The 922,746-nt window shown below is 54.3% G+C and carries 861 protein-coding genes, 3 tRNA genes, 2 other RNA genes, 28 pseudogenes and 3 riboswitches (2 of these 897 running past the window's edge); of the genes and pseudogenes, 427 read left to right on the top strand and 467 right to left on the bottom strand.

Features of this window, described 5'->3' with window-relative positions; all coding sequences use genetic code 11:
* The 7 genes and pseudogenes from CPH80_RS22740 to tnpA (CPH80_RS19295) all read right to left on the bottom strand — a co-directional run.
* Positions 1-49 carry the start of a hypothetical protein gene (locus CPH80_RS22740; protein ID WP_227520260.1) on the bottom strand. The gene continues 824 nt to the left of window position 1, outside the view, so only the first 49 of its 873 coding nucleotides appear in the window; its start codon is at positions 47-49; the stop codon falls past the left edge of the window.
* Between the two features lie 115 nt (positions 50-164).
* Positions 165-1,163 (bottom strand): M23 family metallopeptidase, encoded by a 999-nt coding sequence (locus CPH80_RS19320; protein ID WP_096280441.1) that lies wholly within the window; start codon positions 1,161-1,163, stop codon positions 165-167.
* Positions 1,164-1,182: 19 nt separating this feature from the next.
* Entirely contained in the window at positions 1,183-1,401 is a 219-nt protein-coding gene (locus CPH80_RS19315; RefSeq protein WP_096280439.1) for a VF530 family DNA-binding protein, read from the bottom strand.
* A gap of 74 nt (positions 1,402-1,475) precedes the next feature.
* Positions 1,476-1,844 (bottom strand): annotated as a pseudogene (locus CPH80_RS19310) (DUF4112 domain-containing protein); the annotation flags it as partial.
* 19 nt (positions 1,845-1,863) lie between these two features.
* A complete protein-coding gene (gene tnpC / locus CPH80_RS19305; RefSeq protein WP_413772245.1) occupies positions 1,864-3,501 on the bottom strand; it encodes an IS66 family transposase in 1,638 nt (545 codons plus the stop codon).
* A gap of 39 nt (positions 3,502-3,540) precedes the next feature.
* Positions 3,541-3,909 (bottom strand): IS66 family insertion sequence element accessory protein TnpB, encoded by a 369-nt coding sequence (tnpB, locus tag CPH80_RS19300; RefSeq protein ID WP_096280431.1) that lies wholly within the window; start codon positions 3,907-3,909, stop codon positions 3,541-3,543.
* Positions 3,909-4,229 (bottom strand): IS66 family insertion sequence element accessory protein TnpA, encoded by a 321-nt coding sequence (gene tnpA, locus CPH80_RS19295; RefSeq protein ID WP_096280428.1) that lies wholly within the window; start codon positions 4,227-4,229, stop codon positions 3,909-3,911. Before tnpA (CPH80_RS19295) ends, tnpB begins: the two co-directional genes overlap by 1 nt.
* A 463-nt stretch (positions 4,230-4,692) precedes the next feature.
* Between tnpA (CPH80_RS19295) and CPH80_RS19290 the strand changes: the two are divergent.
* The 4 genes and pseudogenes from CPH80_RS19290 to CPH80_RS19275 all read left to right on the top strand — a co-directional run.
* A pseudogene (locus tag CPH80_RS19290) lies at positions 4,693-5,220 on the top strand (2Fe-2S iron-sulfur cluster-binding protein); the annotation flags it as partial.
* Positions 5,217-6,188 carry an FAD binding domain-containing protein gene (locus CPH80_RS19285; protein ID WP_096280423.1) on the top strand — a complete coding sequence of 324 codons (972 nt, stop codon included), beginning with the start codon at positions 5,217-5,219 and terminating at the stop codon, positions 6,186-6,188. The pseudogene CPH80_RS19290 and the gene CPH80_RS19285, both read left to right, overlap by 4 nt.
* Complete coding sequence (locus tag CPH80_RS19280; RefSeq protein WP_096280420.1) at positions 6,185-6,877, top strand: glutaredoxin domain-containing protein; 693 nt, start codon at positions 6,185-6,187, stop codon at positions 6,875-6,877. Before CPH80_RS19285 ends, CPH80_RS19280 begins: the two co-directional genes overlap by 4 nt.
* A 123-nt stretch (positions 6,878-7,000) precedes the next feature.
* The gene (locus CPH80_RS19275) at positions 7,001-7,201 is read left to right on the top strand and encodes a PLDc N-terminal domain-containing protein (RefSeq protein WP_096280417.1); all 201 of its coding nucleotides are present in this window, start codon (positions 7,001-7,003) and stop codon (positions 7,199-7,201) included.
* An 80-nt stretch (positions 7,202-7,281) separates the two neighbouring features.
* Here the strand turns inward: CPH80_RS19275 and CPH80_RS19270 are convergent, their stop codons facing one another.
* Entirely contained in the window at positions 7,282-7,629 is a 348-nt protein-coding gene (locus CPH80_RS19270) for a hypothetical protein (protein WP_180326120.1), read from the bottom strand.
* Between the two features lie 459 nt (positions 7,630-8,088).
* Between CPH80_RS19270 and CPH80_RS19265 the strand changes: the two genes are divergently transcribed.
* The 4 genes from CPH80_RS19265 (at position 8,089) to CPH80_RS19250 (ending at position 11,182) form a co-directional block, all read left to right on the top strand.
* A complete protein-coding gene (locus tag CPH80_RS19265) occupies positions 8,089-8,820 on the top strand; it encodes an AraC family transcriptional regulator (protein ID WP_096281805.1) in 732 nt (243 codons plus the stop codon).
* A gap of 89 nt (positions 8,821-8,909) precedes the next feature.
* On the top strand, positions 8,910-9,803 hold the full coding sequence (locus tag CPH80_RS19260) for a DMT family transporter (RefSeq protein WP_096280414.1): 894 nt from the start codon (positions 8,910-8,912) through the stop codon (positions 9,801-9,803).
* Positions 9,804-9,827: 24 nt separating this feature from the next.
* On the top strand, positions 9,828-10,166 hold the full coding sequence (locus CPH80_RS19255; RefSeq protein WP_096280411.1) for a tRNA-binding protein: 339 nt from the start codon (positions 9,828-9,830) through the stop codon (positions 10,164-10,166).
* Positions 10,167-10,684: 518 nt separating this feature from the next.
* On the top strand, positions 10,685-11,182 hold the full coding sequence (locus CPH80_RS19250) for a hypothetical protein (RefSeq protein ID WP_096280409.1): 498 nt from the start codon (positions 10,685-10,687) through the stop codon (positions 11,180-11,182).
* A gap of 364 nt (positions 11,183-11,546) precedes the next feature.
* On the opposite strand, the gene CPH80_RS19245 is transcribed toward CPH80_RS19250, so the two are convergent.
* Positions 11,547-12,179: a metallophosphoesterase family protein gene (locus tag CPH80_RS19245; protein WP_096280406.1), complete on the bottom strand. Its 633-nt coding sequence runs from the start codon at positions 12,177-12,179 to the stop codon at positions 11,547-11,549.
* 36 nt (positions 12,180-12,215) lie between these two features.
* Positions 12,216-12,542: an antibiotic biosynthesis monooxygenase family protein gene (locus tag CPH80_RS19240; RefSeq protein ID WP_096280403.1), complete on the bottom strand. Its 327-nt coding sequence runs from the start codon at positions 12,540-12,542 to the stop codon at positions 12,216-12,218.
* 88 nt (positions 12,543-12,630) lie between these two features.
* Here CPH80_RS19240 and CPH80_RS19235 point away from each other — a divergent pair, with 88 nt between their 5' ends.
* A complete protein-coding gene (locus CPH80_RS19235) occupies positions 12,631-12,993 on the top strand; it encodes a hypothetical protein (protein ID WP_096280400.1) in 363 nt (120 codons plus the stop codon).
* Between the two features lie 92 nt (positions 12,994-13,085).
* Positions 13,086-13,340 (top strand): hypothetical protein, encoded by a 255-nt coding sequence (locus CPH80_RS19230; protein WP_227520259.1) that lies wholly within the window; start codon positions 13,086-13,088, stop codon positions 13,338-13,340.
* 99 nt (positions 13,341-13,439) lie between these two features.
* Here the strand turns inward: CPH80_RS19230 and CPH80_RS19225 are convergent, their stop codons facing one another.
* Positions 13,440-14,264 carry a sulfite exporter TauE/SafE family protein gene (locus CPH80_RS19225; RefSeq protein ID WP_096280397.1) on the bottom strand — a complete coding sequence of 275 codons (825 nt, stop codon included), beginning with the start codon at positions 14,262-14,264 and terminating at the stop codon, positions 13,440-13,442.
* A 193-nt stretch (positions 14,265-14,457) separates the two neighbouring features.
* A complete protein-coding gene (locus CPH80_RS19220) occupies positions 14,458-15,003 on the bottom strand; it encodes a YgjV family protein (protein WP_096280395.1) in 546 nt (181 codons plus the stop codon).
* A 466-nt stretch (positions 15,004-15,469) separates the two neighbouring features.
* Here CPH80_RS19220 and CPH80_RS19215 point away from each other — a divergent pair.
* Positions 15,470-15,559 (top strand): annotated as a pseudogene (locus CPH80_RS19215) (PLDc N-terminal domain-containing protein); the annotation flags it as partial.
* 12 nt (positions 15,560-15,571) lie between these two features.
* Here CPH80_RS19215 and CPH80_RS19210 read toward each other — a convergent pair.
* From CPH80_RS19210 to tkt, 21 genes are all read right to left on the bottom strand, one after another.
* The gene (locus tag CPH80_RS19210) at positions 15,572-16,333 is read right to left on the bottom strand and encodes a metallophosphoesterase (protein WP_096280393.1); all 762 of its coding nucleotides are present in this window, start codon (positions 16,331-16,333) and stop codon (positions 15,572-15,574) included.
* Positions 16,334-16,681: 348 nt separating this feature from the next.
* Complete coding sequence (locus CPH80_RS19200) at positions 16,682-17,305, bottom strand: BRO family protein (RefSeq protein ID WP_096280391.1); 624 nt, start codon at positions 17,303-17,305, stop codon at positions 16,682-16,684.
* 165 nt (positions 17,306-17,470) lie between these two features.
* The gene (locus tag CPH80_RS19195) at positions 17,471-19,153 is read right to left on the bottom strand and encodes an AMP-binding protein (protein WP_096280389.1); all 1,683 of its coding nucleotides are present in this window, start codon (positions 19,151-19,153) and stop codon (positions 17,471-17,473) included.
* A gap of 195 nt (positions 19,154-19,348) precedes the next feature.
* On the bottom strand, positions 19,349-20,347 hold the full coding sequence (locus tag CPH80_RS19190; RefSeq protein ID WP_227520258.1) for a M14 family metallocarboxypeptidase: 999 nt from the start codon (positions 20,345-20,347) through the stop codon (positions 19,349-19,351).
* Positions 20,348-20,541: 194 nt separating this feature from the next.
* Complete coding sequence (locus CPH80_RS19185) at positions 20,542-22,761, bottom strand: family 16 glycosylhydrolase (protein WP_096280387.1); 2,220 nt, start codon at positions 22,759-22,761, stop codon at positions 20,542-20,544.
* Positions 22,762-22,776: 15 nt separating this feature from the next.
* The gene (locus tag CPH80_RS19180) at positions 22,777-23,670 is read right to left on the bottom strand and encodes a glycosyltransferase family 32 protein (protein WP_096280385.1); all 894 of its coding nucleotides are present in this window, start codon (positions 23,668-23,670) and stop codon (positions 22,777-22,779) included.
* A 164-nt stretch (positions 23,671-23,834) separates the two neighbouring features.
* Entirely contained in the window at positions 23,835-24,146 is a 312-nt protein-coding gene (locus tag CPH80_RS19175; RefSeq protein ID WP_096280383.1) for a hypothetical protein, read from the bottom strand.
* Between the two features lie 210 nt (positions 24,147-24,356).
* Positions 24,357-25,928: a transposase gene (locus CPH80_RS19170; RefSeq protein WP_096280381.1), complete on the bottom strand. Its 1,572-nt coding sequence runs from the start codon at positions 25,926-25,928 to the stop codon at positions 24,357-24,359.
* A gap of 165 nt (positions 25,929-26,093) precedes the next feature.
* Positions 26,094-26,435 (bottom strand): hypothetical protein, encoded by a 342-nt coding sequence (locus CPH80_RS19165; protein ID WP_096280379.1) that lies wholly within the window; start codon positions 26,433-26,435, stop codon positions 26,094-26,096.
* 102 nt (positions 26,436-26,537) lie between these two features.
* The gene (locus CPH80_RS19160) at positions 26,538-27,332 is read right to left on the bottom strand and encodes an adenylate/guanylate cyclase domain-containing protein (protein ID WP_096280377.1); all 795 of its coding nucleotides are present in this window, start codon (positions 27,330-27,332) and stop codon (positions 26,538-26,540) included.
* Between the two features lie 3 nt (positions 27,333-27,335).
* Positions 27,336-27,902 (bottom strand): Pycsar system effector family protein, encoded by a 567-nt coding sequence (locus CPH80_RS19155; RefSeq protein WP_096280375.1) that lies wholly within the window; start codon positions 27,900-27,902, stop codon positions 27,336-27,338.
* Positions 27,903-27,951: 49 nt separating this feature from the next.
* Positions 27,952-28,944 (bottom strand): IS30 family transposase, encoded by a 993-nt coding sequence (locus CPH80_RS19150; protein WP_096281730.1) that lies wholly within the window; start codon positions 28,942-28,944, stop codon positions 27,952-27,954.
* A gap of 1,169 nt (positions 28,945-30,113) precedes the next feature.
* Positions 30,114-31,238: an IS91 family transposase gene (locus CPH80_RS19140; protein ID WP_227520257.1), complete on the bottom strand. Its 1,125-nt coding sequence runs from the start codon at positions 31,236-31,238 to the stop codon at positions 30,114-30,116.
* Positions 31,235-32,086 (bottom strand): tyrosine-type recombinase/integrase, encoded by an 852-nt coding sequence (locus CPH80_RS19135; protein ID WP_096280371.1) that lies wholly within the window; start codon positions 32,084-32,086, stop codon positions 31,235-31,237. The genes CPH80_RS19140 and CPH80_RS19135 overlap by 4 nt, the downstream gene beginning before the upstream one ends.
* A 121-nt stretch (positions 32,087-32,207) precedes the next feature.
* Positions 32,208-32,819, bottom strand: coding sequence for a hypothetical protein (locus CPH80_RS19130; RefSeq protein ID WP_096280369.1), 612 nt, complete (start codon positions 32,817-32,819; stop codon positions 32,208-32,210).
* Positions 32,820-32,884: 65 nt separating this feature from the next.
* Positions 32,885-33,496: a DUF2971 domain-containing protein gene (locus CPH80_RS19125; protein WP_096280367.1), complete on the bottom strand. Its 612-nt coding sequence runs from the start codon at positions 33,494-33,496 to the stop codon at positions 32,885-32,887.
* A gap of 95 nt (positions 33,497-33,591) precedes the next feature.
* Positions 33,592-36,342: an AAA family ATPase gene (locus CPH80_RS19120; RefSeq protein ID WP_096280365.1), complete on the bottom strand. Its 2,751-nt coding sequence runs from the start codon at positions 36,340-36,342 to the stop codon at positions 33,592-33,594.
* A gap of 454 nt (positions 36,343-36,796) precedes the next feature.
* Positions 36,797-37,861 carry a class II fructose-bisphosphate aldolase gene (fba, locus tag CPH80_RS19115; RefSeq protein ID WP_096280363.1) on the bottom strand — a complete coding sequence of 355 codons (1,065 nt, stop codon included), beginning with the start codon at positions 37,859-37,861 and terminating at the stop codon, positions 36,797-36,799.
* Between the two features lie 102 nt (positions 37,862-37,963).
* Entirely contained in the window at positions 37,964-39,127 is a 1,164-nt protein-coding gene (locus CPH80_RS19110) for a phosphoglycerate kinase (RefSeq protein WP_096280362.1), read from the bottom strand.
* Positions 39,128-39,280: 153 nt separating this feature from the next.
* Positions 39,281-40,312: a type I glyceraldehyde-3-phosphate dehydrogenase gene (locus CPH80_RS19105; protein ID WP_096280360.1), complete on the bottom strand. Its 1,032-nt coding sequence runs from the start codon at positions 40,310-40,312 to the stop codon at positions 39,281-39,283.
* Positions 40,312-42,312, bottom strand: a complete 2,001-nt coding sequence (tkt, locus tag CPH80_RS19100; protein ID WP_096280358.1) for a transketolase — start codon at positions 42,310-42,312, stop codon at positions 40,312-40,314. Before tkt ends, CPH80_RS19105 begins: the two co-directional genes overlap by 1 nt.
* Before the next feature lie 255 nt (positions 42,313-42,567).
* Here tkt and CPH80_RS19095 point away from each other — a divergent pair, with 255 nt between their 5' ends.
* From CPH80_RS19095 to CPH80_RS19065, 7 genes are all read left to right on the top strand, one after another.
* The gene (locus CPH80_RS19095; protein ID WP_096280356.1) at positions 42,568-43,572 is read left to right on the top strand and encodes a metalloregulator ArsR/SmtB family transcription factor; all 1,005 of its coding nucleotides are present in this window, start codon (positions 42,568-42,570) and stop codon (positions 43,570-43,572) included.
* Between the two features lie 167 nt (positions 43,573-43,739).
* Positions 43,740-44,930 (top strand): methionine adenosyltransferase, encoded by a 1,191-nt coding sequence (gene metK / locus CPH80_RS19090; protein WP_096280354.1) that lies wholly within the window; start codon positions 43,740-43,742, stop codon positions 44,928-44,930.
* Between the two features lie 61 nt (positions 44,931-44,991).
* The gene (ahcY, locus tag CPH80_RS19085) at positions 44,992-46,365 is read left to right on the top strand and encodes an adenosylhomocysteinase (RefSeq protein WP_096280352.1); all 1,374 of its coding nucleotides are present in this window, start codon (positions 44,992-44,994) and stop codon (positions 46,363-46,365) included.
* A gap of 12 nt (positions 46,366-46,377) precedes the next feature.
* Positions 46,378-47,247, top strand: coding sequence for a methylenetetrahydrofolate reductase [NAD(P)H] (gene metF, locus CPH80_RS19080; protein WP_096280350.1), 870 nt, complete (start codon positions 46,378-46,380; stop codon positions 47,245-47,247).
* 347 nt (positions 47,248-47,594) lie between these two features.
* The gene (locus tag CPH80_RS19075; protein WP_096280348.1) at positions 47,595-48,353 is read left to right on the top strand and encodes a transporter substrate-binding domain-containing protein; all 759 of its coding nucleotides are present in this window, start codon (positions 47,595-47,597) and stop codon (positions 48,351-48,353) included.
* A gap of 76 nt (positions 48,354-48,429) precedes the next feature.
* Positions 48,430-49,101 carry an amino acid ABC transporter permease gene (locus CPH80_RS19070; RefSeq protein WP_096280346.1) on the top strand — a complete coding sequence of 224 codons (672 nt, stop codon included), beginning with the start codon at positions 48,430-48,432 and terminating at the stop codon, positions 49,099-49,101.
* Between the two features lie 13 nt (positions 49,102-49,114).
* A complete protein-coding gene (locus CPH80_RS19065) occupies positions 49,115-49,861 on the top strand; it encodes an amino acid ABC transporter ATP-binding protein (RefSeq protein ID WP_096280344.1) in 747 nt (248 codons plus the stop codon).
* Between the two features lie 60 nt (positions 49,862-49,921).
* On the opposite strand, the gene CPH80_RS19060 is transcribed toward CPH80_RS19065, so the two are convergent.
* From CPH80_RS19060 to CPH80_RS19045, 4 genes are all read right to left on the bottom strand, one after another.
* A complete protein-coding gene (locus tag CPH80_RS19060; protein WP_096280342.1) occupies positions 49,922-50,446 on the bottom strand; it encodes a helix-turn-helix transcriptional regulator in 525 nt (174 codons plus the stop codon).
* Complete coding sequence (locus CPH80_RS19055; protein WP_096280340.1) at positions 50,436-50,708, bottom strand: hypothetical protein; 273 nt, start codon at positions 50,706-50,708, stop codon at positions 50,436-50,438. The genes CPH80_RS19060 and CPH80_RS19055 overlap by 11 nt, the downstream gene beginning before the upstream one ends.
* 146 nt (positions 50,709-50,854) lie before the next feature.
* The gene (locus CPH80_RS19050; RefSeq protein ID WP_096280338.1) at positions 50,855-51,145 is read right to left on the bottom strand and encodes a type VI secretion system PAAR protein; all 291 of its coding nucleotides are present in this window, start codon (positions 51,143-51,145) and stop codon (positions 50,855-50,857) included.
* 38 nt (positions 51,146-51,183) lie between these two features.
* Positions 51,184-51,672, bottom strand: a complete 489-nt coding sequence (locus CPH80_RS19045; RefSeq protein ID WP_096280337.1) for a DUF2505 domain-containing protein — start codon at positions 51,670-51,672, stop codon at positions 51,184-51,186.
* 178 nt (positions 51,673-51,850) lie between these two features.
* On the opposite strand from CPH80_RS19045, the gene CPH80_RS19040 reads away from it, so the two are divergent.
* The 4 genes from CPH80_RS19040 (at position 51,851) to CPH80_RS19025 (ending at position 56,436) form a co-directional block, all read left to right on the top strand.
* Entirely contained in the window at positions 51,851-53,200 is a 1,350-nt protein-coding gene (locus tag CPH80_RS19040) for an adenosylmethionine--8-amino-7-oxononanoate transaminase (protein WP_096280335.1), read from the top strand.
* Positions 53,201-53,215: 15 nt separating this feature from the next.
* Complete coding sequence (locus CPH80_RS19035) at positions 53,216-53,950, top strand: 16S rRNA (uracil(1498)-N(3))-methyltransferase (RefSeq protein WP_096280333.1); 735 nt, start codon at positions 53,216-53,218, stop codon at positions 53,948-53,950.
* A gap of 105 nt (positions 53,951-54,055) precedes the next feature.
* A complete protein-coding gene (locus tag CPH80_RS19030) occupies positions 54,056-55,285 on the top strand; it encodes a DUF445 domain-containing protein (RefSeq protein WP_096280331.1) in 1,230 nt (409 codons plus the stop codon).
* Positions 55,286-55,395: 110 nt separating this feature from the next.
* Complete coding sequence (locus tag CPH80_RS19025; RefSeq protein ID WP_096280329.1) at positions 55,396-56,436, top strand: HDOD domain-containing protein; 1,041 nt, start codon at positions 55,396-55,398, stop codon at positions 56,434-56,436.
* Here the strand turns inward: CPH80_RS19025 and CPH80_RS19020 are convergent.
* From CPH80_RS19020 to CPH80_RS19000, 5 genes are all read right to left on the bottom strand, one after another.
* Positions 56,426-57,748 (bottom strand): YihY/virulence factor BrkB family protein, encoded by a 1,323-nt coding sequence (locus CPH80_RS19020; RefSeq protein WP_096280327.1) that lies wholly within the window; start codon positions 57,746-57,748, stop codon positions 56,426-56,428. The genes CPH80_RS19025 and CPH80_RS19020 overlap by 11 nt on opposite strands.
* Before the next feature lie 85 nt (positions 57,749-57,833).
* Entirely contained in the window at positions 57,834-58,439 is a 606-nt protein-coding gene (gene lpoB, locus CPH80_RS19015) for a penicillin-binding protein activator LpoB (RefSeq protein WP_096280325.1), read from the bottom strand.
* A 12-nt stretch (positions 58,440-58,451) separates the two neighbouring features.
* Complete coding sequence (locus CPH80_RS19010; RefSeq protein WP_096280323.1) at positions 58,452-58,859, bottom strand: YcfL family protein; 408 nt, start codon at positions 58,857-58,859, stop codon at positions 58,452-58,454.
* 35 nt (positions 58,860-58,894) lie between these two features.
* Positions 58,895-60,421 carry a COG3014 family protein gene (locus CPH80_RS19005; RefSeq protein ID WP_227520256.1) on the bottom strand — a complete coding sequence of 509 codons (1,527 nt, stop codon included), beginning with the start codon at positions 60,419-60,421 and terminating at the stop codon, positions 58,895-58,897.
* A gap of 41 nt (positions 60,422-60,462) precedes the next feature.
* Positions 60,463-61,407, bottom strand: a complete 945-nt coding sequence (locus CPH80_RS19000) for a D-2-hydroxyacid dehydrogenase (RefSeq protein WP_096280319.1) — start codon at positions 61,405-61,407, stop codon at positions 60,463-60,465.
* Between the two features lie 86 nt (positions 61,408-61,493).
* Here CPH80_RS19000 and tmpT point away from each other — a divergent pair, with 86 nt between their 5' ends.
* From tmpT to CPH80_RS18980, 4 genes are all read left to right on the top strand, one after another.
* Positions 61,494-62,147 (top strand): thiopurine S-methyltransferase, encoded by a 654-nt coding sequence (gene tmpT, locus CPH80_RS18995; RefSeq protein ID WP_096280317.1) that lies wholly within the window; start codon positions 61,494-61,496, stop codon positions 62,145-62,147.
* A 239-nt stretch (positions 62,148-62,386) separates the two neighbouring features.
* The gene (locus tag CPH80_RS18990) at positions 62,387-64,309 is read left to right on the top strand and encodes a PrkA family serine protein kinase (protein WP_096280315.1); all 1,923 of its coding nucleotides are present in this window, start codon (positions 62,387-62,389) and stop codon (positions 64,307-64,309) included.
* 29 nt (positions 64,310-64,338) lie between these two features.
* Positions 64,339-65,634, top strand: coding sequence for a YeaH/YhbH family protein (locus CPH80_RS18985; protein ID WP_096280313.1), 1,296 nt, complete (start codon positions 64,339-64,341; stop codon positions 65,632-65,634).
* Positions 65,631-67,190 (top strand): SpoVR family protein, encoded by a 1,560-nt coding sequence (locus CPH80_RS18980; protein ID WP_096280311.1) that lies wholly within the window; start codon positions 65,631-65,633, stop codon positions 67,188-67,190. The genes CPH80_RS18985 and CPH80_RS18980 overlap by 4 nt, the downstream gene beginning before the upstream one ends.
* Here CPH80_RS18980 and CPH80_RS18975 read toward each other — a convergent pair.
* A complete protein-coding gene (locus CPH80_RS18975; protein ID WP_096280309.1) occupies positions 67,183-68,067 on the bottom strand; it encodes a bile acid:sodium symporter family protein in 885 nt (294 codons plus the stop codon). The two genes, CPH80_RS18980 and CPH80_RS18975, sit on opposite strands and share 8 nt — an antisense overlap.
* A 226-nt stretch (positions 68,068-68,293) precedes the next feature.
* On the opposite strand from CPH80_RS18975, the gene CPH80_RS18970 reads away from it, so the two are divergent.
* Positions 68,294-69,736, top strand: coding sequence for a WS/DGAT/MGAT family O-acyltransferase (locus tag CPH80_RS18970; RefSeq protein ID WP_096280307.1), 1,443 nt, complete (start codon positions 68,294-68,296; stop codon positions 69,734-69,736).
* Positions 69,737-69,753: 17 nt separating this feature from the next.
* Here CPH80_RS18970 and CPH80_RS18965 read toward each other — a convergent pair whose 3' ends face one another.
* A complete protein-coding gene (locus tag CPH80_RS18965) occupies positions 69,754-70,383 on the bottom strand; it encodes a TetR family transcriptional regulator (protein ID WP_096280305.1) in 630 nt (209 codons plus the stop codon).
* Between the two features lie 194 nt (positions 70,384-70,577).
* Here CPH80_RS18965 and CPH80_RS18960 point away from each other — a divergent pair, with 194 nt between their 5' ends.
* From CPH80_RS18960 to CPH80_RS18955, 3 genes are read left to right on the top strand one after another with little or no spacing between them, the layout of a single operon-like run.
* Complete coding sequence (locus CPH80_RS18960) at positions 70,578-71,411, top strand: ferredoxin reductase (RefSeq protein ID WP_227520255.1); 834 nt, start codon at positions 70,578-70,580, stop codon at positions 71,409-71,411.
* Positions 71,408-71,692: a 2Fe-2S iron-sulfur cluster-binding protein gene (locus CPH80_RS23205; RefSeq protein ID WP_227520254.1), complete on the top strand. Its 285-nt coding sequence runs from the start codon at positions 71,408-71,410 to the stop codon at positions 71,690-71,692. The genes CPH80_RS18960 and CPH80_RS23205 overlap by 4 nt, the downstream gene beginning before the upstream one ends.
* An 11-nt stretch (positions 71,693-71,703) precedes the next feature.
* The gene (locus CPH80_RS18955) at positions 71,704-72,783 is read left to right on the top strand and encodes a fatty acid desaturase family protein (protein WP_096280303.1); all 1,080 of its coding nucleotides are present in this window, start codon (positions 71,704-71,706) and stop codon (positions 72,781-72,783) included.
* Between the two features lie 25 nt (positions 72,784-72,808).
* Here CPH80_RS18955 and CPH80_RS18950 read toward each other — a convergent pair whose 3' ends face one another.
* From CPH80_RS18950 to CPH80_RS18940, 3 genes are read right to left on the bottom strand one after another with little or no spacing between them, the layout of a single operon-like run.
* On the bottom strand, positions 72,809-73,246 hold the full coding sequence (locus CPH80_RS18950; protein ID WP_096280301.1) for an RrF2 family transcriptional regulator: 438 nt from the start codon (positions 73,244-73,246) through the stop codon (positions 72,809-72,811).
* 29 nt (positions 73,247-73,275) lie between these two features.
* Positions 73,276-73,644 (bottom strand): YbaN family protein, encoded by a 369-nt coding sequence (locus tag CPH80_RS18945; RefSeq protein ID WP_096281799.1) that lies wholly within the window; start codon positions 73,642-73,644, stop codon positions 73,276-73,278.
* Positions 73,645-73,691: 47 nt separating this feature from the next.
* A complete protein-coding gene (locus CPH80_RS18940) occupies positions 73,692-73,907 on the bottom strand; it encodes a hypothetical protein (RefSeq protein WP_096280299.1) in 216 nt (71 codons plus the stop codon).
* A 248-nt stretch (positions 73,908-74,155) separates the two neighbouring features.
* On the opposite strand from CPH80_RS18940, the gene moaA reads away from it, so the two are divergent.
* The 3 genes from moaA to CPH80_RS18925 all read left to right on the top strand — a co-directional run bounded on the left by moaA (position 74,156) and on the right by CPH80_RS18925 (position 78,652).
* Entirely contained in the window at positions 74,156-75,148 is a 993-nt protein-coding gene (gene moaA, locus CPH80_RS18935) for a GTP 3',8-cyclase MoaA (RefSeq protein ID WP_096280297.1), read from the top strand.
* A gap of 76 nt (positions 75,149-75,224) precedes the next feature.
* On the top strand, positions 75,225-76,835 hold the full coding sequence (locus CPH80_RS18930; protein ID WP_096280295.1) for an FAD-binding protein: 1,611 nt from the start codon (positions 75,225-75,227) through the stop codon (positions 76,833-76,835).
* An 86-nt stretch (positions 76,836-76,921) separates the two neighbouring features.
* Positions 76,922-78,652, top strand: a complete 1,731-nt coding sequence (locus tag CPH80_RS18925; RefSeq protein WP_096280293.1) for a thiamine pyrophosphate-binding protein — start codon at positions 76,922-76,924, stop codon at positions 78,650-78,652.
* Here CPH80_RS18925 and CPH80_RS18920 read toward each other — a convergent pair.
* From CPH80_RS18920 to CPH80_RS18855, 14 genes are all read right to left on the bottom strand, one after another.
* Entirely contained in the window at positions 78,649-79,191 is a 543-nt protein-coding gene (locus CPH80_RS18920; protein WP_096280291.1) for a nitrous oxide reductase accessory protein NosL, read from the bottom strand. The two genes, CPH80_RS18925 and CPH80_RS18920, sit on opposite strands and share 4 nt — an antisense overlap.
* Positions 79,192-79,202: 11 nt before the next feature.
* Entirely contained in the window at positions 79,203-80,033 is an 831-nt protein-coding gene (locus CPH80_RS18915; protein ID WP_096280289.1) for an ABC transporter permease, read from the bottom strand.
* Complete coding sequence (locus CPH80_RS18910) at positions 80,030-80,962, bottom strand: ATP-binding cassette domain-containing protein (protein ID WP_096280287.1); 933 nt, start codon at positions 80,960-80,962, stop codon at positions 80,030-80,032. The genes CPH80_RS18915 and CPH80_RS18910 overlap by 4 nt, the downstream gene beginning before the upstream one ends.
* Entirely contained in the window at positions 80,962-82,227 is a 1,266-nt protein-coding gene (locus CPH80_RS18905) for a nitrous oxide reductase family maturation protein NosD (protein WP_096280285.1), read from the bottom strand. Before CPH80_RS18905 ends, CPH80_RS18910 begins: the two co-directional genes overlap by 1 nt.
* A 220-nt stretch (positions 82,228-82,447) precedes the next feature.
* Entirely contained in the window at positions 82,448-84,343 is a 1,896-nt protein-coding gene (gene nosZ / locus CPH80_RS18900; protein WP_096280283.1) for a TAT-dependent nitrous-oxide reductase, read from the bottom strand.
* Between the two features lie 61 nt (positions 84,344-84,404).
* The gene (gene nosR / locus CPH80_RS18895; RefSeq protein WP_172898662.1) at positions 84,405-86,546 is read right to left on the bottom strand and encodes a transcriptional regulator NosR; all 2,142 of its coding nucleotides are present in this window, start codon (positions 86,544-86,546) and stop codon (positions 84,405-84,407) included.
* 135 nt (positions 86,547-86,681) lie between these two features.
* A complete protein-coding gene (locus CPH80_RS18890; protein ID WP_096280279.1) occupies positions 86,682-87,083 on the bottom strand; it encodes a ribonucleotide reductase subunit alpha in 402 nt (133 codons plus the stop codon).
* A 23-nt stretch (positions 87,084-87,106) separates the two neighbouring features.
* Positions 87,107-87,856 carry a Crp/Fnr family transcriptional regulator gene (locus CPH80_RS18885; RefSeq protein WP_096281797.1) on the bottom strand — a complete coding sequence of 250 codons (750 nt, stop codon included), beginning with the start codon at positions 87,854-87,856 and terminating at the stop codon, positions 87,107-87,109.
* Positions 87,857-88,037: 181 nt separating this feature from the next.
* A complete protein-coding gene (locus CPH80_RS18880; protein WP_096280277.1) occupies positions 88,038-88,844 on the bottom strand; it encodes a peptidylprolyl isomerase in 807 nt (268 codons plus the stop codon).
* 207 nt (positions 88,845-89,051) lie between these two features.
* Positions 89,052-89,729: a respiratory nitrate reductase subunit gamma gene (gene narI, locus CPH80_RS18875; RefSeq protein WP_096281795.1), complete on the bottom strand. Its 678-nt coding sequence runs from the start codon at positions 89,727-89,729 to the stop codon at positions 89,052-89,054.
* Positions 89,730-89,752: 23 nt separating this feature from the next.
* Positions 89,753-90,505 (bottom strand): nitrate reductase molybdenum cofactor assembly chaperone, encoded by a 753-nt coding sequence (narJ, locus tag CPH80_RS18870; protein WP_096280276.1) that lies wholly within the window; start codon positions 90,503-90,505, stop codon positions 89,753-89,755.
* A gap of 10 nt (positions 90,506-90,515) precedes the next feature.
* Positions 90,516-92,087, bottom strand: a complete 1,572-nt coding sequence (gene narH, locus CPH80_RS18865; RefSeq protein WP_096280274.1) for a nitrate reductase subunit beta — start codon at positions 92,085-92,087, stop codon at positions 90,516-90,518.
* Positions 92,084-95,827: a nitrate reductase subunit alpha gene (locus CPH80_RS18860; RefSeq protein ID WP_096280272.1), complete on the bottom strand. Its 3,744-nt coding sequence runs from the start codon at positions 95,825-95,827 to the stop codon at positions 92,084-92,086. Before CPH80_RS18860 ends, narH begins: the two co-directional genes overlap by 4 nt.
* 119 nt (positions 95,828-95,946) lie before the next feature.
* The gene (locus CPH80_RS18855; protein ID WP_096280270.1) at positions 95,947-97,215 is read right to left on the bottom strand and encodes an MFS transporter; all 1,269 of its coding nucleotides are present in this window, start codon (positions 97,213-97,215) and stop codon (positions 95,947-95,949) included.
* A gap of 154 nt (positions 97,216-97,369) precedes the next feature.
* Between CPH80_RS18855 and CPH80_RS18850 the strand changes: the two genes are divergently transcribed.
* From CPH80_RS18850 to CPH80_RS18830, 5 genes are all read left to right on the top strand, one after another.
* On the top strand, positions 97,370-99,229 hold the full coding sequence (locus tag CPH80_RS18850) for a histidine kinase (protein WP_096280269.1): 1,860 nt from the start codon (positions 97,370-97,372) through the stop codon (positions 99,227-99,229).
* A gap of 63 nt (positions 99,230-99,292) precedes the next feature.
* On the top strand, positions 99,293-99,976 hold the full coding sequence (gene narL / locus CPH80_RS18845) for a two-component system response regulator NarL (protein ID WP_096280267.1): 684 nt from the start codon (positions 99,293-99,295) through the stop codon (positions 99,974-99,976).
* Positions 99,977-100,046: 70 nt separating this feature from the next.
* Complete coding sequence (ubiT, locus tag CPH80_RS18840; RefSeq protein ID WP_096280265.1) at positions 100,047-100,541, top strand: ubiquinone anaerobic biosynthesis accessory factor UbiT; 495 nt, start codon at positions 100,047-100,049, stop codon at positions 100,539-100,541.
* Positions 100,542-100,675: 134 nt separating this feature from the next.
* Positions 100,676-101,068 (top strand): hypothetical protein, encoded by a 393-nt coding sequence (locus CPH80_RS18835; protein WP_197703574.1) that lies wholly within the window; start codon positions 100,676-100,678, stop codon positions 101,066-101,068.
* Positions 101,069-101,165: 97 nt separating this feature from the next.
* Entirely contained in the window at positions 101,166-101,879 is a 714-nt protein-coding gene (locus tag CPH80_RS18830) for an MOSC domain-containing protein (RefSeq protein ID WP_096280263.1), read from the top strand.
* A 12-nt stretch (positions 101,880-101,891) separates the two neighbouring features.
* Here the strand turns inward: CPH80_RS18830 and CPH80_RS18825 are convergent, their stop codons facing one another.
* The 5 genes and pseudogenes from CPH80_RS18825 to ubiU all read right to left on the bottom strand — a co-directional run bounded on the left by CPH80_RS18825 (position 101,892) and on the right by ubiU (position 106,710).
* Entirely contained in the window at positions 101,892-102,596 is a 705-nt protein-coding gene (locus CPH80_RS18825; protein ID WP_197703573.1) for an anaerobic ribonucleoside-triphosphate reductase activating protein, read from the bottom strand.
* Between the two features lies 1 nt (position 102,597).
* Positions 102,598-102,744 carry an anaerobic ribonucleoside-triphosphate reductase gene (nrdD, locus tag CPH80_RS18820; RefSeq protein ID WP_096280261.1) on the bottom strand — a complete coding sequence of 49 codons (147 nt, stop codon included), beginning with the start codon at positions 102,742-102,744 and terminating at the stop codon, positions 102,598-102,600.
* Between the two features lie 93 nt (positions 102,745-102,837).
* A pseudogene (locus CPH80_RS22730) lies at positions 102,838-104,393 on the bottom strand (ribonucleoside triphosphate reductase); the annotation flags it as partial.
* A 150-nt stretch (positions 104,394-104,543) separates the two neighbouring features.
* Positions 104,544-104,749, bottom strand: a riboswitch (cobalamin riboswitch).
* Between the two features lie 58 nt (positions 104,750-104,807).
* Positions 104,808-105,701 carry a U32 family peptidase gene (locus CPH80_RS18810; RefSeq protein WP_096280259.1) on the bottom strand — a complete coding sequence of 298 codons (894 nt, stop codon included), beginning with the start codon at positions 105,699-105,701 and terminating at the stop codon, positions 104,808-104,810.
* Between the two features lie 13 nt (positions 105,702-105,714).
* Positions 105,715-106,710 carry a ubiquinone anaerobic biosynthesis protein UbiU gene (gene ubiU / locus CPH80_RS18805; protein WP_096280257.1) on the bottom strand — a complete coding sequence of 332 codons (996 nt, stop codon included), beginning with the start codon at positions 106,708-106,710 and terminating at the stop codon, positions 105,715-105,717.
* 293 nt (positions 106,711-107,003) lie between these two features.
* Between ubiU and CPH80_RS18800 the strand changes: the two genes are divergently transcribed.
* The gene (locus tag CPH80_RS18800) at positions 107,004-109,031 is read left to right on the top strand and encodes a methyl-accepting chemotaxis protein (protein ID WP_227520252.1); all 2,028 of its coding nucleotides are present in this window, start codon (positions 107,004-107,006) and stop codon (positions 109,029-109,031) included.
* 72 nt (positions 109,032-109,103) lie between these two features.
* On the opposite strand, the gene CPH80_RS22725 is transcribed toward CPH80_RS18800, so the two are convergent.
* The 3 genes from CPH80_RS22725 to hemN all read right to left on the bottom strand — a co-directional run bounded on the left by CPH80_RS22725 (position 109,104) and on the right by hemN (position 112,800).
* The gene (locus tag CPH80_RS22725) at positions 109,104-109,235 is read right to left on the bottom strand and encodes a putative transporter small subunit (protein WP_218972037.1); all 132 of its coding nucleotides are present in this window, start codon (positions 109,233-109,235) and stop codon (positions 109,104-109,106) included.
* Complete coding sequence (locus CPH80_RS18795; RefSeq protein WP_096280256.1) at positions 109,232-110,911, bottom strand: sodium:solute symporter family protein; 1,680 nt, start codon at positions 110,909-110,911, stop codon at positions 109,232-109,234. Before CPH80_RS18795 ends, CPH80_RS22725 begins: the two co-directional genes overlap by 4 nt.
* A 470-nt stretch (positions 110,912-111,381) precedes the next feature.
* Positions 111,382-112,800, bottom strand: a complete 1,419-nt coding sequence (hemN, locus tag CPH80_RS18790) for an oxygen-independent coproporphyrinogen III oxidase (RefSeq protein WP_096280254.1) — start codon at positions 112,798-112,800, stop codon at positions 111,382-111,384.
* 182 nt (positions 112,801-112,982) lie between these two features.
* On the opposite strand from hemN, the gene CPH80_RS21750 reads away from it, so the two are divergent.
* Both CPH80_RS21750 and CPH80_RS18785 read left to right on the top strand, forming a co-directional pair.
* Entirely contained in the window at positions 112,983-113,114 is a 132-nt protein-coding gene (locus tag CPH80_RS21750; protein WP_227520251.1) for a cryptochrome/photolyase family protein, read from the top strand.
* A 100-nt stretch (positions 113,115-113,214) separates the two neighbouring features.
* Positions 113,215-114,453, top strand: a complete 1,239-nt coding sequence (locus CPH80_RS18785; RefSeq protein WP_096280252.1) for a transporter substrate-binding domain-containing protein — start codon at positions 113,215-113,217, stop codon at positions 114,451-114,453.
* On the opposite strand, the gene CPH80_RS18780 is transcribed toward CPH80_RS18785, so the two are convergent.
* Positions 114,450-116,138 (bottom strand): HAD family hydrolase, encoded by a 1,689-nt coding sequence (locus CPH80_RS18780; protein WP_096280250.1) that lies wholly within the window; start codon positions 116,136-116,138, stop codon positions 114,450-114,452. The genes CPH80_RS18785 and CPH80_RS18780 overlap by 4 nt on opposite strands.
* Positions 116,139-116,294: 156 nt before the next feature.
* On the opposite strand from CPH80_RS18780, the gene CPH80_RS18775 reads away from it, so the two are divergent.
* A complete protein-coding gene (locus tag CPH80_RS18775) occupies positions 116,295-117,206 on the top strand; it encodes a cation diffusion facilitator family transporter (RefSeq protein WP_096280248.1) in 912 nt (303 codons plus the stop codon).
* Positions 117,207-117,237: 31 nt separating this feature from the next.
* Here the strand turns inward: CPH80_RS18775 and CPH80_RS18770 are convergent, their stop codons facing one another.
* Entirely contained in the window at positions 117,238-117,696 is a 459-nt protein-coding gene (locus CPH80_RS18770; protein WP_096280246.1) for a universal stress protein, read from the bottom strand.
* Positions 117,686-119,296, bottom strand: coding sequence for a BCCT family transporter (locus tag CPH80_RS18765; RefSeq protein WP_096280244.1), 1,611 nt, complete (start codon positions 119,294-119,296; stop codon positions 117,686-117,688). Before CPH80_RS18765 ends, CPH80_RS18770 begins: the two co-directional genes overlap by 11 nt.
* A 111-nt stretch (positions 119,297-119,407) precedes the next feature.
* On the opposite strand from CPH80_RS18765, the gene cadR reads away from it, so the two are divergent.
* Both cadR and CPH80_RS18755 read left to right on the top strand, forming a co-directional pair.
* Positions 119,408-119,872, top strand: a complete 465-nt coding sequence (cadR, locus tag CPH80_RS18760; protein ID WP_096280243.1) for a Cd(II)/Pb(II)-responsive transcriptional regulator — start codon at positions 119,408-119,410, stop codon at positions 119,870-119,872.
* 86 nt (positions 119,873-119,958) lie between these two features.
* Complete coding sequence (locus tag CPH80_RS18755; RefSeq protein WP_096280241.1) at positions 119,959-120,618, top strand: cation diffusion facilitator family transporter; 660 nt, start codon at positions 119,959-119,961, stop codon at positions 120,616-120,618.
* On the opposite strand, the gene CPH80_RS18750 is transcribed toward CPH80_RS18755, so the two are convergent.
* The gene (locus CPH80_RS18750) at positions 120,587-121,504 is read right to left on the bottom strand and encodes an AEC family transporter (RefSeq protein WP_096280239.1); all 918 of its coding nucleotides are present in this window, start codon (positions 121,502-121,504) and stop codon (positions 120,587-120,589) included. The two genes, CPH80_RS18755 and CPH80_RS18750, sit on opposite strands and share 32 nt — an antisense overlap.
* 189 nt (positions 121,505-121,693) lie before the next feature.
* On the opposite strand from CPH80_RS18750, the gene CPH80_RS18745 reads away from it, so the two are divergent.
* The 6 genes from CPH80_RS18745 (at position 121,694) to CPH80_RS18720 (ending at position 127,286) form a co-directional block, all read left to right on the top strand.
* The gene (locus tag CPH80_RS18745; protein ID WP_096280237.1) at positions 121,694-122,143 is read left to right on the top strand and encodes a c-type cytochrome; all 450 of its coding nucleotides are present in this window, start codon (positions 121,694-121,696) and stop codon (positions 122,141-122,143) included.
* Between the two features lie 10 nt (positions 122,144-122,153).
* Positions 122,154-123,572, top strand: coding sequence for a cbb3-type cytochrome c oxidase subunit I (locus tag CPH80_RS18740; protein WP_096280235.1), 1,419 nt, complete (start codon positions 122,154-122,156; stop codon positions 123,570-123,572).
* Positions 123,573-123,637: 65 nt separating this feature from the next.
* On the top strand, positions 123,638-124,606 hold the full coding sequence (locus CPH80_RS18735) for a 4Fe-4S binding protein (protein WP_096281789.1): 969 nt from the start codon (positions 123,638-123,640) through the stop codon (positions 124,604-124,606).
* Positions 124,607-124,618: 12 nt separating this feature from the next.
* The gene (locus CPH80_RS18730) at positions 124,619-126,442 is read left to right on the top strand and encodes a nitric oxide reductase activation protein NorD (protein WP_096280233.1); all 1,824 of its coding nucleotides are present in this window, start codon (positions 124,619-124,621) and stop codon (positions 126,440-126,442) included.
* Position 126,443: 1 nt separating this feature from the next.
* Positions 126,444-127,034: a cytochrome c oxidase subunit 3 gene (locus CPH80_RS18725; RefSeq protein ID WP_096280231.1), complete on the top strand. Its 591-nt coding sequence runs from the start codon at positions 126,444-126,446 to the stop codon at positions 127,032-127,034.
* Between the two features lie 12 nt (positions 127,035-127,046).
* On the top strand, positions 127,047-127,286 hold the full coding sequence (locus CPH80_RS18720; RefSeq protein WP_096280229.1) for a cytochrome C oxidase subunit IV family protein: 240 nt from the start codon (positions 127,047-127,049) through the stop codon (positions 127,284-127,286).
* 58 nt (positions 127,287-127,344) lie between these two features.
* Here CPH80_RS18720 and CPH80_RS18715 read toward each other — a convergent pair whose 3' ends face one another.
* Genes CPH80_RS18715 through CPH80_RS18695 form a run of 5 tightly spaced genes read right to left on the bottom strand, consistent with a single transcriptional unit; the run spans position 127,345 to position 130,794 of the window.
* Complete coding sequence (locus CPH80_RS18715) at positions 127,345-127,719, bottom strand: hypothetical protein (RefSeq protein WP_096280227.1); 375 nt, start codon at positions 127,717-127,719, stop codon at positions 127,345-127,347.
* Positions 127,685-128,473 (bottom strand): CbbQ/NirQ/NorQ/GpvN family protein, encoded by a 789-nt coding sequence (locus tag CPH80_RS18710; protein ID WP_096280225.1) that lies wholly within the window; start codon positions 128,471-128,473, stop codon positions 127,685-127,687. Before CPH80_RS18710 ends, CPH80_RS18715 begins: the two co-directional genes overlap by 35 nt.
* A gap of 16 nt (positions 128,474-128,489) precedes the next feature.
* A complete protein-coding gene (locus tag CPH80_RS18705; protein ID WP_096280223.1) occupies positions 128,490-129,179 on the bottom strand; it encodes a hypothetical protein in 690 nt (229 codons plus the stop codon).
* 40 nt (positions 129,180-129,219) lie between these two features.
* Complete coding sequence (locus CPH80_RS18700; protein ID WP_096280221.1) at positions 129,220-130,473, bottom strand: cytochrome D1 domain-containing protein; 1,254 nt, start codon at positions 130,471-130,473, stop codon at positions 129,220-129,222.
* A 24-nt stretch (positions 130,474-130,497) separates the two neighbouring features.
* Positions 130,498-130,794: a c-type cytochrome gene (locus tag CPH80_RS18695; protein WP_096281787.1), complete on the bottom strand. Its 297-nt coding sequence runs from the start codon at positions 130,792-130,794 to the stop codon at positions 130,498-130,500.
* 289 nt (positions 130,795-131,083) lie between these two features.
* Between CPH80_RS18695 and CPH80_RS18690 the strand changes: the two genes are divergently transcribed.
* From CPH80_RS18690 to CPH80_RS22070, 11 genes and pseudogenes are all read left to right on the top strand, one after another.
* Positions 131,084-132,808 (top strand): nitrite reductase, encoded by a 1,725-nt coding sequence (locus CPH80_RS18690; protein ID WP_096280219.1) that lies wholly within the window; start codon positions 131,084-131,086, stop codon positions 132,806-132,808.
* Between the two features lie 73 nt (positions 132,809-132,881).
* On the top strand, positions 132,882-133,346 hold the full coding sequence (locus CPH80_RS18685) for an AsnC family transcriptional regulator (RefSeq protein WP_096280218.1): 465 nt from the start codon (positions 132,882-132,884) through the stop codon (positions 133,344-133,346).
* The gene (locus tag CPH80_RS18680; RefSeq protein ID WP_096280216.1) at positions 133,343-133,882 is read left to right on the top strand and encodes an Lrp/AsnC family transcriptional regulator; all 540 of its coding nucleotides are present in this window, start codon (positions 133,343-133,345) and stop codon (positions 133,880-133,882) included. The genes CPH80_RS18685 and CPH80_RS18680 overlap by 4 nt, the downstream gene beginning before the upstream one ends.
* Positions 133,866-134,354 carry an Lrp/AsnC family transcriptional regulator gene (locus tag CPH80_RS18675; protein WP_096280214.1) on the top strand — a complete coding sequence of 163 codons (489 nt, stop codon included), beginning with the start codon at positions 133,866-133,868 and terminating at the stop codon, positions 134,352-134,354. Before CPH80_RS18680 ends, CPH80_RS18675 begins: the two co-directional genes overlap by 17 nt.
* Positions 134,329-134,835 carry an Lrp/AsnC family transcriptional regulator gene (locus CPH80_RS18670; RefSeq protein WP_096280212.1) on the top strand — a complete coding sequence of 169 codons (507 nt, stop codon included), beginning with the start codon at positions 134,329-134,331 and terminating at the stop codon, positions 134,833-134,835. Before CPH80_RS18675 ends, CPH80_RS18670 begins: the two co-directional genes overlap by 26 nt.
* A gap of 16 nt (positions 134,836-134,851) precedes the next feature.
* Positions 134,852-136,048 (top strand): heme d1 biosynthesis radical SAM protein NirJ, encoded by a 1,197-nt coding sequence (gene nirJ / locus CPH80_RS18665; protein ID WP_096280210.1) that lies wholly within the window; start codon positions 134,852-134,854, stop codon positions 136,046-136,048.
* Between the two features lie 10 nt (positions 136,049-136,058).
* Positions 136,059-136,916 carry a uroporphyrinogen-III C-methyltransferase gene (gene cobA, locus CPH80_RS18660; protein ID WP_096280208.1) on the top strand — a complete coding sequence of 286 codons (858 nt, stop codon included), beginning with the start codon at positions 136,059-136,061 and terminating at the stop codon, positions 136,914-136,916.
* Entirely contained in the window at positions 136,901-138,394 is a 1,494-nt protein-coding gene (locus tag CPH80_RS18655; protein WP_096280206.1) for a nitrite reductase, read from the top strand. The genes cobA and CPH80_RS18655 overlap by 16 nt, the downstream gene beginning before the upstream one ends.
* A 101-nt stretch (positions 138,395-138,495) precedes the next feature.
* Entirely contained in the window at positions 138,496-139,197 is a 702-nt protein-coding gene (locus CPH80_RS18650; RefSeq protein ID WP_096280204.1) for a Crp/Fnr family transcriptional regulator, read from the top strand.
* A 166-nt stretch (positions 139,198-139,363) separates the two neighbouring features.
* Entirely contained in the window at positions 139,364-140,146 is a 783-nt protein-coding gene (locus tag CPH80_RS18645) for a crotonase/enoyl-CoA hydratase family protein (RefSeq protein ID WP_096280202.1), read from the top strand.
* Positions 140,046-141,163, top strand: a pseudogene (locus CPH80_RS22070) (class I adenylate-forming enzyme family protein). Before CPH80_RS18645 ends, CPH80_RS22070 begins: the two are co-directional and overlap by 101 nt.
* Positions 141,164-141,341: 178 nt before the next feature.
* Here the strand turns inward: CPH80_RS22070 and CPH80_RS18635 are convergent.
* Complete coding sequence (locus CPH80_RS18635; protein WP_096280200.1) at positions 141,342-141,905, bottom strand: Yip1 family protein; 564 nt, start codon at positions 141,903-141,905, stop codon at positions 141,342-141,344.
* Between the two features lie 118 nt (positions 141,906-142,023).
* Between CPH80_RS18635 and CPH80_RS18630 the strand changes: the two genes are divergently transcribed.
* The 3 genes from CPH80_RS18630 (at position 142,024) to CPH80_RS18620 (ending at position 146,402) form a co-directional block, all read left to right on the top strand.
* Entirely contained in the window at positions 142,024-143,184 is a 1,161-nt protein-coding gene (locus CPH80_RS18630; protein ID WP_096280198.1) for an NnrS family protein, read from the top strand.
* Between the two features lie 257 nt (positions 143,185-143,441).
* The gene (locus CPH80_RS18625) at positions 143,442-145,034 is read left to right on the top strand and encodes an antiporter (protein ID WP_096280196.1); all 1,593 of its coding nucleotides are present in this window, start codon (positions 143,442-143,444) and stop codon (positions 145,032-145,034) included.
* A 45-nt stretch (positions 145,035-145,079) separates the two neighbouring features.
* The gene (locus CPH80_RS18620; RefSeq protein WP_096280194.1) at positions 145,080-146,402 is read left to right on the top strand and encodes an MFS transporter; all 1,323 of its coding nucleotides are present in this window, start codon (positions 145,080-145,082) and stop codon (positions 146,400-146,402) included.
* Between the two features lie 52 nt (positions 146,403-146,454).
* On the opposite strand, the gene CPH80_RS18615 is transcribed toward CPH80_RS18620, so the two are convergent.
* A complete protein-coding gene (locus tag CPH80_RS18615) occupies positions 146,455-146,832 on the bottom strand; it encodes a SirB2 family protein (RefSeq protein WP_096280192.1) in 378 nt (125 codons plus the stop codon).
* 126 nt (positions 146,833-146,958) lie between these two features.
* Here CPH80_RS18615 and CPH80_RS18610 point away from each other — a divergent pair, with 126 nt between their 5' ends.
* The 3 genes from CPH80_RS18610 to CPH80_RS18600 all read left to right on the top strand — a co-directional run bounded on the left by CPH80_RS18610 (position 146,959) and on the right by CPH80_RS18600 (position 149,967).
* The gene (locus CPH80_RS18610; RefSeq protein ID WP_096280190.1) at positions 146,959-148,143 is read left to right on the top strand and encodes an NnrS family protein; all 1,185 of its coding nucleotides are present in this window, start codon (positions 146,959-146,961) and stop codon (positions 148,141-148,143) included.
* Between the two features lie 91 nt (positions 148,144-148,234).
* Positions 148,235-148,744, top strand: a complete 510-nt coding sequence (fabA, locus tag CPH80_RS18605) for a bifunctional 3-hydroxydecanoyl-ACP dehydratase/trans-2-decenoyl-ACP isomerase (protein WP_096280188.1) — start codon at positions 148,235-148,237, stop codon at positions 148,742-148,744.
* Positions 148,745-148,755: 11 nt separating this feature from the next.
* Positions 148,756-149,967, top strand: coding sequence for a beta-ketoacyl synthase N-terminal-like domain-containing protein (locus CPH80_RS18600; RefSeq protein ID WP_096280186.1), 1,212 nt, complete (start codon positions 148,756-148,758; stop codon positions 149,965-149,967).
* Between the two features lie 6 nt (positions 149,968-149,973).
* On the opposite strand, the gene CPH80_RS18595 is transcribed toward CPH80_RS18600, so the two are convergent.
* Positions 149,974-150,330 carry a helix-turn-helix transcriptional regulator gene (locus CPH80_RS18595; protein ID WP_096280184.1) on the bottom strand — a complete coding sequence of 119 codons (357 nt, stop codon included), beginning with the start codon at positions 150,328-150,330 and terminating at the stop codon, positions 149,974-149,976.
* Between the two features lie 158 nt (positions 150,331-150,488).
* Here CPH80_RS18595 and yegQ point away from each other — a divergent pair, with 158 nt between their 5' ends.
* From yegQ to CPH80_RS18555, 8 genes are all read left to right on the top strand, one after another.
* Positions 150,489-151,808: a tRNA 5-hydroxyuridine modification protein YegQ gene (yegQ, locus tag CPH80_RS18590; protein ID WP_096280182.1), complete on the top strand. Its 1,320-nt coding sequence runs from the start codon at positions 150,489-150,491 to the stop codon at positions 151,806-151,808.
* A gap of 244 nt (positions 151,809-152,052) precedes the next feature.
* Positions 152,053-153,501 carry a Fe-S cluster assembly protein SufB gene (sufB, locus tag CPH80_RS18585; RefSeq protein ID WP_096280180.1) on the top strand — a complete coding sequence of 483 codons (1,449 nt, stop codon included), beginning with the start codon at positions 152,053-152,055 and terminating at the stop codon, positions 153,499-153,501.
* A 70-nt stretch (positions 153,502-153,571) separates the two neighbouring features.
* Positions 153,572-154,345: a Fe-S cluster assembly ATPase SufC gene (sufC, locus tag CPH80_RS18580; RefSeq protein WP_096280178.1), complete on the top strand. Its 774-nt coding sequence runs from the start codon at positions 153,572-153,574 to the stop codon at positions 154,343-154,345.
* 12 nt (positions 154,346-154,357) lie between these two features.
* Entirely contained in the window at positions 154,358-155,644 is a 1,287-nt protein-coding gene (gene sufD, locus CPH80_RS18575; protein WP_096280176.1) for a Fe-S cluster assembly protein SufD, read from the top strand.
* A 5-nt stretch (positions 155,645-155,649) separates the two neighbouring features.
* A complete protein-coding gene (locus CPH80_RS18570; protein ID WP_096280174.1) occupies positions 155,650-156,903 on the top strand; it encodes an aminotransferase class V-fold PLP-dependent enzyme in 1,254 nt (417 codons plus the stop codon).
* Between the two features lie 13 nt (positions 156,904-156,916).
* Positions 156,917-157,270: a HesB/IscA family protein gene (locus CPH80_RS18565; RefSeq protein WP_096280172.1), complete on the top strand. Its 354-nt coding sequence runs from the start codon at positions 156,917-156,919 to the stop codon at positions 157,268-157,270.
* Positions 157,271-157,430: 160 nt separating this feature from the next.
* Positions 157,431-157,973 (top strand): putative Fe-S cluster assembly protein SufT, encoded by a 543-nt coding sequence (sufT, locus tag CPH80_RS18560; RefSeq protein WP_096280170.1) that lies wholly within the window; start codon positions 157,431-157,433, stop codon positions 157,971-157,973.
* The gene (locus CPH80_RS18555) at positions 157,974-158,435 is read left to right on the top strand and encodes a SufE family protein (protein WP_096280168.1); all 462 of its coding nucleotides are present in this window, start codon (positions 157,974-157,976) and stop codon (positions 158,433-158,435) included. It abuts the gene before it with no gap.
* A 17-nt stretch (positions 158,436-158,452) separates the two neighbouring features.
* Here CPH80_RS18555 and CPH80_RS18550 read toward each other — a convergent pair whose 3' ends face one another.
* Complete coding sequence (locus CPH80_RS18550) at positions 158,453-159,598, bottom strand: flagella assembly protein FlgT middle domain-containing protein (RefSeq protein ID WP_096280166.1); 1,146 nt, start codon at positions 159,596-159,598, stop codon at positions 158,453-158,455.
* 374 nt (positions 159,599-159,972) lie between these two features.
* Here CPH80_RS18550 and traF point away from each other — a divergent pair, with 374 nt between their 5' ends.
* The 4 genes from traF (at position 159,973) to trmL (ending at position 164,293) form a co-directional block, all read left to right on the top strand.
* On the top strand, positions 159,973-161,271 hold the full coding sequence (traF, locus tag CPH80_RS18540) for a conjugal transfer protein TraF (protein WP_096280162.1): 1,299 nt from the start codon (positions 159,973-159,975) through the stop codon (positions 161,269-161,271).
* Positions 161,272-161,389: 118 nt separating this feature from the next.
* The gene (locus CPH80_RS18535) at positions 161,390-162,502 is read left to right on the top strand and encodes a multifunctional CCA tRNA nucleotidyl transferase/2'3'-cyclic phosphodiesterase/2'nucleotidase/phosphatase (RefSeq protein WP_096280160.1); all 1,113 of its coding nucleotides are present in this window, start codon (positions 161,390-161,392) and stop codon (positions 162,500-162,502) included.
* Between the two features lie 129 nt (positions 162,503-162,631).
* Positions 162,632-163,810, top strand: coding sequence for an acetyl-CoA C-acetyltransferase (locus tag CPH80_RS18530; RefSeq protein ID WP_096280158.1), 1,179 nt, complete (start codon positions 162,632-162,634; stop codon positions 163,808-163,810).
* Between the two features lie 6 nt (positions 163,811-163,816).
* Positions 163,817-164,293: a tRNA (uridine(34)/cytosine(34)/5-carboxymethylaminomethyluridine(34)-2'-O)-methyltransferase TrmL gene (gene trmL, locus CPH80_RS18525; RefSeq protein ID WP_096280156.1), complete on the top strand. Its 477-nt coding sequence runs from the start codon at positions 163,817-163,819 to the stop codon at positions 164,291-164,293.
* 56 nt (positions 164,294-164,349) lie between these two features.
* Here the strand turns inward: trmL and secB are convergent, their stop codons facing one another.
* Positions 164,350-164,853, bottom strand: coding sequence for a protein-export chaperone SecB (gene secB, locus CPH80_RS18520; RefSeq protein ID WP_096280154.1), 504 nt, complete (start codon positions 164,851-164,853; stop codon positions 164,350-164,352).
* A 156-nt stretch (positions 164,854-165,009) separates the two neighbouring features.
* Positions 165,010-165,426 (bottom strand): rhodanese-like domain-containing protein, encoded by a 417-nt coding sequence (locus CPH80_RS18515; protein ID WP_096280152.1) that lies wholly within the window; start codon positions 165,424-165,426, stop codon positions 165,010-165,012.
* A 159-nt stretch (positions 165,427-165,585) separates the two neighbouring features.
* Here CPH80_RS18515 and gpmI point away from each other — a divergent pair, with 159 nt between their 5' ends.
* The 4 genes from gpmI to CPH80_RS18495 all read left to right on the top strand — a co-directional run bounded on the left by gpmI (position 165,586) and on the right by CPH80_RS18495 (position 170,644).
* Complete coding sequence (gene gpmI, locus CPH80_RS18510) at positions 165,586-167,133, top strand: 2,3-bisphosphoglycerate-independent phosphoglycerate mutase (RefSeq protein WP_096280150.1); 1,548 nt, start codon at positions 165,586-165,588, stop codon at positions 167,131-167,133.
* Between the two features lie 62 nt (positions 167,134-167,195).
* Positions 167,196-168,293: a murein hydrolase activator EnvC family protein gene (locus tag CPH80_RS18505; RefSeq protein ID WP_413772274.1), complete on the top strand. Its 1,098-nt coding sequence runs from the start codon at positions 167,196-167,198 to the stop codon at positions 168,291-168,293.
* Between the two features lie 108 nt (positions 168,294-168,401).
* Positions 168,402-169,799 (top strand): S41 family peptidase, encoded by a 1,398-nt coding sequence (locus CPH80_RS18500; RefSeq protein ID WP_096280148.1) that lies wholly within the window; start codon positions 168,402-168,404, stop codon positions 169,797-169,799.
* Between the two features lie 86 nt (positions 169,800-169,885).
* Positions 169,886-170,644 (top strand): divergent polysaccharide deacetylase family protein, encoded by a 759-nt coding sequence (locus CPH80_RS18495; RefSeq protein WP_096281783.1) that lies wholly within the window; start codon positions 169,886-169,888, stop codon positions 170,642-170,644.
* Here the strand turns inward: CPH80_RS18495 and hisF are convergent.
* From hisF to CPH80_RS18470, 5 genes are all read right to left on the bottom strand, one after another.
* Positions 170,641-171,414 carry an imidazole glycerol phosphate synthase subunit HisF gene (hisF, locus tag CPH80_RS18490; RefSeq protein WP_096280146.1) on the bottom strand — a complete coding sequence of 258 codons (774 nt, stop codon included), beginning with the start codon at positions 171,412-171,414 and terminating at the stop codon, positions 170,641-170,643. The genes CPH80_RS18495 and hisF overlap by 4 nt on opposite strands.
* 14 nt (positions 171,415-171,428) lie before the next feature.
* Positions 171,429-172,178: a 1-(5-phosphoribosyl)-5-[(5-phosphoribosylamino)methylideneamino]imidazole-4-carboxamide isomerase gene (gene hisA, locus CPH80_RS18485; protein WP_096280144.1), complete on the bottom strand. Its 750-nt coding sequence runs from the start codon at positions 172,176-172,178 to the stop codon at positions 171,429-171,431.
* On the bottom strand, positions 172,172-172,813 hold the full coding sequence (hisH, locus tag CPH80_RS18480; protein ID WP_096280143.1) for an imidazole glycerol phosphate synthase subunit HisH: 642 nt from the start codon (positions 172,811-172,813) through the stop codon (positions 172,172-172,174). The genes hisA and hisH overlap by 7 nt, the downstream gene beginning before the upstream one ends.
* A gap of 38 nt (positions 172,814-172,851) precedes the next feature.
* Entirely contained in the window at positions 172,852-173,445 is a 594-nt protein-coding gene (gene hisB / locus CPH80_RS18475) for an imidazoleglycerol-phosphate dehydratase HisB (protein ID WP_096280141.1), read from the bottom strand.
* Between the two features lie 126 nt (positions 173,446-173,571).
* Positions 173,572-174,033 (bottom strand): SRPBCC family protein, encoded by a 462-nt coding sequence (locus tag CPH80_RS18470; RefSeq protein ID WP_096281781.1) that lies wholly within the window; start codon positions 174,031-174,033, stop codon positions 173,572-173,574.
* A gap of 203 nt (positions 174,034-174,236) precedes the next feature.
* Between CPH80_RS18470 and CPH80_RS18465 the strand changes: the two genes are divergently transcribed.
* The 4 genes from CPH80_RS18465 to CPH80_RS18450 all read left to right on the top strand — a co-directional run bounded on the left by CPH80_RS18465 (position 174,237) and on the right by CPH80_RS18450 (position 178,046).
* Entirely contained in the window at positions 174,237-176,429 is a 2,193-nt protein-coding gene (locus tag CPH80_RS18465; RefSeq protein WP_096280139.1) for an AsmA family protein, read from the top strand.
* Complete coding sequence (gene mutY, locus CPH80_RS18460; RefSeq protein ID WP_096280137.1) at positions 176,426-177,493, top strand: A/G-specific adenine glycosylase; 1,068 nt, start codon at positions 176,426-176,428, stop codon at positions 177,491-177,493. Before CPH80_RS18465 ends, mutY begins: the two co-directional genes overlap by 4 nt.
* 84 nt (positions 177,494-177,577) lie before the next feature.
* Positions 177,578-177,850 (top strand): oxidative damage protection protein, encoded by a 273-nt coding sequence (locus CPH80_RS18455; protein ID WP_096280135.1) that lies wholly within the window; start codon positions 177,578-177,580, stop codon positions 177,848-177,850.
* 120 nt (positions 177,851-177,970) lie between these two features.
* Positions 177,971-178,046, top strand: a tRNA-Phe gene (locus tag CPH80_RS18450).
* 112 nt (positions 178,047-178,158) lie between these two features.
* Here the strand turns inward: CPH80_RS18450 and CPH80_RS18445 are convergent.
* A complete protein-coding gene (locus CPH80_RS18445) occupies positions 178,159-179,655 on the bottom strand; it encodes a Fic family protein (RefSeq protein ID WP_096280134.1) in 1,497 nt (498 codons plus the stop codon).
* 297 nt (positions 179,656-179,952) lie between these two features.
* Here CPH80_RS18445 and sstT point away from each other — a divergent pair, with 297 nt between their 5' ends.
* The 4 genes and pseudogenes from sstT to rhuM all read left to right on the top strand — a co-directional run bounded on the left by sstT (position 179,953) and on the right by rhuM (position 184,431).
* Positions 179,953-181,176, top strand: coding sequence for a serine/threonine transporter SstT (gene sstT, locus CPH80_RS18440; protein WP_096280132.1), 1,224 nt, complete (start codon positions 179,953-179,955; stop codon positions 181,174-181,176).
* Positions 181,177-181,221: 45 nt separating this feature from the next.
* The gene (locus tag CPH80_RS18435) at positions 181,222-182,196 is read left to right on the top strand and encodes a calcium/sodium antiporter (protein WP_096280130.1); all 975 of its coding nucleotides are present in this window, start codon (positions 181,222-181,224) and stop codon (positions 182,194-182,196) included.
* A gap of 89 nt (positions 182,197-182,285) precedes the next feature.
* Positions 182,286-183,414 (top strand): annotated as a pseudogene (locus tag CPH80_RS23425) (Fic family protein).
* Positions 183,415-183,417: 3 nt separating this feature from the next.
* Entirely contained in the window at positions 183,418-184,431 is a 1,014-nt protein-coding gene (rhuM, locus tag CPH80_RS18425) for a virulence protein RhuM/Fic/DOC family protein (RefSeq protein ID WP_096280129.1), read from the top strand.
* A 32-nt stretch (positions 184,432-184,463) separates the two neighbouring features.
* On the opposite strand, the gene CPH80_RS21895 is transcribed toward rhuM, so the two are convergent.
* From CPH80_RS21895 to CPH80_RS18405, 5 genes and pseudogenes are all read right to left on the bottom strand, one after another.
* Positions 184,464-184,619, bottom strand: a complete 156-nt coding sequence (locus tag CPH80_RS21895; RefSeq protein ID WP_172898623.1) for a hypothetical protein — start codon at positions 184,617-184,619, stop codon at positions 184,464-184,466.
* A 122-nt stretch (positions 184,620-184,741) separates the two neighbouring features.
* The gene (locus tag CPH80_RS18420) at positions 184,742-185,686 is read right to left on the bottom strand and encodes a biotin-dependent carboxyltransferase family protein (protein ID WP_096280127.1); all 945 of its coding nucleotides are present in this window, start codon (positions 185,684-185,686) and stop codon (positions 184,742-184,744) included.
* A gap of 2 nt (positions 185,687-185,688) precedes the next feature.
* Positions 185,689-186,399 (bottom strand): 5-oxoprolinase subunit PxpB, encoded by a 711-nt coding sequence (gene pxpB, locus CPH80_RS18415; protein WP_096280125.1) that lies wholly within the window; start codon positions 186,397-186,399, stop codon positions 185,689-185,691.
* Positions 186,377-187,147, bottom strand: a complete 771-nt coding sequence (locus tag CPH80_RS18410) for a 5-oxoprolinase subunit PxpA (RefSeq protein ID WP_096280123.1) — start codon at positions 187,145-187,147, stop codon at positions 186,377-186,379. The genes pxpB and CPH80_RS18410 overlap by 23 nt, the downstream gene beginning before the upstream one ends.
* Before the next feature lie 80 nt (positions 187,148-187,227).
* A pseudogene (locus CPH80_RS18405) lies at positions 187,228-187,452 on the bottom strand (hypothetical protein); the annotation flags it as partial.
* Positions 187,453-187,635: 183 nt separating this feature from the next.
* On the opposite strand from CPH80_RS18405, the gene CPH80_RS18400 reads away from it, so the two are divergent.
* Both CPH80_RS18400 and CPH80_RS18395 read left to right on the top strand, forming a co-directional pair.
* Complete coding sequence (locus tag CPH80_RS18400; protein WP_096280121.1) at positions 187,636-188,028, top strand: globin; 393 nt, start codon at positions 187,636-187,638, stop codon at positions 188,026-188,028.
* 80 nt (positions 188,029-188,108) lie between these two features.
* Complete coding sequence (locus CPH80_RS18395) at positions 188,109-189,848, top strand: SulP family inorganic anion transporter (RefSeq protein ID WP_096280119.1); 1,740 nt, start codon at positions 188,109-188,111, stop codon at positions 189,846-189,848.
* Between the two features lie 14 nt (positions 189,849-189,862).
* Here CPH80_RS18395 and CPH80_RS18390 read toward each other — a convergent pair whose 3' ends face one another.
* The 6 genes from CPH80_RS18390 to CPH80_RS18365 form a co-directional block, all read right to left on the bottom strand.
* Positions 189,863-191,065: a multidrug effflux MFS transporter gene (locus tag CPH80_RS18390; protein ID WP_227520246.1), complete on the bottom strand. Its 1,203-nt coding sequence runs from the start codon at positions 191,063-191,065 to the stop codon at positions 189,863-189,865.
* Positions 191,066-191,147: 82 nt separating this feature from the next.
* Positions 191,148-191,591 (bottom strand): DUF4124 domain-containing protein, encoded by a 444-nt coding sequence (locus CPH80_RS18385; protein ID WP_096280116.1) that lies wholly within the window; start codon positions 191,589-191,591, stop codon positions 191,148-191,150.
* Between the two features lie 92 nt (positions 191,592-191,683).
* Positions 191,684-192,892 (bottom strand): glycolate oxidase subunit GlcF, encoded by a 1,209-nt coding sequence (gene glcF / locus CPH80_RS18380; RefSeq protein WP_096280114.1) that lies wholly within the window; start codon positions 192,890-192,892, stop codon positions 191,684-191,686.
* 21 nt (positions 192,893-192,913) lie between these two features.
* Complete coding sequence (glcE, locus tag CPH80_RS18375) at positions 192,914-193,981, bottom strand: glycolate oxidase subunit GlcE (protein WP_096280112.1); 1,068 nt, start codon at positions 193,979-193,981, stop codon at positions 192,914-192,916.
* Complete coding sequence (locus CPH80_RS18370; protein WP_096280110.1) at positions 193,974-195,446, bottom strand: FAD-linked oxidase C-terminal domain-containing protein; 1,473 nt, start codon at positions 195,444-195,446, stop codon at positions 193,974-193,976. The genes glcE and CPH80_RS18370 overlap by 8 nt, the downstream gene beginning before the upstream one ends.
* A 38-nt stretch (positions 195,447-195,484) precedes the next feature.
* Complete coding sequence (locus CPH80_RS18365; protein ID WP_096280108.1) at positions 195,485-195,910, bottom strand: GlcG/HbpS family heme-binding protein; 426 nt, start codon at positions 195,908-195,910, stop codon at positions 195,485-195,487.
* Between the two features lie 218 nt (positions 195,911-196,128).
* Between CPH80_RS18365 and CPH80_RS18360 the strand changes: the two genes are divergently transcribed.
* The 6 genes from CPH80_RS18360 to astE all read left to right on the top strand — a co-directional run bounded on the left by CPH80_RS18360 (position 196,129) and on the right by astE (position 201,211).
* Positions 196,129-196,887, top strand: a complete 759-nt coding sequence (locus CPH80_RS18360) for an FCD domain-containing protein (RefSeq protein WP_096281780.1) — start codon at positions 196,129-196,131, stop codon at positions 196,885-196,887.
* A 156-nt stretch (positions 196,888-197,043) separates the two neighbouring features.
* Positions 197,044-197,814 (top strand): ABC transporter ATP-binding protein, encoded by a 771-nt coding sequence (locus CPH80_RS18355; protein WP_096280106.1) that lies wholly within the window; start codon positions 197,044-197,046, stop codon positions 197,812-197,814.
* 84 nt (positions 197,815-197,898) lie between these two features.
* Positions 197,899-198,651: a transporter substrate-binding domain-containing protein gene (locus CPH80_RS18350; RefSeq protein ID WP_096280104.1), complete on the top strand. Its 753-nt coding sequence runs from the start codon at positions 197,899-197,901 to the stop codon at positions 198,649-198,651.
* A gap of 55 nt (positions 198,652-198,706) precedes the next feature.
* On the top strand, positions 198,707-199,411 hold the full coding sequence (locus CPH80_RS18345; RefSeq protein WP_096280102.1) for an ABC transporter permease: 705 nt from the start codon (positions 198,707-198,709) through the stop codon (positions 199,409-199,411).
* Between the two features lie 2 nt (positions 199,412-199,413).
* Positions 199,414-200,136: an ABC transporter permease gene (locus tag CPH80_RS18340; RefSeq protein WP_096281778.1), complete on the top strand. Its 723-nt coding sequence runs from the start codon at positions 199,414-199,416 to the stop codon at positions 200,134-200,136.
* A gap of 16 nt (positions 200,137-200,152) precedes the next feature.
* On the top strand, positions 200,153-201,211 hold the full coding sequence (gene astE / locus CPH80_RS18335; RefSeq protein WP_096280100.1) for a succinylglutamate desuccinylase: 1,059 nt from the start codon (positions 200,153-200,155) through the stop codon (positions 201,209-201,211).
* Here the strand turns inward: astE and CPH80_RS18330 are convergent.
* Together CPH80_RS18330 and CPH80_RS18325 are read right to left on the bottom strand one after the other, a co-directional pair.
* On the bottom strand, positions 201,171-204,197 hold the full coding sequence (locus CPH80_RS18330) for an efflux RND transporter permease subunit (protein ID WP_096280099.1): 3,027 nt from the start codon (positions 204,195-204,197) through the stop codon (positions 201,171-201,173). The genes astE and CPH80_RS18330 overlap by 41 nt on opposite strands.
* Positions 204,197-205,276, bottom strand: coding sequence for an efflux RND transporter periplasmic adaptor subunit (locus tag CPH80_RS18325; protein WP_096280097.1), 1,080 nt, complete (start codon positions 205,274-205,276; stop codon positions 204,197-204,199). The genes CPH80_RS18330 and CPH80_RS18325 overlap by 1 nt, the downstream gene beginning before the upstream one ends.
* A gap of 134 nt (positions 205,277-205,410) precedes the next feature.
* On the opposite strand from CPH80_RS18325, the gene CPH80_RS18320 reads away from it, so the two are divergent.
* Positions 205,411-206,049, top strand: a complete 639-nt coding sequence (locus CPH80_RS18320) for a TetR/AcrR family transcriptional regulator (RefSeq protein WP_096280095.1) — start codon at positions 205,411-205,413, stop codon at positions 206,047-206,049.
* Between the two features lie 18 nt (positions 206,050-206,067).
* Here CPH80_RS18320 and astB read toward each other — a convergent pair whose 3' ends face one another.
* The 7 genes and pseudogenes from astB to CPH80_RS18290 all read right to left on the bottom strand — a co-directional run.
* Entirely contained in the window at positions 206,068-207,408 is a 1,341-nt protein-coding gene (gene astB, locus CPH80_RS18315; RefSeq protein WP_096280093.1) for an N-succinylarginine dihydrolase, read from the bottom strand.
* Between the two features lie 21 nt (positions 207,409-207,429).
* Positions 207,430-208,908, bottom strand: a complete 1,479-nt coding sequence (gene astD, locus CPH80_RS18310; protein WP_096280091.1) for a succinylglutamate-semialdehyde dehydrogenase — start codon at positions 208,906-208,908, stop codon at positions 207,430-207,432.
* Positions 208,909-208,944: 36 nt separating this feature from the next.
* On the bottom strand, positions 208,945-210,009 hold the full coding sequence (astA, locus tag CPH80_RS18305) for an arginine N-succinyltransferase (RefSeq protein ID WP_096280089.1): 1,065 nt from the start codon (positions 210,007-210,009) through the stop codon (positions 208,945-208,947).
* Positions 210,003-211,031, bottom strand: a complete 1,029-nt coding sequence (locus CPH80_RS18300; protein WP_096280087.1) for an arginine N-succinyltransferase — start codon at positions 211,029-211,031, stop codon at positions 210,003-210,005. The genes astA and CPH80_RS18300 overlap by 7 nt, the downstream gene beginning before the upstream one ends.
* Positions 211,032-211,039: 8 nt before the next feature.
* Positions 211,040-212,254, bottom strand: a complete 1,215-nt coding sequence (locus tag CPH80_RS18295) for an aspartate aminotransferase family protein (protein WP_096280085.1) — start codon at positions 212,252-212,254, stop codon at positions 211,040-211,042.
* 99 nt (positions 212,255-212,353) lie between these two features.
* Positions 212,354-212,485, bottom strand: coding sequence for a hypothetical protein (locus tag CPH80_RS23045; protein WP_264754800.1), 132 nt, complete (start codon positions 212,483-212,485; stop codon positions 212,354-212,356).
* A pseudogene (locus tag CPH80_RS18290) lies at positions 212,478-213,167 on the bottom strand (exonuclease domain-containing protein); the annotation flags it as partial. The pseudogene CPH80_RS18290 and the gene CPH80_RS23045, both read right to left, overlap by 8 nt.
* 170 nt (positions 213,168-213,337) lie before the next feature.
* Here CPH80_RS18290 and CPH80_RS18285 point away from each other — a divergent pair.
* Positions 213,338-214,504, top strand: coding sequence for a DcaP family trimeric outer membrane transporter (locus CPH80_RS18285; protein WP_096280083.1), 1,167 nt, complete (start codon positions 213,338-213,340; stop codon positions 214,502-214,504).
* Positions 214,505-214,701: 197 nt separating this feature from the next.
* Here CPH80_RS18285 and CPH80_RS18275 read toward each other — a convergent pair whose 3' ends face one another.
* The 3 genes from CPH80_RS18275 to aceE form a co-directional block, all read right to left on the bottom strand.
* Positions 214,702-215,949 (bottom strand): NADH:flavin oxidoreductase/NADH oxidase family protein, encoded by a 1,248-nt coding sequence (locus CPH80_RS18275; protein WP_096280081.1) that lies wholly within the window; start codon positions 215,947-215,949, stop codon positions 214,702-214,704.
* 96 nt (positions 215,950-216,045) lie between these two features.
* A complete protein-coding gene (gene aceF / locus CPH80_RS18270) occupies positions 216,046-217,740 on the bottom strand; it encodes a dihydrolipoyllysine-residue acetyltransferase (protein ID WP_096280079.1) in 1,695 nt (564 codons plus the stop codon).
* Positions 217,741-217,750: 10 nt separating this feature from the next.
* Positions 217,751-220,414: a pyruvate dehydrogenase (acetyl-transferring), homodimeric type gene (gene aceE / locus CPH80_RS18265; RefSeq protein ID WP_096280078.1), complete on the bottom strand. Its 2,664-nt coding sequence runs from the start codon at positions 220,412-220,414 to the stop codon at positions 217,751-217,753.
* Positions 220,415-220,866: 452 nt separating this feature from the next.
* Here aceE and CPH80_RS18260 point away from each other — a divergent pair, with 452 nt between their 5' ends.
* The gene (locus tag CPH80_RS18260; protein WP_096280076.1) at positions 220,867-222,231 is read left to right on the top strand and encodes a KamA family radical SAM protein; all 1,365 of its coding nucleotides are present in this window, start codon (positions 220,867-220,869) and stop codon (positions 222,229-222,231) included.
* Positions 222,232-222,341: 110 nt separating this feature from the next.
* Here CPH80_RS18260 and CPH80_RS18255 read toward each other — a convergent pair whose 3' ends face one another.
* Entirely contained in the window at positions 222,342-223,205 is an 864-nt protein-coding gene (locus tag CPH80_RS18255; protein ID WP_096281776.1) for a thioredoxin family protein, read from the bottom strand.
* Positions 223,206-223,388: 183 nt separating this feature from the next.
* Between CPH80_RS18255 and lon the strand changes: the two genes are divergently transcribed.
* Entirely contained in the window at positions 223,389-225,839 is a 2,451-nt protein-coding gene (gene lon, locus CPH80_RS18250; protein ID WP_096280074.1) for an endopeptidase La, read from the top strand.
* Positions 225,840-225,858: 19 nt separating this feature from the next.
* On the opposite strand, the gene CPH80_RS18245 is transcribed toward lon, so the two are convergent.
* On the bottom strand, positions 225,859-226,353 hold the full coding sequence (locus CPH80_RS18245; protein WP_096280072.1) for a MarR family winged helix-turn-helix transcriptional regulator: 495 nt from the start codon (positions 226,351-226,353) through the stop codon (positions 225,859-225,861).
* Between the two features lie 206 nt (positions 226,354-226,559).
* Here CPH80_RS18245 and CPH80_RS18240 point away from each other — a divergent pair, with 206 nt between their 5' ends.
* From CPH80_RS18240 to CPH80_RS18220, 5 genes are all read left to right on the top strand, one after another.
* Entirely contained in the window at positions 226,560-227,672 is a 1,113-nt protein-coding gene (locus tag CPH80_RS18240; protein ID WP_096280071.1) for a branched-chain amino acid ABC transporter substrate-binding protein, read from the top strand.
* 161 nt (positions 227,673-227,833) lie between these two features.
* Positions 227,834-228,757: a high-affinity branched-chain amino acid ABC transporter permease LivH gene (livH, locus tag CPH80_RS18235; protein ID WP_096280069.1), complete on the top strand. Its 924-nt coding sequence runs from the start codon at positions 227,834-227,836 to the stop codon at positions 228,755-228,757.
* Complete coding sequence (livM, locus tag CPH80_RS18230; RefSeq protein WP_096280067.1) at positions 228,757-230,037, top strand: high-affinity branched-chain amino acid ABC transporter permease LivM; 1,281 nt, start codon at positions 228,757-228,759, stop codon at positions 230,035-230,037. The genes livH and livM overlap by 1 nt, the downstream gene beginning before the upstream one ends.
* A 6-nt stretch (positions 230,038-230,043) precedes the next feature.
* Positions 230,044-230,799, top strand: a complete 756-nt coding sequence (gene livG, locus CPH80_RS18225) for a high-affinity branched-chain amino acid ABC transporter ATP-binding protein LivG (protein ID WP_096280064.1) — start codon at positions 230,044-230,046, stop codon at positions 230,797-230,799.
* Between the two features lie 8 nt (positions 230,800-230,807).
* Complete coding sequence (locus CPH80_RS18220; RefSeq protein ID WP_096281774.1) at positions 230,808-231,509, top strand: ABC transporter ATP-binding protein; 702 nt, start codon at positions 230,808-230,810, stop codon at positions 231,507-231,509.
* Positions 231,510-231,586: 77 nt separating this feature from the next.
* Here CPH80_RS18220 and CPH80_RS18215 read toward each other — a convergent pair whose 3' ends face one another.
* Positions 231,587-232,018, bottom strand: a complete 432-nt coding sequence (locus CPH80_RS18215) for a hypothetical protein (protein ID WP_172898622.1) — start codon at positions 232,016-232,018, stop codon at positions 231,587-231,589.
* Between the two features lie 297 nt (positions 232,019-232,315).
* Here CPH80_RS18215 and CPH80_RS18210 point away from each other — a divergent pair, with 297 nt between their 5' ends.
* The 3 genes from CPH80_RS18210 (at position 232,316) to CPH80_RS18200 (ending at position 235,572) form a co-directional block, all read left to right on the top strand.
* Positions 232,316-232,780, top strand: coding sequence for a DUF3015 domain-containing protein (locus tag CPH80_RS18210; protein ID WP_096280062.1), 465 nt, complete (start codon positions 232,316-232,318; stop codon positions 232,778-232,780).
* An 84-nt stretch (positions 232,781-232,864) separates the two neighbouring features.
* Positions 232,865-234,724, top strand: a complete 1,860-nt coding sequence (locus CPH80_RS18205; protein WP_096280060.1) for a DUF4105 domain-containing protein — start codon at positions 232,865-232,867, stop codon at positions 234,722-234,724.
* On the top strand, positions 234,694-235,572 hold the full coding sequence (locus CPH80_RS18200) for an alpha/beta hydrolase (protein WP_096280058.1): 879 nt from the start codon (positions 234,694-234,696) through the stop codon (positions 235,570-235,572). The genes CPH80_RS18205 and CPH80_RS18200 overlap by 31 nt, the downstream gene beginning before the upstream one ends.
* A gap of 53 nt (positions 235,573-235,625) precedes the next feature.
* On the opposite strand, the gene pnp is transcribed toward CPH80_RS18200, so the two are convergent.
* From pnp to rimP, 7 genes are all read right to left on the bottom strand, one after another.
* On the bottom strand, positions 235,626-237,740 hold the full coding sequence (pnp, locus tag CPH80_RS18195) for a polyribonucleotide nucleotidyltransferase (protein ID WP_227520525.1): 2,115 nt from the start codon (positions 237,738-237,740) through the stop codon (positions 235,626-235,628).
* A 309-nt stretch (positions 237,741-238,049) separates the two neighbouring features.
* A complete protein-coding gene (gene rpsO, locus CPH80_RS18190) occupies positions 238,050-238,319 on the bottom strand; it encodes a 30S ribosomal protein S15 (RefSeq protein WP_096280054.1) in 270 nt (89 codons plus the stop codon).
* A 77-nt stretch (positions 238,320-238,396) separates the two neighbouring features.
* A complete protein-coding gene (gene truB, locus CPH80_RS18185) occupies positions 238,397-239,326 on the bottom strand; it encodes a tRNA pseudouridine(55) synthase TruB (RefSeq protein WP_096280052.1) in 930 nt (309 codons plus the stop codon).
* The gene (gene rbfA, locus CPH80_RS18180) at positions 239,323-239,745 is read right to left on the bottom strand and encodes a 30S ribosome-binding factor RbfA (protein WP_096280050.1); all 423 of its coding nucleotides are present in this window, start codon (positions 239,743-239,745) and stop codon (positions 239,323-239,325) included. The genes truB and rbfA overlap by 4 nt, the downstream gene beginning before the upstream one ends.
* Entirely contained in the window at positions 239,745-242,294 is a 2,550-nt protein-coding gene (infB, locus tag CPH80_RS18175) for a translation initiation factor IF-2 (protein WP_096280048.1), read from the bottom strand. Before infB ends, rbfA begins: the two co-directional genes overlap by 1 nt.
* A gap of 17 nt (positions 242,295-242,311) precedes the next feature.
* Complete coding sequence (gene nusA, locus CPH80_RS18170; protein WP_096280047.1) at positions 242,312-243,805, bottom strand: transcription termination factor NusA; 1,494 nt, start codon at positions 243,803-243,805, stop codon at positions 242,312-242,314.
* A gap of 54 nt (positions 243,806-243,859) precedes the next feature.
* Positions 243,860-244,321, bottom strand: a complete 462-nt coding sequence (rimP, locus tag CPH80_RS18165) for a ribosome maturation factor RimP (RefSeq protein WP_096280045.1) — start codon at positions 244,319-244,321, stop codon at positions 243,860-243,862.
* A 17-nt stretch (positions 244,322-244,338) separates the two neighbouring features.
* Here rimP and CPH80_RS18160 point away from each other — a divergent pair, with 17 nt between their 5' ends.
* Positions 244,339-244,629, top strand: coding sequence for a hypothetical protein (locus tag CPH80_RS18160; RefSeq protein WP_096280043.1), 291 nt, complete (start codon positions 244,339-244,341; stop codon positions 244,627-244,629).
* A 23-nt stretch (positions 244,630-244,652) separates the two neighbouring features.
* Here CPH80_RS18160 and CPH80_RS18155 read toward each other — a convergent pair.
* The 6 genes from CPH80_RS18155 to ftsH form a co-directional block, all read right to left on the bottom strand.
* Positions 244,653-244,736 (bottom strand) — tRNA-Leu (locus CPH80_RS18155).
* Positions 244,737-244,743: 7 nt separating this feature from the next.
* Complete coding sequence (gene secG, locus CPH80_RS18150) at positions 244,744-245,112, bottom strand: preprotein translocase subunit SecG (protein WP_096280041.1); 369 nt, start codon at positions 245,110-245,112, stop codon at positions 244,744-244,746.
* Between the two features lie 24 nt (positions 245,113-245,136).
* A complete protein-coding gene (tpiA, locus tag CPH80_RS18145) occupies positions 245,137-245,895 on the bottom strand; it encodes a triose-phosphate isomerase (protein ID WP_096280040.1) in 759 nt (252 codons plus the stop codon).
* A gap of 76 nt (positions 245,896-245,971) precedes the next feature.
* Positions 245,972-247,315: a phosphoglucosamine mutase gene (gene glmM / locus CPH80_RS18140; protein WP_096280038.1), complete on the bottom strand. Its 1,344-nt coding sequence runs from the start codon at positions 247,313-247,315 to the stop codon at positions 245,972-245,974.
* Positions 247,315-248,145 carry a dihydropteroate synthase gene (gene folP, locus CPH80_RS18135; protein ID WP_096281770.1) on the bottom strand — a complete coding sequence of 277 codons (831 nt, stop codon included), beginning with the start codon at positions 248,143-248,145 and terminating at the stop codon, positions 247,315-247,317. The genes glmM and folP overlap by 1 nt, the downstream gene beginning before the upstream one ends.
* A 115-nt stretch (positions 248,146-248,260) precedes the next feature.
* Positions 248,261-250,204 carry an ATP-dependent zinc metalloprotease FtsH gene (gene ftsH / locus CPH80_RS18130; RefSeq protein ID WP_172898621.1) on the bottom strand — a complete coding sequence of 648 codons (1,944 nt, stop codon included), beginning with the start codon at positions 250,202-250,204 and terminating at the stop codon, positions 248,261-248,263.
* Between the two features lie 320 nt (positions 250,205-250,524).
* Here ftsH and yhbY point away from each other — a divergent pair, with 320 nt between their 5' ends.
* A complete protein-coding gene (gene yhbY / locus CPH80_RS18125) occupies positions 250,525-250,836 on the top strand; it encodes a ribosome assembly RNA-binding protein YhbY (protein WP_096280036.1) in 312 nt (103 codons plus the stop codon).
* Between the two features lie 148 nt (positions 250,837-250,984).
* Here the strand turns inward: yhbY and greA are convergent, their stop codons facing one another.
* The 7 genes from greA to grpE all read right to left on the bottom strand — a co-directional run bounded on the left by greA (position 250,985) and on the right by grpE (position 260,791).
* Positions 250,985-251,464: a transcription elongation factor GreA gene (gene greA, locus CPH80_RS18120; RefSeq protein ID WP_096280034.1), complete on the bottom strand. Its 480-nt coding sequence runs from the start codon at positions 251,462-251,464 to the stop codon at positions 250,985-250,987.
* A gap of 4 nt (positions 251,465-251,468) precedes the next feature.
* Positions 251,469-254,687: a carbamoyl-phosphate synthase large subunit gene (carB, locus tag CPH80_RS18115; RefSeq protein WP_096280032.1), complete on the bottom strand. Its 3,219-nt coding sequence runs from the start codon at positions 254,685-254,687 to the stop codon at positions 251,469-251,471.
* Between the two features lie 77 nt (positions 254,688-254,764).
* Positions 254,765-255,895: a glutamine-hydrolyzing carbamoyl-phosphate synthase small subunit gene (gene carA / locus CPH80_RS18110; RefSeq protein ID WP_172898620.1), complete on the bottom strand. Its 1,131-nt coding sequence runs from the start codon at positions 255,893-255,895 to the stop codon at positions 254,765-254,767.
* A gap of 246 nt (positions 255,896-256,141) precedes the next feature.
* Positions 256,142-256,942: a 4-hydroxy-tetrahydrodipicolinate reductase gene (gene dapB / locus CPH80_RS18105; RefSeq protein ID WP_096280029.1), complete on the bottom strand. Its 801-nt coding sequence runs from the start codon at positions 256,940-256,942 to the stop codon at positions 256,142-256,144.
* Between the two features lie 24 nt (positions 256,943-256,966).
* Positions 256,967-258,097, bottom strand: coding sequence for a molecular chaperone DnaJ (gene dnaJ, locus CPH80_RS18100; protein WP_096280027.1), 1,131 nt, complete (start codon positions 258,095-258,097; stop codon positions 256,967-256,969).
* A gap of 77 nt (positions 258,098-258,174) precedes the next feature.
* Positions 258,175-260,094 (bottom strand): molecular chaperone DnaK, encoded by a 1,920-nt coding sequence (gene dnaK / locus CPH80_RS18095; RefSeq protein ID WP_096280025.1) that lies wholly within the window; start codon positions 260,092-260,094, stop codon positions 258,175-258,177.
* Between the two features lie 103 nt (positions 260,095-260,197).
* Positions 260,198-260,791 (bottom strand): nucleotide exchange factor GrpE, encoded by a 594-nt coding sequence (gene grpE, locus CPH80_RS18090; RefSeq protein ID WP_096280023.1) that lies wholly within the window; start codon positions 260,789-260,791, stop codon positions 260,198-260,200.
* Between the two features lie 246 nt (positions 260,792-261,037).
* On the opposite strand from grpE, the gene recN reads away from it, so the two are divergent.
* Positions 261,038-262,717, top strand: coding sequence for a DNA repair protein RecN (gene recN / locus CPH80_RS18085; protein WP_096281766.1), 1,680 nt, complete (start codon positions 261,038-261,040; stop codon positions 262,715-262,717).
* A gap of 98 nt (positions 262,718-262,815) precedes the next feature.
* On the opposite strand, the gene fur is transcribed toward recN, so the two are convergent.
* On the bottom strand, positions 262,816-263,226 hold the full coding sequence (fur, locus tag CPH80_RS18080; protein WP_096280021.1) for a ferric iron uptake transcriptional regulator: 411 nt from the start codon (positions 263,224-263,226) through the stop codon (positions 262,816-262,818).
* A 122-nt stretch (positions 263,227-263,348) separates the two neighbouring features.
* Between fur and CPH80_RS18075 the strand changes: the two genes are divergently transcribed.
* The gene (locus tag CPH80_RS18075; protein WP_096280019.1) at positions 263,349-263,675 is read left to right on the top strand and encodes an outer membrane protein assembly factor BamE; all 327 of its coding nucleotides are present in this window, start codon (positions 263,349-263,351) and stop codon (positions 263,673-263,675) included.
* On the opposite strand, the gene CPH80_RS18070 is transcribed toward CPH80_RS18075, so the two are convergent.
* From CPH80_RS18070 to CPH80_RS18060, 3 genes are all read right to left on the bottom strand, one after another.
* Positions 263,669-263,962 (bottom strand): RnfH family protein, encoded by a 294-nt coding sequence (locus tag CPH80_RS18070; RefSeq protein ID WP_096280017.1) that lies wholly within the window; start codon positions 263,960-263,962, stop codon positions 263,669-263,671. The genes CPH80_RS18075 and CPH80_RS18070 overlap by 7 nt on opposite strands.
* Positions 263,962-264,405, bottom strand: coding sequence for a type II toxin-antitoxin system RatA family toxin (locus CPH80_RS18065; protein ID WP_096280015.1), 444 nt, complete (start codon positions 264,403-264,405; stop codon positions 263,962-263,964). Before CPH80_RS18065 ends, CPH80_RS18070 begins: the two co-directional genes overlap by 1 nt.
* 74 nt (positions 264,406-264,479) lie before the next feature.
* Positions 264,480-266,060, bottom strand: coding sequence for a sodium-dependent transporter (locus CPH80_RS18060; RefSeq protein ID WP_096280013.1), 1,581 nt, complete (start codon positions 266,058-266,060; stop codon positions 264,480-264,482).
* A gap of 2 nt (positions 266,061-266,062) precedes the next feature.
* Between CPH80_RS18060 and CPH80_RS21745 the strand changes: the two genes are divergently transcribed.
* The 20 genes and pseudogenes from CPH80_RS21745 (at position 266,063) to CPH80_RS17965 (ending at position 290,397) form a co-directional block, all read left to right on the top strand.
* Complete coding sequence (locus CPH80_RS21745; RefSeq protein WP_157746919.1) at positions 266,063-266,236, top strand: hypothetical protein; 174 nt, start codon at positions 266,063-266,065, stop codon at positions 266,234-266,236.
* A 3-nt stretch (positions 266,237-266,239) separates the two neighbouring features.
* Complete coding sequence (gene smpB / locus CPH80_RS18055) at positions 266,240-266,719, top strand: SsrA-binding protein SmpB (protein WP_096280011.1); 480 nt, start codon at positions 266,240-266,242, stop codon at positions 266,717-266,719.
* Between the two features lie 150 nt (positions 266,720-266,869).
* Positions 266,870-267,049 (top strand): annotated as a pseudogene (locus CPH80_RS18050) (WS/DGAT domain-containing protein); the annotation flags it as partial.
* A gap of 122 nt (positions 267,050-267,171) precedes the next feature.
* Positions 267,172-267,543: a transfer-messenger RNA gene (gene ssrA, locus CPH80_RS18045) on the top strand.
* Between the two features lie 204 nt (positions 267,544-267,747).
* A complete protein-coding gene (locus CPH80_RS18040; protein ID WP_096280009.1) occupies positions 267,748-269,481 on the top strand; it encodes a type I restriction-modification system subunit M in 1,734 nt (577 codons plus the stop codon).
* Complete coding sequence (locus tag CPH80_RS18035) at positions 269,471-270,952, top strand: restriction endonuclease subunit S (protein ID WP_096280007.1); 1,482 nt, start codon at positions 269,471-269,473, stop codon at positions 270,950-270,952. The genes CPH80_RS18040 and CPH80_RS18035 overlap by 11 nt, the downstream gene beginning before the upstream one ends.
* Positions 270,945-272,147 (top strand): DUF4268 domain-containing protein, encoded by a 1,203-nt coding sequence (locus CPH80_RS18030; RefSeq protein ID WP_096280005.1) that lies wholly within the window; start codon positions 270,945-270,947, stop codon positions 272,145-272,147. The genes CPH80_RS18035 and CPH80_RS18030 overlap by 8 nt, the downstream gene beginning before the upstream one ends.
* Before the next feature lie 53 nt (positions 272,148-272,200).
* Entirely contained in the window at positions 272,201-274,300 is a 2,100-nt protein-coding gene (locus CPH80_RS18025; protein ID WP_096280003.1) for an RNA-binding domain-containing protein, read from the top strand.
* 22 nt (positions 274,301-274,322) lie between these two features.
* Positions 274,323-277,076: pseudogene (locus CPH80_RS23420) on the top strand (type I restriction endonuclease subunit R).
* A 36-nt stretch (positions 277,077-277,112) separates the two neighbouring features.
* Positions 277,113-277,412: a hypothetical protein gene (locus CPH80_RS18015; protein WP_096280001.1), complete on the top strand. Its 300-nt coding sequence runs from the start codon at positions 277,113-277,115 to the stop codon at positions 277,410-277,412.
* Positions 277,413-277,633: 221 nt separating this feature from the next.
* Entirely contained in the window at positions 277,634-278,485 is an 852-nt protein-coding gene (locus tag CPH80_RS18010; RefSeq protein ID WP_096279999.1) for an ATP-binding protein, read from the top strand.
* Complete coding sequence (locus CPH80_RS18005; RefSeq protein WP_096279997.1) at positions 278,478-279,851, top strand: HD domain-containing phosphohydrolase; 1,374 nt, start codon at positions 278,478-278,480, stop codon at positions 279,849-279,851. The genes CPH80_RS18010 and CPH80_RS18005 overlap by 8 nt, the downstream gene beginning before the upstream one ends.
* A complete protein-coding gene (locus CPH80_RS18000; protein WP_096279995.1) occupies positions 279,848-280,372 on the top strand; it encodes a response regulator in 525 nt (174 codons plus the stop codon). The genes CPH80_RS18005 and CPH80_RS18000 overlap by 4 nt, the downstream gene beginning before the upstream one ends.
* A gap of 15 nt (positions 280,373-280,387) precedes the next feature.
* Positions 280,388-281,068: a GTP-binding protein gene (locus CPH80_RS17995; protein WP_096279993.1), complete on the top strand. Its 681-nt coding sequence runs from the start codon at positions 280,388-280,390 to the stop codon at positions 281,066-281,068.
* Entirely contained in the window at positions 281,055-282,203 is a 1,149-nt protein-coding gene (locus CPH80_RS17990; protein ID WP_096279992.1) for a sensor histidine kinase, read from the top strand. The genes CPH80_RS17995 and CPH80_RS17990 overlap by 14 nt, the downstream gene beginning before the upstream one ends.
* Before the next feature lie 9 nt (positions 282,204-282,212).
* Entirely contained in the window at positions 282,213-284,459 is a 2,247-nt protein-coding gene (locus tag CPH80_RS17985) for an ATPase, T2SS/T4P/T4SS family (RefSeq protein ID WP_096279990.1), read from the top strand.
* Positions 284,452-285,957 carry a sensor histidine kinase gene (locus CPH80_RS17980; protein WP_096279988.1) on the top strand — a complete coding sequence of 502 codons (1,506 nt, stop codon included), beginning with the start codon at positions 284,452-284,454 and terminating at the stop codon, positions 285,955-285,957. Before CPH80_RS17985 ends, CPH80_RS17980 begins: the two co-directional genes overlap by 8 nt.
* 13 nt (positions 285,958-285,970) lie before the next feature.
* On the top strand, positions 285,971-286,432 hold the full coding sequence (locus CPH80_RS17975) for a response regulator (protein ID WP_096279986.1): 462 nt from the start codon (positions 285,971-285,973) through the stop codon (positions 286,430-286,432).
* Entirely contained in the window at positions 286,429-289,290 is a 2,862-nt protein-coding gene (locus CPH80_RS17970) for an EAL domain-containing protein (protein WP_096279984.1), read from the top strand. The genes CPH80_RS17975 and CPH80_RS17970 overlap by 4 nt, the downstream gene beginning before the upstream one ends.
* Before the next feature lie 319 nt (positions 289,291-289,609).
* Positions 289,610-289,698, top strand: a riboswitch (cyclic di-GMP riboswitch).
* A gap of 135 nt (positions 289,699-289,833) precedes the next feature.
* The gene (locus CPH80_RS17965; protein ID WP_157746918.1) at positions 289,834-290,397 is read left to right on the top strand and encodes a DUF4402 domain-containing protein; all 564 of its coding nucleotides are present in this window, start codon (positions 289,834-289,836) and stop codon (positions 290,395-290,397) included.
* A 57-nt stretch (positions 290,398-290,454) separates the two neighbouring features.
* Here CPH80_RS17965 and CPH80_RS17960 read toward each other — a convergent pair whose 3' ends face one another.
* Entirely contained in the window at positions 290,455-290,637 is a 183-nt protein-coding gene (locus tag CPH80_RS17960) for a hypothetical protein (RefSeq protein ID WP_096279982.1), read from the bottom strand.
* Between CPH80_RS17960 and CPH80_RS17955 the strand changes: the two genes are divergently transcribed.
* The 3 genes from CPH80_RS17955 (at position 290,630) to CPH80_RS17945 (ending at position 295,051) form a co-directional block, all read left to right on the top strand.
* Entirely contained in the window at positions 290,630-291,130 is a 501-nt protein-coding gene (locus CPH80_RS17955; protein ID WP_157746917.1) for a DUF4402 domain-containing protein, read from the top strand. The two genes, CPH80_RS17960 and CPH80_RS17955, sit on opposite strands and share 8 nt — an antisense overlap.
* Positions 291,131-291,184: 54 nt before the next feature.
* Positions 291,185-292,054 carry a molecular chaperone gene (locus CPH80_RS17950; RefSeq protein ID WP_096279978.1) on the top strand — a complete coding sequence of 290 codons (870 nt, stop codon included), beginning with the start codon at positions 291,185-291,187 and terminating at the stop codon, positions 292,052-292,054.
* 63 nt (positions 292,055-292,117) lie between these two features.
* On the top strand, positions 292,118-295,051 hold the full coding sequence (locus tag CPH80_RS17945; RefSeq protein ID WP_157746916.1) for an SPOR domain-containing protein: 2,934 nt from the start codon (positions 292,118-292,120) through the stop codon (positions 295,049-295,051).
* Between the two features lie 23 nt (positions 295,052-295,074).
* Here CPH80_RS17945 and CPH80_RS17940 read toward each other — a convergent pair.
* From CPH80_RS17940 to CPH80_RS17930, 3 pseudogenes are all read right to left on the bottom strand, one after another.
* A pseudogene (locus tag CPH80_RS17940) lies at positions 295,075-295,365 on the bottom strand (hydrolase or metal-binding protein); the annotation flags it as partial.
* Positions 295,366-295,488: 123 nt separating this feature from the next.
* Positions 295,489-295,984, bottom strand: a pseudogene (locus CPH80_RS17935) (YqaJ viral recombinase family protein); the annotation flags it as partial.
* An 87-nt stretch (positions 295,985-296,071) separates the two neighbouring features.
* Positions 296,072-296,954, bottom strand: a pseudogene (locus CPH80_RS17930) (DUF932 domain-containing protein).
* A gap of 367 nt (positions 296,955-297,321) precedes the next feature.
* On the opposite strand from CPH80_RS17930, the gene CPH80_RS17925 reads away from it, so the two are divergent.
* A complete protein-coding gene (locus CPH80_RS17925) occupies positions 297,322-298,902 on the top strand; it encodes a BCCT family transporter (RefSeq protein ID WP_096281762.1) in 1,581 nt (526 codons plus the stop codon).
* A gap of 142 nt (positions 298,903-299,044) precedes the next feature.
* Entirely contained in the window at positions 299,045-299,935 is an 891-nt protein-coding gene (locus CPH80_RS17920; RefSeq protein WP_096279974.1) for a chemotaxis protein, read from the top strand.
* Positions 299,936-299,949: 14 nt separating this feature from the next.
* Here CPH80_RS17920 and CPH80_RS17915 read toward each other — a convergent pair whose 3' ends face one another.
* From CPH80_RS17915 to mqo, 3 genes are all read right to left on the bottom strand, one after another.
* Positions 299,950-301,974 (bottom strand): hypothetical protein, encoded by a 2,025-nt coding sequence (locus CPH80_RS17915; RefSeq protein ID WP_096281760.1) that lies wholly within the window; start codon positions 301,972-301,974, stop codon positions 299,950-299,952.
* Positions 301,975-302,028: 54 nt separating this feature from the next.
* Positions 302,029-303,261, bottom strand: a complete 1,233-nt coding sequence (locus CPH80_RS17910; protein ID WP_096279972.1) for an ATP-grasp domain-containing protein — start codon at positions 303,259-303,261, stop codon at positions 302,029-302,031.
* Between the two features lie 63 nt (positions 303,262-303,324).
* Entirely contained in the window at positions 303,325-304,806 is a 1,482-nt protein-coding gene (gene mqo, locus CPH80_RS17905; protein ID WP_096279970.1) for a malate dehydrogenase (quinone), read from the bottom strand.
* A gap of 303 nt (positions 304,807-305,109) precedes the next feature.
* Between mqo and CPH80_RS23025 the strand changes: the two are divergent.
* Positions 305,110-305,394: pseudogene (locus CPH80_RS23025) on the top strand (hypothetical protein); the annotation flags it as partial.
* Here the strand turns inward: CPH80_RS23025 and msrB are convergent.
* Both msrB and msrA read right to left on the bottom strand, forming a co-directional pair.
* Positions 305,305-305,730 carry a peptide-methionine (R)-S-oxide reductase MsrB gene (gene msrB, locus CPH80_RS17895; protein ID WP_096279968.1) on the bottom strand — a complete coding sequence of 142 codons (426 nt, stop codon included), beginning with the start codon at positions 305,728-305,730 and terminating at the stop codon, positions 305,305-305,307. The pseudogene CPH80_RS23025 and the gene msrB overlap by 90 nt on opposite strands.
* 11 nt (positions 305,731-305,741) lie before the next feature.
* Positions 305,742-306,428, bottom strand: coding sequence for a peptide-methionine (S)-S-oxide reductase MsrA (msrA, locus tag CPH80_RS17890; RefSeq protein WP_096279966.1), 687 nt, complete (start codon positions 306,426-306,428; stop codon positions 305,742-305,744).
* A 149-nt stretch (positions 306,429-306,577) separates the two neighbouring features.
* Between msrA and CPH80_RS17885 the strand changes: the two genes are divergently transcribed.
* Positions 306,578-307,555: a metallophosphoesterase gene (locus CPH80_RS17885; protein ID WP_096279964.1), complete on the top strand. Its 978-nt coding sequence runs from the start codon at positions 306,578-306,580 to the stop codon at positions 307,553-307,555.
* Here the strand turns inward: CPH80_RS17885 and CPH80_RS17880 are convergent.
* The 4 genes from CPH80_RS17880 to CPH80_RS17865 all read right to left on the bottom strand — a co-directional run bounded on the left by CPH80_RS17880 (position 307,549) and on the right by CPH80_RS17865 (position 312,563).
* On the bottom strand, positions 307,549-308,031 hold the full coding sequence (locus CPH80_RS17880; protein WP_096279962.1) for a CDP-archaeol synthase: 483 nt from the start codon (positions 308,029-308,031) through the stop codon (positions 307,549-307,551). The two genes, CPH80_RS17885 and CPH80_RS17880, sit on opposite strands and share 7 nt — an antisense overlap.
* Before the next feature lie 26 nt (positions 308,032-308,057).
* Entirely contained in the window at positions 308,058-309,461 is a 1,404-nt protein-coding gene (locus CPH80_RS17875) for a class II fumarate hydratase (RefSeq protein WP_096279960.1), read from the bottom strand.
* 96 nt (positions 309,462-309,557) lie between these two features.
* Entirely contained in the window at positions 309,558-311,078 is a 1,521-nt protein-coding gene (locus tag CPH80_RS17870; protein WP_096279958.1) for an aldehyde dehydrogenase family protein, read from the bottom strand.
* A gap of 69 nt (positions 311,079-311,147) precedes the next feature.
* Positions 311,148-312,563, bottom strand: coding sequence for a WS/DGAT domain-containing protein (locus tag CPH80_RS17865; protein ID WP_096279956.1), 1,416 nt, complete (start codon positions 312,561-312,563; stop codon positions 311,148-311,150).
* A 363-nt stretch (positions 312,564-312,926) separates the two neighbouring features.
* Between CPH80_RS17865 and CPH80_RS17860 the strand changes: the two genes are divergently transcribed.
* Both CPH80_RS17860 and CPH80_RS17855 read left to right on the top strand, forming a co-directional pair.
* Positions 312,927-313,850, top strand: coding sequence for an alpha/beta fold hydrolase (locus CPH80_RS17860; protein ID WP_096279955.1), 924 nt, complete (start codon positions 312,927-312,929; stop codon positions 313,848-313,850).
* Between the two features lie 111 nt (positions 313,851-313,961).
* On the top strand, positions 313,962-314,711 hold the full coding sequence (locus CPH80_RS17855; RefSeq protein ID WP_096279953.1) for an FFLEELY motif protein: 750 nt from the start codon (positions 313,962-313,964) through the stop codon (positions 314,709-314,711).
* Positions 314,712-314,726: 15 nt separating this feature from the next.
* On the opposite strand, the gene CPH80_RS17850 is transcribed toward CPH80_RS17855, so the two are convergent.
* Positions 314,727-315,005, bottom strand: a complete 279-nt coding sequence (locus tag CPH80_RS17850; RefSeq protein WP_096279951.1) for a polyhydroxyalkanoic acid system family protein — start codon at positions 315,003-315,005, stop codon at positions 314,727-314,729.
* A 126-nt stretch (positions 315,006-315,131) separates the two neighbouring features.
* Between CPH80_RS17850 and ubiE the strand changes: the two genes are divergently transcribed.
* The 10 genes from ubiE (at position 315,132) to CPH80_RS17800 (ending at position 323,030) form a co-directional block, all read left to right on the top strand.
* Positions 315,132-315,914 carry a bifunctional demethylmenaquinone methyltransferase/2-methoxy-6-polyprenyl-1,4-benzoquinol methylase UbiE gene (ubiE, locus tag CPH80_RS17845; RefSeq protein ID WP_096279949.1) on the top strand — a complete coding sequence of 261 codons (783 nt, stop codon included), beginning with the start codon at positions 315,132-315,134 and terminating at the stop codon, positions 315,912-315,914.
* Positions 315,914-316,555, top strand: coding sequence for an SCP2 domain-containing protein (locus CPH80_RS17840; RefSeq protein WP_096279948.1), 642 nt, complete (start codon positions 315,914-315,916; stop codon positions 316,553-316,555). The genes ubiE and CPH80_RS17840 overlap by 1 nt, the downstream gene beginning before the upstream one ends.
* On the top strand, positions 316,552-318,195 hold the full coding sequence (gene ubiB / locus CPH80_RS17835; protein WP_096279946.1) for a ubiquinone biosynthesis regulatory protein kinase UbiB: 1,644 nt from the start codon (positions 316,552-316,554) through the stop codon (positions 318,193-318,195). Before CPH80_RS17840 ends, ubiB begins: the two co-directional genes overlap by 4 nt.
* Positions 318,196-318,569: 374 nt before the next feature.
* Positions 318,570-318,875: a transposase zinc-binding domain-containing protein gene (locus CPH80_RS22715; protein ID WP_227520241.1), complete on the top strand. Its 306-nt coding sequence runs from the start codon at positions 318,570-318,572 to the stop codon at positions 318,873-318,875.
* Between the two features lie 54 nt (positions 318,876-318,929).
* Positions 318,930-319,640 (top strand): transposase, encoded by a 711-nt coding sequence (locus CPH80_RS17830; RefSeq protein ID WP_227520240.1) that lies wholly within the window; start codon positions 318,930-318,932, stop codon positions 319,638-319,640.
* 347 nt (positions 319,641-319,987) lie between these two features.
* Positions 319,988-320,212, top strand: coding sequence for a hypothetical protein (locus CPH80_RS17825; protein WP_227520239.1), 225 nt, complete (start codon positions 319,988-319,990; stop codon positions 320,210-320,212).
* A gap of 119 nt (positions 320,213-320,331) precedes the next feature.
* On the top strand, positions 320,332-320,709 hold the full coding sequence (locus CPH80_RS17820) for a cupin domain-containing protein (RefSeq protein WP_172898619.1): 378 nt from the start codon (positions 320,332-320,334) through the stop codon (positions 320,707-320,709).
* Positions 320,710-321,801: 1,092 nt separating this feature from the next.
* Positions 321,802-322,065: a BrnT family toxin gene (locus CPH80_RS17815; protein ID WP_096279944.1), complete on the top strand. Its 264-nt coding sequence runs from the start codon at positions 321,802-321,804 to the stop codon at positions 322,063-322,065.
* Complete coding sequence (gene brnA, locus CPH80_RS17810; protein WP_096279942.1) at positions 322,055-322,324, top strand: type II toxin-antitoxin system BrnA family antitoxin; 270 nt, start codon at positions 322,055-322,057, stop codon at positions 322,322-322,324. Before CPH80_RS17815 ends, brnA begins: the two co-directional genes overlap by 11 nt.
* A 373-nt stretch (positions 322,325-322,697) precedes the next feature.
* On the top strand, positions 322,698-323,030 hold the full coding sequence (locus CPH80_RS17800) for a YnfA family protein (RefSeq protein ID WP_096281756.1): 333 nt from the start codon (positions 322,698-322,700) through the stop codon (positions 323,028-323,030).
* Between the two features lie 473 nt (positions 323,031-323,503).
* Here the strand turns inward: CPH80_RS17800 and CPH80_RS17795 are convergent, their stop codons facing one another.
* Positions 323,504-324,010: a shikimate kinase gene (locus CPH80_RS17795; protein WP_096281754.1), complete on the bottom strand. Its 507-nt coding sequence runs from the start codon at positions 324,008-324,010 to the stop codon at positions 323,504-323,506.
* A gap of 108 nt (positions 324,011-324,118) precedes the next feature.
* Complete coding sequence (locus CPH80_RS17790) at positions 324,119-325,339, bottom strand: RNA-guided endonuclease InsQ/TnpB family protein (RefSeq protein ID WP_096275209.1); 1,221 nt, start codon at positions 325,337-325,339, stop codon at positions 324,119-324,121.
* A gap of 23 nt (positions 325,340-325,362) precedes the next feature.
* On the opposite strand from CPH80_RS17790, the gene tnpA (CPH80_RS17785) reads away from it, so the two are divergent.
* The 3 genes from tnpA (CPH80_RS17785) to CPH80_RS17775 all read left to right on the top strand — a co-directional run bounded on the left by tnpA (CPH80_RS17785) (position 325,363) and on the right by CPH80_RS17775 (position 326,396).
* Complete coding sequence (gene tnpA, locus CPH80_RS17785; RefSeq protein WP_096275150.1) at positions 325,363-325,773, top strand: IS200/IS605 family transposase; 411 nt, start codon at positions 325,363-325,365, stop codon at positions 325,771-325,773.
* A gap of 108 nt (positions 325,774-325,881) precedes the next feature.
* Positions 325,882-326,172: a hypothetical protein gene (locus tag CPH80_RS17780; RefSeq protein WP_096279940.1), complete on the top strand. Its 291-nt coding sequence runs from the start codon at positions 325,882-325,884 to the stop codon at positions 326,170-326,172.
* Between the two features lie 2 nt (positions 326,173-326,174).
* Complete coding sequence (locus CPH80_RS17775; RefSeq protein WP_096279938.1) at positions 326,175-326,396, top strand: hypothetical protein; 222 nt, start codon at positions 326,175-326,177, stop codon at positions 326,394-326,396.
* Positions 326,397-326,427: 31 nt separating this feature from the next.
* Here CPH80_RS17775 and CPH80_RS17770 read toward each other — a convergent pair whose 3' ends face one another.
* Positions 326,428-326,814: a hypothetical protein gene (locus CPH80_RS17770; RefSeq protein WP_197703568.1), complete on the bottom strand. Its 387-nt coding sequence runs from the start codon at positions 326,812-326,814 to the stop codon at positions 326,428-326,430.
* Between CPH80_RS17770 and CPH80_RS22055 the strand changes: the two genes are divergently transcribed.
* On the top strand, positions 326,801-327,502 hold the full coding sequence (locus tag CPH80_RS22055; RefSeq protein ID WP_157746915.1) for a 3-hydroxyacyl-CoA dehydrogenase family protein: 702 nt from the start codon (positions 326,801-326,803) through the stop codon (positions 327,500-327,502). The two genes, CPH80_RS17770 and CPH80_RS22055, sit on opposite strands and share 14 nt — an antisense overlap.
* Positions 327,503-327,618: 116 nt before the next feature.
* Positions 327,619-327,825, top strand: a pseudogene (locus CPH80_RS23415) (acyl-CoA dehydrogenase domain-containing protein); the annotation flags it as partial.
* Between the two features lie 188 nt (positions 327,826-328,013).
* On the opposite strand, the gene CPH80_RS17750 reads toward CPH80_RS23415, so the two are convergent.
* Positions 328,014-328,451 carry a hypothetical protein gene (locus tag CPH80_RS17750; protein WP_096279937.1) on the bottom strand — a complete coding sequence of 146 codons (438 nt, stop codon included), beginning with the start codon at positions 328,449-328,451 and terminating at the stop codon, positions 328,014-328,016.
* 102 nt (positions 328,452-328,553) lie between these two features.
* On the opposite strand from CPH80_RS17750, the gene CPH80_RS17745 reads away from it, so the two are divergent.
* From CPH80_RS17745 to CPH80_RS17715, 7 genes are all read left to right on the top strand, one after another.
* A complete protein-coding gene (locus CPH80_RS17745) occupies positions 328,554-329,006 on the top strand; it encodes an acyl-CoA thioesterase (protein ID WP_096279935.1) in 453 nt (150 codons plus the stop codon).
* Positions 329,007-329,093: 87 nt separating this feature from the next.
* Entirely contained in the window at positions 329,094-329,510 is a 417-nt protein-coding gene (gene hisI / locus CPH80_RS17740; protein WP_096279933.1) for a phosphoribosyl-AMP cyclohydrolase, read from the top strand.
* A 12-nt stretch (positions 329,511-329,522) separates the two neighbouring features.
* Positions 329,523-329,852, top strand: coding sequence for a phosphoribosyl-ATP diphosphatase (locus tag CPH80_RS17735; protein WP_096279931.1), 330 nt, complete (start codon positions 329,523-329,525; stop codon positions 329,850-329,852).
* Between the two features lie 91 nt (positions 329,853-329,943).
* On the top strand, positions 329,944-330,177 hold the full coding sequence (gene tatA, locus CPH80_RS17730) for a twin-arginine translocase TatA/TatE family subunit (RefSeq protein ID WP_096279929.1): 234 nt from the start codon (positions 329,944-329,946) through the stop codon (positions 330,175-330,177).
* A gap of 11 nt (positions 330,178-330,188) precedes the next feature.
* The gene (gene tatB, locus CPH80_RS17725; RefSeq protein WP_096279927.1) at positions 330,189-330,611 is read left to right on the top strand and encodes a Sec-independent protein translocase protein TatB; all 423 of its coding nucleotides are present in this window, start codon (positions 330,189-330,191) and stop codon (positions 330,609-330,611) included.
* A complete protein-coding gene (tatC, locus tag CPH80_RS17720) occupies positions 330,608-331,408 on the top strand; it encodes a twin-arginine translocase subunit TatC (protein WP_096279925.1) in 801 nt (266 codons plus the stop codon). The genes tatB and tatC overlap by 4 nt, the downstream gene beginning before the upstream one ends.
* Positions 331,405-332,124 carry a 16S rRNA (uracil(1498)-N(3))-methyltransferase gene (locus CPH80_RS17715; protein ID WP_096279923.1) on the top strand — a complete coding sequence of 240 codons (720 nt, stop codon included), beginning with the start codon at positions 331,405-331,407 and terminating at the stop codon, positions 332,122-332,124. The genes tatC and CPH80_RS17715 overlap by 4 nt, the downstream gene beginning before the upstream one ends.
* 17 nt (positions 332,125-332,141) lie before the next feature.
* On the opposite strand, the gene CPH80_RS17710 is transcribed toward CPH80_RS17715, so the two are convergent.
* From CPH80_RS17710 to CPH80_RS17690, 5 genes are read right to left on the bottom strand one after another with little or no spacing between them, the layout of a single operon-like run.
* Positions 332,142-333,062 (bottom strand): DUF808 domain-containing protein, encoded by a 921-nt coding sequence (locus CPH80_RS17710; RefSeq protein ID WP_096279921.1) that lies wholly within the window; start codon positions 333,060-333,062, stop codon positions 332,142-332,144.
* Between the two features lie 29 nt (positions 333,063-333,091).
* The gene (locus tag CPH80_RS17705) at positions 333,092-334,315 is read right to left on the bottom strand and encodes an FAD-dependent monooxygenase (protein ID WP_096279919.1); all 1,224 of its coding nucleotides are present in this window, start codon (positions 334,313-334,315) and stop codon (positions 333,092-333,094) included.
* On the bottom strand, positions 334,312-335,577 hold the full coding sequence (gene ubiH / locus CPH80_RS17700) for a 2-octaprenyl-6-methoxyphenyl hydroxylase (protein ID WP_096279917.1): 1,266 nt from the start codon (positions 335,575-335,577) through the stop codon (positions 334,312-334,314). Before ubiH ends, CPH80_RS17705 begins: the two co-directional genes overlap by 4 nt.
* A 4-nt stretch (positions 335,578-335,581) precedes the next feature.
* On the bottom strand, positions 335,582-336,901 hold the full coding sequence (gene pepP / locus CPH80_RS17695; RefSeq protein ID WP_096279915.1) for a Xaa-Pro aminopeptidase: 1,320 nt from the start codon (positions 336,899-336,901) through the stop codon (positions 335,582-335,584).
* A gap of 26 nt (positions 336,902-336,927) precedes the next feature.
* On the bottom strand, positions 336,928-337,527 hold the full coding sequence (locus tag CPH80_RS17690) for a UPF0149 family protein (protein WP_096279913.1): 600 nt from the start codon (positions 337,525-337,527) through the stop codon (positions 336,928-336,930).
* Positions 337,528-337,687: 160 nt separating this feature from the next.
* Here CPH80_RS17690 and CPH80_RS17685 point away from each other — a divergent pair, with 160 nt between their 5' ends.
* The 4 genes from CPH80_RS17685 (at position 337,688) to CPH80_RS17670 (ending at position 339,068) form a co-directional block, all read left to right on the top strand.
* A complete protein-coding gene (locus tag CPH80_RS17685) occupies positions 337,688-337,894 on the top strand; it encodes a TIGR02449 family protein (RefSeq protein WP_096279911.1) in 207 nt (68 codons plus the stop codon).
* On the top strand, positions 337,894-338,190 hold the full coding sequence (locus CPH80_RS17680; protein WP_096279909.1) for a cell division protein ZapA: 297 nt from the start codon (positions 337,894-337,896) through the stop codon (positions 338,188-338,190). Before CPH80_RS17685 ends, CPH80_RS17680 begins: the two co-directional genes overlap by 1 nt.
* A 61-nt stretch (positions 338,191-338,251) precedes the next feature.
* Positions 338,252-338,431: non-coding RNA, 6S RNA (ssrS, locus tag CPH80_RS17675), on the top strand.
* A gap of 4 nt (positions 338,432-338,435) precedes the next feature.
* Entirely contained in the window at positions 338,436-339,068 is a 633-nt protein-coding gene (locus tag CPH80_RS17670; RefSeq protein WP_096279907.1) for a 5-formyltetrahydrofolate cyclo-ligase, read from the top strand.
* A 101-nt stretch (positions 339,069-339,169) separates the two neighbouring features.
* On the opposite strand, the gene ilvA is transcribed toward CPH80_RS17670, so the two are convergent.
* Positions 339,170-340,705, bottom strand: a complete 1,536-nt coding sequence (ilvA, locus tag CPH80_RS17665; RefSeq protein WP_096279905.1) for a threonine ammonia-lyase, biosynthetic — start codon at positions 340,703-340,705, stop codon at positions 339,170-339,172.
* A 134-nt stretch (positions 340,706-340,839) separates the two neighbouring features.
* On the opposite strand from ilvA, the gene rpiA reads away from it, so the two are divergent.
* The 3 genes from rpiA to ppa all read left to right on the top strand — a co-directional run bounded on the left by rpiA (position 340,840) and on the right by ppa (position 343,433).
* Positions 340,840-341,520 (top strand): ribose-5-phosphate isomerase RpiA, encoded by a 681-nt coding sequence (gene rpiA / locus CPH80_RS17660; RefSeq protein ID WP_096279903.1) that lies wholly within the window; start codon positions 340,840-340,842, stop codon positions 341,518-341,520.
* An 87-nt stretch (positions 341,521-341,607) separates the two neighbouring features.
* The gene (locus CPH80_RS17655) at positions 341,608-342,747 is read left to right on the top strand and encodes an acyl-CoA dehydrogenase family protein (protein WP_096281752.1); all 1,140 of its coding nucleotides are present in this window, start codon (positions 341,608-341,610) and stop codon (positions 342,745-342,747) included.
* Positions 342,748-342,905: 158 nt separating this feature from the next.
* The gene (gene ppa / locus CPH80_RS17650) at positions 342,906-343,433 is read left to right on the top strand and encodes an inorganic diphosphatase (protein WP_096279901.1); all 528 of its coding nucleotides are present in this window, start codon (positions 342,906-342,908) and stop codon (positions 343,431-343,433) included.
* A 65-nt stretch (positions 343,434-343,498) separates the two neighbouring features.
* Here the strand turns inward: ppa and CPH80_RS17645 are convergent, their stop codons facing one another.
* Positions 343,499-344,551 carry a DUF2333 family protein gene (locus tag CPH80_RS17645; protein ID WP_096279899.1) on the bottom strand — a complete coding sequence of 351 codons (1,053 nt, stop codon included), beginning with the start codon at positions 344,549-344,551 and terminating at the stop codon, positions 343,499-343,501.
* 225 nt (positions 344,552-344,776) lie between these two features.
* Between CPH80_RS17645 and CPH80_RS17640 the strand changes: the two genes are divergently transcribed.
* From CPH80_RS17640 to CPH80_RS17585, 12 genes are all read left to right on the top strand, one after another.
* The gene (locus CPH80_RS17640) at positions 344,777-346,390 is read left to right on the top strand and encodes a diguanylate cyclase (protein WP_096279897.1); all 1,614 of its coding nucleotides are present in this window, start codon (positions 344,777-344,779) and stop codon (positions 346,388-346,390) included.
* A 265-nt stretch (positions 346,391-346,655) separates the two neighbouring features.
* Positions 346,656-347,096 carry a type II 3-dehydroquinate dehydratase gene (gene aroQ / locus CPH80_RS17635; RefSeq protein ID WP_096281750.1) on the top strand — a complete coding sequence of 147 codons (441 nt, stop codon included), beginning with the start codon at positions 346,656-346,658 and terminating at the stop codon, positions 347,094-347,096.
* Positions 347,097-347,123: 27 nt separating this feature from the next.
* Positions 347,124-347,588, top strand: coding sequence for an acetyl-CoA carboxylase biotin carboxyl carrier protein (gene accB, locus CPH80_RS17630; RefSeq protein ID WP_096279895.1), 465 nt, complete (start codon positions 347,124-347,126; stop codon positions 347,586-347,588).
* Between the two features lie 18 nt (positions 347,589-347,606).
* Entirely contained in the window at positions 347,607-348,953 is a 1,347-nt protein-coding gene (gene accC / locus CPH80_RS17625; RefSeq protein ID WP_096279893.1) for an acetyl-CoA carboxylase biotin carboxylase subunit, read from the top strand.
* A 28-nt stretch (positions 348,954-348,981) separates the two neighbouring features.
* A complete protein-coding gene (prmA, locus tag CPH80_RS17620; protein WP_096279891.1) occupies positions 348,982-349,878 on the top strand; it encodes a 50S ribosomal protein L11 methyltransferase in 897 nt (298 codons plus the stop codon).
* A 62-nt stretch (positions 349,879-349,940) separates the two neighbouring features.
* Positions 349,941-351,143 carry a DUF3426 domain-containing protein gene (locus CPH80_RS17615; RefSeq protein WP_096279889.1) on the top strand — a complete coding sequence of 401 codons (1,203 nt, stop codon included), beginning with the start codon at positions 349,941-349,943 and terminating at the stop codon, positions 351,141-351,143.
* Between the two features lie 227 nt (positions 351,144-351,370).
* Positions 351,371-352,366 (top strand): tRNA dihydrouridine synthase DusB, encoded by a 996-nt coding sequence (gene dusB, locus CPH80_RS17610; RefSeq protein ID WP_227520521.1) that lies wholly within the window; start codon positions 351,371-351,373, stop codon positions 352,364-352,366.
* The gene (fis, locus tag CPH80_RS17605) at positions 352,363-352,680 is read left to right on the top strand and encodes a DNA-binding transcriptional regulator Fis (RefSeq protein ID WP_096279885.1); all 318 of its coding nucleotides are present in this window, start codon (positions 352,363-352,365) and stop codon (positions 352,678-352,680) included. The genes dusB and fis overlap by 4 nt, the downstream gene beginning before the upstream one ends.
* A gap of 85 nt (positions 352,681-352,765) precedes the next feature.
* The gene (purH, locus tag CPH80_RS17600) at positions 352,766-354,346 is read left to right on the top strand and encodes a bifunctional phosphoribosylaminoimidazolecarboxamide formyltransferase/IMP cyclohydrolase (RefSeq protein WP_096279884.1); all 1,581 of its coding nucleotides are present in this window, start codon (positions 352,766-352,768) and stop codon (positions 354,344-354,346) included.
* A gap of 34 nt (positions 354,347-354,380) precedes the next feature.
* Positions 354,381-355,667, top strand: a complete 1,287-nt coding sequence (gene purD / locus CPH80_RS17595; protein ID WP_096279882.1) for a phosphoribosylamine--glycine ligase — start codon at positions 354,381-354,383, stop codon at positions 355,665-355,667.
* A 105-nt stretch (positions 355,668-355,772) separates the two neighbouring features.
* Entirely contained in the window at positions 355,773-356,720 is a 948-nt protein-coding gene (locus CPH80_RS17590; protein ID WP_096279880.1) for an alpha/beta fold hydrolase, read from the top strand.
* Positions 356,721-356,821: 101 nt separating this feature from the next.
* The gene (locus CPH80_RS17585; RefSeq protein WP_096279878.1) at positions 356,822-358,402 is read left to right on the top strand and encodes a cation:proton antiporter family protein; all 1,581 of its coding nucleotides are present in this window, start codon (positions 356,822-356,824) and stop codon (positions 358,400-358,402) included.
* 2 nt (positions 358,403-358,404) lie between these two features.
* Here CPH80_RS17585 and senA read toward each other — a convergent pair whose 3' ends face one another.
* The 7 genes and pseudogenes from senA to dauA (CPH80_RS17555) form a co-directional block, all read right to left on the bottom strand.
* A complete protein-coding gene (gene senA, locus CPH80_RS17580) occupies positions 358,405-359,742 on the bottom strand; it encodes a selenoneine synthase SenA (protein WP_227520237.1) in 1,338 nt (445 codons plus the stop codon).
* 30 nt (positions 359,743-359,772) lie between these two features.
* Positions 359,773-361,077: an IS66 family transposase gene (gene tnpC / locus CPH80_RS17575; protein ID WP_096279876.1), complete on the bottom strand. Its 1,305-nt coding sequence runs from the start codon at positions 361,075-361,077 to the stop codon at positions 359,773-359,775.
* Between the two features lie 277 nt (positions 361,078-361,354).
* A complete protein-coding gene (locus CPH80_RS23410; protein WP_413772273.1) occupies positions 361,355-361,927 on the bottom strand; it encodes an SLC13 family permease in 573 nt (190 codons plus the stop codon).
* A gap of 426 nt (positions 361,928-362,353) precedes the next feature.
* Positions 362,354-362,884: pseudogene (locus tag CPH80_RS23405) on the bottom strand (SLC13 family permease); the annotation flags it as partial.
* Between the two features lie 185 nt (positions 362,885-363,069).
* A complete protein-coding gene (locus tag CPH80_RS17565) occupies positions 363,070-364,659 on the bottom strand; it encodes an isocitrate lyase (RefSeq protein WP_096279874.1) in 1,590 nt (529 codons plus the stop codon).
* A 145-nt stretch (positions 364,660-364,804) separates the two neighbouring features.
* Complete coding sequence (locus tag CPH80_RS17560) at positions 364,805-366,751, bottom strand: CASTOR/POLLUX-related putative ion channel (RefSeq protein ID WP_096281746.1); 1,947 nt, start codon at positions 366,749-366,751, stop codon at positions 364,805-364,807.
* 32 nt (positions 366,752-366,783) lie between these two features.
* The gene (gene dauA, locus CPH80_RS17555; protein WP_096279872.1) at positions 366,784-368,535 is read right to left on the bottom strand and encodes a C4-dicarboxylic acid transporter DauA; all 1,752 of its coding nucleotides are present in this window, start codon (positions 368,533-368,535) and stop codon (positions 366,784-366,786) included.
* Between the two features lie 62 nt (positions 368,536-368,597).
* Between dauA (CPH80_RS17555) and CPH80_RS17550 the strand changes: the two genes are divergently transcribed.
* Both CPH80_RS17550 and CPH80_RS17545 read left to right on the top strand, forming a co-directional pair.
* Positions 368,598-369,617, top strand: coding sequence for a ChaN family lipoprotein (locus tag CPH80_RS17550; protein WP_172898618.1), 1,020 nt, complete (start codon positions 368,598-368,600; stop codon positions 369,615-369,617).
* The gene (locus CPH80_RS17545; RefSeq protein WP_096279870.1) at positions 369,614-369,865 is read left to right on the top strand and encodes a hypothetical protein; all 252 of its coding nucleotides are present in this window, start codon (positions 369,614-369,616) and stop codon (positions 369,863-369,865) included. The genes CPH80_RS17550 and CPH80_RS17545 overlap by 4 nt, the downstream gene beginning before the upstream one ends.
* Positions 369,866-369,897: 32 nt before the next feature.
* Here the strand turns inward: CPH80_RS17545 and CPH80_RS17540 are convergent, their stop codons facing one another.
* Complete coding sequence (locus tag CPH80_RS17540) at positions 369,898-370,965, bottom strand: beta-N-acetylglucosaminidase domain-containing protein (RefSeq protein WP_096279868.1); 1,068 nt, start codon at positions 370,963-370,965, stop codon at positions 369,898-369,900.
* Positions 370,966-371,141: 176 nt separating this feature from the next.
* Here CPH80_RS17540 and CPH80_RS17535 point away from each other — a divergent pair, with 176 nt between their 5' ends.
* The 7 genes from CPH80_RS17535 (at position 371,142) to CPH80_RS17505 (ending at position 378,463) form a co-directional block, all read left to right on the top strand.
* The gene (locus CPH80_RS17535; RefSeq protein ID WP_096279866.1) at positions 371,142-372,182 is read left to right on the top strand and encodes an acyltransferase family protein; all 1,041 of its coding nucleotides are present in this window, start codon (positions 371,142-371,144) and stop codon (positions 372,180-372,182) included.
* Positions 372,183-372,234: 52 nt separating this feature from the next.
* Complete coding sequence (locus CPH80_RS17530) at positions 372,235-372,693, top strand: ATPase (RefSeq protein WP_096279864.1); 459 nt, start codon at positions 372,235-372,237, stop codon at positions 372,691-372,693.
* A gap of 138 nt (positions 372,694-372,831) precedes the next feature.
* Positions 372,832-373,908, top strand: a complete 1,077-nt coding sequence (locus CPH80_RS17525) for a TRAP transporter substrate-binding protein (protein ID WP_096279862.1) — start codon at positions 372,832-372,834, stop codon at positions 373,906-373,908.
* Positions 373,909-374,007: 99 nt separating this feature from the next.
* Positions 374,008-374,553, top strand: coding sequence for a TRAP transporter small permease subunit (locus CPH80_RS17520; protein WP_096279860.1), 546 nt, complete (start codon positions 374,008-374,010; stop codon positions 374,551-374,553).
* The gene (locus CPH80_RS17515; RefSeq protein ID WP_096279858.1) at positions 374,550-375,845 is read left to right on the top strand and encodes a TRAP transporter large permease; all 1,296 of its coding nucleotides are present in this window, start codon (positions 374,550-374,552) and stop codon (positions 375,843-375,845) included. The genes CPH80_RS17520 and CPH80_RS17515 overlap by 4 nt, the downstream gene beginning before the upstream one ends.
* Before the next feature lie 210 nt (positions 375,846-376,055).
* Positions 376,056-377,327: an SAM-dependent methyltransferase gene (locus tag CPH80_RS17510; RefSeq protein ID WP_096281742.1), complete on the top strand. Its 1,272-nt coding sequence runs from the start codon at positions 376,056-376,058 to the stop codon at positions 377,325-377,327.
* A gap of 11 nt (positions 377,328-377,338) precedes the next feature.
* A complete protein-coding gene (locus tag CPH80_RS17505; protein WP_096279856.1) occupies positions 377,339-378,463 on the top strand; it encodes an NAD(P)/FAD-dependent oxidoreductase in 1,125 nt (374 codons plus the stop codon).
* A 69-nt stretch (positions 378,464-378,532) separates the two neighbouring features.
* On the opposite strand, the gene CPH80_RS17500 is transcribed toward CPH80_RS17505, so the two are convergent.
* The 3 genes from CPH80_RS17500 to CPH80_RS17490 form a co-directional block, all read right to left on the bottom strand.
* Positions 378,533-379,006, bottom strand: a complete 474-nt coding sequence (locus CPH80_RS17500; RefSeq protein ID WP_096279854.1) for a Dps family protein — start codon at positions 379,004-379,006, stop codon at positions 378,533-378,535.
* A gap of 41 nt (positions 379,007-379,047) precedes the next feature.
* On the bottom strand, positions 379,048-380,490 hold the full coding sequence (locus CPH80_RS17495) for a dihydrolipoyl dehydrogenase (protein ID WP_096279852.1): 1,443 nt from the start codon (positions 380,488-380,490) through the stop codon (positions 379,048-379,050).
* Positions 380,491-380,710: 220 nt separating this feature from the next.
* The gene (locus tag CPH80_RS17490; protein WP_096279851.1) at positions 380,711-381,763 is read right to left on the bottom strand and encodes a 3-deoxy-7-phosphoheptulonate synthase; all 1,053 of its coding nucleotides are present in this window, start codon (positions 381,761-381,763) and stop codon (positions 380,711-380,713) included.
* Positions 381,764-382,139: 376 nt separating this feature from the next.
* Here CPH80_RS17490 and CPH80_RS17480 point away from each other — a divergent pair, with 376 nt between their 5' ends.
* Entirely contained in the window at positions 382,140-382,928 is a 789-nt protein-coding gene (locus CPH80_RS17480) for a secretin N-terminal domain-containing protein (RefSeq protein ID WP_157746914.1), read from the top strand.
* Positions 382,929-382,931: 3 nt separating this feature from the next.
* Here the strand turns inward: CPH80_RS17480 and CPH80_RS17475 are convergent, their stop codons facing one another.
* A complete protein-coding gene (locus CPH80_RS17475) occupies positions 382,932-383,444 on the bottom strand; it encodes a molecular chaperone DnaJ (RefSeq protein ID WP_096279847.1) in 513 nt (170 codons plus the stop codon).
* A 191-nt stretch (positions 383,445-383,635) separates the two neighbouring features.
* On the opposite strand from CPH80_RS17475, the gene CPH80_RS17470 reads away from it, so the two are divergent.
* The 5 genes from CPH80_RS17470 to CPH80_RS17450 all read left to right on the top strand — a co-directional run bounded on the left by CPH80_RS17470 (position 383,636) and on the right by CPH80_RS17450 (position 390,649).
* Positions 383,636-384,751 carry an efflux RND transporter periplasmic adaptor subunit gene (locus CPH80_RS17470; RefSeq protein ID WP_096279845.1) on the top strand — a complete coding sequence of 372 codons (1,116 nt, stop codon included), beginning with the start codon at positions 383,636-383,638 and terminating at the stop codon, positions 384,749-384,751.
* The gene (locus CPH80_RS17465) at positions 384,751-387,828 is read left to right on the top strand and encodes an efflux RND transporter permease subunit (protein ID WP_096279843.1); all 3,078 of its coding nucleotides are present in this window, start codon (positions 384,751-384,753) and stop codon (positions 387,826-387,828) included. The genes CPH80_RS17470 and CPH80_RS17465 overlap by 1 nt, the downstream gene beginning before the upstream one ends.
* A 201-nt stretch (positions 387,829-388,029) precedes the next feature.
* Entirely contained in the window at positions 388,030-388,344 is a 315-nt protein-coding gene (locus CPH80_RS17460) for a DUF3301 domain-containing protein (RefSeq protein WP_096281738.1), read from the top strand.
* 127 nt (positions 388,345-388,471) lie between these two features.
* A complete protein-coding gene (locus CPH80_RS17455) occupies positions 388,472-389,767 on the top strand; it encodes a pyridoxal phosphate-dependent aminotransferase (protein ID WP_096279841.1) in 1,296 nt (431 codons plus the stop codon).
* Between the two features lie 57 nt (positions 389,768-389,824).
* Positions 389,825-390,649 (top strand): inositol monophosphatase family protein, encoded by an 825-nt coding sequence (locus CPH80_RS17450; RefSeq protein WP_096279840.1) that lies wholly within the window; start codon positions 389,825-389,827, stop codon positions 390,647-390,649.
* Between the two features lie 192 nt (positions 390,650-390,841).
* Here CPH80_RS17450 and slmA read toward each other — a convergent pair whose 3' ends face one another.
* From slmA to CPH80_RS17405, 9 genes are all read right to left on the bottom strand, one after another.
* A complete protein-coding gene (gene slmA / locus CPH80_RS17445) occupies positions 390,842-391,429 on the bottom strand; it encodes a nucleoid occlusion factor SlmA (RefSeq protein ID WP_096279838.1) in 588 nt (195 codons plus the stop codon).
* Between the two features lie 52 nt (positions 391,430-391,481).
* Positions 391,482-392,291 (bottom strand): thiazole synthase, encoded by an 810-nt coding sequence (locus CPH80_RS17440; protein ID WP_096279836.1) that lies wholly within the window; start codon positions 392,289-392,291, stop codon positions 391,482-391,484.
* 84 nt (positions 392,292-392,375) lie between these two features.
* Positions 392,376-392,576: a sulfur carrier protein ThiS gene (gene thiS, locus CPH80_RS17435; RefSeq protein WP_096279834.1), complete on the bottom strand. Its 201-nt coding sequence runs from the start codon at positions 392,574-392,576 to the stop codon at positions 392,376-392,378.
* Positions 392,577-392,594: 18 nt separating this feature from the next.
* On the bottom strand, positions 392,595-392,972 hold the full coding sequence (locus tag CPH80_RS17430; RefSeq protein WP_172898658.1) for a DUF423 domain-containing protein: 378 nt from the start codon (positions 392,970-392,972) through the stop codon (positions 392,595-392,597).
* Between the two features lie 28 nt (positions 392,973-393,000).
* The gene (locus CPH80_RS17425; protein WP_096279832.1) at positions 393,001-393,801 is read right to left on the bottom strand and encodes a symmetrical bis(5'-nucleosyl)-tetraphosphatase; all 801 of its coding nucleotides are present in this window, start codon (positions 393,799-393,801) and stop codon (positions 393,001-393,003) included.
* Complete coding sequence (gene rsmA, locus CPH80_RS17420) at positions 393,794-394,645, bottom strand: 16S rRNA (adenine(1518)-N(6)/adenine(1519)-N(6))-dimethyltransferase RsmA (RefSeq protein WP_096279830.1); 852 nt, start codon at positions 394,643-394,645, stop codon at positions 393,794-393,796. The genes CPH80_RS17425 and rsmA overlap by 8 nt, the downstream gene beginning before the upstream one ends.
* A complete protein-coding gene (gene pdxA, locus CPH80_RS17415) occupies positions 394,642-395,685 on the bottom strand; it encodes a 4-hydroxythreonine-4-phosphate dehydrogenase PdxA (RefSeq protein ID WP_096279828.1) in 1,044 nt (347 codons plus the stop codon). Before pdxA ends, rsmA begins: the two co-directional genes overlap by 4 nt.
* Complete coding sequence (locus CPH80_RS17410) at positions 395,685-397,040, bottom strand: peptidylprolyl isomerase (protein ID WP_096279826.1); 1,356 nt, start codon at positions 397,038-397,040, stop codon at positions 395,685-395,687. The genes pdxA and CPH80_RS17410 overlap by 1 nt, the downstream gene beginning before the upstream one ends.
* A gap of 105 nt (positions 397,041-397,145) precedes the next feature.
* Positions 397,146-399,542, bottom strand: coding sequence for an LPS-assembly protein LptD (locus tag CPH80_RS17405; RefSeq protein ID WP_096279824.1), 2,397 nt, complete (start codon positions 399,540-399,542; stop codon positions 397,146-397,148).
* 230 nt (positions 399,543-399,772) lie between these two features.
* Between CPH80_RS17405 and CPH80_RS17400 the strand changes: the two genes are divergently transcribed.
* From CPH80_RS17400 to CPH80_RS17390, 3 genes are read left to right on the top strand one after another with little or no spacing between them, the layout of a single operon-like run.
* The gene (locus tag CPH80_RS17400; protein WP_096279822.1) at positions 399,773-400,828 is read left to right on the top strand and encodes an aminoglycoside phosphotransferase family protein; all 1,056 of its coding nucleotides are present in this window, start codon (positions 399,773-399,775) and stop codon (positions 400,826-400,828) included.
* The gene (murU, locus tag CPH80_RS17395) at positions 400,825-401,532 is read left to right on the top strand and encodes an N-acetylmuramate alpha-1-phosphate uridylyltransferase MurU (RefSeq protein ID WP_096279820.1); all 708 of its coding nucleotides are present in this window, start codon (positions 400,825-400,827) and stop codon (positions 401,530-401,532) included. The genes CPH80_RS17400 and murU overlap by 4 nt, the downstream gene beginning before the upstream one ends.
* Positions 401,533-401,536: 4 nt before the next feature.
* On the top strand, positions 401,537-402,295 hold the full coding sequence (locus tag CPH80_RS17390) for a molecular chaperone DjlA (RefSeq protein WP_096279818.1): 759 nt from the start codon (positions 401,537-401,539) through the stop codon (positions 402,293-402,295).
* Between the two features lie 11 nt (positions 402,296-402,306).
* On the opposite strand, the gene CPH80_RS17385 is transcribed toward CPH80_RS17390, so the two are convergent.
* Positions 402,307-403,257, bottom strand: a complete 951-nt coding sequence (locus CPH80_RS17385) for a DUF3530 family protein (RefSeq protein ID WP_157746913.1) — start codon at positions 403,255-403,257, stop codon at positions 402,307-402,309.
* 90 nt (positions 403,258-403,347) lie between these two features.
* On the opposite strand from CPH80_RS17385, the gene rpe reads away from it, so the two are divergent.
* The 6 genes from rpe to trpC all read left to right on the top strand — a co-directional run bounded on the left by rpe (position 403,348) and on the right by trpC (position 408,916).
* Positions 403,348-404,049, top strand: a complete 702-nt coding sequence (gene rpe, locus CPH80_RS17380) for a ribulose-phosphate 3-epimerase (protein WP_096279814.1) — start codon at positions 403,348-403,350, stop codon at positions 404,047-404,049.
* A complete protein-coding gene (locus CPH80_RS17375) occupies positions 404,046-404,735 on the top strand; it encodes a phosphoglycolate phosphatase (protein WP_096279812.1) in 690 nt (229 codons plus the stop codon). Before rpe ends, CPH80_RS17375 begins: the two co-directional genes overlap by 4 nt.
* Before the next feature lie 201 nt (positions 404,736-404,936).
* Positions 404,937-406,445, top strand: coding sequence for an anthranilate synthase component I (trpE, locus tag CPH80_RS17370; RefSeq protein ID WP_096279811.1), 1,509 nt, complete (start codon positions 404,937-404,939; stop codon positions 406,443-406,445).
* Between the two features lie 15 nt (positions 406,446-406,460).
* Positions 406,461-407,042 carry an anthranilate synthase component II gene (locus CPH80_RS17365; protein ID WP_096279809.1) on the top strand — a complete coding sequence of 194 codons (582 nt, stop codon included), beginning with the start codon at positions 406,461-406,463 and terminating at the stop codon, positions 407,040-407,042.
* Between the two features lie 13 nt (positions 407,043-407,055).
* Entirely contained in the window at positions 407,056-408,084 is a 1,029-nt protein-coding gene (gene trpD, locus CPH80_RS17360) for an anthranilate phosphoribosyltransferase (protein WP_096279807.1), read from the top strand.
* Positions 408,085-408,100: 16 nt separating this feature from the next.
* On the top strand, positions 408,101-408,916 hold the full coding sequence (gene trpC, locus CPH80_RS17355) for an indole-3-glycerol phosphate synthase TrpC (protein WP_096279805.1): 816 nt from the start codon (positions 408,101-408,103) through the stop codon (positions 408,914-408,916).
* A gap of 44 nt (positions 408,917-408,960) precedes the next feature.
* Here the strand turns inward: trpC and CPH80_RS17350 are convergent, their stop codons facing one another.
* Positions 408,961-409,569, bottom strand: a complete 609-nt coding sequence (locus tag CPH80_RS17350; protein WP_096279803.1) for a DUF4202 domain-containing protein — start codon at positions 409,567-409,569, stop codon at positions 408,961-408,963.
* A gap of 218 nt (positions 409,570-409,787) precedes the next feature.
* Here CPH80_RS17350 and CPH80_RS17345 point away from each other — a divergent pair, with 218 nt between their 5' ends.
* On the top strand, positions 409,788-410,666 hold the full coding sequence (locus CPH80_RS17345) for a GGDEF domain-containing protein (RefSeq protein ID WP_157746912.1): 879 nt from the start codon (positions 409,788-409,790) through the stop codon (positions 410,664-410,666).
* Positions 410,667-410,698: 32 nt separating this feature from the next.
* Here CPH80_RS17345 and CPH80_RS17340 read toward each other — a convergent pair whose 3' ends face one another.
* Entirely contained in the window at positions 410,699-411,316 is a 618-nt protein-coding gene (locus CPH80_RS17340; protein WP_096279799.1) for a glutathione S-transferase family protein, read from the bottom strand.
* Between the two features lie 384 nt (positions 411,317-411,700).
* On the opposite strand from CPH80_RS17340, the gene CPH80_RS17335 reads away from it, so the two are divergent.
* From CPH80_RS17335 to CPH80_RS17325, 3 genes are all read left to right on the top strand, one after another.
* Entirely contained in the window at positions 411,701-412,669 is a 969-nt protein-coding gene (locus CPH80_RS17335) for an ABC transporter substrate-binding protein (protein ID WP_096279797.1), read from the top strand.
* 119 nt (positions 412,670-412,788) lie between these two features.
* Positions 412,789-413,823, top strand: a complete 1,035-nt coding sequence (locus CPH80_RS17330) for an ABC transporter permease (protein ID WP_096279795.1) — start codon at positions 412,789-412,791, stop codon at positions 413,821-413,823.
* A gap of 9 nt (positions 413,824-413,832) precedes the next feature.
* Positions 413,833-414,864 carry an ATP-binding cassette domain-containing protein gene (locus tag CPH80_RS17325; protein ID WP_096279794.1) on the top strand — a complete coding sequence of 344 codons (1,032 nt, stop codon included), beginning with the start codon at positions 413,833-413,835 and terminating at the stop codon, positions 414,862-414,864.
* A gap of 23 nt (positions 414,865-414,887) precedes the next feature.
* On the opposite strand, the gene CPH80_RS17320 is transcribed toward CPH80_RS17325, so the two are convergent.
* Positions 414,888-415,838, bottom strand: coding sequence for an META domain-containing protein (locus tag CPH80_RS17320; RefSeq protein ID WP_096279792.1), 951 nt, complete (start codon positions 415,836-415,838; stop codon positions 414,888-414,890).
* A gap of 175 nt (positions 415,839-416,013) precedes the next feature.
* Here CPH80_RS17320 and CPH80_RS17315 point away from each other — a divergent pair, with 175 nt between their 5' ends.
* The 6 genes from CPH80_RS17315 (at position 416,014) to modC (ending at position 421,364) form a co-directional block, all read left to right on the top strand.
* Positions 416,014-416,754, top strand: a complete 741-nt coding sequence (locus tag CPH80_RS17315; protein ID WP_096279790.1) for a glutathione S-transferase family protein — start codon at positions 416,014-416,016, stop codon at positions 416,752-416,754.
* Between the two features lie 101 nt (positions 416,755-416,855).
* Complete coding sequence (locus CPH80_RS17310) at positions 416,856-417,833, top strand: sterol desaturase family protein (RefSeq protein WP_096279788.1); 978 nt, start codon at positions 416,856-416,858, stop codon at positions 417,831-417,833.
* Positions 417,796-418,713 (top strand): alpha/beta hydrolase, encoded by a 918-nt coding sequence (locus CPH80_RS17305; RefSeq protein ID WP_096279786.1) that lies wholly within the window; start codon positions 417,796-417,798, stop codon positions 418,711-418,713. Before CPH80_RS17310 ends, CPH80_RS17305 begins: the two co-directional genes overlap by 38 nt.
* Before the next feature lie 53 nt (positions 418,714-418,766).
* Complete coding sequence (modA, locus tag CPH80_RS17300; protein ID WP_096279784.1) at positions 418,767-419,570, top strand: molybdate ABC transporter substrate-binding protein; 804 nt, start codon at positions 418,767-418,769, stop codon at positions 419,568-419,570.
* A gap of 19 nt (positions 419,571-419,589) precedes the next feature.
* Positions 419,590-420,267 (top strand): molybdate ABC transporter permease subunit, encoded by a 678-nt coding sequence (gene modB, locus CPH80_RS17295; protein WP_096279782.1) that lies wholly within the window; start codon positions 419,590-419,592, stop codon positions 420,265-420,267.
* The gene (gene modC / locus CPH80_RS17290) at positions 420,267-421,364 is read left to right on the top strand and encodes a molybdenum ABC transporter ATP-binding protein (RefSeq protein WP_096279780.1); all 1,098 of its coding nucleotides are present in this window, start codon (positions 420,267-420,269) and stop codon (positions 421,362-421,364) included. Before modB ends, modC begins: the two co-directional genes overlap by 1 nt.
* A gap of 84 nt (positions 421,365-421,448) precedes the next feature.
* Here the strand turns inward: modC and crp are convergent, their stop codons facing one another.
* Positions 421,449-422,090 carry a cAMP-activated global transcriptional regulator CRP gene (gene crp / locus CPH80_RS17285; protein WP_096279778.1) on the bottom strand — a complete coding sequence of 214 codons (642 nt, stop codon included), beginning with the start codon at positions 422,088-422,090 and terminating at the stop codon, positions 421,449-421,451.
* Between the two features lie 280 nt (positions 422,091-422,370).
* Between crp and CPH80_RS17280 the strand changes: the two genes are divergently transcribed.
* Both CPH80_RS17280 and speD read left to right on the top strand, forming a co-directional pair.
* Complete coding sequence (locus CPH80_RS17280) at positions 422,371-422,793, top strand: OsmC family protein (protein ID WP_096279776.1); 423 nt, start codon at positions 422,371-422,373, stop codon at positions 422,791-422,793.
* Between the two features lie 169 nt (positions 422,794-422,962).
* On the top strand, positions 422,963-423,757 hold the full coding sequence (speD, locus tag CPH80_RS17275; protein WP_096279774.1) for an adenosylmethionine decarboxylase: 795 nt from the start codon (positions 422,963-422,965) through the stop codon (positions 423,755-423,757).
* A 42-nt stretch (positions 423,758-423,799) separates the two neighbouring features.
* Here speD and CPH80_RS17270 read toward each other — a convergent pair whose 3' ends face one another.
* Together CPH80_RS17270 and CPH80_RS17265 are read right to left on the bottom strand one after the other, a co-directional pair.
* The gene (locus CPH80_RS17270; protein ID WP_096279773.1) at positions 423,800-424,666 is read right to left on the bottom strand and encodes a phosphoribulokinase; all 867 of its coding nucleotides are present in this window, start codon (positions 424,664-424,666) and stop codon (positions 423,800-423,802) included.
* Positions 424,667-424,705: 39 nt separating this feature from the next.
* The gene (locus CPH80_RS17265; RefSeq protein WP_096279771.1) at positions 424,706-428,470 is read right to left on the bottom strand and encodes a DUF1631 family protein; all 3,765 of its coding nucleotides are present in this window, start codon (positions 428,468-428,470) and stop codon (positions 424,706-424,708) included.
* Positions 428,471-428,579: 109 nt separating this feature from the next.
* On the opposite strand from CPH80_RS17265, the gene CPH80_RS17260 reads away from it, so the two are divergent.
* On the top strand, positions 428,580-429,656 hold the full coding sequence (locus tag CPH80_RS17260; protein ID WP_096279769.1) for an aminopeptidase: 1,077 nt from the start codon (positions 428,580-428,582) through the stop codon (positions 429,654-429,656).
* Here CPH80_RS17260 and argA read toward each other — a convergent pair.
* The 7 genes from argA to coaBC all read right to left on the bottom strand — a co-directional run bounded on the left by argA (position 429,630) and on the right by coaBC (position 438,857).
* Complete coding sequence (argA, locus tag CPH80_RS17255) at positions 429,630-430,937, bottom strand: amino-acid N-acetyltransferase (RefSeq protein ID WP_096279767.1); 1,308 nt, start codon at positions 430,935-430,937, stop codon at positions 429,630-429,632. The genes CPH80_RS17260 and argA overlap by 27 nt on opposite strands.
* Positions 430,938-430,982: 45 nt before the next feature.
* Positions 430,983-432,179: an acetylornithine deacetylase gene (gene argE / locus CPH80_RS17250; protein WP_096279765.1), complete on the bottom strand. Its 1,197-nt coding sequence runs from the start codon at positions 432,177-432,179 to the stop codon at positions 430,983-430,985.
* A 25-nt stretch (positions 432,180-432,204) separates the two neighbouring features.
* Entirely contained in the window at positions 432,205-433,458 is a 1,254-nt protein-coding gene (locus tag CPH80_RS17245) for an acetylornithine deacetylase (protein WP_096279763.1), read from the bottom strand.
* Between the two features lie 41 nt (positions 433,459-433,499).
* A complete protein-coding gene (gene argB, locus CPH80_RS17240) occupies positions 433,500-434,396 on the bottom strand; it encodes an acetylglutamate kinase (RefSeq protein ID WP_096279761.1) in 897 nt (298 codons plus the stop codon).
* Positions 434,397-434,455: 59 nt separating this feature from the next.
* Positions 434,456-437,098, bottom strand: a complete 2,643-nt coding sequence (locus tag CPH80_RS23200; protein WP_096279760.1) for a phosphomannomutase/phosphoglucomutase — start codon at positions 437,096-437,098, stop codon at positions 434,456-434,458.
* Between the two features lie 92 nt (positions 437,099-437,190).
* Positions 437,191-437,652 (bottom strand): dUTP diphosphatase, encoded by a 462-nt coding sequence (gene dut / locus CPH80_RS17230; protein WP_096279758.1) that lies wholly within the window; start codon positions 437,650-437,652, stop codon positions 437,191-437,193.
* Positions 437,649-438,857, bottom strand: a complete 1,209-nt coding sequence (coaBC, locus tag CPH80_RS17225; protein WP_096279756.1) for a bifunctional phosphopantothenoylcysteine decarboxylase/phosphopantothenate--cysteine ligase CoaBC — start codon at positions 438,855-438,857, stop codon at positions 437,649-437,651. Before coaBC ends, dut begins: the two co-directional genes overlap by 4 nt.
* A 217-nt stretch (positions 438,858-439,074) precedes the next feature.
* Here coaBC and radC point away from each other — a divergent pair, with 217 nt between their 5' ends.
* From radC to rpmG, 3 genes are all read left to right on the top strand, one after another.
* Complete coding sequence (gene radC / locus CPH80_RS17220) at positions 439,075-439,749, top strand: RadC family protein (RefSeq protein ID WP_096279754.1); 675 nt, start codon at positions 439,075-439,077, stop codon at positions 439,747-439,749.
* Positions 439,750-439,971: 222 nt separating this feature from the next.
* On the top strand, positions 439,972-440,208 hold the full coding sequence (gene rpmB, locus CPH80_RS17215) for a 50S ribosomal protein L28 (RefSeq protein ID WP_072795892.1): 237 nt from the start codon (positions 439,972-439,974) through the stop codon (positions 440,206-440,208).
* An 11-nt stretch (positions 440,209-440,219) separates the two neighbouring features.
* Complete coding sequence (gene rpmG / locus CPH80_RS17210) at positions 440,220-440,375, top strand: 50S ribosomal protein L33 (RefSeq protein WP_096279752.1); 156 nt, start codon at positions 440,220-440,222, stop codon at positions 440,373-440,375.
* Positions 440,376-440,446: 71 nt separating this feature from the next.
* On the opposite strand, the gene CPH80_RS17205 is transcribed toward rpmG, so the two are convergent.
* The 3 genes from CPH80_RS17205 to CPH80_RS17195 all read right to left on the bottom strand — a co-directional run bounded on the left by CPH80_RS17205 (position 440,447) and on the right by CPH80_RS17195 (position 442,761).
* The gene (locus CPH80_RS17205) at positions 440,447-441,307 is read right to left on the bottom strand and encodes an endonuclease/exonuclease/phosphatase family protein (protein WP_096279750.1); all 861 of its coding nucleotides are present in this window, start codon (positions 441,305-441,307) and stop codon (positions 440,447-440,449) included.
* A gap of 66 nt (positions 441,308-441,373) precedes the next feature.
* Positions 441,374-442,009, bottom strand: coding sequence for a thiol:disulfide interchange protein DsbA/DsbL (locus CPH80_RS17200; protein ID WP_096279748.1), 636 nt, complete (start codon positions 442,007-442,009; stop codon positions 441,374-441,376).
* A 143-nt stretch (positions 442,010-442,152) separates the two neighbouring features.
* The gene (locus CPH80_RS17195) at positions 442,153-442,761 is read right to left on the bottom strand and encodes a c-type cytochrome (RefSeq protein ID WP_096279746.1); all 609 of its coding nucleotides are present in this window, start codon (positions 442,759-442,761) and stop codon (positions 442,153-442,155) included.
* Between the two features lie 173 nt (positions 442,762-442,934).
* Here CPH80_RS17195 and yihA point away from each other — a divergent pair, with 173 nt between their 5' ends.
* Positions 442,935-443,570, top strand: a complete 636-nt coding sequence (yihA, locus tag CPH80_RS17190; protein ID WP_096279744.1) for a ribosome biogenesis GTP-binding protein YihA/YsxC — start codon at positions 442,935-442,937, stop codon at positions 443,568-443,570.
* 62 nt (positions 443,571-443,632) lie between these two features.
* On the opposite strand, the gene CPH80_RS17185 is transcribed toward yihA, so the two are convergent.
* Complete coding sequence (locus CPH80_RS17185) at positions 443,633-444,313, bottom strand: TetR/AcrR family transcriptional regulator (protein WP_096281734.1); 681 nt, start codon at positions 444,311-444,313, stop codon at positions 443,633-443,635.
* A 187-nt stretch (positions 444,314-444,500) separates the two neighbouring features.
* Here CPH80_RS17185 and CPH80_RS17180 point away from each other — a divergent pair, with 187 nt between their 5' ends.
* The 4 genes from CPH80_RS17180 to coaD all read left to right on the top strand — a co-directional run bounded on the left by CPH80_RS17180 (position 444,501) and on the right by coaD (position 448,817).
* A complete protein-coding gene (locus tag CPH80_RS17180) occupies positions 444,501-445,946 on the top strand; it encodes a coniferyl aldehyde dehydrogenase (protein ID WP_096279742.1) in 1,446 nt (481 codons plus the stop codon).
* A gap of 72 nt (positions 445,947-446,018) precedes the next feature.
* Entirely contained in the window at positions 446,019-446,654 is a 636-nt protein-coding gene (locus CPH80_RS17175) for a hypothetical protein (protein ID WP_096279740.1), read from the top strand.
* Positions 446,655-446,696: 42 nt separating this feature from the next.
* Positions 446,697-448,289, top strand: a complete 1,593-nt coding sequence (locus CPH80_RS17170; RefSeq protein ID WP_096279738.1) for a GMC family oxidoreductase — start codon at positions 446,697-446,699, stop codon at positions 448,287-448,289.
* 45 nt (positions 448,290-448,334) lie between these two features.
* A complete protein-coding gene (gene coaD / locus CPH80_RS17165) occupies positions 448,335-448,817 on the top strand; it encodes a pantetheine-phosphate adenylyltransferase (protein ID WP_096279736.1) in 483 nt (160 codons plus the stop codon).
* Between the two features lie 56 nt (positions 448,818-448,873).
* Here coaD and CPH80_RS17160 read toward each other — a convergent pair whose 3' ends face one another.
* The 5 genes from CPH80_RS17160 to CPH80_RS17140 all read right to left on the bottom strand — a co-directional run bounded on the left by CPH80_RS17160 (position 448,874) and on the right by CPH80_RS17140 (position 454,994).
* Positions 448,874-450,160 (bottom strand): DUF945 family protein, encoded by a 1,287-nt coding sequence (locus tag CPH80_RS17160; protein ID WP_096279734.1) that lies wholly within the window; start codon positions 450,158-450,160, stop codon positions 448,874-448,876.
* A 22-nt stretch (positions 450,161-450,182) separates the two neighbouring features.
* Positions 450,183-452,324 (bottom strand): polyphosphate kinase 1, encoded by a 2,142-nt coding sequence (gene ppk1, locus CPH80_RS17155; protein WP_096279732.1) that lies wholly within the window; start codon positions 452,322-452,324, stop codon positions 450,183-450,185.
* 66 nt (positions 452,325-452,390) lie between these two features.
* Entirely contained in the window at positions 452,391-453,407 is a 1,017-nt protein-coding gene (hemB, locus tag CPH80_RS17150; RefSeq protein ID WP_096279730.1) for a porphobilinogen synthase, read from the bottom strand.
* A 173-nt stretch (positions 453,408-453,580) separates the two neighbouring features.
* Positions 453,581-454,612: a lipase secretion chaperone gene (locus tag CPH80_RS17145; RefSeq protein WP_096279728.1), complete on the bottom strand. Its 1,032-nt coding sequence runs from the start codon at positions 454,610-454,612 to the stop codon at positions 453,581-453,583.
* A gap of 160 nt (positions 454,613-454,772) precedes the next feature.
* Positions 454,773-454,994 (bottom strand): hypothetical protein, encoded by a 222-nt coding sequence (locus CPH80_RS17140; protein ID WP_096279726.1) that lies wholly within the window; start codon positions 454,992-454,994, stop codon positions 454,773-454,775.
* A gap of 270 nt (positions 454,995-455,264) precedes the next feature.
* Between CPH80_RS17140 and CPH80_RS17135 the strand changes: the two genes are divergently transcribed.
* The 4 genes from CPH80_RS17135 (at position 455,265) to panP (ending at position 459,868) form a co-directional block, all read left to right on the top strand.
* Positions 455,265-455,897 (top strand): TetR/AcrR family transcriptional regulator, encoded by a 633-nt coding sequence (locus CPH80_RS17135; protein WP_096279724.1) that lies wholly within the window; start codon positions 455,265-455,267, stop codon positions 455,895-455,897.
* A gap of 2 nt (positions 455,898-455,899) precedes the next feature.
* The gene (locus CPH80_RS17130; protein WP_172898616.1) at positions 455,900-457,600 is read left to right on the top strand and encodes an acyl-CoA dehydrogenase family protein; all 1,701 of its coding nucleotides are present in this window, start codon (positions 455,900-455,902) and stop codon (positions 457,598-457,600) included.
* Positions 457,601-457,673: 73 nt separating this feature from the next.
* Complete coding sequence (locus CPH80_RS17125) at positions 457,674-458,018, top strand: DUF503 domain-containing protein (protein ID WP_096279722.1); 345 nt, start codon at positions 457,674-457,676, stop codon at positions 458,016-458,018.
* Between the two features lie 173 nt (positions 458,019-458,191).
* Entirely contained in the window at positions 458,192-459,868 is a 1,677-nt protein-coding gene (gene panP / locus CPH80_RS17120) for a pyridoxal-dependent aspartate 1-decarboxylase PanP (RefSeq protein WP_096279720.1), read from the top strand.
* Between the two features lie 151 nt (positions 459,869-460,019).
* On the opposite strand, the gene CPH80_RS17115 is transcribed toward panP, so the two are convergent.
* Positions 460,020-460,286 carry a hypothetical protein gene (locus CPH80_RS17115; protein ID WP_096279718.1) on the bottom strand — a complete coding sequence of 89 codons (267 nt, stop codon included), beginning with the start codon at positions 460,284-460,286 and terminating at the stop codon, positions 460,020-460,022.
* A 97-nt stretch (positions 460,287-460,383) separates the two neighbouring features.
* Complete coding sequence (locus tag CPH80_RS17110; protein ID WP_096279716.1) at positions 460,384-461,943, bottom strand: inorganic phosphate transporter; 1,560 nt, start codon at positions 461,941-461,943, stop codon at positions 460,384-460,386.
* 207 nt (positions 461,944-462,150) lie between these two features.
* Between CPH80_RS17110 and CPH80_RS17105 the strand changes: the two genes are divergently transcribed.
* The 5 genes from CPH80_RS17105 (at position 462,151) to CPH80_RS22695 (ending at position 467,437) form a co-directional block, all read left to right on the top strand.
* Complete coding sequence (locus CPH80_RS17105; protein WP_096279714.1) at positions 462,151-463,254, top strand: GGDEF domain-containing protein; 1,104 nt, start codon at positions 462,151-462,153, stop codon at positions 463,252-463,254.
* A gap of 165 nt (positions 463,255-463,419) precedes the next feature.
* Positions 463,420-464,412 (top strand): IS30 family transposase, encoded by a 993-nt coding sequence (locus CPH80_RS17100; RefSeq protein ID WP_096281730.1) that lies wholly within the window; start codon positions 463,420-463,422, stop codon positions 464,410-464,412.
* A 24-nt stretch (positions 464,413-464,436) separates the two neighbouring features.
* The gene (locus CPH80_RS17095) at positions 464,437-464,889 is read left to right on the top strand and encodes a flavodoxin domain-containing protein (protein WP_096279712.1); all 453 of its coding nucleotides are present in this window, start codon (positions 464,437-464,439) and stop codon (positions 464,887-464,889) included.
* Positions 464,890-464,958: 69 nt separating this feature from the next.
* Positions 464,959-466,344 carry a 7TM diverse intracellular signaling domain-containing protein gene (locus tag CPH80_RS22700; protein ID WP_227520232.1) on the top strand — a complete coding sequence of 462 codons (1,386 nt, stop codon included), beginning with the start codon at positions 464,959-464,961 and terminating at the stop codon, positions 466,342-466,344.
* On the top strand, positions 466,259-467,437 hold the full coding sequence (locus CPH80_RS22695) for a putative bifunctional diguanylate cyclase/phosphodiesterase (RefSeq protein WP_227520231.1): 1,179 nt from the start codon (positions 466,259-466,261) through the stop codon (positions 467,435-467,437). Before CPH80_RS22700 ends, CPH80_RS22695 begins: the two co-directional genes overlap by 86 nt.
* A 6-nt stretch (positions 467,438-467,443) precedes the next feature.
* On the opposite strand, the gene tesB is transcribed toward CPH80_RS22695, so the two are convergent.
* From tesB to CPH80_RS17075, 3 genes are all read right to left on the bottom strand, one after another.
* Positions 467,444-468,298, bottom strand: a complete 855-nt coding sequence (gene tesB / locus CPH80_RS17085) for an acyl-CoA thioesterase II (RefSeq protein ID WP_096279710.1) — start codon at positions 468,296-468,298, stop codon at positions 467,444-467,446.
* Positions 468,299-468,390: 92 nt separating this feature from the next.
* The gene (locus CPH80_RS17080) at positions 468,391-469,545 is read right to left on the bottom strand and encodes an FAD-dependent oxidoreductase (protein ID WP_096279708.1); all 1,155 of its coding nucleotides are present in this window, start codon (positions 469,543-469,545) and stop codon (positions 468,391-468,393) included.
* A 19-nt stretch (positions 469,546-469,564) separates the two neighbouring features.
* On the bottom strand, positions 469,565-469,732 hold the full coding sequence (locus CPH80_RS17075; protein ID WP_096279706.1) for a rubredoxin: 168 nt from the start codon (positions 469,730-469,732) through the stop codon (positions 469,565-469,567).
* Positions 469,733-470,000: 268 nt separating this feature from the next.
* Between CPH80_RS17075 and CPH80_RS17070 the strand changes: the two genes are divergently transcribed.
* From CPH80_RS17070 to phoR, 5 genes are all read left to right on the top strand, one after another.
* A complete protein-coding gene (locus CPH80_RS17070) occupies positions 470,001-470,558 on the top strand; it encodes a hypoxanthine-guanine phosphoribosyltransferase (RefSeq protein ID WP_096279704.1) in 558 nt (185 codons plus the stop codon).
* Complete coding sequence (locus CPH80_RS17065; RefSeq protein ID WP_096279702.1) at positions 470,539-471,126, top strand: chorismate--pyruvate lyase family protein; 588 nt, start codon at positions 470,539-470,541, stop codon at positions 471,124-471,126. Before CPH80_RS17070 ends, CPH80_RS17065 begins: the two co-directional genes overlap by 20 nt.
* Positions 471,127-471,158: 32 nt before the next feature.
* Positions 471,159-472,046 (top strand): 4-hydroxybenzoate octaprenyltransferase, encoded by an 888-nt coding sequence (gene ubiA, locus CPH80_RS17060; protein WP_096279700.1) that lies wholly within the window; start codon positions 471,159-471,161, stop codon positions 472,044-472,046.
* Between the two features lie 80 nt (positions 472,047-472,126).
* A complete protein-coding gene (gene phoB / locus CPH80_RS17055; RefSeq protein ID WP_096279698.1) occupies positions 472,127-472,819 on the top strand; it encodes a phosphate regulon transcriptional regulator PhoB in 693 nt (230 codons plus the stop codon).
* Positions 472,820-472,861: 42 nt separating this feature from the next.
* Positions 472,862-474,169 (top strand): phosphate regulon sensor histidine kinase PhoR, encoded by a 1,308-nt coding sequence (gene phoR / locus CPH80_RS17050; RefSeq protein ID WP_096279696.1) that lies wholly within the window; start codon positions 472,862-472,864, stop codon positions 474,167-474,169.
* A gap of 65 nt (positions 474,170-474,234) precedes the next feature.
* On the opposite strand, the pseudogene CPH80_RS17045 reads toward phoR, so the two are convergent.
* Positions 474,235-474,477, bottom strand: a pseudogene (locus CPH80_RS17045) (response regulator); the annotation flags it as partial.
* A gap of 203 nt (positions 474,478-474,680) precedes the next feature.
* On the opposite strand from CPH80_RS17045, the gene CPH80_RS17040 reads away from it, so the two are divergent.
* The 3 genes from CPH80_RS17040 (at position 474,681) to CPH80_RS17030 (ending at position 477,647) form a co-directional block, all read left to right on the top strand.
* A complete protein-coding gene (locus tag CPH80_RS17040; RefSeq protein ID WP_172898615.1) occupies positions 474,681-475,838 on the top strand; it encodes a lytic murein transglycosylase in 1,158 nt (385 codons plus the stop codon).
* A 74-nt stretch (positions 475,839-475,912) separates the two neighbouring features.
* Entirely contained in the window at positions 475,913-476,941 is a 1,029-nt protein-coding gene (locus CPH80_RS17035; protein ID WP_096279692.1) for a metal-dependent hydrolase, read from the top strand.
* A gap of 4 nt (positions 476,942-476,945) precedes the next feature.
* Entirely contained in the window at positions 476,946-477,647 is a 702-nt protein-coding gene (locus CPH80_RS17030; protein ID WP_096279690.1) for a pseudouridine synthase, read from the top strand.
* Positions 477,648-477,659: 12 nt separating this feature from the next.
* Here the strand turns inward: CPH80_RS17030 and CPH80_RS17025 are convergent, their stop codons facing one another.
* From CPH80_RS17025 to ilvD, 3 genes are read right to left on the bottom strand one after another with little or no spacing between them, the layout of a single operon-like run.
* Positions 477,660-478,139, bottom strand: coding sequence for an asparaginase domain-containing protein (locus tag CPH80_RS17025; protein ID WP_096281728.1), 480 nt, complete (start codon positions 478,137-478,139; stop codon positions 477,660-477,662).
* A gap of 46 nt (positions 478,140-478,185) precedes the next feature.
* The gene (gene pbpG, locus CPH80_RS17020; RefSeq protein WP_227520230.1) at positions 478,186-479,124 is read right to left on the bottom strand and encodes a D-alanyl-D-alanine endopeptidase; all 939 of its coding nucleotides are present in this window, start codon (positions 479,122-479,124) and stop codon (positions 478,186-478,188) included.
* 32 nt (positions 479,125-479,156) lie between these two features.
* Positions 479,157-480,833 (bottom strand): dihydroxy-acid dehydratase, encoded by a 1,677-nt coding sequence (gene ilvD, locus CPH80_RS17015; protein ID WP_096279686.1) that lies wholly within the window; start codon positions 480,831-480,833, stop codon positions 479,157-479,159.
* A 130-nt stretch (positions 480,834-480,963) separates the two neighbouring features.
* On the opposite strand from ilvD, the gene CPH80_RS17010 reads away from it, so the two are divergent.
* A complete protein-coding gene (locus tag CPH80_RS17010; RefSeq protein ID WP_096279684.1) occupies positions 480,964-483,363 on the top strand; it encodes a xylulose 5-phosphate 3-epimerase in 2,400 nt (799 codons plus the stop codon).
* Positions 483,364-483,390: 27 nt separating this feature from the next.
* On the opposite strand, the gene CPH80_RS17005 is transcribed toward CPH80_RS17010, so the two are convergent.
* From CPH80_RS17005 to cysZ, 7 genes are all read right to left on the bottom strand, one after another.
* On the bottom strand, positions 483,391-484,713 hold the full coding sequence (locus tag CPH80_RS17005) for an alkaline phosphatase D family protein (RefSeq protein WP_227520229.1): 1,323 nt from the start codon (positions 484,711-484,713) through the stop codon (positions 483,391-483,393).
* Positions 484,714-485,091: 378 nt separating this feature from the next.
* Entirely contained in the window at positions 485,092-485,667 is a 576-nt protein-coding gene (locus CPH80_RS17000; protein WP_096279682.1) for a glutathione S-transferase family protein, read from the bottom strand.
* Between the two features lie 153 nt (positions 485,668-485,820).
* On the bottom strand, positions 485,821-486,027 hold the full coding sequence (locus CPH80_RS16995; RefSeq protein ID WP_096279680.1) for a cold-shock protein: 207 nt from the start codon (positions 486,025-486,027) through the stop codon (positions 485,821-485,823).
* A gap of 236 nt (positions 486,028-486,263) precedes the next feature.
* Positions 486,264-486,644 (bottom strand): fluoride efflux transporter CrcB, encoded by a 381-nt coding sequence (crcB, locus tag CPH80_RS16990; RefSeq protein WP_096279678.1) that lies wholly within the window; start codon positions 486,642-486,644, stop codon positions 486,264-486,266.
* A gap of 17 nt (positions 486,645-486,661) precedes the next feature.
* On the bottom strand, positions 486,662-489,112 hold the full coding sequence (locus CPH80_RS16985; protein ID WP_096279676.1) for an acyl-CoA dehydrogenase: 2,451 nt from the start codon (positions 489,110-489,112) through the stop codon (positions 486,662-486,664).
* Positions 489,113-489,235: 123 nt separating this feature from the next.
* On the bottom strand, positions 489,236-492,133 hold the full coding sequence (gene rapA / locus CPH80_RS16980) for an RNA polymerase-associated protein RapA (protein WP_096279674.1): 2,898 nt from the start codon (positions 492,131-492,133) through the stop codon (positions 489,236-489,238).
* A 16-nt stretch (positions 492,134-492,149) separates the two neighbouring features.
* Positions 492,150-492,899 (bottom strand): sulfate transporter CysZ, encoded by a 750-nt coding sequence (cysZ, locus tag CPH80_RS16975; RefSeq protein WP_096279672.1) that lies wholly within the window; start codon positions 492,897-492,899, stop codon positions 492,150-492,152.
* 97 nt (positions 492,900-492,996) lie between these two features.
* Here cysZ and CPH80_RS16970 point away from each other — a divergent pair, with 97 nt between their 5' ends.
* The 6 genes from CPH80_RS16970 to CPH80_RS16945 all read left to right on the top strand — a co-directional run bounded on the left by CPH80_RS16970 (position 492,997) and on the right by CPH80_RS16945 (position 498,499).
* The gene (locus tag CPH80_RS16970) at positions 492,997-493,401 is read left to right on the top strand and encodes a VanZ family protein (protein WP_096279670.1); all 405 of its coding nucleotides are present in this window, start codon (positions 492,997-492,999) and stop codon (positions 493,399-493,401) included.
* A gap of 516 nt (positions 493,402-493,917) precedes the next feature.
* On the top strand, positions 493,918-495,021 hold the full coding sequence (gene mnmH / locus CPH80_RS16965; protein WP_096279668.1) for a tRNA 2-selenouridine(34) synthase MnmH: 1,104 nt from the start codon (positions 493,918-493,920) through the stop codon (positions 495,019-495,021).
* 132 nt (positions 495,022-495,153) lie between these two features.
* On the top strand, positions 495,154-495,987 hold the full coding sequence (locus CPH80_RS16960) for a mechanosensitive ion channel family protein (protein WP_096279666.1): 834 nt from the start codon (positions 495,154-495,156) through the stop codon (positions 495,985-495,987).
* A gap of 172 nt (positions 495,988-496,159) precedes the next feature.
* The gene (locus CPH80_RS16955; RefSeq protein ID WP_096279664.1) at positions 496,160-496,714 is read left to right on the top strand and encodes an aminoacyl-tRNA deacylase; all 555 of its coding nucleotides are present in this window, start codon (positions 496,160-496,162) and stop codon (positions 496,712-496,714) included.
* 85 nt (positions 496,715-496,799) lie between these two features.
* Positions 496,800-498,095 (top strand): FAD-dependent monooxygenase, encoded by a 1,296-nt coding sequence (locus CPH80_RS16950; RefSeq protein WP_096279663.1) that lies wholly within the window; start codon positions 496,800-496,802, stop codon positions 498,093-498,095.
* Between the two features lie 38 nt (positions 498,096-498,133).
* Entirely contained in the window at positions 498,134-498,499 is a 366-nt protein-coding gene (locus tag CPH80_RS16945; protein ID WP_096279661.1) for a histidine triad nucleotide-binding protein, read from the top strand.
* A gap of 2 nt (positions 498,500-498,501) precedes the next feature.
* Here CPH80_RS16945 and phoU read toward each other — a convergent pair whose 3' ends face one another.
* The 5 genes from phoU to CPH80_RS16920 form a co-directional block, all read right to left on the bottom strand.
* Positions 498,502-499,224 carry a phosphate signaling complex protein PhoU gene (gene phoU, locus CPH80_RS16940; RefSeq protein WP_096279659.1) on the bottom strand — a complete coding sequence of 241 codons (723 nt, stop codon included), beginning with the start codon at positions 499,222-499,224 and terminating at the stop codon, positions 498,502-498,504.
* A gap of 30 nt (positions 499,225-499,254) precedes the next feature.
* On the bottom strand, positions 499,255-500,145 hold the full coding sequence (gene pstB, locus CPH80_RS16935; RefSeq protein ID WP_096279657.1) for a phosphate ABC transporter ATP-binding protein PstB: 891 nt from the start codon (positions 500,143-500,145) through the stop codon (positions 499,255-499,257).
* 10 nt (positions 500,146-500,155) lie between these two features.
* Positions 500,156-501,433 carry a phosphate ABC transporter permease PstA gene (pstA, locus tag CPH80_RS16930; RefSeq protein ID WP_096279655.1) on the bottom strand — a complete coding sequence of 426 codons (1,278 nt, stop codon included), beginning with the start codon at positions 501,431-501,433 and terminating at the stop codon, positions 500,156-500,158.
* Positions 501,426-502,814: a phosphate ABC transporter permease subunit PstC gene (gene pstC, locus CPH80_RS16925; protein WP_096279653.1), complete on the bottom strand. Its 1,389-nt coding sequence runs from the start codon at positions 502,812-502,814 to the stop codon at positions 501,426-501,428. The genes pstA and pstC overlap by 8 nt, the downstream gene beginning before the upstream one ends.
* A 149-nt stretch (positions 502,815-502,963) precedes the next feature.
* Positions 502,964-504,022 (bottom strand): substrate-binding domain-containing protein, encoded by a 1,059-nt coding sequence (locus CPH80_RS16920; protein WP_096279651.1) that lies wholly within the window; start codon positions 504,020-504,022, stop codon positions 502,964-502,966.
* Positions 504,023-504,217: 195 nt separating this feature from the next.
* Here CPH80_RS16920 and CPH80_RS16915 point away from each other — a divergent pair, with 195 nt between their 5' ends.
* On the top strand, positions 504,218-504,622 hold the full coding sequence (locus CPH80_RS16915; protein WP_096279649.1) for an acyl-CoA thioesterase: 405 nt from the start codon (positions 504,218-504,220) through the stop codon (positions 504,620-504,622).
* Here CPH80_RS16915 and CPH80_RS16910 read toward each other — a convergent pair whose 3' ends face one another.
* The 6 genes from CPH80_RS16910 to CPH80_RS16885 all read right to left on the bottom strand — a co-directional run bounded on the left by CPH80_RS16910 (position 504,623) and on the right by CPH80_RS16885 (position 509,477).
* Positions 504,623-505,420 carry an ABC transporter permease gene (locus tag CPH80_RS16910; RefSeq protein ID WP_096279647.1) on the bottom strand — a complete coding sequence of 266 codons (798 nt, stop codon included), beginning with the start codon at positions 505,418-505,420 and terminating at the stop codon, positions 504,623-504,625.
* Positions 505,407-506,015 (bottom strand): ATP-binding cassette domain-containing protein, encoded by a 609-nt coding sequence (locus CPH80_RS16905; protein WP_096279645.1) that lies wholly within the window; start codon positions 506,013-506,015, stop codon positions 505,407-505,409. The genes CPH80_RS16910 and CPH80_RS16905 overlap by 14 nt, the downstream gene beginning before the upstream one ends.
* A gap of 7 nt (positions 506,016-506,022) precedes the next feature.
* Positions 506,023-506,694 (bottom strand): SDR family oxidoreductase, encoded by a 672-nt coding sequence (locus CPH80_RS16900; protein ID WP_096279643.1) that lies wholly within the window; start codon positions 506,692-506,694, stop codon positions 506,023-506,025.
* Between the two features lie 148 nt (positions 506,695-506,842).
* The gene (arsJ, locus tag CPH80_RS16895) at positions 506,843-508,036 is read right to left on the bottom strand and encodes an organoarsenical effux MFS transporter ArsJ (protein ID WP_096279641.1); all 1,194 of its coding nucleotides are present in this window, start codon (positions 508,034-508,036) and stop codon (positions 506,843-506,845) included.
* A gap of 1 nt (position 508,037) precedes the next feature.
* A complete protein-coding gene (locus CPH80_RS16890) occupies positions 508,038-509,042 on the bottom strand; it encodes an ArsJ-associated glyceraldehyde-3-phosphate dehydrogenase (RefSeq protein ID WP_096279639.1) in 1,005 nt (334 codons plus the stop codon).
* 45 nt (positions 509,043-509,087) lie between these two features.
* Entirely contained in the window at positions 509,088-509,477 is a 390-nt protein-coding gene (locus tag CPH80_RS16885; protein WP_227520228.1) for a metalloregulator ArsR/SmtB family transcription factor, read from the bottom strand.
* Positions 509,478-509,583: 106 nt separating this feature from the next.
* Between CPH80_RS16885 and arsB the strand changes: the two genes are divergently transcribed.
* Positions 509,584-510,654, top strand: a complete 1,071-nt coding sequence (gene arsB, locus CPH80_RS16880; RefSeq protein ID WP_096279637.1) for an ACR3 family arsenite efflux transporter — start codon at positions 509,584-509,586, stop codon at positions 510,652-510,654.
* Between the two features lie 152 nt (positions 510,655-510,806).
* Complete coding sequence (locus tag CPH80_RS16875; RefSeq protein WP_096279635.1) at positions 510,807-511,604, top strand: undecaprenyl-diphosphate phosphatase; 798 nt, start codon at positions 510,807-510,809, stop codon at positions 511,602-511,604.
* Between the two features lie 116 nt (positions 511,605-511,720).
* Here CPH80_RS16875 and CPH80_RS16870 read toward each other — a convergent pair whose 3' ends face one another.
* The 7 genes from CPH80_RS16870 to uvrD form a co-directional block, all read right to left on the bottom strand.
* A complete protein-coding gene (locus CPH80_RS16870) occupies positions 511,721-512,920 on the bottom strand; it encodes a WD40 repeat domain-containing protein (protein WP_096279633.1) in 1,200 nt (399 codons plus the stop codon).
* 197 nt (positions 512,921-513,117) lie between these two features.
* A complete protein-coding gene (tnpC, locus tag CPH80_RS16865) occupies positions 513,118-514,557 on the bottom strand; it encodes an IS66 family transposase (protein WP_096279631.1) in 1,440 nt (479 codons plus the stop codon).
* A gap of 264 nt (positions 514,558-514,821) precedes the next feature.
* Complete coding sequence (locus CPH80_RS16860; protein WP_096279629.1) at positions 514,822-515,442, bottom strand: hypothetical protein; 621 nt, start codon at positions 515,440-515,442, stop codon at positions 514,822-514,824.
* Positions 515,443-515,453: 11 nt separating this feature from the next.
* A complete protein-coding gene (locus CPH80_RS16855; RefSeq protein ID WP_143752934.1) occupies positions 515,454-516,638 on the bottom strand; it encodes a WD40 repeat domain-containing protein in 1,185 nt (394 codons plus the stop codon).
* The gene (locus tag CPH80_RS16850; protein ID WP_096279625.1) at positions 516,635-518,563 is read right to left on the bottom strand and encodes an alpha/beta hydrolase; all 1,929 of its coding nucleotides are present in this window, start codon (positions 518,561-518,563) and stop codon (positions 516,635-516,637) included. The genes CPH80_RS16855 and CPH80_RS16850 overlap by 4 nt, the downstream gene beginning before the upstream one ends.
* Positions 518,564-518,908: a DUF4123 domain-containing protein gene (locus CPH80_RS16845; RefSeq protein ID WP_143752933.1), complete on the bottom strand. Its 345-nt coding sequence runs from the start codon at positions 518,906-518,908 to the stop codon at positions 518,564-518,566.
* 193 nt (positions 518,909-519,101) lie between these two features.
* Positions 519,102-521,267: a DNA helicase II gene (gene uvrD, locus CPH80_RS16840; protein ID WP_096279621.1), complete on the bottom strand. Its 2,166-nt coding sequence runs from the start codon at positions 521,265-521,267 to the stop codon at positions 519,102-519,104.
* 241 nt (positions 521,268-521,508) lie between these two features.
* Between uvrD and CPH80_RS16835 the strand changes: the two genes are divergently transcribed.
* Genes CPH80_RS16835 through CPH80_RS16825 form a run of 3 tightly spaced genes read left to right on the top strand, consistent with a single transcriptional unit; the run spans position 521,509 to position 524,795 of the window.
* Complete coding sequence (locus CPH80_RS16835; protein WP_096279619.1) at positions 521,509-523,122, top strand: methyl-accepting chemotaxis protein; 1,614 nt, start codon at positions 521,509-521,511, stop codon at positions 523,120-523,122.
* Between the two features lie 33 nt (positions 523,123-523,155).
* Positions 523,156-524,370, top strand: a complete 1,215-nt coding sequence (locus CPH80_RS16830) for a hypothetical protein (protein WP_096279617.1) — start codon at positions 523,156-523,158, stop codon at positions 524,368-524,370.
* Between the two features lie 11 nt (positions 524,371-524,381).
* Entirely contained in the window at positions 524,382-524,795 is a 414-nt protein-coding gene (locus CPH80_RS16825; RefSeq protein ID WP_096279615.1) for a phosphate ABC transporter substrate-binding protein, read from the top strand.
* Positions 524,796-524,863: 68 nt separating this feature from the next.
* Here CPH80_RS16825 and CPH80_RS16820 read toward each other — a convergent pair whose 3' ends face one another.
* A complete protein-coding gene (locus tag CPH80_RS16820) occupies positions 524,864-526,318 on the bottom strand; it encodes an NAD-dependent succinate-semialdehyde dehydrogenase (RefSeq protein ID WP_096279613.1) in 1,455 nt (484 codons plus the stop codon).
* A gap of 172 nt (positions 526,319-526,490) precedes the next feature.
* Here CPH80_RS16820 and CPH80_RS16815 point away from each other — a divergent pair, with 172 nt between their 5' ends.
* Positions 526,491-527,504, top strand: a complete 1,014-nt coding sequence (locus CPH80_RS16815) for a histone deacetylase family protein (RefSeq protein WP_096279611.1) — start codon at positions 526,491-526,493, stop codon at positions 527,502-527,504.
* Between the two features lie 26 nt (positions 527,505-527,530).
* Here the strand turns inward: CPH80_RS16815 and thiI are convergent, their stop codons facing one another.
* On the bottom strand, positions 527,531-528,985 hold the full coding sequence (gene thiI / locus CPH80_RS16810) for a tRNA uracil 4-sulfurtransferase ThiI (protein WP_096279609.1): 1,455 nt from the start codon (positions 528,983-528,985) through the stop codon (positions 527,531-527,533).
* Positions 528,986-529,094: 109 nt separating this feature from the next.
* Here thiI and ppnN point away from each other — a divergent pair, with 109 nt between their 5' ends.
* A complete protein-coding gene (gene ppnN / locus CPH80_RS16805) occupies positions 529,095-530,477 on the top strand; it encodes a nucleotide 5'-monophosphate nucleosidase PpnN (protein WP_096279607.1) in 1,383 nt (460 codons plus the stop codon).
* A gap of 23 nt (positions 530,478-530,500) precedes the next feature.
* On the opposite strand, the gene CPH80_RS16800 is transcribed toward ppnN, so the two are convergent.
* Complete coding sequence (locus CPH80_RS16800) at positions 530,501-530,836, bottom strand: c-type cytochrome (RefSeq protein ID WP_096279605.1); 336 nt, start codon at positions 530,834-530,836, stop codon at positions 530,501-530,503.
* Between the two features lie 255 nt (positions 530,837-531,091).
* Between CPH80_RS16800 and CPH80_RS16795 the strand changes: the two genes are divergently transcribed.
* A complete protein-coding gene (locus CPH80_RS16795) occupies positions 531,092-532,195 on the top strand; it encodes an enoyl-CoA hydratase/isomerase family protein (RefSeq protein WP_096279603.1) in 1,104 nt (367 codons plus the stop codon).
* Positions 532,196-532,218: 23 nt separating this feature from the next.
* On the opposite strand, the gene CPH80_RS16790 is transcribed toward CPH80_RS16795, so the two are convergent.
* From CPH80_RS16790 to CPH80_RS16780, 3 genes are all read right to left on the bottom strand, one after another.
* Positions 532,219-532,926, bottom strand: a complete 708-nt coding sequence (locus CPH80_RS16790; RefSeq protein WP_096279602.1) for an ankyrin repeat domain-containing protein — start codon at positions 532,924-532,926, stop codon at positions 532,219-532,221.
* 70 nt (positions 532,927-532,996) lie between these two features.
* The gene (locus CPH80_RS16785; RefSeq protein WP_096279600.1) at positions 532,997-535,150 is read right to left on the bottom strand and encodes a tRNA(Met) cytidine acetyltransferase TmcA; all 2,154 of its coding nucleotides are present in this window, start codon (positions 535,148-535,150) and stop codon (positions 532,997-532,999) included.
* A gap of 17 nt (positions 535,151-535,167) precedes the next feature.
* The gene (locus CPH80_RS16780) at positions 535,168-535,545 is read right to left on the bottom strand and encodes a DUF2237 family protein (protein WP_096279599.1); all 378 of its coding nucleotides are present in this window, start codon (positions 535,543-535,545) and stop codon (positions 535,168-535,170) included.
* Positions 535,546-535,631: 86 nt separating this feature from the next.
* Between CPH80_RS16780 and CPH80_RS16775 the strand changes: the two genes are divergently transcribed.
* Positions 535,632-537,911: an ATP-dependent helicase gene (locus CPH80_RS16775; RefSeq protein WP_096279597.1), complete on the top strand. Its 2,280-nt coding sequence runs from the start codon at positions 535,632-535,634 to the stop codon at positions 537,909-537,911.
* Between the two features lie 180 nt (positions 537,912-538,091).
* Positions 538,092-539,306 carry an OmpA family protein gene (locus tag CPH80_RS16770; protein WP_096279595.1) on the top strand — a complete coding sequence of 405 codons (1,215 nt, stop codon included), beginning with the start codon at positions 538,092-538,094 and terminating at the stop codon, positions 539,304-539,306.
* Between the two features lie 109 nt (positions 539,307-539,415).
* Here CPH80_RS16770 and CPH80_RS23400 read toward each other — a convergent pair.
* A pseudogene (locus tag CPH80_RS23400) lies at positions 539,416-539,684 on the bottom strand (SAM-dependent methyltransferase); the annotation flags it as partial.
* Between the two features lie 203 nt (positions 539,685-539,887).
* Positions 539,888-541,159: a D-amino acid dehydrogenase gene (locus CPH80_RS16760; RefSeq protein WP_096279594.1), complete on the bottom strand. Its 1,272-nt coding sequence runs from the start codon at positions 541,157-541,159 to the stop codon at positions 539,888-539,890.
* A 162-nt stretch (positions 541,160-541,321) separates the two neighbouring features.
* On the opposite strand from CPH80_RS16760, the gene CPH80_RS16755 reads away from it, so the two are divergent.
* Together CPH80_RS16755 and CPH80_RS16750 are read left to right on the top strand one after the other, a co-directional pair.
* Positions 541,322-542,128, top strand: a complete 807-nt coding sequence (locus tag CPH80_RS16755; protein ID WP_096279592.1) for a TatD family hydrolase — start codon at positions 541,322-541,324, stop codon at positions 542,126-542,128.
* Positions 542,128-543,336, top strand: coding sequence for an HD-GYP domain-containing protein (locus CPH80_RS16750; protein ID WP_096279590.1), 1,209 nt, complete (start codon positions 542,128-542,130; stop codon positions 543,334-543,336). The genes CPH80_RS16755 and CPH80_RS16750 overlap by 1 nt, the downstream gene beginning before the upstream one ends.
* A gap of 24 nt (positions 543,337-543,360) precedes the next feature.
* Here the strand turns inward: CPH80_RS16750 and CPH80_RS16745 are convergent, their stop codons facing one another.
* Genes CPH80_RS16745 through CPH80_RS16735 form a run of 3 tightly spaced genes read right to left on the bottom strand, consistent with a single transcriptional unit; the run spans position 543,361 to position 544,965 of the window.
* Positions 543,361-544,272: a lysine exporter LysO family protein gene (locus tag CPH80_RS16745; RefSeq protein ID WP_096279588.1), complete on the bottom strand. Its 912-nt coding sequence runs from the start codon at positions 544,270-544,272 to the stop codon at positions 543,361-543,363.
* The gene (locus tag CPH80_RS16740; protein WP_096279586.1) at positions 544,272-544,592 is read right to left on the bottom strand and encodes a DUF2288 domain-containing protein; all 321 of its coding nucleotides are present in this window, start codon (positions 544,590-544,592) and stop codon (positions 544,272-544,274) included. Before CPH80_RS16740 ends, CPH80_RS16745 begins: the two co-directional genes overlap by 1 nt.
* A 40-nt stretch (positions 544,593-544,632) precedes the next feature.
* Positions 544,633-544,965, bottom strand: a complete 333-nt coding sequence (locus CPH80_RS16735; protein WP_096279584.1) for a response regulator — start codon at positions 544,963-544,965, stop codon at positions 544,633-544,635.
* A gap of 228 nt (positions 544,966-545,193) precedes the next feature.
* Here CPH80_RS16735 and CPH80_RS16730 point away from each other — a divergent pair, with 228 nt between their 5' ends.
* From CPH80_RS16730 to CPH80_RS23390, 3 genes and pseudogenes are all read left to right on the top strand, one after another.
* Complete coding sequence (locus CPH80_RS16730) at positions 545,194-546,663, top strand: ATP-binding protein (RefSeq protein WP_096279582.1); 1,470 nt, start codon at positions 545,194-545,196, stop codon at positions 546,661-546,663.
* Positions 546,593-546,859: pseudogene (locus CPH80_RS23395) on the top strand (GAF domain-containing protein); the annotation flags it as partial. The gene CPH80_RS16730 and the pseudogene CPH80_RS23395, both read left to right, overlap by 71 nt.
* Positions 546,860-547,060: 201 nt before the next feature.
* Positions 547,061-547,669: an ATP-binding protein gene (locus tag CPH80_RS23390; RefSeq protein WP_096281724.1), complete on the top strand. Its 609-nt coding sequence runs from the start codon at positions 547,061-547,063 to the stop codon at positions 547,667-547,669.
* Between the two features lie 60 nt (positions 547,670-547,729).
* On the opposite strand, the gene acnA is transcribed toward CPH80_RS23390, so the two are convergent.
* Positions 547,730-550,498 (bottom strand): aconitate hydratase AcnA, encoded by a 2,769-nt coding sequence (acnA, locus tag CPH80_RS16715; RefSeq protein ID WP_096279580.1) that lies wholly within the window; start codon positions 550,496-550,498, stop codon positions 547,730-547,732.
* Between the two features lie 286 nt (positions 550,499-550,784).
* Between acnA and CPH80_RS16710 the strand changes: the two genes are divergently transcribed.
* Positions 550,785-552,239: a hypothetical protein gene (locus tag CPH80_RS16710; RefSeq protein WP_096279578.1), complete on the top strand. Its 1,455-nt coding sequence runs from the start codon at positions 550,785-550,787 to the stop codon at positions 552,237-552,239.
* A gap of 120 nt (positions 552,240-552,359) precedes the next feature.
* Here CPH80_RS16710 and CPH80_RS16705 read toward each other — a convergent pair whose 3' ends face one another.
* Entirely contained in the window at positions 552,360-553,808 is a 1,449-nt protein-coding gene (locus CPH80_RS16705; RefSeq protein ID WP_096279576.1) for a rhomboid family intramembrane serine protease, read from the bottom strand.
* Between the two features lie 193 nt (positions 553,809-554,001).
* On the opposite strand from CPH80_RS16705, the gene CPH80_RS16700 reads away from it, so the two are divergent.
* Positions 554,002-554,442, top strand: a complete 441-nt coding sequence (locus tag CPH80_RS16700; protein WP_096279574.1) for an OmpA family protein — start codon at positions 554,002-554,004, stop codon at positions 554,440-554,442.
* Between the two features lie 56 nt (positions 554,443-554,498).
* On the opposite strand, the gene CPH80_RS16695 is transcribed toward CPH80_RS16700, so the two are convergent.
* From CPH80_RS16695 to CPH80_RS16680, 5 genes and pseudogenes are all read right to left on the bottom strand, one after another.
* Positions 554,499-554,900 carry an MAPEG family protein gene (locus tag CPH80_RS16695; protein ID WP_096279572.1) on the bottom strand — a complete coding sequence of 134 codons (402 nt, stop codon included), beginning with the start codon at positions 554,898-554,900 and terminating at the stop codon, positions 554,499-554,501.
* A gap of 57 nt (positions 554,901-554,957) precedes the next feature.
* On the bottom strand, positions 554,958-555,131 hold the full coding sequence (locus CPH80_RS23195; protein ID WP_319823048.1) for a hypothetical protein: 174 nt from the start codon (positions 555,129-555,131) through the stop codon (positions 554,958-554,960).
* A gap of 51 nt (positions 555,132-555,182) precedes the next feature.
* Positions 555,183-555,475 (bottom strand): annotated as a pseudogene (locus tag CPH80_RS23385) (1-acyl-sn-glycerol-3-phosphate acyltransferase); the annotation flags it as partial.
* Positions 555,476-555,702: 227 nt separating this feature from the next.
* The gene (locus CPH80_RS16685) at positions 555,703-556,311 is read right to left on the bottom strand and encodes a class GN sortase (protein ID WP_096279570.1); all 609 of its coding nucleotides are present in this window, start codon (positions 556,309-556,311) and stop codon (positions 555,703-555,705) included.
* Positions 556,308-558,452, bottom strand: a complete 2,145-nt coding sequence (locus CPH80_RS16680) for a marine proteobacterial sortase target protein (protein ID WP_096281722.1) — start codon at positions 558,450-558,452, stop codon at positions 556,308-556,310. Before CPH80_RS16680 ends, CPH80_RS16685 begins: the two co-directional genes overlap by 4 nt.
* 320 nt (positions 558,453-558,772) lie before the next feature.
* Here CPH80_RS16680 and pdsR point away from each other — a divergent pair, with 320 nt between their 5' ends.
* Both pdsR and CPH80_RS16670 read left to right on the top strand, forming a co-directional pair.
* Positions 558,773-559,474 (top strand): proteobacterial dedicated sortase system response regulator, encoded by a 702-nt coding sequence (gene pdsR, locus CPH80_RS16675; RefSeq protein ID WP_096279568.1) that lies wholly within the window; start codon positions 558,773-558,775, stop codon positions 559,472-559,474.
* Between the two features lie 3 nt (positions 559,475-559,477).
* The gene (locus tag CPH80_RS16670; protein WP_096279566.1) at positions 559,478-561,550 is read left to right on the top strand and encodes an ATP-binding protein; all 2,073 of its coding nucleotides are present in this window, start codon (positions 559,478-559,480) and stop codon (positions 561,548-561,550) included.
* Between the two features lie 34 nt (positions 561,551-561,584).
* Here CPH80_RS16670 and CPH80_RS16665 read toward each other — a convergent pair whose 3' ends face one another.
* The 19 genes from CPH80_RS16665 to tssB all read right to left on the bottom strand — a co-directional run bounded on the left by CPH80_RS16665 (position 561,585) and on the right by tssB (position 584,648).
* Entirely contained in the window at positions 561,585-562,367 is a 783-nt protein-coding gene (locus tag CPH80_RS16665; RefSeq protein ID WP_096279564.1) for an ATP-binding protein, read from the bottom strand.
* A 152-nt stretch (positions 562,368-562,519) separates the two neighbouring features.
* Positions 562,520-562,888 (bottom strand): outer membrane beta-barrel protein, encoded by a 369-nt coding sequence (locus tag CPH80_RS16660; RefSeq protein WP_172898614.1) that lies wholly within the window; start codon positions 562,886-562,888, stop codon positions 562,520-562,522.
* 349 nt (positions 562,889-563,237) lie between these two features.
* A complete protein-coding gene (locus CPH80_RS16655; protein ID WP_096279562.1) occupies positions 563,238-563,711 on the bottom strand; it encodes a hypothetical protein in 474 nt (157 codons plus the stop codon).
* Positions 563,711-564,034, bottom strand: coding sequence for a hypothetical protein (locus tag CPH80_RS16650; protein WP_096279560.1), 324 nt, complete (start codon positions 564,032-564,034; stop codon positions 563,711-563,713). Before CPH80_RS16650 ends, CPH80_RS16655 begins: the two co-directional genes overlap by 1 nt.
* Positions 564,035-564,123: 89 nt before the next feature.
* Entirely contained in the window at positions 564,124-565,020 is an 897-nt protein-coding gene (locus CPH80_RS16645) for a DNA ligase (protein ID WP_096279555.1), read from the bottom strand.
* 71 nt (positions 565,021-565,091) lie between these two features.
* Positions 565,092-568,706, bottom strand: a complete 3,615-nt coding sequence (gene tssM, locus CPH80_RS16640) for a type VI secretion system membrane subunit TssM (RefSeq protein WP_096279553.1) — start codon at positions 568,704-568,706, stop codon at positions 565,092-565,094.
* 47 nt (positions 568,707-568,753) lie between these two features.
* Entirely contained in the window at positions 568,754-570,187 is a 1,434-nt protein-coding gene (gene tssA, locus CPH80_RS16635; protein ID WP_096279551.1) for a type VI secretion system protein TssA, read from the bottom strand.
* Positions 570,188-570,216: 29 nt separating this feature from the next.
* Entirely contained in the window at positions 570,217-570,888 is a 672-nt protein-coding gene (vasI, locus tag CPH80_RS16630; protein ID WP_096279547.1) for a type VI secretion system-associated protein VasI, read from the bottom strand.
* Positions 570,885-572,456 carry a sigma 54-interacting transcriptional regulator gene (locus CPH80_RS16625; protein WP_096279545.1) on the bottom strand — a complete coding sequence of 524 codons (1,572 nt, stop codon included), beginning with the start codon at positions 572,454-572,456 and terminating at the stop codon, positions 570,885-570,887. Before CPH80_RS16625 ends, vasI begins: the two co-directional genes overlap by 4 nt.
* A 194-nt stretch (positions 572,457-572,650) precedes the next feature.
* Positions 572,651-575,293, bottom strand: a complete 2,643-nt coding sequence (gene tssH / locus CPH80_RS16620; RefSeq protein ID WP_227520224.1) for a type VI secretion system ATPase TssH — start codon at positions 575,291-575,293, stop codon at positions 572,651-572,653.
* A 10-nt stretch (positions 575,294-575,303) separates the two neighbouring features.
* Positions 575,304-576,131: a type IVB secretion system protein IcmH/DotU gene (icmH, locus tag CPH80_RS16615; RefSeq protein ID WP_096281720.1), complete on the bottom strand. Its 828-nt coding sequence runs from the start codon at positions 576,129-576,131 to the stop codon at positions 575,304-575,306.
* A gap of 3 nt (positions 576,132-576,134) precedes the next feature.
* Positions 576,135-577,469 carry a type VI secretion system baseplate subunit TssK gene (gene tssK / locus CPH80_RS16610; RefSeq protein WP_096279541.1) on the bottom strand — a complete coding sequence of 445 codons (1,335 nt, stop codon included), beginning with the start codon at positions 577,467-577,469 and terminating at the stop codon, positions 576,135-576,137.
* The gene (gene tssJ, locus CPH80_RS16605) at positions 577,469-578,014 is read right to left on the bottom strand and encodes a type VI secretion system lipoprotein TssJ (RefSeq protein WP_096279539.1); all 546 of its coding nucleotides are present in this window, start codon (positions 578,012-578,014) and stop codon (positions 577,469-577,471) included. The genes tssK and tssJ overlap by 1 nt, the downstream gene beginning before the upstream one ends.
* Positions 578,011-579,363 (bottom strand): type VI secretion system-associated FHA domain protein TagH, encoded by a 1,353-nt coding sequence (tagH, locus tag CPH80_RS16600; protein ID WP_096279537.1) that lies wholly within the window; start codon positions 579,361-579,363, stop codon positions 578,011-578,013. Before tagH ends, tssJ begins: the two co-directional genes overlap by 4 nt.
* A gap of 20 nt (positions 579,364-579,383) precedes the next feature.
* On the bottom strand, positions 579,384-580,400 hold the full coding sequence (gene tssG / locus CPH80_RS16595) for a type VI secretion system baseplate subunit TssG (RefSeq protein ID WP_096279535.1): 1,017 nt from the start codon (positions 580,398-580,400) through the stop codon (positions 579,384-579,386).
* Positions 580,364-582,136 (bottom strand): type VI secretion system baseplate subunit TssF, encoded by a 1,773-nt coding sequence (tssF, locus tag CPH80_RS16590; protein WP_096279533.1) that lies wholly within the window; start codon positions 582,134-582,136, stop codon positions 580,364-580,366. Before tssF ends, tssG begins: the two co-directional genes overlap by 37 nt.
* A 39-nt stretch (positions 582,137-582,175) precedes the next feature.
* Positions 582,176-582,604: a type VI secretion system baseplate subunit TssE gene (gene tssE, locus CPH80_RS16585; RefSeq protein ID WP_096279531.1), complete on the bottom strand. Its 429-nt coding sequence runs from the start codon at positions 582,602-582,604 to the stop codon at positions 582,176-582,178.
* A 3-nt stretch (positions 582,605-582,607) separates the two neighbouring features.
* Positions 582,608-584,089 carry a type VI secretion system contractile sheath large subunit gene (gene tssC, locus CPH80_RS16580; RefSeq protein WP_096279529.1) on the bottom strand — a complete coding sequence of 494 codons (1,482 nt, stop codon included), beginning with the start codon at positions 584,087-584,089 and terminating at the stop codon, positions 582,608-582,610.
* Positions 584,090-584,153: 64 nt separating this feature from the next.
* Positions 584,154-584,648: a type VI secretion system contractile sheath small subunit gene (gene tssB, locus CPH80_RS16575; RefSeq protein WP_096279527.1), complete on the bottom strand. Its 495-nt coding sequence runs from the start codon at positions 584,646-584,648 to the stop codon at positions 584,154-584,156.
* 291 nt (positions 584,649-584,939) lie between these two features.
* On the opposite strand from tssB, the gene CPH80_RS16570 reads away from it, so the two are divergent.
* Positions 584,940-585,200 (top strand): acyl-CoA-binding protein, encoded by a 261-nt coding sequence (locus CPH80_RS16570; RefSeq protein WP_096281718.1) that lies wholly within the window; start codon positions 584,940-584,942, stop codon positions 585,198-585,200.
* 63 nt (positions 585,201-585,263) lie between these two features.
* Here CPH80_RS16570 and CPH80_RS16565 read toward each other — a convergent pair whose 3' ends face one another.
* Positions 585,264-585,722, bottom strand: a complete 459-nt coding sequence (locus tag CPH80_RS16565) for a hypothetical protein (RefSeq protein ID WP_227520222.1) — start codon at positions 585,720-585,722, stop codon at positions 585,264-585,266.
* Between the two features lie 205 nt (positions 585,723-585,927).
* On the opposite strand from CPH80_RS16565, the gene greB reads away from it, so the two are divergent.
* Both greB and CPH80_RS16555 read left to right on the top strand, forming a co-directional pair.
* A complete protein-coding gene (gene greB / locus CPH80_RS16560; RefSeq protein WP_096279525.1) occupies positions 585,928-586,401 on the top strand; it encodes a transcription elongation factor GreB in 474 nt (157 codons plus the stop codon).
* Between the two features lie 294 nt (positions 586,402-586,695).
* A complete protein-coding gene (locus CPH80_RS16555; RefSeq protein WP_096279523.1) occupies positions 586,696-586,977 on the top strand; it encodes a hypothetical protein in 282 nt (93 codons plus the stop codon).
* On the opposite strand, the gene CPH80_RS16550 is transcribed toward CPH80_RS16555, so the two are convergent.
* The 6 genes from CPH80_RS16550 to ftsY all read right to left on the bottom strand — a co-directional run bounded on the left by CPH80_RS16550 (position 586,974) and on the right by ftsY (position 593,231).
* On the bottom strand, positions 586,974-588,461 hold the full coding sequence (locus CPH80_RS16550; RefSeq protein WP_096279521.1) for a sensor histidine kinase: 1,488 nt from the start codon (positions 588,459-588,461) through the stop codon (positions 586,974-586,976). The genes CPH80_RS16555 and CPH80_RS16550 overlap by 4 nt on opposite strands.
* Complete coding sequence (locus CPH80_RS16545; RefSeq protein WP_096279519.1) at positions 588,448-589,128, bottom strand: response regulator transcription factor; 681 nt, start codon at positions 589,126-589,128, stop codon at positions 588,448-588,450. The genes CPH80_RS16550 and CPH80_RS16545 overlap by 14 nt, the downstream gene beginning before the upstream one ends.
* A 173-nt stretch (positions 589,129-589,301) precedes the next feature.
* The gene (gene rpoH / locus CPH80_RS16540; protein ID WP_096279517.1) at positions 589,302-590,162 is read right to left on the bottom strand and encodes an RNA polymerase sigma factor RpoH; all 861 of its coding nucleotides are present in this window, start codon (positions 590,160-590,162) and stop codon (positions 589,302-589,304) included.
* A gap of 197 nt (positions 590,163-590,359) precedes the next feature.
* A complete protein-coding gene (ftsX, locus tag CPH80_RS16535; RefSeq protein WP_096279515.1) occupies positions 590,360-591,373 on the bottom strand; it encodes a permease-like cell division protein FtsX in 1,014 nt (337 codons plus the stop codon).
* Entirely contained in the window at positions 591,363-592,052 is a 690-nt protein-coding gene (gene ftsE / locus CPH80_RS16530) for a cell division ATP-binding protein FtsE (protein ID WP_096279513.1), read from the bottom strand. Before ftsE ends, ftsX begins: the two co-directional genes overlap by 11 nt.
* Before the next feature lie 27 nt (positions 592,053-592,079).
* Entirely contained in the window at positions 592,080-593,231 is a 1,152-nt protein-coding gene (ftsY, locus tag CPH80_RS16525; protein WP_096279511.1) for a signal recognition particle-docking protein FtsY, read from the bottom strand.
* A 159-nt stretch (positions 593,232-593,390) separates the two neighbouring features.
* Between ftsY and rsmD the strand changes: the two genes are divergently transcribed.
* Positions 593,391-594,062 (top strand): 16S rRNA (guanine(966)-N(2))-methyltransferase RsmD, encoded by a 672-nt coding sequence (rsmD, locus tag CPH80_RS16520; protein ID WP_096279509.1) that lies wholly within the window; start codon positions 593,391-593,393, stop codon positions 594,060-594,062.
* On the opposite strand, the gene CPH80_RS16515 is transcribed toward rsmD, so the two are convergent.
* A complete protein-coding gene (locus tag CPH80_RS16515; RefSeq protein WP_096279507.1) occupies positions 594,045-595,223 on the bottom strand; it encodes a fatty acid desaturase in 1,179 nt (392 codons plus the stop codon). The two genes, rsmD and CPH80_RS16515, sit on opposite strands and share 18 nt — an antisense overlap.
* A gap of 159 nt (positions 595,224-595,382) precedes the next feature.
* Between CPH80_RS16515 and mutM the strand changes: the two genes are divergently transcribed.
* The 7 genes from mutM to CPH80_RS16480 all read left to right on the top strand — a co-directional run bounded on the left by mutM (position 595,383) and on the right by CPH80_RS16480 (position 601,912).
* Positions 595,383-596,195, top strand: coding sequence for a bifunctional DNA-formamidopyrimidine glycosylase/DNA-(apurinic or apyrimidinic site) lyase (mutM, locus tag CPH80_RS16510; RefSeq protein WP_096279505.1), 813 nt, complete (start codon positions 595,383-595,385; stop codon positions 596,193-596,195).
* Between the two features lie 213 nt (positions 596,196-596,408).
* Positions 596,409-596,741, top strand: a complete 333-nt coding sequence (locus tag CPH80_RS16505; RefSeq protein WP_096279503.1) for a hypothetical protein — start codon at positions 596,409-596,411, stop codon at positions 596,739-596,741.
* Between the two features lie 67 nt (positions 596,742-596,808).
* Positions 596,809-597,498, top strand: a complete 690-nt coding sequence (gene yrfG, locus CPH80_RS16500; protein ID WP_096279501.1) for a GMP/IMP nucleotidase — start codon at positions 596,809-596,811, stop codon at positions 597,496-597,498.
* Positions 597,499-597,539: 41 nt separating this feature from the next.
* Positions 597,540-597,947: a ribosome-associated heat shock protein Hsp15 gene (gene hslR / locus CPH80_RS16495; protein ID WP_096279499.1), complete on the top strand. Its 408-nt coding sequence runs from the start codon at positions 597,540-597,542 to the stop codon at positions 597,945-597,947.
* 68 nt (positions 597,948-598,015) lie between these two features.
* On the top strand, positions 598,016-598,870 hold the full coding sequence (hslO, locus tag CPH80_RS16490; RefSeq protein ID WP_096279497.1) for an Hsp33 family molecular chaperone HslO: 855 nt from the start codon (positions 598,016-598,018) through the stop codon (positions 598,868-598,870).
* Between the two features lie 173 nt (positions 598,871-599,043).
* On the top strand, positions 599,044-600,576 hold the full coding sequence (locus tag CPH80_RS16485) for a phosphoenolpyruvate carboxykinase (RefSeq protein WP_096279495.1): 1,533 nt from the start codon (positions 599,044-599,046) through the stop codon (positions 600,574-600,576).
* A 238-nt stretch (positions 600,577-600,814) separates the two neighbouring features.
* Positions 600,815-601,912: a histone deacetylase gene (locus CPH80_RS16480; RefSeq protein WP_197703566.1), complete on the top strand. Its 1,098-nt coding sequence runs from the start codon at positions 600,815-600,817 to the stop codon at positions 601,910-601,912.
* A 6-nt stretch (positions 601,913-601,918) separates the two neighbouring features.
* On the opposite strand, the gene CPH80_RS16475 is transcribed toward CPH80_RS16480, so the two are convergent.
* Together CPH80_RS16475 and CPH80_RS16470 are read right to left on the bottom strand one after the other, a co-directional pair.
* Positions 601,919-603,982, bottom strand: coding sequence for a TRAP transporter large permease subunit (locus CPH80_RS16475; protein WP_096279491.1), 2,064 nt, complete (start codon positions 603,980-603,982; stop codon positions 601,919-601,921).
* A gap of 27 nt (positions 603,983-604,009) precedes the next feature.
* Positions 604,010-605,119 (bottom strand): hypothetical protein, encoded by a 1,110-nt coding sequence (locus tag CPH80_RS16470; protein WP_227520221.1) that lies wholly within the window; start codon positions 605,117-605,119, stop codon positions 604,010-604,012.
* Between the two features lie 307 nt (positions 605,120-605,426).
* Here CPH80_RS16470 and CPH80_RS16465 point away from each other — a divergent pair, with 307 nt between their 5' ends.
* Positions 605,427-605,588 carry an HU family DNA-binding protein gene (locus CPH80_RS16465; protein ID WP_096281712.1) on the top strand — a complete coding sequence of 54 codons (162 nt, stop codon included), beginning with the start codon at positions 605,427-605,429 and terminating at the stop codon, positions 605,586-605,588.
* Between the two features lie 57 nt (positions 605,589-605,645).
* On the opposite strand, the gene CPH80_RS16460 is transcribed toward CPH80_RS16465, so the two are convergent.
* The 8 genes from CPH80_RS16460 to gshB form a co-directional block, all read right to left on the bottom strand.
* On the bottom strand, positions 605,646-606,683 hold the full coding sequence (locus CPH80_RS16460; protein ID WP_096279489.1) for a putative solute-binding protein: 1,038 nt from the start codon (positions 606,681-606,683) through the stop codon (positions 605,646-605,648).
* Positions 606,684-606,897: 214 nt separating this feature from the next.
* Positions 606,898-608,199 (bottom strand): dihydroorotase, encoded by a 1,302-nt coding sequence (locus CPH80_RS16455; RefSeq protein ID WP_096279487.1) that lies wholly within the window; start codon positions 608,197-608,199, stop codon positions 606,898-606,900.
* Entirely contained in the window at positions 608,196-609,218 is a 1,023-nt protein-coding gene (locus CPH80_RS16450; RefSeq protein ID WP_096279485.1) for an aspartate carbamoyltransferase catalytic subunit, read from the bottom strand. The genes CPH80_RS16455 and CPH80_RS16450 overlap by 4 nt, the downstream gene beginning before the upstream one ends.
* 27 nt (positions 609,219-609,245) lie before the next feature.
* Positions 609,246-609,755 carry a bifunctional pyr operon transcriptional regulator/uracil phosphoribosyltransferase PyrR gene (gene pyrR / locus CPH80_RS16445; RefSeq protein WP_096279484.1) on the bottom strand — a complete coding sequence of 170 codons (510 nt, stop codon included), beginning with the start codon at positions 609,753-609,755 and terminating at the stop codon, positions 609,246-609,248.
* Between the two features lie 14 nt (positions 609,756-609,769).
* Complete coding sequence (ruvX, locus tag CPH80_RS16440; protein WP_096279482.1) at positions 609,770-610,201, bottom strand: Holliday junction resolvase RuvX; 432 nt, start codon at positions 610,199-610,201, stop codon at positions 609,770-609,772.
* Entirely contained in the window at positions 610,194-610,760 is a 567-nt protein-coding gene (locus tag CPH80_RS16435; protein ID WP_166671419.1) for a YqgE/AlgH family protein, read from the bottom strand. Before CPH80_RS16435 ends, ruvX begins: the two co-directional genes overlap by 8 nt.
* On the bottom strand, positions 610,757-611,623 hold the full coding sequence (locus tag CPH80_RS16430) for an energy transducer TonB (protein ID WP_096279480.1): 867 nt from the start codon (positions 611,621-611,623) through the stop codon (positions 610,757-610,759). Before CPH80_RS16430 ends, CPH80_RS16435 begins: the two co-directional genes overlap by 4 nt.
* Positions 611,624-611,631: 8 nt before the next feature.
* Positions 611,632-612,585 (bottom strand): glutathione synthase, encoded by a 954-nt coding sequence (gshB, locus tag CPH80_RS16425; protein WP_096279478.1) that lies wholly within the window; start codon positions 612,583-612,585, stop codon positions 611,632-611,634.
* A gap of 297 nt (positions 612,586-612,882) precedes the next feature.
* Between gshB and pilG the strand changes: the two genes are divergently transcribed.
* The 11 genes and pseudogenes from pilG (at position 612,883) to znuB (ending at position 628,494) form a co-directional block, all read left to right on the top strand.
* Positions 612,883-613,275 (top strand): twitching motility response regulator PilG, encoded by a 393-nt coding sequence (pilG, locus tag CPH80_RS16420; RefSeq protein ID WP_096279476.1) that lies wholly within the window; start codon positions 612,883-612,885, stop codon positions 613,273-613,275.
* A gap of 33 nt (positions 613,276-613,308) precedes the next feature.
* On the top strand, positions 613,309-613,671 hold the full coding sequence (pilH, locus tag CPH80_RS16415; protein ID WP_096279475.1) for a twitching motility response regulator PilH: 363 nt from the start codon (positions 613,309-613,311) through the stop codon (positions 613,669-613,671).
* Between the two features lie 20 nt (positions 613,672-613,691).
* Positions 613,692-614,237 (top strand): chemotaxis protein CheW, encoded by a 546-nt coding sequence (locus CPH80_RS16410; protein WP_096279473.1) that lies wholly within the window; start codon positions 613,692-613,694, stop codon positions 614,235-614,237.
* Between the two features lie 89 nt (positions 614,238-614,326).
* Entirely contained in the window at positions 614,327-616,402 is a 2,076-nt protein-coding gene (locus tag CPH80_RS16405) for a methyl-accepting chemotaxis protein (protein WP_172898613.1), read from the top strand.
* Positions 616,403-616,429: 27 nt separating this feature from the next.
* A complete protein-coding gene (locus CPH80_RS16400; RefSeq protein ID WP_096279471.1) occupies positions 616,430-617,329 on the top strand; it encodes a CheR family methyltransferase in 900 nt (299 codons plus the stop codon).
* An 11-nt stretch (positions 617,330-617,340) separates the two neighbouring features.
* A pseudogene (locus CPH80_RS16395) lies at positions 617,341-624,773 on the top strand (Hpt domain-containing protein).
* Complete coding sequence (locus tag CPH80_RS16390; protein ID WP_096279469.1) at positions 624,773-625,825, top strand: chemotaxis protein CheB; 1,053 nt, start codon at positions 624,773-624,775, stop codon at positions 625,823-625,825. Before CPH80_RS16395 ends, CPH80_RS16390 begins: the two are co-directional and overlap by 1 nt.
* 11 nt (positions 625,826-625,836) lie before the next feature.
* Complete coding sequence (locus CPH80_RS16385; protein ID WP_096279467.1) at positions 625,837-626,298, top strand: chemotaxis protein CheW; 462 nt, start codon at positions 625,837-625,839, stop codon at positions 626,296-626,298.
* A 112-nt stretch (positions 626,299-626,410) separates the two neighbouring features.
* Positions 626,411-626,902, top strand: coding sequence for a Fur family transcriptional regulator (locus CPH80_RS16380; RefSeq protein ID WP_096279466.1), 492 nt, complete (start codon positions 626,411-626,413; stop codon positions 626,900-626,902).
* Entirely contained in the window at positions 626,895-627,683 is a 789-nt protein-coding gene (znuC, locus tag CPH80_RS16375; protein WP_096279464.1) for a zinc ABC transporter ATP-binding protein ZnuC, read from the top strand. The genes CPH80_RS16380 and znuC overlap by 8 nt, the downstream gene beginning before the upstream one ends.
* Positions 627,670-628,494 carry a zinc ABC transporter permease subunit ZnuB gene (gene znuB, locus CPH80_RS16370; protein WP_096279462.1) on the top strand — a complete coding sequence of 275 codons (825 nt, stop codon included), beginning with the start codon at positions 627,670-627,672 and terminating at the stop codon, positions 628,492-628,494. The genes znuC and znuB overlap by 14 nt, the downstream gene beginning before the upstream one ends.
* A gap of 38 nt (positions 628,495-628,532) precedes the next feature.
* Here znuB and CPH80_RS16365 read toward each other — a convergent pair whose 3' ends face one another.
* A complete protein-coding gene (locus CPH80_RS16365; protein WP_096279460.1) occupies positions 628,533-629,447 on the bottom strand; it encodes an alpha/beta fold hydrolase in 915 nt (304 codons plus the stop codon).
* Between the two features lie 206 nt (positions 629,448-629,653).
* Here CPH80_RS16365 and folE point away from each other — a divergent pair, with 206 nt between their 5' ends.
* The 9 genes from folE to CPH80_RS16320 all read left to right on the top strand — a co-directional run bounded on the left by folE (position 629,654) and on the right by CPH80_RS16320 (position 640,785).
* Complete coding sequence (folE, locus tag CPH80_RS16360; protein ID WP_096279458.1) at positions 629,654-630,223, top strand: GTP cyclohydrolase I FolE; 570 nt, start codon at positions 629,654-629,656, stop codon at positions 630,221-630,223.
* Between the two features lie 45 nt (positions 630,224-630,268).
* The gene (locus CPH80_RS16355; RefSeq protein WP_096279456.1) at positions 630,269-630,706 is read left to right on the top strand and encodes a CoA-binding protein; all 438 of its coding nucleotides are present in this window, start codon (positions 630,269-630,271) and stop codon (positions 630,704-630,706) included.
* 104 nt (positions 630,707-630,810) lie between these two features.
* Positions 630,811-633,078, top strand: coding sequence for a putative bifunctional diguanylate cyclase/phosphodiesterase (locus tag CPH80_RS16350; protein WP_227520218.1), 2,268 nt, complete (start codon positions 630,811-630,813; stop codon positions 633,076-633,078).
* A gap of 51 nt (positions 633,079-633,129) precedes the next feature.
* Positions 633,130-633,450 (top strand): hypothetical protein, encoded by a 321-nt coding sequence (locus tag CPH80_RS16345; RefSeq protein WP_096279454.1) that lies wholly within the window; start codon positions 633,130-633,132, stop codon positions 633,448-633,450.
* A gap of 224 nt (positions 633,451-633,674) precedes the next feature.
* The gene (locus CPH80_RS16340) at positions 633,675-634,094 is read left to right on the top strand and encodes a MerR family transcriptional regulator (protein WP_096281705.1); all 420 of its coding nucleotides are present in this window, start codon (positions 633,675-633,677) and stop codon (positions 634,092-634,094) included.
* Between the two features lie 18 nt (positions 634,095-634,112).
* Positions 634,113-636,731, top strand: a complete 2,619-nt coding sequence (locus tag CPH80_RS16335; protein WP_096279452.1) for a heavy metal translocating P-type ATPase — start codon at positions 634,113-634,115, stop codon at positions 636,729-636,731.
* Positions 636,732-636,872: 141 nt separating this feature from the next.
* A complete protein-coding gene (locus CPH80_RS16330) occupies positions 636,873-637,322 on the top strand; it encodes a DUF411 domain-containing protein (RefSeq protein ID WP_096279450.1) in 450 nt (149 codons plus the stop codon).
* A gap of 76 nt (positions 637,323-637,398) precedes the next feature.
* On the top strand, positions 637,399-638,568 hold the full coding sequence (locus CPH80_RS16325; RefSeq protein WP_096279448.1) for a YcaO-like family protein: 1,170 nt from the start codon (positions 637,399-637,401) through the stop codon (positions 638,566-638,568).
* A 237-nt stretch (positions 638,569-638,805) separates the two neighbouring features.
* Entirely contained in the window at positions 638,806-640,785 is a 1,980-nt protein-coding gene (locus tag CPH80_RS16320; protein ID WP_096279446.1) for a ribonuclease R family protein, read from the top strand.
* Positions 640,786-640,800: 15 nt separating this feature from the next.
* On the opposite strand, the gene CPH80_RS16315 is transcribed toward CPH80_RS16320, so the two are convergent.
* Both CPH80_RS16315 and CPH80_RS23015 read right to left on the bottom strand, forming a co-directional pair.
* Positions 640,801-641,694 (bottom strand): acyltransferase, encoded by an 894-nt coding sequence (locus CPH80_RS16315; protein WP_096279444.1) that lies wholly within the window; start codon positions 641,692-641,694, stop codon positions 640,801-640,803.
* 24 nt (positions 641,695-641,718) lie between these two features.
* Positions 641,719-641,850 (bottom strand): hypothetical protein, encoded by a 132-nt coding sequence (locus CPH80_RS23015; RefSeq protein WP_264754796.1) that lies wholly within the window; start codon positions 641,848-641,850, stop codon positions 641,719-641,721.
* 10 nt (positions 641,851-641,860) lie between these two features.
* Here CPH80_RS23015 and CPH80_RS16310 point away from each other — a divergent pair, with 10 nt between their 5' ends.
* The 5 genes from CPH80_RS16310 (at position 641,861) to CPH80_RS16290 (ending at position 647,419) form a co-directional block, all read left to right on the top strand.
* Positions 641,861-643,012: an alpha/beta fold hydrolase gene (locus CPH80_RS16310; protein ID WP_096279442.1), complete on the top strand. Its 1,152-nt coding sequence runs from the start codon at positions 641,861-641,863 to the stop codon at positions 643,010-643,012.
* 48 nt (positions 643,013-643,060) lie between these two features.
* Positions 643,061-643,972 carry a LysR family transcriptional regulator gene (locus CPH80_RS16305; protein WP_096279440.1) on the top strand — a complete coding sequence of 304 codons (912 nt, stop codon included), beginning with the start codon at positions 643,061-643,063 and terminating at the stop codon, positions 643,970-643,972.
* Between the two features lie 155 nt (positions 643,973-644,127).
* Positions 644,128-645,348 (top strand): Bcr/CflA family multidrug efflux MFS transporter, encoded by a 1,221-nt coding sequence (locus tag CPH80_RS16300; protein WP_096279439.1) that lies wholly within the window; start codon positions 644,128-644,130, stop codon positions 645,346-645,348.
* 113 nt (positions 645,349-645,461) lie between these two features.
* Positions 645,462-645,959: a thiol peroxidase gene (gene tpx, locus CPH80_RS16295; protein WP_096279437.1), complete on the top strand. Its 498-nt coding sequence runs from the start codon at positions 645,462-645,464 to the stop codon at positions 645,957-645,959.
* A gap of 167 nt (positions 645,960-646,126) precedes the next feature.
* Positions 646,127-647,419, top strand: a complete 1,293-nt coding sequence (locus tag CPH80_RS16290) for an MATE family efflux transporter (protein WP_096281703.1) — start codon at positions 646,127-646,129, stop codon at positions 647,417-647,419.
* On the opposite strand, the gene CPH80_RS16285 is transcribed toward CPH80_RS16290, so the two are convergent.
* Positions 647,405-647,830 carry a thioesterase family protein gene (locus CPH80_RS16285; protein ID WP_096279436.1) on the bottom strand — a complete coding sequence of 142 codons (426 nt, stop codon included), beginning with the start codon at positions 647,828-647,830 and terminating at the stop codon, positions 647,405-647,407. The two genes, CPH80_RS16290 and CPH80_RS16285, sit on opposite strands and share 15 nt — an antisense overlap.
* A gap of 173 nt (positions 647,831-648,003) precedes the next feature.
* Here CPH80_RS16285 and CPH80_RS16280 point away from each other — a divergent pair, with 173 nt between their 5' ends.
* Positions 648,004-649,659 carry an MBL fold metallo-hydrolase gene (locus tag CPH80_RS16280; protein ID WP_096279434.1) on the top strand — a complete coding sequence of 552 codons (1,656 nt, stop codon included), beginning with the start codon at positions 648,004-648,006 and terminating at the stop codon, positions 649,657-649,659.
* Between the two features lie 40 nt (positions 649,660-649,699).
* Here the strand turns inward: CPH80_RS16280 and CPH80_RS16275 are convergent, their stop codons facing one another.
* Positions 649,700-649,858, bottom strand: a complete 159-nt coding sequence (locus CPH80_RS16275; RefSeq protein WP_096279432.1) for a YqaE/Pmp3 family membrane protein — start codon at positions 649,856-649,858, stop codon at positions 649,700-649,702.
* Positions 649,859-649,968: 110 nt separating this feature from the next.
* Between CPH80_RS16275 and CPH80_RS16270 the strand changes: the two genes are divergently transcribed.
* Positions 649,969-651,090 (top strand): succinylglutamate desuccinylase/aspartoacylase family protein, encoded by a 1,122-nt coding sequence (locus tag CPH80_RS16270; RefSeq protein WP_096279430.1) that lies wholly within the window; start codon positions 649,969-649,971, stop codon positions 651,088-651,090.
* Here CPH80_RS16270 and CPH80_RS16265 read toward each other — a convergent pair.
* Positions 651,080-652,273 carry a MalY/PatB family protein gene (locus tag CPH80_RS16265; protein ID WP_227520216.1) on the bottom strand — a complete coding sequence of 398 codons (1,194 nt, stop codon included), beginning with the start codon at positions 652,271-652,273 and terminating at the stop codon, positions 651,080-651,082. The genes CPH80_RS16270 and CPH80_RS16265 overlap by 11 nt on opposite strands.
* Positions 652,274-652,533: 260 nt before the next feature.
* On the opposite strand from CPH80_RS16265, the gene CPH80_RS16255 reads away from it, so the two are divergent.
* The 11 genes from CPH80_RS16255 (at position 652,534) to CPH80_RS16205 (ending at position 664,517) form a co-directional block, all read left to right on the top strand.
* Positions 652,534-653,424, top strand: a complete 891-nt coding sequence (locus tag CPH80_RS16255; RefSeq protein WP_096279428.1) for a prenyltransferase — start codon at positions 652,534-652,536, stop codon at positions 653,422-653,424.
* A gap of 112 nt (positions 653,425-653,536) precedes the next feature.
* Complete coding sequence (locus CPH80_RS16250) at positions 653,537-656,038, top strand: acyl-CoA dehydrogenase (RefSeq protein WP_096279426.1); 2,502 nt, start codon at positions 653,537-653,539, stop codon at positions 656,036-656,038.
* A 208-nt stretch (positions 656,039-656,246) separates the two neighbouring features.
* Positions 656,247-657,020: an ABC transporter ATP-binding protein gene (locus CPH80_RS16245; RefSeq protein WP_096279424.1), complete on the top strand. Its 774-nt coding sequence runs from the start codon at positions 656,247-656,249 to the stop codon at positions 657,018-657,020.
* Positions 657,017-658,000, top strand: a complete 984-nt coding sequence (locus CPH80_RS16240) for an ABC transporter substrate-binding protein (protein WP_096279423.1) — start codon at positions 657,017-657,019, stop codon at positions 657,998-658,000. The genes CPH80_RS16245 and CPH80_RS16240 overlap by 4 nt, the downstream gene beginning before the upstream one ends.
* A gap of 2 nt (positions 658,001-658,002) precedes the next feature.
* Positions 658,003-658,773, top strand: a complete 771-nt coding sequence (locus tag CPH80_RS16235) for an ABC transporter permease (protein ID WP_096279421.1) — start codon at positions 658,003-658,005, stop codon at positions 658,771-658,773.
* A gap of 172 nt (positions 658,774-658,945) precedes the next feature.
* Complete coding sequence (locus CPH80_RS16230; RefSeq protein ID WP_096279419.1) at positions 658,946-659,719, top strand: ABC transporter ATP-binding protein; 774 nt, start codon at positions 658,946-658,948, stop codon at positions 659,717-659,719.
* On the top strand, positions 659,709-660,428 hold the full coding sequence (locus tag CPH80_RS16225; protein ID WP_096279417.1) for an ABC transporter ATP-binding protein: 720 nt from the start codon (positions 659,709-659,711) through the stop codon (positions 660,426-660,428). The genes CPH80_RS16230 and CPH80_RS16225 overlap by 11 nt, the downstream gene beginning before the upstream one ends.
* A 64-nt stretch (positions 660,429-660,492) precedes the next feature.
* Positions 660,493-661,710 carry an ABC transporter substrate-binding protein gene (locus CPH80_RS16220; protein WP_096279415.1) on the top strand — a complete coding sequence of 406 codons (1,218 nt, stop codon included), beginning with the start codon at positions 660,493-660,495 and terminating at the stop codon, positions 661,708-661,710.
* A 38-nt stretch (positions 661,711-661,748) separates the two neighbouring features.
* Positions 661,749-662,645 carry a branched-chain amino acid ABC transporter permease gene (locus tag CPH80_RS16215; RefSeq protein ID WP_096279413.1) on the top strand — a complete coding sequence of 299 codons (897 nt, stop codon included), beginning with the start codon at positions 661,749-661,751 and terminating at the stop codon, positions 662,643-662,645.
* 7 nt (positions 662,646-662,652) lie between these two features.
* The gene (locus CPH80_RS16210) at positions 662,653-663,573 is read left to right on the top strand and encodes a branched-chain amino acid ABC transporter permease (protein ID WP_096279411.1); all 921 of its coding nucleotides are present in this window, start codon (positions 662,653-662,655) and stop codon (positions 663,571-663,573) included.
* A 5-nt stretch (positions 663,574-663,578) separates the two neighbouring features.
* Positions 663,579-664,517 carry an ornithine cyclodeaminase family protein gene (locus CPH80_RS16205; protein ID WP_096279410.1) on the top strand — a complete coding sequence of 313 codons (939 nt, stop codon included), beginning with the start codon at positions 663,579-663,581 and terminating at the stop codon, positions 664,515-664,517.
* Between the two features lie 5 nt (positions 664,518-664,522).
* Here the strand turns inward: CPH80_RS16205 and CPH80_RS16200 are convergent, their stop codons facing one another.
* The gene (locus CPH80_RS16200; RefSeq protein WP_096279408.1) at positions 664,523-665,476 is read right to left on the bottom strand and encodes a LysR family transcriptional regulator; all 954 of its coding nucleotides are present in this window, start codon (positions 665,474-665,476) and stop codon (positions 664,523-664,525) included.
* 123 nt (positions 665,477-665,599) lie between these two features.
* On the opposite strand from CPH80_RS16200, the gene CPH80_RS16195 reads away from it, so the two are divergent.
* Positions 665,600-666,517 carry a DMT family transporter gene (locus CPH80_RS16195; protein ID WP_096279406.1) on the top strand — a complete coding sequence of 306 codons (918 nt, stop codon included), beginning with the start codon at positions 665,600-665,602 and terminating at the stop codon, positions 666,515-666,517.
* Here the strand turns inward: CPH80_RS16195 and CPH80_RS16190 are convergent.
* Both CPH80_RS16190 and CPH80_RS16185 read right to left on the bottom strand, forming a co-directional pair.
* Positions 666,506-667,069: a gamma-glutamylcyclotransferase gene (locus tag CPH80_RS16190; protein ID WP_096279404.1), complete on the bottom strand. Its 564-nt coding sequence runs from the start codon at positions 667,067-667,069 to the stop codon at positions 666,506-666,508. The two genes, CPH80_RS16195 and CPH80_RS16190, sit on opposite strands and share 12 nt — an antisense overlap.
* A 39-nt stretch (positions 667,070-667,108) precedes the next feature.
* Positions 667,109-667,738 (bottom strand): MarC family protein, encoded by a 630-nt coding sequence (locus CPH80_RS16185; RefSeq protein WP_096279402.1) that lies wholly within the window; start codon positions 667,736-667,738, stop codon positions 667,109-667,111.
* Positions 667,739-667,906: 168 nt separating this feature from the next.
* Between CPH80_RS16185 and CPH80_RS16180 the strand changes: the two genes are divergently transcribed.
* Complete coding sequence (locus CPH80_RS16180) at positions 667,907-669,484, top strand: Re/Si-specific NAD(P)(+) transhydrogenase subunit alpha (protein ID WP_096279400.1); 1,578 nt, start codon at positions 667,907-667,909, stop codon at positions 669,482-669,484.
* A gap of 12 nt (positions 669,485-669,496) precedes the next feature.
* Positions 669,497-670,897, top strand: a complete 1,401-nt coding sequence (gene pntB / locus CPH80_RS16175) for a Re/Si-specific NAD(P)(+) transhydrogenase subunit beta (protein WP_096279398.1) — start codon at positions 669,497-669,499, stop codon at positions 670,895-670,897.
* A 69-nt stretch (positions 670,898-670,966) separates the two neighbouring features.
* Here the strand turns inward: pntB and bamE are convergent, their stop codons facing one another.
* Positions 670,967-671,275, bottom strand: coding sequence for an outer membrane protein assembly factor BamE (bamE, locus tag CPH80_RS16170; protein ID WP_096279396.1), 309 nt, complete (start codon positions 671,273-671,275; stop codon positions 670,967-670,969).
* 99 nt (positions 671,276-671,374) lie between these two features.
* Positions 671,375-672,487: an NADH:flavin oxidoreductase gene (locus CPH80_RS16165; RefSeq protein ID WP_096279394.1), complete on the bottom strand. Its 1,113-nt coding sequence runs from the start codon at positions 672,485-672,487 to the stop codon at positions 671,375-671,377.
* A 105-nt stretch (positions 672,488-672,592) separates the two neighbouring features.
* Between CPH80_RS16165 and CPH80_RS16160 the strand changes: the two genes are divergently transcribed.
* The gene (locus tag CPH80_RS16160; protein ID WP_096279392.1) at positions 672,593-673,063 is read left to right on the top strand and encodes a winged helix-turn-helix transcriptional regulator; all 471 of its coding nucleotides are present in this window, start codon (positions 672,593-672,595) and stop codon (positions 673,061-673,063) included.
* Between the two features lie 157 nt (positions 673,064-673,220).
* Positions 673,221-673,946 carry an OmpW/AlkL family protein gene (locus tag CPH80_RS16155; protein WP_096279390.1) on the top strand — a complete coding sequence of 242 codons (726 nt, stop codon included), beginning with the start codon at positions 673,221-673,223 and terminating at the stop codon, positions 673,944-673,946.
* 71 nt (positions 673,947-674,017) lie between these two features.
* Here CPH80_RS16155 and CPH80_RS16150 read toward each other — a convergent pair whose 3' ends face one another.
* Together CPH80_RS16150 and CPH80_RS16145 are read right to left on the bottom strand one after the other, a co-directional pair.
* Positions 674,018-675,343, bottom strand: a complete 1,326-nt coding sequence (locus tag CPH80_RS16150) for a DEAD/DEAH box helicase (protein ID WP_096279388.1) — start codon at positions 675,341-675,343, stop codon at positions 674,018-674,020.
* Positions 675,344-675,698: 355 nt separating this feature from the next.
* The gene (locus CPH80_RS16145) at positions 675,699-676,154 is read right to left on the bottom strand and encodes a DUF302 domain-containing protein (RefSeq protein ID WP_096279386.1); all 456 of its coding nucleotides are present in this window, start codon (positions 676,152-676,154) and stop codon (positions 675,699-675,701) included.
* Between the two features lie 122 nt (positions 676,155-676,276).
* On the opposite strand from CPH80_RS16145, the gene CPH80_RS16140 reads away from it, so the two are divergent.
* A complete protein-coding gene (locus CPH80_RS16140) occupies positions 676,277-677,386 on the top strand; it encodes a transporter substrate-binding domain-containing protein (RefSeq protein ID WP_227520215.1) in 1,110 nt (369 codons plus the stop codon).
* A 39-nt stretch (positions 677,387-677,425) separates the two neighbouring features.
* Here the strand turns inward: CPH80_RS16140 and CPH80_RS16135 are convergent, their stop codons facing one another.
* Positions 677,426-678,952, bottom strand: coding sequence for a flavin-containing monooxygenase (locus tag CPH80_RS16135; RefSeq protein ID WP_096279382.1), 1,527 nt, complete (start codon positions 678,950-678,952; stop codon positions 677,426-677,428).
* A gap of 113 nt (positions 678,953-679,065) precedes the next feature.
* Positions 679,066-679,356: an encapsulin-associated ferritin-like protein gene (locus tag CPH80_RS16130; RefSeq protein WP_096279380.1), complete on the bottom strand. Its 291-nt coding sequence runs from the start codon at positions 679,354-679,356 to the stop codon at positions 679,066-679,068.
* 160 nt (positions 679,357-679,516) lie between these two features.
* Here CPH80_RS16130 and CPH80_RS16125 point away from each other — a divergent pair, with 160 nt between their 5' ends.
* Positions 679,517-680,548, top strand: coding sequence for a histone deacetylase family protein (locus tag CPH80_RS16125; RefSeq protein ID WP_096281699.1), 1,032 nt, complete (start codon positions 679,517-679,519; stop codon positions 680,546-680,548).
* Positions 680,549-680,617: 69 nt separating this feature from the next.
* Positions 680,618-681,199 (top strand): TetR/AcrR family transcriptional regulator, encoded by a 582-nt coding sequence (locus tag CPH80_RS16120; RefSeq protein ID WP_096279378.1) that lies wholly within the window; start codon positions 680,618-680,620, stop codon positions 681,197-681,199.
* Positions 681,200-681,271: 72 nt separating this feature from the next.
* Here CPH80_RS16120 and rlmE read toward each other — a convergent pair whose 3' ends face one another.
* On the bottom strand, positions 681,272-681,892 hold the full coding sequence (gene rlmE, locus CPH80_RS16115) for a 23S rRNA (uridine(2552)-2'-O)-methyltransferase RlmE (RefSeq protein WP_096279376.1): 621 nt from the start codon (positions 681,890-681,892) through the stop codon (positions 681,272-681,274).
* A gap of 195 nt (positions 681,893-682,087) precedes the next feature.
* Here rlmE and CPH80_RS16110 point away from each other — a divergent pair, with 195 nt between their 5' ends.
* The 3 genes from CPH80_RS16110 (at position 682,088) to CPH80_RS16100 (ending at position 685,252) form a co-directional block, all read left to right on the top strand.
* Positions 682,088-683,725, top strand: a complete 1,638-nt coding sequence (locus CPH80_RS16110; RefSeq protein ID WP_096281697.1) for an NAD(P)/FAD-dependent oxidoreductase — start codon at positions 682,088-682,090, stop codon at positions 683,723-683,725.
* The gene (locus CPH80_RS16105; protein ID WP_096279374.1) at positions 683,722-684,456 is read left to right on the top strand and encodes a TrmH family RNA methyltransferase; all 735 of its coding nucleotides are present in this window, start codon (positions 683,722-683,724) and stop codon (positions 684,454-684,456) included. The genes CPH80_RS16110 and CPH80_RS16105 overlap by 4 nt, the downstream gene beginning before the upstream one ends.
* Positions 684,457-684,583: 127 nt before the next feature.
* Positions 684,584-685,252: a transglutaminase-like domain-containing protein gene (locus CPH80_RS16100; RefSeq protein ID WP_096279372.1), complete on the top strand. Its 669-nt coding sequence runs from the start codon at positions 684,584-684,586 to the stop codon at positions 685,250-685,252.
* 18 nt (positions 685,253-685,270) lie between these two features.
* Here the strand turns inward: CPH80_RS16100 and ahpF are convergent, their stop codons facing one another.
* Positions 685,271-686,836, bottom strand: a complete 1,566-nt coding sequence (ahpF, locus tag CPH80_RS16095) for an alkyl hydroperoxide reductase subunit F (protein WP_096279370.1) — start codon at positions 686,834-686,836, stop codon at positions 685,271-685,273.
* Positions 686,837-687,103: 267 nt separating this feature from the next.
* Here ahpF and CPH80_RS16090 point away from each other — a divergent pair, with 267 nt between their 5' ends.
* On the top strand, positions 687,104-687,835 hold the full coding sequence (locus CPH80_RS16090; RefSeq protein ID WP_096279368.1) for a DUF3581 domain-containing protein: 732 nt from the start codon (positions 687,104-687,106) through the stop codon (positions 687,833-687,835).
* 110 nt (positions 687,836-687,945) lie between these two features.
* Here the strand turns inward: CPH80_RS16090 and ahpC are convergent, their stop codons facing one another.
* Both ahpC and CPH80_RS16080 read right to left on the bottom strand, forming a co-directional pair.
* Positions 687,946-688,509: an alkyl hydroperoxide reductase subunit C gene (gene ahpC / locus CPH80_RS16085; RefSeq protein ID WP_096279367.1), complete on the bottom strand. Its 564-nt coding sequence runs from the start codon at positions 688,507-688,509 to the stop codon at positions 687,946-687,948.
* 219 nt (positions 688,510-688,728) lie between these two features.
* Positions 688,729-691,521, bottom strand: coding sequence for an EAL domain-containing protein (locus CPH80_RS16080; protein WP_096279365.1), 2,793 nt, complete (start codon positions 691,519-691,521; stop codon positions 688,729-688,731).
* On the opposite strand from CPH80_RS16080, the gene CPH80_RS21730 reads away from it, so the two are divergent.
* Together CPH80_RS21730 and CPH80_RS16075 are read left to right on the top strand one after the other, a co-directional pair.
* Positions 691,506-691,751 (top strand): hypothetical protein, encoded by a 246-nt coding sequence (locus CPH80_RS21730; protein ID WP_143752932.1) that lies wholly within the window; start codon positions 691,506-691,508, stop codon positions 691,749-691,751. The genes CPH80_RS16080 and CPH80_RS21730 overlap by 16 nt on opposite strands.
* A gap of 107 nt (positions 691,752-691,858) precedes the next feature.
* On the top strand, positions 691,859-693,025 hold the full coding sequence (locus CPH80_RS16075) for an AI-2E family transporter (protein ID WP_096279363.1): 1,167 nt from the start codon (positions 691,859-691,861) through the stop codon (positions 693,023-693,025).
* 33 nt (positions 693,026-693,058) lie between these two features.
* Here the strand turns inward: CPH80_RS16075 and CPH80_RS16070 are convergent, their stop codons facing one another.
* The 4 genes from CPH80_RS16070 to CPH80_RS16055 form a co-directional block, all read right to left on the bottom strand.
* On the bottom strand, positions 693,059-693,250 hold the full coding sequence (locus CPH80_RS16070; protein ID WP_096279361.1) for a hypothetical protein: 192 nt from the start codon (positions 693,248-693,250) through the stop codon (positions 693,059-693,061).
* Between the two features lie 32 nt (positions 693,251-693,282).
* Complete coding sequence (locus tag CPH80_RS16065) at positions 693,283-694,203, bottom strand: lysophospholipid acyltransferase family protein (protein WP_096279360.1); 921 nt, start codon at positions 694,201-694,203, stop codon at positions 693,283-693,285.
* A gap of 92 nt (positions 694,204-694,295) precedes the next feature.
* A complete protein-coding gene (locus tag CPH80_RS16060) occupies positions 694,296-695,198 on the bottom strand; it encodes a GGDEF domain-containing protein (protein ID WP_096279358.1) in 903 nt (300 codons plus the stop codon).
* A 35-nt stretch (positions 695,199-695,233) separates the two neighbouring features.
* Positions 695,234-695,953, bottom strand: a complete 720-nt coding sequence (locus CPH80_RS16055) for a pseudouridine synthase (RefSeq protein WP_096279356.1) — start codon at positions 695,951-695,953, stop codon at positions 695,234-695,236.
* A gap of 417 nt (positions 695,954-696,370) precedes the next feature.
* Between CPH80_RS16055 and CPH80_RS16050 the strand changes: the two genes are divergently transcribed.
* The 10 genes from CPH80_RS16050 (at position 696,371) to CPH80_RS16005 (ending at position 707,219) form a co-directional block, all read left to right on the top strand.
* Positions 696,371-697,741: a flavin-containing monooxygenase gene (locus CPH80_RS16050; protein WP_096279354.1), complete on the top strand. Its 1,371-nt coding sequence runs from the start codon at positions 696,371-696,373 to the stop codon at positions 697,739-697,741.
* Complete coding sequence (locus tag CPH80_RS16045; RefSeq protein ID WP_096279352.1) at positions 697,738-698,829, top strand: DMT family transporter; 1,092 nt, start codon at positions 697,738-697,740, stop codon at positions 698,827-698,829. The genes CPH80_RS16050 and CPH80_RS16045 overlap by 4 nt, the downstream gene beginning before the upstream one ends.
* A 15-nt stretch (positions 698,830-698,844) precedes the next feature.
* Positions 698,845-699,138, top strand: coding sequence for a hypothetical protein (locus tag CPH80_RS16040; protein WP_096279350.1), 294 nt, complete (start codon positions 698,845-698,847; stop codon positions 699,136-699,138).
* Between the two features lie 271 nt (positions 699,139-699,409).
* On the top strand, positions 699,410-700,339 hold the full coding sequence (locus tag CPH80_RS16035) for an ABC transporter substrate-binding protein (protein WP_096279349.1): 930 nt from the start codon (positions 699,410-699,412) through the stop codon (positions 700,337-700,339).
* A gap of 121 nt (positions 700,340-700,460) precedes the next feature.
* Entirely contained in the window at positions 700,461-701,513 is a 1,053-nt protein-coding gene (locus tag CPH80_RS16030) for a quaternary amine ABC transporter ATP-binding protein (protein ID WP_096279347.1), read from the top strand.
* 17 nt (positions 701,514-701,530) lie between these two features.
* On the top strand, positions 701,531-703,591 hold the full coding sequence (locus CPH80_RS16025; protein ID WP_096279345.1) for an ABC transporter permease: 2,061 nt from the start codon (positions 701,531-701,533) through the stop codon (positions 703,589-703,591).
* Positions 703,592-703,738: 147 nt separating this feature from the next.
* Complete coding sequence (locus CPH80_RS16020; protein ID WP_096279343.1) at positions 703,739-705,028, top strand: cation:proton antiporter; 1,290 nt, start codon at positions 703,739-703,741, stop codon at positions 705,026-705,028.
* A 185-nt stretch (positions 705,029-705,213) separates the two neighbouring features.
* Positions 705,214-705,771, top strand: coding sequence for a LemA family protein (locus tag CPH80_RS16015; protein WP_413772272.1), 558 nt, complete (start codon positions 705,214-705,216; stop codon positions 705,769-705,771).
* Positions 705,771-706,547 (top strand): TPM domain-containing protein, encoded by a 777-nt coding sequence (locus CPH80_RS16010; protein WP_096279339.1) that lies wholly within the window; start codon positions 705,771-705,773, stop codon positions 706,545-706,547. Before CPH80_RS16015 ends, CPH80_RS16010 begins: the two co-directional genes overlap by 1 nt.
* A gap of 54 nt (positions 706,548-706,601) precedes the next feature.
* Positions 706,602-707,219, top strand: coding sequence for a TPM domain-containing protein (locus tag CPH80_RS16005; RefSeq protein WP_096279337.1), 618 nt, complete (start codon positions 706,602-706,604; stop codon positions 707,217-707,219).
* Positions 707,220-707,261: 42 nt separating this feature from the next.
* On the opposite strand, the gene CPH80_RS21885 is transcribed toward CPH80_RS16005, so the two are convergent.
* Together CPH80_RS21885 and CPH80_RS16000 are read right to left on the bottom strand one after the other, a co-directional pair.
* Positions 707,262-707,423: a hypothetical protein gene (locus tag CPH80_RS21885; protein WP_166671422.1), complete on the bottom strand. Its 162-nt coding sequence runs from the start codon at positions 707,421-707,423 to the stop codon at positions 707,262-707,264.
* Positions 707,424-707,554: 131 nt separating this feature from the next.
* Entirely contained in the window at positions 707,555-707,842 is a 288-nt protein-coding gene (locus CPH80_RS16000; RefSeq protein WP_096279335.1) for a helix-turn-helix domain-containing protein, read from the bottom strand.
* Positions 707,843-708,120: 278 nt separating this feature from the next.
* Between CPH80_RS16000 and rlmF the strand changes: the two genes are divergently transcribed.
* Positions 708,121-709,074, top strand: coding sequence for a 23S rRNA (adenine(1618)-N(6))-methyltransferase RlmF (gene rlmF / locus CPH80_RS15995; RefSeq protein ID WP_096279333.1), 954 nt, complete (start codon positions 708,121-708,123; stop codon positions 709,072-709,074).
* 40 nt (positions 709,075-709,114) lie between these two features.
* Here rlmF and CPH80_RS15990 read toward each other — a convergent pair whose 3' ends face one another.
* Together CPH80_RS15990 and CPH80_RS15985 are read right to left on the bottom strand one after the other, a co-directional pair.
* Entirely contained in the window at positions 709,115-709,474 is a 360-nt protein-coding gene (locus tag CPH80_RS15990; RefSeq protein ID WP_096279332.1) for a hypothetical protein, read from the bottom strand.
* Between the two features lie 125 nt (positions 709,475-709,599).
* Positions 709,600-709,833, bottom strand: coding sequence for a hypothetical protein (locus CPH80_RS15985; protein WP_197703565.1), 234 nt, complete (start codon positions 709,831-709,833; stop codon positions 709,600-709,602).
* A gap of 304 nt (positions 709,834-710,137) precedes the next feature.
* Between CPH80_RS15985 and CPH80_RS15980 the strand changes: the two genes are divergently transcribed.
* Entirely contained in the window at positions 710,138-710,383 is a 246-nt protein-coding gene (locus CPH80_RS15980) for a type II toxin-antitoxin system CcdA family antitoxin (RefSeq protein ID WP_096279330.1), read from the top strand.
* Entirely contained in the window at positions 710,353-710,700 is a 348-nt protein-coding gene (locus CPH80_RS15975) for a CcdB family protein (protein ID WP_319823045.1), read from the top strand. Before CPH80_RS15980 ends, CPH80_RS15975 begins: the two co-directional genes overlap by 31 nt.
* A 237-nt stretch (positions 710,701-710,937) precedes the next feature.
* Here CPH80_RS15975 and CPH80_RS15965 read toward each other — a convergent pair whose 3' ends face one another.
* Both CPH80_RS15965 and CPH80_RS21725 read right to left on the bottom strand, forming a co-directional pair.
* Positions 710,938-711,342, bottom strand: coding sequence for a DUF1801 domain-containing protein (locus CPH80_RS15965; protein ID WP_096279326.1), 405 nt, complete (start codon positions 711,340-711,342; stop codon positions 710,938-710,940).
* A 56-nt stretch (positions 711,343-711,398) separates the two neighbouring features.
* Positions 711,399-711,569 (bottom strand): hypothetical protein, encoded by a 171-nt coding sequence (locus CPH80_RS21725; RefSeq protein ID WP_157746910.1) that lies wholly within the window; start codon positions 711,567-711,569, stop codon positions 711,399-711,401.
* A 146-nt stretch (positions 711,570-711,715) separates the two neighbouring features.
* On the opposite strand from CPH80_RS21725, the gene CPH80_RS15960 reads away from it, so the two are divergent.
* Positions 711,716-713,221, top strand: a complete 1,506-nt coding sequence (locus CPH80_RS15960; protein ID WP_157746909.1) for a DDE-type integrase/transposase/recombinase — start codon at positions 711,716-711,718, stop codon at positions 713,219-713,221.
* A gap of 85 nt (positions 713,222-713,306) precedes the next feature.
* Here CPH80_RS15960 and CPH80_RS15955 read toward each other — a convergent pair whose 3' ends face one another.
* From CPH80_RS15955 to CPH80_RS15945, 3 genes are all read right to left on the bottom strand, one after another.
* Positions 713,307-713,435, bottom strand: coding sequence for an FMN-binding negative transcriptional regulator (locus CPH80_RS15955; RefSeq protein WP_096279322.1), 129 nt, complete (start codon positions 713,433-713,435; stop codon positions 713,307-713,309).
* Positions 713,436-713,537: 102 nt separating this feature from the next.
* The gene (locus CPH80_RS15950; RefSeq protein WP_096279320.1) at positions 713,538-713,840 is read right to left on the bottom strand and encodes a type II toxin-antitoxin system RelE/ParE family toxin; all 303 of its coding nucleotides are present in this window, start codon (positions 713,838-713,840) and stop codon (positions 713,538-713,540) included.
* Positions 713,828-714,085 (bottom strand): type II toxin-antitoxin system Phd/YefM family antitoxin, encoded by a 258-nt coding sequence (locus CPH80_RS15945; RefSeq protein ID WP_096279318.1) that lies wholly within the window; start codon positions 714,083-714,085, stop codon positions 713,828-713,830. Before CPH80_RS15945 ends, CPH80_RS15950 begins: the two co-directional genes overlap by 13 nt.
* 193 nt (positions 714,086-714,278) lie before the next feature.
* On the opposite strand from CPH80_RS15945, the gene CPH80_RS15940 reads away from it, so the two are divergent.
* A complete protein-coding gene (locus CPH80_RS15940) occupies positions 714,279-714,551 on the top strand; it encodes a type II toxin-antitoxin system Phd/YefM family antitoxin (protein ID WP_096279316.1) in 273 nt (90 codons plus the stop codon).
* Positions 714,532-714,663, top strand: a pseudogene (locus CPH80_RS23190) (Txe/YoeB family addiction module toxin); the annotation flags it as partial. The gene CPH80_RS15940 and the pseudogene CPH80_RS23190, both read left to right, overlap by 20 nt.
* Positions 714,664-714,758: 95 nt before the next feature.
* Here CPH80_RS23190 and CPH80_RS15930 read toward each other — a convergent pair.
* Positions 714,759-716,326, bottom strand: a protein-coding gene (locus tag CPH80_RS15930) for an IS3 family transposase (protein ID WP_227520214.1) whose coding sequence is annotated in 2 segments (ribosomal slippage) — positions 714,759-715,835 and positions 715,838-716,326 — 1,566 coding nt in all. Because the reading frame shifts where the segments join, the coding sequence is not laid out codon by codon here.
* 290 nt (positions 716,327-716,616) lie between these two features.
* Between CPH80_RS15930 and CPH80_RS15920 the strand changes: the two genes are divergently transcribed.
* Together CPH80_RS15920 and CPH80_RS15915 are read left to right on the top strand one after the other, a co-directional pair.
* Positions 716,617-716,811: a type II toxin-antitoxin system VapB family antitoxin gene (locus CPH80_RS15920; protein ID WP_096279314.1), complete on the top strand. Its 195-nt coding sequence runs from the start codon at positions 716,617-716,619 to the stop codon at positions 716,809-716,811.
* Positions 716,808-717,209 (top strand): PIN domain nuclease, encoded by a 402-nt coding sequence (locus tag CPH80_RS15915; RefSeq protein WP_096279312.1) that lies wholly within the window; start codon positions 716,808-716,810, stop codon positions 717,207-717,209. The genes CPH80_RS15920 and CPH80_RS15915 overlap by 4 nt, the downstream gene beginning before the upstream one ends.
* 46 nt (positions 717,210-717,255) lie before the next feature.
* Here the strand turns inward: CPH80_RS15915 and CPH80_RS15910 are convergent, their stop codons facing one another.
* The 5 genes and pseudogenes from CPH80_RS15910 to CPH80_RS22660 all read right to left on the bottom strand — a co-directional run bounded on the left by CPH80_RS15910 (position 717,256) and on the right by CPH80_RS22660 (position 719,421).
* Positions 717,256-717,855 (bottom strand): hypothetical protein, encoded by a 600-nt coding sequence (locus tag CPH80_RS15910; protein ID WP_096279310.1) that lies wholly within the window; start codon positions 717,853-717,855, stop codon positions 717,256-717,258.
* A 79-nt stretch (positions 717,856-717,934) separates the two neighbouring features.
* Entirely contained in the window at positions 717,935-718,261 is a 327-nt protein-coding gene (locus CPH80_RS15905) for a type II toxin-antitoxin system HicB family antitoxin (RefSeq protein WP_096279308.1), read from the bottom strand.
* Entirely contained in the window at positions 718,254-718,505 is a 252-nt protein-coding gene (locus CPH80_RS15900; RefSeq protein ID WP_096279306.1) for a toxin HicA, read from the bottom strand. The genes CPH80_RS15905 and CPH80_RS15900 overlap by 8 nt, the downstream gene beginning before the upstream one ends.
* A gap of 123 nt (positions 718,506-718,628) precedes the next feature.
* Positions 718,629-719,179 (bottom strand): annotated as a pseudogene (locus CPH80_RS23005) (reverse transcriptase domain-containing protein).
* Positions 719,180-719,244: 65 nt separating this feature from the next.
* Complete coding sequence (locus CPH80_RS22660; RefSeq protein ID WP_227520212.1) at positions 719,245-719,421, bottom strand: hypothetical protein; 177 nt, start codon at positions 719,419-719,421, stop codon at positions 719,245-719,247.
* A 669-nt stretch (positions 719,422-720,090) separates the two neighbouring features.
* Between CPH80_RS22660 and CPH80_RS15890 the strand changes: the two genes are divergently transcribed.
* Together CPH80_RS15890 and CPH80_RS15885 are read left to right on the top strand one after the other, a co-directional pair.
* On the top strand, positions 720,091-721,002 hold the full coding sequence (locus CPH80_RS15890; RefSeq protein WP_096275683.1) for a tyrosine-type recombinase/integrase: 912 nt from the start codon (positions 720,091-720,093) through the stop codon (positions 721,000-721,002).
* Positions 720,999-722,072, top strand: a complete 1,074-nt coding sequence (locus tag CPH80_RS15885) for a transposase (protein ID WP_096279238.1) — start codon at positions 720,999-721,001, stop codon at positions 722,070-722,072. Before CPH80_RS15890 ends, CPH80_RS15885 begins: the two co-directional genes overlap by 4 nt.
* Before the next feature lie 273 nt (positions 722,073-722,345).
* Here CPH80_RS15885 and CPH80_RS15880 read toward each other — a convergent pair whose 3' ends face one another.
* The 5 genes from CPH80_RS15880 to CPH80_RS15860 form a co-directional block, all read right to left on the bottom strand.
* Positions 722,346-722,918 carry a GNAT family N-acetyltransferase gene (locus tag CPH80_RS15880; protein WP_096279304.1) on the bottom strand — a complete coding sequence of 191 codons (573 nt, stop codon included), beginning with the start codon at positions 722,916-722,918 and terminating at the stop codon, positions 722,346-722,348.
* 94 nt (positions 722,919-723,012) lie between these two features.
* Positions 723,013-723,318: a helix-turn-helix domain-containing protein gene (locus CPH80_RS15875; RefSeq protein ID WP_096277585.1), complete on the bottom strand. Its 306-nt coding sequence runs from the start codon at positions 723,316-723,318 to the stop codon at positions 723,013-723,015.
* Entirely contained in the window at positions 723,311-723,625 is a 315-nt protein-coding gene (locus CPH80_RS15870) for a transcriptional regulator (RefSeq protein ID WP_096279302.1), read from the bottom strand. Before CPH80_RS15870 ends, CPH80_RS15875 begins: the two co-directional genes overlap by 8 nt.
* Before the next feature lie 477 nt (positions 723,626-724,102).
* On the bottom strand, positions 724,103-724,303 hold the full coding sequence (locus CPH80_RS15865; protein WP_264754845.1) for a DUF2442 domain-containing protein: 201 nt from the start codon (positions 724,301-724,303) through the stop codon (positions 724,103-724,105).
* A 25-nt stretch (positions 724,304-724,328) separates the two neighbouring features.
* Positions 724,329-724,568, bottom strand: a complete 240-nt coding sequence (locus CPH80_RS15860) for a DUF4160 domain-containing protein (protein ID WP_081622871.1) — start codon at positions 724,566-724,568, stop codon at positions 724,329-724,331.
* Positions 724,569-724,865: 297 nt separating this feature from the next.
* On the opposite strand from CPH80_RS15860, the gene CPH80_RS15855 reads away from it, so the two are divergent.
* Positions 724,866-725,819, top strand: coding sequence for an IS110 family transposase (locus CPH80_RS15855; protein ID WP_096279298.1), 954 nt, complete (start codon positions 724,866-724,868; stop codon positions 725,817-725,819).
* Between the two features lie 35 nt (positions 725,820-725,854).
* On the opposite strand, the gene CPH80_RS15850 is transcribed toward CPH80_RS15855, so the two are convergent.
* From CPH80_RS15850 to CPH80_RS15840, 3 genes are all read right to left on the bottom strand, one after another.
* Positions 725,855-726,118 (bottom strand): Txe/YoeB family addiction module toxin, encoded by a 264-nt coding sequence (locus CPH80_RS15850; protein WP_096279296.1) that lies wholly within the window; start codon positions 726,116-726,118, stop codon positions 725,855-725,857.
* Positions 726,115-726,357 carry a type II toxin-antitoxin system Phd/YefM family antitoxin gene (locus CPH80_RS15845; protein ID WP_096279294.1) on the bottom strand — a complete coding sequence of 81 codons (243 nt, stop codon included), beginning with the start codon at positions 726,355-726,357 and terminating at the stop codon, positions 726,115-726,117. The genes CPH80_RS15850 and CPH80_RS15845 overlap by 4 nt, the downstream gene beginning before the upstream one ends.
* A 406-nt stretch (positions 726,358-726,763) precedes the next feature.
* A complete protein-coding gene (locus CPH80_RS15840; protein WP_096281695.1) occupies positions 726,764-727,414 on the bottom strand; it encodes a class I SAM-dependent DNA methyltransferase in 651 nt (216 codons plus the stop codon).
* 421 nt (positions 727,415-727,835) lie between these two features.
* Here CPH80_RS15840 and CPH80_RS21720 point away from each other — a divergent pair.
* Positions 727,836-727,970: pseudogene (locus CPH80_RS21720) on the top strand (hypothetical protein); the annotation flags it as partial.
* A gap of 324 nt (positions 727,971-728,294) precedes the next feature.
* Here the strand turns inward: CPH80_RS21720 and CPH80_RS15835 are convergent.
* The 3 genes from CPH80_RS15835 to CPH80_RS15825 all read right to left on the bottom strand — a co-directional run bounded on the left by CPH80_RS15835 (position 728,295) and on the right by CPH80_RS15825 (position 730,895).
* The gene (locus CPH80_RS15835) at positions 728,295-729,425 is read right to left on the bottom strand and encodes an alcohol dehydrogenase family protein (protein WP_227520211.1); all 1,131 of its coding nucleotides are present in this window, start codon (positions 729,423-729,425) and stop codon (positions 728,295-728,297) included.
* A 189-nt stretch (positions 729,426-729,614) separates the two neighbouring features.
* Positions 729,615-730,238 carry a SagB/ThcOx family dehydrogenase gene (locus CPH80_RS15830; RefSeq protein ID WP_096279292.1) on the bottom strand — a complete coding sequence of 208 codons (624 nt, stop codon included), beginning with the start codon at positions 730,236-730,238 and terminating at the stop codon, positions 729,615-729,617.
* A gap of 78 nt (positions 730,239-730,316) precedes the next feature.
* Positions 730,317-730,895, bottom strand: a complete 579-nt coding sequence (locus CPH80_RS15825; protein ID WP_096281691.1) for a TetR/AcrR family transcriptional regulator — start codon at positions 730,893-730,895, stop codon at positions 730,317-730,319.
* A gap of 99 nt (positions 730,896-730,994) precedes the next feature.
* On the opposite strand from CPH80_RS15825, the gene CPH80_RS15820 reads away from it, so the two are divergent.
* Positions 730,995-731,477, top strand: a complete 483-nt coding sequence (locus CPH80_RS15820) for an HPP family protein (RefSeq protein ID WP_172898612.1) — start codon at positions 730,995-730,997, stop codon at positions 731,475-731,477.
* A gap of 160 nt (positions 731,478-731,637) precedes the next feature.
* Here CPH80_RS15820 and CPH80_RS15815 read toward each other — a convergent pair whose 3' ends face one another.
* The 5 genes from CPH80_RS15815 to CPH80_RS15795 all read right to left on the bottom strand — a co-directional run bounded on the left by CPH80_RS15815 (position 731,638) and on the right by CPH80_RS15795 (position 733,599).
* Positions 731,638-731,880, bottom strand: a complete 243-nt coding sequence (locus CPH80_RS15815; protein ID WP_096279290.1) for a BrnA antitoxin family protein — start codon at positions 731,878-731,880, stop codon at positions 731,638-731,640.
* On the bottom strand, positions 731,864-732,148 hold the full coding sequence (locus tag CPH80_RS15810) for a BrnT family toxin (RefSeq protein WP_096279288.1): 285 nt from the start codon (positions 732,146-732,148) through the stop codon (positions 731,864-731,866). The genes CPH80_RS15815 and CPH80_RS15810 overlap by 17 nt, the downstream gene beginning before the upstream one ends.
* 150 nt (positions 732,149-732,298) lie before the next feature.
* Positions 732,299-732,925, bottom strand: coding sequence for a LysE family translocator (locus CPH80_RS15805; RefSeq protein ID WP_096279286.1), 627 nt, complete (start codon positions 732,923-732,925; stop codon positions 732,299-732,301).
* Between the two features lie 123 nt (positions 732,926-733,048).
* Positions 733,049-733,345 carry a type II toxin-antitoxin system RelE/ParE family toxin gene (locus CPH80_RS15800; RefSeq protein ID WP_096279284.1) on the bottom strand — a complete coding sequence of 99 codons (297 nt, stop codon included), beginning with the start codon at positions 733,343-733,345 and terminating at the stop codon, positions 733,049-733,051.
* The gene (locus tag CPH80_RS15795; protein ID WP_096279282.1) at positions 733,345-733,599 is read right to left on the bottom strand and encodes a type II toxin-antitoxin system ParD family antitoxin; all 255 of its coding nucleotides are present in this window, start codon (positions 733,597-733,599) and stop codon (positions 733,345-733,347) included. The genes CPH80_RS15800 and CPH80_RS15795 overlap by 1 nt, the downstream gene beginning before the upstream one ends.
* Positions 733,600-733,815: 216 nt before the next feature.
* Between CPH80_RS15795 and CPH80_RS15790 the strand changes: the two genes are divergently transcribed.
* Together CPH80_RS15790 and CPH80_RS15785 are read left to right on the top strand one after the other, a co-directional pair.
* Positions 733,816-734,052 (top strand): addiction module protein, encoded by a 237-nt coding sequence (locus CPH80_RS15790; protein WP_096279280.1) that lies wholly within the window; start codon positions 733,816-733,818, stop codon positions 734,050-734,052.
* Positions 734,053-734,054: 2 nt separating this feature from the next.
* Positions 734,055-734,369, top strand: coding sequence for a hypothetical protein (locus CPH80_RS15785; protein ID WP_096279278.1), 315 nt, complete (start codon positions 734,055-734,057; stop codon positions 734,367-734,369).
* A 294-nt stretch (positions 734,370-734,663) separates the two neighbouring features.
* Here CPH80_RS15785 and CPH80_RS15780 read toward each other — a convergent pair whose 3' ends face one another.
* From CPH80_RS15780 to CPH80_RS15730, 11 genes are all read right to left on the bottom strand, one after another.
* Positions 734,664-735,719: a sensor domain-containing diguanylate cyclase gene (locus tag CPH80_RS15780; RefSeq protein WP_096279276.1), complete on the bottom strand. Its 1,056-nt coding sequence runs from the start codon at positions 735,717-735,719 to the stop codon at positions 734,664-734,666.
* Positions 735,720-735,997: 278 nt separating this feature from the next.
* Positions 735,998-736,291 (bottom strand): HigA family addiction module antitoxin, encoded by a 294-nt coding sequence (locus tag CPH80_RS15775; RefSeq protein ID WP_096279220.1) that lies wholly within the window; start codon positions 736,289-736,291, stop codon positions 735,998-736,000.
* A complete protein-coding gene (locus tag CPH80_RS15770) occupies positions 736,291-736,569 on the bottom strand; it encodes a type II toxin-antitoxin system RelE/ParE family toxin (protein ID WP_096279218.1) in 279 nt (92 codons plus the stop codon). The genes CPH80_RS15775 and CPH80_RS15770 overlap by 1 nt, the downstream gene beginning before the upstream one ends.
* A 118-nt stretch (positions 736,570-736,687) precedes the next feature.
* Positions 736,688-736,951: a Txe/YoeB family addiction module toxin gene (locus CPH80_RS15765; protein ID WP_096279274.1), complete on the bottom strand. Its 264-nt coding sequence runs from the start codon at positions 736,949-736,951 to the stop codon at positions 736,688-736,690.
* On the bottom strand, positions 736,948-737,190 hold the full coding sequence (locus CPH80_RS15760) for a type II toxin-antitoxin system Phd/YefM family antitoxin (RefSeq protein ID WP_096279272.1): 243 nt from the start codon (positions 737,188-737,190) through the stop codon (positions 736,948-736,950). The genes CPH80_RS15765 and CPH80_RS15760 overlap by 4 nt, the downstream gene beginning before the upstream one ends.
* A 171-nt stretch (positions 737,191-737,361) precedes the next feature.
* Positions 737,362-737,730 carry a hypothetical protein gene (locus CPH80_RS15755; RefSeq protein WP_096279270.1) on the bottom strand — a complete coding sequence of 123 codons (369 nt, stop codon included), beginning with the start codon at positions 737,728-737,730 and terminating at the stop codon, positions 737,362-737,364.
* A gap of 69 nt (positions 737,731-737,799) precedes the next feature.
* The gene (locus CPH80_RS15750) at positions 737,800-738,339 is read right to left on the bottom strand and encodes a hypothetical protein (protein ID WP_096279268.1); all 540 of its coding nucleotides are present in this window, start codon (positions 738,337-738,339) and stop codon (positions 737,800-737,802) included.
* A 36-nt stretch (positions 738,340-738,375) separates the two neighbouring features.
* A complete protein-coding gene (locus CPH80_RS15745) occupies positions 738,376-738,678 on the bottom strand; it encodes a type II toxin-antitoxin system RelE/ParE family toxin (RefSeq protein WP_096279266.1) in 303 nt (100 codons plus the stop codon).
* Positions 738,675-738,956: a type II toxin-antitoxin system Phd/YefM family antitoxin gene (locus CPH80_RS15740; RefSeq protein WP_096279264.1), complete on the bottom strand. Its 282-nt coding sequence runs from the start codon at positions 738,954-738,956 to the stop codon at positions 738,675-738,677. The genes CPH80_RS15745 and CPH80_RS15740 overlap by 4 nt, the downstream gene beginning before the upstream one ends.
* Positions 738,957-739,229: 273 nt before the next feature.
* Positions 739,230-740,792, bottom strand: coding sequence for a transposase (locus tag CPH80_RS15735; protein WP_096279262.1), 1,563 nt, complete (start codon positions 740,790-740,792; stop codon positions 739,230-739,232).
* 214 nt (positions 740,793-741,006) lie between these two features.
* Positions 741,007-741,852, bottom strand: a complete 846-nt coding sequence (locus tag CPH80_RS15730; protein WP_096279260.1) for a GIY-YIG nuclease family protein — start codon at positions 741,850-741,852, stop codon at positions 741,007-741,009.
* Between the two features lie 138 nt (positions 741,853-741,990).
* On the opposite strand from CPH80_RS15730, the gene CPH80_RS21715 reads away from it, so the two are divergent.
* Positions 741,991-742,275 carry a hypothetical protein gene (locus CPH80_RS21715; RefSeq protein ID WP_157746907.1) on the top strand — a complete coding sequence of 95 codons (285 nt, stop codon included), beginning with the start codon at positions 741,991-741,993 and terminating at the stop codon, positions 742,273-742,275.
* Positions 742,276-742,625: 350 nt separating this feature from the next.
* Here the strand turns inward: CPH80_RS21715 and CPH80_RS15715 are convergent, their stop codons facing one another.
* The 10 genes from CPH80_RS15715 to CPH80_RS15665 form a co-directional block, all read right to left on the bottom strand.
* A complete protein-coding gene (locus tag CPH80_RS15715; protein ID WP_096279254.1) occupies positions 742,626-742,886 on the bottom strand; it encodes a hypothetical protein in 261 nt (86 codons plus the stop codon).
* 82 nt (positions 742,887-742,968) lie between these two features.
* Positions 742,969-743,721, bottom strand: coding sequence for an endonuclease/exonuclease/phosphatase family protein (locus CPH80_RS15710; RefSeq protein WP_096279252.1), 753 nt, complete (start codon positions 743,719-743,721; stop codon positions 742,969-742,971).
* A 520-nt stretch (positions 743,722-744,241) separates the two neighbouring features.
* Positions 744,242-744,556, bottom strand: a complete 315-nt coding sequence (locus CPH80_RS15700) for a HigA family addiction module antitoxin (protein ID WP_096279248.1) — start codon at positions 744,554-744,556, stop codon at positions 744,242-744,244.
* Positions 744,557-744,570: 14 nt separating this feature from the next.
* A complete protein-coding gene (locus CPH80_RS15695) occupies positions 744,571-744,852 on the bottom strand; it encodes a type II toxin-antitoxin system RelE/ParE family toxin (RefSeq protein ID WP_096279246.1) in 282 nt (93 codons plus the stop codon).
* A gap of 135 nt (positions 744,853-744,987) precedes the next feature.
* A complete protein-coding gene (locus CPH80_RS15690; protein ID WP_096279244.1) occupies positions 744,988-745,398 on the bottom strand; it encodes a hypothetical protein in 411 nt (136 codons plus the stop codon).
* 257 nt (positions 745,399-745,655) lie between these two features.
* Positions 745,656-745,856: a DUF2442 domain-containing protein gene (locus CPH80_RS15685; protein WP_007348086.1), complete on the bottom strand. Its 201-nt coding sequence runs from the start codon at positions 745,854-745,856 to the stop codon at positions 745,656-745,658.
* 25 nt (positions 745,857-745,881) lie between these two features.
* Positions 745,882-746,121 (bottom strand): DUF4160 domain-containing protein, encoded by a 240-nt coding sequence (locus CPH80_RS15680; protein ID WP_081622871.1) that lies wholly within the window; start codon positions 746,119-746,121, stop codon positions 745,882-745,884.
* A 91-nt stretch (positions 746,122-746,212) separates the two neighbouring features.
* Positions 746,213-746,890 (bottom strand): HAD family hydrolase, encoded by a 678-nt coding sequence (locus CPH80_RS15675; protein WP_096279242.1) that lies wholly within the window; start codon positions 746,888-746,890, stop codon positions 746,213-746,215.
* Between the two features lie 125 nt (positions 746,891-747,015).
* Positions 747,016-747,513, bottom strand: coding sequence for a hypothetical protein (locus CPH80_RS15670; RefSeq protein WP_096279240.1), 498 nt, complete (start codon positions 747,511-747,513; stop codon positions 747,016-747,018).
* Position 747,514: 1 nt separating this feature from the next.
* Positions 747,515-747,835 carry a hypothetical protein gene (locus CPH80_RS15665; RefSeq protein WP_096281688.1) on the bottom strand — a complete coding sequence of 107 codons (321 nt, stop codon included), beginning with the start codon at positions 747,833-747,835 and terminating at the stop codon, positions 747,515-747,517.
* A 250-nt stretch (positions 747,836-748,085) separates the two neighbouring features.
* On the opposite strand from CPH80_RS15665, the gene CPH80_RS15660 reads away from it, so the two are divergent.
* The gene (locus tag CPH80_RS15660) at positions 748,086-748,997 is read left to right on the top strand and encodes a tyrosine-type recombinase/integrase (protein WP_096275683.1); all 912 of its coding nucleotides are present in this window, start codon (positions 748,086-748,088) and stop codon (positions 748,995-748,997) included.
* Positions 748,994-750,067 carry a transposase gene (locus CPH80_RS15655; protein ID WP_096279238.1) on the top strand — a complete coding sequence of 358 codons (1,074 nt, stop codon included), beginning with the start codon at positions 748,994-748,996 and terminating at the stop codon, positions 750,065-750,067. Before CPH80_RS15660 ends, CPH80_RS15655 begins: the two co-directional genes overlap by 4 nt.
* Positions 750,068-750,308: 241 nt before the next feature.
* Here CPH80_RS15655 and CPH80_RS15650 read toward each other — a convergent pair whose 3' ends face one another.
* The 3 genes from CPH80_RS15650 to CPH80_RS15640 all read right to left on the bottom strand — a co-directional run bounded on the left by CPH80_RS15650 (position 750,309) and on the right by CPH80_RS15640 (position 753,545).
* A complete protein-coding gene (locus CPH80_RS15650) occupies positions 750,309-751,235 on the bottom strand; it encodes a restriction endonuclease (RefSeq protein WP_096279236.1) in 927 nt (308 codons plus the stop codon).
* Positions 751,236-751,317: 82 nt separating this feature from the next.
* Positions 751,318-751,995: a class I SAM-dependent methyltransferase gene (locus CPH80_RS15645; RefSeq protein WP_096279234.1), complete on the bottom strand. Its 678-nt coding sequence runs from the start codon at positions 751,993-751,995 to the stop codon at positions 751,318-751,320.
* Positions 751,996-752,780: 785 nt separating this feature from the next.
* Positions 752,781-753,545 (bottom strand): hypothetical protein, encoded by a 765-nt coding sequence (locus tag CPH80_RS15640; RefSeq protein WP_096279232.1) that lies wholly within the window; start codon positions 753,543-753,545, stop codon positions 752,781-752,783.
* Between the two features lie 146 nt (positions 753,546-753,691).
* Here CPH80_RS15640 and CPH80_RS22655 point away from each other — a divergent pair, with 146 nt between their 5' ends.
* Genes CPH80_RS22655 through CPH80_RS15630 form a run of 3 tightly spaced genes read left to right on the top strand, consistent with a single transcriptional unit; the run spans position 753,692 to position 755,672 of the window.
* Positions 753,692-754,216: a tyrosine-type recombinase/integrase gene (locus tag CPH80_RS22655; protein WP_227520210.1), complete on the top strand. Its 525-nt coding sequence runs from the start codon at positions 753,692-753,694 to the stop codon at positions 754,214-754,216.
* Positions 754,201-754,602, top strand: a complete 402-nt coding sequence (locus CPH80_RS22650) for a tyrosine-type recombinase/integrase (protein WP_264754795.1) — start codon at positions 754,201-754,203, stop codon at positions 754,600-754,602. Before CPH80_RS22655 ends, CPH80_RS22650 begins: the two co-directional genes overlap by 16 nt.
* The gene (locus CPH80_RS15630) at positions 754,599-755,672 is read left to right on the top strand and encodes a transposase (protein ID WP_096279230.1); all 1,074 of its coding nucleotides are present in this window, start codon (positions 754,599-754,601) and stop codon (positions 755,670-755,672) included. Before CPH80_RS22650 ends, CPH80_RS15630 begins: the two co-directional genes overlap by 4 nt.
* Positions 755,673-756,753: 1,081 nt before the next feature.
* Here CPH80_RS15630 and CPH80_RS15625 read toward each other — a convergent pair.
* From CPH80_RS15625 to CPH80_RS15600, 5 genes are all read right to left on the bottom strand, one after another.
* On the bottom strand, positions 756,754-757,500 hold the full coding sequence (locus CPH80_RS15625) for a hypothetical protein (RefSeq protein ID WP_096279228.1): 747 nt from the start codon (positions 757,498-757,500) through the stop codon (positions 756,754-756,756).
* A gap of 525 nt (positions 757,501-758,025) precedes the next feature.
* Positions 758,026-758,424, bottom strand: coding sequence for a hypothetical protein (locus CPH80_RS15615; RefSeq protein WP_096279224.1), 399 nt, complete (start codon positions 758,422-758,424; stop codon positions 758,026-758,028).
* A 119-nt stretch (positions 758,425-758,543) separates the two neighbouring features.
* Complete coding sequence (locus CPH80_RS15610; protein WP_096279222.1) at positions 758,544-758,912, bottom strand: hypothetical protein; 369 nt, start codon at positions 758,910-758,912, stop codon at positions 758,544-758,546.
* A gap of 97 nt (positions 758,913-759,009) precedes the next feature.
* Positions 759,010-759,303, bottom strand: coding sequence for a HigA family addiction module antitoxin (locus tag CPH80_RS15605; RefSeq protein ID WP_096279220.1), 294 nt, complete (start codon positions 759,301-759,303; stop codon positions 759,010-759,012).
* Entirely contained in the window at positions 759,303-759,581 is a 279-nt protein-coding gene (locus tag CPH80_RS15600; RefSeq protein WP_096279218.1) for a type II toxin-antitoxin system RelE/ParE family toxin, read from the bottom strand. Before CPH80_RS15600 ends, CPH80_RS15605 begins: the two co-directional genes overlap by 1 nt.
* Positions 759,582-759,834: 253 nt before the next feature.
* On the opposite strand from CPH80_RS15600, the gene CPH80_RS15595 reads away from it, so the two are divergent.
* Positions 759,835-760,794: an integron integrase gene (locus CPH80_RS15595; protein WP_096279216.1), complete on the top strand. Its 960-nt coding sequence runs from the start codon at positions 759,835-759,837 to the stop codon at positions 760,792-760,794.
* A gap of 24 nt (positions 760,795-760,818) precedes the next feature.
* On the opposite strand, the gene CPH80_RS15590 is transcribed toward CPH80_RS15595, so the two are convergent.
* Together CPH80_RS15590 and CPH80_RS15585 are read right to left on the bottom strand one after the other, a co-directional pair.
* A complete protein-coding gene (locus tag CPH80_RS15590; protein WP_096279214.1) occupies positions 760,819-761,877 on the bottom strand; it encodes a ribonucleotide-diphosphate reductase subunit beta in 1,059 nt (352 codons plus the stop codon).
* Between the two features lie 31 nt (positions 761,878-761,908).
* Positions 761,909-764,677 (bottom strand): ribonucleoside-diphosphate reductase subunit alpha, encoded by a 2,769-nt coding sequence (locus CPH80_RS15585; protein ID WP_096279212.1) that lies wholly within the window; start codon positions 764,675-764,677, stop codon positions 761,909-761,911.
* A 138-nt stretch (positions 764,678-764,815) separates the two neighbouring features.
* Positions 764,816-765,012, bottom strand: a riboswitch (cobalamin riboswitch).
* Between the two features lie 81 nt (positions 765,013-765,093).
* Here CPH80_RS15585 and CPH80_RS15580 point away from each other — a divergent pair.
* Complete coding sequence (locus CPH80_RS15580) at positions 765,094-765,867, top strand: DUF3047 domain-containing protein (protein ID WP_096279210.1); 774 nt, start codon at positions 765,094-765,096, stop codon at positions 765,865-765,867.
* Here CPH80_RS15580 and CPH80_RS15575 read toward each other — a convergent pair.
* Positions 765,836-766,645, bottom strand: a complete 810-nt coding sequence (locus tag CPH80_RS15575) for a substrate-binding periplasmic protein (RefSeq protein WP_227520208.1) — start codon at positions 766,643-766,645, stop codon at positions 765,836-765,838. The two genes, CPH80_RS15580 and CPH80_RS15575, sit on opposite strands and share 32 nt — an antisense overlap.
* A 114-nt stretch (positions 766,646-766,759) precedes the next feature.
* Complete coding sequence (locus CPH80_RS15570; RefSeq protein ID WP_096279208.1) at positions 766,760-768,130, bottom strand: amidase; 1,371 nt, start codon at positions 768,128-768,130, stop codon at positions 766,760-766,762.
* Positions 768,131-768,331: 201 nt separating this feature from the next.
* Here CPH80_RS15570 and CPH80_RS15565 point away from each other — a divergent pair, with 201 nt between their 5' ends.
* The gene (locus CPH80_RS15565; RefSeq protein WP_096278886.1) at positions 768,332-769,579 is read left to right on the top strand and encodes an IS256 family transposase; all 1,248 of its coding nucleotides are present in this window, start codon (positions 768,332-768,334) and stop codon (positions 769,577-769,579) included.
* Between the two features lie 112 nt (positions 769,580-769,691).
* Here the strand turns inward: CPH80_RS15565 and CPH80_RS21710 are convergent, their stop codons facing one another.
* From CPH80_RS21710 to CPH80_RS23380, 4 genes are all read right to left on the bottom strand, one after another.
* On the bottom strand, positions 769,692-769,985 hold the full coding sequence (locus tag CPH80_RS21710; RefSeq protein ID WP_143752931.1) for a hypothetical protein: 294 nt from the start codon (positions 769,983-769,985) through the stop codon (positions 769,692-769,694).
* Positions 769,986-770,306: 321 nt separating this feature from the next.
* Positions 770,307-771,218: a hypothetical protein gene (locus CPH80_RS15555; protein WP_096279204.1), complete on the bottom strand. Its 912-nt coding sequence runs from the start codon at positions 771,216-771,218 to the stop codon at positions 770,307-770,309.
* 65 nt (positions 771,219-771,283) lie between these two features.
* Positions 771,284-771,478, bottom strand: a complete 195-nt coding sequence (locus CPH80_RS15550; RefSeq protein WP_096279202.1) for a hypothetical protein — start codon at positions 771,476-771,478, stop codon at positions 771,284-771,286.
* Positions 771,479-771,749: 271 nt separating this feature from the next.
* A complete protein-coding gene (locus CPH80_RS23380) occupies positions 771,750-772,478 on the bottom strand; it encodes a TniQ family protein (RefSeq protein WP_157746906.1) in 729 nt (242 codons plus the stop codon).
* Positions 772,479-772,666: 188 nt separating this feature from the next.
* On the opposite strand from CPH80_RS23380, the gene CPH80_RS15540 reads away from it, so the two are divergent.
* Positions 772,667-773,035 (top strand): hypothetical protein, encoded by a 369-nt coding sequence (locus CPH80_RS15540; RefSeq protein ID WP_096279198.1) that lies wholly within the window; start codon positions 772,667-772,669, stop codon positions 773,033-773,035.
* Positions 773,036-773,358: 323 nt separating this feature from the next.
* Here CPH80_RS15540 and dauA (CPH80_RS15535) read toward each other — a convergent pair whose 3' ends face one another.
* Together dauA (CPH80_RS15535) and CPH80_RS15530 are read right to left on the bottom strand one after the other, a co-directional pair.
* The gene (dauA, locus tag CPH80_RS15535) at positions 773,359-775,107 is read right to left on the bottom strand and encodes a C4-dicarboxylic acid transporter DauA (RefSeq protein ID WP_096279196.1); all 1,749 of its coding nucleotides are present in this window, start codon (positions 775,105-775,107) and stop codon (positions 773,359-773,361) included.
* 86 nt (positions 775,108-775,193) lie between these two features.
* Positions 775,194-776,750, bottom strand: coding sequence for a phosphoenolpyruvate carboxykinase (locus tag CPH80_RS15530; RefSeq protein ID WP_096279194.1), 1,557 nt, complete (start codon positions 776,748-776,750; stop codon positions 775,194-775,196).
* A 70-nt stretch (positions 776,751-776,820) separates the two neighbouring features.
* Between CPH80_RS15530 and CPH80_RS15525 the strand changes: the two genes are divergently transcribed.
* Together CPH80_RS15525 and CPH80_RS15520 are read left to right on the top strand one after the other, a co-directional pair.
* The gene (locus tag CPH80_RS15525; RefSeq protein WP_227520207.1) at positions 776,821-777,138 is read left to right on the top strand and encodes a hypothetical protein; all 318 of its coding nucleotides are present in this window, start codon (positions 776,821-776,823) and stop codon (positions 777,136-777,138) included.
* Between the two features lie 62 nt (positions 777,139-777,200).
* Complete coding sequence (locus tag CPH80_RS15520; protein ID WP_096279190.1) at positions 777,201-778,010, top strand: spermidine synthase; 810 nt, start codon at positions 777,201-777,203, stop codon at positions 778,008-778,010.
* Positions 778,011-778,038: 28 nt separating this feature from the next.
* Here the strand turns inward: CPH80_RS15520 and CPH80_RS15515 are convergent, their stop codons facing one another.
* From CPH80_RS15515 to CPH80_RS15505, 3 genes are all read right to left on the bottom strand, one after another.
* Positions 778,039-778,233 (bottom strand): ribbon-helix-helix protein, CopG family, encoded by a 195-nt coding sequence (locus tag CPH80_RS15515; protein WP_096279188.1) that lies wholly within the window; start codon positions 778,231-778,233, stop codon positions 778,039-778,041.
* 119 nt (positions 778,234-778,352) lie between these two features.
* Complete coding sequence (locus CPH80_RS15510; RefSeq protein WP_227520510.1) at positions 778,353-778,523, bottom strand: DUF2970 domain-containing protein; 171 nt, start codon at positions 778,521-778,523, stop codon at positions 778,353-778,355.
* A 68-nt stretch (positions 778,524-778,591) separates the two neighbouring features.
* On the bottom strand, positions 778,592-779,836 hold the full coding sequence (locus tag CPH80_RS15505) for a malic enzyme-like NAD(P)-binding protein (protein ID WP_096279186.1): 1,245 nt from the start codon (positions 779,834-779,836) through the stop codon (positions 778,592-778,594).
* A 152-nt stretch (positions 779,837-779,988) separates the two neighbouring features.
* On the opposite strand from CPH80_RS15505, the gene CPH80_RS21705 reads away from it, so the two are divergent.
* On the top strand, positions 779,989-780,198 hold the full coding sequence (locus CPH80_RS21705; RefSeq protein WP_157746905.1) for a hypothetical protein: 210 nt from the start codon (positions 779,989-779,991) through the stop codon (positions 780,196-780,198).
* Positions 780,199-780,451: 253 nt separating this feature from the next.
* Positions 780,452-782,200, top strand: a complete 1,749-nt coding sequence (locus tag CPH80_RS15495) for an isocitrate/isopropylmalate family dehydrogenase (protein WP_096279184.1) — start codon at positions 780,452-780,454, stop codon at positions 782,198-782,200.
* A 133-nt stretch (positions 782,201-782,333) separates the two neighbouring features.
* Here the strand turns inward: CPH80_RS15495 and CPH80_RS15490 are convergent, their stop codons facing one another.
* The 6 genes from CPH80_RS15490 to CPH80_RS15470 all read right to left on the bottom strand — a co-directional run bounded on the left by CPH80_RS15490 (position 782,334) and on the right by CPH80_RS15470 (position 789,011).
* A complete protein-coding gene (locus CPH80_RS15490; RefSeq protein ID WP_227520206.1) occupies positions 782,334-783,932 on the bottom strand; it encodes an ATP-binding protein in 1,599 nt (532 codons plus the stop codon).
* On the bottom strand, positions 783,922-785,478 hold the full coding sequence (locus CPH80_RS15485; protein WP_227520205.1) for a Mu transposase C-terminal domain-containing protein: 1,557 nt from the start codon (positions 785,476-785,478) through the stop codon (positions 783,922-783,924). Before CPH80_RS15485 ends, CPH80_RS15490 begins: the two co-directional genes overlap by 11 nt.
* Before the next feature lie 514 nt (positions 785,479-785,992).
* On the bottom strand, positions 785,993-786,556 hold the full coding sequence (locus CPH80_RS15480; protein ID WP_227520509.1) for a TnsA endonuclease N-terminal domain-containing protein: 564 nt from the start codon (positions 786,554-786,556) through the stop codon (positions 785,993-785,995).
* A 12-nt stretch (positions 786,557-786,568) separates the two neighbouring features.
* On the bottom strand, positions 786,569-786,808 hold the full coding sequence (locus tag CPH80_RS22040; RefSeq protein ID WP_197703562.1) for a hypothetical protein: 240 nt from the start codon (positions 786,806-786,808) through the stop codon (positions 786,569-786,571).
* A gap of 418 nt (positions 786,809-787,226) precedes the next feature.
* On the bottom strand, positions 787,227-787,499 hold the full coding sequence (avs1c, locus tag CPH80_RS23375) for an AVAST type 1 anti-phage system protein Avs1c (protein WP_096279179.1): 273 nt from the start codon (positions 787,497-787,499) through the stop codon (positions 787,227-787,229).
* 33 nt (positions 787,500-787,532) lie between these two features.
* The gene (locus CPH80_RS15470; protein ID WP_096281682.1) at positions 787,533-789,011 is read right to left on the bottom strand and encodes a PLP-dependent aminotransferase family protein; all 1,479 of its coding nucleotides are present in this window, start codon (positions 789,009-789,011) and stop codon (positions 787,533-787,535) included.
* A 280-nt stretch (positions 789,012-789,291) separates the two neighbouring features.
* Between CPH80_RS15470 and CPH80_RS15465 the strand changes: the two genes are divergently transcribed.
* The 4 genes and pseudogenes from CPH80_RS15465 to CPH80_RS22645 all read left to right on the top strand — a co-directional run.
* Entirely contained in the window at positions 789,292-789,915 is a 624-nt protein-coding gene (locus CPH80_RS15465; protein ID WP_096281680.1) for a LysE family translocator, read from the top strand.
* A 177-nt stretch (positions 789,916-790,092) separates the two neighbouring features.
* Positions 790,093-790,698, top strand: coding sequence for a formyltransferase family protein (locus tag CPH80_RS15460; protein WP_172898611.1), 606 nt, complete (start codon positions 790,093-790,095; stop codon positions 790,696-790,698).
* Positions 790,699-790,780: 82 nt separating this feature from the next.
* Positions 790,781-791,410 carry a LysE family translocator gene (locus CPH80_RS15455; protein ID WP_096279177.1) on the top strand — a complete coding sequence of 210 codons (630 nt, stop codon included), beginning with the start codon at positions 790,781-790,783 and terminating at the stop codon, positions 791,408-791,410.
* Positions 791,411-791,516: 106 nt separating this feature from the next.
* Positions 791,517-791,603: pseudogene (locus CPH80_RS22645) on the top strand (LysE family translocator); the annotation flags it as partial.
* A 483-nt stretch (positions 791,604-792,086) separates the two neighbouring features.
* Here CPH80_RS22645 and CPH80_RS15445 read toward each other — a convergent pair.
* Positions 792,087-792,977 (bottom strand): LysR family transcriptional regulator, encoded by an 891-nt coding sequence (locus CPH80_RS15445; RefSeq protein ID WP_096281676.1) that lies wholly within the window; start codon positions 792,975-792,977, stop codon positions 792,087-792,089.
* 98 nt (positions 792,978-793,075) lie between these two features.
* Here CPH80_RS15445 and CPH80_RS15440 point away from each other — a divergent pair, with 98 nt between their 5' ends.
* The 3 genes and pseudogenes from CPH80_RS15440 to CPH80_RS22035 all read left to right on the top strand — a co-directional run.
* On the top strand, positions 793,076-794,059 hold the full coding sequence (locus CPH80_RS15440) for an aldo/keto reductase (protein ID WP_096279173.1): 984 nt from the start codon (positions 793,076-793,078) through the stop codon (positions 794,057-794,059).
* On the top strand, positions 794,056-794,436 hold the full coding sequence (locus CPH80_RS15435) for a carboxymuconolactone decarboxylase family protein (RefSeq protein WP_096279171.1): 381 nt from the start codon (positions 794,056-794,058) through the stop codon (positions 794,434-794,436). Before CPH80_RS15440 ends, CPH80_RS15435 begins: the two co-directional genes overlap by 4 nt.
* Before the next feature lie 55 nt (positions 794,437-794,491).
* Positions 794,492-794,776, top strand: a pseudogene (locus CPH80_RS22035) (GFA family protein); the annotation flags it as partial.
* Between the two features lie 103 nt (positions 794,777-794,879).
* Here the strand turns inward: CPH80_RS22035 and glmS are convergent.
* The 19 genes from glmS to CPH80_RS15335 all read right to left on the bottom strand — a co-directional run bounded on the left by glmS (position 794,880) and on the right by CPH80_RS15335 (position 816,368).
* Positions 794,880-796,712, bottom strand: coding sequence for a glutamine--fructose-6-phosphate transaminase (isomerizing) (glmS, locus tag CPH80_RS15425; RefSeq protein WP_096279169.1), 1,833 nt, complete (start codon positions 796,710-796,712; stop codon positions 794,880-794,882).
* 57 nt (positions 796,713-796,769) lie between these two features.
* The gene (gene glmU / locus CPH80_RS15420; protein WP_096279167.1) at positions 796,770-798,134 is read right to left on the bottom strand and encodes a bifunctional UDP-N-acetylglucosamine diphosphorylase/glucosamine-1-phosphate N-acetyltransferase GlmU; all 1,365 of its coding nucleotides are present in this window, start codon (positions 798,132-798,134) and stop codon (positions 796,770-796,772) included.
* Positions 798,135-798,266: 132 nt separating this feature from the next.
* The gene (locus CPH80_RS15415; RefSeq protein WP_096279165.1) at positions 798,267-798,689 is read right to left on the bottom strand and encodes a F0F1 ATP synthase subunit epsilon; all 423 of its coding nucleotides are present in this window, start codon (positions 798,687-798,689) and stop codon (positions 798,267-798,269) included.
* A 36-nt stretch (positions 798,690-798,725) separates the two neighbouring features.
* On the bottom strand, positions 798,726-800,120 hold the full coding sequence (gene atpD / locus CPH80_RS15410; RefSeq protein ID WP_096279163.1) for a F0F1 ATP synthase subunit beta: 1,395 nt from the start codon (positions 800,118-800,120) through the stop codon (positions 798,726-798,728).
* Between the two features lie 53 nt (positions 800,121-800,173).
* Complete coding sequence (gene atpG, locus CPH80_RS15405; RefSeq protein WP_096279161.1) at positions 800,174-801,034, bottom strand: F0F1 ATP synthase subunit gamma; 861 nt, start codon at positions 801,032-801,034, stop codon at positions 800,174-800,176.
* 67 nt (positions 801,035-801,101) lie between these two features.
* Positions 801,102-802,646 (bottom strand): F0F1 ATP synthase subunit alpha, encoded by a 1,545-nt coding sequence (gene atpA / locus CPH80_RS15400; protein ID WP_096279159.1) that lies wholly within the window; start codon positions 802,644-802,646, stop codon positions 801,102-801,104.
* A gap of 28 nt (positions 802,647-802,674) precedes the next feature.
* Positions 802,675-803,211 carry a F0F1 ATP synthase subunit delta gene (locus CPH80_RS15395; protein WP_096279157.1) on the bottom strand — a complete coding sequence of 179 codons (537 nt, stop codon included), beginning with the start codon at positions 803,209-803,211 and terminating at the stop codon, positions 802,675-802,677.
* 11 nt (positions 803,212-803,222) lie between these two features.
* Positions 803,223-803,693 carry a F0F1 ATP synthase subunit B gene (locus CPH80_RS15390; RefSeq protein WP_096279155.1) on the bottom strand — a complete coding sequence of 157 codons (471 nt, stop codon included), beginning with the start codon at positions 803,691-803,693 and terminating at the stop codon, positions 803,223-803,225.
* Between the two features lie 96 nt (positions 803,694-803,789).
* Complete coding sequence (atpE, locus tag CPH80_RS15385; RefSeq protein WP_096281674.1) at positions 803,790-804,017, bottom strand: F0F1 ATP synthase subunit C; 228 nt, start codon at positions 804,015-804,017, stop codon at positions 803,790-803,792.
* Positions 804,018-804,076: 59 nt separating this feature from the next.
* Positions 804,077-804,928, bottom strand: a complete 852-nt coding sequence (atpB, locus tag CPH80_RS15380; protein WP_096279153.1) for a F0F1 ATP synthase subunit A — start codon at positions 804,926-804,928, stop codon at positions 804,077-804,079.
* Positions 804,929-804,943: 15 nt separating this feature from the next.
* Positions 804,944-805,336, bottom strand: coding sequence for an ATP synthase subunit I (locus CPH80_RS15375; protein ID WP_096279151.1), 393 nt, complete (start codon positions 805,334-805,336; stop codon positions 804,944-804,946).
* Positions 805,337-805,541: 205 nt separating this feature from the next.
* Positions 805,542-806,417, bottom strand: a complete 876-nt coding sequence (locus tag CPH80_RS15370; RefSeq protein WP_096281672.1) for a ParB/RepB/Spo0J family partition protein — start codon at positions 806,415-806,417, stop codon at positions 805,542-805,544.
* A 63-nt stretch (positions 806,418-806,480) separates the two neighbouring features.
* Positions 806,481-807,275 carry a ParA family protein gene (locus CPH80_RS15365; protein ID WP_096279149.1) on the bottom strand — a complete coding sequence of 265 codons (795 nt, stop codon included), beginning with the start codon at positions 807,273-807,275 and terminating at the stop codon, positions 806,481-806,483.
* Between the two features lie 78 nt (positions 807,276-807,353).
* A complete protein-coding gene (gene rsmG, locus CPH80_RS15360) occupies positions 807,354-807,998 on the bottom strand; it encodes a 16S rRNA (guanine(527)-N(7))-methyltransferase RsmG (protein ID WP_096279148.1) in 645 nt (214 codons plus the stop codon).
* A gap of 8 nt (positions 807,999-808,006) precedes the next feature.
* Complete coding sequence (gene mnmG / locus CPH80_RS15355; RefSeq protein WP_096279146.1) at positions 808,007-809,893, bottom strand: tRNA uridine-5-carboxymethylaminomethyl(34) synthesis enzyme MnmG; 1,887 nt, start codon at positions 809,891-809,893, stop codon at positions 808,007-808,009.
* 361 nt (positions 809,894-810,254) lie between these two features.
* Positions 810,255-811,532, bottom strand: coding sequence for an MFS transporter (locus tag CPH80_RS15350; protein WP_096279144.1), 1,278 nt, complete (start codon positions 811,530-811,532; stop codon positions 810,255-810,257).
* A gap of 38 nt (positions 811,533-811,570) precedes the next feature.
* Positions 811,571-814,684 (bottom strand): efflux RND transporter permease subunit, encoded by a 3,114-nt coding sequence (locus CPH80_RS15345; RefSeq protein WP_096279142.1) that lies wholly within the window; start codon positions 814,682-814,684, stop codon positions 811,571-811,573.
* 3 nt (positions 814,685-814,687) lie between these two features.
* Positions 814,688-815,782: an efflux RND transporter periplasmic adaptor subunit gene (locus CPH80_RS15340; protein ID WP_096279140.1), complete on the bottom strand. Its 1,095-nt coding sequence runs from the start codon at positions 815,780-815,782 to the stop codon at positions 814,688-814,690.
* 37 nt (positions 815,783-815,819) lie between these two features.
* Positions 815,820-816,368, bottom strand: a complete 549-nt coding sequence (locus CPH80_RS15335; protein ID WP_264754844.1) for a DUF3833 domain-containing protein — start codon at positions 816,366-816,368, stop codon at positions 815,820-815,822.
* Positions 816,369-816,658: 290 nt separating this feature from the next.
* Here CPH80_RS15335 and CPH80_RS15330 point away from each other — a divergent pair, with 290 nt between their 5' ends.
* Entirely contained in the window at positions 816,659-818,479 is a 1,821-nt protein-coding gene (locus CPH80_RS15330; protein WP_096279138.1) for an acyl-CoA dehydrogenase C-terminal domain-containing protein, read from the top strand.
* Positions 818,480-818,546: 67 nt separating this feature from the next.
* Here CPH80_RS15330 and CPH80_RS15325 read toward each other — a convergent pair whose 3' ends face one another.
* The 3 genes from CPH80_RS15325 to CPH80_RS22640 form a co-directional block, all read right to left on the bottom strand.
* Positions 818,547-819,293, bottom strand: coding sequence for a substrate-binding periplasmic protein (locus CPH80_RS15325; protein ID WP_096279136.1), 747 nt, complete (start codon positions 819,291-819,293; stop codon positions 818,547-818,549).
* A 201-nt stretch (positions 819,294-819,494) separates the two neighbouring features.
* The gene (locus CPH80_RS15320) at positions 819,495-819,770 is read right to left on the bottom strand and encodes a DUF2959 family protein (RefSeq protein WP_227520202.1); all 276 of its coding nucleotides are present in this window, start codon (positions 819,768-819,770) and stop codon (positions 819,495-819,497) included.
* Entirely contained in the window at positions 819,736-819,885 is a 150-nt protein-coding gene (locus CPH80_RS22640) for a DUF2959 domain-containing protein (RefSeq protein ID WP_227520201.1), read from the bottom strand. The genes CPH80_RS15320 and CPH80_RS22640 overlap by 35 nt, the downstream gene beginning before the upstream one ends.
* Before the next feature lie 79 nt (positions 819,886-819,964).
* Here CPH80_RS22640 and CPH80_RS15315 point away from each other — a divergent pair, with 79 nt between their 5' ends.
* Complete coding sequence (locus CPH80_RS15315) at positions 819,965-820,423, top strand: YchJ family protein (protein ID WP_227520200.1); 459 nt, start codon at positions 819,965-819,967, stop codon at positions 820,421-820,423.
* 44 nt (positions 820,424-820,467) lie between these two features.
* On the opposite strand, the gene mnmE is transcribed toward CPH80_RS15315, so the two are convergent.
* From mnmE to rpmH, 5 genes are all read right to left on the bottom strand, one after another.
* Positions 820,468-821,874, bottom strand: coding sequence for a tRNA uridine-5-carboxymethylaminomethyl(34) synthesis GTPase MnmE (gene mnmE, locus CPH80_RS15310; RefSeq protein ID WP_096279132.1), 1,407 nt, complete (start codon positions 821,872-821,874; stop codon positions 820,468-820,470).
* 93 nt (positions 821,875-821,967) lie between these two features.
* Entirely contained in the window at positions 821,968-823,695 is a 1,728-nt protein-coding gene (gene yidC, locus CPH80_RS15305; RefSeq protein ID WP_096279130.1) for a membrane protein insertase YidC, read from the bottom strand.
* A 4-nt stretch (positions 823,696-823,699) separates the two neighbouring features.
* Complete coding sequence (gene yidD / locus CPH80_RS15300) at positions 823,700-823,993, bottom strand: membrane protein insertion efficiency factor YidD (protein WP_096279128.1); 294 nt, start codon at positions 823,991-823,993, stop codon at positions 823,700-823,702.
* Positions 823,993-824,400: a ribonuclease P protein component gene (rnpA, locus tag CPH80_RS15295; protein WP_096279126.1), complete on the bottom strand. Its 408-nt coding sequence runs from the start codon at positions 824,398-824,400 to the stop codon at positions 823,993-823,995. The genes yidD and rnpA overlap by 1 nt, the downstream gene beginning before the upstream one ends.
* Before the next feature lie 15 nt (positions 824,401-824,415).
* Positions 824,416-824,550, bottom strand: coding sequence for a 50S ribosomal protein L34 (rpmH, locus tag CPH80_RS15290; protein ID WP_008172542.1), 135 nt, complete (start codon positions 824,548-824,550; stop codon positions 824,416-824,418).
* A gap of 672 nt (positions 824,551-825,222) precedes the next feature.
* Between rpmH and dnaA the strand changes: the two genes are divergently transcribed.
* The 5 genes from dnaA (at position 825,223) to gyrB (ending at position 832,876) form a co-directional block, all read left to right on the top strand.
* Positions 825,223-826,698, top strand: a complete 1,476-nt coding sequence (gene dnaA, locus CPH80_RS15285; protein ID WP_096279124.1) for a chromosomal replication initiator protein DnaA — start codon at positions 825,223-825,225, stop codon at positions 826,696-826,698.
* 40 nt (positions 826,699-826,738) lie between these two features.
* Entirely contained in the window at positions 826,739-827,842 is a 1,104-nt protein-coding gene (gene dnaN / locus CPH80_RS15280) for a DNA polymerase III subunit beta (protein ID WP_096279122.1), read from the top strand.
* Between the two features lie 10 nt (positions 827,843-827,852).
* The gene (locus tag CPH80_RS15275; RefSeq protein WP_096279121.1) at positions 827,853-829,124 is read left to right on the top strand and encodes an ABC1 kinase family protein; all 1,272 of its coding nucleotides are present in this window, start codon (positions 827,853-827,855) and stop codon (positions 829,122-829,124) included.
* Positions 829,125-829,249: 125 nt separating this feature from the next.
* The gene (gene recF / locus CPH80_RS15270; RefSeq protein WP_096279119.1) at positions 829,250-830,383 is read left to right on the top strand and encodes a DNA replication/repair protein RecF; all 1,134 of its coding nucleotides are present in this window, start codon (positions 829,250-829,252) and stop codon (positions 830,381-830,383) included.
* Positions 830,384-830,461: 78 nt separating this feature from the next.
* Positions 830,462-832,876: a DNA topoisomerase (ATP-hydrolyzing) subunit B gene (gene gyrB, locus CPH80_RS15265; protein ID WP_096279117.1), complete on the top strand. Its 2,415-nt coding sequence runs from the start codon at positions 830,462-830,464 to the stop codon at positions 832,874-832,876.
* Positions 832,877-832,972: 96 nt separating this feature from the next.
* On the opposite strand, the gene CPH80_RS15260 is transcribed toward gyrB, so the two are convergent.
* The 3 genes from CPH80_RS15260 to CPH80_RS15250 all read right to left on the bottom strand — a co-directional run bounded on the left by CPH80_RS15260 (position 832,973) and on the right by CPH80_RS15250 (position 836,956).
* A complete protein-coding gene (locus tag CPH80_RS15260) occupies positions 832,973-833,731 on the bottom strand; it encodes a VC0807 family protein (RefSeq protein ID WP_096279115.1) in 759 nt (252 codons plus the stop codon).
* Between the two features lie 107 nt (positions 833,732-833,838).
* Complete coding sequence (locus tag CPH80_RS15255) at positions 833,839-835,116, bottom strand: aspartate aminotransferase family protein (RefSeq protein ID WP_096279113.1); 1,278 nt, start codon at positions 835,114-835,116, stop codon at positions 833,839-833,841.
* Positions 835,117-835,222: 106 nt separating this feature from the next.
* Complete coding sequence (locus tag CPH80_RS15250; RefSeq protein ID WP_096279111.1) at positions 835,223-836,956, bottom strand: ABC transporter transmembrane domain-containing protein; 1,734 nt, start codon at positions 836,954-836,956, stop codon at positions 835,223-835,225.
* 152 nt (positions 836,957-837,108) lie between these two features.
* On the opposite strand from CPH80_RS15250, the gene CPH80_RS15245 reads away from it, so the two are divergent.
* The gene (locus CPH80_RS15245) at positions 837,109-838,914 is read left to right on the top strand and encodes an ABCB family ABC transporter ATP-binding protein/permease (RefSeq protein ID WP_096279109.1); all 1,806 of its coding nucleotides are present in this window, start codon (positions 837,109-837,111) and stop codon (positions 838,912-838,914) included.
* Here CPH80_RS15245 and recD read toward each other — a convergent pair.
* The 3 genes from recD to recC are packed head-to-tail and all read right to left on the bottom strand — an operon-like array spanning position 838,911 to position 848,484.
* Positions 838,911-841,202, bottom strand: a complete 2,292-nt coding sequence (recD, locus tag CPH80_RS15240; RefSeq protein ID WP_096279107.1) for an exodeoxyribonuclease V subunit alpha — start codon at positions 841,200-841,202, stop codon at positions 838,911-838,913. The two genes, CPH80_RS15245 and recD, sit on opposite strands and share 4 nt — an antisense overlap.
* The gene (recB, locus tag CPH80_RS15235; protein ID WP_096279105.1) at positions 841,199-844,945 is read right to left on the bottom strand and encodes an exodeoxyribonuclease V subunit beta; all 3,747 of its coding nucleotides are present in this window, start codon (positions 844,943-844,945) and stop codon (positions 841,199-841,201) included. The genes recD and recB overlap by 4 nt, the downstream gene beginning before the upstream one ends.
* Positions 844,942-848,484: an exodeoxyribonuclease V subunit gamma gene (gene recC, locus CPH80_RS15230; protein WP_096279103.1), complete on the bottom strand. Its 3,543-nt coding sequence runs from the start codon at positions 848,482-848,484 to the stop codon at positions 844,942-844,944. Before recC ends, recB begins: the two co-directional genes overlap by 4 nt.
* A gap of 201 nt (positions 848,485-848,685) precedes the next feature.
* Here recC and CPH80_RS15225 point away from each other — a divergent pair, with 201 nt between their 5' ends.
* The 4 genes from CPH80_RS15225 to CPH80_RS15210 all read left to right on the top strand — a co-directional run bounded on the left by CPH80_RS15225 (position 848,686) and on the right by CPH80_RS15210 (position 853,827).
* Positions 848,686-848,934, top strand: a complete 249-nt coding sequence (locus CPH80_RS15225; RefSeq protein ID WP_096279101.1) for a helix-turn-helix domain-containing protein — start codon at positions 848,686-848,688, stop codon at positions 848,932-848,934.
* A gap of 6 nt (positions 848,935-848,940) precedes the next feature.
* On the top strand, positions 848,941-850,233 hold the full coding sequence (locus CPH80_RS15220; protein WP_096279099.1) for a type II toxin-antitoxin system HipA family toxin: 1,293 nt from the start codon (positions 848,941-848,943) through the stop codon (positions 850,231-850,233).
* A 64-nt stretch (positions 850,234-850,297) separates the two neighbouring features.
* A complete protein-coding gene (locus tag CPH80_RS15215) occupies positions 850,298-852,001 on the top strand; it encodes a VRR-NUC domain-containing protein (RefSeq protein ID WP_096279097.1) in 1,704 nt (567 codons plus the stop codon).
* A complete protein-coding gene (locus CPH80_RS15210) occupies positions 851,998-853,827 on the top strand; it encodes a helicase C-terminal domain-containing protein (RefSeq protein WP_096279095.1) in 1,830 nt (609 codons plus the stop codon). Before CPH80_RS15215 ends, CPH80_RS15210 begins: the two co-directional genes overlap by 4 nt.
* 28 nt (positions 853,828-853,855) lie before the next feature.
* Here CPH80_RS15210 and CPH80_RS15205 read toward each other — a convergent pair whose 3' ends face one another.
* From CPH80_RS15205 to def, 13 genes are all read right to left on the bottom strand, one after another.
* The gene (locus tag CPH80_RS15205; protein ID WP_096279093.1) at positions 853,856-854,227 is read right to left on the bottom strand and encodes a VOC family protein; all 372 of its coding nucleotides are present in this window, start codon (positions 854,225-854,227) and stop codon (positions 853,856-853,858) included.
* Between the two features lie 43 nt (positions 854,228-854,270).
* Positions 854,271-856,328 carry a GGDEF domain-containing protein gene (locus CPH80_RS15200; RefSeq protein ID WP_227520507.1) on the bottom strand — a complete coding sequence of 686 codons (2,058 nt, stop codon included), beginning with the start codon at positions 856,326-856,328 and terminating at the stop codon, positions 854,271-854,273.
* Between the two features lie 571 nt (positions 856,329-856,899).
* Positions 856,900-858,171 carry an IS4 family transposase gene (locus tag CPH80_RS15195; RefSeq protein WP_096281666.1) on the bottom strand — a complete coding sequence of 424 codons (1,272 nt, stop codon included), beginning with the start codon at positions 858,169-858,171 and terminating at the stop codon, positions 856,900-856,902.
* Positions 858,172-858,297: 126 nt separating this feature from the next.
* Positions 858,298-858,540 carry a hypothetical protein gene (locus CPH80_RS15190; protein ID WP_096279089.1) on the bottom strand — a complete coding sequence of 81 codons (243 nt, stop codon included), beginning with the start codon at positions 858,538-858,540 and terminating at the stop codon, positions 858,298-858,300.
* 178 nt (positions 858,541-858,718) lie between these two features.
* A complete protein-coding gene (fic, locus tag CPH80_RS15185) occupies positions 858,719-859,825 on the bottom strand; it encodes a protein adenylyltransferase Fic (RefSeq protein ID WP_096279087.1) in 1,107 nt (368 codons plus the stop codon).
* A gap of 137 nt (positions 859,826-859,962) precedes the next feature.
* A tRNA-Pro gene (locus CPH80_RS15180) sits at positions 859,963-860,039 on the bottom strand.
* A 24-nt stretch (positions 860,040-860,063) separates the two neighbouring features.
* The gene (gene gmhB, locus CPH80_RS15175; protein ID WP_096279085.1) at positions 860,064-860,633 is read right to left on the bottom strand and encodes a D-glycero-beta-D-manno-heptose 1,7-bisphosphate 7-phosphatase; all 570 of its coding nucleotides are present in this window, start codon (positions 860,631-860,633) and stop codon (positions 860,064-860,066) included.
* A gap of 3 nt (positions 860,634-860,636) precedes the next feature.
* Complete coding sequence (gene glyS, locus CPH80_RS15170; protein WP_096279084.1) at positions 860,637-862,718, bottom strand: glycine--tRNA ligase subunit beta; 2,082 nt, start codon at positions 862,716-862,718, stop codon at positions 860,637-860,639.
* Between the two features lie 2 nt (positions 862,719-862,720).
* Complete coding sequence (gene glyQ / locus CPH80_RS15165) at positions 862,721-863,746, bottom strand: glycine--tRNA ligase subunit alpha (protein ID WP_096279082.1); 1,026 nt, start codon at positions 863,744-863,746, stop codon at positions 862,721-862,723.
* A gap of 133 nt (positions 863,747-863,879) precedes the next feature.
* A complete protein-coding gene (trkA, locus tag CPH80_RS15160) occupies positions 863,880-865,256 on the bottom strand; it encodes a Trk system potassium transporter TrkA (protein ID WP_096279080.1) in 1,377 nt (458 codons plus the stop codon).
* Positions 865,253-866,554: a 16S rRNA (cytosine(967)-C(5))-methyltransferase RsmB gene (gene rsmB, locus CPH80_RS15155; RefSeq protein ID WP_096279078.1), complete on the bottom strand. Its 1,302-nt coding sequence runs from the start codon at positions 866,552-866,554 to the stop codon at positions 865,253-865,255. The genes trkA and rsmB overlap by 4 nt, the downstream gene beginning before the upstream one ends.
* A 1-nt stretch (position 866,555) precedes the next feature.
* Entirely contained in the window at positions 866,556-867,491 is a 936-nt protein-coding gene (gene fmt / locus CPH80_RS15150) for a methionyl-tRNA formyltransferase (RefSeq protein ID WP_096279076.1), read from the bottom strand.
* A 99-nt stretch (positions 867,492-867,590) separates the two neighbouring features.
* The gene (gene def, locus CPH80_RS15145) at positions 867,591-868,094 is read right to left on the bottom strand and encodes a peptide deformylase (RefSeq protein ID WP_096279074.1); all 504 of its coding nucleotides are present in this window, start codon (positions 868,092-868,094) and stop codon (positions 867,591-867,593) included.
* Positions 868,095-868,441: 347 nt separating this feature from the next.
* Here def and CPH80_RS15140 point away from each other — a divergent pair, with 347 nt between their 5' ends.
* The 7 genes from CPH80_RS15140 (at position 868,442) to CPH80_RS15110 (ending at position 874,715) form a co-directional block, all read left to right on the top strand.
* Entirely contained in the window at positions 868,442-869,461 is a 1,020-nt protein-coding gene (locus CPH80_RS15140; RefSeq protein ID WP_096279072.1) for a LysM peptidoglycan-binding domain-containing protein, read from the top strand.
* 68 nt (positions 869,462-869,529) lie between these two features.
* Positions 869,530-870,684: a DNA-processing protein DprA gene (gene dprA / locus CPH80_RS15135; protein ID WP_096279070.1), complete on the top strand. Its 1,155-nt coding sequence runs from the start codon at positions 869,530-869,532 to the stop codon at positions 870,682-870,684.
* On the top strand, positions 870,677-871,249 hold the full coding sequence (locus CPH80_RS15130) for an L-threonylcarbamoyladenylate synthase (RefSeq protein WP_096279068.1): 573 nt from the start codon (positions 870,677-870,679) through the stop codon (positions 871,247-871,249). The genes dprA and CPH80_RS15130 overlap by 8 nt, the downstream gene beginning before the upstream one ends.
* Before the next feature lie 8 nt (positions 871,250-871,257).
* Positions 871,258-872,184 carry an oxygen-dependent coproporphyrinogen oxidase gene (gene hemF, locus CPH80_RS15125; protein WP_096279066.1) on the top strand — a complete coding sequence of 309 codons (927 nt, stop codon included), beginning with the start codon at positions 871,258-871,260 and terminating at the stop codon, positions 872,182-872,184.
* Positions 872,185-872,196: 12 nt separating this feature from the next.
* Positions 872,197-873,024, top strand: a complete 828-nt coding sequence (gene aroE / locus CPH80_RS15120; protein WP_096279064.1) for a shikimate dehydrogenase — start codon at positions 872,197-872,199, stop codon at positions 873,022-873,024.
* A gap of 80 nt (positions 873,025-873,104) precedes the next feature.
* A complete protein-coding gene (locus CPH80_RS15115; RefSeq protein WP_096279062.1) occupies positions 873,105-873,878 on the top strand; it encodes a motility protein A in 774 nt (257 codons plus the stop codon).
* A 3-nt stretch (positions 873,879-873,881) separates the two neighbouring features.
* Positions 873,882-874,715, top strand: a complete 834-nt coding sequence (locus CPH80_RS15110) for a flagellar motor protein MotB (RefSeq protein WP_096279060.1) — start codon at positions 873,882-873,884, stop codon at positions 874,713-874,715.
* A 63-nt stretch (positions 874,716-874,778) separates the two neighbouring features.
* On the opposite strand, the gene CPH80_RS15105 is transcribed toward CPH80_RS15110, so the two are convergent.
* Positions 874,779-876,266: a sulfatase gene (locus CPH80_RS15105; RefSeq protein WP_096279058.1), complete on the bottom strand. Its 1,488-nt coding sequence runs from the start codon at positions 876,264-876,266 to the stop codon at positions 874,779-874,781.
* Positions 876,267-876,336: 70 nt separating this feature from the next.
* On the bottom strand, positions 876,337-876,873 hold the full coding sequence (locus CPH80_RS15100; RefSeq protein ID WP_096279056.1) for a gamma carbonic anhydrase family protein: 537 nt from the start codon (positions 876,871-876,873) through the stop codon (positions 876,337-876,339).
* A gap of 112 nt (positions 876,874-876,985) precedes the next feature.
* Between CPH80_RS15100 and prlC the strand changes: the two genes are divergently transcribed.
* Together prlC and CPH80_RS15090 are read left to right on the top strand one after the other, a co-directional pair.
* Positions 876,986-879,031: an oligopeptidase A gene (prlC, locus tag CPH80_RS15095; RefSeq protein ID WP_096279054.1), complete on the top strand. Its 2,046-nt coding sequence runs from the start codon at positions 876,986-876,988 to the stop codon at positions 879,029-879,031.
* A gap of 57 nt (positions 879,032-879,088) precedes the next feature.
* Positions 879,089-879,340, top strand: coding sequence for a YheV family putative zinc ribbon protein (locus CPH80_RS15090; protein WP_096279052.1), 252 nt, complete (start codon positions 879,089-879,091; stop codon positions 879,338-879,340).
* A gap of 52 nt (positions 879,341-879,392) precedes the next feature.
* Here CPH80_RS15090 and CPH80_RS15085 read toward each other — a convergent pair whose 3' ends face one another.
* The 9 genes from CPH80_RS15085 to CPH80_RS15050 form a co-directional block, all read right to left on the bottom strand.
* Entirely contained in the window at positions 879,393-880,715 is a 1,323-nt protein-coding gene (locus CPH80_RS15085; protein ID WP_096279050.1) for a Na+/H+ antiporter family protein, read from the bottom strand.
* A gap of 116 nt (positions 880,716-880,831) precedes the next feature.
* Entirely contained in the window at positions 880,832-881,062 is a 231-nt protein-coding gene (locus tag CPH80_RS15080; RefSeq protein ID WP_096279048.1) for a DUF1653 domain-containing protein, read from the bottom strand.
* A 21-nt stretch (positions 881,063-881,083) separates the two neighbouring features.
* The gene (locus CPH80_RS15075; RefSeq protein WP_096279046.1) at positions 881,084-881,533 is read right to left on the bottom strand and encodes a group I truncated hemoglobin; all 450 of its coding nucleotides are present in this window, start codon (positions 881,531-881,533) and stop codon (positions 881,084-881,086) included.
* 2 nt (positions 881,534-881,535) lie between these two features.
* Entirely contained in the window at positions 881,536-882,390 is an 855-nt protein-coding gene (locus CPH80_RS15070; RefSeq protein WP_096279045.1) for a DUF3034 family protein, read from the bottom strand.
* Positions 882,387-883,982 carry a putative bifunctional diguanylate cyclase/phosphodiesterase gene (locus CPH80_RS15065; RefSeq protein WP_227520199.1) on the bottom strand — a complete coding sequence of 532 codons (1,596 nt, stop codon included), beginning with the start codon at positions 883,980-883,982 and terminating at the stop codon, positions 882,387-882,389. The genes CPH80_RS15070 and CPH80_RS15065 overlap by 4 nt, the downstream gene beginning before the upstream one ends.
* Positions 883,983-884,087: 105 nt before the next feature.
* The gene (locus CPH80_RS22635) at positions 884,088-884,327 is read right to left on the bottom strand and encodes a hypothetical protein (protein ID WP_227520198.1); all 240 of its coding nucleotides are present in this window, start codon (positions 884,325-884,327) and stop codon (positions 884,088-884,090) included.
* Positions 884,327-884,992 (bottom strand): methylamine utilization protein, encoded by a 666-nt coding sequence (locus tag CPH80_RS15060; protein WP_096279043.1) that lies wholly within the window; start codon positions 884,990-884,992, stop codon positions 884,327-884,329. Before CPH80_RS15060 ends, CPH80_RS22635 begins: the two co-directional genes overlap by 1 nt.
* A gap of 49 nt (positions 884,993-885,041) precedes the next feature.
* Positions 885,042-885,692 (bottom strand): hypothetical protein, encoded by a 651-nt coding sequence (locus CPH80_RS15055; RefSeq protein WP_096279041.1) that lies wholly within the window; start codon positions 885,690-885,692, stop codon positions 885,042-885,044.
* A 199-nt stretch (positions 885,693-885,891) separates the two neighbouring features.
* Complete coding sequence (locus tag CPH80_RS15050) at positions 885,892-887,220, bottom strand: MATE family efflux transporter (protein ID WP_096279039.1); 1,329 nt, start codon at positions 887,218-887,220, stop codon at positions 885,892-885,894.
* Between the two features lie 209 nt (positions 887,221-887,429).
* Between CPH80_RS15050 and coxB the strand changes: the two genes are divergently transcribed.
* The 4 genes from coxB to CPH80_RS15030 are packed head-to-tail and all read left to right on the top strand — an operon-like array spanning position 887,430 to position 891,703.
* Positions 887,430-888,554, top strand: coding sequence for a cytochrome c oxidase subunit II (gene coxB / locus CPH80_RS15045; RefSeq protein WP_096279037.1), 1,125 nt, complete (start codon positions 887,430-887,432; stop codon positions 888,552-888,554).
* A 57-nt stretch (positions 888,555-888,611) separates the two neighbouring features.
* A complete protein-coding gene (gene ctaD, locus CPH80_RS15040) occupies positions 888,612-890,195 on the top strand; it encodes a cytochrome c oxidase subunit I (protein ID WP_096279035.1) in 1,584 nt (527 codons plus the stop codon).
* A 13-nt stretch (positions 890,196-890,208) separates the two neighbouring features.
* Positions 890,209-890,799, top strand: coding sequence for a cytochrome c oxidase assembly protein (locus CPH80_RS15035; protein WP_096279033.1), 591 nt, complete (start codon positions 890,209-890,211; stop codon positions 890,797-890,799).
* 16 nt (positions 890,800-890,815) lie between these two features.
* Positions 890,816-891,703: a cytochrome c oxidase subunit 3 gene (locus CPH80_RS15030; protein WP_096281664.1), complete on the top strand. Its 888-nt coding sequence runs from the start codon at positions 890,816-890,818 to the stop codon at positions 891,701-891,703.
* Between the two features lie 18 nt (positions 891,704-891,721).
* Here the strand turns inward: CPH80_RS15030 and CPH80_RS15025 are convergent, their stop codons facing one another.
* Positions 891,722-891,925 carry a twin transmembrane helix small protein gene (locus CPH80_RS15025; protein WP_096279032.1) on the bottom strand — a complete coding sequence of 68 codons (204 nt, stop codon included), beginning with the start codon at positions 891,923-891,925 and terminating at the stop codon, positions 891,722-891,724.
* Between the two features lie 54 nt (positions 891,926-891,979).
* On the opposite strand from CPH80_RS15025, the gene CPH80_RS15020 reads away from it, so the two are divergent.
* The 7 genes and pseudogenes from CPH80_RS15020 (at position 891,980) to hrpB (ending at position 899,951) form a co-directional block, all read left to right on the top strand.
* On the top strand, positions 891,980-892,717 hold the full coding sequence (locus CPH80_RS15020) for an SURF1 family protein (RefSeq protein ID WP_096279030.1): 738 nt from the start codon (positions 891,980-891,982) through the stop codon (positions 892,715-892,717).
* Positions 892,698-893,348 carry a hypothetical protein gene (locus CPH80_RS15015; RefSeq protein WP_227520197.1) on the top strand — a complete coding sequence of 217 codons (651 nt, stop codon included), beginning with the start codon at positions 892,698-892,700 and terminating at the stop codon, positions 893,346-893,348. The genes CPH80_RS15020 and CPH80_RS15015 overlap by 20 nt, the downstream gene beginning before the upstream one ends.
* A 64-nt stretch (positions 893,349-893,412) precedes the next feature.
* Positions 893,413-894,504: a COX15/CtaA family protein gene (locus CPH80_RS15010; RefSeq protein WP_096281660.1), complete on the top strand. Its 1,092-nt coding sequence runs from the start codon at positions 893,413-893,415 to the stop codon at positions 894,502-894,504.
* On the top strand, positions 894,501-895,421 hold the full coding sequence (cyoE, locus tag CPH80_RS15005) for a heme o synthase (RefSeq protein WP_096279028.1): 921 nt from the start codon (positions 894,501-894,503) through the stop codon (positions 895,419-895,421). The genes CPH80_RS15010 and cyoE overlap by 4 nt, the downstream gene beginning before the upstream one ends.
* Positions 895,422-895,477: 56 nt before the next feature.
* Positions 895,478-896,143 carry an SCO family protein gene (locus tag CPH80_RS15000; RefSeq protein WP_096279026.1) on the top strand — a complete coding sequence of 222 codons (666 nt, stop codon included), beginning with the start codon at positions 895,478-895,480 and terminating at the stop codon, positions 896,141-896,143.
* 97 nt (positions 896,144-896,240) lie between these two features.
* The gene (locus CPH80_RS14995; RefSeq protein ID WP_096279024.1) at positions 896,241-897,455 is read left to right on the top strand and encodes a YbfB/YjiJ family MFS transporter; all 1,215 of its coding nucleotides are present in this window, start codon (positions 896,241-896,243) and stop codon (positions 897,453-897,455) included.
* A 7-nt stretch (positions 897,456-897,462) separates the two neighbouring features.
* Positions 897,463-899,951, top strand: a pseudogene (gene hrpB / locus CPH80_RS14990) (ATP-dependent helicase HrpB).
* Positions 899,952-899,960: 9 nt separating this feature from the next.
* On the opposite strand, the gene CPH80_RS14985 reads toward hrpB, so the two are convergent.
* Positions 899,961-900,329, bottom strand: a complete 369-nt coding sequence (locus CPH80_RS14985) for a DUF6746 family protein (RefSeq protein ID WP_096279022.1) — start codon at positions 900,327-900,329, stop codon at positions 899,961-899,963.
* 145 nt (positions 900,330-900,474) lie between these two features.
* Here CPH80_RS14985 and CPH80_RS14980 point away from each other — a divergent pair, with 145 nt between their 5' ends.
* Entirely contained in the window at positions 900,475-901,293 is an 819-nt protein-coding gene (locus CPH80_RS14980; RefSeq protein WP_096279020.1) for an ATP-grasp domain-containing protein, read from the top strand.
* Between the two features lie 17 nt (positions 901,294-901,310).
* On the opposite strand, the gene CPH80_RS14975 is transcribed toward CPH80_RS14980, so the two are convergent.
* Together CPH80_RS14975 and CPH80_RS14970 are read right to left on the bottom strand one after the other, a co-directional pair.
* A complete protein-coding gene (locus CPH80_RS14975; protein WP_157746904.1) occupies positions 901,311-901,949 on the bottom strand; it encodes a fatty acid cis/trans isomerase in 639 nt (212 codons plus the stop codon).
* Positions 901,942-903,033 (bottom strand): fatty acid cis/trans isomerase, encoded by a 1,092-nt coding sequence (locus CPH80_RS14970; protein WP_096279017.1) that lies wholly within the window; start codon positions 903,031-903,033, stop codon positions 901,942-901,944. Before CPH80_RS14970 ends, CPH80_RS14975 begins: the two co-directional genes overlap by 8 nt.
* Positions 903,034-903,161: 128 nt before the next feature.
* Between CPH80_RS14970 and CPH80_RS14965 the strand changes: the two genes are divergently transcribed.
* Complete coding sequence (locus tag CPH80_RS14965; RefSeq protein ID WP_096279015.1) at positions 903,162-904,337, top strand: type III PLP-dependent enzyme; 1,176 nt, start codon at positions 903,162-903,164, stop codon at positions 904,335-904,337.
* Between the two features lie 40 nt (positions 904,338-904,377).
* On the opposite strand, the gene CPH80_RS14960 is transcribed toward CPH80_RS14965, so the two are convergent.
* Genes CPH80_RS14960 through CPH80_RS14945 form a run of 4 tightly spaced genes read right to left on the bottom strand, consistent with a single transcriptional unit; the run spans position 904,378 to position 908,854 of the window.
* Complete coding sequence (locus CPH80_RS14960; protein WP_096279013.1) at positions 904,378-905,562, bottom strand: CynX/NimT family MFS transporter; 1,185 nt, start codon at positions 905,560-905,562, stop codon at positions 904,378-904,380.
* A gap of 6 nt (positions 905,563-905,568) precedes the next feature.
* Positions 905,569-905,964 (bottom strand): ectoine synthase, encoded by a 396-nt coding sequence (locus CPH80_RS14955; protein WP_071266064.1) that lies wholly within the window; start codon positions 905,962-905,964, stop codon positions 905,569-905,571.
* A gap of 50 nt (positions 905,965-906,014) precedes the next feature.
* On the bottom strand, positions 906,015-907,445 hold the full coding sequence (locus CPH80_RS14950) for a GTPase/DUF3482 domain-containing protein (protein WP_096279011.1): 1,431 nt from the start codon (positions 907,443-907,445) through the stop codon (positions 906,015-906,017).
* Positions 907,442-908,854 carry a DUF2868 domain-containing protein gene (locus CPH80_RS14945; RefSeq protein WP_096279009.1) on the bottom strand — a complete coding sequence of 471 codons (1,413 nt, stop codon included), beginning with the start codon at positions 908,852-908,854 and terminating at the stop codon, positions 907,442-907,444. The genes CPH80_RS14950 and CPH80_RS14945 overlap by 4 nt, the downstream gene beginning before the upstream one ends.
* 87 nt (positions 908,855-908,941) lie before the next feature.
* Here CPH80_RS14945 and CPH80_RS14940 point away from each other — a divergent pair, with 87 nt between their 5' ends.
* Entirely contained in the window at positions 908,942-909,304 is a 363-nt protein-coding gene (locus CPH80_RS14940; protein ID WP_096279007.1) for a DUF6164 family protein, read from the top strand.
* A gap of 9 nt (positions 909,305-909,313) precedes the next feature.
* On the opposite strand, the gene CPH80_RS14935 is transcribed toward CPH80_RS14940, so the two are convergent.
* A complete protein-coding gene (locus CPH80_RS14935; protein WP_227520196.1) occupies positions 909,314-910,225 on the bottom strand; it encodes an alpha/beta hydrolase in 912 nt (303 codons plus the stop codon).
* 346 nt (positions 910,226-910,571) lie between these two features.
* Between CPH80_RS14935 and CPH80_RS14930 the strand changes: the two are divergent.
* The 8 genes and pseudogenes from CPH80_RS14930 to CPH80_RS14895 all read left to right on the top strand — a co-directional run.
* A pseudogene (locus tag CPH80_RS14930) lies at positions 910,572-912,561 on the top strand (3-hydroxybutyrate oligomer hydrolase family protein).
* Positions 912,562-912,699: 138 nt separating this feature from the next.
* Positions 912,700-914,112 (top strand): sigma-54 interaction domain-containing protein, encoded by a 1,413-nt coding sequence (locus CPH80_RS14925; protein WP_096281658.1) that lies wholly within the window; start codon positions 912,700-912,702, stop codon positions 914,110-914,112.
* A gap of 326 nt (positions 914,113-914,438) precedes the next feature.
* Positions 914,439-915,524 (top strand): TRAP transporter substrate-binding protein, encoded by a 1,086-nt coding sequence (locus CPH80_RS14920; protein WP_096279003.1) that lies wholly within the window; start codon positions 914,439-914,441, stop codon positions 915,522-915,524.
* Between the two features lie 79 nt (positions 915,525-915,603).
* A complete protein-coding gene (locus CPH80_RS14915) occupies positions 915,604-916,221 on the top strand; it encodes a TRAP transporter small permease subunit (RefSeq protein WP_197703559.1) in 618 nt (205 codons plus the stop codon).
* A 17-nt stretch (positions 916,222-916,238) separates the two neighbouring features.
* Complete coding sequence (locus tag CPH80_RS14910) at positions 916,239-917,609, top strand: TRAP transporter large permease (RefSeq protein WP_096279001.1); 1,371 nt, start codon at positions 916,239-916,241, stop codon at positions 917,607-917,609.
* A 74-nt stretch (positions 917,610-917,683) separates the two neighbouring features.
* Positions 917,684-918,463, top strand: a complete 780-nt coding sequence (locus CPH80_RS14905) for a 3-hydroxybutyrate dehydrogenase (protein WP_096278999.1) — start codon at positions 917,684-917,686, stop codon at positions 918,461-918,463.
* Positions 918,464-918,479: 16 nt separating this feature from the next.
* Positions 918,480-920,471: an acetoacetate--CoA ligase gene (locus CPH80_RS14900; protein WP_096278997.1), complete on the top strand. Its 1,992-nt coding sequence runs from the start codon at positions 918,480-918,482 to the stop codon at positions 920,469-920,471.
* Positions 920,472-920,747: 276 nt separating this feature from the next.
* Positions 920,748-922,746, top strand: partial view of an NADP-dependent isocitrate dehydrogenase gene (locus tag CPH80_RS14895; RefSeq protein WP_096278995.1) — the 5' portion only. The gene runs 245 nt beyond the window's last position; the window shows 1,999 of its 2,244 coding nt (coding positions 1-1,999); it begins with the start codon at positions 920,748-920,750; its stop codon lies off the right edge, out of view.

Here is a 922,746-nt window from a genome sequence, read left to right as displayed (position 1 = left end):
CGTGCAAGTCCAGGGCTGCAACTTTGTGAGGGTAGTTTATACCTGACATGGCATACTTCCTTTCCTTACCCGGGATGAATTCGTCAACTCTATCGGTTCACCGGCCTAAGATAGCCAACTTTACAACAAACGCCTAACGGTTAGGGTTTGACACATGAGCTTGATCAGCGATCAAGCAACACCGGCTCCGGTTTCAGAAACGGTGCCGGATCGACCGGGCCGCCTGAGTAAATCCCAAAGTGGAGATGGGGTGGCGTGGTTCTGGCGTTACCGGTGTTGCCCACGTATCCGAGTATCTCGCCTCTTTTAACCGTGGCGCCGGTTTCGATCGCGAATGAATCCAGGTGGGCGTAGTAATATCGGGCACCGTCGAGTCCCAGCATACCGCCCGATAGCCACACGTGGTTGCCGCCAATGCCACTTGTGCCGATTCGGACATTGCCATCGATTACTGCCCTGACCGGCGCTCCCCTTTTAGCAAAGATATCCACGCCGTGATGCTCTCGGGCGCCGCCGTCGCGCGATGCGCCGGACCTGCTACCTATATCGCGCTGCGACGCGTCTACTACGGGAAACGGCAGTGAGCCGCCAACGGCGGTAGCCAACGAATACTTCACGCTGGCAAACAACTCCGGTTGGAGCACAATGCGGTAGTCGCCAGATTGAGACACAACCCGGCTATTGTTTGAGCCATCTGCGTCCAGTTCCGCGACAGTTAACCACCCTTGGCTGTCACTTTTGCGCCCTTCTAGGCTGGCGTATAACTGACTGCCGGAGCTATCCAAACGAGAGAGTTGCCACATCAGCTTTTCTCCCCGCTCAAGCGCCACCTGATAGACATGCGCCTCAACCTGATCACCTGCAAAGGCTTCAGCGGTGCGGTACTGATCGCCAACTTGTAAAGGCTGCTCACTCGCCCGCGCAACCGCGCCGGCCCATTGCTGCCCCAGAGGGCTGTCGACCAGCCCTGCCAATCGCAAACGCCAGATAAAGACATCCCTCGGTGACCAGCCCAACATATCGAACGCGACGTAACGTAATGCATTTTCGCTACTTTCAGCCGCGCTCTGTCGCAGGTCATCGCGAACAGCAAGAAGAACGACCAGCAGAATTAACATGGCAAAAAGTAGCCAAGGTCGAACGAGACGTTTCTTGGATTTCATCGGGGCCGGCCAGGCTTTTTTATGTAAATGTTGATATATACAACCTCTCAACCTTATCCCTGGCCCACTGGGTTTTACGTAAAAACTTCAGTGATGACTTGATTGATGGATCGCTTTTAAAACAGTTTATGTTGACTCTTTGAGCCAACCCATCCCAGCCGTAGTGTTCTTGTAGCCTTGTCACAACGCTCTCAAGCGTAATCCCGTGCAATGGATAATTCGGTTGTTCATTACTCATACTTTTAATACACCACTATAAATTGAGGAATAAATCCGGGAGCGGCCCCTCGGGTTTGTCCGGACATCCGCTTGTCAAAAAATGAGCATCAGTCCAGCGGTAACAGCCCCAAACAGGATGGACAGCCCGATCAATATCTTCCAAGGAAAGGGCGGCGCAGACGGCTCCACAGATAGCTGCTCTTCCAGATAGTTTCTCAGCAATCGAGTATTACGGGTATTAGCCTTGTAGATGGCATCAAAGGCATCTCCCACCACTGGCACCAAGCCACCGACAAAATCGATACCCATGTTGCGCAGGATAAGCAGCTTCACAGCTTTGTTGGCTCCCGCTCGCTGAGCCTCGATCAACACATAGCTCGACAACACCAGGCCGGCGGCGTCGCCCAGCACCGGCACCAGGCCGATAATGGCCTCAGCCCCTATTTGGAACGTAAGCGCCCTTAAACCGACCCACTTGCCCTCAGTCGAACTGCGGCACTTTTTTTGAGACCCGCTCTAGTTTGACGTTCCATGGCAGCAGTGCTTCCAGCTTCTCCAACGTGTCAGCGTCGGCAATGCGCTCCAGAACATGCTGGATATAAACCGACGGTTCCAGTTTGTTCGCTTTAGCGGTTTCGACTAGGGAATAACACGTGGCACTGGCACGGGCGCCCTGGGAGGTATCTGCAAAAAGCCATGCTTTTCGGCCAACTGCAAATGGACGGATGGCGTTTTCGGCCAGCACGTTGCTGATCTGTAGGTCGCCCCGTTCGCAGTAACCCACCAAGGTGGGCCACTGGTTCAACGTATAATCCATCGCGGTTCGTGTCAGGGTGCCCTTTGCGACTTTGCCAGCGTTGGCCTCCAGCCAGGTCTTCAGTGTTTTCAGTCTGGGTACACTCAGTTCCTGACGAATGCCGTAACGCTCGGCCACACTCAACGCTTTGATCTTGCGTTCGATGGCGTAAAGTTTGTTGATGTGACTCAGGGCCACATCGGCTTTGGACACGTTCGTGGGTTTGCCTTTACCTTGAGGCTTGGCCGCTTTGGTGGCCTCCACGAACTTACGTCGGGCGTGATCCCAACAGCCGATCCGGGTGATGCCGTTATTCCGACATACCTTGCCGTAACCCGAATAGCCATCGGCTTGCAGAATGCCCTTAAAGTCGTCAAGCAGACGTACCGGTACCCTGCCCGCCCGTGAGGGATCGTATTCAAACAGAACCGACGGTTGCCCTGGCGGGCCACCGCGGGTCAGCCACATCCACTTATCAGACTGCGCCGTTTTACCGTCCTCTTTCAGAACGTTCATTCGAGATTCGTCGGCTTGCAAGTAATCACTGCTGTTCTGCACTTCGCGCATCAGATTGATGAGCGGTTTGAACACGTCATCCAGGCGGATAACCCAGTGTGCCATGCTGGTGCGGCTGATCTCATGCCCCAGGCGCTTGAGCATGTGCTCCAAACGATACAGAGGCAGGCCATCGGCGTATTTCGAGGTGATGATGTACGCCAGCAGCGAGGTAGTGGCTGTGCACTTACCTAAAGGGTGGACGGGGCGGATGGCTGCAAGGATGCGCTCTTCGCCATCCTGTTCGAACACGGCTTTTTCCTGCCAGTATTCCAAAACCTTCAGCTGAGCGGGGATGAACTGAAGCTCTTCTTTGACCTTGGTGAAGAAGGTCTTACTGGCGCCGACTTTTTCTTCGTCGCTGAGGGTCAGCTCGATGCGCTCGCGCAGCAGTGTCTCCGAGAATCCACGCTGCCGACGTTTACGGGAAGCCGGTGGTGCCTCTTCTTCTTTGACATCGTCTGGTAACTGATCGCGCAGGGCATCAATCTCAACTTCCAGCTCGGCTTCGTCAAACAGATGAATCTGGTGTGCGGACTTCTCACTGCTGGCGCCGAACTGCTGAATCCGTTTCCAGCGCAGCAGTTCTTCAAGAATCTGGATATAGTGATCGCGTTGTTTGACCTCTTGATTGCGCTGTTGGATTTCAGCGCTCTTGGCGGCCAGTTCCTGCTGAAGACCTTCGACAGCCGACAGTAATTCAGCAGCTGAAAGGCCGCTGACATCGGGTGTTTTTGAAGGTGCTTCAGGCTTTAATCTCATGAACAAAGTATAGCAAAAACAACGCCCTAAAGCACGAAAAAAGAGCTAATTAACAGCCTCATAATGCAGTGTTTTGTGCCCTTTTAACAAGGCAATATCGTAGCCGTCCAGCAACCAGTTGATTTGCTCGCCCGTCAGTGACATCAGCTCATCCGAGGCCTTAGGCCATTTGAATTTCTCCTCGGCCAGCGCCTTGTAATAGAGCACAAAACCGTTGTCTTCCCACATCAGGCATTTGATCTTGTTCCGATGCTTGTTGGTGAAGGCGTAGAGCGCACCGGTAAACGGATTGTGGCCCAGCTCCTGTTCAACCAATACTGCCAGACCCTGGGCCTGCTTGCGGAAATCCACGGGTGCCCGGTACAAATAAATCTCTGGCAACGACAAGGACGGGCGTAAATATCGGTGGCGCATCACAGCTGTCTCAAAACAGCGCCTAGCAACTCGATGTTGCCGGCGTGTAAACCGGTGATGGAAACACCACCGGGAAGTGACACCGTCAAGCCGTCGGCTCCGCCGATGGTAGCGCCAGGAACAGAAACGACCCGAGCGAACCCGGTGGCCGCTTGCTCTTGCTCCAGGGAGTCTTCAGTCAAGACCAGCTTCCGGCGCCAGTAAACGAATTGATGATAAACCAATGACTGCTGCTTGCAGTAAGCGCTGCCGGACACGCCGGAGACTTCCCAGTCAGTAATATGCTGCTGCCAGACGTGTGCTCGTTCGGTTGGGGTCATGCTGATTCCTCATGGAATGGGTGAGGAAGTCAGTGTGTGCAATCGGCGAGCCGAAATGTAGGTGCTGATTTATTGGCGCTTACTTTGGAACCGGGTGAAGGGAATACCGATGCTGCTGTCGGTAAAGCAACTGAACTTATCCAGGCGCGCAAGTATCGCCCGCTGCCGGGCTTCGGTGGGTTTTGCCATAAAATATCCTGAAAAAGTCTCAGAAGCCTGGTGCTGACCAACGGGTTCCGCTGCGCAGCTCGTTGATCAATCCAGTACATCACGAACAACACAAAACTCACAGCATCATAAGCACTCACTATAGAGATCGGCAGATACTGTCGCTGCGTACTGCCGTGGAGTGGGCCCGTCGTATAGGTGCTTGTGGTTGTCGCGACCAGTGTGTGGACACTTGGTAATCTCTTACCATCGGCATGTTGACTAAGCTCATTAGACGCGCAACTGCTTAGGAGGGCCCGGCATGGCGGTGCTCAATGTTAACGGAAAACAGGTCACGCTCAACGACGATCCCCGTACCACTCTTCTTGACACCCTGAGGGAACGCCCAAATCTGACCGGCACCAAGAAAGGGTGCGATCACGGCCAATGCGGCGCTTGCACATTGCTACTCGATGGTCGACGAGTTAATTCCTGCCTGATTCTCGCGATCCAGTGTGAAGGTAGTGAAGTGACCACGATCGAGGGTCTGGGCCAGAGAGAGCAGTTGCATCCGATGCAGCGGGCGTTCGTGAAACACGACGGCTTTCAGTGCGGCTATTGCACGCCCGGCCAGATCTGTTCCGCGGTCGGTATGCTTGAGGAAGTGGGAAATGGCGAGCCCAGCGATGTCACCGGGCGGGGAGACGTTACCCTGAGCCGCGCGGAAATCCAGGAGCGCATGAGCGGCAATCTCTGCCGCTGTGGTGCCTACGTCAACATCGTCGAGGCGATCCTCGACACGGCCGACTCACACGCCCTGAAGAACGGGGGACCCGCAACATGAAACCCTTTGACTATCGACGTATCCAGTCAGTGGAAGAAATCGGGCGTGATGAGCCCGGCCAGGCGCGTTTTTTGGCCGGTGGCACCAACCTGATTGATCTGATGAAGCACGAGATTGAGGTGCCAGATCGCCTGCTGGATATCTCCCGCCTCAAGCTTGCCTCCATCGAAGACGGTGAAAACGGTGGCTTGCGAGTCGGCACACTGGTGACCAATACGGCACTGGCCAGTGACCCCCGGGTGCGAAAAACCTGGCCGCTGTTGTCGGCCGCCTTGCTGTCAGGCGCAACCGCCCAGCTGCGTAACCGTGCAACCACCGGTGGCAACCTGCTACAGCGCACCCGCTGTTTCTATTTCTATGACACCGCGCGCCCCTGCAACAAGCGCAACCCTGGCGAGGGTTGCAGTGCACGCGAAGAACAGAATCGCATTCACGCTATCCTGGGCGCCAGCGACCAGTGCATCGCCACCCATCCCTCGGATATGGCCGTAGCGATGGTGGCACTGGATGCGAGGCTAACGCTGCGGGCCGCCGATGGGAGTGAACGCGAACTTCCTGTCGAGGCACTGCACCGCCTGCCGGGAGACCATCCAGAGCAGGATACGGTTCTGGAGCCGGAGGAGTTGATTCTCGGCGTAACTCTGCCAGCGCCGCCACCGGGCCGGCAAATGTACCGCAAGGTTCGGGACCGCAGTTCTTACGCCTTTGCCCTGGTCTCCGTGGGTGTCATTCTCCACGTGGTAGAGGGCAAGGTGGACAGTATCCGGATCGCGTTTGGCGGTGTAGCCCATAAGCCCTGGCGCGCTCACAAGGCCGCGACCGAGGCCAACTTCCGGCTCGCGGCGGAGGCCGAACTGGCCGATGCCAAGGGCTACGACAACAATGATTTCAAGATACCCCTGGCCCGACGCACGCTGGTAGCCACGCTCAGGGATGCAGCCCATTCGGAAGAGGAGGTCTCGGCATGACCAATCCGGCATCTATCGGACAGCCACTGGATCGGGTCGATGGCCCTTTAAAAGTATCGGGCCGTGCAACCTACGCGGCTGAACACGCCTTCGATCAGCCGCCACTTGTGGGCTGGATTGTTGAAGCGACGATTCCCGCCGGTCGCATCAAACACCTCGACACCCGTGCTGCCGAGAACAGTACGGGTGTTGTTGCCGTGTTAACGCATCACAACTCTGCAATGCAAACACCTTTTGGTGAACCCGGCGATGAGGGGCGATTTACCCAGTCCCGAGCCATGCTTTTTGATGACCACATTCGCTACCACGGGTTTGGCGACCGCAGCTGGCGATATTCGATGCTGGTCAAAAACGGCACAATCGAGAAAATGTTTATCGAGCCGGACAAGCCAGGCGACCCATTTGGAGTGTCCGATGCGGACACAATGCTTCATTATATTAAGCCAGATGTGACATTACCGGCACGGGTAAGCCTTTTCTCAAAGCCAGGATGCCCGCACTGTACTCGCGCCAAAACGCTACTACAGAGCAAGGGCTACAAGTATGAAGAGATAATGCTGGGCGCCGCTGGCCTGTCATACAGTACGTTGCAGGCAGTAACGGGCCGTGGCACAACCCCGCAAATATTTATCGACGGCCAACTGATTGGTGGCGCCGATGAACTCGAAGCCTTGATGGCCACGCGATGATCGCTTAGCCAAGTTAATCTGCGCCTCAGGCCTACGGCGGCCGAGGTGTAAACCACCTTTCGGTTTACCGAGGGCCGGCCTCGGTCAGCCTGTGGAAGTCCCGATTTTCATTAGGAGAAATACATGGATAGTTTGTTCGGTAGCATGGGTAATGTCTTCGGTGGCCTGCTGAGTTTAATCTGGCTGATCATCGTTATCTTGGCCATCGTTAAAGTAGCGAAGAGCGGGGCAAGCACTCTCGTCAAAGTGATCTGGATTATTGTGCTGATTATTTTCCCCTTGGTCGGCTTAATCATCTGGTATCTATTCGGTCCCAAAGGGTAGCGCGGCCAGACGTTTTCTGGGATATATGACCGGCCGGTCGACACAGCCTGAACTATTTTTTCAAGGCTGTGCTGGGATTATTAATTAACCCGAACAAAGACCCAGTTGGTCCCGACGTTGTCGCACACGATGATGTCGCGATCGATGGCTTCACACAGAGACAGGTTTTCTGGCAGCTCATCGTGGTAGCGGGTTTTCAATCCCAGAGTTTTTCGATCCTGTTTGAGCAGCTCGTAGGTCTGCTCCATGCGCTTGGAAAAATCCACGCCGCCGCTTTCCAAGGTGTAAAAAGCGTTGTGAAACGCTGTGAAGCTCATGGTATTTGCGCCAAGGCCAATGGCCAGCATTTTGGGAATGTAACGATCATAGGCGATCGAAATCCAGCCAACGGCAAGGATCATGAGAAGTTGTTTTTGGTCGGCGATCACTGCGACTCCATCCGGTGTGCTTTCATTGTTTACTATACAACGCCATCACCGGCTGTTGCCGCTCTCTTCGTTAGACCTCAACAATTCTGTCTGCAACAAACAATGGTAGGTCATATTCTTTCGGATAGGCACCCGGGTTAGCGAATATTCGGGTGCCAGCAACCCAACCTGCAGATCAACAGGTTCGTGAACGTGGTGCCATAAAATCGCACGCCGCCAATGTCCACCATGTCATTGTCAAGCAGGTAAATTCCCAGGCGCTTAGCATCTGCACGCACGTCAGGCAGATCGCGGGCTCACTCAGAAGTTGCCAGCGTGCGGCTGCGGCGATGACCTTCTCAGCGTTTTTCTGTGATGTTAGTTTGACCCGACAAGAGGCAGGCTCACGTTGCGCACATGTAATTGATCGTCGGCGCCCAGGTGCTCCTCTATGCGACGTCATTCGAATATACTCCTTATATGGCTACATCCGACGTTAGTCTCCACCTACGAAGCTATGGCAATGAAGGTAAACAACATTCCCATGGACACCACCAACTGGTATTACCCCTGCTGGGTAAACTTTCGCTGTCTGTAGACAAAACCGAGGGTGACGTAGAACGGAACCGAGCCGCTATTATTCCGTCCGGAAGTGACCACGGGTATTCCGCTTCTGAAGAAAATCGATTTTTGGTAGCTGATGTACCAGAGGTTCATGCCCCTGCATTGGAGCGGCTCCCCTTCTTTGTTGAGCTGGATTCCGCATTGCTTCACTACATCCAGTTTCTGCGCTCTCAATTGGTAAACGGAACAGGGTCATCTCACACACAGCATCAGATGTTGCTGTTGTTGATTCAGCTTATGCAGGAGCGCCATGGCGACGTACTAAACCTGGATCGGAGAGTCTCTGCGGCGAAGCAATTCATCGACGATAACTTTCACAAAAAAATTGCCGCCGCCGAGCTGGCGACTGTTTCTCACCTGAGCATCCGGCAGCTTAACGAGTTGTTTCGTAAACAGATTGGCATGACACCTCACCATTACCTGACCGAGCTACGCATGCAGGAGTCCTGGCGATTACTGGAACAGTCGGATCTCAATATTCAGCGAATTGCTGACTCTGTAGGGTACGGCTCACTGTCGTCTTTCAGTGATCGCTTTTCCCGCCACTTCGGAAAATCACCAAGTCAATTTCGCCGCAAATCGAAATAACGCTGCCGTAATCGAAAAGCAGACGACCCACCACTGATCATAAACTTCGTCCCCTGTAGGTTATGAACTGATTGTTTTAAGGGGAAGTCATGGCAACCATTATCGCGGCGACGTGGATAGGCTCGATCTCTGTATTTTTGTGGGGAACGCTTGCGCTGTTGACCAAGCTTTCCGGTGGGGACATTCCGGAATTTCAGCTGATGGCGATGACCTTTGGCATCGCATTTCTGTTGATGTGTGTTCGCTGGTTCCGCGCTGGCCATGGTGGAACCCGGTATTTGCGTCAGCCACTTTTGGCCTGGTGTATCGGAGTTGGTGGCCTGTTCGGTTACCACTTTGCTTATTTCAAGGCCATGACGCTGGCGCCGGCGGTAGAAGTGAGCCTGCTTGCCTATCTCTGGCCGTTGTTTATCGTTCTAATGTCCTCATTCTTACCCGGCGAGTCCTTGCGAAAACAGCACATCATGGGTGCCATGTTCGCCCTCCTGGGATGCTGGTTGTTGATCGGAAGCAATAGCGGTGGTTTTGCTATGGCGAATTTCGACGGTTATCTGGTTGCCTTTAGTTGTGCGTTGATCTGGTCGTCATACTCTGTTCTGTCCCGATTGGTAAAAAGCGTACCGACAGATGCAGTAGGCTGGTTTTGTGGTGTGACCGCTGTTCTGGCCCTGCTGTGTCATCTGGTTTGGGAAACAACGGTATGGCCAACGGGATGGGTGCAATGGGCTGGCGTGTTGGGTCTTGGTCTGGGACCGGTCGGTATCGCCTTTTTTACTTGGGATTATGGAGTTAAGCACGGCAACATCCAGTTGCTTGGTACTCTGGCTTACAGCGCTCCGCTCATTTCGGTGGTGTTGTTGATCGTCGCGGGTTATGGAGAAGCCACCAGTGCTGTCATCGCCGCCAGTGTTCTGATTGTGCTGGGTTCCCTGATCGCCGGTAGTGCAAAGCGTCATCCGCTGCCCGAATCTGAAACCGTTTAGTGATCAATCTTTGTTCTGGAGGAGCTGAATATGATTAGTTGGGATGACTTTGAAAAGGTAGAACTAAGGGTTGGTACTGTCATCGAGGTAGAGGATTTTCCTGAAGCACGAAAACATGCCTACAAGTTGAAGGTGGATTTCGGTCCTGAGGTCGGTGTTCTTAAATCCAGCGCACAGCTCACTGAGCTATATGACAAGGAAACGCTTAACGGCAAGCAGGTGCTCGCCGTCACCAACTTTCCTCCCAAACAGATCGGTCCGTTCGTGTCTGAATGTCTTGTTACCGGAGTGCAAACAGATGTGGGTGCAGTAGCATTGGTAACTCCGGATTTCCCGGTCGCAAATGGCAAGAGGCTCTTCTGATTATTGTCAGTCTGAAACATGGGACAACACCATTGCTGGCTAGCGTTCGCAAATAGATTGGCCGTATATGCTTCTCTCTTTGAGATCCGACCATCATTAGTACGGTGTGATGGCTGACACTTACTTGTTACCCAATTTTTTTGGCTCAAGCTAGATACTGAGATTTCTACAATTACCATAGAGTGGAAGTGCCAAGAGGGAAGGCCTCAGTCGCACACACAAAGTTACGCTATTTTTGTGCATTTGCTTCGAAAATAATCGTATAAAAACAGCTAAGCAATACATTCTGTTTAGCTCGGCTTGTGTGCTTTTAATACATGGAGTTAGACTATGAAAAATAATACTTATTACGCCGGAAAAGACGGAAGCCAGATAATGAATACTAATAATTTCAGTAAAGAAATTGTTAGATATTTAAATTATGAGCAAGCATACATATCAAAAATTTTATCTAAAAAATATATGGAACTTTAATTGAGCTTGGCTGTGACGAGGTTAGACTTTATGGTTGCAGCGCCATGAACAGGGTTAACTATATTGGCGTAGATATTCGCAGCCTTAAGCCATGCATCGATGAATATCTTTCAAAAAATAGTCATGTCGAAGGTAAATTCATTAACTCCTGCTTATCTGATTTTTATAAGCTAATAAATATTGAATCAGCTCCTATTTTGTGTGTATTTCCATTTAATCTAATTGGGAATTTAAATGAATGCAAGTCTCAGATACACAATTACTACACCCATGGTTTCGATGTTGTTATTTCCCAATTCAACACGACAGATAAGGCAAAAGAAATCAGACTTGATTATTACAAAAAATGTGAAATCTCAAATATTTTTTTAAATAAAACTGACGAAGGCGATGTGTTTAGAGGCCTAGATTTTGAATCCAAATCTTATACTAAAAGATTTATTATTGAAAGCTGCACCAATGTAGGTTTCAAGCATATTGATAGTTATGAATCTGAATTAATTTCTATTCATTATTTTTCAAAGAGAGCTGTCGATGAATGACATATATCCAAATATATGGATTTAATTGGTGTTTTGCCATGGAGCTTCATTCCAAAAATATAAAAAATTGGCCAAGAGCACATTGATGATTTTCAACTTTTATTCCGAGCAAATATTTTATTTTTTTCAGAATCTGTGATGGAAAATCGGGTTAGATCTATTTTCAGACCTTCCATAAATAAAATCACAGCCCTAGGCAAGGTGAACTGACTCCCGAAAGTTGGACATTGACCAACTTGAAGGGGGCTTTTCAGAACTCCGGGGTTTTTCATGCCTCTGGGTACCGATGTCAGGATTTCAGAAAGCCGCTGCCGTCTCTGCATACATAGGCCGTATATGCAGCGAAGCTCCAGATCGCTATAACTCAGACCTCAACAATTCTGTCTGCAACAAACAATGGTGGGTCATATTCTTTCGGATAGGCACCCGGGTTGGCGAGTATTCGGGTGCCAGCAACCTGCAGATCAACGGGCTCGTGAACGTGGCCGTGAACCCACAGATTCATTTTTCCCATCAGTGCCCGCAAGTCCGAAGCAAAGGCCGGCGACAAAGAGTCCCCCTGATATTTTGGCGGAATACACTCTGGCAACGGCGCATGGTGGCTGATTACCACTCGCGGCCCCGAACAGGGTTCGGTTTGCAACGGATCATAGTCCGGTTGGCCGGTATACAGACCAAAATCTGTCCATAGTGTTGTGCCATGAAAGCGCACGCCGCCAATGTTCACCGTGTCGTTATCAAGCAGGTGAATTCCCAGGCGCTTGGCATCGGCACGCAGTGCTTTACGCGTGTCGGGCATGCTTGTTCCGTAGAACTCATGATTGCCTGGAACGTAGATGATCTCCTGCCCGGCAAATCGTTCCGCCGCCCAGGAGAGGCCTTCCGTTTTACGATGAATGTCCCCGGCGAGAATAACCACATCCGCGGCCACATCAGGCACATCGTGACCTTCCTGAAAACACTCAACGTGCAAATCCGACAGTATTCGCAAGCGCACAATCTTATCTCCTTGGAAAACCGACACTAACACCTTTCACTGACTGCCAACCCCGGTTGGCGGATTAACAACCCATTCGGGATCTTCAAACTCACCAAGTGGCCGAATTTCACAAAAAGGCGCCGCACTGCGGATAATCTCAGCCACGTCGGAATTGTGTTGCGATTCCATCGCATCTCGGCTGGCCTTGCTGTCCCAGTGCGCAATGGCGATAAGTGTATCCGGATCACCGATCTTGCGGTGCAACTCCGTTCCCTGCGCGCCCGGCGCACGCTGAATCAACTCACTTGCACGCACCCAGGCATCCGCATAATCCTCGGCGGTATAGCCCTCCCTGATATGCACTTCGAAGATGTACTTCATACATGCCTCCTCTATCGGCTATGTTCTCGTAAAATGTTGAACGTGTACTAGGATTACAGAACCGTAGCCAAACCTCCGGAGGTTTCCGATGAACCAGGAGCAATTTACCCAGCTCAGTACCGTTATCGATTCTCTCAGTCCCAGTCAACGACATCAGCTGCTCGATAGGCTGCAGCACCCGGAAGCTATACCCGATATCCTCGAACACCTTGAACAAAATCTGCAATCCCACCTCCAATGCCCAAAATGTTCCCACAAAGCAATCCATCGCTGGGGGACATTCAAAGGCATGCAGCGATACCGCTGTTGTGGCTGTCGTAAAACTTTCACCGCCCTGACCGGTACTCCGCTAACGTGGCTGCGTAATCGCGATCGGTGGATGGAGTACGCCCAGTCTATGCTGGATTCCGAGACCTACGTAAAGCGGCCGCCCGCTGTGGTATCCATCTAAGCACCGCGTTCCGTTGGCGCCACCGTTTTTTAAAGTTGGCGGATCAGCTCAATGCCCACGAGTTCACTGGCATTGTGGAGGCTGATCAGACGATGTTCCGTGAATCATTTAAAGGCCAACGTAAGATCACGGCACGGCCTACTCGCAAGCGTGGCGGCGACAACAAAAGTGATACTCACTGGGTATCGGTATTAGTCGTTCGCGACCGCAGTGCGGATGAAGCTGACTTCGTCTTCAAACACTTCACGTTGAAGAAAGTCGAACAGCATCGGATTCACCGACGATCAGTTGCACTACGAAGTGTTCGGGCCTACAACCGAACTGCCTACAACCCACTGATATCATGAAGCCGCTACCGTCGCTGCGTACATAGTCCGTATACGCAGCGAGGTCTCAAATCCCAATAGCTCAGACCTCAATAATTCTGCCTGCGACAAACAGTACCGTTAAAGCAACACGCTGACCATGCCCGCACAGCTGACCACCAACAGCACCATTCCCAGCAGGCGGAAAAACACCGGTGTTTCCGCTTTCAGAATGCGCTCGTGAAAGCGTAGCCCGATCACATGTCCTATGGCGGCGCAGGGCAGCAACCACAGGTGGTGAATCAGCTGCAGGTCAAGTCCGACCCAGATGAACGCTGCCAGCTTGATCAACACCAGAATGAACCAAAGGCCAAACAGCGTATCGCGCAGTTTCTCCCGTGCCACGTGCTGCGCCGCAACCGCAATAATCAGCGGTGCTCCTATCAGCGAGGTACCGCTAATGTAACCACCGGCCATCAACAGGGCCACATCCACGGTTTTACTATTGCTGTGAAACGGCCGGTTAATGATGTACGACACCGAGTAAATCGCGACAATCACAAAAATAATCGTACTCAGCACATTTGCTGGCAGCGTAAACAAACCAAATACGCCAATCAGCTTGGGCACCAACATAATGCCCAGCATTCGCCTCAGATAGGGCCAGTCAACCGTGCTTTCCGGCGCATTTGTGGCAGCATCCGGCCCGAATCCGGTTAATTTCTGGCCGCTTTTGCTACCTTTGCTGTTGTGACTGCGGCGATTGTTCATCCAGATGGTCAGCGATGAAAACACCAGCAGGTGCACCGCAATGATGGGCAGAAATACCAGCGGGTCGTCTTTCACCAGCAGCAAAAAGGGCAGCGACAGCACTGCCCCGCCAAAGCCCAGCCCGGAGCGCACAAAACCACTCCAGATGAAAATCAGCGCGATCAGGCCATACTGAATCAGGGAAAGATCTGACATAACTTCCTTAGTAGCGAGGATAGGTACGACCCTGCGGACTTCGAGCGTGCAAGCCACCTTCTAGCTTGACGGCAACAAGACGCTGACTGCAGAAGCCATTCGTGAACTGCACAAGCGGTATCAGGAAAGCCGAAAATAGGCGGGTGGATCAAAGACGGCACCCTGCACCACCGGGAAAATATCGCCCATTAAATCACTCTTTTGCTTTCTCAAAAGCCTCGGGATAACGCCGTTTCATTTTCGTCAGCCGGTATATGGTGATGAAGCTGGTGACCAACACCATGGCCTCCGCCAACGTGCCGCCCACCGAGCCAATGGCGATATTGTTCAGCATCCAGGCGACAGCCGCGGCGGCCAGCATCAGGCGCATCGGAATGCCCCTGAGCATGAACATGCCCAGGGTGCCGAAAATAGCCGCCGCAATGGCGAAAAAATCTACCGGGCTGCGCCAAGTCAGTAGCGCGGCCACCAGATTTACTGCCAGTACCGCGAGCATCACCTGCCAGTTGCCCGCATAGCGCCGCGCCAGCATGATGCGGCCGATCACCAGCAAGCTCAGAACCGCCGCCGTCCAACTGCCGAACAGGGCAAACTGCAGCGCAAAGGCCACGTTCGCCGCAATCAACAACACCATCAGCCGGTCATCGCGCCTGCTGGCAAAGCCGACAATGCAAAAGCCCAGCGCAATCAGGCTGACAATCTGGCCCGCCAGGGCGGCGTAACTCATCTCCTCGAACATGAACACAGTATATGGCACGGGCACTATCGAAAGAAGCCAGTATCTTAAAGGTGGGGGCTTTCAGCCTGAATGATGCGTTATTGACAGCGACACGATTCAACAGTTTGGACCGATTGTGTTGGGCTCCCTGTTTTCACTGGTTGTACCTTCCTTCTCGGTTGATTCATAAATGAAAAACAGCCGCCAAAAAAAACGTAGGCTATGCTGTGCCTGCCCCTTGGGGTCTCCAAGGCTTGGATCTTCTTGCAGGTCATGGAACACCGGGCAGAGTTACCACCGGCTTATAACAGCTATACCCGAATCCGGCAGGAGTTGGCAGATCTCGTAGGTGCCAGCCGACCGGTGGCCAGTTCTCGCCCTATGTTGATGCCAAAGGCACAATTAGTCGCCCCCCGCATTTCGTGACGAATGGGTACACATCGGTAGCTGATTTGTCCGCGAGGACGATCAGGCAAGCGGGGTAAGCACTCTGGCCAAAGTGTTCTGGATTATTGTGCTGATTATTTTCCCCTTGGTCGGTTTAATCATCTGGTATCTATTCGGTCCCAAAGGGTAGCGGTTGCGCTGCTCAGACCTCGATAGTTCTGTCTGCGACAAACAGTGGTGGGTCATATTCTTTCGGATAGGCTCCCGGGTTGGCGAATATCCGGGTGCCAGCCACCTGCAGATCAACAGGTTCGTGAACGTGGCCGTGAACCCACAAATCCATCTTGCCCATCAGTGCCCGCAAGTCCGAAGCAAAGGCCGGCGACACCGAGTCCCCCTGATATTTTGGCGGAATACACTCTGGTAACGGCGCATGGTGGCTGATTACCACTCGCGGCCCCGAACAGGGTTCGCTTAGCACCGACTCAAGCCAGGCAATGGCTTCTGCATGCAACCTCTGACTTTCTACAATTGAGAACACCCCGCCCGCCGGCTGCTCGATAATGCGGAAATCAGGCATAAACGCCAGCGCGCGTCGTTCAGTTTGCAACGGATCATAGCCAGGCTGGCCGGTATACAGATCAAAATCTGTCCATAATGTGGTGCCATGAAAGCGCACGCCGCCAATGTTCACCGTGTCGTTATCAAGCAGGTGAATTCCCAGGCGCTTGGCATCGGCACGCAATGCTTCACGCGTGTCGGGCATGCTTGTTCCGTAGAACTCATGATTGCCCGCAACGTAGATGATCTCCTGCCCGGAAAACCGTTCCGCCGCCCAGACAAGGCCATCCGTTTTACGATGAATGTCCCCGGCAAGGATAACCACATCCGCGGCCACATCAGGCACATCGCGACCTTCCTGAAAACACTCAACGTGCAAATCCGACAGTATTCGCAAGCGCACAATCTTATCTCCTTGGAAAACCCCTACAAAGCGCTGTTTTTAAATGCTTACACTCTGTTTGATTCTACCTAGACAACAACTGATTCTCCCTACCGGTGCGCCAAGGATTTCCCCATTGTCGTCAGCCGGAGCGATATGAGTGGCCTGCTCCACCGCCTCAATCACCGCCTGCTGAAATTCAGAATGAGGGTTCTCGCTGTCATCAATCAGATAAAAACCATCGGGAATCTCACCCGGCTCGTTCCACGTCGCCCCAGGGAGTGCCTGGCGTACCGATTGGTTAGAATGCGGGAGCCGTGTTCATATCGCTTTTTCTCCAGTGATGGCTAATGCGGGAGGGCATGTGACCTACAACTGACACTCAAAAGTCGGCTCATTGCTCCTCCAACCCATCGGGGTTTTTAATTGCTTTCTTTTCGGACGAATGCCTCGGTTCAGCAGGGTCTGGCGCACAGCCTCATTGTTGGTAACGTGCTCTTGAGAAATCTGCTGTTCGCGACTCATGGCCTTTTCGCGGGCGTTATGAATGGTGATCTCGGTGGCGAAGTCCTTGGCCTTTAGGATAATGGTGGGCGCAAAATCTGCCAGTGGGCGTTGCTCAATCTGCTCGGCCTTGCGGGTTTGCATGGCGAAGTAGGTTTGGGCAAAGGCGATTTCCTGCTTTCTCGAATCGCCGTTCTGGGCGATTCGATAACACGCGTAGCGGGTCAACATGATGTCACTTATCTCACGCTGGCTGCCGGAGCCCAGTTCAACCATTTTGTTGACATCAACAAAATGGTTGCCGATATCATGCCCTGATATTTCGCAGGCTGTTTTTGCCTTAGTAATGGCGGACAAAAAATTACGCCATTCGCTATAACCCAGCAGTTGCCGGAGATCCCTGGCCAGCCAGAATTCTACGCCGTTCTCTGTCTGTTGGGCATGCCCCTCAAAGCTCTCTGTCAGGGCATGAATCATTTCATTTTTCATGTTGCGCTCCTTGCAAGTTATTCATAAGCGGACAGTCCCGAAATTTTGCCCAAGTATAATAGCCGGCAGGGCCTTGGCTGATCCTTTCAGGCCTCCTCTGAAACCGGTGCAGACCAAAAAGGGGAGTGGCCAAGTGGCGCTCCCCTTTTTTTCCGTTCTTTTTTATCAGCCCTTCAACTCGGGAAAATCCGTTTCGGTATAGGCATACTCGCCCTGTTCGCTGCTGGCAGCATGGGTACGTAGTTCAACACGACGAATCTTGCCGGAGATGGTTTTGGGCAACTCGGCAAATTCTATCTGGCGAATCCGCATGTACGGCGCCATGCGCTCGCGAATGAAAGCAAACAGGGCCTTTGCCGCCTCCGGGCCAGGCTCGTATTCACGGCGTAGCACGATATAGGCCTTGGGTACGCTCAGCCGCATCTCGTCAGGTGCCGGCACAACTGCGGCCTCGGCCACGGATTCGTGCTCGATGAGAATAGATTCCAGCTCAAATGGGCTAACGCGATAGTCCGAGCTCTTGAACACGTCGTCTGCGCGGCCGACGTACCAGTAATAGCCATCGTCATCACGGCTGGCCACGTCGCCGGTGCGATAAAAGCCGTCGTGCAGCGCCTTCGCCATGCGTTCGGGATCGTCACGATATTCCTGCATTAGACCGAGCGGACGCTGGTTACGCACATCGATGGCGATCTCGCCTTCAGTGACTTCCTTATCGAGCGGGTCGAGCAGTGTGATCTTGTAGCCGGGCAACGGCCGACCCATCGAGCCAGACTTCATTTTCTGTGCGGGCGGATTGCCGATCTGGGCCGTGGTTTCAGTCTGGCCGTAGCCGTCGCGAATTGTGAGGCCCCAGATTTTTTCTACGCGTGAGATCACTTCCGGATTAAGCGGTTCGCCCGCGCCGACCAGGCTCTTGAGCTTCACATCATAAGCCGCCAGGTCCTCTTGGATAAGCATGCGCCATACAGTGGGCGGCGCGCACAGGGAGGTTACGCCCTTGTCGGCGATCACTTTTAGCGTGGCAAGCGCGTCGAAGCGCGGCTGGCGGTAGATGAACACCGTGCAACCGGCATCCCAGGGGGCGAACAGGTTGGACCAGGCGTGCTTGGCCCAGCCCGGCGAACTGATATTGAAATGGATATCATCGGGCTGCAGACCGAGCCAGTACATGGTCGACAGAGAACCGACCGGATAGCTTTGATGCGTATGCAGTACAAGCTTCGGCAGGGAGGTGGTGCCCGACGTGAAATACAGCAGCATCGGGTCGGTGGTGAGGGTTACGCCCTCCGGCTCGAAAGTCTTCGAGTAGTCGTAGGCATCTTCGTAATTAATCCACGGCTCGCAGGGTTCACCTACGACGATGCGATCCAGCCCCTCTGCCACGCCTTCAAATTTGGGAACATGTTCATTGGTGGTGAGCACATGAGTGACACCACCACGCCCAAGCCGGTCGCCGAGATCGTTCTTCGATAGCAGCGTGCTGGCTGGAATTACGAGGGCACCCAGCTTGATCGCAGCCAGCATAGTTTCCCAGAGTTCACTGACATTATCGAGCATGATCAGCAGGGTATCGCCCCGCCTGAGCCCTTGGTCGCGCAGAAAATTCGCGACCTGGTTGGAGCTCTGTCGCATTTGCTCGAAGCTGTAACGGTATTCGCTGCCGTCGGCATCTACCAGCCAGAGCGCGATCTTCCCATTGTCTTTGGCGTAATCATCAAACCAGTCGAGCGCCCAATTGAACTCGTTCAGCTCGGGCCATTTGAAGGTCTCGTAAGCGCTGTCGTAGTCTTCGCGCAGGTCCAACAGTTGCTGACGAGCCGCCTTGAATGCGTCTGCCGATTGCATCGCTTTCTCCTTGTTTCACAGTCCGCGGTCCGGGACCGGCTGCTATAGTTGTTATATTGTGGCTCGCCGCTCAGTCTCGCAGAAAGCTCTAGGCTATAAGATCCATAAAACAAAAGTTTAGCTGAGCATCTGACCAACCGCCACGAACGCAAAGCGTTCGACGAAGGGCGTGAAGGCAATCGCGATCTGTTTCGGTTAGAGCGCCTTTACTTGCTTGATCTTTGACATGGACGAAGCCAGCAGCGCGTAGTCGATCGCCGCACACACTGCTGCAGCCTGCGCGGCATTGCATTGCTCGGGAGTCGAACGGGGGCTGTCGGGATAGACCTCGGTGGTGGTCTTGTAGGGGGCGCTGGTGATACTGGCGCACAGGCCCAGCTGCTTGAGCGGGTACTGGATAACACCCCGAGTGACCACCGGTGAGCCGATGAGCTCGCCGTTGTCATCGGCCGGGGCGATATGAGTGACCTGCTCCACCGCCTCGATCACCGCCTGTTGAAATTCAGGCTGCGGGTTCTCGCTGTCAGCGACCAGATAGAAGCCGTCGGGAATCCCACCCGGCTCGAACGGCTTGCCGTCACGGGCTGCCAGCGCAGGGCGAAATTCGGTTTCGTCGGTATCGGTGGTTTCATGCAGGTCGATATGCATCAGTGCTCGATCGCGAACGGGCGCCACCAGTTGCATGAGTGCCGCCGACTCCTCAGCCGGACTGCCATGGCGGAACGAGCGGTTGGGGTCGACCGCGTTCGGGTTCCAGCGATGGATGCGCTCATAAGCCCAAGGGCTGACACAGGGCGCAACCAGCAAGTTAACGCGGCCTGTGTAATCCGCCGCATGCTGATCGACGAACTGCAGCGCGCCGTGTACACCGCTGGTTTCATAGCCGTGTACCCCGCCCGTTATCAACACGACCGGCAGATCGTCACGCCAGTCGCGGCTCCGGATCGCCATCAGCGGATAGCTATCGGGGCCATAGTCCAGACGGCCATACTGTTCCGCGTCGAAGTGCGGGCGCAGGCGCTCGATCACACTCAACACCTCGGACTCGTAGCTGCGTTGGCGGGGCTGTCGTGACAACCACTCGGCGCGTTCCTCGTCGCCCCAGGGAGTGCCGGGTTTACCGATTGGATAGAATGTGGGAGCCGTGTTCATATCGCTTTTTCTCCAGTGATGGTCATCAATGCTGGCGGGCATTTTAGCATCCGCGCCTAAGCTCGCAATCAGGCCTGACGTCGCCTCAAGACAACTCTCTTCACAGCCGCAGCTCCTTCTCAGCTGATGATTTTTCACCACTCTATAGCGCCAACGTCAGCCGCAGAGTTTACTGTGTCGGCCGCACTTTCTTGTTATGCAATCTATGGGTATAAACAAAGCCCGATTGCAAAGGATTATGTCTTTTCGAATTCCAACAACTCTTCACCTTCGGACTCGCGCATATTGTTCATAACTTTTAAATGGTCATGCTCAGAGGTAGAAATGAGAACCGATTTGATTAAAGATTTCGCTGGCAGTAATTTTACATCTATTTTTCCTGCTAGTTCGCGTGACGCTGATGGCCAGCAATTTAGGTGGAACTTCATTGGCAAGTGAGGTATTGGAGTGGGTTGCCAACTGGATCTTTTATGAACGATTATTCCGTCCACGTACCATCTGAGTTCATTTTCATCCCATTCGATAGCATATGAATGAAAGTCAGTCGTCGCATCAAACCCAAGATCTATTACTACGGGCGTACCTCTATATCCATAGTCAAAACGAGCACCTTCACAACCGGGATTGTAATAAACATTAATAAGCAATTTCCTGGGATCTTTACCTAAAAATTCAATATCAATTTCCTGGCGCGGTGAATCCCGGTGTAGAAACATACCTGTTATAATACCACTTATTTTTGGTGGTTTAATAACAGCTTCAAAACGGCCAAACAAAAAATCCCGTCTAGAAGTTAAAGCACCTGCACCGAACTGCCTTACTCCTAAGTCTTCATGCAATACAGTAATTTCAGCAAGAGAGCCATTGCTTATAGATAAATTTAATGGACTGAACAAAGCCATATTTCCTGTGAATGTATCATCTCTCTTTAACCAAAAAACATCATTAAAGGAATTGAAGCTATCCGACGCAACGCACGTCCATTCTGAATTATTTAAATTATTCGATATTAAAGAAAATCCATGTAAGTTATTTTTAACAGGGAGGATCCATGGAGATGTATCAGTTTTTAGCCATACATGACTTAATTGATTTTTATTTTTCAAGGCATTATTTTTCTGATCTAGTTTACGCTGTCCGAGTCCTCGTAGCTTTGGATAAGGGCTAGCGGGAGGAACAAGCCCTAGAAACTCACATAGCGTTATCCATTCATAAACAGTATTTGAAGTTAAAACTAAACTGCGATCGGACCAACCTTCTGTTAAGGAGGCAATCTCATCCTTTGATAAGCTCTGGCCTACAACAATCAAACGACCATTCGGATGTATTGGAGCTAACTGGTCAACACTCATATAAATACAACCAACATTGACAAAGGCATCAAAATTAGATCCTCCGTCTTCTTCGGCAAGCAATCCCCTCTCTCCGTCCGGTAACTTATCAAGATCGCTGCAGCAACGATATCCAAGCATTGAGAGAGCCATAGCTAACGAAGTAAGACTTTCATTATCCTCACCTACAACAAATATTGGCCTAACAAGTGGGATAGATTCATAAGTTCCGGGTGTTTCCGAATTAATAACGCCTATTTTTGAAAGTACTGGCAAGATTGAATATGAATTTTGAGATTTTTCATCTATACGTTGTTTAATCACGGAGCTAGAGGCAAGCAAAGCATCAATAGTACTAAACTTGTGATTTACCCAGAGATCTACAGGACCACGCACTGGAAGTTGGCTTAACAGTCTCTCTGCTCCTCTCTTCGAAAGAACGTATCCGGATAAAAACCATACGCCTCTGAAAACTTTAAATGTATTCTCAGTAACAGGAGTCTTTTCTGCTCCCTGATCAACCTCGTTATATGAAAGATAAAGGATGTCAAATAACACCGACTCACCTCGGATTTTGAGTAGCTCATTCCAAACTTTCCCAACATAATTTGAAAATCTATGACTAAGACAAATATCATCTTCTATAACTAAAACATATTGCTCTTTTCCAGTGGCTATTTTCTTCCATATTTCTATATGTGAAAGAGCTACAGCTATTTCTTGCCTGCTCATTTGGATTTCTTCACCCAGGTTCAGCTTACTGGGTAACACCCTTCGTGGATCGACATGAAGTTGCTCACCTAATGTATAGGTTTTGTCAACAGCCTCTGACTCCACCACACTTTCAAACTCTAAAGCATCTACAGCAGAAACTCGCCTGACATACTCTGACAGTGCTCTTCCTTTAGCGTCTAGGGAATTTGAAAATTCGCTTAAGACTTGCCTCCATCGTTGGGGCTGCCGATCAAGATTTATAACATAGATATATTCAATACAGCCGTGTATTGATTCGTTATCGATCTTATTAAACGCGATGCACCTCTTCTTGGGCAGAAGCTTTTTAGTTCGCAAAGCGAAACGATACATAAACCTTAAGACAGGCCCTGGGATATTTATTTTGTTCATATATATTCAGGCCATTTAAGTTTCTGATTTTGTTCTAGTATATTTTTTTCTATTTGATAAACGCCAATTTCTATCATCATCACGATAACTAAGTTTCCAAATAGTTTGGGCGCAATCCTCCCATTCAGTGAGAATGTTTAGGTGTTTTTCTCGCTCATTATTTGGATAATCAGCTAAGTACGCCACAACACTAGCGGACATGTTTCCAGGGCCCGTAGTTGACTGAATTTCAGGAAAAATATTTTCATCGCGTTCGAGAAGAAGGTAAGTTGATCTCGCAAGCGCGTATTCAATTATGGGGTTGCGAGGAGGCGCTATAATAGGATTATTATTAAAATAGAAAATCCGGTTATTTGTAAATTCGCTACTAATATTGAGTTTGTCAGGAGAAATCATAGAATTTGCATCAACGTCAAAGCAAAGGGGCTGTAGCTTCATCCTTTGATCAAAGAAGAGACCGCTAATATCCGATCCGGAATAGACGTCATCTACATCAACATAAAACCCTCCGTTGCAGTAGATAAAACAGAGACGGAAGTAGTCGCTTTTCATTGCAGGATGGTAGCAGCGATCGAATGCCTTAACGTTTTCTTTGTGCAGGTTATCTTTAATAAACTGTCTAGCAGTACTATTATTAAATAGGCGATGCTCAAAACCTTTATATTCAAGGACTCGCCATGAATCAATACATCCTTGAACGTCTTTTGGTATATCATACTCATCCCAGAACTGAACAATAATCGTCGGAATCTGGTTTGTTATTTTTAGGGTGCTAAAGCCGGAAGTGTCTACACTCTGTAGAAGTTCGCTTACAAAAACGGATCGCAACGTGTCGTCTTCGGAAGCTTTTACAGCATTTTTGGACGGTTTCCATTTCCAGCTTTTAAGAGTTCTAACGTCTGGTTTCAAAATTTAATATCCATATTGGTCATGGTGAAGACTAGTGGCTTCTTGCATAACGCCCAGTTCAGCGGGCCCGAATGCGGAGTGGGTGTTTGCGCAACAATGCCGTAGTATGCGCAAACAGCCGCGGAGTGTTCGGGGTCCGCTGGAACGCCTTGTTAGCGTACTCCTCACAAGCCGAAAATTTCTTTGCATTTTTGCTTGAGGTCTTCTTTGCTGATATCGGCGATTGGAGCCACGATATTCCAGTTTGTTCTTCTGCCTTCTTCGCCCGGGGGCACACCACTCAGGGCTGACACATCGGAGCTGTGTTCGAATCCTTCTTCCTTCAACATTGCCGCGATATTTTGCACTTTCATTTTGACCGACGCTTCAGAGCGATTTTCCAAGCGGGTAATTCTCTTTTCATTGAAATAGCTCCGGCCAAATCTGACTATGTAGGTGCAGAGGACGATTTCATTTTCTGTGAATAGTTTTCTCATCTGGAATCCCTTTGCGACGCTAACGTGGCTGTAGAAAAACCCTTCTCAGAGCCCAGCCCGCAGCCGCTTTATTGTTTTTTCACATCCTGCGATCAACTGTCGCAAGTTTGATCCTTTGGTGGCAACACCGCAGCGTTATCGAGATCCGGCGCTAAACGCTCTCCATATAGCCCTCTGCAGGCTGTTTCGTGCTTCATCGAAGTTTAGTAGTCATGCCGCTAACTGCCCGTAATTCGCCAGCTTCTCAATGTTGTGCACCAGGCAATACAATTGCCACTGACCCTGCACCTTCTTTTTGCTCCGCAGGCTGAAGCGATTCAGGCGCTTGTTGCTGCCGATGTTGCCGAACACGGGCTCAACTACTGACATGCGATGACCGTAAATAGTTTTGCCTTGCTGGCTATCTACTCGGTGCTTCATCCAGTCGGTGTAATTTGGTGCGCGTTTGTTTTCAACGGTGAAGGAGACCTGTCGGCCGGAGCCGTTGCGGTGGTTCGCCGAAGCCGGATTCTGCATACATTCGTGCTTCTTAGGACAGTGGCGACATTGCAGCAAGCGACCTTCGAAGTGCACTCGAATTTTGCCGTTCAGAGCTTCCCGCTGCCCTCGATAAGTAAGTGCCTTGCCGGATGGGCAAATACAGGTCAGCTTCACAGGATCGAACTGGAATTCACTCGCTGCAATGGTGTCTTTCCAACCCTTGTCCGGGAGGTTCTGATGCCGCTTACCGTACTTGTCTTTCTGCTCGGCGAACTTCGGATCACGGCTGCGGAAGCGATTGTCCGGGATGTAACCGTTGATCTGTTGCTCATGCAGGTACTGCATATTGGCTTCGTTGGCGAAGCCTGTGTCGGCGGTCACTATCGCGCCGGTTTGATAGATGTTGTCGGCGATACCCAGCTTTTTATAGCGGCGCTGAACCGTTTCCAGCACTGGCTTTAACGTGTGGTATTCCTGGCCTTCACCGAAGGCTTGAGCATCGATAATGACCTGATCTTTCTTATCCACCGTGGCCACGCCGTTATGGCCTTGGATCGTGCCCTTACTGGTGGTCATCTTGCCGCTTTCGTTATCGGTGATGTTGCTCTTCACTTCCTTGGGTCGTTTCCCCTGGCCCATCCTTGGGCTGTTCGTCTTTAGGAAGCGATCCACTTTTTTCATGGACTCATCCAGAGAAAGGACGGTTTTGGCGCGGCGAATATCTCGATCCAGTTCCGCTTCGGTTTCAGCCTTATCCCGTTCATGATGCTCATGCAAATGGTAGCGAATCAACCGTTTCAGCTTGTCCCGTTTTTCGCCCAGCTCTTTAAAGGTGCCAGACCATTCCTTCGCGGCGTCTGACGACATTTTGCAGCCGTCGATGGCAAACAGTTCGTTGCCCAGAAGGCCCTGTTCATGGCACACCAGCAGTATTTGCTCGAACAGCTCTTCGATCTCATCGGCGTGCTGGCTGACGAACTTGGCTAGAGTGGTGAAGTGCGAAACGGTATCGCAGGACAGCGCTTTAAAGATGATGTTGGTCTCGCAGCACCACTGGATCTCGCGGCTGGACGTGATGCCTTTGGAGTAGGCGAACAGGATGATCTTCAGAAGAATGGCCGGATCATAAGCCAGCCGTCCGGTGTCGTCGTTTCGATATTTCGGGTGAAAAACCGTCAGATCCAGCTTGTGTTCGATCAGGTAGTGAACCGCGTGCTCAAAGGTGCCGGGCTGGAGCTGTTCCTGGTAGTTGATGACCACCATCGCATCTTGGTCGTAATTGTAGTGCTTGAAACGAGGCATTCCGACAGCTCCTTGTCTGTTTTCTCGATTCTACCAAAATCAGTCTGATTTGAGGTTTTTCTACAGCCTCAACGCTTGCAGCATGCGCTCCCTTGGAATGGAGCCGTAGGCGCAATGTAAAGGGCGTCGCCGTGCCTGCACTTGTTAGGCCTGATACTCGGCCTACTATTGTGATCCAGATTCGCGTTCAGCACCAAAGCCCTCGCGCACCCAAGCGAATGCGAATACTCCTACCCACAGACAAAAAATAGGCAAAATAACGGTGACTGCGGCAGGTACGACTTGAATAGTTAAGTGTCGCAATTGCTCCCCTGGGTCGGCATCTAGGAACTTTTCGGCAGAAATGTGCGCGGGTGACCATTCCCAAAAACCGTATGTTGGAAGAGTTTCATCAAATTGATCAAATGGATTTATCGTCTGCCTTTCATACACAATTACTGTGATCGAACCAATCAACCAAAGTACCGAAAGCACAATTAGTAGCCGCTTCCAACCCAAATTGAGCATATCCCAACTCCCTGTTGTACCTGCACATTTAGCATAACGCCGAAGCACAGCGACAGCCGAAGGCCGCGTACTGATGCGACTTGTATGCACTAAATTTAAAACTTAATCAGTATCTAAAATTTCTGTCAAATAAGTTGCCCCATGCTTTTTACACCAAACGCTCTTTAAAACCATTGCCTTATTAAACGAGAATTTATCGTCATTCGTAATATCTACTTCTTCCCATAAAAACACAGAATCGTCACATTCGCATGAGTATAATGCTTTTCTTGACCTTAATTTTGAATGGTATTTATCTGAAACATGGATTTCATTGCTATCGGACAGGCTAGCTAACTTAGAAGCCATATTAACTGTTTTACCCGCCCATACCTCATTATGCATATCCCCTCTCGAAGCACTTTTACGAAGACCTATTTTACTTACCAACAATGTGGCTTGATGGATACCTATATGAACACCCGTATCAACATCAGTTTTGTTAGCTATTTTTGTCGTAAATTCTTCTTTTATAAAAGTCTTGAAAGTAACGGCTGATGCAAAAGCCGCATGTACTCTATTTGAGTTAAACAAAGCAAAAACACCATCGCCTTTGATGTCTATATAAGAGGCCCCAAACTCTTTAAATAATCGAACAGCTGTACCTGTGAAAAGGGTATAGGCTCTACCAGTAGTTCCCGCATGATGCGATGCACTGAGTTTTGTTGAATTTTTCATATCTACGAAAACACATATTACATCCTTTATTTTTAACCATTTTGCAGAACCCTCGCCAGGAATATCATCCACATTAGGTATTTCATCAACTTCTTCAGTAAAGACGCGTATATTAAACTTTTCTACTTGTTTGTTAATTATTTTTTTTATGTTTTCAGGTAATTGATCTTTACCTATCATTTTTTACTCCATGAAATTTATCATTCCAATAGACAACAAAAATAAGACAACCGTCAATATAGTAAAGACAGCTGCTAACTTAAATCGCTTATATTTATCAAATGCTATTTCTGAGTTTGTGACTATTTGCTTACTTAAGTCAATTTCAAACTCGGTAAATATAGTTTTTTCTTTTTCATAACCCAATTTCTTAGCGAGAAATTTAAGATAATCCCGAGCATCATATTTCGCCGAATGTGCGAAGTATAAACAGTTGTCAGATGGGCAGGTTTTTTCGGGTTTAAACCATCGTTGTTGCAGAATGGGTAGAAAGGAAATGATACAAATTAAAGTAGAGACAGAAATAAGTGAATAACCTATTAGATTAAACCAATACGATATCTTTGGAACGAGATCTACGGCACTGAAAACTCGTGTAACCCCCCAAATCATCCCACCATTCAGTAAGAGCAATGCTGCGTTTTTTTGTTCAGCAAATTTCAGCCATTCATTAACATTTTTAAAAATGCCATCCAACTTTGAATAATAGTCCTCATTCATCTGCTTTATCTCAGTGCTTACCAACTTCATACTGACTCCGCAGTAGTTAACAGTAATTAGCTGGGTGTAACTCCTGGATTCAAGTAATAAGTGCAGCACCGCTCGTATCCAAGCCTCCTGAGTATTCGCCCCAGAAAACTTCTGCCGGTGTGCGATAACCCAGCCGTTTTCGTGGTCGGTTATTCAGTCTGTTCACCGCTTGCCTGGTTGCCTTTCTGGACACCTTGGCGAAGTCAGTGCCTTTCGGAAAGTATTGCCTCAATAGGCCATTCGTATTCTCGTTGGAGCCACGCTGACTGGACCGGTAAGGGTCACAGAAATACGACGTCAGCGACAACGCTTTGCTAAATGTTTGGTGGTCCGAAAATTCAGAACCGTTGTCCAGTGTCATCGTCTGTACGGCCCCTCTGATCGGCCTTAACTCACGGATGATGACATCTGTAACTAAGTGGGCTTTCAGCTTCGGCACACAGCCTGCGAGCAGGTAGCCGGACCGTCTTTCAACCAGAGTGACCGCGCCTGAATTCTTATGCCCGTGAAGGATTGTATCTCCTTCCCAGTGGCCTATATGCAGGCGATCATCGACGGCTTTAGGGCGGCACTCAATGCCTACGCGATTCGGGATCTTGCCTAACCCGGCTCGCTTGGCAAGATGGCGCTGATAACGTCTCTGGTAAGGCAAGCGACAATACCTCCAGAGGTCGCCACCTGCTATTTTGTCCCGGTAAATCAGATTGTAAATCCACTGATGGCTGACTTGGATACTGCCAACTCGCCTCATAAAACCGGCTATCTGATCAGGACTCCATTCACTCTGAATCTGCTTGGCCACCCAATCTATCAATGAGGGCGCTCGTTTATGAGATTTGCGAGCTCCTTTGCGCCGATGTATGGACAAACGACTGGCTTCCATCGGCTCGTATTCAGTCAGGCTTCGATTACGACGTAGCTCCCGACTGATGGTCGAGCTGTGGCAGTTGATCTCCCGGGCTATTTTCCGCTGGCTCCAGCCTACTCTCAAGAAGGCCGAAATCTGGTATCGTTGTGCCTGGGTCAGTTGTCGGTATCCCATGATTCTCTTCACTTTGGTAGGTAAAGCGAATGAGGGTACCGGCAACGGCCCTCCTACCTCTACCTGTTCATCCAAAGTGCTGCACTTATTCTATGAATCCAAGACTGACAGCCCAGCCCTTGGCACTCAAAATGATAGCCTATTCCGCCTGCTGCCCTTGCACCAAAATCTGCCGATGCACAACGTTCAAAAACACCGCAAATGATGCGGTGAACGAACCTGAACGCCAGATTACCAGACACAGGCCCAAGTTTGCGTGGACTGCCCCACGCGACGAGCACCGAATTTTATGCCTGCGCCAATGAACGATAAAGCTGCCAAACAGACCACGGATTCCGACGGCCTTGGCAATCACCGAAACATGGCGGTTGTGCTACCAAATCTGAGCCAAGGCCACTGGCACCGAGCCACCAAAAAGGAACCATACCAACCCAGCTAACGCCGCCATAAACGGCGCGAGTTTACGAGCGTCCGGCGACCGTAGGGAGCGAATTTGATGGCATTGTTAGCTGTGGGTAACTGTGAAACCCGATCCTTGGCTACCAACACGACGGCCTACTCCGCTGCCCTTGCACCGGAAACCGCCGATGCACTGTGATTGAACCCAACGCCAATAAAGCGGTGGACGAACCTGAACTTCAGAGTAGCAGGTAAGTCAGGAACCAGGTTTCGGCGGACACCTGGTCACGACGAACATCGACCTTTATACCAACACCGCTGGCTGATTTTGGCCACCCACTCGACGCGGATTCTGACGGCCTTGGCAAAACACGGGAATTGCCGGTTCGACTGCCAGTTTTCGGCCAAGGCCAATTCATCCCAGCCACCCAAAAGGCACAACGCACTACCCAGCTAACACTTAAGCATTTAATGGTCGTGCGCAGCATGACCATTAAATGTCTGTTGGACTAAGCCGCCAACGCCGCAGCTATCGAACGGTGCCTAAGGATAAAGTAATTTGGAGGCGAAGCCTGAACGGTACATCTGGGGCCGGGCGCGGAGCAATGCCGGCGGGGTTTGGTCTCATTCGATCCTTCATGCGGCGGTTCCTTGTTGTGATTCCCCTCAGATTACCTCTCAGGTACCCGTTTTTCCAGCCTTCGGCCGCAGAGAGATCCAGCTCACTAAGAACTGTAGGTTTCCCCCGGCGGATCAAGAAGGCCGTGAAGCTAACCCGTCGGCACAGCCGTTATTCTGAACCGTGGAATCTGGCGAACCATGCGAACCAGACCGTTGTCACAGAGGAGACAGGGCCAGCACCGCTGAGATACTGGGCTTTCCGGTGTCGCTTCTGGTTTGGGCGGCTGCGATAAGCAGTGCCGGATAACAGCCAATTTTCGTCGCCGGGTTCGATTGCTCAGGTAGCCAAAATGGCGAATTCGCATGAAGCCTTTTGGCAGAATGTGCATTAGGAACCGCCGTACGAACTCCTGGCCATCCAGCCACTGGGTCTTCAATCGTGAATGATCTCGATAATCCTTATAGCGGAAGGCGATCCGGTCATCCTCCATCGTCAACAAGCGCCCATTGCTGATGGCGATTCGGTGCGTGTAGCGAGCCAGATAATCCACTACGCTCTCGGCCTGGTTCAGGCAGTGTCGAGTGTAGACAACCCATTCCTGCTGCATCAGGCCGTCGAGCACACCATCAATCTCACCGTTGCGGGTCACCCGGTGTAGCTCACCTGCGTTCACCGACGCTCTTAGCAACGACACCATGCGCCCTCGAAAACGCCGGGATAGAGCCCGTACCGGGAACAGGTAGTGGCTTTTAGCTTTGTGCCAATCACCATTGCCGGTCAACACTCCGCCGGGGATCAGGCAATGCACGTGAACATGACGGCTCAGGTTCTGTCCCCATGTGTGGAGCACCGCCGTCATGCCCAACTCGCCGCCAAGGTGCCGGGTGTTGCGCCCAAACTGGTTAAGCGTGTCCCAGACTGCGGCGAACAGACAGCGATAGACCACGTCGGGATGGAGCTGAACCCAGCCGTTCAAGGTATGGGGCAGCGTAAACACCAGATGAAAGTAAGGCACCGGCAACAACAGGGATCGCTGACGTTCGCTCCATTGCTGACTCGCTCGCCCCTGACATTGCGGACAATGCCGATCCCGGCAGCCGTAATAACAGATGGAGCGGGCCTCGCAATGATCACAGCGCATTTCCATACCGCCCATGCGGGCGGTTCGGCACCCCGTTAACCGGGCGCAGACCTTGCGCCGGTGGCTGTCCAGTGTCTGACCCGGAAGGAATCGGTTTAGAATCGTCTGGACAGTTAGTGCACCGGCCATCATGCACCTCCGAGATGTGCGATCAGGTCAGCCGGACCCCCGTTTTGAGGTGTAACGCCTGGCAACCAGTGCAGATACCGTTGAGTGCTGCGCAAATCGCTGTGCCCCAAGAGCCGTTGCAGCTCATGAATGGGCAAACCCCGCTCCAGCTGGTGTGTGGCGTAGGCATGGCGCAAGGCATGAATGCCACCGCATTTTTCAATGCCACTGGTTGTCTTGGCTGTGTGGTAGACCTTCTGAGGCGTGGTGATGTGAAGGTGTCTGTCTGGGAGTAAATCGCTGGGAAATAACCAGAGCATCGGATGGCGAATCTGCCAATAGCGACGAAGCACCCGGAGTAACCCGGGAGCCAGAGGCACCATCCGGTCTTTGGCGCCCTTGCCCTGCTCAATTCGAAGCAGGTGGCGTTCACCATCAATGTCTTTCACCTTCAACGCGACCGCTTCGCTGACGCGCAAGCCGCATCCATAGGTGACGGATAACAGAGCTTGATGCTTGGGGTTAAGAACAGCGGCCAAAAGGCGCGCAACTTCCTGACGTGTCAGTAATTCGGGAATACGTTGAGGTCGCTTCGGCAGCACCAGAGTGACATCGAAGTGCGCCCAGTGCAGCACCTTCAAATACAGAAACCGGATGCCATGGAGGTAAACACGACAACTGGCCGGTGACAGGGAACGCTCCTGAACCAGATAGTTGAAATAGACCTGTAAGTCTTCAACCTTCAGTTGATCAGGCGAGCGCCGATAATAACGAGCCAGCGCGGTGACCACATAAAGGTAGCTTTGCTGGGTTCGGGGGGAAAAGCCATGTTGGCACATGGCTTGGATCATGGTCTGACGTAAAGGTGTCATGACGAACTCTCCTCTTTTGAAAGCCCACTCGGGCTAATCAAAAGTATCGGTCAAGACACCTGATCTCGCAGGAAACTTCCAAGCTTACTCGCTACCGCGAAGCGGTTTAGTTCAACAGTAATTAGGCTGCATTTTCGAGATTCGTTACTTTGGCAGTGATAGATTCGATTGCTAGCTTGACTTCACTCTCACTTTTGAAGTTTTCTTCCAGTTTTTTGTGGTAACCAGCTTCGTCCTTTGATTTTTCCCATTCTTGTTTTATGAGCAGCTGTGTGCCTTGCTCGATTAGGATAAGCATTTCTGATAGTCTATTTATATCACTATCGGCGAGATACTTGAGCGAAAAACCGAGCGACCTGAGCAGGGTTTGGTCTATTTTATGCTTATCATCCAAGCTAGGATTCAACCTAAGTGCTATTTGAGACTTAGTGCTTCGCAATTCAGGACTTACAAAAGGTATTTCTAAAATAATTAGCTGATGAGATAATTTTATAAAATTTGAAACGTGCTCCCTCATCTCATCACGCCACTTAGCGCGCTCTTGTATTACCGATGAAGCATAGATGTTTTCGCGATTTCGCCGATTTGCATAGTAAACCGTGAAAATACCTACGACAAAAGCAACACATCCAGCTACGACAGCAGAGACTATCGCTGAATTAGCAGCAATTGCAGCCGCGTCTATTTCTGATGAACACATAAAATATCCATATGCGGCGACTAATGCCTGCATAAGTGGAGGCCTGACAAGGCCGCCCGATGGAAGCCCAAAGAGTCGTAACAAACTTTATGCACTGGTTAGGCTTGTATGATGGAAAAAGACCTCTGGTCTTGAACCATTCGAACCACTTCAAGGCCTTTGCGCTTAAAAAGTTCTTTCTCGTCGGCAGATAGCTTACAGCGAATGCCAGTATAAACTCGGGTTGGCGCTACCACCTTCTCAAGTTTGACAAAGTGAAGTCCAGATTCGCGAGTAACTTCTTCAGATTCTAAGTCCACCAGAATTCTGTATTCTTTTTCGTAAGACCATCCTTCGTATTTGCAAAGCGTAGCCTTCACCAAATTATCGCGCCAACCTTCGCCTTCTTCTTTCAAGCTAATCGGTACCTTAAGATATTCAATCTTTTGTAAGATATGCTCTGGAATATCAAATTCCCAACAAATTCCTCGATGGTTTTCTGCATAATGGGCCCACTGAACAGGATCATTTAGATTTCTCGAGAAACACAAAAAACCAGCCTTCTTAGTGAAATGTTCTTTAAAGTTTTCAAGATTGCCCTGGGAGGCGCCGTCAAAGTTAAGAAAGAACTCATACGGGTCATTCATGCTATCTAAAGTCGCAACTTTAAGGCGCGACGTCTCAAGATTTCTCACCGCATGTTGCTTTTTCATAAAATGAAAAACTTTCACTCAGTCTCCTTGATCGTATGCCTAATGCCGAGCTCTGCGGCAAGCTTGGAGCGTAGCGGAAAAACTTGTCCGACAGCTGCGCTTTTTTAAGGCTATCACGTTCGTCCAGGACATTTAGGTATTTCAGAATTAACTTTTCCTTCGTACAACCAAAGGGCCCACTGCCTAATCGAACCGCCATTTCTTATTCTGGAAGCCTCAGCCCAAGAAAGGTCATACTTATCAGCTAAGACATTTCCAATATCTTTTCCTGAAACAGCTTTATTTGATTCAATCAATTTTACAACCTCTAGAAGAATACTTTCAGAATTTGCACTTATCCAAATAGCCTCACTATAGTTTGAGAACTTATTAATTCTATCTAGCGCTAACATGTAATTATTTTTTTCAATGACAACAAGTTCAAATCGCTTTAGAACTGCAAGTGCATTCCGATAGCCTTTCGGCTTCTCTTCTTCTTTATCGACTTCTCCCTTTTCTTTCAGCCAATTTAATGTTTCTAAGACTAAGGCTGGTGATGCTGGGGCAGTAAATATATTACTCTTTCTACGTCTCCGTTCTAACTTTAGCCTTTCAGTAACGACATCCCCCTGATCACGGTATACCCAGCCATTGCCTGAAACCTCGATAAATCCGCATAACTCTAACCACCGACAAAGCCTAACTGTATAGCTATGCCATGTTTTTTCAGCATATTTGTTGTCTGGAAATAATTGTTTCAGAGTTTCAATTAGAGCATTAACCGTCACAGCAGAGCGGGAAGCTTTTCCTTTAAAAGCATGGGTAAAAGCATGCTTTTTGAACTTCTCTCGTATGGCTTTTAGAATATTGGCTTCATTGCTATCTATGATATCTTCACTAAGCGAATAAAGACCACCCTCCCTATTAGCAACACCAAACATAACCATATCAGAACCGATATTTTGAATCGTTCCTTCAGACAGTGTTGCTTTGCCGGCTAAATCATGTACTGAAAGTTTTATCTCATGGTCAAGATATCTAACCACTTTATATAATGATGAAAAGTCAGTAGATGGGAGATACCTCAAAGGTATAACTGGAACATTTCCTGTTAAAATGTACTCTTTGAAAATATCCCAGTAGACATTTAGTCGATCACCACTCCTAATAACCAAACGTCTGTTAATAAGTGACTTTAAAGTATCGGGGCCAGATGTTTCGATTATTTCAAACCAGTCAACTGGTGCTCGTTGCGCTATTAGCTTTAAACAAGCTGCCTCACCTGGCTCAAGCTCGTCAATATCTTCTTCAAACAAACTTGCAATATCTAGCTTATTCTCTAGCAAGTCGTTCTGATCAAATCCATTTTCTATTTTCCCATAAAGGTGAATGCACAGCTTTTTCAGGAGCCATGGATAACCTTGACTACTTGCGATCAAGTTGTGCTTCAAGTCAGTGTGTAACTTCTGATTAATTTCTTTCTCAAATATACTTATTGCAGCGCCGGACTCACCATCAGAAAAAGGCACTAATTTTCTAGTGACACGATAATCTGAAAGTTGATGCCAAAAGAAATATGCTGGGTGTTCACTATGAGTTGTACTATCGGTTTTCCAAGCAAAGCCTAAGCAAAAATTAAGCTTTATAGATGCTGCATTTAGTAACAATGACTTGGCTTTTTCAAACACTTCAAATAGCTCTGGCTTAGAATACAGCTCTTCAAACTGATCAAAAACCAATGTTACAATCTGGTTTTTTGGTTCTAATGACTCTAAAAATTTCCTAATAGTTTCAGAGTTAAGCGGACTACCAACATCAGATAGAATCAGATTAATATTTCCATCTCCAAAACCAGAGTTTTGTGCGCTTTTCAATGCATTCAATAATGAGGAATAAATATACTCGGGGCCTGTAGCTGCACGAACATCAACGGGGAAAACAAAAAATTTATTCTTATTCTGATAATTGTCTGCCTTACTTTTTAGTTTGGCAATAAATGAACTTTTCCCCATCCCGGAATTCCCTGTTATGGCAAAAATCCGAGTGCTTGTTTTCTTCTCTTTAATGTTTTTTAAAAAATCAAAGATGTAATTTATATCTTTCGTTCTACCGACAAAATCTCGAGGTCTAGCGGGTCTATAATCAGTCCATGCCTCGCCAGTTTGTACTTGAACAACGTCTACTACTTTAGTTGTTTCTATTTCAGTAGTTCTAGTGGCCTGGCTTTTCATCAGAGTAAAGTCGAGCTTATTTAAGCTAGTATCTGTTTCAGAAAGGTTTTCCAGCAGTTTGGGGTCGATTAGTAATTCATTGTTATTTGCGTAATAGCATATAACTCCAGAAGGAATACCACCTGACAATGTTGCAGCAGCCCAAAACATTCCATATTTTGTAACCAATAAAACCCACTCACCTATCAGGTTTTCACTACCAGCATATTCTTCCGCTTTATCCTCTGGACGATTTTTTATTACGCCCGCACTAATAAGTGACTCAATAACTTTCGCAGGATCATAAAAACTTAACTTTGTTGCTTGCTCTTTAGGTTTATCTTGCCATTCCTTAACGAAACCTTTTGCTTCTTTTCCATAGTCGCCAGTACCGATAAGCCACGCTTCTGAATAGTCCTTAAAGATAAGTGTACCAGCTAGGTTCTTGAGAATATTTGCATCAATGTTTTTATCCCGGTATGCCTTGCACTCTACATATATTTCTTTGCCACTGATCTTGTGACGACATAACAAGTCTAACTCTACAGCAGTAAATCTTATTTCCTTGATAACTTCATACGACTGCGCTGTTAAGAGTTTTTCAGTTAGCGCTTCCAGAAGATCGCCTCTCTCTTTAGTTGAGGCAGACTTATTTAGTGCAACTTCTATCTTCATTACATAGTTCCGTATTTGTTAACGTACGAAAAAGGCCCCAACAGCGTATTAGACAGAACGCGTCATTATTGCAATAACGAAGACTCGTCGGCGCCCTGCCGTTTCGGGTAGTCGCTCTGAGTTTTCTTTCGAACAGCGCCGCATCACCCACAGGCCGAGCTCCACCCAATAGGTGAAACACCCGAGGTTGAAAAAAAGAGGCTGTATCAGTACTGAAGAGGTCATCGGCCGTTATCCCTAACAATCGGTGTTCATAGCGTATAGCTACCCACACTAGACCATGTCTGGACTACTTACCTTTGCCTTTTGCAAAACTTCGTTAATTTTAACGGAAATTACGACTAGCAGCCGTTTTTTTGGGATATATGCACCAACGGCGAATATCGAGAGGAGGGTTTGAGGGAGGGAAAATCACAGCCCCGGGCAAGGCACCCGGGGCTGCATAACAACTGCCTTACTTAACCTTAGGATCCAACTCACCAGCCTCATAACGCTCAAACATGCGCTCAAGGTTGATCGGCTTGATCTTGCTCGCATTACCAGCACAACCAAAGGCTTCGTAGCGTGCCACGCAGATGTCGGTCATGGCTACCATGGTTGCTTGCAGGAATTTGCGCGGGTCGAATTCGGCTGGGTTCTCGGCCAGGAAGCGACGCACAGCGCCGGTGCTGGCTAGGCGCAGGTCGGTGTCGATGTTTATTTTACGCACACCGTGCTTGATGCCTTCCACGATTTCCTCAACCGGTACACCGTAGGTTTCGGGCATCTCACCGCCGTATTCGTTGATGATTTTCAGCCATTCCTGGGGTACGGAGCTAGAGCCGTGCATAACCAGGTGGGTGTCTGGAATGCGTTTGTGAATGGCTTTGATCTGCTCGATGGCCAGAATGTCGCCTGTGGGCGGGCGGGTGAACTTGTAGGCGCCGTGGCTGGTGCCGATGGCGATGGCTAGGGCGTCTACGTGGGTTCTCTTCACGAAGTCTGCGGCTTCTTCTGGGTCGGTCAGCATCTGGCTCATGTCCAGAGTACCTTCGGCGCCAATGCCGTCTTCTTCACCGGCTTGGCCGGTTTCTAGAGAACCCAAGCAACCCAGCTCGCCTTCTACGGATACGCCACAGGCGTGGGCCATGTCTACGGTACGGCGGGTTACGTCTACGTTGTATTCGTAGTCCATAGGCGTTTTGCCGTCTTCGCCCAAGGAGCCGTCCATCATTACAGAGCTGAAGCCCAGCTGAATGGAGCGCTGGCAAATGGCCGGGCTGGTGCCGTGGTCCTGGTGCATAACCACCGGGATGTGCGGCCATTCTTCAATAGCTGCGAGAATTAGGTGGCGCAGAAAGGGGGCGCCAGCGTATTTGCGAGCACCGGCGGAGGCCTGAACAATAACCGGGGAGTCGGTTTTGTCGGCGGCTTCCATGATGGCGCGCATTTGTTCTAGGTTGTTTACGTTAAAGGCTGGCACACCGTAACCATGCTCGGCGGCGTGGTCCAGCATTTGCCGCATCGAAATCAGGGCCATTTGGTTGTCTCCTTAGTTACAAAGATAGTTACAAAGATAGTTGCAAAAATAGTTACGAAAATGATTTCAAAACAGCTTGGTAAATCGTAAATCGAAAAAAGTTTACTTCGCGCCGCGCTCTTCCAGTACGGCAACGGCTGGCAGCACTTTACCTTCCACAAACTCCAGGAAGGCTCCACCGCCGGTGGAAATATACGAGATCTTGTCAGCTATGCCGTATTTGTCAACGGCAGCGACTGTGTCACCGCCGCCGGCCAGCGAGAAGGCACCGCTATTGGCGATGGCTTCGGCCAGGGTTTTGGTGCCGTTGGCAAACTGGTCAAATTCAAACACGCCTACCGGACCGTTCCACAGAATGGTTTTGGCGTTCTTGAGCAGTTCAGCGAATTGGCCAGCGGTTTCTGGGCCTACGTCGAGGATCATGTCGTCTGCGGTTACGTCGGAAATGTTCCGGATGGTGGCCGTTGCGTTTTCGGCGAACTCGCTGGCAACCACTACGTCTACTGGCAGCGGGATGTTAACGCGAGAGGCGATGTCTCTGGCGGTATCCAGCAGTTCGTGCTCACACAGAGACTTGCCCACCGGGTGGCCGGCTGCGGCAAGGAAGGTATTGGCGATGCCGCCGCCTACGATAATCTGGTCGCACACTTTCTCGAGGGCGTTGAGCACGTCGAGCTTGGTGGAAACTTTGGCGCCACCAACAATGGCGACAACCGGCTTGGCTGGGTTATCCAGGGCTTTGCCGAGGGCATCCAGTTCCGCCGCCAGCAATGGGCCGGCGCAGGCTTCTGGTGCAAAGCGCGCAACACCGTGGGTGGAGGCCTGGGCGCGGTGTGCGGTGCCGAAGGCGTCCATTACGTAGATGTCGCACAGGGCTGCGTATTGCTTGGCCAGTGTTTCGTCGTCTTTCTTCTCGCCTTTGTTGAAGCGTACGTTCTCGAACAGCACCACTTCGCCGTCGGCCACTTCAACGCCATCGAGGTAATCTTTAATCAGGCGCACTTCCTGGCCTAGCGCTTTGGTGAGGTGCTCAGCAACTGGCTTTAAGGAGGCGGCTTCGTCGTACACGCCTTCTTCTGGGCGGCCCAGGTGGGACATCAACATGATTTTGGCGCCTGCATCTTTAGCTGCCTTGATGGTCGGCAAGGAAGCGCGGATGCGGGCATCGCTGGAGATCTTGCCGTTCTTGACCGGCACGTTTAGGTCTTCGCGAATGAGAACCCGCTTGCCAGCAAGGTTCAGGTCGGTCATTTTTTTGATGGCCATGATCTGGGTTCCGTTGTTCAGGTTGTTGGCAAATAGTTTGGGAGGAAGGATCGCCCCCTCTCCCCAACCCCTCTCCCGCAAGGGGAGAGGGGCTTTTTAAAGCGCTTACTCCCTCTCCCCTTGCGGGAGAGGGCCGGGGAGAGGGGGTTTAGGTTAGCCCACCTTCTGCAACCAGCTTTGGCTTACATCCAGCATGCGGCTGGCAAATCCCCATTCGTTATCAAACCAGCACAGCACTTTCACCATGGTACCCCGGGTTACGCGGGTTTGGCCGCCATCTACTACGCCGGAGTGGGCGTCGTGGTTGAAGTCGGAGCTTGCCAGTAGTTCGTCGGTATAGTCGAGTATGCCTTTTAATGGGCCGCTTGCGGCTTCTTTAAGCACCTGATTTACGGTTATCACATCGGTGGCTTGGCGCACGTTGAACACCATGTCGATGGCGGACACGTTCATGGTGGGTACGCGCAAAGCGACCGAGCTGAACCGGCCTTCCATGTGCGGAAGCAGCCGTTCAACGCCGCGCGCCAGCCCTGTATCCACGGGCACTATGTTGTGCAGGGCGCTGCGGGTAAGGCGCAGATCCTGTTGATGGTAGGCGTCTATAACCGGCTGGTCGTTCATGGCGGCGTGGATGGTGGTGGTACTGCCCTGCTCCACGCCAAAAGCTTTATCGAGCACAGTAATCACCGGCACCAGGCAGTTAGTGGTGCAAGAGCCTGCTGCCACTATCCGGTCTGCTTCTGTGAGTTCTGCTTGGTTGATGCCATAAACCACTGTGCGGTCGACATCCGATTCAGCGGGCTGGGAGAACAGCAGCCGTTTCGCGCCCGCCTGAAGGTGCAACTCGGCAGTCGCCCGGTCTGAAAAGGATCCGGAGCATTCCAGCACCAAGTCGATATCCAGCTCTTTCCACGGCAGTTCTGCCGGGTCGGAATGGCGCAGCACGCGGATAGAATCACCGTTGATGATGAGGTCCTGCCCTTGCACTGCAATGCTTCCGGTGAACCGACCATGAGTGGAATCGTACCGAGTCAGGTGTGCAATCGTGTCGATATCAGAAAGCTCGTTAATCGCGACCACCTGCAAGCGGTCGCGAAAACCGTTTTCGTACAGAGCACGCAACACGCACTGGCCAATACGACCATACCCGTTGATGGCAATACGAAAGGGCGCGGAGGCTGTCATCAGGCGCTCAGCAGCTCCGCAGCAACTTCTAAGACGTTATCCACGGTAAAGCCGAACTCTTTGAACAGTTCGCCGGCGGGCGCAGATTCACCGAAGGTGGTCATGCCTACAACACGGCCATCCAGCCCAACGTACTTGTACCAGTAATCGGCAATGGCGGCTTCGATAGCCATGCGGTTGGTGATCTCAATGGGTAGCACCTGTTGCTTATATTCAGCGCTCTGGGCATCGAATACATCGGTAGATGGCATGGAGACCACACGCACGTTGCTGCCCTGCTCTCGCAACTTGGCTGCGCTGTCCTGCGCTAGGCCAACTTCGGAGCCGGTGGCAATCATAATTAAATCGGGTGAGCCTTCGCTGTCAGACAGAATGTAAGCGCCTTTGGCCACGTCAGCCAACTGTTGCGCGTCACGCGCCTGGGCGGGCAAGTTCTGACGGGAGAAAACCAAGGCAGTCGGGCCGTCTGTGCGCTCGAGGGCAGATTTCCAAGCCACGGCAGATTCTACTGCGTCGGCCGGGCGCCAGGTGCTCATGTTCGGCGTGGTACGCAGGCTGGCGAGCTGCTCGACTGGCTGGTGAGTCGGGCCGTCTTCGCCCAGACCAATCGAATCGTGGGTGAACACGAAGATAGTGCGCTGCTTCATCAGTGCGGCCATGCGCACCGCGTTACGGCAGTATTCCATGAAGATCAGGAAGGTTGCGCCGTAGGGTACGAAACCACCGTGCAAGGCGATGCCGTTCATGATGGCGGCCATGCCGAACTCACGCACACCGTAATAGATGTAGTTGCCGCTGGCGTCTTCTTTGGTTACGCCTTTTGAGCCGTTCCAGATGGTGAGGTTGGAGCCCGCCAGATCGGCAGAGCCTCCGAGCAGTTCCGGCAACAACGGGCCGTAGGCGTTCAGGGCGTTCAGAGAAGCCTTACGGCTGGCAATGGTCTCGCTCTTATCCTGACATTCCTGAATATAAGCCTGGGCTTTCTCGGAGAAATCGGCAGGCAGATCACCGGCCATGCGGCGCTTCAGCTCGGCCGCCAGTTCTGGCTCGGCTTTTTCATACGCGGCAAAGGTGTCGTTCCACGCGTTCTCGGCTTTGGTGCCTTTGTCTTTGGCGTTCCAGGCTTGGTAAATATCAGACGGGATTTCGAATGAGCCGTGATCCCAACCCAGCGCTTCGCGGGTCAGCACGATTTCGTCTTCGCCCAGTGCTGCGCCGTGCGCGGCTTCGCTGCCCTGCTTGTTGGGTGAACCAAAGCCGATAATCGTTTTGCAGCAGATCAGTGTGGGCTGACTGGTGTTCGCACGGCCTGCTTCAATCGCCGCACGAACGGCGTCTGAGTTATGGCCGTCTACTTTAGCAATCACCTGCCAGCCGTAAGATTCAAAACGCTGGGGGGTGTTGTCGGTAAACCAGCCGTCGACTTTGCCATCGATGGAGATGCCGTTGTCGTCGTAGAACATGATCAGCTTGCCCAGGCCCAGAGTGCCCGCCAGCGAAGACACTTCGTGGGATATGCCTTCCATCAGGCAGCCGTCGCCCAGGAATGCGTAGGTGTAGTGATCAACAACGTTATGGCCCGGACGGTTGAACTGCGCCGCCAATGTTTTCTCTGCCAGCGCGAACCCAACCGCGTTGGCCATGCCCTGCCCCAGTGGGCCGGTGGTGGTTTCTACACCTGGGGTGTAACCGTATTCCGGGTGGCCCGGGGTTTTAGAGTGCAGCTGCCGGAAGTTCTTGATGTCATCAATGGAAACGTCGTACCCGCTCAGGTGCAGTAGTGAATACTGCAGCATGGAGCCGTGGCCATTAGATAGCATGAACCGGTCGCGGTTGGCCCACTGCGGATTAGCCGGATTGTGGCTTAGGTAATCGTTCCACAGCACCTCGGCGATATCCGCCATCCCCATGGGCGCACCCGGATGGCCGGATTTGGCTTTCTGAACCGCATCCATGCTCAGCGCGCGAATGGCGTTGGCGAGATCTGTACGAGAGGGCATTGACGTTTCTCCAGTGTTTTTCAGGGAAATAGGGGGTAACCCAGCGTTTTTAACGGGCAATAAAAAGCTGCTTTAAAATAAGGCGCGTATTTTCGCCGATTACGGTGTGCCGGGGCAAATCGACGTGCCGCTTCTATGTAAATATCCTGTCGGGGATTGCCGAAAGAGATTGATTTCAAAGAATGATAAATCTATATCAAAAAACTTTGATATGCCTATTGATTGAGCACCCCAACCCACTTACACTCCGCAACCATGACAAGTTCAAGTGCACACGCTAATCAAATCTCCTCCGTGGACGTGCTCGCCCCTATCTTCAAGGCGAGCGGCGACCCATTGCGCTTGGAAATTTTGCGTGTGCTGCGTCGCGATACGTTTGGCGTGTTGGAACTGAGCCAGCTATTCGATATGCGCCAGTCTGGCATGAGCCACCATCTGAAAGTCATGCACAAGGCGGGGCTGCTAGAGCCACAGCGTGAAGGCAACGCGATTTTTTATCGCCGCCCGCTGCACTTGGATAACGAAAAGCCGACAGACCAAACTATTCGTCAGATTTTTGATGCAGTGGATCGCGCGCCCTTACCCGCGCACCTGCAAGAAAAGATTGAATCCATCCGTAACCAGCGAGCGGATCAGTCGCAGGCGTTTTTTTCCCGGCACTCAGAACAATTCCGGGAGCAGCAGGAATTGATAGCCGCCTTTAATCTTTACGCGGCGCCCGTAGCGGACATGATTCGCAAGCGAACACGGAAAACACGGTGGCAAACGGCTTTGGAAATCGGCCCCGGCGAAGGTGGCTTTTTGCCCGTGCTTTCTGAGCTTTGCGAGCACGTTGTTGCGCTGGATAACAGCCGAGACATGCTCGCCAAAGCAACGCGCACATGCATTGATGCGCGCCTGAACAACATTGATTTGATTGAAGGTGTCACCGACACACTGCTGGCCCGCGGCGATGCGTTTGATCTTGTAGTGGCCAATATGGTGCTGCACCACGTACCCAGCCCGGCAGACATTTTTTTGGATGCTGCGGCACTGATGAACAACGGCGGCTGCTTGGTTGTTAGCGACCTGTGCAGCCACGACCAGAACTGGGCCAAAGAAAATTGCGGCGACCTCTGGCTTGGCTTCGAGCCCGAAGAGCTCACCGCCTGGGCCGCGGCAGCAGGCCTGAAGGCCGGTGAGCAGCTGTTTATCGGTTTGCGTAACGGGTTTCAAATTCAGGTAAGGGAGTTCTGGAAAACCCATCTGCCACTGCGATAATCGAACCCTGATAGATAGAGCCCCACAAGGCCATATCAAAAAACTTTGATATTCGCGTAGGTAGTAGTACCTAGGCCCTTTGAACCAAAACAAACAAATGTAGCCGGTGCCTGCAATACCACGCGGCCGCCGGCAAGATTTCAAAACGCTCACAGAGGAGCAAACCTATGTCTGACTACAGCGTCTTTACCTCCGAATCGGTCTCCGAGGGCCACCCGGATAAACTGGCTGACCAAATCTCCGACGCCGTTCTGGATTGCATCCTGGCGGCCGACCCGCACGCCCGCGTGGCTTGCGAAACCATGGTGAAAACCGGCGTTGCCATTGTGGGTGGTGAAATCACAACAAGCGCCTGGGTGGATCTTGAAGACCTGGTTCGCGGTGTGATCAGAGACGTTGGTTATACCTCCTCAGAGGTCGGATTCGACGCCGACACCTGCGGCATTATCAATATCATCGGCAAACAGTCCGTGGATATTGCCCAGGGCGTTGATCGCCAGAAGCCGGAAGACCAGGGCGCAGGCGACCAAGGCCTAATGTTCGGTTACGCCAGCAACGAAACCGAAGTACTGATGCCTGCGCCAATCACTTTCGCCCATCGCTTGGTGGAGCGCCAAGCCGAGGCGCGCAAAAACGGGATACTGCCGTGGCTGCGCCCGGATGCAAAAAGCCAAGTAACCTGCCGCTATGAAAACGGCAAGGTTGTGGGCATCGACGCCGTTGTGCTTTCCACTCAGCACGACTCAGACGTTACCCAGGCAGATCTAAAAGAAGCCCTGATGGAGTTGGTTGTAAAGAACGTGCTGCCGGCAGAGCTTCTGCACAAAGGCACCGAGTTCCACATAAACCCCACCGGCAAATTCGTAATCGGCGGCCCGGTTGGCGATTGTGGCCTTACCGGCCGGAAGATCATCGTAGACACATACGGCGGCATGGCCCGCCACGGCGGCGGCGCTTTTTCGGGCAAAGACCCCTCAAAGGTTGACCGCTCTGCCGCTTACGCTGGCCGCTATGTTGCGAAAAACATCGTTGCCGCTGGGCTGGCCGAAAAATGCGAGATTCAGGTTTCCTACGCCATCGGTGTGGCACAACCCACATCTATCTCCGTAAACACCTTCGGCACCGGCAAAATCGGCGACGACAAAATCGTCGACCTGGTACGCCAGCACTTTGACCTGCGCCCGTATGCGATCACCAATATGCTCGACCTGCTGCACCCCATGTACCGAGCCACAGCAGCTTACGGCCACTTTGGTCGCGAGCCACAAGAGATAACCGTTGGCGGCAAAACCTTCACGACGTTCCCGTGGGAGAAAATCGATCGCGCGGCCTCTCTTAAAGACGCAGCTGGTATCTAACTAATTTTCAGGCGTATTGATAATTCCAAGCGCCAAAACAGAACCAACCGGAGAACATTAAATGAGCAACTTCGAAGACTTCAAAGTCCGTGATATTTCCCTAGCAGACTGGGGCCGCAAGGAAATTAACATCGCCGAAGGCGAAATGCCGGCCTTGATGGCATTGCGTAATAGGTACAAAGCAGAGCAGCCGCTGAAAGGCGCCAACGTTATGGGCTGCATTCACATGACCATCCAGACAGCCGTGCTGATCGAAACACTGATCGAACTTGGCGCGGGTGTACGCTGGTCATCCTGCAACATCTTCTCTACTCAGGATCAGGCGGCCGCCGCTATCGCTGCGCAGAACATCCCTGTGTTTGCCTGGAAAGGCGAAACCGACGAGGAATACGACTGGTGCCTCGAGCGCACCATCGGTGCAGACATCGAAGGCTGGGAACCCAACATGATCCTGGACGACGGCGGCGATTTGACTGCCCTGCTCCATGAAAAGTACCCAGAAATTCTGGCTAACTGCCACGGTGTGACGGAAGAAACCACCACCGGCGTACACCGCCTGCAGGAAATGCTGCGCGACGGTACCCTGAAAGTACCGGCCATCAACGTGAACGATGCCGTTACCAAATCCAAGAACGACAACAAATACGGTTGTCGCCACAGCCTTAATGACGCCATCAAGCGTGGTACCGACCACCTGATGGCCGGCAAAAAAGCACTGGTTATCGGTTACGGTGATGTGGGCAAAGGCTCCGCTGCATCCCTACGCCAGGAAGGCATGATCGTGAAAATCACTGAAGCGGACCCGATCTGTGCCATGCAGGCCTGCATGGACGGCTTTGAAGTGGTTTCGCCTTACCTCAACGGCGTAAACACCGGCACTGAAGCAGGCGTAGACCGTGCCTTGCTGCAGAACACGGACATTCTAGTGACCACCACCGGCAACATGAACGTGTGCGATGCGAACATGCTTAAAGCCCTGAAGAACGGCGCTGTTGTGTGCAACATTGGGCACTTCGATAATGAAATCGATACCGCCTACATGCGTAAGAACTGGGAATGGGACGAGGTTAAGCCGCAGGTTCACGTGATCTACCGCGACAAAGCCGTTAACGACCACCTAATCCTGCTCTCCGAAGGTCGCCTGGTGAACCTGGGCAACGCCACTGGTCACCCTTCACGGATTATGGACGGCTCCTTCGCCAACCAGGTTTTGGCACAGATGTACCTGTTCGAGCGCAAGTTCGCAGATCTGCCGGAAGACGCCCGCGCTAAGGGTGTTTATGTGCAGGTTCTGCCCAAGCACTTGGACGAAGAAGTGGCCCGCGCCATGGTGGAAGGTTTTGGTGGCGTAATCACCAAAATGACCCCAGAGCAGGCGCAATACATCGGTGTACCGGTCGAAGGCCCGTACAAGCCGGAAAGCTACAAGTACTGATCGGATAATAAGATGCAATCCCAGAAACAGTTCAAACGCCGCTTCAGCTTTGAGTTTTTCCCGCCCAAGACAGACCAGGGCAAAGAAAAACTCCAAGTGGTTCGTGATCAGCTTGCCGGGGTGAATCCGGATTTTTTCTCGGTCACCTTCGGTGCGGGCGGTTCCACACGGGACCGCACCATTGAAACCGTGCTCAACCTGCACAAGCAGGGCATTTCTACAGCGCCACATCTCTCCTGCGTCGGTGGTACGCGGGAAGAGATATCGGAACTGTTGGACGTGTATAAAGAGAACGGCATCAACCGAATTGTCGCCCTTCGGGGTGACACGCCTTCTGGCATGGGGGCGTCCGGCGAAATGCGGTACGCCAACGAGCTGGTTGAATTCATTCGCGAGCACAGCGGCGATCACTTTAATCTGGAAGTAGCGGCCTACCCGGAGTTCCATCCCCAGGCCCGCAATGCTGAAGAAGACCTGAAAAACTTCGCCCGTAAGGTGGAGGCTGGCGCCAACAGCGCCATTACCCAGTACTTCTTTAATGCAGACAGCTACTTCTATTTTATCGACCGTTTGGAAAAGCTCGGGGTAACCATTCCGGTGGTGCCGGGCATTATGCCCATTGTGAACTTTTCAAACTTGGTGCGGTTCTCTGACATGTGTGGTGCGGAAATACCACGCTGGATTCGCAAGCAGCTTGAAGCCTATGGCGATGACAAAGAGAGCATTCGCAAGTTCGGTGAGGAAGTGGTCACCAATATGTGTGAAAAGCTTCTGAAAGCCGGGGCGCCGGGGTTGCACTTTTATACGTTGAACCAAGCTGAGCCCAGCATCAGCATTTGGAAAAACCTTGGAATTGGGGAGCGAGAGAAGATCGCTTTCTGAGTTAACGCCTAACCCCTCTCCCCAGCCCTCTCCCGCAAGGGGAGAGGGAGCACAAGAGCTTGAGATTGGGGAGTAGACCTCCCCTCTCCCCTTGCGGGAGAGGGGGCACAAGAGCTTGAGATTGGGGAGTAGACCCCCTCTCCCCTTGCGGGAGAGGGCTGGGGAGAGGGGGAAGGTTACTCCCCACTCCAAGCAGTTGATTTCATGCGCCCACCTGAGTAATAGTCTAAAGTGTACGTGATGCAGTTCCACTAATGCTCCCCGGCGGGTCACAGTCATCAACAGTGAATCTTCCGGCCTGCCTTATCGGGCAAACGGAGCCTCATAAGAAAGATAAAGGAGAAAGCATGAGCACAAAATGGCTGAAAACACTGGGTACTGGCCTGGCACTCACCGTAGCTGCCGGAACCGTAAGCGCTGAAACTCTGCGAGTGGCTACCGACCCCAGCTTTGTTCCGTTCGAGATGTTGGATCAGGAAACCGGTGAGATGATCGGTTTCGATATGGAAATCATCGCCGAAGTCGCTCAACGCGCCGGCTTTGATTACAAGCTCAATACCATGGACTTCAACGGCATTATTCCGGCCCTGCAAACAGGCAACGTGGATATCGCTATTGCAGGCATTACCATTACCGAAGAGCGTGAAAAAATCGTCGATTTCTCTGACCCGTACTATGATTCCGGTCTGAGAATTCTGGTTCGCCAGGACAACAACGACGTAACCGAAATAGCCGACCTTGAAGGCCTAAAGATCGGCTCCAAAATCGGTAGCACAAGCTACGACTTCCTGAAGAAAAACTTGGATGAGAACGACGGTGTAACCCCGTATCCAGGCAGCGCAGACATGTACATGGCACTGATGTCCGGCGCCGTAGATGCCGTGTTCTACGATGCCCCGAACGTCGGCTACTTCGCCCGTACCAAGGGTGAAGGTAAAGTCAAAACCATTGGTAAAATGTACGAAGGCCAGCAGTACGGCATCGCACTGAAAAACGGCAGTGAATGGGTTGACGAAGTTAATGAAGCCATTGCCTCAATGAAAGAAGACGGAACCTACAAAAACATCTACGAAAAGTGGTTCGGCGCCCTGCCAGAAGACAAGTAAAGGCTCGTTCCTTTTGTAGTGCCGGGGCTATTAGCCCCGGCGACTTCTGACTCCAACCCCTGCGGAGACGCACACTGTGGAATCCCAGTTCCAATTTGACTGGCAAGCAGCCATCGACTCTATTCCCTTCCTTCTTAAGGGGATACCCTACACCCTGATGATTTCATTTGGCGGCCTGATTATCGGCTTTGCCTTGGGCATCTTTTTTGGCCTGCTAAGCATCAACAAAAAATGGTTTCTGAAATGGCCTGCAACGGCCTATATCGAGATCTTTCGTGGTACCCCCATTCTGGTTCAGGTTCTGTTTATTTTTTACGGCCTGCCGGATCTTATCGGTGGCCCCATCGATCCTCTTACTGCGGGTATCGCCGCAATTGCGCTGAACTCGGGCGCTTACATTTCTGAAGTGGTACGTGGTGGCGTTCAGTCCATCGACAAGGGCCAAGGTGAAGCCGGTCTATCTCTGGGCCTTTCCCGCACCCAGACATTTTGGTCCATCACTTGGCCGCAGGCCTTCCGGCGCATGATTCCGCCACTTGGCAACCAGGCCATTGTGAGCATCAAGGACACGTCCCTGTTCTCAGTTATTGGTGTGGGCGAACTCGTTCGTCAGGGCCAGGTTTACATTGCCAGCACCTTCACCGCTTTTGAGGTGTATTTCGTGGTCGCTATTATGTATCTGGCCATTACCCTCTCCCTGTCCCTGATTCTTCGCCTGGTTGAACGGCGCGGACTGGCCTCTGTCTGAAGGAACCTGACCCATGACTCAGATTGTGAAAATGAAGGGCATGAACAAGTACTTCGGCAAACTGCATGTCCTTAAAGATATCGATTTATCCGTAGAACAAGGCGAAGTGGTGGTGATTATTGGCGCCAGTGGCTCCGGTAAATCCACGCTCATTCGCTGCGTAAACGGCTTGGAAGAGTACGAATCCGGCCACCTGGAGGTAGAGGGCCAGACCCTTGCCCCCAAAGGCGGCAACCAGCAAGTCCTCGCGGAAATCCGCAAAGAAGTTGGCATGGTGTTCCAGCAGTTCAACCTGTTCCCTCACCTTACGGTGAAAAAGAACATCATGCTGGCGCCCCAGAAAGTCAGAAACGCGCCGAAAACCGTCGCAAACGCCACTGCGGACCGCCTGCTGGAAAGGGTAGGCATTGGCAGCCAGGCCGACAAGTACCCAAGCCATCTCTCCGGGGGCCAGCAGCAACGTGTTGCCATCGCCCGCGCCCTGGCCATGGAACCACGCCTGATGCTGTTCGATGAGCCCACCTCGGCGCTGGACCCGGAAATGATCGGTGAAGTGCTGGACGTAATGCGGGAACTAGCCAAAGAAGGCATGACCATGATGGTGGTCACCCATGAAATGAGCTTCGCCCGGGAAGTGGCAGATCGTGTGATCTACATCCACGAAGGCCAGATTGTGGAGGAAGGCAAACCAGAAGACGTGTTCGACAACCCTCAGAACGAACGCACTCAGGCGTTCCTCTCGAGGGTGCTGGCGCACTGACCGTCCTGATTACCCCCCCCTTAAAGGGCGGGGGCTTTGTCGTTGTGCTGGCATCAAACGCTAGGCGATTTCCTTTAGCTGCGCCTGCAGCCTACGATCCACTCGTTCCGTTTCCCGCGCAATATTTACACCCATGCTAACCCGCGCCACGTCTAGAAGATCGGGCGAAATGGGTCGATTCTGCTTATCAGAAAACCACTCGAGCACATCCGCCAAATGCCAAATTGCAGAGGCTCCCTCGTGCAATGGCAGAGGAAAGCTGACCAGATGAGCCTGGATAAGTTTGCGCATATTCTGGCGGGAAAATTCTAGGAGTTTCGCCATGTCGGAAATGCCAACAAGGTCAGGCCCGGCTTCCACAAGCCGCGTTTGCGGCAATGCCTGCTGAACGTCTCGCAGAGCACTCAATATCGCCGTTTCCGCCGATGTCGCCTCGCGAGTGAAGTTCAAAGCCAGCCTGCCTTTTTGACCAAGACCAATGATGGCGTCATCGCAGCCGGCCTCGAATAGCCGCCCTTCGATTTCCTCCACTTCAATGGTTTCTGGCATCGCAAACGTCAGTGTGAAATAAAAATCAGGATTCATGACCATCCTCTCCTGCATCGTCTCGACCCCCGGAGCAGTTATCCACAATGCGACAGATTTGCCGGGCATGATTGCCAGCACTCCTCGGTGTGCTCCAGATGCTGGCAACACAAAAATCGCCACATCTGCACTGCGAATCGTTAAAAGGGCAATACATTCGCCCCCAGGCATGGCCGTTTCGCATCTCAATTCGCCAGCCTTTTATTTCCGCGTAGGCGATAGCGGCTTCGATATCCTTATCTGTGTGACGTTTCCTTCTCATAGCATCCTGCTACGCTGATCAAATAATACTCGCCTGGTTGTCTTATGACAACCTTCGAGCAAACCGCTTTGTAAATGGACTTCTACTTCCTCCACCAGTCATAGCGGAATATCCAAACCTTACAGACAGCTTGGATAAGCGAAACATCAATTGCCAATAATCACCGAACCAGAACCCATCGTCACTCCCCCACAGGTAATCGCACTGCCGGTTATCGCCGCAGGCTGTCCGTTAATCAATACAGTGCCAGAACCGCCAGCAATTGCACGAGGATGCGGGGGATGCAGGGGCTTGGAGTGAATCGCCAGCGGGTCGCCCAGCCGGGCTACGGGCTTGCCATCAACCAAAACATCGGGGGAGCCGGCCAATACCGGTGTGGGCGGGTAACCTTCGTGATCGGAGCCTAGGTCTCCGAGAAGCACAATCGCTTTACTCATGTCGCATCCTTTGCGTCGTTTTCATCCTTGTTACCGCATCATAACATCTGCTGTATGGTTTCGTACTCACGGTCAATTTTAGCGCGGGAATCATCTGCTAAAAACGCCGCAATCTTTTTGCCCATCAGCGGCACATCGCAACGCACGTTCAAAGTCACGTGATTGATGCAAGACTCTTCTGAGCCCTCTAACCTCATCATGCCTTTGATCTTCGCCGGTACGCCTTCAATGTGTACGCGAAACTCACAGTGCCACTCGCCGTCACTTTTGCGAAACCAGTGTTCTTCTTGCCTTACTTGATTCCATTCCCGGTGGAAGCTGGCCAGCATGCCAGGCACTTCTGCAGAAGTGGTCATTTGCCGCTCAACGACCAGTTTTGCGGAGGCCTCGTCCTTTTTTAGCTCGGCTACATTCACATTGCGGGCGCCTAGAAGGGCGTTTTTCTCAAGGATGTGATTCTTGTCAAAGAAAGCTCCAAGCACTCGCCCGATGCCAGCCTGGTAAGGATGTGTCAGCTGAAGTTCCATAGAAAAAGCCTTTGTTTAGTGATGCTGCGATTGTCGAGGCAGAGAAAGGCGTGCGCATTGGCCAGCCGGTCAGTCCACGGTGGCACCGTAGTCAGCCGCCGCTGTTAACTGTATTATATCCTAAGGTTAACAGCCGCCAAATAATTACTTCAAACCATCATCTTATCGGAGAGCCAATATGCGCAATGCCGACCTTGTCGCCCGCGATCTCAAGTCTGTGTGGCACCCTTGCACCCAGATGAAGGACCACGAAACTCTGCCGCTCATTCCGATAAAAAGTGGCAAAGGCGTCTGGCTCGAAGATTTTGAGAAGAACCGTTACATAGATGCTGTCAGCTCTTGGTGGGTGAACCTGTTCGGCCATGCCAACCCTAGAATCAACGCAGCGATTCAGGAACAGATCGGCACACTGGAGCACGCTATGCTGGCGGGTTTCACCCACGAACCGGTGGTCAACCTGTCGGAGCGTTTAATCGAAGTAACCCCTCCGGGACTGAACAAATGCTTCTACGCAGACAACGGCTCTTCCGCCATCGAAGCCGCGCTGAAGATGAGTTATCACTACTGGAAAAACCTGAGCAAACCCAGCAAGAAAAACTTTGTGAATTTGAGCAACAGTTATCACGGTGAAACTTTGGGTGCTCTGGCGCTGGGTGACGTTGCGCTCTACAAAGACACCTACCAGCCACTGCTGATGGAAGTACTCACTGCTCCGTCGCCGGACGCGTACAACAAAGAGCCGGGCGAAACCGACGAAGACTATGCGCGGCGCCAGTTTGTAGCCATGGATGCTCTGCTGGCCGAAAAGCATGACGAAATCTGTGCCGTGGTGGTGGAACCCATGATTCAGTGCGCGGGAGGCATGCGCATGCATCACCCGATTTACCACACTCTACTGCGTGAGGCCTGCGACCGTTACGGCGTGCATTTAATCGCCGACGAAATTGCCGTGGGCTTTGGCCGCACCGGAACCCTGTTCGCCTGTGAACAATCCGGGATCACTCCAGATTTTATGTGCCTTTCCAAGGGCCTTACCGCCGGTTACCTTCCGCTCTCCGTGGTGCTGACCACAGACACCGTTTACAACGCCTTTTACGACGACTACAACACCCTAAAGGCCTTCTTGCACAGCCACAGCTATACGGGCAACGCCATCGGCTGCGCGGTTGCACTGGCGACCCTCGATATCTTCCGGGATGACAATGTTATTGAGAACAACCGCCGGCTCTCGGCGTGCATGGCAGATTCGGTTGCTCACCTGGCGGACCACCCGAACGTGGGTGACGTGCGCCAGCATGGCATGACCCTAGCGGTGGAAATGGTGAAGGACAAAGCTTCAAAAACCCCCTTCCCTTGGCAAGAACGCCGGGGTTTACGTGTTTATCAGCACTCTCTCACCCGCCAGGCCTTGCTTCGACCCCTGGGTAATGTGGTTTACTTCATGCCACCCTACGTTATCAACGAAGATCAGATTCACCATCTGGCTCAGGTTGCGACCGAAGGCATCGACATAGCCGTTCGGGACTGATCAAGGTAAACACGCATGCGCATCCCCAGAATTTATACCGATTCGCCATTAAGTGAAGGAAACCACGCGGATCTGGATGAATACGCGGCCCAGCACGTGGGCCGCGTATTGCGCATGCAGCCAGGGCAGGAGTTGAGACTGTTCAATGGTGATGGACAAGACTACCCGGCCACGATTACCGAAGCGGGAAAGAAGCGGGTAGAGGTGCTCGTAGGAGTGCCTGAGATCAACCACACCGAATCGCCGTTGCAGATTACTCTTGGCCAAGCCCTGTCCAAGGGCGACCGCATGGACTACGCCGTTCAGAAGGCCGTGGAAATGGGCGCAACCTGTATAGTGCCCCTGACCACTGAACGCTGTGAAGTAAAGTTGAAAGGCGACCGGGAAGACAAACGTCTGCGCCACTGGCAATCGGTTGCTGTGAGCGCTGCAGAGCAGTGTGGCCGTGCCCGGGTGCCCGAGATTATGCCGGTTATGACTGTGGAACAATGGCTGGAACACAGCCGCAATTGCGATCTGCGTTTGGTACTACACCACCGCACCGAGCAGTCACTGGAATCCATGGCCAAGCCTGGCCATGTAGCCCTGATGATCGGCCCAGAAGGCGGCCTAACGTCAGAAGAAATTGCACAAGCACAGAAGGAAGGCTTCCTACCCGTTGCCCTCGGCCCACGGGTTCTGAGAACAGAAACCGCTCCAGTTTCGGCCATGGCACTTTGCCAGTGGTTATGGGGAGATATCGGCCACTAAACCATATTGCCACCTTGCAGGGTCTTATGAGTCATTGACAGGCACCGGCCATCCAAACATTATCCAATCCGCAGATATAAACAAAAAAGCGAGTGCGAGCCCCGGATGACAAGTTTGCTTACTAACCCAGAGTTCTGGCAATACCTCAGTATTCCCGTTATTGCTGCACTTATTGGCTGGACCACCAACTGGCTAGCCATCAAGATGACCTTCTTCCCGCTGGAGTTCATTGGCAAGCCACCTTTGCTAGGCTGGCAGGGTATTATTCCCTCAAAAGCCCGTAAAATGGCTGCTATCAGCGTAGACGCCACCATCTCCAAAATCGGTACTGTGCCGGAAATCTTTCAGCAGATTGACCCCAAAGTACTCGCTGCCCACATCATCCACTCTGTAGATCCCCGCATCGAAGAGTACGTGGACGAGATGATGCTCAGAGAGTACCCAACATTCTGGGAGAACCTTCCCTCTTCCGCCCGAAAGATGGTTTACGATAGGGTTCGCAAATCCACACCGCAATTGGTCGACAATTTAGTAGACGACATTTCTAACAACATAGAAGACCTGCTCGATATCAAAGGTATGGTCATTGATAGACTGTCTGCTGACAAACAACTACTGAACCGCATCTTTTTGGAATGTGGCGATGCGGAGTTCAAGTTTATCGTGAACTCCGGTCTCTATTTCGGCTTTCTGTTCGGCCTGGTTCAGATGGCTGTTTGGTACAACTACCAAAGCTGGTGGGTACTGCCTTTCTTCGGACTGTTAGTAGGTTGGGCGACCAATTGGATTGCACTGAACGTTATTTTCCGCCCGCTGCACCCGAAGAAAATCGGCCCATTTTCATTTCAGGGCCTGTTTCTAAAACGCCAGCCCGAGGTGGCCGCATCCTTTTGCCATATAGTGACCCATGAAATACTCACGGTCGGCAATATCATCAACGCCATAATGGAAGGCCCCAAAAGTGATCGCGCCCGTAACATGGTGAAAAAGCATATTAAGCCGTTGGTGGATGAAACCGCTGGTATGGGCAAAGCTCTGACTCAGGTAGCGTTCGGCCCAACCGGCTTCGCCACCCTTAAAAGCCAAGTGGGCGAAAAGGCCATCGAGATATCCAAAACTTCCTTCACCAACCCAGTATTTGAGGCCGACAGGGCTCGCGCCGTTGAGTCCATTATGGTGGAGCGGATGATTGCCCTTTCTTCGGAGGAGTTTCAGGAGTTGCTTCGTCCCTGTTTCCAAGAGGATGAAGTTAAGTTGATCTTAGTTGGCGCAACCCTCGGCCTGGTAGCGGGTATCTGCCAGCTGGTCTTTGTATTCGGCGGGACGCTGGTGTAGATAGTTTGCTGACCGCAACGGATTTAGCCTGTGCAAGCCTGTAGGGGATCTCTATACTGCGAGAATGCAGGTGCGTACTCTTTCGCGACTGGTTGACCAGGAGGCAACGGATGCCAGGCTTCTTTTCCTGGATTGCAGGCTTTTTTACCACAGAAAAACCATCACCTCCTCCGGTGTCTGAGGCGAGGCTCTTTAATTCTGCAAAGACTAAGGAACCTGGCGCAGCAGCAGATGACGTGCACGGCCTAACCCTACATCTTGAAGAAAATTTGTTTTGCTGGCTTCTGGACACTGGCCCGTCCAACCTGCGTGCTGAACAATCCTCATCCGATAGTGTGCTTCAGGAACTCGATTACCGCCTCACGAACAACAAAATGGAAGAGCTGCCCAGGCAGCCCATGACCATTCCCATGCTGATGAAAGCTCTCTCAGATGAATCGGGCGATCGTCACAAACTGAGCCAGATTATCCTGGGGGATCCCGCTTTAACGGATCAAATCCTGCAGGTTGCCAACAGCCCCTATTTCCGTACCGGAGATCACACCATAGAGTCGGTGGATCAGGCCGTTTTCATTCTTGGTATGGATGGCATTCGGAATGTTATTGCGGCGGCGGTTATGCGCCCGATGATGGCGGCCCGCAACAGCCGGGAAGCCCTGTTTGCCCAGAGAGCTTGGCGCTGGGGACTGACCTGCGCCCGCGCCGCAGAGTTTATTGCCAAACTTCAAAATGAAGATGCCAGCGCGCACTTCACCGTTGGGCTGCTACCGGCACTTGCTTATATCACCATTCGCCGGGAGCTTCAGCAGATATGCCGGGCACAGCGTGGTGGTGGCGAGCCTGATGTTGTGTTGATTCGCAACGCACTGGCGCGCTACCAGTGGGTAGCCTGCCAACTGATTGCCAAGGAGTGGAGCCTGCCGCCCAAATATCACGCGTATCTTATGGCTGCGGAGCGGCCAGTGCCGGATCAGGAACAGACAGGGCTGATCGACGGCATGGTGATAGGCAGTCGCGAAGTATTGCGACACGCCCACCAGCGAAACCTGCCAGAGGAAGATCTGGAGAAAATCGTACGCCTTACCAAGGAACAGGTAGGCCGCGTGCGAGCCGCCCTGAAAGCCGTTCTCAGCGAAGGCGCTAAGGGCTGATCTCGGAGCCTGGCTCCTTTTTAAGCAGGGCCGCAAAGGTCGTAGATTCATACTCATGCTCGCCCTTGAGCAGCTCGGGCGGAAACACAGACGGCAGCCGATCTACCACACGATCGTCATCGTGGCGCACAATTTTCAGCACATCCCCCACGGTAATCAAATCCAGTGCCCGCCCGGGCACCAATTGATCGCCCTGCGGGCCGGCCAGCGAAAGTACGCCCGCACGAATCAGCTTGTCGCTGACACCTCGCGTCACTTCTCCCGGCACCCGCAGTTGCCGCTCTAAGGCCTCCTGTTGTGGTGCTTTACCACCCTCACTGAACGGGCGAGCCACCAGCCACATCATGGCCAGCGCGATTTTCTCCTGCAGTTCCGGCGCAAGCTGCACGTGAGTACGCTTGGCTACAGAGCCCGGGTTTTGCAGGTAGAACGCCAAACTTGCTCCCAACAGCAGAATCATCCAGTTCAGGTACATCCAAATCAGCATGATAATGCCAATCGCAAAACTGGAGTAAATAGCCGCGTATCTGGCTGAGCCTGCCACAAAGGAGGCAAACAGTATTCCTGCAGCCTGCCAAGTAACCCCTGCAACCAGGCCAGCAATAAACCCGTAACGCAGTTTTACCCGTGTATTGGGCATGAACACGTATACAAACGTGAAGGCGCCCACCACAAGGAAGAACGGCATCAAGCGACTGACCAGCAGTATCACCGAGCCAAACGGCTCGATAGAAATCATTGTTTGCACAACCGATGACGAAAAGATGGCTGCGCTGACACCAATCGCGGATACCATCAGCAGTGGCCCCACCATGATAACGCTCAGATAATTACTGAATCTCTGGGCTATAGAGCGCATTTCTGGCACCCGCCAGATCATGTTGAACGAGCGCTCTATTTTTTGCACCAACGACACCACGGTATAAACCAGCAACGCCAGCCCAACAGACCCAAGAACCCCCACTTTTATGTTGTCCACAAAGCCGAGTATACGCTCAGCCATTTCAACGCCTTGGGGCCCCATAGGCTGGAAAAACTGGAACAAAAAGGGCTCCATGCGCTCATGCACACCCAGTGCTTTGAGCACCGAAAAGCTTAGGGCCAACAATGGCACAATACTAAGCAGCGTGGTGTACACCAGGCTCATGGCATGCAGGGTAAGCTGCCCACTGATGACATCGCGTATCAGCGCATAAAGCGAGCGCGCTACCTTGTATAGCCAAGTCCAGGGCCAGCGACTGGGCGGGCTAGGGTTTGCCAGTATCCAGGTTTCAACCGCTTGGAGCCGTTCTTTAACTTGAAAAGAAGCCACTTAACATCCTGTTGTGCGGGAGCTACGGCGTTGTCCATAACTCAGGTTCGATTGCTTTCAGTATGGCTTAAATTCCGTACCGTGCTTACCAAGGAACGGACTTATTAGAGCCGCGCTTGATGATAGGGGTTTCACCTTCCCAAATGGCCAGCCCTGAGGCTAGTTCGGTCAGTGACAGCTGAACGTAATACTCTACCTGCTGTTCCTTGCCCACTTTATGGTTACGCTGCAGAATTTTGCCGGAGAGGCTTAGGTCTGGCGCCTGAAGCGTTCCTTTTTTCTGCACACCTGACTGATCAAACTCCTCGGAATCCCGCAATTCACGGGCTTTCATCGTCATTTCGTCTTCCACACCGTTGAGACCTACCGCTGTTGTGGTCACTACCTTTCCTGAGCGCAGCAATGAAACGCGGATTTTCTTGGTGAGCTGGTCGGTATCAATACGCTGCATGGTGTCGTTGGTAATACGGCTGACCACCATAATGGAACGACCACCATTCGGGTTATTCACGGCACCGCTGGCGAGCATGTCTTCAACGGCTTCGGTGGCGGCTTTTTCGAAATCCCTGTAATCCATGGTCATGGCTACCGGGCCATCGTCTGCAGCTGGGTCAATGTAACGGGTAGGCGGTGCGGCACAGCCGGCAAGAACGGCAAGGGTTACAGAAATCGTAACAGCGCGAATCAACATAGGGCTTTCCTTTTATTTGGGTTCACGAAGATGTAACTGAAAACTTTCAACGCGTTCATGGGGCGCCGTGGCAGAAAAATAGCGGGTCTGGCCGGTCAGTAGTGTGGCTTTGCGGTAACCTTTACCAACACCTTTAACAACCATGCCATTGGCATCAAACCAGGTCACTTTCCATGCCATATCGGCGTCCGACCTAGCCTCCACCGCAAACTGTACTTGCAGGAGACTACCGTCACCTGGCTGCTCCATACGCTCTTGGAAGAGTTCTGTGACATCCAACGCATAGATAATGTCCGGATCTACCTTCAGTTCTTGTCTATCGATCAAAGAACTGCTCGTTTCGGGCGGCGTGGCGCAGCCCGCCAAGCTAAGTACCAGCGAACTAAGTACCAGCAGGCTGGCGAACAATAGCGTTTTCATAATGTACGTCCCGTGGTTTTGGTGTGTTGCGTTGATTACTGAATACTCGAAACTTGGCCCTGCGCTTTAGGGCTCTGAGGTAAGCGCACAAAAGTGGCTCTGCTGCCACCTTGCAGATCCATCGTGATCACCGTTGCTGGGGCCTGCATCGTTGGCCGTTTAACATACACAAGGGTGAAGGGTTGTTGTGGGATGTCCACATCGCCCAAGACGCCGCCGCGATTATCTAGAAGTGTCAATTTTCCGCTCTCCGGGCGATCCATACGCGCCGCTTGCCAGTGATTGGGCATTGCTTGCCAGCCCCGTAAATCTGCGCGAGTGGTTGCCGCGGTGAACACAAAGGCACCCAACTGCCCTATCGCGCCAAACTGCTCTGCAACCTCTCTCTGCAAAACGGCCTTAATAACGGCTGACGATACGGCCCTGGTAAGCACACCGGCAAAGCGCTCTTTCATTTCGGTGCGAATCACCGTGCCCATATCAGAAATGTGCTCAGTACGAATGACCTCTCCGGTATCACTCATCATTCCGATATTGCCTGGCACGGCGGCTCGTTCAGTGTATTTCGGCAGTGCGATACCAAAATACACGAACGACGGCCCTCCCTCCCGCGCAAGTATCAAGGGAACCGCAAACCGGGACTCTTGAAGCGCCGGCCCCAATCCATTCTCATACACCACCCAAACTTGCGGGGGCAACTCGGCCAGGCTCTGCTCGCCGGACGCGAGGCTTGTTGCCAAACTTGCATCGGCTTTCAGCACTGCACTTTCGGGCCTCATCTGTGCCACCCGCTTGAGTGACGTAGCTGCCCGCTCATAGTCGCCGCCACCTGTGGCGTTTGCCAGAAAGTAGAGACCATGCAGATAGGTGCTTGAGGGAACAATAAAGTCAGGGTAAACCGACCAGCGAGATGTATCACCATAGTGATTGTTAACCGCCGCCTGAAAGCCCTCACTTTTAAGGCTGTTGCGCACAATGGAAGCGTTACCTCCCTTAGTTTGCGCTTCTTTCTTTAACGCGGCCTGCTGTTCTGCGATCTCTTTCTGGAAGTAATCAACAGCACGTCGGGTACGCTCATTGGCCCTATTAAACTCAATGCGAGCATAGGCACTGTTGCCCGCAGCCAAGAACGCCAGCCCCTTGTAGGTGTTAACCAAAACGGCTTCAGACATCAACGCCTCATAATCACGCTGCGAGTCGTTCACCATTACCGCCATAAACCCTTCCGAGGCTTTCTTTAAAAACCCTTCGGTGTCTAGGTATTTCATACCTTCTTCTGCCAGGTCGTATGCCTCTGTAGACTCATCATAACGACCGGTCAGGCGGTACATTTCGCCCTGATGTAACAGTTCAAGCAAGTGGGCTTCGGAATCAACGGGTTTGCCTTTATCCACGTCGAAGCTGACGGCCTTCAGGGCAGTATCATAGTTCCCAGCGGCATAGGCGGCATTGAACGAGGCTAACTGATCGCGGTGCTGGAAAGATGAGCACCCAGAAACAAAAGCCGCCGCGACAATAGCCATAACGGCATACAAAAATGCTCTCAAACAGTTACCCGTCAAATAGTTACCCCTCAAATAGTTACCCCAAAAACTGTCTACCTCTAAGTACGCCGGGCAGTCGACTTCAGATTCTGCGCTGTGATATCTACAATCCTCTGTCGCGCTTCTTGGCTGGCCCAAGCTGAGTGGGGTGTAATGATCAAGTTTGGAATATCACCTGCCAGTAGCGGGTTGCCATTGCGTGGCGGCTCTTCGGTCAGCACATCAAACCCGGCGCCACCAATAACGCCGGTTCGCAAAGCATCTGCCAAGGCCGCTTCATGCACAAGACCACCGCGGCTGGTGTTAATCAGTAAGGCGCCCGGTTTCATCATCTGCAATTCCCGTGCGCCAATCAGGTTGCGGGTTTCATCGGTGAGAAGGCAGTGCAGCGAGAGCACATCCACCTGTGGCAAAAGTTCGTCCAGAGGAAGCCGGGGGTAGCCATCTACCTCCCCTGCCGCCTGCCCCGGCCGCGCGCCCAGCAGAATCTCCATACCGAAGGCTTTGGCCCGTTCGGCAACGCCCTGCCCAAGATCGCCATAACCCACAATACCTAGGGTTCGGCCTTCCAACTCCATAATCGGGTGGTTCATCAAACAGAACATGTCGCTTTGCGCCCAGCGCCCTGCCCGCACATCTCGGTCGTAATCTAACAGGCGCGTTGCCAATGCCAGCATTAACGCCATGGTGTGCTGAGCGACTGTAGAGCGCCCGTAATTCGTCACGTTCAGCACCTGAATGCCGCGATCTCGGGCAGCATCCTGATCAATATTGTTCAGCCCGGTGGCTACAACGGCAATGGTTTTCAGCTCCGGGCAGTTTTCGAAATGCTCACGCGTAAGCACAACTTTGTTGACCAGCACTGTATCAAAGCCTCGAATCCGTTCCGCCACTTCATCCTGAGATGTGGCGTCATGTTTCACCATGCCACCTGTGGCCTGTTCAAGAGCAGTGAAATCCAAATCATTGCCAAGGGTCGTGGCATCCAGAAACACGGCTTTCATAGGTTTCTCCTTCGTCAACAAGTGCCGAGATTAGGGTAGACTGAATCAAACATCCAATCACGGAAACAAGCACGGGAGCGAGAATCATGGAACACGAATTCTGGCACGAACGTTGGAGCAAAAAACAAATCGGCTTCCACGAAGGCTCCGTTAACAAGTTCCTTTATGACCACTGGTCTGATCTTTCAGGCGACGGCACTGAGGGCGTTTTTGTCCCACTATGCGGCAAAGCCCATGACATGTGGTGGTTGCATGATCGCGGGCACTCCGTTATTGGCGTGGAACTGAGCGAAATCGCCTGTAAAGATTTTTTTGAAGAGGCCGACGAAAAAGCACAGGTACACCCAAGCGAGCCGTTCACAAGGTTCCGGCATGATAATCTGCAACTCTGGTGTGGCGACTTTTTCCAACTGGTGCCGGATGACTTGAAGCACATCCGCTTAGTGTACGACCGCGCAGCTCTTATCGCCCTACCTTCGTCTATGCGCAAGAACTACGTGGAACACCTCACGGCCGTTATTCCCGAAAATACCCGAATTCTGCTCATTACTCTGGACTACAACACCAAAATTTCCGCGCCGCCGTTTAACGTAAGCGATGATGAGGTTCGGGAACTGTATTCTGCCGATTATGAAATTGAGCACATCCTTACCAACACTCTGCCCAGCGACCATCCGTTCACCAAACGCAAAGGCTTAGTCGGCGCAACAGAGAGTGTATTCTGGCTCACTAAACGATAGTGCCACAGCCGCACCGGTAACATAATTTAATGAACCTTAACGGTTAACGGCCTGTCCAACCTCGTGACCGTGAACTAAGCTCAAAATGAACAAGCCGAAACCCGACACAGATCGCGGCCGGTCGAAACTATTGATCCCATCCACCCATAACCAAAACGAATCGCCGGCATGGCGGCCGTAATTAAAACGGGGATACTGAGTGCACTGAAAGCTTATGAACCGCGAGCGAGGGGCTACCCATGAACATACTGCAGCAATTCAAAAACCGGTATGAGAGCACCCAAGAAGAAGAGTACAGCCTTGAGGAATACCTAAAGATCTGCAAGAAAGATCCAACGGCCTATTCCACGGCAGCAGAACGATTACTGATTGCCATCGGCGAACCCGAATTTGTCGATACCTCCCGTGACATCCGCCTGTCACGCATTTTTTCCAATAAAATGATCAAACGGTACCCAGAGTTCGCCGAATTCTATGGTATGGAAGAAGCGGTGGAGAATATCGTGTCTTTCTACAGGCACGCGGCCCAGGGCTTGGAAGAAAAGAAGCAGATCCTTTACCTGCTGGGCCCGGTTGGCGGCGGTAAATCCTCGCTGGCAGAAAAGCTCAAGTACCTGATGCAGAAAGTACCCTTTTATGCGATCCAAGGCTCTCCGGTTAACGAATCGCCACTCGGGCTTTTTGATCCCGCAGAAGATGCCGCCATTCTGGAAGAAGAGTTCGGTATTCCCTCGCGCTATCTCAAATCCATCATGTCGCCTTGGGCGGTAAAGCGCTTGCATGAGTATGGCGGCGACATCAGCAAGTTCCGCGTTGTGAAGAAATACCCCTCTGTTCTCGATCAGATAGCTGTATCCAAAACCGAGCCGGGGGACGACAACAACCAGGATATTTCCGCGCTGGTGGGTAAGGTGAACATTCGCATGCTGGAGGACTTCTCCCAGGATGATCCGGATGCCTACAGTTTCAGTGGCGGCCTGTGCAAAGCCAACCAAGGCCTTATGGAATTTGTGGAGATGTTCAAGGCGCCGATCAAGGTGCTGCACCCGTTACTGACCGCTACCCAGGAAGGCAATTACAACACCACCGAAGGCATGGGCTCTGTGCCCTTTGACGGCGTTATCCTTGCCCACTCTAACGAATCTGAATGGCAAACGTTCCGCAACAACAAGCACAACGAGGCATTCCTAGACCGGGTTTATATCGTCAAGGTGCCTTATTGCGTGCGTGTGACAGAAGAAATCGAGATCTATAAAAAGCTTTTGCAAAACAGCTCTCTGGCGGGTTCTCCCTGCGCACCAGATACACTGGACATGCTGGCCCAGTTTTCGGTGCTTTCACGGATTAAGGATCCGGAAAACTCCAGTATTTTCTCTAAGATGCGGGTCTACGATGGCCAGAACATCAAGGACACTGACCCGAAAGCCAAGTCCATTCAGGAGTACCGAGATGCGGCGGGGGTTAACGAAGGCATGGATGGGCTGTCTACCCGGTTTGCGTTCAAAATTCTCTCCAAGGTGTTTAACTTCGACACCACTGAAGTGGCCGCCAACCCGGTGCACTTGCTGTATGTGATTGAAAAGCAGATTGAGCAGGAGCAGTTCGCGCCTGAAATTCACGAGCGTTACCTGCGCTCTATCAAGGAGTTTCTGGCTCCGCACTATGTTCAGTTTATCGGTAAAGAGATCCAGACCGCCTATCTGGAAAGCTACAGTGAGTATGGCCAGAACCTGTTTGACCGTTACGTAACCTATGCCGACCTGTGGATTCAGGATCAGGAATTCCGGGATCCGGAAACCGGTGAGATTCTCGATCGCCCCTCTATCAACGAAGAGATGGAGAAAATCGAAAAGCCTGCCAGTATAAGCAATCCCAAGGATTTCCGCAACGAGGTAGTCAACTTTGTGCTGCGCGCCAGAGCCAATAACCAAGGCCAGAATCCATCCTGGCTCAGCTATGAAAAGCTGCGCAGTGTGATCGAGAAGAAGATGTTCTCGAATACAGAAGATCTGCTGCCGGTTATTTCGTTCAACCCCAAAGCCAGCCAGGAAGATCAGAGCAAGCACAAACAGTTCGTCGAACGGATGGTCGATCGGGGTTACACGGAGAAACAGGTGCGCCTGCTGGCAGAGTGGTACCTGCGCGTTCGCAAGTCTCACTAGCAGAACCCGGATCCGCAGGAGTATGAATTATGGGCATGACCCACATCGTCGACCGACGGTTGAACGGCAAAAATAAGAGCGCGGTGAACCGAGAGCGGTTTTTACGCCGCTACCGACACCACATCAAGAAGGCCGTTTCTGATGCGGTGCACCAGCGCTCGATAACCGACATAGAGCGTGGAGAGAAGGTGAGCATTCCCTCGCGGGATATCGATGAGCCTGTTTTCCATCACGGCCAGGGCGGACGCCGTGAAATGGTGCACCCGGGTAACCGTGAGTATGTAGCCGGCGACAGGCTGCCCAAGCCCGAGGGCGGAGATGGCCAAGGCCAGGGACAAGGTAAGGCCAGCCCCGATGGCGAAGGCATGGATGAATTTGCCTTTCAGATCACCCAGGAAGAATTTTTGAATTTTCTGTTCGATGATCTCGAACTCCCAAATCTTGTCCGGAAAAAACTCAAGGATACTGAAAGCTTTAACTACGTGCGCTCGGGGTTCAGCACCCAGGGTGTACCTGCCAAGCTGGATGTTGTGCGTTCACTGCGCGGCGCCCATGCCCGTCGGCTGGGCCTAGGCGGTGCACGTAAAAAGAAAATTCGGGAGCTTGAGGCACAACTCGCCGACCTGAAAATGGCACCCAACGAACTGGATGCGGCGTTTAGCCATGAGGATCAGATCAAAGTACTTGAGGCCGAAATTGCCCAACTGAAAGCCAATGTGAAACGGATTCCCTTCATTGATGAGATTGATCTGCGCTACCGCCAGCACCTGAAGCAGCACAAACCAGCCACCAGCGCGGTGATGTTTTGCCTGATGGATGTGTCTGGGTCAATGACACAGATGCACAAGGACACCGCCAAACGCTTTTTTATCCTGCTGTATCTGTTCCTGAAAAAGAACTACAAAAAGATCGATGTAGTTTTCATACGTCACCACACCAGCGCCAAAGAGGTGGATGAAGAAGAGTTTTTCTATTCGCGGGAAACCGGTGGGACCATTGTTTCCAGTGCCCTGAAGCTGATGCACAAAATAATTGATTCCCGTTATTCCCCTGCCGAGTGGAATATCTATGCTGCCCAAGCATCCGATGGCGACAACTGGAACGATGACTCGCCTGTGTGCGGCAAGTTGCTGACCGACAGCATTCTGCCTCTGGTGCAGTACTTCGCCTATGTAGAGATTACGCCACAAGATCATCAGATGCTTTGGCACGAATACGAACGGGTACAGAAACAATTTCCCGAGAGCTTTGCGCAGCAACAGATTGCTGATCCCGGCGAAATTTACCCGGTATTCCGGCTACTGTTTGGGAGGAAGGCCGCATGAGTGATGCCCTCGACCGCCCCAATTTACCGATTAGCGAGAGCCCCGCAACTCGCGAACCCGTATCCACCGGGTCGGAGTGGACCTTCGAGCTTATCCGCAAATACGATGAGGAAATCGCAAAGTGTGCGGCGGAGTTTGGCCTGGATACCTACCCCAATCAGGTTGAAGTAATCAGCGCCGAGCAGATGATGGATGCTTACAGCTCCGTTGGCATGCCGGTTGGCTACAATCACTGGTCGTTCGGCAAGCAGTTTCTTAGTACATCCAAAGGCTATGAACGCGGGCAGATGGGCCTGGCCTACGAAATCGTGATCAACTCCGACCCCTGTATTGCCTATCTGATGGAAGAAAACACGCTTCCTATGCAGGCACTGGTCATCGCCCATGCTTGCTACGGCCATAACTCGTTCTTCAAAGGCAATTACCTGTTCCAAACCTGGACCGACGCCAGCGCGATTGTCGATTACTTGGTCTTCGCCAGAAACTATGTTTCCGAGTGCGAAGAGCGCTACGGCGTGGATGCGGTTGAGGAAATACTCGACTCCTGTCACGCACTGATGAACTACGGCGTTGATCGCTACAAACGGCCGGCGCCCATTTCGGCGGCAAAAGAAGCCCTGCAACAGGAGGAGCGAGAGGACTACCTGCAGCGCCGGGTTAATGATTTGTGGCGCACCATTCCAAAAATGGACGAGGATGACGACCCGGTAAAACGCAATAAACGCTACCCGGAAGAGCCCCAAGAAAACCTTTTGTACTTTATTGAGAAAAACGCGCCCCTGCTGGACACCTGGCAGCGGGAGATCATCCGGGTTGTGCGTAAACTGGCGCAGTACTTCTATCCGCAGCGCCAAACCCAAGTAATGAATGAAGGCTGGGCCACCTTCTGGCATTACACCCTGTTGCACCGAATGTACGATAAAGGCTTGGTGACCGACGGCTTCATGCTGGAGTTCCTGCAAAGCCACACGGCAGTGGTGTATCAACCCCCGTTCAGCAGCCCTTGGTATTCCGGCATCAATCCTTACACTTTAGGGTTCTGCATGTTCATCGACCTGCGGCGAATTTGTGAGGCGCCCACCGAAGAGGATTACGAGTGGTTCCCAGACATTGCCGGCACAGACTGGGTAAAATCTCTGCATTTTGCCATGGCCAACTTCAAGGATGAGAGCTTTATCCAGCAGTTCCTATCGCCAAAGGTGATGCGGGATTTGAAGCTATTTGCCATCGAAGATGATGATCAGGAAGACAGCTACAAAGTATCCGCCATTCACGACGAGCCAGGTTACAGGGATCTACGAGAGAAACTGGCTCGCCAGTACAACCTTAGCTACCGGGAGCCGAACATTCAGGTGTGGAACGTGGATGTACGCGGTGACCGTTCGCTGATGCTTAGGCATGTACCGGTAGACCGGGTGCCACTAGGCAAAGATACGGAAGAAGTTCTACGCCATGCCCATAGGCTTTGGGGCTTTGATGTGCACTTGGAAAGCGTGGAAGAAGACACGGTAGTGGAGGAATTCCATTGCCCGCACCAGGAACCTGGCGCTATTTGACAATGCCTGGGGTAGTTTTGGCGATGATACGCCGGCCGTACATAGCAAGCATAAACCCGATAGGGAACATAAGAACGCCGTAAACGGCCGCCGGTATGGACATGGCGCTGGATTCCAACAGTGTAAGCGTCACCATCAGGGCGATTGTGCCATTCTTTACTCCCAGCTCTACCGCCACGGCCAGGGATTCTCTCTGGGTCAGCCCGGCGGCGCGGCCGGCAAGCAAACCGATAATGATGCCCGCTGCGTTCAGCAAAATGGTTGCCGGCCCCGCCTGCTTAAGCAGCTCCCAGATTTGATCCCGCACACCGTAAACAAGCGCAACGATTAACAAGGCCAGTACAACACCACCAAACACGCTAACAATACTCTCAGCTTTACGCGCCACGTCAGGTTTTCGAGCACGCACAAGCATGCCTATCGCCACTGGCAACAGCACAATGCCAGTCAGCATTCCGATGGTTTTCCATACCGGCAGCACGATGTTCTGTTCAGTGCCCATATAGAACTGTAGAGCGACATTGGCAATCAGCGGCAACGTGAGAATGGTGATCAAGCTGGCGCTGACTGTCAGCACAATAGACAACGCAATATTACCCCGGGCAAGCAGTACAAACAGGTTGGACGTGGTGCCCCCGGGGCACGCGGCAATGATTACCAAGCCAACAGCAATAGCCGGCGGCACCGCCAGCAAAGACGCTAGGGCAAAAGCCACCAAGGGCATCAGCACAATCTGGGCGACGGTGCCGACAATTATGCCTTTGGGATAAACAGCCACCTGGCGGAAATCACGAATATTTAGGGTCATGCCTATTCCAATCATGATAATAAACAGTGCGATTGGCAGTCCTGCCGAGATAAGCGGGCTAGATTCCACAGTGCCTCCGAACGTCTTTGTTTTTATTAATTTAATGCTATGAAAGTACCACAACCGGCTTGCCTTCGGGAGTCTAAAAAAAACAACGTGAAAAAATAGCTGACACCCGCTTTTTTTAAAACTTTTTCGCTTCGGCGATCGTCTGCAAAGACAGTAACCCGTATACTTACAATCAATAATTAAAAGACCCACATTTACACCCGATCCGGGCAGAGGTGAACAAGGAATGAAACGTCTGGGAACACTGGATGCATCATGGCTAGCCGTAGAGTCGGAAGATACGCCGATGCATGTTGGCAACATGCAGATTTTTTCATTGCCGGAAGGCGCTCCCGATACTTTCCTTCGCGACATGGTTATCAGCATGAAGGAAACCGGAGACGTCGCCCAGCCCTGGTGTTCCAAACTGGCATGGCCCGGCGTGCTGGGCCGCCTGTTGGCACCGTCTTGGAAAGTCGACAAGAATCTCGACTTGGACTACCACGTGCGCCACTCTGCCCTGCCCAATCCGGGCGGTGAACGTGAGCTTGGCATTCTGGTTTCGCGCTTGCACTCCAACCCTCTGGACTTTGCCCGGCCACTCTGGGAATGCCACGTGATTGAAGGGCTTGAAAACAACCGCTTTGCCCTCTACACCAAGATGCATCATTCAATGATTGATGGCATCAGCGGCGTACGCCTGCTGCAGCGGGTTCTGAGTACAGACCCAAACGAACGGGGCATGTTGCCGCCCTGGGCCGTCCGACCCGTGCGCCGACGGGGTGCCAAAGGCGATTCGGAAGCGAGCATTCCTGCGGCAGTCTCCCAAGCCTTGGACGCACTTAAATGGCAGGCTGATATGGCGCCCACGCTCTGGCGCGCAGGTAACCGACTCGTGCACTCGGTGCGCCACCCTGAAGATGGCCTGACGGCTCCGTTCACAGGGCCGATTTCCAAGATCAATCATCGGGTAACCGGCCAGCGGCGATTTGCCACGCAACATTATCAGCTCGATCGCCTGAAAGAGCTGACCCGGGTATCCGGCGCTTCCCTGAATGACATAGTGCTTTATCTGTGCGGCACGGCGCTGCGACGCTTCTTGCTGGAGCAGGATGATCTTCCGGATTCGTCCCTAACGGCAGGTATTCCGGTCAACATCCGCGCGGCAGATGATCAGGGCACAGGCACGCGGATCAGCTTCATGATCGCCTCCCTGGCCACAAACGAAGCCGATCCACTTAGCCGACTTCAGAGCATAAAGTCTTCTACTCGCCGAGCAAAAGAGCACCTGCAGAAACTGCCGAAGAGCGCCCTCAACCAGTACACTATGTTGCTGATGTCACCTTATATCCTGCAGCTGATGTCGGGGCTTGGGGGGCGCATGCGACCCGTATTCAACGTAACCATATCAAACGTTCCGGGCCCTCAGGCAACACTGTATTACGAGGGAGCTAAACTGGAAGCCATGTATCCGGTTTCGCTGATTGCACACGGCGGCGCCCTGAACATTACATGCCTGAGTTATGCGGGATCACTAAATTTCGGGTTTACTGGCTGCCGCGACACTTTGCCCAGCATGCAGAAATTGGCGGTGTATACCGGAGAAGCTCTGGATGAGCTGGAAGCGCTGATTCTTCCGCCCAAAGCCAAGCCTAAGAAAACGCAGGCAAGCAAAAACGGGAAGGCCTAAGACAGACACCGGTCTTTTCAGGGGCGGCTTTTTTCCCAGTTTGCCGCACCCACAAAAATGAGCTGAAGGAAGCGGGTTGTCCGCTTCCGGATTTGCTCTACTTGGTACTCATCTTCCGCTGAAATACCCAGCAAATCTGTAAGGCTGAACGCAACGCTGCGCACGACCAGATCACAGGTCATTTCCAGGTCCCCGTCGGAAAGGTGATCAACCAGCTTTAGCCGTCGCAAGTCATTCGCCAGCTCAGTGGCAAAATACCGCATCTCACTGCGGATACCTTCCTGTATGGCACGGCTCTCGCCCGCCAGACCCTGCGCCATAAACTGAAAAAAACTGCGGTTGGCCTGGGCGTGACTGATAAAAATACCCACCGACTCTTCCATAAGCTTGTCAGCTTGTAGAACGTTTGCGCGCGCCTCCCGCATCATTCTTCGCAGAACCAGCCCAAGCTCGTCGACTAATTCGAGCCCCAGGTCATCCATATTGCGGAAGTGTCGGTAAAAAGAAGTAGGCACTATACCTGCCTGGCGGGTCACTTCGCGGATGCCAAGGCTGGTAAAATGTCGGCCCTTCCCAACCAGTGTCAACGCCGCACTCATCAGCTTTTCACGGGTTTCACCGGGTTTCCGTTTTTTTCGTTCCGACATTGCCTGCCCATACTGCGGTTATCGTTAAATCCAAACAACAAGTGTACACATCCGCGAGATTTAAAGTACTGGATACTTGTCATTTAACGCCAACGAAACGTTCCCCATTGCGCGTGCAATAGGTGTTGTGTACAGTCGTACACAACTTGTGCACAAGTGTACACATTAAGTAGGCAGCATAAGGAGAAGATGTCATGCTGGCAAAGAATACTCAGACAAAAGCCCTGCACTGGCTTGGAAGGCAGCTTTTCAACCGGAATGATCCGGCTGCCTTCTTCGATCCACTGCTGGAAAAGCTTGACCCCATGTTAGTGAAGGCCCATACCCCGGCACGGGTCGAGCAGGTCATTCAGGAAACCCGTGATACGCGCACCTTTATACTGAAGCCCGCTGCACGATGGCTGGGTTTTCAGGCTGGCCAGCACGTCAATATCTGTGTTGACGTTGGTGGTATTCGGCGCACCCGCACGTTCAGCCTTTCCAGCTCGCCCGAACTCTGGGCTAATCAGGGGCTGGTGACACTGACCATCAAACGGCTGCCCGGCGGGCTGGTGACCAACTGGCTGCATGACAACCTGAGTTACGGCGATGTGATCGGCTTGGGCGAGGCCTTTGGCGACTTCTTGTTGCCACAACCTCCGCAGCCGGTGCTCTTTATCGCAGGCGGCAGCGGCGTTACTCCTGTATTAAGCCTGCTAGAAACCATGGCCGCCCAGGATTTTCGGGCACCGGTCAGCTTGCTTTATTACGTGCGCACACAGCAGGACATTATTGCTGCAGAACGCCTCAAAGCGCTTGCGAACAGCTACAGCGCTCTTACGCTGAATATCATCGCTACCCATGAAGACACCACCCCGCGCTATTTATGCAACCAGGATCTGGAAAACGTGCCCGGCCTGAAAGCACGGCAGATATTCCTGTGCGGCCCAATGGGGCTGATGGATTTGGCTAACGAGCACTACACCAGCACGGCGTTCGCGAGAAGGACATCCACAGTACCTTTTTTTCTGCGGCGGCTCCGGCATTGAACGCAGATCTGGCGAACCAGACCCTTGGCGGCAAAGTGCAATTTGAAAAAAGCGGCTTGGAAGCCAGCTCCGAAGGCGATGCCAGCTTGCTGGAAATAGCTGAAGCCTCAGGCCTTACGCCCCGCCACGGTTGCCGTATGGGCATTTGCCACCAATGCAGCTGCCGCAAAACCAGCGGAACCGTGATGAACCGACTTACTGGCAACACCTCTGGGCCTGGGGATGAAAGCATTCAGCTTTGTATATCCATTCCCCACGGCCCTGTAGCCATCGACGTTTAAGGAGCAATATTATGAAGACGATGACAGAAAATCAGCTCCAGGAACTGGAGCAAGAGCTAAACGCCATTCGCGATGAGATAGCCGCGGATTTGGGGGAGCGTGACGCCAACTACATACGCCGCGTCGTTCGGCTTCACCGCGCTCTTGAAGTGGGGGGCCGAGTGATGATGCCGTTCGGGTTCATCCCACCGGTTTTTGCGGCAGCAACCCTGTCGCTGGGCCTATCAAAAATCATCGAGAATATGGAAATTGGCCATAATGTGATGCACGGCCAATATGACTGGATGAACGACCCGTCCCTGCACTCACAAACCTATGAGTGGGATACGGCGTGCGAATCAGATTCTTGGCGCCGCACCCATAACTATGAGCACCACACATACACCAATATCATCGGCAAGGATCGCGACTACGGCTATGCCCTGCTGCGCCTGAGTGATGATGAGAAATGGCGGCCAGCACACAGCCTGCAATTTTTAAACTACATTGCACTCAGCGCTTTCTTCCAATGGGGCGTGGCGCTGCATGAACTGGAATTTGAGCGGATACGCAGCGGTGAGATTCGCCTGCGGGACAAGCTTCCATTCCTGCGGGACTTAGCGCGTAAAGGTGGCCGCCAGGCTTTTAAGGATTATGTGTTCTTCCCGCTCATTACTTTCCCCGTAGCACCCATCGTGCTCGGCGGAAACGTAGGCGCCAACCTGATACGCAACCTGTGGTCATCCACCGTTATTTTCTGCGGACACTTCACTCAGGATGCGGAAACATTCAACGAAAAGGATTGTGTGAATGAAAGTAAGGGCCACTGGTACTTGCGCCAACTTACGGGTTCATCTAACTTCACCGGCCCAAAATGGATGCATCTGCTGAGCGGGCATTTGAGCTATCAGGTTGAACATCATGTTTTCCCCAACCTGCCAGCGCACCGTTACCCGGAGATTTCCGAGAAGGTTCAGGCGGTGTGCCACAAACACGGCATACACTACAACACAGGCAGTTTCGCGCACCAGTACGGAACCGTTGTGAAAAGAATCCTGAGTTATTCACTGCCGGATCGTCTGCGCATGAGACTTACGAGTCTACCGGCCTGATTAGGCCGGTAAGGAAGACGGAGTGTCAGGCGATTTGAAGCAGCCTTAATAATTGCGGCTTGTACTGATCTTTCATAACGTCTTTCAGGGTGTATTGGTCGAGCACCGAGAGAAATGCTTGCAATGCTTCCTTGAAGACGGGCTGGAGACCACATACCGGGCTGATTTTGCACGCGGTTTGGGACGAATGGCATTCCACAATACTGAGATCATGCTCGGTTTCGCGCACCAGGATACCGACATTTATCTCTTCCGGAGTCATGTGCAGTCTCATGCCGCCTTTTTTTCCACGCACGGTTTCGATATAACCTTTCTTGTTGAGCTGGTGCACCACCTTCATCAGGTGGTTTTTGGAGATATCGTAACTGTCGGCAATTTCTTGAATCGTCGCCAGGCGATCACTTTGTACCGCTAGATACATCAGCACGCGCAGCGAGTAATCAGTGTAGCGAGTAATGTGCATTCAACACTCCGGTTGTTCAGTAAAAGCGGTCAATACGAAGGCCGGGTGAGCAAGTAGCTTGCCACGCTCGCCAAAAAGATACCCGATATGGCCAGCACCATCCCCGCGGCTCCCATAACAAACAGAAGACCCCAACTCAGCAGCATCATGCAGCATGCCAGCAACTTTGCCTTTAAAGGGATAACCCGGTTTCGGCGCCAGTCTCTGATGGCAGGCCCGAACGAGGGATGCCCTTCAAGCCAACTGGCAAACGCAGGAGAACCCTTGCTGGCAAAAAATGCGGCTAACAGAATAAAAGGCGTGGTAGGCAGTAAAGGCAATACCACACCAATTGCAGCGAGTCCTATGGATATGTACGCAAGAACCCTGAAGCCGATTTTACTGGATTGCGCAGCCATAAGGGGCACCTCAGCACTGTACATTCTTTCGTCCATTCTACCGCTAATCAGTGAACAGGTCTCCCAAGACGGCTTAAAAAAACCAGCCGCGCTACATACGAAACCTTGATACCGACTGCAAATAGCAGGGTGCCAATATGGGCAAGCACCTGAATCATCATGGGAAAACGCCCGGCGAGAGGGTAAGCCATCAAAATCGTGACCACCAAACCGAGCACGGACCAAACAATGGCGCTATTGGCACGAAACAAAAACTTCTCCATCTTATTCTCCAGCAAACGCGTCTTTGGGTTTAAGCACCTCCCCAATAAGATGTATTTTATAGCCATGTTTATGCTAAAGATCAATCACTTTCTAATAAATCTTGTTGCGCTTTGGTAAAGTGGATGTTGCCAAACAAAGAGACAGGGCTTACCCCGCGAGGGGTATCGGATTCGCACACTAACTCTGCGATACTTGGCCTATCATCCAACGGGTAAACTCGCATTCAGCCGTTACAGGAAAGAGACCGATGTCCCAGAGCAAGCTGACAGACCGTTTTGGCAGAACCGTCAACTACGTACGCCTGTCCGTTACCGACCGCTGTGATTTCCGTTGCGTTTATTGCATGGCAGAGGAGATGACCTTTCTACCCCGGCAACAGGTTCTGACGCTTGAGGAAATTGCCCGCGTGGCCAGAACGTTTATTTCCTTGGGCACGGAAAAAATCCGCCTAACAGGCGGAGAGCCGCTGGTTCGCAAAGACATCATTGAGCTGGTTCGCGAGATAGGCACATACGGCTTGCGGGATTTTGCCATGACCACAAATGGCAGCCAGTTATCCGCAATGGCGGAGCCACTGCGCAAAGCAGGCTTGAAGCGGTTGAACATCAGCCTGGACTCACTGGACCCGGTAAAGTTCGCGAGCATTACCCGTACCGGCAAGCTGTCACGGGTACTCGAAGGTATAGACGCCGCCCGGGAAGCCGGGTTCAAGGGCATAAAATTGAACACCGTGGTGATGAAAGGTGGAAATGATCAGGAGGTTCCGGATCTGGTCGAATTTGCCCGTAGAAAAAACGTCGACATTACCTTCATTGAAGAAATGCCCTTGGGTGAGATCTCCGAGCACGATCGCGGGCAAGTACTGTGCACCAGCGATGAAGTGCGCGACATTATCAGCCCGCATCATGAACTAATCCCCACGCCGGAAGACTCAGGTGGCCCTGCTCGTTACTATCGGATGTCGGACAGCGATATTAAAGTGGGATTTATTTCCCCCCACTCCCATAACTTCTGCTCCACCTGCAATCGAGTGCGGGTAACCGTTGAAGGCAGATTGTTGCTTTGCTTGGGCAACGATCACTCAGTCGATCTGCGCCGGGTTCTGCGCGGCCACCCAGTAACCAACGACAAACTCCGGCAAACCATTATCGATTCCATGGATTTAAAGCCGGAGCGCCATCACTTTTCAACAAATGGTGATGTCGAAATTCTGCGCTTTATGAATATGACCGGGGGCTGAGTTGCACTGGTTTGATTAATCGCTAAGCATTAAGCTCTTATATCAACAAACAATAAGAATGAGCCGATAATGAGCCATGCATACTTATAAGACTGAAGTTGTTGTGATTGGCGCGGGCCTTGCCGGAATAGCTGCGGCATTAGAACTGCTAGATCTCAACGTGCCGACATTACTGCTGGATGGCGCGCCCGACGGCAAACCCGGGGGCCAAGCCAATGAAGCCTTCGGCGGAATGCTGCTAAGCAACACGCCAGAACAAGCCCGCAACAAGATCAAAGACTCCCCGGAATTACTGCTATCAGACTGGCACAACGCGGCCTGCTTCGGCGACGACGATCACTGGCCGAAGCTCTGGGCCGAACTCTATGCCGAACAGAACCGACCAATGATTTACGACTGGTTGAAACAACGGGGTATCCGCTTTTTCCCATCCGTGCAGTGGGTTGAGCGGGGGCTTTACGGAAACGGCAATAGTGTTCCCCGCTATCACATTGCCTGGGGCTGTGGCCGCGGCGTGGTACAAACGCTGTTGCAGCAACTGGACACTCACCAGAACCGCAGCCAGCTTACTTTTCTCAGTGACCACAGGGTTAACACCTTGAGCCTGCGTGATGGAAAAATCACCGGCTGCCAAGGCATCGTCAATAAAGATAGAGCTTTTTCTGTTTCCGCCACCCACACAGTCGTCTGTACCGGCGGCATTAATGGCAACTTGGAAAAAGTACGCCAGCACTGGGATCCCTGTTACGGCCCGGCACCGGACAACCTGCTCAGTGGGTCCAGCCCGGATGCAGATGGCGCCATGCACGGCGAAGTTGCCAGAGCGGGTGGTAAGGTCGTCAATCTCAACCAGATGTGGAATTACGCTGCAGGCATACGCCACCCGGAACCCGCCTTCCCTCACCACGGTCTGAGCTTAATACCCCCGCGCTCGGCGCTTTGGATGGATCGCCATGGCCGCCGAATTGGCCCCATGCCGCTGATCACCGGTTTCGACACCCACGATCTATGCAAGCAGGTAGGCCACCTACCCGGGCAGATTTCCTGGCAGGTTATGAATTACCGAATTGCCGTGCGCGAGCTGGCCGTGTCGGGCACCGACACCAACCCCGACTTCCGTGACGGCAAACTGCTTCGCGTGGTCTGGAATACCCTGCGCGGCGGCGACCCGGCGCTTATGGACTGGCTGATAGAACAATGCCCAGATGTTGTCAGCGCCAACACACCCGAAGAGCTAGCTGCGAAAATGAACCAAGCTGCGGGCAACAACGATGTCCACACCGAAGACATGATTCGCGATATCCAGGCCTATGACAGCAACATAGCCCGGGGTAAACGGCTGCATAATGACGACCAGATACGCCGGCTCCTGCAGCTCCGGAACTGGCTGCCAGATCGTTTTCGCACCTGTAACCTGCAACCCATACTCGACTCAGGCGCAGGCCCGCTGATCGCTATTCGCGAACAACTGATCAGCCGGAAAAGCATGGGAGGCATGCAAACAGACACCCACTCCCGCGTTCTCGATCAGGCAGGCGAGGCTATTCCAGGGCTTTATGCCGCGGGCGAAGCCACTGGGTTTGGCGGTGGCGGAATCTCCGGTATAAGATCCTTGGAGGGCACGTTCCTGTCCAACTGTATTCTCAACGGCCGGCGCGCCGCTCAAAGTATCGCTGGCCGTTTGTAAGGCTGCAGCGTAATGAATAGCCACGCTGCGCCCATCATTATTTATTCGCACTATCTATTCACAATAATAACTATCAGGGCAACTTCATGAAGAAAACCGGCGCTACACTCGTTCGCCACGCACTGGAACAACTCGGCATACGCCGAACGTTTGGCATTCCGGGCGTGCACACCACCGAAATCTACGACGAGCTGAACCGATCTGAAAGCATCGAGCCGACGCTTGTCACCCATGAGGGTGGTGGTGCGTTCATGGCTGATGCGGTGAGCCGCACCGGTGCCGAGCTGGGCACCATGCTGATCGTACCAGCGGCAGGCGTCACCCACGCCGCGAGTGGCATTGGCGAGGCCGGCATTGATGGCATCCCGATGCTGATTATTTCCGGCGGGATTCATTCGGAATCCGGGCACCGCTACCAACTCCACGAGATGGATCAACACGCCCTGCTCAGGCCGATTACCAAGAAAACTTGGCGTATTAGCAGCCACCGAGAAATCATCCCCACGCTGTATGAGGCGTATGACCTTGCAATGGGCGGTGAGCCGGGGCCAGTCTTTATCGAGATCCCGGTCAACATCAGTAATTTTTTGGGCGACGTCGACGACATGCCTCTCTACCAGGCACCGCCCGCACCAAAGCAGCCGGAACAGGCACTTGTGGATGCCGCGGCCCAAGCACTTGTGCTGGCAACGCAGCCGGGCATATTCGCCGGCTGGGGCTCGGTAGATGCGCAGGCAGACTTGATTGAGCTGGCAGAACTGCTGGATGCGCCAGTTTCAACCACGCTTCAGGGGCTCAGTGCCTTCCCGGGCAACCACCCTCTGCACACAGGCATGGGCATGGGTAACTATGCGGTGCCGGCAGCAACCAACGCCTTTGCCAAAATAGATTGCCTGTTAGCGATTGGCACGCGGTTCGCGGAAATCCCGACCGGCAGCTACGGCATCAACCCGCCTAAGAGCCTGATTCACTTAGACATCAACCCTGAGGTTTTCAGCGCCAACTACCCTGCCAGCCATACAATCGAGGGAGACGCCAGAGTGACCGTGCCGGCGCTCCTGAAAGCCGTAAAAACCCTGAAGCCCACTGCGGCCAATACCGGCATTCGGGAACAGATCGCCAAGGACAAAGCCGCATACAAGAAAGAGTGGCGTGATCACGACAGCGGCGACCGGGTAAACCCGGAGCTGTTTTTCAGCCACCTTCGTGAGCGCCTAAATGACGACGCGATTGTTGTCGCTGACGACGGCAACCATACGTTTTTGGTGGCAGAATTAATGCCCATACTGGGCGCCCGGAATTACATGTCACCCAGCGATTTCAACGCCATGGGTTATTGTGTTCCCGGCGCTATCGGTGCCAAGCTGGCTAACCCCAAGCGCCAAGTAGTGGGCATTGTGGGCGACGGTGCGTTGCTGATGACGGGCATGGAACTGGTAACAGCGGCACGCCTGCAAGTTGGTGTGATGATTTTTGTATTCAACGATGGCGAGCTGTCGCAGATTGCCCAAGCCCAGCAGATCCCTTACAACCAGAAGACCTGCACGGTACTGGGCACAGTAGACTACGAGGCGTTTGCCAAGGCCTGTGGCCTTGAGTTCGTTTCGCTTGCGGGCAACCAGGACATCTCTGAAAGCATAGAGATCGCACTGCAGAAATCGGCCGCCGGGCGGCCGGTTCTGGTGGATGTGCGCGTTGATTACTCGAAATCGACACGGTTTACCAAGGGCGTCGTGAAAACGAACCTTAGCAGGATGACGCCCCGGGATAAGGTGCGGATTGTTGGGCGGGCTCTTTGGAGAAAAGTCCGTCCTTAGCGTTCCATATCCCCATGCATGTCACCCATGGGCATCTCTGTATTCAGGTGCTCTAGGGTGATTGCGTCGTACTGTATAACCTCACCGCCATACTCCATCATGAAGTCCTGGGCCGCCGATTCGGTGGAGAACGATGCCAGTGTCTGGCCCATGGCACCTTTGCGTTCGGAACCAACCACGTAGAAAGCCTCGCGCGCGTCGATCAGGGCTGCGTCGTCTGGGCTGGCCCATTCGGTTTGGCTCATGTCGTGAACGTACAGCGTGTGCTTGCGCATGACGTTCTCTGGCTGCAGCACCCAGGCGAACATGTCACGGGTAGAGCAAAACTTGTGAACGGCTTGTTCTTTCTCGGTAATCACTTCGCCTTTCGGCCCGGGGAACCGGGTTACGGCCATGCCGCATACGTGGCACTCATCGTCGGATTCAATGTGCACGGGGGTCGGTTTTTCGGTGACTTTTTCGGCTTCGCCGGAGCAGCCAGAAAAGAATACTGCGAACATCAGTAATGCAGGCAGGAATGTGAAACTAAAAGATTTCATCGAGCTCTCCATCAGATACGACGGCGACGGAACAGAGCCCAAGCGCCGGTTAAGGGAATAACAAACCAAAGCACCAGCGCCAGCCAGAGCCCGGCTGGGCCAATGGGCAAGTCAGCACCCAAGCTGAGAACACCACTGAGTTGTGCGCCATCACTGAAGGCGACGATGTTGAGCAAACGGTATATGTCCGTGGGGTTGAGCAACAGGAGCCAAGGCAACAAATCGGGATTAAATTCACCTTGGCTGGCAACCAGCGTGCCCAGCAGCATCAAATCGAAAACCAGCACAAAGAAGAACCAAATGGCCAAAGCCAAACCCGCGGCGACGGGCTTCTCACTTACCCGAACACTCACCACGTAAGCCAGAGCAATGAAGCCCCAGCCGAGCAACGTGGTCGAAATAATAAAACGCAGCATGGCAACCGCAAGCGCACCAACGCCAACGTCTTCTACTAGCAGTGCAATGGCCACACCGGCAACGCCAAAGCCAATCAGCGTGGCCAATGCAAGGGTTAGCCCGTGCCCAAGAAACTTGCCGAACAGCAGCTGCCCACGGCTTAGAGGGTAGGTCATTAATAACAGCAGCGTGCCGCCCTCTTCCTCTCCTACAATGGCGTCATACGCCAGTAACAGAGCAATCAGCGGGATCAGGAAAATACCGAGACTGGCGAGGCTGGCAATTGTCGCTGGGGTGGATGCATAACCCACCTGGCCGGATGCTGCGGCACCAAACCAGGCGATGCCCACGGCAAGCGTCGCGAACACCAAGGCGATGGCAATCAGCCAGCGATTTCGCAGGCTGTCGTTCAGTTCTTTGCGGGCGATGGTCCAGATGCTATTCATTGCGCACCTCCACGATGAGCGAGGCCGCCAGAACCGATAAAGTGCACGTAAACATCCTCAAGTGTTGGCTGGTAGATACCCAGATCACGTACTTCGCCGGAGGCCACCAAGGCCTTAACCAGCGCCATTTTTTCTGCCGGCCGGACATCCACATGCAGCCGCCCGTTGTCGTGCCGCATCATCAAACCAGCAGAGGCTTTGGCATTATTAACCACACTTTCCAGCGCAGCCACGGTGCTTTCTGGTTCAAGAGAAAGAGTGATAGGCATGTTTGCCTGCCGGCGTAGTGAGGCAAGATCCCCCGCCGCTTTCAGGCTGCCGTCGGTCAGTATCGCTGCTCGGTCTATGTAAGGCTCAACGCCCGGTAGCACATGTGAGCACAGAACAACGCCCGTACCTTCATCGCGTAGCTTGCGCAACAACCGGTAAAGGTCTGCCGTGGCTACCGGATCCAGCCCCACCGTAGGCTCGTCCAGTATCAGCAAGCGGGGTTTACCCAGCAAAGCTTGAGCAAGCCCTAAGCGCTGACGCATTCCCTTGGAGTAGGTTTTAACCCGCGTATCCATGGCATCTTTCAGCCCAACCTGGCCCAGTAATTCAGGAACTTGGCGCAGGTTCGCGCCTTTCAACCGGGCAAAGTGCGCAAGAATCTCGCGGCCGGTAAGCTGCGGATAAAACATCACGTTTTCAGGTAGGTAACCGATGTGCTGGCTGACTTTAGGATCGCCCGCCTCGCCATCCAGCACCGACACCTTGCCGTGGGATGGGGTCATCAACCCCAGAATCAGTTTGATACTGGTGGTTTTGCCGGCACCGTTGTGGCCGAACAACCCAAGAATTTCCCCCGGTTCTAGGCGTAGATCAACGCCATTCAACACCAGTGCCTTATCGTACCGGTAGCTCACATTCTCAAGACGAAAACAGCTCATCAGGACTCCGGTTGTAATATTTTTGGCGGACTCATCAACGGGTGTGAATCACTGACACCCGCAGCCTTAACCACAGGAAAGGCTTCCTGAACCCAGCGCAAAGTATCCACCGCCGGGCTGAACATCAGAATTTTGGCTTCAGGATAGGTCCATAACAGGCGATCGATATTATCGTTGGGCTCGTATGGCACATCACCGATGCCATCTTGATTACGATCCCAACCCAAGTAATCACTCCAGAAATTACCCACGCCCTCCTTCGACCACTCCTGAGTGCGCCGTGCCACGTACTTTACCTGGCGCTGATTATTGATAAACGCATTGTTAAAAACCTCATTGTCTTCCGAGCCTGCAGTCAGGTGAACACCCACACCGCTATCTCGGAACACATTGTTTTCAAAGGTGTTGTACAAAGAGTTGTAGATAAACACGGCCTTGCCTTCCGCGCCCGAAATAGACACGCCGCCAGTCTGCCCTTGGGACACCCCCGAAACCACATTGCCCCGTAGCACCGACTGAGTAATGAAGTTCATCAAAATGCCATAGTTCTCATCATTCTCAGACCGGTTGTTAATCACCGTAAGCCGTTTGCTCTGCATCAGCGCATAACCGGTACGGGTGCCCCGAGTGACATTGCCTTCCAAGAGGTTATCCATGGAGTACATATAATGAATGCCGTACCGCAGATCTGTCATCGTATTGTTGATGATCTCATTGCCATTAGAGGTCTCGATATAAATCGCATCCCGCGTCTTACTTATATCATTGCCCTCAATTAACGCCCCAGTCGTGTTAAACAAATGAATACCATTGCCCCGATCGTTCGGGCGCACGGTATCATCGCCACGAATGGTGTTATTCCTAACCGTCACATCCGGCGTCGCATCTAGCCAGATACCAAACGCAGAACCTTGCAGATCGTTGTTCTCCACCGTCGCGTTCACCGCCTCCCGGTTAATAAAAACCCCTGCATCCAACTCATTCAGATCCGCACCCCAATTACGAATACGGCAACCCGACAGCGTCACACGCTCTGCCTGAATCTCAACCGCATTGCCCTTACCACCGCCATCGATTAGCGTTTCGGGGCGGCAGGCCACAGTCACCCCTGGCACCCTGAGAGTGAACGGCGAAACAGTTTTGGAAGGAATCTCAAAATTAGCGCCCGGCTCAAGTTCATCCAGCTGCTGCTGAATATCAGCCTGTGCGGTCAGCGATAGTAAGGCGACTGTCAGGGCCGCCCCTAAACGCAAAATTTGGTGCATCAACGATCACTCAATAGGTTCAAGGCTTGCTGCAAATTCTGGCAAAGCAAGGGAAGAGGGTCTTTCAAAACTGTGCGGAGCCATGGATGGCGGAGCCCAAGCGCCATATGGATGTGCCGCAAGGAGCGTGTTTTGAAAGACCCTCTTCCCTTGATTTGCTTCTCCGAAACATAACTAAAAAACCGGAGCCCACTAAGGAGCTCCGGTTTTAACGTCTAAATCAGGCCTTCTCTACCAACATCCGGCCAGTCATCTCCATGTGCAGAGCGTGACAGAACCAGTTGCAATAGTACCAATGAACGCCCGGCTTATCCGCAACAAACGTCACCGAAGACGTCTGCTGTGGGCTAATTTCCATCTGAACACCATGGTTGACCATGCAGAAACCATGAGTCACGTCCTCAATCGTATCTAGGTTCGTAACATACACCGTCACCTCATCGCCTTGCTTAACCTTGAACTCGGTCGTATTGAACATAGGCGCCACAGACGTAATATACACCCGCACCTTTTTGCCATCGCGGATAACCTTGTTGTCTGCTTCAAGCGTGATGCCGTCCTTCTTCGCTTGCTCGCGGGCACTGGCGAAATACGGATCGTCCCGGGTATAGACCTTCTTGGTTTTGATCTGATCGCGACGTACAAGAATACAATCGTGAGGTTCTGCAAAGGCCGGACCATCGTGCACCAGCTTCATTTCATCACCAGAAATATCGATCAACTGATCGTTTTCTGGGTGCAGCGGACCAACCGGCAGGAAGCGGTCTTTGGAAAACTTCGACAGTACCACAAGCCACTTACCATCAGCATCGCTGGTTTCTGTCAGTGACGCATGGTTGTGGCCAGGCTGGTAATGCACATCCAGTTTCTGGCGCAGGTAATTTACATCTTCGCCGTTGTAGTGCTTGACGGCATCGGCGATATTCCACTTGGCTATCTGGCTATCGATAAACAACGTGGTGTAGGCATTGCCACGGCCATCAAACGTGGTGTGCAGAGGCCCAAGGCCTAGCTCCGGCTCAGCGACAACTGCATCGCGAAGCTCGATTTTGTCATCGAACAAATCGTCCAGTTTATCAATCGCAATAACCGTGCAGGTGGGCGATAGCTTACCGGCGGCAATGAAGTATTTACCATCTGGAGACGTATTCAGCCCATGCGGGTTCTTCGGCACAGGAATATAACGGGTGAGCCTAGATTTTCCGCGGCCATCAACGACCGGTACTTTGGAATCGCCCAGAGTTTTGAAGTCACCATTTTTCACAGCTTCTTCAATGCGCTCAACGTTAAACACCACCGCCCAGTCGCGGTCGTTGCGCATGGTGCCGGCCAGATCCAAGGCTTTCTCGGAATTGTAGCAGGTAGAGGCCGCATACTTGCCTGTGTAATCCGCGTCGGTATTATCCAGATTGCCGTCTACAATCACCTGCCAGGCGACTTCCATGGTTTCCGCATCCAAAGCGTTGAACATGGTGTAGCTGTTCTCCATCGAGAAGTCGCTACCATCGTTCGGATGAGGAATAACGTACTCGGCGTTACAGAACACGTACTTGGTATACGGTACTTTCTGCAGGCGCAAACCGTGAATGGCTTGCACGTTCGGAATGTGGGTAATCTTGTCACACTTCATGATGTCCAAACGGATACGTGCCACACGGGTGTTGGCTTTATCGTTTATGAACAGGTATTTGCCATCGTAACGACCGTCGGTCATTGAGATGTGCGGGTGGTGACAATCGCCGCTCACAAACTCTTTATCGTGTCCGAGAATGTCTTTACTCTCGTTGGTCATGCCCCAGCCGGTGGCGCCGTCCAGGTTAAAAACCGGAATTCGCATCAGCTCTCGCATGGACGGTATGCCCATTACACGAACCTCACCAGACTGACCACCGCTCCAAAAGCCGTAGTATTCGTCCAGCTCGCCAGGCTCAACCTGAATCTTGTTTTGCGCGTCTTTCGCAGCAGCGGCAAACGATTCGCGTGACATCACCGCAGATCCAAGCCCAGTTGCGCCAGCGACACCCGCCAGAGCGGCAGCGCCCATGAATCGGCGACGGCTGAAACCACTTTGCTCAGCTTCAGAGGTCTCCGTACTCAGTTCATCTTTTTTTTTCATAACATCCAACTCCGTTATTGGTAATGGCGGTCTTATTTCTCATTTTTTTGATTTTGTATTGCTAGGTCACCTGAACCACTGGGATCTCCTCCGGGCGGCCCGGTGCGTTATGACCACGACGCCTGCCCCTGCGCTTGACGATCAGCGGCGGGCATTTATTGTCATCGAAATAGGTCACCTGGCAATCCAGGCAGTAATGGCATTCCTGGTAATTAATGGTGCCGTCAGGGTGAATAGCCTGAACTTCACATTCATTGGCGCACAGCTGGCAAGGGGTGCCGCACTCCTTGCGACGCTTAAGCCAGTCGAATACTCGCAGCTTCGTAGGTATGGCCAGCGCAGCACCGAGTGGGCACATGTAGCGGCAGAACACTTTGCGGGTGAAAAGGTTCACAAAAAGCAGCAGTGCTGCGTAAGTTACAAATGGCCAACTGCGGTCAAAGTGCAGGGTAATCGCGGTTTTGAAGGGCTCAATTTCCGCCATTTTTTCTGCAGTCGCCAGGGAGTCTAAGGAGACCCCGAACAGCACCAATAAAATGATGTACTTCAGGGCCCACAAACGTTCATGGATGGGCCAAGGCACGGTGTACTGGGGCACTTTAAGCTTGCGTGCAATCTCGTTAATCAGCTCCTGCAGTGCACCGAATGGGCACAGCCATCCGCAATAAACTGCCCTACCCCAAAGCAACACGATGCCGGCCACTACAGCCCAGAGCACAAAGACTACCGGATCAATCAGGAAGGTTTCCCACGTAAAGCCACTGACCAAGCTGTGCACAAAAGCCAGAACGTTCACAATGGACAGCTGACCGAGCGCATACCAACCGATAAAGAACAGTGTGTAGGTAAGAAACCCGTGGCGAATCCAGCGCGTAAGATTAGGCTTCTTCACCAGCCAGTCTTGGAAGAACAGAATCAACAGCAGCACAAAAATGCCGATACCCAGAACAATGACCTGGAACTGGCGCTGATACCAAACCTGCACCCACAGTGGCTGCTCTTCGAGCCACTCCTCGTCCGTAAGCACTACTTCGGCGCGGGTGTAATACTGACCCAGCAACTGGTACTCCAACGGGAACACTTGGAATTCACTATCCAGAGGGCCGGTTTGGCGTTTTACGGTCAGCTCCAGAGTCCAGGGCGTACCCGGATCGAATTTGTGCTGCTGCCGGACGATGAAGATGGCCATTTCCTTGAACTCAGGCATGCCCTCGGCGTACACATCACTGAGCCGGTAATAATCGAGATCGCGGAAGTTGAAAGTATCTCCGTACTGGCGGATCTGAACGCGATCAAAAATACCGCCGCGCACGTAGCCCGAGCCTTTAAAGGAATACTCACCGCTGGCCATAACGGCGATGGCCTGCTCCCCTTCTTCCAACTTAGAGGTCAGCCATTCGAACTGACTTTCACCGAGCAGATTGCGGCCGATAGTCGGAACATCAAGATAAGCTGCGTATAGATCAATCAGCGGCTCATCCCGCTCATCTGGAGCCGCTGTTTCAACGCCCTCAGCTTCAGTGCCTTTAAACGAATCATCTACCTGCCCTTTGGTGAGCAGCATGCGGCGAATTGAGCCATCGCCGGTAAGCTCCTCCCAGCTGCGTGACTGAAAGTCACCTTTGTTAACTTCAGCTACCGGCTGACGTTTGATGCCACTGCCTTCCACCAGCCCCAATTCAACGCCAATCCGGTGCGCCGTTCGCATGATGACTTGGTTAGCCACCATCACTGTCACGGTGGCGCCTGAGAGCCCGTCAACGGCAACCTTACGCTCGCTGGAGGTTCCTCCCACCGTTACTCGCTGGTCTGCTTTCAGGCCGGTGTACTGGTCGGTAAAGGCGTGGAGCTTGCTTTCGGGGATGCCCACCAGAAGTATGGGCTCATCATGGTGAATCACTTTGGCAAAGCGGATGGTACCTTCGGTATTCAGAACTACCATGATATTCAATGGCTTGCCGGAATAGGCGGGAGTCTGAACGAAATCGAGGGATTGGTAAGCGTAACCTTTCAGCTCGTCACCGGCGTATAGCTCCTGAATGGCCCGGTTATTTTCCCGGGGCTCAAGCCGGGTAACTTCCGGGAAGGCCTTCTGGATAACCTGGCGTCCGGCCACAGGCTCATATTTACTGACCGGTTCGGCCTGTGCCTGGGGCACAATGACCAGCAGCAGGGTAAAAAAACAAAGCACGGTACGGAAAATAGCGTTCAAAACAAGCCCCCGACAGAAACAGCAAATCACCTAAACCTGACCTAAGTAGCCTAGGCGTTTGAGAAATAAATCACATACCTCTGTATGGCTATATCTTCCCGTGAACAACCAAAGGGCAGCCCCGGATCAGCCGAGACTTACGGCCTCCCCACTCTTATCCAGAGGCAGGTAATTGCTAACGTGCCCTAGGCGAATTGACTCCACCATCATAGTCATCGGCTGCTGAGCTTCGTCTGAAGACGGAGGGGTACCGCCCCGGCCAGACATGGCAGCAACAAACACAACATCCCAAGACTGGCCGGTACTGCTAGATTCATCAACTAGGGCAGAAAACTCTGAGACTTCTTGTGGGGCCTTGTCGACACAGATAACGGGGGTAAGCGCCCCACCCTCACCTCGCTCAAATGCGGCCTTTTCGTCTGCGGACGCATCATCTGGTAATTCTGCGCGGCAGAAAACGAACAGCAAACGCTGGGGCTCATGCTCGTCCTTCGTTGCTTTGATCAGATCACTGTAACTGCTAATCATGGAGGCAATATCCTTTCTATTTACTACTGACTGATTTCGATCAATCGCTTGGGATCGGAGATGAATAGCTTACTTCGATTGACCCGCACCAGCCCGTTTGACTTGAGGTCTGCCAGAATTCGGGAGAAGGTTTCTGGCTGCATCGCAAGCCTGGACGCAACCAAGCACTTTGGCAAAGGCAGTTCGACCTCTCCGCCTTCTGTAGCCCCGTTAGGCAGCAGATCAATCAGGTAACGGATCAGGCGGTCACGGGCGTTCTGAACAGTCATGATTTCAAGGTCATGGAACCTGGACACAGCGCGCATGGCGTAGTGCCGGAGCGCTGCATGCGCGTATTCCGGGTGTCTTTCGAGCAGCTCCTGATAGGCTTTGACAGGGAGCATCAGAACTTCGCTGGATTTCAGTGCTTCCGCGTAGCAGGCATAGCGGGCTGGATCGGCATAGATCATGACTTCCGCAAAGCAGTCGCCTGGGGCGATGCTGTCGAGCGTCCGATCAATACCGGACGAGTCCAGCCTGTATAATCGCAAGCGGCCGGATATAACAAAGAAGAAGTGATGGGCGGGCATATCCTGCCGGTAAAGCAGCTGATGATGCCCAAGACGAAGGCGGCGAGATTGCAGAATGAGGCTCTGTAAATCTGCTTCGTTGAGCGAATTGAAAAGGGCATGCCTGCGCAATGGCTGCAGCCCGTTTTCATCGTCGGTCAGTGTGTTATTAGCCACCAGAACGGGCTTGGCGTAGCGGGTTTCTGCAGATTGCATCACCACCATTGTTGTTTCCCCTTTCATATCATGCATTCAAAATCATGTTTTACATAATAGAAGGATAGACCCCAAAAATCGCTCCCTCCATGGAGGTAGAATCGCTGTTACTTTGGGAAAATTGACTTAACACAATAATTCACATTGCTATCTATATTCCGTTGCCGTTCACCTACCAACGCGAGAACAGCTACTGCATCAGCGGCGAATCGGGTATTTCAAGATCCACACCTTGAACGCCTGTTTCAGCTGCGCACACCTGCAGATACTGGCGGAATGCCCGGCGGGTAACGCTCTCACTCAGGTATTGGCGAATCTTTGGCTTCACGTGCTCGTATGGCAACTGCTCGCCATCAATACGCTGATCCACTCGCACAATGTGCCAGCCATAGCGGCTTTCAATCAGTTCCGGGTTAAGGCCTTCTTTGAGCGTAAGCACTGGCCGCTCAAATTCTTCAACGGTTTGCCCCTTGCTAATCTGGCCAAGGCTGCCGCCTTGATGGCGGGACTCACAGGCAGAGTATTGTTTGGCCAGTGGCGTAAACTGGGCACGGCCTTCGAGCAAGGAGGACAGCAACTGCTGCCCTACATCTTCTTGACGCATGCGTTCTGGCACATCATCCGGCGCAGCGGCCAGCAGAATATGGCTCACGGCCATCAGCGTTGGGCTGCGGAACCGGCTAGGGTTGGAAGCATGAAAACGCTCGCAATCCGCATCGCTGGGTTCTGGCACATCCAGTTCCTGCTCCAGCAGGCGCGCAATGGCATCTTCTTCATCTAGTTCTTCTGGCAGCTGCAGGGCTTTTGCTTGTTGCAGTAGAAGCTCACGAATAACCAAGCTTTTAGCGGCGCTGTGCCAAGCCTCAGAAACCTCTTCCGCTGGGTGGTGCTGCATTTCCCGGGCGATATCTTCCTCGGGAATCAGGGTGTCACCCACATAAACGGGCGGAAACTGGTTTCTGGGCTTTTCGGCTTCACCGGTGGGGATGAGTTGCATGGTAAGTCTCCGTAAATGTGGTCAATGCGCCCCCTCTCCCCAGCCCTCTCCCGCGAGGGGAGAGGGAGTTTAAGGCTTTGATTGTGTAGCTCTCCCTCTTCCATAGAGGAACAGGGAACTTTAAGGCGCTAGTTGTTTAGCTCCCCTCCCCCCTCGCGGGGGAGGGGTCGGGGGAGGGGTCGGGGGAGAGGGGGCGCGTTTTATCTCTTAAGCCCGCTTGCGCACCACCTGGTACTTCCGCCCGAAATACTCCAGCGGCACGCTCAGCATGTGCACCAACCGCGTGAACGGGAAGAGTACAAAGATCGTCAGGCCTAGGAACATGTGCAGCTTATAGATCCAGTGTATGCCCACCATGTACTCGGCGGCTCCACCCTGGAACGTAAAGATGCTCTGTGCCCAGCTGGCAAGCCGCATCATGGTGCCACCGTCAAGGTGGCCCAAGGTTGGAAAAATGGTTGCCAGCCCCAGTACTACCTGCACCACCAAAACCACAATAATCATGTTATCGGCAAAGGCGCTACTGGCCTTGATCCTGGGATCCGTCAGCCGTCGATGGGCCAACATGACTCCACCCACCAAGCACATCACCCCGGCAATACCACCCACCACAATCGCCATCACCTGCTTGGTGCCGGCGCTCATGAAGGGTTCGTACATAAAGTGCGGCGTCAGCAGACCAACCAGGTGGCCGAAGAAGATCACCAAGATACCCACATGGAAAAGCACGCTGGCCAGCACCATGTTTTTCTTGCGTAGCATTTGGCTGGACTGGGCTCTCCAGGTGAACTGCCCATGGTCGTATCTTGCCCAGGTGCCAACAAATAACACCACCAGAGCGATGTACGGGTAGATCCCGAAAATCAGTGTGTTTAGATAAGACATCATCTTGGTCTCCTCCTGCGCCGTCAGGCGTCTCTAACCGCGGCACGAGCCTGAGCGGGCGTTACATCCGTCATCAGATGGTCACTGAGGTGAATAGTCTGAGTCTGCTCCATCTCGCGGCGGCGCTGGCCAACAACGTCGCCGGTGCTGCAAGAGCTGCCCTGATCGTCCACAAACTTCACCATTTCTTCTTCCCAGACCTTGTCCAGAGCTTCTGGCGTATCGTCGCGCTCTTCCGAGGCAACAATTTGCGCCAACTCCTGACGGTCTGTGGTACGGCCAGACAGCTCCAGCAAAGAGTCCATAGCAACGTGATATAAACTCTCACGTTGATAAAGCCGCTCGCCTAGAAGGCCAAGAATATGGTGGATATCTTCCAGCCAGTTTTTGATCTCATCCCAAGGACGGGTCGACAGGTACTCCAAGAACAGCGGCAGATAATCCGGCAGCTCTTTTGCGTCTATTTCCAGCCCGTTGGCACGATACTGTTCCATCAGATCGACCATCGCCTGGCCGCGATCACGAGATTCCCCGTGCACGTGCTCAAACAGCAGCAGTGAAGTGGCGCGGCCTTTGTCGAAGGTGCCTGTGTAGGACTCCTCAAGGTCTAGAAGATTGCCGTCACAAAGGCGATCGATAGCCTGTAGCAGTTGCTCCTTGTTTTTTCGGGGCAATTGAGTGTCCTCAAGAACAACCGCAACCATGGCATCTTTGGAGGCCTGAAGCTCAGCGGAGGGGTACTCCAGAACGCGTGATAGTACTTTTAAAAGTCTCATAGAGGCCTCCTTATTTCTGCAGCTGTTTCGGGTCGACTTGCTTCACCGTGGTCAATTTCTGCACCATGGTGGTGGTCTGCTTGCGGCCGCCGAACATATTGAATTCACTGTCGCTGCCGCTGCAGCCGTCGCCGAAGCTGAAGCCACAACCACCGCGTTCACCATGTGCGTCAGGGAAGGCTTGTTTGGCCAGCTCGCGATGGCCCGTGGGTATCACGAAGCGATCTTCATAGTCGGCGATAGCCAAATAGCGATACATCTCATCGGCCTGGGCTTTGGTGAGGCCGACTTCTTGCAATGCCCGTAAGTCTTCAATGCCGTCTACGGTTTCCGCACGCTTGTACAGGCGCATGGCCATAATGCGTTTGAGCGCCCGCACAATCGGTTTTTCGTCACCTGCGGTCAGCAAGTTGGCTAAGTACTTCACCGGAATGCGCAAACTTTCGATTTTCGGCAACACGCCGTCGAACTCAACCTCTCCAGCTTCCGCTGCGGACTGGATTGGGCTCAGAGGTGGCACGTACCAGACCATGGGTAGAGTGCGGTATTCCGGGTGCAGAGGCAGAGCGAGTTTCCACTCAACCGCCATTTTGTACACCGGGCTGCGCTGGGCAGCCTGGATAACGTTCATGGGTACGCCATCCTTCGTCGCCTGCTCGATCACTTTCGGATCGTTCGGGTCGAGGAAGATCTCCAGCTGCTTCTCGTACAGCTCGTGCTCGCCCGGGGCACTGGCCACTTCTTCGATGCGGTCGGCGTCGTAAAGCAGCACGCCCAGGTAACGGATACGGCCTACGCAGGTCTCGGAGCATACGGTCGGCATACCGGCTTCAATGCGCGGGTAGCAGAAAATACACTTTTCAGACTTACCGGTTTTCCAGTTGAAGTAGATTTTCTTGTACGGGCAACCAGACACACACATCCGCCAGCCACGACACTTGTCCTGGTCGATCAGTACGATGCCGTCTTCTTCACGCTTGTAGATAGCGCCACTGGGGCACGCAGCTACACACGTCGGGTTCAGACAGTGCTCACATAGGCGCGGCAGATACATCATGAAGGTGTTTTCAAACTCGCCGTAAATATCAGCCTGAATTTTATCGAAATTCTTGTCTTTGCGACGCTTGGCGAACTCGGTACCGAGAATCTCTTCCCAGTTCGGGCCCCATTCGATTTTCTGCATGCGCTTGCCTGTGATCAGCGAGCGCGGCCGTGCAACCGGCTGGTGCTTGCTGTCGCCGGCCGTGTGCAGGTGTTGATAGTCGAAATCGAATGGCTCGTAGTAATCGTCAATTTCTGGCAAATCCGGGTTAGCGAAAATGTTCGCCAACACCCGGAAGCGACCACCGATGCGAGGGCGGATTTTGCCACTGGCCTCACGCATCCAGCCGCCTTTCCACTTATCTTGGTTTTCCCACTCTTTCGGGTAGCCAATGCCGGGCTTGGTTTCGACGTTATTGAACCAGGCGTACTCCATGCCTTCACGGCTGGTCCACACGTTTTTGCAGGTCACTGAACAGGTATGGCAACCAATACACTTGTCCAGGTTCAGCACCATGCCTACTTGGGAACGGATCTTCATTTTACAGCCTCCTGAACAGTGTCGTTGCCCTCGCCATCAAGCCAGTCAACGTTCTTCATTTTGCGCACCACAACGAACTCGTCGCGGTTGGAACCTACGGTGCCGTAATAGTTGAAGCCGTATGAGAACTGCGCGTAACCACCAATCATATGAGTGGGTTTTGGGCATACCCGGGTAACCGAGTTGTGGATACCACCGCGGCTACCAGTAATTTCCGAGCCGGGAATGTTCACGATCCGTTCCTGAGCGTGGTACATCATCATCATGCCCGGCATTACCCGCTGGCTGACCACCGCCCGCGCCGACAAGGCGCCGTTGGCGTTGAACACTTCTACCCAATCGTTGTCTTCCACACCTATATCCCGGGCATCGTCTTCACTCAACCACACGACAGGGCCGCCGCGAGACAAGGTCAGCATCAGCAGGTTGTCGCTGTAGGTGCTGTGGATACCCCACTTCTGGTGCGGCGTGAGGAAGTTCAGCGCCTTCTCGGGGTTGCCATTGGGCTTGGCGTTTAACAGCGGTGCCGCAGCCTTGGTGTTGATCGGCGGGCGATACACCAGCAGGCTTTCACCGAAGGCACGCATCCACTCGTGATCCATATAGAACTGTTGGCGACCCGTCAGCGTGCGCCAGGGAATCAGCTCATGCACGTTGGTGTAGCCGGCGCTGTAAGACACGTGATCGTCTTCCAGGCCAGACCAGGTGGGGCTGGAGATGATCTTGCGCGGCTGCGCCACGATGTCGCGGAAACGAATTGCTTCGTGCGCCTTACCCGCCGCCAGGTGGCTGTGATCCAGTCCGGTGAACTCCGAGAGCGCAGCCCAGGCTTTCACCGCCACGTGGCCATTGGTTTCCGGCGCCAGAGTCAGAATCACTTCTGCTGCATCAATGGCACTTTCAATCTTCGGCCGGCCCGCGTTAGCACCCTCAAGGTGGGTATAGTTCAGTTCTTTCAGGAAGCTGACTTCCTTCTCGGTATTCCAATTAATACCCTTGCCGCCGTTACCCAGCGTGTCCAACAGCGGGCCAAGGGAGGTGAATCGAGCGTAGGTGTTCGGGAAATCCCGCTCTACAGTCACGAAGTTCGGGGCCGTTTTTCCTGGAATTAGCTCGCACTCGCCTTTCTTCCAATCTTTCACGTCAAACGGCTGGCCCAGCTCGGCCGGTGCATCGTGCATCAGCGGCACGGTGACCACGTCTTTCTGGACACCCAGGTGGCCTTCGGATGCTTTCGAGAAGGACTTGGCAATGCCTTTGTAAATTTCCCAGTCGCTGCGGGACTCCCACGCCGGATCGGTGGCCGCTGTCAGCGGGTGAATGAACGGGTGCATGTCTGACGTATTCAGGTCGTTCTTCTCGTACCACGTCGCTGTCGGCAGAACTATGTCTGAATACAGGCAGGTGGTGGACATGCGGAAGTCCAGAGTGACCAGCAAGTCGAGCTTGCCTTCCGGCGCCTCTTCGTGCCATTTCACTTCCTGCGGTTTAACACCTCCGTTGTGACCCAGATCTTTGCCTTGCAGACCGCTGGTGGTTCCTAGCAGGTACTTGAGCAGGTACTCGTGACCCTTACCCGAGGAGCCCAGCAGGTTAGAACGCCAGATAAACATGTTACGCGGGTGGTTTTCCGGTGCTTCTGGGTCTTCCGACGCAAATGCCAGCGAGCCGTCTTTCAGCGACTGAGTAACATACTCTGGCACTTCCATGCCGGCTTTCTCAGCCTCGGCTGCTATGCCCAACGGGTTGCGGTTAAACTGCGGTGCAGATGGCAACCAGCCCATGCGCTCGGCACGCACGTTGTAGTCGATCAGGCTGCCACCAAACTTGGACTTGTCGGCCAGTGGTGACAGGATCTCGCTCACATCCAGCTTCTCGTAACGCCACTGTCCGGAGTGAGCGTAGAAGAACGACGTACCGTTCATCTGGCGCGACGGGCGCTGCCAGTCCAGGCCAAACGCCAACGGCTGCCAACCGGTTTGCGGGCGCAGTTTTTCCTGGCCTACATAGTGGGCCCAGCCACCACCGCTCTGGCCGACACAGCCGCACATGACCAACATGTTGATCAGGGCGCGGTAGTTCATGTCCATGTGGTACCAGTGGTTCATACCGGCACCCACGATAATCATGGAACGACCCTTGGTTTTGTGGGCGGTCTCAGCAAACTCACGGGCAATACGCGCTACTTTGTGCGCGGGTACTCCGGTAATTTTTTCCTGCCAGGCTGGCGTGTATGGCTTAACTTGATCATAGGAAGTTGCGCCGTCATCGTCACCCAAACCACGGCTAATGCCGTAGTTTGCGATCATTAAGTCGTACACGGTGACTACAAGAGTCTCGCCGCCGTCAGCCAACTCTACTTTGCGACTGCCCAACTTGTGGGTCAGGGTGTCGCTGATTTCAACCGATTTGAAATGATCGTGCTTGATGCCACCGAAGTACGGGAAGGCAACATCGACCACTTCATCGTGTTTTTCAACCATCGACAGCTGCAGGTTCACGTCTTCGGTTTTGGCAGTCTGCTTCAGGTTCCACTTGCCCTTTTCACCCCAGCGATAGCCGATGGAGCCGTTGGGCGCCGTCAACTGGTTGGTGGTTTCGTCAATGGCAATGGTTTTCCATTCCGGGTTGTTCTCTTCACCCAGGCCACCCACCAGATCGCTGGCGCGCAGGAACCGGCCAGGTACATAACGGCCGTCTTCCAACTTATCCAGCTTCACCAGGTACGGCATGTCGGTGTAACGACGCACGTAGTCCGTGAAGTATTCGCTGGGATTGTCGATGTGGAATTCTTTCAAGATGACATGACCCATGGCCATGCCCAGAGCCGCATCCGTGCCCTGCTTGGGGTTCAGCCACTCGTCTGATAGCTTGGAGACCTCGGCATAATCCGGGGTAATGGCAACAGTCTTGGTGCCTTTGTAGCGTACTTCGGTAAAAAAGTGCGCGTCCGGAGTACGAGTCTGAGGCACGTTGGAGCCCCAGGCAATAATGTAGCTGGAGTTGTACCAGTCTGCCGATTCAGGAACGTCGGTCTGCTCACCCCAAGTTTGCGGGGAGGCCGGCGGCAAGTCGCAGTACCAATCATAGAAGCTCAGGTTCACGCCACCAATCAACGACAGGTAACGGCTACCGGCCGCGTATGAAATCATCGACATTGCGGGTATGGGCGAGAAGCCGATAATGCGATCGGGGCCATGCTTTTTAGCGGTGTAAACGTTAGCCGCACCAATCAGCTCGTTAACTTCATTCCAGTCCGCGCGCACAAAACCGCCCATACCGCGGCGGGGTTTGTACTCGGCAGTTTTCTTCGGGTCTTCCACAATGGAGGCCCAAGCGTCTACCGGATCGTTGAACTGAATGCGGGCGGCGCGCCACAGCTTCATCAAATGCTTGCGCATCAGTGGGTACTTCAGGCGGTTGGCGCTGTACATGTACCAGGAATAGCTGGCGCCACGAGGGCAGCCACGGGGTTCGTGGTTTGGCAGATCCGGGCGGGTGCGGGGGTAGTCGGTTTGCTGGGTTTCCCAGGTGACCAGGCCATTCTTAACGTAGATTTTCCAGCTGCAGGAACCGGTGCAGTTTACGCCGTGGGTGGAGCGTACAATTTTGTCGTGCTGCCAGCGCTGGCGGTAGCTGTCTTCCCAGTCACGATTTACATCGTGGGTTTCGCCGTGGCCGTTCGCGAACGATTCACGCTTTTTGCTGAAGTAGCTCAGCTTGTCGATCAAATGACTCATGGTCTCTCTCCGTATGCCGGATCGTTTTCCGATTTGAGACCATTGTGTGGCAGAACAACCCTGAAATCTGCGTGGTTACTACCTCATAACCCGCGCCTACCACTGAAGGGGTAAGCAGCTTATATCCCCGGCTGGAGAAGGGCCTGACGTTCGTGGCGACGACTGAAACGACCAAACATAATCTGGCAGATACAAAGCAGCAGGAACAGAATCATAAACACAGCACTGCGCACACCCAGCCAGTGATTCACCGCACCAAAAATAACTGGCAGCAGGAACGCCACAGAGCAGGCGCTGACCAGCAGCAGCCCGGCAACAAACGCCGCATTTTGACGACTTTCAATAATCACCATTCTCTGCAGGCCACCCATGGCACATCCAAGCGCCATGCCGAGCACTACTACAAAGATACTTTCAACACTCATAGACAAGGCGTATTCAACCTCAATGGTTGCCTCCACACCTCGTATGAATAGCGTCATGGGCGGATAAGACAACACCAGCAGGGCCACTAGGGCCATGAGCAGTGATCGCCCAACGACCTTCGGGCTACCAAAGTGATCAGACAGCCCCCCGCCAAGAATCTGAGCCAACGCACCGGGAATAATGAACCACTGTGCAAGCCTGGCGCCAGACTGCACCTGCAGATCAAACTGCGCGGAAAGATAGTCTGGAAGCCACAGCGCCAGAGCAAAAAAGCTTCCCGCAATCACCCCGAAATAGGCGCCTAGCTGCCAAATGCCCTGCTGCCTGAGGCGCCCGAACAATATCCTGAGAGAGGTTTCAATTTCCGGATCGGCGCTCGCATCCTCTGAATCTGTAAGCAGCAAAAGAAGCGCAAGCACAAGTAAAAGAACAATCAGATAGGCCAGCGGAACGCCGTGCCAAGAGAAGGCTTCATGAAACAGAGGAACAAGGTAGTAGGTGAACCCGGCACCGGTAACACCCGCGCCAAACACACCAAGCACAAGGCCAAGCCGATCGCGCTGGCAGTTGCTGGTCACAAACTGTAGCCCGGCGCTGTAGAATCCACCGGCGAGCCCGAGCCCGCCAGCCGCTAACAGGTATCCGAGAAACGTATCCGTAGTCAGCAAAATCACCATGCAGACGGCAAGCCCGGCAAGGCAAATGAGCATAATACGGCGGGCACCAAATTTCCGGGCCGCTAGCCCGGCCGGAACAGCTAGCAGCGCGCTAACAGCCATGGGCATAGCAAGCAGCAACCCGAACTGCAGGTTGCTGAGGTTTAATTCACCCCTAACATGTATTCCCGCAACCGCAAACAGCGTCCAGCAACCGGCTGCAATGACAAAGCCCATCACCGCAAGCGGCAGAATAACGGCAAGCGATGCCAGCCGCTCATCCTCCTGATCCGCCTCTGACTTCATCCGTTAATACCCTTATGAACATTACTAAAAGCTGCCTTTTAGCTTCAGCTTTTGCCCTAGCACGGGTCAAAGACTATGATGGGATACTGACCATTGGGGTAATTGACTATCCTCAAAGAGGTACACAAGCCCGGCGACTGCAAAACGAGACTCAATGAAATCCAGAAGCCCTCTTGTTAATCGGATTGCCCTCGTTGTGAGTGCCGTTGTCCTGACATCACTTGTCAGCATGGCTACAACGCTTGCGGTTTCAAAAAGTATTGAAGGGAATGCAACGGCTATCAATCTGGCGGGCGCATTGCGTATGGGCGCGTTCCAGCTGCTGGCCCATGCTGTGGGCCCGGGCGGTAACCATTCCCCAGGTGGTGATATCAAAAGCCTTGTGTCCAGCTATGAAGCCAGCCTGACAGACCCGTCGATTGCACGGGCAATTCCCAGCGCCGCCGATCACCCGTTAGCAAAACAGTACCGAGCCATCAGGGCATACTGGGAGCAGACCCTGCGCCCAGATTTGGAAAATTATCCGCAAGGGTCGCCCGCCAACGCACACATGTTTGCTGCCACAGAAAGCTACGTAGATTCGGTAAATCAACTTGTAAGCATGCTTGAGCGGCGAACCGAGGCAAGAATAGGCCTGCTACACCTTATTCAGATGATCAGCCTAGCCTTCTCCATATTGATTATCATTGCATTGTTCGTTGATCTCAGAAGCCGGGTACTCAAGCCGCTGCGCAAACTGGTCGGCATTGCAAAAGCCGTTGGCGAACAGGACTTTTCCCGCAAGGCGAACCTGCAAGGAAGCGACGAACTGGCACAACTTGGCAGCGCGTTTGACCAGATGAGCAGCGAACTGGCACTCACCTACTACGAACTTGAAGAGCGCGCCCGCAGCAAAACCGAAGAGCTGGAAGAAAGCCACGCCGGCCTTCAGCTGCTCCATGCCGCCAGCCGTAGCCTGTTTGCCAATCACGATCTGTGCAGTGGCGCGGTTCCAATGCTGCAAGAATTCGAGCAGCTTCTGGGCATAGGCCCCATCTTGCTTTACCTACACGATAAAGAGTCGACGGAACCCGTTCAGGCGGTGACAACTGCCTCGATAGAACGCCCCTTCTACTGTCGTGACCACCACTGCAACGCCTGCCTGGTAACGCCCGAAATCTATGACGAGCTGCCCATAGAAGAACACGACGGCCGCAGACTACTACTGCCTATCCGGACTTCAAGCTCACTCCTTGGCACTCTGGAGGTGTGGTACCCTGCTGATAAAGGTCTTTCGGACACGGCTCGTCGCCTACTGGAGACACTCAGCGACCAGCTGGCGACCGCTATTTTCCTCGAGCGGCAGATTACCGAAGAGCAACAGCTTACGCTGGCTGAAGAGCGCACGGTGATCGCCCGGGAACTGCACGATTCCCTGGCCCAATCACTGTCTTACTTGAAAATGCAGGTCGCCCGCCTGCGTCGGCTGAATATTGAGGGTGACCAGAAAAACGCCCACGAGGCGATATTGGACGAACTGAGCACGGGGCTGAGCAGCGCCTACCGTCAGCTCCGGGAGTTGTTGGCCACGTTCAGGCTGAAGCTAGATACGCCGGACCTAGCTACCGCGCTGCGCAAAACCATCGAGGAGTTTTCAGGACGGCTGGGTAAAGCCGTAAGGCTGGTTTACAACCTGCCACCACAGGCATTATCCCCCAACGAGGAAATTCACACGCTGCAGATTGTGCGTGAGGGCTTGGCCAACGCTGTTAAACACGCCGATGCAACCGATATTTTGGTAGAAGTGGTGTTTGAGTCGCCCCAAGTAAAGGCAATAATACGGGATAACGGCAAAGGGCTGCCGGCGGTTGGACAACCCATCAACCATTACGGCCTGATCATCATGCAGGATCGCGCACGCACGTTGGGCGGTCAGGTTACCGTGCATAACCGTGATGAGGGCGGCGTTGAAGTTAGTTTGACGTTCGTGCCGAAAAGCCGGCACTTGATTCCGGCAGAGACGTCGAGCACCTGAATATCAAAAAAGCGGCAACTCTACTATGCCGCTACGCAATCAAAAGAGAGGAACCCAAGGGCTATGTCCGATACACCGTCCGATATACCGTCCGATGCACCCGCAAGCATATTGCTGATCGACGACCACCCGCTGTTGCGTCAAGGTATCAAACAACTCATTGAGATGGAGAGTGACATGGCTGTGGCTGGTGAGGCCAGCAACGCCACTGACGGGATTCGTCTGGCGACCGAGCTTGAGCCCGACCTCATCTTGATGGATCTCAATATGCCGGAAGTCAGCGGCATTGATGCGTTGAAAAAACTGCGCGAACTGAACATAAGCTCCCGCATCATTATGTTCACCGTGTCGGATCAAGAAGACGACGTGGTCGCTGCTCTACGCGCCGGCGCCGACGGTTACCTTCTGAAGGACATGGAGCCGGAGGACATGATTGCCCAGCTGCGCCAGGCTGCTGTGGGCAAAATGGTTATCAGTGATCGGCTGACCATCCTTCTGGCCGAGGCTTTGCGCTCCAACAAGCCGCAACAAGCTTCGCGCCCGGATTTCGACAGCCTGACCCCGCGGGAAAAAGATATTCTGCGGCTGATTGCTGAAGGCCTTTCTAATAAGATGATCGGTCGCAAGCTGGACATCAGCGACGGCACAGTAAAAGTGCACGTAAAACACCTGCTGAAAAAACTCAACCTGCGCTCGCGGGTCGAGGTCGCCGTATGGGCGGTGGAAGGAGGCCTGCACAAGGCCTGAGCTATATCAAATCAAACAGCGCCAACTTTGGTTACTCTGGGCAGCCTGAATACACTGCCCGGAGTTGATTATGGCCTTCCCGCTGCCTGCTGCCCTTCCACTGCAAGCCAAACCCCTGGTCAGTGATGCTCTTGCCTTGCTTTGCGAATACCTGCCCTCGCCAACGCCTTTGTTTGAGGCCATCGACCGCTCTATTCCGATGCCGATAAAACAACTGGTTGCAGAAGCGCCCCTCAACCGAATCTTTGCCGAAGCCATCGCCGAGGGTGAGTTTGACGATTTTGAGGACCGTCGCATTCGGCTGGAAGTAAACGGGGGCCACCCCGGCATCACGTTCGGTTTTTGGGCAGGCCGGCTCCGGGTGCTAGATGGCCCCGGTGAAGCCACTATTCGCGGCTCTCTCTCTGCGTTCAAAACTCTCTCTGCTCGCCAGCAGGATCCAGATCAACTCTTTTTCCAACGGCGCCTGATGATTGAAGGGGATACAGAGCTGGGGCTTGCCTTGAAAAACCTTCTGGACAGCCTGGAATGGGATTTTAATATCCGTCAATTGCTTTTCTTTTAAAGCCTTATGCTTCTGGAGTCATATCAAAGCCCTACTGCCTTGTGAGATGGTTTGAAAATGAACACCTCAAACCTCTAAACAGAAGCCAATACGGACTATTGTAATGAGCGCGCAGAATGGATGGATCTAACATAATGACACTGGCCGAAAAACTCTGCCTAACCGCTGCCTTTATTTTCTTTATGACCGGGCTGTTAACCGGAATCTGGAAATACTGGTGCATGGCCAACAGCCCGAAAGCAGCAGCGCCTAGGTACGTGGACATTGCCCACCGCAGCTCCCTCATGTACAGCTTTGCCGCCGTGCTACTAGGCTGGTTTGCCAGCCACAGCGTGTATCCGGAATGGCTGAATACTCTGGGCGCACTATGCGCTTTGGGGTTTTTCGCTTTGGCTATTGGCACGTATATCATCCATGGCGTACTGCGCGACACCAGCAACCAGTTACGCAAACCGCACCGTTTAGGGGGCCATGACATTGCCGTCTTGGATGATTCACGGCTTTATGATTGCTCTGATTCTAGCTGAGGTGGGCGGGTCGCTGGTTCTTGGGACCGGTGCCATGATGTCAATCTGGTGACAGTTCCCTCTTTTTAGGAGGCATAAAAGGCTTAGGAGATTCTGCATGGCAAATGGCATTGTGATCAAGCAGCTCAGAATTGGCAGCTTGGAAAAGCTCGCGGGTACCGAAACGCTAACGGGTATTCACAAGCGGGAGATTGATTCCGCCTATCTCAGCGCAAATGGCCTAAGTGATGACCAGCAAGGCGACAAACGCCACCATGGCGGCTCGGAAAAAGCGTTGCATCATTTTGCCTCAGACCACTACGCCCGGTTACGACGCGAGCTTCCCACGCCAGCATCAGAGCATTGTCAGCCTGGTGCGTTTGGTGAAAACCTGGTGACTGACGGGTTTACCGAATCCGATGTTTGCGCCGGAGATGTTTTTGCGCTTGGGGAGGCCATCATTCAGGTATCCCAGCCGCGCCAACCCTGCTGGCGGCTGAATCTGCGCTTCGGTATACCGGACATGGCCCGTCGCCTACAAAATAGCCTTAGAACAGGGTGGTACTACAGGGTTCTGCAGCCAGGCATGGTTCGCAAGGAAGACACGCTGATACTCAAGGAGCGACCCCATGAAGACTGGCCCCTAAGCCGAGTGTTGTCTGTGCTTTATGAAAACACCATGGATCAGCAAGCCCTTACAAGCATGGCGGAGATGAAAGAGCTCTCCCCCAACCTTCGCCAGCTCGCGAAACAACGCCTTGAAACACAGCATGTCGAAAACTGGGAGGGACGGTTATTTGGTTCGGCCCAAATATCAATCCCAGATGCCTGAAAGGCCACACGATCATGATCGCATCTCAAAAACGTCAAAACTCGATTCCAACGCCTCGCACACCAATCGCTTATCCTCCGCGCAAACCCGACCATCACCAATAGCTTGGTTGAGCATCTGTTCCCCCCGAGCGACCTGAACCGCAAATTTCGAGACCCCTCTCAAGGACAGCAATTCGCCAATGGACACCACTTGCTCCCACGAATGCAGCGCCCGGTGCCAGGTCATCCTGCATTCGAAATCTACTCCTGCCTGCTGCAGCTCCGCAATAGCGGCCCAGCTTTCGAGCCCGGAGCGGCGGGTGGTGGTTACGGCCTCATAGCCTGTCGGCATAGCTTTAATGTCCAACCCCACCCAATCAAGCCAGGGTAGCAAGGGTTTCAACAAACTCAGCTTAGGTGCACCGGTATGCAACGCATTTTTGAAGCCCATCTCTCGGGTTTGTTGAAGGGCAGGCAAAAGAGCTTTCTGAGTGGTGGGTTCGCCGCCACTGAACACCACTGCATCCAACAGGTTTCGGCGCCCTTCAAGATGCTGACACACCTTTTGCCAAGTGACGTTGTCGTGATCTGAATGCTGGGGTATCAGGTGAGGGTTATGGCAATAATGGCAACGCCAAGGACAACCCTGCAGAAACAGGGTTGTCGCCAAGTGTTGCGGATAATCAACGGTGGAAAAGGCTACCATGCCACCTATCACCAGGTTATCCGCAAGCATATCAACGCTCCCTAAAGTGGGTGCGTTCGCGGTGTTCGGACTGCTTACCTTTGTTGAAGGCAGAGACGGGTCGGTGATAGCCCATCACTCGTGTCCATACCTCACAGCGCTGGCGTTGATGCTCATTGGGAAGCTTCTGGTTTTCCATGGTGTTCTCCTTAACGTTCTCTTCTCGGGAAAATCCGGCCGGTGGCTTGGTCAGCAGCCACCTGCCGGCTATATCGGAGCCATGCTCCGAAATTCAGGCAATAGCCGCAGCCGCTGTTTGCAGTGGTTGGCCAGCCATTAGTAACTCATCACACTTCGGACAGAACTCATGCTCGCCGTTGAGATAGCCATGCACCGGGCAGATGGAGAAGGTCGGCGTTACGGTGATATAGGGCAGCCGGTAGTTCTCCAGTACCCGCCGAACAAACCGGGCACAGGTAGTGGCATCGCTGATGCGTTCTCGCATATACAGATGCAGTACCGTGCCGCCGGTGTAGCGGGTTTGCAGTTCGTCCTGCAAATCTAGGGCTTCAAAGGGGTCGTCGGTAAAGCCAACGGGTAGCTGACTAGAATTAGTGTAATAGGGCGCATCGTGCGTGCCCGCCTGCAGAATATCCGGGTAGCGCTTCTGATCTTCCTTAGCAAAGCGGTAGGTGGTGCCTTCTGCTGGGGTTGCTTCCAGGTTGTAGAGATTGCCGGTCGCCTCTTGGTATTCCTTCATTCGCTCCCGAACGTGATCCAGCAATTCCAGCGCAAACGCCCTGCCCCATTCGGTGGCAATGGTCTGCTGATCGTCCGAGTAATTCCGGATCATTTCATTCAGACCGTTCACGCCAATGGTAGAAAAGTGGTTTCGCAGGGTGCCCAGATAGCGCTGGCTATATGGCAGCAGGCCTTCCGCCATATGCTGGCCAATGACTTGGCGTTTCGTTTCCAGGCTATCCCGGGCTAACCCCATTAGTTTATCCAGGCGCGCATACAGCGCCTGCTTACGCCCTTTGTAGAGATAGCCCAGGCGAGCACAATTAACCGTTACCACGCCAAGAGAGCCGGTTTGTTCTGCTGAACCAAACAGGCCGTTGCCACGCTTGAGCAGCTCGCGCAAATCCAGCTGCAACCGACAACACATAGAGCGGACCATGCTGGGTTCAAGATCCGAGTTCAGGAAATTTTGAAAGTACGGCAAGCCATACCGGGCCGTCATTTCAAACAGGCGCCGGGCATTTCTTCTCCGGCGATGACAGGTATCTGTTCCCGCAGATCTTCCGGGCACACCCAGTCAAACGTAATGTTAGTAAAGGGTGTTTGGGTGCCCCATCGCGAGGGCACATTGAGGTTGTAGACGAACTCCTGAATACACTGAAGTACCGATTCGTAACTCAGGTTATCCCTGCGGATGAAAGGCGCTAGATAGGTATCGAAAGAGCTGAAGGCTTGAGCTCCCGCCCATTCGTTTTGCAAGGTGCCCAGAAAGTTCACCATCTGGCCGATGGCGCTCGACAAATGCTTGGGTGGCGCCGATTCTACCTTTCCGGGCACACCGTTCAGGCCTTCATGCAACAACGTGCGCAAAGACCAGCCGGCACAGTAGCCACTGAGCATGTCCAGATCGTGTATGTGGAGGTCTGCGTCGCGGTGCGCCTGGCCGATGTCTTGGGTGTAAACATCGTTCAGCCAGTAGTTCGCGATAACTTTGCCAGCGGTATTCAGAATCAAGCCGCCCAGAGAGTAACCCTGATTGGCATTGGCATTTACTCGCCAATCGCTACGTTGAAGGTACTCGCTGACGGTTGCAGAGATATCCAGTAAAAATGGTTTCACTGGCTCGAAGGCTGCGGGAGTGGCTGACATGGTGTTCCTCCTGGAATCGCGTCAGGTATTTTCCCTTCGCGGACACAGGAGGCCATCCACGGGAAATCGCCCCATGCATCAGCCAGCTGCTCACCCTAAGTCGCGAAGGTGCAGTATTTTTGCCTTGGCAGGTCTTCGGACTCAGGGGCACGAACCTTTCGGCTCTGCCTTACGTGGCGACTTCCCGGCTTGCGCCAGTGTCATCATTACCACGCTTGTTCCCCAATACCGCTGCGCGTCAGTTCCGGACTCTTACCGGATTCCCGGCCACTAAACACAACATATAGTGGCAAACCAAGACAAAAACACTATATACGCGATTCAAAGGAGTTTCAACAAAAAAACATATATTTTACTACTTATGCCTTTTCGTCAGGAAGGCACCAAATCCATCCCCGGCCTTCCATACCAGTAACCATTGCAAGGCGGCGCCTCAACAAGCTGCAGCGGGTCGGTTGCTGGGGCTTCGCCACGGCGCGCCTGATCAAAGCGGCGGACCACTTCATCCATGCCCTGATGCTCTGGGCTTAGGCGTACAGTGGACACTCCCATTTGCGCCATATCCGGCATTTCCCGCATCAAGTCGTAACGAGCACCAGACAAAGTAGAAGTGCCGTTAAGGCGAAACAGCTCTTGGGATTCGCGGGAGCGCAGCTCCATACCATCTGGGTGCTGCAAACAGCGGAACTCGCAGTTGTCTTTGGGCAGGTTGTAATGCCGGGCGGTAAAGCAGCGGGACGACCATGCCAACGGCAAAAAGCCCCAGGCAAAAACCTCTGCAGCTAAATCCAGCCCTTCCGCTTCCAACTCACCAATCAATTGGCGCAGGGTTTCACGGCCCAGCTCTACCGGTAAGTTCCAGCCCTTCAACCCCTGCTTTGCTAACAGTTTCAGGGTTGCGCTGTTGTAGATGTTCATGGAAGGGCCAGTCACAAACGGCAGATTGTTCTGAGTGGCCAGCTGTAGAGCGCTCTGATCATTAGCCTCTACTAGATACTCCTGCTGGCTGCAGATTTTGCGCAGGGCCCGCAAATCCGCTTCGGATTCAATCAGCGTTTGTGTTGAGAGCACCACCTGCTTGCCGCAATCCTTGAGCACAGCGGCAATCTCCAACCAATCCGCCAGCCTCAGCTCGCGTCGGCGGGAACACACGGTTTCTCCCAAATATACCGTATCAACCGGCCACTCGGCGGCGTTGGCGTAAAAATCAAAAACGGTTTGTTTGGACCAGAACCAGAGAATCGGGCCTAGAGAGAGCTTCATCATGGATTTTTCAGCCTCATTTCCATTTGCGGTGATAGGCGCCGAGGGTGGTTAGACCACCTTCAGACAGGCCCGCCAACGTGCTATTCCAAACCGGGTCCACACGAAACCCCTCGGCACCCGCATCCAACCTATCCAGCGCTTGGCGCCAGGTGCGGGCAACATCGGCAATGTAAGCCGGGCTACGCTGACGGCCTTCAATCTTCACAGCGCTAATGCCCAGCTCCTTCAGTTCTGGCAACAGATCCAGAGTATTCAGGCTGACGGGCTCTTCGATGGCGTGGTAAACACTGCCTTCCACTTCAAAGCGACCTTTGCACAACGTGGGATAGCCGGCAGATTCGCCTTTGCCGTATCGATCGATAAGCACATTATTAAGGCGGGATTCCAGGCCATTCGGGGTTTCCTGCCAGCGTACAGCCTTGGCTGGCGAGCAGGCGCCACGGGTATTCGGAGATTCGTCTGTCAGGTAGGAGGAGAGATAACAGCGCCCTTCTGCCATGATGCACAGGCTTCCAAACGCAAACACCTCCAGCTCTACCGGGCTGTGCTTTGCAACACCGCGCACCTGATCTATGGACAACACCCGTGGCAACACCGCACGGCGGATATCAAAGTTGTCTTTGTAGAAGCGCAGAGCTTCGTAGCTGGTGGCCGAACCCTGAACTGAAAGATGCCGGTTAACCTGCGGGTGCTTGTTTGCGGCGTATTCCAGCAGCCCCATGTCGGCCAAGATAATCGCATCCACCCCTAGGGCGGCGGCTCTGTCTACGGCCGATTTCCAAGTTTCCCAACCGTCTGGTTGCGGGTAGGTATTAATGGCACAGAATACCCTGGCACCTTTGCTATGGGCGTAGTCGACGCCCTCGCCTGCTCGCCTTTCATTAAAGTTGAGCCCTGCGAACTGGCGGGCATTCGTGCTGTCCTTAAACCCCAAGTACACGGCATCGGCACCGTTATCCACTGCCGTTTTCAGTGCCGGTAAGCTACCGGCCGGGCAAACAAGTTCCATGGGCTTTCTCCACGTAAAAGTTCCACAGACCATACGCCGGGCACTTGCCCCGGACATTGACCTTTGTCAGCAGAACCCTTGATACCCGGCATGCCTCCTCCGACTACCCATTAATGAGTACTCCACGCACCATTACGTATAGCCACAACTTTTCGTTATAAAATGAGGAATTAACAATAACTAACAATGCGTTACGAGAAACCCTATACCACCACAGGTACCTCGTACTGTGAATAGCAACGGATACTAAGCTTGCCCACAATGGTCGTCACTCACGAATACAAGGGCTCCCGATGAAGAACATCATCAACAACCTTTCCATGCGCGGAAAACTCATCACGCTTGTGGTGCCGACCTTGCTGATTATCGTCTACTTTGCGGCTGAAAGCGTTGCATTGAATACAGGCGAACTTGGCGATATGCGCGAGCTGCGTTCTCTAGTTCAGTTGGCTGATATCGGCGATCCGCTGATCAAGACGTTGCAAAAGGAACGGGGGCGATCTGCCGTGGTACTTTCGAGCGGTTCGGACCGCGATGCGGCCCGCCAAGCGGAGCAAGCGTTAACCATGCAGCGTCGTCAAACCGACACCCAGCTCCCGGAATATCACGCGCGCATTACCAACCTCACACAGGAAACTACTTTCGGCCCAGCTGTTACCAATAGCATTCAGTCCGTGGAACAGGGTTTGGCCATTCTCGACCGACTTCGCAGCAGCGTCGACAAAGGTTCTATCAATGGCAGTGAAGCCGGGATTCGTTATACGCAACTGATTACCGGGTTACTCAGCCGGATCCCGTTGGTCATTTCACGGTCTACCGATCCGGAGCTGACCCGCAATATCAATGCCTACTATGCTCTGGCGGAAGCAGCTGAAGCGGCCGGTAAAGAACGCGCTGCGGGAGCTGCCCTAATCAGCGGTGGAAATTTCGACCTACCCGCCATCCAAAAAATCGCTACATTCGAAGGCCACCAGGAAGCTTTCATTCGGGAGGCCGGCGCCATGCTGACTTCGGACTCCACGCTGCTTGCGGTACTCAAAAATCTTCCGGTCACTAACGAAAGCCGCGACCTTCAGGAAAAGCGGAACACCTTATTCAGTAGCCCCTCAGGCATGTACGCGCTGGACGCGGTGGAGTGGTTTGATATCACTACTGAGCGGCTGGGCAACCTGAACGACTTACGCAAAACACTGCTCGAAAGCACTTCAACGGCTGCAACTCAGGGCGTCGCGAAGGCTCGCCATGATCTTTTTGTGGTTTCAGGCATTGCCACAGCCGCCATCATCGCTGTTTTTGCGCTGATGCTGCTCATGGTCAGCGCCATCAACCAACAGATCAACAGCCTGCTCGACGGCGTACGTTTCGCCATGGACAACAAAGACCTTACGCAACAGATTCACATATCCAGTAAAGACGAAGTCGGCACCATCGGACGTGCAATCAACGAACTGTTCGGCCGGTTTGGCAGCGCCCTTCAGCACATCGACAGGGCCAGTGTTCAGCTTGCAACAGCCACCGAGGAGACCAGTTCAACCGCCTGCCAGAATGCCACTCAAACCAAGAGCCAACAGGAACAAATAGAACAGGTCGCTGCTGCTACCGAGGAAATGTCAGCCACGTCAGAACAGATTTCGCGGAATACCCAGCAAGTGGCGGATGCCGCCAATACCGTCATGGTGAGAAGCCGTGCGGGTGAGGAAGTTCTGCAAGGCAGCGTGCGCCGCATACACTCTCTGGCCAGCTCTGTGAAAGATGTAAACGACGTTATTGAAGAGCTGGAGAAGCGCAGCGGTAGTATCGTGGAAGTCATGGATGTAATTCGCAAGGTTGCAGACCAGACCAATCTACTGGCCTTGAACGCAGCCATTGAAGCCGCCCGTGCCGGTGAACATGGCAGGGGGTTTGCCGTCGTTGCTGACGAAGTTCGCACTCTGGCTCGCCAGACGCATGACTCCACCACTCAGATTGAAGACATTATCAATGGCTTTCAGGTGATCACTGAAAATGCCAGCCGCTCGATCGTTGCCAGCCACGAACTGGCTAATGAAGCCAGCGAACAGTCCTCAGAGTTGGAGCAGACCTTTGCCGCCATCCTCGGAGACGTTAACAGCATCTCTGACATGGCAACCCAGATCGCCGCCGCATCTGAGCAACAGGTTGCGGTAACTCGGGAGCTGGCAGGAAACATGGAAGCTGTCAGTGAGGTGGCCATACTGACACTGACCGGTTCCCAGGAAATTTCCCACGTAACCGGTGAACAGGCGCGACTGGCCAGGCAACTGCAGGATCTGGCCAATGAGTTTAAGGTTTCAGCCGCCTGAGCTCACTGTATTGGATGAAAAACGGGAGCCAAATGGCTCCCGTTTTATATTCACGCTTTTTGCACTCTAGCGTCAGACCATACCGCTATCTGATTTACGTGCCTGGACAGCGTCTTTCACAACCGCACCGCAAATAACCGCCAATACACCAAGCGTGAGGGCCGGCCACACCAGAATATAGGTACCGTATACAAGTTCGCTCATGAGTGTGCTCCTTCAGGGATTATAGTGGATTCATCTTCATCTACAGCGTTGTCGTAGTCGCCAACGCGCTGTTTGATCAGGTCGAAATCGAATCTGTCTTTATTAAACAAGGTAATTGCGGTGCACACGACGGCGCTAGCACCGTAGGCTGTCAGAGACGCGGTAAGAACCATGTAATCACGCAGGAAACCAGTGGCGTATACCAGCATGAGCACTGCGCTAACCGCTCCAACGGTCAAACCGACCACGCGGCCAAAGAAGCCAAATGCCATCATCCCGAACACGACAGCACCGCCAACCGAAGCCAGCACTTCAAAGAACAGTACGGTTGCACCGGTCATTTCCAATAGCTCAAAGCGCGCGATGCAGAACAGGGCCATGGCAACAACCACGGACCATGTAAAGGCCGCATTGGTCACCCTGTCCCAATAGCAGCTGACAATAACGGGGAACACAATGGCGCCCCAGAGCGCACCAACAAACACCAGCATCATCAGAATATCCAGGGAGAAGCTAGCAAAGATCAAACCGGCGACGGTTGCAACAATCATGGTGATGCGCCCTATCAATAGCATCTTCTTAGGATCCGGATTGTTCTTAGCAATGTTTTTGCCATAGATATCCGCCATCACAATGGCTGACAGAGCCGACAGATCCGAGTCGGCCGTTGACGACAAAGCACCAATAACCAGCACGAAGAACAGAGCCACGAATGTCGGCGGCAGATACGTCGAGACCATTTGCGGGATCAGGTTGTTCATGTTGCCGTTCACAGGCTCCAGCCCCACGGTCAGTGCCATCAACCCGATCATGCCGAGGCCAATAACAATGGCGCCGTAACCCAGCGTTGCCGTAACAAACGTCCGCTTGATGTGTTTTTCGCGCACTGCAAACAGACGCTGGGAGATGGTCTGGTTACCAATGGCATACGCAAGCACAGCCACAAAGAAGGGCGCGCCCTGATTCATAATTGCATCAACGGAGAAAAAATCTGCTTGCTGGTCGGTCAGGTTCTGTAAGCCTTCAACCATCACAGATGGCCCGCCGACAGAAAACAATACGGCGGGAATAATGATAACGGTGATGGCCATCAGCGCAACAAGCTGGGCAAAGTCCGTGAACACAGAGGCACGAAAACCTGAGGTGAGTGTGTAACTAAGCACCCCTACCCCGGCGACGATCACGCCCGTTTGAAATGAAAGCGGCGAAAGCACGGATACCAGAGCGCCCGCTGCGGTAAAGTTCACCATCAGGCTGATAATGCTACCAAGAATATTGGAGCCGGCCAAAATCAGCTGGCTGGACGGGCCGTGGCGGGCGTGAATCAGCTCACCAAGGGTATGGCCGTTAGGGGCCAATTTACGGAAGCGCCGGCCAAACGGGTAGATGAACAAAATCATCAGTGCGCCCCAAAGGCCATAGTGGATCGGACCAGATACGCCGTAGGTGTAACCCGATGTGGCCGCAGCGTAAAACGATGCAGCCCAGATCCAGGTTGCCGTCATACTTGCCGCACCCATACCAAAACCCACGTTATGGCCTGCAACCATAAAGCCCGAGGTATCTTCATTTTTTTTGCGAATCAGCAGGGTGAGCAGATAGGTGCCGCCATAAAACGCGACCAGTAACGACATAATTGTCAGCACTGAAAACTGAGCAAAACCGTTCTCGTTCAAATCAGGACCTCTTTAGCTATAGCAGTGCCCGTCAGAACTGACGACGTACGCATAGGCTCGACTGCTTGGGACACGAGCATTCAACAAGCTCGCGGAGCGCGGAAAGTAAAAATCGGAAGGAACACCCTGAGGTGTCGGCAAAAAGCAGAGACGCTATTTCACCAAGGCGTGAGGGTCGCTATGGAAAGCGGAAGCGTATATACAGCCGTGAAATTTGTTTAGTAGTCATTGCAATTATAGCCTCTTCAGCCCTGAATTCAGTTGGCAGAAGCTGCTTTTTTCCGGCCGGGAAGGTAGCCAAGAAAGGTGTCTGGCCAGCACAACGCCTCTAATTTAGGGCGCGTGATCTGAATTTTCTGTAAGGAACACTTAGAAGCTACTCCAAAAAAAGGCGCGAGTCCAGTATTTAGAGGTCGTAAGAATTTACCGGGGCACGAAAGGCCCCGGATTGCGGCAGGTGTGAAGATCAATCAGATAATGCGGGAAAACCGCTGGCTGGCGCCTTCTTTGCGATAAAAATCGAAGATCTGGCAGATGGCGCGAATCAGCAATCGACCAGCGGGCTGTACCTGCAGTATTTGGCCGTTATCACTAACCAGTTCATCGGCAATCATAGGCTTTAGACGGCTGAGCTCGTCTGCAAAGTAACGATCAAAATCTTCGCTCCATTCGGCTGCAAACTGCTGGCGATCCAGACGGAATTGGCAGATAAGCTGGCCAATCACCCACCGGCGAAGACGGTCGTCTCGGGTCAGGTTTACGCCTTTGGTAATCGCGAGCTGGCCGGCGTCTATAGAGGCCTCCCATGTGGGCAGGTCGTGGTTATTCTGAAAGTAAGCGTCGTCTGTCTGGCCAATGGCAGACACTCCCAAAGACACCAAATCACAATCGGAGTGCGTGGTATAGCCTTGGAAATTCCGGTGCAGCCGCCCGGCACGTTGAGCCACCGCCAAGCTGTCATCCGGCTTGGCAAAGTGGTCCATGCCAATGTATTCATAACCCGCCTCAAGCAGGCGGTTAATAGTGTTATGCAAAATGATCAGTTTCTGCTGCGGCGATGGCAGCGTGTCGTCCTTGATTCGGGTTTGCGGATAAAAGCGATCTGGTAGGTGGGCATAGCTAAACACAGACAGCCTGTCCGGCGACATTTCTAGCACCACTTCCAGAGTATCCGCAAAGCTCTCAGGGGTTTGGTGCGGCAGGCCGTAAATTAGATCAAGGTTGATTGAATGGAAGCCAAGCTGCCGCGCCTCGTTCAGAACTGCTTCGGTCATTTCCCGGGGCTGGATCCGGTTGACGGCTTTCTGAACTTTCGGGTTTATATCCTGCACACCCAAGCTGATGCGATTAAAGCCAAGTTTCCACAGTGTCGGCAGGGTATCTTGATCCACTTCACGGGGATCAATCTCCACACTGTAATCTCGCTCATCTCCGCTTTGCAGATTGAATAGCTCGGCGTAGCCCTCCATCAGTTCCTGCATCACGTCGTTGGGTAGGAAGGTCGGTGTGCCCCCGCCCCAATGCAACTGTTTTACCGGGCGATCCGCGCCAAACAGCTCTGACTGCATGGCCGCTTCCTTCAGTACACGCTCAACATAGGGCATGGCCTTGTCGCGCTTCTTGGTAATCACCTTATTACAGGCACAGTAGTAACAAAGGTGCGCGCAGAACGGCAAATGGGTATACAGAGACAGCGGTCGGTTGCTGGCCTTACTGCGGGCTGCTGCCTGCACCATTTGCTCCACTGGGTAATTCTGATCGAACTCCACGGCTGTTGGATATGAGGTATATCGTGGCCCGCTGAGATCGTAGCGTTTGATCAACGCATCATCCCAGATGAACTCCGGAAGTGTGGATTCAGCAGTCTGCGGTGCGGGATTGGAAGCCATAATAAAAACTCTGTGCGTGTAATGGGAAGACTAGCCGAGGCGCGGAGCATTATATGCTGGGCAGGCGGCGCGCATCTTGATGCGAGTCATCTTGAACAATATTAGAATTTTATCAGCTTGACGCCTGAACCACCCTTGAGCTCAAGGCGTATTCTCACTACCACCTTAGGGTAATTGCCTGCATGCCTCTAAGGGCAAAATCCGCCTGTCGCCGGAGCGCGCTTAAAGGGGCTGACCGCGAGCGCGACAGAATCGTTATGGCGGAGGTTCATGAAGAAGCCAATTACACCAATCACCATACGAAAAAGGGCTGAGAGCCTGCTGGCCCATATTGAGGTCATTTAAAAAAGCCTTTGCAACTGCTAGTGTCCTATATACTTTATACCTCGCTGACAAACGGAATGAGCAGTCTTAATGGAATATCAAAAAATTGCACTTGGTGTCTTAGCAATGCTTGTGTTTCAAGTATGCTTGGCACAGCCAGCTGAGCTGAACCTTGTTACCTTTGAAGCTCCGCCTTATCAAACCGCGGGAGCTGATGGAGATGATCGCGGGGCCATAGGTGGCGAAACCGTAGACACCGTAACCTGTGCCGCAAAGCAGGCCGGCTGGTCTGCGCAAATTACCGTGGCGCCTCAGAGGCGCGCTATCTATTCGTTGAAACGAAACATCGCAGACGGCTATTTTGCAGCAGACCCATCCGCAGAACTGGATGCCATTGCCAGCCGCAGCAACCCGGTTGCTCTGGAGAAGTGGTACTTTTTTACCACTGACCGATCGGCCAAGCCCAGCAAGCACCGGATCGGCGTTGTAGATGGCAGCAACGAGGAGGTCTGGCTGGAGACAAATGGCTACAGCATTTACCTGAGTGTTGCCTCGCCCAGCCAGCTACCTGCGCTGCTTGAACGAGGGCGAATTGATTCTGCGCTAATGGATGATCGATTGATGGAAGGGCTGAACGCCAAAAGCAGCTCCCCCGTAGATAGCCTGCATTCGCATTTCCTTCGTTACGCTCCGCTGCACCTTTATGTTAGTGAAGTCTTTGGGAAGAAGCACCCGGAATTCCTGCCCGCATTCAACCGTGCGCTTCCGGGTTGTATGGAAAAAACGCTGACGCTAACCGGCCGGGAGACACAGCACATTGAGGCTCTGACAAAACAGTTGCTAGCTGAACTGACGGAGCTGCTGGACGTACAGCAAGCCCTAAAGGCCGGCCCACAGCCGGAAACCCTCGCCGAAGTGCTTACCATCGATGGCAAATGGCAAGCCTTGGCGCCAGAGGCCACGCTGCCACTGGCGGCGCACATTCTGGCGCTGCCCGCATCAGAAACCCTGGAGACTTGGCAGAACGCCTATCAGGGCCTGGTCACAGAAGCCATGGTGGTTAATAACATGGGTGCAATCGTAGCCATGAGCCGGCTCACCTCTGATTTCTGGCAGGGTGACGAGCCTAAGTTTATGGAAGTGGCGGGAAGCGGGCCTGCAGAAGAACCACGCGCTCGAAAAGCGCTTTTTATCTCACCCATTCGTTACGATCGCTCAACCGCCCGGTTCCAGATCACAGTGAGCGTGCCCGTGTTTTCTAGCGCCGGCGAAGCTCCTAACGGGGTAATTGTGCTGGGTTTAGATATTGATAAAGCCATGGGCATTTAAGGCGGCCCCACTTCGCAGGCAAGCACCAGCGCCCAGAACTCCGAGAAGTCATTTACCACCACATCGGGCTTGTCCGGGTGCTTGTGGGTGCCCGGGAATATCCGGTTCAGCCAGGGCAAGTCCCACTGTGCGCCGTTAAAGAAAACGGACGTCATGCCGGCGCGTTTGGCCGCAATCACATCTGTGGTGCTATCACCGACGTACCAAACACTGGGGTCAGGCGGATAGTCGAGCTTCTGCACTGCCAGCAGGAGCTGATCCGGGTGCGGTTTACGCAGGGGCGTATCGTCACCACAGACATCCACATCAAACAGCTCCACCCAGCCGGTATCTTCAACAGCCGCCAGTTCATGCTCGAAAAACTCGCGGTCGCGATTGGTAATCACACCCACCTGAATGTTCAGGCGTCGCAATCCTTCAAGCACCGCTCGCACCTTTGCTTCAAACGCTTTTACTGTGCCGTAGTGATTACGGTAATGGTGATTGAACGCCTTATGCGCAACCTGCTTTGCTTCCTGATCATCGCCAAAGAGCACTTCAAAAATATCTGTGCGAGAGATCTTCCGGTCGGCCTTCACCTTGGGGTGAAGTTTGGCAAACTCACGCACGTAGGCCACTAGCTTCGCATCTTCCGGGGTCTTACTGTCCTCGGGCGTGACCATTCGCTGCATCAACCCGAGTGTGTGGAAATCCGGGAACATGTCATCCACCGCGTGGTACATGGCATCGAGCGTATCCACAAGCGTGGCGTGCCAGTCGAACAGCACTATCTCCGGACGAATGAGCCTGACCACGGCAGGGTGCCAGTCAGATTCTATTCGCGGTTCCGGGCGGTCAGGCGGAGGAAAGGGGCTGGGGCGAACCTCTGCCGGAGTGCGCAGGAATTTCTCTGGCTCTGCGCGCTCTATCAAGGCAAGAAGATCCATCAGTTCTTCAAAGCTGTCCAGTACGGCCAGAGGCGCATCACGCCGGGAAAACCAGCCGCGAATACGATCTGGCTCCCAGCAAGCACCGTTGTAGAAGATACCGGAAACATCGGCTCGACTGGCCGTGAGCATGTCTACGTAGCTGTCGCCAACATACCAGGCGCGGGTATCTGCCGGGAGGTTCAGGTTCTCCAGCGCTCTGTTAATTACCTGTGGATCAGGCTTGTATTGTGTAACGTCATCGGCGCATACGGTTGCTTCGAACAGATGCTGCCAACGACCCTCATCAACGGTTTTCAGCTCCTTATCGAAAAACTCTCGGTTTCGGTTGGTGGCAACAGCCAGCCGAATACCCATGGCTCGTAGCGCGCAGAGATATTCATATGCTCCTGGCTGAAAAGGCCGAACCTGCCCAAAATAACGGCGGTACGCCTGATTGTAGGCTTGGTGAGCAATTAATTTGGCGGCTGTATTGTCACCAAAAATCGCGTTGAATATGTCGGTTCTTGATACCCGCCGCTCCGCCAGAATACGCGGATGCAGGCGCCGGAAAATACGAATATAACGAACCAGCCTCGCATCATCTTCAGTGCGGCACTGCCCTTCCAGCAGCAGTTGATCCACCAGCCCTAGTTCTTCGAGTTGTGGCAACATATCTTCCATGGCACTGAACATGGCGTCGTGGGTATCCACCAGGGTTCCATGCCAGTCGAATATCAACACCGAGGGCACAGCCAAGCGCTCGCTCAAGCGATCCATAAACAATCCTCTGGCGTTTCAGAAACGTATAAGTGTTGCCCATCAGTTAACGCCATATTGGTAAAATGTACAAAGCCGCATCAATGCGGCTTGACCCTGTATCAACTACAGGGTTTTTACTAACGCAAACTTACTCCAACAGTTCAGGGCGCGTTCATGCACAACCACAGTCACGGTCATGGCCACAGCCACGCGGAACACTTCGACACCCACAATCGTGCTTTTGCTATTGCTGTCTTTCTCAACCTGGGGTTCGTGCTTATTGAAGCCGTTTACGGCGTGCTAGCCGGCTCTCTGGCACTGCTAGCCGATGCCGGGCACAACCTGAGCGATGTTCTGGGACTGATTATGGCCTGGACCGCAAGCTGGCTGGCTAGCCGCAAAGCCACAGACCGAAACACCTACGGCCTCAAAAAAACCACCATTTTGGCGGCTCTGTTCAACGCGCTGTTTCTGATTGCTGCTGTTGGGGGTATTGCCTGGGAAGCCATTCGCCGGTTCAACGAACCCTCCGAAGTGGCAGGGCTGACGGTTATCGTTGTGGCCGGCATTGGCGTGCTGGTTAATGGGCTTACCATGCTGCTGTTTCTAAAAGGTCAGGAAGGCGACCTGAACATTCGGGGCGCGTTCCTGCATATGGCGGCGGACACACTGGTGTCCGTGGGCGTGGTGATTGCCGGAGTGGTCATCATGGTCACTGATGTGCGCTGGATTGATCCGATGGTCAGCTTAGTGATTGCAGTAGTGATATTTATCGGCACCTGGCGGCTACTGAAAGACTCCGTAAGCCTTGCGGTTGATGCCGTACCCAAAGGCATTAACCCGGGCGATGTTGCTGAAAAGCTGCAGTCCTTGCCCGGAGTGGAATCCGCTCATCATTTGCATATCTGGGCGCTCAGCACCACAGAAAATGCCCTGACCGTACACCTTGTAAAGCCGAATTCCGGAGACGACGATCAGGTAATCGAACAGGCTACTCACATGCTGAACCACGATTTCAACATCCAGCATGTGACCATTCAGTGGGAAAGGGCCATCTCTGGCTGCCCGAATGCTTCCGGGTGTTGACGGTCCCAAAGCTCCCGAGCGTTGCGTCGGTTTAGAGACTGTCTTCGGTTTCGTCTGGGGCTTTCGCAAGGGCTGGCAGTACAAGCACAGCGCAGCAGGCGTTAACGGCCACGCACTCCACTGTGGCCCGGCGCATTGGCCAGCGACTACCCGCGCCCTTGGACACCAGAATAATCAGATCTGCACCGATATTGGCAGCCAGTGCCACCAGTTTTTCACCCGGCGTGCCGGCTACCACGTGAAGGCTAGCGCTATGCGGCATGGGCAGATATTTGCGCGCCAGCAAACTAAGGCTTTCCCGCACCTCGCTTTCTCGGTCTTCTGGCGCATCCGCGGTAATGTGGGGAAAGAACCCGGCACCACCGGGATCGAACACCGTGGCCAGATGTAGCTCGCTGCCTTCACCCAACAACCTCACGCCCTCTTCCAGCGCCCGCTTGCCCTCGCCATCGTCTTCGGAATCTATGGCTAACAGTATTTTACGGTACATTCTGGCTCTCCTGTCCTTCCTGTTTCGTCACGGTAACGGCTTCCACCTGCGGGAATGCACGCCCCTGCACAAGTTCGTTGACGGAATATCCTCGATAATCGGCTCTCAGCGCCCGAAATAGCGAAACCGCCATAAAAATCAGCAATATGCAGAACGGCAAGCCCAGAGAGGTGATCACGTTCTGCAGTGCATCCAGCCCGCCTGCCAGAAGGAGCGATGCAGCAATCACACCCTGAGCCGCAGCCCAGAAAATCCGCTGACGCACGAGCGAAGGCTGATCTTCACGCCGCGTCAGCATATCAATGACCAGCGACGCAGAGTCAGAAGACGTTGTGAAGAAAATAACAATAATGATAATGCTCAGCAACGAGGCCACATTCGCCAGCGGAAATGCTTCCAGAAAGGCGAAAATCGCCACCGAAGGATCCTGCTGCACTTGTTCTGCCAGTGCCACCGTTCCGTTCATTTCAACGTGGATGGCGGAGAGCCCGAACACACCAAACCAGACCAGGGAAAATACGGTTGGCGCGAACAGCACGCCGGCAATAAACTCCCGGATAGTCCGGCCCCGGGAAATCCGGGCAATAAAGATACCCACATAAGGTGCCCAGGTAATCGTCCAGGCCCAGTAAAACAACGTCCACTGCCGCTGCCAGTCCGACTCGGTATACGTCTGGGTCCAGAATGACAGCCAAGGCAGGGCACTAAAGTAATCACCAACGCTCTGAACCATTCCCTCGGCAATGAAAACCGTTGGCCCTACCACCAATACAAACAGAATCAGCAGCAGCGACAGCACAATGTTGATCTGGGATAAACGGCGCACGCCCTTGTCCAGCCCCAGGGCCACTGAGGTCGCCGCGATACTGGTAATCACGGCAATCAACAGCACCTGAACCCATCCTGTTGAGGGAACACCAAACAGGTAAGACAGGCCGCTGTTAAGCTGCAGAGTACCAAGCCCAAGAGAGGTCGCCACACCGAACAGGGTGCCCAGCACGGCAATCACATCCACGGACCAGCCCCAGGGGCCGTATATCCGTTCACCCAGAATCGGGTAGAACAGGCTGCTGATGCGCATGGGAAGATTGTGCCGGTAGGAAAAGTAAGCGATGGCCAGCCCGGGCATGGCAAAGATCGTCCAGGTGTGCAGACCAAAGTGATAAAGCGCTACTGTCATGGCGTCGCTGGCCGCGCGGTCGCTGCCGGCACGGACGCCCTCGAACGGTGGATTGGCGAAGTGGGAGACCGGCTCCGCTACACCCCAGAACATCAAAATGGTGCCAATGCCGGCGGCAAACAGCATGGTAAACCAGGCGAGATTGGAATAGTCCGGTCGGGAGTCGTCAGCGCCAAGGCGAATAGACCCATAACGACTGACCGCAAGCCCAAGCAGGAAAACCAAAAGTGAGGTAACAGTGAGTATGTAGAACCAGCCGAGGTTTTGCGCAACCCAGCCCGTCAGAATGCCGAAGGCATCCGAGACTTCCTGATCAAAAGGTATGGCAAGCGCCACAAACAGCGCCGCTATTCCTGCAGATGTAAAAAACACACCCGGTATGGTCTGCAGTCCAAGCATGCGTTGCAGCCGATCCAGCAAGGTGAATCTCCCTGTAAATGTTCACAAATGATATGGTGGCTTCCTACCATAACCAAAACGGCTTCGCCCCGACACCGACCAGATCAATAATAATCAGGAAGTGCAGATACGATGAAAATCGGTGAAATATCCAAGCGCTCATCCGTTCCCGTGGAAACCATCCGCTACTACGAAAAAATCGGTTTGCTATCAAAGCCAGACCGGGACTCCAGTGATTATCGCGTCTATCGTAATGTGCACCTGGATCGCCTTCTGTTCATCAAACGCTGTCGTAATCTTGATATGGCCCAGGACGAGATCCGTGAGCTGATTCGGCTTTCCGAGAATCCCGAAGCCGACTGCCACGAAGTCGATGCCCTTCTGGCCCGCCACCTGGATCATGTGCGCGATCGTTTGAAGGAGCTCGAAAATCTTGAAAAAAATCTGCAGCAACTGCAGAAAGCATGCTCGGACGCGAGCACAGTTCAGGAGTGCGGTATTCTGGGAGGGTTGAGCTCGGAACTGGAAGAGCTGCATAACAAGAACAGCGGGCACGATAATCACGTGCCGGGAACCCACAGGCCAGGTAAAAGTTAACATTCTGCCAAAACTGCTTGCTTGGTGTTGACCCTGTAGTCACTACAGGGAGTTTAATAAAAGCCTGCTTACAAAAGGAGGTGTCTATGGCATGCAGTTGCTCTGGCCCAGAACCGCAATCCCCGGCTCCGGGCTTTCGTCGCGCACTCTGGATTGCACTGTGGGTGAACCTGGCCATGTTTTTCGTGGAAGGTGCCGCCAGCTTGCAATCTGGCTCGGTTTCGCTGATGGCAGACGCCATCGATTTCTTTGGCGATAGCGCTAACTATATTCTGTCACTTTCGGTTCTGTCACTGGGCATGCTCTGGCGGGGCCGCGCGGCCATGGTTAAAGGCATTACCATGGCGGTATTCGGCACGGTTGTTTGGGCGCGTGCACTCTGGGTAATGGAGCAAGGAACCACCCCCGAACCCTTTACCATGGGATCAGTTGGCCTGCTGGCTCTGGTTGCTAACTTGGCCGTTTTATTTGTGCTTTTTCGATTTCGAGAAGGTGATTCTGATATGCGCTCGGTCTGGCTATGCAGCCGAAATGATGTCATCAGCAACCTGGCAGTCGTGGCAGCCGCACTGGGGGTTTTTGGCACGGGAAGCGCGTGGCCAGATCTTACTGTCGCTGCGATTATGGGCACCCTGGCAATAACCGCCGGTATCAGCGTAATACGCCATGCCCGGGCCGATATTGCTGAAGCCAACACCAGCGCCGCACCTATGGCTAGAACGCCAGTGAAATCATCACCGGAATAAACACCAGCGCAAAGAGCGTGCTCAGCATTACTGTGCCTGCAGCCTGTCGGGGAGAGGTATCCAGCAACGTCGCGATAACGACCGTGTTGGCCGCAATGGGGGTAATGGAAATCAGGAAGATGGCCTTGTGAACCGCCGGCTCATAAACGCCCAGAACCTGTGAATCCAGCCACCAGAATGCCGTTGCCATCAGCGGCCACGCCACAAACTTGCCGAAAAATGCCAGAGCGGTAAAGCGCAGGTTGCCCACCAATCCCCGAAAACTGCTAATGCTCATGCCAATGATCATCATGCCCAGAATGCTGTAGGCACCGCGCAGGTTGTCAAAAAGTGGCATAAACACATCGGGAATACCTATGCCTGAAAGATTGAGCGCCACGGCTGCCAGAAATGCGTAAACCGACGGCAGCTTTGCGACCCGCCATAGCGACTCTTTTAGGTCATGCCGGCCACGTGCGGCGAGGTAGAACCCCACTGAGCTTTCAAACAGGGTAACGCCCAACATGCACACAATATAGATCGCCAGCCCTTCTTCACCGAACAACAACAATGCCACCGGCACACCGAAATAACCTGTGTTGCCCGACCCCACACACAACGGAATAATGCTGGCACTGCCATCCGTAAGCACCCGCTGCGCCAGTTTGAACTGCACAATGGCCGGCACAGACGCAAACCCGAACACCAAAAACGGCAGGAAAATCACTTCCGGGGAAAGCGGAGCCGCCATTACCCCTGAGAAAACCACCGAGGGCGTAACAATATAAAGCATGATACCCGCAATGTGCTTTCCACTTGCCTCCAAGTAGCGGCCCGCCACCCAGCCGAGAGCCACCGTTACATAAAGCGGAATTAGCTTAAAAAACAACACCAGCGCTGCGGCCATGATGGTTCCGGACATCCAGGTTCAGGAAAAATAGGGCGAGAAGTCTAGCACCTACCCCTACGGAGGTAACTCCCCGGCGCAATAGTGTGATTTCCCGCAATGATTGATAATCATCAACAGCATTTTGTATGCATCTTTATATCCTAGTAGGGCAGTCAAGTATTCCACAACGACCAAGGAGAGAGACCAATGGCCGAACGCTTTACCAAAAGCATGGCCAGGAACATATATCTGGGGGGAAGTACGTTCTTCATCCTGCTGTTTCTGGTCCTGACTTTCGATACCCAATCGCGGGCGATGCCCGAGCGGGATAACAGGGATAAGCTTACCGAGCAAGTAGTCCGGGGCAAACACGTCTGGGAAAACAACAACTGCGTCGGCTGCCACTCCATTATGGGTGAGGGCGCTTACTTTGCGCCGGAACTCGCCAACGTATTCGACCGCCGCGGTGCGGGCAATAGCGAAGTCTTCAAGGCGTACATGAACGCCTGGATGAACGCCATGCCCACCAATGTGCCTGGTCGCCGGCAAATGCCACAATTCAACCTAACCGACCAGCAAATCGATGATCTGGCGTCTTTCCTAGAATGGACGTCCAAGATCGACGATAACGGCTGGCCACCCAACATTGAAGGCTAAGGGAGAAAACATGAAATACGAGTCTCAACGGGTCGCGATGCCCTACTTTGTCTTCGCCCTGATTCTGTTTGCCGGTCAGATCGTGTTCGGCCTGATTCTGGGTTTACAGTACGTGGTGGGTGATTTTCTATTCCCCGAAATACCCTTCAACGTTGCGCGCATGGTTCATACCAACCTGCTGATCGTGTGGCTATTGTTCGGCTTTATGGGTGCAGCCTACTATCTGGTGCCAGAAGAAGCGCAAACCGAGCTATACAGCCCGCTGCTTGCGTGGATCCTGTTCTGGGTTTTTGCCGCTGCCGGCACGCTGACCATTCTTGGCTACCTGTTTGTGGATTACGCCACGCTGGCGGAAATCACCATGAACAGACTGTTGCCCACTATGGGCCGGGAGTTTCTTGAACAACCCACTATTACCAAAATAGGCATGGCCTTGGTGTTTGTCGGGTTCATATTCAACATCATGATGACCGCGCTCAAAGGCCGCAAAACCGTGGTTAATATTATACTGATCACCGGCCTGATCGGCCTGGCAGTTCTCTGGATGTTCTCCTTCTACAACCCCAGCAACCTGGCCACCGACAAGTACTTCTGGTGGTTCGTAATACACCTGTGGGTTGAAGGCGTATGGGAACTGATCATGGGCGCCATCCTGGCCTTCGTGCTGATCAAAATCACCGGCGTAGATCGGGAAGTCATCGAGAAGTGGCTGTACATCATCATTGCCATGGCGCTGATTACCGGCATCATCGGCACCGGGCACCACTACTTCTGGATCGGGCCATCCGAGTATTGGCTGTGGCTGGGCTCTGTGTTCGGGGCACTGGAACCTCTGCCGTTCTTCATGATGGTGTTGTTTGCCTTCACCATGATCAACCGGCGCAAGCGTAATCATCCCAACAAGGTCGCCACGCTATGGGCCATGGGCACCGCTGTAATGGCTTTCTTGGGCGCAGGCGTGTGGGGCTTTCTGCATACGCTGGCACCGATAAACTATTATACCCACGGCAGTCAGATCACTGCGGCCCACGGCCATATGGCGTTCTACGGCGCCTATGTGATGATCGTGCTCACCATCATTTCCTACGCCATGCCAATCATGCGTGGCCGCCCTTACGGCAACAGCAACGAGGCCCAGGTGGTGGAAATGTGGGGCTTCTGGTTGATGACTATTTCCATGGTCTTCATCACGCTGTTCCTGACCGGCGCAGGCATACTGCAAATCTGGCTGCAACGCATTCCGGAAAGCGGCGAAGCGCTGTCATTCATGGCCACCCAGGACAACATCTCACTGTTTTACTGGGCGCGCTTGGTTGCCGGCTGCTTCTTCATGGCCGGGCTTGTGGTGTACCTCTGTAGCTTCTTTATCAAGGGGCAGGCGTCCTTTGACGACGAAGTCCACAGCGGCCCTGCACTTAAGGACGCATAAACCCGCCATCCGCAAACCCACAGGGCCGGAACTTGTTTCCGGCCCTACTTATTTGGAACGCAATTGTGACCGTGCAGCAAGCTAATCCCAAGGACACACTCCAAAGCAAGCGGCTGATCACTCGAGCTGCTTTCTTCGGGCTGTTCCTGCTCGCACCGGTGCTAAATATTTTTCGCTATGACTTAACGGAAACCCGATTTGTACTGCTCGGGTTTCCACTTTCATTAAATCTGAATCTCGACTGGGTGGCGCAAAGTTCTCCTGTGGACGTCGCCAGCCAGGTTTTGTTGTGGTTCATTCTTCCCATTCTGGTGCTGGTTCCCCTTGTACTGTGGGTTGCCTGGAAGTGGGGACGAATATACTGCGGCTGGTTGTGCCCGCACTTCTCTGTAGTAGAAACCATCAACCAACTGATGACGCGTATTACCGGTCGTCCGACACTCTGGGAAGCCCTTAAAAAAGGCCGCCGTGGCAAGGTCATACACTGGGCCGGCTTGACCCTGGTTTGCGCCCTTATTGGTTTTTCATGGGCCTTGGCCCTACTCTCATACCTACTGCCACCCATTCCGTTATATACGGACTTGGTCACTGGCAACCTCGCGTTTTACCCGAGCATTTTTCTGGCCGCAGCAACCACGGCTTTCACGCTGGACTTTCTGTTTGCGCGCCATCTTTTTTGTAAATACGGTTGCGTGTTCGGCGTCGTACAGAGCATTGCCTGGATGACCCATGGCCGCGGTCAGCTCGTGACCTTTGACACCACGCGCGCGGCAGCCTGCCGTGACTGCACAAAAGCCTGCGACGAGGCCTGTCCCATGCGGCTTCCAACCCGCAGCCACAAACGCGCAAAGTTCTCGTGCACCCAATGCCTGCAATGCGTGAGCGCTTGCCGTGAAGTGCAAAAAGATAACCCCGAAGGCAGCCTGCTACACTGGCAACCCGGCGTACCGAGCCGGCAGACTGTTCTAATTCCTGTTCACCAATTAACTACCAACCACCAACTTGACAACAAACCCGCCAAACAGCGGGCTTAACAGGAGCTCAAGATGGAAGAGTGGGTCGGCTACAAATGGCATGAATACATTACTCGCCAAGCTCTGGGTGAATTCCCTGAGCACGCCGTTTACCTGAAGGATGAAGCCCGCAGCCTAGGCATTGTATTCCGCGCATTTGGAGGCGACCCGGCCCTCAGCTTGGTGACGGCAGAACCCCGGCACTTTCGCCTGCGCCGACGTTTTTTACACAAAATTGCGGGCACGCACCGGAAATTTGAACTGGCTTGGCGGGATGAACAGAACCTGCGCCTGCCTGAAAGAGTGGCCAAATTCTCATCCAAACGCCTGAACCGGGATCTTTATATCTGGCTGGCCGCACTCGCGGCTTCCCCGACCCCAGCTGATAGCGACTGGTTTACCGGCAATCAGGCATTGGTTCAAGATGTGATCGTGCGTTGGCCGGGGCTTGAAATTGTTTATCAGCGCCTGGTTAAGCAGGTTTTGCACTGGCGCCCTGAACCAGAGAGCCTTTCTCCATCAGAAGCCATTCGCGAACAGGCAATCCGGCAAGCACTTATTCACCCGGGTAGCGTGCCTGCCCTTCCCGCTGCTGATACCGACCCTTGGCCGGTCATCCTTTGGTTGTACCCGGCGCTGGAACAAGGAAAAGCCAACGGACCGGTAACCGGCGATGAGGACACTCAATCCAGCCCCGGGGGCCTGACCAAGAAGAACAAGCGCCGCCAGGCAGAGCGAGTGGACGCCTTCGATCGCGATCAGGGGTTGATGATTTTTCGCCTGGAAAGCCTGTTTTCTTGGACAGACTTCATTCCGGTTGACCGTGCAGGCGACGACACAGACGAAGAAGATGCCGAGGCGGTTGCGGATGATATGGATATGATTTCCGTCTCCAATGACCGCAAGGAAACCTCGTCGTCCATCAAATTTGATCTCGACCTGCCCTCGGAAGAGCACGACGACCTGCATCTTGGGCCGGGCATTCACTTGCCAGAGTGGGACTGGCGTAGCCAGAGCTATCGAGAAGCCTTCTGTTGCCTGCAGCCCATGCTGGCAAAAGACGCCGCGCCCGCAGACCTCCCGGAAGCATTGCGCCGACCGGCAAAACGTCTGCAACGCCAGTTCAGCGCACTGAAGCCACTCAAACAATGGCAAAAACGGCAGCTGGACGGCGACGAGCTGGATCTGGATGCTTGCCTTGAACGGGAAGTCCAGAGCCGGCGCGGCCAGGGGTCTATCGACCAAAAACTGTTCCGGCGTTGCCAGCAGAACCAGCGCGATCTCGCCTGCCTGGTACTGGCGGATGTGTCGCTCTCGACCGAAACGTATATAAACAACCATCAGCGGGTTATTGACGTTGCCCGGGACGGCCTGCAACTGCTTAGCGAAGCTCTGCAAGCCAGTCGCGACCCGTTCGCCCTGTTTGCGTTTTCATCAAGAAGGCGTGACCACGTGAGGTTCCATCACCTGAAAGGGTTTGATGAAGCCTATACCAGCACCATTCGGGGCCGAATTCAGGCCCTGGAGCCGGGCTTCTATACCCGTATGGGCGCCGCCATTCGCCAGGCCACAAAACTGCTAGTGGCACGCCACGAACAACAGAAAATTCTGTTGTTGCTGACAGACGGCAAACCCAACGATCTGGATCAGTACGAAGGCCGATACGGCGTGGAAGATACGCGCATGGCGGTACAGGAAGCCCACAAAGCGGGCCTTACGCCGTTTTGCGTCACCATTGATGACGACGCCAGCGAATATCTGCCTTATGTATTTGGCAGCAATAACTACGTGGTGATCCGCGACCCGGCGCAGCTACCGCTCCAGCTCCCCAAACTCTACCTGAACCTGACTCAGTGATATGACGGACTTAGCTCTTGAACCTGATCCGGAATCCGATACACGCCAGCTTCCGGGTGATATCGCCGTATGGATATTTATTTTTGCCGAGCTGGCCGTATTCGGCATCCTGTTCATCGGCTTCGCCGTCGCCCGCAGCTTCGACCCAGCCACGTTTCACGCCGGTCGTGAAGTTCTGCATCCCTGGATCGGGCTGCTGAATACCGCTGCACTGATTACCGCCAGCTATCTGGTCGCTACGGCGGTTCACCAGTTCCGTGAAATGCGCTCGGGCGTGCAATGGCGCTTGTGGCTTGCGGTTGCGGTTTCCTGCATTTACACCGTTGGAAAAATGTATGAATACGTGAACCTGTATAGCCTGGGCTATAACCTGGGTACGGACACGTTCTTCATGTTTTATTTCTTCCTGACCTTCTTTCACTTCATGCACGTGATTCTGGGGCAGATCATCCTGATCATTCTTGCCGTAAAAGTAGGCAACGGCGACTATGACGGCTCGGATATGAACGGCATGGAATCCGGTGCTTCGTACTGGCACATGGTGGACCTGGTGTGGCTGGTGCTATTCCCAATAATTTACGTACTGGCCTAGGGAGAGCTAGCAATGTTGGCAGTCTATTTCGCTCTGATGATTTGCACAGCCTTACCAGTGATTGTTCTAGAGGCCGGTATAGGACCGGAATTTCTGGCCTGGCTGGTGTTTGCAATGGTGATCGTGAAATCTCTACTGCTGGTGGATCACTTTATGGAAATGAAGAGTGCACCGCGCGGATGGCGGATGCTGGCTCATGGATGGGCGCCAATAGTGGTTGTCGTGGTTGCGGGGTTTCATACAATTACGTGAACGCTAAAGCTTCACAAAGCCGATAACAGGGGGCGGCTGGCACCCCCAACCTAACAGGCTAGAGCCACTTAGCCGGGAAGTACGGCATCTTCTCCGACATTGCTTGCGTCAGAGAGACCATCCCCCAAAGTACAAAACCGGTGTGCAACGCGATTGCCCAAACCAAGGCAAACGTCCCGAAATGCCCCACATCCCCGAAGAACATCCAGCTGATGGCAATCCCCGAACTGATCAAGGTAAAACCAATCAGTGACATAAACAGTGCAGCCCGGGTATGAGCCCGGCGTAGTTCGTTAACCTCTGAACGTCGGATAAACAACCAAAGCAATACCGCAAATCCGATAACCGGAGTTACCAGCAAATTCAACAAATACCAGATGACTGGAACAATCGCTCCGCTAGCGGGTTTCGTCCGGGCGCCCGAATACTGCATATACCACCTCCATCAATGAATTAACTGTTGCTTCGTCGTCTGAGAGCGGCTCGATCATACCCGCGCGGCAGGCTTCGGCCGTTGGCAAGCCTGCACGTATCAGCAAGGCCGTGTGAATCAGCAACCGCGTTGATGCAGCCTCTTCCAGATCATGGTCTTTCAAGTTGCGCAGCGCTGTTGCAAGGCTAACGAGTTGCTGCGCGAGATCGCGGTCGCAACCGGATTCTTCTACCACGATGGCTTGTTCCAACTCTTGTGAAGGGTAATCAAACCGCAGGGATACAAATCTCTGGCGGGTGCTTGGTTTCATGCCTTTCAGCAAGCTCTGATATCCAGGGTTGTACGAAACCACCAGCATAAAGCCCGGTGCGGCAGTCAGTAGCTCACCGGTGCGCTCTATGGGCAATTCCCGGCGATCGTCCGCCAGCGGGTGCAGTACCACGGTTGTGTCCTTGCGGGCCTCTACCACCTCATCGAGGTAGCAAATGCCACCTTCGCGCACCGCTCGGGTCAACGGGCCATCCTGCCAGTAAGTACCTTCGGGGCCGATCAGGTGTCGTCCAACAAGATCGGCAGCCGTCAGATCATCGTGGCAGGCTACGGTATAAATGGGTCGATTCAATTTCTCGGCCATATAACGTACAAACCGAGTTTTACCGCAGCCTGTAGGCCCTTTGATCAAAATCGGCAGGCCATTGTCTGCGGCGGCTTGGAACATCTCTATCTCATTACCAACTGGCTGGTAAAACGTCATGTATTACAATCCTCTGTTACTGATCGTCGGTTCTGGCAAAACCATGAACCCATTCAGGAAAAACAGCAAACGCCTGCTTATCATCCACCCGGCTTAAATGGCTAAGCGCTTCCTCACACGCCAGTGCCTGTTCACTCCAGCCAACTCCCCGGTACCAACCTACCGCTTTTACCGGCGCACCAAGCCAGGTAATCACCAGATCCCGGTGTTCAAGAAACTGGCCAGCAAACCCTGCCTCGGAAACCGCAGCATGGGTGTTGTTATGCAGCAGAAGACCGAGCGCTGAACTGAAGTCTCCTGCCTCATAAATTCGTTCCGGCGCCGGGCGTATTCCTTCCGCTTCCAGTGCGGCAAGAGGCAGTCTGGATGCCAACGGATCCCGGCCTGCAACTGTGGCCAAATCCCGAGCCTCTAGCTCGGAAACTGAACGAACACCCGACGTTCTACGGGTTATCCAAGCCGGGCGAGGCGACTCGCCATCACGGTTCTTGACACTCAACGTAACCGCGCCCTGGCTGTCTGGCGCTGAAAAACGGAACATCAATGCGGCCTCAAGAGACTCGCTACCAAAGCGAATGTCGGCTATGCATCCCTGCTTTTCTAGCTGCCAGCTAAAGCGATAGCGCGCAACGTCTGTTACGCGGGTTACCGAGTCGACAGTCAGAACAACCGGCAAAAACTCATCGGCCGTTGTTGCGACCGGCATGCATGACAGAAATGCCACGCATGCTAATGCCCGAATGCACTTATAACCCAAGCACATGGGCCCGGCTGGTAAAGAAAATGCCGCTGGGGTTTTGCGCGTCCAGCTCGGCAACCGGCTCCAGAGTGCGGGTGTTGTAAACCGTTACCCGGTTGCTGTCCCTTGACGACACCCAAACTTCCTCACCCCGTGGCGTAAACTCCATGTGCAACACTGCCTTGCCCGGCTCGAGGGTACGGATGATTTTGCGGGTTTGGGAATCAATCACCTGAATCACATCGTTTTTCGGATGCGCAAAGCTAACCCATATGCGCCGATTGTCCGGGCTGGCCATCACGAAAACTGGCTGGCCTTGTACCGGTACTTTATCCACCAAGGACCAGTCTTCCATGTCTGCCACCAGTACCTGATGATGCCCAACGGCTGGCACAAAGGCTCTGCCGTCGGCGACCGTCCAACCCTCTAGGTGAGGCATTTTGTATACGGGGAGTGCCTGTTCGCCCTTGCCGTAATTGGGCAGGATTTCTGTGACGCCGGCATCGGTATCCCAGAGATCCAGCATCGACAGGCCATCTTCGCCAAACAGGCCGGCAATGTAGTAGCGCCCGTCCGGTGTGATCATGGAATCGTATGGGGATTTACCGGCATCGAACCGGGTCACCTCGGGCTTGCTGTCAGTTACACCATCTGGCATATCCAGAATCCAGATCTGACCGGCATCAAACAGGCTGAACACAAACCGGTTACCCGGCGCGTCTACCAGGCCAACGGTTTTGGACTGAGCGGTTTCACCGTTTTCCCGGGTATAGGTAGCAGGAATATTGGCGACGAGCTCCAGTGTTTTGCTATTAAAAACCTTCACACCACCCGGTTCATAATTGGACACCGCAACGTAGCGGCCATCCTGGGAGATAGCGCCACCAATGCTGTTGCCGGATTGGATTACCCGGCCAACAATGGACTGCGTGAGCAGGTCTACTTTGGTGAGGCCGCCATCGCGACCAAACACGAAGCCATAGCGAGCATCGCGTGAGTACACAATAGATGCATGAGACAAATCCCCCAACCCTTCAATACGGCTGATCACGCTGTGGCTGGTGGTGTTGATAACCAACAAAGAACCCGTTGCCCGCTCGACAATCAGGCCCAAGTCGCCGGTACCCATCAAACCATCAGTGGCGGCTGCAGGCGCTGTGTTCTGCGAGTCAGCTTCAGAGAAAGCCTGACAACCACTCACCAGTGCCGAAAACAGCAACAGCATTAAAAGTCGTTTCGCAGAGCGGATTATCTGAACCATCCTGTGAGTCCTCGAGGTTAACGGTCAGGGCGAGACCAGTGCGCCGGCTTTAAGTTGTTGACTGATCCATTGAATATCGGCGGGAGCCAACAGAGGCTCCCAAGGTGGCATTGCGGTGCCCGGAACACCCTCACGGATAATAGCGGTGATGGCTTCCTCTGGCAGATGGCCAAGATTTTCGGGTCGCAAAGGCGGGCCAAGCCCGCCTTTGAGGGTCATCCCGTGGCACGAGCCGCAGTCCTGCAACACAAGATTTTCAAGATCGGCCAAGCTATACGAGTGCTCGCCAGCCAGCAGTGCCGACGGCGCAAAAAGTAGCATCAATAACACCGTTTTGGCGCCAGCTTGCCGCCTTGCCTCACCCCTCCTTCCGGAACCGTTCACAGCGGTGTTTCTCCCATGGATCTGCAGCGGGTTGGCCACATGTTGAAGCCGCCTATCAAACACATCGTTGATATTGGTTAAAAACATCTCCTGTCACAACCACTCTTTGGTTGTACCCATGGGTAGGTACCCACTGGATAATTAACATTCATGTGACTTAAATCAATGTTCATCAGAGCAAAGAAGCGAAACCTAACAACACTCATAAATCGAAGGAGAGAGCCTGATGAGAGAGAACAATCCATTCCTGAAACCACTGGCACTGGCCGTGGCTGTCGCGTCGTTCGGCGTGATGACCGCAAGTGCTGCCCCAAAGAACCCTGACCCGGCTGAGAGTGCATACGAGGGGACTGCCAGCCCAATTTCGTCGGAATCCGCTAAAGTTGTCCGCTCGCCGGGCGCGCCAGATCTTACCGATGCCGAGTTTGAAAAATCCAAAAAAATATTCTTTGAGCGCTGCGCCGGTTGTCATGGTGTATTGCGCAAAGGCGCCACTGGCAAGGCACTGACCCCGGACATCACGCAGGAACGGGGCATCGATTATCTCAAGACGTTCATCACTTACGGCTCTCCGGCTGGCATGCCCAACTGGGGCACCTCGGGCGAGTTATCCGAAGACGAAGTCGAGATGATGGCCAAGTACTTGATGCATGAGCCACCAGTGCCTCCAGAGTGGGGCCTGGCCGACATGATGGAGACTTGGGAAGTGATTGTGGCGCCCGAAGACCGGCCCAAGAAACAGATGAACGACCTGGATATTAAAAACCTGTTCAGCGTTACCCTGCGCGACGCTGGCCAAATCGCCCTGATCGACGGCGAGTCCAAGGAAATCGTAGAAATCATCGAAACCGGCTATGCCGTGCACATCTCTCGCATGTCAGCCTCCGGCCGCTACCTGTTCGTTATCGGTCGCGACGCATTGATCAACATGGTTGATCTGTGGATGGAGCATCCCGATACCGTTGCCAAGGTCAAGATTGGTCTGGAAGCACGCTCGGTAGAAACCTCCAAATACAAAGGCTATGAAGACAAGTACGCGATAGCAGGCGCTTACTGGCCGCCGCAGTTCACCATTATGGATGGCCAGACCCTGGAGCCGCTAAAAATCGTCTCTACCCGGGGCATGACCGTGGGCACTCAGGAATACCATCCGGAGCCACGGGTTGCAGCCATCGTTGCGTCTCACGAACACCCCGAGTTCATTGTTAACGTAAAAGAGACCGGCAAAATCATGCTGGTCAACTACGAAGATCTGGACAACCTGAGCACCACCACCATTGACGCAGCACAATTCCTGCACGATGGCGGCTGGGACAGCAGCATGCGGTACTTCATGACTGCTGCCAACCAGTCCGACAAAATCGCAGTTGTTGACTCCAAAGAGCGTGAGCTGGAAGCACTGGTCGATGTGGGCAAAATCCCCCACCCTGGCCGTGGCGCCAACTTTGTGGATCCGGAGCATGGCCCGGTCTGGGCAACCAGTCACCTAGGTGACGCAACCATTCAGATGATTGGAACAGATCCGGAAGGCCACCCGGACAACGCCTGGAAAGTGGTACGCACCCTCAATGGCCAGGGCGGCGGTTCGCTGTTCATCAAGACCCATCCGAAATCCAACAACCTGTACGTTGATACTCCCCTGAACCCGGCGGAGTCCGTCAGCCAGAGTGTTGCTGTGTACAGCATCGACGATCTGGATGCCGGCTATGACGTGCTGCCAATCGCCGAATGGGCAAATCTAGGTGAAGGCCCGAAACGAGTCGTGCAGCCGGAGTACAACGTGGCAGGCGACGAGGTTTGGTTCTCTGTGTGGAATGGCAAAGACCAGAAATCAGCCATCGTGGTGGTGGACGACAAGACCCGCAAGCTGAAAAAGGTTATCGACGACGAACGCCTAGTCACTCCGACTGGCAAGTTCAACGTCTACAACACTCAGCACGACGTCTACTAGAGAGCCCTCAGCCTATAGAGAGCTCTCAGCCCATAGAGAGCCCTAAGCCGCGCCGACCCGGAGAAGACGAACAATGAGACTGGATCATACGGATCAGCAACTGATCAACCACTTTCAGCGGCATTTGCCGGTGTGTGAGCGACCTTACCTGGAAATGTCCTGGCAACTGGGCATCTCCGAACAGGAGGTCATTGAACGGTTGCAGTCGTTACAGTCCCGCGATGTCGTCGGCCGGGTCGGGCCGGTGTTTGAACACAGAAAAGCAGGCGCAAGTCTGCTGGCTGCTGTGGCGGCTCCAGAAGAGCAGATAGATCTGGTAGCCGCCCGCATTAACCGTGCTCCGGGGGTGAATCACAACTACGCCCGAGAGCACACCTACAATCTCTGGTTTGTCATGACCGCACCGGATAACGAACGTCTGGAAGAGCGTCTCGACGAACTGGAACAGGAACTGAAATTGCCCATGCTGCGCCTCCCTATGGTGGAGGGTTATCACATTGACCTGGGTTTCGATATCGACTGGGAGGCCTTGTTATGAGCCATTTTTCGTCGGCCGATCACCTGTCCCCCGAGCCCACAGACCCAAGCGCTATAATCGCCTGGGGGCTGCTACGGCTGAGGCAGCAACTTGAGGCGGGGCTGCCACTTACACCCCGGCCTTATCAGGCGCTCGCAGAGCGCACCGGTCTCTCAGAGCAGGAAGTCATGAATACCATTACCCAATGGCAGAACGACGGCCTGATCAAACGCTTTGGGCTAGTGGTGAAGCACCGCACCCTGGGCTACACCGCCAATGCCATGGTGGTCTGGGACATCCCCGATGACCAAGTACAGGCCCTGGGCAAAGCCATGGCGGGCGTGCCGTTTATTACTCTTTGCTACCAGCGCCCAAGACGGCTCCCAGACTGGCCCTACAACCTGTTCTGCATGATTCACGGTACCAATCGCGAGCGCGTACTGGCACAACTGGACAGCCTGATCGCTGAGTACAACCTTCAGCACATTCATCATTCCGTGCTGTTCAGCAACAAAGCCTACCGGCAGCGTGGAGGACGGTATGTCAGCCACGATTGAATCTCGCCGCCAGGCACCGATTGCCGATCTCGACTTTGTTGAGAAGGCTCTAGTCAACCGTTTGCAACACGGCTTGCCGCTCGTGCGCCGGCCTTACGCTGCGGTCGCAGAAGAACTAAACCTCAACGAACAGCAGGTTCTGGATACCCTTAAAAAACTACTCTCTGACGGCGTACTGACACGCTTTGGCCCCATGTTCCACGCCGGCGAAATGGGCGGCGGCCTCACTCTGGCAGCCATGCGTATCCCGGAGGCGGATTTTGAGCGGGTTACCGAACAGGTCAACGGGTTTGACGAAGTGGCCCACAACTACCGCCGAGAGCACGATCTGAACATGTGGTTTGTGCTGGCAACCGAGACGCAAGGCGCTATTGAAAGCACCCTCGACGCCATTGAAAACACCACCGGTTATCCCGTTTACAACATGCCGAAGGAGCAAGAGTTCCATGTCCACCTCCACTTCCCAGTCTGACGCCTTTACAACAAAACGCGACCGCGAACTGATTCTTGCCACCCAGGCAGGCCTGCCGCTGGTATCCGACCCTTGGGCGGAACTGGGTAAGCAGCTGGATATGAACGCCGACGATGTACTTGCCCGCTTCCAAGCACTGCAGGAAGCCGGGGTGATACGCCGTGTTGCTGCAGTGCCCGATCACTATCGCCTGGGCTATCGCTACAACGGCATGACCGTGTGGGACGTTACCGATGATCGTATCGCAGAGCTAGGCGCCTCCGTTGGTGAGCTACCTTTTGTGAGCCACTGTTACCGCCGGCCACGCCACCTGCCCTACTGGTCATTCAATCTGTTTGCCATGGTTCACGGCACCACCCGAAAAGAAGTGGAAGATAAAGCGGCACAAATCCATGCAGTGCTCGGCGACGACTGTCGCCAACACACCATTCTTTACAGCTCGGCCATCCTAAAGAAAACCGGCCTGCGGCTGCGCAAATAACGCAAGGGGAAGCACTATGTTCAGAATGACTCGCTACATCAAAAGCCTGATGAATCCGGCTCCGGTGAGAGCCATCCCGAAGCCAACCGGCCCGGTGGTGATCTGGAACCTGATCCGCCGCTGTAACCTCACCTGCAAGCACTGCTATTCGATTTCTGCGGATATTGATTTCAAGGGTGAGCTCAGCACCGATGAAGTCTATACCGTCATGGACGACCTCAAGGCTTACGGCGTGCCGGTACTGATCCTTTCCGGCGGCGAACCGCTGATGCGGCCAGACATTTTCGAGATTTCACGTCGTGCCAAAGACATGGGCTTTTACGTGGGCCTGTCCAGCAACGGCACCTTGATTACCGACGACAACATTCAGCAGATCGTCGACGCCGGCTACGATTACGTGGGCATCAGCATCGACGGCCTGGAGGAAACCCACGACGAATTCCGCCAGAAGAAAGGCGCGTTCGCCGCTTCCATGAAAGCGGTCAAACTGTGCAAAGATGCCGGCATTAAAGTGGGCCTACGCTTCACCCTCACACAGGACAACGCGACACAGCTGCCGGATATGCTCAAACTGCTGGACGAGCATGATATCGACAAGTTCTACCTCTCCCACCTGAACTACTCCGGCCGTGGCGGCCGGAACCGCAAGCGCGACGCTTGGTATGACATGACCCGGGATGCAATGAACCTGTTGTTCAACCACTGTCACGAAGAGCTAAAACGCGGTATAGAGCGCGAATACGTCACCGGCAATAACGACGCCGACGGACCTTTCCTGCTGCAGTGGGCGAAGGAGCATTACCCCGACCAGGTGCCTGCGCTGGAGCAGAGACTGCTTAACTGGGGCGGCAATTCCTCAGGCGTGAACGTCTCCAACATCGACAATCTGGGCGTTGTCCATCCAGACACCTTCTGGTGGGACTACAGCCTCGGCAACGTGCGCGAAAAGCCGTTTTCACGAATCTGGTCAGAAGCCAGCGATGAGCTGATGCTAGGTTTTCGGCAGAAACCACGGCCGGTGAAAGGCCGCTGCGCCCAGTGCCAGTACCTGGCCATCTGCAACGGCAACACCCGGGTTCGGGCCTACAACATTTCCGGTGATTTCTGGGAAGAAGATCCCGGCTGTTACCTCACCAACGAAGAGATTGGCGTTATCGACATGCCCAGGCGCGTCGCGGCCCCGGTGGTCGAAATTCCGGTTCATCATCTGTAAGGAAAGTGCCATGACTATCAGCCAGAAAAAGAAGTGCCTGGTAGAATTCCAGCTGGCGGAACAGCCCTTGCGAGCCGGTGAAGTTGCCATCGTCGGTGCAGGCCCCGGTGATCCCGGGCTGCTGACGCTCAGAGCGCTGATGCTGATTCAACAGGCAGACGCCATCGTTTATGACCGCCTGGTGTCTCCTCAGATCATGGAACTGGTGAATCCGAGCGCAGAGCGAATCCACGTGGGCAAAGCCAGTGGTTGCCACTATGTGGCCCAGGAAGACACCAACGAACTTTTAGTTCAGCTGGCCGTAAAGCAGCGCCGCGTAGTGCGGCTGAAAGGAGGCGACCCGTACATTTTTGGTCGCGGCGGCGAAGAAGCCGAGTTTCTGGTGGATAACGACATCGACTTTTTGGTAGTGCCCGGCATTACCTCCGCAGCCGGCTGTGCCGCCTACTGCGGCATTCCGCTGACGCATCGAGATTACGCGCAAAGCGTGACCTTCGTAACCGGGCACCGTAAAGCGGACCAGGCCCTCGACCTGAACTGGAAAGTCCTGGCAGCACCGGGCCAGACCCGCGTGTTCTACATGGGCCTGCATAACGCTCCCACCATTGTGCGGGAACTGACCGCCAACGGGCTGTCCGGCGACTGCCCGGTCGCGCTTATTGAGCGCGGCACCACACCCCACCAGCACATGTCCGTCACCACGCTCAATAACTTGGAAGAAACTATCCGAATGGAAGGCTTCCAGCCGCCAACCCTGATCATTGTAGGCGAAGTGGTGCAGCTGGCGGAAAAGCTCGCACAACCAGCCCAGGCAGGCTGGAACCATTACCAAAGCTCAAATCTGGAAACCCGATGCAACAGACTTTGAAAACCCTGATGCTGACCGCAGGCTTGCTGGCCTCGCCCCTGGTTGCTGCCAATACCGATGTGCAGACCGAAGCCCTTTATCAGGAACACTGCGCAAGCTGCCACGGCAACGATCGTCTCGGCGGCATGGGCCCGGCTCTGCTGCCGGAAAACCTCGCGCGCCTGAAAAAAGACCAGGCCGAGGAAGCCATTTTGAAAGGCCGACCAGCAACCCAAATGCCGGCTTTTTCCGACATTTTGAACGTTGAGTCGGTGAGCTCTCTGGCTGAATACATTTACCAACCACCTGCCAAAGAGCCCGTGTGGGGCAAAAGCGAAATTACCAACAGCCATCTGCTGCCGCACCCAGCCGGCTCGCTCCCCGACAAACCCGCTTACGAAGCCGACATGATGAACCTGTTTTTGGTGGTGGAAATCGGCGACCATCACGTTACCCTGCTTGACGGCGACAGCATGGAACCCATCCACCGCTTCGCCAGCCGCTACGCCCTCCACGGCGGCCCCAAATTCAGCCCTGACGGACGCTACGTCTACTTCGGCTCCCGGGACGGCTGGATTACCAAATACGATCTGTACAACCTCAAAGTCGTCGCTGAAGTCCGTGCCGGCATCAACATGCGCAACATCGCCGTCTCCGCGGATGGCGACCACGTAATGGCAGCCAACTACCTGCCCCACACGCTGGTGCTGTTCGACGCGAAAAATCTCGATCTGTTAGAAATCCTCCCCGTTGAAAACGAGGCCGGAGAGAGCTCCAGGGTAAGCGCCGTTTACGCCGCGCCGCCCCGGAACAGCTTTATCGCGGCTCTGAAAGACATACCCGAAGTCTGGGAAATCACCATTGAAAACGACCGGGCGAACGTACGCCGAATGCAGACCGACACCTGGCTTGATGACTTCTTTTTCGACCCGGGTTACAAACACCTCATCGGCGCCGCCCGCGACGGCAAACACGGGCTGGTGATCGACATGGACACCGGAAAAACCATCGCTAACCTGCCCCTTCCTGGCATGCCCCACCTGGGCTCCGGCATAACCTGGGACTACCAGGGCACCCGCGTTATGGCCACACCTCATTTCCGCACCGCGGCGGTTTCCATCATCGACATGGACACCTGGAAAGTCATCAAAACCCTCGAAACCGCCGGCCCGGGCTTCTTCATGCGCAGCCACGAAAACTCTCGTTATGCTTGGGTAGACGTTTTCTTTGGGCCCAACAAAGACAAAGTCCACGTTATCGACAAACAGACTCTGGAAATCGTAAAAACCCTCCAGCCTGCCCCCGGAAAAGTGGCTGCTCACGTGGAGTTCGACCGTTACGGTAAAAAACTCCTGCTGAGCATCTGGGACGAAGACGGCGCGGTTATCGTCTACAACGCCGACACTCTGGAGGAAGAAAAACGAATCCCGATGAACAAGCCATCTGGCAAGTACAACGTGTGGAACAAAATCAACTACGAGGAAGGAACAAGTCACTGAGCCTGAATCAAGCGGATGAAAAACCCTTAATGATTTAGGTCATCTCAGAGAACGTTTTCTGTTACCATAATTGACACATTATCTTTAACAGTATTGGCGCCATGACTCGCACTTTCAGACCCCCCGTGTCCTCCTCCCCCTGCATGCTGGGGGAAAACAATCCGGACATCATCCAACAAGAATCAGCGCCGCAGTCAGTGGCGCTGCTCAACGGACTGAGCCGCGTATTCGGCATAAGGCTGAACGAGAAACAGGACAATCCTGACACACGCTTTTTAACTGACCTCACGCGGCTGTTTCACCAACAGAGAGTCTACTTTGAGGCTCAAATGGAAAAGCACGACACCCCATGGGCCAAGGTGTACCTGATCCAGTACGGCATCATGCGCCTATTCCGGGAAGCGCCCAGCGGCAAGGTTGCAGTACATCACTTCTTTACTGAAGGCGACATGGTATGGCCGGTATTTGGCCGCAGCCGCACTGTGCGCAACACCCTGTGCCTTACCACCGTTACCCCCGCCACCGTGTGGGTTGCAAATTTTGCTGCATTCAGAGCTGCCATCCAATCACATGGCGAAGGTCTCTGGCCTAAGTTCGCAATGGCCCTGACCGAAGAGCTAGCGGAACTGACCAGCATGCGAGAATTCCGCAAACACACCATGTCGGCAAAAGAGCGTTATCAGCTGCTGCTAGAAGAGTATCCGGAGCTGGTCAAGCGCGTGCCGGATAACCAGCTAGCTTCTTGGCTTGGCGTAGTACCCGCAACATTCTCCCGGCTAAAAACCGGCGCGCTAAAAAAATGACAACACCACAACGGTCTGCCCAGAACTAAAAAGGATTTTCAAAGCCTTCGAACACTGAGCCATCTACTTTGGTACATTGCCTTACGCAACATGATTGCAGCAAATAATAAGCGTGCTACTCTCCCCTATACCCTGAACCGGGTTTCATTTATAGGAAGACTCTAGCGTGCACACCCCTGCCATACGGATTGAAGAACAAGGTCACATCTGCACCATTATTCTAGATCGCCCTGACAAAAAGAACGCCGTAGATCGGCCAACTGCCGAGGCGCTCTATAAAGCGTTTGAGCATTTCGAGGCGAATGCTAACTTACGTGTTGCGGTGCTGTGGGGAGCTAATGGCACCTTCTGCTCCGGCGCCGACCTAACCGCATTGGGAGACCCAAAAACCCGCAACAGCATTGATCCCGAAGGGGAAGGCGACGGCCCCATGGGCCCCACCCGAATGCTGCTCAGCAAGCCGGTTATCGCAGCCATTTCGGGCTACGCCGTGGCAGGCGGCCTCGAGCTTTCCTTATGGTGCGACCTGCGAGTGGTCGAGGAATCGGCTGTATTTGGCGTGTTTTGCCGGCGTTGGGGCGTACCGTTTATTGATGGCGGCACAGTGCGGCTGCCAAGGGTTATTGGCCAGTCTCGTGCTTTGGACATGATCCTGACAGGTCGTCCGGTCAACGCAGATGAAGCCCTGCACATAGGCCTGGCGAACCGTGTTGTTCCCGACGGCGAAAGCCGCGAAGCCGCCGAGACCTTGGCCCGAAAAATCGCAGAATTCCCACAGCAGTGCATGCTGGCAGACCGCGCGTCTGCCTATCAGCAGTGGGATCTCTCCCTCACCAACGCCTTATGTAATGAAGGCAAGATGGGGTACCCCATCGTATTCAACGAGGCTATTGCCGGTGCCGAAAGATTCGCCAAAGGTGCGGGCCGTCACGGGCAATTCGAACATTAAACTAAGAGATAGCAGAATGACGACAACCTACCTCGAACTGATCAACCGCGGCGCGAAAACCTATCCAGATCGCACGGCCATCGTATACCAAGACCAGTCCTTCACTTTCAGGCAAGTCGACGAGCTGAGCAGTCAGCTTGCAAACGCCATGAACGCTGCTGGCATAAAACAAGGCGACTGCATTGCCTTGCTGCTCAACAACGGCCCTTACAGCGTTCCGGTGGATTTCGCGTGCGTTAAAACAGGGATTAACCGGGTGCCTCTTAACAGCAGGCTCTCCATTAGCGAGCACGCGAAAATGTTGCGGGATACCGGTGCTAAGAGAATCCTGTTCGGAGCCGATCTCGCAGCCCATGCGGCCGCCTTGAAGGCCGAGCTGCCGGAGTTGGAATGCCTAGGCGTGGAAAGCAGCCTAGATGGCGGCATCGATCTTGTCGAACAAGCCCGCTCGCAATCCTGTGAGCCGCCCCAAATTACCGTGCAGGGTGACGATGTGGTGGCCACACTGTTTACCTCCGGCACCACCGGCACCCTGAAAGCGGCACAGCACACTCAGGCCTCTTACGCGGCGATCTGCAAAAACGTGCTGATGAACGTGATCAGCGTGGAGCACAATGACGCCATGCTGCACGCAGCCTCTCTAATCCATGCCAGCGGTGTTTTTGTGCTGCCATTAACCTGGTTCCCACCATGCTCCAAATGCTGCTGGGCCATCCTGAATTCGAAAATACCGATGTCTCGGCCCTGCGCCACGTGATTTATGGCGCCTCCCCCATGCCTCGCCCGGTGATCAAAAAAGCGATGGAAATATGGGGGCAGGAGCGCTTCTGGCAATATTACGGACAAACTGAGTGTCCGCTGGGCATGTCTGTACTGCGCCCAGAGGATCACCAGGGCGACCTGCTCGGCTCCTGCGGTAGGCCGTGCGTTGATGTTGAAGTTAGATTGGTTGATGAAGCCGGAAAGGACGTGCCCAAGGCCATCCCGGGGAAATCCTTGTCAGGGCACCGATCGTGATGAAAGGCTACTACAACGCCCCCGAGCTGAACGCAGAAACCTTCACCAAAGACGGCGGTAGGCAAACTAAACCGAAAAGCCCTGCGGGACATGCTCGCGGAATAACTATTTATTACACCTCTTTGTTACAACTCTGCTGCCACGGATGACGGCAGAGGCAGCTCTCAAGATTAGGCTATTAAAACGCCCAAACCATCGCCATCAGTAAACCCCAAGCCAGCAGTGACGCCGCCATAACGGTATAGGTGACCGACATGGTGAGAACATCATCTGGGCTACGATGGCACAGAGATCTCAAACCCTGATAAACAAGGGTGCACGAGAGCACCATGGCTGCCATAACCGCTATCACACTAATTGCCACCGCGGGCACGAGCAGTGCCAGTGACGACAGCCACAGCGGCAAAGGTGCAATTGCCGCCAGCAAATAGGCGTTGTTGTAGCTGATCTCCAGTTTGTGGCTCTCTACCACGGCGTGAATCAGCCAGCCCATCACAAAGAACGTTAGCAATTCTGCAAGGAAGAGGATGGTGGTGATAAAGCGCCATTCCTTGCCTCCAAACCCGGCAATAAATTCATCGCCGTAATGGGTTCCGGCGTAGTAAAGCAGAACAGGGGGCAAAAGCGACATGGGCACCACAACGAACCATGCAAGCGTGGCTATTGATAACTCCCTGCTCTTCAGTTCTCCCCAACCTCCGTTGCTGGAAAACGGAAGTTTAAGCAAGCTTGAAACGTTCATGGTGAATCTCCTTGCTCCCTGCCAGAGACATTTGCCTCTCGGAACAGCGTCTGCAATATTATGATGACTCTTACCTACTCTTTTTAGGCGCATAACGCCTAATCGTCAATCAATTGGGATGATCTTGAGCAAGTCAAACAACAAGCGCACGCCAAAGCCCCATTCCTTTTGGCTATTTTTCCCTGCGGCAGGCCTGCTAGCAACAATTGCAGTTCCGCTGTCCGTGTGGGCCGTTTGGTCTGGCACCGGGTGGCCGGCAGGACTTCTCGGTGCCGGGCATGGCCATGAATTGATTTTCGGTTTTGCACTGGCCTTAGTAGCCGGCTACACCCTTGGGCCTCAGCCTGGGACTGTGCTTTATCCTCTTCTCGGCCTTTGGCTGGCAGCGCGGCTGAGCTGGATTCTGTTGCCACACAGTCTTCTGGCTCAACTTCTTGGGCCGGCCTTTGCTCTGGCACTTGCCTGGCATGTGGTACCGCGTTTCAGCGCGGCCAAAAAATGGCGAAACAAAATGGTCGGGCCGCTCATCCTGGTGATCTGCCTGCTTGCGGTCGGATTCTGGCTCTCTACGGCACTCGGCCTGCCTCAAACGCCGTGGCTGCCAGGCCCTTTCAAACTCATGCACTCAGCGATTATCGGGCTGCTACTGCTGATGACATTCATGGGCGGCAGGGTCATTGCGCCTGCGGTTGCGGGCACGCTGGAGAAGAAAGGCATTCCTTTGGAGGCCCGCGTTCAGCCGCGCATTGAAGGCATGCTGATTGTCATACTGGGGTGTGCGGTTTTTCTGATGGCATTTCCGGCAGCCAATCCCATCACCGGCAGCCTGATGCTAGCCACCTCGGCACTGATCACCCTGCGTACACTGCGCTGGAAACTCTGGTTATGCCCAGAGCGGCCAGATTTGCTGGTTTTAGCAGTGGGGTATATTTGGCTGGCCATTGGCGCCTTGGCTATAGGTCTGGCGCTGCTAAAGGGCACAACCCTGGCCCCTGCCCTGCACGTGATAACCATCGGCGCACTGGGCATTCTATCCACCAGCGTGATGCTTCGACTGGCATGGCAGCGAAGCCATCGCAAGCCGCCCGCTGCAAGGGAAGTTTTCCCTATCGCAGCGCTGTTGTCTGGCGCTGCCATCAGCCGATTTATGGCGGGTGAATCACCTTTCGGCGAGCCTGCACTGTTGTGGCTCTCCGCCAGCTTCTGGGCACTGGCCTATGCATGGGTAACCGTTAGGCTTCTCGTTCTCGCCAAGCACTCCAAAAACCGCAAGAAATGAGTGGCTACCTCTCCTGCGCCAACCGCGGGAGCAGCTACCTACTTGGTGATATCACTATCGCATCCCATTGAATATTAAAGACTTAAAAGCCAAATACCCTTACCGCAAAAACACCTCATAACATGTTCTTGCCTACACAATTTTTTCATTGATAAATATCATGAATGTACCCGCCCTTCACTTTGCACAATGGTGTCGAGAAGCCCAGAACCCGCGCCCAATGCGACCTAGGGCAAGCCAATCGAGGGAACATTGTTATGGCTAAAACCAATGCCGACATCGAACACTGGGATGTCGAGAATGAAGAATTCTGGGAAAAAGAAGGCAAGCACATTGCTTCCCGGAACCTGTGGATTTCCATCCCCAGCCTGCTGTTAGGGTTCGCGGTATGGTTGATGTGGGGAATGATCACCACCCAGATGCAGAATCTGGGCTTTGCATTCTCCATAGAACAGCTGTTTTCGCTCTCGGCAATCGCGGGTTTGTCTGGTGCGACCTTACGGATCCCCGCGTCGTTCATGATCAAAATCGCCGGCGGCCGCAACACCATATTTTTGACCACCGCACTGTTGATGATCCCAGCGGCAGGCACCGGTATAGCTCTGATGAACCCAGATACACCGTTCATCGTGTTCCAGGCACTGGCGCTGCTCTCCGGCATCGGTGGCGGCAACTTCGCCTGCTCCATGAGTAACATCAGCTCCTTCTACCCCAAGAGCAAGCAGGGCTATGGCCTGGGCATGAACGCCGGCCTCGGTAATTTCGGCGTAACCACCATGCAAATTCTGATTCCGCTGGTCATGACCATGGGCGTTTTCGGTTTTCTTGCAGGCGATTCAATGCAGTTGCAGAGCCCAAGCGGCACACTAATCGGCCGCATTGAGGCAGGCACCGAAACCTGGATCCAGAACGCCGGCTTTATCTGGCTGGTTTTTCTGATCCCTTTGGCATTCGCGGGCTGGTTCAGGATGAACAACCTGAAGGTTGTTACCCCTAACCCAGGCAACCCTGCATCCGCGTTCGGCAAGATACTTGGGCTTTATGGCGTTGGCATTCTCACTTCCATCGCCGGCGTCTGGGCACTGAGCATCATGAGCATGTGGCTGGCTCTGCCACTGACCATCATTCTGACCGTGGTTCTGCTGCGTCTGATTCCGGGAGATATCAAACCCAACATCAAGAATCAGTTTGCCATTTTCAGCAATAAGCACACCTGGTCCATGACCGTGCTGTATATCCTAACCTTCGGTTCGTTCATTGGCTTTTCAGCTGCCTTGCCGCTGTCTATCAGCGTCATTTTCGGCAACATGATGGACGTTGCTGCAGATGGCACAGTAACCCGCATTGTTAACCCGGATGCGCCCAGCGCACTGACCTGGGCGTGGATGGGGCCATTCGTAGGGGCCCTGATTCGCCCGGTAGGCGGCTGGATTTCTGACAAAATGGGCGGATCTATCGTTACCCAGATTATTTCTGTGGTGATGGTTGTTGCCTCAGTGGCAACCGGCTACGTCATGATGCTGGCCTACAACGCCACCGACCCAAACAGCTACTTTGCCCTGTTCCTGATTCTATTCATCGTCATGTTTGCAGCCAGCGGCGTCGGCAACGGCTCTACCTTCCGCAGCATCGGTTACATTTTTAACCAGCAGCAGAAAGGCCCAGTACTTGGCTGGACCAGCGCCATCGCCGCCTACGGCGCCTTCATTGCGCCCAAGCTTTTGGGCCAACAGATCCAGGCCGGCACTCCGGAAGTGGCCATGTATGGCTTCGCGGTGTTCTATTCGCTCTGCTTGATGGTGAATTGGTGGTTCTACCTGCGCAAAGACGCCTACATCAAGAACCCTTAATCAGATCCCTATAGCCGATATACGCCGACGGAGAGCGCCGACATTATGATCACACCAACCAAGCCACAGCAGAACCAGGCACTGGGTTTATCTACACTTGCCTTCACCATGTGCTTTGCCGTGTGGACGATCTTTTCCATCATTGGCATCCGTATCGCGGAAGATCTGGGCCTTTCCGACACCCAGCTCGGCCTGCTGATGGCCACGCCCATCCTCACTGGCTCGATCAGCCGGCTGTTCCTTGGTATCTGGACGGATCGTTACGGCGGGCGTTGGGTATTCGGCATACTCATGCTGACAACATCAGCCTGTGTTTACCTGCTGACCTTTGCCACTACCTATCCCATGCTACTGCTTGGCGCACTTGGGGTTGGCTTGGCCGGTGGCTCGTTCATCGTGGGCGTGGCCTATGCTGCCGCTTGGTTTGAACCCGCTCGCCAAGGCACTGCTTTAGGCATCTTCGGCGCGGGCAACGTCGGCGCCGCAGTAACCAACTTCGGCGCACCGTTTTTGCTGGTGGCCTTTGGCTGGGAGGCCACTGCTCAAATCTATGCGTCTGTGCTAGCGGTGATGGGCGTTGTCTTTATTGTGCTGGCAAAAGAAGACCCGGTTTCGGCTGGCCGTAAAAATGACGAGCAGCAACGCTCGTTTATGGCGCAGATGGAGCCGCTGAGAGATCTGCGGGTATGGCGCTTTGCGCTTTACTACTTTTTTGTATTCGGGGCTTTTGTGGCTCTGGCCCTGTGGCTGCCACACTATCTGATTGGCGTTTACGGCCTGGATATTAGAACTGCCGGCATGATCGCCGCGCTCTACACCATTCCTGCCTCCGTGTTCCGCATTCTTGGTGGCTGGATGTCTGACCGCTTCGGCGCGCGGCGCGTGATGTACTGGACGTTTATCGCGTCGGTTATCTGCACCTTCCTGCTGAGCTACCCGCCCACAGATTACGTGGTACATGGCATAGACGGTGATGTTCGTTTCACTCTGGAAACGAGCCTGCCGGTATTCGTGGCGCTCATTTTCACCCTGGGTTTTTTCATGTCTCTCGGTAAAGCGGCCGTTTACAAACACATACCCGTGTATTATCCCATGCATGTGGGTGCGGTTGGCGGCGTAGTCGGCATGATTGGCGGGCTCGGCGGGTTTATCCTGCCACTGACCTTCGGTATTCTGAATGATCTCACGGGCATCTGGCAGAGCAGCTTTATGCTGATGTTCGTGATTGCCGCAGCCGCACTGGCTTGGATGCATTACGCCATTCGTTCAGCCGAGCGCGTCGAGTGGGCCGCAAATCAGGAGCAGACAGACCTGCCTGAACTGGCATCGCCCCAGCTGTTCTATCCGTTAAATCGGAAGCAAAATTAGGGCAGCGACAACGGCTCACCATCATAAAGATCAGGTGAGCCGGGTACCGTGGTTAGAATAGGCCAGGTTTCGCCATAGCCAGGTGGAAGATGGCTGACACCTGAACCAAAGCCAGAACAGCTGCAACAACACGAACCGGGCGTGATACGGTGACCTTCAAAGCAAAGAGCCCGGCTGCTATATAGCCCAGCAACAAGAAGATTTTAGCCAGCAACCAGCCTTGGGTGAGCGGGTTCCAACCCCCAACAAACAGCAGGCTGATGGCGGCAATCAGCAACACGGTGTCGTTAGCGTGGGGTATCCAACGTAGCGGAGTCTGGCGCCAACTGGGCCTTCCCACTGCGTCCAGCAATAATCGTAGCACGAACAGCACAACCGTAAGATAAGCGGTGGTCATGTGGAGATGTTTCAGGATCACGTATATGCTCATAGATCATTCCATTGTGAATCAAAAAGATAGCGGCATTGTACGCAAAGATACTCCCTACCAGGTATGTTATTTCCACCCGCAGACGTTTAACATATACTTAACATATATGTATTAGCAGGAACCAACATGCAGTCTATTCCCACATCCGCTAAAGCCGACTCCGCCAGTGTCAGTCAGCTTTTCAGCTATCCATTCCGAATTTTCTTTCTATCCATGACCTTACTGGCGCTTCTGGCGCTCCCCCTCTGGGTTTTGCAGGTAACCGGTGTAATCAATATGCCACTGGCCATGCCAGGGCTATTCTGGCACCAACACGAGATGCTGTTCGGCTTTCTGTCCGCAGCTATCGCGGGGTTTTTGCTGACCGCTGTATGCGTATGGACTCAAACTGAACGCACTCATGGCTTCCGGCTTGTGCTGCTATGGGGTGTATGGCTGGCCGGGCGACTGCTTCTTGCCTTCGGTGCGGATTTGCCAGACTGGCTGGTTCAAGGCTTCAACCTGGCCTTCTTGCCGTTGGTGATGCTAGATGCTGGGTGGCGTATCTGGCATGCCAAGCAAAAACGTCAGCTTATGATTCTCGTCGTCCTGGGCCTTCTGTGGCTGATGCAGATAGGGTTTGTTACCCGCTTGGATATGGCATTCAGCCATGGAGCGTTGATTATTGCCATGGCGCTGATCAGTATTGTTGGCGGGCGCATCACTCCAGCATTCACAACCGGCTGGCTGCGCCAGCAAGGATTGGATCCCAACGCCGTAAAAACCATCCCAGCGCTGGATATGGCTACCTTGTTTTCCATGATCCTACTTACCGCATCGCTGGTTACCGGCTGGCAAACGCTTACCGGTATTCTGGCGCTTGTTGCCGGTACACTTATGCTGGTTCGCCTGGCTAACTGGAAAGGCTGGCTGGCGCACAAGGAGCCATTGTTGTGGGTTCTGCACCTATCTATTCTCTGGGTGCCCATTGCCCTGTACCTCCTGGCAGGCACTCTGTTTGCTGGTTGGCCGTCCAACGCTTGGAGCCACGCGGCGGGCACAGGCGCCGTTAGCTGCCTCATTTTGGGCGTCATAGCCCGGGTGACCCTAGGCCACACCGGCCGGCCTTTGGTGCTACCCAAAGGTATGATTGCTGCGTTTATTGCCATTCAACTTGCCGCTGTCGTCCGCGTACTTACCGCGTTCGATGTCATCCCTTGGCACCCGGGGATTGGCAGCAGCAGCCTGCTCTGGATTTTCGCCTACGGCATGTTTTTGGTGCGCTACACAAAAATACTCGCCAGCCCCCGGCCAGACGGCCGCGTTGGTTGAAAACGTAAATTATCCACTAAAGGTCAATAGCGACTCGCGAAAAAACAGCTAAAATATCAGTGAATCATTCTGTAACAGAGACAATGGCACTATGAACCCGGATCATTTTGACAAAGAAGACCTGATTAAATGCGGTCATGGCAAACTTTTCCCGGGCGCCACACGGCTGCCCATAGATGAGATGTTGATGGTTGACCGTGTCACGCACGTAGGCACGGACGACGGCCTTTACGGCAAGGGCAGCCTGGTGGCAGAACTGGATATCAACCCGGATCTTTGGTTTTTCAAAGTGCACTTTGTGGATGATCCCGTCATGCCCGGTTGCCTTGGCCTTGATGCGATGTGGCAACTGGTGGGCTTTTACCTAGCGTGGGGCGGCAGCGAGGGCAAAGGCCGCGCTCTGGGCGCCGGTGAAGTGAAATTCACCGGCCAGGTTCTGCCTACCAACAAAATAGTACGCTACCAACTCGACATCAAGCGTGTGATCAGGCGTAAACTTACGCTGGCCATTGCCGACGGACGTATGGAAGTGGATGGCAAAGAAATCTACACGGCCAAAGACCTACGGGTTGGCGTATTCTCTTCCACCGATGATTTTTAGGAGTTAGCAAGATGCGGCGTGTTGTTATCACCGGTATGGGGATTATCTCCAGCCTCGGAACCAATCAAAAAAAAGTAACCCGCTCCTTGAAGGAGTCTTTGCCTGGTATCGGCTTCAGCGAAGAGGCCCGCGATAATGGTTTGCGCAGCCAGGTTTGCGGCCAAATCAATCTGGATCTACCAGCACTGATTAACCGCAAGCTTTTGCGCTTTATGTGTCCTGCGGCCGCCTACGCGTACCTCGCAGCCTGCGAGGCTATTGAGCAGGCAGGGTTAACCGAAGAGCACCTCACCGCGAACAGCACGGGCGCTGTTTTCGGCACCGGCGGCGCATCCACGGTCGAACTGATGGACGCCATCGATACCCATCGGGAAAAAGGCATTCGTCGGGTTGGCCCTTATCGAGTGCCCCGCACCATGGGCAGTGCCATCAACGCATCTATCACCACAGCATTTGGCATTACCGGCATCAACTACGGCATTACCTCAGCCTGTGCCACCAGCGCCCACGCCATTGGCCATGCAGCCGACCAGATCGCCCTTGGTCGCCAAGATGTGATGCTTGCCGGCGGCGGCGAGGATATCCACTGGACGCTGAGCCTTTTGTTTGACGCCATGGGCGCGCTCTCAACCAAATATAACGACACCCCGGAATCGGCATCGCGCACCTACGATAAAGATCGTGACGGGTTTGTTATCTCCGGCGGCGGCGGCACTCTGGTGCTCGAAGCCTTGGAGCATGCGGAAGCCCGTGGGGCGACCATTCTTGCGGAACTGGTTGGCTTTGGCGCTACATCAGACGGCGGTGACATGGTTGCGCCCAGTGGCGAAGGCGCAGTTCGCTGCATGCAACAGGCCATGAAAAACCTGGATGGCGAGATCAGCTACATTAATACCCACGGTACCAGCACGCCTGCCGGCGATGTTACGGAACTAAAGGCACTGAAGCAGACCTTTGGCGACAAGATTCCGCCATTGAGCTCTACCAAGCCTCTTTGTGGCCACGCCTTAGGCGCAGCCGGTGTTCATGAAGCCATCTACAGCATGATCATGCAGCGGGAAGGCTTTATTGCTCCATCAGCCAATATCCAGAACTTGGATGAAGGCGCTGAAGGCTACCCGATTGTGCGCGAACGGCTAGATAACCAGAAGCTGGATCTAGTCATGAGCAACAGCTTTGGTTTCGGTGGCACCAACGCAACACTGGTGTTCAAGAAGCACTAACGCTGCTCAGGAAAGCCGAACAGAGCGATATTCAGCCGGGGATGTCCCCATCCAGCGCTTAAATGCCCGGCTAAATGCGCTTAGCTCTGAAAACCCAAGCTGTTCGGCTATTTCTACCAACGGCTTGGTTTTATCCTGCATGTAAGTCAGCGCCTGCTTACGGCGCACATCTTCTAGCAGACGGGCAAAGGTTAACCCCTCCCGTTTTAGTTTCTTGTGAAGCGTGTACCGGCTCATGTGTAACTGTGACGCCACCACTTCAACGCCCACCTTGCCACGGGCAAGCTGAATGCTGATCAGTGAACTCACCTTGTTACTCAATGAAACCCGCACCGCCTCTGGGCCCAGAGGCTCTATTTCCATCCTCGATTCTCCTTATTTATGAACACTGACCCAAGCAGTCTTGATCTACAGCGTACACATGTTAGCTGAAAACAATCAATAAGACGTTTGAGCAGGGTCAAGGGAAAGTTCATTAGCTTACGGCAAAATAGCCAGCTACTGACTTACCCGGAGCCCCCATGAATATCCCAGAACTGCTGGCACCTGCCGGCACCCCAGAGCACCTTGAAACCGCATTCGCCTATGGCGCAGATGCTGTCTATGCCGGCCAACCACGCTACTCTTTACGGGTGCGTAACAACAGTTTCAAAGATACTGCCACTCTGGGCGCAGGCATTGAACGAGCCCACGCTCTGGGCAAGCAGTTCTATCTGGTTTCCAACATAGCACCCCATAATGACAAAGTGCGCTCCTACTTGAGAGACTTGGAGCCGGTACTGGAATACAAACCAGACGCGCTGATCATGTCAGACCCAGGCTTGATCATGCTGGTGCGGGAGAAGTGGCCGGATCAACCTATTCACCTGTCGGTGCAGGCCAACGCCGTAAACTGGGCAACCGTGGAATTCTGGCGGCGCCAAGGTATCAGCCGGGTGATCCTGTCTCGGGAGCTCGCGTTGGGTGAAATCCGCGACATCCGCGAGCGCGTTCCGCAAATGGAGCTGGAGGTGTTCGTTCACGGCGCATTGTGCATGGCCTATTCCGGGCGCTGCCTGCTCTCCGGCTACATGAATCACCGGGACGCAAACCAAGGCGCCTGCACCAATGCCTGTCGCTGGAACTACAAAGAAGTTCAGCACACCCACGATCACACGGGCGACCTGATTGCCACATCAGCCCAAAGCGGTGTGCAAAGCTACGAGCCAAAAGAAATCCTGCTGGAAGAACCCAACCGCCCGGGCAGCTATATCCCCGCTTATGAAGATGAGCACGGCACCTACATTATGAACTCCCGGGATCTGCGGGCCGTGCAGCATGTGGCCGAGCTCGCAGCCATGGGCGTGCACTCCCTGAAAATTGAGGGGCGCACAAAAAGCACCTATTACGTGGCCCGCACTACCCAGATCTATCGCCGGGCTATTGATCAGGCCGCACAAGGCAAAGCCTTCGACATGGGCCTAATGAACGAACTGGAAGCGCTGTCCAACCGTGGCTACACCGAAGGCTTTCTGCGCCGCCACATGCCTCAGGAATACCAGACCTACGAAAGAGGTTCATCCTACTTGGGCACTCAGCAGGTGGTGGGCACCATCACCCATGACGACGGCCAATGGCTCACCATCGACGTGAAAAACAAGTTTGCCCCAGGCGACCAACTTGAACTGATCACACCCTCCGGCAATCTCCTATTTTCGATACCGGTTATAGAAAACCGCAGCGGCGTAGCTATGGCGTGCGCGCCCGGCAGCGGCCATATCGTTCGTATCCCTCGCCCGCCTCAAACGCCCAGTGCGCTGGAACACAGTTATCTGACCCGCATTCTGCCCTCACAAGCCTGAAGCTTCGCCGCGCTTTAAGCTCCGTATAAACTCTTATCTTTGCCGCTCCGCGCCCGCCAGGCTTAGCCTCTGGCGGGTGTATTACGCTATAATTGGTTTTCCCCCAATTTAATACCTGACTAATTTAGTCTGGTATTGTACAATTCCGAATCAGAAGCATTAGATTAGCCCCCGCAACCCACCTAAGTTGCCGGCAAACCAACGGGCCTCAGAGCCCGCGATGAGAGCATACGGAGCGACGATCATGGCGACCACCGAACAAGAGGTGAACGAACTGATCAAACGGGAATACGAGCACGGTTTCGTAACAGAAATCGAAGTTGATACGTTCGAACCCGGTTTGAATGAAGACGTTATCGCCCGCCTTTCTGAAATTAAGAAAGAGCCGGAATTCATGCTGGAATGGCGCCTGAAAGCCTATCGTAACTGGCTAGAGATGAAAGAGCCCGATTGGGCACACTTGGGCTACACAAAAGTCGACTACGACTCGATTTCCTACTATTCCGCGCCCAAGCGTAAAGAAGACATGCCCCAGAGCCTCGATGACGTAGATCCCGAGCTGCTGAAAACCTATGAGAGGCTGGGCATCCCCTTGCACGAGCATGCACAGCTCGCTGGCGTGGCAGTGGACGCAGTATTTGACTCCGTCTCGGTAGCCACCACCTTCAAGGAGCCGCTGGCGAAAGCAGGCGTTATTTTCTGCTCAATCTCAGAAGCGGTGCGCGACTACCCGGAGTTGGTTCAGAAATACCTCGGATCCGTTGTGCCCCACACAGATAACTTCTTTGCTGGGCTTAACGCCGCAGTCTTCTCCGACGGCACCTTCGTTTACGTTCCCAAAGGCGTTCGCTGCCCCATGGAACTGTCCACGTATTTCCGCATCAACGCGGCAAACACCGGCCAGTTCGAGCGCACGCTGATCATTGCCGACGAAGGCAGCTATGTTAGCTACCTGGAAGGCTGCACCGCCCCCATGCGCGACGAAAACCAGCTGCACGCAGCGGTCGTCGAGCTGGTTGCACTGGACGACGCCCAGATCAAGTACTCCACAGTACAGAACTGGTACCCGGGCGATGAAAATGGCAAAGGCGGCATCTTCAACTTCGTCACCAAGCGCGCAGCCTGCATCGGCAAGAACTCTAAAGTTTCCTGGACTCAGGTGGAGACGGGTTCTGCGATTACTTGGAAATACCCGAGCTGCATTCTGCGTGGCGAGAACAGTGTCGGTGAGTTCTACTCAGTAGCACTTACCCACAACTACCAGCAGGCTGACACCGGCACCAAGATGATTCATCTGGGCAAAAACACCTCCAGCACCATCATCGCCAAGGGTATTTCAGCCGGTAAAAGTTCAAACGTCTATCGTGGTCTGGTCAAATTCGGCCCGCGTGCAGAAGGTGCGCGTAATTTCACCCAGTGTGACTCGCTATTAATCGGCGACCGCTGCGGTGCGCACACCTTCCCGTACATTGAGAGCCTGAATAAAACCGCGATTGTTGAACACGAGGCGACCACGTCAAAGGTCAGTGACGAGCAAATGTTCCTTTGCCGTCAACGTGGCATCAATCCGGAGCAGGCCGTTTCCATGATCGTGAACGGTTTCTGTAAAGAAGTTTTCAAGGAACTTCCCATGGAGTTTGCGGTTGAAGCCGGCAAGCTTCTGGAAGTCAGCCTAGAGGGTTCTGTCGGCTAATACGGCACGAACCCAAAGTATCGCGCAAGCAACCAGAATTCAGACGGATAAAATAGAGAGAAGCCAACAAATGCTGAGCATCAAAGACCTGCACGCATCCGTTGAGGGAAAAGAGATCCTCAAGGGCATCAACCTGGAGATCAAGGCTGGGGAAGTACATGCCATTATGGGCCCGAACGGCTCGGGTAAAAGTACGCTCGCCCAGGTGCTCGCAGGTAACGACGCATTTGAAGTTACCTCAGGTGACGTCACGTTGAACGGTGAAAACCTGCTTGAAAAAGAAACCGAAGCGCGGGCGCGCGACGGTGTATTTCTGGCATTTCAGTACCCGGTAGAGATTCCGGGCGTTAGTAACCTGCAGTTCATGCGTACCGCGGTGAACTCCATGCGCCATCATAGAGGCGAGCCGGAAATGAACGCGGCTGAGTTTATGAAGCTGGCCCGTGAAGTATCAAAGCAGGTGGATCTGGACCCTGCGTTCCTCAAGCGCGGCGTAAACGAAGGTTTCTCCGGCGGCGAGAAAAAGCGCAATGAAATCATGCAGGCATTGATGCTGCAACCGAAGCTGGCCATTCTGGACGAAACCGACTCCGGGCTGGACATCGACGCTTTGAAGGTAGTTGCAGATGGCGTTAACGCCCTGCGTGCCGAAGACCGTGGCATCCTGATGATAACTCACTACCAGCGCCTGCTCGATCACATTGTGCCGGATTACGTGCACGTTCTGGCCGGTGGTCAGATTGTGAAATCCGGCGGCCCCGAGCTGGCCCTGGAGCTGGAAGAGCGCGGTTATGGCTGGCTTGGCATTAATGATGAAGCAACTGCAGCCAGCTCAGCCAACTAAGGAGATCGCGGAATGAAACCAGCACCCACTCTTTCCACCGCGTTTCTGCACCCGGCTGGCCAGGCGCTACCAGAACCACTGCTCGCTCTGCGCAAGCAGCGCGGTGCCGCCCTGGTAGATATGCCACTGCCAACGCGTAAAACGGAAAACTGGAAGTATTCCAGCAAGTACCTGAAACTGACCGACGAGATGGCCATCTCACTGCCCACTGCCGGCAAAACCGGCAGCGCATTGGCGGTTCCCGGCTACAAGGTGGTTTTTAACAACGGCGTTATGATGCCGGAAGCCAGCGAGTATCCGGATCTGAACAACATTCTTATCCAGCGCTTCGGCGATCTATCCGACGCAGAAGCCAGCGACCTGGCCGAGCGCCTGGACAGCACCCTAAACAGCAAAGCCGTGCAACTGGCTGGCCTGAACTCGGCCCGCTTTGAAGATGGCCTGGTAATTCGGCTGAAGCCGGATGCGGTTCTTGATCAACCATTGTTTGTCATCCATGAGGTGACAGCAGATGCCAGTGGCTCTGCCTTCCCACGGATTTTTGTGGACGCCGGCCGCAACAGCCAGATGACTCTGGTTGAGGAATATATTTCCAGCGGCCAAGAAGCGGTTATGGTGAACTCCGTAACCGAATTCACTCTTGCTGAAGGCGCGAATGTTACCAACGTCCGTTTAAGCATGGGCGGTGAAAACGTTCAACACATAGGTGCCACGGGCGTACTGCAGCAGCGCAGCTCCCGCTTTGAGAGCCACTGCGTGGGCTTTGGCGGCCCCCTTCGCCGCCACGATCTACAAGTACGACTAGAAGGCGAAGGCGCTGAGTGCAAGCTTAACGGCGTAGTTGTTACCCAAGGCACGCAGCATTACGACAACCACACCATCATCGAACATGTGGCGGCCCACTGCGACAGCGAAGAAACCTATCGCAACATTGCCGCGGACAAGTCACACGCGGTGTTCAACGGCCGGATTCATATTCACCAGGACGCCCAAAAGTCCAACGCGAATATGAACAACAAGAACCTGCTGCTCTCTACCGGTGCGGAAATCGACACCAAGCCCGAGCTTGAAATCTACGCAGATGACGTCAAGTGCGCCCACGGCGCAACCATCGGTCAGCTCGACGAAGAATCGCTGTTCTACTTGGTCTCACGGGGCATTGGTCGCCGAGAAGCCAACGTACTGCTGACCATGGCATTCATCAACGAGCTGGTAGTACAGATTCCGGTGGAAGCCGTAAGAGATACGGTGCAAACGCGCCTGAACCAGTTCTTTGACCAAGCATTCGAGGAGGCCTGACCGGTATGAACGACCTGTCCATGGCAATTACAGCTACTCAGAAGGCGTTTGATGTACAAGCCATTCGCCGGGATTTCCCCATCCTGTCTCAGCAGGTAAATGGAAAACCGCTGGTGTATCTGGATAACGGCGCGTCGGCCCAAAAGCCGTCCGTTGTTCTGGATGCCATGGATCGCTATTACCGGGAAATACACTCCAACGTACACCGGGGCGCCCACACCCTAGGCGACCGGGCAACAGCAGCGTTTGAAGGCGCACGGGAAACCGTTCGCAGCTTTCTGAACGCCGGCAGCACCCAGGAAATCATCTGGACCAAGGGCACCACTGAGGCTATCAACCTGGTAGCAAATGGTCTGGCGCCACGCCTAAAAGTCGGTGACGAAATTCTGGTGAGCCACATGGAGCACCACGCCAACATCGTGCCCTGGCAGATGATCGCCGAGCGTACAGGCGCTAAGGTGGTGCCGATTCAGGTCACCCCAGAAGGCGAGCTAGACATGGAATCGTTCAACAGCCTGCTGAGTGATCGCACCCGCGTTCTTGCTGTCACCCACGTCTCCAACGTACTGGGCACTATCAACCCGGTTGCAGACATGATGAGCCAGGCAAAAGCTCGCGGCATCACCACCCTACTTGATGGCGCCCAGGCAGTACCGCACTTTCAACCAGATGTGCAGGCGCTGGATTGCGACTTTTACGTGTTCTCGTCCCACAAGCTATTCGGCCCAACCGGCATTGGCGTACTTTACGGCAAAGCCGCGTTGCTGGAAGACATGCCTCCGTACCAAGGCGGCGGCGAGATGATTGAGCGGGTCTCTTTTGAGGGCACAACGTGGAACACCCTGCCCTATAAATTTGAGGCAGGCACACCGGCTATCGCCGAAGCGATAGGCCTTGGTGCCGCTATCGACTACCTGAACCGCCTCGACAGAACGGCTATAGAAGCGGCAGAAAACGCCTTGCTGGAGCGCGCCAACCAACTGGTTGAAACCGTCCCTGGCATGAGCATTATTGGTACCGCAAAGCACAAAGTGCCTGTGATGTCCTTTAAAATCGATGGCTTGCACCCCAGTGACATAGGGACTTTACTGGATCAGCAAGGGATCGCTATTCGCACCGGCCATCACTGCGCAATGCCACTGATGGATTTCTACGGAGTTCCCGGTACAGCCCGGGCCTCCTTTGCGTTCTACAATACACTGGATGAGGTGGATCAATTGTTTACCGCCTTACAGAAAGTCCAGCGCCTATTTGCCTGATGGAGGATACCCCATGACAGCCGAAGTCTTCACACCGATCCTCGGCGTCACCATGACGCCAAACGCCGTCAAGCACGTGCGCAAGCAACTCGACAAAGCATCGGATGCCAAAGGCATTCGGTTAGCAATTAGAAAAAGCGGATGCTCCGGCTTCAAATACGAAACCCAATGGGTTGATGAAGCCCTAGCAGACGACAGAGTGTTTCACATTGATGGCGTTGACGTGTTTGTGAAAGAGGAACACCTATCCATGGTGAACGGCATAGAGATCGACTTCGTTACCGAAGGCGTCAACTCCATGTTCCTGTTCCGCAATCCCAACGCTACCGCCGAGTGCGGGTGCGGCGAGAGCTTTACCGTAACCTAATTCCGCCCCCCTCTCCCCGGCCCTCTCCCGCGAGGGGAGAGGGCGTAAACAAACTCAAGCCCTCGTAGTCTAGAGGCAGACTCCACTCAGGGGTTGGCATCTTTAGCCCCTCTCCCCTCGCGGGAGAGGGGGAAAGGCACCAATTGAGGTTTAATTAGGCATGCAAGAACGTGAAGTCGTCCTGACCAAACGCGAGGTGGAAGCCCGCCTTGTTCCAACCGGAACAGAGATCATGATTCCGGTAGATAGCTTTGTAACCATCACACAGTCACTGGGTGGCACGTTTACCGTTGCGGTTAATGGCAACCTTTGTCGCATCGAAGGTCACAACGCCGACGCCCTGGGCAAGAAGCCACTTGAAAGCAGCTTCGAGACGCCCGCCGACGGAACCATCAACGAAAACCAGGTATGGGAAGCCGTACGCAACTGCTACGACCCGGAGATTCCGGTTAACGTGGTAGATCTGGGTTTGATTTACGAGTGCCGAATCGAAAACGGCACCCCAGAAGGCAATCACATCTTTATTCTGATGACCCTCACCGCCGCCGGTTGTGGCATGGGCCCCGTCATTGCAGATGACGTGAAGACCAAAGTAGAGCACCTACCCAACGTGGACAAGGTAACCGTAGAGCTAACGTTTGATCCGCCCTGGAACAACGACATGCTCACCGACGAAGCCAAGCTAGAATTGGGAATGTTGTAAATGCCAGCTACTGAACAAGACTTTCTGGACAACCCGCTAGGAACAAACCCATCTTTAGAAGACGTACTAGACGGCTTCGAATTTTTGGACGACTGGGAAGATCGGTACGCGTTTATTATTGATCTTGGCAAGCAGTTACCGGCTTTTCCAGACGATGCTCGGATTGAAGAGAACTACGTTCACGGCTGCCAAAGCCAGGTGTGGGTGATTTCTCACTTCGATGAAGCCAGCGGCAAGCTCTACTTACTGATAGATTCCGACGCCATTATCGTGCGCGGTCTTGCGGCGATGATCACCATTGCACTGAATGGCAGAACCCCAAGAGATTTGCTGGCAACAGATATCGATGAGTTGTTTGAACGGCTGGATCTGTTCCGCCACATCTCCCCTACCCGCGGCAACGGTTTGCGCTCCATGGTGGGGAAGATACGGGATATTGCGGCGGCTGAAATAGAAGCCTGAGACTCCTTTACGCGTTGTTAGTAGATAACGGCGTAGTCGCCTTTCTGGATATTGATATGGGAGCCGAGTTTCGGCATCCAAGCCCTTGCAGAATCCAGTGACAGGCTGTGAATGTGCAACTCTACATCCGTATCCCAAAGCTGCGCCGGCTCATCGGGCCGCGCCAACACGCTCTCAGCCCGCACAAGGTGCATTATTGCACCAGGCAACAGCCCAGATGGCGTTCCTACATCCAGCAGTAGATCTTTCCCGATAACCTCGGTTATCGGAACAAGCATCGGTTGGCAATCAAGCTGGGCAATCACATCTGACGTCATATCTCCCAACACCTTTTCCACAGCCTGCCCGTATGCAGTCTCAAAAAACCGGGAAGATCCAAAACTTATCTGATTATTGCGGGAAACGTCCCAGCGGCCAGATCCGGAATATCGCTTTTCCATAACAACTTGCCCGGTATAGCCATCGTGCACAATCATATCCAGCTCAAAATTTCGGTTAGTATCAGCGCTGAATAATGCTCGCTTAACCTTTGATCCGTAATCTGTACTCCAAGCGCTGGGATCGTTTACACCAACGTCACGGATAACCCCAGACATCACAAACTGAGCCCCCATCTCGCGACTAACCGCAGAGTATTTACCGAGTTTGTTACTAGACCCAACCATCATTGTCGGGGCCTTGGTAAGACTCGCGAACATCTGCAACTGTGGCGCAGAGAAAGCCTGCACTTGTTCTGATTGCTCAAACCGCTGATAGAGCGACGTGGAAACAGCTTTGCCCACCTCCCTCAAACCACCGAAAACCGATTGCCCAGGGTGTTCAAGAGGAAAACCGGCGATGGCCAGCTTTTTCCGATACCTAGGCGCATCTGCACTTGGGCAAAGTGAGTTGGGCTCAAAAACCTCGGTTTCCTGCTCTTGGCGGATAATTTTTGCATAGGCATCAAGCTTATTCTGAGTGCGCCCTACCTCCTTGGTTATTACCAAATTAACCGGCTCGCGCTTCACTTCCTTCGGCTCTTCTGCTTTCTCAACCTCAGCGCGTTCAACAGTCGGCTTCTGCCCCTGGGCTGAAGCCTGCCCTGCAAGCAGAGCGATACATAAGCTCGAAACGAGAGCCAAGCCTCGGCGCACCGAGAAAGCAGCAGACCCGCTTTTCAACATGAGCAATTCTCCACCTACAAAAAATCAGACAAGATTCTGAAAACTTATCGTAAAACGAAATAACATGGAAATTTCATGCCAGCTTTGGCAATTCGCCCATCAACGCTCGCCAGCGCCCTGGCTTGTGCACCAGCGCATCTATAACAGTACCAAGCAAGCGGCAACACTCTGCCGGTTTGCTGGCATCGGTTTCCCGAACGATGCAGCACGCAAAATCTGCATTCCTGACCCTCAGTGTCCCGATACCGAAAACATGCCCGTTTACATTTCAAAAACAAACCGTTACCGCATATGTCATGTTCAAGTACGAATATTGCTCTAACCTTCCACCTACTTAATAATTCCGCAACACACACTTTTGCGTAGGTATCCGAATGCATCAATATCGCTTGTCGAGACTGTTCATTGCCGTGGGCTTATCCGTTGCCGCCACGTCCGCGCTTGCCAGCCCCCAGGCGTTTATGTCTTCGCGCTCATTTGCCATGGGTGGGACTGGTGTGGCCGTTGCTCATCCTTCGTCTGCCACTTCTGCAAACCCGGCCATGATGGCTGCTAATCACCATTCGTGGTCGGACGATTTTGGCCTTGCGCTGCCTTCTATTAACGCACGGGTTGCGGATGAGGAGGAGGCGATTGATCAGGTTGATGATATTCAGGATGTTATCGATGGACTGGAATCCGGGGTTTCAAACTTCGATCCGATCACGGATAGCCCCCAGAGCATTCAGAATGATGCAGCTACTCTGCGCGACCGCTTAAAAGCATTTGATGACGATACGATGCGGGCCAACATCGGGTTAGGCCTCAGTTTTGCGGTACCAGGTAAATCGCTTGCCGTTGGTGCATTCAGCAACGCCAACCTTACAGTCACAGTTCGCGGCGATGTGTCAGATGCTGACACGAAAGCTCTGGATGATATCTCCACTGCAACTTCAGCCGCGGACGTAGAGACAGAAGTTAACAAGATAAAAAATGGTGACGGCAGCCTAGCGCTTACCTCAAAAGGGAAAATTTTGGCCTCAGCTGTTATTGAGGCAGGCATCAGTTTTGCTCACGCGCTAGAACTAAATAACGGCGACACCCTTCAGCTGGGATTTTCTCCAAAATACGTCCAACTACAAACCTTTCAGTACACGGAAAGTATTTCCGGCTTCGAGGACGACGAGTTCGATGGCGATGAATATCAAACCGAAAAGAGCGGCTTCAACCTGGACATAGGTGCCGCTTACGCCTTTGGCGACGAGAAGCAGTGGAATGCCGGCATCGCGGTTAAAAACCTCATCCCGATGGAGCTGGACTCAGCTCAGAGCAAAATAGGGGAAGAAAAACGCACCCTCAAGCTCAACCCCATGGCAACGGTCGGCATTGCACACAAGAGTTCGTACCACGTTGTTACCGCCGAACTTGATCTCACCAAAAAAGAAGCCTTCGGTTTTGAAGACGATACCCAGTGGCTTGCCGTAGGCGCTGAGTTTGATGCCTGGCGCTATGCCCAGATTCGTGTGGGTGCTCGTTACAACCTGGCCAGCAACGATGACAACGATGGCATTGCAGAAGAAACTCAGTTTACCGCGGGCTTTGGCCTGAACCTGTTTGGCGCACGCTTTGATCTCGGCGCTTTGATCAGTGATGCCGATATGGGCGTAGCCTTGGAGTTAGGCGCGGCGTTCTGATTTATCTATAGGTATCGTTTATAGGGTCAGGCGAACGCTTCAGAGTAACGAAGTTTGCCTGACCCGCCCGGGAAACGGATAATTCCCGGACACTTCTTAGAAAGGAACCCTACCCTTCATGCAAACCTATCTGGTTGGCGGCGCCGTTCGCGATAAATTACTGGGCCTGAGAGTCGAAGACCGAGACTGGGTGGTGGTTGGCGCAACCCCGGAACAAATGCTTGCCAAGGGCTTTACCCAGGTAGGGTCAGACTTCCCCGTATTCCTGCACCCGAAAACCCACGAGGAATACGCCCTCGCCCGCACCGAACGCAAACAGGGGCATGGCTATCACGGCTTCAGCGTTTACAGCGCCCCAGATGTCACCCTTGAAGAAGACCTACTTCGCCGCGATCTCACCATAAACGCCATGGCGCGCTCGGAACAAGGTGAGCTAACCGACCCTTTTAATGGCCAAAAAGACCTTGAAGCGCGAGAGCTGAGGCACGTGTCGGATGCTTTCAAAGAAGACCCCCTGCGCATTCTAAGAACGGCCCGCTTCGCTGCCCGATTTCAACCTTTAGGTTTTAGTGTTTGCGCAGAAACCATGACCTTGATGCGCTCTATGGTAGCCGAGGATGAAGTGGAACATCTTGTTCCCGAGCGGGTGTGGCAGGAGATTCAGCGGGCGATCCATGAATTGTCCCCTTGTACGTTTTTTCAGGTGCTACAGGACTGCGAGGCTCTCGCGGTGCTGATTCCCGAACTCACTCCCGATGCACATTTCAATGCCGCCACGGATGCACTGCAACGTGTTCACGCCCTCGAAGGCTCAACGGCAGAACGCTTTGCCGCACTGCTCTGCTCCCTCGATGAGCCTGCCTGCATCGCAAGAGCCAAAGCTCTGAAAGCACCCAATGATTGCCAGCAACTTGCACGGTTGGCTGCGGCTTCTATTCCTGTAATCAGACGGCTGAACCCCATGCAACCGAATGCAGACATACTGCTTGAGTTGCTGGAAAAGGCCGATATATGGCGGCGGCCAGAGCGCTTCTCTCAGCTGGTCAATGTGCTTGAGTGCACTCTCACAAGCGGTGATCAGGCAAAGTTGGAGCCGCTCAAGATGGCCGCAGATGCCGCCTCTGGCGTTGACCCTCAGGCACTGATCAAACAAGGCTTTTCAGGTAAAGAGCTGGGCGGCGCAATCCGAGCAGAACGTTTGGCGCGTATCGCTCAAGCAGTCTGCCGTTAACGTAGAATTTATCCTGTGCTTTTGCCGGTTCGGCCTTTGGGGCTACAATGCTCGCAGCTTTTTATTCTGTGAGGGCTCAGCCTAGCTTTGCTGCCCGAAACAGCACAATCATTTAATCGGAGAGTTTCCATGCGTGATGTCGTTATTGTTGCTGCCAAACGTACTGCTATTGGCGCGTTTGGCGGAGGCCTTTCTAGCCTTCGTGCGGATCAGCTTGGCTCCGCCGTTATCAAAGCCCTACTGGAAGAGACCGGAATTGCCGGCGATCAAATTAGCGAAGTGGTGCTCGGCCAGGTTCTAACCGCAGGCTCTGGCCAAAACCCAGCGCGCCAATCCTCTATCAATGCCGGCATCCCGGCTTCTGTGCCAGCTATGACCATCAACAAAGTGTGTGGCTCTGGCCTCAAGGCGGTTCACATGGCGGTTCAGGCGATTCGCTGTGGCGATGCCGAAATGATTATTGCCGGTGGCCAGGAAAACATGAGCCAAGCACCCCACGTTCTGCCCAACAGCCGCAATGGCCAGCGTATGGGCAACTGGACAATGATCGACACCATGGTTACCGACGGTCTATGGGATGCCTTCAACGATTACCACATGGGCGTGACCGCCGAGAATATTGCCGAGAAGTACGGCATCAACCGTGAAGAACAGGATGAATTTGCAGCGGCATCCCAGCAAAAAGCCGTTGCCGCCCGTGAGGCTGGGCGCTTCGATGGCGAAATAGTGCCGGTGTCTATCCCCCAGCGTAAGGGTGAGCCGGTAGTTGTCAGCAAAGACGAAGGACCCCGTGATGGCGTAACGGCTGAAGGCCTCGGCAAGCTGCGCCCTGCTTTCAAGAAAGACGGCACAGTAACCGCAGGTAACGCTTCATCTCTTAACGATGGTGCAGCAGCCGTTATGGTGTGCAGCGCTGAGAAAGCCAAAGAGTTGGGCCTGACCCCGCTGGCCACTATCAAGGCTCACGCCAATGCCGGCGTCGACCCCAGCATTATGGGCACCGGCCCGATTCCCGCCAGCCAGCGCTGTCTGAAACTGGCTGGCTGGAGTGTTGAAGACTTGGATCTGATTGAAGCCAACGAGGCATTTGCCGCTCAGGCTATCTCCGTAAACCGCGATTTGGGTTGGAACACTAACAAGGTCAACGTGAACGGCGGCGCGATTGCCCTGGGCCACCCCATTGGTGCTTCAGGCTGCCGTATTCTGGTGTCGCTGCTGCATGAAATGGTTCGCCGTGATGCCCACAAGGGCCTCGCAACCCTGTGCATCGGTGGCGGCATGGGCGTTGCCCTGGCCGTGGAGCGCTAGAGCGCGATGCTGAATGTCGTGCTGTACGAGCCGGAGATACCGCCCAACACGGGCAATATCATCCGGCTGTGCGCCAACACCGGCTGCAGGCTGCATTTGATTGAGCCTCTGGGGTTCACCTTAGAAGACAAACAGATGCGGCGGGCCGGGCTGGATTACAGCGAATACGCCACGGTAAAAGTGCATAAAAGCTATCAAGCGTTTCTTGAAAGCGAGCAACCCAAGCGGCTATTTGGCTTAACCACCAAGGGCCACCGCTACTACCACCAGGTTGCCTATCAGGATAATGACTACCTGATGTTTGGCCCGGAAACCCGCGGTTTGCCTTTGGAAGTACGCGAGGGACTATCTGCTGAGCACTGTTTGAAGGTTCCCATGTGTCCGCAGAGCCGCAGCCTAAACCTATCCAACACCACCGCCCTGGTGGTTTACGAAGCCTGGCGGCAGCTTGGGTTTACGGGTTCAATAAACGGCAAGGTATAAACAAAACAGCCCGGCAAAATGCCGGGCTGTTTTAGTATAAGGCCAGAGCAAAACGGTCAGTGTGTCTGCTCGCCCTTGGGCGCTTCTTCCTGACCTTCTTCTTGCTTACGCTGCAGTGCCTGAGCGTAGATAGCATCGAAGTTAACCGGTGCCAGCATCAGCGCTGGGAAGCTGCCTTTGTTGACCACGCCGTCGATTGCTTCGCGGGCATAAGGGAACAAAATGGTCGGGCAGTAAGCGCCCAGCATCTGGCCCAGTTGCGGCCCTTCAATGCCGGCCACAAGGAACACGCCCGCCTGTTGAATCTCAACAATATAAGCGACCTTCTCGTCGATTTTCGCGGTAACAGTCAGGGAAAGAACAACCTCATACTGGTTGTCACTAACCTTGGTGTGCGCGGTGTTCAAGTCCAGATTTACCTGCGGCTTCCATTGCTCTTGGAATACCACTGGCGAGTTCGGTGACTCAAAAGATAGATCCTTCACGTAAATGCGCTGAAGGGCAAACTGGGCTTGGTTTTCTTTGTCACCGCCTGCAGCGGCTTGCTGATTCTCAGCCATGTTCAGTCCTTTCCCTTTTGTAGAGTGGGCTCGGGGCCCATTGTTATGGTTACATCTGCCGAAACAGTCTACTGCCTGACGGCGCTTGATAATGTGAAACAGTGCTATGTGAAACAGTGCGGCAGATCGGCGTATAGATCAAGTTATGCTGCCGCCCTACTTCTTCACCAGCGGCAGGTTACTGGCTTTCCAGTCGCCCACGCCGCCGTTAAGGCGCACTACGTTGGCGTAACCTTCAGCGTTGAGCTGCTTAACCGCCATGGCGGAATGCTGGCCCATTTTATCCGCGACGATAATCTGCTTATCTTTGTGCTTGCTCAGTTCGCCAACACGGCTTTTCAGGCTATTCAGCGGGATATTGATAGAGCCAGTAATGCGGCCCTCACCAAACTCTTTGCGATCCCGGATATCAACCACTATGGCTTCATTCCGGTTAAGCAGGCTAACTGCGCCTTGGGCAGAAATTTTAGCGCCACCGCGCCGAGACTCCAACACCAGGATAGCGGCCAGAAAGGCCACAAATAGCGAGGCGAGAATGTAGTGGCTAACGACAAATTCAAACAACCGATCCATGAGGTGACCCTAAAAATAAGTTTGGGCGGATTATACACAGCCTGCTCGCAAGACAGAAGGTGACCATACAGGTGACGGCTGTGGCCTCAAAGTGCAAAAATGGATAAGCTTCATAATGTCTTCTGTAAACTTACCGAAACTCTACTTCCGGACTGAATGATGACAGCATTGCGCAAGCCGACAGCATTGATAATTCTAGACGGCTGGGGCCATCGTGATCCCGCCGAAGATAACGCCATCAGCAACGCCAATACGCCGTTCTGGGACAAGCTCTGGGAATCCAGGCCTAGCACCCTTATTAATACCTCCGGCATGTTTGTGGGCCTACCCCAAGGCCAGATGGGCAACTCGGAAGTCGGCCACATGAACTTGGGCGCAGGCCGCGTGGTTTATCAGAGCCTTACGCGCATTGATAAAGATCTGGAAGAAGGTACCTTTAACGAAAACAAAGCCCTGTGCTCCGCGATCGACAAGGCTGTAAGCAATGGCGGTGCCGTTCATCTTATGGGCCTGCTTTCGCCCGGCGGCGTTCACTGCCATGAAGATCACATGCTCGCGGCCGCTGAGCTTGCCGCTTCACGCGGCGCGAAAGAAGTGTACGTTCACGCGTTTCTTGATGGCCGCGACATGCCGCCTCGCAGTGCCCGCCCCTCCCTTGAGAAGGCCGCCGCGAAACTCAAAAGCCTTGGCGTAGGCCGCGTGGCGTCCATTGTTGGGCGTTACTTTGCCATGGACAGAGATAACCGCTGGGACAGGGTTGAATCTGCCTATAACCTGATGACTCTGGGCGAATCAGAATTCACCGCAACCGATCCGCTTTCGGCCCTGGAGCACGCATACGAGCGCGGCGAAAACGATGAATTTGTAAAGCCAACTCGCATTCAGAATGCAGGTGAGACTGCGGGCACCATTAATGATGGCGACGCGGTGCTGTTCATGAACTTCCGTGCTGATCGCGCCCGGGAAATGACGCGTGCATTTGTTGGCGAGGATTTTGAGGGCTTCGAGCGCCAGAAACACCCAAAGCTTGCCGACTTTGTCATGCTCACCGAGTATGCGGCGGATATCAAAACCTCCTGCGCTTACCCGCCTAACAAGCTGGTTAATGGCTTAGGCGAGTACATGTCCGGGCTTGGCAAAACCCAGCTGCGCATTTCCGAAACCGAGAAATACGCCCACGTGACTTTCTTTTTTAATGGCGGGCAGGAAACGCCTTTTGCGGGCGAAGACAGGATTCTGGTACCCTCGCCCAAGGTGGCAACTTACGATTTACAACCTGAAATGAGCGCCCCGGAAGTCACGGACAAGCTGGTAGAAGCCATCAAGAGCGGCAAATACGACTTGATAGTGTGTAACTATGCCAACGGCGACATGGTCGGCCATACCGGAAAACTGGATGCAGCTATTAAGGCCGCCGAGTGCATTGATCACTGCGTACAGCGAGTGGTCGAAGCGCTGGACGAGGTGGGTGGTGAAGCACTGATTACCGCCGACCACGGCAACTGCGAACAGATGATGGACCCCAATTCCGGCCAGGTTCACACGGCGCATACTACAGGACCCGTTCCGCTCGTTTACACAGGCAAACGTAAGGTAAACCTGCAAAACGACGGCAGCCTGAGTGATGTGGCTCCTACCCTGCTCGCATTGATGGGGCTGGAACAGCCGAAGGAAATGACTGGGCACAGCCTGGTTAAAATCGGTTGACCCAAAAACAGGCCCTACCATTGCGACTAACTGCAGTACTGACGCTGGTACTCACGCTTACACTGGGTGCGGTGCCGGCAGCGTTCGGGAAAGAGGTGACACCAGCCCAGATTGAAGCTCTCAAGGAACGTATTGAGGACATTGATGACTGGCTGGCTGATGCCGAGAAAGATCGTTCCTCGCTGGAACGAGAGCTTGCTGCGGCCGAACGTACGATCAGCCGGCTGACTCGCGAACGCCGGTCTCTGCGAGAGCAGGTAAAACAACAACAACAGCGCCTTGCCGAACTCCAGAGTGAGGAACGGGAACTGGCACGAACCCTGGAGCGCCAGCGGGAGAGCCTGAAAAAGCAGATCCGTACGGCATGGATGGAGGGCGACGCGCCCGCTGTAAAAGTATTGCTCAATGAAATCAATCCGGACAATATTGCCCGGACCATGACCTATTACGAATACCTCAGCCGAGACACCGTCGGGCGCCTGGAAAGCTTCCAAAAGAATCTTGAGGAACTCAAACTTACGCAGGCCGCCGTTCAGAACACCCGAGCCGAACTTGCGACAACTGAAGAAGGCGTTATCAAACGCCAGCAAGAACTAAAGACTTCTCGCCAGAAGCGCCAAAAAACTCTGGCGGCACTTAATCAGGACATCCGTACCCGGCGCGGCGAAAAAGATGAGTTGGAATCTGACCGCAAGCGGCTAGAAAAACTGCTTTCCGAAGTTCAACAAGCCATTGCCAACATTCCCTCACCCAACGAGTCCCAGCCTTTCCAGTCGCTGCGAAACAAGCTGCCATGGCCGGCACAAGGTAAGGTGACCAGCCGGTTTGGCGATAAATACGCAGAGGGCAAATTGCGCAGAAATGGCCTGATTATTCAGACCGGTGAGGAAGCCGACGTAAAAGCCATTCACTACGGCCGGGTTGTTTTTGCCAACTGGCTTCGGGGCTTTGGCTTGATAACAATTATTGATCACGGTGATGGCTACATGACACTCTATGGCCACAGCAGTAGCCTGTTCACTAGCCCCGGCGACTGGGTTGCAGCCGGGGAAGCCATTGCACAAGCAGGCCGCACCGGCGGAACAGACGCTCCGGCGCTTTATTTTGAGGTTCGCCATAATGGCAAACCAGACAACCCGGGGCGCTGGCTGGCTAACTGAACACCGGCAGCGGGGCTGACAAATGCGCTCGCGGGCGCCATACTGTCGGGAATAGGAATTTCTGCTCAACTCTCAGATTAACTATCGGAATAACCACGGGATATGTGAATGAATCGGGTCCGAAGTACACTCAAAGCCTCAGCTTTGCGCTCAGCCATCCTCGCCGCCTGTTTTATTACCATTCCCGGGCTGGCCTTCGCCCAGGATAACTCTTCAGGCGACACACAGTTGCTGGAAGGCATTCAGAACGGCGAGCGCGTTGAAATCAGCCTGCCGGATCCGGAAACGCAACTTCCCCTAGACGATCTGCGAAAATTCACCGAGGTTTTTAGCCGCATAAAGGCAGCCTACGTAGAAGAAGTAGACGACCGCCAACTGCTGGAAAGCGCCATCAAGGGCATGCTCTCCGATCTCGACCCGCACTCAACCTACCTAGCCCCGAAAGACTATGAAGAGCTCGAAGAAAGCACTTCCGGCGAGTTTGGCGGCCTGGGCATTGAAGTCAGCATGGAGAATGGCTTTATAAAGGTTATCGCACCAATTGACGACACGCCTGCCCAGCAGGCCGGCGTCCAGTCAGGTGACTTGATCATCAAGCTCGATGAAAAGCCGGTAAAAGGCATGGGCCTGGAAGAAGCTGTTCAGCTTATGCGTGGCAAACCCGGCACCATACTTACGCTGACCATTATGCGCGAAGGTGAGAGCGGCCCGGTAGAGATTGATGTCAAGCGCGACGTTATCAAAGTAACCAGTGTAAAGAGCCGCATGATTGAAAACGGCTACGGCTACGTGCGCCTGACCCAGTTCCAGGCAGAAACCGGCGGGCAGTTTACGAACGCCCTCAACAAGCTCAAAAAGGATCACGGCAGTGATCTGGACGGGCTGGTAATCGACCTGCGCAATAACCCGGGCGGTGTACTGCAAGCGGCTGTTGCAACCGCTGATGCACTGCTAGACGAAGGGCTGATTGTATACACAGAGGGCCGAATCCAAAGCTCACGCCTTCGTTTCAGTGCTAAAGACGGCGATGTTATGGCGGGCACACCCATTGTTGTGCTGATCAACGGCGGCTCTGCTTCCGCATCGGAAATTCTTGCAGGTGCGCTGCAGGATCATAAACGGGCCGTGATCATGGGCACCCAATCCTTTGGTAAGGGCAGCGTTCAGACAGTTATTCCACTGGATGAAACCCACGCCATCAAAATGACAACGGCGCGCTATTACACCCCAGACGGACGCTCGATACAGGGCACCGGCATCAAACCGGACATTGAAGTAAAACCTGCAGAGCTGAAAGAACTGGATAGCCGCCCATTCTTTACCGAGGCGGATCTGAGCGGCCACTTGGTTGGTCAGGATGAAGAAGCCAAAGATAGCGAAAAGAAAACCAAGCCTGAGGATCAAGCTAGCTCCATGGTCGACCGCGACTACCAACTGCGCTCGGCACTTAATTTGCTGAAAGGGCTACACATTCTCAACCGCAAGGGAGCGGACACAGAACAGTGAAGGCGTTCTCGACTCTGACCCTGTATAGCGTGACCATAGCCAAACTGGCTCTGGCGGTTCTGACAAGCTTGGCCGCCGGCGCCGTAATGGCAGGGCCGGCCACCAGTGATGTCCCGCCAACCATTGCCATCATCATTGATGACATGGGCCACAACCTGCACGAAGGCGAGCGCTTGGCCAACTTGGATCAGCCACTGACCCTGGCGTTCCTGCCCTATCGGCCGCACACAGACGCTCTTGCCCGGCTGGCACACAGCCGCAGTAAAGAGATTATGCTGCACGCCCCCATGGCCAACACCCGGAATTTTAGCCTAGGGCAAGGCGGGTTAACGTCGGATATGGATGAGCAAAGCCTAACAACCACGTTGCGCCGCGCCCTGCAGTCGATCCCCTATGTGCAGGGGGTGAACAACCACATGGGCAGCCTGCTAACCCAGAAGCTAAAGCCTATGGATTGGGTGATGAAAGAGCTTTACCGCTACCCGGTTTACTTTGTCGACAGCCGAACGATTGCCTCATCTGTCGCAGGCAATGTCGCTGAGGCCTATCAGATCCCCACGATGACACGGGACGTATTTCTGGATCATGAGCAAACGGAAGAGTTTGTGGATCGGCAATTCAAGGAGCTTATTCGGCGGGCAAAGGAAAACGGCAGTGCGGTTGGCATAGGCCACCCACATGCAGTGACCGTAGATTATCTCGAAAAGCATCTTCCGTTACTGGACGAGCAAGGCATCGCCATTGCCACAGTGAGCGGCATCTGGGCTATACGCAACAACAATCAAAGGATGTTTGCAGAAGGGGAAAAGCAGACCATTCGGCCTGCTTTCGCTAAAAAGCACTAATCCCGAACTTCAATTCCTTGGGCCTTCATGAACGCCTTGGCCTCGGGAATTGTATGCTCACCAAAGTGGAAAATAGACGCCGCCAGCACAGCATCGGCCCCACCTAAGGTCACACCATCCGCAAGATGCTGCAGTTCGCCCACGCCGCCTGAGGCAATCAACGGGACCGATACCGCATCGCTGACTGCACGGGTTAGGCCAAGATCAAAACCGATTTTTGTGCCATCCCTGTCCATGCTTGTAAGCAGCAGCTCGCCAGCGCCCATGTCTACCATCTTACGGGCCCATTCCACGGCATCAAGCCCAGTTGGCTCGCGCCCACCATGGGTATAGATTTCCCAGCGCGGCGCCTCACCTTCGGCACTGACCTGCTTGGCATCAATCGCAACAACAATGCACTGGCTGCCAAAGCGATCTGCGGCTTCCCGAACCAGCTCCGGATTGAATACCGCGGCCGTGTTGATCGCGACTTTGTCTGCGCCAGCATTCAGCAGTTTGCGGATATCTTCCACCGCACGAACACCACCGCCGACGGTCAACGGAATGAAGACTTCCGCAGCCATGCGCTCAACCGTTTCATAGGTTGTATCACGGCTTTCACTGCTTGCTGTGATGTCCAAAAAGGTGATTTCATCGGCGCCCTGTTCGTTATAGCGGCGGGCTACTTCCACAGGGTCTCCAGCATCCCGAATATCCACAAAGTTGACGCCTTTTACAACACGCCCCTTGTCTACATCTAGGCAGGGGATAATGCGTTTTGCCAGTGCCATACCGTTTACCTTCCTCAGCCTTTCGGGGTGTCACAAAGGGTGTCGCAAAATGCCTGAGCTTCTGCCACGTCCAGCGTGCCCTCGTAAATCGCCCGGCCCGTAATCGCACCGATGATGCCTTTGCTTGCAGCAGGCGCCAGACGCTTGAGGTCATCCATGTTGGTAACACCACCGGATGCGATAACTGGGATGCCGCTCGCTTCTGCTAACGCAGCAGTGGCTTCTACGTTAACGCCCTGCATCATGCCGTCGCGGTTGATGTCGGTGTACACAATCGCTTCCACGCCGTCGTTAGCAAAGCGTTTGGCCAGATCGGTCGCCATCACTTCCGATACCTCCGCCCAGCCATCTGTAGCTACGCGGCCGTCTTTAGCATCCAGGCCTACGATAATGTGACCGGGAAAGCGCTTGCACATCTCGGTCACAAATTCAGGTTCTTTGACCGCTTTGGTGCCGATAATCACCCACTGCACACCGGCTTTCAAATAGGCCTCAATGGTTTCAGCAGAGCGAATACCGCCGCCAATCTGAATCGGCAAATCCGGGTACTTACGGGCAATGGCCTGAACAATTTCGCCGTTTACCGGCTCACCCGCAAACGCACCGTTCAGATCGACTAGGTGCAAACGGCGAGCTCCTGCTTCCACCCAGCGGGTGGCCATATCAACCGGGTCGCCACCGAAAACGGTGGAATCTTCCATCCGGCCCTGGCGCAACCGCACACATCTGCCGTCTTTAAGATCAATGGCGGGAATAATCAGCATGTTCCATTCCAGTCAGTAAAGTTCTTGAGTAGCTGCAGCCCTGCCCCGGCACTTTTCTCCGGGTGAAACTGCACAGCAAAAATGTTGTCGCGGGCCACTGCAGCCGCCAAATCGACACCATAATGGCTGCGCCCCACGATATCCGCGTTGCCTTCTGCCTCAGCGTAGTAACTGTGCACAAAATAGAAACGATCACCGTCGGGAATACCCTGCCAAAGTGGATGCGCTTTGGCCTGAAAAACCTCGTTCCAGCCCATGTGGGGTACTTTCAGGCGCACGCCGTTTTCCACCAGGCTATCGCCAAAGAAACGCACTTGGGAGGGAAAAAGGTTAATGCCGTCGACACCGCCGTTTTCTTCGCTGCGGGACATAAGTGCCTGCATGCCAACACAGATCCCGAGGAACGGACGATCGCGGGACACTTCCCGCACTAGCTCATCCACACCCAGCCGGCGAATCTCTGCCATGCAATCACGCATGGCGCCAACGCCGGGCAGTATCACCCGGTCGGCTTCACGAATTTGGTCTGCGTTGTCGGTTACCAGAACTCTGGTATCCGGGGCTACGTGCTCTACCGCTTTGCGGGCAGAGTGGAGATTCCCCATGCCGTAGTCGATGATGGCAACGGTTTTCATGGTTAGTGCGGTGTCCTTAAGTTGCTAGGAGCGGGGAATTACAACGAGCCTTTGGTAGACGGGGTAACACCCGCCATGCGCTCATCCATTTCAACTGCCATACGCAGAGCACGGCCGAATGCTTTGAACACCGTTTCGATCTGGTGGTGGGTATTCTTGCCCCGAAGGTTATCGATATGCACAGTCACCATGGCATGGTTGATAAATCCACGGAAAAACTCTTCAAACAAGTCCACATCAAAACCACCCACAACAGCGCGGGTAAAGGGCACATTCATAATCAGGCCAGGGCGGCCAGATAAATCAATCGCCACGCGCGACAGCGCTTCATCCATGGGCACGTAAGCATGGCCGTAACGGCAAATGCCTTTTTTGTCGCCCACAGCCTGTTTGAAAGCTTGGCCCAGGGTGATACCAACGTCTTCCACTGTGTGGTGATCGTCAATGTGCAGATCGCCTTTAGAGACGATATCCAGATCCATCATCCCGTGACGGGCGATCTGCTGAATCATGTGCTCCAGAAACGGCACGCCGGTATCAAAACTGGATTTACCGGTTCCGTCGAGATTAATTTCAACGGCGATCTGGGTTTCGAGGGTATTTCGTTCTACCCGAGCCTTACGTTCGGCCATGGGGACTCCGTAGCAAATTAAGCGGCACAACGCCGGAAAAGTTTAATTCACGGATTATACATTCTATGCTCTCAGGTGTCCCACAACCGAGTTAATCAGCACGATAGTTGGCCTGATCGTAACTCGTCAGAACACTTTCTTAAGATTGTTCATGTAGGTGTCCACCAGCCCATTGAACTCATGCTTAATAACCGGGCTGATAGCGAGCTTCAGAAGGCTGGGCAGTGGCAATGTAAGCTCAGCACTGGTCTGGAATTTTAGCCCGGTGGCTTTGTCACCTTTTGCAGTCAACACCCAGGACCCGCTAACCAAACCGTTACCTTCGCCTTTTACCGGCTGCCAGGTAATTTTTCCGGCGTCTTTGTCTGAAAAATACTTGCTGGCGTATATAGACTGGATAGCGTGTTTATCGACACCTACTTTTTCCATTTCCCAGCGATAGGTGTTGTCCCCCAAATCCGTCAGCTTGTGCACTTTTGGAAAATGGCTTGCAGAGCGTGGAACATCAGCCAGCAGCTCAAAAACCTCATCATAGCTCGCAGGGATTTCAAGCTCCCGGTTTAGCTCAATCGAAACAGTAATAGCCACAGCAGACTCCTTTTTATGGTTATGTTTTTCAATGTAGTCGGAAAACAATGGATGCATTTTGGCCCAACACTACGGCATTGTCATACTGATACCCTGTTAATTTGCTAACCCTGCGTTATCCTTTAGGTAATTCGCACCAGATTCGCCTTGAATCCTGAATGCTCTCGCAGCAAGCTCTCGCAACAAGAAAGGAATCCTGAATCATGAAAGCCATACGTTATGTGCTGATTGCCATCGTTGCACTTGTTGTTCTCGCCGCTGCCGCGATCGCGATTGCCATGGCCGTCATCGACCCGAACGACTACAAGCCGCAGATCGAAAAGATTGTTGAAGAACAAACCAACCTAGACCTTATTCTGCAAGGCGATATCGGCTGGTCTTTTATTCCACTTGGGCTAGAGCTTAATGATGTAGAGGCCACTTTGGATGGTGAACGCCTCGTTGCGCTGAAGCAACTGGTGGCACAGATAGATTTTTGGTCTCTGATCGCCATGTCACCGCAGGTAGACACCTTTGTGCTCGACGGCCTAGACGCTCACCTAAGCATTAACGAGAAGGGGGAAGGCAACTGGACTCGAATCATGCCAGAACCTGCAGACGGCGATGCGAAGAAGAACAAACAGGATATTGCTAGCAATTCTGAGGAAGCTCCCGCTGCGGAAGGCGAACAAAGCGGTGAAGCCCTTAACTTCAATGTCGAGAACGTACAGATCAGCAATGCCCAGGTGCATTACAGCGACCAGCGCACCGGGCAAACGGTAACGCTGGAAAACTTCACCGTGAATGCCAGCAACATTACTCTGGGCTCCGAATTTCCGCTGGAAATCGGCTTTCGTGTAGAAACGACCCAGCCGACACTCGAAGTGGACGGAAGTATAGAGGCCCGCCTTGCAGCCAACGAAGCGCTGAACGATTTTACGATTTCTGGCCTAGAAGCAGTGTTCAAAATGAACGGCGAGCCGTTTGGCGACAAATCAGTCACCGCCAAACTGAGTGGATCAGCTAAAGCCAACCTGGAAAATGAAACTGCGACCCTGAGCGACATCACCGCCAGGCTCGCAAACCTGACCCTGAGCACTAACCTTGATGTGAAGGGCTTCGGCGACAAGCCAACCCTCAATGGCAAAGTGGCCATCAGCGAGTTCTCCCTCAAAGACCTGCTCGAGAATTTGGGTCAGCCCGCTATAGAGACCACCGACGAGGCAGTCCTCCAAGCCATCGCTTTCTCTACTAACATCGGCGGCCCTGCAGGCAAACCTGCACTGTCTAACCTGGTGATCACGCTTGATGACACCACATTCAAAGGCTCTGGCAGCTACAACCTCGACACCGGCGGCATTGTGTTTGACCTACAGGGCGACAAACTTAACGCCGACCGCTACCTGTCACCGCAAGTTGAAGGTGCAGAAACGGATGCCGCAGCACAAACCGCAGACGCAGGCCCAGAAGGCGACCTTCTGCCACTGGAAACCTTGCGCGGCCTCCTCCTGGATATCGATTTCGGGCTGAGCGAGTTGGTTGTAAGCAACCTGACCATCAACGAAATCAAAGCCAGCACAACCGCGAGCAAAGGCGTACTGAAAATTGACGAGTTCAGCGGCAAGCTTTATGAAGGCAGCTTTGGCGCCAATGTAACAATCGATGCCCGCACCGACACCCCGAAGTGGACCGTCAATTCCGATGTAAGCAATGTTCAGACCCTTCCGTTGCTGGCTGATGTGGCAGAGGTCACCATGCTGTCAGGCGGGGCCAACCTCAAAGTAAATGCTACAACATCCGGCAACCGTATCTCCGTTCTGAGAGAGAATGCCGATGGCCAGATCAGCTTCAATCTTGCCAAAGGTGAGTTCCGGAAGATGAACCTCACCCGTATGGCTTGCCAGGGCATTGCCCTGGTCAACCAAGACCAGCTGACAACCGATGACTGGGGTGACACAACTCCGTTCAATGACATGCGCGGCACTCTGGAGATCAACGGCAACATCTTCGACAACACAGATTTGGTTGCCTCACTGGCGGGCATGAAACTGGAAGGTAATGGCACGGTTGATATGAAGCAGACCCTGGTAGATTACGAGCTTGGGCTGCGCATTGTGGGCGACATTCACCGGGATAATGCCTGCCGGGTAACCGAATATGTGGAAGACGTTGTTATACCGGTAGAGTGCCGTGGCGACTTCTCCGCAGGCGCGGCCAGCCTGTGCTCCTTTGACGGCTCTCGCTTCCGCGACACTCTGAAAACCATCGCGTCGAATGCCGCAAAGAAGAAAGCCAAAGAAGAAGTAGATAAAGCGAAAGGCAAAGCTGAAGAAAAAGTGCGCGAAAAGCTGGAAGAAAAACTCGGCAAGGACGGGGGTGATAAGGTTAAAGACGCACTCAAAGGCCTGTTCAAGTGACAGCAGGCCACTTTGCCGAAAATATTCTAGGTTGGTACGACCAGCACGGCAGGCACAACCTGCCGTGGCACCATAACCGCAACGCCTATCGGGTGTGGGTTTCTGAAATCATGCTTCAGCAAACCCAAGTGGCGACCGTTATCCCCTACTACCAAGCTTTCATGGAACGCTTCCCCGATGTGGCATCCCTTGCGGAAGCGCCGGTTGATGACGTACTCAGCCATTGGTCAGGGCTTGGCTACTACGCCCGCGCACGCAACCTACAAAAAGCTGCTCGATCCGTTATGGAGGATTTTGGTGGGGAGTTTCCTGACACTCAAGAACAGCTGGAAACTCTAATAGGCATTGGCCGCTCCACCGCTGCGGCCATCATTGCCCAGACACTCAACAAACGCGCCGCCATTCTCGACGGCAATGTAAAACGGGTGCTGGCTCGCTACCACGCCGTTCCCGGCTGGCCCGGGCAAAGCTCAGTACTGAAACAGCTCTGGGAACACGCCGAAGCCCACACACCGAGCGATCGCGTTCGAGACTATACTCAGGGCATCATGGATTTAGGTGCAACGATATGCACTCGCAGTCGGCCCGCCTGCAACGACTGCCCCTTGCAGCGGGGTTGTTCAGCTTACGCCAGAGGCGAGACCAGCCTCTACCCCGGCTCCAAACCTAAAAAAGCCAAACCCGAAAAAACCACCTGGATGGTTATTCTGGAAGACAACGAAGGCCGCATTCTGCTGGAACGACGCCCGCCGAGCGGCATCTGGGGCGGTCTCTGGAGCCTGCCGGAACTGGACGCTGCCTATGGCGCGGACGAACTGCAGGAAGCATGCGAACAGAACCTTGGGTTCGATTGCGGAGAACCTGAGCTAATCAGCGGTTTTCGCCACACGTTTTCCCACTACCATTTACATATCCAGCCCGCACGGCTGGGCGTAATCGCGCAGAATAGCGTGAGAGATGATGCCCAACAGAAGTGGCTACACAGGCACGAAGCATTGGCCTTGGGCCTTCCAGCGCCCATCCGAACACTTCTCACCAATCCAGAGCAGGTCACTCTGCTCTAAGAGCCGAGCGCCCGCACGTTCAGCTGGCACTATCTGCTATCATCCCGTCACTCACATACCGCACACATTAAGACAGGAGCGAACATGAGCCGCACCATTTTTTGCCGCAAACACCAGAAAGATCTGGTTGGCCTCGACTTCCCACCCATGCCCGGCGCAAAGGGCCAGGACATCTTCGAGAACATCTCCAAACAGGCATGGGAAGAATGGCAACACGAGCAAACCATGCTGATCAACGAAAAGCACCTGAGCCTGATGGACCCCAACACCCGTAAATACCTGCAGGCGCAGATGGCGCACTACTTCAATAACGAGCCTTTCGACAAAGCCGAGGGCTACGTACCGCCGGAGCAATAGCACCGGTTTGATCAAAGCCTGAGCAACCCTGAAAAGATTCAGAAATTTTTCGGGCTGGTCTTGACTCACCACACCGAAACCGGTTTAATAGCGCCCCGTTGCACAGCAGTATAGCAACTTGCCCGGATAGCTCAGTCGGTAGAGCAGAGGATTGAAAATCCTCGTGTCGGTGGTTCGATTCCGCCTCCGGGCACCATTATTTAACGAAAAAGCCCGCTTCTTAGCGGGCTTTTTCGTTTCTGGGCGTCCCATCGGGGAACTGTGCGATGGGCTTTATGCCTTAGGCCTACGTTTGATATTGCCGGTGTTCATTGGGTCAGATCCTTGGTGTGCTCTATAGCTATTGCTTGATAGGCTGCTTCCAGCGCATCAAATACGTCATCTGGCACTTTGTATTGGTATTGCTTGCGCCGGTTTTTTGAAATGTTGCCGTTCTGATCCAGGCAAAACATCACCAGCCGAGAGAGGTCGGCGTTCGATACATCAAATTCTTGATTTATCCGACGGTAAATTTCGTCGTAACGGGCGAGGAAAACGGTCTCTTCTTTCAGGTGATGCTCAATGGCTTGCTCAGTAGCTTTGGCCATGAATTCAACGCATTCTGTGCCATCCCAGTACCGGTACAGGCTTCCATGACCTTTAAAGTCAAAAAAGAATTGGTTTTCATCTATAAACGTAACGTCCCAGAACCTGCGGGCCGGTTCAGAAAAATGCTGTAGTACCGCTAGATAATCCGTTTCGTTTTGGCGCATCACGATAGACACCGGCAGAACCAGCCCGTGTTTTAACGCGCCGGTTTGGCACAGCACCTGGTGAAACAGGAAGCGAGACAGGCGGCCGTTACCATCCATAAAGGGGTGTATAAACACAAAGCCAAAGGAGATGATGCTGGCCAACACCAAAGGGTCTACATCCTCAGGGGGTTGGTTTGCCAGTGCCATCAACTCTTCCATCAGCGCCCTGCCCAGCTCCGCTGAGGGTGGCACGTAGGAGACCCCTAGTGCACCCCGCAAACCGTCGCTCAGGTAATTTTGCTCGGTGCGGAATGAGGCGGCCAGTGAGAACACATTGCTGATCACCGCATTTTGCAGGTCGACCAAGTAATCTTCATCAAGATCCCGGGGGTTGTGGGCCTGCTTGAGCAGCTCAACGAATCGAGTGGCTTTGTTATCAGTCGGCGACTCGTTCTCAATGGCGTAGGAATCTTTGGTTTCGTGCAGATAGGCCCAAGCAAGCGTGCGGTTGAGTATGTCTTTGGGTAGAGACTCGGTAAATTCTGCGGCTTCTTGCAGCAGGTTTTTGCCAAGTAATGCCTCAATTATATCGGTACGGCGTACGGTGACGCAGTAACCCAACGTACCTAGGCCATTGAAGGTGACGCGCCAGCGCGGATTTTTAAAGCCCTTTCCCGTTATGTACTGCTTGGGGTCAAAGAGGGGCAAATACGCTTGCTTGATCTCGTCAACGTTGCGCTGAATCACTTGTCCTGTGAAGTGCTCCCACAAAAAGCAGACCTTGCGGAGGTACTGGCTATTGGGCGACGCGTTAAACGCGCTTCGAATCTCTGGTTCTAATATTTTGGGCAGTGCCTGCGCAAGAACTTGAAGGTTTACGCCTTCATGTTTGAGGGCAAACAACACATGCCCCAGTAGGTCATTGTGCTCTGGTGCAAGCTTGCCAGGTACGGCTACGGTGTTACCGATGACTTCCTTACGGGTAACAGAACGCACTTCTGCCACTATCGCCGGCTCTATAGCTGCGATGCCAGCGTGGTAGATAATGTGTGCATAGCCAACGTGTTTCATGATTCTGCCTATCTTCCCTTTGGGCCTACTTTTTTTACAGCCAATTAATTTTTTTTACAGTGAGCCCTCAATTTACTATTTTTTCTACACAAAAGACCAATAAAAGCTAATTGACGCACTTACTTTAGATGCACTCGTCGATTAGGCTCACCCCCTTCGGCAACAGAAACGCTCGAACCTGAATCGTTTTACCAATTCGACAACTCGTTTACACTTCTCATTCTTGCTTACTCGACGAGTTTTCCAATTGGCAACCAAATCATTATCCGTTTTTAAAAACCACACCCTGAGGTTTTCATGTTTTCTGGATTGAGCTCTGTTTTCCGATCTGTGATGCGGCTGAGTCTTGTTTCTCAGATTGCGCTCGGCATCGCTGCTGGTGTGCTGCTGGTGATCATATCGCCAGAGGCAGCAGGCTCTGTTGCGCTTCTCGGTCAGCTGTTTGTCTCAGCATTGAAAGCTGTGGCGCCGGTGTTGGTTTTTGTGTTGGTGGCTGCCGCCATCGCAGGGCATACGCAGGGGCAGCCCACCCATATTCGTGGGGTATTGATGCTTTATATAGTGGGAACCCTTGCGGCCGCGATGGTTGCGGTGGTGGCCAGTTTCCTGATGCCGACTGAGCTAACGCTGGATCTGACTGGGGTAAGTGGCAACCCGCCTTCGGGCATTGCGGAAATTCTGAGAAACCTACTGCTCAGCGCTGTAGCCAACCCTGTCACCGCGCTGATGGAAGCCAACTTTATCGCCATACTGGCATGGGCAATTGGCCTGGGTTTTATGTTGCGTACCTCCAGCGAAGCCACGCAACAAACCCTCAACGATGTTTCAGACGCGGTCTCTGGAATCGTTCGTGGGGTTATCCGCCTGGCGCCTTTGGGTATTTTCGGGCTTGTTGCCAATACGCTTGCAGAGGCAGGCCTTGGCGCTCTTCTTGAGTACGGCCAACTACTTGGTGTTATTGTGGGCTGTATGCTGTTTGTGGCACTGGTAACGAATCCATTGCTGGTGTTCTGGCAGATTCGCCGCAACCCCTATCCGCTGGTGTTTGAATGCTTGCGCGGCAGCGCGATTACCGCTTTCTTTACCCGCAGTTCGGCTGCGAACATACCCGTCAATCTTGCGCTGTGTGAGCGCATGAACCTGGATGAAGACACCTACGCGATTTCTATACCGCTGGGCGCCACCATCAACATGGCAGGTGCGGCAATTACCATTTCGGTGATTACCCTAGCTACGGCGAACACCCTTGGCATACCTGTTGATTTCCCCACCGCACTGATTCTTTGCGTGGTTTCGGCCATAGCCGCCTGCGGTGTTTCCGGTGTCGCCGGAGGCTCGTTGCTTTTGATTCCTCTGGCAACCAGTCTGTTCGGGGTGCCGACTGAAGTTGCCATGCAGGTGGTCGCTATTGGCTTCGTCATCAGCGTGGTGCAGGATTCTACCGAAACAGCTCTCAACTCCTCCACCGACGTGCTGTTCACCGCGGCGGCGTGTCATCGGGCGGAAGCTCGGCAACAGTAGAGAGGAGCGATTCGCCGTGTATTCCCGTTACCCCGAGGACTGACAATGCTTCTTTCGCTGCTCTCTATTGCTGCCGGACTCGCCCTGCTTGTCTGGAGCGCAGACTGTTTCGTGGAAGGTTCGGCGGTAACCGCCAGCCACTTCGGCATGCCGCCTTTGCTGATTGGCATGGTAGTGGTTGGTTTCGGTACGTCTGCACCGGAAATGGTGGTATCGGCACTTGCCGCAACTCAGGGTAACCCTGGGCTGGCGCTAGGCAACGCCTATGGCTCGAACATTACCAATATTGCGCTTATTCTGGGGATTACTGCACTGATCAGCCCGATTGCCGTCCACTCCCAGGTGATGCGCAAGGAACTCCCAATACTAACGATGATCACGCTGCTGGCTTTCTGGCAGCTATGGGATGGCGTACTGAGTTTCTTGGATGCCGTGGTGTTGATTGCAGTGTTCTTCGGCTTGCTTGCATGGTCAATCCGCCAAGGCATGGCACAGAAGGTAGACCCGGTGGCAGCCGAAATGGAAACGGAGCTCAAGGCTCACAATATGCCGGTGAAGAAAGCCGTGCTCTGGCTATTGGTCGGACTTGTTCTGCTCGTTGTCAGCTCCCGTATTCTGGTCTGGGGGGCGGTAGACCTGGCGTCGGCGTTTGGTGTCAGCGACCTCATTATAGGCCTGACCGTTGTGGCGGTCGGAACATCGTTGCCAGAGTTGGCGTCTTCAGTCATTGCCGCCCGCAAGGGCCAGCATGATCTGGCTCTCGGCAATATCCTGGGCTCTAACCTGTTCAACACTCTTGCAGTGGTGGGTATCGCAGGGCTGATTTCACCTATGGCAGTGCCACCGGAGGTGTTGAGCAGAGATCTGGTGGTTATGGCTGCGCTGACTGTTTTACTGTTTGCGCTTTGCTTCGGCTTCCGTGGCCCTGGGCGCATCAACCGGCTAGAAGGCGGGTTCCTGCTGGCGTGTTTTATAGGCTACACGGCGTTTCTGGTCGGCACGTCACTTCCGGAATTCTGATAATAACAGCCACCCGTGGCTGGAATATGAGCCGATTATAAACCATAATCGGCTCATATTCTGATCTGATAAGGCGAGTTATTCGGCTCATGTACATCTGGGAACAAACAGCGTGGCCTGACTTTTACTGGGATGAGGCAACACTCCGTCCCAGGTTAAACGCCGTGCGCCTTTTGCAGGGACGACTTTTGGGCCGCTCCGACGCTGCGCCTGAGCAAGCGGATCTGGAAATAGAAATGGATGCACTTATCCAGAATGCTATTCGCACCAGTGAAATTGAAGGCGAACACTTGGATGCAGGCTCAGTGCGCTCCTCTGTTGCCCGGCAGCTTGGACTGGAACGGGCCGGTGTATCTGGCAGGACAACACCGGAACCTGAATCGCTGGTTGCGCTGTTGCTCGAGGCCACGCATCAAGTTGATGAGCCTCTATCTCGCGACCAGTTATGCCAGTGGCAATCCATGCTCTTTCCCGAAAGCCCAGACCCGTTATCCAAAATCCGCGTGAGTGATTTGCGGGGTAAACAACCCATGCAGGTGGTGTCCGGGCGGCAGGATCGCCCGAAGGTGCACTTTGAAGCCCCGCCACGGGATTGCTTTGAAACCGAGTTGGGCTACTTTATCAAATGGTTCAACAACCCCCCCCACCGATCTGGACCCCCTGCTACGAGCTGGGGTTGCCCACCTTTGGCTTGTCACGCTGCACCCTTTCGATGATGGCAACGGGCGCGTAACTCGCGCTGTCACTGACCGGGCGCTGGCACAGGCAGAGCGCCAGTCGGTTCGGTTCTATTCCCTGAGTGCAGCCATCATGGCAAGCCGAAATGCTTACTACGACAACTTGGAACAAACCCAAAGTGGTGATCTGAACATTACCGTGTGGCTTGCCTGGTTTTTGGACACCCTAGAAGAAGCCATGCACCAGGCCATGTCGAGAATGGATCGGGTATTGGCCAAGGCAACGTTCTGGCAACGTCAAGCCACCACCGTGTTGAACGAGCGGCAGATCAAGGTTCTGAATAGGTTACTGGACACCGTCGGTGAAGAGTTCGATCAGGGGATCAATGCCCGGAAATACCAATCTCTGGCAAAGGTGAGTAAAGCCACAGCGACACGGGATTTGGCAGACTTGCTGGAAAAAGGTTGCCTACGCAAGCTGCCAGGCGGGGGGCGCAGCTCACGTCACACTCTTACTTTGAAAACAATAGAGAAGGAATAGGTCATGGACGATCAACAAGTGAAAATCTTCACATCAAGCGATGGTCAGGCGCAGCTGGAAGTGGCGCTGGATCAGAAAACTGTCTGGCTGAGCCAAGCGCAGATGGGGCAATTATTTGATTCCACTCCAGAAAACGTCCTGATGCACCTAAAGAACATCTTCAGCGACAATGAACTAGATGAGCGAGCAACTACTAAGGATTCCTTAGTAGTTCGTCAGGAAGGAAAACGAGAAGTTCGTCGCCGCATCAAGCATTACAATCTTGATGCCATTATTTCAGTTGGTTATCGAGTCAGTTCCAAACGAGCTACACAGTTCCGTCAATGGGCCACCAAGACTATTAAAGAACACCTAGTACAAGGCTACACCCTCAATCAACGCCGCCTAGCCGAGCGCGGCATCGAATTCGAGCAAGCAGTTAGCCTTCTAAGCCGCACCCTTACAAATCAAGGCCTAGTGTCCACTGAGGGAGAAGCTGTAGCCCGAGTTATCAGCGACTACGCTCGTTCTTGGAGCCTGTTACAAGGTTACGACGACCAGCAACTGGCCGAGGTTGGTGTTTATCAGCTCAACATGCGCCCTCTGGAACTCAGTGAAGCTCTTGTCGCCATTGCTGAGCTAAAGCAAACCCTGATCACAAAAGGCGAGGCAACGGAGCTGTTCGGTCAGTTGCGAGGCGACGGGCTAACTTCAGCATTGGCTACGATTGAACAAGGCTTCGGTGATGAGCTGTTTTATCCCAACGTCGCCACTCGCGCAGCGCACTTGCTCTATTTCGTCATAAAGAACCATCCGTTAGCCGACGGTAATAAGCGCTGTGGGTCATTCCTGTTTTTGTGGTATCTACGACGCAACGAAACGCTTCTGGCGCGACCGGTTGAGCAGCTCATCAACGACAATACTCTAGTGGCACTGGCTCTGTTGGTTGCGGAAAGCCTGCCAGATCAGAAAACATTGATGATTCGGCTAATCGAGCACTTCATCTTGCTGAAAGAACCTGCCGTCGAAAAGAGTTGAGGTATGGCGAAGGATTTTCGTAAAACAGCCTCTCAGGCAGCCTTGCGAAAATCCTCCATCCGTACGCTCTTGTCCCGGTTTCGGCGGTATTTGCTTTTATTTTCAACCACTCGCATTTGGTACTTCGGGGTTTTGAGTTCCCGCTGCACGGCGCTGTGCTTCGTAGGTGTTGCCTTCTTTTTCGCCATCGTAATATCTCCACTGGCCGTTTGTGTACGCCATAAGATTATAGCACCTAGCAATTTTTCACGAGCGTAAGGAGTAACACTCACTCTTGGCCAGGCTCAGGCGCCTTTGTCTGTGGAGGGCACTATAGATAGTCAAATTGTGCCTGGAACTCCAAATACTGAACGTGCGCACGCTCAGAAGTGATCGGTTTGAAAGTCACCGTCTGACCCGGTTGGCACTGCGCTAAGCGGCTACAGGATAAAGGCGTTAGAGTGCCGAGCCTTGGGTAGCCTCCAATGGTCTGGCGATCGTTCAGCAAAACGATTGGCTGGCCGTCAGGGGGAACTTGTACCGCCCCCAACGCCAGCCCTTCAGAGATCATGTTGTTGATGGCGCACTTTAGTAGTGGCCCTTTCAGGCGAACACCCATCCGATCTGAACGGTTGTCTACTGTCCAACTCCGATTGAAGAAATCGAAGAGACTACGGCCGCTGAACTCCCCAACTTGAGCACCAAGAACCAAGTCCAGTACTGCAGGCTTGGCATAATTGATTTTTTCAATCTCGGGCACTAGGCGTGCTTCTGGGTGAGTACTAAGTGATTCACGGTTGAGTTTAAGTACATCACCCACGGCAAGCTGGCGCCCATCTCCACAATGTCCCCCAAGCTTCTCCCGTGCCACGCCTGAAAGGCTGCCAAGCACCGGTTCTGCCTGAAAGCCTCCAACCACTGTCAGATAAGCTCGCAAGCCATAACGCGGCATTGAGAATGTAAGAGCGTCCCCAGCGCGCATCTGAAAAGCAGCCCAGTTCTGGATGGGATTTCCATTCACTGCGGCACCCAAATCTGCTCCTGCCAACGCGAGAGAAACGTCTGAAGTTGCCTCTAGGCTCAGGCCACCCAAAGTCACTTCCAGCGCCGCAGCACCCCAAGGATTTCCAACTAAAAAGTTACCCCAGGCCCAAGCGTGAAGATCCACTGCCCCACCCTGAGTGATGCCAAGGTGGCGCACACCAAATCGCCCAGCATCCTGAAGCGATGCCAACGGGCCGGCTTTAATAACCTTGAGCGCATCTGCAAGCTCCACGGTCAGGAATCCTCCTGTGGCGTGGAGTCTCCACCTAACCGGAGAAACTCCTGCTTGCTGACCGGCACCATTTGAACGCGGTCGCCTACTTGCAAGTAGCTCATCTGATTACGGGTGTGGTCAAATAGAACAACGGGAGTACGCCCTAGCAGGTTCCAGCCACCCGGGGATTGCGATGGATAAGCAGAGGTTTGGCGGCCAGCAATGGCAACACTGCCGGCATAAACTTTTGGCCTGGGAGTAGCCAGTCGTGGGGCTTCAAGACGAGGATCGACAGACCCCATGAATGCAAAGCCGGGCGCAAAACCCAGAGCAAACACTTGGTAGACAGTGCCTGCGTGCAACTCGACCAGCTCTTCCACGCTCAGGGCATTTTTTTCAGCTAGGCGCGACAAATCAGGCCCAACAGTCGGCTCGTACCAAACGGGCAGTTCTCTTAGGGGGCCTGTATTACTCGCCTCAGCTGGTGACAGCTCCACAAGCAGTCCTTGCAGTTTTAGGCGAGCCTGCTCGGGCTGCAAGAGGCGGGGATCATAATGCACCAGCAACGTGGTATACGAGGGAACCAGATCAACCAATGCGGAGCCAAATGCTTCTTCGCATTTACGGCAAAGAGCCATCACTGAGGCAAGGTTGTTTTCATCTATACGGTCAAACAGGCGAACCAGCCAAGCGCTTATACCTGCGTTTTCAATCCGCGGATAAGCATTCATTAGCACCCCCGTTTGTCAGTGCGGCTCGAATGGCTTGTGCTGCATGGATGGAAGCTTCGTTGTCTCCATGAACGCACAAAGTATCTGCTTGCAGGAGCAATTCCGATCCTTCCACCGCCTGTATCGACAGCCCTTTTGCAAAACGGTTAGCCTGTTCAACAATGAGCTTTTGATCATGATGAACAGCGCCTTGTTTGCTGCGAGAGACCAAGCGTCCGTTCTTATGATAAGCGCGGTCCGCAAACACTTCGAACCACAGCTGCAGGCCATGCGCCTTGGCCATCGCCCGCACAGGCTCTGGATCATTGGTTGCAGGCACAACGAGTACAAGCCCCGAATCGTAAGCCTGCACGCCGCGCATCACTGCTGCCAGGAGCGCGTGATCACCGGCCATGTCGTTGTAGAGGGCGCCGTGGGGCTTCACGTAGTGCAGCTGCGCACCTTCGGCTTTGCACATGGCCGCCAGCGCGCCAACCTGATACAGCACGAGGTTTTCCACCTGCTCCGGAGTACAGGCCATGGACCTGCGGCCGAACCCGACCAAATCCGGATAGGACGGGTGCGCACCTATAGTCACACTATGCTCTGAAGCTAGGCGCACCGTAGCGCGCATGATGTCTGGATCAGAGGCGTGAAAACCGCAGGCAATATTCGCCAGGTCCAACAACGGCATCAACGCCGCGTCGTTTCCCATGACCCACGGGCCGAGACTCTCACCTACATCCGCATTCAGCAGCAGTTGTGTCACGATATCGCACCTCTGTTTTCCAGCCTTAGTCTTGGATTAAAGGTTTCAGCAACAACCCTGTTTCTTGATCTCAGCCCAGTCTACCTTAGCCGCCTGGCGACCGTGTTTGCCCTTGTACGGAGCATACTCCGGCGATTCAAGCAGGAATCACAACGAGTTGTCACCAAGTCATAAACGCACCCGCCCTCATTATCAACCCCATAGCCTGCAGGCGTATCATCGATGATGGTTGCCATCGGGTGCAGGTATGGCAGCGTAGACCATAACCGATCATAGGTTCTAACGTGAGCTCGCTGAAGCTTCCGTGTGCGGGACTTTGTAAACTAACTAACTGAAGAAGCGAACCAACCGGATACAGCGCAGACATAAACCTGCCCGCGCTGCGTTAGTTTTCACGTTAACAAAACTCAACTGAAGAAATTACATTCAAACACTATCCTTAGCGCCCTATTCAAATGCCAGCCATTTCGCAAGGACACTTACTGCACATGAATAACACTGACCTGGTTTTTCAAAGCTATGGAAGATGCTGCAATCGCGACGAGTTTTTTGTCGATTTCTACGACCATTTTATGTCGAGCTCTGATGCCATCAAGAACCGCTTTGTGAATACAGATATGCCAGCGCAACGGCACCTACTGCGCCATGGCATTCTGCAGCTGATACTGACCGCCCGGGGTATGCCTGACCGCAAACTGAAAGCACTTGGTGAGAGCCACAATCGGGCGAATTTTGACATTAAGCCTGAATGGTATTCTTTATGGTTGAGCGCACTTATGAAAACCGTACGCCTTCATGATCCGGAATACACAAACGAACTTGGAGATGCATGGAAAGAGGTGCTGACACCGGGAATTGACTTAATTCGGGAAGCTTACTAACAGCCCGGTTTATACTTCTTGATTCAGCCAATTGATTTCCACACACTTGAAGGCTAGCCCTCTAGCGAAAAACTGCTTCTATGCTCTACAAATTACTGCCTGGTTTGCTTTGGCTGCAGGGATACACCGCCCATACCTTAAGACACGATGTGGTATCGGGCCTGGTTATTGGCGTCATGCTGATTCCGCAAAGCATGGGCTATGCGGTGCTCGCGGGCTTGCCACCAGAGTTCGGGCTGTACGCTTCAATCTTCCCGCCGCTTTTGTACGCCTTGCTGGGAACCTCCAATAAGATCTCCATCGGGCCGGTGGCACTGGATGCCATTCTTATTCTCTCCGGCCTCAGCGTTCTCGCCGAACCTGGCTCAGACCAATACCTTCAGCTGGCTGTGGAGCTGACTCTGCTGGTTGGTTTGATTCAGTTTCTGTTCGGGGTACTGCGGTTTGGCTTTATCGTCAACTTTCTCTCCTACCCGGTTGTTGTTGGCTACACCTCTGCTGCGGCCATAATCATTATAGGCAGCCAACTACAAAGCCTGACAGGCGCTCATATAGACAGCGCCAATGTGCTGGACCTTTCCTGGCAGTTGCTGGTGAATATAAGCGACTGGCACGGCGTTACGGTGGGGATTGCGGTGGCAAGCCTGCTGTTTATCTTTTTTTGCAAACGCCTCGTACCAAAACTGCCTAACGCGCTGATCTTACTGGTTAGTGCCATGCTGCTATCGGGGCTGTTTCATGCCGGGCAGGCCGGTGTAGACGTGATTAATTCGGTGCCGCAAGGCTTTCCGCCACTGCGGATACCAGATATCGATTTTGCGAAACTTGCCGAGCTATTGCCGGTGGCGTTTACCGTAGCCTTGATGGGGTTTGTGGGCACCATGTCGATCTGCAAGTCGCAAGAGTCGCCAAAAGATAAACGCAGTGTATTGCCAAATCAGGAACTGATCGCGCTTGGTCTGGCGAACGCCTTGGGCGCCATGTTCCGGAGTTTTCCGGTTTCTGCCAGTTTTTCACGCAGTGCAGCGCTGCGCGAATCGGGTGCGCTGACTCAGGTATCCGCAATTATCTCCTCAGCCCTGATTGCCATTACGGTGGTCTTTCTTACGCCACTGTTTACCGATTACCCCTTACCGAAGGCCGTTCTGGCCGCGATTATCGTTATGTCTGTGCTGGGACTGTTCAAGTACAAAGAGATGAAAACCCTGTTCCAGCAGGATAGAAAGGAGTTTGTGATCCTGCTAGTCACCTTCCTCATCACACTGTTTTTGGGTGTGCAGCAGGGGTTGCTGGTGGGCGTAGCCGTGTCGCTGGTGCTGGTCATTTATAACAGCACAACCCCACACATGACCGAGCTGGGCAAGCTTGATGGTGAAGACCTTTACCGGAATATCTATCGCTTCGAGAGCATAAGCGTACGCAAGGACTTGTTGATTTTCCGTTTCGATGCACCGCTGTATTTTGCCAACAAAGATTATTTCATGACACGGCTATACAGCCTGATAAAGCGGCGACCCGAAAGTGGGCTTAAGGCCGTGATATTGGATGCGCAGGCAGTGAGCAGCATCGATAGCACCTCACTGATCATGCTGGAAAGCGTGATCGAGAACCTGCGGGAACAAGGCATCCAGTTTTACCTGGTAAGCCTCATAGGCCCGGTTCGCGACACGCTCACCCACTCAGCTTCTTTGCGCGAATACGTGCTGGATGAACATATGTTCCCTCAGATAACAGACGCGGTTCTGTACATTGATCAGGGCATCAGCTCCCGCGCTTCAATCGCCAAGCAGAGCAATGCTGCAAGAGCCCGGCGAAGTTAAAGTTAAACGTTAAACTAAGCCCGGCTCTCTCGCTCAATCGCACCCGGCCCGCCCGCTGCCAGTATGGCCGCACCGAACACACACACAGCCATAACCAACACAATGGGCAGCAGCGTTCCGCCAGCCAACGTTGCTGAGAGCGCGCTTACGGCTCCAGCGATGGTGAACTGCGCGGCCCCCAGCATTGCCGCAGCGGTCCCGCCAAGGTGGGGGAAAAACTCCAGCGCATTAGCCATATTATTGGGAACAATGGCACCCATGAACCCAACGGCCACAATAATACAGGCAGCTATAACCCAGTAGGGCGCGCCAGCCCAAGCGCAGATCACTAATACGCTAACGGCGATGGCCTGCAGGAATACACAAGCTCTGAGAATCTGCACAGACTGGTACTTATTTAGCAGGCGACGGTTGAGCAGATTCATGCTCGCCATGGCCACTATATTGGCGGCGAACAACCCTGAGAACATGGCGTTTGATAGCCCGAACCACTCCTGATAAATAAACGAGGCGTGCGTGATAAACACCAGCATGGCGCTGAAGCATAAGGCCTGTAGCCCAACGAATCGCATGGTTACTCGGTGGCGGAGAACAAACGCATAATTTGTAATCAGCGTAGAAATCGGCGTTTGATCTTTCTGCCGAGGCGGCAAGCGCCGAAACAGCACAAAGTGCAGAACCACTGCCAGCAGGGCCGCGTAGCCCGCCAGCATGAGGAAGATCGCATGCCACTCACTGAAATAAAGCAGTGCTGAGCCAATGGACGGCGCCGCCGCCGGGGCAATAAACATAACCAGACCTATCAGGCCAAACAGGCGCGCCGCATCCTGGCCACTGGTCTGGTCGCGAACAATCGCCGGCACCGATACCGCACAGAACGCACCACCGATGCCCTGCACTATGCGCCAACCCAGCATATCTGACAGTGTTTCTGCCTGCGCGACCATAAACGCGGCACACGCAAATACCACCAGCCCGGCGAACAGAACCTGCTGCCGGCCATAACGATCGGATAACGGGCCGCCCAAAAGCTGCGCGAGACCCAAAGCCCCCACGTAGGCGCTCAGTGTGAGCCCCACACCTCCATGCCCCACGCCAAGCTCATCCGCAATTTCCGGGAACGCAGGCAGGTAGGCATCAAGTGCCAGCGGCCCCAAGGCGACAGTCATGCCTAAAAGGATGGCTAGTTGAAGATGAGATAGCGGTGTTGTTTTCAAGCCAGTATTCCAACCAGAGAAACCTGATAGAACATAAAACCCTTTGTTTGTTAGGGTGCTTACTAAACAGCAGTCTACAGCATCAGCGCAAAATACACTCCCGGCCCAACGCCTGACCGAGATTACGGCGTTTGCTGCGTAAGCTGTTGCCCTTGCTATTACCATAGCCCGCCCGAAGCTGTGATTGAACCTGCGCCAGCTTGCGTCGATAATTCGCACAGGTTTTCTTCTGTTTCGCAACGGCCTTTGCTTTCGATTTTCTACGGGACGCATCACCTTTGCGATCAGTTGAGAGCATATCTTTTACCTGCTCGCGGATACCCGAAACACGCTTCTGCTGATGAAGATTATTCGCCATGGGCACTGTTATTGGGGCAGCCACCTCAACGGGCTGGTAACGTTTATTCGGAGGTGGGGAATCGGTGAAGTGGACCACGCCGCTGACGTCTGTCCAGGTATAGATATCGGCAACAACCGATGACGAGAAAACGAATATCAAAACCGCAGCAGCCATAATCCTTGGCATAACCATCCACTCCCTGTGGTGACGTTAATTGCCGAAGCAGTATAACGCGTGCCACAGGGGATGATAGAAGGTGATAGACCACGCCCCACGGTTTACGGGTCGAGCAGCTCTACCCAATGCTGTACCGGCACCTGGGACTTGCTCTCAAGGTGCATCTGGCAGCCGATGTTGGCCGTTACGATACTATCGGGGTTATCCACTGTAAGCGCCTTGAGCTTATTATCCAGCAGCTTCTGGCTGAGTTCCGGCTGCAGCACAGAGTAGGTGCCAGCAGAACCACAACACAGGTGCTTGTCTTTGGTGACGGCAAGGTTAATGCCTGCTTTGGTGAGTACCTGCTCCACCACACCACTCTGCTTCATGGCGTGTTGCAATGTGCAGGGGCAATGGAACGCTACCTTACCGGGGTTCTGCTTTACCTTTAGGTTTCCAAGATCCTGTTTCAACAGAAAGGCGCCAAGATCTGTGCACAGCTCGCTGACTTTCTGGGCCTTCGCGGCGTATACAGGATCGTCTCTCAGCAAGTGGCCGTAATCCTGAACCATGGCGCCGCAGCCAGACGCTGTCATCACTATGGCCTCTGCCCCGGCTTCAATGGCTGGCCACCAAGCATCGATGTTTTGGCGCATACGTTCCAGGCCTTTCTCATGCTCGGAGAGATGATAGTTCACCGCACCGCAGCAGCCGGCTTCTGGCGCTTCCACCATAGTAATGCCCAGCTTATCTAACACGCGCGCCGCCGCGGCGTTGGTGTTCGGTGTGGCAGATGGCTGCACACAACCGGCTAGGGCCAAAGCAATGCGGTTATGGCTTGCGGCTGGCCAGGGGCTGGCTTGTTTTCTGGGCGGCACTTTAGCGCGCAATTTACCCGGCAGCATGGGGGCGAAGGCTTGCCCAAGGCACAGTAGGAATCCGAACAGCGCGCGGTTGGGCAGCACTCTTGCTAGTGCCCAGCGTGTCCATTTGTCTTTTGGGGCTCGGGGCAGTTCTTTGTCGATAAGGCCCCGGCTGATGTCTACCAGGCGCCCGTATTGTACGCCAGAGGGGCAGGTAGTTTCGCAGCTGCGACAAGTAAGGCAGCGGTCGAGGTGTTCGCGGGTTTTTTCGGTAACTTCGGCGCCTTCTAGGAACATTTTCATGAGGTAGATGCGGCCACGGGGCCCGTCGCGCTCGTCGTTCAGCTCTTGGTAGGTTGGGCAGGTTGCGGTGCAGAAGCCGCAATGCACACAGGCCCGCAGGATGGCTTCTGCTTCCTGCCCTTCCGTTGTGTTGGCAAATTTTTGTACCAGGTTTGTTTGCATGTTTTACCTGTTTTGGTGGATCTACAACCAGCTATACAATCGGCCTGGGTTGAATATTCCGTCTGGGTCGAACGACGCTTTCATTCGGCGTTGGATCGTTTTAAGTGCATTGGGTTGGCTGTGCATTACTTCCCCGCTGCGGTCGCCGCCTCGGAACAGGCTTACCTGGCCACCAGCGGCTCGAGCTAGGGGCTCCATATCGCTGAGTTCTGCAGCTCCCAGATACCAGCGTTGGGCGCCGGCCCAGTCGATGAACCATTCCCCTTCTATAGCCGGGTTAGCAGCCGTGGAACCTACGGAGAAGCGCCAGAGTGGTGCGCTCTTGTTGGCAAAGAACTCGTGCTGCATGTCTTGTACGGAACGCCAGAAAGCGTCGCCCTGCTCCATTACCTCGCCACTCCACTTTTCAGCGGTGGCTTCAACGGCGCTTTTGGCGCCGGCTAGCCGCAGGTAAACTTTGCCGTTTACCCAGCAGGCGGCGGTGATCGGCTTTGGTTCTGCCGCGCGGCTGTTCATGTAGTGCACCACTTCGTCCATGGCCATGTCTTGTACCAGGGTTAGGCTGGCTGCGGGGCTTGGCATGACTTTCAGGCTGATTTCTGTGATGGCGCCGAGAGTGCCAAGGGCTCCTGCTTGTAACCGGGACACATCGTAGCCGGCGACGTTTTTCATGACTTCGCCGCCAAAGCGAAGGTGTTCACCTTTGCCGTTGAGTAAGCGTACGCCCAACACTTGATCCCGCACTGATCCGGCCCATGGCCTTGCGGGGCCCGAGAGGTTGCAGGCAAGTGTGCCGCCGATGGTAGAGCCTGGGCCAAAGTGCGGGGGTTCAAAGTGTAGTGCCTGGCCGTGCTCAGCAAGCGCGGCTTCTATGTCGCTCAGGGGCGTTCCGGCACGCACCGTCATCACAAGTTCAACCGGGTGATAATCTACGATTCCGGTATGTTCGCCTAAATTAAGAGTACTGGCACCCGGGTTTGGCTCACGGCCCATAAAAGCTTTAGTGCCACCACCAACAATGTTGAGTTTTCCTCCGCTGGAGCGAGCTTGGAGCACCTGTTCCTGGAGTTGTTGGGAGATATCAGGCATGCGCGCCTTCCGTTTTTCCATGTTTGTGTTGTTTGTACTCGAGGGAGCGGTATTCCTGGCAGAATTTCAACGCGGGTACGCCTTTGCCCGGGTTAAGAATGCCCGTGGGATCGAAGGCGGCTTTCACATCGTGAAACTGCTGCAGTTCCTGATCGTTGAATTGAATCGCCATTTGCCGAATCTTTTCTACGCCCACACCATGTTCGCCGGTAATACAGCCGCCAACGTCAACGCACATTTTCAGAATGCTGGCACCAAAGGCTTCCGTGCGTTCAAACTCACCCGGTACGTTGGCATCAAACAGTATCAGCGGATGCAGGTTGCCATCGCCGGCATGAAACACGTTGGCCACGCGTAAATCGAACTCTTCTGCCATTTTCTCCATTTCGGTCAACACATGGGCAATGTGCCGGCGGGGAATCGTGCCGTCCATGCAGTAATAATCCGGAGAAATACGACCGACTGCAGGAAAGGCACATTTTCGGCCTAGCCAGAGCAGCGCTCGCTCCGGTTCACTTTGGGAGGTGCGAACCGAGGTAGCCCCAAGTTTGCGGAAAACCGCCTCGGCCGCGGCAATGTGCTCGTGTACTTCTTCTTCGGTGCCGTCCACTTCGCATAGCAGCAAAGCTTTAGCGTCGCGGGGGTAGCCGGCGCCGGCAAAGTCGTCGGCGGCCACGATGGCATGGCCGTCCATCATTTCCAGCCCACCCGGAATAATGCCATGGGAGATAATACCGCCCACGGCGTCACCAGCTTTCTGTACGCTGTCAAAACCCGCCATCACCACACGCGCCACTTCGGGCTTGGGTAGTAGCTTCACCTTCACTTCGGTTACCACACCCAACAGCCCTTCAGAGCCGGTTATCACGGCGAGCAGATCCATCCCGCAGCCATCAAGGCCGTCGCTGCCAATAGTCACCACATCGCCTTCGGCGGTTACCATTTCCACGCTGAGAATGTTGTGCACCGTAAGACCGTACTTCAGGCAGTGCACACCGCCTGAGTTTTCCGCCACATTCCCGCCGATAGTGCAGGCAATCTGCGACGAGGGATCTGGCCCGTAATAGAGGCCATACTGGGCCGCCTCTTCGCTGATGGCCAAGTTACGAACGCCAGGCTGCAGGCTCGCTGTCCGCGCCAACGGATCAATCTTTAGAATGCGGTTGAACTTAGCCAACGAGAGCACCACGCCTTCTTTGTTCGGCATGGCGCCGGCGCTCAGGCCGGTTCCTGCACCCCGAGCAACAACCGGAACCCCATGTTCATGGCAGATGCGCATAATTCGCTGCACCTGGGTTAGGGTTTCCGGCAGCACCACCAGCAACGGCATTTCGCAGTACATCGACATGCCGTCGCATTCGTAGGGCTTCATGGTTTCATCATCTGTAATGATGAAGTTCGGATCAATAAATGCCCGGAACTGTGCCGCCAGCTCTTCTTGGCTGATTTTCGGTTTGGTTGTCATGACGCCTCGCTCGACCTGCTAATCTCAATCAGTCCTTCTTAACCGCCTTGGCTTTCGAAGTAAGCGATCCCCGCCTGGGCGCAGTCCATATCCTGTTGCGGTGTGCCAGAACTAAGCCCAATACCGCCCACCACTTCACCGTCAACAGTTACCGGCAAGCCGCCGCCAACGGAGCTTATACGGCCACCCACCTCGGTATGAATACCAAACGCTAAGCTGCCCGGCACGTTCACCGCATTGTAATCGTGGGTCGCTTTTTTTGCAGCCGCCGCCGTGAAGGCTTTGTCCTGGGCAATGGTAACGCTGCTGATTTTGCCACCGTTCATGCGCTCAAACGCGATCAGATTGCCAGACTCGTCCACAATGGCGATGCACATGGGCACACCAATATCCGAAGCCTTAGCCGCAGCACCTTCAATCAACACTCTTGCCTCGGCAAGATCCAGCCGTTTAATCGTTAACATCACACTTACCTCCTCGGTATGAGAGAAGATAGTCGTAGACGGCTGCTAATTAGTCCAGCGGGGAGGACACTGGTCAGACCAGTTTTTAAATTCAGGAAAATGGACGTATCCCTCCGGATCAGCCATATTCAGTGGGCTTGCACACAAATGAAGGCGAAGACCGAATAAAAACAATGACAAGAGTCACTGATCAGACCAGTAAGCACACAGGCAACTTGATGGCTATTTCACAGGAAATCTCCTACCGGCTAGAACGGCTGATTCTCGATGGCGGGCTGGCACCAGAACAAAAAATTCCCTCAGAACGACAACTTGCTGCGCGCCTGCGGGTGTCGCGATCGGTTATCCGCGAAGCCCTTCACGAGTTACAGGGGCGGGGCGTGATTGAAACCCGCCACGGCAAGGGATCGTTTGTTTCTACCATGGTGCCCGGATCCGGCGACCTAAGTGCCCAGGGCCCCCTGATGCATCTTTTTGAAGGACACCCGCGAACGCTATACGACTTGTTGGAGGTGCGTGAACAACTGGAGGGGCAAGCAGCATACCTAGCCGCGCAGCGGGCAACCGACCTAGATCGACACCGTATAACCAAAGCTTTTCGCGCTCTGGAAGAAACAGACCCACTGAGTAACGCCCGCCCAGACCACGGTTTTCACCAGGCCATTGTGGAGGCCTCCCACAACCCGATATTGGTTCACGTGCTCAACAGCCTCAAAAACATGATGCTGATGACCGTGCAGGCATCGGTAGCCAACCTGAACCCCCGTGCGGAAATGCGCAAAAAAATCGTCCTTCAGCATCGCCAGCTATACGAGGCGATCATTTCCGGCAGGCCAGCCACCGCCCAGAAGGTTGCTATGGCGCATGTGCGTTTCGTGAGCAAAGCCATGCGCGACATGGAACAGGAAGGCAGTACGTTGATCCGTATTCCGGTTGAACAAGAGGTGCCTGGGGGCCATCACCGTGCGCACAGCTGAAACCTGCAAAACGCTTGCATTGAGCACTCAGTGCGCCACAATAAAGTCGCAAATATCGTCGCTAAAAAACTGTAAAGCTGTGTATGAAAGGTGTTGATTTCCACCTCCACAGTCAGTAAAACAAGCGCCTTTGAATTATAGCTTCAGGAGTCACCCATGGCGGACCACGCGCCTTTGATCTGCAAGGACATTCACAAAACCTTCGCTGAGCTTGAAGTGCTCAAAGGTATCTCACTGGAGACCCAAAAAGGCGATGTGGTTTCTCTGATCGGTAGCTCCGGTTCTGGCAAAAGCACCTTCCTGCGCTGCATCAACTTGCTGGAAACGCCCACCTCCGGTGACATCATTGTTCACGGCGACCCTATTCGGTTTACCAACAACCGGAAAGGCGAACGTATTCCCGCGGATATCAAGCAAGTAGAGTTGATACGCGCCAAGCTTTCCATGTTGTTCCAAAGCTTTAACCTGTGGTCGCATATGACAGTGCTGGAAAACATTATTGAAGCGCCGATTAACGTGCTCAAGGTTCCAAAAAAGGAAGCCATCGAGCGCGCGGAGGCCTACTTGTACAAGGTGGGCATCTATGAACGCAAAGACTATTATCCGGCCCAGATGTCCGGCGGACAGCAACAGCGTGCAGCCATTGCCCGGGCGCTGGCCATGGAGCCCGAAGTGATGCTGTTTGATGAACCCACTTCGGCACTGGACCCAGAACTGGTTGGAGAAGTGCTGAAGGTTATGCAGAACCTGGCCGAGGAAGGCCGCACCATGATCGTGGTGACTCACGAAATGGCGTTTGCAAGAAATGTGTCGTCCCAGGTGCTATTTTTGCATCAGGGCGTCATCGAGGAACAGGGTACACCCGTGCAGGTGTTTGATCATCCGGATTCAGAACGCATGAGGCAATTCCTCGCTCCCAACTTCTGACATGCGGTGCTATCGTGACGAGTGTCAGATGTACAGCTTCCACAACAATAACGCCCGAGAGGCGATCTACTGGAGAAGTGACATATGAAAAAATTGATGATTGCAGCGAGCTGCGCCCTGGCCATGCTTGCCAGCGGTGCTCAGGCAGAAGAGCGCGCTCTGCGCATTGCTTTTGACGTACCTTATGAGCCCTTCGAATACAAAGATGAGAATGGTGAGCTGACCGGCTTTGAAGTGGATCTGGCCACTGCTATGTGTGAAGAGATGAAGGCTGATTGTGAATTTGTGATTCAAGCATGGGACGGAATGATCCCTGGCCTGCTGGCCCGCAAGTTCGACCTAATCATGTCCTCCATGTCGATCACCGAAGAGCGTGCAAAGCGGGTTCTGTTTTCTGAGCCTTACTACAACACTCCAGGCGGCTGGTTTGGCCCCAATAGTTTTGATACCGACGTCACCGACATGGATGCCATGAAGGGCAAAACCGTGGGCGTGCAGCGTGGCACAACTATGGATACCTTTGTAACCGAGGAAATGACTGACGTAGTAACGATCAAGCGTTACACCACCGCAGGTGACATGGTTCTGGACCTTGAAGGCCAGCGCCTGGATGCCGTATTTGTTGATTACCCGGTAGGCGAGCAGACGGTTATGACCAAAGACGGTTTCAAAGAAGTCGGCGAGCAGGTCAAGCTGGGTGAAGGCGTTGGGGTTGCCATGCGCAAGCGTGACAAGGCCATTGCCGAAGAGGTGAACGCTGCTCTGCGCAAGCTAAAGGAAGACGGCACCTACGACACCATCATGAAGAAGTACTTCGTTTACGATGTAAAGGCCTGAAAACACCAGCCCCAGGGGTAGCCATTATGGCTGCCCCTGACTACCGGACACTCCCATGCTTGATCTGAAAGGCTATGGTCCGGCCCTGTTGAATGGGGCGGTTGTAACCATAGAGCTTGCCTTCCTGTCTCTTGCCCTCGCATTAGCCCTCGGGTTAATCGGCGCGGCTGCGAAGCTGTCGAACAGCCGCGTAGCGGTTGGAATGGCCACCACCTATACCACTCTGATTCGTGGTGTCCCTGATTTGGTGATGATGATGCTGTTTTACTATGGCGGCCAAGTGGGCGTGAACATGCTCTCGGATTATGTTTGGGAAACCTACGAAATCGACTTTTTCTTTCAGTTTGATCCGTTCATTGCCGGGGTGGTAACGATCGGGTTGATTTTTGGCGCCTACATGACAGAAACCTTCCGGGGCGCCTTTCTGGCTGTCGAAACCGGCCAGATTGAAGCAGCACGCGCCTACGGCTTCAGCCGCTGGCACACTTTCCGCCGAGTGATGGTTCCGCAAATGCTGCGCCACGCGCTGCCAGGCATTGGCAACAACTGGCAGGTGCTGCTTAAAACCACAGCGCTGGTTTCCATTATTGGCCTCACGGATATGGTGCGCGTGGCGGAGGAAGCAGCCAAGGCAGAGCGCATGCCGTTCCACTTTTTCATTCCCGTGGCATTTGTATATCTCGCCCTCACCGCTGGCTCAGAGCTTTTCATCAAGTGGCTCGATAAACGAGCCAACGTTGGCGTAATTCAGGAGAATTGATGATGCCTGACTTCCTCGCCGCCTGGCTTAACAACAACGACATTTTTACGGCCATGACCATCATGGAATACTGGGACGGTATGGTAACAACCGTTCAACTGGTATTTCTTTGCCTGATCATCGGGCTTATTTTTGCGGTTCCTCTGGCCATTCTTCGCACATTTAAAAACCCATTTGTATCTGGCCCAGTTTGGCTTTACACCTATCTTTTCCGTGGCACGCCGCTGCTGATTCAGCTGTATATTATTTACTATGGTGTGGCGCAGATTCCCGGTATTCAGGAAACCTTCTGGTGGGTAATTTTCAGAGAGCCTTTCTACCCTGCCCTTTTGGCCTTTACGTTGAATACTTGCGCCTACACTACGGAGATTATTCGCGGTTCGATTATTTCCACGCCCCACGGTGAGATTGAAGCGGCGACGGCTTACGGTATGAGTTGGTTGTTGCGCATGCGGCGCATAGTGCTTCCGAGCGCAGCGCGGCGAGCGGTTCAGGCTTACTCCAATGAGGTTATTTTCATGCTGCATTCGAGTGCGATTGCGAGCGTGGTGACCATTGTGGATTTGACGGGTGCGGCGCGGAATATTTACTCGCGGTTTTATGCGCCGTTTGATGCGTTTATCTTTGTGGCGTTTTGCTACATGGCGCTAACGTTTACGATGGTGTTTGCGTTTCGCAAGCTTGAAAATCATTTGTTGAAGCATCAGCGGCCTATTGGTACCTGAGCCTTTTGGGGATTCTATGGCAGCTTGTCCGGATCTTTTTGAATCCAGCTCTGATTGGCTATCGCATACTCTCAAAAATGGCACTGCAGACCTCCCGGAGGTCATAACCACGCTTCCTGACGGCACACGTATCAGCCGCAAAAGCGTTGGTGTTTTGCATCTAAGTCCGCCAGCCGGCCGCACCAATCCGAATCACGAGGCGTTGATCATTTCCGCTGGTATTCATGGCAATGAAACCGCACCCATTGAGGTTTTGAACGCGCTGGTGAGTGAGCTGCTGAACGGCGAATGGCAGTTGGCCTGTCCGTTACTGCTGATTCTGGGTAACCCCCCAGCTATGGTGGTTGGGGAGCGGTTTTTGGATGCGAATCTGAACCGGCTATTTAGCGGAGCCCATAGCAAACCAGAATATAACGGGTTGCCAGAAGCGGCGCGGGCGCGGTTTCTTGAGGAGGCCTGTCGTCAGTTTGCCATGGCGCACTCGCAGGCTTTGTCCCATTACGATTTGCATACGGCCATAAGGCCTTCTCAGCGGGAGAAGTTTGCGCTTTATCCGTTTGTTGAGGGCCGGCAGATGCCTGAAGCGCAGGGTAACTTTTTGCTGGAGGCGGAGGTGGACACCTTGTTGCTGCAGCACAAAGCGGGAACGACATTCGCTTCGTTTTCATCCTCTGTGCTAGGCGCTGAGAGTTTTACCGTGGAGTTGGGCAAGGTTAAACCATTTGGCGAGAACGATCTGGGGCGTTTTGAGAGTGTTAAACGGGCTCTGAGGCGTCGTTTTTTTGGCGAGGCTGCCCCGGCAAAGCACCCAGCATTTAACCATCTCGCAGTGTTTGAGGTTGTGCATGAAATTCTGAATACCGGAAAGCACTTCCAGTTTCATATTCCGGATGATGTGGCCAACTTTACCGAATACCCGCTAGGCACCGTCATCTGGGAGGATGACGATACCTGTTATCTGGTAGAGGGCTCGCCTCAGGCGATTGTGTTTCCCAACCGGGATGTGCCGGTTGGCCAGCGGGTGGGTCTGATGATTAAGCCGGTGCGTTTTCTGGCTCTGCTACCCGCGTTTTAATCACCTGTGTACACACCGCCGGGATCACTAGCAGGGTGAGTACGGTTGAGGCCAGCAGCCCAGAGATAATGGCCCAAGCCATGGGTGGCCAGAGTGTCGAGCTGGAGAACGCCAGCGGCAGCAAGCCAGCCACAGTGGTTGCCGTGGTCAGCAGGATTGGCCGAGTTCGCTGCATAACGGCTTTGCGCATGGCTTCGTGGATGCTCTCACCGCGTTCCAGTTCCCTGTCCATCACATCAAGCAGTACGATGGCGTTGTTCACCACAATGCCCACCAGTGCGATCACACCAAGCAGCGACTGAAACCCGAAGGGCGAGCCCGAAAGTACCAGGCCGGGGAATATGCCAACGGTCGCCAGAGGTACGGTCAGCAGAATGATGCCCACACGCCGGAATGAGTTGAACTGCAGCAGCAAGAAGAAGAGCAACAATAGAATACCGATGGGTGCGGCTGTTAGCAGAGCCCCGTTGGCATCACCAGAGCCTTCTGCATCACCGCCCATTTCCAAGCGGGTGCCTTCAGGCAGAGGATTCTCTTCCAAGGCACGCCTCATGCCATCCAGTGCTTGGCTAAAGCTATACCCTGTCAGCAGGTTGGCCGTTACGGTATTAAGCCGGGTGCCATTTCGCAAATAGCGCGCTGCGGGCTCCCAGGTGGTTTCCACACTGGCAACCGCAGACAGCGGAACCGCTTGGCCACGATCGTTATAGATATTCACCGAGAGCAAACGCTCCAATGGCAAGGATGTGCCTTCTTGCGAACGGAGTACTAACGGAATCGGGTCTTTCTCTTGGCGATAACGCTCGGCAACCACACCAAAGCTTTGACCATAGAGGCTTTGGGCCACATCTGCCCGGTTAAGTCCGTAACGTGCAGCGGTGGCGTCGTCTACATTAATGGCGATACTAGGCACACCTATATCCAGGTCGTGCCGGACATCCACTGTACCTTCAACTTGGCGCAGTGCGACAAACAGCCGCTCCACTGCTTGGGTGCGAGCCTGATCGTCCGCGTGGTAAACGCGCACCTCTATCGGGGCGATCCTTGGTGGTCCCTGCCCGAGAACCCCGACACTGATACCCAGCTCCGGCATCTGTTCATCCACATGGGTGCGAATCCAGCGGATCATGTCGGTGGTATCTTCGAGCGTTGGTGTGTTTACCACAAGCCGGCCTCTATTCGGCGCCTGTGGTGCGCGCTGGAGGTTGTAATAGAATGCAGGGCCGGTAAAACCAACGAACCGATGAATTTCAAGCGCGTTTGCACGGGAGCGTATGGCGTGTTCCAGATTGGCAGCGGCTTCAGCCGTGCGTACCTGGTCGGTGCCTTCTGGCATGAAGATCTCGACAATAACCTGAGGCCTATCCGCATCGGGGAAAAACTGCTGCGCCATAAACGGCGTCATCGCCAGGCTGATAACAACCAGCACAGCGCCCGCTGCGATCAAGCGGCGAGGATGACGATAAACCAAACCACCAAGAAACCGCGCTAGGCCAATCAGCCGATCAGCCTCGGCATTGCGGCGGGGCTTGAGGAAACGGGCCGCCAGCAGTGGGACGACAGAAATCGCCAGCAAATAACTGACCGATAGGGTAAGCATGATCATCACCGGTACGCCCCGGGTGAAGTCTGCTGCGCCACCTTTGGCAAGCAGCATGGGAGCGAAGGCCGCCAGTGTGGTGCCGGTGGATGCCCCGAGCGGCCCGGCAAGTTCACCGATAGCCTTGCGCATCGCGTCCATGCGTCGCATGCCTTCATCCAGATGGCCCTGAATGTTTTCAACAATCACAATGGCGTTGTCGATGAGAATGCCCAGGGAGATCACCATGCCGATCACTGCGATTTGGTGCAGAACACCACCGCCAAGATCGTAAAGCCCAACGCTGATCAACGCGACCATAGGCAGAATAGAGGCCACCAGTAAGCCCATTCGGATGCCCATACCGGTGAACACCACCGCCACGATAATTAGAACAGAGAGAACCAGGCTCCAAGCCAAATTATTCAGGCGATCCGAGACCTTATCCGGCTGAAAAAACATCTCACGGATTTCATAGGGCTCAAAGTCGGAGCGGATCTGAGCAACCCGCTCCCGCACCCGCTCACCAAAACGGATCGCATCCGTGGTGCCCTCCTCCATAATCAACGACAACAGCACCACCCGCTCGCCATCAAACCAGGTTTCTGGCTGCCGCGGTTCGGCGGGGCCACGCCACACGTTCGCCGCCGCCGCTAATGGCACCTGGGAGCCATCGGGAAGCTCAATAGGTGTAGCGCGAATGGCGTCAATATCTGCAAATTCCGTGTTGGGAAGCACCGATAACCGGCGCCCGTCCACAACCACGAAACCGCCGGGTGTGGTCTGATTACGCTGAGCTAGAGTTTCCAGAATCCGGGCCGGTGAGATACCCATCCGGTAAAGTGCAGCATCGTCCAGAGCAAGCGTAATCTGTTCGTCGGCATCTCCTTCCAGCTCAATACGGGAAACACCGGGAAGGTCGGAGAGGTTCTGCTTGAGCCGCTCAGCCACATCCGATAACTCACTCACCGAAGGCGCACCGCCAACAGCCAGCACAATGGCCGGGTTGTCGATCAGCCGATCATCCAAAACCATCTGGCCCACATCGTCTGGAAAATCGAGCCTTGCGCGCTCCATCGCCTGACGAATTCTGTCCCAAGCAGGGTCTGTATCGTATATGTCGTCGTTGAGGCGTAGCTTAACGAGCGCTACACCGGTACGGGCGGTGCTCTGGGAAAAGTCCACCTCTTCCACCTGGCGCAACTCGTCTACCAAAGGCCTGAGCACCAACCGCTCTACAGCGTCGGCGCTTGCCCCGGCATAGTTCACCGACACCAGGCCGGCCCGGTACGGAAATGAGGGATCTTCCTGGCGCGGCATGGTGCTGTATGCCGCGATACCCAGCAGGCAAAGCATGGTAACCACCATGCCCAATAAACGTTGAAAGTTGAGCAGCCAGCGCGTCATTAACGCACCTCCACGGAATCACCGTCTGCGAGGCGGGTGGTGCCCGCGTAAACCACTTGGTCGCCTGGCTCCAACTCACCCGTGCGCACAACAACTCGCTCGCCCACCACACGTTCAACTTCTATCGGTACTCGCCGAGCCACGCCGTCACGCACCCGGAATACGGTCATGTTTCCGGCGCTACGGATCACCGATAAAAGCGGAACGGTGAGTGCGGATTCCCGAATCGGTGTAATGCCTACTTCAACTGGCTCGCCCGCACCCAGGGTGTTTAGGGGCAGGCTGACCAGAACCGGGTGCAGTTCGCCACGGATTGCTCCGGCTTGAGCAATTTCAACAACGGAACCAATAACCGGAGCCTCACTGCGATTCTGCACAGACCAAACCGGCAGTTCCTGATCCACAGACACATGCGCCAACAAATACGCCGGCACCCGGGCTTCCACTTCCTTGCCCTCGGGCGAGGACAGCCGCATTACCGGCTGGCCGGCAGCAACAAACTCATCTCTTTCTATCAGAAGCGCTTCAACACGCCCGCTAAACGGCGCCCGCAACGTACTCTCTTGCAGCAACTGAGTAGCCTCCGCCAGTGCGGCCTGAGCCGTGGCAACGCTGGCTTTCAGGGAATCACGGCGGGCCGCGATCTGTTCCAGGTTCTGTACGGAAACCACACCACGCTCGCGCAGACGGCTGGAGCGTTCCCACTCGCGTTTAGCCTGGTCATAACGGGTGTTCAGTTCATCCAGTTTGGCGCTGGCCGAATCCCGCGCTGGCTCCAATGCTGGGTTGTACACCCGGGCGAGCACATCGCCGGCGGCAACCGTTTGGCCCAGCTCTACCGCCCGCTCTTTCAAAGTGCCGCTAATCTGAAACGTCAGTGTTGCCCTCTGGGTCGAGCGAACAATGCCAGAAAAGCGCAGGGTTATTTCCTGAGCCTGGCCTCCGGTAACGTCGGAAACGCGCACTGACACCACATGCCCGGCAGATGTTTCCGGCGCATCATCGGCCTGACAACCAGAAAGAAAAAGGCCGCATGCAGCGAGAAAAATTAGGGCAACGGGAATTTGAAATGGTGTCATAGAGTTTCCTTTCATCCATGCTCATGTTGTTGACGATACCGCTTCCTGCGGAAATCCGGTTTATTGGTTGCGACATAATGTCATTCTTTGACATTATGTCAATATTCCAAGAAAGACCTTGATGAGAGAGCCAGATGAGTGAACCGTTGAAAACACGCCGCGAACGGGAGAAACAAGCCCGTTACGAGGCCATTCTGGACGCCGCTGAGCGGGCCTTCGCGGAGAAGGGGTACGAACGCACCTCCATGGACGATATTGCACGCACGGCCAGCCTGAGCCGGGCGCTGCTGTATGTTTACTTCAAGGATAAGGCCGCCATTCAGCGGGGCATTATGCTGAGGGCTGGGCAAAGCCTGTCTGAGCGTTTTCGCAAAGCGAGGCAGACCGCCGATACGGGGCTGGCACAGATACGCGCAATGGGAGAATCCTATTATCGCTTTTATCAAGATGAGCCAGACTATTTCTCAGCGCTTACCAAAGCCTCAACCGCCATGGCGGAAGCAGACGAAACCCAAGCCATGGACATGCTTTGCTCGAAATCAGAACTTATGGGGCTGATGACAGAAGCCATCGAGCTAGGGCTTGAAGACGGCACCATGAACCGCCAGCGTATCCAAAGCCCAGAACAAACCGCTCTTTACCTACGCGGGGCTCTGCATGGGACCATCCTGCTATGCCAATCAGAAATGAGCGAGAGTGGCGACAGCTTCCCCGCCGAAGGTCTTATACAGCACACCATGGATATGCTGACCCGGTCGATTTCCGCCTCCTGAGGAGCGTTTTAAAAGCGCCTACATTTGGAAATCGTAGATCGAGCCCAACCCCAGAATACCGGTTAGCTCATCCAGTGCCTTGCGCACTTCATCCAGCAGCATAGGATCGGCCAGATCTTCCCGGGCAAGCTGGTCACGGTAATGGGCTTCAACCCAGGTGGTCAGGCGTTCGTATAGCGCATCGGTAAGAATCACGCCGCGATGCATGGCGTGCAGTTCATCATCATTCAGAACCACTCGCAAGCGCAGGCAGGCAGGGCCACCGCCGTTGCGCATGGATTGCTTCACATCAAACACTTCCACCGCCGTAATCGGCCCACCTGCGGCCAGTAACTTATCCAGATACTGACTAACAGACGCCACTTCCCTGCACTCACCCGGAACCGCCAGCAGCATGCCATCGGGCGTGTTCAGCAGCTGACTGTTGAACAAATACGAGGCTACTGCGTCCTCTAGCGGCACCTCTGCACTGCTTACACGAACCGCCTCCAGCTCAGCTCCGATCAGGCGTGCTTGGATATCTGATAACACCTGTTCTTCGTCCAGAAACGCCATGTCGTGATAGAACAGCGTGTTGCCGTTGCCCACGGCTATAACATCGTTGTGGAATACACCGGCATCAATGGCTGCTGGGTTCTGCTGAGCAAACACCCGCGCCCCATCTTTCAGGCCATGCAAGCGCGCGATCGCTTGTGAAGCCTCGAGGGTCTGCCGTGCGGGGTATTTTTCCGGAGCCGGCGCCTGCTCGTTGAACGCGGCCTGCCCATACACAAACAGCTCCACTCCTGGCTCGCCGTAACGACCACAAAGCCGGGTGTGATTGGCGGCGCCTTCATCACCGAAATGGCTAACCGAAGGCAGTGCTGCGTGGTGGGCGAAATACCCTTCGTCCGCGAAGATGGACTTCAGGGTACGGCCGGTCACGCCATGCTCAATGGAACGGTGGAACTTGGCGCTCAGATTGGCAGGGGTGAAATGCACTCGATGATCTGAAGTATCTGCACTGGGAGAAACCGTTGCTGCGTTAGCCGTCCACATGGAGGAAGCCGACGATACCGCCGCCAGAATCGACGGGCTGGATTTTGCTGCCCGCTCCAGAATCTGCGCATCCGTGCCGCTAAACCCGAGGGCTTTCAGGGATGGAATATGCGGACGCTCATGGGGAGGCAAAATACCCTGAACATATCCGCGATCGGCTAGGCGCTTCATTTTTGCTAACCCCTGAAGTGCCGCCTCCCGAGGATTGGATACCGCGTTCACATTGGACTTTGATGCCACATTGCCCAAGGACAAGCCTGCGTAATTGTGGGTTGGGCCAACCAAGCCATCAAAATTTGCTTCTACTGCATGCTTTACCATGACTTGGGGTTCCGTATGGATTCAGGAATCAAAATTCAGGCCCGGCGCCAGGCTTTCCGGCACCTCGCTTTTGCCCGACTCAAGAGAAGCCATGGGCCAAGCACAGTAATCCGCCGCATAATAGGCGCTGGCGCGATGGTTGCCACTGGCACCCACACCGCCAAAGGGCGCAGCACTGCTGGCCCCGGTAAGCGGGCGGTTCCAGTTCACAATGCCCGCCCTCGCTTCTTCCAGCAACCGCTCGTAAAGCTTTCGGTCGTCGGAAAGCAGGCCTGCAGAAAGCCCGTAGCGGGTGTTATTGGCGAGCACCAACGCATCGTCAAAACTCTTGTAACGGTAAACCGTGAGCAACGGCCCGAAGAACTCTTCATCTGGCAACTCCAGCCCGGTTACATCCACAATGCCCGGGGACAGAAGGCCGGTGTCCGGCTTGATCTGTTTCATTTCCAATAGAGATGTCGCGCCTTTCTCCAGCATGTCTGCCTGAGCAGCCAAGAGCTTTTCCGCCGCTTGTGCCGAAATAACTGAACCCATAAATGGCTGGGGCTTGGCATCAAACTCTCCCACCTGAATACGAGCAGACACAGCGACCAGGCGATCCAAAAACTCATCGCCTTTTGTACCTTTGGGAACCAGTAACCGCCGGGCGCAAGTGCAGCGCTGGCCAGCCGACAGAAACGCCGATTGCAGGGCGTGGTGTACTGCGCCGTCTACATCTGCAACATCCTGAACAATCAGCGGGTTATTACCGCCCATTTCCAAAGCAAGAATTTTCTCTGGCTGACCGCCAAGCTGCTTATGTAATACATGGCCAACGGTTGAACTACCGGTAAAGAACAGGCCATCAATCATCGGGTGGCCGGCAAGGGACTTGCCTGTATCGGCTGCGCCCTGGACCAGATTGATCACGCCATCTGGAAGGCCTGCCTTTTGCCAAAGCTTAACGGTGATTTCTGCCACGCCGGGGGTCAGTTCGCTGGGTTTGAATATGATCGTATTGCCAGCCAGCAAGGCTGGCACAATATGCCCATTCGGAAGATGCCCGGGAAAGTTGTAGGGGCCAAACACAGCAACAACACCGTGGGGGCGATGACGAAGTACGGCATGGCCCCCAGCCACATCGGATTCAGAATGGCCGGTGCGATCGTGGTGGGCTTTCACGGAAATGCCAATCTTGCCGATCATCGCCGCCACTTCCGTGCGCGACTCCCACAGGGGCTTGCCAGTCTCCAGACCAATTTGATGGGCAAGCTCTTCTTTGTTGGTTTCCAGCAGCTCACCAAAAGCCTCAACCACGGCCTGGCGCTCGGCAAAGCTCTTGCGCCGCCATTTCAGGAAGGCGACCCGGGCTTCACGCGCGGCCGCATCCACATCCGCAAGGCTGGCGCTGACACCTTCCCAGACGGTATCGCCGGTAACGGGCTGAATAGACTCAAACACGTCGCCGTGGCCCTGAAGCCAAAGCCCGCCGATAAACAGTTCGCCTGTCAGGTTTGCCATATCACTACATCTCCCGTTACTGGAATTGTGCGGATTTCAGCCTGCCGCCTTTACCGCTGTTTTTGCTCTGTCCTTTAGGGGCGCCAGCCGCACCGAATCCCCCGATTCAATCTGTAATGCTTCTGCCACAGCAGGCGACAAGCTGACTGTATCTGTACCAACACAACTGGCTGGCACGGTTGTTACCCGGAAGTTACGGAACGAACGATTAGACACCATAACCCGTTCTGCAGCCGGCACATCGAGATTAACGTCTTTGCGGGTCACCATGGCATAGCGATTAATACTGTCGCGAACCGTGCGAATGGTGTTCACGAATGCCTCAACCACTGGACCACCATCAAAGATGTCCACCATGCCGTTAAAGTTGAACCCTTCAGCCTGCAACATTTTTAACGCTGGCGCCGTATTGCCATGAACCCGGCCGATAACAGCCCGCGCAGAATCCGGCAACATAGGCAAATAAATAGGGTATTTGGGCATCAACTCCGCAATAAACGCTTTATTGCCAAGCCCAGAGAGCATATCTGCTTCGGTAAATTTCATATCAAAAAACTTGCTGCCCAGAGCATCCCACAGCGGGCTCAAGCCCTGCTCATCAGACACGCCACGCATTTCTGCGAACACTTTTTCAGAGAAGTGCTTCCGGAACTCATCCAAATACATGAAGCGGCTGCGTGAAAGGAGCAAGCCGTTGCCGCCGCCGCGGTAGTCATCAGAAAGCAGCAGTGAGCAGATCTCGCTGGTGTCCGTCATATCGTTTGAGAGGTGCAACGTAGGCGTGCGCACATGAACGCCCAACTCTTTGGAGGCGTTTACGGTAACGCTGAGCCGGTAGTTATAAAACACTTCATCCAGACCAACTCGCGCCTGAATGCCGCTGATACCCACGGCTTTTCCGGCTTCCGTATCTTCCAGAGCGAACAGGTACAAACCTGCTTCCGGCGCACAGCGCTGGTTGAACGTTTCCTGGGCGAGATTGATTTTGCGCTGCAGCAAGTCTCGATCCGCAGGCAGGGTGGTAAGCCCCTTGCCGGCTTTTTGAGCCATGGCGTAAAGATCATCAAGATCCGTTTGTTGAAGCGGGCGAATCACTAGCATGGCGCTACCCTCACCTCATCACCGGCGGTTTTGCCAAGCGCTTTCCAAATATCCACAGGCACCTTAAGCGTCCCTTCAAGGGTATCGACCACTTTGGCCAGGGTGCAGCGAAACTCGGCGCCCTCGCCCGCAGAAATGAAACAGGTGTCTCCATCTGCCTCATTAGCGCCGTGCAGGGTTTTAGGCTGGCTGGTAACCAGTGTGTGTAAGGCATCGGTACGCGCTTCAAGCACCGGGCCGCCATCGAAGATATCCAGATAGCAGCCAGCCTGAAATCCTTCCCGTTGCAGTAGCTCAAGGTTCGGCACCGTTAGCTCATGGGGTTGGCCCAGTGCCACTTGGGCAGCCTCGGAAAGCAAAGTGACATAAACCGGATTGGGCGGCATAAGTTCAGCAATAAACGTTTTACTGAGCATGCCCGAATGCTGATCGGCGGTTTCAAAATCCATATTGAAAAAATGACGCCCCAAGCTGTCCCAAAAAGGCACACTACCATCCGCAAGCTGAACACCCTGAATCTCCACCGCAATACGCTGGGCAAACCAGTCTCGATGGGCTGCAATAAACAATATTCGGGCTCTGGATAACAGCTCAAAGGCTTCGGTGTTACGCAGTTCGGGCGTTATGGAGAATGAGCAAAGCAGTGTGTGATCGGTCAACCCATGGCTGGGGTAGAGCACATCAACGCGGCTGGAGATGTCCAGTTCGTGGGAGGCATGAATAAGCGCATCACGGCGATAGTTATAAAACGGCTGGCCGTTACCTGCGCGGGCATCGATACCCGCTGTACCGTGAACCCTGCCCGTAATTGTGTTTTCCAGTACGAACAGAAACCTTGGTGGCTGGCGACTGCCAGGGCTGTTGCCGGTCATTGAAGCAAGCGAGTGGTCTATTTTTTCCGCAAGAGCGCCACGCTGCTTAGGCAGCGTGGATGAGAGGCGAGCGGTCTCTGAACCAGCAGTGCCCGCAATCTCAAGTATCTGGTTAACATCAGCCGGTATAGCCGGACGTACCAGCCACATAAAAGCTCCTATTCAGTAAGTTTTTTTACCGCCGCTTCAAAGCGCTCAAGCGCCTCATCAATATCGGTATCCGGGATAATCAGCGAAGGCGCCAGCCGAACCACATTGGCGCCAGCGATCAATACCATCACCCCTTCGTCCAGACCTGCATTCAGAAAATCCTTGGCCTTACCCTGCCACTTCTCGGTCAACACGCAGCCCATCAGAAGCCCTGGCCCACGAACTTCGCTGAACACACCATAGCGCTCACCAATATCCATCATACCCTTGCGTAGATGCTCTGAGCGGGCCTTAACACCCTTGAGGATCTCTGGCTGGCTTACCGTATCGATCACTTTCTGGGCGACGGCACAGGCCAGTGCGTTACCCCCATAGGTGCTGCCGTGGGTGCCGACCCCAAGACTGGCAGCAACCTTTGCCGTAGTCAGCATGGCAGCAACCGGGAAACCACCGCCCAAGCCTTTGGCGCTGGTAAGAATGTCTGGCACCACATCGTACATTTCATAAGCATAGAGGTAGCCCGTACGGCCCACACCAGACTGAACCTCATCAAAAATCAGCAGCGCATCGTTGTCATCACAAAGTTTGCGCAGGCCTTTCAAGAATTCCGGATCTGCCGGCACCACGCCACTTTCGCCTTGAATAGGCTCCACAACCACTGCACATGTTTTCTCTTTCGAGATCAGTTTTTTTACCGATTCCAAATCGTTGAAATCCGCATGATGAATACCACCCGGCGCCGGCTCAAACCCCTCAAGATATTTGGGCTGCCCACCGACACTTACGGTAAAGAGAGTGCGGCCGTGGAATGCGTTTTTGAAGGAGATTATCTCGTGCTTCTCGGGCCCAGTGTGCTGCCAGCTATAACGACGCGCCAACTTAAAGGCGGCCTCGTTGGCTTCGCCGCCGGAGTTGGCGAAAAACACCCGCTCCGCAAAAGTCAGATCGCACAACGTTTTAGCCAGCCGCAGAGCCGGCTCGTTGGTCATCACATTAGATAGATGCCAGATTTTCTCTGCCTGTTCCTGTAAAGCACTAACCAGCCCAGGGTGTGAGTGCCCAAGGCAGTTCACGGCAATGCCACCCTGCAGATCTATAAACTCCCGGCCGCCCTGATCCCAAATTCGGGAACCCTCGCCTCGCACCGGAATAATCGAACCGGGGGCATAGTTGGGCACCATAACGTCATCAAAAAGTTCGCGGCTGACAGGTTCTTTGTTCATAGATCTCTCTCAGGAAAGCAGTTTAGCCTACAAAAATAGTAGAGTTGCCGGCATGGGCAAGTACGTAGGTGTGCGGATCGAACACCTATAGTACGCCACTCAAGGCATAAGCACATCCGGCGCTACAACTGCTGGCAACTCAATCACCGAGTGCGCCTTCTGGCCTTGGCTTTTGTGCGGGGCCATCAGTGCCTTGACCAGTAACTTGTATGAGTCCAGATCAAAGGTCACCGGCAGTTTCTGTGTACTCCACACGGCGTAAGCTTTCGGAAATCCGTACGCCACGGCTGGTGTTGTGATCCCCGGAAAAATGCGAAGCAACGCGCTGGGCTATGTTGGTGCTTTTGCCCACATATAAAAGCACATCGTTTTCACCATAAAATCGGTACACGCCCGGGCCACGAGGTAAATCTTTCAAGGTATCGAGAGGCAAGTGTGAAGGAATGCTGGGGCGCTGCACTTGCTCCAGCCCATGGCGTTCAATCAATGCATCCATGTTGTGTTTGCGAAATTCTGGATACAGCCGACGGGAAAGCTTTACCGTGCAAAGCACCCGCGCAGAAAAAAGTCGCCCCAGCCTGCGGAACTCCGATTTAATAAAGCCATAATCAAAACGTGCGTTGTGGGCAACAAACACCGTATCCCGCAGTTTGTCTTCTAGAACATCGGCTATTGCTTCGAACGGCGGCGCACCAGAAACCATGTCATTGGAAATACCCGTCAATTGCTCAATAAAAGGAGAAATGCGGGTACTCGGGTTCAGCAGTGTTTGCCACTCCCCGACCGACTCACCCCCACGCCAGAAGCGAATACCAATTTCGGTAATGCGGTCGTGGGACGAATTGCCGCCGGTAGTCTCAATATCGAGAAATGCAAATGTGGTTTGTTCTAAGTAAGTTTTTTTGGTGGTCATGGCGCTATCTTAATACTGAAATGGGCACGCAGGCATCTGTATAGAAAAGAAAACATGCCCTAGACCTTCGTCTAATGATTGTACAAATTTATTTGAATTGTTATGAAATGGTAACTATGTTGACTGCGGGTCCTACAAAAATAATTGTCCAATGTGTGGAGACAACAATAATGCAAAGCAACAAATTGAGAATGGCCATTCGTGCGACGGCGGCCATAGCAGTATTTGGTATGGCCGGACAGGTGGGCGCAGTCGACTTCACGGCCGGCGATTATGACATGGCTGTTTACGGCTATGCGCGCCTTAATGCCACCTACGACATTGACGAGGACGTCGCAGGCCGCGGCACCCGCTCTGCCAACTTTTCGAAAATTAACACCGGCGCTGATGAAGACAATGAGGTATCCGGCCATTTCGGTGCCGACGCGTTTCAGAGCCGCCTCGGTTTCAGGGTCATGACCCCGGAAGGCGTCAAAATTGTCGTGGAAGGTGACTTCCGCGGTACCCGTGGCGACAGCACCGGCGATTTACGTCTGCGCCACGCTTACGGTGAATACAATGGCGTGCTGATCGGCCGCAACTGGTCAAACTACCTCAGTTTCGTGGGCAACACCTCGCAACTGGAATTCGACGGTGTACCGGCGAACGCCGGCTACCAGTTCCGCGCCTCGCAGGTCCGTTACACCACCGGACCTCTGTCCGTGTCTCTGGAACAGCCAAGCACCGGCATTGCCACCGACGACGGTCAATCCGTAAAAACGGAGATGCCGGCGGTTACGGCCCGCTTTGAGAGCTCCATGGACAGCCTGAGCTACTCGGCCGCAGCCATCGTTCGCCAAGTCGCCTATGACACCGGCGCCGCGGATGACAGCGCTATGGGCCTAGGTGCCTTTGTGGCCGCCAAGCTGGCCCTGAGCGATACATTCTCCGTGCAGGGCACGATAAACGTTTCCGAGGGCGCCAACTTTTACCTGTGGCGGTCCGGCAGCAATTACTGGGGCCCGGACGCCTACATTGATGGTAATGGCGACCTAGAGACCATCTCCGGCTATGGCGCCAACCTGGGCGTGTCCATGAAGACCGGCAACGGCTCGTCGGTGAACGCCGTCTACGGCATGACCGAACTTGACCTGGACGATGCAGTAGCGAACAGCGCGACCAGCGGAATTACTGCAGGCGCCAGTGAAAGCAACAGCACGGCTGCGATCAACTATCAGTGGGAGCCAGTGAAGAGCGTCAACATGGGTGTGCAATACGCCTACCACATGGTGGATAAGGTAAACGGCGATAGCGGTAATGCCAGCCGCATCCACTTCGCCGCCCAGTACAACTTCTAAAACGTACTGTTTAGCAAGCACTCATACGCCCCGGGTTTCCGGGGCGTATTTGTTTCTGGCCTCACCTGACCAAAACCTCATCACACCACTGCTGCACCGCCGCTTCAGAAAACGGCAGATCAACCGCTTCCCCGCCACCGAACTCATGCCACGGCCTCAGAAATTTGCGCTTCTGAGCTGCCCCTAGTTATTTGAGCTTATTCCCCCGCTCGCAGTCGGGTTCTAACGCCCCGCGTTGTCATCACTCCAAGTACCTCCACCAGCGACCATAGCCCCCGGTCGTGCTGCCGAGGCTGCCTGCCTTTTCCCATGCGACCAAGTTGGCGCGCGTACCAGCTCACTTCCATCAGGGCCATGTTGTCGATCACTCGAATACCGGTTTTGATCGGCTTTACAACGCTGACAAACGATTCGCCGGATAAAATCCGGTTCGGCAAATCCGGCTCAACCGCCAGCGGCCTGGCCAGCCCCACCAGATCAGTCGCTCCGGAGGCAATGGCAAGGGCCATGCCCTCACTGGTACGAAAGCCTCCGGTAACCATCAATGGCACAACGGCCAGTTGACGAACCTTCTCAGCAAACTCCAGAAAGTACGCCTCGCGGGACCGGATGCTTTCTTTTACCGAGCCGGCCCCTTTTGCCATCGCCGGGTTTTCGTAGTTACCGCCAGAAATTTCAACCAGATCAATGCCCTCATTGGATAGAGCCTTGATCACCGCCAGCGACTCCTCCTCGGTAAATCCGCCGCGCTGGAAATCCGCGGAATTGAGTTTGATTCCCACACAGAACCCGGTGCTGGTCGCTTTGCGAATCGCCCGGTATACCGACAGCAAAAAGCGCATACGGTTTTCTGCACTCCCACCCCACTCATCGTCGCGCTGGTTGTGGTGAGGTGATAGAAACTGGCTGATCAGATAGCCATGGGCACCATGAATCTGAACCCCATCAAACCCGGCCTTTTCAGCAACTGCCGCGCTGACCGCGAAGCGGTGGATGATGGCTTCGATTTCGTCGCCGGTCAAAGCGCGAGGCGTTCCGAACATGCTTTGTAGCTCTTTCCGGAATGGGATGGCGCTGGGTGAAACCGGCTCGGAATTCAGCATCTTCGGAATTTGCTTGCCCGGATGATTCAACTGCATCCAGATTGCCCCGCCGCTTGCCGTACCCGCTTCGGCCCAGGTCTTAAGCAGGGGCAAATCCCGCTCGTCGTCCACCACCACATTCTGGGGCTCTCCGATGTGGTGTCTGTCTACCATCACATTACCGGTGATCGAGAGACCTACGCCGCCCTGGGCCCAAGTGCGATAAAGCGTGACGAGTTTTTGTGTCATTCGGTTGTCGATGGTACCCAGTGTTTCACTCATGGCGGACTTGGCAAACCGATTGGGAATAACCGCGCCATTAGGGAGTGTCAAAGACTGAGAGAGAGTTTGGGCAGGTGTCATGAGGGCATTCCTGAGGGCGTTAGTGAGACCGAGCAGGAATTATAATGGAGCGCTGCGTCGGTTCGGGCATTGGCCGAACCGACGCAGCCTGGTTTGCTAAAGCAGCAGAGAGCGGATATCCCCCAGCAACTGACTTAACACAGCCGTGAAGCGCGCTGCGTCAGCGCCATTGACGGCCCTGTGATCGTAGGACAGCGACAACGGCAGCATCAGCCGTGGCTGAAACTCGCTGCCATCCCAGACCGGCTTCATGGCCGCTTTGGATACCCCAAGAATCGCCACTTCCGGCGTATTCACAATCGGCGTAAACGCCGTGCCACCGATACCACCTAGGCTTGTGATGGTAAAGCAGGCGCCCTGCATTTCTGCCGGTTTCAGTTTCTTATCTCGGGCCTTCTGTGCAAGCTCAGCACTTTCTGCAGCCAGCTCCCAGAGGCCTTTCTGATCCACATCGCGAATCACCGGAACCATTAGCCCGTTAGGCGTATCCACGGCAATACCAATGTGAATATACCGCTTGTGAACCACCTCTTTGCGTTCCATGTCCAAGGACACATTAAACTGCGGCAGCTCGGCCAACGCGGTTGCACAGGCTTTTAGAAGGAACGGCAGCGGCGTCATCTTTACGCCTTTTTTCTCACCGGCGGCTTTCTGGGATTTTCGGAAAGCCTCCATGTCGGTGATGTCCGCATCCTCAAATTGGGTTACGTGAGGTACGTTTAGCCAGCTGCGCTGCATGTTGGTGGCAGTGACCGACATCATCCGCGACATGGCTTCGCGCTCAATGTCGCCAAACTGACTGAAGTCGGGCAGTTTTACACCCGGAATACCCGAACCAGTACCCACAGAACCGCCCTGCTGAGTCTGCTGCAGCTGGCTCTTCACATAGACCTGCACATCGTCTTTCAGGATGCGGCTTTTCGGGCCCGAACCCTTGATGTGGGTCATGTCTGCACCCATTTCCCTAGCCAACTTGCGTACCGCTGGGCCGGCATGAACCTTGGCGCCCGGCGCAGGCGGCTCGTAGGTAGAACTCTGCTCCTGTGCTGCTGGCTCTTTCTGCTTGCCTTTGTCGTCGTCCGCTTTGGCTTCGGGCTTAGCTTCCTCACCAGACTCAGCAGGCGGCTCGTCCTGCTTGTCATCCTCTTCGTCGCCCTCTTCGGCAACAGTCAGCTCCAAAAGCTTATCGCCTTCAGACAGTTTGTCGCCTTCGGCCACTAAAATCTTCGTCACTTTGCCGCCATAGGGCGCCGGAATTTCCATGGTCGCCTTATCGGACTCAACGGTTACCAAGGCATCATCAGCCTCAATGGTATCGCCTTCGGATACGTTGATTTCGATAATGGGCACATTTTCCATGCCATCCAGGGGCGGAACCAATACGGTTTCCTTACGGGTGCCGCCAGACTTTTTCTTCGGTGCAGGCTTGCTCTGCTCCGGTTCGTCTTGGCTTTTTGGGCTGGACTTGCTCTGCGGCTTTTCTTCAGCTTTTTCTTCCGGCTCATTTTCCGAGGCGTCAGCGCCCTCAGTTTCGTCCGAACCGCTGGATTCGCCGCTAGCTTCCATCATGCCAATGACATCGCCTTCCTTCACCTTGTCGCCCACCTTCACGGTAAGCTTGGTGATCTTGCCAGCGCCGGGGGATGGCAACTCTACCGAAGCCTTGTCGGTCTCGATGGTCAGAAGCGGATCTTCCGCCTCAACCGAATCGCCAACGCTTACCAGAAGCTCAATAACTTCAACTTCCTCTGCCCCGCCGAGATCGGGAACTTTTATTTCCTGTTCACTCATGACGGTCTCCTTAGCAGTGCGCCGGGTTCGTTTTGTTGCGATCGATTCCGTACTTGCGCATGGCTTCCAAAACCTGCTCTTCCTTGATCTCACCGTCTTTGGCCAAAGCAGAAAGGGCAGTTACCGTCACGTGGTAGCGATCTATCTCAAAGAAACTGCGCAGCTTCTCCCGGGTATCACTGCGGCCAAAGCCATCTGTTCCCAGTGTCATGAAGGTTTTAGGAATGAACCCTCGCAACTGCTCAGAGTGCAGCTTGATATAATCCGTAGAAGAAACCACAGGCCCGATCTGATTCTCCAAGCACTGAGTGACGTAAGCCGTACGGCCCTTGTCGTCTGGGTGCAGCAGGTTCCAGCGCTCAACATGCTGGCCGTCGCGAGCCAGTTCGTTATAGCTGGTTACGCTCCAGACATCCGACGCAACGCCCCAGTCGTCTTTCAGCATTTGAGCCGCTGCGCGAATCTCGTTCATGATCGCACCGGCGCTAAGTAGCTGCACGCGCAGCTTTTTCTTGCCGCCCTTCACTTCTACAGACTCGAACTTGTACATCCCCTTAATGATGCCGTCTTCACATCCCTTGGGCATAGCAGGCTGTTCGTAGTTCTCATTTTCCATAGTGATGTAGTAGAAAACATTCTTGTTCTCTTCAAACATCTCCTTCATACCATGGTGAATGATCACTGCCATTTCATGGCCATAGGAGGGGTCATAGGCTCTGCAGTTGGGGATAGTGTTAGCCAGAATATGGCTGTGGCCATCCTGGTGCTGCAAACCCTCGCCGTTGAGCGTCGTTCTGCCAGCGGTACCACCAATCAGGAAGCCACGCGCCTGCATGTCACCGGAAGCCCAGGCCAGGTCACCCACGCGCTGGAAGCCGAACATGGAATAGAAGGCATAGAATGGAATCAGCGGGAAATTGTTGGTGCTGTACGACGTTGCAGCCGCCATCCACGCTGCCATAGCGCCGCCCTCGTTAATCCCTTCCTGCAGAATCTGGCCTTTTTTGTCCTCACGGTAATACATAATCTGTTCACGGTCCTGAGGCACGTATTTCTGACCTTCAGCGGTGTAGATCCCGAGCTGGCGGAACATGCCTTCCATACCAAACGTACGGGCTTCATCCGGAACAATGGGCACCACGCGCTTACCAATACGCTTGTCTTTGACCAGCGCATTCAGCAGGCGAACAAACACCATGGTCAAGGAAACTTCCCGGCCGTTTGAGCCTTCCAAAACCTGCTTGAAAATATCCAAATCGGGAATCTTCAGCGGCTGGCTGTCTTTACGACGCCGAGGGTAGAAACCGCCCAACTCCTGACGCCGCTTATTCATATAAACCAGCTCTGGGCTGTCTGGCGCGGGGCGGTAATAAGGTACGTCTTCCAACTCTTCGTCTTTCAAAGGGATCGCAAAGCGATCACGGAATGACTTCAGAGTGTCCAGATCCAGTTTTTTCAGAGAGTGCGCCGTGTTCTGGGATTCACCCGCTGCACCAAAGCCATAGCCTTTGATGGTGTGGGCAAGAATCACTGTTGGCTTGCCATTAGCCTCTGTCGCTGCCTTCTTATAGGCTGCATACACTTTGTAGGGATCGTGACCGCCCCGGTTGAGCTTGTTGATGTCGTCGTCAGTCCAGCCTTCAACTAGCTTGGCCATCTCCGGGTACTTGCCGAAGAAATGCTTGCGAGTATGTGCCGGTCCATTATGGGTGTAGTTCTGCAAGTCACCATCGCAGATTTCATCCATGGCACGTTGCATCACACCATTGTTATCCTGATCGAACAGGGTGTCCCACACCCGGCCCCAAACAACCTTGATGACGTTCCAGCCAGCACCACGGAAAGCGCCTTCCAATTCTTGGATGATTTTTCCGTTGCCACGCACCGGCCCATCCAAGCGCTGCAAGTTGCAGTTCACCACGAACACCAGGTTATCGAGATTTTCGCGCCCGGCTTTGGAAATGCACCCAAGGGTTTCTGGCTCGTCGGTTTCACCATCGCCTACAAAGCACCAGACCTTGCGGTCACCCATTTCAATGAGCTCACGGCCATCGAGATATTTCATCACGTGGGCTTGGTAAATAGCCTGAATCGGCCCAAGCCCCATGGATACCGTGGGGAACTGCCAGTAATCCGGCATCAGCCACGGGTGCGGGTAGGAAGACAAGCCGTCGCCATCGACTTCCTCGCGGTATTTATCAAGCTGTTCTTCGGTAAACCGCCCCTCCAAAAAGGAGCGTGCATAGTTACCCGGTGAAGCATGGCCTTGGAAATAAACCAAATCCGACTCACGCTTCTCATCGCCACCGTGGAAAAAGTAGTTGAAGCCCACATCGTAAAGAGTGGCAGCAGACGAGAATGTGGAAATGTGGCCACCCAGATCGCCTGGGCGCTTGCTGGCCCGCACAACCATCGCCATGGCGTTCCAGCGAATCAGCGAACGAATCCGGCGCTCCATAAACAGGTCACCCGGCATGCGGGCCTCCTGAGCTGCCGGGATTGTGTTCCGGAACGGCGTAGTAATAGAGTAAGGCAGCTCGGTGCCATCCCGGCTCGCGCGCTCAGAGAGCCGCTCCAGTATGTATTTTACCCGGTCTATACCTTCGTTCTCGATTAATGACTCGAGTGCATCAAGCCATTCGCTCGTTTCAATGGGATCATCATCGTGGTACATCAAACCTCCCCCTTCACATCAAAAAGTGCAGCAGGTGCCGCGACTGGCATCTACCAAGCATAGAACAGCTTTTATAGTTTTACTGCACAGCCTCGCCGAATGGCTAGTTTTTAGCCAAAACCTGACCAGACTGTTCAATTGAGGCAAACTTTTTGTAGTATTTTTACTACGCATTGCCCGAAAAATTAGATTGAAACGTGAACCCTTATAGAAAACACCAAACATAATTACGATTAGTTACGTAATAATGCCTTTTTTTAGAACACCAAACAACCAGACTCAGACCATCGTCGTAGTGGTCGAAACGCTTAAACACGCCTCTCCCGACTTTTTAATTAGCCCTGAAACTAAACTGCAATTTATGTATACTCGCCTGCCTATTTTTTGACCATCGGAGCGGCGTTAATTTTGCCCTCCTGACATTTCATACTTTTAACCACAGAGGGCGAACCATGAATTCAATCGTCACCTTTCCTAACCGGATTCCCACCACAGAATTCGAGGAACGACGCTTCAAGGTTTATACAGACCGCCAGCTAGACAAGATTGAGATCATTCAGAGCCTCCCAGAGGACACCCTGTTTGAAATGAAGGTAGTGGCCAGCGTGCTGCCCTTTCGCGTGAATGAATATGTGATCAACGAACTGATCAATTGGGACAAGGTGCCCAACGACCCCCTCTATCAGTTGGTTTTTCCACAAAAAGGCATGCTGAAAGACGAACACTTTGATCGCATGGCCAAGATGCACCGGGAAGGCGCAGAGAAAAAAGAGATTCAGGCCGTCGCCAAAGAGATTCGCGATGAACTGAACCCTCACCCGGCCGGCCAGATGGAAATGAACATGCCGGAGCTGGAAGGCGAAGTGCTTGACGGCGTGCAACACAAGTACCGCGAGACAGTGCTGTTTTTCCCGGCCCAGGGTCAAACCTGCCACTCTTATTGCACGTTCTGTTTCCGCTGGGCGCAGTTTGTGGGCGACAAAGACCTGAAGATGTCGAGCACAGAGGCAGGCAAGCTGCACGGCTACCTGCAGGAGCACACCGAAGTAACCGACCTGCTGGTTACCGGTGGCGACCCCATGGTGATGAAAACCAAGAGCCTGGCTCAGTATCTTGAACCTCTGCTACAGCCAGAGCTTGACCATATCCAGACCATCCGCATCGGCACCAAGGCTTTAACCTTTTGGCCGTACCGCTTCGTAACCGACAAAGATGCGGAAGAGCTGCTTGATCTGTTCGCCAAACTTGTAGACGCGGGCAAGCATGTTGCGATCATGGCCCACTATAACCACTGGCAAGAAATAACCACCGACATCGCCGAGGAGGCCATTCGCCGCGTCCGCGCTACTGGTGCTGAAATTCGCGCGCAAGGCCCGCTGATTAAACACGTGAACGACGATGCCGACGCCTGGGCCAAGCTCTGGAAGAAAGAAGTTCAACTGGGCATCATCCCCTACTACATGTTTGTAGAGCGTGACACCGGCGCCAAGAACTACTTTGAAATACCACTAGCGGAAGCCTTCGAAATTTACCGCGAAGCCATGAAGAAGGTCAGCGGCCTGGCCCGCACCGCCCGCGGCCCAAGCATGAGCGCCGGCCCAGGTAAAGTGGAAATTCAAGGAATCACCGAAGTGAAAGGCGAGAAGGTTTTTGTACTGCGCTTTTTGCAGGGCCGTAATCCGGACTGGGTTCAGCGTCCGTTCTTTGCTAAATACAGTGAGACAGCCACCTGGCTTAATGAGCTGGAACCTGCTTTTGGTGAAGAGAAGTTTTTCTACGAAGATGAGTTTGAGGAAATGAAGAAGGGGAATGGCTAATTCAGAAACATCAGATTTAGAAAAGGCCGGGCAATATGCCCGGCCTTTGAGGATTTTTGGATTGGGTAGCGGGCTATCTTATGACAGATAGCTCGCTACAGACGATTACATCAGTGCATCATCGTATAAAGCTTACGCCGATAGATACGCACATCTGGGTTGTCATTCCCTAGCTTCTCAAATAACTCAACCAGTGTGATTTTGGCCACCTCATCCTTATATTTACTATCCACCCGCATCAACCGAATCAGTAACTCCATGGCTTCAGCGTTATTCTCTTTCAGCACATTGTGAAGTGCCAGCAAGTGCAAGGCGTTAGGATCTTTCGGATCCTGCTCTAGCGCCATTTCCAGATCTTTCACAGGCGGGAGTTCTGCAGACTGCTTCAGGAACTTTATTCTGGCCGCCAACTGTTTGGCCTGGTGTTGCAGTTTTTCCTCCGGCGGCAGGCTTTCAAGCACCTGCTCAGCGGTTTCTAGGTCGCCGCTTTCAGCTTTCAGCTGAGCTAGGTCGATCAGCACCTTCAGGTTCTCCGGATCTTTCTGGTTCATCTCGGTGAGAATACCCAGCGCGCCGTCTATATCGCCTTCGCCCCAGATGCGGTGTGCTTTCTCGTAAGGGTCTTCCTCAGGCAGCTTTATATGCTTCTCCAGCACCTTGCGGATCTCGCTCTCTGGCAGGGCAGAGTTAAAGCCATCTACAGCTTCGCCATCTTTCACCAGAATAATCGTGGGCAGGGCACGCACACCCAGGCTGGATGTGAGCTGTTCTTGCTCATCCGCATTCACCTTGGCAAGCCGGAATGCGCCCTGGTATTCGCCCACCAGCTTTTCTAACAAAGGCAGGAGCTGTTTACAGGGCGCGCACCATTCGGCCCAAACATCCACAAGCACTGGCGTGGACGAAGAGGCCTCCATTACCTCCTGCTGGAAGTTTTCCATGGTGGCTTCGAATATATGGGGGGAGCTGCTCATATCAGGCACCTTGAAACAGTTTTTAGGGATTAGAGCATAGATGGGGCGCCCGCTGCCGGAATTCAAGAGCACGCAGCTTGGCATGCCTTCCTGCGGGGGCTTTAATTGGGCTTGCGCTTGAAAATCTGACTTTCAGCTCTAGTAAGTAGTGGGACACTTCTCGTACTAGGAAGCAGATACGGCATGAATCACGACAACGATAACGACTCGCTGGCAGAATTCGACGAAGATCTCACCGAGTACGTCGGCAAGAACAAAAACAGCAAAGAACTTGCTCTGCCTCAGCAATCTATGCCCAAACAGATGTATGTGCTGCCAGTATCAAACCGGCCGTTTTTCTCCGCGCAGGTACAGCCAGTGATGGTTAATCAGAACCACTGGCAAGAAACGCTCAAGCGCGTCGGCGAAACCGACCACAAAATGCTTGGCATTTGTTTTGTTGATGATATCCAGTCAGAACAGGGCGTGCCGCAGAGCGATGAACTGGCGACGGTTGGTTGCGCAGTGCGCGTTCATCACGCCCGGAATAAGGACGGCAACCTCCAGTTTATTGCCCAGGGCTTGCAACGCTTTCGGATTGTGCGATGGCTACGCCGCAAACCGCCCTACTTGGTAGAAGTAGAATACCCGCAGGAACCAAAAGAAGATGCGGATGAAACCAAGGCCTACACGCTGGCCATCATCAGCGCCATAAAAGAGCTGCTGCGCACCAACCCGCTGTATGGCGAGGAAGTAAAGCAATACCTGTCGCGTTTCGGCCCGGAGGACAGCTCCCCGCTGACGGATTTTGGCGCATCGATGACCAGCGCCGCCGGTCACGAACTGCAGGATATTCTGGATACAGTGCCTTTGCTGAGGCGCATGGGAAAAGTGCTGCTGTTGATGCGCAAAGAGCTGGAGGTGGCACGCCTGCAATCTGAGATCAGTGAAGAAGTGAACGAAAAGGTGCAAAAGCACCAACGTGACTTCTTTCTAAAAGAACAACTGAAGGTCATCCAGCGCGAGCTGGGCATGTCTAAAGACGATAAAACGGCGGATGCCGAGCGCTTTGAAGCCAGAATGGCGGAGCTGGACTTACCCGAGGCCGTGCAGGAACGTTTTGACGAGGAATTGCAGAAACTACGGATTCTGGAACAGGGCTCGCCGGAATATGGCGTTACCCGCAATTATCTGGACTGGCTGAGTCAGGTTCCTTGGGGCCAGCACTCTGAGGATCAATTTGATCTGACAGAAGGCCGTCGCATTCTGGATCGGGATCACGACGGTCTGGATGACGTTAAAGATCGGATCATTGAATTTCTTGCAGAAGGCACATTCAAAGGCGAAGTCAGCGGCTCGATTTTGCTGCTTGTTGGCCCGCCGGGCGTAGGCAAAACGTCCATCGGTCACTCAGTGGCGGATGCTCTCGGGCGTAAGTTTTATCGGCTCAGTGTTGGCGGCATGCGCGATGAGGCGGAAATCAAAGGCCACAGACGCACCTATATCGGCGCCATGCCTGGCAAGTTTGTGCAGGCACTGAAAGAGACCAAAGTAGCCAACCCAGTGATCATGTTGGATGAGATCGACAAGATCGGCGCTTCCTATCAGGGTGACCCAGCCTCTGCCCTTTTGGAGACTCTGGACCCGGAGCAGAACAAGGAATTTCTGGATCACTACTTGGATGTCCGCATGGATCTGTCCAAAGTGTTGTTTATCTGCACGGCCAATCAGCTCGACACCATTCCCCGGCCGCTTCTGGATCGGATGGATGTTATCCGCTTGTCTGGTTATATAAGCGAAGAAAAGCTGACCATCGCCAAACATCATCTTATGCCGCGCCTGCTGAAGCGGGCCGGGCTACTTAAAAAGCAGTTCAACATAACGAACGCCGCTATCCGCCAGGTAATCGAGGGTTATGCCCGCGAAGCCGGCGTGCGAAATCTGGAAAAGCTGCTGCACAAAATCATGCGCAAGGGCATCGTAAAATTGCTGGAATCGCCGAACAAACCGGTGAAAGTAGGGGTATCCGATTTGCAGGAATATCTGGGCCAGCCAGCGTTCCGAAAGGAGAAATCACTTAAGGGTGTTGGGGTAGTAACCGGGCTGGCCTGGACGGCCATGGGCGGCGTAACCCTAGGTATAGAAGCCGCGCGGGTGCACAGCAGCCAGCGCGGCTTCAAGCTGACCGGCCAGCTTGGTGATGTCATGAAAGAATCGGCAGAAATCGCCTACAGTTACGTTTGCTCAAACTTAAAGCGGTTTAAGGGCAACCCTGGTTTTTTCGATAAGTCATTCGTGCATCTTCATGTGCCCGAAGGCGCAACGCCGAAAGATGGCCCCAGCGCCGGTGTCACCATGGCAACCGCCCTGCTCTCTATCGCCCGCAGGGAAGCCCCTCAGAAGAATACGGCGATGACCGGGGAGCTAACGCTTACTGGCCAAGTGCTGCCTGTTGGCGGCATTCGTGAAAAAGTCATTGCGGCCCGCAGGCAGAAAATCAGCAATTTAATTCTGCCAGAGGCCAATCGCGGGGATTATGAGGAACTACCGGATTATCTTCGGGAAGGCCTAACGGTGAATTTCGCCAAGCATTACAACGATGTGTTCCAGGCGTGCTTCGGCAACAAACCCAGAACAGACTCATCTGTGCACTAAACCGGAGGAAGGAAAAGGCTCAGGCCTTTTCCTTCCAGCCATCGTCCTTCAGCACAGGACCAACATCCAGTACCGGTGAGGCATCGATGTCGTCGGCATCCATCATGTTCGCAACCCGCTGAAGAGATGCCAAAATCATGTTCTGCTCCCACTCATGCAGGTTCTGGAACTTCTTAATGAAATCTTCCTGCAGAGGATTCGGTGCACGAGAAAGTAAGTCTGCACCACTGTCTGTAAGGTGCGCGTGAACCTTGCGCTTATCTTGAGTGCTGCGAACGCGGTAAACCAGCTGCCGAAGCTCTAGGCGATCAAGGATAGTCGTAACCGTGGCTTGGCTGAGGCTGACCTTGTCAGCGATGGTGCCGATCGTTACCTCACCCAGAGTCCGGATTGTCCGCATAATTAAGAGTTGCGGGCCGGTGAGCCCTGCATTCTTGCTAAGACGCTTGGAATGAAGATCCGTTGCCCGGATAACACGCCTAAGTGCTACCAGAACATGTTCATAATTTTTCACTGTGTTACTGCTCCAATGAGGCCTTCCGCTTTTTATTTACACCACTAACTATTAGAGGTTTTTGCACTATCGAATGCAAGAGCCTTTTTGCCAGCAAAATATTAAATCGCTAGCCCAGCCGACGGTCAACTTGACAAGGTCGCATAGGTAGTGTTTTTTACCCACTGAGACTATAAAAATAACCCTGAAAATACAGGACAACCACAATGACAATTTCAGTAAAAAAACTCGTTACCGCCGTTAGTGCTTCCGTTGCCCTTATGGCTGCTGGCAACGCTGCCGCCGAAATCAAGATTGGCGTCGCAGGACCCATGACCGGGCCAGTTGCCCAGTATGGCGACATGCAATTTTCCGGCACCCGCATGGCCATTGAGCGGATCAACGCCGATGGTGGCGTAATGGGCGAGAAACTGGTCGCTGTAGAATACGACGACGTTTGCGACCCCAAGCAGGCCGTTACGGTTGCAAACCGGATGGTTAACGATGGCGTGCGCTTTGTTGTTGGCCATCTCTGCTCGAGCTCGACCCAGCCCGCCTCAGACATTTATGAGGACGAAGGCATTCTGATGATAACGCCGGCCTCAACTAGCCCGAAAATTACAGAGCGCGGCTATAAGCTGATTTTCCGCACCATCGGGCTCGACAGCATGCAGGGCCCAGTTGCCGGCAACTACATCGCGAGCCAGAACCCGGAGCGTGTTGCGATCATTCACGATAAGCAGCAGTACGGTGAGGGCATTGCGACAGCAGTCCGTGACACGCTGAAAGACAAAGGCATCGAAATTGCCATGTTTGAAGGTGTTACTGCCGGCAGCAAAGACTTCTCATCCCTGGTCACCAAGCTCAAGCAAGCCAATGTGGATTACGTGTACTTTGGCGGCTATCACCCTGAGCTGGGCCTGATTCTGCGCCAGGCGCGCCAGGCAGGTCTGGATACTAAATTCATGGGCCCGGAAGGCGTTGGTAACAAAGACATCAACACCATTGCCGGTGAAGCCGCCGAAGGGCTTCTGGTAACCCTGCCCCCAAGCTTCGACCAAAAAGCAGAAAACCAGGAACTGGTAAAGGCATTCGAAGCCAAGGGTGAAGATCCTTCAGGCCCGTTCGTGCTGACCTCCTACACCGCCGTTCAGCTGGTTGCTGACGGTATTGAAGCGGCTCAATCCAAAGACCCGTTTGACGTTGCTGCAGCGTTGCGCAGCGGTACCTTTGAGACGCCTATTGGCGCGGTTGAGTATGACAAAGCAGGCGACATGAAGTCATTTGAATTTGTTGTGTTCGAATGGCATTCAGATGGCAGCAAAACTCCGGTAAACTAAGCCGAATCGTTAATAAACGGTAATCATGAAAACACCTTCTCACCGCGATCCGGGAGAAGGTGTTTTTCTAGGCTCCTTTAGATCCTGCCTCATACTCAATCTGGTCACCCCGGGATTGGGGTGTTTCAGGGGAGGGAGCAGGCCTCCGGAGTCAAACAACAATGCAAGACCTCCTGTATTTTTCTCAACAGCTTATTAACGGGCTGACGATTGGGAGCGCTTACGCTCTGATTGCCATCGGTTATACGATGGTTTACGGCATCATTGGCATGATCAACTTTGCCCATGGTGAGATCTACATGATCGGCGCTTATACCGCGCTTATTGCCATTACAGGCCTAACAGCCCTCGGGCTCGCCTGGCTTCCCCTGATCCTTATCGTTGCGCTTCTGTGCGCTATAATCGTTTCCAGTTCCATGGGTTGGGCCGTCGAACGTGTCGCCTATCGCCCTGTGCGTGGCCGGCATCGCCTGATCCCTCTGATTTCTGCCATCGGCATGTCCATCTTCCTGCAGAACTACGTGCACCTCGCTCAGGGCTCCCGCAACATCGGTTTTCCCGCACTGATTGAGGGCGGGTTTAACTTTGGCTCTGACGGGCATTTCGAGATGTCGCTGTCTTACATGCAGATCACTATTTTTATAACCACTCTGGTTTGCATGACGGCGCTCTCGCTGTTCATTTCCCGGTCTCGCACCGGCCGCGCTTGCCGTGCTGTCTCTCAGGATCTTGGCATGGCCAGCCTGCTGGGCATTGATACCAACCGTATTATCTCGGCCACCTTTATTATTGGTGCCGCACTGGCGGCTGTTGCTGGCTTGCTACTAGGCATGTATTACGGTTCTGTTGACCCACTGTTTGGATTTATTGCCGGCCTCAAGGCCTTTACGGCTGCCGTACTCGGCGGTATTGGCAGCATTCCCGGTGCCATGCTAGGCGGCCTGATTCTCGGCGTGTCTGAAAGCCTGACTTCGGGCTACCTCAGCGGTGAGTATAAAGACGTCGTCTCCTTCGGTTTGTTGATCCTCATTCTGCTGTTTAAACCCACCGGCCTGCTCGGCAAACCGGAGGTTGAAAAGATCTAATGGCTGCTAACAATTATAGACACGCGCTGTTCTGTGCAATTATCACGCTGATTATTTCTGTCCCGATTCTCGGGCTCAATCTGGAAGCCGAGGGCGTCAACATCACGCTCACCGGAGCCACAACCTCAACGTACATTGCCATTGCTTTGGCCGCCGTTTCGGTATTTGTGTTCCAAGCGTTCCGTGATTCGCTTATGGGCATGCGGGGCACGCTGGGCACGCTACCGAAGCTTAATCCTCTCGCAAAAAAAGAGCCCATGGAGCAATCCAAGCGGGTAAAGCTGGAATTTTGGGTCATGACCGGGCTCGTCGTGCTCGCCCTGTTCTGGCCATTTTTCGTTTCACGGGGTTCTGTGGATCTGGCCACACTGGTGCTGATTTACATCATGCTGGCGCTGGGCCTTAACGTGGTGGTCGGCCTCGCTGGCTTGCTGGATCTCGGCTACGTGGCTTTTTATGCGGTTGGCGCTTACACCTTTGCCCTATTATCACAGTACACAGGCATTTCGTTCTGGATGGCTTTGCCATTAGGGGCTTTGCTTGCCGGGCTGTTCGGCCTGTTGCTGGGCTTTCCGGTATTGCGCTTGCGCGGGGATTATCTAGCCATCGTCACCCTTGGCTTTGGCGAAATCATTCGCATCCTGCTGAATAACTGGACAAGCGTTACCGGTGGCCCAAATGGCATAGGTGGCATTCCCGACCCCACTCTGTTTGGTATGGAGTTTGGCCGCCGGGTAAAGGAAGAAGGCAATACGTCGTTCCATGAAACCTTTGGCATTGCATACAGCGGTGAGCACAAAGTCATCTTTCTGTACCTGATCGCCCTGGTGCTTGCGGTGATAACAGCGCTGATCATTCGGCGCTTCATGCGCATGCCGGTAGGACGTGCGTGGGAAGCGTTGCGGGAAGACGAAATCGCAGCCCGCTCGCTGGGTCTCAGCCGCACGGCAGTTAAGCTCTCTGCCTTCACCATTGGTGCGTTCTTTGCTGGCTTCGCAGGCACCGTGTTTGCTTCCAAACAAGGCTTTATCAGCCCGGAATCCTTTGTCTTCCTTGAATCCGCCATCATTCTGGCGATTGTGGTTCTGGGCGGCATGGGCTCACAGCTTGGCGTGATACTGGCGGCCATTGCGGTGACCATTTTGCCGGAATTGGCACGGGAATTTTCTGAATATCGCATGCTAATTTTTGGTGCCGCCATGGTCTTGATGATGGTCTGGCGTCCACAGGGCATGTTGCCGATGCGCCGTATTCATATCAAATTGCACAAGCAGGAGTGACAGACAATGCTTGAAGTACAAAATCTGTCCATGCGCTTTGGCGGTCTGCTTGCGGTAGACAAGGTTTCACTGGACGTTCAGGAACGGGAAATCGTCTCCATCATTGGCCCCAACGGGGCCGGTAAAACCACCGTATTCAACTGCATGAGCGGTTTTTACAAGCCTACCGGCGGCAAGATCCTTTTCGAAGGCAAAGAAATGCAGGGCAAGCCGGACCACAAGATTTCCCGGCTGGGCATGGTGAGAACCTTTCAGCACGTTCGTCTGTTCACTCAGATGTCGGTTGTGGAAAACCTGCTTGTGGCTCAGCACCGCCATCTCAACACCAACATGCTTGCGGGTCTTCTGAACACTCCCAATTATAGGGTACGGGAGCAGAAAGCACTGGATCGCGCTGCTTACTGGCTGGAGCGTGTCGGCCTTCTTGACCTAGCTAACCGAGATGCAGGCAACCTGGCATACGGCCAACAGCGGCGGCTTGAAATAGCACGCTGCATGGTTACCGAACCAAAACTGCTGATGCTCGACGAACCGGCGGCCGGCCTGAACCCGGCGGAAACCAAAGAACTCAACCAGCTTATTGTGAGCCTAAAAGAGGACTACAACGTTTCCGTGGTATTAATTGAGCACGACATGAGCCTGGTAATGGATATTTCAGACCGGATCAACGTCATCAACCAGGGCAAGCCCCTGGCCTGTGGCACACCCGAAGAAATCCGCCATAACGACGACGTGATCAAAGCCTACCTGGGCGAGGCCTAAACATGAGCATGCTTGTACTAGAAGATGTCCACACCCATTACGGAAAAATTGAGGCCCTGCACGGGGTTTCTGTTGAGGTTAACCGAGGTGAAATTGTCTCGCTGATCGGGGCCAACGGCGCCGGAAAAACGACTCTGCTGATGACCGTATGCGGCACTCCGCAGGCCAGTTCGGGTCGCATCATCCTGGAAGGTCAGGATATCACCAACAAACCCACCGCACAGATCATGCGTTCTGGTTTGGCGATAGTGCCCGAAGGCCGGCGCATATTTTCTGGTCTAACAGTTGAAGAAAACCTACACATGGGCGGGTTCTTCAACACCAAATCCGAGATCCGCAAAAGCCAAGCTCATGTGTATGAACTCTTTCCGCGTTTGAAAGAACGCGAACTTCAGCGCGCGGGCACTATGTCTGGCGGCGAACAGCAGATGCTGGCGATCGGGCGAGCCCTTATGAGCCGCCCCACCATGATCATCCTGGATGAACCCTCTCTGGGGCTGGCTCCGCTGATCATCAAGCAAATTTTCGAAATCATCGGTCATCTGCGGGATGAAGGCATTACGGTGTTTTTGGTGGAGCAGAACGCCCACAAAGCACTGCATCTCGCCGATCGGGGTTATGTGCTGGAGACGGGAAAAATCCGTCTGCATGACACAGGTAAGAATTTGCTGGCCAATCCGGACGTGCAGAACGCCTATTTGGGTGGCTGACCAGCAATCTGAAGGCACAAAAAAGCCGGAGCACTTACGTACTCCGGCTTTTTTAAAAACAGCAAATCAAAAGCTAATTACTTGATGCTTTTGATAGTGCCTTTGTAGCCTTCAACCGTTACGTTGATGGTTCCGAAAACTACGAAGTCTTCAGTTTCAACGGTGTAACGTGGAGCCACAATGATGTCTGCGCCAGAAGCGGTAACAGCCTTGTATGCTGCTGCAGATTTCGCTTTAGCAACTGGGTCACCGAAAGGCAGAGCTAAACCACCGCCAGAGCCGCCGTAAGAAACACCGTCAGAAAACTGCTTGTCACTGCCAATGGTAAAGAACAGAATCTTAGTTACAGAAGCCTTACCAGTGATTTTCTCACCAACTTCAACATCAACTTTGATGTCGGTCTGCAGCGGAGCAGTAATCGGCATAGAGTTGGAGCTAACGTTCAGTGAACTACAGCCTGACAGCGCGCCAGCCAATACCAATGATGATGCAATAAGAATTTTTTTCAAAATGATGTCTCCATGTTTTGTTTCTAAGCCTTCGTGGCCGCGCCAATCATACGTAAGCTCCTTCTCTATAACAAGGGAATCATTATCGCCGGCGCCTTAAGCAATTCTGGAATATGAACACATGATCATTTTTCCCTGTTTGTATGAAAAGTACGCAACAAACCTGGCAGGTCTTGAAATTGAACTACACTAAGCTCGATGGTCACCCCTATTCCATGCAGATCATAAGGGCTCGGCCTATAACGTTGGCCTGCACGACTGTTAGCCAACCGCTAAAGCACGTAAAAGGAGAGCATTATGAAAAAACTGATCGCCGGTGCAATTTTGCTAGGTGCCTCATCCATGGCTTTTGCACAACCAGGTTGCGGCGTGGGCGCCATGATCTGGAAAGGACAATCCGGTATCGCCCCGCACGTATTGGCTGCAACAACTAACGGTTCGTTCGGCAACCAGACATTCGGCATGACCACGGGTACCCTAGGCTGCCAGACCAACGAATCTGTGCAGTCCATGGCCATGTATATGGACAGCAACATCGACAAAGTAGCCCGTGACATGTCTCGCGGTAATGGCGAGAACTTGGACACACTGGCAATTCTTCTGGGCGTTGAAAACGCAGATCGCGGAGCTTTCCGCCAGACTCTGCAGGATAACTTCGCAGCTATTTTCCCGAACTCCGACACTACTTCCGGTGAAGCAGTGGACGCGATTGTAGCGCTGCTGGAAAAGAATGAGTCGCTGAGCAAATACGTAGCGGCCTGATAGCTGAACTGCAGGGATGCCCGAGCGCTATGGACGGCGCGATTCCTCCGCTTCACAACTCCCGACCGGAACTCTTATTTACCCATGGGCAACATGCTTCGCATTGGGCCAGCTATGCTTTGGCTCATCACCTGCTTACCTCTGCAAGCTCAGGCTCAGGCGCAACCTCTGCATCTGGATCCCGCGTGGCTTACGCTCATTCACTATCAGTCGGGCCAGTTTAGCGATGGCTATACCAGCCAGGCCGATGATCCTGCATTTTTTTTGAGCGAGGATGGCAAGACCTCTCCAAAAGCGGAGCTAGAAGCGACTCTAAAAGCAATACAACAACCCGGAGAGGGCGATGATCATGCCCGATGTCGTTTTCCGGCACGGGACGCATGGCTGCGCGAACAGCTAGACCTGCCAGGGACCGTCGCAGACTGCCCTGCTTACGAGGAATGGACGGAAACGCTTAATACCGAAAGTATTACCTTGGTTTTTGCTGCCTCATATCTTAATAGTCCATCATCGATGTTTGGCCACACTTTCCTGAGACTCGACCCGCCGCAGGAAGACGAGCAAACCAACCTGCTGCTTGCCAATACCATTTCCTACGCCGCCGATGCCGCAGCCCATGACAGCGAACTGCTGTTCGCCTATCGGGGAATTTTTGGTGGCTACCCCGGCATTACAAGCGTGCAGCCCTATTACGAAAAAATCCGTCTCTACTCCGATATCGAGCACCGGGATCTTTGGGAATACAAACTTAACTTAAACCAGCAGGAAGTAGATTTCATGCTGGCTCATGCTTGGGAAATCCGGGATCGCAATTTCGACTACTATTTTTTCGATGAAAACTGCGCCTATCGCCTGCTTGCACTCATCGACGTCGCGCGTCCCGGCACAAATCTTCTGGGTGAAGTCAGCACCCACGCCATACCCTCAGACACTGTTCGCTGGGTAGTCGACAAGGATCTGGTAGAAGAAGTTCATTATCGCCCATCGGCAGCTACCTCCGTTGCCCATAGCCTATCTTCACTGCCCGAATCGCATCAGACATTGGTGGCAGCTATTGCCAATGGTTACGTGGCACCGAGCAGCGACGAGGTGCTCGCTCTTCCGCGCCGAGAACGTGCCTTCGTGCTCGACGCCACCTACGATTATGTGCGCTATCAAAGCGAAGCAGACAACTGGCCAAGGGAAATTGCCGCCCCGCTCTCTCACAATCTGCTGCGAGAGCGCAGTAAAATCGGCAGCGTAGCACCACTTGAAAAACCACCAGAGCCGGCGGTTCGTGACGACCAAGGCCACGATACGTTTCGTGTGAGCCTTGGCGCGGGGCAGCTGGCTCATCGGGAGTTTACCCAACTGACATTCCGGCCCGCCTACCATGGTATTCTCGACCCGCCCGCCGGTTACCGCAGCGGAGCACAGCTGCAATTTTTCCGCCTGGATGCGCGCTACTACACCGACAACGACAAACTGCAACTGGAACAGCTCACCGGCGTGGAAATCCGCTCCTTGAGCCCAAGAAACGCGTTTTTCTCGCCATTGTCGTGGCAGGTAGGCTTCGGTGGCCGCCGCACCGACACCGGCAATAAACGGGTTCTGGCGCCCTATCTGGAAGGCGGTGCGGGCGGCAGCTGGCGCCTCGGCCAACACACTCAGGCCTTCGTCATTGCCACCGCTGATCTGGAAATCGACGACGACCTGCGCCACGGCTACGATGTCGCTCCTGGCGCAGACGTGGGCCTACTGCACCAGAACAACTACTTCAGCTTTACTGGCGGTGTAAAAACCAAAGCTTGGATCGTTAGCAGCCAACACAGGCAGGATCAGATATACGCAAAAGCCAACTGGCACATAGGCCGCGAATTCAGCCTGTTCGCCGAATTCACTCGGGAAGATCACTACGACAGGTACCAAAGCACATGGCAAGCCGGGCTGCACGCGTACTTTTGAACAGGCCTAAACTGAAAACAGCCTTAATGGCCCTGCTTCTCTCAGCCGCCACGTTATTGCAAAGCGGCTGCAGCAGCCTGTTTTTCTTTCCGGACCAAACCACCTACATAACACCAGACCGGCTCAACCTAGCCTACGAAAACATCTACTTGGACACTGCCGACGGCGAAACCCTCCACGGCTGGTGGCTACCGGCTGAGGGCCAGCCAAAAGGCACGGTTTACTACCTCCACGGCAATGCCCAGAACATCAGCAGCCACCTCCTCAACGTAGCCTGGCTGCCTTCAGAGGGCTACAACGTTTTTACCATCGACTACCGGGGCTACGGCAAGTCCACCGGCGCACCAGACATAGAAGGCGCCCTGCACGACTCGGAAACTGGCCTACGCTGGCTAACCGGCCAGCCGGACGTCGGGAACGCGCCTGTATTCCTCCTCGGGCAGAGCCTGGGCGGCGCTCTCGGGCTAACCCTTGCAAGCGAATGGGTACAGCGGAACGAAACACCTGAACTCAACGGCGTAATCCTAGACGGCACCTTCTCCGGCTTCCGCGGCATAGCCAGAGAAAAACTCGGAAACTTCTGGCTCACCTGGCCCTTTCAGGCCCCCCTTAGCTGGACGATTCCAAACGAATACGAAGGCGTGGACCAAATTGCCAACATCAGCCCCGTACCGCTCATGATCATTCACAGCGTCCGTGACGGCATCATCCCCTTCCACCACGGCCAGGCGCTTTATGAGGCCGCCGGTGAACCAAAGCAGTTCTTGCAAACAGATACGCCCCACGCGGCAACCTTCATCATTCCTGCGTACAAAAACTCTGTCTTGGAGTTTTTGGGAAGGGAATAACAAAAAACCCGCCAATCCAAAGGAGAGGCGGGTTTTTTTGTAGCTGCTAGCTATCAGTCAGTAAAGTCAGTCGGCTGCTCGCCTTCTTTCACTTCCTTCATAGACAGCTTCACACGGCCACGGTTGTCGACATCCAAAACCTTGACCAGAACTTCCTGACCTTCACTTAGCTCGTCAGTTACGTTCTCGATCCGGCGCTCAGAGATCTGGGAAATGTGCACCAAACCATCTTTGCCAGGCAGAATGTTAACAAAGGCACCGAAATCTACAATGCGCTCGACGCGACCCTTGTAGATAGCACCCACCTCAATCTCCGCCGTAATTTCCTTAACCCGGTTAACTGCCGCTTGGGCCGCTTCCTGGTTATCTGCGTAGATCTTCACGTTACCGTCGTCATCCAGATCAATAGAAGCACCGGTCTCGTCACAGATAGAACGGATCATCGAGCCGCCCTTACCAATAACGTCACGGATTTTCTCAGGGTTGATCTTGATCGTGGTAATGCTCGGAGCGCGCGAGGAAAGCTCTTTCCGCGACTCAGAGATAACCTTGTTCATCTCACCCAGAATGTGCTGACGAGCTCCGTGAGCCTGCTCCAGAGCAAGCTCCATGATCTCGTCGGTAATGCCCTGGATTTTGATGTCCATCTGCAGAGCAGTAATACCATCTTTGGTACCGGCAACCTTGAAGTCCATGTCGCCCAGGTGATCTTCATCACCCAGAATATCGGTCAGAATGGCAAACTTGTCACCTTCCTTAACCAGACCCATGGCGATACCAGCTACTGCCGCTTTTAGCGGAACACCGGCATCCATCAGTGCGAGGCTTGAACCACAAACAGACGCCATAGAGCTGGAGCCGTTAGATTCAGTAATCTCGGAGACCGCACGAATGGCATACGGGAACTCTTCCATGGTCGGCATAACCGCCATCACACCGCGCTTAGCCAAACGACCGTGACCAACTTCACGACGGCCAGGGGTGCCAACACGGCCAGCTTCACCTACGGAGTACGGAGGGAAGTTGTAATGGAACAGGAACGGATCCTTACGCTCGCCTTCAAGCGCGTCGATCGTCTGCACGTCGCGAGAAGTACCCAGCGTCGTCGTAACAATCGCCTGAGTTTCACCACGGGTAAACAGCGCAGAACCGTGAACGCTTGGCAGAATACCCACTTCGATTTCGATCGGACGAACGGTTTTGTTGTCACGACCGTCGATACGCGGCTTGCCATCGATAACTTGCTGGCGAACAACCGTTTTCTCGATTTTTCCGAAGTTCTTTTTAACTTCTTCTGCGGAAGGCTGGCCTTCCTCGTCGCCTGCTAGCTTCTCAACCGCAGCCGCTTTGATTTCACCAAGGCGTTCGTAACGAGCCATCTTATCGTGAATGCCATAGGCCTCTTCGATAGCACCGGCAAACTCAGACTTGATCGCGCCCAGCAGCTCGGTGTTTTCAGCAGCTGGCTGCCAATCCCAACTCGGCTTGCCATTTTCAGCGGCAAATTCCTTGATTGCCGCAACGGCGGTCTGCATTTCCTGATGCGCAAACAGAACGCCACCCAGCATCTGATCTTCGCTCAGGCCTTTGGCTTCCGACTCAACCATCAAAACCGCGTCCTCAGTACCTGCAACGATCATATCCAGCAGGGAGGTTTTCAGTTCTTCGAAGCTTGGGTTCAGGAAGTAACCCTTCTCGTTGGTGTAACCAACGCGACTCGCGCCGATTGGGCCAGCGAAAGGGATACCAGAGATTGCCAGGGCCGCCGAAGCTGCCAGCATAGCGGCGATGTCCGGGTCCTGGTTTTTGCTGGACGACATAACCGTACAGATAACCTGTGTCTCGTTCATGTAGCCGTTCGGGAACAGCGGACGAATCGGACGGTCGATCAAACGGGATGTCAGAGTTTCTTTCTCGGAAGGACGACCTTCACGCTTGAAGAAACCACCGGGGATTTTGCCCACGGCGTAGGTCTTTTCGAAATAGTTAACGGTCAGCGGGAAGAACGGCTGGCCCGGCTTAGCTACCTTGGCACCAACAACGGTACCCAAAACCGAAATATCACCAACGGTGACCAGAACGGAACCTGTAGCTTGACGAGCAATACGGCCCGTTTCTATGGTGACGGTTTCGCCACCCAGCTCAAACGATTTTTTACGCGGTTGCAGATCCACAAAAAACTCCTGCGTTATCTGTTCAGAATGATAGTAATGTGACCCTGAAAATACCCCGCCTGGAAGCTAACAGGCTGTTGTAAAACCCCGGCCAGGCAACCTGGTACGCTTTGGTTGCGTACCGCCCAGGCTTTCAACAACCTGCTATCAATTTCGGCTTCCCAATACGACAGGAAATCCCAAGTTCACTGAAATACACAATGCGGTGCTGAAAAGCACAACCGGCAGGCCCCCTAAAGAACCCACCGGCTGTTGGCCGCCAACGGAATAATTCCGAAGGTAGCCGTCAGGTCATCGACCAGATTAGCGACGCAGACCTAAGCGCTTGATCAGCTCCAGGTAACGTTCACCGCTCTTCTTGCGAAGGTAGTCCAGCAGCTTACGACGCTGGTTTACCATCCGGATCAGACCACGGCGGGAATGGTGATCCTGCTTGTTGATCTTGAAATGACCCTGCAGCTTATTGATGTTGGCGCTCAGCAGTGCAACCTGCACTTCTGGGGAACCGGTGTCACTCTCAGCTTGCTGATAATCTTGAACGATCTGTGCTTTTTCATTGGCAGAAAGTGCCATAACTCACCTCATGTTTGCGATGCTGTTGAATCCGGCCGAACCGCGCATCTCTACAGCCCGGCTATACAGCGGCATAACTACTGTTTTCCGCTGCTACTCACCAAACGACGGGGCACCAACTGGGTTTCCTCGCCTTCCGGCAATGCTTCTACCAGCCCCACGAAACCTTCGTTGCCATAAATACGCACGAAGCCATCGAAGGCCCGACCCGGTATTCTAACCGGTTGTCCATTCAATATCGACACCAAAGGCTGCCCGCTCAGGCGGTGCTCTGGAAACATCGAAAGCGCTGCGTCAGGGGCAACCAGCAAGCCATCCAGACTTTCGCCGCGCTCACGCATGGCCTCCAGATCCGGCACTGGGTGGGCGTCAGCCAACGTGAACCCGGCCGCTAGCGTGCGCCGCAACGCAATCACATGTGCGCCGCAACCCAGCACTTCGCCGATATCTTCAACGAGTGAGCGAATGTACGTACCCTTGGTGCACTTAACGGCAATATCCATTTGGTCTTCACGAATATCCAGAAGCTGGAGATCATAAATGGTTACCGGGCGCGCCGGACGCTCCACCTCAATGCCCTCACGGGCGTATTCATAAAGTGGGCGACCCTTGTGCTTAAGTGCCGAGTACATGGAGGGGACTTGCTGGATATTACCGCGAAACTGCTCAAGCAAAGGCTCAAGCACTTCCGGCGTGAGGCCTTCCGGCACGGGCCTTTCAGAAACGACCGTACCTTCACGGTCGCCGGTTTCGGTACGCACACCTAGCTGTGCTGTGGCTATGTAGGCCTTGTCGCTATCCAGCATCATCTGCGAGAACTTTGTAGCTTCACCGAAGCATAGGGGCAAAACCCCAGTTGCTAGCGGATCAAGGGCACCGGTATGACCAGCCTTGGCGGCGCCATATAGGTGCTTGACCTCCTGCAGGATACCGTTAGAGGTAATACCCACAGGCTTGTCGATGACCAGAATACCACTAACATCACGACCTTTACGTCTGCGACTCAATCGTTTGACTCCGGATCACTCTGGTTGTCGTCGTTCCGTTCAACGGCGGTTTTATCACCCACCGCTTCACGAATAAGACTGTCCATTCTACGGCTGTAGCCCTGAAGCTCGTCAAAGTGGAATCGAAGCTGGGGCACAACCCGCAGCCTCATAGCTCTTCCCACTTGGCCGCGGAGGAACCCGGCGGCTTTGTTCAGTACCGAAATGGATTCCTGTGCCTCCGGGGACTCAGCAGTCAGTTCCTCAGTAGTCAGCAGCGAGACATAGATATCGGCGTAGCCAAGGTCACGACTGACCTTGACTGCATTGACCGTTACCATGCCCAACCGCGGATCCTTGACCTCGCGCTGAATCAGCTGAGCAAGCTCACGCTGCATCTGATCGCCAATGCGATCAATACGACTGAACTCTCTAGCCATTAGGCCCCCGTCGATTCGAGCTTGCGCTCGACTCTAATCCGGTCAAACACTTCGATCTGGTCACCGACCTTCACGTCGTAGCCTTTAACACCGATACCACATTCCATTCCGTTGCGAACTTCAGGTACGTCGTCCTTGAAGCGACGCAGGGATTCCAGCGCGCCTTCGAAGATAACTACGTTGTCGCGCAGTACACGAATCGGCTTATTCCGGTATACGTTGCCTTCGGTCACCATGCAGCCAGCAACCTGACCAAACTTCGGCGAACTGAACACATCGCGAACGTCTGCGATGCCGATAATGTCTTCACGGAATTCCGGTGCCAGCATGCCAGTCAACGCTGCTGTCACATCGTCCAGAAGGTTATAGATGATGCTGTAATAGCGCAGATCCAGACCTTCTTTCTCGACCAAGCGCTTAGACGCTGTATCGGCACGCACGTTAAAGCCGAAGATAACGGCGTTGGTCGCCAAAGCAAGGCTAACGTCTGTTTCTGCGATACCACCGACGCCCGATGACACGATCTTCACTTGGACTTCGTCGTTGCCCAGATCCTGCAGCGATTTGTTGATCGCCTCAAGAGAGCCACGCACGTCCGTTTTAAGGACAACGTTGAGGGTTTTAACCTCGTCTTTGCCCATGTTCTCGAACATGTTCTCAAGCTTGCCTGCTTGCGCACGCTGCAGGCGCTGCTCGCGCTCGCGGACGTGACGGTACTCGGCCAGCTCTTTGGCCTTGCGTTCATCAGCTACCACAAAGAACTCGTCACCGGCGTTCGGCGTGCCATTAAGGCCAAGAACCTCTACCGGAATAGACGGCCCGGCTTCTTTCACCTGTTTGCCGGCTTCATCGGTCATTGCGCGCACCTTACCAAAGTAAGAGCCTGCAACAACCATATCGCCCGGCCGCAGAGTGCCGTTCTGTACCAGCACAGTCGCTACAGGCCCACGCCCACGCTCAAGGCTGGACTCAACGACAACACCGTTGGCAGGTGCGTCAGGTGAGGCCTGAAGCTCAAGGATCTCGGCCTGAAGCAGAATCGCCTCGAGAAGCGTGTCAATACCTTCACCCGTGTGCGCAGAAATTGGCACAAACTGAACGTCGCCACCCCATTCCTCCGGGATAACGTCGATCGCTGCCAATTCGTTCTTCACACGATCTGTGTCTGCTTGTTCCTTGTCCATCTTGGTGATGGCAACAACGATGGGCACACCGGCAGAACGGGCATGCAGCACCGCTTCTTTAGTTTGCGGCATAACACCGTCATCTGATGCGACGACCAGAATAACGATATCTGTGCACTGGGCACCACGGGCGCGCATCGCGGTGAAAGCCGCATGCCCCGGGGTGTCCAAGAACGAGACCATGCCGTGGTCAGTTTCTACGTGGTACGCACCGATGTGCTGGGTAATACCACCGGTTTCACCAGAGGCAACCTTGGTACGGCGAATACAGTCCAACAGCGATGTTTTACCATGGTCGACGTGGCCCATCACACTCACAACCGGTGCGCGCTTGGCCTTTTCTTTGCCTTCCACTTTGAATTCGCTGAGCACTTCGTGCTCAAAAGCATCGTCGCTGACGGGCGTGGCTTTGTGGCCCAACTCTTCAACTACTAGAGTCGACGTCTCCTGATCCAGTGGCTGGTTAATGGTTGCCATCACGCCCATGCCCATCAAAACTTTGATGACATCACCGGATTTGACGGCCATCCGCTGGGCAAGATCGCCAACGGTAATCACTTCAGGAACTTCTACTTCTCTGACCATTGGTTTGGTCGGCCTCTCGAAGCCATGACGCTTCTCTTTGGATTTCTTTTTCGCACGCAGTGGTTTGCGCAACGTATTGTCGGCGTCGTCGACGGAGATCACCGCCCCCTTTTCTGCTGGGCGATTACGTGGTCCGCGATGGCCAGCCTGTTTCTTTTTGGGCTTGCCTTCTTCGGTTTCGTCGCCACGCTCACGGACTTTTTCTTTCTTCTTCTTAGGCTTCCGATCCTTGCCTTCACCCTCGGGTGGCGGCAACGGCATATCTTCGGGAGCGGTAACCGGGGCAGGTTCCGCAGCCTTTTTCGGCTCAGTCTTCTCGGCAGGCGCCTGCTCTTGCGTAGCCGGCGCTTCTTTCTTCGCCGCTTCAGAAGGGGCCTCTGTCTCTGTTTGTGGAGCGGTTACATTCGCGGATTGCTCCGCCTGCACCGGCTCCACTTCCTGCTCTTCTTGCACCGCTTCAGGGGCCGCCGCTTCCGCTTCGGGCTGCGACTCCTCACGCTTCACATAGGTACGACGCTTGCGTACTTCCACATTAACAGCCTTGGCCTTGCCAGCTTTTAGCGTGGTTGTGGTTTTCCGCTTCAACGTAATCTTGCGCGGCTCAGCATCTGCTTCACCGTGGGCCTTTCTCAGATAGGTCAGCAGCTGCTGCTTCTCATCGCTGGATACAGAATCGTTTTCTGAGCGGGCTTTCAGGCCAGCTTCCACGATCTGCTTCAGCAAACGATCCACGGGAGCGCCTACATCTTCGGCCAGTTGTTTTACCGTTACTTCAGCCATACTGGTCTCCTCCCGAATTAAGCCTGGTCTTCAAACCAGGGGGCGCGTGCGGCCATAATCAGCTTTCCTGCACGCTCTTCATCCATACTTTCGATATCGAGCAAGTCGGCAACCGACTGCTCAGCCAAATCTTCCATCGTACACACACCCATGCCAGCGAGTTTGAACGCCAGGCCGCGATCCATTCCGTCCATGCCCAGAAGATCTTCTGCCGGCTCGGCGCCGTCAAGGGCTTCTTCGCCCGCTAGGGCCTGATTCAACAAGGCATCTTTGGCACGGCGGCGCAGTTCTGAGACGGTGTCTTCGTCAAAACCTTCAATCGCCAGCATTTCTTCCATGGGCACGTAGGCAACTTCCTCGATAGACGTAAAGCCTTCTTCGATCAGTAAGCCAGCGAATTCTTCATCAACATCCAGGTGAGCAGTAAAATGCTCAACCAGAGTGCTAAACTCTTTCTCTTGGCGCTCACCGGCCTCTTCTTCGGTCATTACGTTCAGAGTCCAACCTGTAAGCTCAGTAGCCAGGCGGACGTTCTGTCCATTACGACCAATAGCCTGTGCCAGATTGTCTGCGGCAACCGCCACTTCCATAGTGTGACTGTCTTCGTCCATCACAATGGAAGCCACTTCTGCCGGTGACATGGCGTTAATCACCAGCTGTGCAGGGTTATCGTCCCACAGCACAATGTCTACGCGCTCACCGCCCAGCTCATTGGAAACGGCCTGAACACGGGAGCCGCGCATGCCTACACAGGCACCGACCGGATCAATACGGCGGTCGTTGGTTTTCACGGCAATCTTGGCGCGAGAACCGGGATCCCGGGCTGCACCACGGATCTCGATCAGCTCTTCGGCAATCTCGGGCACTTCAATGCGGAACAACTCAATCAGCATCTGCGATGAAGAGCGGCTGAGGATCAGCTGAGGGCCACGGTGGTCTGTGCGAATTTCCAGCAGCAGCGAACGAACCCGATCGCCCATGCGGAATGTTTCGCGCGCAATCAAGTGTTCTCTGGGCAGAAGTGCTTCGGCGTTAGCGCCAAGGTCAACAATAACGTTATCGCGAGTAACCTTTTTAACAGTACCCGAAACCAGTTCGCCAACTCGATCACGATAGCTGTCAACGATTTTGCTACGCTCAGCCTCACGAACTTTTTGGAAGATAATCTGCTTGGCGGCCTGAGCACCAATGCGACCGAAGGCAACCGACTCTGCCTTCTCTTCGTATGTGTCACCGGGCTTCAGCTCAGAGTCGATTTCTTCGGCTTCCTGAAGCGTCAGCTCAGTACCCAGCGCAGGTACTGCGTCGTTATCTACGACCAGCCAGCGGCGGAAGGTATCATACTCGCCGGTACGACGGTCAATTGACACACGCACATCCGACTCTTCGTCTTCATAACGCTTTTTGGCAGCGGTGGCGAGTGCCAGCTCGATCGCGTCGAAAATCACTTCCTTCTCGACACCTTTTTCGTTCGAAACGGCCTCAACCACCAGCAAGATCTCTTTACTCATTGGATTGCCCTGCTCTGAAAATAAACTGTGCATCTACTGAGTTGTTCAAATAGCTCACTCGAATGCCGGAATAATTTGAGCTTTTTCGATACTGTCGAAAGGCAACAGATATTCGTGATCGTCAACAACCACCACAACATCATCGCCTTCAACAGCCTTTATAAGCCCTTGAAACTTGCGCCGACCGTCAAACGCCATGCGCAAGCGAATTTGTACTTGATGCCCCACATATGCCTGATATTGCTCAGGCCGGAACAGAGGACGATCCATTCCCGGAGACGAAACCTCAAGCGTGTATTCTGTCTTGATGGGATCTTCCACATCCATCACGCCACTGATCTGACGACTGACTTTCTCGCAGTCGCCGATGCCAATGCCGTTCTCGACATCGTCAATAAAAACCCGCAGCAAAGATTGATAGCCCTGGGAACGGAACTCGATGCCCCAGTACTCGTATCCCAAACCTTCCACCACAGGCCGAAGAATGTCTTCCAGTTGTTCAAGCTTGCCTGACAAGTTAGGCGGTCTCCGTTATGAAATTTACCGGCCCCAAAAACAAAAAAAGGGCTGTTAATCAGCCCTTTTTACGCACCAGGGCCCGTTGCGCCAGGCCCCTTAATCAAAAAGCCCCGAAACCGGGGCTTTTTGTTGCAAGAACTCGCAGGAAGCTAACCGGTATCCCGCTTCCTGCTGACAGACACCTGGCCCGCCAAAACCCGACAACAAAAAAAGATGCCGGACTTCAATATCCGCCGGAGTATAGAGACGCCGAACGGGCTGGTCAAGGACTGATCAAAAAAGCGGCTTGGATAGTTCATGCCTAGTCCAAGCCGTTTTTCTTCTAAATTGGTGCCCAAGGCCGGACTCGAACCGGCACAGCTTTCGCCACTACCCCCTCAAGATAGCGTGTCTACCAATCCACCACTTGGGCAACACTCTTACTCGAGTTCGGGAAGATCAGACTCCCCAGTCTCGGTTTCGCTTTTGGCAGCATCGCCATTGGTTACAGGATCCTGACGGGACTCCTCAACAACCGGAATACCTGCTTCACCTGCAACTTCTGCGCGATCCTTGGCAAACACAGCCAGCGAGAAACTTGTCACGAAGAATACGATAGCAAGCATGGCTGTCATTCGAGTCAGAAAACTACCACTACCCTGACTGCCAAACACAGTTTGGGAAGCGCCGCCACCACCGAAGGCCGCACCCGCATCCGCACCCTTGCCCTGCTGGATCAGCACCAGACCCACCAGCGCCACCGCAATAACAACGTGCACAACGACTACTAGTGTTTCAATCCAATCCATATTGACTCTCGCGAACTTTTAACTTTAGGTACCCGCCGGGAAATACCGGCAAATACTAACAAAATCTTTTGCAACCAGCGATGCTCCGCCAATTAACCCGCCGTCTATATCCGGCTCTGCGAAAAGCGCCGCTGCATTATCCGCTTTTACACTACCGCCGTAAAGCAGTGAAATCTCGTCTGCCGGGGCGCCCATATCTTTCAGCACACTCCTTATGGCTGCGTGCATGGTTTGGGCGTCATCCGACGTGGCCGTTTTACCGGTACCTATGGCCCAAACTGGCTCATAAGCTACCACGACATTCTGCCATTCACCTTGCGCCACCAACGACAAGCCTGTGCGCACTTGGCTAGAAACTGCTGATTCCGCCTGCCCAGACTCTCGTTCTTCCAGAGTTTCGCCAACACACACAATGACCACTAAACCACTGAAAAGGACACTCGACACCTTAGCTGCGACCAACTCGTCGGTTTCACCGAAAAGCTGACGGCGCTCAGAGTGACCCACGAGCACATAGCGACAACCTGCATCTTTAGCCATGTCCGAAGAAATCTCTCCGGTATAAGCACCCGACTGCCACTGCCCTACATTCTGAACACCCACGGATAACGCGCCTTGAGCCTGCTTCAGCACATCTCCGATGTAAATTGCGGGAGGAATAATAACAATCTCCACGCCGTTATCAAGAGATTCGGCCTCAAACCGAATAGAGCCTACCAGTTTTTCAGAGAGGTCTTTCGACCCATTCATCTTCCAGTTTCCGGCTACAATCTTTCGACGCATATCACTTCCCGAATGTAAGGGAGGGCGCACTATACAGCAGTCCCCCATAACAGACAACCGCCTGAATCCAACAAAATCAGGACGTTGAATTTTCCACGACTTGTGCCAACTCTTCAGCAACACGGCGAATATCGTCGGCGTTTTTACCCTCTGCCATTACGCGAATCAAAAGCTCAGTCCCTGATGCTCGCAACAGAATTCTGCCCAAACTGCCAAGCTCTGACTCTGCCTTCTGAACCGCCGCAACAATGTCGTCACGACTAAACGGATCAAAACGCTTCGCTACCTGAACGTTGATCATCGTTTGGGGCAGCTTGCGCATACCTTGCCGCAACTCGGCGAGCGTTTTACCAGACTTGCTGATAGATAACAGCACCTGAAGTGCAGAAACAATACCATCCCCGGTACTGGTGCAGTCGCGGATAACCATGTGCCCCGATCCCTCTCCGCCAAGCACCCAGTTGTTCGCCAGCAATCGCTCTACTACATAGCGGTCGCCAACATTGGCACGCTCGAAGGCAATACCCATATCTGTCAGCGCCAACTCGACCCCCAGGTTGGTCATTAGCGTGCCGACCACACCGCCCTTCAGATTGCCCTCGGCAAACCGCTGGGATCCAATTACGTACAAAAGCTCATCACCGTCTACTTCAGAGCCATCGCAATCGACCATTAGAACTCGATCACCATCGCCGTCAAAGGCGATACCCAGATCCGCTTCTTTATCGATAACGGCCTGCTTTAGTGCATCTAGGTGCGTAGAGCCAACATTTAGGTTTATGTTTAGCCCGTCGGGCTCCGCGCCAATAACAGACACCTGCGCACCCAGCTCGCGAAACACCTTCGGAGCAACGTGATAGGTCGCGCCGTGAGCGCAATCTAGAACAATTTTCATGTGGTCCAGAGTAAACTCGTTTGGCACCGTGCTTTTGCAGAACTCAATGTAGCGCCCCGGGGCGTCCTCTATTCTTGATGCTTTACCCAGCTCACCCGGGCCACAAACCTCAATGGGCTTGTCCAGCCAACTTTCAATCTCCGCTTCCAGCGCGTCATCGAGCTTGGTGCCGTCGGAGGAGAAAAACTTAATGCCGTTATCATGATGCGGGTTATGGGACGCGCTGATAACGATACCGGCAGATGCGCGAAAGGTGCGAGTTAAGTAGGCAATGGCAGGAGTTGGCATGGGGCCCAACAGCTTCACATCCACACCCGCTGCGGCCAACCCGGCCTCCAGGGCTGATTCAAACATGTAACCGGACAACCGGGTATCCTTGCCAATCAGCACACTATTTCGCTGGCCAGCCTTTTTAAACGCTTGCCCGGCCGCCCACCCCAGATGCAGCATAAACTCGGGGGTAATTGGGGGCTCACCCACCCTGCCGCGAATTCCATCCGTACCAAAATATTTTCTTCCGGCCATCAAACTGCCTCCTTTACGGCCGTCGCCACCTTGACGGCATCTACGGTTTCCCTAACATCGTGCGCGCGAATAATGCTGGCACCCTTCATGGCCGATATTGTCGCGGCCGCGAGGCTCGCCGGCAACCTTTCATCAACTTCTCGACCAGTGATATCGCCGAGCATGGATTTCCTGGACATGCCCACTAACAGAGGATGACCCAGCGCCTGCAACCGCTCCAGTGAAGCGAGCAATAGCAGATTATGCTCTAGGCTTTTCCCGAACCCGAAGCCCGGATCCAAGATTATATTCTGCGCCTCGATGCCCGCTCGCACAGCAGCACGAACCCGTTGAGTTAAAAACTCCCCGACCTCACGCAGCACATTCTGATATTTGGGCTGATCTTGCATGGTTTCCGGCTCGCCCTGAATGTGCATGATACACACGGGCACGCCCGCATTTGCCGCGGCAACCAAGGCTCCCTCTCTTTGCAATGCGCGCACATCGTTAACCAACCCTGCACCCAGCTCCACCGCCTGAGACATTACCTTGGGCGTACTGGTATCTACAGAAACGATCACATCCAGCTCCCGAGAAATCGCCTCCACCACTGGGCAAACCCGATCTAACTCTTCCTGAACCGACACCCTGGTTGCACCCGGGCGGGTGGACTCTCCGCCCACGTCGATAAACGCAGCCCCATCAGCGACCATCTGGCGAGCCTTGAAAAGTGCAGCACTGTACTGATTAAACCACCCACCATCGGAGAACGAGTCGGGCGTTACATTGAGAACACCCATAACATGACAGCGAGACATATCCAGCACTCGCCCGGCAAATTTCATTTCCATAACAAACCAATCCTGGGCAGGCATACCAGAACCTGCAAAACAGTGCCTGGCAAAAACAAACGCCGCCCTTAATCTGGGCGGCGTTTGTTGGCTCAATTATCTGAAGCGCAGAGCCTTAGTGCTCTCCTGCAGGCCGACCAACATCAGGCCGGCGGCCATCATCAGTAGGCTTAGCCTCAGGAGGCTGTTCCGGGCTATCTGCCTTAGCACCGCCGGCAGGGCCTCTATCGTCCCAACCTTTTGGTGGGCGTGGCGCGCGACCCTCCATAATGTCATCAATCTGATGGCGATCGATGGTTTCATATTTCATCAACGCCTCGGCCATAAAATCCAGCTTATCCCGGTTATCGACCAGAAGTTTAGTGGCCGTTTCATAGCAGGTATCGATAATGCTTCGGACTTCTTCATCAATCAGCTGAGCCGTTTCTGGCGAGTAAACCGTCTGAGCCTGGCCACCCGAGCGACCGATAAAAGACTCATCGCTGTCCGTATCGTACTGCAACGGCCCAAGCTTCTCCGACAATCCCCAGCGGGTGACCATATTGCGGGCCAGGCTGGTGGCACGCTCGATATCATTCGAAGCACCTGTGGTAACGCCGTCAAAACCCAGCGTCAGCTCTTCGGCAATACGACCGCCAAACAGACTGCAAATAGAGCTGATCAGGAAACGCTTGCTGTGGCTGTACCTGTCTTCCTCTGGCAAGAACATGGTCACACCCAAGGCGCGCCCACGAGGAATAATGCTCACTTTGTAGACAGGATCGTGTTCCGGCGCAAGGCGACCGACAATGGCATGACCAGACTCGTGATAAGCAGTATTCCGCTTTTCTTTTTCACTCATCACCATGGACTTGCGCTCGGCGCCCATCATGATTTTGTCTTTGGCCAGCTCAAACTCTTCCATTGTTACCAGGCGCTGGTTGCGGCGAGCGGCGAATAGCGCTGCCTCGTTTACCAAGTTCGCAAGGTCGGCACCGGAAAAGCCTGGTGTACCACGCGCGATCAGCGCAGGCTCAACGTTCTCATCCAAAGGCACCTTCTTCATGTGCACTTTAAGGATCTGCTCACGACCGATGATGTCCGGCAGACCCACCACAACCTGACGGTCAAAACGCCCTGGGCGCATCAGAGCCGGGTCGAGAACGTCTGGGCGGTTGGTCGCAGCAATAACGATAACGCCTTCATTACCTTCAAAGCCGTCCATTTCAACCAGTAGTGCGTTCAAGGTCTGCTCACGCTCATCGTGACCACCACCCATGCCGCCACCACGATGGCGGCCGACTGCATCGATTTCGTCGATGAAGATAATGCAGGGGCTCTGCTTCTTGGCTTGCTCGAACATGTCACGCACACGAGATGCACCAACACCTACGAACATTTCCACGAAGTCGGAACCGGAAATCGAGAAGAACGGAACTTTTGCTTCGCCCGCGATCGCCTTAGCCAGAAGGGTTTTACCGGTACCCGGTTGCCCCACCATCAAGACACCTTTGGGGATGCTGCCGCCAAGACGCTGGAACTTGCTGGGATCCCGTAGGAAGTCCACCAGCTCCTTAACCTCTTCTTTCGCCTCATCCACACCGGCTACATCGCCAAACGTGGTTTTGATCTGATCTTCACTCATCAGCTTCGCTTTGCTCTTGCCAAACGACATGGGGCCTTTGCCGCCACCGCCGCCCTGCATTTGCCGCATAAAGAACACGAACAGTGCAATTATGATCAGTATCGGGAACGCCGCGACCAACAGCTGCGTCCAAAGGCTCTGGCGCTCGGGCTCTTTGCCGATCACCTCCACCTTATTAGCCAGCAGATCGTCCATCAGCTTGTTGTCCGCCATTTGTGGGCGAATTGTCTCAAACTGAGAACCATCGTCTCGGATGCCTTGGACTTCCAGACCATCAATAGTGACTTTGCTGACTTGGCCCTGCTGGACCATTTCAACGAATTGAGAATAGTTGACTTGCTGCCCGCTGGTGGTGGGAGAGAAATTCTGAAACACCATCAACAGTACCGCGGCTATTATCAGCCAGAGAACCAGATTTTTTGCCATAACGTTCAAGGATCATCACCTGTGAATTGGAGAGCGAACCCGCTAGGGAACCACTCTTTACGGACACCTTACACCAATTATACGCCTATCCACCAGAAACGGCCCATCCGTAACGGCCACAAAAAACGTAGCGGCGGATCCACCTAATGACGCATCTAAACGCCGGATAAATCCCCATGTTACTTATATGTGGGTTTCATCTCGGAAATTACAACGCCTGCAGGGTGATCTGTATACAAGGTTGTCTGCTACAATCCGCAAATTATACGACGTTGCCAGCGAATTTGCCGCTGACCTTTTGTTAATTGCACCGATAAAGAGATTTCATCATGAGTTTTTCACCGGAACAGCGCCGGGAATACCGGGCCATTGCCCACCACCTGAAGCCCGTTATTATTGTGGGCGACAAAGGCCTTACCGAGAACCTCCAGGAAGAGCTGGAGCGGGCCCTGAATGACCACGAGCTCATCAAGATTAAAGTAGCGAGCCAGGACCGGGAAGCACGCCAGGAAGCCGTCCTTGCCCTGTGCGAATCCAGCGGCGCTGAAGTGGTGCAGACCATTGGGAAAATTGCGGTCATTATGCGCAGAGCCAAGAAGCCCAACCCAAAACTTTCCAATCTGTTACGCCACAAAAGCTAACGCTCGCCCAACTTTTAAATAAAATAGAAGTATTTAGAGCAAAAAAGCACCTAAAAAAGTACCTAAAAAAGTACCTAAAAAAACCGGCTGCGCATAACGCTGCCGGTTTTTTTCTTGCCGTGCACTGGCTCAACCAGCGCTGTACAAATCAGATGTATTCCACCTTTTCGATTTCGTACTCCACGGTGCCAGATGGCACGCGGATAGCGACAACATCGTCTGCAACCTTTCCCACTAGCGCACGGGCGATGGGCGAAGAAATAGACAGCTTGCCTAACTTAATATTGGCTTCGTCCTCTCCGACAATCTTGTAGACCACTTGCTCGTCCGAATCCATATTCATCAGATGAACCGTGGTACCGAAGATAACCCTGCCAGTATTTTCCATCGTGGTGACGTCAATTACCTGAGCCGCCGAAAGCTTTCCTTCAATCTCCTGAATCCGGCCCTCAATGAAGCTCTGCTGCTCCCGGGCAGCGTGGTACTCAGCGTTTTCTTTCAGGTCGCCATGCTCCCGGGCGTCTGAAATCGCTGCGATAACACGAGGGCGATCTTCGGATTTTAGCTTCCGAATTTCCTCGCGAAGAGAGGCCTCGCCCGCTGTTGTCATAGGTACTCTTTCACTCATAGTCTTACTTCCCTGCGTGAAGGTCTTGCAAGCGGCGTACTGTACGCTCCGGGCCAAACTTAATGGCCCGACAGAAGGCTTCGCCGCCCGCCAGTGTTGTTGTGTAGGCTACTTTGGTCTGCAGAGCTGATTGGCGAATCTGCGCCGAATCCGACACTGCTTTGCGACCCTCAGTGGTGTTAATAATGAGCTGAACCTGGCTATTCTTGATGGCGTCTACAATGTGTGGCCGCCCCTCGCCCACTTTATTCACCCGCTCCACTTCGATACCCGCCTCCCGGAGGGCTTTCGCGGTGCCGGTGGTAGCAACAAGCTTAAAGCCAATCTCAATCAAATCTCGTGCAATCTGAATCGCACCTGCCTTATCGACATCGCGAACCGACATAAACGCAGTACCTTCAGAGGGCAGACGCTCTCCGATGGCCAGCGACGCCTTGGCAAAAGCTTCATCGAAGCTGTCACCAAGACCCATAACTTCACCCGTAGACTTCATTTCTGGACCCAAAATCGGGTCGACAGACGGGAACTTGTTGAACGGGAAAACAGACTCTTTTACGGCGTAGTAGCTGGGCACTATTTCTTTGGTGAAGCCCTGCTCTGCCAGAGATGTGCCAGCCATTACCCGGGCTGCGACCTTAGCCAAAGATACGCCAATGGCTTTTGAAACAAACGGCACGGTTCTCGAAGCCCTTGGGTTAACCTCGATCACGTAAATCTCATCATCCTGCCAAGCCAGCTGCACGTTCATCAGGCCAACAACTTCCAGCTCGATGGCCATCTTTCTTACGGCCTCACGCATGGCGTCTTGAACCTCGGCCGGCAGAGTGTATGGCGGCAAGGAGCATGCAGAGTCACCAGAGTGAATGCCAGCTTGCTCAATGTGCTGCATGATGCCGCCGATGACAACATCTTTACCATCACAGATGGCATCAATATCTACTTCAATGGCTGCGTTGAGGAAGTGGTCCAACAATACCGGGCTGTCGTTGGAAACCAGCACGGCGCTCCGCATGTAGCGCGCCAGTTCGTCCTCGGCATAAACAATTTCCATGGCACGGCCACCCAACACATAAGACGGGCGCACCACCAGCGGATAACCGATCTTGCGGGCAGCCAAAATGCCTTCTTCATGGCTGCGCACAGTGGCGTTTTCCGGCTGTTTCAGGCCGAGGCGAGTAATCATCTGCTGGAAGCGCTCGCGGTCTTCCGCGCGGTCAATGGCGTCTGGGCTGGTACCAATAATCGGTACGCCAGCCGCCTCTAGACCACGGGCCAGTTTCAGCGGGGTTTGGCCACCGTACTGAACAATCACGCCTTTGGGCTTCTCGACGTTGATGATTTCCAGCACGTCTTCAAGCGTAATAGGCTCAAAGTACAACCGGTCAGAAGTGTCGTAATCGGTCGATACCGTCTCGGGGTTACAGTTGATCATGATGGTTTCGTAGCCATCTTCACGCATGGCGAGTGCTGCGTGCACACAGCAATAATCAAACTCAATGCCCTGGCCAATGCGGTTAGGGCCACCGCCAATAACCACGATTTTCTCGCGGTCGCTGGGATCCGCTTCGCACTCTTCCTCATAGGTGGAGTACATATAAGCTGTATCTGAGGCAAACTCGGCTGCACAGGTATCTACCCGCTTGTAAACCGGACGGATATTCAGATCGTGCCGCAGCTTACGTAGGCTGATCTCGGTAAGGCCCAACAGCTTGGCCAAGCGAGCATCGGAGAAGCCTTTGCGCTTGAGGCGGAACATGGTGGCATGATCGATATCGGCTTTACCGGCGGACTTCAGAGCCTGCTCCTCACGGATAAGGTCTTCGATTTGTACCAAGTACCAAGGATCCACGTTGGTGTACTCAAACACCTCATCCACGCTAAGCCCGGCACGGAACGCATCACCGATATACCAGATGCGGTCGGCACCAGGAACGCTAAGTTCGCGGGTGAGCGTTTCACGGGAGATCTCGGAGGTGAATTCTTCAAGCTGCTCATCAAAGCCGTCAGAGCCCACTTCCAGACCCCGAAGAGCCTTCTGCAGAGATTCTTGGAAGGTCCGGCCAATAGCCATAACTTCGCCCACAGACTTCATCTGTGTTGTTAGGCGGGCATCGGCCTGAGGAAATTTCTCGAAGGTAAACCGTGGAATCTTGGTAACCACATAGTCGATGCTAGGCTCGAACGATATGGGCGTTACGCCACCAGTTATCTCGTTGCGCAGCTCATCGAGGGTGTACCCCACGGCCAGCTTGGCGGCGACCCTGGCAATCGGGAAGCCCGTCGCCTTGGAGGCCAGTGCCGACGAGCGCGAAACCCGCGGATTCATCTCGATGACGACCATGCGGCCGGTATCTGGGTGGATACCGAACTGTACGTTGGAGCCGCCTGTTTCCACACCAATTTCACGCAGCACTGCCAGTGAGGCATCCCGCATGATCTGATATTCTTTATCGGTTAGCGTCTGAGCTGGCGCGACCGTGATGGAATCCCCCGTGTGTACGCCCATGGCGTCGAAGTTCTCGATGGCGCACACGATAATGCAGTTGTCCGCTTTGTCGCGAACCACTTCCATCTCATACTCTTTCCAGCCAATCAGCGACTCATCAATGAGCAGCTCTTTCGTGGGGGAAAGATCAAGACCGCGGGCACAAATTTCTTCAAACTCCTCCCGGTTGTACGCAATACCGCCGCCAGAACCGCCCAGGGTAAACGAAGGGCGAATAATGCACGGAAAGCCAATGTCTTCAGCGACTCTCTTGGCCTCTTCCATGCTGCTTGCAATGGAGGCACGGGGGCACTCAAGCCCAATGTCTTTCATCGCTTGATCAAACCGCCGGCGATCTTCCGCTTTGTCGATGGTATCGGCATTGGCGCCGATCATTTCCACCCCATGCTCAGCCAGAACACCGTGCTTTTCCAGATCCAACGCGCAGTTCAGTGCAGTCTGTCCACCCATGGTCGGCAGCAACGCATCGGGCTTTTCTTTCTCAATGATTTTAGCGACGGTCTGCCAGGTAATCGGCTCGATATAAGTGGCATCTGCCATCACGGGGTCGGTCATGATGGTGGCCGGGTTCGAATTAACCAGAATGACCCGGTAACCTTCTTCACGCAGGGCTTTGCAGGCTTGAGCGCCGGAGTAGTCAAATTCGCACGCCTGCCCGATCACAATCGGGCCTGCGCCCAGAATCAGGATGCTTTTAATATCGGTCCGTTTTGGCATGTCTTGGTTAACCTGTCAGCAACATTTAAATTCTTGCAGCGCAAAGAACGCGGCGCGTGTCCGTCCGAAAGCCGGAGTTATTTCGCCCGAACTTCCATCAAACGGATAAATTCATCAAATAAAGGCGCTACATCACTTGGGCCCGGGCTAGCCTCGGGGTGCCCCTGAAAGCTGAACGCTGGTTTGTCGGTGCGGCGAACACCCTGCAACGTGCCATCGAACAGAGACTTATGGGTAACTTCCAGCACATCCGGCAGGGACGCTTCATCCACTGCAAAACCATGGTTCTGGCTGGTAATCATAACCGTGCCGTTGGAAAGGCGCTGAACCGGATGATTGGCGCCATGATGGCCGTGGTTCATTTTCATGCTTTTCGCACCGCTGGCGAGCGCCAATAGCTGGTGACCCAAACAGATACCAAACAAGGGGACCTCGGCTTCCAACACTTCCTGTATCGCCTTGATTGCGTAATCACAGGGCTCGGGATCACCCGGGCCGTTAGATAGGAATATGCCATCTGGATTCATTGCCAGCACTTCTGAAGCCGGGGTTTGCGCAGGCACAACGGTAATGTCGCAGCCTCGGGATGCGAGCATACGCAGTATGTTGAATTTAACACCGTAGTCCCATGCCACAACCTTAAACTTGGTTTCGCCGCCCTCAGCGTAGCCTTCGCCAAGTGTCCACTCACCTTGGGTCCAGTTATACATTTTGTCGCAGGTGACTTCCTTGGCCAAATCCATGCCTTGAAGCCCCGGAAATGCCTTAGCCAACTCAAGCGCACGTTCAGCAGTAGCGTTAGCGCCCGCCACAATAGCGCCGCTCTGCGAACCTCTATCTCGAAGGATGCGTGTGAGGCGCCGGGTATCGATATCGGCAAGCCCGACAATGTTGTTGTTTCGCAGGTACTCGTCCAGCGATCCTGTGCTGCGCCAGTTACTCGCCATCAAAGGCAGGTCGCGGATGATCAGGCCGGCGGCCTGTATGCGATCTGACTCAACATCTTCTTCGTTCACACCTGTGTTACCGATATGCGGGTAAGTCAGGGTAACCAGTTGGCGGGCGTAGGATGGATCTGTCAGTATTTCCTGGTAGCCTGTCATGGCGGTGTTGAACACCACTTCACCACTGGTTTCGCCGTCAGCGCCAATGGCGGTGCCGTAGAACAGGCTTCCGTCTGCGAGTGCAAGGATTGCGGGTGTGCTCAAGGCTTGTATCCTCATCGGGTGGCGTATTGATTCGTCACGTGCAGGAACGCAAGCGCAAATTCAGGTCGCAAAAAAGCGAGAGGGAGTAAAAACTCCGTCCCGCTTTTTGTTATCCGGGAACTTTTTTGTTCCCTGAGCTTTTCAAAGCCTACGCTTGGTGCAGTTAAACCGCCTTATTGTATGAAATATGCGGTTTTGTGTCTATGTATAATCGTGCATGCCTCTGATACCGACAATGCCTGAAACCTATTTCAGTGACAGGACATCCTGCATATCGTACAAGCCGGCAGGCTTATCCTTCAGCCAGAGCGCTGCGCGCATGGCGCCTTTGGCGAAGGTCATGCGACTGCTTGCCTTGTGAGTTATCTCTATACGCTCGCCTTCCGTCGCAAAAAGCACAGTGTGATCGCCCACCACGTCACCGGCACGAATGGTCTCGAAACCGATTTCCTTGCGGGTGCGCTCGCCAGTAAAGCCTTCGCGACCATAAACCGCACACTCTTTAAGATCGCGGCCGAGCGCATCGGCAACCACTTCGCCCATGCGCAGAGCCGTGCCAGATGGCGCGTCTTTTTTGTGGCGATGGTGGGCTTCGATGATTTCGACATCGTAATCGTCGCCCAGTGCCGCTGCAGCTTTACTCAGCAGGTTGAGAACCACGTTAACACCTACGCTCATATTGGGCGCAAACACCACTTGGGTAGATTCTGCAGCAAGGGCCAGCTGCTGCTTTTCGGCATCGGACAGGCCGGTGGTACCGATGACGAGCATTTTGCCATTGGCTTTGCAGAACTCGGCGTTTTCAAGGGTTAGATCCGGGAAAGTGAAGTCGACGAGCACATCGAAATCATCTTTCACATCAGCCAGAGTGCCCGCCATTTTGACACCGGTTTTACCAATGCTGCTCAGTTCGCCAGCATCGGCTCCGATAAGACTGCTGCCCGGCTCGACCACCGCAGCACCAAGCTCCAGCCCTTCGGTGCCGTCAACTGCCTCAATCAGAACCTTACCCATGCGCCCGGCGGCGCCGATGATTGCTACCCTCATGGCCTATTCCTTATATGAGGCGGATCAAAATTTCATTTCGTCGAAGAAGCTCTTAACACCTTCAAACCAGGATGTTTTCTTCGGCGCGTGGTTTGTACCGCTGTTGTTATCGAGGGTTGCCTGAAATTCCGCGAGCAGCTCTTTCTGGCGTTTGGTCAAGCTGACCGGAGTCTCCACAATCACGCGGCACAGGAGGTCACCAGAAGGGCCTCCGCGAACCGGGCTAACACCTTTGTTGCGCATCCGGAAGAGCTTGCCAGTCTGGGTTTCAGGCGGAATCCTCAGCTTCACGCGACCGTCCAGTGTCGGCACCTCTAGCTCGCCACCAAGAGTGGCATCAACAATACTGATGGGCACTTCGCAATAAAGGTTGCGGCCATCGCGGGTGAAAATTGAGTGCTCCCGCACTGACATCTGCACGTATAGATCGCCAGAGGGGCCGCCCTCTACACCCATCTCACCTTCGCCGGAAAGCCGAATGCGGTCGCCGGTATCAACGCCTGGTGGCACTTTAACGGAGAGGGTCTTTTCTTCCCGCACTCTGCCCTGGCCTTGGCAGGCCCTACAGGGGTTTTTGATAATCTGGCCGGATCCACGGCATGTGGGACAAGCCTGCTGCACCGCAAAGAAACCCTGCTGCATGCGAACCTGGCCCATACCTTTACAGGTTCCGCAGGTTTCAGGACGAGAACCTTTTTCAGCACCACTGCCGTCACACGTGTCACATTCCCGATGCCCAGGAATGGTAATCTCAACGGTTCTTCCTTTTACGGCCTCTTCAAGATCCAGCTCCAGGGTGTAGCGTAGATCCGAGCCGCGGGTGCTTCGGCCACCGCGACCACCACCACCAAAAATATCGCCAAACACGTCGCCAAAGATATCGGAGAAGTTGCCTCCGCCGCCGCCACCAAATCCGCCACCGGCCTGGCCATCCACTCCGGCATGACCGAACTGATCGTAGGCCGCTCGCTTAGACTCGTCTGCCAATACTTCGTAAGCTGCGCTGGCTTCTTTGAACTTGTTCTCGGCGTCTGCATCTTCTGGGTTACGGTCGGGATGGTACTTCATCGCAAGCTTTCGGTACGCCCGCTTAACTTCTTTCTCGTCCGCGTCCCGGGAAACTCCGAGAATGTCGTAATAATCGCGCTTGGCCATGCTTTAAAACCCTGTTATTTAAACGAGGAAAACGCGGAGCAGCTCCGCGTTTTCCAACTACCTGATGTGCGTCAGAATTACTTCTTTTCGTCGTCTTTAACTTCTTCGAACTCGGCATCCACTGCATCGTCAGCAGACTGGGCTTCTTCCTGCCCACCAGCTTGCTCTGCCTGGCCTTCCTCTTCTGCGTACATCTTCTGAGCCAGCTCTGAAGAAGCCTCGGTCAGCTTCTGAGTCTTGGCTTCAATGTCGTCCTTATCGGAGCCAGTCAGTGCTTCTTCCAGCTCACTTATAGACGCTTCAATAGATTCTTTCTCGCTCTCACTGACCTTGTCGGCAGCTTCTTTAAGGGTCTTGCGCACAGTGTGAACCATGGCGTCGCCCTGGTTGCGAACCTGAACCAGCTCTTCAAACTTGCGATCTTCGTCGGCGTTTGCCTCAGCATCCTGAACCATCTTCTCGATTTCATCGTCGTTCAGGCCGGAAGAGGCCTTGATCACGATGGACTGCTCTTTGCCGGTAGCCTTGTCTTTCGCAGACACGTTCAGAATACCGTTAGCATCGATATCGAAGGTTACTTCGATTTGTGGCACACCGCGCGAAGCGGGCGGAATGTCGGCCAAGTCAAAACGACCCAGGGACTTGTTCTGCGTCGCCTGCTTGCGCTCACCCTGAACAACGTGAATGGTGACTGCCGTCTGGTTGTCGTCTGCAGTAGAAAAGGTCTGCGACTTCTTGGTCGGAATCGTCGTGTTCTTGTCGATTACCGGTGTGGCAACGCCACCCATGGTTTCGATACCCAAGGTCAGCGGAGTCACGTCCAGAAGCAGTACATCTTTTACATCACCAGAAAGTACGGCCGCCTGAATCGCAGCGCCCATGGCAACAGCTTCGTCCGGGTTCACGTCTTTACGGGCTTCTTTGCCAAAGAACTCTTTCACTTTTTCCTGAACCATCGGCATACGGGTCTGCCCACCAACCAGGATTACCTCGTCGATTTCTTCAATCTTCAGACCAGAATCCTTCAGGGCAACCTTACAAGGCTCAAGGCTGCGCTGAACCAGATCTTCAACCAGCGACTCAAGCTTTGCGCGGGTCAACTTGACGTTCATGTGCTTGGGGCCGCTGGCATCTGCTGTGATGTACGGCAGATTAACGTCGGTCTGCTGGCTGCTAGAAAGCTCAATTTTGGCTTTCTCACCGGCTTCTTTCAGACGTTGCATGGCCAGAGAGTCACCGCGCAGATCGATACCGCTGTCCTTCTTGAACTGATCGGCCAAGAATTCGATGATTTTCATATCGAAATCTTCACCACCCAAGAAGGTGTCGCCGTTGGTCGCCAGCACTTCGAATTGGTGCTCGCCGTCCACATCCGCAATTTCGATGATGGAAAGGTCGAAGGTACCGCCACCCAGGTCGTATACCGCTATGGTGCGATCGCCGCCTTTCTTGTCCATGCCATAAGCCAAGGCTGCAGCAGTCGGCTCGTTGATGATGCGCTTTACTTCCAGGCCGGCAATTCTGCCCGCATCTTTGGTGGCTTGGCGCTGACTGTCGTTGAAGTAAGCCGGCACGGTAATAACCGCTTCGGTCACTTTCTCGCCCAGATAATCTTCCGCAGTCTTCTTCATCTTTTTCAGAATTTCTGCAGACACCTGCGGTGGCGCCATTTTCTCGCCTTTCACCTCTACCCAAGCATCGCCGTTATCTGCGCCAGCGATCTTATAGGGAACCATTTTAATGTCTTTCTGCACAACGTCATCTTTAAAGCGACGACCGATCAGGCGCTTAATAGCGTAGATCGTGTTCTCAGGGTTGGTAACCGCCTGACGCTTGGCTGATTGGCCAACCAGTATTTCGCCATCATCGGTGTAAGCGATGATGGACGGGGTGGTGCGATCACCCTCTGCGTTTTCAATAACCCGGACTTTGTCCCCATCCATGATGGCAACACACGAGTTAGTCGTTCCAAGGTCGATACCGATAATCTTGCTCATTGATTCGCTCCCGTTCTTCTGAATACTGTTCTTAATAGTTGTCCGGAGATATTTAGTCCGGCTGATTCTGTTTAATGGCTATATTGGCGCTTTCGCTGATTTTTCAAGCCTGCTCATCAATTTTTGGTGCACCTTGAGCCTTCGCGACCATTACCATTGCCGGCCGTACCACTCTCCCGTTCAGCAGATAGCCTTTCTGTACCACCGCCACCACACTGTTCGGCTCAGCATTCGGGGCTGGCACCATAGACATGGCCTCGTGCTGCTGGGGGTCGAATGGCTCACCCAGCGGGCTCAGCGGCTCGACGTTAAATTTCTTGAGGCTCGACACAAACAGGCCGAGCGTCATCTCCACACCCTGGCGGATAGAAGCCACCAACTCACCAGCGCTTTCCTGGCCTTCGGTGCTTTCAACCGCCTTCTCAAGACTGTCTGCTACAGGGAGCAATTCTTTGACGAATTTTTCCAACGCAAACTTATGCGCCTTCTCAACATCCATCTCTGCCCGGCGACGCACATTCTGCATCTCCGCTTGGTATCGCAACATCTGCTCCTGGGCGTCCTGCAGCTGTGCTTTTAGCGCATCCAGCTCGGAAACTTCCTCTTCCTGCTCGCCCGGCTGCACTTCCTCTGCGGCCGCCGCAGCGGCATCTTTCAATTCATCTACCTGTTCATTGCGGTTTTCATCGGTGCTCATGACTACTCCTGCCAGATCTTCGGTGGCCGGCTAAAACGCGACCAATTGAACATAGGCTCCGGCCACCCAGAGCCGGAAGAACGTTATTGCGAACCGTTATGGGGTTGGCAGCTCAAGTTTCAACCATCAAAGCCTGCATTCCTGAAGAAAATCCCGCCAATATGTTTGCAAACCTGAAAAACCCTGTATATATTCACAGGAACTGTATGAACGAACAGTACATTTTGAATGGCGGAGGGTTTCTGCATGCTCACACAGCTCACAGTTTCGAACTACGCAATCGCCGAAAGGGTCGAATTGCACTTCAGTAAGGGCATGACAGCTCTCACGGGCGAAACGGGTGCGGGCAAGTCCATCGTGCTGGATGCCCTGGGGCTGGCCATGGGCGGACGCGCCGATGCAGGTGCTGTTCGCCACGGCGCCAAACGCGCAGACATCACCGCAACGTTTGATGTTTCCGGTATTGCGGAAGCACTGCAATGGCTAGAAAACCACGAACTAGATGACGACAGCGACTGCATTCTGCGCCGAGTTATCAGTAAAGATGGGCGTTCACGGGCCTACATTAATGGTCAGCCCTGCCCCCTTGCCCACCTGAAAGATCTGGGCGGGCTACTGATGGATATTCACAGCCAGCATCAACACCAGTCGCTGCTACGCAAAGAAACCCACCGCAAACTGATCGATGAGTTTGCTAGCGCCGAAGAGCTCGCCGGCGAGACCCGTGAGGCGTGGAAGGCCTGGAATCAAATCCGTACAAAACTGATCGAACGCCAACAAAACGCAGAAGAGTCGGAAGCCAAGCTGCAACTATTGCGCTACCAAGTAGAAGAGCTTGACCGCCTGGCGCTTGAAGCCGGCGAACAGGAACAACTTGAAAAAGAACAAGCACAACTGAGCCAGGCCGATGCAATTCTTCACAGCAGCCATCACGCCGCGCTGCTGTGCACTGAAGACGAAACCAATGCCGCAGGACTGCTGCGACAAGCGTTGCAGCAACTGGAGCAACTTCCGGTTGAAGTACCCGCGCTGGCCGACACTATCCAGATGCTGAGGGAAGCCCAGATTCAGATCAGCGAAGCGGGCGATAACCTTCGCCATTTTGTGGATGACTATGAAGCAGACCCAGCACGCCTGACAGAAGTTGAAGAAAGACTGAGTGCCATTTACCAGATGGCGCGCAAGCACCGCATCAACCCGGAGGAACTAACAGAGTTTCATAAACGGCAAAACGCTGAGCTGGCAGAGCTAGATGGCGGCGAAGGTAGCCTTGAAAAACTTGAAGAGGAGCTGGAAAGCCAGCGCAAAGGCTTTGATGAGCTAGCCACCAAGCTTTCCGAAACCCGAGCCAAAGCGGCAGTGGAATTAGATCAGCGCATTGCCGGCGAACTGGCCCACCTGAGCATGCCGGCGGTTCAGTTTGTTACCCATCTGAATCGCAACGCCAAGGACGAACCGGCACCACACGGGCTGGAAGACATCGAATTTTTGGTAAGCGCTAACCCCGGGCAGCCAGCAAGACCTCTTGCCAAAGTCGCTTCCGGCGGCGAACTGTCGCGAATCAGCCTGGCAATTCAGGTAGTGGTCGCGCAGACATCCACAACCCCCACCCTGATATTTGACGAAGTAGATGTCGGCATAGGCGGTGGTACCGCCGAGGTAGTTGGCAAACTACTGCGCTCGCTGGGAGACAATGGCCAGGTTATCTGCGTGACCCACTTGCCACAGGTTGCCGCTCAATGTCATCAGCACCTTTTTGTCAGTAAATTCACCCAGCAGGACGCGACTTTCTCAAAAATCGAATCCCTAGATGACCAAGGAAGAATCGGTGAAGTTGCAAGAATGCTGGGCGGCGTGGATATGACCGAACATACCATCGCCCACGCTACAGAAATGTTTTCCAAAGGACAGGCGACCCACCACTGATCTGATAGTGGTAACCACTTCCCCCTCTCGACCCTGAGAGCTATTGGGGCAGGCTTAGCAGCCTGCCCCTTTTTTATTCAGCTGCTCACTCTAAGGGCTTACGACTTGATAGGCTTAACGTAGAGAATCAAGCTGTGCTCGACAATTTCGTAGCCGTGTTCTTTGGCTATTATTTGCTGACGCTCCTCAATCACATCGTCAACAAACTCGATTACCTGCCCTGTCTGGGTACAAACCATGTGATCATGGTGATCTTCGCCCGCCATTTCGAATACAGCGTGGCCGCCTTCAAAATTATGGCGCAACACTAGACCCGCGGTCTCAAATTGGGTCAACACCCGGTACACGGTGGCCAGCCCCACATCATCGTTCTGATCCAGGAGTCTTTTGTAAAGATCCTCTGCACTGAGATGATGATCCTTGGCATTTTCCAGGATATTGAAGATTTTCACTCTTGGCAGAGTTACTTTGAGACCGACTTTTCTTAATTCGGCGTTTTCAGATGACATGTTACTATTCACTCTTTGGTGTGCCTCACGGCTTCCGGTATGATGAAGCCGCCTTTTAACGGTTAACCCGTGCCACACCTGCCCTTGGCAGGCGATTTCAAGATAGAGGATTTCCTCCGGCGATGCAAAAGCTCACAGCTCTCATTCTCACTCTGGTTCTATCCGGTTGTGCTTTCCCGGGCGTTTACAAGATCAACGTCCAGCAAGGCAATATTGTTACCGATGAAGAGTTGACCAAACTCAACGAAGGCATGCCTCGCAGCCAGGTTCAGGCGCTACTCGGTAGCCCTTTGATGCTGAACCCAGTTGACGATTCTCGCGAATACTACGTTTATACGTTTCAGCGCCGCGGTGGCGATATCAAAGAGCAACGCATCATCGTGCACTACAACGACGACCTTTACTCCCACTACGAAGCACAGCTTCTGGAAGAAACGCCCGCTTACTGATCCGATTCGGATTTCTTTTTGGCCCGATTTAGGCGCGCCTGCTTCGGGTCAACCTGGAGTGGGCGATACAGCTCTACCCGATCGCCATCGCGCAATTCATGATCAGCGGGACGTTTAATAATCTTGCCAAATATCCCCATATCGATCGAATCCGCATCGATCTCCGGGAAAATCGCAGCGATACCTGACAACTTAACTGCTTCAATTGCCGCTGTACCTTCCGGCACCTGCACAGGAACGATTTCCTGCTTGTCTGGCCGAGCGTAAGCCACCTCAACCAGCGGCATCAGGCACCTCCCGTGTAGATATCATCAGCACGACGGCAAAATGCATCTACCATGGTGGTGGCCGCCTGATTGAACACAGGCCCGAAGGTCATACGCGAAAAAGTGCCTGAGAACTCAAACTCCAAGGTAAGGATGACCTTGCACGCATTTTCGTCCAGCGCCTTGAAGTGCCAACGCCCAGTAAGGGTTCGAAACGGCCCATCTACCAGGCTCATCTCAATAGCATCTGGCATCAGCAGCTGGTTGCGGGTGGTAAGCGTGTGGCGCACGCCTCCCTTGGCTATTTCCAGCGAAGCCATAATCTGCTTCGGATCCTGCTGGTGAATCTTCGCACTCGCGCACCAAGGAAGGAACTCGGGATAACGGGCAATGTCATTGACTAGGTGAAACATGCGCTCGGCAGAGTGCATAACAAGGGCTGTTTTATCAATCTGATGGGCCATCTGAACCGGTTGTCCTGCTTACAAACATGCTTTAAGACAGACTGCAGGTTTTTGAAGCACACACATGCCTGCAATCAAACACTATGATAAAGGATATCGTCGTCTTTAGGGGCATCTTCAGGGGGCGATGGCTGCTCACTCGCAGGCGCCTGATCCGCCGGGAGCAACTCTCCTGACTCGTCATCTCTCGCTTCGGAAGAGGCGTCGCCCTCCTCCTGCAAAACCCTGCTCGGCGCTGGCTCGCACCAGAATGCCTCGCTGCCGCTGTCGCACAGATTTACCAAAGAGGCTGCGGTGTAATGAATACCGATGTAGACAACAACCAAAGGCAGCACTAGGCGCATAACCCAGAACCAAATTGTACTAAAGAGCTTGGGCGCCGCCCCGACCATCGTTTTAGAGAGGTTGCGCGTGAGGCACCAGCCAATAAATATCGCGATTAGAATCGCCACCAAGGGAATCATCAACCCACCGGTTACCAATTCCATCCACCTAAAAACCGTTGCGCCACCTACGCGATATTCAGCCCACACATTGAACGACAACAGAGACGCCAAGCCAGCGAGCCAAACCACCAAGCCCATCAAAAATACCGAGAGTCCACGAGGCGCTCCCGTCCACTCACGAAACCAACCCACAACCGGCTCCAATAATGCCAGTGCGGTGGCCCACACAATCATGACCACCATGACAAAGGTCGTCGCGATAACAAACTGGCTCGCGGGGAGCTCGGCAAGCGCGAGAGGAAGCGAAACGAATAACAAACTGAACCCACGCTCGCCGTCAAACACGCCACCTTCCATTGCCATGGAAAAAATCATCAACCCGGCCAAAATCGCGACCAGCGTATCCATCAGCACAACTGCGAGAATGGACCGTTTAAGCTGCGTGTCCGGTGTGGTGTACGCGCCCAGAACGGCCCACACACCCATACCCAAACCCAAAGTAAAAAATGCATGAAACAGTGCCGCCCTCAGGCTTGCCCATGAAAGATCCTGAGGGTGCATCTCAAGAATCTGACTGACAGCTCCGTCAATTCGACCGTACCAAGCCGTAAGCCCAAAAAGTGCTAGCAGGAGTACCAAGGTGCCCGGCACGACAATTCTAAACGCCCGCTCAAGACCGCCGACCACGCCTTGCCCAGACACCCACAGCACCATGGCCAAAAAGAAAGCATGCCAGCCCATGAACACACGGAACTCTCTCGGGTCAGAAACTAACCCTGCAAGAATTTCGGTGGCTTCCGCCTGACCCGCACCGGAAAACCGACCCATCGCACCGAAGAACACATAGGCCAGCGCAATGGCCCCAAATACCGCGGTAAACGACAGCACCAATAAAGCACCCAGTATGCTGAGCCGGCCCACAGCCATCCAAGCTCTTGAACTTTTTGCGCTGCGAATCAAACCATCCATTGCCAATATAATGCCATGGCGGGCATAACGGCCAATAGCGGCCTCGGTAACCATTAAGGGCAAAGTGACCAATAAAAGACAGGCGAGATACAGCAGAATAAACAGCCCGCCACCGTGCAGACTTGCCAAATAAGGAAACTGCCACAGGTTAGCCAGCCCAACAGTTGCGCCCACTGCAGCCCAGAAAAAGGTTGATTTATGGGTAAACGACCCGATAGATGTCTGGTACGGCGTCGGCATTTTTGCCCCTGAAAAGTGTCGAAGTCGATATTGTAGCCGAAGGACTCCTTCACGCACGAGCCAGGCACGCCATTGAAGGCCATTTCGTGACCAGTCTGGCACTACTGAGCTACAATGCCCGTTTTGCCGACCCGCACCCGGTCGGCCCGTTCATTCGTCCGAACTCGGATAACTGATTCATGAGCAAGAAAAAACCCGGTACGCCTAGCGGTACCATCGCCCTCAACAAGAAGGCGAAGCACGAATACCATATAGAGGAACGCTTCGAAGCGGGAATGGTCTTGCTTGGCTGGGAAGTAAAATCGCTGCGGGCCGGCAAAGCCCAGATAACCGAAGCCTATGTATTGCTGAAGGACGGTGAAGCTTTCCTGCTGGGCGGGCACTTTCAGCCCCTTACCCAAGCATCCACCCACGTTATTGCCGACCCCACCCGCACCCGAAAGCTGCTGCTGCACGCCAAAGAACTGGCCAAGCTGATCGGGGAAACCAGCCAGGCCGGCCAAACCTGCGTGCCCCTGGCGCTGTATTGGAAAAAGAACAAAGTGAAGTGCGAAATCGCCTTGGTGAAAGGCAAGAAGCTGTTCGACAAGCGCGCCACCGAGAAAGAACGGGATTGGGATCGCCAGAAACAGCGCATTCTGCGTGTCGCCAACAACTGACCGGTGCACCGCTCAGGGAGGGTTTATGTCACCAAATCAATCACCAATGTCCGCTGTCGACCGCGCTTGGCTGCGAATGGAAACCCCGCAAAACCCCATGATGATCTGCGGGGTATGGGCCCTAGAGAGCGGCGTTTCCATGAACCGTTTCAGGAGAACATGAACCAACTGAAACGATCTTATCAGGCCCAGGTCACCTACAGCCTTCTTGATATCCTCGGTCGCGGCCCGGATATTCTTGAGCGGCGGGCTCTCGACCTGCTCAGCAACAAAGCGTCTGCTGTACTGACCAACGTGCCAGGACCGAAAGAGCCACTTTATCTGGCGGGCAGACACGAGAGCATAAAGCGCCAGGCAATCTGAGAAACAGAGGGGCTTACAAGCCTGCCTGTGCAAAACAGCAACAAAGAAGCCTTGAAGTCGAGCGACCCGCCCACATATACTGTGAGTAAGGGGACGACATGGCTTCGACGCTGGTGGCGAACCCTTGGGTGCATGTCGAGAGGGCAGCCAATCTCGTTAATCCAAAGCTGCAATGCAATAGTCGCAAACGATAACGACTACTCCGTACAACTAGCAGCGTAAGCTGCTTTGTACCGTCCTGACTGGGTCGCCCGTAGCCCAGAGCTACATCTCAGGACGTCATCGCTTACGGGATGCTCCGTTGTCCAGAGTTCACTGGCTAACGGCTAAGATCTAAAGAACTCGCCTTTTGCACCCTGGCCTTTGGGTCGCTCGAGGTTAAATCAATAAAAGGACATAAACATGTAGATCTCAAGGCATAGTACTGGCGGACGCGGGTTCAATTCCCGCCGTCTCCACCAACCACGAGAGAAAAGCCCCTGATTTCAGGGGCTTTTTTCGTTATAAAACACCACTCTTGAGTGGTCGCATTGCACCATACATACCCTTCCTCTAAGCTCCCTAACTAACTGTTTTCGAACTTTACCCACCGCGGCGACAAAGTTTGTCGCGTCGTTGCGTGCCCTGATCAAAACTTTAGTAACGAGATACCCAAGAGGGAAACAATGCACAACACGGAACAGCAATTCCTCAAAGCCCTGGACGACAAACTCTGGAAAGCCGCTGACAAGCTCCGTGCCAACCTAGACGCAGCCAACTACAAGCACGTAGTTTTGGGCCTGATCTTCCTCAAGTACGTGTCTGACTCCTTCGAGGAGCGCCAGGAAGAGTTGCTAGCGTTGTTCAAGACCGACAGCGACGACAACATCTACTACATGCCCCGAGAAGACTTCGACGGCGACGAGGAATACCAGCAGGCGCTGATTGAAGAGTTGGAAGTGTTAGATTACTACCGTGAAGCCAACGTGTTCTGGGTACCCAAACCCGCCCGCTGGAACACCCTGAAAGAAAAAGCCGTGCTCCCCGTAGGCACTGTTCTCTGGCAAGACGATGTTGGCAATGATGTAAAACTGCGTTCCGTCTCCTGGCTGATCGACAACGCCCTGGAAGACATCGAAAAGAGCAACACCAAGCTCAAAGGCATTCTTAACCGAATCAGCCAGTACCAGCTGGAAAACGACAAGCTGCTGGGCCTGATCAACACCTTCTCTGACACCTCCTTCACCAAACCGATTTTTGAAGGCGAAAAGCTGGAGCTGCAAAGCAAAGACATCCTCGGCCATGTGTACGAATACTTTTTAGGCCAGTTCGCCCTGGCTGAAGGCAAGCAGGGCGGCCAGTATTACACGCCAAAAAGCATCGTCACCCTGATTGTTGAAATGTTGCAGCCCTATTCCGGCCGCGTGTACGACCCGGCTATGGGCTCGGGCGGATTTTTCGTTTCCAGCGACAAGTTCATTGAAGAACACGCCAGCGAGCAGCACTACGATGCTGCCGAACAGAAAAAGCACATTTCCGTATACGGGCAGGAGTCCAACCCCACTACCTGGAAGCTGGCCGCCATGAACATGGCCATACGGGGCATCGACTTCAACTTCGGCAAGAAAAACGCCGACACCTTTCTGGACGATCAACACCCAGACCTGCGCGCCGATTTTGTGATGGCCAACCCGCCCTTCAACATCAAAGACTGGTGGAACGAATCGCTGGCGGAAGATACCCGCTGGAAATACGGCACGCCACCCAAGGGCAACGCCAACTTCGGCTGGATGCAACACATGCTACACCACCTGGCACCCACCGGCAGCATGGCTCTGTTGCTGGCCAACGGCTCAATGAGTTCCAACACCAATAACGAAGGTGAAATCCGCAAGCGCCTGATAGAAGAAGACCTGGTGGAATGCATGGTCGCCCTGCCCGGCCAACTGTTCACCAACACCCAGATCCCGGCCTGCATCTGGTTCCTGACCAAGAATAAAGCTCCCCTCTCCCCCAGCGGGAGAGGGGTTGGGGGAGAGGGGGAAAAACGCAACCGCCAGAAAGAGCTGCTATTCATCGACGCCCGCAACCTCGGCTTTATGCGTGACCGGGTACTGCGGGACTTCACCGTTGATGACATCGCCAAAATCGCCGACACCTTCCACGCCTGGCAGCAGGGTGAAGGCTACGAGGATATGGCGGGCTTCTGCAAATCCGCCAGCCTGGAAGAGATCAAAAAGCACGACTTTGTGCTGACACCGGGGCGGTATGTGGGTGCCCGAGAGCAAGAAGACGATGGCGAGCCCTTTGCTGAGAAGATGACCCGTTTAAACGGGCAGCTGCGGCAGCAGTTTGCGGAGAGCGACCGGCTGGAAGCCGAGATTAAGCGAAATATTGGGGGGCTAGGGTATGAGCTCTGAATGGAGAGAGTATTCGCTTCTAGACATATATGACGTTACCAATGGCTTGAATAAGGGCAGAAAGGAGTTCGGTTTCGGCTATCCTTTCCTTACCTTCAAAGAAGTGTTTTATAACTACTTCGTTCCAGAAGAGCTCACTAGCTTAGCAAATACAAATACGAAAGAACGACACAAATGCTCCGTTCGGACTGGCGACGTTTTCATTACTCGAACCAGCGAAACTTTTGACGAGCTTGGCATGAGCTGTGTGGCAACTAAAGACTACCCTGACGCGTCATTTAATGGGTTTTGCAAACGTCTAAGACCGAACGGATCGGTAGAAATCGACGCTAGATATTCGGCCTTTTTCTTTAACAGCCCAGGGTTTCGGCAACAAGTTCTGAGTCTTGCCAACATGTCAACGCGAGCAAGCCTCAATAATGACATGCTAAAAAGCCTGACCGTCAAATTGCCACCGCTAGACGTTCAACAAGGTATCGCGAAAGTTCTGGCCGATTTGCACGACAAAATCCAACTCAACCACCATCTCAACCAAACCCTCGAAGAAATAGCTCAAGCCATCTTCAAAAGCTGGTTTGTCGATTTCGAGCCGGTCAAAGCTAAGATCGCCGCACTGGACGCCGGCGGCAGCGAAGAAGACGCCCTGCTCGCCGCCATGCAGGTCATTACCGGTGACGCGCAGGAATGCGCCAATGCCAAAGAAGGCAGTGCGCCTGGGGCGGCCACCGGAGGCAAGCTGGCCCGCCTCCAGGCCGAACAGCCCGAGCAATACGCCGAACTTCGCGCCACCGCCGAGCTGTTTCCGTCGGCTATGCAGCATAGTGAGTTGGGTGAGATTCCGGAGGGGTGGAGTGTTGCCCCAATATCTGATTTTGGGAAAGTTGTATGTGGCAAAACTCCATCAAAACAGAAGCCAGAGTTCTATGGCAGCGATATCCCGTTCATCAAGATTCCCGATATGCATGGAAACATGTTCGCCACTAAAACTGGCGACCACCTGAGCTCTAAAGGTGCGGCCTCTCAATCAAAAAAAGCGATTTCGAAAGGAAGTATTTGTGTTAGCTGCATAGCAACAGTGGGGCAAGTGGTAATTGCAACCGAAGAGAGTCATACAAATCAGCAAATTAACAGCATCGTCCCTCTTGAGGAATACTACACACCTTATCTGTATTTTCGGATGGGATCACTTTACAAAGATCTCCACGATTTGGCCAGTGGAGGGAGCGCCACACTGAACCTGAACACTGGCAGCTTCTCCCGAATACAGATATTGATGCCTTCAGAAGAACTTCTCGATAGCTACGGCAAATATTCATCTGTTTTATTGGGCGGTATTCTTAATAACGTGAAGGAAGCGCAGACTTTAGGCACTTTAAGGGACAACCTTTTGCCCAAACTCCTTTCCGGTGCGCTCTCAGCATCAGAAGCTGAATCTGAGTTAGCTGAAATCGAGGAAGCAGCCAATGTTTAAAATCGATGCAGCCGCCAACCGCATAAAACCACTGGAAGTAAAACGTTTCACCGACCTCGGCTTTACCGAACGCAAACATCTACAAGAGTGGCTGGAAAACTACCCCCAAGCGCTATCTCCGGGCGAAGGTGACGAGCTACTGATCATCCAGAAAGAATTCGACGGTTTCGATGACACCCGCGAGCGGCTTGATCTACTTGCCATCGATAAAGACGGCAACCTGGTCATCATCGAAAACAAACTCGATGACAGCGGCCGGGATGTAGTGTGGCAAGCACTCAAATACGCCAGTTACTGCGCCAACCTGAAAAAGCAGCAAGTGGTTGAGATTTTTCAGCGCTACCTTAACCAAAAAGCGCAGTTGGAAGGCGCAGAGCCCGCCAATGCTGAGAAAGTTCTGTTGGAATTTCTGCAAGCGGATGATTTACAGTCCGTGCAGCTGAACACCCTGAAAAGCCAGCGTCTGATTCTGGTGGCCGCCCACTATCGTAAGGAAGTCACCAACACCGTGCTATGGCTTAGCCAGTTCGGCGTTATTTGCCAGTGTTTCAAGGTAACGCCCTACCAGGCCGGCGCAGAATTATTCTTAAACGTGGAGCAGATAATCCCCACGCCAGAAGCGGCAGACTTCATGATCGGCATGATGGCTAAAGAAGCCGAAGAAAAGAGTGCCAGCCACGAGCAGCTTAATAGCCACCGACTGCGGCTGGCCTTCTGGGAGCAAGCACTGGATGCATTCAGTCACAGTAGCTGTAGCCTCTATAACAACATCAGCCCGAACAAAGACCACTGGCTATCGGCTGGCTCCGGGCTATCTGCAATGGTATTTAACCTAATCTTCAGCAAAAACGAAGTGCGGGTGGAGTTCTACATGTCACGTTCGCAAGCTGAAGTAAATCAGTTCGCATTTGATCGGTTGGAAAACCAGAAGGCACACATCGAAACAAAATTTGGCGCCGCGCTTACCTGGCAGCCACTGCCTAATCGAAAAGCCTGCCGAATCGTCTTTGCCAAACCGGTCAACGGCTACGACAAGGCGAACTGGCCAGAAATGATCCAATGGCTGGTGGAGCATATGGTACAACTGGAGCAAGCCCTTAGCGGCCCGCTGGAGAAGATTCGGCATCAGTTGAAAAACACTGATCTGAGCGGTGGACAAACTGACCAGGACACGGAACTGCTAAGCGATTCTTAGGAGTTCGCCAAAATGGTAGCCGCCATAAAGGAAATTACCGCCGAGCCATTTATATGAACAAAACGCTGACTCCGGAAAACATAATCGACTGGCTCTCTGACCTTACAGAGTCTGCCGAACTTGAATGCAAACTTGCAGGCGGCCGAGATGGCAAAGGCGCCCTACCCAAAGATTTCTGGGAGACCTACAGTGCGTTTGCCAATACCCATGGTGGCCTGGTGGTGCTAGGCCTCAGGGAGAAACCCAGGGGGCGCTTCAATATTGAAGGCGTGCAGCAAACGGAAAAGGTGATAACGGATCTGTTCAATACCCTGAACAACCCCAGCAAAGTCAGCGCGAACCTGCTTCAGGATTCAGACGTTGAGGTACTGAATGTAGAAGGGCAATCGATTATTAAGATTTCCGTGCCGCAAGCCTCACGAAAGCAAAAACCTGTTTATCTGGGAAGCACGCCGTTCAATCGGAACACCTTCCGCCGGCTGCATGAAGGCGACCGGGCTTGCGACGATGAAGCCGTAAAACGAATGTTGGCGGAGCAGGTCGAAGACGATCGCGACAGCAAGCTCCTTACAGGTTTTGGCTGGAACGACATCGACAAGCAGAGCCTTAGCGTTTACCGGCAGATGCTGAAAGACACCAAACCAGGGCATCCGTTCCTTGATCACGATGATTTCGGGCTATTAAAGAAACTGCACGGATGGCGTAAAGATCGTCAGACCGGAGAGGAAGGCCTGACACTTGCCGGCGTGCTGATGTTTGGAACATGGGATGCCATCCAAGAAGCGGCACCGCACTACTTTGTGGACTATCAGGAGCGCCCGGAAGCAAAAACAGAGTTGCGCTGGGTTGACCGCCTTGTGCCCGACGGCACCTGGTCCGGAAACCTTTTTGACTTCTACCGCATTGTTTACCGCAAACTAACCAACCCAGACACCCTGAAAGTCCCTTTCCGCCTGAAGTCTGGCCAAAGGCGAGATGACACCCCTATTCACGAGGCCATTCGGGAAGCACTGGTAAATACACTGGTGCATGCAGACTTCTCGGGGCGGGTATCGGTACTGGTGGTGAAGCGCCCAGACATGCTCGGTTTCCGGAACCCGGGCGACATGCGAATTCCGTTGGACAGAGCAGTCAAGGGCGGCGAATCAGATTGCCGCAACCGGATTATGCACCAGATGTTCCTGATGATCGGGCTGGGTGAGCGAGCCGGCTCCGGCATACCCAAAATTTACAGTGGCTGGAATTGGCGCCATTGGCGTCGCCCAGCTCTTTATGAGATCGACGAACCCCCGCAAACGCTGCTGGAGCTGAGAATGCTGGAGCTGATGCCGGAGGAAATTCAACAGCAGCTCGAAGACCGATTTGGCGAGTCTTACAGAACTCTCCCAAGGCTGGAGCGTCTGATTCTTGCCACTGCAGCCACCGAGCAAGTGGTATCACACGGCCGTATTTCGGAAATCACCACCGATCACTCTCACGACGTCACCTTGGCGCTGCAATCGCTAGTTAAGCAGTCAATGTTCGAAACCAACGGCCGTGGCCGAGGTGCGGTTTACCATCTCCCGGGAGCGGGCATACCCACCCCAGAACAAGTATTCGGGGTGCCCATAGGTTCAGACCAGGACGCAGTCGTAGATTTATCAGCCAGCGACACCAGCTACTCCGGCGATAAGGCAGCTTACTCCGGCGACAAGCAAAGCTACTCCGGTGATAAGCAGACCTACTCCGGCGATAAGAGCTTTAGGGTGGATAACAGAGTTGCCTTCTCCGGCGATAGCGAATTGGCTACAGATCACCGTGATCAATTCGGGCGATTGATTTCACCCGCATTGAAGGCGCCGGCCATCCATGATCTGGAGAACCTTGCACCAGACTTCTACGCAAGGCTCAAATCGGTCGCAGAGCCGTCCGCCACCAGTAAACGCCTGGACCCGGAAACCATGCGTGCAACTATTTTGCAGCTCTGCGTTGGGCATTACGTAACCCGATCCTGCCTTGCTGAACTCCTGAACCGGACGGCTGATACGCTGCGACACCAGTATTTGGGTACGATGATAGATGACAAGTCACTGACGCTGGCGTTTCCACAAACGCCGAATGACAAGCGGCAAGCCTACATTACGACAAGCTCCTTGCAGGAAATCCAAAGGTAAGAAACCGAGAAGGTAGTACGGTATGACTGAAGATCAGCTGGAACAACAATGCCTGGCGTGGTTTGCTGTGGGTGGCTGGGAAGTTGCCCACGGGCCTGATCTCGCACCGGATGGCCCGTCACCGGAGCGGGCCGATTACCGACAAGTATTGTTGCTGGCTGATCTTGAGGCGGCCATCCGCCGCATTAACCCTCACTTGCCCCAGAGCGCCGTGGAGCAAGCGGTGGATGTGGTGCGCAAACCGCAAAGCCTGGATGTGGCGATCAGCAACCGCGCCTTCCATCGACTGTTGTTGGATGGCGTACCGGTTGAATACAAGCTGCCCAGAGCGTCCAATAGTGAGCCCGACAGGGTGGTTCACGATCAGGCGTTTCTGGTGGACTTCGGCGACGTGACCGCCAACCGCTTTCGCGCCATCAACCAGTTCACCCTCGAAGGCTCCAAACAGCTTCGCCGGCCCGATATTATTTGCTTCATTAACGGCCTACCGCTGGCGGTGCTGGAGCTAAAAAGCCCCGGTGCTGAGAATGTCGATATTTGGGATGCCTTCAACCAGATTCAGACCTACAAAGACGAAGTCACCGACCTGTTCGCCTACAACGAAGCCGCTATCATTAGTGACGGCTACCTTGCCCGCGTGGGCTCGCTCACCGCCAGCCAAGAGCGTTACATGCCCTGGCGCACCATCAAGGACGAAGACGACAAGCCGCTATTAGAATGGCAGCTGGAAACCATGGTGCGCGGCTTTTTCAACCGTGCGCTGTTCCTGGATTACATCCGTTACTTTGTAATTTTCGAAACCGATGCCGAAAAACTAATCAAGAAGATTGCCGGCTACCACCAATTCCATGCCGTGCGTGAAGCAGTGCGGGCCACGGTGGTTGCCGCCCAGGATATGAGTGGCGGTGGCATCGGCGAAAAACGCGCCACTTACGGTGACGAAGTAGTGCCCGGTAGCAAGAAAGCCGGTGTGGTATGGCATACCTAGGGTTCTGGCAAAAGCATTTCTATGTGCTGTTACGCCGGCAAGCTGCTGCAACAGCCAGAAATGAACAATCCCACCTTGGTTGTGGTCACTGACCGCAACGACCTTGACGGCCAGCTTTTTGCCACCTTCAGCGCCGCCAAAGAACTGCTTAAACAGGAACCGGTGCAGGCAGAAGACCGGGATACATTACGCCAACTGCTGGCGGAACGAGAATCCGGCGGGATCATCTTCACCACGGTGCAAAAGTTTGCTTTGCTGAATGACGAAAGCGGCCACCCTATTTTGAACGATCGCCATAACATCGTGGTGATCTCAGACGAGGCCCACCGCAGTCAGTACGGCCTGAAAGCGACACTCAAGAAAGACGGCACCTACAAGTTCGGCTACGCCCGCCACATGCGCGATGCCTTGCCTAATGCGTCATTCATCGGCTTTACTGGCACCCCTATCGAAAACGAAGACAAGGACACCCGCGCCGTATTCGGCGATTACGTGTCCATCTACGATATTCAGGATGCGGTCGACGATGGCGCAACCGTGCCTATCTACTATGAATCACGCCTGGCCAAACTCGACATCAACCACGAAGCCATCGAGGCGCTGTCTGACCAGGTAGAGGAAGTGGTAGAAGACGATGAGGACGTTGGCAGCCGGGAGAAAACCAAGGGCGAATGGAGCCGGTTGGAAAAACTGGTGGGCGCCGGCCCGCGCTTGGAACAGGTAGCGGAAGATCTGGTCAAGCACTTCGAAACCCGCAACAGCACCATCGACGGCAAGGCCATGATTGTCGCCATGAGCCGCGAGATTGCTGCGCACCTGTATAACGAGCTCGTCGCCCTGCGCCCGGAGTGGCACGACGATGACCCGGAGAAAGGCGCTATCAAAGTTGTGATGACCGGCTCAAGCTGGTGATCGTGCGGGATATGTGGCTGACCGGTTTCGATGCGCCCTGCTGCCACACCATGTATGTGGACAAGCCCATGAAGGGCCACAATTTGATGCAGGCCATTGCCCGGGTAAACCGTGTGTTCAAAGACAAACCCGGCGGCCTGGTGGTGGACTACATCGGCATTGCCAACGAGCTCAAGCTGGCCCTGAAAACCTACACCGATGCCAACTACATTCTGGGCCTAGAAGACGGTAAGAAGCGCTTTCTGGATACCGTGCTGGCCATGAATAAGGCGTTCTCCCTTTGCGCCACGTTGGATGAAGCCCAGGCGCTGCAAAAAGAAGTGGCCTTCCTGTCCCAGGTGAAAACCGCGATTACCAAATTCACCAGCGTGGACAAGAAGCTAACAGAGGAAGACAAAAAATCTGCTCTGAAGCAGATCCTGGATAACGCGCTGATAGGCGGGGGCGTAACCGACGTGTTCGCCCTATGTGGCTTGGACAGACCCAATATCGGCCTGCTCTCCGAAGAATTTTTGGAAGACGTTAGGCAAATGCCCTACAAGAACTTCGCCGTGGAGCTGCTAGAAAAGCTGTTGAAGGACGACATCAAAGCCAAAACCCGCAACAACGTGGTGCAGGAGAAGAAATACGCCGACCGCCTGCAAGAGACGCTCCGCAAGTACAACAACCGTGGCATTGAAACGGCACAGGTGATCGAGGAGCTGATCGCCATGGCCAAGCAGTTCCAAGCAGAAATGGAACGGGATGCTGCCCTTGGCCTGAACCCCGACGAAGTGGCTTTCTACGATGCCCTGGCCAGCAACGAAAGCGCCGGCAGCGATTGCATTGATTATGGAACAAGCGGAAGCGTTATCCAATCACTGGACGCACCGTTAACTTGGCCACAATAACTACTAAAGAAGGATACAAAGCATGGAAGATCCAAAGATCTATCTGGTTCGCAGCCCTGCCAAGCTGATTAGTGAAAATCAGGCTGGCCACGGCTGGTCACAGATCAATTTTTCTGAGGCTTCAAGCGTTGAAGAACTTCTGGGACTGTTTTCTGATAAAGGTATCGACCCGGGCCGAAGACGCAAACAAATAAAAAGGTTCTTCTCAATTTCCAAGGGAGATATCGTGGTCGTTCCACTCCATGGCGCTGTAGCTTTGGGTTACGCCACTGGTACCCGCTCTTATGCCAAAGGCGTTAGTTTTGGGGAAAACCGCTATTAGTCATCTACTATATCGGGGGCTTGCCAAGCAACGATAAAAAACATGACCTGTTAACGTAACTCATTATCCCTGATACCAAAATTTACAAAGTTTTAGATGCTAAGCCTTTAACATTGACCCTGCTAAAGGTATAACCCGCATACACCATTCCTATCATTTTGAAGGCAGTAGCAATACGCGCCAACCACAACCACTTCGTCAGTCTACTGGCAGGTACCACTATGACACACACTGCCGCATCCCAGTCCGAGCAGGAGGCGCTCAACGCTAAGCTTGAGCAGGCCAACCGTCACCTTCTGCAGTCAGAAAAGCTGGCTGCTATTGGCCAACTGGCTGCCGGGGTGGCCCACGAAATCAACAACCCGGTGGGCTATGTCTATTCCAACTTGCAGAGCCTCGATTCCTATCTCGCTGATCTGTTCCGGCTGACCGACGCAGTGGATTCTGCAGAATCCCTTGAAGATCTACGCCTGATTAAAAAAAACATCGATTACGACTATCTACGGAGTGATCTAAAAGATCTCGTTGCCGAATCTCGAGAAGGCATTGAGCGGGTAAAAATCATTGTTTCCGCCATGAAAGACTTCTCGCATATTGAGGAAGAGGAATACAAACAGGCAGATCTACACCGGGGCATCGAAACCACCTTGAACATGGTTAACAACGAGCTGAAATACAAAGCTGAGGTGATCCGGGATTTTGGCGAACTGCCAGAGGTGGAATGCATTATTTCCCAGATCAACCAGGTTATGATGAACCTGCTAATGAATGCAGTCCACGCCATTGAGGAGCAAGGCAAGATCACGGTGCGCACACGACACAGTGGCGATAGGGTTGTGATTGAAGTGGAGGACAACGGCAAGGGCATTGCCCAGGAACACCTTAACCGGATTTTCGAACCCTTCTTCACCACTAAACCCATAGGCGAGGGTACCGGGCTGGGCTTGTCTCTTTCATTTAACATCATTGAGAAACACAGCGGAAGAATCGATGCTTTGAGCACCCCCGGGCAGGGCACGTGTTTTCGTATTACTCTGCCCGTATCCCAGCCTGAACAGATTGATCATGGTTGAGTTACTAAACAAAAGCCGCGACGCTCAGGAAAGAGCTCCGAAAAGCTCAAAATTGCTTCTGGTCGATGATGAGGAGAATATCCTGCGCAGCCTGCAACGTGTGTTGCGCCGGGAACCCTGGGAGCTGACAACCGCCAGCTCCGGGGAAGACGCATTGGCTGCCATGGCTGCTGAGAAATTTGATCTTGTCATCTCTGATGCCCGCATGCCCGGTATCGATGGCCCCACCCTGCTGGCGGAAATACGGCGAAAGTACCCCTGGTGTATCCGCATTCTGCTGACAGGCCATGCGGATATTACCTCTACCGTAAAAGCCATCAATGACGGCCAGATATACCGTTACATCAGTAAGCCCTGGGATGACGATGAACTGCGTCTGATTATCCGGCAGGCCTTGGCCTTCCAGTATTCTGAGCGGCGGCGTCTTGCTCTGGAAAAGCTGGTTCGAAAACAGAACAAAGAACTGAAACAACTGAACGAAAGCTTGCAAGACAAGGTTAGTGAACGCACAGCGGAGCTGAAACAAATCGCGGATATGCTTGATTTGGCCTACAAGGAGCTGCGCCGGGGCTATGTAACAGCCACCGAGGTGTTTTCTTCGCTGATCAGTAAGCGCCTGCCCGTTGATCTGCGGCCAAACACCAAAGTAATCACCTTGGTAAAAGCCTTTGCTGAGTTTATAGATCTGGGCGAAGAGCAACACCAAAATCTTGCCATGGCGGCTGCGCTCTACAACCTTGGGAAACTGAGCTGGCAGGATGACCTGTTTAAAGCGCCGTCAGATTTGCTCGACAAAAATCAAAGGCTGGAATACTTGAATTATCCAGTGGCCGGCGAACAGCTGCTAATGGCCCTGGAACCTTTAAAAGAAACCGCCCTCATCATCCGCCATCACCAGGAAAAGTGGAATGGCTACGGCACTCCAGATCGGCTGGGGGGCGCCCACATCCCCCTAGAATCTCGCATACTAAAGCTCGCTGTGGACTTCGTAGAGTTCCAGCTTGGCCTTATCCTTGAGCGTAAGGTATCCCGCGATAACGCCATCGAACTGCTTAAACGCTACCGGGAGCGACTGTACGATCCCGAACTCACAGACCGCTTTATAGCAATGCTGCTGGAACTGGCACCAGATGTGGAGCATGCAGACCCCTCCATCCTGGTACTCGACACCCTTCGCTTGAAGCCAGGCATGATTTTAGCCCGAAACCATTACGCTGCCTCCGGCATGCTGCTGCTTAACGAGGGCAAGGAATTGACAGCATTTCTAATTGAAAAACTGGCTGCCTTTGAAAAGGGCAAACCAGGCGGTCACCGCTACACTCTATATGTGCATAAATCCGAACAAGATATGGAGAACCTGGCATGATCAGAATTCAGCTGGTTGATGACGAACCAAATATTCTGAACAGCCTGCGGCGTTTACTAAAACCCCAAGGCTGGCAAATCGACACATTCGATAAGGTAGAAGACGCCTTGGGCGCCCTGTTGAAACATGAATATGCGGTGATCGTCTCCGATTACCAAATGCCCACGGCAGACGGCGTTACCTACCTCCAGTTCGCCAAACAAAAACAGCCAAACACCATCCGGCTGGTGCTTAGCGCCTATGGCGACAGAGAGTCCATGATCAAAGCCATCAACCAGGCCGAGGTGTATCGCTACCTGTCTAAACCCTGGGACGACTATGAGGTAGTCGCTGCGATCAAATCTGCCATCGATCTTTACCAGCTTCAAAAAGAAAACCAGCGCTTGCGGGAAGAAAACGATGCCCAGCGAGCAAAGATCAAAGCCAGGGAAGAAGAACTACTGAGACTGGAGACGGAGAACCCGGGTATTACCCGGGTGAGCCGCGATGCCGATGGCTCGGTATTGTTAAACGACAACTGAGTCGAGAGAGCCCCGATGCCCGATTTTAGCCCGGACGATAACAAGCTTGCCCTGAAAGTGGTGTTCTACGGCCCGGCTCTCAGTGGCAAGACCACGAATCTGATACAGCTGCACTCCCTGCTCAATCCCGAGCGCAAAGGCGAGTTGATGGTGCTGGAAACCCGGGATGACCGAACCTTGTTTTTCGACATGCTCCCTATTGGCGTGCGGGGCAGCTCTGGCCTGGACCTTCGGCTGAAGCTCTATACCGTGCCGGGCCAGGTTCAGCACGACAGCACTCGCAAGGCGGTGTTATCCCGGGCCGATGGGGTGGTGTTTGTGGCTGACTCCCAACCCTCGCAACAAGACAACAACGCAATCGCCTTTGGCAACCTGGAGGAAAACCTGGAAAAAGTGGGGCTGGATATAGATAGCCTGCCCATGGTGGTTCAGTTCAATAAGCGGGACATTCCCGGCGTAGTGCCAGAATCTGAGCTGCAGGAGCGCTGGGCAGAAACGCCCTGGTCACCACTTTTGATGAGCTCCGCTTTGCGCGGCGAAGGTGTTATCGAAACCTTTAAGGTACTGCTGAATCGTTTGTACCCCGCGGTAAACAAAGAATTCAAACTGGAAGCCGAGCACGGTATCAGCCAGGAACAGTTCGTGGAGCGATTGAGCCGAAACATCGATCAAGAGGCGTTCCGTGCGCAACTTTGACGACGACCCAAAGCTCAACGACCTTCTTAGCGGCGATCAATTGGCGAGACTGAACCAATGCCTGAGCGCCCTGTGTTCCGAGCCCGTGTTTCTGAGCGAGACGCGCTCGGTTCCTGCAAGCGTGCCAGTCGAGTTCAATCTGGAAACGGTGGGTTGGTTGAGTGGTGGTAGCAGTGCCAGTGAACGGGAAGCCGCTGCAAGCATGACGGCCTACCTGATGATGTTCGTGGCCAAATACCGCCTGGCCGCCAACCTTCACTATGACGCCACCGAAGCAGGCTATGCAGAGCTGCAACGTCGGAATGAAGCCCTGATTGAATCCGAATCCCGGTACAGAGAGTTATCCGACCAGCTGCAGCAAAAGGTGGACGAACAGGTTGATGTCATCAGGAAAACTCAGCAGGAGCTATACGATAGCGCTCGGCTTCGCTCCGTCGGCCAGCTCGCCGCTGGCGTAGCCCATGAAATCAACAACCCGATTGGATTTATCAGCAGCAACTTGCGGGTGGCCAAAGACTACGTCAGGGATCTGGAAGAGATGCTCCCGAACACCCCGGTCAACCAGGACTTGCTAACCGACTTCACCGACCTGCTGACCGAATCCATCGACGGCGCCCGCCGTATAGCCAGCATAGTGGCAGATCTCAAAACCTTCTCGAGCATCGACCAAGCTGATTATTCCCGCTGCGACATTAATTCACTGCTGACCAGCGCCATCCACCTGGTGCAGACCGAATACAATCACGAGCTACAGATTACAGAGGAGCTTAAAGAACTCCCGGCCATTGACGGCCACCCTTCCAGGCTGTCGCAGACCTTCTTCAACCTACTGGACAATGCCGCTCAGGCCACCAGAGAGGCCGAAGCTGAAAAAGGAAAAGGACGAATTCTGGTCAAAACCCTGATGCAAGGCTCCGATGTTCAGGTCATCATTCAGGACAACGGCTGCGGAATCCCAGAGGAGAATCGAAAAAGAGTATTCGATGCCTTTTTTACAAGTCGGCCCGTAGGCTCAGGAACCGGGCTTGGACTTACCGTTGCTCAAGACACTGTTCGGGCCCATAGCGGCCGCTTGCAGATCGATACCCGCGAAGGCACTGGCACACGGGTGCTTCTGACCCTACCGATCAACTAAGGAAACGGGATGGCAAAGCGCTACGCTTCATTGTTCTACGGCAAAGAATCCGATAACAAACAGCCCGCCAAAGCTGAGCCAAAAAAAGCCCCCTACCGGCTGCTTCTGGTGGATGATGAGCCGAATATTTTGGCGTCACTTCGCCGGGTATTCCAGCGGGAGAACTATGAACTGCTGTTTGCACAAAGCGGCAGCGAAGCACTGGCTATCATAGAGAAGCAGCCGGTAGAGCTGATCATGACCGATTTCATGATGCCCGGTATGAATGGTAGCGAATTGCTTCAGGAAGTCCGTGCGCGCTGGCCCCAGACCATCCGCATCATGCTTACCGGCCAGGCTAATACCGATGCGGTTATGGGCTCCGTGCGGGAGGGCGCGGTGTACCGCTTTATTCTGAAACCCTGGAACGACGAAGATATACGCCTGACCATGGCCCTTGCTCTGGAGCAGTACGAACTGATTCAACGCAACCGCGCACTCGAACACCAAACCGAGAAACAGAGTAAAGATCTGGAAACCATCAGTAAGCTGACCGCTACCAACCGCAGCCAGCTTGCCATTTTGCTGCATAAGAAAGGCTGGCTGAACGCCCAGCAAATCCAGCAACTGCACCGGGAAATGCAAAGCAAGAAAAGCCCGGTTATCCGCTCTCTGATGGAGCACGACTGGGTAGATTTCAGAAAGGTTTTCGAGCTTCTGCGCGACGACATGCTGTTCGAAGAGGTAGACCTGCGAGAATTTCAGCCCGACCCCAGCCTGCTGTCCCTGGTTCCCCAGAAGATCTGCACCCGCCAGTTGGTGCTCCCCATGCGAGCTCAGGGCCAACGGCTGCGGCTGGCGATGGTGGACCCGATGGACGTAAACCTGATCGACGAACTCGGATTCATGACCGGCTACACTATCCACCCCTTGCTCTGTGAAACCCCGCAGATGCAGGCAAAATTGGCAGAAATTTTTGGCGAAACCAACGATCTGGAGGACATAGCCACCAGAGTAGGCACTGATGATCCTTACGAAGGCATCGAAATCGTTCTGGATGACGACGCCGATCAGGAATCGCTGGAGCAGCTGTTGGGCAGCTCGGAGGAACCGCCGGCCATCCGGCTGGTAAACGCGATTATTCTTGAAGCGCTGCGGCTCGGTGCCAGTGATATTCACGTTCACCCCCGCACCAAAACCCTTGTGGTTCGCTACCGGATTGATGGTGTCCTGCAGGACAAGATTCACATACCCAACAACCTGCTAATGTCGGTGGTTTCACGAATCAAAGTGATGGCAGAAATGGATATTACCGAGCGCCGCCGGCCCCAGGATGGCAGGATCACCGTTAAAACACCCATGCGCATTGTCGACCTGCGGATTTCCACCCTGCCCACTATCAACGGAGAAAAGGTGGTTATGCGGGTACTGGACCGGCAGTCTTCCGCCCAGTCACTGTCCGACCTTGGGTTGTCCGACTATAACCTGAACCGGTTAATGCACGTAGTGGCCAAACCTCAGGGCATCATTCTGGCGACAGGCCCCACGGGTAGCGGCAAAACCACCACGCTCTACGCGCTTTTGCAGCACAATGCGTCTTCAGAGCGCAATTACGTGACCATAGAAGACCCGGTGGAATTCCATGTGGATATGGCAGGCCAAGTACCCATAAAGGATCGCATTGGTCTGGACTTTGCCACTGTGCTCAGAGCCATTCTGCGCCAGGACCCTGATGTTATCCTGCTTGGCGAAATCCGCGACGAAGAAACCGCTGACGTAGCGTTTCATGCGGCAATGACCGGGCACCTGGTGTATTCAACGCTCCACACCAGCTCTGCCGCTGCAACCGTGGCCCGGCTACTGGACCTTGATCTGAAACCCTATGTAGTAGCTTCCATCCTGGAAGCCATCATTGCCCAGCGCCTGGTGCGCCGTATCTGCAACCATTGCAGGGAAGAAACCGAACCGCCCGTTGAGGTGCTTAAACAGTTGGGGCCACATTTTCTGGAGCCGGACATCCTCTTCTATCGCGGCACTGGCTGTGACAAATGCCATAAGGGGTACAAGGGCAGAGTAGCCATTCATGAGGTTTTAACCATCGACGAATCTCTACGCAGGGGCATCACGGAGGGTGCCAGTGTCATGCAGATCGAAACCCTTGCCAAAGAACAGGGGATGCGGACATTGCTGGATGACGGCCTGGAAAAACTTCGACAAGGACTTACCACGCCCGAAGAAATCCTGCGATTGCTGGGGCCCCAGGTGCTAAATGGTTGATTCCCGAAAATTCGAACGGCGCTCGAAATCACTTCAAGCACTGAACTATCACCTCGAGCAAGAGCTGACGGCGGAAACCTTAGCTCGCGAGCGGGATCAGTTCTTCTCCCTGTCGCCGGACATGTTCTGCATCGTTGATCTGAATAGCCACTTTTTTGAGATCAACAACACCTTCGTGGAAACGCTCGGGTATTCACGGGAAGAATTGATCGGCACCTCTTATGTACGCCTGATACACCCGGATGATCAACAAGCTGCGGTGGATGCGGTGCGGTCCCTGACTGAGGGCAACGCCGTATCGGAACTGCAGATCCGCCTTCTTGGCAGCGATGGCAAGGATATCTGGCTGAACATCAATGCCATCCTCAGTGTAGATGGGCTGATTTACGTCGTAGCCAGAGACACAACAGAACAACGACAGATTGAGCAGAGACTTCGGGAGAACGAAGCCCTGTTGAAAATGGCGGAGCGGGTTGCCATGCTCGGCGGATGGGTGCTGGACCTCGAAACCGGCCAATCAACCTGGTCTGATGCGGTTTGTACCATCCATGACATGCCACTCGGGCAAGCTCCGGATCTTGAGCATGCACTTAGCTTTTATCTGCCTGAAGATCGGGAGCGTGTCGCCAATGCTGTAGATGTTTGCTCTGAAAAAGGTATGCCGTTTGATGAAGAGCTGCAGATCAAAACCGCAAAAGGCCGTTTGCGCTGGGTCCGCACCATAGGCCACCCGGTCAAAGACAAGAACGGCAAGATCGTCAGGCTTCAGGGCGCGCTCCAGGATATTACAGCGTCCCGCCAGGCCGTCGAGGAGCTTGAACGTAGCAACCGGGAGCTTCAGGATTTCGCCTTTGTGGCCTCCCACGACCTTCAGGAACCACTTCGCAAGATACAGGCCTTCTCTGATCGCCTTGTGTCCCATTCTGAAGATTTCGGCGAGAAGGAAAAAGATTATCTTCAACGGATGCAATCAGCTGCGGAACGCATGCAGCACCTGATAGAGGATCTGCTCAGCTACTCGAAGATAACCACGTGTACAAATCACATGGTGCCCTGCGATATTGGCACTATTTTTGAGATTGTATTGCAGGACATGGAAACCAGTATCGACCTTGAAAAGGCTCAGATAGAGGTCGGAGAACTACTCACAACCTGCGGTGATGCCACGCAACTCCGGCAGGTACTGCAAAATTTGCTAAGTAACGCCATCAAATTTCATGCAGAAGATCAAAAGTCGGTGATCAAGGTTTATTCGGAAGAGATTACCGAAAAAGAATGGACTCTAGTCATTAGTGATAATGGCATAGGTTTTGATGAACGCTATGCTGAGAAGATGTTTCAGCCATTCCAAAGGTTGCACCAAAAATACGGCTACGCCGGAACCGGTATAGGAATGGCCATTGTCAAAAAAATTCTGAACCGCCACGGCGCGTCGATCTCCGTAAACAGCGCACCCGGCCAGGGAACCACCTTCCGGATCCGACTTAAGCGAAGCTAGAGAGGTTCAACCCATGGATACAAATAAACGAAAACCGGTAGTACTGATTGCCGACGACGACCCAGATGATCAACTGATGATCCGGGAAGCGTTCGAGCAGCTGTGTGTAAACTGCCACCTGCGCTTTGTATCCGATGGCGTTGAACTGTTGGCCTACCTGCAACGGAAGGCTGCACCGTGCAGACAGGCCAACGGCTGCCCCCTCCCAGATCTTTTATTGCTGGACCTCAACATGCCCCTGAAAGACGGCAGGCAAGCATTGCTTGAGATACGTTCTGATCCAGCCTTAAAGGGGTTACCAATAGTCGTTCTTACGACCTCCAAAAACGATGAGGACAAGGATTTTTGCCTGGCCCAGGGCGCCAAGGATTATATCGTGAAACCAATCCGATACTCAGAGTTGCTCGACATCGTGGATACGTTGCAAGTGTACTGGAGCGAGCAAGAAATGAACCCTGCCGGGAATAAATCATGACTGAACCAACACTCCGCGTCCTGCTCATTGAGGACGACGAAGATGATTATATCATTACCAAGGATCTGCTGGCTGAAGTCAGCCCCGTCGCTACACGACTGATCTGGAGGGACTGCCTCGAAGACGGTCTAACCACACTGCACGAAAATGCCGTGGATGTGGCTCTGGTAGACTTTCGCTTCGGCCCGGATTCCGGCCTGGACCTGATTCGACGGGCAAGAGCCGAGGGTATTACCACGCCTTTTATCCTGCTCACCGGCCAGGGAGACGACGAGTTGGATGCCTGTGCCGTTGAGCTTGGGGCCGCAGACTATTTAGTTAAGGGCCGTGTTGATGGCTACACGCTGCTGCGCAGCATCCGCTACGCCATTGATCGCGCAACGGCTACTGAGAAGCTTGCCATCAGCGAAGCCCAGTATCGTATGCTGTTTGAAAACAACCCAACACCCATGTGCCTTGCGGGGCGGGAAAGCTCTCGCATCAACGCCATGAATGCGGCAGCCCGAAAACTCTATGGTTTTTCCGAGGAAGAAATTTCAGGCATGACGATGGCGGACCTTCGCGGCAATACAGCAGGCCCCTCGCCAGACGGAGAAGGCCTTATCCTGCAACCCGGAGCTAGCCTGGAGCACCATGAGACCAAGAACAGCCAATCCCTGACTGTGGAAGTGATGTCTGAGAGTATCACCATACACAGAGACCAACTGTTACTCCTGACGCTCTGCGACCGAACCGCCCAGATTAAAAATAGCCGGCAACTTAAACTGCTGGAGCGCTGCATCGAATCCAGCTCCAATGGCATCGTAGTCACCGATGCCAGAACCAGCGACATGCCGGTAGTATACGTAAACCCCACGTTTGAGCGCATGACAGGGTATAGCGCGGACGAGATACTTGGTAAAAACTGCCGCTTTCTCCAGGGCGGCGAGTACGATCTTAGCAATGAAGATGCACTGACAGAAATTCGTAAATCGATTGCTAATAGTTCGGATGTGTCTGTCGTACTGAGAAACTATCGTAAGGACGGCTCCCCGTTTTGGAACGATCTCTATCTTTCCCCTACTCGCAACGATTCGGGCGAAATCACCCATTGGGTGGGCATTCAGAACGATATCTCCGAGCGTAAGTCCATAGAGCACCAACTGGCTTACAACACCACCCATGATGTTGTGACACAGTTACCAAATCGGGCCCTCCTCGAAGATCGACTAACCCAAAACTGCCAATTTGCCCTCCGCTATAACCGTCATGTCGGTGTACTGTTCATTGATCTCGACGGTTTCAAACGCATTAACGATTCCTTAGGTCATCGCACCGGCGATCAGATCCTGGTAGAGGTGGCCCGCCGCCTGGGAGAACTGGTTCAATCCAGCGACACCGTGGCCAGAGTCAGCGGGGACGGGTTCGTTATCGCATTGTCGGATCTGGCTCAAGGCGAAGATGCTCAGATAAAAGTGGAACAAGTTATTGAAGCGCTGTCACGCCCTTATCGAATTGGCAATGAAAACCTGCACCTGACCGCCAGCATTGGCATAGCGATAACAGACGGGGATATCTGCAATCCGACGGAATTGATTCAGCAAGCAGGCCTTGCCTTAGATCAAGCGAAGCAACTGGGGCACAATACCTGGCAATGGTTCTCAAAAGAGATGAATGCTCAGGCCAACTATCGGGTAAAACTTCGCAACCAGCTTCAGGATGCAATCGATAACGAGGCCCTGACGCTGTTTTACCAGCCGTTGATCGACGCCAGAACTGGCCAGACCAAATCGATAGAAGCACTGGTACGCTGGCAGCACCCGGAGCAGGGCCTGATTCCGCCCGGCGACTTCATTCCTTTGGCGGAAGAAACGGGACAAATTATCGCCTTGGGCCGATGGGTTTTGCAGCAAGCCTGTAGAGACATGACGCGACTGCATGCCCTCGGTTTCCGAGATTGCTCAATTGCCGTTAACGTATCACCCGCACAGATTCGCAAAGACGACTTCATCGATACGGTTGAAAAGGCACTACAGGCTTCCGGCCTGCAACCGCAAGATCTTGAACTGGAAGTTGTGGAGTCTGCGATCCTTTATGACACTGATAAGGTTATCACCACACTCCAAGAACTGCGGAACATGGGTGTCAGTATTGCCATTGATGATTTTGGCACCGGCTACTCCAGCCTCAGTTATATTAAATTGATGCCGGCAAACAGGCTCAAAATAGATCTCTTATTCATCAAGGAGGTCATCCAGAACCGCCGCGATGCTGCCATTACGCAGGGGGTTATCTCCATGGCCCACCACCTTTCGCTTGAAGTGGTCGCCGAGGGGGTTGAAACTGAGGCTCAGGCGGCGTTTCTTCGACGCAACAATTGCGATCTATTGCAAGGGTATCTTTTTTCGCGGCCAATACCCTTTGACCAACTGGTTAACTTTATGGAGAACAGCGATACCCGCAGCCAAACAACCCATCAAACCCATGAAAATAAGCAGAAAACCCTGCTGTTACTGGATGACGATGCAAACATCCTCAAAGCATTGAAGCGAACTCTAAGAAGGGATAACTACCATATTTTATCGACAACAAAGGTTAGCGAAGCTTTCTCGATGCTGGCTGAAAACGATGTAGAAGTGATTATTTCTGATCAGCGAATGCCTGAGATGTCCGGCACGGAATTTTTTAGTCAGGTCAAAGCCATCTATCCGAACACCGTTCGTATTGTGCTGTCAGGCTACACCGACTTGAAATCCGTGACCGATGCGATCAACCAGGGTTCTATCTACAAGTTTCTGACAAAACCCTGGGAAGACAGTCATATTCGTGAACATGTTCACCAAGCGTTTAAATATCACGCGGCCGTACAAGTTCGATAGAAGGTGTAAAAATCTCTGTTTTAGTTGCACCTCTGACTACTTCTATAGACTATTCCGAGACTTTGATTATATGCCCCTCATCCAGCGTTTTTATTAAGTTCGCGAGGTCTGAGAATACCTGTGGGGCCTCACAGAGAGTCGAGGGGTCATATTCAGGCGCCGCGCCTCCCTCTGTCACCCCTGTCATAATGGGAGTGCGCGTGTAAAAGCCGCAACAGCCTCATCTTCTTTACTGGGTTAAAGCTAGCTTTCTTCATCAAACCATCTAGGCGCGATTTTACTTACTTGCTAAGAAAGCAAGTCTCAGCTACTCTCAAAATGTACAAAAAGGCAAACCCGTCGAAAGGCGGAGACGCAAAGTCACCGGTCTAACGGACTTAACAGTTCTATGACAGCGGGACCGCCGACATTTCATGTGGTTCTTCCGGGTATGGGTTCACCGTATCCACCTGCACTGGCATGTTTTCGGATCCCCCCGACTGGTATCAAACCAAGCAATTGCTAACGGTCATAATCCGTCAGCGTGCTTACAGGGGAATTATAATGAACTCATCCATTTTCTTTAACAAATCTTTTCGTTTCGCTGCGCTGGCTTCGGCCGTTGCGCTCGGGGCATTTGGGGCGTCTAGCAGCTTCGCAGCTGAAGCTGAGGCCACTACGACCGCCGACGTAATCACTCCAATCTCTATTACTAGCAGCGGTACTCTGGCCTTCGGTAGATTTGCGGCTAACGACACAACAGTGGGCTCGGTGATAATTGACACCGCTAGTGTCCGCTCAAAAAGCGGAGATGTTATTCTGTCTGAGGCAGATTCCACTTCAAGCGCCGCCACATTCGTAGTCTCAGGTGATGGTAACGCGTCCTTTAGCATTGGCTTGGCCGATACCGAACTGAGTGACAGTGAAACTGAGCCTAACACCATGCTATTGGCCACGATCACTGACTTTGACGGTAGCGGCGGCGTAACAACGGAAACTAATGAAACCGTCGGTGTACTGACCGATGGCACGCAGACCATTTACGTAGGTGGCATTCTGAGTGTAGGTGTAGACCAAGCTGCGGGTGATTATTCAGGCACTGTGACAGCAACTGTAGAGTACAACTAAGCGTCCGCCGTACTCGCCAAAAGCGAGTGCTAAGCTGATGAAACTCAAGGTGGGGTATCAACGATTTTCAGATGCGCCTCCCTTGAATTGATACTGATAACGACAATAGCCGTTATCAGTATCAATGCGTTTGCAGACAGCATCAATATTGCGGCCAGTACGGTTGTCATTGCCGCCGATGATACCCGATCCGCCAAAAACGATGTCGGCGTCAGCGTGACGGATAATGAGTATGCCCATTCCCAAAAGAAGTGCTGCAATGAAATCATGCTTGTCCAGAATACTGGCCAGCGCTGTCTTGGCGTTTATGGCGGCGCCCGTCAGTGGGGCACCGCAGAACATTGAGATTGAGAATGTCCAGAGTTTGTCCTTTGGCAGTTTTGTGGCCGGTAACGGGGGTTCGGTGACGATCAGCACCGATGGCAATCGCAGCGCCGGCGGCGGCGTCGTGCTGATACGTTCAAGCCAGGGTACCGCTGCACAATTTACGGTCAGTGGGGACCCTAACGCGGCCTATACCATTCAACTGCCGGATAATGACTTCGTCAGCTTGACGGGGCCGGGCACTGATATGTACGTCAACAATTTTACCAGCACCCCCTCAGGCGTGGAGGGGCACTTGGGAGCCGGAGGCTCACAGGTGCTGTCTGTCGGAGGAACGCTCAATGTGGACAGCGGCCAAGCCCCCGGCAGCTACCCCGTTACCTTCTCCGTGACAGTGAGCTACAATTAAACGGTAGTCGCCCGCCTCGGCCCGCCCGGATGAAGCTAATAAGGATCCCGAACGATGCCACACGCCTTGACCCAAAAAAACAGTGCCATGCATTTCTTTCACCGACTCACCCTGTTCGTCCTCCTTCTTTTCTTACCCGTGAGCCATGCATTGGCTGAGCTGATGTTATATCCGACCCGGGTCGTCTTCGCAGGAAACCAGCGCGCGGCGCAACTCGAACTGATCAACAATGGCACCGAGAGCGCAACCTATCGCATTTCCCTGGTCAATCGCCGCATGAGCGAAACGGGCGCATTCTCGGGGATAGACGTTCCACTGCCTGGCGAACAGTTCGCCGAGGACCTGCTGAGATACGCCCCCCGCCAAGTGACACTCGCGCCCGGGGCCGGACAGGCCGTGCGGATTATGGTCCGCAAACCCGCCAATCTGGCAACCGGCGAGTACCGCTCGCATATGCTGTTCGCCAAGCAGCCCGATCCTAAGGGCAGAACCAGCGTCGAGAGCAGCAGCGATGCCGCGGCCGACAACGAGATCGGCATCACGCTGACGGCACTGGTCGGTGCGTCCATTCCAGTGATTGTGCGTCATGGCAACACCGATGCCAGTGTTGCACTGTCACATCTCGACCTGCGGCGGCCGGCTGACAAAGCACCGGTTCTGGCGTTTGTTATGGAGCGTAGTGGCAACCAGTCTGTCTACGGCGATTTGACCATCAGCTTTATTCCGCATAGCGGTAGCGAGCAGGTGATTGCCCGCGCCAACGGCGTTGCAGTCTATACACCGAACCCTTTACGCCGCGCAAGCATTACGCTGGGCCAGCTAAACGGCTCGCAACTCACCAACGGAGCCCTGCGGGTCACCTATCGAGAACAGGCGGAGGACGGCGGCGCGCTGCTGGCCGAGGCGGTTCTGCAACTGCCCTGATGCGTATTACCTGAAGTGGTCTTCGCGTTGACTCGCCGCAGGGCTCGCCTATGGATGGTGGCAATGTTGATGCTCGCGTCGATTGTGCATCCCCAGCGTCTCCTTGCCCAATACCAGAGTACAGAGCGGGAATTTCTTCTGCTTGAGGTTCGCCTGGATCAGTCGGTGCTTTCCGGTGCCATCCCTGCCTATGGCCTGGGAGAGCATACGCTGCTGCCTCTGGGCGAGTTAGCCCGGCTGCTCACCCTCGCCATAAAGACTCAGCCCGGGCAAGCAATCGCCAGCGGCTTTATTCTCACCGAGGACCGAGGGTTCAGTCTCAATCTGGACGAAGCCCGCGTTACCCGCGCCGGAGTGACGGAAAGCTTTGATCCAGCCCTTGTTTTAACGGAGCCGGATGATATTTACGTTGCCAAGTCTCTGCTTGAACGCTGGCTTCCGGTGAAACTTGAGATCAACCGCTCCAGCCTGTCTCTGCGCGTTCACGCCCTCGAAGCACTGCCATTACAGGCCCGACTCAAACGTGAGCGCCTAGGGGAACAGGCCGGTATGCGAGGGGTCTACGAAGACCCGGGTTATCCCCGCCATGAGCAGCCTTACCGATTGCTGGGCATGCCTTTTATCGACCAGACGTTCGCCACCGAACTGCGCAAAAACGACGGTAATACCCAAACCGACGCGCGCTATACGGCCTTCCTTACCGGCGATTTTCTGGGCATGGAGTCGTCCCTGTATTTTTCTAGCCGCAAACAGGACCCAACACCAGATGTGCGCGCCACGCTTGGTCGTCACGACCCCGGCGGGGACTTGCTCGGCCCGCTCCGGGCTCGGTCTTTCCGGCTCGGCAGTATCTCGGCGCCCAGTGTCAACAATGTTACTCGAGGCAGTAGCGGTGAAGGGGTAACGTTAAGCAATCGCCCGTTGACGCAACCTACCAGCTTTGACCGGCAGGTCTTTGAAGGTGATCTGCCCCCTGGCTGGGACGTGGAGCTTTATTACAACGATGCCCTTGTAGGCTTTCAACTAGCCGACTCTGAGGGCCGGTATCGGTTTGAGGATCAGCCCCTGAGTTATGGCCGTAATGAATTTCAGTTGATCTTCAATGGGCCTCTGGGGCAGACCCGGGTGGAACAATACAGTTTCTCTCTGGCCCAATCCATGGTGCGCCCCGGCGAGTTCCAGTACAGCCTTACCGAACATCGCGACGATGAAGGACAGCCCCGGTCCGTCGCTCAGTTCGACTTTGGCCTTTCCCGTTACCTTTCGGCATCCGCTGGATTCATCCGTGCGCCGGTAGATGATACCGAAAAGCAGTACACCACTCTGGGGCTGCGCACGTTCTGGCAATCCATGAGCATCAGCGGCGATTTCGTCCAGTCCGAGGACGGTGGTTCGCTTGCCGATCTCGGGCTGAAAACCCGTGTCGGCGGAGTAGCGGTGGACGCAAGCCGAATACACTTGAACGATTTCGCCAGCGACGTGTTTCCCGCCTATAGCGACCCTGTGCGCACTCGGGATGAGCTTAGGCTTAGCGGTTCCATTCCGGTGGGGGAGCATTCAAGTTTACCGGTGACCGTTGAGGCAAGGCGAGACGAGCGGGAATCCGGCGTTGCCAATATGGATGTCAGCGCACGGGTATCCGCATACCTCTACCGTACTGCCCTTACCAACACGCTGAACTGGCGGGCATCCGGGGATACTGAACATACACTGGGTACGCTACGCATCAGTCGCCGGGTTCGCGACATGAGTTTCCGCAGCCAACTGAATTACACTCTGGGCGCTAAGAGCGATATTTCAGCGCTGGCGTTCACGGCGGACAAGCCTCTGGGTAAAGGCTACCGCATGACCTTCGGAGTGGCACATACCTTTGCTTCACCGCAAACCCGCTATACTGGCGGTTTCACAAAGAGTCTGGGGCGTTATGGGCTGGGTGTTAATGCCAGCTATGTTGACACGGGAGAGATTGCGATAGGCGCCCAGCTGTTTGTTGCCATGGGGCGAGATCCGCGACAAGCAGACTGGCTATTCGACGCTCGGCCAATGGCCAACAGCGGCGCCGCTTCGGTACAGATGTTTCTGGATGACAACAATAACGGCGTCATGGATGACCATGAGCTGCCTGTTTCCGGTGCCGGTTTCACGGTCAACGGCGCCCGGCACAAGGCGCGGACGAACGCTGCGGGCGTCGCTCATATTAATCATCTCCCCGTTAAACGGTACGTCGACATCGGGGTGGATGTGTCGACTCTGGAGGACCCTCAGTGGTCGCCTCAGCTTCCCGGGCTCAACCTGGTGCCGCGGCCCGGCACGGTGGCCAAACTCGAGTTCCCCGTGAGGCTGACTACGGAAATTGATGGCACCGTTTACTTGCTGGAGAATGGCGTCGAGCGAGGGATAGGCGACCTCGAGTTGGAACTATTAAACGATAAAAATGAAGTAGTGGGTGAAACAACAAGTAGCTGGGACGGCTTTTACATAGTCCCTCAAGTGGTAGCGGGTGAATACTGGCTAAGGATCTCACCTCAGCAGTTACGACGTTTAGGGCTGACAGATACCGGCGTGCACATACTCACCGTTTCGGGCGATGGCTCGTTTATCAGCGGAGTGGATTTTATAATAATGCCGGATGGCAGACAAAGCGATAGTCGTTCAGGTCCTTTGGATGCTGAGGAGTCAGCACGGTACGATCAAACTTATTTTCGGACGGAATCTTGGGTACGAGATCAACCCTCTGACTATTTTACTGTTCAATTGATAGCGGCCAGTTCGGAGGTAGCTATAAAGCAGTACATTGAGCGTCATAAAATAAAACACACGGCAGCTTATGTGCGTACTTCGCGTCGAGGTTTGCCTTGGTATTCCGTTATCTACGGCAGTTTTACGAGCTATCAGGAAGCTCGGGCCACACTAGAGCGACTGCCACCGACTTTGACAGAGGCAAAGCCTTGGGTACGACGTTTTGATGATGTTCAAGCCGCTTTAGGGCATCTTTGAATTTCTGCATTACCAAATCCCTAGGGGCATGGCAAAGACTGTACTCCTGACTGTGTGAGGCGCCTACATGTGTCGCCGTTGCCTACACACATAGGCCGGCCGCTTTTTCGATCGGACATGGTGTACTCAGCCCGCAGGTTGAGATCTGCTTCGTTGAACAGCATGCTTACCGGAATGGTTCGCAGCTTGCCGTTAGGCGCGTCCTTTCGTAGCTCTTCATCGAGTGGATGCAACAGCCAGCCGTTCTTTTCGACAACCCGACCGATACTGATGCGCCCCAACACGGGAGGCGTAATAGCCAAACCTTTAATCATGATAACTCTCCTGAAAAAGGGCCACGGGGCACTTGTCATACCCGCGTGGCCAAGGGGGTGTTCATGCTTGGATAAGGAATCGTCGGCTTCCCGGCTTGGTGAGCGGGTATTGATCTAGAAGCCCCGGCTGAAGTCCAGGGTTTCTCCTTTATCCAGTGGGTACAGATGGCGCAGCGCACGGTCTGCAGAATCGGTTCCGTCAGCTGGGGGTGGTGTATCCGTTTCAACGAAATCCCAGAACTGGCGCTCAAGCACCACCAGTGCGTCAATGAGCTCTTCATTCCGTTCAATTCGGTAGATCTTCAACTGCTGACCACACAACAGCACGCATACATCAGCAGCCTGCTTGCCAGTTACTGCCAACTGGTGCTGCACTTGGCACTGGATATAATCAGGCACGCCTTCCTTCCAAAGACGAGAGCCAAACTCACCGGCGGTTTTTGACCATCCACAGCTCAAGCTGGGATTGATACGGGTTCATGCCAATGGCTGCAGAGGCATCGCTACTGCCTATACCCTTCTTGCGCACTTTCAGCCATTCATCCCGACTGAGATCCTTGGTGGAGACCAGCCTCAAAACTGGACGCTGCTTCTGAATTATCTTTGCATTCATGCCCATGGTGTTTTCCTCCAGACATAAAAAAGCCCCGCAAGAGCAGTAGGCTCAAGCGGGGCTTTATGACGTTTTGGTTTTTAGTAAGAGGTTCTAAGCAACGAGGGACATGGCCTGTTCGAGCGCCCGGTTCTTAACGGCAGCGCCGGTTCCAAACCAAGCAGAGTCCACCCGATGACGCCAAAGCGGCGCCCATGCCCTCGCCTTCATACAGACCCAGGGCTTTAGCCATGGACCGCTCGTTGGTTTTACCCACACCCTCTTTCACATCGTCCGTGAACACTTTCAGGAAGTAGTTGCGGGCCTCAGTGCTTTTAACCTTGCGCTCACTCAGAGTCTTGAGGCGATATATGAAATCGTCCCAGGCGGAAACGGATATGCCGAGCTGCTTCTTCACCAGGTCTGCATCGAAGGCTGTGTTGTGTTTCACCTTGACCGCAGTAGCAGTGGCATCCTTTAGCGCCACAGCAAGGGTGTTGTTGCACACCACACGGATACTGGTGAATTGAGCGGTCGTTGCCATGGTGCCGTCACAGGCAGTGGCCAGCAGCACGTAGGCGTTGGTTTGATCGTTGCCCTTGAGCATGCCAGATTGACCAGTACGGGCCAGCGCCCACATTTTCCGGCCACCTTTCAGAACACCTGCCGTTTCGAGCTCGAAACCGGATACCTCGGTCAAATCCCGGTAGAACTCCAGAATTTCCTCGGGCTGGACTACCTTGAAACGGTTACCGACTACCGACAGCGGTGCCCTTGTATCCGACCGATAAAGCACCTTGCTATCGGGATACGCCAATATCTCTCCGAGGTGACCGGAGGCATTAGTAACGAACCGCACAGGGCTTTCTTCAATCTGCCAATCCAGACCGGCTTGTTTAGCCCAGACATCCAGTGGCTGATTTGAAGTCAGTTCGCTCCCCAGGCCATGCCACGGGGTTTGGCCTACGTAGGCCATTTGCTCGATGAGATGAGCCATTGCGTTTCTCATACCACCCACCAGGTGATGAATTAGGCGAAATCGCCAACTGGACAACTACGGTGACATGGTGGGATACCCCGCAACCCGCGCCCTTGAGACGGCCCAACACAAAATTAAGGGCACTGGAGAAAAAGCTGGGCACTATGGGCCTGGAGATCAAGCTTGGCATTCCTTTTCGAAACCTGAAATTAGTAGCTATTATATAATCTATTACCTGCAGTCCAAAGCGCTTGTGGCCGTACCTGCCACTCGGTCGCCACGCTCTCCGTATTTCGCAGCGGGCTTCGACGTTGGTATTAGTGTCACTTTTGTGGCAAAGTCCCGCGCTTTGTTTCGTGGTGTCTATACACAAAGGTTAATGTTTATGAAGAGTAACAATCTCAAGTCAGGCGGAGATTACTCCATAGCCCAGCTTGGTGATCCTGTGCTACTTACGCTCAGCGTTGGTTTCATTGTTTTGTTCGTCGGATTCTCTTTGTTCGATGTGGACGCGGTTGCCGCCCTTATTGGTAACGGTTTTGCCTGGACTGCCAAAGTGTTTGGCACCTACTTCCAGATGTTGCTATTGGCAACGTTTTTTATCGCGATAGGCCTAGCATGCACGCCAGCAGCTAAAGCCAAGATTGGCAACCTCGATAAGCCAGAGATGAGCACCTTCCGCTGGCTCTCTATCATTATGTGTACTCTGCTAGCGGGTGGCGGTGTGTTCTTTGCGGCCGGCGAGCCGGTCTATCATTTTGTTGTAACGCCACCGGCCTACACGAGTGAACCTGGTACCGCTGAAGCCGTTTCCAATGCCATGGCACAATCGTTCATGCACTGGGGTTTCCTGGCCTGGGCAGTTTTGGGCACTCTGGCTGCGATTGTTCTGGCCCATGCTCACTACGTGCAAGGCAAACCACTTCAGCCACGCACACTGCTTTACCCGGTATTTGGCGAGCGCGTCATGAGCGGCTGGTTGGGCAGTGTTGTTGATGCTTGCTGCGTGATCGCAGTAGTTGCCGGCACCGTAGGTCCGGTTGGCTTCCTGGCTACTCAGATGAGCTTTGGCCTGAGCGAGCTATTCGGCCTGACCGATGGTCTGGCCACACAATTGGCCATTCTGGTTGGCCTAGCCGTCATCTATGTAACGTCTGCCATTTCTGGCATTCACCGTGGCATTCAGTTCCTGAGCCGGCTGAACGTGTTTCTGGCGCTGGCGGTAGCGGCAATTATCTTTATCTTCGGCCCAACGCTATATCTGACGAACACCTACTTCCAGAGTATGGGGCAGTATGTTTCCTCGTTCATGGAAATGGCGACCATGACAGCAGAAACCGCTCCCGGCTGGTGGATGCAGTGGTGGACCGTGTTCTTCTTTGCATGGTTTATTGGCTATGCCCCACTGATGGCGATCTTCGTTGCACGCATTTCGCGCGGCAGGAGCATTCGGGACATGATTCTAGCGGTGGCTGTTATGGCGCCTATTGCCACCACTATCTGGTTCACTCTCCTAGGCGGCTCCGGCATTTACTATCAGATGACCGGCGTGATTGATCTTGCAGAAGCCCTGAATAACTTCCGCTTCGATGTGGCCACACTTACGGTTGCCCAAGCTCTGCCGGGCGGCGCATTCATGGCCCTGGCCATTCTGGTACTGACCACCATTTTTGTGGCAACCACCGGCGATTCCATGAGCTACTCCATTGCTGTTGTGAGCTCTGGCCACGACCAGCCGAATACCTTTGTACGGGCATTCTGGGGCCTGACTATGGCAGGTATGGCAGGCGTTCTGCTTTACATGGGCGCCGGCCAAATTGGTGTGCTCCAGCAGTTTATTGTGATCACAGCTATCCCGGTCTCACTGATTCTGCTGCCCACACTGTGGCTCGGCCCCAAAGCGGCCTATTCGATGGCACGTGAGCAGAATCTTATCCCTCAGCTGCCAGAAACGCAGAAAAGCTGAATACCATTCGTTACCAAAGTTACCAAGGTAACGGATGATAATGGCCTGTAAGCTTGCTATCGTTAATTCGTGTCGCATTTGACTCCCCCTTCCCGAAAGCCTCCTGCTTTCGCGGCCGGGGGAAGTTAGCAAGGATCGGGTTATGACCAGCAAAACTAAGCAAACCCAGAAACTTCTTCTGTTCCGCTTGTCGGGCACCCGGCTATTCGGGATTGGTACGCTGAAAATCCGCGAAATATTAACCTTCAGCCCCCTTGTCAAGTTACCCCACAGCCACCACGCGGTTGCGGGAACAATCAGTTTTCGTGGTTCCGCCGTGCCGGTGATCGATATGGCTGCCGCCGTTGGCTATCCGGCCTTAACGCCGGAGGAGCTGAAAACATCCTCCATTATGATCACCGATGTTCAACGCCAAGAGATCGGCTTTGTAGTGCGTGGTGTGGAGCGGATCATAGAAACGAACTGGAAAAAGGTACAGGCACCGCCCAAAGCGCTGGGAGACAAAGCCTTTATAACCGGTCTGCTGGATGTAGAAGGCGATACCGTTCAGTTGATGGATGTTGAGCTGTTACTAGCGAACGTATACCCAGATTCGTTGGACTCGCAAGACGTTGCACTCACCGATGTTCAGAGCGAAACCCTCAAAGCCCTCAGCATTCTGTTGGTAGACGACTCCCGGGTTGCCCGAAAGCAGCTATGTGATGTGCTGGACGCCAAGGATATTCCCTACCAAGTTACCACTAGCGGTGATCAAGCTTTACAGGTTCTACTGAACGACAACGAACTCGGGCGACCGGTTGATATTCTGGTGAGCGACATTGAAATGCCGGGGTTGGATGGCTACGAGCTAACATTCGACGTGCGAGATAACAGTGCGCTAAAGCAGCCTTACATCATTCTGCACACGTCCCTGAACAGCGAGATGAGCCTAAGCTACGCCAATCAGGTGGGCGCCAACGAAGCTCTTACCAAGTTTGATGCAGATGAACTGCTGCATGCCATGCTCAGAGGCGCAAGCCATCCTGAGCAATAGGCACAATTGCAGGTCTATTCAGTGTGTGGCGGCTCGGCTTGGAGCTCTATCGCAGGTACGCGATCTTGGCCCCAGCTTCGGTATACACGTTCCATCACCCGTTGCAGCTCAGCTTCCCCTACGTCCGCTGGCTCGCCATGCTCAAGCGGGTCGAAGTGAAAGATATATAACCGGGACGTGAACTGCTCAAACGGCAGAGAGGCCTCACCGAACCTTTCCCCACAGCCTTGCGTGTTCACGTGCACATCGTCACCCCAGCTCTGGCCACTGTCGTTGTTCGGGTTGTAGAAGTACACACGCATCTCGCCTTCCGGGTCCAGCGCCGCCCGAAGAATCGTTATGGCGTGCCAGCCAATAAAGCGTGCGGCCCTGTCAGTTACCGCAACACCGGCAGGCTGAGGGTGTATGAGAGGCTGACTGCCGTTGTAGTGAGGGTGATAGCTGGCGTAGAAATGCCGGATAAAACCTTCCAGGTTATCCAGATTACCAGTGGCCACATCCACATTGATGGCAAAACCGCGCCCTGCAGACCAGCCATGGAATTCCGGGTTCACCCATTTGTGCGGATCGCCTTCACGGCCAATACACATGCGCCCCATCTCGCCGTAGATACGATCCAGATGTGGCACCACAACCAGCGAAACCGGGTCGAGATCAAAGGTGACTTCTGAGGCGACGCCACCAAGGCTGTGGGCCGAAGACACCGGCTGCCCCTCAAAATGCATAACGATTTCGTTATCTCTGGCTGCCCAAGCGACCATCTGCAGTAGGTAGTCGGGATCGTTGTACGCCCACATGGACAACGCGCGGGCAGACTGGCAGGTTGGGTTGTTCCCTTGGCCAACACCCAATGGCTGTCCCAACATATTCAGCACACCCTGGATCAACCAGGCGCCTGCTTGCGGTTGGTAGCCGTAGGCAATTTGCAAACGTTCTCGGGCCTCGGGGCACAGGTTGAGCCGGGCCTGACGCCAGAGTGCAGGCGCCAAAGGTGGCTGATAAAGAATGCCCCGCTCAAGCAAGAGTGCAAGGCCATAAATACCTTGGGCCGTTTCGGGAAACACACCTTCGGTAATCAGCGCGTGCACCAATTCACGGTAACAAAGTAGGCAATCTCGACCAGTGCTTGAAAGCCCTAAAGCTTCGCTGAGCAGGTTATCCTGGTTCTCCAGAATAAAACGCACAAAGCACGCGTGATAGGGAGATACTAGGCCGGTGTCATGCATGGAGCGGGCGAAACCCGTAGCTTCATTCTGCAGCGTTTGGGAATCCATAGCCTCTAGGCGCTGCTGGTAAACCACCGCACCGGGATCTTCGCTGCATCCTCGCGTTGGGCCATATAGGCTGGAGATCAGCCGATCCGCTCCGCGCCCTGCGCTGCCGAGATCTGTCTCTGGCTCGGCACTGCAGATAGCAATTTGAGTGATCATTTTGCGCACATCGGCGACCTGAATCGGCCGTTGCTGCAAAATTCGCCAGATTTCTTCAATCAAGCTGTCTATAACGTGTTCGTAGCCAATATGCTGGGCTACGTGCTGCACCACGTGCTGGCTTACCAGAGCCAGCCGGCCCTGTTCACGCTCGGCTTCGCCGGTCATACCAAACAGCAGGCCTAGGTTGATCGCAAGAACCTGTGTAAGGTAATTATGAGCCTGCTCGGCAGACACTGAGGGGTGAAGGTAGGCTTCGCGCACTACCGCCAGCAACCGCAGCTCACTGAGCGCCTCGATAACCACCGTGTCTGCGTTCGGGCTCTGCAGTGCAGCCGTGGTTAGTGATGGCAACAACATGGCAGGCTCTGCCCAGTCGGTGCCCTCAAAAACGCCAGCTTTCTCCAGGCGCTCTGTACGCGCTTCAATTACCGCACAGCCCTCTGGCCGCATCAATATCCTACGAACAAGATCAAACACACGCGGCAGCTTGCCGATCTTGGCAAAAGACCGGCTTTCTTCCAAGGCCAGAACCGAGTCATCCAGCCTTTGTGCCAGCTTATCCAAGCTCACAGCCGACACTTCATTGCCCGATTGGTGATCGTTCAAACGACGTTCCTCAGGGCCTGCATCAGGCCCCATAGCTGTTAGTGCATCGCACGATTATACATAGAAATCCAAATCTTCCTGATGTTTCAGGAGATCTCGCAGCACATAAGGGTCTTCACCAAAGAAATACACAAGGCCCCAGTGGGTACCAAATGCCGTGCGCTTGGTTACCGTTTCCTCAACCGGAGGCGTCAGCTCATGGGATTCGAAATACTCGTGATTCTCGGTTTCCTCCGGAATCTCCAGCTTGCTGACAACCCGGCGCCGTGGGTACACACCGAAGCAACCCGCGTAACCCTTGGCATCCACCACTTCTTTCGGGAAGAAGGCTTTCATTTCTTCAGGCGTGGTTTTGGGATCAAACGAAAGAATCAGACCCTGATAGGCGTTGAAGCCATAAGCCGTTTCAAGCAGCTCGAAAACCTTGAATCCGGGTGGCCGATATGCCACCTCACCAAAGTACATGGTGCTGTCGCTGGTCACGAAATATTCGGGGTGAATAAAGCCGAAATCAATATCGAAGGCCTTGATCAGCTTTTCAATTTCGCCGCGGATCTGATCCCGGTACTTTTCGAGATCTGGCGTCGCCGGCACGAAAACAGAATAGCCCAAGGTGACGTATTCGGAGATATTCAGGAAGGCGATCTTACCGTTATGGACCCAAGCCTCTACCGCAAACTCCCAGCCGTCTAGGTGGGACTCCATCAGCACCGGGAATTCTTCATCCGGAATGGAATCTACTTCGTCCGGGGTGCGAATGATTCTGTGCCCAAGACAGCCGGCCTTATCGAAGGCTTTCAAATGAATGGGATCGTTGGGGTCGCCATCGAGCTTGAGCAGAGTTTGATTAACTCTTTTCAAAAAGCGGACAACATCGCCTTTATCGTGAGCTTCTTCAAATATACCCACGCGTATGCCGCCAAGCTGCGCACGGCGCTTCATCAGTGCTTTATCGCGAAGCAACATGGCCTGACCGAACAGCCTCGGCTTGTCCATCAAAACGGAGTTGATCGCACCGGCCCATTCCACCGTTTCTTCAAACAACGGAATAGCGACATCCACACCCATTTCTTTCAGGGTTTGGGCAATCTCTACGGAGCGGTCATTTAAGCGTTCAAAATTCCAAGGCACGTAGGGAATATCGTGCTCTTTGCAATAGGGCTCGGCCCAGTCCGGTGCAACCACCACGTAGCGGCGATCGAATTTATCAGCGGCTTCTACTGCGTTGAGACTCCAACCGAGAAAGGCGATATACCCTTTTTCAGGGTTATATTTATGCTCGCTCATAGGCTCTATCCTTGTTTCCGAGTGTCTTTTTAAGACTACGCCGATACGAGAAAATCGCAAATATCAGCTCAGCTTCAAGGTAGCGAGCGTTCTTTCCCGTACTTTCGTCAGCAGTGCCTCATCGTCCACCAGAGATTGGCCGTAGGATGGCACCATTGTTTTCATGCGCTCCTGCCACTCATCCGTTTTTATTTTCTCCGCAAAGCAGCGCTCGACCACACTGATCATTGCGCTGGCCGCCGTAGATGCACCCGGTGATGCACCAAGCAGAGCCGCCAGAGTGCCGTCTTTTGAAGCCACGATTTCGGTACCGAATTCCAGCTTCCCGCCGCCGCCTTCAGCCTGCTTGATAATCTGCACTCGCTGGCCGGCACTTCGCAGTTCCCAGTTCTCTTCTTCAGCTTCTGGGAAGAAGTTGCGCAGTGCTTCCACGCGATCACTGTGTGACTGGAATACTTCACCGATCAGATAGCGGGTGAGATCCATATTGCTTTTGCTCACCGACAACATCGGTTTGAGGTTAGTCGTGCGCACCGAGCCGAACAGATCAAAGATAGAGCCCTGCTTGAGGAAGCGGGTGGTAAAGCCGGCAAACGGGCCAAACAGCAAAGCCGGTTCGCCATTGATAATGCGGGTATCCAAGTGCGGTACCGACATAGGTGGTGCACCAATGGGCGCCTTGCCATATACCTTGGCGTGGTGCTGCCCTACTACGTCTGGTTTGCGACACACAAGCCATTGGCCACTAACAGGGAACCCACCGTAACCACGGGCTTCATCAACGCCTGATTTCTGCAGCAAAGGCAGTGCCCCACCGCCCGCACCCAAGAAAACAAATTCGCTTTCCAGCTTGGTCTGCTCACCGGTGTGTTGGTTTTTCACTCGGACTTTCCAGCGGCCATTATCACGCTGGTCTATGTAATGCACCGGGCTGCTCAACATCAGCTCGAAGTTGGGTTGGCTTTGCAGGTACTCGACCATGTTCCGGGTCAGGGAACCGAAATCCACATCGGAGCCGTGACGGATGCGGGTGGCGGCAACACGTTGCATAGGGTCGCGACCTTGAACAACCAGCGGCATCCACTCTTCCAGTTCCCGCGGCGACTCCGTGTACTCCATGCCACGAAACAGGTGGTGAGCACTCATGCGCTCATGGCGGCGCTTAAGGAACGCCACGTCTTTCTCACCCCAGACAAAACTCTGGTGTGGTGTGCGGTTAATAAATTTTGAGGGCTCTGGCAACATGCCCTGCTCTACCAGATACGACCAGAACTGCAGCGAGACCTCATATTGCGCATTGATCTGAAGCGCGCGCTCAATAGCGACATCGCCATCTTCGGTCTGCGGCGTGTAATTCAGTTCACAGTATCCTGCGTGCCCAGTGCCTGCGTTGTTCCATCCGTCGGTGCTTTCATGAGCAACGTGATCAAGACGCTCCAACATGACAATTTTCATGGACGGATCCAACTGCGTTAGCATCATGCCGAGAGTGGCGCTCATGACACCACCACCTACCAGCACTACGTCTGCCTGTTTAACGGCCATTGGTTGTTCACCCTAGCTAGTTTTGAGCCTTTCGCCCCTCCACGATCAGCCCAGAGATCTGTCGGATGCTGGCAAGTCGCAAGGTAGATGGCGCTGCCGTATGCGTCCGTTCTGAATGCGCACGCTATTATCGCAGAAATAATAAATTCTCTCTGCCTTAACAGGCAATATCACCTCAACTTTAGTCCCATGCCTTTCTGGTGCTTACACCTCTGGCCACCCGACGGTTTCATGGGCGTTCTATTTCAGAAACAACCTGATTGAGGTTCATCTATGGAAATGGCTGTTGGCGCAATCATATGGCTGGTCATTGGCCTGACGATCGTGGCGATTGGTACGTCGGTGCCAGAACTAGCCGCTTCCCTGACTGCAGTGATCGAGCCTATGTCAGTAGCCCCGGAGGTGCTATACCGGGACTGGACACTGATGCTGGTGTTAACCGTCGGTCTGCTGGTTTACGTCGCTTATACCGGCTACTTACTTTCTACGGGTGTCGCCTCAGCCCATTTCCTGGAAAACCAGGGCAACGGAGTTCAGGCAATAGCGCTTACCTGTCGGGGGCGGCCCGTCTGGAAATACGTGGCCTAGGTGACTGTCACAGCGAAGACAGCGCGCTTCTGTGCGAGCCATTCCCATGCTTGTATCTTCGATGTAATGGATGTGCTCTTTATCAAACGGCTGAAAAAAACTGGGCCAGCCTGTACCGGAATCAAATTTTGCGCTTGAACTGAACAGAGGCAAATCACAAAGCCGGCAGTGATAAACGCCGGCCAATTTGTTATCCAGCAAAGTGCCACAGAACGGATGCTCCGTTCCGTGATCCAGTAACACCTGGCGTTCTTCGGGTGTCAGGCTGGCGGCTTTTTCTTCTGTCTGCGCCTCGGTCAAAGGCGTTAGGTCATAACCTGCAGCAGAACTGCTCATTGTTCATCTCCTCAGGCCAGGTTATTCCCGGAATCAGAATGGGAACTGGCTTTTGAATTAGCGTCGGCACCAGTATATTCCGATTTAAGCCGGTCACCGAAGCCATCAATCAGTTTTTCAATTTTCGGGGCGGCCACCGCCATGATGTATGGCTGATATGGATTTCGGGCAGCAAAATTCTGGTGCTGCTCCTCCGCAGGATAAAACGCTTCCAACGGTTCCATAGCCGTTACAATAGGGTCAGAGTAAACCCCCGCTTCACCAAGCTGGCGAATGTAGGATTCCACAACCCGCTTCTGCTCTAGGGTTTCATAAAAAACGGCGGAGCGGTATTGCGTACCCCGATCGTTACCCTGGCGGTTGAGTTGGGTCGGATCGTGGGCTACGGAAAAAAACACCCTGAGCAACGCCCCAAAGCTAACTCGTGCGGGGTCGTAGTGCACACCTACTGCTTCCGCATGGCCCGTTGTGCCGGTGCATACGGCGCTGTAGTTAGCCGTTTCTGGCAACCCGCCAGCGTAGCCAGACTCCACGCGGGTTACGCCGTCCAATGCGATGAGTACAGCTTCAACACACCAGAAGCACCCACCTGCAAGAACCACTCTCTGCTCGCCTTCTTCCGCCAGCAGATCCTGCTCCGGCTCGGGGAAGCGGCTGCGGGCCACGTTCAGACCAGGAATACTACAAGATGATGTCATAATGACCTCTGCTACGGATGTGAATGTCTACAGACTACAGATTGTGGCTGTTAACTCGCAAGGTTGCATCCCCTCTGTTGCCTACCATAATGTGAATGTGTGCCCGCGCACAGGGCGCACAAGCTAGGCCTGAAACCAAAGGAGCACAGATGACCTCACCGGCCCGAAAATCGGAACACCAGGATGAGCTTCTGGAATACCGCCTGAGCCTACGGCTGGGGCCGGTTCATGCCCGCCAGCGCTTAGGCATTGAGCGTGAAGCGGAAGCCCGGGTATTCGGCCAGGATCGTTCTTCGTTTCGCCTAAAAAGCCTAACTTCTGCCCCCGGATTTATCCGTTTCTGCCTGAGGCTAGCGGGGTTGCACGGGCGCGGGCAGAACAACAGCCGGCGCGTGGATACAGCCTACAACCGATTTTACCTGCCAGGCCTGCCGGCAAACTTTGAAGGCTTTCGCATTCTGCACCTCACCGACCTGCACGTGGATATGGATGAAGCTAATCTACAGGCAGTTATACGACAGATTTCTCCGCTGGATTACGATCTGTGCGTGCTTACGGGTGATTACCGAAAAGAAACTTGGGGGCCGATAGAGGCCGCCCTTGGAGGCATGGCGCGGTTGCGTGAGGCAATCCGGGGCCCCGCTTACGCCGTGCTTGGTAACCACGACAGTGTGCGCATGGTGCCCGCGTTAGAAGACATGGGCTACGCCCTGCTAATGAACGAGATGGCCCCGATAGAGCGAGGTGGTGAGTGCATCTATCTCGCAGGGGTTGATGACCCACACTTCTACAAGGCTCATAACCTGCACCGTGCAGGCGATGACATTCCACTCGGAAGTATCAGCCTCCTGCTGAGCCACTCGCCTGAAATCTGGCGGGAAGCCTCCCATGCGGGCTACGACATGTTCCTGTGTGGCCATACCCATGGTGGCCAGATCTGCCTGCCAGGAGGCATTCCTCTGACCCTAGATGCCGACTGCCCGCGACACCTGGGCCGCGGCTATTGGAAAGCAAATGGCATGCAGGGATACACCTCTCCGGGATCCGGCACTTCTGTTGTGAACGTGCGGCTGAATTGCCCGCCAGAAGTGACGATTCACACCTTAACCCGAGCCCCGTCTCAGTGAGGTTGGCGCCGAATGCCCAAGCGATAGAGTAGCGGCGATATCCACATATTGGCTAGCGTGAAAAACACGACAACGAACAGCGCGACCCATGCATTCACCAGTCCCCACGCCATGGCCAGCAGCACAGGAAAAGCCGCCTCGGGCACCTGATCCAGCCATGACATTCGCGCGCTGGATTTCAGCCCCAGCCGGCGCTTGATAAAGCTACTGAGCAGGTCACCGGCGAGCGCAAGCAGGCCAAACAATAGCCCGAATACAAACCCGTGCCCCGTGGCCAGAGCAAACAGCGCACAGCAAAGGGCTCCGGAAGTGATCCCCCGCCAGGTCTTGCTTTTGCCCAGCAACGGGCGACCATCAAACCAGTGCAACCCGGCATCCACAGGCGCAGACCAGCGGCGCCTGAACACCTTTGCGGCAACCACTGGCGCACCATTGGCCAGCACCAGCATCACAAATAACTTCAGGGCTATCAGCAAACGCCGGTACTCCTGATCCGTTTATTTCAGTCGATTCCGCCTCGGGTCAGCTTGAGCGGGTCCATTAGTTCTTCCAAACGCTCCCGGCTGAGACCACTGATTTCCTCAGCTACATCAATAACCGGGCGACCGGTTTTATAGGCCTCCTTGGCGATATCCGAAGCCAGACTGTAACCAATTTCAGGATTAAGCGCCGTCACCAGCACCGGATTGCGACGAACGCCGGCATCCAGTGTTTCGGTGTTCACGGAAAAGTTCCGGATGGCCTTGTCCGCCAGCATGCTGGTGGCGTTTCTAAGCAGGCTGATCATATCCAGCAGGTTGCCGCCAATGAGTGGCAGCATCACGTTAAGCTGAAAGTTACCAGACTGCCCTGCAATGGCATTCGCGCTGTCCAGCCCGATTACTTGGGCCCCCACCATGGCCACAGATTCGGGAATAACCGGGTTCACTTTGCCCGGCATAATACTGCTACCAGGCTGCAGCGCCGCTAGGCTAATCTCCCCAAGCCCGTGAATCGGGCCGCTGTTCATCCAGCGCAGGTCGTTGGCAATTTTGGTGAGCACAATGCCTAGCCCACGTAATTGTGATGAAAGCGCAACAGGCCCATCCACCGCGCTCTGGCCTACAAACTTGTGATCCAAAGAACGGAATGCATAGCCGGTATTGGCCTTCAGGAATTTCACAAACTGACCAGAAAACTCCGGCAGCGCATTCACGCCCGTACCTACCGCCGTGCCGCCCTGGGGCAGCGCGAGCAGTTCATCCGCTGTCGCATCAAGACGTTTTTCTGCCGCAAGTATCTGTTCCCGCCACGTACGCAACTCTTGGCCAAGGGTGATCGGCATGGCATCCATGAGATGCGTGCGGCCGGTTTTCACCTGTTCAGAAAACAACGCCTCACGCTCGTAGATAACGCCGCGCAAATGCGTTAACGCAGGAATAAGCCGCTCCCTCACCCCAATCACTGAGCTCACGTGAATAGCCGTGGGAATCACATCATTGGAGCTTTGGCTCATATTTACATGATCATTAGGGTGCACCTCCACGCCGCTCTTAGCCGCAATGGCGGCGAGCACCTCGTTCACGTTCATGTTGGTGCTGGTGCCCGAACCGGTCTGATACCGATCGACCGGAAACTGATCGGCGTACTCGCCTCGGATAAGCGCCTGGCAGGCGCCTGTAATGGCATCGCAACGGCCGTTGTCCAGAAGCCCCAAACTGGCATTGGCCTCGGCAGCCGCAAGTTTGATACGGGCCACCGCCGCAATAAAGGCCGGAGGCATGGGCTGACCACTGACCGGAAAATTATCAACAGCGCGCTGGGTTTGGGCGCCCCAAAGTGCCGCCACAGGCACATGGACATCGCCTAGGCTGTCGGTTTCTATTCGGGTTTGACTGCCTGCGCCCCCAGTTCCATTTTCGTTCATGGTTTCTCCTGTCTGTTCCTGCGTCAGGACGGTTGGCTGTGCATCAAAACGTGCGGTTGGCAGGCCTCTTGGTAGAGGCCGCCTGTCGCAACTGGGTTAAAAAAAGCCCAACGGGTTAATGTCGTAGCTGGTCAGCATGCATTTGGTCTGCTGATAATGCTCCAGCGCCATCTTGTGGGTTTCACGCCCAACACCAGACTTTTTGTAACCGCCAAAGGCTGCGTGTGCCGGGTAGGCGTGATAGCAGTTCATCCACACTCGGCCAGCCTGAATGCTGCGCCCCATACGATATGCACGGTTGGTGTCGCGGGTCCAGACGCCGGCACCCAGCCCAAACTCAGTATCGTTGGCAATCGCCAGGGCTTCCTCTTCGGTTTTGAACGTGGTTACACCCACAACCGGGCCAAAGATTTCCTCCTGAAACACCCGCATCTTGTTATCGCCCTTGAACAAGGTGGGCTGAACGTAGAAGCCGTCGTTGAATTCGGCGTCCATTTCTTCCCTGTCGCCCCCCGTTAGAATCTCCGCTCCTTCTTGCTTGCCGATCTCAAGGTAAGACATGATCTTGTCGAACTGCTCTTTACTGGCTTGTGCGCCCACTTGCACATCCGTATCCAGCGGGTTTCCACGCTTGATGGCCTTAGTGCGCTCAACCACTTTCTGCATAAACTCTTCATACATGTCTTCCTGCACCAGCGCGCGAGACGGACAAGTGCACACTTCGCCCTGATTGAAGAATGCCAGAACCAGGCCTTCTATACACTTGTCCACGAACTCTGGCTCGGCTTTCATTACATCAGAGAAATAGATGTTAGGAGACTTGCCGCCCAGCTCAACCGTTGAAGGAATGATGTTTTCTGCCGCGCACTTGAGGATGTGCGAACCAACCGGGGTAGAGCCTGTAAAGGCGATCTTGGCAATACGCTTGCTAGTCGCAAGCGCTTCACCCGCTTCGATACCATAGCCGTTAACAATGTTGAGAACGCCCGGCGGCAACAGATCACCAATGATCTCGATAAGTACCAGAATACTGGCGGGCGTCTGCTCCGCTGGCTTGAACACGGTGCAGTTGCCAGCGGCCAAACAGGGCGCCAGCTTCCACGCAGCCATCAGAATCGGGAAGTTCCAAGGAATGATCTGCCCGACCACACCAAGAGGCTCATGAAAATGATAAGCCACGGTGTTTTCGTCAATCTGACTCATGCTCCCTTCTTGGGCCCGGATGCAGCCCGCAAAGTAACGGAAGTGATCGGCGGCTAGAGGGATATCCGCATTTAGGGCTTCACGAATCGCTTTGCCGTTATCCCAGGTTTCTGCGACAGCCAGTTTTTCTAAGTTGGCGTCAATGCGATCAGCAATTTTAAGCAGAATGTTGGAGCGCTCTGCCGGTGAAGTTTTGCCCCAGGCCGGCGCGACCTTGTGCGCAGCATCAAGCGCCAGATCAATATCCTCGGCGGAGGAGCGCGGAATGTCGCAGATAACAGCGCCGGTTATCGGCGTTATGTTTTCGAAGTACTGACCTTTAACCGGAGCGACCCACTCGCCACCGATGTAGTTCTCGTAACGGGATTTGAAAGAAACGACGGAACCGTCTTTTCCTGGTTGTGCGTAAATCATACTCGTCACCTCTTATTGTGGTTGTAAATGACAACGCGGTCGTTCGCGTTTACCCATTCACTGTAGACCTCAAACAACAATAGGTGAACCACCGGGGAACTCCGACAACTCCTGCAGGCAATCTTGCAGAAACTCTGCGGGGTCTGCCAATACGGCTTCGTCTGCCACTACGCCAAACTGAACCTGCCCGGCATAGCTGACAATGCTGACTCCCAACCCTATGTCACCGGCCTGGGGCACCCAGAACATTTGTTCGGTAATCCGGCAGCCGGCAATGTATCTGGCCTCTGGGGTGCCAATAACGTTCGACACCACCGCGCTGGCTTTGCGATAAAAAACATCCAAAAGCGGCTGGCGCAGGGCGTCTGGAATCAAGGATGCACAGGCCGACAACCCCCAGGCTATTCCAGGCTGCCAGCTTTTCTTCAGCCGGCGGGTTTCCTGTTTGATGCGATATAGACGCTCCAGAGCGCTCTCGCCATCTACTGGCAGGGGAACAAATACGGTACCGAAGTAGTTACCGAGGGAGTCCGGTTCTGGTTTCAGATCATCTGGAAGGCGGTCGCGAATATCAACGGGAACCGCTGCATGCATCACCGCGTCTTCTAAGTCCGCCCCAGAAATACCAAGGCGGGGACGAACCGCTGCCGCCACGCAGCTGAGAAGGACATCGTTGATCGTTACATTAGTAGCCTTGGCGATTGAGCGGAATCGACCTAGAGCAACCGGCGCAGACCACCGACAATGGCGCTGCCCCAACAACGCTCGCTTGAGGTCGGATGGCGTATCTTCCGGCTCTGCCAGAAAATCGCTGAATTCATTTACCAGTTTCACGCCGTTGCGGGCCGCTTGATCCAGTAAAGTTCTGGCCTGATCAAACTGACTTCCCGGTTCGGCGCTTTGTTTGTTAGTGCCGGCTTCCGCCGCTGCGTCGCCGCCAAGCAATTGCTCAACCCGGTTTTTGGCTGCTGACATCCAGGGAGCTAAATTTCCGGTTTGCCGCGCGCCGTATACCGCCGGGTGCTGCTGCGGCGAGGTCGAGCACAGGCGGTCAAAAATACCTGTCAGTGATACGCCGTCGGCATAGCAGTGGTGTAATCGAAGCAACAATACCGAGCCACCTTCGGCATTCGGCGCCAGCCAGAATTTCCATAGGGGGCGATATAACGGCAGGGGCTGGTTCAGGCGCTCAGAAACCCACTCCTGAAGTGCAGAGTCTGTGAAGCGATCAAGCACTACATCAAGATGGTGCCGGAGATCAAAAACCGGGTCTGGCTCCCACTGCCAGCCGGGTGCCCGCTTAACGGGCATATACCGGAAGCGTTCCCAAGCCATCCAGTACACGCGCAAAAACTCCCGCAGCCGGGGGGCCGTCAGGCCATCTACCCGCATCATGACAGTAATAGTCATGGGGTTTCGGGGGCTCTCCAGAGCCAGCCAAGCTGAGTCCGCAGGAAGCATAAGATGCGTTTGCTCGTGGCTCAAACTCGAACGTCCCCGGAAGTAGTGAAATTAAAGAGTAGTGGAGCTAAAGAGTAATAGAGTAAAAAAAACAGCGCTCAGCATTGTGCCAGACATATACCACCGGCTCCACAAAGGCATCGATGATGTCAGGTTACAGAAAACTACATATACACATACTTTACTCCTATACTGGTTATAAGCCTTGGTGTGATAGTTATTACAAGCTCCCAACGGTTACCGATTGGTCATATCAAGGCAATAACTGGGTTACCAGCGCCAATAAAGGTTGGGCCGAATGGGAGTACAACAGGGTTACCAGCGCAACCAAGGTCGAATGACCAAACTCCAAAAACAGGCTATAGCCGTGCTGGGAGGAGATGCATTATGAAAGCAAGCCATATCAGCAAGCTGATCAAACCGATCGACAGTGCCTACTCGGAGATGTTCTCTGGGAGGGTGTATCGTGTTGGCAAAGGCGCTGTTTCTGTTCGCAATCACAGCGGCGAAGCAGAGCAAACCGTTATTGGCGTACATGGCTTTCTAGAAAACCACTGCTACTTCACCCAGACCTATGACGCACCGACCACCGAACTGATCCTGCTTACCTGCAGCAACTACCATATTCCTGTTAGCGGTGTGACGCCGGAAACAGCCGAGTGGGAGCTGCCAATAAAGCATTTAGAAAGCACGATTGAGTATGATGCCAGCATTCTGACCCAAGCTCTGGAGAACCTGCCCAGTACACGCAATGTTAGGGTTCATGGCCACTCGCGGGGCGGGGCCGTGACGCTAGAAGCAGTCAGGCAGAGGCCAGATTTGTTTGAACACGTGGAAGTGGTTCTTGAAGCGCCAGCCTTGCCCCAAGGAAAAATTCATCCGCTGGTATCAGCGCTCCTCGAGCCTGTTAGCCACGGCATGTGGCCTTGGCTGATTCGCCTGATCAACAGCGCGCCTTCATCTGCCTACGGACAGACGTTCTTCGGTAAAATGAACCCGCGTAAAAAACAACTGCTGAGCAAGCTTTTCTATGCCACCCGCGACCACCTAACCATTGTTCGTAACATTGAGAACATTTTTGAGTGGATAGAGCGCACCGACACCGACGTGTACCAACATATACGTCACGGTACCTTCCTGATTCCTGCCGTGGATCGGCTTCTGGATCGCCAAGCCATGCTTGATAGCGCACGCCAGAGCCCCACCACCATGCGCATTGTTGAAACGTTAGCGCCCAGTCATTTTGTAACCCTCGACAGCAAAGAATGGCTGCCAGACTTTAAGCCCTCGCCTGCTGCCGCCCAAGGTTAGAAGTTTAGACAACCAAAGAATTGATGCCCGGCCACTGGCCGGGCTTGCTGCACCCTCGCCTTCCCTCCGGTAAACTACAAATCTCTACACAGACCCACCGGAGCTGTCACCATGTACCGTGAGCGCCTCGTTAACACGGATGTGCGTTCAGATAGCGCCCGTCGCTTGCAACAGTTGCTATTGGATTACCACGATTTCAGGATTCATAAAACCGGCCATCGGTTATTAAGCAGCACGTTCACCGTTGCTGATTGGCAGGCAGAACGCCTGAAATCGACGCACCAGGACTTATATCAGCATCTTGGCTATCACACCGGCCTGGAATTCCTACTGACCGATCTTTACGCCCCCGCCAGCATGACTCGGCGCGACGACAACATAGACCGTGTATTCCCGAAAATGGTCAAGTGGTTACCAGATCATCAACTGGAAATGCTTGCCGGGCTGGTCGAGCTAAACCTGATTACTCAGCAGCTGGATCTTGAGCTGGCCGAACTGCTTGATGAGCGTGATATACCGGCAAGCTCGGTAACCGGTGAACACTACTGCGAGGTATACCGCGCCAGCCAGAAACTGGAACAGCGCGAGAAGCAGGTAATGTTGGTGGCCGATGTTGGGCAACAGCTCGACCGATATGTGCGTAATCGTGCACTGGGGTGGCTGCTTTCAATGAGTCGGGCCCCAGCAGAAATGGCCGATCTTAGTGATCTGCACAACTTCCTTCACAGAGGTTACTTAGCATTCCGGAAGATGGATAACGTGGACTTGTTGATCAGCCGGCTGGTGACCAGAGAGCAGCAGGTTATGGACAACATTCTCAACGGCCACCCAGAGCCGTTTGTGCTCCCGGGCGACCTTTGAAAAACACCTGAAGGGTTAGGCTTTCAGGATCTGATCCAGCTGGCTGTGAATCTCATTCTCAATCTTTGCTTTGAATGGCCGCAGCAACAGGCCCAGCTCCAAATGCACGTGCAGGTCGTCACCCGTTATGTTCAGGTGACCTTTAACACCCGAGCGCTTGAACTTAAGGTGATCGCCTTCCCACTGGTAATTAAGATCGAACTGGCTGGACAGATCCCGGGCAAGCGCCTCGGCCGCGTCGCGAGCATGGTCTTTATCAAGGGTATGGGCGCGATGTACATCAATTACGGACATGGGTCAGTTTTCTCTTCAAAAGTTATCGGTTTTATAGTGTAAGGCGGTATTAAACGTCTCGCCACTCTTGTAGCAACCCCCTCAACCGTTAGAATACGAGGTTCAGATTCTGACAGGACATGCCCCATGAGCGAGCAACAACCGCCGGCCAACTCCAGCAATGGCCAGGACGACGTCACCCATTTCGGTTTCCGCGATGTGCCCAAGAGCCAAAAAGCCAGCCAGGTGGCCGACGTTTTTCACAGCGTAGCGGGCAAATACGACCTCATGAACGATTTGATGTCTATGGGCATCCATCGTCTGTGGAAACGCTTTACCATTGAGCTTTCCGGTGTGCGCCCAGGCCACAAAGTGTTGGATATTGCCGGCGGGACCGGCGATCTGACCATGAAGTTCTCTGATCTCGTGGGCCGGAACGGCCAAGTGGTTCTGGCCGACATTAACGCCTCTATGTTGAAGGTAGGCCGTAGCCGCCTGACCGACCGCGGTTACGCTGGCAACATTGAATACGTGCAAGCCGATGCCGAGCACCTGCCCTTCCCGGATAACAACTTCAACGCCGTATCCATTGCTTTTGGCCTGCGAAACGTGACCGACAAGGATCAGGCCCTTCGGGACATGGCCCGCGTACTAAAGCCCGGCGGCAAGCTCATGATTTTGGAATTTTCCAAGCCCACCAACCCGCTACTTAGCAAGGCCTACGACACCTACTCGTTTACCGCCCTGCCATTGATGGGCCAGCTCATCGCCGGCGACGGCGAAAGCTACAAGTACTTGGCCGAATCCATCCGCATGCATCCAGACCAAGAGACGCTCAAAGGCATGATGGAAAACGCAGGTCTGGTGAACTGCAAGTACTACAACATGACCGGCGGCGTTGTCGCCCTACACGTGGGAATCAAGCCCTGATGTTTCCCGGCCCAACCCTGCTAGCGGCGGTAACAGCCATAATCGAGCGGGCCTTGAACCACGCGCTTGAGCTGGATCCTGCTGGTCAGCAGGCGCTGCTAGGCGCGCTTGAGAGGCCAGTACAGTTCCGCATTACCGACCCCGTCTCCCTGACTTGCTCCCTGCACAGAGCGGGCAACCGGGTGCAGGTGCGTAGCCAACCTGCGGAAGAACCTGCATTGGAAATCAGCGGCAAGCCCCTGGCTTTCGCTGCACTGGCGACGGGCGACAACCGCGTGTTCACCGATAACCGCCTTGAAGTGACCGGCGATACCGCCCTGGCACACCAGTTTCAGCGCGCGCTGGATCAGCTGAACCCAGACTGGGAAGCTGCCATGGCAAGACACATCGGCGACGTACCGGCTCACTTTATCGGCAAGCGTATTCGCAACGCCGTAAGCTGGAGCCGCCAGGCTTTCAGCACCCTGAACGCCAATATTGAAGAATACGTGCACGAGGAAAGCCGCGCCCTGCCCGGTCGCCGCGAACTGGAAGCCACATTTGAGGATATCGACGCCCTCAGCCTGCGCACCGAACGCCTGGAGGCCCGCGTGAACCAGATCGAAAGCCGCGGCACTACTGACAAACCGGAGACTCCGTGACCCGCCTGCAACGCCTGTTCCGAATTTCCTGGGTATTCTGCCGTTACCGGCTGGATACGTTTCTGCCGTTAGCAGAGTTGCCGGGGCCACTGAAAGTGTTTTTCCTGCTGGCACCTTGGCATCTCTTCCCAAAACCAAAGCTCAGCCGTGGTGACCGCCTGCGCTTGGCCTTGGAAGAACTGGGGCCGGTCTTCGTAAAGTTCGGCCAGATTCTGTCTACGCGCCGTGATTTACTGCCTGACGACATGGCAGACTCCCTAAAAACGCTGCAGGATCGAGTACCGCCGTTTCCTAGCGATGCGGCCCGCCGCATTATTGAAACCTCTCTTGGTGCGCCGGTTTCTGAATTATTTAAAGAGTTCGGCGCCGACCCCCTGGCTTCTGCCTCCGTGGCACAGGTTCATACCGCGACGCTGTTGAACGGCCAAGACGTGGTGGTAAAGGTGCTACGCCCCGGTATCGAGAAGGTTATCCGCCAAGATCTCGCCTTGATGTATCTGATGGCCAACCTGCTTGAGAAGTATTGGGCAGAAGGCAAGCGGCTACACCCGGTAGACGTGGTGGCAGATTACGATTCCACCATTCACGATGAGCTTGATCTGCAGCGGGAAGCCGCCAACGCGAGTCAGTTGCGTCGTAATTTCGAGACTTCTTCGCTGATCTATATTCCCTTTATCAACTGGGATTACACCCGCAAATCCGTGATGGTGATGGAGCGCATATACGGCATCCCCATTGCCGATGTTCCCGCTTTGGAGGCTGCCGGCGTGAACCTGAAGGTTCTGGCAGAAAAGGGCGTCGAAATCTTCTTTACTCAGGTGTTCCGAGACAGCTTCTTTCACGCCGACATGCACCCGGGCAACATCTTTGTCGACGCATCCAACCCGGCTGACCCGAAATACATCGCCATTGATTTTGGCATTGTTGGTACCCTGGCGCCGGATGATCAAAGCTACCTGGCTCGTAACCTTCTGGCCTTCTTCCGCCGGGACTACCGACAAGTAGCCCAACTGCACATCCAATCCGGTTGGGTACCACCGGATACCCGGGTAAACGAATTCGAAGCAGCCATCCGCACCGTATGCGAGCCAATTTTTGAGAAGCCACTTAAGGACATTTCCTTCGGCCACTTCCTGCTTCGCCTGTTCCAAACTGCTCGCCGGTTCAATATGGAAGTACAGCCTCAGCTGGTTCTGCTGCAAAAAACCTTGCTGAACGTAGAAGGCCTGGGCCGCCAGCTGTACCCCGAACTCGACTTGTGGAGCACAGCGCAGCCTTTCCTGGAAACCTGGATGCGCAAACGAATCGGCCCGTCTGGCTTGATCAAGACCCTGCAGACCCACCTGCCCGCCTGGCTGGAACAGTCTCCCGAAATGCCGCAGCTGGTTCACGACGCCTTGCTACAGCTACGCAGCGCCGGCCCCACCGAGAAACAGAACCAAGACACGCTTGCCCTACTTCGGGAACAACAGCGCAGGGCTGACCGGCGCTGGCGCCGAGGGATTACAGCCGTGGCTCTGGTTGCCGCAGCCATTATCGGCACCCAACCAGAGGCCCGGGCATGGGCAGAGAACGCGCCGCTATGGTCTTGGGCGTTGCTAGCTGGCGCGGGAGTACTGGTTGTGCGTGGTAGCCGCTGAAATACGCGTTGGTGCTGCAGTGTTTTCCAGGAATGCATAAATGAACCTCGGCGCGCAGCCGGGGTTCCTAGCTCTTCACAGCTTTGCTCCTCGGCTTGGAACGGTTTTCTATACAGTGTTATTGAAAGCGCGGATCGCAGAAGCCAAACGATTACATGGCAGCGATGTAGGGGGTGGACTAAGCTATTGTTTTATAAAATTTTAGACGATGCCCTGAGTTTCCTGCGAAATTGGGTGTCTTGACGGATACTTCTGAATAGCCCAATTGGGCTATTCAGAAGAGGAGTTACTGTCATGACACCGTTACGTCAGACCATGATCCAGGCCATGTGCCAGCATGGCTTCCCCCCCCCGCACCCAGCACAGCTATCTTTATGTCGTCACCGCGCTGGCCCGTTATTATCGGCGCTCGCCTAACGGACTGCCGGACCGCCCGCATGGGCGGTATGGAAATGCGTTGTGATCATTGCCAGGCCCGCTCCATCTGCTACTACGGATGCCGGGGTCGCCATTGTCCGCAATGTCAGGGCCATGCAACTGAACAATGGAGCGCACGTCAGCGCTCCCTGTTACTGCCGGTGCCTTACTTCCATTTGGTGTTTACGCTACCTCACACCTTGAACGGCTGGGTTCAGCTCCATCCCGACGTGATCTACCGCTGTCTGTTCGCCGCAGTCTAGGACACGCTTAAGCAGTTTGGGCGCAACACCCGGCACCTTGGCGGCGAACTGGGCATGACGGCGGTGCTCCACACATGGGGACAGAACCTGAACCGTCATGTTCACGTGCATTGCCTGATCCCCGGCGGAGTGTTGACCGGCACCGAAGACTGGCACAAGGCAAAAAGCCACTACCTGTTCCCGGTACGGGCCTTATCCCGGCGTTTTCGAGGGCGAATGGTGTCGATGCTGAGAGCGGCGGTGAACGCAGGCGAACTGCACCGGGTTACCCGCAACGGTGAGATTGATGGTGTGCTCGACGGCCTGATGCAACAGGAGTGGGTTGTTTACACTCGACATTGCCTGAACCAGGCCGATAGTGTGGTGGATTATCTTGCCCGCTACAGTCACCGAATCGCCATCAGCAACGGGCACTTGTTGTCGATGGAGGGGGATCAGGTCTCGTTCCGATATAAGGATTACCGCGATCACTCCCGGATCAAGACCCAGTGGCTGGATGGACGGGAGTTCGTGCGGCGGTTCCTGATGCACATTCTGCCCAAAGGCTTCATGCGGATTCGCCATTTCGGCTACCTGAGCAACCGAACCCGACGACGAAAACTGGCTGTTATCCGGCACTGTTTATCGCAACCGCCCCGATCAGAAGCTACAGCGGAGAGTCCAACATCCCAGCGATGCTGGCCCTGCCCACAATGTGATGATGGCCTGGTGCGTATGGTTCGCCAGATCCCACGGTTCAGAATAACGGCTGTGCCGACGGGTTAGCTTCACGGCCTTCTTGATCCGACGGGGGGAAACCTACAGTTCTTAGTGAGCTGGATCTCTCTGCGGCCGAAGGCTGGAAAAACGGGTACCTGAGAGGTAATCTGAGGGGAATCACCACAAGGAACCGCCTCATGAAGGATCGAATGAGACCAAACCCCGCCGGCATTGCTTCGCGCCCGGCCCCAGATGTACCGTTCAAGCTTCGCCTCCAAATTACTTTATCCTTAGGCACCGTTCGATAGCTGCGGCGTTGGCGGCTTAGTCCAACAGACATTTAAAGGTCATGCTGCGCACGACCATTAAATGCTTAGGTGTTAGACCTCAACACGAAAGGAGTTTGAAATAGTATGCGATTGTTTGCATTCGTCGGCGGAGACATTGGCCTTTGGTGGATCGTCCGGACCGAAACCATAGTTGGCGAGCCCCTGCTTGAAGCCAAAAGGCTCAACGTCGTATCCGGCTCAGATGTACAGCCTGAAACCAATGCACCTTGGGTACTTCGTGGAATAACAAGCAATGAACGATATGTCGCGCGAGAAGTCGATATCCGTCTCATGCGCGAAGATGTTTAACTCTTCGTTGCAAAGGACTGCCTTCGGCAGCCGCTGAACTCAAGTGTTAGGTTTCTTAGGAGCAACCGCAAGCGCACTGTCTCCACAAATCGCAGCAAATCCCAAAGGAAGTCGGTCCCATGAGCATCAAACGCATCTTCCCCAGCGCCAATCATCTTCAGCCGGCTGATGGCGAGCCCTTCAGGTCTGTCATTACAGAGTCGGTTGAAGCCGCAATCGTGGCTTGGTACGTAAAGTCAGGCCAAAGAATTTCAGCTCATCTGCATCCTGAGGGTCAAGACACCTGGACAATCCTGTCCGGTCACGGTCAATACCAACTCGATGCCGCCGGCAGCTCAAAGCAGATCACAGCAGGCGATGTCGTCGTTGCTCACAAAGGTGAAGTTCATGGCGTACTAAACACTGGTCCTGAACCGCTGGTTTTCATATCTGTCGTGTGCCCCGCTCTTTCCGGGTTTGAGCTACTCGAAAGCCAATATGCGCACACAGAGACCTAACCCTTCCGTCGAGAGAGGCGTGCCCCGGCAAGCCAGGACACGCCTCTCTCGTCAAACGTTAGACGGCTTAAAATAATTACGCCGTTTATTTACGCTGTGACAATTTGCCTGTACGTGCAGGCTATCGCTCAAACGCCGCCTAGGCTGGTACCTCGGGCATTGTGCAAAATATCTTTTCTGAACAGGCGTCAGCTTTAAGCCCTGCCTAATCGGGTAGCCGGGGGTATCTAACCCCCAGCCCCCACAACACCCTGCACCGATGCGTCGGACCGGCGGATCCGCACAGGGCGTTTCCCGAAAACGTTCAGAGTAAGATGGCCGATTACCTCCTCCTACCCCAATGATGGCTTCTGATTTTGCGCCAACGTTCCTCAGTCCGGTCGGATATGGAATCGTTGAGCTGCACAGGCTCCTCATTGATTTTCGGGTTCAGGCCTTCACCGTGTCCCAACCATTACGATGGGCGCTTGGCTACTGTGCCGTCTGCTGACTTCTGCTCAATCATCGGCGGGGTTACCTCCATCGGCGCTATCGGTGTCCACCTAGTTGGCTCGCAACCGCCGATGGCAACGGCTGCGCCCAGGCTTGATCGACCAGTAGCCTGACTGGTAATTGACCGATCGCTCGTTGAACAGATCCCGAGGCGTCGGCTTGTGCCAACTCGCCGCCGGCCTATGTCTCATATGATGTTCTTGTTCATCAGCTCGCAGTTTTGCTAGCGGCTTACTTCCGGCCGGCGTTCCGGAGACCGCTCCTCACGGATTGGCCCTTGCCATTCGCTAGTGGTTAGCGTTCAATCGGCTAAAACCGGCTGAACGGTGACCTTCCCACAGGGGACTTTCACCCCATTAGTTCATGCCCATGCTGGGCGTACACAATCGGCTGCACAGCGACCGATTTTCCGCCGCGTCGCGGCTCCAATCTGGCGTTCAGGTCGCGGGGCAATCCGGCGCAATCTTCTGAGCCGAACTGCTCATTCGGTGGTCTGGTTCCTGGCGCCATAAGCTGGCGCTTCTGGTTCCCTCAGCGTTAGCAGTTGCACTACGCCTCCCACATCTTGCGAGCTGAGTAAAAAAGGGATAATTTATACTCATGGACGAGTTTGAGTTCGACGAAGCCAAAAGTCAGACCAATCTGGATAAGCACGGTATTGATTTCGTGGCCGCCCAACGTCTGTGGAAAGATCCGAATCTATTGGAAATCCGCGCAAAGTCAGAGGGCGAGCCAAGATTTTTGCTGATAGGCAAGATTGGTGAAAGACACTGGTCGGCGGTCGTCACATACAGGGAAAGCCGTATTCGCCTGATTTCAGTCAGGCGTTCCCGCAAGAAGGAGGTTGAGCTCTATGAAAGCTAAAGACTTCGATAAAAAATTCGAGGAAGGTCAGGAAGATATTGTTGATGACCTTGATCTGTCCACGGTCCGCCGTGTCAATCAGGAACAAAAGCGAATCAACGTTGACTTTCCTGTTTGGGTCGTAGATTCACTGGATCGTGAGGCGGCGCGCATTGGCGTTACCCGCCAGTCAATCATCAAGGTGTGGCTAGTTGAGCGCCTTCAAGCCGAATCTGCTAACAAGCCGCTTAGTGGTGACGCCGCAGGCGTCGCACATTAGCGGAGCGTTAGGAGGCAAGGAACACCATGGATCAAGCAGAATATTGGTACGCGGTAGCTTCAGTGCTCCTGTTCTTTAAGATGTTTACTATCTCCGCATATCAAGGGTTCCATCGAATCGGAAAAGTCACGTTCAAGACTCCCGAAGATGCAGCCTTCGTTGGGCGGGATTCAGCCTTGGCGAACGGTTGCGTATGCAGTCGGGGTAATGTGCATGTTCATCATGAGCGTTCAGATTCTCGGTGCGCTACCCTAACAATTGCATTAAATTCGCTCTGGCCCGTTGGGCCTCGGCCGGATATGCTTACGCACGCTGCTTAACTCAGCGTTAGGCAAAAAATATGGCTGAGAAACAGGGCTACGCAATGATTGTTTTGCCTGAACTGAAAACTGTTGGCCTTTTTATCATCACTGCGCTAGCGGAAATTGTCGGTTGCTACTTACCATATCTGTGGCTTCGAGAAGGCAAGACAATCTGGCTTCTGGTACCCGGCGCTCTGAGCTTGGTCGCTTTCGTATGGTTGTTGTCACTGCATCCAACCGCCGCGGGCAGGGTCTATGCCGCCTATGGTGGTGTTTATATTGTCATGGCGATATTCTGGCTATGGACAGTCAACGGAATTCGACCAACAACATGGGACATAGTGGGGTCTGCGGTGGCGCTTTTAGGCATGGCAATTATCATGTTTGCCCCGCGCACCACATAGCGCTGGGCCGGCTGATATCGATTGATTGATGAGGTAATCTGACCAACGAGAGTATTAAGGAAATTGAAATTAAAAAATAAATGCCACCGGAGAAATCGATGGCATTGCCGTGTTTAGCTACCTAGCACGTTTGATGGGGATTTCTTGGCAACTTTTGCGGCTTTCTTCTCTTTTGCTGTTAAAAGCGGTTTCTTTTTCGGGTCTTTCTTACTGTCTTTTCCTTTACTCATGATGCTTTCCTCATAAACCTAAAGCCAATTTGAGCCAACTTAATGGCTGTGGCTACGCAGTGACCGCTATTAAAGCAGCCAAGCTGGTTCGCAACGTTATCAGTATGGCCTTAAGGCCAACCAATAGATAGGAATGGTTTACATTTGCTGATAACCATGAGCATCGCCAACCCGAAGGTATCGATATTGGCGGGTTTGGCGCTGAAGGCGGCTGTTATGGCCCGTGCGAATATGAGGCAACTTTTAGCAAGCCTTCAGAAGGATCTCTTCACACACCTGATCCTGAGTTTTGTGCTCGCAGTGAACAACGACATCGGCGTAGCGAGTGTATAATATGCGTCTCTCGGCAAACAGCTCTTCCAGTGTTTGGTCTGGCCGTTTGGAAATACCCCTAAGGCTGAAGTCGCCAATGCGCTGGCGCACCGCTGCCATAGAAATATCCAAAAACACAATCACGCTGTTGCGTTTGAGGTGCTGCATCGCACGCTCGCTGTACACCGCGCTGCCGCCGGTCGCAATAACGTGGCCAGCCACATCCAGGTTGCACAGTACTTGCTCCTCAACACGGCGCAAAGCTTCGTAACCCCGGCCATCAACAATGCTCTGCAAGCTTTCGCCCGCATGTGATTGAATCAACAAATCGGTATCCATAAAAGCCAACGCGGCGGCCTTGGCCAGCACAACGCCCACGGTACTTTTGCCTGAGCCAGGCATACCGATCAACACAACATTATTCAACGGTGACGGCATGGTATATATGCTACCTACATAGTACATTGGTGGTCTGGCAATTCGATTTGAACGGGACTCTATCCGTAAAGGATTATACTAACGGATTAGGTTAATAAACTACCGCCACTAAGCCACACTTAGAAGCGGTTTTGCAGAGTGACCTGCATTGGGCGAGTTTCCGCCCAAACCTAAAGCCCACTTGATAGCCACAAGGCCGCTCGCCGCGTCACGCGGCATGGTACAGCCGCAATCGCACTGATGCGTTCGTTCGCTGAGCGTCTTTTTTACGACCTCCCAGCAGGCAGGGCAACGCTGACTCGGCTTTGCTTTTCGAGTGGGTATTTCGACAAACTCACCACCAGTTTCTTCGACTTTGTAGTGAATCATGGCCAGCAACTTTGCCGGCGCGGTGTCTAGTATCTCCCGGTTTAACCCGGACTTCTGCTTGACCATTTTCCCTGGCTTTTCGAGTGTGCCTTTTGCCGTTCGGGTCATGTTCCGAATGGTCAGTTTTTCCGTGGCAAAGAGCGTGTATTCCTTCGCGAGATCGTGACTCAGTTGATGGTGATCGTGGTGGCGCTGCCGGGCAACCTTAGCTCTGGCTTGAGTCAGAACTTTACAGGCCCGCTTCCACCGGTTGGAACCTCGCTTTTTGCGTGATACAGCCTGCTGCATCGGCAGCAAGCTCTCTTTGGAGTCCCGGTAGTAACGTGGGTTCTCGATCGCGTAATGCTCGCCGTTTTCGTGCGTAACCGTGCCTAAATACTCCACGCCCCAATCGAACCCGCAAGCTTTCTGGCCTTTGCAGGCCCGCACAGGCTCACATTCGACGGTGACTGATAAGAACCACTGCCCGTGCTTATGGATAACCTGGCTAGTTTTGACTTTTCCCAGAGTTCGAGCCTTCCCCCGAGCCTTGATGCGGCCAATGCCGTTGATCGAAAGCCTGCCGTGCTTACCGTTCGCCTCGGGAATAAACGCCCAGCCGCTGCCACCGCACATCTCAAAACTGGAAAACCGGCTGAGTGAGCGAAAGCGGGGGAACCCCGGAGCCTGGCCTTTCTTTACGCGCTCAAAAAACGCTTTGAACGCTTTGTCCAGGCGGCGAAGCGTCATTCGGGTAATGTAAACCGGAATGGCTTTGTATTCGGGATGGTCGGCGCGGATCTGAGTCAAACTGGCTTGTTGGTCGTTATAGGATATCGACTTTCCGGTTTTTCGGTAACAGTCGATACGCTCTTGTAGTGCGGCATTATAAAGTTGTTGGTGTAAGCGCAAGCTCTCAAGCAACCGCTCAGATTGCGATTGGCTGGGGTAGAGCTTGTAATTGATTTTGCGCTTATCCATGAATCCTAATATAATTGGTTCCTATGTCTAAAACAACCCTGAAAGCTCAGCACCATTGCGTATACAACACAAAGTATCACTTGGTTCTTGTGACAAAGTATCGAAACCCGGTCATTAACGAGGGCATATTAGCTCGCCTGTCTGAACTGATTTCTGAGCGTGTGAGCGCTTGGGAGGGGGAGCTTTTTGAGGTAAACGGCGAGCCTGACCACATCCATATTTTGATGGAACTACCCCCCAAATACGCCGTAGCTGATTTTGTGAACGCCCTGAAAACGGGAACCTCTCGAAGAATCAGGAAAGAGTTTGCCGACCACGTTAATAGCTATTACTGGAAACCATTTTTCTGGTCGAAAAGCTACTGCGTAATCACCTGCGGTGGCGCACCGCTTTCGATTATAAAGCAATACATCGAAAACCAAAAAGGCGCTTAACCCTCACCAAACTTCGTATGGAAAGGGAATGCAGCGCTAACGCTGTTCAAGTAGCCGCGAGGGTTTATTCGCTAAACTTTTCGGATCGTTTACCACTGAGCTCAAATTATGAACATCGACAAAGCAAAAAAACGAATCGCGAAACAGGTAAAAAAGGGCTTCAACGGTTATCCGAAGATTTCGTTGGAATACTTCGGAGAAACGGCTGACTCTGCAACAAAAATCGTTATTTCATTCATTTCGGAGGAGAACTCGGAGCCGCAGGAGCAGACTTTTTTTAGCGACAGTGACGCCCGAGAAGACGAAACCATCCAATCGACTCTGGTAAAAATTATTGAGCGATCTGATGCAAAAACGGTGGTTGAAATCGAGGGTGTTTCCATACTGTCATGCGGCTAATTATGTTGTTAATAGCTCTAATTGTTGTTGGACTTCTTGTTACCTCCAACATCAGTAAGAAAGATCAGCCCACTCTCGAAAGCCCTATAGGGACGACTGGTAGCGGCGCTCCGAAGATCTCAGTGCAACCAAAAGACGTTCAGCAGTTTGAAAAGGATATGAACGCATTTATGGAGAATGAGGCATCGGAGCAGGCAAAAAAGATCAGCCAAGCTACGCAATAATCATTTTTTGTAGGAGACTTGGACGACTGGGCTATCGGGTCGCGGTAGGCGCCTTGGCCGCTGCCGGTACCGGTACCGGTGGCTCTGCAGGGGAAACGGTGATCGTCCGCCACAGCATATCGAACAGCACCCCATGCTGGTCGGCCATACGCCCAGCCCTGCCACGTAACAGATGCATTTGGCAAACACGCAGTAGCAACCCGTAGAAGAAGTCCAACAAGATCGGCGTGCCCACCTGGTTATTGAGAACACCCTGCTCCTGCCCTTCCTGAAGCACGCTGATAAACAGCCCGCTCAGCCGCTGCTGAACCTGCGTGTTATCACTACCCCAGCGCTCCGCCAGTTGCTCCAACCCGTGGTGCAAGCAGGCACTCAGCAAAGCTTCCTTGCTGCAGGGTGATCTGGTGAAACTCCTCATCCGCAAAGACCTGCACGGCCGCCTGTTCAATCCGCTCGCGGACCGCCGGGTGCCGCTGTCTTCCGAACTCAGCTCGGCACTGCGTGATCTGAGCTTTGCCAAAACTATGAAACAGCGCATCAAGGTGCTGAGCCAGCTGAAAGCGGCGTTCGCCGACGACTTCAACGCCGCCTTCGCGGAACTCACGCAGGCCAAGCCCAAGGCCCTGGTGTTGTATTCCACCAAGGAAGGCTCGTTCATGGTCGGCGCCGACATTAACTTGTTTGAAAACGCCGAGAGCGCTCAGGAAGTCAGCGAGCTGTCAGTACTCTGCCAGCAGACCTTTCAGAAGCTGGCAGACCTGGACATCCCAGTGGTCGCCGCCAATAGCGACACAGTACTGGGCCTGCCAGAAGTGATGCTGGGCCTGAAGCACCGGATGCTCAAGTACGGCCCCGGTTTTTACACCACCCGCATCTTGGCGCCCTACCTGAACGAGGCAACCCGCTTGCTCACCGAAGGTGTAGACGTGGGCACCAAGGTTGGTCCGGTATTGGAAAAAGCCTTCGGCATGCAGATTGGCAAGGAATACGGTGGCAACTCCATGTCCACCCAGGCCAAGTCTTGCATCATGGCTAAGGTCAGCTCCCACTCCGGCCTAATTAGCTCCATGGTGGTGATCCCCAACTCCCTGGACGCCGGTCTCTAAACTGATTTCCCTGGCAGTACGCCTGCACGATCCCGAGAACCTGCTGGGTAAAGGCGCCAACATCATGACCCGCACCCTGATGATCTTCGGTCAGGGCGCAACCCACCGACGATGATGTCGTTGCGTTCCGCAAGAACCTAACCGGCTGGATGCTGCAGTTCATGCTCGGCTTTGTAATGAGCCTAGTGCGCTGTCTTACCCGTGGCTGGTTCACCGTGAAAGTGCCTAACGTGGCTCCAAAAACCAAAAGTATTAACCGTCGTCTGGGCTGGGCAGCCACTCGCTTCGGCCTGCTGACGCGCAGATACAGGCCCGTGGCCTAGTAACACAAAGTACGCGCGGCCCCGTTGTGCGTTCACCGATTCGTTTTGTGAATGCACAGACCCGCGACGACGAGAGCCCTGCCTTAGGTGCCAGCAACGACGCCCTCCTCGAAAAGTAACGACTGACTCCTTGTGGTGTCTTTTACTAGCCGCGCTCGCTTCCAGCTATACGTCGGCAGGCCGCATCATCACCCAACTTGGTGTTGCCAAGAGGGCGCCACCGCTAGCGGGCCCAGATGCCAGTGGGGCGCGGCTGGGTCTATCCTGGCCCAGGTACTGAGCCATTTCGCCAAGCGTAACGTGCCAGCAGGGCTGTTAGATGTCAGCAGTGTTGGCATCAGGCGCAGTGTGTCGAGAGGAGACGGTTTACAGTTTTTGGGTGGTAGCATGCCTAGCACGCCAACCAAGGTTCCCTTGGCGAAAGCACCGTAAAGATTGCCTTTGCGATGAACGTAGGCGATTAGCCCCGGGATAAAGCGCCTGAGCCTGTGCTCCCGTAGCGCGGGCAAGGACCCGAACACCTGAACGTGAATTGGGTTATCGTTCATTGCCAGTGCACAAATTTCTGCAGCAGCAAACAGATCGCTTGGGCCCAGAGGGTAAATGGTATAACTCTCTGCTTTCACTGAATTAGCCTCTTTATGGAACTGGCTAGGCGGGCGAAGACCGTACCAACAAAAGTATGGCCGTATCACAGCAACCAACTTACATTCGAAAGGTGACCGTAAATGACAACTGACGTAACTAAAGACTGGACACTAGAACAGTTTCTTGCCCGGGCTTATGACAAGCTGCGCTTCGCAGATACGGACCGACAGGGCCATGTAAACAACGCAGTATTTTCAACACTTATCGAAACCGGCCGAGTCGAACTAATTTATAATCCGCAGGCCCCTCTCGTCTCCCCCGGCAAATCCTTTGTGATTGCCAATCTCAGCCTTCAGTTGCGCACAGAAATTCATTGGCCAGGCACTGTAGATATTGGGACAGCCGTTGCGCGCATTGGCAACAGTTCCATGCAGTTATATCAGGGTCTTTTTCAGAACGGTATTTGCTGTGCAACGGCGGAAACGGTGATTGTTTGTGTTGACGACAGTACGCAAAAATCTACTCCGTTACCAGACTCCGCCCGACGTGCTCTGGCTCAGTATCAAGCTGCAGAAAGCAGTCATTCCGGTTAGGCTCAGATGGTTTAGAATACCGCCCGTTTCGCACTGTTGTTCGTTCGCCGGCAATTTCTAGAGCTCAAGCACTCAGGATTCACTGAAATGAAAGACTTCTCTGGTAATCTAGACAACCTCGATTGGCTTGAAGCCATTCGTTGGACGGCCGATGGCCTGGTTCCTGCTATCGCCCAAGATGCCGCCAACGGCGATATACTGATGATGGCCTGGATGAATCGGGAATCGCTGCGATTAACAGCCGAAGAAGGCCAGGCGGTTTACTGGTCTCGTTCACGGAGCAAACTGTGGCGCAAGGGTGAGTCTTCTGGGCATCAACAGGTCATTACGGATATTCGCCTCGATTGTGACGAGGATGTGATATTACTGAAGGTGGAGCAAAAAGGCGGCATAGCCTGCCACACCGGTCGGCGTAGCTGTTTTTATCGCTCCCTGAAAGACGGCCAGTGGGCTAGCGTTGACCCCGTTATTAAAGATCCGGATGCCATTTATGGCACCAAATGAGGAGTGTGTGCAGTGAGTGATGTTCTGGAAAACCTCACTCGGGTTCTGGAAGCCCGTAAATCAGCCGACCCGGAGAAATCCTACGTCGCCAGCCTTCATGCCAAAGGCTTGAACAAAATTCTGGAAAAGGTGGGTGAGGAGTGTACTGAGACGCTGCTGGCCGCCAAAGATGCCGAGCACTCGGGAGAAACTCGGGCGGTAGTCAGCGAAACAGCGGATCTCTGGTTTCACAGTTTGGTTATGCTCTCCAGCCTTGGGCTTAGCTCGAAGGATATTCTGGACGAGCTATCTAACCGGTTTGATCTTTCGGGGCTGGAAGAAAAGGCATCCCGTAGCGAGTGAGCTGGCAATACCCCTTACGGGGGTTTCCGCCAACCTGCTTGGGTGGCGTACAATACCAGCGAATAGAAACATCAAAAACGAGGACCCCGTAATGGGCATCAGTATCTGGCAACTTCTTATTGTACTGGGCATTGTGATTTTGTTGTTCGGAACCAAAAAACTGCGCAACATTGGCGGTGATCTTGGTGGCGCCATTCGTGGCTTCAAAAAATCCATGAGTGATAACGATAGCAAAACCGAAGACCCCGATTCTCTGGAAGGTGAAGCCGACGCACAGACCCAGCAGGCGACTGAAGAGAAGCCCAAGGAAAAATCCAATAGCTGAGACCCGGCAGAATGTTTGATATCGGCTTTCTTGAGCTGCTGATCTGCGGCGTTATCGCTCTGTTGGTGCTTGGCCCCGAACGGCTGCCTACGGCCGCCCGAGCGGCCGGGCGCTGGATTGGCGGTGCGCGCCGCATGGTCAGCCAGTTCACCTCGGAACTCGACCGCCAGCTAAAAGCCGATGAGCTCAGGAAAGAGCTACGCGAAGCCGGCGATGTGGGTTTGGAAGACGTGCAAAAAACCGTGCGTGGCGCTCTCGACGAGGCCAAGCAATACGAGCACATGATTATGTCGGACAAGCCAATCGGGAAAAAGGCTGCCGACAAGCAAGCGGTGGCAGATCAGAGCCCACAAAGTGATCCGAAAAAAGACCCCCAAGAGAACAAGACGGATCAGCCGGATACCACGCAAACACCGTCGGATAAGCCTTCATGAATGCAAAACCAGACGGTAACAGCACAGAGCACCAGAGTAATTCTTCCGCACAGCCGGAGATGCCTTTAGTTGAACACCTGCTGGAACTTCGCAACCGTTTGCTGAAAATGGTTCTGGCCGTCGTTATCTGTTTTGCGGCTATCTACCCCTTTGCCAACGAGCTGTACCTCTGGCTGTCCGAGCCTATTCGGTCACTGCTTCCGATTGGGCAGATGATGATCGCAACGGACATTACCTCGCCGTTTTTCGCGCCCCTGAAACTGGCACTGTTCTTATCGGTCTTTGTCGCTATCCCGGTTATTCTTTACCAGCTCTGGAGTTTTATAGCGCCGGGGCTTTATGCCCATGAAAAGCGCCTAGCGTTCCCGCTGCTGTTTACCTCCGTTCTTCTGTTCTATCTGGGCGCCGCGTTTGCGTACTACGTGGTGTTCCCCTTGGTGTTCGGCTTTTTTACGGCCATAGGCCCGGAAGGTATTGTTGAACTACCGGATATCAGCAGCTACCTGAATTTCGTGCTGAAGATGTTTTTTGCCTTCGGGATAGCCTTTGAGATTCCCATTGCCACCATTCTGCTAATCCTCAGTGGCGTAACAACACCGGCGGACCTGGCAGCTAAACGCCCTTACGTGGTGGTCGGCTGCTTCGTTATCGGCATGATGCTGACACCGCCAGACATTATCTCGCAGACGCTTCTGGCTGTACCCATGTGGATTTTGTTCGAGCTGGGCATTCTGTTTGGCCGGCTGGCAAAGCGTGAAGTAGCTGACCCAGACGCAGATGAGTCACCAGCTGAATGAATCTAGCCTTACTGTTCGATGAAGACTTTGTGGCACCTAATCGTGTGGTGCTGCGAGGCCGACGGCTAGAGCACATTAAATCTGTGCTTGGCACCTCCGTAGGGGATCAGCTGCCTGTTGGGCGAGTAAACGGCCTGATGGGGCTGGGAAACGTGGTTGAGCTCACCGATTCTGAGGTCGAACTGGTTGTTGTACTGGATCAGCAGCCACCGGCTCCGCTGCCTCTTACGCTTATTCTCGCCATGCCCAGACCTAAGATGTTCCGCCGCATTCTACAAACCAGCGCGACGATGGGCGTCAAGGATATCTGGCTGATCAACAGCTATAAGGTGGAAAAAAGCTTCTGGCAAACGCCTTTGCTTTCGGATGAAAACCTACGCGAAAACCTGACTCTTGGGCTTGAGCAGGCAAAAGATACGGGCATGCCACGCGTACACATCCGCAAGCTATTCAAACCCTTCGTGGAAGATGAGCTACCTGCCCTATTAAAAAACAAGCAAGCTCTGGTTGCCCACCCGGGAACCTCTACGGTCTGCCCTACTCACTTGAACCGCGCTGCAGCGCTTTGTATTGGCCCAGAAGGCGGTTTCACGCCCTACGAAGTGGGTAAACTGAAAGACGCTGGTTGCCAGAGCGTTCACTTGGGGCCACGCATTCTACGGGTCGAAACAGCCGTTCCAGTTCTTGTCAGCCGACTGTTTGATGCCTGCCTTTGATTTAAGAAGTCTCTGAATTAAGAAGCTTCTGATCTGGCTTCCCACATCCGAAGCAAAGGTGTAATCACCGCCACCAGCAACGCACCCGCCAGCAAGCCGATCAAGCCATTGGCCAACATGGGGATCAGTGTGGTCGACAGGCCGCCAAAATCCATAGCGAAGTGTTCGATGGCGTTATAAACCAGCGGTATCCCGTGCACCAAAATGCCACCACCTACCAGGAACATGGCAATGGTGCCCAGAATGGATAACGTCTTCATCATATAAGGCGCCAGCCACAGAATGCCCCGCCCTATTTTTTGCGCAAGTTTACTGTCCTGCTGGGTCAGGTACAGGCCGCCATCATCCAGCTTTACGATGCCCGCAACCAACCCGTAAACGCCGACTGTGATCATGACCGCGACCACCGACAGCACCGCAAACTGCATGCCTATGCCCGTACCCGCTACCACACCAAGGGTGATGGCGATAATCTCTGCAGAAAGAATGAAATCCGTTCGGATAGCGCCTTTGATCTTGCGTTTTTCCAGCGTCTTCACGTCAACATCTGGCTGTTTCAGGGCTTCGCGCAGCTCATCTTTATGCTGTTCATCTTCCTTTGCGTGCAGGAATTTATGGGCCAGCTTTTCAGCCCCTTCAAAGCATAGATAAGCACCACCAAGCATCAACAACGGCGTGACCAGCCAGGGTACAAAAAAGCTGATTGCGACAGCGCCGGGTACCAGAATTGCCTTGTTAACCAGCGAGCCTTTCGCCACCGCCCAAACCACAGGCAATTCTCGCGCTGGCTTTACACCGGTGACCTGTTGCGCGTTCAGAGCAAGATCGTCACCCAGCACGCCTGCGGTTTTCTTGGTAGCCGCTTTCGTCATCAGCGAGACATCATCAAGGATCGTGGCTATATCATCGATGAGGGCGAGTAAGTTTGCTCCTGCCATAAGTGCAGATCCTGTTTGAGCGGGGTTATTTAGATAATAAGGCCCATCGCCTCTGCTGCGATACGATTTTTTACCGGGCCAAGCCCATCAAGCCAGCGCATACCCGTGTTTCTTAGCCACCTCAGTGGCAACTCATCACGGCCAAATAGCTGTTTGAACCCTTCCATGGCTGCCATCATGGCCAGGTTCTCACCCTTGCGACGACGCTGATAGCGTGCCAGCACCAGTTCGTGAGCAGGGCTTAAACCGGTACTTCTGGCCTTGGACAACTCCTCCAACAACACCCGTACATCGCCATACCCTAGGTTGGCGCCCTGGCCCGCAAGCGGGTGAATGGTATGAGCGGCATCGCCCACCAGAGCAAAACCAGGCGCGATATAGTCTTTTGCGTGGCGTTGGCGGAGCGGGAAAGCAAAGCGCTGGGAGACAGCCTCAACGGCACCGAGCTCTCGCTCGATCGCCCACTCAAGCTCAGCGGTAAAGGCTGCATCATCCAGCGCCATCAGGCGCCGGGCTTCTTCGATATCCTGTGACCAGACGATGGAGCAGAAATGCTCATCGCCGCTTTCCGTCGCCAATGGCAAAAACGCCAGCGGCCCGGTTTGGGAAAACCGTTGCCAGGCCGTATATCTGTGGTTCTGAGCCGTGCGCACGGTGCACACAATAGCTTGCTGGTCATAATCCCATTCACGGGTAGGCAGCCCAACCCACTGGCGCATGCGGGAGTTAGCACCATCGGCCGCGACCACAAGCCGGGCGCTCAATTTGCTGCCATCCGCAAGCTCAATGCCACGCTGATCACCATCCAACCGACAACCAGTTACCTGTACGCCATCAACCAATTCAACGGCACTGGTTTCCACAGCCTCAAACAGAGCCCTAACCAAACTGCGGTTCTCGACAATTGTTCCCAGGGCGCGGGCTTGCAATTCGGCGGCTTCAAAATGGATACGCCCGGTACCTTCGCCATCCCACACAGTCATGCCCTGGTAAGGACAATGGCGCCCAGCTACAACACCCTTCCAAGCTCCTAGCGACTCCAGCAATTGCTGGCTGGCCATGGAAATCGCGCTAACCCTGGGTTCAAAATCCGATACGTCTTCAACAGGTGCCGGGGCTTGCAACAATGCGGCGCGTTCACCGCCTTCGACCAAGCCCGTTTTCCAACCCTGCTGAGATAGACCAAGTGCTAGTGCGGTGCCGGTCATGCCGCCGCCCACTACAAGGATGTCGAACTCTTTGGTATCACTCATTTCTTATCGCTCGCCGCTGGCCCATTGATAACAGCTCGGCGCCCGCCGGTACCCATGGCTTTGCGCGCAAACAGGCGCTTGGCTCCCGGCAACAAATCCAAACCTATCAGTCCGGCGTCCCGCACCGCTGCGATTGGCGCCAAGGATTGACCAAAAATACGGATCAGTGAGTCTGAAAACTGCACGGTTTGTTGCCAGTCTGGGCGGTGCAACTCGTGGTAGCGGCGCAGAATTTGAAAATCACCCGGTGGCCGACCTTGTTCAGCGGCCAGCCGGAACTGTTCCGCCAGCGTCATCAGGCCCCGCAAGGCCAAGTTGAAGCCCTGCCCTGCTACCGGATGCAACGCGTGCGCAGCGTTGCCCACGAGTGCTACGCCCGGCCTTATAGGTTCACCAACCGTGGTCAGTGTTAGCGGGTAATGGTTGCACTCGCCCATTCGGGTAAACCGACCCAGGCGCCAACCGAACCGTTCCTGAAGCCGCTGGCACTTATCGCTCTCAGACATGGCCAGAACGTCTGCAAGCTCATTATCGCTCAGCGTCCACACCAATGCAGATTGATGACCCGCGCGGGAGGGCGAGCCGTGAGGTAGCAGCGCCATGGGGCCAGCGTCGGTAAAACGCTCATACGCCACAAACTGATGGCTGTCGCTGGTCGTTATGTTGGCAATCAGGGCGTTCTGATTGTAGCCATGATGGCTGGCTTGAAAACCGAGTTTTTCCCGCAGCCCAGAACGGCCTCCATCTGCAACGATCAGGCATTGCGCCGTTACGGTGCTGGTGTCATCGCCGCTTTTCAGGGTGACGCTTACGCCTTGCTCAGACGGCGTCATGTCTACGACCTCAGCCGGCGCTTGCCATTGAGTGTTCGTTTGGAGCAACTCCCGCATCAGGCACAGCCCCATCCAACGGTTATCTACCACATAGCCCAGGGCTTGCTGCTCGTACTCTTTGGCATTCAGACGGGTGGCGCCGAAATGGCCCCGGTCGGACACGTGAATCTGTTGAATGGGCGTTGCATGTTCCGATAACCGCGACCACAGCCCGAGCTCTTCAAAAATCAGCCGCGAACCCCAAGCCAAGGCGGTGGAGCGAGCGTCATAGCTGGGCTGATAAGAATCAGGCAAGGCATCCGCAGACAGCGGGAACGCCTCAACCACGGTCACTCTCAGGTTTGGCGCAACTCTCGCAAGGGTCAGCGCCAGCGTCGCACCTGCCAACCCGCCGCCGGCAATGATCACATCGGTATCGGAGTTTTTCACAGGCTCATTCCGCCATCAGTGCTTCGATCTCTTCAATGGTTTTCGGCACGCCATTCGTCAGCACGCGGCAACCCTCTTTGGTGACCACTACGTCGTCTTCGATACGAATGCCGATACCCCGCCACTTTTCATCCACGTCGGTATTATTCGGTGAGATATACAAACCGGGCTCAACCGTAAGCGCCATGCCTGGCTCAAGCAGCCGCCACGCGTCGCCAACCTTATAGTCGCCTACATCGTGCACATCCAAGCCTAGCCAGTGGCCGGTGCGGTGCATAAAGAAGGGTTTGAAGGCTTCGCTGGCAATGGCGTCGCCTACCGTGCCTGACAAAATACCAAGATCGATCAACCCGCCAACCAGCACTTTCAACGCCGCCTGGTGCGGATGATCCCAGTGATTACCCGGTCGAACGGCTTCAATAGCTGCGTACTGAGCATCTAGCACCACCTGATAAACCGCCCGCTGTTCAGGGCTGAACGTGCCGCTAACCGGGAAGGTTCGAGTAATATCGGAGGCATAGCACTCCACCTCGCACCCTGCATCAATCAGCACTAGGTCGCCCTCTTTCAGGGGCGCTGAGTTCTCGATGTAATGCAAAATACAACCATTGGCGCCGCCGCCAACAATAGATGGATACGCCGTAGAACGGGATCCATGATCCATAAACGTATGGATCAGCTTAGCTTCAAGGTTGTATTCATTGCCGCCCTTTCGGGCCCGCTTCATAGCACGGCAGTGGGCTTCGGCGCTGATTTCGCCGGCCCGGGCCATGGCTTTTATCTCGCTGGCGCTTTTGTAAAGCCGAAGATCGTGCAGAAGGTGCTCCAGCGACACGAATTCACCCGGCGGGTGTGCTCCGCTTTTGACCTTGCTACGGATAACCTTAACCCAGTCCATTACTCGGGTATCGAAACCCTGATCTTTACCCAGTGGGTAATATACCCGGCTGCGACCTTCGATCATGCCGGGCAGAATGTCGTCGATATCTACAACTGGGAAGGCATCATCCAAGCCGTAGCGCTCAATCGCGCCCTCGGGGCCTACCAAAAAGCCATCCCAGAGTTCTTTCTGGGGGTTTTTCTCTTTGCAAAACAGCACAGATTCACCGTGTTCACGGCCGGGAATCAGCGCCAGTACCGCTTCGGGTTCACCGAAGCCGGTCAGGTACTGAAAATCACTGTCTTGGCGAAATGGGTGCAGCACATCCCGGTTGCGAACACGCTCCGGCGCAGCCGGTATAATGGCAATACTGTCTGGCGCCATGCGTTCCATCAGCTTGCGACGGCGCTCGGCGAATTCCTTGACGGGTATAATAGATGACATACGTTCTCCCGCAGTGTGTGACATGATCAGTGCAATGTTTGCGTTTGTGACGCTGGCTTTTCCGGAGGATTGAATTCGGTAAATACAGCCAAAGCGCCCAGCCGGATGTATTCGACTATTTCCAGAAACTGCTGCTCGCCTTCGTCACCCGGATCCTGATCTTCAGATACCTGGCTGATGGCCACCATATCTTCCATTAACTCACGAATCTCTTGCGGCGCCTCGCCGAGTGACTCTCCAGCGGACAAGGCCATACCCTCAAGAAAACCGCGCACCCAGGCCACCAGTGCTTCCAAGCGTTGATCGATGGCATAGTCATCGTCAGGCAGCAGTGGATAAAAACCCATATCCTCTGACTTCAAAAACGCCAGCGCCCGCTCGTACGCTTCGTTCATGAAAACGGTCAGGCTTTCGCCTTCCCCAGCCGCACTTTCAGGCAGCCCCATGTGTTCACACACCATGAACAGCCACTCTGGTTCCTCTAAGCGGGCACCCGTAGCCATTCGGCCACAAAGAGCACCGTGCAGCTCGGAAGGATGGCTGAATGCTTTATGGGCCATAAAAACATTAGCCCAACGCTCGAATTCAGCGGCGTATGCCGCGTCGGCAGTGTCGGTTTCTGACATGAGCCAAGACAATCCTATGTTATAAAGTTAGGGCTGTATCTTATCATTCAGGCGCCCTCAAGACACTGCAGAGTGAACTTATGACACCCCTGTAAATTGACCGCTATGACGCACGCACTTATAGTTAGTCGCAATAACTTCAACCAATGCTGGGCACGTCATGGAACAGTCCGAAGTACAAGCATTAGCGGACAAGCTAGACAAGCTGATCGAACACTGCCAAAAACTGGAGCGGGACAACGCCACTGTGAGGCAGTTGCAGGATGACTGGAACCGGGAACGGTCCCAGCTTATGCAGAAAAATGATCTTGCCAAAAACAAGATCGAAGCCATGATCGGCCGCCTTCGGGCGCTGGAGCACCATTGATGTCTAAGCAATCTACTACTGTTGAGGTGAAAATTCTCGATAAGGACTACTTAGTCGCCTGCCCCGCAGAAGAGCAGGAGGCCCTGATTCGTGCGGCCCGACATCTCGATAGCAAAATGCGCGAAATACGCACCAGCGGCAAAGTGTTCGGAACTGAGCGTATCGCCGTAATGGCGGCACTGAACATGACCCATGAACTGCTCGAGCGGGACACCATGTCTGACGTCACCAGCACCCTGCTTAAAGCCATGGACAGCAAGCTGGAGAATGCTCTGGGAGAGCCTTCCAACCACTGAGTCCGGGGAGATTCCCTAATAGGTGTTGCAATCTGCCCCGGGTCTGACCCTATAATGAACCTACTTCCTGGGCTGTTCGCTGGTCGGATTCGTCCTCGAGCCGATGCGCTTTACCTAGGTGGCTACTCTAGGGCATTGTGAGCATGTCTCCGCGAGGGGAAAGCCTAATTTGTCACAGCGGCCACCGACCTTGAACTTTGGGTTCAAGGGCTACATCTGATAACGGCAGCTCGGGAAGCTTTATTTTGAGCCAGTTCATCGACTCACATCCTTCTGAATCCGATTTACCTCCAGTGCCTCGCCACGAACTCCGCAAACAACTGCGCCAGCGCAGACGTAAGTTATCGCCTCGCGAACAAGAACAGGCCTCTGCTTCTCTCGCTCTGAACCTGTTAAAAAATTCGGATTTACAGAGGGCTAGGCACATAGCCATCTACCTGCCCAACGATGGCGAGATTGACCCGCATCCGTACATGGCCATGGCTCATCGCAAAGGGGTTCATTTTTATCTGCCGGTGCTGCACCCGATTCACCCGGGCAAGCTGGTTTTCAGTCCCTATTACGACGGCGTTGAACTGACCGCCAATCGCTTTGGCATCCCCGAACCTGCGTTCAGCAAAGGGCTTAGGCGACCGGCTTGGTCGCTGGACGCAGTGTTGTTCCCGCTGGTGGGGTTTGACGAAAATGGCGGGAGGCTGGGGATGGGAGGCGGCTTTTACGATCGAACGTTCGCGTTCAGTCGTTTGCGCCCGCGATTGGCGCCAAAGCTGATCGGCCTGGCTCACGATTTCCAGAAGGTGAAGACACTCCCCATTGAACCTTGGGACGTGCCACTGCACAGCGTGGTGACAGACAGGAAGGTTTACCGGGTAAAATAACGCAGAAAAGTGTTACCGATCTAGCTGAGCTCTGGTCATATAGGCGGAGTCTGCCGCAACAGAACTTTTCGTCACGGCATCGGGCCGACTTCGTTTACAGGCTAAGAAGCCTTACCGTTACCTGCCCCTAGGAACAGCTGATAAGCCTCGTTTTCCGTCATGTTTTCATAACGGAAACCCACTTTTTCAAGCATGGCTTCAAAGGCTTTTACTTCATCATCCTCTACCTGGGCACCCAGAAGCACACGGCTGTAGGCCGCTCCGTGATTGCGGTAGTGGAACATGGAGATATTCCAACGTGTTCCCAGAGACATAAGGAATTTCAGTAATGCGCCGGGGCGCTCAGGGAACTCAAACTGAAACACCTTCTCATTGGTAATCGTGGGCGCATGGCCGCCAACCATGTGGCGAATGTGCTGCTTGGCCATATCGCTGTCGGTCAGATCGAGAACGGAGTATCCGTTTTCACGGAGCTCGTGCACCAATTCGTCCCGACCCAGACCACCGGCCTGAACCTGAACGCCCACAAAAATCGTGGCCTGGCCGGCATCTGCATACCGATAGTTAAATTCGGTAATGCTGCGCTTGTGTAGGGCGTTGATAAACGTCTTGAAGGCCCCTGGCTTCTCGGGAATGGTGACCGCAAGGATAGCCTCGCGTTTCTCACCGATTTCGGTGCGCTCAGAAATGTATCGCAGGCGGTCAAAATTCATGTTGGCGCCACTCAGGGTGGCGACAAGGTTTTCATTTTCGATCTTTTCCCGCTCAATGTACTTCTTGATGCCAGCAACACCCAGTGCGCCCGCAGGTTCAGAGATTGAACGCGTATCTTCAAAGATATCCTTGATGGCCGCGCAGATTTCATCGGTAGAAACGGTTATCACTTCATCTACGTGGTCTTTGCAGACCTCCCAAGGATATTTCCCGATCTGCTTTACCGCTACACCGTCCGCAAACAGCCCGACTTCATCCAAAATAACTCGCTTGCCTGCCTTCATAGCAGCTTGCAGGCAATTAGAGTCATCCGGCTCGACACCGATCACCTTGATCTCAGGGCGCAAGTATTTTATGTAGGCAGCCATACCTGCAATCAGGCCCCCACCGCCCACACAGATAAACACCGCGTGAATCGGCTTACTGAATTGCGACAACACTTCCATGGCAACGGTGCCCTGCCCAGCGATAACATCGGGGTCATCGTAAGGCGGTATATAGGTATAGCCGTGCTTCTCGATCAATTCATGGGCGTGCGTTGCGGCTTCATCAAAAGCATCGCCCTTCAGAACAACCCGCGCGCCATGATCCCGCACCGAACGCACTTTGATTTCTGGCGTGGTTTGCGGCATCACAATAACGGCTTTGATACCCAGCTTCTTCGCTGCCAGCGCAACACCCTGCGCATGATTACCTGCAGAGGCACAAATAACCCCCTTGGATCTCTGCTCTTCCGACAACTGAACAATCCGGTTGTACGCGCCGCGAATCTTGAAAGAAAACACCGGCTGAAGGTCTTCCCGCTTAAGCATAATATTGTTGCCAAAGCGCTTGGACAGGCTGCGGGCTTCAGTAAGGGGTGTTTCGATGGCCACGTCATAGACGCGCGCATCGAGAATCTTCTTGATGTAGCGTTGCGGCATGTTGGTTCCAGTTGCTGGTGGATGATTGGGAAAACCTACAGTGTAGAAAGTTTGCACGGCAGCCGTCTATAAGCAGACCGCCCTTAAGCGCTATAATGAGCCTGAACCCATAAGAATTGCAGCCGGAGTGCCCAATGACCCAGGACGAACTCAAGAAAGCCGTTGCCAAAGCCGCAGTAGACTACATAGCGCCGCGCCTGGAGCGCGACAGCATTATTGGCGTTGGCACGGGAAGCACGGCCAACTTCTTTATCGATATGCTCGCGGAGCTGAAAACTGAGTTCGACGGTGCTGTAGCCAGCTCAGAAGCCACAGCAGAGCGTCTGAAAAGCCACGGCATTCCCGTTTACGATCTGAACAGTGTGGGTGAACTGGAGTTCTACGTGGATGGCGCGGACGAAACCAACGAACGCCTTGAACTCATCAAAGGCGGTGGCGGCGCACTTACTCGTGAGAAGATCATTGCGGGGGTCGCAAAGACCTTTATCTGCATTGCCGACGGATCCAAAAAGGTCGGCATACTCGGCGACTTCCCCTTGCCGGTAGAAGTTATCCCCATGGCACGGAGCCATGTTGGCCGTGAAATCGTCAAACTGGGCGGAGACCCTGTGTACCGCGACGGATTCACAACCGATAACGGCAACATTATTCTGGATATCTACAACATGGATATTTCTCGCCCGATCCAGGTCGAGGAAAGACTGAACAACATTGTGGGCGCTGTTACCAATGGGCTCTTCGCCCGCCGCCCTGCCGACCTACTGTTGCTCGGTACGAGCGCTGGGATTGAGAGCATTCCCCGCAAAGGCATCTGACCAAGGCAGCAACGCAACCAAGCGCTTGCTTGGTAGATGAAATTACGCGACACTGCCTCATATTCTTCTCGAATAGAGGTTTTTATCGTGTCCGATTATTTCAACGATACGCACAATCAAGTGCGCATGACTGCCCGAAAATTCATCACAACTCACGTTCTTCCCCATATTGATGAATGGGAAGAAGCCGGTGAGTTTCCTCGTGAAATTTTCAAAAAGGCAGGCGATGCCGGCCTGCTCGCCGCCGGCTTCCCAGAAGTGCTGGGAGGCATGGGTGAAGGCGACGTTTTTCTAAAAGTCGCTATTTCAGAAGAATTTATGCGCTCTACCTCCGGCGGCTTTGTTGCCAGCCTGGGCTCCCTAGATATTGGCTTACCGCCCGTTGCAAAATGGGCAAAGAAAGAGATTCGCGAACAGATTGTGCCATCGGTACTGAGTGGTGAGAAAATCTCCGCACTGGCCATCACCGAACCCGGCGGCGGCTCCGACGTGGCCAGCCTGAAAACCCGTGCGGTGAAAGACGGTGATCATTACATTGTGAATGGCAGCAAAACCTTCATTACCAGTGGCACCCGTGCGGATCACTACACGGTTGCTGTGCGCACAGGTGGTGAAGGCCACGGCGGTATCAGCCTGCTGCTAGTCGACCGCGACATGCCGGGATTCTCTAACGGTACAAAGCTGCGGAAAATGGGCTGGTGGGCCAGCGACACGGCAGAGCTCTTCTTCGAAGACTGCCGAGTACCGGCTGATCGCCTGATCGGCGCAGAGAACGCAGGCTTTATTGCCATCATGAGCAACTTCCTGTCAGAGCGGCTGATGCTGGCAATCATGGCCTACATGACCGCTCAGATGGCCTATGAAGCTGCCCTGGAATACACCAAACAGCGCAATGCCTTCGGCCGCAGCATTGCCGGCTTTCAGGTAACTCGCCACAAGCTGGTAGACATGGCAACCCAGATCGACATCGCCCGGGAGTACACCTACCGTTGTGCGGATCTTATGCAAAAAGGTAAGAATCCGATCAAACAGGTAGCCATGGCCAAGAACTTCTCCGTGGAAGTCTGTGAGAACGTCACTCGCGAGGCTGTGCAACTTTTCGGCGGCATGGGTTACATGCGCGAATCTGTGGTTGATCGCTTGTACCGGGATGCAAAGATTCTATCAATTGGCGGTGGCACCACCGAGATCATGAAGGAACTTATTGCCAAGCAGATCAAGCTTTAATAGAGCTCAGAACGGATTGCGGCGCACCCTGCAATCCGTTTTCCCGCCCGACACTACCAACGTTTAGTTTCGAACTGCGAGAGAGTTACGTATAATTGCGCGCACAAATTTTAACCGCAGTAAAACGCACACTCGAGACCTACCAGGAAGGATCGCACATGCAATTCGACAACATCCCCGCAGGCAAGAACCCGCCTGAAGACATCTACGTTGCCATTGAAATTCCGGCCTTCAGCTCCCCCGTCAAGTATGAACTGGACAAAGACATGGGCGCGCTATTGGTAGACCGGTTTATGGCCACCCCCATGTTCTATCCGGCAAACTACGGGTTTATCCCCCACACTCTGGCGGACGACGGCGACCCGATTGACGTGCTTGTGGTTACCCCTCATCCGGTTGAACATGGCTCGATTATCCGCTGCCGGCCGGTGGGTGTTCTGAACATGGAAGATGAAGCCGGTGGTGACGCCAAGCTGCTTGCCGTGCCGCACAGCAAGCTGACCAGCATCTACGATGACGTTAAAGAGCTCGAAGATCTGCCAGAATTGCTGCGTGCACAGATCAAGCACTTTTTTGAAAACTACAAGACGCTTGAGCCAGGCAAGTGGGTCAAGGTGCAAGGCTGGGGCAGCGCTGCCGACGCCAAGCAAGCCATTGTTGATTCGATCAAGGCCTATACCAACTAATTTGCCCGATCGAATACAAAAAACCGGGCCTTGCAGCGCGGTTTTTTATGTCTCCAGAAACTCCCTCAGCCCCTAGATAGCAAATCCCGCATATCGCTGATCGCCGCATTGGCACGGGATAGATAGGCCGCCATAGTCAGCGAATGGTTCGCCAGCACACCAAATCCACTACCGTTCAGGATAACCGGGCTCCACATGTCACCCTGGGCTCCTTCAAGCTCAATGATGACCTGCTTGACGCTGGAAATGGCATTCTTGTCCCGAAGCACCTTGCGGAAATCCACCTCAATCGCGCGGAAGATGTGCAGCAATGCCCAGGAGCTGCCCCGGGCTTCGTAGAACACATCGTCAATCTTGGCCCACTCGGTTTTTATATCGCCGCCGCCCGTCTCTTCGGTCAACGGGTTGTCGGAATCAACGTTAGCCACCGCTTCTGATACCGATGCTTTGCCAACACTCTCACCAAGGGTGCGCGAAAGGCTGCCCAGGCGAGTCTCCAGATCACCCAGCCAGTTATTGAGGTTGTCGGCTCTGGCAAAGAACTGGGCGTAGGCCTGCTCTGGGCTGGAAAGGCGATCGAGGTAACGCTTCAGTGCAGTAATGCCCCGGCGGTACTCCGCCTCTGTCGATGGAATGGCCCAGCTTGCGCTGTCAAAGTGGAATTGTGGCTCGGCAATGATCAGATCCGGATCTTCTGCAGACTGGCTCTGGGAGCGGCTGATATCCCTGCGCATAGCGCGAGACAGGTCGCGTAACTGCACCAGCACTCCGTATTCCCAGTTAGGTACGTTATCCAGCCACAGGCCCGGCGGGAAAATATCGTTGGTGATATAACCACCCGGCTTATCCAGAAGGGTTTCGGCTATGCGGATCATCGTTACGGTTGTCGCAAAGCCCGTTATGGGCTCCCTTTGCATATCATTGGCGACCGCCCGGGTATGCTCGCGCACCGAGAAGGACTCCGGCTCACTGCTCCAGTACATCCCCATCACCACTGCCACCAACAGATATACCAGCAGAACAACAACCACAAATTTGCCGATCACGCCTTTGTTGCCGGCATAATCCTGAGTGTTGTCCTTTTTGTCTCTGAAATACTGTCTGATTTTGCCTGGCATATTACGTTAAGCCCCTTGTCTGTTAATTGACTGTGCAAACGGTCTGTATGGATCCTAACCTATGGCGCCTTCTATATACACACCGCAGAATTCACAAACAATTACACAGCGCAACCTACGCCGACAACTCAAAACACTATAGACTCCAAAAACAAATTAAGGTTGGGTAAATCGTCCACGCCGTAAAGGGCGGCCCATAATGAATAAAAGACAGGCCAGAGCACAATGAGCGACGCAAGCCAGAAAGAAAAACTCAGGCAGCACTTTGCCCGCCGCGTAACAACCCAAGCACGGATTGTTCTGGATACTTGGCAGAAAATTCACAGCAGCAGCGATTCGTTCACCGCGCACCGCGAAGAGCTTTTGGCGGCATCCGACAAGCTGGTTCGCTACGCACAAAGATTCGAGATGGAAGCCCATGCTGAGGCAGGCAGCACTATTCTCGAACTTATCCGCGACTGGCCGGCCAACTCCCCCCTAGACGACACCACCGAACGGCAGCTTCAGTCCGCTATTGATGCACTTGCGCGCAGTACTCTGCGCCGAACCGACCAAAGCAACACCGAAGCACCACATCAGTTTAGGCGCACCCCCGTTTATATTGCACTCGCAAACGCAGAGATGGCGAACCGGCTCATCCGCCAGCTTGAGTTTTTCGGGTTCCGCGCCTCAGCTTTCAGCTCTGCAGAAGAGCTTGCCGAAGCCTGCGCTCTGCATAAGCCTGAAACCATCTTGATGGATGTGAATTTCGGGGGCGACCAGCACGCCGGTATCGCGACCATCGAGCACTTGCAGGAAAGGCACGATACGCCTGTTCCGATTATCTTTATGAGCGATGAAGACGGCTCCATCCAGACCCGTCTTCGCGCTTCTCGGTGCGGCGGCGAAGAGTTTTTCTACCCGGCTGTTGATCCAGGGCAGCTTATCGAAAAAATAGAAACCTATACCCACGGAAACACCGTTGAGCCTTACCGGGTACTTGTACTGGATGACTCCCGGGCCCAAGCAAAATTTATGGAAACGGTTCTGAAAAAGGCGGGCATGACCGCACACGTCATCACCGACCCCATGGAAATCATCAACGCACTGGACATGTTTTCCCCCGAAATCATTATTCTCGACATGTATATGCCGGGCTGCACCGGCATGGAGATCGCTCGGGTAATCCGCCAGCAGGATCGATTCCACAGCGTGCCGATCATTTATCTTTCGGCGGAAGATGATGTCACCAAACAACTCCACGCTATGAGCCTAGGTGGCGATGACTTTTTGACCAAACCCATCGACCCTAAGCACCTGATTGCGACACTCCACAACCGGGGCCGGCGTGCGCGCTCCCTGTTGGCGCTAATGATCCGTGACAGCCTCACAGGACTGTATAACCACACCCACACACTGCACCTGCTAGATCAGGAAATCGTTAAGGCCCGGCAAAAAAATCAGCCCCTGTGCTTTGCGATGATTGATATAGACTATTTTAAGAAGGTAAACGATACCTTTGGCCACCCTATTGGCGACCGCGTTCTTCGCAGCCTCTCGATGTTTCTCAAACAGCGCCTGCGCAAAACCGATCACATAGGTCGCTACGGCGGCGAAGAGTTTGCCGTTATTCTTCCCAACACTCGGCCCAGCGATGCACGCAATGTTCTCAACGAAATCCGCGGGCGCTTCTCGGAACTTCAGCAACCCGCGGGCGATAGGGAATTCAACGTTACCTTTAGCTGCGGCGTGGCCTCTTGGGATAACGATTCATCCCAGACTCTGTGTGAGAACGCTGATCGGGCGCTTTACGTCTCGAAGGAGCAAGGCCGCAACTGCGTCACACTTGCCGGCAACTGATCACTAGAGATAACCAACCGGGCAGCCCCCTCAGCTGCCCGTATGAAACCATCGTCGTATAGAAGTCACCCCCACCGTTCACGACAATGATTACTCTCAGCGGAAAGATCTCGTTTCTATTCACTAGGCCTTTTGTTGCGACCCGGTGGCAACAGATAACATTGTCAAAAAGTGTTGATCTGAGAAAAAAAAGCACACATCATGGGTGGAACATGCCGTTATTTTCGGCGATCCTGTTATTAAAGTGATAAAGGCAGACGCAACCATGTCTACAATTCTCGTGCTTCATGGCCCCAACCTGAACATGCTCGGAACTCGCGAGCCAGAGGTTTATGGCCACGAGACGCTGGCAGATATTGATGAACGGTTGCGGGAGAAAGCAGCAGAACACAGCCATCATTTGCTGCATCTGCAGTCGAACGCGGAATATGAACTGATTGATCGGATTCACGAAGCCCGGGCTGAAGGTGTGGATTTCATCATCATTAACCCTGCAGCCTTTACACACACCAGTGTTGCCTTGCGTGACGCCATACTGGCTTCAGAAATTCCGTTTATAGAAGTGCATCTTTCCAATGTGCATGCGCGGGAGGCTTTCCGCCATCACTCGTATTTTTCTGATATCGCCGAGGGCGTTATCTGCGGATTAGGCAGCCAAGGGTACGAACTCGCACTCCAAGCAGCCATACAACGAATTCACCGATAGACCTGACAACACGGGACTGGATTGACTATGGATATTCGCAAAGTTAAAAAACTGATCGAACTGCTCGAGGAGTCTGACGTCGAAGAACTTGAGATTCACGAGGGAGACGACTCTGTGCGCATCTCCCGCCGTCGTGAACAAACTGCCGGCGCCCCATATATCAGCCACTATGCTCCACCGCCTATGCATCAATCCGCCCAGGCACCGGAAACGCCGGGCCCTGTTCAGGAAGACAGCACACAACAGGCCATCCAGAAAGGGCATGCCTTGCGCTCCCCTATGGTCGGAACGTTTTATGAGGCCCCATCGCCCACGGCGGACGTTTTCGTAAAAATTGGCCAATCCGTTAAAGCTGGCGAGGTTGTCTGCATTGTAGAAGCCATGAAGATGATGAACCAGATTGAGGCCGACAAGAGCGGTACGGTCACAGAAATTCTGGCTGAGAACGGTCAGCCCGTGGAGTTTGACCAGCCGCTGTTAATCATTTCCTGAACCCGGTGATAGCTACTCATGGCCATGTTAGAAAAAGTTCTGATCGCAAACCGAGGTGAGATAGCCCTTCGGATTCTGCGTGCATGCAAAGAGCTCGGCATCAAAACCGTAGCCGTTCACTCACAGGTCGACCGCGATCTGATGCACGTGCGTTTGGCTGACGAATCCGTATGTATCGGGCCGAACAGCGCCCTGGAAAGTTACCTCAACATTCCGGCGATTATCAGCGCTGCAGAAGTAACGGATTCCGTTGGCATACACCCGGGTTACGGCTTCCTTGCCGAGAACGCCGATTTTGCCGAACAGGTCGAGAAAAGCGGCTTCCGCTTTATCGGCCCAAGAGCCGAGACCATTCGCCTGATGGGCAACAAAGTTTCTGCTATTAACGCCATGATTCGCGCCGGCGTTCCTACCGTGCCTGGCTCAGATGGCCCGCTTACCGATGACGACGAGAGTACCCTGAAGATAGCCCGCAAAATAGGCTACCCGGTGATGATCAAGGCAGCGTCGGGCGGCGGCGGTCGTGGCATGCAGGTGGTTCATTCCGAAGCCTCACTGCTCAAAAGCGTCCAAATTACCCAGAGCGAAGCCCGGAATGCGTTTGGCGACCCTACCGTTTACCTGGAAAAATTCCTGGAAACCCCGCGCCACGTAGAGATTCAAATACTGGCCGACATGCACGGCAACTGCATCCATCTGGGTGATCGTGATTGCTCCATGCAGCGTCGCAATCAGAAGGTCATCGAGGAAGCGCCTGCACCGAATATCGACCCAGAAGCCCGCGAGCGTACTCTCAAAGCCTGTGTGGATGCCTGTAAGGAAATTGGCTACGTGGGTGCCGGCACTTTTGAGTTCCTGTATCAAGACGGCGAGTTCTTTTTCATTGAGATGAACACGCGCGTGCAGGTAGAGCACCCGGTTTCTGAGATGGTTACCGGTGTGGATATCGTGCGCGAGCAGCTGCGCATTGCCAGTGGGCTTCCGCTGCAATACACACAAGACGAAATCCATATTACGGGCCATGCAATGGAGTGCCGCATTAACGCGGAAGACCCGGCTACCTTTGTGCCCAGCCCCGGTAAAGTGACGCACTTTCACGCGCCAGGCGGCAACGGTGTGCGGGTAGACTCACACCTGTACAGTGGCTATACGGTACCTCCGTTTTATGACTCCTTGATTGCAAAACTGATCACTTGGGGCGACGATCGCCAGGTTGCCCGCCGACGCATGAAAATCGCTTTGGACGAGCTGCTGATTGAAGGAATTAAAACCAATCAACCTCTGCACCGTAAACTGGTGCGCGACGGCGGCTTTAAAACGGTAGACTTCACCATTCATTACCTTGAGAAGCTGATGCGGGACTAACATTCTGCATCGCAATGCAGGAAAATCTATGCCCTGGATACAACTTCAGATCCCAGCTGATCCCGATACCGCGGATCAGCTTGAGGATCTGCTTATGGAGATGGGCGCAGAAGCTGTCTCCATGGAAGATGCTGCAGACCAGCCGCTCTATGAGCCCGACCCTGGCACCACACCCTTGTGGAGCCAGACTACCGTTACCGGGCTGTTTCAGTCAGACCGGGATATTGATCAATTGTGTAGCGATGTGCGCAACGCCTGGCACCAGCAAACTCAGCAATCCCTCACAGACATAGACGTAACTCTGGTTGAAGACAAAGACTGGGAGCGGGCCTGGATGGATGATTTTCATCCGCTGCAGTTCGGCGAGCGCCTGTGGATAGTGCCCAGCTGGGCTGACGCACCCGATCCGGATGCGGCGAACTTGATGCTCGACCCAGGCTTGGCATTTGGAACCGGCACCCACGCCACCACCGCTTTGTGTCTGGAATGGCTAGACGGAAAGGATGTTACTGGCAAGCAAGTTACCGACTACGGTTGCGGCTCCGGAATCCTCGGCCTGGCGGCTCTGTTACTGGGTGCATATCATGTGGTTGGCGTAGACACCGACCCCCAGGCATTGGAAGCCAGCCGCGAAAATGCCCGCCGTAATGGCGTAGATCCGGCTAGGCTCGATCTCTACCTGCCCAAAGACGAACCCGACACCAAAACGGATGTGATGCTGGCGAACATTCTCGCACAGCCACTGATTGGTTTAGCACCGCACCTAGCAGCACTGACAAAGCTAGGAGGCGACCTTGTGCTTTCAGGTATTTTGTCTAACCAAGCTCGCGAGGTGATGGTCGCCTATGAACCTTGGTTTATTATGGACGAGCCGGAACAACGTGAAGAATGGATACGCCTCACAGGCCGGCGCAACGACAGATGACGAAGACTGTTTTAACAACTAAACTGCGGGACTCGTAGTTCAGTCGCTTTCAGGAACGAAGCATGACCCAGAGTAGTCTGCAGACTCAGTGCCCCAAATGTCATACCCGCTTCCGGGTTACCGGTGAGCAGCTTGGCATTGCCAAGGGCAAAGTACGCTGCGGTCACTGCAGGGATGTCTTCAACGCGGTCGAACACCAAGTAACAACGGGTGCCGGCGACGCGCTGAAAACACCCGCCCACACGGCCAGCAAAACGCCACCGCAGAGCGCGCTCCCCGAGAGCCCCGCTACCAGCAGCTTTACCAGCGACACCACGGAAGACGAATTCCTTTTTGCGGATAACCCCGAAGAAGACGCTGAAGAAGACCGTTATGCTGGCACAAAACTGACGTTCTCGGACAACGAGTTGAGCGACAGTTTTCGGAGCTTCGATGACAGAGATCACTCCACACGGGACGAGATCGATGAAGATGCCGAAGTTGTCGATGAGAGCTGGGCCGAAGCGATTCTCTGGGAGGATAATTCCGCCGCGAAAACCGCGCCAGAGGCCGAGCCAGAACCCCCACAAGAACCTGAACCTGAACCCGAAAACTCCACCGCGGACATAGCCGAAGATAGCTCCTTGGAGCACCCAAAAGAAGACACGTCGGACTTTTACGTTGACCCACAACCCGACCCGGCGCTTGAGTCTTTTGCCAGCGAACAGGAATCCTTCTCAACGAGCGCACCGTTTGGAGATCTTAGGCACGACCCGGTATCCGTGGGCGGCAACAACAAAAGCTGGTTACGCACAATTGTCTGGTCGGTCATTGTGTTGGGGTTACTAGGTGTTCTAGTTGCGCAAGTAACCTGGTTCCAGTTCGATCGGCTGTCAGCGATTCCAGAACTACGTCCGTTTTACGAAAAAGGCTGCGAACTGGCAGGCTGCAAATTAAAACCTCTGATTAACGTTGACGCCATCCAGAGCCGTAAGCTCGTGGTTCGTACCAACCCAGAAAACCGCAGCCAGTTGGTCGTAGATGCAGTCATTATTAATCGGGCAGATTTTCAGCAACCCTTCCCAGCCATTGCGCTGACCTTCTCAAATCTAAATGGGGACATAGTTGCTCAGAGCGTTTTCACGCCGTCGGATTACCTTGCCGGCGAGGCCGATAAGCTCGACATCATGCCTGTGGAAACACCGGTTCGCATTGCCATAAGCATCCGCGACCCGGGCCGTGACGCCGTTAATTACAACATCATCTTCCGACCCTACATGCCGTAAAACTGTCTGCCGGCGACCACCCGGCACACAGGCCAACCCCCACTTCGTAGAACAAAAGTCAACCAAAAAGAGCGAAAAATAATCAGTTTTTTCGCCCCTCTGCCCCTTCAATCACAGTGCCCCCGGCGGTATCATTAGCGCCCTTCGGAACCGGCATCGGTTATTTATTAAACAACCGCTCCGCTCCGACCTTTGCTTAATCTGCTGTGATACGGGTTCAAACCATGCTGCCAACGGCAAAAATCGGGCCGTACACCCTGCCCAATCCGCTGATTGTTGCACCCATGGCAGGTGTAACAGACCGCCCTTTTCGGCTGCTCTGCCGCAAAATGGGTGCGGGCCTGGCAGTCTCGGAAATGGTGATAGCAGACAGCAAGCTCTGGCATACGCGCAAATCCAGAACCCGTATGGACCATGCCGGGGAGCCAGAACCAAGATCCGTACAGATCGCCGGCGGTGACCCGGAAATGCTGGCCAACGCGGCCCGGCTCAACGCCGAATCTGGTGCCCAGATTATCGACATCAACATGGGTTGTCCGGCGAAAAAAGTGTGCAACAAAGCGGCTGGTTCAGCGCTGATGAAAGATGAAAACCTAGTTTGGGACATACTGAAAGCCGTGGTTAGTGCCGTTGATATCCCCGTTACGCTGAAAATGCGCACCGGCTGGGATCAGGACAATCGCAACGCACTGGCCATTGCGCGTATGGCCGAAGACAGCGGCATTCAGGCACTGGCGATCCATGGCCGCACCCGCGCTGACAAGTACAATGGCGATGCAGAGTACGACACCATTGCACAAGTCAAAGCCAGCGTTGGCATCCCGGTTTTCGCCAATGGCGACATCACATCGCCGGAGAAGGCCCGCAGGATCCTGGAGTATACCGGCGCAGATGGTCTGCTCATTGGCCGTGCAGCACAGGGCAGCCCCTGGATTTTTCGGGAAATTCTGCATTTTCTTGAAACCGGCGAGCACCTGCCGGCGCCGCCACTGAACGAAGTAGAACAGATTTTAAGCGAACACTTAGCCGCCCTGCACAGCTTTTACGGAGAGCCCATGGGCGTGCGTATTGCCAGAAAACATGTGGGCTGGTATTTGCAATCCCACGACCCCGGCAAACAGTTCCGTAATCGCTTCAATGCGCTCAATGATGCGCTGGAGCAGAAAGACAGTATCCAACAGTATTTTTCAGGCTTACGAAATGGAGAGGTATTCGCAGCATGACCGCTGAAACTTTGGCAAACAACACGTTGAACGCCCCGGCCAACGATGATATTCACCAGCTACAAACGGTGAACAGCAGCGGCACCACCGTTACCCTGCGCGATAACGTTGAGGTTGCCCTGAAAAACTACATCGCTCAGCTTGATGGCGCACCCGTTACTGAGGTGTACCAACTGGTGCTCTCTGAAGTGGAAGCACCGCTGCTTGAGCAGGTAATGAAGTACACCCGCAACAACCAGACCAAAGCATCCACCATGCTCGGCCTGAACCGCGGAACCCTGCGCAAGAAGCTGAAGCAGTACGGCCTGCTATAATCGAGACACCCTGACTTGAAGAGGGCCTCCCGGATACCCTTCGCGAGGCCCTTGTTCGTTCACCCCAAGTGAAGAATGTGACCCCATGGCAAACCAGGCTAATACCCCCGTCCGTCGCGCACTGATCAGTGTTAGTGATAAATCCGGCATCGTCGAGTTTGGGCGCGCCCTTACCGACCGCGGTATCGAACTGCTCTCCACCGGAGGCACCTTTCGCCTTCTGACGGAAAACAGCGTTCCTGTTACCGAAGTCTCTGAATACACCGGGTTTCCGGAAATGATGGACGGCCGGGTAAAAACCCTGCATCCAAAAATCCATGGCGGCATTTTGGGCCGCCGGGGCACAGACGATGCCATTATGGGTGAACACGGCATTGATCCGATTGATATGGTTGTGGTGAACCTTTATCCCTTTGAATCGACAGTAGCCAACCCCGACTGCAACCTTGCCACTGCCATCGAGAACATCGATATTGGCGGCCCCACCATGGTTCGCGCCGCGGCCAAGAACCACAACGACGTGGCCATTGTGGTAAACGCCTCGGATTACAGCCGGGTTCTGAAAGAGTTGGATGACAACGATAGCCAGCTGACCCACAGCACTCGCTTCGATTTGGCAGTAAAGGCTTTCGAGCATACTGCAGGCTACGACGGTGCCATTGCCAACTACTTGGGCGGCCGCACAGCGGATAACAACAACGCCGATTTCCCCCGCACCTTCAACAGCCAGTACGTCAAGGTGCAGGACATGCGTTACGGCGAGAACCCGCATCAGCGTGCGGCGTTTTACGCAGAGCGCAATCCGAAAGAAGCCTGTGTTGCCACGGCAAAACAGCTTCAGGGCAAAGAGCTATCCTACAACAACGTGGCAGATACCGACGCGGCTCTGGAATGCGTGAAGCCGTTTGCAGATCCGGCCTGCGTTATCGTCAAACACGCGAACCCCTGCGGCGTAGCGATCGGTGCCGATATCCTCCAAGCCTACGAGCTGGCTTTCGCAACCGACCCCACCTCTTCGTTCGGCGGCATTATTGCCTTCAACCGCGAGCTGGACGCAGCAACGGCCAAGGCCATTATTGAGCGCCAGTTTGTGGAAGTGATTATTGCGCCCACCATCGCCCCAGAAGCGGTCGAACTGGTCAGTGCTAAAAAGAACGTGCGCCTGCTGGCCTGCGGCGACTTGGTTGGTGAGCGCGCCCAGACCATGGACTACAAGCGCGTAACTGGCGGCCTTCTGGTTCAGGATCGCGATTTGGGCATGGTGGCTATGGCCGACGTAAAAGTCGTGACTACTCGCCAGCCAACCGAACATGAGCTGAACGATTTGCTATTTGCCTGGGAAGTGGCGAAATACGTTAAATCCAACGCCATTGTTTACGCCAGATCAGGCCGCACAATCGGTGTCGGTGCAGGCCAGATGAGCCGCGTTTACAGCGCCCGAATCGCCGGCATCAAAGCCGCCGACGAAGGCCTGGAAGTAAAAGGTTCTGTGATGGCCTCTGATGCCTTCTTCCCATTCCGGGATGGCATTGATGCTGCGGCTGAAGCGGGCATTACCGCGGTTATCCAGCCAGGTGGTTCCATGCGCGATCAGGAAGTTATCGATGCCGCCAACGAACACGGCATAGCCATGGTGTTTACCGGCATGCGCCATTTCCGGCACTGATAGAACTCTTTATAAAAGTACAGGGCAACAAGATATGAATATTCTGGTAATCGGCAACGGCGGACGTGAACACGCACTGGCCTGGAAAGCGGCCCAGTCTCCGGGTGCCGATACGGTTTATGTGGCACCTGGCAACGCGGGTACCGCCCGCGAGCCAGGTGTAGAAAACGTCGATATAGACGTGTTGGACCTTGAAGGCCTGGCTACCTTTGCCGCCAATAACAAGGTTGGCCTTACCATCGTAGGCCCAGAAGCGCCTTTAGTAGCTGGCATTGTGGATCTCTTTGAAGAGCGTGGCCTGCGCGTCTTCGGCCCAAGCGCCGGCGCAGCGCAACTGGAAGGCTCCAAAGCATTCACCAAGGATTTCTTGGCCCGCCAGAAAATCCCCTCTGCGGACTACGGCAACTTCACAGACTTAGACGAAGCCTTGGCTTATGTCCGCAAACAGGGCGCGCCGATTGTCGTCAAGGCAGACGGCCTTGCCGCTGGCAAAGGCGTCATTGTTGCCATGACCCTTGAGGAAGCAGAAAACGCCATTCGCGACATGCTGGCAGGTAACGCTTTTGGCGACGCCGGCAACCGCGTGGTTGTTGAAGAATTCCTCGACGGCGAAGAAGCCAGCTTTATTGTGATGGTAGATGGCGACCATGTTCTGCCTATGGCCACCTCTCAGGATCATAAGCGCGTTGGCGACGGTGATACCGGCCCCAACACCGGCGGCATGGGAGCCTACTCTCCTGCCCCTGTGGTGACTGCTGAAGTGCATCAACGCATCATGGATGAGATCATCTACCCGACCGTTCGCGGTATGGCAGCAGAAGGTCTGCCATACAAAGGCTTCCTTTACGCTGGCTTGATGATTGACCCCTCTGGTGCTTCCAAGGTCATCGAATTTAACTGCCGCTTTGGCGATCCGGAAACTCAGCCCATTCTGATGCGAATGAAATCAGACATTGTTGAGCTCTGTCAGGCTGCCATTGACGGCAAGCTGGATCAGTGCAGCTCTGACTGGGACGAACGCGCCGCCGTTGGCATTGTGCTGGCCGCAGATGGTTATCCCGGCAGCTACAAAAAAGGCGATGTCATTTCTGGCCTACCGGAAACAGACACAGCGGGCGAGAAGGCATTCCACGCAGGTACCACACTTGCCGACGGCCAGGTGGTTACCAGTGGCGGGCGTGTACTTTGCGCAACCGCGCTGGGCAACACCGTAACCGAAGCCCAGCAGCGGGCTTACACACTTGCGAAAAAACTAAGCTGGGATGGCGCATTTTACCGCAACGACATCGCTTACCGCGCCATTGCCCGGGAAAGATCGTAACGACGCACTCAAGCTAAAGCCCGGCCAATGACCGGGCTTTTTTATAGAGTAATGTGATTGCGCTTGCCCAGCGGGCGCATTACACAAACAGCTAGGAACCCCCAAATGCTACAACGATCTCCTTTTACTGCCGTTTTTCTATTTTTGTCTGTTCTGCTTTTAAGCGCATGCTCCCGCTATGGCATATACGAAACCGCCATTGGTTTTGAACGCTCCGCCGCCGGTCTCGAAGCAGCCAACATTACCGTGGGCGAACTAAACATTGCTTACCTGCGCAACTCAAAAGCCAACAACGGAGACACCATCGTTCTGGTTCATGGGTTTGGTGCCAACAAGGATAACTGGACCCGCATCGCCCGGGAGCTCACTGATGATTTCAATGTTTATGCTATAGACCTGCCGGGCCACGGCGACAGCAGCAAGCCGTTGGATCTGGGATACCGGCTGAAGGATCAAGTCGGCCATCTTGCCCGCATTCTTGAGGCTCTGAACATTACCGAGATGCACATGATGGGCAACTCTATGGGCGGCGCAATTACTGCTCTCTATGCCGCCACTTATCCGGAACAGATCAAAACCGCTGTACTGTTCGACCCGGCTGGCATCCTCCAGTATGAGAGCGAACTGGTCGATCTGGTGGTCGCTGGAGACAATCCGCTTATTCCCTCGAAACCCGGCGATTTCGAGCGCCTGATGGATTTTGCCCTTGAGAAAAAGCCTTTTGTTCCCTGGCCGATTCTGGGCGTTATGGAAGAGCAGGCCCTGGCTAACCAGGAAGTGAATGAAGTCATCTTTGCCGCTATCAGGGACGCTGGCTTCGAGTCAGATTTCCACAACGCCATTAAACGCATAGAGGATCCGGTACTGGTAGTCTGGGGCAAGGAAGACCGCGTGATTGACTATCGTAATGGCGAAGTCTTTGTGGACGCCATCCCCGGTGCACGACTGGAGGTATTGGACGGGATTGGCCACGCACCGATGATCGAGGCACCGGAAGAGTCGGCCCGTCTGTTTCTGGAGTTTGCCAAACCCCGTATCTCAAAAGCAGAGTAAGGAGTGCTGGCGCGAGGTTCTGTGGTTATCGGCTTCAACGGTCGGGAAAAACAAGGTAGCCTTATAAGGAAGTTGATCCGTTTCCTCTGAAAGAACTTCTCATGCCTGAAGCTATCTGGATTTCTTTTGCATTCGGCCTTGGTCTCCTGATCAAAGCCGTCGGTCTGCCGCCGCTCGTTGGCTACCTGGCGGCGGGTTTTGTGCTCAGCGGCCTTGCCGCCAGCCCCTCTATCGGCATTTCAGCAGAACCCACATCGGTACTGGCTCATATTGCCCACCTAGGCGTGCTGCTCATGCTGTTCACGGTGGGCCTCAAGCTAAAGCTCAAGTCGGTTATCAGCCCGGAAGTGATCGGCGGCAGCCTGCTGCACTTTGCTATCACCTGTTTTGTATTTACCCCCGGCCTTTATTTGCTGCTGGACATAAGCTGGTATGTGGCCTTCATGCTGGCCGTTGCGCTGTCTTTCTCGTCTACCGTATTAGCTGCAAAGGTGCTGGAAAACAAACGCGAACTCAGAGCGTTCCACGGCCGAGTGTCCATCGGCATCCTGATTATGCAGGACTTGATTGCGCTGCTGGTGATGAGCTTGGCTGCGGGTCAGACACCTTCAGAGTGGGCCTTGATTGTCTTTGGCCTGCCACTGTTGCGACCGTTACTATTCAAACTGTTAGATGTCAGCGGGCATGACGAACTGCTGGTTCTTCTGGGCCTACTGTTAGCTTTGGTGCTTGGCGGCATGGGCTTTGAAACCGTTGGGCTTAGCTCAGAACTGGGCGCTCTGGTTTTCGGCGCCATTCTTGCCAATCACCCCCGCAGTCAGGAACTGGCAAAATCTCTATGGAGTGTGAAGGAAATCTTTCTGGTCGGCTTCTTTTTACAAATCGGTATAGGGGGCCTGCCGGATACCAACGCTATTATCTTTGCCGTCGTCGCGGCCCTGATTCTGCCGCTCAAGGGTATTCTGTTTTTCTTCCTGATGCTGTTGTTCCGCCTGCGCGCCCGCAGCAGCTTCCTAACGTCGCTGGCCCTCACCAACTACAGTGAGTTCGGGCTGATTGTTGCCAGCATAGCGCTACCAGAGTGGCTGGTGCCTCTGGCGATAACAGTCGCGCTGTCCTTTCTGATCTCGGCTCCGTTGAACCGACTCGCCCACCCTCTCTATGAGCGTCTGAGCCATCGCCTTGTGCGCTTCGAAAGCCGCCAGCGACATCCCGACGAGCTGCCTATTTCTCTAGGTGACACACGCGTTTTGGTCATGGGAATGGGGCGAACCGGCACGGCTGCTTATGACTGGCTGAAAACCACCGAAGCAAGGTTGATGGCACTGGATTCTGACCTTGCTAAAGTGGCGCGGCACCAGGCCCAAGGACGGAACGTTGTTTATGCAGATGCCGAAGACAACACGTTCTGGGAAGCCCTCCACATGCCCTCTGTGGAGGGCGTTGTGCTTGCGATGAGTGATATAGAGGCCAAGCTGATCGCAGCCCGAATGCTGCGGAAACTGGGTTTTAAGGGCTACATTGTGGCCCACACCATGTACGCCGACGAAGCAGAAAGCATTCGCAAAGCCGGCGCTGACGACGCCTATCTGACCATGAGCGAAACTGGCGTAGCCCTGGCCAGTCACCTTTTGGATAAGATCCCGGTCGCACCGGCGCTGGCCTCAGACAAGGCAGTCTGAACTCAGCCTTCGGGTAAAGCACATGTCCGGAAGCCGGTGTAAACGTCGTTTCTCTGGGGCAAGTACGCCTGGCGGTATGTACCACGAATCAGGCTGAACGACGTGGCACAACCGCCCCCTCGGCTAACCTTGTGATCTCCGAACTGGAGCGTAGACATGAACGGATACATGTCTATGCAGAAGCCGTCATAAGGGAAAAACTGGCTACTAGTCCATTCCCACACCGAGCCAATCATTTGCCGGCAGCCAAAAGGGCTGTCTCCCGCCGGGTAATCAGACACCGGGTTCTGCGCCATACCGGTTGCATTCATATCAGCCTGCACTGCGTCGGGTAATTCGTTCCCCCACGGATACCTCTGGAACGTTTCGCCCTTCCGGTTACCCAGTGCCGCCACCTCCCATTCCTGCTCTGTGGGCAAGCGTCGACCCGCCCAGCAGCAATAGGCTTCTGCTTCCCAGTAGCTAACGTGGGTTACCGGCGCATCGGGGCTCAATGATTGCCATTGATCAAATAGCTTTTCCTGCCACTGATTATCTTGCCAGCGCCAGTACACTGGGTGTTGGGGTGCCATATTGATGTCCGTTCTCAGCCATTTCTGGCCGCCAAACGACCACAGCTCCGGCTTTTGATAACCGCCGTCTTCTACGAAGGCCATAAACTCGTGGTTACTAACCAGGCACCGGGAAATCGCAAACTCATCCAAGCTCACGGCGTGCCGAGGCTTTTCGGCATCGAACGCAAAGTCTTCAGTCGCATACTGCTCCGAGTCGCCCGGCATGCCAATCAGCCAGTCACCGGCGGGAACAATGGCATCATCGCCTAGCGAACTGCCCCGCAACTCACTAGGCGCCGGACGCTCAAAACTTGCCCCAGGCGGCGGCGCGAAACCCACGGTTTGACGGCACCACACCAATGATTCTATGTGCATGTTCTGGTGATAGATGGCGTAGCGGCACAGGTAAAGCTCGCGATCAGTCAGTGGCGTGCGCTCGATGCGCCCTGCCATTTTGGCGTAAACGTGATCAAAATAGGCCAGCGTCTTTTTAAGGCCTGGAAACAAATCCCGACGCCAGCGATCCTGGTGATCAATATGGAACGAATCCCACAGATCATCCATGGAAGGATCAAAGCTGGCATCGCCATCCAGAAGGCTGAACACAAACACTTCATAGAAAAAAGCGGCATGCCCCATTTCCCAAAGCGGCGGATTCACTCCCGGGTGATAGGGAACATCCAGCTGCTGTTCGTCCAGCGAGGTAATGAGCTCCCGGGTTCGCTTACGCGTCAGCGCAAGCTCTGCCAGCAACTCAGCCTTCTGCATGTGCTTTGCTTCCATCATGGTTCCTTAAGCTTAATACATTGTAACTATTCAGCTGGTTTGATTTAAAACGGTCGTATCATTACCCGCACCCACCGCCATGAACGGCGGCACACTCCCCTCGAACAGATGCATCAGGGCGTTCGAGGCAGACACGTTCTGCTTACGCGCCGTCGACAGATAACTGCGCACGCGACAGAAGATCTCGGCTCCTTCAAAGGATCGAAAACAACCCGATATTTTCTGCTGCACTTTGAACATACGGATGTCTCGCTCACCTTGGTTGTTGGTAAACGGTACCTCTGGATTGTCGAGGAAGCGTAGCACATCCGATTCGTAGTCGATCAACCGCTCCAGCAGGTTGCGTGCCCGCGTGCGTTTGAGCCGCCCGCGTTTGCCCGGGCGTTGGCTTTCATCCGGTGGCGGGCACTCTTTTTGCGCGTTTGCCAGGCAGCGTCGGTACACCTTGCGCCACCGCTGCGCTTTGTCCGGTGGCAGGCAGCCGCCGGCGTCGTCGACGCTGTCGGTCATGATGTTCAGTAGAGTTTGCATCCGTTGCGCCCACACCTGTTTATCCTGCTCCCAGGCGCGCTGAAGTTCTCGCAGGTGGTGCGCATTGCACAGAGAGTGCAAGCATGAATAACGGTAATACGGCTTCCAGTGATCGTGACAGAGCACACCGTTGAAGCGCGGCAGGATGCCGATCGCATTCATCGCCTGCTGACCTCGTTGTGCATGGGGCGCAAGCCAGGTTAGTCGGTCATTCGATGCGCCGTGCAGCCAGTGACGTTGACCACCGATGTTCACGCCTGTTTCATCGGCGTGAACCACCGACGCCTCGGCCAGGCGATCCTTGACCCACGGCTCAAATTCAGCGGCCTTATTGAAAGCGTCCTGATTGAAGTTGAACAGTGAGCCGACACTCAGCGGGATGCCGACCTGGTCTTCGAAGTACTCGCGGATGCGATCATAGGGCAGGAGCTGGTATTGCGACAGATAGACCGCGTGGGCCTTTAGCTGCGGGCCGTACTGAACCGAGCGTTCTACACCGACCGGAAAAGGCGCCACAAAACGTTGCCCCTGGGCATTTTCCAGGATCTCGGCCTGGTACTCGGTAACGTAACCGCCTGGCTTACGCTCGCTCTTCGTTCGGTTCTGTCTGGGGCGGTTCGGATCCTGAGACGGCGGCTTACTGCTGTTTGCACTGTGGGTGTTAATCCGCCCACTCAATATCTGGACCAGCACAATCAGCAACTCGATGGCCGTCCGCATGGAAGGCGCGACGGTTGTGTCTGCTTGGAGTTGTTGTCTGACGTCCGCCAGCGCAGCGTCGACATCAATGTTAGTGATCTTCATGGATCTGAGTACCGTCAAATGATGCATTATTATCGCACGACTTTTTCAGGTCGAATTTTTCGTCCTGAGCGCGGATTTGACGGGGTTTTTCAAATCGACGTCGCCCCGGGGATGGACAACAAAACGAAAGGGCCGTGAAGGGCTCTTGGAGGCTTTGCGCGCCGCTTTATGGGTTTGCGTTGAGTGTGGCCTAAATTCATAAAATTGGGGCCAAAACCCTGTCAAGAACTTTTTTTAGAAAATTTGAGCTGAATAGTTACAATACATTTTCATACTATCAGGTCCAAACCAGCATGATGACCGGCACTGCGACAACCGTGACCACCAGAGTGAGGGGCAAGCCCAAGCGCCAATAATCACCAAATTCGTAGCCCTTAGGCTCCATAACCAGCGCGTTCGATTGGTGCCCTATCGGCGTCATGAAGGCGCAAGACGCGCCAACGGCCACAGCCATCAGCACCGCATCAGAGGGCATCTGAAGTTCACTGGCCAGGCTTAGGGCAATAGGTGCAACCACAATAGCCGCCGCTGCGTTATTTACTACGTTAGATAACAGTGTTGTGCTCACTAGTATCATCACCAGCACCGAGGCAACCGAAAGATTCTCACCCAATACCAGCATCTGTGCGGCAATCAGGCCCGCACCACCGGTGGTTTCCATAGCCTGGCCGACCGGAATCATCGCCGCCAGCAATACGATCACTGACCAGTCGATCGACTTGTAGGCTTCTGCTGCAGTCATGAGTTTCACCAGTACCATGGCAACCGCCCCGGCCACCAGAGCGACGGGCGCCGCAAGCAAGCCGGTAACAATGGCGGCAATACTGGCCAGAAAGATGCCGGAGGCCATGGCAGTGTTGCGGGTAGAACCCAGCCTGAGGCCGCGCTCCGCCAACGGCAGGTAACCCAGTCGCGCGACGGCAACAATATTGAGTTGGTAGCGCTCCCGTAACTGCAGCCGATTCGCGGTCTGCCCAACCAGCGACGACTCGGGCGCTATAACGGCCTCGACCAAGTGAAGTTCGCCCTTCGCGATCCGGACTGAAGCAGTTTTGTCGTCTTCCGCACTGTCCTCGTCACTCATTTCATCCGCGATGCTGTCGTTATTCTTCTCACTGCCGCTTTCTTCTTCCTGATCGTCGAGAGCCTGGTGGGCAAGCTCAAGCCCAGTGGTATCAAGGAACGTCTGCAAGCTAGTGGTGTCTGCCTCTACCAGCAACACATCTCCTTCACGCAGTACTTTGTAGGTGGAGGGCACGGCTTGGCGTTCCTCACCTCGAATCAACGCGAGAACCACGATATCCGGCTCGTCCCCGGCCCCAGTGAGCAGGCTATGCAACGTGGAGCCTGCGTGCGGGGAATCCGCAGGGATGCGCAGCTCAGTCACATACTCACCAACGCTGAACAGCTTGCTGTTAGTCGGGTTTTCTTCCCGCCGAGGCGTAAAACGCCAACCAACGAGGGTGATGAAGGCAATCCCAGCCAACGTAATCGCCACGCCTACAGGGGCAAAATCAAACAGCCCGAAGCTGTCGCCCTAACGGTAGGAGGCAATGATAATATTGGGCGGCGTGCCAATCAGTGTCATGGTGCCGCCAAGTAGCGACCCAAAGGCCAGAGGCATCAGCAGCAACGAAGGCGAACGCCCCGCTTCCCGTGACATCCAGATGGCGACCGGCATCAGCAGCGCAAGCGCACCCACGTTATTGATAAAACCAGAGCAAAGAGCCACCACGCTGGTCAACGTCAGCACCTGAAGCGTCGGGCGATGGCCGATCTTACCCAGCAGGCGGTTCCATACAAACATGGCAAGGGTTATGCCAAGCACCGCGAATACAATGCCTTGATCGATACTCAAAAGCGGTCTCCTGTTCCAGGACGGGTAACAGAATATAGCAAAGCGCAAAACAAAAACCCCGCAAACTGTTTCCAGCTGCGGGGTTTTCTTGCTCCCGGAACACGTCCGGGGCGGGAGCACAATAAACCGTTCGCTTAGAACTGGTTCATGGTGTTGTCTCCACCACCGGCTTTCAGCGCAGCATCACCTGCGAAGAACTCCTTGTGGTCGTCACCGATGTTAGAACCGGCCATGTCCTGGTGCCGAACAGTGGCGACACCCTGACGGATTTCTTCACGCTGTACGCCTTTAACGTATGCCAGCATGCCTTCTTCACCGAAGTAGCCTTTGGCCAGATTGTCAGTAGACAGCGCCGCAGTGTGGTAAGTCGGCAGAGTGATCAAGTGGTGGAATACACCCGCTTCCCGAGCAGCGTCGCGCTGGAAGTTGGCGGTCCACTCGTCAGCCAGCTGACCCAGCTCAGTGCTGTCGTACTCTTCGCTCATCAGCTTAGGACGGTCGTATGCAGATACGTCCTTGCCTTCTTCAGTCCACGCGTCAAATACCTGCTGACGGAAGTTCAGAGTCCAGTTGAACGATGGGCTGTTATTGTAAACCAGCTTGGCATCTGGAACTTCTGCCTTGATGCGGTTAACCATGGCAGCGATCTGGCCAACGTGCGGTTTCTCAGTCTCGATCCACAGCAAGTCAGCGCCGTTCTGCAGGCTGGTGATGCAGTCCAGAATAACACGGTCTTCACCCGAGCCTTCTTTGAACTGGAACAGGCCAGATGCCAAACGCTTAGGCTTAACCAGCTTGCCGTCTTGCTTGATCACAACGTCGCCGTTGTTGATGTCTTCAGCGTTTTCGATAATGTCGCCATCGATAAAGCTGTTGTACTGGTCGCCCAGGTCACCTGGCTCATCGGTTACAGCGATTTGCTTGGTCAGGCCAGCACCCAATGAGTCAGTGCGGGCAACGATAACACCGTTGTCCACACCCAGCTCCAGGAACGCCAAACGAACAGCGTTGATCTTGGACAGGAAGTCGGCGTGAGGAACAGTAACTTTACCGTCCTGGTGGCCACACTGCTTTTCGTCAGAAACCTGGTTTTCGATCTGAATGGCGCAAGCACCCGCTTCGATCATTTTCTTGGCCAGCAGATACGTTGCTTCGTCGTTACCGAAACCCGCATCGATGTCTGCAATGATTGGTACAACGTGAGTTTCGTGGCTGTCGATCTGCTTGATTAGCTCAGCTGCCTTGGCAGTGTCGCCCGCTTTTTCAGCGGCTTCCAGATCGCGGAACAGATGGTTCAGTTCCCAAGAGTCTGCTTGACGCAGGAAAGTGTACAGCTCTTCGATCAGGCTAGGTACAGATGTCTTCTCGTGCATAGACTGATCAGGCAGTGGACCGAACTCGGAGCGCAGTGCAGCAACCATCCAGCCAGACAGGTACAGGTAACGACGCTTGGTGCTGTTGAAGTGTTTCTTAATAGAAATCATCTTCTGCTGACCAATAAAACCGTGCCAGCAACCCAAAGATTGGGTGTACTGAGCCTTGTCGTTATCGTAGTTAGCCATGTCTTCGCGCATGATATCGGCGGTGTACTTGGCGATATCCAGACCGGTTCTGAATTTATTCTGAGCGCGCATACGAGCAGCGTGCTTAGGGTTAATAGCGTTCCAGGTCGGGTTTTGCTTCAGTACGGCTGCAATGGCATCGACGTCGGTTGCGTAAGGCATGTTTCGATCCTTAGTGTTGATGATTTAGCTACGTTGCCCAATACTCTAATGGCTTAAGATTCATAATTGAAATTTATATAATCTATTTTCATCATTTTTCTTATGAATAGTACTAAGTGAACAGCTTTGTCGCCTACCGCAAGTTTCAGGACTGACAAAGCACAACCAGCCGGTCGCCGGGCTGCAAATCCAGATACTCCCTGCGCGGCGGGTTCATCACCAGGCTCCGGCCACGAGCGTCCGCGGTGGCACAGAAAACGCCAAGAGCAATTTCACCTTCCGCAGCCAGTACTCTTTCCACTACGTGAAAATCCGCGCTTGCCGGCAGCGGGTAGTCGCCAGGATCTCGAAACTGAATTTCTGCACCACCTACCGTAAAGAGCTCCTCTAACACCACTCTCAACTCGCGCCTCAGGGCAACCTGAGCCAAAACATGGCTGAGAATCATAGGGCTAATGAGCATTTCGCTCTGGTGGCCGTAGAGCAGATGGCGGTTATCTGAATCACTCAGTTCCATAATCAGCTGTGGGCGCCCGGGTGCTTCAGCCAGTATGTCTTCAAGCTGAAGATAGCCAACCATTGTCCGTGCATCGGCCTCTTCACCAGAGGCCAGCCGATCACTACTAAGCAGTATAATGGTGTCGTAACTGGCAGGATTGATCCGTCGCAATTCATCTTCAACCATATAGTCAGCTTCAATATGATTATAGCTTTCAAGAGCCTTCCCGACAGCATACCGACTGAGCGCATACTCACGTTCGGATATGGGCACAACGGACACAATATCCAGCACAGGCTGACCGGAACCATAACTTGCGAATTCCGCCATCAGGCTGGGAACTCGGCGGTTCCAGCCGAGCAGCAAAATGCGGCAGCCTGCCAGCTCTTGTGCACGCTCAAAGTGCTTTGCTTCGCCACGAATAATCTCCGGCAACACAGGCGCTTTCGGGTCTGCATCCGTTTCAGAGTAATCCCGGGCTACCATGACAACCTGATCTTCAGCTTTTATACGAGTTGTCGATGGCGCGGCTAACCGAATATCCCAACCCTGCTCACAATGGCGAAGCAGCCCCAGTATGATCACACCCGGGCGCTGGGATGCCAGTTCTCCCAGCGACAGGCCCACTATCGAGTCGCCTCCCCGAACGTAGATCTCATTGCCTTCGCCCGTGGTGAGCAACTCGTTATAGACCTCAGACAACCCTGGATGCAGCACGTTCTGCACCATCAGGCGGCTAATAGTGGCGTTGCCAGCAATCACTTCAATAGGTCCCGGGTAAGCGCGCTCAACCACCGGAAGTTTACGGATATCCTGAATCTCTGCGACCACAAAGGGCAAGGGCGCCTGGTATTGCCGTGCCTGAGCCGCAATCGACAGCAGGGCTTTAACGGTTTCCATATCCGCGGTTATCAGGCTGCCAGCTTCGTAAGCCGCGCTGGGCACAATAACCGCGGCAGCATCAAGACAAGCGACGCGATGCAAGGCATCTGGCTGAATGGCCGACCCCGAGCGCAGAATAATCTGGCGCGCGCGCCGGCCAATGCCAGGCTCATTACGCAGCTCATGGACCTGCGCCGCAGAAGCCTCCTCAGACAGCACCACAAGGTTCAGCTTCTGGGTATCGTGTTTTTCCAAAAACCGGCGCATGCGACCGGACGAACCCAGCAGTTCCGAGAGAAGTGGCAGGGTTTGGCTGGTCCACCCCAGCACAACCACATGGTTTTTCAGAGTAACCGGAGTAAGCCCACGCTCAAGTTCGGCCATTTTGGCGATTAGCCAACGGGTAAGAATGGCCACCAGCGTGCCCATGAACACCACATAACCGCTGATTGTCAGCAACGTTGAGACAAATCGCTGCCAGGTACCCACATCATCACCCAGATAGCCCGGATCGGTCAGCCGCAGAAAAGCCCACCAAACCGCAGACCCAGGATCGTCAAACTCTCCGCCCTGGGGCACCACGAGCAGGCCGCCAATGAGAGAAATCAGCCCGATAAAAATACCCACCACCAACAGCTGGAAGCCGGCGCCCTTCACCAGCTGCCGTTCTACAATAAACTTCACACGGTCGACGACTCGGAAAGGCAGCATGGCGGTCTTTTTCATCCGTTATATCCGATAGGTTATGAAAGCGTTGCGCGCTTTTGAGCCATGGATGATAAGGACAACTCCAAGGCCTCCCGCAGCGTCGACGTAAACTGCAGAACCCCTTCCACCGGCCCAATTCCACCGCGCGAAAGCGTTCGCAGAGGTTGCGACTGCAAATCAGCAATCACAATACGGGTGCCGTCATTCTGGCAGGTGGCGATCAACTTATTAAGGGCAGACAGTCCGCCTGCATCTAGTACGGTGACGCCATCCAGATACAGGATAAACCCGTCAACGTCTCGAGACAGCTCCGCGAGCTCGCCAAAAATGCGGTCTGCTGCTGCAAAAAACAACGGGCCATTAATTTTGAATACTCGCCAGCCCGCCGGCAGTTTTTCTTCGCTGACCCGTTTGCCCGTGGTTATATCGGTTACCTTGGTCATCTCAGCCATTTCACGCATGAACAACACAGCGGCCAGTAATACGCCGGTGGTAATGGCGATGACCATATCCAGGGCAACGGTAAGGGAAAAGCAGGTCAGGAAGACCAGAACATCACTGCGCGGCGCGGTCTTCAGCAGATGCACAGCCTTAGGCGCTTCGCTCATGTTCCAGGCTACCATGATCAACAGGGACGCCATGGCTGGCATAGGCAAGTAGGCCAGTACGCCGGCCAGGGACACCAACGCCAGCAGAACCACTGCGGCATGAATCATGGCTGCGACGGGCGATTCAGCACCGGCGCGGTAATTTGCGGCGGACCGGGCTATGGCTGCTGTAGCGGTAATGCCTCCGAAAAAGGGTACCAAAATGTTGCCAATGCCCTGCCCCATCAATTCGCTGTTGGCGCTGTGGCGCTTTCCGGTCATGCCATCAAGCACCACGGCACAGAGCAGCGATTCGATAGCACCAAGCATGGCGATGGCGAAAGCAGCGGGCAAGAGTTCGCGCACCATGCTCCAGGACAACCCGATAGCCTCGCCACTGGCATCAGCTTGCTGCCAGGGCCAGGCAAATTCCGGTAAAAAAGGCGGGATGCCAGCTCCCGTGCCGCCGCCCGGGAGCAGATAGCTGAACCTTGACCCTATGGTATCCACTGCGGCCCCGTTGGCGTTAAGCCACAGCGCCAACAGGCTTCCAATAACCACCGCCGGAAGATGGGGCGGAACCGGAGTCTTCAGGCGTGGCCAAAGCAGCATAACCGCAAGCGTAACCACGGCGACCAGCGCGCTCATGGAATCCAGCGCGGGGAAACTCTGCGCTAGCACTGCCAGTTTGTCCCAATAGTGCTCCGGCATGGTCTCTACCGAGAGACCAAAAAAGTCTTTTACCTGCAGGGTTGCGATCACCACGGCAATACCACCGGTAAACCCAAGAGTAACGGATTCCGGAATGTATTCGATAAAGCGGCCCAAGCGCATAATTGCCATGATAATCAGCAGAACGCCGGACATCAGGGTAGCCAGCAACAGGCCACCAAGGCCATAGGTTTGGGCGATAGGATAAAGAATAACGACAAAAGCCGCTGTGGGGCCGGAGACACTGAAACGGCTACCGCCGGTCAGCGCAATAATAAAGCCGCCTATGAACGCCGTATAAAGACCATACTGAGGCGCCACGCCGCTTGCGATAGCCAGTGCCATGGCCAGCGGTATTGCGATAATGCCCACGGTAACGCCTGCCATGAGATCGCGCACGAAACGGCGGCTGTTGTAGGGCTGATCAATGCAGGCTTCCCGAAAGGCGTGGGCAAGCCGGAGGGAAAAAAGATGGGCGCGATGGGACATACTGGCCTCGTGTCTAGAAATGCATACAGGTTGCGAGGCCTAACAGTGTATATAATTTTGCCATGAATAAATTATTCATCGTCGCGCTAGTTGTACTAATTGGCAGCCTGAACGGGTGTGCCGCCATGGTTTATTCCAACAAAAACAGCTCCGAAGCAAGACCACAGACCCTTTACGCAGCACGCCTGATTGGCTCATACAGCGGCGTTGAGCTGAGTGTCGAGGCGCTGGCCCAAAGGCTTGCGAAAACCGATGTGGTCGTCCTTGGTGAATACCATGGCCATCAGGCTGCTCACCTTCTGCAATCACAGCTTCAGGCTGCGCTTTATAGCCATAAGCCTTTGCAGGTGCTGTCCATGGAGCAGTTCAACATGGACAACCAAGCCGCAGTGGATACCTACCTGAGTGGTGAAACCGGCGAGGCCGAGATGATCGAAGATAGCAGCGCTTGGGACAATTACCGTGGCTCCTACCGGCCATTGGTGGAGTTCGCGCGCCAACATGCCATACCCGTCATTGCGGCCAACGCGCCCGCAAAAGTGGTACGTTGCGTTGGCCGGGAAGGCGCAGACTATCTGGGCAAACTGCCCGAAATCGAGCGGGAACGGCTACCGAACAACCCATTCATGGACACCCCGGCTTATCGCAAAAAGTTCATCGCTGCTATTACCGACAGCCATAGCGCCGCAGATGAAGCCATGGGGGAGCGCATGAACAACACGTACAAAGCCCAATTGTTGCGTGACAACACGATGGCTAGCCGCATACTGGCTGCCCGTGAAGCTCATCCTGGCCACCAGGTTGTTCACATCACCGGCACATTCCACAGCGAAGAACACTTAGGTACCGTTGCATTGCTTAAGCAACGCGCTCCGGACATTTCAGTTGCCGTTATTTCCCCCGTGGCCTGGCCAGCGGGCGCAAACGAGGCGCCCTTGCATAGCAACCGGCATAAGGGCGATTATCTCTACTTCATTCAGCCGCTACCGGAAGCATTCCGCAACGAAGAGCGCGAACAAAAAGCGATGTCTGCCAAATTTCGGCGACCCGCTAACGATACCTGCCAAGGAGATTCTCCATGAAAGTCATTGCTGCCCTTATTTTGGGTATCTGCGCCATTATTTCCGCCTCGTTTATCAGCGACGGCCTAACCGACCTGCGCACGGGCGACACCCTTAGCGAGGCCCAGGAAAAAGCGAATAGCAGCCGCAATGCCATCATGGCGTTCCTGAAACTACAGGCCCGGGACCAAGCCCCAGGGGTTTCCGAGCAACAGCATCCGGTGAAAACCGTGCGGGTGGTTTCAACTATCCAGTACTATCTACGTTAGTCCCGCTCCGCAACTTAAAGCAGTACGCGGCGTTACTGAGTCTGAACCATTTCGTCGGTTACCTGATACTCCCCAACCAGCCAGCGCAGAATTTCGCTGGCTGCGGGGTGATCATAGGCATCGTAGGTACGCATCAAGCTTTGGCGCTTTTCCTCGCTAATACGCCCGAGGCCAGCGTCCTGCAATACCAGAAGATCGGCATGAAGCTGGCCGGCCATTTCCCTCCCGAGCACTTCCTTCGCAGCACTAAGAAACGCATGTCCGTACTGGTATTCAGTGCCTTGGCGGTAAGATTCAGCCAGTGTTATCGCAGGAATCGTGGTCAGCACCGGCTGCAAGGCTGGGTTAATGCCATGCCCGGCTAGGTACGCGCCATTCGCCGCTGGGCGGCCGGTAAAACCACGCAGGTGCAAGTGTCGGGACATACGATCGCCGTCATTTACCGGGTAATTGTCCCAAAGCACCGGTTTGCGCCCCAGTTGCTCGCCCACTCGCTTCAAATGCCCGGGAGAAATCTCCCGAGAGCACACTTCCTCGCCCGTCCAGAACACCTGAATGTCATGATCCAGCCGGCGCCCCAAGGTTTCTAAGTAGCTATGCGGGCGTTCCCCGAACACCCGGTCCAGAACCGGGTCATCGGAGTAATAACTGGGGCAGATTGAAAGGTATTTGGCCTGCGTACGTTCACGGATCCAATGCATGATATCCGCCTGGGTTTCCGCAAGCTCTGGCGTATCGGCACGCATGTCGTCAAATAGAATGGCTAGCTCATCAATGCCAATGCGATCAAGCAGCTCAAGCTTTGCGGCAAGCGCGGTACGTGCGGCATCATCAAAACGATTAAAAATCTCAAAAGGACTCAACCCGATACCGAACCGCACCCCCTGCTTGCGACAAAACCGGCCAAACTCTGCCAGCTCGGATACCATCTCCGGTGGATGGGGTTCCTGCCAGCGTCGGCGCAGGAAAGCATCCGCCTTGGGGGCATATAGATAGAATCCGTAACCGTGTGGCGCCAGCGTACGCACCAGTTGTTGCCGCTCCTGCCAGCTCCATACCGGCCCGTAGAAGCCCTCGATAATCCCCAGCGTTGTGCTCATGATGCTCTCCCTGTCGCAGCCCGGTCCTTTGGCAGCCCGGTGAATTACCACATGGTATACCTGCGGCAAGCGAATGGTATATCCCATCCGTATTGCCGACTGCCAAAGCAGGCTACTATGAGTAAAATTCCGACGGAACCTGCTATGAAGCCTTTTCAAGCTCAGGCTAGGCTAGCCTGGGCAGTCTTGATGCACTGCGAGGCCTTGCAGCTCTCGGGGTCGTGCTTTTTCATTACCTGCCCTATTACGACAAGCTTTTCGGCCATTCATTCGAACTGCCGCAGCTGCTGACAGACACGCTGCTGTTCGGCCGCTACGGGGTGCACCTGTTTTTCATTCTCAGTGGTTTTGTCATCTTCATGACCCTTGAGCGCACCCGCAATGCCGTTTGGTTTGGGCTAGCAAGAGGGGTTCGACTCATGCCGGCACTCTGGGCAGGCATTACCCTCACTTTTGTATCGGTACACCTTCTCGGGCCGCAAAGCCGTGCTGTCAGCCTTGAAACCGCCTTACTCAACGCAACTTTGCTACATGAATACCTGGGTGCGGAGCATGTAGATGGCGCCTATTGGAGCCTGGTGATAGAAGCAACCTTCTACAGCTGGATGGCGCTGTTGTTCTACAGCCTGCGCGACTGGTCACGATTACGGCTGGCTTTCTGGGGGTGGATGCTGGTGAGCTATGCCAGCGTTATCTGGTGGAAGCAGATACCAAGCGGCCTCGAGTTTCTGGTCAAGGATTTAATGTTCGTAAAATACGCGCCACTGTTTATTGGCGGCATGTTGATTTTCCGAGTTTACAGATATGGTCGCCCGTTAGCTGGAGATGCGCTATTGCTAGCATTGGCTGTCTGCCACGGCCTGTTTGCTTACAAACTGCCATACAGCCTGTTCGTGTTAGGTTGCTTTGCAGTGTTTGCCCTGGCCGTTGCGGGGTATCTGGACTGGCTGGCCAATAAGCCCATGCTGTGGTTGGGCAGTCTTTCCTACAGCCTATATCTGGTGCACCAAAATATTGGCTACGGTGTGATTACCTTAAGCTACAACGCGGGCCTTCCGGGCTGGTTAGGTGTCAGCCTCGCAATTATCACCGCGCTTCTCCTTGCTTCGCTGATCCATTACTACATCGAGAAACCGGCTCAGCGACAGTTCCGAGCCTGGCGCAGCCGCACAGAAACTGCTCAGACAGTGGGAGCACCGGCCAAGGTTATTGACTAGACTCATGTTTGATCATCCAACTAAACAGACACTCAATTGATGGAGCTTTACCATGGAAATTAAAACCTTTGGAGATCTAATCGACTGGACCCGCCAAATGCACCTGCATCTTGCGAAGTGTCTGCGGGAGTCGGCCACGCAAAGTAGCAATGAGCGAATCGGAGCTCTGTTGGACTACGTGGCCGGCCACGAATCTATACTGGCGACAGCTGTGGGTGAATTCGAAAAGCAGGCCAAACCGAACGTTCTGAATACCCGAATGTACGATTATATCGACCACAGGACGCTCATATCCAGCCAGATTTGCGATGGACGATATGCCTCTATGGGCTTCGATGACATCGTGCGAGACATTTTTGCGTTCCACGACCAAATTCTTAGCCTGTACGAGACTCTGATTGGCAAAGCGGAAATCGAAGACGTCAGATCATTGCTGGAAGATCTGTTGGCGCTGGAGCAGCATGAAGCCAAGCAACTAGCCACCCAGATCGGCCGAATGAACGACCTCTAACGAAGCCTACGACCTAGGTCGTACCTAGGGCGTTTTCTATTTCGCTGGGTCAAAATACTTGCTAATGTGAACCGGTTTTAAGGCTTCCTCAAGAAAGCCTTGCTCGATCAAAAACAATGACAAAAGGATACAAGAGCAATGAAGATCCGTTCCGTTTTCTCTGCGGCGATCCTTGCCGTGGCAGCCACTTTTGCCTCGACGCAGGCACTGGCTCAGGACACATTTACCCTCACGCTGGCAGAAACCTGGGGGCCTAACTTCCCGATTTTTGGTGACACTACGAAAAACATGGCTGCCATGGCCGAGAAAATGTCCAATGGCCGCCTGAAAATCCGGATTGATTCCGCTAACAAGCACAAGGCCCCGCTGGGCGTATTTGATATGGTAAGGGCCGGACAGTATGACATGGGTCATTCCGCCTCCTACTACTGGAAAGGCAAAGTACCCAACACCCTGTTTTTCACCAGCATGCCCTTCGGCATGACGGCTCTTGAGCAGTACGCCTGGTTCTACTACGGCGACGGTATGGAGCTGATGCAGGAAGTGTATGAGCCCTACGGACTGAAGTCCTTCCCGGGCGGCAATACCGGCGTCCAGATGGGCGGCTGGTTCCGAAAGGAAATCAAATCTGTTGAGGATCTGCAGGGCCTGAAGATGCGGATTCCGGGCTTCGCGGGTGAGGTCTTTGCCGAGGTGGGCGTAAGTCCGACCAACATCGCTCCGGGCGAGCTTTACACAGCGCTTGAGCGGAACACCATCGATGCTGTTGAGTGGGTTGGTCCGGCGTTGGACCTGCGTCTGGGGTTCCAGCAGATTGCTGACTACTACTACACTGGCTGGCACGAGCCTGCGACCGAGCTACAGTTCCTGGTCAATGAGAAAGTCTGGGAGAAGCTGCCGGCAGACCTTCAGGAAATCCTGCGGATCTCCATGCGCACCGCAGCCTATGACATGCTGATCCAGTCTCAGCATGAGAACGCCAAGGCCTGGGCAAGCATCAAGCAAGAGTATCCGAACGTTCAGATCAAGAATTTCCCGGACGAAGTGTTCCAGGCCATGTACAAGGCTAACAAGAAGCTGCTGAAAGAGGCGGCGACCGGTGACGAGCTCGCGGCGAAGATTATTAAGTCCCAGGAAGACTATCTGAAGGATTCACGCGCTTACACAGACATTTCTGAGCGCGCATACTTAAACACTATGGGCACAGTGGAGTAAGATACAGGTTGTAATGGAGCCGGGTTCGCTCTGAGAGCGACCCCGGTTTTGTTGTTTTTAGCAATAGTAAAATCGCCAGCCCCTGGCGGAGGATTACGAATGCAGTGGATCATAAAGCTGGACGAGGGCCTGGCGCGCCTGTCCAATTTCTGCGGCTGGGTTGCCTGTGTCGCGATGCTGCTGATGGCCGGTAACGTTTTTTACGACGTTGTTGCCCGTTACGCATTCAATGAAGTATCCATCGGCATGCAGGAAATGGAGTGGCATCTTTACTCAGTGGTATTCCTGTTCGGCATCCCCTATGCGCTACGCACTGACGGCCATGTGCGTGTTGACGTGCTTTATACACTCTGGAGCAACAAAACCAAGGCATGGGTGAACCTGACCGGCGCCCTGCTCTTTGTGGTGCCATTCGCCTATCTGATCGGCCTTTACGGCTACGATTTCGCGCTGGACTCCTACAGTCTGGGTGAGGGCAGCGGTGATCCGGGTGGCCTGCCCTATCGCTGGATTATCAAAGCCGTGATTCCAGTCTCAGCGTTTTTTATCGCCATCGCGGGCCTCAACATGGCAACATTCGCCCTTCGCGTCATGTCTGGCGAAAAACAGTATGAAGGCGAGAACGGCGGAGGGGGACTCGCATGATCGGCATGATTATGTTCCTCGTCGCCCTCTTCATGCTGATGCTGGGCTTCCCTGTCGCTTTCACCTTTGGCGGCCTTGCTTTGTTTTTTGGTGTGTTTGCAGAAGGCATGGATCTGTTCGCCTTCATGCCCTATCGCATCATGAGCGTTATGCAGAATACCGTTCTGATGGCCGTTCCTCTGTTTATTTTCATGGGCGTTGTCCTGCAGCGCACCCGCCTGGCGGAGCAGCTTCTGACTTCCATGGGCCGTCTGTTTGGCGGCCTGCCCGGCGGTCTGGCCATCTCTACCATTCTGGTGGGCGCCCTGCTCGCAGCCTCCACCGGCGTTGTAGGCGCCAGTGTGGTGGCGATGGGCCTGATTTCGCTGCCGGTCATGCTGGCTCACAACTACGACAAGCGCCTGGCCGCTGGCACCATCTGCGCAGCGGGTACGCTGGGCCAGATTGTTCCCCCGTCGATCATTCTGATTATTCTGGGCGATGTGCTCGGGCTTCCAGTCGGCGATCTGTTCCGGGCCGCCGTCGGGCCGGGCGTGGTTCTTATCGGGCTCTATATTGTCTATATCCTGATCATGACCCGCTTCAAGCCCGAGACGGCTCCGGCCATGCCGCCGGACAACAGCATTTCCCGTAAAAAAGAAGTGATGAATGCGCTGCTGGCGATCATCCCGCCGCTGGCACTGATCGTGATTGTGCTTGGGTCGATTTTTGCTGGCATTGCCACACCCACAGAATCCTCAGCATTGGGCGGTGTCGGCGCGATTGTTCTGGCCATCATTTACCGTCAATTCTCATTCAAGATGGTTTGGGATGCCTCGAAAGATACGGTCAAAGTGACAGCCATGGTGTTCGCCATCCTGATCGGCGCAACCGCCTTCTCCATGGTCTTCAGCTACACCGGTGGCGACTACTTGCTGGAAGAGTGGATGCTGTCGCTACCTGGCGATAAATGGGGCTTTATCATTCTGGCCATGCTGGTCATTATGGTGCTGGGTTTCTTCATCGATTTTGTCGAAATCTCCTTCATCATCGTGCCCATTCTGGCGCCGGTGGCCGAAGCCCTGGGCATCAACATGCTCTGGTTTGCCATTCTTATCGCTATGAACCTGCAAACGAGCTTCCTGACCCCACCTTTCGGGTTCTCTCTGTTCTACCTGAGGGGGGTCGCACCACCGCAAGTGCGAACGATCGACATCTACAAGGGGGTGCTGCCGTTCATCCTCCTGCAGGTGTTTGTACTGGCGCTGATTGTGATTTTCCCTGAGTGGTTCGGTATGAGCTCGTCGTACTAACCTGACAAAAGCTGGACATCTCCTATACTAAACTGACAACCGGGAGTTCTCAGACGGGTATTCGGGACAAGCCTTGGCGCACAGCCGACAACCTGGACAGCAATGTTAGATTAAAAAAGGGGAGCAGAATCCGTGGAGCAGAATAGTGCCCAAAATAGTGCCCAGAAAAGTACCCAAGGAGGCCCCAAGAGCACCGGGCTCAATGCACAGATCGATAAATCCCATATCCTTAGCCTTCCTTTGCAGGATACCCACGTAGACCGAGCGCCTCATACCTATGAGCGCTGGCTTGTGGCCAAGCTGATGCGTATGGCCGGGTCTCCCCCGATTCGCTTCCGGCTATGGAACGGCGACGTGATTGAGCCCGTTGGAAAACCCGCCCGGTTTACCTTGCATCTCGCCGATCCAAAAGCACTTTACGCGCTAGTCACCAACCCTAATCTGGCGTTTGGCGATCTTTACAGCGCCGGTCGTCTGGATATAGAAGGCGACCTGCCCGACCTGATGGAAGCGCTCTACCGAACGATTCATCAGGCCCGCCAAAAATGGCCGCGATGGCTCGAAGCTCTGTGGCGCAACCATACGCCCCGATCAACTGGCCTATCTGAGGCGCGCGAGAACATTCACCATCATTACGACCTTGGTAACAATTTCTACCGGCTCTGGCTCGACCAGGCTGAAATGCAGTACACCTGCGCCTATTACGAACGGCCTGACTTGAGCTTAGAGCAGGCACAGCTGGCAAAGCTTGAGCACGTGTGCAGAAAGCTCAGGCTCAAGCCCGGTATGACAGTGGTTGAAGCCGGCAGTGGTTGGGGCGGGCTGGCGCGTTACATGGCGCGAAATTATGGGGTCACCGTACGCGCTTACAATATCTCTCGGGAACAGGTTGCCTACGCGCGGGAGCAGGCCCAAGAACAGGGGCTGGACAAATTGATCGAGTATGTTGAGGACGATTACCGCAACATTCGCGGCCAGTACGATGCCTTTGTTTCGGTGGGCATGCTGGAGCATGTTGGCAAGGAGAACTTCCACGCTCTATCAAAACTGATCAGGCGCTCACTGAAGCCGAACGGTATAGCGCTGATTCACAGTATTGGCCGCAACCGGCCCATGCTGATGAACGCCTGGATTGAAAAGCGCATTTTCCCGGGCGCTTACCCTCCCAGCATCGGAGAGCTAATGGCGTTATGCGAGGACGGTGATTTTTCGGTTCTCGATGTGGAAAACCTTCGGCTGCATTATGCCCGCACCCTGAGCGCGTGGATGGAGCGTTTTGACGCGGAGGGAGAGGCGATTTCTGAGATGTACGACAAGCATTTTACCCGAGCCTGGCGCATGTATCTGGCCGGCTCCTTAGCCGCCTTCCGGGCAGGATCTCTGCAACTCTTTCAGGTTGTATTCACCCACGGCGACAACAACCTGCTGCCTGCAACGCGGCAGGATCTCTACACCTTTCCCGCTGCGCCCGAAAACACGTGAGGTTACCGGACATGGAAACTGACGATCTGATTATCGTCGGGGCCGGCCCGGCAGGATCCACCTTGGCCAAAGCTCTTGAAGGTAGCGGCAAGCGGGCCCTATTAATCGACAAACAGGATTTCCCTCGGGATAAGACCTGCGCAGGCTGGGTAACGCCCACGGTTATGGAAACCCTGGGCATTGACCTCGCCGAATACGGCGTTGGCCGCACGCTTCAACCCATACGGCGCTTCCGAATCGGCATGATGGGGCAACCGGCGGTTGAAAATGACCATGGTAGCGTGGTCAGTTACGGCATCCGGCGCTGTGAATTTGACGACTACCTGCTGGAGCGCACAGACACCCCCAGGCAACTTGCCACTCCGGTCAAAAATATTACGCGAAAAGACGGTAATTGGTTGATTAACGATACCTGGTCAGCGCCACTGCTGATTGGTGCCGGCGGACACTTCTGCCCGGTTGCCAAGCTGATCGGTGATGGGCCGGGAAGCCATGAAACCGTTGTGGCTGCTAAGGAAGTCGAATTCGAAATGACGCAAGAACAGGCAAGAACCTGTGAAGCCCGAGGAGACACGCCGGAGCTCTGGTTTTGCCGAGATCTCAAAGGCTATGCCTGGGTGTTTCGCAAGGGCAACTACCTAAACGTTGGCCTTGGGCGGGAAGACAACCATAAGCTAACCACACACTTGCAGGATTTTGTGGAGACCATGAAATCCACCGGCCGGCTTCCGGCAGATCTGCCTAGTCGCTTCAAAGGTCACGCCTACTTGCTCTATGGTCACGCCGAACGACCGCTGGTAGACGATGGCCTGCTGCTGATTGGTGATGCCGCCGGGCTCGCCTATACCCAAAGCGGCGAAGGTATTCGCCCAGCCATCGAATCCGCATTGCTGGCAGCGGATGTGATTCGACAGGCACCGGATTTCTCTGCTGTTTCCCTACAGGCATACGGTGACGCCATTGCTGAGCGCTTTGGCCACCGCAGAGCTGAAGCCGAGGAAGGCTTTCAGGTGCCCGACTGGATCAGAATGCCGCTGGCGAGCACGTTGATGCGGTCGCACTGGTTTACGCGAAAGGTGGTGACTGAAAAATGGTTCCTGCACCAGGAAGTGACACCCTTGGCCGCAAACTCGTAGCATTGGGCATTTTGTGTAGGTAAAAAAATGGCGACCAACTGGCCGCCAGATACTAGCACTCGGCCAAGTTTAATGGCCCAAGTAGCTACGATACATCCAAACCGTTTTTTCCTGCTGGGAAATGTAATCGCTCATCAGCGCAACGGTACCTTCATCTTCCGCATTGCCCGCAAGGCTCAGCAGCTCGCGCTGCTTACCAATGAGTTTAGCAAAGCTTTCGAGAATGTTTTCCATGGCCTGCTTGCCATCAGAAACGTCTTTCTGCTCAGGCACTTCTGAACGCTGAATATAAGTGCTGTACGCATGAGCCGGGCGATGCCCCAGTGTTAGAACACGCTCTGCAACCTCATCAATCTTGAGCAGAAGATCATCATAAAGCTCTTCAAATTTCACATGAAGCTCAAAGAAATTATCACCCTTGATGTTCCAGTGATAACCACGCACGTTCATGTAAAAAATCTGATAGTTGGACAGTAGATCGTTAAGAGAATCGGCCAGTTTTACCGTTTTCTGCGTATCCAGACCAATAAAGTTTTTACCCATTACACGTCTCCTTTGTGGCTGTTAAATAGACAGATCAGAGGTTATACACCCGGCCCACAGTCGGTGCAGTCTTCTTCCGGAACCGGCCCTATGTTGAGATTACGGTTTAGGTCTTTCAGTGCCGTTCTCAACCCTTCTTCAATCACCGGATGATAAAACGGCATTTCCAGCATTTCGCTGACCGTTAACCGACGCTGTGCAGACCAAGCTAACAAGTGAGCTATGTGCTCGGCCGCCGGGCCAAACATTTCAGCCCCCATGAACAACCCACTGCCATGCTCACCGTAAACCCTCAGCAGACCACTGTTTTTGCCGAGCACTCGGCTGCGGCCCTGATCTTCAAACGACACCTCGCCCACGGCGAAGCGGCCAGCGCAGTGCTTATCCACTTCATCAATCGTAAGCCCTACACTAGCTATCTGGGGGTCGGTAAACACAACGGCAAGGGGGATACTCCTCTTACCGGCTCTAACTTCTGGGTAAGACGCCGCGTTATTCCCGGCAATCCGCCCCTCGTCGGCGGCTTCGTGCAACAGTGGCAAATCGTTGTTGGCATCGCCGGCAATGAAGATATGGCTCTGGCCGCAGCGCAGTGTATGCGGGTCGAACACCGGCATGCCTTTATCGTTCAGCTCAATCTCCGCATTTTGGATATCCAAGCCGTCAACATTGGGCCGGCGCCCAGTGGCCGCGAGCAAATACTCGAATGTTTCGGTCTTTTCACCGGCAGTGCCATCAGTGAAAGTGACGGCAACGCCATCCTCAACCCGTTCAACCCGCTTTACGTCACCCTCTGGATCAAGGGGAAACTCTTCATTGAAACGCTTTAAGGCATACTCACGAATGCTATCATCCTGGATTGGCCCAACGGCGCCCCCCACACCAAACATTCTCACCCGAACACCAAGGCGGCTGAGCGCCTGACCAAGCTCAAGCCCGATCACGCCGGGCCCAAAAACAACCACCGATTCGGGAAGATCCTGCCACTCAAAGATGTCGTCATTAACAATAAGGCGATCTTTCGCTTCTTTCAGAAAGCCCGGGATATTGGGGCGAGCACCGGTTGCGATAATAATTCGCTGCGCGTGAATTTCAGTTTCATTGTCGATGACGAGCCGGTTAGGGCCGGTGAAGCGTGCGTATCCCTTGATACGATGCTCTTCGGGGAACTTCTCTACCGAGCGAATAACGGAATCCACAAAGCGATCACGCTCCGAGCGCACCCGCTCCATAACCCGCTTTCCATCCACTGATATGCCGCCGGCGGACACTCCGAATAGCTCCCCCTGCGACATTTGATACGCATTATTTGCAGCCGCAATCAGCAGCTTGCTGGGCATACAGCCCACTCTGGCGCAGGTAGTACCGTACTGGCCACCTTCTATCAACACGACCTTGTCTGTGACCTTTCGTACCCGCTGATAAGCCACCATCCCTGCCGTCCCAGCACCGATAATGGCAACGTCGACTTCGCGCTTTTCCATAAAGTAGTCTCCAGATCAGGGTTATTTCACATGCCACGTAAAAACTGGCAACTGAATGTAAGCTGACAGGTCTACATAGATTCTGACAATCTTTGCGTTCTTATCCATAAGCCTTTATCCGTAAACCCAATATACAGAGAGTCTTGCATATGAACAGTTACTGGCTGGACAGAGTTATGGGTAGCGCTCGTCGCCTATTGGCGGGGCAGCCTCCTGCTCTCTAAAGTGAGCGGAGCAGAGCCTCAGTCTGATCCCAACTTAAGCACGGGTCGGTAATAGAGCAGCCGTAGCGCAAATCATCACCGTCGTCCTGCCGGCCAGCCTCAAGAAAACTCTCCAGCATGAGCCCGCGAATGCTCGCGCTACCTGCCCGTTTCTGGCGCATCACTTCACGGGCGATGTCTATCTGTCGCTCAACCTGCTTACAGGCATTGTCGTGACTACAGTCCACCATAATGGCAGCGCACAGCCCTGCTTCAGACAGGCTATGCGCGGCATGCTGAGTACTCGCTTCGTCATAATTGGTAATCCCCCGACCGCCACGCAACACTAGATGGGTGTCCGGATTGCCCCGAGTGCTGACCATGACCGGCGAGCCATGGCTGGAAACGCCCAAGTGATGATGCGGGTGAGCTCCCGACTTCATGGCATTAATAGCAACACTGATTCCGCCATCGGTACCGTTCTTGAACCCCGCAGGCATGGGCAGGCCACTGACCACCTCACGGTGAATCTGGGATTCGGTGGTGCGGGCGCCGATGGCTGTCCAACTCACCAGATCACCCATGTAATCCATAGCAAAGGGGCTCAATGCCTCGGTGGCCAGCGGCAGACCCATCTCGGCCAGGTTCAGAAGCAAACGACGTGAACGTAGCAAGCCCTCGTTAATATCACCGGCCCCTGTGCGCTCAGGATCGTACAGCAAACCCTTCCAGCCTACGGTTGTTCTCGGCTTTTCCACGTAGGCGCGCATAACAATAAGAAACTTATCGCTGACCGCATCCGCCAACGCTTTGAGCTTTTCGCCATACTCCAGCGCAGCAACTTCGTCATGAATTGAGCAGGGCCCGACCACCAGTAGGGTGCGATTATCGGTACCGTGCAGAATGCTTCGAACAGCTTGCCGGTGCTTGTCTACCTGCTCGGCTAGCTGTTCTTCGACAGGCAAACGCGCCCGTAGTTCAGCCGGCGTTGGCAGTGCGGTTTCCAGCCGATGCGTGACCGCGGAGCTAATCATCTGGTCTTCTCCGGCTGTTTTCAAAGGCATGTTCATATCTGTGTTCCCGTTTCCCTGCATCAGAATCAAAAAAGCCCCGGCTGGGCTACCAGTCGGGGCTTTCTGAGTCCGATGGCAGCCTGGTTTTTCGCCGGGCTGCCATCCTCGTTGTTCGTTTTTTGAAGATGCTATGGGCGGCCCTGACGCTGGCTAAAGTAAAAGCCATAACCAAACCACCAGCAAAACACAGCCGCGACTGCCACCATCGGTTTTTGGCCGAAAGCTTGCAGAACATTCAATTGACAGAGCGCTTGTGTCGTCTTCATGCTTACCAATATACCCCCTGGGTTTTCAACTTGGCAACCCGTAAACCGGATTATTTAGCAAACAAACCGGATTTTTCGAATAATTTTCGGGTAAAAGGGAGCCAGAAATGACATTGAACCTACGGAATTGCACCACTTTGTTCTTCTTTATGCTCGTGCTGGCACTCAGCTCCGGTACCGGTTCTGCACACGCTGAGTCCCGAGCCTACCAGCTTAACAACCGGCCGGGTGACGATGTGGCCAGCCAAGTGCGGGAGTTGTATCAAGGTGAGCCTGTATCAATCACTGCCCAGGGGCAGCAGCTTGTGGTGCGCGGCAATCAGCAACTGCTGGATGAAATCGGCACTTTAATTGAAACCCTCGACGTAGCTCAAGCCCAGCTCCGCATCTCCGTGCGATCCACGGAAGATATCGGCGGCAAACGCTCCGGCGGCGGAGTAACCACAACACGAAACAACCTTGGCGTAACCGTGGAGCGCCGGGTTACAAGCACCGGTGGCTCCCAAGAGCGAAGCCTAGTGGTTATGGATGGGCAATCTGCTCACATCACCTCGGGCCAGGTGCGAACGTTACCCTTTGCAGTACGTGGAGGCAGAAACCCGGCGGCCATTTTTGAGCAGATAGAAACTCGCAGCGGGTTTGTTGTCAGTCCGCAGGTTATTTCAGACCGCGCTATAGAACTGAACATTACCTCTTTTGAAGCGGATCCCGCAGAGCTTGAAGGGTATGACACTCAAGCGCTGGTCACGGTTCGCAGAGTGGAGCCGGGCCAGTGGGTGTCTCTAGGCAGCACTTCAACCCAATCCACCAGCAAGCAGTCAGGTATTGCCTACAGCGTTAAGAGCAGCCGGTCAGACAACCGGAGTTTCGAGGTAAAAGTCGAGGTTGTACACTGAGGCTTACGCCCTAGTTCGAATCAACACACTCTTCGCCTCGTTGATTTTGGCGGCCAGGTAATCACTCCCGCCCCTATCCGGGTGCAGTTTCTGCATCAGGCGGCGGTGTGACATAACTATGTCTTCTCTTGAGCACGCCGCGGTCACACCCAGTATTTCGCAGGCCTCTCGCTCAGTCATGCCATGGCCCTGTGCCTGACCAGCCCCGGCTTGCTCCGAATTCGACCCGGCTCCGCTACCCGGCTCCGCATTATCCTTGCCCGTAAAAAGGCGGTTCAGCGCCGGGAGGAACCGAACAAGCCCCGGCAGTTTACGCAACAGCGGAATCAATGCAGCTATTGCAGCAGTCAGCACGTGCACTCGGCCGGTCAATACCATCACGAGCAGCATAACGCCGCCGGCAATAAGTACGAGCTTCCAGGTTGCAGCTTTCTTCTTTTCCGCCGACAATCCGCCCCAATGTTTCAGAACCACAAAGACGATTGCCGTCAGCGCGATCCCCAGTATCCAATGCATGATTGATCCTTTGCTGCTGAAAGATCGTAATTCTGTCACTCAACGTAGCGACAATGCTAGCCAAAAATACCTACTAACCGGTGACAACTGCACCTTGAATTTTGTAGGATGCTATGTATTCTCGTGAATCACTAATTTCCGCCCCCAAACAGTCTGTTGTTATGCAACCAGAGATCCCCAGGACCTGAACTATGCGCACTGCTTCCCGCTTCCTGATCGCAATTATTTTCCTTGGCGTGGTGCTTGGCGGCATCTTCGGCTACAAGTTTTACCAATTCGGCCAAATGGAAGAAATGCTGTCCAAGCCCCAGCCGCCTGTGGAAATCTCAGCCACCATTGCCCGCACAGAAAGCTGGACGCCTTCCATTAAGGCCGTGGGCAGCATCAAGGCTGTTAATGGCATTGAAGTGGCCAATGAGGTTCCCGGTGTTATTGAAAGTATTAACTTTGAATCCGGTGATACTGTTAAGCAGGGCGACATCCTCATCCGCCTGAACACCGCCATTGATGAAGCGGCTGTGCGCACTCGCAAGGCAGAAGCTCACCTGGCAGAGCAGGAGTTCAAGCGCATCTCTGATCTGTTGCCAAAGCGTGCCGTATCCCAGTCTCAGTATGACCAATCTAAGGCGAATTTCGACGCCGCCGAAGCCCGTGTAAATGAGGCAGATGCTCAGTTAAGCAAAAAAGTAATCCGTGCGCCCTTTGACGGCACCTTGGGTATTCGCATGGTGGATCGAGGCGAGTACATCGCCACAGGTACGCCGATTGTTGAAGTTAATATGCTCAACCCAATCTACGTCGACTACACCCTGTCCGAGAAAAACCTGCAACATGTTGCCAGGGACTATTCTGTCGTCGCTACCGTTGCAGCTGTTCCCGAGCAGGAATTTGAGGGTAAGGTCAGCGCCATCAACACCTCTGTAAACCCGGAAACCCGTACCGTGCGCGTTCGCGCCACTCTGGATAACCCAGACAACCTTTTGCGCCCTGGCATGTTTGCGACCATCCTCACTATTCAGCCCAAAGACGACGAAGTGGTTACCATTCCACGCACCGCGATTTCCTATAACACTTACGGGGACTTCGTGTTTATTGTGGAAGAAAACGACGAAGGTGATCTGATCGTCAGCCGCCGCTCTGTTGAGACTGGTGAAACTAGGGATCCCCGGGTTGCAATTACTTCCGGCCTTGAAGCAGATGAACAGGTAGTTTCCAAAGGATTGCTGAGACTCCGTGCCGGCCAGAAGGTCGTGATTCAAGATGACGACAGGGACGAAGAAAAGCAGCCCCAGGAGGCATCTGAGTAATGCGATTCACCGACATTTTCATCCATCGTCCCGTACTGGCAACGGTGGTCAGCCTTCTTATCCTGTTGCTCGGTGCCCGTGCAGCCATGGAAATGGAGATCCGGCAATACCCGGAGCTCGAAAACACCACGGTTACGGTCACAACGGCCTATCCGGGCGCCAGTTCAGATCTGATCAAAGGCTTTATCACCACCCCCCTGCAGCAGGCTATCGCAGAAGCCAGCGGCATCGACTACCTGACATCTACCAGTTCGCAGGGCGCGTCGACCATTGAAGCCAAGATGGTACTGAACTACGACGCAAACGCGGCGCTGGCCGAAATACAGGCAAAAGTCGCCAGCCAGCGCAATGTTCTTCCAGCCGACGCCCAGGACCCCGTGATCACCTCGACCACCGGGGACTCAACGGCGCTGATGTACATTGCTTTCTACAGCGCAGACATGGCTGTGCCACAAATTACCGACTACCTGACCCGAGTGGTACAGCCCAGGCTTCAGGCTCTGCCCGGAGTTGGTAAAGCACAATTGCTTGGTCGTAAATTTGCCTTGCGGGTCTGGCTGGATCCGGAGCGCCTGGCCGCAGTCGATATGACGCCTACGGAGGTGGTGGCCAAGCTGCGCGCCAACAACTACCAGGCTGCTGTCGGTAATACCAAAGGTACCTACACTGAAATCAGCATGACCAGTGATACCGATGTGGCGGACCCCGACGACTTCCGCAACCTTGTGGTCAAGCAGGCTAACGGAACCCAGATCCGGCTTCAGGATATTGCGCGGGTGGAACTGGGGTCAGAAACCTACAGCGCACTGGCGCTTTACAAGGGCCAGCCGGCAACTTATGTCGCGATCGAGCTGGCACCCGGTGCTAACCCGCTCACGGTAGCAGGCTTGGTCAAAGGCGATCTTCCGGATATCGAAAGCCAGCTGCCGGGCGATCTGAACGTTCGGCTTGCCTACGATGCCTCAGACTTTATTGAGGACTCCATAAATGAGGTTATCTTCACCCTGCTTGAAGCTATGGGCATCGTGCTCGTGGTGGTGTTCCTTTGCCTGGGCTCTATCCGCGCTTCCATTGTGCCCTCTGTTGCGGTTCCGCTGTCGCTGATTGGCGGTGCCTTCATCATGCTGATGTTCGGGTTCTCCCTGAACCTCCTTACGCTGCTATCCATGGTACTGGCTATAGGGCTGGTGGTAGACGATGCCATCATCATGGTGGAGAACGTACACCGACACATTGAGCAAGGCGAGTCGCGGATTGATGCAGCGTTGCACGGCGCACGGGAAATGGCGGTGCCGATTATTGCCATGACCACAACGCTGGTGGCGGTCTATGCCCCCATCGGGTTTATGGGCGGGCTGGTTGGCTCCCTATTTACCGAGTTTGCATTTACTCTGGCTGGCACAGTGGTGATCTCGGGCATTGTTGCACTTACGCTTTCGCCAATGCTGTCGGCCAAGGTCCTCAAACCCCATGGCAACCCGGGTAAATTTGAGAGCCTGGTTGAGCGCGTGTTCAGCGGCATTGCTTCGGGCTATAAAGCCGCGCTCGTCTCATTGATGCAAACCAAATCCGTGGTGGTGTTTTTTGCGCTCGTCGTACTGGGCTCCATCTACTTTATGGCGACGATGAGCCAGAACGAACTGGCGCCCACAGAAGATCAGGGCATTTTGTTCTATCAGGGTCTCGGCCCCCAGACGTCCACTCTGGATTATCTTCTGGAGCATGGGGACGAAGTTCAAGAGCGCATAGCCTCCGTACCCGGCTACGCCGAAGATTTCATGATCGTCGGTATCACCGCTCCCAACGCCGTATTCGGCGGTTTTAAAATGGCACCCTGGAGTGAGCGAAAGATTACCCAGTTTGAGGCTCAGCCTCTGCTGGATGCCGAGCTCAAAAAAGTAACGGGCCTGCAGACCGCCGTGTTCCCACAGCCGGCGCTTCCCGGCTCAGGGGGCGGCCTGCCGTTCCAGTTCGTGATCACGACGGGTAACGACTACGAGCAGCTCGATCAGGTGGCTGAGGAGTTACTGGGCAAGGCGATGGGCAGCGGTAACTTCATGTTCCTGCAAAAGTCTATCAACTTCGACCGCCCGGTTACCCGCATCGAAGTGGATCGCGATCGGGTCGCTGATCTCGGGCTCTCCATGCAGGACGTGGGGCAGTCACTTTCCAGCATGCTCGGCGGTGGTTACATTAACCGCTTCAGCATGGAAGGCCGCTCCTATCAGGTAATCCCGCAGGTGGATCAGAAGTTCCGGCTAGATGAACAGGCGCTGAACGATTACTACATCCGCACAGGCGAGGGCACCCTGGTTCCGCTCGGCAGCGTCGTGAGCTTCAGCCGTGATGTGGAACCCTCAAGCCGCACACAGTTTAACCAGCAGAACTCCCTCACCCTGCAAGGGGTGGTTATGCCAGGTGTAGCGGCGGGTACCGCCATGGACTTCATGGAGCAGGCCGCAGGCGAGGTGTTCCCACAGGGCTTCACCTTCGATTACACCGGGCAGAGCCGGCAACTGGCAAACCAGGGCAGCGCCTTGATAGTCACGTTCTTCCTGTCTTTGCTGGTTATCTATCTGGTACTTGCTGCTCAGTTCGAAAGCTGGCGGGATCCGTTTATCATTCTGATTTCGGTTCCCATGTCGGTGGCCGGTGCAATGGCATTTATCGTGCTTGGCTTTGCGACTATGAACATCTATACGCAGGTAGGTCTGATTACACTGATCGGGGTAGTATCCAAGAACGGCATACTGATCGTGGAATTTGCCAACCAGCTACAGAAAGACAAAGGAATGAACAAATTGGAGGCCGTTATTGAGGCCGCCGCCATTCGTCTACGGCCGATCATAATGACGTCATTGGCACTTATCTTTGCCATGGTGCCGCTGCTGCTGGCAGCTGGCCCAGGTGCAGAAAGCCGTTTTGCTATTGGCCTGACTATCAGTGCCGGTCTGGGCATTGGCACTCTGTTCACCGTCTTCGTACTGCCAGCGTTCTATATCCTGTTGGCTCGTGATCTCAACGAAGGGAAAGAAGAGCAAGATGAAGCCTCAAAACCGGTACCCGTAAACTCATAACGGATAACCGGCAAACCTCAAAACCCGGCTCGCTTTATGGTGAGCCGGGTTTTTTATTGGTTAAAAAACCTGACCGCATACGGATTCATTCAATAGCTGGAGTTAACCCGGCGCATTGATTCCTCGATGCCTCACAATAGGGTAGTCTTACGCTCTGACCTGATATTTCTTTTGGAAGATCGTCGCTATCGTGTTGTTATCATGACTCTGGGAACGCTGTTCTGGCTGTTTGTTTCAGCCTTTACCATCTGGTACTGGTGGCGCGCCAAAGCCATTAAGGACTCTGTCCTCCGGGCTGCCCACCGCTATTGCAAAACTATGGACGTCATGCTGCTTGATGACGCCATCTATCTGCGGGGCATCTGGTGCAAGCGGGATGACCAAGGCCAGTTTCGCGTGTGGCGTCGCTTCATGTTTGATTTTACCTCCACCGGTGAAGAGCGCTACGGCGGTAGGGTCATCATGCTTGGCCCCCGAATACTGCATATGGACTTGGATCCGCACCGGTTCCCCTGAATTCCGGAGCATGGTTGCGCCCTGCACCACCTCAGATACTTCGGCATTCACTTATCCGCATAATGCCCAAAAATATGTTGGGGTTTCCTATACTGTTCCGGCCACTCTCAACAAATAGACCGGAACAATGGATATCCATAACGACCAGCGCTTTGCAATCAACCTGAACGTTCGGGGCATCCAGCCCTCTGCCACCCTAAGAATCAACGAGCTCAGCAACCAGCTTAAATCTGAGGGCAAGGACATTATCAAACTCGGGCTTGGGCAATCGCCCTTCCCTGTTCCTGAACGTGTCGTGGGTGCGCTGAGAGAGCACGCCCACGAAAAAGACTACCTGCCCGTTAAGGGCCTCAAAAGTCTGCGTGAATCCATTTCGGGCTACATCAACCGTAGTGAGCGTATGCGGAGCACGTGGGAAGACGTACTGATTGGCCCTGGCTCCAAGGAGCTGCTGTTCATTCTTCAGCTGGCCTACTACGGCGACCTGCTCATTCCGCGGCCAAGCTGGGTCTCCTACGCGCCCCAGGCACGTATTATTGGCCGCTCGGTACATTGGCTGCCCACCCACGCCGATAACAACTGGCAGCTAACAGCAGAAGAGCTGGACATCGTTTGTCGGGACGACGTTTCCCGCCCGCGCATTCTGATTCTCAACTACCCGTCCAACCCCACCGGTTGCACCTACACTGACGACCAGCTGCTCGCCATTGCCAACGTGGCCCGCAAGTACAAGCTGATCCTGCTTTCTGATGAGATTTACGGGGAAGTACACTTCGAAGGTAAGCATAAATCGATTGCACGCTACTACCCAGAGGGCACCATTATCAGCACCGGCTTGAGCAAGTGGGCGGGTGCTGGCGGCTGGCGCTTGGGCACCTTCATTTTCCCAAAAGAACTGCGCCCCCTGCAGGACGCCATGGCCATCATCGCCAGCGAAACCTACACGGCCACCAGCGCGCCCATACAGCATGCAGGGATTACTGCGTTTGATGGTGGTGACGACATAGACGAGTACCTCAAGCAGTCCCGCCGCGTGCTTAAAGTGATTGGCGAATACATGCATCGCCGCTTGAGCGAGATGGGTGCGGTTGTGCAGAAGCCAGAAGGCGCGTTTTATCTGTTCCCGGATTTCTCGGCCTTCCGTGACCAACTCACCAGAAAAGACATCAAAACCAGCCAAGCGTTTTGCCAGTCGTTACTGGAAAGCACGGGCGTTGCCATTCTGCCAGCCAGCGACTTTGGCTTTGTGCCGGACCATCTGGCCGCGCGCTTGGCGTTCGTGGATTTCGACGGTGCCGCGGCCCTGAAACTGGCCGGCGGAGACTATGCCGATCAGGAGTTGGCTGATGACTTTGTCGAGCAGGCAGGCCCGCGCTTGGTGAAGGCGATGGACAAGATGGAGGCGTGGCTGAACAGCCTGTAACCCAGCCATGGTAGACTGGCGCCGTAACTCTTTAGAGAAAACGTAAAAGGGGGCGCCATGTCTGATTCTGTTTCCCTGCGGGGCATTACCGACTTCACAGAAGATCTGGCCCGAGAGGCCGGAGAGCTCATTCGTCGAGAGCGCGATAACAACACACTGCGCACCGGCTACAAACAACAGACTGAACTGGTCACCCACGCCGATATCATGGCCGATGAATTCATCACCGACGCCATTCGTAAGCGCTTTCCCCATCACCGTATTCTGTCCGAGGAAACCATGCCGGATCTCAGCCAGGCCGAGAACCTCGACACACCTCTTTGGATCGTCGACCCCATCGATGGCACGGTAAACTACGCCTACGGTCACCCGCAGGTTGCGGTGTCTATTGCCTACGCTGAAAACGGCCGGGTGCAGGCCGGCGTGGTACACGCGCCCTTCCCCGGTGAAACCTTCCGCGCCACCCGGGGCGAAGGCGCCACACTCAACGACAACCCCATTCGCCACAGCGGCGCTACCGTTCCCAGAGACTCGCTGTTTGCCACCGGCTTTCCCTACACCAAGGACAATCTGGCCCCATTGATAGGCCGTCTAGATGCGATGATTCATCAATGCCGCGACCTGCGCCGCATCGGCTCTGCCGCGCTGGATATCTGCTGGGTAGCCTGCGGTCGATTGGATATCTACTACGAAAACGTCAGCCCTTGGGATTTCGCCGCCGCCCGCCTGATCGCCTTGGAAGCAGGCGCGACAGCCGGACACTTCAGTGAGGTTCCCGACGGGTACCCTGCCGACCTCTGGGGCCGCGATATACTGATTTCAGCGCCCGCCATCTGGGAACCTGTTCGCCAGATTCTCCGTTCGGCCTCAGGGTATGATTGAAACTTGGGTGCTTTTGTTCCTGTAGCCTTCTAGTTTTGAGGCGGTCACAGGTTGGGCTTTTCCGGAATGTCGGAGGCCAGGGATGGCCGGAGTCAAGCGCACACGGACGTGCTTGTAGCGGTTCCGGAAAAGCCCCGCCCTGCACCGCCAAACCGCCCAAAAAATCAGGCTACAAAGAAGAAAACCACCGAACTACGACCAAACAGCCTCAGCAACCAACCCCCAGCTTTCGTCAAAGTCTGTGGAGGGCAACCGGGAAAACGACGAGCGGATAAACCGCTGAATCCGGCCTTCCATGAACACCAGTACAAAATCCGCACCCCGGGTAGCACTGGTGCGAGGCCGCAAACCCTGGCGGATCTCGCCTTCTTTCAATGTTTGCCGCACCTGGGTTTCCAGACGCTCAAAGAACTGAGAGGCCCGCTTACGCAAGGCTTCGTTTTCGCCCACCAGAGCATCACCCGTAAGAACACAACACAACCCCGGATTGCGCTCGGCGAACACAAGTACCAGATGCGCCAGCTGCTGCAATCGCACCCGCACATCCTCCTGCTCTTGAAGAATCACCTGACAGCGGGAAAAAACAGCCTCCTCCGCAAACTCTAGAAGCGCTTCAAACATCTTCCGTTTACTGGGGAAGTGACGGTACAACGCCGCCTCGGTCACGCCAACAGATTTGGCGAGAACAGAGGTGGTGATTCTGGCCCCCGGATCGTTTTCCAGGAGTTCCAGAAGGGCGTGAAGAATGGTCTCTCTGCGACTTGGTTTCTGATCGGTCATGGCAATACTACAGCGCTCTTAATCAGAATTTGAATCAGAATCTGAATCAGAATCAGAAGAAGGTGCCATCAAGGGGCGACGACGCGCTTGCGTAGAGCTTTTTTGGCATCCGCCCTGCGAGATACGATTCCCGCCCGGCTTCAATGGCCAGGCGCATGGCGTTGGCCATTTTAATCGGGTCTTTCGCGTGGGCGATGGCGCTGTTCATTAGCACGCCATCACAGCCCAGCTCCATGGCGATGGTGGCATCGGATGCGGTGCCAACACCGGCATCCACCAGCACGGGCACCTTGGCGTTTTCGATGATCTGCCGGATGTTGTAGCGGTTCTGAATGCCCAGGCCGGAGCCAATCGGAGCGCCCAGCGGCATGATGGCGATGCAGCCCATCTCTTCAAGGCGCATGGCCAACAAGGGGTCGTCGGAGCAGTAGACCATTACTTTGAAGCCGTCTTTAATAAGCTCCTCAGCGGCTACTAGGGTCTCAAGCATGTTTGGGTAAAGGGTTTTGTCTTCGCCCAGCACTTCCAGTTTGACCAGATCGCGGCCGTCGAGCAGCTCTCGCGCCAGTTTACAGGTGCGCACTGCGTCTTTGGCGGTAAAGCAACCAGCCGTGTTGGGCAGTATGGTGTAGTGTTCCGGAGAGATTACGTCCAGAAGATTGGGCTCGTCGGGGTTCTGCCCCAGATTGGTGCGGCGAACGGCTACGGTCACAATTTCTGCGCCACTCATTTCGATCGCGTGGCCGGTTTCCGTCAGATCTTGGTACTTACCCGTGCCCACGAGCAACCGCGACTGGTAAATGCGGCCCGCAATTTCAAGGGGCTTGTCTTCGGGTAACTGGGTCTCTGGTTTCTCGGTCATGGTGTTTCCGGGTTGGTAGAGCGTGACAATGAAATGCTTGAAACGGGTATATCGCGGCCAGATCTCTGCTTGGCCAAACGAACGTTAGCCGCCGCCGATAGCGCGTACGACTTCAATGCGATCGCCGTCATTCAGGACAAATTTTGGGTGCTGGCTGCGGGGCACTATGTCTTCGTTAATTTCCACCGCCAACCGCTTGCCCGTGAGAGCCATTTTTTCCACCAATGCGGCAACCGTGGCCCCAGCAGGAAGCTCCATGGCTTCACCATTTACCTGAACCTGCATAGCGTTTTAACCTCTGTCTTAATTCGTTTGCTGGCGTACGCCAGCCGTCAGCAGTAACGCCCATCCAATCATAAAGCATAAGCCGCCCAAGGGCGTAATCGCGCCGACCCAGCGCATATCTGTCAGCACCAGTGTATACAAGCTGCCACTGAACAGCAGAATACCCGCAAGAAAGAACCCGGCGGATAGCGACAGCAAACGCCGTGAAAGCCCAAAGCCAGACAACAGGGCAATCAGTACCAGCGCAATGGCGTGATACATCTGGTAGGCAGCGGCCGTTTGAAACACTTCTAGGCTACGTTCACTCACCAGGTTTCGCAGCCCGTGAGCCCCAAAAGCTCCCGCCATAACAGCAGTAAGGGCGAAGAAAGCGCCAAAAATGATAGGCAGACGCATTAGGCCGGGCGCGGACAATCTTGCGGATTCAGCAGTCACAGTGGATCTTCTCTGCGGTGTCCAAGTTCATCATCGTGAGCGCACCACCCCACACACAGCCGGTATCCAAGCCGATGAATCGTTCAACACCTGTCTTGCCTTCAATAGCCGCCCAGTGCCCGAAAACCACTCGCAGATCATCGGTGCGGGGGAACTCGAACCAAGGAGCGAAGCCCTTAGGCGCGGTGCCTGAGGAGTCTTTCGCCGTGAGTTCAAGCCTGCCATCGCTGGCAATAAAACGCATACGAGTGAAGTAATTGGTGATAACCCGCCAGCGATCCATACCTGTGAGGTTTTCGCCCCAGCACTCGGGCTTATTGCCGTACATCTGCGCAAAATATTCCGGGGCGCTGTTCCCGCGAATCACCTTTTCCACTTCCCGGGCATTAGCAAGTGCCTGTTCAAGGCTCCAGATATGCGGAAGCCCCGCATGGACCATGATTAGGTTGCGCTTAGAGTCATGCACACACAGGTTCTGCTGGCGCAGCCAGTTCACCAGCTTATCGCGATCCGGGGCGTTCAGTATGTCTGCCAGCGTATCCTTGCGCTTTAGCGCATGACCACCAAGAGCCACAGCCAAAAAGTGCAGATCGTGATTACCCAAAACCACAACGGCCGAATCGCCTAGGCTTTCAATGTAGCGCAGGGTTTTTAGGGATGACGGCCCCCGGTTAATCAAATCACCGGCCACCCACAATCGATCCCGAGAAGGCGAAAAATCTACCTTGGCCAGCACATCCTTCAAGCTATCGTAACAACCCTGAATGTCGCCTATGGCGTAATCAGTCATTGCTGCCCCCGTTACTGCCTTCGCCGCCTTGCTCGGTGCCCTTCACACTGCCTTTCTCAGCTACGAGCATGTCCGCGATGCTCACGTAGTCTGCCAGGCTGAGGTTTTCCGGTCGCAGGCCATCGTTAATGCCCAGAGTATGAAGCTGATCAACAGTCACCAAGCTACCCAATGCTTTGCGCAGAGTTTTTCGGCGCGCGTTAAACGCGGTTCTTACTACAGCCTGCAACGTGCCTAGATCCTTCGCCGGGTGCGGGAACTCAATGTGGGGAACCAGGCGCACGATGGCAGAATCAACTTTAGGAGACGGCCGGAAAGCGCCAGGGCCCACTTCAAACAATGGCTGAACCTTGCAGAAATACTGGGTCATGATACCTAGTCGACCATAGTTGTTGTCGCCCGATACCGCTGCCATCCGCTGCACCACTTCTTTCTGCAGCATGAAGTGCATGTCTTGCACGACGCCCGTCTGAGCTAGCAGATGAAAGATCAGCGGCGTGGAAATGTTATAAGGCAAGTTACCAACAATGCGCAGGGGTTTTCCGTCTGTAAGCTGGCTGTAATCAAACTTCAGCGCGTCGGCTTGGTGGATACGGAATTCTGGGTAGTTAAAAAACTTAGTGCGCAATATAGGAATCAGGTCGCGATCCAGCTCCACCACCTGAAGCCTAGGATTAACGGCCAGGATCTCTTCGGTAATGGCACCAAGGCCGGGGCCGATTTCCACAATGGCATCGTCCGGCTTAGGGTGAATGGCGCGAACGATGCGCTCAATCACGCCCGGATCGTGAAGGAAGTTCTGCCCAAATCGTTTCCTGGCCTGATAGCCGGCTTTTTTACTCACTCAAAATTCTCTTTATTTGTGGCTTTGCGATTATTGGGGGCTTTGCGGTTAACAGCTTTGAGACAGCGCGCCATTTGCTCGCCCACTCGAATGGCGGTGTGCAGGCTGCCGGCGTCGGCCTTGCCGGTACCGGCAAGATCCAAAGCCGTACCGTGATCCACGGATGTGCGCACAATGGGCAAACCAAGGGTGATGTTCACCGCACGACCAAAGCCCTGGAATTTAAGTACCGGTAGCCCCTGATCGTGATACATGGCCAAGACGGCGTCCGCATCGTCAAGCCAGTGCGGCGTAAACAGCGTATCTGCCGGTAGCGGGCCGACCATCTGCAAACCATCCGCACGAAGCTTTTCAAGCGTGGGCTCTATTACCTCAACTTCTTCCCGGCCCAAATGGCCGCCCTCACCAGCATGGGGGTTCAGGCCAGCCACAAGAATTCTTGGCTGCTCAATGCCGAAAAACGTCTTCAGGTCGGCATCCAGTATGGTGGCGACCTGAGTCAGCCGTTCTGGCGTAATCGCAGCAGGCACGTCTTTTAGGGGTAAGTGAGTTGTTACCAACGCAACCCGCAACTCTTCTGTGGCCAGCATCATGACCACCCGTTCCACGCCGCAGAGCTCTTGCAGGAACTCGGTGTGGCCGCTGAACTCAATACCCGCTTCGTTGATAACGCCTTTATGAACCGGCGCCGTGACCATGCCGGCAAAGTCACCCTCAAGGCAGCCATTGGCAGCAACCGTGAGGGTTTCCAACACATAACGGCTGTTGGCCGTATCAAGTTTACCCGCCTGAAGGGATACACAACCCCCAACGTGCAATACAGAAAGCTCGCCCGCACCTTTTCTCGGCGCCATGCCCGGTTGCCAGGGGTGCAGCGTAACGTCGAGGCCCAGCAATCTGGCCCGATCCTCCAGCAATGGCTGGCTCGCAACAACCACCACAGCACTATCGCGCTTCTCAGCGGCGAGCTGCAGACAAAGCTCGGGGCCTATGCCTGCGGGCTCTCCCGCAGTCAGGGCGAGAATAACCGACTCACGCATTATTCTGCGCCTTCCTCTGAGTTACCTTCAACATCTTCAGCAGGCTCATCCGCATACTCGCCTTTAAACTCGATGAAGGCTTCATCACGAATTTCCCGAAGCCAATTCTGCAATTCAGTTTCGAACTTACGCTGATAGATCGCTTGGCGCGCCTCTGCTTGCTTCACGTCACCACTGACGTCCTTCTGGCGGCGCTCTTCAACCTGAAGAATGTGCCAACCAAACTGGGAGCGGAGCGGCCCTTTGAGCTCACCTACACCCGCCTCCTGCATGGCCTGCTCAAACCCTGGCACCATTTGGCCCGGGCTTACCCAGCCAAGGTTGCCACCGTCGGAGCCGGATACTGGATCGTCAGAAAACTCACGTGCCAGCACGGCAAAATCAGCGCCGTCCTGAATCTGCTGATAAAGGTCGCGAATGGTGGTTTCGGCCTCAGTATCCGTCATCGCTTCAGAAGGCCTTATTAGAATATGGCGCACCCGGTTCTGCTGAATGACCTGCGTCTGCGAACCGCCGCGCTTGTCCATCACCATGACCATGTGGAAGCCGCTATTGTTCTCCAGAACATCCGAAGGCTTGCCAACTTCCAGCGCTGGCACAACCGGCGCAACCAGTGACGGCAACTGGCGCTCGCTGCGCCAACCCATATCACCGCCCTCAAGGGCGTTGCTGGCGTCGGATTCAGCAACCGCTACCTCACGAAAATCGCGGCCGTCCAAAATAGCAGCACGGAGTTCTTCTGCTTTTTCACGGGTTGCATCCACCGAAGCATCATCCGATGGGCTCTCCAGTTCGATAAAAATATAGGCAAGGCGGTATTCCGCATCGTTGCCACCGCCAGTCTCCAGCGCCTGCACGTAGTTTTCAACCTCGCGCTCCGTTACGCGAACACGATTGCCGACTTGGCGCTGCTGCACCCGGCCGGTGATCATTTCCTGTCGAATTTGTTCCCTAGCCTGACGGTAGCTTACGCCCTCAGCGACCAGTTGATTTTCAAACTCAGGCAGGCTCAGGCCATTACGATCCGCAATGTTAACCAGCGTTTCGTTCAGCTCGTTATCGCTGATGCGCATACCCATCTTTTCTGCCATCTGCAGCTGGACGGATTCGGTGATCAGCTGCTCCAGAACTCGCTCTTCAAGAAGGCGGCGCGGCGGCAAGCCGGTGCCCTGGGCACTAAGCCGCCCAGCAATAGTGCTAATTCTTGCTTCCAGCTCGGTCTGGAGGATTACATCGTCATCAACAATGGCAACCACTTGGTCGAGCAGTTTGCGCTCAGCCTGAACCGAAAAAGAAAGCGCCACTGCGAACAGCATCAGCAGTGTCTGTAATCCTTGGCGAATCGTCGCCTTCATAATCACCTCTTAATGAAGATATAAGCCTGCGGTTGATATAAGCCTGCGGTTAGAGTACCGGAATGGCACGGTTGCCGTCAGGGGGTACGGATTAGGGCGCTCCAGTTAGGGAGTTCCAAAACGGCGTCGTTCGCGCTCATCAAAACCGTAAATGGCCTCGGAGATCGACGTTGACGAACCTCCGCTACCGCCCAGGCCTTTGAGCTGAATCTGGAATAGCACGCGGCTGTCCAGCTCCTGATCGTCGGTCAGATAATTCTGGTGAACCACCTGAACGCTCCAACAGCAATTGTTGTACTCAATCCCGGCAAGGGATCCTACGGTACGATCCAGATCCGAATCGTACACCCAGCGGCCGATCAGACTAACACGGTCTGTTGCTGGGATAACCGCCGCAATATCAGACTGTTCTAACTCGCCCTTGCTGTAAGTATGACCAACACTGGCTAGATACCGGTAATCTTCGCTGTGGAAAACCAACTGGCTGCGGCCCTCTTCGGTATCGCCGGTATCCGGATCCCATAGCCCAGAAGACCGGATTTGCAGATTTTGTAACGGGTTAAGCACCACTTCCCCGGCCAACGGCGAGCGGCTGCGATTGCCGCCGCCTTCACCGAACAACGTAACCTCGCGATCGTCGAAATACTGAACCTGGCCAATACTGAAGCGGGCTCGCTCAGCACCGGTCAACAGATCATTGAATCGGCTGGTCAAGGCCACGGTCAGCTGGTTGGCATCGCCCACCCGGTCGCCGCCGACAAAGCGATCCGGCCGGAACAGCTGCTCAAAACGAAAGGTTTGCAGGGCTGTATCAAACGCCGGTATGTCGTTCTGATCTGCTTCCGCATCGGTCCAAGCGTAGTAAAGGCGGGGCTCGAAGGTCTGGTTGTAAGGCACATCGAATAGGCTCGACTGGCGATCAAAGTACAGACCGTTATCCCATTCCACTACGGGAACCGTGCGATCAAACCTGCCGTCTCCGGCACTGTAATCGTCCAGCTCATAACGCGTGTAATCGAGGCTGACCGACGGGCGACTGAACCCCCACAAGGCCCGCATCGGCAGAGCCAGCTCGGGACGTGCACGGAAGCGCTGGCCGTTGGCTTTGTCGAGCCCGGTTAATGAGCCATTGTCTCGGTAGAACCAGGTGTACTGGCTCTCCAAGCCTGCCTCAAACCAGCCAGCGTCGGCGGCTCCAGCGTAAATGGCTTCTGGTAATTGGGCGTAAGGTTTGTTCACCTCTGTAATTCGGTTGCTGACCGTTTGGTAGTCATTCACATACACATCTAAATACTGGTTCGTGTCTTGATAGCGCACGCCCCCTCTACGCTGCAGGTGTGTGGCCTGGTTAATTTCCAGGCTTCGGTTCAGGTCGCTAAGGTAGTCCTCATCACTGACCACTGAAAAATCACCATAGCCATTCCAGCCAGCACCCAGGGCGGCCCGGGTAGACGCATCCAAGGCCCAGCGTTGTCCAGATTCACCGGAATTGTCGTCGGCGTAGGCCGAATCGTTATCAATGTAACCTAGCTGTAGCGTCGTTTCTCCCCACGGGCTGAGGTGCCGGCCCTCCACTTCATTGAACAGACCACGGCCATGAATGTACTGGGGCGTGATCGTGGCATCGTAATGGGGGGCCAGGTTCAGGTAATAGGGTACTGCGAAGAATGCACCACTGCCGGCACTGGAAGATCCGAACTGTGGGTATAGGAAGCCAGTCTTGCGTCGATCGTCTATAGGAAAGCTGGCATAAGGCCAGTAGAACACCGGTACATCTAAAACCTCGAGGCGAACATGTTTTGCCGTTCCGAAGCCTTGCGCCTGATCCAGCTTGATATTAGACGCAACTATCGCCCAGTCGTTCTGTTGCGGGCCACAGGTGGTGAGTGTGCCGTCGCGGATTTCTACGGTAGTCGCATCCACTCGCGAGAGGCTGCCGGCACTGCCCCGCATTTCTGGGCCATGTAAAAGAAAGGTCGCGGTATTGATATCAAAACGCCCGGAATCAACACTGTATTCGGCACGCTCACCGGTCAGCAAAAAACCGTCACCGCGACTTACCAGCGGCCCCTGAATGGCGACCTGGCCAGTGCTCTGGCTATAGCGCACCTCAGAGCCGGTTACCTGAAAGTTGCCCTGGCGCAGCCGAACATCGCCCTCAAGATATAGCTCCTGGTCGATTTCGTAACGAGCATTCAGACCACTGACCTGCAAAGGAATATCCTTGCCAGCGCTCTCAACTGCGTCAGTTCCTTCACCAAAAGCACCAGAATCGTTATCTGCGGCGCCTGATGGCATATAACCGCCTGCGCAAAATGCCGGCAGCGAATTCCTGACGGACTCCGGAAGCTGGTTTTTCGGGCGCCAGTCTAGCTCGGCTGCAGATGGCGCCTCTTCAGCAACGGAAAAGCTGGCGCCCGACATCAGGGAAAACCCCACAAGCAGGCTCGCAAACCGGCGCTGCAACGTGCCTTTATGCGCCTGCAGATAGCTGTCGGACATTGGCACGGTAGCAAGGTTCCTGTTCCAGGTGCATAAAGGACTGTGGATAGCGCGACGGGGCACAAATACACAAATGACAGCGGCCTAGTTTACACGTGCCCCTGAAGCTTGTTAACGGAAACGGAGCCTGATGAGCGAAACTCCGCTGCAAAACCGTTTTACCCTCTTTATACTCAACGACTAACTTTTGCTCTAAGCTCACTCATTACTTCAGGATAAGCGCCCGAGCTATGGACAACCGCCTGCAAATGCTGACCACCTGGGTCAGACAGTTTTCCGGCTTTGAAAATGCCGATGCCCACCCCGTTTCTGGCGACGCTAGTTTCCGGCGTTATTTCCGGGTTTTCAAAGCGGCCAGCGACAACAATACCCTGCCCGCCAAACCGTTCATTGTTATGGATTCGCCTCCGGAGAAGGAGGACTGCGGGCCATTCGTAACGATTGGCAGGCACTGGCATCAAGCAGGGATTGCCGTTCCACAGATTTTTGAAGCCGATCCTGTGCGCGGCTTTTTGCTGCTGGAAGACTTCGGCGACCAGCTAATGCTAAGCCAGCTTAGCCCCAGCACCGCCAACACGCTCTACCAAAGCGCATTGGACGAGCTCGTTATTATTCAGCAGTTGCCCGCAACGCCTGAGCATCCACTGCCTGCCTACGACACCGCCTTGCTGAATCGCGAAATGGCGCTGTTCCGGGATTGGCTGTTGGAAGGCTACCTTGGACTGGAGCTAAATAACATCGAAAAGTCCATGCTCGACACCACCTTCGCACTGCTTCGTGAGAACGCTCTGGCCCAGCCCAGCGTTACCGTACACCGGGACTATCACTCACGGAACTTGCTGATGCGGGAACACAGCAGTCGCCCCGGCGTTATCGATTTTCAGGATGCAGTAGCCGGGCCGGTTACCTACGATGCCGTCTCGTTGCTCAAGGATTGCTACATTCAATGGCCCGAAGAGCAGATTGGCGAATGGCTAGAGACCTTCCGCGAGCAAACCTTGGCAGCAGGCCTACACCGTGCCGATAGCGACACGTTCCGCCAATGGTTTGAGCTCATGGGCATGCAGCGCCATCTGAAAGCTGCGGGTATTTTTGCCAGACTCGCCATGCGGGATCACAAACCGCGCTATTTGGAGGACATTCCCCGTACGGTGAGTTACCTGCTTGGCGCCAGCAAACGGCAGCCAGCGTTGCGACATTTCCATGAGTGGCTGACGGCGGTTGCGGTACCCCGGATTGAAGAACTAATCGGTCCCGTTCCGGGCCAGGAGCATGTGGCACCGTGAAAGCGATGATTCTTGCCGCAGGAAAGGGGGAGCGCATGCGGCCACTAACGCTTACCACCCCCAAGCCCCTGCTTAGTGCCGGCGGCAAACCGCTTATTGAATACCACCTGGAGCGCCTTCACCGTGCCGGCTTTCGGGATGTGGTCATCAACCACGCGTGGCTTGGAGAACAGATTGAATACACCTTAGGCGATGGCGAGCGGTTCGGGCTTTCGCTGCACTACTCACGCGAAGGCGAACCGCTGGAGACCGCAGGCGGTATTGTCCGCGCCCTACCGTTGCTTTCGTGCCCTGACACCGACTGGTTTATGGTTATCAACGGTGATGTTTGGGCTGATTTTGACCTTACCCGGCTTCAACCACCGGCAGCCGGCGAACAGCCTGCCGTCGATGCCATTCTGGTGTTGGCAGACAACCCCTCCCACAATCGCCATGGCGATTTTTGCTTGAAAGGCAACGGCATGCTCTCTGAGGAGTGTGCGTTTAAAGAGGGCGAGAAGCTGACTTTTGCCGGCATTAGCCTTCTGCACCGAAGGCTGTTTGAAGGACTAACGGACCAGGCCGGAAAGCTCGGGCCTGTGCTGCGGGAGGCCATGAGCGGAGGCCGGGTAGCCGGGCTGCACCACCGCGGTCTCTGGGTGGATGTAGGAACACCGGAACAGCTGCGGGCGCTGGACCAGCAATTAGCCACTCAGGAGCCTTAGGGCTATGGCGACCCACACCGCGCACCCAAGCCTGCCGCCGCGCATGGAGGCCGCTTTCTCAGATCTCCTACAGAAGCTCTCTGCCGCTGACCACCGCGCACATACGCTGATCGGCCATACGAGACTACCCTGGTGGTGTCGGCGCCCACTGTTTTTCTTTTTGGGCTACATAGCCAAAGCCGAAGGGCGAGTGTCTGAACAGGACATCGGCTTTGCCGAAAGTCTCATCACAGCGCTCAAGCTGTCAAAACGACAGCGACGCAAAGCCATACGAAATTTCGAGCGTGGCAAAACATCAGACACGCTTCCGCCGTTATGCGGGCTCACGTTAAGGTTGAGCCACGGCACTAGGCCTTCCCCAGCCCTGAAAGTCGCCATCTGCCTGTGCCACGCCGCCCAGCTAAAAGGCCGACCCAATAAGTCTCGCCTTTACCGCTGCGAGGATGTCATTGACCAAACTGGGCTTCCCGTTACAATCAGCGAAGACATTTTTGACAGCTACGCCGCCAGAGTATGGGGCGACACCAGTGACCTACCTGCAATGCCTGTAAATCTTGAGCAAGCCTGTGCCCTGTTTGGCGCAACCCGACGGGACTCTCTGGCAGTTATCAAACGCACATATCGGAAAAAAGTGTCTGAGTGCCACCCAGACAAGCTAGCGCAGCAGCACCTCAGCCCAGCCCAAAGAGCGGTCGCCAAAGAAACTCTATTGCGCTACCAGCACGCCTGGGAACTTATCAAGCGACACCACAATCTAAACTGACGCTTGCCCACCTATTTTGGGTTGAGCCAAGCTGAAATTCTTCCCGCCAGAGTCTTCCCGTTTCGCGGCGACAACAAATCACCCGAGCCCATAAGCTGGAGACTGAAGCCTTCGACTCTAGCCCGCTTCAGGCCCGCTCTACGCTGTTCGCGCTCATCGGATGATGAAAGCTCCAGAATGCGCGGTACCGACGCCCCCTCTAATGCCACCGCCAATTTTTCGGAGTCCTGGGGGTATAGCTTCGGGGCTACCCAAATTAGGGCCGGAGACCCACCCAACTCTGCCGCGTATAACACAATATGATTGCTACCACGCCCAATCCCCACCACGGCAACGAGTTCATAGTCACGCGCCTTTAGGGCGGCAACACCTGCCACTAGCTGCTCGCGGATACGGGAGCGATAGGCTACTTCCAGTTCATCCACAGCATCAGAGGCCAGCACGTCAATTGTGGCAGGACTGGTAGCTTCTGGGCCCCGCTCGTATGGCTCCGTGTCTAATCCGGGTTTCGTGACGGGGCGCTCCAGAATTCGCTCAATGGCCAACGGTGGCGATTCCAGACCCAGAGTAAGTACAGCAAAGTTTCGATGTGCCAGCTCTCGAGCGAGAGCACCCGTCAGCCCTGACTCTGGGTTTCCACCCTCATCTGCCAGAATGAGCAGCCCGCCCCGGGCAGGCGCTTCACGCTCGGGCCAAAGCAGCGCCAAGGTGCGGGCGCCATCCGCAAGATCAAGCCACAGTGCGGCATCCGGAAAGCTCTGGCTAAGCTTCCGCTCGCCCAGCCCAGACGTTACAGCGCCTCGCACTTCCCCCGTCGGCACTTGAGCGGGTTCTGGAGATTCGTCTTTGTTCTGGGCGTATGCGCATGTGGGTAGCACGCCGCCCGTCAGTAGGGCAATCACTAGCCACCCGCAAACATCACTGCGGTAGCCGCTGCGGCTTATTGTTCTGAATCGGCGCACAGTTCCTGCTCCTCTGGCTACGAAAACACGCTGTTGTGCTGTTAGACTGTCATTAATATCAATCACTGCCAATTGTTTGCGAGAGCCGTCATGAATCCTTACCTGATTGCCCCATCTATTCTATCTGCTGATTTTGCCCGCCTGGGTGAAGAAGTGGATAACGTTCTTGCCGCCGGCGCAGACGTGGTGCATTTTGACGTTATGGACAACCATTATGTGCCTAACCTGACCATCGGGCCGATGATTTGTGAAGCATTGCGCAAGCACGGCGTTACCGCCCCCATTGACGTACACCTGATGGTATCGCCGGTCGATGACCTGATTCGCATGTTCATTGACGCCGGTGCCAGCTATATCACTTTCCACCCGGAGGCATCCCAGCATATTGATCGCTCCCTGCAGCTGATTCGCGAGGGCGGCTGCAAGGCCGGCTTGGTGTTCAACCCGGCCACCCCGTTGCACCACATGGATCACGTGATGGACAAGCTCGACATGGTACTGATGATGTCGGTCAACCCAGGCTTCGGTGGCCAAAAGTTCATTCCCGGCACCCTGGACAAGCTGCGGGAAGCCCGTAAGCGCATTGATGCCAGTAACTACAACATTCGGTTGGAAATCGATGGCGGCGTGAAAACCGACAACATTCGTGAAATTGCCGAAGCCGGTGCAGACACCTTTGTTGCAGGCTCGGCTATCTTCAACACGGATGACTACAAAGCCACCATCGATGCCATGCGCCTAGAATTGGAACACGCCAGCACGGCGCTGGGCCACACGGTGTCGGGCCAATGAGCCTGGCCGGTCTGTTTAACGCCCGCTGGCCGGGGGTTGCGCTGTTTGATCTCGATGGCACTCTGGTAGACAGCGCGCCGGATTTAGCAGCGGCTGTTGACCGCACCCTTGAACAGCTCGGGCGCAAACCGGCCGGCATTGAACAGGTTCGCAAATGGGTGGGCAACGGCTCGCCCATACTGATGCGGCGCGCACTGGCTGGCAAAGCCGACTGGGAACCTGCAAGCGCCGCAGACGACGCTTTATTTAATGATGCCCTAGCCTTGTTTTTCAACAACTACCAGGAGCTTAACGGCCAGCATGCGGTGGTTTACCCAGGTGTTGAAGCCTGCCTTGAGACATTGAATGAACGTGGCTGTCGCATGGCCGTGGTGACCAATAAGCCTGAACAGTTTGTGACGCCTCTGCTTGAGCAGATGGGCATTGAGCATCATTTCCAACTGATTGTGGGTGGTGACACCCTAAGCACAAAAAAACCGGATCCCGAGCCATTACTTCACGCCATGGAGGCTCTTCATGGCAGTCGCGGAACCACAGTGATGATTGGCGATTCTGCAGCAGACGTTAGTGCCGCCCAGGCAGCGGGCATTCCCTGCGTGGCCGTCACCTATGGCTATAACTTTGGCCGCTCGGTGCAGGCACTGGGAGCAGACGCTGTGGTTGATTCCCTGAGCGAGCTTTTGTAACCTCTCAGGTCTTGAGGTTTTTTAAATTATCCAATTCGGGAGATTCCTGCCGTGCAGGGACTGAATCTGACTACAGCGCGAGGCATCCCCACAACCCGCGCAACGCGATGGTGGCGATGGCGTACCGGCTGAAAACACTCAGCTCGGCCAAAATACCCATTCGCCTGCTCGAACGCAGATCAGATTTCAGGGAACCCGATCATGACTTCCGAACAATTCCACAAGCTGGCACAGGCTGGCTTCAATCGTATCCCCGTGTATCGTGAAGTACTCGCGGACATGGACACCCCTTTAAGCACCTATCTCAAACTGGCCAGCGGGCCATACTCCTACCTGTTTGAATCGGTGCAGGGTGGTGAAAAATGGGGCCGCTACTCCATCATCGGTCTGCCCAGCCAAGAAGTACTCAAAGTATTTGATCACCGTGTTGAGATTCGCCGACATGGTGAGCTGATCGACCGCCAGGGCGAATTGCTAGAAAGCGCCGAGGTGGACGACCCGCTGGCGTTCGTTGCCAGCTACCAGGAACGCTTCAACGCCCCCGATCTGGAAGAGCTTCCACGCTTCAACGGTGGCCTAGTGGGCTACTTTGGTTACGACACCGTGCGCTACATCGAGAAGCGCCTTGCAACCAGCTGCCCCCCAGATCGCATTGGCACGCCCGACATACTGCTGATGGTGTCCAATGAACTGGTGGTGTTCGACAACCTCCGTGGCAAGCTGCACCTGATCGTGCACGTAGACCCAGCCGATGAAGGCGGCTACGAGCAGGCCCAACTAAGACTCGACGAACTCGAGCAGAAACTGCACCGACAAACCGCCAACACCCCGAAAACACCGGCGCACCTACGCGGCAAAACGGTAGATGAAAGCGAGTTTGTGTCTGGCTTCAGCCAGGAAAAGTTCGAAGCGGCGGTCGACAAAATCAAAGACTACGTGCTGGATGGCGACGTGATGCAAACCGTCATTTCCCAGCGCATGTCGATTCCGTTTGAGGCTCCACCTCTGAACCTGTACCGCTCGCTGCGGGTGTTGAACCCTTCGCCGTACATGTACTTTCTGGATCTGGACGATTTTCACATTGTCGGTTCGTCGCCGGAAATCCTGGCGCGCATGGAAGACCGCGAGGTGACCGTTCGCCCCATCGCCGGCACGCGCAAACGCGGCGCCACCGAGGCCGAAGACCGCGCTCTGGAAGCCGAGCTGCTGGCTGACCCGAAAGAAATCGCCGAGCACCTGATGCTGATTGATCTGGGCCGCAACGACGCCGGGCGCGTTTCCGAAACCGGCACCGTGCGGCTGACCGAGAGAATGGCAGTTGAACGGTACTCCCACGTGATGCACATAGTGTCCAACGTAACCGGCCAAGTAAAAGACGGCATCAGTTGTCTCGATGTGCTCAAGGCCACCCTGCCCGCTGGCACGCTGAGCGGCGCACCGAAAACCCGGGCTATGGAAATCATTGACGAACTTGAGCCGGTGAAGCGTGGCGTGTACGGCGGCGCAGTTGGCTACCTCTCGTTCAACGGCAACATGGACACCGCCATTGCCATCCGCACCGCCGTGATCAAGGACAAAACCCTGCACGTCCAGGCCGGCGCGGGCATAGTCGCCGACTCTGTACCTCGCCTTGAGTGGAAAGAAACCATGAACAAGGGCCGCGCCATCTTTCGCGCAGTGGCCATGACCTACAACGATTTTGACCACTGAGGCGAGGGAAATATCATGCTATTAATGCTGGATAACTACGATTCCTTCACCTACAACGTGGTGCAGTATCTCGCGGAGCTGGGCGCCGATGTGCAGGTGCACCGCAACGACGAAATCACCGTGGAACAGATCGAGGCCCTGAATCCCGAACGGCTGGTGATCTCGCCCGGCCCCTGCACACCGAATGAGGCCGGGGTTTCCATGGAGGTCATCCGTCACTTTGCCGGTAAGGTCCCCATACTCGGCGTTTGCCTAGGCCACCAGGCCATCGGCCAGGTGTTTGGCGGAAGCATCATCCGCGCCGGGCGAGTGATGCACGGCAAAGTGTCACCGGTGTACCACAACAGCAACGGCGTGTTCCGCGGCCTCAACAACCCACTACAGGCAACCCGCTATCACAGCCTGGTGATTGAACAGGCCAGCCTGCCGGAATGCCTGGAAATGACCGCCTGGACTCGCAACAGCGACGGCAGCGTAGAAGAAATCATGGGCGTGCGCCACAAAACCCTGGCCATCGAAGGGGTGCAGTTTCACCCGGAATCGATCATGAGCGAACAGGGCCACGAACTGCTGCGCAACTTCCTGCGAACCCAATAAAAAGGCGAAACCAATGAACATGAAAGACGCACTGAACCGGGTCGCCGAAAACCTAGACATGTCCCGGGAAGAGATGAAAAGCGTGATGCGCACCGTGATGAACGGCGAAGCCACCGACGCCCAAATTGGCGCCCTGCTGATGGGCCTGCGCACAAAAAGTGAAACCGTTGATGAGATTACCGGCGCCGTGGAAGTCATGCGCGAACTGGTCTCTGGCGTAACGATAAAAGCAGAGCCGCTGGTAGACATAGTAGGTACCGGCGGCGACGGCGCTAACCTATTCAACGTCTCCTCCGCCGCCGCTTTTGTTGTAGCGGCCGCCGGCGGTTTTGTGGCCAAGCATGGTAACCGTGCGGTTTCATCCAAAAGCGGCAGCGCCGACCTAATTGAACAGGCGGGAATTAACCTCAACCTCACACCGGAACAAGTCGCCCGCTGCGTAGAAGAAATTGGCGTCGGCTTCATGTTCGCCCCGGCCCATCACGGCGCCATGAAACACGCCGTCGGCCCGCGCAAAGAGATGGGCTGCCGCACCCTATTTAACATCCTCGGCCCCATGACCAACCCTGCCGGCGTTAAACACCAGTTAGTGGGTGTGTTCAGCAAAGCCCTTTGCCGCCCCATGGCCGAAGTGCTGCAAAAACTCGGCTCCGAACACATCATGGTGGTTGCTTCAAAAGATGGGCTGGACGAAATAAGCCTGGCTAGCGCCACCCATGTGGCTGAACTGAAAAACGGCGAGATCATTGAATACGACATCACCCCGGAAGAGCTGGGCATCAAAAGCCAAACTCTCGTTGGCCTGTCTGTTGATACTGCAGAAGAATCCCTAAATCTGATCAAAGCCGCCTTCGGTCGCAGCCACGACGAAATGGCAGAAAAGGCCCGGGACTTGATCGCCCTTAATGCCGGCGCCGCCATCTACATTGCAGGCCTGGCCCCAACAGCGAAAATGGGCGTAGAAATGGCCCTAGACGCCATGGGCTCTGGACTGGCTGCCGGTAAACTGTCGGAGTTGGCTGACTTTTCCCACTGTTTCTGAGCCAGGAAAGAACTAGATGAGCAAGCACAGCGACAAAACCCCAACCATCCTGCGCAAAATCGTCGACAGGAAGTGGGAAGAAATTGAAACCCGCAAGCGCACCACAAGCCTCGAGGATCTCAAAGCCCGCGCAGGCGACCAGCCGGGTACCCGTGGCTTTACTAATGCCCTGCGCCGGCGAATCGAAGCCGGCACACCCGCTGTTATCGCCGAGATCAAAAAGGCTTCACCCAGTAAAGGCATACTCCGCGACCCGTTCAAGCCCGCCGAGATCGCCGAAAGCTACGAACAGGGAGGCGCTGCCTGCTTGTCCGTGCTTACCGACCATGACTTTTTCCAGGGCCACGAAGACTATCTGGTTGCCGCCCGCAACGCCTGCAGCCTGCCGGTTATCCGCAAAGACTTCATGGTGGCGCCGTATCAGATCTACGAGGCCCGCACCATTGGCGCCGACTGCATACTCCTAATCGCAGCCTGCCTTACTAAAAACCAGATGCAGGAACTGGAAGGCATAGCCCACGAAATTGGAATGGACGTATTGGTAGAAGTGCACAACGGCGAAGAAATGGACGACGCGCTAACGCTTACAACCCCACTGGTCGGCATCAATAACCGCGACCTGCACAGCTTCGATGTTTCACTAGATACCACGTTTGACCTGCACCAGCGCATAGGCGCAGACCGCATGGCCATCACAGAAAGCGGCATTATGACCCGTGCCGATGTAGAAGCCATGACCGGCCGGGGCATCTACGGATTTCTGGTAGGCGAGTCGTTTATGCGCGCAGCCAACCCCGGTGAAAAACTGCAAGAATTGTTTTTCCCCCGATAGCGTGGCTGTGCGCCAAATCGGGTGAAAACCAGAACTTGGGCGGATCAGCCAGGATCCGCCAAGGCTTCCTGCATCAGCAGCTGCAAATGATCCGGCAGCTTCGCCGATAACGCCAGGGCTTGTTCGTGGGCGCGAGGCGACATTTTGCTCCAGGTTCGACGCATGATTCTCAGCCACTTCTCCCGATCGTACTCCGCATTATCCGCATAAAATTGTGCAAGATATTTTTCCAGAAACACCATGCAGGCAACGTCCTCCAACAGCTGGGTGTCCGCGTCTTTACGCAGCTCACGCTTGGTCAGAATCACTTCAACCCGCTCACATTCGGTCTCTGGATAACCGCAGCTCTGCATAATCTCAGCGGCCCGGCGACCATGCATGCGCCCGCAGGCCTGCCGCCACTCGTAATAGGATTTACGGCCTTCAGGGTAATCACTGCGAGGCATTCTCCAGCGTTCAATATGCTGGGCACGACAGGCAATCTGCATTCGACCTGAAGGCGAAGGCTCCAGCTCATACAGCCAGCGAGTCATGTGCAAGCTGTAGGCATACTCTCTTGGCACGGACTCACCTGCCAAAACGCCTTCGTTGAGGTCTTCACGGTTTGCATTGTCAATCGCATCCAAAGCACACTTAAGAGATGCTTGTTCCATACTATCTCCTTTCACGACATGGTTACCCCGCAGGGGTTATTGCGCCTGCTGCTGTATTGGCCGACGATTAAGACTATTGGCACCCGGATCTCTGGCTAGCGGAGCTAGGTTTACGCACACCTGTTTTGCTCTGCGCGCTAGTAACACTGATATCACACTACGCTGGCAAACCTTTGTGCCAGAGCCGGTACCTTCTCAGGGCCATGGGCCTTTCGATCATGGCCATGATACTTGCTCTGTTTCTGATTCACTACAATGGGCAATCTGCCGGCACTTATCAGATAACCAATGGCATGGTCATCAGCTTTTTGGGGGTATCCATTCTCTCGGTTCGGGGCCCCAGGGAATGGTGGCTACTGCTTGCCTTGCCTCTGGCGATTTTTGCGCTCTTTGCCCGCGCACGGGGTTTGGTTCTTACCGAGCTACTGCCTTTTATGTTTGACCCTCTGGTTATGATGGTCATCGGCATAGTGGTGAGCGAGGCATTAAGACAACTGCGCACAGGAGAGTTTTTGGCCCGGCAGGAGCTCCAGGAGCTCCAAGAGCAGGCAACCACCAATCAACTAACCGCGTTGCTGAACCGCAGGGCCACGCACCATTTGTTGGAAAGAGAACACGCCCGGGCACAGAGGTACGGAACAGGCTACAGCCTGATACTTGGGGATCTCGACAAATTCAAGCACGTGAACGATCGTTATGGCCACAATATCGGGGATATTGTACTGCAAGAAACCGCACGCAGACTGGGCAGCCACATGCGCGCGCAAGATGCTTTATGCCGATGGGGCGGTGAGGAAATTCTAATGATGTTGCCGGAAACCGATCTGGATGGCGCCCTGCACGTGGCTGAAAAAATCCGTTTGTCTTTCGCCGACGAACCCATGCTTGCAGGCGAACACCGCATTCCACAAACCATCAGCCTGGGGGTCACTAATTGCCGTGCGCGCGATGACATTGAAAGCGCCATCAAACGAGCCGATGACGCTCTTTACCAAGCCAAAGAAAACGGCCGTAACCGCGCTGAAGCTATCCCTTCACCTTACTCTGAGCATGACTCACAAGCTGATCAGATTGCCTCAGTCACCAAGGCTCACTGAGAACTCCGCAGGCACACGAGGCATTCGCAATATCAAGCTTGCGCAGATGGACGCGTCTTGATGCGGTCGTACCAAGCCTGAAGATTGGTGTGCTCCGGCAGGATGCGGATATTCACTACCCGGGCAAACGCGACCGTAGTAAAGGCATTGATGTCGGCCGCGGTAAACCGATCGCAACAAATGTATTCCTGAACGGCAAGGTGATCATTGAGGAATGCCATAAACTTACTGACGCTCTGCCCGCAATCCTCACCCCATTCTTTAATGGGATTCATTCTGTCCTTGAAATAGCCACTGGTATGCTGGAAGCACATGCCGGTAGGCATAAAGAAGTAGAACTCAACCCATCTTACCCACTGCTCGATCAAGGCCTTCTCCACAGGAGTATCTCCTAGAAGAGTAGGCGCGTCGGGATAGTTCTCCTCAAAGTAACGGCAAATAGCCATGGTCTCGGAAATACACGTTCCGTCATCCAGTTCCATAACCGGCACTTTCTTCATGGGGTTACGCGCCACGTATTCCGGCGTCAGATTCTCCCCCTTCTGCAGATCAATTTCGACGAATTCGGCTTTCTCCAGCAATCCTTTCTCTGCCATGAACATACGCACGCGGCGAGGATTCGGTGCGGTTTTTGTTTCGAAAATCTTCATTATTATCGGCTCCGTTCCGGATAAGTCAGGGCTACTCAGCGTATCGAACTACCGAGAGATTGCCCCGAAAAAAGGGTTGCGTCAAGCAACTGATCAGGAGCCCTTCGGCCGTTTCGATGGGCCCTCAGAAATCACACATTATCGTTAAAAACTTGTAACTGAGCTCAGGATCCTTATGCTGAAGGCTACGCGATAACCGAGACGAGTCGATTTGACCAATTCCCCGTATTGTCAGAAAACCACAAATCAGAGAGCCTCTTCCGGTTACCTCCTGCCAGTAATTGAACAACTAGCAAAGCAACTGGCACCAAAACAACACGTGCCAGAAAAACGACAACACACAGTTCGACCAGAATTCACCAACCCCCAAACGGAGAAGTGACTATGCGAAAGCTTACGTCTGCTGCGCTGCTATGTGCGCTATCAGTGCCCGCTATGGCACAAGCCAACTGTGGTGAAGTATCCATCACAGAAATGAATTGGGCTTCCAATACAGTGGTCACCAACGTAGCAAAATTCATCATGGAACAGGGCTATGGCTGCGACGTGTCGGTTATACCCTCCGACACCGTCCCTGCGGTAACGTCTGTTGCGGAAAACGGCGAGCCGGATATTGTCACCGAACTGTGGCTGAACTCAGCCGGTGAGGCTTACCTGCGCCTCGAAGAAGAGGGCAAGATTGAACGGCTCGGTAAAGTGCTCGATCCCGGCGGTATTGAAGGCTGGTGGATCCCCACGTATCTGGCGGAAAAACACCCTGAGCTGAAAACGATCGAAGGCATCATGGAGAATCCGGAGCTGGTGGGCTCACGTTTCAACAACTGTCCTGTCGGTTGGGGCTGCAGAGTTGTCAGCGACAACCTGATCCGCGCCCTAGATCTTGAAGATTCCGGCGTTAAGGTCTTCAACCACGGTTCCGGTGAAACTCTGGCTTCCTCGATGGCTTCTGCGGTTCAGGATGAAGAACCCTGGTTCGGCTATTACTGGGGGCCTACAGTGCCGCTCGGTAAATATGACATGACTCGGGTAAAACTGGGCGAATACAACCAGAAGGTTCATGAGAGGAACCAGAACGAGAACGCCGACAACCCGGGCGTGTCAGAATTTCCGGCCGCCCCCATCCTTACCTCTGTAACTACCGACTTCAAGGATCGGGAACCAGAAGTAACTGAGATGCTCAGCAAAATGACATTCAAAACGAAAACCATGAGCGCTCTGCTTGCGTGGATGGACTCCAACAACGCATCCGGTCAAGAAGCTGCGGTCTATTTCCTGAGCAATAATCGTGATGCGTGGTCTAGCTGGCTGAACGATGATGCCAAGAAGAAACTTGCGGCCATTCTTGGAAACTGATTGAACCGCCTTGGCCCGGGTGCAGCATCTACAAGGATCTGCCCTGGGCACATTTGATAATGACAGTAACCGAATTCTGTGGCGCATGGGTTCCCATGCGCAGACGAGGCTAAACGCAAATGGCAACCTACGACTCCCTGTTTTCGACACTTGGGTTAAAAGAATGGTGCGCGAAAGGTAACGAAGACGGCCCTATGTCAATGGCCGACCTCCTCGCCAAAGCCAATGGTAAAAGTGGGGAGCCTGAATCTCTGTGGGACATGCCATTTCCTTCAATGGATGCACTAAACGACTCCTGCTCCGCATTTCCCAAGTCCAGAGAGCTTACACAGGGTCTCGAACAGGGCTTTCTTGCGATAAAAGACAACCTCAGCCTAGTACTCGACCCGCTGACTCAGCCGCTAAGCTGGGCTCTCGATGGCGCCCTCTACAGCATGATCAGTACGCCCTGGTGGATCGTCATCCCCATTATGCTCGCGGTCGTTTTTTTGGTCACCAAATCCTGGAAGCTGGTGCTGTTCGTTGGTGCCAGTCTCTGCCTGCTGGCGTTCATTGATTACTACGTATACGCCATGCAGACCCTTGCCATTATTTTTGTCTGTGCCTTTCTCTGTGTGCTGTTCGGGGTGCCCATAGGCATTGCCATGTCCAGAAGCGACACCATGCAACGGGTGTCGATTCCGATACTCGACATGCTCCAGACGTTACCGCCTTTTGTTTACCTGATTCCGCTGATTTTCCTGTTCAGCGTGACCGAATCCAAGCTTTACGGTATCGCTATTATTCTCTACGCCATCGTGCCCGTCGTTCGGCTGACTAACCTCGGTATACGGCTGGTGGACAAGGACGTGATTGAAGCCGCGGACGCATATGGCATGACGCGCAGTCAAAAATTATTCAAAGTTGAGATACCCCTGGCCCTGCCCAACATTATGGCTGGCGTGAATCAGACCATCATGATGAGCCTCGCCATGGTTGTTATCGCATCCCTGGTTTCCGCTCCCGGCCTCGGTGTTCTGGTGCTTCGCGGTATTCGTAACCTGGATCTCGGCGTCGGTCTGGTGGCCGGCCTCGGCATTGTTATCCTGGCTGTCATTCTTGACCGGGTAACAAAGGCTTCTCTGGCACGCATCAATGCCAGCCAAAATCAGTGAGGACAGAACGTGGCAAACGATATAAAGATTTCCATCAAAAACCTCTACAAGATTTTCGGGCCAACGCCGGATGTGGCACTTGAGTATGTAAAGCAAGGCATGAACAAGGCTGACCTGCTGGATCAGCACAATCATGTTCTTGGGCTGAGAGATATCAACGTGGATGTCCTCGATGGCAAGATCACCGTTATCATGGGGCTTTCTGGCTCCGGCAAGTCAACGCTGATCCGACATCTCAACCGCCTGATTGAACCGACCGCCGGGGAAATTCGGCTTGATGACTCTGATGTTCTGGATCTGAACGAGGATCAGCTGCGTCTGCTTCGGCGAGAGCAGATGTCCATGGTGTTCCAAAAGTTTGCACTCTTGCCGCATAAGACCGTGCTTGAGAACGCCGGCATGGCCCTCAACATTCGGGGCGCCACCGTCGCAGATTTTGAAAGCGAAGCCGTAAAATGGCTGGCCCGAGTGGGCCTTGAGGGCAATGAAAACCAGTTCCCTCACCAGTTATCCGGCGGTATGCAGCAAAGGGTTGGCATAGCCCGCGCGCTGGTTTCCAACTCCCCGGTCATGCTGATGGACGAAGCTTTCTCTGCGCTGGATCCGCTGATTCGGTCAGACATGCAGGATCTGCTACTAGCGCTTCAGGAAGAGCTGCAAAAGACGATTGTATTCATCACGCACGATCTGGATGAAGCATTGAAGCTCTCGGATCATCTGGTCATTCTCAAAGAAGGCGAAGTGGTTCAGCAAGGTGACCCACAGGACATCCTGCTCAACCCCAATGACCCTTATATTGTTGCCTTTATAAACGATATAAATCGCGCGCGGGTGCTTCGGGTACGCTCCATCATGAAGCGCCACGGCGCGAACGATACTGACTACGCCGGGGACATTTCAGAGAAGGACAATCTGGAGACAGTGCTTTCCCTGTCGGGAGGCGATACGGACAAGATATTTCGGGTGCTGCGGAACGACGAGACAGTAGGCAGTCTCAGCATGAAAGACCTGACCCGCGCCCTGGTTCCTACAAGCGCTTAAACAGCGAGGTGCCATCGCGCAAACTAAAATGCCTTAATTTCCTCGCCCGTAGACGTTGTTAGCACCAGCTCTCCATGACGACCAATCGACACGAGCTTTACATCTGACATAAGCTCCAGAAAGCGTTGTTCTTGGTTCATCAAAGCAGGCGCACAAGCCATTTTCGTTGCAAACATATAATCGAAGCTCACACCTTCGGCCGTAAGTTCGTATTGGCCTCCGTAGCGGTTGCAGGATGCCATGCCGGCCAAACGGTTCTCCCCAGAAAACTCGATGGTCATCCTGGAGCGGTCGATAATTCCGGCACCGGCCAAATCTTCAACAACCCACTCCGCTCCCCGGAACAGGCGCTCTGAATCGCCACCGCAACCCTGGAAAACCTTTCCGTTCAGTTCAAGGCGAACCTGCGCCGGGAACTGGGCGCCAGACATATTATCTTCACACAACTGGCGGGCTACCTTAAGCGTCAGCTCCTGCCCATCCAACTCACCACGAAACTCGCGACCGTGCCGGTTCGCAACGGTTGTTTCAAGCGCAACTTTCTCTGGCTCTCCGGATTCGTAAGGACGGTTAAACAACAACTCATCGCCTTCAACACGGGCATGCCAGAAAGGCTCGTTGCCCGTGGCTTCAAACGGCATTTCCAGCGCTCCGGCCTGCAAGCACTTCGGATAGGCTTGCCCTTTTACGGTGAACGTTGCCCGCTCACCCTTGCTCCAAAAGCGGGTCTCATCATCTCCGGGGGCCACATAAAGCGCTCCGGAAGCAGTCGTTTTGGGCTTAAGGAGCAGGCGCTTGCCCTGGTAATCAACACCAAGCAGGTCGCTGTCGCTCGCGCTGGCAACATTTACGTTCAACTGGCCACACTGATAGCTGCCTGAAACCATGTGCGTATCCGGCCCGGTGGCGCACGCAGAGAGAAAGAGCCCGGTAGCTGCGACGACGGATGTCGTCAAAACCCGCTGTAAGTACATGGACACAACCTATGGTTATAACGTGAATGAATGCCGGCATCTTAAAGACAAGGCCGGGGAAAAACCAATTGCAGGAACTGCGAAGCCATTAAAAACACGCAATTCATATAGCCACACCGCTTTTTATCCCTCTGGCTCAAAGCTATGCTGAAGCTCATCACTATGGAGGTACCGCATGGCTCTCAGGCTCTATCAATTCGCCATATCCCACTACTGCGAGAAAATCCGCTGGGCACTGGATTACAAGACTCTTAATTATGAAACCACAAACCTGCTGCCGGGGCAGCACGTAAAAACCGTACAAAAGCTCACCAAGGGCGCGAGCACTTCTGTGCCGGTGTTGGTACGTGATGGCGAGGTGATTCACGGTTCATCAAACATACTCGACTACCTAGACAAAACCTTCCCCGACAGGCCGCTTACGCCAGTAGATGAGCCTGCAAGAACTCAGGCACTGGCGTGGGAAAAACGCCTGGATGAAGAAGCAGGCCCCGCAGTGCGCTGTTACTCCTATCACCACTTCTTGCAACGCCCGAAAATTGTGGTGCCATTACTGACTGCAGGCACGCCTTTTTACAATCGCATTGTGCTCAGCCTAGTGTTCAGCCGGGTAGACGAAACCATGCGGAAATGGATGAAAATCAACGAGAAAACAGCGGAAGAATCCCGAAAAGTGATGGAAGGTCTGCTTATCGAGTTAGCGGAGATCTACAGCCGCCAGCCGTTCCTAGCCGGCGAATCCTTCTCCCGCGCAGACCTGACAGCCGCTGCGCTTTTCGCGCCGCTGTTTCAGCCCGAAGCCTACCCAGTACCCTGGCCAAAACCGGCGCGGATACCAAAGGAAATACAAAACTGGCTTAACGAGTGGCAGCCGAAATTGCAGGTGCTCAGCAGAGTTTACAGTGATTACAGATAGTCCCTTGGCGTAAATCGCTACTATCGATGACGTGATGCGACATGCCCCGCCTTACGAGCTCGTGTGAGAATGGTTCGGAACCTATAGTTGAGGAGAATTGTATGTCGCTGACCGAGATGGTGCTTGCTGTACTTGAGGAAAGTGGTCTGCTAGCTCTCTGGCAGGCGGTTTCCCCGTGGCTGACCCTGGATGAGCGACAACTTATTTTTGTTATTGCGACGCCGGTTTTTCTTGCAGTAACAGCCGTAGAATATCTGAAAATACGGCACAATCCGCAGCTAATGGATACCCGGGAAACTATCCGGAATTTCACCCTAGGGGCGGGCTACCAGGCCACCGAGCTACTGTTTGCCGGCATTATTGCCTTTCCGGTTTACTCGCTGTGCTACCACTACCGCCTCTTTGAGCTTGAGTTGAACTGGCTGACCGGCTTTCTTACCTTTGTAGGTGTGGATTTCTGCTTCTACTGGATGCACCGTGCCAGTCACCGCATGCGCTGGTTCTGGGCCGCTCATGTAGTACATCATTCCTCTGAGCGGATGAACTTCTCCACGGCCATGCGCCAGAACGCGACTAACATATTCAATGGTGGGTGGGCCTTTTACCTGCCCATGGCTTTGCTAGGCTTTAACCCTGTGTGGATAGGAATCGCCTATGCACTGTCTCTGGTCTATCAATTTTTTGTTCACACCACACTGGTGGGACGACTGCCTGGCTGGATCGAACGGGTATTCAACACCCCTGGCCACCACCGGGTTCACCATGGCCGCAATCCGAACTATATTGACCGCAATTTCGGCGGCACCCTGATCATCTGGGATCGCTTGTTTGGAACCTTTACCGATGAAGACGCCAGGGTGCCGATTGAATACGGCATTACCCGCCCAGCGCCGTCCAACAACCTGTTTGTACTTTGGACTCACGAATACGTGGATCTGTTCCGCGACATGGCACGCCCAGGTGGACTAGTGTCACGGCTGAGCCACTTATGGAAACCGCCGGAGTGGAAACGCCCGGCCTCACCAGCTTCCGGAAAACAGCATGCAAGAACAGCCCCTAAGCCTGACCGGCCAGGATAGCCACGCTATAACGGGTACGGTGTTTTGCCCAGACACGCCTCACTCAGCTTTAGTTATCGCCCACGGCATGGCGGAGCACGCGGGGCGATATGCTGATTTTGCCCGTTGGCTTGCCGAACGCAGTATTGCCGTTATTACCTTTAATCACCGGGGCCATGGCCCTGCATGCCCGACTGACCAGCTGGGCCATTACAGTGACGTGGATGGCTGGGGGAAAGTGATCGACGACCTTAACCGGGTGCTGTTCGATGCACGGGAACGCTTTCCGGGTATTCCTCTGGCACTGCTCGGGCACAGCATGGGATCGTTCATTGCCCAAGGCTGCGCACAGCAACATCCGGGCTCCTTGGACTGTCTGATCCTGAGCGCCACCAACCAAATTCACCGCCCCCAGCTGTGGGCCTCCGGAGCGTTGGTCAGCGGCATCCGCCGGTTATACAGCAACCACCACCGAAGCCCGACCATCGCAAAAATGACCTTCGGTAAGTTCAACCGCCTTTTTCAACCCAACCGAACCGACTGCGACTGGTTAAGCCGAGATACCACCCAAGTAGACCAGTATGTATCAGATCCTCTGTGCGGGTTCGAATGCACCACAGGGCTGTGGCATGATTTCATTCAAGGTATGCTTGCCATTGAACCTTCGAGGTGGCGCAAGGATCTCCCTGTTCATCTGTTTTCTGGCTCAGACGACCCGGTTGGAGGAATGGGCAAAGGTGTTAGCCGACATATTCAGACCATCCGCAACGCCGGCATTAGGGGGACAAGCCTTAGGTTGTTCGAAGGTGGTCGGCACGAAATGCTGAACGAAAGCAATACCGCAGAAGTCCGGGAGCATGTGTTATCGCTGATTGCCCCACGGAAAGAACCTGATGCCTGAAACCCCCGCCTAGTGTCGCGATCGTTATATACCAAAGAATATAAGGAAAACTCATGTCCGTGCTCAAAAATCGTTCTCACAAACTGGCAGGGCCAAATTTAGAGCTATGTTTAAAGCTAGGTCTAGGGCTCTGTCTGCTACTGACATTCAGCAGTATCGCCCATGCTGCCGATGTTCGTCTTGCGGTGGCAGCCAACTTTACCGATACCACTCGCGATCTTATTGTGGCATTTGGTAAAGCCACCGGGCTGGAAGCTGTTGCAAGCTACGGTTCGACTGGGAAGCTGTACGCGCAAATAGCTAATGGCGCGCCATTTGATGTGTTTCTGGCTGCGGACAGCCACCGGCCCGAGCTTCTTGAGGAGAATGGCCAGGGCGTGGCGGGCTCTCGGTTCACCTACGCCCGCGGCAAGCTTGCTCTCTGGAGCCCGGTACCCGGAACATTTGAAGACCCAAAGGTCTGGCTAAAGTCCGGCGACTTTGCCCGACTGGCCATTGCGAACCCAAAAACGGCACCTTACGGCTTGGCTGCACAAGAGGTGCTCACCGAGTTGAATCTTTGGGATTCTTTGCAGGATCGCCTGGTACGCGGTGACTCCATTGCCCAGACCTTCCAGTTTGTCGCCACCACCAACGCCCAATCTGGATTTGTCGCTCTCTCGCAGGTGCGCGCTTGGGATGATAAAGGCGGCTCACTCTGGATGATTCCACAGAACTACTATTCCCCAATCAACCAACAGGCTATTCTTTTGAGCCGTAGCGAGAACAAAAATTCAGCTCGCCAGTGGCTTGAGTTCCTGCGCGGTGACAAAGCCAGGGCCATTATTGAAAAATCTGGCTACGAAACCGAACACTAAGCGGTAACCGGCAAATACCATGGACATATACTGGGAGCCTGTGTGGCTCACCCTTAAGCTTGCAGGCGTGACCACCGCTGTGCTCTTGGTCGTGGGAACGCCCATCGCTTGGTGGCTGGCCCGCAGCAACCACTGGGTAAGGCAACCCATTGCGGCAGTAGTCGCGCTGCCCTTGGTATTGCCGCCCACGGTTCTCGGGTTTTATCTTCTGGTGCTCATGGGCCCAAAAGGCATGGTGGGCCAACTCACCGAACAGCTGGGGCTGGGTTTATTGCCGTTCACCTTCGAGGGCTTGGTGATTGCATCCGTCATCTATTCGCTGCCGTTTACCGTTCAGCCTCTGCAAAATGCTTTCGGATCCATCAATCAGCAGCTTCTTGAAGTCGCGTCCACGCTCCGAGCCTCGCCCCGGGATCGCTTTTTTTCCATTGTGGTTCCCCTGGCCCGGCCGGGATTTCTCACCGCTGGCGTCCTCACCTTTGCCCACACTATCGGCGAGTTTGGTGTTGTACTGATGATTGGCGGCAATATACCCGGTGAAACCAAGGTGCTCTCTGTGGCCATCTACGATCACGTAGAATCCCTTGAGTACACCCAAGCCCACTGGCTAGCGGCAGGTATGGTCGCCTTCTCCTTCGTGGTGCTCGTAACGCTCTATTCACTCAACGGCCGGATGCAATCGGGACTGCTAAAATAATGGCTGCGTCAGGAATTCAAGCTCGTTTCGCTTGCCACTTCGGGGCGTTTACACTGGATGTGGATCTGAACCTACCGGGGAGCGGGCTCACCGCGCTGTTCGGGCACTCAGGTTGCGGCAAAACAACACTGTTGCGTTGTATGGCAGGCTTGCAGGCTGCTGATGGCATCATGCGTGTTAACGGGGATGAATGGCAGACTGAGGGTACGGGTGCAGGCGAGAGTCGCAGCCGACCCGTTCACCAGCGGCCTCTGGCCTATGTGTTTCAGGAAACCAGCCTGTTCCCCCACCTTTCGGTAAAGCGCAACCTAATGTACGGGTACAAACGCATTCCGAAAAATGAGCGCCAGATATCCTTTGATCAGGCCACCGAATGGCTGGGTCTCTCTCATCTGCTCGAACGCATGCCGGTGAAACTCTCAGGGGGAGAACGCCAGCGTGTCGCTATTGCCCGTGCCCTGCTGACCAGCCCCAAGCTGTTGCTGATGGATGAGCCCCTATCTGCTCTCGATCAGGCCAGCAAACAGGAGATCATGCCTTACCTAGAAGGTCTGCGGGACACTCTCGCCATCCCCATGCTCTATGTTTCCCACTCAACCGCAGAAGTCGCTCGGCTGGCAGATCACATAGTAATGATGGACAAGGGCCGGGTGGTTGCTGAGGGCCCACTGCAACAGATAATGGCGCGCACGGATCAGCCCTTTGGCTTCGAGAAAGATGCCGGCGTGATTCTCGATGCGACCATCGCGGAGCGCGATGAACAGTGGCATTTGTGCCGCGCTGATTTTGCCGGCGGCCACCTGTGGCTGCGCGCGGATGGAGGCCTGAAAATCGGGCAACGCATTCGCCTGCAGGTGCTTGCGAGGGATATCAGCCTGGCCCGAAGCCAACAAACCGACCAGAGCATCCAAAACCTGCTGCCAGCGACGGTTGATGAAGTAGCCTCGGACGTAAGCCCGGGGACCTCTATGGTGCGTTTGTTGGCAGGACAAACCCCGTTTCTCTCACGCCTTACCACACGAGCGGTACACACCTTGGCTATTGAGCCCGGGCAGAAGGTTTGGATGCAGATTAAATCCGTCGCCCTTGTTGACTAGCTAGTAACCGGCCCGGCTACTTACTTAAGAAGCTGCAACCGAGGTTCGCAAGCTGCCCAGAGCAGGACGCAGTTATATCGGCTCTCAGCGAGTTCCGTAGACCACCATGGTTTTGCCTTTAACCATTACAAGCCCTTGCTCTTCTAGGGTTTTAAGCACCCGGCCCACCATCTCGCGAGAACAGCCCACAATGCGGCCGATTTCCTGACGAGTGATCTTGATCTGCATGCCATCTGGATGTGTCATGGCGTCGGGCTCCTTGCACAAATCCAGCAAGGTTCGAGCAACACGACCGGTTACATCCAAAAATGCTAGGTCGCCCACTTTACGGGTGGTCTGGCGTAACCGCGAGGCCATCTGCTCGCCAATAAAGTAGAGAATACGGGGATCCTGCTGGGCGATTTCCCGGAATTTGGAGTAGCTGATCTCAGCCACTTCACATTCGGTTTTAGCCTTCACCCAGGCGCTGCGCGAGTCCATGTTGTCAAACAGCCCCATCTCGCCGAAAAAGTCCCCGGCATTGAGGTAGGTCATAATCATCTCGCGGCCGTCATCATCCTCGATGATAACCGTGACGGAACCCTTGACGATGTAAAAGAGGGAGTCGCTTTTGTCACCAGCGTAAATAATGGTGCTCTTGGCCGGATACCGGCGGCGATGACACTGCGAAAGAAAATAGTCGAGATGTTTGGTTTTTTGCTCAACCGGCTTGACGATAGTGGCCATAATGCGAGTCGTGCCTCCTCAAATACTGGCGGGTTCCGATGTTTGTTGTTCACCCCAGCTTTCCCTGCGGGTTCGTTTATTTTTACTACAAAACAGAGCAACTTATAGCAAGAAGGCCTGCTTCGAGCAACTGAAAACAGTATACAGGATGTATCTGGAGATGAGTGCTGCCAACTCTAAGTCACCTGTCAGTATACCCAGGGTGTGCTAGCATTCTGCCCCATCCGTATATTTCCGGGCCGGCACATGCCCGCCCCTGTGCAACAGGAGAACACCTTTCATGAAAGCAACCGTCGACTGGACAGGCAACGCCAGCTTCCGAGTTACCAGCGGCACTGGGCACTGCGTGCAACTAGACGGCCCACCCGATCACGGCGGCGAAAATCTCGGCCCCCGCCCCATGGAAATGCTTCTGATGGGCCTGGGAGGCTGTTCATCCTTTGATGTAATGAACATTCTGAAAAAAAGTCGGCAAGACGTCACTGCTTGCCATACCGAACTGGAAGCCGAGCGCGCAGATGCCGTGCCGTCGGTGTTCACCAAGATCTACCTGCACTTTGTTGTAACCGGCCGGGACCTGAAAGAAAACCAGGTAAAACGTGCGGTGAGTCTGTCTTCAGAGAAGTTCTGCTCTGCCTCTATCATGCTTGAAAAGGCAGGCGTGGAGATCACCCACAGCCACGAAATCCGCGAAGCGGAATAAGCCTTCTTACAGTACTATTCATCACCGAGCGTGGCGTGCATAATACCGCCCTTTCTCCGCCGGTCTGCGCAAAAGGTAAACAACCTAGTCAGTAGTCGGTGGCGGCCTAAGCAGAGCGCGCAATTGCCGCTCTTCCGTTATTCATCTCCATAATCCGGAGGGGCTGAGCATGGAATCAAAACTCCAGTTGCACGGTTTCAACAACCTGACCAAATCCCTGAGCTTCAATATCTACGATATCTGCTACGCGCAGACTGAAGAGCAGCGTGAAGCCTATATTGATTACATTGACGAGATGTACAACGCGGAACGCCTGACCCAGATATTGACCGACGTGGTCAAGATTGTCGGCGCCAACGTTCTCAACATCGCTCGTCAGGATTACGAGCCTCACGGCGCATCGGTCACCATGCTCATCGCCGAGCATGAACTGGCCAGCAGCGATGGCCCCAACAATGAAGAGTCCCCCGGCCCGCTTCCCGACACCATTGTCGCGCACCTCGACAAGAGCCATGTCACGGTGCACACCTATCCGGAGAGCCACCCCCACGAGGGCATCAGTACCTTTCGGGCAGACATTGACGTGTCTACCTGCGGCTTGATCTCGCCTTTGAAGGTGCTGAACTACTTGATCCACAGCTTCGATTCGGATGTGGTAACCGTTGATTACCGTGTGCGTGGCTTTACCCGCGATGTAGACGGCACCAAGCATTACATAGATCACGACATCAATTCGATTCAGAACTATCTAACCGAAGATACGCAGAACGCCTATCAGATGATCGATGTGAACGTTTATCAGGAAAACCTCTTTCACACTAAGATGATGGTGAAAGCGTTCAACCTGGATAACCATGTATTCGGCGTGAATGCCGATGAGTTAGACCCTGAGATAGCTCAGTCTATCGAAGACCGCTTAAAGCGCGAAAAGCTGGAAATTTTCTACTCCCGCAACGTGGAATAACGGCCCCGGCAAGATGCCAGCCAGGCATGACTCAGAGAAAAGTCAGGCAAACGATTTCTGAGCAATCAGGCGCTGCGCCATGGGTCTTACGATTAGATCCATGGCCAGCGCCATTTTTGTGCCCGGAATAACGAGGGTGTCATGGCGGGAAAGCGTGCTGTTCTGTATAGCCTGCAGCAAGTAGGAAAAATCTACCTCGGAGGCATCTCGGAATCGAATCACCAGCATGCTTTCATCTTCTGTGGGCACATCCCGAACAACAAACGGGTTGGACGTGTCTACCAGAGGGATACGCTGGAAGTTGATATGAGTGTGTGAAAACTGCGGCACTATATCGCGAACATAATCGTCCATTCGATTGATGATCGTTGCGACCACTGCGTCTTGACTGTAACCACGCTGGTGGGTATCTCGATGTATTTTTTGGATCCACTCCAGATTTACAATGGGCACCACACCAATGAGCAAGTCCACATATTGGGCGATATTAACCGCCTCACTCACAACGGCCCCGTGCAGGCCTTCATAAAACAATAGGTCCGTGTTCGGTTGCAGCGCCCCCCAAGCCGTGAACGTACCCGGCTTATGGCCCTCAGCCTGCAGGGCTCGATCCTCGTCGTGAACATACTGCCGATACCGGCCGTTACCGGTATGGCCGTAGTCATAAAACAGCGCTTCCAGCTTATCGACATGGTTGGCAGCCAAAGCAAAATGGTTACGCTCACCAAATTGACCCTTGGCGGCGAGACGCGCCATCTGCTCCCGGTTATAGCGGTGAAAACTGTCACCGCTAACCATGGCCGCGGTTAGCTCTTCATTGGCAAACATACGTCGGAAAATCTGTCCGGTGGTACTTGTGCCAGCGCCAGACGAGCCGGTAACGGCAATAATGGGGTGTCGTTTTGACATAACTGAAGCGCGCCGGAAGTTGGATAAGAAATAAAAAAATCATTTAAGACTGTCAAGAGACCGGGGCTTCTCGACCACAAAACCCTGAGCGTAATCCACACCCAACTGTCTGAGTGTATCCAGAACGTCGCGGGATTCAACCTGGCCAGCCATCACTTCCCGATCCATGTAATGCGCCATATCCACCATAGATTGCACCATGGCGCGATCGGTTTCACTGGTATTGAGCTGACTGGTGAACGCACTATCAATCCTGATCAGATCTACCGGAAGCGAGCGCATGAATTCGAACGAACTAGGGCCGCTGCCGAAGTTTCCGAGGCAGAATTTACATCCCAGTTCTTTCATCTCGATGATAAATTCTGCCACCGCCTGTACGTCGTTGATCGCCGAGGCTTCGGTTATTTCAAACCACAGTCGTTCGATGGGCGCGTCCTTTTCGCTCAGTTTTTCGTAGATATACTCAAGCAGCGACTGGTCGTTCAGTGAATAGCCGGAAAGGTTAATACACACGCCGCCTAGGTGACGCGGATCCGGTGCCTGCACTCGCAACCAGTCCAGCATATGCCCGACTACCCAGCGATCGACAGCCTGCATGCGGTCATACCGCTCTGCCATGCGCACAAAGTCCCGGCCAGTGATGAGCACTCCGGCATCGTCGTACATGCTTATCAGCACTTCATATTGAGGCGCCATGGTGGTGCGACTGTGCAACGGTATAATCTTCTGGCAACGCAACAACATGCGCTCTTCGTCCAAATCACCGAGGCTGGCAACCTTCGCCGCTATTTGTTCCTGGCGGGCCTGGTCATCGGCACCCAGAGAGTACTCTGCCACGTTGCCATGTCCTTTTTGTCTGGCATCACCCAAAGCTTCCTCAGACGCCCTCAGCCAGCGCTCAGCGCTGGCCAAACCAGGTAGCTCAGGCACAACCCCAATGCTGGCAGACAATCGGTAGTCACGCTCGCCGTAGACAAATTCTGCTGCCTCTACGGCAGCAATTAGATTACGAGCTGCATCGTCTGCGTGTTCGGCCGGCACAAGCATGCCAAATTCGTTTCCTGCAAGCCGGGCCAGGGGCATTCCGTCACCTACATGGCTGCGCAGAAGATCTGCCACACGCTTAAGAGCATCGTCACCTGCCTGATAACCAGCGGTGTCGTTCAGCAGGCGGAACTTGCGCAAATCCAGCCTGAGCAAAGACCGCTCGTCTTCGCGACGCGCCAGCTGCTGGTCGAGCATACGTTCAAATTCACGGCGACCGAGAAGACCGGTCAATTCATCGTGGGTAGAAGCCCAAGACAGCTGGTCGTATACCTTACGCACCATGCGGTCGATACTTTCATCCACCAGCGGCCGCTCGTACTGGCCATCCGGCACGATAATGCCCTTGCGCATCTGGCGCGCCAGAGCTTCCAGCTCAAGCTCCACAACCCGCATGCCCTGGTGGTTCACAAAAACAAACCGGCTGAACCCGCGGGCTACCCAAACCAGGCGGATGTATTGCGGCTGATCGGGCCTTTCCTGATCCCGCAGCCAGTCACCTGTCCGAAGTTTCTGGGCACGATTCATCCAACGCTGAAGGCTGCGCTGCTCTCGCTCTGATAGCGACTGCTTAAAATCTTTTTCAGGCGGTGCGGGCGGTACTTCCACCATTTCTGGCGGATTTTCAGGGCTGCGCACCAGAAACTGTTTCAGCTCATCGCGTATCTGAGACGACGGCATATGATTGCTGGAAATAGATGCCAGTCCATCCTGAATAACCCGAAGCAATTCGGGCAGGTTCACTGGGTTGTCTCGGTCCGCTGAAAACGCCAGCAACGAGTCGACCACGGCAAGATAATCCTGCCAGATCTGGCTATCCGCGCCCTGGCGAATCCAGGTTAGTGACAACAAGTCCCGCCAGCCACCGTCAAGCAAACTTAGAACGGCTTTCGGGATGTTACGCCCGGCCAGCTTTGTGCTCAGTACATCTATAACCGCTGTCTTGGACTCGGCAACTTTCTGGGCACCTTCTGCAGCGGCGGTTACCCGCTCAACGTTGCGACGGTAAGCCAGGTTCTGGCGGTCAATCAGGCCATCGAGTTCCTGAACCGTCTGCTCGAAAACCCCAGTATCCTGTTCAAACTCTGCAACAATTCGCTGGATAAGTTCATCAATGCGCCGCTGAACTACCGGGTTCAGACGGCCACCCTTAACACCAAGCTGGGCCAACCGGTTCATCACTCCCCGAACTGGACTGTTCTTATCGTCAAAAAATGCGGGGTCGCGCATCACCACTTTCAGAACCGGAACCTCAAGTTGGCGCATTCGCTCCTGTGCGTATTCGCTGAGTTTCGGGCTTTCCGTGACAGAGTGAAAAAAACGATCTACGACATCCAACGTGTCTTGCTGCTCTTCATCCAGTTTTTTAACACCCCCCTCACGGACTTTTCCGACCACCCGTTCCCGCAGCGGAATAACATTGCTCGCAGGATCATCTAGCTCTGCCTGAAGCTGCTGAAGTTCACGCTGCAAATCACCGGAAGACATTGGCTGCGCGCTAGAGGGAAAGGGTGCAGGCTCGGTATCGCCCCGTGCTGCACGGCTGACAGCGAGAGTCCCTAGCAAGTTTCGTACGGTTGCAAACGCGGTTTGCGCGGTTTGGGCATAACTCCGAAACTCACTGCCCGCGCGCGCCTTGCCAGCGCCTTTATCCCGGCTCTCGGAGGGTTCCTCCGGTGATTTCCCCCGGTCGCTTTGCTGCAGTTCCGGTTCCGGTTTCGTTGGCGGCTTTTGGTCTGGCGCTGGCTTTTTCTTAGAGCTGGCAAGGGGCTGCTCACTCAGATACTTGCTGAGATCCAGATCCGGCAGCACACCATGGCGAATCAGGATATTGTTCAATTCTTTGTAGAGCGGGCCGAGGTGGTGCAGAACCGATTGCTCAAACACCTTCAAACAAATCTTCTCTACGTCTCTGGAGGCTTTGAGCTGGTTCAGCCCGGCATGAAACGACTCGCACACAAGTGATGGACCAAGCGGGTTGTGATGCCCGGTCGCGTTGGCAATACCCAGGTTGTCCAATCGTAGCTTGAGCTGCAGCAGTTCTTTCCGATACAGGGTGTCGGCCTTTGTGACCATAACCCGGATTGTCAGCCAGTCTTCAAACTCCCCCTTATCTACCACGGAGAGCTCAGAGCCCGGAAAACCTTTTGGGGCCGGTTTGAGTGGGGATTCAAGGCTGCGGGCGATTTGGCGCCAGATTACACGCTGGCGGGCCTGAACCTGGCCCGAAAAGTCCATGAACTCGTTTGCCTGCTGGTCGCTCGTGGCTCTCTGCGCTGCCTCTTTAAGCGCGGCGGCCATTTGCACAAAGCAGGCATCCATGAGCGGCTCTATATGCTGGGTAACCGCGCGCGCAGATTGGTGCAAAACAAACTGCACACGCTCACTCGGCGCACGCAGTGAGGCCCGATCTTGGCCGCTAGAGCCGCCACATTGCTGCAACATCGCTGCAAAGGCATCTGGGTTGGTGCGCGTAAAGTTAACACCCATGGCACCATCGATACGCCGGGCAATGCTCACGGTAAGCTCGTGTCTGCGTTTTCCATCGGACCCTCGGAACCGCACGATCAGGTCAGGCGAGGTAACAGCAGCAAAAGCCCGGTCAAGTTTTCGGGATGTTTCACCGGAATAGCGGACAAAAATCCCTTCGGCGCAAAAATCTGCAATCTGGCACGGCCAAGTCTCACCTGTGCCAAGATCAATCTGTGCGGCTAGTTTGATGGGTTTGCGGGGGCTGCTTCGACGTTCTCTCGGATCCATGAACTACCTGTCGTTATGAGAAAAAGACGGTGCGTACAACTGCAGTCTTAAGTGTACTATAGCGACCACTCACGGACACAATCCCAGTCCCGCCATAATATAATAGCCTATGAAACAGCTTAGTAAGATATGTACAGTTTTACTACTTATAACACTGTTAAGTGGTTGCACCACCATCAGCTACTACGCTCAGGCAATTCGCGGCCACCTCGCCCTGACTATGGCAGGTAAACCGGTCGACAGTTTTATAGCCAGCGAAGGCACAACCTCTGAGCTTCGTGACAAACTTATACTTTCGCGCCAAGCTCGGCATTTCGCCGACAATCCACTCGCGCTGAATCCTGGAGACGCATTCACAGATTACGTGGTGCTTGATCACCCTTGGGTAGTGGTTAACTTGGTGGCAGTGCCTGAATTTTCCCTGCAACCGCACCAGTGGTGCTATCCGGTTCTCGGGTGTCAAGCCTACCGAGGGTATTTTCATCTTGAAGATGCCCAGCGGGAAGAGCAACGCTTCCATACTCAGGGCTACGACACGTTCATCGGCGGTGTCACAGCCTACTCGACACTGGGCTGGTTTGACGATCCGCTGCACTCCGGCTTTACCAACCTCGACGATGACCGCATGGTCGCCCTGATGTTCCACGAACTGGCCCACCGGGTGGTCTACATGGCAGGGGATACGGCCTTTAACGAGAGTTTTGCCACAGCTGTTGAACTGGAAGGCCTTAAACTTTGGCTCGCACACCAAGGCGATCCATCAGTATTCCAACAAGCACTTACCCGGCTTGAGCTGCGCAACAGCACTCACGATCTGATTGAAACCGCTAGCACTGAACTGGAGCAGCTATATCAGCAACAGAGTGTACTTTCTGAAGGCAGCCTTCGTGAGCGTAAACAACGCATCTTTGGTGAACTCAATGCGGCTTATGAGGGCCTGCTAGAAAACAGAGGTGGGCACGAAAAAGAACCATTTGGACCCGCTCCTGTCGCCTTCAACAACGCCCGGATCGCGCTATTCGCGCAATACAACCAGCACGTGCCGGCGTTTCGACAGCTACTGAAACAGACCGGCTATGACTTCCCCGCGTTTTACGAAGCTGTGAAAGCTCTTTCCCAGCAACCCGAGAATCAGCGCCAGCAGGCGCTGCAAGATCTGTCAGAGCGGTTTGAAAAAAACTTTTGAATTGCGCTGGGCGTTATAAGCGGCAAGCTTAGGCCCAGGCAAAGCCTGAACCGTACTTGGTTGGAAGCCCCGCTCGCGAAACCAGTGTTCTGTTTGCGTTGTGAGCACAAACAGTTTCTGGACACCCTGGCTGCGGGCGTGCTTTTCAACCATTAGAAGAATCTCGTCGCCACGGCCGGCGCGGCGATAGGCGGAGTCCACCGCAAAGCAGGAGAGCTCACCCGCACCCTCATCCGGGTAGTTATGCAAAGCGGCACAACCAACAATGGTTCCATCACGCTCCGCGACAACAAAGTGTTCAATATCGGTTTCAAGCATTTCCCGCGACCGCCGCACCAAAATGCCCTGCTCTTCCAGCGGCTCAATCAACCCCAGAATTCCGCCGATATCCTCAGCACGGGCCTGCCGGATTTGTTCATAGTTATCACCGCTCACCAACGTTCCTGTACCGTCCCGGGTAAACAGTTCCTCCAGCAGAGCGCCGTCGTTCACATAACTAATAATATGTGCCCGCCTCACGCCCTTTACACACGCATCGCAGGCGGCCCGCAGCAGATCTGCGTCGTGCCCAGTAATGGTTCCGTCCGCCAACCGCTCAGGGACCTGCCGGGCTGAAAGCTCGCGAATCAAAGAGCCGTCCTGTTCGAGCAACCCCTGGTCATCAATAAAGACAATAAGCTTCTCCGCCTGCAGAACTGCCGCTACCTGGCTACCTACGTCTTCGTAAGAGAGATTGAAGGTATCCCCGGTGGGCGAATACCCCAAAGGCGGCAGCAAAACAATGTGCCCCTGCTCCAGAAGCTTCTCGATACCGGCCACATCAACCCGCCGTACCTTACCGGTGTAACCGAAATCGATTCCGTCCAGCACGCCAACCGGTTTGGCTGTTACGTAGTTGCCACTGCTCACGCGGATGCGGGCATTGTGCATGGGCGAATTCACCAACCCCATGGACAACCGGCTTTCAAGGTTCGCCCGCAAACCACCGGTTGCTTCCATAACCAGCGGCAAATGATTTTCGGGGGTTATGCGTAAGCTGCGCGAAAACGACGACTCCAGACCAGCACCATCCAAGCGGCTCTGAATTTGCGGGCGAGCTCCAAAGGCAACCACCAAGCGCACACCAAGACTGCTCAGCAGTGCGATGTCATGGATGATGTTGATGAAGTTCTCATGCTCAATCGCATCGCCTGGAATGGTCAACACAACCGTACGGCCACGGTGGGCATTGATATAAGGCGATGAATGGCGAAATGAATGCAGCCAGCCGTTCGATTTCAAATGTCGTTCTCCAATCCGTATTTTTTAATGCGTATACCCGTTTACTTAAAGGCAAAACTGCCGGATTAGGCCCCTGAGAATTTTCACCGTGGGCTCTAGTTGGGACAGTTCTATAAACTCGTCGGGCTGGTGGGCTTGGTCGATAGAACCGGGGCCCATAACCAGGGTTTCCATACCCAGCTTTTGTAACCATGGGGCCTCAGTCGCAAAGGCGACCGCATGGGCCGTGTGACCAGTAAGCTGCTCACAGGCTTGCACCAGCACGGCATCTGCCGGCGTTTCAAACGGTGGAACGCCGTCGAACAAAGGCTCAAACTCCATGATCAGTTCGCGTCGCTCAGCCACTGGCTGAATTCTGTGCAGAATATCCTGACGCAAGTGTTCCATACTCATTCCCGGCAGCGGGCGCAGATCAAAATGCAACTCGCAACGGGCGCAGATGCGGTTCGGGTTATCGCCACCGTGGATACAGCCAAGGTTGAGCGTTGGCACCTGCACATCAAAATTCGGGTTGCTGTATTGCGCCTGCCAGTCTGTACGCAAAGCGAGAAGTTCGCCAAGCGCCTCGTGCATCCCCTCCATAGCGTTGCGTCCCAGCGCTGGGTCAGACGAGTGACCAGACTGTCCCTCAAACGTTAAACGCTCCATCATGATGCCTTTGTGCATGCGCACAGGCTTGAGACTGGTGGGTTCACCAATGACCGCGTAACGGGCTTTAGGCTTGCCGGCTTCAGCAAGGGCCTTGGCTCCGTTCATGGAGGTTTCCTCATCCGCCGTGGCGAGGATAATCAGGGGCTGCTTCAGATCAGAAGCTGAAAACGCTCTGGCTGCATCGATTGCCAACGGGAAAAAGCCCTTCATGTCACACGTGCCCAAACCGTACCAGCGATTGTCTCGCTCGGTCAGGGTAAAGGGATCGCTTTGCCAGCGCTTGTCATCAAAAGGCACTGTGTCTGTGTGACCAGCAAGCACTAGGCCGCCAGATCCGCTGCCGAGAGTAGCAATCAGATTGTACTTGCCTGGCTGGCCGGGCACGGCCAAAACTTCGACCAAGAACCCCAAAGCCTCCAGCCACTCCCCAAGGGTTCGAATGACCGGCTCGTTGCTTAGATCCCACTCTGGCGATGCGCTGCTGATAGACGGCAGCGAGATCAGTTTTGTTAGCATATCGCGCACACCCGGCACGGTGTCGGCGCTGTTTACACGTGCTCGGCTATCAGTCTCATCAGGAAAGTGCTGCATTTTGTCTCCTCGGCTGGCGTGAACGCTAGTGTGTCTGGCCGCGGCGCCACACCTCAAACGATGTAATCGCACGCGCAGTTATAGGGTATGCCACTTCGCCTCCTGCTACGGTCCGGGAAACTTCTAACTCCTGCTCGGTCACACTCGCCAAACGACCTTCAACGACATTGCCGTTCGAAAGTGTCACCCGAACCTTGCGCCCCACCCATGCCGTTGCCTGTTCCAGATCTTCGGTGTGCCAACGGGTTATCTCTGGATTCTCCCGGGGCACCATCGGTTCAAGCGCTTCTTTCGGAGGCTCAACGACAACCGGCTCAGCTTGTCGAAGGAAAACATCGGGTACCATGGCGCCATTGTATTCCAGTTCCCAAGCCGTGGAGCCATCCGCACCTTCTTCCTCTGAGCGCACCGGTATACCAAAGGTTTCGGAACCCAGCCGCACAGACGCTGTTATTTCTCCGCCCTTAAGCAGCCACTGCCGATACAAGGCTAGCAACTGATCACTGGCGCGCCAGCCGCGAGCTTCCAACCCGGTCTCAAAAGCCTCCAGCGCGCGCCCTGCCCATTGCGCAGTTTCCACACCGGCCTCCCTAGCGCAGTAGGCTGCAACCCTGCGCATAAGACCACCGTCTCTCAGTGTGATCTCTAAGGGTTGGCTCGAACTGGTCAGCGTTGTTTCAGGTGATAGTAGATTGATGCGAGCACCCGGCCAGTTCAGCTCCAGGCTACCCGTGTTTTCAGAGTTGAGCTCAAGATGAACGCGGTCGGGGGTCTGGTAAAGGATAAGCTCGCCGGCCAAGCGGGTAATGCCCATGCGTAACAGATCACCACTGCCAAGCTGCTGGCGCGGGTCTGGTGCGCAGGAAAACGCGAATAAAGCCGCTTGCTCGCTATCCCTGGCTCCGTCCGCCGTTACCCAGTTGCGGAACATGATTGCTTCAAGCACCAGTGCCAGCCCTTCTACCTCCAGCGACCAGCTGGCCGGCAGGTCGGAAGGGTCCATCAGAGCCTTCAATAGGGCAATAGGAGAACCGGCTTCAAATTCCGCCCGGCCAATGGCCAATGGTTGAGTCAGTTCGAAATCCTGCCAGTAGGCCCCGGACAGAATCAGACGCCCCTCAACGCCGGAACCTATCTTGCCTCGATCCAGAACACCGCTTTCGCTAAGCGTTTGGTGTGCCTCTGCCATGCGCTGATCCGCCAGCCACCAGACTCCGGCTTTGAACACGGAAAAACAAAGCAGAGATGCCAGTATCAGAGTTGTGAGCAGACGTTTCATCCGAAAAATCCTTAGGCGGCGCCGTCAGTTGCGGGAAATCGTTAGTTGCGGGAAATGAGAGTGCCGACGCCCTCATCAGTAAAGATTTCTAACAGGCACGCATGGGCTACCCGGCCGTCGATGATATGAGAGGTTCGCACACCATTCTCCACCGCACTCAGTGCGCAGCGGATCTTCGGCAGCATGCCGCCATGGATGGTGCCGTCTTCAATCAGGTCGTTCACTTGCTGTGCGGTCAAGCCAGAGAGCACTTTGTCTTCCTTGCTCTTAAGGCCGGACACGTTGGTCAGCAGAATCAGTTTTTCGGCCTTCATGGCCTCAGCAACCTTGCCGGCAACCAAATCTGCGTTGATATTGTAGGAGGCGCCATCAGGCCCAACGCCAATCGGCGCAATCACGGGGATCACGTTACTGCGGGTGAGCATATCGATCACGTCCACATTGATGCTAGCCACCTCGCCCACGCGCCCGATATCAATAATCTCCGGGCGCTCCATCTCCGGCGAACGATCCATCACTTCGAGCTTGCGGGCGCGAATGAGGTTGGCATCCTTTCCGGTCAGACCTATGGCAGTGCCGCCTTGGGCATTGATTAGAGAAACGATCTCCTTGTTTACCAGCCCCCCCAGCACCATTTCCACCACGTCCATGGTTTCAGCATCGGTAACACGCATGCCGTTCACGAAGCGAGACTGGATATTAAGACGCTGCAGCAACTCACCAATCTGAGGGCCACCACCATGGACAACAATCGGGTGGATGCCCACCAGTTTCATAAGCACCACATCGCGGGCGAAACTACTCTTAAGCTCCTCATTTTCCATGGCGTTGCCGCCGTACTTAATAACAACCGTTTTCCCGGTAAACCTCTGAATGTACGGTAACCCACGGCTCAGAACTGAAGCCACTTGCATTGCTGTTTCACGATCCAGGGTCATCTTGTTGCCTTAATAAATCAATATTGAAAATCGGGAGCCTGAAGGCAGCGAAGCCAGCATCAAAAGCCGGCCACTAGGTCCGGCGCTACCTTTTGTAGCTGGGTCCGGAAAACATTTTTGATCCGCTCCAGCGCTTCATCCGTTTCAGCCTCAAAGCGCAGCACCAGCATAGGTGTGGTATTGGAGGCCCGGCACAAACCCCAGCCATCGGTATAATCCACCCGAATGCCGTCTATATTGCTGATGTTACCGTCACCAAAGTCACCCTCTTGGCTCAACTGCTCCATGAGGGTGAACTTACTGCTTTCGGTCACTTCAACGTTAAGCTCCGGCGTGCTGATGTCCTCCGGGAAGTCTTCAAATACCTCGTCACTGTGACGATCTTCGATGCCGAGTATTTCCAAAAGCCTGGCCGCCGAGTAAAGCGCGTCGTCAAACCCGTACCAGCGTTCGGCAAAGAAAATATGGCCGCTCATCTCACCGGCAAGCAGAGCACCGGTTTCCTTCATCTTGGCCTTCATCAGCGAGTGGCCAGTTTTCCACATGATGGGGCGCCCGCCAGCTTCAGAGATCACGCCGGCAAGTCGACGGCTACACTTCACATCGTAAAGCACATCGGCACCTGGGTTCCGTGACACAACATCACGGGCAAAAAGCATCAGCAGGCGATCCGGCCAAATAATCTTGCCGGTATTGGTCACCAGGCCCAGCCGGTCGCCGTCACCATCAAACGCCACACCAAGATCTGCGCCTTCGGCTTTAACCCTTTCGATAAGGTCAACAAGGTTGGCGGGTTTTCCGGGATCGGGATGATGGTTAGGGAAATCTCCGTCCACCTCGCAGTACAGCGGGATTACTTCGCAACCCAGTTCCTCAATTAGCATGGGGCCAAGTTCGCCTGCGATACCATTGCCGGCATCGACCACCACTTTGAGCGGCGCAGCAACAGCGATATCACCCACAATACGATCAAGATACGCCCTGCGCACATCGTCTGAAGACTGAGTACCACGGCCAGCAGCGAGATCACCGGTCTGCACTCGCTTATAAAGCGATTGAATAGCATCACCAGAAAGTGTTTCACCGCCCAGCATAATCTTAAGGCCGTTATAGTTAGCCGGGTTATGGCTTCCAGTGACCATAACGCCCGATCCGTTCTCTAGGTGATGGGTCGCGAAATACAGCACGGGTGTTGGCACGGCGCCCACATGAATAACGTTGCAGCCAGATGCCATAACACCCCGGGCGAGCGCATCTGCCAGTTCCGGGCTTGAGTGACGACCGTCATAGCCGATGCACAGCGATGCCAGCCCACGGCTGATTGCCTCTGAGCCTATGGCGACACCAATGCGCTCGACAATCGGTGAGGTAAGAGTCTCACCGACAATTCCCCTTATGTCGTAGGCCCGGAAAATATCCGGTGACATTTCAACATCTGATTCATCCACCTCATCAACCCCCGGCATCTCTCCACCGGTAAAGAATGAGCTGTCATCGTTGCCGCTGCCGAAGCCCAAAACATCTTCGTCACCGTCCAACATGTCGATATCCGGCATTTCTTTATCCTGAAACAGCGGCTCACCGTCTGCAGCTTTGGCCGCCTTTGCACCCTTCACGGGTTTTGGCCTTGCCGCTTCCGCCACTTTGGTCAAACGCTTGTCCACCACCTGGGAAAGCCTGTAAAGCACCTCAGCTGCGGAGGCAACCAGATCCCATTGGAAGGTGGGCAGTTTCTGACGCTCACCACCAAACACTTTGTGGGCCCATTGAACCAAGCTAGCTACTTCGCGGCGCAGGTTCTTCTGGGCGCCGATCAGCAACATCCACACCAGTATGGCTGCGATCAGGGCAGGAAGGCCCACTAGCAGTGCGACCAGCAGAATATTGACTGAAGGCTCCGGCAAGACGCCTGCCTTGTAGCTAACCGTCCAGTCAGGATTGGCGAGCGCCCGAGTTTCTGTGGCGACTGCACCCGCGCCGTCGCCTTTATTGACGAAAGTCCGGGATGCGCCGGAGACCGTTTGTATCAACGCAAGCTCCCCTCCAAGGCGTGTGTTCATCACGGAAAGAAGCGGCTGTAGAAGTGATGCATCAAAGACCACCAGAAGGCTGCCTACAACGGCTTTACTGGCGGGATTTCGAACCGGAGCTGCCATCTGCATATACCAGCGGCTTTCCCGGGGGAAGGCATCAGGGTACAGGGATTGACTACTTTCAGCACGGCGTGCCAGCTCAAGCCCCGCAAAACCCAGCAGCCCGCTTCCGGTTCTTGGAATCTCGCGATAGGGAAACAGGAACGCGGCCTGAGCACCGGGCAAAGCCGTAGCCAGTGTCTGTTCAACGGCTCCGGTTTCAGATCGCTCCATCAACGTGTCCACCACGTGAGGCTGAGTTGCCAAGCCGTTCACACTCTGCTGCATCAGCGCAAGATAATGGTTTATACGCTGTGCAGCCGCATCTGCTTCGACGGTTTTCCAGGCACTAACGCGTTTGTCAGCCGCTGGCTGCAACGCCAGAAACTGCACCAGAATGACCGCCGCCACACCAGCCGCCATAACCACTAGAGCCTGTTTTAAAGCTGTCGAGCCAAGATGTTTTAATTTAGAGCCTGCGGGAGCCCGGGTTTTGGTTTTTTTGTCAGCTTTGGCAGCCGGCTGCTCATCAACAGGCGCCTCGGGAGCTTTCTTCTTACCCAGCTTCATAGTTCATCCTACAATTATCTTTTTTGTCCTGGACAGGTGCATATCGGCAAAGTATAGACGCCGCAACAAGTTTATGCGTTAACGCTTAATGATTATCGGGTACCAGTAGAGCCAAACCCGCCTTCACCCCGAGTACTTGCATCGAATTGGGCAACCACTTCAAAGTTCGCCTGAACCACTGGCACCAGCACCAACTGAGCTATTCTCTCTCCCACGTTTACGGTAAAGGCGGTGTTGCCACGGTTCCAGCAAGACACCATCAACTCGCCCTGGTAGTCAGAATCGATCAGCCCCACTAGGTTGCCCAACACAATGCCGTGCTTATGACCAAGCCCGCTCCTGGGCAGGATCATGGCAGCCAGCGACGGATCGGCAATGTATATGGACAGCCCGGTGCGGATCAATTGTGTCTCACCCGGCTCCAAGGTCAATGGCTCATCAAGGCAAGCCCGCAAGTCTAGGCCGGCCGAGCCTTCGGTGGCGTATTCAGGAAAAGCGATCTGGCTGCCAATTCGGTCATCAAGAATGCGTACCTGTAAATTTTTTTTGCTCATGCTATCCCTGTTTCCTTTAGGTGCTGGCCAATCAGCGTTACGAGGCGTTCGGCAATAACCTTTTTGCTGTCTGGCCCTATCGTTTCTTGCCCGCCCGCCCAAAATGCAGTGACTGCGTTATTGTCACTGTTGAATCCCAACCCGGGAACAGACACATCGTTGGCTACAATCATGCGCAAGTTTTTGCGCTGCATTTTGTCTTTGGCATAGTGGGCAACGTCTGAGGTTTCAGCAGCGAAGCCCACGGTAAAAGGTGCATCCGGGCGCCCCGCAATGGTCGCCAGCGTGTCCGGATTGCGTACCAGTGGCAGCGCCATGGTCTCACTGGATTTCTTTATCTTGTCGCTGGCACAGTTCTCTGGCCGGTAATCGGCCACCGCCGCGGTCGCCACAAACAGATCACAGCCTTCATCAACGGCTAGTGAGGACGCTTTCAGCATATCGTCGGCGCTAACAACATCGCGAATGTCGATGCCTGCCGGAGCAACTAAAGTAACCGGCCCACTAATCAGAACAACGCTGGCGCCTGCATCCCTGGCCGCAACCGCCAACGCATAGCCCATTTTGCCCGAACTGTGGTTGCTGATGTAGCGCACTGGGTCTATCGGTTCACGCGTTGGGCCAGCAGTAATCACCACACGCTTGCCTGCGAGCGGGCCAAAGCCAGGCTCCTTGTTCATTATCAGCCCAGCGATCACTGCAGCCTCAAGCATACGCCCGAGCCCATTATCGCCACAGGCCTGCTCGCCCTGGTCCGGGCCCCAGAGTGATACCTGCGGATCCTCTTGCAGCAGGCGAATATTGCGCTGCGTGCGTGCATTACCCCACATGGCCTGGTTCATCGCTGGCGCCACGTTGATGGGAGCCTCAGTCGCGCAGCAGACAGTGGTCAGCAAATCGTCGGCCATGCCCTGGGCTAGCCGCGCGATAAAATCTGCAGAAGCCGGAGCAACTACTACTTGATCGGCCCACTTTGCCAGCTCTATGTGCCCCATGCCGGCTTCCGCTTCCGGATCTAGCAAAGAGGTGCGCACGGGCTCGCCGCTGAGCGCCTGAAAGGTTAGGGGCGTCACGAAAGCTTCCGCACCCCGGGTCATAACAACCCTTACCTCGTGGCCAGCCTTTTTCAGCAGGCGCACAAGCTCGGCACTTTTATAGGCTGCAATACCGCCGGTTACGCCCAGCAGGATTTTTCTGACCGCCATAAAGGCTCCGTATCCGCTTAAAAAGAAAGGCTTATAAGATAGCATGCTCTGGCCACACCGGCAGCCTGCTTAGCACCGCGTTTTACCGTTTGTTACGTTTTGAAGTAACCTACGTGTATCTTGAACGCTGGCCACCCAAATTTATCATGGGTACCACGCTCGCTACTTGGGTGCAGGATGCACCCAGCCCATAGAATGACATGCAAGGAAGCCTAATATGACCGACTCCGCCTGGCCGATGGACGAACGCCCCCGGGAACGACTGCTCGCCCACGGGCCCGAAAGCCTCTCTGACGCAGAACTACTGGCAATTTTTCTACGTACCGGTACGGCCGGCAGGCCAGTGATGGCTCTCTCGCGCTTTCTGTTGCAGGAATTTTCCGGATTGCGAGGGCTTCTTACCGCTTCTCGCCGGCAATTCTGCGAGGTAAAAGGACTGGGACCCGCAAAATATGCGCAGGTTCAGGCCGCTATGGAAATGGCCCGAAGAGTCATGGATCAGCCTCTACGCCAAGGCGAGCCATTACGCTCACCCGAAGACACCCGGCGTTTTCTCACCAGCCGGCTTGCCACCTACCCCCACGAAGTCTTTGCGGCTCTTTTTCTGGACAACCGGCATCGGATTATCCAGTATCGAGAGCTGTTTCGCGGTACGATTGACGGCGCAGCCGTGTATCCAAGGGAAGTAGTCCGACAGGCGCTTGAAGATAACGCCGCCGCTGTCATTTTTGCCCACAACCACCCATCAGGCGTGGCGGAACCCAGCCAAGCTGACATTTCTCTAACCAAGCGGCTGAAAGATGCGCTCAGCTTGGTGGATATCAGGGTTCTTGACCATATGGTGATTGGCCACGGTGAGGTAATATCCCTCGCGGAACGTGGATTGATGTAGGTCGTCACACAAAGATGCAGAGAAACTGGCGAAACTCCCAACAAATTTTTGCGTTAGGGTGCTGGTTCTGGTATAAAAGCGTCCCTTTCTGGCGGCGTCTGGCGAGCAGCGTTCAGTTTAGTTTAGAGACGCAAACAGGGGCGTAACCGTTCCTCGGCAACCAGAGACGCATTAAAATCGATTTTATATCTATTAAGACCAATGCTCAGGTCGGAGGCAAGTATGTCCAGAGTTTGTCAGGTAACCGGTAAACGTCCGGTTTCCGGTAACAATGTATCCCACGCGATGAATCACACTCGTCGTCGTTTTCTGCCAAATTTGCAGAGCCACCGTTTCTGGGTTGAGACCGAGAAGCGTTTCGTGAAGCTGCGCGTATCCACCAAGGGTATGCGCATCATCGACAAAAAAGGTATTGACGCTGTATTGGCCGATCTTCGTGCCCGCGGCGAGAAATTTTAAGGAGCCGCATCATGCGCGAAAAAATCAAGCTGGTATCTTCAGCAGGCACTGGTCACTTCTACACGACCAAAAAGAACAAGCGTAACACTCCGGAAAAACTCGAGATCAAAAAGTATGATCCGGTTGTCCGTAAGCACGTTGCGTACAAGGAAGCTAAGATCAAGTAATTATTGATCTTAGCTTCCACAAAAAAACCCGGCAATCTGCCGGGTTTTTTGTATGTGTTTCTATGGATATCTCAGAATTTTTCCAGATATCCATCCGGCAACGCTATATCTAGAGCAATCGGTAAGTGATCTGACATGGGATAGTTCACCACCTCTGCCCGACTAACCTGCAGGCTTGGGCTCACCAAAATATGATCCAGCGCTTTTTCAGGTCGCCAGCTGGGGAAGCTGTGAGCCGTATCCGGCAAGGGCACCAGATTTGACCCCTTAAGCGGTGTGCGAGTCAGCAACTCCTCCGCGTGATTATTCATATCCCCCATCAAGACCACGTGCCGGTACTTGGAAATCAGCTCACTAATAAAGCCCAGCTGGCGCTGTTGCGCCGACTTACTCAAGGACAAGTGCATCAGCACGAGCACCAGAGGGTCTTCCTTAGTGCCGTAGCGGGCAACAATGGCCCCTCGCCCCGGAATTAGCCCAGGCAACTTGTACTCTTTCACATCCAGTGGTCGAAACCGGCTGAGCAAGCCATTGCTGTGCTGGGCAAGCTGACCCAGATTACGGTTCAACTGTTGATGCCAATAAGGAATCCCCGCTGCCTCGGCAAGGTACTGCACTTGATTGATATGCCCACTGCGCAGGCTCCCGCCATCGCACTCCTGCAGAGCAACGACATCGTAGTTACTGAGCAGCGAGGCGATACGATCCAGGTTTTGAATACGGTTACGATGGGGAAGAAAGTGTTGCCAGCTTTTGGTCAGGTAGTGGCGATAGGATGAGGTATTGATGCCCACCTGTATATTAAAGGTCAACAGCCGCAGGTGATGCTGGGGCTCAAACGCAGGCACGTGCTCCAGGCCCGAGTTCGAGCCTTTCGGCTCGCCCCCGGCACTGATAATACCGTCCAACCGTTTTCTGAAGCGTTTATACATAATCAGTGTACTGCCCTACCCCGTGCGACAACCCTTGCAAGTGAAAAAGCCACCCGGAGCATCTCTTCATTGACCCGCAGCGTGCTCTTTCTCCACCAGATAATCCACAACCTCCAGCATGGCTTCAAGGCTACCGGCCAAGGAAGCGCTAACCGTGTACTTGCCATTTACCAGCATAGTCGGTGTGCCGGTAACGCGCGCGCCCCGGATTTTTGCCTGCGCCTGCTGCATGCGTGCATTCACACCAAAGCTTTTGAAATTATTAAGGAACTCATCTCGGTCAACGTCATGCTCGGCAACGAAATCAGCCAAGGACTCACCGTCATTAAGAGGCCGACGCTGGCCTGCCAGGGCTTCAAACAGTGCATCGTGTACTTTATCCAGAGAATTCATGGCTTCAAGCGCATAGAAGGCCCGTGCGTGCGGTTCCCAGGAGCGGCCCAGAGCTGCAGGAATTCGTACATAGTCTACGTAATCTGGAGCCTTGGCTTCCCAGCTTTCGGCCAGCGGCTTGAAATTGTAGCAATGCGGGCAGCCGTACCAAAACACTTCTGCCACTTCAACGCGTGAATCACTGTCTGTGCGTACGGGCGTGTCCAGCTTTTTGTAGTGCGTACCTTCCTTCCAGTCGGCCGCACTGGCCTGACCGAATACTGTCAGGGCTGCTAGCAACAGGAGGGTCGTTCTGAGCGCTCGAAACATGAAATATCTCCAGATTTTTTGAGTGTCGTTATAAGGGAATTATGACCCCCCGAACCTGAAAAGTTCCACTGTTCGTGGATTACAGGATCGAAAGACAAAAAACCCCGCACTAGGCGGGGTTTTTAAAGTGCCAGACTTCCAGCTCAGTTCAAACCGGAAATGTAACTGGAAACGGCCTCAATTTCGGCATCGGTTAATCTGGACGTAACGTCCATCATGATCGCTGCATTAGAGCCATTAGCCCGGGTGCCGTCACGATAGGCCTGCAATTGCTTAGCCAGATATTCGGCGTTCTGTCCGCCGAGGTGCGGATACCCTGCGGGGGCGTTACCTTTACCCTGCGGATTATGGCAACCGGCACAGGCCGGAACACCAGTAGCCATATTGCCGCCCCGGTACACCGCAGCACCCTTCTCTACCAGCTCCGGATCCGCCTGGCTTACGCCCATATCCTGCTTTGCAAAATACGCGGCCAGATCCTGAAGGTCCTGATCGGACTTGCCAGTAAGCTGCCCGATCATTTCCGGTATGGAGCGGGCGTCTTCTTGGATAGCCACCAACTGCTCATACAGATATCTTTCACCCAGCCCGGCTATTTTAGGGTAGACACCCATAATCGGTTTTGCCCCATCCTGCCCATGACACGCCTGACAGGCCGCTGCGTTCTGCTTGCCTGCTTCAGGATCACCTGCTCCGTGCGCCATAGCTGTAAGGCCAACGCCGAAAACAAACCCTGCGATCAGTTTCTTCATGCTCGCTCCGCCTCTCTCATCTCGAAAATATTATTTGTTCGCAGCCGGCAGGCGCTGTTCAGTCAAGCTCAAAGACAAGGCTGACAGCGGTTACGCCAAGCGTACCGCCCGGAATTGGTGTAGCATTATACATTAATCCCTGATAACTGAAATCCAAAGGAAAGCCAACCGCTGTGGACTCTGATCTGACTCAAAAAAGCATCTCTTTTAACAGCGCTCGCTTCCTGGTCAGCGCTCCCCGGCTGGAAGACTGCCCACTGGACATAGGCGCTGAAGTGGCCTTTGCCGGGCGTTCGAACGCCGGTAAGTCCAGCGCCATGAACGCGATTACCGCAATCGGCAAATTGGCCCGCACCAGTAAAACACCTGGGCGCACGCGCCTGATCAACTTTTTTTCCTTAAACCGTGAGCATGCCCGGCTGGTGGATCTACCAGGATATGGCTACGCGAAAGTATCCCGGGACATGAAAGATGATTGGCAGAAGCATCTCGGGCAGTACCTGAACGACCGTCAGTGCCTGCGCGGCCTGGTTCTGGTGATGGATATCCGCCACCCACTCACTGAGTTTGATCAGATGATGGTGGAATGGTGTGAGCATAACAAGTTGTCACTGATGATTCTGGCAACTAAAGCCGACAAATTGAAATTCGGGCAAGCGAAAAACAGCATGCTAGACATTACCCGAAAGCTCGAGGCATTTACCTATGTTGAGCACCTGATCATGTTCTCAGCAACCTCCAAACTTGGCGTTGATGAATGCCGGGCGGCGCTGACACAATGGCTGGAAAGCCCTGCGGAAGATTTGTAAGGGCATAGAACAACCGGTCCGCAAAACAGTAGGCCGGTAAACCGCCAGGGTTTTCGACGCACTCAGTTCACGGTGGTTTCGTGCTCACCCTCGTGCTCTGGCATTGTTGGTCGATACCGCTCACGCAGCTCCATAACCTGCTCACGGTAAGCCGGCATCAGGTACGGAATCTCTAAAGTCAGCACCTGATAGATACCCTGCTTCAGCTCCCGAAGGGTCAGGCTAGCAGATGCTTTGACCCCATGAGCGGTTTTCAGAAACGCCATCCAGTTGGTAATCACCATCCACACATTCAGCGACATGGCCGACCGGAGAGATTCCGGCTGCGGCTCTATAATGCCGCCATCTGCTAGCTTCTCGAAAATGCGGCTAATAGCCGTGAGACACCGGTTGGTGAATTCACGATAGTCACCGCGCAGGCGCTGATCTCTGTCTAGCAGGTATTCCAGATCCCGATGGAAGAACCGGTAACTCCACAGACCATCAAATACCGATTCTAGGTAAAAAGTCATATCATCCAGCGTCATAGGCCGGTTATCTGGGATATCCAGATAAAAATCCACCAGCTTTTCGTATTCCTGGAATATCTCGTAAATAATGTCGGACTTGTTGCGGAAGTGGTAATAAAGATTGCCTGGCGAAATCGCCAGGTGCGCCGCAATATGATTGGTTGTGACGTTTCGCTCACCTTGCTCGTTAAACAACTCGAGGCTGGACAGCAGTATTTTGTCTCTCGTTTTCATAAGTTCTTCGGCGCTTGTTGTTTTACAGCTCACAGATTGCCTGATTCGCCACCGGGCCCGCTTGACTCGCTAGAGTATATACTCTAATAATACTCTCAAGTGCAAATTGGGCGTTTTTTCGACACCACACGCCAACACAAAATAACAGGCTGCCGCCGCAAAGCGACGGTGCCAAAAGGAGGACACCATGGGTGCCAGCGTTGTTCAGCTCACAGAGAGCAAAAAACATATTCAGCATACTCATCGGGTGTTCGAGGATCAGAAGACGGCGTTTCACAATAACCCGGCGCCATCACTGACCGAACGCCAGGAAAACTTGAAGCGCCTCAAACAGGCACTACTGACCTACCAAGATCGCCTTCTGGAAGCCATTGATCGGGATTTCTCATGCCGCTCACGAGATGAATCCCTGATCGCAGAAGTGATGCCTTCTATCCAGGGGATCAATTACACCCTGAAAAACCTTGAAGGCTGGATGAAGCCTTCTCGCCGGCACGTTTCCATGATGTTCCAACCCGCCAGCAACAAGGTTTGCTACCAGCCAAAAGGCGTTGTAGGGGTAATCGTGCCCTGGAACTATCCGCTTTACTTGGCCGTTGGGCCGCTCGTTGCCTCCCTTGCTGCAGGCAACCGCACCATGATTAAAATGTCTGAGTTCACGCCTCACACCTCCGCACTGTTTAAAGAGCTTATTGAGGTTACGTTCCCGGAAGATCTGGTATCGGTTATCAATGGCGAAGCCGATGTTGCGGCGGACTTTTCCTCGCGGCCGTTCGATCACATGTTGTTCACCGGCTCCACATCCGTTGGCAAACTAGTGATGCGAGCAGCTTCCGAGAACTTAACACCGGTTACGCTGGAACTGGGCGGCAAGTCGCCTGCTATTGTTTCCCCGGATGTCCCCATCGAAGACGCAGCTCAGCGCATTGCATTTGGCAAGGCGTTCAACGCCGGCCAGACCTGCGTGGCGCCAGATTATGTGCTCTGCCCTGCTGATCGCACTCAAGCCTTCGTAGAGGAATTCCGCGCGCAATTCTCGCAGATGTACCCTTCGCTGCGCGACAACGACGACTACACCGCTATTATTAATGAGCGTCAGTACACCCGCCTGCAAGGCTATCTAGAAGATGCCAAGGCCAAGGGAGCCGAACTTATCGAGCTCAATCCGGCACAGGAAAACATGGGCGACGGCACCCACAAGATGCCGCTGACACTGGTGCTGAACACCACACCGGATATGAAGCTCATGCAAGATGAGATCTTCGGCCCTATCCTGCCAGTTGTGAGCTACGGCAATCTCAACGAGGCAATCCAATACGTTAACGATCGCCCGCGCCCGTTGGCACTGTACTTTTTCGGGTACGACCGCAGCCAGCAGCAACAGATGATCGACAACACGCTTTCGGGGGGCATGTGCATTAACGATTCACTGATGCACGTGGCTCAGGATGATCTGCCTTTCGGTGGCGTAGGCGATTCTGGCATGGGCCACTATCATGGCAAGGAAGGCTTCCTTACCTTCTCGCACCAACGTGCCATTTTTTCCAAGCAGAAGTTCAACAGCGGCAAGCTTGTCTATCCTCCTTATGGGAAAGCTGCGCACAAGATGGTTTACAAGCTGTTTATTCGCTGAGGATTCTTCGTTTTAACCGGGGCGATCCCAGGCCCCAGTGATCGGCACAAGCAGAACAAGAGCGAGCCAACTATGACAGACCACCTTATCCCACCCGAAGGGCTGGGCTCTGTATCCGTAAACCGGCGCAGCTTTCTGCGCACCGGGCTGGGTGGCGCCTTGTTTCTGGGCACCGTCAGTGTAACCGCCGGCCTTAGCGGGTGTGCAATAGCTCCGGCCGGCCGACTTGGCGCCGTAGAAACGCGGATGGACGCCCGCTATCAGTTCCAGTTTCTGACAACGGATGATATCGATCTGTTTGAAGGGCTGCTCCCGGCCATCCTAGGTTCCGCGCTAACGGAGCAACCCAACGCTAGGCGCATGGCTATTGCCGGTACGATCGAACGCATCGACGCCGGCATTCACAAATTTGGGCCAGCCAATCAAAAAGAGCTCAGGCAACTTTTTGATCTGCTTAACTTCGGCCTTACCCGGATCACTATCGCACGGGTCTGGTCATCTTGGCCCAGCGTCACCACAGAGCAAGCCAATGGGTTTCTGGAACGCTGGCGCTCAAGCGGTATCGGGCTTTTCAATAACGGCTACATGGCCCTCACTAAAATCAGCAACGTGGCGTTTTACGGCTACCAGGAGAACTGGCACCTTTCCGGTTATCCTGGCCCGCCGGAGTGGGCTGTCAAAGCCCTGCCACAATTCCGCAGCGCCTGATTTTCAGCCTACTGTTTTGTCCTAAATATGGAGCCACCAACCATGTCGTCCAAAGATCGTATAGCCCAAGGCCTGGAATCCGGGTGGAAAGTCACTGATGGCGCTACCCTTACCGAAAACCTTACGGTAGAAGCCGACGTCGTTATCGTCGGCACAGGTGCCGGCGGCGGCACAACAGCCGAAATTCTCGCCAAGAGCGGCCTCTCCGTTATCTTGGTAGAAGAAGGCCGTCTGTATTATCAAAAAGATTTTAAAATGGACGAGCTCACGTCCTACGCCAACCTCTATCAAGAGGGTATGAGCCGCGTCACCAAAGATGGTGCTATTTCGATCTTGCAGGGGCGCTGCGTAGGTGGCTCAACCACGGTTAACTGGACCAGCAGCTTCCGAACACCAGATGCAACCCTCAACTACTGGAGTAAGCGCTTTGGGCTCGAAGCTCTGACCCCAGAGGCCATGGCACCCTGGTTTAACGGCCGTGAAACCCGCCATTCCATGTCGCCGTGGGAGATGGATCCAAATCTCAATAACGATGTGTTGCGCCAGGGTTGCGAGAAGCTTGGCTTTAGCTGGCAGGTTATCCCCCGCAACGTAAAGGGCTGCTGGAACCTCGGATACTGTGGTGTGGGCTGCCCAACCAACGCCAAACAGGGCGCGCTAATGACCACCATTCCCGGCGCGCTGGATAATAACGCCCGGATGTTCCATGGCCTGCGCGCCGATCGGCTGGTTATGAACCAGGATCGAATTGAAACCCTGCAGGCGACCGCCATGGCCAGCGATGGTATTACACCCACCGGCATTACAGTAACGCTGAAAGCAAAGCACTTTGTGGTTGCTGCCAGTGCTATAGGTTCGCCCGGCTTATTGCTGCGCTCTAAATTGCCCGACCCTTACGAACGGGTAGGCAAGCGTTCGTTTATTCACCCGGTGAACGCCAGTGTTGCGCAAATGCCAAAGCGAGTGGATCCATTCTATGGCGCACCACAGTCCATATATTCCGACGAGTTCAACTTCCGCAACGGTGTAGATGGCGACGCGGGTTACAAGTTGGAAGTACCTCCGCTGCATCCGGCCATGGCGGCCGGTGTTGTTCCAGGACATGGCGACTCACAGGCGGAAAACTTGGCCGGCCTGCCCTGGATGCAATCTGTTATCGCCCTGTTGCGAGATGGCTTTCATGAGGACAGCCCCGGCGGCACCGTGTCACTTCGCGACGACGGCAGCCCAGTGCTTGATTACCCGATCACCGATTATCTTTGGAAAGGCCTGCGTCATGCTTTTTACACCATGGCTGAAATTCAGTTTGCGGCCGGCGCTGACCGAGTTCGCCTGATGCACCTAGACTCTGATTGGTATTCCAGCTGGGCCGAAGCCAAATCTGCAATTGATGGCTTCTCCATGGAACCCCACCGAGTTCGCCTGTTCACAGCACACCAAATGGGCGGCTGCGCCATGGGGAACAACCCGCAAGAATCGGTGGTCAACGGTTTTGGCGAGCATCATCACGTTAGTAATCTCAGCGTGCACGACGCTTCGGTTTTCCCGACCAGCATTGGCGCCAATCCACAGTTGTCCGTTTATGCCTTAGCTGCGCGAAACAGCACCCGGTTGGCACAGCGTCTACAGAAGTAGCTGAAATGCTGATATTCTTGGCCCCTGTTAAAAAAGGAGCTGTGCATGCCTAAAGTCATTTACCCGGGCACCTTTGACCCCATCACCAACGGCCATACGGATCTCATTGAGCGGGCCAGTCGGCTGTTTGATGAGGTTGTTGTTGCGGTCGCCTACAACTCAAAGAAGAAGCCATTGTTGAATCTGGAGGAGCGCTGCGAGCTGGTTCGACAGGCAACGACTCATATTCCCAACGTCAGCGTGACCGGTTTCAGCTATCTGCTCGCCGATTTTGTCCGTGACCAAGGCGCTACGGTGATTCTCCGTGGCCTGCGGGCAGTTTCCGATTTTGAGTATGAATTTCAGCTTGCAGACATGAACCGTCGCCTAGCGCCGGAACTGGAAAGCGTGTTTCTAACGCCTTCCAATCACCTTTCCTACATTTCCTCAAGCCTGATCCGAGAAATCGCCTCTCTGGGGGGAGACGTGTCAGAGTTCGTTGATCCAGTTGTAGAGGCCGCACTGAAAAATAAATTCAGCCAAGCCTGAACTTTTTGTGGACAATAAAAACGCCCCAGCTGGGGCGTTTTTATATCGCAACAGCTTTAGAACAAAGGCGGCAATGGAATTTCCTGACCGTTAACGTCAACCACCATATCGTTCAGTTTCGCTGCCAGCACTAGCCGGTCTCCCTCAGGCACCAGCAGCCCTTGCTTAACCAAAGGCGCCAACTGCATGCGCACAAGGGGATAGTCCTCCACCAGCACCATAGGCACACTCAAATTCATTTCGCCGGTTAACTGCTGCATAACCATCAGCATCTCCGCTTTCTTATCCTCCGTAAGTTCCGGATGAGCAATCACTGCGTTACCAGTCACCGCACCTTCAGGCGTATCCAGGGTCAACTCCGGAAACCCGATCGAAAAACCTGCCGCTGCAAGGTTACGCATAGCAGTATTAACTTGTTGCATAGCCGCCATCTGCTGCTCAAACGCCTCACGGCTGCCGGCATCCGGCGCCAGCTTCATGCCCTGGAGCTCGGCCATACTGGTTGTCAGCATGCTCCAGCTCGCAACATCCAGATCTTCCAAGGCAAACGCCAGTTTATGTGGGCCATAGGCCTGCTCTTCAAATCTGACTTGCCCCACCTCAATCGATAACCGTGAGTTCAGGCGCTGCCCGTCGTCATTTGCCTCGGTACTACTGCGCGCCAGCAGATCCTCTAGTGTTATCGGGGGCGACTCGGGGGACGTCAACGCAACAGACGCAACCGATGCCTCCATGGTTCCAGTCCAGACATCGCCGTTCAGGTGAGACATACTCTGCTCAACACGGAAATCATTGATGCGAATGTTCATATCCGGCCCCGAGAGACTCAACTGAGGCCAGACTAAAAGCGCTTCAACGTGGGAGCCCGCGTTACTGATTTCGAGTCGGGCAACACCGCCACTGGTTCTAAGAGACTCACCGCTTTTCGGGCTATTGATGGCCATGGCCGGAGCTTCCAGCTCAAGCGCAGCTGTGCCCCAAAGGCGCGTTTCCAGAGTCAGCCTTGGTCGCTCCTGAAACCAGTCAGCGCCTTCAGGTGCCCAACCTTCAACCGGCACAAATTCCATAAAGCTGCCGGCAACCCCATGAGTCACACTGCCGCGATACTTAATCCGGTGGGTTTCACCGTCTTCGGGATTTACCACCGTTACAGTGCCATCCAAATCCGCGCCAAAAAAGCCCCGGCGATAGTCTGCTGTTTGCATTTGCACAAACGGCTGCGAAAGATTCAGTTCACGGGTGACTTGTTGCCACTGTTGCTCTGTTACGTATCCCACTGCCCAAGGCATTGCGCCGGCAACAACCAATACACCGACGCCGGCAATTATCCACTTTTTATTCAAGAATTCTCTCCGTCTGAAAATGTCAGGATTTGCCAGTCAGGCGCTCTAGCAAAACCAGTTGCGATGCCACACGTTCTACGCCTTCTGCCGGCTGATTCTGAATATAACTGCCATCCGGCTGCAGCATCCAAGACTGGCAATTGTCCGCAAGGTAAGTATCCAGATCTTCGCGCACCCGCGCTATCAGCTCCGGATCTTCAATCGGAAACGCCGTCTCAATCCGGCTCAGCAGGTTACGCTCCATGCAGTCTGCGCTTGAACAGTAAACCTCGGGCTTGCCACCATTGCCGAAATAGTAAACCCGGGTATGCTCCAGGAAGCGCCCCACAATGGATCGCACCCGAATGTTATCCGAAAGCCCCGGCACCCCGGGCCTGATGCTGCATATGCCACGAACAATCAGTTCCACTTCTGCGCCCGCCTGGGAAGCCCGGTACAGAGCCTTTATGAGCTGATTTTCAGTCAGCGCATTGATCTTAATAATGATGTGACCTTTGTCACCCAGAGCAGCCTCACGTTCAATCAGGCTAAGCAATCTTTTGTGGAGCGTAAACGGCGCATGGAACAGTTTTTTGATCTTCAGGGCCTTGCCCATGCCGGTTAACTGCTGGAACAGCTTGTTAACATCGTCCCCAATGGACTCGTCACAGGTCATATAGCTGTAATCAGTATAAAGGCGCGCGTTGACCGCATGATAGTTGCCGGTTCCCAAGTGCACATAGCGGCGCAGTCGACCTTCCTCACGGCGCACAATCAAGATCATCTTGGCGTGGGTTTTGTACCCCACAACGCCGTAAACCACGACTACACCGGCTTCTTGCAATCGGCTCGCCAGCTCCAGGTTCTCAGCTTCGCTGAATCGTGCCCTCAGCTCAACAACGGCGGTTACCTCTTTGCCACGCCGAGCCGCTTCTGCCAAGGCTTCAACAATTTCCGAATCGGCACCGGTACGATACAGGGTTTGTCGGATCGCCAGAACCTGCGGATCCTTCGCGGCTTGGCGCATCAAATCAACAACGGGGCTGAAGTTCTGGAAAGGATGGTGCAGCAGGATCGGTCGGTTGCGGATGGCGTCGAATATGGTTTCTCTACTGCGGATCTGCTTGGGTATGGTGGGCGAGAAGCCCGAATAAGTCAGATCAGAGCGATCCACAAGGCCGGTAACGGCCATTAACCGGGTGAGGTTCACTGGCCCGTTGACCTGATACAGATCTTTTCCCGCCAAGCCGAATTCCGTCAGCAAAAACTGTACAAGCTCCTGCGGGCAGTTGTCTGCCACTTCCAGCCGCACACCGTCGCCAAACCGGCGGCTGAGCAATTCACCACGCAGGGCGGATGCTAAATCTTCAAGGTCGTCTTCCAGCTCCAGATCGGCGTTGCGTGTGAGCCGGAACTGATAACAGCCCTTGACCTCCATGCCCGGAAACAGCTCATCCGTATGGGCGTGAATCATCGACGACAGGAAAACCAGATTCTCCCCGCCGTTGCAGATCTCATCCGGCAGGCGCACCAGTCTTGGCAGTGAGCGCGGAGCAGGCACTATGGCCATGCCGGTCTCACGACCAAAGGCATCCTTGCCGTCCAGTTCAACAATAAAGTTAAGGCTTTTGTTCACTAGGCGCGGAAACGGGTGTGACGGATCCAGCCCGATGGGGCTGACCACCGGCAGAATTTCATCCTGAAAATAATTACGCACCCACTCCGCTTGCTCCGGTGTCCACTCCCTGCGTCGTACGAAGTGAATATTCTCTTGTTCCATCTCCGGGATCAGGACATGGTTCAGGATGTCGTATTGCTCATCAATATACTCATGGGCAACACGGCTGATTTCACTCAGCGCCTGTTCGGGCATGATGCCGTCAGCACCCACAGTCTCTCGGCCGTACTTTATCTGCTGGCGCAGGCCAGCCACCCGTATTTCAAAGAATTCATCCATGTTACTGCTGAAAATACAGCAGAAAATCAGCCGGTTAATCAACGGATGGGTGGTATCGAGCGCTTGCTTCAGTACCCGGTAATTGAACTGAAGCTGGCTCAGTTCACGGTTGAAGTAGTTTTCACTAGCGTCCAGATTAGCCACTTCACCCACCGGCGGAATATCCATTGGTGCAGGTATGCTCTGCTCCCCGTCCGCTGTCAGATTCCTGGCGATTTCCGTTGTCATAGCCTTTCAGTTCCTGTCTGGTTTACCGCCGGCCACTTCCTGGCGGCGGATAGTCCGCCAACGGCTTCAGCGCCGCTGGTCCCGCATCAGGCGTGCTGCGCGCACGGCGAAGTAGGTCAGAATTCCGTCCGCACCGGCACGGCGCATGGACATTAGGCTTTCCATCATTACCGTATCACCATCAAGCCAGCCATTTTGCTCCGCAGCCATGTGCATGGCGTACTCTCCACTGACTTGGTACACAAATGTTGGCACCTGCAACTCGGTTTTCACTCTGTGCACGATATCCAGATACGGCATGCCGGGCTTGATCATCACCATATCGGCGCCCTCGGCCAGATCCATCATCACTTCTTGGATTGCCTCGTTGCTGTTGGCCGGATCCATCTGATAGGTCTCTTTGCTACCCTTGCCTAAATTTCCGGCAGAGCCGACGGCGTCTCTGAAAGGCCCATAGTAACCAGATGCATACTTCGCAGAATAGGCCAGTATGCGGGTATTTACATGCCCTGCAGACTCCAGCGCTTCACGCAAGGCGGCAACACGACCGTCCATCATGTCTGAGGGTGCAACGATATCGGCCCCTGCGTCTGCGTGGGATAGCGCCTGATTCACCAACGCTTCTACGGTGACATCGTTCAGAACATAGCCATCGTTATCAATGATGCCATCTTGGCCATGGGTGGTGAACGGATCCAGTGCCACATCGGTGATTACTCCGAGCTCAGGGTAAGCTTGTTTGAGTGCCCGGACGGCACGTTGCGCCAGCCCATCAGCATCCCAAGCACCGGAGCCAGACACGTTCTTTTTCTCCGCCGAAACCACGGGGAACAGTGCTATTGCGGGAATGCCCAGCTCCACCAACTCAGCCGCCTGCTCAACCAACAAATCAATACTCAGACGATCCACGCCCAGCATGGATGGCACCGGCTCACGCTGCCCTTCCCCTTCAAGGATAAAAACCGGGTAGATCAGGTTATCCGGCGTCAGCTGGTTTTCTTTCACCAGCCGGCGGGAAAAATCGCTGGCCCGATTGCGTCTTAGGCGAGTAGTGGGGAAAACACGGGGTGTCGATAGCGGCACAGAAAACCTCCTGAATGACACGGCAAAGAGTTGGATCAGAAATCCCGGCGCCTTGGCGGCACCGTTTGCACCATCATACACCCCCCGGGCCGCCAGTTGCAGACCGCGGCTGGGCTTTTCCCGAGGCTAGGCTACTGGCTACTGGCTACTGGCTACTGGCTACTGGCTACTGGCTACTGAATCGAATCTAGCGCTTGGGCCCGGATACGTTCAGATTCACTAAAATACTTCTCACGCAGCCGGCTCAAGCTCTCATCGCGCTCAGGCTCTGCCAGCCCCGATGCACTCAGAGCATCACGCTCATTTGCATAAGACTGCCAGCGCCGGCTCCAGTCCTTTTGTTCTGTATCCAAGCTCTCCAACCTTTCGGCGGCCTCTACGCCAAACTCTTTCTGGCGCCAAGCGCGCAAAGCCTCAGGATCATTGTCCAACGTCTCACGAGCCTGCTCATACCGGGAAAATTTGCGAGTTTCCTGCCTCGCCTGTCGCACGGGCTCAGGCAAAGCCATTTCGGCCTCAGCAAGGGCTTCTTCGCGCTGTTGTTCAGTGAGGCTCTTGTCCCTGTCAATGCTCAGCTTTTTAAGTTGATGACGATCTATCGCTTCGTCGTCGGCAAAAAAGGCCTCGGCTGTGTCCGCGTCCATCCATGTTCTACGCAGCGCGTGAACTTCTGCCATTCGGCGCTCTATCTCACTCGGCCCTGATGCGCCTACATCGCCATAAGCTGCCTCCAAATCCGACAACGCAAGCTTGTAATCCAAGTATCGACCAAGGGTATCAAGCGCCTGCTCTCTTGCAGGTTCTTCCAGTGCGGAGAGTGCACGACGAATTCTGGCCACCAGTTGCGGCAGTGTTTCCTCACCCAGAGCAGACAGATAGTACTCAAACAACTGCCGTAACTCGTCGGTAGGGATCAAGTTGCCCAAACGATCCGTTTTTGCCCATCCACTCGGTTCGGAAGTACCCACCAAAGATGAGGGGTGCCCCTGCGGTATATTGCGACCAGAAGAACCATCAACCAGTTTTGAAGGCGTTTGCTGGCGCGCTTCTGCCAAGTTGGTGTCATCCGGGGTTGCATCTGCAGCGCGCTCAGGCGCACGGGTAGAAGCGGGTTGATCCTGAGAACTATCGGCAAGCAGCCAGAGTGCAATCACAACGGCTATGATCACAGGTACAGCAAAGTAGAGTCTGGAGACAGATTTCATAATAACGGGCAGATCCGGCGTATCGGTGGCTTGACCGCAGTCTCGAAAACAGAGAGTGAGACGCGCTGCATGGACAATAATAGACAGAACCTGAGCGCTTTACCGAGACGAACCGCAAAAACAGGCCGGGGATTGCAACCCCGGCCTGTAAAGACAATGTTCAGTGTGCGCGGTTGTTAAAATCTGCTTCCACCTTGCGCGGCGAATCAGCACGGAAAGATGTCTCAACTTCCTGGATTCTGCCACCTTGGCTCAGGAACGCCTCAATATCTTGCTGTAGCTGCGCGCGCACCCGGGCCCGGCCTGCGATTGAATGGGCATCGTCGCTTTCGTTGCCCCAGCTCCCGGATTGTTTCAGGTTGCTCTCGTCGAGTTCACTCATGATTTTCTCGTTCAACGAAAACAGCGTTACAAGTGCCGTACCACCCTACTGGGCGCCGCACTCCGCCTCGACCAGCCGCTACTACTGCAGCAGTCTTGGCGTCTTTATAATCTGCTTTTCACTGCAGCGCTATTTACAACCGATGTATTTTTTGTAACATTTTGTAACTGTTTATAACTTTCTGAATTTAAATGGCAAAATACAAATACTAAAGAAGTGTTTGTGTTGACGCAAAGAATGAATAATGATTCAATAATTGTGAGGGCCGGGATGGCTTATCGTGAAACAGAGAAAATGCGCCTGCGCAAAGCGGCGGCGCGCCAGCGAATCGCGGAATGCGCTTATCAATGCGTTGCCGAAGGTGGATTTCGCAATGCAAAAATTACTCGCATTGCACAACTTGCGGGCGTAGCCACGGGAACGATCTATCGCCATTACGAGTCAAAAGAGGACTTGTTTGCCGAAATATTTCGCCTGGCCACACAGCGCGAAGTGGACAAGGTGGCAGAAGCTCTGGCAGTACCGGGAAACGCGACGGTGCGACTGGAAAAAGCATTACGGCAGTTTGCCAAGCGAGCATTGAGCGGCTCTGTAATGGCTTGGTCGCTCATTGCTGAGCCGGTAGACCCAAAAGTGGAAGTGGAACGGCTGGCATACAGAAAAGCCTATGCCAACTTGTTTGAACAAGCGATTTTGGAGGGCATCGAAGAAGGGTGCATTCCGGATCACAACGCACGCCAGAGCAGCACCTGCCTGGTCGGCGCTATCGCGGAAAGCCTGGTCGGCCCGTTGTCACCGACCCAGTCCGAACAGGCAACCGCAACTGAAACTGATAACAACGACCCGCTGGTCGACACCATCATCCGCTTTTGCATACAGGGGTTGACCGGCACGAGGAGGTAGCAATGAACGCACCGCAGCCCCAACCCGGAATGTCCACAGAGAAACTTGGTGATCGTTACTTAGCGGTCACCCACGAAGTCGTCAACCAGCCGCCTACGCTGGAAAACTACAACCTGTATGAACAGGATATTGCGCTGCAGGAAGCCGTAAAGCGCGAAGGCGCCGGCAAAGCAGAAAGCGACCTGAAAGCCTTCGGTGCCTTTGCCGGCGCCGCAGCAACCATCGATCTGGGCTTTCGCGCCAATAACAACAAACCCGCTTTTAATAGCCACGATCGCTACGGCCATCGCATCGACGAAGTGGACTTTCATCCCTCGTACCACGAACTGATGCGCATCGCCTTTGAAAACGGCCTGCACAGCAGCCCCTGGACGAACCCAGGCAAAGGCGCACACGTAACCCGCGCGGCTAAATACTACATGCACTCCCAAGTGGAAGCTGCACACTGCTGCCCTGTCACCATGACCTTTGCTGCCATTCCAACCATTCGCAAACAACCGGAACTGGCAGCGCTCTGGGAATCCCGGGTACTGGCCAACAGCTACGACTCCCGCAACGTCCCCGATAGCCAAAAGAGCTCAGTCACCATCGGTATGGCGATGACTGAAAAACAGGGTGGCAGCGATGTACGCGCCAACAGCACCCTGGCTTATCCCGTGGGAAGCAATGGCCCCGGCCAAGCTTATGAACTGGTCGGCCACAAATGGTTTGTCTCCGCCCCCATGTGCGACGCCTTTCTGGTACTGGCCCAAGCACCCGGCGGGCTGTCTTGCTTCCTGATGCCACGCTGGCGCCCAGACGGCACCAAAAACCCATGGCAGGTACAGCGCCTGAAAAACAAAATGGGCAACGTAGCCAACGCCTCCAGCGAAGTAGAGCTGCGCGGCGCACTGGCTTGGATGATCGGTGAAGAAGGCCGTGGCGTACCCACCATCATAGAAATGGTCGCCATGACCCGCTTCGACTGCATGATCGGCAGCTCCGCCGGCATGCGTCAGGCTGTAGCTCAGGCCACACACCACTGCCGCCACCGCAGCGCCTTCGGCAACCGGCTCAGCGACCAGCCCCTTATGCAGAACGTACTGGCCGACCTGGTTCTGGAAAACGAAGCCGCCCTCGCCTACACCATGCGAATCGCCCGCGCTTTGGACAATCAAGACCAAGAGCACGAACGCCTGCTGGCCCGCCTGGCCACACCCGTAGGCAAATACTGGATCTGCAAACGCGCACCCAATCACGCTTACGAATCTATGGAATGCATCGGCGGCAGCGGCGTAATGGAAGACTGCATCATGCCCCGCCTGTTCCGGGAATCTCCCGTGAACGCCATCTGGGAAGGCAGCGGCAACGTCCAATGCCTAGACACCCTGCGCGCCATCCACAAAGAGCCTGAAACTCTAGACGCCTTCTTCCGTGAAGCCGCCAAAGCAAAAGGCGCCGACCGCCGTTTTGATCAGTTCCTCGCGCAACTGCAAAACGACTTTGCCGACATCAGCGATTTGCAATACCGAGCGCGAAACCTGGTCGACAGAATGGCCTTGGTCATGCAGGCATCCCTGCTGCTACGCAACGCCGACAAAGCCGTGGCAGACGCCTTCTGCGCCTCCCGACTACAATCTAATGGCGGCATGAACTATGGCAACTTGCCCTCCGGCATCGACGCCGCAGCCATTATCAAGCGCGCAACGCCTATAGTAGGCTAAGTAGAACCTTAATCTATCACTAGAGTTGGGGAGCATGTGGGGCGCAGCCCCATATGCTCCTGCACGGAGTCATATGTCTGAAGCCCTCAGAAAACTGCTCAAAGAAGGCAATGTGCCCCAACACACCGCGATTACACCGCACGTAGGCGTATTGACCCTGCACTTCCAGCTTTACGGCTGCGAAGACCTCAAAGCCAAGCGCAAAGTCTTCACAACCCTGCGCTCCGTATGGGGCAAAGAACCCGACCTGGCCATCGCAGAAACCGCCGATCTGGAAGCCCTAGACTGCGCCACTTGGACAGTCGCCGCCCTAGGCACCTCCTCGCAGCAAATCACCCAACGCCTCGACCAAGTAGAGAAAGCCATTCAAGAACGGGTCGATGCCGCTATACTCGATATTCATCGAGAAATTCTCTAACAACGCCCTGTGGCACTACACTACATCAGCCCGTATACTACGCGACCTCAGGGATGCCAGTGTGCCTGTAAGCGACAGGTTTCAAGTAACCAATGCCGGAATCAGATCCCGGCTGTATCCGTCGGGCATCCGGAACCGGCCCTGCGGATGACCACTGATAGTGTGTGGTATCTATGACCGGAAAGAAAAAATCCGCCCAAGCTTCCATCGAAGCCATGTACCGCGTGTTCACCGTGCCCGAGGCACCGGAATCTACGCTCAGTCGGATTGACCAAAACATTTCCCGCAATCTTGCAGGCTTCCTGCAGGATCATATCGTTGCGGTTGAACGGGATCTTGCAGACGTCGAGAAAAACTTCTCCGACTACGCCATCCCAGAAAAACCCGTGTTTGTTTCCGAGCAAGCTCAATTTCTGCTCGACAAACTGGTGGCCAACTCCGTTCACACTGCCTCACCAGCCTTTATCGGCCACATGACCTCAGCGCTGCCCTATTTTATGCTGCCGCTGTCCAAAATCATGATCGCCCTGAACCAAAACCTGGTGAAAACCGAAACCTCCAAAGCCTTCACACCCATGGAGCGACAGGTTTTGGGCATGATTCACCGATTGGTGTACGAAGAAGACGGCGCTTTTTACCGAAAGTGGATGCACGACCCCCGCCACGCCCTTGGGGCCATGTGTTCCGGCGGCACAGTCGCCAACCTGACCGCACTCTGGGTTGCCCGTAACCGTGCATTCCCGGCGGAAGGTAGCTTCCGCGGCCTACATCAAGAAGGCCTGTTCCGTGCCCTTAAATACTACGGCTACGAAGGTGCAGCTATCGTGGTATCACGCCGAGGACACTATTCCCTTAGCAAGGCAGCCGATGTACTAGGTTTAGGCCGCGACGCGCTTGTGGCAGTAGATACCGAGGACGACAATAAAATTAATACCGACGCCCTGCGCGATAAATGCCTGGAACTGCAGAAACAAAAAATCAAGATTATGGCAATCTGCGGCGTGGCGGGCACTACGGAGACCGGCAACGTAGACCCGTTAGACGCCATGGCAGATATCGCCCGTGAATTCGGCGCCCACTTCCACGTAGACGCCGCGTGGGGCGGGCCTACACTGTTTTCCAGAACCTACCGCCACCTATTGCGCGGCATAGAGAAGGCAGACTCAGTCACCTTCGATGCCCACAAACAGCTGTACGTGCCCATGGGCGTTGGATTGGTTGTGTTCAAAGATCCAAGCTTGGCCAATGCCGTTGAGCACCACGCCCAATACATTATCCGAAAAGGCTCCCGCGACCTGGGCACCACTACGCTGGAAGGCTCACGCCCCGGCATGTCCATGCTGATTCATTCAGGCCTGAAAATACTGGCCCGAGAAGGCTACGAAATACTGATTGATCAGGGCATCGAAAAAGCGGCAACCTTCGCCGAGATGATAGAAGCGAAGCCTGATTTTGAGCTAATAACCCGGCCCGAGCTAAACATTCTCACCTATCGTTACTGCCCGAAGAATGTGCAGCAGGCTCTGGCTTTCGCCGACCCGCTGCAGGCGGAAAAACTCAACGCCTGCTTAAACACGATCACCAAGTTCATCCAGAAAACCCAGCGGGAACGCGGCAAGGCGTTTGTCTCAAGAACCCGGCTGGAACCCGCCCGCTACTACAATTTCCCGTGCATTGTCTTCCGGGTTGTTCTCGCGAACCCGCTGACTACGCCAAAAATCCTAGCGGACATTCTAGAAGAGCAAGGTGAGCTTGCTACGGAAGAAGATATTCAGGACGAAATCAGAATACTGCATGAAATGACAGATGCCGTGTTAAAGCAGCATCAGCAGGGGCAAATACAAGCTTAGGGTAGACAGCTCACAAAATTCCGGTGAGCGGGACGGGGCCGGTTTCAGAAACCGTGCGGAGCCATGGATGGCGGAGCCGAGCGTACAGGGAGGTATTCACAGCGTGTTTCTGAAACCGGCCCCGTCCCGCTCGCTCCACTGAACACCAAACTCAGTAAAGCGCCTCTTCGTCATCCAGCACTTCGTGGATGATATCTAAGAACATGCGATCCGCTTCGCTCCACTTTTCCGGAATACGAATGGTGGTGTTAGAGCTGATCTCCCGGGCAATCAGTTCGTCAGAATCGGCCTCTGAACGAAACTTGCGGGCGATGTCTACAGACTTAACCGCAATCGTTGGGTCGCTTAGCACCTTCTTAATGAACACTCGCAGTTCATTAATCACCCTAGCCTGACGGCTTTCATTCGGTGTACCCATACCTCACCCTCCGGACAAATGAATTCTCTGGGAGCAGTGCACTCCCTCGGCAGACGCACAGTATGACCAAACCCGCGCGTTACAACCAGCCAACGCGTTAGACGAAGAGCCCGCGCAGGGTGAAAAACAGAACCGCCGCCATGCACGCCGAAGCCGGCACTGTAATAATCCAGGCTGCCCCTATACGCACCAGGTGCGATCGCTTAACCATTTCTTCTTTGTAGATTTTCTTAAGCCGCTTACGGTCTGATTTGGTCAGAGGCACGTGCTTCTTCTTTTTAGCTCGCTTCAAGAGCTTTTCCATTTCCTCAACCGACGCATTGCGGAAATCATCCAAGAAAGGCTTAAGGAGCTCCTGATCGTCCGCGTCACGCTCCTCCATAATCTTGTGCAACTGGGTCGCGTAATTAGACTTCAGGTATTCACGCAGGAAGCCAACGCCGAACACACCGCCAATGGCTATGTGTGTGGAGCTCACAGGCAAACCCAACTGCGACGCAAGAATAACCGTTAGGGCCGCCGAGAGAGCGATACAGAACGCTCGGGTTTTATCCAGCTCGGTAATCTCACTACCCACAGTTTTGATCAGACGCGGGCCAAACAGCATAAGGCCGACGGTCAGGCCCAAGGCGCCGATCATCATGACCCACAAAGGGATACTGGAAGAAGTGACTACTTCACCGCTAGTTAGGGCATCGTTAATAGCTGCAAGCGGGCCGATGGCATTGGCTACGTCGTTAGCACCATGGGCAAAACTCAGCAGTGCGGCAGCGAATATCAGGGGCCAAGCAAACAGGGCATTCACTCCACCGACGCTATTCTCCATAGTGGCTGCCCGGCGCGCGACCAGGGTACGCACTATAAAAAATGCAATCACGGCTGCAACTAGCCCAACGAGGGAGGCTTCTAGAAAGTCTACCTGAACAATCTTTTTGACGCCTTTGATCATCAGGTAAGTGCCGAACGCCCAAGCCATAATGGCCACAAGCCATGGCACGAAAGTGCGGGCCGCAGGTATCACGTCTTTCCTATACAACACGGTCTTGTTAACGATGAATAGCAGTAGAGCCGCCAAGGCTCCACCAAGCACCGGAGAGATAACCCAGCTTGCGGCAATCTTGCCCATAACCGCCCAGTCTGCGATACCCCAGCCACCAGCCGCGATGCCAGCCCCAAGTACGCCACCCACAATGGAATGCGTGGTGGATACCGGCGCGCCCATCCAAGTCGCCAGGTTAAGCCAGAGTGCGCCCGCAAGCAGTGCCGCAGTCATCAGCCAAACAAAGGCTCGGCCATCTTCCAGGCTTGTGGGGTCAATAATGCCCCCTTTGATGGTGGAGACCACATCACCACCGGCAATCAGTGCACCGGCAGACTCAAAGACACCGGCGAGAATAACAGCGGCCCCCAGAGTCAAGGCTCCGGAGCCAACAGCAGGGCCGACGTTGTTCGCAACGTCATTAGCGCCTATATTGATGGCCATATAGCCGCCGATGACTGCAGCAGCCATTAGCAGCGTACTGTTAGGCATGCCCTCAGTGAAGGCGCCTACAACCAACCAAACTCCCAGCAAAAACAACAGGCTGAACCCGATTCGGTATCGTTCTGTAGAGTTGCTGGTAAGAAGGGTGTCTAGGAATCCGCTTGAACGGGCCATAACAGAATAGGTCTCATTTGGTCTGAGTGGAGAACGAACCGCTGTATTGCGCGCAACTATAAATTTTTTGCCCTTGAATTGAAACAAATGTGCGTTCGCGCGATGCGGTCACACAATACACTTGCAATGGATGCATACCTACCATTATCTGATTCACAATAAGCAAAAGTGCCAAACAATAGCGCCGCGTATTCAGACAGGGCCACTATGACCAGAGATTCAACCTCAGGCTACCAAGCTACACGCGAACGTGAAGATGTCCAAGTTTCACGCATACTGACATGGTTGTCCCTGGCTGCGATTCTGTTTCTTATAGGCATTGCCTCCAAAGCTTGGTATTCCGGCCATACGCATCATGCCTTGGCTCTCTCAGCATTTATCGTTCCATTGCTGGCAAGCATGGCCTGGTTTGCAGCAACCGGTAATCGTAATACGCAAAAAGTGGGGCTGCTGCTTATTGCCAGCGTGCTTTTGACCTACCTGATTGCCTCCGGCGGTGAAAGTAATACCGGCCCTCTCTGGTTTTATATATTCCCGCCCCTGCTGTTTTTTCTGACCAACCTGAAAACCGGCACTATGCTGCTGCTGCTGGTTTTTCTGGTGGCTGTTATTGTATTCCAGTTCCCCAATCTGCCCTTCGTGATCGCAGAATACGACCTTGACTTCAAAATCCGTTTTTTTGCCACCCTGACTTTTGAATCAATTTTCTGCTTTATCCTGGAAGCAAGCAGGCTGAAAGCTCGTAACGAGCTACTGGATCTGGCCCTAACCCATGAGCACGCTGCCAAAACCGATGAGCTCACCAGCCTTTCCAATCGGCGGGACATCCTCAATCGGTTGTCGGAAGAGTTTTCACGATACCAGCGCTCTGGGCACCACTTTTCCATTGTCCTGATCGATCTGGATCTGTTCAAAAACATTAACGATCAATACGGCCACAACGCAGGCGATGAGGCCCTGAAGCAGTTCGCCAATCTAGTACAATCCGTCATCCGCCAACCTGATGTGGCCGCACGCTGGGGTGGCGAGGAGTTTTTGTTGCTGTTACCAGACACCTCATTGATTCCAGCCCTGACGCTGGCCGAGCGTTTGCGCCGTGAAGTGGCGCAAAATAGCTTCAGTTTTCACGGGCAGAGTTTGCCTATAACAATGAGTGCGGGCGTCTGCTCCATTGCTCAGGCCGACTCCATCGACAATCTGCTCAAGCAAGCAGACGTGCAGCTTTACAGAGCAAAAGAGGCCGGCCGTAACCGGATTGCGCCCCGAGTACGCAGCCAAAAGCCAGATATTCAAAGCGAGCCAACCGCTTGAGACCGCCTACTCTGGCCGTTATCATCCCACGCTACGAAAAACTCGGTTATTCGCTTTTGCAGCTTGGATTCATAGAATAAGTGCAGCACTTTGGATGAACAGGTAGAGGTAGGAGGGCCGTTGCCGGTACCCTCATTCGCTTTACCTACCAAAGTGAAGAGAATCATGGGATACCGACAACTGACCCAGGCACAACGATACCAGATTTCGGCCTTCTTGAGAGTAGGCTGGAGCCAGCGGAAAATAGCCCGGGAGATCAACTGCCACAGCTCGACCATCAGTCGGGAGCTACGTCGTAATCGAAGCCTGACTGAATACGAGCCGATGGAAGCCAGTCGTTTGTCCATACATCGGCGCAAAGGAGCTCGCAAATCTCATAAACGAGCGCCCTCATTGATAGATTGGGTGGCCAAGCAGATTCAGAGTGAATGGAGTCCTGATCAGATAGCCGGTTTTATGAGGCGAGTTGGCAGTATCCAAGTCAGCCATCAGTGGATTTACAATCTGATTTACCGGGACAAAATAGCAGGTGGCGACCTCTGGAGGTATTGTCGCTTGCCTTACCAGAGACGTTATCAGCGCCATCTTGCCAAGCGAGCCGGGTTAGGCAAGATCCCGAATCGCGTAGGCATTGAGTGCCGCCCTAAAGCCGTCGATGATCGCCTGCATATAGGCCACTGGGAAGGAGATACAATCCTTCACGGGCATAAGAATTCAGGCGCGGTCACTCTGGTTGAAAGACGGTCCGGCTACCTGCTCGCAGGCTGTGTGCCGAAGCTGAAAGCCCACTTAGTTACAGATGTCATCATCCGTGAGTTAAGGCCGATCAGAGGGGCCGTACAGACGATGACACTGGACAACGGTTCTGAATTTTCGGACCACCAAACATTTAGCAAAGCGTTGTCGCTGACGTCGTATTTCTGTGACCCTTACCGGTCCAGTCAGCGTGGCTCCAACGAGAATACGAATGGCCTATTGAGGCAATACTTTCCGAAAGGCACTGACTTCGCCAAGGTGTCCAGAAAGGCAACCAGGCAAGCGGTGAACAGACTGAATAACCGACCACGAAAACGGCTGGGTTATCGCACACCGGCAGAAGTTTTCTGGGGCGAATACTCAGGAGGCTTGGATACGAGCGGTGCTGCACTTATTACTTGAATCCAGGAGTAAACAGGTAACTTCATGACTCACATTCGAATTCTGGTAGGCAGCGTATACGGTGGCGCGCTTATGACCGCCAAAGCTATCAAGCAGGCGCTGGATACGGAAGGCTACTCAGTATCCGTTCTGGAGAACCCGGTGCTTGACGATATTACGTCCGACGCGGCGCCATTGCTGGTCTGCACATCAACAACTGGCCAAGGGGAGGTTCCCTCCAACCTGCTGCCTTTTTATATCGCTTTGCGCGAGCAGCTACCACAGCAAGCGGGCCGGCCTTTTGGCGTTATTGTTCTAGGGGACAGTTCCTACGGAGATACTTTTTGCGGTGCCGGCGAGCTTATGGAAGAAGCGCTTCATGAAACCTCCGCCCGTAAAGTTGGGAAAACCTTGCGCATTGATGCGCTGGAAACCCTGGAGCCTGAAAATGAAGCTTTGCCTTGGGCGCGGGAATGGATAACTGCGGCATTGACCTGAGTGCAGCTTGAGTCGTAATTAACTACGCACCATACTGCGTCAGACAATAATGATTATAAGCGGGGAATCGTGACAAGGCTCCAATGGTCTCGCGTTCTAACAGTGCTGATATTGCTTCTGCCCTTGGCGTTTACCTGTCAGGGTGCTGAGTCGTTGCGCTTTCCTAGTGTCGAGTTCTTACGCCTGGCGCCTGGCACTCAGCTCTCTCTGAACGAAGCTTCAAACTCCGGTGACTGGCAGCCTCTGGAGAACAGCAGCCCGAACTTTGGCTACACCCAGGATACTGTCTGGTTCCGTTTCGACGCTCCCGCCAACAGCAAGATTGACATGCTTGAAGTTGCCTACGCCCACCTGGATCACATCGCGTTTTATCTTACTGAAAACGGGGAGGTTACCGAGACAATCACGACCGGGGATCGCTACCCGTTTGCCCAACGCCCGATTCTTAACCGCCATTTTCTGTTCCCGTTCAGCGCGAACGCCAGAGCTGACCGGCAGATTCTTCTGGAAATTCACACCCAAGGCACCTTGCAGGTGCCTATGGCGCTTTGGAACACTCAGACATTTTTTGAGCACGCATCCGTCGAAGAACAACTTCATGCCATCTATTACGGCATTTTAATCAGCGTTATCTTTTTTAATCTGTGTGTTTTTATCGCTCTCCGCGAGCAGGTCTATCTCCTATACGTACTCTCGACGCTGGGTTACCTTTTATTGGTTGGCAATCTGAACGGCACTGCATTTCAGCTGATCTGGCCAGGAAGTCCTGAGTTGCATAGCTGGGCGGCACGGCTCACCGTGCCTTTCGCCGTTATGTTTACCCTACTGTTCTCGCGCTCCTTTCTCAGGCTCAAACAAACCGAGCCGGCCCTCAACCGTATAGTACTTGGCTTCGCGGCCATGAACGCGGCCATGATAGTAATCATCGGCTTCCTCGACTACAGCAGCGCCATCCGGCTAGCGGTCGCTCTCGCCATTCCGAGCACCTTGTTGCTTACTCTGATCGGCCCGCTGCAGTGGGCACGAGGCAACCCCCAGGCTGGGTACTACACCTTGGCATGGGGTGCGTTATCCCTTGGCAGCGCCATTACCGCAGCCAACAAGTACGGATTACTGCCAAACAATTTCATAACCACCTACGGCATGGAGATCGGGTCTTCGTTTGAGGCGATCTTACTTACCCTGGCTCTGGCGGCGAGGCTATATCAGGAGCGTCAAGACAAGGTGGAGGCCCGTGAGGCGGAGCTAGCAGCCATGGCTGCCAGGCGCTCAGCCGAACTCAAGTTGATTGAGAATTCTCTGCATAACCCGCTTACGGGGCTGCCCAACCGCACCAACTTTGAAATGCACGTGAACGACCTGATTCGCCATGCACCGCATACTGGAGCTGACCTCAAAGAACCTGAACGCCGCCATTCGCGAGCTTCCAGGCATCCTTTCTCAGGGGCAACATAATGGATGCAACTTCTTCGTAGCCTCTCTCGACCCAGAGACCTTTGCCTGCGTGGTGGATGCAAGCATTTCAGAAAACGCACCTAGGTCTGCGATACGTGCCCTGGAAGCTATCCGCAGCCCAGTTGATTATCTTGGCATGCAAATCCCGCTAAACGCCCAGCTTGGCGTTGCCGTCTCACCGATTCATGGCACAGATGCCATCTCACTGATCCGCAGAGCCTCTATAGCAGAAAGCTCGGACCGAGCCCATGAGCGCGGAATTGCTTACTACAAGCCATCTAGGGACTCATACAGCGCTGGCAAACTTACGATGGTTTCAGAGCTGCAGCAGGCACTTGCAAATGACGAGTTAGCGCTCTACTTGCAGCCAAAACTGGATTTAAGAACGGGGCGAATTACTGGTTTAGAGGCTCTCATTCGATGGCCAGGCAGAGAGCAGCCCGTTCAAGCAGATGAAATTATCATGCTCGCTGAGCAAACAGGACTAATCAAACCACTGACCCGCTGGGTGCTGGAGCAATCTCTGCAACTCCGCAACCGTCTTCTCGAGAACGGCCATCACCTTGATCTCTCAGTGAATATCTCGCCCAACAACCTCAGAGAGCCGGATTTCCCGCTTTTCGTTAAACGGCTGATGAGTGCTCACCCTCGGCATGAAGGCGCTATCATCTTTGAAGTGACCGAAACGTCGATGATGCAGGACCCAGTCAATGCTCTGAAAACGCTTAACTCACTGGCAAACGCGGGCATTCCGGTGTCTATTGACGATTTCGGGTCGGGTTACTCGTCGCTTTCCTATATCAAGCAGCTGCCCGCCAGCGAAATCAAAATCGACCGTTCGCTTATCACGGACCTAGCCACCGAAGAGGAAGACCGAGTTATTGTGCAGACCACCATAGATATGTGTCACAGCCTCGGCTACCAGGTTGTCGCCGAGGGGGTGGAAGACGAGGCTACTGCGAACCTACTCAAAGGGATGGGGTGCGATATGATTCAGGGCTACCTGCTGAGCCGGCCTCTGCCGCTTGAACACATGCTTAGCTGGCTCGCCGAGAGGCGAGAAATTGCCACCCCCCAGCACGCACCCGGGTAATTCGTATCAGCGCTGACGAATCAACGCCTCCTGGGTTGTAGAAGCTACAAGAACCCCACTCTGAGTAAAAAAGTTACCGCGGTTAAAGCCGCGGCCAGAGGAAGCACTTGGGCTGTCTTTGTCGTAAAGCAGCCAGTCCTCCATGCGGAAATTCCGATGGAACCAAATCGCATGATCCAGGCTTGCGATCTGCAGATCCTTATTCATAAAAGTTACACCGTGGGGTTTAAGAGATGTCCCCAAAAACGAGAAGTCTGATGCGTAGGTAAGCAAGCAGCGGTGTAGAACCGGGTCATCAGGCAGCGGGCCCAAAGCACGAATCCAGCTCTGCTTGTGTGGTGGGCGCTTTTCCGGCTGAAACGGGTTTACTGGATTCACCGGGCGGATCTCGATAGGCCGGTCGCGAGTCATGATTTCCCGTAAATGCTCTGGCGCCTGGGATGCCATCATCTTGCCCCACTCCTGCTCAGAGCGCAGGGTTTCAGGGCTTGGTGCATCGGGCATCTCAGCCTGATGCTCGAAACCCTCCTCAGCGGCATGAAACGACATAGAGCCGGTCAGAATTTCCTTACCATCTTGGCGAGCAATAACCCGCCGAACCGCAAAGCTGCGCCCATCACGCACCCGCTGAACCTCGTAATCGATAGGCATATGCTTGTTGCCCGGGCGCAGAAAATAGGCATGCATAGAGTGGCAGAGGCGGCCTTCAACGGTGTGGCTGGCAGCCATCAGCGCCTGCCCAAGGACCTGTCCTCCAAATACGTGGGGAAACCCGAGATCCTGACTGTCGCCCCGATAGTGATCCTCGCCAGCGGGAGTCAAATACAGCAGTTCCACCAATTTTTTTGTAATCTCAAGCATGCCTGCTCCTGTTGATTCGTTAGCTCGCGAAGTAGTTTCTACCTCAAGCGGGGAGTTTTCGCAACGAAATGTGCCTTTAGGAGGCAGGGTATTCAAGAGTGAATAGGCGGTACGACTTTGGACAGTGCCTGCTTTTCTATTGCAAACCGGCCGGTAACCGCAAAACCCAACACATCGCCATCCGCGTTTTTGAACAGGGTTTTTACATGGGAGCCATCCTGCTCAGTTTCCCAGCTCCCCTGAGCATCGGGTGGAGGCGGACAAACAGCAGCCGGGCAGCAGGGTGTTTTAATCATCACTGGCATAGTGCCGTAGCTCACTTCTGTGCGCTCACCCGTAAGGGTTTTCGCCAGAGCACGAGAGCAGGCCATCAAAGGCAAAACATAAAGCAGTACATGGCCATCCACCTCGGCACAATCACCTAGCGCATAGACATCCTGCGCCGATGTTTCGAGTGCCCGGTTGACCGTGATGCCCCGGCCTACATCAAGATCTGCCGCGCGAGCCAGTTCCGTGCGCGGCCGCAGACCCACAGCGGAAACCACAATATCCGCCTTCAGTTTTTCACCATTGGCCAAGAATAGCGTTACGCCAGCGTCTGCTGGCTCAATTCGCTCAACCACGGTTTCCAGATGAAAGCGCACACCCAGTGATTCCAGCTCTGCCTGCACAGCATTGGCGGCGACTGGTGGCAGCAGGCTCGGCATCACGGCGTCAGATGGGGCAATAACCTCCACCTCGTAATCGCCGTTACGCAGGTCGTTCGCAAACTCACAACCAATCAGCCCAGCTCCCATAATAGCCACACGACTTCCCGGCTTCAGCGCCTTGCGAAACGCTCGGTAATCCCCCAGATCGTTAATAGGAAAGACCCACTCCTGGCCATCGCCCGGTATGGTCAGGCGAACGACATCCGCGCCCCAGGCAAGCACCAGTTTGCTGTAGGACAGACTATGGTCACCCAGCAATAACCTGTGGCCGGCCGTGTCTATACCGGTCACCGTTGTATAAGTGCGTAACTCCAGGTTCAGTTGCTCTGCCATGGCTTCAGTAGCCGCTTGGGCCAGGCCTTCCGCATCCTTGCCTTTGGTGAAACCCGTAGACAGCATGGGCTTGGAGTAGCTAACGCCATCATCCGCGGTCACCATGACAATCCGGGCTTCCTTATCCCGCTTACGGATTTCCCGTGCCAGGGAATAGCCCGCCAAACCTGTTCCGACAATAACGATGGGGGTCTGCTCTGTCATAACCATGCTCCGTTCGGGTTTAGCTGATTTCGATCATTTCAAAATCTTCCTTGCCCACACCACAGTCGGGGCAGACCCAGTCCTCGGGTACATCGTCCCATTCAGTACCTGGCTCAATACCATCCTCTGGCCAGCCTTCCGCTTCATCGTAAACCAAGCCACATACCACGCACTGCCACTTCTTCATAAACGATCTCTCCACCACACATTTGTGGCCGCAATGTTAATTGTCTAACAATACCTCAACAAGTACTTTTTGCATCGACAAACCTTATAATCTGCCATGCGGCTCATTTGCGAGCGTTGCAGCGCAATGATACCCGGCACATAGGGATTGACCAATGCCGGTGCAGACGCCTTGCCTAAGTTTTTCTGCCAATTGTAGGTGATGCACCCCCTCCCCTCCGCCAGCGCTCTCCGGTATAATCGCCGCTTTTACGACAGGACCGACCGTTATGACCGATACCGTCGCTGAAATGAATCAGGTTATGGCCGAAGCTGATTGCCTGGTTGATGAGCAACAGGTACAGACTGCCATTCGCAAGCTTGCCGCCGACATTACCGGCCGCCTTAAAGACAGCAACCCTCTGCTGTTTTGTGTAATGAACGGCGGACTGATCTTTACCGGCCAGCTTCTGCCCCGGCTCACGTTTCCGGTGCAAGCAGAATACCTTCACGCAACACGCTACCGGCAGGAAACCACTGGCGGTATTCTTGAGTGGAAGCTCCAACCCGACGCCGATATGAAAGACCGCATCGTGCTGATTATTGAAGACATTCTTGACGAAGGCACAACCCTGTGTGCTATCGCAGATTATTGCCGGGCCCATGGTGCAAAACAGGTGCTGACAGCCGTGCTGGTCGATAAACAACATGATCGCAAGGCCCACCCGGATCTCAAGGCAGATTTTACCGGTTTGGATGTAGAAGACCGCTTCCTGTTTGGTTACGGCATGGATTACAAAGGTTATTGGCGCAACGCTCCCGGGATTTATGCCGTCAAAGGTCTCTGACATCGATACCCGAGCAGATAACCCCAGCCTGATCATCCCGCCAACCGACTGGTACCAATCTCTTGCCGCGGCCGGCCTCCGCAACCCGGATGTTCACGGCCAGGCCCGCTGCTGGCTGCAGGTAGAAGGCTCCTTTACACGGGCGCTGCAAAAACAGTGCACAAGCTCGTTTCATGTAGAGATCCAGCGGGAAGGGTTTGCCGCGCCGACCCTTGAAGAAGCCAGGCGCCTCAGAATCCCCCCGCGCCAAAAAGCATGGATCCGTGAAGTACGCCTTTGCGGCGACGGCGAGCCCTGGGTGCTCGCGCGCACCGTTATTCCCCTTGCCTGCCTAACGGGTGAAGGCCGGCGGCTTCTGCATCTTGGCAGCAAACCCTTGGGCGCCTTCCTGTTCAGTAGCCGAGGATGGCAGCGCGGCTCGCTTGAAACCGGGCTTTGCAATCACCCGCGCGGTGAATCATCGAAAGCCAGCGTGCCTGAAATTGCACGACGCTCCTTGTTTAGCAACAAAAAGAGCGCTCTACTGGTGGGTGAATACCTGCTTCCGGTTCTTTACCAAAAAAACTGATTTCTTTCCAAATACCCCAAACGGATGGATCCATGCTGCCTGTTGCCTTGCCAGACCACATACGGAGCCGACTTACTGATTACGCACAACTGCTGCGCATCGACCGCCCTATTGGCACATTGCTCTTGCTCTGGCCTACCTACTGGGCTCTCTGGCTTGCAGGTGACGGCAGCCCAGGCATTGGCAACATCATTGTCTTCACTCTGGGTGTTTTCTTCATGCGCGCCGCCGGTTGCGCCATTAACGACTTCGCCGACAGGCATTGGGACAAGCACGTAGAACGCACCAAAGACCGCCCGCTGACCACCGGTCGGGTGAAGGCCTGGGAAGCAGTCGCCCTGTTTGGTGGGCTTTGTATGGTTTCCTTTCTGATGGTCGTGCTATTTACCAACACTCTTACGCTCTACCTGTCCTTTGGCGGTGCTGTGCTGGCGTTCATTTATCCCTTTACCAAACGCTACACCCACCTGCCTCAACTATTCCTAGGTGCCGCCTTCTCCTGGGCCATCCCCATGGCATGGGCCGCCGAAGCCGGCGAACTCAGCCAAATCACTTGGCTATTATTCACCGCCAACGTGCTCTGGACCGTGGCTTACGACACTCTGTATGCCATGGTTGATCGAGACGACGACGCAAAGGTAGGCATTAAATCCACAGCCATCCTCTTCGGCGATGCAGATCGAGCCATCACTGGCGCACTACAAGCCATGGTGGTGCTCATCCTCATCATTATTGGCCACCGCTGTGAACTGGGTACCTTCTACTACCTTGGTTTGGTTGCCATGGCCTGCCTGTTTATCTACCAACAGTACTTGGCCAAAGATCGCGAGCGCGCCGGTTGCTTTAAAGCATTCCTAAACAACAACTGGGCGGGGTTTGCCGTTTTTACGGGCCTGGTCATCGACCTGATTGTCTCTTAAGAAGGCCTGTCACATAGTTGTAACACTCAGGCGCTGTAATGGGTTTGTAATACATCAAGGTCTGAAACAGGTTATAGATTATGACTGGAAAAACCGTCCTGATTGTCGACGACGAACCCGCCATCCGCGAAATGATCGCCGTTGCACTGGAAATGGCCGATTATGAGTGCATAGAAGCCGCAGACGCGCGCGAAGCCCACGCCCTGATTATCGACAGGCAGCCGGATATCATACTACTGGACTGGATGCTGCCCGGCACCAGCGGCATAGAGCTCGCCAGACGCCTGAAGAAAGAAGAGACCACCGCAGATATTCCCATCATCATGCTTACCGCCAAAGTCGAGGAAGACAATAAAATCCGCGGTCTGGAAGTGGGCGCGGATGATTACATCACCAAACCTTTCAGCCCCAGAGAACTTGTCGCCCGCCTGAAGGCCGTACTTCGTCGGGCAACGCCTCCCGGCATCGACAGCCCCATTGATGTAGACGGTCTAACACTGGACCCTTCAAGCCATCGCGTCACAACAGACGATAGTTCCCTGAGCATAGGGCCTACAGAGTACCGCCTGCTGCAATTTTTTATGACACATCAGGAAAGGGTGTATACACGCTCCCAGCTTCTGGATCAGGTGTGGGGCGGCAACGTTTACGTTGAAGAACGCACCGTTGATGTGCACATCCGGAGGCTGCGCAAAGCCCTGGGGGATCGCCACGATTATCTGATACAGACCGTAAGAGGCGCAGGCTACCGGTTCTCTACCCAGCCCGCCTGATAGGCCGGCCCAAAACACAAGAGCAATACAAGGCAACCTTTCATGCAGCAAAACTGGTCGCGACACTTGCGCTACACGCTTGCTGGCCTTGCGGGCACAACCCTTGCTGGCCTGTATCTAGGGTATCCGGCCTACGGGCTGACCACTGGCTTGGGGATTTATCTGCTGTGGACGCTCTATCAAACCCGGCGGCTGGCGCTATGGCTGGCAAATCCGAATGCCACTGATGAAGCACCCCAGAGCCTGGGCATATGGGGCGACCTTTTTGAAACGTTGCATAAACTCAATCAGAACCACTTGCAAACCCGGGATCGTTTACGGGCAAGAATCGACCGCATACAGGAATCCACCAATGCCATGCGCGATGGCGTTATCATGACCGACGCCCGCGGCGCCATGGAGTGGTGGAACGGTTCTGCGGAGCACCTGCTGGGGTTTCGCCGTAGCACGGATCAGGGGCAGTACATCTACAATCTCATTCGCACACCGGTCTTCAAATCCTACTTTGATGCGAAAGACTACCGCGAACCCCTGGAGCTGAATTCACCTGCCAAACCCCACATACATCTGCAGATCCAGATCAGCCTGTTCGGGGAGGATGACCGCCTCATCTTAGCCAAGGACGTCTCGCGCCTGCATCAGCTGGAGCAGATGCGCCGGGATTTCGTCAGTAACGTTTCCCATGAAATGCGAACCCCGCTGACCGTGATCAGCGGTTATCTGGAGACCCTGGTAGATAACGCGGATGACCTGCCTGCCAAATGGCGGCGAGCCATCAAGACCATGGCAACCCAGTCTTTTCGCATGGAGACACTGATTACCGATCTCATTTTGCTATCCCAAATTGAAACCGCTGAGCAGGAAGAAAACGACACGCCAACAGACGTAGGTAGGTTGATCCGGCAGATCTGCGAGGACGCCCGAACACTAAGCGGCGAAGACAAGCATGAAATCATCTTCGAAGCAGCCGATCCAAATCTACTCAAGGGCAATGAAAACCAGCTGCGCAGTGCCTTTTCCAACTTGGTATTCAACGCTGTTAAATACACGCCCGCCCGAGGCCGGATCACCGTATCCTGGTTTACCAATCGTGAGGGTGGACACCTCTCAGTAAAAGATACTGGCGCCGGTATCGATCAGGTTCATATTCCCAGGCTGACGGAACGTTTCTATCGCGCTGACCCCAGTCGGCATAAAGATACAGGGGGCACCGGGCTGGGGTTGGCTATCGTTAAGCACGTGCTGCTCAATCACGATGGCCGCTTAGAGATACGCAGCAGTCTAGGTGAAGGCAGCGAATTTATCTGCCACTTCCCGGCACACCTGCTAGTGGCAGTGCCGGCAGAGTAAACTTTCGGGATACGGGTGGGATTTAGCGTTTGCCGCAGCCGGTTGTCGACTCCCCAGTAGCGGCGCTGAGGCTGCTGGCGCATCAATTGCAGCAACTCAAGGCCGGACATTTCGGGCATTTCCCAGTCACATAAAATCAGGTCAAAGTTCGTCCGGGACATGAGCGACTGCGCCCTACGACCATTTTGAGCTTCGGTGGTTTCTATCACCGGGAAGCGCTGGCGTATCGTCCGCTTAATTAGGTCCCTTACAAAACTGGCGTCATCAACCACCAGCGCTTTCAGCGTTGCAGAAAGTTCTGGAGCCAAGAGGTTAAAGAACTGTCACCCCCGGTGGCCCTGCAAAGTGTTCCACCGGCCAGAAAACACGCTACCATGGGCCTAGTTGCCCACATCTTTTACCTAGACCGAGGTTTCGCGTGCTAACTAAGCTTGCAAGGATTCTGCCCAACCGCCATATAACGTGCCGTTTCTGTGTATCTGCCTTTTTGGCCACTTCCGCGTTGCCTGCCATGGCAGAGAGTGACGCGCTACCGGAAGCACCCGAAGGCTTTGAGGAGTGCAAGCTGCAGCTGCAGGAAAAAGCCATCGCAGCCGGGGTGAGCGCTAAAACGGCCAAGGACGTCATGACGGGGGTCGTGCGTTTAGACCGGGTGATCGAGTTGGACCGTAAACAGCCCGAGTTCACCACCACATTTGCAGACTACCTGAACCGTCGGGTTAACGACGACAGGGTGAACAAAGGCCGTGAGCTGATCAAGGAACACAGCGCACTGCTGGAACGGGTGACCGAGGCAACCGGCGTGCCCGCACCTTATCTAGTCGCTTTTTGGGGCCTAGAAACCAACTTCGGCAGCTATTTCGGGAAAATGTCGGTACCAGATTCCCTAACAACCCTAGCTTGCGATGCCCGGCGCAGCACGTTCTTTACGGAACAGCTGATTGCCGCCTTGCGCATTATTGATGAAGGCGCCATTCCCGTAGAACAAATGGAAGGGTCCTGGGCCGGAGCCATGGGCCACGTTCAGTTCATGCCCACAGTATTTTTGAAGCACGCCGTAGACGCAGACGGCGACGGGCGCCGTGACCTGTGGAACAGTCTGCCAGACGCCATGATGTCTGCCGGGCGCTTTCTGCAGTCCATGAACTGGGACGGGGATTATCGTTGGGGCCGGGAAGTGCTGCTGCCAGAGAACTTTGACTATTCCCTTGCCGATGGCCGCCGCATTGAACTGAGCAAATGGCGGGAGCTAGGTATTACCGACGCATTCGGCAGGCCCCTCGCCCAAGAGGCTATCCCCGCGGCATTGATTATTCCCGCGGGCCATCGCGGGCCAGCCTTTCTGGCTTATCACAACTTTGAAGTCATCATGGGCTGGAACCGCTCTGAGTTTTACGCCATTGCCGTAGGCCACCTGGCCGACCGTATCGCCGGCGCAGGAACGCTCCAGAACCCGCCACCGGTAGATACCCCCTCACTCTCAAGAGACACGGTTCTTGAACTTCAAACCACTCTCAATGAGCGCGGGTACGATGCTGGCAAGCCAGACGGTATTACCGGGCCCGCAACCCGCTCCGCTATTAGGAAGTATCAAAGCGACGAGGGGTTGATCGCCGATGGTTATCCAAACCAGGAATTGCTTGATGGGCTTAAAGTAATTACCCCTTGATCTCTGTATGCTTTGTTTACATATCAAAGGCTGAAAACTCCGGGCCAGACGCTCTCTAAACGCATACGAAATTTATGGACTCAATCACTCAGGCGGCCCTTGGCGCCTCAATAGCCGGGGCTCTGGCGGGAAAAGCGCTCGGGCGGCCGATTCTTCTCATTGGCGCGCTGCTGGCCACACTTCCTGATCTTGACGTGCTTATTGATTACGGAACAGCGGTCGCGAACTTTACTCAACATCGCGGTTTCAGCCATTCTTTGTTCGTGCTTGCACCTCTATCACTGCTATTGGCGGCTTTACTCTGGCGCTGGAAACCTGAGCTGGGGTTCTCGCGTTGGTTATTACTAACCGCTCTAGTGTTGATGACGCACCCTCTTTTAGACACGTTTACTACCTACGGCACCCAGCTTTTCTGGCCTTTTGGCCGACCGCTTGCCATCAGCAGCATCTTCATTATCGACCCGCTTTATACTTTGCCCTTGCTTGCCGGTTGTATTGCCTTTCTATTGCGCCCTCCAGCCTTGCGCGCGATAACGGCTGGCCTGCTGCTGTCCACTGCGTATCTCGGCTGGTCTTTTGTAGCTCAGCAGATGATTACCGAGCGTGTGCAACCAGCTCTCGCAAAAGCCGGCTTCGCTGGCGCTGAATTACTCGTGCAGCCTATGCCCTTCAACACGGTACTCTGGCGCGCCACTGCCATAACCCACCAACAGCGGGTTGAAATTGTTACCGGCTTTTTGGATGGCGACACCCCTTTAACGCTTGAATACTTCCCCCGCCAACCGGAGCTGGCGAGCGCCGTCTCGCAATTGTCCGAAACCCGTCGCCTGGAACGGTTTACCCGGGGCTTTCTCGACTACAGACGAGCCAATGGCGAAATCACCGCAACTGACGTTCGCTTGGGCATCCCAGGCGCGCATCCTTTTTCTTTTGTGCTGGCCCATGACCGAGATGGTACCCTTACACCCGCTGATGGCGAGCGAGCGCCACGGCCTGCCATGAATACCGGCGCACTGCCACTACTCTGGGGTCGCACGACCGGTGCCATTCCGGTGCTGTGCCTTGCCAGCCTTGCAACGCCGGCCCCCGGCGAGGAATGTTAAAACCATGCGCCTTGATCAGTTTATTTCCACCAGCTCACCGCTTTCACGCAAAGAGGCTAGGCGCGCGATACATGCTAGTAGCGTCACAGTTAACGGTGAGGTTTGGAAGGATACCGGTAAACACATCCCAGCCGGCGCCCAGGTTCTGCTGAACGGAAAACAGCTAGCTCTGCAGGGTGAGCGTTATCTCATGCTCAATAAGCCTGCAGGCGTTGTGAGTGCGACCCTTGACAGCGAGCACCCAACAGCGTTAGAGCTTCTACCCGCTGAGCTAATCGAGCTAACCCGCAATCTTCATATCGTAGGGCGGCTAGACGCCGACACCACCGGTTTACTGTTGCTAACAACCGACGGCCAATGGTCCCACAGGGTTGCTTCCCCCAGAGTAGAATGCCCGAAAACCTATCGGGTGAATTTGAGCACGCCTATTTTAGAATCAACCATCGAGGCCCTAGAAACAGGCGTAATACTTCACCACGACCCAAAGCCCACGAAGCCGGCGCAGGTGAAGGTTCTGGAGCAGCAGCTGATTGAACTAACGATTTCAGAGGGGCGCTATCATCAGGTCAAGCGCATGCTGGCAGCGGCGGGCAATCATGTGGAAGCTCTGCATAGGCAAAGCATTGGCGACATTATGCTCGACCCGACACTGGAGCCAGGCGCATACCGGGAGCTGACAGAGCAGGAAATCGCTTCGATAGGCTGAGTTCAGTAGCGCTCAGGTCCGTTCGAAACGTTGGGCTTTCAGGTTTTTGCGCACGGCACCTGCCTCGAACACTTCGCCGTTCATCGCTATGTATACTCCGGGCGGCAAAAGCTGCACCGCCGCCCAGGCAAAACCTATGTTAAACACCGCATCGCTACGGCGCATCCGGGCAGGCTGCATGGCCCCCGTAAGAACAATTGTTTTGTGCCTTAGATCCGACAGCACCGAAGCCGTTTCCGCCATCGTGTCTGTGCCGTGCGTGATCAGTATGCGATCACTGCCACTACCTGTGACGGCTTCAAGCACCAGCGCGCGATCCTCATCGGTCATCTCAAGGCTGTCTTTGCGCAACAATCCCTGCAGACGGTAGCCTTTATAGATATTAGATTCTGCAAGCAGTTCCGGCACCAGAGACTCACCGATTTCAAATTCGCTGTTGGCGTCAAAATACACCTTGTCTATTGTGCCGCCCGTGGTAAAGATCCGAACCATGAGGTTCCTGCCTTGTTCAGCTTCTGCACGCACTTCAGCGTGCATCTTAATTCAAAGCGGCTGTGGTGCTGTGAGCCGCAGAGTTATAAGACGCGTTTTTTTCCTGCGCGTATGCCCGCGCCGCTTTCGCCACCTGGCCACTGGCGCCGGTATCTAACCAACGTTTGATGCGCCCAGCATCCCCCATGGGCGATCGGGTGCCCAGCGAATCCAGAAGCACCGTAACCACCCGCTTGCCGTTCATCTTGGAAATCATAACCAAGCAACGCCCCGCGTCAGACAAATAGCCGGTTTTACTCAACCCCACACCCCAGCTTTCACGGTGTACTAAAGCGTTGGTGTTGCCGAAGGATAAGCTGTAACGGGGCTGTCGGAACTGACCTCGGAAATACTCGGTTGTCGTGTACTCGCGAATCTCCGGGTACTTCGCAGCGGCATTAACCAGCCGTACCAAGTCCCCAGCGGTTGAAAGATTTTCCACCGACAATCCCGTGGGGTCTACAAACTGAGTGCCTGTCATACCTAGTGCTTTTGCCTTAGCGTTCATGGCATCGATAAATCCCTCAAACCCTCCCGGGTGACTCCGGGCCAGTGTGTAGGCGGCAAAGTTCTCTGACGACATCAGGGCAATACGCAGCACGTCGGCACGGCGCATCTCCGACCCGACTCGGATGCGGGTGTACGCATTAGCTGCTGCAGGCGTATGCCGCTTCTGGAATACCAACCAGTCATTCAGCGGCACACCAGATTCAAGCACCACCAATGCCGTCATTACTTTGGTAACAGACGCTATGGGCACCGAACGATCGGCATTTTTGGCAAACAACAAAGCATTGCTGCCGGCCACGGCCACGGCTGCATTAACGGATGCCAGGTTCGGGCCCTGAGCACCCGCATTACTGGGGCTTTTCTGATGCGCGTGCACTGCCAGTGGCAGGCAAAGCATCAGCCAAATCATCATTCGCGCTAGGTTCGTTCTATGCATTTATCAGACTCTATTGTTGCTGTACCGGCGCCCTAAGGCAGATCGGTAACCGCGCCAGTGGATGCAGAGCTCACGGTGCGGGCGTATTTTGCCAGCACACCTCGAGTAAAGCGTGGCTGAGGTGCAACCCATGCTTTCCGCCGACGCTCCAGCTCTTCATCAGACACATCCAGTTCCATGCTGTTGGCAACGGCATCAATGGTAATTGTATCGCCATCTTCAACCAGCGCAATGGGGCCACCCTCTGCGGCTTCTGGTGCAATGTGCCCAACCACAAACCCGTGGCTACCGCCAGAAAAACGCCCGTCAGTAATCAGTGCCACATCATTGCCTAGGCCCTTGCCCATAATCGCCGATGTAGGCGTCAGCATTTCACGCATACCCGGGCCACCTTTGGGGCCTTCGTAGCGGATAACCAGCACATCACCGGCAACAACGGTGCCGTCCATAATCCGTTCTTGGGCTTCCTCTTCTGAATGGAATACCCGAGCACGACCGGAAAAATGAGTGCCTTCCTTGCCGGTAATCTTGGCCACCGAGCCTTCAGGAGCCAGGTTGCCATAAAGAATACGCAAATGGCTGTCCGCTTTCACAGGATTATCAAACGCGCGAATAATATCCTGGGCCTCAGGATAGGGTTCAACAGATGCCAGGTTTTCAGCCAGCGACTGTCCGGTCACGGTCAGGCAATCCCCATGTAGAAGCCCCCGCTCCAGCAGCATCTTCATCAGCGGCTGAATACCACCAATGGCCACCAGTTCCGACATCATGTAATGCCCACTTGGGCGCAAGTCCGCCAGCACGGGTACGCGCTTACCAATTTCGACAAAGTCCTCAAGGCTGAGCTCAACATCTACTGTACTGGCCATTGCCAGCAGGTGCAGAACCGCGTTGGTTGAGCCGCCGAGCGCTATCACGACCGTAATGGCATTTTCAAAGGCCTCACGGGTCATGATATCGGAGGGCTTAATGTCCTTCTCCAAGAGGTTCATAACCGCTGCACCAGCGGCGCGACAGTCGTCCAGCTTGTTGTTAGAAACCGCGTTCTGCGCTGAGCTGCCAGGCAGGCTCATGCCCATGGCTTCAATCGCCGATGCCATAGTATTGGCCGTGTACATCCCGCCACAAGAGCCCGGACCGGGTATGGCCGTTTCCTCAATCTGTTTGACTTCGATCAGATCAAGATCACCCCGGGCATGGGCGCCTACCGCCTCAAATACCGAGACAATGTCTGTATGGTTTTCACCGGGTAGAATCGTGCCGCCATACACAAATACCGAAGGCCGGTTCAGCCGAGCCAGACCCATCAAGCAACCAGGCATGTTCTTGTCACAGCCGCCAATGGCAACCAACCCGTCAAAGCCCTCGCAACCTGCTACGGTTTCGATGGAATCCGCGATAACCTCCCGGGAAACCAACGAGTACTTCATGCCCAGAGTGCCATTGGCAATGCCGTCGGAAACCGTGATGGTATTAAAAATCAGCGACTTGCCACCGGCCGAATCTGCACCCGCCGAAGAAGCTTCTGCCAGTTCATGAATGTGCATGTTGCAAGGCGTTAAGTTACTCCAGGTGGAAGCAATGCCCACCTGGGGTTTGCGAAAATCTTCATCAGTAAAGCCGACGGCCCGCAGCATAGCGCGGCTGGCGGACTTACCTATACCGTCCACCACGGGGGCGGAATGGCGGCGGCGTTTATCATCGGTCATCAATCTCTCCTTAAAAAGCGTTCACAAGCTATAGTTATCTTCAGCTACCTAGCTTACTGACCTGCATCAAGCTGTGTGGTGTAAGTATATCCTACAATCTTTCGAAACAATTAAGCCGTGGAGGCACGCCATGTCATTACCCACTCCGCCATCAGCGGATTGCCCCGAGTACGAACTCTGGCGCCAAGGTTATGGCGTGATCCAGCATACCGAAACAACTTGCAACCAAGTACAGGTTCTCGCTTCGCGCCTGGTTGCCGCCGGTCATCATCCCGATGCCGCCACGGTCTATCGCAAGCTTGCCGATCTAGATCGACTCACCAGCGCAGGCCTTTGGCTGGTTGTGCATATGACCTATGCAAATCGCGTTGACAGCTCCGGCGCCCCTCTTGCAGCACGGGATTTCAAGCGTAATCCCGAAGGCCATACCGGCGGCGCCTTAAACATGGTACCTGCATACGCGGCTTACCTGGCACTCAATAACCTGACCGGGAAAACCCGAAGCTGGCTAATGGGTCAGGGGCATTGCGTGGCTGCCATAGATGCACTTAACGTGCTAACCGACAACCTGCTCCCGGAACAGCATGAACGTTACACCGGAGCAGAAGGGCTATCGCGGATGGTAGCCGATTTTTACAGCTACCAGCAAAAACCCGATGGCAGCATGGCCGCGCCACTGGGCAGTCACGTTAACCCTTACACAGCGGGCGGCATTATTGAAGGCGGTTATCTTGGCTTTGCCGAGCTTCAGTATGCGCATATGCCACTTCCCGGTGAGTCGCTGGTGGCGTTTCTTTCCGACGGCGCCGCCGAAGAACAGCGTGGCAGTGACTGGATTCCGCGCTGGTGGCGGGCAAAAGACTGCGGACTGGTTACGCCAGTAATGATCGCCAACGGTCGCCGTATTGAACAACGCACTGAACTAGGCACCCGCGAAGGACTTGAACGGTTCGAGGCGCGCTTGACCGCTCAGGGTTTTGATCCGTTCCGGTTTGATGGCCGCGATCCGGCCGCATTTGTCTGTGCCATGGCAGAAATGGAGCATTCATTGCAGCATCAGGGCGATCGTGCGCTGGAAGGTGAGCTGGATTACCCCGTGCGTATTCCCTACGGCATTGCCGAAACAGTGAAAGGCTTTGGCTTCTATGGCGCAGGCCTTAACGCCGCGCACAACCTGCCTTTACCGGGCAACCCGCGTATGGACACCCATGCCCGGGAACTGTTTCAGGAACACGCATCCCGCCTCTGGGTTGCGCCGGATGAGCTTGCAAACAGTGTGCTGCGCTTAAAAGAACACGAACATCAGGCCCGGCCTTTGGAGCGTGACCATCCGCTGGCAACACGCAACCCGCCAGAGCTTGTCATTCCATCCATCGCTACCCGTCACGACCAGGTTTCCCCGATGCTGGCGGTGGACAACTTCTTCCGGGCTCTGGTTACGCAAAACCCTGAACTAAGGGCACGGGTGGGCAACCCAGACGAGCTTGCCAGTAATCGCCTGACCGGGGTTCTGGAAGATCTCAAGCATCGCGTAAACGACCCCGAAAGCGCATCGGAGTCGGTACACGGAAAAATCATCACAGTACTCAACGAGGAAGCGGTCGTTTCCGCCTGCCTTGCTAACAAAGGCGGGCTCAATCTAGTTGCGAGCTACGAAGCTTTCTGCGTGAAAATGCTTGGCGCCATCCGGCAAGAACTGATTTTTGCGCGACATCAAAAAGCCGTTGGCCGCCCTGCCCGCTGGCTTGGCCTGCCGATTATCGCCACCTCCCATACCTGGGAGAACGGCAAGAATGAACAATCCCACCAGGACACCACGTTCTGTGAAAGTTTGTTGGGTGAGATGAACGACGTGTCTCGGGTTATCTTTCCCGCCGATTACAACAGTGCCCTCGCGGTTCTTCCCTCCGTTTTCAATAACCGAGGAACGATCAGCTGTATGGTGATTCCAAAGCGTGAAAGGCCTTGCGTTTTCGACACCAGCGAAGCAGAAAATCTTGCCCGCAACGGTGCCTTGGTTGTGGACGAAGACTCATCCGGGGGCGAGCCGATACTGCTGATCGCCAACGGCGCCTACCAGCTGTCTGAGGCTATCCGCGCTTGCGATCGCTTGCGCGAAACCGGTACGTCGTTTCGACTTGTTTATTTGCAGGAACCCGGGCGTTTTCGCGAGCCAAGGGACACCTTGGAGTCAGAAGTCTGTATATCGGAGTTTGAGCGGGCGCGCCTGTTCCCGAATCGGCTGCAGCGGAGAGTCGCGCTAACTCACATGCGACCGGAAGTGTTCCGTGGGCACATGCACCCACTATTCCCAGACCCGCGCCATAGCAGAGTGCTGGGTTATATTAACCAGGGCGGTACGCTGAACGAAGCCGGCATGCTGTTTGCCAACCGCTGCTCCTGGGGCCACACCCTGACTGCCTGTGCCAGTGCTCTGGGCAAGTCCCCCGAAGAGTGGTTATCCAATGCCGAACTGGCTGCAGTGGAAGGCCACGGCGACCCAACTCTGATCACTCGCGGCCTGACCTGACGATCTGAGTACAGGCCTTACCCTGCCTCAGGCGGGCGTTTCCAGATACCGGCCGTCTGCTCCCGGGCGAACACTGCGGCTCGCGCTGCGAGCCGTGTCTATGGCGTAATCACGGGATTTGACGGTGTCGACAAAGTACCAGTCGGCTCGCGCTTCCTCCGCGGTGAATGTCACCACCATATAGCCACGCTGGTTGATATTCAGGTAATCCAGGTCATCTGCCAGTAAGCCAATACCCTGCTCCGCTCCAGCAATCTGATCCCCCTGCAGTTCTAGGTACTCCTCCAAGCCAGGTGATGACACCGAAGCCGTTGCGAACTCTACGCCAATCTGGTGGCCGTCCTTGTCTTTCAGGTTATTGGCCCAGGCGTTATGGGTGTCGCCAGCTAATACCACCAGGTTTTTGTTCAACTGCTTTGCGGTACCTAATACCACCTCGCGCTCATACTGATAGCCATCCCAGGCGTCAAGATTATAGGGCGCGGCGGTGTTTATTCGTGCTGACTCTTCCTGTGTGAGTGTGCCTCCGGCAAGTTGTATACCTTTGAGCTGCGCTAGCTCTCCGAGCATCGCCGGCAGCCCATCAAAGTCCTCCGTTGCAATTTTAACCAGCAGCTCCGCCGGCAGGTTCATCCGCCCCATCAGTATTTGCTGTCCCAGCACTTGCCAGGTGGCTGTGGAGTACCCCAGCGAGGCCCGCAACCAGAGCAGCTGCTCGGCACCCAATAGTGTGCGGTTCGTGCTTCCCACATCCGCTGTAAACCGGGCCTGATCAAGCCCAGTTGCCGTGAAATAGTCCAGGTAATCCAACTGCTCATCACGGCCCATATGGCGCGTATCCAGCATATGCAGGTCAACCAGGTTTCCAAACCGGAAGGTGCGGAAAATGGCTTCGTCACTGCCTTCAAATACCGGGCGAATCGGCATCCATTCAAAGTATGCCTGCAGGGCTTCGAGCTTGCGGGTGCCATAATCGCCTTCACCAGTATTGTGGTTCGCTGCTCCGTTTTCCCATGCATCGTTTGCCACTTCATGGTCGTCCCAAACGACGATAAACGGCACTTTGCTGTGCAACGTTTGAAGATCCGCATCGTCGCGGTAGATGCCGTAACGACGTCGGTAATCCTTCAGCCTGATCAGTTCCAGGTCATTGTCCGCCGGGAATGTACGATTCAGCGTAGCCGCATCTGCAGCTGCGTAACTGTCCGCTGCACTGCTGTATTCATAGATGTAGTCGCCCAGGTTTACAACCACATCCAGATCCTCGCGTTTACTGACTTCGCGATAAACGTTGAAATAGCCGGCGGGATAATTGGCGCATGAGACCACCGCAAGCCGAACCGAATCCACTTGGCCTTCAGGTAACGTTAGTGTTGTGCCGACGGGAGACTGGCTGTCGGAGGTATGAAACCGGTAGTAGTACGTCTGACCTGAGGAAATCCCGTCTCGTCAGTCTTGTCAGTCTTGTCATTATTATGCCTTCCTTTGGATTCTTGGGGTCGAGCACCAGATGCCCGAAACGCCACAGCGCACTTACAAGGCGCCAATATAGAACCTAGTCGGCTTGGGTTAATAACGCATTGCCAAATTGCGACAGTACGATATCAAATTGCGACAAAATAGCAGGCAGAGAAGAAGCCTTCAGAACGGCAAAATACTAGGGGAAAGAATGGCGGGGAAAACAGGTGATAAAGTGCCCGACAAGCCGGGCACTTTATAAAGTGACGCTTACGGCTGACGCGGGTCTGTTTCAGCTACCCAAGGGGTGGTTTGTCGGCTATCACGGAAGGCGACTAGGCTGTCAATACCAGCGAAGTCCACAAGATTGCGGAAATCCATCCAGTCCACCAAACAATAGAGGCACATTGCCGGGTAATTCCACTCCTCAAACTGCCCGTCCTCAACCTGAGCGGCGAGGGTGCGCATGGTGGTCATAATGCGTTCGCGCTGAAGGTCAAAAAACAACACGCCCGGAGCATCCACATCCAGCCCGGAACGCCTGGCCAGCAACAAAGTCACGGCTGAGTCGTTGGCACCATCAATGAGGGTGAGTTGGTTCTGCTGATCCCAAGTTAGAGGATCCCGGCCCTGCTTCGAGCTGATATAACGGGAAATTATCCGGGAATCGTAGATTTCCTGACCATCGCTTTCTAGCACAGGTATTTTAAGCGCCGGATTGCTACGCCTGATTTCGTCACGGTCTTCGCCGTAAATATCGAGGTTAACAAATTCGTAGCGCTCTTCGTCCAGCAGAATGCGGATTCGCCGAACATAGGGCGAGGTAGTTGATCCAATCAGCTTCATAAACTCTCCGGTTGTATAACCCAGTAACACTCTGTGTGCGGCTGAAAATGTACCACATCAACCCACCAACACAGGAAAATAACAGGATTTTTACAACAAAAAAAGGCAGCCGAAGCTACCTTTTTTGGCGGTTATTGCTCTATCCGAATCGGATTAAAGAGCAGTAACGTTTTCCGCCTGAGGACCTTTCTGGCCCTGGGTAACGGTAAACTCAACCTGCTGGCCTTCTGCCAGAGTTTTGAAACCGCCGCCCTGAATAGCGCTGTAATGAACAAAAACGTCCGGGCCCTCTTCACGAGTGATAAAGCCAAAGCCTTTTGCTTCGTTGAAGAACTTAACAGTACCGGTAGTAGTAGACATACTTATAATTCCTGAAATCAATCATATTATCTGCCGCCATTCACTGAATGTGTCCGGTCAGCGTTTTATGGAAATACAGAACTCGCTGAATCAAAAACAGGACGGATACTACTAACTGCGGAGTACGCCTTATTCATGAAATGCTTTGCTGAATCTTTCCTACGCAGATGACTCTACTCCTGAATCACGAGTTTGCCAAGTAGTTTTGCAACAAATCGTGTAAGTAGTGTTACGGATTAACCTTTTACCAAGCCAAAACTGTAAAGACCCAGAGCAGTCATCAAGATGGAGCCCACCACATGGAGCAAAATACCGGCTATCGCCATCGGCCATTTACCATCCTGAATTGCTGCGAACATTTCCAAGGAAAACGTCGAAAATGTCGTCAGTGCGCCACAAAGCCCGGTAATGGCAAACAGCCGCCACTCAGGCGCAAGTGTACTGGCTTGACTGAAATAGCCAATCAACAAACCTACCAGCCATCCCCCACTGAGGTTGGCAATAAGGGTTCCATAAGGAATGGAGTGGTAGCTGGTGTTCAGCCACAAACTCAGCAGCCAGCGCAGGTTGGCGCCGAAAACGGCGCCAACACTAACGGCAACGAACGATAACCACATAGGGGCCTCTCGCTCTACTACGCTGGGTTGTGATCAATCACTGTGTCCTTGTTACGCGCAAACTCATCAAACGGGAAGTCGTCCACGGTGAGCATCTCCAGAACGACCGCTTCGTACTTGCGCATAAACTCGGCCTCTTCCTTGGTGTAGATGCCTGCTTCCAATGCCGCCTCAAAGCGTTGCTCTGGGTGCAGTGCAGTCATGGGCAACTCACCTTTGGCATAAGCCTTGGTCGCTTTGCGGTAGAGCTGCTCAGCCTTATCGTAGTCCTTCAGTAGACTGTTGTAGGTGGCCACCGGATTTTCCACGGAACCTTCGCCTTCTGTCGTCCAGGTACCGGCAAGCAGCTTGTGCCGAATGGGTGTATCGGTCGAGATAAACCGTGCAAGCTTACGCGTCTGGTCATCATGGGGATTGCCCCAACTCCGACCCAAAGGCAGGGTGACCGCACGCAGAACCACAGCAACCGCGCGATTAGGCAAATTCTGGAGAAATCCTTCCAGAGCCTCTTCAGTACGGTGCAGCAGCAAACCGAGGCTGTACTGCATTACTTCCTTTTCGCCTTCCACCGGCTGGGTTTCGTGCCAATTCTTGAGCACCATAGAGGCCAGGTACAGGTTAGAAAGCATGTCACCAAGGCGCGCAGAAATCAGCTCACGCATCTTCAACTCGCCACCTAGGGTGGTCATGGCTGCATCCGAGCACAAACCAAAGGCCGCACTGAAGCGTGCAACTGCTTGGGCATATTTGCGGCTAGCGCTGTCGAACGGAACGTCTGCACGGCCAAGGCTAAGCGCTTGAGTGAAGGCGCGGGCAGCGTTGCCGAAAATCAGGCCGGCATGGCCAAAGAAGGCATCGTCGAACGCATTGATATCGTCGTTATCCTTGGCCGCAAGCTCTTTGAGCACGTATGGATGGCAACGAATCGCCCCCTGACCGAAGATCATCAAACTGCGGGTCATGATGTTGGCGCCTTCCACAGTAATGGATACCGCAGAGCCGCTATAACCAATGCCCAAGTAATTACGGGGGCCCAGAGTTACCGTTTTACCACCGTGAACATCCATGGCATCTGTCAGGATCTCACGCTGGAATTCAGTCAGGTGATATTTGAGGATGGCGGAAGGCACGGCTGGCTTTTCGCCTTTATCGATCATGTTGGCGGTGTGGTTAACGGCCGCCTGAGCAATGTAGGTTTTCGCCGCGATGCGGGCCAAGGGCTCCTGTACGCCCTCCATGTCTGCCACGGGGGTATTGAACTGACGACGAATTCGAGTAAAGCCACCCGCTGTGCCAAGCGCGTAAGCAGCACCACCGGCAGCGCCGGAAGGCAAGGTGATACAGCGGCCTACGGAGAGGCACTCAACCAGCATGCGCCAGCCCTGCCCGGCCATTTCCATACCGCCAATAATATAGTCCAGCGGGATGAATACATCTTTACCGATGATCGGGCCATTCAGGAAAGGGCTCCCGATAGGACAGTGACGGCGACCGATTTCCATACCTTTGGTATCACGGGGGATCAGCGCACAGGTAATGCCATAATCCTTCGTGTCACCAACCAAGCCGTCCGGGTCAAACATGCGGAACGCTAGGCCAACAACAGTTGCTATGGGCGCAAGGGTAATCCAACGCTTTTCAAAATCCATCTTGATACCAATCACTTCCTTGCCGTCTATCTCCCGCTTGCACACGATACCGGCATCCGGCAGCGAGGTGGCATCTGAGCCCGCACGAGGACCAGTAAGACCAAAGCAAGGAATTTCGCGACCATCGGCCAGGCGCGGCAAGTAGTGCTTCTTCTGCTCATCAGTACCGTACTTGACCAGCAATTCGCCAGGCCCGAGAGAGTTCGGCACGCCAACAGAAATCATCAGCATTTCATTGGCAGCAATTTTCTGCAGCACTGCTGTCTGGGCCTTGGCGGAGAAGCCCAACCCGCCATATTCTTTGGGAATGATCATGCCGAAGAACTTCTCTTTCTTGAGAAAATCCCAAAGCTCTTTCGGAAGATCAGCGCGCTCTACGGCAATATCCCAAGCATCACACATGGAGACAGCCTGAACACACTGGTTATCTACAAAGGCCTGCTCTTCTTCGCTTAGGCCTGTGTGACGGTTGATCAGTAGGTTGTGCCAGTCTGGCCGCCCGGTAAACAACTCACCGTCCCAGCCCACTGTGCCCGCCTCAAGCGCTACCTTCTCGGTATCGGACACCTTTGGGGCAACTTTCTTGAACATGGCAAAAGCACGCGGGGTCAACCAGCCCTGACGAAGGGCAGGCAACCCGGTCGCTGCGGTAACGGCAGCACCAACAAAGAGAATCAGGGCCAGCCATCCTGAAGCGAAGATCATTGAGAGCACACCAACCACAACCATTACACCAATAGCCGGTTTGGCACCAGATTCACGCCGCATAACAATAAGCAAGCCTGCCAGCGCCACTAGAAACAGAATAAATGTCATCATAGGTTCTCTCTGTCATCCATGGTTAAAACTACAATTCGTTACGTTTACGGTATCGCATCAGATGGCCGCTGACCAGCAGGTACAATGGCGCCAAAGGGTTAACGACGTCTCAAAAAAACAGTCTCATTCGGTAACGATAACCCGTATACCTTCCAAATCTAGGCTGGCATGCCCGATTGCCTCGCGGGCGGCATCCAGCTGATTGCGAAAATAATCGATTTCCTCGTCGCGAATGGCCGGGTTCACTTTTTTAAGGGCTTCTAGCCTGCGAATTTCCGGCTCAAAGTTCGCCGCTAACTGCTCCAGCGCCTTTTGCTTCATGGGCTCTAGATACGGTGCGGATAGCCGCTCCACATGATCCACCATGGTTTCCACCTGCGGTCGAATCCGCGGCACAATCGCCTGAGCGATGCGCCGGCGAATGTTTGAACACATGTCATTCAAACGATCATGGGGCAGCGCTGCCGAGAGTTCTTTGCCGTTCACATCTACAAGTAAGCGCAAGGGCGATACCGGCAGGTAACGGGTCAGCTGCAAGGCTTCGGGTGCTGGGCAATGCACGGTCATCACGGCTTCCATCAGCAGCGTGCCTGCTGGGAGTGCCTTTACCGACAAGCTAGCCAGAGCCGCCTTGCCCAGCCCAGAGCTGGTTATCGAATCCATCACACCGGTCACCATGGGGTGCTCCCAGCTCATGAATGCGATGTCTTCACGCTCCAGCGCATGCTGGCGATCCCAAGTGACGGTTATCCCGTCTTCTGGCAGCTCGGTCACGTGACCAGCCTGATATTGCTCACCAGGGCGCAGGATATCGGCATGCTCAGAGTGGTCTTCGATATCCACCCCAAGAATGTCGAAGGCTTCTACCATGTAATCACGCACTTGAACGGAGCCTTCTTCCTTTTCAATGCCGGCGATCAGCCTATCGGCTATATCCCCACGGCAGGAATTGAGCTCGATCAGCGCATCACGGCCATTCTGCAGGAGCGTTTTCAGCCGGGCCGTCTCAGCTGCAGATGCCTCAACCAAGCCATCCAGCACGGAAAGCTCGCCTTCAATAGCGCTCTTCCACTGCTCGCCAACCTTTTCCTGCACAGCCACGCCAACGGCGCAGCTTTCTGCAAACGCGTTCAGGCCATCCTGGAACCAGCGGTACTGAACCTCTTGGGACGTATTCTGAAGATAAGGAATGTGGATATCAATCGTTTCGGTCTGGCCAATACGATCCAAGCGCCCGATACGCTGCTCAAGCAAGTCCGGGTTCGCGGGCAGATCAAACAGCACCAGATGGTGAGCAAACTGGAAATTACGCCCCTCGCTGCCGATTTCCGAGCAGATCAACGCCTGAGCACCTTGCTCGTCGTCGGCAAAATAGGCCGCTGCCCGATCACGCTCTATAAGGCTCAAGTGCTCATGGAAAGCAGCACTGCGAATACCGGCCCGGAGCTGAAGATAGTGCTCCAGCGCCATGGCGGTTTCGGCCAAGGCGCAGATAACCACGACTTTGGCTGGGCGTAGCCCCGCCAGCTTTTTCTCCAACCAGGCAACCCTCGGGTCGTCTGCCAGCCACTGTTCGACCGGCACGGACTGCTCTGGTGCCAAGCCTGGAAAGCCGAACGCCTGGCCCTGATACATGGCCGGGCGCTCCAGCGGCACGGGGTTGACCCGTCGCTCAGGAAAACCCTGAATAGCCGCACGAGTATTACGGAATAGTACTCGCCCGGTGCCGTGGCGATCGAGCAGTGCGTCGATAACGGACTGACGCGGCGAATCGCCTTCCAGTAACTGCTGCAACTCGTCACCCAACCAGATTTCTAGAGCCTTGCGATCGTCGTCATGGATGCCCGCACCCTCATCCTGCAAGCGCCGCACAACACTGTTGACCACCTCGTACTGTTGCTCTTCTTCCTGAAACGCCTGTAAATCGTGAAAGCGCGCTGGGTCGAGCAAGCGAAGCCGGGCAAAGTGGCTGGCGATACCAATCTGTTCCGGCGTTGCTGTCAGCAGCAACAGGCCTTCACTGACTGCAGAAAGCTCTTCTACCACTTGATATTCAGGGCTGACACTCTCTGGGCTCCAGGCGAGGTGATGGGCCTCATCCACAATCATCAAATCCCAATCAGCCTTAAGTGCATCCTTCTGGGCCGTCTTGCTATTCACCAGAAAATCGAGACTGCACAGCACCAGCTGGTCACTTTCAAACGGGTTAACGCCAGCTTCGTCCCCGAATATGTGATTCATCAGAGCGTCTACGTCGCCCTCGCTGTTTTTCAAAGCGTCGTAGCGGCTCTGGTCAACAATGGAGAAGCGTAGATTGAAACGCCGGAGCATTTCTACAAGCCACTGATGTATTAGCGAATCCGGCACCACAATAAGGGCGCGACGAGCCCGGCCTGTCTGCAGCTGATAATGCAGAATAAGGCCGGCCTCAATGGTTTTACCTAGGCCAACCTCATCCGCCAACAGCACCCGTGGCGCATGGCGCTTTGCGACTTCGTGGGCAATATAAATCTGGTGCTGCAAGTGCTGTGTGCGTGCACCAATCAGGCCTCTAGCGGGTGAAGCGCGCAACCGATCCATGTGTTGCAGTGTCGCAAAGCGCAGACGGAAGGCGCCGTTCCGATCAAACTGGCCGGCAAACAGACGCTGGTGCGGCGCCGAAAAGTTTACGGTGCCGGCAAGTTTTACCTCAGATATCTGCTCAATATTTTCATCAAACTGCTCACCGCCATCGACCTCTGCCTCCGTCTCCGTCTCCGCGTGGTACAACAACACGCCGCCGAGATCCTCTACCGCTCGCACCCGATACTTGGCGCCTTCGAAGGTCTCAATTTCCTCGCCAATCTGGTACACGATGCGCGAAAGCGGTGCGTTATCAATAGCGTAAGTGCGCTCTTCATCAGCGGCAGGAAACCCCAAGGTAACCCGCCGGCCGGAAATATCTGTCACTATGCCCAAACCAAGCGCGGTATCGCTGTGGCTTACCCAGCGCTGGCCAATAACAAATTCCGATGCGTCCAAAAATCCTCCAAACTCTTTAATTTCGTGTTGCGCCGTTTTCACGCACCCAATAAGCAGTCGCGCCGCATACAGCTGCGGGAACCACAATAAGATTCAGAACAGGTACCATGGCCGCCAAGGCGACCGGCAGCCCGAAACCCAACGCAGACAGTCGAGTATCGGCAAGCAATTGGCGCAACGCCTTAAAGCTAACCTTATGGTTGTCTGCGGGATAATCCACATACTGCAGCGCCATCATCCAACTGTTAAACAAAAACCACAGCACAGCCGCAACCAGATTGACCACCGGGATCAAGCCGATAACAAACAGGCCAATGGCCCGCGGCAGGTAGTAGACGATTTTTTGCACTTCGCGCCAGAGTGCCCGGGGGATGTCCTTTATAATGGCAGCCCAGCCATCGTCAGTGCTGATTTCCTGGCCGGTGAGGTGCTTTTCAGTGAGTTCCGCCAGGTAACCATAAAACGGGGAACCAATCAGGTTGGCGACGATCACAAAGCCGTAAGCCAGCATAAGCAGGATCACGGCCCCGTATAGAATCCAGAAAAGCCAGTCCAGAGCCTGCAACCAAGCCCAGTCAGGCAGCCAGCCCATAGCGGTGGCAATCAGAGCGCCGAAAATTTCGCCCAGAAAATAGAACAGCAACCCGAAGAGAATAATGTTGATCACAAGCGGAATCACAACAAACAATCGCAGGCTCGGCTGGCGTATCAGGCGAAACCCCTCACCCAGGTAGCCCAGTCCACGAAAAAAATTACCTCTGAGCATCGCTGATTAACCCTCCGCTTCAATGACAGTGACGGGGCGCAAAGCATATCATGTTGAAAACCTTCACACAGCCAGAGAACTCTGACGGATTTCACCAATGGCAACACTGAAACACCAACTTCTAGCCTTGCTTCACTATCAGTTATTGTGGCGTCTTGTTCTGCTGCTGTCAGTAATTGCCATTGGCCTGCTGGCAACCACAAGCAGCGACTATCCGATCCCCTCGGCGCCCAGCGACAAAGTCAATCATTTCATCGCCTTCTTTGAGCTTACCATCGTTACGCGGCTGGCTTGGCCGGGGCTCCGCACCATTTGGTATGCACCGGCACTTCTGGGTTTTGGGCTGGGCATAGAGGCTGTTCAGGCCAGCCTGCCTTATAGGGATTTTTCCCTGACAGATTTGGTTGCCGACGGCGCAGGAATACTGATCGGGCTACTCCCGTGGCCGGGTACACGTAAAGCCGGCAAAAGAGACTTGAGAGATTCGCCCGAATCAGTGTGAGATATTTCGCACAAACCTGTGAGATCCTGCCGTAACTTTGTGTACGCAACCGTTACCAACCTCACCCTATAATCCCCTAACCTTATGATACGTATAGTCCGGCACCACCACAGCAAGCAGACACGTCGCACAAGCGTGCAGAGTTCACAGGTTTCCATGTGTCCAGTTGGTATAGTGATCTCGTCAAGGATGACAGGGAAAAGGACGACGCACTGGATGCACCCCGGCATGGATTGCAGGGAGAAGCAGGGACACAGGGATATCAGGCTTAAGGGATAACTATTTGGATAGCTGGCTCGGAAGCCGGCACCACGGAGTGGCACAAGGATTCGCAACACGGCTGTTGCACTCAGCGCAAGGATGCGCCGACCTGTTCCGGTAAAGGGCAACCCTAGGGTTGCCCTTTTTTTATGCTGAATTTCGAGCCCCAGCATTTCAAACGCCACGATCATAAAGCAGGAAAACCTCATTTCCTTTATACTGCCACCTCACTCTGGCACGCGATCGAACCCTGAAATGGCAAGCAGACCCGATACCGACAACTACCTTTCCCTGTTCCTGAACGACACCCCATTAATGGATGTACGGGCACCCGTGGAATTTGCCAAAGGCAGCTTCCCTAGTGCTGAAAACGCGCCGCTGATGAACGACGAAGAGCGGCACCAGATAGGCATCTGCTACAAAGAAAAAGGCCAAGATGAAGCAATCCGGCTGGGCCACCAGCTCGTGGCTGGCGACATCAAAGCCCAGCGCATTGAAGCTTGGAAACGGTTTGTGGCACGTCATCCGGAGGGCTACTTGTTCTGCTTTCGTGGCGGCTTACGATCTAAGCTGACCCAGCAATGGATAAAGGATGCAGGCATTGATTACCCACTCGTTCAGGGTGGCTACAAGGCGTTGCGCCGATTCCTTATCGACAGCCTCGACAACCTTGTCGAGTCCGGTGATTTCCACATCGTTAGCGGGCGCACAGGAACAGGTAAAACCCGCGTACTGCAGCAACTTTTAAACCCCGTAGATCTTGAAGGGCTGGCAAACCACAGAGGCTCCAGCTTCGGGCGTCAGGTGACACCACAGCCATCACAGATCGATTTCGAAAACCGTTTGGCCGTTGCCATGTTAAAGGCTCACCATTTAATAGGCGGCCCTGTTTACTTGGAAGATGAAAGCCGCCTAGTTGGCCGCTGTGCCATGCCGGATGCCCTGAAAGAGCGGATAACACATGCACCGATGCTTATTCTAGAGCGATCGCTGGAAGAACGCACACAGATTATCCGGGAAGACTACGTGGAAAACATGTCTGTCGATTATATGAGCCGTGACGGCGAGGAAGCCGGCTGGTTGAACTTCCGCGACTACCTTCTCGGGGCGCTCGAGCGTATAAGCAAACGCTTGGGCGGCGAGCGTTACAGCCAATTACGCGGCCACATGGAGCAAGCGCTGGCACAACAACAAAGCACCGGCGATGTTCACGCTCACGATGCGTGGATTCAACCGCTTCTTCAGAACTACTACGACCCAATGTACGACTACCAGCTCGGCCAGAAACAGGGGCGGATACTTGTCCGTGGAGGCCCGGATGCCGTTATCGGGTGGGCCAGTGACAATGCCTCTGCGTAAACAATACACGCTCAAATAGCGGCTCAGATTAACCTCGATCATTTCGTCTGCTATATGAAGCCTTGAATACATTCGGCCAACTTACACTGATGGCGTCATATATAAGAAACAGGAATCAACAAGGAATCCCCTATGGAAGATCTACTTGGCGCTGACGGGCGCGCCTCTGAATACGTGGACCAGGCCATTGCGCTGGTCATGACCTATGCCCCGAAATTCGTGCTGGCCATCGTTACGCTGGTTATCGGCCTCTGGCTGATCAATCGGTTCGTTGGGGTTCTCGATAAAAAGCTGGGCGCGAAAGATCCGACCCTGAACAAGTTTCTCTGCGGCCTGATAAGCATTATTTTCAAGGTCATGCTGCTGATTTCGGTTGCCTCGATGATCGGTATCGCAACCACCTCATTCATCGCCGTCATCGGTGCCGCCGGCCTGGCCATCGGTCTGGCGCTTCAGGGCAGCCTTGGCAACTTCGCCGGGGGCGTGCTGATACTGATCTTCAAACCCTTCAAGGTGGGTGACACCATCGAGGCGCAGGGATTCCTGGGTGCCGTTGCGGAGATCCAGATTCTCTACACCGTGGTGAATACCTTCGATAACCGTCGTGTCGTCATTCCCAATGGCAGCCTGTCTAACGAGACCCTGGTGAACGTCAGCATTTATGACAAGCGTCGTTGTGACATGACCTTCGGCATTCACTACGACGACGATATCGACAAGGCCCTAGCCATCCTTCAGCGACTGTTTGATGAGGATGAGAGGTCCCTGAAAGATCCGGAGCCGCGGATCTGCGTCGGCAGCCTCGGTGATAACTCGGTCAACCTGATGTTCCGCCCCTGGGTTGCCACCGATGACCTCTGGCCATACTACTGGGACATGCACAAAAAAGTGAAAAAGGCGTTCGATGCCGAGGGCATCACCATTCCTTTTCCCCAGCGCGACGTACACGTGTACAAAACCGAGTGAGGTAGCAATCTGTATCGCATAGATACAACACGTTACTCGCAAACTGAACAACCTCAGCTAAGCTGACCAATAATGGCGGGGCCGAACAGCCCCGCCAGGCCATCGCCGGAGCAGGACAAGCACTAAATCAGCCACTCCGGTTTGCTGTTATTGCTGGTAGGAGGCTGTCATTATGCCTGTGCAGCAGTTGAAGGAGTTTCTTGAGGAGGCAAATGTTGAATACATGTGCCTCACTCATCCTCCCGCGTTTACCGCTCAAGAACTTGCTCGCCACGTAAAAATCGCGGGTGACAAGGCCGTCAAAACCGTCATTATTGAACTCGATGGAAAAATGGCCATGCTGGTCATGCCGGCCACTTGGCGTGTTCGCTGGGACAGCCTCTCACGTATTTTGGAAACCGATTTTGTCGATCTTGCCGATGAGCAGGCGTTCCAGGATCGTTTCCCCAATTGCGAGGTCGGCGCCATGCCGCCCTTTGGCAACCTGTTCGGCATGACCGTTTACTGCGCAGAACCCCTGACAGAACAGCCAGAACTCGCGTTTGCCGCAGGAAGCCATACCGAATCCCTGCACATGAAAACCTCGGATTTTCTAAACTTGGTGCAACCCATGGTGCTCAACCGGGGCTTCATAAAGCCCGGGGCCCAGAAGCCTGCTTGGCTTATAAAAAGCCGTCACCGGCCCGCAGAATCATCAGAACAGCAGGTGGCCGGCGTGGTAGGTTAATGGTGCTTTTACAGCCGGCTTGATCCCGGTCGCTTGTCTGATCTTTGCCATCGCGTAAACTGTGGACATCAGACAGGAACCCGATATGACTCAAGCTTTTGATATTGTGATTGTCGGCGCCGGTATGGTCGGCGCTGCACTCGCCACCGGCCTCGGTCGGGATGGCTTCAACGTCGCGATGGTAGATCGCGCCCCAGCCCCCACATTCGATCCCCAAACGGCTCCCGATATCCGCGTGTCTGCCCTGAGCGCGGGCAGCGAACGCTACCTGCAAAGCCTTGGCGCTTGGGATTACATCCTCAATATGCGGGCGACCCCCTATCGTCGCCTCGCTGTGTGGGATGAAACCCGGCATCCGCTGAGCAACCTACTACCGCGAACCTCAAACCAGGTGGAATTCGATGCCGCCGGGTTGAACACCACTCACCTCGGCCATATCGTTGAGAACTCGGTGACTCAGCAAGGTCTCTGGCAAGCCGCAGAAGCACAACCTTCAGTTACTATTCTGGCCGGCAACGGCGTTTCCAGCATTACCCAGACGGCTGATTTGGCAACGGTAACGCTTGACGACAGCCAGCAGCTGACGGCCACACTGGTTATCGGTGCCGACGGTGCGCAGTCCCGGGTGCGAGACATGGCGGGCATAGGCGTTACTCGCAATCAGTACGGCCAGCAAGCGATGGTCATTTCCGTGCGTTATCAGGGCCAGGTGCAAGACATCACTTGGCAGGGTTTCTATCCTTCTGGCCCTAGGGCCTTCCTGCCGCTGCACAGCGCAGGCCCGGATTACCCCGGTGAGAGCAGAGGGTCACTGGTGTGGTATGACGCACCGGAGGAAATCGCCCGCCTTAAAAGCTTGAGCCATGAAGCGCTAATGGCAGAAATACAGAAAGGCTTCCCTGCAGAACTGCCGCACCTTACTCATATTGAAGACCGAGCCAGCTTTCCCATAGCCCGGCAACACGCCAAACACTACTCGGCGGGCCGTATTGTGCTCACGGGTGACGCCGCCCACACCATCAACCCATTGGCGGGCCAGGGTGTGAACCTGGGTTTTCAGGATGCCCAGTGCCTGCAGAGCGTTCTGAAAGAGGCCCGACGGGCGGGCAAAGACCTAGCCGAACCGTCAGTGCTGGCCCATTACGAGCAGCAACGGCGGCCGGCGAACCGGCGCATGATGTTTGCTATGGATGCGTTCTATCACCTGTTCAGCAACCAGGCTCCGCCGCTTCACCTGCTCCGGAACATCGGCCTGGGAACCGCGCGTGCCTTACCCTTTGCCCGTAATCGGGTAGCTCGCTATGCTATGGGCATCGACGATGAGCTGCCGGCGATCATCAGGCAACTGGCCTCCCGGCTGCCGGGCCTGAGTGAACTTTAAGTACCTGAAAAATCAAGCGACAAAAACAGGAATTCATCATGTCCGAAACCCTTTTCACTAAAATTATCAACCGCGAAATTCCGGCAGATATCGTCTACGAAGACGACATCAGCTTGGCCTTTCGCGACATCAATCCTCAGGCTCCGGTGCATTTGCTGATCATTCCGAAAAAAGTGATCCCCACCATCAATGACATCGAGGAAATGGATCGCGAGTTGGCGGGCCACTTGTTCTGGGTGGCTGCGAAACTCGCTAAAGAGATGGGCTTTGCCGAGGATGGCTACCGCACCGTGATGAACTGTGGTGAAAACTCTGGCCAGACCGTGTTCCACATCCACCTTCACCTGCTGGCCGGAAAGCCTATGGGCTGGCCTCCCTATACCGACAAAATGAAGCAGGCCTGAGCTTAGCGCCCCACAACCCGCTCCGCTTCTTCCATCGGCGTGTGCCGGACATCTTCACCCTTGACCATAAAGATCACGTTCTCGGCAATGTTGCAGGCGTGATCTCCTACCCTCTCCAGTGACCTCAGAACCCACATCACCGACATACAGCGTGAAATATTGCGGGGATCTTCCATCATGAATGTCAGCAGGCTGCGGGCCGCACCCTGGTATTCCTCATCCACCCGCTTGTCTTCTTTCATTACCCGCAGAGCCTGTTCGGAATCCAGTCTGGCAAACGCATCCAATGAGTCGCGGAGCATTCCCATTACATGGGCACCAATATGGCGCACTTCCCCATAGCCTTGGGGCGACTGCCCTTCTTCAGAGAGTTTGATCGCAAATTTGGCGATTTTCTTGGCTTCATCGCCCACCCGTTCCAAATCCGCAACCATTCGGATCACCGAGATCACCAGCCGCAGATCTCGGGCCGTTGGCTGGCGACGAGCGATGATGAGCATGGCCTCTTCATCAATATCCATCTCCATCCTGTCCACCAACTTGTCTTTGGCCCGGATCTCTTCCGCTAAATCGTCATCATCCTCCATCAGAGCCACAACGGCGCTGTCAATCTGGGTTTCCACCAAACCGCCCATTTTCAGGAAACGGGTTTTCAGGGCCAGAAGCTCATCGTTGAACTTATTGGAGATGTGATCTCCGTAAACGTCGTCCTTCTTCGCAGGCATAGTGTTTCTCCCTTATTCTTTGCACCCGGATCAACCGAAACGACCGGTGATGTAGGATTCAGTCAGTTGATGTTCGGGCGTGGTAAATACCTTGCTCGTATCGTTTACCTCCACAAGGTGGCCCAGGTGGAAGTAGGCGGTGCGGTTAGAAACCCGCGCTGCCTGTTGCATGGAGTGAGTCACAATCACAATAGTGTAGCTCTCGGACATCTCGGCAATCAGTTCTTCCACCCGTGCAGTTGCAATCGGGTCAAGGGCCGAACATGGCTCATCCATCAGTATCACTTCCGGGCTGACAGCAATGGCGCGGGCAATACACAGCCGCTGTTGCTGGCCGCCGGACATGCCGGTTGCCATGGAGTCTAGACGGTCTTTGGCCTCATTCCACAAGCCAGCTTTGCGAAGACTGTTTTCGACAATGTCGTCAAGCTCGGACTTACGATTTGCCAGACCGTGGATTCGGGGGCCATAGGCCACATTGTCATAGATCGATTTCGGAAAGGGGTTTGGCTTCTGGAACACCATGCCTACCCTGGCCCTCAGTTCAACCACGTCGCGCTTTGGGTCATAGATGTTCTGATCGTCCAGTTCAAGAGAGCCTTTAACGCGGCAAATCTCAATGCTGTCGTTCATCCGGTTCAGGCATCGCAAAAAAGTTGACTTACCGCAACCAGAAGGACCGATGAAGGCAATGACTTCGTTTCGGCCAATATCCATGCTGATATTCTTGATCGCCCGGGCCGCGCCGTAGGAAACCTCCACATTACGAAGCTTGAATTTAGGGTCGTCGGCAAATGGCTTTCCGACCGTCATGCCTTCTTCAATCACGGTATCTTCGGGCTTCTCTTCAGGCACAGGAATCGCTACCCCCTGGTCTCGAATGCCGGCTTCTGCGGAAATACTCGGATTCATCGTGTTCATATCATTCTCCTTACCAGCTACGCTCAAGCCGTTTACGCAGCCAGATCGCCAGTGCGTTCATACTGATCATGAAGGCAAGCAGCACCATGATGGCGGCAGATGCCAGCTCTACAAAACCCTGCTCGGAGCTGCTTGCCCATAGGTAAATCTGTACCGGAAGCACAGTGGCCGAATCGTAAAAGCCGCCTGGCACGTCCACTATAAAGGCCACCATGCCAATCAGCAGCAGCGGGGCTGTCTCCCCCAGAGCTTGAGCCATACCGATGATAGAACCGGTCAGCATGCCGGGCATCGCCAGAGGTATCACGTGATGAAGCACCACCTGCATCTTGGAGGCCCCGACACCCTCCGCAGCCTCCCGTACTGAGGGCGGCACGCTCTTGATGGCCGCGCGGCTGGATATGATGATCGTTGGCAGGGTCATCAGTGCCAGCACCATGCCGCCTACCACCGGAACCGACCGGGGCATACCGAACAGGTTTATGAATACCGCCAGGCCCAGCAGACCAAAAATGATGGAAGGTACCGCAGCCAGATTATTGATGTTCACTTCGATAAAATCGGTAAGTTTATTCTGTGGCGCGAATTCTTCGAGGTAGACTGCTGCCGCAATACCCACTGGGAACGCGATGCCCAACGTGACCAGCATGGCCATCAAAGAACCGACTATCGCACCCAGAACACCGGCGTTGGCAGGCTCCCTGGAGTCACCTCGACTGAACAGCACGTCGTTGAAGCTGGTATCGATAACCCCTTTTTCCAACAACTCATCCACCCAGCGTTGCTGCTGCTCGGAAAGTTTGATGCTGTACCGCGGATTGTCCGCATGCTTGACGTATACCGAGACCCGATCATGGGCCGGAAACTCTAGGGTTTGGGTGGTGTCCAGAAGATCCGGATTTTTTATCAGTAAATCGCGGACTTCGCTGGCTGCATAGGTACCCAGAAAACGGCCCAGCTCACGCTTTTCAGCCGCGCTGTGCGCCTCCGGAACATGCTCCTGCAATGCGGCGATAATCGGCGCGGTAAAATCCGCCATGGACAGTTGATCCGCATCGGTTGGATCATCAAGGTACATCATTGCGGAATCGAGATTCACGTCCAGAGTGATGGTGGTCTTGACGAACCCGGTATATCCCTTGCTGACAATATCGGCGAACAGGGTAAACAGAGACGCGAGCGCAATTGAAATCGCCAGAATACCGTACAGTCGGAATCGACGCTCCTTACGGTACCGGCGTTTCAGCGACTTGCGGACGATCTCTGCCTGAGAACGTTGATCAGTCATACTGTTCCCTATATTTGCGTACAATCTTCAGTGCGACCACGTTGAGCAGCAGCGTTACGATAAACAACAACATACCGAGGGCAAAGGCCGACAGTGTCTTGGCGCTATCAAATTCCTGATCACCCACCAGCAATGTTGCAATCTGAACGGTCACTGTCGTTACCGACTCCAGAGGATTGGCCGTCAGGTTGGCAGCCAGCCCTGCCGCCATCACCACAATCATGGTTTCGCCGATGGCGCGGGATGCCGCCAACAGAATGCCGCCAATAATGCCAGGCAGGGCCGCCGGGAAAATCACCTTTTTCATGGTTTCTGACTGGGTAGCACCCAGTGCCAGGGAACCGTCCCTCATGGCCTGGGGAACGGCATTAATCACATCGTCTGACAGCGAAGACACAAATGGCACGATCATGATCCCCATGACCAGCCCCGCAGCAAGTGCACTCTGGGAAGAGGCTTCCAGGCCCACCATTTCGGCAAGATCACGGATAAAAGGGGCGACGGTCAACGCAGCGAAAAAGCCGTAAACGACGGTAGGAATACCCGCTAGCAGCTCCAACACCGGCTTCACCGTTGAGCGCATACGCTTGCTGGCATACTCAGACAGGTAGATGGCAGACAACAGGCCGACAGGCACTGCAACCAGCAGAGCAATGGCGGAAATCAACAGAGTGCCCGTGAACAGAGGGATAACGCCAAAGGCACCGTCGGAACCCACCTGATCGACGCGCAAGGCGGTCTGGGGGCTCCAGCTGGTCCCAAACAGGAACTCGGTAATCGGCACGCGGCCGAAGAAGCGTATGGTCTCCAGAATCACCGAGAACACGATGCCCGCAGTGGTCAACACCGCCAATGCCGCACACACAAAGAAGATCCGACGAAGGGTTGTTTCGACGTTTTTTCTGGCATTGATGTGAGGTGCAACTCGGGTCCATGCAAACGTAGCGCCCAATACTGCGATCAGTATTACGAGGGTGGTCTTGAAGTTCTCGCTCTGATTTTCAACTGCCTCGAGTAGCGACGCTGCCCCGGCAATGTGCTCCGGCACGAACTCAGGATCGAGCTTGCCCGCTGCGACGTTGCTGATCTGGGAGAGAATCAGGCTGGCCTGCCCAGCAGATTCTGGCCAGGTATCCTGAGGCAAGGATCCGATCACAATGCCCTGAATAACCTTACCTTCAAAACCAGCCCAAGCTGCCAGCACAATCAGTGCGGGAATGGCACACCAAAGCGCCGCACGCGCCGCATAGTAGAATGGAAGAGCCTTGAGATTCCGGATACCGCCGAGGGGCGCCGCCACAGCCCGGGATCGCATGTATGCGAGGCCATAGGCAACCAAGGCGAGAACCAGAATCAGGGGCAGAAGATTAGCCGTCTGCATATCAGTCTCTGTATTAATGGCTTTAAGTTAGCTGGGCGTCTATTTTGCTAGCTTGCCGCACGAAGATATTCATACCGATGTAACAAAGGAACGCGGGCCACCAAGCCCACGTTCCTTTTTCTTCATCCCTGACGACTCATGATCGAGCCTTACAGCTTGTTGCCAGTCATCGGGTGCAGTTCTTTCACCGCCTTTGCAATCTTCATGCGCTCGCTGCGTGGGCTTGGGATCAGGCCTACATCAACGAGGTAGCCGTTATCACCCCAAGCGCCTTCGCTGGTGAACTCGGAGACATATTCCTTGATCCCCGGAACAACACCCACGTGCGCCTTCTTGATGTAGAACCACAGTGAACGGGCTACCGGGTATTTGTCGCTCGAAATGGCTTCGGGAGTCGGCTCGACGCCGTTCACGGTCGCTGCCTGGATCTGGCCAGTGTTTTCCATCAGGAAGCTGTAGCCGAAAATACCGAGAGTTTCCGGATCCTGGGCCAGACGCTGAACGATCAGGTTGTCGTTTTCGCCGGCTTCAATGAACGGGCCGTCTTCACGCATGCTTTGACATACGGTCTTGAACTTGTCTTCGTTCTCGTCTTCCATCTGCGCGATCATGTCGAACTGTTTGCAACCGCTCTCCATCGCCAGCTCAACGAACGCGTCACGGGTGCCTGAAGTCGGAGGCGGGCCCATTACGCTGATTTCAATATTCGGAAGGCTGGAGTCGATTTCGCTCCAATTCATGTAAGGGTTGGCAACCAACTCGTTACTACCGTCCGGGTTAGGTACATCTTTGGCCAGTGCCAGGAAAATCTGCTTCAGGGACAAGTCGAGCTTTTCCGCTTCCTTGGAGTTTGCCATAACGATACCGTCAGCACCGATACGTACTTCGGTGATTTCCTTGACGCCGTTGGCCTGGCAGTTAGCGAATTCGCTCTTTTTCATACGACGGGAAGCGTTGGTGATGTCCGGGTGCTGGGTACCAACACCTTGACAGAACAGCTTCAGGCCGCCACCGGAACCGGTGGACTCAATCTTAGGAGTCGGGAAATCAGTGTTACGGCCGAAGCGTTCGGCAACCACGGTGGCGAATGGGTAAACCGTGGAAGAACCCACAATGCTGATGGTGTCGCGCGCCATGGCCGGAGTCGACACGGCTGCAATACTGCTCACCAGTGCCACGCTTGTAAGGGCTGTTTTAAGTTTGATCACGTTGAGTCTCCGTTTGTCACTTTGGCTTTATTTACGGGGTTGCTTCACCGATGTGTGAACAATAAAGGCACTCTGTGACAACTTTATGACAACCATTGAAATATAGAACAAGACATTCAATTTTTCTTGCAGACGCCGTGCAGGTCGCTAACATGCGGGGGACTACAACAATCACGGACTGAAAAGGTTGAATTCATGACGGTGCTCGACGACGACAAACCCAAACCCCGCGGCGATCTGACCCTCCAGATTGTACCCCTGCCCCAGGATACCAACGCCAATGGCGATGTGTTCGCGGGTTGGCTGGTCAAGCAGATGGACATCGCCGCCGCTACCGTGGCCGGTCGCATTTCTCTGGGCCGCAACGCCACTGTGGCCATGGATGGGATGGAGTTTCTCTCACCTTTGCGGGTTGGCTCTCAAGTCGGCTGCTACTGCGAGCTGGTAGACATAGGCCGCAGCTCCATGAAAATCAATGTGGAAGTGTGGACCCTCGATCGCACCGCCAAACACCCGCGCAAAGTGACCGAAGGCTGTTTTGTGTACGTCGCCATTGATGAGCAAGGTCGCATCCGGGAAGTGCCAGAGCAACCTCACTAGTCAGGGCTTCATCAACCGATCCAAGCGCAACCGTTCGCGCTCATCGAACAGCCGGCGACTGCTCCAGGACACCGCCATCACCGCACCAAAGCCGGTGCCTGCGGTAATGATCAACATCACCAGAATCTGGTATTTCACCGCCACAGCCGGCGGGCTGCCGGCGAGAATCTGACCGGTCATCATGCCCGGAAGGCTGACAATACCCGCCGCGGCCATGGCGTTGATCGAGGGCATCATGCCGCTGCGCATAGCCTCCCGGCGAATATCTTCCAAAGCTTGCTGCCAGGTCTGCCCCAGCATCAGCCGATTCTCGATCACAGCACGCTGCCGCCAGACTGACTCATTCAACCGATCCAGGGCCAGGCTGACACCGGTCATGGTATTACCCAGCATCATGCCCAGCAGGGGAATCGCATATTGCGGGGCATACCAGGGTTCCGGGCCGATCACCACGGCCAAAGCCAGCACCGTGACCGTAAAGGACGACACGAACATGGCCCCGGTACCAATGCCGATGGCCCACCAACCCTGCAATCGCCGACTCTGGCGAGCGACCACTTCCCGGCCTGCCACCAGCAGCATGATCGTTGCCAGCAGGGCAATCCAGTAGAAACTAGAGGACTCAAACAAAGCTTCCAGCACCAACCCGATCAGGACCAGCTGGATCACCGTACGTACGGCGGCAATCAACAGGCTGCGGGTGATACCCAGCCGGCTCAAATAGCCGGTCACCGCCAGAGCCAGTATCAGCAGGGCTGCTAGCCCGAGTTTCCACCAGGCCAGATCAATCACTTCCATGGGCTGGCTCCAGTCGGGCTCCGCGAATGCGATAGTGGGCGCTAGCCACACGTTGAATCTGGGCCGGGTCATGGGCGACCCATAGGGTGGCAATTTGCCGTTGCCAGATTTCTTCTAGTAGCCAGGTTTCAATGGCTCTCGTGGTCTCGCCATCGAGGTTGGCGGTAGGTTCGTCCAATAATAATGCCTGGGGCTCCAGGGAAAGAGCCCGCCAGAGCGCCAGCCGTTGCCGCTCTCCGGAAGACAGCCGGCTGACCGACCAGGCCATCACCTCTGGTGGCAACCCCAGTGCTGCGGGCAATCGTTCACCGGCCTTATCAGGAAAGTGAGCACCCACATCATCAAACCACCACTGGCTGTCTGCGGGCACCATAACAACCCGGCCTCGCCACTGGTGAGCGGGTATATCCAGCTGGCCGACACCCTTCAGGGAAACCCTGCCGCCGTGGGGTTCCAGGTCGGCTACCGCCCGTAGTACGCGACTCTTGCCACTGCCGGAGGGGCCAGACAAGCAAACCACCTGCCCGCCAGGCACCGTCAATGAAACGTCACTCAGGTCGCCAATGCTGACGTTTTCTAGCAAAAGGTCGGTCAAAACCGGCTCACCACGGCAGCTCCTCCCCGTTGCTGTGCCAGAAAGAGCCGGTATTCTCTAAGCTCAGTTTGGTAATACGCTCCGCCAGACCACGAGCGGAGTCTTCCGGGGAGATAAGACCCCCAAAGCCCACCATCCGGGTCTTCACATAGCCAGGGTGCAACTGAGCCACGGCGATCCCCTTGGGCTTCAAATCCATCGCCAGAGATTTACCGAAGGCGTTCAACGCTGCTTTGGAGGCGCGATAGCCGTAGCGACCACCGGAATCGTTATCAGCAATGGAGCCCATGCGGCTGGTGATATTGGCGATCTTACTGCTCTGCCCCATCAATGGAATTAGCGCCTCGGCCACGCGCAACGGGGCGTAAGCGTTGATTTCCATTTGTATGCGGATGGAGTCGAAATCAATGCTGCCAAGCTGCTCGTCCTGCAGCAAGCCGGCGTTGTTGATCAGCAGGCTGATGCTCTTGCCCGCCAAGCCGGCCTTCAGCTTCTCGATACCCTCATTGGTGGTGACATCTACCTCCTCGATCACCTGAGCGGTCACGTTTGCCAGTTCCTCAGATGATTGCCGACACACGCCGATCACTTCATGCCCTTCGCGGGCATAATGGCGGGCAAGCTCCAGACCAATGCCTCGGTTGGCACCGGTTATTACCACTACACTGGACTCTGACATAAGAAACACCTCCGTTCTGATCAAGTTCATCAATCTATTGGGTCATCCCCGCCTATTGGCAAGGTCGCCTGCGGCTTGACCTTCGAGGCACCTATACGGCCCTGGATTCCGGCGGCTCGGTGCTGCGTTTCTGACGCCTTTCCCGCTGTCAGGCCGGGGCTTCGTGCCGTTGGGGGAGCATCAGCGATAGCAACGCGGCCATGGCCACCAACCCCGCAGAAATCCACAAACAGGCCTCCAAGCCGTAAACCTGATAAACCCAGCCTGACAGGATTGTCCCAAGAAGCCGGCCGGCGGCGTTGGACATATAGTAAAAACCCACATCCAGAGACACACCATCCCCCCGGGCATACCTGATAATCAGGTAGCTGTGCAGAGAGGAATTGATCGCAAACAGCACACCGAATAACAGCAGACCACCGATAACAACGTACTGGGGCGACCAACCCATCACCAGGCCAGCGGCAATCGCGGCAGGAACCAGTGCGAGGGCAGCGGCCCAAAGCACTGCCGGCCCTTTGCTTTCCATGTTGCCGGTGATGCGTGGAGCAATGGTTTGAATGAAGCCGTAACCGATTACCCAGGTGGCCATGAACCCACCGACTTTCCAGAAATCCCAGCCAAACACCGTATGCAGGTATACCGGCAGAGCCACCACGAACCAGATGTCCCGCGCACCGAACAGGAACATCCGCGCAGCGGACAATACATTGATTGCACGGCTTTTTGACAGAATTTCTCTGAACTTCGGTTTGGCTTTGCTCTTGCCCATCTCCTGCTTGAGCAGGAACAGACTGGCCAGCCAGACCAGACCCAAAACCACGGCCATGATGATCACCGCACCGGTGAACCCAACCGCCATCAGTAGCACACCGCCCAGAAAAAACCCGACCCCTTTCAGGGTGTTCTTCGACCCTGTCAGGATGGCCACCCATTTGTACAGCCGATCCTGCTCGCCATCCGGAACCAGAAGCTTGATTCCGCTTTTCGCTGACATCTTGTTCAGATCCTTGGCAATACCTGACATAGCCTGAGCGGCCATCACCCAGGGCACAGTCAGCATCGCAGCCGGTACCGCCAGCATTCCCAGTGCCAGAATTTGCAGGAACAAACCCAAGTTCATGGTGCGATTGAGCCCGATTCGCGCACCCAGATAACCCCCCACCAGATTGGTCACTATCCCGAAAAATTCATAGAAAATGAACAACAGGGCAATTTCCAGCGGCGAGTAGCCCAACTGGTGGAAATGCAGCACCACCAGCATGCGCAGGGCTCCGTCCGTCAGGGTAAAGGCCCAGTAGTTGCCGGTAATCACCAGATACTGTCGAACGGCAGCAGTCATATCAGGCAGAACCTACCTTACGTACCAGTTCCGCAGTGCGGTTGGCGTAACCCCATTCGTTGTCGTACCAGGCATAGATCTTCACCTGGGTGCCGTTGACCACCAGCGTGGACAGGGCGTCGACAATGGATGAGCGCGGATCGGTCTTGTAGTCGATGGACACCAGCGGGCGCTCTTCGTAGCCCAGAATATCCTTGAGTTCGCCCTCGGCGGCTTCTTTCAACAACTGGTTCACGGTGTCGCGATCCGTCGGCGTTTCCACTTCAAACACGCAGTCGGTCAGCGAGGCGTTCGTCAGCGGAACCCGCACGGCGTGGCCATCAAGACGCCCCTTCAGCTCCGGGAAGATCTCGATAATCGCTGTGGCAGAACCGGTGCTGGTGGGGATCAGCGAACTGCCACAGGACCGTGCCCGGCGCAGGTCCTTGTGGGGCGCGTCGATTATGGTCTGGGTGTTGGTCAGGCTATGGATGGTGGTGATAGAGCCGTGTTTGATGCCGAGTTTCTCGTGTATAACTTTGACCACCGGCGCCAGGCAGTTGGTGGTGCAGGACGCAGCGGAAACGATGCGGTCGTTAGCCGGATCGAAAATATGCTCGTTCACGCCCAATACGATATTCTTGGCCCCCGCTTCCTTCACCGGCGCGGTGACTACCACGCGCTTCACGCCCTGATCCAGGTAGCCTTGCAGCGCGGCTACCTTCTTGTTCACGCCACTGGCTTCGATCACTAGGTCGCAGCCGGACCAGTCGGTATCGCCGATGGCCTTGTTGTGGGTGACGGTGATGCGCTTGCCTTCGATCATCATCTCATCACCACTGGCATCGGCCTCGTGGCGCCAGCGGCCGTGAACACTGTCAAAGTTCAGCAGGTGTGCGAAGGTATGGGTATCTGCCCCAGGATCGTTAATGGCAACAAAATCCAGTTCCGGCCAGTCCCAAGCGGCCCGCAGAGCCAGGCGGCCAATGCGGCCGAATCCGTTAATGCCTACTTTGATCTTATTCATGGTGGTCTCCTTGCGAAATTCGCAATTCGTTTATCCGGGAAGCGATCAGGGGCACTGCACCCCCGGGCGCTCAGCCATGGCCTGCAACTGTGCCAAGGGCTGTTGGATCAATGCCTCATTGTCCTGGGCGGTTTCATCCAAAACCCACGACACCCAGGCTGGAAGCCGGGGGTTAAGATAATAATAGACCCACTGGCCACGGCGCTCTGTTTCCACCAGCCCGACATCCCGCAGGGTGGCTAGATGGCGGCTGACTTTCGGCTGGGACACCGCAAAGGCTTCGGTCAATTCACACACGCACAGTTTGCCCTGATCCCGGATCAACAAAAGTGCCGCCAGCCGCAACTCATCACCCAAGGCCTTGAAGATGCTCACGGGGTTGTAATCTTCAGGTTTCAGGCCGGTTTCCTTCTGGTGCAGGACGCTTCTTTTCATGGGATCCTCCAATACCGAAACCCTTGCATATTCGATTTGCCATATATGCATTTTTAGCGATAATAGGCAGGGAAAGTAACAAAGTAAAGACACTCTGGGGTAAGCAATGACCAGCCATACAGAAGCCACCCGAACTGAAGACGCCAGCGGTGGCATGGATCTGTTCGGGAAGTATCTATCGCTCTGGGTGGCCCTGGCCATCATCGCTGGCGTGGCCTTGGGCCAGTTTGCGCCTGCAATACCAGAAACTCTGTCTCGTTTCGAATATGCCCAAGTGTCTATCCCCATCGCCATTCTGATCTGGGCGATGATTTTCCCGATGATGGCGCAGATTGATTTCAGCTCCATCATAAACGTAAGAAAAGAGCCAAAAGGGTTAGCCATCACCACAGTGGTGAACTGGCTGATCAAACCTTTCACCATGTTCGCCATCGCCTGGTTTTTCCTGATGGTGGTGTTCGAGCCGTTTATTGCACCGAAATTGGCCAGCGAATACCTGGCTGGCGCCATTCTTCTGGGCGCGGCTCCCTGCACAGCCATGGTGTTTGTCTGGAGTTACCTGACCAAAGGCGATGCCGCTTATACTCTTGTGCAGGTGTCCCTGAACGACATCATTATGCTGTTTGCCTTCGCGCCCATCGTGGTGTTTTTGCTCGGCATCTCTGACATTCAGGTGCCCTGGGATACGGTGATGCTGTCCGTGGTGCTGTACATCGTGATACCACTCACCGCCGGCTACCTGACCCGCCGCACCCTGGTTGCCCGTCGTGGCCAGCGCTGGTACGACGACGTATTCATGAAGCGCCTCGGCCCGGTAACGCCAGCTGCGTTGATTGTCACCTTGGTGCTGCTGTTTGCCTTCCAGGGTGAAGTTATTCTGGCCAACCCGCTGCACATCGTGCTGATTGCTGTGCCGTTGATCATCCAGACCTTCCTGATCTTCTTCTTGGCCTATGGTTGGGCTCGGCTATGGAAGGTTCGCCACTGCATTGCTGCACCCGGTGCCATGATTGGTGCCAGCAACTTTTTCGAACTTGCCGTGGCGGCGGCCATCGCGCTATTCGGCCTGCAATCCGGTGCTGCCCTGGCCACGGTGGTGGGCGTATTGGTGGAAGTGCCACTGATGCTTGTACTGGTGCGCATTGCCAACAGCACCCGGGACAGGTTCCCGACCTGAAGGCGCTGCACGGCCCCGCGCGCGCTCACAGGCAATATTCAAGGCAACCCCGGCGCCGGAAACCTGTTCAGTTAACCACCACCCTGCTAATATCCCGCCCATCTTTTCATCCCATTGAACCGTAAACACCTGACCCGAACGGAACCCACAGAATGGATTTTCTCCAGGCTCTTTACCTTGGCCTCCTCCAGGGACTGACTGAATTCCTGCCTATTTCCAGCTCCGCCCACCTTATTCTTGTTCCAGCTTTCTTTGACTGGGTAGATCAGGGCGTAGCCTTTGACCTTGCGGTTCACGTGGGCACCCTGCTGGCGGTAGTTTTCTACTTTCGCGACGATGTATTCAGCATCGCCCGAGACGGCCTTATTTCCATGGGCCGACGCCGCGTCGTCGGCCAGGGCGCACTGGCTTTATACCTGGTGATAGGCACGATTCCCGCGGGCCTTGCAGGCTTGGCACTGCTGGATATGATCGATAACGAACTGCGCGCCGTGGAAATTATCTTTGCCACCACGCTGTTCTTCGGCTTGTTACTAGGCGTGGCAGACTGGATGCCCAAGCGTCAGCGGTCTCTCGACAGCCTGAACTGGAAAGATGCGTTACTGGTGGGCATTGCTCAGGCGATCGCCATTGTGCCCGGAACCTCACGTTCGGGCATTACCATCACAGCCGGCCTGTTCCTTGGAATGAGCCGGGAAACCGCTTCCCGTTTCTCCTTCCTGCTGGCCATTCCCATCACTGCGTTGGCGGCAGGTGTAAAGCTTTTGGAAGTTGCAGCTGCCGACACTGTTGTTGATTGGGGCGCCTTTCTGATCGGTGGTGTGACATCCTTTTTGATTGCCATTACCGCTATCCACTTCTTCCTGAAATGGCTGAACAAAGTAGGTATGTGGCCTTACGTTATCTACAGAATCATTCTGGCTGGGGTTATTTACGCGGTGTTGATGTAAGCGCAGAAAAGACCCAATACGAGAGCGCCAGAGTGTTCGTAAAGCGGGATTGATAGCCACCACCCAACCCACGGCCTCCCAGCACACCCAATTTCTCTTGGTTGATACTCACACCACTATTCCACCACCCAAACCCGCTCCAACGACAGCTTGCCCAGGTCGAACTGGTACACACTGATACCGCCTGTAGACTGGTGCCCCATCGCCAGAATGCCCGCTTCCGGCGAGGTGGCAATAGCGGTGTTGCGGTCGTACTGACTGCCGTAGGTGACCAGTTTGGGTGATTCGCCGAGATCAAAATATTTCACGGGCCAGGGGCTGCCGGTTTTGAATAGGGCGGCGAAGTGGCTGTTGTTGCCGAAGCGGAGGTAGTACTCGCTGTTGTGGATGAAGGCTATGGCGATGGTGATATTACTGGGGCCTTCAGGTGCTTCGATTAGTTCACTCTGATCAAAATAATCCGCATCGTCGAAGCCGTCTGGAAGATCATCATCATACAGTCCCGAAAAGTAACCGGCATTGCGCATTCGGTGTTCGGGCCGGGATGTATTCCATGCGAGGCTAATTCCGTTTTCATCCGCGCTAACCACCCATTGTCCATCCGGGCTGATGGTGGCATGGGTTTTGGAGGAGTTCCCGTCGAACTTGGCAACGGGGCTCAAAGTTTCATAACTCCAAAGGACTACACCGGAAAAGTTGGATGACGAGAGCAAATCATTGACGGGTCGAACGGCGGGGGTATCACCGCTTATAGGGCGCCCGTCGATAAAGTCCAGGCCTTTGCCCGCTGTTATAAAAAAGTCGCTGTTTGAAAGGCCAAGATTCAGAAGCTTGCCACTTCCCATAAAGCTCGGACTGTCACCGTCTCGCAGAAGTGGTTCGAGTGAATCGCCATAACCGTAGAACAGGTTCCATGTCTCGTTGGTGGAGAGGTAGTGGGTCAGGCTGGCATCTATGGCATGGCCGTAGGTGGGGAAATGTTGGAACTGCTCCAGTATTTCGCCGCCGGTGGTTTGGGCGGTGACGGTGTTGTTAAGATTTTGCCAGAGAAACGCACGCTGGCCGGGTATGAAATAGGCGCTGTAAATATTGGCATCACTCGAGACCACTTCATATCGGTCTTCCTTAATGTCCCAAAGTACCAAGTGGTTGCTGCGGTGAGAGCTGATGACGTATCGCCCGTCATCGGATACCCCGACTGCCATAACCGGGCCGTAGGTGATGCCAAATAGCCCGACTGTTCTGGCAATCAAGAAGGCTATAGCAATAACAGCTAAGGGCAAAGCCCAGCGAGAGTACGATTTAATACCGTCCAAACTGTTTTCTCCCCTGTCCCTTCAGTCGCTCGATAATCTCATCTTTATAAGAACGGTTGAACACGTCCTCACTTGGAATTCGCATCCCGGAGTGGCTAAATAGCCAAGTTGATTGGTTAATTTGAACAGCCGCTTGATCGTTGATTAATCGATAGATGAATTTATCGTAACTATTCAGCTCACATCTGCCACGATCATTAAAATAGAGTCTCATCGGTATCCATAAACGCAGGGCTTTTCCCCTGAAAGAGTAAAGCCAGAGCCTCTGTGGCTGACATCCCCTGCTTGCGACACGTTGACAGGTAACTGCGAACACGACAAAAGATCTTCGCCCCCGCCATGGATCGAAAACAACCGGATATTTTCTGCTGCACTTTCGTCATGCGCAGGTCGTTCTCCCCCTGATTGTTAGTGAAGGGGACGTACTCGACATCCATAAAACGCAGCACGTCGTGCTCAAAGTTGCGCAACCTTTCCAGCAAGTTTCGGGCTTTTGATCGTTTTAGCCTGCCGCGTTTCCCGGCCTCTCGCAGGCTTACATCGGGAGGTGGACATTCGATATCTGCCTCTTCGAGACGTTGTCGATAGCGCTGTCGCCACCGTTCAGCATCAGTGGCTGGCAAGCGGCCACCGGCATCCGCTACCGTATTGTTCATATCGATCAGCAGGGCTTTCATCGCCTTGGCCCAGTGTTGACCGTCCTGCTCCCATGCCCTCTCCAGCTCTCGAAGATGGTGCGCATTGCACAGGGAATGGGTGCACGCGTAACGGTAGTACGGCTTCCAATGATCGTGACACAGCACCCCGCTGAAGAAGGGCAACACGCCCATCTCGTCCATGGCCTCGGTGCCACGCTTGGCGTGGGGGTAGAGCAGCGTCAATGCGCTATTGGACGCGCAGTGCAACCAGTGGCGCTTCCCGTCCAAGTTGATGCCGGTCTCATCAACATGCATGAGCTCAGATTTGGCGAGCTGAGCTTTCGCCCACTGCTCGAAATGATCCAGCTTCTCGTAAGCCTCTTTGTTGAAATTGAAGACAGAGCCGGCACTGACCGGAATACCCATCTGCTCCTGAAAGTGGTCACGGATTCGGTCATAGGGCAACAGCTGAAACTGCGACATATAGACTGCATTGGCCTTGATGCCGATGCCATACTGAACCGACCGACTGACCCTGTCCGGAAAGGCAGCAACAAATCGATTCCCCTGGTCGTCTTTAATAACCTGTGCTCGGTATTCAGTCACGAATCGCGCGATATCAATATCGATGACCTGCCGTGTTTCATAACCGTCCTCTTGATACCGCCGTCCTTTTGGCAGAGAGCGTCGATCGACTTTCAGCTCTTTCACGGCGTCAGGATCATCGACCTGCTGCAAGGTGGTTCCGATACGCCCCTTCTGTCCGCCGGGTTTTCTATTGCTGGAACCCTTTTTAGAAGATTTGTCACGATTCGGATCCGTTGACGGCGGCTTACTACTATTTTTGCTATTGAGCGTCGTGCGGTTGAGCAGTAGCGCCACCAAAACGAGCAGCACTTCCAGAGCGGCCTTGAGTGAAGGCGACAGGTCACGCTCTTTCTCAAGAAGGTTCTTGACGGAGGCGATTGCCGAATCAACGTCGATATTGTCTATTTTCAATGTCTGCCCCCACCGGGATGGCTTTGTAAGACAGCCATTATCGCACGGGTTTTCAGGGCGACATTTTTGGCTCTGAGCGCTCTTATACGGCGATTAAAAAAACCGGGGCTGCCCCGTGATCGTCATCGATCATTACAGCCCTTCAACCGCTCTCCTGTCGTCGCTTATGGCCTGCCTGGTAGCATCGGTGCGTATGCCGATAAGGTGAAGAGATTCAAGCAAAAACCCTGTCAAGAACTTTCACAGGTTTTTTAAGCTGAATAGTTACAATTTATCAAAGTCAGCTGTGCCCTCGCCCAACAACTCATCAAACCCCACATACCCCAGCGCAGGCCGCGGCTGTTGCTCCGGAACCCAATCATTCACCGCAAGCTTTTTCAAACGCAAAATATAATCCTTGGCCACCTGCGGGCTAATGCTAGCGCGATGGTTTAGTGGTGCCATCAGGATGTAATCCGGCGGACGTTCGCCATTGCGCAGACAGTCTATACAGGGCTGCCACAAGGCGTTCGCCTCGGCGAGGATGTCTTTTTCTAACCTCGTCCAGTTTTCTTTAACGGTTTGTTTGAGCGCTTCGGGTACATACAAAGAGCGCTTGGAATAGTCTAACTTCCACGTCAGTGGCAAGTAGTCTTTGTATAGTTTTTCGATGGCAGGCCCGAAACCGTTGTCCAGAAAACTTGGGAAGATCCACCATTTCTTGTCGTAAGCTCCCCGTAATTTACCGAGTATGTCGTCCATGGGGTCGTCGGCGGTTGCGAGATCCCATGCTTTGGATGCTATCCGAATATGGGGTGGTATGGCGTATCGCCACCAAGCATTATCTTCACTGTTATCCGACCCAAGAATGCCGTCGCCACGGGAATGCAGCACCACAAAGTTCATTTCGCCTCATGCTATTCCACCACCCAGACCCGCTCCAACGTCAGCTTGTCTGGGTCGAACTGATACACGCTGATACCACCGGCAGACTGGTGCCCCATCGCCAGAATGCCCGATTCGGGTGAGGTGGCGATGGCTGTGTTGCGGTCGTACTGACTGCCGTAGGTGACCAGTTTGGGCGATTCGCCAAGATCAAAATACTTCACGGGCCAGGGGCCACCGGTTTTGAACAGGGCGGCGAAGTGGCTGTTGTTGCCGAAACGGAGGTAATATTCGCTGTTGTGGATGAAGGCGACGGCGATCGTGATATTGCTGGGACCTTCAGGTGCTTCGATGAGGCCGCTCTGATCAAAATAATCCGCATCGTCTTGGCCGTCTGGAAGGTCGTCATCAAATAGTCCTGAAAAGTAAGCGGCATTGCGCATTCGGTCCTCAGGCTGGGAAGTATTCCACGCAAGACTAATCCCGTTTTCATCCGCGCTAATCACCCATTGACCATCTGGGCTTATGGCAGCGTGGGTTTTGGAAGAATTGCCATCCAGTTTGATAGCTGGTTGTCTGGTTTCGAGATCCCATAAAGCAACGCTGTACAGGTGTTGATAATCTGCCCCCTGATCCAGAACTTCTTGTAACGACCGGTAATAAGGTGGCTCAAATCCTTTGGGCTCGCCACTCCCTGCAGAAACCATCCATTGCTCAGACTCGTCCATCGAGAGATTGAGGAGCTTGTGATAGCCAAGAAAAGCTCTGCCATCGGTCGCTTTGATAGTCTCTGTAGATCCGTCTTCCGATCGTCGAAAAATGCCCCAGCCAATGCCAGAGTAATAGTAGGTGCTGAGATCCTGGGTAATAAGGTGACCATAGGTTGGCTTTTCCAGTTCAAAAGCTGTTTGGATCTCACCGTTTACCGACTGAGTAGTGACAGTATTGTCGAGATCCTGCCAAAGAAATAAAGGCTGATTTTTGATGAAGTATGCGCTGTAGATATTTGCGTTGCGGCTGATGATCTTACGGCGATGCCCTTTCAAGTCCCAAAGAACCAGTTTCTGATCCCTGTGGGCGGTGATGGCATATGCCCCGTTTGAGGAAACTGAGGCGCTCATGATCGGCCCGGAGGAATGATAGACTTGCCACAAGCCGTATCCCGCAGCTAACGTAAGCCCCAGTAACAAAAGCACCCGTAGATTGAATTTGCTCACCAGTAACGTCCAAACTTTGAATTTGCCAACAATCGGTTCTTCATGATTTCTCGCTGATAGACTTCTTTGAACAGCTCTTGAGTGGGGATTCTCATCCCTGAATGGCTAAACAACCAAGTTGATTGGTCAGTTTGTTCAACCACTTGATCGGTGACTAGTCGATTGATGGATTCATCAAAGTCGGCTGTATTCTCGTCCAATAATTCATTGAGTCCCACATACCCCAGCGCAGGCCGAGGCGGTTGTTCCGGTACCCAATTATTCACCGCAAGCTTTTTCAGGCGCAAAACATAATCCTTGGCCACCTGCGGGCTTATGCTAGCCCGGTGGTTTAAGGGTGCCATCAGGGTGTAATCAGGTGGTCGTTCGCCGTTGCGCAGACAGTCTATACAGGGCTTCCACAAGGCATTCGCTTCGGCAAGGATGTCTTTTTCTAGTCTCACCCAGTTTTCTTTGACGGTTTGTTTGAGTGCTTCGGGTACATACAAAGAGCGCTTGGAATAGTCTAACTTCCACGTCAGTGGCAAGTAGTCTTTGTAGAGTTTTTCGATTGCCGGCTCGAAGCCATTATTCAAGAAGTTCGGGAAAGTCCACCATTTTTTACCATAGACTCCTCGTGCGTAACCGAATACGTCGTCCATGGTGTCCTCTGCGGTTACGAGATTCCATGTGACTTCTTTTATAAGCTTTGCAAAAGATCCAGGTCCGGGGGACGGAACTTTCCGCGACAGATCTTGATAGTCTGCGGATCCGAGGATGCCGTCTCCACGGGAATGCAGTACCACGATTTTGCGGGCCGCGCTGTGGGCTGAAGGAAACACACCCAGCCCCAAAGGGTGTACATCACGGCTGCTGTCGTTGGTAAGTGCGTTATCGGCAACGGCGGGTTGCCAGAGAAACAGGTGATCGACCAGATTGCTCTTCCCGATAGTGCCCAGAATGTTCAGGGCGGTGAGTGCCACCCGGGCACCGAGAGAGTGGGAAATCAGGTTGATGGCAATACCTGCCTCTGCCAGTTGCAGCAATAGCGGAGCCAGGCGCCGCCCCACTGTCATGGCATTTAGCTCCGCCTGCATAAAGTCGGTGGAACCGGTATCCCCCGGCCAGGAAATGTTGATGATGCGGCTATAGGGCATCCAGTTCTCGCCGTCGAAACCCGCTGCGCGGTTCAACTGGTACTCCATATGAATCGCCCAGTTGTGGGCGCCTGCGCCATTCAATTGATCTTCTTTCGGTGGGGTGGCGCTGGTGTCCGACAGGGCTTCGGCATCCTGCCATGTGGTGGCTTTATTTGGGTGCCAGGCGTTGGTGGGCGTTGGTCCATGGCCACCATATCTTTTTTGGCTATCTTTGCGGTTCAGGAATTGCCCCCATTCGCCCTGGGGCACGTTGTAGCCGTGTATGTAGATGAGCGCGTTATTCCCGTTTGCCCTGAAATAATCCAGCTGTTCGTCCGTCAGCAAGTCTTCAGAGGCGGGCGCTGCGTCGCGCAGGTTAATAATCACCGGTGGTGGCAGGTGTATCGCCGTTGCTTCGCGTTCGCCTTGGATGACGGTGAGCTCTATGCCTTCGTCGAGGTGCTGGCCGGGGGCGAAACGGCGCTGTTCACTCACGGTGTCGAACCCGATCAAATGCTCCCCCTCCGGCTCCTCAGGCCAAAACCACTTCGCGTTGCCTGTCACGAGCTTGGTGAAGCGGGCTTCTGCATTGTCTGGCGTATGTTCTGTGCCATCCTGCAGATCGGCGGTTACGACCTTACCGCTCTCATCCTCGATTTTACCGGCATTGATAAAAGCCCTCGGTCGTCTGAGGTTGTCGGAGCGGCGCAACAGCACGTTTGCGGTTTCGTGCTTGCAAACGGGCGCGCCGTGGGCCCCGAGAGGCGCTGTGCTGGGTGAGAAGGGCAGATTGCTAGTGGGTATCATTCAGGTTCCATCCTGTGAATGCGATAGTGTTGCAAGCACTTTCAGTGTGTCGAACCAGTAGGCTCCCTGCCTTGTTCTGCGTACGGTCTGGAGCCATTCTTCACTCTGGGCCGTAGTGGGCTGGATGATCAGCGGGCCATCAAAGGCTTGTTCTCGGTATTCTGAGTAAATATACGGCAAGTCGTAAATGGGTACTGGGTCGTGCTCAAACAATAGGCGCAACACCTCAGGGTGCTTTGCCTGATCAACCAGATACCCGCAGGCTTCTTCGCTCGATGGATCTGCGTGCTGGTAAAACGACGTGGTTGTGTGAGCCTTCTGGCTCAGGGCTGTGGAATCCGTCATGGCTGCCTTCATCTATCCTTAGATGACCAGAAAATGCAGGGTGATAGTAGCCGAATGCGGAAACACTGTCACCCACCTGATTTTTCAGAACCAAAGTTCAGAAATGGCGTACTGAAAAAAGAGGTGGATGAGCTTTGTGGTCAGACTCGCCGGGGGCAGTATCTGGCTCAAAACACTTCCACCGCGCAGACTCCTAGCAAGCCTCCAACGGCGCATAGGCCAACACCAGCCACTTTGCCCCTTCATCAAAATTCACCTGTATCCGCGTGTGATGACCGCTGCCCTCGGCGTTCATTACAACACCCTCTCCAAATTTTGGATGCCGAACTCGCTGGCCCAGACTGAAACCGGATTGCTTCGCAGAATCCTGGCTGAACAGACCCTCATTGGGCCGTTCGAGCATTGCCGGGCGAGTTACAGTGTTGCGTAATCGCACTTCCTGCAGACAGTCGCCAGGGATTTCCCGCACAAACCGGGAGAGTGCGTTAAATTTCTCTTGGCCGTACAACCTTCGGGATTCGGCGTAAGTGATCACCAGCTTTTTCATGGCGCGGGTGATGCCCACATAGGCCAGCCGGCGCTCTTCCTCCATGCGCCCCGGTTCTTCCAACGACATGCTGTGGGGGAAAAGCCCTTCCTCAACACCGGCAAGGAATACAAGCGGGAATTCCAAGCCCTTGGCAGAGTGCAGGGTCATAAGTTGTACGCTGTCTTCGTGATCTTCCGCTTGGGATTCACCGGCATCTAGGGCTGCCTGGGCAATGAATTCTGAGAGCGGATCGACACCTTCTTCTACTGCATAATCGGTCAGTGCGCTAACCAGCTCTTCCAGGTTTTCAACTTTTTGTTGAGCCTTCTCGCCTTTTTCATTGGCGTGGTAGTCCTTCAGGCCACTGGCTTCGATGGTTTGCTTCATAAGACCGTGAAGAGACGCGTCTTCCGCCGAGGCGGATAGCTCTTCAATAATAGTAATGAACGACTGCAAACCGGTTTTTGCTCGTCCCTTCACCTGGCCGGCCTCCAGCAACCGCTCAGATGACTCCCACAGGGAGATACTCTGGTTGCTTGCGTATTCGCGGATCTCGGCCAGGCTTTTGGCGCCGATACCCCGGGTGGGCAGGTTTACCACGCGCTCGAAGGCTGCGTCGTCCCGGCGATAATGCACCAGCCGCAGATAGGCCAGCGCGTTGCGGATTTCCTGCCGGTCGTAAAAGCGCAGGCCACCGTATACGCGATATGGAATACCTTGGCGCATCAAGGACTCTTCCAGTACCCGAGACTGTGCGTTGGAGCGGTACAGGATGGCGGATTCGCTGCGCAGATTGCCCTCATTAACCCACCCGGAAATGCTGTCAGCAATGTAATTGGCCTCATCCTGTTCATTAAATGCCGCGTACAGGTTGATTGGCTCGCCTTCTTCTCCATCCGTCCAAAGCTCTTTACCCAGCCGGCCTTGGTTGTTGGCGATGACCGAGTTTGCGGCTTTCAGAATCAGCTTTGTTGAGCGGTAATTCTGTTCCAGCCGCACTAAGCGGGCATTGGGAAAGTCGCGCTGGTATTGCTGGATATTCTCTACTTTTGCACCGCGCCAACCGTAAATAGACTGGTCGTCGTCGCCCACCACCGTCAGCGGAACACGGTTACCGGCCAGCACTTGCAGCCAGGCATACTGAATTGTGTTGGTGTCCTGAAACTCGTCCACCAAAATATGCTGAAAGCGCTGCTGATAATGCGCCAGCAACTGCGGCCGGTGTAGCCATAGCTCGTGGGAACGCAGCAATAGCTCGCCGAAATCCACCAGCCCGCTCTGCTGGCAGAGCTGCTCGTAACGGCGGTACACCCTCACCATGGTGGAGGTGAAATGATCCCCTGGGTTTTCCTGAATATGGTCTGCCCGCAAGCCTTCATCTTTCTGGCTGCTGATAAACCACTGGGCCTGCCTAGGCGGGAACTGGCTCTCATCAATCTGCGCCTCCCGCATTACCCGCTTGACCATCCGAAGCTGATCATCGCTGTCCAGAACCTGAAAATTCTCCGGCAACCCGGCATCCTTCCAGTGCGCTCTCAACAAACGATGGGCGATACCATGAAACGTACCGAACCAAAGGCCCCGAGTGGGGATGTCCATCATCTGCTCGATGCGATAACGCATCTCCTTGGATGCCTTGTTGGTAAAGGTAACCGCGAGAATCCCTGTAGGCGGAACTCGATCCACCTGCATCAGCCAAGCAATCCGGTGCACCAGCACCCGGGTTTTACCACTTCCGGCACCGGCCAGAACCAGTAAGTGGTCGTTCTGTGCCGTAACTGCCTCGCGTTGGGCGTCATTCAGGGAATCAATAATGTGAGAGACATCCATTGAGAAATCACTGTAGTCCGGTGAATTGGAAATTCAGGCCGTAGATTATAACAACTCAGGCCCTGCCCTGCCCTGATCCCTTACGGCGATTGCGCGCTATGCGTACACATGACTATAAAGTTACTGCAAAATCAGCCGATAACAGAACATAACAGTACGAAACATAACGTCCGTTTCGCTTGCTAACAATGCCTTATACACTCGCCCCGCACACTTGGGCTATGCCCCTCAGGGAAAGATTATGCTGTCATCACTAAAGATTTCACAAAAGCTTGGTCTGCTTGTCAGTATCGCCATTCTCGCCTTCCTGATCAGTCAGGGTTTTGCGTTTATGACGGAGCGATCCAACTCTGAGCGCCTGAGTGAGGTAAAAGATCGCCTCTATCCAACTCTGGAACTGACCACAATCAACGAAGGTCAGTTAAAGTTGATGGAGCAGCAGATCAGTGGCGCGGTTACCACGGGCGACGATCAGCAGCTTGAGGCAACCCGAGCCTATCGCGACACCATTGCGACCAACATGAAGAAGATCGCTGAGCTGAGCCCCGCCCAAGCCGACACCATCCGAAAGCTTAGCCGTGATCTGGACAACTACTACGACAATGCCACCCGCATGGCGACCACCATTATTAATGGCACTGCCGACTTCAGCCGTATCGGCGACGATGCCGCACGCAATGCCGAACGCCTTGAACAGCTTCAGGCCGGGCTAAAAACCATGCTGGAAACCAACCGGGCCAAGTTTCAAAGTGCTATTTCAGAAACCGTTGAAGCCTCAAGCAACGCCCAGACGCTGGCCCTGATCATCTTGGTTGTTACCATTATTGTACTGATCGCCATCAGCTTGGTGATCGGGCGTTCTATATCCTCAAGTCTTACGCAAATTATCGATTCCCTGAAAAACATGGCCTCCGGCGAAGGTGACCTGACCCAACGCCTGAACTACGAAGGCAGGGACGAACTCCGGGAGCTGGTTGACCAGTTCAATCTGTTCGTCGCCAAGCTTCACAAATCGTTTGCCACCATCAGCGACGACGTGAGCAGCCTCAACACGGCCACTGGCCACCTGACCAACGCCAGCCAGGCAAACCTGAAACGCATCAGCAGCCAGGCACAGGCCATTTCCTCAACCCGCAACTCTGTAGATGAGCTGGTAAAAAGCGTTGAAGAAGTAGCCGGATTTGCCTCCAGCGCATCGGATCAAACCCAGGACGCTGCCCGCTTTGCCCAGTCTGGCCAAGAAAAAGTTCAGAATAATGTGTCAACCATCCGTGAGCTGGTACATGAGATCGAGAATACCGCGGGCCTGGTCAATCAGTTTGACGAGTTCTCGGCACGCGTAGGCGGCCTGCTAGACACCATACAAACCGTCGCAGAACAAACAAACTTGCTGGCTTTGAACGCTGCCATTGAAGCCGCCCGTGCCGGCGAACATGGTCGCGGCTTCGCGGTGGTTGCTGATGAAGTGCGGGGGCTGGCTGTACGCACCCACAAAGCAACAGAAGAAATCCAAGGCGTGATTTCAGAGCTCTCCAAGCTTTCGTCTTCTGCGGTCACGTCCATGAAATCCAGTGTTAACAAGGCCCACGAAGGCGTAGAAGCAACCACCGAATCCGGTGAAATACTTTCCCGCATTCTGCAGAACGTGCAGCAAATCAGTGAGCTTAATGAACAGATTGCTGCCGCTACGTACGAACAAAGCACCACATTTAACGAAGTCACCACCTACATGACGGATATGCACCGAAATGCTGAGGCAGTAATGGAGAGCACGGATGAGCTGGATAGTGTCAGCCGTGACATCCAGAGCGTCAGCAATGGTCTTCAAACCGTTGCCGGTCAGTTCCGTGTGTAAACCAACTACGAAAAACCTTACGGATCGAAAACTATGAAAAAACTGCTACACCTTGCTCCACTGGCCCTGGCCATTGCTGCGAGCTCCGCCTCTGCACAGAGCACTGACGACACATTGGCTCGCATGCAGCAGCAGCTTAACTCCATGCAGCAACAGTTGAATGCCGCTAAAGATGACCGTGTTCGCTTCAACGGCTTTTTTAGCACTGGTGTGGCGCGCGCCAGCAACGACGCAGGTTACGCTGGCATCACCGAAGACACCAACGTGGCGGATCTGAGCCTGCTGGCACTGCAAGGCACATTTGATGTGACCGAAAAAAGCCAAGCCGTTCTGCAACTGGTTGGTCGCGGTGCTGACGACTGGGAACCACAAGTAGAGTGGGCCTATCTTAGCCATCGCCCTACCAACAACCTGCAGTTGCGAGCGGGCAAAATGCGCATTCCGTTCTTCATGTACTCCGACTCCCTTGAAGTCGGTTACGCCCAGCCTTGGGCGCGCCCGCCACAAAGCGTTTATGGCCCGATTGCGATCACCAGTTATGTCGGTGCCGATGCCACTTATAACTTTAACTTTGATGACTCGTCTCTCACCGCAACTGTCTTTACCGGCTTTACCGACGAAGATGGCAACTCCGGGGATGTGCAGTTGCGCAATATCGGAGGACTAAACCTGACATGGACTGACTATGTCTGGACCCTGCGCGGTGTTGCCACCACGGCTGAAGCAGACATTGATGCCACCCGGCTTGGACAGCTAGCCGCAAGCAACGGCATTCCTCTGCCCGCAGGCGCCACTCAATTAGCCTCAGGAGACCGGGGCAACTTCTACGGAGTTGGTGCAAGCTACGATGACGGCAAGTGGCAAATCATCAGTGAAGTCACCCGGGTAGAAGTAGATGGCAAATTCGCAGATACCGACTCCGCCTATCTCTCTGTAGGCCACCGCTTTGGTAGCTGGACGCCTTATCTGGCCGCAGGCTGGACAGAAAGCAAGGATGAGAACGAGCGCAACGGTGCCTTCATTGCTGTGCCAGGCCTTGTTGTTCCCGAGTCAATCCTGAACTATCAGCGCGAGGAATACAGCGTGGGTACACGCTGGGACATCACCCCGGGCGTCGCCATCAAGGCGGATGTAACTCACGTTCGCGGGCTTGAGAAGGGCTATGGCAACCTGAACACTACTTATATGTTGTCAAACACCACCAACAGCACCAACGTATTCACCCTCAAACTCGACTCAGCGTTTTAACGGAGGCTCCCATGAAAAAGCTAAGCCTGATTTTTGCGGCCAGCTTGCTGGTCAGCCCCCTTGCATTGGCTGATGTCGTGATTATTGGTAACCCCGCTGGCCCAGACAGCATCACCGACAACCAGGTGCGTGATCTGTACCTGAACCGCAGCAACCAGCTACCAGACGGGCAAAAAGCCACACCGTTTGAGCTGCCGGGAGGCAATGCCATTCGCGCCGAGTTCCACGACAAGATCACCGGCCGCAACGATGCCCAGCTCAAGGCATTCTGGTCAAAGCAGGTATTCACTGGCCGTGGCCAGCCGCCTGCAGAGGCCGCCAGCCCGGCTGCAATGAAGGCCCAAGTCTCATCAACACCAGGCAGTATCGGCTACATGGATGAAGCCGACGTAGACAGCTCTGTGAAGGTTATTCTTAAACCTTAAACAGTAGCCAAAAACAAATAAGGCGAGCCAATGGCTCGCCTTATTTGTATACAGAACTTGCTAAGACATCAGAACCCTCTAGGCACCGTTTGCGCTTCCACAAACTCAAACAGCCCCTCGAGCCCGCCTTCGCGGCCAGTGCCAGAGGCTTTCATGCCACCAAAAGGTGCTTCAGGCGCAGGCCCGGTGCCAGTATTCCAGCCCACATGGCCGAATCGCAAGCCAGCGATCACTCGTTGAACACGTCCAGCATCTGCCGTAAACACGTAAGAGGCTAGGCCAAACTCAGTATCGTTACCGGCTTCAATCACCTCCTCCTCGGTGCGGAAGCTGGCCATCGGCACCAAAGGCCCAAAGGTTTCTTCCCTGGAGCAGCACATATCCCGTGTCACGCCGGAAATAACCGTTGGCGGGAAAAACAGGTGCCCGTCGCCCAGATCACCTGGCTGTTTGCCGGCAATCAGCGTAGCGCCTTTGTTCAACGCATCTTCCAGATGGCGCTTCACCTTGTCGAAGCCCGCTTTGTTGATCAGCGGGCCAAGGTCGACATCGCCTGCAATACCATCGCCCACGGTCATCTTGTTCACGCGTTCCGCGAGTTTCTCGCCAAAGGCATCTATCACCTTCTCGTGAACAAAAATCCGGTTTGCACACACACAGGTCTGCCCACTGCCACGGAATTTGTTCGCAATCAGGTTGTCTGCTGCAGCATCTAGGTCCGCATCGTCAAACACGATATACGGCGCATTGCCACCCAGCTCAAGAGCCAACTTTTTAATCTGGTCGGCGGTATCCACTATCAGCTTGCGGCCCACTTCAGTGGACCCGGTAAAGCTCAGCATGGGCACATCTGGGCTTTCACACAGAACCTTGCCAATCACACTGGCCTTACCCATAACCAGGTTCACCATGCCATCTGGTAGATCCACGTGTTTATCCAGCAGTGCGAATAGAGCAATCATGGTCAATGGTGTTTCACTGGCCGGTTTGATTACCGAAGGACAACCCGCTGCCAAAGCGGCGGAGAGCTTTTTGGCAATCATGCCTATGGGGAAGTTCCACGGCGTGATTAGCCCGGCGACCCCGATGGGGCGATAGTGCACAGTCCAAGCGCAGTCCTTAGGTCTTTCTGGGAGCGTATGGGCGTCCAGCGCCTGGATATGCTTGGAATAATAATCGAAAAAGCCGGCCGCGTAATCCACCTCACCTTGGGCTTCGTTTAAGGGCTTGCCATGCTCCAAGCACAGAATTCGGCCCATTTCGTCCTTGTTCGCCCGGAGGGCGTCACGGATATCTTCCAGCCATTTTCTGCGGGTTTCAATGCTGTACGGGTTGGTCAGCCGTAGTGCCGTCTTGCCTGCATCAACCGCCGCCTTTACCTCGCTTTCTGGCATGGAGGCTACCTGCGCAATCACTTTACCCGTTGCCGGGTTATAAACGTCAAAGGTGCTGCCCTGTTCGTTGCCGGTCCAGCGACCGCCGATGTAGCCAGTCAGCGTTTCCAGCAGTGGTGACTCGATCATTTCGGCTCCTATTCATTCATTAACGACACCCGGTAAGGTGCACAGTTGCGTCGGTTGGGTATGTCTTCCATAGTGGATGCAGAATCTCAACCTGTAAAGCCGATAGCCCGGCTTTTGACCATTCTCCATCTGTGCCTATACTCGAAGAATCAGAAATCTCGGAGGTCGGATAATGAAAGCGTTTTTCCATCCTGCACAAGATCAGCACTGTCCGAAAACCTACTTCACTCGGGGCCAGATGCGAGAACCCCAGGAGGTACCAGATCGTACCCGCCAAATGCTGGAAGGTCTGAAGGAAATGGGTATTCCGATCCTGGAACCGGCTGATCATAATGCAGGGCCCATTTCCAAGGTGCACGACTTGGGATACCTACGTTTTCTTCAATCCGCCCACCAGCGTTGGATAAAAATGGACGACTGGGGCGAAGAGGTAATTTCCAATATCTTCGTTCGCGCGCCGAATCACCTTACCGGCATTCTAGCGGAGGCAGCCAGGTATCAGTCAGACGGCAGCAGCCCCATTGGCGAGCATACATGGAATGCAGCCTATTGGTCCGCCCAGAGCGCGCTTGGCGCAGCAGACGCCATACTTGAAGGCGACCGCGCCGCCTATGCTGTGTGCCGCCCACCAGGACACCACGCGCGCAAGGATTCTGCCGGTGGCTTCTGCTATCTCAACAACGCGGCCATTGCTGCCGAGCACATGAAATCTAAATTTCCACGTTTGGTTATTCTTGATACCGACATGCACCACGGCCAAGGTATCCAGGAGATTTTTTACGATCGCAGCGATGTGCTTTATATCTCCATCCACGGCGACCCCACCAATTTTTACCCTGTGGTTAGTGGGTTCGAGAATGAGCGAGGCGAAGGCGAGGGTTACGGCTACAACATCAATATGCCAATGCCTCACGGCTCGTCAGAAGACGTTTTTTTCGAGAAGTTGGAAGAAGCCATGATAGCCATCGGGCTATTTCAGCCAGATGCACTGATCTTGACCTTGGGCTTTGATATTTACAAAGATGATCCCCAGGCCAAGGTTTCCGTGTCTTCAGAAGGGTTCTGCCGGCTCAGCTCGCGCATTCGCGAGCTCCAACTGCCAACGCTGGTGGTTCAGGAAGGCGGTTACGATCTGGATACCCTTAGCGAAAACGTACAGCAATTCTTCAAGGGCATGGCCGACTAAATTACCAGTGAGGTGACGGAAAGCCATTAAAAGGCGGGTGCGTAAACCTTGATGTTTTCGTGCCCTTCGGCCTTCAGGTGCACCGCGTGCATGCGGCTCATCGTGCCTTTATCGCAATACAGTAAATACTGGCGATTTGCGGGGAGCTCTGGAACCTTTCGGTTCAGTTCGTAAAACGGAATGTTCAATATCTTGTTGCCGGTAAGCTGCAGCGGCGAATGCTCGCCTTCTGCTGGATGGCGCACGTCAATAATTATATCGCTAACAGCCGGCGTTTTTACCAGATCAACATCTTCCGGTGTAGTGGTGGTTTCGAGCAATTTGCTCACCGGGGTATCTTCACGGGCGTCAATTGCACGCCGCAACACCTGCGGGTCCATTGCCACCTCCTCTGCCTCCACCCGGCTCAGGCGCGCCCGCGTGGCCGGTTTTTGAGATATCACACCGCAATATTCAGGCATGGTACGGGCATAGGGTTCCGTGCCGATTTCCCGGGCAATACCAATAATGGTTTCCTTATCCATGGCAATCAGCGGTCGCAGAACGACTTCTTCGCTGGCCCGATCGACCACATTTAGGTTGGTCAGGGTCTGGCTCGACACCTGGCCTGCCGCATCGCCGGTTACCAGCGCAGCCGCATTGTTGTTCCGGGCAATCTCGCTGGCTGCTTTCAGCATCTGCCGCTTCAGAACCACACCCCAATGCCGATGGCCAACCGAGCCCATAATTTCTTCCACCACACCGTCAAAGGGCACGGAGATAAACTTAGCTCCATGAGAAGCGCCGTAACGATTCCACACATAATGAACTACCTGCCGCACACCTACTTCGTGAGCCACGCCGCCAAGGTTGAAAAACAAGAAGTGGCTGCGTAAACCCCTGCGCAGCATCAGGTACGCTGCCACGGAGGAATCGTACCCCCCCGATACCAGCGTCATTACGTTCTCGACGCTGCCCAGCGGATAGCCACCCAGGCCGCGGTGCCTGCGATGAGTAATGTGGAACTGGCCCTCCCGCACCTCGATGCGCACGTCTACCTCCGGCGAACTCAGATTGACACGGGCACCACAAGCAGCCTGCATCAACGCGCTGCCGACCGCTCGCTGAACATCACCGGAGCGGAAACTGTGTTCACCATGGCGCCGGGCACGAACAGCAAAGGTTTTCCCGTCGAGACGACCAGCAAAGGCCGCCACGACTTTCTCTGCAATATCATCAAGGCTGACAAACGGAAACGCCGCAATTTCCTGAATGGTGGAAATACCGGGAATACGCAAAAGCTCATCGACTACGGTGCCGTTCAGGCCCCGGCCTTCGGGCACTTCGACATCCACTCTGTCCCAGCTGCCATCTACCACAATATCGTGATCCAGCCGGGCCAGAAGTTTACGAACGTTCTGGCACAGATGACGCATCTGCCGACGGCGAACAGGTTTGCTTTTAATAGCGACTTCTGGGGCAGGACGAATAAGCAGTTTCATAAATGGGAGTTTGTCGGATGGTGTATGATGAGAAAAGCGCTTAGTGTAACGTTTCGGCGCTATGCCTCAAAATCGGGTATTACCGCAACACTCAGGAGCTTTTCCGTTCATGACCACACCCACCATCAATGCCCTTATATCCCCTGAGGGCAGCCTGGAAATACTGTCCAATCACGAAGTCAACTTGCTCAAAGACCGAAGCGAAGGCGGCCTGTACCGGCTATTCCGACAATGTGCTCTCGCCGTTCTGAATACCGGTGTCGTGACCGATGACTGCCAGGACTTGATGGAGGCCCATGCGGATTTTGATATACGCCTGATACCCCAGCCCAGAGGCCTGAAGCTGGAGCTGATTAACGCCCCGGCACACGCCTTTGTGGACGACGAAATGCTTCGGGCTATTCGTGAGCACCTGTTCTCAGTGTTACGGGATATTGTTTACACCCACTCTTCGCCGCAGTTTGCTCGTGTACTTAAAGGTGATCAGCCAGACGATCTCACCAACATGGTGTTTCATATTCTGCGCAATGCCCGAGCCCTTCAGCCCGGACGCCAGCCCGACCTAATCGTGTGCTGGGGCGGGCATTCCATTAGTGATGAGGAATACCAATACAGCAAAGAAGTCGGCCACCAATTAGGCCTGCGCGAGCTGAGCATCTGTACCGGTTGCGGCCCGGGCGCGATGAAAGGCCCGATGAAAGGCGCCACCATCGGCCATGCCAAGCAGCGTGTAAAGAATGGCCGTTATATTGGCATCACCGAGCCGGGCATTATTGGTGCAGAGGCACCCAACCCTATCGTGAATGAACTGGTTATCATGCCGGATATCGAAAAGCGCCTAGAGGCCTTTGTACGCTGCGGCCACGGCGTCATCGTCTTCCCCGGCGGCGTAGGCACCGCTGAGGAAATTCTCTACCTGCTGGGGATTCTTCTGCATCCGGACAATGCTGACCTGCCTTTCCCGGTGGTTTTCACTGGAAGACCGGAAAACGCTGAATATTTCGAGATGATTGATAAATTCATCCGTAATGCTCTTGGCGATGAGGCTGCCAGTAAATATGAAATCATCATTAACGACCCGGTGCGGGTGGCACAAGCCATGAAAAAAGGCATGAGGGATGTCGAGACCTTCCGCCGCGCCATGCAGGATGCCTATTACTTCAATTGGATGCTGAAGATCGACCCGGTATTCCAACTACCTTTCGAGCCTGATCACGAGAACATGCGCGCTCTGAAGCTACACCGTGATCAACCCGTGCACTTGATTGCAGCTAACCTGAGAAAAGCATTCAGTGGGATTGTGGCCGGAAACGTAAAAGAAGGGGGAATCCGAAAAGTTCAGGAGAGAGGGCCATTTGAGATTGCCGGAGACCCCACCCTAATCAAGCCTCTGGAGGCCATGTTAGAGCAGTTTGTCGCCCAGAACCGCATGAAACTGCCGGGCACATCAGCCTATCGTCCCAGTTACCGTATCATCAACACAGCAGCTTAAGCTGCTGTGTTGATGCGTGCTGCTTACTTGCCGCCGGCAGGCAGGCTTGCAAAATAAGCTGCCAGATTAGCGATGTCAGCGTCGCTCAGGGCCGCTGCTTGGCCCTGCATGATGGCTGCCATGCCGCCATTGCGCTGCTTGTCCCGGTAAGCCTTCAACGAAGACGCTAAGTACTGTTCGTGCTGACCCGCCAGGTTAGGATACATCGGGATCTGGGCAACGCCGTTCTGGCCGTGGCAAGCAGCACAAACAGCTGCTTTCGCCTTGCCTGCAGCAGCATCGCCGGCGGCAGAAGCTACCGCGGGAACAGCAGCGCTCAGTGCGAAAAGTCCTGCGACGGCAAAGTGTTTAAGTTTCATTATGATTAACCTCTCATCATCGTTTTAAGTTTTGCAAAACGGTACTGTAAACTGAACAGCAATTGAGAACTGAACAGTAATTGGGAACCGGACAGTAACTGGCTGGAACTTATAGCACAGCCACACCACAGCGCAAATGCCATAGATCAATGCGCGTGTTTCGACGTTCGTCCTTTTTAACTTTCATCACGTTACAGAGACAGTACGAATAAAGCCCGCACCCGAGATTACTTTTATCGCCCGGAGACACTATTAATGTCTGTAGAGGTTCAGGAACTCCCCTGTCGCGAAGGCCATGTAGGCGTATTAACCCTGGATGCCCCCGCCACGCTGAATGCGCTCTCTGAGGAGATGATCGTCACTATCAGGAACAGCCTGGAGCGCTGGGTTTCAGACGAACGCATCTGCGTTGTGCTAATACGTGGCGCCGGTAAAAGGGGGTTTTGCGCCGGTGGCGACATCCAGAATCTGTACCGGTCATTAACGGGCGTTGAACACTCCGAAGCGGCTTTCAGTGTGTTTCGGCACGAGTATGAACTGGACTATACCCTGCACAGGTACCCCAAACCCGTTGTAGGTATCGGGCACGGCATTATTATGGGCGGCGGCGTGGGCCTGTTTTCCGCCTGCCGCTACCGGCTACTGACGCCAGGCGCCACCCTGGCCATGCCAGAAATGTCTATTGGCCTGTTCCCGGATGTTGGTGCAAGTTGGTTCCTGAATCGGCTGCCGGGGCGCCTCGGGCTGTTTATGGGCCTGACCGGCGCTCGTTTAAATGTGACCGACGCATTAAGGGTGGGGCTGGCAGATATGGCCCTGCCAACAGAGGATCAACACTGCCTTTTGGCGCAGCTGCAAAGCGAGCGCTGGAGCGGCCATAACGCAGCCGATGACAGCCAGCTTTTCCGCTTGCTAAGCCAGGTTGAGGCTTCAGATTATCGTGCCTTGCCCGCCAGCCACTTGGAGTTGCACGAACGGGATATTGCAAGACTGTGTGCAGGCACAAGCTTGCCAGAGATTGTCGATCGGCTGCAGGCAGCTACCATAGACAGTGAATGGTGGCAGGCGTGCATGAAAACCCTAAAAGAGGGCTGTCCAGTATCTGCGTGGCTGATCTGGAACCAACTGAAAAAAGCCCAACAAATGTCACTGAAAGACGTATTCCGGATGGAGTTGGCCATGACCTGGGAGTGCGTGCGCAGGCCCGATCTGACTGAGGGCATCCGAGCACGGCTGATTGATCGCGATCAGACCCCCCAGTGGTCTTTCTCGCGTATCGAAGAGGTTCCTGAAGCGATTATCGAGGCGCACTTTTTGCCCGTGTGGAACGATCAAACAGACCCCATGCAGCTGGAATAACACGGTGCGGGTTGATCTTTACGCTAAAGCTCGGCCCCGGCCTGCACGAGTAGCATTTCCAGATCCGGATGACTTCTGGCCCGGGCCACATCCAGCGCAGTAGCGCCATCCTCTGAGCGGAAGTTTACATCGGCGCCTGCAGCCAGCAGCATTTCAGCCGTCAGCAGGTCACCACTGGAGGCGACCTTCATGAGCAGTGACTCTCCACCTTGGCTGACATTAACGTTTGCCCCGGCCGTCAGCAGCACTTTTACCACCGACAGTTGCCCCCGCTCAGCCGCACGCATTACCGGCGTAAAGCCCTGCTGATCCGTGGCGTTCACTTTGGCTCCAGCCGACAGAAGCAGACGCACGAGCCGGCGATCACCCTGCCCTGAGGCAGCCATCAAGGGTGTAACCTGATCGCTTTGGGCGAGATCGGGGCTAGCTCCGCGGCTCAGCAGATACCACACGATACGATCGGCCTTCGCACGAACAGCTGCCATCAGAGGCGTTCCGTTTTCGGTTAACGCATTCAAGGGCGCACCCGACTCTGTCAGGTTGCTGACAGCCTTAAAATCTCCTTCCGCTGCGGCCCGATACAAAGCCGAGCCAGACGCGTTTTCACTCTGGTGGTTTAGGTTAGCTGGAGCTTCTCTGGAGGCACATCCGGAGAAAACAGTAACCGCTGAAGCGAGCAGCAGAATAGATAGCAAGGTCGAACACTGGGAGAAGCCGATTCCCTTGGCCATAACAAACAGTCTCTGTCAGAAAGTTGGGCCCTATTCTGGGCAGGTGGTCGTCATAATTAAATCGAGCGGGTCACAACTCCGGCCCGTTTTGCAGAAGTTCACGCACTAAGGTGCGCAAACGATCCTCGCCATCGCGTTGGCCGGAACACAACCCATCCATTTGCAACTCTAACCAGCTCCAATCCTGCAATACAGCCCGGCACCAGAGGTTGGCCTGTGCATGCCTGCGAATCCAACTCATTACACCGGGTGCCAGGCTCAGATCCCGCAGTACTGGCACCATCAGCCGAAAACCCCGGTGACCGTCTCCAAAGTTCTGTAAATCCCGGATATCCACTGCGTCTGGCAGGCTCTTTGAGTGCCAGCACTCCGACGAAAAGCCGGATGTCATATCCGCCAGCAATTCTGGCCTCAAGTCTTTCCAATTCAGTGGTACAAGCGTTAGCCAGTGCCGAGCCAGACGCGCCCGCACTTGCTTAACCAAAGACACCCCTTCAGCGCTGCGGGCATAAACCATCTGCACCGGATACTCCCCGCTGGTAGCATCCTGCTGCAGCCCAGCGCGCACAAACGCCAGCCCGCAAGAGTCCCAGAAGGCGTACAGGTCGGAGCTGCCGCCAAAACTGGTGCCGGTGAAATCCAGACCTTCGTGCTCCGCGCCGGCAGTCGCTGCGGCAACCAGGCTGCGCCCGATGCCGGAGCGTCTAGCCTGCGCTGAAACAGCAATTCGAATAATCCGCAAGCCGTGCAGGCTGGCCGCCTCCGGAAACCCGCTGTGGCTGGCTAAGGACTGGGGTAGAAGATGCCCGCGAATCCGTCGTTTGCCGCTGGCCACCTGCTGTGCCAGACCGTCACTCAGCCCGCCTTCCACGGCGCCCCAAAGCACACCTACGATTTTGCCGTTTATAAGCGCTCGCCAGCTTCTGGCTGCGGGGTCGTCCATCCATTGCCGAAGATCTGCTGGCGTGGTTCGATAATGGGCGTCTACCAGTAGGCCAAATGCATCAGAGAGCCCTGCCTCGGAAGCTTGAGCAGGCTGCCAGGGCTCAATCGTTATCTCGCCAGCCGCCGCTTCGGGCACATCCCCCGGGCTATGCTCCGCACCCAGCAGAAACAGGCTGGATATCAATGGCTCCAACGGATCCTCTTCGGCCCAACGCACCGGCTGGGAAAGCGTTTGAGACTGCCACTGTGGCGTTTTCTCATCGAGTATTCGGCGAAAACGAATAGCAAAGCCACGCCCAGCGCCTTCATAACCATGAACCGTGGAAGCAAACGCCACCCGCGGCCAGCCCAAAAGCACACGCTTCAGCAGAGAAACCGGAATAGCCGCAGCTTCGTCTACCATGACCACCTCAGCTTCCGGTTTTTCCCGGAGCAGATCCCGGATCGGAAGAAAACGCAGCAGCGCGCCAGAGGCCGTCTCTATTCGGTCGTCACCCGCTTCCAACACTTCGTCACCAAGACTATCGCGAGCATGGGCGAACAAGGCGCTCACATTGTCCCTTGAAGGCGCAGTCACCAGAATCTGCCTGCGCCCTTGTTGCAGCAGTTGCGCAGCGGCCATGCCCAACGCCGCAGATTTGCCACGCCCCCGATCCGCCGTCACCACCAGCGGCCGACGCCGACGACCCAGCCCGAAGGACACCAGCTTTTGTATCAGCGCCCGCTGATCAGCCGTTGCAGCAACCCTAAATTCAGGTATTGGCTTAGGCAGTTCCGGAAGGGCCAATGCCTCCGACGAGCCGAGTTTCACCCGGATAACTGAAAGGTCTGCCGCCAGAATGTCCGCCATGCGCTCAGCAAAAGGATGGGGCTGATCGTGATCCAAACCGGTTCGGCCATAATCCAGATCGGCAAAATGACCCCATTCTTCCAATGAAGGCATCAACCAAAACAACAAGCCGCCAGCTTTCAGCGTGCCTGAAAGTGCCGCAAAAGCATCCGGCGGATTACCGCGCCAGCCATCCCATACAATCAGCGACGTTTCCCGACCCAGCCATTGCCGCGCCTTAGTCGGCTCAATACTGGTCAGGCGACCATCTGGTGCAGCTTCAGCCACGCCAACCCAAAGCCCGCCTGCCAACTCCAGAGACGGCATCAGCGCCTGTAGCCACTGCATGACCAGATCACGGGCGCCTTCCAGCAGCACCAACCGTCGCTCACCTCTAACCGCAAGACGGGCTTGCAATGAGCGCCAAGCAGCGGCGTCCGGCTCTGGCATTACCGTTCCGAAAGTCATTAACTGAGATCTACGCCGTGAGATTTCAAATCTTCGAGGGCACAGTGCTCCAAAGCCCCCTGGTGAGTAGCAAGCAACCGCACTCTAGGCGCGCTACCGCCTTTATAGGCTTCATGCCAGCGAGCCGCACAAAGACACCAGCCGTCCCCGGCCTTAAGACCCGGAAACCCGAAGGCAGGCACAGGCGTGCTCAAGTCGTTACCCCGAGCCTTGGAGAATTCCAAAAACTCATCAGTCATCACCACGCAAACAGTATGCGAGCCATGGTCATCCGGCCCAGTATTACAGCATCCATCGCGGTAAAAGCCGGTTTCAGGATCAATGCCACAAATTTCCAGCTTTTCGCCCAGCACATTGATGGGTTCTTCGATTTTCATGTTTGTTTCCCCTAACTTCGTAAGATAATTAATCATGTTAACGGTACAGGTACCCGAGCTTCCAGTTGGCCCGTACAATAGCATCTATGCCAACTAATACCCCTGAATCCCCCGCCCTAGATCTACCCGACTTTCTCACCGACGAGCAGCGGGCGATTATTACCGCCGGCGACGAGCATTCGGTGATCACCGCCGTAGCTGGCAGCGGCAAAACATCCACGCTGGCTTGGCGCATCCGCTACTTGTTGCAACAAGGTCACGACCCCGCCCGCATAGCGGTGCTTATGTTTAACCGCAGTGCCCGGGTGGACTTCGAGCGTAAGCTGCGGGAGGTGTGCCATCAGAGCGGGCTAGCGCTGCCCGAAATTCGCACCTATCACGCCATGGGCCTTCGGTTGTACAAGCGGTTTGTGCGGGAAGGCTACTTGCCAAACTTCTCCGAGAAGATTCTGACCGAACAAGAGATCAGTTTTCAGGCTTGGCTGCTAATCCGGCGGCTGGCGCCGCAGGATCTGGCGGATGAGATTCGGCGCAACAAGAAAGATTTTGTGGAAACGGCTACCGGGTTTATTGATCTGGTAAAGACCACCCTGTCACCGGCCGAGATAGTGTTTGAGGAGCTGGGCTACTCCGAAAAGCACCGCTATTTGATTGATCTGTTTCACAGCTTTGAGCAGTGGCGTAAAGGGCAACGCCGGATCAGTTTCGCGGATATGCTGTACGAGCCGGTGATGGCGATTCACCAGAACCAGCCGCTGCAGCGGCTGGTGGCCAACAAGATGGATTTGATTCTGGTGGATGAATACCAGGACACCAATGAGATTCAGCATCTGCTGCTGCGATATGTTGCCGGCGACCGGGCCCGGGTAACCGTGGTGGGGGACCCAGATCAGACCATTTACGAGTTCCGGGGCGCGAAACCTGAGTTTATCCTCAAGCGCTTCAGCGACGAATTCGAAAGCCCGCTGGAACAGACCCTGAGTTACACCTTCCGCTATGGCCACCGTGTGGCTCTGCTGGCTAACCATCTAATCTGCCACAACACCGGGCGCAAAGATGTTCTTTGCCATTCCCACCCTTCTACACCGGACACAGAGATCACCCTTCACCGGGCTGAGAACGACGCGGATGCCGTGTTACAGATCCTTGGGCAGGAACCTGATGTCGCCCTAGCGGATACAGCGATTCTATTCCGGGTGTGGAGCCAGAGCGTGCCAATCGAACTAAAGCTGCTGGCCCGGCAGATCCCCTATCGAATTGATGCCGGCAAAGGCGCCCTATTCAGTCGCGAAGTGAAGGCCATCACCGCGCTGTTGATGGTGGTTTCCGGGAAGCTGGAGAAACTGCCAGAGGAAGACCGGCTGGAGCAGGCACGGCAGCTTCTGCGCTTCCCCCATGTGGGCCTTAAGGAGCCGGAACTGGAGCAGCTGGCGCGTTTTCTTGCAGGGTTTGCCAGCGGCTGGCACGAACAGTTACTGGCATTGGATTTTGGCGCGTTGGCGCCCATGGCTGCGCGCAAACTGCGCAAGCTGGGAGAAATTCTGGAACAGTTGCGCGGATATTCAGGCCCGGTTGCAGGGTTGATCACGGTTTATGCGGAACACACCGATCTGTATGAAGGTGTTCGCAGCCTGGCGCTGACTCGTGACAGTGCGGAGGAACGCATTGATACGATTCACGGATTCCGTGAGTATCTGAAAGGCTTGGATGCCGATGCCGGCGGCGCCCTTGCACACCTCAAAGCACTGCGACAGCAGGCGAGCGAGAAGCAGACTGGCGGCGGCGTTCTGCTCTCCACCATTCACCGCACCAAGGGGCTGGAGTGGCCAAGGGTAATCATACCGGGGCTGCAGGAGAAATATCTGCCTCACAGCCCGAAACCCCAGGAAGATGCCCGGGCATCACTGGAAAGCGAGCGCAGGCTGCTGTACGTCGCCATGACGCGCACCCGGCAAAAACTGCACCTGATCACCCGGCCCGTGAGCAAACAACCTCACCTAGATGGCGATCAGGGTCCTAGCCGCTTTGTTGAGGAATGCTGTTTTGAACTCGCCAGCGAGTTCGGGCGCTGGCTGGATGAACGGACGCCGGGCACCGACCATGCTTTGAAGCTGAAAGCGCCACTGACACCGGTCAGCTCACGCTATGCAGCGCGAGAAGGTGTTAAGCTTGAAGGTGAGGTACAAGCCAATAGCAACACCACCTCACCCATGTGGCACCAGAAACGTCTCAATCACTCAATTTTTGGCGCGGGCACGGTGGTCGCAGAAGACGAAAGTTCCTTTGAGGTTCATTTTGGCAGTGGTGAAAAAATGAACTTCAGTAAAAAGAGCGCACACCTCTATTTCAGTGTTCCGTCTTCATAAAATGTAGGTCATCGCTACCAGCACGCTAAACATCACGAACATTTTCTAATGTAACCTTAATCATCTAGGTTTTGTTTTTTGTGGTCCTTTAGCTTAGATTGCGTGTACATGCGCACTCGCACTACTATAGTCACTTACGTTTCAGCAGCTTTACAATAACAATCGAACAGGAGGTTCTGCATGAACATCATGCGTCCGATTGCGATGGCCGCCATCGCTAGCGTCTTTGCCGCCCCAGCCTTGGCTGATCGCAACGAAACAATCTACATCAACCCTTTCGCCGCTTTTCAGCTTTTTGACGATGACCGCGACTTGAGTGAATCAGGTACATTTGGTGTTGGCTTGGAATACAGGTTCAAACCGCACTGGGCCGTTGAAGCAATCTATTCCCGCGCTGATGCAGACCGTAAGTATGTTAGTGGGTCATCAGATTTTGAAGAATACCGTGTAGACGGCACCTACTACTTTGCAACTCCAGACGAAGCTTGGAACCCATACCTCTCTCTGGGTGCAGGCCATGCCAACTTTGGTGTTGATGATGTTATCAGCTATCGCACAGCTGGCACCGACCACGACGAAACCCGCGTAAACGTGGGCACGGGCTTCCGTTATAACGTGACAGACTCGGTATCCCTGCGTGGCGACCTGCGCGAGTTTCACGGCATCGACGAAAGCACTTTTGACACCCAGGCTTCTCTCGGCATCAGCTTTGCGTTTAGCCGCACAGTTGCAAGTGCAGCCGCTCCGGCGCCCAAGCGCGCGGCAGACACAGACGGTGACGGCGTACCCGATTCCCGCGACCAGTGCCTAGGCACTCCAGACGGAGCAACCGTTGACAGCTCTGGCTGTGAGCCGGATGCCGACCGGGATGGCGTAACCGATTCCCGCGATGCCTGCCCGGATACGCCTGCTGGGGCCGTAGTAGACATGCGTGGCTGCGAACTCGACAGTGATAACGACGGTGTTGTCGATACCCAGGACCTTTGCCCGAACACCACTACTGGCGCAAAAGTGGACGACACTGGCTGTGAAGGCATAACTGAAACGATCGACACCTTTGCCATTGAGGTTGAGTTTCCGACTAACAGTTCCGTGATCGACCATTCCTTCGATGCAGAACTCCGCCGTGTTGCAGATGCTCTCGAGGACAACCCGGGAACCGTTGTGGAAATTGCCGGCCACGCGGACAACAGAGGCGAAGCGAGCTACAACAAGCGCCTGTCACAGCGCCGGGCCGAAGCAGTAGCCGCTCGCCTGACTGGACCGCTGGGTGTGGATTCTGCAAAAGTGAGCGCGGAAGGCTACGGTGAAACAGAGCCAGTTGCCTCTAATGAAACCGCTGCAGGTCGTGCTGAGAACCGTCGGGTTGAAGCCCGCATTCAGGTTCTTCGCTAATCGGTTAAGAACCTGTATATAAGTAGATGAAGTCAGGAAAGGCGCCCCCGGGCGCCTTTCCTTTTTGGCAGCTTCCTCGGGAGTAATTCATGCTCAGATTATTGACTGGCCTGACCGCATCCAGCAGCAGATTTCTGGGCGTCAGCGACCGTGCGCAAAAGTAGCCGAGGCGCACACGATACCCCTGCTCTTCAAGAAAGACCGCGTAATCCAGAACCAGCCAGAGCTCCAGAGGCCTCCGGAACAGATGCCGAACGAGCTCATAACGGCAAACCTCCGCGTGGCGCCGCACGCCGTGGGCAAGCCAAAGATCAAAATCGGGGCTTTCAGGCAAACAAAGCTGTTTTTACCAGCTGCCCACTGGCAGAACGCGGGGAAACCCTTCTGAATCAACTGCGGTGAATCATCGCATTCGGCATCGGTAAGTTCTGCCACCCAGTGAGCCAGCCTAGGGTAGCGCTCAACCCACGCCGGTATCGGCTCTATAAACGGAGCTGGCTGCCAGATGGGCTGATGCAGCACGAGCCAGTCGTTTAGCTGTTGCCACCGCACGTAATAAGACTCCGCAGGCTCACAAACACTCACTCCTGATAACGCCCCGGGCGAAACGCATCCAAACAGACTGCCGGCTCCTCGCCATCAATTACCTGCGCAATTACATCCGCACTACCCGCCGCTAACGTCCAGCCGAAGGTGCCATGGCCGGTGTTTAGATAAATATTTTGGCGCGGGCCCCGGCCAATGATGGCTGGGCCATCTGGGGTCATCGGGCGAAAGCCTGTCCAGGTTTCGGCGGCGTCTAGATCCGCACAACCCGGGTAACGGGATTCAACAGATTTGCGGATGACGGCAATACGCGCTTCAGGGATATCTCGATTGAAATCCGCAAGCTCAACAAAACCCGTTGCACGCAAACGATCTCCCAAGCGGGTAGACACAACCTTGTAGTTATCATCGTGAATGGTGGACGCGGGCGCACTATCCGGATTTTTCAAGGGCACAGTAATGCTGTAGCCCTTGATCGGATATATAGGCAATTTAAGGCCCAGGGGCCCAACCAACTCTCCAGACCAGCAACCAGCGCTGATCACAAAGGCGTCGGCGTCGAGGTTTTCCTGCTGGCCGCTTTCGGTGCGCAGAACCACCGACTCAACTGTTTGGCTATTGGCCACCAGTCGTTCCACTTGAACGTTATAACGGAAGCGAACCCCTTTTTCTTCGCAAGCCTTAGCCAGCTCTTGGGAAAACAAATGACAGTCGCCAGTGCCGTCGGTGTCGTAACTGAGAGCGCCATACAAAGGCCCGTTCCTCGCCATGCCGGGCTCGGCCTCGTATACCTGCTCTGGGGTCAGCAATCGAGAGGCAATGCCCATCTCGTTCAGTACTCGGTGTGTGCCCCGATGTACTTCCAGCTCTTCGGGGGTACTGGCGAGGTGCAACAAACCGCGGTGACCGCCATCAAATGCTAGGTTAAGCTCTTCTTCCAGCCTCAAAAAACAATCACGGCTGTGTATACCAAGGCGAAGCATGGCGCGCTTGTTAAAACCGAACAGGCCCGGCGACCAGGCATAGCGCAGTGTAGAAAACATGAACTGCACAGCAGCCAGAGAGGGTGGCATGCGCAACTTCAGAGGGCCATCCTGCTTGAACAACCAGGGCAGCGCCTTGAATACCATGCTAGGGTCAGCCCAAGGATATACCACACCGTAGGAGCGCTGAGCCGCGTTGCCCTTGCTTGTCTCATCGCCAGCCACACTATGGCGCTCCAGCACCGTCACCTGGTGACCACGACGGCTCAGTTCCCAGGCTGTGGTTACACCCACAACGCCACCACCAATAACGACAACGTGCATTTGCACCTCCACCCTTAAATCAAACCTGCGCAATAACATTCATCAAGGAAAGCCCTTACAGATGAATGTAGGCCAATAAACAGACAACTGATAAACTCGAACTCTTCATACCCAAGTGTAGCAGTCAAATCGACTGCCTTTACCGGAGCCTAGCACCAGTTCATGAGTAAAAAACGTCGCGAGATTCCCGTATTCGATCACCCGATTATCGAAACGCACTGTCACCTGGATTACCTCAAGGAGCGCCCCCTGGAGGAAACCCTGGAACAGACCCGGCGGGTGAACATCGAGCGGGTGATTACAATCGCAGTCGCACCGGGCAATTTGGCGCAGGTACGCGAGCTCAGCACAATGGCCCCATGGCTCTACGGCACTCAGGGCATTCACCCCCATGAAGCGGAGAGTTACAGCGATGCGGTAGAAAAAGAAATCCGAACCCACGCCCGAGACAAGAAGATCGTTGCCGTAGGCGAGATCGGGCTGGATTATTTTTATGACAAAGCAGACCGCACCATCCAGCGTGAGGTTTTCCGACGTCAGCTTCAGATTGCTTGTGACAGCGATCGCCCGGTGGTTATCCATAGCCGCGATGCAGACGAGGATACAATCGCTATACTCAAAGAGTTTGAGCAGTCCCTCAAGCGCCGTGGTGTTATCCACAGCTTCACATCCGGCCCGGGCCTTGCTCAGTACGCACTGGATCAGGGCTGGAACCTGGGTTTTAATGGCATTACGACCTTCAATAAGGCAGAAAACGTGCGCGATATCGTTCGTATGGCTCCCATCAGCCAGATCCTTCTGGAAACAGACGCCCCGTTCCTAACGCCCGTGCCTTATCGTGGCAAGGAGAATGCCCCTTTCTATCTGCCATTCGTTGCAGAAAAAATCGCTGAAGTGAAAGGCTTGCCACTGGAGGACGTGATCGTCCAGACCTACCACAACAGCTTGCGAACGTTTTTCCCGACTTGATGATCAAACGCATTCCCATATCCGCGCTGAAGGTCGGCATGTACATCACCGACCTCAACAACGACTGGATCCCCCACAACACCCAGCGCAAGCGTGGTGTTATAAAGCGGGAAGAAACCATCGGAAAAATCCGCAAGATGGGCGTGCAATTTGTCTATATCGATGTGCAAAAGGGGAAAGACAGCCAGGATTCTGAAACAGCGGCTGAGATAGAGTCGCGCAACGAGACAGCGCTGCAAAAAGCAGGCGAACAAAAGCCTGGTGTTGCGCCGAGGGTGTCGCTTTCCGAGGAAATGGTGACGGCGCTGGGCGTTCATTCGCAGGCACAGGAGCTGGTTGGCAGCTTTATGAACAGCGCCAAAATAGGCGCTTCCATCGATGTTGCCCCTATCCATCAGCTTGCGGACGAACTGCAGAGCTCCGTTTCCCGCAATGCCAACGCGCTGGGTTGCCTCGGCCGTATTCGCGAAAAGGATAACTACTTGCTTGAGCATTCGGTAAACCTGAGTGTTCTGATGACCGTTTTCGGGCAGTACCGAGAACTGTCCGCCGACGTTATGCACCAGACCGTTGTGGGTGCCCTGCTCCACGATCTTGGTAAAATCCTGACGCCGGATGAAGTGCTGCACAAACCCGGCCGCCTTTCACCGGAAGAGTTTGAAGTCATGAAGCTTCATGCCCGGCACTCCCGTGACATCTTGTCTGCCACTGAGAGCATCGGCGAACTCACCATAATCACCGCGGCCCAGCATCACGAACGCATGGACGGCTCCGGTTACCCGGAGGGGCTGAAGGGCGAGCAGATTTCAGTCTACGGCCGCATGGTCGCCATTACCGATGTTTACGATGCCATTACCGCCGACCGCGTTTATCACAGGGGCATGACACCCACACAGGGCCTAAAGAAGCTTTTGGAATGGAGTGGTGACCACCTGGATGCGGCTCTGGTGAAGCAGTTCATTCGCTGTATCGGCTTGTACCCGGTCGGGTCTCTGATTTTACTCGACAGCGGGCGGCTTGGCGTTGTGGTCGAGATTAACGAAGCGGATCAGCGGTTACCGATTGTGCGCGTGATGTACCACACAAAATTCCGGATGCCGATTACGGTAACAACCATCGATCTCTCAAAAGCTGGTAACCAAGACCGTATTTTGCGCGCCGTTGACCCGGCTAAGTACAGAATTGACGTGCGAAAATTCCTTTCCTAAGCCTGCAACCCTGCTATTTCCTGCCTAGCCGAGAGACAGAAACACACCCATAAAAACCGGCGACAGAAAGGACAGCAGAAAACCGGAAGCAATCGCGACCGGCACACAGCTAAGCCCGCCATTGCTACGGATAACCGGAAGAGTGAAGTCCATGGACGTAGCCCCGCCATAGCCGATGGCCATGGCCGGCCTACTGCCGATCAATAGTGGAATGATTGCCAAAGCGATGATCTCGCGCAGCACATCGTTCAGAAACGCCACACCGCCCCACGCGGGGCCTAGGGCCTCACCCACCACAATCCCGGAGAGCGAGTACCAGCCAAACCCCGAAGCCAGTGCCAGCACATCGTGCCAAGGCAATCCCAGCACCGGGATCAGCAGCACCCCGGCCAGCAAAGAGCTGACCACAAGTGCTAACGCAATACCTAAACCCTGTGTGTTCATCAGTAGCTTGCGTAAGGAAAGACCCGCGTTGCGCAACTGCAAACCAATCAAAAACAGCAGGAGCATCAAAGACCAAGTGGCCAGCTGCTCTGCTTGCGGCAGGTCTGGCAGCAGGAAGTAGCCTGACAACAAGCCCGCCAGTACCGCAAGCAGGGGTTTCAATGCTGCCATAAATAGCCGCACGTAGCCGGCGTCGCCAGAAGACGCATCCCGTTGCTCCGGCATCATGGGTCGCCATCGGTGGAGCAGCCAGAGCGCGGCCATATTGGCGACAAACAGCACCACCACCAACGCTGACACCTGGCCGGCCATGGTTCCAAGCTGGCTCGCCAACCCTTCCATCTGGCCCAAACCAAGCCCCAGAAGCGCCAGAATGAAATACACCAGTGTTTCTACCAAGTAATGAATAGCGGTCATCAGCCGGCGGTTTTCGAGCGACAGGGCGAAGCCAAAAAACAGTGGAGCCAGAATCAGCAAGGCGCCGGTAAACATCAATGCACCGTGGCGTCAGAGCGATCCTGTACCAACACCCAAGGCGCTACCACCACTGCCCAGAGCTCGGTATTGCGGTCGTACCAGGCACGGGCCAAGTCAGGTGATACCTCACCTACGTCGCCGGTTTCGAGCCATTGCTCAAAGCGGGCACGGTTATCAGCGGTCAGCTCGGAAGCTACCTCCAGCAGATCCAGATCTTTACCCACACGCACAACCAGCCCACGGGCATAGTAGGTTTGCAGCTCGTGCCAGCATATGCGGGAGGTTTCCAGATTGAGCTTGGTTTTGATTTCATCGTTATTCTGAGAGGACGACATGACAGCCTTTTGAGATAGTGACAATAAAACTGGCAAGAGCTTAACCGATTGTGCAGGCCTCGTTCCAGATTTCCCTTATCTGGTCGGCCAGTGTGAGGGGGTCAAATGGCTTAGGCATAACGCCGGCTGCACCTTGTGCCAGATAACTCTGAACCTTCGCCGTCATGAACACGGCCGGCGTTTCAGCATAACCCGGCAAAAGCCGGATGGCTTTCAAGGTTGCCGGACCATCCATCCCCGGCATCATGACATCCAGAACAATGAGCTGAGGCTGGCATTCATCAATCTGTTCCAGAGCCACTTCCGCTACCGTGCGGATATCCGGCTCATCTTCAATCATCAAAATACGTTTAAGGTTGTTATCTTGCGTCATCTTGGCCCTCTGATCCCTGTATTCAACACCCAGTCTTCACAATATAACGCTCTCAGTCGGCGGTCAAAAATCACAATAACAACCCGCCGCTTTAAGCCACGGTAACGCCATTACGCCCCGCGCGCTTGCGTTGATAAAGCGCGCGATCTGCTGCCCCAGGGACAACTTACAAAGCTCCTGCGAAAACAGCAAAAACTAAGGGAACTGTTCCCCCATAGCCTGAATGTTATGTCACCAAACGCAACCAGCCTCGCGGAGAATGTTTTTGTACCCGGCAGAGTCGACACCTATTTTGGCGACCGACCCCACTGGAAAGAAGCTATTAAAACTCGTCGTCCGGTAATCAGCCGCCCCACGATCGGCCGGTCAACGGGCGTGCCGCTGATGATCTTTATTGTACCGATCAAAAGTGACCGCGGAGAACTGCTCGGTCTTCTCAGTGGCGCCCTGCGTATGGATCATACGGTGCTGATACCCGAGTACGTTAGGAGTGATGCCAGTAAAGACGCTCTTTTTCTGGTGGTAGACACAGACAACTTCCTGTTCGTAGAGGGCTCCGGCCCGGGGAAAGTTATTGAGGACCTGCCAAACCCAGGAGAAAACCTGCTGATTGATGCCGCACTGTCCGGCATCCGTTTTGGGGAAGTTGAAAGCGCATCAGGTGAGATGTTGATCTATGCAACTAACCACCTGCAGCGCTTGGGCTGGTTATTTATTCGCGCCGTTCCGAAATCCCTTGCGACCGCTCCCGCAGAGCAGGCCTTCATCCGGTTCTTTCTGATCAGCATAGGGGTAACGCTCGGCATATTGTTGCTGACCTACGTGGCGCTGCGGTCAACCACTGCGTCCCTTACTCAGATGACCGGGCGTATACGTTCAATGATCCAGAAGCCCGAATCCTCCCGCCGTCTTGAAGAGCAAGGAGCGCCTGAAGTGCGTGACTTGGCACATGCGTTTAACCGGTTGATGGATGAACGCGACGCCAACAACCGACTCAAAGACAATTTTGTGTCCAATGTCAGCCATGAGTTGCGAACACCGCTGACCTCAATGAATGGCGCCTTACGGCTGCTTCAGTCTGGTACAACAGGCGAACTCCCGGAACGTGCCAAAGAGATGACAGCGCTGGCTTTGCGCAATGGCGAACGTTTGCAACGGCTCATCGGCGATATGCTCGACTTCAATAAGCTGTCCAGCGGCAAAATGCGCCTGAATCTTCAACCAGAAGACCTGCGAGAATTGCTCACCGAAACCGTCAGTAGCAACGAAACCACGGCCCAGGAATCAGGCGCCAAACTGGTCGCAAGCGATATCCCCGAGGTGATTCTGAAGACAGATGGCCACCGATTACGACAAATTCTGGATAACTTCATCAGCAACGCCATCAAGTTCTCACCCGAGAACGGCCTGGTCACCATCCATGCCGAAAAAATTAGTCACAACCGGCTACGCATCACCATTAGCGACGAAGGGGAAGGTGTGCCGGACAGATTTAAGAACCAGATTTTTGATCGCTTTGCCCAAGCAGAAGTAGGCACAACCCGGGCAGCCAGCGGCACCGGCCTAGGCTTAGCGATCAGCCGCCAGCTTGCTGGCTTGCTAAACGGCGACGTCGGATTCTTTAACAGTGGCGGTGCGCACTTCTGGGTTGAATTGCCTATCAACGACTCCGCGCTCTCGGAGGGCCAGACATCATGAAAAAACCCGACTTCCCACCAATGAACGCGCCAGGCAAACAGCACTGGACCAACTACGAATTCTGGACACCCAGAAAGATGAACGCTTCTTCGATAATCCTCTAGTGACAGGCAACCCGAACATTCGCTTCTATGCAGGTACGCCGCTTCACAGCGCGGACGGCCATGCCTTGGGCACTTTATGCGTCATTGACCGGAAACCGCGCACACTGAGCGCAGAAGATCGCCAGTGCCTGCGGGATCTGGCGGACTGTGCCGAAGAGCAGATCAATGCTCGCGAGCTGGCCATTCACTACCGCGAACTGGAACAACAGAATGAATCCTTAGTCGTGCTCAACCAACTGGTAGACCTGGTGCCTGGCGGGCTGTATCAGTTCCGTCGCTATCCGGATGGGCGCATGAACTATCCCTACAGCAGCAAGGGGATTGAGCGTATGTTCGGTGTGACCCAGAAGCAGGCCCGGGAGGATGCTACGGCGGTTTTCGCGACGATCAACCCCGATGACCTAGCCGCTGTAGCCGCTTCGATTGAGGAGTCTGCAAGTCGGCTGAGCACTTGGTCGATCCAGTTCACGATACGCGGGCCGGAGCGCAGCTGGCTGGCGCCGCTAATTAATGACTTACTGGATATCGAAAAGCTGGTAGCGGGCAAACTGGACATCAACTTGAAACAGCAGCCTTTACAGCCTCTGCTTGAACAGGCGGTCACCATAAATCAGTCCTACGGGGCTCAGCGTGAAATCACCATCGAGCTTGCGCCCGACATCCCCGAGACCAAGATATTCGTCAACGGACAGGGCGTTCCGGAAGCTTTCCGGGATCAGATTTTCCAGCGTTTTGCCCAGGCTGACAGCTCCGATACCCGCAGCCAGGGAGGAACCGGCCTTGGGTTGGCCATTACGAGAGAGCTCATCACTGCCATGGCCGGCGAGGTGGGATTTGAGTCTGTGCCCGGCCAAGGCGCCACATTCTGGATAAGGCTGCCCCTGGCAAGCGACGACCCATAAAAAAGCCGGCAACCTTTAGCAGGCGGCCGGCTCTTTATCTGAACCAGTAAAGCAGTCGGTTCAGGCAGACTTGAGCATCTCACGCACCACATAGTGCAAGATGCCACCATGGATGAAATACACCGCCTCGTTGGCAGTATCGATCCGCGATTTCAGATCACAGCTTGCGGTGGCACCATCCTTGTAGGTTACCGTCATGGTCAGGGTTTGCCCCGGCGTTATTTCGCCGGACAGCCCATCAATGGAAATAGTTTCCTCTCCGGTCAGCTTCAAGCTCTTACGATCCGTACCTTCCGGGAACTGCAGAGGCATAACGCCCATACCAATCAGGTTGGAACGATGAATCCGCTCGTAGGATTCCGCCACCACAGCCCGAACACCTAGCAGCCTCGTACCCTTGGCCGCCCAGTCACGACTGGAGCCTGTGCCGTATTCCTTACCGGCAATCACCACCAGCGGTGTGCCCTGCTGTATGTACTTCATCGCCGCATCGTAGATGGGCATCTGCTCCCCAGTGGGCACATACTTCGTGAAACCACCTTCAACGGTCTCTAGCATTTCGTTGCGGATACGTACGTTGGCAAAGGTGCCGCGCATCATCACTTCGTGGTTACCACGGCGGGAGCCGTAGGAGTTGAAATGCTTCGGGTCTACACCGTGTTCCTGCAGGTATTTACCCGCTGGAGAGTCGGCTGCGAAGGAACCGGCTGGAGAGATATGATCCGTGGTTACAGAATCGCCTAGCAGCGCCAGAATGCGTGCGTCCTGCACATCTTCAATCGGTTCAGGCTCTGGGCCCATACCTTCAAAGAAAGGTGGGTGCTGAATGTACGTAGACTTTTCAGACCATTCGTAAACCTTGCTCTCAGGTACCTGGATGGCCTTCCAGGTGTCGTCGCCGTCAAACACTTCGGCGTATTCCTTGCGGTACATGTCCGTTTTCACTTTTTCTACCGCTTCCGCGACTTCCTTCTGGCTGGGCCAGAGATCCTTCAGGAATACCGGGTTACCATCTTTATCCTTGCCCAGCGGCTCCTTGTCGAGATCCAACCGCACGTTGCCAGCCAGAGCGTAGGCCACAACCAACGGAGGCGAGGCCAGCCAGTTGGTTTTCACCAGAGGATGCACCCGGCCTTCGAAGTTGCGGTTGCCGGAGAGCACAGAAGCCACGGTGATATCGCCATCAACAACGGCTTTTTCAACCGCATCCGGCAGTGGGCCGGAGTTACCAATGCAAGTCGTGCAACCGTAACCAACCAGGTTAAACCCAAGTTCGTTCAGATCACCCTGAAACCCGCCTACACGCAGGTAGTCGGTTACGACCTTGGAGCCGGGGGCCAGTGAGGTCTTTACCCAGGGTTTGGATTTCAGGCCCTTGGCGACTGCCTTCTGGGCAATAAGGCCGGCTGCCATCATAACGCTGGGGTTAGACGTGTTTGTACAGGAGGTAATGGCGGCAATAACCACCGCGCCCGGATCCAGCCGCGTTTGCTCTCCGTTTAACTCCAGATGCTGGCTCGATGGGTGGTGGTAACTCTCCTCCACGCCCACTGCAGTCTGGCCACCTTCCGATTCTAGATTGATTTCGCGGGTATCACTCGTATCCGGCAAACCTTCGGCGGTTGCCATCAGCAATTCGAAAGTTGATTTCATGTTTTTCAGTGCAACCCGATCCTGGGGCCGCTTCGGGCCAGCCAGGCTGGCTTCCACTTCACTCATGTCCAGCTCCATGGTGGCGCTGTAAGCTGGCTCATGGCCTGGCTCCCGCCATAGGCCCTGAGCCTTGGCGTAGGCCTCTACCAGCTCTACCTGCTCGTCTTCGCGGCCGGTTAGGCGCAGGTATTTAAGGGTTTGTTCGTCCACCGGGAAAAACCCGCAGGTTGCCCCATACTCTGGAGACATATTGGCGATGGTGGCACGGTCTGCCACCGGCATATCTTTAAGGCCATCGCCATAAAATTCCACGAACTTGCCAACCACGCCTTTCTTTCGGAGCATTTCAGTAACCGTAAGCACCAGATCCGTAGCGGTGATGCCCTCACGCAGTTTGCCGGAAACCTTGAAGCCCACAACCTCTGGGATCAGCATAGATACCGGCTGCCCTAGCATGGCGGCTTCTGCCTCAATACCGCCAACACCCCAACCAAGAATACCTAGGCCGTTAATCATGGTGGTGTGGGAGTCTGTTCCAACCAGCGTGTCCGGATAGGCTATGGTTTTATCGCCCTGCTTCTTATGCCACACGGTTTTGCCCAGGTATTCGAGGTTCACCTGGTGACAGATACCGGTTCCCGGCGGAACCACACGGAAGTTATCAAAGGCTTGCTGGCCCCAGCGCAGGAATTCGTAACGCTCTTGGTTACGCTCCATCTCGATGGCTACGTTTTCAGCGAAAGCGGTAGGGGTACCAAACTCGTCGACCATCACTGAGTGGTCAATCACCAGATCCACAGGGGATAGCGGATTGATCAGCGCAGGATCTCCGCCCGCCTTTTTAACGGCCTCACGCATGGCGGCCAGATCAACCACACCTGGCACCCCGGTAAAGTCCTGCATCAGCACCCGGGCCGGACGAAACTGAATCTCGGTATCTGAGTGCTGGTCTTTCAGCCAATGAGCCATGGCACTGATGTGGGTCTGGTCTACTGTTGTGCCGTCTTCGTTGCGCAATAGGTTTTCCAGAAGAACTTTTAGGGAAAACGGCAGGCGGCTGATATCGCCAAGCGATTCCGCAGCTTTGGGTAAGCTGTAATAATGGTATGTCTTTCCGCCTGCGTTCAATTCACTGAGCGTATTCAGGCTGTCTTTTCCAAGGTTATCGTTCGGCATACTGTGCCTCCATTATTCGTTATGACCCGAGCACAATTTCAGGTGCTCTCTGCGACAGTAAACAATTAGGCTGGCGCATAAGTCAGGAAATGTGAAGTCTTACTATAACTATTGCACCGTTTAGCCAGAGTTCAACCATGATCCGGTGAATGTCCGGGATTCACGGGCTGAATGCTCGATTTCAGCGCGCTGTTGAGGCGAGCTACCAACAGGTTTACTGCGATCCGACGGGACATCTGGCATTATTGTGGCTCAGTTTTCTGACGGATCAGGACAAACACCTACCATGAAACACGATTGCCACTACCACCCAGGTGACCCTGCCAAATGGCACTGCAGCGAATGTCAGGTGCATTACTGCACCCGGTGCATGCCAGATGCTGATACTCGCCAGCGTAAGGCACTGTGTCCAAGCTGCAGCAAGGCCATGCGCTATATGGGGGCTGCAACGGAAGTAGTACCTTTCTGGAACCGAATCGGATCTTTTTTTCGTTACCCATTCCATTCCGACCCGCTGATCGTGATTGCTATCTGCACACTGGTGCCCATTGTTGCACCGGCCAATCTGATCGGTATCCTGATTTGGTTGTTACTGGCGCTCGCGCTGTTCAAGTACACCTATGCGGTGATCAACCACACAGCTGAAGGCCACCTGAAGCCGCCCTCCGTGTCTGTGGCCTTTACAGGCAATGGGTTTAACATCGTTATTCTCCAGCTGTTGGTTTTTATTCTGATGGGCGGGCTGGTTGGCGCAGCCGCGATGCTGGGCGGCCCGCTACTGATGATGCTTGCATTGGCTTTTGTGGTGCTGGCGCTGCCCGCCAGCATCATGGTGCTAGCCATGGAACGTTCCGTGGGCGCTGCCGTAAACCCGATGAATTTGGCTGTACTGATTTCCCGCATCGGTACCCCCTATTTCTTGCTGTATGGCTACCTGATTCTGCTCACTCTAGCCTCCGGCGTGGCCCAGGACTTTGCTCTTAATCACTTCCCATTTTGGCTCTCACAACCATTGTCTGGCTTTCTGAACAGTACTTTCACTCTGATTCTCTTCAACATGCTTGGTTATCTGCTGTTCCAGTATCAGGAAGAGCTGGGGTTCGCCTCGGATATTCAGGGAGAAACTGAAGAGGCAGACATACAACAGCGTGATCGCAGCACCCGTTTTGATGCGGATATTGATATGAACCTGAAAGACGGCAACTACGACCGCGTTCAGGGCATGCTGAAGGAGGCATTGAAGCGAAACCGCCTTGATCCGGTGCGTATCGAGCAACTTTACCAGCTACTGGTTGCCCGGAACGACGTAATCGAACTTTATCAATTCCACCCACGAATTCTAGACTGGCTGGCCGACCGGAACGACAGCGAAGGCATAGCCGCTGTACTCGGCATGCTCGAGCAGGCTGAACCAGGTTTCAAACTGGATGACCCGGAGCTAGCTGTCGTTTGCGCCCGATGCCTCTATCATCGCAAGCAATTCAAACTGGCTCTGCGACTGCTACAGGATTTCCACAAGCGCTTCCCAGACAGCGAAGAGCTGGCTCCAGCCTACTTGCTGGTTGCACAAACGTTAGCCAATGGTATGGGGCAGTGGGAGAAGGCAACAGCCTTTTTGACGTTCATCCAAAAGCGCTGCGTTAACCACCCCCTGCATGAACAGGTTCCAGTTTTTCTAGCACAAGCTGAGAAGCGGGAACTTCTTAAAGGCCCAAAGGCGTCATTCGCAACGCCGGACTAGGGAAGCTGGGGGGGGAGGGTATTCCAAAACCGTGCGGAGCCATGGATGGCGGAGCCGAGCGTACAGGGAGGTATTCACAGCGTGTTTTGGAATACCCTCCCCCCAGCTTCCCGACCACCGTCAGCCCGCCTGCAGCAGCTGACGGTAATGTCTAGCCTTAGGTGCCATTTGTAGTTTCTCGAACTCTTCTGCAAGCAGCCGGCATGCCTCCGTGGTTAGCATCGGGTCGTCGGCACCGCGCAGGCGCTCAAAGGCCTTCTCTGCGGCTTTCAGGTCGTGTTGCTTAAGGCTGGCGAATAACACTCGATTGTGATCCTCTGCAGCAAGTGGGTGATGGCTTTCCCCTTTGCTCAAGTATTCCTGCCACACGGCAATCATCTGCGCGGGCTGCCGGCGGCTCAGGGTATCGTTCATCCTTTCGCGGGCACGAGACAGATATTCGGGTAAGTCTGGGCGCAGTTTGGCGAGGTTATAAAGATGCTCTAACAAGATAGGCCTGTCTGGATATTGTTCACGCAACGCCTCGAACTGACCCTTGGCCCGTTCAAAATCCATGTGCCCCAGACTTGCCATGGCCTGGGCGTAGCCGATTGTGAAGCGCTCGTCTTGTTCGTCTTCCTCAGGCTCAAAGAACTCTTCGTGTACCTGCAGCCAGCTTTTACCTAGCATCCACACCAGCCCAGCGCCGGCCAGAAGGCCGCCAGCGTGGGCCATATAGGCAACGCCGGTGGCACCGGCGAACCAGTAATCGTAGATCTCTTTGCCCAGCCACACCGGCAATATAGCCAGCGCAGGGGCTCGGAAGTAGTTGAAATACACGCCAAGAAAGTAGAAGAAGCGAATCTTCTGTAAACCGTAAATAGCCACGTACATGCCCATCAACCCGGAAATCGAACCGGATGCACCCACAAGCGGGATATGGCTGCCCAGCGAGAACATGGTGAAAACAACGCCAGACAAGGCACCGCACACCAGATAGGCCAGTAGGTATCGGCCTGGGCCAAGGGCTTTTTCAACGGTGAAGCCGAGAAGGAACAAGAAGACCAGGTTACCAATAATGTGCCCCCAGCCTCCGTGTAGGAATTGGTAGGTAACCAGAGTGTATAGAGACAGTTTCGCCGGTATCAGGCCCAGTTTCTGGGCGCTCAGGCGCTGAATGTAGGTTTCTTCAATGATCGTACGTTTTTCCAGCCATTGCACACGCTCAGCTGGAGCCCAGATCACATCACGGTTCTGCAGCAGATACTGATAGAACTCCCGATCCATGAGCAGGCTGACAGAAAGCCAGAAATCCTCGTCTTCTGCCCTCAGCTTCTGAAACTGTCGCAACTCAAGAGCACGTTCATCTTCGCCTTCAAAGCGGATTTTCCGCTGCAGATAATCTTCATAAGCCGGCCCCTCCAATACTTGCAAACCCGCATCCACGTAGGCATCCACCGCTTGCTCAAGTTTGCGGCTGTCTCCCCCTTGGTAAAACAGGAAAACCAGAACGCAAGTGAGCATCAACCCGAGGGTGACCCAGGGTGGGCGCTTCCAGTTAACGGCGTTTTCAGCAGGAATAATCAACATGGGCGGTCACAATTCATCATAATCTGTCCCTGAAAAACTGTTTTTTATCACAGTAGTGTCTTATTTTCGCGCTTAAATGGTTTTCAGCGTGAAGGTCTTATCGGCCATTCGCCAATTCTTGTTATTTCTGCTTGGGCTAATAGTTAGCAGAAATAACAAGAAAAACCGGAGATTTGGAACAAGGATACTGCAGATGACCATACTCGTATTGGACAACCCGGAGTTGATTGCCAAAGCTGCCGTGGCAGCCGGCTTTAACGCAGCCACCCTTGTGGCTGAAGGCAAACGCCCACACCGAATGAAGTTTCACTACGGTTACAATAAGCACGCACTGGACAGTTCAGACAGCGCGATTATCCGTCAGCATGCAGTCTATCTGACGCAGCACCCGGCCGTCAGCGTTCGAATTCATGGCCACTCTGATAATTTTGGTGCTGAAGACTATAACCGTTTTTTGTCACGACTGCGGACTAACGCGGTCGCCAAGCTTCTGATGAAAGAGGGCGTTGCCGAATCGCGGCTTCTGGTTGCAAGCTGGGGATCATCTCGCCCCCTGGCGACACCAGACGACAGAGCTGCCAACCGTCGGGTAGAGCTGGAATATCTGACCCGCGATGTGGCGAAAGCACTCTAGGTAGGAAAATACAACGGGGTCGAAATGAACGACCCCGGAGGGGCTGGCCGTCGCAGTCAGCCGTAAACGCTCCAAACATTCCATAACAGCAGGATCGCAGCGGCCAGAATAGCCAGCCAGGTCAGCACAATGCCGATTGCCCGTGCTTTATGCTCCTCTCCATGCCCATTAATCATGCCCCAGGCGTGGAGAATACGGCCAAACACCAGTGCCATCCCCGTCCAATAAATAAGGCCGCTTGCCACACCGTTCAGCTCCGCAATACCCAGCATAATCAGGCCAAGCGGTGCATACTCTATTAGATTCCCGTGGGCGCGGACAGCGGCTTCAAAATCACGGTCGTCGGTCGTGCCCATGGCTTTTTTGTACTTCAGGCGGAATTTCACGACCTGAACCGAAAGCACCAGCAACAAAATGCCAAGAACGGCAGCAAACACTCCAGTAACGGGTACAACCATAATCAGCTCTTCCTAGTTTTGTTGACAATAGCCAGCGCGCCAAAACCCCAGCCCCTCTCAGAGAGAGGCAATGGTCTCAGCCATTTCTTTGTGACACCGCGCGATTAGAGCGGGAACATCCTCAATGGTAAGGCCTATGGTTTCTACCGGGGGCAAAATCCGGATAGTGACCGGCTCACGCTGGCCCAACCAACCCAATGTTTTATTCCGATACTCGGCTGTGCATACCATAACAATTGGCGCCCCAGCCGTCACTGCTGCGTAGAAGGCTCCTTTTTTAAACTTCTGCAGGCCTCGGCCCTTGCTTCGTGTGCCCTCCACAAAACCCACAGGCTTTTGTTATCACGAGTGATCGCCTCACTGGTCGCCTGCATTGCTGCAATGGCTTTGCGGGCAAGGGCCCGGTTCAGTATTACATTACCGCCCAGCCAGAACACCCAGCCGAAGAACGGAATCCAGACCAGTGATGACTTGCCTACGGTAACGGTGCGAGGCGCCACCAAATCGCCCACCACAAAAAGGTCATCGTTGTACTGGTGATTAGCAATAGCGACCACAGGGCGATCCTGAGGCATGTGCTCCGCGCCTTCCAGAGGCCTCTTCATACCAAGTATTGCGCGACCCGTCCGCGCCATTGCGATGGCCATCAGGCGGTTATTGTCAGGGTTAAATGGCCTGAGGATATAAAGCGGCAAGGCGAGCATACAGAGCACGGGAACACTCAGCCAAGCCAAAAAATTTCTGATAAAGCCCATACGGCAAACTCTGCAACAGGATTTTGGCGCACAAGTGTACGCCAAGATTATAGGCCTGCAACAGTGTCAATTTCTTCCAATGACTGCTGGCCAAGAATACCATCGGCGTGAGCTTCCACCACGTACCGCAGCGGGCCGCCCGCATCCATGCTGTCGAACGGATAGCAGGTAACCAGCAGCAGGGTATCCGCAGACAACTGGCGGGTATCGATGAATTCCGAACGGCTATCCACAATTCTTGTTTCATGCACTCGATAGCCCTGCCACCGGCCGTCCCGGCTTTGCAGGCGCAGTTCATTGCCGGGCTCCAGGTGTTTCAGGGGCCGGAAATGGGTATCCCGGTGGCCAGCAATAATGACGGCACCTTGTTGGCCTTGCACCCCCATCATCTGCCCAGGCCCAAAGGCCAGGCTTTCCCCATGCACACCCGCCAAAACAATCATTGAGTCACCCAGCCCCGGCATGGAAAGCTTCGCCACCGGCCAGGTGTCGGCCCAAGGCCAGGGCCGGGGCCGGGATTCGGTCTGCTGGGCCTGGCTTTCAGCCCAAGCAATTTCCAGAAGCTCCTGCGCCATCACGGCCTTCAAAGGAATCCACAACCCAAAGACCAGCATGACTGCAGAGCTTGTCATCAATAACAACAGCAGGCGGCTCATGGGTACGCCCGCCTTTGCAGCAACACGATAGCGGCACAGAGCATCAGACCTAGCAGCCCCAATGCAATTAACAGAGGTGCCGTCGTAGCCGTTTGCGGGTAACGGGTCATACCAGGCTGACTTCCAGCAGGTCTCAGGGTTGGCAGGTTGTCTTTCAACAAAGCACTGTCTGAAGCCCGCACAGGCGTTGTGTCTACCGCCACAAAGCTGGTGTAAGGCGACATCAGGCTGTGCTCGATCGCCAGACTGGTGATCTTCGCTTTATCTGGTTCCTGCCCCTTTACTCGGGCCTCGTCCATAAGGCTGTCGATTTTCTCGCGAGCCCAGTAGCGGTTAAGGCCAGTGGCAGAAGCAGCCTGCTGCAAATCCAGGCTCCTCTGCCATTTCCCACCACCCGGCAACCGACCTGAAACACTCAACTCACCGGCCGGCGGCACACCTCGCACCACCTGTATCAGTGGCTCACCCTGAAACAGATCGCCGGGGCGCCGTGGAAAGCTGTTTTCCAGCGCCGATGCTGACTGGCCCGGCCAGCGCACCTCGATATCCGTCAACACCGGCGCCTCCATGGCTGCAAACAGTCTGGCCAAAGGGCCACTGATATCCGCCGGATCCTGCACAGAGGTATAACTGCCACGCCCCCAGCGCGCTGCCTCCCGCATAAAGTGCCTGTTGGGCGCTGAACCTATGGCAACCGTGAACAACCTCTGGTCGCCCAATTGACGACGGATCTGGCTGAACAATGCCGACTCGTTGCCAACCGCACCGTCGGTCATGAACACCACTTGCCGCACTCGTAATGACGCCTCATCCAGCAATTCGCCGCTCGCCCTGCCATGGCCCTGAAGAGCCATCGTCAACGCCGGCGCCATTTCCGTGCCGCCGTCGGCCTTCAGCCGACTTACGTAATGGCGTGCGCGGGCCAGATTGTTGGCCGTCGCCATTACCGGCTGCATGAACAACGCATGGGGCTGAGAGTTAAACTGAATTACATTGAACCGATCCCCGGGCACCAGCGTCTCCAGCCCCAGCTGTAAAGCCTCCCGCGCCTGCCGAATAGACTCCCCGGCCATGGAGCCAGAGGTATCAATCACAAACGTCAGCTCCCGCGGCAAACGGGTTTTACCTGATTTTCCTGGCACTACCATAGCCAGCAAATATTCCTCTCCATCCCAACGCTGATGAAAAACAGCCGCCCCAGGCTCCTGACCTGCAAGCGGCTGCCAACGCAACACAAAATCCCGGTTCATCACAATATCCCCTACCTGCGGCTGAACCGTCACCACCTGGCCGTCCTGCTGTGTCGCCAGCTCATGGCTAGGACTAGACACCCGCGCCAACGGAAGACCGGCATCAATCGTGAACCGAACCGAAGCCCGATGGCTGTCCGCAGCCACGTCTGCTAAATCCACGGTAAACGGACTGATAGCATCAGCATCCGGCACTTCCGTGGTGGGCACCGCCCAACCACCCTGCCACTGCTGTGGCGTCGTAGCCAAAGGCTCGCCCGGCATATACCTCGGCGTCAGCGTCGTCGGCACACTCAGCTCAAAAACCCCATCCTGATAACCCACCGACTGCTGATAACTAAGCTCCACACTCACCGTTGCCCCCGGCGGAATATTCGCCACCCGGGTCGTGAAAAGATTCGGCCGCTGCTGCTCAACCGTTGCCGCATGACGCCCGGAATCCCGTGCCTTCTCATAGGTTCTCTTTGCTTCCTCACGGGCCTGAACCTCACCCACAATGGTGCGTTCCCCCACCTTCATGGTTAGCCCGTACACACTGGCCTTCTCAGGAAGCGGAAACACGAACACGCCTTCACGCCACTGATCACTCGTATTCCGAAACGTACGCACCAACCGACTATCCGCAATTAGTCCACTAACTCGAACATCAAACTCACTCCCCAACACCAGCGCCGGCTCCTGCCACTGGCCCTTGCCATCTACAAAGTGCAGCGCACCCGCTGTGTCCTCACTACTTGTGTTGGCTTCAGCATAAAGAGGCTGAACAAACAGCATCAACAACACCGCCAGCCACAAACTGACATCCTCCATAAAGCGCCGAATACGAAAGGCGCGACATCCACTGAGCCATCCCGTGCGGCTGGGGGCCCTTCCGAAACCGTGCGGAGCCATGGATGGCGGAGCCGAGCGTACAGGGAAGTATTCACAGCGTGTTTCGGAAGGGCCCCCAGCCGCATGGGAGGGCGGACTCTGAAGAAACGATAAAGCACTGTGCTTCGACGATATGGCAGAAAACATCATGGCAAGATCCTTTGGCTACACGATTCAATAAGACCTAGCCATTTCAACAACCCGAAAAGGAACTCCCGTGGCAGAATCAAACATTCCGCCCACAAAAAATGATGAATTATGACAACACCGCAAGCTAACCTTGTTATCAGGGCCCGCCGTGTTTAAATAGATTCACATCGCCCACGGATAACAGCCAAAACATGAAAAAACACCTAGTCCTGATAGAGGACGAGCCCGCCATCCGCGACAACTACCGCGCCGCGTTTGAACGCCGGGGCTATCGCGTATCCACCTACGGTGACCGATCGTCCGCCTGGCAGGTGCTGCGCCAGAGCCTGCCAGATCTCGCCATTATTGATGTCGGACTGGGGGATGAGCCCGAAGGCGGATTTGCCCTGTGCCAATACTTACGCTCACTGTCCGGAACACTGCCCATCATCTTCCTCACCGCCCGGGACAGCGACATAGATTCCGTACACGGCCTGCGCCTGGGCGCAGACGACTACGTCACCAAAGACATGAGCATGGAACACCTGCTGGCACGGGTGACCGCCCTGCTACGCCGGGCAGACGCCTGGGCAGAAGCCCTGCAAAAACCAGATGAAGTAGTAAGCCGTGGCCGCCTCAACCTCAACGTTGATCGCATGACCGTGGCCTGGGATCAGACCGCGATAGACCTCACCGTTACGGAATTTTGGATGCTGCACGCATTGGTTCAGCACCCGGGCCACGTGCGCAGCCGCGAACAACTCATGGAAGCCGCCAGCACGGTTTTGGATGACAACACTGTGACCTCCCACATTAAACGCATCCGCAGCAAATTCCTTCAGCTCGACAGCACCTTCGACAGCATCCAGACCGCCTACGGCATGGGCTATCGCTGGAATGCCCGTGAGCTCTGATTCATGACCCTCAAACGCCAACTCTTTGTTGCTAGCCTATTAATGCTACTGATCCCGTGGGCCGGCCTGCAGTTTGTGCTGGAGCTGGATCAGGCTCTGCGACAACAGGCTCTTCAGCAGTTGCAGGATCAGGCCGAACGGCTGGCAAAAACAGCCGGAGACCTTAGCCTCGGCCTTCCCATCGTTGCACCTCAAACGTCTGCTATTTATGTAGAAAACCTCAGCAATCCTCTTAATTTAGATGGCTACAGCGACGACTGGCCAGGTTACGACGAAGGGGAACAGTTCCAGCCTTGGCAATCTGCCAAACATTCAGATCAGCCAGCGGAAAACACCGGCAAACCCACCATGCGTTGGCAAGCGGCCACCGACCAGCGCCACCTGTACCTGTTGATACGTATCAGTGGCCGCCAGCTCGTATTCTTTAATCCTGGCGCACCCGAACAGCCCCATGACCGGCTCCTGCTCTGGCTGGAACCCGCAAACGGAAAGCTTGATCCGGATACCCAGCCTGCTGCGTGGTTAGTACGCACCCCAGCACCCGGCAAGGTGTACGCCACCATTTACACCCCTGATTACGCCACGACAGAAAACGCGCAAACGCCCGACTATCGGGTAACCGGTTACTGGCACAGTGTGGGCAACGGTTGGCAGCTTGAACTGGAACTGCCCAAACCCCCGCAAGGCAGCCGCCTGGGCTTTACCGCCCGATGGCAGGAGAACTCAGATTCGGCGCAAACATCAACGTCGACAAACCCCTTACCGGCTTTAGTCGAACGTAAACCTGAGCTGGAGCGGCAACTGATCCCGGGCATGAGCAAGGGACAAACTGCCCGGCTAATCGAGCCGGCAGGCTGGGTGATCGCGGAACAGTCCACGCCCTCCCGGCAGATACCACCAGAATTCGAAGCGCTCAGCCCTTTGCAGGTCGTTGAGCATATAAGCCTCAATGCCCTGCGGGCACTAGTGCAGTTTTATCAACCCAAGCCGGCAACCCTTGCCGCCAGCGTCAACCAGCTCGAAATGAACGGTCTGCCAAGCGAAGGGCTCGTCCGCCATGAGGACGACAGTGTCTGGATGATGACCACCAAGCCGGTATTCGGTGGCCGGACTCTGGTACTGGAACAATCACTGGATCAACTACTTACGCTGTCCGGTTCTACTCTAGGCTCGGTCATTGCCCGCAGTACGCTTATTATTATCGGCCTGACATTGGTATTGCTGGGCTACGCAAGCTGGTTGTCCTGGCGCATTGCCCGTTTGCAGCGCGCGGTCAGCGCCAGCATTGACCAGGACGGCCGGATTATCGGCACGCTGCCAGGCTCTAAAGCCCGGGATGAGCTGGGGCAACTGCAGAATCATTTCGCCCAGATGGCCGACAGGCTGCATGGCTACAATCGTTATCTGGAAAGCTTTTCGCAGCGCCTGTCCCATGAACTCAAAACCCCGGTAGCCGTGGTGCGCTCATCGCTGGAAAACCTCACCCACAGCGAAACAGAAGAAGAGCGCTCCCAGTACATCGGGCGCGCGGCTGCAGCGACCGAGCGCTTACGGCAAATTCTTAATGGCATGAGCGAGGCCGCCCGGCTGGAACAGAGCTTTGATCATGCCGACAAGGAAGCATTCGATTTGGCCGATGTGATCGGCCAGGCAACAGCGGCCTACCAATCCCTAGATGAGCATCACCAATTTGATTACGCAGGGCCAGAGTCGGGCATAAGCCTGACTGGCTCCCCAGAGCTGATGGTGCAACTGCTTGATAAGCTGATAGACAACGCTAGGGATTTCACGCCGGAAGAGGGTCGAATCCAGATCAGTCTTGAACAAACGGAGGCACACACTTGCCTGTCCGTATTCAACGAAGGCTCAGCGCTACCGGACAATCCGGATACCAGTATCTTCAGTCCTTTCGTGTCGGTGCGGGAAGGCCGAGAAGAAGGTCACCTTGGCCAGGGCCTGCTCATTGTCCAACTGATCGCAGATTTTCACGGCGGCCATGTTGAAGCGGGAAATGAAACCCGAAACGGCATAGGCGGTGTCTGTTTTCGGGTTATCGTTCCGGCGGCGCATTTTTAACGTATAACAATTCCCTCGGTGAAGCCGGCAGGCTTCAACCAAGGCTTTTGTCACCGGAAAACTGCCGAAAAAACTGCTGCGCGGTACGACCATTGCGGGCTCCCTTGGAGGTTGCAAACCGAATGGCTTCACGGTGCAGATTTTCCCGGTCGGCGACGTCCGGAAACAAAGCATCCACAGCCTGCAAATAAACCTCTTGCGAGAATGCGTAAAAGGATAGCTGCAGGCCAAAACGGTCGGCCAGCGAGACCTGCTCTTCTATCGCTTCAGCAGGGTGTATTTCCCCATCCTGCGCCTTACCTTTGAGGTTGTCGGACATGAATTCTGGCATCAGATGGCGGCGGTTCGATGTGGCATAGACACGAACATTCTCAGGCGGCAGTTCCAGCGAGCCTTCAAGCACGCTTTTCAAAGCCTTGTAGCCTGATTCACCCACATCAAAGGACAAGTCATCACAAAAGATGATGAAGCGAAACGGCAGATCGCAGAGATCATCAACAATCTCCGGCAGATTTACCAAGTCATCCTTGTCTACCTCAATAATTCTCAGCCCCTGCTCGTTGTAGCGATTCAACAGTGCCTTGATCAGGGACGACTTGCCGGTTCCCCTGGCACCCCAGAGCAGCACATTATTTGACGGCTTTCCTGCAAGAAAGCGCTCGGTGTTACGTGCAAGCGCTTGCTGCTGGCGGTCAATACCGGTCAGAGAGTCCCACTGAACCGGATCCAGTCTCCGCACTGCGCGCAGACCCTCGCGATGGCGGCGCCACACGGCTGCGGGGGTTGATGGCCAGTCAAAAGGTTCGTTTCCAGACATACGCTGTCTTCCTGTTCAGCTGTTCAAAAGCGTGCGTAAAGAATACCAGTATATCGGTAGAGGCTGCAGGCGAACTATCGGGGAGGAGATAAACAAAAAAAGGTGCAGAGACTCAGTCTCTGCACCTTTTTTAGGGGTCATATCTGCATCGATCAGAACTGGAATTTCAAGCCAACCTGAGCGGTATCAAACTCGGGGTTGTCGTTGCTCAAGTTGTTATGGAAATCTTTTTTATCAATGTCAACGTTATAGCGATTGTACTCCAGGAACGTGGTCAGATGATCTGTGATGCGGAAGTCGACACCCGCACCGATAACGGGGCTTACGTCGTCATAGGTCTCGTCTTCGTTAAAAGCATCCACATCAAGTGCGGCCGCGAAGGCACCCGCTTTGGCGTATACGCCGAAACTATCTGTTACTGGCAAACGACCAATCGCTACAAGGGCACCGCCTTTAAGCTTGGCTCTGGTATCGTCTTTACCGGAGCTGCGAATACGCTGGCAGACAAAACAGTTGCACAAGCAATGCGAGCTTTATAGTTCATAGCGTTTCATCCTCACTGGTTAAAAATCCATTCGTCATTGCATTCTAGGGTTACTGAACGGAATCGCTCATGGCCCTGAATTGCATGAATCTACCCTAGTGCCTAAACGCATAAGTTTGGGTTAAAACCACACTACACTCTGTTCATTATTCTTTAATTTTTCTGGAAGAATTATATATCTAAGCCCTAATAATCAAGGGCTTAAAAGTTAATTAGAGACGTAAAAAGGCAGCCTTCAATATCAGGCTTATACGGGTTTTCCAGAACAATAAAAAAGGTTTGAAGGGTTACTCTGCGGGAGCTTTATGGGGCGAAGCCGCACTCGTCTAATTCGATTCATCGGTTTTTGGGGAAGTGGAATCAGCGGACTGGCGCATCAAATCCATGCCGCCCTGGAGCAGCAGGTTTTTTAGCCTCGGATCACTCTGCTCTGCCACACCAACGGCAAAAGCCAGTGCCGCCGCCTCCAACGGGTTGCGGGCAATCAGCGAACGCAATATATCGATGGGCGAGCCGGAACCTGAACCAGACTGGCTATTCTCGGTATCACGTAAGGTTTTGGCAGGGCGGGTCATACGATAGAAAAATAGAACCAACAAGCACAGGCACGCAAAGCCGGTTATGGCCATGGCACCTGGCTTTCCCACGAGAGGAGCCAGGGCCAGGGTTGCTGCGCTTACCAGCAGATAAAAGCCAGTAACCAATAGTGCAGTAAGCAGCACTATTGCCAGCACCACAGCGGTGATTGCGGCAACAGCCTTGCGTATGGTGCTTTGGATAGTTGCGGAGTCAGGAAGCATCAGCGATCAAGCATTTTGCCCACGATGATACCGGCCAGGAACATGAGAATAATACTGAGAAACGGCCTTTCCTCAATTTTGTGCTCCACACTCTCTACAGTTTGCGAGCCAGCTTCCGTAGCGCGCGTAAGTGCGTCATCGCCCCGCTTGCGCAGCTGATCCAGTGCTGACCGAGTTTCCCGACTGATTTCGTCTTTAAAGCTATTGACGCGGGACGTCTGATCTTCCGTGACCGTTTTGGTCAGTGCTGCAATATCATCGCGCAGCACCTGAAGATCCTCTTTGACATTGGCATAGTCACCTTGTGCTGTTTGCTTATCCATGGCCTATCTCCTGAGGGAACCACTGATGTTCTTTCAAAACGGCCGGGGAAGGCCGTTTTATGATCACAGCCGCGAGGGCTGTTGATAAATTACTCTAGCACACGCATGGGAATCCGTAACTGTGCGGGCTCGTCATCACGCACGCGCAGAAAACTAGCGAAGCGTGGCAGGCCGGTCGCCGTACGGCCATAGTATTTGAAGGTTATGCGAGTTCCCGGAGCGGGTGGTTGGGCGCGCAGTTCATCACTGAACCCGGAGCCGATGCGAAAGCGGCGACCGTTCGGAAGCTCTACCCGCAAGGCACCCATCATCCCCTGAAGTCGGCCTTTTCCAGCCAAGTGCTCAACCACCACGGCTTCTGCGTCGTCAAAGGTTTTTACCTTCAGCAGATCATCAGAACGGCCCGCTTCATACCGGCTTTCGAGCCGCTTTAGCATCAACCCTTCACTTCCTTCAGCGACCACCCTGTTGAGACGAACCATCAGTTCGGTATGAGAGGTGGCCGGGGCCTGCTCTACAAGCGTTAGATAGCGGGAATCCGTGTTTTCTACCAACGTTTTCAGCTGTCGGTATCGCTCGTGAAACGGGGCCGGAGCCGGCAAGTCGAAGACATAAAACTGGATAGCACGCCATTCACTGTCCACCGGAATTCGTTTACGCACCGCCCCAGAAAGCTCGGCAAAACGCTGTCGACCCATCCAAAGTTCACCATCAAGTGGAACATCGGGGAGATCCCCGACAAACCAATCCGGCGCCTGATAAACATTGCCGTTACGAGATAAAAACCTCTGGCCATCCCAGTAAGCTCGCACTCCATCAAACTTCTCGCTAACCCAATAATCCTCCAGTGCGACCCCTTTGTGGTATGTGTTGGCGAGGGGCACTGGCGGCGGGCTGGCTAGGCCAGCCCGGGACACCAATAGCAGACTCAGTAGCAAAGCCGGTAATAATAGACTGCAAACAACCTCTACGGGTTTGGCCAGCATTCTTTCTCCCCCTATCCCCTAATCCAAGTTCGCCACAGGCTCCGCTGCCCCGTCTCTAAAACACGACCTATTCAGTACAGGCTGCGGGGAATCCGATAGCCCGATAGCAATTCCTGAGTGAATGGGTTGGTGTTGCTTGCCGCGTGTAAGCGATAACGCATGTCGCCATCATCAACCTGAAAACGAACATCCACCGCGCTGCTACTGACACCGGTTATGTCGGCTTTATCAAGCAGGCGGAACAACGCCCAGGGGCCACTCTGGGAAATACTGCGCGGCGAGCGATTTACCTGCACCGGAACCAGAGTAATACGGCTTTCTACTGTGTCCCTCAGGGTGTTGGGCCATACCAAGGGAATACTCTGGCTTGGGCCGTGACTGAATTCCACCAGCTGGCCATCAAGGTTCACCACGCTGCGGCGCTTATTGGAAGATAGGTTCAGGGGCTCTAGAGAAAACTCCACATCCAGCGTGCCACTGCGCGTGAAGTAAGCACTGCGGATTTTATCGGCCTTACCCAGAGACGCCAGCACATCTCGGCGTACCAGCCCGGCTCTACGGGCATCCCCCACTTGTTCCGGATGATCCTCCAGGAACAGTTTTAGGTTCTCCTTGTAGAACGTATCCAACACGCCACCCGGCGCAAAAAACCGTTCAAAATCCTGCAAGGCGACATCGCGACCGGCATTGGCGTTAAACGGGTAGTTCCTGGCCAGATTTTGCTGGAACGGCTGATAAACCTCCCGGTACCACTCCCGCTCAAGCTGCGCTACGGCCTGATCCAGCAGCACTCGCCAGCTTTCTGTGGCCAATCTGCTGAGCAGCCGATTAAGCGGCTCGGGCTGGTGTCCCGCCATCCGCTGTAGGGTGAAAATCGGATCTGCACCCTGTAGCCCCATTCTGGCGCGGGCCGCATTGAGCGCGGCTTTACCCTTGTCTGGTGCCTCTTGAATATTGCGCATGTATTCGTGCAGATCGTTCACCACCAACATGACCTGCTCAAGCCCACTGGGCTGATCTTCGTGCTTGCGGGTAAGCTGGTTGAGATCCGTAAACTGGCGTTCGATATTCTGCAACATGCGGAAGTGGGCCGATTGCTCAAGCAACTCCCGCGCTGCTACGTTATCCCCTTCAACAGCAGGCACCAGGCGCGTGTTTCGTCGAACCTGCCCAAGCAACTGTGCCAAAGGTGCATGGCCACCGGTAAGGCTTTCCAGTACACGAACACCATGGTTCAGATCTTCAAATTTCTGGATATCGACTCGGCTCAAAGCTGTGCGCCAGGCGTTGACATAGTGCTCGGCGTAGAGATTCTGCAAACTGGCTTGCAGCTCTGCTTCATCGGCTTTGCTGAAGTCCACATTGTCTCTGCGCCCGAGTACCCAGGCGTCTACGAGGGCCAGCTCTGTCACCGTGGCAGATTTGCGCAAGAACCACTTTTCCAGGCCGTCCCGGGTCAGCAGTGCAGGAATGCTCAAAGGATCCGGTGCTGATTCCAATGGCTGACCGGCTCTTCCTTCTCCTCTGTGCACTCCGGCAGGCTCACCATACTGATCCACGCGCACAAACACGTTGCTGAATGCCGGGCCAGAGGTACGGGCCAGATCAGTGGGCTGACTGAATTCCCGGCCTGCCTCTATTTCCAAATCCCGGTACACGCGATCTGGCGTCGACATCCGCCCCAGCTCGTGTTGCGACCACTGTACGCTGCTCTTGAAGGGTGCAAGCGCCATATCGGCAGTTCTATCGCCACTGCCCGCTTGCTTTGCCAGGTCGGTGTAGGCCATGGCGTAGCCGAGGTGCCCCATAAGTCGTTGCTGAACATCACGCCGACCAGGGAACGCACGCTGCCAGTATTCGCTCATGTAGGTGGTTACAATATCGTTGCGGCGGCCACTGGCATCGTAGAGCATTCGCAGCACACGCAGATGTTCAAGGCGCTCCGGGCTATCGTCCGGAGCCCGGCTCATTTCGCCCATCACACCGAACATCAATGCGGGCAAGTATTGGTAGGCCAACATATCTAGGTAGGACGCTTCTACTTCTGGCCCTACTTTGTGGCCTTTATACAGCCCCATATCGCTGATCAGCAGCCATTGTTTTCGATGGTCTCCGAACGCCAAGGTTGCCTGGCGCAACTGATCCAGCGGCTCAAGCAGGTTGCGGCCAGTGGTATCCGGCTCGTATCCCACCGGCTGCCAGTTATCGATGAAGCTCTGCACCCTTGTCTCCACCGAGGCGGCCGCGTCGGCGTTCTTGATAAAGTAATGCTGCCAGCCTGCAGTTATGCCTGCGCCGGCACATACAGCAACGACGGCGACGATAACCATCCGGCGCTGGCGGCTATGCACAACCCGGCGATTGTCCCCAGCAAGCCCGGCTTCGGGATAGATAATCCCGGGGAACAGCGACTGGGTAAACAGGTTTGCCGACTGGCCCGTGCGCTGGGCCGGCTGAATTGGGCCGGATACTTGGTAATGGTTGGCGGCGGCGGAGACAAAAGCATCTTCGGGCACACCTTCCTGCACCACAGAGGTGAAGTAAGTACCCCGAACCAGTGCGGGCGTTGAGAAGGCATCGGCCGACAGAAGACTGGTCAGGAAGGTTTCAAGCGCAGGCTTCATCCCGGCCAGCTGTCGGGTGAACGAATAGGCAGCGGCCCTGTCTTCAGAGTCCCGAGTGCTGGCGAGTACGTCAGGTAAGCGCTCATTCAGCCGTGCGACCATCTCGCTGAAACGCTCCGAGAATTCATTCAACCAGTCGTCATTATCCAACTGACCTTCCAGCCGGAAGGTAAATCCAAGAGCCTGCTCTTTCTCCTGCTTACTGAGCGTACGGACAAAAGGCCCGAAACCGTAAAGCAGATCCATCTTGGTAAAAGACACATACACTGGCAGGCGCGAACCTATCTGCTCCATCAGTTCTCTGAGGCGCGTTCGCAGCAGAATGGCATGGGCTTCACGCTGCTCCTCGCTGGCCGTGCTCAGCCTTGCCAAATCCACCGCCAGCACCACACCATTGAGCGGGCGTTGTGGGCGATTGCGCTCAAGCCAATGGATGAAGTGCCCCCAGAGCCGCTGCTGCATATCCCCGGCAGCGCCTTGGCTTTGGCTCAGCAGTTCGCCATCGGGATCAATCAGTACGCCGTTATCGCCAATCCACCAGTCGAACCCAAACGGATTGCGATCCGCGCGGTTATTACGGGTAACGTTGGTCAGGGCATAGGTCTGTCCGGAACGCTGGATAAGGCTCGATTTCCCCGCATCCTCTAGGCCCATTAGAAGATACCAAGGCAAGCGATAGACGCCCCGGCGCCCAGGGAGGTTGTTCTTCAGGGCCGCGAGTTGACGGTCCAACAACCGCTGTTGCCGGCGCTCCATCGGTAAAATCGGATCCTCCTGCTCTTGCTGCTCCTCAGCTTTATCCGCATTAACCTTGCCCAACCGGCGGGCCAGCATCGTGCCCCAGATCATGGCGACCAGTAAAACAACACCCAGGGTAATCAGCGCGCGCATCTGCCACGCTGCAAGTGGAAATTCTCCACCAATCTCCCACTTTGGCCCCAGCCACCAGGTGGCAACCAGTAGCGCAATCAGGCCCAGAACCAGGGTAACGGGTGCCGCATTTCGAACGTATGGCAGTAGCCAGCGGCCAATGAGTAAAGCTTTTCTCCACATGGTATCCATTCCTGCTGTTTATCCGTAATCAGGTAGCTATTGTCCCGACTCGGCCCTCAGGCCAGTCGTTCAAGTTGTTTCAGTAAAGCCGGTTCCCAGTCTTCAATCGCCAGACCACTTATTTGCTGTTGTAGATCCTGGATCTGCCGGGTCGCCAGGCTAACCAGGCCGGCGTCTTTCATCAGCCGAGCTGATGTCAGGCGCCAGTGGAACTGCTCCCGCGGCTCCCGGGCTCCCCCCAGCCCCTCTTCCAAAAGCTGCATCGCAGAGGCCAGGCCTTTCTGACCAACCAGTTCTCGTGCTGTGTCATAGGCCTGTTCCCAGGGGCTGGCGCCGCCGCCGGACTGGCCAGGTGTAGATGCCGACCAGAGCCAGTCCTGTGCGTCTGGAGACAAAAATGGGGTGCCATCGTTAAAGGTCAGCTCAGTCAGCTGAGGCAGCCTTTCCACAAACTCAGCAACGGCGGCGCGAATGGACTCAGCGCAGCTTTCACATCCCAAAGCAGAAGCCACACTGGCACTGAGCCAATGACCATCCAACCAGAACGGGCTTACCGACAGGCTCTGTTCTATGCGCTGCCACAGCGCCTGATCCGGCGATTTTTCCAGGGCCTCGCGGTATTCTGCGATCCTGTCCGCGCTGACCGCCGCCAGATCGGAGCGTTTGCCGTCCCGTGTTGGCGGCACCGATGTAATGCTCTGCCAGATCGCGTAGCGTCGGATCTGGTAGCCTAAGGGGCGCTCCGGCTCGGTTCCGGTCAGCATGTCCGCTACTTTCAATAGGCTCTGGCGGGTAGCTCGCTCATTACTCGGGTCTAGAGTTAGGGCCCCAAGCGAAGGACTTGCTGACGTCGTCGAAGGCGCGGCGCCTGCAACAACGGAAGCACTGGCAGCGGTTGCCTCTGAGCTTTTTTCAGAATTCGCGCCGACCTCTTGGGGTTGGGGCAATTTTTCGACGCCACGCTTCAGATCCGCCAGTGCGTCGTCGGGCAATTCCTTTTCTTGCGCCTGAGCCTGGAGTTTTGCCAGTACCTCAATGCAGAAACTACGGCCGTCCCCTACGCTGGCATCGAAGGATATTCCCACCGCGCCCTTGCCTGCACGCTGAAGCATCTGGGTGAACATCATTTTCCGCGCCCGCTTGCCCTTATCACCCGGGTACGGCCAGCCTTCTGCCCACCAGGTTTCTAGCACACAGTTCAACAGGTAAAGCGACAGAGCAAAGCGCTCACCATCGCCACCTCGCTGCAAGGCAATCAGAAGAAACCCTAAAACTTTCAAATCCTTGCTACGGGCGGAAAGAATCTTCAGGGATTCGCTCTCAACCTTGCTCCAGTCAATGTCGGTATGTGCTAGAGATCCGACTTTCATGATTTCGTCTTCAAGGAATACCAGCGCAGCGTCCTCACCCAGCGCGCGGCCTGCGGCCGACTCACCTGCCAGCGGCGTGACGACTTGTTCAACGTAAGGATGCTGTTCGATAACCTGCATATGTCTGTCCTTGCTTGTTCGCTGCTGGGCTACCAGCCGCAATTCTCACGAAGCGGGCGAATGGCATTCTGGAAACCCGTCAGGTCGAATAACAAGCCGTCGATGCGGCTGTTTTCAGAGTAAACGCGGATATCCGTTTCCAGCCCTATCTTCTTGACGGTGCGAATAGCGGGCAAGCCACGCCCGATGCTGAGCACATACCCGTTATCACGCACTCGCCAGGCGCTCCGGCCTGTTGTCTCAGCTGCTCCAAGCCCGATGTTTACCCGTTCTGCTTCCAGTGGCTCTGGCAACATCAGGGTAAGTTCGGTGATGTTGTTGTGGCACTGTAGAACCAACAAAGGTCGGGGCAGCGTGGTGCCCAGCGCCGACACTGTGGCCAGAAGGCCCGCAGCCTGCCCGGTGTTGCGGTAGGTAACACCGCCAGCCACGGTTGCTGCTTCGGCCTGGGCATAGGCCTCGCGCCAGCGCCCAGAGCGCTTTAGCTTCCGTAACCCGGACCCAGGCTTAACACCGGTTTCAGACTCCGCCAAAGGCGTACCGAATACTTCATCAAAACATGCCAAGCGCTCTAAGCGCTGGGTTTCAGCGGTGCACCGACGGGCCTCCTCCAGCAGTCCTGCCTGAGCAGGCAAGCACACAGCTGTCAGGCCTAGAACCGCCAAGTTTCGAGCCAGCGTATTGATTTTCGGATACTTCATGCTTCGGCTACCTGATACTTCAAACACTTGTGGGCTAGTGTGCGCTTTGGCAGGCCAAGGCTCTCAGCAGCCTGGGCGCGGTTGCCACCGTATTGGCGCAGACGATCACGGATAACGGCAGCCTCAAACGCTTGAGCGGCCGCCTTGAGATCGCGAATTTCGTCAGCGTCGGGAGCAATGGGAGTGCCTGAGCCGCACGGCGCAGTATCTGCCGCGTCTGGGCGGCCCTGCTCCGAGAAGAAGTCCGTGAGCCTGAGAGCTTCTGGCTGGATGTCATCTCCGGCGGGGGTCTGCAAGCAGGCCAGCTCGATGATGTTGCGCAACTCCCGGGCATTGCCGGGAAAGTCGTAGCTTAAGAAGGCCCGAAGAGCATGGCTGCTGATGCCCAGCGGCCCTGTGCCTTCGCGCTCGGTATATAATCGGATGAAGTGGCGGCTGAGGGATTCAAGATCGTCCAGACGGTCACGCAGCGGCGTGACGTGTAACGGAAACTGGCTCAGGCGATAGAACAGATCCTGGCGAAAGCTTCCGCCTTTGATGCTCTGGTGAAGAGGCTGATGGGTGGCCGCAACCAGCCGGAAATCTGAGTGTTGTTCCTGGCGAGCGCCAAGGGGCCGGAACTCGCGGCTTTCCAGCACTCGCAGGAGTTTGGACTGCAAGGCCATGGGCATATCGCCGATTTCGTCCAGAAAGAGCGTGCCACCATTGGCCTGAGCCAAAAGCCCTTCTTTGGCTTGGTCGGCACCAGAAAAAGCGCCTTTGGTGTGGCCGAAGAGTTCACTCTCCAGCAAGCTCTCCGGTATGGCTGCACAGTTGACCACGACCATGGGGCCCTCGGCACGATCCGAGAGCTCGTGAATGCCTCGGGCAACCACGTCTTTGCCGCATCCGGTTTCGCCTTGAACCAGCACAGACAGCTGGCTGCCGGCGGCGCGAACAACTTGAGCGCGCAGCTTGGTCATGGTTTCAGAGGGGCCGATGAGCGTTTGGGCCAGTATCTCGCAGCGTTTGCGGACAGTTTCTGCATCGTGCAGGTTGTCCAGAGAGCGTTTGAGCAGGCGGCGCTGCCAAACCTGATCGCGGCTTTGCAGTAGTGATACCCACTGGTGTGTGAGCAGTTGCATGAGGCCGCAATACAGGGGCTGGACGGTTATGCCGCTCCAGTCGGATTCGTCGCGGCAAAGTACGAGTATGCCGAGGGTTCGGCCGTCGTCGCCGCGCAAAGGCTCGAGCCACAAGGATTTTGGGCGGTCGCTGGCTTCGATGAGGCTTTGGAAGCCGGGGTGATCGAGGCGGTAGCTGGCGGCGCGGGTGAGTTCGCGGGCTTTGCCGGTTTGCAGCAGGTGGGCGAAGGGGTGACTGAAGTCGCCACAGTCGAATTCGCCGGATTCGAGCAGGTCGCTGCAGTGCAGTGTGCGGCCACTGAGATCGAGTTCTAATGCCCAGCAGCGAGTTACCCCGAAGGTGTTTTCCAGCTGTGTTGTGACTGTTTTCAGCAAATCCGGCAATGTTGTCTGCTGGGTCAGTGCGACCGCCAGCTCAATGCCGGTGTGCAGTTCCATCTGCATCTGTCCCATTTTTTTCTTCCCTTAAATTCCTGTTGTTCCGTGCCGTCATATTCCAGATCAGCCCGGTCGCACAGCGCGGGGTTCTGCCTTCCAAAACACGCCGTGAATACGTCCCTGTAGGCTCCGCTCCGCCATCCATGGCTACGCAGGGTTTTGGAAGGCAGAACCCCACGCTGCGCTAGATCACGGTTGCCCTAGGCTACGGTGCCTGAAAATCTATTTTCGGAAACGCCTAAGGTTACTAGTCTTACCGGCTCTTTCGCTGCCAGCTTTTCAAGCAGCGCCAGTGAGATCGGTGGCAGCAATTCGCCCTCGATGATGGACTCCAGCATTCGCGCTCCATTTTCGCTGCGCGTTGCACGGCTTCGGATGGCGTCTACTAGGCCGTCTTCCATGACCACTTCTGTGTGGTAGCGATCGCGAATCTGGTTCGCTAGGCGTTCCAGTTTGTCGCCAACGATTCGGTTGAGAGTGTCTTCGCCTAACGGCAGGTAGGGCACAACCTCCATCCGGGCCAGCAGGGCTGGTTTGAAGAAGTCGGCCAGTTCCGGGTATAGAGCTTCTTCGATTTTCTCCGGCTCTTCGGCGTGGTTAACGATGGTCTGATAGCCGAGGTTGGAGGTCAGGAAGAAGACGATGTTTTTGCAGTCGATCAGGCGTCCTTCGCCGTCTGCTAACTCGCCTTTGTCGAAGGCCTGGTAGAACAGGTTGAGCACTTCTGGGTGGGCTTTTTCTACTTCGTCTAGCAGTACTACGGAGTAGGGTTTTTGGCGGATGGCTTCGGTGAGGATGCCGCCTTCGCCATAGCCGACGTAGCCTGGTGGTGAGCCGATCATGCGGGAGACGGTGTGCTTCTCCTGATACTCAGACATGTTGATGGTGGTGAGGAACTGGCGGCCGCCGTAGAGCAGTTCAGCTAACTGCACAACGGTTTCGGTTTTGCCGACGCCACTGGGACCCACCAGCAGGAATGCGCCCATGGGGCGGCCGGGGCGTCGAAGATCTGCGCGGGCGGTAAGTAGGTGTTGGTGCAGGCATTCAATGGCGGTGTCTTGGCCTTTGATATGGGCTTGCAGATACGCCGGCAGGTGGGTGATTTTTTTCAGTTCGTCGGTGGTCATACTGTTGACGGGGATGCCTGTCCAATCGGCGATGACTTCGGCAATCTGGCGGGAATCTACCCGGGCGTGCACCAATGGCTCGCCTGCTTGCAATTCAGCAAGTTCCTGTTCGATGGCGGCCGCTTGGCTTTGCAGATTTGGATGTTCTTCCAGGCCGAACTCTTCTATCGCATTTTCGCCTTCGACCACCGCATCTTCGATCTCCGCAGGGTTCAGCAGCTGCTCCCGGATCTCTACCAGTCGGGCGACCAGTTCACGCTGGGCGTTCCAGCTCTGTTCCAGTTCCGCTGCCTGTTCGTTCAGTTCTGCGATGCGCTGTTCCAGTTCGGCCTCCCGGGCAGCATCAACACTCTGTCCGAGGGTGTGCTCGCGGCTGAGCAGTTCCTGTTCCATGGAGAGCTGGTGCAGTTCGCTGCGTACGTGGCTGAGCCTGCGTGGTGGTGTGTTCAAGTTGAGGCTGACACGGGCGCAGGCGGTATCCAGCACATCGATGGCTTTGTCCGGAAGTTGGCGGCCAGCTAGGTAGCGGGCGGACATTTCGGCGGCGGCTTTCAGGGCGCTGTCGGCGATGAGTACCTGGTGGGCTTTTTCATACACGGTGCGCAGGCCACGAAGAATATGGACGGCTTGTGCCGGGCTGGGTTCGTCCAGTGCCACCGGCTGAAAGCGTCGGCTGAGGGCTGGATCTTTCTCGAAGTATTTTTTATACTCGCGCCAGGTTGTGGCGGCGATGGTGCGCAGCTCGCCTCGGGCCAGTGCTGGCTTGAGCAGATTGGCGGCATCTGAGCCACCTTCGCTATTGCCGGCGCCGATCAGGGTGTGGGCCTCGTCGATGAACAGAATGATGGGTGTGGCTGAGCCTTTCACGGCTTCTATAACGCCTTTCAGGCGCTTCTCGAACTCGCCTTTTACGGAGGCGCCCGCCTGCAGCGCACCCATGTCGAGCGTCCAGAGTTCAACCTTATGCAATCGATCAGGCACGTCGCCGGTAACGATGCGCAGGGCTAGGCCTTCCACGACCGCGCTTTTGCCAACACCGGCATCACCGATCACGATGGGGTTGTTCTTGCGGCGACGGCAGAGGATATCAATCATCTGATCAATTTCTGCATCGCGGCACACCACCGGATCCAGCTTTCCTGAACGCGCTAACGCCGTAAAATCGGTTGCATAGCGTTTGAGCGGATCCATATCCGTCTCGGCCTGGGGTGCGCCTGCTTCGCCTTGCTCCATGGCTGGGCGCTCGGCAGAGCCGGTGGTCATGGTGTCGAACTGACGGCGCAGGTGTTCACGGTTGATGTCCCGGAGCTGCTGGCTAACCTGTGGCATCAGGTAGCGATCGGCATTCATCAGCAGTGCGAGGAATACAACGCCGGAGCGCAAGTTGCGGTGATTCAGCTCCGTTGAAGCCAGAAGCCAAGCGTCCTGCAGCAGATCGATCAGCAGCGGCGAAAAAGACGGATAGGTCTCTGCCGTTTGCGGTTCGCCGTTGAGGCTTTCACCAACAAGCTGCTGGAACGTCTGGTGGTTAATTCCAGCCTGCTCCAATATCTGGCGTACGTCGGAAAACGGCGTTTCCAGCAATTTGAACAGAAGGTGGGCCGGAGTAATTTCTGCGCCCTGGCGGCTAATGCAAAGGGCCGCAGAGGCTTCCAGCCCGTTACGGCAAATATCGTTGAGGCGCCCGATAAGCGCCGGCAGTTCTACCCGAATCACAGTGATATCCTTATTTCGGTAGTTGTTCCAATACGCTGAGCACATCCCTGATGCGTTCTTCCAGCGCTATGTTGTAAAGACTGTAAATTCCCGCCATGGCCATTACAAACAGCCCGGCAATACCCCACAGTGGCAAGCCGCTGCGCAGCCGATTACGCGCCGGCGTTACATTGATTTGCGCGTCGGCCAAGGGTTCCAGATCCTGATCTTCTCTGAGTGATTGAAGCTGCTCATGAAGGCCACGCAGAATCTGTTCGTACTCGTCGCGGCCGTTTTCCATCACCTTGTATCGGCCTTCAAAACCCAGGCAAAGGCACAGATAGATAAACGCCAGCATGTCCTTGTAGCGTGCTGGCTCTTGCTCCATCCGCGCGAGGATGGCAAAGACCTTTTCTCCGCCCCAAGTTTCGTTGTGAAAGCGTGACAGCAGCGAGTGCTGTGACCAGACGCTATGGGCGCCCCAGTCTGTCCCCAGCACCGCTTCATCGATGAAGGCACAAAGCACATAGCGGTAAGCCACCACCGTAGGGCGTTCGTAGCCCTGCTCGATCAATTCGCGATCTATAGCGGCCACCTCATCTACCACCTGCCGGTAAAGGCTTTCAACCGCTCCGAAATCCGCCAGCCGGCGAATTCGTATCACCAACCCAAGCAAAGGTGTGGCGGCGTCGGTCAGGCGGTTGTCTTCCAGCCCTCGGAGCTGGAACTGCCCATTTCCAAAGTCGCTGCCAGAAAGACCATCTTGGGTCGGTTCATCAGCAAACACTAAGTCACTGAATGCACTGCCGCCGGAATGCCTGCTGCCATTGGGTAAATCCATTACCGGTGCATCTGTCATCATTTAGCTCCTGATTGCCCAGAACTGCATTTCCAGCCCTGGGAAACTGCCCGCTACGTGGAAGGCAAAACCGCTGGCATTGTCGAGCATTTGCCAAGCCTGGCTTTGATCGTCCAGCCGGAAGTACACAAACCCGGCGTGATACGGCAACTGACGCGGGGCCACCGGCAAAGCCGACAGCGGAATACCTGGAAGTTGCAAACTGATGAGGTCGCGGATTTTTTCCACAGAGGCCACTTTGCACTGCTGGGTGAACTGCTTGCGCAGATCGTCCAACGGCATGTCGGCTTTAACCGCCAGAATAAACTCAGCACCCTGAATTAGCTGGCCATCCTGAACCGGCGCCACAGTCAGCCCGTACTGGCGCTCCTGCAGCTGAATCGCCAAAGCCCGAGGTTCCAGCACCGTGCTGAGGGATTGCCGTAATACCTGCATCAAGGGTGTAAAACAGTCCTCGGGCAGGTCGTGATCGTAGGCAGTGTATTCCCGGGGCAGCCGGCCTTCGTCGGTGAAGGTCACCAGCTCGCCACAGAGTTCAAGCAGGGCTTCATACAAGCGCTCCGGGTGCAGTTGGCGAAGGCGAGCCAAGTGCATAAACCTTGGATGCGCGCGGTTGAGCATCTGCAGCAGCATAAAATCCGCCACATCTGCGACACCACCCTGCCCTGGTGCTCCAACACGTTCCGCTATATTGCGCGCACGTTCGCGCATCAGACCTGCCATCTCGCCAACGAAGCGCTGCAGCTTGGGAGCTGAGCGGACGCTTAGCATGGTGGGCATAAAATTGGGGTCCATCACCAAACTGCCATCTGGGCGTTTCTCCAGAATCCGGCCAAGAGCCAGTGCTGCATAGGCGCTCCGGTCATCCCGCTCCAGCATTAGGCGCGGCACTACACGGGCCACGTCGATGGTGTGGGAATCGCCGTCAATGGAGTGCAGATCGCGGATTTCCTCGCTCTGGGCCCGGAACCTTCCCGCCGCCGGCGCATCTGGCCACTCCACCTCTGCCAAACTATCGTTGCCTAGGGGCAGAGCAAGATACACAACCTGATTGGCCACCGACGCATCGGCGATTTCCAGGGGCTCTGGCATAACATCGTCTTGGGGCAGATTGAAACGGGTGCCGTCCGGAAACAAACCACTGGCCCGCACTAGCCCAATACGCCCAAAACTTAGATACTCCGCATTCAGTTCCAGATCGCTGAAGCCATACAGGTAGTCGGAAACCGCCAGGGATCGTTCATTAATCTGGTGTTCAAGATACCGCTGCTGCTGCTGGAAGTGCTGGGGTTTGATAAACAAACCATCACTCCAAACGACTCGATTTGTAACTGCCATCAGGTTTCTTCCGACCGTTTGAGTTGTACTTCCCTATCCCGCAGATTCACCAGCAAATGGTAGCGGCCCCCAACAGGATCCACTTTGACCACCTTCTTCCACTGGGACAGGTTCGGGTAAGCGTAGAACGCAATCACGCCGATAAACCGAGTGTCTTTGCTGATCTCAAACGGCTCCACAAACTTGAACTGGTTAGGCACGAGGGTGTAATCACTGTGATCGATGTAATTACGGCCCAGTGAAGCCTTCAGGTTGGTCAGCAACTGGTCGAAATCACCTGCCATTAACAATGAGTTGTCACGCAGTTCAATAATCTGAAAAGCAATGGGTGTGGGTGCCAGAGACTCATTTGGGTTAACGCCTGGCTCAGCAACCATGGTCAGATCCACCCGGCTGGGAAGATCTTCGGCATAGCCCACGGGAATATCCGGATCCCAGAGCACTTTGGCGGTTTTGGTTACGGCGTTATAGGGCGTGCTGCATCCCGCGAGCACAAATACCATCGCCAGCACCGTCGTCAGCAAGGCACATTTGCAGGTTTTCACAGCGGGTTCTCCCTTTGTAGTTGGCGCAAATTCTGGTCGTAAGCCTGATCGAACACCTCCTGAAACAGACGTTCGAAACCCTGCTGACGACTCGATTTTAATTCTCGGTAGTAATGCTGGTACATATCCCAGGCCCAGCACCCTTCATCCTCATTCTGTTGCAAGCCGCGGCGGTAGCCATGAAAGCGACGGAGCAAAGCTTCTGGTGAAAACGCGTGAAGGATGGCTTCCAGTGCTTCGCTGATTGCCTCGCGAGTTGCCCGCTGGTGATGATTCAGGCTTTGCAGGCTTTCCTGTACGGCGGCAGGAGCCGACAAGTGCACCGGGCTGCGCTGGGTAGCGAACAGCGTTTGGACAGTTTGCTCATAATCACCACCAAGGCGCAGTGGATTGTCTTCAATGGGTTGTAACCGCGTGCGCAGCGCCTGATGCCGGCTGTCCTCACCCTGGTGTAAGGTCAACAACCCTTCTATGGCCGCCTTAAGCGTTTGACCAGCCTCCTCCAAAAACAGCTGCATGCCATCACTGTCAGCAAAGCTGAGCCCCGCTTCCATGCCCTGCATTAGAGGGGTAGCACTTATGTGTTTGCGACTTTGATCGCTCCGGTGATCATTCTTTTCACCAGATTCCCGATCCGGTAAGCCGGTATTGGTCTGTGACATCCTGTCCCCTTCTCCTTTTCTTACCGGAAGACCCATCGCAACATCGCGATTTTCCCGGTGTTCGTCCGTTACGTCAGTTTTAGCCGCAAACCAGGTTCGCTCGCTCGCCATCAGCGTGCGCTCTTCCTCACCAGCGCGGGCCGGCTCATCCTGCCAGTGCAACATGGGGTCCGTGCTGACGGTTTCTGCCGCTGCCGGCGCCAGCCCTTCCAAAGGCTCGGCCACCTGCAGGTCGCTCGTTCCTCCGGCTCCTCGGGTTAGCTCGCCTTCTGCTACGTCCACCAGTTTTCTGTCCTCTACGGCCTCATGGTGCTCCAGTTCCTTATTTGCCGGTGCGTCTGAGGCCTCTCCCGCTAATAATTCTGCCCGTAGGCGGTAGCGACCAATGCTAACCGTATCGCCCTGGTTCAGCCGTGCCCTGCGGCCACGTCCCACCGGCTGGGTTGCACTGTTAATGTAGGTTCGGCCGCTACGATCAATCAGGCAGTATCCACCATCAAGAAGCCGGATTTCCGCGTGGCCCGGAACCGCGCCAGTGCGGTGTGCCGACAGCTGCCAAGTATCGTTCTCAGCGGTGCCTATAGAGCCACCTTGAGAGCCAAAGCTGTGCTCAATACTGGCGCCACTGCGTGTGGTTCCGGGGTTGGTTACTGTCAGCTTCAGCCTAGTTACTTGCCGCTCTTCCATGGTTACGTTCCTTTTCCCTGTTAACGGCGTATCTGAATCCGCACGACCGGCCGGCGCTGAGATTTCTCCGGCGTTACAAAAGAGTTCCAGCCCAGCCGTACATCTTCTCCCATCTGCATCGGGCGAATATCCTGTGCCCGCATTTGCAGTTCTAGGTCGTACGCCAGCTGCTCGCGGGTAGCGAATTCCACCAGTTTCACCAAGCGCTGGTGATCTTGTCCGTTGGGCAGAAAGTCGGCAAAGCGTTGACGGCTAAGGTTTCGGATCCGCAGGATAAACTTGCCGCTGCGGTCGCGAACGTGCGACCCGACCAACGTGTCATTTCCTAGCGTGGCGTTATTCTGGCCAAGGCGTGTTTGCTGGTCGACGCCAATAGCTACCTTGCGCAAAACCCACTGTTCGATGCTGACATCGTCCAGATCAAAACAGTGGCCCACGATGCCACTGACCACCTCTGGAGACCGGCTACGACCCGCCATCAATCCCGAATAGGCCAACATCTTTGACCAGTTAACCGGCGTAGCTTTTCGCAGCCGGCTATCGCCAAGACCAACAAGCGCGTAGATAAGATCCGAAAAACCATCCGAAGCGCCGGGGCGAAAGCGCACGTAGTAACGGTATTTGCGCCACGACCGGTGAAATAAAGTGACCAGCCGGTGGTTGAAAAAATCCAGAAAATGCCGGCGCACGCCAACATCCTGACCGGCTTCCCAAGCCAGATCCTCAAGGTAGTATCCCGGCAGCGGCGACTGTGAGCCGTGCAGTCCCAGAAAGCTCACTTCCATCTGATAGGGGCCGTGCTCATACTCCGGCGATAATGCTGAAATCACATCACTGCCGGGAAACCCCAGCCCCGCCGACGAGGAAAAACGGATGCGCTCCTGGCTTGGCTGATCGTCCCGGCCAGGTTCCTGATCATCACCATGGTGCCGGTGAATTAAGTCCACCAGCTGAAAAAAACTGTAGCGCCGCGCATTGCCCAGAACGGGTTGCAGGCCGGCTACATCAGCGGCTGCTGACCTTGCTGTAACGTCCATGTATACCGTTCCTGGTTATCTGTGTTCACCACTTCCAGTTGGTGAAATGCGTTGATACTGGCATAAAGTGCAAAGAACTGGCTGAGTACGGTGCCGAATAGATACAAGTCTCCTTCTGAAGCAAAGGCTTGCTGATCCAGCTTCATTACCGAACGAATACCCCGCACCGGCAACCCCCGGATCATCTTATCTACCGGGTTGGTTTCAATAGCACTGATACCAGCAAGACGCTTCTGGGAAACCCGCTCAGCCTGCCTATCCACCAGCGCGCGAAAGTCATACACCCGCAATACGGTGCGCAGAGCATCCACATCCAGCAACGAGAGGTAGTTCAGCGAGAGATTGGAGATCAGCGTCCACAGCAAGCTGCCATCAAGGGTCGGCCTCAACGTGGCAGTGGGACGGGTGATATTGCTGAACGAGGCAAACGCCGGCGTGGTCTCCGTTGCCATGCACACTTCCCCAACCGCCAGCTGCTGAGGCAGTTGCCGGTTGGTACAGGTCATAGTCAGAGAAATTGCCTCCTGACGATCCATACAGTCGGACTCATCGCCGCGGACAAACGCCATATAGTGATCAAAGCCGTCGCCCCGAACACTGTCCCGGGCCCGCATGCGGTAATATAGCGCCGTGCGGCCACGATCCCGTTCAACTTCGTGCTGAAAACTCTCAAACGCCGTATACATCCGGCGCTCGCCTCGTCCAGATCGGCCTTCAAGCCAGCCTTCAACCTGTTCAATACTGAACACTTCAAAATGATCCGGCGACCGGCTCGACGCCAGAACCCGGTACTCCGTCTGGCGCCCGTTAAGATCGATCGGCTCACCTTCGTGAGTAAACAGATTCACCGCCGGCGTACAATAGAGCTGCATATTCTCAGCCCGAACCCGCGCATCCGGCGGCAGAATCCGGCTGAAATGGAAGCGCAGACTGATCTCATCCGCCTGAATCGCCGGCAAGCGATTCCCTAGGCCCGTAATATCTACAAACCGGAAGGCCTCCGGAAAACTCAGGTATTCCTGCAATATCCGATACCCCGGATAAGCATTCTTAGGATAAGGCAACAGAGCCTCATCACTGGCAAACCCAACTGGTTTTAGCAAGGAAGTCGGCAGGCTAAAAACCGAATCCCCGACAACCAACTCCATACGGCTGAGATAGTGATTCAGCCAGAGGTAAAGCGTTTCAGCCGTGTGATTGTCTCCGCCCAAATAGAAGCGCAGCTTATCGAGACCCAGAGCGTTCAACGGCTGATCTGTGTGCAGCGCCAAATCCACGGTCATCGACGACACTTCCCGAGAATGCTCAGCAGAGGCATTCGCCACGCTAATAGGAAACACATCCACCGCCCTACAGGTGCGAAACCTGCACTGAGTCTGCCGCGTGGCATCCCCAAGCGGCCGGCTCTTGATTTCGGTATGGCGCTCAACCCGCTGCCGTTCACTAATCGCATGCAGCTGCGGATCAAACCGCATAATCGTGCAGCTAGGCACAGGCCGCAGGTAGTTCGGCCACAGCATATTAAGTAGAGAATGCGTCAACTCCGGAAACTCGTCCTCAACCTTCTCACGAAGCTTCCCAGTCAAAAACGCAAAACCCTCCAGCAGCCGCTCCACATCCGGATCTGTACTTTGTTCCGACAAAAATCGCGTCAGCTGCGGATGCGCTTCAGCAAACTCCCGCCCCTGCAACCGCAAAAAGCTCAACTCATCCCTGTAAAATCGATTCAACTTCATCACTACGACACCAATGTCAGCAATCTATCCATGTCCGAGCTACAGCACCCGGTAATGCCGCTTATCATCAAGCAGCAAATCAATCGTTGTCTTATCATCCTTCGAGCCAACGTTCAGATATACCGTCACCTGAAACCGCAACTGCAACGGATCCGGCCCTTGCGGCATGGCAACCACATCTACCCGCTTAACCCTTGGTTCATACTTCTCAATACACTGCCGGATCGCACTTCGAATCTGAATACTCAGATCGTAGGTGCCCAGGGTCGCGTCATTGAAATCCAGCAACCCCAGCTCCGGTACACAGGCACTGTTGCCAGGATGAGCATTAAGCAGGCGCACCAGATGGCGCTTGATGGAATCCACCACATGAGTGACTTCGCCCATCCCCTGCCCCGCTGGAGCGGCAGCCTGCTCCAATCGCTCGAACAGGCTGCCTCCCATGCTTTGTGGGTTACCACTGAGCATGGATTATTCCTTGTCCAGACGGCCTACCAGCGACAGTTCGAAGTTGGCACCCATGTATTTGAAGTGCGGACGCACGGCCAGGGATACTTGGTACCAGCCCGGATCGCCTTCTACATCGGAAACCGTTATCTTCGCTGCGCGCAGCGGGCGGCGGCTGCGCACTTCGGCTGGCGGGTTTTCCTGGTCGGCTACGTACTGGCGAATCCAGGTGTTTAGCTCGCGCTCCAAATCCTGGCGCTCTTTCCAAGAGCCGATCTGCTCGCGCTGCAGCACCTTGATGTAGTGCGCCAGGCGGTTAACGATCATCATGTAAGGCAGCTGGGTACCCAACTTGTAGTTGGTTTCCGCTTCCTTGCCTTCCTTGGTGTTCGGGAACTGCTTAGGCTTTTGCACGGAATTGGCAGAGAAGAAGGCTGCGTTGTCACTGCCTTTACGCATGGTTAGCGAGATGAAGCCTTCGTCAGCCATTTCGTATTCGCGACGGTCGGTGATTAGCACTTCGGTCGGGATCTTGGCTTCTAGCTGACCGAACGATTCAAACAAGTGAACCGGCAGGTCTTCAACCGCACCACCACTTTGCGGGCCGATAATGTTCGGGCACCAGCGGTATTTGGCAAAGCTTTCAGTCAATCGGGTAGCGAGCAGATATGCGGTGTTACCCCACAGGTAATGCTCGTGGTCGCCGGAGACTTCTTCCTTGTAGTTGAAGCTGCTTACCGGGTTTTCGCTCGGATCATAGGGCACCCGCAGCAGGAAGCGCGGAGATGCAAGGCCCAGGTAGCGGGCGTCTTCGGACTCCCGCAGTGAACGCCACTTGGCGTATTTGGGGCCTTCAAAAACGGCGCTCAGTTCCTTGATGGCCGGCAGTTCCTGATAGCTGTCTACACCAAAGAAAGACGGCGCAACAGAAGACAGGAAAGGCGCGTGGGCCATGGCACCAACAGATGAAACATACTGCAACAGCTTGATGTCTGGGGTGGACGGTGTGAAGGCGTAATTGCCCACAATAGCGCCTACGGGCTCACCGCCAAACTGGCCATATTCGGTAGAATAGATGTGCTTGTAGAAACCGGTCTGGGTAACGTCGGGCGCAAACTCGAAGTCTTCCAGCAGTTCGGTTTTGGTGGCGTGCAGGATATCCACCTTAATGTTCTCGCGGAAATCGGTGCGATCAACCATCAGCTTGAGGCCGCGCCAGGATGATTCCAGTTCCTGCAGCGTAGGCGCGTGCAGGATTTCATCCATCTGCGCGCTGATTTTACGATCTAGCTCGACGACCATTTGGTCGACCAGTGCTTTGTTGACTGGCTGGCCTTTCTCTTCACTTTTCAGAAGATTGGCGATAAATGTTGCGACGCCTTTGCGGGCGACATCGTAGCCCTCATCGGCCGGAGCCATGCGACTATTGGCCATTACTTGGTCAAGCAACGAGCCTTCCGTTACGGATTCCGAGGCAGCAGATTGCTGCGCAGCAGTATCAGACATACCACATCCCTTCAGTACGTGATTGATATTTAGTGTTGTGCACCGCACTCAGGCGGAGCCTTGATTACTCGCTGTCTGTAGCTAATTCCAACTCAGACAACAGCGTTTCCCGGGCATCGTCGTCATCCAGCAATTCCTGCAGCTTGGAACGGAACGAAGGCACATTACCCAGTGGTCCCTTTAGGGCAACCAGAGCTTCCCGTAATTCAATCAGCTTTTTCATCTCGGGAACCTGACGGGCAATGCTATCGGGCGAGAAATCATCCAAGGTTTGGAATTCGAGGTTTACCGGCAGTTCGTCGGTTTGCTCTTCCAGTTGGTTGGATACAGTGGTGGAAAGCGTAAGACCTGCTTCCTTCATGACAGAACGAAAGTTGTTCTTGTCGACGGAAATAGCCTTGCGTTCTTCGATGGGGGTTTCTTCGGCGTGTCCTTTGAAATCACCAACTACGAACATTTTCAGCGGCAGCTCTGTTTCAGCCTGCTGATCTCCGGTGGCGGGGACATATTTGATATTGATGCGCTCTTTCGGCGCGACAGAACCGTCTTTAGACGACATGGCTTGCTCCCTGTGCAAATCATTTGCAGTTGTTCAATCCTTGGCGCATACCTTCCTGGTACGCAGCGACAAAACTGTACACAAATAATTCTGATTTCTCAAGCAATAATTGGCCAGAAAGTCATCAAAACGTGCGAACGGGCAAACTTTTGCCAAAGCAGTTGCGCCTGTGCCTTGCTGGCCGAAGCAACTGGAAAATCGGTCAATGACGAGGAGGAGCACCGTGGCTATACTCCTGCAAACGCCAATAAACTTGACGGTAATATCACAACAACCAAGGAGGAAATGGATATGAGTGATTTGAAAACCAAGTTCGACGAAGCGGTAAACTACATCAAAACTGCAGAAGGTGACTTCAAGCCTTCCAACGAGATGAAGCTGGAGTTTTACGCTCTGTACAAGCAGGCAACCGAAGGCGATGTGTCGGGCAAGCGCCCGGGCATGATGGATTTTGTTGGCCGCGCCAAATATGACGCCTGGGAAAAATGCAAAGGTATGTCAAAAGACGACGCCATGCAGAAGTACCTCGATAAGCTCGAAGCCGTCAAATAAGCCCACGCTTTCTGATCCCGGCAAACATCCGCCGGGATCATCTGCCCTGATTCAGCGCAACAATCAGCGACCGGTCATATTCACATTGAGTGTTTCATATGTGCGATTTTCCGGCGGACGGATCACGTAGTTGTTGCTATGCGTCTGCCCAGGAATGGATTTTGGTGTACTGAAGCGGAACTCCACCGGTATTTCGGAGCGCCCGAGATCGGTACGGCCATCACGAGGCTGCAATGCCAGCGGATCCAGATAGAAATCATCGTTGCCTGCCGGCTGAACGGGAACCCCCTCGGCCGGAGCGGCCAAACCACCCTCGATTACCGTATCTGACAGAGCATCTTCCGCAATGGATCGGAACGAGATGGTTTCCAGCGTTGAGCGTTGTTCAATCTCAAACGCCGCCCCCTCGGCAGAACTGGTCTGCGCACTGGCCGATCCTGCTACCATAAGAAGGACAGCTGCAGGCATAAGCCCTAGGCGTATCAATTCAGGCGATCTGACAATACGATGCAAGATATTCATAGCGTCCATCCTGATCTGGGACACACTTTCTCCGAAAGGTGTCAATTTTTGATCAGTCTATCGCCAAACCGACCGTGTTTCTCGGTTGATTGACCGTTTTGTGACAACTTTCACTGGTGTGCATGATTAAATCGCTATATGCGCGCTGTGGGCATTTAGCTCGCGCAAGTTTGCAACTTCCCTCTGTGCAAAAACAGGAGCCGTCTTGAAAACACCACTCATTACCAGGCAGGGCTACGATGACCTGCAAAAAGAGTTGGATGAGCTCTGGCGATTTGAGCGCCCGGAGGTCACAAAAATGGTGACATGGGCTGCCGGCCTTGGCGATCGTAGTGAAAACGCGGATTATCAGTACAACAAGAAACGGCTCCGAGAGATCGATCGCCGGGTGCGCTATCTGAGGCGCTGCCTAGAAAACATTAAGGTGGTGGAGCATCGACCTGAGCAAGAGGGAAAGGTCTTTTTCGGAGCTTGGGTAGACGTTGAAAACGATTACGGAAAGATCCTAACATTCAGAATCGTGGGCTACGATGAGATTTTTGACCGCAAGGACTATATTTCCATTGATTCCCCCATGGCCCGGGCACTGTTGAAAAAGGAAGTGGGCGACGAAGCCCAAGTGAAAACCGATGCTGGAATTATCACCTGGCACATCAATGCCATTGGATACAATAGATAACGCATCTGGCCAAACACTGCCCTCAGACACTAATGCCTAGGCATAAAAAAACCCCGTAAAAACGGGGTAAAGCTAGCGCTGTGCTGTACACAGAAGCAAGCGGCTATTGAGGCTTGCTTCTGTGTACATGGTTCATTATCCATACCTGGCATTACCACGCCCTTGCCGATGAATTACTTTTTGGTCAGGGTAAGCTCCACAGCTATGGTAGAAATTAGGTTGTACACTCTAGGGAACGTCGATAGTTTTCAGACATCAGACCTTATATCCGCTCCCAGCTATGGAGATAGCAGAATGAATACACAGAAGCTCCTGAATATGGCTCTTCAAGGCGTCGATTCCTTGGGCTATCGCCTCGACCAGATGGGCATTACCGGAAAGATCAACCGCCACAATGTTGCAGCTTTCCTGATGGCAGAGCAGAAACACCTTGAAGGGGAGTGGGACAGCATTCAGGTTCGCCTGAACCTTCGCCGCTCTCAGTTTGAGCAGATTACCCAGCAAATTGAAACGCGAACGGATGCCCTGATCGCGCCAGTTATGTCACAGGTAAACCGGTTCCGCCCGAGCCACTAAGGCTCAGGTACGACCGGCTTCTGTGGCGTAGGCGCATCACCGCCAGCTGGCTCGCGTGCCTGCTCTGCTTGAGTAGCTCTGATGCGTTTACGTACACGGGCGGGAGCCGGCATGTACACAGCAACTGTCAGGCCTGGCGGTTGCTCATCCTCGTAGGTATCGCTAAGTACAATTCGCCCCTTATGGATATCAGCAACGGCACTCACCAAGCTGAGACCCAAACCGTTGCCGGGAAGAGAACGACTTTTGCCAACCCGGTAAAATCGCTGGAACACCTGATCCTTCTGATCATCAGGAATACCGATACCGCTGTCTCTTACTTCAAAAACGGCCTCGTTGCCCTCTTTCCGGACGGCCACACCAATCGTGCCGTGCTCAGGCGTGTATTTGATTGCGTTATCAATCAGGTTGCTGATCATCTGAAATAACAAATCCCGATCGCCTTCAATGATCACACCGGCCTCAAGGGATTGCTCAAACGCCTGCTCTTTAACCTCCGACAATGCCTCATAAAGCTCACACGCATCGGATACCAGTTCATCCAGAGCTACCCGCTTCATATCGGATGAATTACCTTTAGTCTCAAGACGCGCGATACGCAATAAAGCATTAAAGGTCGCCAGTAGCTGGTCTGCCTCTGCAACGGCTCGGCCAGCCTGCTCACGGGCTTCGTCGTTGTCGACGGACATCAGCGTGTTCTCAAGCTGGTTCCGCAACCGCGTTAGAGGCGTACGAAGGTCATGGGCGATACTGTCAGACACATGGCGGATACCTTCCATCAGGTACACTATGCGGTCGAGCATCTGATTCAGGTTTTCCGCAAGCTGGTCAAAATCATCCTCTGTGCCACGAGTGGGTATGCGCAGGGAGAGGTGGCCGTTCATGATTCGTCGGGAGGTGGTATTGATAATCTCGATACGCCGAGTTGTGCTTCGGCTCATCAGAAAACCGCCGAGCAGCGCCAGCGCAAGGGTGATTCCCATACCCCAGTTGATGGCTGCTTCAATAACCCGTTTGAGAGCGGTAAGTTCGTCAACATCCCGGCCAACAAGTAGCCTCAAACCACCCTGAACTTCAAAAATACGGGCACGGGCCAAGCGTTCGGAGCCAGTCCAACCCACAGACGAGCTGAGCGTAAAGTTTATCCAGCCACTTTCTGAGCGGGAGCCTACTGGCCAGGTCTCGATATTACCGGCTAACTTGAGGAAGTCTTCGGTGGTCAGCAGATAAATAGTTTTTGCATTGGGATCGCGGGCAACCCGCTCACGAATAATCGTGATCAGGCCGTTTACGCCTCGCCCCCGGTACTGCTCGGCCAGCCCGGCGATTTCCGCTTCAATAGTTTCGTCGGTCTGAGCGGTCATAAAGCCCGCTGTACGCCAGTAAATAAAGGCCAGTAACAAAAATACCGAGGTGGCAAACACCACCATGTACAGCAGGGCGAGCTGAAAGGACGATGTCCTGAGCTGGCTAAGCAGTTTCACGTAGCATGTATCCTGCACCACGTATGGTTTGCAGCAAGGGTGTTTCGAATTCTTTGTCGATCTTCGCCCGGAGGCGGCTAATATGCACGTCGATGACGTTCGTCTGGGGGTCAAAATGATAGTCCCAAACTTTTTCCAACAGCATAGTCCGAGTAACTACCTGGCCGGCGTTGCGCATCAGATATTCCAGCAACCGGAACTCCCGGGGCTGAACATCAATATTCTGGCCGGAGCGTTTCACCGTCCGGGCTAGCAGATCCATTTCCAGGTCGGCCACCCGCAGCACGGTTTCGGTTTCTGCAGACTGGCGGTGCCGGCGTACCAACGATTCAATCCGGGCGAGTAGCTCGGTGAAGGAGAAGGGCTTGGTGAGATAGTCATCGCCGCCGCCCCGCAGGCCTTCAACGCGATCGTCTACATCACCCAGGGCGCTCAAAATCAGAATCGGCACCTTGTTTCCTGTGGCCCGCACCGTTTTGATAATAGACAGCCCGTCCATACCTGGAAGCATGCGGTCGACAATCATAATGTCGTAGTCTTCGCTGGCGGCCATCATCATGCCGTCCTTGCCGTCGGCAGCATGATCGACCACAAAGTCTGATTCTTTCAGCCCTTTTACAAGATAGTTTGCTACGTCCTGATCGTCTTCTATTACCAGTGCTTTCACCAGATCCCCTCCTAATAGCGGATTACTTTAACAACAGAGTACGAATAACTCGGGACACGGGCCAGTTACGATCTTGTAAGAGGGTGTCGCAAACGGCGACGGTCAGCCACAAACAAAAACGCCACCTACCTTACGGTGGTGGCGTTTTAACGTTTTACCAGTGAACTGCCGGCTCAGGCAGCCTCAACCATCTGCACTCGAATCTTTTTCATGGCATTTTTCTCTAGCTGTCGAATACGCTCAGCAGAGATGCCATACCTGTCAGCTAACTGATGAAGGGTTGCTTTGCTCTCAGACAACCAACGCTCACGCAGAATATCTTGGCTGCGCTCATCGAGCATTCCCAACGCTTGCATCAGGCGCCCATTGGAATTTTCCGTCCAGTTCGCGTTTTCAAGCTGAACAGCCGGATCGCTGCGATGATCTTCCAAGTAATACGCAGGCGACTTGTAGGCGTTGTCATCGTCATCGTCCATCGGGCCATCAAAGGCGGTATCATGGGAGGCTAGGCGACCCTCCATTTCTCGCACAACCCTTGGCTCAACACCCAAGTCTTCTGCCACCGCGTGCAGCTCTTCGTGACTCAGCCACGCCAGTTTTTTCTTCTGGCTACGCAAATTGAAGAACAGCTTACGCTGAGACTTGGTGGTTGCCACTTTCACAATGCGCCAGTTGCGCAGAATGAACTCGTGAATTTCCGCCTTGATCCAGTGCACAGCAAACGATACCAGCCGCACCCCGTATTCGGGATTAAAGCGCTTTACAGCCTTCATCAAGCCCACGTTGCCTTCTTGGATCAGGTCAGCCTGTGCAAGACCATACCCTGAATAGCTGCGGGCAATGTGAATAACGAAACGCAGGTGAGAAAGCACCAGCTGGCGGGCCGCGTCCACGTTTTCTTCGTAGTGAAGGCGCTCGGCCAATTCCCGTTCTTCATCCACGGTTAATACCGGAATGCGGCTCGCGGCCTGTATATAAGCCTCGAGATTGGCGCCCGGAACCAGTTTTTCAAGAAGCTGTAAACTCGTACCCATGCTTTAATCTCCGAACTTGGCAGCCGCATAATATAACGGATAAAGATTAGACCACCAAGAACCCTTAAAGTTCCCGAAATTCCCAGTAAAACGTTTTAAATCAACAAAATGGGAAATCCGCCCAGACTTTTCTCTACTTAAGAAGCTACCCCGGAACAAGCTTCAGTTTCAATACGGTTTTACCGCAACCCGGATCATCAACCGCCGGCAATTTCACCCGGCTCAATGTCATCCAAGTGACGCTTTACTGCAACCCAAGCGCCCAACCAGCCTAGCAGCATCGCTGCAATAATCAATGCAAGCGCACCATCAACACTCAGCCCGTTAAGCGAGAAGTCACTACGATAGAGCCCAGCAAGACGTTCAACCGGCCCGCTCAGCCACCACAGAGAAAGCTGCAGCATTATCCAAGCAACAACGCCGCCACCCAGGCCAAACCAGGCGCCCGTGTACAGAAACGGCCGGCGCACAAAGCCATCGGTGCCACCCACCAACTTGGCCACCAAAATCTCATCACGACGACTTTCAATCGACAACCTTACGGTATTGCCAATAACCAGCACCACGGCCGCGGCCAGCAGTATTGCAAGCGCCCATACAGCTCGTGCGAGCAAGTCTGTCATGGCATTAAGGCGCTGCAGCCAGCCAAGATCCACTTGAACCTGTTCTACGCTGCCCATGCCTTCAATAAACGTGACCAGCCCTGCCACACCCTCTGCAGACCGGGCATTCTCCTCGGGGGTGATCAGCAGTGTGTGGGGCAAAGGATTTTCTTCTAGGTAATCCAACGCGTCATCAAGCCCCGATGAGGCTCGAAACTCTGCCAACGCCCGATCCCGGTCAACCAGCTCCAGCTCTGCCACACGGCCGTCGGCCTTAATTTCACTGGCCAATTCCCGGGTCTGCTGGAGGCTGGCGCTCAATTTCATGTAAGCCGTCACCCGGGCGCTGCTTTCCCAGCCGGCACTCACGCCCTGAAGGCTGGTTAACAGCAGCAATAACGCAACGGGCAACGCCAGAGCAACACCCATGACTGTCCAGGTCATAAGACTTGCCACTGGCGTTCGCCACATGCGACCGGCGCTGTCACGGGCGACTTTTCGATGATGAGTGAAATAGGACTCTGCCTGCTCACGCCAAGGCGACCGAGCAACTCTGGCTCCCCGCGCTGGGTCTGCCTTACGGGGTCTGTTTGAAGGGTCAGCGGCCACTGACGCCTCCCTGCAACGGCTTGCCACCAACAATTAGGTTGCCGTGATCCAGAGTCAGTGTGCGCCGGTCCATTTCGCTAATCAGAGCAAGGTCGTGACTGGCGATCAGCACCGTGACCCCTACTTGGCTGAATTGCGCGAACAGATTCATGATGTCTGCCGACAGCTCCGGGTCCAGGTTGCCCGTTGGCTCATCCGCTAACAGCAACGATGGCTTGTTTACTACCGCGCGGGCAATACCTACGCGTTGTTGCTCACCGCCGGAGAGCTGTAGAGGGTTCATTTTTTCCTTGCTGAGCAGGCCAACCTTATCCAGCGCCGCACGCACACGCCTCCCCACATCACGGGGAGAGGCGCCCATCACTTCTAAGGGCATGGCAACGTTATCGAACACCGTACGGTCAAAGAGTAACTGGTGGTTTTGGAACACCACGCCGATATGCCGGCGAATATAGGGAATCTGCCGCCTCGGCAGGCTATTGAGAACCTGACCACCAACAACCACTTCGCCGGCACTGGGCCGCTCCATAACCATGACCAGTTTCAGCAGGGTACTTTTGCCCGCGCCAGAGTGCCCTGTGAGAAACGCCAGCTCACCGCGACCCAGGTGAAAATTCACTTGGCGCAATGCGGTATGGTCACTGTCATACCGCTTGGTAACCTGACGGAATTCGATCATGGCGGGCTGCTGCTCCACAAGGCCGGATTATTCAGCAAACAAAGCATCCACAAAGGTCTCGGCGTCGAAGGTGCGCAGGTCATCAATCTGCTCGCCAATGCCGATAAAGCGGATGGGAAGCTGCAACTGGCGGGCAATCGCGAACACGATACCGCCTTTGGCTGTGCCGTCCAGTTTCGTTAAGGTAATGCCCGTTACGCCAACTACCTTCTGGAACACCTGTGCCTGGCTCAGAGCGTTCTGCCCTGTGCCGGCATCCAGCACCAGCATTACCTCGTGGGGAGCATTTTCGTCGAGTTTTTTCATAACTCGGACAACTTTTTCAAGCTCGCTCATCAGGTTGTCTTTGTTCTGTAGACGGCCCGCGGTATCAGCAATCACCACATCCACACCGCGCGACTTGCCCGACTGGATCGCGTCAAAAATCACCGAAGCACTGTCTGAACCTGTGTGCTGAGCCACGACCGGAACGTTATTGCGTTCGCCCCAAACTTGCAGTTGCTCTACCGCCGCAGCACGGAACGTGTCGCCTGCCGCCAGCATTACAGACTTACCTTCGCCCTGGAGCTTCTTGGTGAGCTTGCCGATGGTGGTCGTTTTGCCTACGCCATTTACACCAACCATCAAGATTACGTACGGCTTTGCCTCTGTATCAACGATCAGAGGTTTGGTGGCGTCCTTGAGTAACCCACGCAGTTCGTCACGCAATGCATTGCGCAGGGCTTCGCCATCGTTGAGCTGATTGCGCTCAAGCTTGTCGGTGAGAGATTCAATAATTTCCGAGGTTGCGGTTACGCCTACATCTGCCATCAGCAGTGTGGTTTCGATTTCTTCCAGCAAGTCTTCGTCAATCTTTTTGCCGACAGAGAACAGATCCGCCATGCCGCCTGTCAAGCTTGCCCGAGTTTTGCCCAGGCCCTGCTTGATGCGCTCAAAAACACTAACCTGGGGTTCTGGTTCTGCTTCTGGCTCAGGAACTTTTTTCGGCTCCGGCGCAGACGCAGCTTCTGCGACTTCCTTCTCAATCGGTGGCGCGGGCTCAGGGCCTTTCACGGCCTCCGGTTTGCGTTGAGGCACAGGTTTCGGTCGCGGCACACGGCGGCGATTGCTGGCAATATCCAACACAAACACGAACACAAGAAGGGCCAGAAGGCCGACTGAAATCCACTCTGCCATCATAAATTCATACCATCAATCTGAATGGGCGGGACAAATAAGGCGAATATTCTAGCAGACTGTCCCGGGTAAGTGAGGATGACGTGAATTATCATGGAAGGCTCGATTTCCGCTAAGATACGCCCCGCACAGCGAATCCAATCCGCCTCGGGAGCCGACGACATGAAGCGCAGAAAACCCACAGGCCCGCGCCCTGCCAGCAAGCCGTCCAAGGAAGTTGCCCGGGGATCAAGCCAAAGCCAAAAATCTTCGGGCGACCTGCGCATTATTGGCGGTGATTGGAGAAGCCGGAAGCTCCGCTTTCCTAACGCAGGCGGCGTGCGCCCGACTCCGTCCCGCACGCGGGAAACACTGTTTAACTGGCTTTCGTTTCACTTAGCGGGAAGCGACTGCCTCGATCTGTTTTCCGGTTCAGGCGCACTGGGGCTAGAAGCACTTTCCAGAGGCGCGGCCCATGCCACTTTTGTTGATAACAACGCCGCGCTATCAACAGCACTAAGAGGCAATCTCCGGCTGCTTGGATCTGAATCCGGTACGGTGGTGTGCACCGGCGCGGATGCCTATCTCGACCAACGTACACGACAGCCGTTCGATATTGTCTTCATGGACCCACCGTTTCGGCAAGGCTGGCTAGCCGCCTTGCTTCCGCTGCTGCACGACCAAGGCTGGGTGAAACCCGGCGGCTGGGTGTACGTAGAGCATGAGAGTGACATCCCCGTACCGGCTGCACCCGCCAACTGGAAGCTGCACCGCCAGAAAACCGCCGGACAGGTCACCTACTGCTTGTACAGGGTGGCACACACGGGTGCCGAAGATTCAGGCAGCGGGGCGTAGAGAGTACGCCCGTAAATGCGCCGAAAAATCTTCCAGATACCGGATGCCACTGGCCTCCGCTTCTTTGCACCACTCTATCAGGGCCTGCAGTTTATCTTGGGGCTTGAGCCCACGCTGACGCCAGAGAGCCTGTAACTCATTGCTCTTCTCATAAATTTGGCGCAAAACCGCATTGCTCTCCAGAACCGACTCCAGCGTTTCCTTTTCCCGCGGCTTTATCAGGGTTACTTCCCGAGAGAGAAGTTGCCTGAGTTTGCGGTACCGGGGCCAGATCTCATCGTTCATCAGGCTCTTTTGCTGACGCAAAACCGGCTCTGTCACCCGCTTGCGATATTGACGCATAATATCAAAGCGGTTGTTGGCGATGGCCTGTACAGTTTCCACATCCATATCCTGCTTGCCCGGCACATGGTGAGCAATTGGGCGATACCCTTTAGGTTTGGCAAGCCCGAACAGCTGAAACAGGCGAATGTAGCCCCAACCAATATCCAGTTCGTACCAACGACGCGAGAGTTTGGATGAGTTTGGATAGGTGTGATGATTGTTGTGCAGCTCTTCACCACCAATCAATAGCCCCAGCGGAGAAATATTGCGGGCATTGTCAGCACATTCAAAGTTACGGTAGCCCATCCAGTGGCCGACTCCGTTCACTACGCCGGCCGCCCAGAAGGGTATCCAGACCATCTGTACAGCCCAAATCCAGATGCCGTGCACACCAAAAAGCGCCAGGTTAATGACCGCCATCAGCACAATGCCCAACATCCTGTAGCGGCTGTATACGTTGCGCTCTACCCAGTCTTGCGGAGTGCGCTGGCCGTAGCGCTCTAGATTCTCAGCCGTAGCCGCTGAGGCGTAAAGCTCTGCTCCCTCAAATAGAACCTTTTTTATGCCGAGTATCACCGGGCTGTGAGGATCCTCTGCCGTTTCACACTTGGCATGATGCTTACGGTGGATCGCTGTCCATTCTTTGGTATTCTGCGCTGTCGTCAGCCACAACCAAAAGCGGAAAAAATGCATCAGTACAGGGTGCAGATCCAGAGAGTTGTGAGCCGAATGACGATGCAGGTAGAGCGTTACACTGATAATGGTGATGTGGGTCATACCCAGAGTAACCAGAATGAGCTGCATCACTGACAGGCCAAGAAGACCGTTAAACCACATAGTTAATCCTCAAATCAAAATCCAGGGCGACCGCAAAATCGCCAGCAACCATACTTTAGCGTACAGGTGTTAGCCACAACAACAGCCTTTGGGGGCAAATTTGTTACTGTTCACACTTACCGAACAACACGCCCCTACACTTAACCGGAGACCGGATGCGTGCCCGAATTACCCGAAGTTGAAACAACCCGGCGCGGTGTAGCGCCTTACTGCGAAGGACAAACCGTCGCCCGAGTAACGGTGCGCAATGGCAGCCTGCGCTGGCCGGTGCCCGAGGACTTGGCTGCGCAAATGGAAGGGCAGATTATACGAACCGTGGATCGGCGCGCGAAATACCTGTTCCTGAACCTGGATCACGGCACCGCCATCATTCATCTTGGCATGTCCGGCAGCCTTCGCATCATCACCGACAACACGCCTGTACAAAAACACGACCACATAGATCTTGTGCTGCATTCCGGCGTTATTCTGCGCTTTAATGATCCCCGTCGGTTTGGCTGCTGGCTATGGTCTGATTCCGCAGCGACGCACCCGCTGATTGCCAGCCTTGGTCCAGAACCGCTATCGCCGGAATTCACCGGCCGGATGCTGTTCCGGCTATCGCGGAGTAAAAACACTCCGGTAAAGTCCTTCATCATGGACAGTCACGTAGTTGTCGGCGTTGGCAACATATATGCCAACGAAGCCCTGTTCAAAGCCGGCATTTACCCCCGACGCAAGGCCGGGCGCATCAGCCTGGATCGTTACCTGCGTCTTGTGGAGTCCATTCGGGAAACCCTGAGCGCCGCGATTCTGATGGGGGGCACTACCCTGCGAGACTTCGTCAACAGCGACGGCAAGCCGGGCTATTTCGCCCAGTCTCTTCTAGTATATGGCCGATCCGGCGAGCCTTGCCCTCAGTGCGGAACTCCGTTGAAAGAAATCCGCATGAGCGGCCGATCCACGGTGTACTGCGGCCGGTGTCAGCGATAGTTTCGTGTAACTCTCTGCCGAAACCACACTGAAATGCTCCGAGTTGCACAATTCGCAACGGAAATTCGTTTGAAAATACGTAAATATGATTCATAGTTAACAGAGGATTAATGCCCGATAGTTACAATAAGGTTCGATCTTCCCGATACGAACCCGGTACTGGTTAGCGACAGCCCGGTACCAACGGGGCCCCAAAAGTTCAGGAGATAGATCATGATCCGCAATATTTCACGCACCCTGGTTGCCACTGTGGCGGCATGCCTGATGGCCTTTTCATCTTTAGGCTATGCACGCGCCATAGATGAAACCCCATCCGCACTGGCTATGGCAGGTGATGCTGTGTTTGTGCGCCCGGTGCTGCTGGCCACCACCATTTTGGGAAGCGCCGTGTACTTGGTGTCTCTGCCATTTTCTCTGCTCGGGGGCAACGCTGAAGAAGCGGGAGAAGTTCTGGTAGTAGGCCCGGCGAAAGCAACCTTTGTACGTTGCCTGGGCTGCACCAAATCAGGTCGAAAGCCAGAGACCGTCGAACAATCTGATAAGTAATATTCCGGCTTGCCTTAGGCCGGGATCTTCGGCAGCCTGACGAAAACTCTTCAGGCTGTTTTTATCTATGATCAACTGGACTTCTCTCGAAACCGTGTTCCTAGACATGGACGGAACACTGCTTGATCTGCATTTCGACAACCACTTCTGGCTAGAACACCTGCCCCGGCGCTATGCCGAGCAATACGGCCTGCACCCTGATGAAGCCAGGGATAAACTGATCACTATGATCATGGCCGAAAGAGGCAGTCTCAACTGGTATTGCACTGATTACTGGAGCGAGCGGCTGGCCATGGATATCACTGGCCTTAAGTCTGAGGTCAGCGACCGCATCGGCTACCTCCCGCACGTGGCAGATTTTCTTCAGGCGCTCAAAAAAACGGGCCTGAAATCCGTGATTGTAACCAACTGCCACCCTGATCCCTTGGAACTTAAGCTACAACGCACCGGCCTGGGTAGCTTTGTAGATGGCATTGTCTCCAGCCATCAACTGGGCAAGCCAAAAGAAGACACCACGTTCTGGAAGGATCTGCAGCAACTGGCGCCCTACCGGGCACAAACCACACTCATGGTGGATGATAGCTTCCCGGTGCTAGAAAGCGCCCGGTCAGCGGGGATCGCCCAGTGTCTGGGTGTTCTCGCCCCCGACAGCAAGCAAGCCGCCCGGGAGTCTCATCCCGAGATACCCTGTGTCCATCACTTTGATGAGATCCTGACGGCTATGCACCAACAAAGGCCCCTGCCATCTGCTGGCTGAGAGCGTTATAATTCGGGCACACGCTCACCAAGTGAGGAGACATGGCGGCATCCACTCCAGACAATCAGCGGGTAAGACTCGATAAATGGCTTTGGGCTGTGCGCCTTTACAAAACGCGCTCTCTGGCTAAAGAAGCGGTTGAAGGTGGCAAGGTTCGCTACAACAGCCAACGCTGCAAGCCCGGCCGCCTGGTTGAACTCGGCGCCACGCTTACCCTGCGCTTGGGCTGGCAAGAACAGATTATTGTAGTAGACGACATCAGCGAACGCCGCCGCGGCGCGCCAGAAGCCCAGATGCTCTACCATGAAACCGAAGACAGCGTAAAAAAACGGGAAGATCTCGCGCGGCAGCGCAAGACCATGCAGGCCTCACAGTTGACGCCAGCGCGGCGACCTTCCAAGAAAGACCGTCGCGATCTTCAACGATTCCGTGACCAGAACGGCATCTGAGCCTAACCACCCTGCCACTTGCCTCTATCACTCACCGATTAACGCACCCCGTTTTCAGGAGAACCAGCATGGCATCCCGCGACCAGTTCCAGCGTTTTATATTTGAGCATAGCCAGGTGCGCGGAGCCTGGGTACAGCTTGATGAGAGCTTCCAAGAGATCGTCAACCAAGCGCCCTACCCCGAATCAATCCGCGGCCTGCTGGGCGAAGCCCTCGTGGCCAGTATCGTTATGAGCAGTAGCCTGAAGTTCAAGGGCACCTTATCTATCCAGGCCCAAGGCGAAGGCCCGCTGCGAACATTGATGGCAGAATGCAGCCATGATCGCAAAATCCGTGGGTTAGCGAGGTTTGATGAGCACGCGGTAAGCGAGGAAAGCTTTCACAACCTACTGGGCGACGGGCGCATGGCCATTACCATCGAGCCCAACCAAGGCAACCGCTATCAGGGCGTTGTGCCTAGGGAGCGGGACAGCCTTGCGGGATGCCTGGAAGAATATTTTGAACGCTCTGAGCAGATCCCCACCAGCCTGTTCCTGTTTGCTAGTGAAAACGGAGCCGCGGGCCTGATGCTTCAGCGTTTGCCGGGGGCCACCGAACAGGACGATGAACTCTGGGAGCGCGTCAACCACTTGGCACGCACTGTTGAAGCCGATGAACTGCTGGAGCTGGACAGCGAAACCCTGCTGCACCGGCTGTTTAATGAAGAAACCGTGCGGCTTTTTGACGCCGAAACCGTGGCGTTTCAATGCAGCTGTTCTCCGCAACGGACCCTCAATGCGCTGGAAGCCATCGGCAAAGACGAGTGTTACAGTATTCTGGACGAACAGGGCACCATAGAGATGGACTGCCAGTTTTGCCACGCGCACTATCGCTTCGATAAGAATGATATTGATCATCTTTTCGCTGGCCATACGTTACACTAGAGATAGTTATGGATTCGCCCGGAAGCCAGCATTCATGCGGCGTTCGGCGCGGTCGTTTTTTACTGGCGCCTCTGGCATAATAGCGCGCCTGAACTGACCCGATTGTTCAGTTTTCCGCCAATGTTCGGGGGCGGCCTGAGCAATCACGAAGACATCCCGAGGGCGAGGTCGAAGTGAGCAACACTTATAATGATCTGAGTACAGCACAACTGGTGGAGCAGGCACTTGCGCGTAACGAAGGCCAATTGTCTTCCAACGGCTCACTGGTCGTAAAAACCGGTGAACATACCGGCCGATCTCCTATGGATCGCTATATCGTCGAAGAGCCGAGCACCTCCGACGACATCCATTGGGGGCCAATCAACCGTCCGTTCGACGCCGATAAATTCGATGCCCTTTGGGATCGTGTAGAAGCCTACATTGCCGAAAAGGACAGCTTTTTTTCGCTGGTTCACGTCGGCTCCGACCCCGAGCATTATCTGCCGGTCAAAATGACCACTGAGACCGCCTGGCAGAACCTGTTTGGCCGCAACCTGTTTATTCGCCCGGAAAACTACAACCAGGCTGACAAACAGGAATGGCAGCTTTTGAACGCCGCCAATTTTAAGTGTGTACCCGAGCGCGACGGCACCAACAGCAGTGGCTGCGTGATCATTAACTTTTCTCGCCGCAAAGTACTTCTGGCTGGGATGCGTTACGCCGGCGAGATGAAAAAAGCCATGTTCTCCGTGCAGAACTTCTTACTGCCCGAAAAAGATGTGCTGCCAATGCACTGCTCTGCCAACGTGGGCGAAGATGGCGAAACCTGCCTGTTCTTCGGCCTCTCCGGCACCGGCAAAACCACCCTCTCTGCCGACCCGCATCGCTTCCTGATTGGCGACGATGAACACGGCTGGGGCCCAGGCACTGTCTTCAACATCGAAGGCGGCTGCTATGCCAAGTGCATCGACTTAAGTAAGAAGAACGAACCCATTATTTGGGATGCTATCCGTTTCGGCGCTATTGTTGAAAACGTAACCATAGATCCCGAAAGCCGCAAGCCAGATTACAGCGATGTTTCCCTCACCGAAAACTCCCGTTGTGCCTACCCGCTTGAGCACGTGGAAAAACGTGTGCTTGAAAACCGTGCTGGCGAGCCGTCCCACATCGTGTTCCTGACCTGTGACATGACCGGCGTGTTGCCTCCCGTGTCGATCCTGAGCCGTGAAGGCGCGGCTTATCACTTCCTGAGCGGCTATACCGCACTGGTTGGCTCCACGGAAATGGGCTCATCGTCCAAGCTTAAGTCCACCTTCTCTACCTGCTTTGGCGCCCCGTTCTTCCCGCGTCCGGCGGGCGTGTACGCCGAGCTGCTAATGAAGCGTATTGATGAGTACGGAAGCAAGGTTTTCCTAGTCAATACTGGCTGGACCGGCGGCTCCTATGGCGAGGGTACTCGTTTCAGCATTCCGACGACCCGCGCTATTATCAGTGGGATTCAGAACGGTGATCTGGACGATGTCGAAATCGAACACCTGCCTACCCTCAACGTAGACGTACCCAAGCAAGTGCCGGGTGTTGATTCTGTTCTGCTGAACCCGCGAGACACCTGGACCAGCGCCGACGCCTACGACAAAAAAGCAGAAGAGCTGATTATCCAATTCGTGGAAAACTTCAAGAAATTTGATGTTTCCGATGCGATTGTTGAGGCCGGCCCAAAACTCTGAGTCTGCCTTACTTTAAAAAAAGCGCCCTGCGACAGCACGGCGCTTTTTTTGTGTCCGATCCGGAATTTCCCACGCCCCTCAGTTTCCCGCATCTAGTTATACGGTCACTGTTTTTTCCGCTTTGCCATGGACCATTGGATCGCTTGCCTCGGATTTTAGGTCTATGCTTGTACAACAATTGTGCACGCATCGCACCAGGCAACTTGGTGCTGCGAGCCGGCGTTTTAAGGAGGATAGCGTGGCTGACAATAGAAATGTGACCGTTTTTTACGATGAGCGAGTGCTTGCTCATTTCCCGGACACTAACGTCGACTTCCTGCCAGGACGGCTAGACAAGCGAGTTAGAGCAATCCTGTCAGGCCTGAATGTACAGTGGAAGTACCCGGAACACCCCGGCCGGCTGACCGCGATCATGGAGTTGCTGGCCCGGGAGCCTATTCCAGGTGTGCAAATCGCAACAGGGCAGAAAGCAACGCGAGAACAACTGGCACGCGTTCACACCACCTCGTTTCTGGATCATATTTTTGAACTGCGCAACCAAAGTGCTTGGCTGGATGTGGATACAACAGCGGTCTCACCCGGTAGCATTGAGGCTGCGGAAGTCGCCGCCGGCACCGCAATTGCTGCGGTTGAAGCGGTTGTAAAAGGCGACAGCCGGAGCGCGTTTGCAATTGTCCGCCCGCCAGGGCATCACGCGGAGCCGACCCGTGCACGGGGTTTTTGCCTATTCAACAATGTAGCTGTGGCCGCCGCCCATGCTCAGGCCGAGCTAGGGTGTGAACGGGTACTGATTATTGATTGGGATGCCCATCACGGTAATGGTACCCAGGATATTTTCTGGGCAGATCCGGATGTGCTGTTTTTTGATATGCACCGGGCCTCGCCCTTTTATCCCGGCAGCGGTGCGCTGGCGGACGTAGGAGCAGGGCTGGGAGAAGGCACTGTTGTTAACGTTCCCATGGCGGGCGGCGCGGGTGACGTGGCGTACCTGAAAGCTATGCGGGAAATATTGGTGCCCGCGGCGAACTTTTTCAAGCCCGATCTGATTCTGGTCTCCGCCGGCTTTGACGCACACTCGTTTGATCTGGCTCTCAACGTAACGTACGAGGGCTTTGCCGCGATGACCCGTGTGCTCCAGCAGATTGCTGACAAACACTGCAATGGCCGCTTGGCCATGGTTCTTGAAGGTGGCTACAACACGGAATCCCTGTCTAAAAGCGTACACGCTGTCTTGGGCGTATTAGCGGGCGCTGAGCCACCAGAGCCTAAGGTCTGCGGTATCGAGGAAGTCGACGCTGCCATCGACTTCCACAAAGACGCCTTCAAACCTGAGTGATGCCGATCAGGCGTAGAACAGCAATGGCACAAACGCCACCAGTATCAGCGAAAGGCCCATGGCAATCAGAGGCATGATGATACGCTCGTGACGCTGATAGAACGTCCCGCCCTCCTCCAGCGCGGCCTGCACCTCGGCGGCGCCAACCACTTGCCGCGTTAGCAGATGGTTCAAAGCCACCGGCGGGCTCAAGTAGCCCAGCTCAAAAGCCACTAGGGTCACCATCCAGAAATGGATAGGATGAATGCCGCTGGAATAGGCAATGGTTGCCACGGTTGCTGTAACAAGAATGACGGCGCCGAAGGCATCCATAATCATCCCCAGAATCACCAGAATGACCACCATCAGCAACATGGCAGACCAGGCACTATCGAACGCCTGAGGGAAGGCCTGCATGATCTCGGAGCGCTCAATCACACCACCTATGCTCACCGATAGACCCAGTAACAACAGCAGCGCGCCAATCTCCGCGGTCGTGTCGTTGGTGGCCCCGCGCACACTTCGCTCTAACCCATGATGGTTGAGCTCACCAGACGCCGTGCCCTTCCGATTCTTAAAGCTTAGGTGCTCGTACAGCAGGATAGCCAACATGATGACCGGCAACAGACGCGGTGCCGAAAACTCATCCATACGCACGCCCAGCGCATAGCGATAAAGCATCACAACACCCACGATCACCAGTATATACGGGATCAACGACTTAAAGGCGTGAAGCGTGGCCGGCAGGGCCTCGGAAACCGGCGCCAGATTAAACTTGCTCTGACGGTTTACGGTGAGCGCAACCGTGGTGAACATAACTGCGGTCAGCACAAACACCCAGATGCCCCAGCTGAACAGGTCGTCTGTGGTCACTTCCCGGTTGAGGTAGGCGATAACGACAACCAGCAGGCAGGGGCGCAACACGACACCTAGGGAACCCGACATTGCGGTGGCCGCAAGCGCCAGTTGCCGGCGGGCACCCGCTGCACGCAGCTCGCTGTAGATGACGGCGCCGGCGGCAATGACAAAAATGCCCGAGGCACCGGTATAAGCGGTTGGAACTGCCGCCACCAGTACCGCAACCACAGCCAACATTTCCGGCGGCATGCGCCAGGGTCGGAACAGATCGAACACCAGCGGGGCGAGGCGAGTCTGTTTAAGCATCATGCCCACCCAAACGTACAGGCCCACGTTAAGGAACATGTCCGCCAGCTCCATCATTTTACCCAGATAGATACCTATACCCGAGGCATGGCCGATCAGAGCGAAATAGGTTCCGGAAATCAGGCACATTACGGTGTACAACGGCACTGCGAGGAACGCCTTGTTCAGGTTTCCGCCAGGCGCGAGATCGGGCGGCACGCGAATCAGCCGGTAGGCGCTGGTGAGCGTGAGGCACGCAAACCCGATAACCCAAAAATTGTGCAGCAGCAGGTCTTCAGAGGAACCCGTTGCCTCAGGACCTATGCTGGATTGACGAAAGATCAGGCTGGAGCCCAACAGCATCGCATTGGCAACGGTCTGAAGCGTGAGGGAAACCGTGTAGTCCAAACGGGTTTCCATGGCTCGCATGGCAATATGGTGACGGGTGAGGGTCGCGGTGACGGCGCACAGCATAACGAGCAGTACCAGAATGTACCTTTGAGACCCGAGGCCAAAGGCAATCAAGTCGGCAACGAACAGTTCTACCGCGCGATAGGCTTTAACACCCGGCGTAAGCTTATCCCGGCGGCTGTCATAGCTTTGGTGGGCGGCTCTGCAATCAGCCACAGAACGCTCAATAGCAAGCCGCACATCGGCAGGGTCTTTCTCCTGAGCGCCCAGCAACGCGGCCATAGAGTTATCGGCGGCTGGCCCCTGAGACAGTTCGTGCGCCACTGCGGCTTCAATGTCCCGCTCTGGACTACAGGTTGGCGCAACCGGATCCATGCGCAGCTTGTAATAACCACTCCAGAGCTGCTCGCCGCCTCGCAGCATTTGGTTGTGAATATCGCTGCTTGTGGAAAAAAGAACCACAGACAACAGCAGCAGGCATGCAGGTAACGAAGAAAACCACTCCAAACCGCTACGTCGAAAACCACCCTTGAACATAACTATACACTCTGGAACGTTGACGGATTACAGCAGACCATCCAGGTCCATGGTCTCAACTTCTTTCTGCTGGTCATCCCAGAAGGTGCCAAGCTGGCCCAACGGTGTGCGATGGCCGGTATTCTCTACCCACAGGCGATCGGAGATTGCGACGATCATATTGGTCGCCATGGCGTCCACAAAAGCCCAATCTTCATTCGCGGAGCGAGCATCAAGCGACTCTGCGTGCTTACGGATCACCGCTTTCACCTTTGCCTCATCACCTTTGTTGGTGGCGGCAATTGCGTGGAAAACATGGCTAAGGCGAACACCCGCCTCCTCGCCCTGGCGATCGGCGGTGGCCAGCCGCTCAAAGGCGTCTTCACCTTCCGGCAGCGCGCCGGGCATCATAGACCATACTGTCGCTTTAAGCGCCATAGGCACGCCCCACCAATTGTCATTGTCTAGGCAGCTTGACGCTCGAGCCACAACAGAGCCCACGTTCTTGGGAACACCGATGGACGAGGTCGACTGGATCTCTGTGTTAAGAGCCTGCAAACCTGAAAGCAGACCGGCAAGGTAAATGAACTCATCCATGTCTTCGTCAAAGTCCGGGCACTCACCTGTACCAGGCTCACCGTAAAAAGCATTATGATGCTGCCAAGATTTCAGATAACGCTTTGATGCCAACGCGTAGGCGCGCTTCTGGCGAATCATGGCGTCTTCAGCCGCGTTGCCTTTTCCTTCATACAAGGCTGCCAAGGCCGCCAGCTCGTGCTCACGGCCTGCCTCTTCGGCACACCCGCCGGCTGAAAGGTAGAGCATTACAGCTAGCTGATCCGGCTCGTTGGTAACTCGGCCAAAGGACATAAGCAGCGGCGCTGTCGCCTCACTCATGGCGCAACCCATAGCCAGATCACCACTTTTCATCAAGTAGGGTATGGTGTGTTCACGGGAAAAACCCTGCATCACATCACCGGTGGTTTTGTAGATCATGTGATTGATTACGCCACAGCCGGACAAAAACGTGCCAAGGGCCAGTGCAACAAAGACTCCCCTGAACCGAACGACCGAACGCATAAACCCACTATTGGCAGAGTGCTGGCGGAGATCGTTCTGGGAGGAATACCCTGGCAATAAAGTTCCGGAATGCATCATAGTTTCTGCACCTTCTAATAAGCGTTTATATTGTTGTTCTGATTGCGCAGCCATCGCGCTTATGTTCTTTACGATGGGCCTCAATTTCTGCGCCCTGCCCTTGCCAGCCTGTTACAGACTGTAACCAGAGCGGCATTATGGCCTACAGTGCCCATGCGTTTTGAGACAGTCACCGCAAATGACGCCTATGTACACAGTTTTCACCAAGCCGGAGTTTGCACAAAGTGCCGCAAACCACTATAGGTTTAGACAACCACACGCCAGCCTGGCTGTGGCTTCGATGGACAAAAACAAAAAGGAATATCCGATGCGCAAACCTGAACTCACCGCAGCTATCGCCGAACGCACTGGCCTTACCCGCGAAGCACGGGATGGCAGAAACCCTCAAACCGGCGCATCCATCCGCATTCCAGCGACCAAGACTGTCGGTTTCAAAGCAGGCAAAGCTCTCAAAGACGCGATCCGCTAAACCTGAAGAGACCCGCCCGTTCTCACGGGCGGGTCTCTTTCAATGTTAGCCAACTTATCAGGAAGCACACTCGGAGCGGGCTGCATCTACACGGCAACGAATAGCCTTCATAAGCTTGATCGCTCGTTCGTCATACACCCCGTCTTCGAGCAATGAAAGGCGCACTTTACGCAGCATCTTGTCGTACTCGGCCGTATCTTCCTGCGGCAGGTTCATCCACACGTTTTCCGGTATCTCGGCTTCGGCCTGAGCGATGATTTCGTAGGCTTCGTCAAGGCGCTTTATGGATTCATCACGCACCATCTGGCCGGCGGATTCCGGGAAACGGTCACGATGGATAATAACCTGGAAATTCATATACCCGAGCGCATATTTAACCACTGCGCCATTAGGCTCAACGCCCTTGTAGAGTTCCAGAGGGGCATAGGCAACGGCCGGGGCATAGGCGAGATCCACACTCCCGTTGTTAAACTTACCGGCAAAATTTGCGGAATTGGAGCCGACTACCGATGCGCCCACGTGGCGAACCATACGAACAGATGCCTGGTCGTAATCCAGTGTTGCAATGCGTTTGCCCTGAAGCTTCGCAACCGAATCGATGCTGCGGTCACGAGTATGCAGGTAAATTGCGCCACCCGGGAATACACCAGCCACTTCATAAGGACCGTCTGTCAGCAATGGGCGGGCCTTGGGCTGGCTGAGGGTGTTATAAAGCAGGCGCATTTCTTCTTCACCTGGGACGGCACCCATGGCTTCCAGGCTACCGGTGAACTTGTTGAATTCGCGGGCACGAGTACCGGTAAGCAGCACGGCGTCGCACTGGCCTGCCTTGAAGTCTTCGGCGGCGACTTTTTCATCGGTGTAGGCGCTGAGATTAAGCTTGATGCCACTTTTAAGCGCAACGGGCTGAAATGTTTTCGTGATCGCAAACAGCGGCCCGTTGGCCCCGACCGGATCAAACACGCAGAAGCGTCGCTCCAAAAGTTCGCCACTGGCTTCGGCGTTTGTCTGGGCCTGTCCCAGTGAAGGCAGAGCAAGACTGGCGCACAGCGCGGCAGCCAAGGCCACCCATTGCGGGAAGATTACTGATTTCACGGGATGACTCCTGATTTTTTTATTGTCTGGCCACCGAGTTGTCATGTTATCTGGTGGGCCGCGTATTGTTGCGCTAACCTTATGGCAGAAGCCGCAAGAATACGTTGTCACAGGCGCCCTTTTTCAAGCGTTTTTAAGCAACATTCGGGATTATGTGACGGTGTCGACAAAGGCTTGCCTGCCTATGTCGCATTTTTTTGCAGATCGTTTGGCTTTAGCCGCTAGCCCAAGCCTCCCTCCCTTCTACCAGGGTAAGCTGCACCACACCAGGTAAAGGTCGACCCAGCATCGGCGCATGATGACCCGCCGACATCAGGGACTGGCTGCTTGGCGTCCAGTGCGACTCAGGATCAAACACGCAAAGATCGGCGATATCATCCTGACCAATCAAGGCGGGCCGGCCGATCACCGATGCCGGGGCCGACGTAAGCCCGCGAACCAGCTCAGCAAGCGTTAACTCACCCCTCTGCACAAGCTCAAGACCCAGCGAGAGCACGCTTTCTATGCTGGAAAGGCCGGGCTCAGTGTCTGGTAGAGGCGCCTGTTTGGCCGCGCTTTCGTGGGGCAGGTGCTGGCTTACGATGGCATCAATCACTCCGTCACGCACGCCAGCAACCAACGCCTTACGGTCCGCCTCCGAACGCAGCGGCGGGCGCAGGTGAAAACGGCTGTCAAAGCCCGACAGCGCACTTTCGGTAAAGACAAGTTGGTGCATGGCTACATCGGCAGTCACGGCAATACCCCGGCGGCGCGCATCTGCAATCATTTCAACACTGCGGCCACAGGAAAGCTGGCTCAGGTGCAGCCGTACGCCGGTTTCTTCCGCCAGCAATAGCATTTCCATGACGGATGCGGTTTCTGCCACCTCTGGAATACCCAGCAGACCAAGACGAGCCGTCACCAAGCCGTCATGAGCGTAACCATCCGCCGCCAGAGACTGGTTTTCCGGACGCAACATGACAGTCAGGCCGAACGTCTGGGCGTATGCCATGCAGCGCCGAAGTACTCGGGCACTGCGCACAACACGGGAGCCGTTGCCTACAGCAATACAGCCGGCGGCAGTAAGGCTCGCCATATCACTGAGCATGTCCCCGTCCAAACCACGGGTCAGCGCGCCCACGGGCAACACTCGGATGAGTGAGCTTGCCGCCGCTCCATCCCGAATGAGATGGGTGACAGCTCGGGAGTCATTAACCGGGGACGTTTCGGGGGGCACGCATACGGTCGTGAAACCGCCTCGGGCTGCGGCTCGGGATTCGGAGGCGATGTTGCCCTTTTGCCCATTGCCCGGCTCCCGCAAGTTGCAGTACAGATCCACAAACCCCGGGGTAATCACGCAGCTTTTCGCATCAAACGTTTGGTCGGCATCGGCTTTTTCAGCGGCTTCGCCTATGGCGGCAATGCGCCCGTTACGGATCAGTAGCGCACGGTTCGGCGTTTCACCACGATGGCCGTCCAGCAGTCGGCCGCCAGTAATTTTCAGGCTGGCGCGGGAGGATTGCTCATTACCGCTCATGCCAGGCCTCTCTCGTTCAGTTCACTCAGTTTTTGCTGGCGCTCTGCCACCTGACCACCCATAGCCATGGACATCACCGCCATGCGGATGGCAATACCATTGGTTACCTGGTTCAGGATGACCGATTGCGGGCCATCCGCCACGGCGGATTCGATTTCTACCCCGCGGTTAATCGGGCCTGGGTGCATGACAATGCATTCTGGATGCGCAAGTGCCAGCTTCTCTTGGCTCAACCCGTATAGCCGGTAAAATTCACGCTCGCTTGGCAGCAGAGCGCCTTCCATGCGCTCTTTTTGCAGGCGCAGCATAATAACGACATCCAAATCTTTCATGCCTTTGGCCATATCGTATTCCACGGCGCAACCGAGGCTTTCCACATCGTTCGGCAAGAGGGTGCCGGGGGCAATAACCCGTATCTGTTCGGCGCCCAGCTCGTTCAAGGCGCGAATTTGGGAACGAGCGACCCGTGAGTGCAAGATATCGCCCACTATGGCTACTTTCAGGCCTTCAAATCCGCCTTTGTGTTGGCGAATGGTCAACATGTCTAGCATGGCCTGAGTGGGGTGGGCGTGGCGGCCATCACCGGCATTGATAATGGCGACCCCGGGGGTCACGCTCTCAGCGATAAAGTGCGGCGCGCCGCTTTGAGCATGGCGCACCACAAACATATCGCTGGCCATGGCCTCGAGATTCAGAAGGGTGTCTGACAGAGATTCGCCCTTGGAGGCGGCGGAGGTGTTGATATCTAGGTTGAGCACGTCTGCAGAAAGCCGTTTGGCGGCAAGCTCAAACGTACTGCGGGTGCGGGTGCTAGGCTCAAAGAATAGGTTAACCACCGTGCGGCCCCTCAGCAGGGGTACTTTTTTGATGGTCCGCTCACCCACTTCGATAAAGGAATCTGCGGTATCGAGAATATCGGTCAGCAGCCCCTTGCTAAGGCCATCCAGAGTCAGAAAATGCCGCAATTGGCCGTCCCGGGTTAGCTGCAAATGGCTGGGAGAAGCTGCGTTCGCGGTCATGGTTTGCCTGCTATCAGGTTCGGGAGTTTACTGTTTGGCTTCCTGGATTTCGATCCGCAGAGGATCAGGGCCACGAAGCTTCACGCGCTGCCGTGCCTCCAACGCCAGTGATTGCCCTGCCACATCGGGCTGAATAGGCAACTCGCGTGCGCCCAAATCGATCAGGGTGGCGAGTATAATACTAGCTGGACGGCCATAATCGAACAGTTCATTCATCGCAGCACGTATGGTTCGGCCACTCATGATGACGTCGTCAACCAAAATGATATCCCGGCCTTCGGTATCAAAAGGCAGGCTTGAGGGCGTAACCTTTGGGTTCAAGCCTATCCGGCTGAAGTCGTCCCGGTAAAAAGAGATATCCAGCTCACCAAACGGCTCTTCGATGCCAAGGCGCTTACCAAGGATATCCGCTACCCAGACTCCACCGGTACGGATGCCGATCACCACCGGTGATTCGATACCGCGCTCTGTAATCAGCCGGCGCAGCCCGTTTTCCAGCTCATCCATCAGCTGGCCTACATCAAGCAATGCACTCATTACATCCTCGCTTTTTATTCTGTTTGCAGCCGACACCAGGTTTCCAGTATCAGCACTGCCGCAAGATCATCCACTCCGTGGCGACCATAATCCCGACTGCCACCAGCAGCCATAACTTGGCCCTTGGCTTCGTAACTTGTCAGGCGCTCATCCACCATTTCTACCGGAACATGAAAGCGACCATGCAGGCGCTTGCCAAATTTTCGGGCACGGCCACACATGTCGTTTTCACTGTCGTCCATATTCAGGGGTAGGCCTACCAACACCAGATCCGGCTGCCATTCTGCCAACAGCTTTTCGAGTTGCCCCCAGTCCGGCGTTCCGTTCTCGGCGAGAATCATGGCCCGGGGCTGGCCCGTACCAAGCATTTCCTGCCCGGTAGCCACGCCAATACGACGCAAGCCGAAATCGAATGCCATAACACTACGACGGCCGATTTCAGGCATGCCCCACCGTTTCACTGAGCTGGTTAAGATCGATTCCGATCAGCGTGAGGACAGCCTTGTAGCGATCAGCCCAAGGTGTCCTAAAAAGAATGTCGGTGGTTGCCGGGCAGGTCAGCCAAGCGTTGCTCCCCAGCTCATCTTCTAGCTGCCCCTCGCCCCAGCCTGAGTATCCCAGAGCCATCAAAAACTCTTTCGGGCCCTCGTTGCGGCCAATACCGGCGAGGATGTCACGGGAGGTAGTCAGCATAACGTCGTCGGCGACCTTAGCCGTATTCTGCCAGTCAGCACCCAGGGAATGCAGAACAAACCCACGCTCCTGCTCGACTGGGCCGCCGCTGAACACAGGCAAATCGAGTTCTCCACCTTGGAGGTCAAGCTGTTCCAGAACTTCCCCCAGGTGAATATCCAGAGGCTGGTTGATCATCAAGCCTAGCGCGCCATCGTCGGTGTGTTCGCAGAGGTAAATAACAGCACCGTGAAATCGGGGATCCGCCAGATAAGGCGAAGCCACCAGAAAATGATGCCTCAGGCTATGAGGAGAATGCTTCGATGCGGTCATCCGGATGTCAGCCCCCGTTGCTGGAAGGACCAGGTACGTATGATTTCTAGCTCGTCCACGTCTTTGCGCATCTCATCCGGAAAGGGTGCAAATGGTGCGGCCATTCTCACGATACGAATCGCTGCGTCATCAAGCAACGTGCTTCCGGATGAGTGCAGAATAGCCACTTCTTTTATTGTGCCATCTTTCTGCAGGGATACCAGCATTCGCAGGGTGCCATACATGCCTGTTCGGCGGGCCTCGGTGGGGTAATTGATATTGCCAACCCGCGTCACCTTACTGACCCAGTTCTGTACATACCAGGCATTGGTCGACTTCAAAGTGGAGGCAGCGGTTACCCGCATCACCCGGGGTTTCCGTGCGTAAGCCTGCTGCTGGGCATCAAAGCGCGCCTCAAGGCTGGCGATCTCTAGGCTGCGCTCCAACAGGCTTTTCTTTTCTTTTACCGGCAAAGGCTCTTCTTCCGGCTTAGTGTGCTGCTCTGGTTGCTGAACCTGCCGGCTTGACTGGCTTTGTGTCTGCACAACCGCCTGTCTCTGACGGCGAACCGGCTCGGTTTGCGCTCGTGGTTCAGGCTGTACCTGGGCCACTTCCGGCTGGCTTATTTCGGAGGGCTGTGGCGTGGTCATCTCGAGAGGTTCTTCCTCGGTGCCACTGCCCTGCTGGCTGGTCTGGGCCAAAAAGTCTGCCTTCTCAGGCGCCGGCTCGTCATCAAATTGCGACAGGGTGATTTCCATGGTCTGGGCAGAAGAGCGCGGCAACTCGGGAGCAAAGGTGATTCCCAGCACCACAACCGCATGCACCACCAACGCCATGAATAGCGTGAAGGAAAACCTGTCGAAATCGCTTACCTGGCCCATAATCCTCCCCGTCAGCCCCGGCCTAGCCGCTTCGCGACAGCGTCCATCAAAAGACCAGAGATGTCGGTTCCGAAGGCGTTATCCAGCTCCCGAATACAGGTTGGGCTGGTCACGTTAATTTCGGTCAAATAGTCACCAATAACATCCAAGCCCACAAACATCAGGCCTTTTTCTTTGATGACCGGCGCTACACGAGCGCATATCTCACGATCACGGTCGGTAAGCTCTCGGCCCTCTCCCCGGCCGCCGGCCGCCAAATTGCCACGATTCTCGCCTTGTGAAGGGATTCGGGCAAGGGCGTAGGGTACGGCCTCGCCCTCAATCATCAGAATGCGCTTGTCGCCATTGCTGATTTGTGGAATAAACTTCTGGGCCATGGCCTGATGCGCGCCATAGTTAGTCAGAGTTTCAATAATTACGCCCAAATTGAAGTCGTTTTCTTTGATGCGGAAGATGGAGTGGCCGCCCATACCGTCCACCGGCTTCATGATAACGTCGCCGTGTTCAGCGTAGAAATCGCGAAAACGCTTCGCCGACCGACTAACCAGCAACGGCGGTGTAAGATCCTCAAACTGGGTGGCGAACAGCTTTTCGTTACAGTCACGCAGGGTTGCGGCCGGGTTAACCACCAGGGCACCCTGCTGTTCAGCTGATTCGAGAATATAGGTAGCAATTAAGAACTCGCGGTCTACCGGCGGATCTTTACGCATTAGAATCACGTCGAGATCGCCCAGTGCACGATCCCTGGCCGCGCCATAGCTGTACCAATTCTCGGGATCCATACGCACCGTAAGGCTGCGCGTGTGCGCCATGGCCTTGCCACCATCCATATACAGGTCTGACAGCTCCATGTACTCGATTTCCCAGCCGCGATTTTGCGCCGCCAGCAACATCACCAATGAACTGTCTTTTTTGAAATGGATATCCTCAATCGGATCCATCACGATCCCGAGTCGAACTGTCATAGTGCCTCTTGAACGCCTGAGGGGTAAAAACACGAACCGGTCTGCAGAGTGAACCGGACAATAAGTGCTATGCTAAGAAATCAGATGGTATTGTACCCGAGGCTTGATTGCATCCGGAGAAATCCTTGGTCAATTACGTGATGTTTCAAGCAAAAGTACATTTAGTCACAAAGTAATACTTTTTATCAGGCCATCGATAATCTATAAATGAGCGGGGTTTATAGAAGAACCTTAAGGTTTATGCTAAAACCCTCGTTTGAAAACAATGACAGTCGCTGAGCGCAAGGCACCTGGACAATGGATGAAAACTTCGAGAACTTGAAGATCATGGTGATCGACGACAGTAAAACCATCCGTCGCACCGCAGAAACCCTACTAAAAAAGGTTGGCTGTGAGGTTATTACCGCAACGGACGGTTTTGACGCTCTGGCCAAAATTGCCGACTCACAGCCGGACATCATTTTTGTGGACATAATGATGCCCCGCTTGGACGGCTATCAGACCTGTGCGCTCATAAAGAATAATTCCTCTTTCAAGAAGACGCCGGTCATCATGCTGTCAAGCAAGGACGGGCTGTTCGATAAGGCCAAGGGCCGTATCGTCGGCTCGGATCAATACTTGACCAAACCGTTCAGCAAGGATGAGCTGCTCAATACGATTCGTCACTATATACCCGTGACGCCACAGTAACCCTGCTGACACTATAGAACCATCGAGGAACCAATGGCTCGCATTCTGATTGTTGACGACTCTCCTACCGAGGTTAAGAAAATCTCCACCATTCTGGAAAAGCACAAACACGAGGTGCTTACCGCCGACAATGGCGCCGATGGTGTTGCCATGGCCCGTGCCGAAACCCCAGACCTGGTGCTCATGGATGTGGTTATGCCTGGCCTAAACGGCTTTCAGGCAACCCGCCAGCTGACCCGGGCACCGGAAACAGCTTCTATTCCCGTGATCATTGTCACGACCAAAGATCAGGAAACCGACCGCGTATGGGGCACTCGCCAAGGCGCCAAAGGGTACCTGGTGAAGCCGGTTAACGAAGACGACCTGATCAAAACAATCAACAGTCTGATTGCCTGATCCCCAACCGTGGAGTAAGCATGTCCGCCCAGGCAGCCCCTTTTGCCGTTCTGACGGATATCGCCCAGCGCAGCCGCTCCATGGCTGCGGGCCTGCCGGAACAACAAGAAACCGTGGAACTATGGAACGGTATCGGTTTTGTTCTTGCAGGTGAGCGCTATGTGGCTCCCATGGGTGAGGTCACTGAAATACTGCACGTTCCCCGGTTTACGCACATTCCGGGAGTACGGCCATTTCTGATGGGTGCCGCCAACGTACGCGGCCGCCTCCTTCCCCTGGTAGACCTTGCCGGCTTCTTTGACATTCCCCGCTCATCCCGCAGCCAGCGGGAACGGCGGGTTCTCGTTATTGAGCAGGGCGATGTATTCAGTGGTCTGGTCGTCGATACCGTGCTAGGCATGCAGTACTTTGCAACCGACAGTTTCCAGGCAGCACCGGCTGGTGTGCCTGAAAACGTTCAGCCGTTTGTTGCAGGCGGCTATGAACGAAATGAAGAAGTCTGGAAAGTGTTTTCCGCCGTCGATCTGCTCGAAGACGAACGCTTTCTCGACGTCGCACAGTGGTAGGGTGACGACCGTGGCAGGAAAACACCCTGACTGCCCGAAACCTGATTAAAACAACTTGCCAAAATCTTGAAGAGGCCGGGAGCCAGAAAATGAAAAACAGAGCTGGAAGAATCAGCATGGGACAGGGAGGTAACAAGCTTGTTGCCGGCCTGATTACCTCACTGATCGCACTCACCGTTCTGCTCGTTGTAGTCCTGTTTATCGTCAACAGGGACAGCCAGAACGACCAGGAATACATCGCCAACGCCGCAGAGCTCAGGGTGCTGTCGCAGGAAATTGCGAAAAACGCGACTGAAGCCGCCGGTGGCACCGCCGACGCATTTAACCAGCTACGCCGCTCCCGCGATGAATTCCAGCAGCTCTGGGCCAACGTAACCGAAGGCAACCCGGAAACCGGCCTGCCCCCCAGTGAATTAGCCCGCGAGAGCGGCGTTCAGCAGCACTGGAACACGGTGCGCGAGAACGCAGACAGCATTCTGTCCACGCGCGATGCTGTGCTTGGCCTGCACGAAGTAGCGCGCACCCTGAACGAAACCATCCCTCAGCTTCAGGTTGAATACGACGATATCGTACAAATCCTGCTGGATAACGACGCGCCGGCGGAACAGGTTGCACTGGCACAGCGTCAGTCCCTGCTTGCAGAGCGTATTGTGCGCTCTGTGAACAACGTACTTTCCGGTGACGAAGATGCCGTTATTGCCGCTGACCGGTTTGGCCGCGACGCCAGCCTGTTTGGCCGAGTGCTTGAAGGCCAGCTTAACGGTACCCCAGCTATGGGTATCTCCAAAGTTAACGACGAAGATGCCATTTACGGTCTTGAAGCAGTAGATGAGCTGTTCGAGTTCGTCTCCCAGAACGTAGACGCGATTCTTGAAGCCTCTCCCGACCTCTTCAAGGTACGTACCGCGGCAAGCGACATCTTCCAGAATTCCGAAGTTCTTCTTTCGGAACTGTCTGTTCTCGCTGAAAGCTTCCGTGCCCAAAGCGGCTCGCGACTTATCAGCCCGACACTGGCCTTTATTATGCTGGCCGCCATGGTTGCCATGGTTGTGTTTATCGGCCTTGCTCTATACCGGGAAGCCCAGGCGCGCTTGGCAACTACTCAGGAACAGAATGAGCAGAACCAGAACGCGATCCTGCGACTGCTGGACGAACTGGCTGACCTAGCTGACGGTGACTTGACCACCGAAGCCACGGTAACCGAGGACTTCACCGGTGCCATCGCCGACTCTATCAACTACGCGATCGACCAAATGCGCGGGCTGGTACAGGCGATTCGTGGTACCGCGGTACGTGTGGCCTCAGCGGCCCAGGAAACCCAGTCTACAGCTATGCATTTGGCAGATGCTTCCGAGCACCAGGCCCAGGAAATTGCTGGCGCCTCAGCAGCGGTTAACGAAATGGCCGTGTCGATTGACCAAGTATCCTCCAACGCTGCGGAATCTTCTGCGGTTGCGGAGCGCTCGGTTGCGATCGCCAAGAAAGGCGCAGAAGTGGTACAGAACACCATCCGCGGCATGGACAACATCCGTGAGCAGATCCAGGAAACATCAAAACGGATCAAGCGTCTGGGTGAGTCATCCCAGGAGATCGGTGACATCGTATCTCTGATCAACGACATCGCCGACCAAACCAACATTCTGTCCTTGAACGCTGCAATCCAGGCCTCTATGGCCGGTGACGCAGGCCGGGGCTTTGCGGTCGTTGCGGACGAAGTTCAGCGTTTGGCGGAACGTTCCTCTGCGGCAACCAAGCAGATTGAAGCACTGGTTAAAACGATCCAGTCTGATACTAACGAAGCCGTTATCTCCATGGAACACACCACCGCCGAGGTGGTACGTGGTGCACGTTTGGCACAAGACGCGGGTATCGCCCTCGAGGAAATCGAGAACGTATCCATGAGCCTGGCGGAGCTGATTCAGAATATCTCCAACGCCGCACGCCAGCAGTCGTCTTCTGCCGCACACATTTCCAATACGATGAACGTTATCCAAGAAATCACTTCCCAGACATCGTCCGGTACCAACGCAACCGCGAAGTCCATCGGGAACTTGGCAGATATGGCCTCCGAGCTGCGGTCCTCCGTTGCCGGCTTCACGCTGCCTGAAGAGGATTTGGCAGATCACGAAGAAGAGGAAAACAGCAACGTTCCGGTGGTGGGCTGAGACACAGCCCGAGGCTAATGGCGGCTTATGTCTGAACTTCATAACAACCCGTCAACTGCCGAAAGCACCTGGTTTCTGCGCCGCCTTCCTGACATGGACGAGGCGCAGTTCTGCCAGTGGCAGGCATTACTAGAACACCGTACAGGCATGACACTGCCTGCAGAGCGCCGCTCGTTTCTGGAGACCAATCTGGCTATCCGGATGCGAGAAATAGGCTGCAGCAGTTATCAAGCCTACTACGAAACGATTGTCTCGGGGCCGGATGCCATACGGGAATGGTCAACACTGGTTGATCGGCTGACCGTGCAGGAAACCCGCTTTTTCCGGGATCCTGACGCATTTCGCTTGGTCGCCGACTATGTTCTCACGCGGCCAAGAGAGCAGTTCCGAAAGCGGCCTATTGAAGCCTGGAGCGTCGGATGCTCCACCGGCGAGGAGCCCTACACGCTAGCCATGGTGCTGAACGAGTGTATGAGCCAGCTGGCCCTGAAACCTTTGTATGGCGTAACGGGCTCGGATATCAGTAAGCCAGTGATCGAGAAGGCCCGGATTGGCCAGTTCAGTGCCCGCAAACTGCTGGGCATGGAAGATCACATGAAAACCCGGTACTTCCGCCCGGCCGAGCGGAACACCGTAGAAATTGTAGATAGCATCCGGGAACGGGTCTGCTTTACCAGACTAAATGTTCTGGATCTGGATAAAGCACCCATGCACGGGATGAATATTATCTTCTGCCAGAATTTGCTGATTTATTTCCGTCGCTGGCGCAGACGGGACATTGTCAGGCGACTTGCAGAGCGGCTGGCGCCCGGGGGATTACTGGTTCTGGGCCAGGGAGAGCTGACCGACTGGCAGCCCCCAGGCCTGCAAAAGGTACCCTCGGAACACGTACTGGCGTGGATAAAGCGCCAGACTGACGAAGAATAACCGGAGAGGTTATGGGCAATAACCATGACAGCATCGCCCTCGACTGGGTTCGGGGCGAGATACAGGACACGCTGACTCAGAGTCAGCATGCGCTTGAGGCGTATGTCGAAAATCGTGACGACACTGCACGCCTGCGCTTCTGCCTGAATTATCTCCATCAGGTGCATGGCACCCTGCAGATGGTTGAGCTATACGGTGCAGCTTTGCTGACCGAAGAGATGGAAAAGCTCACCCAGGCAGTGTTGAACGACAGCGTTGTCAGCGTCGACGACGCCGTTAATGTCCTGATGCAGGCCATCTTGCAGCTTCCTCAGTATCTGGAACACTTGGCCAGCAGCCAGGATGATTTTCCCATGGTGCTGCTGCCTCTACTGAACGATCTTCGGGCCGCACGGGGCGATTCCCTGCTTTCAGACACCTCCCTGTTCAAACCGGACCTGAGCCCGTCTCGCATGCAGGTTGCAGGCAACGCTTCCCAGCGGCTGCAGGACCCCAAAGTACTTGGTCATATTCGAAAGCTTCGCCAAATGTACCAGTTTGCCCTCGCCGGCATCGTTCGCGAAGAAGACCTCGACGCCCAGTTTGTTTACCTGCAAAAAGTGATTCACCGGCTCACTCGCCTTTGCCAGAAAACCCCCCGTGGAGAGCTCTGGAAAGCCGCAGCTGCCTTCGTGGAAACGCTCCAGGCAAAGGCCAACCCGGTCAACTCAGCAGTAAAGTCCTTGCTTCGGGAACTCGACAGCGAAATCCGCCGCCTGACCGACGAGCACGCTGATATTCTCGCGCAGCCAGTACCCGATGCGCTTTTGAAACACCTGCTCTACTACATTGCCCGAGCACGGGATCTGGATTCCGAAAGAGTTCGGGAACTACGCAGCCGCTATCAACTCGAGGAAGCTCTCCCCTCTGAAGACGATGTGGATGCCGCCCGAAACCGAGTTTCCGGCCCGGGCCGCGAAGCTATTCATTCCGTTGTTAATGCGCTCAACGAAGAACTCGCCAAGCTGAAAGACCAGCTGGACCTGTTTGTTCGTTCAGAGCTGCGACAGAACAATGAACTTGAAGATCTTCTCCCCGGTATGGTGCAAGTGGGCAACACCCTTGCCGTACTAAGCTTGGGAATTCCACGGAAAATCATTACCGAACAAATTGAGCTGGTTGAAAAGCTCAGCACACAGAGCGAACTGGTCGACGACGGCACCCTGATGGACATCGCCGGGGCTCTTCTTTACGTGGAAGCCAGTCTTGCCGGCCTAGACAGCGATCGATCGCGGGATCGCTCTGAAAACAGCGGCGACAATCTGCCTCTTAATCAGGGTTCCCGCGAGCTTGGAGATGCCAGCAGTGCCCTGCTACGGGAATCCCGCAACACGTTGGAGCAAGTGAAGTCTGCTGTTATCAACTTCATTGCTTCCCAATGGGACACTCGTGAAATTGAGCATGTGCCGGGTTTACTCCACAGTATCCGCGGCGGCCTAAGCCTAGTGCCACTGGATCGCGTAGCCAGCATGCTGGACTCAGCAGAACGCTATATTTCGGATGTTCTGCTCAGTGACAAGCACGTACCCGATTGGATACAGCTCGACACCCTCGCCGACGCAATCACCAGTATTGAGTACTATCTGGAGCGCCTGGCTGAAGGCATTAGTGATAACGAAGATATCCTACGAATCGCCGAAGAAAGCCTCGCCAGTCTTGGCTTCCCGGTAGGTCAGGAACCCACTTGGGGCACTGAACTAAAAGACGATGGTGTTCCGGTGATAGAACCGGTGGACACGGATGAGCTTGCACCGGCGCAAGAGCCCGAAACCAAAGCATCAGATGAGGGGCTGTTAGACGACGAGATTCTTGGCATCTTTGTGGAAGAAGCCGAAGAAGTTCTGCAAACCATTCATGAATTCTACCCACGCTTGCGCCAGAGCCACGACGATCGTCCGGCACTGACTGAAGTTCGCCGTGCGTTCCACACCCTCAAAGGCAGCGGCCGTCTGGTTGGCGCCACCAGCCTTAGCGAACTGGCTTGGTCTGTGGAAAGCCTGCTCAACGGAGTGATCGACCAGAGCCTCAAACCAAACGACGATCTGTTCTCTCTGATCGATGACGTCAACGCACGTATTCCCTCGCTGATTCAAGAATTCCGTGATGGTCACACCACCGGCGACGTAGCCGAGCTGATCGAACGCGCGGAAGCAATGGCTACCACCCGTCGCAGCGACAGTGCGCACGCCGTTGCTCCGGAAGCCTCAGCGGATGCGGCACTCGATACGCCGACTGACGACGTACCAGCGCCAGAACAGAGGTCGACAGCGGTCATAATGACGACCTGATTGACGATGAAATCCTCGAGATCTTTATCGAGGAAGCCGGCGAGGTCCTGGACACCATCCGGGAATACCTGCCCATGCTGCTACGCCAGCACGATGACCGCAGCGCCCTTTCTGAAATACGCCGCGCATTCCACACCCTCAAAGGCAGCGGTCGCATGGTCGGTGCGCTAATTGTGGGTGAACTGGCTTGGTCCGTCGAGAACATGTTGAACCGTGTGATTGACGGCAGCATTTTTATAAATGACGACATTGTCGACCTGCTGGATGAGGCAACCGGTATTCTTCCGGCTCTGGTAAGCGATTTTGAACATCACCAGCTGCCTTCAGCCGATCCTTCCAGCCTCGAAGCCCGGGCCAAAACCCTAGCAAACGGCGAAATCCCAGACACCAGCACAATGCCGGCAAGCGGAGCCGATGACGTTTCCGGCGCCGACGCAATGCAGCCGTCTGAAACCGAGTACGGTGCGGACGAGGGCAGCGTTGATCCGGTGTTACTGGATATCTTTGAGAGCGAAACGGAAACCCATCTGCAGACGCTTCAAGAGTTTCTGGCGTCGGCTGGCGACAAAGTCAGCGTCTCCTATACCGACAACCTGTCCCGGGCTCTGCATACACTCAAGGGCAGTGCTCACACGGCGGGAATCAGCCCGATAGCAGCCGTCATCGCGCCACTGGAACGCTTCATCAAGGAGTCCCGCGCCCAGAATTTGCGCGCTGACCGCGACGTGCTGTCGTTGGTTGAAACCGCCTGCGACTTCCTGGTACAGGGGCTGGCACAGATACGTCAAGAGCCCCAGACCTCGCTGCCCGGCACGGAAGCATTTCTAGAAAAGCTAGAGCATATTTCCAATGATAGGCTGCGCACCTATAGCGAAGACACTAGCCGAAACGGTGGGCAGCCAGCACCATCGCAGCTCGTACAGCTGTTCTTAAATGAAGGCCTAGACGTTGTCCTAGATGCTGACCTTATCCTTACGCAGTGGGCAGAAAACCCGCAAGACCAAGCATCGCTACATCGCCTCACCGCGGGACTAGCACAGCTTACCGACGCAGCATCTGACGCAGGGCTGCCTGATGTAGCCGCTTTGTCCGAAGCATTGCAGGAAGTGCACGCTGCCGTCATCACCCAAAACGAAGCACCGGACGACCCGCTATTCTCAACCGTGCGCAACGCCCATGAACACCTGATCAACATGATGGATCAGGTGGCTGCTGGGTTGGCTACTGAGTCCGGCGATGAGTTGGTTTCCCAGCTTGAAGCACTTACCCAGTCTATTTCCGGGCTAGCAACCGAAGCTACGAGCGCCTTCGATCACGAGTTCACCGAAGACCTGGAAGAGATTGACCTCAGCTTTGACATGGACGAGTTGGAGTCGCCAGAGGCAGAACAGGCCCCTGCGGACTCTGGCGCTGAAACCACCGACAGCGAGATGGATGAAGAGCTTGCGGAAATTTTCCTCGACGAAGCTCGCGATCTCATCGACAGCACGGCCGAAGCCCTACAGAGCTGGAGCGAAGCCACCGGAAATCTGGATATCCTGCACCTGCTCCAACGGGATTTACATACTCTGAAAGGCGGTGCACGCCTCGCCGACATCCCGGCGGTGGGCGATCTGGCCCATGAACTTGAGAACCTGTTTGAAGGGCTTACCGAACAGCGCTTATCCGTCAACGAAGAGCTATCAGACCTTCTGTTCCGCTGCCATGACCGACTGGCAGGCATGGTAGACAACTTGGGAGCCAAGGAGCTTCCACGCCCGGCACCGGACCTGATCAGCGAAATCTGCGCTTACATGGACAACACAAACAGCTCGCGGGCGGTCACGGATGTGACGGCACCCGACGAGTTGCAAGGCGCCGTATCCGATGACGATACACTGCCCTTGGCCGAACTTGAGGAAACCGAAGAGCCCGACGAAAGCGAGCACTCAAGCTACCTTTCGCACTTGGATCCGGAACTCACCGGCATTTTTCTTGAGGAAGCCTACGACCTGATCAACTCAACAGGTAGTGCGCTGCACACCTGGAGTGAGGATCCGTCTAACCGCGGTGTCGCCGCAGAATTGCAGCGGGACGTTCACACTCTGAAGGGTGGCGCGGGCATGGCAGGGGTCGGCTCTATTGGGGACCTAACTCACGTTCTGGAAGACTTGTTCGAAAAAGTGGCGGAAGGCCAGCTTGAAGCTAGCGGAGCAATGAACGACCTGCTGTTTGCTTGTCACGACCGGTTGGCGCAGATGGTTGATCAGGTTGCTAGCCAGAAACCCTGCCCACCCGCGAGCGATCTGGTGGATAAGGTTGCGGCCATTCTCCGTGGCGAACCTTTGCCTAAAGTGGCCGAGCCTGCGACGAGCGAACACCCTGATCCGCTTGCAGAAACCATGACGGCGGAGGCCAACGACGACGAGCTTACGAGCATCTTCCTGGATGAGGGTCACGAGATCCACGACGCCATCAGCGAGTGTATCGACCAGTGGCGCGAAGATCCGAAGGCGACAGACGGTGTTAATCAGCTGCAACAGGAACTGCACACCCTAAAAGGTGGCGCAAGGCTGTCCGACGTTGACCCCATTGCAGAACTCGCTGAAGCCTGGTCAGGTGCACTGGATACGCTGTTATTTAACCCCGGGAACCAGAAGCTTTTACTGACACTCAGTGGTCGCGGTCTTGGCGATCTGAAGTCTATGCTCGGCGAGCTAGCACAGGGTAATGAACTGGTTGCCGACCCCGAGCTTCTTGCAGCGTTTAACAGCGCGCAGAATCCTGATGTCGACAACAGGGAGTTGTCAGCGGAAGCAACCGCAACCGCAACCGCAGATCAGGACTCAGTCGATCCGGAGATTCTGGAGATATTCCTGGAAGAAGCCGGCGAAATCATGGATCAGCTGGAGCAGCTCCTTGGCGACTTGCGTAAAGATCCGGCCAACAAACACTTCAACCAAGAAGCACAACGCGCACTGCATACGCTCAAAGGCGGAGCCCGCTTATCGCAGCTAACCCTACTGGGGGATAGAGCTCATACCTTTGAAACTCGCTTGATCGACTTGGGTGGCAACGCGCCTACTGACAGCCAGTGGCAGGCCATTACCGAAGACCACGACGGCATCATTGCTCTGGTTGCAGACATACGCGAACGCTCCAATTCTGACACAGCCACCGTTGAGCCCGCGAGCGAGCCGGTACCCGCGATGGCAGATCCGGTACAACCGGACGCACCCGCTAAACCCGCGCCCAAGCCTGCCCGGGCCAAAGCACCGGCAAAGGCCCACACCAAGGCTGCTGCTCAGGAAAACATTCGAGTATCCGCTAATTTGTTGGATGATTTGGTCAACCTAGCGGGTGAAACCAGTATTACCCGTGGCCGGCTGGAGCAGCAAAGCAGCGACTTTGGCCATACTCTGGATGAAATGGCTGCAACTATTGAGCGCCTACGCGAACAGCTGCGCCGAATGGACATCGAAACCGAAACGCAGATTCTGTTCAGTGCGGAAAAAGAGCACGGCCCAGACTACGGCGACGACTTTGACCCACTGGAAATGGATCGGTACTCGTCCATTCAGCAATTGTCGCGAGCTCTGACCGAATCATCTTCAGACTTGGCGGATCTGCGTGAAACCCTGTCTGACCGGGTTCGGGATACCGAAACCCTGTTGGTTCAGCAGTCCCGCATCAATACGGAACTCCAAGAAGGTCTGATGAAGACCCGGATGATCCCGTTTGCCTCCATGGTGCCGCGCCTGCGCCGGATTGTTCGCCAGATCGGCGGCGAGCTGGGTAAGAAAGTTGAATTTGATGTACGCAATGCCGAAGGCGAAATGGATCGCACCATCCTAGAGCGCATGATTGCGCCGCTGGAACACATGTTGCGTAACGCCATCGACCACGGCATCGAAAGCCCGGCTGATCGCCGGAAGAACGGAAAGGCGGAAGCCGGCGAGATTACTCTGTCGCTGGCCCGCGAAGGCGGCGATGTGGTTCTGCGCATGATCGACGACGGCGCCGGCATTCCTTCTGCGGTTATCCGAGACAAAGCTATTCGTCAGGGCTTGCTACAGGAGGATGAAGACCTCTCTGACCGGGAAATTCTGCAATTTATCCTGCAGCCAGGATTCTCCACCGCGCAGCAGGTTACCCAGATTTCTGGGCGTGGTGTGGGCATGGATGTGGTCGCCAGCGAGATCAAACAGCTCGGCGGTAGCTTAGATATCGAATCGCAGCTTGGCCGCGGCACGGCATTTACGGTGCGATTGCCATTTACCGTTTCGGTAAACCGCGCATTGATGGTATCCACAGGCGAAGATTTTTACGCTATCCCGCTAAATACTATCGAGGGTATTGTTCGGGTGAGCACCTATGAGCTTGAGGAATACTACAAACCAGACGCTCCCATGTACGAATACGCGGGCCAAGAATATCGCCTGCAGTATCTGGGTAGCCTGTTGAACAGTGATCACCATCCCAAGCTTCAGGGCCAGGCGCTGCCGTTGCCGGTAATTCTGGTTCGCGGCGCCGAGCAGCCTATGGCTCTGCAAGTAGACAACCTGATGGGTAGCCGGGAAATTGTTGTTAAATCCCTTGGCCCGCAGTTCAGTACCGTTCGCGGCGTATCCGGTGCCACCATTCTCGGTGATGGTAATGTGGTGGTGATTCTCGACCTGCCGGCGATGATCCGTTCCGACATATTGTCTGAGCGCCAACGCTTGGAAGATATGGAAAAGGCACGGGAATCTGCCCGCCACGAAGAGCGCGCTACCGTGGTGATGGTAGTAGACGATTCGGTAACTGTGCGAAAGGTCACCTCCCGCTTGCTGGAGCGCAATGGTATGGAGGTTATCACCGCAAAAGATGGCCTAGACGCGGTTGCGCAGCTGCAGGATCACCAGCCGGACATCATGTTGCTGGATATCGAGATGCCGCGTATGGACGGCTTTGAAGTCGCCAGCTTTGTGAGGCACGACGACAACCTGCGCGATATGCCTATCTGCATGATTACGTCGCGGACAGGTGAGAAACACCGTGAGAGGGCACTGGCGATCGGTGTTAACGAATACCTCGGCAAACCGTTCCAGGAGACAGATTTGCTGAAGACCATCAAACGGCTGATCGGTAAGCAGTGATGACCGACCCTAACGGTCGGGCCCAAGTCGGAATTGTGTCGGATATTGTTCTGCAGAGACATCGCCTGCAGGCAGCAGCCGCCAAATTCGGCCTAGAAGTCTGCTTTTCCGGCGATCCTGAAAGGCTTCAGGATTACCCTGAGTTTCCGGATGCTGGGCTCTGGCTTGTCACTCTGGAGGACGAAGCGGATCACCCTGCTCTGTTCGATTATCTTCTGGAAAACACCGAGGCTCCGGTTCTATTTGGCCTAGACCAGGCTCCTGGATCTGGCAGTGCCGAATATTTCCGCTGGGAGCGAAGGCTACTGGGCAAGCTGGAACAACAGCTGGGAGAGCTTGCGCAGCTGGACACCAGAGCCAGTATCGAAGAACTTGAGGTGCAGGTTCCGGAAAACCCAGCATCACGAGAGCTTCCGCAGTGGCTGACACCCGCAGCACCTGGGTCTGTTGCAGAGGAGATTTGGGTACTGTGTGCCTCTTTAGGCGGCCCGGCCGCAGTGAAAGCGTTTCTCGATAGCCTACCGCCCGGCCTTCCTGTGGGCTTCATATACGCTCAGCACATCGATGGCAATTTTTCCGAGGTGCTCACCCGGGTACTTGGCCGCCATGCGCATTACAAACTGCTGCATGCGGAAGAAAATTACAGGGTGAAAAATGGCGATGTGGTACTGATGCCGGTTGAACACGAATGGACGTTTGACAGCACCGGTGTGCTTACCGAAAAAGATACTGCCTGGCCAGGGCCCTACGGCCCGTCTATTGACCAGGTGTTGCTAAATACGGCTGATCATTACGGCGCTCACTGCCACGCCGTTCTGTTTTCGGGAATGGGCAACGACGGTGTAATTGCAGCACCTTTGCTCAAAGCCTATGGTAGTCGGATATGGGTTCAGGAAAGCACCAGCTGTGGCAACAGCTCGATGCCGGACTCTGTAGCTGCCACAGGCTGTGCCAGCTTTTGTGGTACGCCGGAACAGCTGGCCCGGGAACTGGTCAACACCATCGAAAAATCCTGCCTGCTTAAAGGCCGGAAAAAACGGGTCACCGCCTGAGGACACAAGCAATGAATGACAATAGCCAAACCCTCTCCTGCGTTATGATTCCCGTAGGCGGGCGGCAGCTTTTACTGCCCAACGTATCCATTGCTGAGGTCGTGGATTACGCGAGCAGTGAAGCAGATGCCGGGGCGCCGGACTGGCTGGCAGGGCACTTGGAATGGCGTGGCCTGAACTTGCCGGTTATTTCCTACGACGCCGCCAATGGCGGAATTCTTTCAATTCCCGGTGAAAACCGCGGTCGGATTGTCGTGCTCAACTCCCTCAGCGACAACAGCAAAAAGCTCCGGTTCATGGCACTGATTACCCAGGGCATTCCCAGCCAGGTTCGTATTGCCGAAGATCAGGTTAAACAACTGGAAGGTGAAAACGGCCCTGCCGATCTTATGCTGGTTGATGTTGATGGCGAAGCCGCTTGGATTCCTAACTTAGACTACTTGGAGTCTCTCGCCAGCGAAACGCTGGTGTAGAAACAGAACTTGAAACCACACCGCCTACACGGCACCTAGGTTATTGTTCTGTCCCATGGCAGAGGGATCCTTGCAAATGTTATAATGTTGCAAATTCCGCAGGATTCCTACCATGTTTGCCCGCGCGCTCCCGTACCGCCCTCACGATCACGACGCCTGTGTGAGCCAAGCTTTGGCCGACGCCAGAGTAATCTGCCAGCAAAAAAATGCCCGCCTGACGCCCACTCGTGAACGGGTGTTGGAGCTGATTTGGCAATCTCACAAACCTCTCGGCGCTTACGATGTGCTCGCAAAGCTCACCTCCGAAGGCCATAACGCTGCTCCGCCAACCGTATACCGGGCCTTGGACTTTCTACAGCAGCACGGGCTGGCGCATCGCATAGCTTCGCTCAACGCGTTTACTGGCTGCGTCCATGCTGGCGAGCAACACACCGGGATGTTTCTTATCTGTCGGGGCTGCGGCACTGTTCTTGAGCTCACGGATGCATCGGTATCCACGGCAATACACGATGCCGCCGGCGCCGAGGCATTCCGTACGGAAAAAGTAATGCTAGAAGTAGCAGGTCTATGCCCTGGCTGCCAGACGGAACAACATCATGAGTGACGTGCTGGTAGCCATCGAAAACCTTACTGTCCGTTTTGACAATCGCCCGGTTGTTGATCGGGTGAATTTGTCGCTGCACCGAGGCGATATCATTACTATCATCGGGCCCAACGGCGCTGGCAAAACCACGTTGATCAAAGCCATTCTGGGCATACAGGCTGCAACCAGTGGCCGCATTGTTCGCGCAAAACACCTGGTTATCGGGTATGTACCCCAGCATCTAAGCCTGGAATCAACACTGCCGTTGAGCGTAAAGCGCTTCATGTTGCTCAGTGGCCAGCCGCTGGCAGAGTGCACGTCTGCGCTGGCACGAACCGGTGTCAGCCATCTGCTTAGCGCTTCAGTACACCATCTTTCCGGGGGCGAACAGCAACGACTTCTACTCGCCCGAGCACTGGTGCGAAAACCCGATCTGCTTGTGCTCGATGAACCGGCCCAGGGCGTCGATATTAACGGCCAAGCTGCGCTTTATGATCTGATCCGCGAGTTACGGGACGAGCTACACTGTGGCGTCATCATGATTTCACACGATCTGCATTTGGTTATGGCAGCCACCGACAAGGTTATCTGCCTGAACCAACACGTATGCTGTAGCGGATCTCCCGCTGACATCTCCCACGACCCTGCATTTATTGAAACCTTCGGCCGGCCAGTGGCCGAATCTTTGGCGGTGTATCACCATAATCACAACCACAGCCACGATTTACATGGCAACGTAGTTGGGCCCGATCACTCAGGTGCAGCCGCCGGCCATGAGGAATGTCATCATGACCATCATTGATACCATACTGAACGATTTCTTCTGGCGTGCCCTCATTGGTGGCCTGGGTGTGGCGCTGATCGCCGGGCCATTGGGCTGTTTTGTCGTGTGGCGGAGAATGGCGTATTTCGGCGACACCCTGGCTCACTCTGCGCTTCTAGGCATAGCCCTCAGCTTTCTGATCAGCGTTCCGTTAAACCTCGGGGTTATCATTACCAGCGTTATTTTGGCCGTGGCCTTGATGCTGTTCTCTCGTAACAAAACCCTCGCCACCGACACCCTGCTGGGCATTCTTGCTCACAGCGCCCTGGCCATTGGCCTAGTGGCGCTAAGCTTCATGCCGGATGTCCGAATCGACCTAACCGGCCTGCTGTTCGGTGATCTGCTGGCCATGAACCGCAACGACTTGCTGTGGATTTATGGCGGAGCCATGGTGATTCTTACGCTATTAACCGTGCTTTGGCGTGGTTTGCTGATGAGCACCATCCACGAGGAGCTGGCCCGTGTTGAAGGTGTGCCGGTTGAACGCCTGCGCCTGTTACTAATGCTGATGTTTGCGCTGGTAATTGCGGTCGCTATGAAGATGGTAGGGGTTCTGCTGATCACCGCGCTGCTGATCATCCCTGCGGCCACGGCGCGCAGGCTGGCCAGTACTCCGGAGCAGATGGCCGCATTGGCGGTGGTGTTCGGCTTTGTTGCGGTGGTCGGTGGACTAAGCATGTCTTGGCACTTGGACACGCCGGCCGGCCCTTCCGTCGTGGTCACGGCCTTTGCTACCTTTCTCGTGGTCTATGGCGGCGCGGGCCGATTTTCAGCCCGGCACTCTGCCTAAGCACAATCACGGCGGGCGGCTCTGCCTCGGCTCGTACCTTACCGGCGCTTGCAGAACTCCCTGTATGCGCCGAACACCTCCCAGGGGCTCTCAAAGTGTGGGTAATGCCCAACATTTTTCAACCGCACAACATCGGCATCTGGAACCATTTCCTGGTAGCGCTGGGCCATAGCCGCCCCCGACACAGGGTCTGCAATACCTGAAATCAAACGCATGGGCTGTTTCGCATTCTGCAACGCGGACACCCAGCGATGCCTGTGACACCGGCGCTCTTCCATAAACTGGATCAGGTGATGCAAGATACCGCGGCCGTTGTTGTAAGTGAGCAGATGCCAAAAATCGTCCATATCCTGTTGGCTTGGGATGCTTTTGCTGCCAAACAACTTTAGGAAATTGCGCTCAAAACTGCGCCGAGTCATGCCCCGGCTGAGCAGCCCACCCAACGGGCTCCGCAACAGTTTTTGAATCATCAACGGGTTGTGCACTTCTGGAAACAACGCCCCGTTCAGGAAGCACACGCTGGCGATATGAAAAGGCAGCACCCCTTCCTGCTCCCGGGCAAGCAACTCTTGAGCGACACTGCACCCGTAGTCATGGGCAAAAATGTGCACCGAATCCAGCCCAAGCCCTTCCAGCAGCCCCTGCATTAGGTCTGCCTGATCCTCAATACTGTATGCATACCCCCGGGGCTTGTCAGAAAAGCCAAAACCCAACATATCCAGAGCCAACACATTATTGCTCTGAACCAGCATGGGCCAGATCCGGCTCCAATCCCAACTTGCCGTTGGGAACCCGTGCATCAGTATCAGCGGCTCCCCGCTGCCTGCCATGCGGCTGAATATCGCGTGGCCATCGTAGGTGAACCATTTACCGCCTTGTTGCCACTCCTCAAGCACAGCCTTCCCCCCGCTGCCCGCTGCTCCGTCCTTGATACTCGGTATCTGCTGTTCCATGCGCTGTTCCCAATAGATCCTTTACAGCCTACGACTGTAGAATAAACCCGACTCTGCCGCCAGAGCTTGGTACATGCGCTCCATAAACTGCAAACCGAAATCGGTGTTTTTGAGAGAGCTTCACGGTAAACCGTAGAGATACAGGGCAAATTCACTTAAGCTTTAGCGCTCGCGCCTTACCATTATGAAGAGAACCGGAAAAGACTATGACCAAACTCCTTGACGACCTGACGGGCCACTATCGCGCCATCATCGACGGGCTGGGCGAAGACGCCAGCCGCGAAGGTCTCCAAGACACCCCCAAGCGTGCTGCCAAAGCCATGCAGTTCCTCACCCAAGGCTACCAGCAAAATCTTGGCGATCTCGTTAACAATGCGGTGTTTGAATCCGCAATGGATGAGATGGTCGTAGTGCAAGATATTGAGCTTTACAGCATGTGCGAGCATCACATGTTGCCCTTTATCGGCAAGTGCCATATAGCTTATCTGCCCGAGGGCCGCGTTTTAGGCCTATCAAAATTCGCACGCATTGTGGACATGTATGCCCGCCGCCTGCAGATCCAAGAAAACCTGACACGCCAAATTGCCGAAGCCGTAGAGACCGTTACCGGCGCTAAGGGCGTTGCGGTGGTAATCGAAGCTCAGCACATGTGCATGATGATGCGCGGCGTGGAGAAACAGAACTCAAAAATGAAAACCTCCATGATGCTGGGGCAGTTCCGTAAATCCCAGGCTACGCGGTCAGAATTTCTGCAACTGGTGAGCAATCGCTCCTAGTCTTGTGGCTCGATCAGGCCATTCCTAAAAGGCAGTAATAATACTATGCCAACTCAAGACCCACATTCCATTCGCGACATCCTCACCTCTATTCGCACCATTGCTTTGGTGGGTGCCAGCGAGAAAACCAACCGGCCCTCCCACGAAGTCATGCAGTTTATGCAGGCGCACGGATACCGGGTTATTCCGGTAAATCCCCGCCTAGCCGGCCAGCAATTGCTGGGCGAGACCGTTTACGCCGACATCACATCCTTACCCGAACCCGTCGACATGGTGGAGCTGTTTCTTGCCCCTGAGCGCACAGATGCGGTGATCGATCAGGCCATCGAACTGAAGGTTCCCATCATCTGGATGCAGATTGGTGTGATCAACGAAGCCGGTGCGGCCAGAGCCGAAACAGCCGGACTCACCGTTGTGATGGATCTCTGCCCGAAGCAGGAGATTCCGCGACAGGGTATACCGGCGGTTAGCTCCGGAAAGTGAACCTCGGGGCTTCTAAAGCATGGCGCTCTGGTCAGATTGATTTATTATTATCAGTCTTCAGCCGTTACACTGGCATATTGGTCTACTGGCAACCGGAGCACTTCTTGGAACAAACACCCCAAAAATTCGGGCTCTTAATTAAGCAGCTGCTACATCCCGTGTTTCCGGTGGTGATCTTTCTTGTTTTTCTCGGCATGGCAGCCGGCCTTCGCTACGGCTTGATTCAGCAGCACACAGCACAGATACAGGCCAGCCTTGAAAACGAGGCTCGGAATATGGCCCATAGTCTGGAATGGGAGCTTATGGTTCACGCCAATGCCATTCGGCGAATGGCCAACCGGTTGGCAACGGATCCGCAAACGCCCGAAAACGAATGGCGCGAGGATGCCCGCAATTATCTTGAAGACTTCCGCATCTATCAGGCCATAGAGTGGATAGACCGTGGTCTTATCATCCGCTGGCTGGAACCCTTGGCCGGCAACGAGATCGTTCTTGGCTTAAATGCTGCTAATGATAATCAGCGCAGTCGAGCTCTGGAGGCGGCCAAGAACTCTGGGCACTATGACGTTTTAGGAGTGTTGGAACTGCGTCAGGGCGGTAAAGGCATTGTTATCTATGCTCCTGTCGACACCGGGGCCGATAACAATGGCTTCATGGCGGGTGTGTTCAGAATGGAAACCCTGGCTCGCCAGCTGATGGCAAGCCGGGAACCGGCCATGTTTCGGATCGAGATACACAGCAACGGGGCTCCGGTTTATACGCTGAGCGACTTCCAAAGCGCCAGTAATCCTATGTCTTACACTGTGCCGGTTATCATTCCCACATTGGATTGGCACCTCACTCTCTCGCCTTCGGAGGCTTGGGTCGACAAACAACGCAGCCCTTGGCCGCGCTGGACGTTCATTACCCTTGTGTTCATGGGCCTGCTAACCAGCCTCACAACCTTTCTACTGCAGCTCATACTCAAGCGCAATCAGGATCTGTTGATAACCCGCCAGGAACTGGATGACGAAATCGCACAACGCAAAACCGTTCAAAAGGACCTTGTTCGGCTCGAATCCACGGACATTCTTACTGGCCTAGCAAACCGACGCTTCTTTATGGAAGACTTGGCCCACGCACTCAATATCGCAGGCCGCCAGGTGTGGCAGTTGGCCATGGTAATGCTGGACCTCGATCGTTTTCAGATACTGAATGATTCTCTTGGGCATCAGTTTGGAGATGAGCTTCTGGTTCAGGTTGCCGGGCGCCTAGATCAGCTCAGTAATGAGCGTATTACGGTGGCCTATTCCGGCGGTGACGAGTTTATGATCTGCCAGCAGCATGTGGAGAACATTGACGACGTCGTTTACCTGCTGGGGCTTATCAAACAGTGTTTTGAAGCGCCTTATGTGGTTCAGAATGAAAGCCACAGCGTTACCGCAACTCTCGGCGTTGCCGTGTATCCCCAGAGCGGCCTGGACGCCGATACCCTGCTGCAGAACGCAGACATTGCGCTGTATCGTGCCAAAGAGCAGGGCCGCAACACCTATCAATTCTATACTGAGGGCATGCAAGAACGAGAAGTTATGCGGCTGGAGCTAGAGAAGGATCTCAGCCATGCCCTAGCCAATAATGAGTTTGTACTGCATTACCAGCCGCAACTGGACCTGAACAGCGGCGAAATCAACAGTGTCGAAGCGCTTATCCGGTGGCAGCATCCTCGTAGGGGCCTGCTGCCACCGGGCGAGTTCATTCCACTGGCGGAGGAAAGCGGCCGAATAACCGATATCGGGCGCTGGGTGGTGATGGCCGCCTGCCGGCAGTTATCGGCATGGAAAGGAACCCGCTTCGAAAACCTCCGGGTAGCCGTGAATCTGTCCGGGCGGGAACTGGACGACGAGAACCTGGTGGAGCGTATACGCGAGGCTCTGGATGCCGAGGGCATCCCAGCTAACCGGCTTGAGGTGGAGCTGACTGAGGAGATTTTTGTTCAAAACATCGAGCACAATCTTGGACAACTGACACGCCTGCATGACCTTGGCGTACATCTGGCGATTGATGATTTCGGTGTCGGCTATTCTTCTCTGGCTTACCTGAGAGACTTCCCAGTGGATCTGCTGAAAATCGACCGTTCGTTTATTACTGACGTAACGGAGCGCCACGATGACGCTGTGATCACTCGGGCGGTAATCAATCTCGCCCACAACCTTGGCTTACAAGTCGTTGCGGAGGGCGTGGAGACGAAAGCACAGCTAGACTTCCTCAAAAGCCACCACTGCAACGTGGCTCAGGGTTATCTGATCAGTCGCCCTATTCCAGCAGCGGAATTGGAAAAAGCGCTGGTCAACGGCGCGTTCAAAAAGGCTGTAATGGCTGAGCCGGATTTGTAACAGCCATCCGCCAGCCCCAGCATTAAGATTGCTTTTTTCAGGTGAGATTTTATGGCCACAGGTTATTTGACGCCGGAACAGGACAGCAAGCTTCGCCGATGGGAGCGCTGGAACCGGAACTATTTTATTTTTGCGTTCGTGGTTCTGGTTATTACTCTGGTTTTCAGTAGCCAGCTTGGGCTTTCGAGCGCTGACGACTGGGGGCCACTGGGCCTTATTCTGGTGGCGCTGATTACGCCGATTATTATTCTGCAACTGCGCTTGGCGTGCCCCGCGTGTGGTCACAAGATTGGCTGGCAGGCGAAGCTAATGGCCCCTGATCAGTGCAACAACTGCAATGCCTTCCTTCGGGCGAAAAGCTCCTCCTCGTAAAAACCTTTGACCTGTGAGTAGGTCACAGGTTTTAAGCTATCCTTAAGCTTCAAACACTCTTGGCTGTCAGGCTTTGTCGATAGCCGCGACGGTGTGGGAGGCTTGTCCGAAAACCGCTGTGAATACGTCCATGTACGCTTGCTCTCCGCCTTCCCTGGCTCCGAGCATTTTCGGACAAGCCTCCCACACCGCCGCTCATTAACATTTGGCGGATGCTGCTGAATATGAAAGTTAAGGACCTTGCTACGTCTGCCGGGGTGAATCCGGACACTGTTCGTTTTTACACCCGGGAGGGGCTGCTTAAACCGACCCGAAACCCGGATAACAACTATCAGCAGTATGACACTGAGGATCTTCGGCGGCTGCGTTTTGCCCGCAAAGCTCGACAGCTGGGTTTTTCGTTGCCAGAGATTCGGCAGATTCTGGATCAGGCGGACGACCACCACTCGCCGTGCCCCATGGTTCGGGATGTGTTTCAGCAACGGCTGGCCGTGGTCGAGCAGGAGATTCAAGAGTTGGAGCAGTTGCGTAAGCGTATGAAGACAGCGCTGGTCGCTTGGCAGGATATGCCGGACGGCACGCCGGATGGCCACACCATTTGCCGGTTGATCGAGCACTGGGACGATAGCGAACCCGGAAAATAGGCTGAGGAGTAAACCACTATGAGCGAAGCACCTGTATTACACACCACTCTCAGCATTTCCGGCGCTACCTGTCAGGGATGCGCTAAAAAGATTCGTAATGCCCTGGAGCCTCTAACCGGCGATACCGGTCTTGTAGAGGTTAATCTGGAAGATCAGACCGTGGCGCTGCCCGAAGGCATTGATGCCAAGGAAGCGGCTAGAATTGTGACGGAAACCGGATACCCGGCAGAACCGGTATCTAAAACTGAAAAGCCTACCAGTTGCTGCTCTTCCAAGTCTGAAAAGTCAGGCGGCAGCGCTGAAGATACGAGTGAACAGCTCGATACTCTGGAAGACACACCTAAAGAATCTGCAGCTCCAGCCCAAAGCGACGATCAAGTGCACCTGGCGGTAACCGGTGCTACCTGCGCCTCTTGTGTGAACACCATCGAGAAAGCATTGAAGTCAGTGGCAGGCGTTACCCATGCCTATATGAACCTGGCGGACAATACAGCCACAGCAACGGGCGCGACCGATCCGCAAGCCCTCGTGCGAGCTGTAGAGAGCTCCGGTTACGGCGCCAGTGTGATTGAAGACGTGGATGCCGCAGACGACAAGAAGCAAGAAGACGACAAAAAGCAGTACAAAACTTTGCTGGTGAAGATGGCCATCAGTCTGGGCCTGGGTGTTGGCCTAATGGTTTGGGGCATGGGGTTTGGCTCCATGACCGTAAGCGAAGCGAACCAAGGCATCTGGCTTGGCCTCGGCCTGCTGACGCTCGCGGTTATGGTCATTACCGGTGGACACTTCTACGTCGGCGCCTGGAAGGCATTCCGGCACCACAACGCCAATATGGACACGCTGATTGCCCTGGGCACAGGTACCGCTTGGCTGTATTCCATCACCGTCACCAGCATTCCCGAAGCCTTACCTGAGATGGCGCGGCATGTGTATTTTGAAGCCTCAGCCATGATCATCGGTTTGATCAATCTTGGCCAGGCGCTGGAACTCCGCGCCAAGGGCAAGACATCCGAGGCGGTTCGTCGACTGCTGGATCTGCGGGCGAAAACCGCCCGGGTTATCCGCGACGGGCAAGAGCAGGACATTCCGGTAGAGGACGTGCGCAAAGGCGACCACATTCGCGTTCGCCCCGGTGAAAATCTGCCGGTGGACGGGCGGGTTGTAGAAGGCAGCACCCGCATCGACGAAAGCATGCTCACCGGCGAGCCCATGCCCGTGAGCAAAGCAGTGAACGACGAGGTCTCCGCCGGCACGCTGAATACACACGGCGGGATTGTTTACGAAGCAACCCGCGTAGGCAGTGAGACTGCACTGGCGCAGATCATCCGGCTGGTGAAGAAGGCCCAGGGTTCAAAACCGGCTATCGGGCGGTTGGCAGATAAAATATCGTCAGTGTTCGTGCCCAGCGTCATGCTGATTGCCGTGGCCGCCGCGCTGGTTTGGTACAACGTCGGGCCGGAGCCCGCGATTGTTCATATGATGGTGGCAGCCACCACGGTACTGATCATTGCGTGCCCTTGTGCACTGGGTTTGGCAACGCCTATGTCAGTGATGGTGGGTGTGGGCAAGGCGGCGGAATACGGCGCCTTGATTCGTCAGGGAGACGCACTGCAAACCGCAGGCAAGCTTGACCTGGTGATTCTCGACAAAACCGGCACCATTACCGAAGGCCACCCGGCGGTGACCAGCGTGCACGCCGTAAATGGCGACGAAAGCGAATTGCTAGCGTTGGCTGCAGGTTTGGAGCAGCATTCCGAGCACCCTCTCGCGGAAGCCATCGTTAACAAGGCCAAAGAGCAAAACGCACAGCCGCTCAAGGTCATCGATTTTGAAGCCCTGAATGGCAAGGGTGTGGCTGGCCAGTTTGAGGGCGACCGGGTTCGCCTAGGCAACCGCCGCTGGCTGGAAGCCGAAAATCTGTCGTTAAGTGGTCTTGAAGGCGCAGAAAAAGCCATCACCGAAGTGGCCGGTACACCGCTGTTTCTTGCCCGGGGTGCCGAGGTGCTTGGCGTGATCGGCGTTGCGGATGCCATCAAGGCAGATTCCAAAGCCGCCATCCGGCGCATGCACGACGCCGGTATCAAGGTGATGATGGTTACCGGTGATATCGACGCCACGGCAAAAGCCATTGCTGCCAAGACCGGCATCGACGAATACCGCGCCGAAGTTCTGCCCGAAGACAAAGCCGACGTGGTAAACGAAATGCGCGGCAAAGGCTACACCGTGGCCATGGTGGGTGACGGCATCAACGATGCGCCGGCGCTGGCCGCGGCCGATGTGGGTTTCGCCATCGGCACAGGCACCGACGTCGCCATCGAAAGCGCCGCCATCACCTTGATGCGCGGCTCCCTGCACGGCGTACCAGATGCCATCGAGATCTCCCGAGCCACGGTAAAGAACATTCACCAGAATCTCTTCGGTGCCTTTGCCTACAACAGTCTGGGCATTCCCATCGCCGCAGGCCTGCTGTACCCGATCTGGGGCATATTGATGAGCCCAATTCTTGCCGGTGCCGCCATGTCACTGTCCTCAGTAACCGTCGTGACCAACGCCAACCGGCTGCGCCTTTTCAAAACCAGTCGTAAGCCTGATTTGGCTCACGCCCAAAGCCAAAAACCAAGTGGGGAGCGGAACTGATGGAAACAATACTGGTCAATGCCGGAGGACTTGTTCTGATGGCTGCCATCGTTTGGTGGTTCTGGCTTTCGTCGTCAGATACCGACGCCTCCGCACAGAATAAAAGCCATCACTGAACACAACATTAAAGAGAGAAAAATCATGAAAAAACAAATTCTCGGACTGGCCCTCGGTGCCACACTCGGTTTTAGCACTCCGCTGTTAGCGGCTGGCGCGACACAGAACATTCATGTTTACAAGTCGCCCACCTGCGGCTGCTGCACAGACTGGGTCGATCATCTGGAAAGCAACGGCTTTGATGTGGAAGTTACCGGCACACAGGATATGAACCGCGTCAAAATGGAAGCTGGCCTTACCCCCAACTTGGCCAGCTGCCACACCGCGTTTGTGGGTGACTACGTCATCGAAGGCCACGTGCCCGCTGACGATATTCACCGCCTGATCGCCAACGCCCCGAAAGCCCGCGGCCTGGCAGTCCCCGGTATGCCCGCCGGCTCACCCGGTATGGAAATGGGCGACCGCAAAGACCACTACGAAGTATTAATGTTCAACGACCAGGGCCAGACCAAGGTATTTTCCGAGCACAACTAGGCCACATAGGCCAGCCCAAGATACCATCTGAGCTGGCCTGCAAATCAGAGCCCTGCTAGCATCGCTGCACATTCCGATGAGCATGATCGCCAACCTGTTTGTATCCAACGGCATGAGCGCCGGCAACAACCGCGAAGAGGCGATTGTTCAGAGCGTGTCCGAACTGTTCGAGCGAGCAATCAAGGCCCGCATCATCGCCGAAGCCATCGCCCTGCCCGAAGTGCCAAGCACCGTGCTGGCGCGCTTCCCCCATATTGTGGAAGGCATAGAAGCCCTGCAAGAAGCCGGCTTTGGCATTCGCGTGCTGGATGCCTCACTTGGCGGCCAATACCCGGTTATGTGCATTCTTCTGATGCACCCAGACGGCGGTGCTTACGCCTGCTTCGGCGCACACCCAACGTTCGAAGTTGCACTGGAACGAACTCTAACCGAACTGGTTCAAGGCCGTGCCCTAGATGAACTAGAAGGCTTCCCGGCGCCCACTACCGACATGGACATGGTAGACGAGCCCCACAACCTGGAGCTGCACTTTATCGATGCCAGCGGCTACGTAAGCTGGGCCTTCCTCAGCGACGAGCCGGACGTGGAATTTGCCGACTGGGACGCCCACAGCCCATGGGCCAAAGACAACAAAACGTCCTGCGCCCAGATGATCGACCTAATCCACAGCGAAGGTCACGAAATCTACATTGCAGAGCATACCGATCTGGGCGCTTTCGCCTGCCGCATCCTGATTCCGGGCTTCTCGGATATCTATCTGCCAGACGAACTGATCCTCAATAACAACAACGCCAGCCTGCCCGTAAGGCCTGTGCTCTACAACCTGCACAATGCCGGCGAATCTGGCTGGCAGTTGCTGCTGGAAACTCTGGAGGGCCACCACATCAACGACCAGATGAAAGTACTGGAGTGGACGGGCATCGTAGGCGATAGCAGCCGTTGGGGCCGCTTACGTGTTGGCGAATTCAAGATTTGGCTGCTGTTGGCCTTAAACGATCTGGAAGGCGCATTCGAACTGTTGGCACCCGTGCTAGCGTCAGGTGACCTGACCGAAGACGATCGCCGCGGGCTGGAGTACTACCACAGCGAAGCACGAGTAGCTCAGGCGCTAAGCTTTATTGCTGGTGAACAACGCTTCCCTGGCCTATCAGCGCTGGCACCTGCCGCGCCAACCGAAGGCCACCGCAAGCTTCTGGAAGGCTACCGCAAGGTGTTAGACGGCCAGAACAGAGCCGCCTCAACTTGATTTCAGGCAGCACCGGTACCTTTGTAGCACCGGTGCTGCTCTGCGCTATTCACAAAATTACATGATTTACAGTCTTATGCTGTAATCTTTTCTACACACCCGCTCGTCGGTGCTCTATGGTTATTTCCACTTCCTCTGAGGGAAATACAGCGATTAACCACGCGTAACGGGTCTGACTCATACCGCGTAAACCGTTATACTTCGCTCCATCATTCATTTTTTCAGCCAGGTTCACCCATGTTCAATGCCGACGCTCTCAACCAGTTGCGCCAGCTAAAGACTGATATTGAGGAAAGCAAAGTCGTTTTCCCCGGGACGGTTAAAGCCACCAACGGCCGCTTCGGGTTCGTCGTACTAGACGAAGGGCGGGACGTTTTCTTGCCACCAGAAGAAATGCAAAAAGTACTTCCAGGCGACAGGATTAACGTTACCGAACAGGAAGTAGACAAAGGCAAGATCCAAGGCGTTGTGGACGAGCTTTTAGAAAGCCGGCTGAGCACTTTTGTTGGGCGCTATTTAGAGAAGGGCAAAGGGCACTTCGTAGTGCCGGAAACGCCGGGCATCAACCGCTGGATTTTTATTCCGCCTAAAGAACGCATGAATGCGCAGCCCGACGATTACCTATACTGCTGCATATACAAACACCCAATCAAAGACGGGAAGGGCCAGGCAAAGGTTCTTCGGGTTATTGGCAAAGCCGGCGAACCGGGGATAGAGCGTGCTCTCACCCTAGCGACCTTCGACCTGGCAGATTCTTGGCCCGCGCCTGTTTTAGAACAAGCAGATAGCCTGAACGAAGCAGCTGTCGAAGCCTGCGAAGCAGGGCGGGAAGACCGCACTGAGCGCGCATACGTGACCATTGATAGCCCAGCCACGCAGGATATGGACGACGCCCTTCTGGCGGAACCCAATGTCACCGGTTGGTCGTTATCCATTGCCATTGCCGACCCATCTGCACTTATTGGGCCGGAAAGCGCGGCTGAAATTGAAGCCTTCAACCGGGCAACCGCTATTTATTTCCCGGGTGAACCCTTGCCCATGCTGCCCGACAGCATCAGCACCAAACTGTGCTCGCTGATGCCCGACATGAACCGACTGGCTCTGGTATGCGATCTGCAGGTCAATAACGATGGCAGCCTGGGCGAATATAGCTTTCACCAGGCGGTTATCCGCTCGCAAGCCAAGCTCAGTTACGATCTGGTTTCCAACCTGATTGAAGGGCGCGAAGACGAAGACATCAAAGCCTTACCCGACTCAGTTGCCAACAGCTTGGATCAGCTCCATCAAGTGGCAACCGCGCTGCGCAAATGGCGCAATGAACACGCCCTGCTAAGCGGCGATCGGCCCGAATTCCGGTTGAGACTGGATGAACATCGACGCATTCGCGCTATCGAACCCTCGGTACAAAACGAGGCACATCGGCTAGTAGAAGAATGCATGGTTGTGGCCAACCGTTGCGCTGCAGATCTTCTGGCTCAGCAACCATCTGGCCTGTTCATTCAGCACTCGGGGCTTCGTAGCGACCGTGCAGACAACACCCGAGCTTTGATTGAAGGCTATGCGCCTCACCTTGCGGATCTTGACCCCAGCACCCCTGACGGTTTCCGGGAGTTGATGAAACAGACCACAAACCTGAAAGCAGACGTGCCGGTGAAAGCGATTCTCTCTCGGCAGCTTGCCCGGGCGGAGCTGGCCTTCACCGCGGCACCGCATCAAGGCATGGGTCTTAAGGCCTACACCACCTTTACATCGCCTCTGCGCAAGTATACCGATCTGTATGTTCACCGGTTGATCAAAGCGGCACTGTGGGACACCCCCATGAAGGCGCTCGACGGGGCCAAATTGTTGGCACTTCAGAGCGCGCAGTTCAAAGCCCGCCAGGCTGCCAACAGCCTGGAAACCTGGCTTCGCAGCGACTTCGCGAAAACCCTGGGCGAGGAGCCTATGGACGGTGTTATCAGCCGAACCATCCCCGCCGGATTTTTCGTGCGGCTAGACGTCAACGGCTTGGAAGGGTTTGTGAGTTGCAAGACCCTCAACGGCAAGTTCGGCTTCGATCCAGTAACCCTGCGTTTGATACACAACAAAAATGGCCGCATTTTCCAGTTGGAACAGGCCGTTAAAGTCAGTTTTTCAGGGGTCGAAGAAGAGCGCCGGCAGATTAACTTCAAGCTGGTAGAAGCTGAGGCTAAGGAGAACGACGACAGCAAGGGCTGACGTCGTTGCCGAATGCTAAGGGCGGAGCATATTCTCTAGGCGGACATCCTTGGCCTGCCATTGACCCCCCAGCCAGTTCTTCACACTGCGCCTGTGCTGGGCATCGGTAGAGTAATCCCGCCCTTTCAGGTGCTCGGGTATAGTGACCGTGTGAATTTCCATTTTCACTTCACTCACCCGGCCGCACATAAAGTCCCAGAACGAGGGCGCGCCGCCAGGATAGGCAATGGTTACGTCAACCAGAGTCTGTATTGAATCACCCATGGTGTCCAAAACGAACGCCGCACCGCCGGCTTTCGGCGTTAACAGGTGGGTATACCGAGATTTCTGCTTGTCGTGTTTGGCTTGGGTAAACCTTGTACCTTCCACAAAGTTCATCACGCTCACCGGAGTATAGCGAAACTTTTCGCAGGCACGGCGCGTGGCTTTCAAATCCTCACCACGCTTTTCCGGGTGCTTGATCAAATACTCCCGCGTGTATCGCTTCATGAACGGGAAATCCAAGCCCCACCAAGCAAGCCCGATGACTGGCACCCAGATAAGCTGCTGCTTGAGAAAGAACTTCAGAAACGGTGCCCGGCGATTGAACACCCGCTGCATGGCGAAGATATCTACCCAACTCTGATGGTTGCTCAGTACCAGATACCAGCTTTCACGACGGAGATTTTCCGCACCTGTGACATGCCATTGCGTGCCATGGGTGAGCTTCATCCAACCGGTATTGCACGCAACCCAAGACTCGGAAATCCAGATAATGGCCCGGGTGCACAGTACCCGGAACCCCTTATGGGGGATAATGAGCTTCAGCAGCGCTGGAATATAGAGCAGCACACACCAGAACAGGGTGTTGATTGCCAACAGAACGGAGTTGAGTATGCCGATAACGGGAGCGGGCAGGAAACTGAGCATGCGGAGCCTGTTGTGATTATTTAGTCAGTGGTGGGCAATCATACCAATCAGCAACGGCGATGGGCAGTGGCCGTTTGTGACCGCATTGCCATCCAGAAATGACAGTCTTGCCATAGCGTAGCCTAGCACTGCAAGATAGCCTCGCTTCTTTACCATGGATTTTTCAATGTCAGATCTTATCAAAGCCGCCACTGAAAAGGCCTCAGGGCTGGCGCGGCAGACAACACTCTACGCAGGCAATGCGTTTGACCGAGTGTTCCGTGCCGCGAGCCTGGTGCAGGCGGGGCAAACGCCTTTTGAGACACTTCACTCTGATGGGCTGGTAAGCCTGCGATACTACCCGCCGCTGCAGGAAGATTTCATCGAACTGGATGGCATAACCATTCCTGTTGAGCGCAAACCCCACCGCACGCCGGTGGTGATTGTTCCGCCATTGGCGGTCAATATGTTGATATACGATCTGCTACCCCAGCGCAGCCTAGTCAGATTTCTGCGCGCAAAAGGTTTTGAGGTGTATCTCATTGATTGGGGCAAGCCAACTCGGGCGCACAGTCACTATAATTTTCATACCTATCTGGCAGAGCTGTTACCTGGATGCCTTGAGCGGGTTCGCAAGCACAGTGGCGAGCAAGAGCTTTCACTGCACGGCTGGAGCTTGGGCGGCATGTTCACTCTGTTCTATTCGGGCCTGAGCAAAGATCAGCATATCCGTAACGCAATTATTTTGGGCTCCCCCATCGACAGCCACGCGTCTGGCATACTCGGTTTATTAAGCAAGGGCTTGGGAGGTGTCTCGGATTTTGTTCACCAGCACACCGGGTTTCAGGTTCATGATCTTCGCCCTCACTGGTTCCACAGCCCCGGCTGGTTGAACACCATCGGCTTCCGGCTGACCAACCCCATCGGCAGCGTTATGGGTTACTGGGAGCTGATCATTCGCCTGGGAGACCGGGAGTTCGTTACCAACCACGCCACCACCGCTGCTTTTCTTGACCACATGGTGGCCTATCCCGGCGGTATCGTGCAGGACACAGTGGTGCGTATCTGGATGGATAACGATTTGTCCCGAGGCACTGTACAGATTGGTGATGATGAAGCGCAGTTAGCTAATGTAACCGCTAACTTACTAGCCGTCGCGGGCAGTGAAGACTCAATGGTGACACCAGGCGCCGCAAAGCGGGTGATGGATCATGTCTGCTCCGCAGATAAGACCTTCCGGGTCATCCCAGGCGGACATATGGGCATTCTGGCGGGCAGCAAAGCACCGCGGGAGAGTTGGTTGGAGATGGCGGGGTGGCTGGCCGAGCGTTCAGGTTGATCTAAAACTCGGTTCCGGGGATGGCCGTTCTGGATTACACTGCTATCCATGAACCTTATTGATACATTCAATCTTGATATTCGCGCGCTACATACCTTTGTCGCTGTGCTTGACGAGGGCAGTGTCTCCCGCGCGGCGGTCAAACTCGGGGTCAGCCAATCGGCGGTCAGCCACACTCTGGATCGCCTGCGTAACGCCCTCGGGGATCCTCTGTTCGTCAAATCCGGGCGCGGCATTGCGCCCACGCGATACGCAGTGCAGGCCGGCCCCCACGTTCGCCAGATTCTCGACGACATGCACTCGCTGGCATCCGGCCCGCCGTTCACGCCAGAAACCACGGAGTTCACCTTCACCGTTGCCGCCAACGATTATGAGCGGGACCTGCTGCTGCCATCGCTGATGCAGCGCCTACGAGAACAGGCACCGGGCATAATGTTACAGGTAATTGCTTCAGGGATTCCCAGTGCGGAAATGCTGCGCAAGGACATCTGCGACCTGATCATCTCTCCCCACGCTCCGGAAGCCACCGACATCATGCAGAGGGGGCTGATGGGCGATCGCATGGTCGTTTTCTACGACCCGCAAAAGCGCGAAGCGCCGGAGAGCGTGACCGATTACGTGAAGGCCGATCACATAGCCCTAGTATTCGCCAGCGGCGAAAAACCCGCCCTCGAAGCTGGGCTCTCTGCCCATGGGCTAACCCGCCGAAACCTGGTCACAGTCTCTAATTTTTCCGGGCTGCCAGAGTTTCTCAGGGGCAGCGACATGCTGGTTACCGCACCTGAGCGAATGAGCAAACACTTACTTCGAGACTTTGCGTGGGTACCCTTACCTTTCAGCTTCAAGCCTTTTACTCTGCTGATGGTATGGCACCGCCGCAACCAAAATGACCCCGCCCATCGCTGGTTACGCAACCAAGTAAATGCAGTCGCAGCCACCATGAATGGCCTGAACGACTAACTCATCATTTTTACTCATATATCCTATGAGCAGCTTCAGCGTTATTTTTTGTCCGCGCAGCCCCTACACTCCAACGCCTAAGCCTCACCGTGACGCTGAGCCCTGATGGGAAATAGCAGCCCGCGAAGGTCGCACCCTTTAACTATGGACAAGAAATGCTCGCTCTCACCAGTATCTGGACAACCATACTGCTTGCTGCCGCCGTCGCATTGGGGCCGCTGGCCACCGATATGTATCTGCCGGCGTTGCCACAGATAGGCAGTGATTTTGGTAGCGGCACCAGTCAAGTCCAGCTAACCCTGAGCCTGTACTTGGTCGGCTTTGCCATCGCGCAACTGGTGTGCGGCCCCCTGGCCGACCGATTTGGCCGCAAGCCGATCATGATCGGTGGCTTTGTGCTGTTTGCCATCGCCAGCATTGGTTGCGCGCTTGCTAGCAATATCGAAACTCTAATTCTGTGTCGCTTTTTGCAGGCGTTGGGTGGGTCGGCAGGCCCCGTACTGGGTCGGGCCGCCATCCGGGATATCTATACACCTCGCGAGGCGGCGAAAATCATGGCGCTTCTGGCTAGCATCATGGCTTTAGCACCAGCAGTCGCACCAACCCTCGGTGGCTTAATGGTTGCCGGTTTCGGCTGGCACTCTATTTTTCTAGCGCTGGGCGGTTATGCCTTGATCATGGCGGTGGTGGTTGCCTTCGGCATTCCAGAACCCATGCGCCCAGAATATCGCCAACCCCTGAAGCTCTGCAGCTTGTTGAGGAACTATCGTGCAATCGGAACCGACATCAGTTTTCTCGGTTACACCCTAACCAACGCTTTGCTATTCTCAGGGCTATTTGCGTTTCTTTCCGGCTCCTCGTTCGTGCTAATCGATTTTCTAGAAGTGCCGCCACAAAAGTTTGGTCTATATTTCGCCGGCATTGTCGTCGGCTACGTAGCCGGCAACCTTGCTGCAATCCACCTTGGCAGTCGCCTGGTGCCAGATCAAATTCTCGTTCGCGGCTTGGTCATTGCGGTTGCTGCCGGCAGCCTGATGATGGCTCTGGCATTGGCAGAAGTATTCAGCGTGTGGGCCGTTATACTGCCCCAGGCATTGTTTATGGCGGGTACCGGCATGGTTATGCCCCAGACCATGGCAGGCGCCATGGCCAACTTCCCGCGCATGGCCGGTTCCGCTTCAGCGCTGTTCGGCTTTGCCCAAATGGCCATTGCAGCCTGCGCCGGCATGCTCGTGGGCCACCTGCACGATGGAACCTCATTGGTAATGGCAACAATTATTGCCATCTGCGCCGCTTGCGCCCTCGCCAGCTATCTGCTGCTGGTGCAGCGCCACCCCGCTCCCGGGTTCGAGCCGCAAGCAGTCTCCGGCCAATAGTTGCATCGCAAAATGCCTGACGGGGTGCAAACTCATCCAAAATGAACTAAAAAGAGTAAGCTGTAACTGAACATTGACGGATAGATATTTCCGTATCACGAAAGGAGCAATTCATGAGCACAGTCACTCTCGACGGCAACCCCATTGAACTGAGCGGCACGTTTCCGAAAAACGGCGACACAGTACCGCCATTTACGCTTACCAACAGTGGCCTGGAAGAAGTCCAGCTCGACAGCTGGGCCGGGAAGCGAAAAATCCTGAATATCATTCCCAGTATCGACACCGGCGTGTGCGCCGCATCCACCCGTAAATTCAACGAAAAAGCCGGCGGCTTGGACAACACCGTGGTACTGGTTATCTCGGGCGACCTGCCGTTCGCAGCAGCCCGCTTCTGCGGTGCTGAAGGCCTAGAAAATGTCATCACTCTTTCCACATTCCGGAATTACAGTTTCCAGCAGGACTATGGCGTGGCGATTCAGGACGGCCCGCTGGCCGGACTTTGCGGCCGTGCCGTGGTGGTTCTGGATGAGGACAACAAAGTCATCCACAGCCAGCTCGTCAGCGAGATCAAAGACGAGCCAGACTACGACGCAGCACTGAAGGTTCTCTAAGGAAGCCAGCACCCGGTTCCGAAGCCCGGCGGGCGGAGAGGCTCTCTGCCCGCCGGGCTAACTCCAAAATCTGTTAGACTCCCGCACCCAATCCAAGACTAAGGCTCCACCCCCAACCCGTGAGTAAAGCACCCGAAAACGCCAGCCTCACCCGCCAGCTCTACACCATGACTTGGCCCATGCTATTTGGCGCACTTTCGCTGATGACATTTCAGCTGGTAGACAGTGCCTTTATCGGCCAACTCGGCCGGGATCCTCTGGCGGCACTCGGTTTCACACTCCCCATGCAGCAACTCATTATCGGCCTGCAGGTAGGTTTGGGCATCGCAACCACGGCGATTATTTCGCGAACTCTAGGTACGGGCGAACAGCTTAGAGCTTTTCGCCTCGGCGGGTTGGTCATTACCGTTGGCAGCGCACTGGTGTTCGTACTCTGTGTCGGCTTGTGGCTTCTGCAGAGCCCGATCATGACAGCCCTAGGGGCAGAAGATACTCTGCTTCCACTGGTTCGCAGTTACTGGGTGCCCTGGCTGATCTCGGCATGGATAGGCGCATTTCTGTACTTCGGGTATAGCATCTGCCGCTCCCACGGCGACACCAAACTGCCAGGCTACCTGATGGTAGCCACCAGCCTCGCCAACATCGCCCTGGATCCGCTTTTTATCTTTGTTTTTGATTGGGGCCTGCCTGGTGCTGCCTGGGCCACGGTAGTTTCCTTCGGAATCGGCTGCCTGTTTATCTATCCAAAGCTGCTCAAGCGCGGCTGGGCCCGCTTTGATCTTCGCGAACTCGCGTTGGGACGCGCGCTAAAACAACTCAACAGCATCATGGCCCCGGCGATGGTCAGCCAGCTCATGCCGCCTGCCTCAGCCATGTTCGCAACTGCCATGGTCGCCGGTTTTGGCTCAGCCGCCGTTGCAGCTTGGGGGCTGGGTACCCGCCTAGAGTTCTTCTCCATTGTGGTGGTGCTCGCCCTCACCATGTCTATGCCGCCGATGATTGGGCGCATGTTAGGCAGTGGCGATATTGAACAGATTCGTAAACTGGTGCGGCTTGCGGTGCGCTTTGTGGTGGTCTGGCAACTGGCCATTGGCCTGCTCTGGCTGGTCGGCTCCGGCCTTGTCTCCGATCTATTCAGCAGCGATCAGCAGGTACAGGACATTCTCGGGGCCTATCTTGTGCGGGTGCCGCTCAGCTATAGCGGCCTGGGGGTGTGCATGTTGATGGTGTCTGTATGCAACGCCCTTGGCTTGGCCATGCGGGCACTGTTGGTTTCAATCCTGCGGCTGTTTTTGTGCTTTTTGCCACTGCTGTGGCTGGGCAGCCAACTCAACGGCATTCATGGTCTGATGAGCGGTGCATTGGTGGGCAACCTGTTTGCCGGCGTTATGGCATACAGCTTCTATCGCACGGGCATGCAGCAACTCCGCAAGAGCGGGAGCAAATCAAGCGAAGCGTGAACGGAAGTTTTCTGGCATGGGCACCACTTTCTTTTGCTGGTAATCAAAAAACACGAACCCGTATTTTGCCCGCGCAACTGGCTGGCTATTTTCGGCCTTGGTTACCCGGAACACAAAATCACCCCCGTATTTGTTGAAATCCATCAGCCCCACTTCAAAGCGCAACATTTCTGGGAAGAACGACTCCGACTGATACATGGTGGCCAGATCCGTCACAATAATGCCCTTGCCGCTGTTGTCGCCCTCAGAAATTCCGTAACTGATCAGGAACTGAGCCCGCGCTTCAGAGAGCATCGAAACCAGGGCATCGTTGCCTAAGTGATTGGCGCCGTTGATGTCGGTCGTTCGAACCTGCATACGGGTTTCAAAGCAGAATACATCGTCAGGGAAAGAAAGTTCGATTCGGGCCACGTGGAGGTACCTGCCTTTCTGTGTGTCTGGATTTATTAGGGAGCGTCTGGGTGCAGAAGCAGATGATACGCTGTTGGGTTGAGGCGTTCATCTCAAGATCTTGTCGCAAAAATCAGTTATCTTCACCAAGAGTCTTTGAGCGCTGGATTCAGAGGTAACCGGAGGTTAAGAGTTTGAACAACAAAAGCCCGAAGGATATTCGCCCTGCAGCCACTCTGGCATTGGTGCGTGATGCTCAGAATGGCCTGGAAATACTATTGTTGCAGCGTACCTGGGGAGCGGTGTTTTTACCCGGTTATTACGTGTTTCCCGGGGGCACAGTAGACCAGCATGACACCCACGGGCGCGACCATGCCGACGGCCCGGTAGACACCGAGATCAGCCACACCATGAGCTTGAGTGAGGGCGGCGCAGATTATATGTTGGCCGCGGTACGTGAATGCTTTGAAGAAGCCGGCGTACTGGTGGCCGTGGATTCAGACAAACGCACCATAAGCGCAGACCACGCAGCTCACAATGACCGCGAGGCGGTATTCCGTGGGGAGCTATCCCTCGCTGAACTCTGCCGGCGCCATCAATTGACGATTCCTCTGGATCGACTCGCTTACCTGAGCCACTGGGTTACACCTCCCGGGCCACCCCGTCGCTTTGATACCCGGTTTTTTGTCACCAAGGTGCCCGACAGTCAGCCGGTGCAACATGATGGCGACGAAACCATCGACCATGTATGGATAAGCCCCGCAAAAGCGTTAGAGGAACACCGTGCTGGCCAGCGGCTGATGACGCTGCCCACCATAAGAACCCTGCGAGTTCTCCGGGATTTCGATACCGCAGATGATCTGATGCGCTACGCTTGGGCAAACCCACCCGAGCCCATCCCCAGCCAGCCGTGGCCAGCCACCCGGCGCGGTAAGGCGATAATTCTGGAGCCAGGTTCACCGGCTTATGATGAGGCAAACAAGCTGGACCCTGAGGCCGAAGGCAGCACCAAAGCTGAGATTATTCCCGGTGAGGCCATTGAAGTTGCAGCCGGTGTAATTCGCCTGACTGCGCCCAACCCCGGCATGATGACCGGGCCGGGAACCAACACTTACATCCTGGGACACGAGCGCTTTACGTTATTGGATCCAGGCCCCAACCATGCTGGGCACATTGAGAGAATTCTGGAGCTAACGGAAGGGAAAATTGATTCTGTGGTGGTTACCCATACCCACCTAGACCACTCCCCTGGCACCCGCGCCCTGAAGGAAAAAACCGGATGCCGGGTCTATGGGCGGCCGGCGCCGGCCGGGGCATCTCAGGATCAGGCATTTGCGCCAGATGATCAGCCCGAACACGGCGATCTGATTAAAACCGACGCTGGCACACTCAAGGCATTGCACACACCCGGGCACGCCTCCAACCATCTTTGTTATTTGCTGGAGGAGCAGGAGCTTCTGTTTTCGGGGGATCACATCATGCAGGGCTCAACCGTGGTCATCAATCCGCCAGACGGCGATATGAAAGCCTACATAGAGTCGATGTACGATCTGCTGGCCGAATCTATTCGCTTTATTGCGCCGGCCCACGGCTTTTTGATGGGTCACCCGGAAGCGATCATCGATTACCTGATCACCCACCGCCTGACCCGGGAACACAAAATTGCCAAGGCGCTCGAAAAGCTGTCGCCGGTGAACTTGAAAGACCTGACCAGCAAAGCCTATGGCGATGTGCCAACCGCAATTCACGGCATCGCAGCCAGATCGGCGCTGGCTCACCTGCTAAAGCTGGAGGCAGATGGCCGAGCCTTGCAGGAAAACGAGCTCTGGCAGGCTACGCCAACTACTTGAGCCACGCCCGCCTGCGGGTACTACGCGTATCTGCCGGCTTCTACTTCTTGGCGATAATATATACCGCGTGCACTATGCCGGGGATATAACCCAAAAGGGTCAGCACTATGTTGATCCAGAAGTGCTTCCCTATGCCCACCTGCAGGAAGACGCCCAGCGGCGGTAACAAAATCGCAATAATAATTCGCAAAAGATCCATATTGTTCACTCCCTCCGTCGGATATAACTAACACGCTTGCATCGGTGATCCTTGCAAGCTGGTTAAGCCATTAAGTTTACGCACATTCGCCTAATGTTCATGGCTACACCATGAAAATGGCATTAAAACCAAAGCCCGCGCAAAAGCCCAAGCCCAAGAAAGTAGCGCCCAATATTGATTTGAAAGAAGTAGCGCCGGTACCGGCTCCAGAGCCGCCAAAAGATCCCCAAAGCGAAGAGAGTCCTAGCAGTAAAGAACAGGAAATCAGCGCACCCGTCGTTGAGCCGACAGAGCCGAAGACAAAAGAGCCGCGGCCCGCAAACAACCTGGTGTTGCTGGGCAGCGAAGTTCTGCCCGGCACATCAACGCGCTTGGCCTGGTCTTCTGGCATTCAAATTGCCGGCTTGGCGCAGCCCACACCGGTACTGGTGGTCAACGGCATCAATGCCGGCCCGACCCTGTGCCTGACCGGCACAATTCATGGCGATGAGCTGAATGGCATCGAAATTATCCGCCAGACCATGTACGACCTGGATCCGGAAAAGCTGAGCGGCAGGGTGGTGGGCGTTCCCATTGTGAACCTGCCGGGGTTCCAGCAGGGCAGCCGTTATCTGCCCGATCGCCGTGACCTTAATCGGCACTTCCCCGGCCGCTCGAATGGCAGCCTGGCAGACCGTATAGCCCACTCGCTGTTCGAGAAGATTATTCGGCACTGCGACATGTTGGTGGATATCCACACAGGTTCATTGAAGCGAACCAACCTGCCACAACTCCGTGCAGACATGAACAACCCCACGGTTGCAGAATTTACCCGGGGCTTTGATCGCATGGCGGTGGTACACAGTAGTGGGTCACAGGGAATGCTCCGCACTGCCGCGGTCAATGCAGGCATTCGTTCGGTAACGTTAGAGGCAGGCGAATCCCACCGCATTCAGGAGCACCAGATAGATGCTGGTGTAAACAGCCTGACCAGCTTGATGGAAAAGCAGGGCATGATCTCCCGGATGTTTGTATGGGGTGACCCCCAACCGGTGTATTACAACTCCGCCTGGATTCGAGCAAACCACGGCGGCATTCTGTTCAGTGAGGTTAAGCTGGGCGCAAAAGTTTCGAAGGGCCAGAGTGGCAAGGTATGGAAGGTCATCAAAGAAACCAAAGGGGATATGCCAGGGATGAACAAGCCACCGCTCTGGGAGCGTGTAGGTAATCACTGTTCCACTACTAACCGTTAACTCCGCGGTTGCCTGGTAACGCCGACTCGATGCGCTTCAGCACTTCGGCTAGCACCGCCTTGGGGCAGCCGATGTTAAGCCGCATAAAACCACTGCCCTGATCACCGAACGAAATGCCGGGATTCATACCAACGCCTGCGCTCTCCACAAAAAACCGTTTCAGGGCGGCATCATCCAGCCCCAAATCCCGGCAATCGAGCCACATCAAATACGTTCCTTCCGGTGCTCGGGTCTGAATTCCGGGCATGCGAGCGTTGACTGTTGCCACCACAAAGTCTCGGTTCTTCTGCACATACACCATCAAGTCGTCCAACCACGGGCCGCCGTAACGGTAACCGGCTTCAAATCCCGCAATACTGAATGGGTTGCATTGCGGCAGGTGCATGGAATCAAACACCTCTTTGATAGCATCGCGCCGCTCTTTGTCTGGAATCACCAGTGCAGATAACCCAAGCCCCGGTATGTTAAAACTTTTGCTCGGCGCAATGGCCGTTATCAAGGCATCGTCTGGCTTGGCAAGTGCGGCCAGCATCCGGTGCTGGGGCTTGTCGGCAAAGGTGAGGTCGCAATGAATTTCATCGGAAATGATTACCAGATCATGTCGGCGCGCTATGTCCAGAACCGCTTCCAACTCCTGTTCCGACCAAATGCGCCCAACCGGGTTGTGGGGCGAACACAGCATTAGTAGCTTTGCATCCGGGCGCGCGGCGCAGGCTTCCAGATGCTCCAGATCCATCCGGTACTGCCCGGCATCGTCACAAACAAGTGGGTTTTCAATAACCGACCGGCCACTGAGCCGAACAGAACTGAAGAACGGTGGATACACCGGTGGTTGCACAATCACGCCCTCGCCCGGCGCGGCGTATGCCATGCAGGCTGCGTGCAGTGAAGGCACCACACCGGGCGCCATCAATATCCATTCCCGCTGAATATCCCAGCCATGGCGCTCACGAAACCAGTCAATGATTGACTGGTACAAGCTGTCAGGAAACAGGGTGTAACCGTAAGCCGGGTGAGCTGCGCGGTCTGTTAGCGCTCGAGTTATGGCCTCCGGTGCGGCAAAGTCCATATCGGCTATCCACACCGGAATCACATCCTCGCGGCCGAAAACGGCCTTGCAGGCATCAAACTTTACCGAGCAAGTATTGTCGCGGCTAAGGGGCTGATCAAACGGGTCTGTCACGGGCGAACTCCACAACCGGTTAGTAATCGGATAACGCCGGTTATTGTGAGTGGGTATTGCCATCATCGCAACCGACCGGATGCGTTCGGTGAGGCTGATCTGCCTCCGGCGGTGCTCAACTAAATGGTTGCAGAACAGTATCGGCGGGAGCCCCATAAAGTTGCTTCCCTCGTATTATTAAGTAATCTGGGCAACTTCATTGTCATGCGGACTTTGCTCGGACTGGTCTTCGCGGCAGGTTATATCTAAGGAAAACATGAATGTCTGAAGCAGTCGCCGTTGTCCGCGCCTCTCGTCCCAACTTTCTGGTTCTCGCACCTCTGTGTGTCGGGCTGGGGGTTGCAGTGGCCTGGCAACAGGGCGAGCCGCCAGCCCTGTTGGACACGCTGCTGGTCTTTATTGGCGCCTTGCTGGCCCACGCTGCGGTCAATCTGCTGAATGAATACGAAGATTTTGTCTCAGGCCTGGACTTTATAACCACACGCACACCGTTTTCCGGGGGCAGCGGGGCACTCCCGGAGACGCCCTCTGCCGCCAAACGTGTGCTGGCAACAGCCCTTGGCACGCTGGCTTTGGTTATCCTTATCGGCTTCTATTTTCTCTGGCAGCGCGGGCTGCCCATGCTGGTTCTGGGTTTCGCCGGAGTAATGCTCGTGCTTACCTACACCCGCTGGATTACCCACTCACCCCTGCTGTGCCTGTTTGCACCCGGCATTGGCTTTGGGCCGGTGATGATTCTGGGCACACTCGTGGCACTTGGGGCCAAGCTTGATGCCACTGCCATCACTGTATCCGTGATCAGCCTACTTCTGGTTAGTGAGCTGCTGCTGATCAATCAGATACCGGATGCGGAAGCAGATCGACAGGCCGGGCGTCGGCACCTGGTTATAACCCTAGGCACCCACGCCGCCGCCCAGCTGGTGTCCGTACTGTTTCTTTTAGGCTACGCGGTTCTGGTAACGGGCGTCTTTGCTGACTGGTTGCCATTGCCGTCTATACTGTCATTAGCAACCGCACCCTTCGCACTCTGGCTTGTCTGGACGCTGCCGAGCGCTCTTAATCAACCAGATGTGCTCAACGTGTTGCTGGGCACCAACGTGGCCATCCTTTTGGCCACACTGGCGCTGCTTATCATTGGTTTGAGTTTGTAAGCTGAGAGAGGCCGAAATATGTACTTAGGGCGTGCTCTTGCATATACGGGAACTTTGACCGAAGGTTAAAACTGAAATTTTCTAATTTCATCCACGATACGGAGGTCTGCCCATGAGTGTACTTTTACTGCTCATCAGTGCCCTGATTCTGATCTACCTGGGAGTTGGCGGCACCACCGCCGCTCTGGTGATGTCCATCGCAACCTTAGTGGGCGTGTTCCAGGATGAGTGGCACATTGCCAGCATTTTGTTTGGGGGGCTTTTTCTGGCGCTGGCCCTGATTCTGGTTATTCCTAGTGAACTGCGCCTAGACAAATTCAGCCGCCCCCTACTGGGCTGGGTTCGCAGTCGCCTCCCGAAGCTATCTTCAACTGAAGAAGAAGCCCTGAAATCCGGCTCTGTGGACTGGGACGGCGAGCTGTTTTCCGGTAAGCCGCAGTGGTCGAAGCTTCTGGATGCCAGGCCGGCGCACCTAACCAGCGAAGAGCAGGCGTTTCTTGATGGCCCGGTAGAAAAACTCTGCGCCATGCTGGATGACTGGAAGATAACCCACGAACACTACGACCTGCCGGACAAAGCCTGGAAGTTCATCCGCGAGAACGGCTTTTTCGGCCTGGTGATTCCGAAAGAAGATGGCGGCATGGGCTTCTCCAACACCGCCCATTCAGAAATTGTGATGAAGATTTCCACCCGCAGCGTGTCTGCGGCTGTCACCGTGATGGTACCCAACTCCCTCGGCCCAGGTGAGTTGCTGATGCATTACGGTACTGACGAACAGAAAAAGCACTACCTGCCCCGGCTAGCAGGTGGCGAAGAAATCCCCTGCTTTGCGCTGACCTCCCCGGTCGCCGGCTCCGATGCGGGTGCTATTCCCGACAAAGGCATTGTGTGTAAGGGCCAGTGGAACGGTGAAGAAGTGCTGGGTTTGAAGGTCACCTGGAACAAGCGTTACATCACTCTGGCCCCGGTCGCTACGCTGATCGGCCTAGCTATCAAGGTTTACGACCCAGATAGTTTGCTGGGCGACGTCCGTGAAATTGGCGTGACCTGCGTTATGGTTCCCCGCGACACCGAGGGCGTAAACGCGGGCGCACGTCACTTACCGATGAATACCGTATTCATGAACGGGCCCACCTGGGGTACCGAAGTGTTCATCCCCATGGAGCAAGTCATCGGCGGCCAAGACATGCTCGGTAAGGGCTGGACTATGCTGCTGGAATGCCTCTCCATCGGCCGTTCTATTTCTCTGCCTGGGCTGGCTACCGGTGCCGGCAAGGTTGCCAGCTTGGCGACTGGCTCCTACGCCTATACTCGCGAGCAGTTTGGCCGCTCCATCAGCCAGTTCGAGGGCGTGCAGGAAGCTCTGGAACCCATCGCCGGCTATACCTACATGATGGATGCCGCGCGCTTGCTAACCTCTGGCATGCTGGACCGTGGCGTTCGGCCTGCTGTGCCTTCAGCACTGCTGAAATACCGCAACACCGACCTGATGCGAATAGTGATCAACCACGCCATGGACGTAGTGGCAGGCCGCGGTGTGATCACCGGCCCCCGCAACTTCATGGCCCGCGCCTACAATGCCGTGCCCATCGGGATTACGGTAGAAGGCGCAAACATACTGACCCGAAGCCTGATGGTGTTCGGCCAAGGCGCTATTCGCTGCCATCCGTTCATTGTTGAAGAAATTGCAGCCGCCGGCATGGAAGACGAAGACCAGGCCACCAAGAAGTTCGATGGCATCTTCTACAAGCACCTAGCCCACACCACACGGAACGCTCTGCGTGCGCTGCTTTTAGGGCTCACCGGAGGACTGCTGGAATCTGTTCCCAGGCAGGGCGATATCAAATCATCATATCGCCAGCTTGCCCGTTTCTCGGCAGGGTTTGCTCTGATGACCGACGTGACTCTGCTCTCCGTCGGCGGCGGTCTCAAGGCCAAGCAACGCTTGTCCGGGCGCATGGCAGACAGCTTGGTGCAGTTGTATTACGCCTCAGCAGTGATCAAACAGTGGCATGAAGAAGGCTACCCGGCCGATCAGCGGCCGCTGGTGGACTGGTGCTTGCAAACCTGCCTGCGGGATCTGCAAAACTCCATGCGCGAGGCCATCATCAACTTCCCGGTACCTGCCCTGCGCTGGCCGTTGCGCCTGTTAGTGTTCCCGCTGGGTGCAACCGGCCTCAACGGGCCGGATGACAAGCTGGGCACCCGCGTGGCCGCAAGCATTGTGGAGGACACGCCGTTACGCCAACGCATCAGCCGTGGTGCATATACCACCATGGATACTGACGATCCCCTCGGCCGGGTTCTGAATGCCTACAAACTGGCAAACGAAACCGCCGATATGCGCAAACGTCTGCACGATGCCATCCGCAACCGTGATGAAGACGACCTAGACGGCATCGCGTTGCTGATGGGCCATCAGCGCAAGGAACTGGTCGACTGGGCCTGCGCCGAAGGCATTGTTAAGGCCGATGAATGCGACAAGTTGGAAGAGGCACTGACGGCCCTTTATGACGTTATCCGGGTGGATGCGTTTGATGAGGAAGGCCTGAAGGCGCTGTCTCGCTGTGCCAAGGGCAAGCGCAAAGTCGTTGAAAGGCCCGCTGACAAATAACCGATATAGATGCCTGTCGGGCCATGCCCGGCAGGCATCAGTACTCCTCCCTCACAATATTTAACCCTGCTTTTCTCTCTCAGTTACTCGCCCGCTTTAACACCATTCCGATAAAAAATCTGGAAAGCCCTTTTTTGATTTTGTGTTTAGTAATAACATATAGTCTCTTTATGCATTTATGGTATATATGAATATATCGGTGGGCTATATGGAACTGACATTCAACGACGTGACAAAGTCTTTTGGCGACCTCAACGTCATTGAGCATTTCAGTACGACAATCAAAACCGGCGAAATTGTTGCTCTTGTCGGGCCGTCTGGCTGTGGCAAATCCACGTTGTTGCATATGCTAGCTGGCCTTGAGAAGCCTTCGACCGGCACCCTGACAGCGAACGGTAAAGGTGTTGAAAAACCCTCACCTCATCGCACTCTGGTATTTCAGGAGCACGCTCTATACCCCTGGCTGACGCTGGCGGGAAACGTGGCTCTGGCGCTGGAGTTTCAGAGCACGCCAAAGCAGGCGGCGTTGGCAGAGGCCCACAAATGGTTGGAAAAAGTAGAGCTGTCTGGTTTTGAGCATTACTACCCGCATCAGGTATCGGGTGGTATGCGACAGCGTTGCGCTCTAGCCCGGGCTTTTATCGCACGGCCTGAAGTATTGCTGCTCGACGAACCCTTCGGCGCACTCGATGCACTGACACGAATGACACTGCAAAGTGTTCTGAAAGACCTGATTGAAGAAGAGCGGCCTACGGTCGTGCTGGTTACCCACGATATAGACGAAGCGCTATATCTTGCCGATCGTGTGCTGGTATTCAGCAACCGACCCGCCACCGTGCTAAGCGAAATCGAGCTTGGACATATGCCTAAAACCCATGACCTATCTGCCTTCGCCGATATCCGGCGTGATGTGCTGAATAAGTTGGGGATCGATACTGACACAACGCCGGCTCACGCCGGGAAAACAGGAGAAACTGTATGATTCGCTGGTTGATAACATCCGTTCTGGCACTGGCGCTCGCCGGGCCGGTAACTGCAAATGAAGAGTTTCGGGTTGGCTATGTGCGCGTAATGGACGATGCCCAAGCCATGCTCGCTCACGAAGCAGGCCTGTATAAAAAGTATGGCCTGGACGCAAAGCTGATTGAGTTCAGTTCCGGAACCGACCTGATCAAGGGCATCGTCGGGGGCCAGCTTGATATCGGTGTTTTGGGCTTTTCTAATGCCTTCACTTGGGCATCTCGTGGTGCCGACCTGAAAATTGTTGGCGGCGCGCAACGCGGATACCATTCTCTGGTCGTGCGGAACGATTCAGGCATTAACACGGTCGAAGATCTCAAGGGCCGCAACCTCGCCTCCCAAAAACAGGGCAGCACAGCCGATATCGTGCTCAAAGGTGTCATGTTGGCCAATGCCGGATTACAACCAGACGACCTGAATATTATGGGAGTGGCACCGGCGGTAGCGGTTCAGTCTCTGGTAGGTGGACGTGTGGACGCTGCTTTCCTGTTTGAGCCCTACGACCGAATTGCCCAGCTTGTTGCACCGGTTAAGCAAATCTATGAAATAGGTGAAGTGTGGCCTTTCCCGTGCATGGTGGTTATTACCTCCGGCGATACTCTGAAAAACCGTAAAGACGTTATCTGGGCTGCGCTCGACGCCCAGCGTGACGCCATTGAAATGCTGGAAAACCAGCCTGAGAAAGCGGCTACGTACATCACCGATTACTTCATTAAAGAAGATGTTGTTAAATCCCTCAATGAAGGCGATATACCTTCGGAAAAGGTGATTACCCAGGCAATTCAGACCAACGATTTTAGCTCCAAGCTGACCGACGCCGATATTGATCGCATGAAAGAGTTAGCAGGCATTATGCAAAAACAGGGCATTCTCGCTGATGACAAAACCTTCGACGTTGACGCTCTGCTCGACCTGACCTGGCAAGAGACTCGCGAGCTTTAAACATGAGCAATAGCCAGACAAGGGGCGTCGCTACTAAGCGGGCTTATGTGATTGCCATCGCCGTTATCCTGTTTTTCTGGCAGGTAGCGGCATGGTTTCTGCCCGACTTCCTGATGCCAGACGTTCACACCGCGATCGTGCGATTGTGGGAGGAGCTGAACAGCGCCGAGTTCTATGAGGGGCTTGGTAACAGCATGACACGGCTTGGAGCTGGTTACGGTGCGGCGTTGTTCTTCGGAATCCTTCTGGGGCTTGTTGGCGGCACGATAAATGCGGTGCGGGGGCCCCTCAAGGCGGCCATTATTATTCTGCAATCCATTCCGTCGATTGCCTGGGTGCCACTATTCCTGATTCTGATGGGCTTCGGTAATTTGCCAATCATCGTTGTTGTGGCGATTGGCGCGTTTTTCCCCACCGCGCTGAGTGTCATGAATGCAACGGAAAGTGTCGAAAAGGTGCACATTTCTGCCGCACGAGTAATGGGGGCGTCCAAAGTACAGATGCTGAAGCGCGTGTACTTTCCCGCGGTCACTCCAGAGTTGATTACCGGGGCGCAGCTGGCTTTTGGTAATGCCTGGCGTGCGTTGATATCTGCCGAAATGATTGTGGGTTTCAGCCCCGGGCTTGGTAAATCCCTTGCTTATTCGGGAGAGATTGCAGACATGACCGGAGTGATGACGAACATACTGGTTATTGCAATTTTGGCTGCGGTGATCGACCAAGTGATTCTTGAGCGCATCAAGCACCGGTTACTTCGGTATCAATATCTTTAATACTGAGACACATCGATGGTCATGGCCCAACTTGACAGAATCACGATTCACATCTTTACTGGAGTCTGTACTTGGGACATCAAAGTCTGGCTCTAACAACCTGTTTTAAATTAAAAAACAACAATCAATAACTGCCAGTGCGTGAACCACTGATCAGCCGGGGGTGCTTACCGTGACCGACCATACCCAGAAACCGGCCGCTATTCTGGAAACCTGCGGTCTCACCAAAAACTTTAAGGGCTTCACCGCCATCAAGGACGTCAATCTCAGTGTCCAAACCGGCACGATCCATGCCTTGATAGGCCCCAATGGGGCAGGCAAAACTACGTTTTTTAATCTGCTGACCAAGTTCCTGACGCCGTCATCCGGCAAGATTATCTATGACGGCCGGGACATTACCCACGCCAAGCCGGCAGGCATCGCCCAGCTCGGTCTGGTTCGCTCGTTTCAGATTTCAGCCGTGTTTCCCCATCTTTCAGCAAGGGAAAACGTTCGCATTGCACTGCAACGAAAACTGCAGGTGTCCTACCAGTTCTGGCGCCCGATGCAGATTCTCGACCAACTCAACGAGAAAGCTCAGGCGACGCTGGAGCAGGTCGGTCTTGGCACTTTTGGGGACGTAAAAGCGGTTAAACTGCCTTATGGACAAAAAAGGGCATTGGAAATAGCCACGACCATTGCGCTGGAACCGAGGCTGATGTTGCTGGATGAGCCCACTCAAGGCATGAGTGCGGAAGATGTGAGCACGGTGACCGATCTGATCAAACGCGTGGTCGAGGGCAGGACTATCGTCATGGTTGAGCACAACCTCAATGTGGTATCGACGCTCGCCGACCAGATCACCGTACTGAACCGGGGCGAAATCCTTGCGGAAGGCAATTATGCCGAGGTTTCCAAAAACCCCGAGGTGATGGAAGCTTATATGGGTACGACTGATGCAGCCTGAGCAAAAGCCGGAATTACTGCGGATTGAGAACTTGCATGCCTGGTACGGCGAATCCCATATACTCCATGGCCTGAATCTGACGCTTCGCGAGGGTGAAGTCATTACTCTGCTAGGCCGAAACGGTTCCGGACGAACGACAACCTTGAAAGCCATACTCGGGCTGGTCAGTAAACGCACCGGCTCCATCAAAATCCACGGCACCGAAATTATCAATATGCCGACACACCGGATTGCCCACGTGGGCAAACTTGGGTACTGCCCGGAAGAGCGGGGTATTTTTGCCTCTCTGAACGTAGATGAAAACCTCGAATTGCCTCCGGTAGTCGCCAAAGGTGGGCTGTCGGTAGACGAAATCTACACCATGTTTCCCAACCTGAAAGAACGCCGTAAAAGCCAGGGATCCAAGCTCTCCGGCGGCGAGCAGCAGATGCTGGCGATTGCCCGAATCCTGCGCACGGGTGCCTCCCTTCTGTTACTGGACGAGATTACCGAAGGGCTTGCCCCGGTAATCCTGAAAAGCCTGGGTAGTGTTATTCGAAAACTAAGAGAAAGGGGCTTCACGATTATTCTGGTAGAACAGAATTTTCACTTTGCCGCACCTTTGGCGGATCGGCATTACGTGATCGAGCACGGCAAGGTGGTACAACAAATTGATGCGGCCGACCTTGAGGCCAAAAAAGAGCAGTTGAACAGACACCTGAGTGTCTGAGCCTGTGGGCCTGGACCGCCTTTGTGGATCCGACCCGGAACCTAATAACAAAAGGAATCCCACTATGTTCAAGCACTTGAAACAAGGACTGGTCGTCGCTGTGGCTGCGGCGTCCCTCACATTACCTCTAACCGCAGCCGGAGCTTTGTCTGACGACAAGGTCAAGATCGGCGTACTCAGTGACATGTCGGGGGTCTATAAGTCTCTGGAGGGCCCCGGTGCCGTTATCGCAGCTGAAATGGCCATCGAAGACTTTGGCGGTTCGGTTATGGGCAAATCCATTGAGTTGATCTCAGCAGACCACCAGAACAAACCGGATATTGGCGCCAGCACCGCACGTGAATGGATCGACGCCAAAGAAGTGGACATGATCACGGCCCTGGATAACTCCTCGGTCGCGCTTTCCGTTCAGGGCCTTGCCAAGGACAAGAAAATCATCACCATGAATACCGGTGCTGGTTCCACCGCGCTGACGGAAGAACAGTGCTCGCCCTATGGCATTCACTATGTCTACGATACCCATGCCCTGCCAGTGGGTACAGCCACCGCGATGGTTAAAAACGGCGGCAAGAAATGGTTTTTTATCACTGCGGACTATGCCTTCGGGCATTCACTGCGAGATAACACCGGTGCGGTAGTAGAAAGCATGGGCGGCGAGGTGGTCGGCAATGTCAACGCACCGCTCTCCACCAATGACTTCTCGTCCTATCTGCTGCAGGCCCAATCGTCCGGTGCAGACGTAATCGGGCTGGCCAATGCCGGCCAGGATACAGTCAATGCCATCAAGCAGGCTAACCAGTTCCGTATTGTCCAAAGTGGTCAGAAACTGGCTGGCATGCTGGTGTTCCTGACCGATGTGCACAGTATGGGTCTCGACATAGCTCAGGGTCTGCAATTTACCACCGCCTTTGTCTGGAACCAGAATGAAGAAACCAAAGCGTGGTCCAACCGATTCAATGAGCGCCATGGTGCCATGCCAACGATGGTCCAGGCGGGTGTCTATTCGGCTGTGTCCAACTACCTGAAAGCGGTCAAGGAAGCCGGAACGGACGATACCGAGACGGTTCGCGCCAAACTGGGAGAAATGACTCTGAACGACATGTTCGTGAAAGGTGGCAAAATTGCCCCCAACGGCTCCATGCTGCACGACATGTACCTGGTGGAAGTGAAAAAGCCCTCGGAATCGAAAAGCGAGTGGGACCTGCTGAACGTGGTCTCAAAGATTCCCGCAGATCAGGCCTACATCTCAATGGCAGACACCAAATGTCCGCTGGTTAATTAACACGCCGTTTGACGACGACTTAAAGGGAGATAGCCAACGTGTCGATAGAAGTCATTCTTGCTCAGGCGCTGCTTGGGCTTAATGTCGGTGTGTTTTACGCCATGTTGAGCCTCGGGCTTGCGGTGATATTCGGACTGTTGAACATCATCAACTTCGCCCACGGCGCCATGTATATGCTCGGTGCCTTTATCGCATTGATTGGCTACTCCTTTCTGGAGCAGTGGTTCGGTGTCAGCGTCCAGATTGGCTTCTGGGCGTCGCTGGTTCTGGTGCCATTGCTGGTCGGTCTGCTGGGGGTGCTCATTGAGCGCTTCCTGCTCAGGCGCCTGTACGAACTGGATCACATATACGGGCTGCTGCTGACCTTCGGAATTACTCTGATTCTTCAGGGCCTGTTCTCCAACTATTTCAACGTCTCCGGCACCCCCTACCCGGGTCAGCCGGAGAGCTTGAGTGGGGTGGTGGACCTTGGTTTTATGTATTTCCCCACCTATCGTCTGTTCGCCATCGTGTTCTCGCTCGTGGTGTGTTTTGCCACCTGGTTCTTCATTGAGCACACTAAATTAGGCTCGCGTCTGAGAGCCGGCGTCGAAAACCCGGACCTGACTCAGGCGTTTGGTCTTAACGTTCCGCTGATGATAACCCTGACCTTTGCTTTCGGTGCTGGTCTGGCGGGGCTCGCCGGCGTACTGGCTGCTCCGATGTACTCGGTCAGCCCCCTGATGGGGGCCGACCTGATCATCGTGGTGTTCGCTGTTGTGGTGATCGGCGGCATGGGCTCCATCATGGGCGCCATTCTCTCCGGTCTTGCACTTGGCCTCATCGAAGGCCTGACCAAGGTGTTCTACCCACCCGCTGCCAGCACCGTCATTTTCTTCCTGATGGTACTGGTGCTGCTATTCCGTCCGGCGGGACTGTTCGGTAAGGAGAAGTGAGCCGCTCATGACCAATCGTATCCTGTTTATTCTGATGCTTGTTGCAGGCCTGACCGCACCGTTCTTCGCCTACCCGGTGTTTGTTATGGATCTGCTGTGCTTCGCGCTGTTTGCGTGCGCCTTCAATCTGTTACTGGGTTATGCCGGGCTCTTGTCGTTTGGCCACGCTGCTTTTTTCGGCGGCGCTGCCTATATCACGGGGTATGTCACCAAGGAGTGGGGCTTTTCGCCGCTACTCGGTATATTGGCAGGAACCGGGTTTACCCTGGTTCTTGGCAGCATTTTTGGCTTCCTGGCGATTCGTCGGCAAGGCATCTATTTCGCCATGGTCACCCTGGCCCTGGCACAGATCATCTATTTTCTGGCGCTGCAGATGCCGTTTACCGGCGGCGAGAACGGCTTGCAGGGCATCCCCCGGGGCGAGCTATTCGGATTCATTGATCTGAACAACTCCCTCGCCATGTACTACTTTGTGTTCGCCATTTTCCTGATCGGATTCGGCATCATCTACCGCACCATTTATTCGCCGTTTGGCGTGGTACTCGAGGCAATCCGGGAGAACGAATCCCGCGCTTTGTCGCTGGGGTATGACGTAGACCGCTTCAAGCTGCTGGCCTTCGTTATCTCCGCTTCGATCGCCGGACTGGCCGGTGCCACCAAGGCGATCGTTTTCCAGTTTGCCGCACTCACCAACGCCCATTGGCAAACCTCCGGCGAGGTCATACTGATGACTCTCGTGGGTGGGCTGGGCACCGTTTTTGGCCCTGTCGTTGGCGCCATCACCGTCGGGGCCCTCAGTCATGAACTCTCATCCTTCGGCTCCTGGGTGCAGGTGATTCTGGGTACTATCTTCGTGGTTTGTGTGATGGTGTTCCGGCGTGGCATCGTCGGTGAGATCCAGCGACTGGCCACCCGTAAACAGGATTAGGCATTATGCGTATTATTTCTGCACAAGAGGTGGGGAGCGCGCTGGCATGGCCAGCACTGATCGAACGTCTTGCCAATACGTTCCGGCATGGCGTGGAAGCCCCACCACGACACCATCACGCCATGCATCGGCCGGATGGCGAGGCCACCATGCTGCTGATGCCCGCCTGGGAACAGGCGGGGTATATCGGCATGAAAATGGTCAACGTGTTCCCACAAAATGCCAACGCCGGCCTGCCCGCCATCTCCGGTTTATATATTCTGTGTGAAGGCCAGCACGGCACTCCTCTGGCCTGCATCGATGGCAGCGCGCTAACCAGCCGGCGCACCGCAGCGGCTTCTGCCCTGGCGGCCCGTGAGCTGTCGCGACAAGACGTTTCATCATTGTTGGTAGTCGGCACCGGCAAGCTGGCACCCATGCTGATAGAGGCTCACGCCACGGTGCGCCCTATCCGCAAGGTGCGGATATGGGGCCGCAATCCGAACAAGGCTGCAGCGCTGGCTGAACGTTTCAGCGATCGCTTTGATTGTGAAGCGGTGAATGACCTGGAAACCGCTGTTCCCGAAGCAGACATCATCAGTTGTGCGACCCTGTCAACCGAACCACTGATCCGGGGCGAATGGCTGCAACCCGGCAGCCATCTCGATCTGGTCGGCGCGTTCCGGCCAACCATGCGGGAAACCGACAGTCAGTGCCTGGCTCGCAGCGAGGTATTCGTGGACACCTACGCCGGTGCTATGGGCGAAGCCGGAGATATACTGCAGGCCATCAACGAGGGTGCATTCAGTGAAACCAGCCTGCGCGCCGAACTGGCGGAACTGATCAGGGGCGACAAGCCTGGGCGCACCAATGACCAAGCCATAACCCTGTTCAAATCCGTGGGCGCCTCGCTCGAAGACCTTGCCGCCGCCATCGAGGTATGGGAAACCCTGGAAAATAACTAGTAGAGTTAGCCCGCCCCACTCCGCAGCCCTCCTTCAATCGCCTCACTGACCAGCCAGCGGCGCAGTATCTGAATACCGCGCTCCCGTCGGCGGCTGGCTTTCCAGGCAAAGTAAAATTTGTCTCCGGTAACCAGTGAGTGGCAGGGCAAACGCACAAACTCCTCCGAGCCCTTGCGGGTGCTGAGCATGTAATCGTTGGTGAGCGCGATGCCTTGATGAAACCGCGCGGCTTCGAGGGCCAACAACATGTGGCTAAAATGCTGGATGCGAGCGCCGGTGGGGATGGTTTCGTCCACCATGCGATACCAAGCTTCCCAATCGCCGGCGGCCTTGTCGTAAATACTGTGGGTGGATAACAGAGGGAAGCGGGCTATTTCAGCCGTGGTCATGGCAGGCTCGTCGCGCCCCGTTACGCCTATCTCTCGCCCCAGCTCCCTGCGAATGCGTTGCCAGTAGTCTTGGCTGCACACGGGGAAAAGCCGTTCCACGTACAAAAGCTCGTAACTGTAGGCCGGTGAGTTCCTGTGGATGGTGATAAAACAGTCCGCCACTCGGTCAGACAGCACCGGGCTTTCGCTGCTCATTTCCAGCGCCAGTTCTACCTGCGGGTGCAAGCGCTGCAAATCCGGCAGCCGGGGTACCAGCCAACGTACGGCAAAAGAGCTGAACACCGATAACCTAAGGAGGGATTCCTCACGCCCCAGCAATTGCTCACTGGCCCGCTCTATCTGAAGTAAAGAGGTGCTGATGGCATCCAGGTACTGACGACCTTCGTCAGTCAGTGCGAGTGTGCGCCCGCTACGCCAGAACAGTTTTTCACCCAGGTAGGTTTCCAGCTGTTTGATCTGATGGCTCACCGCGCTCTGGCTTACCGCCAATTCCTGAGCAGCCATGGAAAAGCTGTTGAGGCGAGCAACGGCTTCGAATACGGGTAGGGCTTTAAGGGGAGGCAGTTTCATTATCTATTTTTCTAATACCCAATCAATAAACATCACTTTATCGGATATTAAATCGCAAATAGACTACGACTGCCACCTCCTATGCGTGCGCTTTATTCATATCTGGATTTCAGGAAAGAAACCATGTCAGGCAAAACTGTAAACAGCGCAATTCTCTTGCTTGTGCTAGGCAACGCCATGGCTTTGATATCTGACGTATTTATCAAGCTCATGGAGCCGGGCTTTCCCATTTTACAGTTCGCGTTTCTACGCTGCCTGATCACACTTGTGTTCCTGCTGCCGCTGGCGCGAAAAATTGACCGGAGCAACCTCTTCGCGGGCTTCAAGGTGCATGCGTTACGGGCGCACATTCACCTGGTGGGCCTGCTGTGCATGATCGTAGCTCTGAGTAACCTACCGCTGGCCACGGCCAACGCAGTGTTTTATGCAGCGCCGATTCTTGTGATGGTATTTTCAGTATTCATCTTCCGGGAAACCCTCTCGCCCCTGAGTGTGATCGCGGTGTTCAGCGGCTTTGCGGGCATCATCGTTATCCTGCGCCCAATGGAGTTCAATTGGGCCGCCATTGCAGCGCTGGGGTCGGCGTTCTCGCTGGCTATCAATGCCGTTATGGTACGCAAGCTGCCAAAGGGCCAGAGCACGGTGCACAAGCTGTTTCTTAACTACCTGCTGGTCATTCCGGCCTCTGCATTACTTGCGGGATGGGAGTGGCAACAAGGCGCAACCTGGCACCCGGAGATTCTGTTTTCTGCGGCGGGTTCTGCATTTTTTATTCTGGGCTACAACATCACTGTTCTGCTGGCTTACCGCCAGGTGGATGCGAACCAGGTGACCAGTGCGGAATATACGGGGCTGATTTGGGCTGTGGCTATCGGCTGGATATGGTTTAACGAAGTACCAGACTGGTGGTTCTTGGTGGGTAGCATGATGGTTGTTGTGCCGCTGGTGCTGATTGGCCTTAACCAGCGTCGGAAATCACCGCCCAGGGGGTTTAATCCCGCCACTCGCCCGCAAGATCAGGAAGCTAACTCAGGAGTCTGATTTTAGGAACGCTTCTATAGAAAATGTGTGCGTACACTCGTCACCTAGTGTTCGTAATGACTCAGCCAGTCTGAAGAGGTATTCGGAGTTGGGGCCGCTGGGGCCTGTTGCTGTAGCAATCTGGCGAGCTATATCGGCTTCGGGCGCATGACCTAAGAACACTTCATTGTCCGCGGTGGCGATATATACCAGCCCTTGCGCATAGCTACCGTTTTCGAACGTCAGAGCTGTGGAAAACCTCAAATAACCGTTCTTTTCCCGCACGTCCAAATGTTCGAACACACTGGGTGATACCCGGAAGGCCATACCCTTGCAGGTGCCACCTGGCTGCTCAATTAGAGTCGCCACCCTACCCGGCGCTTCTGGGGTGCCCCGGTGGTCGTGGGACCCCTGCCAGAACCGACGCGCCCAGCCCTGGATAGACGCGGGGCGTTGCTCCAAAAACGGGAAGTCTACCTTGTAAATCAGCGAACCATAACCGAACAGCCAGATCGATTCGATGCCGGAGAAGTCCTGTCGGTTGCGATTGTGTTCTATGGTGTCGGTGGACATCGCGGCTCCTGATAACCTCTTTTAGCCTTCTATAATCTCTTATAAACCGGTGCTGGCGATAAAGCCCGTGACGCCGGTTAGTACAATCTCCGCTGCCATGGCCGAGAGAACAAGGCCGCTGATTTTGGAGAGAATGTTGAGGCCGGTTTTACCCAGAACTTTTTCCAGATACCCAGACAGGTGCAGCAGTATACCCAGAATAAACAAACCGGAAAGCAGGCCTAACAGGCCACCGGCAACTTCCGGTACCTTCTTGAGTTCGGCGCCGTACACCAGAATAGCACCTATGGTGGCGGGGCCAATCATTACCGGGACCGCAAGTGGCACTACTGCAATGTCGTCGCGATCTTCTTCGGGCAGGCCGGTGGCGTGGTTGCGGGTGCCACTGGTGACCAAGCTGATGGCGGTTAGGAACAGTAGCGTACCGGCACCAATGCGGAAGGAATCCAGGGTAATGCCAATCGCACTGAACAGCACAGGGCCGCCAAAGAACAGTATGACTCCCATAACGGAAGCTGCGATACAGGCCCGGCGGATAATCGAGGCTTTTTCAGCAGCCGGCAACCCACGGGTTAAGGCGATAAACATGGACACCGCAAAGAACGGCGCCAGCAGAAACAGGAAGCGGATCGTACTGCTGATGTACGTGCTGAAAAACATCTCAAACATCAAAATTTTCCGGTATGTGAAAAACGCAAAGCATAGCTGCAAATCGGAATTTCTTCCGTACGCAACAGAACGTATGGCATGCAAAGTCTTGGAGTTGCACTAGTATGTAAATATCAGATATCGAGTTCAACGGTTCATTCTACGGTTCAGCCGAAGGACGTTTCAAAAATGAAAATTGGCATTCCGAAAGAGATATATACAGACGAACGGCGGGTTGCAGCGACACCACCCTCGGTGCACAAGCTAATTGCCTTGGGCTACGAGGTCACTGTTGAAACCGGTGCCGGCGAGGCGGCGCACTATCGCGATGAGGCCTACGAGTCCGTTGGTGCAACCATTGCAGCGGATACCGGCTCGTTATGGCGCGACGCGGATTTCATCCTGAAGGTTCGTGCACCCATGCAGAACCCCGCGTTGGGCAAGCATGAAGCTGATTTGATGAAGGAAGGCGGCTTTCTAGCCAGTTATATCTGGCCAGGCCAGAACTCTGAGCTTCTGAAGCAGCTTGCTGCCCGAAAAATTACCACATTCGCTATCGACAGCCTGCCCCGCATCAGCCGCGCCCAGAAAATGGATGCGCTGAGCGCCATGGCCAATATCGCCGGATACCGCGCGGTGGTGGAGGCGGCCAATCACTTCGGGCGTTTCTTCACCGGCCAGATGACGGCGGCAGGTAAGGTGCCACCGGCCAAGGTAATGGTAATCGGTGCCGGCGTGGCCGGGCTCGCGGCTGTGGGCGCTGCTAACAGCTTGGGCGCGATTGTCCGGGCCTTTGATACCCGGCTGGAAGTGAAAGAGCAGGTTGAAAGCATGGGCGCCGAGTTTCTTCAGTTGGATTTTGATGAGGAAGAAGGCGCGGGCACCGGCGGTTACGCCAAACAAATGAGCGATGAATTCATCAAGGCAGAGATGGCCCTGTTTGCGGAGCAGGCCAAAGAGGTGGACATTATTATCACCACCGCCCTGATTCCCGGCAAGCCTGCGCCCAAGCTGATCACGGCGGACATGGTGAAATCCATGAAGCCCGGCAGTGTGGTTGTCGATTTGGCGTCGGAGCGCGGCGGCAACTGCGAACTCACCGAGCCTGGCAAAATTGTCGTGCAACACGACGTCACGCTGATCGGCTTTACCGATTTGCCAAGCCGCATGGCCAAGGTCGCCAGTGATCTTTACGCCACTAACCTGTTCCATCTAGTGACTGAGCTGACGCCGGAGAAAGACGGCAAGCCACAGGTAAACATGGAAGATGACGTGATTCGTGGCCTCACGGTGGTACTGGATCAAGAGGTGACCTGGCCACCACCTCAGCCGCAGACACCAACCAGCCCCAAACCCGCGCCCGGCACAGAAGAGCCCTCGGCGGAACAGAAAGCGGCAGCGCACAAGGAATCTCAACGCCGCAGCCTGATTGGCAAGGGCGCGGTGCTAATTGTCACCATTGCTGCGCTTTATGGCGTGGGCGCTCACGCACCGGAAAGCTTCCTGAGGCATTTCACGGTATTTGTGCTTGCCTGTTTTATTGGCTGGCAGGTTGTCTGGAACGTGACAGCCTCTCTGCACACGCCATTGATGAGTGTGACCAACGCTATCAGCGGCATTATCGTGATTGGTGCCATGTTACACCTGGCCCAGGCGGACAATGTCGCGGTCGGGATTATGGCGTTTGTAGCGGTGCTGATTGCCAGCATCAACGTAGGGGGCGGCTTCCGGGTTACCCATCGCATGCTTAAAATGTTCCGCAGATAAGGGGTGACCGCCATGAGTACAGGACTCGTCAGTGTGGCCTACGTGGTCGCCAGCGTATTATTTATTCTCAGCCTCGGAGGCTTGAGCCATCAGGAATCCGCACGCCGGGGCAACCTTTACGGTGTTGCCGGCATTCTCATTGCGCTGGTAGCCACAATGGCCAGCGTCAGTGACAGCGGGCTCGTCGCTATCTTGATTGCAGTACTGGCCGGTGCCAGTGTCGGTATTGTCATCGCCAATAAGGTGGAAATGACCCAGATGCCGCAACTGGTGGCACTGCTGCACAGCTTTGTGGGTATGGCCGCGGTGCTAGTGGGCTTCACGGGTTATATCGAGCCGCTCACACACACCACCGGTGCCGAGCACACCATCAAACTGGTGGAAGTGTTTGTGGGTATCTTCATCGGCGCCATCACCTTCACCGGCTCTCTAATAGCCTGCGGCAAGCTTGATGGACGTATCGACAGCAAAGCTCTCACCCTGCCCGGCCGCCACCTGATGAATCTGGCTGCAATAGCGGTATCGGTGTTGCTGGGTGCCTGGTTCCTGAACACGGACAGCATGGCCCTGGGCATACTTGCGTTGGTGCTGATGACCGTGGTTGCCGCCGTACTGGGTGTGCATCTGATCATGGCCATTGGCGGCGCCGACATGCCCGTGGTTGTCTCCATGCTCAACAGTTATTCCGGCTGGGCCGCGGCTTCCATTGGCTTCATGCTGGGTAACGACCTGCTGATCGTTACCGGCGCACTGGTAGGCAGCAGCGGTGCCATTCTCAGTTACATCATGTGCAAGGCCATGAACCGGTCGTTTATCAGCGTTATCCTTGGGGGCTTTGGCCAGACCAGCAGTAGCGGCTCTGCCGCAGCGGGTTCTGATGACCAGACGGCTCTGGAGACCAATGCTGACGAAGTCTGCGAAGAACTTCGCAACGCTGAATCAGTGATTATCGTACCGGGTTACGGCATGGCCGTGGCTCAGGCCCAGAGCGGGGTCAGTGATCTAACCAAACTGCTCAGGGAGCGGGGCGTGACTGTGCGCTTTGGTATCCACCCGGTTGCTGGCCGTTTGCCTGGGCACATGAACGTGCTGCTGGCAGAAGCGCATGTGCCCTACGACATAGTGCTGGAGATGGACGAGATCAACGCGGATTTCCCGAAGACTGACGTGGTGCTGGTTATCGGCGCTAACGATACGGTGAACCCGGCAGCGGCAGAAGACCCGGGCAGCCCGATTGCCGGCATGCCGGTGCTTGAAGTTTGGAAAGCGCGGCATGTGGTGATTCTTAAACGAGGTATGGCAACAGGCTATTCCGGGGTGGAAAACCCGCTGTTCTTCAAGGACAACTCCCGCATGCTGTTCGGAGATGCCAAAGACAGCATCGACAAACTGGTGAGCGGGTTGCGAGACTAAACCACGTAAGCCTTATGGCCATGATGAATGCGGTATCCGGATCTCGCGGATACCGCATCAACAGGGTCGTTACTCTGTGGTGTTATATACGTAGGAAGAAACGCTGCCATCCGGGTTGAACCGGACAACCAGATCGGTCGTTTCGGCATCGCCAAAAGCTGACCAACGATATTTGCCGTAGGTCCAGGTGCGCTTACCGTCTTCAACGCCTGTGCGCCAGGGCTCACCAAACATCTCCTGAATGTCGGCCCGAGTGGTTTCATCCACGGTAATCTGATCGATATTGTGAGTAGAAAAATCCTTGCCTACGGTGGCGCAACCGGCAAACGCCAGCAGGCTTGTAAGCATCAATACTGAAACACTGTTTTTCGAAGACATTGCTGTCACTCCTGTAAATTCTTCCTGTAAAAAACACCCCCATCATACGCATAGGCAGTGGGGGTGTGCTGTTACAGGGAGGAAATGCTCTGTCCAAACTCAGTACAGGTTGGTGAGAGATTTGCGTGCGAAATCATCCACGTCGCCAAGCCGTCCTTCCTTCACTTTGGTGAGCCATTCGGGATCCTGCAGAAGTGCGCGGCCCACGGCAATCAACTCAAATTCGTGGTTGTTCATGCGCTCTACCAGCTCGTCGATGCCAGACTGTTCTACCGACTCTTGCTTGCTGGCCATCGTGCCGCTAATGAAATCTTCCGTTAGACCAACGCTGCCAACCGACATGGTGGGCTTGCCAGAAAGCTTCTGAGTCCAGCCGGCAAGGTTGAGGCTGGAGCCTTCAAACTCCGGCTCCCAGAAGCGACGCGTTGAGGCGTGGAAAATATCCACACCGGCTTCAACCAGCGGTTTGAGAAACTGTTCGAGCTCGTCTGGGCTGTTTACCAATTTTGCTTCGTAATCCTGCTGCTTCCACTGGGAGAAACGCAGCATAATGGTGAACTCGGGGCCCACGCGATGGCGAACCGCTTCCACAATCTCAACCACGAAGCGCAAACGGTTCTCCATGCTGCCGCCGTACTCATCTTCACGCTGGTTGGTGCCTTCCCACAGGAACTGATCGAGTAGATAACCGTGGGCACCGTGAATCTCTACACCATCAAACCCCAAGGCTTTGGCATCCTGTGCAGCATCGGCAAACGCAGTCACAACATCTTCGATGTCTTCTTCGCTCATCGCTTTGCCGTTTGGCTTGCCAGGGGCAAACAGGCCCGACGGACTGTAACCGGGAACCGAAGTATCCGGCCCTGATCCTTCCTTGCGCACCGCACCTACGTGCCAAAGCTGCGGGAAGATTGCACCGCCGGCTTCGTGCACTGCATCTACGACGTTTTTCCAGCCTTCCAGTGCTTCGTTACCATGAAACGCAGGTACATTGGGGTAACCACTAGCCGCAGGATGGTTCACTGTAGTGCCTTCGGTAATAATCAGGCCCACACCCGCCTCGGCACGGCGCCGATAGTAGGCAACTACGTTCTCACCGGGAACGCCTTTGGGCGAGAAATTCCGGGTCATAGGCGCCATGGCAACGCGGTTGCGCAGTGTAAGGTTGTGGATCGCGAAGGGTTCAAACATGGGGCCCAGATTCATGGTCATTGATAGCTACCTCAGTAATTTGGTTTCTTAACGCAACTGTATTTAATAAAGCAACTCTATTTAATCTGGTTTTAAGATGCAACCTTATTATGTACACTTCAACCCATGGCCAGAAAACGTTTTGATGACTCCAATTGCTCCGTCGCCCGCGCCCTGAATCAGGTGGGTGACTGGTGGTCCCTACTGATTGTGCTGCAAGCTATGTACGGCACCCGGCGTTTTGTAGACTTTCAGCAGGAACTGGGTATCGCCAAAAATATCCTGTGCGACCGTCTAGCTCGGTTGGTGGATAACGGTGTACTGAAGAAAGTAGAGGTGGGTGAACACGGTTCCCGCTTCGAATACCGGCTTACCGAGAAAGGCCGGGACCTGTTCCCGGTGGTTATTGCCCTGCGTCAGTGGGGCGACAAGTGGAACCCTGCACCTGATGACGCTCCGCTGGATCTGCGGGACAGGGCAACAGGGCAACCTGTTCAAACCATTCAGGTACACAATGCCGATGGTGAGCCCATCACCGTGCGGGATGTTTTTGTAGCTGACGCACAGACCCCAGGCAGCAAAAAAGACTTCGCCTGACAACCAGCACATATACATTTCCAGCCCATTTCTTGAGTTGCGTCAATCTGGCGCGCCAACCTACATCATCCAACCGCGATTATTGCGCTATATCAAGTTTCCGATCTCTGTGGCCTTTAACCTGAGCTCAACAACGATTCAGGTTAAGGAGATAGTTATGTCCCGTACTTTCAAACTCAGTGTTATGGCAGCCGCCGTTATGGCCGTTGCACCAGCTGCTCAGGCTTTTGAAGCTGGCGATTTTATTCTACGTGCCGGTGCTGTGCATGTGGCGCCGGATGATTCGAGCGACGTCATTAACGTTGCTGGATCGCCAATCTTTGGAGCCGACGCACGTGTTGCAGTGGACTCCAATACACAGCTTGGACTTCGCGCAACCTACATGTTTACAAGCAATCTGGGCGTAGGCCTACTGGGTGCGACTCCGTTCAAACACAACATCAGTGGTGCCGGAGATCTTGCAGCAGCAGGCAAGCTCGGTGAAACCAAGCATCTGCCACCAACGCTGACACTGCAGTATTTCCCAATGCACAGTTCTTCTGCACTGCAGCCTTTTGTGGGCGTGGGCGTGAATTACACAAAGTTTTTTGAAACCAAGACCACCAGCACATTAGACAATGCGGTAGCTAATACGGTGCCACTCCCAGGAGCCACAACCGAGTTGGATCTCGACGACAGCGTAGGCCTGGCTTTTGAAGCTGGTATCGACTACATGCTCAGCGAAAACTTTGGTCTTAACGCCGCTGTTTGGTGGGCAGATATCAACACAGACGCCACCGTAAGCGTCTATGATGGCGCGGGTAACTTCGTCACTAACGCTGACAAGTTCGAAGTCGAAATCGACCCGATGGTCTACATGGTGGGTGTCACCTACAAGTTCTGATACCCACAAACAACAATGCGGAACCGAAGCTCCGCATTGTTTAATCAGTTACCTATAAACCCTATAAGGCTTCAGGCACTCTGGCTCTGGCCTGAACGCCCACGCTGACCACTGCCATTCTGGCTGCGGCCACCGCTGCGCCCACCGGGCTTGTCGCCAAAGCTGCGGGCATTGCCGCCTGGTCGACCATTTCCGCCGGCGTTACCACCACTGCGATTGCGAGCTTTGCTCGGGTCCGCTTTGGCTTTGGGTTTGAGCGGCAAGTTGTTCTTTGGCTCAAAACCTTCCACTTCTTTGCGCGGCAGCTGCTTTTTGATCAACCGCTCAATGCCTGCAAGCATTTTGCCTTCATCGGCGCTTACCAGTGAAAGCGCATGTCCGCTCTCGCCTGCACGGCCAGTTCGGCCGATGCGGTGTATGTAGTCTTCCGGCACGTTTGGCAGTTCAAAGTTAACCACCTGGGGCAGCTGTTTGATATCTAGGCCACGGGCCGCGATATCTGTGGCAACCAGTACCCGCACTTGGCCTTGTTTGAAATCGGCCAAAGCCCGGGTGCGAGCACCTTGGGATTTATTACCGTGTATGGCTGTTGCGGTAATGCCGTCTTTCTCAAGCTTCTGAGTTAGACGGTTAGCACCGTGTTTGGTGCGAGTAAACACTAGCACCTGCTCCCACTTGTTATCGCGTACCAGTTTGCTCAGCAATGCGGTTTTTTGGCTCTGATCAACTTTGTACACCGACTGTTCCACGCTCTCAGCGGTGGCATTTCTGACCGCCACGTCAATCTGCACCGGGTTGTTCAGCAGGCCTTGAGCCAGAGTGCGAATATCACCCGAGAAGGTTGCTGAAAACAGCAGGTTTTGACGCTTGGCTGGCAACAGCGCAAGGATTTTTTTGATGTCGCGAATAAAGCCCATATCCAGCATACGGTCGGCTTCGTCCAACACCAGGATTTCCACTTCGTTGAAACGCACAGCATTCTGCTGATACAGATCCATCAGGCGGCCTGGTGTGGCAACCAGTACGTCTACGCCCTTACGCAATTTCATCATCTGCGGGTTGATTTTTACACCGCCAAAAACCACAGCGGCTTTGGTAGGAACATATTTGCTGTAAAGATTTACGCTGTCGTGAACCTGCGCGGCCAGCTCCCGTGTCGGCGTCAAAATCAGTACGCGGGGACCTTTACCGTTGCGGGGATTCTCAGCCAGGCGCTGCAATATTGGCAGTGTAAAGCCGGCTGTTTTACCTGTGCCCGTCTGGGCTGCCGCCATAACGTCCTTGCCAGAAAGTACGGCAGGAATGGCCTGAAGCTGAATGGCAGACGGGATTTCATAACCCTGGTCGGTGGTTGCACGGACCAGCTGCTCGGACAAACCGAGTGAAGAAAAACTCATAGTTGATTAACTCTTGATTGTTCTGCCTCCACGAACACCACTCTCGGCGAATGCGGACAGAAGCCATGAAAATTCATGGTATAAAAGACGACTACGGTCACGCGCCGGTATCGGGGTGACGTCCTCTGACAGGTCGTATGGATGGTTCGCAACGCGGCTGTAAGCCGGGAACTGCAGAATCCTTAGAGGCAGGATGTGCGCATAGTAACAGAGGTTTTAGCAATTAGCTATAAGGGCGATTTAGGCAAGAGTGGAACGTATCGACGGCAAGAGCGCACATCCTAAGCGACAATGCTGAAGATTCAAGGGGTTCAGCGCTACGCCGGGTATCCGCTGCTTCCTACTTTTTTATCTGTTAGTGAGTTGCCGTTTTGGCAAAACCCGCTAAAGCACCGCTCACTTTTTCCAGTACAGCATCACAGCCTTCAATTGCATGTCTGGCCTTCAGATACTCCGGATCGTTATAGCCGAACCAAACCTGGCCATCTTCATCTTCCCAGATCAGTGCTTTCTGAGGCAGATCCATTGCCACACTCTGTGCACATTGCATCAGAGGCGTACCGACTTTGGGGTTGCCGAAAATCACAAGCTCGGTTGGCCGCAGCTCCATACCTGCTGATCTAGCTCCCGCCGCGTGATTAATCCGGTTCATGACTTTCATACCCTTTTCGCTCAACACAGCTTCAAGTTTATCCGCTGTAGACGCTACGCTATGATTGCTTTTAATCGCGATTAATCCGTCTGCAGCCATAGCAAGGCCCGAACAAAGCAATAAAATGAAGGGCAAGACAAAAATCCTGAAAGCATTCATGGGGTGTGTTCTTTTTTATGAAATGTAAATCTCATAATAGACCACTCAGGCCACGCGAAGGGCTCTGGCAGCCAATTGAGGGTTCGTTTTGATCCATCTACGTGTTATTACGTGTGTATCACATGCTTAAGTTATTAACCAAAACCGCCAACAAGGAGCGCAGCCTAGACCACGGGCCGCACACAGTGATGCTTACACGAATTTTGTCTTGTGTTTTTCTGCTCGCACTGAGTATTTCCAGCCAGGTTCATGCCCAAGAGTCGCCTCTAAAAGTCGGCATCACCACCGTTCCTCCTTTTGTTATGGAAACGAATGATGGCCGCTGGGAAGATATTGCTGAGGGCATGGAGCGGAAGTTTGAATGGGTTCCTATGAGCTTCAATGAGCTGCTCGAAGCCGTTGAAAACGGAGAGATCGATGTCGCGGTTGGCGCCCTGACTATGACAGCCGACCGGGAAGCTCGGTTCGATTTCAGCCACCCCTTTTATCAGACTGGCCTGTCTATTGCTGTACCGCCAGTGCCGGAGCAAAGCCTGTTTAGCAGCCTGAAGGCGCTCGTTAGCTGGCAGTTCCTCAGCGCAGTTCTTGCATTGGGTGCTCTGCTTTTGGTTGTTGGTTTCTTGTTGTGGCTGGTTGAACGGCGCCGGAACCCGGAGCAGTTCGGGGGCTCTGCAGCAGAAGGTATTGGTTCCAGCTTCTGGTGGGCCGCAGTGACTATGACCACGGTCGGCTACGGTGACAAAGCACCGGTATCGCTTCCCGGTCGTTTAATTGGCCTAGTCTGGATGTTTGCCGGCTTGATTATGGTGGCCAGCTTTACAGCTACCATTACGTCGTCTTTGACAGTAAGCAACCTGCGCGCCGGCATTCAAGGCACAAATGACCTCCCCGGCAAGATGGTTGCAACCATTTCCAATACAGCGAGCCAGCGCTACCTAGAGGACGAACATATCCGCTATCAGACCTACCCGAATCTGACATCCGCCATGGAATCTGTCGTCAGCGGCGAAACCGATGCCATCGTGTATGACCGTGCGCTGATGCAATATCGAAACCTGCAACTGGGCCAAAAGAAGCTGACAATTCTTCCCGGTGTGTTTGCAAAGCAGTTGTACGCGTTGGCGCTGCCAGATGGCAGCCCACTTCGGGCGAAGATCTCGCAAGAGGTTCTAAGGGTGACGGAAGACGATAGCTGGGCAGGCATCCAAGCGGCTTACCTAGGCAAGGAATAAGCGTGATGGGGCGCAGCAATCGCTGCGGCCCATAAATACTCAGGCGCCAAACAGCGCCGAACGCAGAGGCCTGAGAAAGCCCCGAGACGGTTGGCTCTGGGCGTTAGTCCTCTTGCCATCGAACTCAATGTAGCCGTCTTCAATCGGATCAAAACGCAGAATTTTTACGTCTTCCAGATAGTTCTGGGACGATTTCCACGGCCCGTGAGTACCCTGTCGCGGAAGGCGATCCGCAGCGCGCTTGATATAGCCGGCGTCTAGTGAGCCTAATACGGTATCCTCACCTAGGCTGTTCTCGGTGTCCCTAGCAACCGCCATACGAATCTTACGCTGATCCATGTGGTTGATCAGGCGGCACATGTATTCACTGGCGATATCTGCTTTCAGAGTCCAAGAGATATTGGTATAACCGAAGATCATGCCCGCATTGGGTACGCCTTCAACCATCACATTCTTGTAGACAACTTTGTCTTTCAGAACCACTTCTTGGCCGTCCACTTTCGGCTTGATACCCCCAAGCATCTGAACATCCAGGCCGGTGGCCGGAATAATGATGTCGGCATCTAGGTGCTCACCGGATTTCAGACGAATGCCGGTTTCGGTGAAGCGTTCAATATGATCGGTTGCGATAGACGCCCTGCCCACCTTCAATGCATCAAACAGATCGCCGTCTTTCACCACACACAGGCGCTGATCCCAAGGATCATAGTCTGGGGTGAAGTGGCGCATATCCGTTTGGCCACCCACTTGGCGTTTGATAATGCCAAGGAACAAGCGGCGCATGATTTTTGGGCTCTTACGGGAGCGCTGGTAAAGGAACCGGGAGATCCAGATATTACGGGCCCGGGTTATCCGATAGGCAAGCTTTGCGGGCAGCACTTTCTGCAGGCAAAGCGTTACTTTATCCGTTGACGGCAGGGGCATCAGATACGTAGGTGAACGTTGCAGCATGGTTACGTGGCCGGCTTTCTCCGCCATCGTCGGCACCAGTGTAATCGCCGTTGCGCCACTGCCGATCACCACAACCTTTTTACCGGTATATTCCAGATCTTCCGGCCAATGCTGCGGGTGAACAACCTGGCCTTTGAAATTCGCTTCGCCGGGAAAATCCGGCTTATAGCCTTGGTCATAGTTGTAGTAGCCGGTACAGCCAACTAGAAAACTGGCGGTATAGGTTTCTTTCTTACCAGTCTCTTCATTTACAGCCGTCAGCTTCCAGCACTTGTCCACGCTGAACCAGTCTGCCGTTTGCACCGCAAGGCCGTAACGAATGTGTCGCTCCACGTCGTGTTCCTTTGCGGTTTCATGCACATAATTTTTGATAGAGGCGCCATCTGCCAGCACCTTGCCGCCCGTCCATGGGCGGAAGTTGTAGCCAAAAGTAAACATGTCGGAGTCTGAGCGAATACCCGGATAACGGAACAGATCCCACGTACCGCCGAGCGATTGCCGGCGCTCGAGAATAGCGAAGGATTTGCCCGGGCACTCCCGCGTCAGATGGCAGGCCATACCAATGCCGGACACCCCGGCCCCGATGATCAACACGTCAAAATGCTGCTCGCTCATAACCCGTCTCTCACTTTCACTGTCGTTATTGTAGGTATCTATGGGACACCAAGATAACGCAGCTAGGCACGCCGAGAAATTGGCCTACCGGATCTCGGAGGCTGTTGTTTGGGTCAGTCGTGGTCGCTAATCGAGCCTTCGGTAAACAGAAATTTCCGCAGGTGCTTGTCCATAACGGGATCCTTGCGACGAATCCACTCCAACACCATAGCCGCGTGTTCTTTTTCCTCATCGCGATTGTGTTCAAGAATCGCTTTGAGTTCAGGATCCTTACAGGCATCCACTCGCTGGTTGTACCAGTCTACCGCTTCAAACTCTTCCATCAGGGAGCTAACAGCACGGTGCATTTCGCGAGTGTCATCCGTCAGTTCGCCTACTGGCTCGTGATAACTGTCGTTTGCCATAATTCGATCCTTTTTCTGAAAACTAGTGAGTTATTTTTTAGCATAATGTCACTCTCTGACAATAGCCGAAAACTCGCCGCTTAAACATCATGTGTTTCGTTTGAGCCGCCGCGAACGCTATGGCAAAGTCAGATACCAAACCGACTCGGGTATGCGCCCCATGAAAACCGTTTTCTCACCGTTGCACAACCTTCGCTCCGCCAAAACCGAACTCGATGGCGGCATTCTAATCGAACCCCATGAAAGGCCGTCCCGGGCAGAAACCATTCTGGCGCGCGTGAAAGCGCAAACCCTGGGCGACGTGCTTGAACCAGAGGAATTTGGCCTGGAACCTGTAAAACGAGTGCACAAACCAGGCTACGTAGAATTTCTGGAACACTGCTGGGTGGATTGGGTGGCTGAAGGTAAACCCGGAGAAGCCATCCCCGCAGTATGGTGTGGCCGTGGCATGCGGCCCAGGATGCCCAAAGACATCGACGGTCGCCTTGGCTATTTCAGCTTTGCCGCCGAAACCTCTATCTCCGAGGGCACTTGGGAAGCGGCTTGCGCTTCCGCCAACGTGGCACTGACTGCACAAAAGCTGGTGGCCAACGGCGAGCGCGCAGCCTTTGCCTTGTGTCGCCCGCCCGGTCACCACGCTCACGCCGACCTATTCGGCGGTTACTGCTTCTTCAACAATGCCGCCATTGCTGCACAGGCATTTTGTGATCAGGGACACCCGCGGGTAGCGATTTTGGATGTGGATTTCCACCACGGCAACGGCACTCAGGCCATCTTCTATGATCGCGACGATGTACTAACCATCAGCCTGCATGGGGATCCCGACTTAGTATTCCCCCACTTCCTCGGTTTTGACGATGAAACCGGTGAGGGCGAAGGTGAAGGCTTCAATCTCAACATTGTTTATCCTCCGGGAACACCCTACAGCGTCTGGAGCCAAGGGCTTGAAACCGCTTGCCAGCGGATCGAAGCGTTCAAACCGAACGCCCTGATTATTGCGCTGGGTGTCGATACCTTTGAGGAAGATCCAATCTCATTCTTCAAACTGAAATCGGCGGACTACTTGGCGATGGGTAAGCGCATTGAACAACTCGGGCTGCCTACGGTGTTCACCATGGAGGGCGGTTACGACGTTGACGCCATTGGCGTGAATACCGTGAATGTGATGCAGGGCTTCGATGGAGAGCTTTGAAGGTGAAAATAAGAGCTAAGGTATAAAAAAATACTAGACGACCGGTCTAATGGTCTTTATCATTGCGCCATGAATCGACATCAAGACACCTGCCAACACCTGCTAAACACGGGCCGCGAAATTCTCGCGGAACGGGGCTTTAGCTCGGTTGGGCTGAGCAACATTCTGCAGCAGGCGGGCGTGCCGAAAGGTTCTTTCTATCACTACTTCAAATCCAAGGAGAGCTTTGGCGAAGCGGTGCTGGAAGATTACTTTGTCAGTTACATGGAAAACCTGGAGGCACGCTTCAGCGATGACACCCAACCAGCACTGGATCGGCTGATGAGCTACTGGCAGCACTGGCAGCAACAGTACTGCGGCCCTGCAGGCCTTAAGGACTGCCTAGTGGTTAAGCTCAGCGCAGAGGTGGCCGATTTATCAGAGGCTATGCGTCTGACGCTCAGGGATGGCACTGACCGAATTATCGACAGCATTATTCTGTGCGTTGAAGCCGCTATTGCTGAGGGGGCATTGCGCGATCAAAACGCCCGGCAGCTGGCCACCAGCCTGTACCAGCTTTGGCTGGGCGCAAGCCTGCTGACCAAACTTCATCGGGATGATCAGCACATGATGCACGCTATGGCCTTTACTCGAGAGTTGATCAAAGGCTAAACCTTGTTCTTTTGCGGGGCCCTGAGTTTTACAGGTGCCCCTTTTTTTGCACAGGCGGTCGCGGTCGCGGGCTCAGCCCTTGAAACCCTTGCCAACAATATAAACTTCCCTGGAGCGGGAGCGAGAGGAATCCGGCTTGCGCGCCACTACCTTGTCGAACACGGCCCTGGCGGCTTTCAGATACTCCTCGTAACCTTCGCCCTGAAATACCTTGGCCACAAAGCTGCCTTTAGGTTTGAGTACTTGGCTGGCCATATCCAGCGCCAGCTCAACCAGATACATAGAAGATGCCTGATCGGATACCGTGACCCCACTGATATTCGGCGCCATATCGGAAATAATCACATCTACCGGGCTGTCGCCAAGAGCCGCCATAATCTCTTCAAACACCGAATCCTCTGTGAAGTCGCCCTGAACGAACTCCACTCCGGCGATGGCGTCCATAGGCAGTATGTCAGACGCCAGCACCCTGCCCTTATGGCCAACCAGGTTAACCGCCACCTGCGACCAGCCACCCGGTGCAGAGCCCAGATCCATTACCACCATGTTGGGCTGAATCAGCCTATCCTTCTTGTTGATTTCAAGAAGTTTGTAACTGGCCCGTGAGCGATAGCCGTCTACCTGCGCCTGTTTCACGAAGGGGTCGTTCACGTGCTCTTCAAGCCAGCGGTTACTGCTTTTGGATCGGGCCATAGGGACTCTTAAAAAGGGCGTCAAAAAAGACGCCAAAACGAAAGGCATCAATTGCTCATTATACGTGTCGCACGCCCTCCCGGCAAAACCCTGACATCCAGCACAGGCGCACGTACAATGCCCGCAACATTCTCCGATTTCTTTATACCCGACAACGAGCCCGCCATCGGCGGCGAGGGCCGGGCAGGACTGACTATGATCCGCCTTACCGAACTGGCGCTGCCGCTAGACCACCCCGAAAGTGCCTTGCGGCCCGCTATCCTCGAGCGACTGGGCATCACCGACGCCGACCTGTCGGACTTCACCGTGTTCAAGCGCAGCTACGATGCCCGCAAAAAAAACACCGAAATCAAATTCGTTTACATCGTTGATCTAAGCGCCCGAAACGAAGACGCCATTCTGGCCCGTTTTGAAAAAGACCAGCACTTGCGGCCAACGCCAGATACCGCCTATTACCCGGTCGCGAAGGCGCCCACTGGCCTCACCGAACGCCCAATTGTGATCGGATTCGGCCCCTGCGGGCTATTTGCCGCCCTGATTCTCGCCCAGCAGGGGTTCCGACCGATTGTGCTGGAGCGCGGCAAGGACGTGCGCCGCCGCACCAAGGACACCTGGGCGCTGTGGCGAAAAAAACAGCTGTCGCCGGAATCCAACGTTCAGTTTGGTGAAGGCGGCGCGGGGCTGTTCTCAGACGGCAAGCTATACAGCCAGATCAAGGATCCGAAGTTCTTCGGTCGCAAGGTAATGCATGAGTTTATCCGTGCCGGTGCGCCCGAAGAGATCCTGTACGTCAGCAAACCACACATCGGCACCTTCCGGCTTACCGGCGTGGTGGCCACCATGCGTGAAGAAATCACCCGCCTTGGCGGAGAGATCCGCTTTGAAAGCAAAGCCACCGACCTGCACATCCGCGATGGCCGGATTGAAGGCGTGGAACTGGCCAGCGGCGAGCGCCTGAACAGCCGGTATGTGGTTCTTGCGCTCGGTCACAGCGCGCGGGATACCTTCCGCATGCTCCATCGGAACCATGTGTTTATTGAAGCCAAGCCCTTTGCCATCGGCTTTCGCATCGAGCACCCGCAATCGCTAATCGACAATGCTCGCTTGGGCAAATATGCCGGTCATCCGGCCCTGGGGGCGGCAGACTACAAACTGGTGTACCACGCCAGCAACGGGCGCGCGGTTTACAGTTTTTGCATGTGCCCGGGGGGCACGGTAGTAGCGGCAACCTCAGAACCGGGGCGGGTCGTCACCAACGGCATGAGCCAGTATTCCCGCAACGAGCGCAACGCCAATGCCGGCATTGTGGTGGCCGTGCACCCAGAACAAGATTTCCCGGGCGGCCCGTTGGCCGGCGTGGATCTGCAAGAGACCCTGGAGTCCCTGGCCTATACGCTCGGCGGCAGTGATTATTGCGCACCCGCACAGCTGGTGGGGGATTTCATCAAACGTAAACCCTCCACCAAATTGGGCGACGTTGAGCCTTCGTACAAGCCCGGCATCAAGCTGGGCGATCTAGCCACTGCCCTGCCTCAATATGCCATCGAAGCCATCCGCGAAGCCCTGCCGGCTTTTGGCAAGCAGATCCGGGGCTTCGACCGGGATGACGCGATCCTGACCGGCATCGAAACCCGCACCTCCTCACCGGTGCGCATCACCCGGGATCGCGCCAGCCTGCAGAGCTTGAACACCCGCGGCCTGTATCCGGCAGGCGAAGGTGCAGGCTATGCGGGCGGCATTCTCTCGGCCGGTGTAGACGGCATCAAGGTTGCCGAGGCGCTGTCCCAAGCCATGCTGGAAGATCTGGAAGCCGCCAGCGGAACGCCATTGTGAAGCTGGACGACATCAAAAAGCTGCATCAGAAAAAATACCGGCAGGCACTGGGCCACTATTTGGTCGAAGGCGAACATCTGGTGCTGGAGCTGCAAAAAGCTGCGGGCCGCCAGCTGGGGCTGAACGCCTCCGAACTGTATGTAACCGATGCGTATGAGCATTGGGCAAGCCCGTTCAAAACCCATCACGTAAACGAGCGCCAGATGGCCCAGCTTGCCGATACCCGCACGCCCCAGGGGATTCTGGCTGTGGTGCCCATGCCAGAGAACAACGTTGAGCCAGTAATAAAACTTGGCGAAAAAACCATTTACCTGCACGAAGTGCAGGACCCCGGCAACCTCGGAACGATATTGCGCACCCTGGCTTGGTTTGGCGGTTTTCGTTGCTTGCTGAGCCCCGGCAGTGTCGACCCCTACAACCCGAAAGTGGTGCGCGCCAGCATGGGCGCTATTTTTCATGTGCCACTGGAAACTGACGTACCTCTCGCCAGTCTGAGCAGCCGCTACACTTCCATTGCCTGCCTCGACCTGAACGGCGACTCGCTGACAGCCGAGCCGTTCAGCCAGCACGACTGCTACCTGTTTGGCAACGAAGCTCGGGGCGTGCCGCGAGACGCGCTGGCTCAGCTGGCGGCCAAGCCCTATACCATCCAGGGCAAGGGCGAGATCGAGTCCCTCAACCTGGCGTCGGCGGTTAATATGTGTGCTTATGAGCTGGTACGGAGCTCCTGACCCGCCTTCTTTGGCAAGCGATAGCATGATCTGTTTAAGCACTCATCGGGGTGGTTATCGTCCTTGCCTGTAGCTTGCTAATCAGACATGATCGAAGACCTATGCTCTCATCGGATGTACAACAACAATGAAACGCTATCTCGAGCCCACAGCTTTTTTTGACTACAACCAGCCCGAACTGAAAGCCTGGATTGCCGCCCAACTTGAAGGCGTGGCAGATGATCCGGTGGAGCAGGCAAAAGCCCTGTATCTGGCAGCCCGGGATGGCGTGAGCTACAACCCCTACGTATTCCGCCCCGAACCCGAGAGCTTCAGCGCCAGCTATGCGCTCAGAACCGGCGAAAGCTATTGCATCCCCAAGGCAGTTTTGCTCGGCGCGGCGGCACGTTCCATCGGCATTCCCAGCCGCCTGGGCCTTGCCGATGTGCGCAACCACCTCTCAAGCCCCAAATTGATTGAGTGGCTGCGCTCGGATATTTTTCGCATGCACGGCTTTATAGAGCTTTACCTGAACGGTCGCTGGGTGAAGGCCACCCCTGCTTTCAACAAGCAGCTGTGCGAGTTGATGAAGGTGGAGCCCTTGGAGTTTGACGGCGTAAACGATTCCATTTTCCAGGAATACACCGAAACCGGGGAAGCGCACATGGAATACGTGAACGATCACGGCATGTTCGACGATGTTCCCCACGACTTCATTGTTTCCGGAATAAAAGCCGCCTATCCACACCTATTTTCGGTAGCTGGCGAACCGGAAACCGTTAAGGGAAGCCTAGTGCAGGATATTTCCGGGAACTGATATGCCCTACCAGCGCCCTTATTCCACAGAGTTGCGGATCAGGAAGTCAAAAGCACTCAGTGCGGCTTTTGAGCCTTCACCCATGGAAATCACAATCTGCTTGAACGGCACTGTGGTGGCATCGCCGGCCGCAAACACGCCTGGAATCGAGGTTTCGTTGCGGTCGTTGATTATAATTTCACCGTGCTGGCTCAGCTCAATGTCGCCTTTCAGCCATTCGGTGTTCGGCACCAAACCAATCTGTACGAATACGCCTTCCAGTGCTACTTGGTGATTTTCACCGGTCTTGCGATCGGTGTAGGTTAGCCCACTCACCCGGCCGTTCTCGCCAAGTACTTCGGTAGTCTGGCCAGACGTAATGATGTCTATGTTTTTTAGGCTGCGCAGCTTTTTCTGCAGCACATCGTCGGCTCGCATCTCGTCGCCAAACTCAATCAGTGTTACATGACTAACAAGACCGGCCAGATCGATCGCGGCTTCCACGCCGGAGTTACCGCCACCAATCACGGCAACATGCTTGCCTTTAAAAAGCGGGCCGTCACAGTGCGGGCAGTAAGCCACGCCTTTGTTGCGGTATTCCACCTCACCTGGAACACCCAGCGGGCGCCAGCGAGCACCGGTAGACAACACCACTGTGCGGGCCTTAAGGGATGCGCCATTAGCCAGGCGAATCTCATGGGGCATCCCGCGCTTGGTAGCCGGGATCAGCTTCTCGGCGTGCTGCATGTTCATGATATCCACGTCGTACTCTTTAACGTGCTGCTCCATGGCTGCAACCAGCTTCGGGCCTTCGGTGTAGGGCACAGAGATCAGGTTCTCAATCCCCATGGTGTCGACGACCTGACCACCGAAGCGATCGGCGGCGATGCCGGTGGAAATACCTTTACGAGCCGCGTAAATGGCAGCAGCAGAGCCAGCTGGGCCGCCACCAATCACCAGCACCTCAAAGGTGTCTTTCAGGCCGATCTTCTCGGCTTCTTTCTCGTCAGATTTGGTATCCAGCCGAGAAACAATTTCTTCCAGAGTCATGCGACCCTGACCCCAAGGCTCACCGTTGAGGTAAACACTCGGAACCGACATGATCTCGCGCTTTTCCACTTCGTCTTGGAACAGGGCGCCATCAATGGCGGTATGACGAACACCCGGGTTCAGAATGCTCATCAGGTTAAAGGCCTGAACTACGTCTGGGCAGTTCTGGCACGACAGGGAAAAGTAGGTTTCAAACTCAAAATCGCCATCTAGCTGCTGGATCTGCTCAATCACATCCTGCGATGCCTTAGATGGGTGGCCGCCCACCTGCAACAGTGCCAAAACCAGCGAGGTAAACTCGTGGCCCATGGGAATACCGGCAAAGCGAACACCCATGTCTGTACCCACGCGGTTTATAGCGAAAGACGGGCGACGCACATCGTTCGACTCTTCTGTGCGCAGGCTGATCTTCTCGGACATTGGCTCGAGTTCTTCCAGCAGCTCCCGTAACTCCTGGGATTTATCGCTATCGTCATAGGCTGCCACCAGCTCTATCGGCTGCTGCAGTTTTTCCATGTAGGCTTTCAGTTGCTGCTTAATATTGGCATCCAACATGTAACGATTCCCCTGTTAGGTTCTTAAGATCAACCGTCTGAATTTCTAAATTCAAAAGGATCTGTGGTTCGGATATGTTCAGACGATACGTTCCGGCAACTAAATGCTCAAATTAATTGATTCAAACTAAGTGATAGCAAACCGCTATAGCAGGATCCGCCGCGCTCCCCGTCGATGGGAAAATAGCGCATATCCATACACGCCCGACCCCGGTACCATATCGGCAGACGTTGCGACGTCACCCCTTGCACCCAGGACAAGTAGCACATGCTTTCAGACCGTTTTCACTCAATCCAGGACGGGCGCGTACATATTTCCGCCGCCCAGGCCAGCCTGTTCGCCAAGGAAGTGGCAGGAGATTTCAACCCGATCCACGATCCAGATGCGCGCCGGTTCTGTGTTCCCGGAGACCTGCTTTTTGCCGTGATCGTTTCACGTTTCGGGCTTTCCCGGCACATGACCTTCAAGTTCCGCGCCCTGCTGGGCGGCGGCGTACCACTGGAATTCATGGAAAACGGTGACGAAACCATTGAAGTGTGCGACCAGAATGGCAAGGTTTATATCGAAGTAACGCGCAGTGGTGAGATAACCCGGGATAAACGGGTTGTCGAAGAGTTTATCCGTTGCTACGTGGCCGCCTCCGGCAAGAACTTTCCCCACACCCTGAAGCCATTAATGGAATCCAAGGATGTGATGTTTAATCCGGATCGCCCCATGGTGATGTATGCGAGCATGAGCCTTACTCTGGACAGGTTGGATGCTGCCTCGCCTGAGCTGGAACTGCATAATGCCGTCCTGGAAGCCAATGGCAAGCGCGGCAATGTCACGCTTGAATACCGGCTGATCTCTGACGGTAAGCCCGTGGGTGAGGTGGCGAAACACCTCGTTTTGGGTGGGTTAAGGCCTTACTGCCCAGATGCCATGGCCGGTGTGCTTGAAGAGTTTTATCGTTTGAAGGCTCGCGGATCACGATACGGTGTAGACACCGTAGAATCGTAAATCAGACTCGTAAGCCGTAAACACAGAAAACCCCGGAATTCTGGGGTTTTCTGTTAGTAGCAAGCCTGTAAAACGAGCCACTACTGTAAGTTTCCCTGTTAAGCGGAAACTTAGATCTTGCCAACCAGATCCAGTGAAGGAGACAGTGTTGCTTCGCCTTCCTTCCACTTGGCGGGGCAAACTTCGCCCGGATGCTTGCGTACGTACTGCGCGGCCTTAACCCGACGCATCAGCTCAGACGCATCACGACCCACGCCTTCTGCGGTGATCTCTACGGCCTGAATGATGCCATCCGGATCGATCAGGAAGGTAGCGCGGTCTGCAAGGCCCTGGCCTTCACGCATGACACCAAAGTTGTTGGTAATACTGCCGTTTTGGTCGCCAACCATGAAGTAGTTGATCTTACCAATGGTCTCGGAGCTGTCGTGCCACGCTTTGTGGGTGAAGTGCGTGTCTGTGGATACAGAGAATACTTCAACGCCCAGTTTCTGCAGCTCTTCGTACTTGTCCGCAACGTCGCCGAGCTCGGTCGGGCAAACGAAGGTGAAGTCTGCAGGGTAGAAGTAGAAGACCGACCACTTGCCTTTTACGTCAGCTTCGGAGATTTCAACGAACTCGCCCTGTTTGAAGGCAGTTGCGTTAAACGGTTTAATTTCACTATTGATCACGCCCATGGAAAAACTCCTGTTGGTTTGTTTGCGTGTTGATGAATCTACGGTCACTACGTTAACCAATAAGCCGGCTTTGGGAAAATTGATTATTCCCAAGTTCACGATAGGCGGTGCCTATTAACGCTTATCGCGGCAATAAAGATCAGCGCCCAGCCTATGGTATGCTCCGGCCGAATATTAGCAATACGTGTTGTAACCATCAGGTTGACCGTCACCGGCGGGTTAGGCAGATCCCGGCCCTTGGGCAGCAGCGTTTTCACGAGATTCTAGCCAGCGACCAAAATCCGGCAACGCAAGCGGCCGGGCATAGAGGTAACCCTGTGCCAAATCACAGCCGTGAGCGCGAAGAAACTGTTCATCTTCAACCGTCTCCACACCTTCGGCCACAACCGTCATGCCCAGTTCGTGAGCCATGTTGATGGTCGAGCGAACAATCACTTGGTTACCGGGCGACTCTTGGATATTCGACACGAACGACCGATCGATCTTGAGTACCGACGCACGCAGGCTCTGCAGATAAGCCAAGGAGGAATAGCCGGTACCGAAATCATCAATGGCGAGCGTGGCGCCGCTGTCCACCAGTTCGCTGACCAGTGCCAGCGCCCGATCTTCATTCCCCAGTAAAGCCGTTTCCGTTATTTCACACTCTATCGCGAAATAGCCGCTGCTTGAATTCAACAAGTCTTTGAGGCCGGCAATAAAGTTGCGATCCTGGAACAGGCGCGCCGAAAGGTTGAGCGCCATGTTCCGCGGCCAGCCTTTTTTCTCCCATTCGGCCTCCTGAGCGAGAATGGTCTCTACCACCCAGCGCGTCAAAGGTACGATCTGCCGGGAGTTTTCAGCCACTTCAATAAGCTGGGTAACAGGTACAACTTCACCAGCGTTTTGCGGCCAGCGCAGGAGAGCCTCGCAGCCTATTGGCGTCAGGGTGCTGAGATCCAGCTTGGGCTGGTACACCAGATAAAAGGCATCGTTATTGATGTGTGTGCGTATGGCCGGCACCAGCTCAAGCCTGCGCATGGCGGCCTGGCTGTCACTCTCGCTAAAGCATCGAACCGCAATCCCTTCTTGTTTGCCCAGCCGCATGGCATCGGTTGCTTGGCGCAGCAGAATTTCAGCCTGTGTGGCCAGGTTGCCTTGGTGTGATTGATCAGCAGCGTTTTCTTGGCGGCCATATTCAGCGGCGCCAGCGGTTGCGGAAATCTGTAACGGTATATCTCCGGTGATCGCCAGGGTAAGCGGGCTTTCAACCTCTTCCAGAAGCCGTTCACAAAACTGACTGCCTCCTGCTTCAAATCGCAGGCCCGGCAACCACAGCGCAAAACCATCACCTCCCATGCGCGCACAGTGGCCTAGATTGCCTACATACACCTCAATGCGCTGAGCTACGGCTTTGAGCAACTGATCGCCCGCAACGTGGCCGTATGTGTCGTTTACTTCCCGGAAGTAGTCAATATCAAGACAGATCAGGCAACCCGACTGGTGGCGCTCTAGGGTCTCATCAACCCTTCCAAAAAAAGCCGACCGGTTGAGCAGGCCTGTAAGGCTATCGTAGGCGGCGCGGTATTCAAGTTCACGCTCCCGCGCAACGCGCTCGCTCAGGTCGCGAAGCACTACCGTAAAGATGGCATCTCCGGAGGTAGCCACACGGCTGACCGTCGCCTGAACCGGAATATGCTGGCCTACCCGAGTCACAACATAGGTATCAAACGGCGAGCTGGGCAGCGCCATCAAACCGAGTCGGGCATCTGGTAAACAGCCGCTAAGCCGGGAGTTTTCCATGTCACTTTCGGTTCTGTCGCAAAGCGTCTGTATTGACTGGTTGGCTTTGGTGATCATCCCATCCCGATCCACACACAAAATGTAGTCGTTGGTAGTGGCGACGATGCGATCGAGCAGTGCTTCGTTATCCCGGAGGCTGATTTGCAGCCAAAAACGATCCAGCGTCGCGCTGTCGAGCCGGGCAAGGTTGATCGCCACGTACACGAGCGCAGTCAGGAAAAGTGGTTTGAAGACATCAAGGATCAAATGGGCCTGAAGATAAGCCAGGCCAAACACCCCAAGCCAGACCACAATGATCAGGCCCAGAGCCTGCAGGCCACGAAGCCAGCCGCAACGGCTGAAAACCAGCGTAGCGCCAAGCCAGAACAGGGCGAGAATTATAAGCCCCGCCACAGGTGCTACAGCATACAGGCCGCCATTACGTTGGGTTTGCGCCCCAAGGGCCTGCACAACCGCCCCGGGAAGTACATGATGGATAGGGGTGGCCAGGTTGTCGCCTAACTCAATAGCGGTCGAGCCGATAATAACGTCGCGGCCCCGAAGGCTGCGCTCGGACACCCTGCCTTCAAGAAGATCAATAAAACTGACGTAGCGAAAGGATTCGGGGGAAATGGTGTAATCAATCCAAGTGCCGGTGTCGGCCTGTTCCGCCAGCGCATTCCAGGCGCCCCGATAAAAACTGTCTTGCCAACCGAAACCAACCGAAAGAAAGCGCACCAAGCCATCATTTGACGGGTACATGTTAACAGACACCAGCTCAACACTGCCGGCCAGCTTCGGCAAGGGGCGTCGGATCATCAAGTCTGAATCCATCTGGCTACGATGTTGAACGAAAACCGGCAGGAATGTGGGCACTGTTTCGGCCATCGAACGGATAGCACTTTCCAGTTCTGCGTCACCGCCGAGACTTGATGCAGCACTAAAATCCACATCAACCATTAAGGAGCGGATACCGGCCTGGCCGAGCGCATTGATTGCAGTCGCATATACACTTCGGGGCCACGGCCACTGACCTATTGCTTCGATACTTGCGGAATCAATTTCAAGAATTAGCAGATTGCTGGGCTGCTCTTCTACGAACAGGCCAACAACTCGGTCACGAAGCCCCGTTTCAGGGCGTTCCAGCAATCCCGGCCAGAGCAGGAGTGCAAAAACGAAGACCGCCAGCAAGGCTGAAAAGACAACCTTACTGGCCGGGCGTGATCTAAAGCGGCGGTTTGTATCAGCAGACATACTCGTCAGTCATCATCATCATCGTCGTCATGGTCGTGACCATCGTGCCCGTGTCCGTGTCCGTGTCCGTGTCCGTGTCCGTGTCCGTTCCCGTGGTCATCATGACCATTGCCATTGCCGTTGCCCGTGCCGCCTCTGCCTATATTGAGCTAGGTAAACCTTTGACCATGGAGTCGGAGCATCAGGATAAAAACCCAAGACTGACCGGCCGCCTGACTGTCTATTTCTGACACCACTGAAATTGACGAATTATTACAGTTCTGTTGTTTTTGTTTGCAAGTCGCCATAGCGGTCTACACTGAGCAGGACATAAGGCCGGTAAAGAATCATAAGAGCCATGGAAAACAACGGGCACAATGAGTTCCGCAACACCGAAGTAGATGATAGCGCTGTGCCCAAGGCTGCACTGATCGAAGCCGTGAGTATTCGCAGCATGTCGTTGGTTGCGCTCACATGCATCGCCACTCTCTTTTTTATTGACTGGGCGCAGCCTGTGTTGCTTCCACTGATGGTTGCCGTGCTAATCAGCTACGCCCTCGACCCGCTAGTCTCAACGCTTGATAACCTTAGAATTCCCCGCCCCTTAAGTGCAGCCATCATACTGTTTCTACTGCTCGGCGCTGTCACAGGCGCAAGCATTCCTCTACAAACGGAAGCCATGGCCATACTGGACAAGGTTCCTACGGCAATCACTGAGTTTCGACGTAATGAGGCCAAGTCTCCGAACCAAGAGGAAGGCCTCATGGAAAAAGCGCAAGCTGCAGCACAAAAAATCGAAGCATCAGCCGCGCAGGAGAAAAATGACAATAATCCGACGCACCAGAGCGTAACGCCTGTACGCGTGGTGGATAGGCCAATGGACGTTCAAGAATATATCCTCAGGAGCTCGCCTGCGGCATTAGTGCTTGTTTCTCAGTGTTTCTCGGTTTTGTTTCTGGTGTATTTCATACTGGCGGTCGGGCCACTCTATAAACGCAAAGTCGTGAAGATCTCCGGCCCCTCGTTCGGGCGAATGCGCAAAGCCGCCCGGATTATGAACGAGTTTCATCATCAGGTCCGGCGCTTTTTGTTCGTGATGCTGATTGGCTCTCTGTTTGTGGGTTTACTGACCTGGCTGGCCTTTATGGCCTTGGGAGTAGAGCAGGCCTTGTTCTGGGGCGTGGTTGCCGGAGTAGCAAGCGCTATCCCGTACCTGGGGCCATTTCTGGTGTTTATCGGCACCGGCATTGCCGCATTTATTCAGTTTGGTGAGATGGATACGGCAATCATTGTAGCAAGCACCTCACTGGCGATTACCAGCGTTCAGGGGTACCTGCTAACACCCTGGTTAACCAGCCAGGTTTCAAGCCTCAACCCCGTGGTGATCTTCGTCGGGCTTCTGTTCTGGGGCTGGCTCTGGGGCCCCGTGGGGTTGATCATCGCCACCCCCATATTGATGATCATCAAATCCCTGTGCGACCACGTGGTAAACCTGCGCCCTGTGGGTGAGCTACTGGGCAAATAAACGCGTACTTGGCCTCACTCTGAGGCCTTCTTTTCAGTCAGATACCGAGCGAGGGCTCCGTAGGCGGGCAACGACTTGGTAACCGATATGGCTGAATGCATGAAACCTTTTAATCCTCAGAGATCTGATGTCTACAACAAGTTCCACGCCCGCTGTTTTGAGCAGCTCCACGAACTCTTCAATGGTGCGGGTAGAATGACCGACGGTATAAAATGGAAGTGTCATATCGCATACAGCTCCGTTACCTGCTGCCTAGTTTAGTAGATTTTATCCGCTCCTTCGGGGCGGGTTTTAAACCGTTTATGCAGCCACAGGTACTGATCAGGCTGTTCGCGAACGGTGTCCTCAATGTATCGATTCCAGATCTCGGTATCCTTCTGCTTATCAGCTCCGAAACCTTCTTGTACCGGTGAGAACACCACGCGATAACCCCCATCAGGCATTCGCAGGTGGCTCACGCAAAGAACCGAGGCACCAGATACCTTTGCGATATAACTCGGGGAGGTAATACAACCAGTTTCCACACCAAAAAACGGCACGAACAGTTCCGTTTTGCCGCCAAAATCCTGATCACAGGCAAACCAAACTTCCCCGCCCTTCTTCAGAAAAGACACCATGGGCCGCAATTCACGCTTGGTAAACGGCCGGATGCCGAAATGACGACGACGGCCGTTTTCGATCATGCGATCAATAACTGGGTTGTTGTTAGGTCGGTATACGTACCCAGGTTTCTTTAGGTGGCAGGCAACAAGCGGTAATGCGAAGTCGAAAATACTGTAGTGGCCGCCAATCAGCAGCACGCCCTTGCCCTTGTTCTGGGCTTCCCTGAGATGCTCCAAACCGTGCACCTCGGCTGCTTGGCAATAAGGCGACACATCGCGCCACCACGCATGAGTGCTTTCCAGAAAGCCGCGACTGCATGCGACAAAGTTATCCTGTGCCAACTGCTTGCGAGCCTCTTCATCCAGCTCAGGAAAGCAAATGGCAAGGTTGCGGTCAGCCACATGCGCGCGGGATTTAAGCTTGCGGCTCAGTAAAAGACCTAACCGCTTTCCCAGTCGCTGTTTCGCGGACATCGGCAAAAACGACAGCAGATATAACACGAATACAATCGCCCATGAGGGCCATAAACGCGGGTGCCAAAGCTGCGGTTTATTGTTTTTTGACGATCTGGGCATACATCATTGCCTGCTCAAAATTGGCCAGTGAGCCTGACATAATTTGGACCCACAGTGTAAATGATACTATGCATTAATAGCTGATCCCATCATCAAACCGAAACGACTTGGTTTTTCCCTCTTCGTTTAGCTTCATACAAAGCCGTATCCGCCCGCTTCAGGGTATCTTCATATGATCTGTCTTCAGCCATCACCATTGCCACGCCGAAACTGACGGTCGCGGAAACACCATCAACGGAAAACCGGCTCAGCCCCTGCCTGAAACGCTCGCACAACCGGTTAGCAAACTGCAGTGCGTGCTCTAGTTCGGTATTCGGCAGAGCAATAACAAACTCATCACCCCCGAAGCGACAAGCGGTATCCGTTTTCCTAAGCTCAGGCAGACAAATGTCGCCAACCGCTCGGATTAGTTCATCCCCCGCATGGTGACCATGCGTGTCATTAATCTTCTTAAGGTGATCGAGGTCGAACATCAAAATGGATATGGGCACCGAGTGCCGCTCAAAGGTTTCATGATGAAGCGTAAGGTCACGCTCAAGCTTTCTGCGGTTGAAAAGCCCTGTGAGCTGATCGGTGTCGCTGAATTCGCGCAGTTTAACTTCCAACTCATGTCGCTCTGAGATATTACTCGCGACCCAAAGCACCACAGACTCGCCGCCAACAAGAAAATCGAGAGCCTGAATACGCCCTTCAAACCAGATGGATTGTTCGGGCCCTTCATCGCGTAAACCTTTTACATCCTTCTGGCTCAGCTCGTACTCTTTGATCAACAACTTACCGGATTCCAGCGCCAGCTCGATCTGCTCAAGAAACCAGTTCGCCTTCTCGGCTTTAACTACATCGGACACACGCAAACCGACGAGCCCACTGCCGTCATGGTAATAACGCGCATCGCGCCCGCCAAACACCGCCACATATTTGCCGCTGCGGGATAATATAAACGCTGGGTCTGGCAATGCCTCGAGTACGAGGGCCGTCTGCTCAACATTAATCATAAAGCGTTCTGCGAAATTGTTAGAAAAAGCCGGGTTTACAATTGTGCGCCCTCTCCATGCCCATATACGGTGGATGGATGGAACAACCTACTATGCCCTACCTCAAGCCCATCAAAGGAAAGATGCCCGACAGAAACTCTATGGAGCGCCAGCACTTCGTTTTGAAAATAGCCAAACATTCGCTTCACTTGATGATACTTCCCCTCAGTCAGCGAGAGCCTAGCGGTGTATTCAGAGAGTATCTCTAAACGTGCCGGCTGGGTTGTAATCTTTTCATACGCAAAATAAATACCGTTTCTAAAAACCGAAATATACTCATTATTCAACGGTTTAGATAAAGTGACTTCGTACGTTTTTGTGAGCTTTGTCTCCGGTAAACTTATCTTTCGCGACCATGCCCCATCGTTGGTTAATAACACCAGCCCCGTTGTATTAAGGTCCAAACGTCCAACAATGTGCAGTTCATTCTTCTGAGGGTGCTGAATAAGATCCAATACGGTAGGGTGCTTGGCATCCTTAGTCGCACTAACAACTCCTCGCGGCTTATTTAGCATTATATAAACGGGCTTGTTATCCCGCAAACAAACGTCATCTAACGAAATATGAGTAAATCTTGTTACCGTTTGTTGAATGGAATGCGCCACACGCCCATCCAAAAAAACACGCTTTTGAGCAATTAAAAGGCGCGTATCGGAAAGCGAAAAAGCGCTGTTCTGACTGATAAATCTATCCAGCCGGCTGGTTTTAGACTTCATAGCATAATCACATTCACCGCAAGACGGATCACTCGATCCGGTTCGATTCGCCCTGATCCAGGCTGGTATTCCGGTGGCAGCAAAACACGGGAACCTGAAACGTGATAGGGTGCCACTCTGATCCGCGAGCTACCAAGTATTTTTCCTATACTTGACCCACTCGAGCGCTTTCCTTTTGCGTTTTCTCGAAATCTCGCGTTCAGATCGGCGGTCTGCCCGCCCCCGGCCTTCTGTTCCTTCCCTCAGATGCTGCCTTCATCTTGTTGCGCCATCGGTTAACCCGGGTTTGGTGCGTCTCACTGCGAAACCTCATGGCTTGACCGTTACCGGTCAGAGCTGAGCGCTTTTTCGCTTTCAATCGTCGCCCGAGCCGCTCTCGCCTGGCGCACGACACAACGCCTGTAAACAGGAGTCATTATGACTTTTAGAGTTGCCATTCTAGGCGCCGGCCCGAGCGGCTTGGCCCAATTACGTGCCTTTGAAGCAGCCCGCGACGCCGGTGCTGATAATCCCGAGATCGTGTGCTATGAAAAGCAGAGCGACTGGGGCGGCATGTGGAACTACACGTGGCGCACCGGCCTGGATGCCTACGGCGAGCCCGTCCACGGCAGCATGTATCGTTATCTATGGTCAAACGGCCCCAAGGAGTGCCTGGAGTTCGCGGATTACAGCTTCGAGGAGCATTTCGGTCGCTCTATCCCGTCCTACCCTCCGCGTGCCGTGCTGCGCGACTACATCATGGGGCGCGTCGCCAAGAGCAATATGCGCCAACACATCCGTTTTAACACCGCCGTGCACTGGGTTGACCATGACGAGGCCACCGGTAAGTTCACAGTTACGGTGCGGGACCTCAAACAGGACGAACTGAGCACCGAAGAGTTCGATCACGTTATCGTCGCCACCGGGCACTTTTCGACCCCCAACGTGCCCTATTTTGAAGGTCTGGAGCAGTTTCCCGGCCGTGTGCTCCACGCCCACGATTTCCGCGACGCTTGCGAGTTCAAAGGTAAGGATCTTTTGCTGATCGGCAGCAGCTACTCCGCAGAAGACATAGGCACACAGTGCCACAAGTACGGCGCCAAATCGGTCACCTTCAGCTATCGCTCAAAGCCCATGGGCTTCGAGTGGCCGGAGTCCTTCGCCGAAGTGCCGTTGCTCACCGAAGTGATCGGCAAGACGGCCCACTTCAAGGATGGCACCAGCAAAAAAGTCGACGCGATCATCCTGTGTACCGGGTATCAGCATCACTTCCCGTTCCTGCCTAACGAACTGACGCTGACCACGCACAACCGGATGTACCCGGAAGGCCTGTACAAGGGCATCGTTTCCCTGGCCAATCCCAAGCTGATATTCCTTGGCATGCAGGATCAGTACTACACCTTCAACATGTTCGACGCCCAGGCCTGGTATGCCCGTGATGTAATGCTCGGCCGCATTACACTGCCGGCAAACGACGCCATGGCGGCCGATAGCCGTGAATGGGTCGCCCGTGAGCTGAAGCTCGCCGACCCCGTCGACGAAATCGATTTTCAGGCAGCTTACATACAGGATCTGATTGAACCTACCGACTACCCAGCGTTCGATGTAATTGCCGTTGCCGATATTTTCAAGCAGTGGGAACACGATAAGGAAGCGGACATTCTTGGGTACCGCAACAAGAGCTACCGCTCCACGCTCACGGGCACCCTGGCGCCTGTGCATCATACGCCCTGGATGGATGCGATGGACGATTCTCTTGAAGCCTTCCTCAAGGTGAAGCAAACCCAGCCGGCAAAGGAGACTGTATGAATCAACCAAGCCTGAGCCAGGCTCGGTCGCGATTCACCTCCAGCAGCATCCGCTGGGGCTTTATGTGGGCCCTATGGGCCGCCGTGCTCTGGGGTGCCTGGTACGTGCCAGGATCCGCGGTGTGGTTTGAAGCGCCCTATATTAACTTGAGCTTCGATACCAATGCCCAGTTTCTGCTGGCAGCGGCGGTACTGACCACCTTCAACGCCATTGCCGTGTTGTTCTTTCTGTTTGTCTGGAACGGGGTATTGGGCAAGTTGGGGGAATACGTTCGCACCATCAAGCAGATGCGTTATATATCCAAGTGGTTCTTCATCGGCGCCATATTTGGCGGCCCGATGGCCATCTTTGGCTCGTATCTGGCGATCGGCTACATCGGCGGGGCCTTCGCGGCCATTTCAGCGCTGATGTACCCCATCATCGGCGCCACCCTGGCCAGGCTCTGGTATCAGGAGAAGATCACCAAACGCGCAGCGGTGGGTATTTTTATCATCCTGGCAGGTGGCGTGACAGTCTATGCACCCGGCATTATTGCTGAAATCACAGGCACCGGCGACGCCGGCTGGCTTGGCTACCTGGGCGGCGCAATGGCCGCGATTGGCTGGGGCGTAGAGGGTGCAATTGCAGGCCGCGGGCTAGATGTGGCCGATCCGGATGTGGGCATTACGGTGAGGTTCACAGCCGAAGTCCTGTATTGGGTTCTGCTGATTCTACCAGCGATCTACCTCTTCACCGACCAACCGGTGGTGGAACTGGTCATCGCCACATTTAACTGGGCGGTCATCGGCTGGCTGATGCTGGCGGGCGTGAGCTTCGCCTTCTGCTATGTCTCCTGGTACAAGTCGTTCCCACTGATCGGCGTTGGGCGAGGGCAAGCGATTGCGGCGTTGTACGGGCTTTTTGCCGTCATCTTCCTCGCCGCGTTCACCCTCGAATTTCCCGCGTGGAACTTTCTTGCAGGCCTGGTCCTGTTTGTGACCGGCGGGGTTGTCATGTTCACGGAAAGTGACGAAGTGCTGGAGGTAGTCCGTGCCGTGTCGTCCGACACCAAAACGGCTACCGCCACCGCTAGTGCGGCCAACTCATGATCATTGGAGCAAACCATGAATAAACTGCATATGAAGGGCCGCATTCTCCAGCTAATCAATGACCAGCAGCATACTGGCATCTGGGACTGGCAAATCACCGATGCGGTGATGAGTGAATACGGTCTTAGCGGTGCCTACTGGCGCGGCAATACCCGCGTCACACTGACTGATCTGTTCTCCAGCGGCATCATCGAGAGTGTTAAGGAGAAACTGGATGACGAGGCCTATTTTGGCGCAGGCCGTGTGTTGTTCAAGTTCAAGCTTAACGACTTCGGTCGCCAACGGATGCGCGACATCGCATTGGCTTGATAGCCGGTGCCACTTACGACTCTCACCAAGGAAAAACCATGTCTGATTTCTGGGGTTTTCCGGGGGCGGATTTACTCGCCGTCGCCGTCATTATTGTGCTCAGTAGCCTGGCTCTGTACCAGGCACGCACCTTTGTAACCAAGCTCTAAACACCAAACGCTGGCCCACCTGATTTTGGTGCGAAAGATAACGAAACAGGACTTTGCCTGTAATCAAAGAAAGAAAGAAAGGAATGATTAACTATCGATAATAATACTATCCGGAGATATAGATGAAGTTTTTAAACAAACTTGCTACTGCTGCCGCAGTTAGCTCACTAGTACTTGGCGCTACTGCAGCCCAGGCAGACTCGAAAGAGCCTATTGTAATCCCTACCCATAACTGGACCAGCCAAATCACTATGGCCTACGTTATTGGTGGTATTTTTGAAAGCATTGGCGACAATGTTTCTTACGTGCCTGCTGATAGCCAAGCGGTTTACGAATCAATTCGTACCGGTGACGTCACTATTGGTCACGAAGTATGGCAGTCTACTTTTGGTAAGTCTTTCAATAACGCTTTAGACGCTGGCGGCATCATTGATGTGGGCAAGCACGCTTCTGCTACTCAAGAAGAGTGGTGGTATCCTGCGTATGTAGGCGAACTATGCCCTGGCCTACCTTCCTGGGAAGCACTAAACGATTGTGCTGAGCTGTTTGCAACTCCGGGCAGTGGCGGCAAAGGTCGTTATCTGGACGGCCCGATGGACTGGCATGGCCAGGAAACCCTGGACCGTATCGAAGCACTCGACATGGACTTTACAGCCAAGTTTGCCGGGTCTTCTGGTGCACTTTGGGCGGAACTGGAGTCAGCAGCTAAAGACAATCGTGCAGTCGTAGTCTTTAACTGGTCACCTAACTTCACCGATGCCGGTTCAGGTGGCAGTTTCGTTAAATTCCCCGCGTATAGTGAAGGCTGTAAGAAGTCAGATGGCGGTGATGGCAAGTGTGGTTCACCACCAGCAGGTTGGCTGAAAAAAGCAGCTTACTATCAGATGCCTGCGAAATGGCCAACAGCTTACAAAATCTACAACAACATCTCCTTTACTAAAAGCGATATCGGCAACATGGCTGCATTGGTTGACATCGATGGCATGAGCCACGAAGAAGCCGCGACTAAGTGGCTGGCTGACAACGAAGCAACCTGGAAAGCCTGGCTGTAAGCCAAGCCCGCTGACCTGAGTGCGCTGCATTCAGGTCAGGCCTTGTGGTTCGTTATTCAACACAAGACCCTATTGCCAAAAACATATCGTTTTAGCACTTCTTTTTTATCGGGATTTAATTATGTCAACAACAGCTCAGCCGGTTATTAAGTGCGATTCTGTCTATAAAATTTTTGGCGATAACGCTGTAAAACTTTTGAAACAGTCGGGCGGGAAAGTAGAAACAGCCTCATTACTTGAAGCAGGCTGTGTCATCGGTGTTAACAACGCCTCTTTTGAAGTGCACAAAGGTGAAATACTCGTCGTCATGGGCCTGTCAGGCTCTGGCAAATCAACCCTTTTGCGCTGTATTTCACGCCTGATCGACACCACTGCAGGCGATATCTTTATTGATGGCGAAGACCTGCTTGCCATGAATGCAAAAGAACTCATCAACATTCGTCGTAACAAAATGGGCATGGTATTCCAGAGCTTTGCCCTCCTGCCTCACAAAACAGTGTTAGAAAACATTGCGTTACCATTACAAGCGAAAGGCATGAGCACAACCGACAGCATGGACCGTGCGATGGACATGGTAAACCTGGTGGAGCTCACAGGTTGCGAAAATGACTTCCCGCGCCAACTCTCTGGTGGTCAACAACAACGTGTCGGCATTGCTCGCTCATTGGCGGTGGAACCTGATATCTGGTTCCTCGATGAGCCATTCTCAGCCCTGGACCCTCTGATTCGCAGGGAAATGCAAGACGAGTTCTTGCGTTTACAAAGTGTATTAAATAAAACCATTTTATTCGTTACCCACGACTTTGACGAAGCGCTACGCCTTGCCGACCGCATCGCCATTATGAAAGACGGCGTCATCGAACAAATTGATACCCCAGCCAACATCGTACTCAACCCAGCCACGGAATACGTCGCCAAATTCACCCGTGGAGTGCCACGCGAACGCGTACTCTCTTGCCAAGACATCATGGGGAAATATGATGCCTCTGCAGAGATGAGTGACATCACGGTATCTAAAGATGCCATTATCGGAACCGTAGCAGAATCCGTGCTAACCGAGCCAAAACCAGTGGCTGTCACTGATGGCGACGACAAGATTGTTGGCTCTTTAAACAGCAGCGCCATAATACACATCTTGTTTGGTGACACTAACAGCATGCCGGTTAACAACTAAGCTCTGAGCCCAATCTAATGCAATATTTTACCGAACATAAATGGATTCAGTTTGTCGCCTTACTAGCGGTGTTCTTTGCCCTTGTAATGGCCATCGATCCAGCCACAGGGGGCAACTTGTGGCGCATACAAGAGACCGTGTTCTGGCTGCTGCCTGACGTTGTTAACGACGGCCTTGAGTTCCTCATTAATGATTTCTGGGTCGTAGAGATCTACGATGCTGAGTTAGACCTCACCGAAGAATCGACCATGATGAAAGAGTTTACTCGTGCCCTGTCTGGCGCGGTTCTCTTTAGCATTAATCTGATTCGTGAACTTCTATTAGGTGGCGTTAAAACGTTTGTGGCCTTTACTAGCTGGGACTTCATCAGCGAAAACAAGTGGGCTCGAATCCCTGCAATGCCGTGGCCAGCTGTTGCTGCTGGTGTATTTTTAATAGGCCACTATCTTGGTGGCCGTAAGCTGTCTGTTTTAGCCGGTACCAGCATCATTTACATTGCTGTATTTGGTCAGTGGACACCCGCCATGCAAACCTTATCCTTTGTTTTAGTGGCTGTGCCCATATCGGTTTTTCTGGGGTTAGCTTTGGGCATCACTGCCTATAAGAACAAAACCTTCGAGTCCATCTTGGCCCCACTGTTAAACGTGGCTCAATCCATGCCTCACTTCTCATACTTGATCCCAGTGGTGGTCTTCTTTGGTATTGGTGACCATGCTGGCGCTATTTCAACGGTTATTTTTGCCACCCCCCCAATGATCCGCTTAACCATTTTAGGCCTTAAAAAAGTCTCTCCGGAAGTGTTGGAGGCTGGCATGATGAGTGGCTGCAACCCACGCCAACTCATGTTTAAAGTGCTCATCCCTACAGCACGCCATGACATTTTGATCGGTGTTAACCAGGTCATCATGCAGTGTTTAGCCATGGCCGTCATCGCATCGTTTATTGGCGCAAGGGGTTTGGGCTACGACTTGCTGGTATCATTGAACATGCTCAATATAGGCCAGGCCCTCGAACTTGGTGTGTCTATTGTATTGATTGCTGTGGTGCTGGATAAGTTATCCCTGGCCTGGGCTAACAAGCAGGTCGATTACTTCGCTGACTCACCATTCCATTTGCGTCATAAGTATTCGCTAGCCTTCTTAGGGATTTTGATCTTCACCTCTGTTATTGCCTATATTGCGTCGATGGTTTTCCCAGACAAGGCTAACTACCTCTACTTCATTGATGAATCACAAGGGTTCACTACCGAAAATTTCTGGGACCTTATCGTTGACTGGATTATCACCAACACTTACGACAGCGTGCAAAGCTTCAACTTCTTCATGATCACCTCAATTTTGATGCCCATGAAACAGGCTTATTTATCGATGCCAGTCGCTGCAACCCTGTTCCTGGTTGCAGGCACAGGTTATATTGTTGGCGGCCTTCGCTCTGCTGTTGTCGTGACAGCCCTCATTGCTTTTATTGCTTTAACGCCCTGGTGGGACCGCGCCCTTATTACAGCTTATATGGCCACCTTCGCAGTCATAATTTCCGTGATTATTGGTTGCAGTGTCGGCATTTTGTGCTCTCGAAGCCCCCGGGCAACTAAATTTATATTACTGGTTTGTGACACGTTTCAGACATTCCCGTCGTTCATCTACTTAATTCCCGTCATCATGTTATTTGGTGTGAGTGATTTATCAGTGCTTATTGCGGTGATCGTATACGCCACAATCCCTGCCACACGTTACACCGTAGAAGGACTGAGTAACGTGCCTAAAACCTTGCAGGAAGCAGGCTCCATGTCAGGGGTTAACCGCATGCAGAGGTTATTAAAAATTGAACTGCCTTTGGCATTTCCACACATCATGTTGGGCATTAACCAGACCGTCATCTTCTCGTTGTTTATGATTATCATCGGCGCCTTTATCGGTACCGACGACTTAGGTCAGCTCATCATGCAATCTTTGTCTGAAGCCAACGCTATGGGCCAAGGCATCGTGCTCGGCTTATGCGTTGCCTTTATCGGCCTCGCAGTAGACCACTTGATCCATACCTGGGCAGAGCAACGAAAGAAAGTGTTAGGGATCGCTTAACTAACAAATCTCAAGCACCGTCATTCGCCTCAGAAAGTTACAACGGTTTCACCTTACCGCGGCCGGCCTTGCTTTCCAGCGCACTGAAATCTATGTTTATTCATAGAACAAGTGTATGGAATTCAATCCGCCACCGCTGGGTCACCCATGACCACTGCAATCTGGTTTATATTGCTTGGCTCGCTGTTGCTGGTAGTGGGCTTCACCGCGTCGTATATCAAAACGGTTCCTGCCACATCGGCCATCGTGTATCTGGTTTTCGGGTTTGTTGTGGGGCCGATGGGCTTTGGCTTGTTCCATTTCAATCCGCTGGAAGAGTCGGCCTTATTGGAGCTGCTGACTGAGATCGCAGTGCTTATTTCACTGTATTGCGCCGGCGTAAAAATGCCGGTGCCGGTCAACTTCTCGCGATGGCGTACGCCTCTGCGGCTAGCCGTTGTCTCCATGACGTTGACGGTCGGCCTTGTGGCGTTATTCGGTTACTACTGGCTCAGCTTGCCGCTCGGTGCAGCCGTGCTGCTCGGTGCTGTGGTGGCGCCCACGGATCCAGTGCTGGCGACCGAGGTGCAGACTCGTCACGCCGACGACCCCGACCGATTGCGTTTTGCCTTAACCTGCGAGGCAGGTATGAACGACGGCAGCGCCTTCCCCTTCGTGATGCTCGGCCTGGGTTTGCTGGGGCTTCACGATCTTGGCGATAGCGGTTGGCGCTGGCTAGCAATGGATGTGGTCTGGGCCAGCGGCGCGGGTATCGGTATTGGTATTCTGGCGGGCTGTGGTGTCGGTTGGGCCGTTCATACGACCCGCAAGACGTTTACACACACGGAGTTTCTGGAAAACTTTCTGGGGCTGGGGCTGATTGCCTTTGCCTATGGCTTCAGTCTGTTGGTGGGTGCTTGGGGCTTCCTGGCAGTCTTCAGTGCCGCAGTGGCGTTGCGGCACACTGAATTGAAGCAGGTCGGTCTTACACAACGCTACTCGTGTGCGGCCTCCGAAGAGGCTTCTGAAAAGAGTGAATCTTATCCCATCGTCCACATTCACCAAAGCTCCCTGGCCTTTAACGAACACCTCGAAAAACTCGCTGAAATTGTGCTGGTATTGCTAATCGGCGGGTCGCTGTTTTGGGACTCATGGAGTTGGCGGGCCGTTGGTTTTGCGGCCTTCGTGTTCTTCATTGCTCGCCCCGTCAGCGTTCACCTGGGTTTGCTCGGAAGCAAAGCACCCATGCGCCTGCGCAATATGGCAAGCTGGTTCGGGGTGCGAGGGATTGGCTCGCTGTATTATCTGATGTACGCGATCCAGCACGGGCTGCCAGAGAAGATAGCACTGGAGTTGATACACCTGACCCTGGCTGTGGTTGCCCTTTCCATACTGGTTCATGGCGTGAGTGCAAAACCAGCCATTGCCCGCTTTTGGCGGTCCCGAAAGATGGATTAGGCCTGTTTTTCGATAATCCTTGAGAACTCAACTGGCTGTCCTGATGCGGGTGAATGTGAGATCCTCGCATATATTCTTGGCCCTTAGTTCAAGTGCCTCGTCCATCTTCAGGGAATCTCGACACCATGCAAACACGGCCAACCCGTACCCCCCTGCACTCATTGCGACAACTGACGGCACTACTCATGCTGGCGTTTCTGCTGACTGGCTGCGGTATTAACAACATTCCCACCTACGACGAGAAGGTTAAGTCCGCCTGGTCGCAGGTTGAAAATCAGTATCAGCGTCGGGCCGATCTAGTCCCCAACCTCGTGGAAACGGTCAAAGGCTTCGCTAAACAGGAAAAAGAGACTCTCACTGCCGTTATCGAGGCGCGTTCCAAGGCAACCTCCATTCAGGTTGATGAAAGTATTCTTAACAACCCCGAGAAGCTCAAACAGTTTCAACAAGCGCAGGGTGAGCTTAGCAGCGCACTGAGCCGATTGATGGCTGTCTCCGAACGTTACCCAGACTTGAAATCGAACCAGAACTTTCTCGCATTGCAATCGCAGCTCGAAGGTACAGAAAACCGGATAGCCGTGGCCCGCCGCGATTTTATTCAGGCGGTAGAACGCTACAACACCGAAATCCGCACGTTCCCTGGCAAAATTTGGCACGGCATTCTTTACAGCGATATGGAGCGGCGTGAAAACTTCGAAGCCACCGCTGAAAACGCTGATGAAGCGCCGAAGGTTGAGTTTTAATGCAGTTTTCTTCGCGCTACTCTTCGTGCTTCTCCGTTGCCGCCTTCCTTGCCCTGATCGTGTTGCCGGTATCAGCGGCCTTGGCCCAGTCCACCCCGGAGTTCCCGGAACTGAGTGGTCGCGTGGTGGATAAAGCCGGGATACTTAGCCCAACCACCGAATCCCAGATTACCCAGGTGCTCCAAGCCCACGAACAGGGAACCACCGAACAGGTTGTCGTGGTTACACTGCCTGATCTGCAGGGCTACCCCATAGAAGACTACGGCTATCAATTGGGGCGGCACTGGGGCATTGGTCAGAAAGGCGAGGACAATGGCGCCTTGCTCATCGTTGCCCAGAAAGAGCGCAAGATCCGAATTGAAGTGGGCTACGGCCTAGAGGGTCGCCTAACCGATGCGGCTTCAGCCACTATTATCAACCAGATTATGACGCCTGCGTTCAAGCAGGGTCAGTTTGAGCAGGGTATCGGCAACGGTGTCGCCGCCATGGTGCAAGTTCTGGGAGGCGAACCGTTAGCCGTGCCGAAACGGGCCGCCGACGGTATTCAAGAAAAGCCGAATCTCTCCCTAGTGTCGCTGTTTTTTATGATCATTATGGGCGTGATTTACTTCATTGGTGGTGGCCGGGGTCGTGGCGGGCGCGGCGCAGCACTACTAGGTGGCGCATTGCTAGGCGCCAGCATGGGCGGCCGTGGTGGCGGCGGATTCGGTGGTGGTGGTGGTTTTGGCGGTGGGGGCGGCGGCTTCGGCGGCGGAGGTGCCTCCGGTGGCTGGTAACAACACCACACTTTCCGACAGAACAGCCTTTAACCCATTAAAAAGCGATACCCCATGACAATATTGAACAAGCAGGAACAGGAACAGGTCGCGACAGCCATCAGCGCCGTCGAGCGGGAAACAGACGCCGAAATGGTGACCGTACTGACGGCGCAGGCTGATAATTACGCCTATATCCCTTTACTCTGGGCCGGCCTCATTACGCTGCTGGTGCCCGGCATCATCAATTACTTTACCAGCTGGCTGGCCGCTGACATGTTACTGCTCGGCCAGTGGGGTGTGTTTATCGTGCTAAGCCTAGTGTTCCGCATACCCGGCATTAATAGGCGACTGATCCCGCGCTCCGTGCGCTACTGGCGTGCCTCCAACTTGGCACGGCGCCAGTTTCTGGAGCAGAACCTGCACCACACTGCCGGGGCCACGGGCATGCTCATCTTCGTTTCTGAAGCCGAACGCTACGTCGAGATTCTGGTGGATCAAGGCATTTCCAGCCAAATAGACAATGACACCTGGGAAGCCATCATTGCGACTTTCACCGAACAGGTGAAACAGGGTGAGACACTACAAGGCTTTATCACCTGCATCGAAGCCTGCGGAAAGCACCTGAAAGCCCAAGTGCCCGCCACACGCCAGAAGAATGAACTGCCAAATCATTTGGTGATATTGTCTTAAAAACCAGCTTGTTAAGTGTTTCGATACCAAGCATCGACCTTATTAGGTCTTTTTTGGGCTAACCGGCTTTGCACCTGTAGGGAGAATTTGTCCACTTTTACCTTTAACTATATAGTCAATAGCTCCGCCAGACTTTAAAAAGGCTGCAGTTTGCTCCTCAATTGAGGCAGTAGTTACTGAATCTTTAGCGAGTTTCTTGCTCATGATATTCTCCCGGTTAAATGTTGGCTTGTTCGCTCACTTCGATAATCCCTAGTATCTGAAATAGGGGGAATCTTGTTGCAGTAAATAATGAGATTCCCCAGTGCTTGGCCTGGCTACATCTCGCTTTTCAGTCAGTGAAGTTGGTTGAAGACTTCCGGATGCTGTTCCGCAATGCGCAAAAGCGCAACCGCAGGGCCTTGCGGCTCCCGCCGTCCCTGCTCCCAATCCTGAAGGGTTCGCACGCTTACACCCATAAGACCGGCAAACACTGACTGAGACATATTCAGCTTCAGCCTAATCACTTTGGGAGGTGAGGGTTCTAAAAGCTCATGGCTGCGCAGAGCCAACTTGCCCTTCTTGAATTGCTTGGCCTCGTTGGTGCCTTCAAGAATTTCCGACCCTAGGTTTCTGTCACCCATTTTAAGTGCCTCCGCTATCTGCTTGAGCGTGTGCCCATCGAACCTTGCGAATACCAGCGGAGCCCTTGATGAACGTTGAGATGGAGATTATTAGTAATGCCGGATTATACGGCATTGCCGTACACAAAGCAAGTTGAAATCACGAAGGTGTTACGCAGAAATAATTAGCGCCCTTGAAGTGCTTGTTATGTATGCCGAATTCATAAATTAAGGTTATAATTACGAACTAAATAAGTGCCCACGTTAACGTTTAAATTCTAAACCTCGGACATATTACTTTGACCACACTCCATCGAAGTAAACAAAAGCAAACCAAGCCCGATCACAAAGGCCTGCACACGAGGAATCTACACAAGCTGGGCTATGATTTTCCATCTCTGGAAGAAAGTTACCCGCCACTAGCCCCGTATGTGAAAACAAACGCTCACGGCAACCTTTCCATAGAATTCGCAGACCCGCTGGCAGTAAAATCCCTAAATGCCGCGCTATTAAAGCGACACTACAACATTATCGATTGGGATATTCCCCAAGGCGCTCTTTGTCCGCCCATCCCAGGCAGAGTCGACTACATCCATTACATAGCGGAGTTGCTTGGGGTTGGCGAGCCTACTACTGCGTTGGCAAATGCCCAGACCAAAATCACCTTGCTTGATATAGGCACGGGTGCAAATGGAATATATCCGCTATTGGCCTGCCAAATATACGGTTGGTATTGCGTTGGTAGTGACATTAATACTGCGTCGCTTGAGAACGTAGCCTCTATTATCACTAATAACCCTAAGCTAAAAGGCTGCTTCACACTGCGCACGCAACACGATAGAAATCATATATTTGATGGGATCATTCAAGCTGGAGAATTCTTTGATGTCAGCGTATGCAACCCACCCTTTCATGCTTCACTGGATGAAGCGCTCAAAGGCAGCCAGCGTAAACTCAGTAATCTTGCCCGCAATCGCGGTGAGCAAGCAGCCACGCCCCCCACTCTAAACTTTGGCGGTCTAGAAGCAGAGCTTTGGTATAAGGGTGGCGAGCGAATGTTTCTTAAAAAATTAATCAAAGAAAGCCAAGTATTTTCAACTCAATGCCGCTGGTTTACCTGCCTGGTTTCGAAAATCGACAACGTAAAGCCGGCGAAGAAGTTGATTCGTAAGCTTGGTGCGATTGATGTACGGGAAATAGAAATGAAGCAGGGTAATAAAATTACGAGAATATTGGCTTGGACGTTCATCTAGGGCATTCGGCGTGGTGCCATAAGGCCAACATTCTCGAACTCTAAGATATAGCATCACCTTTTTTTTCCTGCGACCACCCAATACGAAACGAATCAATAATACTTACAGTCCAACAGATTATCAGCAATAGAGAAGCGATATTAACAAGTTGGCCGTCACTCCCAGCCAGCTGCTGAGAGAGCAATTCACTTATTTTGGCGGCATCAAGAGGAACTTCGCCACTTTGAATTTTCACACTCAATTCTTGTGCCGTATCCACGACCGCGTTAAGCAAAAAATAAAGGCACACAATGGCTGTTCCTGCCAGTATCGAGCCTTGCAGCGGCTTCTTTAGTGAGAAATGGCCGATGCCTGGAAATACTAAGGCTGATAACAGTGCCGCTTTCAGATATTTAGTCATAATTTGAATAAACGCCTATTGATGATGGAGCCGGCACAGCAAACTCGAAGTACATTAAGCGGACATCGAACTTTTCGAAGAGCTGAAGGCATTATGAGAATGATGCTCTATTGCTAAAATATTTTTTAATCGGCCGCCTTCTGACTAGCGTTAATACTGACCGGATCATTAAAAGTGAGCGTTCTATATGGGAAAGGGATTTCGATACCCGCTTTATCCAGCGCCGATTTAATTGAGGCAACTACCTCGTCCCGTGATTCCCTAATGTCCAAGGGTCTGGAGCCCGTCCACCAAGACACTTCAATAGCACCTCGAACCATATCCAGAAGCTGGGCGGTCAGAATGTTAATGGGCTCCATCTATAAATCCTCTTTTATAATATATAACATTCAGAGCGACAGGTCATCTTAACAACTATAACCCAAAATCCCCGCTCTGCCCGCCTAGTTGTACATTTGGCCATTTCACCTGAATTCATGTCAAATTGGGCGGTATAAGAGTCGTTATGCCACGTTATACCGAGCCCATCATCACCAGTTACGAAAACGCAGTGAAGCGGAGAGAAAGGCATCTGAATAACGCACAGTGTTAAATGCACTTGAATGCGCACTGTGATGCGCCTAATCTATGAAAAAGTCAAAAACCAACTCTGTGGAGACCACAATGTACGAGCTCTACGATCTAGCTGCGCCTAAAAAAGCCACAAACCTGTCCGTGAACAGCGACCTGCTTTTAAAAACCCGGGCGCTGAACATCAATCTCTCCGCCACACTTGAGCGAGCACTGAGAGAAGAGCTGGCGAAACGCAAAGCAGATTTATGGGCCGAAGAAAATCGCGCAGCGATCACAAGTTACAACGAATTCGTTGAGCAGCATGGATGTTTCGGCGACGAATTTCGGGAATTTTAATGGCCCAATTCGACGTATACCCCAACCCTAGCAAGACTAGCAGGTCGTTTTATCCCTACTTGGTCGACGTTCAAAGCTCACACTTATCAGAACTGGCAACGCGCATTGTTATTCCGCTTGGTAGGCTCTCACCCTTTGGGAACCAAGCAATGCAAGGCCTCACTCCAGAGGTCAGCTTTAACGGCCAGAGCCTTCTTTTACTGACGCCTCAAATTTCTTCGATGTCTACCAAACAACTGAATAGCCCCGCAGGCTCATTAACTGATTTTCGAGACCAGATAGTAGGTGCCCTGGACTTCGCGATCACCGGTATTTAATCGGGATAGGGCTTGTGCCATGCCCGGCACACACGCTGAGATACCGAGTCCCGCAGAAGTCTCGGGACGTGTTCAGTCTCTGACCAAAGCGCAGTATCTGCGGCATAAATACCCAGAGCGTTTGCGCTCCTTTTTGCCTCCGCGTAACTGACACCTGCGAGAGCAGCGCTTGCCGCAATACCACAGCCGGTTGCTTCTTCTTGGATGACGGTTTCCTTATTTCTACCAATTAACGCCTCAAGCTCCAAGCAATGGCAGGTGTTTCAAGCTGTGGTACTTCAGTGCCAATTCGATACAGTGGCTTAACGCACCTTCCTCGATACGAGCACTCAATGGCATGACCATGGCCCTTTCCCCCTCGTAATCGAACTCATCCTGGTATATCTCCCGAAAGGTCTCGACCAGCCTGGTCTGACAATGAAAATAAACCTTTACGACGCCGGGATGCTTTGGCTTCCAATCTATCCGAATCGTGCTGCCGCCTTTTACAAGATAGCTGGCTTCACCCCACTTGAGAGTTTCTTCAACCGCGCCCAGATCATTTTCTTCTGCCACAGAAAAGATAAGACGGCGAACGTTTTCAAGCTGCCTTTGAGCCTCTACCGGGAACGTTGAAAACTTCGCTTGTATTTCAGACTCCACACAGCCTCCGTTGCTCTGATACGTAACGCGAAACGAAGCGGCGTGATCTTGTTATCTTATTCGCGCAGTGACGCACGGTGAATCGCTTCGATATGCACCAGAGCACTATCGATATAGTTGAATCCACACTCCTGTTCATCAAACGCAACGAAAAGATCTGTGCCAGCAAGCACTATCGTTTCTGCTCCCTGTTCCTCAGTGACTACTCCCGAGATCGCAATATTCATATAGGCCTCGTGAACGGCATTTATGCAGCGTCAACTATCTTGTCCGGTTCGCATTGACTCATTAATAAACTAACTAACTGAATGCCGTTGACTCACCTAAAATCAAACTACCGTCTATAATTTTGGGGTGAGTAATGGAACAGATAATGAGTCTCTCAGCTCGGCGAGAAATGTTGATCAGCATTCGTCAGCGTTATCTGGAGTCGTCATGGACGGAAAAGGGTCGCGTTCTGGACGGCTTTATTGCCGTGACTGGATATGACAGGAAATACGCAATCTCGTTACTTCATCAAAAAACCAAGGCTACGAACTCAGTTAAGGCGAAGGTAAGACCCGGTGCGCAAGTCTACGATGAGCAGTTTAGACAGGTTCTACTCTACATCTGGTACACGGCTAATCAGGTTTGCTCGAAGCGACTTGCGCCCTTTCTACCGGACCTTGTAGCTGCCATGGAACGCCACGGCCACTTTCGCATCAACTCAGATATTAGACACAAGTTGGGAAAAATCAGTGCCGCAACAGTGGATCGACTTCTTCAACCTGAGCGGCGTCAGATTAAAGGCGGCATCAGCCGCACAAAGCCGGGCTCATTGCTGAAGAATCAGATTCAGGTTCGCACATTTGCTGACTGGGACGACGTTACCCCCGGTTTTTTCGAAATAGACCTGGTTGCCCATTGTGGCGGAGATCCTAACGGCGCATTTTTGAACACTCTGGTAATGATTGACGTATCGACAGGCTGGCTTGAGTGCATGCCTTTACTGAAAAAGAGTGCGGCCGATGTGATTAACGGTATAAGCGTCGCTATCAAGCTGATACCTTTCGAGCTAAAAGGCCTCGATACTGATGGTGGTAGCGAATTCATCAACCTTGAAATGCTCGACTTCTGTGAAGCTCACAGAATCACTTTTACGCGTGCTCGTGCATACAAAAAGAATGACCAAGCCTACGTAGAAGAAAAGAATGGGTCAGTTGTTCGTCGGCTCGTCGGTTATGACCGTTTCCAAGGCAGGAAAGCCTGGGAGGCCTTGGCAAATTTTTATTGCGTGTTGCGAAAATACGTCAATTTCTTTCAACCATCGCTTAAGTTGAGAGAAAAGACTCGTCAAGGCGGCAAGGTGTCGAAACAGTACGATGAGGCACTAACTCCCTACCAACGAATTGCTCGCAGCTCAGACGTTCCTGAGGCGACCAAACAGCAATTAGAAGCCGAGTACTTAACGCTTGACCCGGTTTACCTCATGGCCGAGCTGACACGGTTACAAGCCAGCTTGTGGAGTTTTGCTTGGAGCCAGAATGGGTTGGTGGAAATTGATGACGTGGGTTTGGTAGAACCGGTCGCTCTTGACCAATTCTCGTCTGCACCAAATGTCTGTGATCATTTCCGGTATAAGAAACCAAGAGATAAGCGGAGTTTGCCAAGAAATTACCGCACCAGAAAAGACCCGTTTGAGAAAGTCTGGAATGAAATCCAGCTCAAGCTAGAGCTTCAGCCTGAAAGCTACGCTCGTGAAATCATTGAATGGCTCTCAGAAAAGCACCCTGGCCAATACACGAATAGCCAAGTCAGAACCCTCCAGCGACGAATTAACGAATGGAGATTACGGGACCAGAGCTATCAGACTAAAATGACGCAGCTAATGAGCAGTTAACCACACAACAATCCTGGTGAGACAATCTGGCGATGAGTTTGATTTTTTACTGAGGCAATACGGACCGGCCAAGTTAATTGTCGCGCTATAATGGGAGGTGGTTTGCGTCGATACCATCATTGTCAGCAACCACCAGCACACCAAAACTATATTCCTTGATGTACTGCTGAAGTTTTTCTTGGTTTTCTTCTCTGAAATGACTTGGAACTAGCATCTTTTTATCTCGCTCGGCAGATTTTGATACAGCTAACGCTGAGCGCACCCCTGCGTTTGACGCAGCGAAGCGTAGACAAAGGCGTCCGCGGGCCGCGCCTGGTTAGCTGTTTTCCAGCATGTAAACACGAAGCTGCCGCTCCTCCCTCATAACATAGAGAATGAACATATAATTCCCTTCTTCTCGGTAGAAAACACGGCAGGGTGGCACGACAGCTTCCCTGTAGATTGAATTGGGCAGTTCAGGTGGAATTCGACCAGATTGCGGAAAGCTTTCCAAGCGCTCCGTTTTACCGAACACCTCTTCAACCAGAGCGCTTGCAGCCACCACATTATCCAGAGCAATGTACTCAGCGATGGAATCTAATTCGTGAAGAGCTGGCTCCGTCCAGATTACTTCAGCCATTTACTCATTTTCTCCCGGGCTTCGTTTTGGCTGTACGTTCTCCCCTCCAGTACAGCACGCTCTCCCCTTGAGAGCCCTTCAAGCAGTTCCAGCCGGCGCTGCATAAACTCGTAATCCTTCACATCGACGAGATAAGCGGATGGCTGGCCATGCTCTGTAATCAGTACCGGTTCTTTCGACAAATGTAGGTCTGCCAAAATTTTCGTCGCTTGGCGCTTGAGGCTTGTAACTAGCTCAACTTTCATGGAATTATCCTGAATTATCTTAATAGTGACACTATAGTATCACTATTCAGGTGGCGCAATCTCAGCTAACGCAACAGCACGCGCGTCTACGGAATGGAGGCGAAGCCGCAATGCAGTAGACGTCGCTGTGACTGGCCTTGTTAGGGCTATTGCGATATAGTAGTACGGAGTTACCGTACGTAATGGTGGAATTATGAATATCATCAGTGTAAATAAATTCAGAGACAACCTGAAAAGCCTAGTAGAACAGGTTATTAGCAGGCACGAACCCCTCAAGGTGACACGCCGCGCCGGAGAGGCTTTCGTGATTATGAGTGCCGAAGACTGGGAAAGAGAACAAGAAACCCTGCATGTTCTTCAGAACCAAGACCTGATGCAGCAGATTGCGGCCTCCCTCGATACTCACAGCCGTGCCCAAGGATATACACCTAATGATGAGCAGATGAATGAGATCACTGGTATTTGAGGGCAGCACTTGGGAAGCCTATGAAAAGATGCGAGAGAAAGACAAGAAGCTGCACAAGGCTCTCTGCAAATTGCTAAAAGAAATGCTCCGCTCTGACGACCCATCAACTGGCATCGGCAAACCTGAATCGCTTAAGCACAACTTATCAGGCTTGTGGTCACGGCGCATCTCCGGTGATTGTCAACCGAGTTGTCCAAGTATCAAGGTTCATGCGGCACACTTATTAAGCTCTATTTCACTGGCCCGTCCCGGGTTTAGGGAGACCTCCATCACCGGGCTCCAGTCTCGTGTTGCGCCCGTCCAGCGCCTTGGGTTCTTCGCTTTAGCGGCTTTAAAGACCGCCTCCCGCTGACTCAGGATGGCGCGATCTTCACCCCGATGACGGCTGCCAGGGGTGACAAAGTTGATGCCGCTGTGTAAGTGTTTTTCATTGTAGGCATGCTCGAACTGCATCATCCACTGACGGACCGCCTGCAGCGATACAAAGCCCTTTGACGGCCACGCCGGGCAGTACTTGGTGGTTTTGAACAAGGCTTCCGAGTACGGGTTGTCATTGCTCACGCGGGGCCGACTATAGGACATCAGCATGCCTAGATCCGCCAGGCGCGCTTTGAGCGTATGCGACGTCATGGGCGCGCCGTTGTCAGAGTGCAGCACCGGTGGCTTGTGCCAGCAGCCTTCGCGCAACAGCGCTCTCTGGACCAGCTCTTTGGCGTGTTCGCCAAGCTCCGCTTGATGAACTTCCCAAGCCACGATTTTGCGGCTGAACACGTCCATAATCAGATACAGATACCAGTGCTCGCCACGTACCTGTGATGGGCAGCTGCTAATGTCCCAGCTCCACAGCTGGTTCGGGCCAGTGGCCGTGAAGCTGGTGGGTAAGGGGTGCGGCTTGGCGGGCCGAGCACGTCCCCGGTGCTGGAGCTGGTCGTGCTTTGTCAGTACCCGATAGAAAGAAGACACCGAGGCGATATAGAGGCCCTTGTCGGCCAGCAACGGCACGATTTGAGAGGGCGGCAAGCTGCGATATACCGGTTGATTACACGCCGCCATAATGGCCACTTCCTCGACCTCAGTCAGTTGGTGGTGCTGGGGTGAACGGGGAGCCTCTGGGCGCCGGTCCTCGGCCACATGGCCGGATGCCGTGCGCCAGCGTTTCAGGGTGCGCTCACTCAGCCCCATCAGGTTGGCCGCTTGATAGCGCGAAGCCCCGGTGGTCACCGCCTCATCAAAGTACTGCAACAGCCTTGTACGGTCATCCAGGGAGGTCAATCGTCCTCGTTGTCCTGATCGGTCCCATACAAGGCTTCCAGCTTTTTTGATAGCACCAGGAGCGACGTGGTCTCGGCCAGGACCTTGTCCTTGCGACGCACTTCCGCTTTCAGTTGTTTGATCCGTTTCCGGCTAAGCTTGTGCGCTTTCTGGCTCTCTTTGTGCTGATCTTCCTGCTGACCGGTGCCCTGGATGCAGGCGTCCTTCCAGCGCCGGACCTGCTCAACGTATAGGCCCTTTTCGCGGCAGTAGGCACTGAGCTCTTCTTCGGAAAGCGATGCGGTTTCAATGACCACAGCCAGCTTGGCTTCGCCGGACCAATGGTCCGCAGTTTTGTTATGACCTGGCACAGGCACTCCTCGTTGCCGACACTGTTTCAGCCAATTGTACAGGGTCACATCGGAGATGCCTTCCTCTGCGGAGACAGCGGCAACCGTGTGATTCTGGGGCGGCAGCAGCTTCTTCAGGACTGCGGCCTTGTGCTCTTCGGAATAACGAGCCATTGCGTTTCTCATACCACCCACCAGGTGATGAATTAGGCGAAATCGCCAACTGGACAACTACGGTGACATGGTGGGTCTCACAGAAAGACAGGCTCATATACCGATTCGACGATAAATCTATTTATGTTTTCGCCATTGGAGGACACTACGACCAGCCCTAACGCCCGGCTCACGCGCCGGTTTGGAGCCGCGAAGCGGCGTAAAATCGGTCACTGTGCAGCCGATTGTTTTGTTCTTTTGGCCATGTTAGATTGTGTAGAGAACTTACGTCCTATACACATGGGTATAGCATGAGAACGAATATTGTTATAGATGACAAATTGATGGCCGACGCTCTGAAGACTTCAGGCTACGAAACCAAAAAAGAGGCCGTTGAGCAAGGCCTAAAGCTATTGGTGCGCATGAGCGAGCAACAAGAGCTTCGTAAATTACGCGGAAAAATCAAGTGGGAAGGCAACTTGGACAACATGCGAGATGATAAATGATACTGGTGGATACCAGTGTCTGGATCGACTATTTCAACGGAGTCCAAAGCCCCCACACAGACCTGCTCGATTCAGCAATTATTGAAGCAACCGTTGCCATCGGCGACCTGATATTCCTCGAAATTCTGCAGGGAATTCGTAGCGACCGCGATTATCGCAAAACCAGGCAACTTCTCTTAACTCTGGATCAACATGAAATGTTTGGCAAAGCGATGGCTGAAAAGTGCGCAGAGAATTATCGTGCACTGCGAAAGCAAGGGGTCACTATACGAAAAACCGCTGACGTCATCATCGCGTCGTTTTGCATAGAGGAAGGCATACCACTGCTCTTTCTTGATCGCGATTTCATCCCTTTCGTTGATCACCTTGGATTGCACTCTGCTGCATCTGAAATATAACTATGAACTTAGTGGCGCGCTTTAGCGCGTCCGCTGGCGTGACTGGTTATATTTTGTTTACACGGACAGAAGCAGCATAATCATACCACTCATCAAGAATGCGCCGACGAGCATCATATTCACTGGCATGCTGTAAGGCCTGAAATGTTGCTACGTACTTGCTGCGAATTTTTGTGAATGCTTCGTTTTCAAACTGCACCTTGAACCACTTCCGCTCTTGAATTGTCGGCTCGTCAAGAAACTCCTCAATCTCCCAAATGTAATCGGGCTGCGCTCGGTTTGACGAGTGCCACATATCCTGTTCAGGAAGTGACTTCGAAAATAGGTGCGGGAGAAGATAGATATTACTTAACATGGCATCAAGCAGGTAGGTTCGCGCTTTCTCCAGAAGCCCTAACCGATAATATCCAATCGCCACGAATAGAAGAAAAGCGGGCTCACCGACATCATCAGGAAACTCTTGTTCAAACCATTCTATGAACTCGACTGCTTTCTCGGGAGCACCACTAAGCACATAGTAGACGCATACCTGATAGCGCTTCCCCGAGCCGTCTGAAATTACACCGAACTTTTCCTTTTCTTTGAAAAGCCCCCTACGCGCACGGTTGGCACGATCTCGATATCTTTTTTGGTCATCGGTCAGCATAAATCGGCCTCATAAAATATAACGCTTGCAGCAGGGGCGCTATGTCAGGAGCGTCCCTTGCCTGCATTTGTTACATGATTCAATGCAGCTTACTCGAGATTAAACGGTTCAAGCTAACGCCAGATTCAGCGGCTTGAATCGCAAGTGAACGATGTGTGTCTGGAGTGACACGCACCATGAATTTTCCACTGAATGCCTTAGAAGCTATGGGTTGCGGTATAGCTTGATTCTCTTCCTGAAGGTCATTGATACAATCCAAAACCAAGTCACGAATACCCTTAAGGGCCTTTTCGGGTGTTTTTTCTAACCAGCTTAGACTCGGGAACTCTACGCACAGCCCCACATGTTCCTGATCCTCTTCTGACCAAGTGACTCTATATGTATACCGATCAATGATTTTATCCATTTTTGACCTCTAGCCGCTCTATAGCCCGCAGCACCTGTTTCACTTGATATGCCTTGGCTTTGCCTTTCGCATTCTGAATATTGACGCGTGGATCGCCCAGCCATGGCGTTTTGTAGACTCGGTGGCTAGACCCGGATTGCCGTGGCAGACCGAAATATAGGTCGCACACTTTGCACAAGTCAGAAAAACGGACACCTTTCGGGTTGTCCCGCATGGATTTGAGGAGTTCGTCGAGTTTAGCCATACAATAATAGTATCACTATTGATACCACTGTCAAGAGCCAAAGGTTCGGTCAGCTTTGCACATGTAATCGGGATAGGGAGGCACCTCACGGCACCCCTCCCCCGACACCACCGGGCATACGGATCACGTACCACGGCGGTTCGGTTGATTGAGTAGTTCAACGCTCAACAAGATCCGATCCCGTCGAGTGAACGTGAACCCCAGGAACACTCGCTCCCAGGGACGACCCACCGCGCTCTTTTCCTCATTCACCGTGAGTTTTAGCCGACGATGTAGATAGCCGGTGATGCTTGCCAGTACTCGCTGACCGGAACGCTGGCTTTTGACGTAGATGTTGCAGTCGTCCGCGTAGCGGACGACCCGGTGACCACGTCTTTCCAACTCCTTGTCCAGTTCATCCAGTAACAGGTTTGCTAACAGCGGCGACAGCGGGCCGCCTTGAGGTAGCGGTTGATCAGTTTAAGTATCCGTTCATCCGTGACTCGCCGCTTCACCAACGTCATTAGTTTGTCGTGGTTGACCCGGTCAAAGAACTTTTCCAGATCCATGTCCACGATCCATCGATACCCGTCGTTGATGTAGCGTTGGGCCTGATGGATTGCCTGATGGGTAGAGCGCCTTTGGGCTTGGGTATTTCTACCTGACGTACCGGCCGGGGCCGATAAGTGGGTCACTTTTAAACTGGCGTTGACACAAAGGCGGTCAGGTCGTCAACGGTCATGCCGTCTATCCCCGCGCTTCATTTGTTGCGTTTGACCTGACGGAAGGCGCGGCGCAGGTTATCCCTGTCCAGCACCCGCTCCATCAGTCGATCGTGAACAACCGGAGTGTCTTCTCTGTCGGATCCAGCCACCACTTCACCCCCTGTTTCCAGGGACAGCGTTTGCTGATTTTCCGGTGCGTTATGGGGTCTCATCTCGACAGTAACTGCTCTCTTCTTTCAAACCCCTGTTCCAAGGGGTACCGTTCGGGCCTTCCCGTAGACATTCACTCCTGAAAAAAAACCAGTCGAGTAATCACCGGTACTATGCCCTCTGCTGACTTCTCCTGTGCGGTCGGGGCCAATCACTCAGCCCTCAGCGGTTTTCAACTGCACGCAGCGTCCCAGCGCAGCAACAGGAGATCTCCCGGGGTAAGACACTTAACTTTCATCGCGTAGACGCTCAATTTATAAAACATATCCCAGTTGCAGATGGAGGGCTTGGCAGTCACGTGCCCGCTGGCCCCGAATATGTCACACCTCATATTGAGTTCTTGTTCATCGCCCCGCGATTTGCCTTAGAAGGCCCTACTGTTGGTGCGTTGGGCTTCCTCCAGACCTCCCTCACGGGTTTAGCCCTTGCCCTTTCGCTAACCTTCGGCTCTGCGAATACCTGGTATCGGGACTTTCACCCGACTAGTTAAGTGCCATGCCCGGCACACACGCTGAAATAAGCGGCGGCCCGACAGGGGCGTCCGGTGGACGGCCGTCAGGCCGGAACGAACTTAATTGACTGGTTGAACGAAGCCGCTACGCGGCAGAGGCCAAATTCGACTGTACTTCTCTGACCCCTTCCATTTTGGAGGGCTTGTCAGGAGAAGTGTGATGAACGCTAACGAACACGCTCGTTTTCAAGCACTGCACCAACGCTACCTCACCGAACTCACCCTGCGCGGCAAAAGCCCCAAGACCATCGATCTGTACACCCGTTGCCTGCGACAGATCTGCGACTATTTCCAGACCTGTCCCGATCAGCTTAGCACCGATCAGCTCCAGCAGTATTTCATGCATCTGGTCCAGCATCGGTCCTGGAGTCTGGTCAAGATTGCCCGCAATGCGTTGCAGAGTTTCTATCAGTATGTACTGCGCAAGCCCTGGGAATACGTCCCTATCGTCAAGGCCCCCAAGGTTCAGACCCTGCAGGACGTGCTCTCCCTGAAGGAGGTCGAGCGCCTGATTAGTCGCACACGCAAACTCAGTTATCAGGTCTATTTCCTCACCACCTACAGTCTGGGCCTGCGACTGAGCGAGTCCCTGAACCTGACCATCGCCGATGTCGACAGTCACCTGATGCGGGTGCATGTGCGCTGTGGCAAGGGCAAGAAGGATCGCTTCGTGCCTTTACCGCTGATGACACTCAAGGCCTTGCGGCGCTATTGGGCCACTCACCGTCATCCGGACCTGCTGTTTCCCGGGGGACACCCGCCGTATGCGTCGGTTGCCACCTCCGGCAAGCCCCGGGTGATGGACCGGGGTGGAGTGCAGAAGGCCATCAAACAGGTCGCTCTGGACTGCGGTATCCGCAAAAATGTGCACATTCATTCCCTGCGCCATAGCTTTGCCACCCATCTGCTGGAAAATGGGGTTAACCTGCGCTCAATTCAGACCCTGCTCGGCCATGCCAGCCCGGTGACCACCGCCCGCTACACCCGGATGACCCATGAGGCCCAGCAGAACAGTGCCCTGATGATTAATGCTCTGGTGGAGCGCCTGCAGGTTGACTGGGTGACCCCATGATCACCCTGGCGCAGATTCTGCGCGATCATGAGGCCAGCCTGAAGCAGCACGTCGGGGCACGTATGCGACCGGAACATCACGCCGCCCTGCGGTCGATTCTGGCCTGCCATACGCCGGACTGTGGCGAGGTTCGCTATCACTGTCGCGCCTGTCAGCAGGTGCAACAGGCGTACCCGTCCTGCGGCCATCGCAGTTGCCCTGCCTGTCAGCACAGCACCAACAGCCAATGGCTGGGCCGGCAGCGGCAGAAGCTGTTGCCGGTGGATTATTTCCTGGTGACCTTCACCCTACCGGCCCAGTTGCGGGGCTTTGCCTGGCACCACCTCCGATGGACCTGTCACGCTCTGTTCCAGGCCGCCCGGGAGACGCTGTGCCAGTTCGCCCGCAACGATAAACGCCTGGGCAACCAGCTCGGGCTGGTCGGGGTGTTGCACACCCACTCCCGCCGCTTGGCTTTCCACCCCCATGTCCACATCGTGGTCCCCGGGGGCGGGCTGACGGGCCATCACTGGCACGCCCGGGCCGGGCGATACCTGTTCAACGGCCGGGCCCTGGCCACCGTGTTTCGCGCCAAATTCCTCACCCGGATGCGCGAGCAAGGCTTTGCCTTGCCGGAATCGATTCCCAAACACTGGGTCGCCCAGTGCGAGCAGGTCGGCCGTGGCGACCAGGCGCTGACCTATCTGGCCCGCTATCTGTATCGTGGTGTGCTCCGGGAGCAGAACATCGTGGATTACGACGGTGAGCAGGTCACCTTCCGCTACCAGGACAGCCAGACCCGGCGCTGGCAGACCCTGACCGAACCGGCGAGCCGGTTCCTCTGGCGGGTTCTGCAGCATGTCCTGCCCAAGGGGCTGCGACGGGTGCGGGAATACGGGTTCCTGCACGGCGGTGCCCGCAAAACCTTACACCGGCTGCAGTGGCTCTTGCGGGTCGCGCTACCCGGGATCGTCACCCAACCCCGGAAACAACGCATTTGCCCCTGCTGTGGCGAGCCCATGGGCATCACGCTTTGGCGGCGCCCCTGCCGGTGGCCCGTGCTGATAACCCGACGACGATGTCTGGCATAGGCCCACATCCGTCCGACATGCACCTCACAGGGAGAGATCAGAGCATCCTATGACACCACCAGGACAGATCGGCTATCGGTTCCACCGAGGGTCACGGGAACTTCTGGCCTGACGAAAATCACCGCCCAATGCCAGGGCCAAACCACCCCTCAGTTCGCCGACGATATTTCCTTAATAGAGAAGCACCGGGCTCGTCCAACACCGGATCAGGTCGCGGCTGCGCGCGACCTATCCTTATTTGTTAGCTTTTGCCTCTGAACTGCACGCACGTTGCTATGTATCTAAATTGAGCCCTAAATTTGCAAGATATTCTTCGGCAATATTTTTGGTGATAGTATATTGATTTAGCTCGCAAATCAGGCTTAATTCGGATGACGCCCCTACGCGTGTTGCTGTCAATGGAAAGCCGATTTTACTAAACAGCTTATTGGGTAGAGGATTTGATGACCTTGGTTCACAGGTGATGCTATTAAGCTTGAATTTTTCGTAAAATTTTAGGGCGGACAAGCAAAAAAGAATACCGCCATAGCCCCTGCCTTTATAGGAGGCATCCCACATGTGTAGATGCATCTCTCCAGTCTGGCAAAAATGAATATTTTTCAAACTGGAAAAACCAATAGGAATGTTATTGATGAGCCAAATTAGATAGGAAGTCTGGGCATCGTGATTGGCTTGCCCGATTCCGCTTCTGAGGCTTATCTCGAGCTGCTCGGCGGTTGGGAATTTCGACGCATCTGCCCCCATGCGAGCTAAATCTGTAGGTGAAGACTCCAGCCAGTAACTGACAATATTTGGAATATCACTTAATTCCAATGTACGCACTGCAAAATTGATATTATCAGCCACTCAATTTCTCTCCTTCAAAGTAAGCTAACGCGAAGCGCACCGGCGGACTTTTCGGAGCGAAGCGGAGAAAAGGCCGTCCGAGTGACGCGTATTGTTAACCCCTGAGTGTCAGGCCCTCTTTGATAACCTCAGGATGGCGAAAAGCTATTTGAATAAGTGCTTTGGCAGCACCTGAAGGCTTGCGCCGACCTTGCTCCCATTCTTGCAAAGTACGAGCAGAGATATGCAATACGTCGGCAAACTGACGCTGTGAAAGCCCTGTTTTACTTCGGGCCTCGGCAACCTCGTTAGGCTCTACTTCGGTGATACGGGCTGCCTTACCCGCTTTCATCTCCTTCACGGACTGGAGCAGCTTATTGCCAAGTTCTTCAGCGCTGAGCGTCTCGGTTACTTTACTCATTTTCCAATACCTCGCGAATTGACTTCAGGATGTGAGCAGGCATGTTCTCTCTGGCGGCTTTTTTGTAGATCACCAATAGCCAGATTTCTCCATTTGCCAATCGAGTGAAGTAGATAACACGTACCCCACCTCGCTTTCCTATGCCTGCAGTAGACCACCGAACCTTCCTGCACCCGCCACTACCAGGAATCACATCGCCAACTTCCGGGTCAGCAGCAAGCCAGGCAAAGAAAGCGTTTCGCTCATCATCTGACCAAATTTTTCGGGCGTCTTCTTCAAATGTTGGGGTTTCGATGACTGTATACATGAACACAAATATACGTCAATGACGTAGTTTCGGCAAGGTGCATTGAAGGGTTAACGCTGAGGTAACCGGCGCCGGAGCGCAGCGGAGGGAACCAGAAGCGCCAGCTTATGGCGTCCGGTCCCCGGTTGACCGACTGGTTAAGGGCCGGTTACCCGTTGTTTTGTATTGGCACCCAAGACCGAATGCCCACTCCCGATACCTTGCACCAGCACGACCCATGGCGCCAAGAACCAGAACACCGAATAGGCGGAAGCTGCACGATGAGTACGCCGGATTGCCCAGTGACCTGAACACCAGATTAGCCGCCAAAACCGTTGCCAGACTGAAGACTGTTTTCAGACTGCGGACAGCCACTGAAGCCCGCGCCAAACACCAAACCAATGAACACCGGAGTAAGGCCTTTAACGATTGCAGCATGCGCGCCTATGGAATGGAGCCGAAGGCGCAATGGAAAGGGCGTCGCCGTGCCTGCACTGGTTATGTGCTGTGAGCTACGTTTGGAAACCTCTCAGGATGCTCAATAATTTCCGCCGTCAGGTCTACATCAAGCTCAGGCCAATAGAAGTGCCCAGGAGACTGCTCCTCGACATTCACAATTGCACTGACTCGCTGTTCCTTGAACCAAGGGAAATTTTTGTACGGCATGAAAAACTCACGGTCGTGCGCAAGGAGCCACACACCATGTGCAGAGATATTTGTCACCTCAACTGCTGAAGTGCTGTTTCCAAGCGCTGACAAGCTCATCGCGGTGATCCTCCACCAATGATTCGATTTCTTTTAATTGCTGCCGGTTGTACCCGTAATTTTTGGCAAGCTCAAGATCTGGTTCAAGCCAGAATTTAGCCTCGCCATCACCTGAGACTACATGAACATGCATGCGAGATTCTTCTCGCGAAAAGAAAAAGAAGCGATATCCCTTTTCTCTGAATACTGTAGGACTCATCCATACTCCTCACATATAACGCCAAAATTAAGCCGCGCCCGACTAGGGCATCCGGTGGACGGCCTTCAGGCCGGGAACGTACTTGAGCGACTTGTATGGATAATCTCTGTCGTTAATGGGTAAAGTTGAGGCCCACCCCCAGCTGCAACTGGGGGTCTTCGTGCAGCAGCTCGGTGAATGACCGGCTCCTCTTTCGAGAGACCGATAACCAGTGTGTAGCGCTGCATGACTCTAAAGCGATAACTCGAACAGTCATCGGGGCCTCGAGCCCGTATAGCAAGGCAGAGTCAGCTTATTATGAACACTTCAAAAATCCAAATCCCAGTCAATATCGGTGTCGACGTTGGTAAAGCTAATCTCGATATCGCCCTTCACCCCTCCGGCGAGTTTTATTCGATCCCCAACAGCGAGGCGCACATTCAGCGGTTCGTTAAAATCCTCAAAGGCTACTCCATCGAACGTATAGTGGTGGAAGCAACCGGGCGTTATGAACATGCCCTGGTGCAAGCATGTGACCAAGCCAGTCTACCGATCATTGTCGTCAATCCCACCAGCGTCAGGCGCTACGCTCAAGCCATCGGAGTGCTTGCCAAAACCGACCGGATTGATGCACAGGTCATCGCCAAATACGCCGCCACACTGAAGCCTGAATTCAAGCCGATTCCAGACAAAACATCTCAGAAAATTAAAGACTTACTCGTCAGGCGAAGCCAGCTTTTGGAAATGTCCACCATGGAGAAAAATCGTCTCCAGATACTTCCGAAAACACTTCATCGTTCCATCAAAAGCTTGCTCAAGATGCTCCAGAGTCAGGTCGAAACCATTACTCGACAAATCGACCAGGAAGTTGCCAAAGTCGATCATTGGCGTATCAAAGCTGAGATCCTCACCAGTGTTCCGGGCGTCGGCAAAGTACTCACCTACACCTTGCTCAGCGAGCTTCCAGAACTCGGTTCTCTCAACCGCAAAGAGATTGCTGCGTTGGTCGGTGTTGCGCCCATTAACCGAGACAGCGGCAAGCTCAATGGCAAACGAAGGATACGGGGAGGACGTCATAGAGTGCGCACGGTGATGTTCATGGCCATGCTCTCATCTATCCAGTGTAATCCCGTTTTTAAACGGTTCTACGAGCACCTGAAGGCCCAAGGCAAGCTTCCCAAGGTCGCTTTGATCGCCTGCATGAGAAAGATGATTGTGGTGCTCAATACCATGATCAAAAACCAAGAACCGTGGCGTGAAAATATGGCCTAATTTATAGGATTGACACCACAGTCACTGGTTATGCATTATTCGTAGTGGCTCCAGAGCCGGAGGACTTTCACTACCCGCTCGTCCTCGAGCACCTGATACACCAAACGATGTTGAATATTGATGCGGCGTGAATAGGCCCCCGCAAGATCACCGATCAGTTTCTCAAACGGAGGCGGCTTGCGGTATGGATCTTCCGCAACTAGAGCCAACAATTCCTGAGCTTTTGGCTTGAGGCCGCTGGAGGCCAACTTCTTCGCATCTTTCTGGGCTTGCTTGGTGTAAACCAACTTCCATTTCACCAGCCCAGCTCCTCATCGCATTCATCCACAGGAGTATCCATCCCCTCACGAATAGACTCACGCATACCTGGAACAGAGAGTAGGTAGAGCGTTTCCTGAATTGCAGACCAATCTTCCTCGGAAACCAAGACAGCTTTGTTCCGTTTACCCATGATGATGATTGGTTGGTGGGACTCGGCAGTTTCGTCAATCAACCGATAAAGGTTGCTGCGCGCCTCAGTTGCTGTAATTCCGGTCATGACGCACCTCTGATGTATTCAACTTTTTACCAGTGTACGCCTTTAGGTACGTGCGTCAAGACGAACGTTCCGCATAACGCTTGCAGCATGCGCGCCAATGGAATGGAGCCGAAGGCGCAATGTAATGGGCGTCGCCATGCCTGCACTTGTTAGCCATATTTGAATAGAAGATTATGCCAGACGTCATCACTCTTTTGCAGGCTTACTCCGAGCCTTTGAAGAGCTTCAACATAGCCGAGATATGAGGATACGTAGTGGCCAGCGATAATGTCGGCGTTTTTCTCAAAAACACATTCTGTATATTGATCTACGTATAGGCCCAACGATTCGATCAATGCAGATAAGGGACGCAAATGATCAAGCTTCAACCCCCGCGCGCTCAATAACTAAGTGCAACACTCTCGAATCAGGCGGCCGCGCCTGGCACGCGATAGGTGCACATCTTGCAGGTGTTTTCCTCCTCGATCTGGTAAGGCGTATCGTAGAAGCTGAGCAGTTCCCAGTCGCCCTGAACCTCAAGCTCCAGCATCTTCGCGCGGTAACCGTAATCCTCGAAAGCTCCCTCACGTATCGTGAAAACGATCGTGCCACCGGGGCGGGTAACGCGAATCAACTCGGCAAATGCGTCACCCCTGACATGACCGTAGGTGAAGGTACCGGTGCAGACCACGGCATCGTAGGTATTGTCTGCAAACGGAAGAGGTTTGGTCATGTCCGCCTGAAAAAATGACCGATAGATGCCCTTGGCCGCTGCTTCGTCCAGCATATCCCGGGAATAGTCCAGCGCATCCATGGTGGTGTACCCCAGCGTCGCAAGCTCCTTCCCCACCAGACCTGTCCCGCTTCCGGCATCAAGGATGACCGCGTCATGCTGGCAGCAAAGCGCCTGATCCAGGGTCTTTGCGCTGGCGATATGGGCAACATACCCAAACCGATCCACGAGATCGCTGTCGTAGTCGCTTGCCCAGGCCTGATAGGCGTCCATCAGCTCTTCATGATTATCAGCGGTATACACCTTATTAAGGATTTCCGTTTTGGCGATTCTCTGATTCGTCATACCGTTCTGTTTCTCCCCCTGCGGCCTGGCAGGCTGGCCTGGATTGCTTATGAATAGATAAAAAGGATCGGCTAAAAGTACCATTTTTTCAATAACCTAAGCAGTCCGCTAAGCAAAAGCAGCCACTTCTGAAATGGTACCTGAAAAACTGACCCTCTCGCCACTCTGTTGCCACTCTCGCGCCGCCAGATCGAGGCCGTGGTGATCCGGTCCGCCAATCCGCCTGTGTATAGTATCAACAAGCTAATCACTGCCCAGATAAACCCGAAGCATGGGTCCAATACGGTATGTGCCTATCTTGCCAAAACCCCCGAAACGCGGGATAAAGGAGCGCTAAGGCGCGAATCCAACGTGCCGTTGCAAATTTCCCTGTGCCGCCCTCTGCGCCACAGGCCTGTTTCAGTTCTGAAAGGCTTCCCCTATGGGTACTGGTTCCGTGAGCACCGACGCATTTCTCAAGGCGCACCCCGAGCTGCAGTTTGTGGATCTGCTGATTCCGGATATCAATGGCATTGTTCGCGGCAAGCGGGTGGACCCGTCAGCCCTATTGAAGGTGCGCGCGCTCAATAATTAGCGAACTAGTCAATATAGATTTGTAATTCGAAATGTATCTTGGTGCCTGATATTCGTTAAGGTCGTGTACTATCGTTTCTTCAGCATAATGTTGATTTTTAAGTTTGTAATCGTCAACTTGACGCTCGAACTCATCAACTAGCAACTTGAACGAATCACATTCATATTTGTATCTATGATCGAGTTTCACGCATACCTCCGAATGAATCTAACGCACGCAATCACGCGCTTGTCGCGTGGATTGCATTGTTAGGGCCTTTGAATGGGGATCGTATCTTTTCGCCTATTGCCCTGCGAGGAGGGGCTTTCATAGTGGCGGCACCAGTACAAAGTTTCCAAAGTGCATCTTCTTGAGGAATTCCTCTTGCGCAGTCGCTATGTCTTTCAGCTCGAACGTTTTCGCGACCAGAGGACGTATATCACCTTTTTCAATGTAATCGATGAGATTTGAAAAGACCGGTTCATCCCAGGCTGTGCAACCAATTAGTGTTAAGTCCTTGAGATAAAAATCGCGCATATCGATGGTCGTTATCGGCCCGGCAATCGCTCCAGACGAAACATATCGGCCACCACGAGCCACCAGCTTCAACAGCTTCCCGACCTGCTCACCAGCAACATTGTCGATAACAATATCCACCGATGAGTCCTGAAGCTCAGTGCTCAAGTCCGAGCCCCGGGTAATCACTTGGTCGGCCCCCAGACCTCGGACAGAATCCAGCTTACTTTCGCCGGCTACGGCGATAACATAGGCACCCCGACGCTTCGCCAACTGCACAGCCGCTGATCCGACTCCACCCGACGCCCCAGTAACCAACACGCGGTCAGTTCTTTTTACGTTTGCACGGTGCAGCATGTTTTCCGCCGTTCCATAAGCACAGGGTATTGTCGCAAGCTCTACGTCGCTCCAATCGCTATCGATTTCAAATACCTCGCTGGCCGGCACCGTGACGTATTGAGCGAACGCTCCATCAAAATCCGATGCCATCCAAAGATTATCCAGAGAATCGAAGCCGTTAAGACGCATACAAGCCCTGACAAGAACTCGCTTCCCAATATCCGGCCAATTAGCCCTCTCACCCCTGGCAATAACCTCGCCACAACAATCTGTACCCTGAATAAACGGAAAAGGAGTTGTTTCGTTCCAGCCACCATCCTCAATCCCTGGCTCATTATGGGTTTCAGATAAGTGCTCGGTGCCACCCTGAACCGATGAAGAATACCAGCCAAGTCGAGTGTTGATTTCTGTATTATTTACCCCGGCCGCCAAGACCCTGAGTAACACCTCGCCTGGCCTCGGTATGGGAATCGGGACATTGCAGTACTCTAGTTTCTCATAACTGCCGTTGCCCGTAGTCACCACTGCTTTCATCGTCGGTTGGTCACCACGAGTTTTGAAACGGTCGGGATCGAATGTTCGCAGGTAACTCAAATCGGGCATGCGTAGTCCAGAATAATGTGAGAGTCTCGTGACCGGAGCGGCTTCGTTCACGACCATTGTGAAACATTCAGTCACAGTTATGAACTGATCTATCACAAAGGGGCGTGGCCCTAACGCTAAGCGCACCGGTGGCTTTTTTGGAGCGAAGCGGAGAAAAACCATCCGTGTGACGTGGCTGGTTATGCATAGTTAGACACTCCACCGCTGTCCGATACAAAGTAGCGCAGTAGGCTCCACATCTGAAGGGAACCCAAATGCTTCCTTCACCTTCGAATCATCAAAGCCTGCGACCAAAACACAACCAATCCCCAGAGCCGTGCACTGAAGATGGACATTTTGCGCTAAAGCTCCCGATTCCATATACACATAGCGAGAACCGCGCTCTCCTTGGGGTGCCTGAGATTCAAAGCGCCTAATGGCTACTTCGAGCTTTCCAGCTAACCCAATGACGATGGCCGCGTCATTTAGCCATGGTTGATCGCCAATCCCCATTTCTCGTATCGACGCTTCTGGAGAGATGCTGCCAAGTAGCTTCAAAGAGTGACTGCCACTCTGGTATCCATAAATCCCAGGCTCAAGCTCCGCAATGCGCCGCACCAAAATGCGGGTCTGCAAAGAGTAGAGCCCGCCCGCTGAAGGTATTGCCCTTTTTTGCTCCGGCCCCGTTATTCCTTGCGCAGACCACAGCAACTGGGATAGAGAATCAATACGCAGGGGAGCTTTAGAGTACTCTCGCACACTGCGACGATTTTCAATACAGCTAACCAATGATTCAGACTCAAGTGTTTCAGGTGCAGGTAGCTCGAAAATCATGCACTACTCCTTATGCTTTGTGGCGTTACGCAATCGATTTTTCGAAGATATTTTCTTCAAGCAACACAAGTACCAAAGTTATTCATCAGCATAGTCATGCAGCATATTCTCCAGTATTTTTTTGGCCTCCATCGCCGCATCAAGATTTCCCTGAACGTGCGCCACTGAGGTAGCCCCTTCCTTAAGTAGAACAACTAAGCGTGTGAGCTCTTCTGTTGCCCCATCCGGAAGAGACAACGCATCCACATGCTTTCGAATCAATCTCGTTATATCAGCTTTGTGCTCGGCACAGGCCCGGTGGATGACATTGTCTCGGTCGCCGAATTCAGCGCTGGCATTGATAAAGAAGCAGCCATGGAAGTGGTCGATATCCGGCACCCGGCTGTGGAACCAGTCATCCAGAGCACTAAATAGTTCAAGCAAAGCGGGTTTGCCTGAAAGTACATGATCCAGCCTCGATATAAGCCAAGCCCGGTAGCTACAGTCACGATAGCGGATGACCGCTTCCACTAGGTGTTGCTTGCTGGGGAAGTGATGATAAAGCGTCTTCTTGGCTATCCCTGACTCCGCTAACACCAGGTTCACTCCCACTGCGTGGATGCCCCGAACGTAAAACAATTTAAAGGCGGTACGAACTAGCTGTTCTTGTTTATCCATGGTTACACCCACATCACATCAGATATCCGTATCTTGACATCAGTAGACAAGACTGTCTACTCTATGCAGACCGATCTGTCTACTTTGGAGATTTTGCTCATGTACAAACGTCTGACCACTTCACGCTACCTTGTCCCTTTGCTAGCAGGCTTGGGGGCAATGCTGTGTATTACCGCTTTGAGCAGCCTGGGCAGCGCTAATCAGTCCTCCGTCTGGTTGATGGCTCCCTTTGGCGCGACCATGGTAATCCTATTCGGATTGCCGGAAAGTCCACTAGCACAGCCCAGAAACATCATCATAGGTCACCTATTAACAACGGCGACCGGCCTGTCTGTAGCAGCTCTGGTGGGCGTTACCCCCTGGTCGATGGGATTGGCAGTAGGACTAGCGGTAAGCTTGATGATGCTGACCAACACTACCCACCCACCAGCAGGGGCTAATCCGCTAGTCGTCATGCTCGCAGGTGAACACTGGGGTTTCCTGTTGACGCCGGTGGCGGCAGGCACCGTTCTGATTGTGGCTTTCGGGGTGGTATACCACCGGCTTATTTCCGGGCAACGCTATCCGAAGCAGTGGTTGTAAACGACACTATTAGTCAAAACAGGGAGGCTGGGCCAGGAGAAATACTTGAGGAGCCCAGCTCACTGATCTGCATAACGCCTAGCACAACGGCGTAGTAATGTTGGCGACTTTGCTGCGTGTTTTTGCGGCAAAGTCGCCAATATTACGGAGTCCGTTGGTGCTACTTGTTAGCATTTTTTTGATGTGCCACATACTCATCCAGTAACTCACGAATCATTTTTTGATACTGCATGTGGTTAGTTTTGGCGGCCTGCTTAAAATATGCAACACTCTCGGAACTTAATGAAATAGTTACTTTAGTATTTTCACTTTTTAATTTCAGCTCTTCAGGTGAAGGTAAGAAGTCAGCAACAAGTCTTACTTCACCAATTGGCTCATCAGTGTATTTAATTTTCTTGTTCATATAATTTTCTCCCTTTTCTCCAGTAACCAGCACCAATAATTCTGATCTGGTTATTTCGATAAGTAAAACGAACAGTTAAGATGCCTGAATTTTCTTGATTTAAACCAAAACAAAAATAACGTTTTTCATCTTGGCTATGTACAACATCTTCGGCAATAACACGTCGATCATCTTTGAATGCATGTTGAGCATCGTAAAACGATACGCCATGCTTTTCTTGATTTTCGAGGTTTTTCGCCTCATCCCACTCAAAGTTTGATTTATTCATAGGGAAATTATAACGGTAGTATGGGCATATAGCCATACTCGGTTTGTATTTTTATGCTAACGCTGAGCACAGCGACGGCACGTCAGTAGCGTCCGGCGGCCGTAGGGCGCGTACTGCTGCGATTTGTTAGGCAAAACTCGAAACTAAGCATTAAAGCTTCGCACGAAGTAGGTTCAAACCTAGACCTATATACACAAACCCGGTAATTCTACCCACAGCAACAGATAAACGCGCATTTGACGTCGCTGCCTTCTTAAAGCTGGCAGCACATACAACCAATAAAAGGCACCACACCGTGCTACCCATCACGAATATGCCGCCTAAAAATAGAAATATACCGGAGCTACTATGGCTGTCAGGGGCCACAAACTGCGGCAAGAATGCAAGAAAGAAAATAGCGATCTTTGGGTTCAATAAGTTAGTGAGCAGTCCCTGACCAAAAATTTGTGAACGGCTTTGAGCTACAACACCAGTGACTTCTGCCTGCTTGCGATTACCGCGCAAAGCTTGCATTCCAAGGTAAATAAGATACGCAGCGCCGATAAATTTAACTGCCGTAAATGCTAGCGCTGAGGTCGCCAATATCGCAGAAAGCCCGATGGCTGCAAATATGGTATGTGCAAGAACCCCAGCGCTTACACCGAGTACCGAGAGTAAACCCGCCAAACGCCCTTGAGATATTGTTCTGGCTAGAATGTATATGGTGTCTGGCCCCGGAGTAATCCAAAGCAAAAAGCTTGCACTCAAAAATATCCAAAAATCGTAAGGTTCTAGCATCAGTGCCCCCTAGTTGAAATGCCTAACGCTTTTGTTCAGCGGCTGCCTTGGCAGAGCGAAGCGGCGACAACGGCACGGGGCCTGGATGGAAGTTTTGCAGCTACGCCGGAAACATAGTCGCCACTAATCCAGAAGCCTCTCAGGTGCATCCATGTCCTCGTGCAACACACGAACAATAAGCATCTCCGATTCAAGCACTTGATAAAAAACAGCGTGATGCTCGACCTGCAATCTGCGATACCCATGAAGAACATGGGCGTAGTTCGCGCCTAGTGACGGATGATTAATCAGCTGCTGCATTCCTGCTTCCAGTTGATCTAGGTATTTATCCGCCTGATCAACACCCCATTCTTCGCAGGTGTACACCCAAATGCCGATGAGGTCTGATTCCGCCTTCGGCGTGATGCTCAGATTGAACACTAATCAGCCGCCTTCATGCGCTTACGGCCAGCAGCCTTGATAGCCGATATATCAAACGGCTTAGGTGTCCCGCTTGATTCACCCTCAAACAGAGCCTGCCGCAGCGTGGCAAGACGTATCTGGGCTTGCTGGTCTCGCCGGATGAGATAGCGGATATACTCACTATCATTGCCGAAGTGACCGCTTTCAATCTGGCCTTTCACCCAACCGTCTTGTTGCTCAGTCAGCGTAATAGTTTTCCGGTGCATGCTCATAGCTGGTACTCCTAATACAGGTAGAGTATGACAATATCATACCATCCGCTTGCACCCAATCAATGCGCCACTTCTTGGCGCCCAACGCTTAGGTAACCGGCGCCGGAGCGCCAGCGGAGGGAACCAAAAGCGGCACGCTTTTGGTGTCCGGTTGACCGTCTTGTTAGGGCCGTCGAATCGGGATAGCATAGCCGTATCGCTGCTCGCGGAGGCACCATGACTACGAACACATTAAATCACCTACGCTCCCAGATTTCGACTCTCTCCGAGTCGGAACGTGCAGCACTAGCGCGCGAGCTCATAATGAGCTTGGACGGCCCTCGTGACGACTCTGTTGAACAGGCCTGGAATGATGAAATTATTCGCCGTGTGTCCAAGGTAAAAAGCGGTAAGGCCACACTTCTCAGCCGCGAAGAATTTCGAACAAAGATGCGAGCGAGGCTAAACCAGTAACAATGCGAACGGTAAGGATACTGGAAGAAGCCTCGCAGGAAGCGATAGAGGCGGCAGCATGGTACGAATATGAGCAACCTGGACTCGGAGCCGAGTTCTTCGCTGCTGTTGAGGTTGCCATCGACGTTATTGAAGAAAACTTCATCCCCTTATCGCCTCTCCCCGAAGAAGCCGGCCATACCGGCGCAAAACGACTGATTCTGGAACGCTTCCCGTACGACATTGTCGCGATTGAGTTGCCGGATGAAAGCGTAGTGATCGCCGTTGCCCATCACTCCAGAAAGCCTGGCTATTGGCGGACGCGCAGTAAGCCCTAACGCTTAGCTCACGCGCCGGTTTGAAGCCGCAAAGAGGTGTAAAACTGGTCGCTGTGCAGCCGATTGTTAAAGTCTAGCTAGCCAGCAATACGGTCGCCGACGGTCATGTAAATCGCTATAGTGTTGAAATAAGGAGGCTTTTCCGATAAACGATGGATAGTGGAAATTAACGATTATTATAAACCCCTCCTACTCCCACGGCATCCAGTGTGGCACATTGAAGATGTAGTCAGTCTTCGATCGGATTTATGGGCTACTGACCGATTTTGGAGTGATCATTGCGCAGGGTCGATATCATGCTGGAGGATTAGAGTTATTGCTTGTGTAGTAACTGTATTTATCCGCATACATGTTTTTATCAGCTTTGCTTAACAGCGCTTGTACCGATGTTCCGTTCTCAGGGTATAGCGCAAAACCCTGGCTCACATGGCAATGCAGCTTATGATGCTGAATCTGAAATGGCTCAGTCATCGCATCTTCAATGCGGGCCACGATTTGCTTCACCCCCTGGTTGTCATTTATTTGAGTCAGCAAGGCTACAAACTCATCCCCGCCAATACGCGCAAAGGTATCCGTGTCTCTTAGTTGCAGTTTGATACGCAGGGCCACTTGCTGCAGTAAAACGTCTCCCACCTCGTGCCCGTGGGTATCATTTACTTGCTTCAAGGCATCAAGGTCGATGAATAACACGGCAAACGGGTCTTTGCTACGCTGCGCCAAACCAATGGTTTGCTTGATACGCTCATTCAACACTGAGCGATTAACGAGGCCAGTGAGATCGTCATGGTGAGCTAGATACCGAATCTTTTTTTCAGCCGCCTTTCGGTCGGAAATGTCAGTAAGCATATTGAGCGTTGCTGGCTGCCCACCCCAAATAATCGCAACACCACTTAGTTCAATAGGGTAACTGCTACCGTCCTTTCGTAAAAAGAGGCTTTCATAACGCTGCGGTGTTGCCTCTCCTGCTACGCGGCGCTGATAATTAGCCATCATCTCATCCCGTGCAGATGGATGGATTAGAGGCATGAAAGACGGTAATTCCTGGAGCTCAGCTTCATCATACCCACTCATTTCACACATGCGCGGGTTGAGATATACCAGCCGTGTATTTTGCACCACTGCAATCCCTTCGTGCGCAGTTTCAACAAGATAGCGAAAAGAATCCGCGCCCTCACGCAATTCCTGTACTAACAAATTTCGAGCATCCATAGCACGACGGTAACGAAGAAAAAACCATATCCCTGCCAACAAAAAAATAACCAGAATCAGGGTTACACCCCAGAAAAAATATGGACTAACCCAGTACCCTGCTTCTACCAAACCTGTTCGCGCTTCGGTGCTACGTTCCATAAAAAAGCTCTGTAATAATTATTATTTAGCCGTTTCAAAATAGATTACTGCTCTTCGCGTTTAACACAAGTGATGAAGGCAAATTTGCCGCATGAGCCTTGCGGCAAATTTGGTAACGGCAGTGAACCATGGACATATCCAGGGGGGCTATTTCGTAACGGATATCATCGCAAAAACAGCTTTTTTAGCCCCACTGAATGAACACCCTTTTTATATTTAACGCCCGGCTTTGCGGCGTGCCGGAGCGCAGCGTAGGCGCGTCCGACAACAGCCACTGGTTAAGCTGCTTCGAAGTCCAAAGGATGAATACCATCCAAATTGACTGTCCGGCGAACCATTCCTAGATCGTGCATGTCTTGCATTGCCAACCAGCTCTCAGGAGTACGCCCAAGAACCTTGGATAGCCGCAGAGACATTTCCGGGCTAATACCACTATCCCCTTTGAGCAACCGAGACAAAGTGGAAGGAGAAACGCCCAGACTGGAAGCCAGTTGACGGGAACTGATGCCAAAAGGCTCCAAGTATACCTCCCGAATAAACTCGCCGGGATGCGGCGGATTATGCATAGTCATCAGTGATAATCCTCATAATCAAGAATGTAGGCGTTGCCATCCCGAAACTCGAACGTCATACGCCAATTTCCGTTAACCCAGATCGACCATCGCCCATTGTCTTTCCCCTTCAATGGATGAAGCCGAAAGCCAGGGATAGTCATGTCTTCAACTGACGTGGCGGTATCCAGAGCAACGAGTTGCATGCGCAGCTTCTTGGCGTGATCAGGCTGAACACCAGCAGTGCTGCCAGTCGAGTAGAACCGTTTCAGTCCTTTGTGATGGAATGTTTTAATCATAAGGGAATAATAGCATGTTGCGCATCACGCAACAATATAGCTTAACGCGAAGCTTTGCGGCAATTGTGGAACCGCACAGCGGTGGAAAAATTGTCCGGCAACAGCGGTTGGTTATGCATTATTCGTAGTGACTCCAGAGCCGGAGAACTTTTACCACTCGTTCATCTTCGAGCACTTCGTAAACAACACGATGCTGGATATTGATGCGGCGAGAGTATGCTCCTGCAAGATCACCAATGAGCTTTTCGAACGGCGGCGGCCTCCGATACGGATCTTCCGCAATCAGCGCCAACAATCCCTGAGCTTTTGGCTTGAGGCTGCTGGAAGCTAACTTTTTTGCATCTTTTTGGGCCTGTTTGGTGTAAACCAACTTCCATGTCACCAGTTCAGCTCCTCATCGCATTGATCCATAGGGGTATCCATTCCCTCTCGAATAGACTCGCGCATACCTGGTACAGATAACAGGTAAAGCGTTTCCTGAATCGCAGACCAATCTTCCTCGGAAACGAGAACAGCCCTGTTCCGTTTACCCATAATAACGATTGGTTGATGGGACTCGGCAGTTTCGTCAATCAACCTGTAAAGGTTGCTGCGCGCCTCAGTTGCTGTAATTCCGGTCATGACGCACCTCTGATGTGTTCAACTTTTCACCAGTGTACGCTTTTGGGTACGTACGTCAAGACGCACGTACCGCATAACGCTTGCAGCATGCGCGCCCTTGGAATGGAGCCAAAGGCGCAATGGAAAGGGCGTCGCCGTGCCTGCACTGGTTATGTGAGGCTGATCGCATGGCTAAAACTGTCGTTTAGAACACTTGCCCTCGTAAGTTTGAGCCTGAAAGGTTCCTTCATCACCTTTACTATAGCTGCTGTCATAGTAAAGGCCGACAGCAGCTCGCTTATAAAATCCTGATACCCGATTAATAACCCAAACTTCGCCACCCACATCCGCACCTTTCTGGTAAGCCGTTATGTACGTATCGTCAGTCTGAACAATGTAATATTCAATGACACCCCAATTCATTATTTGGCGGTCAATATCAACTTTTAGGTCCGCGACTTTCTGGCCTTCAGAGGTTGCACATTGAAGTACCACTGGAGCAGCGTGAGTAATTTGAAACGCTACGAACTGAATTAAAACCGCGGCAAAAATTTTCTTCAAAACGAACTCCCAACGATTGCGTGCATAGCGGCTCTCTCAGCCGCAATGAAATTGCCATGCTCGTTATTGTTATGTTATCTGCAGTCCACCACAGATAATAAATACGCCAAGCCCAATAGCGAATGTGATAAGGGACAACCTCAAGTAGCGCTCTGCATCGATATCCGCAGACCCGAGTGGCTCAAGCGCGGTGTCACTGTATTTCTTAACAATACCAACGAAGGAATCGAGAAGCTCTTCGTGAGTACCAACGTTCAACTCGGACGCTTCTTTGCGAATATCGGGTTCGCTGTTAACGAAGCGGGCATGAAAGCTCCTTAGCGTGTTGCCCCGGTGGAGTGACCACAAACCAAGCAAAATTGAACCGAACAAAAAACACCAACTGATAACGAGCGACCAAGAAGCAAAAGAGCCTGTTGAGGCAGTTGCAAGAATTGTCTGTGCGAACGTGATCGTGCCGACCAAAATACCAGAAGACAAGGAAAGAACCAGCCGAGCAAGCGTCTCCCTTCCTGACCATAGCGGGCCATGTGCGGAATCGATTTCCAATGCTATTTCGGCGCCAGCTTCTCGCGCGTCACGCACTACCTTTTCAGAATCCACTTCCATACGCGGAGGCCCTTTTTAGCACTACACAACAGCGTATTATGTTTCGTCATCACCGAGCTCGGACATCCGCAATAACTGGCTACTGCGACGCACAGTCAGAATATCAACCTGATCTCTCGCACTATAAATAACTCGATACGTTCCAAATATCAGCTCCCTGATGCGAGGTGACCCCACCTCGGGAACCATGCGCCCGCTTTTGGGAAAATCAGCTAGTCGTTCTACCGTGGCAAATAGATCATCAACCCACCGTACCGCCGCATCTGGGTTGTCTTCTGCAATATACCGAGCTATGTCCTCGACACGCTCCAGCGAAAGCGGGGACCAAACAATCTTCATTGGGCAAGCCCGCTCAGAACCCGAGCCTTAGCGTCTTCATGGGCAATACCATCCCCGGAGGCTATCTGTTCTTCCGCCTTATACACCTCTTCTAGTATTTCCAGACGCTCTTGCATCTTCTCGTACTCGTGAACGTCCAAAAGTACTGCAACGCCACGACCTCTTTGCGTCAGCACCATAGGACGACGGTTTTCATGAAGCTGCTTTACAAATGTGGCTACCCCTGCGCGAAATTCAGACAAAGGACGGATATCTTCATTTACTCGAACCCTAGACATGGAAACGACCTCAGTACGCTTAAATGTACGTCAAAGAGTACGATATTGATGAGCGCCAAGCAAGGTATTCGAGGGGAGGAACATAACGAGGCTGTAGAAAAACCCTTTTCAGAGCCTAACCTGCAGCCGCTGTGTTGTTTTTTCATACCCCGCCGTCAACTGGCGCAAGTTTGATCATTTGATGGCAACACCGCATCATTATCGATATCCGACGCTGAGCTCTCTACACATGGCCGTCTGTGACCTATATCTGGCCATATCCTGGCCCCGGTTTCATGCCGCTAACTGCCCATAATTCGCCAGTTTCTCAATATTGTGCACCAGGCAATACAATTGCCACTGACCCTGCACCTTCTTTTTGCTTCGCAGACTGAAGCGATTCAGACGTTTGTTGCTGCCGAACACAGGCTCGACCACCGACATGCGATGGCCGTAAATAGCTTTGCCTTGCTGACTATCGACTCGGTGCTTCATCCAGTCGGTATACGTTGGATCGCGCCTGAGCTCCAGGGTGTAAGAGACCTGCCGTCCTTTGCCTTTTCGGTGACCTGCTGAGCTGGGGTTTTGCATGCATTGATGCTTTTGGGGGCACTGGCGGCACTGCAATAACCGCCCTTGGAAGTGGGCTCTGGGTACGCCATTTTGATCGGTTCGGGTGCCTTCGTAATGCAGGGATTCTCCAGCGGGACAGATGCACGTCATCGCAACAGGATCGAACTGGAATTCACTGGAAGGAATCACGTGTTTCCAACCGCTCTTCGATGGGGTTTGCTGGCGCTTACCGTATTTGTCTTTTTGCTGCGCGAACTTTGGATCACGGCTGCGGAATCGGTTGTCCGGAATATAGCCGTTGATTTGTTGTTCATGCATATACTGCATATTCGCTTCGTTGGCGAAGCCTGTGTCGGCGGTCACGATCGCGCCGGTTTGATAGATGTTGTCGGCAATACCGAGCTTTTTATAGCGACGCTGAACCGTCTCCAACACCGGCTTTAACGTGTGGTGTTCCTGGCCTTCACCGAATGCCTGCGCATCGATTATGACCTGGTGTTTCTTATCCACCGTCGCCACGCCGTTATAGCCCTGGATCGTGCCTTTACTGGTGGCCATCTTGCCGCTTTCGTTATCGGTGATGTTGCTCTTCACTTCCTTGAGTCGCTTCCCCTGACCCATTCTTGGGCTGTTCGTCTTCAGGAAACGGTCCACTTTTTTCATCGACTCATCCAGAGAGAGCACGGTTTTCGCCCTTCGAATATCTCGATCCAGTTCCGCTTCGGTTTCAGCCTCATCCCGTTCGTGATGCTCATGCAAATGGTGGCGAATCAACCGTTTCAGCTTGTCCCGTTTTTCGCCCAGCTCTTTAAAAGTGCCAGACCATTCCTTCGCAGCGTCCGACGACATTTTGCAGCCGTCGATGGCAAACAGTTCGTTGCCCAAAAGGCCCTGTTCATGGCACACCAGCAGTATTTGTTCGAACAGCTCTTCAATCTCATCGGCGTGCTGGCTAACGAACTTGGCCAAGGTGGTGAAGTGCGGAACGGTATCGCAGGACAGCGCTTTAAAGATGATGTTGGTCTCGCAGCACCACTGGATCTCGCGGCTGGAGGTGATGCCTTTGGAGTAGGCGAACAGGATGATCTTCAGAAGAATGGCTGGATCGTACGCCAGCCGGCCTGTGTCGTCATTGCGATATTTTGGATGGAATACGGACAGATCCAGCTTGTGTTCAATCAGGTAGTGCACCGCATGTTCGAAAGTGCCGGGCTGGAGCTGTTCCTGGTAGTTGATCACCACCATCGAATCTTGATCGTAGTTGTAGTGCTTGAAACGAGGCATTCCGACCGCTCCTTGTCTGTGTTCTCGATTCTACCAAAATCAGCCTGATTTGGGGTTTTTCTACAGCCTCAACGCTCACAGCATGCGCGTCCTTGGAATGGAGCCAAAGGCGCAATGAAAAGGGCGTCGCCGTGCCTGCACTGGTTATGTGTTTGTATCGGCGATGAATTTTCTCAGCGGCTCTGCCCGATGTCTGAACGATTGAAGCGTAAAGTTACTCGCTCTCAATCTCTTTCAATAACTTACCGCTCTTATCCTTCCAAGCGGTCAAACCATTAGCACTGCCGCCATGAATGACTGCGGCGGCGGCGCTGGGGCTGGAAAACTCCGTATCTTTGCCGAACACCCACTTATCATTTCTTTCAATGAGAATACCCTCCTCGATGAGCTTGTTTCTCTGAACAAGGACAGCAGGCCACTTTTTAGCGGATGTACGCTCTTTTAATACCGCCTCAGATCCAGCAATAACCACCATGCCATTTGGTGTGAGGTAGCCTGTTGCAGTTACGTTCTTTATTGAGCAGGTCAGAATTTCGGTATCAATATCCGGCTTCTCATTTCCGCCAGTTTTAACGAAGCTCTCAATGCCGATAACCGGTAGTATCTGGTGAACCTTTTCGAGAAATACCTCCATGTCTTCGCGGTCTGATTCAGGGAGCTTTGATCCGCTACCCTGGCCATTTATGACCACCGCCCGACCCACTGATTTAGCGGCCTCAATTAGCCTACCCTCAATGTAGCGGATGTGAGCTTTGGTGAGGTTTTCGTCTTTGCTGATGAAAAAAGCAATGTGGTTCCAGTAGTCCTTTGAGAGGTGAGACTTCACGCGATCCCGAATACACTCTGCTTCGCCAATGTAGATCACGCTTTTATTGGTATCCGGGTCTACACCCGTCAAAAAATAGATCCCAGAATTTAGGGATTCCTCGCGCCCGATGACACTATCAAACTCGCTTCGCGGACCGGCAACGGCTTTACCTGTCCAGTTTGAAAGCTCAACTGTACGGAGTCGTTTGGGGTCGCCGTAGACCAAGAATATTTTCAACGTTGCTGAGGGCAACTGGTTACTCCTTACACATAACGCCCGCCATCACCGGTGGCAAAATCGCAGTGAAGCGGAGGTTTTGGCACCGGTGCGTGGCCTGGTTATGTTTTGTTGAGGTCAGCACCATCGGCTCGCCCAAGCTGAGCAGTCAATATGAGCAAAGCGACCAAAATCACCGGGCTTATTTCTGCTGGGGACGGCAAGCTCTTGCCCGCAATATGGGCAGAACCCAATTTCAACAACCGTCGTCCAAATCATCTCGCCAACCTCTTCGAGATGATGGTTCTCCTCCAAATCGCCTTCCGTCGCTTGCCTTTCTATAAACAGGCACCATACGAAATTTTCGCGCCTTACATAATTCTTTTCCAGCCTAATCGACACGCCGTTATCTGGCATGCCGTGACAGTCATGAACAGCGTCTTGGCCACTATCCATTGATCTCATCCGCAAATATTTGCCGTTCAATCGCATCCTCTATTGCAGAATCAAGCCGTTTTAGCAACTCAGATAATGACTCATCAGGCCGTCTGACCAACATTGCAAGACACTGATCCTCATCAGACGCACATGCAGCACATCGAACTGGCCCAGCCCTTCCGATAGAAATTTCGCCCGAGCCATCGATAAGTAACTCAATATTTTCAAGTTTCATAGCTGACTATCAGATCTCCCAACAACATAACGCCCGCACACAAGGGCGCGAGCTTGCGAGCGTCCCACCACTGCACTAGCGGTGGTGTATTGGCGCGCTTGGTGATGAGTTTTTGGGAAATACATCGTTCTTCCGTTCATTTCTGCTCCAACCCCAAAACCTCGGGGCTATGATCGAGGACATTATGGCCCTGAACTTTATAAAACGATGCCAATGCGTCGGGTGAAATTGTCACTGACAAATCATCGTGGCGCAAATCGTAGTCCGTAAAAGACGTGTCCGAGTGATACACCCTAAAGAAATAGCTTCCTGCCGCACCGCTGCAAAGAACCCCTGACACACCAGAGGCATTTTCCTCTTCGGCTTCACCGTCCCCATACTTGTAGATGCTTGTCATCCATCTAACCCCTTGTACTCATAACGCTTGGCTTTGCGGCGTGCCAGAGCGCAGCGTAGGTGCGTCCGACAACAGCCTCTTGTTAACTGTTGATGCACAGGGTCAAAGGAACATGATCACTGGTCAAAATCCAGTCATCATGTTCGCCTACTTGGAGATCACAACTTTCAATCAGATCCATAGAGGTGAAAACATAATCAATGTGGTACCGCTTCTGCTGATTTCGCTGCAGAAAAAAAGTTGGTTTTGTCTCTGCTCCCTGCACTTCTTTGTAGATGTGGTGATACTGGCTTTGGAGCCCCAGCGCTTCCAGCTCTGTAATAACGTCAGAGTGATTCCACCAGCGGTCGGGCTTATCCCAGATTGAGTTGCTATTGAAGTCGCCAAGGATGATCGTTTTTGAACCACTCAGGTCTCTTCCGTGAATCTGTAAATATTTCCAAAATTGTCCCATATACCCAAAAGCTTCGTTATTGCTGCCCTTCGTCCAGACCGCCAGCGCAGTCATCTCGTCGTTGATTTTAAATGGCAGAAAAAGCCTGAGATTATGTGTGTGCCAGTTCAGTGTACTGCTGTTACTTTTCAGGCCAGATAAGGTGAACGTGTCGCTCCAATCCAGCTTTTGTACGCGATGCCCATTTCGTGGGAAAACTCCGATGCCGCGATTTTTTGATTCTCCAACCCAGAGGTAGTCTCCTGCCCAATCCAGGTATGCAGGAGCAGATAGTGCCGGGTCTTCACATTCCTGAATCACGAGCACATCCGCCTGTAAGCTATCCGCCTTGGTTAGCTTACGTCGCAGTGCTCCATTGCAGTTCCAAGTTACAATTTTCATAGGCTCAGACAGTTAATGCGAAGCTTAGCGGCGCCCTTGTAATGGAGGCGAAGCCGCAATGAAAAGGGCGTCCGGCGGCCGTAGGCCGCGTACTACAGCGACTGGTTAGCTGGGGGCAACTGTGAAACCTGAGCCCTGGCAACCAACACGATGGCCTACTCCGCCGCCCTTGCACCGACAAACTGCCAATGCACCCTGATTGAAGCCACCGCAAACGATGCGCTCGACGAACCTGAACTTCAGATTAGCAGACTCAAAGCCAATTTTTCGTGGACGGCCCCACACGGCAAACACCGTTTTCTATACCAACACTGCGACCGATTGAGCTGCCAGCATGACGCGGATTCTGACGGCCTTGGCGATGACGGAACTGCCGGTTTTGCTACCAACTTTCGGCCAAGGCCACTGGCACACAGCCACCAAAAAAGACCGAGGCACTACCAGCTAACGCTTGCAGCATGCGCGCCCTTGGAATGGAGCCAAAGGCGCAATGGAAAGGGCGTCGCCATGCCTGCACTTGTTATGCAGCGTGCAATGGCTTAATTCGAGAGACCTCATCCTTAACCAATTGCCCCGCCGTCCACAAATCAATAGAACGCTGCGCATTCAACCAAAACTCTGGCGAGTTACCAAACAAACGGCCAAGTCGAAGCGCCATTTCAGGGCTGACTGCACGACGTTCACGCAATAGCTCATTTACGGACTGGCGAGACACTCCCAGAGATTTCGCCAGTCCTGCGACTGTCAGACCGTAATCTGGAATAAAGTCTTCTCTGAGCATTTCACCAGGATGTGTTGGCTTCCGTTGCATACCCGCAGTATTAGAAATAGTCATAGCTGTAGCCTCATTCAGTGGTAATCGCACACTTCGACGTCGTATGCATCACCGTCTTCAAAACGAAAACAGATACGCCATTGATCGTTGATTGAAATTGCGTACTGTCCCTGCCTGTCTCCAGAAAGCGGATGGAGCCGATTACCAGGCGGTACTTTCAGATCTTCTAGTTGCTCTGCCAAATGCACGTATTCCAGCTTACGGGCAGCTCTTGAAGCAACATCCGGGGGGAATTTCTTCGACCTCCCCTTGGAGTAAAGCTCTTGAGTTCGTTTGTCTGAGAAAGTTTTGATCATGCTTTGAAGCGTACTGCGTCACGTGACGCATGTCAATTGAAAGGAGAAACGAATGCATAACGCTGAATTAAGCGGCGGCCCGATAGGGGCGTCCGGTGGACGGCCGCCAGGCCGGGAACGAACTTGAATGATTTGTTAATTGGTTACCTCGATGTACCACTGAGGCTTAATGCGTCCGAAATCTTGCCGGATGTTCGATTTCAGGGCTTTTTTGGAGTCCAGCACCATTGCTTGGCCGCCTTCCCTGACGAATACCACCCAATGCCAAAATGGTTTGCCCCGCTTCATCCGCCACTTGATGGCCATAAGGGCTTTGTCTGGAAGACGCTCCCATGACTCAAATGGCGCCTCTATGGCGGATACCGAAATATCGAATTCGCGGAGCAACTTTCGGACGTACTCGGTATCCGACCAAAGCGCGGTGTCTGCGGCGTAAATACCCAAAGCGTTGGCTCTCTTATTTGCCTCGACGTAACTTACACCGGCAAGAGCAGCGCTTGCCGCAATACCACAGCCGGTTGCTTCTTCTTGGATGACTGCTTCCATATCTTTACCAATTAACGTGGCTGTAGAAAAACCCTCGAGCCTTTTTGCGATGACGCTCCTACGTAAAATCTAGGTCTGCTTTCGACGATGAGTGCTCCAGATTTTAAGAATAGGTGCTATTTTTAGATTAATTATTGATCAATTCAAGGTCGAGAAAAGCCTTTGGCCTTTTTCTACAGCCTCAACGCTTGCAGCATGCGCGCCCTTGGAATGGAGCCGAAGGCGCAATGTAAAGGGCGTCGCCGTGCCTGCACTGGTTATGTGCTGTGAGCGACGTTTGGAAACCTCTCAGGATGCTCAATAATTTCCGCCGTCAGGTCTACATCAAGCTCAGGCCAATAGAAGTGCCCAGGAGACTGCTCCTCGACATTCACAATTGCACTGACTCGCTGTTCCTTGAACCAAGGAAAATTTTTGTACGACATGAAAAACTCACGGTCGTGCGCAAGAAGCCACACACCATGTGCAGAGATATTTGTCACCTCAACTGCTGAAGTGCTGTTTCCAAGCGCTGACAAGCTCATCGCGGTGATCCTCCACCAATGATTCGATTTCTTTTAATTGCTGCCGGTTGTACCCGTAATTTTTGGCAAGCTCAAGATCTGGTTCAAGCCAGAATTTAGCCTCGCCATCACCTGAGACTACATGAACATGCATGCGAGATTCTTCTCGCGAAAAGAAAAAGAAGCGATATCCCTTCTCTCTGAATACTGTAGGACTCATCCATACTCCTCACATAACGCGAAGCTAAGCGGTGCCCGTCTAGGGCATCCGGTGGACGGCCTTTAGGCCGGGAACGTACTTAAGCGATTGGTTAAGCCCCACGTGCACTATTCAAGTAGACCCTTTGGATATAATCACATGCTGCATTCATATTTGGCAAAACCGCTGAGGCTAAAGAGAAATCGTGGTGCCTAGACATTTCGGTAGGAATGGCGAGGCATCTGATGCCGGCCATCGCCGCTGCGCGCAGTCCATGCTCCGTATCCTCGATCGCTACACAATCTTCTGGCTTCAGGGAAAGGCGCTCAAGAGCCAGCAGATAGCAATCTGGTTCAGGTTTGCTTTTGAGCACATCGTCGCCTGAAACAGTAAGACTAAATAGCGGCTCGAACTCGTTGGCACGTAACGTTACACGCACGCCATTCGCGCTCGCTCCGGTGACAACGCCGAGTTTTAAGCCTAGTCGATGGAAAGACGAAATTGTTTGGGCAACGCCTGGCATCAAAGGAAAAGATTGCCGCTTAAGATACCGCGTGGTTTCAAGGTTCTTCGCTTCCACAAGGGCGATGGCATCGGTCGGGAGGCCAAACCTACTGACTAAGTCGGATGCATTCGCGGGGGTCGGAACGCCAGCATACAAGTCCTTGTACTGTTGATCTGACAACTGAAACCCGTATGTACTAAGAACCGAATTCCAAAGTCCTAGGTGAACCGGTTCGGAGTTGACAAGTGTTCCGTCGTGATCGAAGAGCACAGCTTGAATAGACATACTGCGGAGGGTCCTATGTGGGGTTTAACGCCGGGCTCAGCCGCCGGTTTGGAGCGACAGCGGAAAACCGGTCGGCTGGAGCCCTTGGTTATGCTATGAAGAAATAGGTATCAGGATGACCCTTCTTATATACCTCTAACCATTTTTTTGAAAGATTCGTTATCCAGAAAATCTGAATCCACCTTCAAAAGTTTGCCGTTATCTCCGATTATAAAGATGTATGACTTTTCTTTATCACCGGAGTACACGATAGAATATTCATTTGAAGACCACGTCTCAACTTGCCGACCTTCCACAAAGGACTCTTGCATTAACTTAATATTATCCTGATTACATCCAGATTTATCAATATCGAAGAAAACATTATTAAAGAAAACACTAGGGAGACACCCATAATTAATAGTTTGATCATTCGTCATATCTGAAAAAGCCAAGAACCTCTTGCCCAACTCATCCCCATACCTGAATATTAAAATGTTTTGGTTATCTCCTGCATCACCCACCACGGAGAAGTTCCCGGGGATTTTAAATCTGATACCTGAGTAAACCAGCTCAATATCTGTCTTTGAAAATGCGCTAATAGAAAACAATAACAGAAGAACAGAAAGTCCGAGTTTTAACATTTCAAATTCCTTTTAATGCCATAATTATTTCAGATTTATAGCTTGCGCTAATTTTGACCTTACAAACATGGTAAACCGATGTGTTTCCAGAGATTATATTCTTACCAATGCTTGCAATCTGTTTAACTATGTATGAGATCCCCGGTTTGCCACCACTGGGTCTTGGAACGAGATCCATTGATGCAGAACACGCCTGCGCTTCAGAGACTGCTTTGTAAATCACCTCTGCAGATCTCTCATTTACTGACTGAGGCGATGCTGCGCCGTCCCCCCAAAAATAGTTAATAACTGCAGATATGTATTCTCTATCGTAGTAATCCACGCCCAATCTCCCTTTGGTCTGTTTTATCGATGATGTCCTCATGGACTGCTCAGAAACTACCAAAAAACGATGGCTCCCGCCAGAGCATAACGCTGAGATAAGCGGCGGCTAAAAGCCGTCCGGTGGACGGCCGCCAGGCCGGGAACGAACTTGATTGACTGGTTGAACGAAGCCGCTACGCGGCAGAGGCCAAATTCGACTGTACTTCTCTGACCCCTTCCATTTTGGAGGGCTTGTCAGGAGAAGTGTGATGAACGCTAACGAACACGCTCGTTTTCAAGCACTGCACCAACGCTACCTCACCGAACTCACCCTGCGCGGCAAAAGCCCCAAGACCATCGATCTGTACACCCGTTGCCTGCGACAGATCTGCGACTATTTCCAGACCTGTCCCGATCAGCTTAGCACCGATCAGCTCCAGCAGTATTTCATGCATCTGGTCCAGCATCGGTCCTGGAGTCTGGTCAAGATTGCCCGCAATGCGTTGCAGAGTTTCTATCAGTATGTACTGCGCAAGCCCTGGGAATACGTCCCTATCGTCAAGGCCCCCAAGGTTCAGACCCTGCAGGACGTGCTCTCCCTGAAGGAGGTCGAGCGCCTGATTAGTCGCACACGCAAACTCAGTTATCAGGTCTATTTCCTCACCACCTACAGTCTGGGCCTGCGACTGAGCGAGTCCCTGAACCTGACCATCGCCGATGTCGACAGTCACCTGATGCGGGTGCATGTGCGCTGTGGCAAGGGCAAGAAGGATCGCTTCGTGCCTTTACCGCTGATGACACTCAAGGCCTTGCGGCGCTATTGGGCCACTCACCGTCATCCGGACCTGCTGTTTCCCGGGGGACACCCGCCGTATGCGTCGGTTGCCACCTCCGGCAAGCCCCGGGTGATGGACCGGGGTGGAGTGCAGAAGGCCATCAAACAGGTCGCTCTGGACTGCGGTATCCGCAAAAATGTGCACATTCATTCCCTGCGCCATAGCTTTGCCACCCATCTGCTGGAAAATGGGGTTAACCTGCGCTCAATTCAGACCCTGCTCGGCCATGCCAGCCCGGTGACCACCGCCCGCTACACCCGGATGACCCATGAGGCCCAGCAGAACAGTGCCCTGATGATTAATGCTCTGGTGGAGCGCCTGCAGGTTGACTGGGTGACCCCATGATCACCCTGGCGCAGATTCTGCGCGATCATGAGGCCAGCCTGAAGCAGCACGTCGGGGCACGTATGCGACCGGAACATCACGCCGCCCTGCGGTCGATTCTGGCCTGCCATACGCCGGACTGTGGCGAGGTTCGCTATCACTGTCGCGCCTGTCAGCAGGTGCAACAGGCGTACCCGTCCTGCGGCCATCGCAGTTGCCCTGCCTGTCAGCACAGCACCAACAGCCAATGGCTGGGCCGGCAGCGGCAGAAGCTGTTGCCGGTGGATTATTTCCTGGTGACCTTCACCCTACCGGCCCAGTTGCGGGGCTTTGCCTGGCACCACCTCCGATGGACCTGTCACGCTCTGTTCCAGGCCGCCCGGGAGACGCTGTGCCAGTTCGCCCGCAACGATAAACGCCTGGGCAACCAGCTCGGGCTGGTCGGGGTGTTGCACACCCACTCCCGCCGCTTGGCTTTCCACCCCCATGTCCACATCGTGGTCCCCGGGGGCGGGCTGACGGGCCATCACTGGCACGCCCGGGCCGGGCGATACCTGTTCAACGGCCGGGCCCTGGCCACCGTGTTTCGCGCCAAATTCCTCACCCGGATGCGCGAGCAAGGCTTTGCCTTGCCGGAATCGATTCCCAAACACTGGGTCGCCCAGTGCGAGCAGGTCGGCCGTGGCGACCAGGCGCTGACCTATCTGGCCCGCTATCTGTATCGTGGTGTGCTCCGGGAGCAGAACATCGTGGATTACGACGGTGAGCAGGTCACCTTCCGCTACCAGGACAGCCAGACCCGGCGCTGGCAGACCCTGACCGAACCGGCGAGCCGGTTCCTCTGGCGGGTTCTGCAGCATGTCCTGCCCAAGGGGCTGCGACGGGTGCGGGAATACGGGTTCCTGCACGGCGGTGCCCGCAAAACCTTACACCGGCTGCAGTGGCTCTTGCGGGTCGCGCTACCCGGGATCGTCACCCAACCCCGGAAACAACGCATTTGCCCCTGCTGTGGCGAGCCCATGGGCATCACGCTTTGGCGGCGCCCCTGCCGGTGGCCCGTGCTGATAACCCGACGACGATGTCTGGCATAGGCCCACATCCGTCCGACATGCACCTCACAGGGAGAGATCAGAGCATCCTATGACACCACCAGGACAGATCGGCTATCGGTTCCACCGAGGGTCACGGGAACTTCTGGCCTGACGAAAATCACCGCCCAATGCCAGGGCCAAACCACCCCTCAGTTCGCCGACGATATTTCCTTAATAGAGAAGCACCGGGCTCGTCCAACACCGGATCAGGTCGCGGCTGCGCGCGACCTATCCTTATTTGTTATAAATCAGGCCCGCCAGCCTCATTCTCTATGGAATCCCAGAACTCGCTATCGAGCCTTTTGATTTGAACCGTGTGCTCGACCTGTACGCCGACACCGTACTCATACAGATACTCAGCTAGTGTTTCGCCATCTATGAGTATGAGAGTGGTGCTACCGTTCAGACCCTCGGCGTACTGAAGAGCACCCTTTGAGAAGAACGATGTTGTAATGAAAACGCCTTTGTTTGACTGTGCGACAGCGAGCGCTCCGACAAAGCTCTGAATTTCCGGCCTACCTACGCTGGCTGCTTGGGCATACCGTTTTGCCTGAATATGGATGCGGCCGAAGCCGAGTACGTCTTCTTTAATAATGCCATCAATACCACCGTCGTTAGTGTAAGGCGTGACCGCACCAGATTGCTTGACCTCGCCGCCGTAACCCATCTTTTGGAGAAGCAAAACGACCAGATTCTCGAACTCGCGTGGCTTCTTAGAAAGGATGGTATCGATGAGCTCTTGATACCGAGCCTCGCGAATCTTCTTAGCCGACTCGTAGAGCTCTTCTTGTGGAGTGAGGCTTGTCTCGTCGAGCGCCACCTTATTTGACTTGTTTGGCTTATTCTCTTGCTTCTTGGCGAACTCTGAAGCGATAAACTGGTTGACTGACTCTGGAGTCTTGAGCCTTTCCATGCCGAGATCGCTGATTCCGTAAACACCGCGCTTGGGCTTGCTTAACAACCCCGCCATATTCATGTAGCTCAGAGCCCAACTGATACGGTCGTAGAAAATTTTACCGTTACCCGACTCATACTCTTCATGGACTTCGTCATCGGACAAACCAAAGTGCTTGGCAAGCGGAGCTTCGAACTCACGCAGCTTCAGCTGACCGCGCTTAGCCAAGAGCGACAAAGCCGGGATACGAATTTGGTCATGCTTGGGTATCACTACAAACTTTCCCCTGATTTATAACGCTTGGCTTTGCGGCGAGCCGGAGCGCAGCGTAGGTGCGTCCGCCAACAGCCACTGGTTATACAGACTTCGCCACCAACATCTCAGTGGAGCCTTTTTGAAAGCGATAGCTGACAGGCTGCAACGAGACAGCGATTCCGTCATCGGCTAATGCTGTCATGACAAAATCCAAATGCCTTGAGGTCTTTCCATCCAACGAGACAACAGGAAAAACTCGAACCTCGGAGGCAGTTCTACACAGCTCCCGCATTGATGCCAGGTGAGCTGCCGCATCTACATGGTCACTGTAGAGAAAAAGAAAGTGAGAGCAGAGCGCTAGATCGAATTCAAAATCAGGGAATGGCAACGAAGGCAAGGATGCTGGCACATACCGTCCTTGCTGCCGGCCAATATCAAAGTCAGAAAGAAACCTCGACATGGCGGCCATTCGAACCTTGCCAAGCTGCTCAACGCTACCCAGTGAGTCCCAAATATAGCTGTCTGCGCCCTGTTGCATCTTGGCCATGATTTCAGGGTAAACCTCGTCGATCCGGCGGCGAATTTCCTCAACGTTGAATTGATATACCGGATCACATGAAATGATTTGGTATCCGCGCTCTGTCGCCTCAGCATTGAAGCTTGCAGGGCCGTCGCCACAACCCAGAATCCTCTTGTTCAAATCATCATCCGACAACCCGAACATCTTCTGGTATTCCTCGAACGATCTCCCCCACGGGACTACATTAGCCAAATCCAAAATAGACTCTCCTTAGTCTGTATAACGCCTTGGGTAAGCTGCCGGTGCGGAGCGCAGCGTAGTACCGGTCAGCTTCACCCACTTGTGTACGCCCAGCATGGGCATGAACTAATGGGGTGAAAGTCCCCTGTGGGAAGGTCACCGTTCAGCCGGTTTTACCGATTGAACGCTAACCACTAGCGAATGGCAAGGGCCAATCCGTGAGGAGCGGTCTGGAGGAAGCCGCTAGCAAAACTGCGAGCTGATGAACAAGAACATCATATGAGGCGTAGGCCGGAGGCGAGTTGGCACAAGACGACGAAGCCGCGTGATCTGACGGCCACCGTAAATGATGCAGTTGCGCAGTTACAGTGCATGTTCTTATCTGGGGAGATCTGCTCAACGAGCGATCGGTCAATTACCAGTCAGGCCACTGGTCGATCAAGCCTGGGCGCAGCCGTTGCCATCGGCGGTTGCGAGCGAATAAGGTGGACACCGATAGCGCCGATAGGGGTAACCCCGCCGGTGATTGAGCAGAAGTCAGCAGACGGCATAGTAGCCAAACGCCCGTCGTAATGGTCGGGACAGGGTGAAGGCCTGAACCCGAAAATCAATGAGGAGCCTGTGCAGCTCAACGATTCCATGTCCGACCGGACTGAGGAACGTTGGCGCAAAATCAGAAGCCATCATTGGGGTAGGAGGAGGTAATCGGCCATCTTACTCTGAACGTTTTCGGGAAACGCCCTGTGCGGATCCGCATGCAGGGTGTTGTGGGGGCTGGGGGTTAGATACCCCCGGCTACCCGATTAGGTGCTTGACGGTTCTTGCACGGTCCCGGAATGCCAACCAAGATCGATTTTATTTAGTTTTGGTCTATCGTATTTTCCTCGCAGATACTCAAGAACTGCATTCTCATCGTTTCGATCTACACCAGAATCTACGATATAGGCATCGCCCACGCTTTCACTCGCAACTGGATCAATAACAGCCGAACCGAGCTTGCCTCCGAGTGCTGATGAGCGGATTTCTTCAAACTTGGGAGAGTGTGGATTAAGGCAAAGGGTGCCTCCAGTATGTGTTGAAATCAGAGCTGCATCCAGCACATTCCGATAACGAAAAAATTCGCTGTTCCGAAAAAAATAACAGACGCGATGATAACCGTCCCCATCTAAATCAAAAATTTGAGTTGTTCCATAAAGCGTGGCTTTGAATTGTTCAAACTTTGCTTCCTGCGCGCTGCCGGTGGCACATAGCCACGCTACTTTGAACCATTCTGATTCGCCGTAATCTTTGAGCTGATCATATGCAGACCTGATGATGCCAGAAACCCTATTTTTTCGAATCAGCGGCTTATGCTCGCTATATACATCGCCCTGATTAAGCACATTCTCGCGCTCTTGCATTTCTTCAGGATCATCTTCACGAGATTTAACTTCAATCAGATAGGTTTCAGTGTCAGTCCAAGCCTTATAGTCAGGCCTTTTTTGTCCGGATACCAAAGATTCTGGAATTTTCTCAACAGAAAACCCCCATTGCTTTAGTTGCTCTCCAATAGCCTGCTCTATATCCATTTTTGCACCTAACGCTGAACGCAGTGGCGCGCGTTAGCGCGTCCGCTGGCGTGACTTGTTGAACGAAGCCGCTACGCGGCAGAGGCCAAATTCGACTGTACTTCTCTGACCCCTTCCATTTTGGAGGGCTTGTCAGGAGAAGTGTGATGAACGCCAACGAACACGCCCGTTTTCAAGCACTGCACCAACGCTACCTCACCGAACTCACCCTGCGCGGCAAAAGCCCCAAGACCATCGATCTGTACACCCGTTGCCTGCGACAGGTCTGCGACTATTTCGAGACCTGTCCCGATCAGCTTAGCACCGATCAGCTCCAGCAGTATTTCATGCATCTGGTCCAGCATCGGTCCTGGAGTCTGGTCAAGATTGCCCGCAATGCGTTGCAGAGTTTCTATCAGTATGTACTGCGCAAGCCCTGGGAATACGTCCCTATCGTCAAGGCTCCCAAGGTTCAGACCCTGCAGGACGTGCTCTCCCTGAAGGAGGTCGAGCGCCTGATTAGTCGCACACGCAAACTCAGTTATCAGGTCTATTTCCTCACCACCTACAGTCTGGGCCTGCGACTGAGCGAGTCCCTGAACCTGACCATCGCCGATGTCGACAGTCACCTGAGCGGGTGCATGTGCGCTGTGGCAAGGGCAAGAAGGATCGCTTCGTGCCTTTACCGCTGATGACACTCAAGGCCTTGCGGCGCTATTGGGCCACTCACCGTCATCCAGACCTGCTGTTTCCCGGGGGGCACCCGCCGTATGCGTCGGTTGCCACCTCCGGCAAGCCCCGGGTGATGGACCGGGGTGGAGTGCAGAAGGCCATCAAGCAGGTCGCTCTGGACTGCGGTATCCGCAAAAATGTGCACATTCATTCCCTGCGCCATAGCTTTGCCACCCATCTGCTGGAAAATGGAGTGAACCTGCGCTCAATTCAGACCCTGCTCGGCCATGCCAGCCCGGTGACCACCGCCCGCTACACCCGGATGACCCATGAGGCCCAGCAGAACAGTGCCCTGATGATTAATGCTCTGGTGGAGCGCCTGCAGGTTGACTGGGTGACCCCATGATCACCCTGGCGCAGATTCTGCGCGATCATGAGGCCAGCCTGCAGCAGCACGTCGGGGCACGTATGCGACCGGAGCATCACGCCGCCCTGCGGTCGATTCTGGCCTGCCATACGCCGGACTGTGGCGAGGTTCGCTATCACTGTCGCGCCTGTCAGCAGGTGCAACAGGCGTACCCGTCCTGCGGCCATCGCAGTTGCCCTGCCTGTCAGCACGGCACCAACAGCCAATGGCTGGGCCGGCAGCGGCAGAAGCTGTTGCCGGTGGATTATTTCCTGGTGACCTTCACCCTACCGGCCCAGTTGCGGGGCTTTGCCTGGCACCACCTCCGATGGACCTGTCACGCTCTGTTCCAGGCCGCCCGGGAGACGCTGTGCCAGTTCGCCCGCAACGATAAACGCCTGGGCAACCAGCTCGGGCTGGTCGGGGTGTTGCACACCCACTCCCGCCGCTTGGCTTTCCACCCCCATGTCCACATCGTGGTCCCCGGGGGCGGGCTGACGGGCCATCACTGGCACGCCCGGGCCGGGCGATACCTGTTCAACGGCCGGGCCCTGGCCACCGTGTTTCGCGCCAAATTCCTCACCCGGATGCGCGAGCAAGGCTTTGCCTTGCCGGAATCGATTCCCAAACACTGGGTCGCCCAGTGCGAGCAGGTCGGCCGTGGCGACCAGGCGCTGACCTATCTGGCCCGCTATCTGTATCGTGGTGTGCTCCGGGAGCAGAACATCGTGGATTACGACGGTGAGCAGGTCACCTTCCGCTACCAGGACAGCCAGACCCGGCGCTGGCAGACCCTGACCGAACCGGCGAGCCGGTTCCTCTGGCGGGTTCTGCAGCATGTCCTGCCCAAGGGGCTGCGACGGGTGCGGGAATACGGGTTCCTGCACGGCGGTGCCCGCAAAACCTTACACCGGCTGCAGTTGCGCTTGCAGGTGGCGCTACCCGGGATCGTCACCCAACCCCGGAAACAACGCGTTTGCCCCTGTTGTGGCGAGCCCATGGGCATCACGCTTTGGCGGCGACCTTGCCGGTGGCCCGGGCCGACAATCCGGCGACGATGTTTAGCATAGACCCACATCCGTCCGACATGCACCTCACAGGGAGGGATCAGAGCACCCTATGACACCACCAGGACAGATCGGCTATCGGTTTCACCGAGGGTCACGGGAACCTCTGGCCTGACGAAAATGACCGCCCAATGCCAGGGCCAAAGCACCTCTCAGTTCGCCGATGATATTTCCTTAATAGAGAAGCACCGGGCTCGTCCAACACCGGATCAGGTCGCGGCTGCGCGCGACCTATCCTTATTTGTTAGCTGGGTATAACTGACAGGCCCAACTCTTGGCACTCAAAATGATAGCCTACTCCGCCGCTGCCCTTTCACCAAAATCTGCCGAGGCACGATGTTCAAAAACACCGCAACCGATGCGGTGAATGAACCAGAACGCCAGATTCGCAGATCAAAACCGTGCTCACGGCGAACAGCCCCACAAACGGAACACCCAACTTTCTGTGACCACTGTTGAACCGCCGAACTGCCAACTAACCACCGATTTCGACGGCCTGGGCAAACACCGAAACTCGCCAGTTTTGCTACCAACTATGAGCTGAGGCCACTGGCACCAAACCACCAAAAAGACACACACCAATCCAGCTAACGCTGAGCACAGCGGCGGCACGTCAGTGACGTCCGGCGGCCGTAGGCCGCGTACTGCTGCGATTTGTTAGCTGGGTGTAACTGACAGCCCAGCCCCTGGCACTCAAAGTGATAGCCTACTCCGCCGCTGCCCTTGCACCAAAATCCGCCGATGCACAGTGTCCTAAAACACCGCAGCCGATGCGGCGAACGAACCTGAACGCCAGATTACCAGGCGCAGACCTAAGTTTGCGTGGACGGCCCCACACGGCGAGCACCAAATTTTATGGCAATGCCGGTGAACGATTGAGCTGCCAAACTGATCACCGACTTAGACGGCCTTGGCGTAGCTGAAAGTTACCGGTTTTGCTACGAACCTGAGCCAAGGCCACTGGCACCAAGCCACCAAAAAGGCACCACATCAATCCAGCTAACGCTTGCAGCATGCGCGCCCTTGAAATGGAGCCGAAGGCGCAATGAAAAGGGCGTCGCCGTGCCTGCACTGGTTATACGTTTTACACTCCGGATTGAGACGCCGCGTCCTTCACCAAATATGCGTACGAAATAAGGTAACTCACCAGTATTCGATACTGGTCATGAAAGGTCTTAAGGATCGTGTGGTTGTTCGCAGGCACTTCCAGTATGAAAACTTTGTTTTCAAAAATGAACTGCGACACAAACTCTTCGTGAAGCCTCCTGTCGTTCCCAATCCCGGACTGCCTAATTACCTTACTTGTGAACTCTGTAGCATCAGGCACTAAGCACTGATCATGAGCTATTGCGTGCCGCATCTTCTCAACTAAATGCACGGCAACACGCAAATTAATATCAAACGCATTTTTAGCCTCCCCAGCTTTAATGCTAGAAAAACTATCTGAGAAATAAAGAAGCATTGGATTCAGAGTTCGGGAACGTTTACCTGTCGCTTCAAAGTACGACAAAGCCAGAAATTTTTCGAACTTCTCGTAGGCACTCATAAGCAACCAGCAGTACTGACTATTTTTGTGCCAGTAGGTTAAGAGCTTTAAATCCTCGATGGTTGCTGTCCGAAACGCATATTTTTCAAGCTTCCCAGTGAAAGGATTGTCGAATCCAAAAGCCTCCCTACTGACAATTTCCGCAGATTCCTGTGAATTACTGTATTGCTCAAGAACTTCAAACTCTCTCTTGAACGCATGATTAACGACCTGCTTCATCTGATTAAGGTCAGCCAAGTTCTCCAACAGTTCCTGGTATTGGCTATCAATCACACGCTTCTGCATGCATTCTCCGTAACGTATAACGCGAAGCTTAGCGGCGCCCTTGTAATGGAGGCGAAGCCGCAATGAAAAGGGCGTCCGGCGGCCGTAGGCCGCGTACTACAGCGACTGGTTAGCTGGGGGCAACTGTGAAACCTGAGCCCTGGCAACCAACACGATGGCCTACTCCGCCGCCCTTGCACCGGAAACCGCCGATGCACTGTGATTGAAACTACCGCTAATGATGCGGTGAACGAACCTGAACCTGAGATTAGCAGATCCGGAACCAGATTTTCGTGGACGGCCCCACACGGCAAACACCGTTTTCTATATCAACACCGCGACCGATTGAGCTGCCAGCATGACGCGGATTCCGACGGCCTTGGCGATAACCAGAGCTTCCCGGTTTTGCTACCCATTTTCGGCCAAGGCCACTGGCACACAGCCACCAAAAAAGACCAAGGCACTACCAGCTAACGCTGAATTAAGCGGCGGCTAAAAGCCGTCCGGTGGACGGCCGCCAGGCCGGGAACGAACTTGAATGACTGGTTATGTGCTAGAGATACCCCCGGCTTTATAAACCTTTTCAAACTCGCCTTTTGCACGCATTTTATGGTTAATACATTCAACCATATGGCCATCGGATTTATAAATTTCGCAGCCTTCGGGAGCGACATAATAGTCATTCCATGCTCTTTGCTTTTTTGCATACTCTTGCGATTTTTTCCTAGCCGCATCGATGGCTCTCTGCTGCTGAAGCTTTTTTAACCTAGCTTGCTCCTCTCTCTCGGCTTGCATCATAGCCGCTCGCTCCTGCTGCTCAGTGACAGCTTCCCGCAGTGCTTCCGTTGCAATATGAACTGTATAGCTCACATAAGCTGCTCTAACTGCAAAGGTGATTATTCCAGCCAGTAGTACACCTGATGCAATCTTCAAAACCAGCTTCATTTCTCAACTATTCCTTTCTAATACACATAACGCTGAGCTTAGCGGCGACCTTGTAATGGAGGCGAAGCCGCAATGTAAAGGGCGTCCGGCGGCCATCGGCCGCGTACTACAGCGACTTGTTAAATTATTGATATTATTACTCTCGCGGCAGATATAACCGCTACCAAGAATAGACTCACGAAACCCATATATAGGAGCGGAGTTTTCAACTTTTTGAGTTGCCCTTCGGCATAATCATGCTCAAGTTTTTGACGCATTGTCTTACGAGTACTTTCTCTCAATTCCAAAAGGTCTTCTGGAAAATAATGCGCACCTAAATCCATTGCTCGAAAAGAAACATATATGGAGGCCGCACTAGCAACCAAGGCTATGCCGCTATTACTTATGCCTGCGCAACTCACTGCCAACGCGAATGCCAGAATTCCCACAACCTCATCAAGGTGCCTCTGCCAGCTTCGCAGTTTATTTTCGAGTTGTTCCTGATCCATTTTTACCTCTTAATCTAAAATCTGCTGCTGAAAATTTAACGCCCGGCTTTGCGGCGTGCCGGAGCGCAGCGTAGGCGCGTCCGACAACAGCCACTGGTTAAGCTGCTTCGAAGTCCAAAGGATGAATACCATCCAAATTGACTGTCCGGCGAACCATTCCTAGATCGTGCATGTCTTGCATTGCCAACCAGCTCTCAGGAGTACGCCCAAGAACCTTGGATAGCCGCAGAGACATTTCCGGGCTAATACCACTATCCCCTTTGAGCAACCGAGACAAAGTGGAAGGAGAAACGCCCAGACTGGAAGCCAGTTGACGGGAACTGATGCCAAAAGGCTCCAAGTATACCTCCCGAATAAACTCGCCGGGATGCGGCGGATTATGCATAGTCATCAGTGATAATCCTCATAATCAAGAATGTAGGCGTTGCCATCCCGAAACTCGAACGTCATACGCCAATTTCCGTTAACCCAGATCGACCATCGCCCATTGTCTTTCCCCTTCAATGGATGAAGCCGAAAGCCAGGGATAGTCATGTCTTCAACTGACGTGGCGGTATCCAGAGCAACGAGTTGCATGCGCAGCTTCTTGGCGTGATCAGGCTGAACACCAGCAGTGCTGCCAGTCGAGTAGAACCGTTTCAGTCCTTTGTGATGGAATGTTTTAATCATAAGGGAATAATAGCATGTTGCGCATCACGCAACAATATAGCTTAACAGTAACTTAATAGACCGCTCCGCGATTGGGAAAATCTGACCGCTTCATGATTACGGTTTTTGGCGCCCAGGAACGTCTGTCCATACATTTATAAAACAAGAGCTTAGTCCACTCCCTAGGTCTTTTCCACGTAATCGTTTGACTTCTGTGATCCGCGCCCTCAATAATACTGTACAAAATTACAGTGCTAGGCAAGGAGCCCAAATTATGCAGGGAAAGGAACCCCGTCTGCGTGACCGAGTACACGCCGTTATTCGAGTGAATCATTACAGCGTCCGTACAGAAAAAACCTATTGGTACTGGATTCGCTATTTCATCCGCTTCCACCAAATGAAGCATCCTCGTGATATGGGGCCACGGGAGGTTAATCAGTTTCTGACTTGGCTCGCTGTTCACCGGAATGTTGCGGCGGCGACTCAGTCGCAGGCGCTGAATGCCTTGGTGTTTTTATATGGCAAGGTGCTCGACAAGCCCCTCGGGGAAATCGGCGAGGTCATCCGCTCGAAAAAGCCACGAAAGTTACCGGTAGTGCTCACTCACGAAGAAGCCATGAACATTATCGCAAAGCTTCGCCGTCCCAATCACATAATCGCTTCACTGATGTACGGTTCGGGCCTTCGTGTTACCGAAGCCTGCCGGCTTCGCATTAAGGATCTGGATTTCAATCAGCAGGTGATAACAGTCCGTGATGGCAAAGGTGGCAAAGACCGTACAACGCTGTTGCCGGGAACACTTATTGCGGAGTTAAAAAGTCATGCTGATAACATCTGTAAAGCTTGGAAACAGAAAGATCCCGAGTTTCAACACCCTGTCAGTCTGCCTCATGCGCTCTCACGAAAATACCCGAACGCTGGGTACTCGCTGGAATGGCAATGGCTGTTTTCTTCGCCTTCTCTGAGTTCCGATAATCTGGGTAATGTCACGCGTCATCATCGTCATATCACGTCGGTGCAAAGAGCCGTTCGTAATGCAGTAAAAACAGCCGCTGTAGGCAAGCCTGCTGGCTGTCACACCTTCCGACACTCTTTTGCAACAGAGCTACTAAAACGCGGCAACGACATCCGCACAGTGCAAGATCTGCTCGGCCACGCAGACCTACGAACCACCCAAATCTACACCCACGTTCTAGGGCAAGGTTTTGCAGGGGTTCGCAGTCCGCTGGGTTGAGCCGCGCTGAGCGTTAGTAAGTACTTACCACTCCAGCTGCGAACCCGTCTGGTACTCAATCACCCGTGTCTCAAAGAAGTTCTTTTCCTTGCGCATAGTCGCCTGCTCGTCCAGCCAGGGCGATACGTTTTTCGCCCCCGGGAACGGCTCTTCCAGGCCCACTGTGCGGGCGCGGCGGTTGGCTACGAAGCGGAACTGTTCGGTGTGGTATTTCGCGGAGTAGCCGAGGATGGGGTCGCGCAGAATATAGTTAGCGTAGTCGCGTTCAGCGGCTTCGCATTCGTCCCACATATCGCGCACGGCTTTGGGGTCGAAGCTGATGTTTTCTTCTTCTAGGATCTGGTTAACCACTTTCAGGCCGAAGGAGAAGTGCATGGATTCATCGCGCAATATGTACTGGAACTGTTCGCCAGTGCCGCGCATTAGGCCGCGACGCTGCAGGGCGAAGATGGGGCTGAAGCCGTTATAGAACCAGCAGCCTTCAAACACCCCCGCGAAAAACAGGTACGACATGATGAATTCTTGTAGGTCGTCCTTGTTGCGCAGGTTCATGTCGGGGCGCATGGCGGCGTTCAGGCGGCGGTTGGCTATCTGGATTTTGGCGTTTATTTCTGGCACGACGCGATAGCGATTATAGATTTCGCTCTGGTCTAGGTTCAGGGTTTCAATGCAGTGTTGATAAGCCCACGTGTGCATTGCCTCTTCGTAGACTTGGCGCGCCTGGTAGATCTGCAATTCAGGGGCGGTCATTTTTTCCATCACAGCGAGGCCAATGTTGCGCATGGCGATGATGTCAGAGGTAGTCAGGTAGGCCAACACGTTTTCAAACACGTGCTTTTCCGCTGGGCTCAGGCGGTGGTGGTAGTCGTGAACGTCCTGCGCCATGTTCACGTCTAGCGGCGTCCAGTGGTTTTTGTTGGCGTTCATGAAGTATTCCCACGCCCAGGGGTACTTGAACGGAGCCAGCTGGTTTATGTCGGTTTCGCCGTTGACTACGCGCTTGTCTTCAACGTTTACCGGCGCCACGCTGTTATGCGCAGCAGACGGGTTTTTAGGTTTGGTGTCGTCGTCCCAATTAAGCATGGTTTGTGCCTCTCAGGTAAAAAGTAAGTGGTTACTGACAAGCTTCACAATCAGGCTCATCGATGCTGCACACTTGGGGCAGCGGCGCTGCCACCGGGGCCGCGCTTTCGTTTACGCCAGTCGCACCCAACGAGCGCAAGTAATAGGTGGTTTTCAGGCCGCGCTCCCACGCCAGCTGGTATAGCTCATCCAATTTTTTACCACTGGGTTCGGCCATGTACAGGTTCAGGCTTTGGCCTTGATCTAGCCACTTCTGGCGACGAGAGGCCGCTTCTACCAACCAACGGGCGTCTATTTCAAACGCGGTGGCGTAGCGGGATTTCAATTCGGTGGGTACGCGCTCGATTTGCTGCACGCTGCCATCGTAGTATTTCAGGTCGTTTACCATCACGTTGTCCCACAGGCCTTCGGCCTTGAGATCACGCACCAGCGAGGGGTTCACCACGGTGAATTCGCCAGACAGGTTCGATTTCACAAACAGGTTTTGGTACGCCGGTTCGATGGACTGCGACACACCCACAATGTTTGAAATGGTGGCGGTGGGCGCAATGGCCATCACGTTGCTGTTGCGCATGCCGTGCTTGGCGATGAGCTCGCGCACTGGCGCCCAGTCCAAGCGGCTTTCGGTATTCACGCTCAGATCGCCTTCAAGGCGGGCAGCTTTCAGCAGTTCGATGGAATCGATCGGCAAGATACCCTGGCTCCACAGGGAACCGTCATAAGTTTCATACGCGCCGCGGTCGGCCGCCAGCTGCGCCGAGGCGCGGATGGCAAAGTAGCTGAGCTGCTCCATTGCCTGGTCGGCAAACTCCACGGCCTTCGGGCTGGTGTACGGCAGGCGCAGTGCGTAGAGCGCGTCCTGGAAACCCATCAGGCCCAGGCCAACCGGGCGGTGTTTCAGGTTGGAATGACGCGCCTGGGGCACGGCGTAGAAGTTGATGTCGATAACGTTGTCCAGCATGCGCACGGCGGTGTTCACGGTGCGTTCCAGGCGCTGTACGTCCAGCTCGCCGTTGGCGATATGCGCGGCCAGGTTTACCGAGCCCAGGTTGCACACGGCGATTTCGTCGGCGCTGGTGTTCAGGGTGATTTCTGTACACAGGTTGGAGCTGTGAACCATGCCTTTGTGCTGCTGCGGCGAGCGCAGGTTGCAGGGGTCTTTGAAGGTTATCCACGGGTGGCCGGTTTCAAACAGTACGGTGAGCATTTTGCGCCACAGCTGCTTGGCCGGAATGGTTTTGAACAGCTCGATTTTGCCTTCTGCGGCCAGGGCTTCGTAATGCTCGTAGCGCTCGCGGAATTCGTTGCCGTAAAGGTCGTGCAAATCTGGCACATCGCTGGGGCTGAACAGTGTCCAGTCCCGATCCTGGCGCATACGCTCCATCAACAGATCTGGCACCCAGTTAGCGGTGTTCATGTCGTGGGTGCGACGGCGTTCGTCGCCGGTATTTTTGCGCAGTTCCAGAAACTCTTCGATATCCAGGTGCCAGCTTTCCAGGTAGGCACACACCGCGCCTTTGCGCTTGCCACCTTGGTTAACAGCTACAGCAGTGTCGTTCACCACTTTCAGGAAAGGTACCACGCCCTGGCTTTGGCCGTTGGTGCCCTTAATGCGAGAGCCCATCGCACGCACAGGTGTCCAGTCGTTACCCAGGCCGCCAGCCCATTTAGACAACATGGCGTTGTCACGGATGGCGCCGTATATGTCTTCTAGGTCGTCGCCTACGGTGGTGAGATAGCAAGACGACAACTGGGAATGGCGGGTGCCGCTGTTAAACAGTGTAGGCGTCGAGGCCATGTAGTCGAAAGACGACAACAGGTTATAGAACTCAATAGCACGGCCGTTGGGGTCGTCTTCACGCAGTGCCAAGCCCATGGCTACACGCATGAAAAACACCTGCGGCAGTTCTAAGCGATCTTCCTTCCAGTGCAGGAAGTACCTGTCATACAGGGTCTGCAGGCCCAGGAAGCCAAACTGCAGGTCACGTTCAGGTTTCAGCGCGGCGCCCAGGCGTTCCATGTCGAAAGCGGCCATGGCTTCGTCGAGCAGCTCGTAGCGAATGCCGGCGCTGATGAAGGTGCTCAGGGCCTGTGGATAAACCTCTGCCAAGGTCAGGTTGGTGTCCAGCTTCAGCGCGGTTACGCTTTCAAGGCGCAGCTGCTCCAACAACAGGCGTGCGGTGACGGCGCTGTAGTCCGGCTCGCGCTCAATGCGGCCACGGGCGGTCATGATGAGTGCAGTTAGCACTTGGGCTTCGTCGATGCCGTTGTAGAGGTTACGGGTGGCTTCTTCTACAAGGGAGTCGCCATCAATACCTTCAAGGCCGAATGCAGCGTGGTCGACCTGTTGCTTCATCAGGCCCAAATCTAGCGATGCAGTGCGGCCATCGGCCTGTTTTACGGTGAGATGAGGGTGGGCTTCTACTGGCTCGTGCAGTGCGCGTTCGCGGGCGTGTTCTTCGCGATACAGTACGTAGGCACGGGCAACTTTCTGTTCTTCGGCGCGCATCAGGGCCAGTTCGACTTGGTCTTGAATGTCTTCGATGTGCACTCGGCCACCGGCTTTCAGGCGGCGGCTGATGGCTTGCACAACCTGCGCGGTTACCCGGTGAACGGCGTCATTGATATGAGCAGACCCTGCCGCTTGGTCGCCTTCAACGGCGAGAAAGGCCTTGGTAACAGCTACGCTGATTTTAGAGGGGGTAAAGTTGACCAGGTTACCGTTACGTTTGATAACCTGAAGGGCTTCTGTAGCGGATGACGATGAGGGCCGATCTTCGGCGAGGCTTGTCGTAGACATACCGTTATCTCCTGAATACGCGTGAATTCCGTAACCTTCGCGTACGCAGGACAAACCAGCACCAGCCAGTGATGGCTGTAACAGTGCCGTGTTCGTTGCTGCTCACCTTGTAGGGCCAAATGCAGGCGCCTGATTCGCGAAGGTGCAGTCTTCCCTGGCAGGTCTTCGGACTTAGGGGCATGAACCTCAAGGTTCTGCCTTGCGTGGCGACTTCCCGGCCTAGGCCAGTGTCTTTATGCCACGCTCGTTCCCCAATACCGCTGCGCGTCAGTTCCGGATTCTAACCGGATTCCCGATACCATATCTGGTATCTAACCAAGGATTTTGGCACTATATACGGGAAGAATCAGAAGGACAAGGCACTTTTCCTCAATCCGCCGGTCTGTCACAGACACACTGCAAAGTGGGACGAATTCATGCATATCAACATCCGCCCTGTTACCTGGCTGCTGCTTGCAGCATTCAGCCTGGCCTCGCCTCAGTTGCTGGCACAGGAGTCATTGCTTCCGGCATTCTCGAAAATGACGTCGCTTTCAGATGGCTGGGAGCCTCTGGAGTTTCCCAACATAGATCAGCACACTCGCTACGAACTGATCCGCGAGAACGACGCTCAGGTGGTAAAAGCACATACCTCCGGCGGTGCGTCCGGCCTGATTACCCGGCTTAATATAAAACCGGAGAACTCACCGATGCTGAGCTGGCGCTGGAAGGTGTCTAATGTGTTTGAAAAAGGCGATGCTCTGAAAAAATCCGGTGATGACTACCCTGCCCGGATATACGTTGCCTTCGAGTTTCAGCCGGATAAAGCGGGCTTTTTCGAACGGGCGAAGCGTAAAACGGTGGAGTTGCTGTTTGGAGAGGAGCTGCCCGGCAATGCCCTGAACTACATCTGGGCAAACACCTTGCCGAAGGGTGAGTTTATAACCAACCCATACACCGATAAAACCGTGATGATTGCCGTCAGTTCCGGCCGCGAAAAGACGGGCGAGTGGATAAGCATCGAGCGGGATGTTATTGCAGACTACCGAAAGGCGTTTGGGGAGAGCCCGCCGCCAATTCGGGGCATCGCCATCATGTCGGATTCAGACAACACCGGTGAACAAGCAAGCGCGTGGTATGGCGATATCACCCTCGCCCCGACAAATCCAGAAAACCTTTCTAGCGGTGTTGAACAGGAAACCCGGGAATAACATATCCGGAATTGAAATCCCGGATGGGCGGTGCCTCGCCCCTGCTCACAAGGCGCAGATAGGCATCGTCGAATTCCTCTCGCAGCAGCGCCGCCTTGGGGCTCGCTAGGGAAAACAACCAGGCCGAATAACGCAATCGTACATCCGACCCCCGAATCATGCTGTCCGTGGTCTGATCCAGCACTTTCTCGATGGGTTCGCGATAATCCAGCACATAATCGCCACGTTTCAGCTTGAGCATCTCCAGCGCTGCACGGTTGTTAGGTGCTTGGGTGAGCCTTACGTGGCTCGATGCTTTCAGCCACGTAAGCAGGCCACCATAGGTGTAGCCCCCGATCACGATAACGGTTTTGCCCTCAAGCTGATCAAAGTGCGTAAGCGGCTCTGAAGACTCAAGATACCAAGCACTTAACTGCACCGGATAAACATTAGCCCAGCTTTCAAGAACTTCTCTCTCAAGAACCGGTACCCCAGAAAGTCCAGGCCAGAGATCCACGGTTCCGCTTTTAAGATACAGATAAATCCGGCTCACCGGCAGGTAGATAAACTCGGCTTCATAGCCCGCTTCCTGAACGACCTTTCGGGTGAGCTCAATAAAGTGACCGGCAGGCTCGCCCTGTTCGTTCTGATATTCGATGGGAGGGAACTCGGTATAAGCAATGCGCAGCTTGTTGTCATCTGCTTCGGCCAGGGCAGGCCCTGCCAGAGTAATCATGGCAAGCAATGTGACAATAATCGCCAGCCGGGCTACAGAAGCCGGAAACACGCTCGGGGGCAAAAAGGAATTCCAGGATTTATACGATTTATACATAGCATCGGCATGTGGGCATATAAGGACTTTGAGCTGCTGAAGCACAGGTTAACAGACCCTCGTTAAAAGCGTACTCGCGCATTAACGATATTTCAGTGCCTTTTCCACCGCCTGCGCAATGCCAAACACAATATTGTCTGAGCCATTACGGCCAACCAGCATCAGACCACTGGGCAGGTCGCCAAGTTGATGGTTAGGGACAGTGATAGCGCACAGGTCGAGCAAGTTCGCCACGGTAGGGTTGCGAAGAACAAGCAAGTTCAGGCGAGCGTAGTCAGTATCGCTCTCTAGCTCAGTGAGCAGGGGCGGCTCGATGGGCACCGTGGGTGAAAGAAGCCCATCATAAGCGCCGAGCCATTCGTCTGCCTGCTTTTTACGCGCGGCCCGGCGGTGCAGTAGCTCAAGGTAATCCGCCGCACTGATGCCGGCGCCCCGCTCAATGCGCTGGCGCACCCGGGGGTCGTACTGGTCTCCGTGCTGCTGCAGCCAGTGCCGGTGGATGTGATAACTTTCAGCTGCTGCAAGTCCCCCGCCTTCCATGAGTTCAGGCAAAGTATCCAGCACCGGTACCGGTGCTTCGACAATCTGAGCACCGCATTCACGCAGTTTGCGGAGGCTGCTGGCAAACGCTTCGGCAACCCCTGGGGAAAGATCGTCCAGCATGTAATTGGCCGGCACCACAAAACGGCGTCCACACAGGTCTACCTGGGTACTCTGTTGCCAGCGCTCGCCGGCCATAACCGCATCCAAACGCGCACAGCACTCGACGCTACGAGCAATCGGACCAATGGAGTCGAGGCTCTGGGATAAGGGGAATACGCCATCACGGGGTATGCGTTGCTGGGAAGGTTTAAAACCAACCAAGCCACAGAATGCAGCCGGTATGCGCACAGATCCACCGGTATCCGTGCCAATCGCTGCAACGGCCATACCGTGGGCCACCGCAGCCGCAGCCCCAGAGGATGAACCACCAGATATCCGCCCCGGCGCAAGCGGGTTGGCGGGCGTACCGTAATGGGGATTAAGCCCAAGCCCAGAGTAGGCAAACTCGGTCATGTTGGTGTGCCCAGTAATAACCGCACCCGCCCGACGCAAGCGCGAGACGATCAGCGCATCAGCCTGCGCCTGTTCAGCCCACCAGCTGGATCCTGAATGGGTCACTTCACCGGCAACATCGAATATAGCCTTGAGCGCTACCGGCAGCCCGGCAAGCTCACCCAACGGAACGCCGCCCTGCTGAAGCGCATCAATAGCGGCCGCCTCAGCTCTGGCTGTGCGATCGAAGCGGGCTGTGTATACCTGATTGGCCGGGTCATCGTGCTGGTCAATGTTGTCCAGGCACCTCTCAAGCAGCTGGCTCGCTTGCCATTTGTTTTGACCCAGCCCTGCCAGCAGAGACGATAAAGTTGTCTCTGTGAGTTCTTCCGGGGCTTGGCCGGGCTGCTGTTTCATATTTCCACTGTCACCCGACAATAAAGTTTGATAATAATATGGGCATTTACACGAACTTCCAGAACTCATAGAAAGATAAGTTTGATATTTTCTGCGCTTCTCGAGTTATGGTTATAACTGGTTTTTAAGGATTTGAAAAGAAGCGGCGTATCTGGTTGATTGGTAATCGCCAAACAACCCACCCACCAGAGGGACGCCACCATGACGAAGAGTAACGTGATCGACCTGGCAGGTCGAGAAGAGGACAAGGATCCATTGACTGCATTGCTGCGAACAGGAGCCAGGACACTCATTCATAACGCTGTAGAAGCGGAACTGAAAGAGGTCCTGGAAAGCCACCGTGATCGACGCCTGGAAGACGGCAGAGCCGGCGTGGTTCGCAACGGCTATCAGCCTGAACGCCAGCTCCAGACCGGCATTGGTCCGGTGACTGTGCGGATCCCGAAAGTGCGGGCCAAGACGGGTGAACCAGTGACATTCCGCTCTGCTCTGGTGCCGCCCTATGTACGGAAGACGAAGTCACTCGAGGCGGCGCTCCCGTGGCTCTATCTCAAAGGCATCTCAACCGGTGAGATGAGCGAAGCGCTGGAAGTGCTGGTCGGGCCGCAAGCCCGTGGCCTGTCAGCCGCTACGGTGGCTCGCCTGAAGAAAACCTGGGGGCAAGAGTACAGCACCTGGCGTGACAGTCCGCTGGATCGGGACAAGTGGGCCTATATCTGGGCAGATGGCGTCTACAGTGGCCTGCGTAGCCAGGAAGACAAGCTGTGCGCGCTGGTTATCATCGGCGTCAACGAACATGGCCAGAAACGCCTGCTGGCTGTCGAAGACGGTGTCCGTGAATCCACCCAGAGCTGGCGGGAAGTCCTTCTCAAGCTCAAGGGCCGCGGTATGAACGTACCGAAGCTGGCCATCGGTGACGGTGCCATGGGCTTCTGGGCCGCGCTTGAGGAAGTCTACGGCAAGACCCGTCAGCAGCGCTGCTGGATGCACAAGACCATGAACATCCTGAACTGCCTGCCGAAGTCGTCGCAGCCAAAGGCGAAGGGGATGCTGCACGAGATCTGGCAGGCAGAGACCCGAGCTGCAGCGGAGAAAGCCTTCACGCTGTTCGTTCACACGTATGAGGCGAAATACCCAAAGGCGACCCGCAAGCTGCAGACTGATCATGACGAGCTTCTGGCCTTCTACGATTTCCCTGCCATGCACTGGCAGAGCCTGCGCACGACCAACCCGATCGAATCGACCTTCGGCACCATTCGCCACAGAACGAAGCGCTCGAAGGGTTGTCTGAGCCGTGACGGCATGCTGCATATGATGTTCAAGCTGGGTCAGTGCGCGGAGCAGAAATGGAGACGCTTGCGCGGCTATCAATCGCTGGGCCAGGTCATTGCTAACGTGAAGTTCAAGGACGGTATTGAAGAGTCCGAATCAGATCAGAAGGTCGCTTGATGAAATTCTTTGAACACCACTATTGACCATAACTCGCGCTTCTCTGGTTCAGAATCTAAAAAAACCGACATTAAAGTTTGATATTTTTTATCATCAAAAAGAAAATCAGGACTCACTCGAACGCGGGAACTAGGGTTTCCGACAGCCCGACCCTAATTCTCTGCGCTGGGTCGCTATTCTTTAGATAATCGAAGACTGCCTTTTCGTAGATTACGCTGACGAACACAGACATATTTCGGCTGGAGTCAGTTGTGTCATGGATTATATCGCAGATCACTGAACCGTCCCTCAGAGCGATGCGAGCTACTCCGATGTGGAGACTCATAGGCAGAGCTTTTTCATGAATCTCTAGCCGCGTGCGACCAAGTATTGCCGGTGGCACTACTTGGGCCAAACCTTCTCCCATATAATCTCTTAAAAGCATAAATCGAGCATTAAAAATAAGAGGGATGGGCTGTTTTCCATTAGCTTGCATGATCAAACTAAGAACCTGGAAGATGACTTGTGCGCACTGCTCACCCTTTAGATACAAATTATCAGCATTAATTCTTATATCTTTATTTGAAGCTACGATTAACGTAAGAGGCTTGAAACAGGTATTTTGGTCAGGATATTTTAAGCCTACATATTTTGGCGAATCAGCCCTTAAATAGGCTATTCCGTCATTTTCCTGCAAGCAAAACCGAATGTTCGGCCCATAATTATCATCATGCACATAAAAATGAAATTAATTCTCATCTTCAGCACATATGTGTTCTTCATTATTTTCATCAACTTGGTTTTCTCGGGCCCCCACTACACATATTGCATGGCCGCCCAATCCATTATCGCCCAAAAGCAAAACGGGATACCCAGACCTAACAAAAGACAAACAATTTACTGAAAATCGTTTTTCTGAAAACCCTAAAACAACACCGTGTTCATTTTTAATGTCACCGGAAACCGCAACCGGATTGAAATTCTGGCGGTGGATCGCCTCCAATATTTGATTCGGCGTCATGCCCTTTGACGGGAACGCCCTCGCTCCAAATTGTTCAGCAGACTTTGTAATCTCAGCTGTTGTAGGAATCGCATGGTGATCATCTAGCGCGGAGGAATGGAACATCGTCCATAAACCTATAGTGGCGCAAGCAGCGACTCCCGTATCTTGCTGCTGCCAAGCCAAACCTTTTACCGACAATCTTAATCCCGCTATATGCGCATGGTAGGTCCGAGCAGGTTCAGTGATTCTCGGGGTTTCAGGCGTTTTATCAGGATATAAGGCAAGAACAGTTCTTCCAAATGGTGCAGAGGGGATTGGTCGTAAAACTATAAATCCGAGATAGTTTTTTTGAAGAACTCTCTCTTTATCACTCGTATTCAAATTTTCTAAGAAGCTATCCCTATCGATTTCATTTGGGCCGAAAATATGCAACCTTTTACATACATTGGGATAACCAACAGCTACACGTGAATAAAAACTAGAGAACTCATCCAAGTAATCCCGATCAAAATAATTTTCTTCCACTAATAAAGCTTGAGCGCCGGCACCGGAAAGGTAGCTAATGATATAATTTTTTTGATGTGTGTCCCCCAAAACCCGAATAGGATTAGATTCATCTTCAAAGGACCACCACGACATACCTTTTGGCTGGTTCATTGACACTCCATATCAACAAAAAACCCAGCATAACCGCTGGGTTTTAACTTAAAATTATTTAACAACTAACTATAAAGTTGTGCCAAGCAAGACTCGTCGAACCGAGTGTTGTAAGGGGAGTCTTTCTGCTCCTTTTTCTTGCGATCCAGAGTTTCAACTAAAATGTGCATGTCTGCTTTTGGAATCTGAAGATCTGAAGGCAAGGACGATCTAACCCTTTGGCCTTCGCTCCAGAGCATCCTGCTTTGCTTTTTAGTCATAACCACTCCCAGTGCACCGAAAATTAGAACACTTGATCAATCTAAAAATCTATGTTCGAAAATAGCGACCATAGGATCCCTGAAATACTCTACCTGAGCTCGTCTCTTCCAAGGCTACCCTACGCTCTGTATATAGCCTAAAAACAGCGTAACAAGCAAGCACGGTGGGAAATTATACTAGAAGAGCAAGTTTGGTTCTATCAGAAATTGGCGCAAGTGCGCTGCCCAGCGCACTAAACTGGGGGTAGGTTATCCTCAAGATTTAACCCAGTCACTTTGACTGGTGCTGCACGCCTTTTCCCCTACATAGATCCTGCTGGTGCGCCAAGTCCCGATAAAATCTCGACCACTGATGGATGTTGGGTACGTCTGTCGTTTTGCATCGAATCAAGCCTGAAATACCAATGGATAACAGCAGATTTTTTCTAGCGGCCAGCGGTGACACTGCGGGAATATCTTGCGTGATGGCCTGTGTGCCAATAAACCTATGCCGCCTATGTGACTGCAGAGGGATGCCGGTGTCGATCAGTAGACAGCTATGTTCCGGGCACGCTTCAACACCAGGACACTGGAAAAGCCGTTGCCAATACCGGTAGCCATGCCTTCTCAATTGGTGCTGACAACACAAAGGACAGACCTTGAAATTGGACGGCCAAACGATATTCGAAGCATTAAGGCCAGTTCTCAGCATGCTGTGGTTTTTACCCTGGCCACATAAATCACGGACAAAGTGATCGTAGGCCTTGGAAGCTACGAAGGGACGAAACACCGGGAGAAGGGTATGTTTCTCTAACAGTTCGCGGGGTGAGATAGTCCATAGATGCCCGATATTCGCGAGCAATTGACTTGCATGGCCCTGAAGGACCGACGACGGCACAATTTTCTGAGCAGCAAAAAGCTCATCCAAGGCGACCTTGTCGTCGCCCAGGCCCTGCCGTTGAACGAATCTCGCTATAACGCTACCGAGCAGTTCATCGTCATGGGCCCTGGGAAATTGCATTAACATATCTGCTCAACCAGAGTGTATTCGATTAAATAATAGTCAAACAAGCGATGTGGCTGATCACATCGGGTAACGTCGCACGCCTCGATTCTGAGCGGCGCCAATCAACAACAATACAATGCACTTCACTGCTCGCAACAGTACCGGATGTTTTAACACCAGATATCTGCGGCGGGGAGAGCCACATGCCGATCAGGAATGACGCTGAAGCAGAAGAACTGGAGTGGCTCAAAACCACAGCGAACAGGGCTTCCAAAGCCTATCGGAGCGGCTTCGGGCGTTGCGTAGTCTATCGGTCCGACACTCTGGAAAGTAAACAATCCGCTGAAGCACTTCAGACACTTTTGTCGGAAGAAGAAGGCATCGAGTGCTTCGTTGATCCTATTCAACAGCAGACTCCGGCGCTACCTGACAGGAACGGTAATTGGATCATCGACAACGCAAATACTCTGAATGACTTTCCAGCTTCAGCGTGGCTGAAAACCGCATTAGACATCCACCAACCAGAACTACGATTTATCCTGGCAACTGATACTCGCCCCCAAGCTGACTGAACGACGCCCAGGCCTTCTTGGTGCGCTTAATGTGTAAAAGGAGTCAGCTATCCTGTAAACATGATGTTTTGACCTACCGGTCCTCAACGGGATAGCTAACAGCTCCTTGATCAGAGCAACATTGCAGCGGGCAGATCAAAACCTCATTCCTAATGCTGCTGCAATCGCATTCCATTTCAAATTAGGTGTAGCCCCGCCATTGCACTGGGTTATGCCGCAAGCATTGGAGTACGCCTGCAGCTAAATGTCTGAGCCGGTGCACGAGCCATGCAAAAATCGAAAGTTGTCCTACCCACGAAAAATATCCAACGGCCTGCCTCATTTTACCGTTGTGAGGCCAGCCAGCGAAGCGCAATAGCTTTGGCTTGTGTCAGACTGCCAGCGTAGGTAAGTCTGCCAATGACTTTCCGCACATGAGCCCGACGCAATTTGACGATGATGCGAGTCGGTAGTCCGGTCAGAATCAGCGAGACATTATCCTGCAGCATGTCTTCAACCAGGGTCTGAAGATTTACTATGGCGGTGCCGTCCATACTCGGCACGCCTTGCATGTCGAGGATAATAATTCTGACCTGAGGATCGACCAGGCGCAGGGACGTAAGCGCTTTCTCTGCAGCACCGAAGAACATCGGTCCGTTGACATCATAAACGGCAACCTCGGGCGGCAGTCCGTTAACCGTTGAGTGGGTTTCTGTGTCTATCTTGTCGGTGCGGGTGAGCAGTGCCATTCGCCGAATAAACAAGGCAGCCGCCAAACCAATTCCAACTGCAACGGCCAGCACCATGTCGAAGATTACAGTAAGACCAAAGCACACCAAAAGAACGCTCACGTCCCCAGCGGGAGCTGATCGCAAGGTGTGCATGAAATGGCGGGCCTCACTCATGTTCCAGGCGACGACGAGCAGGAGGGCTGCCAAGGCTGCCATTGGGACAAGCCCCAACAACCCCGCAAGTGCCACGACGGAAAGCAATACAACCAGCGAGTGCACCACTGCAGCAATGGGGGAGCGAGCACCACTTCGGATACTGGTCGCAGTCCGTGCGATCGCCGCTGTGGCCGTGACCCCACCAAAAAGAGGCGCCACTATATTTCCAAGGCCCTGGCCAATAAGTTCAGCGTTGGGGTCGTGCCGGGTTTTGGTCATGCCGTCCGAAACCACTGCGCAAAGTAGAGACTCAATCGCCCCCAGAATGGCGATTGCGAACGCGGGGCCTATCAACGAGCGGATGAGCTCAAAGTTCAGCTTTAGTGGTTCTCCATTAGCGCCGGGTAACGACCAGGGCACCATAAAAGTGGGGGCGATCGGTGGAATACCGCTACCTACGTCTCCTTGATGCTCCCACGTGAACCGGGAGGCGATAGTTTCGACCGTCGTTCCGTCACCCCCCATCAAACTGTTGATCAGGTAAGCGCCTATGGCTCCTGCAACCAAGCCCATCAGGGGTGCTGGTAAAGGTAGCTTCAGGCGAGGCCAGAGGATAAAAACTGCTAGTGAGAAAAAGCCGATTCCCAGCTCAAACGGATTAATAGAAGGCAACGAGGCCCCTATCCTGCCTAGATTCTCCACAAAGTGTTCGCCCATCTGACCCACTTCCAGCCCCAGAAAATCAGGGATCTGAAGCACTGCGATCACGACCGCAATGCCGGCGGTGAATCCCAGCACGACCGGGTAGGGCACGAACTGAATCAGTTGGCCCATTCGCGCGAGGCCTAATGCCACCAAAATCAAACCGGCCATCATGGAAGCGATCAGCAAACCACCGAGTCCGTATTGCTGCACAATGGGAAATAGGATCACGACGAATGCAGCCGTGGGTCCTGAAACGTTAAAGCGGGAGCCACCAGTCAGTGCAATGATTACCCCTGCAACAATGGCGGTATAAAGCCCGTGCTGGGGAGGAACGCCGGTTGCAATCGCCAAAGCCATGGAAAGCGGTACCGCTACGGTACCAATGGTCAGCCCTGCCATTACGTCCTTGCGAAGATCGGCTAGGCCGTAGCCTTCTTTAAAAGCGGACCGCAACCCGGTCGCAATTCCTGGCAAATTTCGTAACATCTCAGGCATTGCCATTGGTTAACTCCCTGCTGTGTCGTATTTGCTGGATTTCCCGATTTTTCAGCGTTCGTGGCGTTATACCCACGCTGGCCAGGGTGTGATTACTCAACCTGGCCTGGGCCAGCTTTCAGAATCGACTCCGGCACGTTGTACCGGCGAATATTTGCGTTAAACAAATCTGCCAGTGTTCGTGCGGCTGCGTCATAGTCCGACGGATTCTGCCAGGCCTTACGCGGGTTAAGATAATGCTCGTCGACACCCGGTACTTTTTCGGGGATAGCCAGATTCAGGATAGACAAGCGTTCAGTTTCAGCACCTGAAAGCTGGCCTGACTGACAAGCCGAGACAATGGCGCGGGTGACTGGAATCGGGAACCTTTGGCCGCCCCCATCCGCGGTGCCTGAACCACCAGTCCACCCGGTGTTCACCAGATACACTCTTGAGCCGAACTCAGAGAGCCGTTTCATCAGAAGCTCGGCATACACCTGGGGAGGTAACGGCATAAAGGGAGCGCCAAAACAAGCTGAAAAGGTTGGCGCAATACCCTTGTGTCCGCCAACTTCCGTGGAGCCGACCCTGGCAGTATAGCCACTCAAAAAATGATAAGCGGCCGCCTCCGGAGTCAGTATCGACACCGGAGGCAAAACGCCAAAGAGGTCGCATGTCAGGAAGATGACGGTGGCCGGTTCCCCAGCCTGATTCTCTTCAACCCGCTTGTCCACGTGCTCCAACGGATAGCTGCAACGCCCGTTCTCCGTGAGTTCGGTATCAGCATAATCCGGACGCCTGGACACAGGATCAACCTGCACGTTTTCAATAATGGCGCCGAACCGAATGGCATCCCAGATGATCGGCTCGTTCTTCCTCGAAAGATCGATCGTCTTTGCGTAGCAGCCACCCTCGATATTGAACACCGAATGCTTCGCCCAACCATGTTCATCGTCACCGATCAGAAAACGGTCAGGATCCGCCGAGAGCGTGGTTTTGCCCGTACCCGACAGCCCGAAGAAAAGGCAGGTATCCCCGTCTTCTCCGACGTTTGCGGAACAGTGCATAGGCAGTACGTTATTTTGTGGCAGAAGGAAGTTTTGCACAGAGAACATCGCCTTCTTGATTTCGCCGGCGTAGCACAGGCCAGCAATCAAAACGCGTCGGCTCGAAAAATCAATAATCAGTGCAGATTCAGAATGAGTACCATCTCTCACCGGATCGCAGGTGAATCGCGTGCAGCTCATTAATGTCCACCGCTTCATATCACCTGTCTCGAACGGACTGGTTCGTACAAACATGTTGTAGGCGAACAGGCTTTGCCACGCAGTATCAGTATAGACCGACACGGGAATCGCAAATCTCGGATCGGCCCCCACCGAGAGATGCGACAAAAAATGCTCTTCCGTCGCCAAGGTATCTTGGACCCGCAGCCAGAGTTCTTCAAACTTCTGTTGGGAAAAGGGCTGATTTACCTCCCCCCAGTCCACCGTCTGTCGGGTCAGCTCGTCCTCGACGATGAAGCGATCAGCCGGTGATCGGCCGGTCCGCTTTCCTGTGGTTATCGAGAGTGCGCCATTATTGGCGAAAAAACCTTCCTTCCGGAACAGCGCTTGTTCAATCAGCTCCGCTGGCTCCAGATCCGTCAACTGAGTAGAAAGCAGGTTCATCCAGTCAGTCCTCATTTAATAATGTGGTTATAATATTGTTATAATACCATTATAATGTAATGGTAAGCCAATGCGCATTCAACGGGATTCGGTAACAGTAGCGTCTAGCACCCAGCGTCTGCCTCGTTCGCCTCCCAGGCTCAAGGATCTAAAAGTGAAGAAAGGCGAAATAGTGGAATCGCGACGGAAGGGCGAGATTGCCGAAGTGCACATCGTTCAGGCCCCGTCCGCTAAACGAAAAGAATGGATTTTGCTCTTTAAGGAACGCCAGGGGTATAGCCATTTTCTGGTGACAGATGATGAGAAGGTCTGCAGTTATTCATCCGTTGATACTGCGATTGAGGCGCTCCGGACTCTGGGATTCAAGCGGGCAGAGATCATGTTTTAGCCAGGACTGCTGCTATCGCCAGACACCCACTTCAACGAACGCGCAAAAAAGGAAGCAGTTAAATGCCGGATACGCTTTTGGATGGTTTCTGTTTGGGAAATAAGATTGCCGAGTTCCATGACGGGAGCGACTGTGTTGAGGTATTTGATAACAGCTATGAGCGCTATTTCACCTTCGGCTCCGTGTATGAGCAGAGCTGTCAAAGAAAAGACGACCCCGGCTTTCTCATGCATGAGCACACCCGAGCCATGCTGCTGCCTCTGATGTTTGATTTGCCCTGTCGCGCGACCGTTCTGGGGCTGGGAGGGGGTAGCCTGGTGAACTGCCTTTTCCATCGCTTTCCGGACATGGAGCTAACGGCCGTTGAACTCCGTCAATCCGTTATCGACGTTGCACACGACTTCTTCCAGGTGCCTACAGATCCAAGGCTATCAATTTTCTGTGAGGATGCGGGACACTACCTCGCGCGCAGTGAGAAACGCTCAACCGACCTACTTTTTTGCGATATATACAATGCCTACGGTATGGACCCACAACAGTGCAGAGCAGACTTCCTGAGCCGCTGTCATGATGTTCTGGATGAAGGAGGCTGGGCCGTTTTCAACTTTTTCAACTACCAGAGTGAAACCGGGAATGCTCTGCGTTTGCTTGATAAAAAATTCGAGGCTGTATTCACATGCCACTTGTTCACCGGCAATCTGATTGTGCTTGCCTCGAAGGTACGTCCGGGGCAAGCTCGTGCAGAGTTCAAATCACGCGCACTCTCCCTTGAGAAGCACCTGGGATTTCCCATACTGAACCATTTTCTGCGATTAACGCTATTTCGCGGCGGTAACCACAATGGAAGCGGAGAAAACAGCCCTTTTTATTAAAATCGGCACCCTGTTTATCGTTGTTAGACTATCTACTTGTAGCGTTTGATGAAAGGGGCTTGGGCTTGGTGGCATATTCAATGCCATTCTGCTCCAGATAGTCACGAATCAACTGTCGGACTACCTGCGAAGTCGTAATGTCCTGGGAGGCGCATAAGTCTTCGAGGGCCTTCTTTTTAATCGGGTCGATGAGAATCGTTAACCGGGCCGTTTTCGTTTCCATAAGAAATTACCTAAGTACGTAGCATAATATGTTAACTTTATTATAATTCAACACGTCACTGCCTTTCCAGATTTCCGCTCGCCTCCTTAAGATAGTGGCGACTGTTTAAGCGCTTGATTCTAACTGGCATAGCGAACAACCAGGGCAACCACTCCAATCAGCGTGAGTACAAACAATACCACCACCAACACCGCGACGACGATGTAGGGTGCCACACCGTTTTGCTGACCGTCGTGTTCCAAATTTTTCTGGCTTTGCACACCCAGAGCAGCCGCCAGAACACTTTTCACGACCTGCAAGAAAGAGGATCTCTTCGATGAATGCTTGTCCTCAATATATTGTGGCACGTTGGGGCTCCCTATAACGGATAGTGTGAAGGATAGGGCAAGCGTGCAACACCCGATTCGATGGCCGCTTTGGCAACTGCGTCTGACACTTCCGTTAGCAACCGATAGTCCATGGCTTTAGGAATGATGTAGTGGGGCCCAAAAGACAGTTCTCTCAGTTGATGGGCGGCCAGGACATCTTGCGGTATTTCCTTTTTCGCCAGATCTCGAATTGCATAAACAGCTGCAACCTTCATGGCTTCGTTAATTCGTTTAGCGCGTACATCCAGCGCGCCCCTGAAAATGAACGGAAAACCAAGTACGTTGTTAACCTGATTGGGATAGTCTGATCGACCTGTAGCCATAATCAGGTCGTCCCGAACCGACATTGCCAGTTCGGGTGAAATCTCAGGGTCAGGGTTCGAACACGCAAAAACTATCGGCCGGGGTGCCATTTGTTTGATCTGTTCAGCATTGAGCAAATCCGGCCCGGATAATCCAACAAAAACGTCTGCGTTATCAATGGCATCGTCCAGAGTCTTTGCCCCGCCATCATTAATAAATTCTTCCTTGAAGCTATTCAAACCCTCCCTGCCGGAGCGGATCACACCTCTGCGATCAACCATATACAGATTTTCTCGTTTCGCACCGAGACTTAACAACAATCGCATGCAGGCAACGGCCGCCGCACCCGCTCCCAAGCAGACAATTCTTGCGGTGTCCAGCGTCTTACCCTGGATTTCCAATGCATTCAGCATACCTGCCGCCGTCACAATGGCGGTGCCATGCTGATCGTCATGGAATACTGGAACATCGCAGCGATCAATCAAAACTCGCTCAATTTCGAAACACTCAGGTGCCTTGATGTCTTCCAGATTAATGCCGCCAAAGGTATCTGAGATGGGAATGACGGTATCGATAAACGCCTGGGCGGTATCTGCCTTGACCTCGATATCAACGGAGTCGATGCCTGCGAAACGCTTGAATAGCAGGGCCTTGCCTTCCATTACTGGTTTGCTGGCCAGCGGCCCCAGGTTTCCGAGCCCGAGAATCGCGGTGCCATTGGTGATCACTGCGACCAGATTGCTTTTCCCGGTATACAGGTAAGCATTATCCGGATCGCGGGCGATTTCGCGCACTGGCTCCGCGACACCCGGACTGTAGGCAAGTGAGAGGTCGCCCACCGTACTTGCAGGCTTGGTCAGACCAGTGGAAATCTTCCCGGGGACGGGCTTCGAGTGATAGTCCAGCGCGGCCTGCTTAAAGTCTTTAGTCATCATGGCACCTTATGATAATTAGGTTATACCTTCATTATAATATCATTATCATGTAAGCTAGTCCATGTGCTGGGCATCGTTGAGGTGAGCCTTAATAACCGCTCGCCTCTGATCTACTCGATGCCCGTACCTGTGATGACAGGAGGTGGCCTATGACTGAACTTTCCAACGCTCCTCTCCGGGCGTCTCCAGAAATGCGAGCTACCCGGATCACGGGTAATCAGTCAACCTTGCCTAAACATGAGATTTTAAGAGGCGACCTTAGCCGCCTGCTTGGTATCAACTCGGTGAAGGAAACGACCTGTTCAGAAAGGCAACTTCTGGATGATCTGAGCACTGGTTTTAGTGGAAGAGTTGGCTGAAACCATCAGTGAACGTGAGTTTCGCCATCATAGCTTGCCTGTACAGGAGCGTTACCAATTGATGGTGGAAGAGCATCCGGACTTGCTTGAGCGTGCTCCGCATTCCGGACAGTCAACTCGCATCCTGGTTGGGGGTTGTCCCCGCAACGTTCTCAAGGCTTAAAAGGACGCACCGCATCGACACCAATTATCAATGAACGTCTCACACGTTCATTGACCGTACGTTTGAGCCGACCGAAAACCGGAGGAAGCAATGGTCAATAAAATTCAGGTGGAATCACCGCTGGTCATTCTGCACGGCGATGAGATGGCTCAGGTGGCTTTTGAAGAAATCCTGAAAAGGTTTGTCACAACCCGCCTGGCTATTGAGCTGATAGAAATCGATTTATCGGCCGAACATCGGTTTCTGACGAACGGCCAGGTTATTTTCGAAGCCATCGAGGCACTCAAAAAATACGGTGTTGGCGTCAAGAACGCCGGCATGACCGTGAACAGAGAGCAATTGGATGCGATGCTTGAAAAGCACCCAGAGCTCAGTCAGTCCAGGCTTGATCCGCTCGCGACCAAGTCACCTAATGGCGCAATACGCAAAGGAATCGGGGGCAACATCACCCGGGAGGATATTCAATTCCAGAATCTCAGGGTGCGGAAACCCGACTGGATTGATCGTGATATTGATGTCGACACCATGGACAACGGGGGCATTAAGGACAGTTACAATGAATTGTCCTCATCAACGGGCGTGGTCAAACTGCTCTTCGTCGGAAAAAGCGGGAACCCGGTCGAGCTGCACCGCCGTGATGTGAAAAAAGGCGACCCCTGGCTACTGGCTACTAATGACATCGCCGATGTTAAAGCCTGGGCTCACCGGTTTTTCCAGCGCGCAATTGACGAAAAACGAGATGCTTACCTCGGCCTGAAAGATACCGTGATTGCTGGCTACGATGGCGTAATGCGCGCCGCTATAGAAGCTATTTACAAACAGGAATACAAAAAGCAATTTGAAGCGGTGGGTATCAACTACTACTACGAACTGGTCGATGCGCAGGCCGCCCGTATTGTTGCCAACCCGCCAGAGCGCGCACTGTGGGGCGTGCCGGACAACACCACCGGCCGAAAACTGTATAAGCTTGTCAAGCAGCTAAAACGCTACGGCATACCCGTCCGAAACGCTCATGTTTCGATCTCGCGCATGAGTGCCGGCGGTGGTGATCAATACGGCAGTTTCAACATGCCTGCTCAGGAAGACGGCATCCTCAAGGTTGTCGTCGATGGAGTAGAAAAGCACGCTCGTCGTGTCAGTCAGGGCGACCCAATCCTGCTCATGTCCAATGACCATGAGGCAATCAAGGACTGGGTCAGCCAGGTTTTTAGGGATGCCTCAAGCAAGCACAAAGAAGTGTATTTTGGTCTCAAACGAGAATACATGGAATACGACGAGGTATTCAGCACCGTCATCAACGATGTGCGCCGCGAACTGGCCGCGGATCACACCTCGCCGCCCTCTTTCATGATCATGCGACCTTCGAGCCAGCTGATAAAAATGATAACTGATCCTCCCCGGAGTGCGCTCTACCCTGCCCAGAACCTGGACGGGGATATATTTTCTGATATTTCTGCCGCTCTCGGCGGCAGCCTCGCCACCGCAAGCTCCATCATCGAAAGCAAGAGCAGCACGATGCTCTTTGAGGCACCGCATGGAACAGCCCACGATCTATACCTCAAATACCTGGAAAGCAATGGAAAAGACGCGCATTTCAACCCCTCAGCGCTGATCTACGCCCTCGCGAATGCCCTGGAAACCCTGGGCCGCCGGGAGCGCAATGAAGCCTTGCTTGATTATTCCGCCCGACTCAAATCAGCGTTAAAAGATACCGTAGGGGATGGCATTGTTACGGCTGACTTGAAGGATAAGACGACAACTCCTGAGAGCGAAACACTGGTGGATATGATGGGGTTTCTTGATTCCATTGAGGAACGGCTGGGCAGCTTTACGATGTGACCAAAAATTGGATTGGGGCTTTTGCCCAGGGTGAGGTTTGTCCACCTGATACTGAGAGGTGGCTCTTTAGTGGCAACCGATTTGGACCACGTTGAACCCGTGTATTGGTTCAACGTATGGAGTTCACGTCGTATCATCTGAGATAAGCTGACAGTTCAATAATCACACCTCTTTTTTTCAGGCTTCGGTATGTCTCCTCAGGATCGTCATCCCGGGTCAACCGAAGATCATCTTTCAAGTAAACCGGGCGCAACTTCTCTTTTTTCTGAGGACTGGCTTTGGTTTCAGGCTGCGCCGGAGTCTTCTCCTCCAGCTTTTTAATAAGAGCTACTAACGGGAATAAATCCTCATCTGGCCGCTCCTCCAAAGCCTGCTCAGCAACAACGGGCGCAATATCTTCCCCAATACCCATCTGACCTAATATCGCAATCAGACGCTCCAGTTTGGAGCTCTGAGCATCAGTCTGTGTTTTTTGATCAGCAGGCATATGAGAAGCTTTCTGCAAAGCACTTTGAACACGCAGCGCCTCCCTGGGTATATCAAGGTCAGCGAATTGAAGAATCGTTGCTTCGCGGCCACTTCTTAAAGCGGCAATCATCGGATGCATCATCGCAAGCTCTTCTTGGTAGACCTTGGTTACGATCGCTCGATCTATCGACTCCCGACCCGACACAACTGCTCTTACCTGGCTGAGATAGAAAAGAGCAACGGCTATGTGCGCAATACCCTGGGTGTACTCCCAGAACAAGTCCATCATTTCATCAGTGAAAGGAGTTGCGTGCTCAAACCACTGCAGCTTCCATAGTCGCTTGAAGAATCTTTCCCACTCTTCATCACTGCCAGTATTCTCGGTGCGTGCAAACCGCCCCCAGTCAAGACTGCCAAACTGAGCCGCCCTTCGCGCCGACCGCATAGTCGGCTGAAAAAGCTCTAGAGCTTTGGGCGTCCCGATAAAAAGGACTGGTACTTTGATCACGTTAGTCAGAGTGACAAAGAAGTTGAGCATCTTGGCCGCACCTCCCGACCGGGATTTCTCCAAGTGCTGAATCTCATCAATGACGAGCACGCCGACTGAATGCAGCGCAGACACACGAGCAACGTCCCCCAGCATAGACTCTGCAGAGGATCTACTTTTTACATAGAGCGCCTGGTAATCAGTACCTAGCGCATCGTCAATAGATCGGAAAAAGTGAGTACACAAACTCTTCACCGAGCCATCATGGGGGCATTCCACTTTTAACCAAACAAGCTGACAATGTTGGTAGTCAGGGTGGTAAATCGCTTGCGGATAACTCCTTAGGATAGCCTCTATCGCCGTTGTCTTGCCGGTACCAGAGCATCCAATGACGGAACTGACCAACGCCTCATTACCGGCGTTTCGTAAGATTGCTGTGAAGTCAGTATGTGCCACATCATCAAGATTACGGTGGTAATCAGACGCAGCGATATTCCTGCTCAAATACCCACGGCGAATCATGCCCGAAATCATTTGCTCCAACTGAAGATGGGATTTGGTTGGATACAGAAATTGATCCAAAATTCGCATCATTGCATGACGTCGAATGTGGGCTGGCAATAATTTTTCAGCTTCATCTACGCTCGGGAAGCGACCTAGCATCTTCGCAGTAGCCTGCGGTGAGTTAATAGGAGGCAAAGCATTAATCAGTGGATGCCCTTCATATTCCCGGATTTCTGCTTCTCGATACTCGGCGAGTGGCAACTTAATCATCATCGTCCTCCAAGAAAGCATCCAAATCGGGGTAGTCTATGCTCTCATTTGAAGGCGTTTTTTGAGAGCGGAAAGGCACTATATCGGCTGGGCGATCTCGCTTGGCCTGACCATCATTTTTAATAGCAATTTGATCCCTTTCAGTCTCTTTTTCTGTCACGCGATTGTCCCGTATTCCACGAAGTCGTGCCGAATCACTGGCAGATGATTTATTGGTTTTTTGTCGCTTCTTGGCAGTCGCAACAATTTGTTCAACGGCGGCCAGTGAATCCGGCTTTCGATACTCCTCAGCCTGTCGAGCGGTCGCTTTCGTACGGCCCATAGCTTTGAGCACGCCAGCAGCTTCCATAAAACTCATATCGCGAAATCTGCGACTTCTGTCCGAAAGTTCGCACACCCAATAATTCTCAAACGTTTTGTCGGGTCTCAGATAGACCGTATTGGTTCGCCTGGGATCGAAAGCGACTTCAACTTTTGACGGCCGGTTCTGGCGGATGCGATCGAACCAACCTGCTGTAATTGCTTCCCGACAGGTATAAACAAGACCTTTGAGGGTAATGCCCACCTGAGACACTGTTCCATTTTCATAGGGCAAAAGGTTAATTCGCGCTAAACTCTCGTCACATGACCGGAGCTTGCCGGTGCGGTTCTGGATTCCCCAATTCCATAAATCCAACGGTATTGATGGCAGGTCTATTGGCATATCGGGCGCAAGGTCATAGCCTTCAATAACATGTTGGGTGTTATAGACAACAACCAAGTTGATCAGCATTTTTGTGAATTCAGAAATGTTCAGAACTGCATCCAATTCATAGCGCTTACCGATGCGCTTCTTGCCATTCACCGGCTCCACTACACCACCCACGTAAGGCCGGAACTGACTCTGAATTGTGTTGAAGAACCGCTCGCAGATCGCTTTATCATCACCTCGGTAGGCCCGTGAGTTACTCAGTTGCACGCCGAACCGGTTAACCAGCACATCGGCTTGGCGGTACAGAAGTTCGCCCCTATCAGCCATGATCCCCGCAGGAATGCCCATACTGGGCCAATCTTCTGTTCGAATATTCACTGCGTATTCCTGGCAATAGGCCGTTTTGTCACTAAAGGAATTACTCAACGCCAGCATTGCGGCCACCCAAGAGGGGTTTTCCAGGCCCACGTACATGCCAACCACCATTCGACTAAACACGTCTTTGACGAAGTACAAAACGGGTCGACCGATGATGACGTTAGGATCGTCTTCGGCCACGAGATAAAGATCGCCGATCGTCGCATCGATCTCGTATCGTGCTCCGGGGCCAAAGTTCAGATTCGCCGAGGTGCTTGTCAACGCCCGCATATCCTTTTGGTAAATTCGTGCAGGAGTTCGCTTCCGCGCTACTTCACTATTCTGATAGTTAGTCTGAAAGAAATACCGAAACTGCTTCAGTGTGGGCACAGCCGATTCTGTGGCGGTGGGATATCGTGCTTTGAAGAGGCCAACGGCTTTGTCCTTCGCCGCGGTCAGCGGCACTTTTTCATTGGTTAGATAAAAGCCATCGAGCACCATGCGGAACAGCTCCGCGACCTCCTCCGTTACGGGTACACCTACCCCTGGGGAAACCGTTCGCTTTCGCCCAACTTTGTTTTCAATTTCGCGCCTTGGCCGCCCAACGGCTCCGCATTTATGGTAGTCCGGTGCTAAAGCATTTGGTGCCATTCCCCTCTGCCAATAACGCCGAAGTTGGCGAGTGATGTAAAGTCTCGGCTTATCAGTAGATATCAGGAGCTGGCTAATCAGCCGATTACGCTCACTCTTGATGAACATCAGCGCATAATCGCCAAGTAAGGGGCTGATGGTACTCCAGGCTTCGTCCCGTCTTGCCGCGCCAACGCTTCCCTCTTCGACACTGACCAAAGGGTATGGGTCAGAGATAGATTGATATCCCGCTGCGCGGAACTCTTCTTCAGTGATTGGGAAAGGCCAGGCTTTCTCGCTATCTACATCTATCAGCATTAAGTCACTCAGGTGCTCAAGAACGACTCTGTAACGTCTATTTGTAAAGGGGTCGCTGAAAACTTGATTAAGAAGCATTATTCACCCCGGCGACTGACACTGTTTCTCTGAGTGCGAGGTCTCCATAGGTCCAGCTGTGGAACGCTTTATCTAGAGGAGCCCGTATGAATCGAAAGGCCACCGCATGCCGGAGGGTGCTCAGATGAAACCCGGGGTCCAGCCCATACTGGTCATCGAGCTTTGCGCACAGCCGTGTCACCTTGGTTCGGGGGTGAAGCTTCAGCCGGTACAAAAGATCCTGCACTTCTGAAACGCCCAGCTCCTGGTAACTGGCCATATCCGGGTTTAAGTAAGGCTGGATCCAGAGCAGGTTTTCTCGCATACCATCAGTTACTTCCCTCTGTGTGAAAATTCTCCACTCGACCCCGCGGGCTTCCCAGAACGTTTTTTCAATTTGGAGTTTTTCTATAACTCTTAGCTTTGCTAGTTCTGATGAGTGTTTAACGGCAATCGCCAGTTGCTTGCCCGAAGACAGGTCGATCAAAAGATCGGTTGAAACGACGGTCAGAAGCCCACGGACCTGAGGATGACGAATACCCAAGCTGGCACAGATATCGAGAGTGTCCTCGATTGGCAGGGGATATTATTCACGAATATCGTTGGTTTTCTCAAATTGGTCGAAAACCAGGAAGGCAAAAAGTTCTATACCAGATAGCAGATGATGCACTCGACCGACCGAAGCACTTCGAATTCGAACATTTTCACCCTGACTGCTGAACTCATGAACCTTGATGAATGGCTCATAGTCTTTTCCTCCTCCCCGACCACGGGTTTTGAGCAGCCTTTCGTGTTTGGGATCGATGGGTTTATTAGTATCTGCCATAAAAAAGGCCTCCTGCTATGGTGAGAATAGCAGGAGGCCTACTTTTATCAAACTTTAATGTGGATTATCAAACTTTATTAGGATTTATCAAACTATAATGTCCGCTGACACATATTTCTGTGGGATCGGAATAAAGTTGGTAACAAAACTGCCCCCTAACGGCCATTTTAGTGGACGTCTTCGCTCAGATAAAAAAATAAAGTTGGTAACTGAACGGTATCACTCTCCTTTCCGGAGTGTTTTTCATGCGAATAAAGATGGTAACTTTTCATTCTATTTTCACGCTAAGCTCTATCCCCGAGTGATATAGCGCTATCTGGTATAAACCCTTACTTTCAATGATCGCTGAAGGTGCTCCCCCTGAGCCCGGAAATGAGACGATATAGAGGGCAAACATTGCACTTCAAGGCTAATCATTTTATGTGTCTACGAAAGGATCTTGCGTTTCCCCATCTGAAATTATGTCCTGCATATTAAAAAACCGATGAATTATGTTGGCTTGCAAGCGAGCCGTCTCGTCGACACTGAGGAAGTCAATCCGACCGTTTGGAAGTCGTCTCACTCGAAGTATGCTCTCAACCATGTCTGGCAAGATGTGCATCTTGCCGTTTTTGAATGCCTCATGAAGATGATGAAAGCGAACTTCAAACTCTGCCCTGGTCGAGGCGCTGCATCCACCAGCTGGAGCCAATCCATTAGTGATTATTATGGCTGGAGTACAAAATTACTCATTTTTGCTAACACCAGTATTAGCCGCTACTGCTGTCCCGACGCGGACGTCGCTCGACTCCTGTTCCATGAGTTGGCCGATGGTCTTACCGACCTTCAGAACCGCCATCTCCACCTTGCGAGTGGGCAGGTTGGCGAAGTTCATCCGAATGCAGTTACGGTATTTTCCTGCCGCCGAGAAAATATTGCCGCTCGCCACTTGTACGTTCTGGGTTTCCAGCAGGCGGTTGAGGGCATAGGTGTCGAACTCTTCCGGTAGCTCGACCCACAGCGTAAACCCCCCTTGGGGTTGGCTGACTCGGGTGCCCGCCGGGAAATAGCGGTTGACCCATTCGCTCATCAGGTCGCCGTTGCGCTTGTATTGTTTGCACATACGGCGCAGGTGCTGGAGGTAATTGCCCTTGGCGATGAATTCGGCAATCGCCAACTGGGGTTGTGTCGCCGTGGTGCCCGAGCCAATGTATTTCATGTGCAGCACCTGTGGCAGGTAGCGTCCCGGGGCGATCCAGCCGACTCGAAGGCCGGGTGCCACTGTCTTGGAAAATGAACTGCACAGCAAAACCCGATTGTCCTCATCAAAGGACTTCAGTGAGCGCGGCCGCGGATAGCGATGTGATAGATCACCATAGATATCGTCTTCAATGATCGGCACGTCAAAACGCTGGGCCAGGCGGACAAGCTTGAGCTTGCGATCGTCGGGCATGATGTAGCCCAGGGGGTTGTTACAGTTGGCAGTCAATTGGATAACTTTGATCGGCCATTGCTCCATGGCCATTTCCAAGGCTTCTAGGTTGATGCCAGTGACAGGGTCAGTGGGAATCTCCAGTGCCTTGAGGTCGGCGGCCTTGAGGATTTGCGTGATCCCGTGGTAGCTCGGCGAGGCAATGGCAACGATGTCGCCGGGCATGCAAACCGCGCGTATGGCGGTAGACAGGGCTTCCTGGCAACCGCTGGTGACGATTATGTCGGCCGGGGTCAGGCTGCAGCCCGAATCAATGGACAGCCGAGCGATTTGTTCACGCAATGCCAATACGCCCTGGATGTGGTTGTACTGCAGGCTTACGCTGTCACTGCGCCGGCTGATACGGGCCATTGTAGTCAGCAGCGGCTTGAGGGTGGGCGCGGTTATATCCGGCATGCCGCAACCCAACTGAACAATACTGGCACTCTGATCGAAGTGCATCAGCTCCCGAACCATGTCCCATTGGGAAATGTTCACCGGCCGCAAGATCGGACGGTCCATTTGCGGTAAGGGCGCCACTCGCCTGTCGGCGGGAACGAAGTAACCCGACCTGGCGCGCGGTATCGCCAGCCCGGAACATTCCAATACACGGTAGGCCTGTTGCACGGTTGTCAGGCTGACACCGTGCTCATGGCTTAGGGCGCGTACAGAGGGTAGGCGCTCGCCAGGCCCGTACAGGCCCTGCTCAATGCGGCTGCTGATGAATTCGGCGAGGTTCAGATAAAGAGTCATAGCTCTGACTGTAGCTTCTCGTCTGTTGCTTGAAAAGCTACAGATAGGGGTTTTTTTGAAATTTTTATACAAAAAAAGGCCGTCTGTATCTAAAAAATTCATCACTTCTGTATCTGTAATACACATCTGTGCCTTGGGATGATATGCCCTATACAGATCCGCAAGTCCCTGGAGACGGAGAGCCTGTTGCGCTTGTGCAGTTGCAACTCACAGCCTGTGCACTAGCACCTGCGCAACTGGCGCCGCTGACGCCGCTGACGCTGATCGATGGAGCATGACGATACAGAACCTCGATTACTACTCGATCATTTTGTTCGTGATCGCCACATGCGTCACGCCAGGGCCTAACAACGTGATGTTGATGTCATCGGGGGCGAATTTCGGGATGGGCCGCACGATGCGGCATTTGGCAGGGATCAACATCGGTTTTCCGTTAATGTTGGTGGCAGTCGGGCTGGGCGCGGGGGCAATTTTCCGACAATACCCGTGGCTGCAGGACGGACTGAAAGTGATAGGCGCGGTGTACCTGCTGTATTTGGCCTACCGGATAGCCAGCGCCCCCGTGGTGGACATGGATGATCCGTCGGGCAAGCCATTGGGGTTCACCGCTGCGGCGTTGTTTCAGTGGGTCAACCCGAAAGCCTGGGTGATGGCCGTGGGCGCGGTACTGGCCTATACCTCGCCCTTGGAGCCCTTCCGTGTGCAGGTCTTACTAATTGCTCTGCTGTTCTTTTTGTTCGGCTCACCCTGTTCATTGGTTTGGGTATTTTTTGGACAGTATTTGCGACGTTTCCTGACTCGGCCGTCGTGTTTAAAGGCGTTCAATATCATCATGAGCCTGGTGCTGTTGATGTCGTTGATTCCGGTTCTAAGAGGCCTGCCATTTCAGCAATGGTGGTCTTGAACCCACAGAAAACTTGTCAAAACGCAACCGGTGCGATTGACGAAAGCAACTCCGGGAAAATTTTTTCAGGTGATTTCCTCGTTTACCAGCGGTGGTCAAAGTCCTGGCGCATTAGCTTCAGTCGATTAACAGAGTACGCAATTGATTTCAGCCAAATGCCTTGCAACTGGAGAAGTGATGATGCAAAGAAACGCACCGTGCAAGGACAAAGTCCTGCTGTCGGTATGCACCATGGACTGGTGCGACCATGGGGTCGAATTCGCCAAGACGGTGTTCTCCAACCTGGAGGTGTTCTGCTGGGACCCGGGCGATCCTTACCCGTATCACCTAGATAACTGGGAAGGCGACTGGATCATTTCCTACCGCGGCGACTTTATCTTTCCGCAGAGCATTTACAAGAATGCTCACAAGGGTGCGATCAATCTGCATCCGGCGCCGCCCAAGTATCGCGGTCTGGGCAGCCAGCACTACGCGATCTACTACAATGATGAAACCTACGGTTCAACCTGCCATCACTTGGCACCTTCGGTCGACAGCGGGCAGATTATTGATGTGGCGCACTTTAACGTAGCACGGGCTGAGACTGCATCGTCGTTGCGTCTGCACGTGGGCGCTTATTGCTTGCAGCAGTTCATCCATCTGGTCACCGATTATATCCTGCAGGGACGGTCACTGCCGGTCTCACCAGAGAGCTGGGGCGAGCGGTTGTACAAGCAATCGGAGCTCAAACCCTGGATGGAAAGGGTCCGCGCCGAGGAGCCGGATCATCGTTGCTTCAGGTAGGTTTTTTGGCAAGCCACTTCAAGCCGACAGTGGCTTGAAGTGTTCACTGTGCGCGCTGACGCAATGGGTATGAGAGGGTTCTATGTTTGAGTTTTCGAGTTTCGCTGCCGCACTGGGGGTTTACGTGATCGGCACCGCCAGCCCGGGGCCAGGCAACTTGGCGATTGCCAATACCTCGCTCAATTATGGGCGCACACCGGGCCTGGCGTTGGCCGCCGGGGTCATTTCCGGGTCGTTGTGCTGGGGTGCAATGACGGCTGCCGGCGTCTCGGCGCTGTTGATGTCCAACACGCAGGTGCTGGTGTGGTTGAAAATATTGGGCGCCTGCTATCTGTTTTTCCTCGCCTGGAAGTCGATCCACGGTGCGCTGGCGCACAACGCCGGGATCGTGGCACGCACGCAGGAAAAACAGACGCGCAACCTGGGCTTCTATTTGCAAGGGCTGGGCATTCACTTGACCAACCCCAAGGCGACCTTGACCTGGTTCACCGTGACCACTGTCGGGCTGAGTGCCAGCGCGCCGATTTGGGCCAGTTTTGTCCTAGTGGCCAGCTGTGCGGTTTTGGGGGGCGTGATTTTTTGCACTTATGCACTGGCCTTCTCCGCGCATTCGGCGGAACGGTTTTTCGCCCGTACCCGTAAATCGTTCGGGCTGATTTGCGCTGCCTTTTATTCGATGGTAGCCATCGGCTTTCTCAGCTCGTTGTTCTGAGGCCCCGGTAAAATTTCATCCATAAAACGAGAGACTATAACGCACCTTCTTCCCGCGTAATCCCGGTAGGGCGTGCAGCGTGCACTCCCGCTTTCAGAGAAAATCCATATCGTTGTCCATCGATTTGTTGTTTGCGCTTGCCCTGTTTGCTTTTGTAACCTCGGTCACCCCCGGCCGGAATAACGCCATGCTATCAAAAAAGGTCGTGACTGGCTCTGTCACGATCACCGTGAAGTGGCCGCCTGAACTCGACTTCTCACCACTAGATATTATGGATTGACCTGTCCCCCTCAATGTGGTTCTGAATTGTGGGGTGGTAATGCGCTTTTTTCAATTTATTCTTAAGTAGTTGTTCGTGTCTCGGCTGGCTAATTCTTGAATCTAATTCTGCTGAAGCGTACCCATTTGCAACCAGCTTTCCAGCTCCAGCTGATCGTTAGCCATAATGATGAAAGGGCGCTGGTGACCTCCCCCATTTTTCAGGAATCTCTTTAAAAGCTTCGGAACTTGGTTTGGGAGTCCCGTTCATTTTTGAGGTATCCGAATTTCGTGACTGATTTACTCGCGGCTACAATATGAGACAAACAGTACTCTCAGCGGATTGGTCGGCCGATCATTAAGCATAGGGGGCTGTTGAAATCTCTTTTCGAAAAAACATTTGAGCGCAGCCTGAGTTTCAACCACTTAGGCGAGTGCAGTTGCGGCTCACCAGATCGATGAGAAAGTCAGCCACTGCACGCGTGCGGCGCGACTGCGCCAGATCAGACTGGATTACCAGGTAGATTGGCTGATCGACGCCTATGTCTGAGGCGACGCAGATCAGCCCCGCATTTAGGGCGACGAAATGAGGTAACACTGCAAGCCCGAGCCCTGCCTTAGTCGCCGCAACCTGAGCTGAGAGCGAGGTCGTAGTGAGCACTGGCTCACGTCCTTGCAGAATTCGCTCGACCCATTGCGCAGCAGGTAGGTGCGACTGCCTTTCGCTCCAAGTAATGAAGGCATCCGTGTCATAGCATCCCAAATTGGGCTCAATTTCGCGTTGGGCCGCGTAGTCTGAGCTGCTGTAAAGCCCGTATCCCAGGACACCGAGGCGGCGCAGCGTGACGTTGCCACGTTCCGGTTTAACCATTCGTAAAGCAAGATCCGCATCTCGCCGATGCAGGTTAACAGTCGTAATATCCGTCACAAGCTCAATCGCGAGATCAGGGTGTTTTCTGCAGAATTCCGGCAGTGCCGGAAGGATTAGCCCAGTCGCCAGGTTCTCGGCCGTGGCTAGGCGTACCTTACCGACCATCTGCGCTTGGGCCGAGGCGTCAGAGGAGAAAGCCACCGCAGCAGCCTCCAGAGCTTCGGCCTTCTCGATTAAGCCGGTCCCCTCTTCAGTCAGTTGATAGCCAGACTGTTGGCGTACGAAGAGGGGCAGCTTCAACGCCTTTTCGATCCGCTCGATCCGCCGCGAAAGCGTCGCAATCCCCAGATTGAGCTCTGATGCCGCGCCACTCAGCGTGCCGTGGCGGGCGACGGCAAGAAAGGCCCGAGTGTCATCCCAGATCCAACCTCGCGGCATCTGTTTTTCAAGTCCGGAAATCTGTTTGCCTAAATCGGTCATTTTTTTCATTTATGGATAGTGCCACGATGCAATTCCGGTATTCAAGGAGACACATCATGAAAAAACGAACGCTTGGCACCAACCTATCTATATCTGCCATCGGATTGGGCTGCATGGGGATGAGCGAGTTCTACGGCCCCAGAGATGACAGCGAATCGCTGCGTGTGCTGGCGCGCGCCGTCGAACTTGGTGTCGACTTTTTCGATACGGCAGACATGTACGGGCCGCATCACAACGAAGAGCTGATTGGTCGTTTTCTGGCCCACAATAGGCAGCCGGTTCACATTGCGACAAAATTCGGTATTGTGCGCAATCCCGGTGAATACAGGCGCAGTCTGGAAAACAGTGCTGACTATGCGCGCAAAGCCTGCGAGGCTTCCCTGCGTCGTCTCGGAGTGGAACAAATTGACCTCTATTACGTCCATCGCATCAACCCCGAGCAGCCGATCGAAGAGACGATCGATGGGCTTGCGAGGTTGGTCAAGGCCGGTAAGATCGCACGCATCGGCCTATGCGAGGTCAGCGCTGAGACGCTGCGTCGAGCCCATGCGGTTCATCCGATCACTGCGGTGCAGACCGAGTACTCTCTCTGGACGCGCGACGTAGAGCAAGAAGTGCTGCCCACCTGTCGTGAGTTAGATATTGGCTTCGTGCCCTATTCGCCACTCGGCCGCGGGTTCCTGACTGGCCGGTTTCAGGATACAGCGGAGCTCGGCGATGGTGACTTCCGTACCAGCCTACCGCGTTTTGCCGAAGGAGCGATTGGCACTAACCGCCGGATCGCAGACGTGATCGCCGCAATGGCCACGCAGAAGGGCTGCAGCCCGGCGCAGCTCTCGCTTGCCTGGCTCTTGTCAAAAGGGCCCAACATCGTGCCGATCCCTGGCACAAAGCAACTGCGCTATCTCGAAGAGAATGCGGCTGCCGCGCAGATCACGCTGAGTGCGGAGGAGCAGCAGCAACTCGAAACGGCGACCGCACGCCTGCCGGTGATAGGTGAACGCTACGCCCCGGAAGGCATGAAGGGGGTAAACGCATGAGCGCCAGCCCCTCCGATCGCCGCACACGGGCATTGGCGTTGCTTGAACGCCTTGAGTCGGGAGCTCCTGAGCGCGTTGCGAAAAATCTCGATGATTTTCACTCTGAAGCAGCCGAGATACTGCTGGGTTTCGCTTTCACCGACGTGGTTGCACGCGAGGGGATTCCACTGAAGACCCGTGAGATGCTGACCGTCGCGATGCTTGCGGCGATGGGGACGGCACCTGGTCAGCTTGAGTTTCATATGCGCGCGGCTTTGAACACCGGCGCCTCCCATGATGAAATCGTTGAGATCGTCCTGCAAGTGGCAGTGTACGCCGGCATTCCCGCTGCAATGAATGCCATCACTACTGCGAAATCCGCCTTCACATCTCGCTGATCCGGCGATTAAATGCTTAAGTGTTAAATTTTAAAGAGGAGGTGCTCTCGTGGGGATGAAAGGCAGCTGTTTGTGTGGTGAGATACGCCGTTACGAATTAAGCGCGTTGGATATGCCTATAATTCACTGCCATTGTCAGACCTGCCGCAAGGCTCATGCGGCACCATTTGCCTCAACAGCTGGGGTGAAACGCGAGCACTTTCGCTGGCTATCCGGCGAAGATTTTCTGTCTACGTATGAGTCTTAGCCAGGAAAGCTCCGGCATTTCTGTAGGCAATGTGACTCTCACTTGGTAGCGGAAAGGCTATCTCAGCCACATGTGATTCTTCGAGTTGCAACAACGTTCAATGGTCACCAGCTTTATTACAAAGTTACCAACTATTTTATTAAGTTACCGACTTTATTATGATCCCACAATTTCCACCGATAATCCCTGTACTGATCTACTCAACCGTAACGCTTTTCGCCAAGTTTCTAGGCTGATCAACATCTGTGCCTTTAAGCACGGCAACATGGTAGGCCAGCATCTGTAATGGCACGGTATACACAATTGGAGCCGTGATTTCGTGCACTTCAGGAAGCTGCAGCACATGAATGCCCTCTTCCGGTTTAATATCCGCTGCGCGGTCCGCAAACACAAACAACTCGCCGCCCCTGGCACGGACTTCTTCCAGGTTCGATTTCAACTTCTCAGCCATGTTGTTATTTGGCGCAACCGTGATCACCGGCATTTCGCTGTCGACAAGCGCCAGCGGGCCGTGCTTGAGCTCACCCGCAGGATAGGCTTCTGCATGAATGTAGGAAATTTCTTTCAGCTTCAGGGCACCTTCCATAGCGACCGGGAACTGCGAGCCCCGGCCAAGGAACAGGGCATGGTTTTTATCCATGAACCGCTTAGACATCTCTGCGATCTCGCCGTCCAGTGCCAGCACATCGCTGACCTGGCCGGGCACCAAATGAAGCGCCTTAACAATTTCCGTTTCCCGCTCCTCGCTCAGGCCATTTTTTCGGGCCAATGCCAGAGTAAAAATAAGCAGTGCTGTGAGCTGGGTGGTGAATGCTTTAGTAGACGCAACGCCGATTTCCGGGCCGGCCTGGGTCATGATCACCAGGTCGGATTCCCGCACTAGCGAGCTACCCGGTACGTTGCAGACGGCCAGGGCCGCACGGAATCCGGCTTTTTTTGCTTGGCGAAGTGCAGCCAGAGTATCGGCGGTTTCACCAGACTGGGAAATGCACAGGAACAGGGTGTCGTTCTGGATTACGTGCTTGCGATAGCGGAACTCGGAGGCGACTTCCACGGAACAGGGTACGCCGGCCAGATCTTCGATCCAGTACCTGGCTACCATGCCAGCGTGGTAGCTGGTGCCACAGGCAATAATCTGTACACGGCGGACATCCTTCAAAAGATCGCCGGCTTCCGTACCAAGAGCTTGCTCCAGTACCCGTGTATCTGTCACACGGCCTTCCATGGTGGCCTTGATCACCTTTGGCTGCTCATGGATCTCTTTGAGCATGAAGTGCCGGTACTCACCTTTTTCAGCCGCGTCGGCGCTGTGCTCAAAACGGCTGGTAGTGCGTTCAACCCGCGTGCCCTCCCGGTCATGAATCTCAATGCTATCCCGGCGAATATCCGCAAGGTCGCCTTCTTCCAAAAACATAAAGCGGTCGGTCACAGGCAACAGAGCAAGCTGATCGGAGGCGATAAAGTTCTCACCTATGCCTACACCGATGACCAGCGGGCTGCCTTCGCGGCAAACGACCATGTGGTCCGGCTCATCCGCATGCACAACGGCAAGTGCGTAAGCACCGCGCAGGCGGGTAACGGAGGTCTTCACCGCATCGTAAAGCTTACCAAGCTCGCGGAAGTTCTTTTCAATCAGGTGTACAACAACTTCGGTGTCGGTCTGGGAGGTAAACTCAAAGCCGTCGGCTTTGAGTTCTTCGCGCAGTTCCTGATAGTTCTCGATAATACCGTTGTGCACGATCGCCAAGCGATCGCCAGACATGTGCGGGTGGGCGTTGAGTTGCGACGGCTCGCCGTGGGTGGCCCAGCGCGTGTGTGCAATACCCAAATGTCCGGAAGGCGGGCTGGCTTCTACGGCAGCGGCCAGCGCTGCTACTTTGCCCACTTCCCGCGCACGCTGAATGGCGCTTTTCCCATCCAACACTGCCATACCGGCAGAATCGTATCCGCGGTATTCCAAGCGGCGCAGGCCCTCAAGAAGAATGCCCTGGACGTCCCGTTCCGAAACTGCACCTACAATGCCACACATGCTACTTATCCTGTTCTTGATAAAAATCGTGGTGAAACTTGTGAGGAAAAATCGTGTTTAGTGTTTTTCTGGCTTTGGCCAACCAGCAACATTGCGCTGTCGGCCCCGGGCCACGGCCAGCTCATGCTCTGACACGTTCTTGGTGATGGTGGACCCGGCACCAATGGTAGCTCCTGCGGCAACTGTAATAGGCGCGACCAGAGAGCTGTTTGAGCCGACAAATACACCATCGCCCAACACGGTTTGGTATTTATTTACACCATCATAGTTGCAGGTAATGGTGCCCGCACCAATGTTTACATTGGCTCCCAGCGTAGCATCACCCACGTAGCTGAGGTGGTTAATTTTACTCCCCTCACCCACGATGGTTTTTTTGGTTTCAACAAAATTACCCACCTTGGTGTTGGCCGCCAGTTGCGTACCTGGGCGCAGGCGCGCAAAGGGCCCCACTTGGGCATTGGGGCCTACACTGGTTTGCTCGATTATGCTGTGCGCATGAATTTGGGCACCATCAGCAATACTGGCGTCGGTAATGACACAACCGGGGCCGATGGACACATGACTGCCCAACGTTACTTTGCCAATAAATACCACGTTCACATCAATCAACACATCGTTGCCGATGGTGAGTTCGCCGCGCACATCTATCCGTGCTGGATCGGCCAAAGTGGCGCCTTCCGTCATCAGGCGATCTGCTTCTCGGCTCTGGTACCAGCGCTCCAATTCAGCCAGCTGCAGGCGGTTGTTCACACCCTGCACTTCAAACGGGTTGCCCGGCTGAGCTACGTTTACGGCCATGCCTGCTTGCACTGCCATGGCGATGATATCGGTGAGGTAATACTCGCCTTGGGCGTTGCTGCTGGAGAGTTGGGGCAACCAAGTTTTTAGATGCCGCGCACTAACCGCGAGAATGCCCGTATTCACTTCTTTAATCGCCAACTGTTCAGCACTGGCGTCTTTCTGCTCAACGATGGCAGTAACCTGCCCGGCCGGGTTACGTAAAATACGGCCGTAGCCTTGGGGATTATCTAAAGTGACCGTTAGCAGACCTAGGGTTTTCTCGTCCAGATCCTCAACCAGCCCTTGAAGGGTGTGTGCGGTAGTCAAAGGTACATCGCCATACAGCACCAACACCCGGGCATCGTCTGGCAAATCCGCCAGTGTCTGAGCGACGGCATGACCGGTGCCTAGCTGTTGTTCCTGCATCACCCAGCTAACGCTATGGGCGGTGGTGGAAGCCTTTACCTGATCCGCACCATGGCCAATTACGCCATGAATCTTCTCGGCACCCAGGGTCTGAGCTGTATCGATCACGTGATGGAGCATAGGCCGCCCGGCCACTTTGTGCAGTACTTTCGGCAACGATGATTTCATCCTTGAGCCCTGGCCGGCAGCCAGAATAACAACGTGCAACGGTGACATGGGGCAACGACTCCCTTACGTGGTCGGGGTTGTATTGATAGTTATATCAATAAAGGCTAAATCAAAAAAAAACCGCACCTCGCATTGGGTAGCGGGATGCGGCTTTTTCAGGACAAGCTCTGGCAAACCGTTCTATCGAACGTTCTTGCGCAGCTTTTGTAACGTACGCAACTGAGCGGCCGCTTCGGCTAGCTCCGCAGCGGCACGATAATAGTCGAACTCGCCCCTTTTATTCGCCAGTGCTGCTTCAGCGTCTTTCTGAGCCTGCAACGCTGCAGCCTCATCAACGTCTTTGGCACGCACCGCCGTGTCGGCCATCAGAGTCACAAGATTCGGCTGTACCTCTAGGTATCCCCCAGAAACGTACAGGATTTCCTCTTCGCCACCCTGTTTGATGATCCGGACTGCCCCCGGCTTAAGCGCGGACAGCAACGGAGCATGGCCTAACTGAATGCCCAACTCACCCTCGGTGCCGGTAGCGATAAGCATCTCTACCAAACCTGAGTAAATTTTCTTTTCAGCACTTACGACGTCGCAATGTACAGTCATAGCCATATCTCTAAGCCTCTTAGGTCAGAAATTGAAAGAAGATTACTTACCTTCTTTCGCTTTCATGGCCTTCGCTTTCTCAACTGCTTCTTCAATGCCACCGACCATATAGAAGGCCTGCTCTGGCATATCGTCATATTCGCCGGCGAGGATGCCCTTGAAGCTACTGATGGTTTCCTTCAGAGAAACATACTTACCGGGCGAACCGGTGAATACTTCAGCAACGTGGAACGGCTGGGACAGAAAACGCTCGATCTTACGAGCACGGGATACGGCCAGCTTATCTTCTTCTGACAGTTCGTCCATGCCCAAGATGGCGATGATGTCCTTCAGTTCCTTGTAGCGCTGCAGGTTAGTCTGCACGCCACGAGCAACTTCGTAATGCTCATCGCCGATGACCAGAGGGTCCAGCTGACGCGAGGTAGAATCCAGTGGATCAATCGCCGGGTAGATACCCTTGGAAGCGATGTCACGGCTCAGTACCACGGTGGCGTCAAGGTGGGAGAAGGTGGTCGCGGGAGCCGGGTCAGTCAAGTCGTCCGCCGGTACGTAGACCGCCTGAACCGACGTGATCGAGCCGTCCTTGGTGGAGGTAATACGCTCCTGCAGCTCACCCATCTCTTGCGCCAGCGTCGGCTGATAACCTACCGCAGAAGGCATACGACCCAACAGTGCCGATACTTCGGTACCTGCGAGGGTGTAACGATAAATGTTGTCAATGAACAACAGTACGTCACGACCTTCGTCACGGAACTTCTCAGCAACGGTGAGGCCGGTCAGCGCTACGCGCAGACGGTTTCCGGGAGGCTCGTTCATCTGGCCATAGACCATGGCTACTTTATCAAGAACGTTAGAGTCCTTCATTTCGTAGTAGAAGTCGTTGCCTTCACGAGTCCGCTCACCAACACCGGCGAATACGGAGAGACCGGAGTGCTCCTTCGCGATGTTGTTGATCAGCTCCATCATGTTAACGGTTTTGCCTACGCCGGCACCGCCAAACAGACCAACTTTACCGCCTTTGGCAAACGGGCAAATCAGGTCGATAACCTTGATGCCGGTTTCCAGCAGGTCGGCAGAAGCTGCCTGATCTGCATAGCCAGGTGCTTTGCGGTGGATACCCCAGCGCTCTTCCTCACCGATCGGGCCTTCTTCGTCGATCGGGCGACCCAGAACGTCCATGATGCGGCCCAACGTCTTGGTGCCCACGGGTACGGAAATCGCCTTGTGTGTGTTTTCTGCCTTAAGGCCACGCTTGAGGCCTTCAGTGCTGCCCATCGCGATGGTACGAACAACGCCGTCACCCAGCTGTTGCTGGACTTCCAGGGTTGTCTCGCCACCTTCAAGAAGCAGTGCGTCGTATATGCTCGGCACGGCGTCACGTGGAAATTCCACGTCGATAACCGCGCCAATTATCTGAACGATGTATCCGCTACTCATGCTCGGTTCCTCGTTATCTTCATAGTCAATAAAACCAGTAGGATCGTGGCGGATCAGACCGATGCCGCGCCGCTCACAATTTCCGAAATCTCTTGCGTGATGGCTGCCTGACGAGCTTTGTTATAAACCAACTGCAGCTCGTCAATAATGTCACCGGCGTTATCGGTAGCACTCTTCATGGCAATCATCCGGGAAGCCTGTTCGCAGGCAAGATTCTCTACCACGCCCTGATACACTTGGGACTCAATAAAACGTGGCAGCAGCCCGTCCAAAATAGGGCGCGCATCCGGTTCATAGATATAATCCCACTGGCGACCAATATCTTCTTCCGTGCCTTCCGGCAGTGGCAGAAGCAGCTCAGCTTTCGGCGTTTGCGTCATGGTGTTCACAAACTCGTTGCTAACCAGGTACAAGCGATCTATCTTGCCGTCTCTGAACGCATCGAGCATTACCTTGACGTTGCCGATCAGCGTTTCAGCACTTGGGTTGTCGCCCAAGTGCGTCAGCGCAGCAATCACATTCCCGCCGTAGTTGCGGAAAAACGATGCCCCTTTCTGCCCGATTGCACAGATATCGGTCGAAACATCTTTGTTTTTCCAATCACGCATTTCGCGCACAAGCAGCTTGAACACGTTAGCGTTCAAACCACCGCACAGACCGCGATCAGAAGAGACAACGATGTAGCCGACACGTTTCACCTCACGCTCAACCATAAACGGATGACGGTAATCTTTGTTGGACTTGGCAATATGTCCGATTACCTGGCGCATCTTTTCTGCGTACGGGCGAGTCGCCTGCATACGCTCCTGAGCTTTACGCATCTTACTGGCCGCCACCATTTCCATGGCGCTGGTAATTTTCTGCGTGCTCTTGATGCTGCCGATCTGGTTACGTATTTCTTTTCCGATGGCCATATGTCACTGCCTTTTCAAGTTAGACACTCATTGGAGCCAACAGGCCCGCCGCAGCAGGCCGATGGGATTACCAGGTTTGAGTGGTCTTGAATTTTTCCAGCGCAGCTTTCAGGCCAGCAGCAACGTCGTCGTTGTAATTGCCTGCGGAACCGATCTTCTCAAGCAGTTCTTTTTGCTCTGCCCGCATCCAGTCCAACAACTGAGCTTCAAACTCAACCACCTTGGTAACGTCTACGTCATCAAGGAAGCCTTCGTTGGCGGCAAACAAAACGGTACCCATTTCAGGTACAGACATCGGGCTGTACTGGTTCTGCTTCATTAACTCGGTTACGCGCTGACCGTGCTCTAGCTGCTTACGAGTGGATTCGTCGAGATCCGAAGCAAACTGGGCAAACGCCGCCAGCTCACGGTACTGAGCCAGTGCCAGACGGATGTTACCGCCCAACTTCTTCATGATCTTGGTCTGGGCTGCACCACCTACCCGCGATACCGAAATACCGGCGTTCATCGCCGGACGGATACCGGAGTTGAACAGGTTGGTTTCGAGGAAGATCTGGCCGTCGGTAATGGAAATTACGTTGGTCGGTACGAATGCCGATACGTCACCAGCCTGGGTTTCAATGATTGGCAGTGCGGTCAGAGACCCGGTCTTGCCTTTCACTTCACCTTTGGTGAACTTTTCAACGTAATCCGCGTTTACACGGGAAGACCGTTCCAGTAGACGGGAGTGTAGATAAAATACGTCACCCGGATAGGCTTCACGGCCCGGTGGACGACGCAGCAATAGCGAAATCTGACGATAAGCAACGGCCTGTTTGGACAGGTCATCGTAAACAATCAGAGCGTCTTCGCCGCGGTCACGGAAGTATTCACCCATAGTGGTGCCGGAGTACGGCGCCAGAAACTGCATAGCGGCAGGATCTGCTGCACCAGCAGCTACTATTATGGTGTGTTCCATAGCTCCGTGCTCTTCCAGCTTGCGCACAACCGCAGCAATCGAAGACTGCTTCTGGCCGATGGCAACGTAGATACACTTAATGCCGGAGTCTTTCTGGTTGATGATCGCGTCGATAGCAACGGCTGTCTTACCGATCTGACGGTCACCAATGATCAGCTCACGCTGGCCACGGCCAACTGGAACCATGGTATCGATGGCTTTCATACCCGTCTGTACCGGCTCATCAACGGACTGACGCTCGATAACACCTGGGGCTATTTTTTCAACCGGGTCGGTCAGGGTGGTGCCCAGCTCGCCCTTGCCGTCGATCGGGTTGCCGAGGCCGTCAACTACACGGCCTAGCAGTTCCGGACCTACCGGTACTTCTAGAATACGGCCGGTGCAACGGACTTTTTGGCCTTCAGCCAGATCTTCGTAGTCACCTAGAACCACGGCGCCCACAGAGTCGCGCTCTAGGTTCAGCGCCATACCGAATGTGCCGTTGGCGAACTCAATCATTTCGCCAGACATAACATCGGCTAGGCCGTGAATCAGCACGATACCGTCTGCTACAGACAGGATAGTGCCTTCGTTTTTTGCTTCAGAAGAGATATCGAGTTTCTCGATTCTCTTCTTAATGATGTCACTGATCTCGGATGGATTCAGTTGCTGCATGCCTTTGTCCTCAAACCTTTTGCTGAAATCAGGAGCCCAGTGCTTTGGCCATTTTTGCCAGCTTGCCACGGACTGAAGCGTCAATAACCATATCGCCGGTATTTACCACCACGCCGCCAATCAGCGAGCGATCAACAGCGGTTTCCAGGGCGACTTTACGCTCCAGCTTCCTAGACAATACTTCTACCAGCTTTTGCTGCTCGTCGGCGGTCATTTCAAACGCCGTGCTGACCTTCATATTAACAGTGCGCTCAAGTTCTGCACGGTAGAAGGTGAACAGGGTTGAAATTTCCGGTAACAGCGCTAGGCGCTTGCTCTCAGCAAGAATCAACAGGAAGTTTCTGAGTGCTTCCGGCATCTGTTCTTCAGCGGTATCGAAAAACAGCTCTGCCTTGCGTTGCTCAGACAGGCCAGGATTGGCCAGAATGTTCTTCACAGCGTCGTCAGCCGCTAACAAACCAACAAAAGCAAGTGCCTGATCCCAAGAATCAACGGCGTCTCGCTCTTTAGCGGCATCAAAAACGGCTTTCGCATAGGGCCGGGCTAACGTAGTCAGTTCTGCCATGGGTCCCTCGCTTAGAGTTGTGCGGCCAGCTTGTCCAGCATCTCGCTGTGAGCTTTAGCATCGACAGTGGCTTCCAGAATCTTCTCGGCACCGGCAATGGCAAGTACTGCCACTTCTGTCCTAAGTGCGTCGCGAGCCTGAACACGCTCCTGTTGAATTTCCGCCCGGGCGTGCTCAATGAGCTTTTCACCTTCTTTGCGGGCATCGTCTTTGGATGCTTCCACAATCTGGGCGGCGCGCTTGTTGGCCTTATCAATAAGAACAGCAGCTTCTTCTTTGGCTTTCTGCATTTGTTGGGCGGCTTTTTCCTGAGCAAGCTCAAGATCCAGTGACGCCCGGTCAGCAGCAGAAAGACCATCAGCAATTTTCTTCTGGCGCGCTTCCATGGCAGCCGTAATTGGCGGCCACACATATTTCACGCAGAACCAGACGAAAATAGCGAAGGCAATCGCTTGCCCTATTAACGTAAGGTTTATATTCACGGCAATATACCTCTTGCTATTCGTTGCGTGCTGGAAACCAAAAAACCGGGCGCTCAGATGTGATAATCAGAACAGCGCCCGCATCTCTAGCCTGTGTTAGCCAGCAACAACGAAGATCAGGTACATCGAGAGACCAACACCGATCATTGGAACGGCGTCCAGCAGACCGGCCATGATGAAGGCCGTAACCTGCAGTTGGTTTGCCATTTCAGGCTGACGGGCAGTCGCTTCAAGCAGCTTGCCACCCAGAAGACCAAAGCCGATACCGGTAGCCAGAGCGCCGAACCCGAGAATGATCGCAGCCGCAATGTAAACCATTGAAATATCCATAAAAACTCCTCAGTTTTTTCATTTAGTTAAGGGTAAATCTTTTAAAACGTTAATCAGTGTTCTTCGTGCGCTTGTGCTAAATAAACGATTGTCAGCATGGTGAAAATAAAGGCCTGCAGCGGAATAATCAGAAGATGGAAAATAGCCCAGGGCACGCTTAATGACCATTGTGCCCAAAACGGCAGCAGTGCGATCAGGATAAACACAACTTCACTGGCGTATATGTTACCGAACAAACGTAACGCCAAGCTGAAAGGGCGCACAATCATCACTAGGATTTCCAGAACCAAGTTCACCGGAATCAGCGCCCAGTGATTAAATGGATTCATGCCCAGTTCCTTTGCAAAACCGGAAACACCCTTGACCTTAAAGCTATAGAAAATAGTCAGTATAAACACGCCAATGGAGATACCAAAGGTCGCGTTGGGATCAACGGTAGGGACAATTTTGAAGTATTCAAGCCCCATTGCCTGTGCAAGCACCGGAATGAAGTCAACCGGAACCAGGTCGAGCGCACTCATTAATAGAATCCATACAAAGATCGTCAACGCCAGCGGTGCGATTAGCGGGTTACGACCGTGAAAGCCATCACGCACCAGGCCGTCGATGAACTCAAATGAGATTTCCGCCAGGTTCTGCAAACCGCCCGGTACACCAGTGGTCACACGGGTGGCTACAAAACGAAACAGACCCAGAAACAACACACCCATGGCAATGGACCAGCCCAGCGTATCAACGTGAAACGCCATGAAGCCCATGTCGGACGCTTCCTGCGAGGTGCGCGCGAAGGTCCAGCCGGTTTCGCTTACGACACTGCCATCAAAGCGCTCGTAGCCCGCTTCGAGCTTGCCATAGGTCAGATTTTGAAGGTGGTGCTTTATATATTCTACTGGGGTACCAGCCATACCGCTCTCGTCCAGTCATCGCCGTGTTTGCGGTTGTATCAGCCAGCGCAGCGCGCCGCCTGTTACAACCATCACAGCAAAAGTGAATAACAGAGCCGGCACATGTACCGGCTCCATCAAAGTGAAAACTGCCGCAAAAAAGACTGCGGTCAGGGCGATTTTGGTGGATTCCGCCCGAAACAAATTCCCTACCATAAGGCGCATTTGATGGGCGCCTTCGTAACGATAAACCCTGTGCACGAACCAGGCATTTGGCACTATAAAAATAAGACCGCCGATGAATGCGGAATAACCGGCCAAAGGGCTGTGTAGCAACCACAACAGACTGAGAATAACCAAGCCTGTAAACTCAATGGTCAGCCAACGGGCCAAAGGAACGTGGGTGATTCGAGATTGCCGATATTTCATATCACTGCCATCATTCCAATCGCGCGAAATTATATGTTTTAAGCACTTGTTGTTCAACCAGACTCTGAACGAAAGCTGGCCAAAATTTCATCAGGATGGGATCGGAACCCGCCATTTATCACACAATTTGTGGCTAACGTCCGTTATGGTCACGACATCTGGTGTTTACTGGCCTTTCGGCCTAGGTGCCACTTTTATTTTCCAATTAACGGATATGGCCCAAAATTCCGTCCAACTCGTCCAGTGAGCTGTACTCAATCACCAGTTTGCCTTTGCCTCGCTGACCATGAGCAATCGACACTTTGGCCCCCAAACGCTCGGCAAGGTCATCTTGCAGGGCGCGGATATTAGGATCGATGGCGCCCGCTTTGGCCGGTTTCCCGTTTGCTGTCTCCTGCTGAACCCGACGTACAAGGGCCTCAGTTTGCCTTACCGACAACGACTTGGCGACAACCTGTTTCGCCACTTGCATCTGCTGTTCTGGTGAGAGTGTCAGCATGGCCCGGCCGTGGCCCATTTCCAAATCGCCGTGCTCAAGCATTAAGCGCACATCTTCGGTTAGGCCAATCAAACGTAAAAGGTTGGTTATGGTGGTGCGGGATTTACCCACAGCCTCAGCCACCTGCGCTTGAGTCAAACCAAATTCTTCTTGCAGGCGCTGAAGGGCGAAGGCTTCTTCAATAGGATTGAGGTTTTCACGCTGAATGTTCTCGATAAGCGCCATGGCGATGGCGGTTTCGTCGGGAACATCCCGGATAATGGCAGGTATGCTGTCTAGTTCTGCCATCTGGGTGGCGCGCCAGCGACGTTCGCCAGCAATCAGCTCATAGCGGCCTTCAGCAATGGGGCGTATAACAACCGGTTGCATGACGCCTTGCTGTCGAATGGAATCGGCCAGTTCCTGCAGTGCTGCGGGGTCCATGTCACGGCGTGGCTGAAAGCGGCCGCGCTGGATCAGATCGATGGGAACCTGTCGCAACTCACCGTCGTGGTTTTTCGGTTCCTGATCCAGGTTAACCCTGGAACCGGCCAGCAGGGCTCCCAGCCCACGCTCGCCCAATCCTCGTTTCTTCGCCGCCATGGTATCAGTCATTCTTCCCGTTAATAGTCGTTGTGCATTTGTAAAAAAAGAAGAGGTGGTATGTTACACCGCAACTTGAGCCGATGTCTTTTTTGCCCCATGACGACGCACCATTTCTCCGGCCAGCGCCAAGTACGCAATCGCGCCTTTGGATGTCTTGTCATATTGCAGAGCCGGCAGCCCATAACTAGGTGCTTCGGCCAAGCGTACGTTACGAGGAATAACCGCGCGATAGACTTTATCCCCAAAATACTCGTTAAGCTGACTAGACACATCCAGCGTGAGGCTGTTCCGAGGGTCGTACATGGTTCTGAGAATACCCTCCATTTCTAGGCTCGGATTAACCGTCTCTCGGATCTGCTCCACAGTATTCATCAGGGCCGCCAGGCCTTCCAGAGCATAGTACTCACACTGCATGGGGATAAGCACCGAGTCTGCCGCGGAGAGCGCATTCACCGTTAACAGGCTGAGTGACGGCGGGCAGTCGATCAAAATATAATCGTAGTTATCACGAACGCTATTGAGCGCGAGCCTTAGCCGGTGCTCCCGCCCAATTTCGTTCATCAGCGCCACTTCGGCTGCGGTCAGATCGCCGTTGGAAGGCATAATGTCGAAACCGGAAGCTTCCGCCGCGATGATCACCTCTGCGGCCGTGGCACGCTTGGTTAGCAGATCGTAGCCCGAGAGTTGCAGCCCGCTTTTATCCACACCACTGCCCATAGTGGCATTGCCCTGGGGGTCCATATCCACCAGCAGAACCCGGCGTTTGGTGGCGGCCAGTGAGGCGGCAAGATTGACGCAGGTGGTGGTTTTTCCCACACCGCCTTTTTGATTGGTTACTGCAATCACGCGCGCCATGTCTGTCGCCTCCTTGTTACTGAATACAGTTACTGAATACAGCTGCCGAATACAGTTGCGGGTTACTGAAGTTGCTCTCTACTGGGATTGCTCTGTCCGAGCCACAACTAGCAGGTGTCTTTCACCCCCGGCACCGGGAACGTTAAGGGAATGACTGGATGATACCTGCCAGCCAGCAGGAAGGGCAGCCACCTCATCATCCGGATACTGGCCTTTCATGGCAAGGAAGCTGCCTTTATTTGCCAACAGCGTGTCACACCAACTCACCATAGTATCCAGCGAGGAAAACGCCCGGCTGCTGATCTGGCTGAACGGTTGCTCGGGCTTGCAGTCTTCGGCACGGCCATGGATCACGTCCACGTTTTTTAGGCCAAGTTCCAGCACACACTGGTGCAGAAAACGGGTTTTCTTGCCGTTGCTGTCCAACAGCGTGAAGCGCTGTTCAGGCAGTACTATCGCCAAAGGAATACCCGGTAACCCGCCGCCTGCACCCACATCGAGCAGATGTTCCGTGGTTACCCAGGGCAAAATGCTGAGGCTATCGAGCAACTGCCGGGAGACCATTTCTCCCTCGTCGCGCACGGCCGTAAGGTTGTATGCCCGGTTCCACTTATTGAGCAGGGCCAGAAATGTCAGCAGCCGTTGTTGCTGACGTTCGCTGAGGGAAAGCTGCATCTCAGCCAGCCCTTCCCGGAGCTGGCGTGGCCAGAGTGTTTGGGTCATGGCAGTGTTCAGGCGCTCTGTTTGCGCAGAAGATCGCGCTTTTTCAACTTCACCAAAATCTGCGAGATCGCCGCCGGCGTAACACCCTGAATTCGCGATGCTTGGGCAACCGTCTCGGGGCGCACCTCTTTCAGTTTTTGTCTGATTTCGTTGGACAGGCCGCCAATTACATCGTAATCCAGATCTATGGGCAGCGCGGTGTTCTCATTCCGGCGCATGCGCTCAATTTCATCGCTCTGGCGCGAAATGTAGCCTTCGTACTTGATTTCAATCTCGACCTGCTGCGCCACAACAGGATCATCCGCTTGGGCGGCACCTATTTCAGCAATATTGCTATACACAACTTCCGGGCGACGAAGCAGCTCCGCCAAGGTGTGATCCCGGGTCATAGGCTGCTTGAGAAAACCGTTGGCACGATCGCCCGCTTCCGTTGAAGGGTGAATACGGGTGGATTCCAAACGGCTGCGCTCTGAGGTGATCGCCTCAAACTTATTGCTAAACTTTTCCCAGCGCTGGTCATCTACCAAGCCCAGCTTGCGGCCGGTCTCTGTCAATCGCAGGTCGGCGTTGTCTTCACGCAGAATAAGACGGTACTCCGCTCGGCTGGTAAACATGCGGTAAGGCTCGCTGGTGCCCATGGTGATCAGGTCGTCCACCAATACTCCAAGATAGGCTTCATCCCGGCGCGGGTACCATTCGCTCTTATCCTGTGAGCGCAGGGCAGCGTTAATGCCCGCCAGCAAACCTTGGGCAGCGGCTTCTTCATAACCGGTAGTGCCGTTGATCTGGCCAGCAAAATAAAGACCCTGAATAAACTTGGTTTCTAGGGTGTGGCGCAGATCCTGCGGGTTCAGGTAGTCGTATTCGATGGCATAGCCGGGCCGGGTAATATGAGCATTCTCAAACCCGGGAATCGTGCGCACCGCCGCAAGCTGGATATCAAACGGCAAACTGGTGGAAATGCCATTCGGATAAAGCTCATGGGTGGTCAGGCCTTCGGGCTCCACAAATATCTGGTGGGAATCCTTGTCGGCAAAACGACTGACCTTATCTTCGATAGACGGACAATAGCGCGGCCCAATGCCTTCAATTTTACCGGCAAACATGGGCGAACGGTCAAAACCACTGCGGATAATATCGTGGGTTTGCTCAGTGGTGCGGGTTATGTAACAACAAACCTGCTCTGGGTGTTGATCCCGGCTGCCTACAAAAGACATGACCGGCGCGGGATTGTCGCCCCACTGTTCCTGCATCACCGAGAAATCGACACTGCGGGCATCAATACGCGGCGGTGTGCCGGTTTTCAGCCGGCCTACGTTAAAAGGCAGTTCCCGTAAACGCTGAGCCAACGCATTGGCAGGCGCATCGCCGGCTCGGCCGCCAGAATGCTGCTGCATACCAATATGGATAACGCCACCAAGGAAGGTACCAGTGGTCAGTACCACGGTTTTGGCGTTAAACCGGATGCCGGTTTGAGACACCACACCGGTAACCTGATCGTTTTCTACAATCAGATCGTCCGCAGCCTGCTGAAACAGAGTGAGGTTGGGCTGATTTTCGAGGGTGTGGCGTATAGCTGCCTTGTACAGAACCCGGTCAGCCTGGGCACGGGTCGCCCGCACTGCTGGGCCTTTCCGGCTATTGAGTACACGAAACTGAATGCCAGCCAAGTCTGTTGCATGCGCCATGGCACCGCCAAGGGCGTCGATTTCCTTCACCAAATGGCTCTTGCCAATGCCCCCGATGGCCGGGTTACAGGACATCTGGCCCAACGTTTCGATGTTGTGGGTCAGCAGTAAGGTTTGTGAGCCCATACGCGCCGCCGCCAATGCGGCTTCGGTACCAGCATGGCCGCCACCAATGACAATGACATCGAAACGGGTTGGAAAATCCACAGTTCACCTCGGAATTCGGGGGATAAAAACAGGGCGGGGAGTATAACGTTTCGCTCGCAAAATTGCAGTCAGAATGTGCAAATTTTAACCAGAAACGGTTACGAATAGAAACACGTGGGCAACATGGACCGGGGAAAACCCGTCCTCCCCATTGTTTTTCGCATTATTGAAAACCGAAATCACCGGGTTTTCATGGGCTTGCCCGGCTCTTCTCACAAAAGTTTTCAATAAAGTTATCCACATAAAAGAGCCCTCATTAGGAGCCCTTTATTGATACTTAACTTATTGTTTAAATTCAATTTTAAAAAAACCACTCAGAGCTTATGCGCAGCTTATGCAACTAATTATCCACAGATTCGGACTAGGCTCTCCACCTTAGGCGCCACGCGGCTATCAGCAAAAGCCCGTTGATCACAGACAGCAGTAGGAAGAACCCAGGAATACTCACTTCGAGAACCCCGAGCACAATAATTCCTGTAAGTGCACTTACCACCATAAACAAAGCATTGATCACATTCAGTGCAGCAATGATTCGAGCCCGTTTAAGCTGTGGGGTTTCATGCTGAATAAAGGCGTAAAGTGGAACAATAAACAAGCCTCCACACACGCCTATACCCACCAGATCGAGCAACACGCGGATATAAGCTGGATCTGTAACCAGCGTCCACCAAGTGGATGGCTCCGGGCTTGCCGGCACCGCGAAAAACAAATCCACGCCAAACAGGCTCAGGCCAAGGGCTCCCCAAGGCACGGGCGCCAGGGTGATGCGGTGCCGGGTAAGGCGCTCGCACATCATCGATCCGATGGAGATGCCTACAATAAACATGGAAAGCAGCAGGGTGACCACGGTTTCATCACCCTGCAAATTACTGTTAGCAAAGTTGGGAAACTGGGTGAGATAGGCGGCACCAAGAAACCAGAACCAGGAAATGGCCAGAATCGCCCACAGCACCGGCTTGCGTTCAGCAGCCACACCCATCAGGTGCCAGGTTTCACGAATCGGTCGGAAGCGCACTGCCAGACCGGTATCGGCTGTGCCGGTTTCTGGTACCTGCCGCGCCGCCAGATAGCCCAGAACCGCCATCACAAGCACGCCTACCGCCGTAAGCTTTGCTGCCGCCGCAAGGCCCATTAGCAAGCCTGCTGCGATGGTGCCGAGCAGAATAGCCACAAAAGTGCCCACACTGACCAAGCCGTTGCCACCCACCAACTCATCATCGCCAAGCACCTGCGGCAGAATGGCGTACTTTACCGGGCCGAAGAAGGTGGACTGGGTGCCCATCAAAAACAGCAGCACCAGCAAGCCTTCATACCAGCCAAACCAAAGCGCCAAGGAGGCAAAGGTCATAATCCCGATCTCGGCCAGTTTTACCTTGCGGATAATCGCGGCTTTCTCATAGCGGTCGGCCATCTGCCCGGCAATGCCCGAAAACAGGAAAAACGGCAGAATAAACAGAAAGGCGGCCAGATTGATCACCGTGTTCACCGAAAGCCCGAACAGGCCGCTAGTCTGGTAGGCAATCAGTAACAGAAGCGCGTTTTTGTAGAGATTGTCATTGAACGCCCCGGAAAACTGGGTGAGATAAAACGGCAAAAAACGCCGCTGCCCCAGTAAACGGAACTGACTGTGCTTGGCCATGAAAACATCCGGGTTGCTGAGTTACGCCAGATCTTTCATTAATCTGACGAGCTGGCCTGGGGCAACGACGCCTGGCGTTCCAGCTCATGTTCAATCGCGTTGGCCGATTTGGCAAATCCGGCAAGCAGATTGTAAAGCACCGGGATGATAAACAGCGTAAGTGTGGTCGCAAAAATCAGCCCGCCCAAGATCACCATACCGATGGCCGCCCTGCTCTCGGCGCCCGCACCCGTGGCGATTACTAAGGGCACCGCACCAAAGATCGTGGAGATAGTGGTCATCAGCACGGGCCGGAAACGCAAGGACGCGCCTTCTAGAATAGCGTCTTTTACTGCGTAGCCTTCATCTCGAAGCTGGTTGGCGAACTCCACAATTAATATGCCGTTTTTCGACATAAGCCCAAGCAACATAATAATTCCGATCTGGCTATATATGTTCAGGCTGATGCCACTCCACCATAGCGCCAGCAACGCACCGGTTACGGCTAGCGGCACCGGGAGCATGATAATCAACGGGTGAATCCAGCTTTCAAACTGGGCCGCCAACACTAGGAACACGATAATAAACGCCAGCCCGAAGGTGACGTAAATCGCCGAAGAGGATTCCTGAAATTCCCGGCTCAACCCTTGATAACTTAGCCGTGCCTCTGGCGGCAGTGTGTCTACCGCAAGGGTGTTCAGGTAGGTGAGTGCCGAGCCAAGATCGTAACCATCCGCAAGAGACCCACTTATTACCACGGCAGGCAGGCGGTCGATACGGCGAAGATCGGGGTTTGCCCCTTTTTCCGTTATCGACACCAATGCCTGTAAAGGAATCAGGTTGCCGCCTTCTCTTGGGCGCAGGAAAATCTGGCCAAGGTCGGATGGCGTGGCACGGCTGGCATCATCCGCCTGCATGATCACGTCATATTCTCGGCCACGTTCCAGATAGGTGGTTACCTTGCGAGACGCAAGCATGGTTTGCAGGGTAAGGCCGACATCCCGAATGGTAATGTCCAAATCCGCAGCACGCTCACGATCAATGGCAATACTGAGTTCCGGCCGGGTGAGCTCGAAGTCTGTTTGCAGGTTCAGCAAATTGGGGTTCTCTTTCGCTCGCTCTACTAGTTCGTCACTCCAGGCCTGCACGGATTCATAATCCGGCCCGGCGACCACGAACTCAACTGGCTGACTGAACCCGCGTTGGCCTAAGCCTGGGGGATTTATCGCGACCAGGCGAATACCTGAAATAGTGTTAAAGCTGTCGCGAATTTCCTTGGTAACCTGCTGCTGTTTGATCTCTCGCTCTTCCCAGGGGGCCAGCCCCATAATGATGAACGCACTGTCTTCTCTGCCCCGAAAGCCAACAATCGACAACATCCGGCTGGCGATTCCATCCTCCAAATAGGGCAGCAGTTTCTGTTCTGCCTGCTTAACATAGTGATCGGTGTATTCGGCGGTGGCTCCTTTGGGAGCACTGGCGGGCATGATAATAACGCCCCTGTCCTCGGTAGGCGCCAGCTCCTGGGGCAGTTCCGGGTATATCACGGCAGCAATAACCAACCCGACCAACCCAGTACCCAGCACCAGGCCCGCCTGATTCAGGGAGAATCGCAGCAAGCGTTCATAACCGCTGGTGAGGCCGTTCAAAACTTTCTCGCTGGCCGCCCAAAAGCGATGCCCCTCTGTGCCTTGAGGGCTGGGCCTGAGCCACTTTGAGCAAAGCATGGGTGCCAGGGTAAGCGCCACCAGGCTGGACACCACAACCGCGGCCGCCAGAGTGAAGCCAAATTCCGCGAACAACCGACCTATATTGCCGCCCATAAACGAAATGGGCACAAACACTGCTACCAGTGTCAGGGTGGTCGCAATCACCGCAAAAGCGACTTGCCTTGCACCACGGTATGCCGCCAGCAATGGGGGTTCACCTTTATCGATGCGACGCTGGATGTTTTCCAGCATCACGATGGCATCATCCACCACCAGTCCGATGGCGAGTATCACTGCCAGTAGAGTGAGCACGTTGATGGAAAAGCCCAGAAAACCGAGGCCGATAAACGCACCGATCACCGCCACCGGAATGGTCACGGCGGGAATCAGGGTGGCACGCCAGGAACGCAGAAACAGGAATATAACCAGAATAACCAGCGAGACCGCGATCGCCAGAGTTATCATCACCTCGCGAATGGAAGCCCGAATGAAGATAGATTCGTCGTAGCTTTCGGTAATCGTTATTTCCGGAGGCAAGGTTTCCCGGATTTTCTCCAGCTCGGCCCGGACGGCATCCGATACCGCAACGGTATTGGCTTTGGACTGGCGTATAATCCCCAAGCCAATCGCAGTTTGGCCGTTGGCCCGCAAACGGCCAATATCGGATTCCACGCCCATGCGCACATCGGCAACCTCTCCCAGGCGCAGCAACTGGTTGCCATCGCGACGGACCACCAATTCGCGGAATTCTTCAACGGTTGTCAGGCGGCCTTTTGCCCGTACCGTAAAGTTGCGGGTGGACGAATCTACCGAACCGGCTGGCAACTCCACATTATTGGCCTGCAATGCCGCCTCTACTTCGGAAACGGTGATATCCCGGGCGGCCAGGCGCTCTCGATCGAGCCACACTCGAATGGCGTAGCGGCGCTCGCCACCAATTCGCACATCGGCAACCCCATCCACGACCGCTAACCGATCGGATAAAACGCGATCGGCGTAGTCGCTTAGCTGGGCGGAGTCCCAGATATCGCTGCGCAGGGTCACCCACATCATTGGGCGAGCATCGGAATCCGCCTTGCTCACCACGGGGGGATCGGCTTCATCCGGCAGCTCATTGCTAACTCGCGAAATCGCATCGCGCACATCGTTTGCGGCAATGTCGACATTTCGGGTGGCCGAAAATTCAATACTGGTATAAGACCCGCCCTGTCGGGTGGACGATTGGATAGAACGAATGCCTTCTATACCACTGATGGCTCCTTCGATGATCTGCGTTATCTGGGTATCCACTACTTCGGCGGCAGCACCCGTGTAATCGGTTGAGATGGAAACCACAGGCGGGTCGATATCTGGGTATTCGCGCACCGGAAGGCCGAATAGAGCGGCCAGACCAAACACCACGATCAGCAAGCTGAGAACCGTGGCAAAGACCGGGCGTTTGATGGAAATATCAGAGAGAACCACCGCTTATGACTCCAGAGCGCTGGTAAAACGGTTGTCCGGGATCGCGTTTTCATCATCGATCACCCGGACCCGTTCCCCACTACTAAGTCGATCCTGGCCAGTTACCACCACATGGTCTTCTGCCGTCAGCCCGCGAGCAATCTCTACGCGACCCGGCATGCGCGAACCAAGAACAACTGAGACGCGCCGGGCAACACCGTCTTCGGCGACAAATACATACTGCTCATCGCCACGAACCATAACCGCCTGCTCTGGCACCACCAGAGCCTGACGCTCGCGCAATGTCAGGCTGACGGACATGAACTGCCCGGGGCGCAATCTACCCTCGGCATTATCAATCAGGGCACGGACCGGCAATGAGCGACTGAGTTCGTCAATGCGGGTGCCTAGCTCAACCAATTCACCATTGAACACTTGCTCCGGATAGGCAGGCGAGCCTCCTTCCACCCTTTGGCCTGGGTTAATCTGGCCAAGAAAGCGCTCGGGAATGGAAAAATTCAGTTCCATGCGAGATGTGGAGTCCAGCGTCGTTATGGTTGTTCCTGCAGTGATGTAGGCCCCGATACTAATGTTGCTCAGGCCCGCAACGCCAGAAAACGGCGCTTCAATACGGTGATTTTCTAGCCGGACTTGAGCGGCTGTGCGCTGGGCTTCAGACACTTCCACAGCGGTTCGCAATTCATCGACTAGAGACTGGGAAATGCTGTTTTTATCCCGCAGGCTGCTAGCCCGTTCGAACTGGCGCTTAGCATCGGCAAGTTGCGCTTCAATCACGCCAAGATCTGCTCTGGCCTGCCTATCATCAAGCCGCAAAAGCAAGTCACCCTGCTTTACCTGGCGTCCGGATTTCAGGTTAAAATCCACAACCCGGCCACTGGTTTCAGTGGTCAATTCAACGGCATTCACGGCATTTAAACTGCCAACGGCCCTGACCTGATCACGCACGGTATCGGTTACGGGCAGCACGGTATTTACCACGCTTGGCGGCCGTTCAGCGGTATCTTTATCCTGCGACGGGTCGTTCAGGCTGCGATAAGCCACTGCACCACCCACTGCTAATACGACCAGCAATAAACCGATCAGCCATTGTTTCCACATAGACAATTCCATCAGACAGACCGGCCGCCGCCGGGCGTTATTTTCTCTGTATCACAAGAACAAGTTCACCAACATCAACTCCCCATTTACTCATGGTGGTCTGGTTGATGAGAGTGTCGGGTGTCACAAGATACATCCAGTCGTCCATTCGTACATCCAAGGTCCCATCGCCATAGGCGATCTGGAGAACATAATTCATATGAATGGTGTTACCGCTCCAGCGCAACATTCCCGGCTCAGCCACGTCACCCGCATCGGCGTGGTAACTGTCGGCAGTATCTGATGGCGTCAACGTCCAAACACGGGTTTGCACTTCACCATCATCAAAGCGGAACTCTTCATCTAGAGTGCCCACTCCTGCGCTGTCCCAGGACGCAGAAATATCCGCATCAAAGGTGCGGATAACCTCTCCGGAAAAGCCCTTGACCACGCCACGGGCGGTAAGTTCACCGTTGAAAAACTGCTCCGGGATCAGTTTGGGGCCGCGCTCTGCATAGTCGGTTAGTGCTGGCCCGGAACAGCCACTCAGCAGCGCTAAAGCGGCTATCAGCAAGAGTATAAAGCTCCGACCGGCTTTGGGAATCATAGAACACAGGTTTTGCATGTTTTTTACACTATCCATAGGGGTTCTCCACAGGGCCTCATTATTCTTAGGCGCCACCAAAATTCGCAGTTCTGTCCTATTACGTGAATACGCCGGAAGACGATTATTCGATCAGCGGTTGGTGTCGCCATATCCTACTGACTGTCTTTGCTGACACTGCTATAAGCGCTTTTCGTCAATGGAACCCGGGGCAGAATGCCGTAAAACAGCAGGCAACTTGGCGGTGAATCGTTCCCGCATACAGATTTTTGAACAGATACAGAGGATTGATTATGCCGGTCTACAAGGCGCCCTTGCGTGATATGAAGTTTCTGATTAACGACGTGTTTGATTACCCAAAACACTACGCCTCACTGAAAAGCGGCGAAAACGCCACACCCGATATCGTGGATGCCATCCTTAACGAATGCGCAAAGTTCTGCGAAGAGCAATTGAGCCCGCTTTTTCAGCCAGGTGATGAAGAAGGCTGCACCCTGAAAGACGGCGTCGTCATCACGCCAAAAGGTTTTAAGGAAGCTTACGACAAATTTGTAATGGGTGGATGGCAGGGTCTGTCAGCACCCGAAGAGTACGGCGGCCAAGGCCTCCCAGCCTCCATGGGCATGTTCAAACAAGAAATGGTGGGCACCGCCAACTGGTCGTTTTCCATGTACCCGGGTCTGTCCATCGGCGCCATGAATACCATTCAACTGCATGGTTCTGATGAGCTAAAAGACACGTATCTCGCACCCATGACGGAAGGCCGCTGGGCCGGTACCATGTGCCTAACTGAGCCCCAGTGCGGCACCGATCTGGGCCAAGTAAAGACCAAAGCTGAACCACAGGCCGATGGCAGTTATAAAGTAACTGGCACCAAAATTTTTATCTCCTCCGGTGACCACGACCTAACCGAGAACATTATTCACATTGTGCTGGCTCGCCTACCGGATGCGCCCAAAGGCACCCGCGGTATCAGCCTGTTTATTGTGCCTAAAGTACAGCACGACAAAGACGGCAACTTAGGTGAAGCCAACGGGGTCACCTGTGGCAGCCTGGAAAAGAAAATGGGCATCAAGGCCTCCGCAACCTGCGTGATGAACTTTGATGCAGCCACGGGTTATCTGATTGGCGAACAGAACAAAGGCTTAGAGTGCATGTTCACCTTCATGAACACAGCACGGATTGGTACCGCTATTCAGGGTGTCGGGCCAGCTGAGTTGTCCTATCAATGGGCTTTAAACTACGCAAAGGAACGCCGTTCCATGCGCGCCCTCTCTGGCAAAAAAGAGCCGGAAGAAGTAGCAGACAGCCTGATTCACCACGCCGATGTACGTCGCATGCTGCTGACCCAAAAAGCCATCGCGGAAGGTGGTCGAGCCATGCTCTATGACGCCGGCCGTTTAGCCGACCACATGGTAGAAGCCCATGAAGCAGGGGACCAAAAAAAAGCAGATAAGTACGACGACAAGCTCGGCTTCCTGACCCCCATCCTCAAGGGGTTCCTTACCGAACTGGGGTGTGAGGCAGCTAACCTTGGCATGCAGGTTTTTGGTGGCCACGGTTATATTCGTGAACACGGTATGGAGCAAATTGCCCGCGACACACGCATTGCCACGCTTTATGAAGGCACCACAGGTATTCAGGCGCTGGATCTGCTTGGCCGCAAAGTACTGTTAACCACCAAAGGTGGCGCGGTTCGTGATTTTACGGCCAGGGTCGCCAACTTTGCCCGCAAACAGCTAACCGACAGCCGTTTACGCCCATTTGCATTGGAACTGCTGAAACTAATCGGCCAATGGAACCTGCTTACTGTGCGCATCATGCTTGCCGCGCGCAAAGATCGGGACTTAGTCAGCTCCGCTTCGTACGATTTCCTGATGTACAGCGGTTACGTGACCATGGCGTATATGTGGGCACGCCAAGCAGCGGTAGCGGCGGATCGGCTGGATAACGGGGGCGATGAATCAGAAGCGTTCTATAAAGCCAAGCTGGCCACTGCGGAATTCTACTACGAGCGGCTGTTGCCCCGGGCACAGACCCATGCCAGCACTATGCTTAGCCCCAGTAAAAACCTAATGCAACTACATGCAGATGACATGGCCTTCACCGGGTAAAGATATCCGGTGATTTTTTATCCCGGGTAGAAACTACCCGGGATTTTTTTAACCGCTCTCTCAGCAATTAAAGACCATATTTGGTCCCGATTGCACCAAAGGTTCCATTATCCTTGGTGGCTTGAAGAGCCTTGTTAAGGCCTTCAATAACCTCATCGGGGGTATCGAGGCTCATGGCCAAATACAAATCAACATCGTTGAACGAAAACACCGGAATCAAACCTTCAACATCCTGCTGAGAGGCAAGGTATGGCCCTCCAAGGCGTTCCGCAATCCATAGATCAATTTGGCCCAATGCCAAGCGCTTCGGATTGAGATCATCACTTTCGATCACAGACATCTCATAACCACGTTTTAACAGGTACTCGCTCCTAACATCGTTGCGATAGCCCCCTATGGTTTTGCCTCTTGCATCCTCAAGCGCGTCCATCGTAATCGTGCTTCCCTGCGCGGCAAAAATCGTCCACAGGTTCTGTGCCAGAGGCCCAACCCACTTGAACATGGGCGCCCGCTCCTCCGTATAGGTGGTGCAAAAGATACCGTGATTGGCTTTTTTTAGGGCACGGTTATAGCCGTAATTCCAATTGCGCAGCTTCATTCTGTAGTCGTAGCCTGACTGATCCAGAACCGCTTTCGCTCTTTCCGTACAAATACCGTCAATCTTGTCTGCACTGTGTTCAAACGCACGCCCATTAGTACTCATATTGTAAGGCGGGAAATTTTCGGTATAGATATACAACCGATCAGCCGCAAAAATCTGAGATGCATTGAATAATGTCAGCAACATCAAGACGGACAACGAAATTAAACGCATGGGAAGGGCTCCTTGAAAAGGCGTTCCGGGGCAAATTGCTTCGAAAATTTAAAAAAATGTTAAATTGAAGTGTAGCTCAAGCCCAATGCAGTTTTAGTATAAAGGTGTGTCGTTATGTAAAAGCAAAATTTTGAAAAATGAGGGATAAATAAACTCGCCACGCCAGGTTAAAACCCGGCGCAAACTTGGCTTTTACCGAAGTTAAACAGCCCCCTCACGGAACCTTTGTATAAAGGCTTCGGATTCTGCAATGGATGCTTCCATATCGCGAACCAGGCTATCCACATCTTGGCGAATCTGTCCCAGTTCGTTTTCTAGGGCGCCAATCGCTTGAGCGTTAAGGTTGTGCTTCAGGAACAGAACCGGATCCATGCGTGTCTCTACCTGATGCATGCGAGCAATCAGGCTGTTATAAAGTTCACGGGTTTCATCAAGCCTTTGCTTACTGGTTTTCCTCAGTGACGCGCTTTTCAACACCGAGCTTTTCCATGGCGTTGTAATACACGGTGCTACAGCCACTGAATACCAGCAATAGGCAGAACAAACCGGTTAGCCGGGTGACAACAGAAACGGTGCTGGGTTGTGTGGACATGGTTTGAATCAATCCTTTTGTGTCTGAGTGCGGTTGTTATACTGCAAGCTTCAACCCCTGACGCAAACACCACCTATCGATGCCTGAGCAAACTACTATCCCATACTGCCCCTGTGGCAGCCAGAGCAGTTACACGGATTGCTGCCAACGCTACCATGCCGGCGAAAAAGCCCCCACGCCCGAAGCGCTGATGCGTTCGCGCTTCACTGCGTTTGTGCTGAAGCTGGAGGATTACCTGTGCGCCAGCTGGCACACCAGCACCCGGCCAACAGTGTTGAATATGGACGACTCACCAAACTGGGTTTCTCTTCGAATACTTGGTAGCAAAGAAACTGGCGACACCGGTCAGGTGCACTTTCAGGCTATTTATCGGCTTGATTCCGGGTGGGGTTATCTGCAGGAAAACTCAGATTTTGTGCGCGAAGACGGCCGCTGGTATTACTTGCAGGGCCAACCCCACCAGGGCGTCCTGAAACCCGGGCGCAATGAACACTGCCCCTGTGGCAGTGGTAAGAAATTCAAGGCCTGTTGCCTGTGAGGAAGCATGTGACCAAGCTAGTGGTATTCATGATGATTAGGGATTCACTTCCCGATACAGAAGGATCCGAAGATCTTGCCCAATAATTCATCCGGAGTGATCTGCCCCGTAATTTCTCCTAGCGCATCCTGCGCAGCCCGCAGATCTTCAGCGAGCAGTTCCCCGGCGCCATAACCTTCTAACTGGGCCTGACCTTGCAGCATAAAATCCCGGGCGCGTTCCAACGCATCCAGGTGCCGGCGGCGAGCCAGAAAGCCGCCTTCGGTGGTGCTGGCAAAGCCCATGCACTGCTTCAGATGATTTCTCAGAACATCGAGCCCATCAGTGGATTTCGCCGCGAGGCGCATCACCGGCGCGTGCTCTGCGGGTAACTCTGAAAGACCCACTATTTCTCCGCTCAGATCAACTTTGTTACGAATCACCGTAACCGGGGCTGACGCAGGCAACTGATCAATGAAATCTGGCCAGATTTCATTGGGCGTGGTTTTATCTGTGGTGGTGGCATCCACCATAAGCAGGATGCGATCGGCGTGGCGAATTTCGTCCCAGGCTCGGGCAATACCAATTTGTTCCACTTCGTCGGCACTGTCACGCAGGCCTGCGGTGTCGATAATATGCAGAGGCATACCATCGATGTGGATATGTTCCCGCAGGACATCCCGGGTCGTACCTTCAATGGCGGTCACTATGGCCGCTTCTCTCCCAGCAAGCGCATTGAGGAGGCTGGATTTACCAGCATTAGGACGGCCGGCAATCACAACCTTCATACCATCCCGTAGGATGGTGCCCTGCTGAGCTTCACCTAGTATGCCCTGAAGGTGTTCCAACAAGGCCTGTAGATCGGTGGCGACTTTGCCGTCGGCGAGGAAATCGATTTCCTCTTCCGGAAAATCAATAGCCGCTTCCACATAAATACGTAGATGGGTTACAGATACCACTAGCGCCTCAATACGCCGTGAAAACACGCCCTGCATGGATCGAACCGCACAGCGTGCGGCCTGTTCCGAGCTGCTTTCAATAAGATCGGCAATGGCTTCGGCCTGAGCCAAGTCGAGCTTATCGTTGAGAAAGGCCCGCTCTGAGAACTCACCGGGGCGTGCCAAGCGCGCTCCAAGACGACAGACTTCCCGTAGCAGTAAATCCAGAATGACCGTGCCGCCGTGGCCCTGTAGCTCAAAAACATCTTCACCTGTAAAAGAATTGGGGTTGGGAAAAAAAAGCCCAATTCCTTCATCAATGAGCTCTTTGTGCTGATCTAAAAAGGCGCCGTAATGGGCGTATCGAGGCTTTGGTGCATACCCCAGCATTGCAGCAGCAATTATCTTCGCCAGCGGGCCGGATACCCGAACAATGCCCACCCCAGCCTGGCCTGGAGCTGTGGCTATGGCCGCGATGGTTTCGGGAGTGTGGGGGGTTTGAGGAGCGTCGAGAGTTCCGGGGCGCTGGTTCATCACATGTGCCTCTTACACAACAGTTTTTTGCATTCCTTAAATAGTAAAGGCCCCATTAAGGAGCCTTTACCAAATACCTAACCGGCCACTGGGTCAGTGTTTTCTAGTGGCCATTTCTGCTTCGATCTTACGGGTAATGTACCACTGCTGGCTAATCGACAGAATGTTGTTTACCAACCAGTACAGTACCAGACCGGCCGGGAACCAGAGGAAGAAGATGGTGAATACCACTGGCATCAGCTTCATTATTTTAGCTTGCATCGGATCTGGCGGAGTCGGGTTCAGGCTCATCTGCAGCATCATGCTGGCACCCATAAGGATCGGCAGAATAAAGTAAGGATCCATTACTGAAAGGTCGTGTATCCATAGCATGAAGGGCGCATGGCGCAGCTGAACACTCTCGAACAGTACCCAGTATAGGGAGATGAACACGGGCATCTGAACCAGAATAGGCAAGCAACCACCTAGCGGATTAATCTTCTCTTTCTTGTACAGAGCCATCATCTCTTGGGACATGCGTTGGCGATCATCGCCGTACAACTCTTTCAACCTGGCCAGCTGCGGAGCAACGGCTCGCATGCGCCCCATGGAGCGGTAGCTGGTGGCGGAAAGCTTAAAGAACAGGCCTTTAACTAGCACCGTCAGCAAAATAATGGATACACCCCAGTTGCCCACTATGCTGTGGAACCATTCCAGAACGATGAACAATGGCAGCGAAATAAAGAACAGCCAGCCGAAATCTACGGTGCGGTCGAGGTTTGGCGCAACGCCCTCAAGACGATCGATAATCTTTGGACCTACATAGGCACGAGCACCAATTTCTATGGTTTCTCCAGGCGCTACGGTTGTTGCCGGGTAAACAAAACCCATCACATGCAACAGGCCGCGACGAGTCGTCTGGAACTGCGCGGGTTGGTCTCGGTCTGGTACCCAGGCTGCAAGGAAGTAGTGCTGCAGAAACGCCATCCAGCCATTGGTTACAGTCTGGTTGATACGTGTTTCTTCCAGATCACCAAAATCAAATTTTTCATAAGGATCTTCGGGGGAGCTGGTTACCAGGCCAAGGAAAGCCTTGATACCCATACTTGGCCCGGACGTGGGATCCGGTGCCTGATCGCGAACGATCTTACCCGTAAAGTTGGCCTGCCAGTTATTGCTGGAACGGTTGTCGATTAGGTAGCGAACGCCGATTTCATAACTGTCACGGGTAAACTGGTAGCGCTTAGTAATGCGAACACCGTTTTCCATGGTGTGCGTCAGATCAACCGCCAGTTCGTTGTTGCCTTTTGTCAATTCGTAGTTGGTAGCGTCTGTATCGTAAACCGGTGCTTCACCATTCTTGGCGCTATCAGGGCCGTTCTTACCAATCAGCCCGCTTTCCAGAACATAAAACCGATCCTCTGTATTATTCAGAACGCTCAGTGATTCTTTGCTATTCAATGACTTGTCGTAATCAATCAGCGAACCTTTGACCAAATTGCCGCTTACTCGATCAATAACGAGATCCAAGACATCGGTGCGAACCGTGATGTATTGGTTGTTCACACTGACATTCGAGTTCGCCGGGGTGGATACTATTTGGCCACTTTCGGGAGTTGTAAATTCTTCGTCTGCTCCGGTATTGGCGGCGGTTCCTTGCGAGGTTTCGCCTGGAAGCACCATGGCATCAGAACCAACAGAACTGTTATCTGACTGTACGCGCGTAGACTCTACTACCTGCTCAGTAGGAACGGGTTGGTGATAATCATCATTCCAAGCAAGCACCATCAAATAACTGACAATAGCCAGGCCGGCAAATAATACGATGCGTTGAATATCCATAGAGTTACTGTCTGGCCTGGGTGGTTATTGGGGGATGGTCAGCCTGAGGGCTACAGGACGCTATTTCTGCCTGTCGCGATTGTACGGTACCCGGTACAGGATCATAACCACCTTCTGCCCAAGGGTGGCATCTCAACAGGCGTTTAGTGGAGAGATAAAGACCTTTCAGCGAACCGTGATGGGAGATAGCTTCCACAGCGTATTGTGAACAGGTTGGATAATGTCGGCAATGACTGGCCATAAACGGACTGAGGGCATACTGATAAACGCGGATAGGAAGAAGCAGAAAGTTGCGCATTAACCCGTTCCCTCTGCAGCTGGGGATGTTCCTGCTGATTGAGATGGCGATAGCTGACAATACTTTTTTGTAAGCCGGTGCCAGAGACCATTCAGAGATTGGCTCACCTCTTGGTTTTCCAACGCTGCAAGTCCTTGGCGCCCGAGAACGATGATATCCATTCCGGGAAGATCAGGCTGATGTCGGAAAGTCTCTCGAACCTGACGCTTAATCCGGTTTCGCTGTACAGAAAGTTTAAGGTTTCTCTTCGCAAAAATTAAACCAATCCTGGCATGTCCGAGGTTATTCGGAGTAGCCAGAATCAGAAAATTCCGGTGCGGAACCTTAATCTGTACGTCGTCGAAGACTTTGCTGTAATCCGCTGGTCGCAAAAGACGATGCGCTTTAGGGAAATTTAAAGTCTTCACAAGGCGAACGACAGATTACGCTGACAGACGTGCACGGCCTTTGGCACGACGACGGGAAATTACTTTGCGGCCGTTGGCAGTTGCCATACGGGCACGAAAACCGTGAACGCGCTTACGCTTCAGGACGCTTGGTTGAAACGTTCTTTTCATGGTGACTATCTCACAATTCGTGTGTTGGACATTTGGGAGTTGGCTGAGAAATTAATAACCAAAACAGGAGCGGCATTCTATGCAAATTCTGCCCAAGGTTCAATGTTTATTGGTACGCGCTTACGCTGATGCCAGATAACGCTTCCTGGGAGGTTCGCAAAGCGCAGGCTAATTTCGAGACGATCCGGAGAATAACAGTAGTAATAGGTCTTTATATAATTCTTTAAAAGATTCTATTATTACTGTTATTACACAGGCTGTTTTCTGTGGAAAAGCCTATTTATGACTTATAAATCATTATCTTGAAGCAATCATAAAGCTGGGTAGAAGTATGCCTGAGCCCTGTGTATAAGCGTAGGACGAATTGTGGAGAAGTTGGGCCTGTCGAAAAGTGCCTAGTTATGCACTGGAAGCCCCATGGTTGCGCACAGGGTTGGGGGGCGGTTGCACACACAGGGGTGTTGATAATTTATTACAAAGAATTTTCTGTACACAAGGCTGTATATAAGTCTTTAACAAATTGATAAGAAACACTATTAATTTCCACAGGCTGTTTATGACTCAGTGTTTTCGCTTTCACTGGAGGGGCCGGCAGGTTAGAATCCTTGGTCATCTTTCGGGATCGGGCACTCTCGGTTCGAGAAATTTATGAGTTATCGGGAGCGGACTGTCGTGCCGAACAGTATGTGGCATCAATGCCTTGAAGTACTTCGGGATGAGTTTCCCGCACAACAGTTCAATACCTGGCTTAGGCCCCTCCAGTCTGATCAACGGGAGGGGCAACTGATGCTCTTCGCACCCAATCGGTTTGTGATGGACTGGGTGAATGAGAAGTACCTGCGACGCATAGAAGAAGTTCTCAAAGATTTGAACGGTGGGCAGGCTCCAAGGGTCGGAATGAAGGTTGGATCGGCTCCTCGGGAAAGCGAACCGGTGATGCGCTCAGAAATCGCCCAGCGGGGTTCAGTACAGCGAGTACAAGAAGAGACCGGGGGCAGAGTTACCGAAGAGGAGAAAGGTATCGCGACGACTGTGAGCGGTAGCCGGGCTGCACAGAATAGACAGAATAGAGGGTATGGATCGGCGACACCCCGTCGTTCGGTTCAGGTAGAAGGTGACATCAAGCACCAAAGCTTTCTCAACGAAGGCTTCACATTTGATACCTTTATTGAGGGTAAGTCGAACCAGCTTGCCAGGGCTGCGTCAATGCAGGTGGCTGAAAACCCGGGCGGTGCGTATAACCCACTATTTTTATACGGTGGTGTCGGCTTGGGTAAAACTCACCTGATGCACGCGATAGGAAATGAGATTGAACGGCGCAACCCTAATGCTAAGGTTGCGTATCTGCGTTCGGAACGGTTTGTTGCAGATATGGTTAAGGCGCTGCAACTGAACGCAATCAGTGAATTTAAGCGTTACTACCGGTCCGTGGACGCGTTGTTGATCGATGATATTCAATTTTTTGCCCGTAAAGAACGCTCCCAGGAAGAGTTTTTTCACACCTTTAACGCGTTGCTTGAGGGCGGCCAACAGGTAATCGTAACGTGTGATCGGTTTCCAAAAGAAATCATCGACATGGAGGAGCGCCTGAAGTCCCGTTTTGGTTGGGGGCTAACAGTGATGGTTGAGCCGCCGGAGCTGGAAACGCGAGTGGCGATTCTGATGAAGAAGGCTGAACAGACCAATGTAAAATTAAGCAGCGAAGCCGCATTTTTTATCGCTCAAAAGATCCGCTCTAACGTGAGGGAACTTGAAGGCGCACTCCGCTTGGTGATAGCGAACGCTCACTTCACGGGTTCTGAAATTACGCCACCGTTTATCCGGGAAAGCCTGAAAGATCTGCTCGCTCTGCATGAAAAACAGGTGAGCATCGATAACATTCAGCGCACGGTGGCCGAGTATTATAAGATTAAGGTAGCGGATCTACACTCCAAGCGGCGTACCCGCGTGATTACCCGGCCCCGGCAAGTGGCTATGTCGCTTTCCAAAGAGCTGACTAATCACAGCTTGCCGGAAATCGGCGATGCGTTTGGTGGCCGCGATCACACAACCGTTTTGCATGCGTGCAAGAAAATCGTGGAGCTTCAGGAAACAGATCCTGGCATTCGCGAAGATTATAAGAATTTCATGAGATTACTAACCACCTGAATTCTACATTCATCCTTCCAACAACAGAAAGCTGAGTGACATGAAACTGACGATCAGCCGTGAATCCCTGCTCACACCGTTGCAAAGCATTGCCGGTGTCGTTGAAAAAAAGCAGACCATGCCGGTACTGTCGAATGTGCTGCTGGTGGCCGAAGACAACACTTTGACCCTAACTGGGACAAACATGGAAGTTGAGCTGGTAGGACGGGTGACACCTGTCCATATTGACCAGCCCGGGCGGATCACCGTACCAGCCCGGAAGCTTTCAGATATCTGCAGAGCGCTGGGCGATGAAGCGCCAATAGAATTAGTGCTTGAAGGCGACCGGTTGCATATACGATGTGGCGCAAGTCATTTCACGCTTTCCACGTTGCCAGCTGAGCATTTCCCTAATGTGGAAGATGAGCCAGAGAGCTTCCGGCTTGAACTGCCACAGAAAGAACTGAGGCGCATGTTTGATGCGACAGCGTTCGCCATGGCTCAGCAAGATGTTCGCTATTATTTGAACGGATTGTTGCTTGAAGTGGATAAGGATCACGTACGTACAGTGGCAACCGACGGCCACCGGCTCGCGATGGCTCATGTTGAGCTGGATACCGGTTGTGCAGAGCCGCGCCAGGTTATAGTCCCCCGTAAGGGCGTTCTGGAGCTTTCACGGTTGCTGGATGACGTGGAAACATCGGTCACGTTGGTTATTGGGGATAGCCACCTGCGAGCGACTGTTGGATCCTACACCTTCACTTCCAAGCTTATTGAAGGCAAGTTCCCGGATTACAATCGGGTGGTTCCACGCGGCGGCGACAAGATAGTTCTGGCAGATCGTGCGACCCTGAAAAATACCTTGCAGCGGGCTGGCATCTTGTCCCATGAAAATATCCGCGGCGTTCGTCTGAATTTGGCGACGAATGAACTCAAGGTGTTTGCTAATAACCCGGATCAAGAACAGGCTGAAGACGCACTGCCGGTGGATTATCAGGGCGAATCCTTACAGATTGGTTTTAATGTAGGCTATTTAATTGACGTAATGAACGCGCTGGATGATGAGCAGGTGAAGATTACGCTCTCCAATCCGAATAGTAGCGCACTGATTGAATCGCAAACTGATAACCGCTGCCTTTATGTGGTTATGCCGATGAGGCTATAGGAGAAGACTGATGGGCACCGTAACGAATGGAATCAAAGGCGCGTTCAGAATTGGCCAAACACTTTCTGTACTGGGTCGAACTGGAGCCAGATGGGTTGGGGGTGATCGGCCTCCTGCTCCGCGGCTGTTACGCCGGACGTTCGAATCCCTGGGCGCAACCTACATCAAACTTGGGCAGTTCATTGCGAGTTCGCCGACCTTCTTCCCGAAAGAGTACGTGGAAGAATTTCAATGCTGCTTGGATCGCACGCCCAATCTGCCGTTTGGTGTAATCAAGCGCATTATTCGTGACGAGCTGGATGTACCGATTGATCAAGTGTTCTCTGAGATTGATCCGATAGCCCTGGCTTCCGCCTCAATTGCACAGGTTCACGCTGCTCGCCTGGTTACTGGCGAAGAGGTGGTGATCAAGGTTCAGAAACCGGGCGTTGAAAATATCCTGCTGACAGATCTGAACTTCCTGTATCTTTCGGCGCGAATTCTAGAAACCTTAGCACCAAAACTCTCTTGGACGTCGCTCTCCGGGATTGTGGAAGAAATCCAGCGCACCATGATGGAGGAATGCGACTTCATTAAGGAGGCGAACAACCTCAAGGTGTTTCGGAAGTTTCTCCACGACACTCATAATGAAGAGGCTACGGTTCCCGAGGTTTACGAACATGCCAGCACCCGTCGGATACTTACCATGGAGCGTTTCCACGGGGTGCCTTTAACGGACCTCGAAAGTATCCGGGGTTATGCAAAAGATCCGGAGCGGACACTGATCACCGCGATGAATACCTGGTTTGCCAGCCTTACTCAGTGTGAGTTTTTCCACGCCGATGTGCACGCAGGTAACCTGATGGTATTGAAAGATGGGCGTATTGGATTTATCGATTTCGGAATTGTCGGTCGAATCCGCCCAGACACGTGGGAAGCGGTTAGCGATTTTATTTCCTCAGTGATGGTAGGTAATTTCGACGGTATGGCGGATGCCATGATCCGTATTGGAATCACCAACCGTACCGTGCAGGCAGACCAGCTAGCGGACGATTTACGTAAGTTGTATCAAAAAATGGATAAGATGGTGCCAGATCAAGTGTCCTATCAAGCGGATCAAGCCGAAGACGATGTGAATAACATCTTGATGGACATGGTTAAAGTGGGCGAAAGCCACGGGCTACATTTCCCAAGGGAGTTCGCCCTGTTGCTGAAGCAGTTCCTGTATTTCGACCGCTACGTGCATATTCTTGCGCCAGAAATGGATGTGTTTATGGATGAGCGTTTGAATATGCTGCACTGAGGCGGGTCGCCTTCACCTGCTCGGTTTTGTACACTAAGGGCAGTATTTCACTATACTTGTGAGATGCTGCCTTTTTTCGTGGATACGTTCCATTCCTTTTGCTGCCGCGACGAGCTGTCCTTTCTATGGCGCTGGTAAAACTTCATACCGAGTTTTTTCGCAATCTGTCACCCGCCGAACCGGCGTCGTTCTCACCCTCATTCAATTTGTTATACGGTGCCAACGGCAGCGGGAAGACCAGTGTTCTTGAAGCTATTGGTTATCTGGGGCTAGGTCGATCGTTTCGAATAAACAGGCATCAAGCGGTCGTCCAGCATGGTCAGCAACGATTCACGGTGTTTGGTGGCTTGGATCACGGCTTTGATGACGAACGAAATGCTGAATCTTCAGGTTCTCTTGCGCACCGGTTAGGTATCTCAAGGGATGTAGGTCAGAAAGAAACCAAGCTGCGGGTTGATGGTGAAGGTGTACGCAGCCTTTCTTCTCTTGCGATGCACCTGCCCGTGTCGGTTATTGATCCTGGCGTGTTTGATATTGTGGCAGGTGGGCCTGGGAAGCGACGTCAATTTTTAGATTGGGCAGTGTTCCACGTGGAACCTTCCTTCGCATCAAGCTGGCAACAGTGCCAGAGAGTGATATCACAGCGGAATCAAACGCTCAGAAATGGTAGACTAGAAGAATCCATGCTGCGTATCTGGGATGCCCAGTACGCAGCACTGAGCGAACGAATAAGCGAAGCCCGAAAAGCTGCTTTTGATCAATTCAAAAGCGCGTTCGACAGCCTGCTTCACGAAGTGAACGTTAGCTGGACGGACGGGCTAAAGCTCGAGTTCTATCCCGGGTGGGATACAAGCCAATCGCTGGTAGATGTACTTGTCCAGCATAGGGAACAGGAAGCCCGCATGGGGCACACCCTTTATGGGCCTAACCGAGCGGACATAAGGATCAGATTTCAGGGACGACCGGTGGTGGAAACGTTTTCCCGCGGCCAACAGAAAACCCTCGTTATCCTGATGAAAATTGCCCAGAGCGTGGTTTTAAATGATCTCGGAAAGCAGGTCAGCTTTCTGATTGATGATATTAATGCCGAGCTGGATGAGAGTCACAGATCGATGCTGGCTCGCAAGTTACAGGAGTTACGTTGCCAGGTATTCATTACCTCCATTGAACATCCCGATCCGGAGTCATTGTGGCAGGGTAACCAGATACCTGATTACCGAATGTTCCACGTGGAACATGGCAAATTGAAGGAAGAATAAAACCGGCTTACCAAATCCTCAGCCTGCAAGATGCGGATTTAAGGAAAGCGCCGGCCCTTAAGTTTCAGGAGTTTCCTAATGAGTGAATCGAGCTATAACTCTACCAGTATCAAAGTCCTGAAAGGGCTGGATGCGGTACGAAAACGGCCAGGGATGTACATCGGCGATACAGATGATGGCACCGGCTTGCATCACATGGTGTTTGAGCTGGTGGACAACTCCATCGATGAAGCTCTGGCAGGACACTGCTCCGAAATCGGTATCATTATTCATGCGGATGAGTCGGTAAGCGTTCACGATAACGGCCGTGGTGTTCCTGTAGATATGCACGAGGAAGAAGGCGTATCCGCCGCCGAAGTTATCATGACGGTACTCCACGCTGGGGGTAAGTTTGATGATAGTTCCTATAAAGTTTCCGGCGGTCTTCACGGCGTAGGTGTTTCAGTTGTAAACGCTCTGTCGTCTACCCTCACCCTGACCATACGTCGCGATGGAAAGGTGTATGAGCAGGTTTACACCCACGGTGTGCCAAACGCGCCTTTGGCTGCGGTGGGTGATACAGAGGCTTCAGGTACCCGGGTACACTTTATCCCGTCTCCCGATACCTTCACCCACATTGAATTCCATTACGATATTCTCGCAAAACGCGTTCGGGAATTGGCATTTCTGAACAGCGGTGTGCGTATCCGCCTGACAGACGAGCGTAGTGGTAAAGAAGAACTTTTTCAGTACGACGGTGGTTTGCGGGCATTTGTTGAGCACCTTAACGCCAACAAAACGCCGATCAACCGGGTTTTCCACTTCACTCGTGAGCGTGAAGACGGCATTGTGGTGGAAGTTTCCATGCAGTGGAACGATGCCTTTCAGGAAAATATTTACTGCTTTACCAACAACATACCCCAGCGCGATGGCGGCACACACTTGGCGGGTTTCCGTTCTGCTCTTACCCGTTCGTTGAATACTTACATTGAGAATGAAGGTCTGGGTAAGAAGGCAAAGGTGAGCACGTCTGGTGATGATGCTCGGGAAGGCCTGACGGCGATTGTCAGCGTGAAAGTACCTGATCCTAAGTTTTCTTCACAAACGAAAGACAAGCTGGTGTCTTCGGAAGTGAAAACGGCCGTTGAGCAGGAGCTCTATCACGCCTTTGCAGAGTATTTGCAGGAGCAGCCCAGCGAAGCCAGGCTTATTGTTAATAAGATGATTGAAGCAGCGCGAGCCCGAGAAGCTGCCCGTAAGGCCCGGGATATGACCCGCCGAAAAGGTGCGTTGGATATCGCAGGTTTGCCTGGAAAACTGGCAGACTGCCAAGAGAAAGACCCCGCCCTCTCCGAGCTGTTTATAGTGGAGGGTGACTCGGCCGGTGGTAGCGCTAAACAAGGCCGAGATCGCAAAACTCAGGCAATTCTACCGTTGAAAGGTAAGATCCTGAACGTAGAGAAGGCACGCTTCGACAAGATGTTATCCTCCGTTGAAGTCGGCACGCTGATTACTGCGTTGGGTTGTGGTATTGGCCGTGAAGAGTTCAATGCGGATAAGCTTCGGTATCATTCCATCATTATCATGACGGACGCCGATGTGGACGGTTCCCACATTCGTACTCTGCTGTTGACGTTCCTGTTCCGCCAGATGCGCGAAATCATTGAGCGTGGTCATGTGTTTATCGCTATGCCGCCGCTTTACAAGGTCAAGCGTGGCAAACAAGAGCAGTACCTGAAGGACGAGAAATCAAAAGAAGCTTACCTTACTCAGACGTCTCTGGAAGGCGCACAGCTGTACGTAAATCCGGACGCACCTCCTATCAAGGACTCTGCCCTTGAGACCATGGTGCAGGACTATCAGACGGTTATGGCGATGATTTCTCGCTTGTCCCGCGCGTACCCGGCGAAGGTACTGGAGCAGATGCTGCACAATGATACGCTGAAGGCGGAGCATCTGAAGAACGAGGAGTCGGTTGCGGCTTGGGCCGGTCGCTTGGGCGACGGGCTAAATGTTGATACTCGCAGTGGCACCAAGTACACCTTCTCTGTAGCCAAAGACAATGAGCGCGAGCTCTATCTGCCAAAAGTCACCATCTATGTGCACGGGATTCCCTACGAGCACACGTTCAGCCATGATTTCTTTGATTCGCCATCCTATGGTGCCATTGCGCGCCTTGGCGAAACCCTGAACGGGCTTGTCGAAGAAGGGGCATATATTCAGCGTGGCGAGCGTAAGCAGGCAGTGCTGTCTTTTGAAGGCGCATTGCAGTGGTTGATGAAGGAAGCTCAGCGCGGGCTGAACATCCAACGCTACAAGGGCTTGGGCGAGATGAATCCTGATCAGTTGTGGGAAACCACCATGGATCCTGAATGCCGTCGCATGATGAAAGTGAAGATTGAAGACGCCATTGCGGCGGATCAAATCTTCACCACTTTGATGGGCGATGATGTTGAGCCGCGTCGTAACTTTATCCAGACTCATGCGCTGGAAGTGACGAATCTCGATATTTGATAAGGCTCAGATAAGTAACAAAAAAGCGGCCAGAGTAGTGATACTCTGGCCGCTTTTTTTATTCCCGAAAAACCGGGTATGTTATTGGAATAAGCGCTATTTTCCAGAAGCAGAGTTTGAGGATTTGGCTTTCTCTTTCTCTGCAATTTGTGGCGCCATGACCTCTTCCAGCGTGTACCCCGTCAGCCGGCGAATGGTTCTCCATAGGTAATAGAAGATAAGCATCATCATGATCATGGAAGGTATAGCAATCATTGGGTAGCTTACCAGCGTCATCCTGCCAAGCTCTTCATTGAAGGCCTGGGTACCTGAGGGGCTGACCACAATCCAACGGGCAATAACGTAGTTCATGATGGATGAGAACAGAAACGTGCCGGCAAAAAAGTAGCTCGCTTTTAACAAACGCTCTTCAAACTCTTCTACTTGGTTTTTCTCTTCCAACGTTTTTTGAATTTTTCCCACATCGAGCACGTTGGGGTTGTACAGAAGTGTGCGAACCAGAGGGTATTTCGTGCGGGTAGAGGCCAACACAGCCAATCCAATAATGGCGGGAATGGCCGCTTCTTTTATTGCCAGCCATCCGGCATCCAGTTCTAGTAATCCAATACCGCCTGTGAGCCCTACACTCACCAGACCCAGCACGGCGATAAAGTTCTTCTTGTGGTAACGGATCAGCTCGAACAATCCCCAACCAAGGGGGAATGCTAAACCAAGAATCAGGGCATTAACGCTGCCAAGATGCTGATCGCCGCTGAATTTCATCAGAATAACGGATGGAATAACAATACTGACCAGAAGATCAACCCAGGGCCTGGGTTTGTGCTCGGGTACAGCCGTTGCGTTCGGTGAAGTCATGGCTCTGCCTGGTTGGTGAAACAACTACAGCCAGTATACGACGAACCCCATAAAAAAACCGAACCCGGAGGTTCGGTTTTGGGACCCAAAGTCACTGCGGAACTATATTAGGCGCCGGCTTCTTTCAAGCACTCTTCAACAATTGCCAAGCCTTCTTCAAGGATATTATCCTCAATCGTTACGGGCATCAGAAAGCGTAGCGTATTGCCATACATGCCGCAGCTCAGAAGGATAAGACCCTTCTCCTTGGCTTTCTTAGTAATCGCTGCAGTTAGCTCGGGCATTGGCTTTCGGTTTTCTTTGCTTTCAACCATCTCGAATGCTGCCATGGGCCCAAGGCAGCGAACGTTATCTACGTGGGTGAACTTTTCCTGCCACTGAGTGAACCGTTCATTCAGTTTTTCGCCTAAACGCACGCTCTTGCCCAGAATGTCTTCTTCTTCGAACACTTTGAACACAGCCAATGCAGCAGCACAGGCGGTCGGGCTACCCGTGTAGGTGCCGCCTAGGGAGTTAGGCCCTGAGGAATCCATGACTTTGTCGGTTCCGACAATTGCCGAGATTGGCATGCCATCAGCCATACTCTTGGCCATGGTGATGATATCTGCCTCAACACCACTGTGTTCAATGGCAAACATCTTGCCGGTACGGCCAAAGCCACTCTGCACTTCATCAATAATCAGCAGAATGCCGGTGTCGTCACAAATTTTCCGCAGTGCCTTGAGGAAGCTGGTCGGCGCCGCGTAAAAACCACCCTCGCCCAGTACCGGTTCTAGCACGATGGCTGCCGTCTGGTTCGCCGGAGAATCTGTCTTCATGGTCATATGCAGGCCACGCAAGGCTTCTTCCTCACTCACACCGTGATAAGGCACGGGATAGGGTGCCCGAAATACGCACCCGGGCATGGGGCCGAAGTCTGTCTGGTAAGGCGCCGCCTTGCCATTCATCGCCATAGTCATGAAGGTGCGGCCGTGATAGCCGCCGTTAAAGCAGATTACGTTGGTGCGACCGGTCGAAGCCCGAGCAATCTTAACGGCGTTTTCCAGAGCCTCGGCACCGGAGTTGGCCAGCATTACTTTGGCGTGACCTTTTACAGGTGTTACTTCACTTAGCTTCTGCGCGAGGCGTACATAGCCCTCATAGGGCATAACCGTTTGGCAGGTGTGCATCAGTTTATCTAGCTGGGCCTTGATAGCCTCAACCACTTTCGGGTGCCGGTGGCCGATGTTGAGAACACCGATGCCGCCGGCAAAATCGATCATGCGTTTACCGTCTGCGTCCCACAGTTCTGAATTGGTTGCGTGGTCAGCAAATTGCTCATTGGGACTTGCCGCGCCTGCCGCAACATAGCGTTCTTTGAGTGCTTGCAATTCTTTATTGCTCACTTTGCCATTCTCCCTGTGTGTCTGATTAAAACAGTGTCGTTAACTAGTGTAGGAATTACTAGTGTAGGGAGTACCGTTGAATGACACAAATTAACTAGGATGAATATCACGCCGGCGGCTCCCGGAATTGTAACGCCGCCAAGCGCTGGTATAGCGGGTTCGTCTGTATTAGCTCGTCATGACTGCCCACCGCCAATAACCGGCCCTGGTCTAGCACGGCGATTCGGTCAGCATCCCGCACCGTGGCTAGCCTGTGGGCAATGACCAACGTGGTTCTGCCAGAGGTAAGCGCCGGCATAGCTTGCTGGACCAGGCTTTCGCTTTCCGCGTCTAGGGCGCTGGTGGCTTCATCCAACAGCAGGATGGGCGCATCGGCCAGCAACGCGCGGGCAATGGCGAGCCGTTGTTTCTGGCCGCCCGAAAGCCCCAGCCCGGCATCTCCCAGGCGGGTGAGATAGCCTTCAGGAAGTTTTTCGATGAACTCATGGGCGTGGGCGATACGGGCGGCCTGTTCAACATCGGTCTGGCTGGCGCTTGGCCGCGCGTAACGTATATTGTCTGCCACCGTGCCGTGGAACAGTGCTGGGTTCTGGGGTACCAGTGAAAAGCAGCTACGCAGCGCCTCCAGGGACACTGTGGCGCTATCCGTGCCGTCAATATAGACGGTGCCGCTGTCGGGTTGATAGAAATGCAATAGCAGATCAAACAGCGTAGATTTTCCCGCACCAGAAGGGCCGACCAGTGCTAGTGTTTCCCCGGCGCGAACATGCAGGCAGACATCAGCCAATGCGGCGTATTCGCTACGGCCCGGATAGTGGAACGTCAGGCCTTGGATGCGAATATCCCCCGCAATGGCACTGGGGAAACCGCTTGCCCCTTCGGTGGCCCGGTTAAACGCCGGTTCGGTCTGTAACAGTTCGAACAGCCTTGCGGCAGAACCCGCAGCCCGTTGCAGCTCACCGATCACTTCACTGATGGCGCCGGCGGCTACACCCACAAGCAGGCTGTAAAACAAAAAAGCCGCGAGTTCCCCTGGGGTAATCCGCCCGTGGATAACATCCAGACCGCCGATCCAAATCACGATGCCGATTGCACCCATCACTAGGGTAATCGCCAGAGTGGTCAGCCAGGCGCGTTGCTTGATGCGCTCACGGGCGATGTCGAATGCGCGCTCAGACACATCTGAAAAAAAGCGCCGGTCATGGGGCTGGTGGTTGAAGGCCTGCACGGTTTTTATCTGGGTGAGATTTTCTCCTACGTAGCTGCCTACGTCCGCTACTCTGTCCTGGCTGAGCCGTGACAGCTGTCGCACCCGCCGGCCGAAAAACAGGATGGGTACGATAACCAAAGGAAAGCCTAGCAGGATAATTCCAGCCAGTTTGGGGTTGGTGATGAATAACAACAGCAATCCACCTACCAGCATCAACGCGTTGCGCAAGGCAATGGATACTGTGGAGCCGATCACCGATTGCAAAACCGTGGTATCAGCCGTAAAGCGGGACTGAATTTCCAGCGCGCGATTTTGCTCGAAGAATCCCGGGTGTAGGTCAATCAGATGATTGAATACCTGTTTACGGATATCAGCCACCACCCGTTCGCCAATCCAGGACACCAGATAAAACCGTGCAAAGGATCCGAACGCCAGCCCCAACACCAGAATAAAAAACAACCCAACGGCGCGAGCCAGGTTGGCCGGGGATTGGGTGGCTAGGCCCTGGTCGATTAGAATTTTCAGGCCCTGCCCTAACCCAAGTGTGATGCCTGCGGTGATAACCAGCGCGACCAGAGCACCGGCCACGGCCTTGCGATAGGGGCGAATAAATCCAATGACCAGTTTCAGAGCCTGCCGCTGACGAGTGTTAATGGTATGTCTCCTGAAGTCGCGGTGAATTAAAGAGCCGCGGTGCTGTAAACTCGAGCAACTATACGAACGCTGCTTCCGACGAGCCTTATCATACGCTTGTCGCCCCTGTGAATAATGAAGGAATCCCCGTGCGCGCTTACGCTGATAATGACTACTGTGCTAACCAAAAACCAAATTGGAAGGTGATCGCCGGGCTTTGGCCCTATCTGGCGGAGTTTCGTGGGCGTGTGATTTTGTCTGTCGCTTTCCTGATACTGGCGAAGCTGGCCACGGTCGCAACCCCTGTGGCGCTGAAATACATTGTTGATTATCTAGATCAAGGCCGAGCAGGTGGCGAACTACTTCTGTGGATTCCCGTGGCACTGGTGTTCGCCTATGGCGTGTTGCGGTTTACCAGCACGTTGTTCAGTGAGTTACGAGATGCCGTGTTTGCGCGGGTTGCCGAGCGCGCCATGCGTCGGGTATCGCTGAGAGTGTTTCGCCACCTTCATGACCGTGAACTGGCGTTCCATTTGGATCGCAAAACCGGGGGGCTGGCCCGGGACATCGAACGGGGCACCACAGGCATCAGCTTCCTGCTGCGCTTTACCTTGTTCAACATTGTTCCCACGTTGCTGGAAATCGTTATGGTGGCGGGCATTTTGCTGGTGGCCTTTAACGCCAGCTATATGTTTGCCATCCTCATCGCCGTGGTGGTGTATATAGCTTTTTCCATTGTGGTTACTGAGTGGCGAACCAAGTTTGTTCGCGAAGCCAACGCCCGGGACAACCAGTCCAACTCCCGTGCGATAGACAGCCTGCTCAATTATGAGACCGTGAAGTACTTCAATAACGAAACCTTTGAAGCCGACCTTTACGATCAAGATCTTGCGGGGTGGGAGCAGGCGCGCCTGAAAAACCGCTTGTCCCTAGCCGCCCTTAACTCTGGCCAAGCGCTGATTATCGGGGCGGCCATGATTACCCTCATGGTGATGGCCGTACGGGAAGTGGCCAGTGGTGCTATTACGTTGGGTGATTTCACCATGATCAACGCCTATCTGCTTCAGCTCTTCATCCCTCTAAGTGCTCTGGGTTTTGTGTACCGGGAAATTCGTCAGTCTTTGGTAAATGTAGAGCGCTTGTTTGGCTTGCTGGGTGAAAAGTCGACCATCGAAGACGCTGGTGAAGCGCCGGCGCTGGCTGTGGATAAAGCCGAGGTGGGCTTTCACAACGTGCATTTTGCCTACCGTGCGGATCGCTCGATTCTGCAGGATGTGGACTTCTCTATACCTGCCGGGCACACCGTCGCCGTTGTGGGTGCCAGCGGCGCAGGTAAATCCACCCTCGCCCGCCTGCTGTTCCGTTTCTTTGATGTGGATAAGGGCTGTATCACGATAGATGGCCAAGATATTCGCGAGGTTAATCAGGACAGCCTGCGCGCCGCTATAGGCGTGGTGCCGCAAGACACCGTGCTGTTTAACGACACCCTGTACCGCAACCTAGCTTATGGCAAGCCAGAGGCCACTGAAGCCGAAGTACACCACGCGGCCCGCCAGGCCCACCTAGACGATTTCATCCGCAGCCTGCCGGATGGCTACGACACCAAAGTGGGTGAGCGCGGCTTGAAGCTCTCTGGCGGTGAAAAGCAGCGCGTCGCCATTGCCCGTGTGCTGCTGAAAAACCCGCCGCTGTTGATTTTGGACGAAGCTACGTCGTCGCTGGATTCCATTTCCGAACAGGCTATTTTGGGGGCCTTGAACGAAGTCAGCCGTCAGCGCACCACCCTGGTTATTGCCCACCGCTTATCCACAGTGCGTGATGCAGATACGATTCTTGTAATGGATCACGGCCAGATTGTGGAGAGTGGCGGGCATAGTGAGCTATTAGCCAAAAATGGTTACTACTCCCGGCTGTGGATGCAGCAACAGCACAGCAATGAAGACGAACAGGATTAACTAAGCACCGAAGCCAACCCAGAAGCCCGCACCACTCTCTGGCCTACGCTGTCGCTGAATACGCTGGCATCGCCCGTAATAAGGCTGAACCAGCTTTTCGCACGGGTAATGCCGGTATACACCAGCTCACGTGTCAGCACCGGGCTGACGCGGTCTGGTAGCACCAGGCAGGTGTGGTTGAACTCTGAGCCCTGGGATTTATGTACCGTCATGGCGTATACGGTTTCCAGCTGCTGCAGCCGGCTGGGTGAGATCCAGCGGATGTCTCCGCTGCCGTCGCTGGCTGGGAAGGCTACGCGTAGCACGGATTCAGGGTTGTTGCCGTTGTTCTGCAGCTCAGCGCCCCAAGGCAGGCTGAAGGTAATGCCTACGTCGCCGTTCATCAGCCCCAGATTGTAATCGTTGCCGGTAATCAGCACCGGGCGCCCGGCATACCAACCTTCGGCCCGTGGAATCAGTCGTTGTGCCAGCAAGTGGTGGGCGATCAGATCGTTCAGGCCCTCCACACCCCAAGGGCCTCGGCGCAGGGCGCACAGCACCTGAAAATCGCTGAAGGCTTTCAATACCGATGAGGCTAACTCGTCCCTTTGTTCAGTGGTGCTGCTTTCGTTTAGCTGGTGGTTCTGCATCAGGGTTAAGTAATGGCGGTAACCTACCGCTGGGGGCAGGGGCTGATCGTTGCCATCTATTCGCCCTTCCCCGTTGTTGCGAAATGCGTTGGGACTTCCGTTAATCACATGGCCGCAAATCAGTGCTTGAGTGCCTTCCAGAGATGGTTTTTTGTTGTGGCCGTTTAGCCATATTACATCCTCAAATCCCGCATCACGGGCTTGCTTCAGGGTGTTGGCATCTAATGTGTTGGTGTTGACCGCTTCGGCTAGGTGGCGAATACCGCTGCCTTCGGCAAAGCGATAACTCTTGCGCAACATGGCCACCGCCTGATCTAGCGGCTGGCCTTCGGGATCCTGCAGGGCCAGCGGGATGTCAGTGCCGGTTATGGTCTTCAGCCATTGCACCGTTGCTGGTTGATAATGCCCGTCTGGTGCGCGCTGACACAGCTCGCCGAGTACTGCACCGGCGTCCACCGAGGCCAGCTGGTCCTTGTCGCCTAACAGGATCAGTTGGGCGTTGGCGGGCAGGGCATCAAACACCGACGCCATCAAGTCCAAGTCCACCATGGACGCTTCATCGATCACCAGAATATCCACCAGCAGCGGGTTGTCGCGGTTGTGGCGGAATTTTCGGGTGTCTGGGCGGCTGCCTAGCAGCCGGTGCAGGGTGGTTACTTTGGTGGGAATATCCGAAAGGCTAACCTGCCCCGGTAGCTGCGCCAGTGGCAGGCGGCTGACGGCGCCACCAATGGATTCGTTCAGTCGGGCGGCGGCTTTGCCAGTGGGCGCGGCTAGGCGTATACGGTATTTTCGCCCATCTCGTTCTGTGGATTCGCCCGCAACAGATTGTAAGGCTGCAAGTAGGCTTACCACGGTGGTGGTTTTGCCAGTGCCGGGACCGCCGGTAATGACTGCGAAACGGTTGCGGGCTGCCAGCGCGCAAGCCAGCTTTTGATAGTCCACAGAGTCCTGTGGTTTAAACAGAGTATCCAGCGCTTGGCTCAGAGTATTGGCGGCGGGTGAGGCCGGATCGGCCAAAGGGGACGGCTGTGCCAAACGCTGCAGAATGCCGGCGGCAATCTGTTGCTCATATCGCCAGAAACGGCGCAAGTACAGGCGGGTACCGTTCAACACCAATGGTGTAGTGTGTGAGCCATCACTTACCGATAAAGCCGCCCCCATGGCGGCGAGACAATCCTGGATAGACACTCGGGCCAAGAGATCGCCTGGCCCGATCTGGCCTATGCCAGCGGTTGCCGAACCTGCTGAAGAGCTAGCTGTGTTGTCCCGATTTCGAACAGGACCGGCTCCGTTCGGTTCTTCTGGAGGCAACGATAAAGTGGTATCCGCATCGGCCAGCAGGGTTGCCAGATCCACGCACACGTGGCCCCGGCCCACCTGATGGGAAGTCAGGGCGGCGAGTAATAGAACCAGCGGTTTTGGTGCTTCGCCCTGTTCTTCCGACAGGTCTTGGATCAGCCGCGCAAAGCGCACATCCAGTGGGCGAATCCAGCCGGCTTGTTGCCAATTATCCAGCAGCTCAAGAACCGTTTCTGTCCGAGCTAGAGCAAGGCTGGTATTGCCATGATCGGCTGCAACGGGTGCCGTCTTGTCCGAATCGAGAGCTTCGTCCAGATCAAAGGCAAACTGGTTGTCGGTATTCCGGTTTTTGCTCATGCCGCCACCTCCCCGGGGGCTGCCTTGCCGTCAAACATAGCATCCAGTTGTTCAATCAATGCTCTGGGCGGTTTGTCGGTAAACGCCCCGGCACCCGGCGCATGTATGCCGCGTAAAAACAGGTACACCGCGCCACCTATATGCTGGTCGTAGTCATAATCCGGCAGCCGTGCTTTCAACAAGCGATGCAGGGCCAGTAGATAGAGAACGTATTGCAGGTCGTAGCGCCTCTCCAGAATGGCTTCGCCCATGGCCTGATCTGTGTAAGCGCTGTCGTTATCGCCGAGATAATTAGATTTATAGTCCAGCACGTAATACTGCCCGTTATGTTCAAACACCAGGTCGATGAAGCCTTTCAGCATGCCGTTGAAGCGCCCGCCATCGACTTGCGGCCGGTCAGCCCCATTAAGAGTGTATTGAGTGACCAGCTTGTCCATAGCTCGGGTGCTGACGTTGCGGCTTTCAAACCAGAACTCCAATTCTGGGCGCAGCGTACCTAGGCTGGCCAGGTTGGTGCTTTCGTCACCACTGCGGCTCAACGGCAGCGGTTGTTGGATCAGTGCGAGTATCCATTGCTCCAGAGTGTCTGCCCAATCACTCCAGCCGCGAGTGCTGCAGCGGCGGGTGAGCTGTTCGCGTAGCGGCAACGGGTTATCCACAACATGTTGCAGCCCCTGCTGCGCGCACCACTCCAGCAAATCATGCAGGAACGTACCCGGGCCTGCGCCCTTGGGGAAATGATGCTGGCTGTGGCTGAGCGGAATAATCAGACTTTCCTCGTCGCTGTTGTGGCTGCCCTCTTCCCGCAAGTTTTGGGTTTCAGCGTCTTCCGCTTCGCTGGTAAACACAATGCCCGTGCCGGTGAGCCCGGTGTATTCCAGAGAGGAGTAGCTGGCAATCCACCAGTCTTCCCGGGCTTCGCGGGTTGAGATCAGTGCGGGCCCGAGTGCAGCGGGCGCCTCCTGCGCATAATGTAGGTCGGTGGCGCCCGGTAGCGCTTCGGCACATAGCTCGGTGTGGCGATTAACCAGATGGTTTAGGGCGTCACTCAGCGGCTTTTGTGCCGCAGGTTCACCGCCCAGCAGATAACCTAAGCCACTGAGGTGCCAGTTTTCAATCTCAGCAACACCTACCCAGGTGGCGAAGCGGGCGCGGGTAAGGGCCACGTAGAGTTTGCGGATGTCTTCGCCTAGCCGTTCCTTATCTGCCCGGGCGACGTCTTCGGGGGTGGGGTCGAATACTGTAATCAACTGTGAGTTGTCATCGTGATAGCGCACGAACGACTGTTTTTCACTCTGCGCGCGAAACGCGGTGCCAAAAGGCAGGAACACCAGCGGGTATTCCAGGCCTTTAGACTTGTGCACAGTGATGACTTTCACCAGCCCGGCATCGCTTTCCAGGCGCAAGGTGCGGTGCTCGTCTTCTTCATCTGCCGCCCGCAAAATCTGGGTGAAGTGATGCACCAGCGCGTGTTCGCCATCCAGTTGCAGGCTGTCCTGCTGTAGCAGTTCGGCAATGTGCAGAATGTCTGTTAGTCGGCGCTCGCCGTCCGGGCGCTGCAGTAACCGCCCGGGCACTTCAAAATCCATCAAAAAGCTGCGCAACATGGGCAGCACGCCCTGGCTATGCCACTGCTTCTGGTAGCCCGTAAAACGCTCGATTTCCCGCTCTAGTGCCATCTCGTCGGTGAGCAACTGGTCAAGATAGCTCCACGGTAAACCCAGTGTGGGCGTGGCCAGTGCCGCCCGGGCATAAGCCAACTGCTGGGGTTCGGCAAAGGCTTTGAGCCAGCACAACACCTCACTTGCTTCCTGAGAGGTGAGTACCGAATCCCGGTCGGACAGGTACACGCTTTTGATGCACCTTTGGCCCAAAGCATCACGCACCGCAGCTGCTTCGTTGCGATTGTTCACCAAAATGGCGATGTCTTTGGGTTCTACTGGTTCTATGTCATCCGGGTCACTTTCAAGAGCAAAACCCGCCAAACTTTGCTGGCCCAAGGTGAGCATGCGTGCAATTTCGCTGGCACAGGTTTCAGCCACCTCGGTAGTTGCGGTGCCTTTGGCCAGGCTTTTGCGGTTGCCGTTTTTGTCTTCCTGATCGCTTTCCAGTGACCACAGAGTAAGGCTGGGCTGAATGTCGCCGTTCACCGACCATAGGCGTTTGGTGCCATTGGCCTCCACGCCCTGAAATGGCAGCGGTGAGGTATCGCCTTTGCCGAACAGGAACGCGCCCTCTGGGCTGTTCTGATCGCCATGCTCGAACACCCGGTTGACCGCTTTCACCATGGGCTTGGACGAACGGAAGTTGCGGCCCAGGGTCCAGGTGCGATCGCGGGCCCCTGTGCGTGCATCCAGATAGGTGTATATATCGGCGCCGCGGAAGCCGTAAATGGCTTGTTTCGGATCGCCGATCATCAGCAGGCAGGTATCCGGGTGATTCTCTGCAACCCGATAAATGCGGTTGAAGATACGATATTGCACCGGGTCTGTGTCTTGGAATTCGTCGATCAGCGCCACCGGGAATTGGCGGCGGATGGTGGCGGCCAGTTGATCGCCACGGGGGCCATGAAGGGCATCGTCTAGGCGCGTGAGAAGATCGTCAAAGCCCATTTCTGAGCGTTTCTGTTTTTCTGATTCCAGCCGCGCCGCAATCCAGCGAGTGGCGTGTTTTAGAATATCGGCCTCAGCGCTAGGCAGGTTCTCTGCAAAGGCGATCAGTTCTTCGATGACATCAAAGGCCGGATGGTGAGGCACATCTCCCTCGCCTTTAAGTTTGCTGGCTAGTATTTCCCGTGTCTGGTTCTGGAAGCCGGCTTTCTCTAGCCCTTCCGGGTAGAGCTCATCGGAAGCGGCCCAGTCCAGCAGTTTGTCCCAGGCGGCAATCATTGGCTTCATGCTGCCGCCGTGCAGGCGTTTGCTCTTGTTGAGCTCGATCAGCATGTCGGTGACTTCGGGCGCCCAGTCGGCCCAGGGGTGAGCTTTTAGAGCCTTAGCGTGTTCCCTTCGCCGCTGCACAGTGACTTCGATGGCCTGTTTCACATCGTCGGTAGCTACTTCGAAAGAATCGGCGTCGCCAATCAGGTTGCGCACGGCTGCCCGCAGGCTGTCTGGGGTTTTCCAGTGCTCCACCACTTCGTCCATCAGGTCCGGTGACAGCGGATAGATAAACGTTCGCCAGTAATCCCGCACCACTTCATCCAGCAGATCGCTCTGGTCGGTTTCAAGTTTGAGACGGAACAGGCTGCCGCTGTCGAAGGCATGCTCGGTGAGCATTCGGTTGCACCAAGCGTGAATGGTGGACACCGCGGCTTCGTCCATCCACTCGGCAGCCAGCAGCAGCTTTTTGCGGCAATCTGGCCAGGTTGCTGCGTCTGGATAATGGTCGTCCCGGAGCTGGTGAATCAGCGCGGTTTCTGCTGAGGGCTGGATACCGTTGGCGGCATCGGAAAACACCTCGGCGGCCTGAGTCAGCCGGGTGCGAATGCGATCCCGAAGCTCCTTGGTGGCAGCGTCGGTAAAGGTGACCACCAGCAAGTTTGGCGGCAACATGCCCGCAGCCAGAGCACTGCCCTCGGGCTGGCCATGGCCCAGCACCAAACGCACGTACAAAATGGCAATGGTGAAGGTTTTGCCGGTACCGGCACTCGCCTCAATCAGGGTGCTGCCGTTCAGAGGCAGCGTGAGAGGGTCAAGATTCGGGTTTCCCTTTATCACAGCTGGCTCAGTTGTTATGGCCGTCATAGCTTGCCCTCAATTTGCTCGGCGGCGGATTTGCCCTGCTCGGCTTCCCATAGAGGCACATAGAGTGCGTGCAGAAGCGCTTCGAATTCACCGCTTTCGAGCAGCCGTTCGGCGTTCTCGAAAGCGCCTCGCAGGTAGCCTGTGTCGCGTTCCAGGGCGGTTGTGTAGGCCTGTTGGGCGTCGCTGATGGCACGCTCGTGGTCACCGAGGAACTTTTTGCTCTGGTAGAAGCTGTAAATCCAGGCAAAACCGGCCTCACAGTGCAGCGGCAAGGCGCGGGTGCTGGCCTCTATCCAGCGAGCCAGTATGGCGTTTAGGTGTTTGGTTGCAGTTTCACGTGCCAGAGGTGCAAAACGGACTTTGCGGCCTTCTTCCTTACCTAGAATCAGGGTCTCGAAAGGCTGGTCTGTCAGTTGGCCGGCCAGATGAGTCACCCAGTCGCGCATTAGATTGGCGTAGCGTAGTTTTTTACTGCTGCCGCTACCACTGAGCAAACTGGAACCGGCGATGACCAACCGACAACATTGACCTTCAGGATTGCGGCGCAGGTTGCCGATCAAATCCAGCACTTCCACAGAACCCGTGCTGTTGGTCAGGTAGTGTTCAAACTGCACAGGTTCGCTGATCGCTTCGGGCCACTCGGCTAGAGCGCCTTGATACCGCTCGAACAGATCTGGCAGGCGGCCTGAGAGCTCATTGCGCAGCCGGTGTTCCGTTACACCCATGCCAAGGTCGCCGCGCCGCGCCATACGGTCCAGAGTGCTTTCTAGGCGTTCGTGTAATTCTTCTTCACTGCCGGCTTTTAGCAGCCCTTGTTCAACCAGTTCGGTATCTAAGCGCCAGCGGTCGAGGCCGTTCAGATCAAAGTTTTCGGTATCCGTGTCGTCGTCTTCCACATCCTCAAAGCGCACCTGCAGCCGGCGTTGGTAGAAAGTATCTACAGGCTTTTTCAAGAAGCCGGCTAGATCGTTGAGGGTGATGGGTTCCTCAGGCTGCTGAAACGGCAATGCTTCTTGTTGATACTCTGCCGCGCCATTGCCATGGGCGCTGCGCCATTCGTGCTCGTAGGTGAACAGGCTACGAGCGTGTTGGGCTTGAGGGAAATAATCTCGGCTGAACGGCTGCAGTGGATGGCTGGTGGTTAGCGCGGCTGTCACCGAATCGCCTGGCTGGTTTGGTACCTGCCAGAGATTGTCGAGGTGATCCTGCAGCTGGCCCACCAGAACCGACGGTGGCCTTGGTGAGTCGTCGCGAATGCTGCGCCCTACCCAACTGATGTAAAGCTGTTCGCGGGCCGACAGCATGGCTTCTAGAAACAGGTAACGGTCGTCTTCCCGGCGGGAACGGTCGCCGGGGCGATAGTCCTGCGCCATCAAATCAAAATCTACCGGCGGCCGCGAACGTGGATAATCGCCATCGTTCATGCCCAGCAGGCACACACTGCGGAAGGGAATCGCACGCATGGGCATCAGCGTGGCGAAGTTGACCTTGCCCGCCAAGAAGCGCTGGTTCAGGCCACCTTCGTCCAGGCCTTCCAGCAACACGTCTTTTACGATATTCAGTGGCAGCGGTTGCTGATCTAACCCTGCGGCGAGTGTGTCGTCCAGCCATTGTTCCAGTTGCCGGCGGAAGCGGTTCAGCAGCAACAGGTCGTGGCTTTCTACTTTGTGGAAAAACTGCTCCAGCATGGCGGAGAACAATTCTTCCCACTGCTGAGGCGAGCGGCTTTCTTGTAGTTCCTGCCACAGAGTTTCCAGGCGATACACAAACTCGCCAAGGCGTCCCGCGAGGCTGGCCTGCAGCCCGCCAATTTCGCCATAGGGCTGAACCCCAGCCCACGGGTCGTCGTCGCCCATGCCGTAACCGAGCAGCATGGAGCGTAAACCGGATTGCCAGGTGTTGCGCTCCAGATCTGCTGGCAGCTCCAGGCTTTCCCGGTGGGCACCGTGCAGACCCCAGCGGATGTTGGCGCCCTCAACCCAGCGCCGGGCCAAGGGAATTTCCTCTTCGGTAATTTCGAAACGGTCACGGATGCCGGGTACCTCTAAAAGGCTGATGATCTCACTCACCCCGAACCGACTGCGCGGCAACGACATCAGCGTTTCCAGGGCAATCAGCACGGGTTCGTGGTTGCGCTGGCCCTGATCGGAAATAGTGAACGGAATGTGACGGTTGCGCCCCGCCGAATAGCGGCCAAACACTGCCTGAATATGGGGTGCGTACACGTTGATATCTGGCACCATCACCATCACGTCTCGAGGCCGCAGCGTGGAGTCAGCGTTGAAGCGGGCCAGCAGTTGGTCGTGCAGAATTTCCACTTCCCGCTGGGGGCTGTGGGCATCGTGGAAGGCCACTGAGCGATCCATAGTCAGATCCAGCTCGCGCTGTTCGTTGCGAATCTCCTGCAGCGGGGTCAGGTTATAAATGTCATTTTGCAGCTGGTGTAACAAACAAGTTGCCTGCCCAGTGCCGTGTTCCGAGAAGATGTCGATTTTCTGATCCGGCGTCTGGAAACTGGCGCGGTATTCGTCGGGGTTGTCGAACTCATCCAGCAGGCGGATGTAATCCCGGCCTTGTTTGCCCCAGGCGGCTAGTAACGGGTTGGCGTGCTGGTGCAATTGGTCGGCATCATCAATTTGCGACAGGGTTGGGTGACGGGCACCGCGCTTGCGCTCAGCTTTCAGCAGTTCTCGGTCGCTGACAATATCGGCCCAGTAAAACTGCGAGGGGTTGTGAACACACAGCACCACCTGGCTGAATCGGCTGAGCACATAAAGCGCTTCCAGCGCCTGTCGGGGCAACGACGATACCCCGAACACCACAATGCGCTTAGGTAGGCGGTTCGGGTGAGCGGGCGCGGTTATGCGCTGGCCCTCAGCCATAAACCGGGTATGAATCTGCGAGCGGCTGGTGTGGGCTTCAGCACCTGTGTCTTCCACCAGTTTGCGCCACAGCATGGGCTGCCAGCGGGTGTCTTCCTCAATCGGTTTTTCACCGTTTCGAGTGCTGATCACCACATCCCGTCCTTGTTCCCAGGCCGCCAGCCAGTCGGCGCGGAATACCTGATACTGATCAAACAGATCCGCCACTTTCTCCGCCAACTGGAACGCCCGCAAATCCGTGTCGGTGCCTTCCAGAAAGCGCGCCAGCGGGTTGAACACTTCGTCCGTTTGCACCAGTTCCGGCAGCAACCGGTAAAGCCGCCACACCAGCCGGCGCTTATCAAAGGGGGATTGCTCTGGCACTTCGCCATCCGGCAGCACGGCGCGGTAGGCTTGCCAGATAAACCGCGCCGGAAACAGGAAATCCATACCGGCCGCGATGCCCAGCCCGCCTTCACTGCCATCCTCAGAGCGCTTTTCCGCCAGTGCCAACTTCAACCACTGGGCAATACCATTGCTCTGCACCAGAAAGGTTTCGCTCTGCAGCGGCGGCAGCGGGTTTTGCTGACATATAAACACCACGGCCCGGCGCAGGTCTTCCAGATGGTTGGCATGAACGGCGTGAAAGCCGGGGGTGATGGCGGCGTTTTGGGGCATGGATTTCCCTGTTTAGTCTCTGATTCGATTCCTGATATCACAGGTTACCGCATGTGATCGAAGAAGCGGACAGTCCAAGTCTTATGGGTGTATGTAATTCTATTTTGGATTAACTAACACAGCCTATACCCTATAGAGGATAATGTTGACTTTATCCTCTATACGGTATAATAATTAAACTATCCGCCAAAGGGTATAACCATGAAAATAACATCTCCGGAAGCTCTGTCCACGGCTATAAAAAATGCCAGGCACCGTCAAGATCTTAGCCAACAGTCTACTGCGGCCAAAGTTGGTGTGAAGCAGGCCACGGTTTCCAGTTTTGAGAATCATCCGGAGAAAAGCCGAGTCGAGACTCTGTTCAAGCTTCTCTCCGCCCTTGACCTCGAGTTGCGTGTGGTGGAACGCAGTGCATCGGACCCGATAGGCGGTTGGAGCGAAGAATGGTGATGATACATGCCTGACTTGATTGTGGCCCTGAACGGCATTGAGGTGGGAAAGCTGACACTGGAAAACTCCGGCGCTATGGCCTTTCAGTATTATCCCGCATGGTTAAATCAACCCGGCGCCCGAGCTATTTCTCTTTCACTGCCGCTTTCTCCAAAGGTTTATCGAGGCGCGCTGGTTTTTAATTTTTTTGATAACCTGCTGCCGGATTCGGATGCTATAAGATCTCGCATGCAGGCACGCTTCAGCGCTCCTACACGCCATCCCTTTGACTTACTTGGAAGCGTTGGTCGTGACTGTATTGGTGCCATTCAGCTATACCCTCAGGATTGTGTGCTGCCGGATATCCGAGCGGTGACAGCAGAATCACTTGGTGCCACCGCCATAGAACACCTACTCGGCAACTATCAAAACGCACCGCTGGGAATGGCGCGGGAAAATGAATTCCGTATTTCTCTGGCGGGTGCTCAGGAAAAAACCGCGTTGCTCTGGCATCAGGGTCATTGGCAGCTTCCCACTGGGAGCACGCCCACTAGTCATATTTTTAAACTTCCAATCGGCTTCTTGGATCATAGCAATATTGATCTTCGTGAAAGCGGTGAGAATGAATGGCTCTGCCTGCAATTCCTGAAAGCCTTTGGGGTGCCAACGGCTAACGCTGAACTTGGGCAGTTTGGCCGTCAGAAGGTTCTGATTGTAGAACGCTTTGATCGACGCTGGTCGAAAGATTCCACCTGGCTGATGCGATTACCTCAGGAAGACTTCTGCCAAGCTCTCGGTGTGGCTCCGGCGATCAAGTACGAGAGCGATGGCGGTCCAGGAATTCACGATGGAATGAAGCTCCTTCTTGGCTCACAGGCAGCGAACAAGGATCGCGAAACCTTCTTCAAAGCGCAGATACTGTTTTGGCTGCTTTCGGCGATTGATGGTCATGCAAAAAATTTCAGCCTTTTCATAGAGCCTGGCTCCGCCTTTCGGATGACACCACTCTACGATGTGATCTCAGCCTACCCACTTATGGCGCAAGGCAGTCTGGCACCGCAACAAGCAAAAATGGCCATGTCCGTTAAAGGTCGACAACGCCACTATCATTGGGCTCGCATCCAACCACAGCATTTCATAAGTACTGCCCATCAAGTTGGTTTTTCCAGCAAAAGAGCGAGCGAACTACTTGGCGAGATCGCTAAGCAGGTACCTAGCGCTATCAGCAAAGTGGAAGCCTTGTTGCCAGGCGAGTTTCCATCGCGTATCAGTGAGCCAATTCTGGAGGGTGTGCTAAATCAAGCTAAAGAAATAAAGTAAATTCAGGCGCCAGTGTTAGAACTCACATAAGCGTACATTTGCAGTAAGGTCTAGCCGTGTTTCTATGAGCAAGCATGTTCCAGATTTTTGGCCCACAGCGGCCGATCTTGAAAACCCCCTGTACTACCTGCAAAACATGGAAACGGTAGTTGCATGGGTAGCCAATCACCACGCGGATCTGCTGCTGGAGCCGGAGCGTGCGCGCCTGCACGATTTCTTAGAGTTACCCCGATCTGCCCGGGCATTGCTGACCCGTATGGTAATGCGCAGCGGTGATTTGTTTCGCGCTGACAAGTTGAAGTATCCAGAGCTGGGAAGCCCTGAAGCTGACGCACTGGCCGAGCTGATTTCCGATGACTGGTTGGATGCCGACCCACTGCTGACTCTGGATGACCTCTTTCGCTTGTTTACCCTGGCCGAACTGCGCCCGACCTTTGCGCCGGTTTTAATGGCAGAGGGATTCGCTAAAAATCTGCCTAAGGCCGGAATGCGCGAAGCTTTGCAGTACATATTCGCCGATGCCCGCACACTAAACGACTGGCTGGGTGGCGATGCAAAATTCGTGGTGCGGGTTATCCCGATGGCGCTATTCGATCGTGTCCGCCTGATGTTTTTCGGCAACTTGCGGCAGAGCTGGTCAGATTTTGTACTGGTGGAGCTGGGCCATCACCGCTATGAGACGGTGGAATTTACCCCCGAGGCACGAGCGTTTTCCCGGCGCAGCGAGGTGGATATCTACTTGGCCATGCACCACTGCCGCGAGAGTTTGGATGCCGGCGTGCCAGCTAAAGAAGTTTGGAGAGAGGTTCCGGATGACTCAGATAACCCTTGGCTGAGCAGTCGCCGCAATCGTCTATTGTTGGAATTGGGCCGGCAGGCGGAACGACAGGGTGAGCGTGAACTGGCTTTAGATGCACTCGCCGCCAGTGGTCACCGGGAGGCTGGTTTGAAACGCCTGCGACTGCTGGAACGGATGAAGCGCTTTGAGGAGGCATGGGCTATAGCCGCGCGCTGGCAGAACAAGGAATTAAGCGATGCCGAAGCCCAAGGCTTGACGCGTATTCTGAAGCGACTGGCGGCAAAAGTGGGCCAGCCCGTTCCGCCAGCACCACAGAACCCAGAGATCCGCGAGCTCACGCTAATTCTGCCCCAAACCGGTGGCTCTGTTGAAACAGTAGTTCGGGATCACCTGTCCACCTCCGAAGCCCCAGTGTTCTATGTAGAAAACACCCTGATCACCGGCTTGTTCGGGCTGCTGTGCTGGCACACGATTTTCAAAGCCATACCCGGTGCTTTCTTTCACCCCTTCCACACCGGCCCGGCGGATCTTGTGCGGGATGATTTTGTAACTCGTCGGCAAGTCGAGTTTGATCGGTGTTTTGCGGCGTTGCAGGATGGCAGTTATCGCCAGAAAATCCTGAATACTTACGCCGCCAAACAGGGCATTACTAATCCCTTTGTGACCTGGCCGACGCTGAGTGAAGAGCTGCTGAATCTGGCGCTGGATTGCATTTCCGCGACCGATTTGCAGATCCTGTTCGAACGTTTGCTTTTGAATATCCGCGAACATCGCAGCGGTTTCCCCGATCTTATACGCGTCTATCCGGAAAACCCGAGCGATAAGCCCCGTTACGAAATGATCGAAGTAAAAGGCCCCGGCGACCGGCTGCAAGATCACCAGATCCGTTGGCTGCATTTTTTTGCCCGCCAAGGCATTGCTGCCAGCGTGTGCTATCTGCGCTGGCAAGACAGCGGAGCCACACCGTGAAGGTTGCGGTGAGAACCCTTTGCGAGTTCGCAGGCCGGGAAGGCGACTTGGACTTTCGCTACACCCCGGCGCCCAGTGCCGAAGAGGGTATGGCCGGCCATCAGGCGCTTCAGGGTAAGCGCGGATACGGCTATAAAAGCGAGTATTCACTTACTGGAGAATGCATGGGGTTAGAGCTTTATGGCCGAGCCGATGTGTATAACCCACACTCTGGCCTGCTAGATGAAATAAAAACCCACCGTGGCGATGTGTCCCGCATCCGGCCCCATCAGCGGGCGTTGCATCGGGCTCAGTTACGGGCCTACGGCGCTCTACTCTGCCGTCAGGAAAAGCGCAAAACCTTGAAGCTAGCGCTGGTTTATTTCGATATCGGCAAAAAACGTGAAACGTCGGTCGCTGAAACTGCCCGCGCGGGTGAGCTGTGGCAAGAAGTGGAAGCCCTATGTGACCGTTACCGACTCTGGGCAGAACAGGAAGCCCACCACCGGGAACAACGCGACATTCGCCTTGCTGGCCTGCGCTTTCCATTCCCGCAGTTTCGTCCCCGCCAGCGTCAGCTTGCCGAAACTGTCTACAAAAATACGGTGAAGGGCGGCACGCTGCTGCTGGAAGCGCCTACTGGTTTGGGTAAAACCCTCGGTACTCTGTTCCCTGCGCTGATGGCCATGCCCGCCGCAGAACACGACCGGCTCTATTATCTCACTTGCCGCAATACCGCCCGACAATTGGCTGTGGACGCCGTGGAACGCCTGCGTGCCGCGCAAGAAGCACCGCAGATTTGGCCTTTGCGCACGTTGGAGTTGGTGGCCAAGGCGGATGCCTGCGAACACCCAGATAAAGCCTGCCACGGTGATTCCTGCCTACTTGCTAAAGGCTTCTTCGACCGGTTGCCAGATGCTCGGGCCGAAGCCGCCCAAGCGGGCACCACGCTCACTCAGGAAGTGCTGGCGAAGATCGCCGCTGGCCACAACATTTGCCCCTATTTTCTGGCCCAGGAGATGGCGCGCTGGTGCGATCTGGTGATTGGCGATGTGAACAGGATGTTTGATCAGTCTGCTCTGCTCCACGGGCTCACCCGGCAGAACAACTGGAAAACGGCGCTTCTGATAGACGAAGCCCACAACCTAGTAGATCGCGGCCGGGGCATGTATTCGGTGCAGTTGGATCAGCAGCGGTTGTTAAGAATACGCAAAACCGCGCCCAAGGCTTTGAAACCGCACCTGGATCGAACCGCCCGTGCGTGGCAGGGCGTTATCCGTGACCACGCAGACGCCGGCACCGCGCCGGTGGAGACAATCGCCACGCTAATAGCCCAACAATACCGGGAGCGCCCGGGGCACTATCTGGCGTTTTTCAGCAGTTTTAAGTATCTGAACGAGATAAACGCAGCATTGGGCAGCCTTGCCCCGGATGTACCCCAACGATCGCAGCATCCCGGAATGAGCCCGCAACAGCGTCGGAATTTTCTGGCAGGGTTCCGGGAAGAATCCGGCAGCGTTGCTTTTGCGGTTCTGGGAGGTGTTTTCAGTGAGGGAATTGATTTACCGGGAGATCAGTTGATTGGTGCGTTTGTAGCCACTCTGGGCTTACCGCCTTTCGATGCCTGGCATGAGATTCTCAAACATCGCCTGCAGCAGCGTTTTGGCTCAGGCTACGAATACACCTATTTGATTCCTGGCCTACAGAAAGTGGCTCAGGCCGCTGGAAGAGTCATTCGCACACCAGAGGATCAAGGCGTGATTTGGCTAATAGACGATCGCTTTTTGCAGCCGCAGATTCGGGGATTGTTGCCAGGGTGGTGGTTTGAAACAGAGACTGCTGAATAAAGCAGCCCCAGCTTTCAAACAGATAGCATCAACCGAAGTGGAAAAATGCCAGCTTGTTGCCATCCAGATCTTTCACGTAGGCACCGTAGAACTGGTCCGGAATACGCTGCCCCGGCTCGCCGTCGCAGGTTGCGCCCAGCTCAATGGCTTTTTGGTAGTAGGCATCAACGGCCTCTTTTGAGCCCGGTTGAAGTGCCAGCATATTGCCGTTACCGGGATGGTTTGGCGTGCCGTCGAACGGCGTGCAAACAGCCATCATTGGGGATTTCATGCTTTCACCAATGAACGCAATGCGGCCCAAATCTAGCAGAACCTTTGCGCCCATATCACCCAGAAGGCCCGTGTAGAACTTCTTGGCTTGTTCCATATCGCTGACACCAATGGTCACGTATCCGATCATGCTTTATTCTCCTATTGCGCGCTATTTACCCGCGCGGTTGGTTTTAAACCGTTAATCTGCCTTCCCATCGAAAATTTGCAGCCCAGAGCAGAGCCTCGGAGAGCGGAAGTGGTTTGCTGTAGAAAAATCCTTGGCCTAGGTCACACCCAAGCGCTATCAGTTTGCTTTCAACATCTGCACTTTCAATGCCTTCGGCAACCAGCCGCCGCTTGAAACTCTTTGATAGACTAACAATCATGGCGTCGTCTGTATCGTTCAGCATATCCATTACGAACGAGCGGTCGATTTTGATCTCTTGTGCCGGTAGCCGACGCAAATAATCCAGCGACGAGTACCCGGTTCCAAAATCATCCAGAGGCACGTCTACACCAAGCTCCCGGCAAGCCTCCAAGTTTTTCAGGACGGTTTCTGTATCGTCCATCGCCGTGGTTTCCAGAATTTCCAGAATAAGGTGGCTGCGTAATTCTCTTGGGCAATCGCTCAGAGCATCGGATAAATCGTTCCGGAACTGTTGGCTGAGGAAGTGCGATGGGCTCAGGTTGATGCTCAACGTGTACTGCAGATCTTGCTGCGCAAACTCCATGAGCCGCTTTACACCTTCACGAATCACAAAATTCCCCAGGGTGCGGGCGTACTCTGTGTATTCGATATGCTCTAGAAAGTGGCCGGGGCTTAGAACGCCCTCCTTTGGATGATTCCAGCGGATAAGTGCTTCAAATCCATCGACCGACTGGTTACGAAAACAGATTTTGGGCTGATAATACAACTCCATCTGTTTCTGGCGCAGCGCTCCCTTGATTTGCTCGAGCACCCGGACCCGCTCTTTACGGGACGAATGGGACGCAAGATCAAATACCTTGAAGCAGTTCTTGCCGGTTTCCTTGGCGGCATACATAGCCTGATCTGCATGGCGAAGGAGTAGATCTGTATCTGTGTCATCGTCTGGGTACACAGTGACCCCCATGCTCCCGGAAACCTGAAGCACATTGTGCCGGAAGCTGATGGGCTGGCGGATTGCATCCAGAAGCCGGGCGTAGGCCCGTTCATCGTCCACATCCCGAAGTATGGCCACAAACTCGTCACCGCCCAAGCGGGCCACAATATCGTGAGAACGCACAGTGGTCTGTAATTTGGCGGCTACGGATCGGAGCACCGCATCGCCTACTGCATGGCCATGGTTGTCGTTGATGGTTTTGAAGCCGTCTAGATCGATATAACACACGGACACTGTGCCGTTTCTTCGGCCGGCCTCATAGAGTTCCTGCTCAAACAGTTCGGTGAGTCGATGGCGATTGGGCAGGCCGCCGCGGCGCGAATCTGTAGCCAGGTTGTTAGAGATGATGGTCTCGCCAATCACCATGGGTTGCCCGAGAATATTGTCTAGGCCGTCGAAAATCGTGCGCCGGCGCTCTCCCTCCTGATACAGCGCCTGCGTTGCGGGGCTCCAGGCGATGTTGGTGATGGCACCGATCTTTAAAAATGGTGTGCCATTGGGTTCGTGCAGAACTTCCCCAATAAAACCAAACTGGCTCCCCGTTAGGACCAACAGATCATTGAGCATCTGTTCAAACGCTGAGCGTTCGTTATCGCTGTTAAGGAAAACGCTCTGTGCACGGTGGATGGCACGGTTGAGATGAGATACAGGTACATATTCGCTATTATCCGATTCAATGTAAGAGCGCTTCAACTCCTCCTCAAGCATAGTGGCGAGGGTGCGGAGCACATCCAGATCTTTCTCGCTGAACTGCCTTGGCTTGTCGTCAATAATGCACAGGCTGCCGATTTTGAAGCCGCTTGGCTCATACACCGGCATACCGGCGTAAAAACGGATATGCGGGCTATCCAGCACCAGGGGGTTGTTGCGAAAACGTGGGTCTTGGGTGGCGTCTTCAACCACAAAAATCTGATCCTGCCGTATGGCATGATCGCAAAAGGCGACAGAGCGGGGTGTTTCAGTTACATCAAGCCCCTGCTTGGATTTGAACCATTGGCGGTCATGATCCAGCACAGTAAATAGTGCGGTTTTAACTTGGTAATGCTGGCGTGCGATCCGGGTAAAGCGCTCAAAACGTTCTTCCGGAGGGGTGTCAAGTAGCCCCAGTCGGATTAGCGCTGCGAGTCGTTTTTTTCGGTTTCCGTGTCGCTCATTCGGGATCCTTAGTAAAGCCAGCTAACGAAATCTTAACAGATCGTGATTTGATACTTTGTGACATTTGGTGAGCCGGGCAAACGCCACAGGCTAACTTGATAATTTGTATAGCATAGCTAAGTTTAGTAGTAACCCGGGGTTCCGGCATGCGTGCTTCTGTTGATTACCTTATTACTCAAGAGCAACTTGGAAGCCGGTGCATTACAACGTTAAGCACTGAATACCTGGATCAATACAACAAGGTGGTTAGTCGGGTCAAGGGCCAATGTCATCAACTTAAGCCCCAAAAGTCCATCATGACCCTCTGAGTCACCAAGATTACCAATCGTTAGACAGCCTATTATTGAATCGACAGGCGATTAAAATCAGAGTCTAACCCGAAATCAGCTCCAAAGACCGTCAATGGTGTATTTGCAGGTGTGTCAGAGCGATTTAAGCACTATTCAGGGCGAGCGTCATCCGACCGGTGGCCAGCACAGTCTGTCAGGAAATCTTGTTAAACGTCGTCGAGGTTTGGTGTCGGTCAGCGAGTCGGTTTGTACCCTTCACAGCCTTTGGCGGCTGGCCGTTTTCGGCGTCGTGGGCAGCTTCGCCCGGGGCGCACCGCACTCAGACTGTTACCAATCAGACGACACAGATTATCCAGGGCCTCGCGGCTGGGGCGCACCAACAGGGCGACGAGGGTATGCTTCAGCCGGGATACGCCCTGGGTGAAGTTTGCCTTCCAGGCCAGCTTTCGGTGTGCGGTTTTGCGCTCAATGTCGGGCTGCTGTAGGGCCTGCATCAGCAGGGCCAGGTTCTTGAGCAGTTGGCAGGCGTGGATGTCCTGCTGTACGGCACAGACCGTCCGGCCACTGACGTTTTCCAGAGTTAGGGTTTGTTTAAGCCGGCGGTAGTCGGTTTCAATGCCCCAGCGCCGGTGATACAGGTCGGCAAAGAGCTCGGCGGGGAAGGCCTCGGTGTCCAGGAGCGAGGTGGCCAGCACTTCCGTTTCCCCGGTGGGCAGCGTCACCCGGATCAGCCGAATCCGCAGGGGTGTGTCCGGATCTAAACCGGACTGCCTACAGACCTGTCGGGATAACCGGGATCGGCACGTCATGGAGACGGTGTCGTCGTCTTTTCCAGAATCCACAAACGCGCGGACTTCCCGGGAGTGAGTGAGTGTCAGGCGCATCAGGAATTGCTGTTCACAGCGCTGTAGCTCAACAAAGAGCCAGTGGGCGGGATAGCCCCGGTCAAACAGAATCAGGCTGTGGTCAGGAGCATGCTTCAGGTGCATGCTGGCACAGCCCCGCTCATCTACATCCGGCGTGATCAGGAGGGTGTGCAGAGCCTGATCGGACAGCAGGTCCTGCAGGACCGACACCCGGGCCACCGGCAACCCGTTGTGGGTTCCGAAGTGCCGGGCCAGTGGGTCTTCCAGCGGCAAGTGCATGCTGGAGCCGTCCACGGCCAGCAGGCGCAGGCCCTGCCAGGTCTTGTGCAGCCCCAGCTCATCCATCTGGGCATGCAGGGCGCTGTTGAGAGCCTCAAAGACTGACGCGCTGAGCTTCTGGCGGGCTTTGCTGAAGGCTTGGGCGGTGACCACTTGGGTTTCAAAGGCCGAGCCATTGAGGGTCTGAAAGAAGGCATCCAGTTCGGTTTGCAAGGCGCTTTTGGGCTGATTCAGCAGAAACAGGATCAGATTGCGGAAGGTCAGATGGCGTTTGCGGGTAAAGTGCTTCGGATGGGTGCGATGCTGGGCAATAAAATCGGGGCAGCTTAGTAGGTTGGTTAATTTATGTACAATTTTCAGCCAGGACCTCGGTTGGGTTGTCAACCGTTGGTTTTTTATTGCGCTCCATAGGGCATTTCCTTGTTGATGGGTGAGGTCTAATTATATGATATTTTTGGGGAAATGTCTTAAGTTGCTGACATTGGGTCAAGGGCAAAACACCTTGGCCTGATGGTCGAAGAATTGTGTACCTACAATAACAAGAGCCGGAAAAAAGTAACCGACTCCCGCGGCAAAGTGAGCCTTCTCAGTTCGACCAGCCTCTTTCTTGTTGTACTGATTATTATTGTTTTGGTTGTGTGTTATCTCAGGTTGGAAAACCACGTTATAAAAACAATCAGAACCCTCGTTTTTGAGGCCCAGGCGGCACTTTCCGGGTGTGGTAATCATTCTAGCCACACTGCTGACCATTAGCGGGTGTGCGCTACCGGGCCGCCGAACGTAATGTTCGGGTTCTGCTTTTCAATTCCTTGGAAGCCAACGACGTGGCCATGGTGCATGCGGGTTGATCAAGCGGATGATGGTTTCGTTTTTCTCGTTTTTGCCTATTGAGTCGTTGTTGTAGGATTCAGTGATAGTGTTGCAGCTTGTTGCTGTCGCTGATCATCAGGTGCAGCAGCCGCGGGTTGAGAAAGAGTTTTTCGTTACCGGCTGTTTTTTCCTGTAGCACGCCAATCTCAACTAGCTGTTTCAGGTAAAGCGAGGCCGTCTGGCGCTTGGCAATGTCTTTGTCCACAAGATTGCTGATGCGGCAGTACGGCTGCTCAAAAATTATCTGTATCAGTTCGTAGCTGTATATCTTTGGCAGCTGTTGCTTTACGTGCTCCTCAGTCAAAGTAATAAGCTCCCGCATGGCTGCGATCTTATCGCAGGTCCAGCGTGATACCTGTTCTATGCCTTTGAGCATGAAGATGATCCATCCGTGCCAGTCACCGGTTCGAGTCACATGAGTCAGCAAGCGGTAGTAGTCGTTTTTATGCTGAACGATGTAGCGGCTCAGGTACAGAATGGGCAAGGTCAACAGTTGCTGTTCTATGAGGTAAAGCACATTCAGTATTCGTCCGGTCCGGCCATTGCCATCATGGAAGGGGTGAATAGCCTCAAACTGGTAATGGCTGACCGCCATTTTGATCAGTGGGTCTAGGTCGTCCTCTACGTGCAGGTAATTCTCCCAGTTGGTGAGAAGGTTGCGTAAAACATTCTCACCGCAGGGCGGGGTATATATAGTTTTGCCGGTATTCTGGTTGCCGATAACGGTTCCGGGCACTTTACGGATATCCATGTTTACACCTTTTAGAGTGCAGCATATTTCCACGGCTGTGTTTGTGCATAGCGGCTTATGCTTAAGCTGCACGAATCCTTCATAAAGTGCGGTTCGGTACCTAAGGGCCTCTTTAGTTGCAGGGTCGGCCCCCTGCTCTTCTTGTGAATATCGGAACAGATTGTCGGATGTGGTAACAATGTTTTCAATTTCGGAGCTATCTTTGGCTTCCAGAAGTGGCAGCAGGTTGATGAGCAGCGTCTGATTAAGAATAAGTTGTCCTGCCTGCTTCAGTTCCGCTAAAGCGGCTCGTGCAGGGATACAGGCTTTGAGGATTTCCACCGTTTCGGTGTTTTCCTTAGCGGGTGGAAGAGGGGGTAACAGGTTATGCGGCTCGCCCGGTCGCCAGGCCATGTACAAATTCCTCTAACATTTCGACATAGGTATTGAGTCAGATGAGTCTATGTTGATTCGATAAACATAGCAATTAACTGTGTCGAAGAAAGCTAAAAAAATCGACAGATGGAGGAGTATGCGCAGGAAAAAAGCGGTGGTCGGCGTGGCAGGATTCGAACCTGCGACCCCTTCGTCCCGAACGAAGTGCGCTACCAAGCTGCGCCACACGCCGATTAACAGCCGTTAGTATACGACTTCACTCGCTTTTTTCCAGCCCCTCGGCCAACAAGACCGCATCCGCAAATGCACTGAAAGTGTCGTAAACCACCACTTTTGCGCCCGGTATTGGGCAGGTTTGAAGATCCAGTTCGGTGTCTTCGCCATTGCCAGTGCGCACAAGCGCCGTTTGGCAGTTTTCAGCAAACCCAGCTTCCAGATCTTTGCGGCTGTCACCCACCATAATGGCACCTTTTAGGGTGTCTAGGTGGAAGTGATCGCGGATTTGATCAAGCAGGCCTGTGAGAGGTTTGCGACAACCGCAGTGCTCATCCGGGTGGTGCGGACAGTAGGCGATGAAATCGATACGGCCGCCCTGGGCTTCCAGTAGCCGCGACATTTTTTCGTGCATGCCATCCAGCACATCGGTGCCGTAGAAACCCCGAGCTACGCCTGACTGGTTGGTGGCGATGGCGAGTCGGTGGCCGGCTTTGTATAGCCGTGCCACCGCTTCGATACTGCCGGGAATGGGGTGCCATTCATCCACAGAGCAGATGTAGCTGCCATCGTATTCGTTGATGACCCCGTCCCGGTCGAGGATGATCAGCATGGGTCAGCCAACGGCAGGCAGCAGTGAGATGTCAGCAACGCGCAAAAACAGGTTGTGCAGGCGGTTCAGCAGTGCAAGACGGTTGTCCCGCACGGCTTCATCGTCTGCCATGACCATCACTTCGCTGAAGAAGTTGTCTACAGGTTCCTGCAGGCTTGCCAATGATTGCAGCGCGCTGGCGTAATCGCCCTGCTCAAACAGTGGCAGTACTTTGTGTGCTTGCTGCTCAACCTGTGTTGCTAGGGCCTTCTCGGCGGGATCTTGCAACAGGCTGCTGTTGATGGTTTCGCCTACGCTATCACCGCCCTGTTTGGCTAGGATGTTAGAAACGCGCTTATTTGCGCCGGCCAGAGCTAAGGCTTCTGGAAGCTGGCGGAAGGCTTCCACGGCCTTTATCCGGCGGTCGAAGTCCAGCGGGCGGGTTGGGCGGCGAGCGTGAACGGCAAGATACACCTCGGCACTAATGCCTTGGTCGTCATAGTGGGCACGGAACCGTTCCAGCATGTAATCCACAACGTTGGATGCGGTATTTTCAGCACTCAGCCCGGTGAAGTTTTCTTCTGCCCATTCGCAGCAGGTTTGCAGATCAAGCGGCAGCTCGCGCTCGACGATAATGCGCAATACGCCCAAAGAGGCCCGACGCAGGGCGAATGGGTCGCGGGTACCGGAAGGTGGCTGGCCAATGCCGAACAGCCCTACCAGTGAATCCAGGCGATCGGCGATGGCGAGCGCGCAGCTGGTCAACGTTGTGGGCAGGCTGTCTTTGGCAAAGCGTGGCAGGTACTGCTCGTTCATCGCTTTGGCCACATCGGCGGGTTCGCCGTCGTCGGCTGCGTAATACTGGCCCATGATGCCTTGAAGGTCGCTGAACTCCAGCACCATTTCGGTGACCAGATCCGTCTTCGCCAGCATGGCGGCGCGCTCGGCCAGAGCCGGGTCACTGCCAATCGCAGTGGCGATTTTCTTGGCCAGCGTCGCGACTCGAACGGATTTGTCGTAAACGCTGCCGAGCTTGTCCTGGAATACAATTGGCTTGAGCCGTTCGATGCGGTCTTCCAACCGGGTTTTACGGTCATTTTCGTAGAAGAAGGCGGCATCTGCCAGGCGCGGGCGAATCACTTTTTCGTTACCGGAAACAACTTGGGAGGGATCTTTGCTCTCAATGTTGGCCACGGTAATAAAGAGCGGCAGCATGTCGCCATCGGCACCCACCACGTGGAAGTATTTCTGGTGTTCTTCCATGGAGGAAATCAGTGCTTCCGCAGGGACTTTTAGGAAGCGCTTGTCGAAACGGCCCATCAGCGGCACTGGCCATTCGTTCAGGCCGGTTACCTCATCTAGAAGGTCCTCATTGATCACCGCTTTACCGCCTGCTTCGGCTTCGGCAAGGGCGCTAACACCGGCACGGATCTGCTCGCGACGCTTGGCGAAATCGGCAATCACGTAGCCTTCCTGCTCGAGTACAACTTCGTAATCCGCAGGTGTGGGAATGATCAGGGTTTTCGGGCAATGGAAGCGGTGGCCCCGGGTTTTGTTGCTCGGAGTCAGCCCCATGATGGGCGTATCAATGATTTTGTTGCCGAACAGCATAACCAGCCAGTGCACAGGCCGAACAAACTCTGTGCGGTGCGCGCCCCAGCGCATGCGCTTAGGAATAGGCAGTGATGCCAGTGACTGCTCAACCAGCCCGGGCATCAGATCGACCGTTGGCTTGCCCTGCTCTACGATGCGATAAACCAGCCAGGCACCTTTATCAGTTTCCAAAGTGTCGAGCTGATCGGGGGTTACGCCCAGTGACGTGGCGAAGCCGGTAAGAGCCCGGGTTGGGTTGCCGGAATCGTCAAAAGCGGCCTTGACTGCCGGGCCGCGTTTTTCAACGGGCTTGTCGGGCTGAGCATCGGCCAGATTCCGTATGCGCACCGCTAGGCGTCGTGGCGCAGCAAAGGCTTCTACTTTGCCGAAGGCAATGCCAGCCTCTTCTAGGCCCTTGGCAATGCCCTGAGTGAACGCATCAGACAGCGGCTTGAGTGCTTTCGAGGGTAGTTCTTCAACGCCCAGTTCAACCAAAAAATCTTGTGTTGCCATGATTATGCCTTTCCCTTTGCCTGCTGTGCCTGCTTCGCGTTTTTGCCTTTCTTGCCGCTAGTCTTGTTGCTAGCAGCTTCGGCGGTGGCCAACACTTCCTTGCGGATGCCTTCTTTGGCAAGTGGAAATCCGAGCTTACGACGGCTATCAAAGTAGGCCTGGGCAACAGCCCGCGCCAGGGTGCGCACGCGCAGTATGAAACGCTGGCGCTCGGTGACCGAGATGGCGTGGCGGGCATCTAGCAGGTTGAAGGTGTGAGAGGCTTTTAGAACCTGCTCATAGGCCGGCAGGGCTAAGCCGGCTGCTATTAACCGGGCACTTTCACGCTCATAGACGTCAAAGCTCTGGAACAGGAACTCGGTATCTGCATGCTCAAAGTTGTAGGTGGACATTTCCACTTCTTGCTGGAGAAACACGTCGCCGTAAGTGACCACGCCATCGGGACCTTCGGTCCAAACCAAGTCGTACACACTGTCGACGTTCTGCAGGTACATGGCGATGCGTTCTAGGCCGTAAGTGAGCTCGCCGGTAACCGGGTAGCATTCAAGGCCGCCCACCTGCTGAAAGTAGGTAAATTGCGTAACTTCCATGCCGTTCAGCCAGATTTCCCAGCCCAGACCCCAGGCGCCAAGCGTGGGCGATTCCCAGTTGTCTTCCACAAAGCGGATGTCGTGAACCAGTGGATCAAGCCCTAAGGCTTTCAGGGAGTTGAGATAAAGCTCCTGAAAGTTATCGGGTGAGGGCTTGAGCACCACTTGGAACTGATAATAGTGCTGCAGGCGGTTGGGGTTTTCGCCGTAACGGCCGTCTGTGGGGCGGCGGCTCGGTTGTACGTAGGCAGCATTCCACGTTTCCGGCCCTATGGCTCGCAGAAAGGTAGCTGGGTGAAAGGTACCGGCGCCTACTTCCATATCCAGTGGCTGAAGTACCACGCAACCGTGCTGCGCCCAAAAATTCTGCAGAGCCAGAATCAAGCCCTGAAAGGTCTTGATGTCCGGAGTTGTGCTGTTCGTTGCCTTGTCTGTCACGACGATTGCCTGCTGATTCGGTCTGTGTTTGGCCGCTCTTCAATTCGCTCGGAAGAGGGTCATGCTAAAAATGGCGCATTATACGCTCGCCAAAGCGGTATTTCTAAGGGGTCTTTATGCTTTTGATTTTGAATTAGAAGAACGTCAGACCCACGGCGAAGAGTTTCTCAACTTCCCGCACTTTGGACTTGTCTACCAGGAAAAGGATGACGTGATCATCCGGCTGCACCCGCAGATGGTCGTGGGCGATCAGTACTTCGTTATGGCGAACGATGGCACCAATGGTCGCGCCCTGGGGCAGATTGATTTCATCCAGCCGCCTGCCAATCACTTTGGAGGATTTGTGATCGCCATGGGCAATGGCTTCGATGGCTTCGGCAGCGCCTCTGCGCAGTGAGTAAACGTTTACAACGTCGCCCCTGCGTACGTGAGTCAGCAAGCTGCCGATAGTGATCTGCTGGGGTGAAATCGCCACATCAATCTCGCCACCCTGGATCAGATCTACATAGTCTGGGTTATTGATCAGTGTGAACACCTTGCGGGCGCCCAGGCGCTTGGCCAATAACGAAGCCATGATATTGGCTTCGTCGTCGTTGGTAACGGCGCAGAATACATCGGTGTTTTCGATGTTCTCTTCTAGCAGTATGTCTTTGTCTGCTGCATTGCCTTCAAGCACAACTGTTTTGCGCAGGGTTTCGGAGAGCAGCACGCAGCGCTCGTGGTTACGCTCTAACAGCTTCACCTGATAGCGGTTTTCTAGGGTGTGGGCCAGGCGCTGGCCGATGTTACCGCCGCCACAGATAAAAATGCGCTTATAGTTTTTTACCAGCGGCTGTAGCTCGCTCATAACTGAACGGATGTGATTGGCACCGGCGATGAAAAATACCTCGTCGCCGTCTTCAAGCACGGTATCGCCCCGGGGCATGATGGCGCGATCTTTGCGGAAAATGGCTGCCACCCGGGTCTCAATTTTGGGCATGTGAGTGCGCAGGTAAGACAGTTCGCGACCTACCAGCGGGCCACCTTCGGTGGCGCGAATGGCCACCAGCCTAGCTAGGCCTTTGGAGAATTCCAGTATCTGCAATGCGCCCGGGTACTCAATCAGGCGAGTGATATGCCGCGTAACCAGTTGTTCCGGGCTGATCATGACATCAATTGGAAAGCCGCCTTCGCCGAACAGCTTTTTGCTGCTGGCGAGGTAGTCACTGGCCCGCACCCGGCTAATTTTGGTAGGCGTGTTGAACAGGATCTTGGCAATCTGGCAGGCCACCATGTTGGTTTCGTCGCTGTTGGTAACGGCGATCAACATGTGGGCGTCATCCGCATTGGCTTTATTCAGTACCGAGGGGTAAGACGCATTGCCTTGTACCGTGCGAATATCCAAGCGATCCTGCAGTTCGCGGAGCCGTACCGCGTCTGTGTCGATAACCGTTATATCGTTGGCTTCACTGGCCAGGTTCTCAGCCAGCGTGCCGCCCACTTGGCCGGCACCGAGGATCAGAATCTTCATCGTTCAGGTTTCTCCAGTACGGCATAGAAAAAACCGTCATGGCTGATTGGATCGGGGAGAAGCTGCCGCCCCGCGCCCATGTCGCATCCCCAAGGAACTTCTGTATCTATAAGAGTGGCGCCATTTTGCTGTTTAAGAAACCGTTGGATTATACGGTGGTTTTCCTGGGGGAACACCGAACAGGTCGCATAGACCAGGCGCCCACCTGGTTTGAGCACAGACCACATGGCGTCTAGAAGCCCGAGCTGTATGCCTGCCAGTGGCACAACGTCGGTTTCCCGGCGTAGCAGTTTGATATCCGGGTGGCGGCGTATCACACCGCTGGCGCTGCAGGGCACATCCAGCAGAATGCGATCAAAAGGTTGACCGTCCCACCACTGCGCAATGTCAGCAGCATCCGCCTGCAGCAAGCTGGCGTGCAAATCCAGCCGGTCCAGATTTTCCTGAACCCGGGGCAGACGCGCGGCAGATTCGTCGATGGCAACCACCTCGGCTAGTTCCGGTTGGCTTTCTAGAATGGCACAGGTTTTTCCACCCGGGGCCGCGCAGGCGTCCAGAACCCGCTGTCCCGGCGCCAGATCTAGAAGTGTGGTGCACAGCTGAGCGGCTTCGTCTTGAACGCTGACTGCGCCGTCGGCAAACCAGGGTAGCTGGTCAACCTGCACCGGGCGGTTGAGTTGGATACCGTGCGGTGCAAATTGGGTGGCGGTCGCTTCAATGCCTGCTTCGCTTAACAGGGCCAAGTATTCATCGCGGCTGAAGCGTAGTGCATTCACCCTCAGTGTCATGGGGGCCTGGGCGTTATTCGCCTCCAGAATCTGCTGCCAATTGTCGGGCCAATTATGGCGTAGCTTTTCCACCATCCAGACGGGATGACTGAAGCGGCTGGAGTCGTTTTCCGGCTCCGGGGCACCCTCGCGCTCGGCAGCCCGCAAGATACCATTCACCAAACCCGTGAGGTGGGGTTTGTCGAGGGCGCGGCAGGTCTCCACGGTTTCGTTCAAAACAGCGTAGGTAGCCTGCTGGCTGAAGCGTAACTGGAAAAGCGCGATCAGCATCAGATGATGAACAATGCGATCTGGTTGCTTTATCGGCTTTTTCAGCCGGCTGTTGAGCTCGCTGTCGAGGCGGTGAAACCAACGGCAGGTGCCGTAGCAAAGCGCCTGAAGTGCCGGGCGCTCGTTGGGGGCAAGGCTCTGCAGGGCTGGCGGCAGGCATTGTGATAGAGACGCGCCGTTTTCCACTGCCAATAGAACACGGGCGACAACAGCGCGCATGGGCAGGTCGTGGTCACCCATATCAGTTCAACTCCTGGCCGGGAAGCAACAGTTGCTTGCCGCCGTTAATGAGGTCGTTCACGCTTTGGGCGCGAGAGCCTGGCAATTGCAGCCGGGTGACACGTAGGGTGCCGGTACCACAGGCAATATCTATACCTTCCCGCTCCCGTCGCAGAACGGTGCCTGCTGGCTTCTGGCTGTTTTCGTCGGTCGCGTTCGCCTCGTGTATCCGCAGGCGTTGCTGTTCCAGATCTGTGTAGGTGCCGGGCCAGGGATTGAAGGCCCGAACTAGGCGCTCGATAGTAGATGCGCTTAGGGCCCAATCGACATGACCTTCTTCCTTGGTGAGCTTGTGGGCGTAGCAGGCCTGTTCACTATTTTGAACTTCGCCGCCGAGTTCGTCCTTCTCCAACAGGTTCAGCGCATCAACAACGGCACTGCCGCCCATGTCGGCGAGGCGGTCGTGAAGGCTGCCGCCGGTATCGGTCGATTCAATCGTGGTTTGGGTTTTCAGCAGCATGGCGCCGGTATCTAGGCCTTTGTCCATTTGCATGATGGTGATGCCGGTGTTTTCATCACCGGCTGCAATGGCGCGATGGATTGGCGCGGCACCACGCCAGCGGGGCAGTAAAGAGGCGTGGATGTTCAGGCAGCCGTAGGCAGGGATCGCCAAGATTGCTTCGGGCAAAATAAGCCCGTAAGCGGCGACAATCATCACATCGGGCTGGAGATCTGCCAGTTCTTGCTGCGCTTCTGGGGTTTTCAGGCTTTCTGGCTGAAATATGGGAATGGCGTTATCCAGAGCAACTTGTTTTACCGGGCTGGGCTGGAGTTTGCGGCCTCGGCCTGCTGGCCGGTCTGGCTGGGAGTATACGCCCACGATGGTGTGGTGGGTGCCCAGCAAGGCTGTGAGCGCGGTAGCTGCAAAATCCGGGGTGCCGGCAAAAACGAGTCGCACGGTGTTGATTCTCTATTTCGTTGAATACGAAAAGACCGGGCCATGGCCCGGTCCGATACTTTCTTTCTACAAAATCCTTATGGGCCTTTCAGGCAATGTTCACGCACTTTGCTTGTGAAACTTTTCCAGCTTCTTGCGAATGCGGTTGCGCTTGAGGGTGCTCAGGTAGTCGACGAACAGTTTGCCGTTCAGGTGGTCCATTTCATGCTGGATACAAACCGCCAAAAGACCCCGGGCTTCGATTTCGAAAGGCGCGCCGTCGCGATCCTTTGCGCGGATGATGCAGTGCTCTATCCGCTCAACGTCTTCGTAAAAGCCGGGCACTGAGAGACAGCCTTCCTGCATGGCTTCAAGATCGCCGTCCAGTACTTCAACCGTTGGGTTGATAAACACCCTTGGCTCACTATTATCATCAGACAGATCCATCACAACGATCTGTTTGTGAACGTTTACCTGGCTGGCAGCCAAACCAATGCCGGGCGCATCGTACATGGTCTCGAACATATCGTCGATTAGGGTACGGTCGGCGTCGGTCACCTCGCCCACCGGCTTGGCGATGGTGCGCAGACGGGGGTCTGGGTATTCGAGAATTTCTAGTATCATAGTGCTCGTATGCCTAACTTTTAACGTTGTCTTTTGTAACTGTATGAAAGCGATCTCTGAAATGCGACAGCGTACTGCGCAAATTGTTCCTCTCGCACTAATATAAGCGGTGTTACGCCTCGTTCAGCCTATTATCCAACAAATCGTCGATTGAGTACAAACTGATCAGGCAATAGTTAAAATCTTTCGTAAGTGGCATAGAATTTACTGGAAGAACAAAACATAACATCACAATTTGCGAGACTTCTTCTATAGTAACTTGCATAACAACGTAATAAGCTGCAGGCAAATGGCTGCATCCTTACCTGAATGCATAGAATCAAGGCACGTGATCAAGGACTTAGACAATGAGGAAACTGCTGTACGCTCTGGCAGCCACTATGCTGCTATTCACCTCTTGGGCTCATGCTGCACCAGAACTGCGGTCTGATCATCCTGAGCGCTACACTGTTGTGAAGGGCGATACCCTCTGGGACATTTCGGGACGTTTTTTGAGTGATCCGTGGTACTGGCCGGAAATCTGGCACGTTAACCCACAGGTTTCCAACCCCCATTTGATTTACCCGGGTGATCGTCTTGCTCTGGTGTATGTCGATGGCAAGCCCCGCATCACCAAGGTAGCGTCCAACAACGGTATTGTGAAGTTGTCGCCGAAGGTGCGCTCTGAGCGGATTGACACACCAATTCCGGCAATCCCCCTGGATGCGATCAGCAGCTTTTTGACAGATACCCGCATTGTTAGCCCTGAGCTGATCAATGAAGCGCCGTATGTGTTGGAAGGTGAAGACGGCCGTATCGTTATTGGTGCTGGCGACCGGCTTTATGCCCGCGGTAAAAAGCCTGCAGATAAGGTGGGTGTTTTCCGTCGCAGCAAAGAATTTGTTGATCCGGATACTGGCGAGTTTCTTGGCCTGGAAGCGCGCAGCATTGCTCGCGGTGACGTTTCTGCCGAACACGGCGATGTTTTAACGGTAGACCTGACACGCTCTAGCGAAGAAGTGCGCATCGGTGACCGTTTGCTGGTTAATGAAGATCGACGCCTTACCACCAGTTTTTTGCCGAGCTCTCCTGACGATCAGGTGGAAGGCAAAATGATCGCTGTGGATAGCGGTGTTACCCAGATTGGTCAGTACAATGTGGTGGCCATCAACCGTGGCAGTCGCGAAGGGCTGAAAGCCGGCAACGTGATGGCGGTTCTTAAAAGCGGTAACTTCGTGCGTGACCCCATCACGAAAGAGACCGTTGAGCTGCCTTCCGAGCGGGCTGGCCTGCTGATGGTATTCCAAGTGTATGAAAAAATGAGCTATGGCCTGATCCTTCAGGCAACCCGCCCACTGGCGGTTGGCGATAAGGTTACCAACCCCTAAATCCCATAGCCGGTTAATCAAAAGCCGGGCCAGGAAGGCCCGGCTTTGTTATTTTCAAGGATGATGCTTTGTTTTCCTCTCGTTCTGCGCAGTGGCTGTTTCTCACCTGTTTGCCCAAGTTTGGGCGCACCTGGCGGCGAGCCATGCTCGCAACCATTCCCGACCTCACAGATCTTCTTACCAGAAACCCCGCAACGCTCAAAGCGCTTGGCCTGCACGGGGAAACTGTGGCGGGAATCTTGGCTTGGCAGCAGCAGGACGAAGCCAACACGGTGGTAAAGGCCGTTCGGCAGATTCTGTTGGACTGTGAACAGCATGCGATCGAACTTGTGAGCTGGCAGCATCCCCATTACCCAGAAGTTCTTCGGCACATCCACGATGCGCCATTGGTGCTGTATGTCCGGGGTGATTCAAGCCTACTGAGCCGTGAACAGATCGGCATTATTGGCAGTCGTAACGCCACGCCGGCGGGGCTGGATCACGCTCGCCGCTTCGCAGCAGAGCTGAGTAAACGGGGCCTACTGATAACCAGTGGCCTAGCGCTGGGTGTGGATGGTGCGGCCCATGCCGGGGCGTTGGATGCTGGGCACGCCACCGTTGCAGTGGTTGGCTGTGGGCTTGACCGTGTTTACCCAAACCAGCATCGCCGGCTTTGCGAGCGGGTTATCGGGAATGGCCTGGTGATATCTGAATACCCGCCAGGTACGCCTGCAAGAGCCGCTCACTTTCCCCAGCGTAACCGTATTATCAGCGGCCTGAGCCGTGGCATTCTGGTGGTAGAGGCTGGCCTTAAAAGTGGTTCCCTGATTACGGCTCGCTTGGCGCTGGAACAGGGGCGCGAGGTTTTTGCGATTCCCGGATCGATCCACAGCCCAGTGGCGCGGGGCTGCCACGATTTGATCAAGCAAGGCGCCCGGCTGGTTGATCAGGTAGACGATATTCTGGAAGAGCTGGGCGCTGCTTGGTCACTTTCGGCCCGTAGCGCTTTGCCAGTGTTAGGAGCCACAAATGCCACTGAGGAGGCGCCGGCAGCCAGCGTTTTGGGTGCTCTAGACTGCAGGGAAATCGCGGTGTTTGAGGCATTAGGGTATGATCCCCAGTCAACCGATGCACTGTGTTCGGCAACCGGTCTTCCGGCCAACCAGCTTGTTCAGTCTCTTCTGCTTCTCGAGCTTGATGGGTTGGTGAGTGCTGCCCCTGGAGGTTTCCAGAAAATTGCCTGAGCTCAACCCCATAAACAACCAGCAGTTACAGCTTGCCTGCAATGCGATCCTGAAAGGCGGCGTTATCGCCTATCCTACTGAGGCTGTCTGGGGCCTTGGGTGCGACCCTTGGAACCTTCAGGCAGTGACGCGCATTCTTGAGCTCAAGAATCGGCCGATGGAAAAAGGCATGATTCTGGTAGCCGCGTCTGTGGAGCAAATTCGTTTTCTGCTCGACCCCCTGCCTGAAGCTCTTCAGAATGAGGCCCGTAGGCATTGGCCCGGGCCGGTTACCTGCCTGTTGCCAGATGTGAATAAACAGATTCCCGATTGGGTGCGTGGTAGTCACAATTCAATTGCGGTTAGAGTCAGCGAACACCCGGTGGTCAAAGCCCTGTGTGCAGTTGCCGGCATGCCTTTGGTCTCTACCTCCTGTAATCCCGCCGGGCAAGAGCCAGCGCTTAACGCACAGCAGGTTCGCGAGTATTTTAAGGGCCAAATCGATCAAATTGTGCCGGGCGCTTTAGGCGGTAACCAGAAACCCAGCCGTATTATTGATATTGTCAGCGGTAAGCAGCTTCGTTAGGAGAATTCATGCCACAGCACCCGGATAGCAATTCGGTTAAGCAGTATCTGCTTGGCCTGCAAGACACTATATGCCAGCGACTAGAAGCGCTGGAAGGCGGCGCGAAGCTTGTTCGTGACGCTTGGGATCGCCCAGAGGGCGGCGGCGGTGTAAGCCGGGTGATCAGCGATGGCCGTATCTTCGAAAAAGGTGGGGTGAATTTCTCCCATGTGATGGGCGAGACCATGCCTGCGTCTGCCACGGCACATCGCCCCCATTTGGCCGGTGCACCCTGGCAGGCTATGGGTGTCTCCTTGGTGATCCATCCGAACAATCCTTATGTGCCAACTTCTCACGCCAACGTAAGGTTCTTTATCGCCACGCCCAAAAATGGCGAGCCGGTTTACTGGTTTGGTGGCGGTTATGATTTAACCCCGTATTACGGCTTTGACGAGGATTGCGTGCATTGGCACAAGACCGCCAAAGATGCCTGCGCTGCGTTCGGCGATGAGACTTATCGCCGCTACAAAGACTGGTGCGACGATTATTTTTACCTGAAGCACCGGGATGAACCTCGAGGTGTTGGCGGGCTTTTCTTTGACGACCACAACACCGGTGATTTTGAAAAAGATTTCGGGCTGATGAAATCTGTGGGTAACAGCTATATTGAGGCGTATGAGCCCATTGTCCGGCGCCGTATGGATCATACTTACGGTGAGCGCGAGCGGGATTTTCAGCTTTACCGGCGCGGGCGTTATGTGGAGTTCAACCTGGTATACGACCGTGGCACTTTGTTTGGCCTGCAGTCTGGCGGGCGCACTGAGTCTATTTTGATGTCGCTGCCACCGCTGGTGCGCTGGGATTACAGCCGGGTACCGGATGCGGGTAGCGAAGAAGCACGCCTAACGGAGCACTTTCTCACCGGGCGCGACTGGTTGGCCGGCAACGCGCAGTAAGCGAGGTAAGTAATGAGCAATGAGCTTTATGCGGTGGTCGGCCACCCGATAAACCACAGCAAATCGCCAAGAATTCACAGTTTGTTCACCAGCCAGACCGGCGAGCCGGTGGAGTACACGGCGGTTCAGGCGCCTCTTGATGACTTCGTGGGAACCGTTCGCCAGTTTTTTGAGGGTGGCGGCAAGGGGCTGAACGTAACGGTACCCTTTAAGGAGCAGGCTTGGGCGCTGGCGGAGTGCCGGGCAGAGAGGGCCGAAAAAGCCGGTGCTGCCAACACGTTATACCGGAACAGCGAAGGGCAGTTGGTTGCGGATAACACCGATGGCCACGGGCTGGTTCGGGATCTTCTGGCCAACCACAGCGTTCAGCTAAAAGGTGCCCGCATCCTGGTTTTGGGTGCAGGTGGCGCCGTGCGTGGTGTTTTGGGCCCTTTGCTTGAACAACAGCCCGCCAGCCTAACCATCGCAAACCGCACGGTGGCCAAAGCCGAAGCACTGGTTACACTGTTTGCAGATGAGGCCGGTGCGGCCACTCTGAATGCCTGCGGATTTGAAGAACCAGACCAACCGTTTGATGTCATTATCAACGGCACCAGCGCCAGCCTGCAGGGAGACCTGCCGCCCCTTTGTACAAATGTGATCGCGGCCGGCACGGTTGTTTACGACATGATGTACTCTTTGCAGACAACCACGTTTAATCAGTGGGCTCTGGGTAACGGAGCCGTGCGGGTGTTTGATGGCTTGGGGATGTTGGTTGAACAGGCTGCAGAATCGTTCCGGGTGTGGCGGGGCGTGCGGCCAGAAACGGCGCCGATTATTGAGGCATTGCGTAACGACTGAGGTGATGACTGAGACGGCGCACCACATGGGGCCAGTCTCAGAGACAATAATCCGTAAGGGACTATCCATAAGGGCTATGCATGGACATTCTTACCCTCGTAGGGCTTGTCGCCGGTATTTTGATTGTTATTCTGGCGATGCTGGCAAACGCTTCGCTCCTCACCTTTGTCAACCTGCCGGGCCTAGCTATTGTTATTGGCGGCACCTTCGCGGTAACGCTCATAAAATTCCGAATGTCCTCGGTAATGGGCGCCTTTCGTCTGGCTATGAGTGCCGCATTTACCGATAAGGTCGACCGACCTGCAGAGCTGATCCGCGAAGCGGGGGCTCTGGCTATGGTCGTGCGCAAGGAGGGCGTTCTGGGCCTGGAAAATCACCAAACTGGCAATGAGTTTCTGCAGAAGGCTATTAACCTGTGTGTGGATGGTCACCCCCCCGAGCTGGTTGAAGAGGCACTGGCCCAAGAGTCTCAGCAGATGGCGGAACGCCTCGAAGTGGCTGAGCGGGTATTCCGGGGCATTGGCGAATCTGCGCCGGCTATCGGTATGCTGGGTACCTTAGTGGGCCTGGTACAGATGCTCAACTCACTGGATGATCCCTCCTCCATTGGCCCGGCAATGGCTGTTGCCTTGCTGACAACTCTCTACGGTGCTTTCATTGCCCAGTTGATTGCACTCCCTTTGGCCGACAAACTTCAGTTAAAGGCAGAGGATGAAAGCCGTAATCAGGTTCTGATCATTACATCCATCCGCAACATCATGCGCGGCGAAAACCCTCGAGTGATGACCGAAATGCTCTCCTCGTTTTTAACACCGGATCAGCGCACAGGGTTGGCGCCGGAGCGGGAGGCCTGAGGTTTGCAACAGATCCGGAAAAACAGAAAACCCCGGCAGAGAAACCAGACGCCTGCGTGGATCGTTACCTTTGCCGATCTTGCCACGCTGCTGCTGACGTTTTTCATCCTGTTGCTGTCTTTTGCGGAAATGGATATCGAAAAATACAAGGCGATGGCCAATTCCATGTCCATGGCGTTCGGTTCTGCTAACGTGCTGGGAGACGACATCGGCGGCTCGCCGATCACCCTGGTGGAATCAGACACCGTCTCCTTGCCTGAGCCTACCGAATCTCAGGCTCGGGAGCCGGAATTCATCGATGAGCGAGCGCCAGACTCTGCGACCACCGTTATATCCGGTGGGGTGTTAGACCTGGCGAGCCGAATGATCGGTGAACTGGAGAACGAAGTAGCTTCCGGGGCTTTGAGCGTCAATTACGATAAAAACAAAGTGGTTATTCGGTTTTCGGAGGAAGCCACCTTCCGCTCTGGCCAGGCATCAATAAAGCCGGAGATGATCCCCATTATTGAACGGGTAGTGGGAGTATTAGCCGGCTGCACCGGCGATGTACTGGTTTCTGGGTATACCGACGACCGGCCTATCTCCAGCAGCCGATACCGCTCCAACTGGGATCTTTCTGCCGCGCGCGCCGTATCCGTAGTGCATGAACTGGTCATGAGCCGACAAGTGCCAGCCGAGCGCGTGGTTGCCGCCGGCCGTGCGGAAACCAACGCTCTTGCGCCAAACGACACCCCTGAAAACCGTGCACTGAACCGCCGGGTAGAAATCGCTATTCGCGATCCGGAGTGCGACGAATCCATCTCTACGGGAGACCTGCCTGTAGACATACTGCCCTGAGTACAGTATTAACGAATTAGGGAGTGGGTGTGAGTGGATCGGATAAACCTTAAAAGGCAGCCTTCAAAGACTGCCAAAATATCGGTGCAAAAACGGTCGGAACTCGTTCATGGGTGCGCCCGCTGTTTGCAGATCGGGTCTGGTGCCGAGCTGGAATCCTGGCAGTTCACCGGATAGAAACGGTGTAACCAGCGCGGCGGGTTGGTGATCGCCAAGGATGATCATCAGCGTGTTCTCTTCTACGTACCGAGCTGCGAAACCACTGGCAACGGTCAGGGTATAGTCTATTGCCTTGGCATAGTGGTCACGGACGCGGTCCGCATCACGCCAAAGTGATACAGGTGTTTCTCCCACACCCTTCCAGCGCTCGAATACCTGCCCGTTGCCAATGCCTTCCCAATCCTCAAGAACCGGCAGAGTCGGAACCCATGGCGCATGACTACTGATCAACGCCAGCTCGGCGAACAGTGGCTCAGGCGTCTCCTCGCGCAGATCCTGAAACCAGCGCCAGGTATACTGATCTGGCATGGTCACCCAGTTGAAGGGAGGCCCCTGATAATCCATATCGTCATGATCGTAAATGTGCTCGTACCTGAGTAGTTGGCCTTCGGGCCAGGCTTGGGTAATAGCCGGCATCACCGCCATCGTCTTATGGCCGGTGCTGCGAAAGTCGTCGATCAGGGTGGGATAGTTGCTGCTGAGGAGAGCCTCGTAGGCGAGCTGGTTATGAACCCATTGCCCACTGAGTACCGAGAGGCGCCCAAGCCAGGATTGTCCGCCCTGGATAGGCGATTGCAGCCTCCCGGTTACGACTGTCAGGCCTGCCGAGCCGAGTTCCTCGGCCATTGATTCCAGGCGTTGGTCGATCATCGCGCGGTAGCGATCGTCGATCAGGGTGGATACGCCATAGGATTCAAGAAAGCCGAGGATCACATCTTTACCGGCCAGCCGTGTTAGCGGTTGCGGATATTGGCCAGCCTTGGGTTGATTCCGGAGTTGCTCGGCAAAGGCCACGGTCGCCTGATGGGTATGGGTCACCAAGGAAGCCTGATTGGCCATGAATGCCAACGCTGGGCTTCCGACCAATGGCGTTGCCGTGCCTGCAATTGCCAGCCCGGTTATCAACAACAGCGGTTTACCGATATTTCCCGGGGAGTGATGTCGAAGACGTTCCAAGCTTAAACGAAATAACCAGCCCAAGCCGGCCAGAAGGCCCACGAGCAGCAAAATAGCCAGTGTCGCCATCACCCCGCCCAAGTTACTCTTCAAAAGGTTCCAGCCTGCACCTAGCAGTCCGGCTTCCAGGTACAGGTTCAGGCCCCGCCCCAAGCTTTCACGAACTAGCGCGTCCACCAGAACCAGAAATGCCAGTGTGCTGTAAATGCCAGCCAGGGTCGTTGTGATGCTGTTATATCGATAACGATCCGGCAATAGGTACAGAAGTCCCCAAAGACCGACTGCCTCAACCGATAGCCAAGGCATGGAACCCGGCATGGCCAGAGCCGGAATTAAAAACAGACCGTTTAGAAGCAGTAGCCAAAGCAACAGCATAACGCGTGATCTCTAGTATGGCTCTCTACCGCAGAACATATGGCGCCAGGCTGCTATTCAGACCATTGCCTTACTTCTGGATAAGGTACTCATCTTTTAACCGGACGTAATTTGCGGCGGTGTACACGAAGAATCCGCGCTCTTCCTTTGACAATGCTCTTGCCTTTTTGCAGGGAGAACCGACGTAGAGGTAACCAGATTCCAGAGTCTTACCCGGCGGCACGAGACAACCCGCCGCAACGATCACCTCATCCTCCACCACGGCACCGTCCATAATGATGCATCCCATACCCACCAACACCCGACTGCCAATGGTGCAGCCGTGCAGTAAGGCCTTATGACCCACGGTGACATCATCACCAATTACCAGGGGATAACCCCCCGGGTTATAATCGCTGGCATGGGTGATGTGAAGCACCGAACCGTCCTGAATACTGCAACGATCGCCAATGCGAATCTTGTGCATGTCACCACGCACCACCGTCATCGGCCAGATGGAGCAATCGTCACCGGTTTTAACATCTCCGATCACCACGGCGCTGGCATCCACCAGAGCGCGTTCTCCGAAACTTGGCGTGGTACCCTTGTGAGAGCGTATATTCGTCATTACATATACTCGATAGATGACATTATTCCCCGAACTCCATTCCCGGGGCCCAACAGTTTAGCGTTACGCGTGTCACGCTACTTTACCAACTCATTGCTGAGAAGGGGAATCCATGAATAACCCGTTACTGACTGATGATTTGCTGCCAAAGTTTGAACATGTGCGCACCGAGCACATGGAAACGGCGATTGACCAGATTCTCAGCGGAAATCGCGTGAAAATTGCGAGTCTGGCCCAGAACGAAGACCCTACCTGGGACACCCTCGCCCAACCCATGCAGGCGATTGAAGACAAACTCAACAACGCCTGGTCCGTCATCTCGCACCTTAACGGTGTAATGAACAACGACGACCTGCGCAAAGTTTACAAAAACTGCCTAGAAAAGCTCACCGAATACAGCACCGAGCTGAGCCAGAATGCCGCCCTGTGCGACGCCTACAAAAAGCTAGCTGACCGGGACGACTTCAAAGATCTAAGCGAAGCTCAACGCAAGTCCGTGGATAACACCTTGCGAGACTTCCACCTTGGTGGGGTCGACCTACCCGATGCCGAAAAAAAGCAGTATGCAGATCTCACCCGGGAGCTGTCAGAACTGTCCAACAGCTTCAGCGAAAACGTTCTGGACGCCACCCAGCATTGGTTTAAACACATCACTAATGTGGAAGAACTTGCTGGCATACCGGAGAGCGCCATTGAAGGCGCCAAGCAAGCCGCTAGCCAGAAAGAACTGGATGGCTACGTGATCACCCTCGATTTCCCAAGCTTCTTCCCAGTCATGACCTACTGTGACAACCGCGAGCTACGCTACGAAGTTTACGAAGCGTTTGTCACTCGGGCCTCCGATGTGGGCCCAGATGCGGGGATCTGGGACAACACCCAGGTTATGGCCGAAATTCTCAAACGCCGCCACGCCCTAGCCAAACTGCTTGGCTTCAACAACTATGCCGAACGCTCGCTGGCCACAAAAATGGCCCGGGATAGCGACGAGGTACTGGGTTTTCTCAATGAATTAGCGGCCAAATCCAAGCCCATCGCTGAGAAAGAGTTTGCTGAGCTCAAGGCGTTCGCCAAAGACGAACACGGCCTCGATGACTTGCAGGCGTGGGACGTAGGCTACTACAGTGAGAAACTACGTCATCAACGCTACGATATTTCACCCGAAACCCTCCGCCCTTGGTTTCCGGTCGATAAAGTAGTGCCAGGCCTGTTCCGGGTAGCCGAAAAACTATTTGATGTGCAGATAGAGGCCAAGCCAGAAGTGGAAACCTGGCACGAAGATGCCACCGCCTACTGCATCAGCCGCAACGGCGAGCCGATGGCTTGGTTCTACTTCGACTTGTTTGCCCGTAAGGGCAAACGCGGTGGTGCCTGGATGGCCGACTGCCGAGTACGCTGGCGTGACCAGCGTGGCAAGCTGCAGTTGCCTGTCGCCTTCCTCACCTGCAACTTCACGCCGCCGGTGAACGGCAAACCGTCGTTGCTCACCCACGACGAAGTAACCACCCTGTTCCACGAATTTGGCCACGGGTTGCATCACATGCTGACTCAAGTGGAAGTCGTGGACGTGTCTGGCATTAATGGCGTGGCCTGGGACGCCGTAGAGCTGCCCAGCCAGTTCCTGGAAAACTGGTGCTGGAACCCCGACTCGTTAGCACTGATTGCCAGCCACCACGAAACCGGAGAGCCGTTACCGGAAGATCTGCTACAAAAACTGCTAGCAGCCAAAAACTTCCAGTCGGGCATGGCCATGGTGCGGCAGCTCGAATTCTCCCTGTTCGACTTCCGCCTGCACGCGGAATTCACCGAAGAAGGCCCCACCAATCCGCTGGCCATGCACCGCAAAGTGCGCGAAACCATCGCCGTGGTGGAGTCCCCAGAATTCAACCGCTTCCCCAACTCGTTCTCACACATATTCGCTGGCGGATACGCGGCTGGTTATTACAGCTACAAGTGGGCGGAAGTACTGGCAGCCGACGCTTTCTCGCTGTTTGAGGAAAACGGCATCTTTGACCCTGAAACCGGGCGGGCGTTCCTGCAGAACATTCTCGAAAAAGGCGGATCACAGGAGCCCATGGAACTGTTCAAAGCGTTCCGTGGCCGCGAGCCTGAAGTAGGCGCCCTACTGAAACAGACCGGCATTACGGACGAAGCGGCCTGAACCAATCCTCTCCGGTGGCTATAACGGCCGCCGGAGGCTTTAACCTGGAGGTACGTTATGGCGACCCCAAAACGTTTTATAGCCGGTGCGATTTGCCCACGCTGTGCTGAGATGGACAAGATCACGATGTTCACCGACGATTCCGATGAGCAAATTCGCGAGTGTGTAGTCTGCGGTTTCACCGATGCCGTCTCAGATGTCGAGAAGCCTGCGACCCCTGAACTGGATACACGGGTGAACACGCGCGACAACAAAGACGATCATACGGTTAAGCAGGTTGTTTTCTTTAAGGCTGGCTCTGACGATTGACCTCGTAGCCCCCAAAACCAGCAGGCTACGAAAAAGCAGGCAAACTCCCAAATCAAAGAATCATAGCCGCCAACCACCCAAAGCCCAACAACGGCAAGTTGTAGTGCAAGAACGTGGGCACCACAGAATCCCAGATGTGGTTATGTTGGCCATCTACGTTCAGGCCGGCGGTGGGGCCGAGAGTGGAATCGGAGGCTGGGGAGCCGGCATCACCCAAGGCGCCGGCGGTACCGACAAGTGCGACGATGGCCAGGGAGCTGAAGCCCATTTCCAGTGCCAGGGGCACATACAAGGCCGCTATAATGGGAATGGTTGAGAATGAGGAACCGATGCCCAGGGTAATCATCAGGCCTACTAGCAGCATCAGCAGCGCCGCCATAGGCTTGTTGCTGCCGATCATATCAACCGAGCTTTGCACCAAAGACGCAATTTCACCGGTTTCCCGCATCACTTCCGCAAAACCTGACGCCGCGATCATGATGAAACCGATCATGGCCAGCATTTTCATGCCTTCGGTAAACAGGTCGTCAGCCTCTTTCCACTTTACTACGCCAGAAAGGTTGAACAGCAGGAAGCCCGCCAGAGCACCGAGGATCATTGAGCCCAGCCAAAGCTGAACCACAAAGGCGACGACAATGGCGGCAACGGCCATGAACAGTGTGTTCGAGCTGTAAGCAACGTTTACGCGTTCGGTGCGGGTAATGGCTTCCAGATCGTATTCGCGGTCGCCACGATAAGTAAAGAACACCGCAACCAGAAGGCCGCAGAGCATGCCCAGCGCTGGCAGGGCCATGGCTCGCATAACGCTCAAGCCTTCTGTTTCGCCGCCGTTAGCGCTGATTTTGGCCATTAGGATTTCGTTTAGGTAAATGCCGCCGAACCCGATAGGCAGGAACATGTAAGGCGTGATCAAGCCGAACGTGAGCGCACAGGCAACCAGCCGGCGGTCCATTTTCAGTTTGGCCATCACGTACAGCATGGGCGGTACGACCAGCGGAATGAAGGCGATGTGGATGGGCAGAATGTTCTGTGACGACAGGGCAATTAGCACCAGCACGCCAATGATCATGTAGCGCACGCCTTTGGCTGCGGTGCCGTTTTCTTGCTGACCAACCATGGTGAGGGTTTTATCTGCCAGCGCATGAGCTAAGCCAGATTTGCCTATGGCAACGGCGAACGCACCCAAGGTGGCGTAGGATAAGGCGACAGTAGCACCGCCACCAAGACCGTTGTTGAACGCGTCAATGGTAGCTTCAAGGGACAGCCCTGAGATCAGGCCGCCGGAGACGGCACCTACAATAAGGGCAACAACAACGTGGATGCGGGCCAAACTCAGCACGAGCATGATCAGTACCGCGGCAACAACGGCATTCATGTGAAAACTCCGAGTGTGGCGTAATGGGTTATCCGGCTTTCTTACGAAGGCGTGGATCATGAAAACGCGGTAATGTGCGGGAATTAGCCAGCTGAGTCAAAGAGCTTATGTAACTCTTAGTCTTTGTCGATACGCGCGAAACGGGGAACCTGTTCTCCCGCCACGGTTACGGTTTCGCGGAACATGCTGAGTGGGCGCACCCAAAGGCTGTGATCGCCGTAAAGACAACGGTAGACCACCAGTTTTTCCTCTGTCTCGCTGTGCCGGGCGATGTCGATAACTTCGTAGTCTTGGCCTTTGTAATGCTGGTAACGGCCCGGGCGAATATCATTCTTGCGTTCAGTCATACTATGTTTTGTCCCATATTCTCAAAGATGGCGAATGTCGGGGTACAGCGGCAGCAGTTGTTTGATCAACCTGTTCTGTGCAGCTGTGGGTATCTGGTTTGCCTCCATGGCCAGAATAAGATTTTCTGTCAGGGCGTTAAACTGGGTGTTGGTGATGTTCATGGCTGCGTGGGCTTCACGTATTTCGCGCCCGGAATACTGGCAGGGCCCACCACTGAGCTCACACAACTGATCGGTAAGATTGCGGTGGAATTGGGCAACATCGACACCTTTGAATTGGTGATTGATGCGCTCGTCATCCACGATTAGGTAGAGCAGGTCTTCTACCACATTGGCGATACCGTCGCGTTCACCGAGTTGCAGGTACAGGGTATTATCCGGCTTGCTGTGAAGGCTCTGGCAACCGCCCAGAACAAGGCCTGTCACAATCATAAACACGGCAACGTATGTCTTCATCGTGGTCAGGCCCATGATCAGAAACTCCCCTGCAGAGACAAATAAACACCCTGCTGGTCCGGTAGCCTGGCGATGTCGCCAAGGTTGACGAACGCCGCCGTCACGGCAAGCCGGCGATCCGGTACCCAAGCAACAAATACATCCCACCAATCGTCTTCCCGGGCAAAACTTAGGTTGTCCGGCTTTTGGCGGTATTCGGCGCCCACCAGCCATTGTCGATTAATAAACACACCGACACCGGCTTCGGCCATCACTTCATAGCCATTATTGAGATCGCCGCCAAAGCCTAGCAGCCCACCTTGGTTGGCGCGGGTGCCGCGCGCGGTGGCGTTCACCAGCAGGTTGCGGCCAAATACTGCAGCAAAAAACACCTTGGAGCCGGAGAAATAAACATCTGTGCCGCTGTCCTCTCGGGCTCCAATGGCGTCGGGTATAGTGAAATCTCGCTGCCGTTTGAGCTGCAAGCCGGCAGACCATTGGCCCCAAGGGCTGTAGAGAACATCACCGGCCAGTCGTATTTTTATACCGAAGATGTCTTGGTTTAGGTCGGTCGGTTCCAGCGTCTGGCGCGCAACCGTCACTTCAACCCGGTTGTTCCAGTTCAAGCCTGCACCGGTAACCGAAAGCGTATAGTCGTCCACTTCGGCCCGGCTCAGGGCAACGATGCCGCCCCATTCTTCGTCATCGGCGTAGCTGCCAAGCAGTGCCCAAGGCACTAAGCCGCCGCCGGCGCTGCCTTCTATGGTGGTTACGCCACCGGTTGCCCAAATGCGGCTGCCAATATCCGCCAAGGCAACAGGCGCAGCAAGAAGGCCTGTAATCAGGAGAGAAGCAATCTTTGCGGCACACAGATTGTTAAAAAAACATGTCATGGCGAGCGCTCCGGCGGTGTTTTGCTCAGCTCTTGCTGGCGTTCGGCAATAGCGGCCGCGGTCTGCGCAAGGTTATCTGCAGAAACCGGGCGGCTCAGATAGAAACCTTGGCCAAGGTTGCAGCCCCAAGACTGCAGTAATTTCCAGGCTTCCAGGTTTTCGATGCCTTCTGCGACCACCTTGAGGCCAAGGCCGTGGGCCATATCGATGGTGGATTTTACAATCAGCTGATCCTGAGGCTCGGTATTCAGCTTTAACACAAAGGATTTGTCGATTTTAAGTTCCTGCACCGGCAGTTTGCGTAGCTGCGACAGCGAGGAATACCCGGTGCCAAAGTCATCAACGGATAGGGTAACCCCAAGTTCTCGTAACCGGTTCAGTGTGGCCATGGCCTCTATGGGATCGTCCATTAGGGCGCTTTCCGTCACTTCCAGGGTGATACGATCCATGCTGTGGTGCCAGTCGGCGAATATGCTGGCTACGCGGTCGGCCAGCCCCGGTGAGGTCAAATCCATAGCCGAAAGATTGATCGCCACGCCCGCATCCAGGCCTGTGCGGAACCAAGCTCGGGCACCATCAGCAACCTGCTGAAGGATATGATCGGTTAGGTCGTGGATTTGCCCCGACTGCTCCGCCAGAAAGATGAATTCTTCGGGTGATATAAAGCCTAAATCAGGGTGTATCCAGCGCACCAGAGCTTCCACCTGAAGTAACTGCCCGGTGCGGCTGTCCAGTTTTGGTTGATAATTCATGTGCAGGCCACCGTTTCGGATGGCACTGTGCAAATCGGAGATCAGTTTGAGTTCGCGCAGGTGGTTCTCGTCCTGCCCTGGCTCGTATCGTGTGACTGCAAAACCCTGCTGCAGGGCCTGCTCGAACGTTAGGTTTACACGCCTTCTCAGTTCATTGGCATTACAGGCATCGGTGGGCAGCTGCAGCGTTATCAGGGTAGTGCGCAGTGAAAACGGAGTATTGTCGATGCTCAGGGGCGATTCGACTTTGCTATGCAGAGCCTGCGCCCGCTGTTCCAGAGTTTCATGGCTTTGCTCTGGAATAAGCGCCAGAAAATCGCCGCCGCCGCCGGTGCGTGCAATTAGGTTGGCATCCGGGAGTTCGTCACGCAGCCGCGTTGCGAGGCCCATCAATACTTTGTCGCCAAACTCCAGGCCAAGCGTGTCGTTGAGGTCTGAAAGGTCGCTCACGCGTAGACCAATCAGGCTGCAGCGCTCTCCGGCGTTGAAGCACTCTTTGGCAGTGTGCATCAGGGCGCTACGATTGCCCAAGCCGGTTACTTCGTCATGGGTTGCGGTGTGATGGATTTGGGCTTCGCGCCGGGTGAGCCTGGCCAGCGTATCGCGAAGAGCATCCCGAAGCTGCCGAAGTTCACCGCCCGTGCGAATGTCGGGCGCTTGCGGGTTCTCCCCCTGGCCGACTGCACGGGCGTAGTGGGCGAGTTGCAGCACCGGCCGGCCGAGATATCTTGCGATAAGCAATGCCAGCACTATGGCAAACGCCATAATCACCGTAACCAGCAGAGCTATTTCCAGCGCCCGGCTGTAGTATTTCTGTAGGCTGGCTTCCCGGCTGGTCATCAGAACCGCCTCGAAGGCGCCTTGCCCGGATCATTTGCACTCGTTCGGAGGATAACGGAACTGCCGCTGAGCCTTGCAATGGTGTTTGCGAGCTCCTGATCCAGCTCAAATCCTGCTACCAACCACGCTCGCAAGCCGGGAGAGTTCTATATCGGTGCGGCGCTCAATCACCTCATTGGTAATACGCTCAGCTAGGCTGAGCTGTTCCAATGCCCGGCGCTTTTCATCCTCGAACAAGTACACCATTAAGAGCGCACCGATCAGCAGGCTAACCAGAGCTACCAAGGCAACCATGGCCGTAACAAGACGGCCGCGGAACCCGATGCGATTCGCGAGGCCGCCCATCAAAGCTCCTGGAAGCGCTTTTGAAGAAGATCCATGGGGCCTTCGTTGCGTGGCTCGGGATCCAGCTCAATGTTAATGGTTTCTATAGTAGTGTTTGCCAAACTGGCGAACTCAATTTCCCGAACCACCGGCTTAGTGTTGTCTGGCAGACGGGGGTGCCAGATATTCAAGCTCAGCGAGTCGGGTGCCTGAATGCCGCCAAAGTCCAGCGCGAGAGTGACTTCTCCCTGTTCATTGGTTTGCCCAATGGCGCGGGTATCGGCCACCACAATAAACGCCTGCATGTGGTCGTGAATATTACAGCCAAGTTCGACAATACCCGGCTTATCAAACAGAACCGGAGCTTCGGGCTCGCCCGCATAGAGTTGAAGGTCAAAAGGTTTTGTTGGCGAGAATGAATAAACGTGATGTTGGGTGTTGTCCCGGTTAGGGAAGTTCACACTGGATCCGGCAGGCAGAATTAGCACATGGGGGTGGAACATGCGGTCTTTCTGAACAACTTCTGCCTGCACGGGAGCTGCCTGGCTGCCATCATTCAAATACACCACCGCGCCGGTCAACGGGCCGGTACCGTTAGCGACTTGCACCCGTACTGTTAGCTCCTCGGACAGCACTGGGCCGGATAACAGGCACCCGACCAGCAGCAAGATCGTTTGTTTTCTCATTTTGATTGTGAACCTTTCAGTTGCGCAGCGCATTCACAGTAAAGCCGCATCAGGCCGAGCCGGAGCCCAGGGAAAAGCGGATGTGATTACGGATCAGGAGGTTTTCCCAGTAATGTCGCATCCAATTCCAAGCGTCGTTATTCACCTGTTTAACGAAGGGATCTAGGTTCAGTTCGTAATAATCTGGCGTACCTGCGATTTGCAGCACCGTTACGGTGATTGAGTCGTCTAATTCGTTTGCGAAGGGTTCACCAATAAGCTCATGAACAATCAGGTTAGCACGAGTTGCTTCCATATCGACAAGCCCGCCCGTTCTGATGGAGTGATTATTCTCGTGCATCTCCTCCATAAGGCGGTGGCAAAGATAGGCGCGGATTAAAAGCCCATCCAGGCCATCGTAGCGCACCAGCAAGACCGACGGCTCGGTGAAGTAACCGATAGCGGCTTTCACAAACGGGTCAAACAACTGTGCTGTGCCTGCTTCCCGGGCACAGGCATCCACGCACTCTATAAGCCTGGGTGCCATTTCAATGTATTCGATGACGAACTGGAACAAACAGGAGGCCGGCTGGTATCCCTCAATCGTGACGGCAGAGGGAAGCGCCGCTGCCTTCTCATGCAACAGTCTAAGAAAGGTGCCCGAGCGAGCCTCCTTGCGCCGCGCGTGATCAATGATCTCTAAGACTGCCTGTGGAGTCATTGGAGGACATGCCGGTGTTTGAACAAATTGAGGTCGCAAGGCGCCTCCTGTTACGAGCAACAAGTACCCGGGCAACTAAGTCGCGGCCGGTTACTTCCAGTTGCCACTGCAAGGTGCCCTTCATTTCTCACAAGTGTAGACGAGATTTGGTGAGCTGCGATTCCAGGACTGTCAGATATTGTTAACAATTGCACCTAGGTTACCGAGTACTGAACCATCGATCGTTGCGCGTGTGTGACCAGCACAGCCAGCCCATACTTGCTGCGCGAGCGAGCATAAGGCATATGAGAGAAAACCAGAGCCCGTGGTTGCCCCAGCTTGTGGTTAGCCACCACACGGGCGCGAAAACGCCCAGCGCTGAAAACAGCATGGCGTTCTGCATATCCCGAGTGCGTGTAGCGCCAATGAATACGCCATCGAACAGAAAGCCCCAGACTGAGGCGAAAGGTAATAGCCAGAGCCAAGGCAGGTATTGCCAGGCGGTGGTGCGCACCTCTTCAATGCCAGTCAGCAACGCTATCAGAGCGCGGCCTCCAACAACGAACACAACGGTCAGCAACAACGAGCCCCAAAGAGACCAGCGCAGCGCGCAGCGAAACACCACGAAAAACTGCCGCTTGCTGTTCCTGCCAACAGATTCGCCGATAAGAGCTTCGGCGGCGTTGGCGAAGCCGTCCAGCGCGTTGGAGATCAGAAGCAGAAAGGTGATTAGCACAGCATTGGCAGCCAGCATGGTGTCGCCTTGGCGAGCCCCCTGAGCGGTAAAAAACGCCAGCACCAGCAGCAGGGCGATGGTGCGAACCATGATGTAACGATTTACCTGCAGGATGGCCATATAGTCCGCAAGCTGTCCGAACAGCTCTCTGGTGAGCCGTTGCCCGTCTGGCATGCGGCGCAGCACAATGGCGAAACCAATGATTGCAGCGCCATACTCTGCGATGACAGTAGCAATAGCCACGCCCCGGCTGTTCCAGCCCAGTACTGTCACGAAAAGTACATCCAGCACGATATTCAGACCGTTGGCGACTATGAGCATAATCATGGGGCCCCGGGGAAACTGGGTTCCTATCAGCCAGCCCACAAGCGTGTACTGACACAGCACGGCCGGTGCGCTCCAGATTCTTATGCTTGCGTACTCAGCGGCAAGTTCGGTAACGCCCGCACTCGGATTCATAAGCGCCAGCCCGATCCGAATCAGAGGCTGATGGCATAAGATAAGCAGCAGGCCGATACCCATGGCTAGCATCACTGAGCGCAGCAGCAGGGCAACCTGGCTGAAACTGTCGCGCTTGCCCCAAGCCTGCGCGGCAAGTCCCGTAGTGCCCATGCGCATAAAGCCGAACGTCCAGTAGAGGATGCTGAACAAGTTGGCGCCAACAGCCACTGCGCCAAGGTATACGGGGCTTTCGAGATGTCCCAGAACAGCGGTGTCCACCAGCCCTAGTAATGGAACAGTAAGGTTGGTGAGCATCAACGGCCATGCCAGAGCCCATAAGCGCCGGTCTGTAATAGACGGTCTAAAGGTCATATACCATTCAAGTCCCTAAAATTTATTTTCACGAGCTCTAGGCTTAGCAAATTTTTTGGTGTTTTTTCTGATTTGCGTTTACACTCTGCCTCGAAGTATCTATAAGCAGGCTTTCACTCTGAACTCGCTGGTGAATGCGAGAGCACCGGCAGAAAATCAGAGGGATAACGCAAAACCCGACAAGAATAACACTCTGCGGAGACACAGTAATGCGCGTGCACGCTAAGCGGGCAGGTGCCCTGTTAGGTGGTCTGTCGTTCCCCGCTCTGTCCTTGGCGGACTGGACGGTAAACATGACCCCCGGGGTGACCGGCACCAGTAACGACATATTTGACCTTCACATGACCATTTTCTGGATCTGCGTCGCTATCGGTGTCGTGGTATTCGGAATCATGTTCTGGTCCATCTTCGCCTATCGCAAGTCTAGGGGCGCTAAACCTGCAAACTTTCACGAGAATACGCTGGTTGAGGTTCTGTGGACGCTTATACCGTTGGTCATTCTAATTGTTATGGCGATTCCTGCCACCACAACTCTGATAGACATGTACGACACCACGGAGTCGGATATAGACATCAAGGTGACTGGCTATCAATGGAAGTGGCAGTACGAGTATATCAACGAAGACTTCGGCTATTTTTCGAACACGACAACACCTTCGGAACAGATCAACAACCGTCAGGTTAAAGGCGAAAACTATTTGCTGGAAGTGGATAACCCGATGGTCATTCCTGTGGGCAAAAAGGTTCGCTTCTTGCTGACGGCAAACGACGTTATTCACTCCTGGTGGGTGCCGGCTTTCGGCGTCAAAAAGGATGCTATTCCTGGTTTTATCAATGAAGCATGGACCCGCGTGGACAAGGCTGGCATCTACCGTGGTCAGTGCGCCGAGTTGTGCGGCAGGAATCACGGCTTCATGCCAGTGGTTGTGAAGGCAGTGCCAGAAGAGGAATACAACGTCTGGGTTGCCGAACAAAAAGCAGCGGCCGAGAAAGAGCGTGAGCTGACCCAGAAAGACTGGACCATGGAAGAGTTGATGGAGCGCGGCGAGAAAGCCTATGCCAGCGCCTGTGCAGCCTGCCACCAGGCTGACGGTAGTGGCGCGCCACCTGCATTCCCTGCACTTAAAGGTAGCGCGATTGCTACCGGAGACATGGCCGCACACCTCGATATTGTGGTGAACGGTAAATCCGGTACGGCAATGCAGGCTTTCGGTGGTCAGCTGAATGAAGCGGATCTTGCGGCCATCATTACCTACGAGCGGAACGCCTGGGGTAATAAGGTGGGTGACATGGTCACGCCGAAAGAAATCTTCGATTACAAGAATGCACAGTAATCTACGCCAGATAACAGATATCACCAGCCACAATAATTGGCGGTAACGGGGGTTTTCATGAGTGCGGTTGCAGATACCCACGCACAGGATCAACATCACGGGCCGGCTAGCGGCATCAGCCGTTGGCTGCTGACCACGAACCACAAAGATATCGGGACCATGTACCTGATATTCAGCTTCGCCATGTTCCTCCTGGGCGGATCCATGGCGATGGTTATTCGGGCAGAATTATTCCAGCCAGGGCTACAGATCGTTCAGCCGGAATTTTTCAACCAGATGACCACTATGCATGGACTGCTTATGGTTTTTGGTGCGGTTATGCCGGCGTTCGTTGGGCTGGCAAACTGGATGATACCGCTAATGATTGGCGCGCCAGACATGGCTCTGCCGCGGATGAACAACTGGAGCTTCTGGCTGCTGCCCTGTGCTTCCCTAATTCTGATTTCAACCTTGTTCATGGACGGCGGCGGGCCCAATTTCGGCTGGACGTTTTATGCGCCACTGTCCACCACATACGGGCCTCCGAGCACCACCTTCTTTATCTTCGCTGTCCACATCATGGGCGTGTCTTCGATCATGGGCGCTATTAACGTGATCGCCACGATTCTGAACCTGCGGGCGCCGGGAATGACCATGATGAAGATGCCCATGTTTGTCTGGACCTGGTTAATCACGGCGTTTCTGCTGATCGCTGTAATGCCGGTGCTGGCGGGTGTGTTAACCATGATGCTGATGGACATCAACTTTGGTACCAGCTTCTTTAATGCCGCTGGTGGTGGAGACCCGGTTCTGTTCCAGCATGTGTTCTGGTTCTTTGGGCATCCGGAGGTCTATATTATGATCCTCCCGGCCTTTGGGGCGGTATCGCAGATTATTCCCACGTTTTCACGCAAGCCGCTGTTCGGTTATTCCTCGATGGTCTACGCGACAGGTGCGATTGCGCTGCTCTCGTTCCTGGTATGGGCGCATCACATGTTTACGGTGGGGGTACCTGTTGCCGGCCAGTTATTCTTCATGTACGCCACGCTTCTGATTGCCGTACCCACAGGAGTGAAGGTGTTCAACTGGGTGGCAACTATGTTCCGGGGGTCGCTCACGTTTGAGACGCCCATGCTGTTTGCCATCGCCTTTGTAATCCTGTTTAGCATCGGCGGCTTCTCCGGCTTGATGTTGGCGATTGCCCCGGCTGATTTCCAGTATCACGACACCTACTTTGTGGTTGCTCACTTCCATTATGTGCTGGTGCCCGGAGCTATCTTCGGCATCTTTGCGTCGGCCTATTATTGGCTGCCCAAATGGACTGGCCACATGTACGACGAAACTCTCGGCAAAACCCATTTCTGGTTGTCGTTCGTCGGGATGAACCTGGCCTTCTTCCCTATGCACTTCCTGGGCCTTGCCGGGATGCCCCGCCGGATTCCGGATTACGCTCTGCAGTTTGCCGATTTCAATATGGTATCGAGCATCGGAGCGTTCATGTTTGGTTCGACCCAGCTGCTGTTCCTTTTCATTGTTGTGAAGTGCGCCAGAGGCGGTGAAAAAGCACCTGCTCGGCCTTGGGAAGGTGCAGAAGGGCTTGAATGGGAGATACCTTCACCGGCGCCTTATCACACATTTACCACACCACCTGAAGTGAAATAGGAGGCTGGCGAAAATGGCTGAGAAACCGGTAAACAAATCCGCACCCCCGCGAAGTAATGTGCGGGTTGTCAGTTGGTGTGTTGCCAGCGTGGCAGGTATGTTTGCCTTCGGTTTTGCATTGGTGCCTCTGTATGACGTTTTCTGTGACATTACCGGCATTAATGGCAAGACCAGTGGCCGTTATGAATCGACCGAGCTTACGACGCCAGATATGAGTCGCACCATTAAAGTGCAGTTTCTGGCGCAGAACGGGCCGGATATGCCCTGGGGGTTTCGCCCGGTGGAGCGCAGTGTCGAGGTTCATCCCGGTGAGGCGATTACCGTAAATTTCTACGCTGAGAACCCGACTGACCGGGATATGGTGGGGCAAGCGGTACCGAGCCTGTCGCCATCGGAGGGCACCCTGTACTTCCATAAAACAGAGTGTTTCTGCTTCAACCAGCAACCATTGGCGGCCGGCGAAAGTACAGAAATGCCTTTGGTTTTTATTGTGGACCGGGATCTGCCCAGCTACATCAGCAAACTGACGCTGTCCTATACGCTGTATGATCAGGGTGAGCCACAAGCGGCTACGGAAAATACAACAACAATCAATAATGGATAAGCCATCGGAGATCGCTATGGCGGACTATCAGAATTACTACGTTCCCGAACAGAGCAAGTGGCCTATTGTTGCGACGGTGGGCCTAGGGGTTACCTTGTTCGGCGCGGCCTCGATTATGGTCGACGGCAACCAGGGCGAGAGCACGAGCGGCGCCTGGATGATCTTTTCAGCCGGCATATTGGTCATGATTTACATGCTGTTTGGCTGGTTTGGTAGCGTTATCAAAGAGAGCCGAAGCGGGCTCTACAGCCCACAGATGGATCGTTCGTTCCGTTGGGGCATGAGCTGGTTTATTTTCTCGGAAATGATGTTTTTTGCGGCGTTTTTTGGTGCACTTTTCTACGCCCGGGTGTTTGCTGTGCCCTGGCTCGGGGGCGAGGGCGACCGGGGCAGCTCCAACATGCTCTGGGAAGGTTTTCAGGCAACCTGGCCGCTGATCAATAACCCAGATCCAGAAGCCTTTCCCGCGCCGGAATCGGTGATCGGAGCTTGGGGCTTGCCGTTAGTGAACACTATTCTGCTGGTTACTTCGTCATTTACCGTAACGGTTGCGCACCATGCGCTTAAAGCAGACAACCGGAAGAAAACGAAGCTATGGCTGGGAGCCACCATATTGCTGGCGCTGGTATTTCTGTTTCTGCAGGCCGAAGAGTACATGCACGCCTACCAGGAGCTTAATCTAACGCTTCAGTCCGGTATCTACGGCAGCACCTTCTTTATGCTTACTGGCTTTCACGGTGTTCACGTGATGCTGGGCACATTAATGCTGATTATTATGCTGATACGCATCCACAAGGGGCATTTCACAGCAGAAAGCCACTTCGGATTTGAGGCAACCTCCTGGTACTGGCACTTTGTAGATGTGGTTTGGCTGGGTCTGTTTGTGTTCGTATATGTCATCTGATGCAACGATGGTTTGTTATCAGGGAGTCGGGTTCAGTGTCAGGCTCCCTTGCCACAGAGATAGAAGAATAACGGCCAGAAGTAGTACGCTTAATGCTACTCGAACAGCGAGGGAATTCACCACTCGGTTGGTTTTTCCGCCGTCTCTGATGAGGAAAAACAGACCGCTGAAAAGGCTAGCTATAACGGCGAGCATGAGAATAATGATAAGAGCTTTGAGCATAAAAAATCTCTCTGGTTTTTGTTCTGGCTTCTGCCAGATTTACTATAGCAGACCATGACTGATGTGAAGAAAAACCCTCGGCAATGGCATGTAGACTGGCGATTAATGGTCTTTACAGGCGTCTTTTTTCCGCTATTGATCGCCTTGGGTATCTGGCAGCTGAGCCGGGCGGAAGAAAAACAGGTCGTCCTGGATCAGTGGCAGCAAGAGGCTCAAGACCTCAACTGGCCGGAACAAGTGGCCAGTGGGCTGGATATCGGTAGGCCGGTTACGGTTACAGGGCTTTTTGGTGATCGCAGTTGGTTGCTGGATAACCGCACCCGTGATGGCTTCGCCGGCTACGAGGTGCTAACGGAACTTCACCCGCTTCAAGGGCCGCCGGTAATAGTCAACAGAGGCTGGATTGCGGCGCCTAGAACAAGAAACGAACTGCCGAACGTGAATCCCCCTGAGGGAGTGTTCAGCCTGACTGGCCGGATAGGCCAGTACCCGGAACCACCGGTCCTGTCCAATAAATCCGCGCCGGCAGAAGGTTGGCCTAGGCGGGTGCAGATGCTTTCCCGATCAGTTGCGGTAGCTGAGATTGCGGAGCTGCCAGGAGCTGTTATCCGGCTACAAGACAGTGAGCAGCCAGGAGCTTACCGTGCTGACTGGAAACCGGATTTGATGGGGCCGCAAACCCATTACGGATATGCGACTCAATGGTTTGCGCTTGCTGTGGTGCTGAGTATATTGAGTGTAGTAGCGAGCTATCGGAAGACAGGATCCAATAATGACGATGATAACGGCTAACCGAGTATCGCATCAGGAAAAGGCAGGCGGCCCCACGCCCGAACAGGCACGCAAAGGCCGGCGTACCGCTTTTCTCCTTTTTGCCCTTGGCTTTGGGCCGATGATTCTGGCCACTATAATGTTCTATACCGGCTGGATGAACCCTGCCGGCCACACCAACCAGGGTGCGCTGATCGCACCGACTGTGCCCGTGGCTGCACTGAACCTTGAGACACTTTCAGATGAACCGTTGGCAAAACGCTTCAGTGCCGGCCAGACGGATCCCCAGTGGCTGCTCGTGGTCGCGGCCGGCGAGTGCGACAGCCGCTGTGAAGAGCTGCTCTACCTAGCCCGACAAGCTAACGTTGCGCTGGGCAAAAACGCCAATCGTGTTTCCAGAGCCGCTGTGCTGGGTAGTATTACCGGCGATCTGGCAGCCCGCTGGCCCACGGAATACCCGCTGATGGAGCGCCTGGTGCCAGCCGCTGGCACAACGCCGGCCTGGCCCACGGGAATTAATCCGGAAAAAGAGCCGCGCATCATGCTTGTCGATCCGTTTGGGAACGTGATGATGCACTTTGGACCGGGGAATACTGGCAAGGACATACTCGAGGATCTGAAACACCTGCTCAAATTGTCACTGGTGGGCTGAAGGCCAACCCGGAGGAGTAGTCTTGAACCATCCGTTCACCGACAGCCGGCCAAAAACCAGAGCCATGATGAACTGGGCGACATTCTCAGTGGTTCTAGCCGTTGTGGTTATCATGCTGGGCGCTTGGACACGGCTGGTTGATGCAGGGCTGGGCTGCCCCGATTGGCCCGGGTGTTACGGGTTTATGTCCGTGCCCCAGAGCGAGTCGCACATTGCCATAGCCAATGCACGGTTCCCGGATACGCCGGTGGACGTGGCCAAAGGCTGGCCAGAAATGATTCACCGCTACGCTGCCGGCGCGCTGGGGTTGGTGGTGTTCGGCTTGGCTGCCACCGCAGTGAGGCGGCGCCGCAGCGGCGTGCCCTTCAAACTCCCGCTTTTTATTGCCGGCTTTATTCTGCTTCAGGGTGCCTTCGGCATGTGGACGGTCACCCTAAAACTCTGGCCCCAAGTGGTTGCTCTGCACCTTCTCGGGGGTTTTACGACGATTAGCCTACTTACCCTGCTGACACTCCGGCTACGAAAGTTCTCGGCAGCGCAGGCTATTTCTGCGAGTTCAGCGCGACAAGTACAGCCAATGCCCGCCGAACCGGCTTCCAGCCTCGCCAGTTTTCGCCCTTGGCTTTACGGCGGTTTGTTACTCATTATTTTGCAGATTGCCCTAGGAGCCTGGACCGCCGCGAACTATGCTGCCGTCGCCTGCCCAGATTTGCCAACCTGCCAAGGCCAATGGTGGCCAGAAGGCATGGATTTCCAGCATGGCTTTGATATCACTCAGCATGTCGGCCCTAACTATCTGGGCGGGCAACTCACGGCGGATGGCCGGGTAGCGATACACGTAACCCACAGGGTAGGTGCTCTAGTAACACTGGCCTATTTCAGTATTCTACTGGTATTGATCTGGCGCCGAAGCCCTAGCAGGGAATTACACGGCCCGGTGCGGCTGGTTGCTGCCGCGCTGGCAGCACAAATTGCGCTCGGGCTCGCCAACGTGCTGTTCTATATTCCCCTGCCGATTGCAGTGGCCCACAACGCCATGGGCGCCGGGCTGCTGCTGTCGATGATTTACTTGATCTGGCGGCACCATCTGCTGCCACAGACGCAAACTTCAATCGCAACACACACAACAACGATGCATCAGGAGGTTACGGCATGAGTGAGCAAGTGGACGTACTGCCGGCCCAGGGAGCTTCCAGCCAATCCGCCCGTTCGATTTCATGGCGGGATTACTTGGAGCTGACCAAGCCCAAAGTTGTGGCCTTGATGATCCTAACATCGGTCATCGGCATGCTACTGGCCACCACCGGTTTACCCGGCTTGGGTGTGCTGATCTGGGGCAACATGGGCATCGCCTTCCTTGCCGGCGCCGCAGCCGTGGTCAACCACGTTGTCGATCAGAAGATTGATACCGTGATGGCACGCACCCGTAAGCGGCCGGTGGCCACCGGCAAGATCTCCTCGGTAGAAGCGATCGTGTTTGCCGTACTGCTAGCTAGTGTTGGCATGTTCGTGTTGATGTGGCAGGTAAATCATCTAACCGCATGGCTCACTCTAGCCTCTCTGGTGGGTTATGCCGGCGTTTACACCTTGTTCCTAAAACGGGCAACGCCCCAAAATATCACCATCGGTGGCCTCGCTGGCGCCATGCCACCTTTACTGGGCTGGACAGCCGTAACCGGCCAAGTTGATGGCCATGCTTTATTGCTGGTGCTGATTATTTTCGCCTGGACCCCGCCGCACTTCTGGGCGCTGGCCATTCACCGCAAAGAAGAATATGCGAAGGCAGGCATTCCCATGCTGCCCGTCACCCACGGGAACAAATACACCGAACTTCACATCCTGCTGTACACCCTAATTTTGCTGGCGGTAAGCCTGCTACCCTTTGTCACAGGCATGTCCGGCTGGATTTACTTGGCGGGTGCTTTGGTACTCGGTCTGCGCTTCCTCCACTACGCTATTCGGTTGCTGAAAGGCGACGACCGCCGAGTAGCGCTAAACACCTTCAAATACTCCATCACTTACCTAATGGCGCTGTTTGTGATACTCCTCGTAGACCACTACGTGTTTTTCTAACACTTACCCTCCTCTGGACACTGTGTATAAACGGAGAAAGCTAAGTTGGAGTCACAATGAATCGCTCAGTTCAAATAACGTTGGTTGTTCTTGTATTGGCCGTGGTTCTGGTTTTTGGTTTGGTCGTTGGGCGCCAAGTGTTTCAGGTGGGCAACGTGGAGCCTGAACCTGCTCCAGATTTGGCTGAGATGAACACCTATGTTTATGACCAGCCACGGCCTCTGGCAGAGTTCACGCTAACCAACGAAAATGGCGAAACCGTAACCCGGGAAAGCCTCCGGGGCCGGTGGACGTTCGCGTTTGTGGGCTACACCAACTGCCCGGATGTTTGTCCAGCGGCGATGGCCAACCTGCGACGTACCGATAAATTGCTGTCGAATGAGCTGCCGCAGCCGGATTATCTACTTGTCACCGCCGATCCGGAGCACGACACGCCAGGAAAGCTCAAAGACTACACTGCATTTTTTGGTGAGAACTTCCACGGCCTGACCGGAGACTTGGAAACACTGCGAAAGCTGACCACGAGCCTGAGTGCGGTTTTCGTGCACCGTCAGGTAGATGGCGAGCTGCTGGTAGATCACAGCGGGCATTTTGCATTGCTGAACCCGGATGGCGAGTTGGCGGCACTTATTCAGCCGCCTCATCACCCGGAGGAGATGGCCGAGGCTTTTGAGCGCATTTATGAATGGACCAAAGCCAATCGCGAGAAAACTCGCTCTTAATAGGGTTTAGCGGGCTGCTCTGCTAAGGTCAAACTGACATGGCGGCGGGACTCGCATAGACTGCCCGGCTGAAAATACACTCGCCGGAACCCACAGCATGTACCAACAGAACAGCACAACCCCGAAAGAGCTCTTTAGCGTCCTGGCCGCTGGTGCCATTATGCTGATGGTTGTGCACGGGCTCGGCCGTTTTATCTACACCCCGCTGTTGCCCTATCTAGTAGACGACGGTCAGTTCACTGCGCCGGAGGGTGCGGCGGTCGCTACCTGGAACTACCTTGGTTACCTTATGGGTGCCATTCTGGCTATCCGCTGGCACAGGGTTAGTCAGATCCGCGTAATGCTGCCGGCGTTTCTGGCAGTTCATGTCGTTACCGCTCTGCTGGTTACTCAAACGGACAACCTCACTGCTATCTCTGCCAGCCGCTGGCTGAACGGGGTCGCTAACGGGGTGATTTTCGTACAGGCGCCGGCGTTGATTCTCGAGTGGTTGGTGCTGCGCAACAGGGCCAGTATGAGCGGGCTGGTGTATATAGGCGTGGGCTTGGGTTTGTTGGTATCCAGCGGGCTGGTCACCGGTAGTGCCGACTGGCTGGAGGGCGCCGAGCGCTGGTGGCCAGCGGCCCTGCTCTCCATTCCGCTTGCGGTATGGAGCGCGCGCAGGTTGTCTCAGCTGGAGTTGCCGGATGAGGCGCGCGGTAGTGACGGCAAGGCCGTAGCCACAACCCCCCTATTCGACCGTGCCAGTATTCCTCTGTTCCTGTCGTACGGCGGTGCCGGGTTAGGCTACATTCTGCCCCTTACATTTCTGCCCCTGTTGGCAAAAATGGAGCTTGCAGCGGGTCACTGGTTGCTTGATGGAACTTGGGTCATTGTTGCCCTGTGTACTATCCCGGCTGCCTGGGTGTGGAATCGGCTAGGCACAAAAATGGGCGACCTTCCCGCACTGAAACTGAACTTTCTGATTCAACTGGCAGGCGTGTTGGCCGCCGTGCTCTGGCCCGGCACTATCGGCCTAATGCTGTGCGCTGCTCTGGTGGGCAGCACCTTCCTTGGCACAGTGTTACTTACCCAGCGCGTTGCCCGCGCTCTGCACCCGCACCAGGGGCCGCGGCTGTCTGCCGCCATGGTTGCGCTCTACGGCTTCACCCAAATGGTTGGTCCGTGGCTGACCAAACAATGGCTCGATGCCGGTGGTTCCCTGGCCTCCGCCTTTAGTATCGGAGTGGGAGCACTGGCCTTCGGCCTGATATTCGTGTTCTTCGTGCCCCGCCCCGAAGTTTGGCATGCGCGAACTCTCCGCTTTGACTGATAAAAAAGTGCTCCCAATAGACCATATTCTCCCAGAGCTGAAACAAACCCTGGAGCAAACCACCACAGCCCTGTTGCAGGCGCCTCCGGGTGCCGGTAAAACCACACGTGTGCCTCTAGCCCTGCTGGACGCAAGCTGGCGGCAGGGGCGCAAAATCCTGATGTTGGAACCAAGGCGCCTGGCGGCCCGTACGGCTGCAAGATACATGGCAGCGCAACTGGGCGAAAAGCCCGGGCAAACCGTAGGCTACCGAACGCGGCTGGACACCAGAGTGTCTGGCGCGACCTGCATAGAAGTTGTGACCGAAGGCATTCTTACCCGGCTGATCCAGAGTGACCCTATGCTGGAAGACTACGCCGCCGTGCTGTTTGATGAGTTTCATGAGCGCTCCTTGCAAGCCGACCTTGGGTTGGCCCTGGTGCGCGAGACCCAAGAAGCACTGCGAGAAGATCTTCGGGTGCTGGTGATGTCCGCTACGCTGGATACAGCGCCTATAGCCCGCTTGCTTGGGGATGTGCCCGTGTTGAGCAGCGAGGGGCGGGCGTACCCAGTGGGCGTATTCTACCGCCCCACGCCCGCCACACAGCGCAACCCAAGGTTGGTGGATCAGGTGGTGGCTGTGGTTACTGAAGCCTTGGCGCAGCAGCCAGGCTCGGTGCTGGTGTTTCTGCCGGGGGCCGGGGAAATTCACCGGGTAGCTCAGGCGCTGGCCGGGCAGGTGGCCCAGAGTGTTGTGATTGCGCCTCTGTTTGGCAACCTCAAAGCGGCAGAACAGGACCAGGCCATTGCGCCGGCAGCGGTGGGCACCCGCAAAGTGGTGTTGGCAACGGCGATTGCCGAAACCAGCCTGACCATCGAAGGTGTGCGCGTGGTGGTTGATAGTGGGCAGCAGCGCCGCGCGGTGTTTGATGCCAACAGCGGAATGACGCGGCTGGTGACCGGGCGGGTCTCGAAAGCCTCGGCTGAGCAGCGCAAAGGCCGCGCCGGGCGGATTGAGCCGGGCGTGTGTTACCGGTTATGGAGCGAGTCGGAGCAGTTTGGGCTGGCGGACTATACGCCGCCGGAGATTCGCGAGGCAGATCTGGCGCCACTGGTGCTTGAGTTGGCCCAGTGGGGCGCTCGCACGGCAGATCAACTGGTATGGATCGAGCCCCCGCCCCCGCACACTGGCAACAAGCTGTGGAGCTGCTGCAGTGGCTGGATATGTTGGATGACGAAGGCGCGATTACCGAGCACGGCAAATCAGCGCGGGCACTGGGCATTCACCCTCGGCTGGCGCACATGGTTTTGTTGGCGCGATCGCTTGGGCTGGGCAGACTGGCGGCGGAACTGGCCGCGCTGCTGGAAGACCGGGATCTGTTAGGGCCGGGTGCTGGGGCGGATATGCATGAGCGTATAAGGGTGTTGCGGGGCGAGCGTGGCTCACCGCGCATAGACCCGCATCGGCTGCAGGCGCTGCGCCAGCAGGCAAAGCGCTTGTCTGAACCTGGTGCCCCTAAACAAAGCGAACAAGAGCCTGTACCAACGGCCACAGAGGTTGGGCGTTTGTTAGCACTCGCTTATCCTGATCGCATTGGCAAACGCCGGTCCGGAGATACGCCACGCTATCAGCTAAGCAATGGCAAAGGGGCCTTGTTGCGCGAAGACGATGGGCTGGCACGGCATGAATGGCTGGTGGCCGCAGACCTGGATGGTAAGGCCAAGGAGGCAAGAATCTATCTGGCAGCGCCGGTGGATTTGCCAACGCTGGAAGCCGATCTGGCGGCCCATATTCGTGAGCAAAACGAGGCAGAATGGGATGATAAGCGCGGCACAGTGGTTGCTCAGCAGACCCGCCGGCTGGGCGCACTGCTTCTTACCACGAAATCTCTGGCCAAACCTTCACCCGAGTTGATTCAGCAAGGTCTATTAGCAGCAGTAAGGCGAAAAGGGCTGGACAGCCTGCCATGGACGCCGGGGGCCAGGCAGTGGCAGGCACGGGTCACTCTGCTGGCCAAACACTTTCCCGACCAGTGGCCTGACGTCAGTGAGCAGGCGCTAACCGGCACGTTGGAACAGTGGTTGGCGCCCTTCCTGACTGGCATCAACCGGTGGTCTGAATTAGCCAGGCTGAACCTGCAGAATGCCTTGAATAGTCTGCTGGAATACCCGCAACAGCAGCGGCTGGCGGAACTTGCGCCTAGCGCCCTGACCATTCCTACTGGAAGCTCCGTGACTCTGGACTACACGGCTGAGAACGGCCCGGTTCTGGCGGCCAAGCTACAGGCGTTGTTCGGCTGGACAAGAACGCCGGAAGTGGCGGGCGGCAAGGTGCCGGTGCTGATTCACCTGCTTTCGCCGGCGCGACGGCCGCTGGCGGTCACGGCCGACCTAGCCAGCTTCTGGTCTAACGTCTATCCTCAGGTGCGTAAAGACACCCGTGGCCGTTATCCCAAGCATCCCTGGCCAGAAGATCCGCTCACTGCCATTGCCCAGCAGGGCGTCAAAATAAAGTAACTCTGGTGATCACTTCACGATGTTACGACTGGTGGTGAGGTACTGTTCGCCGGCAGAGCGCACGGTATTTGTATCAGCACGTTCGGAAGCTTTGTGCACCTTCTCAAGTGTTTCCTCCAGTTTGTCAATTTCGTCATCCAGCTTCTGCAGTGCGTTTTCCAGAGTATAGGTGAGCTGGTGTACCTCGTTCATGGCTTCCGGAGTTAAATCACCGGTCAGCACGTGTTCCAGCTTGTTGTTGTACTCAGAAAAATTGGCAACCGCCTGTTCCAGAGTCTTTGCGGGCTCGCCCTTGAAGTGATCACTATCGCCCGCGAATACGGCCGTAGCAATCAGCAGTGAGGCGGCGATGGCAGTCATTTGATGAGAAAGAGTCATGGGATAGATCCTTGTTTATTGAATGCGAATTATTATCAATATGTTTAATTTAATCCATGACCATAATCAAATTAACTCATAAAAAGCTTGTGCACCGACCGTAATTGCCTAAAAATCACTCACTTTTATCAGCGCGACCCCGCCCATGAATCTCGTATCGTTTAATGTTTTCCGCACACTCGGCTTGCCCGACACCACTGTACTTAAGCCGGAGTATTTCCTGAGCCATAAAGAATTGCTGCGCAATGCAGACTGGGTACTGTTCCCCGAATACTGGCAGCTCAATGCCCTGGTGCATGGCTTGAAATGCCGGGTTTTCCCCAGCGTCGCCAGCTATCGCATTGGTCATGACAAGGTGGAAATGACCCGTGCTTTTGAGGCGGTAGCACCGGAACATATTCCCTGGACAATCATCGAAGCCAATGGCCCTCATGAGCGCGAGCACATCTGGAGTGTTATGGCACTGCCCTTCGTGGCGAAGCTACCCAAAGCCAGCATGGGCGAGGGTGTTTGGCTGATTGAAACCCATGACGACTGGCGCACGTACTGCGAGCGCACAGAGGTTCTGTACGTACAGGAATACCTGCCGTTGGATCGCGACGCGCGTATTGTGGTGGTGGGCGATAAAGTTGTAACAGCTTACTGGCGTACACAGGCTGACCAGGGCTTTTATAACAACGTGTCTAAGGGTGGCCGGATTGACAACAGCCCGGTGCCCGCAGTGATGATCGACTTGGCCCTGCGGCTCGCACGGGACCTGGAAGTGGATCACGCAGGTTTTGATATCGCCCTAGTGGCAGGCTACCCGTACGTGCTGGAGTTCAACCGCTTATTTGGGAATCAGGGGCTCGGTCAAGGCAGCGACCTGACGGACGCTATCTTGGAGTACCTGCAGCAACATGGTGAGCCCCGAGATCCTGGTGGCTCTAATACCCCCGAGCCAATCCGCCCTTTGGCGGTCTGAACCCCGGGGCTGGTTGCCTACAGATTCTTGTAACGGTTGATGTCGAAAATGCCCGACTGCAGAGGCTGATGCTCCTGCTGCCATGCCGTAATGTCTTGAAGAATATCCCAAAAACGCCGGTGGGTGCGGCGTACACCCCACACCCCCACTACCGCTTCAAAAGCTTTGGGTTCCTCTGCTTTTAAGGATTTCATTCGGGCTTTGAACAGCCCCAGTTGCGCTGCGGGAACATCAAATATGAAGTTAGGGTAGCTGCCGATGATTCCCGGGTAGATGGTCAGTTTGTCGCTCTTTGGCTGGTAGCGCAGACCCTCTCCCAGAAGGAAGGCAACGCTGCTGTGTGCGCGGTCGCGGATAACCGTATACACCGTGCGCGCTCCTTCTTTGTTGTACACCCTCAAAAAGGTTACCTCGGGCAGGTAGTTTATTGCAGGCAGGAACTCGGCCCTGGTAGCGGCCAGCTCTGAAAGCACCTGATCCGCTTCGCGAATCCATTCTGGTTCGTCTTTTCGGCCACAATCACTGCCGCCGCATCGGTTTATGGGGTCATCCTGTTCTGCGTTCAGTTCGCTGAAGTTCAACAGCAGGCGTGCTCCTAGCTCCTCGTTAAAGGCCGAGGTAGCATAAGGCACCTGAGACGGGGTTGTTTCATCCACGCTGCACGGAGGCATTGTCGTGATGGCGGAAAATGGTCAGTAGGGCATTGGTGTTGTCGCCATCGCCGTAGGCTTGGTTCCGCAGTTTGAGATACTGGTTGCGCTTGCCTTTGTAGTCGCTCCAGTTGTCTCCCAGATCCAGCAAGGCGCTGTCCTGCCCCGGCAACGCCAGTAATGGCGTCACTTCTTCACGATACTCTGCATGGGTTACATACAGGTCGTTTTCCGGGTCGTGATAGGTCACCCAAAAGTGATCACGGATCACATCGGTGGCTATCTGGCCACGGCACACAGGCCCGCGAATGAAGGTGCGGGTAAAGTACTCTGCATTATCCAGCATGAACTGGTAGCGGGCTTTTGCTGGGATTGCGGCAAAGGTGGCGAATGGATTGGCGCGGCTTTCCCGGCTGTAATCCGGCACTGTGTCTGCCTGCCAGTCGGTCGCTTCAAACAGCTCACGTGTGCGCTCAAATTGTTTTTCCCCAAAACCGAGGGTTATGTGGCGCTTGTGCACAATACTGCCCGCCACCGGGCGCAGGCGATAGTACACCGAACCTTTGGGGTCATCGTTGGGGCGGCGGGTCGCGATGATGTCGATGGGGACATCTGGCATGGTGTAGGAGCGCACGAGTTCGAAGAAGCGCGTATCGGCGCCGTTCTCCTCAAAGTACAGGTGGGCGAGATAGAGATGCTCGTAAATCCAGCGGCTGATCAGTTGCTGGCGCTTGCCGCCCTCATTAAGCCAAGACTCCCAGCGTTGGATATGATTTTGCTCGGCGTCGCTCACTTGGGTAATAAGCGGGCTGATGGCGCCGCCTTGGTTGAGCCAGCCGGTTAATGTGGCGTATTCGTCGTCTGTCAGGCCAGTCATGGCCAGAGGCATGCCCTCGTAGGGGTGGTCGCTGGCGTAGTCAGAAAAGTCGGCGTTGCTGATGCACTGGTTGGCGCGGGACAGCCCGAGCTCTATGTCTTCGGGCAGTTTGCTGTTGGGTGCAAACTCATACTGTTTACCTAGGCGGATCATGTTTTCGAACAGACTGCGGGTTTGGTCGCCCCGGCCTTTCGGCCATTGGAGATATTTCACCGAGGCTTAAGTTATGGGTAGATTTGCTGATATCTGTGGGGTGAGGAAAGCCCGATTATCGCGATTCTTGTTGGGGCCGTTTTGGTTCTGGCGCATCGCTTTATTACCCCTGGGGGGAAACACCATCAATGACCGAGTCAGCCAACGCTAACATTGCCGATTACTACACAGCTGAGACCTTTAACCGGATCAAGGCGTTTGCGGATACCAAAGAAACGCCGTTTGTAGTGATTGATACCGCCACCGTCGATCGTCAGTACGATGAGCTGGTGGACGGCTTCCCTTATGCCAATGTTTATTACGCGGTGAAGGCCAACCCGGCTCCGCAGATTCTGACTATGCTACGGGATAAGGGCGCGAACTTTGATATTGCGTCGGTGTATGAGCTGGAAAAGGTGATGGGGCTCGGCGTTACCGGTGACCGGATCAGTTACGGCAACACCATTAAGAAGGCGCGGGATATTCGTACCTTCTATGAGAAGGGTGTTCGCATGTTTGCCACAGATTCTGAGGCGGATTTGCGTACGCTTGCCAAGGCGGCTCCTGGTGCGAAGGTGTATGTGCGCATTCTGACCGATGGTACACAAACAGCCGACTGGCCGCTTTCTCGCAAGTTTGGGTGTGAGAGTGATATGGCTATGGACTTGTTGATCCTGGCTCGCGACTTGGGTTTGGTACCCTATGGCGTGTCATTCCACGTGGGTTCGCAGCAGCGTGAGATTGGCGCGTGGGATTCGGCTCTGAACAAGGTAAAGGTCATTTTCGAGCGTCTGAAAGAAGAAGACGGCATTGAGCTGAAGATGATCAATATGGGCGGTGGTTTCCCGGCCAATTATATCAATCGTACCAATGAGTTGAGTGTGTATGCGTCGGAGATTACACGCTTCCTGAAGGAAGACTTCGGTGATGAGCTGCCTGAGATTATTATTGAGCCAGGCCGGTCGTTGATTTCCAATGCGGGTGTTCTGGTGAGTGAGGTGGTGCTGATTGCCCGTAAATCTCGTACGGCTCTGCACCGCTGGGTATTTACGGATGTGGGTAAGTTCAACGGGTTAATCGAGACGCTGGATGAGTCGATTAAGTTTCCGATTTGGACGGACAAGAAGGGTGTAGGTGAGGACTGTGTGATTGCCGGGCCGACTTGCGACAGTGCAGACATCATGTACGAGCATCACAAGTACCCGTTGCCGTTGAATCTGGCTATTGGCGATCGTATGTATTGGCTTTCAACAGGAGCCTATACCACGACTTATAGTGCGGTGGAATTTAATGGGTTTCCCCCGCTAAAAGACTACTACATCTAGAGAATAAGGCCTGCTCAATTGGGGTGGGCTGCGAAGCGCTTTACTGACGCTGAAGGTTTAATTTGATTGCTAGGGGAGAAACCAGTATTCCGTAGGCGATCATTACTGCGATGGCGTGTCTTACGTCGCCTGTCCAATCTGATAGCAAGCCGCCTAGCATGGGCACTGCGAAGGCGATGGTGTAGCCGACCAGGAAGTTGCCAGCCGATAGCCGGCCGGTTTCGCTGGTGGGTACCAGCAGCGGTGGCAAGGCCACCATCATGATTAGCAGTGTGCCGGCGGTGAAGCTCATGAATGTTGCGCTGGCGATTGCCCACCATCCGGTAAACGCCAGTGTGCCGAGTGTCCCCAGCAGGCTGAATATCAGCATGATGATCAGTGGGGTTTTTCGGCCGACCCAGTGGCGGGCCATTTTTAACATCAGCAGCGAGGCAAAAACTTGGGCGAAGTTATACCAGAACAGGGCTTCGGTGAGGTTTTCGAACTCGCCTCTTTGTTCCAGCAAGGCTCCCATGTATGCGTTTACGCCGAAAAACAGGGAGCCTGAGACGCCAAGCAGCAGGCCTAATTGCAGTGTGAGCGGATTTTTCCAGTCCGGTAGCCATGCGACTTTGCGCGTGGGCCTGTCCAGGTCGCGTTTGGGCAGGAATAGGGCGGCGGCAACCAGCAGCGCGGGCAATGACCAGACAAGCATCGTTGCGCGCCAGCTGTTGTCCAGCAAAGGCATGATTACTGGGAGGGTGATACCTGCGCCGATGAACTCTCCCATCAGCATGCCGTTCATGTAGATGGCGGAGCCCAAGGCTAGGTTTTTTGGTTCCAACCAACGCGGCAGTAATGCCGGTAAGGCGGGTTGCATCATGGCAACGCCCAGGCCCATAACGGCGCTGGTTGCCATCAGTGTGAGGGTGTCTGGCGCCAGGCCGCGGCCTGCGGAGCCTATGACCATAACAACCATGGCGAGCGCGAGGGTGTTGCGCGGGCCTATACGGGATATGGAGAGCGAGCCGGGCATGGCGCCTATGGCAAGCATCAAGATGGGCAATGTGGTTAGAGCGCCGGTGAGGGTTTGAGAAAGGCCCAGCTCGTCACCGATAAACGGCGCCAGTGGCGGCGCAACCAGTATTGGGATGCGCAGGTAAACACCGGCCAACCAAAGCAACACCGCCACCGGCAGCAGGCTTGCTGTCGATGGCGGTGTTGCTAGGTTTTCAGCAGAAGACAAGAAAGATCAGTCTTCACTGGTATCCGGCAGATACGCGCCGTCTTCGTCGTGCACTTCCTGCCCGGTAACGGGCGGGTTGAACGAGCAGATCAAACGCATGTCTTCAGTGCCGCCACGCAGGGTGTGCTGGTCGTGCTTGTCGAGGGCGTAAAGGGTGCCGTCGGAGATCTCGTGAGTTTCACCGGTTGCTTTGTCGGTAATGGTGCCGTTGCCGGCTACGCAGTAAACCGCTTCCAGGTGATGCTTGTACCACAGGTTAAGTTCGGCACCTGCAGGAATGATGGTCTCGTGGAACGAGAAACCCATACCGTCTTTTTTCAACAGCATACGACGGCTAGTCCAGCCTGGGCCATGCACTTCGCGTTCGGTACCGATGATGTCTTGAACTCGTACAATTTTCATAAGCATTCCTCATTTTTCGATGGAATAGCCATACAGTATAGACATTCATTTCAGGTTTGGTTCAACCGCCAATCCTCGTAACCTGTCATGCATTCCTCTATGGCGATGTGAAATCTATGCCGTTGGTTTTCGTCCAGAGGCTGCTGTTTACGGCACTTGTCCAGCGTTCTCTGAATAGTTTGACGGCTCTGTTTATCGAGACGCTCCAGCCAGTGATGGTCTGCAGGTTCTAAGTCTAGCAGTTCTCTGCCAGCGTGGTTGCGATGGCTTATGTGCCACCAGTGATCCACAGCTCGCCCCAGCACCACGTAACCAAACTGGCTGTCCTGTACTGGGCCGAAGGTGGCGGTTTTCAGACCGTCGCGCAGCAGGCCTATGTTAAGGACTGGCAAGCTGAGTTTGTCACCGTAAAAATAACTGCCTGCGGCTCCGATCAGGCCACCTACCAAGGCCCCGGTGCCCAGCGATGCGCCAAGGGTCAGAGCGTCCAGGCCAGCACCGCTAACGGCGCCTGCACCGAAACCAGCGGTAGCCAGATAACGCTTGTTAACGGCCCAGTGTTTGCGGCTGTCTTCGGAGAACAGATCATGATCGCTGTGCCATTCCAGTTCGGCTTCCTGGCGGCGGATACGCTGGTGCTGATACAGGTGTTCAACTTCCATCCGAAGCGTTTGCTCCCGCTGGCGTTGGTGTTGGTACCAGCGCTGCCGGAGCCGTTCTGCGAGCGTGCTGTCGCTGGTGCCAGCGACCTGATCCAGAGTTAGGGTGCGCTTTTCTTGAAACGACATCATGTCTTTCAGTGCTTTGGCAATAATGCCCGCAGCCTGGGTTTTGCGCCGCTGACGCTGGGTGGATAAATGATGCGTGGCCTGGTCCAGGGCCTGTTCCCAGTCAGGCTCTAGCTGGCCAAAGGCCCGCAAAAGACTCAAATGTTGCTCAAACGGGGCGCGAACCGCGTCGAAGTTGCGCACAACTTGAAAGAACTGCCCCAAAGCCGCCTGCCAGGTTGCGCTGTAATCGTCTGGCCCTATGCTGTTAATCAGCGCAAGGCTGGGCTGACCTGTCCAGCGCAAGATGGTCATCTCTGCCTCGTGCTCGGCGCTGTAAGGGGCGGAGCCATCCACCACGTAGATTATGCCGGCGCCTTCAATCAGCGGGGTCAGCAGCTCACATTCGTCTGTAAAGCGGCCGTCGCCCTGATGCTGCGTAACAAACGCCCGAACCGTTTTGCCGTGATCCGATGCCGACACACTGTGGGCTTCCAGCCACTCCAGAACCCGCCGGGGTCGCTGAAACCCGGGTGTATCCACCAGCGTGTAGAGGGTTTTGCCGTCTACACTCAGTGGGTATGACTGCCGTGCGCGCGTGGTGCCAGGTTCCAGAGCAATGGCGATGGCATCGTTCTGTGACAATGTGGCCACCACGCTGGACTTGCCCTTGTTCGGGTGTCCCACGACGGCAAAGGTAGGTGCGATATTCATTCCATAACTCCCCCGTCCATGTCGGGAACGGCCCCGTGAGCCGGTATAAGGCTGACCGTTATAAACTCCGGCCCGGCCCGCTTGGCAAATCTGAGCCATTGCTGAACTTGATGCGCATCTGGCTCCCGCTCGATGTGAGTAGCCAAGGGCACTAGAACGATCTGCGCTCCCTTTGGCCAGAGTTTACTCGCACTTATTAGAAAATCTTCCAGTTCCCCTGTGGGCGGCTCCCAGCTGCGGGTAACCAGAAGAACAGAGCGGCAAGGTTCCTGTGCCAGTTGCGCGGCTACCTGCTCCAGTGTCTGCTGGTCTTGCGCCAGAGTCATCCTGCCGCCCGCTTTGGCGACTAGGCTTTTGCCCGTACTGAGCGCATCTGGCAGCTCAGGGTCACCGGCGCCAGCCCAGCACAAGACAGTGCGAGCGTCTGGTAATGGCTGCAGGTTCAAATGAGTGTCGGTGTTTGGCTGATCTGAGGCATCGTTGTGGTCGTTGCCAGTATCAAGAGCCGGTGTTTCCATACGGTACATCAACGCGCGCCTTGCTGGGTGGCTGGCCAGTAGATGCCGAGCTTTACGCCGAATGAGTGCGCCCGCCAGCACGTAAAGAACGAGCCGAGGCAGCAGCGCCCAGGTTGTCCAGAGCATAGCGATGAAAGGCCACCACTGGCCCCATCGGGCTGGGTTCATGGTGCCTTCTCCTGTGCTGGCACGAAAAAACCGGGTTGCCTCCACCAGTGGAAATTCAGGCGCGGCGGCTGGCCACAGCCAAGCCCAGGGTGTGGCTATGGTTGTGATTAGGCGGTGATAGCTGCTGGCATCGGTTTCGAGCGTGGTGCTCCAGCCAAATGCGAGATCCTGCAGCACCACCATAACGAGCAAAGTTACCAAGCCGGCCAGCGCAAAACATAGCCCGCCAAGCTGCGCGGCCCGCGCCATCAGCACCGGTTGCAGCTTTATCGAAACGGCGGCTTCCGGGTTGTTTCGGAAACGCCGGAGCAGCGCGCGCCATGGTTGCCAGCCGGCCAGTGACTGAGCCGTGGTCAGTAGCGCCAGTAGAAGCTGGAAGGCCACAAAGGCCAGAATAACGGTTACGTTGATACGCTGGCCGCCGTCGTAGAACAGTAAGCCGAGCATGGCCAGTAAACCGAGTACGGCACCCGCAACCATAAAACCGCTGTTGATCCGGCGCCAGAAACCCAGAGTGCGCGCTGAAGGGGCGACACCTGCGCCAGGGCCGCTGAGATGATTCATATGGGCCATCCAGCGTTTTGGGCTGGGTGCGACGCCTTGCTGTTCGCATGTTAGCGCAAATTTGCGATCCCGCCGGTGCAAAAATGCTGGGGCCTGCCCGTTGTCTCTTTGGGCGCAGGCATCAAAATCCAGCAGTAGGCGGAGGGAATGATCTGTCATGAACGCTTCCGGTTGTGAATTCGGTCTGTGGGTCTTTGGTGTTAGGATATCGGTATTACCCCGTCCGATACCAGACAACGAGCCTTCATGCCCCACCACCTGATGAATCTGCGCCACATGCCCGATGACGAAGCCGATGAAATACGGGCTTTATTCGATGATCACGAGGTGCGCTTTTACGAAACCCCGCCAAGCCGCTGGGGCATCAGCATGGGTGGCTTTTGGGTGCACGATACGGAAGAGGCTGAAAGAGCCAGAATTATACTGCAGGAGTACCAGCGCCAACGAATGCAAAGCCAGCGTGAAGCCTATGAGGCATGGCGCCTACAGGGCGAGGGCGGCGGCATCTCGTACATGTTGCGGCATAAACCGATGCGCACGCTGGCAGCCTGCCTGGCTATTGTTGTGATTGCTGGGTTTAGCCTGCTTCCGTTTATCCGGATAGGGTAGTTTCCGCTTTCAGCGCGGGTTCTTGTGATGTCGCACCAGAAAACCCGTTGCTTTGTCAACGGCACTGCCGGCAGTGGGAAAGCTGGTAATGTGGCCGCGTAGACGTATTTCAAACAGCTCGCTTTCAACCCCATTGGCCAGCAGGGTTTCGTGCAGTTTTCTGGATTGCCGAAAAGGTACCAGATTGTCCATGTTGCCGTGGAACAGGAAGAACGGCGGCGCATTACCGGTGACATATGTGATGGGAGACGCCGCGCGGTAGGTGTCGGGAATGTCTTGTTTTGTGCCTCCCAGAAACTGCCGTATGAGCTTGCCGGAACCAAAGGTTGTCAGGTCGGCCGGCGTGCCGCCCGCTACCACGGCGCTAAGAGCCGTTTCGGGGCCACCGTACGGCTGGTTCAGCGCCTCGGCATGGTCTGAGCTGGCTACGAGTGCCATCAGAGCGATCAGGTGCGCGCCGGAAGAAAAGCCAAACCCGCTTACCTGAGACACATTCAATCGATATTGCTCGGCATGATCATTTAGCCAGGTGCGAGCTATCTGCAGATCGTGTAGCTGGGCTGGGAATATATGCTCGGGCGCGAAGCGGTAATCGATATTGAAAACCGCAAAGCCGTGACTGGCCAGTTCCTCGGCAATCCAACTCATATCGCCCCGGGAGCGACCCTCCCAGCCGCCACCGTGCACCATCAGCACAACAGGGCGAAGCCGCTTACCCTCAGGCAGGTAAAGATCGCCATAGAGTGCTTCAGGCCAGTCCTCAGGCGAGAAATGCACGCCATGGTTCACGGTGAACGTTGTGTCTTCTAAAGCGACAGATTCCGTGGGCGCATTGTGATAACTCGCGCAGCCACCCAGCAAGAGTGCGCTCACCATTGTACCCATACCAACAAGGCTTTTTAGCATTCCATCAGTTCTCAAAGATTAATCGTCCTCTGTGTCCCCCAACATTAAGATTAAGGATCTACGTTCTACGGGTAGAGTCAGACTTGTGTCGCTTTAGTCGGCTGTCCGACAATCCTGACGGTGTCCGGATTACAGTACATGGCCGTAGTAGTAACCCTTACAACAGGGTGTTTCGTTGCGGATACGAACTCCAGCGAGAGTGGAACTGTCCGGAAGCATGGACGAATGCTCTCTTCCGCGTAAAGAAAACCTAACAAAACAAATAAAAACAAATAGATACAATCATGGCACAGGAAACGCATGTCGTTTGGTTCGGGTCGTGGTCCCGGCCCGTTCTTACAACAACAAATAAGGAACGACCATGAAACGTATCATGATCTGTACGCTGATCGGCGCTACAGGCTTTGCCCTGAGTGCCTGTAATAGCAGTAGCAACAATGATGATAGTCCGCCTGTTGTAAATCAGAAGCCGACGTTCATCCAGGGCGAAATCCAGCACGCTCAATACGATGGTATTACCGATGATCTTCTGACTGTAGGCCTGGGCGCCAACGGCTTGCGCGATGGCCCGGCACCAGATTTTGCAGAACCTCTCAATCCGACCTCCGCCGAATTGCGGAAGCTTGCGATCTATAACAACTACCGTGCACTGGTCGATACATCCGATGGTGGCGGTTATGGCGAATTCTTCGGCCCCGGCGTGGACAATGACACCGAAGGGAAAATCCCAGGGCATGAGTACATTGCCTTCATGACAGTACCCGGCAACGACGTGCCCGTTACCGTTATGGCTCAGGTGCCTGTCAGTTTCGATCCGCAGAGCCCGTGCATGATCACCGCGCCTTCTTCCGGCTCCCGGGGGGTTTACGGTGCTATTGGCACAGCCGGCGAGTGGGGGCTGAAGAAGGGCTGTGCCGTGGTCTACACCGATAAGGGTACTGGCACGGGTTCGCATAACCTCAAAACCAACGCCGCCCAGAAAATTGATGGCACCCTTACTGAGGCCGACGAATCTGTACAGTTTCGCGCGGATCTGACGGATGCAGAACGGAGTGATTATAACGCTGAGTCGCCCAACCGTTTCGCCTGGAAACAAGCACACTCAAAAGCCAATCCGGAAGCTGACTGGGGACGCCACGTTCTGCAGTCTGTAGAGTTCGGGTTCTGGGCACTCAACGAGCAATTCGATGGCGACAACAACGTTGATCCCATCACGCCTGAAAACACGCTGGTAATCGCCTCCAGTGTTTCCAATGGTGGCGGCGCATCGGTTCGCGCAGCAGAGCAGGATACGAAAGGTCTGATCGACGGCGTGGCGGTGTCCGAGCCCAATGTAAACCCAACAGTGAATACCGGGTTCACCATTAACCAAGGTGATAACACACCTATCACGGAGCACAGCAGAAGCCTGCTCGAATACACTACGGCTCTGACCGTATACCAGGGTTGTGCCAATCTGGCGCCGGCCCTTGATTCAGCTCCGATGAAAGCTACGTTCAATGATCCGACCACCGACGAGAATATCTGTACTTCATTGGGGCTCAAAGGGCTGGTCGAAGGCACCACCACTGAGGAGCGTGCCACCGATGCGTTGCGTATTCTGAATGAGGACTTTGGCATCCAGCCTGAGCAGAACAGGCTGGCGCCGGTGCACTTTGGGTTGAATGTATCCCAAGCTATAGCGATGACCTATGTTAACTCTTATGGCCGCGCCAGTGTTGAGGACCGTGTGTGCGGGCTCAGCATGGCTGCAACCGACGCTACTGACTACCAGCATATCCCGTAGCAGCGGCCTGGCGGATTATGGTCTTGATGCCTTGTTGTGTCTGCACGGCCTGGCCTTGGGTCGCGATGCCATCACAGAAGATCCGTTGACGGGTACTGACGCAGAGCTTGCTGACGCAGTCGCTGCGGGCATCGAAGAAGTCAGAGCCACCGGGGATCTTCAGGGCAAGCCCGCTGTGTTTGTGACTGGTCGGGCCGACGCTATTCTGCCCATCAACCACACATCGCGGCCTTACTTTGGGTTTAACCAATTGGTGGAGGGTACAAACAGCGGGCTTCGTTACTACGAAGTGCTTAATGCTCACCATCTTGACGTTCTGAACGGTTTCCCAGGTATTGCTGATAGCTACGTGCCATTGCATCACTACTATATCCAGGCTCTGGAGTTGATGTGGGATCACTTGACCATCCAAAAGCCGCTACCGCCAAGCCAGGTAGTCCGTGCTACGCCACGTGCCGACCAAGCTACAGCGCTGGCCGAGAGCAACCTGCCAGTGATAGCGCCAGTACCGTTAGAAACGGATCGCATTAGCCTGGTTAATGGTGAGTTAATCATCCCGGAATAAGTACATTTAAGTCATCGCGCGCGCCCTCTCATTTGCTCAGTCTGCTGAGAGGGCCATATACTTCCGACAACACACCCGGCAATGCCGGGTGTTAGGGCTTTCATAATGAGTGTTATTGACCCCGGCGGTACGCGTTACATGACAGAGCTGTTTGGTGAGAAAAACAAAAGTGGGCTGACCCGCGACCTAATTGAAGCGCTTTTTCCCTTGTTTGAAGAAGTCAGTGCCGGAGCGATCGCTGTTGATCGCGAGGCCCGAATTACCTGGATAAACAACAGCTATTCCCAGTTGCTTGGCATGAAAGATCCGGCCAGTGCAATCGGCCGCCCGGTGCGACAGGTGATTCCCGAAACCCGGATGCCAGAGGTAGTAGAAACCGGTAAGCCGCTGTTGCTAGACATTATGGAATACCAGCAACAACAACTCGTGGTTACCAGGCTGCCCTATTACGATGAGTTAGGCGAAATCGTCGGCGCCGTGGCATTTGTGTTGTACGACGATCTGCAACCCCTCACGCCGTTGGTAAGCAAATACCGGCGGCTGCACCAGGATTTGGCTGCCGCCCGCAAGGCGTTGGCAAAGAAAGCGAGGAGCACGCGATACAGTCTCGCGGATTTTGTCGGCGCAAGCCCTGGAGCTCTTGAGGTCAAGCGTCGTGCCCGCTTGGCTGCGGGCCGGGAGATGGCAGTGCTGTTGCTTGGGGAGACCGGTACCGGCAAAGAGGTATTGGCTCAGGCAATTCACTCTGTCTCCAGTCGCGCAGAAAAGCCGTTTGTGGGCGTGAACGTGGCGGCCATCCCGGATAACCTTCTGGAAGCCGAGTTCTTCGGCGTGGCGCCAGGCGCCTTTACCGGCGCTGACCGTAAGCTCCGGGAAGGAAAGTTCCAGCTCGCTAACGGCGGTACGCTGTTCCTGGACGAAGTCGGCGATATGCCTTTGCCGCTGCAGGCTAAGCTGTTGCGGGCCCTGCAGGAAGGGGAGGTCGAACCTCTGGGGTCCAACACGATTACCTCGGTGGATGTCCGGGTCATCGCAGCAACCAGCCGAAATCTCGAAGCCATGATTGCCGATGGCAGTTTCCGCTCGGATCTGTATTACCGGCTCAACGTGCTGGAAATCCCCATACCACCTCTGAGGGATCGTCTCGTTGATCTCGGGTTGCTGTGTGAAACGCTGCTCTGGGAAATCAGCGCGGGGCTGAACATGCGGGCGGAAATTACCGATGCCGGCGTGACAGCGCTGGCCAGTTATGATTGGCCCGGGAACATCCGCGAGCTGCGTAATGTGCTGGAGAGAGCCCTGACCATGAGTGAGGAGGGTGGCGCGCTGGATGCCGATGCGATGTTCAAAGTGCTGCCCCGGGTTGGGGTGCGCCCGCCCTCTCAGATCGCATCCCGCCCAGTCAGGCCTTTGGCTGAAACCTTGGCAGAGGCAGAGGCTCAGGCGGTGAAAGAGGCGCTGGTCGCAAGCCGGGGTAACCGTACCAAGGCTGCCAGGCTACTGTGTATCTCACGCTCAGTGTTTTACGAGAAATTGGCAAAAATGTCCTGATATTCAGACAAGTGTCTTGAAGTCAGTACAAGTACATACGGCCAAGGTGTTATACTGTCTTGTTTTACGGACATCTATATTTCTATCCACCCCTCTCTAAATTTTATCTATTTGATAATTCTACAAAAAAAGTTATTGGCATAGTTTCTGCTAAATCCGAAAGGCAGGACGTCAGAACAGCGCAGAAAACAAAGGCTGGCGCCAAAAGTAGGACCCCCGATTTACCATTGCCATCTTTGTTTCTGTGTTTTTTGGCGGAATGTTAGCCCAGGCCTGCCGGGCCAAAGAGCTCCGGGCCAACTACAACAACAAGAAGGATCATCTTCATGTCTATCAAACATAAGCTATCGGGTTTGACTCTAGGTATTACTGCTGCGGCGTTTATGACAGGCGCCATGGTCAGCAGCAATGCTTTGGCTGCAGAGAAAATTCGCTGGCAGGTGCCTTTGGCGTTTCCCTCGCATCTTATAGGCCTAACAACGCCGGTAAAGCATCTGACAGAAAATCTGAAAGCCATTTCAGGCGGTGATATTCAGCTGCGTTATTACGAGCCTAACGAGCTGGTTCCGCCGTTTGAAATTATGGACGCGGTAAGTGGTGGAAAATACCCGGCTGGTTACACGTGGGTGGGTTACGATCAGGGCACCATACCTGCTCTGCCGCTCTATTCCGGCGCGCCGTTTAACATGGAGCCACCGGCCTATTTGGCCTGGTATTACGAGGGCGACGGCCGGGATCTGCTGGAAGAGATTTACGCCGAGCGCAATATCCACCCCATGCTGTGCAGCATCATCGGCCCCGAAGGCGCGGGCTGGTTCGCTAAGCCGATTGAAAGCGTGAAAGATTTCGATGGCCTCAAAATCCGCTTTGCTGGTATTGGCGGTAAGGTACTGGAAAAACTCGGTGCCTCGGTAACCATGGTGCCCGGTGGCGAGATTTATCAGGCGCTTGAGCGTGGGACGATCGATGCGACTGAGTTCTCTCAGCCCGCAATCGACAAGATGCTGGGCCTGGATCAGATCATTAAAAACTACATCATGCCGGGCTGGCACCAAACTCTGACCACCTCACACCTGCTGGTTAACAAAGATGTGTGGGAGGGCCTGGAGCCTCAGAGCCGCGCCCTCATCGAGATGGGCTGCGAATCTGCCACGCTTAAAGGCTTTGCACAGAGCGAGTGGGCACAGCCGACGGCCCTTCGTGATTACGAAAAAGAAGGCGTGAACGCCCAAACACTGCCTGAGCCTGTTCTGCGCGAGCTGCAGAAGGTTACCAACGAGGTGCTGGACGAGATCGCGGCCGAGGACAAGATGTTCAATCGCGTGCTGACCAGTCAGCGTGACTTTATGGAACATCACTCCATCTGGCACACCAATGGATACCTGCCACGGGATTTCTACAAGTACGACTGATCAACGGATGATGCTCATGGCGGGTAACGGCTAACCGTTACCCGCTTCCTACCCTGCATCCGAAACATCCGAGGTTTTTGTGACTGATACTAATGTCTCCGGGGATAACCAGGCCCCGGCATTTGGCGCTGATCTGCTACCGACCAATGCGCTGTCCTGGCACCTCGACCGAATGGTTGTTGCCGTGGGCCGCCTTGCCTCCTGGTTATGGATCGGCGTGTTGATTGTTATTCTGATCAACGTGTTCTCCCGCTATGCATTATCGCAGGGCTCCATTGCCTTAGAAGAATTGTCCTGGCACCTGTTCGGAGCCGCGACCATGCTGACCCTGGGCTATGCGGTCGTGCGCGATGACCACGTACGCGTTGATGTACTGAAAGAGAAATTCACGCCTAAATCCCAAGCCATCATCGAGATTCTTGGGATTGTGTTGCTGGCGCTGCCGATTATCGCACTGATGGTCAGCGCACTGGTGCCCTATGCCTGGACAGCCTGGGTTTACGATGAGCATTCCCAAGCGCCCAGCGGGCTGCCTCACCGGTTTATTTTCAAGAGCATACTGCCACTCGGCCTCGTCTTTGTGATGATTGCCCTGGTGTCTCGCGCCTCGCGCTGCAGCACGTTCCTGTTCAGTTTTCCCAGGGCCATCGAGCCTCCCTACGATGATCGGCGCTCCGTCGGCCATCCTAATCCCTAAACCGCGAGGCTAACGTCATGGGTGTAGAAGCGATTCTTGTTATCGCCATGTTCGCCAGCTTTATGGTGCTGTTGCTGCTGGGTTTCCCGGTTGCTTGGTCACTGGCGGGTATTGGTCTTATATTCGGTATTGTCGGCCACGTCATGGTCGAGTATCTGGATTATCCCCTGTGGTTTACCTGGCAGGGCACGATTGGCGTTTTGGACGCCAGGATTTATGGCATCGTCGCCAACGAACTGATGGTCGCGCTCCCGATGTTTATATTCATGGGGATCATGCTTGATCGTTCGGGTATCGCCGAAAAGCTAATGCACAGTTTGGTTAGAGTGCTTGGCGGGTTGCGCGGTGGTTATGCGATTACCGTGGTGTTGGTCGGCGTGCTGCTTGCGGCTTCCACCGGAATTGTAGGCGCGTCGGTGGTATTGCTGGGCATGCTGTCTCTTGGGCCCATGATGCAGGCCAACTACAATAAGTCGCTGGCCGTAGGAACGGCGTGCTCTGTGGGGACTCTAGGCATTCTGGTTCCGCCCAGCATCATGCTGGTATTAATGGCCGATCGCCTCGGCACCTCGGAAGCTTCTGTGGGCAAGTTGTTCATGGGTGCGCTGATTCCGGGGGTCATGCTCGCCATGCTCTACATCCTTTACATCATCATCGCCTCCTACATCAAAAAAGACTTGGCACCGGCGCCGACGAACCGGCCGCGCCTTGATGCCCGAGCCTGGTTTGGCGTGTTCTGGGCGATCTTGCCACCGATGGCGCTGATCATCTCGGTGCTTGGCTCCATCTTTTTCGGCATAGCCACAACCACCGAGGCCTCTGCGGTAGGTGCTGGCGGAGCGCTGCTGATGGCGTTTTTAAGTAAACGCCTGGATATGGACACGCTAAAGGAATCTCTTTACCAGACTAGCCGTACCTCAGCATTTATCTTTGGCATTTTTATTGGTGCTACGGTCTTTGCTTCCGTACTGCGCGGGCTGGGTGGTGATGACGTTATTGAGGGTGCCATCACCGGCCTGCCGTTTGGTACCACAGGTGTGCTGCTTACGGTTCTGTTCATCACCTTTTTGCTCGGGTTTTTCCTCGATTGGGTGGAGATTACTCTGATTGTTTTGCCCCTGGTTGGCCCCGTGCTGTTCAAAATGGGTGTCGAGCCGGTGTGGTTTGCGATCATGTTTGCTATGTGTCTGCAGACGTCCTTCCTGACACCGCCAGTAGGTTTCTCGTTGTTCTATATCAAAGGAGTGTGTCCGCCGGGCATTACGACCAAGGATATCTATCTGGGTGTGTTGCCATATATTGCCTTGCAACTGCTGGCACTGGCGTTGGTGTTCTTTTTTCAACCGCTGGCGACGTGGCTACCTAATGAAGTGTATGGCGGCGGATGACGTAGGAACCTTCTACACTTTTTAATAACCGTGCTTCAATAACAGTTTCTTATAACAACAGGGAGACAAACATAATGCGTCTCGAAAATCGAGTTGCACTGATTACCGGGGCGGGGCGTGGTATTGGCCGGGCAATCGCTGAACATTATGGCCGTGAAGGCGCCCGTGTAGCAGTAGCCGATCTTACGCTGGAAAGCGCACAAGAGGCTGTTGAGGCCATTGAAAAAGCGGGCGGCACGGCCATGGCTCTAGCCATGGACGTAACCGACGAGACCGCGGTCGATGACGGCGTTGCCAGCATTGTGAAAGCCTGGGGTAGCCTGGATATCGCGGTTGCCAATGCCGGTATCCAACACATAGATCCGGTACACAAACTGGCATACGCTGACTGGCGTCGGGTGATAAATGTACATCTTGATGGTGCGTTTCTGGTTACCCGGGCGGCACTGAAACAAATGTACGCCAGCGGTGGAGGCACTATGCTGTATATGGGATCTGTGCATTCGCTCGAGGCTTCGCCCCTGAAAGCCCCATACGTGGCCGCGAAGCACGGCATGCTAGGGCTGTGTCGTGCGGTAGCCAAAGAGGGTGCCGAACACGGTGTGCGCAGCAATATCATCTGCCCGGGCTTTGTCAGAACCCCGCTGGTAGACAAACAGATTCCCGAGCAGGCAAAAGAGCTGGGGCTTTCCGAGGAAGACGTCATCAACAAGGTGATGCTGAAAAGCACAGTAAACGGTAAATTCACCACGCTGGAAGATGTTTCCGAGATGGCGGTGCACCTGGCCGCTTTCCCTTCTGCCGCGCTCACGGGTCAATCTATTGTTGTCAGCCACGGCTGGCACATGCAGTAAAAAACAGGAGCAAAGAATGAGTTTTACTGAGCAGTCACCCATCGTCTGGTCTCCCTCGGAAGACGTGCTGACCAGCACCCGCATGGGTCGCTTCAAAGCTTGGTTGGAAGATCAGGGCTATGGCCCTTTTGCCGACTATCACGCACTGCACCAGTGGTCGGTTGATGATCTGGAAACCTTCTGGGCTAACGTCTGGGATTACTGCGGCCTGATTTGTGAAACACCGGCCAGCAAAGTACTGGGCAAGCGAGACATGCCCGGCGCTGAGTGGTTCCCGGGTATGAAACTGAACTTTGCTGCCAACTTGCTGCGGCTGGCAGAGGGTGACCATGCCAGCCAAGAAGCAGTCGTGGCTTACTGTGAAACCCGTCCGGTTCTGCGTCGCAGTTATGGCGAACTGAAATCCGACGTGGGCGCCCTAGAAGCCTTCCTGTGTAGCAAAGGCATCAAGAAGGGTGATCGAGTGGCCGGTGTTGTTACCAACGGCTACGAAGCCTTAGCGGGCATGCTGGCGGCAACCAGCCTAGGCGCAGTCTGGAGCTCGGCCTCGCCGGACTTTGGTGTGGGTGCCATTCTTGACCGGTTTGGTCAGATTGAACCGTCCGCGCTTATCGTCGTGAACGGCTATGGTTACGGCGGAAAGGTTTTGGCCCGCCAAGACGATTTTGCAGAACTGATCGCCGGCCTGCCAACGCTGAACTGCGTGGTTAGCATTCAGCAACTGCCCGATGCCGCACCGATTTCCGGTGATCTGGTAACCACCTGGGATGAAGCCATTGCTTTCGGCGCAGGCCAGGCACCTTCGTTTACTCCCGTGGGCCCTGACCACCCGGTATACATCCTGTATTCCTCCGGCACCACCGGCAAGCCCAAGTGTATTGTTCACGGAACTGCTGGCTTGCTGGCCAACCACGCCAAAGAACTCATGCTACACGGCGACGTAGGCCCAGAAGACCGGTTTCTCTATTTCACCACCTGCGGCTGGATGATGTGGAACTGGCAGGCTTCTGCCCTGTTAACCGGAGCCGCCGTCATCACTGTAGACGGCTCACCCGGCTACCCCAGCCTCAGCTTCTTGTGGGACACGGTAGCCGAAGAGCGCGTAACCCATTTTGGCACCAGCGCAAGATTTATTGCCGGCTGTCGCAAAGCTGAAATGGCCCCGGCTGAAACCCTGGATCTGAGCAGTTTGAGAATCGTTTTCTCGACCGGCTCGCCCCTGCTTCCGGAAGACTACGACTGGATCTACAGCCACGGCGCACCCAACGTACTGCTGGGTTCTATTGCTGGCGGCACTGACATCTGTGGCTGCTTTGTTGGCTCCACGCCTTTGCTGCCCGTGCGACGGGGAGAAATTCAGTGCAGTTTGCTGGGTGTTGATGCCGTCGCATACGGCGATAATGGCAAGCCCGTTGACCAAGGCCGTGGCGAACTCGTCTGCCGCCAGCCCTTGCCTTCCATGCCCGTCGCCTTCTGGGACGACGCTGACGGTGAACGCTACCGCGCCGCCTACTTCGACACTTTTCCCGGGGTATGGGCCCACGGTGACTTCATAGAATTCACCGAACACGGCGGCGCTATAATCTACGGCCGCTCCGACGCCACCCTAAACCCTGGCGGCGTACGCATAGGCACCGCAGAAATCTACCGCCAGGTAGAAACGGAAGTGGCCATCAAAGACAGCCTCGTCGTCGGGCGGCAAATCGAAGGCGACGTAGAAGTTGTGCTGTTTATCGTACCTGCCGAAGGCCAGGAACTCACCGAAGACCTGCTGAAACAGCTCAAAGCCCGAATCCGCAAAGGCGCCAGCCCGCGCCACGTTCCTAAACACATCGTTCAGGTGCCAGATATCCCCTACACCCGCAGCGGTAAAAAAGTGGAACTGGCCGTCGCGCGCCTAATCAACGGCTCCACCAAAGCCGACAACCGCGATGCCCTGGGTAATCCGGAAGCTTTGGATCAGATTCGGGACAGGCTTGCTGAGGAGAACCTGTTGCCGAAGAGTTAGGTTATCTGAGCGGTGGGGACGGCCCCCACCGCTGTACATAGAAAACAAATGTTAGAAAGTTTCGTAAATTCCCGCCATTTGCTCGCCCAGTTACCGAAGATCAAGGGTTTTTAGTCTGTTCTTATACTAAGATCGTAACCAGAGATTACAAAAAAATGGTATCTTAGTAGGTCTATCAAACGTTCCAAAAATCAGTCATCGCAAAGGTCAGACGTTCACAAGACACCCGATCTCGCCATGACCGTCCTGAACCCACCTAATAGCCTGAGGACGAAAATGAAATCTTCCAAAGCCAAGATTATCTATACGCTGACCGACGAGGCGCCTGCTCTTGCTACACGGTCTCTGCTTCCGATCCTGGAAACCTACGCCAAGCCGGCCGGCATTGAATTCGGGATCAGCGACATCTCCCTCGCGGCCCGTATTCTGGCAACATTCCCAGATTACCTAGAAGAAAGTCAGCGAGTTCCAGATGACCTTACCTCGCTGGGCGAGTACACCAAAGATCCAGATGCCAACATCATAAAGCTGCCGAACATTTCTGCCTCCATTCCGCAGCTAAGCGCAGCCGTTAAAGAATTGCAGGGTCAGGGATACAAGCTTCCCGATTACAAAGAAAACCCTGCAACCGACGAAGAAAAAGAGATCACCGCTCGCTACGCCAAAGTACTTGGCAGTGCCGTGAACCCGGTTCTGCGTGAAGGCAACTCCGACCGCCGTGCCCCCGCGGCTGTTAAAGCGTTCGCACGCAAGTATCCCCATAGCATGGGTGAGTGGAGCCCGGCTTCACGCACCCACGTGGCACACATGCGTGATGGCGACTTCTACTCCAACGAGCAGTCTGTAATTCTCGACAAAGCGACCAACACCCGCATTGTGTTCGAGAACAAAAAAGGTGAGCAGACCGTACTTAAATCTGACCTGCCACTGCTTGAAGGCGAAGTGCTCGACGGCATGTTCATGAGTAAAAAAGCGCTCTGCAAGTTCTTCGAAGAAGCTATCGCAGACTGCGAAAATACTGGGGTGATGTTCTCCCTGCACGTGAAAGCCACGATGATGAAAATCTCCCACCCGATTGTGTTTGGTCACGCGGTGAAGATTTTCTATAAAGAATTGTTTGACCAGTACGGCGAGCTGTTCGAAGAAATCGGCGTAAACCCGAACAACGGCTTGTCTTCCGTTATCGAGAAGATCAAGCAGTTGCCGGAGTCTAAGCAGGAAGAAATCCAGGAAGCTCTGCATAAGACATACGAGCACCGCCCTGAAATTGCTATGGTCGATTCCGTTAAAGGCGTTACCAACCTGCACGTACCGAGCGATGTGATTGTCGACGCCTCCATGCCGGCAATGATCCGTAACTCCGGTAAAATGTGGGCCAGGGATGGCAAGCTCAAGGACACCAAAGCGGTGATGCCTGAGTCGACCTACGCCACCATTTATCAGGAAGCCATCAACTTCTGCAAAACCCACGGCGCATTTGACCCCACCACCATGGGCACTGTGCCGAACGTGGGCCTGATGGCGCAGAAAGCCGAAGAATACGGCTCCCACGACAAGACCTTTGAGGTTAAAGAAGACGGCGTTGTGCGAGTGATCGCCGAAGACGGCACCGTACTGACCGAGCACAACGTGGAACAGGGCGATATCTGGCGTGCCTGCCAGACTAAAGACCTGCCCATTCGCGATTGGGTTAAGTTGGCCGTTAACCGTGCCCGCGCCACCGGCATGCCGGCTGTGTTCTGGTTGGATGACGAACGTGCTCACGATGCGCAGATGATCACCAAGGTAAACACCTACCTGAAAGATTACGACACAGATGGTCTGGATATCCGCATCATGTCGCCAGTACGAGCAATTCGCTGGACCATGGAGCGCCTGATCCGTGGCCTGGATACTATCTCTGTAACCGGTAACGTACTGCGTGACTACCTCACCGACCTGTTCCCAATTTTAGAGTTGGGCACCAGTGCCAAGATGCTTTCGATTGTTCCCCTGCTGAACGGCGGCGGCCTCTATGAGACCGGCGCTGGCGGCTCGGCGCCTAAGCACGTGCAGCAGGTTTTGCAGGAAAATCACCTGCGCTGGGATTCACTGGGCGAATTCCTTGCTATTGCCGTGTCTCTGGATGAACTGGGCGAAAAGCACGATAACCACCGTGCACGCCTGCTGGGCCAAACCCTCGACAAAGCCACCGAACGCCTGCTGGAAAACAACCAGTCGCCTTCTCGTGTAACCGGTGAGCTGGACAACCGTGGCAGCCAGTTCCACCTGGCGC

The organism is Marinobacter sp. LV10R510-11A (assembly GCF_900215155.1).
Lineage (GTDB): Bacteria > Pseudomonadota > Gammaproteobacteria > Pseudomonadales > Oleiphilaceae > Marinobacter.
This window is presented reverse-complemented; position numbering and strand designations above follow the sequence as displayed.

What these genes read in the sequence shown, in the direction of transcription:
- CPH80_RS19320 (WP_096280441.1), bottom strand. Translation starts at nt 1,163, where the DNA reads ATGAAATCCAAGAAACGTCTCGTTCGACCTTGGCTACTTTTTGCCATG.
- CPH80_RS19315 (WP_096280439.1), bottom strand. Translation starts at nt 1,401, where the DNA reads ATGAGTAATGAACAACCGAATTATCCATTGCACGGGATTACGCTTGAG.
- tnpB (WP_096280431.1), bottom strand. Translation starts at nt 3,909, where the DNA reads ATGCGCCACCGATATTTACGCCCGTCCTTGTCGTTGCCAGAGATTTAT.
- tnpA (WP_096280428.1), bottom strand. Translation starts at nt 4,229, where the DNA reads ATGACCCCAACCGAACGAGCACACGTCTGGCAGCAGCATATTACTGAC.
- CPH80_RS19285 (WP_096280423.1), top strand. Translation starts at nt 5,217, where the DNA reads ATGAAACCCTTTGACTATCGACGTATCCAGTCAGTGGAAGAAATCGGG.
- CPH80_RS19280 (WP_096280420.1), top strand. Translation starts at nt 6,185, where the DNA reads ATGACCAATCCGGCATCTATCGGACAGCCACTGGATCGGGTCGATGGC.
- CPH80_RS19275 (WP_096280417.1), top strand. Translation starts at nt 7,001, where the DNA reads ATGGATAGTTTGTTCGGTAGCATGGGTAATGTCTTCGGTGGCCTGCTG.
- CPH80_RS19265 (WP_096281805.1), top strand. Translation starts at nt 8,089, where the DNA reads ATGGCTACATCCGACGTTAGTCTCCACCTACGAAGCTATGGCAATGAA.
- CPH80_RS19260 (WP_096280414.1), top strand. Translation starts at nt 8,910, where the DNA reads ATGGCAACCATTATCGCGGCGACGTGGATAGGCTCGATCTCTGTATTT.
- CPH80_RS19250 (WP_096280409.1), top strand. Translation starts at nt 10,685, where the DNA reads ATGAACAGGGTTAACTATATTGGCGTAGATATTCGCAGCCTTAAGCCA.
- CPH80_RS19240 (WP_096280403.1), bottom strand. Translation starts at nt 12,542, where the DNA reads ATGAAGTACATCTTCGAAGTGCATATCAGGGAGGGCTATACCGCCGAG.
- CPH80_RS19235 (WP_096280400.1), top strand. Translation starts at nt 12,631, where the DNA reads ATGAACCAGGAGCAATTTACCCAGCTCAGTACCGTTATCGATTCTCTC.
- CPH80_RS19230 (WP_227520259.1), top strand. Translation starts at nt 13,086, where the DNA reads ATGTTCCGTGAATCATTTAAAGGCCAACGTAAGATCACGGCACGGCCT.
- CPH80_RS19225 (WP_096280397.1), bottom strand. Translation starts at nt 14,264, where the DNA reads ATGTCAGATCTTTCCCTGATTCAGTATGGCCTGATCGCGCTGATTTTC.
- CPH80_RS19220 (WP_096280395.1), bottom strand. Translation starts at nt 15,003, where the DNA reads ATGTTCGAGGAGATGAGTTACGCCGCCCTGGCGGGCCAGATTGTCAGC.
- CPH80_RS19200 (WP_096280391.1), bottom strand. Translation starts at nt 17,305, where the DNA reads ATGAAAAATGAAATGATTCATGCCCTGACAGAGAGCTTTGAGGGGCAT.
- CPH80_RS19195 (WP_096280389.1), bottom strand. Translation starts at nt 19,153, where the DNA reads ATGCAATCGGCAGACGCATTCAAGGCGGCTCGTCAGCAACTGTTGGAC.
- CPH80_RS19190 (WP_227520258.1), bottom strand. Translation starts at nt 20,347, where the DNA reads ATGCCCGCCAGCATTGATGACCATCACTGGAGAAAAAGCGATATGAAC.
- CPH80_RS19185 (WP_096280387.1), bottom strand. Translation starts at nt 22,761, where the DNA reads ATGAACAAAATAAATATCCCAGGGCCTGTCTTAAGGTTTATGTATCGT.
- CPH80_RS19175 (WP_096280383.1), bottom strand. Translation starts at nt 24,146, where the DNA reads ATGAGAAAACTATTCACAGAAAATGAAATCGTCCTCTGCACCTACATA.
- CPH80_RS19170 (WP_096280381.1), bottom strand. Translation starts at nt 25,928, where the DNA reads ATGCCTCGTTTCAAGCACTACAATTACGACCAAGATGCGATGGTGGTC.
- CPH80_RS19165 (WP_096280379.1), bottom strand. Translation starts at nt 26,435, where the DNA reads ATGCTCAATTTGGGTTGGAAGCGGCTACTAATTGTGCTTTCGGTACTT.
- CPH80_RS19160 (WP_096280377.1), bottom strand. Translation starts at nt 27,332, where the DNA reads ATGATAGGTAAAGATCAATTACCTGAAAACATAAAAAAAATAATTAAC.
- CPH80_RS19155 (WP_096280375.1), bottom strand. Translation starts at nt 27,902, where the DNA reads ATGAAGTTGGTAAGCACTGAGATAAAGCAGATGAATGAGGACTATTAT.
- CPH80_RS19150 (WP_096281730.1), bottom strand. Translation starts at nt 28,944, where the DNA reads ATGGGATACCGACAACTGACCCAGGCACAACGATACCAGATTTCGGCC.
- CPH80_RS19140 (WP_227520257.1), bottom strand. Translation starts at nt 31,238, where the DNA reads ATGATGGCCGGTGCACTAACTGTCCAGACGATTCTAAACCGATTCCTT.
- CPH80_RS19135 (WP_096280371.1), bottom strand. Translation starts at nt 32,086, where the DNA reads ATGACACCTTTACGTCAGACCATGATCCAAGCCATGTGCCAACATGGC.
- CPH80_RS19130 (WP_096280369.1), bottom strand. Translation starts at nt 32,819, where the DNA reads ATGCAGGCATTAGTCGCCGCATATGGATATTTTATGTGTTCATCAGAA.
- CPH80_RS19120 (WP_096280365.1), bottom strand. Translation starts at nt 36,342, where the DNA reads ATGAAGATAGAAGTTGCACTAAATAAGTCTGCCTCAACTAAAGAGAGA.
- fba (WP_096280363.1), bottom strand. Translation starts at nt 37,861, where the DNA reads ATGGCCCTGATTTCGATGCGGCAAATGCTGGACCACGCCGCCGAGCAT.
- CPH80_RS19110 (WP_096280362.1), bottom strand. Translation starts at nt 39,127, where the DNA reads ATGGCCATCAAAAAAATGACCGACCTGAACCTTGCTGGCAAGCGGGTT.
- CPH80_RS19105 (WP_096280360.1), bottom strand. Translation starts at nt 40,312, where the DNA reads ATGACAGCCTCCGCGCCCTTTCGTATTGCCATCAACGGGTATGGTCGT.
- tkt (WP_096280358.1), bottom strand. Translation starts at nt 42,312, where the DNA reads ATGCCCTCTCGTACAGATCTCGCCAACGCCATTCGCGCGCTGAGCATG.
- CPH80_RS19095 (WP_096280356.1), top strand. Translation starts at nt 42,568, where the DNA reads ATGACAAGTTCAAGTGCACACGCTAATCAAATCTCCTCCGTGGACGTG.
- metK (WP_096280354.1), top strand. Translation starts at nt 43,740, where the DNA reads ATGTCTGACTACAGCGTCTTTACCTCCGAATCGGTCTCCGAGGGCCAC.
- ahcY (WP_096280352.1), top strand. Translation starts at nt 44,992, where the DNA reads ATGAGCAACTTCGAAGACTTCAAAGTCCGTGATATTTCCCTAGCAGAC.
- metF (WP_096280350.1), top strand. Translation starts at nt 46,378, where the DNA reads ATGCAATCCCAGAAACAGTTCAAACGCCGCTTCAGCTTTGAGTTTTTC.
- CPH80_RS19075 (WP_096280348.1), top strand. Translation starts at nt 47,595, where the DNA reads ATGAGCACAAAATGGCTGAAAACACTGGGTACTGGCCTGGCACTCACC.
- CPH80_RS19065 (WP_096280344.1), top strand. Translation starts at nt 49,115, where the DNA reads ATGACTCAGATTGTGAAAATGAAGGGCATGAACAAGTACTTCGGCAAA.
- CPH80_RS19060 (WP_096280342.1), bottom strand. Translation starts at nt 50,446, where the DNA reads ATGAATCCTGATTTTTATTTCACACTGACGTTTGCGATGCCAGAAACC.
- CPH80_RS19055 (WP_096280340.1), bottom strand. Translation starts at nt 50,708, where the DNA reads ATGAGAAGGAAACGTCACACAGATAAGGATATCGAAGCCGCTATCGCC.
- CPH80_RS19050 (WP_096280338.1), bottom strand. Translation starts at nt 51,145, where the DNA reads ATGAGTAAAGCGATTGTGCTTCTCGGAGACCTAGGCTCCGATCACGAA.
- CPH80_RS19045 (WP_096280337.1), bottom strand. Translation starts at nt 51,672, where the DNA reads ATGGAACTTCAGCTGACACATCCTTACCAGGCTGGCATCGGGCGAGTG.
- CPH80_RS19040 (WP_096280335.1), top strand. Translation starts at nt 51,851, where the DNA reads ATGCGCAATGCCGACCTTGTCGCCCGCGATCTCAAGTCTGTGTGGCAC.
- CPH80_RS19035 (WP_096280333.1), top strand. Translation starts at nt 53,216, where the DNA reads ATGCGCATCCCCAGAATTTATACCGATTCGCCATTAAGTGAAGGAAAC.
- CPH80_RS19030 (WP_096280331.1), top strand. Translation starts at nt 54,056, where the DNA reads ATGACAAGTTTGCTTACTAACCCAGAGTTCTGGCAATACCTCAGTATT.
- CPH80_RS19025 (WP_096280329.1), top strand. Translation starts at nt 55,396, where the DNA reads ATGCCAGGCTTCTTTTCCTGGATTGCAGGCTTTTTTACCACAGAAAAA.
- lpoB (WP_096280325.1), bottom strand. Translation starts at nt 58,439, where the DNA reads ATGTTGATTCGCGCTGTTACGATTTCTGTAACCCTTGCCGTTCTTGCC.
- CPH80_RS19010 (WP_096280323.1), bottom strand. Translation starts at nt 58,859, where the DNA reads ATGAAAACGCTATTGTTCGCCAGCCTGCTGGTACTTAGTTCGCTGGTA.
- CPH80_RS19000 (WP_096280319.1), bottom strand. Translation starts at nt 61,407, where the DNA reads ATGAAAGCCGTGTTTCTGGATGCCACGACCCTTGGCAATGATTTGGAT.
- tmpT (WP_096280317.1), top strand. Translation starts at nt 61,494, where the DNA reads ATGGAACACGAATTCTGGCACGAACGTTGGAGCAAAAAACAAATCGGC.
- CPH80_RS18990 (WP_096280315.1), top strand. Translation starts at nt 62,387, where the DNA reads ATGAACATACTGCAGCAATTCAAAAACCGGTATGAGAGCACCCAAGAA.
- CPH80_RS18985 (WP_096280313.1), top strand. Translation starts at nt 64,339, where the DNA reads ATGGGCATGACCCACATCGTCGACCGACGGTTGAACGGCAAAAATAAG.
- CPH80_RS18980 (WP_096280311.1), top strand. Translation starts at nt 65,631, where the DNA reads ATGAGTGATGCCCTCGACCGCCCCAATTTACCGATTAGCGAGAGCCCC.
- CPH80_RS18970 (WP_096280307.1), top strand. Translation starts at nt 68,294, where the DNA reads ATGAAACGTCTGGGAACACTGGATGCATCATGGCTAGCCGTAGAGTCG.
- CPH80_RS18965 (WP_096280305.1), bottom strand. Translation starts at nt 70,383, where the DNA reads ATGTCGGAACGAAAAAAACGGAAACCCGGTGAAACCCGTGAAAAGCTG.
- CPH80_RS18960 (WP_227520255.1), top strand. Translation starts at nt 70,578, where the DNA reads ATGCTGGCAAAGAATACTCAGACAAAAGCCCTGCACTGGCTTGGAAGG.
- CPH80_RS18955 (WP_096280303.1), top strand. Translation starts at nt 71,704, where the DNA reads ATGAAGACGATGACAGAAAATCAGCTCCAGGAACTGGAGCAAGAGCTA.
- CPH80_RS18950 (WP_096280301.1), bottom strand. Translation starts at nt 73,246, where the DNA reads ATGCACATTACTCGCTACACTGATTACTCGCTGCGCGTGCTGATGTAT.
- CPH80_RS18945 (WP_096281799.1), bottom strand. Translation starts at nt 73,644, where the DNA reads ATGGCTGCGCAATCCAGTAAAATCGGCTTCAGGGTTCTTGCGTACATA.
- CPH80_RS18940 (WP_096280299.1), bottom strand. Translation starts at nt 73,907, where the DNA reads ATGGAGAAGTTTTTGTTTCGTGCCAATAGCGCCATTGTTTGGTCCGTG.
- moaA (WP_096280297.1), top strand. Translation starts at nt 74,156, where the DNA reads ATGTCCCAGAGCAAGCTGACAGACCGTTTTGGCAGAACCGTCAACTAC.
- CPH80_RS18930 (WP_096280295.1), top strand. Translation starts at nt 75,225, where the DNA reads ATGCATACTTATAAGACTGAAGTTGTTGTGATTGGCGCGGGCCTTGCC.
- CPH80_RS18925 (WP_096280293.1), top strand. Translation starts at nt 76,922, where the DNA reads ATGAAGAAAACCGGCGCTACACTCGTTCGCCACGCACTGGAACAACTC.
- CPH80_RS18920 (WP_096280291.1), bottom strand. Translation starts at nt 79,191, where the DNA reads ATGAAATCTTTTAGTTTCACATTCCTGCCTGCATTACTGATGTTCGCA.
- CPH80_RS18915 (WP_096280289.1), bottom strand. Translation starts at nt 80,033, where the DNA reads ATGAATAGCATCTGGACCATCGCCCGCAAAGAACTGAACGACAGCCTG.
- CPH80_RS18910 (WP_096280287.1), bottom strand. Translation starts at nt 80,962, where the DNA reads ATGAGCTGTTTTCGTCTTGAGAATGTGAGCTACCGGTACGATAAGGCA.
- CPH80_RS18905 (WP_096280285.1), bottom strand. Translation starts at nt 82,227, where the DNA reads ATGCACCAAATTTTGCGTTTAGGGGCGGCCCTGACAGTCGCCTTACTA.
- nosZ (WP_096280283.1), bottom strand. Translation starts at nt 84,343, where the DNA reads ATGAAAAAAAAAGATGAACTGAGTACGGAGACCTCTGAAGCTGAGCAA.
- CPH80_RS18890 (WP_096280279.1), bottom strand. Translation starts at nt 87,083, where the DNA reads ATGATTAGCAGTTACAGTGATCTGATCAAAGCAACGAAGGACGAGCAT.
- CPH80_RS18885 (WP_096281797.1), bottom strand. Translation starts at nt 87,856, where the DNA reads ATGGTGGTGATGCAATCTGCAGAAACCCGCTACGCCAAGCCCGTTCTG.
- CPH80_RS18880 (WP_096280277.1), bottom strand. Translation starts at nt 88,844, where the DNA reads ATGCAACTCATCCCCACCGGTGAAGCCGAAAAGCCCAGAAACCAGTTT.
- narI (WP_096281795.1), bottom strand. Translation starts at nt 89,729, where the DNA reads ATGTCTTATCTAAACACACTGATTTTCGGGATCTACCCGTACATCGCT.
- narJ (WP_096280276.1), bottom strand. Translation starts at nt 90,505, where the DNA reads ATGAGACTTTTAAAAGTACTATCACGCGTTCTGGAGTACCCCTCCGCT.
- narH (WP_096280274.1), bottom strand. Translation starts at nt 92,087, where the DNA reads ATGAAGATCCGTTCCCAAGTAGGCATGGTGCTGAACCTGGACAAGTGT.
- CPH80_RS18860 (WP_096280272.1), bottom strand. Translation starts at nt 95,827, where the DNA reads ATGAGTCATTTGATCGACAAGCTGAGCTACTTCAGCAAAAAGCGTGAA.
- CPH80_RS18855 (WP_096280270.1), bottom strand. Translation starts at nt 97,215, where the DNA reads ATGAAGTCAGAGGCGGATCAGGAGGATGAGCGGCTGGCATCGCTTGCC.
- CPH80_RS18850 (WP_096280269.1), top strand. Translation starts at nt 97,370, where the DNA reads ATGAAATCCAGAAGCCCTCTTGTTAATCGGATTGCCCTCGTTGTGAGT.
- narL (WP_096280267.1), top strand. Translation starts at nt 99,293, where the DNA reads ATGTCCGATACACCGTCCGATATACCGTCCGATGCACCCGCAAGCATA.
- ubiT (WP_096280265.1), top strand. Translation starts at nt 100,047, where the DNA reads ATGGCCTTCCCGCTGCCTGCTGCCCTTCCACTGCAAGCCAAACCCCTG.
- CPH80_RS18835 (WP_197703574.1), top strand. Translation starts at nt 100,676, where the DNA reads ATGACACTGGCCGAAAAACTCTGCCTAACCGCTGCCTTTATTTTCTTT.
- CPH80_RS18830 (WP_096280263.1), top strand. Translation starts at nt 101,166, where the DNA reads ATGGCAAATGGCATTGTGATCAAGCAGCTCAGAATTGGCAGCTTGGAA.
- CPH80_RS18825 (WP_197703573.1), bottom strand. Translation starts at nt 102,596, where the DNA reads ATGCTTGCGGATAACCTGGTGATAGGTGGCATGGTAGCCTTTTCCACC.
- nrdD (WP_096280261.1), bottom strand. Translation starts at nt 102,744, where the DNA reads ATGGAAAACCAGAAGCTTCCCAATGAGCATCAACGCCAGCGCTGTGAG.
- CPH80_RS18810 (WP_096280259.1), bottom strand. Translation starts at nt 105,701, where the DNA reads ATGATGAAGCTCTCTCTAGGCCCGATTCTCTGGTTCTGGTCCAAACAA.
- ubiU (WP_096280257.1), bottom strand. Translation starts at nt 106,710, where the DNA reads ATGGAACTTGTTTGCCCGGCCGGTAGCTTACCGGCACTGAAAACGGCA.
- CPH80_RS18800 (WP_227520252.1), top strand. Translation starts at nt 107,004, where the DNA reads ATGAAGAACATCATCAACAACCTTTCCATGCGCGGAAAACTCATCACG.
- CPH80_RS22725 (WP_218972037.1), bottom strand. Translation starts at nt 109,235, where the DNA reads ATGAGCGAACTTGTATACGGTACCTATATTCTGGTGTGGCCGGCCCTC.
- hemN (WP_096280254.1), bottom strand. Translation starts at nt 112,800, where the DNA reads ATGGCTTCCAATCCCGCACCGCAGACTGCTGAATCCACACTTCCGGAG.
- CPH80_RS21750 (WP_227520251.1), top strand. Translation starts at nt 112,983, where the DNA reads ATGCCTCTAAGGGCAAAATCCGCCTGTCGCCGGAGCGCGCTTAAAGGG.
- CPH80_RS18785 (WP_096280252.1), top strand. Translation starts at nt 113,215, where the DNA reads ATGGAATATCAAAAAATTGCACTTGGTGTCTTAGCAATGCTTGTGTTT.
- CPH80_RS18780 (WP_096280250.1), bottom strand. Translation starts at nt 116,138, where the DNA reads ATGGATCGCTTGAGCGAGCGCTTGGCTGTGCCCTCGGTGTTGATATTC.
- CPH80_RS18775 (WP_096280248.1), top strand. Translation starts at nt 116,295, where the DNA reads ATGCACAACCACAGTCACGGTCATGGCCACAGCCACGCGGAACACTTC.
- CPH80_RS18770 (WP_096280246.1), bottom strand. Translation starts at nt 117,696, where the DNA reads ATGTACCGTAAAATACTGTTAGCCATAGATTCCGAAGACGATGGCGAG.
- cadR (WP_096280243.1), top strand. Translation starts at nt 119,408, where the DNA reads ATGAAAATCGGTGAAATATCCAAGCGCTCATCCGTTCCCGTGGAAACC.
- CPH80_RS18755 (WP_096280241.1), top strand. Translation starts at nt 119,959, where the DNA reads ATGGCATGCAGTTGCTCTGGCCCAGAACCGCAATCCCCGGCTCCGGGC.
- CPH80_RS18750 (WP_096280239.1), bottom strand. Translation starts at nt 121,504, where the DNA reads ATGGCCGCAGCGCTGGTGTTGTTTTTTAAGCTAATTCCGCTTTATGTA.
- CPH80_RS18745 (WP_096280237.1), top strand. Translation starts at nt 121,694, where the DNA reads ATGGCCGAACGCTTTACCAAAAGCATGGCCAGGAACATATATCTGGGG.
- CPH80_RS18740 (WP_096280235.1), top strand. Translation starts at nt 122,154, where the DNA reads ATGAAATACGAGTCTCAACGGGTCGCGATGCCCTACTTTGTCTTCGCC.
- CPH80_RS18730 (WP_096280233.1), top strand. Translation starts at nt 124,619, where the DNA reads ATGGAAGAGTGGGTCGGCTACAAATGGCATGAATACATTACTCGCCAA.
- CPH80_RS18725 (WP_096280231.1), top strand. Translation starts at nt 126,444, where the DNA reads ATGACGGACTTAGCTCTTGAACCTGATCCGGAATCCGATACACGCCAG.
- CPH80_RS18720 (WP_096280229.1), top strand. Translation starts at nt 127,047, where the DNA reads ATGTTGGCAGTCTATTTCGCTCTGATGATTTGCACAGCCTTACCAGTG.
- CPH80_RS18715 (WP_096280227.1), bottom strand. Translation starts at nt 127,719, where the DNA reads ATGCAGTATTCGGGCGCCCGGACGAAACCCGCTAGCGGAGCGATTGTT.
- CPH80_RS18710 (WP_096280225.1), bottom strand. Translation starts at nt 128,473, where the DNA reads ATGACGTTTTACCAGCCAGTTGGTAATGAGATAGAGATGTTCCAAGCC.
- CPH80_RS18705 (WP_096280223.1), bottom strand. Translation starts at nt 129,179, where the DNA reads ATGCCGGTCGCAACAACGGCCGATGAGTTTTTGCCGGTTGTTCTGACT.
- CPH80_RS18700 (WP_096280221.1), bottom strand. Translation starts at nt 130,473, where the DNA reads ATGGTTCAGATAATCCGCTCTGCGAAACGACTTTTAATGCTGTTGCTG.
- CPH80_RS18695 (WP_096281787.1), bottom strand. Translation starts at nt 130,794, where the DNA reads ATGCTACTTTTTGCGCCGTCGGCACTGCTGGCTGGCGAGCACTCGTAT.
- CPH80_RS18690 (WP_096280219.1), top strand. Translation starts at nt 131,084, where the DNA reads ATGAGAGAGAACAATCCATTCCTGAAACCACTGGCACTGGCCGTGGCT.
- CPH80_RS18685 (WP_096280218.1), top strand. Translation starts at nt 132,882, where the DNA reads ATGAGACTGGATCATACGGATCAGCAACTGATCAACCACTTTCAGCGG.
- CPH80_RS18680 (WP_096280216.1), top strand. Translation starts at nt 133,343, where the DNA reads ATGAGCCATTTTTCGTCGGCCGATCACCTGTCCCCCGAGCCCACAGAC.
- CPH80_RS18675 (WP_096280214.1), top strand. Translation starts at nt 133,866, where the DNA reads ATGTCAGCCACGATTGAATCTCGCCGCCAGGCACCGATTGCCGATCTC.
- CPH80_RS18670 (WP_096280212.1), top strand. Translation starts at nt 134,329, where the DNA reads ATGTCCACCTCCACTTCCCAGTCTGACGCCTTTACAACAAAACGCGAC.
- nirJ (WP_096280210.1), top strand. Translation starts at nt 134,852, where the DNA reads ATGTTCAGAATGACTCGCTACATCAAAAGCCTGATGAATCCGGCTCCG.
- cobA (WP_096280208.1), top strand. Translation starts at nt 136,059, where the DNA reads ATGACTATCAGCCAGAAAAAGAAGTGCCTGGTAGAATTCCAGCTGGCG.
- CPH80_RS18655 (WP_096280206.1), top strand. Translation starts at nt 136,901, where the DNA reads ATGCAACAGACTTTGAAAACCCTGATGCTGACCGCAGGCTTGCTGGCC.
- CPH80_RS18650 (WP_096280204.1), top strand. Translation starts at nt 138,496, where the DNA reads ATGACTCGCACTTTCAGACCCCCCGTGTCCTCCTCCCCCTGCATGCTG.
- CPH80_RS18635 (WP_096280200.1), bottom strand. Translation starts at nt 141,905, where the DNA reads ATGAACGTTTCAAGCTTGCTTAAACTTCCGTTTTCCAGCAACGGAGGT.
- CPH80_RS18630 (WP_096280198.1), top strand. Translation starts at nt 142,024, where the DNA reads ATGATCTTGAGCAAGTCAAACAACAAGCGCACGCCAAAGCCCCATTCC.
- CPH80_RS18625 (WP_096280196.1), top strand. Translation starts at nt 143,442, where the DNA reads ATGGCTAAAACCAATGCCGACATCGAACACTGGGATGTCGAGAATGAA.
- CPH80_RS18620 (WP_096280194.1), top strand. Translation starts at nt 145,080, where the DNA reads ATGATCACACCAACCAAGCCACAGCAGAACCAGGCACTGGGTTTATCT.
- CPH80_RS18615 (WP_096280192.1), bottom strand. Translation starts at nt 146,832, where the DNA reads ATGAGCATATACGTGATCCTGAAACATCTCCACATGACCACCGCTTAT.
- CPH80_RS18610 (WP_096280190.1), top strand. Translation starts at nt 146,959, where the DNA reads ATGCAGTCTATTCCCACATCCGCTAAAGCCGACTCCGCCAGTGTCAGT.
- fabA (WP_096280188.1), top strand. Translation starts at nt 148,235, where the DNA reads ATGAACCCGGATCATTTTGACAAAGAAGACCTGATTAAATGCGGTCAT.
- CPH80_RS18600 (WP_096280186.1), top strand. Translation starts at nt 148,756, where the DNA reads ATGCGGCGTGTTGTTATCACCGGTATGGGGATTATCTCCAGCCTCGGA.
- CPH80_RS18595 (WP_096280184.1), bottom strand. Translation starts at nt 150,330, where the DNA reads ATGGAAATAGAGCCTCTGGGCCCAGAGGCGGTGCGGGTTTCATTGAGT.
- yegQ (WP_096280182.1), top strand. Translation starts at nt 150,489, where the DNA reads ATGAATATCCCAGAACTGCTGGCACCTGCCGGCACCCCAGAGCACCTT.
- sufB (WP_096280180.1), top strand. Translation starts at nt 152,053, where the DNA reads ATGGCGACCACCGAACAAGAGGTGAACGAACTGATCAAACGGGAATAC.
- sufC (WP_096280178.1), top strand. Translation starts at nt 153,572, where the DNA reads ATGCTGAGCATCAAAGACCTGCACGCATCCGTTGAGGGAAAAGAGATC.
- sufD (WP_096280176.1), top strand. Translation starts at nt 154,358, where the DNA reads ATGAAACCAGCACCCACTCTTTCCACCGCGTTTCTGCACCCGGCTGGC.
- CPH80_RS18570 (WP_096280174.1), top strand. Translation starts at nt 155,650, where the DNA reads ATGAACGACCTGTCCATGGCAATTACAGCTACTCAGAAGGCGTTTGAT.
- CPH80_RS18565 (WP_096280172.1), top strand. Translation starts at nt 156,917, where the DNA reads ATGACAGCCGAAGTCTTCACACCGATCCTCGGCGTCACCATGACGCCA.
- sufT (WP_096280170.1), top strand. Translation starts at nt 157,431, where the DNA reads ATGCAAGAACGTGAAGTCGTCCTGACCAAACGCGAGGTGGAAGCCCGC.
- CPH80_RS18555 (WP_096280168.1), top strand. Translation starts at nt 157,974, where the DNA reads ATGCCAGCTACTGAACAAGACTTTCTGGACAACCCGCTAGGAACAAAC.
- CPH80_RS18550 (WP_096280166.1), bottom strand. Translation starts at nt 159,598, where the DNA reads ATGTTGAAAAGCGGGTCTGCTGCTTTCTCGGTGCGCCGAGGCTTGGCT.
- traF (WP_096280162.1), top strand. Translation starts at nt 159,973, where the DNA reads ATGCATCAATATCGCTTGTCGAGACTGTTCATTGCCGTGGGCTTATCC.
- CPH80_RS18535 (WP_096280160.1), top strand. Translation starts at nt 161,390, where the DNA reads ATGCAAACCTATCTGGTTGGCGGCGCCGTTCGCGATAAATTACTGGGC.
- CPH80_RS18530 (WP_096280158.1), top strand. Translation starts at nt 162,632, where the DNA reads ATGCGTGATGTCGTTATTGTTGCTGCCAAACGTACTGCTATTGGCGCG.
- trmL (WP_096280156.1), top strand. Translation starts at nt 163,817, where the DNA reads ATGCTGAATGTCGTGCTGTACGAGCCGGAGATACCGCCCAACACGGGC.
- secB (WP_096280154.1), bottom strand. Translation starts at nt 164,853, where the DNA reads ATGGCTGAGAATCAGCAAGCCGCTGCAGGCGGTGACAAAGAAAACCAA.
- CPH80_RS18515 (WP_096280152.1), bottom strand. Translation starts at nt 165,426, where the DNA reads ATGGATCGGTTGTTTGAATTTGTCGTTAGCCACTACATTCTCGCCTCG.
- gpmI (WP_096280150.1), top strand. Translation starts at nt 165,586, where the DNA reads ATGACAGCATTGCGCAAGCCGACAGCATTGATAATTCTAGACGGCTGG.
- CPH80_RS18500 (WP_096280148.1), top strand. Translation starts at nt 168,402, where the DNA reads ATGAATCGGGTCCGAAGTACACTCAAAGCCTCAGCTTTGCGCTCAGCC.
- CPH80_RS18495 (WP_096281783.1), top strand. Translation starts at nt 169,886, where the DNA reads ATGGCAGGGCCGGCCACCAGTGATGTCCCGCCAACCATTGCCATCATC.
- hisF (WP_096280146.1), bottom strand. Translation starts at nt 171,414, where the DNA reads ATGGCACTGGCAAAACGCATTATCCCCTGCCTAGATGTAGACAAGGGG.
- hisA (WP_096280144.1), bottom strand. Translation starts at nt 172,178, where the DNA reads ATGCTGATTATTCCCGCCATTGATCTTAAAGACGGCAGATGTGTGCGG.
- hisH (WP_096280143.1), bottom strand. Translation starts at nt 172,813, where the DNA reads ATGAAAACCGTTGCCATCATCGACTACGGCATGGGGAATCTCCACTCT.
- hisB (WP_096280141.1), bottom strand. Translation starts at nt 173,445, where the DNA reads ATGGCCGAACGTAAGGCTCGGGTAGAACGAAATACCCTCGAAACCCAG.
- CPH80_RS18465 (WP_096280139.1), top strand. Translation starts at nt 174,237, where the DNA reads ATGAAAGCCATACGTTATGTGCTGATTGCCATCGTTGCACTTGTTGTT.
- CPH80_RS18455 (WP_096280135.1), top strand. Translation starts at nt 177,578, where the DNA reads ATGAGCCGCACCATTTTTTGCCGCAAACACCAGAAAGATCTGGTTGGC.
- CPH80_RS18445 (WP_096280134.1), bottom strand. Translation starts at nt 179,655, where the DNA reads ATGAAACACGTTGGCTATGCACACATTATCTACCACGCTGGCATCGCA.
- sstT (WP_096280132.1), top strand. Translation starts at nt 179,953, where the DNA reads ATGTTTTCTGGATTGAGCTCTGTTTTCCGATCTGTGATGCGGCTGAGT.
- CPH80_RS18435 (WP_096280130.1), top strand. Translation starts at nt 181,222, where the DNA reads ATGCTTCTTTCGCTGCTCTCTATTGCTGCCGGACTCGCCCTGCTTGTC.
- rhuM (WP_096280129.1), top strand. Translation starts at nt 183,418, where the DNA reads ATGGACGATCAACAAGTGAAAATCTTCACATCAAGCGATGGTCAGGCG.
- CPH80_RS21895 (WP_172898623.1), bottom strand. Translation starts at nt 184,619, where the DNA reads ATGGCGAAAAAGAAGGCAACACCTACGAAGCACAGCGCCGTGCAGCGG.
- pxpB (WP_096280125.1), bottom strand. Translation starts at nt 186,399, where the DNA reads ATGAATGCTTATCCGCGGATTGAAAACGCAGGTATAAGCGCTTGGCTG.
- CPH80_RS18400 (WP_096280121.1), top strand. Translation starts at nt 187,636, where the DNA reads ATGAATAACACTGACCTGGTTTTTCAAAGCTATGGAAGATGCTGCAAT.
- CPH80_RS18395 (WP_096280119.1), top strand. Translation starts at nt 188,109, where the DNA reads ATGCTCTACAAATTACTGCCTGGTTTGCTTTGGCTGCAGGGATACACC.
- CPH80_RS18385 (WP_096280116.1), bottom strand. Translation starts at nt 191,591, where the DNA reads ATGCCAAGGATTATGGCTGCTGCGGTTTTGATATTCGTTTTCTCGTCA.
- glcF (WP_096280114.1), bottom strand. Translation starts at nt 192,892, where the DNA reads ATGCAAACAAACCTGGTACAAAAATTTGCCAACACAACGGAAGGGCAG.
- glcE (WP_096280112.1), bottom strand. Translation starts at nt 193,981, where the DNA reads ATGCCTGATATCTCCCAACAACTCCAGGAACAGGTGCTCCAAGCTCGC.
- CPH80_RS18370 (WP_096280110.1), bottom strand. Translation starts at nt 195,446, where the DNA reads ATGACAACCAAACCGAAAATCAGCCAAGAAGAGCTGGCGGCACAGTTC.
- CPH80_RS18365 (WP_096280108.1), bottom strand. Translation starts at nt 195,910, where the DNA reads ATGTTAACGATTAAACGGCTGGATCTTGCCGAGGCAAGAGTGTTGATT.
- CPH80_RS18360 (WP_096281780.1), top strand. Translation starts at nt 196,129, where the DNA reads ATGGCTATTTCACAGGAAATCTCCTACCGGCTAGAACGGCTGATTCTC.
- CPH80_RS18355 (WP_096280106.1), top strand. Translation starts at nt 197,044, where the DNA reads ATGGCGGACCACGCGCCTTTGATCTGCAAGGACATTCACAAAACCTTC.
- CPH80_RS18350 (WP_096280104.1), top strand. Translation starts at nt 197,899, where the DNA reads ATGAAAAAATTGATGATTGCAGCGAGCTGCGCCCTGGCCATGCTTGCC.
- CPH80_RS18345 (WP_096280102.1), top strand. Translation starts at nt 198,707, where the DNA reads ATGCTTGATCTGAAAGGCTATGGTCCGGCCCTGTTGAATGGGGCGGTT.
- CPH80_RS18340 (WP_096281778.1), top strand. Translation starts at nt 199,414, where the DNA reads ATGCCTGACTTCCTCGCCGCCTGGCTTAACAACAACGACATTTTTACG.
- astE (WP_096280100.1), top strand. Translation starts at nt 200,153, where the DNA reads ATGGCAGCTTGTCCGGATCTTTTTGAATCCAGCTCTGATTGGCTATCG.
- CPH80_RS18330 (WP_096280099.1), bottom strand. Translation starts at nt 204,197, where the DNA reads ATGACGCGCTGGCTGCTCAACTTTCAACGTTTATTGGGCATGGTGGTT.
- CPH80_RS18325 (WP_096280097.1), bottom strand. Translation starts at nt 205,276, where the DNA reads ATGACACCATTTCAAATTCCCGTTGCCCTAATTTTTCTCGCTGCATGC.
- CPH80_RS18320 (WP_096280095.1), top strand. Translation starts at nt 205,411, where the DNA reads ATGAGTGAACCGTTGAAAACACGCCGCGAACGGGAGAAACAAGCCCGT.
- astB (WP_096280093.1), bottom strand. Translation starts at nt 207,408, where the DNA reads ATGGTAAAGCATGCAGTAGAAGCAAATTTTGATGGCTTGGTTGGCCCA.
- astD (WP_096280091.1), bottom strand. Translation starts at nt 208,908, where the DNA reads ATGGCAAACCTGACAGGCGAACTGTTTATCGGCGGGCTTTGGCTTCAG.
- astA (WP_096280089.1), bottom strand. Translation starts at nt 210,009, where the DNA reads ATGCTAGTGATTCGCCCGCTTCAACAAACGGATCTTGATGATCTTTAC.
- CPH80_RS18300 (WP_096280087.1), bottom strand. Translation starts at nt 211,031, where the DNA reads ATGTGGCTGGTACGTCCGGCTATACCGGCTGATGTTAACCAGATACTT.
- CPH80_RS18295 (WP_096280085.1), bottom strand. Translation starts at nt 212,254, where the DNA reads ATGAACAAAGAACCTGTCAGCCGCGAACTTTTTGATGACGTTATGGTG.
- CPH80_RS18285 (WP_096280083.1), top strand. Translation starts at nt 213,338, where the DNA reads ATGCAAAGCAACAAATTGAGAATGGCCATTCGTGCGACGGCGGCCATA.
- CPH80_RS18275 (WP_096280081.1), bottom strand. Translation starts at nt 215,949, where the DNA reads ATGACACCTGCCCAAACTCTCTCTCAGTCTTTGACACTCCCTAATGGC.
- aceF (WP_096280079.1), bottom strand. Translation starts at nt 217,740, where the DNA reads ATGAGTGAACAGGAAATAAAAGTTCCCGATCTCGGCGGGGCAGAGGAA.
- aceE (WP_096280078.1), bottom strand. Translation starts at nt 220,414, where the DNA reads ATGTACCACGATGATGATCCCATTGAAACGAGCGAATGGCTTGATGCA.
- CPH80_RS18260 (WP_096280076.1), top strand. Translation starts at nt 220,867, where the DNA reads ATGAATTCAATCGTCACCTTTCCTAACCGGATTCCCACCACAGAATTC.
- CPH80_RS18255 (WP_096281776.1), bottom strand. Translation starts at nt 223,205, where the DNA reads ATGAGCAGCTCCCCCCATATATTCGAAGCCACCATGGAAAACTTCCAG.
- lon (WP_096280074.1), top strand. Translation starts at nt 223,389, where the DNA reads ATGAATCACGACAACGATAACGACTCGCTGGCAGAATTCGACGAAGAT.
- CPH80_RS18240 (WP_096280071.1), top strand. Translation starts at nt 226,560, where the DNA reads ATGACAATTTCAGTAAAAAAACTCGTTACCGCCGTTAGTGCTTCCGTT.
- livH (WP_096280069.1), top strand. Translation starts at nt 227,834, where the DNA reads ATGCAAGACCTCCTGTATTTTTCTCAACAGCTTATTAACGGGCTGACG.
- livM (WP_096280067.1), top strand. Translation starts at nt 228,757, where the DNA reads ATGGCTGCTAACAATTATAGACACGCGCTGTTCTGTGCAATTATCACG.
- livG (WP_096280064.1), top strand. Translation starts at nt 230,044, where the DNA reads ATGCTTGAAGTACAAAATCTGTCCATGCGCTTTGGCGGTCTGCTTGCG.
- CPH80_RS18220 (WP_096281774.1), top strand. Translation starts at nt 230,808, where the DNA reads ATGCTTGTACTAGAAGATGTCCACACCCATTACGGAAAAATTGAGGCC.
- CPH80_RS18210 (WP_096280062.1), top strand. Translation starts at nt 232,316, where the DNA reads ATGAAAAAACTGATCGCCGGTGCAATTTTGCTAGGTGCCTCATCCATG.
- CPH80_RS18205 (WP_096280060.1), top strand. Translation starts at nt 232,865, where the DNA reads ATGGGCAACATGCTTCGCATTGGGCCAGCTATGCTTTGGCTCATCACC.
- CPH80_RS18200 (WP_096280058.1), top strand. Translation starts at nt 234,694, where the DNA reads ATGGCAAGCCGGGCTGCACGCGTACTTTTGAACAGGCCTAAACTGAAA.
- rpsO (WP_096280054.1), bottom strand. Translation starts at nt 238,319, where the DNA reads ATGGCACTTTCTGCCAATGAAAAAGCACAGATCGTTCAAGATTATCAG.
- rbfA (WP_096280050.1), bottom strand. Translation starts at nt 239,745, where the DNA reads ATGGCTAGAGAGTTCAGTCGTATTGATCGCATTGGCGATCAGATGCAG.
- infB (WP_096280048.1), bottom strand. Translation starts at nt 242,294, where the DNA reads ATGGCTGAAGTAACGGTAAAACAACTGGCCGAAGATGTAGGCGCTCCC.
- nusA (WP_096280047.1), bottom strand. Translation starts at nt 243,805, where the DNA reads ATGAGTAAAGAGATCTTGCTGGTGGTTGAGGCCGTTTCGAACGAAAAA.
- CPH80_RS18160 (WP_096280043.1), top strand. Translation starts at nt 244,339, where the DNA reads ATGAAATTTACCGGCCCCAAAAACAAAAAAAGGGCTGTTAATCAGCCC.
- secG (WP_096280041.1), bottom strand. Translation starts at nt 245,112, where the DNA reads ATGGATTGGATTGAAACACTAGTAGTCGTTGTGCACGTTGTTATTGCG.
- tpiA (WP_096280040.1), bottom strand. Translation starts at nt 245,895, where the DNA reads ATGCGTCGAAAGATTGTAGCCGGAAACTGGAAGATGAATGGGTCGAAA.
- glmM (WP_096280038.1), bottom strand. Translation starts at nt 247,315, where the DNA reads ATGGCCGGAAGAAAATATTTTGGTACGGATGGAATTCGCGGCAGGGTG.
- folP (WP_096281770.1), bottom strand. Translation starts at nt 248,145, where the DNA reads ATGGAAATGAAATTTGCCGGGCGAGTGCTGGATATGTCTCGCTGTCAT.
- yhbY (WP_096280036.1), top strand. Translation starts at nt 250,525, where the DNA reads ATGAGTTTTTCACCGGAACAGCGCCGGGAATACCGGGCCATTGCCCAC.
- greA (WP_096280034.1), bottom strand. Translation starts at nt 251,464, where the DNA reads ATGAGTGAAAGAGTACCTATGACAACAGCGGGCGAGGCCTCTCTTCGC.
- carB (WP_096280032.1), bottom strand. Translation starts at nt 254,687, where the DNA reads ATGCCAAAACGGACCGATATTAAAAGCATCCTGATTCTGGGCGCAGGC.
- dapB (WP_096280029.1), bottom strand. Translation starts at nt 256,942, where the DNA reads ATGAGGGTAGCAATCATCGGCGCCGCCGGGCGCATGGGTAAGGTTCTG.
- dnaJ (WP_096280027.1), bottom strand. Translation starts at nt 258,097, where the DNA reads ATGGCCAAGCGCGATTATTACGACATTCTCGGAGTTTCCCGGGACGCG.
- dnaK (WP_096280025.1), bottom strand. Translation starts at nt 260,094, where the DNA reads ATGAGCAAGATTATCGGTATCGACCTTGGAACGACTAACTCGTGTGTT.
- grpE (WP_096280023.1), bottom strand. Translation starts at nt 260,791, where the DNA reads ATGAGCACCGATGAAAACCGCAATGAACAGGTAGATGAATTGAAAGAT.
- recN (WP_096281766.1), top strand. Translation starts at nt 261,038, where the DNA reads ATGCTCACACAGCTCACAGTTTCGAACTACGCAATCGCCGAAAGGGTC.
- fur (WP_096280021.1), bottom strand. Translation starts at nt 263,226, where the DNA reads ATGTCATCTGAAAACGCCGAATTAAGAAAAGTCGGTCTCAAAGTAACT.
- CPH80_RS18075 (WP_096280019.1), top strand. Translation starts at nt 263,349, where the DNA reads ATGCAAAAGCTCACAGCTCTCATTCTCACTCTGGTTCTATCCGGTTGT.
- CPH80_RS18070 (WP_096280017.1), bottom strand. Translation starts at nt 263,962, where the DNA reads ATGCCGCTGGTTGAGGTGGCTTACGCTCGGCCAGACAAGCAGGAAATC.
- CPH80_RS18065 (WP_096280015.1), bottom strand. Translation starts at nt 264,405, where the DNA reads ATGGCCCATCAGATTGATAAAACAGCCCTTGTTATGCACTCTGCCGAG.
- CPH80_RS18060 (WP_096280013.1), bottom strand. Translation starts at nt 266,060, where the DNA reads ATGCCGACGCCGTACCAGACATCTATCGGGTCGTTTACCCATAAATCA.
- smpB (WP_096280011.1), top strand. Translation starts at nt 266,240, where the DNA reads ATGAGCAAGAAAAAACCCGGTACGCCTAGCGGTACCATCGCCCTCAAC.
- CPH80_RS18040 (WP_096280009.1), top strand. Translation starts at nt 267,748, where the DNA reads ATGCACAACACGGAACAGCAATTCCTCAAAGCCCTGGACGACAAACTC.
- CPH80_RS18035 (WP_096280007.1), top strand. Translation starts at nt 269,471, where the DNA reads ATGAGCTCTGAATGGAGAGAGTATTCGCTTCTAGACATATATGACGTT.
- CPH80_RS18030 (WP_096280005.1), top strand. Translation starts at nt 270,945, where the DNA reads ATGTTTAAAATCGATGCAGCCGCCAACCGCATAAAACCACTGGAAGTA.
- CPH80_RS18025 (WP_096280003.1), top strand. Translation starts at nt 272,201, where the DNA reads ATGAACAAAACGCTGACTCCGGAAAACATAATCGACTGGCTCTCTGAC.
- CPH80_RS18015 (WP_096280001.1), top strand. Translation starts at nt 277,113, where the DNA reads ATGGAAGATCCAAAGATCTATCTGGTTCGCAGCCCTGCCAAGCTGATT.
- CPH80_RS18010 (WP_096279999.1), top strand. Translation starts at nt 277,634, where the DNA reads ATGACACACACTGCCGCATCCCAGTCCGAGCAGGAGGCGCTCAACGCT.
- CPH80_RS18005 (WP_096279997.1), top strand. Translation starts at nt 278,478, where the DNA reads ATGGTTGAGTTACTAAACAAAAGCCGCGACGCTCAGGAAAGAGCTCCG.
- CPH80_RS18000 (WP_096279995.1), top strand. Translation starts at nt 279,848, where the DNA reads ATGATCAGAATTCAGCTGGTTGATGACGAACCAAATATTCTGAACAGC.
- CPH80_RS17995 (WP_096279993.1), top strand. Translation starts at nt 280,388, where the DNA reads ATGCCCGATTTTAGCCCGGACGATAACAAGCTTGCCCTGAAAGTGGTG.
- CPH80_RS17985 (WP_096279990.1), top strand. Translation starts at nt 282,213, where the DNA reads ATGGCAAAGCGCTACGCTTCATTGTTCTACGGCAAAGAATCCGATAAC.
- CPH80_RS17980 (WP_096279988.1), top strand. Translation starts at nt 284,452, where the DNA reads ATGGTTGATTCCCGAAAATTCGAACGGCGCTCGAAATCACTTCAAGCA.
- CPH80_RS17975 (WP_096279986.1), top strand. Translation starts at nt 285,971, where the DNA reads ATGGATACAAATAAACGAAAACCGGTAGTACTGATTGCCGACGACGAC.
- CPH80_RS17970 (WP_096279984.1), top strand. Translation starts at nt 286,429, where the DNA reads ATGACTGAACCAACACTCCGCGTCCTGCTCATTGAGGACGACGAAGAT.
- CPH80_RS17965 (WP_157746918.1), top strand. Translation starts at nt 289,834, where the DNA reads ATGAACTCATCCATTTTCTTTAACAAATCTTTTCGTTTCGCTGCGCTG.
- CPH80_RS17955 (WP_157746917.1), top strand. Translation starts at nt 290,630, where the DNA reads ATGCCCATTCCCAAAAGAAGTGCTGCAATGAAATCATGCTTGTCCAGA.
- CPH80_RS17960 (WP_096279982.1), bottom strand. Translation starts at nt 290,637, where the DNA reads ATGGGCATACTCATTATCCGTCACGCTGACGCCGACATCGTTTTTGGC.
- CPH80_RS17950 (WP_096279978.1), top strand. Translation starts at nt 291,185, where the DNA reads ATGCCACACGCCTTGACCCAAAAAAACAGTGCCATGCATTTCTTTCAC.
- CPH80_RS17945 (WP_157746916.1), top strand. Translation starts at nt 292,118, where the DNA reads ATGTTGATGCTCGCGTCGATTGTGCATCCCCAGCGTCTCCTTGCCCAA.
- CPH80_RS17925 (WP_096281762.1), top strand. Translation starts at nt 297,322, where the DNA reads ATGAAGAGTAACAATCTCAAGTCAGGCGGAGATTACTCCATAGCCCAG.
- CPH80_RS17920 (WP_096279974.1), top strand. Translation starts at nt 299,045, where the DNA reads ATGACCAGCAAAACTAAGCAAACCCAGAAACTTCTTCTGTTCCGCTTG.
- CPH80_RS17910 (WP_096279972.1), bottom strand. Translation starts at nt 303,261, where the DNA reads ATGAGCGAGCATAAATATAACCCTGAAAAAGGGTATATCGCCTTTCTC.
- mqo (WP_096279970.1), bottom strand. Translation starts at nt 304,806, where the DNA reads ATGGCCGTTAAACAGGCAGACGTAGTGCTGGTAGGTGGTGGTGTCATG.
- msrB (WP_096279968.1), bottom strand. Translation starts at nt 305,730, where the DNA reads ATGAGCAGTTCTGCTGCAGGTTATGACCTAACGCCTTTGACCGAGGCG.
- msrA (WP_096279966.1), bottom strand. Translation starts at nt 306,428, where the DNA reads ATGACATCATCTTGTAGTATTCCTGGTCTGAACGTGGCCCGCAGCCGC.
- CPH80_RS17885 (WP_096279964.1), top strand. Translation starts at nt 306,578, where the DNA reads ATGACCTCACCGGCCCGAAAATCGGAACACCAGGATGAGCTTCTGGAA.
- CPH80_RS17875 (WP_096279960.1), bottom strand. Translation starts at nt 309,461, where the DNA reads ATGAACGAAAATGGAACTGGGGGCGCAGGCAGTCAAACCCGAATAGAA.
- CPH80_RS17870 (WP_096279958.1), bottom strand. Translation starts at nt 311,078, where the DNA reads ATGATTTACGCACAACCAGGAAAAGACGGTTCCGTCGTTTCTTTCAAA.
- CPH80_RS17860 (WP_096279955.1), top strand. Translation starts at nt 312,927, where the DNA reads ATGAAAGCAAGCCATATCAGCAAGCTGATCAAACCGATCGACAGTGCC.
- CPH80_RS17855 (WP_096279953.1), top strand. Translation starts at nt 313,962, where the DNA reads ATGTACCGTGAGCGCCTCGTTAACACGGATGTGCGTTCAGATAGCGCC.
- CPH80_RS17850 (WP_096279951.1), bottom strand. Translation starts at nt 315,005, where the DNA reads ATGTCCGTAATTGATGTACATCGCGCCCATACCCTTGATAAAGACCAT.
- ubiE (WP_096279949.1), top strand. Translation starts at nt 315,132, where the DNA reads ATGAGCGAGCAACAACCGCCGGCCAACTCCAGCAATGGCCAGGACGAC.
- CPH80_RS17840 (WP_096279948.1), top strand. Translation starts at nt 315,914, where the DNA reads ATGTTTCCCGGCCCAACCCTGCTAGCGGCGGTAACAGCCATAATCGAG.
- CPH80_RS22715 (WP_227520241.1), top strand. Translation starts at nt 318,570, where the DNA reads ATGTCGTCACCGCGCTGGCCCGTTATTATCGGCGCTCGCCTAACGGAC.
- CPH80_RS17830 (WP_227520240.1), top strand. Translation starts at nt 318,930, where the DNA reads ATGACGGCGGTGCTCCACACATGGGGACAGAACCTGAACCGTCATGTT.
- CPH80_RS17825 (WP_227520239.1), top strand. Translation starts at nt 319,988, where the DNA reads ATGCGATTGTTTGCATTCGTCGGCGGAGACATTGGCCTTTGGTGGATC.
- CPH80_RS17820 (WP_172898619.1), top strand. Translation starts at nt 320,332, where the DNA reads ATGAGCATCAAACGCATCTTCCCCAGCGCCAATCATCTTCAGCCGGCT.
- CPH80_RS17815 (WP_096279944.1), top strand. Translation starts at nt 321,802, where the DNA reads ATGGACGAGTTTGAGTTCGACGAAGCCAAAAGTCAGACCAATCTGGAT.
- brnA (WP_096279942.1), top strand. Translation starts at nt 322,055, where the DNA reads ATGAAAGCTAAAGACTTCGATAAAAAATTCGAGGAAGGTCAGGAAGAT.
- CPH80_RS17795 (WP_096281754.1), bottom strand. Translation starts at nt 324,010, where the DNA reads ATGCCGTCACCGTTGAATAATGTTGTGTTGATCGGTATGCCTGGCTCA.
- CPH80_RS17790 (WP_096275209.1), bottom strand. Translation starts at nt 325,339, where the DNA reads ATGGATAAGCGCAAAATCAATTACAAGCTCTACCCCAGCCAATCGCAA.
- tnpA (WP_096275150.1), top strand. Translation starts at nt 325,363, where the DNA reads ATGTCTAAAACAACCCTGAAAGCTCAGCACCATTGCGTATACAACACA.
- CPH80_RS17780 (WP_096279940.1), top strand. Translation starts at nt 325,882, where the DNA reads ATGAACATCGACAAAGCAAAAAAACGAATCGCGAAACAGGTAAAAAAG.
- CPH80_RS17775 (WP_096279938.1), top strand. Translation starts at nt 326,175, where the DNA reads ATGTTGTTAATAGCTCTAATTGTTGTTGGACTTCTTGTTACCTCCAAC.
- CPH80_RS17770 (WP_197703568.1), bottom strand. Translation starts at nt 326,814, where the DNA reads ATGAGGAGTTTCACCAGATCACCCTGCAGCAAGGAAGCTTTGCTGAGT.
- CPH80_RS17745 (WP_096279935.1), top strand. Translation starts at nt 328,554, where the DNA reads ATGACAACTGACGTAACTAAAGACTGGACACTAGAACAGTTTCTTGCC.
- hisI (WP_096279933.1), top strand. Translation starts at nt 329,094, where the DNA reads ATGAAAGACTTCTCTGGTAATCTAGACAACCTCGATTGGCTTGAAGCC.
- tatA (WP_096279929.1), top strand. Translation starts at nt 329,944, where the DNA reads ATGGGCATCAGTATCTGGCAACTTCTTATTGTACTGGGCATTGTGATT.
- tatB (WP_096279927.1), top strand. Translation starts at nt 330,189, where the DNA reads ATGTTTGATATCGGCTTTCTTGAGCTGCTGATCTGCGGCGTTATCGCT.
- tatC (WP_096279925.1), top strand. Translation starts at nt 330,608, where the DNA reads ATGAATGCAAAACCAGACGGTAACAGCACAGAGCACCAGAGTAATTCT.
- CPH80_RS17715 (WP_096279923.1), top strand. Translation starts at nt 331,405, where the DNA reads ATGAATCTAGCCTTACTGTTCGATGAAGACTTTGTGGCACCTAATCGT.
- CPH80_RS17710 (WP_096279921.1), bottom strand. Translation starts at nt 333,062, where the DNA reads ATGGCAGGAGCAAACTTACTCGCCCTCATCGATGATATAGCCACGATC.
- CPH80_RS17705 (WP_096279919.1), bottom strand. Translation starts at nt 334,315, where the DNA reads ATGAGTGATACCAAAGAGTTCGACATCCTTGTAGTGGGCGGCGGCATG.
- pepP (WP_096279915.1), bottom strand. Translation starts at nt 336,901, where the DNA reads ATGTCATCTATTATACCCGTCAAGGAATTCGCCGAGCGCCGTCGCAAG.
- CPH80_RS17690 (WP_096279913.1), bottom strand. Translation starts at nt 337,527, where the DNA reads ATGTCAGAAACCGACACTGCCGACGCGGCATACGCCGCTGAATTCGAG.
- CPH80_RS17685 (WP_096279911.1), top strand. Translation starts at nt 337,688, where the DNA reads ATGGAACAGTCCGAAGTACAAGCATTAGCGGACAAGCTAGACAAGCTG.
- CPH80_RS17680 (WP_096279909.1), top strand. Translation starts at nt 337,894, where the DNA reads ATGTCTAAGCAATCTACTACTGTTGAGGTGAAAATTCTCGATAAGGAC.
- ilvA (WP_096279905.1), bottom strand. Translation starts at nt 340,705, where the DNA reads ATGCCGCAACGCTACATCAAGAAGATTCTCGATGCGCGCGTCTATGAC.
- rpiA (WP_096279903.1), top strand. Translation starts at nt 340,840, where the DNA reads ATGACCCAGGACGAACTCAAGAAAGCCGTTGCCAAAGCCGCAGTAGAC.
- ppa (WP_096279901.1), top strand. Translation starts at nt 342,906, where the DNA reads ATGCAATTCGACAACATCCCCGCAGGCAAGAACCCGCCTGAAGACATC.
- CPH80_RS17645 (WP_096279899.1), bottom strand. Translation starts at nt 344,551, where the DNA reads ATGCCAGGCAAAATCAGACAGTATTTCAGAGACAAAAAGGACAACACT.
- CPH80_RS17640 (WP_096279897.1), top strand. Translation starts at nt 344,777, where the DNA reads ATGAGCGACGCAAGCCAGAAAGAAAAACTCAGGCAGCACTTTGCCCGC.
- aroQ (WP_096281750.1), top strand. Translation starts at nt 346,656, where the DNA reads ATGTCTACAATTCTCGTGCTTCATGGCCCCAACCTGAACATGCTCGGA.
- accB (WP_096279895.1), top strand. Translation starts at nt 347,124, where the DNA reads ATGGATATTCGCAAAGTTAAAAAACTGATCGAACTGCTCGAGGAGTCT.
- accC (WP_096279893.1), top strand. Translation starts at nt 347,607, where the DNA reads ATGGCCATGTTAGAAAAAGTTCTGATCGCAAACCGAGGTGAGATAGCC.
- prmA (WP_096279891.1), top strand. Translation starts at nt 348,982, where the DNA reads ATGCCCTGGATACAACTTCAGATCCCAGCTGATCCCGATACCGCGGAT.
- CPH80_RS17615 (WP_096279889.1), top strand. Translation starts at nt 349,941, where the DNA reads ATGACCCAGAGTAGTCTGCAGACTCAGTGCCCCAAATGTCATACCCGC.
- fis (WP_096279885.1), top strand. Translation starts at nt 352,363, where the DNA reads ATGACCGCTGAAACTTTGGCAAACAACACGTTGAACGCCCCGGCCAAC.
- purH (WP_096279884.1), top strand. Translation starts at nt 352,766, where the DNA reads ATGGCAAACCAGGCTAATACCCCCGTCCGTCGCGCACTGATCAGTGTT.
- purD (WP_096279882.1), top strand. Translation starts at nt 354,381, where the DNA reads ATGAATATTCTGGTAATCGGCAACGGCGGACGTGAACACGCACTGGCC.
- CPH80_RS17590 (WP_096279880.1), top strand. Translation starts at nt 355,773, where the DNA reads ATGCTACAACGATCTCCTTTTACTGCCGTTTTTCTATTTTTGTCTGTT.
- CPH80_RS17585 (WP_096279878.1), top strand. Translation starts at nt 356,822, where the DNA reads ATGCCTGAAGCTATCTGGATTTCTTTTGCATTCGGCCTTGGTCTCCTG.
- senA (WP_227520237.1), bottom strand. Translation starts at nt 359,742, where the DNA reads ATGATGGAAGCAAAGCACATGCAGAAGGCTGAGTTGCTGGCAGAGCTT.
- tnpC (WP_096279876.1), bottom strand. Translation starts at nt 361,077, where the DNA reads ATGAAGATCACTAACATTGATGTCGACGCTGCGCTGGCGGACGTCAGA.
- CPH80_RS23410 (WP_413772273.1), bottom strand. Translation starts at nt 361,927, where the DNA reads ATGGCCTCCGGCATCTTTCTGGCCAGTATTGCCGCCATTGTTACCGGC.
- CPH80_RS17565 (WP_096279874.1), bottom strand. Translation starts at nt 364,659, where the DNA reads ATGCCTTACGCAACCGACGTCGATGCCATTGCAGCCGTACTGAAGCAA.
- CPH80_RS17560 (WP_096281746.1), bottom strand. Translation starts at nt 366,751, where the DNA reads ATGCTGCCTTTCCGAGTCGTCGACCGTGTGAAGTTTATTGTAGAACGG.
- dauA (WP_096279872.1), bottom strand. Translation starts at nt 368,535, where the DNA reads ATGTCCCATCGCGCCCATCTTTTTTCCCTCCGGCTTGCCCACGCCTTT.
- CPH80_RS17550 (WP_172898618.1), top strand. Translation starts at nt 368,598, where the DNA reads ATGAATAAATTATTCATCGTCGCGCTAGTTGTACTAATTGGCAGCCTG.
- CPH80_RS17545 (WP_096279870.1), top strand. Translation starts at nt 369,614, where the DNA reads ATGAAAGTCATTGCTGCCCTTATTTTGGGTATCTGCGCCATTATTTCC.
- CPH80_RS17540 (WP_096279868.1), bottom strand. Translation starts at nt 370,965, where the DNA reads ATGAGCACAACGCTGGGGATTATCGAGGGCTTCTACGGGCCGGTATGG.
- CPH80_RS17530 (WP_096279864.1), top strand. Translation starts at nt 372,235, where the DNA reads ATGGAAATTAAAACCTTTGGAGATCTAATCGACTGGACCCGCCAAATG.
- CPH80_RS17525 (WP_096279862.1), top strand. Translation starts at nt 372,832, where the DNA reads ATGAAGATCCGTTCCGTTTTCTCTGCGGCGATCCTTGCCGTGGCAGCC.
- CPH80_RS17520 (WP_096279860.1), top strand. Translation starts at nt 374,008, where the DNA reads ATGCAGTGGATCATAAAGCTGGACGAGGGCCTGGCGCGCCTGTCCAAT.
- CPH80_RS17515 (WP_096279858.1), top strand. Translation starts at nt 374,550, where the DNA reads ATGATCGGCATGATTATGTTCCTCGTCGCCCTCTTCATGCTGATGCTG.
- CPH80_RS17505 (WP_096279856.1), top strand. Translation starts at nt 377,339, where the DNA reads ATGGAAACTGACGATCTGATTATCGTCGGGGCCGGCCCGGCAGGATCC.
- CPH80_RS17500 (WP_096279854.1), bottom strand. Translation starts at nt 379,006, where the DNA reads ATGGGTAAAAACTTTATTGGTCTGGATACGCAGAAAACGGTAAAACTG.
- CPH80_RS17495 (WP_096279852.1), bottom strand. Translation starts at nt 380,490, where the DNA reads ATGGAAAAGCGCGAAGTCGACGTTGCCATTATCGGTGCTGGGACGGCA.
- CPH80_RS17490 (WP_096279851.1), bottom strand. Translation starts at nt 381,763, where the DNA reads ATGAACATGCCTTTGAAAACAGCCGGAGAAGACCAGATGATTAGCTCC.
- CPH80_RS17480 (WP_157746914.1), top strand. Translation starts at nt 382,140, where the DNA reads ATGACATTGAACCTACGGAATTGCACCACTTTGTTCTTCTTTATGCTC.
- CPH80_RS17475 (WP_096279847.1), bottom strand. Translation starts at nt 383,444, where the DNA reads ATGCATTGGATACTGGGGATCGCGCTGACGGCAATCGTCTTTGTGGTT.
- CPH80_RS17470 (WP_096279845.1), top strand. Translation starts at nt 383,636, where the DNA reads ATGCGCACTGCTTCCCGCTTCCTGATCGCAATTATTTTCCTTGGCGTG.
- CPH80_RS17465 (WP_096279843.1), top strand. Translation starts at nt 384,751, where the DNA reads ATGCGATTCACCGACATTTTCATCCATCGTCCCGTACTGGCAACGGTG.
- CPH80_RS17460 (WP_096281738.1), top strand. Translation starts at nt 388,030, where the DNA reads ATGACTCTGGGAACGCTGTTCTGGCTGTTTGTTTCAGCCTTTACCATC.
- CPH80_RS17455 (WP_096279841.1), top strand. Translation starts at nt 388,472, where the DNA reads ATGGATATCCATAACGACCAGCGCTTTGCAATCAACCTGAACGTTCGG.
- CPH80_RS17450 (WP_096279840.1), top strand. Translation starts at nt 389,825, where the DNA reads ATGTCTGATTCTGTTTCCCTGCGGGGCATTACCGACTTCACAGAAGAT.
- slmA (WP_096279838.1), bottom strand. Translation starts at nt 391,429, where the DNA reads ATGACCGATCAGAAACCAAGTCGCAGAGAGACCATTCTTCACGCCCTT.
- CPH80_RS17440 (WP_096279836.1), bottom strand. Translation starts at nt 392,291, where the DNA reads ATGACCGAGAAACCAGAGACCCAGTTACCCGAAGACAAGCCCCTTGAA.
- thiS (WP_096279834.1), bottom strand. Translation starts at nt 392,576, where the DNA reads ATGCAGGTTCAGGTAAATGGTGAAGCCATGGAGCTTCCTGCTGGGGCC.
- CPH80_RS17430 (WP_172898658.1), bottom strand. Translation starts at nt 392,972, where the DNA reads ATGCGTCTGCCTATCATTTTTGGCGCTTTCTTCGCCCTTACTGCTGTT.
- CPH80_RS17425 (WP_096279832.1), bottom strand. Translation starts at nt 393,801, where the DNA reads ATGACTGATTACGCCATAGGCGACATTCAGGGTTGTTACGATAGCTTG.
- pdxA (WP_096279828.1), bottom strand. Translation starts at nt 395,685, where the DNA reads ATGCGTGAGTCGGTTATTCTCGCCCTGACTGCGGGAGAGCCCGCAGGC.
- CPH80_RS17410 (WP_096279826.1), bottom strand. Translation starts at nt 397,040, where the DNA reads ATGAAGGCGACGATTCGCCAAGGATTACAGACACTGCTGATGCTGTTC.
- CPH80_RS17405 (WP_096279824.1), bottom strand. Translation starts at nt 399,542, where the DNA reads ATGTCCGACAGCTATCTGCAGGCGCATAAAGGCACGTTGCAGCGCCGG.
- CPH80_RS17400 (WP_096279822.1), top strand. Translation starts at nt 399,773, where the DNA reads ATGGACAACCGCCTGCAAATGCTGACCACCTGGGTCAGACAGTTTTCC.
- CPH80_RS17390 (WP_096279818.1), top strand. Translation starts at nt 401,537, where the DNA reads ATGGCGACCCACACCGCGCACCCAAGCCTGCCGCCGCGCATGGAGGCC.
- rpe (WP_096279814.1), top strand. Translation starts at nt 403,348, where the DNA reads ATGAATCCTTACCTGATTGCCCCATCTATTCTATCTGCTGATTTTGCC.
- CPH80_RS17375 (WP_096279812.1), top strand. Translation starts at nt 404,046, where the DNA reads ATGAGCCTGGCCGGTCTGTTTAACGCCCGCTGGCCGGGGGTTGCGCTG.
- trpE (WP_096279811.1), top strand. Translation starts at nt 404,937, where the DNA reads ATGACTTCCGAACAATTCCACAAGCTGGCACAGGCTGGCTTCAATCGT.
- CPH80_RS17365 (WP_096279809.1), top strand. Translation starts at nt 406,461, where the DNA reads ATGCTATTAATGCTGGATAACTACGATTCCTTCACCTACAACGTGGTG.
- trpD (WP_096279807.1), top strand. Translation starts at nt 407,056, where the DNA reads ATGAACATGAAAGACGCACTGAACCGGGTCGCCGAAAACCTAGACATG.
- trpC (WP_096279805.1), top strand. Translation starts at nt 408,101, where the DNA reads ATGAGCAAGCACAGCGACAAAACCCCAACCATCCTGCGCAAAATCGTC.
- CPH80_RS17350 (WP_096279803.1), bottom strand. Translation starts at nt 409,569, where the DNA reads ATGGAACAAGCATCTCTTAAGTGTGCTTTGGATGCGATTGACAATGCA.
- CPH80_RS17345 (WP_157746912.1), top strand. Translation starts at nt 409,788, where the DNA reads ATGGCCATGATACTTGCTCTGTTTCTGATTCACTACAATGGGCAATCT.
- CPH80_RS17340 (WP_096279799.1), bottom strand. Translation starts at nt 411,316, where the DNA reads ATGAAGATTTTCGAAACAAAAACCGCACCGAATCCTCGCCGCGTGCGT.
- CPH80_RS17335 (WP_096279797.1), top strand. Translation starts at nt 411,701, where the DNA reads ATGCGAAAGCTTACGTCTGCTGCGCTGCTATGTGCGCTATCAGTGCCC.
- CPH80_RS17330 (WP_096279795.1), top strand. Translation starts at nt 412,789, where the DNA reads ATGGCAACCTACGACTCCCTGTTTTCGACACTTGGGTTAAAAGAATGG.
- CPH80_RS17320 (WP_096279792.1), bottom strand. Translation starts at nt 415,838, where the DNA reads ATGTACTTACAGCGGGTTTTGACGACATCCGTCGTCGCAGCTACCGGG.
- CPH80_RS17315 (WP_096279790.1), top strand. Translation starts at nt 416,014, where the DNA reads ATGGCTCTCAGGCTCTATCAATTCGCCATATCCCACTACTGCGAGAAA.
- CPH80_RS17310 (WP_096279788.1), top strand. Translation starts at nt 416,856, where the DNA reads ATGTCGCTGACCGAGATGGTGCTTGCTGTACTTGAGGAAAGTGGTCTG.
- CPH80_RS17305 (WP_096279786.1), top strand. Translation starts at nt 417,796, where the DNA reads ATGCAAGAACAGCCCCTAAGCCTGACCGGCCAGGATAGCCACGCTATA.
- modA (WP_096279784.1), top strand. Translation starts at nt 418,767, where the DNA reads ATGTCCGTGCTCAAAAATCGTTCTCACAAACTGGCAGGGCCAAATTTA.
- modB (WP_096279782.1), top strand. Translation starts at nt 419,590, where the DNA reads ATGGACATATACTGGGAGCCTGTGTGGCTCACCCTTAAGCTTGCAGGC.
- modC (WP_096279780.1), top strand. Translation starts at nt 420,267, where the DNA reads ATGGCTGCGTCAGGAATTCAAGCTCGTTTCGCTTGCCACTTCGGGGCG.
- crp (WP_096279778.1), bottom strand. Translation starts at nt 422,090, where the DNA reads ATGGCCACTATCGTCAAGCCGGTTGAGCAAAAAACCAAACATCTCGAC.
- CPH80_RS17280 (WP_096279776.1), top strand. Translation starts at nt 422,371, where the DNA reads ATGAAAGCAACCGTCGACTGGACAGGCAACGCCAGCTTCCGAGTTACC.
- speD (WP_096279774.1), top strand. Translation starts at nt 422,963, where the DNA reads ATGGAATCAAAACTCCAGTTGCACGGTTTCAACAACCTGACCAAATCC.
- CPH80_RS17270 (WP_096279773.1), bottom strand. Translation starts at nt 424,666, where the DNA reads ATGTCAAAACGACACCCCATTATTGCCGTTACCGGCTCGTCTGGCGCT.
- CPH80_RS17265 (WP_096279771.1), bottom strand. Translation starts at nt 428,470, where the DNA reads ATGGATCCGAGAGAACGTCGAAGCAGCCCCCGCAAACCCATCAAACTA.
- CPH80_RS17260 (WP_096279769.1), top strand. Translation starts at nt 428,580, where the DNA reads ATGAAACAGCTTAGTAAGATATGTACAGTTTTACTACTTATAACACTG.
- argE (WP_096279765.1), bottom strand. Translation starts at nt 432,179, where the DNA reads ATGCAGCACTTTCCTGATGAGACTGATAGCCGAGCACGTGTAAACAGC.
- CPH80_RS17245 (WP_096279763.1), bottom strand. Translation starts at nt 433,458, where the DNA reads ATGAAACGTCTGCTCACAACTCTGATACTGGCATCTCTGCTTTGTTTT.
- argB (WP_096279761.1), bottom strand. Translation starts at nt 434,396, where the DNA reads ATGACCCTGGATCGTGAAACAGCAATGCAAGTGGCTTCAGTTCTGAGC.
- CPH80_RS23200 (WP_096279760.1), bottom strand. Translation starts at nt 437,098, where the DNA reads ATGAAGCTGGGTAAGAAGAAAGCTCCCGAGGCGCCTGTTGATGAGCAG.
- dut (WP_096279758.1), bottom strand. Translation starts at nt 437,652, where the DNA reads ATGAGCAAAAAAAATTTACAGGTACGCATTCTTGATGACCGAATTGGC.
- coaBC (WP_096279756.1), bottom strand. Translation starts at nt 438,857, where the DNA reads ATGGCGGTCAGAAAAATCCTGCTGGGCGTAACCGGCGGTATTGCAGCC.
- radC (WP_096279754.1), top strand. Translation starts at nt 439,075, where the DNA reads ATGACCGACTCCGCCTGGCCGATGGACGAACGCCCCCGGGAACGACTG.
- rpmB (WP_072795892.1), top strand. Translation starts at nt 439,972, where the DNA reads ATGTCCAGAGTTTGTCAGGTAACCGGTAAACGTCCGGTTTCCGGTAAC.
- rpmG (WP_096279752.1), top strand. Translation starts at nt 440,220, where the DNA reads ATGCGCGAAAAAATCAAGCTGGTATCTTCAGCAGGCACTGGTCACTTC.
- CPH80_RS17205 (WP_096279750.1), bottom strand. Translation starts at nt 441,307, where the DNA reads ATGTATAAACGCTTCAGAAAACGGTTGGACGGTATTATCAGTGCCGGG.
- CPH80_RS17200 (WP_096279748.1), bottom strand. Translation starts at nt 442,009, where the DNA reads ATGTTTCGAGCGCTCAGAACGACCCTCCTGTTGCTAGCAGCCCTGACA.
- CPH80_RS17195 (WP_096279746.1), bottom strand. Translation starts at nt 442,761, where the DNA reads ATGAAGAAACTGATCGCAGGGTTTGTTTTCGGCGTTGGCCTTACAGCT.
- CPH80_RS17185 (WP_096281734.1), bottom strand. Translation starts at nt 444,313, where the DNA reads ATGAAAACGAGAGACAAAATACTGCTGTCCAGCCTCGAGTTGTTTAAC.
- CPH80_RS17180 (WP_096279742.1), top strand. Translation starts at nt 444,501, where the DNA reads ATGGGTGCCAGCGTTGTTCAGCTCACAGAGAGCAAAAAACATATTCAG.
- CPH80_RS17175 (WP_096279740.1), top strand. Translation starts at nt 446,019, where the DNA reads ATGACAGACCACCTTATCCCACCCGAAGGGCTGGGCTCTGTATCCGTA.
- CPH80_RS17170 (WP_096279738.1), top strand. Translation starts at nt 446,697, where the DNA reads ATGTCGTCCAAAGATCGTATAGCCCAAGGCCTGGAATCCGGGTGGAAA.
- coaD (WP_096279736.1), top strand. Translation starts at nt 448,335, where the DNA reads ATGCCTAAAGTCATTTACCCGGGCACCTTTGACCCCATCACCAACGGC.
- ppk1 (WP_096279732.1), bottom strand. Translation starts at nt 452,324, where the DNA reads ATGACAACGGAAATCGCCAGGAATCTGACAGCGGACGGGGAGCAGAGC.
- CPH80_RS17145 (WP_096279728.1), bottom strand. Translation starts at nt 454,612, where the DNA reads ATGAAATCTGTCTCCAGACTCTACTTTGCTGTACCTGTGATCATAGCC.
- CPH80_RS17140 (WP_096279726.1), bottom strand. Translation starts at nt 454,994, where the DNA reads ATGAGTGAACTCGACGAGAGCAACCTGAAACAATCCGGGAGCTGGGGC.
- CPH80_RS17135 (WP_096279724.1), top strand. Translation starts at nt 455,265, where the DNA reads ATGGCTTATCGTGAAACAGAGAAAATGCGCCTGCGCAAAGCGGCGGCG.
- CPH80_RS17130 (WP_172898616.1), top strand. Translation starts at nt 455,900, where the DNA reads ATGAACGCACCGCAGCCCCAACCCGGAATGTCCACAGAGAAACTTGGT.
- CPH80_RS17125 (WP_096279722.1), top strand. Translation starts at nt 457,674, where the DNA reads ATGTCTGAAGCCCTCAGAAAACTGCTCAAAGAAGGCAATGTGCCCCAA.
- panP (WP_096279720.1), top strand. Translation starts at nt 458,192, where the DNA reads ATGACCGGAAAGAAAAAATCCGCCCAAGCTTCCATCGAAGCCATGTAC.
- CPH80_RS17115 (WP_096279718.1), bottom strand. Translation starts at nt 460,286, where the DNA reads ATGGGTACACCGAATGAAAGCCGTCAGGCTAGGGTGATTAATGAACTG.
- CPH80_RS17110 (WP_096279716.1), bottom strand. Translation starts at nt 461,943, where the DNA reads ATGGCCCGTTCAAGCGGATTCCTAGACACCCTTCTTACCAGCAACTCT.
- CPH80_RS17105 (WP_096279714.1), top strand. Translation starts at nt 462,151, where the DNA reads ATGACCAGAGATTCAACCTCAGGCTACCAAGCTACACGCGAACGTGAA.
- CPH80_RS17100 (WP_096281730.1), top strand. Translation starts at nt 463,420, where the DNA reads ATGGGATACCGACAACTGACCCAGGCACAACGATACCAGATTTCGGCC.
- CPH80_RS17095 (WP_096279712.1), top strand. Translation starts at nt 464,437, where the DNA reads ATGACTCACATTCGAATTCTGGTAGGCAGCGTATACGGTGGCGCGCTT.
- CPH80_RS22695 (WP_227520231.1), top strand. Translation starts at nt 466,259, where the DNA reads ATGCACCGCATACTGGAGCTGACCTCAAAGAACCTGAACGCCGCCATT.
- tesB (WP_096279710.1), bottom strand. Translation starts at nt 468,298, where the DNA reads ATGCTTGAGATTACAAAAAAATTGGTGGAACTGCTGTATTTGACTCCC.
- CPH80_RS17080 (WP_096279708.1), bottom strand. Translation starts at nt 469,545, where the DNA reads ATGACAGAGCAGACCCCCATCGTTATTGTCGGAACAGGTTTGGCGGGC.
- CPH80_RS17075 (WP_096279706.1), bottom strand. Translation starts at nt 469,732, where the DNA reads ATGAAGAAGTGGCAGTGCGTGGTATGTGGCTTGGTTTACGATGAAGCG.
- CPH80_RS17070 (WP_096279704.1), top strand. Translation starts at nt 470,001, where the DNA reads ATGACCGATACCGTCGCTGAAATGAATCAGGTTATGGCCGAAGCTGAT.
- CPH80_RS17065 (WP_096279702.1), top strand. Translation starts at nt 470,539, where the DNA reads ATGCCGTCAAAGGTCTCTGACATCGATACCCGAGCAGATAACCCCAGC.
- ubiA (WP_096279700.1), top strand. Translation starts at nt 471,159, where the DNA reads ATGCTGCCTGTTGCCTTGCCAGACCACATACGGAGCCGACTTACTGAT.
- phoB (WP_096279698.1), top strand. Translation starts at nt 472,127, where the DNA reads ATGACTGGAAAAACCGTCCTGATTGTCGACGACGAACCCGCCATCCGC.
- phoR (WP_096279696.1), top strand. Translation starts at nt 472,862, where the DNA reads ATGCAGCAAAACTGGTCGCGACACTTGCGCTACACGCTTGCTGGCCTT.
- CPH80_RS17040 (WP_172898615.1), top strand. Translation starts at nt 474,681, where the DNA reads ATGGCAGAGAGTGACGCGCTACCGGAAGCACCCGAAGGCTTTGAGGAG.
- CPH80_RS17035 (WP_096279692.1), top strand. Translation starts at nt 475,913, where the DNA reads ATGGACTCAATCACTCAGGCGGCCCTTGGCGCCTCAATAGCCGGGGCT.
- CPH80_RS17030 (WP_096279690.1), top strand. Translation starts at nt 476,946, where the DNA reads ATGCGCCTTGATCAGTTTATTTCCACCAGCTCACCGCTTTCACGCAAA.
- CPH80_RS17025 (WP_096281728.1), bottom strand. Translation starts at nt 478,139, where the DNA reads ATGGTTCGGATCTTTACCACGGGCGGCACAATAGACAAGGTGTATTTT.
- pbpG (WP_227520230.1), bottom strand. Translation starts at nt 479,124, where the DNA reads ATGCATAGAACGAACCTAGCGCGAATGATGATTTGGCTGATGCTTTGC.
- ilvD (WP_096279686.1), bottom strand. Translation starts at nt 480,833, where the DNA reads ATGACCGATGATAAACGCCGCCGCCATTCCGCCCCCGTGGTGGACGGT.
- CPH80_RS17010 (WP_096279684.1), top strand. Translation starts at nt 480,964, where the DNA reads ATGTCATTACCCACTCCGCCATCAGCGGATTGCCCCGAGTACGAACTC.
- CPH80_RS17000 (WP_096279682.1), bottom strand. Translation starts at nt 485,667, where the DNA reads ATGAAGCTGATTGGATCAACTACCTCGCCCTATGTTCGGCGAATCCGC.
- CPH80_RS16995 (WP_096279680.1), bottom strand. Translation starts at nt 486,027, where the DNA reads ATGTCTACTACTACCGGTACTGTTAAGTTCTTCAACGAAGCAAAAGGC.
- crcB (WP_096279678.1), bottom strand. Translation starts at nt 486,644, where the DNA reads ATGTGGTTATCGTTCGTTGCCGTTAGTGTTGGCGCCGTTTTCGGCGCC.
- CPH80_RS16985 (WP_096279676.1), bottom strand. Translation starts at nt 489,112, where the DNA reads ATGATGACATTTATTCTGTTTCTAGTGGCGCTGGCAGGCTTGCTTATT.
- cysZ (WP_096279672.1), bottom strand. Translation starts at nt 492,899, where the DNA reads ATGCTCAGAGGTAATTTTTTTCGTGGACTGGGCTACCTGGGTGAGGGG.
- CPH80_RS16970 (WP_096279670.1), top strand. Translation starts at nt 492,997, where the DNA reads ATGGCAACACTGAAACACCAACTTCTAGCCTTGCTTCACTATCAGTTA.
- mnmH (WP_096279668.1), top strand. Translation starts at nt 493,918, where the DNA reads ATGGCAAGCAGACCCGATACCGACAACTACCTTTCCCTGTTCCTGAAC.
- CPH80_RS16960 (WP_096279666.1), top strand. Translation starts at nt 495,154, where the DNA reads ATGGAAGATCTACTTGGCGCTGACGGGCGCGCCTCTGAATACGTGGAC.
- CPH80_RS16955 (WP_096279664.1), top strand. Translation starts at nt 496,160, where the DNA reads ATGCCTGTGCAGCAGTTGAAGGAGTTTCTTGAGGAGGCAAATGTTGAA.
- CPH80_RS16950 (WP_096279663.1), top strand. Translation starts at nt 496,800, where the DNA reads ATGACTCAAGCTTTTGATATTGTGATTGTCGGCGCCGGTATGGTCGGC.
- CPH80_RS16945 (WP_096279661.1), top strand. Translation starts at nt 498,134, where the DNA reads ATGTCCGAAACCCTTTTCACTAAAATTATCAACCGCGAAATTCCGGCA.
- phoU (WP_096279659.1), bottom strand. Translation starts at nt 499,224, where the DNA reads ATGCCTGCGAAGAAGGACGACGTTTACGGAGATCACATCTCCAATAAG.
- pstB (WP_096279657.1), bottom strand. Translation starts at nt 500,145, where the DNA reads ATGAACACGATGAATCCGAGTATTTCCGCAGAAGCCGGCATTCGAGAC.
- pstA (WP_096279655.1), bottom strand. Translation starts at nt 501,433, where the DNA reads ATGACTGATCAACGTTCTCAGGCAGAGATCGTCCGCAAGTCGCTGAAA.
- pstC (WP_096279653.1), bottom strand. Translation starts at nt 502,814, where the DNA reads ATGCAGACGGCTAATCTTCTGCCCCTGATTCTGGTTCTCGCCTTGGTT.
- CPH80_RS16915 (WP_096279649.1), top strand. Translation starts at nt 504,218, where the DNA reads ATGACGGTGCTCGACGACGACAAACCCAAACCCCGCGGCGATCTGACC.
- CPH80_RS16910 (WP_096279647.1), bottom strand. Translation starts at nt 505,420, where the DNA reads ATGGAAGTGATTGATCTGGCCTGGTGGAAACTCGGGCTAGCAGCCCTG.
- CPH80_RS16900 (WP_096279643.1), bottom strand. Translation starts at nt 506,694, where the DNA reads ATGTCAGAGTCCAGTGTAGTGGTAATAACCGGTGCCAACCGAGGCATT.
- arsJ (WP_096279641.1), bottom strand. Translation starts at nt 508,036, where the DNA reads ATGACTGCTGCCGTTCGACAGTATCTGGTGATTACCGGCAACTACTGG.
- CPH80_RS16890 (WP_096279639.1), bottom strand. Translation starts at nt 509,042, where the DNA reads ATGAATAAGATCAAAGTAGGCATTAACGGATTCGGCCGCATTGGCCGC.
- CPH80_RS16885 (WP_227520228.1), bottom strand. Translation starts at nt 509,477, where the DNA reads ATGAAAAGAAGCGTCCTGCACCAGAAGGAAACCGGCCTGAAACCTGAA.
- arsB (WP_096279637.1), top strand. Translation starts at nt 509,584, where the DNA reads ATGACCAGCCATACAGAAGCCACCCGAACTGAAGACGCCAGCGGTGGC.
- CPH80_RS16875 (WP_096279635.1), top strand. Translation starts at nt 510,807, where the DNA reads ATGGATTTTCTCCAGGCTCTTTACCTTGGCCTCCTCCAGGGACTGACT.
- CPH80_RS16860 (WP_096279629.1), bottom strand. Translation starts at nt 515,442, where the DNA reads ATGAACTTTGTGGTGCTGCATTCCCGTGGCGACGGCATTCTTGGGTCG.
- CPH80_RS16850 (WP_096279625.1), bottom strand. Translation starts at nt 518,563, where the DNA reads ATGATACCCACTAGCAATCTGCCCTTCTCACCCAGCACAGCGCCTCTC.
- CPH80_RS16845 (WP_143752933.1), bottom strand. Translation starts at nt 518,908, where the DNA reads ATGACGGATTCCACAGCCCTGAGCCAGAAGGCTCACACAACCACGTCG.
- uvrD (WP_096279621.1), bottom strand. Translation starts at nt 521,267, where the DNA reads ATGGATGTCTCTCACATTATTGATTCCCTGAATGACGCCCAACGCGAG.
- CPH80_RS16835 (WP_096279619.1), top strand. Translation starts at nt 521,509, where the DNA reads ATGCTGTCATCACTAAAGATTTCACAAAAGCTTGGTCTGCTTGTCAGT.
- CPH80_RS16830 (WP_096279617.1), top strand. Translation starts at nt 523,156, where the DNA reads ATGAAAAAACTGCTACACCTTGCTCCACTGGCCCTGGCCATTGCTGCG.
- CPH80_RS16825 (WP_096279615.1), top strand. Translation starts at nt 524,382, where the DNA reads ATGAAAAAGCTAAGCCTGATTTTTGCGGCCAGCTTGCTGGTCAGCCCC.
- CPH80_RS16820 (WP_096279613.1), bottom strand. Translation starts at nt 526,318, where the DNA reads ATGATCGAGTCACCACTGCTGGAAACGCTGACTGGCTACATCGGCGGT.
- CPH80_RS16815 (WP_096279611.1), top strand. Translation starts at nt 526,491, where the DNA reads ATGAAAGCGTTTTTCCATCCTGCACAAGATCAGCACTGTCCGAAAACC.
- thiI (WP_096279609.1), bottom strand. Translation starts at nt 528,985, where the DNA reads ATGAAACTGCTTATTCGTCCTGCCCCAGAAGTCGCTATTAAAAGCAAA.
- ppnN (WP_096279607.1), top strand. Translation starts at nt 529,095, where the DNA reads ATGACCACACCCACCATCAATGCCCTTATATCCCCTGAGGGCAGCCTG.
- CPH80_RS16800 (WP_096279605.1), bottom strand. Translation starts at nt 530,836, where the DNA reads ATGAAACTTAAACACTTTGCCGTCGCAGGACTTTTCGCACTGAGCGCT.
- CPH80_RS16795 (WP_096279603.1), top strand. Translation starts at nt 531,092, where the DNA reads ATGTCTGTAGAGGTTCAGGAACTCCCCTGTCGCGAAGGCCATGTAGGC.
- CPH80_RS16790 (WP_096279602.1), bottom strand. Translation starts at nt 532,926, where the DNA reads ATGGCCAAGGGAATCGGCTTCTCCCAGTGTTCGACCTTGCTATCTATT.
- CPH80_RS16785 (WP_096279600.1), bottom strand. Translation starts at nt 535,150, where the DNA reads ATGCCAGAGCCGGACGCCGCTGCTTGGCGCTCATTGCAAGCCCGTCTT.
- CPH80_RS16780 (WP_096279599.1), bottom strand. Translation starts at nt 535,545, where the DNA reads ATGAAAATCGAAGAACCCATCAATGTGCTGGGCGAAAAGCTGGAAATT.
- CPH80_RS16775 (WP_096279597.1), top strand. Translation starts at nt 535,632, where the DNA reads ATGCCAACTAATACCCCTGAATCCCCCGCCCTAGATCTACCCGACTTT.
- CPH80_RS16770 (WP_096279595.1), top strand. Translation starts at nt 538,092, where the DNA reads ATGAACATCATGCGTCCGATTGCGATGGCCGCCATCGCTAGCGTCTTT.
- CPH80_RS16760 (WP_096279594.1), bottom strand. Translation starts at nt 541,159, where the DNA reads ATGCACGTTGTCGTTATTGGTGGTGGCGTTGTGGGTGTAACCACAGCC.
- CPH80_RS16755 (WP_096279592.1), top strand. Translation starts at nt 541,322, where the DNA reads ATGAGTAAAAAACGTCGCGAGATTCCCGTATTCGATCACCCGATTATC.
- CPH80_RS16750 (WP_096279590.1), top strand. Translation starts at nt 542,128, where the DNA reads ATGATCAAACGCATTCCCATATCCGCGCTGAAGGTCGGCATGTACATC.
- CPH80_RS16745 (WP_096279588.1), bottom strand. Translation starts at nt 544,272, where the DNA reads ATGTTTACCGGCGCCTTGCTGATTCTGGCTCCACTGTTTTTTGGCTTC.
- CPH80_RS16740 (WP_096279586.1), bottom strand. Translation starts at nt 544,592, where the DNA reads ATGTCGTCCTCTCAGAATAACGATGAAATCAAAACCAAGCTCAATCTG.
- CPH80_RS16735 (WP_096279584.1), bottom strand. Translation starts at nt 544,965, where the DNA reads ATGACGCAAGATAACAACCTTAAACGTATTTTGATGATTGAAGATGAG.
- CPH80_RS16730 (WP_096279582.1), top strand. Translation starts at nt 545,194, where the DNA reads ATGTCACCAAACGCAACCAGCCTCGCGGAGAATGTTTTTGTACCCGGC.
- CPH80_RS23390 (WP_096281724.1), top strand. Translation starts at nt 547,061, where the DNA reads ATGAACTATCCCTACAGCAGCAAGGGGATTGAGCGTATGTTCGGTGTG.
- acnA (WP_096279580.1), bottom strand. Translation starts at nt 550,498, where the DNA reads ATGCCGAACGATAACCTTGGAAAAGACAGCCTGAATACGCTCAGTGAA.
- CPH80_RS16710 (WP_096279578.1), top strand. Translation starts at nt 550,785, where the DNA reads ATGAAACACGATTGCCACTACCACCCAGGTGACCCTGCCAAATGGCAC.
- CPH80_RS16705 (WP_096279576.1), bottom strand. Translation starts at nt 553,808, where the DNA reads ATGTTGATTATTCCTGCTGAAAACGCCGTTAACTGGAAGCGCCCACCC.
- CPH80_RS16700 (WP_096279574.1), top strand. Translation starts at nt 554,002, where the DNA reads ATGACCATACTCGTATTGGACAACCCGGAGTTGATTGCCAAAGCTGCC.
- CPH80_RS16695 (WP_096279572.1), bottom strand. Translation starts at nt 554,900, where the DNA reads ATGGTTGTACCCGTTACTGGAGTGTTTGCTGCCGTTCTTGGCATTTTG.
- CPH80_RS23195 (WP_319823048.1), bottom strand. Translation starts at nt 555,131, where the DNA reads ATGGTATGCACAGCCGAGTATCGGAATAAAACATTGGGTTGGTTGGGC.
- CPH80_RS16685 (WP_096279570.1), bottom strand. Translation starts at nt 556,311, where the DNA reads ATGAGCCGCCTGCTGTTGTTATTGATGACAAGCTCTGCAGTCATGCTG.
- CPH80_RS16680 (WP_096281722.1), bottom strand. Translation starts at nt 558,452, where the DNA reads ATGGCTCCGCACGGTTTCGGAAGGGCCCCCAGCCGCACGGGATGGCTC.
- pdsR (WP_096279568.1), top strand. Translation starts at nt 558,773, where the DNA reads ATGAAAAAACACCTAGTCCTGATAGAGGACGAGCCCGCCATCCGCGAC.
- CPH80_RS16670 (WP_096279566.1), top strand. Translation starts at nt 559,478, where the DNA reads ATGACCCTCAAACGCCAACTCTTTGTTGCTAGCCTATTAATGCTACTG.
- CPH80_RS16665 (WP_096279564.1), bottom strand. Translation starts at nt 562,367, where the DNA reads ATGTCTGGAAACGAACCTTTTGACTGGCCATCAACCCCCGCAGCCGTG.
- CPH80_RS16655 (WP_096279562.1), bottom strand. Translation starts at nt 563,711, where the DNA reads ATGCTTCCTGACTCCGCAACTATCCAAAGCACCATACGCAAGGCTGTT.
- CPH80_RS16650 (WP_096279560.1), bottom strand. Translation starts at nt 564,034, where the DNA reads ATGGATAAGCAAACAGCACAAGGTGACTATGCCAATGTCAAAGAGGAT.
- CPH80_RS16645 (WP_096279555.1), bottom strand. Translation starts at nt 565,020, where the DNA reads ATGCTGGCCAAACCCGTAGAGGTTGTTTGCAGTCTATTATTACCGGCT.
- tssM (WP_096279553.1), bottom strand. Translation starts at nt 568,706, where the DNA reads ATGGATACCATGTGGAGAAAAGCTTTACTCATTGGCCGCTGGCTACTG.
- tssA (WP_096279551.1), bottom strand. Translation starts at nt 570,187, where the DNA reads ATGCAGGTTATCGAACAGCATCCTTACGTTGAACAAGTCGTCACGCCG.
- vasI (WP_096279547.1), bottom strand. Translation starts at nt 570,888, where the DNA reads ATGAAGTATCCGAAAATCAATACGCTGGCTCGAAACTTGGCGGTTCTA.
- CPH80_RS16625 (WP_096279545.1), bottom strand. Translation starts at nt 572,456, where the DNA reads ATGCAGATGGAACTGCACACCGGCATTGAGCTGGCGGTCGCACTGACC.
- icmH (WP_096281720.1), bottom strand. Translation starts at nt 576,131, where the DNA reads ATGACAGATGCACCGGTAATGGATTTACCCAATGGCAGCAGGCATTCC.
- tssK (WP_096279541.1), bottom strand. Translation starts at nt 577,469, where the DNA reads ATGGCAGTTACAAATCGAGTCGTTTGGAGTGATGGTTTGTTTATCAAA.
- tagH (WP_096279537.1), bottom strand. Translation starts at nt 579,363, where the DNA reads ATGGAAGAGCGGCAAGTAACTAGGCTGAAGCTGACAGTAACCAACCCC.
- tssG (WP_096279535.1), bottom strand. Translation starts at nt 580,400, where the DNA reads ATGGACGTTACAGCAAGGTCAGCAGCCGCTGATGTAGCCGGCCTGCAA.
- tssF (WP_096279533.1), bottom strand. Translation starts at nt 582,136, where the DNA reads ATGAAGTTGAATCGATTTTACAGGGATGAGTTGAGCTTTTTGCGGTTG.
- tssE (WP_096279531.1), bottom strand. Translation starts at nt 582,604, where the DNA reads ATGCTCAGTGGTAACCCACAAAGCATGGGAGGCAGCCTGTTCGAGCGA.
- tssC (WP_096279529.1), bottom strand. Translation starts at nt 584,089, where the DNA reads ATGTCTGATACTGCTGCGCAGCAATCTGCTGCCTCGGAATCCGTAACG.
- tssB (WP_096279527.1), bottom strand. Translation starts at nt 584,648, where the DNA reads ATGTCGTCTAAAGACGGTTCTGTCGCGCCGAAAGAGCGCATCAATATC.
- CPH80_RS16570 (WP_096281718.1), top strand. Translation starts at nt 584,940, where the DNA reads ATGAGTGATTTGAAAACCAAGTTCGACGAAGCGGTAAACTACATCAAA.
- CPH80_RS16565 (WP_227520222.1), bottom strand. Translation starts at nt 585,722, where the DNA reads ATGAATATCTTGCATCGTATTGTCAGATCGCCTGAATTGATACGCCTA.
- CPH80_RS16555 (WP_096279523.1), top strand. Translation starts at nt 586,696, where the DNA reads ATGAATACACAGAAGCTCCTGAATATGGCTCTTCAAGGCGTCGATTCC.
- rpoH (WP_096279517.1), bottom strand. Translation starts at nt 590,162, where the DNA reads ATGGGTACGAGTTTACAGCTTCTTGAAAAACTGGTTCCGGGCGCCAAT.
- ftsE (WP_096279513.1), bottom strand. Translation starts at nt 592,052, where the DNA reads ATGATCGAATTCCGTCAGGTTACCAAGCGGTATGACAGTGACCATACC.
- ftsY (WP_096279511.1), bottom strand. Translation starts at nt 593,231, where the DNA reads ATGATGGCAGAGTGGATTTCAGTCGGCCTTCTGGCCCTTCTTGTGTTC.
- rsmD (WP_096279509.1), top strand. Translation starts at nt 593,391, where the DNA reads ATGAAGCGCAGAAAACCCACAGGCCCGCGCCCTGCCAGCAAGCCGTCC.
- CPH80_RS16515 (WP_096279507.1), bottom strand. Translation starts at nt 595,223, where the DNA reads ATGTGGTTTAACGGTCTTCTTGGCCTGTCAGTGATGCAGCTCATTCTG.
- CPH80_RS16505 (WP_096279503.1), top strand. Translation starts at nt 596,409, where the DNA reads ATGATCCGCAATATTTCACGCACCCTGGTTGCCACTGTGGCGGCATGC.
- yrfG (WP_096279501.1), top strand. Translation starts at nt 596,809, where the DNA reads ATGATCAACTGGACTTCTCTCGAAACCGTGTTCCTAGACATGGACGGA.
- hslR (WP_096279499.1), top strand. Translation starts at nt 597,540, where the DNA reads ATGGCGGCATCCACTCCAGACAATCAGCGGGTAAGACTCGATAAATGG.
- hslO (WP_096279497.1), top strand. Translation starts at nt 598,016, where the DNA reads ATGGCATCCCGCGACCAGTTCCAGCGTTTTATATTTGAGCATAGCCAG.
- CPH80_RS16475 (WP_096279491.1), bottom strand. Translation starts at nt 603,982, where the DNA reads ATGTTCAAGGGTGGTTTTCGACGTAGCGGTTTGGAGTGGTTTTCTTCG.
- CPH80_RS16470 (WP_227520221.1), bottom strand. Translation starts at nt 605,119, where the DNA reads ATGATGCATTCCGGAACTTTATTGCCAGGGTATTCCTCCCAGAACGAT.
- CPH80_RS16465 (WP_096281712.1), top strand. Translation starts at nt 605,427, where the DNA reads ATGCGCAAACCTGAACTCACCGCAGCTATCGCCGAACGCACTGGCCTT.
- CPH80_RS16455 (WP_096279487.1), bottom strand. Translation starts at nt 608,199, where the DNA reads ATGAGCGGTAATGAGCAATCCTCCCGCGCCAGCCTGAAAATTACTGGC.
- CPH80_RS16450 (WP_096279485.1), bottom strand. Translation starts at nt 609,218, where the DNA reads ATGACCGCGAACGCAGCTTCTCCCAGCCATTTGCAGCTAACCCGGGAC.
- pyrR (WP_096279484.1), bottom strand. Translation starts at nt 609,755, where the DNA reads ATGAGTGCATTGCTTGATGTAGGCCAGCTGATGGATGAGCTGGAAAAC.
- ruvX (WP_096279482.1), bottom strand. Translation starts at nt 610,201, where the DNA reads ATGCCTGAAATCGGCCGTCGTAGTGTTATGGCATTCGATTTCGGCTTG.
- CPH80_RS16435 (WP_166671419.1), bottom strand. Translation starts at nt 610,760, where the DNA reads ATGACCGCATCGAAGCATTCTCCTCATAGCCTGAGGCATCATTTTCTG.
- gshB (WP_096279478.1), bottom strand. Translation starts at nt 612,585, where the DNA reads ATGACAGTTCGACTCGGGATCGTGATGGATCCGATTGAGGATATCCAT.
- pilG (WP_096279476.1), top strand. Translation starts at nt 612,883, where the DNA reads ATGGATGAAAACTTCGAGAACTTGAAGATCATGGTGATCGACGACAGT.
- pilH (WP_096279475.1), top strand. Translation starts at nt 613,309, where the DNA reads ATGGCTCGCATTCTGATTGTTGACGACTCTCCTACCGAGGTTAAGAAA.
- CPH80_RS16410 (WP_096279473.1), top strand. Translation starts at nt 613,692, where the DNA reads ATGTCCGCCCAGGCAGCCCCTTTTGCCGTTCTGACGGATATCGCCCAG.
- CPH80_RS16405 (WP_172898613.1), top strand. Translation starts at nt 614,327, where the DNA reads ATGAAAAACAGAGCTGGAAGAATCAGCATGGGACAGGGAGGTAACAAG.
- CPH80_RS16400 (WP_096279471.1), top strand. Translation starts at nt 616,430, where the DNA reads ATGTCTGAACTTCATAACAACCCGTCAACTGCCGAAAGCACCTGGTTT.
- CPH80_RS16390 (WP_096279469.1), top strand. Translation starts at nt 624,773, where the DNA reads ATGACCGACCCTAACGGTCGGGCCCAAGTCGGAATTGTGTCGGATATT.
- CPH80_RS16385 (WP_096279467.1), top strand. Translation starts at nt 625,837, where the DNA reads ATGAATGACAATAGCCAAACCCTCTCCTGCGTTATGATTCCCGTAGGC.
- CPH80_RS16380 (WP_096279466.1), top strand. Translation starts at nt 626,411, where the DNA reads ATGTTTGCCCGCGCGCTCCCGTACCGCCCTCACGATCACGACGCCTGT.
- znuC (WP_096279464.1), top strand. Translation starts at nt 626,895, where the DNA reads ATGAGTGACGTGCTGGTAGCCATCGAAAACCTTACTGTCCGTTTTGAC.
- znuB (WP_096279462.1), top strand. Translation starts at nt 627,670, where the DNA reads ATGACCATCATTGATACCATACTGAACGATTTCTTCTGGCGTGCCCTC.
- CPH80_RS16365 (WP_096279460.1), bottom strand. Translation starts at nt 629,447, where the DNA reads ATGGAACAGCAGATACCGAGTATCAAGGACGGAGCAGCGGGCAGCGGG.
- folE (WP_096279458.1), top strand. Translation starts at nt 629,654, where the DNA reads ATGACCAAACTCCTTGACGACCTGACGGGCCACTATCGCGCCATCATC.
- CPH80_RS16355 (WP_096279456.1), top strand. Translation starts at nt 630,269, where the DNA reads ATGCCAACTCAAGACCCACATTCCATTCGCGACATCCTCACCTCTATT.
- CPH80_RS16345 (WP_096279454.1), top strand. Translation starts at nt 633,130, where the DNA reads ATGGCCACAGGTTATTTGACGCCGGAACAGGACAGCAAGCTTCGCCGA.
- CPH80_RS16340 (WP_096281705.1), top strand. Translation starts at nt 633,675, where the DNA reads ATGAAAGTTAAGGACCTTGCTACGTCTGCCGGGGTGAATCCGGACACT.
- CPH80_RS16335 (WP_096279452.1), top strand. Translation starts at nt 634,113, where the DNA reads ATGAGCGAAGCACCTGTATTACACACCACTCTCAGCATTTCCGGCGCT.
- CPH80_RS16330 (WP_096279450.1), top strand. Translation starts at nt 636,873, where the DNA reads ATGAAAAAACAAATTCTCGGACTGGCCCTCGGTGCCACACTCGGTTTT.
- CPH80_RS16325 (WP_096279448.1), top strand. Translation starts at nt 637,399, where the DNA reads ATGAGCATGATCGCCAACCTGTTTGTATCCAACGGCATGAGCGCCGGC.
- CPH80_RS16320 (WP_096279446.1), top strand. Translation starts at nt 638,806, where the DNA reads ATGTTCAATGCCGACGCTCTCAACCAGTTGCGCCAGCTAAAGACTGAT.
- CPH80_RS16315 (WP_096279444.1), bottom strand. Translation starts at nt 641,694, where the DNA reads ATGCTCAGTTTCCTGCCCGCTCCCGTTATCGGCATACTCAACTCCGTT.
- CPH80_RS23015 (WP_264754796.1), bottom strand. Translation starts at nt 641,850, where the DNA reads ATGGTAAAGAAGCGAGGCTATCTTGCAGTGCTAGGCTACGCTATGGCA.
- CPH80_RS16310 (WP_096279442.1), top strand. Translation starts at nt 641,861, where the DNA reads ATGTCAGATCTTATCAAAGCCGCCACTGAAAAGGCCTCAGGGCTGGCG.
- CPH80_RS16305 (WP_096279440.1), top strand. Translation starts at nt 643,061, where the DNA reads ATGAACCTTATTGATACATTCAATCTTGATATTCGCGCGCTACATACC.
- CPH80_RS16300 (WP_096279439.1), top strand. Translation starts at nt 644,128, where the DNA reads ATGCTCGCTCTCACCAGTATCTGGACAACCATACTGCTTGCTGCCGCC.
- tpx (WP_096279437.1), top strand. Translation starts at nt 645,462, where the DNA reads ATGAGCACAGTCACTCTCGACGGCAACCCCATTGAACTGAGCGGCACG.
- CPH80_RS16290 (WP_096281703.1), top strand. Translation starts at nt 646,127, where the DNA reads ATGACTTGGCCCATGCTATTTGGCGCACTTTCGCTGATGACATTTCAG.
- CPH80_RS16275 (WP_096279432.1), bottom strand. Translation starts at nt 649,858, where the DNA reads ATGGATCTTTTGCGAATTATTATTGCGATTTTGTTACCGCCGCTGGGC.
- CPH80_RS16270 (WP_096279430.1), top strand. Translation starts at nt 649,969, where the DNA reads ATGAAAATGGCATTAAAACCAAAGCCCGCGCAAAAGCCCAAGCCCAAG.
- CPH80_RS16255 (WP_096279428.1), top strand. Translation starts at nt 652,534, where the DNA reads ATGTCTGAAGCAGTCGCCGTTGTCCGCGCCTCTCGTCCCAACTTTCTG.
- CPH80_RS16250 (WP_096279426.1), top strand. Translation starts at nt 653,537, where the DNA reads ATGAGTGTACTTTTACTGCTCATCAGTGCCCTGATTCTGATCTACCTG.
- CPH80_RS16245 (WP_096279424.1), top strand. Translation starts at nt 656,247, where the DNA reads ATGGAACTGACATTCAACGACGTGACAAAGTCTTTTGGCGACCTCAAC.
- CPH80_RS16240 (WP_096279423.1), top strand. Translation starts at nt 657,017, where the DNA reads ATGATTCGCTGGTTGATAACATCCGTTCTGGCACTGGCGCTCGCCGGG.
- CPH80_RS16235 (WP_096279421.1), top strand. Translation starts at nt 658,003, where the DNA reads ATGAGCAATAGCCAGACAAGGGGCGTCGCTACTAAGCGGGCTTATGTG.
- CPH80_RS16225 (WP_096279417.1), top strand. Translation starts at nt 659,709, where the DNA reads ATGCAGCCTGAGCAAAAGCCGGAATTACTGCGGATTGAGAACTTGCAT.
- CPH80_RS16220 (WP_096279415.1), top strand. Translation starts at nt 660,493, where the DNA reads ATGTTCAAGCACTTGAAACAAGGACTGGTCGTCGCTGTGGCTGCGGCG.
- CPH80_RS16210 (WP_096279411.1), top strand. Translation starts at nt 662,653, where the DNA reads ATGACCAATCGTATCCTGTTTATTCTGATGCTTGTTGCAGGCCTGACC.
- CPH80_RS16205 (WP_096279410.1), top strand. Translation starts at nt 663,579, where the DNA reads ATGCGTATTATTTCTGCACAAGAGGTGGGGAGCGCGCTGGCATGGCCA.
- CPH80_RS16200 (WP_096279408.1), bottom strand. Translation starts at nt 665,476, where the DNA reads ATGAAACTGCCTCCCCTTAAAGCCCTACCCGTATTCGAAGCCGTTGCT.
- CPH80_RS16195 (WP_096279406.1), top strand. Translation starts at nt 665,600, where the DNA reads ATGTCAGGCAAAACTGTAAACAGCGCAATTCTCTTGCTTGTGCTAGGC.
- CPH80_RS16190 (WP_096279404.1), bottom strand. Translation starts at nt 667,069, where the DNA reads ATGTCCACCGACACCATAGAACACAATCGCAACCGACAGGACTTCTCC.
- CPH80_RS16185 (WP_096279402.1), bottom strand. Translation starts at nt 667,738, where the DNA reads ATGTTTGAGATGTTTTTCAGCACGTACATCAGCAGTACGATCCGCTTC.
- CPH80_RS16180 (WP_096279400.1), top strand. Translation starts at nt 667,907, where the DNA reads ATGAAAATTGGCATTCCGAAAGAGATATATACAGACGAACGGCGGGTT.
- pntB (WP_096279398.1), top strand. Translation starts at nt 669,497, where the DNA reads ATGAGTACAGGACTCGTCAGTGTGGCCTACGTGGTCGCCAGCGTATTA.
- bamE (WP_096279396.1), bottom strand. Translation starts at nt 671,275, where the DNA reads ATGTCTTCGAAAAACAGTGTTTCAGTATTGATGCTTACAAGCCTGCTG.
- CPH80_RS16165 (WP_096279394.1), bottom strand. Translation starts at nt 672,487, where the DNA reads ATGACCATGAATCTGGGCCCCATGTTTGAACCCTTCGCGATCCACAAC.
- CPH80_RS16160 (WP_096279392.1), top strand. Translation starts at nt 672,593, where the DNA reads ATGGCCAGAAAACGTTTTGATGACTCCAATTGCTCCGTCGCCCGCGCC.
- CPH80_RS16155 (WP_096279390.1), top strand. Translation starts at nt 673,221, where the DNA reads ATGTCCCGTACTTTCAAACTCAGTGTTATGGCAGCCGCCGTTATGGCC.
- CPH80_RS16150 (WP_096279388.1), bottom strand. Translation starts at nt 675,343, where the DNA reads ATGAGTTTTTCTTCACTCGGTTTGTCCGAGCAGCTGGTCCGTGCAACC.
- CPH80_RS16145 (WP_096279386.1), bottom strand. Translation starts at nt 676,154, where the DNA reads ATGAATGCTTTCAGGATTTTTGTCTTGCCCTTCATTTTATTGCTTTGT.
- CPH80_RS16140 (WP_227520215.1), top strand. Translation starts at nt 676,277, where the DNA reads ATGCTTAAGTTATTAACCAAAACCGCCAACAAGGAGCGCAGCCTAGAC.
- CPH80_RS16135 (WP_096279382.1), bottom strand. Translation starts at nt 678,952, where the DNA reads ATGAGCGAGCAGCATTTTGACGTGTTGATCATCGGGGCCGGGGTGTCC.
- CPH80_RS16130 (WP_096279380.1), bottom strand. Translation starts at nt 679,356, where the DNA reads ATGGCAAACGACAGTTATCACGAGCCAGTAGGCGAACTGACGGATGAC.
- CPH80_RS16125 (WP_096281699.1), top strand. Translation starts at nt 679,517, where the DNA reads ATGAAAACCGTTTTCTCACCGTTGCACAACCTTCGCTCCGCCAAAACC.
- CPH80_RS16120 (WP_096279378.1), top strand. Translation starts at nt 680,618, where the DNA reads ATGAATCGACATCAAGACACCTGCCAACACCTGCTAAACACGGGCCGC.
- rlmE (WP_096279376.1), bottom strand. Translation starts at nt 681,892, where the DNA reads ATGGCCCGATCCAAAAGCAGTAACCGCTGGCTTGAAGAGCACGTGAAC.
- CPH80_RS16110 (WP_096281697.1), top strand. Translation starts at nt 682,088, where the DNA reads ATGATCCGCCTTACCGAACTGGCGCTGCCGCTAGACCACCCCGAAAGT.
- CPH80_RS16100 (WP_096279372.1), top strand. Translation starts at nt 684,584, where the DNA reads ATGAAACGCTATCTCGAGCCCACAGCTTTTTTTGACTACAACCAGCCC.
- ahpF (WP_096279370.1), bottom strand. Translation starts at nt 686,836, where the DNA reads ATGTTGGATGCCAATATTAAGCAGCAACTGAAAGCCTACATGGAAAAA.
- CPH80_RS16090 (WP_096279368.1), top strand. Translation starts at nt 687,104, where the DNA reads ATGCTTTCAGACCGTTTTCACTCAATCCAGGACGGGCGCGTACATATT.
- ahpC (WP_096279367.1), bottom strand. Translation starts at nt 688,509, where the DNA reads ATGGGCGTGATCAATAGTGAAATTAAACCGTTTAACGCAACTGCCTTC.
- CPH80_RS16080 (WP_096279365.1), bottom strand. Translation starts at nt 691,521, where the DNA reads ATGTCTGCTGATACAAACCGCCGCTTTAGATCACGCCCGGCCAGTAAG.
- CPH80_RS16075 (WP_096279363.1), top strand. Translation starts at nt 691,859, where the DNA reads ATGGAAAACAACGGGCACAATGAGTTCCGCAACACCGAAGTAGATGAT.
- CPH80_RS16070 (WP_096279361.1), bottom strand. Translation starts at nt 693,250, where the DNA reads ATGACACTTCCATTTTATACCGTCGGTCATTCTACCCGCACCATTGAA.
- CPH80_RS16065 (WP_096279360.1), bottom strand. Translation starts at nt 694,203, where the DNA reads ATGCCCAGATCGTCAAAAAACAATAAACCGCAGCTTTGGCACCCGCGT.
- CPH80_RS16060 (WP_096279358.1), bottom strand. Translation starts at nt 695,198, where the DNA reads ATGATTAATGTTGAGCAGACGGCCCTCGTACTCGAGGCATTGCCAGAC.
- CPH80_RS16055 (WP_096279356.1), bottom strand. Translation starts at nt 695,953, where the DNA reads ATGAAGTCTAAAACCAGCCGGCTGGATAGATTTATCAGTCAGAACAGC.
- CPH80_RS16050 (WP_096279354.1), top strand. Translation starts at nt 696,371, where the DNA reads ATGACTTTTAGAGTTGCCATTCTAGGCGCCGGCCCGAGCGGCTTGGCC.
- CPH80_RS16045 (WP_096279352.1), top strand. Translation starts at nt 697,738, where the DNA reads ATGAATCAACCAAGCCTGAGCCAGGCTCGGTCGCGATTCACCTCCAGC.
- CPH80_RS16040 (WP_096279350.1), top strand. Translation starts at nt 698,845, where the DNA reads ATGAATAAACTGCATATGAAGGGCCGCATTCTCCAGCTAATCAATGAC.
- CPH80_RS16035 (WP_096279349.1), top strand. Translation starts at nt 699,410, where the DNA reads ATGAAGTTTTTAAACAAACTTGCTACTGCTGCCGCAGTTAGCTCACTA.
- CPH80_RS16030 (WP_096279347.1), top strand. Translation starts at nt 700,461, where the DNA reads ATGTCAACAACAGCTCAGCCGGTTATTAAGTGCGATTCTGTCTATAAA.
- CPH80_RS16025 (WP_096279345.1), top strand. Translation starts at nt 701,531, where the DNA reads ATGCAATATTTTACCGAACATAAATGGATTCAGTTTGTCGCCTTACTA.
- CPH80_RS16020 (WP_096279343.1), top strand. Translation starts at nt 703,739, where the DNA reads ATGACCACTGCAATCTGGTTTATATTGCTTGGCTCGCTGTTGCTGGTA.
- CPH80_RS16015 (WP_413772272.1), top strand. Translation starts at nt 705,214, where the DNA reads ATGCTGGCGTTTCTGCTGACTGGCTGCGGTATTAACAACATTCCCACC.
- CPH80_RS16010 (WP_096279339.1), top strand. Translation starts at nt 705,771, where the DNA reads ATGCAGTTTTCTTCGCGCTACTCTTCGTGCTTCTCCGTTGCCGCCTTC.
- CPH80_RS16005 (WP_096279337.1), top strand. Translation starts at nt 706,602, where the DNA reads ATGACAATATTGAACAAGCAGGAACAGGAACAGGTCGCGACAGCCATC.
- CPH80_RS21885 (WP_166671422.1), bottom strand. Translation starts at nt 707,423, where the DNA reads ATGAGCAAGAAACTCGCTAAAGATTCAGTAACTACTGCCTCAATTGAG.
- CPH80_RS16000 (WP_096279335.1), bottom strand. Translation starts at nt 707,842, where the DNA reads ATGGGTGACAGAAACCTAGGGTCGGAAATTCTTGAAGGCACCAACGAG.
- CPH80_RS15990 (WP_096279332.1), bottom strand. Translation starts at nt 709,474, where the DNA reads ATGACTAAATATCTGAAAGCGGCACTGTTATCAGCCTTAGTATTTCCA.
- CPH80_RS15985 (WP_197703565.1), bottom strand. Translation starts at nt 709,833, where the DNA reads ATGGAGCCCATTAACATTCTGACCGCCCAGCTTCTGGATATGGTTCGA.
- CPH80_RS15980 (WP_096279330.1), top strand. Translation starts at nt 710,138, where the DNA reads ATGTACGAGCTCTACGATCTAGCTGCGCCTAAAAAAGCCACAAACCTG.
- CPH80_RS15975 (WP_319823045.1), top strand. Translation starts at nt 710,353, where the DNA reads ATGTTTCGGCGACGAATTTCGGGAATTTTAATGGCCCAATTCGACGTA.
- CPH80_RS21725 (WP_157746910.1), bottom strand. Translation starts at nt 711,569, where the DNA reads ATGAATATTGCGATCTCGGGAGTAGTCACTGAGGAACAGGGAGCAGAA.
- CPH80_RS15960 (WP_157746909.1), top strand. Translation starts at nt 711,716, where the DNA reads ATGAGTCTCTCAGCTCGGCGAGAAATGTTGATCAGCATTCGTCAGCGT.
- CPH80_RS15955 (WP_096279322.1), bottom strand. Translation starts at nt 713,435, where the DNA reads ATGCTAGTTCCAAGTCATTTCAGAGAAGAAAACCAAGAAAAACTTCAG.
- CPH80_RS15950 (WP_096279320.1), bottom strand. Translation starts at nt 713,840, where the DNA reads ATGGCTGAAGTAATCTGGACGGAGCCAGCTCTTCACGAATTAGATTCC.
- CPH80_RS15945 (WP_096279318.1), bottom strand. Translation starts at nt 714,085, where the DNA reads ATGAAAGTTGAGCTAGTTACAAGCCTCAAGCGCCAAGCGACGAAAATT.
- CPH80_RS15940 (WP_096279316.1), top strand. Translation starts at nt 714,279, where the DNA reads ATGAATATCATCAGTGTAAATAAATTCAGAGACAACCTGAAAAGCCTA.
- CPH80_RS15920 (WP_096279314.1), top strand. Translation starts at nt 716,617, where the DNA reads ATGAGAACGAATATTGTTATAGATGACAAATTGATGGCCGACGCTCTG.
- CPH80_RS15915 (WP_096279312.1), top strand. Translation starts at nt 716,808, where the DNA reads ATGATACTGGTGGATACCAGTGTCTGGATCGACTATTTCAACGGAGTC.
- CPH80_RS15910 (WP_096279310.1), bottom strand. Translation starts at nt 717,855, where the DNA reads ATGCTGACCGATGACCAAAAAAGATATCGAGATCGTGCCAACCGTGCG.
- CPH80_RS15905 (WP_096279308.1), bottom strand. Translation starts at nt 718,261, where the DNA reads ATGGATAAAATCATTGATCGGTATACATATAGAGTCACTTGGTCAGAA.
- CPH80_RS15900 (WP_096279306.1), bottom strand. Translation starts at nt 718,505, where the DNA reads ATGGCTAAACTCGACGAACTCCTCAAATCCATGCGGGACAACCCGAAA.
- CPH80_RS22660 (WP_227520212.1), bottom strand. Translation starts at nt 719,421, where the DNA reads ATGAGACCCCATAACGCACCGGAAAATCAGCAAACGCTGTCCCTGGAA.
- CPH80_RS15890 (WP_096275683.1), top strand. Translation starts at nt 720,091, where the DNA reads ATGAACGCTAACGAACACGCTCGTTTTCAAGCACTGCACCAACGCTAC.
- CPH80_RS15885 (WP_096279238.1), top strand. Translation starts at nt 720,999, where the DNA reads ATGATCACCCTGGCGCAGATTCTGCGCGATCATGAGGCCAGCCTGAAG.
- CPH80_RS15875 (WP_096277585.1), bottom strand. Translation starts at nt 723,318, where the DNA reads ATGAGTAAAGTAACCGAGACGCTCAGCGCTGAAGAACTTGGCAATAAG.
- CPH80_RS15870 (WP_096279302.1), bottom strand. Translation starts at nt 723,625, where the DNA reads ATGTATACAGTCATCGAAACCCCAACATTTGAAGAAGACGCCCGAAAA.
- CPH80_RS15860 (WP_081622871.1), bottom strand. Translation starts at nt 724,568, where the DNA reads ATGAGTCCTACAGTATTCAGAGAAAAGGGATATCGCTTCTTTTTCTTT.
- CPH80_RS15855 (WP_096279298.1), top strand. Translation starts at nt 724,866, where the DNA reads ATGAACACTTCAAAAATCCAAATCCCAGTCAATATCGGTGTCGACGTT.
- CPH80_RS15845 (WP_096279294.1), bottom strand. Translation starts at nt 726,357, where the DNA reads ATGACCGGAATTACAGCAACTGAGGCGCGCAGCAACCTTTATCGGTTG.
- CPH80_RS15840 (WP_096281695.1), bottom strand. Translation starts at nt 727,414, where the DNA reads ATGACGAATCAGAGAATCGCCAAAACGGAAATCCTTAATAAGGTGTAT.
- CPH80_RS15835 (WP_227520211.1), bottom strand. Translation starts at nt 729,425, where the DNA reads ATGCCCGATTTGAGTTACCTGCGAACATTCGATCCCGACCGTTTCAAA.
- CPH80_RS15830 (WP_096279292.1), bottom strand. Translation starts at nt 730,238, where the DNA reads ATGATTTTCGAGCTACCTGCACCTGAAACACTTGAGTCTGAATCATTG.
- CPH80_RS15825 (WP_096281691.1), bottom strand. Translation starts at nt 730,895, where the DNA reads ATGGATAAACAAGAACAGCTAGTTCGTACCGCCTTTAAATTGTTTTAC.
- CPH80_RS15820 (WP_172898612.1), top strand. Translation starts at nt 730,995, where the DNA reads ATGTACAAACGTCTGACCACTTCACGCTACCTTGTCCCTTTGCTAGCA.
- CPH80_RS15815 (WP_096279290.1), bottom strand. Translation starts at nt 731,880, where the DNA reads ATGAACAAGAAAATTAAATACACTGATGAGCCAATTGGTGAAGTAAGA.
- CPH80_RS15810 (WP_096279288.1), bottom strand. Translation starts at nt 732,148, where the DNA reads ATGAATAAATCAAACTTTGAGTGGGATGAGGCGAAAAACCTCGAAAAT.
- CPH80_RS15805 (WP_096279286.1), bottom strand. Translation starts at nt 732,925, where the DNA reads ATGCTAGAACCTTACGATTTTTGGATATTTTTGAGTGCAAGCTTTTTG.
- CPH80_RS15795 (WP_096279282.1), bottom strand. Translation starts at nt 733,599, where the DNA reads ATGAGCATGCACCGGAAAACTATTACGCTGACTGAGCAACAAGACGGT.
- CPH80_RS15790 (WP_096279280.1), top strand. Translation starts at nt 733,816, where the DNA reads ATGACTACGAACACATTAAATCACCTACGCTCCCAGATTTCGACTCTC.
- CPH80_RS15785 (WP_096279278.1), top strand. Translation starts at nt 734,055, where the DNA reads ATGCGAACGGTAAGGATACTGGAAGAAGCCTCGCAGGAAGCGATAGAG.
- CPH80_RS15780 (WP_096279276.1), bottom strand. Translation starts at nt 735,719, where the DNA reads ATGGAACGTAGCACCGAAGCGCGAACAGGTTTGGTAGAAGCAGGGTAC.
- CPH80_RS15775 (WP_096279220.1), bottom strand. Translation starts at nt 736,291, where the DNA reads ATGACTATGCATAATCCGCCGCATCCCGGCGAGTTTATTCGGGAGGTA.
- CPH80_RS15770 (WP_096279218.1), bottom strand. Translation starts at nt 736,569, where the DNA reads ATGATTAAAACATTCCATCACAAAGGACTGAAACGGTTCTACTCGACT.
- CPH80_RS15760 (WP_096279272.1), bottom strand. Translation starts at nt 737,190, where the DNA reads ATGACCGGAATTACAGCAACTGAGGCGCGCAGCAACCTTTACAGGTTG.
- CPH80_RS15750 (WP_096279268.1), bottom strand. Translation starts at nt 738,339, where the DNA reads ATGGAAGTGGATTCTGAAAAGGTAGTGCGTGACGCGCGAGAAGCTGGC.
- CPH80_RS15745 (WP_096279266.1), bottom strand. Translation starts at nt 738,678, where the DNA reads ATGAAGATTGTTTGGTCCCCGCTTTCGCTGGAGCGTGTCGAGGACATA.
- CPH80_RS15740 (WP_096279264.1), bottom strand. Translation starts at nt 738,956, where the DNA reads ATGTCTAGGGTTCGAGTAAATGAAGATATCCGTCCTTTGTCTGAATTT.
- CPH80_RS15735 (WP_096279262.1), bottom strand. Translation starts at nt 740,792, where the DNA reads ATGCCTCGTTTCAAGCACTACAACTACGATCAAGATTCGATGGTGGTG.
- CPH80_RS21715 (WP_157746907.1), top strand. Translation starts at nt 741,991, where the DNA reads ATGAGCAAAGCGACCAAAATCACCGGGCTTATTTCTGCTGGGGACGGC.
- CPH80_RS15715 (WP_096279254.1), bottom strand. Translation starts at nt 742,886, where the DNA reads ATGACAAGCATCTACAAGTATGGGGACGGTGAAGCCGAAGAGGAAAAT.
- CPH80_RS15710 (WP_096279252.1), bottom strand. Translation starts at nt 743,721, where the DNA reads ATGAAAATTGTAACTTGGAACTGCAATGGAGCACTGCGACGTAAGCTA.
- CPH80_RS15700 (WP_096279248.1), bottom strand. Translation starts at nt 744,556, where the DNA reads ATGACTATTTCTAATACTGCGGGTATGCAACGGAAGCCAACACATCCT.
- CPH80_RS15695 (WP_096279246.1), bottom strand. Translation starts at nt 744,852, where the DNA reads ATGATCAAAACTTTCTCAGACAAACGAACTCAAGAGCTTTACTCCAAG.
- CPH80_RS15690 (WP_096279244.1), bottom strand. Translation starts at nt 745,398, where the DNA reads ATGGAAGCAGTCATCCAAGAAGAAGCAACCGGCTGTGGTATTGCGGCA.
- CPH80_RS15680 (WP_081622871.1), bottom strand. Translation starts at nt 746,121, where the DNA reads ATGAGTCCTACAGTATTCAGAGAGAAGGGATATCGCTTCTTTTTCTTT.
- CPH80_RS15675 (WP_096279242.1), bottom strand. Translation starts at nt 746,890, where the DNA reads ATGTCTATTCAAGCTGTGCTCTTCGATCACGACGGAACACTTGTCAAC.
- CPH80_RS15670 (WP_096279240.1), bottom strand. Translation starts at nt 747,513, where the DNA reads ATGTTAAAACTCGGACTTTCTGTTCTTCTGTTATTGTTTTCTATTAGC.
- CPH80_RS15660 (WP_096275683.1), top strand. Translation starts at nt 748,086, where the DNA reads ATGAACGCTAACGAACACGCTCGTTTTCAAGCACTGCACCAACGCTAC.
- CPH80_RS15655 (WP_096279238.1), top strand. Translation starts at nt 748,994, where the DNA reads ATGATCACCCTGGCGCAGATTCTGCGCGATCATGAGGCCAGCCTGAAG.
- CPH80_RS15640 (WP_096279232.1), bottom strand. Translation starts at nt 753,545, where the DNA reads ATGGATATAGAGCAGGCTATTGGAGAGCAACTAAAGCAATGGGGGTTT.
- CPH80_RS22655 (WP_227520210.1), top strand. Translation starts at nt 753,692, where the DNA reads ATGAACGCCAACGAACACGCCCGTTTTCAAGCACTGCACCAACGCTAC.
- CPH80_RS15630 (WP_096279230.1), top strand. Translation starts at nt 754,599, where the DNA reads ATGATCACCCTGGCGCAGATTCTGCGCGATCATGAGGCCAGCCTGCAG.
- CPH80_RS15625 (WP_096279228.1), bottom strand. Translation starts at nt 757,500, where the DNA reads ATGCAGAAGCGTGTGATTGATAGCCAATACCAGGAACTGTTGGAGAAC.
- CPH80_RS15615 (WP_096279224.1), bottom strand. Translation starts at nt 758,424, where the DNA reads ATGAAGCTGGTTTTGAAGATTGCATCAGGTGTACTACTGGCTGGAATA.
- CPH80_RS15610 (WP_096279222.1), bottom strand. Translation starts at nt 758,912, where the DNA reads ATGGATCAGGAACAACTCGAAAATAAACTGCGAAGCTGGCAGAGGCAC.
- CPH80_RS15605 (WP_096279220.1), bottom strand. Translation starts at nt 759,303, where the DNA reads ATGACTATGCATAATCCGCCGCATCCCGGCGAGTTTATTCGGGAGGTA.
- CPH80_RS15600 (WP_096279218.1), bottom strand. Translation starts at nt 759,581, where the DNA reads ATGATTAAAACATTCCATCACAAAGGACTGAAACGGTTCTACTCGACT.
- CPH80_RS15595 (WP_096279216.1), top strand. Translation starts at nt 759,835, where the DNA reads ATGCAGGGAAAGGAACCCCGTCTGCGTGACCGAGTACACGCCGTTATT.
- CPH80_RS15590 (WP_096279214.1), bottom strand. Translation starts at nt 761,877, where the DNA reads ATGCTTAATTGGGACGACGACACCAAACCTAAAAACCCGTCTGCTGCG.
- CPH80_RS15585 (WP_096279212.1), bottom strand. Translation starts at nt 764,677, where the DNA reads ATGTCTACGACAAGCCTCGCCGAAGATCGGCCCTCATCGTCATCCGCT.
- CPH80_RS15580 (WP_096279210.1), top strand. Translation starts at nt 765,094, where the DNA reads ATGCATATCAACATCCGCCCTGTTACCTGGCTGCTGCTTGCAGCATTC.
- CPH80_RS15570 (WP_096279208.1), bottom strand. Translation starts at nt 768,130, where the DNA reads ATGAAACAGCAGCCCGGCCAAGCCCCGGAAGAACTCACAGAGACAACT.
- CPH80_RS15565 (WP_096278886.1), top strand. Translation starts at nt 768,332, where the DNA reads ATGACGAAGAGTAACGTGATCGACCTGGCAGGTCGAGAAGAGGACAAG.
- CPH80_RS21710 (WP_143752931.1), bottom strand. Translation starts at nt 769,985, where the DNA reads ATGGGAGAAGGTTTGGCCCAAGTAGTGCCACCGGCAATACTTGGTCGC.
- CPH80_RS15555 (WP_096279204.1), bottom strand. Translation starts at nt 771,218, where the DNA reads ATGAACCAGCCAAAAGGTATGTCGTGGTGGTCCTTTGAAGATGAATCT.
- CPH80_RS15550 (WP_096279202.1), bottom strand. Translation starts at nt 771,478, where the DNA reads ATGACTAAAAAGCAAAGCAGGATGCTCTGGAGCGAAGGCCAAAGGGTT.
- CPH80_RS23380 (WP_157746906.1), bottom strand. Translation starts at nt 772,478, where the DNA reads ATGCAATTTCCCAGGGCCCATGACGATGAACTGCTCGGTAGCGTTATA.
- CPH80_RS15540 (WP_096279198.1), top strand. Translation starts at nt 772,667, where the DNA reads ATGCCGATCAGGAATGACGCTGAAGCAGAAGAACTGGAGTGGCTCAAA.
- dauA (WP_096279196.1), bottom strand. Translation starts at nt 775,107, where the DNA reads ATGGCAATGCCTGAGATGTTACGAAATTTGCCAGGAATTGCGACCGGG.
- CPH80_RS15530 (WP_096279194.1), bottom strand. Translation starts at nt 776,750, where the DNA reads ATGAACCTGCTTTCTACTCAGTTGACGGATCTGGAGCCAGCGGAGCTG.
- CPH80_RS15525 (WP_227520207.1), top strand. Translation starts at nt 776,821, where the DNA reads ATGCGCATTCAACGGGATTCGGTAACAGTAGCGTCTAGCACCCAGCGT.
- CPH80_RS15520 (WP_096279190.1), top strand. Translation starts at nt 777,201, where the DNA reads ATGCCGGATACGCTTTTGGATGGTTTCTGTTTGGGAAATAAGATTGCC.
- CPH80_RS15515 (WP_096279188.1), bottom strand. Translation starts at nt 778,233, where the DNA reads ATGGAAACGAAAACGGCCCGGTTAACGATTCTCATCGACCCGATTAAA.
- CPH80_RS15505 (WP_096279186.1), bottom strand. Translation starts at nt 779,836, where the DNA reads ATGACTAAAGACTTTAAGCAGGCCGCGCTGGACTATCACTCGAAGCCC.
- CPH80_RS21705 (WP_157746905.1), top strand. Translation starts at nt 779,989, where the DNA reads ATGACTGAACTTTCCAACGCTCCTCTCCGGGCGTCTCCAGAAATGCGA.
- CPH80_RS15495 (WP_096279184.1), top strand. Translation starts at nt 780,452, where the DNA reads ATGGTCAATAAAATTCAGGTGGAATCACCGCTGGTCATTCTGCACGGC.
- CPH80_RS15490 (WP_227520206.1), bottom strand. Translation starts at nt 783,932, where the DNA reads ATGATGATTAAGTTGCCACTCGCCGAGTATCGAGAAGCAGAAATCCGG.
- CPH80_RS15485 (WP_227520205.1), bottom strand. Translation starts at nt 785,478, where the DNA reads ATGGTGCTCGATGGCTTTTATCTAACCAATGAAAAAGTGCCGCTGACC.
- CPH80_RS22040 (WP_197703562.1), bottom strand. Translation starts at nt 786,808, where the DNA reads ATGGCAGATACTAATAAACCCATCGATCCCAAACACGAAAGGCTGCTC.
- CPH80_RS15470 (WP_096281682.1), bottom strand. Translation starts at nt 789,011, where the DNA reads ATGACTCTTTATCTGAACCTCGCCGAATTCATCAGCAGCCGCATTGAG.
- CPH80_RS15460 (WP_172898611.1), top strand. Translation starts at nt 790,093, where the DNA reads ATGATGCAAAGAAACGCACCGTGCAAGGACAAAGTCCTGCTGTCGGTA.
- CPH80_RS15455 (WP_096279177.1), top strand. Translation starts at nt 790,781, where the DNA reads ATGTTTGAGTTTTCGAGTTTCGCTGCCGCACTGGGGGTTTACGTGATC.
- CPH80_RS15445 (WP_096281676.1), bottom strand. Translation starts at nt 792,977, where the DNA reads ATGCCGCGAGGTTGGATCTGGGATGACACTCGGGCCTTTCTTGCCGTC.
- CPH80_RS15440 (WP_096279173.1), top strand. Translation starts at nt 793,076, where the DNA reads ATGAAAAAACGAACGCTTGGCACCAACCTATCTATATCTGCCATCGGA.
- CPH80_RS15435 (WP_096279171.1), top strand. Translation starts at nt 794,056, where the DNA reads ATGAGCGCCAGCCCCTCCGATCGCCGCACACGGGCATTGGCGTTGCTT.
- glmS (WP_096279169.1), bottom strand. Translation starts at nt 796,712, where the DNA reads ATGTGTGGCATTGTAGGTGCAGTTTCGGAACGGGACGTCCAGGGCATT.
- glmU (WP_096279167.1), bottom strand. Translation starts at nt 798,134, where the DNA reads ATGTCACCGTTGCACGTTGTTATTCTGGCTGCCGGCCAGGGCTCAAGG.
- CPH80_RS15415 (WP_096279165.1), bottom strand. Translation starts at nt 798,689, where the DNA reads ATGGCTATGACTGTACATTGCGACGTCGTAAGTGCTGAAAAGAAAATT.
- atpD (WP_096279163.1), bottom strand. Translation starts at nt 800,120, where the DNA reads ATGAGTAGCGGATACATCGTTCAGATAATTGGCGCGGTTATCGACGTG.
- atpG (WP_096279161.1), bottom strand. Translation starts at nt 801,034, where the DNA reads ATGGCCATCGGAAAAGAAATACGTAACCAGATCGGCAGCATCAAGAGC.
- atpA (WP_096279159.1), bottom strand. Translation starts at nt 802,646, where the DNA reads ATGCAGCAACTGAATCCATCCGAGATCAGTGACATCATTAAGAAGAGA.
- CPH80_RS15395 (WP_096279157.1), bottom strand. Translation starts at nt 803,211, where the DNA reads ATGGCAGAACTGACTACGTTAGCCCGGCCCTATGCGAAAGCCGTTTTT.
- atpB (WP_096279153.1), bottom strand. Translation starts at nt 804,928, where the DNA reads ATGGCTGGTACCCCAGTAGAATATATAAAGCACCACCTTCAAAATCTG.
- CPH80_RS15375 (WP_096279151.1), bottom strand. Translation starts at nt 805,336, where the DNA reads ATGAAATATCGGCAATCTCGAATCACCCACGTTCCTTTGGCCCGTTGG.
- CPH80_RS15370 (WP_096281672.1), bottom strand. Translation starts at nt 806,417, where the DNA reads ATGGCGGCGAAGAAACGAGGATTGGGCGAGCGTGGGCTGGGAGCCCTG.
- CPH80_RS15365 (WP_096279149.1), bottom strand. Translation starts at nt 807,275, where the DNA reads ATGGCGCGCGTGATTGCAGTAACCAATCAAAAAGGCGGTGTGGGAAAA.
- rsmG (WP_096279148.1), bottom strand. Translation starts at nt 807,998, where the DNA reads ATGACCCAAACACTCTGGCCACGCCAGCTCCGGGAAGGGCTGGCTGAG.
- CPH80_RS15350 (WP_096279144.1), bottom strand. Translation starts at nt 811,532, where the DNA reads ATGGCCAAGCACAGTCAGTTCCGTTTACTGGGGCAGCGGCGTTTTTTG.
- CPH80_RS15340 (WP_096279140.1), bottom strand. Translation starts at nt 815,782, where the DNA reads ATGTGGAAACAATGGCTGATCGGTTTATTGCTGGTCGTATTAGCAGTG.
- CPH80_RS15335 (WP_264754844.1), bottom strand. Translation starts at nt 816,368, where the DNA reads ATGATTCCCAAAGCCGGTCGGAGCTTTATACTCTTGCTGATAGCCGCT.
- CPH80_RS15330 (WP_096279138.1), top strand. Translation starts at nt 816,659, where the DNA reads ATGCCGGTCTACAAGGCGCCCTTGCGTGATATGAAGTTTCTGATTAAC.
- CPH80_RS15325 (WP_096279136.1), bottom strand. Translation starts at nt 819,293, where the DNA reads ATGCGTTTAATTTCGTTGTCCGTCTTGATGTTGCTGACATTATTCAAT.
- CPH80_RS22640 (WP_227520201.1), bottom strand. Translation starts at nt 819,885, where the DNA reads ATGTCCACACAACCCAGCACCGTTTCTGTTGTCACCCGGCTAACCGGT.
- CPH80_RS15315 (WP_227520200.1), top strand. Translation starts at nt 819,965, where the DNA reads ATGCCTGAGCAAACTACTATCCCATACTGCCCCTGTGGCAGCCAGAGC.
- mnmE (WP_096279132.1), bottom strand. Translation starts at nt 821,874, where the DNA reads ATGAACCAGCGCCCCGGAACTCTCGACGCTCCTCAAACCCCCCACACT.
- yidC (WP_096279130.1), bottom strand. Translation starts at nt 823,695, where the DNA reads ATGGATATTCAACGCATCGTATTATTTGCCGGCCTGGCTATTGTCAGT.
- yidD (WP_096279128.1), bottom strand. Translation starts at nt 823,993, where the DNA reads ATGCGCAACTTTCTGCTTCTTCCTATCCGCGTTTATCAGTATGCCCTC.
- rpmH (WP_008172542.1), bottom strand. Translation starts at nt 824,550, where the DNA reads ATGAAAAGAACGTTTCAACCAAGCGTCCTGAAGCGTAAGCGCGTTCAC.
- dnaN (WP_096279122.1), top strand. Translation starts at nt 826,739, where the DNA reads ATGAAACTGACGATCAGCCGTGAATCCCTGCTCACACCGTTGCAAAGC.
- CPH80_RS15275 (WP_096279121.1), top strand. Translation starts at nt 827,853, where the DNA reads ATGGGCACCGTAACGAATGGAATCAAAGGCGCGTTCAGAATTGGCCAA.
- recF (WP_096279119.1), top strand. Translation starts at nt 829,250, where the DNA reads ATGGCGCTGGTAAAACTTCATACCGAGTTTTTTCGCAATCTGTCACCC.
- gyrB (WP_096279117.1), top strand. Translation starts at nt 830,462, where the DNA reads ATGAGTGAATCGAGCTATAACTCTACCAGTATCAAAGTCCTGAAAGGG.
- CPH80_RS15260 (WP_096279115.1), bottom strand. Translation starts at nt 833,731, where the DNA reads ATGACTTCACCGAACGCAACGGCTGTACCCGAGCACAAACCCAGGCCC.
- recD (WP_096279107.1), bottom strand. Translation starts at nt 841,202, where the DNA reads ATGAGCAAAAACCGGAATACCGACAACCAGTTTGCCTTTGATCTGGAC.
- recB (WP_096279105.1), bottom strand. Translation starts at nt 844,945, where the DNA reads ATGACGGCCATAACAACTGAGCCAGCTGTGATAAAGGGAAACCCGAAT.
- recC (WP_096279103.1), bottom strand. Translation starts at nt 848,484, where the DNA reads ATGCCCCAAAACGCCGCCATCACCCCCGGCTTTCACGCCGTTCATGCC.
- CPH80_RS15225 (WP_096279101.1), top strand. Translation starts at nt 848,686, where the DNA reads ATGAAAATAACATCTCCGGAAGCTCTGTCCACGGCTATAAAAAATGCC.
- CPH80_RS15220 (WP_096279099.1), top strand. Translation starts at nt 848,941, where the DNA reads ATGCCTGACTTGATTGTGGCCCTGAACGGCATTGAGGTGGGAAAGCTG.
- CPH80_RS15215 (WP_096279097.1), top strand. Translation starts at nt 850,298, where the DNA reads ATGAGCAAGCATGTTCCAGATTTTTGGCCCACAGCGGCCGATCTTGAA.
- CPH80_RS15205 (WP_096279093.1), bottom strand. Translation starts at nt 854,227, where the DNA reads ATGATCGGATACGTGACCATTGGTGTCAGCGATATGGAACAAGCCAAG.
- CPH80_RS15190 (WP_096279089.1), bottom strand. Translation starts at nt 858,540, where the DNA reads ATGATTACCACACCCGGAAAGTGCCGCCTGGGCCTCAAAAACGAGGGT.
- fic (WP_096279087.1), bottom strand. Translation starts at nt 859,825, where the DNA reads ATGGCCTGGCGACCGGGCGAGCCGCATAACCTGTTACCCCCTCTTCCA.
- gmhB (WP_096279085.1), bottom strand. Translation starts at nt 860,633, where the DNA reads ATGCTGATCATCCTCGACCGGGACGGGGTCATCAACGAATACGATGGC.
- glyS (WP_096279084.1), bottom strand. Translation starts at nt 862,718, where the DNA reads ATGGCAACACAAGATTTTTTGGTTGAACTGGGCGTTGAAGAACTACCC.
- trkA (WP_096279080.1), bottom strand. Translation starts at nt 865,256, where the DNA reads ATGAAGATTCTGATCCTCGGTGCCGGCCAAGTGGGCGGCACGCTGGCT.
- rsmB (WP_096279078.1), bottom strand. Translation starts at nt 866,554, where the DNA reads ATGGGTGACCACGACCTGCCCATGCGCGCTGTTGTCGCCCGTGTTCTA.
- def (WP_096279074.1), bottom strand. Translation starts at nt 868,094, where the DNA reads ATGATACTAGAAATTCTCGAATACCCAGACCCCCGTCTGCGCACCATC.
- CPH80_RS15140 (WP_096279072.1), top strand. Translation starts at nt 868,442, where the DNA reads ATGAGGAAACTGCTGTACGCTCTGGCAGCCACTATGCTGCTATTCACC.
- hemF (WP_096279066.1), top strand. Translation starts at nt 871,258, where the DNA reads ATGCCACAGCACCCGGATAGCAATTCGGTTAAGCAGTATCTGCTTGGC.
- aroE (WP_096279064.1), top strand. Translation starts at nt 872,197, where the DNA reads ATGAGCAATGAGCTTTATGCGGTGGTCGGCCACCCGATAAACCACAGC.
- CPH80_RS15115 (WP_096279062.1), top strand. Translation starts at nt 873,105, where the DNA reads ATGGACATTCTTACCCTCGTAGGGCTTGTCGCCGGTATTTTGATTGTT.
- CPH80_RS15105 (WP_096279058.1), bottom strand. Translation starts at nt 876,266, where the DNA reads ATGCTGTTGCTTTGGCTACTGCTTCTAAACGGTCTGTTTTTAATTCCG.
- CPH80_RS15100 (WP_096279056.1), bottom strand. Translation starts at nt 876,873, where the DNA reads ATGACGAATATACGCTCTCACAAGGGTACCACGCCAAGTTTCGGAGAA.
- prlC (WP_096279054.1), top strand. Translation starts at nt 876,986, where the DNA reads ATGAATAACCCGTTACTGACTGATGATTTGCTGCCAAAGTTTGAACAT.
- CPH80_RS15090 (WP_096279052.1), top strand. Translation starts at nt 879,089, where the DNA reads ATGGCGACCCCAAAACGTTTTATAGCCGGTGCGATTTGCCCACGCTGT.
- CPH80_RS15085 (WP_096279050.1), bottom strand. Translation starts at nt 880,715, where the DNA reads ATGAATGCCGTTGTTGCCGCGGTACTGATCATGCTCGTGCTGAGTTTG.
- CPH80_RS15080 (WP_096279048.1), bottom strand. Translation starts at nt 881,062, where the DNA reads ATGACTGAACGCAAGAATGATATTCGCCCGGGCCGTTACCAGCATTAC.
- CPH80_RS15075 (WP_096279046.1), bottom strand. Translation starts at nt 881,533, where the DNA reads ATGGGCCTGACCACGATGAAGACATACGTTGCCGTGTTTATGATTGTG.
- CPH80_RS15070 (WP_096279045.1), bottom strand. Translation starts at nt 882,390, where the DNA reads ATGACATGTTTTTTTAACAATCTGTGTGCCGCAAAGATTGCTTCTCTC.
- CPH80_RS15065 (WP_227520199.1), bottom strand. Translation starts at nt 883,982, where the DNA reads ATGACCAGCCGGGAAGCCAGCCTACAGAAATACTACAGCCGGGCGCTG.
- CPH80_RS22635 (WP_227520198.1), bottom strand. Translation starts at nt 884,327, where the DNA reads ATGGGCGGCCTCGCGAATCGCATCGGGTTCCGCGGCCGTCTTGTTACG.
- CPH80_RS15060 (WP_096279043.1), bottom strand. Translation starts at nt 884,992, where the DNA reads ATGAGAAAACAAACGATCTTGCTGCTGGTCGGGTGCCTGTTATCCGGC.
- CPH80_RS15055 (WP_096279041.1), bottom strand. Translation starts at nt 885,692, where the DNA reads ATGACTCCACAGGCAGTCTTAGAGATCATTGATCACGCGCGGCGCAAG.
- CPH80_RS15050 (WP_096279039.1), bottom strand. Translation starts at nt 887,220, where the DNA reads ATGACCTTTAGACCGTCTATTACAGACCGGCGCTTATGGGCTCTGGCA.
- coxB (WP_096279037.1), top strand. Translation starts at nt 887,430, where the DNA reads ATGCGCGTGCACGCTAAGCGGGCAGGTGCCCTGTTAGGTGGTCTGTCG.
- ctaD (WP_096279035.1), top strand. Translation starts at nt 888,612, where the DNA reads ATGAGTGCGGTTGCAGATACCCACGCACAGGATCAACATCACGGGCCG.
- CPH80_RS15035 (WP_096279033.1), top strand. Translation starts at nt 890,209, where the DNA reads ATGGCTGAGAAACCGGTAAACAAATCCGCACCCCCGCGAAGTAATGTG.
- CPH80_RS15030 (WP_096281664.1), top strand. Translation starts at nt 890,816, where the DNA reads ATGGCGGACTATCAGAATTACTACGTTCCCGAACAGAGCAAGTGGCCT.
- CPH80_RS15025 (WP_096279032.1), bottom strand. Translation starts at nt 891,925, where the DNA reads ATGCTCAAAGCTCTTATCATTATTCTCATGCTCGCCGTTATAGCTAGC.
- CPH80_RS15020 (WP_096279030.1), top strand. Translation starts at nt 891,980, where the DNA reads ATGACTGATGTGAAGAAAAACCCTCGGCAATGGCATGTAGACTGGCGA.
- CPH80_RS15015 (WP_227520197.1), top strand. Translation starts at nt 892,698, where the DNA reads ATGACGATGATAACGGCTAACCGAGTATCGCATCAGGAAAAGGCAGGC.
- CPH80_RS15010 (WP_096281660.1), top strand. Translation starts at nt 893,413, where the DNA reads ATGATGAACTGGGCGACATTCTCAGTGGTTCTAGCCGTTGTGGTTATC.
- cyoE (WP_096279028.1), top strand. Translation starts at nt 894,501, where the DNA reads ATGAGTGAGCAAGTGGACGTACTGCCGGCCCAGGGAGCTTCCAGCCAA.
- CPH80_RS15000 (WP_096279026.1), top strand. Translation starts at nt 895,478, where the DNA reads ATGAATCGCTCAGTTCAAATAACGTTGGTTGTTCTTGTATTGGCCGTG.
- CPH80_RS14995 (WP_096279024.1), top strand. Translation starts at nt 896,241, where the DNA reads ATGTACCAACAGAACAGCACAACCCCGAAAGAGCTCTTTAGCGTCCTG.
- CPH80_RS14985 (WP_096279022.1), bottom strand. Translation starts at nt 900,329, where the DNA reads ATGACTCTTTCTCATCAAATGACTGCCATCGCCGCCTCACTGCTGATT.
- CPH80_RS14980 (WP_096279020.1), top strand. Translation starts at nt 900,475, where the DNA reads ATGAATCTCGTATCGTTTAATGTTTTCCGCACACTCGGCTTGCCCGAC.
- CPH80_RS14965 (WP_096279015.1), top strand. Translation starts at nt 903,162, where the DNA reads ATGACCGAGTCAGCCAACGCTAACATTGCCGATTACTACACAGCTGAG.
- CPH80_RS14955 (WP_071266064.1), bottom strand. Translation starts at nt 905,964, where the DNA reads ATGAAAATTGTACGAGTTCAAGACATCATCGGTACCGAACGCGAAGTG.
- CPH80_RS14950 (WP_096279011.1), bottom strand. Translation starts at nt 907,445, where the DNA reads ATGAATATCGCACCTACCTTTGCCGTCGTGGGACACCCGAACAAGGGC.
- CPH80_RS14945 (WP_096279009.1), bottom strand. Translation starts at nt 908,854, where the DNA reads ATGACAGATCATTCCCTCCGCCTACTGCTGGATTTTGATGCCTGCGCC.
- CPH80_RS14940 (WP_096279007.1), top strand. Translation starts at nt 908,942, where the DNA reads ATGCCCCACCACCTGATGAATCTGCGCCACATGCCCGATGACGAAGCC.
- CPH80_RS14925 (WP_096281658.1), top strand. Translation starts at nt 912,700, where the DNA reads ATGACAGAGCTGTTTGGTGAGAAAAACAAAAGTGGGCTGACCCGCGAC.
- CPH80_RS14920 (WP_096279003.1), top strand. Translation starts at nt 914,439, where the DNA reads ATGTCTATCAAACATAAGCTATCGGGTTTGACTCTAGGTATTACTGCT.
- CPH80_RS14910 (WP_096279001.1), top strand. Translation starts at nt 916,239, where the DNA reads ATGGGTGTAGAAGCGATTCTTGTTATCGCCATGTTCGCCAGCTTTATG.
- CPH80_RS14905 (WP_096278999.1), top strand. Translation starts at nt 917,684, where the DNA reads ATGCGTCTCGAAAATCGAGTTGCACTGATTACCGGGGCGGGGCGTGGT.
- CPH80_RS14900 (WP_096278997.1), top strand. Translation starts at nt 918,480, where the DNA reads ATGAGTTTTACTGAGCAGTCACCCATCGTCTGGTCTCCCTCGGAAGAC.